Annotated in this window: 762 protein-coding genes, 6 tRNA genes, 1 pseudogene and 1 CRISPR repeat array (1 of these 770 cut by a window edge); of the genes and pseudogenes, 394 read left to right on the top strand and 375 right to left on the bottom strand. The window is 63.9% G+C overall.

Annotated features, from left to right (window positions below; genetic code table 11):
- On the top strand, window positions 1-754 hold the 3' portion of the coding sequence (locus tag OPIT5_23580; protein AHF92741.1) for an aldo/keto reductase. The gene continues 287 nt to the left of window position 1, outside the view; only the last 754 of its 1,041 coding nucleotides appear in the window; its start codon lies off the left edge, out of view; its stop codon occupies window positions 752-754.
- Between the two features lie 191 nt (window positions 755-945).
- Entirely contained in the window at window positions 946-2,013 is a 1,068-nt protein-coding gene (locus OPIT5_23575; protein ID AHF92740.1) for an NADH:flavin oxidoreductase, read from the top strand.
- A 125-nt stretch (window positions 2,014-2,138) separates the two neighbouring features.
- Here OPIT5_23575 and OPIT5_23570 read toward each other — a convergent pair whose 3' ends face one another.
- The gene (locus OPIT5_23570) at window positions 2,139-3,329 is read right to left on the bottom strand and encodes an aspartate aminotransferase (protein AHF92739.1); all 1,191 of its coding nucleotides are present in this window, start codon (window positions 3,327-3,329) and stop codon (window positions 2,139-2,141) included.
- Between the two features lie 292 nt (window positions 3,330-3,621).
- Here OPIT5_23570 and OPIT5_23565 point away from each other — a divergent pair, with 292 nt between their 5' ends.
- From OPIT5_23565 to OPIT5_23550, 4 genes are all read left to right on the top strand, one after another.
- Window positions 3,622-4,047: a heat shock protein Hsp20 gene (locus OPIT5_23565; protein ID AHF92738.1), complete on the top strand. Its 426-nt coding sequence runs from the start codon at window positions 3,622-3,624 to the stop codon at window positions 4,045-4,047.
- A gap of 227 nt (window positions 4,048-4,274) precedes the next feature.
- A complete protein-coding gene (locus OPIT5_23560) occupies window positions 4,275-4,679 on the top strand; it encodes a heat shock protein Hsp20 (protein ID AHF92737.1) in 405 nt (134 codons plus the stop codon).
- A 199-nt stretch (window positions 4,680-4,878) separates the two neighbouring features.
- Window positions 4,879-5,886: a D-lactate dehydrogenase gene (locus tag OPIT5_23555; protein ID AHF92736.1), complete on the top strand. Its 1,008-nt coding sequence runs from the start codon at window positions 4,879-4,881 to the stop codon at window positions 5,884-5,886.
- A 299-nt stretch (window positions 5,887-6,185) separates the two neighbouring features.
- The gene (locus OPIT5_23550; protein AHF92735.1) at window positions 6,186-7,235 is read left to right on the top strand and encodes a LacI family transcriptional regulator; all 1,050 of its coding nucleotides are present in this window, start codon (window positions 6,186-6,188) and stop codon (window positions 7,233-7,235) included.
- Between the two features lie 282 nt (window positions 7,236-7,517).
- On the opposite strand, the gene OPIT5_23545 is transcribed toward OPIT5_23550, so the two are convergent.
- The 7 genes from OPIT5_23545 to OPIT5_23515 all read right to left on the bottom strand — a co-directional run bounded on the left by OPIT5_23545 (window position 7,518) and on the right by OPIT5_23515 (window position 14,392).
- Window positions 7,518-7,904, bottom strand: coding sequence for a hypothetical protein (locus OPIT5_23545; GenBank protein ID AHF92734.1), 387 nt, complete (start codon window positions 7,902-7,904; stop codon window positions 7,518-7,520).
- Between the two features lie 56 nt (window positions 7,905-7,960).
- Window positions 7,961-8,143, bottom strand: coding sequence for a hypothetical protein (locus tag OPIT5_23540; protein AHF92733.1), 183 nt, complete (start codon window positions 8,141-8,143; stop codon window positions 7,961-7,963).
- 160 nt (window positions 8,144-8,303) lie between these two features.
- Entirely contained in the window at window positions 8,304-8,903 is a 600-nt protein-coding gene (locus OPIT5_23535; GenBank protein ID AHF92732.1) for a ParB domain protein nuclease, read from the bottom strand.
- On the bottom strand, window positions 8,900-10,093 hold the full coding sequence (locus OPIT5_23530) for a phosphoadenosine phosphosulfate reductase (protein AHF92731.1): 1,194 nt from the start codon (window positions 10,091-10,093) through the stop codon (window positions 8,900-8,902). The genes OPIT5_23535 and OPIT5_23530 overlap by 4 nt, the downstream gene beginning before the upstream one ends.
- Window positions 10,094-10,505: 412 nt before the next feature.
- The gene (locus OPIT5_23525) at window positions 10,506-11,873 is read right to left on the bottom strand and encodes a C4-dicarboxylate ABC transporter (GenBank protein AHF92730.1); all 1,368 of its coding nucleotides are present in this window, start codon (window positions 11,871-11,873) and stop codon (window positions 10,506-10,508) included.
- 9 nt (window positions 11,874-11,882) lie between these two features.
- Window positions 11,883-13,334, bottom strand: coding sequence for a signal protein PDZ (locus OPIT5_23520; GenBank protein ID AHF92729.1), 1,452 nt, complete (start codon window positions 13,332-13,334; stop codon window positions 11,883-11,885).
- A 149-nt stretch (window positions 13,335-13,483) separates the two neighbouring features.
- Window positions 13,484-14,392 carry an AraC family transcriptional regulator gene (locus tag OPIT5_23515; GenBank protein AHF92728.1) on the bottom strand — a complete coding sequence of 303 codons (909 nt, stop codon included), beginning with the start codon at window positions 14,390-14,392 and terminating at the stop codon, window positions 13,484-13,486.
- 168 nt (window positions 14,393-14,560) lie between these two features.
- On the opposite strand from OPIT5_23515, the gene OPIT5_23510 reads away from it, so the two are divergent.
- From OPIT5_23510 to OPIT5_23480, 7 genes are all read left to right on the top strand, one after another.
- Complete coding sequence (locus OPIT5_23510; protein ID AHF92727.1) at window positions 14,561-15,532, top strand: type II secretory pathway protein; 972 nt, start codon at window positions 14,561-14,563, stop codon at window positions 15,530-15,532.
- Between the two features lie 116 nt (window positions 15,533-15,648).
- Complete coding sequence (locus OPIT5_23505) at window positions 15,649-19,677, top strand: chromosome segregation protein SMC (GenBank protein AHF92726.1); 4,029 nt, start codon at window positions 15,649-15,651, stop codon at window positions 19,675-19,677.
- A 63-nt stretch (window positions 19,678-19,740) separates the two neighbouring features.
- The gene (locus OPIT5_23500) at window positions 19,741-21,732 is read left to right on the top strand and encodes a hypothetical protein (protein AHF92725.1); all 1,992 of its coding nucleotides are present in this window, start codon (window positions 19,741-19,743) and stop codon (window positions 21,730-21,732) included.
- A gap of 63 nt (window positions 21,733-21,795) precedes the next feature.
- The gene (locus OPIT5_23495) at window positions 21,796-22,917 is read left to right on the top strand and encodes an aminopeptidase (GenBank protein ID AHF92724.1); all 1,122 of its coding nucleotides are present in this window, start codon (window positions 21,796-21,798) and stop codon (window positions 22,915-22,917) included.
- Window positions 22,918-23,040: 123 nt separating this feature from the next.
- Window positions 23,041-23,117, top strand: a tRNA-Met gene (locus tag OPIT5_23490).
- A 459-nt stretch (window positions 23,118-23,576) separates the two neighbouring features.
- Window positions 23,577-23,915, top strand: coding sequence for an XRE family transcriptional regulator (locus OPIT5_23485; protein AHF92723.1), 339 nt, complete (start codon window positions 23,577-23,579; stop codon window positions 23,913-23,915).
- Window positions 23,912-25,198: a phosphatidylinositol kinase gene (locus tag OPIT5_23480; GenBank protein ID AHF92722.1), complete on the top strand. Its 1,287-nt coding sequence runs from the start codon at window positions 23,912-23,914 to the stop codon at window positions 25,196-25,198. Before OPIT5_23485 ends, OPIT5_23480 begins: the two co-directional genes overlap by 4 nt.
- A 32-nt stretch (window positions 25,199-25,230) precedes the next feature.
- Here OPIT5_23480 and OPIT5_23475 read toward each other — a convergent pair whose 3' ends face one another.
- From OPIT5_23475 to OPIT5_23405, 15 genes are all read right to left on the bottom strand, one after another.
- Window positions 25,231-25,845: a heme-binding protein gene (locus tag OPIT5_23475; protein AHF92721.1), complete on the bottom strand. Its 615-nt coding sequence runs from the start codon at window positions 25,843-25,845 to the stop codon at window positions 25,231-25,233.
- Between the two features lie 316 nt (window positions 25,846-26,161).
- On the bottom strand, window positions 26,162-26,524 hold the full coding sequence (locus OPIT5_23470) for a hypothetical protein (protein ID AHF92720.1): 363 nt from the start codon (window positions 26,522-26,524) through the stop codon (window positions 26,162-26,164).
- 198 nt (window positions 26,525-26,722) lie between these two features.
- Window positions 26,723-27,094: a hypothetical protein gene (locus tag OPIT5_23465; protein AHF94694.1), complete on the bottom strand. Its 372-nt coding sequence runs from the start codon at window positions 27,092-27,094 to the stop codon at window positions 26,723-26,725.
- A gap of 93 nt (window positions 27,095-27,187) precedes the next feature.
- Entirely contained in the window at window positions 27,188-27,457 is a 270-nt protein-coding gene (locus tag OPIT5_23460) for a hypothetical protein (GenBank protein ID AHF94693.1), read from the bottom strand.
- Complete coding sequence (locus OPIT5_23455) at window positions 27,454-27,927, bottom strand: hypothetical protein (GenBank protein ID AHF94692.1); 474 nt, start codon at window positions 27,925-27,927, stop codon at window positions 27,454-27,456. Before OPIT5_23455 ends, OPIT5_23460 begins: the two co-directional genes overlap by 4 nt.
- Window positions 27,928-27,946: 19 nt before the next feature.
- Complete coding sequence (locus OPIT5_23450) at window positions 27,947-29,017, bottom strand: hypothetical protein (GenBank protein AHF92719.1); 1,071 nt, start codon at window positions 29,015-29,017, stop codon at window positions 27,947-27,949.
- A gap of 5 nt (window positions 29,018-29,022) precedes the next feature.
- Window positions 29,023-29,805, bottom strand: a complete 783-nt coding sequence (locus OPIT5_23445; protein AHF94691.1) for a hypothetical protein — start codon at window positions 29,803-29,805, stop codon at window positions 29,023-29,025.
- Between the two features lie 110 nt (window positions 29,806-29,915).
- On the bottom strand, window positions 29,916-30,602 hold the full coding sequence (locus tag OPIT5_23440) for a hypothetical protein (GenBank protein AHF92718.1): 687 nt from the start codon (window positions 30,600-30,602) through the stop codon (window positions 29,916-29,918).
- 15 nt (window positions 30,603-30,617) lie between these two features.
- Complete coding sequence (locus OPIT5_23435) at window positions 30,618-31,565, bottom strand: hypothetical protein (protein AHF94690.1); 948 nt, start codon at window positions 31,563-31,565, stop codon at window positions 30,618-30,620.
- Between the two features lie 12 nt (window positions 31,566-31,577).
- Window positions 31,578-31,880, bottom strand: a complete 303-nt coding sequence (locus OPIT5_23430) for a hypothetical protein (protein AHF94689.1) — start codon at window positions 31,878-31,880, stop codon at window positions 31,578-31,580.
- Window positions 31,877-32,674 carry a hypothetical protein gene (locus OPIT5_23425; GenBank protein AHF94688.1) on the bottom strand — a complete coding sequence of 266 codons (798 nt, stop codon included), beginning with the start codon at window positions 32,672-32,674 and terminating at the stop codon, window positions 31,877-31,879. Before OPIT5_23425 ends, OPIT5_23430 begins: the two co-directional genes overlap by 4 nt.
- Window positions 32,671-33,111, bottom strand: coding sequence for a hypothetical protein (locus OPIT5_23420; protein ID AHF94687.1), 441 nt, complete (start codon window positions 33,109-33,111; stop codon window positions 32,671-32,673). The genes OPIT5_23425 and OPIT5_23420 overlap by 4 nt, the downstream gene beginning before the upstream one ends.
- On the bottom strand, window positions 33,086-35,713 hold the full coding sequence (locus OPIT5_23415) for a hypothetical protein (GenBank protein AHF92717.1): 2,628 nt from the start codon (window positions 35,711-35,713) through the stop codon (window positions 33,086-33,088). Before OPIT5_23415 ends, OPIT5_23420 begins: the two co-directional genes overlap by 26 nt.
- A complete protein-coding gene (locus OPIT5_23410; GenBank protein ID AHF94686.1) occupies window positions 35,694-36,056 on the bottom strand; it encodes a hypothetical protein in 363 nt (120 codons plus the stop codon). Before OPIT5_23410 ends, OPIT5_23415 begins: the two co-directional genes overlap by 20 nt.
- 42 nt (window positions 36,057-36,098) lie before the next feature.
- Complete coding sequence (locus OPIT5_23405; protein ID AHF92716.1) at window positions 36,099-36,437, bottom strand: hypothetical protein; 339 nt, start codon at window positions 36,435-36,437, stop codon at window positions 36,099-36,101.
- A 302-nt stretch (window positions 36,438-36,739) separates the two neighbouring features.
- On the opposite strand from OPIT5_23405, the gene OPIT5_23400 reads away from it, so the two are divergent.
- Window positions 36,740-37,357, top strand: coding sequence for a hypothetical protein (locus tag OPIT5_23400; GenBank protein ID AHF92715.1), 618 nt, complete (start codon window positions 36,740-36,742; stop codon window positions 37,355-37,357).
- Window positions 37,358-37,364: 7 nt separating this feature from the next.
- Complete coding sequence (locus OPIT5_23395; protein ID AHF92714.1) at window positions 37,365-38,390, top strand: hypothetical protein; 1,026 nt, start codon at window positions 37,365-37,367, stop codon at window positions 38,388-38,390.
- A 29-nt stretch (window positions 38,391-38,419) separates the two neighbouring features.
- On the opposite strand, the gene OPIT5_23390 is transcribed toward OPIT5_23395, so the two are convergent.
- From OPIT5_23390 to OPIT5_23365, 6 genes are all read right to left on the bottom strand, one after another.
- Window positions 38,420-39,151: a hypothetical protein gene (locus tag OPIT5_23390; GenBank protein AHF94685.1), complete on the bottom strand. Its 732-nt coding sequence runs from the start codon at window positions 39,149-39,151 to the stop codon at window positions 38,420-38,422.
- Window positions 39,152-39,452: 301 nt separating this feature from the next.
- Window positions 39,453-41,354, bottom strand: a complete 1,902-nt coding sequence (locus tag OPIT5_23385) for a hypothetical protein (protein AHF94684.1) — start codon at window positions 41,352-41,354, stop codon at window positions 39,453-39,455.
- 228 nt (window positions 41,355-41,582) lie between these two features.
- On the bottom strand, window positions 41,583-42,272 hold the full coding sequence (locus OPIT5_23380) for an N-terminal cleavage protein (GenBank protein AHF92713.1): 690 nt from the start codon (window positions 42,270-42,272) through the stop codon (window positions 41,583-41,585).
- Between the two features lie 13 nt (window positions 42,273-42,285).
- The gene (locus OPIT5_23375) at window positions 42,286-42,933 is read right to left on the bottom strand and encodes a hypothetical protein (protein AHF94683.1); all 648 of its coding nucleotides are present in this window, start codon (window positions 42,931-42,933) and stop codon (window positions 42,286-42,288) included.
- Window positions 42,934-42,937: 4 nt separating this feature from the next.
- Window positions 42,938-46,258, bottom strand: coding sequence for a hypothetical protein (locus OPIT5_23370; protein AHF92712.1), 3,321 nt, complete (start codon window positions 46,256-46,258; stop codon window positions 42,938-42,940).
- A 280-nt stretch (window positions 46,259-46,538) separates the two neighbouring features.
- On the bottom strand, window positions 46,539-47,384 hold the full coding sequence (locus OPIT5_23365) for a glycosyltransferase family 1 (GenBank protein AHF92711.1): 846 nt from the start codon (window positions 47,382-47,384) through the stop codon (window positions 46,539-46,541).
- Between the two features lie 297 nt (window positions 47,385-47,681).
- Between OPIT5_23365 and OPIT5_23360 the strand changes: the two genes are divergently transcribed.
- The 10 genes from OPIT5_23360 to OPIT5_23315 all read left to right on the top strand — a co-directional run bounded on the left by OPIT5_23360 (window position 47,682) and on the right by OPIT5_23315 (window position 58,119).
- Entirely contained in the window at window positions 47,682-48,518 is an 837-nt protein-coding gene (locus tag OPIT5_23360) for a DeoR family transcriptional regulator (GenBank protein ID AHF92710.1), read from the top strand.
- A gap of 81 nt (window positions 48,519-48,599) precedes the next feature.
- On the top strand, window positions 48,600-49,391 hold the full coding sequence (locus OPIT5_23355) for a DeoR family transcriptional regulator (protein ID AHF92709.1): 792 nt from the start codon (window positions 48,600-48,602) through the stop codon (window positions 49,389-49,391).
- A 177-nt stretch (window positions 49,392-49,568) separates the two neighbouring features.
- Complete coding sequence (locus OPIT5_23350) at window positions 49,569-50,528, top strand: carbohydrate kinase (protein AHF92708.1); 960 nt, start codon at window positions 49,569-49,571, stop codon at window positions 50,526-50,528.
- A 36-nt stretch (window positions 50,529-50,564) separates the two neighbouring features.
- Window positions 50,565-51,395 carry a myo-inositol catabolism protein LolB gene (locus OPIT5_23345; protein ID AHF92707.1) on the top strand — a complete coding sequence of 277 codons (831 nt, stop codon included), beginning with the start codon at window positions 50,565-50,567 and terminating at the stop codon, window positions 51,393-51,395.
- Window positions 51,396-51,450: 55 nt separating this feature from the next.
- Window positions 51,451-52,953 carry a carbohydrate kinase gene (locus OPIT5_23340; protein AHF92706.1) on the top strand — a complete coding sequence of 501 codons (1,503 nt, stop codon included), beginning with the start codon at window positions 51,451-51,453 and terminating at the stop codon, window positions 52,951-52,953.
- Between the two features lie 118 nt (window positions 52,954-53,071).
- Entirely contained in the window at window positions 53,072-54,511 is a 1,440-nt protein-coding gene (locus OPIT5_23335; GenBank protein AHF92705.1) for an alkylglycerone-phosphate synthase, read from the top strand.
- A 40-nt stretch (window positions 54,512-54,551) separates the two neighbouring features.
- Window positions 54,552-55,631: a hypothetical protein gene (locus OPIT5_23330; GenBank protein ID AHF94682.1), complete on the top strand. Its 1,080-nt coding sequence runs from the start codon at window positions 54,552-54,554 to the stop codon at window positions 55,629-55,631.
- Window positions 55,632-55,679: 48 nt separating this feature from the next.
- A complete protein-coding gene (locus OPIT5_23325; protein ID AHF92704.1) occupies window positions 55,680-56,504 on the top strand; it encodes a fructose-bisphosphate aldolase in 825 nt (274 codons plus the stop codon).
- 43 nt (window positions 56,505-56,547) lie between these two features.
- Complete coding sequence (locus tag OPIT5_23320) at window positions 56,548-57,636, top strand: hypothetical protein (protein ID AHF94681.1); 1,089 nt, start codon at window positions 56,548-56,550, stop codon at window positions 57,634-57,636.
- A gap of 84 nt (window positions 57,637-57,720) precedes the next feature.
- Window positions 57,721-58,119, top strand: coding sequence for a hypothetical protein (locus OPIT5_23315; GenBank protein AHF94680.1), 399 nt, complete (start codon window positions 57,721-57,723; stop codon window positions 58,117-58,119).
- 76 nt (window positions 58,120-58,195) lie between these two features.
- Here OPIT5_23315 and OPIT5_23310 read toward each other — a convergent pair whose 3' ends face one another.
- From OPIT5_23310 to OPIT5_23295, 4 genes are all read right to left on the bottom strand, one after another.
- Window positions 58,196-59,104, bottom strand: coding sequence for an ATPase (locus tag OPIT5_23310; GenBank protein ID AHF92703.1), 909 nt, complete (start codon window positions 59,102-59,104; stop codon window positions 58,196-58,198).
- A 37-nt stretch (window positions 59,105-59,141) separates the two neighbouring features.
- Window positions 59,142-60,614 carry a hypothetical protein gene (locus OPIT5_23305; protein AHF94679.1) on the bottom strand — a complete coding sequence of 491 codons (1,473 nt, stop codon included), beginning with the start codon at window positions 60,612-60,614 and terminating at the stop codon, window positions 59,142-59,144.
- Between the two features lie 116 nt (window positions 60,615-60,730).
- The gene (locus tag OPIT5_23300) at window positions 60,731-61,147 is read right to left on the bottom strand and encodes a hypothetical protein (protein ID AHF94678.1); all 417 of its coding nucleotides are present in this window, start codon (window positions 61,145-61,147) and stop codon (window positions 60,731-60,733) included.
- Window positions 61,144-63,972 carry a conjugal transfer protein gene (locus OPIT5_23295; protein AHF92702.1) on the bottom strand — a complete coding sequence of 943 codons (2,829 nt, stop codon included), beginning with the start codon at window positions 63,970-63,972 and terminating at the stop codon, window positions 61,144-61,146. Before OPIT5_23295 ends, OPIT5_23300 begins: the two co-directional genes overlap by 4 nt.
- Before the next feature lie 667 nt (window positions 63,973-64,639).
- Here OPIT5_23295 and OPIT5_23290 point away from each other — a divergent pair.
- From OPIT5_23290 to OPIT5_23225, 14 genes are all read left to right on the top strand, one after another.
- Window positions 64,640-64,999 (top strand): hypothetical protein, encoded by a 360-nt coding sequence (locus OPIT5_23290; GenBank protein AHF94677.1) that lies wholly within the window; start codon window positions 64,640-64,642, stop codon window positions 64,997-64,999.
- Between the two features lie 591 nt (window positions 65,000-65,590).
- The gene (locus tag OPIT5_23285; GenBank protein ID AHF94676.1) at window positions 65,591-66,265 is read left to right on the top strand and encodes a hypothetical protein; all 675 of its coding nucleotides are present in this window, start codon (window positions 65,591-65,593) and stop codon (window positions 66,263-66,265) included.
- Window positions 66,266-66,267: 2 nt separating this feature from the next.
- Window positions 66,268-66,807, top strand: coding sequence for a hypothetical protein (locus tag OPIT5_23280; protein AHF94675.1), 540 nt, complete (start codon window positions 66,268-66,270; stop codon window positions 66,805-66,807).
- Between the two features lie 8 nt (window positions 66,808-66,815).
- The gene (locus OPIT5_23275) at window positions 66,816-70,562 is read left to right on the top strand and encodes a hypothetical protein (protein ID AHF94674.1); all 3,747 of its coding nucleotides are present in this window, start codon (window positions 66,816-66,818) and stop codon (window positions 70,560-70,562) included.
- A gap of 122 nt (window positions 70,563-70,684) precedes the next feature.
- Complete coding sequence (locus OPIT5_23270) at window positions 70,685-71,338, top strand: hypothetical protein (protein ID AHF94673.1); 654 nt, start codon at window positions 70,685-70,687, stop codon at window positions 71,336-71,338.
- Window positions 71,320-73,464: a hypothetical protein gene (locus tag OPIT5_23265; GenBank protein AHF94672.1), complete on the top strand. Its 2,145-nt coding sequence runs from the start codon at window positions 71,320-71,322 to the stop codon at window positions 73,462-73,464. The genes OPIT5_23270 and OPIT5_23265 overlap by 19 nt, the downstream gene beginning before the upstream one ends.
- On the top strand, window positions 73,461-74,342 hold the full coding sequence (locus tag OPIT5_23260) for a hypothetical protein (GenBank protein AHF94671.1): 882 nt from the start codon (window positions 73,461-73,463) through the stop codon (window positions 74,340-74,342). The genes OPIT5_23265 and OPIT5_23260 overlap by 4 nt, the downstream gene beginning before the upstream one ends.
- An 834-nt stretch (window positions 74,343-75,176) precedes the next feature.
- Window positions 75,177-76,274, top strand: coding sequence for a hypothetical protein (locus OPIT5_23255; protein ID AHF94670.1), 1,098 nt, complete (start codon window positions 75,177-75,179; stop codon window positions 76,272-76,274).
- Window positions 76,275-76,282: 8 nt separating this feature from the next.
- A complete protein-coding gene (locus OPIT5_23250; GenBank protein AHF94669.1) occupies window positions 76,283-77,605 on the top strand; it encodes a hypothetical protein in 1,323 nt (440 codons plus the stop codon).
- Window positions 77,602-79,062, top strand: coding sequence for a hypothetical protein (locus OPIT5_23245; protein AHF92701.1), 1,461 nt, complete (start codon window positions 77,602-77,604; stop codon window positions 79,060-79,062). Before OPIT5_23250 ends, OPIT5_23245 begins: the two co-directional genes overlap by 4 nt.
- 52 nt (window positions 79,063-79,114) lie before the next feature.
- Window positions 79,115-80,254 carry a hypothetical protein gene (locus OPIT5_23240; protein ID AHF94668.1) on the top strand — a complete coding sequence of 380 codons (1,140 nt, stop codon included), beginning with the start codon at window positions 79,115-79,117 and terminating at the stop codon, window positions 80,252-80,254.
- A 1-nt stretch (window position 80,255) separates the two neighbouring features.
- Complete coding sequence (locus OPIT5_23235; GenBank protein ID AHF94667.1) at window positions 80,256-81,092, top strand: hypothetical protein; 837 nt, start codon at window positions 80,256-80,258, stop codon at window positions 81,090-81,092.
- Between the two features lie 46 nt (window positions 81,093-81,138).
- Window positions 81,139-83,700, top strand: a complete 2,562-nt coding sequence (locus OPIT5_23230; protein ID AHF94666.1) for a hypothetical protein — start codon at window positions 81,139-81,141, stop codon at window positions 83,698-83,700.
- Between the two features lie 18 nt (window positions 83,701-83,718).
- Entirely contained in the window at window positions 83,719-85,773 is a 2,055-nt protein-coding gene (locus OPIT5_23225; protein AHF92700.1) for an ATP-dependent Lon protease, read from the top strand.
- A 399-nt stretch (window positions 85,774-86,172) separates the two neighbouring features.
- Here the strand turns inward: OPIT5_23225 and OPIT5_23220 are convergent, their stop codons facing one another.
- From OPIT5_23220 to OPIT5_23210, 3 genes are all read right to left on the bottom strand, one after another.
- Window positions 86,173-86,913 carry a hypothetical protein gene (locus OPIT5_23220; GenBank protein ID AHF94665.1) on the bottom strand — a complete coding sequence of 247 codons (741 nt, stop codon included), beginning with the start codon at window positions 86,911-86,913 and terminating at the stop codon, window positions 86,173-86,175.
- A 93-nt stretch (window positions 86,914-87,006) separates the two neighbouring features.
- Window positions 87,007-88,428: an integrase gene (locus OPIT5_23215; protein AHF92699.1), complete on the bottom strand. Its 1,422-nt coding sequence runs from the start codon at window positions 88,426-88,428 to the stop codon at window positions 87,007-87,009.
- Between the two features lie 284 nt (window positions 88,429-88,712).
- The gene (locus tag OPIT5_23210; GenBank protein AHF92698.1) at window positions 88,713-90,449 is read right to left on the bottom strand and encodes a sulfite reductase; all 1,737 of its coding nucleotides are present in this window, start codon (window positions 90,447-90,449) and stop codon (window positions 88,713-88,715) included.
- A 291-nt stretch (window positions 90,450-90,740) separates the two neighbouring features.
- Between OPIT5_23210 and OPIT5_23205 the strand changes: the two genes are divergently transcribed.
- Complete coding sequence (locus OPIT5_23205) at window positions 90,741-91,484, top strand: glutathione S-transferase (GenBank protein ID AHF92697.1); 744 nt, start codon at window positions 90,741-90,743, stop codon at window positions 91,482-91,484.
- A gap of 18 nt (window positions 91,485-91,502) precedes the next feature.
- Window positions 91,503-91,757, top strand: coding sequence for a hypothetical protein (locus OPIT5_23200; protein ID AHF92696.1), 255 nt, complete (start codon window positions 91,503-91,505; stop codon window positions 91,755-91,757).
- 72 nt (window positions 91,758-91,829) lie between these two features.
- Here the strand turns inward: OPIT5_23200 and OPIT5_23195 are convergent, their stop codons facing one another.
- The 8 genes from OPIT5_23195 to OPIT5_23160 all read right to left on the bottom strand — a co-directional run bounded on the left by OPIT5_23195 (window position 91,830) and on the right by OPIT5_23160 (window position 100,166).
- Window positions 91,830-93,092, bottom strand: coding sequence for a hypothetical protein (locus OPIT5_23195; GenBank protein ID AHF94664.1), 1,263 nt, complete (start codon window positions 93,090-93,092; stop codon window positions 91,830-91,832).
- Window positions 93,093-93,167: 75 nt separating this feature from the next.
- Window positions 93,168-95,339, bottom strand: a complete 2,172-nt coding sequence (locus tag OPIT5_23190) for a hypothetical protein (protein ID AHF94663.1) — start codon at window positions 95,337-95,339, stop codon at window positions 93,168-93,170.
- A gap of 31 nt (window positions 95,340-95,370) precedes the next feature.
- Complete coding sequence (locus OPIT5_23185) at window positions 95,371-96,231, bottom strand: methyltransferase (protein ID AHF92695.1); 861 nt, start codon at window positions 96,229-96,231, stop codon at window positions 95,371-95,373.
- Window positions 96,232-96,312: 81 nt separating this feature from the next.
- Window positions 96,313-96,705: a metal-sulfur cluster biosynthesis protein gene (locus OPIT5_23180; protein ID AHF92694.1), complete on the bottom strand. Its 393-nt coding sequence runs from the start codon at window positions 96,703-96,705 to the stop codon at window positions 96,313-96,315.
- A 119-nt stretch (window positions 96,706-96,824) separates the two neighbouring features.
- Window positions 96,825-98,270 carry a hypothetical protein gene (locus tag OPIT5_23175; protein AHF92693.1) on the bottom strand — a complete coding sequence of 482 codons (1,446 nt, stop codon included), beginning with the start codon at window positions 98,268-98,270 and terminating at the stop codon, window positions 96,825-96,827.
- A 17-nt stretch (window positions 98,271-98,287) separates the two neighbouring features.
- Window positions 98,288-98,896 (bottom strand): hemerythrin, encoded by a 609-nt coding sequence (locus tag OPIT5_23170; GenBank protein AHF92692.1) that lies wholly within the window; start codon window positions 98,894-98,896, stop codon window positions 98,288-98,290.
- On the bottom strand, window positions 98,893-99,252 hold the full coding sequence (locus OPIT5_23165; GenBank protein ID AHF92691.1) for a cupin: 360 nt from the start codon (window positions 99,250-99,252) through the stop codon (window positions 98,893-98,895). The genes OPIT5_23170 and OPIT5_23165 overlap by 4 nt, the downstream gene beginning before the upstream one ends.
- 44 nt (window positions 99,253-99,296) lie before the next feature.
- Window positions 99,297-100,166, bottom strand: a complete 870-nt coding sequence (locus tag OPIT5_23160; protein AHF92690.1) for an electron transporter SenC — start codon at window positions 100,164-100,166, stop codon at window positions 99,297-99,299.
- Window positions 100,167-100,287: 121 nt separating this feature from the next.
- On the opposite strand from OPIT5_23160, the gene OPIT5_23155 reads away from it, so the two are divergent.
- The 11 genes from OPIT5_23155 (at window position 100,288) to OPIT5_23105 (ending at window position 111,802) form a co-directional block, all read left to right on the top strand.
- Window positions 100,288-100,821 carry a hypothetical protein gene (locus tag OPIT5_23155; GenBank protein ID AHF94662.1) on the top strand — a complete coding sequence of 178 codons (534 nt, stop codon included), beginning with the start codon at window positions 100,288-100,290 and terminating at the stop codon, window positions 100,819-100,821.
- A 76-nt stretch (window positions 100,822-100,897) separates the two neighbouring features.
- Window positions 100,898-101,428 (top strand): hypothetical protein, encoded by a 531-nt coding sequence (locus tag OPIT5_23150; GenBank protein ID AHF92689.1) that lies wholly within the window; start codon window positions 100,898-100,900, stop codon window positions 101,426-101,428.
- A gap of 55 nt (window positions 101,429-101,483) precedes the next feature.
- Window positions 101,484-103,397 (top strand): nitrous oxide reductase, encoded by a 1,914-nt coding sequence (locus OPIT5_23145; GenBank protein ID AHF92688.1) that lies wholly within the window; start codon window positions 101,484-101,486, stop codon window positions 103,395-103,397.
- A gap of 83 nt (window positions 103,398-103,480) precedes the next feature.
- Window positions 103,481-104,110 (top strand): hypothetical protein, encoded by a 630-nt coding sequence (locus OPIT5_23140; GenBank protein ID AHF92687.1) that lies wholly within the window; start codon window positions 103,481-103,483, stop codon window positions 104,108-104,110.
- Window positions 104,107-105,486 (top strand): carbohydrate-binding protein, encoded by a 1,380-nt coding sequence (locus tag OPIT5_23135; protein AHF92686.1) that lies wholly within the window; start codon window positions 104,107-104,109, stop codon window positions 105,484-105,486. The genes OPIT5_23140 and OPIT5_23135 overlap by 4 nt, the downstream gene beginning before the upstream one ends.
- The gene (locus OPIT5_23130; GenBank protein ID AHF92685.1) at window positions 105,483-106,262 is read left to right on the top strand and encodes an ABC transporter; all 780 of its coding nucleotides are present in this window, start codon (window positions 105,483-105,485) and stop codon (window positions 106,260-106,262) included. Before OPIT5_23135 ends, OPIT5_23130 begins: the two co-directional genes overlap by 4 nt.
- 13 nt (window positions 106,263-106,275) lie before the next feature.
- On the top strand, window positions 106,276-107,091 hold the full coding sequence (locus OPIT5_23125; GenBank protein ID AHF92684.1) for a hypothetical protein: 816 nt from the start codon (window positions 106,276-106,278) through the stop codon (window positions 107,089-107,091).
- 232 nt (window positions 107,092-107,323) lie between these two features.
- Window positions 107,324-107,947 (top strand): cysteine hydrolase, encoded by a 624-nt coding sequence (locus OPIT5_23120; GenBank protein AHF92683.1) that lies wholly within the window; start codon window positions 107,324-107,326, stop codon window positions 107,945-107,947.
- Window positions 107,944-109,455, top strand: coding sequence for a cytochrome C nitrite reductase subunit c552 (gene nrfA, locus OPIT5_23115; GenBank protein AHF92682.1), 1,512 nt, complete (start codon window positions 107,944-107,946; stop codon window positions 109,453-109,455). The genes OPIT5_23120 and nrfA overlap by 4 nt, the downstream gene beginning before the upstream one ends.
- A gap of 167 nt (window positions 109,456-109,622) precedes the next feature.
- Window positions 109,623-110,999: a hypothetical protein gene (locus tag OPIT5_23110; protein AHF92681.1), complete on the top strand. Its 1,377-nt coding sequence runs from the start codon at window positions 109,623-109,625 to the stop codon at window positions 110,997-110,999.
- Window positions 110,996-111,802, top strand: a complete 807-nt coding sequence (locus OPIT5_23105; protein AHF92680.1) for a cytochrome C assembly protein — start codon at window positions 110,996-110,998, stop codon at window positions 111,800-111,802. Before OPIT5_23110 ends, OPIT5_23105 begins: the two co-directional genes overlap by 4 nt.
- Before the next feature lie 138 nt (window positions 111,803-111,940).
- Here the strand turns inward: OPIT5_23105 and OPIT5_23100 are convergent, their stop codons facing one another.
- From OPIT5_23100 to OPIT5_23075, 6 genes are all read right to left on the bottom strand, one after another.
- Window positions 111,941-112,990 (bottom strand): glycosidase, encoded by a 1,050-nt coding sequence (locus OPIT5_23100; protein AHF92679.1) that lies wholly within the window; start codon window positions 112,988-112,990, stop codon window positions 111,941-111,943.
- A 20-nt stretch (window positions 112,991-113,010) separates the two neighbouring features.
- Window positions 113,011-114,138 (bottom strand): LacI family transcriptional regulator, encoded by a 1,128-nt coding sequence (locus OPIT5_23095; GenBank protein AHF92678.1) that lies wholly within the window; start codon window positions 114,136-114,138, stop codon window positions 113,011-113,013.
- A 95-nt stretch (window positions 114,139-114,233) separates the two neighbouring features.
- Entirely contained in the window at window positions 114,234-114,986 is a 753-nt protein-coding gene (locus OPIT5_23090) for a hypothetical protein (protein AHF94661.1), read from the bottom strand.
- A gap of 11 nt (window positions 114,987-114,997) precedes the next feature.
- Window positions 114,998-115,720 carry a hypothetical protein gene (locus OPIT5_23085; protein ID AHF94660.1) on the bottom strand — a complete coding sequence of 241 codons (723 nt, stop codon included), beginning with the start codon at window positions 115,718-115,720 and terminating at the stop codon, window positions 114,998-115,000.
- Between the two features lie 154 nt (window positions 115,721-115,874).
- Window positions 115,875-118,016: a hypothetical protein gene (locus tag OPIT5_23080; protein AHF94659.1), complete on the bottom strand. Its 2,142-nt coding sequence runs from the start codon at window positions 118,014-118,016 to the stop codon at window positions 115,875-115,877.
- Window positions 118,017-118,489: 473 nt separating this feature from the next.
- On the bottom strand, window positions 118,490-119,260 hold the full coding sequence (locus tag OPIT5_23075) for a hypothetical protein (GenBank protein AHF94658.1): 771 nt from the start codon (window positions 119,258-119,260) through the stop codon (window positions 118,490-118,492).
- Between the two features lie 223 nt (window positions 119,261-119,483).
- On the opposite strand from OPIT5_23075, the gene OPIT5_23070 reads away from it, so the two are divergent.
- The 5 genes from OPIT5_23070 (at window position 119,484) to OPIT5_23050 (ending at window position 123,393) form a co-directional block, all read left to right on the top strand.
- Window positions 119,484-121,148, top strand: a complete 1,665-nt coding sequence (locus tag OPIT5_23070; protein ID AHF92677.1) for a 2-keto-3-deoxygluconate permease — start codon at window positions 119,484-119,486, stop codon at window positions 121,146-121,148.
- 113 nt (window positions 121,149-121,261) lie between these two features.
- Entirely contained in the window at window positions 121,262-121,705 is a 444-nt protein-coding gene (locus OPIT5_23065) for a MarR family transcriptional regulator (GenBank protein ID AHF92676.1), read from the top strand.
- Between the two features lie 14 nt (window positions 121,706-121,719).
- Window positions 121,720-122,190, top strand: coding sequence for a hypothetical protein (locus OPIT5_23060; GenBank protein ID AHF92675.1), 471 nt, complete (start codon window positions 121,720-121,722; stop codon window positions 122,188-122,190).
- A gap of 9 nt (window positions 122,191-122,199) precedes the next feature.
- Entirely contained in the window at window positions 122,200-122,637 is a 438-nt protein-coding gene (locus OPIT5_23055) for a globin (protein AHF92674.1), read from the top strand.
- 6 nt (window positions 122,638-122,643) lie between these two features.
- The gene (locus tag OPIT5_23050; protein AHF92673.1) at window positions 122,644-123,393 is read left to right on the top strand and encodes a Crp/Fnr family transcription regulator; all 750 of its coding nucleotides are present in this window, start codon (window positions 122,644-122,646) and stop codon (window positions 123,391-123,393) included.
- Between the two features lie 13 nt (window positions 123,394-123,406).
- Here the strand turns inward: OPIT5_23050 and OPIT5_23045 are convergent, their stop codons facing one another.
- The 3 genes from OPIT5_23045 to OPIT5_23035 form a co-directional block, all read right to left on the bottom strand.
- Complete coding sequence (locus OPIT5_23045) at window positions 123,407-124,960, bottom strand: hypothetical protein (protein ID AHF94657.1); 1,554 nt, start codon at window positions 124,958-124,960, stop codon at window positions 123,407-123,409.
- Window positions 124,961-125,112: 152 nt separating this feature from the next.
- Window positions 125,113-125,223, bottom strand: coding sequence for a hypothetical protein (locus tag OPIT5_23040; GenBank protein AHF94656.1), 111 nt, complete (start codon window positions 125,221-125,223; stop codon window positions 125,113-125,115).
- A gap of 26 nt (window positions 125,224-125,249) precedes the next feature.
- Window positions 125,250-125,432, bottom strand: a complete 183-nt coding sequence (locus OPIT5_23035) for a hypothetical protein (GenBank protein ID AHF94655.1) — start codon at window positions 125,430-125,432, stop codon at window positions 125,250-125,252.
- A 442-nt stretch (window positions 125,433-125,874) separates the two neighbouring features.
- On the opposite strand from OPIT5_23035, the gene OPIT5_23030 reads away from it, so the two are divergent.
- Both OPIT5_23030 and OPIT5_23025 read left to right on the top strand, forming a co-directional pair.
- Entirely contained in the window at window positions 125,875-126,270 is a 396-nt protein-coding gene (locus tag OPIT5_23030; GenBank protein ID AHF92672.1) for a cupin, read from the top strand.
- A gap of 46 nt (window positions 126,271-126,316) precedes the next feature.
- Window positions 126,317-127,393: an alcohol dehydrogenase gene (locus OPIT5_23025; GenBank protein ID AHF92671.1), complete on the top strand. Its 1,077-nt coding sequence runs from the start codon at window positions 126,317-126,319 to the stop codon at window positions 127,391-127,393.
- Window positions 127,394-127,512: 119 nt separating this feature from the next.
- Here OPIT5_23025 and OPIT5_23020 read toward each other — a convergent pair whose 3' ends face one another.
- A complete protein-coding gene (locus OPIT5_23020) occupies window positions 127,513-128,988 on the bottom strand; it encodes an ADP-ribosylglycohydrolase (GenBank protein ID AHF92670.1) in 1,476 nt (491 codons plus the stop codon).
- 154 nt (window positions 128,989-129,142) lie between these two features.
- Between OPIT5_23020 and OPIT5_23015 the strand changes: the two genes are divergently transcribed.
- From OPIT5_23015 to OPIT5_23000, 4 genes are all read left to right on the top strand, one after another.
- Window positions 129,143-130,279 carry a transcriptional regulator gene (locus OPIT5_23015; GenBank protein ID AHF92669.1) on the top strand — a complete coding sequence of 379 codons (1,137 nt, stop codon included), beginning with the start codon at window positions 129,143-129,145 and terminating at the stop codon, window positions 130,277-130,279.
- 156 nt (window positions 130,280-130,435) lie between these two features.
- Window positions 130,436-131,341, top strand: a complete 906-nt coding sequence (locus OPIT5_23010) for an abortive infection protein (protein ID AHF92668.1) — start codon at window positions 130,436-130,438, stop codon at window positions 131,339-131,341.
- 41 nt (window positions 131,342-131,382) lie between these two features.
- The gene (locus OPIT5_23005) at window positions 131,383-132,402 is read left to right on the top strand and encodes a thiamine-monophosphate kinase (GenBank protein AHF92667.1); all 1,020 of its coding nucleotides are present in this window, start codon (window positions 131,383-131,385) and stop codon (window positions 132,400-132,402) included.
- Window positions 132,389-132,823 carry a hypothetical protein gene (locus OPIT5_23000; GenBank protein ID AHF92666.1) on the top strand — a complete coding sequence of 145 codons (435 nt, stop codon included), beginning with the start codon at window positions 132,389-132,391 and terminating at the stop codon, window positions 132,821-132,823. Before OPIT5_23005 ends, OPIT5_23000 begins: the two co-directional genes overlap by 14 nt.
- A gap of 17 nt (window positions 132,824-132,840) precedes the next feature.
- Here the strand turns inward: OPIT5_23000 and OPIT5_22995 are convergent, their stop codons facing one another.
- On the bottom strand, window positions 132,841-133,914 hold the full coding sequence (locus tag OPIT5_22995) for a LacI family transcriptional regulator (protein AHF92665.1): 1,074 nt from the start codon (window positions 133,912-133,914) through the stop codon (window positions 132,841-132,843).
- 55 nt (window positions 133,915-133,969) lie between these two features.
- Between OPIT5_22995 and OPIT5_22990 the strand changes: the two genes are divergently transcribed.
- From OPIT5_22990 to OPIT5_22980, 3 genes are all read left to right on the top strand, one after another.
- Window positions 133,970-134,779, top strand: a complete 810-nt coding sequence (locus OPIT5_22990) for an N-terminal cleavage protein (GenBank protein AHF92664.1) — start codon at window positions 133,970-133,972, stop codon at window positions 134,777-134,779.
- Window positions 134,780-134,862: 83 nt separating this feature from the next.
- Window positions 134,863-135,567 carry a hypothetical protein gene (locus tag OPIT5_22985; protein AHF94654.1) on the top strand — a complete coding sequence of 235 codons (705 nt, stop codon included), beginning with the start codon at window positions 134,863-134,865 and terminating at the stop codon, window positions 135,565-135,567.
- Between the two features lie 55 nt (window positions 135,568-135,622).
- The gene (locus tag OPIT5_22980) at window positions 135,623-137,971 is read left to right on the top strand and encodes a hypothetical protein (protein AHF94653.1); all 2,349 of its coding nucleotides are present in this window, start codon (window positions 135,623-135,625) and stop codon (window positions 137,969-137,971) included.
- Between the two features lie 95 nt (window positions 137,972-138,066).
- Here the strand turns inward: OPIT5_22980 and OPIT5_22975 are convergent, their stop codons facing one another.
- From OPIT5_22975 to OPIT5_22965, 3 genes are all read right to left on the bottom strand, one after another.
- Entirely contained in the window at window positions 138,067-138,897 is an 831-nt protein-coding gene (locus OPIT5_22975; GenBank protein AHF92663.1) for a phosphomethylpyrimidine kinase, read from the bottom strand.
- Between the two features lie 243 nt (window positions 138,898-139,140).
- The gene (locus tag OPIT5_22970; GenBank protein ID AHF92662.1) at window positions 139,141-139,827 is read right to left on the bottom strand and encodes a thiamine-phosphate pyrophosphorylase; all 687 of its coding nucleotides are present in this window, start codon (window positions 139,825-139,827) and stop codon (window positions 139,141-139,143) included.
- Window positions 139,817-140,656 (bottom strand): hydroxyethylthiazole kinase, encoded by an 840-nt coding sequence (locus OPIT5_22965; GenBank protein AHF92661.1) that lies wholly within the window; start codon window positions 140,654-140,656, stop codon window positions 139,817-139,819. Before OPIT5_22965 ends, OPIT5_22970 begins: the two co-directional genes overlap by 11 nt.
- A gap of 157 nt (window positions 140,657-140,813) precedes the next feature.
- Between OPIT5_22965 and OPIT5_22960 the strand changes: the two genes are divergently transcribed.
- The 4 genes from OPIT5_22960 to OPIT5_22945 all read left to right on the top strand — a co-directional run bounded on the left by OPIT5_22960 (window position 140,814) and on the right by OPIT5_22945 (window position 146,233).
- Window positions 140,814-142,934: a hypothetical protein gene (locus OPIT5_22960; GenBank protein AHF92660.1), complete on the top strand. Its 2,121-nt coding sequence runs from the start codon at window positions 140,814-140,816 to the stop codon at window positions 142,932-142,934.
- An 80-nt stretch (window positions 142,935-143,014) separates the two neighbouring features.
- The gene (locus OPIT5_22955) at window positions 143,015-143,629 is read left to right on the top strand and encodes a riboflavin synthase subunit alpha (GenBank protein ID AHF92659.1); all 615 of its coding nucleotides are present in this window, start codon (window positions 143,015-143,017) and stop codon (window positions 143,627-143,629) included.
- 3 nt (window positions 143,630-143,632) lie between these two features.
- On the top strand, window positions 143,633-144,679 hold the full coding sequence (locus OPIT5_22950; protein ID AHF92658.1) for a DNA polymerase: 1,047 nt from the start codon (window positions 143,633-143,635) through the stop codon (window positions 144,677-144,679).
- Window positions 144,680-144,751: 72 nt separating this feature from the next.
- The gene (locus OPIT5_22945) at window positions 144,752-146,233 is read left to right on the top strand and encodes a peptidase S14 (GenBank protein AHF92657.1); all 1,482 of its coding nucleotides are present in this window, start codon (window positions 144,752-144,754) and stop codon (window positions 146,231-146,233) included.
- Between the two features lie 310 nt (window positions 146,234-146,543).
- On the opposite strand, the gene OPIT5_22940 is transcribed toward OPIT5_22945, so the two are convergent.
- Window positions 146,544-147,125, bottom strand: coding sequence for a peptide methionine sulfoxide reductase (locus OPIT5_22940; GenBank protein AHF92656.1), 582 nt, complete (start codon window positions 147,123-147,125; stop codon window positions 146,544-146,546).
- A 115-nt stretch (window positions 147,126-147,240) separates the two neighbouring features.
- Here OPIT5_22940 and OPIT5_22935 point away from each other — a divergent pair, with 115 nt between their 5' ends.
- Together OPIT5_22935 and OPIT5_22930 are read left to right on the top strand one after the other, a co-directional pair.
- Window positions 147,241-147,486, top strand: coding sequence for a hypothetical protein (locus OPIT5_22935; protein AHF92655.1), 246 nt, complete (start codon window positions 147,241-147,243; stop codon window positions 147,484-147,486).
- 247 nt (window positions 147,487-147,733) lie between these two features.
- Window positions 147,734-148,630, top strand: coding sequence for a Biotin-protein ligase (locus OPIT5_22930; GenBank protein ID AHF92654.1), 897 nt, complete (start codon window positions 147,734-147,736; stop codon window positions 148,628-148,630).
- 56 nt (window positions 148,631-148,686) lie between these two features.
- Here OPIT5_22930 and OPIT5_22925 read toward each other — a convergent pair whose 3' ends face one another.
- On the bottom strand, window positions 148,687-149,046 hold the full coding sequence (locus tag OPIT5_22925) for a hypothetical protein (protein AHF92653.1): 360 nt from the start codon (window positions 149,044-149,046) through the stop codon (window positions 148,687-148,689).
- Window positions 149,047-149,143: 97 nt separating this feature from the next.
- Window positions 149,144-150,763, bottom strand: a complete 1,620-nt coding sequence (locus tag OPIT5_22920) for a hisitidine kinase (protein AHF92652.1) — start codon at window positions 150,761-150,763, stop codon at window positions 149,144-149,146.
- Between the two features lie 142 nt (window positions 150,764-150,905).
- On the opposite strand from OPIT5_22920, the gene OPIT5_22915 reads away from it, so the two are divergent.
- The 4 genes from OPIT5_22915 to OPIT5_22900 all read left to right on the top strand — a co-directional run bounded on the left by OPIT5_22915 (window position 150,906) and on the right by OPIT5_22900 (window position 155,385).
- Complete coding sequence (locus tag OPIT5_22915) at window positions 150,906-152,987, top strand: von Willebrand factor A (protein AHF92651.1); 2,082 nt, start codon at window positions 150,906-150,908, stop codon at window positions 152,985-152,987.
- 58 nt (window positions 152,988-153,045) lie between these two features.
- Entirely contained in the window at window positions 153,046-153,744 is a 699-nt protein-coding gene (locus OPIT5_22910) for a protease (GenBank protein AHF92650.1), read from the top strand.
- 95 nt (window positions 153,745-153,839) lie between these two features.
- On the top strand, window positions 153,840-155,249 hold the full coding sequence (locus OPIT5_22905) for a glutamate--tRNA synthetase (protein AHF92649.1): 1,410 nt from the start codon (window positions 153,840-153,842) through the stop codon (window positions 155,247-155,249).
- 60 nt (window positions 155,250-155,309) lie between these two features.
- Window positions 155,310-155,385 (top strand) — tRNA-Gly (locus OPIT5_22900).
- A 136-nt stretch (window positions 155,386-155,521) separates the two neighbouring features.
- Here the strand turns inward: OPIT5_22900 and OPIT5_22895 are convergent.
- Window positions 155,522-156,544 (bottom strand): LacI family transcriptional regulator, encoded by a 1,023-nt coding sequence (locus tag OPIT5_22895; GenBank protein ID AHF92648.1) that lies wholly within the window; start codon window positions 156,542-156,544, stop codon window positions 155,522-155,524.
- A 221-nt stretch (window positions 156,545-156,765) separates the two neighbouring features.
- Between OPIT5_22895 and OPIT5_22890 the strand changes: the two genes are divergently transcribed.
- The 5 genes from OPIT5_22890 to OPIT5_22870 all read left to right on the top strand — a co-directional run bounded on the left by OPIT5_22890 (window position 156,766) and on the right by OPIT5_22870 (window position 174,664).
- Window positions 156,766-160,512 (top strand): hypothetical protein, encoded by a 3,747-nt coding sequence (locus tag OPIT5_22890; GenBank protein AHF92647.1) that lies wholly within the window; start codon window positions 156,766-156,768, stop codon window positions 160,510-160,512.
- A gap of 166 nt (window positions 160,513-160,678) precedes the next feature.
- On the top strand, window positions 160,679-163,972 hold the full coding sequence (locus OPIT5_22885) for a fibronectin (GenBank protein AHF92646.1): 3,294 nt from the start codon (window positions 160,679-160,681) through the stop codon (window positions 163,970-163,972).
- Between the two features lie 111 nt (window positions 163,973-164,083).
- The gene (locus OPIT5_22880; GenBank protein ID AHF92645.1) at window positions 164,084-166,837 is read left to right on the top strand and encodes a fibronectin; all 2,754 of its coding nucleotides are present in this window, start codon (window positions 164,084-164,086) and stop codon (window positions 166,835-166,837) included.
- 847 nt (window positions 166,838-167,684) lie between these two features.
- Complete coding sequence (locus OPIT5_22875; GenBank protein ID AHF92644.1) at window positions 167,685-168,371, top strand: hypothetical protein; 687 nt, start codon at window positions 167,685-167,687, stop codon at window positions 168,369-168,371.
- A gap of 68 nt (window positions 168,372-168,439) precedes the next feature.
- Window positions 168,440-174,664, top strand: a complete 6,225-nt coding sequence (locus OPIT5_22870) for a type IV secretion protein Rhs (protein AHF92643.1) — start codon at window positions 168,440-168,442, stop codon at window positions 174,662-174,664.
- Here the strand turns inward: OPIT5_22870 and OPIT5_22865 are convergent.
- Window positions 174,654-174,839: a hypothetical protein gene (locus tag OPIT5_22865; GenBank protein ID AHF94652.1), complete on the bottom strand. Its 186-nt coding sequence runs from the start codon at window positions 174,837-174,839 to the stop codon at window positions 174,654-174,656. The genes OPIT5_22870 and OPIT5_22865 overlap by 11 nt on opposite strands.
- A 419-nt stretch (window positions 174,840-175,258) precedes the next feature.
- On the opposite strand from OPIT5_22865, the gene OPIT5_22860 reads away from it, so the two are divergent.
- Window positions 175,259-175,966 (top strand): hypothetical protein, encoded by a 708-nt coding sequence (locus OPIT5_22860; GenBank protein AHF92642.1) that lies wholly within the window; start codon window positions 175,259-175,261, stop codon window positions 175,964-175,966.
- Between the two features lie 83 nt (window positions 175,967-176,049).
- On the opposite strand, the gene OPIT5_22855 is transcribed toward OPIT5_22860, so the two are convergent.
- The 7 genes from OPIT5_22855 to OPIT5_22820 all read right to left on the bottom strand — a co-directional run bounded on the left by OPIT5_22855 (window position 176,050) and on the right by OPIT5_22820 (window position 184,709).
- The gene (locus tag OPIT5_22855) at window positions 176,050-176,253 is read right to left on the bottom strand and encodes a hypothetical protein (GenBank protein ID AHF94651.1); all 204 of its coding nucleotides are present in this window, start codon (window positions 176,251-176,253) and stop codon (window positions 176,050-176,052) included.
- Between the two features lie 304 nt (window positions 176,254-176,557).
- Window positions 176,558-177,892: a polysaccharide lyase gene (locus OPIT5_22850; protein ID AHF92641.1), complete on the bottom strand. Its 1,335-nt coding sequence runs from the start codon at window positions 177,890-177,892 to the stop codon at window positions 176,558-176,560.
- Between the two features lie 621 nt (window positions 177,893-178,513).
- The gene (locus OPIT5_22840) at window positions 178,514-180,553 is read right to left on the bottom strand and encodes a sodium:solute symporter (GenBank protein ID AHF92640.1); all 2,040 of its coding nucleotides are present in this window, start codon (window positions 180,551-180,553) and stop codon (window positions 178,514-178,516) included.
- A 171-nt stretch (window positions 180,554-180,724) separates the two neighbouring features.
- A complete protein-coding gene (locus tag OPIT5_22835) occupies window positions 180,725-181,432 on the bottom strand; it encodes an N-terminal cleavage protein (GenBank protein AHF92639.1) in 708 nt (235 codons plus the stop codon).
- A 39-nt stretch (window positions 181,433-181,471) separates the two neighbouring features.
- The gene (locus OPIT5_22830; GenBank protein ID AHF92638.1) at window positions 181,472-182,137 is read right to left on the bottom strand and encodes an anchor protein; all 666 of its coding nucleotides are present in this window, start codon (window positions 182,135-182,137) and stop codon (window positions 181,472-181,474) included.
- 186 nt (window positions 182,138-182,323) lie between these two features.
- The gene (locus tag OPIT5_22825) at window positions 182,324-183,472 is read right to left on the bottom strand and encodes an oxidoreductase (protein AHF92637.1); all 1,149 of its coding nucleotides are present in this window, start codon (window positions 183,470-183,472) and stop codon (window positions 182,324-182,326) included.
- A 265-nt stretch (window positions 183,473-183,737) separates the two neighbouring features.
- Window positions 183,738-184,709, bottom strand: coding sequence for an AraC family transcriptional regulator (locus tag OPIT5_22820; protein ID AHF92636.1), 972 nt, complete (start codon window positions 184,707-184,709; stop codon window positions 183,738-183,740).
- 43 nt (window positions 184,710-184,752) lie between these two features.
- Here OPIT5_22820 and OPIT5_22815 point away from each other — a divergent pair, with 43 nt between their 5' ends.
- From OPIT5_22815 to OPIT5_22805, 3 genes are all read left to right on the top strand, one after another.
- Window positions 184,753-186,276 (top strand): beta-glucosidase, encoded by a 1,524-nt coding sequence (locus OPIT5_22815; GenBank protein AHF92635.1) that lies wholly within the window; start codon window positions 184,753-184,755, stop codon window positions 186,274-186,276.
- 64 nt (window positions 186,277-186,340) lie between these two features.
- Window positions 186,341-187,501, top strand: coding sequence for a mandelate racemase (locus OPIT5_22810; GenBank protein ID AHF92634.1), 1,161 nt, complete (start codon window positions 186,341-186,343; stop codon window positions 187,499-187,501).
- 291 nt (window positions 187,502-187,792) lie between these two features.
- Window positions 187,793-188,638, top strand: a complete 846-nt coding sequence (locus tag OPIT5_22805) for a 3-oxoacyl-ACP reductase (GenBank protein AHF92633.1) — start codon at window positions 187,793-187,795, stop codon at window positions 188,636-188,638.
- A 126-nt stretch (window positions 188,639-188,764) separates the two neighbouring features.
- Here the strand turns inward: OPIT5_22805 and OPIT5_22800 are convergent, their stop codons facing one another.
- Complete coding sequence (locus OPIT5_22800; GenBank protein ID AHF92632.1) at window positions 188,765-189,763, bottom strand: ribokinase; 999 nt, start codon at window positions 189,761-189,763, stop codon at window positions 188,765-188,767.
- A 170-nt stretch (window positions 189,764-189,933) separates the two neighbouring features.
- A complete protein-coding gene (locus OPIT5_22795; GenBank protein AHF92631.1) occupies window positions 189,934-190,851 on the bottom strand; it encodes a nucleoside hydrolase in 918 nt (305 codons plus the stop codon).
- 323 nt (window positions 190,852-191,174) lie between these two features.
- Here OPIT5_22795 and OPIT5_22790 point away from each other — a divergent pair, with 323 nt between their 5' ends.
- Window positions 191,175-192,176 (top strand): LacI family transcription regulator, encoded by a 1,002-nt coding sequence (locus tag OPIT5_22790; protein AHF92630.1) that lies wholly within the window; start codon window positions 191,175-191,177, stop codon window positions 192,174-192,176.
- A 239-nt stretch (window positions 192,177-192,415) separates the two neighbouring features.
- Here OPIT5_22790 and OPIT5_22785 read toward each other — a convergent pair whose 3' ends face one another.
- The gene (locus tag OPIT5_22785) at window positions 192,416-192,565 is read right to left on the bottom strand and encodes a hypothetical protein (GenBank protein AHF94650.1); all 150 of its coding nucleotides are present in this window, start codon (window positions 192,563-192,565) and stop codon (window positions 192,416-192,418) included.
- 216 nt (window positions 192,566-192,781) lie between these two features.
- Here OPIT5_22785 and OPIT5_22780 point away from each other — a divergent pair, with 216 nt between their 5' ends.
- On the top strand, window positions 192,782-193,276 hold the full coding sequence (locus tag OPIT5_22780) for a membrane protein (GenBank protein AHF92629.1): 495 nt from the start codon (window positions 192,782-192,784) through the stop codon (window positions 193,274-193,276).
- Between the two features lie 60 nt (window positions 193,277-193,336).
- The gene (locus OPIT5_22775) at window positions 193,337-195,193 is read left to right on the top strand and encodes a chloride channel protein (GenBank protein AHF92628.1); all 1,857 of its coding nucleotides are present in this window, start codon (window positions 193,337-193,339) and stop codon (window positions 195,191-195,193) included.
- 17 nt (window positions 195,194-195,210) lie between these two features.
- Here OPIT5_22775 and OPIT5_22770 read toward each other — a convergent pair whose 3' ends face one another.
- The 8 genes from OPIT5_22770 to OPIT5_22730 form a co-directional block, all read right to left on the bottom strand.
- A complete protein-coding gene (locus tag OPIT5_22770) occupies window positions 195,211-196,998 on the bottom strand; it encodes a hypothetical protein (protein AHF92627.1) in 1,788 nt (595 codons plus the stop codon).
- Window positions 196,995-198,839, bottom strand: coding sequence for a precorrin-3B synthase (locus OPIT5_22765; GenBank protein AHF92626.1), 1,845 nt, complete (start codon window positions 198,837-198,839; stop codon window positions 196,995-196,997). Before OPIT5_22765 ends, OPIT5_22770 begins: the two co-directional genes overlap by 4 nt.
- Before the next feature lie 151 nt (window positions 198,840-198,990).
- Window positions 198,991-200,847, bottom strand: a complete 1,857-nt coding sequence (locus OPIT5_22760; GenBank protein AHF92625.1) for an oligoendopeptidase F — start codon at window positions 200,845-200,847, stop codon at window positions 198,991-198,993.
- Window positions 200,848-201,128: 281 nt separating this feature from the next.
- Window positions 201,129-201,710 (bottom strand): hypothetical protein, encoded by a 582-nt coding sequence (locus OPIT5_22750; GenBank protein AHF92624.1) that lies wholly within the window; start codon window positions 201,708-201,710, stop codon window positions 201,129-201,131.
- A 96-nt stretch (window positions 201,711-201,806) separates the two neighbouring features.
- Window positions 201,807-202,295 (bottom strand): glyoxalase, encoded by a 489-nt coding sequence (locus tag OPIT5_22745; GenBank protein AHF92623.1) that lies wholly within the window; start codon window positions 202,293-202,295, stop codon window positions 201,807-201,809.
- Window positions 202,296-202,426: 131 nt separating this feature from the next.
- Window positions 202,427-205,297, bottom strand: coding sequence for a glycoside hydrolase (locus OPIT5_22740; GenBank protein AHF92622.1), 2,871 nt, complete (start codon window positions 205,295-205,297; stop codon window positions 202,427-202,429).
- A 342-nt stretch (window positions 205,298-205,639) separates the two neighbouring features.
- Window positions 205,640-207,112: a beta-1,4-xylanase gene (locus tag OPIT5_22735; protein AHF92621.1), complete on the bottom strand. Its 1,473-nt coding sequence runs from the start codon at window positions 207,110-207,112 to the stop codon at window positions 205,640-205,642.
- Between the two features lie 296 nt (window positions 207,113-207,408).
- Window positions 207,409-208,422, bottom strand: a complete 1,014-nt coding sequence (locus tag OPIT5_22730) for a LacI family transcriptional regulator (protein ID AHF92620.1) — start codon at window positions 208,420-208,422, stop codon at window positions 207,409-207,411.
- Window positions 208,423-208,566: 144 nt separating this feature from the next.
- Between OPIT5_22730 and OPIT5_22725 the strand changes: the two genes are divergently transcribed.
- From OPIT5_22725 to OPIT5_22710, 4 genes are read left to right on the top strand one after another with little or no spacing between them, the layout of a single operon-like run.
- A complete protein-coding gene (locus OPIT5_22725; GenBank protein AHF92619.1) occupies window positions 208,567-209,262 on the top strand; it encodes a hypothetical protein in 696 nt (231 codons plus the stop codon).
- Complete coding sequence (locus tag OPIT5_22720) at window positions 209,171-211,435, top strand: heparinase (GenBank protein ID AHF92618.1); 2,265 nt, start codon at window positions 209,171-209,173, stop codon at window positions 211,433-211,435. Before OPIT5_22725 ends, OPIT5_22720 begins: the two co-directional genes overlap by 92 nt.
- 10 nt (window positions 211,436-211,445) lie before the next feature.
- Complete coding sequence (locus tag OPIT5_22715; GenBank protein ID AHF94649.1) at window positions 211,446-212,744, top strand: hypothetical protein; 1,299 nt, start codon at window positions 211,446-211,448, stop codon at window positions 212,742-212,744.
- A complete protein-coding gene (locus OPIT5_22710; GenBank protein AHF92617.1) occupies window positions 212,563-214,125 on the top strand; it encodes a hypothetical protein in 1,563 nt (520 codons plus the stop codon). The genes OPIT5_22715 and OPIT5_22710 overlap by 182 nt, the downstream gene beginning before the upstream one ends.
- A 70-nt stretch (window positions 214,126-214,195) precedes the next feature.
- Here OPIT5_22710 and OPIT5_22705 read toward each other — a convergent pair whose 3' ends face one another.
- From OPIT5_22705 to OPIT5_22680, 6 genes are all read right to left on the bottom strand, one after another.
- Window positions 214,196-215,380, bottom strand: coding sequence for a ribokinase (locus tag OPIT5_22705; GenBank protein ID AHF92616.1), 1,185 nt, complete (start codon window positions 215,378-215,380; stop codon window positions 214,196-214,198).
- 234 nt (window positions 215,381-215,614) lie between these two features.
- Window positions 215,615-216,205, bottom strand: a complete 591-nt coding sequence (locus OPIT5_22700) for a hypothetical protein (GenBank protein ID AHF92615.1) — start codon at window positions 216,203-216,205, stop codon at window positions 215,615-215,617.
- Between the two features lie 145 nt (window positions 216,206-216,350).
- Complete coding sequence (locus tag OPIT5_22695) at window positions 216,351-217,421, bottom strand: hypothetical protein (GenBank protein AHF92614.1); 1,071 nt, start codon at window positions 217,419-217,421, stop codon at window positions 216,351-216,353.
- Window positions 217,418-218,584 carry a hypothetical protein gene (locus OPIT5_22690; GenBank protein AHF92613.1) on the bottom strand — a complete coding sequence of 389 codons (1,167 nt, stop codon included), beginning with the start codon at window positions 218,582-218,584 and terminating at the stop codon, window positions 217,418-217,420. Before OPIT5_22690 ends, OPIT5_22695 begins: the two co-directional genes overlap by 4 nt.
- Before the next feature lie 63 nt (window positions 218,585-218,647).
- Window positions 218,648-219,418 (bottom strand): DeoR family transcripitonal regulator, encoded by a 771-nt coding sequence (locus tag OPIT5_22685; GenBank protein ID AHF92612.1) that lies wholly within the window; start codon window positions 219,416-219,418, stop codon window positions 218,648-218,650.
- Window positions 219,419-219,665: 247 nt separating this feature from the next.
- Window positions 219,666-220,118, bottom strand: a complete 453-nt coding sequence (locus OPIT5_22680; GenBank protein ID AHF92611.1) for a cupin — start codon at window positions 220,116-220,118, stop codon at window positions 219,666-219,668.
- A gap of 168 nt (window positions 220,119-220,286) precedes the next feature.
- On the opposite strand from OPIT5_22680, the gene OPIT5_22675 reads away from it, so the two are divergent.
- The 3 genes from OPIT5_22675 to OPIT5_22665 all read left to right on the top strand — a co-directional run bounded on the left by OPIT5_22675 (window position 220,287) and on the right by OPIT5_22665 (window position 224,421).
- A complete protein-coding gene (locus OPIT5_22675; GenBank protein ID AHF92610.1) occupies window positions 220,287-221,243 on the top strand; it encodes a protease in 957 nt (318 codons plus the stop codon).
- 90 nt (window positions 221,244-221,333) lie between these two features.
- A complete protein-coding gene (locus tag OPIT5_22670) occupies window positions 221,334-223,946 on the top strand; it encodes a carboxyl-terminal protease (protein AHF92609.1) in 2,613 nt (870 codons plus the stop codon).
- Window positions 223,947-223,965: 19 nt separating this feature from the next.
- Window positions 223,966-224,421: a GCN5 family acetyltransferase gene (locus OPIT5_22665; protein ID AHF92608.1), complete on the top strand. Its 456-nt coding sequence runs from the start codon at window positions 223,966-223,968 to the stop codon at window positions 224,419-224,421.
- Between the two features lie 79 nt (window positions 224,422-224,500).
- On the opposite strand, the gene OPIT5_22660 is transcribed toward OPIT5_22665, so the two are convergent.
- A complete protein-coding gene (locus tag OPIT5_22660; protein AHF94648.1) occupies window positions 224,501-226,801 on the bottom strand; it encodes a hypothetical protein in 2,301 nt (766 codons plus the stop codon).
- A 173-nt stretch (window positions 226,802-226,974) separates the two neighbouring features.
- On the bottom strand, window positions 226,975-227,958 hold the full coding sequence (locus OPIT5_22655) for a LuxR family transcriptional regulator (protein ID AHF92607.1): 984 nt from the start codon (window positions 227,956-227,958) through the stop codon (window positions 226,975-226,977).
- 499 nt (window positions 227,959-228,457) lie between these two features.
- Between OPIT5_22655 and OPIT5_22650 the strand changes: the two genes are divergently transcribed.
- Entirely contained in the window at window positions 228,458-231,217 is a 2,760-nt protein-coding gene (locus OPIT5_22650; GenBank protein ID AHF92606.1) for an anchor protein, read from the top strand.
- A 45-nt stretch (window positions 231,218-231,262) separates the two neighbouring features.
- On the opposite strand, the gene OPIT5_22645 is transcribed toward OPIT5_22650, so the two are convergent.
- The 3 genes from OPIT5_22645 to OPIT5_22635 form a co-directional block, all read right to left on the bottom strand.
- A complete protein-coding gene (locus OPIT5_22645) occupies window positions 231,263-231,937 on the bottom strand; it encodes a hypothetical protein (protein AHF94647.1) in 675 nt (224 codons plus the stop codon).
- A 225-nt stretch (window positions 231,938-232,162) separates the two neighbouring features.
- Window positions 232,163-233,641: a hypothetical protein gene (locus OPIT5_22640; protein AHF94646.1), complete on the bottom strand. Its 1,479-nt coding sequence runs from the start codon at window positions 233,639-233,641 to the stop codon at window positions 232,163-232,165.
- 117 nt (window positions 233,642-233,758) lie between these two features.
- Window positions 233,759-234,532, bottom strand: a complete 774-nt coding sequence (locus tag OPIT5_22635; protein AHF92605.1) for a hypothetical protein — start codon at window positions 234,530-234,532, stop codon at window positions 233,759-233,761.
- 267 nt (window positions 234,533-234,799) lie between these two features.
- On the opposite strand from OPIT5_22635, the gene OPIT5_22630 reads away from it, so the two are divergent.
- On the top strand, window positions 234,800-235,711 hold the full coding sequence (locus tag OPIT5_22630) for a hypothetical protein (protein AHF94645.1): 912 nt from the start codon (window positions 234,800-234,802) through the stop codon (window positions 235,709-235,711).
- A gap of 151 nt (window positions 235,712-235,862) precedes the next feature.
- On the opposite strand, the gene OPIT5_22625 is transcribed toward OPIT5_22630, so the two are convergent.
- The 14 genes from OPIT5_22625 to OPIT5_22560 all read right to left on the bottom strand — a co-directional run bounded on the left by OPIT5_22625 (window position 235,863) and on the right by OPIT5_22560 (window position 249,451).
- Window positions 235,863-236,546: a cytochrome C gene (locus OPIT5_22625; GenBank protein AHF92604.1), complete on the bottom strand. Its 684-nt coding sequence runs from the start codon at window positions 236,544-236,546 to the stop codon at window positions 235,863-235,865.
- A complete protein-coding gene (locus OPIT5_22620; protein AHF92603.1) occupies window positions 236,543-237,310 on the bottom strand; it encodes a cytochrome C oxidase in 768 nt (255 codons plus the stop codon). The genes OPIT5_22625 and OPIT5_22620 overlap by 4 nt, the downstream gene beginning before the upstream one ends.
- Window positions 237,307-238,827, bottom strand: a complete 1,521-nt coding sequence (locus OPIT5_22615; protein AHF92602.1) for a membrane protein — start codon at window positions 238,825-238,827, stop codon at window positions 237,307-237,309. Before OPIT5_22615 ends, OPIT5_22620 begins: the two co-directional genes overlap by 4 nt.
- 51 nt (window positions 238,828-238,878) lie before the next feature.
- Window positions 238,879-239,136, bottom strand: a complete 258-nt coding sequence (locus OPIT5_22610; protein ID AHF92601.1) for a hypothetical protein — start codon at window positions 239,134-239,136, stop codon at window positions 238,879-238,881.
- Window positions 239,133-239,468, bottom strand: a complete 336-nt coding sequence (locus OPIT5_22605; protein ID AHF92600.1) for a hypothetical protein — start codon at window positions 239,466-239,468, stop codon at window positions 239,133-239,135. The genes OPIT5_22610 and OPIT5_22605 overlap by 4 nt, the downstream gene beginning before the upstream one ends.
- Window positions 239,469-239,615: 147 nt before the next feature.
- Window positions 239,616-240,950, bottom strand: a complete 1,335-nt coding sequence (locus tag OPIT5_22600) for a hypothetical protein (GenBank protein AHF92599.1) — start codon at window positions 240,948-240,950, stop codon at window positions 239,616-239,618.
- The gene (locus tag OPIT5_22595) at window positions 240,951-241,601 is read right to left on the bottom strand and encodes a cytochrome C (protein ID AHF92598.1); all 651 of its coding nucleotides are present in this window, start codon (window positions 241,599-241,601) and stop codon (window positions 240,951-240,953) included.
- Between the two features lie 13 nt (window positions 241,602-241,614).
- Window positions 241,615-242,148, bottom strand: a complete 534-nt coding sequence (locus OPIT5_22590; GenBank protein ID AHF92597.1) for a hypothetical protein — start codon at window positions 242,146-242,148, stop codon at window positions 241,615-241,617.
- A 35-nt stretch (window positions 242,149-242,183) separates the two neighbouring features.
- A complete protein-coding gene (locus OPIT5_22585; protein AHF92596.1) occupies window positions 242,184-243,632 on the bottom strand; it encodes a Fe-S-cluster-containing hydrogenase in 1,449 nt (482 codons plus the stop codon).
- Complete coding sequence (locus OPIT5_22580) at window positions 243,632-247,108, bottom strand: hydrogenase (protein ID AHF92595.1); 3,477 nt, start codon at window positions 247,106-247,108, stop codon at window positions 243,632-243,634. Before OPIT5_22580 ends, OPIT5_22585 begins: the two co-directional genes overlap by 1 nt.
- 54 nt (window positions 247,109-247,162) lie before the next feature.
- On the bottom strand, window positions 247,163-247,819 hold the full coding sequence (locus tag OPIT5_22575) for a cytochrome C (GenBank protein ID AHF92594.1): 657 nt from the start codon (window positions 247,817-247,819) through the stop codon (window positions 247,163-247,165).
- A gap of 35 nt (window positions 247,820-247,854) precedes the next feature.
- Entirely contained in the window at window positions 247,855-248,058 is a 204-nt protein-coding gene (locus OPIT5_22570; protein AHF94644.1) for a hypothetical protein, read from the bottom strand.
- A gap of 316 nt (window positions 248,059-248,374) precedes the next feature.
- Window positions 248,375-248,785, bottom strand: a complete 411-nt coding sequence (locus OPIT5_22565) for a biopolymer transportern ExbD (GenBank protein ID AHF92593.1) — start codon at window positions 248,783-248,785, stop codon at window positions 248,375-248,377.
- Between the two features lie 39 nt (window positions 248,786-248,824).
- On the bottom strand, window positions 248,825-249,451 hold the full coding sequence (locus OPIT5_22560) for a flagellar motor protein MotA (GenBank protein ID AHF92592.1): 627 nt from the start codon (window positions 249,449-249,451) through the stop codon (window positions 248,825-248,827).
- A 241-nt stretch (window positions 249,452-249,692) separates the two neighbouring features.
- On the opposite strand from OPIT5_22560, the gene OPIT5_22555 reads away from it, so the two are divergent.
- Entirely contained in the window at window positions 249,693-250,151 is a 459-nt protein-coding gene (locus tag OPIT5_22555; GenBank protein ID AHF92591.1) for a hypothetical protein, read from the top strand.
- Window positions 250,152-250,227: 76 nt separating this feature from the next.
- Window positions 250,228-250,304: transfer RNA gene (locus tag OPIT5_22550), tRNA-Pro, on the top strand.
- 92 nt (window positions 250,305-250,396) lie between these two features.
- Here the strand turns inward: OPIT5_22550 and OPIT5_22545 are convergent.
- The 6 genes from OPIT5_22545 to OPIT5_22520 all read right to left on the bottom strand — a co-directional run bounded on the left by OPIT5_22545 (window position 250,397) and on the right by OPIT5_22520 (window position 256,261).
- On the bottom strand, window positions 250,397-250,570 hold the full coding sequence (locus tag OPIT5_22545; protein AHF94643.1) for a hypothetical protein: 174 nt from the start codon (window positions 250,568-250,570) through the stop codon (window positions 250,397-250,399).
- On the bottom strand, window positions 250,546-251,736 hold the full coding sequence (locus OPIT5_22540) for a histidine kinase (protein ID AHF92590.1): 1,191 nt from the start codon (window positions 251,734-251,736) through the stop codon (window positions 250,546-250,548). The genes OPIT5_22545 and OPIT5_22540 overlap by 25 nt, the downstream gene beginning before the upstream one ends.
- 11 nt (window positions 251,737-251,747) lie before the next feature.
- Window positions 251,748-252,101: a thiol-disulfide isomerase gene (locus OPIT5_22535; protein ID AHF92589.1), complete on the bottom strand. Its 354-nt coding sequence runs from the start codon at window positions 252,099-252,101 to the stop codon at window positions 251,748-251,750.
- A 15-nt stretch (window positions 252,102-252,116) separates the two neighbouring features.
- Entirely contained in the window at window positions 252,117-252,446 is a 330-nt protein-coding gene (locus OPIT5_22530; GenBank protein ID AHF92588.1) for a KaiB 1, read from the bottom strand.
- Window positions 252,443-254,203: a KaiC 1 gene (locus tag OPIT5_22525; GenBank protein ID AHF92587.1), complete on the bottom strand. Its 1,761-nt coding sequence runs from the start codon at window positions 254,201-254,203 to the stop codon at window positions 252,443-252,445. The genes OPIT5_22530 and OPIT5_22525 overlap by 4 nt, the downstream gene beginning before the upstream one ends.
- A gap of 654 nt (window positions 254,204-254,857) precedes the next feature.
- Window positions 254,858-256,261 (bottom strand): glycosyl transferase, encoded by a 1,404-nt coding sequence (locus tag OPIT5_22520; protein ID AHF92586.1) that lies wholly within the window; start codon window positions 256,259-256,261, stop codon window positions 254,858-254,860.
- 172 nt (window positions 256,262-256,433) lie between these two features.
- Between OPIT5_22520 and OPIT5_22515 the strand changes: the two genes are divergently transcribed.
- From OPIT5_22515 to OPIT5_22395, 25 genes are all read left to right on the top strand, one after another.
- The gene (locus tag OPIT5_22515) at window positions 256,434-257,105 is read left to right on the top strand and encodes a hypothetical protein (GenBank protein AHF94642.1); all 672 of its coding nucleotides are present in this window, start codon (window positions 256,434-256,436) and stop codon (window positions 257,103-257,105) included.
- 54 nt (window positions 257,106-257,159) lie between these two features.
- Window positions 257,160-258,485, top strand: coding sequence for a hypothetical protein (locus tag OPIT5_22510; GenBank protein ID AHF94641.1), 1,326 nt, complete (start codon window positions 257,160-257,162; stop codon window positions 258,483-258,485).
- A gap of 11 nt (window positions 258,486-258,496) precedes the next feature.
- Window positions 258,497-259,132, top strand: a complete 636-nt coding sequence (locus tag OPIT5_22505) for a sugar transporter (GenBank protein ID AHF92585.1) — start codon at window positions 258,497-258,499, stop codon at window positions 259,130-259,132.
- Window positions 259,133-259,158: 26 nt separating this feature from the next.
- Entirely contained in the window at window positions 259,159-261,327 is a 2,169-nt protein-coding gene (locus OPIT5_22500; protein AHF92584.1) for a sugar tyrosine-protein kinase, read from the top strand.
- Window positions 261,324-262,769: a hypothetical protein gene (locus OPIT5_22495; GenBank protein AHF94640.1), complete on the top strand. Its 1,446-nt coding sequence runs from the start codon at window positions 261,324-261,326 to the stop codon at window positions 262,767-262,769. The genes OPIT5_22500 and OPIT5_22495 overlap by 4 nt, the downstream gene beginning before the upstream one ends.
- A complete protein-coding gene (locus tag OPIT5_22490) occupies window positions 262,766-263,626 on the top strand; it encodes an ABC transporter permease (GenBank protein AHF92583.1) in 861 nt (286 codons plus the stop codon). The genes OPIT5_22495 and OPIT5_22490 overlap by 4 nt, the downstream gene beginning before the upstream one ends.
- On the top strand, window positions 263,626-264,873 hold the full coding sequence (locus OPIT5_22485; GenBank protein ID AHF92582.1) for an ABC transporter ATP-binding protein: 1,248 nt from the start codon (window positions 263,626-263,628) through the stop codon (window positions 264,871-264,873). Before OPIT5_22490 ends, OPIT5_22485 begins: the two co-directional genes overlap by 1 nt.
- Window positions 264,870-266,192: a hypothetical protein gene (locus OPIT5_22480; protein AHF94639.1), complete on the top strand. Its 1,323-nt coding sequence runs from the start codon at window positions 264,870-264,872 to the stop codon at window positions 266,190-266,192. Before OPIT5_22485 ends, OPIT5_22480 begins: the two co-directional genes overlap by 4 nt.
- Before the next feature lie 23 nt (window positions 266,193-266,215).
- Entirely contained in the window at window positions 266,216-267,142 is a 927-nt protein-coding gene (locus OPIT5_22475; GenBank protein AHF92581.1) for a hemolytic protein HlpA-like protein, read from the top strand.
- A 26-nt stretch (window positions 267,143-267,168) separates the two neighbouring features.
- The gene (locus OPIT5_22470; protein AHF92580.1) at window positions 267,169-269,259 is read left to right on the top strand and encodes a glycosyl transferase family 2; all 2,091 of its coding nucleotides are present in this window, start codon (window positions 267,169-267,171) and stop codon (window positions 269,257-269,259) included.
- A complete protein-coding gene (locus OPIT5_22465) occupies window positions 269,256-270,323 on the top strand; it encodes a hypothetical protein (protein AHF94638.1) in 1,068 nt (355 codons plus the stop codon). The genes OPIT5_22470 and OPIT5_22465 overlap by 4 nt, the downstream gene beginning before the upstream one ends.
- Window positions 270,320-271,411, top strand: coding sequence for a hypothetical protein (locus tag OPIT5_22460; protein ID AHF94637.1), 1,092 nt, complete (start codon window positions 270,320-270,322; stop codon window positions 271,409-271,411). Before OPIT5_22465 ends, OPIT5_22460 begins: the two co-directional genes overlap by 4 nt.
- A gap of 2 nt (window positions 271,412-271,413) precedes the next feature.
- Entirely contained in the window at window positions 271,414-273,336 is a 1,923-nt protein-coding gene (locus OPIT5_22455) for a glycosyl transferase (protein AHF92579.1), read from the top strand.
- Entirely contained in the window at window positions 273,333-274,268 is a 936-nt protein-coding gene (locus OPIT5_22450) for a glycosyl transferase (protein ID AHF92578.1), read from the top strand. Before OPIT5_22455 ends, OPIT5_22450 begins: the two co-directional genes overlap by 4 nt.
- Window positions 274,269-274,317: 49 nt before the next feature.
- Window positions 274,318-275,244 carry a hypothetical protein gene (locus OPIT5_22445; protein AHF92577.1) on the top strand — a complete coding sequence of 309 codons (927 nt, stop codon included), beginning with the start codon at window positions 274,318-274,320 and terminating at the stop codon, window positions 275,242-275,244.
- Between the two features lie 15 nt (window positions 275,245-275,259).
- Window positions 275,260-276,375, top strand: coding sequence for a hypothetical protein (locus tag OPIT5_22440; protein ID AHF94636.1), 1,116 nt, complete (start codon window positions 275,260-275,262; stop codon window positions 276,373-276,375).
- Window positions 276,372-277,454 carry a glycosyl transferase family 1 gene (locus tag OPIT5_22435; protein AHF92576.1) on the top strand — a complete coding sequence of 361 codons (1,083 nt, stop codon included), beginning with the start codon at window positions 276,372-276,374 and terminating at the stop codon, window positions 277,452-277,454. Before OPIT5_22440 ends, OPIT5_22435 begins: the two co-directional genes overlap by 4 nt.
- 17 nt (window positions 277,455-277,471) lie before the next feature.
- Entirely contained in the window at window positions 277,472-278,710 is a 1,239-nt protein-coding gene (locus tag OPIT5_22430) for a glycosyl transferase family 1 (protein ID AHF92575.1), read from the top strand.
- A 26-nt stretch (window positions 278,711-278,736) separates the two neighbouring features.
- Window positions 278,737-280,104: a hypothetical protein gene (locus tag OPIT5_22425; protein AHF92574.1), complete on the top strand. Its 1,368-nt coding sequence runs from the start codon at window positions 278,737-278,739 to the stop codon at window positions 280,102-280,104.
- Window positions 280,101-281,246 (top strand): glycosyl transferase family 1, encoded by a 1,146-nt coding sequence (locus OPIT5_22420; protein ID AHF92573.1) that lies wholly within the window; start codon window positions 280,101-280,103, stop codon window positions 281,244-281,246. The genes OPIT5_22425 and OPIT5_22420 overlap by 4 nt, the downstream gene beginning before the upstream one ends.
- A complete protein-coding gene (locus tag OPIT5_22415) occupies window positions 281,228-282,406 on the top strand; it encodes a glycosyl transferase family 1 (GenBank protein AHF92572.1) in 1,179 nt (392 codons plus the stop codon). Before OPIT5_22420 ends, OPIT5_22415 begins: the two co-directional genes overlap by 19 nt.
- A complete protein-coding gene (locus OPIT5_22410) occupies window positions 282,403-283,527 on the top strand; it encodes a hypothetical protein (protein AHF94635.1) in 1,125 nt (374 codons plus the stop codon). The genes OPIT5_22415 and OPIT5_22410 overlap by 4 nt, the downstream gene beginning before the upstream one ends.
- Entirely contained in the window at window positions 283,524-284,126 is a 603-nt protein-coding gene (locus OPIT5_22405) for an acetyltransferase (GenBank protein AHF92571.1), read from the top strand. Before OPIT5_22410 ends, OPIT5_22405 begins: the two co-directional genes overlap by 4 nt.
- A 105-nt stretch (window positions 284,127-284,231) precedes the next feature.
- On the top strand, window positions 284,232-284,942 hold the full coding sequence (locus OPIT5_22400) for a hypothetical protein (GenBank protein AHF94634.1): 711 nt from the start codon (window positions 284,232-284,234) through the stop codon (window positions 284,940-284,942).
- 133 nt (window positions 284,943-285,075) lie between these two features.
- Window positions 285,076-285,957: a glycosyltransferase gene (locus tag OPIT5_22395; GenBank protein ID AHF92570.1), complete on the top strand. Its 882-nt coding sequence runs from the start codon at window positions 285,076-285,078 to the stop codon at window positions 285,955-285,957.
- Here OPIT5_22395 and OPIT5_22390 read toward each other — a convergent pair.
- The 4 genes from OPIT5_22390 to OPIT5_22375 all read right to left on the bottom strand — a co-directional run bounded on the left by OPIT5_22390 (window position 285,938) and on the right by OPIT5_22375 (window position 292,390).
- The gene (locus OPIT5_22390) at window positions 285,938-288,571 is read right to left on the bottom strand and encodes a hypothetical protein (protein AHF94633.1); all 2,634 of its coding nucleotides are present in this window, start codon (window positions 288,569-288,571) and stop codon (window positions 285,938-285,940) included. The genes OPIT5_22395 and OPIT5_22390 overlap by 20 nt on opposite strands.
- A complete protein-coding gene (locus OPIT5_22385) occupies window positions 288,568-290,193 on the bottom strand; it encodes an exosortase (GenBank protein AHF92569.1) in 1,626 nt (541 codons plus the stop codon). The genes OPIT5_22390 and OPIT5_22385 overlap by 4 nt, the downstream gene beginning before the upstream one ends.
- Before the next feature lie 96 nt (window positions 290,194-290,289).
- Window positions 290,290-291,579 carry a glycosyl transferase family 1 gene (locus OPIT5_22380; protein ID AHF92568.1) on the bottom strand — a complete coding sequence of 430 codons (1,290 nt, stop codon included), beginning with the start codon at window positions 291,577-291,579 and terminating at the stop codon, window positions 290,290-290,292.
- 148 nt (window positions 291,580-291,727) lie between these two features.
- A complete protein-coding gene (locus OPIT5_22375) occupies window positions 291,728-292,390 on the bottom strand; it encodes a LuxR family transcriptional regulator (GenBank protein ID AHF92567.1) in 663 nt (220 codons plus the stop codon).
- Between the two features lie 254 nt (window positions 292,391-292,644).
- Between OPIT5_22375 and OPIT5_22370 the strand changes: the two genes are divergently transcribed.
- A complete protein-coding gene (locus tag OPIT5_22370; protein AHF94632.1) occupies window positions 292,645-293,196 on the top strand; it encodes a hypothetical protein in 552 nt (183 codons plus the stop codon).
- Entirely contained in the window at window positions 293,193-294,557 is a 1,365-nt protein-coding gene (locus OPIT5_22365) for a histidine kinase (protein ID AHF92566.1), read from the top strand. Before OPIT5_22370 ends, OPIT5_22365 begins: the two co-directional genes overlap by 4 nt.
- A 61-nt stretch (window positions 294,558-294,618) precedes the next feature.
- On the opposite strand, the gene OPIT5_22360 is transcribed toward OPIT5_22365, so the two are convergent.
- From OPIT5_22360 to OPIT5_22350, 3 genes are all read right to left on the bottom strand, one after another.
- The gene (locus tag OPIT5_22360) at window positions 294,619-295,476 is read right to left on the bottom strand and encodes a sortase-sorted surface protein (GenBank protein AHF92565.1); all 858 of its coding nucleotides are present in this window, start codon (window positions 295,474-295,476) and stop codon (window positions 294,619-294,621) included.
- 156 nt (window positions 295,477-295,632) lie between these two features.
- Entirely contained in the window at window positions 295,633-296,625 is a 993-nt protein-coding gene (locus OPIT5_22355; protein ID AHF92564.1) for a UDP-glucose 4-epimerase, read from the bottom strand.
- Window positions 296,626-296,682: 57 nt separating this feature from the next.
- A complete protein-coding gene (locus OPIT5_22350; GenBank protein ID AHF94631.1) occupies window positions 296,683-297,372 on the bottom strand; it encodes a hypothetical protein in 690 nt (229 codons plus the stop codon).
- Window positions 297,373-298,294: 922 nt separating this feature from the next.
- Here OPIT5_22350 and OPIT5_22345 point away from each other — a divergent pair.
- Together OPIT5_22345 and OPIT5_22340 are read left to right on the top strand one after the other, a co-directional pair.
- Complete coding sequence (locus OPIT5_22345; GenBank protein AHF94630.1) at window positions 298,295-299,617, top strand: hypothetical protein; 1,323 nt, start codon at window positions 298,295-298,297, stop codon at window positions 299,615-299,617.
- A 613-nt stretch (window positions 299,618-300,230) separates the two neighbouring features.
- Window positions 300,231-300,857 carry a hypothetical protein gene (locus tag OPIT5_22340; protein AHF92563.1) on the top strand — a complete coding sequence of 209 codons (627 nt, stop codon included), beginning with the start codon at window positions 300,231-300,233 and terminating at the stop codon, window positions 300,855-300,857.
- A 690-nt stretch (window positions 300,858-301,547) separates the two neighbouring features.
- On the opposite strand, the pseudogene OPIT5_22335 reads toward OPIT5_22340, so the two are convergent.
- A pseudogene (locus tag OPIT5_22335) lies at window positions 301,548-302,472 on the bottom strand (integrase).
- Window positions 302,473-302,874: 402 nt separating this feature from the next.
- On the opposite strand from OPIT5_22335, the gene OPIT5_22330 reads away from it, so the two are divergent.
- The 3 genes from OPIT5_22330 to OPIT5_22320 all read left to right on the top strand — a co-directional run bounded on the left by OPIT5_22330 (window position 302,875) and on the right by OPIT5_22320 (window position 306,452).
- A complete protein-coding gene (locus OPIT5_22330; GenBank protein AHF94629.1) occupies window positions 302,875-303,246 on the top strand; it encodes a hypothetical protein in 372 nt (123 codons plus the stop codon).
- Between the two features lie 15 nt (window positions 303,247-303,261).
- Window positions 303,262-304,641, top strand: a complete 1,380-nt coding sequence (locus OPIT5_22325; protein ID AHF92562.1) for an ATPase — start codon at window positions 303,262-303,264, stop codon at window positions 304,639-304,641.
- A 1,703-nt stretch (window positions 304,642-306,344) separates the two neighbouring features.
- Entirely contained in the window at window positions 306,345-306,452 is a 108-nt protein-coding gene (locus OPIT5_22320; GenBank protein ID AHF94628.1) for a hypothetical protein, read from the top strand.
- A 288-nt stretch (window positions 306,453-306,740) separates the two neighbouring features.
- Here OPIT5_22320 and OPIT5_22315 read toward each other — a convergent pair whose 3' ends face one another.
- The 6 genes from OPIT5_22315 to OPIT5_22290 all read right to left on the bottom strand — a co-directional run bounded on the left by OPIT5_22315 (window position 306,741) and on the right by OPIT5_22290 (window position 313,361).
- Window positions 306,741-307,643, bottom strand: a complete 903-nt coding sequence (locus tag OPIT5_22315; GenBank protein AHF94627.1) for a hypothetical protein — start codon at window positions 307,641-307,643, stop codon at window positions 306,741-306,743.
- 511 nt (window positions 307,644-308,154) lie between these two features.
- Entirely contained in the window at window positions 308,155-309,489 is a 1,335-nt protein-coding gene (locus OPIT5_22310; protein AHF92561.1) for a phosphatidylinositol kinase, read from the bottom strand.
- Window positions 309,486-309,782 (bottom strand): transcriptional regulator, encoded by a 297-nt coding sequence (locus tag OPIT5_22305; GenBank protein AHF92560.1) that lies wholly within the window; start codon window positions 309,780-309,782, stop codon window positions 309,486-309,488. Before OPIT5_22305 ends, OPIT5_22310 begins: the two co-directional genes overlap by 4 nt.
- Before the next feature lie 216 nt (window positions 309,783-309,998).
- Entirely contained in the window at window positions 309,999-310,364 is a 366-nt protein-coding gene (locus OPIT5_22300) for a hypothetical protein (GenBank protein AHF92559.1), read from the bottom strand.
- Between the two features lie 20 nt (window positions 310,365-310,384).
- Complete coding sequence (locus tag OPIT5_22295; protein AHF92558.1) at window positions 310,385-313,147, bottom strand: conjugal transfer protein; 2,763 nt, start codon at window positions 313,145-313,147, stop codon at window positions 310,385-310,387.
- A gap of 109 nt (window positions 313,148-313,256) precedes the next feature.
- Entirely contained in the window at window positions 313,257-313,361 is a 105-nt protein-coding gene (locus OPIT5_22290) for a hypothetical protein (protein AHF94626.1), read from the bottom strand.
- A gap of 318 nt (window positions 313,362-313,679) precedes the next feature.
- Between OPIT5_22290 and OPIT5_22285 the strand changes: the two genes are divergently transcribed.
- From OPIT5_22285 to OPIT5_22265, 5 genes are all read left to right on the top strand, one after another.
- Window positions 313,680-314,048: a hypothetical protein gene (locus OPIT5_22285; GenBank protein ID AHF92557.1), complete on the top strand. Its 369-nt coding sequence runs from the start codon at window positions 313,680-313,682 to the stop codon at window positions 314,046-314,048.
- Window positions 313,924-314,793 (top strand): hypothetical protein, encoded by an 870-nt coding sequence (locus tag OPIT5_22280; protein ID AHF92556.1) that lies wholly within the window; start codon window positions 313,924-313,926, stop codon window positions 314,791-314,793. The genes OPIT5_22285 and OPIT5_22280 overlap by 125 nt, the downstream gene beginning before the upstream one ends.
- Window positions 314,790-315,269: a hypothetical protein gene (locus tag OPIT5_22275; GenBank protein AHF92555.1), complete on the top strand. Its 480-nt coding sequence runs from the start codon at window positions 314,790-314,792 to the stop codon at window positions 315,267-315,269. The genes OPIT5_22280 and OPIT5_22275 overlap by 4 nt, the downstream gene beginning before the upstream one ends.
- Window positions 315,266-316,768 carry a hypothetical protein gene (locus OPIT5_22270; GenBank protein ID AHF92554.1) on the top strand — a complete coding sequence of 501 codons (1,503 nt, stop codon included), beginning with the start codon at window positions 315,266-315,268 and terminating at the stop codon, window positions 316,766-316,768. Before OPIT5_22275 ends, OPIT5_22270 begins: the two co-directional genes overlap by 4 nt.
- Before the next feature lie 356 nt (window positions 316,769-317,124).
- Window positions 317,125-317,631 carry a hypothetical protein gene (locus OPIT5_22265; protein AHF92553.1) on the top strand — a complete coding sequence of 169 codons (507 nt, stop codon included), beginning with the start codon at window positions 317,125-317,127 and terminating at the stop codon, window positions 317,629-317,631.
- A 111-nt stretch (window positions 317,632-317,742) separates the two neighbouring features.
- Here the strand turns inward: OPIT5_22265 and OPIT5_22260 are convergent, their stop codons facing one another.
- From OPIT5_22260 to OPIT5_22250, 3 genes are all read right to left on the bottom strand, one after another.
- Window positions 317,743-318,861 (bottom strand): anti-FecI sigma factor FecR, encoded by a 1,119-nt coding sequence (locus OPIT5_22260; GenBank protein AHF92552.1) that lies wholly within the window; start codon window positions 318,859-318,861, stop codon window positions 317,743-317,745.
- A 79-nt stretch (window positions 318,862-318,940) separates the two neighbouring features.
- Window positions 318,941-319,531, bottom strand: coding sequence for an RNA polymerase subunit sigma-24 (locus OPIT5_22255; protein ID AHF92551.1), 591 nt, complete (start codon window positions 319,529-319,531; stop codon window positions 318,941-318,943).
- The gene (locus OPIT5_22250) at window positions 319,522-320,025 is read right to left on the bottom strand and encodes a hypothetical protein (protein AHF92550.1); all 504 of its coding nucleotides are present in this window, start codon (window positions 320,023-320,025) and stop codon (window positions 319,522-319,524) included. The genes OPIT5_22255 and OPIT5_22250 overlap by 10 nt, the downstream gene beginning before the upstream one ends.
- Before the next feature lie 532 nt (window positions 320,026-320,557).
- Here OPIT5_22250 and OPIT5_22245 point away from each other — a divergent pair.
- The 15 genes from OPIT5_22245 to OPIT5_22175 all read left to right on the top strand — a co-directional run bounded on the left by OPIT5_22245 (window position 320,558) and on the right by OPIT5_22175 (window position 347,407).
- Complete coding sequence (locus OPIT5_22245; protein ID AHF92549.1) at window positions 320,558-322,156, top strand: hemin-binding protein; 1,599 nt, start codon at window positions 320,558-320,560, stop codon at window positions 322,154-322,156.
- Window positions 322,157-322,211: 55 nt separating this feature from the next.
- A complete protein-coding gene (locus OPIT5_22240; protein AHF92548.1) occupies window positions 322,212-324,098 on the top strand; it encodes a biopolymer transporter ExbB in 1,887 nt (628 codons plus the stop codon).
- Window positions 324,099-324,152: 54 nt separating this feature from the next.
- Window positions 324,153-324,557 carry a transporter gene (locus tag OPIT5_22235; GenBank protein AHF92547.1) on the top strand — a complete coding sequence of 135 codons (405 nt, stop codon included), beginning with the start codon at window positions 324,153-324,155 and terminating at the stop codon, window positions 324,555-324,557.
- 37 nt (window positions 324,558-324,594) lie between these two features.
- On the top strand, window positions 324,595-325,371 hold the full coding sequence (locus OPIT5_22230; GenBank protein AHF92546.1) for a hypothetical protein: 777 nt from the start codon (window positions 324,595-324,597) through the stop codon (window positions 325,369-325,371).
- Between the two features lie 64 nt (window positions 325,372-325,435).
- Entirely contained in the window at window positions 325,436-327,268 is a 1,833-nt protein-coding gene (locus tag OPIT5_22225; GenBank protein AHF92545.1) for a hypothetical protein, read from the top strand.
- A gap of 23 nt (window positions 327,269-327,291) precedes the next feature.
- Window positions 327,292-327,966 carry a hypothetical protein gene (locus OPIT5_22220; protein ID AHF92544.1) on the top strand — a complete coding sequence of 225 codons (675 nt, stop codon included), beginning with the start codon at window positions 327,292-327,294 and terminating at the stop codon, window positions 327,964-327,966.
- A gap of 171 nt (window positions 327,967-328,137) precedes the next feature.
- On the top strand, window positions 328,138-329,136 hold the full coding sequence (locus OPIT5_22215) for a peptidyl-prolyl cis-trans isomerase (GenBank protein ID AHF92543.1): 999 nt from the start codon (window positions 328,138-328,140) through the stop codon (window positions 329,134-329,136).
- A 48-nt stretch (window positions 329,137-329,184) separates the two neighbouring features.
- Window positions 329,185-329,733 (top strand): hypothetical protein, encoded by a 549-nt coding sequence (locus OPIT5_22210; protein ID AHF92542.1) that lies wholly within the window; start codon window positions 329,185-329,187, stop codon window positions 329,731-329,733.
- A gap of 61 nt (window positions 329,734-329,794) precedes the next feature.
- Window positions 329,795-342,154: a hemagglutinin gene (locus OPIT5_22205; GenBank protein ID AHF92541.1), complete on the top strand. Its 12,360-nt coding sequence runs from the start codon at window positions 329,795-329,797 to the stop codon at window positions 342,152-342,154.
- A gap of 206 nt (window positions 342,155-342,360) precedes the next feature.
- Window positions 342,361-343,032, top strand: coding sequence for a hypothetical protein (locus tag OPIT5_22200; protein AHF92540.1), 672 nt, complete (start codon window positions 342,361-342,363; stop codon window positions 343,030-343,032).
- An 8-nt stretch (window positions 343,033-343,040) separates the two neighbouring features.
- Window positions 343,041-343,538, top strand: a complete 498-nt coding sequence (locus tag OPIT5_22195) for a response regulator receiver (GenBank protein ID AHF92539.1) — start codon at window positions 343,041-343,043, stop codon at window positions 343,536-343,538.
- Entirely contained in the window at window positions 343,535-344,251 is a 717-nt protein-coding gene (locus OPIT5_22190; protein ID AHF92538.1) for an aspartate racemase, read from the top strand. The genes OPIT5_22195 and OPIT5_22190 overlap by 4 nt, the downstream gene beginning before the upstream one ends.
- Window positions 344,252-344,389: 138 nt before the next feature.
- Window positions 344,390-345,352: an AraC family transcriptional regulator gene (locus OPIT5_22185; GenBank protein AHF92537.1), complete on the top strand. Its 963-nt coding sequence runs from the start codon at window positions 344,390-344,392 to the stop codon at window positions 345,350-345,352.
- 114 nt (window positions 345,353-345,466) lie between these two features.
- Entirely contained in the window at window positions 345,467-345,763 is a 297-nt protein-coding gene (locus OPIT5_22180; GenBank protein AHF92536.1) for a hypothetical protein, read from the top strand.
- A 276-nt stretch (window positions 345,764-346,039) separates the two neighbouring features.
- Window positions 346,040-347,407 (top strand): transcriptional regulator, encoded by a 1,368-nt coding sequence (locus OPIT5_22175; protein AHF92535.1) that lies wholly within the window; start codon window positions 346,040-346,042, stop codon window positions 347,405-347,407.
- Between the two features lie 73 nt (window positions 347,408-347,480).
- On the opposite strand, the gene OPIT5_22170 is transcribed toward OPIT5_22175, so the two are convergent.
- Together OPIT5_22170 and OPIT5_22165 are read right to left on the bottom strand one after the other, a co-directional pair.
- Window positions 347,481-348,386 carry an ATPase gene (locus OPIT5_22170; protein AHF92534.1) on the bottom strand — a complete coding sequence of 302 codons (906 nt, stop codon included), beginning with the start codon at window positions 348,384-348,386 and terminating at the stop codon, window positions 347,481-347,483.
- Complete coding sequence (locus OPIT5_22165) at window positions 348,370-348,564, bottom strand: hypothetical protein (protein AHF94625.1); 195 nt, start codon at window positions 348,562-348,564, stop codon at window positions 348,370-348,372. Before OPIT5_22165 ends, OPIT5_22170 begins: the two co-directional genes overlap by 17 nt.
- 63 nt (window positions 348,565-348,627) lie before the next feature.
- Here OPIT5_22165 and OPIT5_22160 point away from each other — a divergent pair, with 63 nt between their 5' ends.
- The 22 genes from OPIT5_22160 (at window position 348,628) to OPIT5_22055 (ending at window position 367,631) form a co-directional block, all read left to right on the top strand.
- Window positions 348,628-348,939, top strand: a complete 312-nt coding sequence (locus OPIT5_22160; protein AHF92533.1) for a hypothetical protein — start codon at window positions 348,628-348,630, stop codon at window positions 348,937-348,939.
- 48 nt (window positions 348,940-348,987) lie between these two features.
- Complete coding sequence (locus tag OPIT5_22155; GenBank protein ID AHF94624.1) at window positions 348,988-349,329, top strand: hypothetical protein; 342 nt, start codon at window positions 348,988-348,990, stop codon at window positions 349,327-349,329.
- Window positions 349,326-351,947, top strand: coding sequence for a hypothetical protein (locus tag OPIT5_22150; protein AHF92532.1), 2,622 nt, complete (start codon window positions 349,326-349,328; stop codon window positions 351,945-351,947). Before OPIT5_22155 ends, OPIT5_22150 begins: the two co-directional genes overlap by 4 nt.
- Complete coding sequence (locus OPIT5_22145; GenBank protein ID AHF94623.1) at window positions 351,922-352,164, top strand: hypothetical protein; 243 nt, start codon at window positions 351,922-351,924, stop codon at window positions 352,162-352,164. The genes OPIT5_22150 and OPIT5_22145 overlap by 26 nt, the downstream gene beginning before the upstream one ends.
- Window positions 352,161-352,994: a hypothetical protein gene (locus OPIT5_22140; protein AHF94622.1), complete on the top strand. Its 834-nt coding sequence runs from the start codon at window positions 352,161-352,163 to the stop codon at window positions 352,992-352,994. Before OPIT5_22145 ends, OPIT5_22140 begins: the two co-directional genes overlap by 4 nt.
- A 108-nt stretch (window positions 352,995-353,102) precedes the next feature.
- Window positions 353,103-354,206, top strand: coding sequence for a hypothetical protein (locus OPIT5_22135; protein ID AHF94621.1), 1,104 nt, complete (start codon window positions 353,103-353,105; stop codon window positions 354,204-354,206).
- A gap of 10 nt (window positions 354,207-354,216) precedes the next feature.
- Window positions 354,217-354,882 (top strand): hypothetical protein, encoded by a 666-nt coding sequence (locus tag OPIT5_22130; GenBank protein AHF92531.1) that lies wholly within the window; start codon window positions 354,217-354,219, stop codon window positions 354,880-354,882.
- A gap of 2 nt (window positions 354,883-354,884) precedes the next feature.
- Window positions 354,885-355,697, top strand: a complete 813-nt coding sequence (locus OPIT5_22125; GenBank protein ID AHF94620.1) for a hypothetical protein — start codon at window positions 354,885-354,887, stop codon at window positions 355,695-355,697.
- On the top strand, window positions 355,694-356,719 hold the full coding sequence (locus OPIT5_22120) for a hypothetical protein (protein ID AHF94619.1): 1,026 nt from the start codon (window positions 355,694-355,696) through the stop codon (window positions 356,717-356,719). The genes OPIT5_22125 and OPIT5_22120 overlap by 4 nt, the downstream gene beginning before the upstream one ends.
- Window positions 356,716-357,405, top strand: coding sequence for a hypothetical protein (locus OPIT5_22115; GenBank protein ID AHF94618.1), 690 nt, complete (start codon window positions 356,716-356,718; stop codon window positions 357,403-357,405). The genes OPIT5_22120 and OPIT5_22115 overlap by 4 nt, the downstream gene beginning before the upstream one ends.
- 1 nt (window position 357,406) lies before the next feature.
- The gene (locus OPIT5_22110; protein AHF94617.1) at window positions 357,407-358,612 is read left to right on the top strand and encodes a hypothetical protein; all 1,206 of its coding nucleotides are present in this window, start codon (window positions 357,407-357,409) and stop codon (window positions 358,610-358,612) included.
- A 9-nt stretch (window positions 358,613-358,621) separates the two neighbouring features.
- Window positions 358,622-359,491 carry a hypothetical protein gene (locus tag OPIT5_22105; protein ID AHF94616.1) on the top strand — a complete coding sequence of 290 codons (870 nt, stop codon included), beginning with the start codon at window positions 358,622-358,624 and terminating at the stop codon, window positions 359,489-359,491.
- Between the two features lie 16 nt (window positions 359,492-359,507).
- Window positions 359,508-360,935, top strand: a complete 1,428-nt coding sequence (locus OPIT5_22100; protein ID AHF92530.1) for a type II secretory pathway, component PulD — start codon at window positions 359,508-359,510, stop codon at window positions 360,933-360,935.
- Window positions 360,936-360,956: 21 nt separating this feature from the next.
- Window positions 360,957-362,174, top strand: a complete 1,218-nt coding sequence (locus OPIT5_22095; GenBank protein ID AHF92529.1) for a type II secretion system protein E — start codon at window positions 360,957-360,959, stop codon at window positions 362,172-362,174.
- Window positions 362,175-362,273: 99 nt separating this feature from the next.
- On the top strand, window positions 362,274-363,044 hold the full coding sequence (locus OPIT5_22090) for a hypothetical protein (protein ID AHF92528.1): 771 nt from the start codon (window positions 362,274-362,276) through the stop codon (window positions 363,042-363,044).
- Window positions 363,045-363,155: 111 nt separating this feature from the next.
- Window positions 363,156-363,926, top strand: a complete 771-nt coding sequence (locus OPIT5_22085) for a hypothetical protein (protein AHF92527.1) — start codon at window positions 363,156-363,158, stop codon at window positions 363,924-363,926.
- Window positions 363,926-365,191 (top strand): hypothetical protein, encoded by a 1,266-nt coding sequence (locus OPIT5_22080; GenBank protein AHF94615.1) that lies wholly within the window; start codon window positions 363,926-363,928, stop codon window positions 365,189-365,191. Before OPIT5_22085 ends, OPIT5_22080 begins: the two co-directional genes overlap by 1 nt.
- Window positions 365,188-365,673, top strand: a complete 486-nt coding sequence (locus tag OPIT5_22075; protein ID AHF94614.1) for a hypothetical protein — start codon at window positions 365,188-365,190, stop codon at window positions 365,671-365,673. The genes OPIT5_22080 and OPIT5_22075 overlap by 4 nt, the downstream gene beginning before the upstream one ends.
- 195 nt (window positions 365,674-365,868) lie before the next feature.
- A complete protein-coding gene (locus OPIT5_22070; GenBank protein ID AHF94613.1) occupies window positions 365,869-366,096 on the top strand; it encodes a hypothetical protein in 228 nt (75 codons plus the stop codon).
- Between the two features lie 53 nt (window positions 366,097-366,149).
- The gene (locus OPIT5_22065) at window positions 366,150-366,593 is read left to right on the top strand and encodes a hypothetical protein (protein ID AHF94612.1); all 444 of its coding nucleotides are present in this window, start codon (window positions 366,150-366,152) and stop codon (window positions 366,591-366,593) included.
- Window positions 366,594-366,635: 42 nt separating this feature from the next.
- Window positions 366,636-367,049 carry a DNA N-6-adenine-methyltransferase gene (locus OPIT5_22060; GenBank protein ID AHF92526.1) on the top strand — a complete coding sequence of 138 codons (414 nt, stop codon included), beginning with the start codon at window positions 366,636-366,638 and terminating at the stop codon, window positions 367,047-367,049.
- 318 nt (window positions 367,050-367,367) lie between these two features.
- The gene (locus OPIT5_22055; protein ID AHF92525.1) at window positions 367,368-367,631 is read left to right on the top strand and encodes a hypothetical protein; all 264 of its coding nucleotides are present in this window, start codon (window positions 367,368-367,370) and stop codon (window positions 367,629-367,631) included.
- Between the two features lie 61 nt (window positions 367,632-367,692).
- On the opposite strand, the gene OPIT5_22050 is transcribed toward OPIT5_22055, so the two are convergent.
- From OPIT5_22050 to OPIT5_22030, 5 genes are all read right to left on the bottom strand, one after another.
- Window positions 367,693-369,789: a recombinase gene (locus OPIT5_22050; protein AHF92524.1), complete on the bottom strand. Its 2,097-nt coding sequence runs from the start codon at window positions 369,787-369,789 to the stop codon at window positions 367,693-367,695.
- A 283-nt stretch (window positions 369,790-370,072) separates the two neighbouring features.
- A tRNA-Ser gene (locus tag OPIT5_22045) sits at window positions 370,073-370,164 on the bottom strand.
- A gap of 124 nt (window positions 370,165-370,288) precedes the next feature.
- On the bottom strand, window positions 370,289-370,765 hold the full coding sequence (locus OPIT5_22040; protein AHF92523.1) for a single-stranded DNA-binding protein: 477 nt from the start codon (window positions 370,763-370,765) through the stop codon (window positions 370,289-370,291).
- Window positions 370,766-370,933: 168 nt separating this feature from the next.
- Entirely contained in the window at window positions 370,934-371,131 is a 198-nt protein-coding gene (locus tag OPIT5_22035; GenBank protein AHF92522.1) for a DNA-directed RNA polymerase subunit omega, read from the bottom strand.
- 172 nt (window positions 371,132-371,303) lie between these two features.
- Window positions 371,304-372,149, bottom strand: coding sequence for a beta-lactamase (locus OPIT5_22030; GenBank protein ID AHF92521.1), 846 nt, complete (start codon window positions 372,147-372,149; stop codon window positions 371,304-371,306).
- 261 nt (window positions 372,150-372,410) lie between these two features.
- Between OPIT5_22030 and OPIT5_22025 the strand changes: the two genes are divergently transcribed.
- Both OPIT5_22025 and OPIT5_22020 read left to right on the top strand, forming a co-directional pair.
- Complete coding sequence (locus OPIT5_22025) at window positions 372,411-373,424, top strand: hypothetical protein (protein AHF92520.1); 1,014 nt, start codon at window positions 372,411-372,413, stop codon at window positions 373,422-373,424.
- A gap of 185 nt (window positions 373,425-373,609) precedes the next feature.
- The gene (locus OPIT5_22020; GenBank protein AHF92519.1) at window positions 373,610-374,944 is read left to right on the top strand and encodes a hypothetical protein; all 1,335 of its coding nucleotides are present in this window, start codon (window positions 373,610-373,612) and stop codon (window positions 374,942-374,944) included.
- A gap of 36 nt (window positions 374,945-374,980) precedes the next feature.
- On the opposite strand, the gene OPIT5_22015 is transcribed toward OPIT5_22020, so the two are convergent.
- Window positions 374,981-376,246, bottom strand: coding sequence for a glycosyl transferase family 1 (locus OPIT5_22015; protein AHF92518.1), 1,266 nt, complete (start codon window positions 376,244-376,246; stop codon window positions 374,981-374,983).
- Between the two features lie 6 nt (window positions 376,247-376,252).
- Window positions 376,253-377,605 carry a glycosyl transferase family 1 gene (locus OPIT5_22010; protein AHF92517.1) on the bottom strand — a complete coding sequence of 451 codons (1,353 nt, stop codon included), beginning with the start codon at window positions 377,603-377,605 and terminating at the stop codon, window positions 376,253-376,255.
- Between OPIT5_22010 and OPIT5_22005 the strand changes: the two genes are divergently transcribed.
- Window positions 377,591-377,665: transfer RNA gene (locus OPIT5_22005), tRNA-Arg, on the top strand. The two genes, OPIT5_22010 and OPIT5_22005, sit on opposite strands and share 15 nt — an antisense overlap.
- A gap of 64 nt (window positions 377,666-377,729) precedes the next feature.
- Here the strand turns inward: OPIT5_22005 and OPIT5_22000 are convergent.
- Window positions 377,730-378,749 (bottom strand): delta-aminolevulinic acid dehydratase, encoded by a 1,020-nt coding sequence (locus OPIT5_22000; GenBank protein AHF92516.1) that lies wholly within the window; start codon window positions 378,747-378,749, stop codon window positions 377,730-377,732.
- Window positions 378,750-378,984: 235 nt separating this feature from the next.
- Between OPIT5_22000 and OPIT5_21995 the strand changes: the two genes are divergently transcribed.
- From OPIT5_21995 to OPIT5_21905, 19 genes are all read left to right on the top strand, one after another.
- Window positions 378,985-379,362, top strand: a complete 378-nt coding sequence (locus tag OPIT5_21995) for an NADH-quinone oxidoreductase subunit I (GenBank protein AHF92515.1) — start codon at window positions 378,985-378,987, stop codon at window positions 379,360-379,362.
- Window positions 379,363-379,463: 101 nt separating this feature from the next.
- Window positions 379,464-380,063 (top strand): NADH-quinone oxidoreductase, encoded by a 600-nt coding sequence (locus OPIT5_21990; protein AHF92514.1) that lies wholly within the window; start codon window positions 379,464-379,466, stop codon window positions 380,061-380,063.
- Window positions 380,064-380,093: 30 nt separating this feature from the next.
- Window positions 380,094-380,684, top strand: a complete 591-nt coding sequence (locus OPIT5_21985) for an NADH dehydrogenase (GenBank protein AHF92513.1) — start codon at window positions 380,094-380,096, stop codon at window positions 380,682-380,684.
- A gap of 107 nt (window positions 380,685-380,791) precedes the next feature.
- Entirely contained in the window at window positions 380,792-381,877 is a 1,086-nt protein-coding gene (locus OPIT5_21980) for an NADH dehydrogenase subunit D (protein AHF92512.1), read from the top strand.
- 134 nt (window positions 381,878-382,011) lie between these two features.
- Window positions 382,012-382,662 (top strand): 4Fe-4S ferredoxin, encoded by a 651-nt coding sequence (locus tag OPIT5_21975; protein AHF92511.1) that lies wholly within the window; start codon window positions 382,012-382,014, stop codon window positions 382,660-382,662.
- A gap of 15 nt (window positions 382,663-382,677) precedes the next feature.
- The gene (locus tag OPIT5_21970; GenBank protein AHF92510.1) at window positions 382,678-383,868 is read left to right on the top strand and encodes an NADH dehydrogenase; all 1,191 of its coding nucleotides are present in this window, start codon (window positions 382,678-382,680) and stop codon (window positions 383,866-383,868) included.
- A gap of 114 nt (window positions 383,869-383,982) precedes the next feature.
- Entirely contained in the window at window positions 383,983-384,528 is a 546-nt protein-coding gene (locus OPIT5_21965; protein ID AHF92509.1) for an NADH-ubiquinone oxidoreductase, read from the top strand.
- Window position 384,529: 1 nt separating this feature from the next.
- Entirely contained in the window at window positions 384,530-384,877 is a 348-nt protein-coding gene (locus tag OPIT5_21960; GenBank protein AHF92508.1) for an NADH-ubiquinone oxidoreductase subunit 4L, read from the top strand.
- A gap of 54 nt (window positions 384,878-384,931) precedes the next feature.
- Window positions 384,932-386,953 (top strand): NADH dehydrogenase, encoded by a 2,022-nt coding sequence (locus OPIT5_21955; GenBank protein AHF92507.1) that lies wholly within the window; start codon window positions 384,932-384,934, stop codon window positions 386,951-386,953.
- 120 nt (window positions 386,954-387,073) lie between these two features.
- Window positions 387,074-388,639 (top strand): NADH-quinone oxidoreductase subunit L, encoded by a 1,566-nt coding sequence (locus OPIT5_21950; protein ID AHF92506.1) that lies wholly within the window; start codon window positions 387,074-387,076, stop codon window positions 388,637-388,639.
- An 18-nt stretch (window positions 388,640-388,657) separates the two neighbouring features.
- A complete protein-coding gene (locus OPIT5_21945; protein AHF92505.1) occupies window positions 388,658-390,160 on the top strand; it encodes an NADH-quinone oxidoreductase subunit M in 1,503 nt (500 codons plus the stop codon).
- 22 nt (window positions 390,161-390,182) lie between these two features.
- Entirely contained in the window at window positions 390,183-391,673 is a 1,491-nt protein-coding gene (locus tag OPIT5_21940; protein AHF92504.1) for an NADPH-quinone oxidoreductase, read from the top strand.
- 84 nt (window positions 391,674-391,757) lie between these two features.
- Window positions 391,758-391,991 (top strand): AbrB family transcriptional regulator, encoded by a 234-nt coding sequence (locus OPIT5_21935; GenBank protein AHF92503.1) that lies wholly within the window; start codon window positions 391,758-391,760, stop codon window positions 391,989-391,991.
- A 106-nt stretch (window positions 391,992-392,097) separates the two neighbouring features.
- A complete protein-coding gene (locus tag OPIT5_21930) occupies window positions 392,098-392,535 on the top strand; it encodes a phosphodiesterase (protein AHF92502.1) in 438 nt (145 codons plus the stop codon).
- Between the two features lie 183 nt (window positions 392,536-392,718).
- A complete protein-coding gene (locus OPIT5_21925) occupies window positions 392,719-395,799 on the top strand; it encodes an alpha-mannosidase (GenBank protein ID AHF92501.1) in 3,081 nt (1,026 codons plus the stop codon).
- A 658-nt stretch (window positions 395,800-396,457) separates the two neighbouring features.
- Window positions 396,458-396,922 (top strand): urease accessory protein UreE, encoded by a 465-nt coding sequence (locus tag OPIT5_21920; GenBank protein ID AHF92500.1) that lies wholly within the window; start codon window positions 396,458-396,460, stop codon window positions 396,920-396,922.
- An 89-nt stretch (window positions 396,923-397,011) separates the two neighbouring features.
- On the top strand, window positions 397,012-397,689 hold the full coding sequence (locus OPIT5_21915; protein AHF92499.1) for an urease accessory protein UreF: 678 nt from the start codon (window positions 397,012-397,014) through the stop codon (window positions 397,687-397,689).
- A gap of 39 nt (window positions 397,690-397,728) precedes the next feature.
- Window positions 397,729-398,388, top strand: coding sequence for an urease accessory protein UreG (locus OPIT5_21910; GenBank protein AHF92498.1), 660 nt, complete (start codon window positions 397,729-397,731; stop codon window positions 398,386-398,388).
- On the top strand, window positions 398,385-399,278 hold the full coding sequence (locus OPIT5_21905) for an urease accessory protein UreD (GenBank protein AHF92497.1): 894 nt from the start codon (window positions 398,385-398,387) through the stop codon (window positions 399,276-399,278). The genes OPIT5_21910 and OPIT5_21905 overlap by 4 nt, the downstream gene beginning before the upstream one ends.
- Window positions 399,279-399,443: 165 nt before the next feature.
- On the opposite strand, the gene OPIT5_21900 is transcribed toward OPIT5_21905, so the two are convergent.
- The 4 genes from OPIT5_21900 to OPIT5_21885 are packed head-to-tail and all read right to left on the bottom strand — an operon-like array spanning window position 399,444 to window position 407,423.
- Window positions 399,444-402,293 carry a hypothetical protein gene (locus tag OPIT5_21900; protein AHF94611.1) on the bottom strand — a complete coding sequence of 950 codons (2,850 nt, stop codon included), beginning with the start codon at window positions 402,291-402,293 and terminating at the stop codon, window positions 399,444-399,446.
- Complete coding sequence (locus OPIT5_21895) at window positions 402,290-402,886, bottom strand: hypothetical protein (GenBank protein AHF92496.1); 597 nt, start codon at window positions 402,884-402,886, stop codon at window positions 402,290-402,292. The genes OPIT5_21900 and OPIT5_21895 overlap by 4 nt, the downstream gene beginning before the upstream one ends.
- Window positions 402,887-402,917: 31 nt before the next feature.
- The gene (locus OPIT5_21890) at window positions 402,918-404,792 is read right to left on the bottom strand and encodes a hypothetical protein (GenBank protein ID AHF94610.1); all 1,875 of its coding nucleotides are present in this window, start codon (window positions 404,790-404,792) and stop codon (window positions 402,918-402,920) included.
- Window positions 404,793-404,813: 21 nt separating this feature from the next.
- The gene (locus OPIT5_21885) at window positions 404,814-407,423 is read right to left on the bottom strand and encodes a hypothetical protein (GenBank protein ID AHF94609.1); all 2,610 of its coding nucleotides are present in this window, start codon (window positions 407,421-407,423) and stop codon (window positions 404,814-404,816) included.
- On the opposite strand from OPIT5_21885, the gene OPIT5_21880 reads away from it, so the two are divergent.
- A complete protein-coding gene (locus OPIT5_21880) occupies window positions 407,422-407,628 on the top strand; it encodes a hypothetical protein (GenBank protein ID AHF94608.1) in 207 nt (68 codons plus the stop codon). The two genes, OPIT5_21885 and OPIT5_21880, sit on opposite strands and share 2 nt — an antisense overlap.
- Before the next feature lie 72 nt (window positions 407,629-407,700).
- Here the strand turns inward: OPIT5_21880 and OPIT5_21875 are convergent, their stop codons facing one another.
- The 6 genes from OPIT5_21875 to OPIT5_21850 all read right to left on the bottom strand — a co-directional run bounded on the left by OPIT5_21875 (window position 407,701) and on the right by OPIT5_21850 (window position 411,149).
- On the bottom strand, window positions 407,701-408,270 hold the full coding sequence (locus OPIT5_21875) for a hypothetical protein (GenBank protein AHF94607.1): 570 nt from the start codon (window positions 408,268-408,270) through the stop codon (window positions 407,701-407,703).
- A gap of 115 nt (window positions 408,271-408,385) precedes the next feature.
- Window positions 408,386-408,535: a hypothetical protein gene (locus OPIT5_21870; GenBank protein ID AHF92495.1), complete on the bottom strand. Its 150-nt coding sequence runs from the start codon at window positions 408,533-408,535 to the stop codon at window positions 408,386-408,388.
- A gap of 11 nt (window positions 408,536-408,546) precedes the next feature.
- Complete coding sequence (locus tag OPIT5_21865; GenBank protein ID AHF92494.1) at window positions 408,547-409,128, bottom strand: hypothetical protein; 582 nt, start codon at window positions 409,126-409,128, stop codon at window positions 408,547-408,549.
- A gap of 81 nt (window positions 409,129-409,209) precedes the next feature.
- On the bottom strand, window positions 409,210-409,941 hold the full coding sequence (locus tag OPIT5_21860; protein AHF92493.1) for a hypothetical protein: 732 nt from the start codon (window positions 409,939-409,941) through the stop codon (window positions 409,210-409,212).
- Window positions 409,942-409,997: 56 nt separating this feature from the next.
- Window positions 409,998-410,285, bottom strand: coding sequence for a hypothetical protein (locus OPIT5_21855; GenBank protein AHF94606.1), 288 nt, complete (start codon window positions 410,283-410,285; stop codon window positions 409,998-410,000).
- A 9-nt stretch (window positions 410,286-410,294) separates the two neighbouring features.
- Window positions 410,295-411,149, bottom strand: coding sequence for a hypothetical protein (locus OPIT5_21850; GenBank protein ID AHF92492.1), 855 nt, complete (start codon window positions 411,147-411,149; stop codon window positions 410,295-410,297).
- Between the two features lie 3 nt (window positions 411,150-411,152).
- On the opposite strand from OPIT5_21850, the gene OPIT5_21845 reads away from it, so the two are divergent.
- Window positions 411,153-411,539 (top strand): hypothetical protein, encoded by a 387-nt coding sequence (locus tag OPIT5_21845; protein ID AHF94605.1) that lies wholly within the window; start codon window positions 411,153-411,155, stop codon window positions 411,537-411,539.
- Between the two features lie 224 nt (window positions 411,540-411,763).
- Here the strand turns inward: OPIT5_21845 and OPIT5_21840 are convergent, their stop codons facing one another.
- From OPIT5_21840 to OPIT5_21675, 34 genes are all read right to left on the bottom strand, one after another.
- Window positions 411,764-412,588 (bottom strand): hypothetical protein, encoded by an 825-nt coding sequence (locus OPIT5_21840; protein ID AHF92491.1) that lies wholly within the window; start codon window positions 412,586-412,588, stop codon window positions 411,764-411,766.
- A 52-nt stretch (window positions 412,589-412,640) separates the two neighbouring features.
- Window positions 412,641-413,021: a hypothetical protein gene (locus tag OPIT5_21835; GenBank protein AHF94604.1), complete on the bottom strand. Its 381-nt coding sequence runs from the start codon at window positions 413,019-413,021 to the stop codon at window positions 412,641-412,643.
- A 115-nt stretch (window positions 413,022-413,136) separates the two neighbouring features.
- Window positions 413,137-413,592: a hypothetical protein gene (locus OPIT5_21830; protein AHF94603.1), complete on the bottom strand. Its 456-nt coding sequence runs from the start codon at window positions 413,590-413,592 to the stop codon at window positions 413,137-413,139.
- A 56-nt stretch (window positions 413,593-413,648) separates the two neighbouring features.
- On the bottom strand, window positions 413,649-414,602 hold the full coding sequence (locus OPIT5_21825) for a hypothetical protein (protein ID AHF94602.1): 954 nt from the start codon (window positions 414,600-414,602) through the stop codon (window positions 413,649-413,651).
- 67 nt (window positions 414,603-414,669) lie between these two features.
- Window positions 414,670-415,083, bottom strand: coding sequence for a hypothetical protein (locus OPIT5_21820; protein AHF94601.1), 414 nt, complete (start codon window positions 415,081-415,083; stop codon window positions 414,670-414,672).
- Window positions 415,084-415,148: 65 nt separating this feature from the next.
- A complete protein-coding gene (locus OPIT5_21815) occupies window positions 415,149-416,234 on the bottom strand; it encodes a hypothetical protein (protein AHF94600.1) in 1,086 nt (361 codons plus the stop codon).
- Between the two features lie 11 nt (window positions 416,235-416,245).
- Window positions 416,246-416,887, bottom strand: coding sequence for a hypothetical protein (locus tag OPIT5_21810; GenBank protein ID AHF94599.1), 642 nt, complete (start codon window positions 416,885-416,887; stop codon window positions 416,246-416,248).
- Window positions 416,884-417,711, bottom strand: a complete 828-nt coding sequence (locus OPIT5_21805; GenBank protein ID AHF94598.1) for a hypothetical protein — start codon at window positions 417,709-417,711, stop codon at window positions 416,884-416,886. Before OPIT5_21805 ends, OPIT5_21810 begins: the two co-directional genes overlap by 4 nt.
- Window positions 417,712-417,837: 126 nt before the next feature.
- Entirely contained in the window at window positions 417,838-419,355 is a 1,518-nt protein-coding gene (locus tag OPIT5_21800; protein AHF94597.1) for a hypothetical protein, read from the bottom strand.
- The gene (locus OPIT5_21795) at window positions 419,352-420,908 is read right to left on the bottom strand and encodes a hypothetical protein (protein AHF92490.1); all 1,557 of its coding nucleotides are present in this window, start codon (window positions 420,906-420,908) and stop codon (window positions 419,352-419,354) included. The genes OPIT5_21800 and OPIT5_21795 overlap by 4 nt, the downstream gene beginning before the upstream one ends.
- A 7-nt stretch (window positions 420,909-420,915) precedes the next feature.
- The gene (locus OPIT5_21790; GenBank protein ID AHF92489.1) at window positions 420,916-421,578 is read right to left on the bottom strand and encodes a hypothetical protein; all 663 of its coding nucleotides are present in this window, start codon (window positions 421,576-421,578) and stop codon (window positions 420,916-420,918) included.
- Window positions 421,579-421,590: 12 nt separating this feature from the next.
- Complete coding sequence (locus tag OPIT5_21785) at window positions 421,591-421,845, bottom strand: hypothetical protein (GenBank protein AHF92488.1); 255 nt, start codon at window positions 421,843-421,845, stop codon at window positions 421,591-421,593.
- Between the two features lie 39 nt (window positions 421,846-421,884).
- Window positions 421,885-422,274: a hypothetical protein gene (locus OPIT5_21780; protein AHF92487.1), complete on the bottom strand. Its 390-nt coding sequence runs from the start codon at window positions 422,272-422,274 to the stop codon at window positions 421,885-421,887.
- 205 nt (window positions 422,275-422,479) lie between these two features.
- On the bottom strand, window positions 422,480-422,686 hold the full coding sequence (locus OPIT5_21775) for a hypothetical protein (GenBank protein AHF92486.1): 207 nt from the start codon (window positions 422,684-422,686) through the stop codon (window positions 422,480-422,482).
- Window positions 422,683-423,039: a hypothetical protein gene (locus OPIT5_21770; protein AHF92485.1), complete on the bottom strand. Its 357-nt coding sequence runs from the start codon at window positions 423,037-423,039 to the stop codon at window positions 422,683-422,685. The genes OPIT5_21775 and OPIT5_21770 overlap by 4 nt, the downstream gene beginning before the upstream one ends.
- Window positions 423,036-423,239 (bottom strand): hypothetical protein, encoded by a 204-nt coding sequence (locus OPIT5_21765; GenBank protein AHF92484.1) that lies wholly within the window; start codon window positions 423,237-423,239, stop codon window positions 423,036-423,038. Before OPIT5_21765 ends, OPIT5_21770 begins: the two co-directional genes overlap by 4 nt.
- Window positions 423,236-424,042 (bottom strand): hypothetical protein, encoded by an 807-nt coding sequence (locus OPIT5_21760; GenBank protein AHF92483.1) that lies wholly within the window; start codon window positions 424,040-424,042, stop codon window positions 423,236-423,238. Before OPIT5_21760 ends, OPIT5_21765 begins: the two co-directional genes overlap by 4 nt.
- A gap of 43 nt (window positions 424,043-424,085) precedes the next feature.
- Entirely contained in the window at window positions 424,086-424,790 is a 705-nt protein-coding gene (locus OPIT5_21755) for a hypothetical protein (protein AHF94596.1), read from the bottom strand.
- Window positions 424,791-424,930: 140 nt separating this feature from the next.
- On the bottom strand, window positions 424,931-425,155 hold the full coding sequence (locus tag OPIT5_21750; protein AHF94595.1) for a hypothetical protein: 225 nt from the start codon (window positions 425,153-425,155) through the stop codon (window positions 424,931-424,933).
- 49 nt (window positions 425,156-425,204) lie between these two features.
- Complete coding sequence (locus OPIT5_21745) at window positions 425,205-425,531, bottom strand: hypothetical protein (GenBank protein AHF94594.1); 327 nt, start codon at window positions 425,529-425,531, stop codon at window positions 425,205-425,207.
- Between the two features lie 48 nt (window positions 425,532-425,579).
- Window positions 425,580-426,128, bottom strand: coding sequence for a hypothetical protein (locus OPIT5_21740; protein ID AHF94593.1), 549 nt, complete (start codon window positions 426,126-426,128; stop codon window positions 425,580-425,582).
- Window positions 426,129-426,146: 18 nt separating this feature from the next.
- Complete coding sequence (locus OPIT5_21735; protein ID AHF92482.1) at window positions 426,147-426,446, bottom strand: hypothetical protein; 300 nt, start codon at window positions 426,444-426,446, stop codon at window positions 426,147-426,149.
- Window positions 426,447-426,448: 2 nt separating this feature from the next.
- A complete protein-coding gene (locus OPIT5_21730; protein ID AHF94592.1) occupies window positions 426,449-426,916 on the bottom strand; it encodes a hypothetical protein in 468 nt (155 codons plus the stop codon).
- Complete coding sequence (locus OPIT5_21725) at window positions 426,913-427,257, bottom strand: hypothetical protein (protein ID AHF94591.1); 345 nt, start codon at window positions 427,255-427,257, stop codon at window positions 426,913-426,915. The genes OPIT5_21730 and OPIT5_21725 overlap by 4 nt, the downstream gene beginning before the upstream one ends.
- Window positions 427,254-427,523, bottom strand: coding sequence for a hypothetical protein (locus OPIT5_21720; GenBank protein ID AHF94590.1), 270 nt, complete (start codon window positions 427,521-427,523; stop codon window positions 427,254-427,256). Before OPIT5_21720 ends, OPIT5_21725 begins: the two co-directional genes overlap by 4 nt.
- A gap of 1 nt (window position 427,524) precedes the next feature.
- On the bottom strand, window positions 427,525-427,878 hold the full coding sequence (locus tag OPIT5_21715) for a hypothetical protein (protein ID AHF92481.1): 354 nt from the start codon (window positions 427,876-427,878) through the stop codon (window positions 427,525-427,527).
- Between the two features lie 7 nt (window positions 427,879-427,885).
- Window positions 427,886-428,173: a hypothetical protein gene (locus tag OPIT5_21710; GenBank protein ID AHF94589.1), complete on the bottom strand. Its 288-nt coding sequence runs from the start codon at window positions 428,171-428,173 to the stop codon at window positions 427,886-427,888.
- Window positions 428,174-428,213: 40 nt separating this feature from the next.
- On the bottom strand, window positions 428,214-429,230 hold the full coding sequence (locus OPIT5_21705) for a hypothetical protein (GenBank protein AHF94588.1): 1,017 nt from the start codon (window positions 429,228-429,230) through the stop codon (window positions 428,214-428,216).
- 55 nt (window positions 429,231-429,285) lie between these two features.
- Complete coding sequence (locus tag OPIT5_21700) at window positions 429,286-431,163, bottom strand: hypothetical protein (GenBank protein ID AHF94587.1); 1,878 nt, start codon at window positions 431,161-431,163, stop codon at window positions 429,286-429,288.
- Between the two features lie 8 nt (window positions 431,164-431,171).
- Window positions 431,172-431,840 (bottom strand): hypothetical protein, encoded by a 669-nt coding sequence (locus OPIT5_21695; GenBank protein AHF92480.1) that lies wholly within the window; start codon window positions 431,838-431,840, stop codon window positions 431,172-431,174.
- The gene (locus OPIT5_21690) at window positions 431,837-432,679 is read right to left on the bottom strand and encodes a hypothetical protein (GenBank protein AHF92479.1); all 843 of its coding nucleotides are present in this window, start codon (window positions 432,677-432,679) and stop codon (window positions 431,837-431,839) included. Before OPIT5_21690 ends, OPIT5_21695 begins: the two co-directional genes overlap by 4 nt.
- A gap of 2 nt (window positions 432,680-432,681) precedes the next feature.
- On the bottom strand, window positions 432,682-432,777 hold the full coding sequence (locus OPIT5_21685) for a hypothetical protein (protein ID AHF92478.1): 96 nt from the start codon (window positions 432,775-432,777) through the stop codon (window positions 432,682-432,684).
- A gap of 9 nt (window positions 432,778-432,786) precedes the next feature.
- Entirely contained in the window at window positions 432,787-432,924 is a 138-nt protein-coding gene (locus OPIT5_21680) for a hypothetical protein (GenBank protein AHF92477.1), read from the bottom strand.
- Complete coding sequence (locus OPIT5_21675; GenBank protein ID AHF92476.1) at window positions 432,921-433,100, bottom strand: hypothetical protein; 180 nt, start codon at window positions 433,098-433,100, stop codon at window positions 432,921-432,923. Before OPIT5_21675 ends, OPIT5_21680 begins: the two co-directional genes overlap by 4 nt.
- 94 nt (window positions 433,101-433,194) lie before the next feature.
- Here OPIT5_21675 and OPIT5_21670 point away from each other — a divergent pair, with 94 nt between their 5' ends.
- From OPIT5_21670 to OPIT5_21640, 7 genes are all read left to right on the top strand, one after another.
- Entirely contained in the window at window positions 433,195-433,500 is a 306-nt protein-coding gene (locus tag OPIT5_21670) for a hypothetical protein (protein AHF94586.1), read from the top strand.
- Window positions 433,501-433,641: 141 nt separating this feature from the next.
- Complete coding sequence (locus OPIT5_21665; GenBank protein ID AHF92475.1) at window positions 433,642-433,899, top strand: hypothetical protein; 258 nt, start codon at window positions 433,642-433,644, stop codon at window positions 433,897-433,899.
- Between the two features lie 7 nt (window positions 433,900-433,906).
- A complete protein-coding gene (locus OPIT5_21660; protein AHF92474.1) occupies window positions 433,907-434,209 on the top strand; it encodes a hypothetical protein in 303 nt (100 codons plus the stop codon).
- A gap of 65 nt (window positions 434,210-434,274) precedes the next feature.
- Window positions 434,275-435,072 carry a DNA methyltransferase gene (locus tag OPIT5_21655; protein ID AHF92473.1) on the top strand — a complete coding sequence of 266 codons (798 nt, stop codon included), beginning with the start codon at window positions 434,275-434,277 and terminating at the stop codon, window positions 435,070-435,072.
- A 250-nt stretch (window positions 435,073-435,322) separates the two neighbouring features.
- The gene (locus OPIT5_21650) at window positions 435,323-438,391 is read left to right on the top strand and encodes a CRISPR-associated protein Cas3 (GenBank protein AHF92472.1); all 3,069 of its coding nucleotides are present in this window, start codon (window positions 435,323-435,325) and stop codon (window positions 438,389-438,391) included.
- Window positions 438,384-439,346, top strand: a complete 963-nt coding sequence (locus tag OPIT5_21645) for a hypothetical protein (GenBank protein AHF92471.1) — start codon at window positions 438,384-438,386, stop codon at window positions 439,344-439,346. Before OPIT5_21650 ends, OPIT5_21645 begins: the two co-directional genes overlap by 8 nt.
- 75 nt (window positions 439,347-439,421) lie before the next feature.
- A complete protein-coding gene (locus OPIT5_21640; GenBank protein AHF92470.1) occupies window positions 439,422-439,841 on the top strand; it encodes a hypothetical protein in 420 nt (139 codons plus the stop codon).
- 74 nt (window positions 439,842-439,915) lie between these two features.
- On the opposite strand, the gene OPIT5_21635 is transcribed toward OPIT5_21640, so the two are convergent.
- The 3 genes from OPIT5_21635 to OPIT5_21625 form a co-directional block, all read right to left on the bottom strand.
- A complete protein-coding gene (locus OPIT5_21635) occupies window positions 439,916-443,290 on the bottom strand; it encodes a hypothetical protein (protein ID AHF92469.1) in 3,375 nt (1,124 codons plus the stop codon).
- A gap of 38 nt (window positions 443,291-443,328) precedes the next feature.
- The gene (locus OPIT5_21630; GenBank protein AHF94585.1) at window positions 443,329-444,222 is read right to left on the bottom strand and encodes a hypothetical protein; all 894 of its coding nucleotides are present in this window, start codon (window positions 444,220-444,222) and stop codon (window positions 443,329-443,331) included.
- A gap of 105 nt (window positions 444,223-444,327) precedes the next feature.
- Window positions 444,328-445,041: an N-terminal cleavage protein gene (locus OPIT5_21625; GenBank protein AHF92468.1), complete on the bottom strand. Its 714-nt coding sequence runs from the start codon at window positions 445,039-445,041 to the stop codon at window positions 444,328-444,330.
- A gap of 1 nt (window position 445,042) precedes the next feature.
- Between OPIT5_21625 and OPIT5_21620 the strand changes: the two genes are divergently transcribed.
- The 4 genes from OPIT5_21620 (at window position 445,043) to OPIT5_21605 (ending at window position 449,947) form a co-directional block, all read left to right on the top strand.
- On the top strand, window positions 445,043-445,360 hold the full coding sequence (locus OPIT5_21620; GenBank protein ID AHF94584.1) for a hypothetical protein: 318 nt from the start codon (window positions 445,043-445,045) through the stop codon (window positions 445,358-445,360).
- A gap of 603 nt (window positions 445,361-445,963) precedes the next feature.
- Window positions 445,964-447,328: a hypothetical protein gene (locus tag OPIT5_21615; GenBank protein ID AHF92467.1), complete on the top strand. Its 1,365-nt coding sequence runs from the start codon at window positions 445,964-445,966 to the stop codon at window positions 447,326-447,328.
- Between the two features lie 107 nt (window positions 447,329-447,435).
- Window positions 447,436-449,484: a CRISPR-associated protein Cas1 gene (locus tag OPIT5_21610; GenBank protein AHF92466.1), complete on the top strand. Its 2,049-nt coding sequence runs from the start codon at window positions 447,436-447,438 to the stop codon at window positions 449,482-449,484.
- A 172-nt stretch (window positions 449,485-449,656) separates the two neighbouring features.
- On the top strand, window positions 449,657-449,947 hold the full coding sequence (locus tag OPIT5_21605; protein AHF92465.1) for a CRISPR-associated protein Cas2: 291 nt from the start codon (window positions 449,657-449,659) through the stop codon (window positions 449,945-449,947).
- Window positions 449,948-450,205: 258 nt separating this feature from the next.
- A CRISPR array of direct repeats spans window positions 450,206-458,408; the repeat unit is 36 nt; unit sequence CACTCCACGCCGTTCGCGGCGTGGCTTCGTTGAAGC.
- Between the two features lie 18 nt (window positions 458,409-458,426).
- Here OPIT5_21605 and OPIT5_21600 read toward each other — a convergent pair.
- Window positions 458,427-461,630, bottom strand: a complete 3,204-nt coding sequence (locus OPIT5_21600; protein AHF92464.1) for an alpha-L-rhamnosidase — start codon at window positions 461,628-461,630, stop codon at window positions 458,427-458,429.
- 293 nt (window positions 461,631-461,923) lie between these two features.
- Between OPIT5_21600 and OPIT5_21595 the strand changes: the two genes are divergently transcribed.
- The 3 genes from OPIT5_21595 (at window position 461,924) to OPIT5_21585 (ending at window position 464,991) form a co-directional block, all read left to right on the top strand.
- Complete coding sequence (locus OPIT5_21595) at window positions 461,924-462,823, top strand: RNA-binding protein S4 (GenBank protein AHF92463.1); 900 nt, start codon at window positions 461,924-461,926, stop codon at window positions 462,821-462,823.
- A 65-nt stretch (window positions 462,824-462,888) separates the two neighbouring features.
- On the top strand, window positions 462,889-464,004 hold the full coding sequence (locus OPIT5_21590) for a hypothetical protein (protein ID AHF92462.1): 1,116 nt from the start codon (window positions 462,889-462,891) through the stop codon (window positions 464,002-464,004).
- 117 nt (window positions 464,005-464,121) lie between these two features.
- Window positions 464,122-464,991, top strand: coding sequence for a bifunctional 5,10-methylene-tetrahydrofolate dehydrogenase/ 5,10-methylene-tetrahydrofolate cyclohydrolase (locus OPIT5_21585; GenBank protein ID AHF92461.1), 870 nt, complete (start codon window positions 464,122-464,124; stop codon window positions 464,989-464,991).
- A 49-nt stretch (window positions 464,992-465,040) separates the two neighbouring features.
- Here the strand turns inward: OPIT5_21585 and OPIT5_21580 are convergent, their stop codons facing one another.
- A complete protein-coding gene (locus OPIT5_21580; protein AHF94583.1) occupies window positions 465,041-465,133 on the bottom strand; it encodes a hypothetical protein in 93 nt (30 codons plus the stop codon).
- 81 nt (window positions 465,134-465,214) lie between these two features.
- Between OPIT5_21580 and OPIT5_21575 the strand changes: the two genes are divergently transcribed.
- On the top strand, window positions 465,215-466,027 hold the full coding sequence (locus OPIT5_21575; GenBank protein ID AHF92460.1) for a pyrroline-5-carboxylate reductase: 813 nt from the start codon (window positions 465,215-465,217) through the stop codon (window positions 466,025-466,027).
- A 398-nt stretch (window positions 466,028-466,425) separates the two neighbouring features.
- Window positions 466,426-467,106 (top strand): hypothetical protein, encoded by a 681-nt coding sequence (locus tag OPIT5_21570; GenBank protein AHF92459.1) that lies wholly within the window; start codon window positions 466,426-466,428, stop codon window positions 467,104-467,106.
- 44 nt (window positions 467,107-467,150) lie between these two features.
- Here OPIT5_21570 and OPIT5_21565 read toward each other — a convergent pair whose 3' ends face one another.
- The 11 genes from OPIT5_21565 to OPIT5_21515 all read right to left on the bottom strand — a co-directional run bounded on the left by OPIT5_21565 (window position 467,151) and on the right by OPIT5_21515 (window position 478,408).
- On the bottom strand, window positions 467,151-468,173 hold the full coding sequence (locus OPIT5_21565) for an adenosine deaminase (GenBank protein AHF92458.1): 1,023 nt from the start codon (window positions 468,171-468,173) through the stop codon (window positions 467,151-467,153).
- Window positions 468,170-468,871, bottom strand: coding sequence for a purine phosphorylase (locus OPIT5_21560; protein AHF92457.1), 702 nt, complete (start codon window positions 468,869-468,871; stop codon window positions 468,170-468,172). Before OPIT5_21560 ends, OPIT5_21565 begins: the two co-directional genes overlap by 4 nt.
- Before the next feature lie 191 nt (window positions 468,872-469,062).
- Window positions 469,063-470,100: a hypothetical protein gene (locus OPIT5_21555; GenBank protein ID AHF92456.1), complete on the bottom strand. Its 1,038-nt coding sequence runs from the start codon at window positions 470,098-470,100 to the stop codon at window positions 469,063-469,065.
- 119 nt (window positions 470,101-470,219) lie between these two features.
- On the bottom strand, window positions 470,220-470,861 hold the full coding sequence (locus OPIT5_21550; protein ID AHF92455.1) for a glycosyltransferase family 1: 642 nt from the start codon (window positions 470,859-470,861) through the stop codon (window positions 470,220-470,222).
- Window positions 470,862-470,883: 22 nt separating this feature from the next.
- Complete coding sequence (locus OPIT5_21545; GenBank protein AHF92454.1) at window positions 470,884-471,612, bottom strand: glycosyltransferase family 1; 729 nt, start codon at window positions 471,610-471,612, stop codon at window positions 470,884-470,886.
- A gap of 395 nt (window positions 471,613-472,007) precedes the next feature.
- The gene (locus OPIT5_21540; protein AHF92453.1) at window positions 472,008-472,535 is read right to left on the bottom strand and encodes a hypothetical protein; all 528 of its coding nucleotides are present in this window, start codon (window positions 472,533-472,535) and stop codon (window positions 472,008-472,010) included.
- Between the two features lie 61 nt (window positions 472,536-472,596).
- On the bottom strand, window positions 472,597-473,259 hold the full coding sequence (locus OPIT5_21535) for a PEP-CTERM motif protein (protein AHF92452.1): 663 nt from the start codon (window positions 473,257-473,259) through the stop codon (window positions 472,597-472,599).
- Window positions 473,260-473,319: 60 nt separating this feature from the next.
- Window positions 473,320-474,201 (bottom strand): glycosyltransferase family 1, encoded by an 882-nt coding sequence (locus tag OPIT5_21530; GenBank protein AHF92451.1) that lies wholly within the window; start codon window positions 474,199-474,201, stop codon window positions 473,320-473,322.
- A gap of 96 nt (window positions 474,202-474,297) precedes the next feature.
- Complete coding sequence (locus OPIT5_21525) at window positions 474,298-474,945, bottom strand: exosortase (protein AHF92450.1); 648 nt, start codon at window positions 474,943-474,945, stop codon at window positions 474,298-474,300.
- A 15-nt stretch (window positions 474,946-474,960) separates the two neighbouring features.
- Window positions 474,961-477,492, bottom strand: coding sequence for a fibronectin (locus OPIT5_21520; GenBank protein AHF92449.1), 2,532 nt, complete (start codon window positions 477,490-477,492; stop codon window positions 474,961-474,963).
- A 43-nt stretch (window positions 477,493-477,535) separates the two neighbouring features.
- Window positions 477,536-478,408, bottom strand: a complete 873-nt coding sequence (locus OPIT5_21515; GenBank protein ID AHF92448.1) for an N-terminal cleavage protein — start codon at window positions 478,406-478,408, stop codon at window positions 477,536-477,538.
- Between the two features lie 333 nt (window positions 478,409-478,741).
- Between OPIT5_21515 and OPIT5_21510 the strand changes: the two genes are divergently transcribed.
- The gene (locus OPIT5_21510) at window positions 478,742-479,611 is read left to right on the top strand and encodes a 16S rRNA methyltransferase (protein ID AHF92447.1); all 870 of its coding nucleotides are present in this window, start codon (window positions 478,742-478,744) and stop codon (window positions 479,609-479,611) included.
- Window positions 479,586-480,968: a superoxide dismutase gene (locus OPIT5_21505; GenBank protein ID AHF92446.1), complete on the top strand. Its 1,383-nt coding sequence runs from the start codon at window positions 479,586-479,588 to the stop codon at window positions 480,966-480,968. The genes OPIT5_21510 and OPIT5_21505 overlap by 26 nt, the downstream gene beginning before the upstream one ends.
- A 180-nt stretch (window positions 480,969-481,148) precedes the next feature.
- On the opposite strand, the gene OPIT5_21500 is transcribed toward OPIT5_21505, so the two are convergent.
- The 5 genes from OPIT5_21500 to OPIT5_21480 all read right to left on the bottom strand — a co-directional run bounded on the left by OPIT5_21500 (window position 481,149) and on the right by OPIT5_21480 (window position 485,039).
- Complete coding sequence (locus tag OPIT5_21500) at window positions 481,149-482,225, bottom strand: oxidoreductase (GenBank protein AHF92445.1); 1,077 nt, start codon at window positions 482,223-482,225, stop codon at window positions 481,149-481,151.
- Between the two features lie 98 nt (window positions 482,226-482,323).
- Window positions 482,324-483,256 carry a cell division protein FtsY gene (locus OPIT5_21495; protein AHF92444.1) on the bottom strand — a complete coding sequence of 311 codons (933 nt, stop codon included), beginning with the start codon at window positions 483,254-483,256 and terminating at the stop codon, window positions 482,324-482,326.
- A 33-nt stretch (window positions 483,257-483,289) separates the two neighbouring features.
- Window positions 483,290-483,739 carry a nitrogen utilization protein B gene (locus OPIT5_21490; GenBank protein ID AHF92443.1) on the bottom strand — a complete coding sequence of 150 codons (450 nt, stop codon included), beginning with the start codon at window positions 483,737-483,739 and terminating at the stop codon, window positions 483,290-483,292.
- On the bottom strand, window positions 483,736-484,257 hold the full coding sequence (locus OPIT5_21485; protein ID AHF92442.1) for a riboflavin synthase: 522 nt from the start codon (window positions 484,255-484,257) through the stop codon (window positions 483,736-483,738). The genes OPIT5_21490 and OPIT5_21485 overlap by 4 nt, the downstream gene beginning before the upstream one ends.
- Before the next feature lie 128 nt (window positions 484,258-484,385).
- Entirely contained in the window at window positions 484,386-485,039 is a 654-nt protein-coding gene (locus OPIT5_21480) for a nitroreductase (GenBank protein AHF92441.1), read from the bottom strand.
- A gap of 126 nt (window positions 485,040-485,165) precedes the next feature.
- On the opposite strand from OPIT5_21480, the gene OPIT5_21475 reads away from it, so the two are divergent.
- The 3 genes from OPIT5_21475 to OPIT5_21465 all read left to right on the top strand — a co-directional run bounded on the left by OPIT5_21475 (window position 485,166) and on the right by OPIT5_21465 (window position 487,480).
- Window positions 485,166-486,275: a 3-isopropylmalate dehydrogenase gene (locus tag OPIT5_21475; protein ID AHF92440.1), complete on the top strand. Its 1,110-nt coding sequence runs from the start codon at window positions 485,166-485,168 to the stop codon at window positions 486,273-486,275.
- A gap of 105 nt (window positions 486,276-486,380) precedes the next feature.
- Entirely contained in the window at window positions 486,381-486,524 is a 144-nt protein-coding gene (locus OPIT5_21470; GenBank protein ID AHF94582.1) for a hypothetical protein, read from the top strand.
- A gap of 86 nt (window positions 486,525-486,610) precedes the next feature.
- Window positions 486,611-487,480, top strand: a complete 870-nt coding sequence (locus OPIT5_21465; protein AHF94581.1) for a hypothetical protein — start codon at window positions 486,611-486,613, stop codon at window positions 487,478-487,480.
- Window positions 487,481-487,610: 130 nt separating this feature from the next.
- Here OPIT5_21465 and OPIT5_21460 read toward each other — a convergent pair whose 3' ends face one another.
- The 3 genes from OPIT5_21460 to OPIT5_21450 all read right to left on the bottom strand — a co-directional run bounded on the left by OPIT5_21460 (window position 487,611) and on the right by OPIT5_21450 (window position 491,336).
- Window positions 487,611-489,668 carry a heparinase gene (locus OPIT5_21460; GenBank protein AHF92439.1) on the bottom strand — a complete coding sequence of 686 codons (2,058 nt, stop codon included), beginning with the start codon at window positions 489,666-489,668 and terminating at the stop codon, window positions 487,611-487,613.
- Window positions 489,669-489,729: 61 nt separating this feature from the next.
- Window positions 489,730-490,509: a glycosyltransferase family 1 gene (locus OPIT5_21455; protein ID AHF92438.1), complete on the bottom strand. Its 780-nt coding sequence runs from the start codon at window positions 490,507-490,509 to the stop codon at window positions 489,730-489,732.
- Between the two features lie 101 nt (window positions 490,510-490,610).
- Window positions 490,611-491,336, bottom strand: coding sequence for an N-terminal cleavage protein (locus OPIT5_21450; protein ID AHF92437.1), 726 nt, complete (start codon window positions 491,334-491,336; stop codon window positions 490,611-490,613).
- A gap of 186 nt (window positions 491,337-491,522) precedes the next feature.
- On the opposite strand from OPIT5_21450, the gene OPIT5_21445 reads away from it, so the two are divergent.
- Window positions 491,523-491,762, top strand: a complete 240-nt coding sequence (locus OPIT5_21445) for a DNA-binding protein (protein AHF92436.1) — start codon at window positions 491,523-491,525, stop codon at window positions 491,760-491,762.
- A gap of 69 nt (window positions 491,763-491,831) precedes the next feature.
- Here OPIT5_21445 and OPIT5_21440 read toward each other — a convergent pair whose 3' ends face one another.
- A complete protein-coding gene (locus OPIT5_21440; protein AHF92435.1) occupies window positions 491,832-493,973 on the bottom strand; it encodes a beta-galactosidase in 2,142 nt (713 codons plus the stop codon).
- Window positions 493,974-494,092: 119 nt separating this feature from the next.
- Here OPIT5_21440 and OPIT5_21435 point away from each other — a divergent pair, with 119 nt between their 5' ends.
- The 10 genes from OPIT5_21435 to OPIT5_21390 all read left to right on the top strand — a co-directional run bounded on the left by OPIT5_21435 (window position 494,093) and on the right by OPIT5_21390 (window position 508,216).
- Window positions 494,093-494,965, top strand: a complete 873-nt coding sequence (locus tag OPIT5_21435; protein ID AHF92434.1) for an AraC family transcriptional regulator — start codon at window positions 494,093-494,095, stop codon at window positions 494,963-494,965.
- A 104-nt stretch (window positions 494,966-495,069) separates the two neighbouring features.
- On the top strand, window positions 495,070-497,922 hold the full coding sequence (locus tag OPIT5_21430) for an alanyl-tRNA synthetase (GenBank protein ID AHF92433.1): 2,853 nt from the start codon (window positions 495,070-495,072) through the stop codon (window positions 497,920-497,922).
- A 335-nt stretch (window positions 497,923-498,257) separates the two neighbouring features.
- The gene (locus OPIT5_21425; protein AHF92432.1) at window positions 498,258-499,394 is read left to right on the top strand and encodes a transcriptional regulator; all 1,137 of its coding nucleotides are present in this window, start codon (window positions 498,258-498,260) and stop codon (window positions 499,392-499,394) included.
- A gap of 57 nt (window positions 499,395-499,451) precedes the next feature.
- Window positions 499,452-500,192 carry an N-terminal cleavage protein gene (locus OPIT5_21420; protein ID AHF92431.1) on the top strand — a complete coding sequence of 247 codons (741 nt, stop codon included), beginning with the start codon at window positions 499,452-499,454 and terminating at the stop codon, window positions 500,190-500,192.
- Between the two features lie 49 nt (window positions 500,193-500,241).
- Window positions 500,242-500,943, top strand: a complete 702-nt coding sequence (locus tag OPIT5_21415) for a hypothetical protein (protein AHF92430.1) — start codon at window positions 500,242-500,244, stop codon at window positions 500,941-500,943.
- Between the two features lie 104 nt (window positions 500,944-501,047).
- Complete coding sequence (locus OPIT5_21410; protein AHF92429.1) at window positions 501,048-502,793, top strand: glycoside hydrolase family 5; 1,746 nt, start codon at window positions 501,048-501,050, stop codon at window positions 502,791-502,793.
- 42 nt (window positions 502,794-502,835) lie between these two features.
- Window positions 502,836-504,074, top strand: coding sequence for a hypothetical protein (locus tag OPIT5_21405; GenBank protein ID AHF92428.1), 1,239 nt, complete (start codon window positions 502,836-502,838; stop codon window positions 504,072-504,074).
- Between the two features lie 18 nt (window positions 504,075-504,092).
- Window positions 504,093-505,253, top strand: a complete 1,161-nt coding sequence (locus tag OPIT5_21400; protein AHF92427.1) for a hypothetical protein — start codon at window positions 504,093-504,095, stop codon at window positions 505,251-505,253.
- On the top strand, window positions 505,250-506,746 hold the full coding sequence (locus OPIT5_21395; protein AHF92426.1) for a glucose-inhibited division protein A: 1,497 nt from the start codon (window positions 505,250-505,252) through the stop codon (window positions 506,744-506,746). The genes OPIT5_21400 and OPIT5_21395 overlap by 4 nt, the downstream gene beginning before the upstream one ends.
- A gap of 36 nt (window positions 506,747-506,782) precedes the next feature.
- Window positions 506,783-508,216 (top strand): glycogen debranching enzyme, encoded by a 1,434-nt coding sequence (locus tag OPIT5_21390; GenBank protein ID AHF92425.1) that lies wholly within the window; start codon window positions 506,783-506,785, stop codon window positions 508,214-508,216.
- A gap of 191 nt (window positions 508,217-508,407) precedes the next feature.
- Here the strand turns inward: OPIT5_21390 and OPIT5_21385 are convergent, their stop codons facing one another.
- Window positions 508,408-509,700, bottom strand: a complete 1,293-nt coding sequence (locus OPIT5_21385; protein ID AHF92424.1) for a glutamate dehydrogenase — start codon at window positions 509,698-509,700, stop codon at window positions 508,408-508,410.
- A 79-nt stretch (window positions 509,701-509,779) separates the two neighbouring features.
- On the opposite strand from OPIT5_21385, the gene OPIT5_21380 reads away from it, so the two are divergent.
- Together OPIT5_21380 and OPIT5_21375 are read left to right on the top strand one after the other, a co-directional pair.
- Complete coding sequence (locus OPIT5_21380; GenBank protein AHF92423.1) at window positions 509,780-510,643, top strand: glycerophosphoryl diester phosphodiesterase; 864 nt, start codon at window positions 509,780-509,782, stop codon at window positions 510,641-510,643.
- Window positions 510,644-510,685: 42 nt separating this feature from the next.
- Window positions 510,686-512,305 (top strand): FAD-dependent oxidoreductase, encoded by a 1,620-nt coding sequence (locus OPIT5_21375; GenBank protein ID AHF92422.1) that lies wholly within the window; start codon window positions 510,686-510,688, stop codon window positions 512,303-512,305.
- 20 nt (window positions 512,306-512,325) lie between these two features.
- Here OPIT5_21375 and OPIT5_21370 read toward each other — a convergent pair whose 3' ends face one another.
- Together OPIT5_21370 and OPIT5_21365 are read right to left on the bottom strand one after the other, a co-directional pair.
- Complete coding sequence (locus OPIT5_21370; GenBank protein AHF92421.1) at window positions 512,326-513,669, bottom strand: sulfatase; 1,344 nt, start codon at window positions 513,667-513,669, stop codon at window positions 512,326-512,328.
- Window positions 513,670-513,841: 172 nt separating this feature from the next.
- On the bottom strand, window positions 513,842-514,981 hold the full coding sequence (locus tag OPIT5_21365) for a permease (protein AHF92420.1): 1,140 nt from the start codon (window positions 514,979-514,981) through the stop codon (window positions 513,842-513,844).
- 63 nt (window positions 514,982-515,044) lie between these two features.
- On the opposite strand from OPIT5_21365, the gene OPIT5_21360 reads away from it, so the two are divergent.
- A complete protein-coding gene (locus OPIT5_21360) occupies window positions 515,045-516,160 on the top strand; it encodes a 50S rRNA methyltransferase (GenBank protein ID AHF92419.1) in 1,116 nt (371 codons plus the stop codon).
- Between the two features lie 104 nt (window positions 516,161-516,264).
- Here OPIT5_21360 and OPIT5_21355 read toward each other — a convergent pair whose 3' ends face one another.
- Entirely contained in the window at window positions 516,265-516,999 is a 735-nt protein-coding gene (locus OPIT5_21355; GenBank protein ID AHF92418.1) for a hypothetical protein, read from the bottom strand.
- A 137-nt stretch (window positions 517,000-517,136) separates the two neighbouring features.
- On the opposite strand from OPIT5_21355, the gene OPIT5_21350 reads away from it, so the two are divergent.
- From OPIT5_21350 to OPIT5_21295, 12 genes are all read left to right on the top strand, one after another.
- The gene (locus OPIT5_21350; protein AHF92417.1) at window positions 517,137-518,315 is read left to right on the top strand and encodes a hypothetical protein; all 1,179 of its coding nucleotides are present in this window, start codon (window positions 517,137-517,139) and stop codon (window positions 518,313-518,315) included.
- Between the two features lie 123 nt (window positions 518,316-518,438).
- On the top strand, window positions 518,439-518,750 hold the full coding sequence (locus tag OPIT5_21345; protein ID AHF92416.1) for a hypothetical protein: 312 nt from the start codon (window positions 518,439-518,441) through the stop codon (window positions 518,748-518,750).
- Between the two features lie 549 nt (window positions 518,751-519,299).
- The gene (locus OPIT5_21340; GenBank protein AHF92415.1) at window positions 519,300-520,589 is read left to right on the top strand and encodes a nitrate ABC transporter substrate-binding protein; all 1,290 of its coding nucleotides are present in this window, start codon (window positions 519,300-519,302) and stop codon (window positions 520,587-520,589) included.
- Window positions 520,586-521,509, top strand: a complete 924-nt coding sequence (locus OPIT5_21335) for an ABC transporter permease (GenBank protein AHF92414.1) — start codon at window positions 520,586-520,588, stop codon at window positions 521,507-521,509. The genes OPIT5_21340 and OPIT5_21335 overlap by 4 nt, the downstream gene beginning before the upstream one ends.
- 47 nt (window positions 521,510-521,556) lie before the next feature.
- The gene (locus OPIT5_21330) at window positions 521,557-522,027 is read left to right on the top strand and encodes a pyridoxamine 5'-phosphate oxidase (protein AHF92413.1); all 471 of its coding nucleotides are present in this window, start codon (window positions 521,557-521,559) and stop codon (window positions 522,025-522,027) included.
- 23 nt (window positions 522,028-522,050) lie between these two features.
- On the top strand, window positions 522,051-522,839 hold the full coding sequence (locus OPIT5_21325) for a sulfonate ABC transporter ATP-binding protein (protein AHF92412.1): 789 nt from the start codon (window positions 522,051-522,053) through the stop codon (window positions 522,837-522,839).
- An 80-nt stretch (window positions 522,840-522,919) separates the two neighbouring features.
- Window positions 522,920-524,125, top strand: coding sequence for a hypothetical protein (locus OPIT5_21320; GenBank protein ID AHF92411.1), 1,206 nt, complete (start codon window positions 522,920-522,922; stop codon window positions 524,123-524,125).
- Between the two features lie 4 nt (window positions 524,126-524,129).
- Window positions 524,130-524,918 carry a peptide ABC transporter ATPase gene (locus OPIT5_21315; GenBank protein ID AHF92410.1) on the top strand — a complete coding sequence of 263 codons (789 nt, stop codon included), beginning with the start codon at window positions 524,130-524,132 and terminating at the stop codon, window positions 524,916-524,918.
- Window positions 524,915-525,892 (top strand): CoA activase, encoded by a 978-nt coding sequence (locus OPIT5_21310; protein AHF92409.1) that lies wholly within the window; start codon window positions 524,915-524,917, stop codon window positions 525,890-525,892. Before OPIT5_21315 ends, OPIT5_21310 begins: the two co-directional genes overlap by 4 nt.
- A 24-nt stretch (window positions 525,893-525,916) precedes the next feature.
- The gene (locus OPIT5_21305) at window positions 525,917-527,134 is read left to right on the top strand and encodes a 2-hydroxyglutaryl-CoA dehydratase (GenBank protein ID AHF92408.1); all 1,218 of its coding nucleotides are present in this window, start codon (window positions 525,917-525,919) and stop codon (window positions 527,132-527,134) included.
- Complete coding sequence (locus tag OPIT5_21300) at window positions 527,112-528,428, top strand: 2-hydroxyglutaryl-CoA dehydratase (protein AHF92407.1); 1,317 nt, start codon at window positions 527,112-527,114, stop codon at window positions 528,426-528,428. Before OPIT5_21305 ends, OPIT5_21300 begins: the two co-directional genes overlap by 23 nt.
- 88 nt (window positions 528,429-528,516) lie before the next feature.
- Entirely contained in the window at window positions 528,517-529,830 is a 1,314-nt protein-coding gene (locus OPIT5_21295; protein ID AHF92406.1) for a 2-hydroxyglutaryl-CoA dehydratase, read from the top strand.
- Between the two features lie 453 nt (window positions 529,831-530,283).
- Here the strand turns inward: OPIT5_21295 and OPIT5_21290 are convergent, their stop codons facing one another.
- Entirely contained in the window at window positions 530,284-530,373 is a 90-nt protein-coding gene (locus tag OPIT5_21290; protein ID AHF94580.1) for a hypothetical protein, read from the bottom strand.
- Between the two features lie 1,977 nt (window positions 530,374-532,350).
- Between OPIT5_21290 and OPIT5_21285 the strand changes: the two genes are divergently transcribed.
- The 3 genes from OPIT5_21285 to OPIT5_21275 all read left to right on the top strand — a co-directional run bounded on the left by OPIT5_21285 (window position 532,351) and on the right by OPIT5_21275 (window position 534,918).
- Window positions 532,351-533,346 carry an ABC transporter gene (locus tag OPIT5_21285; protein AHF92405.1) on the top strand — a complete coding sequence of 332 codons (996 nt, stop codon included), beginning with the start codon at window positions 532,351-532,353 and terminating at the stop codon, window positions 533,344-533,346.
- Window positions 533,347-533,374: 28 nt separating this feature from the next.
- The gene (locus OPIT5_21280) at window positions 533,375-534,121 is read left to right on the top strand and encodes a hypothetical protein (protein ID AHF94579.1); all 747 of its coding nucleotides are present in this window, start codon (window positions 533,375-533,377) and stop codon (window positions 534,119-534,121) included.
- A 95-nt stretch (window positions 534,122-534,216) separates the two neighbouring features.
- Window positions 534,217-534,918 (top strand): hypothetical protein, encoded by a 702-nt coding sequence (locus OPIT5_21275; GenBank protein AHF94578.1) that lies wholly within the window; start codon window positions 534,217-534,219, stop codon window positions 534,916-534,918.
- An 80-nt stretch (window positions 534,919-534,998) separates the two neighbouring features.
- Here the strand turns inward: OPIT5_21275 and OPIT5_21270 are convergent, their stop codons facing one another.
- Window positions 534,999-535,340, bottom strand: coding sequence for a hypothetical protein (locus tag OPIT5_21270; GenBank protein AHF94577.1), 342 nt, complete (start codon window positions 535,338-535,340; stop codon window positions 534,999-535,001).
- A 204-nt stretch (window positions 535,341-535,544) separates the two neighbouring features.
- Here OPIT5_21270 and OPIT5_21265 point away from each other — a divergent pair, with 204 nt between their 5' ends.
- From OPIT5_21265 to OPIT5_21195, 15 genes are all read left to right on the top strand, one after another.
- Complete coding sequence (locus OPIT5_21265; GenBank protein AHF92404.1) at window positions 535,545-537,032, top strand: cysteinyl-tRNA synthetase; 1,488 nt, start codon at window positions 535,545-535,547, stop codon at window positions 537,030-537,032.
- Entirely contained in the window at window positions 537,029-537,394 is a 366-nt protein-coding gene (locus tag OPIT5_21260; protein AHF92403.1) for a glyoxalase, read from the top strand. Before OPIT5_21265 ends, OPIT5_21260 begins: the two co-directional genes overlap by 4 nt.
- A gap of 334 nt (window positions 537,395-537,728) precedes the next feature.
- Window positions 537,729-538,223 (top strand): hypothetical protein, encoded by a 495-nt coding sequence (locus OPIT5_21255; protein AHF92402.1) that lies wholly within the window; start codon window positions 537,729-537,731, stop codon window positions 538,221-538,223.
- 258 nt (window positions 538,224-538,481) lie between these two features.
- Window positions 538,482-540,584, top strand: coding sequence for a TonB-denpendent receptor (locus OPIT5_21250; GenBank protein AHF92401.1), 2,103 nt, complete (start codon window positions 538,482-538,484; stop codon window positions 540,582-540,584).
- Between the two features lie 565 nt (window positions 540,585-541,149).
- Complete coding sequence (locus OPIT5_21245; GenBank protein ID AHF92400.1) at window positions 541,150-543,783, top strand: hypothetical protein; 2,634 nt, start codon at window positions 541,150-541,152, stop codon at window positions 543,781-543,783.
- Window positions 543,784-543,931: 148 nt separating this feature from the next.
- A complete protein-coding gene (locus tag OPIT5_21240; GenBank protein AHF92399.1) occupies window positions 543,932-544,660 on the top strand; it encodes a type 12 methyltransferase in 729 nt (242 codons plus the stop codon).
- Window positions 544,661-544,705: 45 nt separating this feature from the next.
- On the top strand, window positions 544,706-545,854 hold the full coding sequence (locus tag OPIT5_21235; protein ID AHF92398.1) for a sulfate-binding protein: 1,149 nt from the start codon (window positions 544,706-544,708) through the stop codon (window positions 545,852-545,854).
- Window positions 545,855-545,974: 120 nt separating this feature from the next.
- Complete coding sequence (locus OPIT5_21230) at window positions 545,975-546,736, top strand: type 12 methyltransferase (GenBank protein ID AHF92397.1); 762 nt, start codon at window positions 545,975-545,977, stop codon at window positions 546,734-546,736.
- Entirely contained in the window at window positions 546,733-547,755 is a 1,023-nt protein-coding gene (locus OPIT5_21225) for a beta-lactamase (GenBank protein ID AHF92396.1), read from the top strand. The genes OPIT5_21230 and OPIT5_21225 overlap by 4 nt, the downstream gene beginning before the upstream one ends.
- A 74-nt stretch (window positions 547,756-547,829) precedes the next feature.
- Window positions 547,830-548,522, top strand: coding sequence for a methyltransferase (locus tag OPIT5_21220; GenBank protein ID AHF92395.1), 693 nt, complete (start codon window positions 547,830-547,832; stop codon window positions 548,520-548,522).
- A 24-nt stretch (window positions 548,523-548,546) separates the two neighbouring features.
- Window positions 548,547-549,674 (top strand): cysteine synthase, encoded by a 1,128-nt coding sequence (locus OPIT5_21215; GenBank protein AHF92394.1) that lies wholly within the window; start codon window positions 548,547-548,549, stop codon window positions 549,672-549,674.
- Window positions 549,675-549,764: 90 nt separating this feature from the next.
- Complete coding sequence (locus OPIT5_21210) at window positions 549,765-550,823, top strand: alcohol dehydrogenase (GenBank protein AHF92393.1); 1,059 nt, start codon at window positions 549,765-549,767, stop codon at window positions 550,821-550,823.
- Window positions 550,820-551,374, top strand: a complete 555-nt coding sequence (locus OPIT5_21205) for a GCN5 family acetyltransferase (GenBank protein AHF92392.1) — start codon at window positions 550,820-550,822, stop codon at window positions 551,372-551,374. The genes OPIT5_21210 and OPIT5_21205 overlap by 4 nt, the downstream gene beginning before the upstream one ends.
- Window positions 551,375-551,778: 404 nt before the next feature.
- Window positions 551,779-552,762 carry a hypothetical protein gene (locus OPIT5_21200; protein AHF94576.1) on the top strand — a complete coding sequence of 328 codons (984 nt, stop codon included), beginning with the start codon at window positions 551,779-551,781 and terminating at the stop codon, window positions 552,760-552,762.
- An 86-nt stretch (window positions 552,763-552,848) separates the two neighbouring features.
- Window positions 552,849-552,995 carry a hypothetical protein gene (locus OPIT5_21195; protein ID AHF94575.1) on the top strand — a complete coding sequence of 49 codons (147 nt, stop codon included), beginning with the start codon at window positions 552,849-552,851 and terminating at the stop codon, window positions 552,993-552,995.
- Between the two features lie 17 nt (window positions 552,996-553,012).
- Here OPIT5_21195 and OPIT5_21190 read toward each other — a convergent pair whose 3' ends face one another.
- The 4 genes from OPIT5_21190 to OPIT5_21175 are packed head-to-tail and all read right to left on the bottom strand — an operon-like array spanning window position 553,013 to window position 559,892.
- On the bottom strand, window positions 553,013-553,228 hold the full coding sequence (locus OPIT5_21190) for a copper-binding protein (GenBank protein AHF92391.1): 216 nt from the start codon (window positions 553,226-553,228) through the stop codon (window positions 553,013-553,015).
- 11 nt (window positions 553,229-553,239) lie between these two features.
- Entirely contained in the window at window positions 553,240-555,627 is a 2,388-nt protein-coding gene (locus OPIT5_21185) for an ATPase P (protein ID AHF92390.1), read from the bottom strand.
- Window positions 555,624-557,360: an ABC transporter ATP-binding protein gene (locus tag OPIT5_21180; GenBank protein AHF92389.1), complete on the bottom strand. Its 1,737-nt coding sequence runs from the start codon at window positions 557,358-557,360 to the stop codon at window positions 555,624-555,626. The genes OPIT5_21185 and OPIT5_21180 overlap by 4 nt, the downstream gene beginning before the upstream one ends.
- Before the next feature lie 45 nt (window positions 557,361-557,405).
- On the bottom strand, window positions 557,406-559,892 hold the full coding sequence (locus OPIT5_21175; GenBank protein ID AHF92388.1) for a TonB-denpendent receptor: 2,487 nt from the start codon (window positions 559,890-559,892) through the stop codon (window positions 557,406-557,408).
- 291 nt (window positions 559,893-560,183) lie between these two features.
- Here OPIT5_21175 and OPIT5_21170 point away from each other — a divergent pair, with 291 nt between their 5' ends.
- Window positions 560,184-564,197 (top strand): hypothetical protein, encoded by a 4,014-nt coding sequence (locus tag OPIT5_21170; protein ID AHF94574.1) that lies wholly within the window; start codon window positions 560,184-560,186, stop codon window positions 564,195-564,197.
- Here the strand turns inward: OPIT5_21170 and OPIT5_21165 are convergent.
- The 3 genes from OPIT5_21165 to OPIT5_21155 are packed head-to-tail and all read right to left on the bottom strand — an operon-like array spanning window position 564,169 to window position 566,252.
- Complete coding sequence (locus OPIT5_21165; GenBank protein AHF92387.1) at window positions 564,169-564,813, bottom strand: histidine kinase; 645 nt, start codon at window positions 564,811-564,813, stop codon at window positions 564,169-564,171. The two genes, OPIT5_21170 and OPIT5_21165, sit on opposite strands and share 29 nt — an antisense overlap.
- The gene (locus OPIT5_21160; GenBank protein ID AHF92386.1) at window positions 564,813-565,571 is read right to left on the bottom strand and encodes a glutamine ABC transporter ATP-binding protein; all 759 of its coding nucleotides are present in this window, start codon (window positions 565,569-565,571) and stop codon (window positions 564,813-564,815) included. The genes OPIT5_21165 and OPIT5_21160 overlap by 1 nt, the downstream gene beginning before the upstream one ends.
- A 21-nt stretch (window positions 565,572-565,592) precedes the next feature.
- Window positions 565,593-566,252: a glutamine ABC transporter permease gene (locus tag OPIT5_21155; protein ID AHF92385.1), complete on the bottom strand. Its 660-nt coding sequence runs from the start codon at window positions 566,250-566,252 to the stop codon at window positions 565,593-565,595.
- A gap of 14 nt (window positions 566,253-566,266) precedes the next feature.
- Here OPIT5_21155 and OPIT5_21150 point away from each other — a divergent pair, with 14 nt between their 5' ends.
- The gene (locus OPIT5_21150; protein ID AHF94573.1) at window positions 566,267-566,431 is read left to right on the top strand and encodes a hypothetical protein; all 165 of its coding nucleotides are present in this window, start codon (window positions 566,267-566,269) and stop codon (window positions 566,429-566,431) included.
- 247 nt (window positions 566,432-566,678) lie between these two features.
- Here OPIT5_21150 and OPIT5_21145 read toward each other — a convergent pair whose 3' ends face one another.
- The 21 genes from OPIT5_21145 to OPIT5_21045 all read right to left on the bottom strand — a co-directional run bounded on the left by OPIT5_21145 (window position 566,679) and on the right by OPIT5_21045 (window position 583,217).
- Window positions 566,679-567,347, bottom strand: a complete 669-nt coding sequence (locus OPIT5_21145; GenBank protein AHF92384.1) for a polar amino acid ABC transporter permease — start codon at window positions 567,345-567,347, stop codon at window positions 566,679-566,681.
- Between the two features lie 27 nt (window positions 567,348-567,374).
- Complete coding sequence (locus OPIT5_21140; GenBank protein AHF92383.1) at window positions 567,375-567,923, bottom strand: flavin reductase; 549 nt, start codon at window positions 567,921-567,923, stop codon at window positions 567,375-567,377.
- Window positions 567,924-567,971: 48 nt separating this feature from the next.
- Window positions 567,972-568,544: a hypothetical protein gene (locus OPIT5_21135; GenBank protein AHF92382.1), complete on the bottom strand. Its 573-nt coding sequence runs from the start codon at window positions 568,542-568,544 to the stop codon at window positions 567,972-567,974.
- 74 nt (window positions 568,545-568,618) lie between these two features.
- On the bottom strand, window positions 568,619-569,065 hold the full coding sequence (locus OPIT5_21130; GenBank protein AHF92381.1) for a GCN5 family acetyltransferase: 447 nt from the start codon (window positions 569,063-569,065) through the stop codon (window positions 568,619-568,621).
- Window positions 569,062-569,526: a hypothetical protein gene (locus tag OPIT5_21125; protein ID AHF92380.1), complete on the bottom strand. Its 465-nt coding sequence runs from the start codon at window positions 569,524-569,526 to the stop codon at window positions 569,062-569,064. Before OPIT5_21125 ends, OPIT5_21130 begins: the two co-directional genes overlap by 4 nt.
- 12 nt (window positions 569,527-569,538) lie before the next feature.
- The gene (locus OPIT5_21120; protein ID AHF92379.1) at window positions 569,539-570,522 is read right to left on the bottom strand and encodes a cysteine synthase; all 984 of its coding nucleotides are present in this window, start codon (window positions 570,520-570,522) and stop codon (window positions 569,539-569,541) included.
- Between the two features lie 79 nt (window positions 570,523-570,601).
- Window positions 570,602-571,474: an ABC transporter ATP-binding protein gene (locus OPIT5_21115; GenBank protein AHF92378.1), complete on the bottom strand. Its 873-nt coding sequence runs from the start codon at window positions 571,472-571,474 to the stop codon at window positions 570,602-570,604.
- Between the two features lie 14 nt (window positions 571,475-571,488).
- Window positions 571,489-572,331 carry a sulfonate ABC transporter permease gene (locus tag OPIT5_21110; protein AHF92377.1) on the bottom strand — a complete coding sequence of 281 codons (843 nt, stop codon included), beginning with the start codon at window positions 572,329-572,331 and terminating at the stop codon, window positions 571,489-571,491.
- Entirely contained in the window at window positions 572,328-573,212 is an 885-nt protein-coding gene (locus OPIT5_21105; GenBank protein ID AHF92376.1) for a hypothetical protein, read from the bottom strand. Before OPIT5_21105 ends, OPIT5_21110 begins: the two co-directional genes overlap by 4 nt.
- A 10-nt stretch (window positions 573,213-573,222) precedes the next feature.
- The gene (locus OPIT5_21100; protein ID AHF92375.1) at window positions 573,223-574,170 is read right to left on the bottom strand and encodes a nitrate ABC transporter substrate-binding protein; all 948 of its coding nucleotides are present in this window, start codon (window positions 574,168-574,170) and stop codon (window positions 573,223-573,225) included.
- Between the two features lie 212 nt (window positions 574,171-574,382).
- Window positions 574,383-574,475, bottom strand: coding sequence for a hypothetical protein (locus tag OPIT5_21095; GenBank protein AHF94572.1), 93 nt, complete (start codon window positions 574,473-574,475; stop codon window positions 574,383-574,385).
- Between the two features lie 33 nt (window positions 574,476-574,508).
- A complete protein-coding gene (locus tag OPIT5_21090; GenBank protein ID AHF92374.1) occupies window positions 574,509-575,069 on the bottom strand; it encodes a redox protein, regulator of disulfide bond formation in 561 nt (186 codons plus the stop codon).
- Between the two features lie 778 nt (window positions 575,070-575,847).
- Window positions 575,848-576,726 carry an amino acid ABC transporter substrate-binding protein gene (locus tag OPIT5_21085; GenBank protein AHF92373.1) on the bottom strand — a complete coding sequence of 293 codons (879 nt, stop codon included), beginning with the start codon at window positions 576,724-576,726 and terminating at the stop codon, window positions 575,848-575,850.
- Between the two features lie 88 nt (window positions 576,727-576,814).
- Entirely contained in the window at window positions 576,815-577,369 is a 555-nt protein-coding gene (locus OPIT5_21080) for a hypothetical protein (GenBank protein ID AHF92372.1), read from the bottom strand.
- 98 nt (window positions 577,370-577,467) lie between these two features.
- Window positions 577,468-577,983, bottom strand: a complete 516-nt coding sequence (locus OPIT5_21075) for a hypothetical protein (protein ID AHF92371.1) — start codon at window positions 577,981-577,983, stop codon at window positions 577,468-577,470.
- Window positions 577,984-578,014: 31 nt separating this feature from the next.
- Entirely contained in the window at window positions 578,015-579,397 is a 1,383-nt protein-coding gene (locus OPIT5_21070) for a hypothetical protein (protein ID AHF92370.1), read from the bottom strand.
- Entirely contained in the window at window positions 579,394-580,089 is a 696-nt protein-coding gene (locus OPIT5_21065) for a biopolymer transporter TonB (protein ID AHF92369.1), read from the bottom strand. Before OPIT5_21065 ends, OPIT5_21070 begins: the two co-directional genes overlap by 4 nt.
- 78 nt (window positions 580,090-580,167) lie before the next feature.
- Complete coding sequence (locus OPIT5_21060) at window positions 580,168-580,599, bottom strand: biopolymer transportern ExbD (protein AHF92368.1); 432 nt, start codon at window positions 580,597-580,599, stop codon at window positions 580,168-580,170.
- A gap of 25 nt (window positions 580,600-580,624) precedes the next feature.
- Window positions 580,625-581,059, bottom strand: a complete 435-nt coding sequence (locus OPIT5_21055) for a biopolymer transportern ExbD (protein ID AHF92367.1) — start codon at window positions 581,057-581,059, stop codon at window positions 580,625-580,627.
- Window positions 581,060-581,122: 63 nt separating this feature from the next.
- Window positions 581,123-581,812, bottom strand: a complete 690-nt coding sequence (locus tag OPIT5_21050) for a flagellar motor protein MotA (protein ID AHF92366.1) — start codon at window positions 581,810-581,812, stop codon at window positions 581,123-581,125.
- Between the two features lie 379 nt (window positions 581,813-582,191).
- Entirely contained in the window at window positions 582,192-583,217 is a 1,026-nt protein-coding gene (locus tag OPIT5_21045) for a LacI family transcriptional regulator (GenBank protein ID AHF92365.1), read from the bottom strand.
- A 171-nt stretch (window positions 583,218-583,388) separates the two neighbouring features.
- Between OPIT5_21045 and OPIT5_21040 the strand changes: the two genes are divergently transcribed.
- The 4 genes from OPIT5_21040 to OPIT5_21025 all read left to right on the top strand — a co-directional run bounded on the left by OPIT5_21040 (window position 583,389) and on the right by OPIT5_21025 (window position 587,839).
- A complete protein-coding gene (locus tag OPIT5_21040) occupies window positions 583,389-584,150 on the top strand; it encodes an N-terminal cleavage protein (protein ID AHF92364.1) in 762 nt (253 codons plus the stop codon).
- A 34-nt stretch (window positions 584,151-584,184) separates the two neighbouring features.
- Window positions 584,185-585,792, top strand: a complete 1,608-nt coding sequence (locus OPIT5_21035; GenBank protein AHF92363.1) for a hypothetical protein — start codon at window positions 584,185-584,187, stop codon at window positions 585,790-585,792.
- 18 nt (window positions 585,793-585,810) lie between these two features.
- Window positions 585,811-586,659 carry a hypothetical protein gene (locus OPIT5_21030; GenBank protein ID AHF94571.1) on the top strand — a complete coding sequence of 283 codons (849 nt, stop codon included), beginning with the start codon at window positions 585,811-585,813 and terminating at the stop codon, window positions 586,657-586,659.
- An 85-nt stretch (window positions 586,660-586,744) separates the two neighbouring features.
- Window positions 586,745-587,839 carry a hypothetical protein gene (locus OPIT5_21025; GenBank protein ID AHF92362.1) on the top strand — a complete coding sequence of 365 codons (1,095 nt, stop codon included), beginning with the start codon at window positions 586,745-586,747 and terminating at the stop codon, window positions 587,837-587,839.
- Window positions 587,840-588,008: 169 nt separating this feature from the next.
- On the opposite strand, the gene OPIT5_21020 is transcribed toward OPIT5_21025, so the two are convergent.
- Together OPIT5_21020 and OPIT5_21015 are read right to left on the bottom strand one after the other, a co-directional pair.
- Window positions 588,009-588,914: a glutamyl-tRNA synthetase gene (locus OPIT5_21020; GenBank protein AHF92361.1), complete on the bottom strand. Its 906-nt coding sequence runs from the start codon at window positions 588,912-588,914 to the stop codon at window positions 588,009-588,011.
- Window positions 588,915-589,004: 90 nt separating this feature from the next.
- Entirely contained in the window at window positions 589,005-589,109 is a 105-nt protein-coding gene (locus OPIT5_21015) for a hypothetical protein (protein AHF94570.1), read from the bottom strand.
- Between OPIT5_21015 and OPIT5_21010 the strand changes: the two genes are divergently transcribed.
- Window positions 589,108-589,683 (top strand): hypothetical protein, encoded by a 576-nt coding sequence (locus tag OPIT5_21010; GenBank protein ID AHF92360.1) that lies wholly within the window; start codon window positions 589,108-589,110, stop codon window positions 589,681-589,683. The two genes, OPIT5_21015 and OPIT5_21010, sit on opposite strands and share 2 nt — an antisense overlap.
- Before the next feature lie 106 nt (window positions 589,684-589,789).
- Window positions 589,790-590,152, top strand: coding sequence for a thioesterase (locus OPIT5_21005; protein AHF92359.1), 363 nt, complete (start codon window positions 589,790-589,792; stop codon window positions 590,150-590,152).
- A 19-nt stretch (window positions 590,153-590,171) separates the two neighbouring features.
- On the opposite strand, the gene OPIT5_21000 is transcribed toward OPIT5_21005, so the two are convergent.
- From OPIT5_21000 to OPIT5_20990, 3 genes are all read right to left on the bottom strand, one after another.
- Window positions 590,172-590,969: a hypothetical protein gene (locus tag OPIT5_21000; protein ID AHF92358.1), complete on the bottom strand. Its 798-nt coding sequence runs from the start codon at window positions 590,967-590,969 to the stop codon at window positions 590,172-590,174.
- Between the two features lie 425 nt (window positions 590,970-591,394).
- Window positions 591,395-593,323, bottom strand: coding sequence for a DNA-binding protein (locus OPIT5_20995; GenBank protein AHF92357.1), 1,929 nt, complete (start codon window positions 593,321-593,323; stop codon window positions 591,395-591,397).
- A gap of 164 nt (window positions 593,324-593,487) precedes the next feature.
- Window positions 593,488-594,411, bottom strand: a complete 924-nt coding sequence (locus OPIT5_20990; GenBank protein AHF94569.1) for a hypothetical protein — start codon at window positions 594,409-594,411, stop codon at window positions 593,488-593,490.
- 963 nt (window positions 594,412-595,374) lie between these two features.
- On the opposite strand from OPIT5_20990, the gene OPIT5_20985 reads away from it, so the two are divergent.
- The 6 genes from OPIT5_20985 (at window position 595,375) to OPIT5_20960 (ending at window position 602,822) form a co-directional block, all read left to right on the top strand.
- Window positions 595,375-597,255: an iron permease gene (locus OPIT5_20985; GenBank protein ID AHF92356.1), complete on the top strand. Its 1,881-nt coding sequence runs from the start codon at window positions 595,375-595,377 to the stop codon at window positions 597,253-597,255.
- A 44-nt stretch (window positions 597,256-597,299) separates the two neighbouring features.
- Entirely contained in the window at window positions 597,300-597,854 is a 555-nt protein-coding gene (locus tag OPIT5_20980; protein AHF92355.1) for an iron transporter, read from the top strand.
- Window positions 597,855-598,063: 209 nt separating this feature from the next.
- Window positions 598,064-599,443: a membrane protein gene (locus tag OPIT5_20975; protein ID AHF92354.1), complete on the top strand. Its 1,380-nt coding sequence runs from the start codon at window positions 598,064-598,066 to the stop codon at window positions 599,441-599,443.
- Window positions 599,425-600,810: an ABC transporter permease gene (locus OPIT5_20970; protein AHF92353.1), complete on the top strand. Its 1,386-nt coding sequence runs from the start codon at window positions 599,425-599,427 to the stop codon at window positions 600,808-600,810. The genes OPIT5_20975 and OPIT5_20970 overlap by 19 nt, the downstream gene beginning before the upstream one ends.
- A 67-nt stretch (window positions 600,811-600,877) precedes the next feature.
- Complete coding sequence (locus OPIT5_20965) at window positions 600,878-602,002, top strand: ABC transporter permease (protein AHF92352.1); 1,125 nt, start codon at window positions 600,878-600,880, stop codon at window positions 602,000-602,002.
- A 31-nt stretch (window positions 602,003-602,033) separates the two neighbouring features.
- Window positions 602,034-602,822 carry an ABC transporter ATP-binding protein gene (locus tag OPIT5_20960; GenBank protein ID AHF92351.1) on the top strand — a complete coding sequence of 263 codons (789 nt, stop codon included), beginning with the start codon at window positions 602,034-602,036 and terminating at the stop codon, window positions 602,820-602,822.
- A 5-nt stretch (window positions 602,823-602,827) separates the two neighbouring features.
- Here the strand turns inward: OPIT5_20960 and OPIT5_20955 are convergent, their stop codons facing one another.
- On the bottom strand, window positions 602,828-603,895 hold the full coding sequence (locus OPIT5_20955) for a LacI family transcription regulator (GenBank protein AHF92350.1): 1,068 nt from the start codon (window positions 603,893-603,895) through the stop codon (window positions 602,828-602,830).
- 198 nt (window positions 603,896-604,093) lie between these two features.
- Between OPIT5_20955 and OPIT5_20950 the strand changes: the two genes are divergently transcribed.
- The 4 genes from OPIT5_20950 (at window position 604,094) to OPIT5_20935 (ending at window position 609,196) form a co-directional block, all read left to right on the top strand.
- Complete coding sequence (locus tag OPIT5_20950) at window positions 604,094-604,903, top strand: glycosyltransferase family 1 (GenBank protein ID AHF92349.1); 810 nt, start codon at window positions 604,094-604,096, stop codon at window positions 604,901-604,903.
- A 121-nt stretch (window positions 604,904-605,024) separates the two neighbouring features.
- Window positions 605,025-605,729: an N-terminal cleavage protein gene (locus OPIT5_20945; protein ID AHF92348.1), complete on the top strand. Its 705-nt coding sequence runs from the start codon at window positions 605,025-605,027 to the stop codon at window positions 605,727-605,729.
- A gap of 28 nt (window positions 605,730-605,757) precedes the next feature.
- On the top strand, window positions 605,758-606,396 hold the full coding sequence (locus tag OPIT5_20940) for a hypothetical protein (GenBank protein ID AHF92347.1): 639 nt from the start codon (window positions 605,758-605,760) through the stop codon (window positions 606,394-606,396).
- A 103-nt stretch (window positions 606,397-606,499) separates the two neighbouring features.
- Window positions 606,500-609,196 (top strand): hypothetical protein, encoded by a 2,697-nt coding sequence (locus tag OPIT5_20935; GenBank protein ID AHF92346.1) that lies wholly within the window; start codon window positions 606,500-606,502, stop codon window positions 609,194-609,196.
- Between the two features lie 20 nt (window positions 609,197-609,216).
- Here the strand turns inward: OPIT5_20935 and OPIT5_20930 are convergent, their stop codons facing one another.
- A complete protein-coding gene (locus OPIT5_20930) occupies window positions 609,217-609,354 on the bottom strand; it encodes a hypothetical protein (GenBank protein AHF94568.1) in 138 nt (45 codons plus the stop codon).
- On the opposite strand from OPIT5_20930, the gene OPIT5_20925 reads away from it, so the two are divergent.
- The gene (locus OPIT5_20925; GenBank protein AHF92345.1) at window positions 609,354-611,381 is read left to right on the top strand and encodes a beta-galactosidase; all 2,028 of its coding nucleotides are present in this window, start codon (window positions 609,354-609,356) and stop codon (window positions 611,379-611,381) included. The genes OPIT5_20930 and OPIT5_20925 overlap by 1 nt on opposite strands.
- Window positions 611,382-611,769: 388 nt before the next feature.
- Here OPIT5_20925 and gpmA read toward each other — a convergent pair whose 3' ends face one another.
- The 3 genes from gpmA to OPIT5_20910 all read right to left on the bottom strand — a co-directional run bounded on the left by gpmA (window position 611,770) and on the right by OPIT5_20910 (window position 615,870).
- Entirely contained in the window at window positions 611,770-612,537 is a 768-nt protein-coding gene (gpmA, locus tag OPIT5_20920; GenBank protein AHF92344.1) for a phosphoglyceromutase, read from the bottom strand.
- A 335-nt stretch (window positions 612,538-612,872) separates the two neighbouring features.
- Window positions 612,873-614,177 carry a twin-arginine translocation pathway signal protein gene (locus OPIT5_20915; GenBank protein ID AHF92343.1) on the bottom strand — a complete coding sequence of 435 codons (1,305 nt, stop codon included), beginning with the start codon at window positions 614,175-614,177 and terminating at the stop codon, window positions 612,873-612,875.
- 172 nt (window positions 614,178-614,349) lie between these two features.
- Window positions 614,350-615,870: a hypothetical protein gene (locus OPIT5_20910; protein ID AHF92342.1), complete on the bottom strand. Its 1,521-nt coding sequence runs from the start codon at window positions 615,868-615,870 to the stop codon at window positions 614,350-614,352.
- A 106-nt stretch (window positions 615,871-615,976) separates the two neighbouring features.
- Here OPIT5_20910 and OPIT5_20905 point away from each other — a divergent pair, with 106 nt between their 5' ends.
- Window positions 615,977-618,250, top strand: a complete 2,274-nt coding sequence (locus OPIT5_20905) for a histidine kinase (GenBank protein AHF92341.1) — start codon at window positions 615,977-615,979, stop codon at window positions 618,248-618,250.
- A 67-nt stretch (window positions 618,251-618,317) separates the two neighbouring features.
- Window positions 618,318-619,052 (top strand): LytTR family transcriptional regulator, encoded by a 735-nt coding sequence (locus tag OPIT5_20900; protein ID AHF92340.1) that lies wholly within the window; start codon window positions 618,318-618,320, stop codon window positions 619,050-619,052.
- An 18-nt stretch (window positions 619,053-619,070) separates the two neighbouring features.
- Here the strand turns inward: OPIT5_20900 and OPIT5_20895 are convergent, their stop codons facing one another.
- Window positions 619,071-619,307, bottom strand: a complete 237-nt coding sequence (locus OPIT5_20895) for a hypothetical protein (protein AHF92339.1) — start codon at window positions 619,305-619,307, stop codon at window positions 619,071-619,073.
- A gap of 82 nt (window positions 619,308-619,389) precedes the next feature.
- Here OPIT5_20895 and OPIT5_20890 point away from each other — a divergent pair, with 82 nt between their 5' ends.
- From OPIT5_20890 to OPIT5_20860, 7 genes are all read left to right on the top strand, one after another.
- Complete coding sequence (locus tag OPIT5_20890) at window positions 619,390-619,626, top strand: hypothetical protein (protein ID AHF94567.1); 237 nt, start codon at window positions 619,390-619,392, stop codon at window positions 619,624-619,626.
- Between the two features lie 450 nt (window positions 619,627-620,076).
- Window positions 620,077-622,485, top strand: a complete 2,409-nt coding sequence (locus OPIT5_20885) for a cellulose synthase (protein AHF92338.1) — start codon at window positions 620,077-620,079, stop codon at window positions 622,483-622,485.
- Window positions 622,482-624,656: a Bacterial cellulose synthase subunit gene (locus tag OPIT5_20880; protein AHF92337.1), complete on the top strand. Its 2,175-nt coding sequence runs from the start codon at window positions 622,482-622,484 to the stop codon at window positions 624,654-624,656. The genes OPIT5_20885 and OPIT5_20880 overlap by 4 nt, the downstream gene beginning before the upstream one ends.
- Window positions 624,653-625,837, top strand: a complete 1,185-nt coding sequence (locus OPIT5_20875; GenBank protein AHF92336.1) for a glycoside hydrolase family 8 — start codon at window positions 624,653-624,655, stop codon at window positions 625,835-625,837. The genes OPIT5_20880 and OPIT5_20875 overlap by 4 nt, the downstream gene beginning before the upstream one ends.
- Window positions 625,834-628,104 (top strand): cellulose synthase, encoded by a 2,271-nt coding sequence (locus OPIT5_20870; GenBank protein ID AHF92335.1) that lies wholly within the window; start codon window positions 625,834-625,836, stop codon window positions 628,102-628,104. Before OPIT5_20875 ends, OPIT5_20870 begins: the two co-directional genes overlap by 4 nt.
- Window positions 628,101-629,549, top strand: a complete 1,449-nt coding sequence (locus OPIT5_20865) for a diguanylate cyclase (protein ID AHF92334.1) — start codon at window positions 628,101-628,103, stop codon at window positions 629,547-629,549. Before OPIT5_20870 ends, OPIT5_20865 begins: the two co-directional genes overlap by 4 nt.
- A gap of 483 nt (window positions 629,550-630,032) precedes the next feature.
- A complete protein-coding gene (locus OPIT5_20860) occupies window positions 630,033-630,656 on the top strand; it encodes a hypothetical protein (protein AHF92333.1) in 624 nt (207 codons plus the stop codon).
- 187 nt (window positions 630,657-630,843) lie between these two features.
- Here the strand turns inward: OPIT5_20860 and OPIT5_20855 are convergent, their stop codons facing one another.
- Both OPIT5_20855 and OPIT5_20850 read right to left on the bottom strand, forming a co-directional pair.
- Window positions 630,844-631,446 (bottom strand): hypothetical protein, encoded by a 603-nt coding sequence (locus OPIT5_20855; protein AHF92332.1) that lies wholly within the window; start codon window positions 631,444-631,446, stop codon window positions 630,844-630,846.
- A gap of 86 nt (window positions 631,447-631,532) precedes the next feature.
- Complete coding sequence (locus OPIT5_20850) at window positions 631,533-632,897, bottom strand: transcriptional regulator (GenBank protein ID AHF92331.1); 1,365 nt, start codon at window positions 632,895-632,897, stop codon at window positions 631,533-631,535.
- Window positions 632,898-633,206: 309 nt separating this feature from the next.
- On the opposite strand from OPIT5_20850, the gene OPIT5_20845 reads away from it, so the two are divergent.
- From OPIT5_20845 to OPIT5_20830, 4 genes are all read left to right on the top strand, one after another.
- Window positions 633,207-633,950: an N-terminal cleavage protein gene (locus OPIT5_20845; GenBank protein ID AHF92330.1), complete on the top strand. Its 744-nt coding sequence runs from the start codon at window positions 633,207-633,209 to the stop codon at window positions 633,948-633,950.
- Window positions 633,951-634,006: 56 nt separating this feature from the next.
- Window positions 634,007-634,852 (top strand): glycosyltransferase family 1, encoded by an 846-nt coding sequence (locus OPIT5_20840; GenBank protein ID AHF92329.1) that lies wholly within the window; start codon window positions 634,007-634,009, stop codon window positions 634,850-634,852.
- A 145-nt stretch (window positions 634,853-634,997) separates the two neighbouring features.
- Window positions 634,998-636,686, top strand: coding sequence for an endoglucanase (locus tag OPIT5_20835; GenBank protein AHF92328.1), 1,689 nt, complete (start codon window positions 634,998-635,000; stop codon window positions 636,684-636,686).
- Window positions 636,687-637,109: 423 nt separating this feature from the next.
- A complete protein-coding gene (locus OPIT5_20830) occupies window positions 637,110-638,597 on the top strand; it encodes a beta-mannanase (GenBank protein AHF92327.1) in 1,488 nt (495 codons plus the stop codon).
- A gap of 33 nt (window positions 638,598-638,630) precedes the next feature.
- Here the strand turns inward: OPIT5_20830 and OPIT5_20825 are convergent, their stop codons facing one another.
- The 10 genes from OPIT5_20825 to OPIT5_20780 form a co-directional block, all read right to left on the bottom strand.
- Window positions 638,631-641,003 (bottom strand): TonB-denpendent receptor, encoded by a 2,373-nt coding sequence (locus OPIT5_20825; protein ID AHF92326.1) that lies wholly within the window; start codon window positions 641,001-641,003, stop codon window positions 638,631-638,633.
- 245 nt (window positions 641,004-641,248) lie between these two features.
- The gene (locus OPIT5_20820) at window positions 641,249-641,725 is read right to left on the bottom strand and encodes a methylamine utilization protein MauE (GenBank protein ID AHF92325.1); all 477 of its coding nucleotides are present in this window, start codon (window positions 641,723-641,725) and stop codon (window positions 641,249-641,251) included.
- Window positions 641,722-643,815: a hypothetical protein gene (locus OPIT5_20815; protein AHF94566.1), complete on the bottom strand. Its 2,094-nt coding sequence runs from the start codon at window positions 643,813-643,815 to the stop codon at window positions 641,722-641,724. The genes OPIT5_20820 and OPIT5_20815 overlap by 4 nt, the downstream gene beginning before the upstream one ends.
- A 36-nt stretch (window positions 643,816-643,851) precedes the next feature.
- Window positions 643,852-643,956: a hypothetical protein gene (locus OPIT5_20810; GenBank protein ID AHF94565.1), complete on the bottom strand. Its 105-nt coding sequence runs from the start codon at window positions 643,954-643,956 to the stop codon at window positions 643,852-643,854.
- A 48-nt stretch (window positions 643,957-644,004) separates the two neighbouring features.
- A complete protein-coding gene (locus OPIT5_20805) occupies window positions 644,005-644,130 on the bottom strand; it encodes a hypothetical protein (GenBank protein AHF92324.1) in 126 nt (41 codons plus the stop codon).
- 36 nt (window positions 644,131-644,166) lie between these two features.
- Window positions 644,167-644,814 (bottom strand): hypothetical protein, encoded by a 648-nt coding sequence (locus tag OPIT5_20800; GenBank protein AHF92323.1) that lies wholly within the window; start codon window positions 644,812-644,814, stop codon window positions 644,167-644,169.
- Between the two features lie 328 nt (window positions 644,815-645,142).
- The gene (locus OPIT5_20795; protein ID AHF94564.1) at window positions 645,143-653,560 is read right to left on the bottom strand and encodes a hypothetical protein; all 8,418 of its coding nucleotides are present in this window, start codon (window positions 653,558-653,560) and stop codon (window positions 645,143-645,145) included.
- Window positions 653,524-659,493, bottom strand: a complete 5,970-nt coding sequence (locus tag OPIT5_20790; GenBank protein AHF94563.1) for a hypothetical protein — start codon at window positions 659,491-659,493, stop codon at window positions 653,524-653,526. Before OPIT5_20790 ends, OPIT5_20795 begins: the two co-directional genes overlap by 37 nt.
- A gap of 184 nt (window positions 659,494-659,677) precedes the next feature.
- Complete coding sequence (locus tag OPIT5_20785) at window positions 659,678-662,293, bottom strand: hypothetical protein (protein AHF94562.1); 2,616 nt, start codon at window positions 662,291-662,293, stop codon at window positions 659,678-659,680.
- A gap of 35 nt (window positions 662,294-662,328) precedes the next feature.
- Window positions 662,329-662,850, bottom strand: a complete 522-nt coding sequence (locus OPIT5_20780) for a hypothetical protein (GenBank protein AHF92322.1) — start codon at window positions 662,848-662,850, stop codon at window positions 662,329-662,331.
- A 345-nt stretch (window positions 662,851-663,195) separates the two neighbouring features.
- Here OPIT5_20780 and OPIT5_20775 point away from each other — a divergent pair, with 345 nt between their 5' ends.
- Window positions 663,196-663,978, top strand: a complete 783-nt coding sequence (locus tag OPIT5_20775; protein AHF92321.1) for a histidine kinase — start codon at window positions 663,196-663,198, stop codon at window positions 663,976-663,978.
- 53 nt (window positions 663,979-664,031) lie between these two features.
- On the opposite strand, the gene OPIT5_20770 is transcribed toward OPIT5_20775, so the two are convergent.
- Entirely contained in the window at window positions 664,032-664,667 is a 636-nt protein-coding gene (locus OPIT5_20770; GenBank protein AHF92320.1) for a histidine kinase, read from the bottom strand.
- A gap of 287 nt (window positions 664,668-664,954) precedes the next feature.
- Between OPIT5_20770 and OPIT5_20765 the strand changes: the two genes are divergently transcribed.
- A complete protein-coding gene (locus tag OPIT5_20765) occupies window positions 664,955-666,454 on the top strand; it encodes a Mur ligase (GenBank protein AHF92319.1) in 1,500 nt (499 codons plus the stop codon).
- Window positions 666,455-666,472: 18 nt separating this feature from the next.
- Here OPIT5_20765 and OPIT5_20760 read toward each other — a convergent pair whose 3' ends face one another.
- From OPIT5_20760 to OPIT5_20720, 9 genes are all read right to left on the bottom strand, one after another.
- Complete coding sequence (locus tag OPIT5_20760; protein ID AHF92318.1) at window positions 666,473-667,798, bottom strand: hypothetical protein; 1,326 nt, start codon at window positions 667,796-667,798, stop codon at window positions 666,473-666,475.
- Between the two features lie 126 nt (window positions 667,799-667,924).
- Window positions 667,925-669,391: a lyase gene (locus OPIT5_20755; protein ID AHF92317.1), complete on the bottom strand. Its 1,467-nt coding sequence runs from the start codon at window positions 669,389-669,391 to the stop codon at window positions 667,925-667,927.
- A gap of 385 nt (window positions 669,392-669,776) precedes the next feature.
- Window positions 669,777-671,732: a rhamnogalacturonate lyase gene (locus OPIT5_20750; GenBank protein AHF92316.1), complete on the bottom strand. Its 1,956-nt coding sequence runs from the start codon at window positions 671,730-671,732 to the stop codon at window positions 669,777-669,779.
- Window positions 671,733-671,812: 80 nt separating this feature from the next.
- On the bottom strand, window positions 671,813-672,424 hold the full coding sequence (locus OPIT5_20745; protein AHF94561.1) for a hypothetical protein: 612 nt from the start codon (window positions 672,422-672,424) through the stop codon (window positions 671,813-671,815).
- A gap of 138 nt (window positions 672,425-672,562) precedes the next feature.
- Window positions 672,563-674,035: a hypothetical protein gene (locus tag OPIT5_20740; GenBank protein ID AHF94560.1), complete on the bottom strand. Its 1,473-nt coding sequence runs from the start codon at window positions 674,033-674,035 to the stop codon at window positions 672,563-672,565.
- A gap of 580 nt (window positions 674,036-674,615) precedes the next feature.
- Window positions 674,616-675,317: a tRNA ligase gene (locus OPIT5_20735; GenBank protein ID AHF92315.1), complete on the bottom strand. Its 702-nt coding sequence runs from the start codon at window positions 675,315-675,317 to the stop codon at window positions 674,616-674,618.
- 22 nt (window positions 675,318-675,339) lie between these two features.
- A complete protein-coding gene (locus tag OPIT5_20730) occupies window positions 675,340-676,968 on the bottom strand; it encodes a sugar ABC transporter substrate-binding protein (protein AHF92314.1) in 1,629 nt (542 codons plus the stop codon).
- On the bottom strand, window positions 676,965-677,840 hold the full coding sequence (locus OPIT5_20725; GenBank protein AHF92313.1) for a hypothetical protein: 876 nt from the start codon (window positions 677,838-677,840) through the stop codon (window positions 676,965-676,967). Before OPIT5_20725 ends, OPIT5_20730 begins: the two co-directional genes overlap by 4 nt.
- A 148-nt stretch (window positions 677,841-677,988) precedes the next feature.
- Complete coding sequence (locus tag OPIT5_20720) at window positions 677,989-680,802, bottom strand: hypothetical protein (GenBank protein AHF92312.1); 2,814 nt, start codon at window positions 680,800-680,802, stop codon at window positions 677,989-677,991.
- 197 nt (window positions 680,803-680,999) lie between these two features.
- Between OPIT5_20720 and OPIT5_20715 the strand changes: the two genes are divergently transcribed.
- The 3 genes from OPIT5_20715 (at window position 681,000) to OPIT5_20705 (ending at window position 683,769) form a co-directional block, all read left to right on the top strand.
- Window positions 681,000-682,046 (top strand): hypothetical protein, encoded by a 1,047-nt coding sequence (locus tag OPIT5_20715; GenBank protein AHF94559.1) that lies wholly within the window; start codon window positions 681,000-681,002, stop codon window positions 682,044-682,046.
- Window positions 682,047-682,081: 35 nt separating this feature from the next.
- Window positions 682,082-682,972 carry a hypothetical protein gene (locus OPIT5_20710; protein ID AHF94558.1) on the top strand — a complete coding sequence of 297 codons (891 nt, stop codon included), beginning with the start codon at window positions 682,082-682,084 and terminating at the stop codon, window positions 682,970-682,972.
- Between the two features lie 92 nt (window positions 682,973-683,064).
- The gene (locus OPIT5_20705) at window positions 683,065-683,769 is read left to right on the top strand and encodes a hypothetical protein (GenBank protein AHF92311.1); all 705 of its coding nucleotides are present in this window, start codon (window positions 683,065-683,067) and stop codon (window positions 683,767-683,769) included.
- 21 nt (window positions 683,770-683,790) lie between these two features.
- Here the strand turns inward: OPIT5_20705 and OPIT5_20700 are convergent, their stop codons facing one another.
- Window positions 683,791-684,462: a carbonate dehydratase gene (locus OPIT5_20700; protein AHF92310.1), complete on the bottom strand. Its 672-nt coding sequence runs from the start codon at window positions 684,460-684,462 to the stop codon at window positions 683,791-683,793.
- Between the two features lie 27 nt (window positions 684,463-684,489).
- Between OPIT5_20700 and OPIT5_20695 the strand changes: the two genes are divergently transcribed.
- The 4 genes from OPIT5_20695 to OPIT5_20680 all read left to right on the top strand — a co-directional run bounded on the left by OPIT5_20695 (window position 684,490) and on the right by OPIT5_20680 (window position 687,919).
- Window positions 684,490-685,101 carry an alkylhydroperoxidase gene (locus OPIT5_20695; protein ID AHF92309.1) on the top strand — a complete coding sequence of 204 codons (612 nt, stop codon included), beginning with the start codon at window positions 684,490-684,492 and terminating at the stop codon, window positions 685,099-685,101.
- 87 nt (window positions 685,102-685,188) lie between these two features.
- Window positions 685,189-686,127: an RNA polymerase sigma24 factor gene (locus OPIT5_20690; protein AHF92308.1), complete on the top strand. Its 939-nt coding sequence runs from the start codon at window positions 685,189-685,191 to the stop codon at window positions 686,125-686,127.
- Between the two features lie 50 nt (window positions 686,128-686,177).
- Window positions 686,178-687,119, top strand: coding sequence for a transcriptional regulator (locus OPIT5_20685; protein ID AHF92307.1), 942 nt, complete (start codon window positions 686,178-686,180; stop codon window positions 687,117-687,119).
- 197 nt (window positions 687,120-687,316) lie between these two features.
- Window positions 687,317-687,919: a septum formation inhibitor Maf gene (locus OPIT5_20680; GenBank protein AHF92306.1), complete on the top strand. Its 603-nt coding sequence runs from the start codon at window positions 687,317-687,319 to the stop codon at window positions 687,917-687,919.
- A 33-nt stretch (window positions 687,920-687,952) separates the two neighbouring features.
- Here OPIT5_20680 and OPIT5_20675 read toward each other — a convergent pair whose 3' ends face one another.
- The 6 genes from OPIT5_20675 to OPIT5_20650 all read right to left on the bottom strand — a co-directional run bounded on the left by OPIT5_20675 (window position 687,953) and on the right by OPIT5_20650 (window position 694,536).
- On the bottom strand, window positions 687,953-688,489 hold the full coding sequence (locus tag OPIT5_20675) for a hypothetical protein (protein ID AHF92305.1): 537 nt from the start codon (window positions 688,487-688,489) through the stop codon (window positions 687,953-687,955).
- Window positions 688,490-688,661: 172 nt separating this feature from the next.
- Window positions 688,662-689,468, bottom strand: coding sequence for a hypothetical protein (locus OPIT5_20670; GenBank protein AHF92304.1), 807 nt, complete (start codon window positions 689,466-689,468; stop codon window positions 688,662-688,664).
- Window positions 689,465-692,137, bottom strand: a complete 2,673-nt coding sequence (locus OPIT5_20665; GenBank protein ID AHF92303.1) for a hypothetical protein — start codon at window positions 692,135-692,137, stop codon at window positions 689,465-689,467. Before OPIT5_20665 ends, OPIT5_20670 begins: the two co-directional genes overlap by 4 nt.
- A 73-nt stretch (window positions 692,138-692,210) precedes the next feature.
- A complete protein-coding gene (locus OPIT5_20660; GenBank protein ID AHF92302.1) occupies window positions 692,211-692,906 on the bottom strand; it encodes a hypothetical protein in 696 nt (231 codons plus the stop codon).
- Window positions 692,907-693,971: 1,065 nt separating this feature from the next.
- Window positions 693,972-694,343, bottom strand: a complete 372-nt coding sequence (locus tag OPIT5_20655) for a twitching motility protein PilT (protein AHF92301.1) — start codon at window positions 694,341-694,343, stop codon at window positions 693,972-693,974.
- On the bottom strand, window positions 694,330-694,536 hold the full coding sequence (locus OPIT5_20650; protein ID AHF92300.1) for an antitoxin: 207 nt from the start codon (window positions 694,534-694,536) through the stop codon (window positions 694,330-694,332). The genes OPIT5_20655 and OPIT5_20650 overlap by 14 nt, the downstream gene beginning before the upstream one ends.
- 129 nt (window positions 694,537-694,665) lie before the next feature.
- Between OPIT5_20650 and OPIT5_20645 the strand changes: the two genes are divergently transcribed.
- On the top strand, window positions 694,666-694,854 hold the full coding sequence (locus tag OPIT5_20645) for a hypothetical protein (GenBank protein ID AHF92299.1): 189 nt from the start codon (window positions 694,666-694,668) through the stop codon (window positions 694,852-694,854).
- A 408-nt stretch (window positions 694,855-695,262) separates the two neighbouring features.
- Here OPIT5_20645 and OPIT5_20640 read toward each other — a convergent pair whose 3' ends face one another.
- From OPIT5_20640 to OPIT5_20630, 3 genes are read right to left on the bottom strand one after another with little or no spacing between them, the layout of a single operon-like run.
- Window positions 695,263-695,682, bottom strand: coding sequence for a pirin (locus OPIT5_20640; protein AHF92298.1), 420 nt, complete (start codon window positions 695,680-695,682; stop codon window positions 695,263-695,265).
- Window positions 695,683-695,685: 3 nt separating this feature from the next.
- The gene (locus tag OPIT5_20635) at window positions 695,686-695,889 is read right to left on the bottom strand and encodes a virulence factor (protein ID AHF92297.1); all 204 of its coding nucleotides are present in this window, start codon (window positions 695,887-695,889) and stop codon (window positions 695,686-695,688) included.
- Between the two features lie 47 nt (window positions 695,890-695,936).
- Window positions 695,937-697,052, bottom strand: coding sequence for an alanine racemase (locus OPIT5_20630; GenBank protein AHF92296.1), 1,116 nt, complete (start codon window positions 697,050-697,052; stop codon window positions 695,937-695,939).
- Here OPIT5_20630 and OPIT5_20625 point away from each other — a divergent pair.
- The 5 genes from OPIT5_20625 to OPIT5_20605 all read left to right on the top strand — a co-directional run bounded on the left by OPIT5_20625 (window position 697,039) and on the right by OPIT5_20605 (window position 702,510).
- Complete coding sequence (locus OPIT5_20625; GenBank protein AHF94557.1) at window positions 697,039-697,242, top strand: hypothetical protein; 204 nt, start codon at window positions 697,039-697,041, stop codon at window positions 697,240-697,242. The genes OPIT5_20630 and OPIT5_20625 overlap by 14 nt on opposite strands.
- A 135-nt stretch (window positions 697,243-697,377) precedes the next feature.
- Window positions 697,378-698,550 (top strand): hypothetical protein, encoded by a 1,173-nt coding sequence (locus OPIT5_20620; protein AHF92295.1) that lies wholly within the window; start codon window positions 697,378-697,380, stop codon window positions 698,548-698,550.
- 112 nt (window positions 698,551-698,662) lie between these two features.
- Window positions 698,663-699,442: a pseudouridine synthase gene (locus OPIT5_20615; GenBank protein ID AHF92294.1), complete on the top strand. Its 780-nt coding sequence runs from the start codon at window positions 698,663-698,665 to the stop codon at window positions 699,440-699,442.
- Between the two features lie 504 nt (window positions 699,443-699,946).
- On the top strand, window positions 699,947-701,716 hold the full coding sequence (locus tag OPIT5_20610; GenBank protein AHF92293.1) for an allophanate hydrolase: 1,770 nt from the start codon (window positions 699,947-699,949) through the stop codon (window positions 701,714-701,716).
- On the top strand, window positions 701,713-702,510 hold the full coding sequence (locus OPIT5_20605) for a GntR family transcriptional regulator (protein ID AHF92292.1): 798 nt from the start codon (window positions 701,713-701,715) through the stop codon (window positions 702,508-702,510). The genes OPIT5_20610 and OPIT5_20605 overlap by 4 nt, the downstream gene beginning before the upstream one ends.
- A gap of 10 nt (window positions 702,511-702,520) precedes the next feature.
- Here the strand turns inward: OPIT5_20605 and OPIT5_20600 are convergent, their stop codons facing one another.
- Window positions 702,521-702,733, bottom strand: a complete 213-nt coding sequence (locus tag OPIT5_20600; protein ID AHF94556.1) for a hypothetical protein — start codon at window positions 702,731-702,733, stop codon at window positions 702,521-702,523.
- 399 nt (window positions 702,734-703,132) lie between these two features.
- Between OPIT5_20600 and OPIT5_20595 the strand changes: the two genes are divergently transcribed.
- On the top strand, window positions 703,133-704,278 hold the full coding sequence (locus OPIT5_20595; protein AHF94555.1) for a hypothetical protein: 1,146 nt from the start codon (window positions 703,133-703,135) through the stop codon (window positions 704,276-704,278).
- A gap of 212 nt (window positions 704,279-704,490) precedes the next feature.
- On the opposite strand, the gene OPIT5_20590 is transcribed toward OPIT5_20595, so the two are convergent.
- The 3 genes from OPIT5_20590 to OPIT5_20580 all read right to left on the bottom strand — a co-directional run bounded on the left by OPIT5_20590 (window position 704,491) and on the right by OPIT5_20580 (window position 707,869).
- Complete coding sequence (locus OPIT5_20590; GenBank protein AHF92291.1) at window positions 704,491-705,648, bottom strand: ABC transporter permease; 1,158 nt, start codon at window positions 705,646-705,648, stop codon at window positions 704,491-704,493.
- A 328-nt stretch (window positions 705,649-705,976) separates the two neighbouring features.
- The gene (locus OPIT5_20585; GenBank protein ID AHF92290.1) at window positions 705,977-706,963 is read right to left on the bottom strand and encodes an ABC transporter; all 987 of its coding nucleotides are present in this window, start codon (window positions 706,961-706,963) and stop codon (window positions 705,977-705,979) included.
- 96 nt (window positions 706,964-707,059) lie between these two features.
- A complete protein-coding gene (locus OPIT5_20580; GenBank protein AHF92289.1) occupies window positions 707,060-707,869 on the bottom strand; it encodes an AraC family transcriptional regulator in 810 nt (269 codons plus the stop codon).
- A gap of 244 nt (window positions 707,870-708,113) precedes the next feature.
- Here OPIT5_20580 and OPIT5_20575 point away from each other — a divergent pair, with 244 nt between their 5' ends.
- A complete protein-coding gene (locus OPIT5_20575) occupies window positions 708,114-708,317 on the top strand; it encodes a hypothetical protein (protein AHF92288.1) in 204 nt (67 codons plus the stop codon).
- Complete coding sequence (locus tag OPIT5_20570; protein ID AHF92287.1) at window positions 708,314-709,720, top strand: hypothetical protein; 1,407 nt, start codon at window positions 708,314-708,316, stop codon at window positions 709,718-709,720. Before OPIT5_20575 ends, OPIT5_20570 begins: the two co-directional genes overlap by 4 nt.
- Before the next feature lie 216 nt (window positions 709,721-709,936).
- Here the strand turns inward: OPIT5_20570 and OPIT5_20565 are convergent, their stop codons facing one another.
- Window positions 709,937-711,247 (bottom strand): diaminopimelate decarboxylase, encoded by a 1,311-nt coding sequence (locus OPIT5_20565; GenBank protein ID AHF92286.1) that lies wholly within the window; start codon window positions 711,245-711,247, stop codon window positions 709,937-709,939.
- A 241-nt stretch (window positions 711,248-711,488) separates the two neighbouring features.
- Here OPIT5_20565 and OPIT5_20560 point away from each other — a divergent pair, with 241 nt between their 5' ends.
- A complete protein-coding gene (locus tag OPIT5_20560) occupies window positions 711,489-711,710 on the top strand; it encodes a hypothetical protein (protein AHF92285.1) in 222 nt (73 codons plus the stop codon).
- A gap of 35 nt (window positions 711,711-711,745) precedes the next feature.
- Here OPIT5_20560 and OPIT5_20555 read toward each other — a convergent pair whose 3' ends face one another.
- Window positions 711,746-712,435: a membrane protein gene (locus tag OPIT5_20555; GenBank protein ID AHF92284.1), complete on the bottom strand. Its 690-nt coding sequence runs from the start codon at window positions 712,433-712,435 to the stop codon at window positions 711,746-711,748.
- A complete protein-coding gene (locus OPIT5_20550; GenBank protein AHF92283.1) occupies window positions 712,428-712,856 on the bottom strand; it encodes an LrgA in 429 nt (142 codons plus the stop codon). Before OPIT5_20550 ends, OPIT5_20555 begins: the two co-directional genes overlap by 8 nt.
- A gap of 78 nt (window positions 712,857-712,934) precedes the next feature.
- Between OPIT5_20550 and OPIT5_20545 the strand changes: the two genes are divergently transcribed.
- Window positions 712,935-713,831: a LysR family transcriptional regulator gene (locus OPIT5_20545; GenBank protein AHF92282.1), complete on the top strand. Its 897-nt coding sequence runs from the start codon at window positions 712,935-712,937 to the stop codon at window positions 713,829-713,831.
- 36 nt (window positions 713,832-713,867) lie between these two features.
- On the opposite strand, the gene OPIT5_20540 is transcribed toward OPIT5_20545, so the two are convergent.
- Window positions 713,868-715,400 (bottom strand): cobalamin biosynthesis protein P47K, encoded by a 1,533-nt coding sequence (locus OPIT5_20540; GenBank protein ID AHF92281.1) that lies wholly within the window; start codon window positions 715,398-715,400, stop codon window positions 713,868-713,870.
- 275 nt (window positions 715,401-715,675) lie between these two features.
- On the opposite strand from OPIT5_20540, the gene OPIT5_20535 reads away from it, so the two are divergent.
- Both OPIT5_20535 and OPIT5_20530 read left to right on the top strand, forming a co-directional pair.
- A complete protein-coding gene (locus OPIT5_20535) occupies window positions 715,676-716,110 on the top strand; it encodes a rhodanese (protein AHF92280.1) in 435 nt (144 codons plus the stop codon).
- Entirely contained in the window at window positions 716,107-716,652 is a 546-nt protein-coding gene (locus OPIT5_20530; GenBank protein AHF92279.1) for a methylamine utilization protein MauE, read from the top strand. The genes OPIT5_20535 and OPIT5_20530 overlap by 4 nt, the downstream gene beginning before the upstream one ends.
- A gap of 60 nt (window positions 716,653-716,712) precedes the next feature.
- On the opposite strand, the gene OPIT5_20525 is transcribed toward OPIT5_20530, so the two are convergent.
- The 3 genes from OPIT5_20525 to OPIT5_20515 form a co-directional block, all read right to left on the bottom strand.
- Window positions 716,713-717,282, bottom strand: a complete 570-nt coding sequence (locus tag OPIT5_20525) for a hypothetical protein (GenBank protein AHF92278.1) — start codon at window positions 717,280-717,282, stop codon at window positions 716,713-716,715.
- A gap of 83 nt (window positions 717,283-717,365) precedes the next feature.
- Window positions 717,366-718,877 (bottom strand): anthranilate synthase subunit I, encoded by a 1,512-nt coding sequence (locus OPIT5_20520; protein ID AHF92277.1) that lies wholly within the window; start codon window positions 718,875-718,877, stop codon window positions 717,366-717,368.
- Between the two features lie 214 nt (window positions 718,878-719,091).
- The gene (locus OPIT5_20515) at window positions 719,092-720,984 is read right to left on the bottom strand and encodes a glutamine amidotransferase (GenBank protein AHF92276.1); all 1,893 of its coding nucleotides are present in this window, start codon (window positions 720,982-720,984) and stop codon (window positions 719,092-719,094) included.
- Window positions 720,985-721,066: 82 nt separating this feature from the next.
- Between OPIT5_20515 and glgC the strand changes: the two genes are divergently transcribed.
- The 3 genes from glgC to OPIT5_20500 all read left to right on the top strand — a co-directional run bounded on the left by glgC (window position 721,067) and on the right by OPIT5_20500 (window position 724,419).
- On the top strand, window positions 721,067-722,353 hold the full coding sequence (glgC, locus tag OPIT5_20510) for a glucose-1-phosphate adenylyltransferase (protein AHF92275.1): 1,287 nt from the start codon (window positions 721,067-721,069) through the stop codon (window positions 722,351-722,353).
- Window positions 722,354-722,371: 18 nt separating this feature from the next.
- Window positions 722,372-723,586 carry a DNA processing protein DprA gene (locus OPIT5_20505; protein AHF92274.1) on the top strand — a complete coding sequence of 405 codons (1,215 nt, stop codon included), beginning with the start codon at window positions 722,372-722,374 and terminating at the stop codon, window positions 723,584-723,586.
- A gap of 95 nt (window positions 723,587-723,681) precedes the next feature.
- The gene (locus tag OPIT5_20500) at window positions 723,682-724,419 is read left to right on the top strand and encodes a single-stranded DNA-binding protein (protein ID AHF92273.1); all 738 of its coding nucleotides are present in this window, start codon (window positions 723,682-723,684) and stop codon (window positions 724,417-724,419) included.
- Between the two features lie 168 nt (window positions 724,420-724,587).
- On the opposite strand, the gene OPIT5_20495 is transcribed toward OPIT5_20500, so the two are convergent.
- The 3 genes from OPIT5_20495 to OPIT5_20485 all read right to left on the bottom strand — a co-directional run bounded on the left by OPIT5_20495 (window position 724,588) and on the right by OPIT5_20485 (window position 726,652).
- Complete coding sequence (locus tag OPIT5_20495; GenBank protein AHF92272.1) at window positions 724,588-725,076, bottom strand: 2-amino-4-hydroxy-6-hydroxymethyldihydropteridine pyrophosphokinase; 489 nt, start codon at window positions 725,074-725,076, stop codon at window positions 724,588-724,590.
- Window positions 725,039-725,434, bottom strand: a complete 396-nt coding sequence (locus tag OPIT5_20490; protein ID AHF92271.1) for a dienelactone hydrolase — start codon at window positions 725,432-725,434, stop codon at window positions 725,039-725,041. Before OPIT5_20490 ends, OPIT5_20495 begins: the two co-directional genes overlap by 38 nt.
- A 204-nt stretch (window positions 725,435-725,638) precedes the next feature.
- Window positions 725,639-726,652 carry an epimerase gene (locus OPIT5_20485; protein AHF92270.1) on the bottom strand — a complete coding sequence of 338 codons (1,014 nt, stop codon included), beginning with the start codon at window positions 726,650-726,652 and terminating at the stop codon, window positions 725,639-725,641.
- 29 nt (window positions 726,653-726,681) lie between these two features.
- Here OPIT5_20485 and OPIT5_20480 point away from each other — a divergent pair, with 29 nt between their 5' ends.
- Window positions 726,682-727,227, top strand: coding sequence for a glutamine amidotransferase (locus OPIT5_20480; GenBank protein ID AHF92269.1), 546 nt, complete (start codon window positions 726,682-726,684; stop codon window positions 727,225-727,227).
- 163 nt (window positions 727,228-727,390) lie between these two features.
- Here the strand turns inward: OPIT5_20480 and OPIT5_20475 are convergent, their stop codons facing one another.
- Window positions 727,391-728,830, bottom strand: coding sequence for a phospholipase (locus OPIT5_20475; GenBank protein AHF92268.1), 1,440 nt, complete (start codon window positions 728,828-728,830; stop codon window positions 727,391-727,393).
- Window positions 728,831-729,043: 213 nt separating this feature from the next.
- Entirely contained in the window at window positions 729,044-730,111 is a 1,068-nt protein-coding gene (locus tag OPIT5_20470; GenBank protein AHF92267.1) for a LacI family transcriptional regulator, read from the bottom strand.
- Between the two features lie 113 nt (window positions 730,112-730,224).
- Here OPIT5_20470 and OPIT5_20465 point away from each other — a divergent pair, with 113 nt between their 5' ends.
- From OPIT5_20465 to OPIT5_20410, 12 genes are all read left to right on the top strand, one after another.
- Window positions 730,225-731,808 (top strand): glucose-inhibited division protein A, encoded by a 1,584-nt coding sequence (locus OPIT5_20465; GenBank protein ID AHF92266.1) that lies wholly within the window; start codon window positions 730,225-730,227, stop codon window positions 731,806-731,808.
- 184 nt (window positions 731,809-731,992) lie between these two features.
- On the top strand, window positions 731,993-733,552 hold the full coding sequence (locus OPIT5_20460; GenBank protein AHF92265.1) for a sodium transporter: 1,560 nt from the start codon (window positions 731,993-731,995) through the stop codon (window positions 733,550-733,552).
- Window positions 733,553-733,728: 176 nt separating this feature from the next.
- Window positions 733,729-734,532 carry a hypothetical protein gene (locus tag OPIT5_20455; protein ID AHF92264.1) on the top strand — a complete coding sequence of 268 codons (804 nt, stop codon included), beginning with the start codon at window positions 733,729-733,731 and terminating at the stop codon, window positions 734,530-734,532.
- 37 nt (window positions 734,533-734,569) lie between these two features.
- A complete protein-coding gene (locus OPIT5_20450) occupies window positions 734,570-735,895 on the top strand; it encodes a hypothetical protein (GenBank protein ID AHF92263.1) in 1,326 nt (441 codons plus the stop codon).
- Window positions 735,896-735,936: 41 nt separating this feature from the next.
- Window positions 735,937-736,593 (top strand): type II secretion protein, encoded by a 657-nt coding sequence (locus OPIT5_20445; GenBank protein ID AHF92262.1) that lies wholly within the window; start codon window positions 735,937-735,939, stop codon window positions 736,591-736,593.
- A 149-nt stretch (window positions 736,594-736,742) separates the two neighbouring features.
- A complete protein-coding gene (locus OPIT5_20440) occupies window positions 736,743-738,542 on the top strand; it encodes an alpha-1,2-mannosidase (protein AHF92261.1) in 1,800 nt (599 codons plus the stop codon).
- A 32-nt stretch (window positions 738,543-738,574) separates the two neighbouring features.
- Window positions 738,575-739,303 carry a lipolytic protein G-D-S-L family gene (locus tag OPIT5_20435; protein ID AHF92260.1) on the top strand — a complete coding sequence of 243 codons (729 nt, stop codon included), beginning with the start codon at window positions 738,575-738,577 and terminating at the stop codon, window positions 739,301-739,303.
- A complete protein-coding gene (locus tag OPIT5_20430; GenBank protein AHF92259.1) occupies window positions 739,300-741,714 on the top strand; it encodes an alpha-L-rhamnosidase in 2,415 nt (804 codons plus the stop codon). The genes OPIT5_20435 and OPIT5_20430 overlap by 4 nt, the downstream gene beginning before the upstream one ends.
- The gene (locus tag OPIT5_20425) at window positions 741,714-742,874 is read left to right on the top strand and encodes a beta-lactamase (protein AHF92258.1); all 1,161 of its coding nucleotides are present in this window, start codon (window positions 741,714-741,716) and stop codon (window positions 742,872-742,874) included. The genes OPIT5_20430 and OPIT5_20425 overlap by 1 nt, the downstream gene beginning before the upstream one ends.
- Before the next feature lie 178 nt (window positions 742,875-743,052).
- A complete protein-coding gene (locus tag OPIT5_20420) occupies window positions 743,053-746,556 on the top strand; it encodes a hypothetical protein (protein ID AHF92257.1) in 3,504 nt (1,167 codons plus the stop codon).
- A gap of 485 nt (window positions 746,557-747,041) precedes the next feature.
- A complete protein-coding gene (locus OPIT5_20415; GenBank protein AHF92256.1) occupies window positions 747,042-747,425 on the top strand; it encodes a phosphoenolpyruvate synthase in 384 nt (127 codons plus the stop codon).
- 54 nt (window positions 747,426-747,479) lie between these two features.
- A complete protein-coding gene (locus OPIT5_20410; GenBank protein AHF92255.1) occupies window positions 747,480-748,145 on the top strand; it encodes an imidazole glycerol phosphate synthase in 666 nt (221 codons plus the stop codon).
- Window positions 748,146-748,235: 90 nt separating this feature from the next.
- Here the strand turns inward: OPIT5_20410 and OPIT5_20405 are convergent, their stop codons facing one another.
- Window positions 748,236-749,432 (bottom strand): 8-amino-7-oxononanoate synthase, encoded by a 1,197-nt coding sequence (locus tag OPIT5_20405; protein ID AHF92254.1) that lies wholly within the window; start codon window positions 749,430-749,432, stop codon window positions 748,236-748,238.
- 144 nt (window positions 749,433-749,576) lie between these two features.
- Here OPIT5_20405 and OPIT5_20400 point away from each other — a divergent pair, with 144 nt between their 5' ends.
- The 6 genes from OPIT5_20400 (at window position 749,577) to OPIT5_20375 (ending at window position 755,911) form a co-directional block, all read left to right on the top strand.
- Window positions 749,577-750,896, top strand: coding sequence for a coenzyme F390 synthetase (locus OPIT5_20400; GenBank protein ID AHF92253.1), 1,320 nt, complete (start codon window positions 749,577-749,579; stop codon window positions 750,894-750,896).
- 255 nt (window positions 750,897-751,151) lie between these two features.
- Window positions 751,152-751,976 carry a succinate dehydrogenase gene (locus OPIT5_20395; protein ID AHF92252.1) on the top strand — a complete coding sequence of 275 codons (825 nt, stop codon included), beginning with the start codon at window positions 751,152-751,154 and terminating at the stop codon, window positions 751,974-751,976.
- A gap of 53 nt (window positions 751,977-752,029) precedes the next feature.
- Entirely contained in the window at window positions 752,030-753,955 is a 1,926-nt protein-coding gene (gene sdhA / locus OPIT5_20390; GenBank protein AHF92251.1) for a succinate dehydrogenase, read from the top strand.
- Between the two features lie 81 nt (window positions 753,956-754,036).
- On the top strand, window positions 754,037-754,819 hold the full coding sequence (locus tag OPIT5_20385) for a succinate dehydrogenase (GenBank protein ID AHF92250.1): 783 nt from the start codon (window positions 754,037-754,039) through the stop codon (window positions 754,817-754,819).
- Window positions 754,820-754,904: 85 nt separating this feature from the next.
- Window positions 754,905-754,980 (top strand) — tRNA-Ala (locus OPIT5_20380).
- Window positions 754,981-755,365: 385 nt separating this feature from the next.
- Window positions 755,366-755,911, top strand: coding sequence for an aminoglycoside 2'-N-acetyltransferase (locus tag OPIT5_20375; GenBank protein AHF92249.1), 546 nt, complete (start codon window positions 755,366-755,368; stop codon window positions 755,909-755,911).
- An 89-nt stretch (window positions 755,912-756,000) separates the two neighbouring features.
- Here OPIT5_20375 and OPIT5_20370 read toward each other — a convergent pair whose 3' ends face one another.
- The 4 genes from OPIT5_20370 to OPIT5_20355 all read right to left on the bottom strand — a co-directional run bounded on the left by OPIT5_20370 (window position 756,001) and on the right by OPIT5_20355 (window position 760,857).
- Window positions 756,001-757,206, bottom strand: coding sequence for a hypothetical protein (locus OPIT5_20370; protein AHF92248.1), 1,206 nt, complete (start codon window positions 757,204-757,206; stop codon window positions 756,001-756,003).
- Window positions 757,207-757,240: 34 nt separating this feature from the next.
- Window positions 757,241-759,001: a hypothetical protein gene (locus OPIT5_20365; GenBank protein AHF94554.1), complete on the bottom strand. Its 1,761-nt coding sequence runs from the start codon at window positions 758,999-759,001 to the stop codon at window positions 757,241-757,243.
- A 244-nt stretch (window positions 759,002-759,245) separates the two neighbouring features.
- The gene (locus OPIT5_20360) at window positions 759,246-760,007 is read right to left on the bottom strand and encodes a hypothetical protein (GenBank protein AHF92247.1); all 762 of its coding nucleotides are present in this window, start codon (window positions 760,005-760,007) and stop codon (window positions 759,246-759,248) included.
- Between the two features lie 25 nt (window positions 760,008-760,032).
- Complete coding sequence (locus OPIT5_20355; protein ID AHF94553.1) at window positions 760,033-760,857, bottom strand: hypothetical protein; 825 nt, start codon at window positions 760,855-760,857, stop codon at window positions 760,033-760,035.
- A 356-nt stretch (window positions 760,858-761,213) separates the two neighbouring features.
- Here OPIT5_20355 and OPIT5_20350 point away from each other — a divergent pair, with 356 nt between their 5' ends.
- The 4 genes from OPIT5_20350 (at window position 761,214) to OPIT5_20335 (ending at window position 767,075) form a co-directional block, all read left to right on the top strand.
- Complete coding sequence (locus OPIT5_20350) at window positions 761,214-763,157, top strand: glycoside hydrolase (GenBank protein ID AHF92246.1); 1,944 nt, start codon at window positions 761,214-761,216, stop codon at window positions 763,155-763,157.
- A gap of 82 nt (window positions 763,158-763,239) precedes the next feature.
- Window positions 763,240-764,712: a sodium:melibiose symporter gene (locus OPIT5_20345; GenBank protein AHF92245.1), complete on the top strand. Its 1,473-nt coding sequence runs from the start codon at window positions 763,240-763,242 to the stop codon at window positions 764,710-764,712.
- 118 nt (window positions 764,713-764,830) lie between these two features.
- Complete coding sequence (locus OPIT5_20340; protein ID AHF92244.1) at window positions 764,831-765,898, top strand: glycoside hydrolase family 18; 1,068 nt, start codon at window positions 764,831-764,833, stop codon at window positions 765,896-765,898.
- Window positions 765,899-765,959: 61 nt separating this feature from the next.
- The gene (locus tag OPIT5_20335) at window positions 765,960-767,075 is read left to right on the top strand and encodes an ROK family transcriptional regulator (GenBank protein AHF92243.1); all 1,116 of its coding nucleotides are present in this window, start codon (window positions 765,960-765,962) and stop codon (window positions 767,073-767,075) included.
- Window positions 767,076-767,190: 115 nt separating this feature from the next.
- Here the strand turns inward: OPIT5_20335 and OPIT5_20330 are convergent, their stop codons facing one another.
- Window positions 767,191-768,123 carry an AraC family transcriptional regulator gene (locus OPIT5_20330; GenBank protein AHF92242.1) on the bottom strand — a complete coding sequence of 311 codons (933 nt, stop codon included), beginning with the start codon at window positions 768,121-768,123 and terminating at the stop codon, window positions 767,191-767,193.
- A gap of 89 nt (window positions 768,124-768,212) precedes the next feature.
- Here OPIT5_20330 and OPIT5_20325 point away from each other — a divergent pair, with 89 nt between their 5' ends.
- Together OPIT5_20325 and OPIT5_20320 are read left to right on the top strand one after the other, a co-directional pair.
- Window positions 768,213-769,241 carry a threonine dehydrogenase gene (locus tag OPIT5_20325; GenBank protein ID AHF92241.1) on the top strand — a complete coding sequence of 343 codons (1,029 nt, stop codon included), beginning with the start codon at window positions 768,213-768,215 and terminating at the stop codon, window positions 769,239-769,241.
- A 177-nt stretch (window positions 769,242-769,418) separates the two neighbouring features.
- The gene (locus OPIT5_20320; GenBank protein AHF92240.1) at window positions 769,419-770,459 is read left to right on the top strand and encodes a sorbitol dehydrogenase; all 1,041 of its coding nucleotides are present in this window, start codon (window positions 769,419-769,421) and stop codon (window positions 770,457-770,459) included.
- 222 nt (window positions 770,460-770,681) lie between these two features.
- Here the strand turns inward: OPIT5_20320 and OPIT5_20315 are convergent, their stop codons facing one another.
- From OPIT5_20315 to OPIT5_20210, 22 genes are all read right to left on the bottom strand, one after another.
- Window positions 770,682-771,380, bottom strand: coding sequence for a hypothetical protein (locus OPIT5_20315; protein ID AHF92239.1), 699 nt, complete (start codon window positions 771,378-771,380; stop codon window positions 770,682-770,684).
- A 24-nt stretch (window positions 771,381-771,404) separates the two neighbouring features.
- On the bottom strand, window positions 771,405-782,015 hold the full coding sequence (locus tag OPIT5_20310) for a filamentous hemagglutinin (protein ID AHF92238.1): 10,611 nt from the start codon (window positions 782,013-782,015) through the stop codon (window positions 771,405-771,407).
- On the bottom strand, window positions 782,012-782,647 hold the full coding sequence (locus OPIT5_20305; GenBank protein ID AHF92237.1) for a hypothetical protein: 636 nt from the start codon (window positions 782,645-782,647) through the stop codon (window positions 782,012-782,014). Before OPIT5_20305 ends, OPIT5_20310 begins: the two co-directional genes overlap by 4 nt.
- 19 nt (window positions 782,648-782,666) lie before the next feature.
- Window positions 782,667-784,433 carry a hypothetical protein gene (locus tag OPIT5_20300; GenBank protein ID AHF92236.1) on the bottom strand — a complete coding sequence of 589 codons (1,767 nt, stop codon included), beginning with the start codon at window positions 784,431-784,433 and terminating at the stop codon, window positions 782,667-782,669.
- Window positions 784,434-784,464: 31 nt separating this feature from the next.
- Complete coding sequence (locus OPIT5_20295; GenBank protein AHF92235.1) at window positions 784,465-785,232, bottom strand: hypothetical protein; 768 nt, start codon at window positions 785,230-785,232, stop codon at window positions 784,465-784,467.
- Between the two features lie 19 nt (window positions 785,233-785,251).
- Window positions 785,252-785,653, bottom strand: coding sequence for a transporter (locus OPIT5_20290; GenBank protein AHF92234.1), 402 nt, complete (start codon window positions 785,651-785,653; stop codon window positions 785,252-785,254).
- Window positions 785,654-785,719: 66 nt separating this feature from the next.
- Window positions 785,720-787,603, bottom strand: a complete 1,884-nt coding sequence (locus tag OPIT5_20285) for a biopolymer transporter ExbB (protein ID AHF92233.1) — start codon at window positions 787,601-787,603, stop codon at window positions 785,720-785,722.
- 226 nt (window positions 787,604-787,829) lie between these two features.
- On the bottom strand, window positions 787,830-789,458 hold the full coding sequence (locus OPIT5_20280) for a hemin-binding protein (protein AHF92232.1): 1,629 nt from the start codon (window positions 789,456-789,458) through the stop codon (window positions 787,830-787,832).
- Window positions 789,459-789,692: 234 nt separating this feature from the next.
- Window positions 789,693-790,547, bottom strand: coding sequence for a hypothetical protein (locus tag OPIT5_20275; GenBank protein AHF94552.1), 855 nt, complete (start codon window positions 790,545-790,547; stop codon window positions 789,693-789,695).
- 34 nt (window positions 790,548-790,581) lie between these two features.
- On the bottom strand, window positions 790,582-791,763 hold the full coding sequence (locus tag OPIT5_20270) for a hypothetical protein (protein AHF92231.1): 1,182 nt from the start codon (window positions 791,761-791,763) through the stop codon (window positions 790,582-790,584).
- A gap of 793 nt (window positions 791,764-792,556) precedes the next feature.
- The gene (locus OPIT5_20265; GenBank protein AHF92230.1) at window positions 792,557-795,385 is read right to left on the bottom strand and encodes a metallophosphoesterase; all 2,829 of its coding nucleotides are present in this window, start codon (window positions 795,383-795,385) and stop codon (window positions 792,557-792,559) included.
- Between the two features lie 45 nt (window positions 795,386-795,430).
- The gene (locus OPIT5_20260) at window positions 795,431-796,069 is read right to left on the bottom strand and encodes a hypothetical protein (GenBank protein ID AHF94551.1); all 639 of its coding nucleotides are present in this window, start codon (window positions 796,067-796,069) and stop codon (window positions 795,431-795,433) included.
- A gap of 14 nt (window positions 796,070-796,083) precedes the next feature.
- On the bottom strand, window positions 796,084-797,046 hold the full coding sequence (locus OPIT5_20255; GenBank protein AHF94550.1) for a hypothetical protein: 963 nt from the start codon (window positions 797,044-797,046) through the stop codon (window positions 796,084-796,086).
- 227 nt (window positions 797,047-797,273) lie between these two features.
- Window positions 797,274-797,669, bottom strand: coding sequence for a hypothetical protein (locus tag OPIT5_20250; GenBank protein ID AHF92229.1), 396 nt, complete (start codon window positions 797,667-797,669; stop codon window positions 797,274-797,276).
- Entirely contained in the window at window positions 797,666-798,526 is an 861-nt protein-coding gene (locus OPIT5_20245) for a phosphoesterase (protein AHF92228.1), read from the bottom strand. Before OPIT5_20245 ends, OPIT5_20250 begins: the two co-directional genes overlap by 4 nt.
- A complete protein-coding gene (locus tag OPIT5_20240; GenBank protein ID AHF92227.1) occupies window positions 798,523-799,539 on the bottom strand; it encodes a diacylglycerol kinase in 1,017 nt (338 codons plus the stop codon). The genes OPIT5_20245 and OPIT5_20240 overlap by 4 nt, the downstream gene beginning before the upstream one ends.
- Window positions 799,540-799,719: 180 nt before the next feature.
- The gene (locus tag OPIT5_20235; protein ID AHF92226.1) at window positions 799,720-800,025 is read right to left on the bottom strand and encodes a hypothetical protein; all 306 of its coding nucleotides are present in this window, start codon (window positions 800,023-800,025) and stop codon (window positions 799,720-799,722) included.
- Entirely contained in the window at window positions 800,025-801,299 is a 1,275-nt protein-coding gene (locus tag OPIT5_20230) for a glycosyl transferase (GenBank protein ID AHF92225.1), read from the bottom strand. Before OPIT5_20230 ends, OPIT5_20235 begins: the two co-directional genes overlap by 1 nt.
- Before the next feature lie 53 nt (window positions 801,300-801,352).
- Window positions 801,353-802,162 (bottom strand): 1-acyl-sn-glycerol-3-phosphate acyltransferase, encoded by an 810-nt coding sequence (locus tag OPIT5_20225; protein ID AHF92224.1) that lies wholly within the window; start codon window positions 802,160-802,162, stop codon window positions 801,353-801,355.
- Between the two features lie 41 nt (window positions 802,163-802,203).
- The gene (locus OPIT5_20220) at window positions 802,204-802,962 is read right to left on the bottom strand and encodes a hemolysin (GenBank protein ID AHF92223.1); all 759 of its coding nucleotides are present in this window, start codon (window positions 802,960-802,962) and stop codon (window positions 802,204-802,206) included.
- A 246-nt stretch (window positions 802,963-803,208) separates the two neighbouring features.
- Complete coding sequence (locus OPIT5_20215; GenBank protein AHF92222.1) at window positions 803,209-803,988, bottom strand: hypothetical protein; 780 nt, start codon at window positions 803,986-803,988, stop codon at window positions 803,209-803,211.
- Between the two features lie 692 nt (window positions 803,989-804,680).
- On the bottom strand, window positions 804,681-804,944 hold the full coding sequence (locus OPIT5_20210; GenBank protein ID AHF92221.1) for a hypothetical protein: 264 nt from the start codon (window positions 804,942-804,944) through the stop codon (window positions 804,681-804,683).
- A gap of 100 nt (window positions 804,945-805,044) precedes the next feature.
- Here OPIT5_20210 and OPIT5_20205 point away from each other — a divergent pair, with 100 nt between their 5' ends.
- Both OPIT5_20205 and OPIT5_20200 read left to right on the top strand, forming a co-directional pair.
- The gene (locus OPIT5_20205) at window positions 805,045-805,203 is read left to right on the top strand and encodes a hypothetical protein (protein ID AHF94549.1); all 159 of its coding nucleotides are present in this window, start codon (window positions 805,045-805,047) and stop codon (window positions 805,201-805,203) included.
- Between the two features lie 192 nt (window positions 805,204-805,395).
- Window positions 805,396-805,599 (top strand): hypothetical protein, encoded by a 204-nt coding sequence (locus OPIT5_20200; protein AHF94548.1) that lies wholly within the window; start codon window positions 805,396-805,398, stop codon window positions 805,597-805,599.
- Between the two features lie 13 nt (window positions 805,600-805,612).
- On the opposite strand, the gene OPIT5_20195 is transcribed toward OPIT5_20200, so the two are convergent.
- Window positions 805,613-805,810, bottom strand: coding sequence for a hypothetical protein (locus OPIT5_20195; GenBank protein ID AHF92220.1), 198 nt, complete (start codon window positions 805,808-805,810; stop codon window positions 805,613-805,615).
- A 623-nt stretch (window positions 805,811-806,433) separates the two neighbouring features.
- Here OPIT5_20195 and OPIT5_20190 point away from each other — a divergent pair.
- Together OPIT5_20190 and OPIT5_20185 are read left to right on the top strand one after the other, a co-directional pair.
- A complete protein-coding gene (locus tag OPIT5_20190) occupies window positions 806,434-807,744 on the top strand; it encodes a hypothetical protein (protein ID AHF92219.1) in 1,311 nt (436 codons plus the stop codon).
- Between the two features lie 238 nt (window positions 807,745-807,982).
- A complete protein-coding gene (locus tag OPIT5_20185; GenBank protein ID AHF92218.1) occupies window positions 807,983-808,822 on the top strand; it encodes an N-terminal cleavage protein in 840 nt (279 codons plus the stop codon).
- Window positions 808,823-809,138: 316 nt separating this feature from the next.
- Here the strand turns inward: OPIT5_20185 and OPIT5_20180 are convergent, their stop codons facing one another.
- A complete protein-coding gene (locus OPIT5_20180; GenBank protein AHF94547.1) occupies window positions 809,139-809,396 on the bottom strand; it encodes a hypothetical protein in 258 nt (85 codons plus the stop codon).
- A 27-nt stretch (window positions 809,397-809,423) separates the two neighbouring features.
- Here OPIT5_20180 and OPIT5_20175 point away from each other — a divergent pair, with 27 nt between their 5' ends.
- Together OPIT5_20175 and OPIT5_20170 are read left to right on the top strand one after the other, a co-directional pair.
- On the top strand, window positions 809,424-811,241 hold the full coding sequence (locus tag OPIT5_20175; protein AHF94546.1) for a hypothetical protein: 1,818 nt from the start codon (window positions 809,424-809,426) through the stop codon (window positions 811,239-811,241).
- Between the two features lie 322 nt (window positions 811,242-811,563).
- A complete protein-coding gene (locus OPIT5_20170) occupies window positions 811,564-811,881 on the top strand; it encodes a hypothetical protein (GenBank protein ID AHF94545.1) in 318 nt (105 codons plus the stop codon).
- A gap of 484 nt (window positions 811,882-812,365) precedes the next feature.
- Here the strand turns inward: OPIT5_20170 and OPIT5_20165 are convergent, their stop codons facing one another.
- Both OPIT5_20165 and OPIT5_20155 read right to left on the bottom strand, forming a co-directional pair.
- A complete protein-coding gene (locus OPIT5_20165) occupies window positions 812,366-813,616 on the bottom strand; it encodes an ATPase AAA (protein ID AHF92217.1) in 1,251 nt (416 codons plus the stop codon).
- A 1,507-nt stretch (window positions 813,617-815,123) separates the two neighbouring features.
- Window positions 815,124-815,264, bottom strand: a complete 141-nt coding sequence (locus OPIT5_20155) for a hypothetical protein (GenBank protein AHF92216.1) — start codon at window positions 815,262-815,264, stop codon at window positions 815,124-815,126.
- A gap of 449 nt (window positions 815,265-815,713) precedes the next feature.
- On the opposite strand from OPIT5_20155, the gene OPIT5_20150 reads away from it, so the two are divergent.
- From OPIT5_20150 to OPIT5_20120, 7 genes are all read left to right on the top strand, one after another.
- A complete protein-coding gene (locus OPIT5_20150) occupies window positions 815,714-817,735 on the top strand; it encodes a hypothetical protein (GenBank protein AHF94544.1) in 2,022 nt (673 codons plus the stop codon).
- Between the two features lie 271 nt (window positions 817,736-818,006).
- A complete protein-coding gene (locus tag OPIT5_20145) occupies window positions 818,007-818,759 on the top strand; it encodes a hypothetical protein (GenBank protein AHF94543.1) in 753 nt (250 codons plus the stop codon).
- Window positions 818,760-819,359: 600 nt separating this feature from the next.
- The gene (locus tag OPIT5_20140; GenBank protein AHF94542.1) at window positions 819,360-820,826 is read left to right on the top strand and encodes a hypothetical protein; all 1,467 of its coding nucleotides are present in this window, start codon (window positions 819,360-819,362) and stop codon (window positions 820,824-820,826) included.
- A gap of 99 nt (window positions 820,827-820,925) precedes the next feature.
- Complete coding sequence (locus tag OPIT5_20135) at window positions 820,926-821,186, top strand: hypothetical protein (protein AHF94541.1); 261 nt, start codon at window positions 820,926-820,928, stop codon at window positions 821,184-821,186.
- Window positions 821,187-821,314: 128 nt separating this feature from the next.
- Window positions 821,315-822,106 carry an N-terminal cleavage protein gene (locus tag OPIT5_20130; protein ID AHF92215.1) on the top strand — a complete coding sequence of 264 codons (792 nt, stop codon included), beginning with the start codon at window positions 821,315-821,317 and terminating at the stop codon, window positions 822,104-822,106.
- Window positions 822,103-823,128 carry a hypothetical protein gene (locus tag OPIT5_20125; GenBank protein AHF92214.1) on the top strand — a complete coding sequence of 342 codons (1,026 nt, stop codon included), beginning with the start codon at window positions 822,103-822,105 and terminating at the stop codon, window positions 823,126-823,128. The genes OPIT5_20130 and OPIT5_20125 overlap by 4 nt, the downstream gene beginning before the upstream one ends.
- A gap of 124 nt (window positions 823,129-823,252) precedes the next feature.
- Window positions 823,253-824,116, top strand: coding sequence for a hypothetical protein (locus OPIT5_20120; GenBank protein ID AHF92213.1), 864 nt, complete (start codon window positions 823,253-823,255; stop codon window positions 824,114-824,116).
- 685 nt (window positions 824,117-824,801) lie between these two features.
- On the opposite strand, the gene OPIT5_20115 is transcribed toward OPIT5_20120, so the two are convergent.
- The gene (locus OPIT5_20115; protein AHF92212.1) at window positions 824,802-825,776 is read right to left on the bottom strand and encodes a transposase; all 975 of its coding nucleotides are present in this window, start codon (window positions 825,774-825,776) and stop codon (window positions 824,802-824,804) included.
- A gap of 368 nt (window positions 825,777-826,144) precedes the next feature.
- On the opposite strand from OPIT5_20115, the gene OPIT5_20110 reads away from it, so the two are divergent.
- The 5 genes from OPIT5_20110 (at window position 826,145) to OPIT5_20090 (ending at window position 831,399) form a co-directional block, all read left to right on the top strand.
- On the top strand, window positions 826,145-826,753 hold the full coding sequence (locus tag OPIT5_20110; protein AHF92211.1) for a chromosome partitioning protein ParB: 609 nt from the start codon (window positions 826,145-826,147) through the stop codon (window positions 826,751-826,753).
- A gap of 577 nt (window positions 826,754-827,330) precedes the next feature.
- Entirely contained in the window at window positions 827,331-828,533 is a 1,203-nt protein-coding gene (locus tag OPIT5_20105; GenBank protein AHF92210.1) for a spermidine/putrescine ABC transporter ATPase, read from the top strand.
- Entirely contained in the window at window positions 828,530-829,558 is a 1,029-nt protein-coding gene (locus tag OPIT5_20100) for an iron ABC transporter substrate-binding protein (protein AHF92209.1), read from the top strand. Before OPIT5_20105 ends, OPIT5_20100 begins: the two co-directional genes overlap by 4 nt.
- Complete coding sequence (locus OPIT5_20095; protein ID AHF94540.1) at window positions 829,558-829,668, top strand: hypothetical protein; 111 nt, start codon at window positions 829,558-829,560, stop codon at window positions 829,666-829,668. The genes OPIT5_20100 and OPIT5_20095 overlap by 1 nt, the downstream gene beginning before the upstream one ends.
- Before the next feature lie 27 nt (window positions 829,669-829,695).
- Complete coding sequence (locus OPIT5_20090) at window positions 829,696-831,399, top strand: ABC transporter permease (GenBank protein ID AHF92208.1); 1,704 nt, start codon at window positions 829,696-829,698, stop codon at window positions 831,397-831,399.
- On the opposite strand, the gene OPIT5_20085 is transcribed toward OPIT5_20090, so the two are convergent.
- The 9 genes from OPIT5_20085 to OPIT5_20045 all read right to left on the bottom strand — a co-directional run bounded on the left by OPIT5_20085 (window position 831,344) and on the right by OPIT5_20045 (window position 840,709).
- The gene (locus OPIT5_20085) at window positions 831,344-832,645 is read right to left on the bottom strand and encodes an rRNA cytosine-C5-methyltransferase (protein AHF94539.1); all 1,302 of its coding nucleotides are present in this window, start codon (window positions 832,643-832,645) and stop codon (window positions 831,344-831,346) included. The two genes, OPIT5_20090 and OPIT5_20085, sit on opposite strands and share 56 nt — an antisense overlap.
- Before the next feature lie 396 nt (window positions 832,646-833,041).
- Window positions 833,042-833,971: a metal ABC transporter substrate-binding protein gene (locus OPIT5_20080; GenBank protein ID AHF92207.1), complete on the bottom strand. Its 930-nt coding sequence runs from the start codon at window positions 833,969-833,971 to the stop codon at window positions 833,042-833,044.
- Between the two features lie 64 nt (window positions 833,972-834,035).
- Window positions 834,036-834,923: a zinc ABC transporter permease gene (locus OPIT5_20075; GenBank protein ID AHF92206.1), complete on the bottom strand. Its 888-nt coding sequence runs from the start codon at window positions 834,921-834,923 to the stop codon at window positions 834,036-834,038.
- Window positions 834,920-835,693, bottom strand: a complete 774-nt coding sequence (locus OPIT5_20070; GenBank protein AHF92205.1) for an ABC transporter — start codon at window positions 835,691-835,693, stop codon at window positions 834,920-834,922. Before OPIT5_20070 ends, OPIT5_20075 begins: the two co-directional genes overlap by 4 nt.
- Window positions 835,683-836,624 carry an ABC transporter substrate-binding protein gene (locus OPIT5_20065; protein AHF92204.1) on the bottom strand — a complete coding sequence of 314 codons (942 nt, stop codon included), beginning with the start codon at window positions 836,622-836,624 and terminating at the stop codon, window positions 835,683-835,685. The genes OPIT5_20070 and OPIT5_20065 overlap by 11 nt, the downstream gene beginning before the upstream one ends.
- Window positions 836,621-837,172 (bottom strand): hypothetical protein, encoded by a 552-nt coding sequence (locus tag OPIT5_20060; protein AHF92203.1) that lies wholly within the window; start codon window positions 837,170-837,172, stop codon window positions 836,621-836,623. The genes OPIT5_20065 and OPIT5_20060 overlap by 4 nt, the downstream gene beginning before the upstream one ends.
- Entirely contained in the window at window positions 837,169-837,729 is a 561-nt protein-coding gene (locus OPIT5_20055; protein ID AHF92202.1) for a hypothetical protein, read from the bottom strand. The genes OPIT5_20060 and OPIT5_20055 overlap by 4 nt, the downstream gene beginning before the upstream one ends.
- Complete coding sequence (locus tag OPIT5_20050) at window positions 837,687-838,538, bottom strand: NAD+ synthetase (protein AHF92201.1); 852 nt, start codon at window positions 838,536-838,538, stop codon at window positions 837,687-837,689. The genes OPIT5_20055 and OPIT5_20050 overlap by 43 nt, the downstream gene beginning before the upstream one ends.
- A 29-nt stretch (window positions 838,539-838,567) precedes the next feature.
- Entirely contained in the window at window positions 838,568-840,709 is a 2,142-nt protein-coding gene (locus OPIT5_20045; GenBank protein ID AHF92200.1) for a TonB-denpendent receptor, read from the bottom strand.
- A 213-nt stretch (window positions 840,710-840,922) separates the two neighbouring features.
- Here OPIT5_20045 and OPIT5_20040 point away from each other — a divergent pair, with 213 nt between their 5' ends.
- From OPIT5_20040 to OPIT5_20000, 9 genes are all read left to right on the top strand, one after another.
- Window positions 840,923-841,843 (top strand): hypothetical protein, encoded by a 921-nt coding sequence (locus OPIT5_20040; protein ID AHF92199.1) that lies wholly within the window; start codon window positions 840,923-840,925, stop codon window positions 841,841-841,843.
- A 48-nt stretch (window positions 841,844-841,891) separates the two neighbouring features.
- Window positions 841,892-847,777 (top strand): phosphohydrolase, encoded by a 5,886-nt coding sequence (locus OPIT5_20035; GenBank protein AHF92198.1) that lies wholly within the window; start codon window positions 841,892-841,894, stop codon window positions 847,775-847,777.
- A 43-nt stretch (window positions 847,778-847,820) separates the two neighbouring features.
- Window positions 847,821-848,435 carry a glycosyltransferase family 1 gene (locus OPIT5_20030; GenBank protein AHF92197.1) on the top strand — a complete coding sequence of 205 codons (615 nt, stop codon included), beginning with the start codon at window positions 847,821-847,823 and terminating at the stop codon, window positions 848,433-848,435.
- Between the two features lie 423 nt (window positions 848,436-848,858).
- On the top strand, window positions 848,859-850,499 hold the full coding sequence (locus OPIT5_20025) for a histidine kinase (GenBank protein AHF92196.1): 1,641 nt from the start codon (window positions 848,859-848,861) through the stop codon (window positions 850,497-850,499).
- 98 nt (window positions 850,500-850,597) lie between these two features.
- Window positions 850,598-853,990, top strand: a complete 3,393-nt coding sequence (locus OPIT5_20020) for an IMP dehydrogenase (protein AHF92195.1) — start codon at window positions 850,598-850,600, stop codon at window positions 853,988-853,990.
- Between the two features lie 125 nt (window positions 853,991-854,115).
- Window positions 854,116-856,644, top strand: a complete 2,529-nt coding sequence (locus OPIT5_20015) for a hypothetical protein (protein ID AHF92194.1) — start codon at window positions 854,116-854,118, stop codon at window positions 856,642-856,644.
- Between the two features lie 195 nt (window positions 856,645-856,839).
- Window positions 856,840-857,742, top strand: coding sequence for a transglutaminase (locus OPIT5_20010; GenBank protein AHF92193.1), 903 nt, complete (start codon window positions 856,840-856,842; stop codon window positions 857,740-857,742).
- Between the two features lie 54 nt (window positions 857,743-857,796).
- Complete coding sequence (locus tag OPIT5_20005) at window positions 857,797-858,264, top strand: transcriptional regulator (GenBank protein ID AHF92192.1); 468 nt, start codon at window positions 857,797-857,799, stop codon at window positions 858,262-858,264.
- On the top strand, window positions 858,261-858,734 hold the full coding sequence (locus tag OPIT5_20000) for a transposase TRm2011 (protein ID AHF92191.1): 474 nt from the start codon (window positions 858,261-858,263) through the stop codon (window positions 858,732-858,734). The genes OPIT5_20005 and OPIT5_20000 overlap by 4 nt, the downstream gene beginning before the upstream one ends.
- A 53-nt stretch (window positions 858,735-858,787) precedes the next feature.
- Here OPIT5_20000 and OPIT5_19995 read toward each other — a convergent pair whose 3' ends face one another.
- Entirely contained in the window at window positions 858,788-860,992 is a 2,205-nt protein-coding gene (locus OPIT5_19995; GenBank protein ID AHF92190.1) for a TonB-denpendent receptor, read from the bottom strand.
- A 301-nt stretch (window positions 860,993-861,293) separates the two neighbouring features.
- Here OPIT5_19995 and dnaK point away from each other — a divergent pair, with 301 nt between their 5' ends.
- The 11 genes from dnaK (at window position 861,294) to OPIT5_19940 (ending at window position 874,962) form a co-directional block, all read left to right on the top strand.
- A complete protein-coding gene (gene dnaK, locus OPIT5_19990; GenBank protein ID AHF92189.1) occupies window positions 861,294-863,264 on the top strand; it encodes a molecular chaperone DnaK in 1,971 nt (656 codons plus the stop codon).
- Between the two features lie 119 nt (window positions 863,265-863,383).
- Window positions 863,384-863,680 (top strand): molecular chaperone GroES, encoded by a 297-nt coding sequence (locus OPIT5_19985; protein ID AHF92188.1) that lies wholly within the window; start codon window positions 863,384-863,386, stop codon window positions 863,678-863,680.
- Window positions 863,681-863,746: 66 nt separating this feature from the next.
- Window positions 863,747-865,378, top strand: coding sequence for a molecular chaperone GroEL (groEL, locus tag OPIT5_19980; protein AHF92187.1), 1,632 nt, complete (start codon window positions 863,747-863,749; stop codon window positions 865,376-865,378).
- A 276-nt stretch (window positions 865,379-865,654) separates the two neighbouring features.
- Window positions 865,655-867,277 (top strand): Fis family transcriptional regulator, encoded by a 1,623-nt coding sequence (locus tag OPIT5_19975; protein ID AHF92186.1) that lies wholly within the window; start codon window positions 865,655-865,657, stop codon window positions 867,275-867,277.
- A gap of 240 nt (window positions 867,278-867,517) precedes the next feature.
- The gene (locus tag OPIT5_19970) at window positions 867,518-867,880 is read left to right on the top strand and encodes a hypothetical protein (GenBank protein ID AHF92185.1); all 363 of its coding nucleotides are present in this window, start codon (window positions 867,518-867,520) and stop codon (window positions 867,878-867,880) included.
- Between the two features lie 380 nt (window positions 867,881-868,260).
- Window positions 868,261-869,319: a transcriptional regulator gene (locus tag OPIT5_19965; protein AHF92184.1), complete on the top strand. Its 1,059-nt coding sequence runs from the start codon at window positions 868,261-868,263 to the stop codon at window positions 869,317-869,319.
- Window positions 869,320-869,559: 240 nt separating this feature from the next.
- Window positions 869,560-870,720, top strand: coding sequence for an autotransporter (locus OPIT5_19960; GenBank protein ID AHF92183.1), 1,161 nt, complete (start codon window positions 869,560-869,562; stop codon window positions 870,718-870,720).
- Between the two features lie 71 nt (window positions 870,721-870,791).
- The gene (locus tag OPIT5_19955) at window positions 870,792-872,495 is read left to right on the top strand and encodes a hypothetical protein (protein AHF92182.1); all 1,704 of its coding nucleotides are present in this window, start codon (window positions 870,792-870,794) and stop codon (window positions 872,493-872,495) included.
- Window positions 872,492-873,229 (top strand): hypothetical protein, encoded by a 738-nt coding sequence (locus OPIT5_19950; GenBank protein ID AHF92181.1) that lies wholly within the window; start codon window positions 872,492-872,494, stop codon window positions 873,227-873,229. The genes OPIT5_19955 and OPIT5_19950 overlap by 4 nt, the downstream gene beginning before the upstream one ends.
- A 111-nt stretch (window positions 873,230-873,340) precedes the next feature.
- Window positions 873,341-874,369, top strand: coding sequence for a hydroxyacid dehydrogenase (locus tag OPIT5_19945; GenBank protein ID AHF92180.1), 1,029 nt, complete (start codon window positions 873,341-873,343; stop codon window positions 874,367-874,369).
- 2 nt (window positions 874,370-874,371) lie between these two features.
- Window positions 874,372-874,962, top strand: a complete 591-nt coding sequence (locus OPIT5_19940) for a haloacid dehalogenase (GenBank protein ID AHF92179.1) — start codon at window positions 874,372-874,374, stop codon at window positions 874,960-874,962.
- Between the two features lie 105 nt (window positions 874,963-875,067).
- On the opposite strand, the gene OPIT5_19935 is transcribed toward OPIT5_19940, so the two are convergent.
- The 4 genes from OPIT5_19935 to OPIT5_19920 form a co-directional block, all read right to left on the bottom strand.
- The gene (locus tag OPIT5_19935) at window positions 875,068-876,381 is read right to left on the bottom strand and encodes a folylpolyglutamate synthase (GenBank protein ID AHF92178.1); all 1,314 of its coding nucleotides are present in this window, start codon (window positions 876,379-876,381) and stop codon (window positions 875,068-875,070) included.
- A gap of 88 nt (window positions 876,382-876,469) precedes the next feature.
- Window positions 876,470-877,333 carry an acetyl-CoA carboxylase subunit beta gene (locus tag OPIT5_19930; protein AHF92177.1) on the bottom strand — a complete coding sequence of 288 codons (864 nt, stop codon included), beginning with the start codon at window positions 877,331-877,333 and terminating at the stop codon, window positions 876,470-876,472.
- A 31-nt stretch (window positions 877,334-877,364) separates the two neighbouring features.
- Complete coding sequence (locus OPIT5_19925; GenBank protein AHF92176.1) at window positions 877,365-878,159, bottom strand: competence protein ComF; 795 nt, start codon at window positions 878,157-878,159, stop codon at window positions 877,365-877,367.
- Between the two features lie 2 nt (window positions 878,160-878,161).
- Window positions 878,162-879,022 carry a tRNA pseudouridine synthase A gene (locus OPIT5_19920; protein ID AHF92175.1) on the bottom strand — a complete coding sequence of 287 codons (861 nt, stop codon included), beginning with the start codon at window positions 879,020-879,022 and terminating at the stop codon, window positions 878,162-878,164.
- Between the two features lie 214 nt (window positions 879,023-879,236).
- On the opposite strand from OPIT5_19920, the gene OPIT5_19915 reads away from it, so the two are divergent.
- Window positions 879,237-879,842: a CDP-diacylglycerol--glycerol-3-phosphate 3-phosphatidyltransferase gene (locus OPIT5_19915; protein AHF92174.1), complete on the top strand. Its 606-nt coding sequence runs from the start codon at window positions 879,237-879,239 to the stop codon at window positions 879,840-879,842.
- Window positions 879,839-880,396, top strand: a complete 558-nt coding sequence (locus OPIT5_19910; GenBank protein ID AHF92173.1) for a phosphatidylglycerophosphatase — start codon at window positions 879,839-879,841, stop codon at window positions 880,394-880,396. The genes OPIT5_19915 and OPIT5_19910 overlap by 4 nt, the downstream gene beginning before the upstream one ends.
- A gap of 314 nt (window positions 880,397-880,710) precedes the next feature.
- Here the strand turns inward: OPIT5_19910 and OPIT5_19905 are convergent, their stop codons facing one another.
- The 6 genes from OPIT5_19905 to OPIT5_19880 all read right to left on the bottom strand — a co-directional run bounded on the left by OPIT5_19905 (window position 880,711) and on the right by OPIT5_19880 (window position 885,396).
- On the bottom strand, window positions 880,711-881,298 hold the full coding sequence (locus tag OPIT5_19905; protein AHF92172.1) for an antitermination factor NusG: 588 nt from the start codon (window positions 881,296-881,298) through the stop codon (window positions 880,711-880,713).
- Complete coding sequence (locus tag OPIT5_19900; GenBank protein AHF92171.1) at window positions 881,295-881,747, bottom strand: 3-dehydroquinate dehydratase; 453 nt, start codon at window positions 881,745-881,747, stop codon at window positions 881,295-881,297. The genes OPIT5_19905 and OPIT5_19900 overlap by 4 nt, the downstream gene beginning before the upstream one ends.
- A gap of 61 nt (window positions 881,748-881,808) precedes the next feature.
- Entirely contained in the window at window positions 881,809-882,585 is a 777-nt protein-coding gene (locus OPIT5_19895; GenBank protein AHF92170.1) for an NGG1p interacting factor 3 protein, NIF3, read from the bottom strand.
- A 59-nt stretch (window positions 882,586-882,644) separates the two neighbouring features.
- Entirely contained in the window at window positions 882,645-884,009 is a 1,365-nt protein-coding gene (locus OPIT5_19890) for a beta-glucosidase (GenBank protein AHF92169.1), read from the bottom strand.
- Between the two features lie 118 nt (window positions 884,010-884,127).
- Window positions 884,128-885,033: a glyoxalase gene (locus tag OPIT5_19885; protein ID AHF92168.1), complete on the bottom strand. Its 906-nt coding sequence runs from the start codon at window positions 885,031-885,033 to the stop codon at window positions 884,128-884,130.
- 132 nt (window positions 885,034-885,165) lie between these two features.
- Complete coding sequence (locus tag OPIT5_19880) at window positions 885,166-885,396, bottom strand: 50S ribosomal protein L28 (GenBank protein ID AHF92167.1); 231 nt, start codon at window positions 885,394-885,396, stop codon at window positions 885,166-885,168.
- A gap of 151 nt (window positions 885,397-885,547) precedes the next feature.
- On the opposite strand from OPIT5_19880, the gene OPIT5_19875 reads away from it, so the two are divergent.
- Window positions 885,548-886,957, top strand: a complete 1,410-nt coding sequence (locus OPIT5_19875; GenBank protein ID AHF92166.1) for a hypothetical protein — start codon at window positions 885,548-885,550, stop codon at window positions 886,955-886,957.
- A 4-nt stretch (window positions 886,958-886,961) separates the two neighbouring features.
- Here the strand turns inward: OPIT5_19875 and OPIT5_19870 are convergent, their stop codons facing one another.
- Window positions 886,962-888,764, bottom strand: coding sequence for a histidinol phosphatase (locus tag OPIT5_19870; protein ID AHF92165.1), 1,803 nt, complete (start codon window positions 888,762-888,764; stop codon window positions 886,962-886,964).
- A gap of 56 nt (window positions 888,765-888,820) precedes the next feature.
- On the opposite strand from OPIT5_19870, the gene OPIT5_19865 reads away from it, so the two are divergent.
- Window positions 888,821-889,246: a thioesterase gene (locus tag OPIT5_19865; GenBank protein ID AHF92164.1), complete on the top strand. Its 426-nt coding sequence runs from the start codon at window positions 888,821-888,823 to the stop codon at window positions 889,244-889,246.
- Window positions 889,247-889,317: 71 nt separating this feature from the next.
- Here OPIT5_19865 and OPIT5_19860 read toward each other — a convergent pair whose 3' ends face one another.
- Window positions 889,318-889,566, bottom strand: a complete 249-nt coding sequence (locus tag OPIT5_19860) for a hypothetical protein (GenBank protein AHF92163.1) — start codon at window positions 889,564-889,566, stop codon at window positions 889,318-889,320.
- Between the two features lie 182 nt (window positions 889,567-889,748).
- Between OPIT5_19860 and OPIT5_19855 the strand changes: the two genes are divergently transcribed.
- Window positions 889,749-891,188: a phytoene dehydrogenase gene (locus OPIT5_19855; protein ID AHF92162.1), complete on the top strand. Its 1,440-nt coding sequence runs from the start codon at window positions 889,749-889,751 to the stop codon at window positions 891,186-891,188.
- Window positions 891,189-891,392: 204 nt separating this feature from the next.
- On the opposite strand, the gene OPIT5_19850 is transcribed toward OPIT5_19855, so the two are convergent.
- On the bottom strand, window positions 891,393-892,304 hold the full coding sequence (locus OPIT5_19850; protein ID AHF92161.1) for a 1,4-dihydroxy-2-naphthoate prenyltransferase: 912 nt from the start codon (window positions 892,302-892,304) through the stop codon (window positions 891,393-891,395).
- Window positions 892,297-893,034: a hypothetical protein gene (locus tag OPIT5_19845; protein ID AHF92160.1), complete on the bottom strand. Its 738-nt coding sequence runs from the start codon at window positions 893,032-893,034 to the stop codon at window positions 892,297-892,299. The genes OPIT5_19850 and OPIT5_19845 overlap by 8 nt, the downstream gene beginning before the upstream one ends.
- 167 nt (window positions 893,035-893,201) lie before the next feature.
- Here OPIT5_19845 and OPIT5_19840 point away from each other — a divergent pair, with 167 nt between their 5' ends.
- Window positions 893,202-893,645, top strand: a complete 444-nt coding sequence (locus OPIT5_19840) for a hypothetical protein (GenBank protein AHF92159.1) — start codon at window positions 893,202-893,204, stop codon at window positions 893,643-893,645.
- An 85-nt stretch (window positions 893,646-893,730) separates the two neighbouring features.
- Window positions 893,731-895,041: an O-acetylhomoserine aminocarboxypropyltransferase gene (locus OPIT5_19835; protein AHF92158.1), complete on the top strand. Its 1,311-nt coding sequence runs from the start codon at window positions 893,731-893,733 to the stop codon at window positions 895,039-895,041.
- 124 nt (window positions 895,042-895,165) lie between these two features.
- Here the strand turns inward: OPIT5_19835 and OPIT5_19830 are convergent, their stop codons facing one another.
- The 8 genes from OPIT5_19830 to OPIT5_19795 form a co-directional block, all read right to left on the bottom strand.
- Window positions 895,166-895,786: an imidazoleglycerol-phosphate dehydratase gene (locus tag OPIT5_19830; GenBank protein AHF92157.1), complete on the bottom strand. Its 621-nt coding sequence runs from the start codon at window positions 895,784-895,786 to the stop codon at window positions 895,166-895,168.
- The gene (locus OPIT5_19825; GenBank protein ID AHF92156.1) at window positions 895,741-896,868 is read right to left on the bottom strand and encodes a histidinol-phosphate aminotransferase; all 1,128 of its coding nucleotides are present in this window, start codon (window positions 896,866-896,868) and stop codon (window positions 895,741-895,743) included. The genes OPIT5_19830 and OPIT5_19825 overlap by 46 nt, the downstream gene beginning before the upstream one ends.
- A gap of 105 nt (window positions 896,869-896,973) precedes the next feature.
- Complete coding sequence (locus OPIT5_19820) at window positions 896,974-898,269, bottom strand: histidinol dehydrogenase (protein AHF92155.1); 1,296 nt, start codon at window positions 898,267-898,269, stop codon at window positions 896,974-896,976.
- Between the two features lie 212 nt (window positions 898,270-898,481).
- Window positions 898,482-899,216 carry a pyruvate formate lyase-activating protein gene (locus tag OPIT5_19815; protein ID AHF92154.1) on the bottom strand — a complete coding sequence of 245 codons (735 nt, stop codon included), beginning with the start codon at window positions 899,214-899,216 and terminating at the stop codon, window positions 898,482-898,484.
- A 70-nt stretch (window positions 899,217-899,286) separates the two neighbouring features.
- Window positions 899,287-899,508: a hypothetical protein gene (locus tag OPIT5_19810; GenBank protein ID AHF92153.1), complete on the bottom strand. Its 222-nt coding sequence runs from the start codon at window positions 899,506-899,508 to the stop codon at window positions 899,287-899,289.
- A gap of 2,287 nt (window positions 899,509-901,795) precedes the next feature.
- Window positions 901,796-903,577, bottom strand: a complete 1,782-nt coding sequence (locus OPIT5_19805; protein AHF92152.1) for a histidine kinase — start codon at window positions 903,575-903,577, stop codon at window positions 901,796-901,798.
- 59 nt (window positions 903,578-903,636) lie between these two features.
- Window positions 903,637-904,752, bottom strand: coding sequence for a permease (locus OPIT5_19800; protein AHF92151.1), 1,116 nt, complete (start codon window positions 904,750-904,752; stop codon window positions 903,637-903,639).
- Window positions 904,753-904,827: 75 nt separating this feature from the next.
- Window positions 904,828-905,646 carry an endonuclease gene (locus OPIT5_19795; protein AHF92150.1) on the bottom strand — a complete coding sequence of 273 codons (819 nt, stop codon included), beginning with the start codon at window positions 905,644-905,646 and terminating at the stop codon, window positions 904,828-904,830.
- Between the two features lie 116 nt (window positions 905,647-905,762).
- Here OPIT5_19795 and OPIT5_19790 point away from each other — a divergent pair, with 116 nt between their 5' ends.
- Complete coding sequence (locus OPIT5_19790) at window positions 905,763-906,641, top strand: 5,10-methylenetetrahydrofolate reductase (protein ID AHF92149.1); 879 nt, start codon at window positions 905,763-905,765, stop codon at window positions 906,639-906,641.
- 36 nt (window positions 906,642-906,677) lie between these two features.
- Here the strand turns inward: OPIT5_19790 and OPIT5_19785 are convergent, their stop codons facing one another.
- Window positions 906,678-906,965, bottom strand: a complete 288-nt coding sequence (locus tag OPIT5_19785; GenBank protein AHF92148.1) for a hypothetical protein — start codon at window positions 906,963-906,965, stop codon at window positions 906,678-906,680.
- Window positions 906,966-907,056: 91 nt separating this feature from the next.
- On the opposite strand from OPIT5_19785, the gene OPIT5_19780 reads away from it, so the two are divergent.
- The 3 genes from OPIT5_19780 to OPIT5_19770 all read left to right on the top strand — a co-directional run bounded on the left by OPIT5_19780 (window position 907,057) and on the right by OPIT5_19770 (window position 910,751).
- Entirely contained in the window at window positions 907,057-909,186 is a 2,130-nt protein-coding gene (locus OPIT5_19780) for an ATPase P (GenBank protein AHF92147.1), read from the top strand.
- A gap of 68 nt (window positions 909,187-909,254) precedes the next feature.
- Window positions 909,255-909,767 carry a transcriptional regulator gene (locus OPIT5_19775; protein ID AHF92146.1) on the top strand — a complete coding sequence of 171 codons (513 nt, stop codon included), beginning with the start codon at window positions 909,255-909,257 and terminating at the stop codon, window positions 909,765-909,767.
- A 66-nt stretch (window positions 909,768-909,833) separates the two neighbouring features.
- Window positions 909,834-910,751, top strand: a complete 918-nt coding sequence (locus tag OPIT5_19770; protein AHF92145.1) for an epimerase — start codon at window positions 909,834-909,836, stop codon at window positions 910,749-910,751.
- 86 nt (window positions 910,752-910,837) lie between these two features.
- On the opposite strand, the gene OPIT5_19765 is transcribed toward OPIT5_19770, so the two are convergent.
- The 6 genes from OPIT5_19765 to OPIT5_19740 all read right to left on the bottom strand — a co-directional run bounded on the left by OPIT5_19765 (window position 910,838) and on the right by OPIT5_19740 (window position 917,449).
- Window positions 910,838-912,208 carry a threonine synthase gene (locus OPIT5_19765; protein AHF92144.1) on the bottom strand — a complete coding sequence of 457 codons (1,371 nt, stop codon included), beginning with the start codon at window positions 912,206-912,208 and terminating at the stop codon, window positions 910,838-910,840.
- Window positions 912,209-912,212: 4 nt separating this feature from the next.
- On the bottom strand, window positions 912,213-912,320 hold the full coding sequence (locus tag OPIT5_19760; protein AHF94538.1) for a hypothetical protein: 108 nt from the start codon (window positions 912,318-912,320) through the stop codon (window positions 912,213-912,215).
- A gap of 44 nt (window positions 912,321-912,364) precedes the next feature.
- Window positions 912,365-913,582, bottom strand: a complete 1,218-nt coding sequence (locus OPIT5_19755; protein ID AHF92143.1) for an aspartate kinase — start codon at window positions 913,580-913,582, stop codon at window positions 912,365-912,367.
- Between the two features lie 72 nt (window positions 913,583-913,654).
- Window positions 913,655-914,971: a homoserine dehydrogenase gene (locus tag OPIT5_19750; protein ID AHF92142.1), complete on the bottom strand. Its 1,317-nt coding sequence runs from the start codon at window positions 914,969-914,971 to the stop codon at window positions 913,655-913,657.
- A gap of 58 nt (window positions 914,972-915,029) precedes the next feature.
- Window positions 915,030-915,728: a glycerol-3-phosphate acyltransferase gene (locus OPIT5_19745; protein AHF92141.1), complete on the bottom strand. Its 699-nt coding sequence runs from the start codon at window positions 915,726-915,728 to the stop codon at window positions 915,030-915,032.
- Between the two features lie 131 nt (window positions 915,729-915,859).
- Window positions 915,860-917,449: a 3-phosphoglycerate dehydrogenase gene (locus OPIT5_19740; GenBank protein AHF92140.1), complete on the bottom strand. Its 1,590-nt coding sequence runs from the start codon at window positions 917,447-917,449 to the stop codon at window positions 915,860-915,862.
- Between the two features lie 203 nt (window positions 917,450-917,652).
- Here OPIT5_19740 and OPIT5_19735 point away from each other — a divergent pair, with 203 nt between their 5' ends.
- On the top strand, window positions 917,653-920,097 hold the full coding sequence (locus tag OPIT5_19735; GenBank protein AHF92139.1) for a polyphosphate kinase: 2,445 nt from the start codon (window positions 917,653-917,655) through the stop codon (window positions 920,095-920,097).
- 479 nt (window positions 920,098-920,576) lie between these two features.
- On the opposite strand, the gene OPIT5_19730 is transcribed toward OPIT5_19735, so the two are convergent.
- Together OPIT5_19730 and OPIT5_19725 are read right to left on the bottom strand one after the other, a co-directional pair.
- Window positions 920,577-921,533: a Sulphatase-modifying factor protein gene (locus OPIT5_19730; protein ID AHF92138.1), complete on the bottom strand. Its 957-nt coding sequence runs from the start codon at window positions 921,531-921,533 to the stop codon at window positions 920,577-920,579.
- 51 nt (window positions 921,534-921,584) lie between these two features.
- A complete protein-coding gene (locus OPIT5_19725; GenBank protein AHF92137.1) occupies window positions 921,585-922,250 on the bottom strand; it encodes a hypothetical protein in 666 nt (221 codons plus the stop codon).
- Window positions 922,251-922,746: the final 496 nt, after the last annotated feature.

Below are 922,746 nucleotides of genomic sequence, written 5' to 3'. Positions count from 1 at the left end.
CAACGACGTCGGCTCGTCGCGTCACTACCTGATCCGCGCCGTCGAGGGCAGCCTGCGCCGCCTCGGGACGGATTACATCGATCTTTACCAGTTGCATGCTTTCGACGCCGTCACGCCCGTCGAGGAAGTGCTGGGCACGCTCGATGACCTCGTCCGCGCCGGAAAAATCCGCTACATCGGCGCCTCCAACTTTTCCGGCTGGCACCTCATGAAAGCGCTGGCCGTATCCGAAAAATACGGACTCTCCCGCTACGTCGCTCACCAGGCTTACTATTCGCTCATCGGTCGCGATTACGAATGGGAACTCATGCCGCTCGGCCTCGACCAGGGAGTCGGCGCGGTCGTCTGGAGCCCGCTCGGCTGGGGACGCCTCACCGGGAAAGTCCGCCGCGGCCAGCCGCTCCCCGAAACCACCCGCCTGCATGACAAAGAGGTGACCGATCGCGGACCGCAAGTGGACGACGACTACCTGTACCGCGTCGTCGACGCCCTTGATGCCGTCGCTGCCGAGACGGGCAAAACCGTGCCGCAAGTCGCGCTCAACTGGCTGCTCCGGCGCCCCACCGTTTCCACCGTCATCATCGGCGCGCGCAACGAGGAGCAGCTCCGGCAAAACCTCGGCGCCGTCGGCTGGAGCCTCACGCCCGAACAGGTCGCCCGGCTCGATGCCGCCAGCGCGAAACCCCTCGCCTACCCGTACTGGCATCAGGTGCCGTTCGCCGAGCGCAATCCGTTCCCCGTCGCAGTCGCCTGAACCGGCGGAGTCACTGAGTTTGTAGTTTGTATTTAGTAATTTGTAGTTAGCAGTTAGCAGTTTGTCGTTTGTAACCAAAAACCGGTGACAAGATCCATCGGGTCTCGCCGCCGAAGACGAACTTTAAAATTCCAACTGCCAACGACCAATTACCAACTACCAATTCCCAACTTCCAATCACCCATCACACCATGCCCACCCTCCTCGATCCCGTCACCATCGGCGACCTGCAACTGCCCAATCGCATCATCATGGCGCCGCTCACCCGCTGCCGCGCCAGCGCCGGCCGCGTGCCCAACGCGCTCATGGCCGAGTACTATGTGCAACGCGCCTCCGCCGGCCTTATCCTCAGCGAGGCCACGTCGATCTCCCCGCAGGGCGTCGGCTACCCCGACACTCCCGGGCTCTGGTCGCCCGAGCAGGTCGAAGGCTGGAAGCTCGTCACCCGGGCGATCCATGACGCCGGAGGGCGCATTTTCGCCCAGCTCTGGCATGTGGGACGCATTTCGCATCCGGTGTACCTCAACGGCGCGCTGCCGGTCGCCCCGAGCGCGATCGCGCCCGAAGGCCACGTCAGCCTGGTGCGGCCGATCACCGCCTACGTCACACCGCGCGCGCTGGAGACGCGCGAGATTCCCGGCATCGTCGAGGATTACCGCAAGGCCGCCGCCAACGCGCAGGCCGCCGGCTTCGACGGCGTGGAGCTCCACGGCGCCAACGGCTACCTGCTCGACCAGTTTTTGCAGGACAGCACCAACCACCGCACCGACGGCTACGGCGGTTCGCTCGAGAATCGTGCCCGCCTCATGCTCGAGGCCACCGACGCCGCCATCTCGGTCTGGGGTCCCGATCGTGTCGGCATGCACCTCGCGCCGCGCGGCAATTCGCACTCGATGGGCGACTCCGATCCGCTGGCGACATTCAGCTACGTGGCCCGCGAACTCGGCAGGCGAAAGATCGCCTTCATCTGCGCCCGGGAGGCGCTGGAAGGACACCCACCCCGCATCGGCCCGCAACTGAAGCAGGCCTTCGGCGGCCCGTATATCGCCAACGAACAGTTCACCAGGGAAACCGCGGAGCAGGTGCTGGCCGCCGGCGAGGCCGACGCCGTGGCCTTTGGCGTCCCCTTCATCGCCAACCCCGACCTGCCGCAGCGTTTCGCCCAAAACGCTCCGCTCAACACACCGGTCAGGGAAACCTTCTATGCCGAAGGCACGGAGGGTTACACGGACTACCCCGCGCTGCCGGAAACGAGGTAACCCCGGCGTCTGCAAATAGGTCCGGACCGCAGGGGCGCACTTCACGTGCGCCCGTTGATGATTATCGGTGCTTCATTCTGCAAACAGGCGCACGTGAAGTGCGCCCCTGCGCAACGGTCACCGGGTCACCGGCAACCACAGGCTTTCGCCTCCGCCACCGCGACTGCCATCCGCCGCAGCCCTTCGGCCAGCGTCACGCGCGGGCAACCGATGTTGATCCGCACATATGCCCCCGGCCTCGCGCCGAAAAACCGCCCGTCGCTCAGACCCACGCCGTGCTCCTCGAAGTGCGCCACCGGATCGGCCAGCCCCAGTTCCGCGACATTGAGCCACAGCAGGTACGTCGCCTCGACCGGCGCCTCCACGCGCACGCCCGGCAGGTCGCGCGCGAGCGTCTCCAGCAGGAAATCGCGGTTGCCGCGCAGGTACGCCAGCAACGCCTGCCGCCACGGCTCGCCGTCGCGGTAGGCCGCCTCGCACGCCGTGTAGCCGAGGCACGTGACCTCGGCGACGATGCCCGCCGTCGCCCGCACGAACCGCGCGCGCAGCGCCGCATCCGGGATGATCGCGAACGACGTGCCGAGCCCCGGCACGTTGTACGTCTTGCTCGGCGCCATCAGCGTCACCGTGCGCGCCGCGTGCTCCGGCGCCACCAGCGCCGTCGGCAGGTGCGGCAGCGAGGGCTCCAGGATCAGGTCGCAGTGAATTTCGTCCGAACACAGCACGATGTCGTGCCGGGCGCAAAACTCCGCCAGCCACACCAGTTCCTCGCGGCGAAACACGCGGGCGATCGGGTTGTGCGGGTTGCACAGAAAAAAGACCCGCGTGCGCGGCGTCACCGCGCGCTCCAGCGCCTCGCGGTCGATCTCCCATCGCCCCGGCTCGCCCCCGTGACCGGGCACCAGCGCGAGCGGCACCTGCACCGAAACGCGCCCGCTGTTTTTCGGCGCTGTCATGAAAGGCGGATACACCGGAGTCAGGCACAGCACCTCCTCGCCCGGCTGCGCGAACGCCTGCGCCGTGACGTTGAGCCCGCACACGAGCCCCGGCAGCCACACCAGCCACGACGGATCGATGGTCCAGCCGTAGTTGCGCCGCATCGCCTCCACGATCACCCGCGTCGTCTCCGCGGTCGGCCGCGCGTAGCCGAAAATGCCCTGATCCACCCGCCGGTGCAGCGCTTCCAGGATCGGCGGCGCGGACCTGAAATCCATGTCCGCCACCCACATCGGCAGCACGTCGCGCCCTTCATATTTTTGCCATTTCTGGGAATCGGTGCCCAGGCGTTGCGGCACGGAATCGAAATCAAAACTCATGGATGCGGAAGCAGGTGTGGAAGACATGAAAATGAAGAACGGCCATCCAAACGCTCCCCGCCCCGGACCGCAACCCGGCGTTCGCACCACCCCCCGGCACCCGTTAGCGACGGATTTTCCCGCCCGTGCGCCACGCAGGCGGACATTTTTTCCCGCCCCGCCCCTGTACGGGAATTACTATCACCTGAAAACCAGTAGCTTATCATCCCTCCGCCACCGGCACATCGCCTGCATCAACAGGGACACTCACCACTGTCAGAGTATAACCAAAGAAAAAAACAAAGGACCAACCATGAGACTCATCCGATACAACAACTATCCTGCCAGCACCCGCAGCCCCTGGACCGGACTCGAGAGCGAGATCGATCGCCTCTTCGACACCGCGCTTTCCACGCTGACCGACCAGAGCAACGCCGGCCGTTTCCCGGTCGATGCGTACGAGGACAACGACAACGCCTACGTCCGCGCCGATCTCCCCGGCGTCGGTCGCGAGGACATCTCCGTCGAGGTCGTTGACGGCTTCCTCAACATCCACGCCACCCGCAAGCAAAAGACCGGCGACACCGAAGAGACGTTCACCTTCGACCGCTCTCTCTCGATCCCGGACAACACGCAGTCCGAGAAAGTCGCCGCCGCCTACGAGGACGGCGTGCTCACCGTGACGCTGCCGAAAAAGGAAGAAGCCAAGCCGCGCAAGGTCAGCGTCGCCGTCGCCTGAAACCGCGGCAGAGGGAACCGCTAAAGGACGCTGACGGACGCTAAAAAAAGACGTTGTGAGGCAGGAGCATCCGGGGATGCCTTCACCCGGCAGGTGAATGCCCCGGTCTCCTGATCACTTCATTAACCTTTTTTCCTTTAGCGACTTTTAGCGCAATTTAGCGGTCCCAATTTCTGAATCAGGATTCAAACAACAAAACGACAAAACCACGAAAGGAACCACTCATCATGTCACTCTTCAGCCTTGTCCCCTCGTTCGTCCGCTCGCACGTGCCCGCCACGGTTTCGGGCGATGCCGTCCAGAACGTCCCGACCCAACGTCCGCATTATCACGTTGAGGAAAACGACGATGCCTGGCAGCTCACCGTCATCCTGCCCGGCGTGAACAAGTCCGGCCTCGATCTCACCGTCGAAGACGGCCAGATCCGGGTGTTTGCCCGCCGCGCGTGGAAACAGCCCGAAAGCTGGACCGCCCGTTACCGCGAGACGCGCGACCTCGCTTACGAACTCGTGCTCACGCACGACAACGCGCTCAACCTCGATGCCGTGAAGGCCGAGCTTCGCGACGGCATCCTCGTCGTCACGCTCCCCAAGGCCGAGGCCCGCAAGCCGCGCAAGATCGCGGTCGGCTGACCGGCCTGATCGCGCGCCCGGTCCGGTGCGATGCCGGACCCGGCCCATGCCAGACAGCAGAAGCGGCGGTTCTCCCGCCGCTTCTTTTTTTGAGGTGCGCAGCGCGGATCTTCCCCGGGGAAAACATGCGGCGGAAACGCCGCCGGCACTTGTGTTTTGCGGACACGTCATTTGCCTGCATCCCAAAAACATGCAGCCCTTGAACGTTTCCTTCTTCGATACCAGGCCCTATGATCGCGACTATTTCGAACGCGTCGCCCCTGCCGGGACGGGCATCGCCTGGAGCTTCCACGACGGCCGCCTGAACAGCGGCTCGACCGCCCTCGTGCCGGCAGGCACCCCGGCCGTCTGCGTGTTTGTCAACGACACGCTCGACGCCGCCTGTCTGGCCGATCTGCATCGACGCGGCGTGCGGCTCGTGGCGCTGCGCTGCGCGGGCTTCAACAACGTCGATCTCGCCGCGGCCAAAAAACTCGGCATCGCCGTCGTTCGCGTGCCCGCCTATTCGCCGCACGCCGTCGCCGAACACGCCCTCGCCCTGCTGCTCACACTCAACCGCAAGATCCACCGCGCCCACAACCGCGTGCGCGAGCAGAATTTCTCACTGAACGGACTCGTCGGTTTCGACCTTTTCGGGAAAACCGCCGGCATCATCGGCACCGGCAAGATCGGCCGCATTGTCGCCGAAATGCTCCGCAAGGGATTCCGGATGCGCGTGCTCGCGTATGACCTTTTCCCCGACAAGGACTGGGCCGCCGCCGCGGATGTCGAATACGCCCCGCTCGACGACGTTTTTGCCCGGTCCGACGTGATCTCGCTGCACACGCCCCTGCTTCCGGAGACGCATCACCTCGTCAATGCGGACTCGCTCGCGCGCATGAAACCCGGCGTGTACCTCATCAACACCAGCCGCGGCAAGCTGATCGACACCCACGCCCTCATCGAGTCGCTCAAGGCCCGGCACCTCGGCGGCGTCATGCTCGACGTTTACGAGGAGGAAGAGGGTATTTTTTTCGAGGACCTTTCCGGCACCGTCCTGCAGGACGACGAACTCGCCCGCCTGCTCACCTTTCCCAACGTCCTCATCACCGCCCACCAGGCGTTTCTCACCGCGGACGCCCTTTCCGAAATCGCCCGCGTGACCGCCGACAACCTGAAAAACTTCGCCGCCGGCCGCCCCTTCTCGCCCGGCACGGTCGTGGAGTGAGCGCAGGTAACAATGCGAATGATCGCGAATAAAAGCGCCTGATTTCCCCCGGTGCGGATGCGTTCCGGATTCAAACCGGGATGGCCACAAAAAACACAAAAATCCCGTCTGCCCAACGGGATTCTCCATCGCGCTTATAAGCGCGATGGAGAATTTCATGCACAGTGTGTTTTTTCGTGTTTTTTGTGGCCATTCTTTCTTTGTCTTCATTCGCGTCTATTCGCGTTCATTCGCGGTTGACCGGCCTCCTCCGACCGCGCTTGCCTCGCCGCCGTCCCGCCGCTTGACACGTTGAGCACATGAGCGACTCCCCCACCCTTTCGATCCGCGATCTCGCCGCCCGGCTCGGCATCAGCCGCTCCGCCGTGTCGATGGCCCTGCGTAACCACCCGCGCGTATCCGCCACCACACGACAACGCGTGCAGGCCGAGGCCGCCCGGCTCGGCTACCGGCCCAACGCCATGGTCACCGCGCTCATGGCCCAGATCCGCACCCGCCGGGTGAAACGCAGCGGCGAAGTCATCGCCTTTTTCACCGCCTACGACAACGCGGACGAATGGCGCAAGCGCACCCCCTTCCTCGGCACCTTCGAAGGCGCGCGCGAACAGGCGGAGCGGCTCGGCTTCCGTCTCGAACCTTACTGGCTCGGCCCGCTCGGCAGCGACTCCCGCCGCGTCGCCCGCATTCTCCGCGCCCGCGCCGTGCGCGGCGCGATCATCGCCCCCATGCCGCTCGATCTCGAAGTGCTGGAGCTGGACTGGGACCGGCAGCTCACCGTCGCGATCGGCTACTCGTTTGCCCAGCAGACGCTGCACCGCGTCAACCACAACCAGTTCAACATCATGCTTTCGTGCTACGAAAACCTGCGCCGGCTCGGCCACCGCCGCATCGGCCTCGCCATCCCCAAGGAATCGGACGACCGCGTGCACCATTTCTGGATGGCCGGTTTTTACACCGCCCAGCAAATCCACGGCGGGGAACCGCTCCCGGTGCTCTGGCTCGACGACTGGCACGACCGCCCCGACCTGCGAAAACAGTACATGAAATGGTACCGGGCCCACAAACCCGATGCCGTTCTCGGCATCCTCCCCGACAATCCCCTGCGCTGGATGCGCGAGGAAGGCATGCGCGTGCCCGCCCGCACGAGCTACGCCAGCCTCGATCTCGACCGCACGCAGGTCGGCGAGGTGGCCGGAGTCCTGCAAAGCGTGGAAGCAGTCGGCGCCGCCGCGGTCGACCTCGTGGCCAGCGGTCTCAACCGCAACGAACACGGCATCCCCGAAAACCCCAAACTCCTGCTCATGGACGGTACCTGGCGCGACGGCGCCACCGCGCCACATTTTAGTTAACTGATGCTACGCGGGCCGACCGTAGCCACAGGCCTCCGTGCCTGTGGGACGACGCGAAGCGTCGCCGGTTTGTGTGGCGCGGGCGTCTCGCCCGCAGACGGCGAAGCCGCCGGATCGTGTGGCACGGGCTTCCAGCCCGTGAGCGTTGCCTCTCCGCGACGTCCGGAAACAAACCGGCGGCGCTCCGCGCCGCAAACGTCCCCCCCCGGCTAATCATGGGCAAGGATGCCCATGCCACATCAAGCCCACGGGCTGGAAACCCGTGCCACTCCGAACGCCGGGCTATTTGCGGTACCATTCGCCTTTTTCGTTCTGCAGCCAGACTCCGGGCTTGCTGGCGGTGGCGATCTGTTTCGCACGGGCCTGGCCGACCGCCGCCGCCGTCGAGCCGGTCTGTTTCGCAATCGCCGCATAGACGGCCTGGCGATCCGCATTTTCCTCGGCCACCACTTTGGCCGCGTCATCCTTCGCGGCGCGCACCTCGACGAGCCCTCGATTGTTTTCGCCCACCGCGCCGCTCGCCTTGAGCGCGTCGAGGGACGGAAGCCGTTGGGTCATCCGCTGCTTGAGCGCTCCCATATCCTGGGCCTGCACGGCAACCGGGCCGACGATGAACGCCAGAGCGGCGGCGATGATGAAAAAAACGCGGGAGAACGGGAGGAGTTTCATGGTGCGAGGAGTGGTTGAGTGTTCGGGACCGTGCCGGGATTTGCGCCGCGCCGCCTTCAGGAGGCGTCGAGCGTCTTCGACTTGGCGTCGAGGTCGTCGAAGAAATTGTTGAGAGCCTGGTCGACCTTCACGTTCACATCGACCGTCGCGTGAACTTCCACGGGATCCATGCTCACACGAACATGGAAACAACCGCCGGTGCCAACCGTCAGGGCCAACAGGATCAGGAATCGGAACATGAGGCCGCCACCTTTTACATCTGCGGCGCGGCTGGCAATCCGGTTTCTCGTCCGCCGCACCCGCGGGGCGTAGCTCAAAGTGAAGTCAGCGCCCCTCCGCCTCGGGCAGAACCTCCCTTTAATTTTAAACGCTCTCCGGCATCACCCTTTGCCCCCGCCGTCACTCCCAAGCGCGGGAGAATTCCTCGTCGGAAAACGCCTCGGCGAGGCCGGAAATCTGCCGCAGGCGCAGTACCTCGTCGGGGTCCATGCCGAGCTCCGTGCCGATGCGCTCGTTGGTCCAGTTGTGCTTCTTGAGGAGCGCCACGAGGCGCGCGGACAGCTCCACCTGGTGAGTGCCGCGCGCCAGGTTGTGCCGCACGGTCGAGGTGACGCGGTCCTCCAGGCTCTTGTCCAGCCGCGTGACGGGGAGGTAGCCTTGCAGGCTTTTCGAGATGTCGGCATGGGTCGTGCAGACCGCGGTGCGGTGAAAGCCGTCCACGACGACCCAGTGGTCGTCCTCCTTCTCGCCGGCCACGACCACGGGCATGGTCAGGCCGTCCTTGCGGATCGAGAGCGTGAGCAACTGCATTTCGGGGGGAGCCACCTTGTTGGGGTTGTAATCGTTGCCTTTCACCTGGCTGGCCGGCACGAGCGAGACGTTGAGCACGGGGTGGGCCAGCCCCACGAACTCGTAGAGTTCACGGGAAATCTCGTTGTAGATGCGCGCCTTTTCGTCGAAGGGCGCATCCGCGTGTTTTTCCAGGATTTTTCGTATCATCGGATTGAATACTTGAGGATGAGGGCCTGCTGCCGCTCCATTTCCCGCTTCGTCTGGCTGAAGGAGAGGCCGGTGCACCAGTAGTCGTTTTTGAGGAGAACCTTGCAGATGCGCCGCCAGGAGGGGGCCTTTTTCCGGGCCTCGTCCACCACGTTGGCCGCCTGCGGGATCGGCGAGACGCCGTGTTTGGCCCACCAGGCGAGGAACTTGCCGATCTTTTTCCGGTAGTGGGCGCTCAGGTGGGGCGGCATCGTTTCGAGAAGAAAAAGGGCGTAGGTCTCGTAAGTGTGTCCGGCGGGGAGGTTGACCCGGAAATTGCCGAGGGCGGTGCGGTTGTACTGCGTGTAGCGGTTGCCGAAATTGGCGCCTTCCACCCGGCGCACGATCTTCGCCCAGGTTTCGGGTTCGAGGATCTTGAAGAGGTACAGCCCCTTGCGCTGGTTGTCTCCGTAGGGCTGGCAGAGGCGCTGCTGGTGGAGGGAGACGCCGGCCAGGTGCATGAGGTCGTAGATGCGGTTGTAGTCGTAGTGCTGCCTGCCGTTGGCGATCCAGATGTCGCGGACCTGCCAGTCGTAGAGGGGGTAAAAATTGTAGAGGCGGTCGGCGATCGCGGTGCTCCACGGTTTGCCGCGAAAGGTGGCTTTGGTGGTGTGTTTGATGGTGCGAAAGCGGTTGAGGCTTTCGGCCGAACGGATGCCGACGAGGCAGGCCGTGTCCTCGCCACCGCCGAGCCATTCGCCAAAGGCCGGAACAAATTCCTCGAACTCCATCCCTTTGCGGAAAAACGGGAAAAACGCGGGGTCGGTGATCACGCCGGGGTGGTCGGGGTAGTCGCGCACCCACTCGTCGCGCCGGTCGGGGTCCCAGCAGAGCCAGTGCGGCTGGAACTGGCTGACGGCGTTGCGCAGGTGGATCGGCAGGCAGACCCACCACGCTTTCACTTCGGGGCGGCCGGCCATGCGCATGAGATAGTCGACGGTGTGCCGGTACTGGCCTTCGAGGTCGATGATGAGCGTCTGCACGGGCAGGCGGCCCCGTTCGCGGGCGATGTCGATGGCCATGTTGAGCAGCACGCCGCTGTCCTTGCCTCCGCTGAACGACACATAGATATTGGCAAAGTGGTCGTAGACGTAGCGCAGGCGGTCACGCGCAGCCTCGAACACATTTTGTGTCATGTAGGTTTTGGCCATGAGAGCGAAGGGTCGCCGGAGGGCGGCCAGAGGGACGATGCTGGCAACAGCCGCATTTGCCGTCGAGCCATTTTGGATATATCCAGGCGGTTCCATACACTCCTCCGTATATAAAGTCGGGTAAAACCCTGACACAGGCAATCCGTCCTGTAGTCATCCTGGCCATGGTTTCCCGGGTTGGCCGCGCCAGAACCAAAGCATTGAACAGAAGCGTGGAAACGAGGGCCCGCTGACAGACGGAAGATGATTGGGCGAAAGAGACGTTTTTTATTCTGAAGGGAAAGTGTTCCGGATGCCGAGACGGGTTGCGGGTGCTGGAGCGCCTTCGTTCCCTTGTTAACTTCTGCTCAAAATTCTGGATCACACGTTTCGTCCCCTCGTTCTCCGGCCACGCCGGGTCCCACGCTCCTGTTCAATCCTCCGGAGCCGGAGCTTCCGCGCCTGCCTTCATCGACACCCGGCTGTCCAGACCGAAGCCGAGCACCCTGGCCAGCGCCCCGGCCACATTGATCCGGAACGTGATCACCTTCACCGCCTGCCGGTTCGCCGGGTACGCCCGGATCGCCACCTCCGCCGTGCGCACCCCGTCGGGACCGTCCGGCATCAGCGTCACGTCCAGCGACTCGACCTGCAAGGCCAGGTCGCCCATCTCCACGCTGCGCAAGGTCGCCCAGGCCGGATTGTCCACCGAGAAGGATTTGCCGAGAAACCGCAGCAACTCGAACCGCGCCGGAAGGTTGCCCGTAAAAAATCCCGGCTGCGCCGCCATCCGCAGCATGGCGGGCGTCTCGCGTTCCACCCGCAGGCCGCCGGTCGTCACGCGCACGCCTTCGCTCCCGCTCCAGGTCAGGCTCACGTTTCCGCCCAGCCTCCCCTGCGCATCGCGCAACGCCTCCGGCACCAGCCTCGCCAGGTCGGCCAGCGACACTTGCCCGACTTCGGCGCTCAGCGAGACCCGGGGCTGGGCCGACGCCAGGTCCACCGCAAAGGGCGCCACGCGCACGCTCCCGCCGAGGGCCGCGACTTCGGCGCGCGTCACCCGGACGGTCCGGTCCGCCGTCATGCCGAATTCGATCACCGCGTCTTTGGCCTCCGCTCCCGCCGCGGTGATCCGGGTCGCCGCCAGCCGCTGGCCGGGCGCGAGCGCGAATGCCTGCAAGTCCTCGCATGTCACATCGAGCGTCACGCCGTCGATCTCGATCGCGTCGGCCAGATTGAAAAACCGGGCGTTTTCCACGCGCAACGTCACCCGCCCCTGCGGCCGCCCGTCCTGCCAGACACCCTCGCCCGCCAGCGTCGCGCTTCCCTGCGCCGACCAGTCCGCCAGCATCGCACCCAGGCCGGACTGCGCGCGGATCACCGGCCACCAGGCGCCGAGATCGACCCGCGCCGACGCCACCCGCCATGCCCCGCTCCGCAGCGATGCGTCGAGCGTTCCCGTGACGATCACCTCCAGCGTATCCTCTCCGTCACTACGGTCGTTGCGGAGGATCGCCGTCACCGCGTAGCCTCCGCTGCCGCCGCCCGCGGCGGGCGGCGGCAGCGGGGCGAGCGTCACCTGCCACGGCAGCGCGGTGTCGCCGGCGATCTTCAGCACGCCGCCGAGTTCGCCCGCCAGCGGGAGCGGCAGCGCGGCCAGCGCAAGCGGGGCGGCGGTCGCCAGCGACAGCAGGGCGAGGAGGACGAGATGGGAGAAAGGGGAGAGATAAGAGAAATGGGACGACAAGGCCGGGAAGACGGGGAAAGCGCCGCTCCGGGATTTGCGGTCCACGGGAATCATGGGGCACGCCTACTTCAGCTTGACGCGCAGCACGGCCGTCTCGCCGTTGCGGCTCGTCAGCAGCACGAATTCCGGCCGCGCCGTGTCCGCCTCAATCGCGCCGAGTTTTTCCACCGCCTCGGCGTATGTTTTCACCTCGGCGCCGTCGACTTCCTGTATCCAGTCGTCCGGACGCAGCCCGGCGGAGGCCACCGGGCCGTTGGGTTTCACGAAATGCGCGATCACGCCGCGCTGCTCGTTGCGCTTGACCCGGCGCACCACCCCGTCGCCGAAAATGAATTCGCGCACGGTCAGGCCCAGGCGGTCGAAGTATTTCCGCTCCGCCTCGCGTTGCAGCTTCGGTTCCTCGCCGACCGTGGCCGTGAGTTCCACGCGTTCGGTGCCGCGCAGCACCGTGAGTGCAAGCTTGTCGCCCGGCTGGCGGCGCGAGATCTCGCGGTCGAAATAGCCGACGATCACCGAATCCGGTTTGAAACGCGGCAGCGGCTTGCCGTCGATGGCCACGATGATGTCGCGGTCCTTCATCCCGGCGGCCTCGGCCGGCCCTCCGTCGAGCACTTCGCTGACCACGCAGCCGGACCGGTTTTCGAGTTTCAGGTAGGTCGCCACTTCCGGGTCCATCGGCTGCACGCCGTAAACGCCGAGCGTCGGGATGGGCCGTCCGCTGACGGAGGCCGGCACGCGCTTCATCCACGGCAGCACGTCGGGCGCGAGCTGGAACACGGCGGTTTCCTCGACGTTCATGAGCATGACGGGCGAGCCGCGTTCGGTGCGGGAAAATTGCAGGTACGTCGCACCAAAGCCGCCGAGGCCCACGCCGGCAAAATGCCCTTCGCGGTCGAACACCGGCAACCCCGGCGCCGTCACGTCGGAGAGGGAGATCGCCGTGCGTTCGGGCAACGACTGTACCAGTGAAACGCGCGAGGCCATGAAGTACGGCAGGAAATCCTCGTCCTTGCCGCGCAGGCCGATGCCCCAGAACTCCTCGGCCATGGCCGGTTCGGCGAGCGGCGCTTTCGCGAGAAAATCGGTCACGGGCACGAGTTCGCCGCGCAGTTTTTCCTCCACGCGCACGAAGTGCCAGCCGCTCAGCGAATCCTGCCCGAGGTATTCGCCTTTCGCGTAGGCGCCGGTCGGGCGTCCGGGCAGGTACACGCGAAAATCCTTCAGTTGCGAAGGCGCGGTGCGGACGTTGATGACCGGCGCGGGCAGGACGAGCGTGCCCTGGGTGTCCACCACGAGCGCGTTGGCGATGGTGGGGCGCCGGTCGAGTTCGGTTTCGGTAAAAAACTCCACCGCCACCACGCACCGGACGCGGTCCTTCCAGAGGGCCGGCAGGTCGGCGGCGCTGATCGCGCCCGCCGGAGCGGGGGGGACATCGGTGGCGGCGACCGCAGTGGCAACCATCAGGACCGGAGGGGAAATCGCCGCCAGAACGGCAAGAACAAGACGTCGCATCATAGGAAAAAGTACGCCCACAAAACCCCTCCCGGACGAAAAAGCGAGGCAGGAGCGGCGGCGGCAGCGCTGGCGGCGGTTCGGGGTTTGGAGTTTGGAGTTTCGGGTTTGGAGTTTCGGCAATGCCACAAATCCGGTAACAACCCTGAACCCTAAACCCTGAACTCCAAACCCTGAACCGCCGCCGAAGGCGGCCGCCGCGTCACCTCGCGCCGCCATGCGCGTGGTGTCACGCCCATGCGCTGGCGAAAGACGCGGGCGAAGTAGTTGCTGTCGTTAAACCCCGCTTCGAGCGCCGCATCCGTGATGCTCGTTTCCGAAGTGCGCAGCAGGTGACACGCCCGCCCGAGCCGCGCCTGCATCACGTAATCGATCGGCGAGGTGCCTGTCACCCCGCGAAAGGCCCGCTTGAACGTGCTCAGCGACATGCCCGCCATCCGCGCCAGGGTATCGAGCGAGAGTTCGTCGGTGCACCGGGTGTCGATGTGGTCGATCACCTTTTCCACCGCGAGCAGGCGGCGCCCGGCCTCGGCGGCATTGGGCACATAGCTGCGCGCCAGCATGACGAGCAGTTGCTGGAAAACGGCCGTCACCAGCGTGGTGCCGCCCGGCCGGTACTCGCGGCATTCGTTGTCCAGCGCGCGCACCAGCGCCATGGTTCGCGCCAGTTCCTCCGGCGGCAGCCGCAGGTGCCCCGCGGCGCCGTGCATGTCGCGGTATTTCGGCTCGAGCTCGAACAGCGCCCGCCAGCCGGGCATGGCGCGCAACTCGTCCCCGGGCTCCGGCAGGTGCGAGGGCAGGAAAAGCACGTTGGTCAGCCCGAGCCCCTGCGTGCGCGCGTAGCCGTGCGGCAGTTCCGGCGGGATAAAAAACACGTCGCCCGCCGCCACCGGATAACTTCCCTGCTCCGTCAGGTGCTCCCCGGCCCCGGCCGTGACGATCGCCAGTTCGGCAAACTCGTGCCGGTGCACCTCCATCGGTTCCTGCCTGGCCATGGCCAGAATCCGCACCGGCAATTGCCCGGGATGCCGGAAATGGTTTGAGACGCGCAGGCGAAGCATGAATGATCAAAAAGCTGAAAGACTGAAAACTGAAAAGCTGAAAGCTGACCTCCCGAAAGCTGACACCAGCCGAAACCACGCCCCGTCATCCCTCTCCGCGAACCACGCCCACGCGTTGCCTCCGCCCCCCCCCTCCCTACCGTTTCAGTTTTTCAGCCTTTTCCCGCAATGTCGCTCAGTCACAAAAAAATCTCGGCTTGGTACCTCCAGTTCGCGCAACAGCTCGAAGCCGGACTCCCGCTCATCGCCGCCATCCGCTCCAATGCCGGCGCTCCCGCGGCCGGCCGCGAGGCGCTCGCCAGCCGGCTCGAGCAAGGCGAACCGTTTTCCAACGCCATCGGCTCCACCGGCTCCTGGCTGCCGCGCGACGACCGGCCGTTTCTCGCCACCGCCTCGTCCTCCGGACGCCTGCCGCGCACCTTGCGCAACCTCTCCGCGCGCCACAGCCAGCTCGCCGCCGCGTCGTCGCGCGTGGTTCTCGCCTGCGTCTATCCCGTCGGCGTGCTCCATGTCGCCCTGCTGATGTTTCCCGTGCTGCGGATGCTCGACTGGGAGGGCGGCGGTTTCCGGTGGGACGGCGCCGCCTGGCTCGGCTCCGTCGCCTGCACGCTCCTTCCCCTCTGGGCGCTTGCCATCACCGCCCGGGTGCTCGCGAAGCGCGAGAGCCCGCTCTTCGACCGCGCGCTCCGCCTGTTGCCCGTCCTCCGGCGCTACCGGCGCGAGCAGTCTCTGGCCGATTTCAGTTTCGCGCTGGGCAACCTCCTCGAAGCCGGCGCTCCCATCGGCGAAGCCTGGGCCACCGCGGGACGCGCCTCCCGCTCGCCCGTGCTCGACGCCGCCGCCCGCTCGATCCGCGAAACCGTCCGGCAAGGCCGCCGGCCCGGCGACCGCCTGGAGGAGTTTTCCTGTTTCCCCAACGATTTTGTCACCCTTTACCGCACCGGCGAGGCGACCGGCCAACTCGATGCCGACCTTCTCCGCCTCTCCGATCTCCATCAGGAAAGCGCCAACGCCAGCCTGCGCATGGCCACCCTGTTTTATCCCGGCCTGATTTTCGCCGCGGTCGTCGTCGTCGTCGGCTACCACGTCATCCGCTTCGTCTCCGGCTACGTGAACGAGCTCAACAAGCTCATGGGCTGACCGGCCCGGCGGCCGCTCCGCCGCGTCGCCTGCGCAAACTTTGCGTTTGCCGCCTCCTCTCCTGCCGCCTCAATGGACCGTTTTCCTTCACTTCCTGCTTCACGCTCGAACCACGAATGCATCTCAAGGCGCTCAAGCTCCACGGTTTCAAGTCCTTCGCTGATCCGACCACTCTCCGCTTCGAACCCGGAGTCACGGCCATCGTGGGTCCCAACGGCTGCGGCAAGTCCAATGTCGCCGACTCCATCCGCTGGGTGCTCGGCGAACAGAGCGCCAAGGCCTTGCGCGGCGGCAAGATGCAGGATGTCATCTTCGAGGGCGCCGACACCCGCAAGCCCGCCCAGATGTGTGAAGTCTCGCTCGTCCTCACCGACTGCGAAAAGCAGCTCGGCAGCGAATTCCACGAAATCGAGATCATGCGCCGCGTCTATCGCGACGGCGGCGGCGAATATTTTTTCAACGGCCAGGCCTGCCGCCTGAAGGATATCCAGAAGCTCTTCATGGACACCGGCATCGGCCGGACCAGCTACTCGATCATGGCCCAGGGCCAGATCGACCAGATCCTCTCCTCCAAGCCCGAGGAACGCCGCGCCGTCTTCGAGGAGGCCGCCGGCATCACCAAGTACAAATCCCAGCGCAAGGAGGCCCTGCAAAAACTCGCCCTCACCGACCAGAATCTCGTCCGCGTGGCCGATGTCGTCGGCGAAGTCGGGCGCCAGATCGGTTCCCTCCGCCGCCAGGCCAGCAAGGCCCTCCGCTACAAAAAACTCTCCTGGCGCCTCCGCCACCTCGCCCTCGCCCACCACGGCTACCATCATGCGCAGGTCAGCGCCACCCTCGCCACGCTCGAGGAGCAGGTGATCAAGCTCCGCGCCTCCGCCGAAACCCGCCGCGTCCACCTCCAGCAGCAGCAATCCGCGCTCGAGGAGCAAAAAGCCCACCGCTCCCGCCTCAACCAGCGCGTGCAGGAAGCCCAGCAGGCCGTTTTCGACCTCCGCTCCGAAAAAGAGCAGGCCGAGAACGCCGCCAACCTCTCGCAGATCAAGCGCACCGGCCTCCTCGAACGCCTCGAATCCTCCCGCGTCAACCTCAACGAGCTCGAGATGCAGATCCGCGAGCTCGCCACCCAGGTCGACAGCGGCGCGCAGGACAAACAACAACAACTCACCCTCCTCGGCAGCTCCGACGCCGTCTTCCAGGACCGCAACCGCGAGCTTGGCGTAGTCGAAGCGGAACTACAGACGCTCGATCAGGAGCTCCAGCAGACCAAATTCCAGCTCCTCCAGTTCGAAAGCAACGTCGCCCGCCTCCGCACCGACGCCACCAGCTACGAGGTCGACCAGAAAACCTCCGCCCAGCGCCACGAAGCCCTCGCCGCCGATGTCGAGGCCATCCGCCAGCAGCAGGCCGCCGCCGCGCAAAACGTTTCCGACCGCGCGCAGCAAACCGAGGAAGCCCAGGTCGCCATCAGCCGCGCCCGGCAGGAATCGCAGGATGCCCAGGCCAGCCTCGCCGAGCTCACCCGCGAATTTCGCGACGCGCAAAAAAAGCTCCAGGAGATCGACCGCGTCCTCGCCCAGCGCACCGCCCGCCTCAAGCTCCTCCAGCAACTCCAGGAAAAATGGGAAGGCTTCGGCGAAGGCGCCAAGGCCATCCTCCAGGGCCGCCTCGCTCCTGCCCTCGGCGGCACCACCGCCACCCCGGTCAGCCGCGACCTCGAAGTCCGCCCCGAATACGCCAAGGCCATCGAGTCGCTCCTCGGCTCCGCCGTCGAAGCCATCCACGTCGCCGACCTCGCCACCGCGCAACGCATCCTCGCCGAACTCGAAACCGGACAAATCGGCGCCGCCGTCCTCCAGGTCGCCGTGCCGGGAATCGACCAGAGACCAGAGGCCGGACCGGGTGGCGCGGGCGTCCAGCCCGTGGACGGCGGCGAAGCCGCCGCCCACGCCACTCCTGTCGCCGCCCCTCTCCCCCCCGGCCTGCAGCCCGCCGCCGCCGCCCTCGCCGACCGCGATCCCGAGCTCCCGCCCCCCCCCGTCGTCGCGCTCCTCGGTTCCTGCTACATCGCCGACGACCTCCACGCCTTCCTCGACTACTGGCACGCCCACCCCGATTTCCAGTTCCTCGCCGTCGCCACCCGCAAGGGCGAAATCGTCGACCGCCGCGGTCTCGTCTTCGGTGGCTACTCGAAAAAACCCGGCAACAGCATCGTCCAGCGCGAAATCGACCTCCGCGAAACCGCCCGCCAGCTCGCCGAGGACCAGAAGCAGCACGACGAGCAGCGCGCCATCATCGACGCCATCAACGCCCGTCTCGCCGAAGCCGAGACCACCATCGAACAAAAACGCCAGGAAGTCCTCGACGCCACCGAAGCGCTCGCCTCCGCCCAGACCGAGGAGCGCAGCGCCGGCCGCGCCTACGAAGAGATCGTGACCCGCGCCACCCGCATGGAGAACGAACTCCAGGCCCTCGAAGCCGCCCGCCACGAGACGCAGGCCCGCTTCGAACGCGCCCGCGAACAACTCGCCGAAGGCGAACAGGCCGTCGAAGCCGGCCGCGTTCGTATCCACGAACTCGAGACGCGCACCGCCGAACTCCGTACTGCGCGCGACGTCAAGCGCGAGACCCTCGCCCAGGCCCGCCTCGAACTCGCCGAGCACCGCCAGCGCGTCGAAGTCCTCGATCGCGGCCTTGCCGACATGGAGCGCCGCCGCAGCCAGCTCAACGAAGTCCACATCCAGCGCCAGCAGGAGATCGAGACCTGGACCACGCAGATCGACCAGCTCGAGACCGAGGCCGAAGGCCAGCGCGCCCGCTCCGCGCAAATCGCCGAGACCCTCGTCGTCGCCCAGCAGCAAGTGGAGCAGATCCGCGCCGAGCTGGTCGAAGTCGAGCGGGCCATCGGCAGCGTCGAATCCTCGCAGGACGGCATCCGTACCGATGCCGAAAAATCCGCGGCCGATCTCAACCGCTGCGAGATCGACCTGGCCCAGAACCAGTCCCGAGCCCGGTTCATCGAGGAAGACGTGCAACGCGAATTCCAGATCCGCGTCGGCACCTGGGACTGGCGCGCCATGCTCTACCGCCACGACGACGATCCCCCCGACCTCCAGACCCTCGACCTCGACGAGGACGACGAAGACGCACCGGCCACCAGTAATAGTGAAAGTGGCAGTGACAGTGGCGCGGGCGTCTCGCCCGCAGACGGCGAAGCCGCCGGATCGGGTGGCACGGGCTTCCAGCCCGTGGACGGCGGCGAAGTCGCCGCCGCCCCCTCCCCGTCCGCCGCCACCGCCGAAACCGCAGCCGTCCCCGCTCCTCCCGTCCGCCGTCGCCGCAAGCGCGGGCCCAAATCCGACCCCACCGAAATCGACCTCGAGAAAATCGCCGACGCCCACACCGGCGACGCCGCTCCCGCCGCCTGGCAAGCCGTCAAGACGGAGATCGACGCCCTCCGCCAGCGCCTTGCCGGCATGGGCGCCGTCAACACCGGGGCCATCGAGGAATACGCCGAGCTCAAGCAACGCTACGACTTCCTCCGCACCCAGAGCGACGACCTCACCCATGCCAAGGCCGACCTGCTAAAAACCATCGACGAGATCAACCAGACCTCGATGGAGCAGTTCCAGATCACCTTCGACCAGATCAAGAAAAACTTCATCTACACCTTCCAGACCCTCTTCGGCGGCGGCGTCGCCAACCTTGAACTCGTCGTCACCGACGACATTCTCGAATCCGGCATCGAAATCACCGCCCAGCCGCCCGGCACCAAGCTCAAGTCCATCACCCTCCTCTCCGGCGGCCAGAAAACCCTCACCGCCGTCGCCCTCCTTTTCGCCCTCTACATGGTCAAGCCCTCCCCCTTCTGTCTCCTCGACGAACTCGACGCCCCCCTCGACGAGTCCAACATCGGCCGTTTCACCGATCTCCTCAAAAAGTTCATCGACTCCTCCCAGTTCATCATCATCACGCACAACAAACGCACGGTCGCCGCCGCTCACGCCATCTACGGCGTCACCATGGAAGAACGCGGCGTCTCGAAAACCGTTTCGATGAAATTCAGCCACCTCCGGGGCGACATCGAGCCCCAGCCCGAAAACATCGCCGAAGCCGTCCGCGGCACCCGCCTCGCCACCGCCTGATCCCCTCGCCCGCCCGTCTTTTCAACCTTCAGTCCTTCAGCTTCTTCTCCAGCCTTTTCCAACATGGCACTCCCACACATCAAACTCATCTGGGGCGGCAAAAAGAAACAGCCCGGCCGCTGGTACGCCGGGCTGTTCGGCTTCTACCAGCCCCGGTCCGGACGCGGAGAAGCCATCGCGGTCAGTGTCCGCGGCGTCCTCTGCTGGGGCATCCTCCTCGGCGCCATCGCCTGGGTCGCCGGAGCCACCACCATCTATTACCGCTGGCAGGCGCGACCCTACAATTTCGTCACTTGGACCGACTGCCTCCTGTATCCGGCCCGCAAGGACGCGATCAACGCCAAGCGCGGCCAGGCCACCCTCGCCGAAGCCTTCGACGACCTGAAAAACCGCCAGTACAACAGCGCCATCGCCAAGCTCCGCATCGGCCTCAACCGCTATCCGCAGGATTCGCGCGCCCGTCTCGAGCTCGCCAAGATGTTCCTCGCCTGGAGCATGCGCCCGCACGCCGTCAAGCTGCTCTCCGAAGGCATGGATTTCGGTTACCCCGGCCGCACCTACCTCGAACTCGCCTTCGCCCTCGCCGCCCAGGGTGAAGACTACGAGCTCTGGATCGACCTCTGCCAGCAGGCCATCGACCTTGCCAACAAAACTTCCGGTGTCAGCGAAGCCGACAAACGCTGGCTCTCGGAACAACTCGTCAAGGCCCTCTTCGCCGCCGACCGCCATGAGGAAGCCCTCGCCTACGCCGACCAGTCCCCCGATCTTCTTCCTGCGCTCCGCAACGAACTCAAGATCCTCGCCCTCCTCTCGAAAACCGACAAGACCCCCGCCGTCGCCGCCGCCGAAGCCTGGGTCGCCCGCGAGCCCCAGTCCTCGCAAGCCCTCCGCATCCTCGCCCGCTGTTATCGGGAACAGGGCGACAACGCCAAACTCGTTGCCACCCTCGCCCGCCTCCGCGCCAACGAACCCACCGACCCGCAAGGCTACGCCTTCAGCGTCATCCAGATGGGTCTCGCCGGAGACAAGGCCGCCGCGGCAAAGCTTCTCGACGACTACATCTTCCGCTTCGGCTCTGTCCCGGCCAACTACATCGTGCTCGGCACCGCCCTCGGCCAGACCGGCGAACTCGATCTCATCAACACCCTGGACCAGGAAGCGCGCCTCCGCGGCTTCAGGCTCGGCCAGCTCGAACTCGCCCGCCTCCAGGCTCTCATCAAACAAAAACAATGGACCCAGGCCCGGCAGGTGGCCGACACCCTGCGCCGCGGCCTCCCCGAAGATGCCGTCCAGCAAGTCGGCACCATCGAGCTCCTCAGCCGCCTGATCGCCGCCGCTGCCGATTCCGGCGAGTCGTCCCAGACCGCGCTCATCGAGCACCTCAGCGGCCGTCAGCTCCCGCTTGCCACCTACCGCCAGATTATCGAGACCCTGACCGAAAACGGCCGCGATGCCACGGCCCGCCGCATTGTCACGTTCGCCGACGGCGCCTATCCCTCCAGCCCCTGGCTCGCGCAAGAACGCGAGAAACTCGACACCGCCGCCCGCGCCCGGCAGGACGCCCTCGCCGCGCGGGATTCCTCGCGCCCCGGTACGGCCATCGCCGCCTCGGCCTCCGAATTTTACCGCCAGTTCGACCAGCTTGTCACCTCCGGCGACCTTTCCGCCGCCAACCGCCTCATCCGCGAGACCCGCCAGGCCCGTCCCGACTGGCTCTCCGCCGAAACCAACGAACTGGCTTTCCGCGAACTCAAGCTCGTCACCTCCGAAGACGACCTGCTCCGCATCCAGTTGCAGGCCCGCACCTATCTCAACGGCGATCGCAACCGCACCCAGAATGCCACCACGCTCGCGCAATCGCTCTACGGCACCGATCGCAAGCCCGGCGCGATCCTCCTCATCAAGGAGGTGCTCCGCCGCACCCCCGACTACGCCCCGGCCAGACGCCTGCTCGACGTGTGGGAACCCAAACCGAAGCCCAAACCCGCCGACCCCGCTCCCGCTCCGCCGGCCGCGTCTCCCGCGGCCGAAGCGGCCGCCCCGGCCACGCCATAAGCGCCTGCCACCTTCCCGTCAGTTCACGACCGTCAACACACCCGCCGCCGAACTTTTTCAACCATGCTCCTCGATCCGCGCTTCCACGACCTCGCCGCCGGCCTTACCGGATTTTCCTGCGACCTTCGCAAAGGCGAACGCGTCCTCATCGACGCCTTCGATGTTCCCGACGCGATGGTCATCGCCCTCGTGCGCGCGGCCCGCGCCCGCGGTGCGCATCCGTACGTCAACCTCCACCGCGCCCGGATCACCCGCGAACTCATGCTCGGCGCCGAGGAAACCCAGTTCCGGCCCCACGCCGAAGTCGAGCTCAAGCGCATGGAAATGATGGATGCCTACATCGCCCTGCGCGGTTCCGACAACATCTTCGAGTCGTCCGACGTTCCCCCCGAGCGTGTGCAACTCTTCGCCCGCCTCATGAAGCCCGTCCTCGACTACCGGGTAAACAAGACCAAGTGGGTGGTCCTCCGCTGGCCCACTCCGGCGATGGCGCAACAGGCCGGCCTGAGCACCGAGGCGTTCGAGGATTTTTATTTCCGCGTCTGCACCCTCGACTACCGCCGCATGACGCCCGGCATGAAGGCGCTCAAGACCCTCATGGACCGCACCGACCAGGTGCATATCAAGGGGCCTGGCACCGACCTGCGTTTCTCGATCAAGGGCATCGGTTCGCGCGAATGCGGCGGCCTGCGCAACATCCCCGACGGCGAAGTATTTTCGTGCCCGGTGAAAGACAGCGTCGAAGGTGTCGTCCAGTACAACACGCCCACCGTTTATCTCGGCGCGTCGTTCGACAACATCCGGCTCGTCTTCAAGCGCGGCAAGATCGTCGAGGCCACGTCCAGCAACACGAAACGCCTCAACGAGATTCTCGATAGCGACAGCGGCTCGCGCTACATCGGCGAATTCGCGCTCGGCTTCAACCCGCACATCAAGGAGCCCATGCGCGACATCCTGTTCGACGAGAAGATTGCGGGCTCCTTTCATTTCACGCCCGGCCAGGCTTACGAAGGCGTCGGCAACGGCAACAAATCGCAGGTTCACTGGGACATGGTCTGCATCCAGCGCCCCGAGTACGGCGGCGGCGAAATCTGGTTCGACGGCAAACTGATCCGCAAGGACGGTTTCTTTGTCCCGAAGCCCCTGCACAAGCTGAACCCCGAGTACCTGCTGGGAGAAAAATGATTCGTCGACAACCGGTTCGGGAGGCCGGACAGGGCATTCTGAAATTTTGAAGAAATCTTTTCAGAAAGCCCTTGACTGTCCTGTCCCGCTCCCCACTTTCACCGCCTCTCATCTGTTCCTTGTTGCAGGGTGGAGCAGCCTGGTAGCTCGTCAGGCTCATAACCTGAAGGTCGTTGGTTCAAATCCAACCCCTGCACCCAATTTGAAACCCTCCGAATCGCTTCGGAGGGTTTCCTGTTGAAGGACTTACGAGATTGCATCCACCTCTGCCATGACAAGCAAACCTCTGGCAACACCGGGCAACTTTTGGGCCAAAAACCAAAGAAGACACCAAAGAAAACACCAAAGATTTCTGCAGCGAGGTCCATGCCGATGCAATGGCCTTGATGCGCGTGTCCTCCGGGTGAAATCCATCGTGCGCACCTTCGCTGGGTATCAGGGCCTGAGTCAGCCTGCCGCCCGGGAACCGGGAGCACGCCGGCATCGGTGGCGATGTTCACGGAGGGATCGCCCGCTTCCTCCAGATAATGCATCGCGAGGGCCACTGTCTCCGGTCACACAGACCGACAGCAATAACCGGGAAAGAGCTTGCTTCACCCAGATAAGGATTCATATATGAATTCTTATCTGGTAATAAGACTTATCTATGACTCTTAAATATGCGCTCTGCTTTTCATGACTTGCTCCCGTCGCCGGTGAGGCGTTCCCTCGCGAAATTTGGCAAGGACCTCGCGACGGCACGGCGAAAGCGCCGCATTACCGTCGAGATGATGGGGGAACGCATCGGCGTGTCCAAGGCGACCTACACGCGCATCGAAAAGGGAGATCCTTCGGTGGCGATGGGGGCCTACGCGATGGCGCTCTTTGTTCTCGGTCTGGGTGAGCCCCTGGGGGATCTGGTGGACGCCCGTCGTGATGACGCGGGCCTTCTGATGGAGGAGGAGCATTTGCCCAAACGGGTGCGGGTGCGGATCAAAAATTCACCGACATCCTTATGAAACAGACCATCCAGGTTTATCTGGGCGACGAGCAGCATCGGGTCGGAACCTTGCACTACGACGTCAATGGTCCACGCGAACGGGCCGCTTTCGCTTACGATCCGGCATGGCTTGAGAGTTCCGACCGTTTTTCGCTTGAGCCGGGTCTTCCCCTGGTCTCCGGCGCGCAGTTTCACCGGAAGACGAAGGCAGGTTCTGTTTTCCATGCGGTTATCGCCGACACGGAACCGGACGGGTGGGCCCGCCGGGTGATTCTGCGTGACCACGCCAAGCGTCGCCAGGAAGCACGAAGGGCGGGACAGGCATCGAAGCCGGGCCACTTCAATGCGATGGATTTCCTGCTCGCCGTGGATGATTCAAGCCGGGTGGGCGCGCTGCGATTCAAGGATGAGGCCGGGGTCTTTTGCCGCGCCGCCGAAGCCGGGCGCAGGACCACCCCGCCGCTTGTGGAATTAAGCCGTTTGCTGACGGCGACCCGTGCGGTTGAGACGGAGAACGAAACGGCTGCCGATCTTGCCTACCTGCGCGGACGGGGCACTTCTCTCGGCGGGATGCGTCCCAAATGTACGGTGGTTGATGAAGACGGATGCCTCGCCATCGGAAAATTTCCCAGTGTGCATGACGAACGGCCTGTCACCAAGGGCGAGGTGCTGGCGATGCAACTCGCACAGGCGGCGGGAATCCATGCGGCGGATACACGGCTGGTCGCCAGCGATGGCCTGCCCGTGGCCTTGATCAAACGCTTTGATCGTCCTCAAGGCGGTGGCCGGCTCATGTATGTCTCGGCCGCCACCATGGTGGGAGCCGAGCCGGACGATTCGCAGGATCATTTTTATACGGAGATCGTGGATGCCCTGCGGATTCATGGCGCCGCCGCTCAGGATGACATCGATGAATTATGGCGGCGTATGGCCTATTCGATTCTGATCACCAATGTGGACGACCATCTGCGCAACCATGGGTTTCTCCATTTCAATCGTGGTCTGTGGCGGCTCGCTCCGGCCTTCGATCTGAATCCCTTCCCTGATCGTGTTCGGGAACTAAAAACCTGGATTTCCGAAGAGAGCGGTCCCGAGGCAACGATCGATGCCCTCCTGTCGGTCATCGCCTATTTTAGAATCCCGTTACGTAGGGCGAAAACGATTCTCGGCGAAGTGGAGCGCGCTGTTTCCGGTTGGCGCGAAAAAGGGAGCGCCCTTGGAATGACAGCGCGGGAACTCGACCAGTTTGCCGAGGCTTTCGAGCATCCTGAACGGGAAGCCGCAAGGCGAACCTTGGCGTAAAGCCGACGGTGTTTTGAAAAATTGAGGATAACTCACGCCTGTGTGCGGCGGATCACGCCGACGAGGACGCCCTGGCATTCGAGTCCGTTTTCCGGAACGATGTCCTCGTAACGTTTGTTTTCCGGATGCAGGATCGCTTGGCCACCCCGGTAAACGAGCCGCTTGAGCGTGGTGGTCGTGTCGTCCACGAGCGCGGCAACGATGTCGCCTTCACGAGGTTCCCGGCGTTCGAGGATGGCGAGGTCGCCGTCGAGAATATGGGCATCGGTCATCGAGTCGCCGCTGACCCGCAGTGCCCACAGTTGCCGCCGTTTCCCCGGCCGAGTGACGCCAAAAAGCGCGGGATCGATCCGGATGGTCTGATCCGACTCCTGTTCCTGCATGGTCGGCGTTCCGGCAGGGATGGTGCCATAGACTGGCACAGTAAAAAGCTGCCCCTGCACGGTCCGGGCGCGGAGCCCCCAAGTTCGTCCGTCGATCTGCTCGATCTGCCCCTTGCGGGCAAGGGCGCGGAGGTGGTTCATGACCGCATTCTGGCTCTCGTAGCCGAAGTGTTTTTGAATGTCGCGCGTGCTCGGCGGGATGCTGCGTTCGGCCTGCACTTCACGCATGTAGTCGAGAATGGATTCCTGTTTTTCGGTGAGCATGGCGTCGGTGAACTGAATGTGCGTAACTATCAATAAGTGTTCGAATGAACACATATCTGAATATTTTCCAATGCTCAAAATGTGCTTATTCAATTAATCGCTAATTGAATGATGGTTAGGCCGATTCCAAAACCGTCTGCGGGGTGTATCGGTGCGGAAAATCGGAAGGCAGGCCCGCCCTTCCCTCGTCCAAAAACGATTGGAGCATACGGGAAAGGCCAAGGCCGTTTTGGCAGCCTTGGCCTCTCGATCCATCTCCCTGTTCCGGTCTTCCGATTGCTACAGCTTCGTCTCAACATCTCTGCGCCTGCTCGCGCTACACGGCGATAGAGAAGGACTGGCTTCGTTTGGCGGGAGCGATAACGGCCCTCTGGCCTTCCTCGGCCAGCCGGGCGACTTCATTCCACTGGTAGCGCCAGGTGCCGGGCAGGACTTCGACCGGATGCAGGAGACGGTCGCGGGTCATGCGCCAGATGGTGACGCGGCTCAGGTTCAGGGTCTTGGCCACCTGCTGCTGCGTGACCAGCAGCGGCGGACCATCCGGCCCGGACGGACGCGCGGTGATGGCGGCTTCCGGCTGGCCGGCGAGTGTCCGTTCGAGGACGGTGCGCTCCGGCGGCGTGAGGAGCGGATCATTGGTTAGCAGTGTCTGGAGGAGTGCTCGTGTCGTTGTATTCATAATTTTGTTACGGTTGAATTTTTTGTTGACGCGCTATTTTACTCCCGAAGTGCGAATCGAAATAGGGACAACGAAACCTGCGTTTTCCCCGGATTACGCCCGGCATCGGTTTCGTGTCATCCGGCAACTTTACCGGGCCGCAAAAAGCGGCGAGAGCCGAAGCCCTCGCCGCTGCTGTCCGGAACGTCCGCGATGCGATTACGCGCGAATGCCCTGCCCCGCCTTGACCGTCTGGTTCATCGCTTCCGATTTCGCGGCGTTGATGAACGCTCGCTGACGGTTTTCGGCGGGCACGTTTTTGATGCGCTCCTCGACCCTGGCCTTGATCTCGGGATGTTCCTCGACCCAGGCGACGATCTCCTGGTTGCGCCCGTTGGTGTATTCGTTGCGCTGCATTTTCGCGAGCATCTGCTTGCGAACCAGCTCCTCTTTGCTGAGTCCGCTGTAATACTCGTGGAGCTTTGGATTTTCCTCGATAAACCGATCCAGCTTGGCGTCGATTTCCGGGTTTCTCCGAAGGCTCGGACGTTCCTGCGCCTTCCTGGCGGCGACTTGTTCTTTTAATGGCATAATGCCTCCTGTGTTTCCCCAGCCATTTTTGACACAAGACGGCTGGTCGCCATTGGCATTTGACCTTGTTTGAGCGGGAGTCGCCCAAAGTGACTAAAGCGTGATCGCGCGTTCATCGTAGTGTTCCTCCAGCGGCAACGGAAGCGGCACGTTTTTGATGCCCATCACGCCACGCTCGAACTCCGTCGTGACTTTCCATGAGGTGGCGCACGCCAGCCACATGCGGATCAGTTGCTCGACAGTCGGACTCGCGCCATAGGCAGCCGCGAGTTCGCGTTCCGCCCGGGAAAAAACGTCCAGCAGATGGGGCGGAATTTCCATCTGAAGGCCGGTATCGGCGGGAGCATTGGCAGCCATATTCATTTCTCCTCCGTAATGTTGCCTGCCTGCTTTTTTCGCAGTTCGGCGATGTCCTTGTTGAGCTTGGCCAGTTCGGCGACCAGCGCCTCGTTTTGTTCGATGAGCGCGGCCATCAACTGGTTCTGCTCGGCAATCTTCTGTTCCAGTTCCGCGGGCAGTGGATTCGGTTGTGAGGACGGATCGGATACCGCCAGCACGGGACCGAGCGGGACGACGGTCGGCGCATTGGGCGAGAGATTCCAGCTTGCACCGGCTTCCTTCCGGTAAACGACGTGCGACTCGTGCATCACGTTCGGATCGTTGGGATCGACGAAGCGCCCGACCGGATACGCCTTCAGCGTTTCACCAGTCCGGACTTTTTCCGTGTTGCCCTGATCCAGATCGGTTCCGGCAACAGGCGACGGCGGCGATGCCTCGATGGACGGCGGCGGTTTTTTTGATGACTCGCAGCCTGCTGCCAGCAGTGCGATCAACGCACAAGCAGGGAACAGGCTACCGGGATGGCGGGTTGGTTTCATGGGATGACTCCTTTCTCCAGATTTCTCCAATGCGGACGTTGCCTCGCGTGCCCTTCCCCTGATCGAGGGTTTCGGTCACGTAGAGGTAAAATTGTTTTCCGGCAGGAACGCGGACGTAAAAACCGTCGCGCTCGATGACTTCCTGGATGCGCTTCGCATACAGGTTCAACACATCGGCCGTGCCCTGAAGCGCGGCATTGCGGCCGGACGCTTTGGGAACTTCCCAAACACCTCCGTAGGCGGTGGTCTGATCCTGCATTTCCATAAACCCGCTCGCCATGCCGGAGAGAAAGGTGGCGGCGAAGAGTTTTATTTCCTGCCAGTTGTCCGACCTGATGAGTCGGCCGACCAGACCGGCGGAGCCATCGCGCAAGCCAAACTCACCGGTTACGTCGTTGCGTTCGCGATCCAGCGCGATGCCGCTGAGCACGAGCTCCGTGCCATTGAGCGCACTTCCGTCGCGCCAGACGACGACCCATTTGCCGGAAATCGCGATCCGCTCGCGCGAGCGATCCAGCGAGGCCCGCCCATGGACCTCGACACCGGCAGGAATGACCAGCCTGCCCTCGTGCCAGACATCTTCGGTGACCAGCCCAATGACCGGCGTGTCCAGGCTGGATGACTCGATGGTCACGACCGTTTCACAAGGGATCATCCGTCCATAGGGTGCGTAGATTTTCGACAACTCGTCGGCCTCGCTTCCCGTTCCCGACGAACCGGTGAACAGGCTGATCGGCAGCACCTGTGATTTCGCCGGCTGGTTGGCTGACCGCTGGCGGACGACATGGGGACGGGATTCGGCGGGAGTGTCGTCTTTCGGTTTTTCCGACCACAATGGAGCAGGCGGAATTTTGAGCGGCACGCCAGTCCGCTGGATGGACTCGCGTCCGACCGAGGGAGCGGGCGTTTCCACGCGCGTCATTTGTTCGGCCCGCGCCTTGTCACGTGCATGCGAGCGCCAGACCATCGCGGCGCCGACCAGAACGACGCCGACGAAGAGAACGACGTTGCCGGACGGAGATTTGATAAAAGTCCAGAGTTTCATGGCGGCTACTCCGGCAGGACGAGGCGGGCGTCACGCTCGACTCGCGGGACGATAACGCTGAACCGGTTTTTGATGCTGAGATTGGCCCGTCCGCCATTGGGCGTTCCGGTGATGGCAAAATAGCCCGTCGCTTCCGCTTTCGGCGGAATGATCCCGGAGGCGTCGGCGATGGACGCATGATAAACATGCTGACCGACACGCGCAGCCAGACGCTGCGATTGATAGATGACCTCCTTCTCCCCCGCGTTCTTCAACCGGAGTTTGAAGACCAGTGTGTCCTCGGGGTCGAATCGGAACACTTCCTCAACCGTCACCTGAAAATCCTTATACAAGGTCACATCGCCGGGCGCGGCGTGTTCGATCTGCTGCACGGCTTCCGGATATTGCTGCGCGACGAGCCGGAAACTTTTGGCGCGGTCGAGCAGGCCAAGAAGCGTCTCCGGCGTCACTCGCTTTTTAAAACTGGCGCTGCGACCGGCCAACGCATCCTCGTAAAACGTGACCGAGCCATACGGTTCCTCCGACGTGACGAAGCGCAGGACAAATGTCCGGTTCTTCCAGATGACGTTGACCGCGGCCTTCGCATTCGGCTCCAGAGCCCGAACGCTGAAAAAATACCGGCCCGGCGTGTAGGCGAGCAGCACCGGAGCGGGTGTTTCCGGATGGGTGGAAATGTTCGCAGCCTCGATAGCGGTCAGCGCCGAGGGGAACATCAGCGTTGTCGGCACATCGCGACCGATAGGGATTTCGTAAACGGTGCGTTCATCCAGCGGGAACTGTTTGATCACTTGCGGCCGTTTGGCCGGAGACGCCGGTTTGGACGGATCGGACGGAATCGGTCGTGCTCCGGTTTCGGAGCTTCCGGCCAGCGCCAGCGCGAGCAGGGCGACGCTCGCCGTTAAAGAAGGGTGTAGTCGTATTTCCATACGCCGAGCGGATAGCGTTTGTTCGCGAGCATGTTCGGATTGCGCGCGAACGAGAGGTTGAGGGTGAATTTTGGCGACTCCGTGAACGCCTGATTCCCGAACACCCCGGTTCTGATCAACTGGCCCTCCACCCGAACCAGCACGTAGTCATTTCGCGTTTGCAGGATTTCAATCCGGAACACCTCCGGTTTCTGGTGGATGTTTTTTCCAAGAAATTCGTCGTGCGTCTGCTCACGGTCGTCCTGTGCTTTGGCCGCCGCTTCCACGAGGAAAAGTTTTTGCAGCATGTCCGGGTAATCGAACCCGCGCGGGTTGCGCTGGAAAAACGCCAGCGTGGCCCAGAGCGCCATTGCTTCGTGAAGCTCCCTGGCTTCCTCGAAGCCGAGCAGCGGCGAAACGGAAAACGTTCCGCCTCCATCGAGGACCACGACGCGTTCGCGCATGCGGTAGGCACCGATAATCAGATACGGCTGCAGGATGGCGAAGGCGACCGCCCCACAGGCAACGAGGAACCACATGCGGGCGGCAAAGGCATTGTCAGCGAACAACCGCGTCGGCGAAAAACGCTCTCGTGTCTTGCCGGCGTCAGCCGGCAGTCGCCGGGTCTGATCGATTGGCGTCTCCCGCAAGCGTGCTTCTGATTTGTCCAATGACTCCATGACAAGTTCCTTTCGTCAGATTCCCGGCGTCGCGCCACGAACCGCGGGCGGCGGCGAAGGCGGTAATGCTACCACCGCAGTTGAAGAGGCGGAACGTCCGCGCGCCTTGCTTCCTCCACCACCAAACCGACCCTGCATGCTTGGCGTGAGATTGGCCGTGCCGCGCACGATGGTGACGGGATTGCCGGATCGACCAGTGAAGCCCGCGCCCTGCGCGAAGAGCATCTGCATGACGAACGGTGTCGAAACCATGCCGACGATGATCATGATCGTGGCGAGGATGCCGCCGACCATGTTGAGCAGCGGCGAATAAAGGATGTCGCTCACCGTTTCCGGATTGGCTCCGACTGTGTTCCGGAAATCCGTCCAGACGGACAGCGCCACCAGGTTCGTGAGCGCGAAGCCGATGGGCCAGGCGAAGATCGCCAGCATTTGCTGGAAAAACCGGACGCCGATGCTGGTCAGGCCCGGCACCATGAAGATGGCGAGAGCGAAGGGCGTGATGAGGTAGAGCAGCCACCGCAACACGTATTGCAGGATCAACATCGGCACGGTGATGAGGGTCCCGATGTAGATAAAAATGTTGGCGAGCGCATTGGAGACGGCCTGATAGATCGACTCGTTGAGCCGTCGCCACGACCACTCCTGCTCTTCCGGATTGGTCGTAGTGGATTCGCGGATCTCGTCGGCAGACGAGGTCGGATTCTCGTTGTAGCCGGGATCGATGTATTCGGCGACCGAGAGAAAAGTTTTTTCCACGCGGGGAAACCAGCTTTCCATCGTCGCCACCGCCGCGACGATGACGACTGCCTTTGCTAGCGTCTTGACCACGGCGGTTCCGGTGGGATGTCCGGTGCCCATGTAGCAGACGAGCCCGACCACCATGATGGCAAAAACGATGAACCGGAACGCCAGCACCAGCGCCGTGATTTTGCTCTCAATCGATGGTATCAGGATTTCCATGGCGTTGCATTTTCAGTGAATTTTGTCGGCCGATCCGACAGCTTCGGCATCCGCCTTTTTCTGGGCCTCCAGAAGCTCCTGCACCTGCCGCTGTTTTTCGGCCTCACGCTGCGCCTGCTCCTCCGGCGTCAGTTTCCGGAACATCTTTTTGTTCATTTCCGTAATCGCCTGGTTGGCCCGCTCGGCATCACGGCGGGACTGCTCCTCCAGTTCGAGGCGGGCGCGCTCCCGTGCATCCCGGTCGGACTGGCTTGGACCGCATCCAGCGGCGAAGAACGCGAGGGCGGAAAGAAAAACGACGGGGAGATTTTTCATTGGAGTTCGCTCCTGAGTTTGAGGGTTTTCATCCACGAGGTGATGCGGCGATTCGCCAGATGGTTGTCCTTCGCCTCCAGTTCGGCGGCGGCGAGCCGTTCCTGTTCAATGCGGGCATCATTTGCGATTTTTTGCAGGGCGACTTCATCGACCTGACGACGGCGCGTCGCCTCGACCTGTTCGAGTTGGCCGTTGAGGACCGCCAGCTTGGCCGAGAGCTTTTGCACTTCGGCATCCGTCGTCGCCGCCTTCAGTTCCACAAGGGTCAGAGCGATTTCCTCCTGAAGTTCGTCGGTGCGGATTTTGGTTTCATCCGTGACCTGCACGGCGTTCTCCTGTTTGGCGTCGAGAACCGAGTAGCGGCGGAAGGTCAGCGGATCGTGTGCCATGGATCCGCCCTCGATATCGACGTTGCGAAGGGCGCGGTAACTGCCGTCAGCGGTGTTTTGCAGCGAGTCGAGGCTTTGCGTGATGCGGACGATTTCGTCACGGGTTTTGCCGTAGGTTTTGGCCAAATCCTCTTCGCCCAAGACATCCAGCAGCACATTGGCTCCAGCCTCGACGGGATTGCCCGACCATTTGCGGAGGTCGTCCTGAATGTTGATCTGCTGGTTCAACTGGTCGATCTGCGTCCGCAGCCGCGCGATGCTGTCCGCCCACTGGGCGAGCGTGGCGACATGCTGGCGTGTGTTGTTGGCCAGATTGACGGCGTCGGTCACCGGCCACGCGGCGCGGCTCACGGAAGGGAACAGGCCGAGAGAAAGGAAAAGGAAAGGTAGGAGGAGCGTTTTCATGGTTCGACGCGGAGGTATTCGATGGACGGGTTCAGGATGACGCCGTTGACGGTGGCTTCGGGCAGTTCCACCGGCACGAGGCGGGTTGTGGCCTCGTCGCGGGTCGCGAACGAGCGCTGCTGGTTCTGGATGATCCAGTATTGCTGTTTTACTGCCTGGTTCATCGCGCGGTCGTAGCCGCGTTGCTCCGCCTCGTTCAGCGCTTTTCTGACCTGCGACTGCGTGATTTTCGAGGCGAGGTAGCCGGCGGTGGCTCCGGCGGCGGTGATGCCGATGTCGCCATCGGACAGTTCGTAGGCGAGCGCGCCGCCGGCGCCGGCAAGGCCGATATCCGACGCCATGCCGCCCGCCGTGCTGCAACCGGACAGGCCGGCGACGGCGAGACCGAGAGCGCAGGCAGTGGCGACGATCCTACGCGGATTGTTTTTCCTCTTCATGATTTTCCTCCGGATCGGGTTGGACGTAGCGCACCGTGCCGCACAGCGGCGGATCGGTGACGGGAGAGAAGTAGCAGAGGCTGGAGAATTTTTTGTCGACGGGCTGTTGCTCCGGCATGGGGTAGTTCTGGATCGCAGCGCAGACGGATTCGGGGAGTCCGATGTCGCGGGCGATGTCGTCCACGTCGTTGCGGTCGAACTGCCGCATCAGGAAAAACTGTTTGCTGTTGCCGATCACGGCGGGGCGGATTTTCGCGTCCTTGAACCGGCTGTATTGTTGCACGATGGAGAGCGTCCAGCAGTTGAACTTGCGGAGCTGTGCGTAGGATTCGGCGACGATCTTGTCGCCGCCCGGCACTTCGAGGAAACGGGACAATTCTTCGTAGATGATGCGTTTGCGCAGATGGCGCGGCAGCGAGATGATGTGCTGGCGGGAAAACCCGGTGACGAGCAGGCCGGCGGCGGTTTTGAGTTCGAGGGCTTGTTCGGGGATGTAGCCGAGTTCGAAATGGGTGACTTCGCCGGTGAGCGAAACGTTGGTCTGGCCATCGAAGAGTTTGCCGTATTGGCCAAACGCACACCACGACGAGAGGAGCGTGGCGAGGTGATCGACGGTTTCCTTCCTGTGTTCGGGAAACCGCGAAAACTGCATCAACTCGACTAGGCTCGCGTGCACAGGGTAGTCGGACGGTTCGTAATACGTGTGCGCCATCGCCATCACGGCGCGCTCGGTTTGCGGCTCTTTCAGGAAGCGGGTGATGTCTGTCTCCGTGATGCCGGCGACGAATTGCTGCGCCTCGTCGTCGTTGCGGGCCCGGCGGTCACGCAGGTCGGCCCACGCTTCCATCTCGGTGGAGCCGAGGCCCATCTTTTCGCGTTTCCAGCGGTGGACGGCGCAGGCGAGGTGCCCGATCTCCGGGAGGAGGTCGTGATGTTTTTTCGACCAATCCTCGAAACAATCCTGGTAAAGCTGGCCGATGTATTGGCCGAGCATGGCCTGACGGATTTGCTGCGCTTCCGCATCGGGAGCCTCGCCGATCATGCGGGAAACGAGCGCGACGGCCGAGGCGAGGTGCAGATGGTTGAGTGGAAGTTTTCCCGTGTCGAAATAGTTGATCGTGAGGTCGCCGTCCGGATGAATGATGATCGGCGTCGCGCCGAGAGCCTTGGTGAAATCGGCGTAGGAAAGCCCCTCTTCCGCGATCATCGTGTGGAAGAAGAGTCCGGCGGTTTGTTCGAGGATATTTCGGACCGTAACCGACTTGCCGGCCCCGGTCGCGCCCAGCACGACGCCGTGCATCGGTGTCGGCGGCGTGCCGAGAAAGGTGCGGACGCCGACGACGTTGCCCTGCGCTCCGTCGTAGATCGCCTCCGCCTCGGCAAGGTGGCCGGTGAAGGTGGCCGAGAACGGCAGCATGTCGGCGAGGTAGGCGTCCTCGGCGTAGAGCGCGCGGTGTTGGTAGGGAGAGCCGGTCCAGCCCGGCCACGAGGCGAAGAAGAGTTTTTTCGCGGTCGAGGGCAGCGCGCATTCGTAATACTGCGCGCCGCCGAGGTTGTTGATCGCGTTCTTGATCGCGGCGCATTTCGCGTTGAGGGCGATTTCGTTTTCATCCCAGACGCGAATGATCCACGTCACCGAAAACGGCCGGATGAAACCGGTGGAGAGCGATTCGATCTTTCGTTCCTTCTTGCCGATGGCGACAAGGAGCGAGTGGCGTTCGGTATCTTCGTATTCGCCGCGCAGGCGTTCGATAGCCTTCTCCTCCTGCTCGACTTCGCGGCGGGGCGGCAACGGCGTGATGTTGACCGTGATCCGGTAGTCGAGAAACGACAGGCCGGTCAGGCGGAAGAGGATGCCGGGATACGTGCGACTCGGCCAGCGCTTGAGCGTAAAGACGGTGTGATAGCGGCCGTCGAGGTAGAAGCCGATACGGTCGAGGCCGACGCCGTCGGAGTTCCAGCAGTTTTCCTGGATCGTCAGCGCCGGGTTGAACTGTGCCTCGTGATCGGCGTCGAAACGTTCGGCCAGCGACGGGTTCAGGAATTTGAGGTAGTAGCTAAAATGCTCGCGGTCATCCATCGGCGTGACCGTCGTGTCCGTGCCGAAGAGCGTGCGCAGTGTCGTGGTGATTTCGTCAAAACGCGTGCGCAGTTCGGCGAGGATCTTTTCGTAGTAGGCGGCGAGTCCGGATTTCATTTTCAGGTTGCCGGAATAGCCGGTGATGTCGGTCGAGAGGAACAGCACCAGTTTTTCCCGGCGCAGTTCCCGTTTCTGCATCTTTGTCCAAAACCGGTTCAGAACGGAGCGGCGGGTGTTCTGGATGTGCCGATTGGCAAGGGTCTCGGTTTCGCGGTGATAGCGAGTAAGCTCCGGCAGGTAATCGGAATCGACCAGCCACTGGAGTTGCGCCCGCATGCCATCGCCGAGCAAGGCGAGCAGGCTGCGAATTTTGTCCTGATAGGCATTCAGGTTGTCCACGCTCGCCCCGCGCAGGTCGGGCGGTTGCAAGACGTAGCCCTTGCTCGCGATGCCGCCCTTTTCGAGGGAGCCGAAGAGCAGCAGGCCGTCTGCGAAATAACCGTTAGGATCGCCGCTGCGCATGGGATTCCTTTCCAGAGGGACGGAGGATCGGCGCCGGTTGCAGGCGCGGCGCGAACGTCCATCCTTCGCGGTTTACAAGGTGATCGAAGAGGTCTTCGGCGTAGCCTTCCGGTTTGTTGTGCCGGAGCAGCAACACCCACGCCAGCGGCACGAGGAGCAGCGGAGCCGAGAAGAGCAGCGCGACCACCATGCCGACCCCGAGCAGCACATGCATGAGGAGGACGCAGCCGAGTGCGCCGACGATGCCGCCGATCACGTAGAGGAAATCGTTCCCTTCGAGACCGAAGGCGCGGCCCTTGCTGTCGTTGACGCTGTTGGTGTCCGTCACGCGCAGTTCGCTCATGGCGTTTGGCTCCTGTTGCGTGGTTGCGAGTTTGTAGTGGAATCAGAACGACGGCGTAAGCACGCCGTCCGACATGCCGAAGATGTAAAATAGCGCGCCCATGATGGCGGCGGCACCGGCAATGATGATGCCGGAGACGATGCCCATCTTGCCGTCGGCGTCGCCGCGCTTCATCTTGTCCGCACCGGTCCAGATGTTGATGACGCCCCAGATGAATCCGACCATGAAGAGCAGGCCGAGCCCGTATTGGAAACCGGTCTTCACGTTCGTCGGGATCTGGGCGAGCGGCAGCGGGAGGATGCTGGCCGCGTGAATTTCGGAACTGACAAGAGACGTCACGATGGAGACGCCGAGGAACCATTTGCCGGATTTTGTTTTCATGGGAATGGTAGAATTTTTCCGTCGGGGGCTGGAGATAATCCGGAGATCGGATCACTCTGTTTGCCCTGATTTATGGAGGAAAAATAACCCGGCTCCCCGATCCACGAATGGGCGAAATCACCAATTATCGGGACAATCTCACCCGCGGCGGTAAGGAGATGGATTCGATGGTTGCGAACGCAGCAAGCTGGTCTGTGATGCGTCACCAGAAACGGCAGCGTGTAAAATCATCCTGAAAAGCTGACATTTTTGTTACAAATAAGTGCTCGTATTTGTAACGTTTCTCCTCTTAACTGGCCACCATGACACTGGCAAAGAAAGTCGCCGACAGAATCCGCCGCTGGCCCAAGGAGCGCGTGTTTTCCCGGTTCGACTTCCTCGATCTGGGTAGCACCGCCGCTGTCGGCATGGCGCTCAAGCGTATGGAGGATGCCGGCAAGATTCGCCGTGTTCGTCGCGGCTACTACGACCGCCCACGGACGCACCCGCTGCTCGGCACACTCAAGGCTGATCACAAGGAAATCCTCGCCGCCATTGCCCGGCGCACCGGCATGCGTTTGCAGACCGCAGGCTCGAATGCAGCCAACGAACTTCGGTTAACCGAGCAGGTGCCTGCCCGGATCGTTTACGAAACAGACGCGCCATCCCGGAAGCTCGATCTTGGCGGCCGCAACCCGATCCAGCTAAAGCATCGTCCGCTTCGCGAAATCGCGCGGGCCAGCGAATCGAGCCGGTTTGTCTTCGCAGGACTGCGGGCCATCGGACGCACACACATCACTCCCGAACGAGTTGCCCATCTGGCGAAGGAACTGAAGCCGGAACATAGAAGGCTGCTTCTGCGCGACCTCCGCTATGCACCGGCCTGGATGCATCCTCACCTGCGTGCGATTGCCGCAGGAGAACCCAAATCCCGCACATAATCTTCCCATGAAAACATTCGCCTCCCTCCCCAATGATGAACGCCGCTCCGTGTTTCTTGCCGCCTCGGAGCAACTCGGATTGCCCGCCGTAATCGTGGAAAAAGATTTTTGGGTTTGCTGGTTGCTCGGACATATCTTTGCCACGCCCGAACTCGGCGACCACTGCGTATTCAAAGGAGGCACTTCACTCTCAAAAGTTTTCGAAGTCATTTTTAGATTTTCCGAAGATATTGACCTCGGTCTCAGCCCGGCGTCGCTGGGCTGGAACGAGGCGGAGCTTGATGAGGCACCGTCCAACACCGCCCGCGCCAAGCGGGTAAAAAAGATCGAAGCAGACTGCGCGCAAGCCGTGCGCGAACGCTGGCAGACGCAATTGGAGACGATTGCCCAATCCATCCTTGGCAGGCCGGCCACTGGCAATGCCTGGTTGGTTTATACGGACGATGATCCGTCCCACTCTCCGATTCTTCGTTTTTACTATCCGGGCGTTACCCCGGCCGGCACGGGATACATCGAGCGGGCAGTCAAAATAGAATTCGGATCGCTTACCGACCAGCGTCCCATAGGGAAACATCCGATCTCTCCATTGATCGCTTCGCTCGCTCCGGATGCGTTTGCCGATTTTCGGGCCGAAGTGGTGGCGCTGGAGATCGAGCGCACGTTTTGGGAAAAGGCCACGATCCTGCACGCCGAATACCACCGCCCCGCCGGGCAGCCGATGAAAGACCGCTACGCCCGGCACTACGCCGATCTCGCGGCGCTCTGGTTGCACCCTGCCGGACGAGCGGCAGCGAATCGTCTCGACCTGCTGGAACGCGTGCGCCTGCACAAAAGCCGTTTCTTCGCGTCGTCGTGGAGCAACTACGCGACCGCCGCTCCCGGCTCGTTCCGCCTCCTCCCGCCCGACTCCCGCCTCCCGGAATTGCGCCGCGACTACGTGGCGATGGAACCGATGTTCCTGAAAACGCCCCTCGGTTTTGACGAACTGATTGCCACGCTACGTGAGGCGGAAAATATTTTGAATGGAAGGTAAAAATATTCCTCTCTGCCTCCGCCAGCCATTCAGCGTTGCCGGGCAAAATGCCGCGGCGAGCATCCCATCCATTTCCTGAATATCCGGGAAAAGTAGCTTTGGTCCTGAATGCCGACGGCGTAGCCGACTTCGGATACACGATACTCTCCGCTGGTCAGGTAGCGCGAAGCCTTCAGGATTCGCTGGCGGATGTGATACTGGTGCGGCGACATCCCCGTGCTGGCCTTGAAACGACGCGCAAAGTTGTTGGCGCTCATTCGCGCCTCCGCCGCCATCTCGGATAGCGGGATTTCCGAATCCAGTCTGCGTTCGATGAGCTTTTCGATGCGCTCGAAGACGGCCGGAGGCAGCCCCGCAGTGCTCGCCGATGATTTGCCCTGCACTTCCTTCAAAACACGCAGGAAGTGAACGACGAGAATCGTGCCGAGGGCTTTTCGATATTCCTCGTCTGCTTTGGTCCTGGGTTTTCGTAGTTCTGAAAATGCCCGGAGCCATTGGGGGACCAGGATGTCGTGACGTTCCACCTTGTTCAGATCGAGAAGCATCGACTCCGAAATTGTCCGACCGGTGACCTCACGGGCGAACCGGGGATTCACATAAAAAACCGTTCGCTGGGCGGCGTGCTGCCAGCGAACCTCATGGAGCACCAGTGCTCCCAAAACCCAAACGTGAGGCCCGACGATTTCCTCCTGCCGTTCTTCGCCTTGTTCGATCCAGCGGATTTCGCAGTGCGCTCCTTTTCCCAAAATCAGAACCTGCACCGCATCGTGCCTGTGCCACTCCCAATGCGCAGGCGGCTGCCTGGGATCACAGGAAATACAGATATACTCTCCGATTTGTAATTCACTGTAATAGGGGGCGCTGCACGGTGGATGGACATTGGGGGCAACATTTGAGATGGGTATTTTGGGAGTAACCGTTGAGGGTGACGGTTCACTCATTGTGGCAGATTACATTTCAGATTCGGTTACCAGGGGTTGATGACAGGTCCATGACATGGAGGGGGCAACGAAATCGGGCCAATCAATCCATGGGAGTTTCGGCGGGATGGTGTGAAGCATGTTAAAGTAGGTGAGTGAACAAAAGCACCGTACCCGAGTTGCCGTTAATGTTCAGTAGCACGGAACCATCCTCCGTTTTTGCGCTGGCATCGTATGAGAAACAGTGTTTGAGATGCCATCCGGCCTGAATATCCAGTTTGGCGGTGAGTTTTCCCGGCATGTTATTTACGACTACACAGGCCAGACGAGATCCAGATAGGTAATGCTCCGTCACGGAAAGGTGCGGCTGCGCTACGGGTTTTTTCACGATACGTTCCGCGAGAATGTCGCGGGCGATGTGTGCATAGATTTTCCACGCGCCTCCGGATTCCTCATTCAGGAATGCGCCCGGCGTTTTTGCCATGATTGCTTCCAGCGGGAGGCCCAGCAGCCAGACCGTTCCTCGTCCGTAACGGGCCTTGAAAAACACAGGGGAACCGCCGTCGGTGAAACTGCCGATGACCGAGGTTCCTGCTCCCTTCGCCTTCATTCGGTAAGAAAACCCAAGGGGCAGGTCTAGCTTGAGCGCATCGTTGTCTAGTTGGAATTCGAGCGTGGCCCGGACTGATTCACCGCAACGAGTTTCCACTTCGGCGGAGAACAAATCCGACAATCCCGGCAGATAAACGTCATCGGAGGATAGATATAGCGAAGCCCCCTCGCGCACCGCTTTTTTCAAGGCGTCGAGCCTTTCCACCGGCAGCCCGCCCTTTCCCTTGGCGGAAGGAATCAGATAGAGTGCGGCCTGTTTCAACGGCTTGCTCGCTTGCTGAAACTCCAGATCGAATCCGGCCTGTTTTGCCAAAATATACGCGCCCGTCGCCACCATGCCTTGCGACTGGCGGTGGTCGCCAAGGATGCAAACTGCTTTTCGTTTCAGCGGGGACAGGGACTTGAAGGGAAGTTTGTCCAGAAACCGCCTGAACCTTCCCAGTTCACGCCCGCCGCCAAGGGCCTTGCGGTTTTGGTCCATGATGCCGTGTTCCGGGCCGGGCGTTTCCCAGTTATAGGGGGCGATGGTCAGGTGCGACTGGTCGAACCCGCACCACCACAACAGCCCGCGGCAATCATCCGCCCAGAGGTTCCAGAGATTGTTGCGCATGTAGGCGGCGAAGCGCTCGTCGTTCGCTATCATGGGCCGCCATGCCAATCCCATCTCTTCCATGAAAGCGGGTTTGCCGCTGATGTCCGTCGCAAGACGGACTTCCACGGTCGGGGCAAGCGTCTGTTTGATCGTATCGCAGGGATCGCTTCCGACAAATCCCCATTGCATGTAGGAATGGGAGGTCAGGATGTCGCAATGCTCCGCTTGGGATTGCACAGGCCATGTTTCTTTTGAGAAGACCGAATCATCCAGATGACGTGCCAGCATTCCGGATACGATGGGGTGCGAATCATCGCACAGGCGGATGGCATCGGAAATATAGGCCATCCAGCACCAGGCATCTTCACGGCTTGGCGTCTGCCACATGTCACATTCATTGCCGAAATCCCAGGCGACGATAGCGGAATGATGCTTCATCCTGCTCACAAAATATTGAACGAACCGCCGTTCCCACATCAAGGCGACGGGATGCGTAAGAGGGCTTAGTCCCGCCAGTCCCGGCGGCATGTAAAGCCGGTATGTCATCTGCCCGGTCAGCAGGGCGACGATGAGTTCGATCCGATGTCTGGCGGCGAGATCGGCCAATCGTTCGAAACGTTGCATCATGACCTCGCTGACGCCGGCCCTTCCCGCGTCTGTATCCGGCAAAGGATTTTCTCCGAACCGGAACTCACCGGTCGGGGTGCCGTCTCCGAGGTAAAGGCGAGTGATGGGCTGAAAATCCGGCCAGAGGGGGAAAATACGCAAAACGGTAGCGCCGCTTTGCGTGAGAGCCTTGAAGTCGAGGTCCACCTGTTTTTCGTCCCACTTGGACCACATCTCCGTGGCCGTCTGTGACTGCCAATAGTTGACCCCGGTGATAAATTTTCCTTCGGGAAGAAAATCCCAATGAAATTTTCTAGAATACTGACGAGACTGGGTAAGCGAATGTTTTTGAGACATGATGTGCACGGGAAAAGTGAGAGGTCTCCATTGGCTGGATAAGGAGAGCGTATTTTTTAATTATGGTTTGGTTTCTGAGGGAAAAAATTCAAAGGAATTGGTGGGTTATTTGTCATATTGGGGATCACCGTTGAGGAAATAAGTCATTTCGTCGCTGGGTGCATAGTGAGGTGTGTCGCGCCGGGCATCGGCGTAGAGGAGAGTGCTGACTTTTCTGAGTGTCACGGAACCGGAAATACTGAGGACGTTGACTTTCCCCGAGTGAGGTTTCGGAATTTTTTTGAGATAATTCTGCCAGCCTGCAATCGCGCTCGTATCAAGCCAGCCCGCGCCGGAGCATGTCGCGAGAATCTGGCGGGATGGGCTTGTAATGGAGGAGGCAGGGCGTCCGGAAATAAAAGCATTGAGGCCATACATCCAACCATCCTCCGAACAACTGAACATCGTGATCTTGTCCGAGTTGCTCATACCGGGCGGGGTATTGAAATAGGCGAAAAGATCGTAGTGGCCATACCAGCCGGTGCCATTGGCGTCCCATGCCGTCCGGGGAAATTTGCCGTTGTTCTCGTTGGCGTAGAGTTGGGTGGCGACGCTATATTGGCGAATGGTGGCGACGCATTTGGCGGTGCGGGCAGATTTTCGCACGCGGGCAGTCACCGGTATCAGGATGCCGGCAAGGATTCCAATAATGACGATGACAGTCAGAAGTTCAACAAGCGTGAATGCTGAGGCATGGGAGGGTTTGCTTGAGCGATGCAACAGTCTTGAGGATGGGGGAAGTGGGCGGGCATGCATGGCGAAAATTTGCCTACTGGATTTTCAGGTTGTCGTAGATGCCGTTCCAAGGGTTTCCGCCCCACTTAAACATGCCCCAAGTGAAGTGGGTGTCCGGGTCTTTGAGTCGGGTGGCGGTTGTGGTCGCACGCGTGACAATTTTATCGTCGATGGAGAGGACGATTTGATCGGCGGCTTTGGTCAGATCCCATTCGAGGGCAATTCGATTCCAGCTCCCAAATGTGAGTGGGTGATCGGCTGCAACAAGATTGATGTCCTTGGCGTCAGTGAGTTTTAGCGTGACCCGCAAAAGGGGTCTGTCTTGCGTAGCAAAGATGAGGATACTGCCAGCGTCAAAGGCAGCGTTGTAATGCTGCGAACCTTGGTATGGATGGAAATCGAATTCAATTTTCCCTGCTACCGGAGAAATGATGGGAACCGGCGTTGCCGCTTTATCGGATTTTGCTGTGTTATGAGTGTTTTGATACGTCAGTCGCCCGCCTCCTTCGAGAAGAGCGGCGCGCCCATCGCGTCCGCTTTCGGTTAGCTTGGCCTGCCAGGCATTGGAGGGAGACTGTCCGGTGTTGGCGGTGAATTTATTTTCAAAGGTCACGCTCCACTCCGCAGCATGGCTCAGTGTGGTGGCAGCAAGGATAAGTGTTGATATGCTTATTTTCTTCATGGGGCTAGGGGGTTTTAGCATTGAGGATGACATCGATTTTGCCTCCGTGAGGGAGCGCGATGCGGTGATAGTTTCCTGAAGACTGAACGCAGGAGGGCGTCTGTTCCTGGCCATTGAGCCGGATGATGGCCGGAGGCGCAGGGGAGTGGATTTCAAGTGGGAAGGGGGTCTCGTTTTCCAACTCAAGAGAAAGTTGGCGGGCAGCGTGATCATACAGGGCGTTGACAAATCGTGAGGGTTCCCAGCCGACAAGGTGAACTGAAGTGGCGTGTGCCGTATAGGCGCCAAACATGCCGGCAGTCTCAGAAGGAGGAGCGTCGCGTTTGATGTGTTTGAGCCACGTTTCGAGGTCGTTTTTCAACTCGTCCGCCGGCCAGTCGGGCAACCAGGCGCGGTTGGCGATGTGGGCGGCGCTGCGCACTTGGTTGAAGGGCATCTGACGCCAATCGCTGAAGTATTTGTCCATCAGATCACGCTGGAATCCGGTAAAGAAATCGGGGCTGAGAGTGTTGATGTAGAAATCATACATCTCGGGCATTTCACCGGTCCATGTCAGGCACATGGCGACATGATCGAGGCCGGTGCCGTTTTTGGTGGATGCGCGCTCAATGGCGGGGCCATCTTCGGCAAAACCGACTCCGTAGAGTCGAGGGTGCTTGTTCTCTGGATCAAGGTAACGGGGAAAATTGAAACGCAGGGCGGTCGCCGCGGCAATTTTGGCGCGAAGGTAGGCGATGCGGGCGGCGTCTTCCGTGCGTCCGATGACGCGAGCCATGCGTTCCATGGCCGCGACACCTGCGTAGGCGATGGTATCCATGTCGATGGAACCGTATTTGACGGCTTCGCGGGAGGTGGTCCCGGGGATGGCCCAGTCATTGAGGACTTCAAAAATGCGCAACGTGTCCATGATGCGCGGCCAGAATCGGCGAACCATGTCCCAGTCGCCGGAATAGAGGGCGTAGAGGTAAAGCGAATACGCGGCCTGGCCGACGTTGGAGTTGGGGTCGCCGAACATGACGGGGCGGGTGGACATGTCGATCCATCCACGCATGACGTAGGGTTCACCGGTGAACAGTTCTTTGCGAAAGAGCCAGGATGAGGGCGCATACATGCGTTCCAGGTTGGGACGCGCCATGGCGAGTGTGGCTTGGAGGGCTTCGGGTTTGTAGTAACTGCCACCGAGAAGGGATTGGGTCCATTTGTGATAGTAGGCGGAGACCCAAGGATGGTTGGTGGGGCGGGCGGCGGGAGATGCCATTTGGGTAAGGATTTCCTTCTCCATCGCTTGATAGGTGTCAGCAAATTCTCCGCGCCGTGGCCATGCGGCATGTCGGGCGGGAATGAGGGGGAGTGTATAATCGAGGGTGTTTCCTGAAACCCAGCGGAATGGGCCGATTGGGGTATTGATTTTGGTGGCAGTGGGTTCACCGAAGGGGATGCCGCGCCAGTTTACCGAATCACGAGCCCAACTGAATATGGGGGGAATCGGAGCATAGTCGGACGATTGCCAGGCGAGGATTCCCCAGCGTTCATAGCGGAATTCGTTGTGGATACGCACGGTATCATTTTCGACGATATAGTGCTCCTGGCACTCCACGGGATAAGCGCGCAACATGCGGGCCAGTTGCCTGGCCTGAGTGGATACATCGCTTGGGTTCCAGCCTTCATTGAAAAGACCATGAAAAGCGGTGCTGAGACCCCAACGAGCAGGCGGGAGGCGAAGACCTGTTTGTGTCCATCGAATCGGAGCTTGGGTGTCGGCGGTGAGGAGGAGTCCGACTGCCTTGTCTCCCCAGAATGTGGGTTTGCCATCGCTGATGCCCCAGATGGCGACGATCCAGGGTTCGCGGAGATTGTGGATTGTCTGGGGTTTGGTGAGGAGCCCCTGGCTGGTCAAAATGGCGGAAGGACCGATGGTGACTTTGCCGGACTTGGTGGCGTTAGGGACCATGAAGCGGGCTTCCTCTTCGTCGGGCGCGCCGCTGCGGACGGGGAGACTGCCGCCACCGCGGGAACTGAGAGTCAACGTCTTGGGGGTATCGATGAGAAAACCGGGGGCGAGCAGACCGGTGATGATGCGGGCGGAAACGCCTTCCTTGCCGCGGCGTTCGAGAGTCATGGTCACCCAGTTGGCGTCGACTTTTTCGCGCTCGGGATTCCATGCGCTGCGTTTGACGCGCCAGAGTTCTCCGGTGCTGTCGGTGGCGTCGCTCTCGAAGCCTTCGATGTCGAAGTCAAAATCCTGGCGACGATGCAGGCTGTCTCCATTGGCTGTGTAAGCGCGAAACCAGTTGCCACTGACAACTTCGTTGAGGAGACCGTTGTAGGTGGAGTTGCTGAACCGTCCGGCGGCGCGGAAACTGTGGCCTTCCGTCCAGGTCTTGCCGTCGATCTGGCGGGTGGGAAAGGCGAGCGGGGGGAGACCTTCCCATTGATCTTCACTGGTGGGAGGCTGGACCGGTTCGAGGGCTTCAAGACGAACCGGGATGTGGCCACTCCGGCCGCTGAGAACAAAGGTTTCGAGGTGGCGGGGACGAATGTCGTACCCATAGTTCTCGGCGGGCTTAAGAGTGTCGAGCGAGACGGTGTAGGTGTGCTTGCCTGCCTGGAGCGAGAGGGAGGGAAGGTCGAAACGCATTTGGGCGAGCGTAAGCCATGCGTTGGCGGTGGTGGCGACAGGAGTTTCAATGGTGAGCCGGAAGTCGCGCTGGTGGTCTTGAAGGGGGTTTTCAAGAAGGCTCCAGGTGCTGACTCCAAAGAGGGCTTCGCCGATGCCGGAAAAACCACCCCAGGGGTGGATGCGTTTGGCGTCGTTGTAGAGATCGAGGACTTGAACTTCGAGTTGGGTGAGAGTGCGGTTGAGTGAGATGGACTGGATCTTGCCCGGTGCGTTTTGGAGTGTGACTTCGAGGGTGTCCTTGTCGTCGATGCGAAGTTTGAGTTTTTGGGGAAGCGCCCAGTCGCCCCAGCCACCTTGCACAAAGGCCAGCTGGCGAATTTCGCGGGGATTTTTGAAGGTCAGCGTGGTGGTGCTGCCTTTGAGGTTTTTGAAGAGTGTGCAGGTGGCAGGTTTCCCGTCGAGCAGGCCGGTTGTTGTTTTTTCGGGATCGGTTTCTTTCTGTCCGGGTTCGGATGTCTTGATGGAGGCGATCTCCGAATCCTGCCACGCAACCCAGCGACGCGGCGGATCGTATTCCGCATTAAGGGGTGGCAGATCTGCCTCAATCTCGCCAGCGGTCGCAAGCAAGGAAAATACGGTGGCAAAAGTTGATGCTACCGGGAATAAAACCCGGCAGATGCATTGTGGGAAGAGGCTTGGAGGCATGATAAACGGGAGGCTAAACGAATCAGGCTAAAATATTACTCTGTTACTTTAGGGCACTTTGAATAATTAAGTCATAACTCATTATTTTTAAATGACTTAAGAGCTCATCAAATATCGAGCCGACTCCATCTTAATTCTTTTAAAATCAAATAATTACGATTTTATTTTCGGCTTCCACTCAACAAAGTAATACTAACCAGCAGTGAGCGGAACACTCAGTAGAAGTCGAAGGGAGAGAAAGTGGGAATCCGTTTGAAAAGAACGCTAAGGGACAGCGCCGTCACATACAACGGTAGCGGTGGCCCGCAAGCATTAGAACTGCCGCAGCCACCCCGATTAGCATGGCGGCCGTCGCGGGTTCAGGAATGGGAGTGCCACTGTAAATTTCGAAGTTCTGCAGATAGCCGATAAATGGGCGGTTTTTGGCCTGATTGTTACCCAAATACGTATATCCGCCGCTTACAAATGATCCCACGAGCCCCGTATAGGTACTTGAGACGGCCGTCTGGGAAACGCCGTTAATGAATAGGGATATATGGTCGTCCTTGCTCGTCTTCGAATTATCGATGGTCAGCGTGTAGTTATTCCATGATAACAGATCGTCCAGCAGAAAATGCGCCCCAATCCACCCAGTGGACGTGCGGTGAACAACACGGAGAAGGATATTCCCCGATTCTTTTCGAAGATAAACCGAAACTCCCCCCGTTACATCCTCTTGAAACCCCGTCTGAAGCAGCACACGCTGACCGCTGTCACCCTCAGTACTCAGATCAGCCGGATTGGCTTTCATATACCAGTCGAACGTAAGTGCGGTATAGCTTGAGAAGTTGATCTCTCTGGCAGCGCCGTTCTGCGTGCCGTTGAAATAGGCGCTGACAGTAGTGGGTGCCGCGCCGCTATATTCCGTGGTTGATTGGCTTACTGCAGATTGCTCGCTTAGGTGTCGGTTATTGCCACTCACATCTTTGAACAGCCGCGTAGGATCGTTGAAGTCATACAGGGCGATGGTTTCGAGTTTCTGGGCAAACGCCGGATTAACGCAGGCTACCATGACGGCGGTGGAGATGCACCAAAATGGCAACAATGAAGGAGGTGAAAAGGAGGTGAACCGGGAGTTGGATTTCATGGGTATTGAGGATAGTTTGAAGATTTCATTTACGTCGTGGTCATTTTTGAGAATCCGGAAAACACGTCAATGATAATTTTGAGAAATTATGAGAAAACAAGATGCCATTCTCTCACAAAGAGATAAGCAGTTTCATTGCCTGAGACCTGGATTGGATTTGGCATTCGCCCAGCAGCGTCCTGTATCTGGTGGCAAGTGTGTCCATGCCATGGAATCTTTTGGATAAGTCTTATTTAAATAGCTTATAGTAAATAGGATGGATAATCCAAGTGACCGCTGTTTTACAATTTATGATGGATGTTGCGACAAAGCCACCAACTCACCAGCCTCACGCCAAGTATGAGCATTTCGTCAGTCACCAAACCCAGCCAGTTACGCAGAAAGGAGATCCTCAAGTTGCTCGGAGAACGCGAGCACTGCACCATTGTCGAGTTAACGGAGCGGTTCGGGGTGTCTGTGCCGACCATCTATCGGGATGTCGATGCGCTGGTTAAAACCCAGCAGGCCAGCAAAACTCATGGTGGAATCAAATTTCGGCCCGGTTCTGCCGCCAAACAACAGCCAGCTACCGACAATTTCGAGATTCGTTTACACCGGCAACTCAAGGCAAAAAAGGAAATAGCACGCAAGGCACTGGCCTTGCTGGAGGAGGATGACGTGGTGTTTTTCGACTCCTCTACAACGGTTCTGCATCTGGCGCGCGAGGTGACTGGGCTGAGACAAAAGCGTTTGACCGTCATCACCAACTCCGGACCGGTCATCAACGAATTCCCCTCTTTTCCTCCATCCATCACGTTGATCCAGATTGGTGGTATCTACCATGCCCAATTGCACTCGTTCCTCGGAGGAATCGCCATGCAAACCGTCGAGGCATTGCGCATCAACAAGGTCTTCTTTTCGGCAGTGGGCTTTACTGCCAGTGGAGCGTTCACGTTCCACGAAGACCATGCCGCCTTTCTCAAGCGCCTGATGGAACGCTGCAAGGGGGTTTTTCTCGCCGACAGTTCCAAATTCGGTCGCGAGGCTTTGTTCAAAATTTGCGAGTGGAGGGACATCGACACCTTTGTCGGCGACAGCAGCCTGCCATCCCAGGCATTAGAGTTCATCAAAAAATCAGTCTCGACGGTTCTGTAGCTCCAGGCGATTTCTCATTTTTCAGGCCTGCCACTTACCAAGATTGCAAAAATATGAGAAGTTCTCAGCATGTGGGCAAACGTGAACATTTCAACAGGCAACAAACCCAGTCAGGTGCGCAGGCGAGAGATTCTCGAACTGCTCAGGAAGCGCGAGCACTGCACTATCGCCGAACTGAAGAAACAATTCGGTGTTTCCATCCCGACGATCCATCGGGACATTGACGAACTGGCGGAAGCACGCCTGGTCAGTAAAATCCATGGTGGAGTGGAATACCTCGCACCGCTGTCGCCCGAGTCGTCTGCTACTTACGGATTCGAGGATCGCATGAATCGCCAGTCGGAGGCGAAGCAGGAGATCGCCCGCAAGGCAGTGGTCCTGATCGAGGAAGACGATGTGGTGTTTCTTGACTCGTCCACAACGGCGCTCCACCTGGCCCGGGAGGTGGCCCGGAGCAAGTCGGGACGGCTGACGCTCATCACCAATTCCTGCTCCATCATCGGTGAATTCCCCTCATTCCCCCCGTCGATGACCCTGATCAGCATTGGCGGCACCTATCACGGGCAGTTACATTCGTTCTTGGGAGGGATCGCGGTGAAAACCGTCGAATCGCTAAGGATCAACAAGGTGTTTTTCTCGGCCGTGGGCGTCAGCGCCAACGGCGTTTTTACTTTTCATGAAGATCACGCAGCATTTCTTGCCCGGCAGATCAGCCGCTGTGCCCCTGTTCTTCTGGCGGACAGCTCTAAATTCGGACGCGAGGCTTTGTTCCGCGTCTGCGAATTACCCCAGCTAAATGCGATGGTAAGCGACCAGAAACCGCCGAAGGACATTTTGCAGGCATTGAGAAATACCACCGTAAAAATTCTTTAAATGTTAATATATAAATAATTACGATTTCATTGAAGATTTCGGCTTTATTCATGTCTCAAATTTTCTCAATTTTCTCATAATTTATCATTGACCGTGAGCAAAAGATGAAATGTCTGGAGGGCATCTTCCCTGTTTCGCGGGAAGCCTTGACCTGTTTCCGACCAACCACCTCCTTTCATGCCCACGACAATCACTGACATCCTTGGCATCGGCTATTGCGGCTGGGACATGCTTTGCGTGGTTCCTCGCATTCCAGTCGATGACAAGGTGGAGATCAGGGAATATACGGCTCAAGGCGGAGGGCCCGCCGCAACCGCTATCGTCGCGGCAGCACGTCTTGGGCTGCGCACGGCCTTTATGGGCGTAACCGGCGACGATGTAGAGGGGCAACGCATCAGAGATGAATTTGCGCACGAGAAAGTTGATACGCGTACGCTCGTTCGTCGGGGCGGGGTACGATCGGCGGTCGGCTTTTCCTGGATCGACGCCGGATCGGGCCGGCGCTCCATCGCATGGAGTCACGGCACGGCGGCTCCGCTTGAACCCAACGAAATCGACGAAGGACTGATCGGCTCCGCCCGCGCCCTGCATTGTGACGGTCATCAAACGCGCGCTACGATTCGCGCAGCCGAAATTGCTCGTGAACGTGGCATCCCCGTGCTGCTCGACGCAGGCACGCTGGTCAACGGGATCGAAAAGCTCATGCGCCTGTGCACGGTCATCATCGCCTCCGAAATCTTCGCCAAAAAATTCACCGGGCTGGACGATCCCAAAGAGGCGATCCGGAAGCTGCATGCGATCGCCCCGGTCTGGACCGGCATTACACTTGGTCCCGGTGGTTGCATCGGTTTTGATGGAACCCGCCTCCATCGCGTGCCCGCGTATCCGGTGGCTGTTGTTGATACGACTGGAGCAGGCGATGTCTTCCACGGGGCGTTCGCTGCCTGCTACGTTCGCCAACTCACCGCTCACCCGGATAAAACTCCCGACATGGAACAGTGCCTGCGCTTCGCTACCGTGGCGGCATCGCTAAAATGCCGGGCGCTCGGAGGGCGCACCGGAATCCCTTCATTGGAGGAGGCGCACCACGCTCTCGATGCGTGGCAGCCTGCCGACACCGAACAGTCCGCCGCCTGATTTCTAACCTGCCCAGAGTCCCAACCCGAATCACCTATGAACACCACTCCCTCCCCAATCTCCGCCGTCACCGCCCATCGCATCCGCTGCCTGCCGAAGGAAGGACTGAACCGCATCTTCAGCATCGGCGAACGTGGCATGGACCTGACTGGGTTTTCCCTTCTCAAGCTAGGCAAGGGGCAATCGTGGACGGGGGACTCCGGCGGCAAGGAGATGGTCTTCGTCCTGCTAGGCGGCAAGTGCACGTTTAAGGCTGGCGAGGCCGATTTCGGCGAAATCGGCGGACGCCCCGATGTGTTTTCCGGAAATCCGCACACGGTGTATTGTCCTCCTGGTTACTCGCTTGAAATTGCGGCGACCACCGATGTCGAAATCGCCGTCGGCGAATCGCCTGCGGCGGGTTTTTCAGGAGAGCCCGCGCTTGTCACACCGGACCAAGTCCGAGGAAGCAAAATGGCGCTTGGGAAGGAAAACTACGCCCGCGACGCCATCGTCATGATTGATGACAAATTCCCCTCGCGACACTTTTTCGTAGGCGAAGCCTGGGTGCCTTCGGGTAACTGGGGCAGCTACCCTCCGCATCGTCACGACTTCCACAATCCTCCCGTGGAACTCGACATGGAAGAGGTGTATTTTTTCCGCTTCAACCCGCCGACTGGATTCGGGTTGCAGCAGATTTACAGCGACGACTTTTCAATCGACGCCGCCTACACCGTCCGCGACAACGACACCATTGTCATCCCCGAAGGCTATCACCCGGCGGTCAACGCGCCCGGCTACACGATGTATTTCCTGTGGATCATGACGGGCGATTCACGCGGTTTCAAACGCGTCAACGACCCGGTCCACGAAGCTGCCCTGAAGTAGCCAGTTCCCTCCAACTCGTGCGTCCCTCCTGTATCCAGGCATCAAACAAATGACTCTGCTCGGCATAGATATCGGCACCAGCGGCTGCAAGATCACCGCCATGGATGTTGACGGCCATATCCTCGACGAAGGGTTTTCCGAATACGAAACCGCCCATCCCCGTCCCGGCCATGCGGAGCAAAATCCCGAGGACTGGTGCTCTGCCGTTCGCGACATTCTCGCGGGCATGCGCCAACGCGGCGTTGTTGACTTTCGCACGATCACCGGCATCGCGCTCGATGGCTCCACGCACAACGCCGTGCTGCTCAACAAACGCATGGAAATTGTGCGTCCAACCATCATGTGGACCGATCTCCGGTCCGCTATCGAGGCAGAGGAACTTAACCGCAATCATGGCGATCTCATCTTCCGAACCGCCCTCCAGGTGGCCGCGCCAACCTGGACATTTCCACAGATGCTATGGTTGCAACGCCATGAACCCGAAGTCCTCGGACGGACGGCGCACATGATGTTCGTCAAAGACTACGTGCGCTGGCGGCTCACCGGGCAGTGGTGCACCGATGTGATCGACGCCCAGGGGACGCTCTTTTTTGACATGAGCCGCCTGGACTGGTCGCCCGAGCTTTGCGCGCTGGCCGGCATCCCGGCAAAAATCCTTCCACCACTCGCCAGACCGACCGATGTTGTCGGCAAAATTACGCCAGCCGGAGCAACCGAGTTCGGATTGCCCGCCGGCGTGCCCGTCGTTTGCGGCACGTCGGATGTAGCTGTGGAAGATTACGCGGCGGGCGCACTCGAACCGGGAAGTTGCATCCTCAAGCTGGCCACCGCCGGCAACGTCAACGTAATGACTTCGCGGCCCGTGCCCGACTCCAGGACGCTGACCTACTCGCACGTCATCCCAGGCGTCTGGTTTACCGTGGCCGCCACCAACACGGCGGCACGTGCCCAACGCTGGTTTCGCGACTTGTTTTGCGGCGCCGAACAGGAAACCGCGCGTCGAGAAAACCGCAGCATTTACCAGATCATGGATGATATTGCCGCAGGTTCCAAGCCGGGGGCGGATGGTCTCTTTTTCCACCCCTACCTGCAAGGAGAACGCTCGCCCTACTGGGATCCGAAACTCCGCGCCAGCTTCGTCGGAGCCACCATGCGCCACACCAAGGCCGACTTCATGCGAGCGGTGCTGGAGGGCGTCGTCTATTCGCTTCGCGACTGTTTCCGAACCATCGAACGCCTGGAGCTTCCCGTAAACGACATCCGCCTTATCGGCGGTGGAGCGAAAAGTCCGCTCTGGCGGCAAATCATCGCTGATGTTTTTGGCCGCAAAATTTCCATTCCCAAGAACTGTGACGCCTCCTTCGGATCCGCCCTGCTCGCCGGTGTGGGCACGGGAACCTTCCGGGATGAACGCGAAGCCGTGCGCCAATGCCTGCGCGAAGCTGATCCCGTTGCGCCTGTTCCAGCCAATCAGGACCGCTATGCAAAACTTTTCCCTATGTATCAACGAATTCACGACGCACTCGAAGGCGTTTATCAGGAGATGAACTCTCTGTAGCCATATTTTTCTGTAACCACCGACGGCAATCACGCCGACGACCAACCTGTTTTTCCCGATTGCGCGGGCACACTCTGCACGCGCCGGGGCTTTGCCTTGCAAAAAACAACGCCAATCCATGATTCCACAAAAACAAGATTACCTGTTCGAAATGATTCGCAGCGAGCTGACCTGGGCCGTCGGCGAACAAAACGTGTCCACGGACGATTCCGACAAGCTCGGCCACTCCATCGACTATTACTGGGTTCCCGAGCTCTGGCATGATCGCGGGCGCCAGCCCCGCTGTCCGGATGTCATCGTCACGCCCGAAACGACCGAAGCCGTGGCCAAGGTCCTGAAAATCGCCAACACCTACAAAATCCCCGTCACCCCGTGGGGCGGCGGCTCGGGCTCGCAGGGAGGCGCGTTGCCCGTTTATGGCGGCATCAGCCTGGACACCAAGAAGCTCAATCGCATCATAGAAGTGGATACACAGTCCCTGACCATCACGGCTGAGGCAGGCTGCAATATGCAGCAGCTTGAGTGGACGACGGAAAAGGCCGGTTTCTCCACCATGCACCTGCCCGCCTCCATTGGCTGCGCCACCCTGGGCGGATTCCTGGCGCATCGCGGCACGGGCGTGCTTTCCACGAAATATGGAAAAATCGAGGACATGGTCATGTCGGTCGAAGTTGTCACCCCCGGGGGAGAAATCATCAACACGTTGCCCGTCCCACGCCACGCTTCCGGCCCCGACCTCACCCAGCTTTTTCTCGGCAGCGAAGGCACACTCGGCGTGATGACCCGCGCCACGCTCAAGATTCATCCCATCCCGGAGAGCCGGAAGTTCCATGCGTTTCTCTTCAAGGACATGCACGCGGCGATGATGGCCGGAGCCGAGATCATGACCAGCCGCCTGCGTCCCTGCGTCATCCGCCTCTACGACAATCCGGAAACGGCGAAGGTCATCAAGAAGGTGCTCGGCATCGACCGCGAGGGTTCCTATCTCGTCTTCGGATTCGACGGACCGGAGGACATGGTGGACCTGGAGATGGCTAAGGCTTGCGCCATCTGCCGTAAACAGAATCCCGAAGACCTCGGCACCGAGGCTGGCGAAAACTGGTGGGAAAACCGCTACAAGTTTTTCTATCCGCCCTACATGTTCCAGATGCCCCAAGCCTTCGGCACGCTCGATACCGTGGCGACCTTCGCCAACATCGAAAAGGTTTACTGGGCGATGAAAAACGTGGTGAAGGACCACTTCCCGCAGGCGACCTATATCGGACACTTTTCCCATTGGTATGAATGGGGTTGCATGCTCTACGGGCGCTTCATTCTCGAAAAGCCGCCGCAGGATCCAAACGAAGCAGTGGCCCTCTACAACAAAATATGGGACATGTGCATCCGTGCCGCCATCGCCAATGGCGGCGTCATCAACGAGCACCACGGCGTCGGCCTGAAACTTGGCCGCATGATGCCCGACCTCTACGGCCCGGCCTTCGATGTGCTCAAGCGCATCAAGACCGCCCTTGATCCGCTCGGCATCATGAACCCGGCCAAAATGGGATTCGGCATCTGAACCGGTCCGAATCCACCTCCGGATATCACCTGAAACAATCATGAACATCGACACTCATCTCGACGTAATCAAGGCCTGCCGCTTCTGCTTCATGTGCCGGCACCTGGCCACCACCGCCAACGTAACCTTTCGCGAGGCCGACATCCCGCGCGGCATCGCGCTGCTCCTCGACCGCGTCCGCATGAATCCGACCATGCTGGGTAATCCCGACTTTATCCGAACACTCTACGACAACACGCTCAGCGCCGCCTGCCGCAAGCATTGCGTCAGCCACTACGACGAAGCCGGACTGGTGCTCGCCGCCCGTCGCGACATCGTGGAACAAAACCTCGCGCCCGCTGAAATCCGCTCGCTCGCCGACGAGATTTCCGCCGCCTTTTCTCCGAAGCTGGCCGGCGGGGGCGGACGCCTGCTTTACCTTCGCGTTTCCTCGGAAAAAGACGAGGACGCTCCCGTTGCCGCGGCGTTCGCAACCATCGCCGCCAAGGCAGGCATCGACAAACCCGGCGTGTTGCGGACCAACGACACCGGCAAGGCGCTGTCTGTATTGGGATTTTCAAAACAGGCGGCGGCGCTCGCCACGCGCCTCGCAGCGCTCGTGACGGAATCCGGCTGCGACACCCTTGTCGTTTCCTGTCCGGCTGCATTTGACGCATTGAAAAACGACTACACGGCATGGAGCGTGCCATGGCCGAAAGCTCTTCGCATCCTTCATGCTTCCGTCTGGTTGGCGGAGCTTGCGGAGAAAAAGACGCTGACGCCACGCGCCGATGCCACCGCCGCGCCATCGTGCGCCTACATCGACAGCGATTATCTGCGCAATTACAACGGCATCGACCAAGCCCCGCGCGACCTGCTTCGCGCCTTCGGCTATGCGTCCAAGCCATTTGGCACCAATTCCGAAGAATCCTTCGCGCTGGGTGAAGGCGCGGTGGTCTTCGACCGCATCCGCTCAAATATCACGCGGCTTCTCCGGAAACGCCTAGAAGCGCACATGGACTCGCCGGGGGACGTTATCATCACCGCCAGTCCCTACACCCGCCGAGTCCTTGCCGATGCAACGGATGGCCGGGCCATTCCCGTGTTGTCGATTGAGGAAGCAATCGCCGCACGCATCTGACCATCGCCCCCCTCCCTCTCTTCGATTCCCGACAACCCAACCAATTCCATGCCACTCGTCACATTTGACAAAATCCTCCCGCAGGCGCGGGCCGAGGGCCGCTCGGTTTGCGCCTTCAACATCGTTAACTGCGAGACCGCCAAGGCCGCAATTTCCGCCGCCGAGCAGACCGGCCGCCCGGTCATCCTGCAAATGTATCGCCGCCTGTTCGAGAGCGACCGCGCCCGCTATGTCGCCGCCCTCGTGCGCGACATGGCCGCGCATACGGACGCACTCGTGGCCCTGCATCTCGATCATGGCGCGACGCTCGACCAGGTCAGGATGGCGGCCGACTACGGATTCTCCGCCGCCATGTTTGACGGTTCCACCCTGCCGCTGGAGGAAAACATCCGACAGACGCGCCTCGCCGCCGAGATCGCCCACCGGGCGGGCATTTCGCTGGAAGGCGAAATTGGCCATGTCCCTTACAACCAAGACGACGCCATCCCGTTTCCGACGCCAGAGGAAGTCGTCCGTTTCGCCCGGGAGACCGGCGTGGATGCTCTCGCCGTCGCGGTCGGCACCACGCACGGTTTTTACAAAAAAACGCCGCAAATTCGTCTCGATCTCGCGCGTGCCGTGAGCGAAGCGGTCAAAATCCCGCTCGTCCTGCACGGAGGTTCCGATACACCCGAAGACAAGGTGAAGGCCCTTGTCGCGTGCGGATTCGCCAAGATCAATATCGCGACGGAATTCTTCGCCGCCTTCCTCGCGGAAGTGCGCCGCCAGAGCGACGCGTTGGCGGGCGGCTTCAAGCCGCTCGACCTGTTCCTTGCGCCTGTCGTCGATGCCATGACCAATCTTGCGGTTACCAAGATTCGCATGGTGAGCTAAAGGCGCGGGCAACCGCACCGAAAAACTACGCAGTCAGAAACGCATGAGCATTTCTCCATTCAAGTTCGAAACCAACCGCGTGCGCCGTCTCTATCACGGCGGCAACGGCATCGACCGCATGCGCGGCAAACCCGATGCCGGCGACGGACGCTATCCGGAAGACTGGATAGCCTCCTGCATCGACGCGAACGCCCGCGAATACGTTGCCCCCAACCATGGCGTGAGCACCTGCATCGTCAACGGCAGGGAACGCCTGTTCCCGGAGATCCTCGCGGAGCATGCCGCAGCCTTGCTCGGTCCGGAACATATCCGCCGGCACGGCGTCAACCCCGGCGTGCTCTGCAAGCTGCTCGATTCCGCCGTCCTGCTGCCCATGCAGGTGCATCCGACCAACGAATCCGCCCGTTTGTATTTTAATTCAAATTACGGAAAGTGCGAGGCATGGATTGTTCTCTCCACTCGAATGATCAACGGGGAAAATCCATATCTTCTGCTGGGGTTTAGTGAGTCCCTCGACATGGCTGTGTTTCGAGAAGAATGCCAGGCGGGTGAATTCAAAACAGCGCTTGGCATGTTGCACCGATTCGAGGTCTACCCCGGAGACGTGTTTCTCGTTCACGGAGGCATGCCGCATGCCATTGGCCCCGGCATTACGATGGTCGAGGTCATGGAGCCAACTGACCTGATGATCATTCCCGAGAAAAACTGCTTTGGCGTAACCCTGCCCGACGAAAAGCGTTTTGGTGGACTCGATTTCGAGACCGCCATGCGAATTTTCGACAACACGATTCGTTCCAGGGAGACCACACTGGCACGCTCCTGTCCGAAGCCTGAACTGCTGGAAGAAAACGTATCCGGTTCTCTTTGGCAGATCATCGCACGTGAACGCGAAAAATTTTTTGGAGCACAGCGCCTGCATCTTCATGGTAACTGGTTCTTGAACCTTGATCCCGAAAAAACGGGCGCGCGCACCTTCCGGATCGGAGTCGTCGTCAAGGGCAAGGCAACGCTCCAAAGCGGCGAGACGCGATTTTACCTCACCGCCGGTGAAAGTTTTTTCCTGCCATGGGAAACGGATGAATGCACGCTTTCGGGCGATGCCGAAATCATCGTCATTCTCCCTCCACTGTAACAATATGAACCTTCCCCTGTTCAACCTTTCGCGCGGAAAATGTGCTTCGTTGCCACGGCTTTCCGGTAGGCGAAAGTTGCCTTGATGGCAGCCAACAGAAGTTCTCCGTCAAATTCAAAACAGCGAGCCAGAAACCATAGATCTAAAAAGTCCTTCACCCGCCAGCACACACTCGACCTTGCCCTGGAAAAGGCACGCAGTCGTTTCGCCCGCAAACACGATGTCTCCACCGCCTGCTCCGAAGTGGTTTTCAATGTGCAGACGCCACAAGCGGAACCCCTTCTCTGCGTGGCCGATTACATGAGTTGGGCGATGCAACGTGTTTTCGAACGCGGGGAATGCCGCTACTACGATTTCATCCGGGAGCGTATCGAACTGGTCGTGGACCTGTATGACTACGATAACCACGCCGGGAACATGAATTTCTACACGCCGACCCACCCGCTGAGAGCCAAAAATAAATTGAGCCCGCCAACGCCCTGAGAAGGATACCCTTCGACGGCATGGAGCCGACTTTCAAGCGTGGCAGGCTAGCCCAAACCAAAACGAATTTTCCCGTTCAGGAAAGGCCCATCCGCCTTTCGAAAGGATTTGCCTGAGGCAGTATGATGGCAGCCACAATCTTGTGTTGCAGGTAACGTTCCACGGTGGCGCGCATGGGGCGTGCGCCGAGGCTCTTGTGGTAGCCTTCGCGGAGGATGGTTTCGATGTCGGCTTCGTCGATGGCGATGTCGTGGCCGAGAGCACGGAGGCGAGCTTGTTCACGGGCGATCATGTTTTGGCAGATTTCGCGCTGCACGTCGTAAGAGAGGCGATTGAAGACGAGTTTTTCGGTGATGCGTCCGACGAGTTCTGGACGGAGCTGCTGGCCGACACGGGCGAGCACGGTGCGCCGGATCGATGCGAAGGGGGCGGACTGCATGCGCATGGTTTCGGACGCGCCGATGTTGCTCGTGAAGACGACATAGAATGCGGAGAGGCTTTTGCGTTCACCTGTGGCAAGGGTGATGGAAGCGTCGTCGAGGATTTGCAGGAACAGGTCGAGAACGAGCGGGTGGGCTTTTTCGATTTCATCGAAGAGCAACGTGCCGCGTTGAAGGCTGTGAAGGGCGCGACCGAGAAGGCCGGTTTCGTCGGGCGCGCCGCCGATGAGTTTATCGACGGAGCTTTGGAGTTGGTATTCCGACATGTCGAAGCGGATGGGCTTCGCGGCAGGTTCGCCGGGGTTGTCTGGAGAGGGAAACAGGTAGGTGGTGAATACGTTGGTCAGTTCGGTTTTTCCGACGCCGGTCGGACCGGCGAGCAGGAGCGACGCACGCGGACGGTACGGGTTGGCGAGACCGAGTTCGCCTCGACGTAGCACAGAGCAAATCGGATCGATAACATGATCCTGCCCGCGAATGTGTTCGCGTAGATGCTCAGGGAGGCGGCGGAGGCGGTCCAGAAGCCGGGGATCAGGTGTGGGCATGGGTATCGTGCGATTGGAGGTTTGGTCTCGTAGTGGTTTATCGATACCAGACCGGCTCGCGTCCATCGGTGCCAAGAGGCGGGATTTTGGCGCGGCGGAATCCGGATTCACAGTGTTGCACGATGGCTTCGAATTTTCGCAGTCGGCGCAATTCGTGCGGCTCGACAAAATACTTGTCCTCGTCGGTCCATGACGTGGTGCGTTTGCCGGCGGAGTAGCCTTCGGTGCGTTTTTTGGCTTTTCGTTTGCCGAGGGTGTCGGCGGCGATCTTGGCGGAATCTTCGTCGGCGGCGGAGAAGGTGATGCGGTTGGCCATGTTGGCGATGAAGACTTTCGCCTTCTGTTCGTCGCCCATCGGAGGAATCAGCGAGGTGTAGGATTGCGTGGCGGCTACAACGGTGGCGCGGGCTTCGCGGATGACATCCACGACGTTGTAGTCGCTCATGCCATCCTCGCTGGCGGTAACGATTTTTTGCGCTTCGTCGGCCCAGAAGATGAGGAGGTTGTCGCGGGTGCGCTGTGCGGCGGGACGGTCGAAACGGCGCAGAGCGTGCGAGTAGAACGTGAGCTTGAGGAGAGTGTTGATGGTGCGACGCTCGACATGGAAGCGTTGCGGAAGGGCCACGCAGACAACTTTGCCATGGTCGATGGTGTCGAAGTTGAAGCTGGATTTGGGCGGACAGAAAACGGCGGCGATATCGGGATCGGTAAAAACCTGGAGGTAGTTGGCGATGGTGGTTTTCACGCCGCCGAGTTGTTGGGGAGGCTGCGAGGCGAGCGCGCTCTGGTAGTGCTCGACCAGCGAGGCAGCCTCGTCGGATTCGGACGATTTGCGGGCGGCGATCATCGTCATGATTTCTTCGAGGAGCAGGTCGGAGGTCAGGAATTCGTAGGCGTTCTGGAGAGTGACCGGAAGCTGCACGGCGTTGAGAACGCGAAAGGCAAACTCCATCTGCACCTGCGCCTGCATCCTGAAAAAACTCTGTTCGTTGCGCTGACCGAGGGCGGAGGCGACATCGCAAACAATCTTGGCCTTGGCCGACCAGGGGAGATGCGGATTGTCGAGAAAATTGAAGGTGTGCGCCGGTCGCCAGTCGGGCGGCGCGTCGGACGGGCGAACTTGCAGGAGGATCAGGTCGTCCTCGCGTCCGAGGTGGCGGAACATCCCGCGCAGGGTTTCCCAATAGACGCCTTTGTCATCGACGTAGACGCCGCCCCACGTCGGGCAGTTTTTCGATACTTGCCAGAGCATGGTGTTGATGGCGGCGGCGGTCTTGCCGCTCCCGGTCTGACCGGTGATGAGCCAGCCCCGGCAAAAGTCATCCATTCGCCACGTGAGACCGGCAAGGCGGAGCACGACGGGAGCGGACGGGTGGCGCAGAGGGTGGCGGAATGCGAGCAACAGTTCCCATGCCGCTACTCCGCCGAACATCATCAGCAGCAGGGGCGAGCTTCGGGTGAGAAACGCGAAGCACGCAGAGCAGGCGGCGAGGAGAAGATGAAGCGACATGACGGAACCACCGCCCTACCCTACCGCGAGAGGTGACCCTCGACATGGGCAGAATCACCAAATACCGGGACAATCTCACCGGATGGGCATCGGGCGATGCGCACCTCGTTCCTGCATTACCCGCCAGCGGCTTTTGCTCCGGATTCGGTCCGGCCTTTGATCGCCATCTGGCGGATGGAGGGTTCGGAGGAGGGAGTATCCAGTGTGAAACGTTCCGGGAGTTCGCAAAGGTGTTCCAGCCGCATGGCCGCGATGTCGGCCATGAGCGGGAGAAGGTGGCGACCAGTCACCTCGACTTCGTGGTCGGCAAACAGAAACAGAATCCGTTCGCTGTCTTCACCGATGGAATGGTGGGCGCTCAAAAAGTGAAACCACGGCAGGACCCAGACGCCGGCATTCCATGTTTTGAAGGTGATCGTGGAGGTCTGGTTGGAGATCGAAAATGCCGGACGCGACGCAGGGGCGGCAACGGTGGTGGCGTTGCCGGCCTGCTCAATGCGACGCTGCGCAAGGGATGCTTGCAGGGTGCTCATGACCGATGGATCAGTTGATGACGTTGCGCGATGGCGGGAAGGCGCTTGGCAAGGTTGCGCCGGGTGTGGAAGAGGCGCACGCGCTCGATCCCGGCGAGCAGATGGCGGCGGTGCGTCAGGTGACGCGTTTCGGAGGTAGGCGCGATGTCGAGAGCGAGTTCACGGTCTCCGCAGCGCTGGATGTGTTCGCGAAGGGCGGCTTTGTCCGGCGTGAAGATGACGACCTTGCGACGCGCGCGGGAGATGGCGACATACCACTGGTTGCTGTTGGTCGCGGCCCGGCAGGCGGAATCGGAAAGGAGCACCGTATCGACGGTCTTGCCCTGCGACGCGTAGGACGTGACGGCGTAGGCGCGTGTGAAAACACGCTGGGCGGCGGTAAGCGTTTTGATCGTGCCGGAGGAATCTGTGGCCGAGAGCGAACCGTCGCGGTGGAGTTTCCGGACGGTGACAAGATCGCCGTTGTTGAAAACGTGTCCTTCGCGGGAGCGCCCGTTGAGTTTGACCTGGAGACGGTCGCCGGGGGCGACTTCGAGAGTCGAGGCGGCGGCGATGGCAATGCGGTCGGCGTAACGGAACGACATCGCGGAATGGCGTCCGTTTTTGAGGAGCGTGAGCCTGCGTTCGTTTACGTCGGTAATTTCACAAACGTCGCCACGCTGGAAGCGACCGTAGCGTTTGAGGAACACCGCATGGTGTCCGGCCTGATAAAAACGCGGATCCCGTTTTTGGGCTTCATCCCAGTTGAGCGGTTGAAAGGATGTGATCGACCGACCGGGGGACAGGTGACCAGTGGCGATGAGTTGGTTGCGGATGGCTTCATTCGCGCGGTGAACTTCCACCCAAGTTTGGGCAACGGCGAGAGGGCGTTCACCGCGTTCGAGTGCGGCGCAAAACTCCTCGGCCAGCGCGGCGTGACGATCATCGGCGGCGGACTCGTAAACGCAGCCCAAGCGGTTCAGACGGTCGAAGGAATCGGCTACATCGCCGGCCGCGGCGGCTTTGACGGCGGCGCGATAACCGCGGATGAATTTTCGCTCGTCGATGCTGCGGGCACGCCTGGGGTCCTGACGGCGGATGGATCGAATCTCGGCGGCACGGAGACCGGCATAGGTTTCGATGGAGCGGAGCGCGTCCGAGGCCGTCACCGCTCCTTGCTGGCGGGTGTCGCCGGAGAGAATCAGGCGACCACGCTGTGCCTGGACGAGTTTGACGAGCGCATGCAATTCGCGTCCGCCGACCTGCCCGGCCTCGTCCAGGAGCACGACGGCGTGTGGAGGGAGGGCTTTTGTCGCGAGGACTTGGGCGAGCGTTTGCGCAGCAAGCCCATCTTGCTGGAGATCGTGAACCTGCTGGCGTTGCGGTGCGAGAACGACGACCGGATGGCTGGCGGCGGACAGGCCGCGCTCGACTTCCTTCAGCGCGAAACTTTTGCCCGTGCCCGCCCCGCCGCGAAACAGAGTGATGAAGTCGCGGCTCGCGAAAATTCGATTCACGGCGTTGCGTTGCTCCGGGGAGAGCGACGGGGAGGGTTTCGGGGTGTTGACGAAAGGTTCGTGTGCGAGGCGTCCTTCTTTGGCAGCAAGAACGACATCGAGTTCGCAGCGGAGCAGGCCGCGCGTCGTGAGCTTGCGTGTGCCATCTTCGCGGACATAGTCGGCGGTCTCGACGGCGTGCGTGAGGGAGACGAGATCGAAGTTTTCGCCGCGTCCGCGAGCCAGAGCGGCAGACCAGAGTTCATAATCATGCACGACGGCGCGGCGCTCGAAAAGATGTTCGTCCGCCCACGCGACGATGTCGGGCAGATCGCAAGCGTGCGCTTCGTGTTTGTTGGATACGATGGAGGGAACAGGGGGCGCGATGGCGTGAGACTTTGATCCGGCGGTAGGAGCGGTTGCCCTGCGCAAGTCATCGAGAGCGGCGCATTCTTCGTCGGTAAGCTGTCGCGCCCACATCGGGCGCAGACGATCGGCGGTGGATGCCTTGATCTTTCTTTTGCGCGCATCCCGTGCGACCTGCTCGCGCAGCGTTTTTATGTTGGCAGGCCGACTTTCGGTTTCGAGACGGCACTGGGTCTCAATGTCGATTTGTTGATGCCGTTTGGAAAAACGAGCGATGAGGCTCGCGGGAACACCCCTGATTTCGAAATCGCGCGTATTGTTTTTGATTTCGTAACCGAGTGAGCGGAGTCCCTTGGCGAGTTCGTGATAGTAGTAATTCTCCACGAATTTCTGGGCGCGATACATGCCAGACGCATGGAGAGCCTTCCATCTGTTTTCGACCGGATCGAAGGTCGCGTTGAATGCAATGCAGTGGGTATGAAGATGCGGATCGAGTTCACGACTGGTATCATGCCGGAATGTGGCGACGACCAGATTGCCGGTGACGCGGTCGTCGTGTTTCCCGGATTTGCGAACGCGAGCCTCTGCGAATTTTTCTAGTTCCGTGACGGCCCGACGAACGGCCTCGTTGTGGAGTTCGACGATTCGGGGATCCTGATAAAGGGCGACCACCGAAACGCTTTTCGGCGGACTGATCGTGAAGTCGTAAAAGACGCGGCGGTTTGACGCGACGGACGCGCCGTCATGCCGAACGGTGTTCCGCCGCTGGGTCATGCGGCGACCGGTTACGGGATTCAAACCGTCGCACAATGCGAGGAACGCATCTTCGCTCACCGTGCCTTTCAGTCCGAGTTTTTCGGCACCGAGGCCGAGCCATTCACCTACGATAGTCTGCCCTTCCGCGTAGTAATCGCCCACGCTCAGATGCTCGCGAAAATACTCGCGCGCGTTCCGCAGACTCAACTGTGCCTTCGGACTCAGCATGGCAAAACGACCGACTTCGCGGTGTTGAAACGTGAAACGCAGCCCGCGTTTCTTGTCTGCCAGACGCCCTTCTCCTTACCTGAATCGGTAACGTTTGAACGGTCCTTTTTCATGCGAAAAAGAGGACGCAGCAGGAGCGCTTTTCTCAAGGCAATGTGCCTCTGGAAATCAGGGTGTTGTGCAACGCAAAATCCCCGGATTGGGGCACACAACACGTAGTCGAAAGGCCGACTACGTCAGAATGCTCATGCCCATCTTGCGAAGGTCCGCCGCGCTGCGCTGGATTCGGCGAACCCTCGCAGTGGGGTTTCCGATACGGCATGCGCGAAGACTTGGGCGCGCGCCACGTTGCGATGCTCCTGCGACGCTTCTCACGCGTCGCGTCCCAAGACTTCGCGTGGGAGCCGGGGAGAATGGCAACGGCAGTGTGGACGATGACGGAGGGCGGACGTGCCGTGATGAACTTCAGGGGCCGCCGATCAAGGTTTCCGCATTATACCACGCCGGCAAGGTCGTGCTCGTTCCTCGCCTCCACCACGGCAGGCCCTCCGCACCGGGCTCCGGGCCTGCCTTTGCCTTGGCGTGCTGCGCGGTGGCGAGATCGGCAGACCGATGAAGACCCGGCACGGTGCCGGAAAACGGATGCTGCACGACCTCGTTTACGACAATGCAGACGCATCAATCCAACACCGAACGCCCCAGCCGCAAAACCCGGAAAGAGACCGAACGAGACGAAGCCATCGCATGGCTGCGTGGAAGACTGCAAAAAGGCATGACGATCTACACCGTGCTCCGCCATGTGAGCCCGTCCGGCATGTCCCGCCAGGTCGACCTCTACTGCATCATGGACAACTGCCCGCTACGCATCACCTGGAGCGCCGCGAGAGCCTTGGGTTGGACCTACAACAAGAAATGGGAAAGCCTCCACGTAGACGGTTGCGGCATGGACGCCGGTCACGCGGCAGTCTACCACCTCAGCAGAGTCCTCCTCGGCGACGGCTACGCGCTCAAGCAGACTTGGATGTGAGGGTGAGCGACAAGGGGAAATGGTTTAATTGTTCTTTCTTTATTGAAAAATAACTATTTTTCAATAAAGAAATTACAAATTTATTATTATTTTTGATTAAAAATCAGATAAAATGATAACGGATTTTGGTAATTCAACAAAACCAAATGAACCTTTCTCCGGGACAAAGACAAGCCCTAGGGTAAGGAACGGGGCTTATCCCTGATGGCAGCCATCCTCGCAGCAAGTTGCGGGGAATTGAGTCGTCCAGATTAAACTGGCATAACTATCGTAATATAAGTATATAATGGAACTTATCTTTTGGATTTTCGTAATTGAAATTTGCTTGATCAGAAGTTTCAATGAGAATTCGTTTCTTTTTCTGAACATTCGCATTCTATATCTTGTATGATAACAAAATATGAATTTAGAGCAATCTCGCCCATTTATAAATATGAATAAATATACTAAGACTTTCCCTGCCCCAGGGTCACACTTTGCATTTTAATGCAAAAACCAATTGCGTCAGCGAATTCTATCCCTGCTCTCACCGAGAGCGGCCGACTCCTTGCGCGCTTATCCTCCCGATCCGCATTGGCCACGGATTTTCAAATGTTGATGCGATATTCATCGAATTTTCGGAGATCGGCCATCCGTTCAGCCGTCCTTAACGAGAACATTCTTGCCCGCTCTTCCTCCAGCGCACGAGTCAAGCTCTATCAAGAGCTCAAGGGGCGCTATATCCTTGACGAAGAGACACCGCTGTTCAGCGCATTTTTGGAAGAATGGCATTCTTTTCCAGACGAGCGCGATCGATTGTTTTTAAGCTATATTCTCTTTGCTCTCAACGACCTGACAGTCATGGTTACCTCCATCGGCTGGCTATTCCCTTTCCTCCGCCAAGCCCCCTCAGAGCTCAAGACCGGAGACCTAGTCGCGTACTTCGAACACTTGGCGCAGACTAGCTATCCCGAAATCAAAGCTTGGTCTCCATCCACCCTATGCCGTATGGCTCGCCATTATCTCGCCAGCGTGCGTGACTTCGGCTTGGCGAGTGGGGGCACGCGTAAGGTCACTGTCCGACCCGCGTTGCAACCGGCCGCGCTGCGTTTGCTCTTGAAAGCTCTCCTCATGGTCAAGGTTCCTTCGGACGAGATCATCCGTCACCAAGCGTTCAAAATTCTCGGTATCGCCCCGAGTGAAATCGTAGAAACACTAGCTGAACTTAATCGACAGAGAGTCTTGCGCTTCCGTATGCAAGCCGACGTGATTGAGCTTTTTCTCTAAGTATGGAAGACGCACTCCAAGCTATTCTCACCGCCGCCCGGCAGCCTTTTCAACAGGCCGCCGTGGTCACGGATAGCTCGTTTTTGCTGATCTACCCACCGGAACGGGAACTTGATGTCCGGAGCGCTATTCAGGATCGGTGCTACCCTGAGCTAAAGGCGACCGGCACTCCTTGCGAACAGTTCGATCTCTCCGGTTTTCTTTTCACCTGCTTCACTGCTGAAGAGTTGGCCGAACAAGCGGAGGATGAATTTCGCAACTACCGCCTAACCCGCCAAGGTTTGGCCGCCCGTGCCGAACGCCTGCTCATCGCACGTCTCACGGAATATTCCGAACGCCATCCCGGGGTGAATCTTTTTGTTATCTCGACGGTATCCCTCTTCCCGCTCGTTCGGTATGGCGAGGTCTTGCGCCAATTGCGTGATCTTCGACTCCGACTCTTCATTGCCTTCCCAAGCGAGGAGCGTGGCGGCAAGCTTCACTTCATGAACGAGCCCGACGGCGGAAATTACCTCGCCTCTAAAATCACCTTCAAACTCTGAACCAACGCATGCCCGCCATCATCCGTGACCTGATCCGCCGCGACATCACCGTTAAGGTTGAAGGTGTCGTCAAAGTGTTCGACCGCTCGGCCCTCGCCACGGAACTCCGCGAATACGTTCTCACCGACAAGATCGAGGAGGAGTTGAAGCGTATCCTCGACACCTATACCTCCGTGAGTGACTCGCTCCGTCGAGGCGGCCACTCGCGCGACGTCTGCGGTATCTGGCTCTCCGGCTTTTTCGGCTCCGGCAAATCTCACTTCGCCAAGATCCTTGGCTACCTTCTTCAAAACGACGCCGTCACCACCGGCTCGACTGAAACCTGCATTGATCTTTTCGCCAAGCACCTCACCGACACATCGCGCGGTCGCGATATCCGGCTACGTCTCGCCGAGGTCGCCAAAACAACCGTCGCCCGCACCGTCGCCTTCGAAATCAAGAGCCGCCAGAGCCTGACCAACGCCAACTCCATTGGAGAAATCCTCATCGGCGAGTTCTACCGCAGCCTCGGCTACTCTGAAAACTTCGTCATCGCCCGCTTGGAGCGCCGTCTCGACCGTGCCGGCCTCCTCGGCAAACTGGAAGCCGCCTTCCAAGACAAGCACGACGTCGCTTGGCGCACGCCCGAAGGCCGCGACGATCTCGCCACCGTTCGCCGTCGTCTTTCCAAAGTTTTGCCCGCCGTCGATCCTGCCAGCTTCCCCACCGAGGACGACGCTCTCAACGGCCTCGAAGACGCCTTCCAGTATTCCAAGCTCACCGCCGAAGGCATCGCTGATGAACTCGTCGCTTGGGTGGACGAGCAAAAACCAAGCGGCGGTCGTTCCCAGCACCTCATCTTCGTCATCGACGAGATGGGCACCTTCATCGGCGACTCCAACGAGAAGATCGGCGAACTCAACAGCCTTGCCGAGATGATCGGCAACAAGGGCAAGGGCAAAGTCTGGCTCATCTGCACCAGCCAGCAGGACCTCGAAAAGGTCGTTGATCGCACCAATTTCCAGCCCGCCTTGATCGGTCGCCTCAACGCCCGTTTCGAGCTAAAGCCCCACCTCATTTCCGACGGCATCAACCGCGTCATCGCCGAGCGCATTCTCAAAAAACACCCCTCGCGCGAGTCCGACCTCCAGGCACTCTATCAGCCCAGTCAGGGCCTTCTTGCCCAGCTCGCCGACCTGAAATCCACCCGGAATCTCGGCACGCTCTCCGAGCGTGCCTTCATCGACGCCTACCCATTCCTCCCGCACCAGATTCAGCTCGCCCAGGACATCGGCGAAGCGCTCTCCGGTTTCCGTATTTCGGGCGGCGTTCGTTCCATGATCTCGGTCATCATGGAAGCCCTGCAAAAACTCGCCCCGCTCCCCGTCGGGCGTCTCGCCACCTTCGACCAGGTTTTCGACGCTCTCGGCAACGACCTCCTTTCCCAGGAATACCTCGGCGCATCCGGCGTCAAATCCATCACCGATGCCGATAGCCGCATCACCGCGCCCACTTCGCTGCCGCCGTCCCGCGTCATCAAGGTTCTCTACCTCATCCAACGCGTCACCCACGTTCCCCGCACTGCGGAGAACATTGCAAAGCTCCTCACCGAAAGCATCACGTTCGACCTGCCCGCCCTCCGCACTCAGGTCGAGCAGACCCTCACCGCGCTGCAGCAGGCCGGCTATGTCGCCCGCGACGAATCCTCCGGCGAGTGGAAATTCCTCAACGAGAAAGAACGCACCGTAGAGCAGGCCATCCAGGATATGATCCGGCCCGGCTCCTCAAGGAGCATCACCACCACCGCGATTCGCCAGCAATCCATCGAACTCATCAAGGGTGGCGTCATCGCGAAGCGAAACCTCGACAATTACGCCGTCACCTACGGCATCACCAAGACCGCCTTTTTCTATGCCGTCGCGCTCGACGGCGAGGCCGTGGACACTGGCCCCGAGATCGAAGTCGCCTTCGTCAGCCCCCTCGCACCGGGTCGCAAGCAGGCCATCGAAGACCTCAAACGCGAAAATCAGGTCGCCGGCCCTAAGAGCCGCAAACTCTGGTGCGTCGCTGCACTCCCCGAAAACCTCGAAGCACGCCTCAAACGCTACCAGGCCCTCCTCAACGTTACCGGCGACAAACGCTTCACCGACGATCCATCCAAGGACACCGCCGACGCCCTCGCCGAAAAACGCAAAGAGCGCGACGACCTCCAAAAAACCCTCACTCGCGACCTCCACGCCACCTTCAGCTCCGGCACGCTCTACTATGGTGGCAAGGAAGTCGCCCTCGACGGCACCTCGTCCTTCTCCGCCGAGTTGCCCAAGGCCGTCGCCCAACAGCTCCCCAACCTCTTTCCCCGCTTCGCCATCGCCGACAAGCCGGTGGACTTCACCAAACAGCTCAAAGCCCTGCTCAACCCCTCCCAGGCCGCCCTCCATCAGGTTGCGCCCGACCTGCACCTCTTCGACACCCAGGGCAGCCTCAACAAGGAATCCGCCCTCGTCGCCACCGTCCTCGAAGTCATCAAGGACCTCGAAGCCGACGGCATCGACGCCGCCGGCGCTCGCCTCCTCGAAGACCGGGACGCCAAAGGATTCAAGGGCTTCACCCGCACGCCCTTTGGCTGGCCCTCGGAAACCCTCCGCCTCGTCCTCGCCGCCTGCTTCCGCGTCGGCACGCTCTTTATCGAACGCGCCACCGCCGCCGGCACCACGCCGCTCTACGATTACAAGGAGGCCTTCGACGACTTCACCAAGATCAGGACCTTCGAGCGCACGATCTTCCGCCTCGCCGAGGCCTCCCTCTCGGTCGAGCAACTCAAGTCCGCCAGCAAGGAACTCATCTCCCTCGGCGTCACCGGCACGCCCGAGTCCGGCAACGCCCTTGCCGCCGCCATCCGCGGCCTCGGCGAAAAACTCATTGAGGGCGTGCGCGATGCCGCTCTCCGCGCCGAGGCCGGCCTCCCCATCGGCGACGCCATCCTGGGCGGGGAAAAGACGCTGCAATCGCCCGCCACGCTCAAAGACCCCACCAAGGCCGTCCTCGCCTTCCTTAAAGTCTCCGCCGAGTGGCGCGCCCTTAAGCAGGGCCTCGACGAGCTCAAAGCCTTCCTCGATGCCAACCGGCACAAGGACTTCGAGACCACGCAAAAACTCGTCGCCGTCATCACCGACCACCCGCTGCCCGCCGACGCAGCCGACAAAGCCGCCCTCGATCAATCCCTCGCCGATCTCGCCGCCATCACCACGGCCAAGACCGTCGTCTCCCGCTGGGCCGACTACCGCGCCGCCCGCGACCAGGTCACCACCGTTTACGGGGCCGCCTACCACTCCGCCTACGGCGATCTCCGCAAGCGGGCCACCGAGGCGGCCGACACCGTCCGCTCCGGCTCCGCCTACGCCGCCGCGCCCGCCGATAAACGCGACGCCGTGGTCGCCGCCACCTTCGACTCCGGCGGCAGTTGCCACTTCCCCGAGATAGACGTGGCCACGCTTCCGGCCCTGCTCGCCGCCACCGCCAAGGCCAGCCTCTCCTCCCTCGCCAACGCCGCCAAGGCCCTCCCGGCTCACCGCGCCGAGGTCGAGGCCGCGCTCCGCGCCCTCAAGTCGCCGCCCCCGGCTCTCAAGCCCGACCAAAAAACCTACACCTGGCATCCCGCCACCGACCTTACCGGTCGCCGCTTCACTACCGAGGCCGACGTGGACTCCGTCCTCTCTGAAATCGGCGACTCTCTCAAGAAACGCATCCGCGAGGGTTATAGCATTGATATCGTATAATCATGCCTAGATCGGCCAAAATAGATTTCAGTGAGGATATAGCAAGAGCTCGGGCGATCCTTGAGCACTCTAAAACAGTCCCAGATCGACTACTAAAGGAAGATCTGCGGCGTTCAGCTTGGATGTTTTCAGTCGGGGCGCTGGACGCTTATTTTTGCGACGCCTTCGCTGATTTAATCGCTAAGGTGCTGAATTGTAAACGCGAGGAATCAGGAGTTGATATCCCTGATAACCTAGAGAATTTGAAGATCCCGGTAATCGCAGTAATTTCGAGTGACCCATCTGATGGCTGGCGTTGGCGGCTCGCGGCTCGCGAGTTAATAGAAGATGATAACGTGCTTTCTTTTAAAAAAATAAAAGAGCTATTTAACCGATTCTTCCCTGATGGCCGAAAGGTGCTTTGCAACGATCACGTAGCAGATTGGATTCTGCACAAAGACTCCCGGCGGAGACTCTTCGGAATCAGCAGGACGGAATTCAGGAAGCTTGTAGATAAGCCTCGCAATATCGCCTTGGAGAACTCGAAGAAGCAGTTAGGTGAGCGATTTGAGTCCATTTTCCAGCGGCGGCACGACTGTATTCACAATTGTGACCGGCCTAAAGTCGCAATTCAACGTGCAGGAATCGATACCGCCGAAAAAGTAGAGAAGGTTATAGATGACATTTCTTTTTTCGTTAATCGCATGGACGAAACAATTATAAAGGAATTCAAGGCATATCTTAAGGGCTTAGGGTTTAGTGCCAAATTGAGAAATAAATGGACCCAAAACCTGTAGCCCCTTCCTCCGCCGGCCCGTCGCTCTCCGACCAGCACAAGGACTCTGTCCGCCGCTGGATCGGTCAGCTCCGCGCTTCGCTCCAAGATGACTTCGACGCCGCCTTGCAGCGTTACGGGTTCCGCCGCGATGGTCGCCACACCGCCGAATCCGATCTCGCGCTCCCCATGTCGGAGCTGCCGGTGCGGCGCGCCCTCGCCGCGCTCATCGAGCACGACACCAAGGCCGAGGGCACGCCCCAGCGCGGCTTCGATGCCGTCGTCCGCGAGCTCACCTACACCCTCGTCAACCGCCTCGTCGGCCTGAAGGTCATGGAGGCGCGTAATCTCCTCCGCCTCCGTCCGCCTGACGCACCCGCCGACGCCGCGCCCGAGCCCACCGAGGTGCTTACTCCCCAGCCGGGACAGGAGCGCTCCCGCTTCCTCCGCGATTTTCGTGCCGCCGGCGGTAGCCGCTACAAATACGAGGACGACGCCGAGGAGGCCCTGCTCCGCGACGGACTCACCGCCGCCTTCACCCAGCTCCATGCCGACCTCGGCCCCCTTTTCGCGCCAGACCACGACTACGCCTGCCTCTGGCCCAGCTACGCCGCCCTCAGCAACGCCCTCCGCCTCATCAACGACGGCCTGCCCCCCACCGCCTACCAGGCCCCCGACTTCCTCGGCTGGGTTTATCAGTTTTTCAACGTTGGCGAAAAAGACCGCGTCCGCGCCGAGAACAAGGGCACGCCCCGCAGCCCCTACGAACTCTCTGTCATCAACCAGTTTTACACCCCATCCTGGGTTGTAAAGGTTCTGGTCGATAACACCCTCGGCCGCCTCTGGGTGCAGATGCACCCGGACACCGCGCTTCTCCCCAAAACACCGCCACCGCTCCCCAGTGAGCGTCCGGCAGGCATGCCGCCCGTCGCCGATTACCTCGTTCCTCGCACCGGCGAAAAGATCCGCTTCCGCCGCGTCGAAGCCGATGGCTCCGTCTCGCCCTTCAAGCGGGTTCGCGACATCCGCTTTCTCGATCCCGCCTGCGGCACGCTCCACTTCGGTCAATACGCCTTCGGCCTCTTTTACCGGATGTATGAGGAAGAGATCACCCATGTCGGCCAACCCGGCTGGCCCGCCGAACCCTCCGTCGCGGACAAGCGTGACATCCCCGCCGCCATCCTGGAGCACAACCTCTGCGGCATAGACATCGACCCGCGCGCCATCCAGATCGCCACGCTCTCCCTCCTTTTCACCGCCAAGGAGGCCGCCCAGCGCGCCCGTTTCGATCCATCCACGATGACCGCCCGCCCGCGCAACGTCGTCCTCGCTCAAGCCGTGCAGGTGGACGCCGAACAACTGCGCGCCTTGGTTGATCGCGTCGGTGTCTCCCTCGGTTCACCCGAGCTTCGTCAGAAACTCTTTGACGCCCTCTGGAAAAATCTCCGCTACATCGGCGAACTCGGTGGCCTTATCCGCATGGATGACGATGTGTCGTCCATTCTGGAACAATGGGTCAATGAAAAGGCCGAGCAACAGGGCCTCACCAAACTCCTCAAAACCACCGAGCGTAAAAAAGATCAGCTTCAGTTCGGCGAATTGGTTGCGGATGTCGTTCGACAAAAAGCGGAGCAACAGGAACTGAAGCGCGTCCTCCTCGAAGACGAGGCTGCCCGCATCCGTGCCGAGCTGCTTGGTGGTCTCGACCAAGTTGCCAGCCAAGTCTCCGACAACCCCCGCCAGCGCCTCTTCGCCGAAGGCACCGCCCGCGGCCTTCGTTTGCTGGAGCTACTATCGGCACCCTTCGACGTCATCGTCATGAACCCGCCCTACGGCTCGTTCACCAAGCTCGAAAACGCGGAAGACGATAGGGCATTCAAAGCCTACCGCGAATCGGCCTTCCCCAACGGCTATCAAGACATCTACGCCGCCTTCATTGAGCGCGCCACCCAGCTCATCGAGCCTGAGGGCTACATCGGTGCTCTCGTCAGCTCCACGTTCAAAACCAACAAGGGCCACGCCAAGTTCCGCACGGAAATCCTGCTGAAACGAAATCCCATCGTCTGCATGCTCGATCTCGGCTTTGGCATCCTTGATGGAGCCACCGTCGAAGCCGCCGCACTTGTCCTGAGAGGAAACCCGCTATGAGCGAATCAACCCGCATTATCTGGCGCTGGGCGGAGCGGGACTACGGCTTCCGCTTTAAGGACGGCACGGGCAAGCGCGCTGCAGAATACTATCAGGCGCCCAAGCCGGGCGAGTTCTACACCATCCCGCCGTCCCAGAGAAAATGGCATAAGGACAAGATGGACGCGCTCTGCGCACTCATCACCAAACCGACCGCGCCCTCCATCGTGGCCAACCCGTGGCACGACTACGGTAATTCGGATTTGCAGCGCATCACCGCCCACGGCGGCGACCCCTGTCTGAATGTCGCCGGCTGCCTTGACCCCGCCGAACTCATCGACCGCGAAACTCATGGCGTGAATCGCGCCAAGGCGCTCATCGCCGATCTCGCTCAGCGTGACGAACCCGTCGCCATCACCCTCGATCTTATCCGCCAGATTCACTGCGAGATGCTGGGCGATATTTATCCCTGGGCCGGCGAATGGCGCACCGTTTCGCTTCATAAGGGTGAGGGTGCCACCCGTTGGCCGTTTCCGCCTTTCGGCATGGAGCCCGTCTTGGAAGAGTTCGCCCGTGATGTCCTCAGCCAGACTCCCTTCATCTCCGCCGACGATGACAAGGTCATGGAATTTCTGGCCCGTTTCTTGGGCGACTACCTCGCGCTTCATCCCTTTCGCGAAGGCAACGGGCGAAGCGCCTTCATTATCGGAGACCTCATCCTGCTCCAAAACGGACTCGCTACTCTCGACATCTATAACCGCAAACGCGACGAGGCCCGTTATTTTGAAGCCTGCGATGCCGCCCGGCTCTGCAATTACGCGCCTTTGACCAAGCTGCTCAAAGAATGGCAGGCCGAGCGCCAAGCCATCCTGGCACAACAACTCGGAGAACAGGAATAAGCCATGGCCAAGTTTAAGCGCTACGACGTCAAAAAGCTCCTCGCGAATCCCGATCTGCGCCGACATCTGATCGTCGAGGGCACCATTGCGACACAGGCTCGTGAAGGCATTGACGTCAGCCGCGAGCAGGTGGAAAATTCCTATTACGTCGTTACCGAGGGCGAACGGGCGTCTTTCTTTGGTTTGGTTCCCTTTCGAGGTGAAACCGGTGACAACGATGGCCGACACTTGGAATTCATCCGCACCTTGGCTAACTATCGCTCGCCCGTTCGCTCCGATGTGGCGCTGCGAGACTTCGCGACGATTGATGATTCTCCGTTGGCATATGATCGCCTCGCCCTTCTCGGATCATACTTTCGCAACAATCCCAAATTAGATCCGGCATTCGCCAATGGAGTAGTAGGATTGCAAACTTCTGATGATTGGCGATTTGTGCGCTGTTGGTGGGAAGTGTGTTTAAACGGTAAGGACACCGCTTCGCGATGGGTTCCATTTGCAAAAGGCGGAGACTACAGCCGGTTTTACTCTGATGTTTATCTAGTAGTTTTTTGGGAGAATGACGGAGTGTTGTTACGAAGCCACGATGGTGCATATATTCGAAATCCAGATTTCTACTTCCGCGCCGGCCTCACTTGGCCACGCAGGACTCAACGCGGATTCAGCGTTCGTCGCCTCCCCCCCGGTTGTATCTTTGCTGATAAAGGTCCCGGTATATTCACAAAGAAAGAAGGGCAGGAATGGTATCTTCTAGGCGTCCTCAATTCTGCGCCCGCTAATGCGCTACTACGCACTCTAATCTCCTTTGGCTCTTGGGAGGTAGGCGCGGTTAAGAAGGTGCCCATACCCGATGCCGCCGTGGCCGACCGCAAGCACGTCGGGACGTCGGCCGAAACCCTGCATGACCTCAAAGCCGCTTGGGATTCCGGAAACGAAATCAGCACGCGTTTTGTTCGCCCTTGGGTAATCCAGACTTCTATCTCAAACGAAGCCCTTACTCTTTCTGCCGCCCTCGACGCCGTGCTCGAGCGCGAATGCCAGCTGGATTCCACGCTCACGCAAACCTACTCCGACCTCAACGCCGCCGTTTATCGGCTCTACGGCATTCCCGACGGCATTCGTAATGACATCGAAGCTGCGGCAGGCACACTTCCCCCTGAACTCGTCTGGCCACAGATGGAGGGCAAAGACCGCGATCAGAAACGCCGCGAGCACGTGGACCGACTGCTCACCTACTTGGTGAAACAGATCCTCGAAGAAGACGAGGACCACCTCGTCTGCCTGCAACGCGTCGCTCACGAGCCGCCGCTCATCGAACGCCTCCGTGCCAAGCTCGCCGCCTGTTTCCCCAAGCAAGACCCGTCGTCCCTCGAAACCGAGGTCGTCAACGAACTCAAAAAGAAGACCAAGGGTTACCACCGAGCCGAATCCCTCGCCGAGTGGCTCCATGACGTCTTCTTCGAGACCCACAACGCCCTCTACCAGCAGCGACCCATCCTCTGGCACCTCGCCAGCAGCCAGACCCGCGCCGAGCCCGGCTTCGCCTGCCTCGTCCACGCCCACCACTTCGACGCCGACGCTCTCGCCAAGCTCCGCAGCGTCTATGTGAAGGACCGCATCACCGTCCTCAAACGCGAAGCCGCCCAAGCCGGCAACGACGGCAAAGCCGACCTCCGCCTCGACCTTCTCGCCCTCGCCGAGGAGGTGGAAGCCTACGATGCCAAACTCGCTCACCTTCAGGAAGGCGCCCACACAGGCCCGGCTAATGGCGACCGCGACTATCGCATCCTCACCCCGTGGAAAAAGCCGGAAGACCGCCCCAAGGGCTGGAATCCCGACATAGACGACGGCATCAAAGTCAACCTCGCTTCCCTCGCTCGCACCAAGCTCCTCCGCATCAACCTAAAACTCGGCACCACAGAGAGTGACGAGTAATTTATAGAATGTCGAAGATCATCCAAGACAGCACTCTCGTCGGTCGCCAAGGCGTGGCGCTGGTTGAGATCATTGTCTCCAAGATGAAGCACGTCTGGAATCCAACGACCGTGGACTCGGGCATCGACGGGGTAATCGAATTTCGCGACCCTAAAACCGGGGCAATGAGCAACACGATTGTCCAAGTCCAAATAAAAACCGGAGATTCCTATTTTAGGGCAGAAACCGACGAAGAGTTCACCTTCTACGCCGACCCGGAGGATCTTGAACATTGGCAAGGATCGAATACACCCGTAATTCTGATCTTATGCCGGCCGGACCAAGACATCTACTGGGTAGATGTAAAGCGAGAAGATATAATAGATCGAAGCGGCAAAAAGGCCAAGATTCGATTCCTCAAATCCGCCTCACAATTCACTATCGAGTGCGAGCCTCAGCTCCGATCCTTGGCCATTACCAAGCCTTGGGGTTTCCACCTCCAGCCCAAAGCCAAGAAAGAGGTGCTGACGCTGAACTTCATGCCGGTCACTTTCCCGGTTAATCGACTCTACATCGCTGAAACCGATGCAAGAAAGCCGAGACAAGTGGTGGACGCGGTCCTTGATGCGGGAGGCAAGCGCTGGGACATAGACAACTTTGTTTTAGGTAGTGAAAAAATCTATGCCTTGGCGAACTTGCGTGATCCTATTTTCGCTGGAGCTTGCGACCAAGCGACGATAGAGTCCGTCAATCTTGCTGAGTGGCTGGATGAAGAGCCTGCGCTGGGCCGCAGCCTTTTGCACGGCATGCTGGAAAGCATCTGCTACAATCACTTTGTAATATGGCGAAAAAGGGAAGAGATTTTCTTCTTTGAACCGACAGAAAGTGGCGACCCAAAGACCTTTCGCGTAGAAGGAAAGCGTCCTAGCTATCAAACAGTTTATAAGCAATATCTATCCAAAAAGGTTCCGGACAAGGTAAGTTACCACCGGCATCAAGCATTTGGGTTCCAGTTTCAGCAATTCGATTCCAAATGGCATCTCGCCATCACGCCAACCTATGTTTTTACAAGCGATGGATGGAAAACGCATCCTTACCACGAGGAATATTTAAAGAAAATCAACGAAATCGAAGGCCCTCCCGCCATCTTCAGCCGCCTAAAACTGTGGGCGTCAGTGTTGCAGCCGATTCAGGATCTATGTGCAACGAATTATCCGCACATGGAGCTTGGCCCTCTTTTGAAATTCGAAGTGGAGCGCGGCATCGACGATAAAAGCTGGAAACCAACCGCGCCGGACGATGATGAGGATTCTGCGCCAAACGAAACCGCCGAACTGGGATTGGAGATATGAAAATTGATTTTATCGAAGAGCCTCTGCTGGAGTTTGGTTTCGACCGTCATGTGGATATTCGTTACGGAATACAGAACCTCAACCCGTTTGATTATAAGGACAACAAGCGTCCGGCTTCGATTCGAGTCGGCTTCGTAGGAACTCAGCAGTCCATGACGGGAGCGTCCGCATGGATGGAAAGCTGCCGCAGTCCCATCGCCGGCAAGGAAAGCCGGAAGACCAATCTTTTCCCTGCCTTTCCCGGCTTTAACCCGGACTCCAGCTTCCGCGCGACCTTTGTTACAGACCCGACCGTCTGGGCGGCAATCCACCCTGGAGAGTTTGAGAAGCTGAAATCAAATACTTCCTACAACGCACGGATTGCTGCAGCTGTAGAGTTGTTTGTGGAGCGAATTGGCGATTTGCGAGAAAAGCGGGTGGATGTGGTTGTTTGCGCCATGCCGCTTGAGCTAATAACGCTAATGGCGGAAACCGGCGGAAAAGACTCCACGGAAACCACCGTAAATCTGGATGATGAGGACGACGTGAAAGATACGTCCAAGCATGATTTTCACGATCTACTCAAAGCCAGGTCTATGCTGACGGGCGTTCCCATTCAGGTCATACGTCCGGGCACATGGGATGAAAAAAATAAACGAAAGGAGTTGGACGAGCAGAGCAAGGGAAGGAAACTTCAAGACCCGGCGACCAGGGCATGGAATTTCTTTACGGCACTTTATTACAAGGCGGGAGGCATCCCGTGGCGGCTCCCTCGGAGCGAGTCCGACATCAGCACATGCTACGTTGGAATCTCTTTCTATTTTTCTCTGGAAAAGGATAAGCTCCTTACGAGCATCGCGCAGGTTTTTAATGAGCGCGGGGCCGGAGTAATCGTGCGCGGAAAAAACGCTAGCCGATCCAAGACCGACTTGCAGATCCACTTGGATTACGACTCAGCAAAGGATCTATTGCTCAACGCCTTGAAACGCTATAAACGCGAGCACCATAATCTGCCGGGGCGCGTGGTTCTTCATAAGACCTCAGGCTTCGATGAAAATGAAGTGAGCGGCTTTATCGCTGCATTGAACGAGCTGGATATCGACGCCTATGACTTCATTTACATAAGCTCGTCTTTTAATCGACTCTATCGGCCCAATTACTATCCCCCTCTGCGCGGAGCCTACCTTGAATTGGATGGCACCACAGCACTTCTTTACACGCGCGGCTCGGTTCCTTTTTATGAGGAGTATCCCGGGATGTATGTGCCGAAGACGCTCATGATTAAGCACGAACGATCGTGGGCGGATTTGAAGGATGTTGCCGGAGAGATTACTGCACTCACCAAAATGAATTGGAACAACACCCAGTTCGACAATCTCAATCCCATCACGATCCGTGCGTCCCGCCAAGTCGGCTCCATCCTGAAATACACTAGGCCACAGGACCAGATTGAACACCTCTACAAATTTTTTATGTGAGTTTCGTAATATTATTGCAATTCAAGCTCAGAATAAAAATTTACCTAAAATCATGAATGAACTGCCGCTTAACTCTTTTTTTGTCGCACAATTCCGAGGCCTTCGAGATTTAAGGCTAGAAGGGCTTGGCCGCATCAACTTGCTCGTCGGTGCCAACAACGCAGGCAAGACATCGACGCTCGATGCTCTCTCCCTTTTCTGCCGCCCGCTCGACTTGGCCAACTGGAGGGAAACGGCTCGGCGTCGAGATGTTAAATCATCCCGCACCCCGGAAACGGAACCCTTTAAGTGGTTGTTTCCACAATTCGCGGCCAGCAATGATCCCGCACCACACCGCATCTGGATCGAAGGGAGCGGTGCCTATGCAGGCAGAAAGGTAATATCCACTTACGACGAGTTTGAAGAATTTGGCCAAGAGCGGCTTCCGCTGGCCGATCCAGACGACACCGAAGAAGACAGTGATCCGGATCGCGGCCTAAAGATAAGTATTCAGGCCGATTACGCCCAGCGGATCAACGGTAACCTTCTGCCGACTGCCGATGGCCAGAACACCGCAGAACTCAGAATCGTCGATAATCGTCGCAACACCTACTCCACGGCGGTAGAAGATCCTTCAATCGCATCCGCTTTTATCTCCCCACATTCCCACCGCACCACCCAAGACACCAGTTGGTATTATGGCCGTGCCATAGAGCAGGAGAAAATCAACGAGACCTTCACGGCCGACGTTCTGGAGGTGATGCAACGCATTGATAAAGATGTAAGCGAAATCAATGCCGCCCCAAAGGGCAAAACAGGGATTTCGATTTCGGTTAAACATCGGCTTACTGGGCGAACACCCATTCACGCGTTTGGTGACGGTTTCCAACGCGCTCTATTGATCGCGTCGAGTATTCCTGCGGTGCGCAACGGCGTGCTGTTGATTGATGAACTTGAGTCGACGCTGCACGTCTCGGTGTTAGATTCGGTTTTATCCGTGCTCAAGTGGGCCGCCGAAAAATACAACGTTCAGGTCTTTGCCACCACCCATAGTTTGGAGGCGGTGGACTCGGTATTAAAAGCATTCGATAACACGCCGAACGATTTATGCGCGTATCGAATAAATCGAGACAACGGAAAGGCACTCGTTACGCGTTACCCCGGTTTATTGCTGAACGACACTCGTCGGGAGATGGGTTTTGAAATTCGCTAACATGGCTCGCCGCATTTCATTTATCGCAGTCGAGGGGCAACACGACGCCGCCTTTGTCGGTGCTCTCTTGCGGGAGGCGGGATTCCGTATTGTCACGTGGAAAGAGTTGAATCCCAAGGAGCCAGATTCACAGTTTCTAGATCCTGCCGCGCGGACGTTAGTGCCTGGGGGATTCCCGCACGAAAATAATTTATTAGCACGCGTCCCCGTTCCATTCTTTTGGCAGAAAAGTGACCATGTGGTCGCACTGCGGCCTGCCGACGGTGAAACCAAGCTCATAAGTAGTATTTTGATCGCGGTTCGCTCGATCCCACCAAATCAGTTTAGCGCAATCGGTGTAATCTTGGATGCAGATAAAAAGAAGACGCCGGTGCAGCGTCTGATCGCACTCAGGAAAGCGCTCGTCGATTACATCAAGCAGGCGGGCGTTAAAAATGTTGGATTTTCACTCCCCAAGAAACTGGATGCCTATCGAATTTTCCGGGCATCCAAGTGCGGAGTGTTTGTCATGCCCGATAATCTGAATGCGGGCACCGTGGAAGACCTGTTACTCGATTGCGCTTTGATCAATTACTCCAATCTGCAATCGGAAGCCGATAAGTATCTCAAGGCGATTGACCGCTCAATCTTGAAAAGTCGCGACCTCGACGAAATCACCGCGCCCGCTGGCGAAAAGAAGGCCTTGGTCGGGATTATCGGGTCGGTGCTGAAACCGGGTAAGGCGATCCAAGTGTCTATCTCCGACAATCGCTGGGTGAACGCCACGACCAAAGCGCAGCCGCGAGTAGCCACACTTCGCACCTTCCTCCGCGACCTGCTCAACGAACCCACAGTCTAATCCGCGCCCATCCGCGTAATCCGCGGTTAAAAATTCCGTCCGCTCCATGCTCGCCTCCGCCTTTTTCGCCCAAATCCAACAACGATTCTCCCACGAGAAGCGGGCGCGGGTCTGTGTCTGGTTCGATCCGCAGGAGGAGTTCCGCCGTCTACTCCCTGTCTTCCATGCGCATCTAGCCAAGAGTGCGCCCCAGACCGTTCACCTGCTCGCTTATAATCCCAAGGCCAAACACGGCCAAATCTGGCTCAAGCATCAGGTTTGGCTCCTCAGCCAGACCGATCCCGCCGCCAAATTCGTGCTCTATCTGCCATTGCCCAAGGAGCGCTGGAACGGCCCCGACGAGCGTGGCAAACACCACCTCGAACTTTTAACCGAATACCGCATTACCGGCACCGATTGGAAAGTCGGCGGCAAGCGCCCCTCACTCTTTAGTTTTCTCAAAGCCGCCGGTGCCGCATTGCCGACCGACCAGACCGAACAGCGCAAACTCACCGATGGCGGCCCGGATTCCCCCTTGGCCAAATACGCAGCTAAGTTCGCCACCAAGGCGCCTTTATTCTGGGAAGAGAGCCTCACCGCCGAACTGGCCCAGAGTCGCCTCGTCGGCGATGTTGACCAGCAGCTCCTTGATCTCGCGGTCGAACCCGAGACCGAGTGGACGGCGTTACAAGAGAAGGGCGTCCTCGACGAATTCCTCGCCGCTCTCACCGAGCGCCTCGGCTCCGTCCCGCAGACCGACAACCCGGTTCTCTGGGTTAAATCCCTGGTAGAACGTCTGGCCCTGACCGAGGCCTTCGTTGGCTACGGTGAGCCTGGCGATTTCCCCTTCGCCGACCGTTTGCCCCCGTCTCGTGACCGCGAGGCACACGTGGCACTCCTTCGCCGTTGGCTTCGCGACACCAACTGCCGCCCTGCTTGGGATCGCTGGATTGCCGAGATCGAACAACACGTCAACCTCACCGCCTGGGCCAAGGGCAAGACCGGGGCAGCTTACGGCTTTTCCCACCTCGTCAGCCTGCGCTGGCAGGATGCGGTAAAATCCGTCGTCACTGCCGCGACCAAGGCCGAAGGCTTTGGCGACTACTTGGCCGAAGAAGCTCCCTCGCTCCGCAGCGAGGCCGATTTTTCCCGTGCCAGCACTACTTCCGAGTGTGACTGGGATCACCTGCTCGGCGTGACCGAATTCGTCGCCAGTTGCCGAAAACTCCAATCTCTCATCCCCGAGGTGGGTTCAGCCGCCGAATGCGTGCGCCTCTACACCGATTTCGCCGAACGCGTGGACGGCCAGCATCTGCGCCTCAAGGCCGAGGCCGCCGAACTCGGCTTGGCCGACATCGGCCAGCTCTTGGATCGCACTTACGGCCAGGCAGCCAATTCCCTGAATCAGCGTTTCTTTGGATTTTATACCGCCACCGATTCGAATGACATCCCCGGCCTGCCCTTCGTCGCCAGCCACCTCGATGCCCACCTCTGGTCCGGCCACGGACGCCGGGCCGTGGTGATCGTGGATGCCCTGCGCTTCGACGTCTCCTATCAGCTCAAGGCCCAGCTCACCGGCTTCAACGTCAGCATCGACCCTCTGCGCGCCATGCTCCCCACGCGCACGCCTGTCGGCATGAGCGCTCTGCTGCCAGCCAAGTTTACCCCGACCTCGCTAAAAACTACCGGGGGCGAACTCCACCCGATCTACGCCGCCAAGAACCTCTCCATCCGCGAAAACCGGCTCGCTTTGCTGAAAGAGTTCGGGGCCGATACCCGCGAAATCACCGAGGTCGAGAATGCCAGGAAGCCAGGAAAGTTGCCCACTTTGCTCGTTGTTTACGGCCACGAAGAGGTGGACTCGATGGGCCATGGTGACGGCGAGACTCTGATCCGCCACGTGCAAAAGGAGCTGGAGCGCCTCGCCCGTGTGGTGCGTAAACTCCACCAATGGGGCTATGCCGAAGTCCACGTCGTCACCGACCACGGATTCGTCCTGCTCGATGAAGAGCACCTCCCGCCGGAAGTTCCTTTCAACAAGGACTGGGGTTCCGTTATCAAGGAGCGCTTCGCCATTATCCCGGCGGGCGTGGACGTGCCGATCAAGAGCAAGCCCTTCGCTTGGGATTTATCCGTCCGCGTTGCCCTGCCGCCCGGCCTGGCCTATTTCAAAAACGAAAAATCCTTCAGCCACGGCGGCGCTGCACTTCAGGAGATAGTCATCCCGCATTTGATTTCTCGCCAGCAAACTAAGCAGCAGAAAATCGGGGTCGAAGCCCTCATCGGTGGGGCGGGGGTAAACCTCTCCACCGCGGCGGTGAAAATTGTTATCCGTCCCGTAAACGTCGGGGAGAGTGGTGAGATGTCGTCCTTGGTGGCGCTGCCCCGTAACCTAGAGATCAATGTGCTCCGTGCTGCCGCAACCACCACCGGCTCGGTGCTTCCGCGCGGCGAAGCCAAAAAAGCGACGCTCAAGCCTGACGCCGAAGTGCCCGTCACGTTGTTCTTCGATTCCAAATTCACCTTCAAGCAGGGCGACACCCTCCGCTTGGAAATCCGCGACGCCGACACCGGCGAGCAATTCCCCGGCCCCGAGGGTATTGTCTTCCACGTCGCCCGCGACCTCTAACCTTTATTCTCACCTTCCATGCCCGACGCCCCCATCGAACTCGACGCCCTTGACCTCCTGGCCAACGAAGCTTTTCCCGGCATGGTTGTGCGCAAGGACCTGCTTCGGCGCATGCGCACCTCGTTCGGCGTGCCGGCCTTCGTGATCGAGTTCCTGCTCGGTAAATACTGCGCCTCCACCGACGACCGCGAAATCAATGAGGGGTTGGAGTTCGTGCGTGAAACGCTCGCGTCCAAATACGTGAAGCCAGACCAAAGGGAGTCGGTGAAGTCGTCGATCAAGCAACACTCCACTTACGAATTTATCGACAAGGTGTCGGTGAAGCTAGTCGAGGTGCACGATAAGTATTGGGCGAGTCTCTCCAACCTGAACCTCGACTTCATCAACATCGACGAACGTCTGGTCAAAGAGCATGAGCGGCTACTGATGGGCGGCGTGTGGGCGGAGATTACCATCCGCTACGACGAGACCTATATCTTCAAGAACCAGAACCGCCCGTTCTTCATCGAGTCCATCCGCCCGATCCAGATTTCCAATCGCAACATGGAAGGTTTCCGCGCCAGCCGTAAGCGGTTCACCCGCGACCAATGGCTCGACTTGCTCATGCGTTCGATGGGCTACGAGCCCGACCATCCCTACTACACCAAGCGCCGGAAGCTCCACTGCATGCTGCGCTTGGTGCCGTTCGTGGAGCGGAATTTCAATTCGGTCGAACTAGGGCCTCGTGGCACCGGCAAGAGTTTTGTTTATCAGCAGATGAGTCCCTATTGTCACCTCGTCTCGGGCGGACAAACGACGACGGCACAGATGTTCGTGAACCTATCCAGTGGGCAACGTGGCTTGGTGTGTATGTGGGACGTGGTGGCGTTCGATGAAGCGGCGGGAATCAATTTCTCCGACAAGAGCGGCGTCAACATAATGAAGGGCTACATGGAGGACGGAGCCTTCAGCCGTGGCCGCGACATCATCACCGCCGAGGGCTCGATCGTTTTCGTGGGCAACATCGACGGTGAAATCGCCACTATCGTTCGCACCTCGCACCTGTTTTACCCGATGCCCAAGGAGATGGACACGGCCTTTTACGACCGCATTCACGCCTACATCCCAGGCTGGGAATTCCAGAAGACCCACGACGACGCTTACACCAACCATTTCGGCCTCGTCACCGACTTCCTCGCCGAGGTTTTCCGCGAGGTGCGTAAGTCCAGCTACACCGACTACGCCGAGCGCCATTTCAAGTTTGGCAGTCACCTCGGCGGTCGTGACCAGAAAGCCGTCCGTAAGATCGTGTCCGGTCTCATCAAGCTTCTTCATCCCGACGGCGAAGTCACTAAGGTCGAGTTGGCAGAATACGTTGAATACGCGCTGGAGATGCGTCGTCGGGTAAAAGAGCAGCTCAAAAAAATGGGTGGGCTCGAATACTGGAATACCAGTTTTAGTTACATCGACCGCGAGAGCGGCCAAGAGACCTTTGTCAACGTGCCCGAAATGGGCGGCGGCAGCTTGATCCCCGAGGGCCAGCAAGCTCCCGGAAGCGTTTACACCATCGGCACCGATGCCAGCGACAGCCGCCTCGCGCTGTTCCTGCTCCAAGCCCAAGTCAACCCGGGCTCAGGTCGCATCATTCCCCTCGGTAATCTCTCTAAAAGCATGAAGGAGGCGATCAAAACCGCCGACGCCTACCTACGCGGCAACCTGAAGAATCTCGGTATCACCCGAGACATCGACAGCTACGATTTCAGCCTCCAAGCGATCAATCTGAATCAGGCAAAAGACGGCAGCGAAACAGCCGTGGCTTTCTTCATCTCCCTCGTTTCCGCGATCCTCGAAAAGTCGGTCTTGGAGCGCACCGTCGTCCTTGGCGAAATGAGTGTCCAGGGACTGCTCCTCAAAGTGAATTCACTCCCCGAGCGCATGCAGCTTGCCGTTGAGGCCGGTGCAAAACGCATCCTTATCCCTAGCGAAAACAAGCGTGATCTCGCGGACGTACCAGATACTATTATTACAGCAATTCAGTGGCATTTCTACGATTCCCCGATCAAAGCTGCTACTATAGCAATGGGATTAGCTTGACCATGACATTGATTCAATATGCTTATTTAAAAACTCATACCCCCGCAGGTTACTGTGAGAATATGACTACCACTAACGGACATTGGAGCGAATTCCCCTTCAGTTCTATATAGAAATTTAAACCTAGCTAATCCATCAAAATAATCTTATTATTCTTCGGCCAATAATACTACAGCAATCGGAATCACATCTATACTCACAACGAATTTCTGTAGCCATTGATATCCTCATCATTGCCTTCTATTGTTACTTACGTTAGTATTATTATACACGTATTTTGGTGTCGCCGGTGCTCCGCGCATCGGATTCCGATGCTTTGCTGCGGCTTGTCCCGCGTGGAGTCGCTGGCGAGCCCGACTGGGCCGATAGCGTCCCAGCCCCTTCGCCGGGAATCGCGGATTACGATTTCGCTATGGCAGAGCGACGGCGACCAGCGCGGGAGTCTCGTTGGATGCCATGTGATTTGCAGAACACGCGGATTTCCTTCGGATCGATAACGACGCCTTGCGATTTGAGGTAGTCGTGAAGCTCTCCGGTGCGATAGCAGGCTTTGGGGTGGTTCAGCATGTAGTGGAGCACACAGAGTTTCCACCAATGGGAGTATCCAAAATCGGATTTCCCGATTTCACCGACTTTCTTGTCGGAGAGGAAAACCAATGCCTTGGACAACTCCTTGGCGAGGTCAACGCGCCCTTCGCTGATCATGGTGGCCAGATAGGAATTGGTCGCCCGGAGAAGCGCCAGAGGCGGCTGGGCAGCGCCCGATTGGAGGTAGCGCCGCCAAGCATAGACAAAGAGAAAACTTGCCGTGTCGATGTGGCCAGCCTGGTAACGCCGGATCAGTGTTTCGACTTCGCGACGGGTCAGTCCGCCGTAACGGGAAGCGTGGACCTTGGCCGGCAAGTCACGTCGGAGCGTGACGAGTTCGCGGTTCGCTCCTGTCATCGGCTCACCGGATAACGTGGAGAATAAGGCCAGCGGATCGGCGACTGGCTGACCGGAGTCCAACACGCGGGCCAGTTCGGTGCGGAGTGTTTCCGATTTGGCAAAACGCCTCCATAGCCAGCTACGCAGGGCAGGAGACGTGCGGCAGAGATCGAGGAAAAGAGCGGCGGCAGCCGTATCGTTGTCCTCGGCCAAATGCCTGAGCACATCATCGGAACCAGATTGGGCGTCCGGTAGTGATCGATCCATGACGGGTGTCATTGTATGGATCATCCGGAGAAAATCGAATCATGCCGTAACTTTCGCAGCAGCGGTGGCGGATTGAGTAGTTGAGCTCTGCCCTTTCCGTTTCTTTAACCCCCATGTGGCGAGGAGTTCCTCTCGAATCGCCTTCCATGTTTTCGGTGTCATCGCCCGGACCTTTTCCTTGATTTCATCGAGCGAGAGCGACTTGGGGCCGGATGGATTGGAGGAACCACCCAAGATCGCCGGTAGCTTTTCCGATAGTGTCTGCCGGAATGCGTCCCGGCCCGGCTGGAAATAGTGCTTCGTGACGATTCCCGCCGTGCGATGACCTGTAACTTTCTGGACAATTTCCAGCGGCACGCTGGCCGTCAGTGCGAGCGTGACCCATGTGACGCGGAACGAGTGGAAGTCACGCACCGACGCCTTGCGCAGGCCCTTCTCGCGCGATTGGTGAAGCGCACCGAGTGATTTTGTTTTGTCCTGTTCCGTTTCGCCATCGCCTTCCTCCGGATCGGAGAATCCGGCGCGTTTCAGGATGCGACGCACCCGATGGGTGATCCCATCGGGATTGTTTTGATACATTTTGGCCTGCTCCGGGAAAACGTAGCCTTTATCCTTTCCTTGCGTCCGCTTGGACAACACATTTTGCAGAAGCGGAAACAGAGGAATTTGCACGAGTTCGCCCGTCTTGGACGATTTTACCTGAATGAACCGGTTGGGCAGATCGACCGCCGACCATTGTAGCAGGCAGCAGTCGCCTCGACGCATGGCGGTGCAGATACCGGTCACAATGATCGGATAGATAAACTCATCGCCTTTCGCAGTCTCAACGATGGCAGCAAGCTCAGCTTCATCGAAGGGTTTCCGGAAAATTGTGTCCTCTTCTTTGGTCGGAATGCCTTCGAACGGATTTTCGGTCAGACCGCCTGCCTTGCGTAACGCTTGAAAACAGGAGCGCAGAAAAATGAGTTCATTGTTGTAGGTCTTGGGCGAGATTCCTCGCGCCTCTTCCTGACGCAAGAAGGCCCGCGCCATTTCCGATTGCACCTGGGCCATTGCCCGAACGGCAGGCTGCTTCTCGCTCAGGAACGCCACAAACCGCTCCATCCAGCGCCCGGCCTGATCCACGTAGCGTTCGCTGGGTTTTCGACGACGCGGCAATTCCTTCCAGGTTTTGAAGATGTCGCCGAGTGGCAGTGAATGGATGCGTGCCCCCGTCCGCAGTTCATGGAGGGTCTGCACCAGTTCTTCGGCGGTGCCCTGCTTTTTGGTTTCTTCCTGCCATTTTTCCAAGGCGACCATCGCCTTGATTCGTGATCGTTCGAACAGAATATCCCCCTGCTCTCGCAGGCTGTTCGGAACCGTTCCGTGAATCTGGACGCCGAGATTTTTGCACAAGACCTGTCCATCGACCTGCACACGCCCGTACCACCATTTGCTGTTCTTGCGGAGTTCCAATGCCATGATATTATCCTCCTGTATAGGGTCTTAACTTTCTGGAACCAAATGTATCCTGCCACCATCCCGATGCAACAGAAACCAAAGAAAAAACCAAAGATTTCCTAAAATTACAATTAACTAATTGATAATCAATATTCCCTATTGGGGCTCATAACCTGAAGGTCGTTGGTTCAAATCCAACCCCTGCACCCAATTTGAAACCCTCCGAATCGCTTCGGAGGGTTTTTTATTGAAGGAGTTACGAAAATTGGGGGCACGGGATTCGGAAGGCTTGATTTCGGGTCCGGTCACTCCTCACCAGCCACACGCCCGACTGCCTGAAGCCGCCGGGCACGCGCCACCAGCTCTTCGTGAAACTGCTCTGAACAGGGAGACTCCCCCTGTTTTTGGGTCCGGTGCCAATAATCGCCAAAAGGTTCGTCCTCTTTACGGTTAGCAAGAAAATCGGTCAGAAGCGCCCGGACTCGTGAAGGGATGTCCTCAATCGCGACGGATTTCTCCAGCAGCGACACGAGGCGGTCGCCCCGGTGGGAGCCGCCGACATACAGAGCGTATTTCCCGGGCGCACGGCCGACAAAGGCAATGTCCGCATTGTAAGGACGGGCACACCCGTTGGGGCACCCGGTCATGCGGATCAGCAAGGGCTCATCGGCCAAACCGAGATCATGCAGGATTTCGTCAACGCGATCCAGTACTCCCTGAAACACCCGCTCGCTTTCCGCCAGGGCGAGTCCGCAGGTCGGCAGGGCCACACAGGCATGTGACATAAGCCGCGCCCGGGTAAGCGCCGCAGGAGCCGGCACCCGGTGGCTTGCAAGGATAGAGTCAACCGCATCACGATCGGAGGGTGCGATGTCGCAAAGTTGCAGGTTGGCGTTTGGCGTGATCCGCAGCGGACAACCCAGCCGGACAAGCACTTCCCTCACGGCGGACCGCCAGGCCGGCATCACCGTATCCACATCCTGGATGCGCCCGTCCGAAATCCAGAGACCGCAAAACAGCCTGCCATCGCCCTGCTCGTACCAGCCCAGCAGATCTTCCACCGTTTCAAACCGGAAAGATTTGGCGGGCTCGACCGCCTCGCCGAAACGGCCGAGAACTTCATCGCGAAACCAGTCCACGCCACGCGTCAGGATGAGATACTTGAGCCGGGCCTGCTTGCGGTCGTCGCGCCGCCCGTGATCGCGTTGCGCCGCCACGATGGCCTTGAGCGCGTCGATTATTTTGCCCTTGGGCACGTAGAACAACGGCTGGGCCAATGCCGGGCGCGTCTTGACGACGCCGTGAGCCATGCCGAAGCCACCACCGACAAAAACGCTGTAACCCTCGATGTTTCCATCCACGACATGAGCGACCAGCCCGGCACCGTGCGAAAAGACATCGACATCGTTTCGCGGCGTCACGGCGATGCCGATCTTGAATTTTCGCGGCAACCAGGCCTGACCATACACCGGATCATCGGTTTCTTCGGGCATCAGCGGCAGCTTTTCCCCGTCCAGCCATATTTCGCTGTAGCCCCGGCTGCGGGCGTAGAACGTGCGGCTGATTTCCGCCGCGAGCGCCTGGACTTCCCGGTGCACCGCATCGCGCAGCGGCGTGGCGCAAGCCATGGTGTTGCGCACGATGTCACCACAGGCTCCCCAAGTGGTGAGGCCGCAGGCATTGATCTGGCGGATACATTCACGCAGCGAGCCAAACAGCACGCCGTGCATCTGGATACCCTGGCGGTTGGTCAGGCGGAGAGTGCCGTTGGCCAACGTGTCAGCCATGCGGTCATGCACCAGATACTGGGCTGCGGTAAGCGCCCCGCCGGGAATCTTGCTTCTCACCATGAATTGCCAGGCCTTGTCGAGACCGGCCCTGCGCCGTTCGATGCGCTGGTCACGGTCGTCCTGCTGATAACTGCCGTGAAATTTCAGGAGTTGGAAATCGTCCTCGCCGAAATGGCTGGCGGTGGAATTCAGGGCTTCGGCCAGACTGCAGCGCAAGCCGCGGCTGCCTCTTTTGATGTCTTCTACGCTCATGGTGGTGGTCAAAAACCGGATCAGCCGTCCCGATCCGTACTGCGCGAGTCAGGCTGGTGAGTGTTCCCGCGGAGACGCTCCACCGGTGCATCCGTCTGGTCGGTTACGGATCACCTGTCCTGTGTGGTCTGCCGGTGGCGCCGGACCGGAACGGCTGAAAAAACTTGAACATATCGTAGTACGATAGAAAATAGGAAATGCAATCCTGATCTGAAACATTCAGGCCGTCGGAATGGCCATGCGTGCGAACCAGCCATATCCTGCCAGCCTGGCGTGTTTCCCTTCCATCGTATGAAACCAACCGTTTACCAGTTCGCCTACAGCCCTTATTGCATTCCTGTCACCGCGGTTCTCCGGGCTTTCGGAGTGCCTTTCCGGACCGCGGAGGTCCCGGTTCACCGACGCGACGCGATCATTCGCCTCACCGCCGGCCGCTATTACCAGGTCCCCGTCATCGTCAACGGGCGGAGCGTTGTGTATGAAACCGGACCCGATACGCTCGATGTCGCTCGCTACATCGACCGGCAATTCGCTGATGGCCGGCTCTTCCCGGCGCCCCTGGAAGGCATTCAGCGAATCCTGATTCCGCACATCGAAAACGAAGTCGAGTCGGTCACCTTCAAACTGGCGGATCCGCATCGCATTCCCCGGATCAGGGACATCGTGGAGCGGACCGAAAGCATCCGGCACAAGGAACGCCGTTTCGGGAAAGGCTGCCTCGATCAATGGCGGCGCGATTCGAGGATTCTGTTCCGGCAGGCGGAGGCGTTGCTTGAACCGTTCGAGCTGATGTTGCACCAATCGAGCTTCCTTCTCGGCGATGAGCCGGTTTATGCCGATTTTGCCTTGGCCGGAACGATTGGCGCCCTGACCTTCGGCGGCCACGTCCCGTTTCCCTCTCGCCTGACCGCGCTGACAAGGTGGCGAGAGGAATTGCGCAAGTGGACCGCCAGAGGCACGCTCAAAGCAACAGGGCGAAAAACGCCGCCGGGTCCGACTTCCCGGAGAAAGACTTCCCGGAGAAAATCATCCTGATAACCTGCCTGCATCGCCATGTCTGCACCACACCAGTCACCTGTCGAACTCGATGTCCGCCCTCTGCTCGCCCGGAATCGTCCTCCCTTGCCGGCGATTCTGGCCGCCGTTGCCCGTCTCGAACCGGGGCAGACCCTGTGTCTGATCGCGCCATTCGAACCGGTTCCTCTCTACGAAGTGCTGGGTGCAAGCGGGTTTTCTCACGAGATCGTCAAGCACGAGTCCGACGTGTGGGTGGTCCACTTTTCCCGGGATGTTCCCGATACCGGATGAGGGGGCGCGAGGCCTTCGCGCCCCCTCGGGGGGGGAAATGGCCACGCCGGTACGTCCATCCGCTGATCGGCGTCACGGACGCAACAGGCAGATGCCGGTCACCATGACCAGTGATCCGAAAAACAGGATCGCGTAAAAACCCGGCACCACCGGCCACCCTGCCCACACCCCGGCCAGCGACTGCCAGACGAGAGCCGCCTCCGTCGCACCGATACCGGCGACAAGCACCCATGCTCCGGCACGTATCCGGCGAACCGGCCGGAGCCAGCCGCATCCGGCCGCCAGCGCCAGAATCGCGAGGCTGGCGACACCGAGAAACACCAGGTGCAGGAAAGCCACCGGCATGTTGCGCCCCCCGTAAGCCAGCTCGCCGAGTGCGGGCAACACCGCCGCCAGTTGCAGCACGCATTTCAGCACAAAGGCCACTCCCGCGACCGCGAGCAACCGGCGGGCATACACGCCGCCGCCAACGCCGGCATCCGCCCGCGCGGCCACCGGGACGCAGCGGCCGGGCACGAGCATACGCCATGCGCAGACGCACCCCGCGAGTTGCAGCACCCCGCCCGCCGCCGCCGTCCACCGGACCCATGCGGGCGGGTCCATCCAGAGCGCCGAAACCGCAAACGTCAGCACGCAGCCCCACGCGAAAAACCCGGCGGCGCGCCGCGCCCCGTTCTCCGCGCACGGGATGCCGCGCTCGTGCCGGTATTGCAACAGGGCCGCGCCGGGGAGAAAAAGGAGCCAGCCGTTGGCCTGGAAGTGCACGTAGAAATACACCGCCAGCGTGTACCAGGGAGACTCCTTCAGTCCGGTCGCCGCCAGCGGCCCGAGGGCGAACGGACCGAGGGCGGACACGAGCAGGAAAACCACTCCCGCCCTCAGGAAAGGCCGCGCCGCCGGGCACGCCCGGTTACCCCGCCACAGGCGCACGGCAAACCACGCGAAGCAGCCGAGGTGCAGCGTGGAAAACGCGATGCTCTCGCGAGCGTATCCCTGCACCGGGAAGGTCGCCAGCATGCCCGCGTTGCCGATCTGCGCGACGACAAACAGCCGGAGCGGCCAGCGCATGTCTCCCGCCGGCACGAAAAACCGGATCGCCAGCGCAAACAGCGCGCTGCCGCCCCAGCCGAGCAGCGCGATATGCGAATGCGCATGCAGCCAGTTGCCGTACACGACCCACGCCGGCGGCCGGATAAAACACCCGCGCAGGAAGGTCCCGGTCAAGGCCGCAACGAGCAGCCACACCCAGGCCACCTGAAACATCCGGAACGCCGCCGGCGACCGGAACGGCGCCGGGTCCGTGTCGGACAAAAGCGATTCGGAAGACGGAGACATGCGATGTGCGCGCAGGATTCAGGCAGGCTGTCCGGATAATCGGATCACCGAACGCCGCCGCCCCGGCAAGCCGGATCACCAGCGCCACTCGACGCCGGCATAAAAGGCGCGGCCCTCGCCCGGGAAAAACAGGTCGGAGTCGTTTCCGCCGAGATCGGTGGCGTTTTGCGTGGCGGCGGTCCAGGCCTTGTCGGCGAGATTGCGCGCCTCGAACCAGACCGAAAAACGCCGGCCGCTCCATCCCGCCCGGAGGCCAGCGAGCACGTAGTTGTCGGCGTAAAACGTGTTGGCGTTGTCCACCGGATATTTTTCGAGGCTGCCGGTCAGGTTGGCGCCGAAATAAAACCCGTCCGGATGCTCGTAGAGCAGTTCGGCAAAAAGCGTGTGGATCGGCACGCCGGCGAGCTTGTTGTCGCCGAAGACCGGATCGTCATCGAACCGGTAGCGATTCCACGAATACGCGAGGCTCAGGCTCACCCGCTGCGAAGCCGCATCCGGCCCGCCCCAGATACGGGTGGTGAGGCCGATTTCGAGGCCGTCGTGGATCGTGTTGTCCGCATTGCGTCCCACCTGGTTGCCCGTGGCGGCGCCGTCGTCGTAGCGGATGAACTCGCCGTCGAGCCAGCTCCGGTAGACGGACACCTCCCACCGGAAACGGCCGTGCTCGCCGCGCGTGCCGATTTCCAGCGTGGTGGCTTCCTGCGCATCGAGCGACTGCACGGTGATCCGCTGCGGCGGGGGCGGCACGAGGGGGATGGCGATCAGGTCGCCGAAAGCCGGCGGCTCGAAGCTGCGGCTTACGCTGGCAAAGGCTTGCGATTTGTCGGTGAATGCCCAGCGCAGGCCGAGCGAGGGAGAGACATTGGAGAAGTCGAGATCGCGCGACACATCGCCGCCCGAAGCGTTGAAATTGTCATCGTATTCCCGATACGCATACGTCGCCTCCGCGGCGATCAGGAGCGAAAGGCGGTCGGTCAGGGCATGGTCGTCCTCAATGAAAAGCGTGGCGTTCCATGCGAAGAGATCTCCGTCAGCAAACTTGTCTCCCCGGAGCGTGGCGTTGTTGGCGTAAAGCCGCTCGCGGCCGTTCATGGCCGTGAGTCGCACGCCGCCGGAGAGGACGTTGGCGCGGCCCAGCACTTCTCCCTCGCGTTCGATGCGCGCCTGCGCGCCGAAGTCGTCGGTCCGGGCCTTCAGCCAGCCCGGACCGAGACGGTAGCCGGAGGGCGGCGTCGAGGGACGGCGAAAATCCACGTCGCGGTACAGGTACCAGGCGGAGAGCTCCGCCCGTCCTTCCGGTCCGGCCAGGGTGAGCCGGTCGGCGAGGCGCACCGTGTCCACGTCGAAAAACGGACGCGTCGACGGATTGAGCGTGCCGGCCTGCGACGGGTCGTCCTCCAGTTGCGCGCGCGTGACCGGCAAGGCCACCTGCTGGTGAACGCGGGAGGCGTTGAGGTAGATGCGGTTCTCCGCGCCTTCGCGCCAGGTGTAGCCGATATTGGCGGCCACCTTCTGCGAATCGCCCGCCGAGTAGTCGCGAAACCCGTCCTGCGTCTGGTACTGGTAATGCACGGCGGCGTCCCATGCGCCGCGGACAACGGCGGCGGAGGCGGCGCTCCGGAAGAACCCGAAGCTGCCGCCGTCCACGCGCACGCTGCCGGCCGTGCCATCCGCCCCCGCGCCCCCGCCTGCGAGGACGACCTCGCGGCCGGTCGGCGTGATGAGATTGAGCGCGCCGCCCAGCGTGGTGCTGCCGAGCGCGGTGGCGGCGGCGCCCCGCCAGACCTCGACCGTGCGGACGGAAAGCGGGCTGATGAGGCCGTAGTCGAAATTGCCGTCGGCACTGTTGATCGGGAGACCATCGAGGAGCACGTCCACGCCGCGCGCCTTGGTGAAGACCACGCTTTGCAGACCGGAGCCGCGGATGGAGAGGCGGACATCGTCGCCGGCGCGCGCATGCGCCTGCACGCCGGGGGCGAGTCGCAGCATGTCCCCGAGCGTGCGCGGAGTGGCGCCGGCGTAGTCGGCAGCTCCGATCGATGTCGTGCCGGAAGCCATACGATCGATCGCCGGGCGGTTCGCATCCGTGCCGGCGTTCTCCGGCGCGGCCGGCGGAGCCTCGCCGGTAATATGGATGTCGTCGAGCTTCACGGGAGGCTCGGCGGCCCGGGACGGCACAGCCGCCGCCGGGACGGCGACGGGCAGCAGGACTGCGATCAGGAAAAGAAGCGGGAATTTCGGATACATGGTGAAGTGAGGAGTGAGGGACGGCTTCAGGTCAGCGGCCGGCTGCCGCGGAGTGGGGAGAACCGGCGTCTGCGGGCTTCTCCGCCACGAGCATCACGGCCGCCAGATGCGGCGCGAAGCGGCGGAAAACCCCTCGCATGGCCCGCACGCGGCGGCGCGCTTCCGGTGTGCGCAGCACGTTGAAGACAAACCGCAACGCCCGCCAGAAACCCTCGTCCCGGATCAGCCGTCGCGGCTCCAGCAGGTGCATCGGCGCGGTCTCCGCGACGCGCACGAGAAAGCCCTCGCGTTCGAGGACAATCCTCCATTCGGCGACGGTGAGCGGCCGGGCCGCCACGCGGATCGCGCCGGAGAGCGCGTGCAGGATGTCGCGTTTGACGGAGTCGGCGACGCTGTCGGGCGCGAGCGCCATTTCGTGGATGCCGTAGCGCCCGCCCGGCCGCAGCAGGCGAAACGCCTCGCGCACGATCTCCGCCTTCTGTTCCGCGCCGTGCATGGTGAGCATCGCCTCCCCGTAAACCACGCTGGCGCTCCCGCCCGGCAAACCGGTTTTCCCGGCCTCGCCGACGACGCACCGCTGCGCCGGGCCGGCCAGCAACCGGCCGACCTGCGCGGCCGCGGCCGGCTCGCGCTCCACCCCCGTCCAGGATGCCGGCCGGCGCCCGAGCGTCAGGCGCGCCGTCACCCCCAGGCCGGGCGCGAATTCCACCACGTCGTCGCCCGCCCCGATCTCCAGGGCCGCGAGCAGCCGGCGGGTCAGACCGAGGCCGCCGGGACGCAGCACACGCTTGCCCATGCGGGCAAGAACCCAGTGACCGGGAAGTTTGGCGAAATCGGCCCGGCCGTCTGAAGACAGGCCCGGAGCGGAAGAATCGGAGGCGGTGGTGCTCATGATCGTAAGAGAGACAGAGTCTCGGTCTCAACAATATCACCCGCGCCCGCCCCGTGCCTTGATCTGGATCAAGTCAACCGGTCATGGCCGGAGCGGCGGATCGTCCCATCCGAGCTGACGGCGCGCCTCCATGCTCAGGCGGTCGGGGGTCCAGGCCGGCGTCCAGACGAGCGAGACCTCGGCTCCGGTGATTCCGGGCACGGCCTCGGCCGCGGACTGCACGCCGGCCAGGATCACTTCGCCCGCCGGGCAATACATCGAGGTGAGCGTCATTTCGATCACGACCTGTCCGCCGGCATCGACACGGATGTCGTAGATCAGCCCGAGGTCTTCGACGCTCACGCCGAACTCGGGATCGTAGACGCGCCGGAAAGCGGCGCGCAACGCATCCGCGAGCGACGGCGCGGCCGGAAGGCTTCCGGAAGACGGCGCGGAGGACGGCTCGGGCAAGGGAGTGGCAGGTGACGTATTCATAAAAAAATCACGAAGGGGAACTTTGAGAAAACCGTTTTAGCCGCAAATGAACGCGAACAGACGCGAATTCAGAAAAACCTATGAAATGCATAATTATATCCATGTGAGTTTATTGTATTCTATTCGCGTCCATTCGCGGTTGGTTCGCCTGTCCGGAAAATGGAATTTTTCAGTATGCCCGAAGGGGAAACCGCCGGATGCGCGCTCGCCGTCAGGCCGGTCTGCGGACGCCACAGGTGGGCGACCACGCGCAGCATGTTGGCGAGAAACAGCCCGGCGCCCGCCGCCAGCGCCAGACTTCCAGCCGCCACCACGGTCGGCGAAGCGGCGAATACACCGGCCACGAGCAGGGCGACGCCCGCGAGGTGCGCGGCATACCAGCCTTTTTCGAGCCTGCGCGAGGAAAGCGACGTGGCCACGGGCACCGGTTGCCGGCCCACGCGCGGCCCGTAGGTGCGCATCCACACGAGGAAGGGCACGATCTTGCACAGCATGCCGAGGATCGTGAGGCTCAGGCCGCCCGCGATGACCAGAATCCCGTAGGCCGAAATCGTGCGCAGCCACGGTTCGGTGCCACCCGGCATGAAAACCAGCGCGATTCCCGCCACCGTGGCCGCGGCCAGCAATCCTGCTCCCGTCACGAAAGCGCGGATACCCGGTTCGGGCACACGCCGCCTTCGCGAAGCCAGCGTCGCCCGCAGGGCCAGACCGGAGCAAACCATGCCGCCCGCGAGCGCCAGCGCGCCGGCGTGTCCGAGGCATTCGATCCGCCAGGCCAACCCGGGCGCCAGCAGCAGCAGTCCGGCCTGCGTCCCCGACAGCCCCGCCCACACCAGACCCGGACGCCGCGCCTCGCCCATCGTGAACATCGGCACGAGCTGGAACGTGGTCCCCTGCAACAGCGTCAGAAAAAACCCGGCCAGCCCGAGATGCGCGTGCGCCCGCAACAGATCCGTCACCGGCGCCGGCAACGATGCCCATGACCAGCGTCGGGCCAGCGCGAGCGCCACACCGAGCAGCACCGTCGCTCCCAGCCAGCTCGCCGCGAGCGGGAAACTCCACGCCGCCGCGTCACGTCGTGAAGCGACGAGAAATGTCCGCCACACCGCGATCACCAGGACGACGACTCCCGCGGTCACCAGCCCTCCGCCGGCCGCCACCCACCCGAACTGCGCGCGTGCGAATCCCCCCGCGAGCATCGCCACGCCGGCGGCCTGCAAACCGAGGTGACCCCACAGCAACCGCGTATCCGCCCTCAACGGCGCGCCCAGCACCACGGGCATCAGTTGATACAACGCGCCGATACAGATGCTCAGCAGGAAACCCGGCAGCCACACATGCACGAAAGCGACCAGCCGGGGATGCAGGAAGGGCACCGACAACAACGACGGCTCCGCCGCCAGCCAGGCCGCCCCGACGCCAAACGCCGCCAGCCCGAGCGCGATGAAAGCCAGCGGCAACCGCGCGCCCGCCACGAGCGGCACGCCCGGAGCGGCGCGTGCCGCCGGTGACGCCGGACCCGAAGCCGGGCGCGCGGCCACGGACGCCGGTACGGTGGTGGTCATGGCCTGGCCCCCCGGGGTCACGACCGCCGGAGCGTCGTCCGCCAGCTTCCGTCCGGCTGCTGTTCGCTGGCGTGCGCCACGCCGCGCGTATCCAGTTCCGGGTACAGGTGAAGCGGCTGCCGGTCGGTGAACGCCACCAGCTCCGCGCCGGGGGCGAGCGATTCGACGCCCTCGAGGATCCGCATCATCGGCTCCGGCGGTTCCAGACCGCGGGCGTCCACGGTCGCCGTTTCCGCCTCCCCGGCGCGGTCGTGCCGGCAGACCGGCGCGCCCGGACGCGGCGGCGGCGCGACCGGCGGCACGGCCGGAGAGGCGGCCAGCCGGGTGATTTTCACATGGAACTCGTCCGCTTCCGTCGCGAGGTATTCCCACGAAAAGGCGCCGGGAAACTGCGCCGCGAACTGGTAGTAGAGCGGCACGGGATCATGGTCGTTCACGAGCACGAAGTGCCCGCCGACCGGCAGGTCGGCCCAGCGCTGGAAAATCTGCGCATGCTTCACACGGCAGGGAATCCTGCGCACATCGAAGCGTGTCGGGTTCGTCGAAGCGGCACCGGTGGGGGCGTTGTCGCCAGGGATCGGATGGTTCATCGGATGGGTGTGGTCGGATTTTTCGTTGTTCTTCATTCGGCCGATTCCGCGCCGAGCGTGAGCAGCATGGAAAACGGACCCTGGCCAGCGCGCACCGCATGCGGGTGGTTCGGAGGCAGGTGCAGGAGGGCGCCTGCCGGAAGCGTCTGCCACTCGCCGTTGAAGAGAAATTCGCAGGCGCCGCTCAGGACCTGGATGAGCGCGCGGCGGCGGTTGGTGTGCGCAGTCAGCTCCTGACCCTCGTCAAAGGCGAAGAGGACGACGCGCAGATCCGGTGTCTGCAGGACGGTGCGGCTGACAATGCCGGCAGCCGAAGTCTGGACTGATGCGGCAAGGTCGATGGACCCGGCCTCGGTGGCTTCGAGAAGCGTACGGGAAGGAGAGGAGCTCATGGGCTCATTCTGGCATACGACCGGACGACCCGCCTTGACATGCGTCAATGCCCCGCGACATCGGCGGATTTCTTCAGACTCGCGACGACCTCGTCCACCGTCCAGCTATTGCCTCGCCAGATTTCCGCCAGGCGGCCATCCGGCCCGACCAGCGCCGTGGTCAGTGTGTGGTCGAGTGTCACGCCATTGGTTTCCCGATACACCGCGAACGCCTTCACGAGCGCATCGATTTCCTCTTTTTTCCCGGTGGCGAAATTCCATGTCGCCGGGTCGGCGCCCATCGCCTCTCCATAGGCTTTCAGGATGTCGGGCCGGTCAAATTCCGGATCGAGCGTGATCGCCAGCAGTCGCGCCTTGCTGGCGGTATCCGCCGGCAATTCTGTCCGCACGGCCGACTGGAGTTGTCTGAACTTCAGCGAAATCGCCGGGCAAAATTCCGGCACCGGACAACGTGTAAAAATAAAAGTCACCACCGTGAAGCGTCCTTGCAGCGCCTCCGCCGTGAAAGACCTCCCTTGCTCGTTCAGCAGCGAGAACGCAGGCACGGCATCGCCCTCGCGCAGCCGTCCGGGGCGCGGGTTGCCTGCCGACGAGGCCGCCGGTTTTTCCGGAGCAGCGGCGCGCCCGGTCACGACAAACGCCTCTGCCAGCGACCGTCCGCCACCCGTCCGCAGACGAAACCGGACACGGTCGTTCACCTTCAGCCGGTTGGCCTCTTCCGGACTCGCCGGTGTGAACGCCATCGTCATCGCCGGCATGTATCCGGGAATCTCGTCGTGCTCGACAACCAGTTGCCCGCCATCGAGCCTGGCGCGGACGACTCCCGTAACCTGGAAAACGCGCTCGTCTTCTTTTCCGGATGCGGCAGACGCCACCCCCGATCCGGACAGAGCCGCCCATGCACACAGTAACATTCCGGCGAGAAGAGAACAAAGAAATCGGGAGGACATGATTTCGCAGTATGCCAGCAACCGGCGGGCCTTGCCTTGATATGGGTCAAGGCACGCGGTCGTGGATTCTGCCAGACTGGCTCGCATGGCCGAAGCCGATCCTCCCCGCCCGCCCGTCCTCACACGCGTTACTCTCGGACTGCTCGTCATTCCGGTAGCGCTGCTCGCGTGGGTTCCTGCCGTGGTGCTCCGGCGGCACCTTTTTTCCCCTCCTCTCGCCGGAACCGCCGGCGATCTGCCCGACTCTCTCGTCGTCTCCGAAAACGAAGAACCCCTCCCGGACGATCCTCTCCTCCGTGGTGAACGCATCTTTGCCCAAACCTGCGCCGCCTGCCACCAGCCCGATGGCCGCGGCCTGCCCGGGATTTTCCCGCCGCTCGCCGGCTCCGACTACCTGCTGGCCGATCCCCGACGCGACGCAAGGGCCGTTCTCCACGGCCTCTCCGGTCCTGTCACCGTCAATGGAACGGAATACAACAGCGTCATGCCGCCACTGCCGCTCTCCGATGCCGACATTGCCGCCGTGCTCACCTGGGTGCTCCAGGCCTGGGGCAATGACGGTCCCGCGGTCGCTATCGAAACCGTCGCCCGCCTCCGCGCCGAGGCCCCTTCCCCCTGAATCGGCGCATATGTGCGCTCCCGCTTGATACACATCAAGGCGCGCGCTCTCTCCCGGCGCTATCATCTCCACGCTTATGAAAACCATTATCCGCTTCTCCCGCCTTCCACTCGTCGCAATCGCCGGCCTGACCTTGCTGGTCCTCGCCGGCTGCGGACCGTCGTCCGGTCCCGCGGATTCCGGCAAGAGTGCCTCCGCCGCCCCCGCCTCCGCCCAGCCGGCCACGGGTCGCGCCGTCGAGATCACCGCAAACGACTCGATGAAGTTCAGCCTCGCCGAAATCCGCGCCAAACCCGGCGAAGCGCTCTCGGTCACGCTCAAAAACGTCGGCACCATGCCGAAGTTTTCCATGGGCCACAATCTCGTCGTCCTCGCCGCCGGGCTCGATCCTGTCACTTTCGTCAACGACGCCGCCCAGGCCGTGAAGACCGATTACGTGCCGGCCAAATACAAGACCCGCATCCTCGCCTCCACCAGACTCCTCGGCCCCGGCGAGAGCGACACCGTCACCTTCAAGGCGCCCGGCATGCCCGGACACTACGCATTCGTCTGCTCTTTCCCCGGCCACTTTCAGGTCGGCATGAAAGGCGAACTCGTCGTCGAATAGCAGCCCCCCTCCCCCGTCCATTCCCCCGCCCTCCCGTCCACATCGACCACCAGTCATGAAAACACGCTCCTCCCGTCCCGCCCGCCACCACGCCCCGGCTGTTTGCTTCATCGCCGCCACGCTCGCTACGGTGCTCCTTCTTTCCGGGTGCAATCCTCCCGGCTCCGCCTCGTCCGCCTCCGGAAAATCCGGCGCATCCGGCTCCGCCGCCGCCCGCACCTGGATCGCGCCCGGCGAGATGGACGAGTATTACCTCTTCTATTCCGGCGGACACTCCGGCCAGGTGTTCGTCGCCGGCCTGCCCTCCATGCGCCACATCGCCACCATCCCTGTTTTCTCTCCGTATCCAGGAAACGGATATGGGTACGACGAGGAAACGAAAAAAATGCTCGGCGACTTCACCTGGGGCGACGTCCATCATCCCGGCCTTTCCCAGACCGGCAGCCGCTACGACGGCCGCTGGCTTTTCGTGAACGACAACGCCAACAATCGCATCGCCCGCATCGATCTCCGCGACTTCAAGACGCACCAGATCCTGGGTCCCATCCCCAATTCCAGCGGCAACCACGGTTCGTCCTTCGTCACCGAAAACACCGAATACGTACTCGTCGCCACCCGTTTCTCCGTACCGCTCCCGAAGGGTCGCTACGCCGATCCCGCCGACTACGAAAAGGAATTCAACGGCATGGTCAGCGGCATCCGCGTCGACCCGCAAACCGGCGAGATGAGCGTCGGCTGGCAAATCCTCACGCCGCCCTTCAACTGGGACCTCGGCTCCACCGGCAAGGGACCCAGCAGCGGCTGGGCCTTCTGGACTTCCTACAACACCGAGATGGCGCATGAAACGCTCGAAGCCACCTCCACGCAGCGTGACCGCGACTACGCCGCCGTGGTCAACTGGCGCGCCGCCGAGGCGGCCGTCCGCAATGGCCGCGCCACGCTTCTCTCCGGCGTCCCCGTGATCGATCCGGCAAAAGTGCCCGGTGTCCTCTATTTCCTGCCCGTACCCAAGTCCCCCCACGGCATCGACACCGATCCCTCCGGACGCTGGATCGCGGCCGCCGGAAAACTCCAGCCGGTGACCTCCGTTTTCGATTTCGAAAAAATCCGGGCTGCCATCGGAAAAAAGGAGTTCGAAACCGAATTCCGCGGCGTGCCCGTCATCCGTTACGAATCCGTGCTCGAAGGGGAAGTGCCTGTCGGCCTCGGCCCGCTCCACACCCAATACGACGGCAAGGGCAACGCCTACACTTCGCTTTACATCGAGTCCGCCGTCGCCAGATGGAAACTTCCGCCGTGGACCGATGCCGAACGCGCCGACCTCAACCAGGTCGTCACCGACAAGATCGACGTCCACTACAACATCGGCCACCTCGTCGTCGGCGGCAGCGATACCCGTGAGCCTTACGGGAAATATCTCGTCGCGATGAACAAGCTCTCCAAGGGCCGCCACATCTCCGTCGGCCCCTCGCAGCCCGAGTCGAGCCAGCTCATCGACATCACCGGTGAGAAAATGGAGATGATCTACGAAGCTTTCACCGAACCCGAACCGCACTTCGCGCAAATTCTCAAGGCCGACACGATCAAGCCCGTCGAAGTCTATCCCAAAGCCGAAAGCACGCATCCGCACGCCATCTGGGACGCGAAGGACGCCTCCGTCACGCGCCACGGCAATACCGTTGAAGTGAAGATGGTCGCCATCCGCAGCCGCTTCATTCCCGACCGCATTGACGTCAACGAAGGCGACGAGCTCGTCATCCATGTCACCAACGTCGAACAAACCACCGACATGATCCACGGTCTCGCCCTGGCCGAACAGGACGTCAACATCATCATCGATCCCGGCGAGACAAAGACGCTCCGGCTCAAGGTAAAAAAGCCCGGCGTGTTTCCCTACTACTGCACCAACTTCTGCTCCGCCCTCCATCAGGAAATGCAGGGCTACCTCGCCGTAAAACCGAAGTCGTAATCCGGAGGGGCGACGTCCCCGTCGCCCGACGCGCGCCGGCGCGCCCCTCTCCCCGTCTTCCACTCCCGCCGCCACCGCCCGCCATGATCAAAAATCTTCTCGCCCGCGAATACCGTTTCCTGCGCCGCCCGCTCGGCCTGACCTCGCGGTTGCTCGTTCTTGCGGCGGCCGCGGTGCTGGTGGCGGCGGTGTTCCTTCCGCTCTGGAAAATCCATCTCGTGGCCCCGCAATACCGCGAGGGCCTCGCCCTGCACATCTATTCGCACAAGCTCGTCGGCGGCAACGGCGGCCAGGATCTCCACGAGATCAATACCCTCAACCACTACATCGGCATGAAGCCGCTCGCGCAGGCCGACTTCGCGGAAATGACCTGGCTGCCTTTCGCTTTCGGCGTCTTCGGGCTGCTCGCGCTCCGCGCCGCGTTCATCGGCCGGATGCAAAGCCTCGTCGATCTCGGCGTGCTCTTCATTTACTTCACCGCCTTCTCGCTCGGCAACTTTTACCTGCGCCTCTACAATTACGGCCATCAGCTCGACCCGCGCGCGCCCATGACCATCGAGCCGTTCACGCCGGTCATGTTCGGCAGCCAGAAGATCGCCAATTTCATCCAGACCAGTCTTCCGCAGTCCGGCGCGCTGTGCCTCGCGCTCGTGCCGCTCCTGATCTCCTTCGCCATGTGGTGCTCCCGCCGGGAAACCTTGCCTGAATCATGAGAGCCCCGCGCCTCCATCTGTTGTGCCTGATGTTCGGCCTCGTCGCAGGCGCAGGCCAGTCCGTCTGTGTCGCCCGGCCCTCGACTCCCGGCGACGAACTCCGCGCCCGCATCGAAGCCGCCGTTCCCGGCGACACCCTTGTCGTTGCGCCCGGCGATTACCAGGGGCCTTTTGTCATCGAAAAATCGTTACGCCTGCTGGCCGATCCTCCCGCATCTGCCGGTAACGCGCCCGTCATCCTTCGCGGCGACCGCCGCACGCACGTCGTCGCCATCCGCGCGCCGGATGTCGAGATAAGCGGCTTCACCCTTCGCAGCTCCGGGCGCGACCTCTCCGCCGATCACGCCGCCATCCACATCTCCGCCGCGCGCGCGTTCATCCACGACAATCGCATCCTCGACAGCCTCCACGGCATCTATGTGCGCAAGGCCGCCGACTGCCGGATCGAAAACAACGTCATCCTCGGCGACGGCACCCTCGCCGGTTCCATCGCCGGCGTCGCCGATCCGCTCGCTGCCGGCCTCAGGCCCGGCGAAGCCGAACTCTGCGAAATCGAATCCGTCCAGGACCGGCGCGGCAACGGCATCCATCTCTGGAATTCCGCCGGACACCGCATCACCGGCAATACCATCAGCGGCGCCCGCGACGGCATCTATTTTTCCTTCACCGACGCCACTGCCGTCCGCGGCAACACCATCACCGGCGTGCGGTACGGCCTCCACTACATGTACTCCGACGATAACGTTTTTGAACAAAACACCTTTTCCGCCAATGCGGCCGGAGCCGCCCTCATGTATTCGAAAAATATCCACCTGAGCGAAAACCGGTTCACCGCCAACCGCAGCCATCGCGCCTACGGCCTGCTCCTCCAGTCCGTGGATGACACCCGCATCGAACAAAACCTCATCGAGGGCAACACGCTTGGGCTCTTCATGGAAAACTCCAATCACAACACCGTCCGCGCCAACCGCATTCTCAACAACCATATCGGCCTCCGGGTCAGCGACAGCACCCGCGACACCGCGTTTTCCGGAAACACGTTTTCGGGCAACATCCACCCCGTCGAAACCAGCGGTCGCAACACCGGCAACACCTGGGCGGTGGACGGCCGCGGCAACCGCTGGGACGGCGCGCTCGCCCTCGACCTCAACCGCGACGGTGTCGCCGATCTCTCTCACCGCGAACCCGATCTCTTCGGACCCTGGCGGCGCGCATTCCCCGCCATCGGACTTCTCTCGGCCAGCCCGGGGGAACGCCTGCTCCGCTTCATCCACAGCCGCCTGGCACTGCCCGGCATCAGCGGCATCACCGATCCCGCCCCGCTCGCCGGCGCGCCATCGCCAACCGTCCCGGAACCCGTTCCCGCCACGCCATGATCCACACCCTCGGCCTTGCCAAATCCTTCGGCTCCCGCCGTGTGCTCCGCGGCCTCGATTTTGTCGCCGAACCGGGCGCCATCACCCTTCTCATCGGTGCCAATGGCGCGGGCAAGACCACCGCGCTCCGTCTGCTCGCCGGACTGAGCGCGCCCGACGCCGGCTCCATCCGCATCGCCGGCCACGATCTGCAACATTCGCGCCGCTGCGCGCTCGCCAGCCTTTCCTGGCTGCCGCAAGCCCCCCGTTTTCACCCGCGGCTCACCGTCGCCCAGGTCGCCGCGTTCCATGCCCGCCTTCGCGGACGCCCTCTCCGCGCGGTGCCCGACGCGCTCGATGCGTGGGGTCTCGCCGATTTTTCGGACATGCCTACCGGCAAACTCTCCGGTGGCCTGCGCCAGCGCCTCGCGCTCGCCGTCCTCGCCCTCGCCGACGCGCCCGTGCTCCTGCTCGACGAACCCGGCCTCAGCCTCGATCCCGAGTGGCGCGAAGTTTTGCAGGATTTTCTCACCGGCGAAGCCCGCCGCGGCCGCACCATCCTCATGGCCACGCACCTGCTCGGCGAATGGGAAAATCGCATCGACCGCTGCGTGCTCCTCGCCGACGGACGCTCCGGCGGCGAGATCCCGCCCGGCGAACTTCGCCGCCACTACCATGCCTTCCTTCGCCACACCCTTCCGGAGTCCGACATGCGGCACACGCCGGCAATGACGACATGCCCGCCTCCGCATTCGCCCTCGCCCCTGTCCCCGTCCGCCGCCGCGCCTCGCCTGTGAATCCGGTTTTCCCATGACACCCGTCTCGCCCGTCCTGCCCGCCTTCACGCAAATCGCCTGCGCCGCCGCCGGACGCGAATGGCTCAGCCACCGGCTCAACCGCTTCCTCCATGCGCACCTTGCCCTGGTGCTCGCCGCCGGCCTGCTCCCGCTCCTCACGCCGGATGACGCCCTCGCGCGAGGCGCCGCATGGTGGCTGCTGCATGCGGTGCTCTATGCGGTCTCGCTCTCCGCGCTCCTGCTCGGCCTCAGTTCCGCCCAGGCCGAAACCGACGAATTTCCCTGGCTTCTCGCGCAACCCGCCGGCATTGGTCCGTGGCTGGCCGGCAAGGCGGCCATGCTCGCCCTCCTCGCTGCCGCCTCCGCCGGCCTGCTTGCTCTTCCGACCGCCCTCGCCGGGGCGGGTTCGTCCGAACTGCTCCTCACCACCGCGGGCGCCGCCGGCGTGAGCGCGGTGTGCGCGCTGACCGGGCTTGCCACCGGATTCTGGATACGTGACAGCGTGCGCGGCCTGATCGTCGCGATGGCCGCATGGCTCGTGCTCCTTTTCGGCGCCGATCTCCTGCTACTGGCTCTGGCCGGCGCACCGTTCATGCAAAACCATCCCGATCTCTGGGTGCTCCCGCTCATGCTCAACCCGCTCGATGCCTTTCGCATCACGGTGCTCTTTGCGGCGGAGCGCGCCGCCTTCAGTGGCATCGAGGCCGGCCGTCTCACCGGCTGGTGGGTGGCGCATGCCGCCGGCTGGCTCGCCACGCTGACTGCCGCCTGGTCGACCCTCGCCCTCGCCGCCGCGTGGCTCGGCGCCAGGCGGCAACTGGATGGCTGACCCCTGTCGAACGGACGTGACACTATCCGGGCCGCCTCGGGGAGGCCGTATCTTTTGTCACGACAACCAGCAAAAATCCTTATCTCCCCGACAAGGACTTGATCTAAATCAAGCCGTTCGTCTTTTTCCCGAATCCGATCCTTGCCGATTCCTCCCCTTCCGGGCCAGCATCCTCCCCGACCAAGACCATTTCCCTCGCCGCCCGCTTCCCTGACGGACGGCTTTCCCGACCATGCTGCGTCCTCGCAGAACACTTTTCTACGCCCTCATGTTCGCCGGCGGTTGCCTCGCCGGCGTGGCGGGTTTTCTCGTCTACATCTCCAACGCTGCTTCCTACCTCTCCGACGAACCGAAAACCTGCGTCAACTGCCATGTCATGGGTCCGTATTACGCCAGTTACGCGCACAGTTCCCACGCGCTCGTCGCCACCTGCAACGACTGTCACGTCCCCCACGACAACGTCCTGAAAAAATACGCCTTCAAGGCACAGGACGGCCTCTACCACTCCACGATCTTCACCCTCCGCACCGAGCCGCAGGTCATCCGCATCAAGGAGGCCGGCTCCAACGTCGTGCAGGCCAACTGCGAACGCTGTCACAACCACCTCAACGAGAAAGTCGCCACCACCGGCACCACGCTCGCCAGCCGCGCCCACGGCGAGGGACGTTTTTGTTGGGACTGCCACCGCGAAGTCCCGCACGGCACGCGCAACAGCCTCTCCGCCACGCCCGACGCCCGCGTCCCCTACCCCGCCTCGCCCGTGCCCGACTGGCTCCGCGAGCTCCAGGCCCGCCCTGCGACGCCGCCTGCATCCTCAACCACCTCCGACACCCTCCCCCTGCCTTCCTCGCCATGAAAAACAAAACACTCCTCGGCTGGCTCCTCTTTGCCGGCTCCATGGTTGCCGTCTTCCTCCTCGGCCTGCTCGCCGCCTCGGTCGTCGAACGCCGCGCCGAGATCGTGGCCGTCACCACGCCCCGCGGCACCGCGACAACAAAACCCTTCGAGGCGCGCAACTCCGAATGGAGCAAGTCATGGCCTCGCGAATACGACACCCTGATGGAAACCGCCGACATGAGCTTCACCCCGCCCGTCGTCGGCGCGCACGGCCTCGACGCCCTCGACGAAAACCCCCGCCAGGTCATCCTCTGGGCCGGCTACGCCTTTTCCAAGGATTACAACCACCCGCGCGGCCACGTTTACGCCGTCGAGGACGTACGCAACACCCTCCGCACCGGCGCGCCCATGCAGGCCGGCGAGGGACCGCAACCCTCCAGTTGCTGGGTCTGCAAATCTCCCGACGTGCCCCGCATGATGAACCAGCTCGGGCACGACGAGTTTTTCCGCAAGAAATGGTCCGACCTCGGCCACGAGATAACCAACCCCATCGGCTGCGCCGACTGCCACGATCCGGTCACGATGAACCTCACCATCACCCGTCCCCACCTGCGCACCGCGTATCAGGAACTCACCGGCAAGGACATCGCGAAGGCCTCCCACCAGGAAATGCGCTCGCTCGTCTGCGCGCAGTGCCACGTCGAATACTACTTCGACAAAAACAAGGTCCCCGGCGGCCAGGTGGTCACTCTCCCCTGGAAAAACGGCGGCAGCGTCGAGAACATGGAAACGTATTACGACGCCATCGAATTCACCGACTTCGTCAACGCCGTCAGCCGCACGCCGGTCATCAAGGCCCAGCATCCGGACTTCGAACTCTGGAGGCTCGGCATCCACGGCCAGCGCGGCGTCTCTTGCGCCGACTGTCACATGCCCTACAAGACCGAAGGCGGCCAGAAATTCACCCATCACAAGATCCGGAGCCCCCTCGCCAACATCAGCGAATCCTGCCAGGTCTGCCATCGGCAGGACGCCGCCGTGCTCGTGCAAAACGTCACCGATCGCCAGCGCCAGATCGTGGACATGATGGCGCGCATCGAACAACAGCTCGTCCGCGCCCACTTCGAGGCGAAGGCCGCCTGGGACAAGGGCGCGACCGAGGCCGGGATGGCACCCGTCCTCAAACTCATCCGCCAAGCCCAATGGCGCTGGGATTTTGTCGCCGCTTCCCACGGCGCCGGATTCCACGCCCCGCTCGAATGCGCCCGCATCCTCGACGCCGGACTCGAACGCGTCGCCGAAGCCCGCCTGCAACTCTCCCGCGTGCTCGCCGCGCACGGCCACAACGGTCCCGTGGAGCTTCCCGACATCTCGACGAAGGAAAAAGCCCAGCTCGCCATCGGCCTCACGAAGATGGACGAAGAGCGCGCGAATAAAGCCGAATTCCGCCGCACCGTCGTCCCCCGCTGGCTGGAGGAAGCCCGCAGAAACGGCACCCTCGACGAATCCCCGCGCGCGCAACTCTGAGCGCAGCCTCGCCAACAACCGCTCGCCGCGCATCCCGCCATGATACCAGACCCCCAAGGCCTTCGGATTTTCACACCAAGGCCGCAAAGAGCGCAAAGGATTGCCGGTTACCTCCTTCGCGTCCTTTGCGAGCTTTGTGTAAAATCAAAAACATTCGGGACACCGGTATGACCCGCGCTTGGTGGCAACAGCCCTGGTCTTACCGCGAATCCTTCGTCACCGCCGCTGGCCTCGCGGTCGCGGGCGGTGCGCTCCAGCTTGTCCTGCGCGGCCGCGGCGTGCCCGAAATCGCGAGCCCCGCCAACCTTCTCCTCCTCGCCGCGCTCCTCCTCCTCATCGGCGGCCTGCACTTTCTTGCCGGCTCCACCGCCACCGTCCGCTGGCTGCGCTCCGTCCCCGTTGCCATCGGCGCCCTCACCCTCCTGCTCGCGCAGGCCATCGTGCTCGGCGTCGTCCCGCAACACGCGCCGCACCCGGGTCACGCCGCGCACGCGACGCACTCCCTTGCGGAACACCTCGGCTTCACGGACGTCGTCCACAGTTGGGCCTTCCTTTTCACGCTCGCCTGGCTGCTCCTCAACCTCGGCCTCACCACCCTCGCCCGCGCCCTTCCCTTCCGCCGGGCCAACCTCTGCTTTCTCCTCAACCACCTCGGCCTCTGGATCGCGCTCGCCGCCGGCATGCTCGGCGCCGGTGACCTTCGCCGCCTTACGATGGACCTGCGCCTCGGCGCCACCGAATGGAGGGCGCTCGAAACCGCGTCCGGAAATGTCGCGTCCGGCGCCGCCCACGCCGGCCACCTTCTGGAAATGCCCTTCGCGCTCGAACTCACGCGCTTCGACATGGAAACCTTCCCGCCGCGTCTCGCGCTCGCCGATCCCCGCACCGGCGACATCGTGCAACGCCACACCGGCGAAACGCCCCGCCAGATCACCGACCTGCTGCCGACGGACGACGCCACCTCCGCATCGGGTCCCGTTTCCTCCACCGCGCACACCTTCGGCGACTGGACCGTCGATATTCTCGAATACCACCCCTGGTCCCGCGATTTTGGCGGACGCTATCACGGCATCCCCGAATCTCTCGCGCACAATGAGCCGGGCGCCGCCCCCGCCGCTCTCATCCGCGCGACCCGCCGCGCCGACGGCCACACCGTCACCGGCTGGGTCAGTTGCGGGTCCTTCGCCGTCAACCCGGCGCTCCTCGCGCTCGACAACGACAACGCGCTCGCCCTCGGCATGCTCCCGCCCGAGCCGAGGAAATACAGCTCCGCGGTCAACACCTGGGTCCGCAACCGCGACGGCTCCGGCGCGAGTACCGGTCCCGCCATGATCGAGGTCAACAAACCGCTCACGCTCGCCGGCTGGAAAATTTACCAGCTCAGTTACGACGACCGCCTCGGCCGCTGGTCGCCTCTCAGCGTGGTCGAACTCGTCCGCGACCCGTGGCTGCCCGCCGTCTACACCGGCATCTTCATGATGATCGCCGGAGCCATCGGCCTCATGTTCAAAAGCAGGGCCGCGCCCCGCCCGACCGACACATGACTCCCAACTACTGGCAAACCTTTCCCGCCCACGCCGCCGCCGCCGGACTCGCCTGGCTGCTCTGCATCGCCGCGCAGTGCCATCCCGCCACCCGCTCCCGCCGCCTGCCCGTCACCGCGCTCGCGCTGCTCGGCGGCGGCATCCTCGCCGCCTTTGCCGCCGGACTCTGGCTCCACCTCGGCCGCCCGCCCATGCGCACGCTCGGCGAAACGCGCCTCTGGTACGCCGTGTTCACCCCGGCCATCGGCGCTTTCCTGTATCATCAATTTCGTTACCGATGGCTGCTCAACTACAGCCTCGGCATGGCGGTGCTGTTTGTCGTCATCTGCCTGCTGCGTCCCGACAGCTACAACAAGGCGCTCATGCCCGCGCTGCAAAGCGTGTGGTTCGTGCCGCACGTGCTCGTTTACCTGTTTTCCTACGCGATCTTCGCCGTCTCGTCCGGCATCGCGGTTTTCGGTCTGGTGCAGACGGCGCGCCGCCGTTTCGACCCGGCCTCGCTCGAACTTGCCAACCGCCTCGTTTACCTCGGCTTCGCCTTTCTCTCGCTCGGCCTCCTCTTCGGCGCGCTCTGGGCCAAGGAAGCGTGGGGACATTACTGGACCTGGGACCCCAAGGAAACCTGGGCCATGCTCACCTGGCTCGGCTATCTCCTCTACATCCACATCCGGCACCGCCACCCCGAGGCCACCCGCGCCTCGCTCCGGATTCTCGCGCTGGCCTTCGTGGTGCTTCTCCTCTGCTGGTTCGGCGTCAACTACATGCCCTCCGCCACACAAAGCGTGCACACCTACACGCAGTGAGAAAAGCATCGGGGCACCGCGGTTATCGGCCCCCTCCCTGCCGTGCGACCGGTTTCTTGCGGGCAGTTTGCTGTACAGTTCGTGCCCTCTGAAAAATTATGCGCCAGGTTCCCGAATTCTGTCATGGCGGAGATGGTTTCATTTTTCCGTCAGGCAGAACTCCACCAGTCGGACCAGCTCCACCTGCGCGAGGCAGACGCGGGTGTCGGCTCCGCCGTAATAGATGTTGAGCGTACCATCGGGCATGACAACGGCGCCGTTGGTGAAGACGACGTTGGGAACCTGTCCCATGCATTCGTAGGGGGTTTCGGGTTGCAGGATAAATTGTCGGGGAGCGGCCACGACGCGGTCAGGGCGTTCGAGGTCGAGGAGCATGACGCCGAGGTAATAGTTTTCCGTGGCGCAGTTTTTGGAGGTGGCGTGGTAGATGCAGAGCCAGCCGTGCTCCGTGCGGATGGGAATCGCGCCCGCGCCTGTCTTGCAGCGCGCCCAGGGAGCGTCGGGCAGCACGACGGGGCGGGCTTCTCCCCAGTGGATCAGATCTGGCGAATAGCTCACCCAGATGCGTCCGCCGCCATCGATATCCTGCGGGCGCTCCAGACGGGCGTAACGGCCGCGGATTTTTTGGGGAAACAGGGCGGCGTTGCGGTTGGAGGGGACGGAGAGTTCGCCGACGGCCTCGAAGTCACGGAAGTCGGTTGTTTTTGAAATTCCGATACAGCTTCCGTAGCCGCCGAGCCAGCTTGCGTGCGTCACGTAGTAAACGCCTTCGTCGGGCATGGGGGTGATTCGCATGTCGAAGCGGTTGTGCAGCCAGCGTTTTTCTGTGTCGCGCAGCGGGTAGTGAATCGGTTCACGCTCGATGTCGAAGCGGATGCCGTCTTCGGAGCTGGCGACGTAAAAGGCGTTGTCGCGTGCCATGTCTTCGGCGCGAAGCAGGAGGAGCGCGCGCCCGTCGTGCCAGACTGCGCCACAGTTGAAGACCGCAGAGCATGGCACCGGCATCGCGCCGGGCGTGATGATGGGGTTGGACGGATGCCGGCGCAGCACGCCCTGGAAATAGGCAGGTAGCTGCGGCTGAGGCTCCGGGTGCGAATCGCGGCGGGAAAGGCTGGCCTGCGCGTGTTTCCCGGATTGTGGATGGATCAACTCAAGTGTTTCGGTTTCCATAAAAATCAGGGGTATCATGCAGGCTCGGCGGGAGCTGGCTACAGCGTGTCGTCGGTGGTGCTGACCTGGCGCAAGGTTTCGCCTTCGGCCCATTCGGCATCGAACTGGATGCTGATGGGCAGGCCGTCGGGGTAGGCCTGGCAGCGTTGCACAACCTCGGGGACGAGTCCGCCGACCTTGTCCATGGGCATGACAAGGCCGGTGAGGAGGTGGCCGTCGTTGGTGTTGCCGTGCTCTTCGACGCCGTAGGACACGACGCTCAGGTCGTCGGGGATGCGCAGGCCGGCGCCCTCCAGTTGCGCGATCAGTTCACGGGCGATGGCGTTGGCGACGCACACGATGGCGGTGGGCCGGGGGCGCGTATCCAGAATTTCACGGCAACCGCGGCGCACCGCTTCGGAAAGGGGGCAGCTGCGCCAGTCGCGCTCGACGAGGCTTACCAGCCAGTTGGTCACGCCGCCGTGTTCGCGCGCGAGGTAGAGCCATGAGGCGTAGCGCGTGCCGTGGGGAGAGCGCGCCAACTGGTCGGCGCTGTCGTGCTCCTCGTCAAATTCTTCGTCCGGGACGAGATAGCTGGCGTGCTTGTCGAAAATCCCCAGCCAGCCGATGTGCCGGTGCCCCGCCGCGCGCAGGCGGTCCACGGCGAGCGCGGCGGCGCGGGCCTCGTTGAAGAACACCGAGTTGACGCCGCGCTGGAAATCGTGGCCCACGGTATAGATGACGGGAGCGACGGAGCGCAGCGCGTCGATCCAGCGGGTCGGGTAGGGCTCGCTCAGAATGACGCCGTGGATACGCGGTGAATTTTCCAGAAACTCCAGCATTTCGGGGAGCGACGAGAACGACTCGGCCAGCACTTCGCCTTCGGTGCTGGCGAGGGCGCGTTCCAGGCCGGAAACCATGTCGTTGCGATAGGGGACGGTGTCGCCACGGTCGAGTGCGCCGATGGTGGGGCAGAGCAGGCGCAGGCGATGTTCGCTGCCCCGCGCCATCTTGACGAAGGGAGGGAAGAGCCGTTCGCGTGAGGACAGATAGCCGAGCTCCTCCGCCTTGCTGCGCACGAGCCGCCGCGTCTCCTCGCTGATGCGCCCGATGCCGCGCAGGGACTTGGAGACGGTCATCGGCGTGACGCCGAGTTCGTCGGCGATGGTTTTGAGGGTGGGACGCATGATGCGATGTCGGGAACGTGAGGAGACTGTTGCCATGATCTGAGCAACATGCTCCGTGGCGGGTTATTGTAAACCAAATCCAGATGGGCGGAATCTTATGATTGGGGCGCTGTTTTTAGGATAATGTCGTCCACATCGAAGATTCGCGCGGTGCCGGCGTTTCCAATGATGATGACATCTGCCTGAGTAAACGTTCCTGTCCCAACGCGACCCACCGGAACATTTTGGATGAGCGTTTTGTCAGCCGCATTATTTGTATCTAATTCCTTGATGCTGACTTTTCCGACCGGGTCGCCTTCGTTTGTTCCGTTGGGCTGGATGTAGGAAATGACAACTTCATACCAGACACCTTTGCGCCAGCGCGAGTCGGGCACGTTTTTGAATTTTGTTTTTCCCCAGTTCGCGCCGCCGTCGGAAACCTGGATGAAGTTGTCCTCCCAGCCATCCTTGGTTCCTCCGTTGAAGCGCACGTAGAGTCCGCTGACTCCGCCCGACTGACCGAGCATGACTTGTGACATAACGTAGGCATCGCTGTCGGACATGACGCGAAGCTTCACACGAAATTCAAGGGCGTGATCCTGCTGTCCAGTTACAGGGACAGATTCGAGTATCCGACTAAAGTTGGCCTTGCTCGAAAAACGTACGCCGGCGCCCTCATAACCTGCCGCCGTGAGAACCAGGGGGGCGGAGCCTTCACCGTAATGCAGGCCCCAGCCGGACAACTTGTCCAGCGGTGTGTCGTCGGTCACGGAGGCAAATGACTCTTCGAACTTCCACGGTGCACCGGCGGCATACGTGGATGCCGTGCTGCATATGAGGACAAGGGCAAATAACGTGATGGGTTTCATGTCGGGAGATTTTAACGGGGTTTTTTCTGTAGGCGGCTCCGGAGTGCGACGAGTCCGAGAACGGAGAGCCCGGCGAGAAGGACGGTGATGGCGGGTTCGGGAACGGCTGCGGTGCCAATGCGAATGTCACTGACTTCAAAGGCACGGGCCGTCCCGTTGTTCTTCACCTGGACAACATTGACTTTGTCAAATGCACCACCAGTCGAGCCGATGCCACCGATTACAATATCCTGAACGAGGAACGAACTGGTGACCGTGTCATAAACAGAAAGAAGTCCTGAAACATCTTGCCCTATCCCTGTTGATTTAAGCTCAAAACGAAATGTCACTTCATACCAGCGCCCTGTCTCCCATGCCGAGTCGGGAACGATAACGGAAAGCCCGGCGCCGCCCCAACTGGTTCCCGTTCCCGACGAAACCTGTATGTAGTTGTCCGTTTTTCCGTTTTGGGTTCCTCCGTTAAACTGAATGGCGAGTCCATTGACGCCGCCATTCTCAGCGATCATGATGATGGATTGTTGGTAGGCATCGGTTGATGCGATACTTTTGAAGTTCAGCTTGAACTCCAAGGGACCATCGGCGGCAGTCATAACGTTGCCGCCTGAGAGAGTTAGTCCGTAACCTTCGTTGGCAGTGATGGTGGAGCTGTTGCCGCCTCCGTAACCGGTTCCCAGCGAGACTGTGGCGGTGTTCGCGCTGCCAGTTGCCAGGCTCCAGCCGGGAACCGTGCTCAAGAGGGTGCCGTCCGTTGTAACAGACGAAAAATTATCAACAGTAGTCAGGGCTGCGTGGGCAGTGATGGATCCGATGGAGACAAAAGCTGCCAGCGCGACAGCGAGTGCGTGCGTTTTCATAGTAGTGATATGTGTTGTTTGACCGAGGTTCAGGCTAACGGAGAATCCATTGATGAAAGGCGGCGGGTTGCTTGGCTTCGCCGATACCCGGGGTGAGGCCAATCCAGCATTTGCGCGTCGCGCCGTCGCGGTCGTTGGCGATGAAATTCAGACGGAATGCATCGCCTTCGGAGAGCGGGTGATCGCCAAGCCAGGACCAGGGGAAAAGCACGTCGTAACACGTGAGCGTACCGTCTCGACGGATACGCAGGTGGTTGGGCAAGAAAGGAATTTTGGCGCCACCGCTGTCCACCATCACCGGTCTTCCGGCATCGTCGAGAGCGAGTGAAAATTCACGGCAATGGTCGTCGTATCCGTGCCCGGCACGGTTGCCCAGGTCAAAGGCGACTTGCAGGGAATCGAAGCTCCAGAGGCTGGTGACGCCTGATGGCGGTCCGATGTGGATGTCGTCCTTCACATGGACGGCCAGCGCGATGCCTTCGGATGTCCAGCCGGCCCACGCGGTGAGTGAGAGATCGTCAGCGCCTTTCCAGTCCACGCCCGGATCGGCAGGCAGCACGTGATCGCGCTGCGTGAGGACGATCGGCGTGGCAATCCGGAGAAGCGATTGTTCGAGTGGGCTTGTCTGCGGATCAATTCGCGGAAGGGAGCGCAGATGGTAGCGAATCTCCGTGGTCACGGTGGTGGATGTCCGCTCATCGAGCACGGTGACGGATGTGTGTCGCGGATTTTCCAATACGATCCCGGTGGCGGGGATTTTCAGCGCGTTGATGCCTGGGGGTAGCAGACGCGAGCGGGCGGATTGCGCGTGCGTAGTCTGGAAAACTTTGGCCGACACGGGGCGCAGGTCGTTGTTGATGATGTCCAGCGAGATTTGATCCAACCGGGAAACATGCGCGTTTTGGACGACGATCCGCTCGCGTGCCTCCACGGTCGCGGTGCGAAGGCTTTGTTCGAGGCGGTCGGCATCGACCGCGGGCACGACGACGAATACAGGCAACGGTTCGAGATCGAGTGTGGGCGAGAGGGGTATTTCACGGCCCAAGGCGTCGATGATCTGACCGCTTTGCAGGGTAGATGCGGACGCAGGCAGGCGGAGCTTGGCGCCGCCGCCGACGGAAGTGGTGTCTTCCATCCATAAAGCCAGCACGGCTTTGTTTTCCGTTTCGTTGGCAAAACGCAGCACGTGGCAAAACGGACCGATTGTAAATTGACGAACGAAGACAACATCATCGAGCAACCGGGCGCAGGTCGCGTAGGCTGCCGCCGAGGGCGAGGGAAACCAGTTGCCGTCGGGGCGGTCGTAAGTGGTCCGTTCGTCAGCTTTGCGAAACATGCCATACGAACTCGACCGCTCCCGCCCCGGAAACGTGGCGGCAAACCAGAACAGTTTTTCCACCTCGGGCACGGAGCGGGACAGCAGAATCGCTTGCGCGGTGAAGGCGGCGAAGAGGCGCGCCGAGGGTGAGAATAGCGGTTCATCGAGATGCAGCGCCCAACCGAATTCGGTGCTCCAGATGCGCGGAGGCAAGCCATGCTGCCGCATGAGCGCCGCCATCGCCCGCATGCGTCCGGCGGCGTCCATTTTGGGTGGTGACTCCGGAAGCGCGTCACCCCCCACATAGCGGGAATGATTGTAGGGATGGCCTCCGAAAATATCCATGTAACCGGAAGCGCGTGACAGCACGTCCTTGCTGAATTGCAGCCGCGGGAAATCCACGCCGCTGACGTCCAGACCGATCACGGGCAGGTCGGGCGCAACGCTTTTGGATGCTTCGTAGCCTGCTTTCAAAATCCGCGCGTAAATTTCTGTGGTATGGAGCACGCCTGCCGCATGGCGGGAGACTTCGAGGTCGGGTTCATTCATGATCTCGACGGCAAGAATCCGGTCCTTGTAGCGTGACACCACTGCACGGACGAAAGCTGAAAAATCGGGCAAATGTTTGGGATCCGCCAGTTCTTCGATGGATTTCCATTTGGTCCACCTGGGACGTATTTCGGGGCGGATCGTCAGGATGGTGCCGATGCCTTGTTCGGCCCGGTTGCTGATTCCCTTGTCCATGCCTGTCCAATCCCATGTTTCGGATCCCTGACGTTGCAACCATTCCCAGACGGCTTGGCGGCGTTCCACACGGACGCCGATGCGAGCGGCTGCTTTGGCATCGCGCACGAACATCGTGCCGAAAAAGCTCTGTGACGCGGGCAACCTGTTTTTCTCCGGAGGGCGAACCACCAGCAATGCACTCATGCTCCGCCCAAGCTCCCGACCGTTCTGGCTTACGCTTGCGGTCAGCGCCCAGTATCCGGTTTTTTCTGTTGGAGCCTCCCATCTGAATTCACCGAGTTCTCCCGGGGCGAGAGTCAGGACCCATTCGCGACCTGAACTTTCGGATACGGACTCACCAGGAGCTTGCGCCGCAAGCCGCAACGTCACTGGTCCCGTGGTGGATGGTTTGTTTTTGACCGTGACCACGTATTGTCCCGGCTCGTTCACGTAGGCTACCCCGGAGGGAAAGGAGGAGGTGATGCCGATCTCCTGGACCGTCGAGAGAGCGGGGGGCGACGATGGCACGGACGCAGCCGACATCGTTGGCATCGCAAGACCCGACAATGAAACCAACAGAATGGCGAGAAGGCGAAGGAGAGGAATCATTTGGAGTAGTGGGAACCGGAATTGAGGTTGCCTTGACGCCAGCGGGTGTCGCCATAGCGCACCTTCTCCACGTGGATGTCCGCCATCAGCACGTTGGCTGTTCCGCCGTGCCGGGCGGCGAAGCGTTTGTCGGCGGCAGCTGTTTCAATCGGATCATCCAGATCGTAAACGATGGGGGCATCTGCATCCATGAAGAGCGGCCAGTCTCGGGGAAGTTGCAGACGGGATGAAAAAAAGCGTTCTTCATTGTCCACCCTGTGCGCAGGAGATGGATACCAGACCATGAAGTTGCTCATGCCATAGCCACCGGCATTGAGGTGCCCTGTTCCCTTGTAAGAACGGCAACGGGGAATGATTTGGGAATCGATGTATTTCGTTCCATTGGTTGACGCAGTGCCCAGCAGATAATGGTACCAGTACTTCGTGGTTGAGCTGGTGTAAGCTTTGAGCGCTTGGCCTTTGTTATCGTCGAGGTAGAGCTGGAAGGCGAAACCGGTCTGGCGCAGATTGGAGAGACACGCGGCAGCATTTGCACTCTCCCTGACCCGCGCGACGGTCGGAATCGTAATCGCAGCCAAAATGCCAATGATGGCGATGACCACCAGCAATTCGACCAGGGTGAACCCCGAAGTCGTCGAAGCCGGATGATCACCGGCATTGGCGGAGGCCGACTTTGTTTCTGAACGCGGAATGCAGGCGGCGCCTCGCGAAATAAAAGAGGGGCAAGGCAAGACGGCAGGAAAAGCGGAAGAGACGAGGTATTTCATCAGGAGAGCGGGGAAGAATTGGTTAGAGTTAAAATAACCCAAACGTGAGTTTCAAGCCATTTTTCAAAAAATCTGGCCTGTGGAAGGAATAGGCCTCCGGGAACCCGGGACCGGATCCTGTATCCGATTCTTCCCCCGCCCTGTTGGTGTTTGCAGGGACAGGGGGCTGAACGCTTGACCTGCATCAATGCGCCCTTCCCTGCCCTCTGGCATGCTGGGCGGCATGTTCTGTTTCCAATGTGAGCAAACCTCAAAAATGACCGGATGCACGACCTTCGGTGTGTGCGGCAAGGACCCCGAAACCGCCGCGCTTCAGGATCTGCTCCTGCATGCCTGCCGGGGCATCTCGGCACTCGCCCATCGCGCCCGTCTTCGCGGCGCCCGTCGCGCCGACATCGACCGCTTCGTGATGGACGCACTCTTCACCACCATCACCAACGTCAATTTTGATCCCGCCCGTTTGCAGGAGTGGCTCATCCGCGCCGGGGAAATCCAACGGCAGGCGCGCGAGCTTTATCTCACCGCCTGCATCGCCCGCCGCGAGTCGCCCGAGCCGCTCAACGGCGCCACCTGCTGGCGTCCCGCGGCCACGCTCGCTGAATCCGTCGCCGACGGCCAACGGCTCGGTCTCCCGGCGCGTCTCCGCACGCTCGCCAACGACATCGCCAGTCTTCAGGAACTGCTCACCTATGGCCTGAAGGGCATGGCCGCCTACGCGCATCACGCCGCCGTGCCCGGTCGCGAAAGCGAGGCGTTCTACGCCTTCATGCACGAGGCCCTCGCCGCGCTCGAAGACAACTCTGCCAGCGCCGACGCCCTGCTCGCGCTCAATCTCCGCTGCGGCGAGGTGAACCTCGGGGTCATGGCGCTGCTCGACGAGGCGCACCGCGAGCGTTTCGGCTCTCCCGAACCGACTTCCGTGCGCGTCGAACCTGTACCCGGAAAATGCATACTTGTATCCGGACACGACCTGCACGACCTCGAGGCGCTGCTTCGGCAAACCAAAGGCAAGGGCATCAACATCTACACCCACGGCGAGATGCTGCCCGCGCACGGCTATCCGAAACTGAAACGCTTCCCCCACCTCGTCGGCAACTACGGCGGAGCGTGGCAGGACCAGCGCAAGGAGTTCACCACGTTTCCCGGCGCGATCCTGATGACGACCAACTGCATCCAGAAACCGCGCGAAAGCTACGAGCGCCGCATTTTCACGAGCGGCGTTGTCGCCTGGCCCGGCGTGGAGCATGTCAGCGCGGCGGACTTCTCGCCCGTGATCGAGGCCGCGCTGGCCGCCGACGGTTTTACCGAAGCCGGCACGGCCGGGTTGCCCGACAAACGCATCCTCGTCGGTTTCGCCCACGAAGCGATCCTTGCCAACGCCGGCAAGGTCGTGGAGGCCGTGAAGTCGGGTGCGCTCCGGCATTTTTTCCTCATCGGCGGTTGCGACGGCGCAAAACCCGGCCGCAACTACTACACCGAGTTTGCCGAATCCGTGCCCGACGACTGCGCCGTGCTCACGCTCGGCTGCGGCAAGTACCGGTTCAACCGGCACGACTTCGGCGACATCGGCGGCCTGCCCCGCCTGCTCGACTGCGGCCAGTGCAACGACGCGTACTCCGCCATCAAGGTCGCCGGCGCGCTGGCCCAGGCTTTCGGCTGCGGCGTCAACGACCTGCCGCTCTCGCTGGTGATTTCGTGGTTCGAACAAAAGGCGGTCGCCGTGCTGCTCACGTTGCTGCACCTCGGCATCCGCAACATCCGGCTCGGCCCCCACCTGCCTGCCTTTGTCTCGCCCGGCGTGCTGAAAATCCTCGTCGACACGTTCGGCCTGAAAGGCATCACCACCGCCGGAGCCGATCTCGAGGCGTGCCTGGCAAAAGCGGCCTGAGCAGCGAAAAACCGGCCAACGCCATCGGGTGCCTCCTGCCGGTTGCGTGGAAAATCCGGGAGAGCGTGCAATCCGCCTTGTCAGTGACCCTGAATATCGCAAAACGATACTTCATGGCCCGATCACCGAATGCCGCCGGCCTATCCAAGGCCGACTACGAGCTGCTCTCCGAATTTCGTTACACGCTGCGCAAGTTTCTCGGTTTCAGCGAGGCGGCCGCCGTCAGCCACGGCCTCACCCCGCAGCAATACCAGGCGCTCCTCTCCATCCAGGGTTTTCCGGGCAAGGACTGGGTGACGATCGGCGAACTGGCCGAGCAGATGCAGATCGCCCACCACAGCGCCGTCGGCCTGACCGACCGGATGGAAGCGCTCCGGCTCGTGCGTCGCTCGCCCTCAAAGGAGGATCGCCGGCGAGTGCAGGTTTCGCTCACCGCCAAGGGTCTGGCCATTCTGGAAAAGCTCTACCGCATCCATCGCGCCGAGTTGCGCTCGACCGGCCCGCAACTGGCCGGGTTGCTGCGCCGCGCGGCGAGGAAGATTCCCGGAGACACCTGATTCCCGTGCCCGACATGAAACTGAACCTCCACACCTACCGCTACGGAGAAGCCGACCGGTTGCCCGGGCTTTCCATCGGAGTCGCCCGCTTTCTTCCCCGGAACATCCGCCGGGAAAACTATTTTTCAAAAGGATATTTCGAAATCTGGTTGCCTCTTCTCGCGCCGGGCCGCGAGCTTGTGGCTGCTTACCGCAAACACGACATCAGTCACGAGGCATTTGCCTCCCGTTACCGCAAGGAGATGAAAGAAAATGCACCGGCCCAGGTCATCCGCCTGCTCGCGGCCCAGGCGCGCCATGCCCGGATCAACCTCGGGTGTTTTTGCGAGGACGCTTCCCGTTGCCATCGTTCCGTGCTGGCCACCCTGATCGAGGAAGCCGCCGCCGCTTTCCCGGGTGGTCCGGAGCCTCGCGCCTCGCACCGCCCTGTCCCCGTCCACGGTTTTGCCAGCCCCGCCTGCTCCATGCCTGAAATCGAGGACTGAGCTGTCGCCATGAGCAATCGGTCTTCTCCGGCATCCCTTTTCCAGCGCCTCGGCGGGCGCGACCGTCTGCTGTTTTTGCTGCGGCGTTTTTATGCCGACGTACGCCAACATGCCGTCATCGGCCCGGTCTTTGCCGCGCACATCGACGACTGGCCGACGCACATTGAAAAGATTGCCGACTTCTGGTCCGGCGTGACAGGCGGTCCGGCGCGTTACAAGGGTCCGATGCCGGCAAAACACGTGCCCCTCGGTCTTGAAGAACGGCATTTCGAGGCCTGGCTCGGACTCTGGCATCGCCATTGCCACGCACACCTGCCTCCCGACGAAGCGCAGGAACTGATTGCGGCGGCTGAAATGATCGGCCAGCGTTTGCGGTTCATCACTGCCCGCAGCCAGGCGGCCGGGCCTGGCACTTCCGGAATCTCCTCACCTGCTCCTTCCCCGTGATTTAACATGGCCCGTTTGCCCGCTCCTCCCGAATCCGCCACCAGCCATCCTTACCGTCAGGCCGCGCTGATCGCCACGCTGAGGCGGAGCCGCATGTTTGCCGACCTGCCTCCGGCCGACCTCGCCGCGGTGGCCGAAGGCTGCTCTACCAAAACGCTGCAAAAGGGGGAAATCCTGTTTCGCGAAGGCGAGAAGGCCGAGGGTTTCTTCGTCGTCCAGACCGGCCAGATCAGCATCTTTCGCCTCACGCCCGACGGCCGCGAACAGATCATCTGCGTGTTCGCTCCGCCGGAAAGTTTTGCCGAGGTCGTCCTTGCCAGCGCCGAACGCTACCCGGCCAACGCCGTCGCGCTGGAATCATCCCAGGTGATCCGGATCGGCAAGGAACATTTCCGCGACCTGATCCGCCAAAACCCCGAACTGGCGCTGCACATGCTCGCCTCGATGAGCCTGCATCTGAAGCACCTCATGCAGTCGCTGCACGAGATCAAGGGACTCCAGATCGAAAGCCGGCTGGCCGCATGGCTGCTCGAACATTGCCCGGCCTTTCCGGCGGGCGACGCCGCGGACGGGCCGGTCCGGTTCGTGCTGCCGGTCAGCAAGAAAACCCTGGCCGGGCAACTCGGCGTCACCAGCGAGACGCTTTCCCGCACCTTCGCCCGTTTCCGGAAAGAGGGCTCCATCCGTGTCGAAGGCACCGTCCTGCATGTGCTCGACCGCCAGGCTCTGAAAACCCGCGCCATCGGTCCGTCCTGATCCGTCTCTCACCTTACTTTAACGTAAACGTTTCCTTCACCTGTTGCGACATGTACATGTAGGGAACCCATATGCATGTGGTTACTACGGCACCCCACACCTGCCCTATCTGCTTTGCCTTTTCCTCAACCGGAATCGTGATCCAGTACCGACTGGCCAGCACATCGACCACCGTGATGATAGTCATAGCACCGCGCCCGCGATCGGGCGGAATAACGTCCGAAAGGCCGTCTTCACCGGGGCGGATGACGAGTGCAGTCTGGTAATACGGCAACGCATGATGTTCCAGATCACCCGCCTGGAAGGTGAGCGTCGGGTCCACCCACCAGTAATCCGCCCGGCCGCGTGCGCCATCCGCAGCCGGCTTTGGAATTGCGACAATGACATGATTGAACGCGAGTGGTGATGGCGCCCAATCCGCCACATGGGAGCGCCAGGTGGTATGCAGCAACGCCGGATACGCAGTGATACCCGAGGCTCGAAGCAGCGCGCAAAGCAACACACTCTTGTCCTTGCAGTCGCCGAACCGCCGCGCCAGCACTTCGGCAGGTGGCGTCGGGCGATGCGTGCCCTCCCCCAATTCGAATCCCAGGTAACGGATGTCCTGTTGCACGAATTGCAGAAGAGCGACTATTCGCGAATCTTCGCTGGTGAGCCCCGTGGTGAGCAACTCCGCCTGCTCCCGAATAGTCGCCGGCACCGGATCGGGCTGCGCATAAAGCGGCGTTGCCCAGTCCACCACGTCGGCCCAGGTGTGAAACTCGCCAAGCTGTACAAACGGCCATTGTACGAACCAGCCAGGCGCATCGGTTTCATAGGAAATGGCCGGCAAGTCTCGTCCCTCCCATGTAAGAACGGTGGTCCCGGCAAGCGATCCGTGACCACGTGCCTTATCCAGTCGCAGTCCGGTGGTGCCGTGTTCCACGTACAGGAGCTCCCGCCCATCCGGTACGATGACGCGAGCGCGTCGGTGTCGTACAGGCGTGGGCCAGCCGACGCCCAGCGAGTCAAACCAACGGCCGCCGAAAACCGGGTTGGAACCATGGACCGTACTGGCGAAATCAAGAACATCCCCCACGCGCACATCGTCGAGGTGAATCAACGCGGTAAGCCGTCCGTTTAGCAAATGGCGGTCGAGATCGGTTTCTTGCCGGATGACCTGGATACGAGCCGGATCGAGCCGGTCTTGCACATGTCCGTTGCGAATGACACGCAGATGATGAATCGTAAGGTTCTCACAGGAGGGGTCAAAATTCCATGTCAACCGCGAGCCGGACTGAAGTGATCCGCCATTGACAATCCGATACACAGTGTGGTGATAGGAGGCCTCCTCTCCGAGATGCACCTGCTGGTCCCACAGCAGATAATCCACTCCGTAAACGGCATCGTCCGGTGGAGTTACCGGCAGCGTGACCGGAGCAGTCTCGATCCTATCGACCCACGCATCCGGCGCGGCAAAGCGAGGAACAGCGGCCACGCACGCGCACGCGCCGATGGCCAGCGCAGAGACGCAGGGAAACCAGCGGATAATATGGTGGAAGCGAAGGAGGACCGGAATCGGAAACATATCCGCCTCAAAGCGAGCCAGTGCAACCGTGCCGGGGCAAACGCAAAGGCAAGGTGGCGACGGGCGGGGGGTTTGGTCGGAAGCGGTGGGGTGGCACGGGCATCCAGCCCGCTTCGAACCGGATTGCCGGCGGGATGCCAGCGCCCCTTGCTTCAGGCGCCGGCTTCAGGCTTGCGCATCGTGGCGACGACATTCCAGCCGCGGTCGGCGAGCAGGCGGGCGGCCGCCCGGCCGAAGCCGGACGAACAGCCGGTGATAATCACGGTTTGGACATGAGGGTTTTCCCTGGTTACAGGGCCTGCAGGCCGGTGAGTTGCTCGCTGAGCGTCCACAGGCGAGCTGCCGCCTCGGGATCGACGGCATAGGGCTTCACGCCCGCCATGCCTCGGGTGGAGGCAGCGAGTGAGAAATCGGCTGCCGTGTCGGACATCAGCGGTGCGACTTCGACATCCTCGCAATAGACGCCGCCCATGCCGTCGAGCCGCAGGCTGGTCGCGCACCATACCTGGGTCGCCGCGCCCTGAGCGACGGTCTTCAGGCCTTTTGAGGGATCGATGACGGGATCGCCGTTCGCGTCGATGACGCCGGCTGCCTTCAGTCACGCCCTCAAACGTGTCACCGGCATCTCGCCCAAGCGGTATGGCACCAGGCCGGAGGCGAACGGGAAGACCGCATGACACTTTCGCGCAAGATCGCGACAGGTTGAGCAAGAACCGGTGCGACAGCGAAGCCGCGATGGAGTAAACTTGTCCCTGATCGTTGCGTCATCGATCAAGTCATCCGAAATTCACCACTCGCGCATCATGGCCCTTTCCCGCCGCACCTTTCTCAAAACCACGGGCACCGTGCTCGCCGTGCCGGCGCTTCTCCGGGCCCAGGCCGATGCCCTTTTAACTCAAAAACAGGAGTCCCATATGGAAATCAAACGAGCTGGCTCACAACCGTCCGTCAAAGGACCGTCCGACTGGTTCACTGGCACGGTGCGTATCGATCCGCTGTTTCAGGCAAATGCCCCGGCGCGTGCGAGCGGCGGCAGCGTCACGTTTGAACCGGGAGCCCGGACCGCATGGCACACGCACCCGCTGGGTCAGACCCTCCTCGTAACGGCGGGCTTTGGCCGCGTGCAACGTGAGGGAGGGCCTGTCGAGGAAATCAGGCCCGGCGACGTGGTCTGGTTTCCCCCGGGCGAGAAGCACTGGCACGGCGCCGCCCCCACCACCGCGATGACCCACATCGCCATCCAGGAGCAGCTTGACGGCAAGGTCGTCGACTGGATGGAGAAAGTCAGCGACGAACACTACCGCGGCTGAGTCCGCGCTCACCACTCACCGGATAAACCATTCAAAAACCAATCTCATGTCCAAAACCGAAACCTGTTCCGTCAAAGCCTATTCCGCCGCCAGCGCCACCGCGCCGCTGGCCCCCGACACCATCCGGCGCCGCGAGCCGACCGAGCGCGACGTCCAGATCGAGATTCTCTTCTGCGGCGTCTGCCACTCCGACCTCCACTTCACGCGCAACGAGTGGAGCGGGGTCATGCCCGCGGCCTATCCGGCCGTGCCGGGCCACGAGATCGTCGGCCGCGTGACCAAGGTCGGCCCCAAGGTCACCAAGGTAAAACCCGGCGACCTCGCCGGTGTGGGCTGCATGGTGGGCGCCGATCTCGCCAACTGCCCGTTTTGCAAGGCGGGCAACGAGCAGTTCTCGCCCACCCAGATCGGGACCTATGGCGGCACCGAGCCGGTGATCGGCGGTCCCACCCACGGCGGCTACTCCGAAAGCATCGTGGTCGATGAGCACTTCGCGCTGCATGTCCCGGCCAACCTTCCGCTCGCCGCCGTCGCGCCGCTGCTCTGCGCCGGCATCACCACCTGGTCGCCCCTGCGCCACTGGAAAGTCGGCCCGGGCAAAAAAGCCGGCATCGTCGGCATCGGCGGGCTCGGCCACATGGGCGTGAAGTTTGCCCGCGCGTTCGGCGCCCATGTCGTCGTTTTCACGACCTCGCCCGGCAAGAAGGACGATGCGCTCCGGCTCGGCGCACACGAGGTCGTCATCTCGCGCAACGCCGATGAGATGGCGAAGCATGCCGGCACCTTCGACTTCATCCTCGACGCCGTATCCGCCGAGCACGACATCGACGCCTACCTCCGGCTGCTCGCTCCCGATGGCAACCTCACCCTCGTCGGCGCGCCCGAAAAGCCGCTCGCGGTGTCCGCCTTCTCCCTGCTGATGGGACGCAAGAGTCTCTCCGGCTCGCCCATCGGCAGCATCGCCGAGACGCAGGAGATGCTCGATTTCTGCGGCGAGCACAACATCACCGCCGACGTCGAGATCATCCCGATCCAGAAGATCAACGAAGCCTGGGACCGCCTGCTCAAGGGCGATGTGAAGTATCGCTTCTCCATCGACATGGCCTCCCTGAAAGCCGGGTGATCCGATCGACGGGCCGGGTTGCCCGTCGATCGCTGGAAAACACCCGCCGCCGGCCAGTCGCTCCGGCACGTGACCTCGGAAAAACACCGGAGGACGGCACGGTGCGGCTTCGCGTCGGCTCACTTCTTCACCGGTGCGGGAAGGTTGGCGAGGTGCGGAATCTCCTCCGTCGTCCAAGGCGCGATGTGGCGGTTGGGATAAATGAGGATCACCGAGGCCTCCTGCTCCGGATCATGCGAGGCGAGTTCGACGCGGACGCGGTGAACGCGGCCGGCGACGGGCGTGAACGTCCCCTTCGACTTGTCCGGCGCGCGATGCGTGGCGGGCACATACGGCAGGCCGGCGGGGCAATCGACGACGAGGCGGTCGTCGATGTAAAGCCGGGCGCCGGCGCGGGCGAGGCAGACCAGGAGACGCGGCTCGCCGGTGGCGGGCGTCCAGTCCCAGGAAGCCCCGCCGGCGGCCTTGACGGCGGACGGGAGTTCGCCATTGGCCCAGGCGACGGAAGCGGCGCCGGCAGTCGTCGCGGCAGGCTGGATACGAAGGGTTCCGGGAAGCGCGGCGAGATCGGTGGCGGGCGGGCGGGTGAGCGCGGCCCAGTCGGGCACAGCGGCGTGCGGGGCGAGTTTGCCGATGAGCGCGGCGGTGCGGGCGGTGAGTTCGCCGAGCGTCTGCGGAGCCTTGATGCCCTGGATGCCGGGGCCGATGAAAACGCCGTCGCCGATGGGCGCCACCCAGCGGGCCGGGATGGCGTCCGCGCCGAGCGCGAGTCCGATGGTGGCGCCGACGGTGGCCGCGGTGCAGTCGGTATCGTAGCCGCCGTTGACCGCGAGGAGGATGCTTTTCTCGAAATCGCCGCCGCCGTGGAGCAGCGCCCAGAGGGTTAGCGCGACATTGAGCGGGGCATGCGTGAAGTTGTCGTTGCCGTGGGCGGCGAGGAGTTTTTCACGCGAGGCCCAGGTTTCGACGCCGGCGGCATGGTCGTCGATGACGAGCGCGGCGGCGCGGGCGGTTTCGCTGTCGGCGGGAATCAGCGGGCGGGCGGCGGCGATGGCGTCGACCGCGGAACGGCCTCCGGCGACGTGCGCCTGCATGGCCGCGAAGAGGACTTCGCCGGCGATGCCCTCGACACCGTGATCGAGCGTGGCGTCGAGCGCCGCGTAATGAGCGGCGCTGTGCGCATCACCGGGGAAAAGGCATGCCCAGAATTCGGAGCGGATGGGCGAACCCATGCCCGAAACGAAATGATTTTCGAATACACCGGCATCCCGGGCGGCCACGCCGCGACGGAGGTTCCAGCGGCAGCGTCCGTATTCGTCCCACATGTAGTGGAGATTCTCCAGCCAGGCGCGGGCGAAGTCTTCCTGCGTGAGCGCCACCTGGGCGGAACCGGGGAGTTTTTCCACGAGATCGAGCCACACGAGCTGGAGTTCGAGGTCGTCGTTGGGCGGGGCGATGGTCGGCACGGGATCGTAGAACGTGAAGTTCAGGCGGTCCATGCGGCCCTCGGCGGGAAGGCCGAGCGTGCCGCCCACGGATTTGCCGAGCCAGCAGCCGAGGATGCGGGTCTTGATGTCGGAGGAGGAGGATTTCATGGGTGGTATACGGTATGCAGAGCGTGGTCTGCTGTAAGCTGTCCCGCCGGGCGACGGGCCGGGTCGGGGCGGCGATCACCCTCACCCGGCGCGGGGAGAAGGCGAAGCCTGAAAAACCCTCGCATTTGTCCAGTCGTTGGTCAAAACAGCCGGCATGGCACTGGCGCAGCAAAAGGTGGAGTTTGTGTACGCGACGCTCGCGAGGCGGATTCGCACGGGGTTCTGGCGGACGGGCGAGGTCATCCCGGCGGAGATCGATCTGGCGGCGGAGTTTCATTGCAGCCGGGGCACGGTCAACCGGGCGATCTCGCAACTGGCGCGGGAGGGCTGGGTGGAGCGGCGGACGCGGGCGGGCACGCGGGTGCTGGCGCCGCAGCCGGTACGGACGGGCGGCGGGAGCAGGCGCGGAGGAGCCGCGGGGAAAGAAGGGCCGGCGTGGACGTTCATTTATCCCAACATGCATCACGAGGGCATCGCCCGGATCGCGCGCGGTTTCCAGGATGCGGTGAAGGCGGCGGGCGAACGCGCGGCGATGCTGACGACAGGCATGGATTTTCGCCGCGAAGCGGAGATGATCGGGCAGCTCGGCCCGGACGATGCGCGCGGGATGGTGGTGTATCCGGTGATCACGAGCGCGGAGGATCAGCTTTATTACATGCAAATGATCCTGGCGTGCCCGCTGCCGGTGGTGCTGGCCGAGATCAACCTGCCGGGGGTGGGCCGGCCGGTTGTCATGGCAGACGGGCTACACGCGGGGCGCGAGGCCACGCGCCACCTGCTGGCGCAGGGGGCGCGGCGGATCGGGTTTCTGGCCAACTATGCCTGGGTGCCGATGGTGCGCGACCGTTACCTCGGCTATCGCCAGGCGCTGGAGGAGGCCGGCATGCCGGAGAGGGAGCTGGCGGTGCGGCTCGACGGGCGGATGCGTCCGCGTTTCGACACGCCGCTGGCGGAGCCGGAGGTGCTGGCGCGGGAGTTTCTGGTCGCGCACCCGGATATCGACGCGATTGTGTGCGGCGACGATTTCCTGGCGCATGGCTGCCTGCGCGTGGCCCGCGAGCTGGGCTGGGCGGTGCCGGGGCGGCTGCGTGTGATCGGGATCGACGGCTTGCGCTCGCTGCCCGCGACGCGGCCGGCGCTGACGGTGTACCGGGTGCCGTTCGAGCGGATCGGGGCGGAGGCGTTTGCACTGCTGCGTCACGCGGTGGCGAACGTGGAGGGAGAGACCGGCACGCCGGTGCCGGCGGAGCGGTTCGTACGGGGAGAACTCGCGGTGCGAAGGAGCGGGTAGGCGGCGTGAGGAGGCGCGTCAGCGCCTGGGGGATGGGAGGCGGAGGGCAGATGGGAGAGATGGGAGGAATGGGACGGATGTGAGAGATGGAGGGAGGAGAGAGGGGAATCCGCTTGGCGGGAGCGGTCCGGGGCTTTCTGATCGGTGTTTTCCGTCATGCCGAGCCCGTTGCCTGCTTCATTTTCGCTTCTCCAGTCCGTGATTCTCGGGCTGGAGATTTTTCTGTACTGTGGCGGGATCGGCGCGTGCGCGTGGAGCGCCTGGCTGACCTGGCGCGGCTTGCTGCCCCGGCGCCTGTCACCGTGGCAGGCGGATGTCACGGATTTCGCGCTGGGGTTTCTCGCTGTGGCGACGGGAGCCGTCGGCGGGCAGTTTGCCCTCGCGAGGGTGGGCAGCCGGCTCACGGCGGACCCGGATCTGCAGCTTCTGATCGGCGGTTCGGGTTTCCAGGCCGGCATGCTCGCCGGGGCGGTGCTGGCGGCGGTGCTCATCCGCCGGCGGATCGCGGAAGAGGCCATCGCCGGAGAGGCGATTCCCGCCGAGGCCACGGAGATGGCCGCCGCCGGAAACCGTTGCGGCAGCATCGGCGGCATGCCGCGGGCGGCGGCGCAGGGGGTGGTGACAGTGGTGGCGGCGATCCCGCTGGTCGGACTGTCCTCGTTTGTCTGGGAGGTTGCCCTGAATGCGGCGTGGCATCCCGTCGAGGAGCAGGACCTGGTGAACATTTTCACCAAGGGAGGTTCGCCGCTGCTGCTCGCGGCGATGACGTTGTTCGCGGTCGCGGTGGCCCCGCTGACTGAAGAACTCGTGTTCCGCGCCGGGCTGTTTCGTTTCCTGCACCGGCGGATGGCTCCGTGGGCGGCGATGCTGGTCACGTCGGTGACGTTTGCCTCGCTGCACATGAACATCGCGGCGCTCGTGCCGCTTTGCGTGCTCGGCATGGTGCTGGCGTTTGCCTACGAGCGCACGGGCAACATCCTTGTGCCGGTGATCGCGCACGCGCTTTTCAATCTCAATACCATCATCCTGCTGCTCGCCGGCCTCGGGCCGCCGTCACCCTGACTTTTTCTCTCCGTTTTCACCCGCGCTTCCGTCATTTTGCCGTGCATCCGTTTACCGACACGTTTTCCGAATCCGTCACCGCGCAGGGGGAGCGCGGGTTGATCGAGGCCATCCGGGGCTGGCTGGGCGGCACGGCGCCGCGTCCGCCGCACGGCATGGGCGATGATTGCGCCGTATTGCCGGCGCGCCGGGAAGCGGGCCGGCATGGCGGGGCGCGCCGCCAGCTCGTTACCGTCGATCCGGTGATTTACGGGCAACATTTCGACGATGGCGTGAGTCCGCAGAACGCCGGCGCCAAGCTGCTGCGGCGCAACCTGAGCGACATCGCGGCGATGGGCGGCCGGCCGCATTCGGCGGTGGTGGCGCTGATGCTCGACGGGCGCGTGAAGACGGCCTGGGTGGAGGGTTTTTATCGCGGCATGGCTCGCGTCGCGCGCAGGCACGGCGTGGCCCTCGTCGGAGGGGACGTGGCGGCATTGCCGGGCGGCCTGGCGGCCACGCTGACACTGGTCGGCGATGCGCCGTCTGCTCGCGGGAGCCGTGTGCTGCGTCGCGACGGAGCCCGGCCGGGAGACCGGATTTATGTGACCGGCAGGCTCGGCGGCAGCCTCGCGAGCGGGCGGCATTTTTCCTTCACGCCGCGGCTGGCCGAAGGCGCTTGGCTGGCCGGGCGGCGCGAGGTCCGGGCGATGATGGATATCAGCGACGGGCTGGCGAAAGACCTGTTCGCACTGACGCCCGCCGGCTGCGCGCCTGCGCTGGAGGAGGCGGCGCTGCCTCGTCACCGAAATTGTGATACGCGATCGGCGCTCTGCGACGGCGAGGACTACGAACTGCTGCTGGCAGTCGCGGCGCGGGCGGACCGGACGGCGTTCGAGGCGGCGTGGCGCAAAAAATTCCCGGGGCTGCGGCTCACCTGCATCGGGCGGTTCGTGCCCGCCGGGCAACTGCCCCCGGGCGCGCTCGATCTGCGGGAGTTTCACGGATTCGAACATCTTTACTGTCGGAATGAGGATACCTGCGGAGTTTTTCATCCAGACCAAGACCATGACCATCGTTGAAAAATTGCGCGGCGGGGTGACGACGACATCGGCTGCGGAGTCGCAGGCGATGGCTGCGGAGCTGGCGGCGGTGTTGCCCCCCGATACCGTGCTGGCGCTCCATGGCAATCTCGGCGCAGGCAAGACAACGTTTGTGCAGGGGCTCGCGCGCGGCCTCGGTATCGACGGAGCCGTGACAAGCCCGACGTTCAACATCTTTACCCTGCACCGCGGCGGCGGGCGTGTGCTCGCGCATCTCGACGCCTATCGTCTGGAAAACGAAGGACAGATCGAGGATCTGATGCTGGAGGATTTTCTGGTGAGCCCGTGGTGGCTCGCGGTCGAATGGCCGGAGAAGATCGCCGGCTGGATTCCGCCCGGCGCCTGGCACCTCGACCTCGGCATCGCCGGCGACGGGCGGCACACGATCCGGTTGCGGTAGGTAGAGGGGAAGGTCGGTTACTGCGGTCTCGTGGTTTTCCCGTCGACCCATGAGCCCCGGATAAAGGTCGCCTGCGGGTGCCCGGGCAGGCCGAGATCGTTGCGCTGGATAAGGCCGGCGAGGATGTCCACCGCGGTGCGGCCGATGACTTCCGGTTCCTGATACACACCGGAAACCTCGTCGTCGGGCGCCATGCAGTCGAGTGTCGCGACCCCGATGTCGGCCGGTACCCGAAGCCCTTCGGCCTGCAACCACGGTCGTACCGAGGCCAGATGCGGCGGGATGGTCAGGATGACGTCGGGACGGTGCTGGCGCAGCCAGGCCACGAAACCCTCCCTCGGCAGCGGGCTTGCCGGCATCCAGGGAGGCACGCGTTGCCGTGCAGGTTGCCGGCTGTTATGTTCGAGCACGCCGCCGGACCAGATGGAACGCACGCGGTTGTTGCTGTTTTCATTGAGGGCAAGCCCGATACGGCGGTAGCCGAGCGCCTGCAGACGTCCGCAGGCCAACCGGATGGTCTCCCAGTGGTGATTGCACACGGTGTGCATCGAGGCGTCGAGCAACGAGAACGTCAGCGAGACACAGGCGAAATGACGCCAGTCGAGATCGAGCGGCGCGGGTGTCGGCAGGGGGACGACGACGATACCCGACACGTTGCGCGCACGCAGAATCTGGGTGGCGCGCCGCGGCGTCATGTGCTCGCGGTCGAACCAGAACTCCTCGACATGGTAACCCGTCTCGGCCGCGCGCTGGTCAATTCCCTGTCGGCTGCGCACGTAGCCCGGCGCCCGTTTCCACTGGTCGGCCGTCGCCGCGGCGGTGAGAAACGCGATTGAAAAACCGCGACGGGCTGCGACCACGCTGCCCGTCGCACCGGAGATGTCCTGCACGGGAGCGGTACGCCGGTGCGCACGCAGGGCTCCGAGCACGGGATCGGGACGGTAGCCGAGTTGGCGGGCGATCTCCCGGATGCGCTCGCGGGTGGCCTCCGGCAAAACGGGACGGTTGCGAAGCGCGAGCGACACCGTCGTCTGGTGCACACCCGCCATGGCCGCGATATCCTGCATCGTCACTCGCCGGAAAGTCGTCATTCTTATGTAAGCATAATGTCCGCTTTGACCTGTTTCAGGCAAGCGCGTTTGCTGTATGCACACTTCCCCCGCCATCCCCGTGAAAAACACCAAGCCCGAATCCACGAATTTACCAGGTCCCGCCCCGAAGCGGAGTCGGGCCTTCACCCTGATCGAGTTGCTGGCGGTGATCGCCATCATCGGCATTCTTGCCGCGATTCTCATCCCGACGGTCGGCAAGGTGCGGGAGTCTGCCCGCGCGGCCCAATGCCTGGGCAACCTTCGCCAGATCGGAGCGGCGATGATCCTTTACGCGAACGAAAACAAGGACGCCCTGCCCTACGGAACCGGTATCAGCGGTGACGAGAACGGCAGACGCTGGTCGGAAGTTATCGCCACTTACGCCGGCTTCAAAACGCCGACGGGCGACATTCCGGCCGGCAAAATCTTCTGGTGCCCCTCCGAAAAGAACCTGCCCGTCTCCGGCTGGTGCTGGAAGTTTTCGCACTACGGCTGCAACCCGCAAATCTCGCCCGGCGTCCAGAGTTCATGGTCGAGCATTCCGGCCAAAATCCGCCTGGGCGAGATTCCGCGCGCCTCGCAAACCTTCATCGCGATTGATTCCACGGTGAACACAAACACGGCTCCGGACTCCGAGGCCATCGCCTCCTACGGCGTGTATGGCCAGACTGGCGTTCAGAGTTCCGGGGCCGACTGGTTGGCCAACGCCAACAAGCCCATGCCGCGCGAGGATATTCCCTACAAGGACAACCGCCGCGTCAGTTTCCGCCACAAAGACCGCGCCAATCTTGTTTTTGCGGATGGTCATGCCGCCGCCTTCGCCGAAGGCCAGCTCCAGTACCGCCATGCCCAGATCAAATACTGATTGGGAAAACAGAAGCAGCCCTTCCTTCCCCTCTCTCCCTCCGTATCGAAACTGTAATGACGAATACATGAACAAAACCCGCCATGAAATACTCCAACAGAACCGCTAAATTTTTTACTGGCGCGCTGGCCGTCCTGACGCTCGCGTTCGCAGCCGCAAGCACGACCCGCGCCGAGCCCGTCACGCAGACTGTCATCGGAAACCTGAGTGCGACACAGACCGGCAACGGCTATATCAAAAAAGCCGATGGCGCCGATGGCGGACGCGCCGTCGGTTTCACAATGGGCGACACCGCGCTCGTGCTGGACTCCATCACGCTGCGGTTGAGGTTCAATGGCAACGAGTGCGAGGTAGACGTTTCACTCTGGAGCAAGAACGAAAATGCAAACAGACCCGGTTCGCTCGTCGCATCCATGACCCCCTACACGACAACCCTGAACAGCAGCGATCCTGTTGACGTAACGTTCAGCATGCCGAGTACGGTCACACTCGTAGCGAATACAACCTACTATATCGTCGTTCGCAGTGCCAAGGACGACTTCTACTGGTCGTATGCCGCGAGCGGCACCTATTCGATGGGAGCGGGGGCAAGCTTCGTGAATGGACTTTACTCGGATAGCGGCAACACAACCCCTGACACATGGACGAAAACCAGCTCTGTTTGCCCGTTCCTCGAAGTCAATGCGTCCCTCCCGGGCAACATCCCGGAAAACAGCATGACCTCGCTGGCCCTTGGCGCCGGAGCCGTTCTTCTGACTGGCGTGATTGCGTTGCGGCGCAAACGCTGAACGCATCTCCGTCCCCCACCTCCAATTTTTTGAGCAATCCCGCGCCGGGATTCGGATGGATTTCGTCGTGCGCGGGCTTGTCGCATTCCATCCTCCTTTTCGAATTATCATGCCAACAACCACCCTTGCGTGCCTGCGCTTGTCGAGTGCGCTTGCCACCGCCGCCGCCGCGACCGTCGCCAGCACACTTGTTGCCGCGGCCGACACGGTCGCGACGGAGGCCGACTCCGCAAACATCGAAGCCGCGCTGATACCCTTTGTCATGCCTTGGGACGACGCTTCCGAAGGCGTCACGAATCTCTCCGCGTGGAACCACAAACCCGCCGGCAAGCACGGTTTTGTTTTCGTCGAGGACGGTCACCTGTATATCACCCAGGCGAAGGATGGCAGCGGGAGCAACCGGGAGCGCATTCGTTTTTTCGGAGTGAACCTTTGTTATACGGCAAATTTTCCTGCGAAAGCGGACGCCCCGAAGATCGCCACACGCCTGGCTCGCTTCGGCATCAATTGCGTGCGTTTCCACCATATGGACGCCGGCGCCGCGCCCGGCGGGCTCCTCTCCGCCGATCTGTCCGGGCTGGACCCCGCGCAGCTCGAACGCCTCGACTATTTTGTCCACTGCCTCAGGGAGCAAGGCATCTACATCAATCTCAACCTCCACGTCAGCCGCAGGTATCCCGATTTTCCCTACGATAATGCGCTCAAGGCGAATACGCGCTACTTCAAGGGGCTCGACCAGTTCGTCCCGGAGATGATCGACTGGCAAAAACGCTACGCCCGCGAGCTGCTCCACCACCGCAACCCCCACACCGGCCTGCGTTATGCTGACGATCCGGCAGTCGCCTTTGTCGAGATCAACAACGAGAACGGTCTTTTCGCCAACTGGTACAACAGCCGCCTGGAGCCGGACAAACTCGCCCCCGTCTTCACCGAAGCCCTCTCAAAACTCTGGAACAACTGGCTCGCCCGAAAATACGGTTCTGCCGAAAACGCCCGCGCTGCGTGGCAAAAAAACGCAGCGAAAAGCAGCACAGCGGAAGCGATGAAGAGTGGCGGGAACTCCATGCCGGTTGAGATTCCGCGTCGGCGTTTCAGCCAAAACGGGAACCGTGCCATGCTCGCGGACTGGACGCGTTGTCTCTACGAGACCGAGCGTGACTATTACACAGACATGCGCGATTTCTTGCGTGGCGAACTCGGAGTCCGCTCGCTGGTCGTCGGTTCCCAGCCCGGCGGCAGTTACAGCATGGTCAACGTTCAGGCGGCGATGGACGTTGTGGACGCTCACGGTTACTGGGCGCATCCTGAAAACAGACCCGACCCGCTCCACCCCGAATGGCCGGCAAGCCAGGTCACCAACGAGTCTCTTGTGAACGCCCCCGCCGCCGGCCCGCTGGGCGTGCTCGCGCAATACCGCGTGGCGGGAAAGCCATTCAGCGTTTCGGAATACAACCACTCCTCGCCGAACACCTTTTCCGCCGAAGGATTTCCGCTTCTCGCCGCCTTCGCCGCGCTCCAGGACTGGGATGCGATTTACGCCTTCGCGTGGTCGCACGGAGGCGCATGGGACAGGCGCCGGATCGCCGGAAATTTTGACATCCACCAGCACCCCGTCCGTCTCGCTACCCTGCCGCTCGCCGCCGCCTTGTTTCGACGTGGCGACCTGCGCGCACCCGTCGAGCACGCGCAAAAGCCAACCGATTTCCCCCTCGAATCCGTTCTCGAAAGCATTCTGCGCGACAGTGTTCACCGCGCCAACGCCGGGCGTTTTGGCGCCGACCGCCGTGACACCCTGCGCGCGCCCGTTTCCTTGCGCCTCACCGCAACCGGCGCGCCCGCGACCAAGGCTGCCGAACCAATTTATACCGGCGCGATTCGCAGCGAGGGAGGCCAGTTGACGTGGGATGCCAATGCTCCGCACGGGGTAGTTTTGATCGACACCCCGCACAGCAAGGCCGTCGTCGGTTTTGCCAACGGGCGCACGTTTGCGCTTGGCGGCGAAACCGGTGCGTCGGGTTCTTCCGCCCGGGTCACCATTCATCCGGGCAAGACTTTGCAGGACTGGTCGGTGATCGGCCTGATGGCGAAGTCGGACCGCGATCCGGGCGCGCCGGGCGAAGCCCTGCTCGTTGCCTGCGGCTACACGCAGAACACGGGCATGCGCTGGCACGACGCCGGGAAATCGCGTCTGAAAACATGGGGAAATCCGCCCACGCTGATCGAGGGCGTGCCCGCGGAGATCACGCTGGAGTTGCGCGAAGGCGCGACCGGAACCGAGGTGTGGTCGCTCGACGAGCGCGGCCGGAGGGTCCGGTCCCTTCCGGTGAGTGTGGAGGAGGGCGTGGCCCGCTTCCACATCGGTCCGGAGTTTCGTACGCTGTGGTACGAAATCGTGACGCAGTGACGGGCGACACACGATCCGGTTGCGGTAGTCCGCGCATCGCATTTGTCGCCTGGTCATGCAAACGGGCGCACGTGAGTGAAGTGCGCCCCTTGTTGCTACGACGGGCTGCAGCCGCAGCCGCGGCGCAGCCAGAGGGCGTGGAAGTGGTGGACGGGGCCGTGACCGTGGCCGACGTCGAGCTGGCCGGAGGCGGCGATGGCCTTGCTGATGTAATCCTTGGCGGCGCGGATGGCGTCGATCGGGTCGGCGGCGTGCGGCAGCAGCGCGGCGATGGCAGCGGAGAGCGTGCAACCGGTGCCGTGTGTGTTTTTCGTGGATACACGCGGGGCGCGCAGTTCGTATTGGGCGCGACCGTCGTCCACGATGTCGATGCTCTCGGGTCCGTCGAGGTGGCCGCCCTTGAGCATGATGATCCGGGGGCCGAGGGCGCGCAAGGCGCGGGCGGCATCGCGCATTTCGTCGAGCGTGCGCGGCGCGGGCCGGTTTCCGAGGAGGACGGCGGCCTCGGGCAGGTTGGGGGTAAGCACTTCGGCGAGCGGCAGGATCTCGCGGCGCAGGGCATCCACGGCTTCGCGGGCCAGCAGGTGGTGGCCGCTTTTCGCCACCATCACGGGATCGACCACGAGCCGGCGCACATGGTGGCGGCGCAGGCCGTCGGCCACGGTCGTCACCGTGGCGGCGTCGCCGAGCATGCCGAGCTTGACGGCATCGATGCGCACGTCGGCAAAAAGCGTGTCGATTTGTTGTACGATGAACGCGACCGGCACGGGCTGCACGCCGGTGACGCCCTGCGTGTTTTGCGCGGTGAGCGCGGCAATGACGCCGGTGCCGTAAGCGCCGAGCGCGGAAAAGGTCTTGAGGTCGGCAAACACGCCGGCCCCGCCCGAGGGATCGACGCCGGCGATGGTGAGAAGGTTGGGAATCATCGGGAAAAGCTGAAAATGCTGAATGCTGAAAAGCTGAAATGAACTTCTAAAAAAACCGGAAAGTTAACCACCAATGCACACTAATGGTCACTAATTAAAAACATAACAATCCGATAAACAGTGGGTTACTTCGGACCGGATTAGTGTCGATCAGTGTCCATTAGTGGTTAAAAAATGAATTTTCAGAACCTCCCTGAAATGAAAACAGGCAGGTGCAACCTTCTCGCGACAGGTGGCGTTTTTTCAGTTTTTCAAAGAGCGGAGGGTGCGCGCGGCGGCAGCGGGATCATCGGCGGCAGAGAGCGCGGAAACGACGGCGAGGCCGGCGGCTCCGGCAGCGAAGAGGGCGGCGGCGTTTTTTCCCGAAATGCCGCCGATGGCGACCACGGGCAGCGTGCTGGCGCGGACGATCTGCGCAAAGGTTTCGAGCCCGAGCGCGGGCGCGGCGTCGTCTTTCGAACCGGTCGGGAACACGGGGCCGACGCCGAGGTAGTCCACGAGGCCGGCCGCCGGATCGAGGACGGACGCCGCCAGCTGGGACGGATGCGTGATCGAGAGACCAAGGAGTTTGCGCGGTCCGAGCAGGCGGCGGGCGACATCCGCCGGGAGGTCGTCCTGGCCGACGTGCGCGCCATCGGCATCGACGGCGAGCGCGAGATCGATGTGGTCATTCACAATCAGCGGCACTCCGCGGGGGCGGAGGAGGTCGCGGAGGGCGAGCGCGGTTTTGTAGCGTTCACCTTTGCCGCCGCGGGTGGCGCGGTATTGCACGATGCCGACGCCGCCGGCAACGGCCGCATCGACCGCGTGCAACAACGCCGCGCGGTCGCCGCCGGGTCGATAACGTGAAGGCGCATCGGTGACGAGGTAGAGTGTGTAGTCGGGCGCGGGGCGCGCCGGAGAGGCGGCGGAGGAAACGTCAGGCGGCATGAAGTTTTCCCCGGGTTCGCACGAGTTCGGGCGAGAGTTCGTCGAGCGCATCGAGCAGCGCGATCTGGAAGGAGCCCGGACGCGTGGCGCGTCCGGCGGCGAGGTCGCCGGCCAGACCCATGAGCACGGCGGTGGCCGCGCCCGCCCGGAGCGGCGAGTCGGCCACGGCGGCGCAGGCGGCGGCCACGGCGCTCATGGCGCAGCCGACGCCGGTGACACGCGTCATCAGCGGATGGCCGTTGGCGATGGCCACCGTGCGGGCGCCGTCGGTTGCGTAGTCGATCGCGCCGGTGACCACGACTGCGCCGGCGGTCTGCGCGGCGAGGCGGCGGGCGGCGTCGAGGGCGGCCTCGGCGGGGTCGCCGCTATCGACGCCGCGGCCGCGTCCGGCGCCGCTCTCGCCGGCGAGGGCGATGATCTCGGAGGCGTTGCCGCGGACGAGCGCGGGGGATTCGTTGACGATCTCGCGGGCGAAGCGGGTGCGGACTTCCAGCGGGCCGACGGCGACGGGATCGAGCACCCAGGGGCGCCCGGCCCCGCGGGCGGTGGCGATGGCGCGGCGCATGGCCACGATCTGTTGTTCGGTGAGTGTGCCGAGGTTGACGAGCAGCGCGTCGGCAAACGGGGCGAATTGCGCGGCTTCCTCCGGGTGCTCGACCATCGCGGGCGCGGCGCCGATGGCGAGGAGGACGTTGGCGGTAAACCCCTTGACGACATCGTTGGTCAGGCAATGCACCAGCGGATGGCGGGCGCGGAGGCGTTCGAGCACGAGGGCAACCTCCTCGAGTGTCGTGGCCGGAGTGGCAGAGATGGCGTTCCTGGTGGACATCGCGAGAGACTTCGCCCGGGCGGGCGGAGGGTGTCAACCGCCTGCGAACTTTCCCGGGCTGCCGGCCAGGCCGGGACGATCTCCCAAAAGTTCGCATCTTCCGAAAAAAGGTTCGTCGTCACGCGGATTGCCATGCGGAATCGGAGGTCTCCTGCCCATGCATTACCGCTGCAAACTGTTGTCCGTTGTTCTCGCCTGCGTCCTCCTCTGGTTTGGTGGTTGCACGGCCTTGCGGACGCCGACGCTCCTCACCCGGCAGCAGGGTTCCGCCCTGATCGAGGAAGGCCATGAACTGGCAGCGAAAGGAAACCATGCCGACGCCATCGCCGCTTACGACCGCGCGCTCAAGCTGTTGCCGGAAGAGGCGGATGTCTGGTATGCCCGCGGCGAATCGCATCTCGCGCTGGTCAAGCCGGACGCGGCTCTGGGCGATTTTTCACACGTCATCACCTTGCGGCCCGCGATGGCCGAGGCATGGGCCGCGCGCGGCCAGGCGTATCTGGCCATGGCGAAGCCGGACGAGGCATTCCGGGATTTCACCCAAGCGCTCGAACTCGATCCGAAGCAGGCCGGGATCAGGGAGCAACGGGGACGCATTTCGCTCGACCGGGGTGAGCTGGACGCGGCTCTCGCCGACTTTGACGGGGCGCTGGCGCTTTCGCCGGGACTCGCGCTCGCGCACCTCGGCCGCGCGCGGGTGTTTCACGCCCGGGGCGACACGCAGGGCGCCATCGCCGCGTACTCCGAAGCCATCGCGGCCGATCCGCTGCTGGCCGACGCCTTCCGCGGCCGCACCGCCATGCTGCTGGAGGAAAAACGCTTCGGCGAGGCCGCGCGGGATATCGACTCCGCGCTCGTGCTCGCTCCTCGCGACGCCAGCCTCTGGCTGGCGCGGGCCCGCGTCTGGCGGGCAACCGGTTTTCCCGAGAACGCGCTCGTGGATATCGCCAGATCCCTCGAGCTCTCGCCCCGCAATACCGCGGCCCTTGTCGAGCAGGCGCTCGCGCTCGAGGACACCGGCGATACGGCCGCGGCCCTCCGGAATCTGGATGCGGTGCGCAAGGCTGCCCCCGACGAAAATTTCGCGTGGCTGCAAACCGCCCGGATTTATGGCAAGCTCCGGCGCGTGGCGGAAATCCCCCCGCTGCTCACTCCCTTCATCGAAGCGCACCCGCAGGATGCCGAGGCGCTTTCCACGCGAGGCAGCGCCTGGCTCGACCTCGACCGGCTCGACTCCGCCGTCGCCGATTTCCGGGCCGCGCTCGCCATCAATCCCGACCAGCACTGGGCCCGTTACCTGCTCAGCCTCTCCCTCCTGAAATCGCGCAAGCTCGATGAATCCCGGACCGAGGCCGAGGAACTGATCACGCGCGCCCCCGACCTTGCCCTCGGCTACCAGGCCCGCGCTTTTGTCGAAAAAGAGCGCGAGGAGACCGATGCCGCGCTCGCCGATTTCGGCCGTGCGATCGAACGCAACCACGACGCGCCCTTTGCCCGGATCGAGCGCGCCCGCATCCTCCTCGCACGCGGGGCGGCCGCCGAGGCGCTGGCGGATCTCGATGTCGCTGCCCGTTCATCGTCCGAACCCGTCGTCCAGATCAACCGCGGCGAGGCCCTGCACCGGCTCGGCCGCCTGGAAGAGGCCGTGACGGCTTACCAGGAAGCCCTCAGGACGGACCCCGGCCTGGCCGATGCCCGCAAGGATCTCGGCCTGCTCCTCATGGAGCTCAACCGCCTCGACGAGGCCGACGAACAACTCTCGGATGCCGGCAAACTCGCTCCGGGCAGCGGTGACGCACCCAACCTCCGCGGCCTCGTCTGCCTGATCTCGGCCGATTACCCCGCCGCCATCGATCGCTTTCAGGAGGCCATCGACGACTACAAGACGAAACAGAGTTACGTGCACCTTTCGCTGTACCTCGCGCGCCGGCTCACCGGGTTGTCCGATCCGACATTTTCCCGCGAGATCACCGGCTGGGACAACCCCTGGTTGAAACAGCTCGGTGAACACCTGCTCGGCCGCGTCTCCGCCGACGACGTGTTGCAGGGGATTGCGAAAAACAATCTCCAGCCGCGCGAGCGTTACCTGAGCGAGGCGCGCTTCTATATCGGGATGTCGTTCCTGCTGAAGGGTGATTCCGGCCAAGCCCGCGAGATGCTGGAACTGGCGTCGAAATCCGGCGAATTCCGCCTCTACTCGCGGGTGACCGCCGCCGCCTGGCTCCGCCACGGCCTGCCGGCGGGAGAGCCCGGCACGAGCGAAAAAGCCAAACCGTAAAACCGCGTTTCACCTTCTTCCGTTTTTTTACGCCGGTTGAGCCTTGAGAAACCGGGAGCGAACGTCTCAATCGTGCCCTCATGTTTACCGGTATCATTGAGGAAACGGGCACCGTCGAATCCTTCACCAAGGGTGACGATGCATGGAAACTCCGCCTCGCCACGCGGCTCCCGCGCGAGGACATCGCCCCGGGCGACAGCATCGCGATCAACGGCTGCTGTCTCACCGTCACCGGGTTCGACGCCGATTTCATCCGGTTCGACCTCCTCGAGGAGACCTATCGCCTCACCAACATCGGCAAGCTCGCGCCCGGCTCGGCCGTCAACCTCGAGTGCAGCCTGCGCTTCGGCGGCAAGATGGGCGGCCACTTCGTCACTGGCCACATCGACGGCCAGGGCGTCATCGAGATTTTCGAGCAGCGCGGCAGCGATTATTACCTGCGCGTGAAGGCGCCGGCCGGCACCGGGCTCAACCTGATCGAAAAGGGCAGCATTGCCATCGACGGCATCTCGTTGACGGTGGCCGAAGTCGAGGGCGACACGTTCGCCGTCTGGCTCATCCCGACCACGATCACCGTCACCAACCTGCGCACCCGCCGGCCCGGTGACCACGTGAACCTCGAATTCGACATGCTCGGCAAGTATGTCCAGAAACTCGCCGCCGCGCACCTCGTCGGCCAGACGCAAGCCGCCTGAGCCATGCGCGCTTCCCTCCGCGCCCTCACCGACGAACTGAAACGCCTCAAGGCCGACGGCGTGACGGCGCTGTCGGTCTCGCCGGAAAGCATCGCCCTCCTCCGTGAAGCCGTGGGCAAACTCCAGGCCGCATCGCCCTCCTCCCCCCCTGCGGGCGCAACCGGAAGTGATGCCGGCATCCGACGGAGCGGCGGCGTCCCCGCCGCCGGACGCGCGCCAGCGCGCCCTTCCGATCCTGCGGGACTGGGGTCCCGTCCGGCGGCGGGGACGCCGCCGCTCCGGGAACAGGCTGACAGCACTTCCGGTTACGCCTCCTCCTCTGCTGCCGTCCCCGCACCGCGGCCCGCCGTCCGCATCCCGGCCGCAGCGCCTGCGCCGGAACTGCCGCCGCCGCCCGAGGTCACGCTGCCCGCGGGTGACAAGGCTGCCCGCTGGGCCTGGCTGAAAGACTTCGTCACCGGCCACCCCGTCTGTCGCGCCCACGTCCGCCCCGGCAAACAGGTGGTGCTCGGCGTCGGCTCGCTCGACGCGAAAATCATGTTCGTCGGCGAAGCGCCTGGCGCCGAAGAGGAAGTCCAGGGCGAACCCTTCGTCGGCCCCGCCGGCCAGCTCCTCACCCGCATGATCGCGGCGATGGGTCTGAAACGGGAGCAGGTTTACATCGGCAACATCATGAACTGGCGTCCGCAGATCCCGACGCCCGAAGGCCACGAACAGATCGGCAACCGCCCGCCTTCGCCCGAGGAAATGACGTTTTGCCTGCCGTTTTTCCGCGCCCAGGTGGAGATCGTCGATCCCGATGTGCTGGTGGCGCTCGGCTCGACGGCCGCGCAGGGCATGCTCGGCGTCGGCAGCTTCACGACACTCGGCTCCATCCGCGGCCGCTGGCGCGAGTTTGGCGGCAAGCCGCTCATGGTGACGTACCACCCCAGCTACATCCTGCGCAACCAGTCCAGCCGCTCCAAGCGCATGATCTGGGAAGACCTGCTCAAGGTCATGGAGCGCGTCGGCCTGCCGGTTTCGGAAAAACAGCGGGGATATTTTCTGTAGATTTCGCAAAATTCACCGAACCGCTGCATCCGTTTCCGAGTCTGCCACACTCACACGATTCCCTTCCCGCCTATGATGACCTGCCGCCTGTTATGCCTGTTCCTGTCGCTCACGTTTGCCGGCGCCTCCTTCCCGGCGCTTTATTCCCAACCCCAGCCGGTGGCGACGCCACCTCCCGACGAACCTGCGGCAATCGACACCGGAACCGTCGATGAAACCGGACCTGACGATGCCACGGACGCCGCCGGCAAAGACGCGAAGACGGAGAGCCGGCCGGAAAAGCCCGACCCGCTCGCCGGCCTGAAACAGGAAAAGGAGCGTCTCGCGCTCGAAAACAGCCTCGCCGAGGAAAAACTCAAACAGCAACTCGCCGATCTCAACGCCGAGAAAAGCCGTCTGTCCGCCGAAATCGCGCTCGCCCAGGAGCGCAGCCGCAAGGCCGCTCTCGAACAGCAGGAGGAAATCGCCCGCCTCAGGCAGGCCACCGAGCTCATCAACCAGCGCCTCGCCTCCGCCCAGGCCGAACGCACCGCCGCCTCCGCCGCCGAAATCGCCGAGCTGAACCAGAAGCGCGAAAAACTTCAGGCCGAAAACGCCCTCGTCGCCGCGCAGGACGAAGCCCGGCTGCGCTCCATCAAACTCGAAACCCAGGAAATCCAGCTGAAACTCCAGCAAACCCAGCTTGCCCTCCAGCAGATGCAGGCCGAGCGCGGCGTGCTGGATTTCGAAATCGCCAAGCTCAACAGCCAGCTCGATCTCCGCGACAAGCGCGACCGCCTCCGCAATCTCGTCAAACACGAGATCGTCTACACCAAAACCCCGTTCCAGGACGGCGTCCTCACGATCAGCGACCGCCGCATCCCGCTCAACGGCGTCATCAGCATGCGCACCGCCGACTACATCCAGGAGCGCATCGACTACTTCAACAACCAGAACTCCGATTACCCCATCTTCATCGTGATCGACAGTTCGCCCGGCGGTTCCGTCATGGCCGGCTACAAGATCCTCAAGGCGATGGAAGGCAGCGCCGCCCCGGTTTACACCGTCGTCAAGTCCTTCGCCGCGAGCATGGCCGCCGGCATCACGACCCTGGCGAAAGAATCGTACGCGTATCCCAACGCGCTCATCCTGCATCACCAGATACTTTCCTTCTCGTATGGCAACCTCACCGAACAACGCGAAGGCGTGCGCGACCTCGAGGAGTGGTGGCGCCGCCTCGCCGCGCCCATCGCGCAGAAGATGGGCATCAGCCTGGACGAGTTCATCAAGCAGATGTACTCCAACCGGAGCACCGGTGACTGGATTGTCTTCGGCGACAAGGCGCGCGAGATCAAGTGGGTGGACCACATCGTGACAACGATCCGCGAAGAGTCGCTGGACCGGAATCCCGACAGCGTGGCGCGAGCTCCCTCCGCTGATGATGGCCGCCGCTTCGGGGGCGAACTGGAAAAAGTGGATGACTCCGGCCGCGCCTACCAGCTCCTCCCGCGGCTCAATCCGCTCGATTGTTACTACCTGTACAACCCCGACGGATACTACCGGCTGACGCGATAAGCGACACCGAGGCGCGGCGCCGTGGCACGGGCATCCGTGCCCATGATTCCGACGTGGCACGGGCTTCCAGCCCGTGTTCCGTAGCTGCCGACGCAAGTCGGGTATCCGTTGAGCGACGGAGCGGCGGCATTCTTGCCGCTGCGACGAGGCGCGTCAGCGCCTCGCCCGGTGCCTCGCCGTCCGGACCGGCGACGCGTTGCGTCGTCTGCAGCGGGATTGGCAGAAAAATGCCGCCGCTCCGTCAGACTCCGTAGTCGCCAGACAATTACTAACCCGGCAGGCCGAATACATCTCGACCCGCCGTTCCCCGCTACTTCGCTTCCGCCTTCCTCGCCGGCACGAATTTCAGCGCCGCCGAGTTCAGGCAATAACGCAGCCCCGTCGGTTCCGGACCGTCGGGGAACACGTGCCCGAGATGCCCGCCGCACCGCGGACAGGTGATCTCCACCCGGTCCATGCCGTGGCTGGTGTCGCGCGAATTGACCACCGCCTCCTTGGTGACCGGCTTGTAAAAGCTCGGCCAGCCGCAGTGTGATTCGAATTTCGCCTCCGACGAAAACAGCTCCTGGCCGCAACCCGCGCATACATAGACGCCGGCGGCCTCGTTGTTGAGGTACTCACCGGTGCCGGGGCGCTCGGTGCCTTTTTCGCGGAGGATGTGGAATTGCAGCGGCGTGAGGCGGGCGCGCCACTCGGCATCGGTTTTGACGACTTTGTCGGGCATGGGAATGGAGGAGGTTGACGGAAGCGGTGGTGAGTCAGAGGAAACGGGAGAAGAAGGCGCCGGAGCCCCGGCCTTGTCCGGCAGCGACGTCCGGGCGCCGTCACACCCCGGGAGGAGCGTGGCCAGGAGCAGCATGCCCGGCATGCAGAAGGCGGCGAACAGGTTCATCGGAATCCGGTGGCAGACATTGGAAAAACGGGCGCAGACACCGCGTTGACTTGCGGAGGAAGACCTTGGCACCATCGCCATTGTGAGCGAAATCGCAACCTGCCTCCCTTTTCCGCTGGTCCGCTGGCTGTCCACCCGCACCGGGTTCCCTGCCACGCGCCTGCCTGCCCGGGCCGAGTTGCTGCTCTGCATCGCCGCGGCCGCGGCCATCGATGGCACGGAAGCCGGCAGCGCTCCCGTCAAAGGCGGCGCCCGCCATCTGATCGAACGACGCAATATTGCTGGCGACGCCTCGCAACGCGCCCTCGCCCTGCGCCGCTCGCGCGTGCACTTCAAGTGCGACAACAGCGCCAAAGTCTGACGGACACCGGCAGCACCCGCGGCACCGGCGGCGGCCCGACACCCGCCCTCATGGTGGCGGGGACAGACTATCAGTTTGCTTTTTAGTTCAGGCGGAAGACTCCGCCCCGGTTTGCCGACGACCCGTCGCTATGCATATTTTGCTCATGCCGGACTACCACCCGGCAGCCAGTGACAAGAAAAGCTGACATCAGGCCATAGCCTTACGTGTTACCGCCCGATTCCAGGAAACCGCTACCACACCACCCATGCGTTGCCACGCGCTTCGTTTCTGCGTGGCCCTGTTGCTCGCCAACGGGGTTCACGCCGGGCAAATGACTGCCACGCCCGCCCTTGCCGCGGGCCACGAGGATCCGGGCGCCTTCGCCTGCGCCGCCATCACCGGCCCCGGCCCTTCGCGCAGCCTGCGCGTGGGTGTCTTCCGGCGCGACGATCGCGATGCCGGTTCGACGCTCAACTATGAGGCATTTGCCAGCCGTGCGAACCGGCTGCCCGGTGTCACCCTCACGCCTCTCTCGCCGCGGGACTACGCCCGCGCCGACCTGTCCCGATTCGATGTGCTCGTGTTTCCCGGCGGCAACAGCGGAGCCCAAGGCCGCAGCATCGGCGAAAAAGGCCGCGCCGCGATCCGCCGCTATGTCGATAACGGCGGCGGCTACCTCGGCATCTGCGCCGGCGCCTATCTCGCCACGACCGGTTATCCGTGGAGTCTCGGCATCCTCAATGCCCGCACCGTCTCGCCTCACAACTGGGCGCGCGGCGAAGGCCGCGTGGATGTGCAGCTCTCCGAAAGCGGCCGGTCGTTGCTCGGCGATTATCCGCAGGCCATTTCCATCACCTACGCCAACGGCCCGATTCTCGAGCCGCTGAACCGCGCCGACCTTCCCGGCTACACGGTGGACGCGTGGTACCGCAGCGAGATCGCCGAAAACGGCACCCCGCACAACGTGATGATCAACTCGCCCGCATTCGTCCGCGCCACCTATGGCCGTGGCCGCATTGTCGCGATCAGCCCGCATCCCGAACTCACGCCCGGCCTGGAAAACGTTGTCCCGCGCGTCCTGCTCTGGCTCGCCACCGGTGATCAGCCCGTGACGCCGCCCTCCGCCTCGCTGGCGATGACCGACACGCCGGCTCGCCGCTGAACCGGCCTCCTGCTCTTTCTTCGTCCTCCTGCCCGCCCCCCCCCGGACCGCCTGCGTCATCCGTCCCCGATCCGGCGGTAGCGGACCAGCACCGCCAGCGAACCGCGCCGCGACACAAACGCCTGCGGCCGCTCGCCATTTTCTTCCGCGTGGTAGCAGAGCTGGAGCAGGTTGCCGCGCCGCCGCATGATGGCGCGCAACCGCTGGCCCGCACCGGCGCCCTGCTCGCAGACGATGTCGATCTCGTGCCAGCCTGCGCTGCCGTCGCCGGAAATCTCGATCCGGCCCTCGTCGCGCTCGCCGCTTTCCCGGGTGATCGTGTAGCGATCCGCCTCGATCAGCATGACGAGGCCGGGCGGAGGCACCGCCTGTCCGCCAAATTCCGCCCCTTGAGGTTCCCAGATGCCGTCGATCATCGGATAAAAAGAAGCGGCGCGACCGGCCGGATTCAAGCGCCGGATGCCGCATGCGCAGACACCGGGACGGGGATACCCGGCTGCGCTCCTTGCTCTTTCATTCTTCCGCTGCCAGCCGGGCCTTCACTGTGCGGCGGTCCTGATCGAGGCGGCGGGCGGTCTCCTCCACCGTGATCGCCTGCGCATGGACATGACGCGTGTAGCGGCGCAACACCTCCTCCGCCGTCAGTTTTCCCGGTCCGAGCAACGCGTTCCAGTCGGCCTCCCCGCCGCCGCCCGCTTCCCTCCCCTGCCCCGCTCCAGGCCACGGACTCCCTCCCGCCTGCAAGGCCGGGCGATACTCCCCGCGCACGAGCAGATTGCGCATGCACTGCTCCAGTTCGCGGAAATTGCCGGGCCACGCATAATGCCGGCCGAGGTTTTTTTCGATCCAGGCCACTGCCTCGCGGCCGAATTTTTCTCCCTCTTCCTCACCGAGCAAACGCTGCGCCACATGGCCGGTGAGCAACGGCAACTCCGCCTCCGAGGCGTCGAGCTGCTCGCGCAACGACGGCGTGCGCACCACATCCGAACACAGCCGGTAATAAAAATCCTCTCGAAACCGCCCCGCGCGAATCTTCGCCGACAGGTCGCGGTTGGTCGCCGCGATGATTTTTCCCGAAAACCGCCGCGTCTCCGTGTCGCCCAGCCGCTGGAACGTCCGCGACTGCAACACCCGCAGCAGCTTCACCTGTATCCCCGTTTCCACTTCGCCGATCTCGTCGAGAAACACCGATCCCGTCGCTGAACACACGTCCATCCAGCCCGCCCGGTCCGCCAGCGCGCCGGTAAACGCCCCCCGCCTGTGCCCGAACAGCTCCGACTCGATCAGCGTCGGCGAGAGCGCCGCGAGATTGAGCGGGAAAAACGCCGCCGAAAAATCATCCGTGAACCCGCCGCGCCGCACGTCGTACGGCAGGTAACGCGACAACGCGATGGCACGCGCCACCAGCTCCTTGCCCGTGCCCGACGGCCCCGTGACCAGCGTAGCGAAATCCCCGATACGCGCGTACAGCGTCCGCCGGTAGCGCGGCAGGTCGTGGGTGAAAATCGACTGCCAGATCGCCGCCCGCAACCGCGCCATCGGGGCCGATCCGCCCGCCAGCGAACGGAAGATATGATGAAACGCCCGCCGGATCTGGAACGCGCACGCAAACAGATGCTCCACCGGCTGCCCCTCCAGCAATCGCAACCCCGGCAACGCCAGCAGCCGCTCCACATCCGTCCGAAAGGCCGGAAAGAAGTCCGCGCGCACCGGTTTTGCCCCCGCCTCGCCTGCCGTCGCCGCCCCTCCCGGTTCCGCCGTCTTTCCGTGTGCTGCCTCGGCCGCGCGGATCACGCGGTCGAACCGCTGCATGTACGTGTGGTAAAGCCAGAGTCCGGCAAGCTCGCCGTAAGCCGTGGCTTCCTCCCGGGCCACCCGGCCGTCACGCGGCCAGGCGCCCCGCGTCCTTTCGATCACCGCGCCCATCCGCTCCGTCAGGCGCACGTGATTGGGGTGGCTCGTTTCCGATGGCGGCAACGTATTCCAGGTGGCCCCCTCCTCCACGAACCCTTCGCCCAGCGCGTCACGCTCCCGTGCGATGCGCTCCGGCAAAAACGGATTGGTCGCGTTGATCCGCCGCACCGCTTCGGCAAACGACCGGTCCTCCTCCGAAAACAATCGCGGCTGCTTCATACATAAAATGTCACTGATGCTTACATTTTTTGTCAAAATATGAATTCAAAATAATCTACAAAATATCACAACACATTGTGATAAAGCATCTAAAGGAACACACACACAACCTGGCATATATCCGGCAAGGTCATCAGGCGTCATGAAAAACCAAGACCACATCCAACGTCCTTCCGGAGCCCGCCGCTTCCTTGCCTTCCTCGGGTTCTCCCTTGTTGCCGCGCTTCCCTGGGCCCTCATGGCAACCGCCCGCGGTGCCGGCACCCTCACTCCTGTCGGCTCGCCGCAGGCCCCGATCCAGATCCGGTCACACCAGGTCGATGTCACCATCAATAACGGATTCGCCCGCACCGAGGTCACCCAGATTTTTTTCAACCCCAACTCTGTCGACCTCGAAGCCGTTTACGCATTCCCCGTCCCGAAAAGCGCCAGCCTTTCCGAAGTGACGATCCATGCCGGCGAAAAGATTCTCCGCGGCGAGGTTCTGCCCAAGGCCGAAGCGCAGGCCGTGTATGAAGACGAAAAAGCCAAAGGCAACGACGCCGGCCTCGCCTCGAAGAACACCTACCAGACTTACGAATTCCGCGTGTCCTCCGTCCGCGCCAACGCCGAAACGCAGCTCTCGTTCGTCTATTACCAGCCCCTCGAAATCGACACCGGCGTCGGCCGCTACCACTATCCGCTCGAGGACGGTGGCACCGACGACGCCGCGCAGGATTTCTGGCAACCGGCCAACAGCCGCATCGAAGGCGGCGGCCCCGGCCGGCTCGTTTTCAATGTCGAACTCAAATCCGCCTGGCCGGTCGACGACGTGCGCGTGCCCGGCTTCGAAAACGCCGCCAGCATCCGGAAACTGGATACCGGCCACTACCAGCTCACCCTCGACCGTCCCGACGCCGGCCTCGATCGCGACTTTGTTCTCTACTATCGCCTCGCCGACAACCTCCCCGGCCGCGTCGAAGTCATCCCCTACCGCGCCGCGAAGGACAAACCCGGCACCTTCATGATGGTCGTCACGCCCGGCATCGACCTGCAACCCATCACGCGCGGCGCCGACTATACCTATGTGCTCGACGTCTCCGGCTCCATGCAGGGCAAGATCGCCACGCTCGCCAACGGCGTTTCCCGCGCCCTCGGACAGATGCGCGAGACCGACCGTTTCCGCATCGTCACCTTCAACAACTCCGGCCGGGAAGTCCTCGGCTGGACGCCCGCCACCCGTGCCAACGTCGAGCGCGGCGTCGAACTCGTCAAAAGCCTCACCCCCAACGGCGGCACCGATATCCATGCCGGTCTCAAGCTCGCCCTGCGTGACCTCGACGCCGACCGCGCCAGCAGCATCGTCCTCGTCACCGACGGCGTCGCCAACCAGGGTGTCGTCGATCCGAAGGCGTTTCATGCGCTCCTCAAGAAATACGACATCCGTTTCTTCGGCTTCCTCATGGGCAACAGCGCCAACTGGCCGCTCATGCGGACGATGGCCGACGCCACCGGCGGTTTTTACGCGGGTGTTTCCAACGACGACGACATCGTCGGCCAGATCCTCCTCGCCAAGTCGAAGATCGCCTTCGAATCCCTGCACGACGCGTCCTTCAGATTCAAGGGCGCCCGCGTCACCGAAACCACCGGCGACTACCCGCAAAAGATCTACCGCGGACAGCAGCTTGTCATTTTCGGCCGCTACGACAGCGCCGGCGAGGCCACCGTCCAGCTCAAGGCCAAGCTCACCGGCGAGGACAAGACCTACACCACGACGTTCAACTTCCCCGAGACCGACACCGACAATCCCGAGATCGAACGCCTCTGGGCCCTCGCGCAGATCGAGCAACTCGAGTTGCTGGAATCCATCGGCCAGCTCCCGCCCGCCGAGAGCAAGGATGCGATCACGCACCTCGGTGTGGAGTATCAGCTCGTCACCGACCACACCGCGATGGTCGTCCTCGACGACGCCACCTTCGCCGGTCGCGGCATCGACCGCAAAAACCGCGACCGCATCGCCACCGAACGCACCGCGCAGAGCGCCCGCGCGCAGCAGCCCGTCAAAAACTACCAGGTCGACGCGCAACAGCCCACGTATTCGCAACCCGCTCCCCACGTGAGCCGCCCCTACAGCAGCGGCGGCGGAGGCGGAGCCCTCGACAGCAAGGACGTGGCGCTGATGCTCTTCTTCGCCTTCCTCGCCTGGGCCGCGCACCTCGGCAGACGCGCGGCGCGCCAGCGGTAAACCATAAGCCCCATGGGACTCATGAGACCCATGGGGCTTATAAAAACTCCCGCCAGCCATGACCCGATTTCGCATATTCCTCCCCAGCCTCCCGCTCGTCACTCTCGCCATCGCCGCCGCGGCCTTGCTTGTCGCGGCGTTGCCTCCGGGGGTTGCCACTCTCCTCCAGTTCGATCGGGCCGGCTTCCTGGCGCACGGCGCCATCTGGCCGCTCTTCACCTCGCATCTTGTCCACTTCGGACAAAACCATCTGGCCTGGGATGTCTTTGCCCTCCTCGTCCTCGGCACGATGGCCGAGCGCCGTTCGCGCTTCGCGACCGTCCTCACGCTCTCGCTCGCCGCACCGCTCATCGTCCTGACAGTCTGGATCGCCCAACCGCAATTCATCACCTACCGCGGCCTCTCGGGACTCGACGCCGCCCTCTTTGCGCTTGTTGCGACCGGTATCCTTCGCGACGGACTCGTTTGCCGTCCCCGCCACCCGTTTTCTGTCGCCCTCGGGGCACTCGCTCTCGCCGGTCTGATCGCCAAATGCAGCTACGAGATCTTTTCGGGTGCCACGCTGTTCGTTCACACGTCTTCGTTTGCCGGCACCGCCCATGCGTTTGTCCCTGTGCCGCTGGCGCATCTTGCCGGAGGTGTCATAGGCGCGATGGTCGGCTTTTTCCGGGATACTCACCGCTGCCCGGTTCCAGTACCCGCCGGCACCCGTTCCTCCGCCCCGCCCTCTCCCGCCCCGCCATCGCACGGGTTTTGACAGCGCGGGGCGAACCGGTCTTGCTGACAGTTTTTCCTGTTCGCACCGGCACACCTGCCGGTGCCATCACCGTCAGCACATCCATCACATCCACCATGTCCCAGGTTCGCGTCCGTTTCGCACCCAGCCCGACCGGTTTTTTCCATATCGGCAGCGCCCGCACCGCGCTCTTCAACTGGCTCTACGCCCGCCACACCGGCGGCGTCTTCGTGCTCCGCGTCGAGGACACCGATCACGCCCGCAACAGCGAGGAGTTCCTCAACGTCATTTACGACAGCCTCCGCTGGCTCGGCCTGAACTGGGACGAAGGCCCCGGCGTCGGCGGCGACTACGGTCCCTACCGCCAGAGCGAACGCGCCTCCATTTACAGCGAGTACCTGCAAAAACTCGCCGACGCCGGCCGCACCTACGAAAAGGACGGCGCCATCTGGTTCCGGCTCGAAGGCGAGCGCTACGAGGTTTTCGACGAGCATCGCAAGAAGACCGTGACCAAGGTGCGCAACAAACCCGTCATCATCGACGACTGCATCCGCGGCCGCGTCGAGCGGACCGAAGACGAGGACTTCGTGATCGTCCGCTCCGACGGCAATCCTGTGTTCCACCTCGTCAACGTCGTGGACGACATTGCCATGAAAATCACCCACGTGATCCGCGGCGAGGATCATCTCTCCAACACCAGCAAGCATGTCGAGCTCTACCAGGCCTTCGGCGCGCCGGTGCCCGCCTTCGCGCACATCCCGCTCATCCTGAAGCAGCACGGCCCCGGCAAGATGTCCAAACGCGACCAGGGCGCGCTCGTCGAGGAGTATCAACGGCGCGGATACCTGCCCGAAGCCGTGGTCAATTTCCTCTGCCTGCTCGGCTGGAGTCCGAAAGACGACCGCGAAAAGATGCCGATCGAAGACATCATCCGTCTCTTCGATTTCCCCGGCGTCAACCAGAGCAACGCCCGTTTCGACGAGAAAAAGATGGCGCATATGAACATGGTCTGGCTGCTCGAACTCCCCGCCGACCGCTTTGTCTCCTGCGCCCGCGACTATTTCGAAAAACAGGCGCCCGCCGCGCCCGCGCTGGCCGCCGCGCCCGGGTATTTCCGCGACGTGATGCTGCTCGCGCAGCCCAAGATCAAGTCCGTCGAGGAACTGCCCGCCTACACCGCGTATTTTTTCACCGAGGATTATCCGACCGACGAAAAGGCGCGCGGGAAGATTCTCGCCAAAGGCGAGCCGAAAGCGCGCCTCGCCGAGCTCGCCGCCGCGCTCGCCGCGCCGTCCGCGGATTTCTCCGACGACACCGCCATCGAGACCGTGATCAAGGACACCGCCACCGCGCACGCCCTCGGTTTTGGCGACTACCAGCCGGTCGCTCGCCTGGCCGTGACCGGCCTCAACGCCGGTCCGGGCTTGACGAGCATTTTCCGGCTTCTCGGCCGCGACCGGGTGCTGGCCCGGCTGACCCGCTTCGCCGCGACACTCCGGGAACGCAAGGAGCCGAAAGATTTGTGAAAAAAGAAACAAATTCCTGTTGACCCGCGCCAGGCGATCCTTTTTCTCCCCCTCTCTCTCGCGGGTGTAGCTCAGTTGGTAGAGCACCACCTTGCCAAGGTGGACGTCGAGAGTTCGAGTCTCTTCGCCCGCTCCAGTTTTGGCACTGGCCCCGGTAACCCAAAAAGTTACCGGGGCTTTTCTTTTCCGGTTCCGGAAGCGGGGCGATCCGGATTGCCCGGGATTGCTCCGGGTCCCTGTCCGCGCATTTTTCTTTCGCAGGGAAGCCCGGCTCAGGCGGTGACGGGGCCGAGCGACTCGCGCAGGATAAAACGGGTGTTGATCGTGTGGATCAACTGACGAGGCGTCTGCTGTCCATCGGTCGCGGTGGCGTCCTCGACGAGCTGGTCGAGCGTGGCCACCGCCGCGGATGCGATCTCCGTGCGCGGGATGCCGACGCTGGCCAGCGGCGGACGCGTGAAAGGCGTGAACGAAAGATTGTCGATACCCACGATCGAAAGATCCCCGGGCACGCGCACGCCGCGCTTGTCCGCGCCGCTGATCGCGCCCAGCGCGAGGATGTCGGTCGAGCAAAGCACCGCCGTCACCTTCGCCGGCAACAGTTCGCCGACGGCACGTTCGCCGTCCTCGAACGACAGCGGGCCGGACGCGGCCGGAGCCGACGCGGCATCGAGCCCCTGCATCCGGAGCGCGCGGAGAAAGGCGTCGTGCTTGGCGGCGTCGGCCAGCCCGTGGATAAAACCGATGCGTGTGTGCCCGGCGGCCTTCAGCGCTGAAACCGCCTCGTTGATGCCGGACTCCTGCTGGATGCGGACGAGACCGGCAGCCTCGGGCAAGTTCCAGGCGTCGTTGGCAATGATGACAACCGGCAGGGATTTGAAGCGTTGCAGGAATGCGAGCGCGCCGGCGCGCGAATCCGCCACGAGGATGATGCCGTCCAGTCCTCCGCCGGCGGCGGCGCGCTGGAGCCCGGGCGACGGCTCCCCGGTTTTCTGGCCCAGCTCGAGATTGGTCGTGTAACCGCGCGCCCCCGCCGCCTTGGCGATCTCCTGGGCCAGCTCCATGTTGTAGTAGTCGAAAATCGGCGCCGTGCTGAAACTGTAATAGACCGCGATGATCGAGGTGCGGCTGGCGTTGAGACGCTGGGCGTGGATGTTGGGCGTGTAACCGTGCTCGGCGGCCAGTTCGAAAATGCGGGCCCGGGTGGCTTCGCGGATCCGGCCCCGGCCGGAAAAGGCGCGCGAGACCGTGGCAGTGGAAACACCGGCAAGGCGGGAGAATTTTTTGATATCCATGGATGGCAGCCGGACCGGCCACAAGAGAAGCGGCGGACCGATGAAAAACGCGAAGAGGCTGGTTTCAGGTAAGTAGTAACGCTCGCGGGAACTTGTCCAGGATTTCCTCTCTTCCCAAGTAAAATGCCTTGGTCTCCCCGTACCTTTTGGTCGACAGAAACGCGAAGCAGCCTTGACGCCCCGAAGGCTTGCGTAATTAGTTACGCACTCTCCGCTACATCATGATCCGGCACATCGCTTCCCCTCGCCTTTTTTCTTTCGTCTTTTGCGCCTTGGCCGCGACCGGCGCGCTCCTGCCGGAGGCGGGTGCGGCCAGCCCCGGGCGTGTGACCGACGTGCGCGTGGAACGCGTCACCGGAGCACCCGATGCCGTGGCGGTCATCCTGAGTCATGAGGGGGAGCTCTCGCCGGAACGGCTGCGGATTTTTTTCGACACGGACGGACCGCAAAAAGGCGAACCGTCCACCGGCGGCGATCTCATGATGGAGGGTCCGTCGTTCTACGCCTACCCCGTCGGCGCGCAGGGCTGGGCATGGGCACGGACTGGCGCGCCGGTGTTTCAGGCCACACCCGGGAAGCTCGCCTGCATCGTCTCCGCGCCCGCGCTGGCGAAGCCGTTTTCGTTTTTCGTGGAAGTCACCGCGCCCGACTGGAGCACGGCGCAGCGCTGGCCGGCGACCGGCATGACAGCGGTCAACCCCGCCCGGCTCCCCGTGATGGCGCCGGCGGCGGCGGCGACCGCCGCAGACATCGGTCCGTTGCTGGCGGCGCGCGCGGCTTCGCTCTCGGCCCTCCTGAACGGCGGTCCCGACCTGCGGGCATGGACGCCGCTGCCGGGCGGTGCGGGTTTCGAGGCGATAGGCACGCGTCTGCAAGCGGCGGGCTGGCCGGCGACGGCGCGCGTGCAGGCCACCTTGCTCGACGCAGCCGGCAACAAGACGGCGACGCTGACGCCGGCGCGTGCGTGGCGGCGCGGCGACGATTTTGCATGGGCCGGCGAAACGCTCGGCGTCGCCTGGGTGCTCGTGGCCGATACGCCCCGCGCGGGCGAGGTGCGGCTCACCGGCTGGCTCCGCGACGACAAGGCGCGTTGCCTGCGCATCGAGGCGGGTCTCGCGTTGCCGCTGGCCGGCAAAACCTGGGCGGACGACATTACGGAGAGCCGCGTGATCGCCGCCCGCGAACCGGTTTACGGCCACTTTGCCGGTGGCCGCTACGGGCCGGATGCGCGCCAGTCGCTGTATCCGTTTGCCGTAGTCGAAGACGCAGGACGCGCCTTCGTGCTGGAAACCGACCCCGTCGAGCCGCGGGTGTTCACGCTCGCCGCCGATGCGAAATTTTTCCGGGCGGGTTACGACCTCGCGCTCTCGCCGGAGACGAAAAAATTTCCCGGACAAGCGACGTTCCGGTGCTCGTTTTACACGGTTGAACGCGGCGACGAAGGCGGCTTCCGCGCGGCGCTGGCGGAGTTTTACCGGCGCTATCCGGACTACGCGGAGCGGCGCGTGCCGCACTCGGGCCTGTGGATGCCGTTTTCCGACATCTCGAAGCTGCCGGGCGCCGAAGATTTCGGATTCTCGTTTTTCGAAAAAGTCGGCGAACGCGGAGCGGACGTCGATTACGCGAAGAAAAACGGTATCCTCACGCTCATGTACACGGAGCCGTGGCTTTACTGGCTGCCGTTCGACGAGGGCGAGGAACGCACCCCGGCGCGCGCCGCCGAAAAAATGCGCCGGCTCGCCGCGCTCGGCTCCGGCTGGACTCGCGACCTCGCGGCCTCGGGCCTGGCCGGCGCGACGCGCGATGCGAAGGGAGAGATCCTGATGAAGTTCATGGACCTGCCCTGGAACCGGGGCGCGCGCATGGAGGTGAACACCGATCCCGATCTCGCGCCCGCCTCGCCCGACGGGCTCAACCGCGCCGCGGCCGAGTGGCGGCAGATCTCCGCCTGGCTGGAGGACCCGCGCGTGGACGGCATCTACCTCGATTCGATGGACGCCATCGTGCAGCCCGACCACGCGCCGGCCGCGCTGCATGCCACCGATCATCCCGCCACCTGGACGCGCGCCGGCCTCGCGCCGGTCATCGCGCCCAACGTGCCGCAGTACGAATTCACCGCCGCGCTCGGCGCGCTCCTGCGTTCGCGGGGCAAGTACCTGATGGCGAATTTCCCGCTGGTGGACGCGCCCTTCATCAACCGCTGGATCGACATCCCCGGCGAGGAAACCGACTGGTGGAGCGGCGGCCAGTACAACCCGCCCGCCCGCGCCCGCCTCGACTACCGCCGCGCCCTCTCCGGCCGGAAACCGTTCGGCTTTCTCCAGTCCACCGACTTCCGCACCTTCGCGGGCGAGCCGCTGCGCCGCTACTTCGAGACCTGTCTGCTCTACGGGTTCCAGCCGAGTTTTTTCAGCCACAACGCGGCCGACGATCCTTACTGGCACGACGCGAAGCTCCTCGAGCGCGACCGCCCGCTCTTCCGCACCTTCATCCCGCTCGTGCGCCGCGTGGCCGACGCCGGCTGGCAACCGGTGCGCGAGGCGCGGCTGGCCAACCCCGGCGCCGCGACGCCCGTAAATCAGCCGCGGCTCGAGCAATTCGGCCGCTCGTCGGACGGACTCTGGCACCTGACCCTGCAAAATCCGGCCGACACCCGCCTGGCGATCGCGCTCCTCCTGCCCGCCGGCCTCGGGTGCACCGCCTGGCTCGATCCGCAGACCGGCCTCGGCGGCTGGATCGACGGCGGCGAGCGCCTGCCCGTGGCGCTGGAACCGCAGGCGACGCTGGTCCTCGACCTGATTTCCCCCGCGCGACTGGAGGACGAACGCGCCTTCCTGCGCGGCTGGCGCTCCGGAGGCGACGAAGCCGCCACGGCGCTCCGCGCGCTGGAATCGCTCGCCCGCGAACGCGCCGCGGGCATCCACGCCGACATCGCCCCGGCCGGCCCCGTCATCGCCGGCGAACCGTCGGCCTGGACGCTCGCCATCCGTAATGAAAGCTCCACTACGCTCGATCTGCGCCCCGCCGGCGCGGCGTCCGGCTCGCAGTCCGTGCCGCTCGCGCCGGGCGCGACGCGCGAGGTGCGCCTCACCCTGCCCGCTCCGGCCGGCGAAGCCGCGGCTGCCGCCCGCACGATCACCTGGAACATCGTCCGCGCAGACGGCGCGGAAGCCTCCTTCAGCCGCCCGGTGCTCGTACGGTCCGTGCCGCCGGTCGAGGCCACCGGTCCCGGACCCCGCCTGCTCGTCCGCGAGGCGAAGGCCGCGGTGCCGGTGCGCCTGCAAAACCATGCCGCCGACACCCGCGAGTGTCTCCTCGAATGGCGCATCGCCGGGTCCTCCGCCGGCCCCGGAGAACGCCGCCGCGTAAGCCTCGCGGCCGGCGCGAGCGAAACCGTGACCCTTGCCCTGCCCCGCCCGTCCGGCACGAACGCCAACGCCGGCGCCGTGACACTCGCGATGAAAGTCTCTTCCGGTGGACGCGTCTGGTGGGAGGACGAATGCCGCGTGGTCTTTCTCGACGCCCGCGCCAGCCTTTCCGGCGGCGACGGCGTGCAGGTGACGGCCGACAGCACCTTCGGCGGTTACACGACCCGGCCGCTCAACGACGGCGTCACCGACAGCGGAGCCCTCGCCTGGAACGAGGCCGCCTGGGCCTCCGGCGACTCGCCCGACGAGCACTGGGTGCGCTTCGCCTTCCCGCAACCTGTCGCCGTGCGCGAGGTGGTGATCCACTGGCACAGCGAAGGCGGCGTGACCTACACGGGGCGCAGCGGCACGGTCCTCGGTGAAGTCGCCACCGGCCAGGAACTCGTCATCGCCAACTGGCAGTCGAAACCCGGCGAACGCTCCACCCGCGTCACCTTCCCGCGCCAGATGTTCAAGACCATCCGCGTGGTGCAAAACCCCGGCCAAGGCGCCCCCGCCCGCCCCGGCATCATGTGGGTCTCCGAGATCGAGGTGAACTGAGCCATCCGGAGCGACCAGAACCGCAACCGGATTGGCCGCCCTGCCCCTGATCCGGCGTCGACGAAACATCAGAAGAAATATCAAAATGTAACTATTTACACATTGACATTGTAACTATTCTCGCAACCCCTTTGCTCTCCCCTGTCAAAAAACATCCCGTACCATCATGAAACAGTCGTCCTCCCCCGCCCTCCTCGCTCTCGGACTGTCTGTCGTCGCGCTCGTTTCGAGCGCCCCGGCGGCGGCTCCCGTCGAACGCTTCACCAGCAGCGACACCTACTACATCTACTACGGCGGCTGGGACGCCGGCCTCGTCGCCACCGTCAAGGCCAACGGCTACAAAATTGTCGTCGTCGAGCCGAAAAACATCACCCGGACACTGGTCGCCGATCTGCAGAACGGCGCCGACGGCCTTCCCGGCACCGCCGATGACATCCGCGTGCTCGGCTACATCTCCTTCGGCGAGGACAACCGCGCCTCCATCTACGAGCGCGACGTCAACGGTGACTTCGTCTACGTGGACGGCCATCGCGTCATCAAGCCCGTGCCCGGCGGCACCGGCCCGCGCGTCGATCCCCGCGTCAACCCCTCCACCGATCCCATCGCCAGCACCCTCAACCCGGACGGTTCCGCCTCTCTCGGCGATCCCTCCCCCGGCGGCACCGGATACGCGTCCTTCTACCTCGACAACCCTCCCTTCGACGGCAAGCCCGACTTCAACGGCGAGTTCGCCGGCGCCTACGTCAACGCCGGTGACCCTGCGTGGTTCGACGTCCTCAAAGCCATGACCGAGGCCTCCGACGGCAACTGCGGCCTCGACGAAATCCTCACCACCACGGTCGGCAAGGGCCTCGGCTGCGACGGCATCTTCATCGACACCATCGACACCTGTGCCCCCAACTCCTTCAGCCCGGTCACCCAGTTCGAGTGGACCGCTCCCGGCTACCGCCAGCTCCTGCAAACCGTCCGCGGCGCTTACCCCGACAAGTTTCTTCTCCAGAATCGCGGCACCTTCTTTTTCCGCACCGATGTCGAGGCGTACAATTTCACCACGCGCCCCTTCATCGACGGCGTCTTTTTCGAAAGCTATTTTTCCGACAGCAACGATTTCGACACCCGCAGCCCCTACTTCAACGACAACAAGTACAACGTCGGCCTGAAGCTCTCCGCCGAAGCCGACCGCGCCGACGGCTTTTCCGTGCTCTCTCTCGGCTACCTCGAACCCCGCGCCGTCCGCGCCACCCTCGCCATCGACGGCGACGTCTCCGACTGGCCCTCCGAATCGCGTCTCCAGGTCAATGGCGCCTCGCCCGACGCCGGCGCGATCAAGGCCGTTTACGCCGCCAATGACGCCGACTACCTCTACCTGCGCATCAGCACCGATCCCGGCACCGATCTCAACACCGCCGGCTTCAACCTCTACATCGATACCGACGACATCGAGGACTTCGACGACGTCTCCGCCGAAGGTTACCTTCCCACCGGCGCAGAAAACCGCATCCGCTCCGAACTCCTCTACCAGAACGGCTCCCTCTACAGCCAGGACACCGGCGTCTTCAACCTCGGCCTCGTCGGCTCCGCTTCCGTCGCCTCCGATCTCGCGCAAACCGAGTGGGAGATCCGCATCCCCCGCGCCCTCACTCACCCGGCCACCCATTCCCGTTATCCCAATCAACCCGTCTTCGGTCCCGACGGTTCCCATATCCTCCTGCTCCTCACCCTCGATACCGGTTCCTCCACCGAATACTTCCCGATCATCAACGCCGACGGCTTCGAGAAAAATCTCGGCTATCGCTTCGAGCAGGCCGCCGGCTCCGTCTTCGACGAGGATTTTGTCGAGTCACAGCAAATCCAGGGCTGGCTCCTTTACCAGACCGACAAGTTCCTCAGCTTCGCGCCCAACACCCGCACCGCCGCCTGGAACACCGCGCATCCCGACACCGCCGCGCCCGTCTGGAGCACCACCGCCAACGGTTTCACCCCGCGCGAGGCCACCACCTTCGAGCCCCCGCGCGTCGGCATCCAGGCCGCCCTCCCCGGCGACGGCTCCGTCACCGTGCAATGGGACACCGCCAACGACCAGACCCGCCCCGTGCGTTACAAGATCTACTACGCTCCCTCCGCCTCCTCCCCGAGTACCGCCGACCTCACCGTCGCCCCGTGGCAAAACACCGGCTACGTCACCGGCACGCCGCCGGCCGACTACAGTTATCCGCGCAACGCCGCCACGTCATACGCCAACGAATACACCGTCACCGGCCTCGACAACGGCGTCGCTTACACCTTCGTCGTCCGCGCCGCCGACAGCGCCACGCCGGTCCACGAGGAGGCCAACACCGTCACCCTCGAAGCCACCCCGCAGAGCAGCGGCGGCTCCGCCTGGGCCACCATCACCATCGACGGCAGTTTCGCCGACTGGCCCGCCGAGGCGCAGATCTGGGCCGATCCGGAAAACGACCACGGCACCGGCCCCTCCGACATCAAGGCCATCTGGGTCGCCAACGATTCGGAGTATATCTACTTCCGCATCGACACCTGGAACGCCCACGATTTCCCCAACGCCTTCAACAAGCTCTATCTCGACACCGACCTTTCCGCCGCCACCGGCTTCGATCCGTACGGCGCCGGGCTCATCGCCAGCGACCTGCTCATCGAGGGGGGCACGCTCTGGAGCGAGAAGGACGGCAACTTCAACGACGGCCTCATCGACACCGTGGGCTTCGCCCCGTTCGGCGTATCCGCCACGAGCTGGGAATGGCGCGTCCCCCGCAACCTCGAGCACCCCGCCGCCGTCGGAGGCGGCGCGGTCTTCTCCGCATCCGGTTTCCGGATACTCGCCACCAGCGGCTCCTCCGTTTCGGACGAACTCGCCGGCCCGGCCGCCTACACCTTCGCCGAGCCGTCGGTGTTCGCCACCATCACCGTGGACGGCGACACCTCCGACTGGCCCGCGGCCGCCCTCGTCTATTCCGACGCCGCGTCCGACCATGCCGGCGCTCCCTCCGACGTGAAGGCCGTGTGGCTGGCCAACGATGCCGACTACATCTACCTGCGCATCGACACCTGGAACGCCCACGACTACACGGCGGCGCTGAACAACATCTACTTCGACACCGACCTCTCGCCGGCTACCGGTTTCCACCCCCATTCGCTCGCTTTCGGCTCGGAACTGCTGCTCCAGAATGCCGGCGTCTACAGCCAGAAAGGCGGAGCCTTCAACGAGGGCGCGGCCACGTCGCCGGGTTCCAAAACCGTGCTTCTCTCTCCCGCGAGCGGCAGCGCCACCTCCTGGGAGTGGCGCATCCCCCGCGACCTCGAGCATCCCGGCGCAGGCGGCCCGGTGTTCGGCGCTCCCGGCCAGTCGTTTTTCATCCTCGTGACCAGCGACAATGCCGGACCCGCCGAACTCGCGCCCGACGACCCGTCCACGCAAGTGATCTGGTACATCCCGGCCCCGTAAGTCCCCGCCCGTCCCGCCGTCGCCTCCGCCGGCGGGATTTTTTTTGCTCCCGCCGCCCCGCGCCCGCCCCGTTCCCGCCATTTTTCCGTCTCCCGCTCCGCGCGACCTGTCATGCATTTTCCCGAAATCCGCACCGCCTTCCTCTCCGCCGTGCTGCCGGCCTTCGCCGTGACCGTCACTCCGCTGTCGGCCGACGCGCCGCTCGAACGCTTCACCTCCAACGACCCGTACTACATCTACTACGGTGCCTGGACGCCCTCGCTCCTCGCGACAGTCAAGGCCGACGGTTACCGGCTCGTCATCATCGAACCGAAGAACATCACCCGCCCCCAGGTCGCCGATCTGCAAAACGGCGCCGACGGCCTCCCCGGCACCGCCGACGACATCCGCGTGCTCGGCTACATCTCCTTCGGCGAGGACAACCGCGCCTCCATCTACGAGCGTGACGTCAACGGCAACTTCGTCTACGTGGACGGCCACCGCGTCATCCTCCCCGTGCCCGGCGGCACCGGCCCGCGCGTCGATCCCCGCGCCAATCCATCCACCGATCCCATCGCCAGCACCCTCAATCCCGACGGTTCCGCCTCCCTCGGCGATCCCTCCCCCGGCGGCACCGGATACGCGTCCTTCTACCTCGACAACCCTCCCTTCGACGGCAAGCCCGACTTCAACGGCGAGTTCGCCGGCGCCTACGTCAACGCCGGTGACCCCGCGTGGTTCGCCGTCCTCAAAACCATGACCGAGGCCTCCGACGGCAACTGCGGTCTCGACGAAATCCTCACCACCACGGTCGGCAAGGGTCTCGGTTGCGACGGCATCTTCATCGACACCGTCGACACCTGCGCCCCCAATTCCTTCAGTGCCGCCCTCCAGTTCGAGTGGACCGCTCCCGGCTACCGCCAGCTCCTGCAAACCGTCCGCGCCACGTGGCCGGGAAAACTGCTCGTGCAAAACCGCGGCACCTTTTTCTTCAATCCCGAATTCGAGGCGTACAACTTCACCACCCGCCCGTGGATCGACCTCGTCATGTTCGAAAGCTATTTTTCCGACAGCAACGACTTCGACACCCGCAGCCCCTACTTTCTCGACAGCAAATACCGCACCGGCCTGAAGCTCTCCGCCGAGGCCGACCGCGCCGACGGCTTTTCCGTGCTCTCTCTCGGCTACCTCGAACCCCGCGCCGTTCGCGCCACCCTCGCCATCGACGGCGATGTCTCCGACTGGCCTTCCGCCGCCCGCCTCCAGGTCAACGGCGACACCCCCGATGCCGGAGCGATCAACGCCGTTTACGCCGCCAACGATGCCGACTACCTCTACCTGCGCATCAGCACCGATCCCGGCACCGACCTCAACACCGCCGGCTTCAACCTCTATATCGATACCGACGACATCGAGGACCTCGACGACGTCTCCGCCGATGGTTACCTCCCCACCGGCGCAGAAAACCGCATCCGCTCCGAACTCCTCTACCAGAACGGCTCCCTCTACAGCCAGGATACCGGCGTCTTCAACCTCGGCCTCGTCGGCTCCGCTTCCGTCGCCTCCAATCTCGCGCAAACCGAATGGGAAATCCGCATCCCCCGCGCCCTCACCCACCCGGCCACCCATTCCCGTTATCCCAATCAACCCGTCTTCGGTCCCGACGGTTCCCATATCCTCCTGCTCCTCACCCTCGATACCGGCTCCTCCACCGAATTTTTCCCCATCATCAACGCCGACGGCTTCGAGAAAAATCTCGGCTACCGCTTCGAGCAGGCCGCCGGCTCCGTCTTCGACGAGGATTTTGTCGAGTCCCAACAAATCCAGGGCTGGTCGCTCTACCAGACCGACAAATTCCTCAGCCTCGCCCCCGAACCGCGGGCCCAGCTCTGGAACGCCGGCCACCCCGACACCGCCGCACCCGCCTGGAGCACCACCGCCAACAGCTTCGTGCCACGCGGCTCCACCACCACCGAACCCCCGCGCGTCGGCATCCAGGCCCTTATCCCCGGCGACGGTTCCGTCACCGTCCGCTGGGATACTGCCAGCGACCAGACCCGCCCCGTGCGTTACAAAATTTACCACGCACCCTCTGCTTCCTCTCCCGACACCGCCAACCTCGCGGCCGCGCCCTGGCAGACCACCGGCCCTGTCCACGGCACGCCGCCCGCCAACTATGCCTGGCCGGTAGATCTCGCCACCGCGGTCGCCAACGAATACACCGTCACCGGCCTCGACAACGGCGTCGCCTATACCTTCGTCGTCCGCGCGATCGACGGCGGCAGCCCCGCGCTCGAGGACGACAACACCGTCACGCTCGAAGCCACGCCCCTTGCCTGCAGCGGATCGACCCGGGCCACCCTCACCATCGACGGCGATTTCACCGACTGGCCCGCCGCCGCCCTGGTCTGGAGCGATCCGGAAAACGACCACGGCGCCGCGCCTTCCGACCTGAAAGCCGTGTGGATCGCCAACGACGACGACTACCTCTACCTGCGCATCGACACCTGGAACGCCCACGATTTTCACGCCCACGGCAACAACCTCTATTTCGACACCGACCTTGCTCCCTCCGGCGCCGGAGCAGGTTTCGATCCCTGGGGCGCCGGCCTGCTCCGCAGCGAACTGCTCATGCAGGGCGACGCGCTCCATTCCCAGAAATCCGGCGCGTTCAACGACGGCTTCATCGCCACCGTCGGCATCGCCCCCTACGCGGTGACCGCCACGAGCTGGGAGTGGCGTATCCCGCGCAACATTACTCATCCCGCCGCCGTCGGCGGAGGCCCCGTGTTCACGACCGGTGGTTTCCGCCTGCTCGTGACCAGCGGCGGCAGCCTCGCCGACGAAACGTCCTACATTTTAAACTACACCTTCGCCGATCCCTGACGAAACGTCTGGCAACACCACAAACCCGAAGGATTCAGATTTTTTACAGGAGATAACGGAGCGATTCCGGTTTCCCGAGAGAAAAGCCCCTTTCTCCGCTCCCTCCGGTTTCTTTCAATCAACTTCAACCCTGAATGCTACAGAAGTCATTTTGAACAGAAGACAAGAAGATCACAAAGGCGCTCCAGTACCCGTAATACCAAAGCCTTCAGATTTTTACACAAAGGCCGCAAAGAGCGCAAAGGGTTGCCAGTTACCTTCTTTGCGTCCTTTGCGGCCTTTGTGTAAAATCAAAAATATTCGGGACGCTGGTATAACCCGTCCCGAATCAGGAACACTTTTTTACTGAAACAGGAATCGCCTCTTTCGCCCAATCAGCTTCCGGCCGCCAGCGGACCTTCGTCCTCTTCTTATCTTCTGTTCAATTTTTCCGGGCTTCTGTGGCAGCCAAAAATTCAGGGACTCTGGTATAATTGCGCACACAAGCCCGCAGGGCTCCGGATCCCGACGGCCTGAAAACGGTGTGATGCCACGGATTTCCAAACCGGTTGGCCGCGAAGGAACGCAAAGAACAAGCTGCACAGGGAACCCTCCATCGCGCTTATAAGCGCGCGGGAGATTTACGCCGGGCAGACTGGAGATGGCATTGCCGCAGGCGATCGCCCGTAGGGCCGACCACCAGCGCTGATTGACCAGGATATGCCGAGTAAATGACAAATTTCACGGAGCGCCGGTTTTCCGGACGGACGTACAGTCCGCCTCGTCACTTCTACCGATACCGCTCCTCCGGGAACGCTACCACCACGCCTCGGTCACCGCTCAGCCAACCCGATTAATCTCCCCGGCCATGCACACCCGTTTCCACCTCAACCGGTTTGCCGTGCCCGTTTTTGTGCTCGGTCTCGCCTCTCTCCTCCCCGCCGCCGACTCCCGGGAAACCTGGTCCGGCTGGTCCGCAGACCTCACCGCCCCCGATCCGGATACCGTCCTCCTCCCCGCCGACCACGACACCGGCGGCCTCCTCCTGCGTAGTGGCGGCGACATTACCCTTTTCCCCGCCGCCCTTCTCCCCGACCTCGACACCCTCTCCCTCCGCGTCGCCTTCGCCGACGCCCTCCCGCCGCTCTTCCCGCCCCAAGCCACCCTCCTCAACCGGACCACTCCGCTCGCCCCCGCCCTCACCGCCAGCGACGACGCCCTGACCTACACCTGGGACCTCTCCGCCCTGCCCGCTCCGCCCGAAGACCTCGCCATCCTCTGGCAGCCTCCCGAAAACCTCCCGGTCGACCGCTTCACCCTCCTCCAGTCTGCGGTCGAAACAACCCTCACCCCGCTGCTGACCGATGCGGACGGCAACGGCATCGACGACAACTGGGAACTGACCCACTTCGGCCATATCGGCATCGATCCCGCCGCCGACCCCGATAACGACGGCCTGTCCAACCTTGCAGAATTTTTGGCCGGCACCGATCCGAACGTCGCTGCCACGCCGATCTCTCCCGCCACCCTCAACCTGATTGCTTACAGTCCATGAGCCGTTCCAGAAACGCCCTCAACGTTCTCCCGAGAATCACCGGTATCCGTGGAGAAGCTCGCCGAGCCATGACAGACATCGTCCGCCTGCCCATGTTTATTTTGACATTGTTGGTTCCAGCCCTTCAGGCATGGGGACAATGCGGCAGTGAGGAGGGGAAAGTAAAAGCTTACAAAAGCATGACCGGGGAGGGAGAGCTGATCGGCTGGTCCGGCTACCGGCCCACGGGCAACACGCAGGACAATTCCGACCCGGTGGCCCCGTGGAACGCCGGCCCGGTGTGGAAGTGGAAGACGCAGTCTGTTGACGGTTATCTGGATTTTACAGACACCAGGATAAACGACGCTGGAGAATATACCTATTACTATCAGGTCATTTCCGTATGGTCCGGCAGTGCGACCTGGGATTCGGCAGGAATGGAGACTGACACCCGGCACACCAATCAGAAGGTTTATCGATCACCCGGCGAAGGTCCGACTTGGGATAATGATTATGACTATATCCTGTATCCGTTCAACGAGGAGGAGTGTTCCACTGAACAGTATTGTTGTACTGGCAACCACTATATGAAGAGAACCCAGACCCTGACTGCCCAAACCATTCGGGGTTGCGGTTCCTATCCCTACCAGGGTCTTCCGGGAGGCTCTTACCATCACCCGGCTGATCAGGGTTTTACGGTCACCCTCTCCGACCCCGACACCTTAGAGGACGCCATCGCCCGAGAGGGAGGCGAGAAGGAGGCCGGTTTCCGTCGCACCTTCACGCAGGGCCTGGGAACCACTACTCCCGAGTCGACCTCTCCCCTTTCCTTCACCAACGCCCGGTCGGTGACGATCACCCTGAAGGATGCCTGCGGGGCAAGTTACAACATCATCGGCGATCTTCGTGTCGGCGAATTCGGCGGCTTCGACGCCAGCGGCGAAGCAGTGTTTCTGAACGGTGAGTACACGACCGAGCAGGGGATCACTCTGGCCACCGACAAGCGATGCAAGGACGGGGAAATCGACTTCGATGTTCCCGCCCGCGCCAACAAAGTCACCGAGGTGGTCGAAAGCTCGATCCGGCTGATTCCTCCCGGGGCACAGACCCTGGGCAGTCCGGAAACATGCACGAGCAGTGTGGAATTTCTCATGCACCTGGGCGCTCTCGCCGGCGGCCGGACAGCCGGTGTGCTTCGCATCAGGGAGGAGACCGTCACGGCCGACACCTTTACCCCAAAGACCTTGACCTTGGCCGCCTTTTCCGGGACCGAGGTGAAGGTCATCAGCGACACCTCGGACCACCTGCGGCAGGTGTTGGTGCCGGAAGGTCTGGCAGACATCGTGACCCTGTCGGTGACCTCATACGAAATCCGCGTGTATCCGGCTTCGCAGGTCGGCAGCCCGGATGAACAGACCGGCCTGTACGCAGTCACAGGCACGCCGCTGGTGAGCTACACCATTGCCGAGGCCTCCGGCTCCACGCCGCAAAACCCCCGTCTCGGTATCACCGAAACGCGCAACGGCAAATCGGTCGAAACCGTCTTCAGCCAGGACGGTGGCGACTGGGAAACGACCTCTGGCAACGGCCTGAAGACCGAACGGCTCACCTACACCACCGAGGGAGACCTCAAGGTGGAGACCCGCGAACTGGTCAACCCTGACAACAGCGTGGCGCAGGTCACCGTGAAAAAGACCCGCACGTACGCCTTCGGCGAAAAGACCATCGAGGAAATCACCGGCTCGGGCACCGCCGCCGTCACGACCATCTACACGTATTACGACAACGCCACGACCGACGGTCTCGCCTTGGGCGAACTGAAGACCCGGCAGACCTCAACCGGCAACTGGGAAAGCTGGACCTACGACAGTGAGGGCCGGAAGGCCAAACGTGTCAGCCAGTTTCTGGACAGTGCCTTCGAGTCGGCCGACAACCTCAACCGTGTGACCACCTGGACCTACGCCACCGTCACCGACCTGGACGGCGACGGAAAAGACGAGGCGCTGGAAACGCAAACCGACACCCTGCTCGGTCAGGAGACGGGCCGACGTCACCGGCTGACGCTGACGGCCACCGGCGGGCTCGGCCCCAACGGCGAGCGTGACGAAGCCTGGACCGAGGAACGCGAGATCGTCTGCACTGTGCCCGGCGCGGCTTGGGATGCCTCCACCAACCTCGTCACGATCACCCGTACCGGCGTCAATGGCCTGCTCCAGTACAAGACTGTCTGGACGCAACGACCCGACGGCACGGCCACCAGCCTGCTGCTCGATCCGCAGGAAGCCGGCGGGCGCATCTGGACCACATACGAGGGCGCACTCCAGCTTGACAGCTCGATCATCGGACGCCGCACCGAAGTCATCGAGGACGAACTGGGCCGGGAACTGGAACGCAACATCTACGAGAACGGCCTGCTCGTCGATTCCGCGGTGGTCATGGACCGCGACGAACTCGGCCGGCCCACCCTGATCGCCTTCCTCGACGGCACCACGGAAGAGCGGGAGTATTCGTCGTGCTGCGGGCTGGCTTCCTTCCGCAGCCGCGACGGCATCCTGACCACGTACGAGCATGACGACCTCGGCCGCGTCACCCGCGAGACCGTCGGCGGCGTCTCCACCGTTTATGAATACGACGCGGCCGGCCGGGTCATCTCGACCACCCGCGTCGGAAGCGACGATTCGCAGATTCCCGTCTCGACCCAGACATACGACACCGCCGGCCGGTTGCTGACTTCGACCGATGCCCTCGACCGCGTGACCACGTACACTGAAACGCTGCTTTCCGGCGGCCTGACCGAGCGCAAAACCGTCCACCCCGACACCAGCGAGGAAATCTCCATCTTCTACCCGGACGGCTCGCCCGCCTCGGTCCGTGGCGACGCCGCGCCGTGGCGCGATTACGCTTACGGCGCGGATACCGACGGCGAATACGAGCAGGAGTTTTTCCCCACCGGTGACGAACCGACCGGTACGCCGGCAGCGCAGTGGGTCAAACGCTACCGCGACCACGCCGGCCGCAACCACCTGGTCCGCTATCCGGACAACGCCGAAGAAACCTCCGGCTACAACGCGAAAGGCCAGCTGGTGAGCCTGACCGACGCCGACGGCGTGCAGACCCTGTTTGCGTACAACGACCGCGGCGAGCAGACAGTGACCGCCCTCGACCTGGAGCGCAACGGCACCATCGACTACGCTGGCGACGACCGCATCACCCGCACTGTCACCACGTACACGACCCGCGGCAGCGCCACCGTCCGACGCACGACCACCGAAGTCTGGGAAAGCGCCGGCGACAACCCGGTGACCGTCTCGGTTAACGAGACGGCGCTGGACAGCCTGCAATCCTGGACCACCTTCCGCGGCCTGACCACGCACACCGCGGTCACGCAGGACGGCACGGGCAACCGCACCGAAACGACGACCGCTCCCGACGGTTCCACCAGCATCCTCACCTATGCCCAGGGCCGCCTGACCGGTGAAACCCGCAAGGATGCCAACAACGTAACCCTTTCCCAAGTCGCTTACGCCTACGATCCGCACGGCCGGCTCGTCACGCAAACGGTGACCGGTATCGGCGCGACCACGTATTCGTATTTTGATGACGACCAAGTGTCCTCGGTGACCACGCCCGATCCCGGCGACGGTGCGCAGACCACGAGCTACACGTACAACAACCGCGGCTGGCAGTCGAAAGTCACCCATCCTGACGCCGCCGAAACCGAAACCACGTACTACCCGACCGGACAGGTAAAACGCACCTGGGGCGCACGCACGTATCCGCAAGAATACACGTACGACGCGCAAGGCCGGCTCAGGACGCTGACCACCTGGAAAGATTTTGCCGGCACCGCCGGCGAGGCCGTTACCACCTGGAACTACGACAGCCAGCGCGGCTGGCTGCTCAACAAGCGCTACGCCGACAACCAGGGACCGGCTTACACCTACACCCCCGCCGGGCGCTTGGCCACGCGCACCTGGGCGCGCGGCGTCGTCACCACGTATGACTACACCGATGCCGGCGACCTGGCCTCCGTCGCCTACAGCGACAGCACGCCGGCGGTCACCCACACCTATGACCGCTCTGGTCGTCTGCACACGACCACCGATGCCGCCGGCCTGCTCACCCGTACCTACACCAGCGGCCAGTTGACCGGTGAGGTCTATACCGGCACCGGCTTGCTGTCGGGCAAGTCGGTCACCCGCACTTTCGACAGCCTGCAACGGCCAGACTCTCTCTCGGCAAGCTCGATTCTGCCCGTGAGCTATGCTTACGATGCCTCCTCGCGTCTGGCAACTGTGACACAGGGTAATCTTTCGGCCGCCTACAGCTACCATCCGAACCTCGGCACGGTGACCGGCGTCACGATCAAGAACGGCTCCACCGAGCGCGCCCGGCAGGAGCGCACGTTCGACGTGCTCGGGCGCGTCACCCGCGTGGACACCCTCGGCAACGGTTCCTCCCTGCATGCCCGCCGCGACTACACGTACAACGCGGCCAACCAGCGTACGCAGGTCACCCATGAGGATTCCCGGCGCTGGGCCTACGGCTATGATGCGCTCGGACAGGTGACCTCGGCGCAAAAGCGCCTCTCCGACAACACGGCCTTGCCGGGGTACGATTTCGGGTACAGTTTTGACGACATCGGCAACCGCATGAGCACGACCACCAACGGCCGCACGGCGGCATACACCTCCGACGCGCTCAACCGCTACACGCAGCGGGACTATCCCGGCGCCATCGACGTGCGCGGCTCCGCTTCGACTGCCGTCACCGTGCTGGTCAACGACGGCCTGACCACCCGCACCGGCGAGGATTTTTATCGGGCCGCCCCCTTCGACAACGATCCCGACCCGGTCAACGCGGAAATAAAGATTCAGGCGGTCGATCCCGGACCGCCGGAACAGGTCGCCACCGAAACCCGCTCGTTTGCCACCACCGGCAGTACCGATCCCTACCTCATCCCCGGCGACCCGGAAACCTTCGTTTACGACGCTGATGGCAACCTGACGCAAGACGGTCGCTGGAACTACTCTTGGGACGGCGAAAACCGGCTGGCTTCTGTCGAAATGCGCCAGGATATGGCCACCGCAACAGGCCTGATCCGTTTCCGGCAGGAAAACGACTATGACACGCAGGGTCGCCGGATTGCCGTACGCCTCAAGACCCTGCCGACACCGGCCGGAGTTCTTATCGAGGAACACCTCTCCCTCTACGATGGCTGGAACCTTGTCGCCGAGTACGACCAGTTCGATGCCGGTCAACTCTTGCACAGCCATATCTGGGGTCTCGATCTGAGCGGAAGTCTGCAAGGTGCTGGAGGCGTCGGCGGCCTGTTGTGGAGCGGCGCGGGCACAACGGTGTATGCTCCCGGATACGATGCCAACGGCAATATCATCGCATGGATCGACACGGCCGACGGCTCCCTCGCTGGCCAGCGTGAATACGGTGCTTTTGGTGAATCCGTCATCACCACCGGCATCAGTGATGACTTACCTTTCGGGTTCTCCACCAAATACCAGGACCGGCTCACCGGCCTCTATTACTATGGCTATCGCTATTATAATCCTTCAACGGGACGGTGGCCAAGCAGGGATCCCATCGAGGAGGAAGGTGGACTGAATTTGTATGGGATGGTCGAGAATGATGTGATCGGACAAATAGATGCATTAGGTCTGATTAAGAGAAATGATATTGAAGGAGGCCGGACGGTCTATTCACGAGGAGCCGGATGGATTGATCTAGCACATGCCAGAGCAACTACTCAAGGAGCAAGGCAAATCATGGCCGCTATGCGTGATTATGAAAAATACCCTGGTATCACTGATTATATGATAAGAGAAGCGGCTCAGGCCAGAGGGCACAGCCGTTTCTCTTCTGTTATTTTATTTAATTACAAAGGTCGAGTGTCTGGCAAAGATCAGACAGAAATAATATTAGGCATCGAGCTGCAATTTCAAACTTATTGGGAAATGTATCAAGGCGGTTGGCTGGGCGGAGACATTGTCTCCAAGTCATCCTTTTCGGTTGAAGACCTGCCAAGTGATTATCTTGGGGTCTTGATTGCTACCGGTGTTTTTGCTGATATCGAAGAGATGAAACGAGAAATGCAGGCACTAACCAAAGCTCAATCGCTTTGTGTCTGGGACAATGGAGAAGGGCCTCATAGAAACAGCTCCTATATGCCTATTCTGTGGAAGTGGAAGCACAACGGGAATCAGATAGGAAATATACATTCAGTTTTCAGCCGCTACACTCCGCGAAGTGCTCCATCAGGATTTTTATTTATTAGTAACACTGGAACGTTTAGGCCATAAAGCAGTACATGAAACTTTCTGTCTTCCTTCTCTCACTATTCTTGTGCATCAGCCTCATCTTGCTGTTGGCAAGATGCCAAAAACAGAAAAAAACAAGGGCTATCCTTGTTTTAACTTTATCATTAATTGCGATATTCTCTTCTTTATGGATTACGGACTTTGTATCGAAAACCATAAACGGAGAAGCATACAGAACGATAGATGAAACATATGCACGCCTGCATGTACTGATGGCCAAAAACAACTTTGAAGAATCATTGGAATTGTTAGATCCAGAATACCGGGCATTGCTAATAAGCAAGCCCGGTCTCATGGAGGGATTTAAACTCAGATTTGAACAATTGGGAATGCCAGAAGCAGCACTTTATCCGAGCAGAAGGATAACTCTTTCTGGAAATACAGCCATATTAGAGATACGTAATATATCAGAGATCGGCTTTACATATGAAGTTCCGTTTATTAAACGAGGGGATAAATGGTATGTAGGAAAGGATCTGCAAGTTCTAACAAGCGGATGAACTGATTCAGAGAGCCAAACCTTATATTTGCGATTTTTATTCACCAAATCCGAAACACACCCTGATATTCCACTTGATGATCCAGAGATTCCTCCTCGCTCTATCCTGCTGCCTCCTGGCAACCGCGTCCCTGCATGCCGCCCTGGTTTTCGAGACGACCACGATCTCTCAACCCGCCCAAGCAGGGGACACGGAGATGGTCGCGGTCTTCCGGTTCAAAAACACGGGCGAGACCGCCGAGGAGATCACGAAGCTCGACAGCTCCTGCGGGTGCACGGTGCCGGAACTGGAAAAACGGGTTTACCAGCCCGGCGAAGCCGGCGAGATCAAGGCCGTGTTCACCTTCGGCGACCGGACCGGCAAGCAGGGCAAGGAAATCCGCGTGCGCACCGCCGCTGCGCCCGACAAGCCGGTGGTGCTGCGACTGGAGACCGTCATCCCCGAACTGCTCTCCGTCTCTCCCCGCGCCCTCCTGTTTCGCAGCGGTGCACAACAGGAAAGTTCAAAATCGGCCACAATCACCGTCTCCGCCGACTCGCCGCTGGAAGAACTCACCGCCGTACCCGAAAACGATGCATTGGAAGTCTCCGTGTCCACCCATCCCGTCTCCGGCCGGCGCATCCTCACCATTCAGCGTCCCGACGCATCCGCTCCGGCGCGCACCGCGATCAACGTGACGGCAAAATTCGCCAACGGCGTCAGCAAAACCGTGCAGGTCTGGGTCATTGCCCGGACCCAAGCGGACAGACCCGCTGACCGAGAGAAACAGGCACCCTCGATCTGATGCCAGTATTTTGAATATTTTGGGTTTTACACAAAGATCGCGAAGACCGCGAAGGAGATAACGGACAATACGTTGCATTTCCATCATGGGTATTCGCTCATATTCGCGAGGATTTTGGCTGAGGGACCATTACGTGCTTCCCGGATTACCTGCGACCCCTCCCCGCCCCGGATTTCTTTGCCGCGAAGGAGCGCAAAAATCCTCACGCGGATGAAACGTTGGGTGGCGCTTATAAGCGCCATGGAGAGCTCCCCTGCAAAAACCCCTTTGCGCCCCTTCGCGGCCAAAACTCTCCCCCCGGATTTCTTTCAGCCACAAAAAACACAAAATTACCCTCTGTCGGCGAGAATCTTCCGCGCGCTTATAAGCGCGATGGAGGATTTCATGCGCGGCGTGTTTTTTTGTGTTTCTTGTGGCCATTCTTCCCTTCGGTTGTGGCTGTGCCGCTCTGTGCTCTTTGCGCCCTTTGCGATCTTTGTGTAAAAATCCGAAAGCCGCGGGGCATTGATATATCATGTTCCCTCACCACCTGGCAGGTCGGCTTCCCGGGCTTCTGTTCAGTGAGGCAGTTCTGGCGGTGTTGATCCGGATTCAGCGCTTGCCGGATGGCGTCTCGCTGAAGACCGAATGCGCATCCTGCCCCGAGGCTTCGCGCCAAGCGCGCCAGCCGGCATGCTCCCGGTTCTTCCATCGCCACCGCGGCGTGCCGGGTGCGCGGACCACGTTGTGATCCACCGTATTGCCCGTGTTCTCCGCGTAAGGGTTGCCGATCACGAGTGCCTGCGGGCCGGTGACGATCACGTTGTGGAGGATCGCGGTGTCGCGCACATCGAATTGCAGGTGAATCTCCCCGTTGCCGTGGCCCAGGGTGTCGTTTTCGAAAAACGTGTTGCGCTCGATCCGGCATGCCTCGGTGCGACCGCGCTGCCGGTCGTAGCCGCCCATGAACAGGCCGCCGATGTGATTCCGGGAGACGACATTGTTTCGCACCGTCACGCGGCGGGTGGCGCGGCCCGCGTGTTCGCTGGCAAGCTCGATGCCGATGTTGCAGTCGAAAACCGTGTTGAGCTCGATCAGCAGGTCGCGACCGCCGTCCACGTAGATGCCGCCCGCGGAACGGTGCTTCCCGTAAGCGGGATTGCCGAAGGAATCGATCGCGAAGACCGTATTCATCCGGATGATACCCTCCCGTGCCGCATCCTGCTCCGGATCGGGGCAGGTGCCCTCGTGGCCGATGAGATCGATGCCGATGTTGTTGCAGGCATGCACGCGGTTGGCCTCGACGAGAAATCCCGTGACGTTGCCGTTGAGCACCAGCGCCTCGCTGGACCCGAGCCGGAGATCGTGCAGGCGGTTGCCGCGAATGAGGATGTTCCGGACCGGAGCGGTCGCATTGCCGTAAACGGCGATGCCGTGAGCGTCGCCGCCGCGGGCGCCGGTCCAGGTGGTGCCGAGGTCATGGATATGGTTGTCGAGCAGGCGCACGCCTTCGCCCGAACCGGTCACGAGGATGCCGACGGGCACGTGATTTTTCCGGTCCGTCTTCAGGCCGCGCAGCCCGAATCCCTCGATCGTCACGTGGCTGACATCGTGCAACCGCAGCAGCGGCGACCAGCCGGGACCCGCCGTGAGCGTGGCGCCGTCGATCACCGGCGTTTCCCCTGCCCTCGCCCGAAAAACGATCGGCGCATCCGCCGTGCCCGAACGGCCGAATTTTACCTGCTCCGCGTAGACGCCGCCGCGCACCTCGACGGTATCGCCGGCAGCCGCAATCAGCGCGGCATGACCCAGGGTGCGCCAGGGAGCTTCGGGCGAACCGGCGGCAGTGTCGTCCCCGTCGGGAGCCACCCCGTAAGTCGCCGCGCCAAGACGGGCCGAAAGCAGGAGAAGGGCGAGCAGCCAGCGATGAAGAGAAAGGACGTGCATGAGTGTTCACCGGCAACCAGGGCCGGAAAAGCAATAGCCACAAAAAACACAAAGAAACACACCGCGCATGAAACCCGCCATCGCGCCTATAGGCGCACGGGAGACAGAGGGCCGGGCGGCATGACTTTTTGTGTTTTTTGTGGCCATTCCGGTTCGAGAAAAATCATACGTAGAAAAACACGACTTTCCCAGCACGGTAATGCGGATGATCACAGATTCATATCCTGCTTCGCAGTTTCCTTCCTGTATCAATGCCTCGGAACTTTCGGATTTTCATACAAAGGCCGCAAAGAACGCAAAGGATTGCTGATTGTTCCCTTCGCGTCCCTTGCGATCTTTGTGTAAAGTCAAAATGTCCGGGATACGGACAGTATCCATGTCCACCCGGAAGGTTCTAAAAATTAACCGCGAAGGGCGCGAAGGATGCGAAGATAAGAAAAAACAAAATTCCAAAAATCAGATCTAATTAATCATGAATTAATTAAAAAGCATGATCGCAGTTATCTCTATCTTCGTGCTCTTCGCATCCTTCGCGGTAAAAATGAATTTTCAGGAGTTCCCATCCGTTTAATCCGTGGTCAAAAAATTTACGCGACCCAGTCCTCTGTGGTCAAGTTCCGGTCAAGCGGTATCGGGTTTCGTGCGACAGAGCGGCGGGACCTCGTCTTTCCCCTCCGGTGCAGGCGTTTCCCTTTCGGTCACGCCCGGCTCCGCCGGCGTGGCGCGCAGGTCGCGCAGCATGCGGCGGAAATCGCGGACGCCGCCCACGAGGAACCATCCGGTCGTCACCACACCCAGCGGCACGGAAAGGCCGATGTTCCAGTGCCAGAAGGTGGCCCAGGAAGATTCCGGCACCTCCGCCACGAGATTCCAGACCGTGCCGACGACAAACACGATCCACCAGCACAATGTCCACACCAGCGTGAGCCGGCACAGCCAGCGGTCGCCGCGGGTGAACTCGATGCCGTTGCCGATCACCTCGCCGAGGCGTTCGCGCCAGCCGAAACGCGGGGCCGCCGCGGCGTCGTGCGACACCCGGGCCTCGCGGCCGAGCATCGTTTCCAGATCGAAACGGGTACGCCCGCACAGCGACACGATCACGTACACCGCCAGCGCGGCGAGCATCGCTCCGAACATGATCTCGCGTCCGTTCCACGGCAGCCTCGCGGCATTCTCCACCAGCCAGGCATTGTCGGGGTTGTAGCTCAGGAACAGCGGTGCGAGGTGCCCCGCCCAGGCCTGCTGCACGGCGAGGCCGCCGGTGGAGAGCACGCCGCCGGTGATCATCGCGGCCCAGGCGCCGGCCGTGCTGCCGCGCCGCCAGTAAAGCCCGCCAATGATGGCCGCGCCCGCGCCGCCGAGAAAGATGGCGCCGGTGATGTCGAAAAACATGAAGACGTAGTCCTTCAGCGGAAACAGCAGGCTGAAAAAGAACGCGAACACCGCCACCCCGAGCGACGAGCCGCGCAGCCAGCGCACATGCTGCGCGGCCGGGAGCGGACGTTTGCGCAGCGGCAGCACCACGTCCTGGATGAAGATGCTGCCCCACGAGTGCAGATACGTGTTGTCGGTGCTGATGGCGGCGGCCACGAGCACGGTGGCGAAGAGCCCGAGAAACCCCGCCGGCAGGATCGTCGAGAGGCCCGCCGAGACGGTCAGTTGCGCGCGGGCGGCGGGATCAGCGATGGCCGCGGTGAGGGCGTTGATCTGTGCCGCCTGGTCGGCGAACTTCGGATTGTGCAGCACGGCGAAGACGCAGAGCGGGATGAGCAGGAGTGCGAGGTTTTGCGCCATTGCCCGCCAGCTCGCGAGGATGCCGGCCATGCGCGCCTCGTGCGGACTGCGGGCGCAGGCATTGTAACCGGACGTGCCCTGCCAGGCCCGCGTGGTGTAGACGATCATGAAGGCGCCGATGAGGTAATAGGCCGTATTGAAGTCCGCCGCGTCGCGCGCCCGGAACGGGTGCAGCATCGACTTGCCCTCCGGCGCCATCGCCAGCCCGGCCACGAGATCGGCCCAGGGCATCCACCAGAGAAAAAACACCAGCAGCGCCAGAAACACGATCATGCAAAACACCGCCTGCAGGTAGTCGGAAACGAGGATCGTGATCTGCCCGCCGAGCCACACGAGGGTGATCGCGAGGCCGAGTTCGAGCGCCATGAGCGCGGGGAAAAGCGGCAGGCTGAAGCTGCCGATCGCCAGCACATCGGGCAGGCCGCAAAACTGCATGAAACAGCGCACGGTGACGGCGGGAAAGATGCCGTAGTTGACCACGCCGGACACAAACGTGAGCGCGCCGAAAAACAGGCGGAAGCGCCGCGAGTAGCGCGTCTCGATAAACTGCGCCATGGTCATGGCGCGCGTCTGCCGGAAACGGTAGATGACAAAACCGCTCAGCGCGATGAAGAGCCCGAGCGGCGCGAGGAAGTAGCCCCACCAGAGCGGCACGAACCCGGCGCTGTAAAACACCTCGAACGTGCCGATGATGGTGATCGCTCCCAGACCCGCCGCGCCTTCCGAAAGCGTGAGCAGGTAGCGGCCGGCGCAACGGCTGGCCACCAGATAGCCGGAGACCCCCCGCATGAGACGACTGGTGGCGATGCAGGCGGCGAACAGCGCGCCGAGAGCGACAGCAAGGAGGGTCCAGTCGAGAGTGTGCATGCGGGAGTTGCGGGGTGTAGCGTGAAAAAACTACGAATGTGTTTTGGTGGCTGATACCGGTTTTCCTGAAAGTTTTATTTTACACAAAGATCGCAAAGGACGCGAAGAGCATGAATTATGAATCTTTGCGCTCTTTGCGATCTTTGTGTAAAAATCCGGAAGGCGGTAGTTTTAACTTTTGTCGGGAGGCAAAGCCTTCACCGCGTTGAACCAGGGGTCAGCCTGGAGAAACTCGGAGTAAGGACGTGTGCTGACGTGGCCATCGAGAAAGAGGGAGGGAATCCGGTCGCCGTAGCGGGTGGGACTGGGAGCCCATTGCGGACCATCCCTGGCTGAGGTGATCGAACCCCATGAATCCCGGTCCTTGCCATCCGAAGCCGCCAGGCTACGAGCCGGGCTTTCAAAGTCGGTCACGTTGAGACGGTGATCGCCCTCCTTTGAACTGTCGCCCTTGTGGCGCCCCAGCACTTCGTAGTTCCATCCGTAGGAAATCGTTTCGCGCAATTTCTCGCGAGTGGAGCTGTCGAACTCGACGTGGGCGGGACTATGAAAAATCTCGCGATCCTGCCCGAGGTAGGTTTCGAGCTGTTCCCACCAGTAGCTTCCCCCGTAAGCGGGCTCCCCCGGCATGTCCGGCGGAGAGGTGACCGTAAAGTCGTGCCACACCGGAAGGGCACCCTTGTTGTCCCCGGCGAACAACTGGACCGCTGCGCCGATCTGGCGAAGGTTGGCGAGAGAGCGGGTCATCTTGGCCGTGGTGCGGACCTTGCTGACGACCGGAATGATGATTGCCGCCAGGATGCCGATGATGGCGATCACGGTCAGCAACTCGATAAGTGTGAAGCCAGGAAGTCGCCGGCTTGACTGGATATGTCGCATAGGGGACGAGCTTGAAGATTGAAGTCGGGCCTTTTGGGGTTAGCGCCGACGGTGACGACGAATCAGGCAGATGGCGAGGGCACCGATGCCCCCGATAAAAGCCCACGTGGCGGGCTCGGGAACGGCGGCAAAAGTGTAGGAGGCGGGGCCGATGATCAGCTCGCCACCGTTGTCGATATACACCACCAAGTTGAACGATGTATTCGGGAAGACTGGCGTGGAGTTGGCCGTGTCGATTATGCCGGTGCGGGAGATGCTGAACTCTTGGGCCGTAGTCGCTGCGCCATACGGGCTGCTCAGCATGTTGGCACCCTCAGATACGGCACCGGTATTAAAATTAATACTGTCTTGCTGAAAGGGTGTCTCGGCAGCATAGCCGACTTCGGAACCCACCACGCCCTGGCTGTAGATATTGAAGCCGGTGGCCGCGTTACTGTCGTTGTCGATACCGAGGTAGAAGCCGCCGGGGACCGTCAGGAAATCGGTCTGCGTATGGAAGGTAACAAGAATGAAGAGGTGGGTATCGTTGTTGGCCAGGAAGATCTGGTTGACTGGCCCGCCACCGGTGTTGGTGAACGAGGCGGAGATACCGCTCCAGTCGTCGATGATGCCATCAAGCGTGATGTTGGCATAGGTTCCGGCGTGGGAGCAGACAGCGGCCGTGGTGACGGCGGCGAGGGCGAGCAGTTTGTGTAGCATTTTCATGGTCGTGGCAGGGACTTTGTATGTTTGGTTTCCGGTCGATCCGCGTCGGGTCACCCGACCCGGGCGGACAGAAAGACAGACTGCCCCTCCGCAGGGCATGACTAGCATCCGGCGCGCCAGGGAGGCGGACGCCGGTTTTGCGGAGGGTGGGGACGTTACGGAGGACCATGGAAAAGGGATTCATTGTCAGGCGGTGGCGAGAGCTGGCAGGGAGGCGGGAAGCGCGGCGGCCGGAGTTTCGAGATCGGTGAGCTGCCGCACCTCGACAAAGCGTCCGGTGGCGGCGCTTTCGCGGGCGGCGAGGCAGGCATAGACGCTGCGCAGCCCGGCGGAGATCGGCGAGGCCGACGGGGCGCGGCCGCGGATCACATCAATAAAATTGGCCGCCAGTGCGCCGTCGCCGCCAAAGTGATTCAACCCCTCCGGCGGGCGCTCCGTTTCGGTGTGCGCCTCGCTGTGGTGATGGAGATTGAGCTCGTTGCGATACCAGTCGAAGCGCAGCGTGCCGCGCAGTCCGCTGAGCGTGGCGCCGCGGGCGGCGCCTTCATGTTTGGTATAAAACACCTGGGTGTAGACTCCCTGCACGCCATTGGCGAATTCGAGGAGGGCGCTGGAGGCATCCTCGTTCATGCCCGTTTCGGGCGTGCCGATCCCGTCGAAATAGAGGCGGGTGTCGTCGCCGCCGGCCGGCTCCAGCGAGCGGTCGCGGAAGACGCGCCCGTGCTGCGCCATCGCCGCCACCCGGGTGACCGGCGCGCCGACGAGGAAAGCCATGTAGTCGAAATCGTGCGTGGCCTTTTGCAGGAACAGGCCCTGGGTGGTGCGGTAGTCGCGATACCAGGAGTCGAAATAGACGTTGCCGTAAGGCACGTAGTTGACCGCCAGCACGTGTTCGAGCCGGCCGACCGCGCCGCCGTCGAGCCGGGAACGCACCATGCCGCACAGCGCGGAGAGGCGCAGCGGAAAACTCACCACGACTTCGCCCGCCGAATCGGCAAAGGCTCTCTCGAGAGCGCGCGCGTCGGCCATCGAGGTGGCAACAGGTTTTTCCAGAAAGAGCGGCAGTCCGGTGGCCGCGATGGATGTCGCATAGGCGGCGTGAAGATTGCACCGCGTGCCAACCGCCAGCGCATCCGGCCGGCCTTCGCGCAGGAGATCGGCCAGCGTAGCGAAGAAACGGATGCCCCCGCGCTGTTCGGCGGGCAACCGCTCCAGGGCGGCGGCGGGATCGGGATCAACGACGCCGACCACCCTCAGCGAGGGTTCGCTGGCCTGAAAACAGGTCAGCATGTGGGCGAGCCGGGTTCCGAGACCGATTATTCCGAGACGAATCATGGTTGTGAGAGCGACGATGGAAACGAGTACCCGAAAAGTAACTGGTTACAATCAAAAAGTAACCAGTTACGCAAAAATTCCTGAAATAATTATATCTATATATAATATAATGTCTTATGTCATAACTCAAGATGCCGGGAACGGCTCAAGGACCAACGCCATGCTGGCATGAAATGGACGGGACCTGTCTTTGCCGGGACGAAGTGCTGATTCGATGTCGCCGTTTTCGCATTTTGGCACAGCGCCAGCGGTCATCCCTACTCTCTCAATCCCGTTCGTGCCGGCTCCTGAATGCGCGCGGTGACTCGTTCATGGCTTTTGCGAACCAGAACGAAAACTGGCTCAGGTGCGGGAATCCCGTTTCGAACGCGATTTCCTTGATCGAGTGCGCGTCGCCCTGAAGCAGCGCGCACGCTGCCTGCAAACGCCGCGCATGCCAGAATTGCGCCGGCGTCTGCCCCAGCTCCTCACGCCACAACCGATCCAGTTGCGACGCGCTCAATCCGCATCCCGCCGCCAGTCGCTCGCGCGAAAACCCCTCGCGCAGTCCCGCCGCCGCCAGCCGCTGCCGGCTCTCGCGCACCCGCCCGTCACGAATCGGCGGTGCCTCGTAACGCATCCCCAGCGGCTCCACTACCCCCATCAGTCGCCGGAAAAATGCCGCCACCACTTCCTGCAACTCCAGCGCCTCGGCGAACGTCTCCGGCACGCCCAGCGGACAAATCTTTCCGCTCGCTTCCAGCCGCCGCAACACCGCCGACCGCCGCATCCGCCGCACGCAACCATCCAGCCCCGCCCTCGTCGCCGTCTCCACGCCGAACGCCAGCACCGGGCCTCCTGACCATGCCGCCGCATTGCCCGGACTTTCCACCAACAGGTGAATCGAGATGATACGCGCAGAATCCGAAAAATCCTGAAACCGTTCCCCCGGATGGCACACCATCCAGTCACCTTTGCCCGCCGACACCGAAACACCGTCTTTGACCAGCGTCACCTCACCCTCCAGGAACTTGAAAACCGTCAGCACCACTCCTTGAAAAACTCCATATTTCCCGATCGGCGGCCCCTCGAAGAACCGGATCAGCGACACCCGCAAACCATCCCAGTAAGTCCGGGCATTCTCCCCTGCCCTGTCGGTTTCCGCTGCTTTCATTTTCTCCATGCGCACATCTGTAAACTTTTTTCCCACGGATGGAAAGCCTTCGGAAATGCCTCCGTCGCTCATATCCACATTCATAATTCGTCATTGTCATTTGTAATTCGCACCTCCCCCCGCCGCCATGTCTACCGCCACCGCTCCCGCTGCCGCTGACTCCGTCATCGAAAACCAGGACATCCCCGCCCTCTGCCGCCGGCAACTCCTCCCCCACCCGCTCCCCGGCCTCCCCGAGATCGGTCGGCTCGCCACCTTACGCTCCACGGCACAGATCCCCGGCTCTCGCATCGGTATCGGCTTCGAAACCCTCGACCGCTTCATGTTCGATCCCGAGCGCGTTTACCCCCACCTCGAAAAACTCGGCGCCAAGTGGGCGCGCGTGCAAACCGGCTGGAGCCGCTGCGAAACCGCCCCCGGCGTTTACGACTTCGCCTGGCTCGACGCCATCGTGGACCGCCTCCGCTCCATCGGCATGCAACCGTTTTTCTCCGTCAGTTTCGGCAACCGGCTCTACATGCCCGATGTGCCCCACGAGTCCGCCGTCGGCTACGTGCCGCTCTACTATGGCGACGCCGTCCGCGACGCCTGGCTCGCCTGGACCCGCGCCCTCGCCGCCCATTTCCGCGGTCGTGTCGCCCACTGGGAAATCTGGAACGAACCCAACATCCCCCAGTTCTGGCATCCTGCCAAACCCGACGCCCGCGCCTATGCCGAACTCGTCCGCATCACCGCCGCCGCCGTCCGCGAACAAATCCCCGACGCCACGATCATCGGCGGCGCCATGTCCAAGCTCGATCCCGCTTACCTCGAAACCGCGCTCAAGGCCGGGATGGCCGATCACATCGATGTGTTTTCCTTTCACCCCTACCAGACCGTCCCCGAGCAGAACCTGCAAAACATGCACGACCTCATCCGTCGCCTGCTCGACCGCTATTCGCCTGCCCGCCGCATCGCCATCTGGCAGGGCGAGAACGGTTGTCCCTCCCAGACCGCCGGCCACAACGACGACTGGCTCGGCCTCTACGACATGGACCAGATCGTGCAGGCCAAGTGGATCGCCCGCCGCCTCCTCATCGACCTGCGTACCGGCTTCGACCTGCTCCTCTATTTCCACGCCGTCGATCTCATGGACCGCCCCTACAGGCAGGCCGGCGGCAAGATCAACCGCCCCGTCATGATGGGCCTGATACACGGAAAACATTACACACCCAAATACGCCTTCGACGTCATGCGCCGCATCTGCTCGCTCTTCGACACCGACACGCATCGTCAGGAACTCTGCACCCGCTTCTCCGAACCCGATCCCGCGCACCCGCAGCGGAGCGGCCTGATGGCCAGCCCTGTCGCCGCCACCTTCAGCAGCCACGGCTCGCCCCTCGTCGCGTTCTGGAACACCGAAGACCCGCAACAGAAGACTCCCGCCAGCGAGATCGACCTCACCCTCTGGCACGACTCCGACCTTCGCCTCGAAAAACCCGTCCTCCTCGACCTTCTCACCGGCACCGTTCACGACGCCGCCGCCCGTGGCTCCGCCTTCGTCCTCGACGGCGCCGTCGTCGGCCGCCGCTTCCGTCTTCCGCTCCCCGATTATCCACTCGTGCTCACCGATGCCTCCCTCCTGCCGCTGGCAGGAAAAATGGACGGCTGAAGAAAACCGGCCCGAATCCCCAGCCAATTTCAGCTTCCAGCCCTTCAGCTATTCAGCTTTTCCCATGAAACTCACCGCCCTCAAGACCTTCATCTGCGACGCCTGGCGCACCAACTGGTGTTTTGTCAAAATCGAGACGGACTCCGGCCACCACGGCTGGGGCGAAGCCACGCTCGAATACCGCGAACCCACCGTCATCCAAGCCGTCCGCGAACTCGAACGCGGCTTGGTCAATCGCGACCTCCGCAACATCGAAGCCTGGTGGCAGGACGCTTACCGCGACGCCTACTGGCGCGGCGGCCCCGTCCTCATGAGCGCGCTCTCCGCCGTCGAAATGGCGCTCTGGGACATCAAGGGCAAAGCCCTCGGTGTCCCCGTTCATCAACTCCTCGGCGGTCGCGTCCGCGATGCCGTTCCCTGCTACGCCAATGCCTGGTTCGCCAACGCCAAAACGCCCGACGAATTTGCCGCCGCCGCGAAAATCGCCATCGGCATGGGTTACCGCGCCCTCAAGTGGGATCCCTTCGGCGCCACCTTCCGTCACCTCTCCGCCGCCCAACTCCGTGACGCCCTCGCCGTCGTCGAAGCTGTCAAAACCGCCACCGGCACTACCGCCGAACTTTTGATCGAAGGCCATGGCCGCTTCGAATTCCCCACCGCCCGCCGCATCGCCCGGGCTCTCGAAGACTACGACATCCAGTGGTTCGAGGAGCCGCTCATCCCCGGCAACCTCGAAAACTACGCGCGCCTCCGCGCCGACACCCGCACCCCCATCTCGATGGGCGAACGCCTCTACACCCGCTGGGAATTTCGCGAAGTCTTCGAACGCGGCTGCGCCGACTTTATCCAGCCCGATGTCTCCCATGCCGGCGGCATTCATGAGCTCCGCAAGATCGCCGCCATGGCCGAGGTCTGGCAGATTCCCTTCTGCCCGCACAATCCGTCCGGCCCGGTCGCCAACGCCGCCACGCTGCAACTCGCCGCCTGCACGCCCAATTTCCTCTACCTCGAAACCATGGCGACCGACGTCCCCTGGCGCGCCGACGTCGCCCGGGAAACCTGCCGGCTGGTCAATGGCGAGATGCAGATCAGCGATGCTCCCGGCCTCGGCGTCGAGATCAACGAAGACGCCCTCGCCGCGCACCCTTACCAGGTTCACGACCTGCGCCACTACACCGGCGCCCTCACCGCCATCCGCCCGCCGGATGCCAAAGCCACTTTCTGAAACAGCACCAAACCGACCACGGATTACACGGATAAAACGGATAAAAACCAAAACAGAGGGATAGCCACAAAGAGGCACAAAAAACCGCAAAAAATTCAGCCTATCCTGACTTTTCTTTTTTGTGACTTTTGCCTCTTCGCGGCCATTCCGGTTTTCTGATCCGTGTCATCCGTGAAATCCGTAGTTTTTAAAAAACCAACCGCAACTCCTGCATCGCCCTGATTTATCAATCACGCCTCCGTGATCTCCGTGTCCGAGCTCTGTGAACTCTGTAGCGAAAAAACGCCTACCATGAAACCCGCATTCACCGCCAACAACGCACCCACCGCTCCCCTCCCCGACTTCACCGGCAAGACCGTGCTCGTCACCGGTTCCACGCAAAACCTCGGCCATACCATTGCGCTGCTCTTCGCACAGGCCGGCGCCCGCACGATCCTCCACGGTCGCCGCCTTGCCGACGCCGAATCCGCCTGTGAACGTATCCGCACTTCGATGACGAACATCGCGCTTTCGCCCGACACTCTCCACGCCACCCACTTCGCCCTCGGCGACGAGGCGGCCATCGACGCCGCCTTCGCCGATCTCATCCGCCGCGACCTCCTCCCCGATATCCTCATCAACAACGCCGCTCACCTCGGCCTCGGCGACGACACCACGTTCCTCGGCCAGACGCCCGCCTTTTTCCGCGAAGTCATCGACGCCAATCTTCACGGCACCTTCCGCTGTTCCCAACTCGCCGCCCGGCACCTTCGCGATGCAGGCCGCCCCGGGGCGATCATCAACATCACCTCGCTCGCCGGCGAGCGCGCCATCTGGGGACGCACCGCATACTGCACCAGCAAGGCCGCTCTCGAAGGACTCACCCGTGCCATGTCGCTCGAACTCGCGCAGCACGACATCCGCGTCAACTGCATCTCCGCCGGCTATATCTGGACTCCGCGCTGGAATGACCTGTCCCCGGAACAAACCGCCCGCCGCCACCAGAACACCCCCGGCCGCGCCCCTACGCAGCAAGACGAGATCGCCCGCCTCGCTCTCTTCCTCGCTTCCGACCAGGCTCCGACCCTGATCGGCTCCCGCATCGTCATCGACGGCGGTCTCAACGTCCAGCAGGTACCAGCGGATGTCGTCGTGTGACTCCTCGTAGGCACTCCCGGTTTTTTCCGGACTCACGCTGCCGCGTTTGCCCGCAACCGCCGGGCTCGCCGCCTCTGCCCCTAAATGTCGCGAAGCATCGCATTTGAAAACCGCGCCAGACAAATCTCACAGGCGAGCCAGGATATCCCGCCGATGAGGGATGGCCGACTGGGCTCCGCGAACGGTGCAGGCGAGCGACCCGGCGATGCCGGCGAAGCGCACCGCCTCGGCCAACGAACGTCCTTCGGCCAAGGCAGTGGCGAGAGCCCCGGTGAACGTGTCGCCCGCCGCCGTCGTATCCACCACGGCCGGAATGCGGATGGCGGGAATATGCGTGAAGACGGGAGCATTTCCGCCCTGACCGCCTCCGGACGGCGCAGCGGTGATGATGGCCGCGCCGAGTCCGCCGAGCTTGAGGACAACGGTTTTGGGACCGAATTGCAGCAGACGTTCCCCCGCGGCCCGTGCCGAATCGAGGTCGTCAACGGCGATGCCGGTCAAAAGCCGGGCCTCGCTCTGGTTGGGCGAAAAAATGTCAACCTGCCAGAGCGCGTCGGGAAGTGTGGCGAGCGCCCCGGCCGATGCGGGTTGGGGAGCCGGAGCGGGATCGAGGATCGTGAGCACGCCCGCCTCGCGCGCGAGCGAGAGCGCGGCGGCCACGGTGTCGAACGGCACTTCGAGCTGCACCGTGAGAACGGCCGCAGTCGTGATCGCCTCGCGTACTCCCGCGATGTCGGCCGGCGTGAGGCGGGCATTGGCGCCCGGAGAAACAACGATGGCGTTGTCTCCCTCGGGATTGACCATGATGGCGGCTGTCCCGCTGGGAGCGCCCGGCGTGGTCAGTAGCGCAGCGGTGTCGACGGAATCGGCGTCGAGGGCGTTCCGTAACTGCCGTCCGAATACATCATCGCCCACGCGCCCGACGAAGCGGCAAAAGCCGGGCCGGCTGGCGGCGCGCTGGGCGGCGACCGCCTGGTTCGCTCCCTTGCCGCCCGGATTGGTCGTCATGTCACCCCCCAGAATGGTCTCACCGGTGCGAGGCAGACAGGTGACGGGAATCGAAAGATCCATGTTGGCGGAGCCGACGATGGCAACGGCATGGCGGGTGGTGTTGGCGACGGACATAAAAAGGCAGGAAGGAACCGCTAAAATACGCTGAAAAACGCTAAAAAAGCATTCGGAGCAGGCTGCATCAGCCGCTCCCTCCTCATTCAACCGGATCAGGGGGCCTCCCTGTCTTTTATTTTAGCGTTCTTTAGCGTATTTTAGCGGTCCCGCCGGATTGTTTTCCGGAATCAGGCGAAGTTCTTGAAATAACGGGTGAAGAATCGCTCCTCGTCTACCTCGCTGGCGACTTCATGCAAGGCTTCGGCGGGGGCGACGTCGGGATTGAAAAGCGTGTAGCCCTCCATGAGTCCATCGGTGACGATGTTCACGTTGCCTTGTTCCCAGGTGCAGAGGTCGGGCTCGAAAATGGTCACGGCGGCAAGCGGATCATGGAAGGTGATCTCGTCGCGTCCGCCATCGAACCAGACCCTGGCCATATCGAGCACGAGGTCGAGACCGGGACGGCGAAATTTTTCACGCACTTCGTCGGGTTTCATGTTCACGCGGGAAGTCACGTCGATGCCGACGGAGCGGTGCCGCGGAACCCGGGCGCGGTAGACGATTTCGGCGGCATGCGGATCGTTGACGATATTCCACTCACAGCGCCCGGCGCCATAGCTGCCGAGCCAGCGGGTGGGCGTGAAGTTGCCCCCCATGATGACGAGCGATTTCAGAAGCGAGGGAATTTCCGGGTCGATGGTGAAAAGGGCGCCAATGTTGGTCAGCGGGCCGATAGCGAGGAGCGTCACCTCGCCGGGGTGAGCGCGGATGGTTTGCTGGAGGAACCGGATCGCCTCGTGCTTCGGAAAATCGCCGGCGGGTGTGTGCGGCCATTTACCCTCCGCCAGGATAGTGGCCTGCGGCACGCGGGGTTGGCGGCTTTCCGGCAGAAGCAGCGGTTTGGCGAGGCCGGGATAGACAGGAATTCCGGCTTTCCCCGTACGCCGGCACAGGGCATCAGCGAGCGCGGCACGGGCTGCCGTGTCGCCGGTAACGGTGGTGATGCCGAGCAGTTCGCAGGCCGGTTCGAGGAGCAGCCAGGCGAGGCAGACGGCGTCGTCCACATCGGAGCCGATGTCGGTGTCGAGGAGAAGTTTTTCAGTCATGGGCAGGGATTCGGGTCGATGGAAGAAAGGTGAAATCCCACGGATTGAGCAAACGTTTTCTCAATTTAACCGTGAGTAAAGATTTCCAGGGCAAGCTCCGGGGCATTGGAGCGGCGGCGTCCCCGCCGCTCCGACAAGCAATAGCCACAAAAAACACAAAGGAACGCGCCGCGCATGAAACGCTTCATCGCGCTTATAAGCGCGCGGAAGATTCTCGCCGGACAAAATGACATTTTGTGGCCATTCGGGTTTTTCTCCACGCGTTTCGCGGCCAAAACAAGACTCGTCGGCAGAAAAAGGTTTGTCCTAATGTCCACGCCCGAATGCAGCCAAACGTGAATCTGACAGAGGTGGCCCGGCAGGCGGGCGTCTCGATTTCCAGCGTCTCGCGAACGATCAACGACACGGGCCGGATCAGCGAGGAGACGCGCGCGCGCATTCGCGACGTGATGCGCCGGATGGGCTACAAGCCCAACCGCGTGGCCCGCCGGCTGCGCAGCGGAGGGAACTGTCACCTCATCGGGCTGATCATTCCCAACATCCGGAATCCGTTTTTCGCCGACATCGCGCGCGGCGTGGAGGACACGGCCCGCCAGGCGAATTTTGCCGTATTGCTTTGCAACTACGACGAGGACGCGGAGAAGGAACGGTTTTACCTGGACGTGATGCGCGCCGAGTCGGTGGACGGCATCATTATCCCGCCCCTGAAAGCGAACGACCCGGCCGTGCTGGAATTTGCTGCAGAAGGCGTGCCGGTGGTTTGCGTCGACCGTTCGATCTCCGGCGCCAGGCTCGACAAGGTGGAGGTGGATAACAAACAAGGTGCGTTCGAGGCGACTGCGCATCTCGTCGCGCGCGGACACACGCGCATCGGGATGATCGCGGGCCCGGCCAATTCCTCGACGAGCCGCGCCCGCGTCGCCGGCTACCGCGCGGCGCTGAAACAGGCCGGACTGCCGTTCGAGACGGGGCTGGTGCGGCACGGAGACTACAAACAGGAAAGCGGGCGACGTCATGCGGATGCCCTCCTTTCGCTTGCCGAACCGCCGTCTGCCCTGTTTGCGGCCAACGGAATGATGGCGGTGGGAATGCTGGAGACGATCCGCGCGCGGGGCCTGCGTATTCCCAAACAGATCGCGGTAATCTGTTTCGATGATCTGCCGCTGGCCGCGGTTTTCACACCGCCGCTTACGGTGGTGCGTCAGCCCGCCTGTGAAGCAGGAAGCGAGGCCGCCCGGTTGCTGTTGCAGCGTATCGAGACGCCCGGCCGCGAGCCGGTCAGTGTGCTGCTGTCTCCGGAGCTGGTCGTCCGCGGTTCGACGTGAAGCGGGGTTGGGATTTACACAAAGGTCGCAAAGGACACGAAGGATATCATCCGTGATCCTTTACGATCTTTGTGGCCTTGGTGTAAAAATCCGAAGGCTTCGGGATATTGGTATGACGCCATTGCCAAAGTAATCAGGGTTGTTTTGCCTGCTCGAAAACCAACCAGCCAAAGCGGTCGAATTCGAGGGCGTGAGCGTTGCGGATCGCGCCAGACAGTGAGCGCGTTTTCGGGGCGATACTAGCGGGCGAAGTTGGTGCGGAGCCCGGAGGCCGTGATGTGAAAATCCTGCCGGGAGGGATCGGTGATTTTATCATAACCAGGGATTTTCGTAGCATCGACGATGGCGGCGAACAGCAGGGAGACTTCGACACTCCAGCCCGCGGGCATGGTTCGCGTGGATCAAGTAACTCCGGATCGGGCGGTCGTCTGGCCGCGTGATTGCGGGAACAGTGTCCGTCCGGCCCGGCGGACGCTTGCTCCTGGCTGCCAACAGCGGAAACCCTGCGCCGGGGTGGCGGACAATCACATGATCTTATTTATATCGTGAGACGATGGAATCGGCTGGTCCGGAAAGTTCCGCCCCTTTTGATCACCGCCTTTTTCATGCCGCCCGCCTTCCGCAAATCCCGGATCATTCTCGCCACCCTTGGCACCATCGTCGCGATCTCCTCGCTGGCCTATGTCTCCGTCAATACGGAGAAGCTCATGCTGCTCGGCTCGTTCGGCGCTTCCGCCCTGCTGCTCTTCGCCCTGCCGGAAGCTCCGCTCTCGCAGCCGCGGTCGGTCGTGCTCGGGCATCTCTCGGCGTCGGTCATCGCACTGGTCTGCCTCATCTGCTTCGGGCCGCAGTGGTGGGCGATGGGCGTGGCAACCGGCCTGGGCGTCGGCTTCATGATGCTGACGCGCACCGTGCACCCGCCGGCCGGCTCGAATGCCATCATCGTCTTTCTCGCCAAACCCGCCTGGGGTTTCCTTGTCTTTTCCACCCTGGCCGGGACACTGACGCTGGTCGTGCTCGCCATCCTCTATCACCGCACCACCCGCCACCACCGCTACCCGCGCTACTACTGGCGGGCCGCGCAGATCGCGACGGAATGAGCCTGCCTCCTCCGGACCTCACCTTGCGAAAAGCCGGCAGGCGCTTGGCATTTATATCGTTTGACGATATTAATCCGGAGGCCGGTCTCCCCGGCGACCATCCGCTCAATGAGTGACCATCCATCGTCCCGGCCCGTTTCCGTTCGTCCGCTCCGGTTTCTGCTCTTCGCAGGGCTTTCCGTTCTGATTGCCGGCTTCGCCACTCTGGCTGCGCATGCCTTGCATGTGCTGATCGCGGCGCTCACCCAACTGGCATTCTACGGACGTTTTTCCACAGAGTGGACTTCGGCGGCGGCCCATGTCCGCGGAGCGTGGGTCATCCTGATCCCGGCCGCCGGCGGCGGAATCATCGCGCTGATGGCGCGCTTCGGATCACGGGCGATTCTCGGCCACGGCATTCCCGAAGTGATGCAACAGGTGCTGGCCAACCGCAGCCGCATCGCCCCGCGCGTTGCCTTGCTGAAACCGCTGTCGTCGGTGGTTTCCATCGGCAGCGGGGGTCCCTATGGCGCAGAGGGGCCGGTTATCGCCACAGGCAGCGCGATCGGATCGTTACTCGGACAGCTTCTGACCATAACCGCGGGCGAGCGGAAAACATTGCTGGCGGCCGGTGCCGCCGCCGCGATGACGGCGATTTTCGGCAGTCCGGTGGCGGCCACCCTGCTGGCGGTGGAGTTGCTGTTGTTCGAATTTCGCGCGCGCTCGGTCATCCCGGTGGCTATCGCCGCGGCGGCGGCGCAGGCGCTGCGTTTTGCGTGGGGAGAACCGGCCGCGCTGTTTGCGATGGGCCGTCCGGATACAGGATCCGCGCCGGCAGCCGCGTTGCTGGTGTTTGCCGTCATCGGAATCGCAGCGGGAGCGCTGGCAGTGGTTGCCAACGCCGCTGTCCATCGAACGGAACACCTCTTTGCCCGGTTGCCGGTCAGCTGGATGTGGCGGCCGGTGACTGGCGGGCTGCTCGTCGGCGTCATCGGCTGGATCGAGCCCCGGGTGTTCGGCGCCAGTTATGATGTGATCGGCTCCCTGCTCGCCGGCCATCTGACACTCGCCGCCATCGCCCTGGTCTGCGGTCTGAAACTCGTGGCGTGGGTCGTTTCGCTCGGCAGCGGAACCTCGGGCGGCACGCTCGCCCCGATGCTGGTGGTCGGCGGCGGGCTGGGCGTGATCCTGGCAGCGGGTTGCTCCTGGCTGCCGGCCGGCCCCGTGTCGCCGCAACTGGCGGCTCTGGCAGGCATGGTGGCTTTTTTTGCCGGAGGCTCGCGGGCATTTTTCGCCTCGATCGTGCTGGGGGTGGAAATCACCCAGCAGGCCGGCGTGCTTTGGCCGGTGGCGACAGCCGCGACCGCCGCACTCGCGACGGCCAGCCTGCTTTCGGCCCGCTCCCTCATGACGAGCCCCGTCGAGCAAAACGGCGTGCGTGTGCCGACGGAATTCGATGCCGACGTGTTTGCGCACGTGACCGTCGGGCAGGTCATGGAAAAAGTTCCCCGCACAATTTTTGCCGGCATGAAAACCGGCGAGCTGGCCGACCGGATCGGAGCAAACGATCCCGAGGTCTGCCACCACCAGGCCCTGCTGGTCACGGAAGACGATGGCACGCTGGCGGGCATCATCACACGACGCGATGTGCTCGACGCCGTCGCACGGGGCGAAGCGCAGAAGGAGGTCCGTGCGGCGATGAGCCCCTCTCCCGTCTGCGCCTGGCCTGACGAATCCCTGCACGACGCGGTGGAGCGCCTGCATGCGCACGACATCGGCCGGCTGCCGGTCGTCAGCCGGCACAATCCCCGGGAACTGGTCGGTTACCTCGGGCGCGGCGCGGTGTTGTCTGCCCGGCGTATCCGCTCGCGGGAGAATCTCGAGGCGGAGCCCGGCTGGCTGGCGCGACGTTTCGGGAAACGACAGGGTACCCCCTGAAAGAGCCGGCGGGGGGTTCAATACACGTCGCGCTGATAGCGTTTCGCCGCCCTGAGCGCCTGTACATACGCCACGGCTTCGTCGGCGGATTTGCCGCCGGCACGGCAGATCACCTCGTGCAGCGCAACGTCCACATCCTTCGCCATCCGGTTCGCGTCGCCGCAAACGTAGAGATGCGCCCCTGCTTCCAGCCAGGCATGGAATTCGGCGGCGTGCTCCAGCATCCGGTGTTGCACGTAGATTTTTTCCGGCTGGTCACGCGAGAACGCGGTCTCCAGTCGCGTGAGCAGTCCCTCCTCGCGCCATGCATGCAGTTCGTCACGGTACAGAAAATCGGTCTCGATTTTCCGGTCGCCGAAGAAAAGCCAGTTTTTTCCGCTGGCGCCAGAGACGCGCCGCTCTTCCAGAAACGCGCGGAAAGGCGCAATGCCCGTGCCCGGCCCGATCATGATCACCGGCGTCGCCGGCGCGGCGGGCAGGCGGAAGGCCTTGTTCCTGTGCACGAACACGTCAACCGTCTCCGCGGCGAGCGCCCGCTCGGCAAGGAAGGTGGAGCACACCCCCTTGCGCGGCATACCGCCGGCTTCGTAACGGACGACGCCGACCGTGAGGTGCACCTGGCCGGGATGCGCCTTCGGCGACGACGAGATCGAGTAGAGCCGCGGCTGGAGCTTGCGCAGGGTGCCGGCAAACGCCGCCGCTCCTCCGGCCGGGAGAGCAGGCGCGGCGCGCAAGGCGTCGAGCACATCGTGCGGCGCCGGCGCCGCAGACACGCCGCACAAGCCCAGCCATTCGAGCAGCGCGGCAGGCGGTTTTCCCAGGTCATAGTGCCGGGCGAGTGCAGTGCGCAGCGGCAACTCGCCAGCCGGTGTCGGCACCGCCTCCTCGCCGTCGCAACCGAGCGCGGCCAGCACGCCGGAAACCAGATCGGGACAATTTTGTGGCATGACACCAAGCGCATCGCCCGGCTCATAGGCGAGGCCCGAGCCTTCAAGTGAAAATTCGATGTGGTTGACCTCCTTGGCAGAGCCCGCGCCGTTGAGGTTGCGCACCGTGAGAACGCGGGCCGGGAACGGGTTCTTTTTCCCGAAACTCTCCACGGCCGCCGAGGCGGCCTCCGCCGGCAAGGGGAGAGGAGCGGCCTCCGTCTTCAGGGCCGGGAGCGCGGCATCGAGCCAGGCGGCGAAAGCCGTTTCGTAATCCGTGTCGCACTCCACGCGCGGAGCGGCACGGGTGGCGCCGCGTTTTTCGAGGGCGGTATCGATATTCTTGGCACATTGGCAAAACAGCGTGTAGTTGCTGTCGCCGAGCCCGCACACGCTGAAGCGCAGCGTCGCCGGCAAGGTGCCGGGGATCGCGTCAGTCATCAGCGCGTCGTGAAGCGCGCGGGCGTTGTCGGGCGGTTCGCCATCGCCATAGGTGCTGGTGATGATGAGGAGGTTGGCATGCTGGGCGAGTTGCGCGGGCGTGACCGCCGCCATGTCGAAAACGGTGGCGGCAAACCCGCGCTGGCCGGCCGTTTTCGCGGCCTGCCGGGCAAGCGACTCGGCGGTGCCTGTCTGCGAGCCGTAAAGAATGCCGAGCGGGGTCAGCGCGGCGGTCGTAGCGGTGGCGGCATCCGCCGCCGGCGTCGCCGGCTGGCGGGAAAAGAGACCGGCAAGAAACCCGTTGAGCCAGGCGCGCTGCTCCGGGGAAAACGGCGCGGAGTCGGGGATATACGGTGGCGCGGGAATAGCGACCGGCAGGGACGGAGAGGGCGCGGCGACGGCAACCGCGGCAGTGTGCGTTTGTAGTTCGGTGGTCATGACAACATTTCCTGAAGTTCTCCAAGCGAGTGGCGACGGGTCCAGGCGACGAAGGATTCGCCGGACTGGCGGCGGGCATCCCACATGCGGAGAATTTTTTCGACCAGGGCGGGAACTTCCTCGTGATGCACGCCCCGGAAGATTTCCCGGGCGATGCCCTGCTCGGAACCCATGCCCCCGCCGATGACGATGTGGTAGCCTTCGGAGCCATCGGAGAGTTTTGCCCCCACGAAACCGATATCGCCGCAGTAATGCTGGGCGCAGGAGTGAGGGCAGCCGGTAAAGTGGAAATTGACGGCTTGTTCGGTGACGAGGCCACACTTGTCGAGATGGCGGCCGAGTGCGATCGCGTGGGCCTTGGTATCGGCCGCCGAGTATTTGCAGCCGCGGTTGCCGGTGCAGGCCACGATGCCGGCAGTGAGGCTCGACGCCGTCACCGGAAAACCGGCGCGCTCGAGACTGCGGCTGGCGGTCGCCACCATCGAATCGGGAATATCCGGAATGAGGATGTTTTGCCAGACGGTGAGGCGCATGTTCCCTGAACCGTAGTTGGCCGCGAGGTCGGCGAGCCGGTGCATCTGCCGGGCGGTGAGACGCCCGACCGGCACCACGAGGCCGATGGAGTGAAGCCCGGGCTGCGCCTGCGGCGTGGCGCCCACCCAGCCGTGCTTCACAAACGGCCGGCGCGGCTCGCACGCTTCGGACGGCAAGACGACGAGCGGGAAAGCGAGTTTCTTGCTCGTTGCCTCGACAAATTTTTCCACGCCCCAGCGTTCGAGCAGGTATTTCAGGCGAGCCTTTTTGCGATTGGTACGGTCGCCCTGCTCGTTGAAAACACGCAGCATGGCCACGGCCACGGCGACGACTTCGGAGGGTTTTAACAACAGGCCGGTGTCGCGCGCGAAATCCTGGTGGCCGGTGATCCCGCCGAGATGCACGCGGAAGTAGACGCCGGGAACGACGGCCGGCGACGCGGCGGAGTCGGTGGCAGCAGCGGCGGTCGCGGCCGCATGGCGCGCCAGCGAGGCGTCGGTGACACGCACGGCGAAAAAACCGATGTCGTTGGTATCGGCAGCGGCGCAGAGCGAACCGCCGTTGTCGAAGGCGATGTTGAACTTGCGTGGCAGCCCGTAGAGGTCGCGGTGATTGAGGATGTAGTGATGCAGGCCGCGGGCGAAGGGGCGCACGTCGATCAGCTCGTCAGGATCGAAACCGCTGTTGGGCGAGGCGGTGATGTTGCGGACGTTGTCGGCGCCGGCGCCACGGGAGGTCAGGCCGAGTTCCTGCAGACGCGTGAGCACCTTGACGATATCACGCGGACGAAACTCGCGGATCTGCAAATTCGCCCGCGTGGTGATGTGGCTGTAGCCGCCGCCCCACTCCGCCGCCATATCGGCGAGGCCGTGCAACTGCACCGAGGTGAGTTCCCCGGCGGGAAGCCGCAGTCGCAGCATAAAACTGTCCTGTGTCGGCGCGACGTGGAAAAGACCATGAAACTTGAACCGGAACACGTCGGCCTCGTCCGGGAAGGTGTCGGCCTCGGCGTGGGCCACGAGCTTGTCCCAGATATCGAGCGGATTTTGTTCGTATTTCCAGCGTTCGGGTTTGCAGAGCTCGCCAAGCGGCGTGCCGAAAACCGTGGGCCCGGTATCTTCGGGAGGCGGCGTCGCAAGGTTTCCGGTGGCCGAATGGACAGGGCTGGCGGTGATCTGCCCGCCCGCGGTGTGGCCCGCGAAAGGAAACTGGCCGGATGCGGCGACGCCGGCCATAAAACCCTGCAAGTACTCTTTCTGTCCGGCAGAGAAGCCGGCGGTGTCGGGTGTCGGGACAGTGGTGTTCATCTTGCCTGCAAATTCAGCAGTCGTGATGCCACCGACCCATCCGGATGAATCGTCAGCGTGAATCTGTTTTTTCAGAATGATGCGAAGACCTCATCATTCCGGGATACCCCCTTTTGAAGCCGGCGCGACCAGGGACGGCGCGGTGACCTTGCTACGGAATCAGCGCGGCTTCGGCCTCCAGTTGCGTCACCAGTGCGTCCATCTGATCAATAACGGCCTGTACAGTCTCGCGTTTCGTGAGATCCACGCCGGCTCGTTTCAACTGCTCCACGGGATGGTCGTTGCCGCCGCTGCGCAGAAGCGTCAGGTAACGCTCCGTCGCCGCCGCCCGCCCTGCCGGCGTGCCGGTCGTCATCGCCGCATAGAGATGCGCCGACGAGGCGAAACAGGTGGCGTACTGATAAACATAATACGGAGAGTTGTAAAAGTGCGGGATACGCGCCCAGGTGAACTTGTAGAGATCGTCCGGCGCGATCGCGTCGCCGTAATAATCCTGCAGCAGGCCGGCGTAGATTTCGCAGAGGACATCCGCCGTCACCGGTTCCCCCTTTTCGATCCGCTCGTGAGCGCGGCGCTCGAAATCGGCGAAGAGCACCTGCGTGTAAAATGTGCCGACAATCTGGTCGACCGCGTGCTGGAGCAGGAGGAAGCGCGCCTTCGGGTCGGCCGTTTCCGCCAGCAGGCTGTCCAGCAGGAGCCGTTCGTTGATCGTCGAGGCGACCTCGGCGACGAAGATCGTGTAGTCGTGCGTGACAAAGGGCTGCGACTCCTCGGAGAGCCGCGTGTGCATGGCGTGGCCCATCTCGTGCGCAAAGGTAAAAAGCGCGTCGAGCGTGTCGTTGTAATTCATCAGCACATACGGGCCCACGCCGTACACGCCCGCGCTGTACGCGCCGGAGCGTTTGCCTTCGTTTTCGTAAACGTCGATCCGGCGTCCGTCGAGCAACTCGCCCGTCTTTTGCCGGTACTCCGCGCCGAGGGGCGCAACCGAGGCGAGGACGCGGTCCCGCGCTTCGGCATAAGGCCATACGGTGTCGTCCTTCAGCAGCGCGATGCTGCCGTCGTAAAGGTGATATTCCTCCAGCCCGAGAATGCGCCGGCGGAGGCGCAGGTAGCGTTGCAGCGGCGCCGTGCCGGCGCGGACGGTTTCGACGAGCGTGGTGTAAACACCGGTCGGGATGGCGTTGCCGTCGAGCGCGGCGGCGAGCGTGTCGGGATAATCGCGGGCCTGGGCGTAGAACCAGCCCCGTTCGAGCGTGCCGCGGTAGATCGCCGCGTAGGTGTGCCGGTTGGCCGCATAGGTTTGCAGGTAGTTTTCGAAGGCGAGACGGCGGTCGGCCTGATTGCGGTTGGTGGCGAGCGTGGCCTGGTAAACGGCGGGCGAAAGCGTGGTCTCGACACCATTGCTGAAGGTGACTTTGGGGAACCGGATGTCGGCGGTGCTCAGCTCGGTGTAGACGGAGCGCGGCGTCTGGCCGAAGCGTGTGGAAAACGAAAGGAGTTTTTCGCCTTTTTCATCGAGGACATGCTTTTGCTGGCGATAGGTGTCGAGGATCGGGAACCGGTAGATGCCGAGTGCAGGCGTGTCGTCGATCCACTGGCGGATGGTTGTTTCGGGGACGGTCAGGAGTTCGGGCGTAAACCAGGAGGTGGCGGTGCCGAAACGCGCGAAGACCGCCTGCACCTGCTGGAGGCGGCCGGAGACGGCCTGATCACGCGTATCGACGTCGCGCTGGAGCTGCGGGTAACGGAAAAGCCGATACTGGAGGATGCCGATCTCGTCGAAGAGTTCGTACGCCTTGAGAACGGCGTCAGGGCCGGTGGCGAGCGTGCCCTTGAGCGCGACAAAGGCGTCCGACTTTGCCTCCATGTCTTTCACGCCGGCCTCCCAGTTCTTCCAGGACGGATAGAGAGGAGAAAAATCCCACTTGTACTCGTCGGCGATTTGAGCGCGGTCACGGGTTGCGGGTTTGGCGGAGGTGGACAGGAAGCGAGCGGAGTCTGGCATGATGAATAGAACAGAAACTTCACCAGAAAAAACCCGCCTTGAGCCAGATGTAATTTTCTTCGGGACGACTTTTGACGCTGATACCGGCGTCCCCGAATCTCCGGGTTTTTACACAAAGGTCACAAAGAGCGCAAGGATCCGGTTGCCCGAAACTTCGCGTTCTTCGCGATCTTTGTGTAAGATCAAAAACATCAGACGGTGCCGGACAAAGGCGTGAATACGGCCACGGAGATGCCCGATCTCCGGGCCAAGGGCGGAGTCGGTACAAAAAACAGGCAGGATCAACGGCGGTCGCCAGCCGGAGCGGCAGACGGGGGCGGTTCCGGCGGAGGGAGCGGCACCGGGACGGCGATCGAAACCGGCATGTCGGCGGGGTAGGCACGGACAGGGGGCGGGACGGGAGCCGGGGGGCGAGGCGGCGCGGGCCGGGGTGAAGGTGGAGATGCCGGAGACGCGAACGAGTCGTCCTTCGGTTTGAGTTCGAGAATCACCTCGTCCTCCACGCGCGGACGGCCGGCGGCGATGTACGTGCCGATGATGTTGCCCTGCCGCTGGCGCGACCCGGTCAGCTTCGCGGTGGGGCGGAGATCGTCGCCCCGGGAGACAAGCGGCAGGTTTTCGAAAAACAGCGGGAGGTCGGGCTGCGGCACGAGGCGCACTACGGCCAGGCCGCCTTGCAGGTCCACCGACACGACGCGACCGATCACCGCCTGCGCGGGAGGTCCGATGCGCGGACCGGCCGGTTCGACTGTTTTTTTTGAGGAACTGGCACAGCCGGCAAAGCCGCCCAGCGAGATCACCGCCAGGCCGGCAAGGAGAATCACGGGGGCCACGGAACGGAACAGGAGAATCGGAGAACGCATCACAGCCGGTATTTCAAACGGGAAGAGGCGAGTCTGGCACGGACGAAATCACGGACGGATTGAAATCGGTCCGCCGGCGTCAATCCCCCGAAATCCTCAGGCGCCCTCCCGGATCAGCGCCTGCAAATCCAGCGGCTCCGTGACCATCGCCAGTTCGCCTTCAGCGGTGCGCGGCCATTCCTCCGGCGGGCGGTCCCGGTAGAGTTCCACGCCATTTTCATCGGGATCACGCAGATAGAGCGCTTCGCTCACTCCGTGATCGCTCGCACCATCGAGCGGGACATTCGCCGCAACGAGGCGACGCAATGCATCCCCCAGCGCCGCCCGTGTGGGGTAAAGAATCGCGAGATGATAAAGCCCGGTCGTACCCCGTGCCGGAGGCGAACCGCCGCGGCTCTCCCAGGTATTGAGGCCGATGTGATGATGATAGCCGCCCGCCGAGATGAACGCCGCCTGCGATCCATAGCGTTGCACGATTTCGAAACCGAGCACTCCGCAGTAAAATCGTAATGCGCGATCGAGATCGGCAACCTTGAGATGGACGTGGCCGATACGAACCCCCGGATCGACAGGCTGGATATTCATACACCCATAGTCTCTGCGGGAAGGCGGCGAAGTGCAAATCTTGCGGCGGGGTGATGTGAGTCCGGCCAGGTCATTCACCCGCACGCTTCCGGTTCATGCCCGGTTGTCCGGCACCCTGCAGACCACCGCTGTCATTTTGCAATCCGCAGCGCCACGATTTCCTTCGGCCCGAGCGTGAATTCGAGCGTGGGTGAAGCAATGTCCAGGGAAACAACCGGCAATGCGGGCACGGCGAGCGGAGTGCTCTCGAAATCGACGCGTGTCACGGTGGCCCCGGCGAACTTCGCGGCAAACGCAAGGGAGGCTTTTGCCGGAGCCACATCCGGGTTGAAGAAGCGCACTTCGAAAGCTCCGGTGACCTCGCGGGCGCTGGTCACGACGGCGGTGCCCTTCACCGCGAACAGCGAACCCGTGACAGGCGCGGTGCGATCCGGCCCCTGATCCTTGCGGCGATAAAGCAATAAATCCGGAGCGCGCAGCTGCGCGGTACGGAAGCCGGCAGCGAGCTGCTGGCCGGCTTCGCAGAGCGCGCGGCGGTCAGGTGTCGCGGTGGCCTGCGGGATAATCCAGTAACGGAAGACGTGGCGCCCGGAGAGTTGGCCGGCGGGCTGTCCATCGGTGAACACCGTGCGCCGGGTGGCGCGCAGAAGCGTGAGCGCAATCGGGCGCCCCGGCTGGTCGCGAACCGCACTCTCCATCAAGCCGGTGCTGATGATCGCGAGGCCGCGCGGCGCGGATGCCGGAACATCGCCGCCGTTCGCAGGATCGGCGGCCGGGTTGACGACCGCTGTCCAGGTTTGTTGCGGCGTCGTCTCGACGGCGAGTTCGCGGGCGAGGTGGTTGTCCGCAGGTGGCGCGACCGGACGCTCGACCACATCGAATGCGCCATCGGACAGATAATGGGTGGCGGCGCCGGCACCGGTGGGGAAAAGCACACGGAGGCGGTGATCTTTTATCGTATTGTCGATCTCCGTACACACCTCGATGCGATCGCTGCCGGCGCGAAGCGCGACCCGTGTATCGAGGGTGAGCGGGATGAGGTCTTCGGAGCGCGTCCGGGAATCGAACCGGAATTCGGCCGGGAGGCGGAGCGTTGTCCGGACGCGGAATTGCGCGAGGAGCGGACCGTCGTGAATGAGCGCCACATCCGCCGCGGCGGCGCTGGAGGCAAACCGCTGGTCGTTCACCGGCTGGCCGTGATACCAGCCATCGCCGATATCGGCAACGTCCTCGAATGTCAGCAGGCGCGTATAGGTTTGCCCGGTGCGTTTGTCCGTCACGGCAAGCGTCCCGTTGGATTCGATGGCGACAGCGAGGTATTCGTTCGCCATCGAACATTCGCCGGTGACGAGGCCCGGCGAGGCAGGGTGGCGGACGGGATGGACACCGCGGGCAACCGGACTGCGCGGGGCGGGTTCATCGTAAATGCCTTCCCGCACGGTGAGCGTAGTGTAGCCGAGAGCGGGCAGGCGAAGACGGACGCAAACGGTGACATCGTTGGTTTTATAAGCTTCTGGATACTTGATCGGGCTGATGCGCAGCTTCGTCCGCACCATGTCCTGCGCGAGAAGCTGATACGGGAGTTCGTTACCGTCGGCATCATGGATGCGGAAGGCCGGTTTGGGCTCGAAGCCAAAAAACTCCTGGAAACATCCCCACCCGGCAGGGATGTGGAGGGTGATATCCACGGGCTCGTCGAGCGGACGTGGCAGCGGGTTGGCGACGAGAACACGGAGCTCCTGCGCCGTGAGTTCTCCCGGAACGGAGGCAGCGAGGAGGTGAAGCGATTCGTCGGTTTGCGCAGTGGCGATCTGGCGGCACTGCGCAAAGCGGTATTTCATGTCCTCGTGCACTTCGTCGATGCTGCATCCGCAGATGGAGTCGTGCGGGTGATTTTGCAGCAGCCAGCGCCAGGCGGTGTCGAGGTAAGCCGTCGGGGTGGGCGCTCCGGTGAGCGCAGCAGCGAGCGCGGCAAACGGCTCGGCCCATTGCGTGAGGAGCGTCTGACACTCGGCGTTTTGTTGCTTGATCCACACGCGGCTGGAGAGGATGCCGGGGATGAGCCATTGCTGGTCGGCCTGACCGGGAGAACGTGAAGGTTCGCGCAACTCGCCGGTCACGGTATCGGCGACCGCTTCGGGACAGGCGGCTGCACACGCGCGCCAGTCGTCAATCCAGGCATCGAGCGTGGAATGCGTGATGGCGTAGGGAAAATCCGGTGACGGATCCCGGGCAAAGAGGAGCGAGTAATGGTCGGAGTCGTATTCGAGATGGTCGCCACCGTCGAAGACGATCAGCGGAAGCGCCGGGTGGGTGCGGGCGGCCTCCTTGTCGAGAAACGCGCGCAGGTCGAGCGGCGCGGTCTCCGGATCGAACTTCGCGGCATGCTCTGTCGAGCGCCGCACATCCCAGCTATAGTCACAATAACCGGCGCGTCCGAAACGGTAGGCAGGAATCGGGGTTCCGTCCGAGCCGCGCCAGGAAAGATGAGCGGTCTGGCGCGGTTCGAGGCCGCGCCAGACGAGCGCGCCGCGAATGCCGAAATTCCCGAGAATCTGCGGCAACTGGCCGATGTGCCCGAAAAGGTCGCAGACGAAGCCGGCGTCCGAAGGCGTGCCGCCGAAGTCACGCGCCTGTTTACGACCGAGGCGGAGGTTGCGGATAATCGACTCGCCGGAGACCAGCCATTCGTCGGGCAACACATACCACGGGCCGATCTTGAGTCGTCCGTCGCGCGCGAAGCGTTCGATCTGCGCGCGGCGTTCGGGGCGGATTTCGAGGTAGTCGTCGAGGATGATCGACTGCCCGTCGGTGGTGAACGGCCCGCGCAGCGCACCGCTTTCGAGATCGTCGAGCACACGGTCGAGGAGGCGCACCAGCCTCCGACGGAAGTCCTGAAACGTCTGATACCACTCGCGGTCCCAGTGCGTGCTGAGCACGTAATGGACGCGGCGGATGGAGGCGCGGGAAACGGGTGTTTCGGGTGTGTTCCGGGTCGACATAAGGGAAAAAGATATCGCGAGCGAAATTGATCATTTTCAGATTTACAATCCGATTCGCGCACGCCGCATGTCTTGAGGTGCGACTCAAAGTGACGTCAGTTTTCCCCCCCCTGCATTCCGCCTTTCTGCGGCGAAGCCGCCTTGGAGTGCGGCAGTCCTCTGCCGCTTTGGAGCAAGGCTGGCTCCGCCAGCAGCTGACATCACATTGAGTCGCACCCCATGTCTTGAGGTGTAACGCCGTCTTCCCTCCCTCGCTTTTCACCGGAAACGTCGAAGAACCAAATTCCGGCAGGGCCGCAGGCGGGATACGCCTCCCGCTGGAAAAATCAGAAAATTTCCAAACTAAAGCTCGGCCACAGTCGAGCATTCGACCCCGGACGCATCCTTCCAGGTCAGGCGGTATTGGCCGCGAAAGCCCCGGAACCTGACCGTGCCATCCGCGCCGGACCGGACGCTCGTCCGCGTTTCCCACTCATTGTGAATCAGGTCGTTGAGAACATGATACGAGGGTTTTGGCTTCATATCGCGTGTGAACAGGCCGGATACGGAGGGTTCGCCGGGCGCGCCGCAGTCGTCCACCACGTTCCACCAGGTGATGCCCATCATCGGTTTCAGGCTGAACCACAGGCGGTAAAGATTGCGTGCGATGATGGCCTGGATGAGCAGGCCGCGTTGATCGTTGCCGGGTGAGGTGATGGTGATCTCGCTCAGGTGGATCGGCACGTTGGCTTTTGCCAGATGGTCCATGGTGGCGCGGATGCTCGCTGGAGATTGGGCGTCGCTCTTGCCATCGGCAATGTCCAGGCAGATCTGCGGGTTGAACAGGTGCATCTGGGCGCCCATGATGTCGATCTTGCAGCCGCGCGCCTGGAGATCCTGAACCTGGCGGAGATAATCGTCGCTCAGGTTGTAATCGTTGATGTTGAGTTTGACGTCTTTGGGGAAAACGCCGTCGGCGATTTTGAACGCACGGCAGGTGTAGTCGCCGGGCATGAGCCCGTACCAGCTTTTGCAGATGCCGTCGCCGGGGATCATGTAGCCTTTGCCAAAGTCGGTCGCACTCTCGTTGGCGACATCCCAACTGTGCAGGCGTCCCTTGTAGCGCAGGGCGATTTCAAGAATCCGCCTGGCCATCAGTGTGTTGGTCTCGTTGGTGAATCCGGGCAGGAGGGCCTCGATCCGGGCAGGAGTCAGCGCATCGAACATTTCAAGACGCGGAGCGGCGCTGTGATTGTCCGGTTGTTTGGCGTTTTGACGATATTGCTCCGGGATTTTTTCAAACACCCAGTCCGGCATGTGCCATCTGGCATTGCCCCAGGCGAGCGTGTGCCCGTGCAGGCGGATGCCCCTGGCTTCGCAAAACTCCACCAGGGGATCGGTTGCCGGACGCCGCCAGTGGGGCTGCTGTTTGGGCTCCCTGACCGAGTTCCAGAAATCGGCGCTGTCCCGGTATTCGGCGGCAAAGCGTGGCTTGCCTTCCTCCGGCTCGAAGGTCTTCCAGTAAAAAGGAATCGTCGCCGAGTTGAAGAGCGTGCCGTAGAGCTCCTTGTAGCGGGCGTTGCAGTCGTCGCTGCCCAACTGGTCGAAGTTGAAAATATGGGCGCCGAAAACGAACGCGTGCGAGATTTGCTCGACCCGCACCTCGGCGCCCGCCGGCACGCCGGGCAGCGACATGCAGGCATCGGCTTTGCGGTGCGCCTCGATGTCGCGGTCGATCCGTGCCTGCAATTCGTCGTTCCAGCGCTCCAGGTAAGCGGCGCTCATCACCTTGCCCGGCATCTCCCTGATTGTATCCAAAATATCATTACAATTCATGAGTATGTGTTTTTCGGATTTCTTTACGAAAAGTCGCAGCGTGCGGGAGCCTGACGAAAGCCTCAAATCAGTATGGATAGATAATTTATCATTAGAGAAACAACAGCCGGAATCGAAGGTCTGACCCGGCCCGGCTAGCACCGCATCGGTCCGGTGATTGTGGAGCATCATGACCTCCACACAGGCGGCCAATGGCCTGTATCGCCGTATCATGTGATGATGCGAAACGTCGCAACCATGGGGAGCCCGGCATATATACCCGTATATAAACTACATGACATGTGCGCGTCTCCCCTCTATCCGCACCCGTTTTTCGGCTTCAGGTGTCCCGGCTGCCAGAATCCCTCGATCAGCACCCGTTGGGGATGGGGCGGAATGCCGGATTCGTTGCGAGCCAGCATGCCCACCAAAACCTCCACCGCGGTGGCCCCGACAAGAAATCCGTTTTCGTTGATCCCCGCCCGCTCCGGCTCGCTGGAAAACACGGTGTGGTAGACCACCCGGGCGTTGCCCGGGATGGGGAACGCCTTTTCCGTGTTTCCGCAGATGATGATGACCTCGGGGTGGTATTTTTCTGTCCATGACGCGAGCCTGGCCGGATCGCGATTCTCCATGCCATCGTAAGCCAGCACCGGCACACGATCCCTCGCAGGGAGGTTGTGGTAATCCATCCAGAAGCCGGCCTGCCAGTGGTTGTCGCAACGCACGTCGAAAGTCGTGTCCACATAGAGACCGATCCGCCGGTATCCGAGCGCGCGAATCGACGCCAGCATCATGCGCATCTGGCGGTATTGGTTGGGCGCGACGGAGTGCAGCACCGGTTTTTGCAGGCTGTGCCCGATCATCACCGAGGTGAATTCCTCCCAGCGCATGTCGATCGACGCCCGCCCGCGGGGCAGCGGGGCAACCACGATGCCCCTGATCTGCCGTGTGTGCAGGATCGTGCGCAGACGCCCGGTGCTCATTCCCGGTGCGCGCAGCAGGAACTCCTTCAGGGCAAAGCCGAGTTCAGCCGCCCGCGTTTTCACTCCCTCCAGCACCTCGTGATAAAACAGGATGTGGGTCAACTCCTCGCGTGTGTCGTAATCGTCCAGCCATGCGATGACCGACCGGCTGCCCGGCGCCGAACGGTGCCGGCTCAACGCGCTCAGCAAAGCGTCCTGCCTGTATCCCATCTCCTTGGCCAGCGCCTGCAGCCGCGCCCGCGTTGCAACCGAGATGCGAGGATGGTTGCGCAAGGCCATCGATACCGACGATGGATCGACCCCCGCCCGCATGGCGATGTCCTTGAGAGTGATTCGACGGTTCATCGTTCTCATTCAATACCGGGAATCCTCGAAGGCAAATCCTTCTGCTCAACTGCTTGAGCAACGAGATTCTTGTCACCCCGAACCCTCCAAACAGTATGCACCGTCATGCACCTCTACTCCCCGAATGCACTCAGGCATTACTTGATGCCAGGCGAGGCGACATCCCCCCCTCGTCTGCAGATTATTCCGTCCTCACGCATCCCTTTTCGGGGTTTTACCCTCATCGAACTGCTCACCGTCATCGTTATCATCGGCATACTCGCTGCGATCAGCATTCCCGTCGTCAGCCGTGTCCGACGCCACGCCGAGGACATCCAATGCCGCACCGCTCTCCGCCAGTGGGGTGTCGCCATAAATCTCTACATGAACGATAACAAGGGTTACCTGCCCGGCCCGCTCAACACCAGCGTCAGCTCCATTAGCGACCCCGAAGCCAAGACCCACAATCACCTCGGCACCAAGCTCGCCCCATACCTCCTCCCCAATTCGACGACGCGATCCCGCATTCCCGACAGCCATGTATGCCGGGCCTGGAGCAAGGAAAAAACCTCCGATGATGCTCCGGTCTGGCAGCTCTCGCACACCGTCCCGCGGAGCGACGGCTCCGGTAACTTATATCCGTGGGGCTACCCTACGAACCCTGCCAATAACAAGCCCCGCGTCTGGTCGACTCTCGACCAGGACATCAACATCCGCACCGCCCGTGCGCTCCGGGATATCGACAAGGGCCTCTCGGCCGAGGCCACCGATGGTCGCCCCGGGCAGCCCGTCCACGGCGACCACCGCAACGTCCTCTACCTCGACTGGCACATCGGGCGGGAAGCACTCGACGCCAACTGAGCAGCGCAGGCCGCTCCCGCCTACCCTCCCCCAGACTGACAATCGCCAGCCTTTTCCGATGCGTTTCTGCATTTTCGCAGCCTTTCTTCTTGTCACCCGGATGCTCCTCGCGGCTGCGCCCGAGCCTCCGCCCGTGTCCGTCACCGACGCGCAACGCCGCGAGTTCTTCGCCGCACTCGACCTCGATCAACCCGGTCTCGATCCCGTACGCCAGGCTGTGCGCTCGGGAGATCTCCCCGCTGCGCAATCCGCTTTTGCCACCTGGCTCCGCGAGCGTCGCATCACCACCTGGAGATTCGACCCCCGCTCCGCCAGCGTTCCCGACGCCGCCCTCCGCTTCGACCGGCAGGCTGCAGCCGACGCTGTCCGCGGGCGCATTGTCGTGGTTGAAATCGCCCACGATTTTCCGGGGAACGACATCGACTGGCACCACAACCCCACCCGCAACGCCCCCGGCATTGCCTATAACCCCGAATGGCAATGGCAGCTTTGCCGCATGACGTTCTGGCATGATCTCGCCGCCGCCTGGCGCGCGACCGGCGACGAACGCTATGCCCGCGCCTGGGTGGCACAGTTGCGCTCCTTTGTCTCCCGCTGTCCCGTGCCCGGCGATGCGGCCAACAAGCACGGTTCAGCCTGGCGGACAATCGAGGCGGGCATCCGCATGAATCGCTGGCCCGAGGCGTTCCACAGCTTCCTGCTTTCCCCGGACGTCACGGATGAGGATCTCTTCCTCTACGCGTATTCGACTCTTCAGCACGGACGCTACTTGCGCGCGCATTCCACCTCGGCCAACTGGCTTACCATCGAAATGTCCGGCTTGTATGCCGCGGGGACGATCTTCCCCGAGTTCAAGGAGGCCGGGGAGTGGCGCCATTATGCGGCCGCCCGCCTGCATGAGGAGATCACCGTGCAGTTCCTGCCCGATGGCGCCCATTATGAATACACACCCGGCTATCACAATGGCGCCCTGACCAGCGTCCTGGCCATCCCCAACCTGGCCAAGGCCACGGGGCGCCTGGGAGAGATCCCCCCGGGCTATATCACCGCCCTTGAGCGCGCGTTCGATTACAACCTCCGGCTCATGACGCCCGACCGGAGTCTCCCGCGCTTCAACGATTCCTGGCCCGTGGACGTGCCGCGTGTTTTTCGCCGGCAGGCGCTGACGTATTTTTCCTCGCGGCCTGATTATCAATGGATCGCCTCCGACGGCGCGCGTGGCGTCCCTCCCACGGCGGCCGGGTCCAGCGCGTCACATGCTTTCCACTACGCCGGCTATTACGTCATGCGTTCGGGCTGGGAGCGCGATGCCAACTACGCCGTGCTCGACGCGGGCCAACTCGGCTATGGACACGTGCACCAGGACAAGCTCAATCTCGTTCTCTGGGCCTATGGCCGGGAGATTCTTTTCGACAGCGGCGGAGGTTCCTACGAGCGCAGCAAGTGGCGCGCTTACGCCACCGATACCTTCTCGCACAACACCGTGCTCATGGATGGGAAACCCCAGCGTCGTCAGACCTCCAACCGCGAAGCCAACGTCTCCCGCTCCCCTGTCGACGCCCGCTGGCAGAGTACGCCGGAGCACGATTACGTCACGGGCGTTTACGACGAAGGCTACGGCGATGAGAAACCCGGACGTGTCCGGGGTGTTCACACTCGCCGCGTCCGGTTTCAGAAGCCCGATATTTTCGTCGTCGTTGATACACTACAGCCGGAAGCCGGGGACACCGCCGGGCATACCTGGCAGGCTCGTTGGCATCTCCTCAGCACGGCCACCCGGACCGACGCCGCAACCCAAGCCACGTTTACGACCGACGCCGGGCAGCCCAATCTCGCCATCATTCCGCTGCGGACCACCGGGCTCGACGTGCAGTCGGCGGTCGCCCGGACCGAACCCGAAATCCTGGGCTGGCATGTGCGCAAGGACCAGACTCCGCAAACCCTGCCGGCAACGACCCTCCTGCATACACGCAGGGGCTCCGGAGAACAAACGTTCATCACCTTGCTCCTTCCTTTGCCCAAGGACGCCAATCCGGCCGTCAATCCAGTGACAGGAGTCGAGCATCTCTCACCTGTTGTTAGCCGTGTGACGTTCGCCGACGGACGGCTTCTCACCATCGACACCGGAGCTGCCTCCGATGCTCCGCTCACCGTTTCCGAATCACGCCCATGATTCGGCCTCAATGCATCAACCGGGTCTTCAAGAAAAAACAAACATCATGAAAAACAAACGACTGATATCCTCCACGCTGCTTGCCGCCCTCGCCGCCACGCTTCCCCTCCACGCTGCCACCGTCAGCTGGGATGGCCAGACCAACGAGACTTGGGGAACCGCCGCCAACTGGAACCCCGATGGAGTGCCCGGTGCCGACGACGATGTGATTATCAACATCGGCACCGGCCTGAACGCCAGCCGTCGTCTGAACTTTAACGTGGGCTCCGCCAGCATCCAGTCGCTGACCGTCGGATTGGACGGTCTCGTCTTCCGTGCAACCAGCGGCACCGACAGATCACTGACCATCGGCGCGAGCGATACCGGCAGCGTCTCGTTCATCACCATGAACGGGAACGCCCACAACACGGAACATTCGTTCACCTCGTCTGGTACAGCCAATCGCCTGATTGTCCAATTCGGCCACCAAATCACCCTCACCGGGAACGGCACCGGCGAATACCGCTTCGCCCGCTCGGTGTTGACCAACACCAGCAGTTCGACCGGCACGGATACCATCATTTTTGCGGGCTCTGGCAATTGGGGCTTTATAAACGATGGAGTTCAGGCCAGCGCCCTCGAAAAGACCAGCGCCAACGCCACGCTCGACGTGGAGCTGAAAAGCGGCGCCAACGCCTTCACCGGCACCCTCCGCTACGCCACCACCAACGCCATGAACGTGGACAACGTCCGCGTGAACAGCGGCACCCTTCGCCTCGAAAACGCCACGCTCACCACCACCGGCAATTCCACTGTCACCGGCCTCACCGTCGGCGCAGACGGCACCTTCGGCGGCACCGGCACGGTGAACGGCTCGGCCACCATCGCCGGCAAGCTGACCGTCGGCCTCGACGCGACCAACGGCACGCTGACCTTCAACAACGGCCTCACCCTGCAAGCCGGCTCCGAAACCCGCCTCGACATCGGCAGCCTCGCCAACTTCGACCGCGTCGCGCTCGACGGCGGCTCCCTCGTGCGCGGCGGCACGCTCTTCCTCACCCTTTCAGGCGCCTATGCCGATGGTGATTCATGGACGCTCTTCACCGGTCTCGACGGCGCCACCGGTTCCTTCACCTCCATCGTCCTGAATGGACAGGCTCTCAACCAGTCCGGCGATATCTGGAGCGGCACTTACAACGACCTCGCCCTCCAGTTCAACCAGGCCACCGGCATCCTCGCCCTCTCGTCCGCGATTCCCGAGCCCTCGACCATGGCCCTCCTCTTCGGCGCCTGCACTCTCGCACTCGTCATCGTCACCCGCCGCCGCTGAATCCCCGGAGGGCAGGCTTTCCCGGCCGGCCCACCCATTCCCTGCTTCCATGAACCGCATCCTCCTCACCCTCCTCCTTCCCGCCGTTTCCACGCCGATGTCCGCCGCTCCCGCCGCTGTCTGGAATCATCCGGTGCGCCCCCCCGAAGAAATCGCGCACCTCTCCGTCGAGGAACTGGCCGCACCCGCACTCGTGCCTCCTTCCGTCAACACGTCACCGCTTCCCGAATACGGATACGACCGCCTCGACTATGGCATGACCATCGGCATCGAGCGCACCCCCGGCGGCCGTCTCTGGGCCTGCTGGGTCGGCGGTGGCGACAGTGACAAGGCCTTCTTCGTCCTCGCCACCAGCGATGACGACGGCGAAACCTGGTCGCAGCCCCGCGCCGTCCTCGATCCCCATGACGAGAGCCTGCCCCTGCGTCGCCGCACCGTTGTCGGCAATCTTTGGACCGATCCCAAAGGCCGCCTCTGGCTCTTTTTCGACCAGTCCACGGCCATGTTCGACGGACGTGCCGGGAGCTGGTTCACCCTCTGCGAAAACCCCGACGCCGATCAACCTGTCTGGTCCAGACCGGTGCGCATCTGGCACGGCTCCACCCTCAACAAGCCCATCGTCCTCGCCAATGGCGACTGGCTCCTGCCCATCTCGCTCTGGCATCGTGGGCTCATCCACAAACCATTCGCCGAGCGCGATGCCTTCCGTGAACTCGACTCCCTTCGCGGCGCCAACGTCTTCGCGTCGGGCGACGAAGGCCGCACCTGGGAACGCCGTGGCCGCGTCGCCTTTCCCCGTCCCAATTTCGACGAGCACATGTTCATCGAGCGCCGCGACGGCACGATCTGGATGACCGCCCGCACTCGTCGCGGCCTTTACGAAAGCATTTCCGCTGACGGCGGCCGCACCTGGAGTGCCCCGGTCGAGTCCGCGATCAAGACCGCCTCCGCCCGCCACTTCATCCGCCGCCTCGCCTCCGGAAACATTCTTCTCGTCAAGTACGGCGAGAAGATCGACGAGGTTCCCACGCGCGACGGCAAGACCGTGCGCTCCCACCTCACGGCCTTCCTCTCCGACGACGACGGCCACACCTGGAAAGGCGGTCTGCTTCTCGACGATCGCACGCCCGTCACCTATCCCGACGGCTTCCAGGCGCCCGACGGCACGCTCTACGTCTCATGGGACAAGTCGCGCAACGCCGAGGGCGAGGTCCTGATGGCCCGCTTCACCGAGGCCGACATCCTTGCGGGCGAGTTTACCGGCCCCAGGTCGCGCACCCGGATGCTGATCAGCCGACCCGACCCTGAGGCGGTCCGGATTCGCCGTCAGCACGAAAACCTCGAAAAAGCTGCCGCACAGTCCGCACCCAAGGTCCCCTGACAATCCGGCGCGTCCCTGTCCTCCATGCCGGTTACCTCATGTCCCTGGAGGACGACCGGCTCGCGACCCACTACGCGAGAACCCTGAAACCATAAATTTCGGCGAGACCCAGCGTTTCCTGCAATGACGGGATGCTGTCGGAGCATGTCGGGCTGCCGAGGCAGGCGGCGGCGGTGCAGACGCCGAGCCTGAGCGAGTCGGCAATGGGCCAGTCTTCGTGCAGGCCGTACAGGACGCCAGCGGCGAAAGCGTCGCCGGCGCCCGCCGTGCCTTTGATCGCAGCCGACGGAACGCGGAGGCTGGGCTGCCAGTGGAGCGAGCCATCGGGTGATGCGGCGCAGGCGGCTTCGGGCGCATGGAAAACCACCTGGCGGCGAACGCCAAGATCCACAATGGCGCGGACCGCGCGCTCGACATCGGCTCGATTGAGTTTTCCTGTGGTGTGAAGATCGATACCGGTGAGCTTCCCCGCCTCGAAATCGTTGACGAAAAGGATATCCACCTCGGGAAGGACGGGGCGCACGATGGTCTGGAAACGGTCGCTGTTTTCGCTCACGCAGTCGAGCGAGGTGAGCAGGCCGGCGGCACGGGCGCGGCGGAGGACATCGCAAATGCGGGGAATCGCAGCGGGGGCGCTTCTCGCCAGTCTGGAGTTTAGGGTTTGGGGTTTGAAGTTGTCGGCGGGGAGGGAGGGGAAGGCGGGGATATCTGAACTCTGTACCGAGGCCGCAGGCCGATAGTCTGACACTCCAGACTCCAGACTTTGAACTGCCGCGTCAGCGGCTGGTTCGTCGAGTTTGTCGAGGAGCAGGATGTAACCGATGTGGAAAATTTTCGCGGCGGCGGCTTGCGGGGTCGTGAAATCGAAGTGCTCGGGCGCGAGCAGCGCGTTGGCGCCGCGTTGATGGAAAAACGTGCGGCGACCGGTTTGTGAATCGGTCATCACATCGCTGTAGGAAGTGGGCGCCGCCGGGGTGGTGCGGAGTTGCGTGGTGTCGATGCGGTGCGCGCGGCAGTCATCGAGGATGCGGGCGCCGTCGGCATCGGCGCCGACCAGACCGATGCCGGCGAGCGGGCAGGACGCCCCGAGTTTTGAAAGGTTTTTCAGGATATTGTAGGGCGATCCGCCATTGCCCCACGACTCGGCGGTGATGTTGGCGAGGGCATCCTGCGGCGGCCAGGCGTCGAGGGTCTTGACGTGATCAACGATCCAGTTGCCGCCAGCAAGGATTCCGGAGCGAGGAGAGCGAGACATGAGAGGTGTCGTATTCAGAATTTTGAACAGAAGTTAAGAAGGGTACGAAGATCGGCGGGCAAAGGGAGGCTTTGGCGAGCTTCTGAAAAATGCTTTTAACCGCGAATGGACGCGAATGGACGCGAATAAAATACAACCAAACCAGAACCCAATTCCATCAGCGTCCTTATGAATTCGCGTTCATTCGCGTCCATTCGCGGTTGGTTTGCCGGATCGGCAAACGGGATTTTTCTGTTACCTTTCCGACAGCAGGCGAACATCTGCCGGTTCGTCTTCCTCGATGCCGGGATAACGACCGATGGCGGGATCGAGGAAAAAGTTGTCGTTCACGTCGTCGTTCGCGGTGCTGACTTCGCCGATGATACACTCGTCGCTCGTCGGCCAGAAGGCGTGCCAGATCCCGGGCGTGAGCGTGACGCGATGGCCGGCCGGAAGGACGAGGAGCTGACCGGCAGGGATTGTGGCCGGAGTGCCGTTGACCGACAGCGTGAGGGCGGCGCCGGAACCGGGCGCGCGGGAAACGGTGCCGGCGGGAGGACGCCGGGAATGGAGCGAGAGGGTGAGTTCACCGGTCCGGCAAATGATGTCCTCCTTCTTCTTCGCGTGCGTGTGACAGGGCGTGGTCTGACCGTGGCGCGCGTACATGAGTTTTTCGCAGTACTCGGGCTCGGCGGCGAGGTTGACGAGTGTCAGGCCGTAGTGCTCGAAATCGCCGAGACCGAAGTCGGTGATGTCCCATTGCGGAGCAGGCGGAAGCGTCCAGTGGTGGCGCGTGAAACAGGCGAGAGCGTCGCGGCAAGCGCGGTTGATGGCGGAACGTTTCATGATGAAAAAGCTGAAACGCTGAAAACTGAAATACTGAAATCAGACTTCGGCGATCGGCAGGTTTGAGTGGATGCGATGGGGGGGGGAAGGTTTGGGTTTCAGCTTTTCAGTTTTCAGCGTTTCAGCTTTTCCCGGAGTTACCGCGTCAGCGGTAACTCTGGAGGGTGGTAGTCTGCCGGAGGTCGGCGGCGAGGTGGCGTTGCGGTCTGCTGCCGAGGCGGTCGAGGTCGGCGTGGTAAGCCTTGACGGCTTCGACGGGCGCGATGAGGCCGTCGGTAATGCGACGCAAATACAGGATGAACGTCAGCGGGTGTTCGGAGAGGTTGATCTTGCGGCCGAAGAGCGCGACACGGGCGCCGTATTTTTGCGCGTCGTGGATGAGCTGGAAGGCGTCGAGCGTGGTGCCGGCGCTGCCGCCGAGAATACCGACGATGAGGTTCGGGTCGTAGGCGACCAGTTCCTCGAGCGGGCCGGGGCCGTTGTAGGGAATTTTCAGGAACACGGGTCGGCCCGACGCCGTGACGCCGGCCAGCGTGCGCACGATGTGATCGTTCAGGAACGCGGCCACCGTGCGGTCGGGAATGGCCGGGTTGACGTTGGGGTTGAACACTTCGAGGAAGTAACGGAAGCGTTTTTGCTCGGCCTCGTGGCGAAAGGCGTGGAAGGCCTCGAGCGCGTAGTAGTCCCAGTCGATGTTGTTGGTGAAGGTGATCGAGTAGAGGCCGAGGTCGGCGCCGGCGGCAGGCGCGGCGTAGTCGCGGGCCTCGCCGGGTGCGGGGAGGCGTCCGTATTTGATGTGATCGATCGAGGCCGTGCGAAAGGCGCGGGAGGGATGGCTGGCGTATTTGCCGCCGCGGACAGCCCAGATATCGGTGGTGTCGTTGGCGCGGGCGGCGGGCGTGATGGCGGAGTTTTCGAAGAGTTTTTCCGCCATGCCGAGCTGTTCGAGGTTGGAGGCGGAAAGAAGCATGATGTCCACGATGTCCTGACGGATGACTTCGCGGATCTGCTCGCGGTAATCGGCGAGGGTTTTCCAGCAGGAAGCCGCCGATTCGGTGTAACAGTGGCGGTTGCCGCCGGAGGATGCGGAAGACGGCCCGGGAGCGGTGACGCCAAAAGCCATGTCGGCGTCCTTGGCGTCGGCGATGATGAAGTCGGCGGCGGTGGCGCGGTTTTGGCGGATGCGGGCGATTTTTTCGTCGAGGCGCTTGGTCATTGGAAGAGGAAACGGGTATTGACGGGGTGACGGACGGTGATGCCGGAGACGGAGCGGAGCCGGATATGACCGCCGTCGGGCGTGACGCCGAGGGTTTTGATCCGGTCGAAACCGCGCGGGAGGGCGACGACGCCCATGATGTAGTTGACCGCCAGCATGCGATCGCAGCGGAGGCGGAGCACGGTCGGAATGCCGGCGCGCGCGAGCGGATTGGACGCGGCGGACGGCGCGAGGCCGAGATGAAAGTAGCCGGTGACGTCCTCCACTCCCAGCACGCGGCGATGCCGGCCGGACCAGGGTGGATAATGGCGGCCGCCGTTGGAATGCCAGAGGATCGTCGAGGCGAGGACACGGGGATCCTTGAGCGAGAACCAGGCGTAGCCCGCTTCCGGATACGCAACCGCCGCCCAGGCGACGGGGGAATCCGCGCGGGCGGACACCATGACGAGGTCTTCGTAACCGGCGCGGGCGGGATATGTCGTCAGGTCGGCAAATCCGCCCGCGGCCAGCGGCACCCGGTCAAGGCGGCGGAAGGCCGCGCCGGTCCTGAGCGAAAAATAGCCGCCGGCCTCGGGCGCTTCGAACGGCACGGGGCAGACGCGCCCCTCGCGCCACGGACCGAGTGCGAGATGGCCGGGTCCGTTGTCCTCGGGGAAGGCGAGCATCGCATGATGCCCGAGGCAGAGCGGGCCGGTGTAGCCGCGCAGTTCGTGGCGGCAGTAAAGATTGGTCTCGTCGTGGCGGAGGGTGATGCGCTTGGTCACTTCGCCGGGACGGACGCGGGTGCGGAGCGTGGCGGAAAATTCGACGCCGCAGGGCAGGATGCGCTGGTCGGCGAAGGTCCACGCATTCACCGCCGTCTCGCCGTGCGCGGGATGCCGCTCGCCACGCCAGGGCGTCTCGTTGCCGCCGAACGGAGCGCAGAAAAAGTCGCCGCGCAGGGTGCGGAGGACGTTGTGTTCCCGAGGCGGTTCGGGATCGGCGGCCCAGGGAGCGATGGCGAAGGGTTCCACGATGCCGTGCGCGGTCCGGAAACGGACGGGGGCGAGGTGGCCGCCGTCGCGCGTGAGGCTGGCTTCCACACGATCGCTGCCGAAAGTCCATGACGGAGCGCCGGCGACAGTCCGGAGCGGCGGGGCGGAGCGGGATGATGACGGAGGCATGGGGAGAGGAAGGAGAGGACGGCGCGGGAGGAAAAGGGAAGGCGGTCAGCCGGCGCGATGTGGTTATTTTTTAACTACGTGCAGGCGCGTCCCGCTTTTGGCGAGCGCGCCGCGTTCGGTCCGGGTGAGGACATGATCCGTCACGATGTCGTGGATCTGCGCCCAGCCGGCATAACGGATGGCGGCAGGTTGCATCCACTTGGAAGCATCGGCGAGGAGAACCACACGTTTCGCGCGGGTGAGCATCCGGCCTTTGACGCCGGCTTCGGAAAGCTCCGTCGTGGACGGGCCTTCGGCGGCGGCGATGCCGGACGCGCCGAGGAAGGCGATATCGACCTGGAGCCGGTCCATCCAGTCGAGCGTGGCGCCGCCGGTGAGCGCCTGGCTGATCGCCCGCACCTCGCCGCCGAGCGCCACCACGCGGCTGCGGGTATCGGCGCGGGCGGCCTCGGCGAGAAGCGGGATGGAGTTGGTGAAAATCGTGAGGTTCCCGATCGCGAGGAGGCGCCGGCCCGTTTCGAGTGCGGTCGTGCCGGCGTCGACGAACACCGTCTCGCCGGGTTGCACGAGCGCGGCCGCCGCCCGGGCGAGCGCGGCCTTGGTGTTGAGCGCCGCCTTGCTCTTGCGATCGAACGGCACCTCGCCCCGGGCGTGGTCGGGATGAAGGACGCCGCCGTGCGTGCGCACGATTTTTCCCGTTTTTTCCAGAAACGTCAGATCCCGCCGGATCGTCGCCGGGGAGGCGTGCAGGAGTTTTTCCAGCTCGGGAACGGTGAGCGGGGAACGTTTTTGCAGCGTGTCGAAAAGGATCCGGTGGCGCTCGTGAGCGAACATGATCCACTTTTAAAATCGCTCACAAACGATCAGGTCAAGGGTAATGAAAGAGGCCGGAGCGATGAGGGAACAACTCAAGGTGGCGCCAACCCTGCGAAGGTCACCGAAAACCGGAAGAGATGGAGCCAGTAGATACCATGAGGCCGACAAGAGGGGGAAAACCCGCCAACTTGTCGGCCTCATGGTATCTACGACCGATCCGGCGACGCCTCGCGTCGTCAGCAGCGGCAGGAATGCCGCCGCTCCTTCACTCCGGTTTTTTGGTACACTGCGGCTGCGCGCCGGCCGGCAGGGGCGGGATGCCGCCCTCCCCCGCTTTGGGCAATGTACCATTCAGTTCCTGGCGCCAGTGGGCGACGTCGCCGCCGGGGCAATACACATAAATCATGTGCATCGGCTCGTCACCGGTGTTGGTCAGCTGGTGGAACTTGCCGGGCGGCATGTAGACCGCCTGGCCCGCCCTGATCTCGCTGCGTTCGTTGTCGACGCAGATTTCACCCTCGCCCTGGACGATGAAATAAACCTCTTCCTGCTCCTGGTTGTGCCACGGCACCTGGCCGCCGTGCGGTTCGAGGATGGAGTATCCCATCGAAAAACCCTTGGCGGGGATGGGCTGGCCGAGTTGGCCGACGAGGCCGCGGCCCCAGCGACGGGCGGGGAACGTGCCGCCGGCGATTTTGGCAAGATCAGCAATAATCATGGTGCCGGAACCCTGGTTTTGCACACGATGCGCCGCGAACCTTTTGGATAACGCGTGTCGGCATGCGAGCGGTTTTGTGCTACCGGGAGCAGGGAAAACAAACGATCCTCCCGGCTTTAGTGCCGCTGCACTTGCGTTTGGCCCCTGCTCTCCGCAACCTCTTCACTTATGCTCTACGACAGGCATTACATGCGCGACTCCGGACGCCGGTCACCACTCTCCGCAGTGGGCTGGGTGCTGGTGGTCATCGTCGGCGTGTTCCTCCTGCAAATCCTTTCCCAAAGGCTCTTTAACTACAACCCGCGCGGCTATTCGCAAGAGGATCCCCTCAGCGCCTTCGCCCGGCTCGACGGGTATGCCATCCGCCACTGGCATGTGTGGACGTACCTTACGTACGCCGTTCTGCACGGCGGCATCCTGCACCTGCTGCTCAACTCGGTGGGACTTTTTTTTATCGGGCGCACCGTCGAAACCGTGCTCGGCTCCCGGCGGTTTCTGATTGCTCTCGGCGTGTCCATTCTCGGCGGCAGCATCCTGTGGACACTCGTCAATTTCAACCAGTGGGGAGCGGTCGTCGGCATCTCCGGCGGCGTCATGGGGCTTTTCACGATCTTCGCCTGCCTTTATCCGGACCGGCCGATCACGCTTCTGGTCTTCTACGTCATTCCGCTCACCATAAAACCCCGCTGGGCGCTCATCATTTTCGGCGGCATCGACCTTGTGGGTCTGCTCGCCAGCGAGTTGCCCCGGCACGGGGCCGGCCTCTATTCCGATGGCATCGCCCACTCCGCCCACGTCGGCGGCATCATCGCGGGCTGGCTCTATTACCGGTTCTTCCTGCGCGAACGCGACGAGACCCTCACCCGGCAGCCCGCGATCGAAAAACCCGGCTGGTTCAAGCGCGCCGCCGCCACCGGCACCACCACGACCTACCGTGTCAATCTCTCCACCCGATCCGCTCCGCCGCCGGCCGCGGCCGCGCAGGCAACCGCCGCCACCGAACGCGACCTCCGGGCCGAGGTCGACCGCATTCTCGACAAGATCAACAGCGAGGGCTTCGGCGCTCTCACCACCGAAGAAAAACGCACTCTCGACGAAGCGCGCGACCTTATCTCCCGCCGTTGACCCATTCTCCCGGCCCGCGCCGCGCACCTGCGGCGCCCCGGTCAACTTCCCGCACACACCTTGTTTTTCCGCCCCCCTTTTCGCCCGATCATGCACAAGCCATCCGCCGCCGCCCTGCGCAAATGCCTGCGCCAGGCTTTTCCTCTCGCTCTCGTCTCGCTCACCGCGCTCATGCTGCTGGCGGCGACCTCCAGCCCCTCGAAACCCGAAGCGCCTCCACCCGCAGCGGATAAAGCCGGGGCGCCCGCCTCTCCCGCTCCGGCTCCGGAAGCCAGACCCGATCCCTCCGACGCCTCCACCTTCACCACCTCGCCCGAACTCGCGCTCGAAGCCCGCGCTCTCGTCCAGCTCCTCGGCGGTTACCACTACAACCGCGACGCCGTCAAACCGGACAACTACGGGGAAGTCATCACCGGCTACATGAAGGACCTCGACAGCCAGCGGCTGTTCTTCCTCCAGTCCGATGCCGACGATTTCACCGCGCGCAATCCCGCCAGCGGCCTCTACTACAGCCTCACCGCCCTCGGTCGCGTCCAGCCCGCCTACGAAATTTACGGCGTCTACCAGAAACGTGTCCGCAGCCGCGTCCAGTGGATCTTCGACCACCTCGACCAGCCCGTCGACATGGAGGCGACCGACACCTACGCGTTCGATCGCAAGGACTCCCCCTGGCCCGCCACCGACGCCGAGGCGGATGCCCTTTGGGAAAAGCGCCTCCGTTTCGAAATCCTGCTCGAAGTGCTGAGCAAGAAAAACGATCCGAAAAAAACGGCCCTGAAAAAAACATCACCGGAAAAGACCGATGCAGAAGCCGCGCCGCCGGATGCCGCCGGCGACACCGGCACCGCCGGAGAACAGCAGGAACCGGAAGCCAAAAAGCCCAAACCCTCTGCTGCCCCGAAATCGCCTGAAGAAATCCTCGCCGACGCCCGCACCACCGTGCGCAAACGCTACGAACGCGTCCTCCGCAATGTGGACGATGTCACCGCCAACGATCTCGCCGAGATGTTTCTCGCCCGGGTGGCCCAGCTCTACGATCCCCACTCCACCTATTTTTCGGCCGACACCTACGAAGATTTCAGCATCAACATGCGCCTCCAGCTCTTCGGCATCGGCGCCCTTCTCAGTGTCGACCCGAGCAGCGATGTCTGCGTCATCAAGGAGATCATCCCCGGCGGTCCTGCCGACCTCTCGAAACTCCTCAGGCCGAACGACAAGATTATTGCCGTGGCCCAGGACAACGAGGAGCCCGTCGAAGTCATCGGCATGAAGCTCCGCCGCATCGTTGAAAAAATCCGCGGCCCCAAAGGCACCAAAGTCCACCTCACGATCCAGCCCGGCGCCTCGACCGACGAAACCGAACGCCGCGTCATCACCCTCACCCGCGACGTCGTCAATCTCGACTCCGCCCGCGCTCACGCCGCCGTCTTCGAAATCCCCGCCGCTGACGCGGCAGTTCAGGGTTCAGGGAGCCCAGCCTCCTCCCCCCCCGCCGACAACTCCAGACTCCAGACCCTGAACCCTGAACCGGCGCGAAGCGCCGCCACCCGCCGCATCGGCGTCATCACTCTCCCCGCCTTCTATGGCCGCGACGCCTCCGGCGACGGCGAACAGAACAGCGCCAGCCGCGACATCGAGGAGCTCATCACCCGGCTCAAGGCTGCCAAAATCGAGGGCCTCATCCTCGACATGCGCGCCAACGGCGGCGGCCTCCTCTCCGAGGCGATCAAGATCACCGGCCTCTTCATCCGCACCGGCCCGGTCGTCCAGGTGCGTTCCTACTACGGCGAGGTGAAGATCGACCGCGACGAGGATTCCGAAATCGCCTGGGACGGCCCCCTCGCCGTGCTCGTTTCCCGCTTCAGCGCCTCGGCCTCCGAGATCGTCGCCGGCGCGCTCAAAAACTACGGCCGCGCCGTCATCGTCGGCGACAAGTCCACCCACGGCAAGGGCACCGTCCAGCAGATCATCGAGATGAAGAACGTGCTCCCGCAGCTCGCCAAAACCCGCAGCGGCGCCACCAAGCTCACCGTACAAAAATTCTACCTGCCCAACGGCGACTCCACCCAGCTCAAGGGTGTGGCCTCCGACATCGTCGTCCCCTCGATCAACGACTACCTTCCCATTGGCGAAAGCGACCTCCCGCACGCCCTGCCCTGGGACGACATCACGACCAGCTTCTACGGCGGCCAGCCCTACACTGCCGCCAACATCGAGCCCCTGCTCAAGGCAAGCGAACAGCGTCAGCACGACCTCGAGGAGTTCATCTACCTGCGCAAGCGCATCGAACGCTTCCGCGAGCGGCAGGAGGAGAAAACCGTCTCGCTCAACCTCAAGGCGCGCGAACAGCGCAAGGCCGACGACGCCGCCTTTGCCGACGAGATGGACGCCGAGCGCAAACGGCTCGAAAGCGGCGCCTACACGTTTACCGAAGTCATGCTCGCCCCCCCTCCCCCGCCGCGAATCAAGGCCGAGGATGAAAATACGGACGACGACGCGGCCGGTGACCTTCCCGACGAGAATGAACGCTATGCCAAGCTCGACATACCGTTGCGCGAAACCCTGCGTGTGGTGGACGACATGATCACGCGCGGCACGCCGCCGCTCCAGCCCGACACCACGCCCCCGCCGCGCACCATGACTGCGAGCACCGCCGCCGAGCCCGCCCGGAAAACACCTCCCGCCAAACCGCTGGCCGACTGAGCGGGACGCCTGAGCGGCGATGAGCATTACCCGCATCCCTCTTCACGCAGCCGCGCGTGATCTGCTCCTGCTCGCCGACCCGTCGCCGGAAAGCATCGCGGCGTACCCGCCCGACAGCCTCGTTTTCTGCCATGCCGAAAACGGTGAACAAACCGCTGTCGCGGTCTTGCGACCGGAATCCGGCGGCGGCGGCGACTTTGAGTTGCTCGCCATCGCCGTCCGTCCCGACCGGCAAACCCGCGGCGTCGGCAGCCGGCTGTTGCGACACGCGCTCGACCACTGCCGTGCTGCCGGCGCTTCGTGCGTCACGGTCGGCACCGGCAATTCCAGCCTCGGTCCCCTCGCCTTTTACCAGAAACATGGCTTCCGCATCACCGGAGTCATCCCGGATCATTTCGCCGGCTACCGGCCGCCGATTTTCGAAAACGGCATCCGCTGCCTCGACCTGATCCGGCTCACCTGCCGGTTTGAATAATCGCTCCTCCGTCACAAAAAACCCCGCGAACCGGGATGATTCGCGAGGCGCCACTTGTCGGAGAGATTGTCCGCAAGCGTCAGTCGGATGGTACAATAACGACACCGGCCGGCGGGTTCCCCATACCACCCGATCCCTGAGACTGCATCACCACCAGCGCCGCGCTGCTGGTCACCGGCCGGCCGGCGGGGTTGTCCACCGTGACGGTGTAGTTGCCGGCATCGGCGAGGGTGAATTTTTTCAGGCTCAGGGTGGACTTGGTCGCGCCGGCAATCGGCTGGCCGTCCCTGAACCACTGGTAGACCAGCTTCGACGTGCCGGTCGCCTTGACCGAAAGCTTGCCCGACTTGCCCTCGGCCAGGGCAAGGTACGCCACCGGCTGCACCACGATCGCCGGTGGCTCCACCACCTTGATCGTAATGGCCTTGCTCTTCGCCTTGCCGACAACCTTGCCCTCGCCGTTGGTAACCTGCACGGAGTATTTCCCGGTTTTGGCGATGCCGGAAACGACGAGAGTGGGCCCGTTGGGCGCGTCGGGAATCGGCTTGCCATTGAGCAGCCACGTCCAGGTCAGGGGCGCGGTGCCAGTGCCGTCCTGCAGTTCCGCGGTGAAGGTCACGGAGTCGCCGGCCACGATGCTCGTCGTGCTCGCCGTGATGCTCGTGATTTTCGGGGGCGTGATCAGCTTGACCGTGCCGATTTCGCCGGTGACGGAGCCGGCGCTGTTGCTCACGCGCACGCTGTACACGCCGTCGGCTTTGGCCGTCCAGGTGGCCTTGGTAGCTCCGGGAATCTCCACGCCGTCGAGCAGCCATTGGTAAGAGGGCTTCGCCTTGTTTTTGGCGAGCTTGACGGAGAGCTTGGCGCCTTTCGAAGCCAGCGCCACGATTTCGCCCGACGAAGGGGTGACGATCTCGGGCGGCAACACGGCGGTGAGTTCCGCCGCCTTGCTCGTGGCCGTATTGGGGCCGCTGGTCGCCACGACGGTGTACTTGCCGATATCGGCGGCGGTGACGCTGGCGATGGTGTAGCTTTCGCCGGTCGCGCCGGGGATGTTGACGCCGTTGAGCCGCCACTGGTACGCGGGCGCAGGGTTGGCCGTGGCCAGCGCCGTAAATGTCACCGACTGACCCAGTCCGGTCTCCTGCTTTTTCGGCTGCAACGTGAACTTCGGTTTGACCGGCACCTCCACCGTCAGCACGGCAGCGGCGCTGGTGATCTCGCCTCCGGCATTGCTGACTTTCACCGTGTAGTTGCCCGCGTTTTTCTTCGTCGTCTTCGCAATCGTCCAGGTGGAAGCCTTGGCATTCTTGATCGCCTTGCCATTCAGATACCACTGATACGCCAGCGGTCCTTCGCCGGATGCGGAGACCGAGAAAGTGACGCCTTCGCCCTGCCAGACGGTCCGCGAAACAGGCTGCGCCGTGATCACCGGAGCGTCCGGCTCGGGCTCCGGTTCGGTCACTGATCCGGGCGTGAGGATGCCCACGCCGAGATCGGCAAAGGTGATCGCTCCGCCGCTGTTCTCGATGCCGTAAAAGGCATAGGCGATCCGGCCGTCGGCAAGCTGCACGCCGGCCAGTTCGTCGCGCCAGCGATTGCCGTCGGTTTCCAGAAAATGGAGCGACTGGCCGTCGTCGGAGAGACGGGCGACATCGGATTCTCCGTCTCCCCCCCGGATCACATACTCTCCTGTCCGGGATCCGGCGCTGATCTGCGCAGCCACGCTGTTGACGCCCGGTCCGTCGCCTTCGTCGGTGGCGATATAGATTTCCGTACCGGAAAACGTGCCCGTCCATTTGGCCGGATCGGCAGCGGGCAGCGGATTCCGCGTGAGGACGCCGGCAAAGCCTTCCAGCCACAGGAGATTGCCCTCGCCCGAGCCGGAGCCGACGACCTCCGCGGCCACGTAGTGGATGAGAGCGGTGTTGGCGTCGATCCAGAGAATCGTCCCCCAGGTGGTCTCCCCGGTTGACGGGGAGGAGCCGTCGGAGGAATCGCTGAACGAATAAAGATTGCCGCTCCGGTGCAGCGGCACCGTCGCCGGTTCGTCAAAAAACAGCCAGCCCTCGCCGCCTGGCGTCAGGGTGTAGTCCCCGCCGCTCGCGGTGATGGTGAGGGTGCCTTCGGACGGTTCGCCGGCGGTCTGCGCGCCGCCTTCTGTCTCCGCCCAGGTCGAGAGCCCCGCAAAATGCCAGGTGCCGGTGATGTCCGGCGTCGCCGCCCGAAGCGGTGCCGCCAGAAAAAAGGCCAACGCGCCGGCCAGAGCCGGAACGAGCGAAACGACGCCGCGCGCGACGCGCAGGACGTGGGCGACACGCAAGGCGCGACGGACGATGCCGACGCCCTGCACCGCAAGTGAGACAGAAGTGGAGATCATTATTTTCCCGAGTCCGGTAGTGAGCCTGAAGCCGCTATAAGCGGTGGACCTGCGGCGTATCATGCCAAACCTGATCGCAACGTCACAATACGTAAAAAGACGTATTTTCGGGCATCCGCCTTCTGCGGTCCGGCTTCCTGAATCTGTCCTGGCGCAGGAACTTCAGCCGCTCATCACCCGTGCCGCCCGCCACAGGACGAGACCAGTTGCCGGACTGCCGAAATCCGGTTTGTCGCGCCGAGCTTGCGCAGGATGTGCTCGACGTGCTTCCCGACCGTTTTCGGCGCCACACCGAGGATCGTGCCGATTTCGGCATTCCGCTTGCCGAGGCCGAGCCAGTGCAGGATCTCCGCCTCGCGAGCCGAGAGGCCCGCGCGTCTCCCCAGCCTCATGAGGTCGACCGCGGCCGGTGACTCCTGCAGGCGGATGGCCGCGCCTCCACCCGCTCGCCGCGCCGGATAAAACCGCAGCCGCAAACGCCCTCGCGGAGCGTCGGCGAAGAGCGCCGGCAGGGGCGTGCTCCAGTTCCGGTCGGCCAGTTTGCGCGCGCAGCCCGTCAGCCAGTTTTCGACCGGAGGCGGAAGCATCGAAATCGACGAAGCGGGAGCACGTGACGGAAAATACGCCCGCAGCAGGGCGGCCTGTTCCGGCGCGACGCCGGCCGGCCGGCCGGCGGGTGTCAGTTCGATCCAGGGGTTGCCGGACCCCGGATGCAGCAACTGGCGGGCGTCGGCGGACACCCGGTGCAAGGCCGCCTGCACATGCTGGCGCAAAAAGGAAAGCGTCCGGATCTCGTCAGCGGTAAAGAGATGGCCCGCATTGAGGGTGTAGCAGGTCACGCCTCCGTTCCACGGAATGAGGATCGTCGCCTGATCCACCAGCGCCAGCGGGCGGAAGAGCTCGTTGTAAAAGGCCGTCTTTTCGAGCCTGGTCCGGGAAACGTGCCCGCGCAGGTGCGTGACCTCACTCGTGGTGAACCGGCCGGCGAGCGGACTGTCGGGAATGTAGATCTGATAGTCGCGCGGGATGGCAATTTCGCTGCGCAACGCCTCGGTCGAATACACGGAGAGATCGTTGCTGAAGGATTCATGCAGGGTAACGCCCGAACGGAAAGTCGAGTGGAGGACGCCGATCAGGCATTCATCGAGTTCCGCCATCGAGCGAGCCCCGTAGACGCTTCGCACGGTGGAGGAAAACCATCGAAATCCGGCGTATTCAGGAGACATGACGCAAGCGGCGGGGAAGAGTCTTCGCATCCGCGAACAGCGTGGGCGAAACAAGGGCACAGGACCTCAACGACATGATTTTTCCTGCCAGATTTGCGGAATCGGGCTGAACAGGAACAACGCAGGCGGAACGCACGGTTGCCCGGGATCTCCGGTTTTCGCGAACGGACTCGATGATCATGACTGCTGCTGGATGGACGGGAAGCCGCCAAAACCGATCCGGACCGGAGAGCCGGCTTCCCTCGCGAAACTGACCGGCTGCCGAAACAAACAGCAATCTCTTATAGCTTCGATCAGTTCTTTTTACCAATCGATAACAAGAACAGGAAATACGGCATTCTACGTATTCAGACCATAGTCAAAAGAGATTATGATAAGGCCCAAGCCATTTGATTATGGTCTAGCAAACTAACATCAACGAATAGAAAACATGAGATTGAAATCTGCCAGATTCGCATGGCTGGCTCTCGCCATCATGCCGTTCGCCCATGTCCGGGCGGATGACCCGACGCCACCGGAGCCAACGCCCACACCGCTCGGCTTCACCGGAGTTTTTTACGACCTCGACAACAACGCCCTCGTCCCGGGGGAAGGAGAGACGATCCCCACGCTTGACGTCGGCCGTCACATCGCCGGGCGCAATGTTCCCGTCCCGATCGGATCGCTGGTGCTCACCACCCAGGGGATCGCACCCGCCGAAGGCGAAGGCCCGCCACCGCTGATCCAGTATTCCACGGTAGGGGTGAGCAGCACGGGATTTGCCCAGTTTGGCAACGGATTGCGCCTCACTGCCGCCAGCAGCCAGTCCCTCGACGCCCCCGGCCAGAGCACCACACTGCAACTCGCCTACAATGGGCCCGTCGGCGCCTACAACACCACGCTTGCCCTGCCTTCCGCCACCGCCAACCGCTACACGGATGGCTCGGGCAATGTGCGCAACGAACTCGGCGGTTCCTGGACGAAACAGGCGAGCTACGGCAATGTCTTCGGCCAGCAGCAAATCCTGAACGCTTCCTCGTCGAAAGTCGCGTGGTACCGTCACCTCGGCAGCTCCTATCCGGTTTATGAGAGGGAACTGGTTGAAACAGCCCACTCGGAACTCCCTCCCATCATCTCCGGCTCGCCGGCAAACCAGGAGCTTGCCCGGGGTGATGCCGGAGCAGGCGTCGTCAATGAACGTGCGAACCCCCTGCTTGCCGCCGGGGGTGGTGAAAGCGGCGGTCTCGATCTGTCCGGCGTTACCCTCCATGTCACCGGCACGGCCGTCCTGGACCGGACAATCTCCGGCGGCACGGTTGACCTGGGGCGCCGGATGGTCGGGTCTGCTACCGTCACCGTCGATCGCACGGACAACGTCGGCCTCTATTCCTATGGCACAGACGACAACTACACGCGTCTGACGCTGGGAGCCTTCAACCTTTCCGGTGGCACCGGCGGCAGCAACTTCACGGCAGCACTTGGCAGTGACGCCGTCTTTAATTCATCGACAACGCCAGTCTCGCCGGTGGCGACGGTCGCGGTCAGCGGCCGGTTCACCCAAACGGCCACGGAGCTGGGCCGCAATTATGCCGGATTCGACGTTGCCGGGTACATCACCGGCGAAGGTCTGGCCGGTGAAACGGTGCAATCGCAACTGAACGTAGGCTATACGTGGGCAGTCGTGGACAACAACTCCCTCGTTTCGGGCAACCTGGTCGCTTTCACCTGGAATGACACCCCGGAATCGCGCAGCTACTACAATTATTCGGTGGGCCTGGAATTTTCGACCGAAACGCACACGTCCCTGTCGTGGAACAGCTCGGTCACGGTAAACGGCGCCTGGTCCGCCGGTATCCACGACCTGGGTACCACCACGCTCAGCGCCGCCAATGGCAGGGTGGTCGGCGAAGGACTGGAAGGCGAGGTTGTCTCCGCCACGACATCATTCCAGACCCGTCTGGTATCCATCGCTCATGCCGCGACCTCCATCGCGACCACGCCGCTTTCCACCACGGGAACCCTGGGTGATGGCTCCCGGATCACGATCGCAGACGGGGGCTCCGGCCTCTACCAGGCACAGACTCAAATCGAATCTGTTGGCATCAGCGGCGCGGATAACCTGAGCTTCGAATTAGGCTATTCCGGCAGTTCCCCGATTCTGGAGCACGGCGAAAGCCAGACGTTCGATGTCAACTTCGTGAAGGAGGTGGCTCCCTTGAGCGAAGGCGATCTCGGCCTGGTATTCCGGGCCGATCTGACCATCGGTCTTTCGGAATGGTTTTCCGAATACAGCATTCTGGATTCCCTGTCCGGTTTCAGCTACTCCGAGGACGCCCACGATTCCTATCTCACGTCTTCCTACAGGACCTACACATGGAAACTCGAGCACCGTATCGACGCTCCTGCCGCCACCACCGCCACCGCCACGGCAGCCGCCGGCACGGATCTCGGCAAGACAGGCTTCGTGCTGACCAACACCGTCGCCACGGAAGGCGGCGATGCCGGCAACACCAGCGCCCGCTTCGCCACCGCCACCAGCGTCGAACTGCGCGACGGCACCCTCACCGAAGAGCGCGAGATCGTCGTCAGCTTCAGCAAGCTCGACGACGAAGCCAACCAGGCGCGCGTCGCTGCGCTGGAGGACAAAAATACCAACGCATCCTCACGCGCCGCGCTCTTCGGCGGCAGCGGACTCACAGCGGACGAGATCGCGCCGGTCTTCACCAGCGACATCGTTTCCCTGACCGGTCTCGATGGCATCCAGCATGTCATCCAGATCACCTTCGATGCGGAAAGCGGCTCCGGCCTCCAGCAGGTCGTCTGGGAAAAAGTCACGGTCACGGGTGAAGGCGACGACGCCACCACCGAAATCGTCTGGGTCAACGCCGTCCTCGGCAACTCCAACATCAGCGACCTCGATCTTCTCGCCGGCACCCTGACCCTCGGCACGGAAACCGGCGTCCTTATCCAGAGCTACCTCGAAGCTCACTTCTTCGGCGGCAGCTACGATGACTATCTCGCCAGCCTCGGGGCAAGCCAGTCGGCAGAACTCGGTTTCTGGGGATATGACCGGGAAACCTCTGTCGCCTGGGCTGTGATCGACCACAATTCCAGCTTCGCGGTTGTATCCGCCATTCCCGAGCCCTCCGCCTGGGCTCTGGTTCTGGGAGCGGTGACAATCGGTTTCATCATCCTGCGTCGCCGGGCCTGACCGGCTTCGGATAAAAACGGAATCTCCATAGCCCCGGCCTGCGGGCTATGGAGATATCTCCCTTGCCGGCAAAATCTGTCGTACTCCCGAGGCAAGGGCCGGACGAGGGATCGGGGAACGCGAACCGGAGCTTGCCGCTCCCGCACGGAGGGTCGCAACGGCGGCGGCACGATGCTCCACCCCCAGCTTTTTCAGGATGTGCTCCACGTGTTTTTCCACGGTACGAGACGAAATGCCCAGAATCCTGCCGATAGCAGCGTCTGGCTCCCCCGCTGCAACATGCTCCAGCACTTCCCGTTCGCGGGGGGTGAGGCGCACCGGAAACGACATGGGCGGGAACCCGGACGGAGCAGGCCGCGCGCCGAGGTGCGCCGCCTGATCCGCAACATGGTGGACAAACAATGCGACCCGGAAGACCGCTCCATCGCGGGTGTGGCCACCGCTGCCGCCGTAGCCGCTCGCAACCGCATTTTCAGGATTTCGACCGGATTCACCGGTCGCCCGCCCGGCTGCCGCAGCCCGGAGCCGGAAGCGCCACTCCTCCCGTACGGACTCCGCGGCATCCGGCATCCACTCGTCGACGAGCCTTCCGGAAATTTCCAGCAACGACGCCGGGCTTCCGGCCGCGTGAATCTCCGCCAGTGTTTGCGAAAAGCGATGCAGCAACCCGGAAGACAAATGCTCTGCCGGAAGCTGAAGGCTGGAGGATCTTGTGGCCATTCGGAGGAAAAGAGCGGACCGGAATGGTCGGTTGCGCAGCCAGCCTCGCCAAAGGAACTTCGGGTTCAATGCCCGAGGACGCTCATGCCTGTATCCGGCAAATCTTATCAGATGTACTTAATGAACACTACAACCCGATAAGACCAAACGCCGCTGCCGGCACAAGCTGTCATCCGCTGATTCCCGGGAACGGTATCGGTTGCCTCGTCTCGACCCGATTCCGGCCTACTTGCCGGCTGCCGGAGCCTTGACGGGCATTACCGCATCGCCGGAAGTTTCGTCCAGATAGCGGACCATTTCTTCGGAGCGCGGCCAGGAAAGCTCCACATGCTGCCCGATCAGGCTCTCGCGAAGCAGGCCGGGGGATACGTCGGCAGGTGAGTCACACCGGTGCCGGATGGCCAGAGCCGCCGCAGTTCCCGCAGCCTGGCCGAGCTGCATCATCGTGCGCGAAAGCCGGCAACTGGACACCGCCACCGACGAGAAGCTCGCTCCGCGACATGCCACCATCAGATTGTCGAACTCCAGCGGCAACAGGCAGCGAAACGGCACGCCGTAGGGAGCGGCCAACTCGCGCGCGCCGGACCGGCCGGTCTCGTTGCCGTGCGTGTCCTTCGCGTGATCGGCGAGGGCGATGATGTCATCATGCCTCTGGCCGGCGAGCCCGGCGACCAGGTCGTGCTCGGTGAGCACGTAACGCCCGAGCAGGCGCGGTCCTTCCCGCACGCCGAGCGCCGGCGCCACCGATGCGAGGCGATAACGCTGAAATTCGGTAAACGTCGTCTGCAGGTGATGCCAGTGCGCGCGGATGCGGCGCCGGCATTCGGCGTAAGCGTCGGCGTAGCCGAGGCGCATCGCTTCGCATCCGTCCATGGTCGGCAGCGAATTGATGTTGTAATCACCACCCGGATACCGGGCGCACGACGCCACCGGAAAGCCCTCGTTCCACCAGCAATGACGGGGGATGTCCGGCGGCAGCGGTTCCACGCCCGCCTCTCCTGCGGGGCTGACACGATAACAAAGCGTGACGCCGTTGATGAAAGGACCCGGCGTCAGGGGAGCGCCCGGTTCGCCATAAAGCGACCGGGGCTCTTGCCCGAGCGAGGTCGCGCATCCGGCTCGCCGGCCCAGCACGATGTCGGCGGTGGCGTCCACGAAGCAGGAAGCCGTCACGGTTTTTCCATTGTCGAGGACCAGCGAGGTGATCTTGCGGCCTTCGCTCGCAAGATCGACCAACCGCGTGTTTTTCCAGAGAGTGCAGCAGCCGGTTTCCCGAAGCATCGCTTCCATCGCGGAAGCGTAAACGTCCGGCTCGAACTGCACGCCATGCCAGTGCTCGCGCCGGAAGCGTTCCTCGGCAAACGAGGGCGGCGCCCCGAAGCGGCGCAGGGTGTCGAGGTAGCGCCTGGCGGGATCGATCAACAATTCGGCCCCCGGAAACCTGCGACCCCCGTCGGCCGGTTGCCAAGCGATGTGCCGGCCGAAAGAATAAATGCCCACGGCTCCCGGATACCGTTGGAGGCGCCTGTAGAGGTCGAACGGAATGCCGGTCCCGCCCACACCGGGCTCCCATGTGTTGACTCCGCCGCGGACAGCGTTGCCGCCGAGCGAATCGCTTTTTTCCACCAGCAGCACTTCGCCACCGGAACGCGCGGCCGCCAGAGCAGCCGCGAATCCTCCGCTGCCTCCGCCCACGACCACCACGTCGAAGGCATGCCGTGTCGCTGATGTTTCAGGGGTGTCTGGCGATCCTGTTGCCATGGGAAGATTTTTCCGGTGCGGCGGCGGGGCGCGGGATGATGACCCGCCGGGCTGCGATGTTCACAGGGGAATGATTTCCTGCACCGTCGGCACTACGGTGAGGTCGAGGATTTCCAGGTGCGACGGTGCGCACACAATGTCGACAACGATTTTTCCCAACTCCGCCGGCCGGGTGCAGCGGGTGCGGATTTCCGGTGCCAGCGACGGATGTCCGGCAATGGCGGAAGCGTTGCCGAATTCCGTCGCACCCCAGGAAGGAGTCAGCGTGGTCACGCGGACACCGGCCTCGCGCAGCTCCGCATAAAGGCCTTTGCCCAGCCGTTCGACGCCGGCCTTGGCTGCAGAATACACCGACCAGCCTGGCCAGGAGTACCTCGCGCACACGCTGGAGATGTTGAGCATGACGCCACTTTTCTGGCGACGCATCACCGCCCCGACACGGCGACAACCGAAGAAGACCGACGTGAGGTTGAGCGTCAGCGTGCGGACGATCTCCTCGTCCGTCTGCCCGTCCACACAAGCGACCCGGCCGGCGGCGCCGGCGTTGTTGACCAGCACGTCGATCCGTCCGCCGGCGGCGAGCACGGTCGACACCACGCGATCCCGATCCTCCGGCCGTGTCACGTCGGCGACGATGGCCGTCGCCCCGATCCGGGCGGCGACCTGCCCGAGTTTCCCGGCGCTGCGGGCCGTGACAAAAACCGCAAAACCGGCCCGGCACAACGCCTCAGCGATGCCGGCTCCGTAACCGGCGGAGGCTCCAGTGACGATGGCCGTCGGCTTCGGACGCCCGGCAGGGAGCGGGTGCGCGGGATCATCGGGAGAGGAGTGCATGGATTGACAGAAAAACGATGTTCCGGGATTCCACGACCGGAGTTTTCCGTTAGGGTAACGGTCATGTCCGCCGCTGTCCCGCTTTCCGTCTCGTCCTCTCCTCCCGCACCGCCGTCTCTTCGCGACATCGCCCGGATAAGCGGGGTCTCCGAAATGACCGTCTCGCGAGCGTTGCGTTCACACCCCGAGGTTTCGGCGTCAACTCGCAAACGGGTAGTGGAAATCGCACGACGACTCGGTTATCAGGCTGATCCGCAGATCACCAGAATGATGGCTTACATGCGCGCGTCAAAAACCGGCCGGACCCGGGAAAATCTGGCGTTGCTCTGGCTCGACGCGCACCGGCGGGAAGTGGCGCGTAATCCTTTTCTGCAACGACTGCTTGCCGGGATCGGATCGCGCGCAGCCGCCCTGGGCTTCGGCCTCGAATCGTTTTATCCTGCCGAAGACGGGATCGGCATGGCGCGGCTGAGCGGGATCCTCGCCGCCCGAGGCATCCATGGCGTGATCATCTCTCCGCTGCTTCACCACACGGAATTCGGGATGACCCTGCGATGGGAACACTTTTCGACCGTGATCATCGGTCGCGGGCAGATCGGCCCCGCTCTCCATCGCGTCGCGCCGGACCACTGGCAAGGCATGACCTGCGCGATGAGAGAACTCCGGAGATCCGGTTACTCGCGCATCGGGCTGTGTGTCGGCGGCGGCAGTTTCCGCAGGCAGGATCATCTCTGGGAAGGCAGCTTCCTGATACACCATCCTCTCGGAATCCGTGAGGCGGCCCCGCTGATTCTGGCCGAACCGGATATCACTGTGGAACGGTTCGCCGCGTGGGCCAGAGAGCGACATCCCGAGGTGGTCCTGTTTCAGGGTGTGGAGCCTGAACGATTGCTGGCTGCCCTGCCCCTTCGGGTCTCCTCGAGGCCGGCCTGGGCCAGCCTCGACACACCTCCCGATGCCGCGGCGCGAGGAATCGCCGGGATCGACCAGCATTACGAAGTGACCGGCACCAATGCCGTCGATCTCGTCGCCGCCCATATCCTGCACAACGAGCGCGGACTTCCCGGCTCTCCCAAACTGGTCTTGTGCGAAGGCACGTGGCTACCCGGAAAGAGCGCGCCCCGACGTAAAAAACAGGCCGGACAGGCTTGCCCGGCAAACCGGCAAACGCCGCCGTAATACCTGTGTCCCGAAGGTTGTTGATTTTACACAAAGATCGCAAAGGTCGCGAAGGAGATAGCTGGCAATCCTTTGCGCTCTTTGCGGCCTTTGTGTAAAAATCCGGAAGCTTTGGGCCTTTGGTATAAGCAGTGGGGCGGGAAGCGGCCGGCTACTCGATCGCTTCCAGCTCGGACTGCGTCCAGGGTGTCTTGCGGTCGGCGGTGGCGGTGCGGACTTCCTTCACCTTTTCCGGCGTGACCGGGCCGGCGGTGTTGCCCCACTCCTGGCGGACGTAGGTCAGCACATAGGCGATGCGGTCGTCTTTCCAGTTGTAGCCACCGCCCGGACCGAAGGCCGGCATGTTCCCGTTGTAGGTCTCGCCATGCACCTTGAGTTCGCCGCTGAGGCCGTGCAGCAGGATGCGGATCACCCGCTCCTCGCTGCCCTGCGCCCACTCCGAACCGGCCAGCGGCGGATAGGTGCCCTTGATACCCTGCCCGGTCGCCTGGTGACAGGTCGCACAGGTCTGGAAAAGTTTTTTGCCCTGGGCGACCATCTGCTCGGGCGTCAGCTGCACGGGACCGGCCGAGGCTGCCGCCAGCTTCGGGTCGTAGCGTTCGTCGTAGACGAGCGGGTCGAAATCACCGCGATAGTGCACGAGGTAGATCGCGGAAATCAGGATCATCGCCGAGATAAACCCGAGCAGGAACAGGGGCATCGGGTGATAACCTTCGCTCGGTTCGCCATGCTCGCGGATCAGGATCGAGTGCACCTTCTGGATGCTCTCGTCGGTGACGGCGGCCTGTTCGAGCCGGGGATTGCTGGCCGGGGACGGATCGGAAGGCTGGCTCATTTCTGTTCCTCCTTCTGCTCCCCGGTTTGGGCGTCGGCCTTCACCTCGGCAGCCGGCGCGGCTTCGGCCGGCTTCGCTTCGCCTTCCTTCTTTTCCGGCGGCGGCGCGACATACACGCGGCGAGCCTCTTCGGGATAGGTGTACGGAGTGTCGTTCAGGCTCAGCAGGTAGTGCACGAGGTCCTCGGCGCGCTGGCTCGGGACGAGTTCGTAGCCGGGCTTGTCGATGCCATACTTGCGTTTTTCCTCGGGCGTGAAGAGGCGGTCGATCGCCTTGTCCGAGGGCTGGCCGACCACGGGGCGATAATCGAAAAGAAACGCGTACGGCTGCATGATCGAGCCGGGCGAGGTGAGCACGGGGTCGTACAGGTGCTTGTAGTGCCAGTCGATGCCGCCCTGGCCGGCATAGCGGGCGCCGACGTTGCGCAGGTCGGGGCCGGTGCGCATGGTGCCGAGGTAGACGCGTTGTTCCCGGATGTAGTCGCGGGCCACGCTCTGGCGCTCGCCCCAGTTGCGTTCGATGTCCACGCCGTAACCGGGACGGCGGACCTGCTGGGTGTGGCAGTAGACGCAGCCCATCTCCCGGTAAACATCCTTGCCGCGGGCGGCGGAGCCGGGGAGTTGTTGCGGCCAGGTCTTGCCTTCGTCCTCGCTGACGTAGGGCGTGAGTTTGCCGAAACTGATCTGGTTGGTCAGCACGATACCCGTCCAGGAAAAGGCGAGCGTGACGAAGATGCCGAGAAAGAGGATCGGTGCGCGATTCATCGGGCAGTCACCTCCATTTCAGAGCCGCTGGTAAAGAGGGTGGGCGCGGTGGAACCGGCCGGACGTTTGCGAAGGAGTATCCACACAAAGTTTACCGCGAAGGCGATGTGCCCGATCGTGATGAGGATGCCCGAGTAGGTGCGGAATTCCAGCCAGGGCAGCGTTACCTTCACGGTCTCGATAAAGGCCACCGGGTCTGTTCCCTCCTGCATGCCGAGGGACTCGGCGAGTTTCGGAGCGTTGGTCAGGATGCCTTGCAGGATGCCGCCCCAGGAGAGGCCGATGACGTAGGCGAGGATGCCGATGGCGGTCGCCCAGAAATGGATGCTGATCAGTTTCGCCGAGGGCCACTCCTTGAGGACGAGGCGGGGCATGATGTAGTAGATCGCCCCGAACATCACCATCGTGAAAAAGGCGTACATGCCCCAGTGCGCGTGGGCGATGGTGAACTGGGTGAAGTGCGTGATCTCGGCCCAGCTCCGCAGCGACATGGCCGAACCCTGGAGCGAGACGAGGGTGTAGTTGACCGCGCCGAAAACGATGAACCGCAGCGTGGGGCTGCTTTTCAGTTTCCCGAAGCTGCCGACCATCGTCATGTGGTGGTTGATACCGGTGACGATCACCGGGACGGTCATCATGAGCGAGGCGACGATGCCGCACGACTGCACCCACACCGGCACCGGGCCGCCGATCAGGTGGTGGACACCCGCCCAGTTGTAGAAGAGCGCGAGGGACCAGAAGCCGAGGATCGACAGGTAGTAACTGTGGATGGGCTTGCCGAGGACTTTCGGGAGAAAATAATACACGGACCCGAGGCCGATCGGCGTGAACCAGAGGCCGAGGACATTGTGGGCAAACCACCAGTTGACGAGACTCTGCACGGTGCCGCGCGCCGGCGAGAAAACGAGCATGATCTGCGCGATGGAGTAGAGCCACGGGAACCAGAAGAGCGCGGCGAGGATGTACCACTGCGAGACGTAGATGTGGCGCGACTTGCCGAAGCGGAAAGTGATGATGGCCCAGGCGCCGATCAGGGCGTAGGCGACAAAGAGGAGCGGCGTCGCGTAGGACGGCATTTCCAGCCACTCGATCGCGTTGGAATCGCCGCGCATGATGCCGATCACGCCGATGGTGACGCCGATGTTCCAGAATGCGCCCGCGATGAAGAGCAGGCCCGAGTGGCGGATCGTGGAACGCGAGAGCCGCGCCATCAGCCAGAAAGACACGGCGATGGCGGCATTGGTCGCCCAGCCGTAAATCACCGTGTTGAGGTGGACGGTGCGGGCGTGGCCGAACGAAAGCCACTCGATGTTGCCCAGAAAGTGCGGCTGGTGGAGCTTGATCGAGGCGATCAGCGCGTAGAGCGTGCCGACGAGGAGCCAGAGGACGGCCGAGCCGAGGAAAAAAATCGCGGGAGCGCGGGCGGAGGCGTCGATCTCGCTCAATTCGGCACGCACGGCGATGTCTTCGGCCGGCGTGGCGGGATTGAGGGAGGTGGTGAGGGCGGATGCGGACATTGCGGGCGGTTTTTGTGAACCACTAATGGACACTGATGAACACTAATAAAGTCAGGCGGCGGGTTGTTTTCTGTCGGCAGTGTTTTTGACGTTTTTGGTTTTCTTCTTTCCGGCCGGGAAAAAATCGGTCTGCACGCCGACGGGTTCCTTGTCGTCGAAAATCGACTCGGCGCCTTTTTCGAACTCGCGAAGCTGGCCGTTTTTCGAAGCCCAGTAAAGGGCGTACACGGCGGAAGCCAGGAGGAGCAGCGTGACCGGAAACGCGACTGCGTAAAAAAACCACTCCATCGTGCCGGTGCTCTCGCTCATTTCGCATTCTCCTTGCTGCCGCCGGCGACGAGGTCGCGGACGGTGAGGCGCATGGCTTCGTCGATCGGGATACGGACGATGCGTTTTTCCTGGTCGACCCAGCCGTAACTCGTGGCGGCGGCATGCTCCTTGGCGTGAAGCTCGGCAAGGGCGGCGGCGCGCTCCTCCGGCGTACGCGTGCCGTTGTCGATCGCGATGGGCGCGGGCTTTTGCGGCAGGTAGGCGATGAAGAGGATCAGCGCAAAGATCGCGAACCCGCCGATCACCGCGGCAAGCGTGATGAGGAAGGAGGAGGTTTTGGCAGGTTCGGCGGCAGGCGTGGCTGTGCTCATGGACGGATGGTTTTCAGATTAACCACAGAGACACAGAGAAAAGACCGCACAGAGAGGGTAGAGAAGCCCGCGGGTCGGGTTCTCTGTGGTTTGACCTCTGTGTCTTTGTGTCCCTGTGGTTCACCGGATCGGGTTTTGTTGAAGTAGTTAGTGATGCGTGAGGCATTCGCCGATGCGGGGGTCGCGGATCGGGATGAGCTTGGCGGTCGGGAAGCTGCGCAGGTAGGCCCACACGCAGACGCCGCCGATGCCGATCACCGAGGTGACGACCCAGATCAGGCCGTCGCCGATAAACGGATACGGATTGCCGCCCTCGATGCCCGCCGAGACGATCTTCTTCGAAGGAAGAATGTTGTAGATGACGTCGATCAGGAAGGCGAAGGCGATGAAGAAGCTCATGAACTTCATCCAGCCCTTGCAGATTTTGGCCGGGTAGCTGATGAGCGCGAAGAACGGGAAGAAGAAGTGGCCGAAGAGCAGGAACATGCCGACCCACTTCCACTGGTTGGGCGCGTTGTTCGAGGGATTCAGCTCGCGAATGTTGTACCAGAAAGTCTCCTCGGGCACGTTGGCGTTCCAGATCAGGAAATACTGCGAGAACGTCACGTAGGCCCAGAACACCGTGAAGGCGAACATGAGCTGGCCGATCGAGTGCAGGTGGTTGTCATTGAGAATGCCCTTGTAGTCGCCGCGCTGCCAGAGCCAGAGCATGATGATGACGCCGGCCGAAAGCGCCACGCGGACGCAGCCGGCGAAATACCAGACGCCGTACATCGTCGAGAACCAGTGGTAGTCGAGCGACTTCACCCAGAGGATGACGCAGAGGGTGAGTGTGATCGCGGCGAGCGGGAGGCCGAAGGCCGCCGTCTTGCGGTTGGTGAAGGTCCACTTGATGTCGCCATCGGCGTCCTGGGTGAAGGAGGCGCGGCGGAGGCGGGCGGAGAGCCACATCCAGATGAGGAACGAGGCGATGGTCGCGACCAGGAAAAACTGGGGACTGAGCAGACCCGATTTCTTGATCCAGAGAATATCGCTGCCGACCGTGCCGTGGCCGCCGACCTTGGAGAGGTCGTAGGCCGGGTCCATCCACTTCCAGATGAGTGACGGGTTGATGAATATCGTCACGACAAGCGGCACGAAAAGGAGCCCGAGCCACTTGAAGGCGGCAAGACCGTGTTCGTACTGGCGGCGGAGGACCGTCGACCAGCTCGCGTCGAAGATGTGATGGATCATCACGAGGAAGAGCATGCCGAGGGCGAGTCCGGTCCAGAAGGTGATGCCCACGAGGTAGGAAAACGCCACGGTCTTGGCGGTGGAAAATACGAGCCCGACGGCGGTAGCGATGAGCCCGGCGGCGCCGATGACGAGCGCCCGGGCGGCAGCGCCGGAGGCGGGCACGGGCATCGCGCCGGCGGGCGCCGCGGCATTGGCGGCGGGCGGCGGCGGGAGAGAGGAGGAGGCGGTGGCGACGTGAGTGCTCATTTACTTCAGTCCGAGTTCGGTGCGGTGGTTGGCGGGGACGTCGGCGGGCGTGGCGAACTGCGCGCGCTGGAGGGCGCGGACGTAGGCGATCACGGCCCAGCGGTCGTGGACGTCGAGCTTGTCGGCGTAGGAGAGCATGTTGCCCTTGCCGTGGATGATGGTGTTGTAGATTTCGCCCTCGGCCATGGTGCGGAGGCGGTCGTCGTGGTACGTGGGCGTGGCGCCCATGCCGTACTGCTTGGTGATGCCGTTGCCGTCGCCGAGCGCGCCGTGGCAGGGCGCGCAGTAGATGCCGTAGCGTTCCTGTCCGCGTTCGAGAAGCGCGGCGGTCACCGGCACTTCCGCCGGGAAGCCCTTCGCGAAGGAACCGTCGCTGCTCTTGCCCTCGTAATAGGCGGAATCGGCTCGCAGGAAATCGGCATTGGCCGGCTCGCCGGCGCTGCGTCCGTAGGCGACGGTGCCGGCGGGAGCCGGGCGATCGGCGCGGCGGTCGGCAAAAAATTGCGACTCGGCCTGCGGCTTGTATTTCGCCTGGTGATCCATGTCGGAAAAGATCTCGATGGGCGGATGCGTGAAAAGCGACCCGCGGAAACCGAGGACGGAAACCGCAAGGACGATCAGGAAAAAGGTGGCCAGGTAAACGTAGCGCATGGTGGCGGTTGAATCAGGCTTCCAGCTCGGCGATGTCGCGGCCGCCGGCCTGTTCGAGCAGGGCGCGGGTGCGGGCCGCATCGAATTTCGGGTCGCGTGATTCGATCACGATATGGAATTTGTCGTCCATGCCCGTGATGCTGCGGTCGCTCTTGAGGACGGGATGGTAGTGCATGGGCAGGCGGTTGAGGATGAACATGCCGGCGATGGTGGCGAAGGCCGTGAAGAGAATCGTCAGCTCGTAGCTCACGGGAAAGGCGAACATCGGTGAAAAAAGCGGCTTGCCGCCGACGATGAGCGGGTAGTCCCAGGCGTTCATCGCCCAGATCATGCTCATGCCGGTCGAAAAACCGATGATGCCGCCGGTGATCGAAAAACGCGGCACGCGGGAGCGTTTCAGGCCCATCGCGCCATCGAGTCCGTGGATCGGAAAGGGCGTGACGCAGTCCCAGTGTTGATAGCCGGCATCGCGCACTTTTTCCGCCGCGTGGTAAATATCCGGCGCGGTGTCGAAGGTGGCGATGAGACCGTAAGTTTGAGCTGACATGGTCGGGAGTCGTTAAGTCGTCGAGGGAGGATGGATCAGTGCTTGTGGTCGTGTCCGCCGTGGACGTCGGCCTGCGGCATGACGGCCTTGATTTCGGCCATCGGCATGATGGGCAGGAACCGGATGAAGAGCAGGAACAGCACGCTGAACACGCCGAACGTGCCGAAGAAGGTGAACACCTCCACGATCGACGGGCTGTAGTAGCCCCAGCTCGACGGCAGGAAATCGCGGGCGAGCGAGGTGACGATGATCACGAAACGCTCGAACCACATGCCGACGTTGACGAAGATCGAGAGCACCCAGACGAGCGCGGTGTTTTCCCGGATTTTCCTGAACCAGAAGAACTGGGGCGTGATGACGTTGCACGTGATCATGATCCAGTAGGCCCAGGCGTAGTGGCCGAACGCGCGGTTGATGAAGGCGAAGCCTTCGTACGGGTTGGCGCCGTACCACGCGATGAAGAACTCCATGCCGTAGGCGTAGCCGACGATGGTGCCGGTCGCCAGGGTGATCTTGCACATGCAGTCGATGTGATACTGCGTGATCAGGTCCTGGAGCTTGAAGATCGAGCGCAGCGGCAGCATGAGCGTGAGCACCATGCCGAAGCCCGAGAAGATGGCGCCGGCCACGAAGTACGGCGGGAAGATCGTGGTGTGCCAGCCGGGGATGAGCGACACCGCGAAGTCGAACGACACGATGGTGTGCACGGACAACACGAGCGGCGTGGAGACGCCGGCGAGGATCAGGTACGCCATTTCGTAGTTGCTCCAGTGGCGGTTGCTGCCGCGCCAGCCCATCGCGAACAGGCCGTAGAGCGTGGCCTTGAGGCGGTTGCCGGCGGCGAAAAAGCGGTCGCGCAGGACGGCGAGATCGGGGACCAGGCCGACGTACCAGAAGAGCACGGACACCGTCGCGTAGGTGGAAACGGCAAACACGTCCCACTCCAGCGGCGAGCGAAAGTTGGGCCAGATGCCGTTGGAGTTGGGCACCGGGAAGAGGAAACCCGGCCAGACGGCGTACCAGACGCGGCCGACGTGGAAGACCGGGAAGATGCCGGCGCAGACGACGGCGAAGATCGTCATGGCCTCGGCGGCGCGGTTGATCGACGTGCGCCATTTCTGGCGCAGCAGGCACAGAATCGCGGAGATGAGCGTACCGGCGTGGCCGATACCGATCCAGAACACGAAGTTGACGATGTCCCAGGCCCAGTTGACCGGATTGGCGTGACCCCAGACGCCGACGCCCGTCGAGACGAGGTAGGCGATGCCGGCGACCGTGAACGAGGCGACGCAGCACGCGAGGGCGAAGCAGACCCACCACCAGGTGGGCGTCTTCGACTCGATGATGCCGCAGATCTTCTCCGTCACCCAGTTGAAGCTGCGCTTGTTTTCGACGAGCGTGGCGCGCGGCAGGTGCGCGGGTTTGACCTCGTCAAGGATGGCCGGGCGAGGGATGGCGGCGGTGGATGTGTCAGCGTGAGCCATTAGCTAAGTCCTCCGAAAATCGTCTTCCGGGCGGTGTCGGGGAGCGAGGTGTGTCCGTCGTGGCTTTCGGCGGCGGGAGCGGCCTCGTGGCCGTGACCTTCGCCACCGGATTCGTGGTGCGGGTGATTCTTGGCGTCGTATTCCGTGCGGCTGAAGGGCAGCGCGGCGTAGTCGGGCATGTCCGGGTTCGGGTTGCGCAGCTTGCCGAGGTAGGTCGTGCGCGGGCGGATGTTGAGGTAGCCGAGGAGGGCGTAATCCTGTTCGCGTGCTTTCGCCCTGGATACGGCGCTCTCCGGGTCGCGGAGGTTGCCGAAGGTGACGCCGTCCACCGGACACACCTGCTGGCAGGCGGTCTTGATGGTGCCGTCGGGGATGAGCACGTCGCCCGAGGCGCCGGCCTTCCGCTTCTGCGCGATCCTGGCCTGCTGGATGCGCTGCACACAGTAGGTGCACTTTTCCATGACGCCGCGCATGCGCACGGTGACATCCGGGTTTTTCACCATCTTGACGAGCTCGGGCATCTGCTTCTGCTCGCCGAGCGGGCCCATGTAGAGCGAGTCGGTCGAGCGCTTGTTCCAGTCGAAGAAGTTGAAACGGCGCACCTTGTACGGGCAGTTGTTGGCGCAGTAACGGGTGCCGATACAGCGATTGTAAGCCATCGTGTTGAGGCCTTCCTCGTCGTGCACGGTGGCGTTGACGGGGCACACGGTCTCGCAGGGAGCGAGTTCGCAGTGCTGGCAGCTCACGGGCATGAGGCTGACCTGCGGATCTTCGGGGATCTCGCGGTTGCCCTCGCCCCCGAAGGCGGCGCCGTCGGCGCGTCCGTCGGAGTAATAGCGGTCGAGGCGAATCCAGTGCATCTCGCGGCCGCGCAGGACCTGATCCTTGCCGACGACGGGGATGTTGTTTTCCGCCTGGCAGGCCACCACGCAGGCGTTGCAGCCGATGCAGGTGTTGAGGTCGATCGACATGCCCCACTGATGGAGACCGTCAAACTCGGGCGTCTTGTAGAGCGAGTTGCCGCGCGGGATGGCGGTGACGGTTTCCTGGAGCGGTGTGTTCTTGTCGGGGCCGAGGTTGGCGGGAGCGTGCGACTCCATGCCCATTTCGTTGACCCAGCCGAGGTCGGTCTTGCCGTCTTCCTCGTAGTTGGTTTCGCGAACGATGTCGCGACCTTCCATCGACCAGTGCTCCTGGGTGTTGGCGAGCAGGTAGTGTTCGCCGGTGATCTCGATCTTCGCGCCGGTCGCGATGTGCGGGGCGGCGGCGGTGCGGAGCGGGTAAAAATTGTGTCCGGTCCCCTTCCCTACCCGGCCGGAAACGGTGCGGCCGTAACCGAGCGGGAGGACGATCGTGAAATTGGAGAGGCCGGGCTGGATGTGAACGGGGCCGGTGACCGTGCGGCCGCCGAGCGTGACTTTCGCGATGTGGGCCTTTTCCTTGCCGATGAAGAACTCGGCTTCCTCCTTGCGCACCACCTGGGGGAACGGATGCGAACCGCCGGGCTCGATGCCGAGTTTGCGGCCGAGGTACGGCGAGACGAGGATGGCGTTGTCCCAGGCGATCTTGGTGATCGGATCGGGGCATTCCTGGAGCCAGCCGTTGTTGGCGAAACGGCCGTCGTCCACCTTGTGGTCGGTGACGAAACGGACTTCGAGATTGTCTTCGGAGAGCGCGGGCGGGCGAAGCGCAAGCGAGGCGGCGCCGGTGAAGAGCGGGGCGAGACCGGAGGCGTCGAACCTGACGTCGGCTTTCGCGTACTCGCTGCCCTCGAGCAGGCCGTCGTGAAGGAATTTGCGGAAAATCTGCGCAGCCTCCCGGGCGTCGGAGTCGGTTTCCTTCGCGTCCTTCGCGGGGAGCTTGCCGCCGGCGAGCGGGATGACCGTTTCGTAAACGAGGGTGTAGGGATCGGTCTTCCCGAGGCCGGCGATGCGGGCGAGGATTTCGTTCTCCGTGATGCCGTCGAAGAGCGGCAGGATCATCGGCTGCACGGGCACGAGGGTGCCGTCGGCCGTGCGGGCGTCGCCCCACGATTCGAGGAAGTGGGTGGCGCCGATGTGGGCGCTGTTGGCCGGCGCGGCCTCGAACGCGGCGAGCGAGGTCTCGTCCACGTAATAACCGTGGCGGACGATCTGCGGCACTTTTTTGAGCAGCGCGGCAAAATCGAGCTCGGCGGGCGCATCGTAGGCGGGATTGCCGCCGAGGAGGACGAGCGTCCTGACGGAGCCGGCGTCGATGGCTTTCGCGAGCTGGCTGATCGTGGCGGGCTTCGCGTCGGCGGCGGGCTGCTGCACCGTGAGAAGCTCGACGGGCTTGCCGGCGCCGATGTTGCCGAGCGCGGCGTTGATCGCGAAGGCGATGGCGTGGACCTGCGCGGGCTGGTGCGCGCCGGCGATGACGATGCTCTCGCCGCGATGTTTCCTGAGGTCGTCGGCGCAGGCCTTGAGCCACTGGTCCTTGTTCCTGAAATCGAGGCCTTCGGCGAGGCGGGCAAAGGTGTCGTCGCCGGTGATCTCGACCGCGAGCGCCGCGATGAAGGCGAGCATGTGGCTGCTGGCGAGGCGCAGGCGGTGATCGGCCATCGAGCCGACGAGCGTGAACGTGCTTTCGACCGCGTAGAGGCGGTTCATCGGATCGTCGCGCTTGATGACCTTGCGGCCTTTGGAAAACTCGCGGGTGTAGTAGAGCGAGCCGGCCTCGGAATGGAAAAAGTCGGCGTCGATGGAGACGATGCGTTTGGCCTGCGCGAACCGGTAAACCGGTTTCACGTCGTCGCGTCCGAAGGCGCCCTTCGCGGCGGCGGCGGGCGGCTCGTCCTGGATGGCTTCGTACTCGGCCCAGGTGGCGGCGGGGAATTTTTCACGAAGCGCGGCGACGAGGCGGGCGCGGGTCGGCGAGGAGGATTCGCCGGCGAGGAAGGCGAGACCGGCGCCCTGGTCGGCGGCGGCGTCCTTGCCGATCTTCGTCAGCAGGTCCTGCACGGCGGCGGGCGTGACGGCGGCGCGGTTGATCACGTGCGTGGTGGCGCGGTCGGGATCGTAGAGATCGAGAATGGTGGCCTGGGCGAGGAGCGAGGTGCCGCCGCCGTAGGGCTTGTAGGTGGGGTTGCCTTCGAGCTTGGTCGGGCGGCCCTGGTGGGTCTCGGCGAGGAGCGGGATGGCGCCGCGGCGCAGCGGGAACGCGGTGGCGTAGTAGAGCGGCAGGCCGGGGATGATGTCCTCGACGGATTTGCCGTACGGGAGGATGTGTTTTTCCGGGCGGCGGCAGCCGGCGAGACCGAGTCCGCCGAGGGCAAAGCCGGCGGCCATGAGCTTGAAGAACTGGCGGCGGTCAACGCCGGCAAGCGTGGAGGCTCCTTCCGGAAACTCGCGTTCGAGCTGGTTTTTGAATCCGGGCGTGGCGGCGAGCTCGTCGAGGCTGCGCCAGTACTGGCGGCCGGAAGTGTTTTTCTCGGGATGTTGAAATTGGCGTTTCATTCGGCGGTTCGGCGGCGGGTGGCAGCGTGGTCGTTTGGCGTCGTTGCGCGGTGTTCAGCGGTGGCAGCCGGAGCAGCTTTGTGGCGGTTTCACATTCCAGTCGTGGACGAATTTCTGGCCTTCCTTGACACGGACTTCGTCACCGCCCGGGTGTTGCCAGCCGAGCCGGGTGACGAGTTTCGGATCGCGCAGGTGGTCGCCCGGGTTGCGATGGCAATCGAGGCACCAGCTCATCGAGAGCGGCTTTTCCTGGTGGACCACTTCCATCTGGTCGATGCGGCCGTGGCACTCCACGCAGGAGACGCCGCGGGCCACGTGCACGGAGTGGTTGAAATAAACGTAGTCGGGCAACGCGTGGATCTTGACCCAGGGCACGGGCTGGCCGGATTCGTAGCTGTCGCGCACGGGCTGGAGCAGCGGGCTGTCGGTGCGCACCTGGTTGTGGCAGTTCATGCACGTCTGCGACGTCGGGACGGTGGAGGTCGGGCCCTTGTCGACGCCGACGTGGCAGTACCGGCAATCGATCCCGAGCTGGCCGGCGTGCAGCGCGTGGCTGAACGGCACCGGCTGGGTGGGCGCGTATCCGACATTGGCGTACTTCGGCGTGGCGTAGTAGGTGATCGCCGCCGTGGCGATGCCGCCGAGGACGAACAGATAAATGATGATCTGGAGCGGCAGCCGGTTGGCTGACTTCGGAAAGAGATAGGACATGGCCGGGCGAGTTCCCTTGTTAACGACCACGTTGCTCATTCCGTGCCAGCCGTGCGCGCGACAGATCGCGGTTCGGGCCGGAGGGAGATCGGGAGAGCTTTGCCGCTGGCAGCCGGTGAGGCTGCCGCGGTGGCGGCGGACGAAACGGGTTTCGCAAGCAGGCGGGGCACCAGGCCGATGGCGGCCGAGATGCCCAGGAGCTTGGCGAAAAAGGTCTTTCGCGAGTGTGGATGGCTCACTGGTCTTTGGTCAGGTTAAAGTCGGGAGAGGAACGAATGCGGGGCCTGGTCCAAAGTAAACCAAATTTTCCAGGCGCTAGAAGCTACGCTACACTATAAGACAAATTATGCGTAGCCCGCTGCTTTTCTAATCGGTTTACGAGGGAGCGGCGTGGCGGACTGAGCAAAACCGGAAGCAAGAAATGCGCAACTCGCAGCTTCTTCTCCAGGCCTTCGCGAGCCCCGGAAGCGAAAGATATGATGCGGGCTGATAAGATCGCGACACAGGATGAGTCCGAAGCCGGGGCAAGGAATTGCGGCGGGACGGGCGGCGGGTTTACCGGCTCTGGAGGCTGAAGCGGTTGAGCCCGGCCTTGCGGCAGGCGTCCATGACGAAAGCCAGCGTCTTGAGCGGCGTGGTCTCGTCGGCGCGGATGAGCACCGGGATGTCCTTGCTCGCCTGTCGCGCCTGGTCGAGCTGCGCGGCGAGTTCCTCGCGGGAGACGGCCAGCCCGTTGAACGAGAGTTCCCCGTCGGGCGTGATGCCGATCGTGATGTTGCCCTGGAAGGCGTTTTTGCCCGCCGTCTCCACCCGCGGCAGGGTGATGTTGAGCGTGGCTGCGCTGCGAAACTGCATCGTCACAAACGCGAAGAACACCAGCATCACGAGCACGTCGATCAGCGGCACGAGATTGAGCTCGGGCCGGCGGCGGCGGGCGCGGGGGCGAAGGGAAAGTCCGGCGGACATCGGTGTTGCCTGGGTGTGGTTGCGTCGTCGTTGCCGCGGTTATCCGTTGACTCCGGCAACGGTCCGGCCGCCTGCTCCGGTCGCGGTCTTCGCTGTCTGTGCGGCGTTTGCCAGCACGCGTTCGAGCAGCACGTCGAGCTGCGCGGCAAACGTGTCCACCCGCCGCTGGAAGACTCCGCTCCCGATCAGGGCCGGCACCGCGATCACCAGGCCGAGCACCGTCGCCGAAAGCGCCAGCGAGACGCCGCTGGTGAACTTCACCGGGTCCGGCAGTCCGGTGTCGCCCGAGATGCTGGAAAACACGCGGATCAGCGACCACACCGTGCCGGTCAGCCCGAGCAGCGGCGCGCCGGCATAGATCACATCGAGATACGGCAACCCGCGCTCCATCCGGGAAACCTCCAGCCGCGCGAATGCCTTGACCGCGTCGGGGTCCTCCGGGTGTTCCTCGGCAAACGCGATGATCCGCGCCAGCACCGAATGCTCGCCTCCCGAGACCGGCCTGCCCGCCACGACCGACTCGACCAGATCGTCCGGCAGCACCGCCGCGCGCCGCAGGGCGAACCCCCGTTCGCAAAGGATGAACACCAGAACGAGGGAACACAGCCCGAGCGGGTAAACGAGCAGATCCGCTCCCCTGATGATATCGATGATTGCCAAAAACATGGTGGAAAAATGGATGCTGCGGCCTGCACGCCGTCGACCGGTCCGGTTGACGAAGTGCCGCGAGGCAGGTTTCACAGCAGGTTCCATTTGCCGCAGTCCGTCAAGATGCGCGCGGCTTTCCCGGAGATTCGCGCCCGGCGGATGCGCACGACTCCGCGAGCAGCGGCAATCTTTCCGGACATTGCCGGAAAAACGGGAATCCACGTTGAAGCCGCGCATCCGGTTGTTTGACTGGTCGACCATGAAATCGTGTTTCCGTCTCGTCGTTCCTGTTATCGTGGCTCTGGCCGTTTCCCTGCTTGCGGGTTGCGGCACGCCTCCGGCAGTCGCCGGGCTCGGAGCCGAGCTCGCCGGAGTCAAGCCCGCCAGCGGTACGAACGGCTTTGTCGCCACGATCCGTTACATCAACGGCGGCACCCGTCCTGTCGCGTTGCAATCCGCCCGGCATGACCTCGTCATCGGCGGCCGTTCCGCAGGCGAGGTTGTCCTCACGGCTCCGCTCGGGCTTCCGCCGCTCTCGTCGACCGACCGCGACATCGCGATTGCCGGGTCCGGCAATGCTATCACCCGCGCGCTGCTCGCCGAAGCCGCCCGCACACCGGGCGCCACCTGGGTGCTTTCCAGCACACTCATCGTGGATAACGGTGGCGATCGCATCACGCTGAAATCCCGCACCAGCGGAAAGCTGTCCGGCGAGTAGAGCGGGAAACCGCAAGCGACCGAGCGCGCTATTGACATGCGAGACCGAATGAGGGCTATTGCCGTCCTTGCAGCATCGGGGTGTAGCTTAGCCTGGTAGAGCGCCTGCTTTGGGAGCAGGAGGTCGAGAGTTCGAATCTCTCCGCCCCGACCATCCTTCCGGAGTGGAGTAACTCCGGAGGAGGAGTTATTAAAATCCTCCACAACCTGCCGGTATATAGGGAGTAATCAAACTTCCCGTTTTAACTATCCCGGCGAGAGTCCGGAGCGGACGACGGCGTTGGCCACGCCCGTCTCGTCCTCCAGCGAGACAAACACAATCCCTTTGGCCGTGCCGGGACGCTGGCGGCGTCCGGTGGGTTGGCCAAAAAAACCGCCAAAGCCGTCCGCCTTTCTCAGCCCTCCGCCTCCGGCTGCCACGGGATGCGCACCATGATTTCCGTGCCGCCGCGCGGGCCGGACCGGACCTTGAGAATACCGCCCACATAATTCGCCCGCTCTTTCATGCCGATCAATCCCAGGCAAACCTCGCAGTTTCGTCCGGTCGGTTGAACTTCCGGGTCGAAGCCGACCCCGTCATCCCGGATCGCCAGCTCGACGGAAGCGCCCCGCCGTCTCAGGCCCACCGAGACGTGGCGGGCCCGCGCGTGCCGTTCCACGTTTTTCAATGCTTCCTGGAGAATGCGGTAGAGCACCAGCTCGCTGGCGGCGGGCAGCCGTGCGGTCAATTCCACGCAGGCCAGCTTGACGGGCACGCCCGTCCGCTCCGCGAAGCCCCGGCTGGTGTCGCTCACGACAGCGGCCAATCCCAGGTGCTCCAGGACGCTGGGTCGCAGATCGCGCGAGATGCTCTCCACTTCCCCGGCGGCCTCGCCGAGCAGTTCGCGAAGTTTTACCGCCTCTTTCTTCGCGGGCCCGTCATGCGTCGAAAGTGTTTCCGCCAGCGTCTGGCTGCGAATGAGGACGGCGCAGAGCAACTGGGTGATGTTGTCATGCAATTCCAGCGCCACGCGCCCGCGCTCGGCCTCCTGCGCCTGGACCACACGGTGGGTCAGGGCCCGCAGCAGTTCCTCGGTCCGCCGGGCCTCCGTCATATCCGTCACCACCATCCCGATGGCCGCGTGGCCGGCATCATTCCCTTCCAGCGGACGAATCGAGATCTGCACCGGCGTTTTCGCGTCGTCGCCGGCCTTCAGGGACACCTGCGCCTTGCTGCCCGCTTCGCCGGGCCGCTTGAGGAGCGGCCGGAGCACCGCCCGGTCCCGGGCGGAGAGAAAGCGGTGGAAGGAACCGCCCGTCACCTGCTCCAGCGGGAGCCGGACCATTCGGGCAAAGCACTGGTTGGCGTAGAGGATCACCTCGCCCGTCGTCAGCGTCAGCGCCCCTTCGTTCATGGATTCGATGAGCACACGGTAGGCGTGCCCGGCGCCTTCGAGAGTGAACACCTGGTCGCCTTGTTTGCCCGAGACCACCAGCGCATCCACTTCACCGGTACGGATGGCGCGGAGTGTGTCCTCCGCCTCGGCCAGGCGGGCGCGAAGTTCAGCGAGTTCGCCGGGCGGTCCGGCGCGGGCGGAGGATTGCACCCGGGCGTTTTTCAACGGGACGTTTTCCTCCTGGTATCCAGCTCCAGCCCGACAAACAGGCCGGTGGTGTTCGCCAGGCTGCCGATGAGCCGGCGCACCGGCGGCGGGAATTCACGCACGAGCGTCGGGGTCGCGACGATCTGGCCGTCGCGCGCCAGGATGGGCTGCTGATAGACGTCGATCACTTCCAGTTCGAAGTTCCCCTTGAATTCGGCCTTGCACAGTTGACGGGCGCGCAGGACGGCCCGGCGGGACCGGTCGGTGGCTCCGGCCACATACAGGCGCAGCCGGTATTTGCCCGGGCGCGGAGTGGCCAGGACCTTTTCAAAGGCTTGGGTTGTCCGGCTGATCCTGGCTTTTTTCATGGGTGTTCGCCTCGATCAATCGCCGGGGAGCAGGTCCAGTCCGACGAGCACCCGCTCGGTGTCGGACAGGTCGCCGATGATTTTTCTCACGGGCTGCGGCAGTTTTCTCACCAGCGTGGGGATGGCCAGGATCTGGTCGCCTCTGGAGAGCCCGGGCTGCTTCAACAGATCGATCACCTCGATGCTGTAGCGCCCGTTGAGGTGACATTCGCAAATCTTCTTTAAATTCGCGAAGGCCGTCAGCGATTTGGGGGTCTGGCCGGCCACGTAGAGGCGTAGCTGCCAGTGCCCGTGCACCCGTACGGGGGGATCGGAGCCGCGTCGTTTCACCGTGGATGTCTTCATCGTTTTCCCTTCGCCGGTCCGGCTTTGCCCCGCGCGCCGGCCACCACCGGGGCATCGGCCTGGCGCAGGCGACCCGGCCCGGTCCGCCCGGTGGTGAGCAGAAGCGTCTGCATCGCGACCTGCTCGTCCACGCGCCGCAGTTCCTCCGCACCGGCTTCATGCTCGGAACGCAGCCCGGCGATCTGCTGTTCGAGCGCCGCGCGTTTGCGCTCCAGTTCGCGCTTGCGGCGCGCGGATTCCTGCAAGGCGGCGAGCGACTCGGCTTTCTCGCGGGCGGTTTGCGCCGCGCGGGCCGAGCCGGTCAGCACGCCGCCGGGCCCGATATAGGCGTCAACGAGATCGACGCCCCGGCTGGAAATGAGGAACTCGCGGACCTGGTTCGAGTGCGCCATGCCGCGCGCCTTGAGCACGTAGAGCACGCGGTTGCGTTCGCCATTGCCCTCCAGTTCCTGCAACAACAGCCAGGAGTCGATGAGCGAAGACATCGCGACCTCGCTTTGTTGCAGCGCGCGCCCGCCGTGGGTCAGGCTCGTGAAAAGCGAGGTGATCTGTCCCCCCTTCAGATAATCGATCAGTCGCGTCACCATCCCCTTCGTCTCGGAGTCGGTGCCCGCCGCCAGCAGGCTGGTGATGGGGTCCACGATGACGACGTCGGGCTTGAACGTCGCGATCTCCCTGAACATCGTGGCCAGGTGCATTTCCAGGCCGTAGAGCGTGGGCCGCGCCGCGTGAAACCGCAGCAGCCCGCTCCGCATCAGCGGCTCCAGCCGCAACCCGATCGAGGCCATGTTGCGGGAAATCTGGTTCGGTGATTCCTCGAAGGAGAAAAAGAGCACCCGCTCCCCGCGCCGGGCGGCGGCCTGGGCGAAGCAGGCGGCGACGCTGGTCTTGCCGGTGCCCGGCGTGCCCGTGAGCAGGATGCTGCTGCCGCGGAAAAAACCCCGCTTGCCCAGCATCGCGTCGAGACGCGGGATGCCCGTGGAAATCCGCCCGCTCGACACCCGGTGGTTCAGCCCCAGCGACGTGATGGGCAGCACGCTGAGCCCGTCCTCGCCGATGAGGAAGGGAAACTCGTTGGTGCCGTGCAGCGCGCCGCGATACTTCACCACCCGCAGATGCCGCGTGGCGATCTGGTCGTTGACCCGGTGATCGAGCAGGATGACGCAGTCGGACACATATTCCTCCAGCCCGTGGCGCGTCAGTTGTTCGCGACCGCGCTCGGCCGTGATGACGGCCGTCACGCCCTTGTCCTTGAGCCAGCGGAAAAGCCGGCGCAGCTCGGCGCGCAGGATGGCCTCGTTGGGCAGGCCGGCGAACAACGCCTCAAGCGTGTCCAGCACCACGCGCCTGGCCCCGATGGAATCGATCGCGAGGTTCAGGCGGATGAACAATCCCTCCAGGTCATACTCCCCTGTCTCATGGATTTCGCTGCGCTCGACATGGACGTGTTCGAGCAGGATTTTTTTCCGCCGCACCAGACCCGCGAGATCAAAGCCGAGCGACGCGACGTTGGCGCTCAACTCCGCCTCTGTCTCCTCGAAACACATGAACACGCCCGGCTCCCCGAACTCCATGGCGCCGCGCACGAGGAATTCCGTCGCGAACAGCGTCTTGCCGCAGCCCGCGCCGCCGCAAATCAACGTGGGCCGCCCGCGCGGCAATCCCCCTCCCGTGATTTCGTCGAGACCGTGGATGCCGGTCGGACATTTGGGCAGGCTCGCGTTCGGCGCGACGGACTTGGAGCCGTTTTTTTTCATGGTGAATGTCGAGTGTCCGGAGGGAAGCGACGTCCGGATGATTCGCACCGGCGGGGGCGCATCATCGGAACGCGCATCCGATGGACAACCATTGAACACTCACCTTCCCCGGAGTTCCATGGGGTATAACCCGCACTGCATCCCGGGCGCTGTCTTCAAAATGAAAGGGCGACGTTGTGGTCTCCTCTTCCGGTCCCGGTGCTTCCTCACTGCCCTCTGTGTGCAATTCCAGCCGGGCTCCGGTCGCGCTTTGGCACCGCGACGGGCTACACCGCCTGGCCCGCCATCGCGCCGGCGGGGGAGCCGGGAAATCCAGCAAGGGTGGAAACCCGATCTCGTCGGGAACTGGCGTCACGGCATCGCCAAAGCCGATATCGATCCGGATCGGGATGCGCACATCAGCGAGACGCGCCTGTAGTGTAGTTCTGATACACGGACAATTTGCCTCTTCCCGAACCGGAGTCGCGCTTGCGGTGTCCGCACGAAACCCGAGAAGATCGACATCGCGGGTCGACCCTGGAAGGGAGTCATTCCACACGACAAACAGCACGGCGCTCTCCCCAAAAGGCGCAGAAAGAAGAGTGTCATGATTTTGGCCATTATGAGGTTTGTGCCGGATCGTTCCCGCGCGAGCTCGGAATCCGGTACGCGGCGTCAGTAGGCCGTGTGCGGAGGCGACACCACCTGCCGCAGGGTCCGCCAAAGGATGCCCAGATCGAGGCCGAACGACCAGTGCGCCACGTAAAGCGCGTCGTAGCGCACGCGGTTCGTGAGGTCGCTCGACGCGACGATTTCCCCCCGGAAGCCCTTGCACTGCGCCAGACCGGTGATGCCGGGTTTCACGAAGTGCCGCCTGAAATAAGCATGCTCGATCCGGGCGAACTGCTCGTCGTGTTCCAGCAGGTGCGGCCGCGGCCCGCTCACGCTCATCGAACCCAGGATCACGTTCAAAAACTGCGGAATCTCGTCCAGACTGCTGCGTCGCAGGAACCGGCCGAACGGAAACACCCGCGCATCCCCGGCCATCGCCTGCCGCGCGCACGACGCCGCCCCGTGCACGTGCATCGTGCGGAACTTGTAGATGTGAAACCGCTCCCCGTTCAACCCGGAGCGGACCTGCCCATGAAACACCGGCCCCGGCGCCTGCGCGCGCTGCGCGAGCCAGACCACCAACGCCAGCGGCGGCAAAACGAACACCACCGCCGGCAGCGCCACCGCGATGTCGAGCGTGCGCTTGAGGAGGCGGTTGCAGGGATTGTCCAGCGGTTCGGACGTCGAGGCCGCGAACGCGTAGTGCCCGCTGTGCTCGATCTCCTCCGGGCTGCCACCGAAGACCGATTGCATGTTCATGAAAAAGCGCACGCGGCAGCGCATCTTTTCGACCGAGCGAACGAGGTCCGCGATCCCCTCCCGGGAAAAATCGGTTCGCGCGAAGACCACCTGATCGATCCCGTGCCCGGCGATGATCGCCGGCAGCACCGACAGGGAGCCGAGCCGCCTCGGGTCGTTTCCGTCTCCCGTCCCGTCCGGCGTCACATAGCCGACCGCGTCGATGCCGAGGTGGCCGCGCGACGCCAGCCAGGCCTGAAGCAGCCGCGCCTCCCCGGGCGAGGCCACGATCACCGTGCGCAGCCGCTGCCGCCGGAAAAAGAAAGCGGCGAGCACCCGCGCCAGAAAAAAGTTCGCAACGAACAGCACCGCTCCCGATACGCACAGGAACCCCGCCAGAAAGGCGCGGGAGATGCCCACATCCTTCATCACGAAAGCGAGCGCGAACAGGACAACCATGAGCCGGCCGGATTGCCGGGCCGTGAGCCGCAGCGCCCCGGGCCCGCTCAGCGCGCCCAGCCGGTCGCCGACGCCGTGCAGCCCATGATGTATCCACAGCATCGCGACGATCACGCCTGCGAGATAGAGGCTCCAGTTGACATCCTGGTGGAACCGGATCCACCCCCGGTTCTCCACCAGCGCGAGCGAGCCGAGGAAGGTCGAGGCGACCAGCACGAGCAGAAGGATTCCGTGAAGGACGACCAGTCCGTCCTGTCGATGTTTGAGCATGATGTGTGTTCTCCGTGAGAGGTGCAGCGAGATTACGCGAAAGCGGCCCGGCCCGTAATCGGGCGGTCGCTGCCCCGGACCGGCGAACTCCCTCCGCCGGCCGTCGGGGAAACCCTGATCGTGGGTGCCTGCGGGGGTTGTCGCTTGCCATCCTCCACGCCGGGGCGGATGCGTGCTCGTGCCAACCGCCATGCTCGCCGCGCAGTCCATTCCATTGTCCCTTGCCTGTCCGGCCCCGGCGTGCTCGCCGGCGGACGTGCTGCGCCCCCTGCTGGACGCGTGCGGCCTCGGCTGGTTTTGCCTGCGCGGCGAAGGCCGCCGCGAACACCTCGCCGCCCTCAACCTCGCGCGCCGCTCCGGGATCGAGGCGTTCGCCCCCCGCATCCGGGTCCGCCGCGAGTGCCGGACGGGCGGCGTGGCCATGACCACCGAGGCGCTTTTTCCCGGATACCTGTTCGCCCGTTTTCATTATCCCGAGCAGGTGCGCCGCGTGGTGAGCACCACCGGCGTCGTCGGCGTCGTCGCCTTCGGCGGTCCGCCGCCCCGGCTGGCCGAAGCCACCATCGACCACCTGCGCCGGCACGCGGAGCCGGACGCCTGCACACCGCTCGCGCCGGTCTTCGAGGAAGGCGACTGGGTCCGCGTGGCGGCCGGCTGTTTCCGCGGGACAGAGGGCCGCGTCCGCGAGCTGGACCCCGGACGCGACCGCGTCTGCGTGCTCCTCAGTCTCCTCGGTCACGAGGTCGAGATCAGTCTTCCCGCCGGGCAGTTGATAGGCCAGGCGGACCACGTGCCCGCCGCGCTTCGCCCACCGGACGCCTCCGCGGCTGTCACCACACTCTGAATACAGACGGCCTTTCCGCCGTCCCGCGCCTCAGTCTCCCCGGGGATGAGGCCAATGGCGGCAGCATGCCCGTCCGCCGCGCCGGCACTCACGCCGGCCGATCCGTTTATCATGAGAAACCTGATCATTGCCGCCGGCCTGGCGGCTGCCGCCGCCCCGTTGCAGGCGGCCATCCCGGTGGGTCGCGGTGAAATCTCCGCGCAAGCCACCGCCAAGACGACCTACGACTCCAACGTCTTCGGCACGCACGACGCCACCGACGACTTCTCCGGCACGCTGACTCCGCGCGTCACGTATCTGCGGCAGTCCGGCCTGATCCAGGCCGAGGTCGATGCCGGCATCTCCTTCATCCGCTTTCTCGACCACGACGAGCTCGATGCAGACAACCTGGACCTCAGCGCCACCCTCTGGATCAACGACGACGAAGTACGCAACTACTCCGGCTCGCTGGCGGCTTCCTACCGGGAGACGTCCGATGTGGACATCGACATCAACAACCGCGTCAACACGGATACCACGACTTTCAGCGGCCAGGCCGGTTTCGTCCTCGGGCCGCGGAGCGACCTCTCCCTGAACGCCAGCCATACCGACTCCGAGCGCTCCATCGGAAGCGACCAGCAGACCCTCGCCACCGGGATGGCCTTCGACTACAAGGACTTTTTCTACGGCAACTCGCTGCGTCTGGCCGCCAACTACGACGAGCTTCAAAGCTCCGGAGACAACGCGCGCGGCTCGAAACTCGACCAGAGCTCCTGGATGCTGACCGCCGGTCTCAACCGCACCTTCGCCCACGACCTGCTCCACGCCAGCCTCAGCTATGGCTACCGCGTCCTCACCCGCTCCCGGGACGAAACCGACAAAGGCATTCGCCGGCAGAGCGGATCGGTGATCACCGCCAGTCTCGACGGTCCGTTCCTTCCCAGAAAACACTTCCCCAAGGTCGAATCACATTTTTCCGTGTCCTATCAGGACGCGGCCTCCCCCGGCATCAACGACACCGGCAGCAAGACGGTCACCGGCAGCCTGGGCGTCATCTGGCAGGCCCGCGAGACGACCCGCGTTTCACTCTCCGCCAACCGCTCCCAGCGCCTGTCGGCGGACGATCTTTCCGTCGTCACCACGACCGTGCAGCTCGGCGTCCACCAGGACTTGCGGACCAACCTCACCGGCTCGCTCACCGCCGGCTACGACTGGTCCACCTACGATGACGATGACGGCCGGCGGGACAAGACGGCCTCGTTCGGCGCCCTGCTCAACTACCGCTTCGCCCGCGCCTGGGATGCCGAGCTTTCCGCCCGCTTCAATTCCACCTCGTCCACCGTCCTCCGGTCCGACTACGACCGACTCCTCGTCAGCCTGGGCGTGACCTACCACTTCTGATTTTTCCTCCCATGCCACGACGTTTTCTCTTCCTCCTCGCCGCCCTTCTGCCGGTTGCCGCCATGACGGCCGCGGCGGCGGAATCCTCCTCCGCGCCGGACTCCGCGCCGGCCGCCACCGACCCGGGCTATCGCCTCAGCGCGGGCGACATCGTGCAGATCGCCGTCTACAACGAACCCGATCTCGCCGCCACCCAGACCATCGCGCGCTCGGGCGAGATGCGCCTGCCGCTCATCGGCGAGATCATCCTTGCCGGCAAAAGCGTGCGCGAGGCCGAGCGGGCCATCGAAAACACCTACAAGGAGCGCAAGTTCCTCAAGGCGCCGGTCGTCAATATCACGATCACCGCGTATTTTCCCCGCGAAGTGTCGGTCCTCGGCTCGGTTCGCTCCCCCGGCACCGTGGTATTCCCCCGCGACTCCACCACCCTCGACATCGTCGAGGTGATCACGCGCGTGGGCGGCTTCCTCCCCGTATCCAAATCCAACGCCGTGACCATCACCCGTCGCGCGGACGACGGGAAGGAAACCATCACCACCGTCGATCTCGAAAAGGCCCTCTCGGGCCGCCGCCAGCCCGGCCGGGAAAGCGCCAATGTGCCGATCTATCCGGGGGACCGCATCTGGGTGCCCGAGCGCCTGTTCTAGTTCCTGCTCCCCCCTCCTACCACCACATGACCACCACCGACACCACCGCCGGCAACCGGCCCTCTCCCGGCCGGCCGCGCGCCGCCTCGATCCGCCGCACGCCGCGCGACTTCCTCGACATGTTCGCCGAACGCTGGTGGATCGGCGCCCTCGCCGGCGCGGCCGCCGCCGCCCTCATCGTCGTGTTCCGCCCGCACTTCGAGCCCATCTACCGCACCGAAGTCTCCCTGCTCTTCGAAGCCCGCAAGGACCGCGTCCTCAACATCCAGGAAGTCGTGGACACCACCCTGCAAACCGCCGCCGAGCTCAACACCCACATCGAGCAACTCCGCAGCAAGACCTTTGCCGACTACGTGCTCGCCTCGTTCAGCACCGCCGAGGCCGAGCTCATCCGCAAGGCCTACGCCGATCCCCTCGATCCCGACGCCGCCCCGCCCCCGCTCGACGCCATCATCCGTCCCAACGTCACCGTCTTCGCCCGCCGCGGCACACCCATCCTCGGCATCCAGGTCTCCAACCGCTCGCCCGAAGCCGCCGCCCTCATCGCCAATCGCCATGCCCGCAAGTATATCGACTACAACCTCGACAACGCCAGCACCCGCACCAACTCCGCCATCGTCTTTCTCCGCAACCAGGCCGACGAAACCCGCGCGCAGGTCGAGGCCGCCGAGAAGGCGCTGCAAAACTACCGCGAGAAAAACAACCTCGCCGCCATCGGCGAGACCCAGAACGTCGTCCTCCAGAAAATGTCCTCGCTCGGCACCGCCGTCGTCGCCGCCACGCTCGACCAGATCGACGCCAAATCCCTCATCGACAAAATCGAGGAGTATCAGGCCGGCAACCGCGACCTCCTCGAGATCACCCAGATCCGCACCTCCGGCCAGGTCGCCGACCTCAACAACAGCCTCATCTCGCTGCTCACCCAGCGCACCCTGCTCGCCGAACATTATCTGGGCGAACACCCCAAGATGAAGCAGAACGAGGCCGAGACCCGCGAGACCCGCCGGATGCTGGCGGAAAGCATCGCCAAGGCCGTCGCCGACCTGCGCGCCCGTTACGACGTATCCGCCCACTATCTACAACGACTCCAGGCCGAGACGACCGGCTCCGAGGCGCAGGCCCGCGAACTCGACAAGATTTCCATCGACTACAAATTCCTCGAACAGGACGCCAACGCCAAGCGCGCCACCTACGCCCGCATCATGGACCGGCTCACCGAGGCGGGCATCACCAGCCGCATGGCCAACACCAACATCGCCATCTTCGACCCCGCCTGGGTGCCCGACGCGCCCTCCGACACCGGCGCTCTCGAGATCGCGGTCAAGGCCGGCGCCGCCGGGCTCGGCCTGCTCTTCGTCCTCCCGCTCGGCATCGGTCTGCTCGACTCCCGCCTGCGCACCCCCGCCCAGGTCGAGGACTCCCTCCAGGAACCCCTCCTCGGCGTGGTCAAGCACATGGGCAAACTGGGCGAAACCGAGCGCGCCCGCATCTTCCTCTCGCACGCCAGCCACGACCTCTCCGAAGCCTACCGCGGCATTTTTAGCGAGATCGAGGTGCGCTCGCCCCTCGCCTTTCCCAAGGCCCTCCTCGTCACCAGCAGCGTGCCCGCCGAAGGCAAGAGCCTCCTCTGCTGCAACCTCGCCGCCGTATTCGCCTCGCACAAACGCCGCACCCTCCTCGTCGATTGCGACCTCCGCCGCCCCACCCTCCACCGCCTCTTCGGCGTGAAGCCCGACACCGGCTGGGTGGACTGGCTCGAGACCGACCCCGCGCAACGCCCCACGCTGCCCGTCGGCATCGTCCCCGTGGCCGACCACCTCGACCTCCTGCCCGCCGGCCGCAGCCTCGGCCGCCCCACCGAGCTCCTCGACCAGCTCAGCCGCCGCGAGACGCTCCAGCCCCTGCTCGACAACTACGACCTCATCCTCTTCGACACCCCGCCCGCCGCCGTTTTTCCCGACGCGCTCATGCTCGCCCGCTGCTGCCACGAGATGATCTACGTCTGCCGTTACCGCACCGTCCGCCCGGCCATTATCCGCAAGGTCATCGACCGCTTCCACGGCACGGGCATCTCCCTGCTCGGCGTCGTGCTCAACCGGCTCCCCCAAAGCAAGGCCCGCAGCTACGGCTATCACGGCTACGGCACCCAGTCGGCCGCCTACTACAAAGCCTACGAGGAGCAGACTCCGGCGTGACCGCTGCGGGAAACCTCGGCCGCGCCCTGCGCGTCGGCGCGGGCGCGGGCTTCGCCGGCCTCCTCGTCTTCGCCCCGCTCCATTTCGGCTCCACCCGCGCCGGCGGCCCCGGAATCGTCGCGCTCGGCTGCGCCGCCGCGACCCTGCTCTGGGTCGCGTCGCTCGCCCTCGCCCGCCGCCGCCCGCACGTGCCCGCCGCCGCCGTCCTCGCCGTCGCCCTCCTCGTCCTCGCCGCGCTCCCCTGGATCACCGGGCTCGCGCAACCCACTCCCGTGGCCCCCTTCACCCAGGCGCACTTCGAGCGCGTCGCCGCCCGCTGGCCCTCCAGCATCGTCTGGCGCACGCCCGGCAACACCCTCGCGCTCACGCTCGCCCTCGCCGCCTCGGTCCTGGCGCTCACCGACCTCGCCCGGGGCCGCGCCTGGGCGCTGACCTTCGCCCTCGCGCTCACCGCCACTGCCGCCGCCGTCGGCCTCCTCGCCCTGCTGCAAAACCACACCCACGCCACCGGCATCTACTGGCGCAACGACGGACGCATGCCCGGCAACTTCTGCGGCACCTTCTTCCACCACACCTCTGCCGGAGCCTACTTCAACACCGCCTGGCCTCCGGCCCTCGCGCTCGCCTGCCTCGCCTGGAACCGCCGCGCCCCCGTTCTCGCGATCCCCTCCACGCTCGCCGTGATCCTCCTCCTCGCCGCGCACGGCAGCCACGTGTCGCGCTTCCCGCAAGTCGCCGCGCTCGTCGTCGCGCCTTTCCTTCTCGTCGGCCTCAAGATCAAATTCCGCGGCCCCCGCACCGTCTGGATCGTCGCCGCCGGGGCCGCCGCCGTCGTGGCCCTTGTCGCCCTCGCCGGGCGGACGGACACCATCGGCGCGCGCTGGCAACTCCTCTTCGCCGCCCCGCGGTCCGCCGCCGCCGCGCCGGTCAACCCGCCCGAGTCCGCCTGGCCGGCGTTGGTCCGCGACGACCTGCTCATTCCCGGCGCCTCGCGGAGCGGCTGGTTCGGCGACCGCGGCGAAGGCTGGCGCACCGCCCTGCGCGCCATCGCCGCGCGCCCCCTCACCGGCCACGGCCCCGGCAACTGGATGGGCGCCGCGAGCCGCCACAGCGATGATCCCTTCGTGCGCACCTTCTATCAATTCCTCCAGTTCGCCCACCAGGACCCGCTGCAAACCGCGGTCGAGTGGGGCGTGCCCGCCGCGCTCGCCGCCTGGGCGCTGCCCGCCGTCGCCCTCCTCGCCGTCCTCCGCGCGCGCCGCTGGTGCAGCCCCCTGCACCGCGCCCTCGCCCTCTCCGCCGCCTGCGCGCTCGCCGCCCTCCTCCTGCAAGCCCAGCTCGACTTCCCGCTCCAGATGCCCGCCATCGCCCTCAACGCCGCCGCGCTCGCCGCGCTCTGCCTCGCCGGCGTCCGCGCCGCCGCGCCCCGATCCGCCGCATGACTCCTCCCGTATCCGAACATATAATACACATCCGGCCCGACCAGTCCTGGCTGCGCATCGACTGGGCCGGCCTGTGGCAGTATCGCGACTTGCTCGTGCTGCTGGTCCAGCGCGACTTCACCGCGAAATACCAGCAGACCGTCCTCGGGCCGCTCTGGTTCATCGTCAACCCGCTGATCAACGCCGCCGTTTTCACCATCCTCTTTTCCCGCATCATCGGCATCCCGACGGACGGCGTGCCGCCGATGCTCTTCTACCTCGGCGGCCAGCTCGCCTGGAACTATTTTGCCAACGTGCTCTCCACCACCGGCAACTCCCTCGCCGGCAACGCGGGCATCTTCAGCAAAGTCTATTTCCCCCGCCTCATCCCGCCGCTCGCGCTGTGCGGCTCCAGCCTCATCGCCTTCCTCGTCCAGTTCGCGGTCTTCCTCGTGTTCTGGACCTGGCACCTCGTCGCCACGCCCTTCGGCGCCGCGCTGCACGTCGGCGCCTCGCTCGCCCTGCTTCCCCTGCTCCTCCTCCAGACGGCGGCGCTCGGACTCGGAGTCGGTCTCGTCCTCTCCGCCCTCACCGCGAAGTATCGCGACCTCCAGCAACTCACCGGCTACCTCCTGCAAATCTGGATGTATGCCACGCCCGTCATCTACCCTCTCTCGCGCATCCCCGAGGAATGGCGCTGGGTCGCGAACCTCAACCCCATGGCCTCCATCGTCGAGTCCACCCGCCTCATCCTGCTCGGCACCGGCAGCGTCACCCCCGCCGGCCTCGCCGTCTCCGTGCTCCTCACGGTCGCCGTGCTCCTCGGCGGCATCGTGCTCTACCAACGCTCCGCCCGCACCTTCGTGGACACTGTCTGATGAACCGGCCCATCATCACCGCCCGCGGCGTCTCCAAGCGCTACCGGCTCGGCCAGATCGGCATGACCAGCTTCCGCGACGAACTCTCCCGCCTCGCCGCCCGCTGGCGGCGCAGCCGCGCCGACCCACCCCCGCCCGCCGGCGAATTCCGGGCGCTCAAGGACATGTCCTTCGACATCCTGCCCGGCGAGATCGTCGGCGTCGTCGGGCGCAACGGCGCCGGCAAGAGCACCCTGTTAAAAATCCTCTCCCGCACCACCGAGCCAACGACCGGCGAGATCGTCATGCACGGACGCGTCGGCAGCCTGCTCGAGGTCGGCACCGGCTTCCACCCCGACCTCACCGGCCGGCAGAACATCTACCTCAACGGCGCCATCCTCGGCATGACCCGCGCCGAAGTCACGGCCCGCTTCGACGAGATCGTCGCCTTCTCCGAACTCGCCCCCTTCATCGACACCCCCGTCAAACGTTACTCCAGCGGCATGTATGTGCGCCTCGCCTTCGCCGTCGCCGCCCACCTCGAACCCGAAATCCTTATCCTCGACGAAGTGCTCGCCGTCGGCGACGCCGACTTCCAGCGCAAGTGCCTCAACCGCATGTCGGAGATTTCCACCTCCCGCGGACGCACCATCCTCCTCGTCAGCCACAACATGCAGGCCCTCCGCCGCCTCTGCGGCAAATGTCTCTACCTCGAACGCGGCGAAAGCCTCGGCATCATGCCCGTCGAGGACGCCATCGCCCGCTACTCCCGCCACCTCCTCCCCTCCCCGCCCCGCGTCAGCCTCGCCGGCCTCCCCCGCGGCCACGGCGAAGGCACCCGCGTGCGCCTCCTCGCGCTCGGCACGCAGGACGGCGCGCCCCTCCGCTACGGCCACCCCGCCCGCTTCCAGCTCGACTTCCGCCTCACCGAACCCGTGCGCCGCTTCGCCCTCGGCCTCGGCTTCGCCACCCGCGACGGCCAGCGTGTGCTCACCCTCGACTCCGACACCATGACCGCCCCCCTCGACCTCGAACCCGGCGCCTACCGCGCCACCCTCGGCCTCGACTTCTGGCCTCTCCCCGAAAGCCAATACCACGTCAGTTGCGCCGCCATCGAAGGCTCCTCCTATCCCGACACCCTCGTTGACGTGGCTCTCTGGGACGTGCTCCCCGCCGCCGAGGACGAGACCACCCACCGCTCCTCGCCCAACGCCCGCCCTCCCGTCGCGGTGTCCGTCATGAAAATGGAACCACTGGTCCACGCATGACCCCCGCCCGGCAAAAACTCCTCATCGTCACCCGCCACACCCCGCTCCCCTGGGAAGACGGCGCGGGCGCCTACCTGCACGACCTCGCGCGCTACCTCGCCACCGACGGCTTCCGCGTCCACATCCTCTGGCTCGCCCCCCACGACCGCCTCCGCTGGAAAAAAATCTGGCGCCTCCCCGCCCCCTTCGCCCGCGCCGTGCGCCTCCACCTCCCCGGCGCGCTCCGCCTCGGACGCCGCTTCGTTTTCCTCGCCGTCGTCTGGCTCCCGTTCAAGGCCCGCGCGCTCGACCGCGTGCGCCGCGCGCTCAACACCGTCGGCCTCGCCCCCCCGCGCCGCCACCCCTCGCCCGCGCCGCCCGCCGCCGCCCCTCTCTGGGCCTCGCCGCCCACGCCCGCCGAACTCGCCCTCGTCGTCCGCTTTTTCGAAAAACACCGGCCCGATGTAGTGATCACCAACTACGCCTGGCTCTGCCCGATCCTCGATCTGCCTGCCCTGCGCCGCACGTGCACCGCCTGCCTCACCCACGACATCGGCTGGCAGCGCGCCGCGCTCTCCGCCCCCGGCATCGCGCCGGAGATCACCCGCGACGGCGAAGCCGCCTGGCTGCGCCGCGCCGCCCTCCTCGTCGCCATCTCCGAAACCGACGCCGCCGAACTCGCCGCGCTCGCTCCCGCCGCCCGCGTCGTCGTCGCGCCCAAGGCCTGCGAAACCCGCGCTCCCTTCGCCGAAACCACCTCCCGCAGCCTCCTCTTCGTCGGCAGCGACAACGCCTTCAACGCCCGCGGCCTCGACTGGTTCCTCCGCGAAGTCTGGCCCCGCCTCCTCCGCGAAGTGCCCGACGTTTCTCTCCACGTCTGCGGTTCCATCGACCGCCTCGTGACCCTGTGTCCCGACGGCGTTGCCTTCCACGGCCCCGTGCCCGACCTCGCCCCCTGCTACCGCCAGGCTGCCCTCGTCATCGTCCCCCTCCTCCAGTCCACCGGCCTCAACATCAAGCTCGTCGAAGCCGCCGCCTGCGGCCGCGCCATCGTCACCACCCCGGCCGCGCTGCCCGGCGCGCCCTTCCTGCGCGATGCCGTCGCCGTCGCCGCCACCCCCGGGGAATTCGCCGCCGCCATCCGCCACCTGCTCGATCAACCCGCCGTCCGCGCCGCCACCGCCGCCCGCGCCCTCGCCGCCGTCCGCGCCCGCCTCGCACCCGCCACCTGTTACGGCCCGCTCGCCGCCCTCCTGCGCGCGAACGCCGTCGCGCGTCATGACGTCGCCCGCGATCTGCGTGTTCTCCACGCGTCCGGCGCTCACCCGCCGCAACCCTGAGCGTTGCCGCCATTTCGCCCGGTATGCACACCCCGCTGATTTTTATCGTCTTCAATCGCCCGGAGGTCACGGCCCGCGTCTTTGCCCGCATCCGGGAAGCCCGGCCCGCCACGCTCTATGTCATCTGTGACGGCCCCCGGCCGCACCGCCCCGACGACATCCCCAACGTCGCCGCTGTCCGCGCCATCATCGAACAGGGTGTCGATTGGGACTGCGACGTGATCCGCGACTATGCCGACACCAATCTTGGCTGCCGCCACCGGGTCGCCAGCGGCCTCACCCGGGCTTTCGCCCGACTGGAACACGCCATCGTGCTTGAAGACGACTGCCTGCCCGACCCCGGCTTTTTCCCCTACTGCGGCGAACTCCTCGCCCGCTATCGCGACGACCCCCGGGTCATGCACATCGCCGGCACCAATTTTTCCGCCCCCGTCGGCGCCGCGCCGCACGGGCCCGGCTACCGCTTCAGCCACCACCCCTGGATCTGGGGCTGGGCCACGTGGCGGCGCGCATGGGAACAATACGATTTCGGGATGGCGACCTGGGATGCGCGTTTCTCCGCGCTCCGCGCCAGTTTCGCCAGTCCGTGGGAGGCCCAGTATTGGATTTCCACCTACGATGGCGCCCGCTCCGACCTCGACCGCGCCGATACCTGGGGTTTCCCCTGGATGTTTACCGTCCGCTCCCTCGGCGGCCTGTCCGTGCTGCCCACGGTCAATCTGGTGGAGAATATCGGGATCGGGGCGGACTCCACCCACACCAAGAGCGACGCCGCCCACCTCCGGATCCCCGCGTCCGCCGCGCCCCTGCCCCTGGTCTGCCCGGCCGGCCGTCGCGTCAGCCGTTTCGCCGACGAACACTTCACCCGTGTCTATTGCCGCCACACCGGGCTTCGCCACGCTTTCTCCTCTCTTGTCCGCGTCTGGCGCGCCTCCCTCCGCGCCGCCTGAGCCCGCCGCTCCCTTTCGACAATCGCATGAACGTTCCCCGCATCAGCGTGGTGATGCCTGTTTACAACGCCGCTCCCTGGCTGGAGGCCGCCGTGCACAGCATTCTCCGCCAGACTTGCCGTGATTTTGAATTCATCGCGGTGGATGACGGCTCGACGGACGGCTCCGGAGCCCTCCTCGGGCGCCTTGCCGCCCGCGATCCGCGTCTGCGCGTGGTCAGCCGCCCCAACACCGGCATTGTGGGCGCGCTCAATGACGGCCTCCGCCTCGCCCGCGGCGACTACATCGCCCGCATGGATGCCGACGACATCGCGCTCCCGGAACGATTCGATCGTCAATCGGACTACCTTGGCGGACATCCCGACTGTGTGGCCGTCGGCTCCGCCTTCATTTACATGGATGCCCGGGGCGCCTTGCTGAAATGGAATCCCCGCCCGCTCGCCCACGCCGAAATCGAGGCCCGGCTTCTGCTCGGCGATGGCGGCGCGATCATCCACCCCGCCGTCATGATGCGGCGGTCGGCGGTGGAAAGCGCGGGAGGCTACCGCGAGTCCGCGCAGTGGATCGAGGATCTCGATCTCTACCTCCGCCTCGCCCGCATCGGAACCCTGGCCAACCTGCCGGAGGTTCTTCTCCATTATCGCTATCATGAGCAAAGCGTGAATTTCACCCGGAATGCCGGGCGTTCCGAGCGCAAGCTCGCCGTTCTCGCCGAAGCGCACGCCGCGCGCGGCCTCGCGTTCGATGCCGCCGCCTGCCGGTCCGCTCCCCATCCCGAACGCATCGACGCCGATGCCGCCCGGGACTTTGCGCTGACCTCCCTGCGCTTCGCCGACCGGCGCACCCCCTGGCGCTACGCCCTGCGCGCGCTGCTTCGGGAGCCAGCCAGCCGCGCCACCTGGAAAACCGTTTCGTATCTCGCCAAAGTGAGCCTGGGCTTCATTGCGCGTCCGCAGGCCGGGCCGGCCTCCGTGCCCCGCCTGCTCTATATCGGCCAGGTTCCCGCCGAAGGCACCGGCAGCCCGGTCATCGTGCTCCGTCATCTGCAACGGCTCTCCGCCGCCGGCTGGAAAATCACCGTAGTGGCCGAAGAAGGACAGGAAACCGGAACCTGCCGGAGCGCCGGCTGGACGGTCGCACATCTGCCGCATCGCCGCGCGTGGTGGCCTCCGTTCCGCCGCGACATCGCCCTCTCCCGGCGGGTGCGCACGTCGCTGCTCGGTCGCGAATGCCGCCGGCTCACCGCCGGTTCGCCGCCGGATGCCGTCCTCGGATACCTCGCGGCCCATTCGGATTTTTCGGCGGAGATTGCCGCCCGGTTTGCCCGCCAGTCCGGCGTCCCCCTTTCGCTGCTGATTCACGACGACGCCGCCGCTTTCGCCCCCGACTCCGCCGGGAAAACCCGCCTTCGCCGCCGCCACGCCTGGATACTGAAACAGGCCCGCCGCTGCTGGTTCGTCTCGCCCGAGCTTGCGGCGGCTTACGACGTGCCCGACACCGCCCGCCGCATCCTCCCGCCCATCCCGGAGGGCCGGGCGGAGACCGCCGTCTGGCAGGCCCGCCGCGCGAAACCGCGGGTGGTTTACGCGGGCCACATCTGGGCTCCCCAGTTTCCCTTGCTCGGAAAAATCGCGCGGGTCCTCGACTCCGCCGGAGCGCGCCTCACGCTGCTTTCCCGGGCGACCGATGACCTCGCAACGTTTCTCGCCACCGGCGTTCCGGCCGATCACCTCGCCCCGTTCCCGTCCAACCGGGAGGCGCTCGATTACCTGGTCGAAAACGCCGACGGTATCCTCGTTTCGTATACGGAAACCGTCGCCGAGATGCCCTGGATCGGGACGAGTTTTCCCAGCAAGCTGGTCGAATACACGCACCTGGGCCTTCCCTGCGCGATTGTCGCCCCCGCCGAAAGTTCTGTCGGACGCTGGGCCGCCCGCACCGCCTGGTCCGAATTTTACCTGCCCGACGAGCTTGGACGCGTCGGCGAATGGGCGTGGGAGCTTCGGCAGGAGCCTGTCTGGCGCCAGCGCCGCGAAGCCAGCCTGGCCCTGGCCCGGGGCGAGTTTTCACCCGAAAAAATCCAGGCCTCGTTCGCCGCCGGTCTTCTCCGCACATGAGCAGCTCCCTTGTTCCGATTCCTGTCGTCCTCGTCGGCTGCGGCGCGGTCAGCCGGCTCTTCTACACCCCGGCGCTGGCCGCCGCGGAAACCGCCGGACAACTCCGGTTGCACGCCGTGGTCGATCCCTCCGAAACCGCGCGGGAGAGCCTGCGCGCCTCGTTTCCCCGCGCGCAGGCGCATGCCCGCCTCGACGACGCGGACCTGCCCGACGGCGCGCTCGCCATCGTTGCCTCGCCTCCCCGTTTTCACCGTGAACAAACGCTGGCCGCCCTCGCCCGCGGCTGGCACGTGCTCTGCGAAAAACCCATGGCCGCCGCCAGCCGCGACTGCGAAACCATGCACCGGGCCGCCCTCGCCGCCGGGCGCATCCTCGCCGTCGGGCACTACAAACGCTTCTTCCCATCCAGCGGTGTTCTCAAAACCCTTTGCGCCGGCCTGACTCCGCTCGGCGCGCTGCAACGCTTCCACCTGCACGAAGGAGGCCCCTTCGACTGGCCCGCCGCCAGCCCGTCCTTTTTCCGGCGCGAAGAAACCCCCGGCGGCGTCCTCCTCGACATCGGCGTGCACGTGTTCGACCTGCTCCTCTGGTGGCTCGGCGAGCCCGACGAGATCGCCCATCGGGACGACGCCATGGGCGGACTGGAAACCAACACCCTCACCGATTTCCGTTTCGGACCGGTCCGGGGCCGCGTGCAACTCAGCCGGGACTGGAAAACGCCGCAGCGTTACCGCTTCGAGTTCGCCCGGGGTTCGGTGTCCTGGACGGTCAACGACGCCAACGGCCTCACGCTCCGGATCGAGGGACTTCCCCTGGATTTGCGGGGCGCCCTGATCGACCGCGAGGGAACGCACGCCGCGACCAATCCGCAGAGTTTCATCGCGCAACTTCTCCACGTGGCCGGAGCCATCCGCACCGGTTCGCCGGTGCTCGTTGACGGCCGCGAAGGCGCGCGCGCGCTGCGTCTGATCGAAACCTGTTATGCGCGGAAACGCCCCCTGCCCCAGCCCTGGCTGACGCCGGACGAACAAGCAGCCGCCGGACGCCTGGCTCTTCCCGCATGAAAATCGCCGTCATCGGAGCCAACGGTTTTATCGGCTCGCGCGTGGTGGAATCCTTCCACCTCGGCGGCGCGCACGAGGTCGTTCCCGTCGTGCGAAAACCCTCCAGCCTCGCGCTGCCCGCCCGCTTCGCGCTCGACGCGCGCCTCGGCGACGCGCTCGACCCGGCCTCCCTCGCCGCCGCGCTCTCCGGCTGCGATGCCGCCGTGCACGCCGCCCTCGGCGACCCGCGCCAGATCGAGGCCATGCCCTCCGTCCTCTGCGCCGCCGCCGCCGCCGCCGGCGTGCGCCGCGTCGTCTATCTGAGCAGCGCCTCCGTGCACGGCCAGGCCCCGGAGCCCGGCACCACCGAGGACACGCCCCTCCACTGCCGCCACGCCATGGACTACAACAACGCCAAGGTGCGCGCCGAACGCGCCTTCTTCCGCGGCTGCGCCCGCCACGGCCTCGAAGGCATCGCGCTGCGCCCCGGAGTCGTCTACGGCCCCCGCTCCCGCTGGATCGCCGATCTCGCCGCCGACCTTCGCCAGCGCCGCGCCTGGCTCCTCGGCGACGGCGAAGGCATCTGCAACGGCCTCTACGTGGACAACCTCGTCGCCGCCATCGACTGCTCCCTCGCCGCCCCCGCCGACGCCGCCGGGGCCTACCTCGTCGGCGACCACGAACGGATCACCTGGGCCGGTTTCCACCGCGCCGTCGCCGCCGGCCTCGGCATCGACCCCGCCACCCTTCACCGCCTCGCCGCGCTTCCCGCCTTCCGCCGCACTCCGCAGGAACGCCTCGCCCGGCTCGTCGCCGCCCCTGCCGTCCAGGCCCTCCTCCCCGCCGCCCCGTCCTCCTGGAAACGCCTCGGCAAACGCCTCCTCGCCGCCGCCCTCGCTCCCGCCTCCTCCGGCGGTGCCTGGCGGCTCCCCGACGGACCGCCCCCGCCCCGCATCACCGAGGAACTCGCCCTCCTCCAGCAATGCCGCTGGCGCCTCCCTTCCGACCGCGCGTGTCAACATCTCGGATACCGTCCGCCCGTCGATTTCCCCACCGCGATCCGCCGCAGCCTCGCCTGGCTCGCCTTCGCCGAAGGCCGCTCCTCATGACCATCAGCGTCCTCATCGCCGCCTGGCAGGCCGCTCCCACCCTCGCCCGCGCCCTCGCCAGCGTGCGTGCCCAGACCCACCGCGACTGGGAACTCGTCGTCGTCGAGGACGGCTCCCGCGACGGCACCGAGGCCCTCGTGCGCGCCTTCGCCGCGGAAGTCTCCCAACCCGTCCGCTACGACAACCCCGGCGTCAACCAGGGCGTGGCCGCCGCGCGCAACCGCCTCCTGCGCCTCGCCGCCGGCGACGCCCTCGCCTTCCTCGACGCCGACGACGAATGGACGCCCGACCACCTGCGCCTCGCCGCCGCCCGCCTCGCCGCCGGCGCGGACCTCGTGGCCGCCGGCGTGAGCACCTTCGACCTCGCCACCGGCGCGCCGCTCGGCGACGTGCTTCCCCCCGCCGCTCTGGAAAGCGATCCCGTCGGCACCCTGTTTCGCGCCAGCGTCATCGTCACCAGTTCGTGCGTGGTCTTCACCCGCGACCTGCTCCGCCGCACCGGCGACTTCGACCTCCGCTTCCGCATCGGTGAAGATCGCGACTACTGGCTTCGCGCGGGCCACGCCGGCGCGCGTCTCGCCATCGAACCCGCCCTCACCTGCCGCTACGCCAAACACCCCGGCAGCGCCATGGCCCGCACGCTGGCCGTCGCGGAGCAGACCGTGCGGTTTTACGAAAAACACGCCCGCCTCACCGCCGTGCCCGTCGCCCTGCGCCGCCGCCTGCTCGCCCGCAGCCTCGCCACCGAAGCCCGCCTCCTCCGCGCGACCGACCCCCGCGCCAGCGCCCGCCTCCTCTGGCGCGCCTGGCGGCTCGCCCCCGCCGACCCCGCCCTGCCCGCCCACCTCGTGTTCTCCGCCCTGCGCGCGGTTGTCAGCCGCCCGTCACCGCGCGTCCTCCTCGTGGCCGACCTGCTCGGTGGCCAGTGCCGCCGCTCGGGCATCCACCAGCTCGCCCGCGTCCTTTCCGGCCACCCCGCCGTGCGCGTGATCGCCACCCCGGACACCCGCCCGCGCCGCGCGCTCGGCAAACTCTGGAGCATGCTCCACCACTGGCCGGCGCGCAACCAGTCGCAAACCTTCACCGAACTTGAAACGGACTGGGCTCTCGCCACCGCGCGCCTCGCCGCCGCGCACTTCCTCGTCGGCGAATACCACGCCCCCTATCTCTCCCGGCGCCCCGGAAAACAGGCGGTCATCGCCACCCTCCACATGCCCGCCTCCGCCCTCGACGCGCCGCCGCCCCGCACCGGACGGGTGCACACGCTGGTGCTGCTCTCGTCGCGCGAGCGGGATTTTTTCGCCGGCGCCTGGGGCGCGCGCCAGACCGTCGTCATTCCCCACGGCGTGGATACGGATTTTTTCCGCCCCGGGGCCGGCCCCGATCCGGCCCGCCCCTCGATTCTGGTCGTCGGGCGCACCCTGCGCGACTTCGCACTCACCGGCGCCGCGGTGCTGCGCCTGGCCGCCCGCCATCCGCGCTGGCGCTTCGACTTCGTGGTGCCCGCGTCCGTCTGGCACGGCGTCGAACTCGCCGCCGTGCGCACCCTGCGCGGCGTCTGCTGGCACGACCGGATCGACGACGAAACCCTGCGCCTCCTCTACCAGACCGCGACCTGCCACCTCACGCCCTTCCGGGACTGCACCGCCAACAACGCCCTCGTCGAATCGCTCGCCTGCGGCCTGCCCCCCGTCACAAACGACCGCGGCGGCGTGCGCGACTACGGCGCCGGCGTCGTGTATCCGCTCGCCCGTGACAACTCCGTCGCCGCCCTGATGGAACTCTGCGAACGCCACGCCGCGGAACCGGCGTGGCGCTCCGGCATCGCGGCGGCCTGCCGCGCGTTCGCGCTCGATACGCTGTCCTGGCCCGTCATCGCCCGCCGGCACCTCGAACTCTACGCGCAAGTCTCCCGCCTCTCGTGAACCCGCCTTTTGTCACCCTCTGCCTCCCCGCCTACAACGCGGCGCGCTATCTCCCGGAAACCCTCGCCTGCGTCCGCGCGCAGACGTTTGCCGACTGGGAGCTGATCGTCACCGAGGACGGCTCCGCCGAGAGCGTCGAGACGCTCGTGCTCGCCTTCGCGCAAACCGTGCCACAACCGGTCGTCTACCAACGCCACGAGCAAAACCGCGGCCTGCCCGCCACGCGCAACACCGGCATCGCCGCCGCCCGGGGCGAATGGATCGCGCTCCTCGACAGCGACGACCTCTGGACCCCCGACCACCTCGCCGGCCTCGTCGCCTGCGCCCTCCGGCGGCCCGACGCCGGCCTCGTGCACGCGGGCTCGGTCCTTTTCGACAGCGACACCGGCCGCGAACTCGAAATCCGGGCGCCGTCGGCGGAGGCCGTCCGCGACTTCCCGCGCTCCCTCTACCTGGGCGACTACGTCGTGCAGCCCTCCTCCGTGCTGCTGAAAAAGTCCCTCTGGGCGAGCGTGGGCGGCTTCGACCCTTCCTATCGTTATGTCGAGGACCGCGAGATGTGGCTGCGCTGCGCGCGCGCCGGCGCGCGCTTCGCCTTCACCGGCCGCAACACCTGCCGCTACCGCAAACACGCCGCCGCGCTGACCGCCCACGCCGGCCCGATGGCGGTGGCCGGCGCGCAAGTGCTCGAACGCCACCTCGACTGGGACGTGGTCGCCGCGCCCTGCCGCCGCCTCCTCACCGCCGAGGCCTGGACCTCCGCCGGACGCATCGCCTTGCGCTCCGACCCCCGCGCCGCCCGCGCCTGTTTCTCCCGCGCCTGGCGCATCCGGCGCTCGCCGCGCCTCGCGGGCTACTGGCTGGCCGCCTGCCTCTTCGCTCTCAAACAAGCGCCGGGCATCCTGCCCTTCGCCGCGCGGAGGCTCCGGTGAAACGCTCCATCGCCCTCTGCGCCCTCGGCCTGATCGCCAGCCTTGCCGCATGAAATCTCTCGTCGTCACCCTTTTCGAAGGCGATTACCACCTCGGCGCCGCCGCGCTGATCAACTCGCTCTGCGCCGCCGGGTTTGCCGGAACCGTGGTCTGCGGGCACCGCGGCCCCGTGCCGCCCTGGGCGCCGGCGGTGCGCCGGCTCGGCCCCGTCACGGTCGAGTTCGTCGCGCTCGAAACCGCGTCACACCTTACCAACTACAAGCCGAAGTTCCTCCTCCGCGTCTGGACCAACCTGCATCCGTCGGCGGAGCGGATTTTTTATTTCGATCCCGACATCCTGCTCAAGGCCCCCTGGCCCTTCTTCGAGGAATGGACCGGCTACGGCGTCGCCCTGGTCGAGGACGTCAACTCCCCGCTCCCCGAGTCGCATCCGCGCCGCGGCGCCTGGCGACGCTGCCTCGCCCGGCGGGGCCGGCCCGTGCTCCGCGAAACCCCGCTCTACGTCAACGGCGGCTTCATCGGACTGGAGCGCGGACAGCGGGATTTTCTCCTCGCCTGGCGCGACACCCTTGCGCTCGTCGGCGAGGAAATCGGCGGACTCGAACACTCCATGTTCTCCTCCGGCGCCGGCTGTTCCGACCTCTCCTCGCCCGCCCATCCCTTCGGCAAGACCGACCAGGACGCGCTCAACATCGCCGTGATGACCTCCGCCGCGCCCGTCTCGATCATGGGCGCGGAGGGCATGGATTTCCGTCCGGGCGGCTGGACCCTCTCGCACGCGCTCGGGCCGGAAAAACCCTGGCGCAAACACCTGCTCCGCGCCGCGCTCGCCGGCCGCGGCCCCACGCCGGCGGACCGCGCCTTCTGGGCCCACGCCGCCGCCCCGCTGCCGGTCTTCCCGCCCCGCGTCCTCGCCTGGCGGCGCGCCTGCCTCGCGCTCGCCGCCCTGGCCGGCCGCTTCTATCGCCGGGCCTGAGTCCCGAAAACCCCCATGAACCTCCTCTTCCTCTGCGGGTCGCTCGAACCCGGCCGCGACGGCGTCGGCGACTACACGCGCCGCCTCGCCGGCGCGTGCGCCGCGCGCGGCCACGACTGCGCCGTGCTCGCGTTGAACGATCCTCACATCGATCGCGCCACCGACGAGCCCATGGACAACATCCGCCTCCTCCGGCTGCCGTCCGCCCAACCGTGGCCCGACCGGCTCGCCGACGCCATCCGGTATCGGCAGATCCTCACGCCGGACTGGGTGAGCTGGCAATTCGTGGCGCAGGGCCTGCACCCGCGAGGTTTTCTCCCCGCCGCGCTGCTGCGGGCCGCGCCCGGCCTGCGCGGCCCCCGGTGCCATGTAATGCTGCACGAACTCTGGCTCGGGCTCGAGGCCGGCGCCGGCCTGAAAGCCCGCGCGCTCGGCTGGCTCCAGCGGCGCGGCATGGTGTGCCTCCTCGAACAACTCGACCCCGACTGCCTGCACACCTCCAACCCGTCCTGCCAACACGCCCTGCGGCGCGAAGGGTTCGAGGCCGGCATGCTCGGGATTTTCGGCAACGTGCCGTTCGCGGAGGGGTCCGCCGCCCCGGAGACAACCTCCCTGACCGCGGTGACCTTCGGCACCCTGCATCCGCAATGGCGGCCCGCCGAAACGGTGGCGTGGATGCTCGCGACCGCGCGCCGCCTCGACCGCCGGCCCGTCCTCGTTGCCATCGGTCGCACCGGGCGCCGGGCCGCCGCCATTCTCGATGTGTTCCGGCAACACGGAATCGGCGTCACCGAAACGGGGGAAGTGGAGCCCCGCGCCGTGTCCCGCCTGCTCGCCGCCGCCGACTTCGGCATCGCCCCGCATCCGTGGGCGCTGATCGGCAAAAGCGGCGCGGCCGCCGCCATGCTGGAGCACGGCCTGCCCGTGCTCGTGCCCCGCGACGACTGGCGGCTGCGGGACGCGCCGCCGCTCCCGTCCGGACCGGCCGACCCCTTGCTCGTCCGCCTGACCGGCATCCATTCTGCGGATACAGACCTCTGGCTCGCCGCCCGGCGCCGGCCGGAGTCTGCCCTGCCGCGCACCGCCACCGCCTTTCTGCAAGCCCTCGAACTCGCCTTCACCAGCCCATGAACCTTCTTTTCTACGTCCCCGCGATGGCGGCCTACGGCGGCATCGAGCGCCATATCTGCGGCCTCGCCGCCGCCGCCGCCGTGAGCGGCCACACCGTGCGCCTCCTCACCACCGGCAACTCGCTCGGCCCCGAACTGCGCCGCGAACTGGACCACCCGCGGATCGCCCTGCGCGAACTCGCGTTCCCGCGCGGTTCCGCCGGGCCGTTCGCAAAAATCGGGTGGCTGCTCAACGAAATCCGCCGCGCGCGCGCGATGCCATGGGATGTGATCTACACCAACGCCCAGAGCGGCCTCGCCCGCCTTGTCTGGGCCGCCGCCGGGCCGCCCACCCGCATCGTCCACCATCATCACACCGCCGCCGACGCGCCCGAGCAGGCCACCTGGTCGCGCGGTTACCGCCACGTGCTGAAACACGCCCCGCTCCTGGTCGGTTGCAGCCGGGCGACGTGCGCGGCGCTCGACGCCGCCACCGGCCGCGACGACGCGCAATTCCTGCCCTACCTGGCCGCCTGTCCGGTCGGGCAGGGCCAGGTCGTCGAACGCGACGGCGGGCAACCGCTCCGTTTCGGTTTCTGCGGCCGCCTCATCCCGGAAAAAGGCATCGACGCGATCCTCGCGCTTTCGCAACTGGGTGAACTCTCCGGCATCGAGTGGCACGTGCATGGCGCCGGGGAGGCATATCCGCCGGCGCGTTTCGAGGCGTTTCCCCGCGTCGTTTACCACGGCGCCTACCACTCCGCCGCGGAGCACGCCCGCGCCCTGCTCGCGCTCGACGCGATCACGCTCTTCTCCACGCACAACGAGGGCATGCCGCTCAGCCTGATCGAGGGCATGTCGGCGGGCCTCCCCTGGCTCGCCACCGACCGCGGCGGCACCCGCGAACTCGCCACCTCGCCGGCCGACAGCCTGGTCGCCCCGGCCACCGCCCGCCTGCCGGAGCTGGGCCGCCACGTGCGCGAACTGGCGGACCGTATCCTTGCCGGCATGACCTCCCGCCTCCGCCAGCGCCGCCACTACGACGCCGGCTTTGCGCCGCCGGTCGTGGCGTCCCGCTGGATCGATTTTTTCCAGACCTGACCGCGCTCCCGTTCTCCATGATCCTTTTCAGCCATCCCACCGGCAACGCCAACGCCCGCCATGCCGCGCTCGGCCTGTTCCGCGCCGGCCTGACCGCCGAGTTCTGGACGTGCCTGCACTACCGCGCGCCGGCCCTGCTCGAACGGCTGCTGCCCGCCCGCGTGGCCGGCCAGCTCCGCCGCCGCGCCTGGCCGCCCGAACTCTCGGACGCCATCCGCACCCGGCCCTTTCGCGAGCTCATGCGGCATGTCGCCCCCCGGCTCGGGCTTGCCGGCCTCACCGCGCACGAAACCGGCGTCTTCAGTGTCGATGCCGTTTACCGCGCGCTCGACCGGGCCGTGGCCCGGCGGCTGGGCCGGGGCGGGTTTCGCGCCGTCTATGCCTACGAGGACGGCGCGCGGTCCTCCTTCATGGAGGCGCGCCGCCGCGGCCTGCTCACGCTCTACGACCTGCCCATCGGCCACTGGCGCGCCGCCCGCGCGCTGCTCCTGGAGGAGGCCGCGCGCGAACCCGAGTGGGCCGCCACCCTGACCGGCAACCGCGACAGCGCCGCCAAGACCGAGCGCAAGGACGCCGAGCTGGCGCTGGCCGACGTGGTTTTCGTCGCCAGTTCCTACACGCGCCGCACGCTGGACGAGGCCGCCGACTTCAGGGGCGCCGTCCTTGTCGTGCCCTACGGCGCTCCCGCGCTCGCATCCGTTCCTTCGTCTCTTCCCCTCCCGCCCGCGAAGACGTTGCGCGTGCTCTTCGTCGGTTCCCTCGGCCAGCGCAAGGGTCTCAGTTACCTCTTCGCCGCCTGCCGCCGGGTCCGGTCCGCCGTCACGCTGACGGTGATCGGCCGCAAGCCCGCCGAGCCCTGCGCCGCGCTCGACCGCGAATTGCGCTCCGTGCGCTGGATACCCAGTTGCCCGCATCCGCAGGTCCTCGCCGAGATGGCGGCCCACGACGTGTTCGTGTTCCCCTCGCTGTTCGAAGGCTTCGGGCTCGTGCTGCTGGAGGCGCTGGCGGCGGGGCTGCCGGTCATCACCACGCCGCACACCGCCGGACCCGACCTGATCCGCGACGGCGTGGAGGGATTCATCGTGCCGATCCGAGACAGCTCCGCCATCGCGGAACGGCTGGAACTCCTCCACCGCGAGCCGGAACGCCGGGCCGGGATGTCGCGGAGCGCCCGGCTGCGCGCCCGCGAGTATTCGTGGGAAAACTACGAGCAGACGCTCGCCTCCTGCGTCGCCCGGGCCCTCGCCGCAACCTGACGGAGCGACGGCGTCCCCAGACATCAATGAAATCCTCCATCAAAGTGCTGGTCTGGCTCTACCTCGCGCTGCTCCTCGCCGAGGGCGCGCTGCGCAAGTGGGCCTTCCCCGGGCTGGCCGATCCGCTCCTCATCGTGCGCGACCCGGTCGTCCTCGCGATCTACGCCCTCGCCCTGGCCTCCGGGATTTTCCCGGCCAACCGTTTCATGGTCGCCCTCGCCGCGCTCGCCGGCCTGTCGGTCATCGTCTCGTTCCTCGGCGGCCACGACCGCCTCCTCGTCATCGCCTACGGCCTTCGCATCAACTACCTCCACCTGCCGCTGATCTGGATCATGGGCGCCGTGCTCGACCGGCGCGATGTCGGGCGCATCGGCGCCGGGCTGCTGGTCGCGGCCATCCCGATGACGCTGGTCATGGTGGCGCAATTCCGCGCGCCCATGGACGCGTTCATCAACCATGGCGTGGGCAACGACGAGGTCGGCCAGATCTTCGGCGCGGACGGGCGCATCCGCCCGCCGGGCCTCTTCGCGTTCATCACCGGTCCGCAGTTGTTCTACCCGCTTTGCGCGGCCTTTTTTTTCAATGAACTCGGCGGCACCAGGCGGCTGCCCTGGTATGTGCTGATCGTCTGCGGGCTCGCGATCGCCATCGCGCTGCCCGTCTCGATCAGCCGCACCGTGATGCTGGGCACGGCGGTCGTCGCCGCCACCTGGCTCGTCACGCTCCCGTTCGCGTCGTCCAGGTTTTCCTCGCTGGCGCGTCCGCTCCTGCTGCTCGCGGTTGTCGGCGCGGCCTTGTCCCAGCTCCCGATCTTCCGCGAAGGCGCGGAGGTTTTCATGATGCGGTGGGACACGGCGGAGAGCGACAGCGGCGGCGCGGCCTGGGGCGGCGTGATCGACCGCACCGTGAACGGCTTCACCAACCCCGCCTATTTCCTGCGCGTGGCCCCGTTTTTCGGCCACGGCATCGGCACGGGCTCCAACGTCGGCGCGCGCCTGACTTCGGGCGAGGTCGGCTTCGCGCTCGCCGAGGAGGAGTGGGGCAAGGTCATCCTCGAACTCGGGCCCGGGCTCGGCGCGGCGTTCATTCTCTTCCGCATCGTGCTGACCGGCTGGCTCGGCCTGCAAGCCTGGCGCGCGCTGCGGGCGGGCCGCGATGCGCTGCCGCTCCTCATTTTCGCCGCCACGGCCCTGACGATTCTCCAGGGCCAGTGGGCTCCGCCGACCGTGCTCGGCTTCGCCGTGGCCGGCGGCGGCCTGCTGCTCGGCGCGCTCAATCCCGCCCCGGTCCCGGCCGCAGTCGAAGAAAACCATGCGGACACGCCGGCGCCAGACCGACCGCCGGCGCACTCCGTCCGCCGCGTGCCCGGCGTGCCGCGTGTCCTGCAAAAATGAACATCCTGCTTATCGGAAACCTGCCGGAAGACCGGCAGGAAAGCATGCAGCGGTTCACCGCCGCGCTCCGGTCCGGCCTGTCGGCGCGCGGCCACACCGTCACCGTGCTCGCGCCGAGGCTGCGCCTCGCCCGGCTCGGGCCGCGCTACCGCTACAACGGCCTGCCCAAGTATCTCGGCTACATCGACAAGTTCGTGCTGTTCCCGCGCGAGCTGCGCCGGCGGGTGCGCGAGCTGCGCCCCGACGTGGTGCACCTCACCGACCACGCCGGCGCGGTTTTCCACTCCGCCCTGCGCGGCCTCCCGGTGCTCGCCACCTGCCACGACCTGCTGGAAATCCGCGCCGCCCGCGGGGAGTTGCCGCAGCAAGCCGTCGGCCGCGCCGGACGGTGTTATCAGGCGTGGAACCTCGCCAGCATCGCCCGCCTGCCGCACGTCGCCTGCGTCTCCCGGGCGACGCGCGCGGATGTCCTGCGCCTCACCGGGCTGCCGCCGTCGCGGGTCCCGGTTATCCCCAACGCGCTGAATTATCCGTATCATAAAATCCCCGACGCGGAGGCCCGCGCGCGCCTCGCCGGGCTCGCGCCGTTCGCCGCGGCGGACGGCGGATTTCTTCTCCACGTCGGCGGCGCGCAGTGGTATAAAAACCGCGCCGGCCTGCTCGCGATCTACGCGGCGCTGCGGCGCCTGCTCCTGCCCCCTCCCGCGCTGGTGATGGTCGGGCCGCCGCTGTCCGCCGAACACGCCGCCCTCGCGGCGACGCTGGGCGTGAGCCGGCGCCTCATCCCCCTCAGGGGCGTGAGCGGCGCGCAGCTCGAGGCGCTCTACACCCTCGCCGAGGGGCTGCTCTTCCCGTCGTGGCAGGAGGGTTTCGGCTGGCCGGTGGCCGAGGCGCAGACGTGCGGCTGCCCGGTGTTTGCCTCGAACCGCGCGCCCATGACCGAGGTCGGCGGGCGTTCCGCCCTTTATTTCGACCCGGCCGATCCGGATGGCGCGGCCCGGACCATCGCCGGAGCCTGGGCCGGACAGACGGCGCGACGCGCGCTCGCGCTCACCGAGGCCCGCCGGTGGCAGCCCGACCTCATGCTCGACGCCTACGAGGCGCTCTACCGCCGGATCCTTTTATGCGAACCCTCCACCTGATCAATTCGATGAATCCCGCGTTCGGCGGCCTGGCGGCCCACCTGCGCTCGCTGGTCCCGGAACTGTCCGCGCTCGGGCACCCCTCGGAAATCGCATCGCTCGACGCGCCCGATGCGATGTTCCTGCCCGCGATCCCCGCCCGGGTTCATGCCCTCGGCCCCGTCCGGCCCGGCTTCGGTTATGCGCCCCGGCTGCGCCCCTGGTTGCGGGAGACGGCGGACCGTTTCGACGCCGTGGTCGTGCACGGGCTCTGGCAATATCACGGGCTCGCCACCCGCCTCGCCTTCGCGCCGGGCGGTCCGCCCCGCCAGTTTATTTTTCCCCACGGGATGCTCGATCCATGGTTCAAGCGGACGTATCCGCTCAGGCATTTCCGGAAATGGGTTTACTGGTGGCTGGCCGAGCGGCGGATTCTGCGCGACGCGGCGGCGGTGCTGTTCACCTGCGAGGAGGAAAGGCGGCTGGCGCGGCAAACCTTCCCCGGCAGTTCCTACCGGGAGCGCGTGGTCGCCTACGGGGTCGCCGCACCGCCGGACGAGCCGGCCCGCCAGCGCGCGGCGTTTTTCGCATTGTATCCGGACTTGCGCGACCGCCCCTGCTGGCTGTTTCTCGGCCGCATCCATCCCAAGAAAGGCGTGGAGCTGCTCATCGACGCCTACGCCGCGCTGCGCGCCGGGGACGACACGCTGCCGCGCCTGGTCATCGCCGGACCGTGCGCCGACGCCGGCTACCTGGGCCGATTGCAGGCGCGCGCGGCGAAGGCCTGCCCGCCCGGCGCGGTTCACTGGCCCGGAATGCTCGCCGGCGACGTGAAATGGGGCGCGCTGCGCGCCGCCGAGGCGTTCGTGCTGCCCTCGCACCAGGAAAACTTCGGCATCGCCGTGGTCGAGGCCCTCGCCTGCGGCACGCCCGTGCTCATCTCGGACCAGGTCAACATCTGGCGCGAGATCATCGCCGACGCCGCCGGCCTGGTCGAGCCCGACACGGCCGCGGGCACCCTCCGCCTGCTCGGCCGCTGGCGCGCGCTCGAACCCGAGGCCGGACGCCATGTGCGCACGGCGGCCCGGCGCAGTTTTTTGAAACGCTACGAAATCGGCGCGGTTGCGCGCAGCCTCGTCGCCGCCCTGCAAGCACCCCGGGACGGCCAACCACTCTCATGAAAATCGCCATTGTCCAGGGAGCCTTCTACCCCGTGCCGACGCGTCGGGGCGGCGCAGTCGAGAAAATCTGGTTCGCCCTCGGACGGGAGTTCGCGCGGCGCGGCCACGACGTGACGCACTACTCCCGCCTCTGCGACGGCCTGCCGGAGACCGAACTCATCGGCGGAGTGCGGCACGTCCGCATCCAGGGAGCGGATACGCCCGGCTCGCGCCTGCTCCAGAAGTGGCGCGACCTGCGCTACACCCTGCGCGTGGCGCGCCGCCTGGAGCCCGCCGACGTGGTCGTCACCCACACGTTCTGGGCGCCGCTCGTGCTTTCGCCGCGCCGCCACGGGCCGCTCTGGGTCCACGTGCAACGGTATCCGCAGGGCCAGATGGTCCTCTACCGCCGGGCGGCCCGGCTCCAGACCGTCTCGCGCGTGATCGCCGAGGCCATCGCGCGCCAGACGCCGTCGGCCCGCGCCCGCGTGTGCGTGATCCCGAATCCCCTGCCGTCGCGCGCCGGGCCCGCGACCGCCGTGGCGCGCGATCCCCGGCTCGTGCTCTTCGTCGGCCGCCTCCATCCGGAGAAGGGCGTCGAACTGCTGCTGCAGGCCGCCGCGATCGCGCTCCGCAGCGCGCCCGGCCTGCGGTTCCGCATCGTGGGGCCGAGCGAGACGCGCTTCGGCGGAGGCGGTCCGGTCTTCCAAAGCCGGCTGGAGGCGCTCGCCGCCCCGCTCGGCGCCGCCGTGGAGTTCACCGGCCCGGTGTTCGACGAGGCTGAGCTGGCCGCGCACTTCGCCAGCGCCGCGGTATTCGCCTATCCGTCGCTCGCCGGGAAGGGCGAGGCATCTCCCGTCGCGCCGCTGGAGGCGCTTGCCCGCGGCTGCCCCGTGGTGACCTCGGACCTCGCGTGCTTCGACGACACCCCCGGCATCGGGCCGTTCACGCGCCGCTTCGACCACACCGCCGCCGACGCGGCCGGCCAGCTCGCGGCGGCGCTCGTGGACTTCACGGCCGATCGCACCGCCTGGGAGCTCGCCTCGGCCGCGGCGGAAGCGCGCGCCCGCGAGTTTTCGGTGGAGCGGATCGCCGGGGAATACCTGGCGGGGTTCGCCGGGCTGCCCGGCCGCCTGACATGAAAACGCCTCCGCACACCCATCCCCAGGCGGACGCCTGGGCTTCGCCCTGGACGACGCGCCGCCGGCTCGCGCTCCTTGCCTGGGATTGCGCGTGGGCGCTGACGTGCGCCTGGACGCCCAAGCCCCTCAATCCCTGGCGACTGCGCGTGCTGCGGCTCTTCGGCGCGGAGATTCACGGCACGCCCTTCGTGCATGCTCGCGCGCGCATCCAGCAGCCGTGGAACCTCGTGCTGCACCATCGCGCCTGCCTGGGCGACCGCGCCGCCGCCTACTCGCTCGGCCGGATCGTGATCGGGGAGGCCGCGACCATCGCGCAGGAAGCCTACCTCTGCACGGGCACGCACGACTTCTCGCAGCCGCACCTGCCGTTGCAGACCGCGCCCATCGAGATCGGGCCCGGCGCCTTCGTCGGGGCGCGGGCCTTCGTGCTGCCCGGCGTCACCCTCGGCGCCCGCTGCATCGTGGGGGCGATGTCCGTGGTCACCCGCGACGTGCCGCCCGGCGCGACCGTGGCCGGCAATCCCGCCCGCGTCCTCCGCGATCCCCGATGCGCCGGGGAAAAACCGGGGACAACCCCCGATACCCGCGTCAGTGGATAACGGGCTTCGCGGCGCTTGAGTGGGCGGCAGGCAGGAGCACACGTTTATGGACAGGGGAAAATCCGCATGATGCGAAAATCTCTGTAACCATTAATCAAATACACAATGAGAATCAGATTCCTATCCAGATCACTTGTTGCGGCCGCCATCGGGCTGGTCTTTTCCGCTCTCGCCGCGCATGCCCAACTGATCGTCAACCTCAGCCAGCGCGTCACATTCGGCCCGTTCGTCGGCGGTATCAACAATAACGTGACCAACAACGGCGGCATCGATACCGTCGAGATCATCACGACGGGCACGCCCGCCGCCAACCCGTTCTCGATCACCTACAATCCGCTCTCCGGACCGAGTTCGGTCACCTTCGAAACCGGGACGCTCAACACGTCGACCTTCGAGTTCGAATCGACCCTCGTGCCACAGAGTTATTTCACGACCGTCGGAGTCGCGATCGAAATGGATTTCGACAACGACGGCATCTATGACCTGACACAGAACTACACACTCGCGCTCACTCCGTTCACGGCTCCCAACGGCTTCACCGGAGTCAGCTACGAGATCATTCCCGTGGAGTTCTTCGGCTCGGTTACGATCAACGGCTATACCTACGGCTACGCTTCGGTGGTGTCCAACAGTGTAGGCACGTTGTTCAACGGGTCGTCCACAACCGCGGCCATCCAGTTCCAGTTCCTGGCCACGCCCGTGCCGGAGCCGTCCACCTACGCCCTCGCCGGCGTGGCGGCCCTCCTCGGCATCGTCGCCTACCGCCGCCGCCGTTCCTTCCGGTCCCCGGCTGCCCAGGTTTCCCAGGCCGGCTGATTTCCGTCATCGCCGGCCGGCCCCGCCGGCGTTCCGGAACGAAGCCAATCCGTCACCCATCAATCCGTATGTGAAACGCCGCGACATGAACCTCGCGGCGTTTTTTTTCGGGCCACGAGCCCGACCTCTTCTCATGAACGAGTCAAAAATTCCGGTCACCGTCCTCGTCCCGATCCGCAACGAGGCGGCCAACCTTCCTCGCTGCCTCGCGTCCGTCGCGTGGGCCGCCGAGATCTTCGTAGTGGATTCGCACAGCGCGGACAACTCCGCCGCCATCGCCACCGCCGTCGGCGCACAGGTTTTCCAGTTTCCCTTCAACGGCGTCTGGCCGAAGAAAAAGAACTGGGCGCTGGCCAACCTGCCTTTCTCTCACGAATGGGTCTTCATTCTCGACGCCGACGAGGTGATGCCTCCCGGCTCCGCCGAAGAAATCGGCGCGCTGATCGCGGAGGACGGCAGGGGCTGCGCAGGATTCTGGATCAACCGCCGCTTCATGTTCATGGGCGGCTGGCTGCGCCACGCCTATTATCCGAACTGGAATCTGCGCCTCTTCCGGCACCGCCTGGGCCGCTACGAGCAGCTCGTGCACGGCCCCACCCTGAGCGGCGACAACGAGGTCCACGAGCACATCCTCGTCGAGGGGAAAACCGGCCGGCTGGTCTGCGAGATGGACCACTACGCCTTCCCCTCGATCGACGTGTTCGTCGAGAAACACAACCGCTACTCCAACTGGGAGGCGCAGCTCGAGATCGAGGAGGGCCTCCAGCCCTCCGACCACCACGCGCTCCAGTCCCCGGCGGTGAACCTGCGCCGCCGGCTCAAACGCTGGTCGCGCCGCCTGCCCTTCCGCCCGACGCTGCGCTTCCTCTATGTTTACGTGTTCCAGCGCGGTTTTCTCGACGGGAAACGCGGATTGTATTTCGCGCGGCTTCACGCCGTCTATGAGTTCATGTCCGTGGCCAAGGCCGCGGAGATGCGCCTGCCACGCGTCCCCGTCACGTCCGTGGAGGCGTGATGGCGGCGGCGGTGACGGACTGCGCCGCGAGTTGGCGGGAAACCCGCTCCGCGAGCGCGGCCTCCTCGGGCAGGGCGGCCTCGAGGTCGGTCCGCGCAAGGCTCGCCCGGGCCGCTTCGGTATCGCCGGACTGCATCTCGATCACGGCGCGCAGCAGGGGGACCGGCACGAGTCCGGAAACGGCATCGGGACCGACCCCGGCGAGCAGCGCCCGGGCCTCCGCCGCGCGACGCTGCTTCGAAAGCGAAAACGCATGGACCAGCCGCCGCACGGTGTCCTCCGGCGCCGCCTCGAACGCGCGGCGCGCCGTCACCTGGGCGCGCGCCACGTTGGAGTCGAGCAGCAGGCTGTAGTAGGCATGGGCCACCGCCTCGTCGTCCACCGGCCCGGAGTGGCCGGCCAGATACAGGCCCAGCACCCGCAACAGCTCGGGCGTGCGCCGCACCTCGCGGTAATGCGCCAGCAACTCCGCGAGCAGCCGTTTGTCGGAGGCGTCGCGCTCGAAGATGCGATTGAGCGTTTCCAGCCGCTCGACGTCCCATTGCCACCGGGTCGCCAGCGCCCGGAGATTCGCCAACCGGGCCGTGCTCCGGTCCGCCAGGGCCAGCGCCTGCCGCCACGCGTCCCGGCTTTGCGACAGGTCGCCGTCCTGGCGGGACACCCACGCCAGCAAGGCCGAGCGCAGGTGATTTTCCTCCTTCCAGTCGGCCGCGCGCAGCAGGGCGCGCAGCCCGGTCCGGTCCGCCCCGGCGTAGAGCGAGTCGGCCAGTTGCATGTCGGTGCTCGCCGCATCGCGGGTCCCGGCATCGACCCAGGCCAGCCAGCCAGCCCCCCCCCCGGCGCCCGGCTCGCGGCCCTCCCGGATCGCAAGCAGCCGCGAGCGGTTGCCCTGGACGAGATCGCGCCGCGCGATCTCCGCCCGCACGTCGCCGGCGATGCGCCTCTCCTCGGGCAGCAAAGCCGGGAGAGCCACGCTATCCAGGAGATAGGACGCCGGCAACGTCCGCCCCAGGGAGGCGAGGCACCAGGCGCGGAGCACCGCGCGCACGGGTTCGGCACGCTCGCCGGAGGACATGGAATCGAGGAGGGCGAGCGCCTCGGCCGCGCGCCCCTGCTTGCAAAGTGCCAGCGCCTGTGTAGTTCCGAAGTAGGTGTTATCTGGATACGCCTTGACCAGCTCCGCCGCGATGAGCCCCGCGCGCGCCACATTGGTGTCGAGGAGCAGGCTGGTGTAGGCGAGGTTGTTGCGCGCCGCCTCGTCGCCGGGCGAAACCTCCACGATGCGGGTGAAAAGCCGGTGGAGACCGGCGGTGTTGCCCCGGTGGCGCTCCCAGAGGAGCAGCGCCTGCTGCACCGAGGCATTGTCCGGCACGAGCGCGAAGAGGCTCCAGATGACGTCGTGCCGTTCGTTGACCCACCGCCATTCTTCCGTGCGCGCCAGCAGCGCGACGGCCTTGCCGGTATCGGAACCCGCGTCGATCAGCGCCAGGTTCCACGCCTCCGCGAACTCCGCGGCGCGGCCCTGCGCCCGGCAGGCGTGGGCGAGCAGGGCGTTGCGCAGGTATTCGTGTTTCGGCCAGCGGACGGCGCGGAGCGCCGCCTCCAGCGCGGGCGCGTCGCCGAGCGCGAGCAGCGCCTCGGCCTGCGCGTGCCGTGCATCCTCGTCCGCGCGGGTTTCCTCCGGCAGCAAGTCGAACCACCGGCGGGCCTCCCCGGCCCGCCCCGAGCGAACGAGGAAGGCCAGCACGCGGGCCGCCTCGGCGGGCCGGTCGGCCACCTCCGCCTGGAGGCGGGCGAGCGCGGGTCCGGCGTCGGGCGAGCCGAGCAGGACCCGCGCCTCGATCATGAGCAGGCTCCCGGTCACGTCCGGCTCCGGCTCCGCCTGCAGACGGCGCACGAGTTCCCCGGTGCCGTCGGTCGCCTGCGCCGCCACGTTTTCGCGGAGCAGCAGTGTGAGGGCGCGCACGCGGAGTTCAGGCTGGTCGGCCAGCGCGAGCACGCGGGCGCGCAGCGCCCGGTCCGTGCGCTGCGGATCGGCCGCCAGCCCGATCCCGGCGAGGTCGAGCTGCGCGGCGCCGTCGGCCGGTTCCAGGCGCGTCAGTTCGAGGAGGTGCGATGCGGCCTCGGCCGGCCGGCCGAGACGCCGGTAAACCTCCGCGGCCAGCCGGTGGAACTCCGCGCCGGAGCGCGCCTCCCCGGCCACGGTCTCGAGCGCGGCGAGCGCATTGCCCGGCACGCCGAAACGCAGGGCGAGCCGGATGAGTTCGCGCTGGTTTTCCCAGGTCGGTTCCTCGCGGCAGAGGTTTTCCTGATACCACACCGCGTCGGGCCGATCCCGCGCCGCCGACGCCTCCGCGGCGATGCGCCATGCGTCGGGGTTGCGGGTCGAGGCTTGCAGGCTTTTGCGCGCCGCCATCAGGGCGTTGGGCAGGTCGCCGTCCGCGAGAAAGGCGCGGGCGTCGCGGTTCATGCGCTCGACGCGCCACGCCTTGACCGCCGGCCAGGCGTAGTGGCGGCCGCCGGCGTAACCGGCGCCCAGCAGGAGGAGGGCGAGCAGGCCGCCCGCGCACCGGCGTTTCCATCGGGTTCGGGTGATTTTCATGGTGTTTTTCAAAGGGAGGCGGTCGCCACGCCGGGACGGATCATCGTGTGCAGGACGCGCTCGACGACGGCGCGCGCATCGGCCGGGGAGGTGGCGGAGAGCAGCGCGATGCCGATGACGCGCTGTCCGAGGTTGCGTTCGCCGTGCCAGACGGAGCGGAGCCGTTCCGACGAATCCACCTGCCGGTAAGAGACGCTCTCCCCCGGCCGCAGCGGGCGATCCTCGATGATCGCGTGGAACACATACACGTCGCGCCCTCCCTGGCTGAAAAGATAGATCGTGAACGGAAGCCGGATGCCGTTGACCTCGCAGTCCCAGGCCCCGAGTTCGGCCACGAATTCCAGCCCCGTCGCCGGCAGGCACACGGTCGGGTAATGCGAGCTGGAAAGAAACTTCGAGACCCGGCCCGGCCGCCATTCGAGGGCATACATCTGCCAGGGATGCCCGCCCTCGGCCACCCATGAGGCCGTCGCGCCCTCGTTGAACTTGAGCAGCGCCAGCGTGCGCTCCGCGAACTCGCCTTTCCGGTAACGCGGGGCGTCCACCGGCCAGACCACCTGCCAGGGCACGGCGGGCGGCACCCGGCTCTCGTGCCAGCGATACCAGAAACCGGTGAGCGCCTCCGCCGAGATCAGCCAAGCGATCCCCGCCAGCGCAAACCACCACGGGAAGGGCGCGCGGCGCATGGCCTCCGCGGGCTCCGCCGCCGGGCCGGATGGCGGCGGCGCGACCGGCGTACGACGCCAGCGAAAGCCTTCGGAGACGGCCCACAGCGCCGCCAGGCAGACGACCATCGAGACCACCCCGATCGTGTCGTGCCAGCGTTCGGCCAGGCCCTCGGTGGCCGTCAGCCGGGTCAGCAGCAGGGTGCGCAGGATATTGATAAAAAACGCGACGGCGAAGGAGACCGCAACCAGCCCCGCCCGCCGGACGAGGGTGAGGCGGTGCAGTTCGCCGAGGAAAAGGGACATCATGAACGCGGTCTGGAGCGAGCGGATGCCGCTGCACGCCTCCTCGACGTTGACCCAGCGGTCGGCCACCTGGATGAGGTTGCCCTGGGCCATGGCCGGCGTGCCGGACAACGTCAGCACCTCGGCGCAGATCGCCGCGTTGACGCGCATCAGCTCCTGCACGAGGGAGGTCTCCATCCACACCGGCCAGGGCAGCGCGGTGAAGCAGAACAGCAGCGGGAAAGTGAAATGGAGCGCGTAACGCACGCCGCCGTGCACTGCGAGGGCGAGCCACGACAGGCCGACGCCGAGCGCGGCGAAGATCCAGTTGATTTTCACCCAGTCGGGATTGGCCTCCTGGATGACCCGCACCGGCAGACAGGCGGCCAGCAGCGCGCCCGCCAGAAGCAGCAGCGCCATGGTCGCGGGCGCGGGCAGTATCCGCCGCGCGGGCCGCGTCCGCCAGCGTTCCCAGAGGAGATACAGCGCCAGCGCCGGCACGGCCCAGCCGTAGGCATAGACCACATTGACGGTCCACTCCAGCCGTTGCTGGTTGAAAATGAGCAACCACAGCAACCCGAGCAGCGCGGCCGTCGGCACCCAGGCGATGCGCGGCTGGTTCCGCAGGTGGTCGGGCCAGCCCTTCACCCACGACGTCCCGCCCGCGTTGCAGCTTGTTGTCATGGCTGGATTTTCCGCCGGTCGCGCGGGATACGCGAGCGTCACCGGTATCGGGGAATCCCTTACGCGGGCATCGGCCGGTCCGGAGGGACGGGCGGCTCAGGCCGGCAGGATCGCCTCGGGTTCATCCGCCGGCTTCTCCCCGCTCACCCGGGCGGCCTCCAGCAGCACCTGCTGGAAGCGCGGCAGGATGGCCTCCCGGGAAAATTGCCGGACCCAGCCCGTGTGCGCGCCCCACGCATCGAGCTCCGCCCGGGATTCGCCCAGCCTGCGCAACACCGAGGCCAGGCCGGCGGCGTGACCCGGCCGCACCGTGCAGCCGAAGCCGCCGGCGCGGACCGCGCCGGCGAGTTCGCTGTCCTCGTCGGCCACCGCCACCACCGGCAGACCGGCCGCCAGCACCGAGATCAGCTTGCTCGGAAAGAAGAACTGCCCGGAGCCGCCCGTCTGGGTGATCAGGGCCACGTCCGCGGCTCCGAGCAAGGCACCATAATCGTCGTCGTCGAGCAGCGGCAGCAATTGCACATTTACCCCCGGATGGGCACGCAGGCATTGCTCGATGCCGGACCGCGCCGCGCCGTCCCCGGCAATGATCAACGCCACCCGGGCGGCGCCGGCGGGCGGCAGGGTTCGCAGCAGGGCCGCCGCCTCGATCACGATTTCCAGTCCCTGCTTCCGTCCGAGATTGCCGGCGTAGACCGCCAGCAGCGCGTCGTCAGCGACGCCGAAGAAGCGTCGGGCATCGGCGCGATTTTTCCGGCCGGAAGCCGGCGCGGGCGCGAGGCGCAGCCAGTTGGGCAGCAGACTGCGCTTCTCCGCCGGCACTCCTTTCCGGTAAAAGGCCGCCATCATGCCCTGGGAGATACCCGACACCATTGCCGCCTTCGCGTAGGCCAGCCGTTCGAGACCGTAGAGCGCGCGCACCAGCCAGCCGCGCCGGAGCATGCCGAGCCCCACGGCCGCGTCCGGCTGGAGATCCTGCACGTGAAAGACGAACCGGCTCCGCTTCAACGTCGTGGCAATCCAGGCAAAGAAGCCGAGGCCGAGCGGCGGGCTGACGACCACATAGACATCCGCCCGCGGCAGCGCCAGGATGCGCAGCAGGGAGACCAGCCCGAAGCTCAGTTCGTGCGCGATGCGCCGCAACGTCGTCGCCATGGCGGGCACGTAACACCAGCACCGATACACGTCCACCCCGCCGATCAGTTCGGCGCGATGCCACCGGCCGCGGTCGCCGGGCTCTTTCCGCCAGTGGGGATAGTAGGGAAACGAGGTGACGGCCGAGACCCGGTGGCCGCAGGCGGACAGGTGCTCGCACAGTTCCCGGTTGAAGGGCGCGATGCCGACGGACTCGGGCGCATAGTTGATGCCCCATAAAACGATGTTCACCCCGCCCCCCTTTTCTGGCCGATATATTCATCGGGCTACATCCTGGCGACAACGCGGCGCGCGCGCCATCGGGGCATCCGCCGGTCATGGGAGAAGTTATCCGCAGGCGGCGGCCAGGGGATTCCCCGATACCGGGCCTGGCCGCCGGTCAATTCGCCGGCATGCGCTTGCAGTCCTCCACCCAGCGCACGCAGAACTGCACGAGCTGGGAGGCGGTATCGAGGTGGATCTTGGTCTTGATGTGAGCCCGGTGCGTCTCGACGGTTTTCACGCTCATGTGGAGGCGGGCCGCGATCTCGCGCGTGGCCAGGCCCGAGCCGATGAGTGTGACCACCTCGAGTTCCCGGTCGCTGAGGCCGGCGACCGGCGAATCGCTCTCCGCAGCCGGTCCCTTGACCAGGTGGCTGAGCATCTGGCTGGAAACGCGTTCGCTTACGAACATCTGGCCCTTGCGAACCTTGCGGATCGCGTCGAGCACCCGGGTCGCGATGTCCTGCTTCATCACGTAGGCCCTGGCGCCCGCCTTGAGCACGCGCAAGGCATAGACGGACTCGTCATGCACCGACAGCACCACGATCTGGATGGCGGGATCGAGCGCCCGGATGTTCTTGATGAGTTCGAGCCCGCTGTTGCCGCGCAGGGAAATGTCCACGATCACGACATCGGGATGCAGCCTGCCCACCTCGCTGGTGGCGGTGGCGCAATCCTCGGCCTCGCCGCAGAGCTCCAGATCGGACTCCGTCGCGATCATAGCCGCCAGGCCGCGACGCACCAGGGCATGGTCATCGGTGATGTAGATTCGTGTTTTCATGCTGAATTTGTAATACTGTTTTAGATACGTAGTCAGCCTGTCTGTCGGTGTGGCCGCTACCGCACGACAGGTGCAATGACGCCGTGCCCCTCCATTATATAAGATTTCGGCCCCAGGTTTGACATGGGGTAAAACCCGACCCTCTCCCGCAGGCATGACCGATGGACTTGAGTTGAATGCCCTGAGGGGGGGGCTTGCCGGACGCAGGCTGGACACGTTCCCGCAGATGGAATTTGCTGAGGGCAGATCCAAAGATGGTGCCGCCCGGATACGGGAAGGCGCGATCACGTTTTGAAAAATCCAACTTCCCTCCAATCATAGAAACGCGGCCCGCCCGTACGACGCCGCGCGCCACACCCGCTCCCTCCATGCCAGTCAAACGACCGACGGATCGTTTCTTCCCCATCGTGGGCATCGGCGCCTCGGCCGGCGGCCTGGAGGCCCTCGTGCAGTTCTTCGAACAGGTGCCGCCGGACTGCGGCATGGCCTTCGCGGTCGTCCAGCATCTGGACCCCACGCAGAAGGGCATGATGCCGGAACTGCTCCAGCGCGCCACCCCCATGAAGGTGCTGCAGGTGACGGATCGCACCATGGACAACCGGATCGGCGGCGTGGTCATCCCCTTCACCGATATAACCGCATCCAGGAAAGTGGAGGCCGAACTGCGCGAGCAGCATGACCGCCTGGCCGGGGAACTGGCCGGGCGGCGCAGCGCCCCGGACCGGGCCTCCCCGCGTCTGCCATGCCATCCGAAGAAAAAAAAGCCCCGCAAACCCGCGCCCGCCGCGAGGAAACCCGGGCCATGAAAAAACATCCGACATCTACGGAGGCCGCCGGCGCGCTACGCCGCCGCGCCGAGGACCGGCTCGGCCGGCGGCCGGCCCGGAAATCGTCTACCGCGCTCCACGCCGACTCGCAGCGGCTCGTCCAGGAACTGCAGATCCACCAGATCGAACTGGAGCTGCAGAACGAGGAATTGAAGCAGGCCAAGGCCCGGGTGGAGGAAGGCCTGGAAAAATACACCGACCTCTACGACTTCGCCCCGGTCGGCTATTTTTCCCTCGATGAAAAAGGCCTGATCCTTGAGGTGAACCTGACCGGGGCCGCCTTGCTGGGGGTCGAACGATCCCAACTCACCCGGCGCCGCTTCCAGGTGTTCGTGGTGCCGCGGAGCCGGCCGGCCTTCAACGACTTTCTCGGGAAAATCTTCGCCGGGGAAGGAAGGCAGTCCTGCGAAATGTCGCTGATGGGAGCCGACCGGACCGTTTTTTGGGCGGACCTGCAAGCCACGTCCGCCACGCCCCGGGCTGGTACAGACACCTGTTGCCGGGTGGCGGTCACCAACATCGAGGCGCGCAAGCAGGCGGAGGAGGCGCAACGCCGCGTCGAACTCCTCGCCGCCTCGAACCGGCGGCTGGAGGAGGAGATCGTCCGGCGCCAGGCGACAGAGACAGCCCTCAGGAAGAGCGAGCTGCACACCCGCCGGCTGCTGGAACAATCGCGACAACTCCAGGAAAAACTGCGCCGCATCTCCCACCAGGCCCTGACGGTGCAGGAGGACCAGCGGAAGAAGATCAGCCGCGAGTTGCACGACGAGATCGGACAGATCCTCGTGGGCATCATCGTCCACCTGGCCAATTTCACCAAGGAGGCAGAGATCAACCCGAAGTGTATCCGTAAAACAATCACGCCCCTGCGCCGGCTGGTCGAGAAGTCGGTGCGGACCGTGCACCGCTTCGCCCGCGAGCTCCGGCCCGCGATGCTGGACGACCTCGGCCTCGTCCCGGCGCTGTGCGCCTACATCGACGGCTTCCCCCGGAAGAAGGGCCGCAGCATCCGGTTCACCGCTTCGCCCGCCGCCGATGTCCTGGACCACGACAGGCGCACGGTGCTCTACCGGGTCGCGCAGGAGGCGCTCGTCAACGTGGCCCGGCACGCGCACGCCCGCGTGGTGACGGTGCGCCTGCTCAAGGTGCGGGGAGGCGTGCGCCTGGAGATCAGCGACGATGGCAAGGCGTTCGACGTGAAGCGCCTCATGACCGCCGGGTGGAACCAGCGCCTCGGGCTGATCGGCATGCGCGAGCGCGTGGAGATGGTCGGCGGGCGTTTCAGCATCGAATCTGCGCCCGGCACGGGCACGACCGTCCGGGCCGAGGTGCCGGTTTAGTCTGTCCGGAGCACGGGGGCGGGCTGCACCGGAGCGGCGGCTTCCTCGCACCGCTCCGCCATCACATCCCGCTGCTTCGCCGACAGGCGACATGCCGCCGCTGCCAGACAATCAGCAGCAGCATGCCGGCTCCCGCCAGCCCGAAGGTGGACGCCTCGGGGATGGGCGTGACGATCACGCCGAAACCGCCGTCGAGATCGCTGGCGTCGATCCGGTTGTTGTCGAGGGTCACCGCGCCGTTTTGCGCGAGCGCCCGGCCATGGTCGATCGAGGCTCCGGCGTCCAGCGTGATGCTCGTGAGGGCGAGGATGTTTCCGGCAAACTGGCTGTCGGTGCCGAGGGTCGCGGAACTGCCGACCTGCCAGAAAAGCCCGCTGTCCGGCCCGCCGGCCTCGGTCGTATTGATGTTGATGATACTCACCTGCGAACTGGAGGCGGTGGTGAGCGTGCTGCCGATCTGGAATACGAAACGCGCGTTCGCATCCCCCTGGGCGTCGAGGGTCAGCAGGCCGGTCAACTGCGCCGCCGAGTCGAAATAATAGACCCCGGGCAGGAGAACCATGCCGCCGAGATCCTGGCCGCTCAGGTCGGTGGTGAAGCTCAGGTTGGCCAAGGTGACGTAGGCGGCGGCGGCATCCGCCTGGGCCTGCGCCGCCGTGGCGTTCCCCTGATCGAGCGTTCCCGTGAACAGGCCGGGGCCTCCATCGACCGCGGCAAAACCCGTGATGGCGGAACCGGGCGAAACGCCGAGGCCGCCGGTGATGACGGTGCCGCCGGTATTGGTCACCGTCGAGCCGCCCAGCGCACCGTAGTTCCCCGCGGAACCGAGAATCTGGGCACGGGCGGAGGTGGCGGTGAGCAGGACAGGAGTCAGCGCCGCAAGGGCGGATATCCGAAGAAGCTGGTGGATGTAGTTCATTTCAAGATTCCTGAGCCGGGGGCGGGAGCGCTTTCCTGGCAGGCGACACGGTAGCAGATACCGTCGCCCGGCGCCATGGGGGGCCGGCTTCCCTGCGTATCGGGGAATGCTCTACCCCCCGGGGGGGGGTCGCAAACCCGGGCGGAAGCGCCTGTCCTACCGCCGTGGATACCCCGCCGGATTCGCCGAGTGCCACCTCCAGGCGGTCTCCACGATGGGCTCGATGGAGGGGAATCTGATCTTCCAGCCGAGTTCGCCGATCGCCCGGGAGGAGTCGGCGTAAAGCGCAGGCGGGTCGCCGGCGCGACGGGGACCGGTCACGCGGGGGACTTTTTTGCCCGTCACGTTTTCGACGGCGCGGATCACTTCGAGGACGGAGGTCGGGGTGCCGGTGCCGAGATTGTAGAAAAGGGCGGCGCCGGGTTTTTCGAGTTGGCCGAACACGGCGATGTGGGCGCGACTCAGGTCGTCCACATGCACGTAGTCGCGCAGGCAGGTGCCATCGGGTGTCGGGTAGTCGGTGCCGAAGATTTGCACGTCGGGGCGTTTGCCCGTGGCGGCGTCGATGACGAGCGGGATGAGGTGTGTCTCCGGGTCGTGGTCCTCGCCGATCGTGCCATCCCCGGCCGCGCCCGCGGCGTTGAAATAGCGGAAGGCGGCGAACGAAAGCCCGTGCGCACGGGCGAGCGCCTTGAGTGCGTTCTCGATGTCGAGCTTGGTCTGCCCGTAGGGATTGATCGGGGCCTGGAGCAGCGTCTCGCTGATGGGCATTTTTTCAGGTATCCCATAAGTTGCGCAACTGGAAGAGAAAACGAATTTTTTAACACCCCTGGCCAGCATCACGCGCAACAGCCGGAGGGTGGCCACGACGTTGTTGAAGTAGTATTTGAGCGGATCGTTGACCGACTCGCCGACATAGGCGAAGGCGGCGAAGTGCATGACCACGTCGATTTTTTCCTTTTCGAGAATCGCGCCCACGGCGGTTTCGTCGCCGAGATCGGCGATGTGGAGCGGGATGCCGGCGGCGACCGCCTCCCGGTGTCCGAAGACCATGTTGTCAAGCACCACGGGGGAATGCCCGGCGGCTACGAGTTGGCGGACGCAATGGCTGCCGATATAGCCGGCTCCTCCGACGACGAGAACATTCATGATGGGTACTGCGTTGGGTTGAGGCTCCGGAAGAGAGGATCGCGCGAAGCCGGTGCTTCACCGGGCGAAAGCCCCGGGTGCGGCGTGCCCGGACCCGGCACGAGCACCGTAAGGAAGCCGCCGGTCAGGGTCAGAATAAGGTCGAATTGATGCATGGTTCCGGACAAGGCCGGACGGCGATCTCCGGTCGGGCGGTTCGCGCTGGATCGATTCGCCGGTTTGCCCCGGTGCAAATATAAGCACGAACATCGCCGGCCGACATGGGGTGTTCACCCACCCCGGCACCGGTCCCCGGCAGGGCCGGACTTTATAGTTTTTTAAATTATGGAGGTGGCGGGAAGTATACACGCAGTTTTCTACCGTAGTCGGCCGGTGTGCCCCTCTCCCCGGAGATGGAGTCGGTGCTACCGGAAATCGTGCGAAGCCTGCTCCGGGATTCATGATGCCGGCCTCGCGGCAGCGACGGCAGACATCCCACACGATCAGAAAATAACCGGCGAAGCCGGGCCGGTTGATCAGCGCCAGTTCGTAGTCGAGCTGCCGGATGACGGCATCGGTCATGGCCGGGAAACGGGTGCGCGCGCCGGCGAAGGTGCGTTCGCGCAAAACGCCTTCCATGGTCTCGCCTTCACCGACGGGAAAGCCGGGAAATTCGTAGCCGAGGCTGGAAAGTGTGAATTCCAGCCGCCCGGCAAGGGGCGCCGTGTTGGCGACCGCATCGGGAAGATCGGCCCAAAGCCGGCGCATCTCGTGTGCCGTTCGCAAATGGCGTCCGGCATTGGCGGAGAGGAGGCGTCCGGCGGCGGCGAGCGTGGTGGGATGGCGCAGGCAGCCAAAAACTGGCGGAGTGATTGGTTTTTGAGCAAGAACGTAAGCGAGGCTAATACTTGGAGTTGTGCGTCAAAGCGCACTCTGCCGGCACGACATTTCTTCGCAAGCATTGATATGGTCGTGAGGTGAAAACGAGAGAAAATCTGAGAAGAAAACGCTTGGGTAAATATCGAGTTCGCGAGAACATTCGAAAGAAGCTGCGCCGGTATTCGGCTACCCGCTCCCGAGCACATCTTTCTTTATCGCCTTTTGACCAGCAAGACCACCAGCCCGTCCAACTGCTTCATCAGCGACACCTGATTACTGCGCGGCAGGCTCCCCCATCCTCGCCATCTGCTGCTCAACCTATTGGGCAAAGATTGGGAGGGCATTTGCGTGGCGGATTGAGTATCTCAACTCTTCTCCGCTGATATTGATTGAATTCTTGCATTCAGCAAACGCATGTGATTCAAAATATTCTATGGGAAGTTCCGGCACAGGCAGTTTCACAGACTACCCCGGCAGTGCACCAGCCCCGACAAAGGGAGGTGGAACTGCGGGCGGAGGCAGCGGTGAAGATCGCTGTGATAAAGCCTTCGAGACGATTCTCGAAGACTTTGAACATTCAGATTTTTGGCACGAAAGAAAGGTGCTTCCAATGGTCGGTAGCACGTTTTCGATCCAACATCGCAAGCGGCTCGTGGCCGTCCTGCCCAACGGCGAATCGATCGGTAGTCTGCCGACTTCCTTCAACTATCTCGCGCAATGCATGAAAAGGGGGCACACTTACGAGGGGCGGATTACCGCATGTATCCCGGGTCCAATTGTGCGAATTCGGGTAGATGTTGCCCCTCAATAAATGAGTGCAGCAAAAATCCTCCTCATTGGAGAGGTCGTCGTCGACGTAACTCTGCAAAAGCCTGAGAAAAAGCTTCGTCTCGGCGGCGTCCTCCATGCGGCAAGGGGCCTTTGGGCTCTCGGTGTCCAATACGATCTCGCTTATTTCGCACCCGATTATATCGATGGTGCAGTTATCGACCAAGCCGGGCGTCTCGGCGCAACACGGATATCAAAGATTGGCTCCATTGATGGATCTCCGAACGTGATGCTTATTGGCGATCCGACGGAGGCTGGGGACCAAGGATATGAACATCTGCTCCGCGATGCGCACCGAGTCAAACTCGACGAAAATGTGCTTTTCGAAGCGATTACACGCGCAGATGATGTCATCATCTTGAGCGGCAATTTTTCCCTGCCAGAAGTGCTCAACGTTGCATCTCGACACTCGGCGGCTATTCACACAGACTTGGGTAGCGGCCCGTCCGCGTTCACCGAGCTTGCCGTTTTGGGGCGGCCACTCAGAACGCTCTTTTTATCAACGTCGTCTCACGCCTTTTCGGGAATTGTTGATAATATGCCAACCAGCGCAGTGGAAATGGTTGGTAAGCACGCGGACGTAGTGCTGCTGAAGGAAAATCGGGGTGGCGCCCGTCTATTTACAAGTTCAGGAACATTGACTGTTGGGGCACAGCGGCGATCGATCATGCACTCCGTGGGGGTCGGAGATGTATTTGATTCGGTGTATGTAGCGCTAAGGAACACTCACGGGAGCGAGGAAGCTTTACACCGCGCCTCTTGGATTGCGGCTGAGTATGCTGCAACTACTTTCCCGGATGATTTCAAGCACGCAACCGAGGGCTGTTTTGAGATAGCTGGCGCTGAACTGATGGCGCTGCCTAGCGTGCGGCTTGGTTGGGAGGCCCGTCGAGGCGCGAACATCTACATCGCCGCCCCGGACTTCTCATACCTTGACTGTTCGGAAGTAGATAAAGTCGCGCACTGCCTCCGTTACCATAATTTTACACCGCGATTGCCCGTCCGGGAGAATGGACAAGCCAAACAAGGAATGAGCAAAGCGGAGCGTTCACTGATGTTTGCCGCAGACATGGCTTTGCTTGAGCAGTGTCAAATCGTGCTTGCTGTGCTTTCTTACGATGATCCAGGAACATATATCGAAATCGGCATCGCTGCCGGACGAAACGTTCCCGTCATCGTTTACGACCCTCACCGTCGCGCCAACAATGTGATGCTGACCGAACTTCCAAACTTCATCTCAAGCTCGCTGGAAGAGATTATCACCGCCATCTTCGATATTGCAGCTCGGCAAATCCCGGAATCATGAAACAGGCACTTCTGCTTGCATCGGGGGGAATGGACTCAACGACCTTGGCCTATTGGCTTCGGGCTCGATCAATACCGTTTCGGCCACTTTTCGTAAACTATGGCCAGCACTGCGCCACGACGGAACTTGAGACTCTCCGTAGAGTGCTGCCCCGGTCATGCCTGCGGTCGCTCGTGACGGTGGACGTGTCCGACGTGTATCGGGGCGCACCATCGCGACTGATCAAAGAAGCAGACCTTTGGACTGAGCATGTCTCACACGAAGATCTCTACCTGCCATATCGCAATATCTTGTTGTTGAGCATTGCCGCTGCACGCGTTCAAGCGGGTGGAGGAGGGGACGTGTTTACGGCATTCATCAACAGTAATCATGCCTCCGAAATTGACTGCTCGGCAGATTTTTTTGCAAGGTTGTCGAAGCTCATGAAAACGTATGGCGGCGTAAGGGTAAAAATGCCCTTCAGAAACTATTCGAAGTTACAGGTTGCGCGAATTGGTATTCGCCTGAAAGCACCTATCGGAGAAACATTTTCTTGCCAGGTGAGCAGCACCATTCCTTGCGGCGCATGTCCTAATTGCGTCGATCGACTCCATGCGTTAGCTGCTCTGAAACCATGAGCGTTGAGATTCTGACCAAAGCCAGACAAGTTGCCGATTACGTTGCAGCTCGTCGGTGGTTTGCATCAATCGAGCCACGTCGCATCTCACCGGTGTCCACCAATATTGCAGCGGTGCTTTTCGACGCGGTGTTCCAAGCAGGTCTCAATTACAGAACTGTGGTGCTTCCCCGTGTCCGGAGTATTGAGCAGAGATTTCCCAACCTCACATGTCTCTCAGATTTGGCGCAGATTATCGACTCACCTGAATTTTCGACAGCTTTGAATTGGCGTCACGAGGAGAAGCCCAAACGCTTACGCTGCCTTGTCTGCTTCCTGCGAACCCAAGGACTCGAGACAGTTTCAGATCTCAGGGAATGGCTTGCGAATAAGGCGAACCGTACAGCATTGCTGAATTTGCGGGGCATTGGGAACAAGACCGTAGACTATCTGGCGCGGCTTACCGGTTTTGCCACAATCGCGGTGGATCGGCACGTGCGACGACTACTGCAACTCGTAGGAATCGTCAGCCAAAGTTATGCCGAAGCCAAGCGCGTCATTGAATTCGCAGCAGACCTATTGAACATAGATCGGTGGTCATTCGACAAGTTGATCTGGGAGCAGTTTAGCACAGCGGTCCGGTGAACAACGCCGGACCCCCTTAGAGCCACGTATGCTGGATGATCTGGGTGTGGAAACAGGATGAAAATCGACGGACAGAACTTCAGCCGCCCCGCCAGCAACGACACAACCAACGATTAACCCGACTTTCGCTATTTGGGTGTTTTTTAGGGTAGCTTGTGTTGATTTTCAGCGATTTACAATAAAATGTCGGGACTACACGCTCCTTTGAAAAATCAATCGCAATTTATCAGTCACTTGCATGCCAAAACACTCTCAAAAAAATCGTTGCCCGTCTGGAATCGCGGACGTCGGGCTAAAATAGAAAGGAGGAAATGATTGTGCAGGAGTTGAGAACGCTTCCTTCCGTTAACCTAGCCATTTTACGGATAGATCCATCCAGTTCTGGTTTCGCGTCAATCGGATCAGGTAACTTGCTTACTATCTAAGGCGTTGGAAACTGGCGGAGCGATTGGTTTTTAGTAAGAACGTAAGGCTGGCTAATACTTTCATTTTGTTGCCAGTGCAGAAGCCAAAGCCTCTGAAACTGGCCGTTGACGACGAGTCGTGTCTGCAGTGATCAGCCGCTCGGTTCTCTGGCCCCTTCGGCAGCAGCGACTCCACCTTTTCCCACAACCCCTCACTTACTTCCCAAGGCTTCGTTCGACTCATTAATCCTCCCTCTCCTATACCACTCAAATTATCAATGATTATTTAGGTGTTTAGTCCCGGAGAGAGACGGTAAGGGTTGGAAGAGAAACGATCTGGTTGTTTTTGGAAGGAGGAGCAAATGAATTGAAAAGGAGTGAGGCCGGAGAGTGTTTTGAGGCGTTTGGCGAAGTTGTAGGCATTGAGGAATGCGTCCAGGTGTTGTCGGAGCTGATCGTGATGGAGGTAGTGGTAGGTGTGGACGGTGGCCTCCTTGATGGTGCGGTTCATGCGTTCGACTTGGCCGTTGGTCCAGGGATGGCTGGGCTTGGTCAGGCGATGGTCGATGGCGTGGTCAGCGCAGGCCAGTTCGAAGGAGTGAGCGCGGAAGGCTTCGCCGCGTTGCCGGGCCAGGATGATGTCCTTGGCGGCGGAGCGGGAGTTGCCCGGGGAGGTGAAGTGGGTGCCGTTATCGGTGAGGACGGTGCGGATAAGCTCGCGCAGAAAATCGGCGGCGGCCCTCCGGTTGGCTCGCTGGGCCAGTCGGGCGAAGGCGAACCTGGAGGTGCGGTCGATGGCTACGAACAACTGGAGCTTGCCTTCCGTAGTGCGCACCTCGGTCAGGTCGATATGGAAATAGCCGATGGGATAGGCTTTGAACTTCTTGCGGACGGGCGCCCTCCCCTCGGGATCGGCCAGCCGATTGATCCCATGACGCACAAAACAACGGTGCAGGCTGGAGCGCGTCAGATGCGGAATGGTCGCTTGCAAGGCATACAGGCAGTCATCCAGCGGCAACAGCGTGTGTTTGCGAAACGCCACCACAATAGCCTCCTGCATCCTCAACGAATGAGCGTTTCCGCCACTTCTGAACCGTCTTGGGATTGATCCCGTAACGTTCCGCCAGTGTCTTCAGGCTCTCTTGACTATGCTGGATCGCCCGACGCACCGCCGCCGTCGTTCGGGCGCAACCGTGTAGTATCTGTCCCATAGTTCTTCAGGGTTTGGATTATTAGCAGCATCCTTACCACCTCTCTCCGGGACTAAACATCTAGCCCACGGAATACACAAACCCCACGGAAGCAAAATCACTCAGATTTTCCGTGTAATCTGTGTGTTCCGTAGGTAAAATCCCAAGTTGTTTCCGCTGTTCCAACCTTAGCGTCTATTAGCAGAAATGAGCCGTTTCAAAGTCCGCTTCTCCTTCAATCTCGTCGCTCCTCATCGCCGATAGGATTCTTGTGCATTTAATCTGGGCGAGCATACTACTTATTGATTGCCAAAACACAAACAATTACCCTTATTACATTCCCATGCACACCCTGTTCTCCAGCGAAGCTACTTACGAATTTAGGCGCTGCATCAGAACTCACCTGACGCACCCTACGACCGAATGAGCCTCACCGGCGAACTTTCCAAATTGGCCGCGCTCCGCCAGAGCGGAACCCGCACCGAAACCGAATTCCAACAGGCCAAGGCCAAGTTGCTGGAACCGTCTTACGACCCATCAACCTCCAAAATGCTGGATACGCTCCGGCGCGGGCAGAACCCGCGTGAAAATTTTCTCGGCGAAGCCGCCAACTGCTGCGTGTCGTTCCAGATAGTCATGGCCGTGGTCGGCCACCTGATCCTTTTTCTTCTTCGCGCCAATCATATGCCATTAAAGCCCCCACTTCGGCGGAAACACGATCCAGCTTCGATAAGCCCCCATTCGCCTTGGCAAACTAGTATCCATCGGCCTGATCCCGTCGAATTGTCCACCTAAACGCAGCATAATTTCATGATAAAAATAAATCATATATCCATAGATGGGCTTTTTGGATATCTCTCTCCAAAATTCAGCCCAAGCGCTGAAAACATAACAATTATACACGGTCCAAACGGATGCGGAAAAACATCCCTACTAAGGCTAATCAAGGCATCCCTTTCCATAGATTCAGCAGAACTCAAACGAATCGAATTCAAATACATTGAGATAAAATTCAGCAATAATACCGTTTTAAAGATATCAAAGCATAATACTATACCCGGAAAAGAAGCTGCCACGGAATCAAAACCCAAGCGAGCAGTCGGAAGAGCCTATGTAACATACGAGCTAACGGACGCCAATTCCAACACAGAATCTCACACACTTGATCCTTTAAAGTTTTCAGACTTAGGAATGAGTGGAGCAGTCGAATATATCGACCGAACCATATCAGGCATTATCCGCGTAGGCGCGGACGCTTGGCTTAATCGGGACACCGGAGAACAGTTTGATTCCGAAGAACTAATAGACAGATATTCAGAAATTATACCAAATTCTCGCCGCACCCCTATTCCGCCTTGGATGGAAACCCTAAGAAAAGAAGCAAGCCCTCATCTTGTTCAAACACAAAGGTTACTCAGGTTTCAGCAAATCACATCTTCTCACTACGAGTCGCGACACAGTCGAAGTATAAATGAAGTAGTGGAAATCTATTCCAGCGAGATAAAAGAAACCATATCGAAAAAATTAGCGGAATCAGTTTCCATTGCTCAATCAAGAGACCGCACATTTCCTACGAGACTATTAGAAGGCGAAGGCATGCCCGACGTAAGCGAAGAGATTTTACGGGAAAAATTTAATGCCCTAGAAGAGAAAAGAAAAAAATTAATTCTAGCAGGCTTAATGGGCGAGGAACAAGGTATGCCACTTCCCTCAAAGAAGTTGGACAATATGGAAAAAAAGGTGATCTGGCTTTATCTTGGCGATGTAGAACAAAAACTAGAAATATTCTCGGATCTACAAAACCGCATAGAAGCTTTCATGCAAATTCTAAATGAAAAACTTCAGCCAAAGGGAAAGTCATTTAGTATCACCAGAGATGATGGTTTTTGCTTCAATAGCGAGCATGGAAGCATGAGGAAATTGCCGGCCTCGGTGCTGTCCTCCGGCGAGCAGCATCAAATAGTTCTCTTTTATGAATTACTATTTAGAACGAAAAACCACTCTCTCATACTTATCGATGAGCCAGAAATATCCCTCCATGTTAATTGGCAACGAGTATTCCTACAGGACTTAGAGCGAGTAGTGGCGCTAACGAAAGCAAACGTAATAATCGCTACGCATTCCCCCCAAATTATTAACAACAGATGGGATTTGACCGCAGCCTTGGATGGAGGTATTCGTGAGTCTTAAGCCTACTCCTGCGGAATTGGCCAACGAGGTGCAGATGAGCGCTGTCGACAAACTTGGCATTTTTTTAATCGTAGAAGGCGATGCAGACTCTAGACTGTTAACACGTATATTTGACCTTAAGAATCACGTAGTGCTACCTGCATTTGGATGGGAAGCCGTAGTCGAAGTTCTTCGACTCCTAGAAAAAGTGAAACCAATCAACATAATTGGATTAATAGATCGCGATTACCATGATATACCTTCGGTAAAGAATTTTGCCCCAAATATTATAAAAACAGACCATAGAGATCTAGATGTAACCCTATTCATTTCTACTGCAGTTGACGTTTTTTTAAGAGAGTTTGGATCAGGTCAAAAAATCGTTAAAGCTGGCGGTATAGAGGCAATAAAATCCAAGATATTCTCCGAATGCAGAAAAATTGGCTATTGGCGGATCTTATCAAGTTACAAAACCAACAACAACCTGCCACCGCTGTCGTTCAAGGGATTATCTCATTCCCGCTTCATCGACAAGCGATCCTTAGAATTCGATCCCAATTCCTTCTTGGCCCATATACGCGGACTTTCCCGCCACAATATCTCCTATACGCTCAATGATATTGAAATATTCATAAATTCAAATCCTCATATCCGTGAGCTTCCGAACAATCGCATTTGCCGCGGACACGACTTATTTGAGCTTTGCGCCATCTCATTAATGTTTTTCGCAGGAAACCATTCGGCAAATGAATGGGATGGCGATGCAATAGAACGCGTCTGCAGAATCTCCATTGATAAAAACGAAATCCGAAAAATGTCATTTGCCCAAGCCCTAATTACCCACTTTTCCTGCAGCGGATATCAAATTTAGTCACATTCAATTCTGTTTTCATGATGCTAGATTCGCAGGGAAATTGCAATATTTGGTCGATGCTGAAAAGGTCTCTAATTTTCTATCAAAGAAGGAGTTAATATTTGAAAATTGGGTGATATTTCCCCAGAAAAGGCCATTTTATAAAAGAAATCTGGGAAAAAGATGAAGCCGAAGGAAACCCAGCACGGGTAGTGTCCAAAACTGCGGATGAAATGGAAGAATATAGGCTGGGGAAGGGGGCGTTTTTGATAGCGCAGCGGAATTGGACTGCGGCGAGGAATGAGGAAACCCGTTTGGAGTATCGAGTGGCGTTCGCCTGCACGGCCTGCCGTCGTATAAATCATATTGCCTACATCAGTTGTCTCGTAAGCGATTTTCTCAGTGACTCCCTATGTCTACAGCGATCATTGGTCGAGCAAAAAGGCACATTAATAGGTGTAATAATTTCCGCTCTTATTTGGTGCTATACTTGCGGATACTTGGACTGAAATTCGTGATAAGTTGAGTAATTAGGAATGCCTTTGCTTGAATTTATTCGTCCTAACTTCGTTCGGTCTATGCGGCGATGTAAGTAGGCGCATAAGTTCGGAAACTGGCCGACCGAAAGCATATCCCATTTTGCCCCAAACTCCTTCTTAATATTAGCGTAGATCGCAGGATAACGAAAAATGCGTCCTTCTTGAGATGCCGCAAATTCGTTATATCTATCAATAAGATGCTTGGCGTAATTTCGCATTGCCAAAACAGAGGCCACAGTTCCTTCAGGAGCACTGATAATAACCTTTTTCTTTACTTCTCTGATATTTACCGTTCTAGGCCTATCAATGTTCAGCGATTTTACTTCTTTAATTTGAATCGCTCGGTAAGCAGCCAAAAGAGCATCGGCCTGCTTTCCACCGCCATTCGGAAGATCAATGGAGCCATTTCGCTCGTGAATCTCCTTCATTTCCTTCAGTAGTTCAACTGAGTAGGTTTTTGCGTCCGAATCGATGATTTTACTGTGCCTACTACACAGCAAAATTAGGTTGTCGGCATGATGCCTTTGCTCTGCAGTCTGTTTTTTGTCGTAGCGAGGTCCTTTGGGGCTCCTAGCTTTGATGTGGCAGATTATGCCAGTTACGACACCATTAGCTTCTACCAGCGGGAGAGCGCATTGTGGATACGCGCAGCGATTACATGAAAGAGCGAACAGATGCTTAATCGTAGCCAAAGACGGTTCTTTCATAAATGAAAAACAGCTGAAGTTCTACTTGGTAGTTTGACTTTCCTTGACTCCCATCCGTGCCACATGTGCGACTAGGCTGGCGGTTAGGTTAATAAAAACTAACGACTCAAATTGATCATGGCCTAATCCCGCATTGTGATGAGGCTCATTTGAGCCACGACGGATAGCTGTAAATGCTTGATCTAACCACACGTGCGCTCCGGCCCCCATGTATGTTTTCCATTCGTCTTTTAAGCGCTTAGGTCTCTCATCCCAAAACTTATCCAACGCGATGCGGCATTCACCAATAGCCTTATCATAGAACCCCATCAGATGAAGGTGTTTGGCCTCTTTTAGGGCAGCAAAAGCATTTTTAAGTGTTTCGCGATACTCCAACGGAACACGGGGGAATTCAAAAACATGAATCGCACCAAAGTTTGTCGCCTCTAGGGAGGATATCCAGCGGTCACGAGGAATGTGAACATTTACTTCCGACGAGTGGCACGTGAAGCCCTTGAGATAAACAAATGCTTGGTTTTGTAGTTGGGGCTGGTTTTGAGGTTGCGGGATTATTCCGAGTTTTCGAACAGTAATTTTTAGGCACAAACTAAAACTCATCTGCCCGGTTCCAGCCCTCATCTCCTCCAACCAGTTTAATTTTTCGTGGTTAAGCTGAAACGTGAACTGTATATGCCGTGCCCCATATTGGGCCATCTGCTCAATGGGTTCAGGATTAGCTTCGGAAACATGCTGCGTCCCGCAGCGGAGTACACCATAGAGCGTGCCTAATTCATAGACAATGTTTGCCGGTTCCTTTCCTACTTGTTTTAGTTGGATTGGGAGGATCAATCTGGGCGATTTACAATCATAGGCAAAAGCCGCTGCACCGTCTATGATTACGTCGAGAACAAGCCCCTCGTTGTTGAGTTGAGTAGTGGAAGTCATCTGGGTGTGAATGGATCAAACGCGGCCATATTTGCTCTCTTTTCCCGCAGTGATGAAATTCGGTATCACTGCTTCATTTGGCTTATCGTTACCAGGATAAGGGTCGTGTTCATCAAAATACCATGCTCGACGCGTGACACGCCGTTGAACCGTACGGACTTCGTTGGATAGTTCAGCATACGCCACCACCCTGTATCCACATCCCCACTTCTTTGCCCAACCTTTCTTCGCAGAACAGCTAAGATGAAATTCCCTTACATAGGGGAATTGAAACTTATGCTCTAACCAAACGATGTTCGTTTCAAATTCGAGGTTGCGGCTCATTTACATGAGACTTACCAATCGCGTTTTCAGATGCAAACCAAGAGTATCTGAAGTATTTACGTCTACAGAATATCGTTTCGTCCACATCGGCCTGACGTTACAAGTCGTGAAATTCCTTGGAATATGCCTAATTTCTGCAGCGGATCACAGAGAACACCGCATTTGTATTTTAATTCAATTACGCAACTCATATTCCGATTGAAGGAGCATGGCCGTTATCGTTTTTACTCCGACCGGACCGGAGTCTGGCCGGACGAGGGGAAACCTGATTGACGGACGCTTTGGGGGCCGGGGGTTCCCCGAGAGCAACGACAAGCCGGTCTGCAATTGTTTCCTTGAGTCCGGCCTGATGGGCAAACTCTGGCCAGTGTCCGATGGCGCGATGGACTTGGTCCAGAACTTCAGCAGCATCCTTGATCTGGAATTCGGATGCAAACCGGAGCAGATCGTTTCGGGAAGGATTTCGCGTTCCCTGAACGCTCATTGCATGGACTCCCATTTTGTTGGGGCCCGGGCTGTGCGTCAGATCGAAGGCCGGAGAGAGCGCCCACTGGCCGGTTTCGCTCATGGTGAACGCGAAATTCTTTCCGTGATCGTCGCAATTGCGGGCGAGGACGTTGAAGCACAGGCGGCGGAATATCGCAGTGAGCGCGCCGTGATCCCGGGTGAGCCGAAAGGCGACCTTGGCCAGGTCCTCATAAGAGCACAGCAGGTAGGACTGGTGCAAAAGGCCCGACAGTGAATGCGTATGGATTTTATTGGGACCGTTCCGATCAAAACGCAGTATGCCAAAAAGCCCGCGTTTGCCCTTGGGGGTTTCGATCTCGAAAAGCCGGGTATCCGGCATCTCGATGCCCGAGGCTTTTGCCATCAGCGAATAGGCGTATTCGAGCCGGCCCTCCTGCCGGGAGTCCTTGTTCTCGAAAGGAACGGTCGAAAGCTTGATTAACCACCCCTGCGCTTTATCGGGAATGTCCGTGCCGATGCGCAGATTTCCATCGGGCAGCAATGCCGCGAGCACCTTGGGCTTGGCGCCGCCAGCGGAACAGCCCGAGTGAAAAAGGGCCAGCGTGGCGGCGGGAGGACCGACCACAGGTTTGTCCTCTTGGAGGAATGAGGCTTCCCGGTCCACCTGCGCAAGGGTAACCGCCTGGGAAAGAGAAGAGGGAGAATCGATGGCCGGATGGTATTCGAGCGCCCCCATGCCGCTTGTGCCGATGTAACCGAGCCGGACAAGCGGGGACGCGGTTTCCGGGTCGATCCCGGCTTCTTTCAGACGGAGATTCAAGAGGGATTGGCCCCAATGATCCGGCAGACTGTCGGCAAAAACGCCGGGCAGTCCGGAAAAGGTAGGGTCCGGGTGCGTGTAGAGCCCTTGTCTTGCGGAGGGAAGTTGCAGGGGCGAGATTTCGAGTCCTGACGCAGGCCAGTCCTTGTCATACTGGAAATAGATGCGCCCGGAGCCTGGATCGTCGGCCAGTTGTCCGACGGTCTTTTCATGCAAGGTGACTTTAAGATTCATGATTTGTTGGTTCTGCCACGTTTGCGGATTGGCTTGGATTCGAGTTCCTCAATTGAGCGGATCGGAAGAGGAGCAAAGAGGCCCTTGAAATCGTCCTCGCGCCCCAGGGCGACGGAAACAAGGAAGAGCCGTTCGAGGGAGATTTTGCCGGTTTGCTCGAAAAGCTGATAAGTGCCAAAGGAGATACCGGCCCTCCGCGCCAACTCCTGCTGGCTCCAGCCGATCTGGAGTCGGAGAGTCTGGACCTTTTTGGCAATGTCCCGAATGAACTCTTTGGGTGAAAACAGGATCATCCAAATAAGATATTAGTTTCTGAATGGATTTCAATAGAATAACAACTAAAATATTAGTTGATTTTCAGGATTTAGGTAGCCATTCGCATGGCCGGTAGGGCTTGAATTACTTCCGAGGCGTCCCTGCGCACCGTCACGGCCCTCCGACGCGTTCCGATTCGACGAGCGGTTTGTTCAATAGAGCAGACGTAGTTAGCATACCGATACCCGGATGCGTCATTGGACAACGCCGAAACGGATTTCCGAAACGGTGGTTTCGTTTTCCGCCGCGCTGTCGCCTGCCGTTGGTTTTGCCGTCACGGTCACTTCCAGCAGGCGTCCGGAATTGAGCGCGTCGCGGAGCGTGACGAGTTTGCGACCGAGGACTGTGACGGTTTCTTGTCCGGCCGTAATCACGAGCGCATCGGGGTTACCCGGAGAAAACTCCCAGCGTTCAATCGCATCGGCGGGATACGAAACGGCTCTCTCCCCGATACAGAAGCAAACGGCTCGTGTGGCTTCGCCGTCCTCGGCCAGGCGGCCCCATGCGGGCACGGCGGGACGCGCGACCGAGGGTTTGTCGGTCGAATGTTTGAGGCTCATGTGCGATGTGGCTCAGGAGTTCATGCTGCTTTGGTCCATGACTGCGCTGCCGGAGCGGACTTGATCGCCGAGGGGAAGCGGGGAGACCGTCCCAGCAGGACACGGGCGCTGGTCCGGATGCCACCATACATGCCCGACAACATGCCAGCGCGAGGGGAGGACGCCGACGGCGGAGCAACGCTTGCCGGTTCCGATTTCGATTTCGACGGCATGACTTCCGAAACCAGCAGGCGGTCGCCATACCGGCCCATCGCCTCGCGGGCGGCCTCGATATCGGAGGTGTAGATCATCTGGCTTTCGCGGAACCGCGAATTGCTCACGTAAGCCTGCTTGAGGTTGCCGAAGGCGATGCTGGTTTCGCCCATGATGAGGATGCCGCGATCCACCGTCTTGCCTTGAGAGGAGTGCGAGGTCGTCGCATACCCGCAGGTGTATTGACGAAACCGTGACGGTATCTGCCGTCCGTCCCTGAGCAGGATGGCGCCGTCGTCGCCGAAACCGGCGACCTCGACCACGTCGCCGTTTTTCAGTTTTGCCGATCTGTCGTTCGCCTCGATCAGGAGATGCTCGCCGACGGCGACCGGCAACTGTCGGGCGTGTTGCACGTCGAAGCCTCCGATCTTGCGCGGGTCGATCCATTCGCCGGTGCCATCCTCGCACTGCGCATAGAGCAGTTTGCCTCGTCGATGGATGATGCTCGCATAGCTTCCGGCGGCAAAGCCGCCGGATTCGCGATGGAACGCCAGCACGTCGTCCGGATCATAGCTTTCTGCCTGACGGCGCATTTCGCGCGTCAAACCGTAAGACGAGGTGACCGGCATCACCCGTTCTTCGACGGCGAGCATCCCCTCCGCCCGCAGCCGGGCACGGACCTCCTTCGTGAAGGCGTGAATCTCTTCCCACACCGGACAGACCACCAGGCAGCTTTTGCCGGAGCGGATCGACTGCACGTAATCCTCTGCCGCCTTCCGGAACAGCGTGATCGGATTGGGGATTTCCTGCACCGCCTGCAGTTTCTGGAAGCGGGCGACCGCGCCGGTGGCATCGCCCGCGGCCAGATCGGCCACCGCCTCGCGAAACTTCGGGTCGGTCTGACGGCGGATTTGCGTCAGCCGGGCCACCGGCACCTTCGTGAACTTCTGGATTGCCCGCAAGGCGTCGCCGGCCTCGACCGAACCATGCTGTTTGGTGTCGCCGACCAGCAGCAGCCGATAGTCATAGGTCTTCGCCAGCCGGCACAGGTCGCGCATCTGGCGCACCGACATCAGCCCGGCTTCGTCCACGATGATGACCTGACCGCGCAGTTGCGCCTGCAACAGCGGATTGACCAGCACTTGCTGCAACGTGGCCACTTCCGGCGTCAGTTCCTGACGCAACACATCCGTGGCCCCGGCGGACGGAGCGCAGCCGAACGCTTTTATCCCGGCGCCGGCCTGTTCGATGGCGGCCACGACCGTTTTGAGCGAGCGGGTCTTGCCCGTGCCGGCGTCGCCCTGAAAAACCGTCACTCGAGAACGCGACTGCAATATGGTTTCCACGGCTGCGGCCTGCTCTTCACCCAGATCATGGGTCGCGGGCATTTTTCCGAGAACCGGGCAGGTCTCGCGGTGCGCTTCCGCCCACGCGACAAACTCCTCTTCGGATTCCAGAGCTTCACGCGAGGCCAGATCCTCGCCCGTTTGCAACAGTTCGCCGGAAGACGCTCGTTTGCCGATGGCGGAACGAAGGCCCTCAAGCGAGACCTGCCCCCGTCCGACAATCAGGGCTTCACGCAGCAGCAGTCGTTCGTCCACTACGGACCGCCGTTCGAACACATGCGCCTCGGCCGACACCAGCGCGTCGGGGTCTGTCAGCGACAGTCCGTTGTCAGCGGCGGGGACCGGCGTGCCGTCCGCCTGCGCGATCACCGCGCGGATCGTCCCGATGGCCGGGCCGGCTTCCCGGACCCAGCCTTCGCGTAATTCGTCCGCAGATGCGCTGACCTTGTCGGGTCTCGTCCGGACGGTCACAGCCTGCAAACCGTCCTGCGAGGTGATGCCCGCTTCCGCGGCCGTATCCAGAATATGGTGGCGACGCTTGCTGAATGTTTCCCGCAGTTCCCCGGGAAACCCTTTTATTGTGAACCCGATTCCACGGACGCGCTCCAGTTCGTAGCCGGCCGCGCGAAGCCGCACGGCCAGACGGTTGTAGCAGACCTCGCGGAAGAATCCCTGATGGCGATAGAAGGCGGAGGGTTGCACACTCTTCCAGCGGTCTTCCTCATCGTCCCAGGTCACGTTCATGATGCAGACATGGGTGTGAAGCTGCGGGTCAAGCGCCCGGTTTGCTTCGTGCGTGACCACAGCGGCCACCATGTTTCCCGTTGTCCGGTCATCATTGAGTCCGCCCCGACGCACGCGCGTGGCGGTGACGGCCTCGATTTCTTGCAGGGTTTCCCGAACAGCTTCGGTCCACCAGACAGCAATGCGGCTGTCTCCTCCGACGAGGCACGCAATCGAAACGTCCTTCGGCGGTGATATTTGCCCGAAGAATCCGACCCGTCGTTTCTGTCCCTTGTCACTGGCCAGAAGGCTTTCGCCCGTCGCCGGATGCCGACCCGAGCAAAGCCTCTCGAAGTCGTCCTGCCGGCAAACGCCCGACAATCCCAGCCGTTGCGATCCCTTGCCGACCCAAAGCATCTCCGCGCGGCTGCCTTCGCTCAGGTAGTCGCCCAGTTTCATGTGCTCACGGAAGTATTCGAGAGCACCGCTGACGTTGATGCAGGGTTTGTCGAATCGGATCATGGAACTCATCAGAGATTGCTTGACTACGAAAAGTCAAGAAAAATGGAACTTCGTCCAAAAATGGGTTGATCGGAAAAGGAGAGAACGGTTCGGCGGGAAACAGATTTTTTCAGGAAAACAGAGCGGCATCGGGAGGGAGAAAAAAGCATTCCGAATTTTCAAAACGCAGCCACCCGAAAGCAGGAATTTGCCGAAATAAAAGACAGGAAATCATGCCTGTCCGGATACTCATTTAACAAAAAATCAGAAACAGTCACCCGATAAAATCACCTCGTAAATATACCCGGATTTCCATATCATTAAAAACTTCATGGATCACAAATGGCCAAGATTTATCTTATTGTAGCAAGGACACACCACCCCTGGCTTTGGCCAGGAGGACGACCACTTGCCGACCGACAGCCGGATGGCTTTCTGCCGACAGGCAACAGCCTGTTTTTACCGCAAAACTCCGGCCCTGTTTTTCCGGACAATCCGCCGCTTCTCGCATTTTATCTTGACTACGATTTTGAAATGTGCCACGCAAAAAAGCATGAACTCCGACCTGTCCCGACGGGTGCTGGACTTTGCCAGCCGGCTTGAAATCCAGTCGGTTCATCCCAGCCGCCTGCTTCCCCTTCGCGAGGCCATCCTGGCCTTCCGCGCGAAGAACTACAGTTACGAACGCATCGCCGGTTTTTTGAAGCCACAGGGCATCCTCATCTCCGGCTCCTCTGTCGGCGCCTTTTGCCGCAAACACTGTCCCGCTTCCGAAATCAACCGCCTGCGCAAGAATATTGCCGAGGGCGACAACCATTCGCCTGCCGTGCCGGAATCACCGCCGGCCGCTGCCAGGACTCCGTCGCGCTCGTCCTCATCGGGCAGTCAGCGCGGCCCAAAAATCGCCCGCGATGACTTCTAACCCGACACCGCCACCTGCCAATCCACCCGCCGGCCCGGAGTCGTGGCCGTCGAAACGCCTGATCCTGTGCCCGCAAGACAAAGGCGGCATCGGCAAGAGTTTTATTATGACGCTGCTTTACGACTACCTGATCGACCGTGACGCCAATGTGCGGGCCTTTGACCTGGACCATGCCAACTCGACCTTCACCCGCTACGTGCCCGAAGCGGAGTTTATCGACACCGACGTGGACGCCGACAAGCTCGGCGTCCTTGACCGACTGATTGACGCGCTCGGTCAGGCCGATGTGGTGCTGGCCGACAGTCGCGCGGCCGGGGGAATAAAAATCCGGCAGTATTTTGAAGAAAGCCGGATCGTGGAAATGCAACCCGAGTTGGATCTGCTGGTGGTCTTCGTGCTCGTGGCGGTGGACGACAAGGACGCGAACTCGCAGATCGCCGACCTGCTGGACACCTGGGGCAATCGCGTCCGATGGCTGGTGGCCCGCAATCTGCGCGATGGCGACAACCTGCACTTATATATGCGGAGCAACTCCCGCAAGACGCTGGCCGGCTATGGCGCGGTGGAAATCGATGTGCCCTGTCTGGCGGAAATCACCCGGAACCGATTGCAACTGGCCAACCTCACCGTGGGGCGCGGGCGCTCCTCCGATGATCTGTTCCTGCTCGACCGCTCCCGGTGCGTCCGGTTTCACGACCGGATGGCGGCCGAGTTCGGCAGGGCCGGCCGCCTGCTCCTGCCGTGAAGCCGCTGGACCTGCTTGATCCGGAGACCCTGCCCGACGACCTGCGCTGGGTCGTATCGGAGTTCAAGCTACATCCGCGCGACCCGGTGTTTCAGCTCATCGTGTGGCACTGGCAGCGGATCGAAAAAGGCGAGGACCGACTGCAAGCCGCCAGCATGGCCTTGCAGGCCACCATCGACGCGCGGCTGGAGCAGGCCGGCAAAGTGTCGGAGTCCGCCGACGTGCTGGCCGGGCATCTTGTCGCGCTGCGGGAGGCGCTGGACAAGCGGCCTGCGCTGGTCTCCGAACAGCTCGGCGAGGAACTGCGCGCGCCGCTGACCTCGTTTCGGGCGCAGGAGAAGGCTCTGGCCGCCGTCGTCGCGCGTGCCGAGGCCAGCCTTGGCCGGTCCCGGCATGGAGAACGATTGGCCGCCCTCGTCGTCGGCCTGGGGCTGGGTTTTGTGGCTGCGCTGGTTCTCGGCCTGTCCGGGCCATGAGCACACCGTGGCGTGTCTTTGGTGCGCTCATGGTCCTGCTTTGCGTGGGCGGGGCGGTGGCCGTTCGGCTGACCCAGCCGGCACCCGCCGGGTTCTGGCTTCCGGTGATCGGCTTGGGCCTCGCCGTCTGGATTGCCCGCGGCCTGCTGGCCGCGCCTCCGCGACACGACGATGTTGTCCTTCGTTTGTGGGGGCTGGAATGGAAGCGAGACGAAGCCTGCTGCCATTTTTTTGTCACCGGTAGCACCGGAACGGGCAAGACCGCGCGGGCGGTCGTGCCCATCGTCCACTGCCTGCGTTCCTCGCTGCCCTCCACCGGTATCCTTGCCGTGGATTCAAAGGGCGCGCTTTGGAAACCGCTTTCGGAAATCGCCCGTGCCCTCGGGCAGGAGGACGCCTTGCGCCTGATCCGGGTCCGGCCTCCGCACATTCCACCAGAAAAATGGAACGCTCCGCTGAAAATGAACGTGCTCGCCGACCGTTCGATCCCTTGGGGAACGTATGCCAAAATCATCGTCGATACGGCCTCGGCCGCCGGCCAGCGTGGCGGGCAGACATTTTTTAAGGAGTCGGCCCGCGATGTCGTCACGCACGCGATGCAGGCGCTCGACGCCGCCGGCCTACTGGTAACGCTCGATAACGTTCACAACGCCGTCTGCAACTCCGCCGACACCGCCGAGCTGATCGCCGCCCTCGACAAGGCGACCGGTGACGCCGCCGCGGTCGAGCGGCAGTTTTTTAAAGATTTCGCGGCCCAGCCGCCGGAGCAGCGGAGCGGCACGGTTTATACGGTCGCCAATTATCTGCGGCCCTACACACCGCCCGACATCGCCGAGGTGTTCTGTTCGCCGGAGGCCAATTTTTCGCTGGCCGAGATCGACGAGGGACGGCTCATCTGCCTGTCCGTTCCGCAGACGTATCAGGTGGAGCGCAAATACCTCAACCTGCTTTGCAAGCAGCTCATGTTCCTGCACGGCTTCCGGCGTTTCGACCTCGATGCGGCCGAACTGCGCAAGCGCAACCTGATCGTGCTGGTGCTGGACGAGGGGCAGAAGACGACGCTGGTCTCCGAGGACGGGTTTTCCGATCACGGCACGGTGGACGAACTCCGCGAGGCCGGCATGTGCATCATCTCCGCCACGCAAACGCCGCTTTCGTTGTATGCGGCGTTTGAGACCGAGAAAAAGGCCGATGTGTTTATGGCGAACCTGCGCACGCAGATCCATTTTCAGGCCGCGGACGAAAAGGGCGCGGCCATCCTGTCGTCCAAGATGGGCGGACGGGAAATCCGCAAATACAGCGGCGGCACCAGCGGCGGCAAAACCTCGCGCAACTGGCAACTGGCCGACGAGCCTTGGTTCAAACCGGCGCGACTTTTGTCGCTGCCCGCCGGATACGCGGTCATCAAACATCCGGGACGGACCGGCAGGCCGTTCCTCAAAAAGCTGCCGTTCACCTCCTTCACCCGCGCCAACGAGTATGTGAAGGGGAATCCGTAGCCGGCTTGTTCCGAAATCAGGGAACGGAGTGTTTTTTTTCCCGGTGACGGCGGGGATGTCCGACATGGCGTTGATCCGAATCCGACCGTGAGCCGGGGCGCCGGAGTGCGCTTTCGAGGTGAAACGCGAGGCTGGGCCGTCGAGGTATGGCGGTAAAGATCCGAAGGCGCCTGCCTGCGATGTTCACGACGTGGCTGGTTTGTCGGCGGGTGGTTGGCGGTTGATTGCCGTCCGCTTGTTCGCCGTGTGGCGGACGCCTGTTTGCCGGCAGGTGGCCAACGCCTAGTCTCCGGTTTGCCGATTATTTTTTGATTTTCCGCTTGCGTTAATATCGTATGCAAATCATCAGATAATACATGAAGCCTTCTTCAACCATGAATACTGCTCCGGTCAGGACCACGTTTTCCTTCTATACGGAAGACCTCGACGCGCTGCGCGAACTGCGCCGCAAACTGCGCGAACTCGGACTGCGCATCGACACCGCCAAGGCCGTGCGCGGCATCATCCACGTTACCTCGGAATCGGAACTGCTGGCGCGCTCCATCATCCGGTTCAAGGCCGACGAAGCCAAAAAAGGCCCGCGCGAAATCGAGATGGTCGAAACGCGGCTCAGCGTGGTCATTCCAGGCGAAGACCTCCGCAAGCTCGATGAGGTGGTGGACGAACTCGACCTGAAGCGCATCAAGACGAACCGCAGCTACGTCCTGCGCGCCCTCCTGCGCTCGCTTCCGCCCGTGGAGACAATCTTCAAGCCGCTGGCAAAGTTCACCGAGGGAAAACGCAAGGCCACACGCGAGCAGGCCATCAAGGCCCGCGCGACCACACTCGCCGCGCGGAAAGCGCGGGCGAAAAAACGCCGCTGATTTCGCAGCATTATCCCGGCTTTCGGCATTCCGAATTGTCCCTCCCTGATACGATTGCGCTAAACGCCGCCAGCAGAAAGCCAGGCAAGCGGCCCCACCGGCACAGCCAACTCACGGTGTCGTCTCGTTCTGCCGGTTGAGCGACAGCACGACCCGCTTGATCTTTCCGTCCTCGCTCCTGACGAACTCATATCGGATCGGCGCTGTCAGGTGAATCAGATCGAAAATTTCCTCAAGCGATTCCCTTCCGAACCGGGCGGTGATCGTCTGTTCCCGCAGCTTTTGGTCGGTGATCTCCACCACGATGCCGAAACGGCGTTCCAGTTCCTTCATGGCCGAAGGCAATGGTTCGTTTTCCCACACCAGCTTGTCCTGTATCCACCCGACCGCCTCTCCGGCCGGAACCGTCCGGACCTCTCCCTTGCCGGTCTCCGCGGCGACCGAGTAACGCATGCCGTCGGTCAGCGTGACCGGAGTCGTCGCGGTCGCGCCGCGAGACCCTGCTGGCGTTACCTGCACCTTGCCATGCACCAGCGTCACCTGTGCCTGGCTTCCGTCATCAAACGCCCTGACATTGAACTGCGTGCCGAGAACGGTGACCCGCAATGTCGAAGTCTCGACCACGAACGGACGCCTTTCATCCCGCGCCACATCAAAAAATCCTTCCCCCTTCAAACGCACGACCCTGTTGCGGGGGCCAAACGCATCCGGATAGGAAAGCGTGCTGCCGGCATTGAGAGTAATTTTTGTCCCGTCACCGAGCGTGAGCATCAGGCGCTCGCCTGCTCCGTTGACCTGCTCGATCCATCGGATTGGTGCGATGGCCATTTCCGCCGGCCGCTTTGGCCGGGAGACGACGAAGACCGCCAGAATCACGACGGCAAGCGATGCCGCCGCCAGCGCGATGCCTCCAGTCGTAACCGGGAAACGGATACGCCATGCGGCAGACTGCCACCATCCCGCCCGCTTTTTCTTTTCCGTGCGTTTCGTCGCCGCGGATTCCGTCGTGGCACTCCGGATTTTTTCCAGCGCTCCCTTTACATCGTAGCCTTTAAGCGCATTGGCGGGATTGCCCTCCCAGCCGCTCCGCATGGTCTCGAACATTTTTTTCCATTGAGGATCGTCGAGCAACCCGGCCAGCCGCCGTTGTTCGTCGCCTGTTGCCTCACCGGTGAGGCAGCGGGTGGCGAGAGAGTAAAAGGCGATCTGCGGATCATCTTCGGGATGCATGTGGCAAGGGTCTCTCTATAATAAGTCAGGAAAATCGGGGAAAATCTGCCATGTTGCGTGTATTTTTCATCGGAAAGAATTATGCCTGTCCGCTCCGGGGTCCCCGGGCCACGAGCCGGCGCAGCCGCGGCAGGGCTGCATCGATCTGGCGACTGGCACGCACCATCTGATGCTGCACCGCAGCCACCGAAATGCCGAGGAGCGAGGCAATTTCCTTGTAACGCCGGTTCTCCAGCCGGTTCATCCTGAAAACCGCCCGGCGCTGCTCGGGCATGTCCTCCAGCAGCGCGTCGATCTCGCTCCGCAATTCCCGGTAAAGCAGATCCCCGTCGGCGCGATGCTCGTCAACAAGCGCGTCCTCGGGCATTTCGTGAAGAGGCACTTCGCCCGTCCTGATCTGGCTGAGCCGGATGTTGATGGATTGCTTGCGGACGGCGCCGAACAGATAGCTGCGCACGCCGGCCGTGATCTCCAAGCTGTGTCGTCGTTGCCACAGGCGGATGAAGACGTTGGAGGCGGCTTCTTCCGCGAGTTCGTGCCGGCCCACGAGAGATTCGGAAAACTGGCAGAGGTGAACGTAATACCGACCTGCCAGCACGAGCAGGGCCTGCTGGTCGTCTGCCCGGATGCGGGTCGCCAGTTCCTCGTCGCTAGAGCCGGTCAGGTCCATAAAAAGGAATCTCCCGGACAACCCCGGCCGGGTCGGGCGACGGCCAGAGCGGCGTTTCCCGAAATCCCGGCCGGCGCGAGATTGATGTACCACCTTTCCCATGACAGCAGGTCGCGGGTTCTCCGGTTGCGGACGATGATTTTCCGGTCACGCCGCTGGAACACCACATCAGTCAGCAGGGTGAGCGAAGAAAACAGGTCGGAGAGGGAAAGCTTCGATCCGGCTTCGACCGCCACCCGGGTGTCGAGAGGGAGCTGGCTGGGCAGGTAGATGAACTCGAAGGACGTCTGCTTTTCGACCAGGGTAAAAATATCGCGCAACGTGACCGGTCCCGCGCTGATCGGCGCGATGTCCACCGTGGTTCGGACAAACACCGCGTCATCCGTGTAGGAAATCCGGGCCGGTTTCTGCCCCTCCGCTGCGGTCCCGCCCGCACACGTCGCCGCCAGCAGAAAAAATGGAAAAATTCCGGAGCGGAGTTTGGACAGGATCATCGGTGTGGAAGACGAGAAGGATGTTGGCCGGGCAGGAAAGGCCAGTTGCCGGCGATGGACAGGGATGAATACCCACGAACTCTTTTTTGTCCGGGATCAAGATTTCTAAAGTAACAACCTTGTGACAACGGCAGATGCTTTGCCTTACCGGATGCAGGGGGGGGAGGGATCAATTCGGCGTATCCTGTGCTCATGATACGTTCGGGACGCAGGCAGAGAAATCATGATCGGGACCGGAAAGAATCTCGCGGACCCGCGTGCAATGACGGTCCGCAGGTCCGGCATTTCTCCGGATATTTTCATCCGATCTGCCACCCCCTTCGCTTTTTTTTCGGGAAAATGTGTTTGTAACATAAACGTAACACCCGGGGCGGCAGATTTCGGTGATTTTCCCTGACTTATTATATGCAAGGGCAACACGTCCGCGCCCGGCATCACCGCTACGACTCACCATTTGCCAACTGCCACCGTCCGCTTCCGCAGACCCGACCCGAATCGCCACAACCGGCTCCCTTATTTCCGTCACTCATCTGTGAATCCCGTTTCCTTTCCCTGCTCACTCATCCTGCTCCTGTCCGCCTGTGTTTTTCCGCTTGCAGCAGCCGAACCACCAAACCCGTCGTCCGCCGCGCCGGCTGCGCCGCCGCAGTACATCGACATTTTCGAGTACCGGGTGGAGGGCGTCCACAAGCTGACGCCGCGGGAGGTGGAAAAGACGGTTTATCCATGGCTGGGCGAAGCGCGCACGCCCGACGATGTCGAGGGCGCCCGGGTCGCGCTCGAAAAACTGTATCAAAGTAAAGGATACCAGACGGTGGCTGTGCAGGTGCCGCAACAGCAGGTGCAGAACAATACGGTGGTCATCCGGGTGACCGAGGGAACGGTGGGGCGGCTGCGCATCCGCGGCTCCCGCTACTTCGATCATAACCAGATCAAGGAAAAGGCGCCATCGATCGCCGAGGGAAAAGTTCCGGACTTCAACGCGGTCACGCGCGACATCATCGCCCTCAATCAGCTTCCGGACCGGAAGGTCACGCCGTCACTTCGCGCGGGGGTCGCCCCTGGCACCGTCGATATCGACCTCAACGTCGAGGACACGCTTCCATTCCACGGCAGCCTCGAACTGAACAATCGCCACAGTGCGAACACCAAACCGCTGCGCCTGAACGGCTCGGCCAGCTACGGCAACCTCTGGCAACTGGAGCACACGCTCGGCCTCAGTTTCCAGATCGCGCCGGAGCGCATCGACGACGCGAAGGTGTTTTCGGCCTACTACCTCGCTCCGGTCCCGAATTCTCCCGTCAAGCTGCTCCTGCAGGGAGTGAAGCAGGACAGCGACGTGTCCACGCTGGGCACCTTCGATGTGGCGGGCCGCGGCGAGATCGTCGGCCTGCAGGCGATCGTGGCCCTGACCGGTTCGGAGACCTATACGCACAGCCTGACCGGCGGTTTCGACTACAAGCATTTTGACGAGTTGCTGACGCTGACCGGCATGCCCGACGCCACGCAGACGCCGATTACCTACTACCCGTTTTCCGTCACCTACACGGGCACATCGGTCGGGAAGAAAGCCATCACGCAGTTCAACGCCGGGCTCAATTTCCACTTCCGCGGCCTGGGCAGTTCATCGGAGGAATTTTCCAACAAACGCTACGGCTCCGACGGCAGCTACATCTACTTTCGCGGGGACATTGCGCAGACGCGCGACATTGCTGCCGACTGGCAGCTTTTCGCAAAACTCCAGGGCCAGCTTTCCAGCCAGCCGCTCATCTCGTCCGAACAGTTCGGAGCCGGCGGTCTCGGCACCGTGCGCGGTTATCTCGAATCCGAGACGATGGGGGACAACGGCATTGCCGGCACCATCGAACTGCGCACGCCGCCGCTCACCCTCGGCGGCTTCCTCGACGAGTGGCGCCTCTATGTCTTCACCGACTGGGCCGGCCTGACGCTTACCGATACGCTGCCCGAACAGGATTCCCGCTTCCTGCTCGGCAGTGTCGGCGCGGGCATGACCCTGAAATTCAGAAAACACTTCAACGGCTCCCTCGATCTCGGCCTGCCCCTGCGCAGCGAGGGCGGGACCGAACATTTTGACCCCCGGCTCACCTTCCGTGTCTGGGCCGACTTCTGAGAAACACCGCACTTTTTTCCGGCACCTTCCGCGACAACCAACACGAAAACTGCATATGAAACGACCGACTCGATTCTGGTTCAAAAACGCACTGCTCGGCCTGGTAGCCCTGCTCGGCGTTCCCGGCGTGGCCCACGCCTGGTGGAACGACGAATGGGCACTGCGCAAGAAACTGACCATCGACGCCACGCCCGTCGGGGCCGGCATCACCGATCCGGTGGGCGGGGCGCCCGTCCTCGTGCGCCTGCACATCGGCAACTTCCAGTTCGACCGCGCCCGCGGCGACGGCGGTGACATCCGCTTTGTCGCCGAAGACGACAAGACGGTTCTCCCGCATCACGTCGCCCAGTTCGACTCGCTCCTCGGCGAGGCGTTTGTGTGGGTGCGCGTCCCCGACGTGAAATCCGGTGCGCAGACCGCTGTCTGGCTCTACTACGGCAACCAGGCTGCGCCTTCCGTCGAAAACGCGAAGGGCACCTATGATGCCGACACCGTGCTTGCCTGGCATTTTGGGGAACGCGGCCAGCCGGCCCGCGATTTTTCGGGCAACGAGAACAACGCGGCCAACCCCGGCATTCCGGCCGAGGGCACGCTGATCGGCACCGGCCTGCGTTTCGACGGCAACTCCGCCATCACCGTCCCCGCCACGCCCTCGCTCGCCTGGACCGCCAACGCTCCGCTGACCTGGTCAGCCTGGGTGAAACCGGCCACGCTCGCCGGACGCGCCATCATTTACAGCCGCCGTTCTGCCGCTGGTCCGCAAACCGCCTTCCTCGTCGGCACCGAGCAGGGCGCTCCTTTTGTGGAAGTCACCGCAGCCGGCAACACCCTCCGTTCGCCTGCTGGCGCACTCTTGACGGTCAACACCTGGCACCACCTCGCCGCAGTGGCCGACGGCACCCGCATCACGCTCTATGTCGACGGCAATTCCTACGCCACGCTTGATTCCGGTATCCCTTCTCTCGATACGCAGGCCGCGCTCGGCGGCGACCGCTCGACCCCCGATGCCGCGGTCACGTCCGGCTTTGCCGGCGAACTGGTCGAGTTCCAGCTTGCCCGCGCCGCCCGGCCAGCCGGTTTCATAAAATTCCTCGCGGCCTCGCAGGGCGGTGAGTCCGGAGCCCGCGCGGTTCTGTTCGGTGAAGAAGAACTCTCGGGCGGCGGCGGAAACGGGGGACATTCGGGATATTTTACGGTCATCATCCAAAACCTCACCTTCGATGGCTGGATCGTCATCGTTATTCTGGCTGTGATGAGCGCGATCAGCCTCGCGGTCATGGTCGCCAAAAACGGCTACATCGACGCGGTCCGCAAGGGGAACGAGCGCTTCCTAAAAATCTTCAACGAACGCGTGGCCGGCGACCTGACCGTCCTCGATAACACCAACCACCAGGTCTCTTCGCTTGGCGGCCAGCTCACCGATGCCGAGCGGAAACTCATCTCGCGCGCGCCGCTCTACCGTCTTTACCACATCGGAGCCGAGGAAATCCGCAAACGACTTTCCGAAACAAAAAAAGGCGATGAAAGATCCCTTTCCGCGCATGCGATCAGAGCCATCACCGCGAGCATGGACGGCGGTCGTGTCCGCGAACAACAGCGCCTCAACAAACAGATGGTGCTCTTGACGATTGCCATCTCCGGCGGTCCGTTTCTCGGACTGCTCGGCACCGTGGTCGGCGTCATGATCACCTTCGCGGCCGTGGCCATGGCCGGCGACGTCAACGTCAACGCCATCGCGCCCGGCATCGCCGCCGCGCTGCTGGCCACCGTGGCCGGCCTGGCCGTGGCGATCCCCGCGCTGTTCGGCTACAACTACCTGCTCACGCGAGTGAAAGATGTGACCGCCGACATGCAGGTCTTCGTGGACGAGTTCGTCACGAAGATCGCCGAGTTTTACCCGAAGCGCGCTTCCGAAAAAGCGAAACTCGCCAGCACCGAATAACCCGGTGCGCCCTCTGTTTATTCCACATCCCACAACCCGAAATCCACAATTCCCATGACCGTCCAGGACGAAGGCAAACCATACGACGACATCAACATCACGCCCATGCTGGATCTGGCGTACGTGCTGCTCGTCATTTTTATCCTCATGTGCACGGCCTCGGTTGCCGGGACAAAGGTCAACCTGCCGAAGTCGAGCAACACACCGGCCAGCCTCGCCAAGCCGAAGACGAAGGCGATCACAGTGAACAACGAGGGTCGTGTCTTTTTGGATACGGTTCCCGTGACGCTCACCGAACTCGAACAGCGGCTCAACTCGCAGAAATCGCTGACGCCGGATTTCCCGGTGGTGGTGCGCGGCGACAGCCTCACGCACTATCAGGGCGTCATGGATGTCCTCGATGTGCTCGGCCGCGTCGGCATCTCGCAAGTTGGCCTCGCCACCAAGTCCGGCAAATAGCCGCCCCCCCTCCTCAACTAATCCAGCACCGCTCCCGATGTCTTTTCCCAACAAAAACGACGACTTGTTCGACGAGGATCTTGACGGTTATCTCATCGAACAGGAGCCCGGCTTTTTCCGCCGCTACGGTCCCGTGCTTGCGCTCTGCGTGGTCGCGGCCGGCGGCATCGCCTGGTGGCTCGTCTCGACTGCCTCCGGCCCGAAGCCCTCCGCTCCAAAACCGCAGGAATTTTCGATGGTCCGGATTGCGCTTCCGCCTCCTCCACCTCCTCCCCCTCCGCAACAAAGACCGGAAGAGACTCCCAAACCCGAGGAAACGCAGCAGCAGATGATCGAACAGGAGCCTGTTGCCGCCGACGAACCCAGGCCCGCCGAAACGCCACAACCTGCCGCCGAGGAATCCACCGCCCCGATGGGCACCAACATCCAAGGCGACGGTCCTCCCGATGGCTTCGGCCTCACCGGCCGCGGCAACGGCGGCATCATCGGCGGCACCGGCACGGGAACCGGCGCCGGGTCCGGTGGTCGCGGCTCTTCCCGCTGGGGTTGGTATGCCGCGCAGATCCAGACGACGGTCTCCTCCGCCCTCAGCAAAAATCCGAAGACCCGCGCCGCCGCCATGGACATTTCCGTGCGCATCTGGCCCGACGCCGCCGGCCGCATCGAGCGCGCCCAACTCGTCACCTCCACCGGCGACCGCGAGATCGACGACGCCATCCGGGACGAAGTCCTCACCGGCCTCATTCTCCGCGAACCTCCGCCCTCCGACATGCCCAGCCCGATCGTTCTCCGCCTGACCGGCAGCCGCCCATGACGGAGAAAACCGAACAACCTGAAACCTGCTCTCCATTCACTCTTCGACTCCTTCCGATTTCCACATGACAACTGCACTGCCACGCCTGCGCCGATCAAAAATCCGGCTTCTTGCCGCGCTCACCGCCGCCGGTCTTTCCGCATTCCTGTCCGTCGCCCATGCCGCCGACGCAGCCGCCGGCGCTTCCGCACCGGCCACCGCGGCGCCCTCGACCAATGCGATGACCAATCTGGTCAACCTGCTCGTGCAGCAGGGGGTCATCACACAGCCGCAGGGCACCGCGCTGATCGCCCAGGCCGAGGCCGATGCGGCCGCCGCCACGGAAGCCGCCGCGCAGGCCGCCCGCCAGGCCGCGCTCGCCCATGCTCCCGGAGGGTCGGTTGCGCCGTCCGCACCGGATACGCCCGCCGGCGCCTTCCCGGTGTCCTCGACCACGGCCGACGGCGCCATCCGGGTCACCTACGTGCCGGAGTCGGTCCGTGAACAGCTCCGCGAGGACATCCGGCAGGATGTCATGAAACAGGCCCGCGAGGAAAACTGGGCCGATCCCCGCGAAGTCCCCGCCTGGACCAAAAAGCTCCGGCTCACCGGCGATCTCCGCTTCCGCTACGAAGGCGCCTGGTTCCCGTCCGGCAACGACACCACCGGGTATCCGGATTTCAATGCCGTCAACCAGGGCTCACCCTATAACCAGTCGGTTACCAATACCGTCCTGCCTCCGATGACCAACGTGGACCAGGACCGCGACCGCCTTCGCCTCCGCGCCCGCCTCGCGCTCGACGCCGACCTCGGCGAAGGTTTTTCCGCCGGCGTGCGCCTGGCCACCGGCAGCGACGATTCCCCCGTCTCCACCAACCAGAGCATGGGCTCCGACGGACTCGGCTCCAAATACGCCCTCTGGCTCGACCGCGGATTTTTGAAATACGACGTCCCCGGTCTCACCGACAGCAAGCTCGCCTTTACTGTCGGACGTTTCGAAAACCCGTTTTTCGCGACCGACCTCATCTGGGATGACGATCTCGGCTTCGACGGCGTCATGGCCCAGGGCAGCCGCCGCATGGGCCGTTTAAAACCCTTCGCCACCCTCGGCCTGTTTCCCGTCTACAACACCAGCTTCAACTTTTCCAGCAACCAGCCGGAGAAGTTCAAAAGCGACGACCGGTGGCTCTACGGCGTCCAGCTCGGCACCGACATCGAACTCGCCAAGGACCTCAGCCTGAAGGTCGCCGTCGCGTATTACGACTACACCAGAATCGCCGGAAAACTCTCGACCCCGATCGACAGCCCGGACGTGGCCGGTGACACCGATTCCCGCCGTCCCGCCTTTGCCCAGAAGGGCAACACCTACATGGCGCTCCGCGACAACACCTATTACACGGATCCGACCTCTCCGTGGTACCAGCAAAACCTCCAGTATTACGGGCTCGCCACGCCGTTCAGCGAACTGACCCTCACCGCCCGGCTCGACTTCCGCCGCTTCGATCCAGTCCATCTTTCGCTCGACTTCGAGTTCGTCAAAAACCTCGCCTACGACGAAGGCCGCATCAATTCCGCCGGTGCGCAGAACAACCTCCGGCCCGGTCCCTCCGGCCTCGTCGATGGCGGCGACACCGGTTACCTCGCCCGGCTCACCGTCGGCGATCCCGTCCTCGAAAAACGCTGGGACTGGCAGGCGAGCATCGCCTACAAATACCTCGAGACCGACGCCGTGGTGGACGGCTTTACCGATTCCGACTTCGGTCTCGGCGGCACCAACCTCAAGGGCTTCATCCTCGGCGCCAGCGTGGGGCTTTCCCGAAACGTCAGCGGCCGCGTCCGCTGGCTGAGCGCCGACAACGTCTCCGGCGCCTCCTACTCCTCCGACGTCTTCCAGTTCGACATCAACGCAAAATTCTAGCCGGACCCGTCACCGCCACTGTCATGAAAACATCACTACTCAAAAACCTGTTCGCCCTCGTGCTGGCCGCGCTTGCGCCGGTCTGCGCCTTCGCCCAGGCCCAGCCCGACAACACGATGGAGCTCCGCCTTCGCGAAGCCCTCCGCAACACGACCCTCCAGCTTCGCGCCGCGCAGAGCGAGAGCGCCGCGCTCCAGGTCACGCAGGCCGAACTCGAAAAGGAGCGCGACGCCTTGAAAAAACAGGTCGCCGCGCTCATCCGGCAAGGTGAGAAAGACCGCGCCGCGGCCGAAAAGGAAATCGCCGACCTCAAGGCCATCGTGGTGACGCAGGAGGAAAAGGTCGGCCAGCTTTCCGCCGACCTTGCGAAGTGGAAGGAATCTTCCGAAAAGGCGTCTCTGCTGGCCCGGGAAAAGGAGCAGGCCCGCGCCGCCCTCGAAATCCGCGTGGCCCAGCTCGAGCGCACCGTGGCCGACCGCGAGGCCCGCAACGTCGCGCTGGTCAAGGTCGGCAACGAAATCCTCGACCGCCTCGAAAAGTTCGGGCTCGGGGATGCGATCAAGGCCCGCGAGCCGTTCATCGGCGCCAAACGCGTGGAAATCCAGAACCTGGTCCAGGACTACTCCGACAAGGTCATGGACCAGAAATACCAGTCCGCCGAACCCGACACCGGATCCGCCACCGCCGCCGCCCGCTGAGTTTCTCCTGAACCGGAGTTTTTAACCACTAATACACACTAATGGACACTGATAATCAGATCTACAGATGTATCTGTTAAAAACTACAGCACTCTTTCCATTAGTGATCATTAGTGTGCATTAGCGGTTAAAAAAACTCCCTCTCCCGTCCTCTTTTCCATCATCATTATCATGAAGTCATCACACAAACGGCTGGCTTGCTTTTTGCTCCTTCGGCTGCCCAAGGGGCGCCCGCTTCGGTCGGCCCTTCGGGCCGGCGCGTCCCGCGCCGCCATCTCCGCGCTTTGCGCTGCGTCAGCTTTCAGTTTTTCCCCGTCTGTCCTCGCCGCCGATGGCGGCTCCGGCATCATCGCCCGCGTCAGCGACACCGATGTCAGGATCGACGACATCCGGTCCTCGCTCGAAAGCCTCGATCCGCGCGAGCAGGCCGCGCTCGCCGCCAACCCCGCGCTGCTCAGCCAGGCGGTGCGTTCGCTGCTGGCCCGCCGGGTCGTCCTCGCCGAGGCCGTCGCCCAAAAATGGGACAAGAATCCCGCCTTCACCGCGCAGCTCGAAAAGCTGCGGGAAAACGCGCTGATCGAAAGCTACCTGCAATCCGTCTCGCAGCCCCCGGCGGATTTCCCGTCCGAGGCCGACCTGCACACCGTTTACGAGGCCAACCGCGCCGCGCTCGTCGCTCCCCGCCAGTTCCGGATTGCCCAGATCTTTGTCGCCGCTCCCGCTCCGGCTGCCGCCGACACCGCCGCCCTCGAAAAGGCCAGGGCCAGGCTCGATTCCGTGACGCAGCAGCTTGCCCGGTCCGGCGCCGACTTCGCCGCCATCGCCCGGAGCGAAAGCGACGAAAAACAGAGCGCGGCCAACGGCGGCGAACTCGGCTGGCTCACCGACGCCCAGCTTCGTCCGGAGATTCGTGATACCGTGACCGCGCTCGCGTCCGGCGCAGTCAGCCAGCCCGTCCGCCTCGCCGATGGCTGGCATATTCTGAAGGCGCTCGAGATCCGCGACGCCCGCCCGCTCACCCTCGACGAGGTCCGTGTGCAGCTCTCGCAGCGCCTCCGCGCCGAACGCCTCCAGGCCAACCGTCAGGCTTACCTGGCGAAGCTGCTCGAGGAAAATCCGATGACCATCAACGAACTCGCCCTCTCCCGGGTGCTCGCACCCAGCCACTAGCACCCTGATTTCAGCTTTCAGTTTTCAGCCTTTCAGCGTTTTACCACCATGCCCACGCCCATCTCATCCGCCGCGTTTCAATCCACGATGGAAGCCGCCGGTTACCGCATCCGGCGTCCAGGCGTGATTTCTTCCTTCATGGCCCCGTGTCCGGAAAAACGCGGTTTCTGTTTCGCCATCTGGCATGATGACGTCACGGAAGGGACGGATCGTCCCGGTTCCGCGCCCGGCAGCGTCACGGTTTTCAGGTCCATCTTCCAGATCGTGGGGGATATTTCATTGCTGGCCGTCACCCGGTGGTATCTGGAACACGACTACGACGGGCGTTTCCGTCTCGATCTCGAACTGAGCATCCATGGCGGTCTCACCCACGATTATCTTCGCCGGCGGATGACCGTTCTGGGCGATCTGATCGCATCCCGGATCGTTCCCGATCTGCACGGCGCCTGCCGTTCCTGGGCATTTGCCAGCCAGCCCGTTTCCGACCGCCTCGCCTCCCGCCTGAAGACAGCGACGGAGAACGGAGGCTCCGACCCGGCGGCCCGATGCGAAGCGCGCCCGTCCGGGTTCTCCGACCTTTCCGCCTGCGCCGCCTGATTCATCTCCCGCCTGCGAAGTCCCTTTCTTGTCCGACACCTTTTTCACCGATCTTCCTGTCATGAACCGTATCGTCCCGCCATCCCGAATTTCCGCGGCCCTCCCGAAAGCATGCCTCGCCGCCGGCAATTTCCTGCGCACGGCCTTCTGCCTGTTCGTATCCGGTTCAGGAATACTCGCCCTGTTCGTCGTCGCCCTGGTTCCCGCGCCCCTGGGCGCCGCCAGCCTGGTCGGCAACATCCGCGCCCGCACCGGAGCGCCTGCCGCGGAAAACCCCTCCGGCGGCACCGGCGGGCAGGCGGTGGACAGCGCCACGGCCACCGCGCTGGCGCAGGCGCAGCGCCAGTCGCTGGTGCGCACCACCCAGGCGATCCTCGCCGTGCGCCAGGCGCAGGCCGCCGCCCGCGCCGCCGCGCTGGCCGGCCTCAGCGAGGTGCCCAATGGGCTCACTCCCGGCGGCCTCGTCGTGGCCGACGGCGCCACGCCCGGCTCCGACCTCTGGCAGGGCGCCGACGGGCCGACCCAGACCCACGCCAACGGCGCCACGGTCGTGGACATCAAGCAGCAGGCGCAAAAGGCGATCCTCACCTGGGAGCAGTTCAACGTGGGGCGTGAAACCACGGTCAACTTCGACCAGCAGGGCAACCGCGACTGGGTCGCCCTCAACCGCGTCAACGATCCCTCGGCCCGCCCCTCGCAAATCCAGGGCCAGATCAAGGCCGACGGCTCCGTCTACATCCTCAACCGCAACGGCATCATCTTCGGCGGCGCCTCCCAGATCAACGTCGGCAACCTCGTCGCCGCTGCGGCCAGCATGACCGACACGCAGTTCCTCAACAACGGCCTTTACGGCGCGAATGCCACCACGCCCTCCTTCACCGATGCCGGCGGCCTCGTGAAAGTCGAGGCCGGCGCGCAGATCACCACGCACGCCCCGCAGTCAGTCACCTCCGGCGGCGGGTACGTGCTCCTGCTCGGCACCGGGGTGACCAACGAAGGCACGATCATCACGCCCAAGGGCCAGGCCGCCCTCGCCGCCGGCGATGACTTCAGCGTGCGGCGCGGCTACGGCACCGAGGAAAACCAATATTCCACCACGCGGGGCAACGAAGTCAGCAGCCTCATCGACAACGGTTCGGATGCCGGCACCGTCATCAATCGCGGTCTGATCGAGGCGAGCGAAGGCGACATCACCCTCGCCGGTCGCACCGTCATCCAGGACGGCGTGGCCCTTGCCAGCACCTCGGTCAACCAGCGCGGCACGATCCACCTGCTCAATGCCGCCTCCGATGCCTCCGGCTCCGTCACCCTCACCGGCAACAGCCTCACTGCCATCCTGCCCGAACTGGACAGCGATGCCACCGCCCTCGACAGCCAGCGCGACGCCCTCATCGCGGCCTCCGACGAGGCCAACCTGCTGCGCGGCGGCGGCATGGCCGACCGCCTCGACCAGTCCCGCATCGAAATCACCACCGGCGGCGACGTGCTCTTCGAGGGCGGCTCGCTCACGATGGCCCAGGGCGGGCAGGTGGCCGTGCAGGCCACCGCCGGCCGCATCACCGTGGAGGACGGGGCGACCATCGACGTCTCCGGCGTGCGCGGCGTCGCCCTCGACATGGCTTCCAACACCATCAGGGTCAATATTCAGGGCAATGAACTGCGCGACTCTCCGCTCAACCGCGAGGAGGACTGGCTCAAAAATCAGGACGTGTGGATCGACCTCCGCGACCTGATCTACGTGCCCGCCGGCACCGGCGGCTACGAAAGCGACCGCTGGTATACCGCCGGCGGCCTCCTCGAAGTCGGCGGCTACCTCGCCAACACCGCCCACACCATCGGCGAGTGGGCCTCCATCGGCGGCACCATCACGCTCGCCGCGAACGAAGTGGTGGCCCATCAGGGCGCGACCTTCGATCTCTCCGGCGGCTCCCTCGACTACGCGGCCGGCGCCACCACCGTAACCCGCGTGCTCGGCAGCGACGGCAAGCTCTACGATCTCGCCAGCGCCCCCGCCGACCTGACCTTTTTCGCCCTCGGCAACGCCCACATCGAAAAGTCCGCAAAGTGGGGCGTCGTCAAGGTCTGGACCAACCCGCTCACCAACCAGGCCCACGTCACGCGCCAGGAGGAGGGCTACACCGTCGGTCGCGACGCCGGCACGCTCATTCTGACGACGCCCACCGCCGTGTTCGATGGCACGATCCTGGCCGACGTCGTCACCGGTTCGCGCCAGATCCACGCCCGCCCCGGCGGCGTCACCGACGGCTACAAGCTCGGGCAGACGCAAGCGGCGCTCGCGGGCCGGCTCACGCTCAGCGGCTACCAGACGAGCCTCATTAACAACGTCATTACGACCATCGTGGTCCCGGTCGCCTCCGCCGTCACCTTCAGCAACGATCCCCGTCCGGACGATCCCACCGGGACAAGCTGGTTCAACGCCGATGCGCTCAACAGTTTCGGCCTTGGCGGCCTCCATGTGGCAACTTCGCGCACGATCGCGGTGGAGGACGATCTCGTCCTTGCGCGCGGCGCGGACGTATCGCTGGCGGCCGCCGAGAGCGTGACGGTCGATGCTTCCATTGTCGCACGCAGCGGCAATGTGACGCTCGGTGGAAGCGGACTGCCCGTCGTCGATGGTGGTATTGCGACCCAGACGATCACGCTGCGGCCAGGTGCCGGGATCGACACGCGCGGGCTTTGGACCAATGCTTTGCTCGATCCCTCCGATCTGTCTGGGCTGGCCTATGTCGATGGCGGCAACGTAATTTTGCGAGCGTCGGGCAATGTCGTCTTGGAAACCGGCTCGAAAATCGACGCATCGGCCGGCGGCGTGTTGCTGGTGACTGGCGATACCGTCGGCGGCGCGGGCGGCGACATATCCCTGTTGGCGAGTTACGCGCCGCTCGGAGGTGTCAGCGCCGATGCGGCGGGGATGCTGCAACTCGACGGCACACTGTCTTCCTACGGCGTCACCAGGGGCGGCAAGCTGACGCTGCGCAGCGGCGGCATAGTCGTGATTGGCGACGAAGGCTACGATCTCGGGACGACGATGGAGGCCGGCGAGACGCTGCCGGTCGATGTCATCCTGACCGAAGATGTCGTCTGGCCGGCAGGCACGCCATTGCCTGCCTCAGCAACGCTCCTCGTCGAAAAGATCGTTCCAGAGGGCGTTCTGACAGACGATGTGCAACTGGTCCTCCCCCCCGGCAATCCCCTGACTTTGACCACCGATCTCATTATCCAGCCGGACGGAGTGACCGGAACATTTGGTTCCTATTTTTATACGTCACCAACTGGACAATCCACTTCGCTAAACACCCGGACTGGCGGGATTATTCCAAAAGGCAGCAGGCTATCGGGCGTTGCAACCTTCTTCGCCGGATTGGTCACTGTGGGCTCCGAAGGGTTTAACCTTGGCATTGTAAGCACTGTGTTTTCCGCAGGCAGCACCGCTCCGCAGGATGTCACCTTCCAGGCAGGCCAAAGGCTCGTTCAGAATAGCGTGCTGCCGACCTCGATCTCGTTCAAGCCGCTCAGCTATGTCCACCTTGCAGCAGATGCCTTGACGGGCGGCTTTTCCGGCTACGATGTTCACGGAATCTCGGGCCTCGTGATTGCGGACAATGTGGCGCTGAAGCCGACTATGCCGGTCTATCGACTGGGCGCGGCGAGCTTCTCGGCGCCCACCGGCACCGACCCGTCATCCGCACTGGAGCTGTGGACGCCGCCCGCTTACCTTGAAAACCCCGAAACGGCGGCACTGACGCAAAGAGGCGGTGTCGATCTCAGTTTCTCTTCCGGCTACGAGGCAGGCGATGCAAGCGGAAATGCCTCCGTCCTTCGCGGCTGGGTCTATATCGGCGAAGGTGCGTCGATCGAAGTCGATCCGGGACATAACATCACGCTGACCAGTGGCGGGCAACTCACCGTCGAGGGCCGCATCGTCGCGCCCGGCGGCCAAATCAACCTTCTCGGCTCGACGTTGGTCGACACCAATAGCCAAGGCAGTTCCCAAGATTTCGCCGACTTTGGGACGACATCCATCTGGGTCGGCAGCAGAGCGGTGCTCGACGTTTCGGCCCGCGCCTACACGGCGTTCGATGCCCAGGGCCGCGTTTATGGCACCGTGCCAGACGGCGGTTCGATCACGCTCGGCAGCTATGAAGGACTCAACGCCCAGACGCAGGTCGCCGATGCGGCACGGGCGTTCATCATCGTTCGTCCGGGGGCCGTATTGTCGGCCGATGGGACCAGCGCCGCCATCAATCTTACTCCCGATCTGTTGGGCAATGGTCTTGGCGGACCGGGCTCTTCCTCAACGACAGTCGCCAGCAATGGCGGCGAGATTGCCATGCGTTCCTATACCGGCATCTATAACGACGGACTGCTGAGCGCCAGATCAGGCGGCGCCAGCGCGGCCGGCGGGACGCTTTCGCTCGTGCTTGAACTCCCCTCGCTTGCAGGCAAACCTGCGCCTCGCGTGCTGACGATCTCACAGGATCACGCTCAGGATGTTTTGCCGGACGCGCTCTTTGCCGGCATGGGCGACACCAATTTGAAGGCCGGCAGTGCAAGGATCAGCACCTCGCAGATCGAGAATGGCGGATTTGACAATGTGTCGCTTTGGGGGCGCAGCGCGATCCTGTTCGATGGCGATGTCTCGCTCAACGTCGGTCAGAGCCTCGCCTTGCTCAAGGGTGCAATCTACAATTCTAGCGAAACCGGGCGTGTCAACATCGAAGCCCCGTATATCCTGTTCGCCGGCCAGACGAGCATCAATCCGCCCGACACCATTGTCGGCACTCCGGGACAGGCCATTTATGCGGCGGCGAGCACTTCAGGCATGGCATTCAACGCCGCGGCCGATCTCATCGACGTGCGGGATGCCGTCGGCCTCGCCTTTGTCGACAGCACGCTCACCAGTCGCGGTGATATTCGCTTTCTGAAAAGCTCGGACAAGCCCCGTCAAGCGCAAGCCCAGCCAACGCTGCTGGGAGCAGCGAGCAACCTCAACCTGATCGCGCAGCAGCTCTATCCCGATTCTGGCGCCGAGGTTCGCGTCGTTGCAGGCGCGCTGCCTTCGAGCAACAACCTGGGCCGTCCTCCCTTTGCATCCGACAGCGTGCTGACGATCGGGTCGATCGACGGCGTCGATCCCGGCGTTCCCTATTCCCTCTTCGGCACGATCGAGTTGTCGGCCGCGACCGTTCGCCAGGGCGGCATCGTGCGTGCGCCGCTCGGCTCGATCATGCTCGGATCGAGCTATGGTGATCTCAGCGGTTCGGACACGGTGTTGACCGAACTGCTGCCCGGCAGCATCACTTCGGTCAGCGCCAAGGGCCTCATCATGCCTTATGGCGGAACCACCGATGGCGTCATCTACACGGTCGATGGCGATGATGCAGTCACGCCCAATCTTTTCACAGGCGAATTGGCAATCGGCACGGCGAGCGGGCAGACCGGGGTCTATTTGAATGGCGTCAACATCCGCAGCGATGCCGGCTCGCTGCTCGATCTTTCCGGTGGCGGTGAGCTGACCGGCGCGGGCTTCGTCTCCGGGCGCGGCGGCTCAATCGACGTGCTGCTACACCCGCTGATCGACGCCAATCCCGCGAACAGCTACAGCGCGTCGGGCAACCAGGTCTTTTCCATCGTCCCAGGCGCCCGCATCGCGCCCGCCGGCGCCAGCTACTATGATGCCTGGACGGGCGACTTACCTGAAGTGGGCCGTCAGATCACCATCCCCGAGGGCGTGCCTGGTCTTCCTGCCGGAACCTATACGCTGATGCCGGCCAGCTATGCGCTGCTGCCGGGCGCGTTCCGAATCGAAATCGGACGGCAGAGTCCGGCGGCGATCGACGGCGCAAAATCTCTGCCCAACGGTTCCTATCTGATGAGCGGCGTGCAGAGCATCGCGCATACGACCGTCAAGGACAATCTCTCGAGCCAGATCATCGTCACCCCTGGAACGCCGCTGCGGACCTACGGACAATATAACGAACAAGGCTATGTCGCCTTCCAACTCGCCCAGGCGGCGACCTTCGGCACCGTGCGCGCGCTGCTGCCCAACGACGGCAAGTTCCTGACGATCAATATCAACCCGCTTGCCCCCGGAAGCGAGCCTACGGACGAAGCTGCCCTGGACTTCAAGGGGCACACCGATATGACGGCGGCAGAGGGCGGCTTCGGCGGCTATCTGGTGCTGGCTGGCGGCGGAACGCTTGCGATTACCGGCCCCGATAGCGACACCCGGCGTAGCGAGAGTGTCACGACCATCAATGCTGATGCGATCAACAGCATCGGGGCGCCCAACATCTATATCGGCAAGACACCGCGCGGGAGTGTGGCGGACGCCCTCACCAGAAAATTCGCGGGCGTCGATTTCTTTCCAATCCAATACAACAACACCAAGAGCCCAACGGCGATCCGGCTTGAGTCTGGCGCTGTATTGAATGGGTCGCAGATCATCCTCGTCGCTGCCGGATCAATTGTCCTTGAGTCGGATTCGAGCATCAACACCTTGGGCAGCGGTGTTTCTGCACCGGGGCTGGAGTTCGGTTATCTGGTCGATCCGACCGATAACGCTGTGCTTGCTGTTACCAATGGCGAGATCGGTTTCCGCAGCACATTACCTGGTGGCGCCACCATCACCGTCGAGGATGGCGCCTCAATCTATTCCAAGGGCAGCGTCAACCTTGTGGCCAGCGGTGGCGCCACGTTCGGGCAGACCGACGTGCGGATCGGTGCCCGCAATCTCTCGCTGGAGCTTCCGTGGATCAATATCGGCGAGCTGGACGGCGTGAATGTTCCGGGCGGCCTCAACATCGACCAAGATCTTTTAGATCGCCTGTTGGACGGTGATCCGTCGGTCGGCTCGCCGGCGGTCGAACGGCTTGTCCTGGCGGCGTCGAATTCAATCAATTTCTATGGTTCGGCCGAGCTGGACGCGCGTGGCGGTCAAAGCGGCACCACATTGGTCCTGAGCAGCCCTGCGATCTACGGCTATGGGTCGAATACCGACACGGTGCATATCCTTGCCGACACGCTCATCTGGAGCGGCAAGACCTCGACCGAAACCGTGCTCGGCCAGCCTCGGGAGACGGCCGCCACACCGGGCGCCATCATCCCCGACGGCCCCGGCACGGGACAGGGGACGTTCACGATCGACGCGAACCGCATCGTCTTTGGCTATCCAGATCAGTCGCAGCCGACCGGCACCGTAACGGTGGACCGTCTGATGCTCGGCTTCTCGCAGGTGAATTTCAACGCCAGCGACCGCATCACTGCCAATCATCTCGGCACGCTGTCGGTCTATCAGGCCGGTGATGATCCTAGCGCCGGTTTCGATGCCGCAACCTACGCGGGCACCGGCGGCAATCTGAACTTCAGCACCCCCTTGCTCACGACTGAAGCAGGAGCGTCGATCGCCTATCGTGCCGGCGGCGCGGTGAGCATCGCCGCACCGGAAGGCGCGAACCCGAGCGTGGTCGCATCGAAGGATCTGGGTGGGGAAATCAGCATCGGCGGCGACTCGATCACCGTCGCGACAGCCATTGTCCTGCCTAGTGGCAAGCTGGCCCTGACCGCATCCAACGATATTCTCCTCACGGACAGTTCGCGGCTCGATCTTGCGGGTCACGCGATCCAGTTCTTCGACGTCACGCGATATAGCTGGGGCGGCGCCGTCGAGCTGGAAAGCACGCACGGCAACATCATCCAGCAGGCCGGCTCGGTCATCGACCTCTCGGCGACCAACGAGGACGCCGGCTCGCTGAAGCTGACCGCCACCGATGCGGACGCCGGGCGGGTTCTGCTGAGCGGCGCGCTGCTCGGTAAGGGGGACGAAGGGCATTTGGGTGGCGTTTTCGACGTTCGCGCGCAGCGGATCGGAGAGGACGCGGTCGACCTAACCGCTGACTTCTCCGCGCTCAACGGGCGGCTGAACGACGCCGGCTTCTTCGGCGGGCGGAGCTTCGTGCTGAAGCAGGGCGACCTGACGATCGGTGACGAGCTGCGCGGTCACGAGATCAACGTCTCGGTGGACAGCGGCAGCATGACGGTGAACGGTCGGATCGACGCTTCCAACACAGCGCCGGGCACTATCCGCCTTGCCGCGCGCGACGACCTGACATTGGCCGGCTCTGCCGTGCTTGATGCGAGCGGATCGGTATTGCAGGTCGACAGCTACGGCCAGCCGATCGAGGCGAAGAACCATGGCCAGATCGAGCTGACCAGTCGTAACGGCTGGCTCCGCATCAACCGAAACGCCACGCTCGATGTCTCGGCGCCGGACCATGCTTGGGGTCGGGTGGAGCTGAATGTCGGTCGCACCAGGGAGACGAGCGGCGACGCTCGTATCGACGCGGCGGACGCGATCACAATCCGCGGCGCGGACAGTATCGCGCTCAACGCCTTCTGGAGCTATTCACCGACCGATGCGGCCGGCACGATCGTCCAGGACAATGGCGCAAGCGCACCCGTGGACGCCGCTGGCCGCATCGGGCTGGATCAGATCGACATCCGCAACGCGCAGTTCGCCGACACGGCGCTGTTGCCGAACTCCGCGCTGCGTGGCCGCATCGCGGGACTGTCGGCCTATGAGGACGCCTTCCATCTGCGGCCCGGCGTCGAGATCAATAGCGCGGACACACCAAACGGCGATCTAACCGTTGACGGAGACCTCGATCTTTCCGGCTACCGCTATGACAGCCTCAACCCGGACTTCGCGAAGACCGCTGTCTATGGCTCGGGCGAGCCGTTGGCACTTGTCCTTCGGGCATCCGCTGATCTTATCATCAACGGAACCATTTCGGATGGGTTTGCTCGTGTCGAAAGTCGCCTGCCTGTCTTTTCGGACTTCGTGACGAATATCACCAGTGACGCATTCTTCAGGCACGGCACCAGCGCGACCGTCGGCGGCGACTACTCCTTTATCAACTCGAACTCATTGGCGACACCGCCGATATATCTGACTGCCGACTGGACGGTCCCGAATATCCCGATATATGACGCTGCCAATCGCTACCCAAGGAACGCGACTACGGGCCAGACTTACGCTCCGGGACAAACCATTCCGGCGGGCACGTCCTTTAACCTGTTGTATGTGCTCGACGCCGCATTCGGGACGCCCAACGCGCCCGCGCTCGCCAAGACGATCGTTGCGCCAGGGCAACAGGCTGTTGACGCAACGTCAATGACGGCTCCGCTGCTTGCAGCCGGCAGTCAATCCGCGAACATCAGACTAGTCAGCGGCGCCGATCTCGGTTCGGCAGACGCGCGGACGCTCCAGCCGCGCAGCGCGCAACTCTACAATCCCGGCGGCACAACTTTCGGTGCCGCGATAAATTTGGGTAACAACAGCGGTGTCACAGTTTTTTCCAATGTGGATTTCGGCTGGGGCTATCCTACCGATGCCTACCTCGGCAGTTCGGGCAGCTACTACTTCGCTGAGGATTGGGTCGTTCCGAACAGCCCATTCTATGCAGCGTTCCAGTCTCCGGGATATTTCACTGATAGCAGCGGCACGCAGTATGCGCCGGGAAGCGTGGTCAAGAAAGGAACGGCGATCAATTTTTCGGCGTCCACCTGGGTCTTCGATGCAAGCACTGCATTGCCAGATTTGACGGACACCGTGACCACGGTTCAGCCAGGGCATTCGGGTAGCATCCGGCTCGACAACGCGCACCAAGTCAATGGCCGGACTGTGCCCAGCCTGATCCGCACCGGCACCGGCAACCTCGAACTGCTGGCGGCCAGCGACCTTGTCCAAAATTCCTTGTTCGGCGTCTATACGGCAGGCGCCCAAGTCGTTGCGCCCCCCGGTTATGCCCCTTCGGCAAACTCTTACTTCGCCGATCATGGCGGCGATCTCTTGATCGCGACGCAAGGCGACCTGCGCGGAACCAATCAGGCCGCGGCCGTCTCCGACTGGCTTGTGTCCAGCCTGGCGCCGGATGGCACCGGGATCTGGTCGATCCGTTTCGGCGACACTGTGGCCGGGGCCTTCTCCGGCTTGGGTGCCTTGGGCGGAGGTAATGTCACAATTCTAGCGGGAGGCGATGCCGACCGGATCGTCGCTGCTGTCGCGTCGAGCGGCTTTGTGACAAACGACACTCTTTCCCAGACGGGCGGCGGCGACCTAACCGTGAGGATCGGGGGCCGTCTCAACCAGGCTGTCTTCCAGGACACGTCTGGAAGCGACCAAGGGAATGGCGTCTTCGTCAATGTGCGCGGCGATATGCGCATCGACGCTGGTGCGATCGGCACCGTGCCGCTGACTTACAGCGGCAGCGGTATCTACAACGACCCGCGGGGTTCCGACCCGTTTGCGCCCACGAACGTCCTGACGGCTTGGGGCGGACCGATCCTCGTGCCCGGCGATGGCAACTCCGTGCTGCGGACGCGCGGCGATCTTGCTCTTGGCGGCGTCGGCACGCCCGTGACCACATTCTCTCTGTGGCGGAATGACACCGCCATTCGCCTGTTCTCGGCGGGCGGCAATCTGGTTCCCTACAACGGCAACAATCCGACGAGCAACGAGGTGTGGATACAGAGTAGTGGCGAGAACAGCTATTATCTGCTCCCGCCCATCCTGAGCGCGGTCGCGGCAAGCGGCGGCATCTTTTCCTCGTCGGTCAATCCCTACAGTTTCGAGCTGGTATCTTCGCCCCAGGGCCAACTGGAATTTCTCGCGCAGGATTCGATCTACGGGATCGGCGACAGGTTGATGACCCACGGCCGCTGGAATGTATCGGGCCGGACGACCGATCCGGCTACCGTGTCGAGTCCGTTCAAGCCCGGTGCGCTTCTCGACCGGACTTCGGATTTTGTGACGACGCTTGAGCATGAGGGCGATCTCGATCCGATCCGACTCTATGCAGTCAACGGCGACATCACTAACTTCGCGCTGGGCGAGCAACGGGGCGACCTGCAAAACAATAGTAGGACGATCGCTGCCAAGGCCGTCCAGATTCGGGCTGGGCGTGACATCGTCAACTTCGGCAACTTCCGATCGCTGTCTGGAACGCAGGCGTTGATGCCAAGCGTCATCATGAATGTGAACGACACCGACGTCTCGGTCATCTCCGCCGGCCGGGATATGTTCTACACCAATGTGCTGATGGCCGGTCCGGGCACGCTCGAGGTTAGTGCCGGCCGCAACATCTATCAGGGCGACAACGGCAGCGTCACCAGCGTCGGCCCGGTTGCCGTCGGCGACACACGCGCTGGCGCTTCGATCGCAATGGAAGCTGGGATTGCGAACGATGTCGCATGGGATGCCGTGCGCGACCTCTATTTGGACCCGACCAATCTCGCCGATCCAGACTTCCCGCTGGCGCACCCCAACAACGAAGGCAAGGTGGCCCACACCTACGACGCGGAACTGGTTGATTGGCTGGACGGGCGCTACGGTTTCAGCGGTTCGACCGACGAGGCGTTGGCTTATTTCGACGCGCTCGCGCCGGAGCAGCAGCGCATCTTCCTGCGGCAAGTTTATTATGCGGAGCTGCGCGAGGGCGGCCGGGAATATAACAACCCGGACAGCGGCCGTTTCGGCTCTTACCTGCGCGGCCGACAGATGATCGCGACCCTGTTCCCGGAGGAGGATGCCGAGGGCAATCCCATCGAACGTTCCGGCAATATCACGATGTTCGGCGGCTCGGGCGTGCGCACGCAGTTCGGCGGCGGCATCCAGATGCTTGCCCCCGGAGGCCAGATCATCGTCGGCGTCGAAGGGCTGGTGCCTCCCTCGACTGCGGGTGTCGTCACCCAGGGCGCGGGCGACATCCAGATGTATTCGCAGGGCAGCATCCTGCTCGGCCTGTCGCGCATCATGACGACCTTCGGCGGCGACATTTTCGGCTGGTCGGCGGAAGGCGACATCAATGCCGGCCGCGGTGCCAAGACAACGATCGTCTACACCCCGGCCCGCCGCGTCTATGACAACTACGGCAACGTGACGCTATCGCCGACCGTGCCCTCATCGGGCGCGGGCATTGCCACGCTCAACCCGATCCCGGAAGTTCCCCCCGGCGACGTGGACCTGATCGCGCCGCTCGGCACGATCGACGTCGGCGAGGCCGGTATCCGGGTCTCGGGCAACATCAACCTGGCCGCGCTCCAGATCATCAACGCCGCCAACATCCAGGTGCAGGGCAACGCCACCGGCATTCCGGTGGCCGCCATGCCGAACCTCGGTGCGATCACGGCGGCCACCAATACCGCCAATGCCGCCACGGCGGGCGCGATGGAAGCCGCGGCCGAGGCCCGCCGCAGCCCGGTCGCCGCACCGGTCATCCCCTCGATCTTCCGGGTGCAGGTGATCGGCTACGGCGGTCTCGAAAACGAGGAGCCGGAGAAAAACACGACACAAACGGCCCCGGCTCCCGCCGGGGTCCCCCTGGCCCGGCTCGACCGCTGAACCGCTGCCGGGGGGCGTTCCCCGGGGCGATTTCCGGTAGCCACTTCAAGACTACAGACAGATCCTTTTCACACCGCTGCCGACACCGGATGGTCCGGCAGCGCCGGGCCTCCGTTTCCGCATCCCGCGCCCTCACTTCGTTGAATCCTTCCGATCCAGTCCCGACCCGTTCCCTGACGCCCGGCAGCCTCCGCCGTGCGCTCGACGTGGTGCTGCGCAAGCCGGTTTACCTCGCGCAATTCCGCCGGCTGGCCGGTGAACCGCAGCCGCTCCGGAAACCCGGAAGGCAGCGCACAACGCCTGGCCCGGCCACCGCCGGCCAGTTCCTTCGCGTGCTCCTGCGCGAAGGATTGGCCAAAAACAGGCATCCGGGAAAAACGACGTGCAACGCTCTGCACCGTCTGACGAGGCGCGGATTTGAACTGCTCTCGGTCCTCGATGATCTCGGTGAACTGGACCGGCTGGCGCGCACCGGTGCGAGATCGGCGGCGGCAACGGTGCGACGGATACTGCGCGAGCGTGGCATCCCTGCCTGCCTGGATTGCCTGCCGCTGGCGGACAGCTTTACCGCAGACGACATCCAGCATCTATTGCCGGAACGCCCCACCCGTTACGAGACCAGCCTGATGCTCCGTTTCCTCAAAACCCGCGGCATCCTTGTCCGCACCCGGTTGACCCAACACCAGCCCTGCGTGTATCGGATGACCGACTACGGTATCGGCATCCGGCGGTTTCTCGTCCGGCTGCGCGAACTCGATGCCGGCGCAACGTCGGCGGCGGGCGCGAGCACCGGCCTCATCCGCCTCGACGCGCCCGCCCCCGATGCCGTCGGGGATTTCGAGCCCGTCCCCCCCTCCCTCTGTCGCCACACCGCCTGAACCATTCGATGAAAAAACAGTCCGACTTGCCTGCCTCGATGGCTTGCCTGAAAGCCGATCCCCTGCGCCTGCTCTACGTGGAGTCGCACTGGCTCTCGCGCAAGACGGTCTGGTATCTGATGCAGGACGTGAATTGCGTGTGGACCTACGCCGACAACGCCAGACAGGCCGTCGCAATCGTAGCGAAGGAACGGATACGCATGGGCGCGCAGGCGGCACCGGATGCGGCGCCCGGCAAAAATTCGTTCGACGTGATCATCGTCGATCACCACCAGACGGCGGAAGGCTCCGGCCTGCGGGTGGTGCGCGCGCTGCGCGAGGCGGGATATGCCGGCACGATCCTCGCCATCGGCCTGGAGGAAATTTCCGAGATCGAAAAACAACGCTACGAAGCCTTCGACACACCCTTCCTCGTGCTCACTCCCGAAAACCACGGCGGCCTCAAAACCGCGGTCCATGCGGTCTGCGGACGGGACGCAGGCGCAGGCGGGGAAACGTCGGCATGAAGCTGCTCGGATTGCTTGGAGCCACGAGCCATCAGGCGATGCTCGTCTATGCCCGTCTGATTCATGACGAGGTCGGGCACCGGTTGCGCCAGTCCGGGCAGGCGGCGGTCCTCACCCTTGACCGCCAGCCGGGCGAACTGGTCACCCTGATCGAGCAGCGCGACTGGCCCGGCCTGCGGAAGCGGCTGACGGAAGATGCCAGACGGCTGAAAGCCGCCGGGGCCGAGGCCCTCGTCATCTGTTCGAGCCTGCTGCATATCGTAAGCGAGGACATTATGGCGGCGGCAGAGCTTCCCGTGGTCTCGGTGGTCGATGCGGTCCTCTCCGGACTGCGACGGATGAAGGTCGGGCGGGTGGGCCTGCTCGGCTCCTTCGACGAGCGGGAGGCCAAAATGTGGAAGAGTTCTCTGGAAACCAGCCTGGTGCGGGACGTGATGGTGCCGGTCTCCACTGACCAGCAGCACCTGGCCGGAATTATCCGGGAGGAACTGTCGTCCGGCATCGTGCGGGACCCGTCCCGGGTGCAACTGGTGCATATGGTGGCCGCGTTTCGCAAGGCGGGCTCGCGCGCCGTGGTCATGACGGCTCCGGAGTTGCGGCTGATTTTTGGTGAAGACGAGTCGTTGCTTCCGATCGTGGACGCGACCCGGCTGCATGTCGCGGCGGCGGTGGACTGGGCGCTGGGACTGGAAAACGTCCGGCTGCGCATGTGACGGGATAAGGGGCTGAAATCGGGGCAGCGGAGAATCTGCCACGATTTTCCGGGATTGATCCAAGCTTCGTTCGGAGCTTCCAGGGTAATAGTAGGGATTTTTTCCCTATGATCCCGCATTTTGCGCTGTTCACCTCCGATGCCGGCTAATCACACGCCGGAGTCGGCACCACACCACCACCCTCCACATAACATCCTGCTCCCTGCCGCCTTGCACACCTGGCGGAAGGAGGTCTTTTGCCAGGGCGGCGTCGCCGTCCTGCGCGAACACCTGCGAAGCAACCGTTTCGCCTGGCACCGGCATGACCAGCTCCAGTTTCTGCTGGTCCTGGGCGGCGCGGTCTGCGAGGCCGAATGGAAAACCCGTGAGGACGAGTCCATCGCGCGAAAACTGACCGGCGAGACGGTCTGGATGATGCCGCCGGGGCGCCCTCATGCGCTGCGCTGGCATCGCGAGGCGGAACTGCTCGTGCTGTATTGCGACCGGGCCTGGGCGGAGCGTTTCGGCAAAATTCCGACCGAAGTCTCTGTGGAGCCGCTGGCGCATTACGTGCAGCACGGACCGCTGGTCGCGGAACTGTGCCATGAACTGCGGAACACCTGCCATGACCGCAACCCGCGAGCCGACGATGTCGCGGCCCTCGGTCTCTCTCTGGCGACCCGGTTGCTTGGCACCCATTACGCACACTCTCCACGCGGCCCAAAAGGCTGGAATATCATGCCGGGCGCCATGCGCCGGTTATTGGATCATATCGAGCAAAACCTGTCCGAAGAACTTACGGTTTCGGTTCTGGCCCGCATGGCCGGCCTGAGTGACAGCTACTTCAGCGAGGTGTTTCGCGATCACACCGGGATGCCGCCGCAGCTCTACATCGTGCGCAAACGGATCACTCGCGCCAAGGAACTGTTGCGGACCGGAAACCATACCGTCGGGGAGGTGGCCCACATGACAGGGTTTGCCGACCAGACGCATATGGACCGGTATTTCCGGCAATTTTACGGAATCCCGCCAAGCACCTGGCTCCCCAAAAAACAGGATAGCGAAGAATCTGATGATGATTTTCGCAATGTGGACAAGGCCCACCCGGAAATTTGTGCTTAACGTCGCGGTTACGCCTCCCGAAGTGCCAGTGCCGGACGGATGGTACTCGAAAAACCAATACCAAACTCCCTGCGCGTGGAGACCAGCCGGGCAGGGACTAAACCACCCAAACACATGAAATCAAGCGAACCAGCCACGCTGACGCTGGTCGTTCCCGAGAGGGAGCGGCGCGTCTATGCCAAGGCCAGGGCGATCCTGGTCAAAAAAATGAAAGCTCAGGCGCCGGAACTCGGCGAACTGATCCTGCATGAACTGCGGATGCGCGAGCCCCGCGGCATCGCCGAGTCCTACCTCGACGATCTCCCGTGGTTATGTGGCCTGCGCCAGGCAGCTCCGTGCCGGAGCGACGAGGGAAAGAAAAACCGCCGGCCAACGGCGGCGCTTCCTTCCGGCCATCGCATGGCCGCCTGACCCGAGGGGGGATATCCCCTCTCGCCAGCACGGGCCGCCGCTCGGCTTCATCGCGGCGGCCCGTCAACCTCGCACTCAGGTCCACTCCCGACCTCCGCACAGGGCTCTGCTATTCGACGCCGGTAAAAATACAAAATCTCGCTGTATTTTTTCAATCGACCGGAATTTGTATGAATTCTTATCAGAAAAGCCTCACAGAAGCTATGAATCCAAGGGCAATCTGCTCGAACTAGGAAGGCTTGACGCCTCAGTTGCTTCCTAGTTTATTTCCTAGCAATGAATCTTCCTGACCTTCTTTGCCAAAACGAGGGCAAAACCTTGGAGTTTAAGCGAGACTTGTCCTCACCGGAGAACGTTCTTCGCACGCTCGTTGCCTTTGCCAATACCTCTGGCGGCAGGGTCGTTATCGGCGTGGAGGATGGTTCCAAACGCGTTTGCAGCCTGGCCGATCCCCTCGCCGAGGAAGAGCGCCTGGCCAACCTGATTGCCGATCTCATCGTGCCCCGGCTGGTGCCGACCATTGACATAGTTGCCTGGCGCGACGCGCAGGTTCTCATCGTGGAGGTTTTCCCCAGTTCCAACCGGCCGCATCACTTTCGCAAGCTCGGTCCTGAAGAGGGCACCTTTGTGCGTCTCGGTTCCACCAATCGCCGTGCCGACCCTGCCTTGCGGCAGGAGCTTGCCCGCATGGCGACAAACGAGACTTTCGATGAATCCCTCCTGCCGGAACTCGACTCGGAAGCGCTCGACTTCCGAGTGGCTTCCGAGTTGTTCCCCTCGCGCCCTCCGCTCAAATCCTCCGATCTGCAAACACTCCGGTTTCTTGCGCCCCATGGCCGACGCCTCGTGCCCACGGTAGGCGGTCTGCTTCTTGCCGGACGTGATGCCTCTGCCCGCTTCCCCGACGCATGGATTCAATGCGGGCGATTCCGAGGTGAAGACAAAACCCACCTCGACGATACCACCGAATGCAGGGGATCCCTTGTCCAGGCGCTTGAAGCCGCCTACCAGTTCATCGAACGCCATACCGCGAATCGCATCCTGATCCCCGGCTTGAAAAACCAGAAGATGCCCGGACTTCCTCTGCCGGCCGCTCGTGAACTCCTCGTCAACGCCGTTGTCCATGCCGACTACTCGCAGACCGGCGCGCCCATCCGCGTGGCGCTCTTTTCCAACCGGCTCGAAATCGAAAACCCCGGCATCCTCCTGGCAGGGCTCACCCTCGACGACATTCGCCAAGGCGTTTCCCGCCTGAGAAACCGCGTCATCGGACGCGTGTTCAAGGAGATTGGCTACATCGAGCAGTGGGGCAGTGGCATTCAGCGAGCCACCGCCGCCTGCGCCGCCGCCGGCCTTCCGCCGCCCATGCTCGAAGAGCACGGTTTCCGTTTTCGTGCCACCCTCCGGCTGATTGCGGACCGCGCGGCCATTCTCGATCCGGTGGATACGCAGATTCGCGATCTTCTGGCCGCCGCCTCGGATACCGGTCTCTCCACCGCCCAACTGGCCGCCGCCGTGGGCCTCACGCCCCGTGCCATGCGCACCCGCCTCGCCCGTCTCGGGGATCAGGGCCTCGTGTCCGCCGTCGGCATAAACACCCGCGACCCGCAGCGCAAATACTACTGGACCGGCTCGCAACCATAGAAACATCAAACGGAGATAACGAGAGGGATAAACAGTCGGTTTTCGCAGGAAATCCCTCTTCCTTCTCCATCGCTCACTCTCCGGCGATGCATAGCTTGCGTCCGTCCACGACAATTCGCCCGTGGGCGGTGCCGCGCCCGAAGAGCGCGCGCACGACGGCATCCTGAATGTGGCGCGAGACCGCGCGCTGCATGGGCCGGGCTCCGTAGTGGGGATCGTAGCCCTCGCGGAGCAAAAATTCCATGACGCCTTCGCCAATCTCCAACTGATACCCTCCGTTTTGCCGGAGCCGGGTGATTTCCCGGTCGATGAGGAGAGAGCAGATTTCCCGCTGCACGTCGGGACTCAGCCGGGAAAACACCGCGATCTCGTCGATGCGTCCGACCAGTTCCGGGCGCAGCCGCTGGCGCACGCGGCGCTGCACCGACTCCTCCACGGTGGCCGCGCTGGAACGCTCCATCCGCATCGCGTCTGCCGCGCCGATGTTGGACGTGAAGACCACGTAATAATCGTTCAGCAAAAAAGTCCGTCCGGTCGCCACCGTGATCCGTCCATGCCAGAGGATCTGCAAAAAAAGGTCCAGCACCTCCGGGTGCGCCTTTTCCATCTCATCGAAGAGGAGTGTGCCCCGGCCATGCGCGGACAGCGCCTTGCCCAGCAGCCCAACGTCAGAGCGGTCCGCACCGAGCATCTTTTCGACCGACTCCTTGTTCTGGTATTCCGACATGTCGAAAGGCATCAGGTGGTCCGGCCCGAAAAGGTATCCGGAAAACACCGACGCCAGCTCGGACTTGCCCGTGCCGGTCGGGCCGACAAAGAGGAACGAGGCCCGCGGGCGGGACGGATCGGACAGCCCGAGTTCCCCGCGCACAAGGGCGGGGGCGACCCGCGCAATCACGCGGTCCTGTCCCCGGATGTTCCGGAAAAGATGGGCATCCAGGTTTCGCATCCGCCCGAGCAGTTCAGGCGAGTGCGGCATGGCGCGACGGTTTCCCCATTGTTTTTCCGGACGCATCATTTCGTCCGCAGGGATGATTTTCGACATACTGCCGAAGCGGCAGCCCGGAGCGGGCGATGCGCAGGATGTCCAGATCGACGGGATGGAGCGGCCAGGAGGTGCGCCTGCCCACGGATGGAAGAGGAATTTTTATTTTCATCTTTGATGATTTGACTACGTTTTTGTTGACAAGTCGAGTTTTTTCGTATGTGAGTGTGCATCGATGAAAACACTGCCACCCATCGCCGCCGCTCCTGCGGCCACCCTGTTTTCGCTGCAAGCCCCGGTGTATCCGCTGGCGCAGCTCCAGACGGTCCGGGACGGTTTTGGCTACGCCCTCGCGCTGCTCTTCATGGTCGGCTTCTTCTGGGGCGTCCTGAAAATCTGGTCCGGCGCGAACGCCATTTCCAAGGGCGACCCGGACGGCAAGAGCGGCGTCGTCGCCGGCATCATCATCGCCGCTGCCGCCACGATCATGGGCGCCCTTTTCGCCATCTTCGGCATGCAGGACGCCGTCCTCACGCCGAGCTTCTGACCCCCGCCGACGATCCTCGCACCCGCACCTTAAACCCTCACTCCGACGATGAACGAACTGCGCTTCACCGACACCAACTCGGCCGACGATTCCGCCGGCCAGGTGTTCGGCCTCGACGGCAACCTCTACCTGCCGGTTGTCCTCGGTGCCATCGGTTCCCTCGGACTGGCCGCCGTGCTCGGCCTGCTCGCAGGAACCGGCTGGTTCATCGCCGGAGTCGCCGGGGCGCTCCCGCTCGCGGCGATCCTCGGTTGGGCGCTCCTGCTCAAGCACAACAAACCGGCCGGCTACGACCGCGACCGGATCGAGCAGTGGCTCGGCGGCGGGCATTTTACGCTCAACCCGGCCGAACAGCAAAACCTGACCGACACGGAGGTGGCAAACACATGAAACCGCACGCGCACGCTCCCAACGGCGTCTTCTGCGACGACCTGATCCTCTACGGCGCGCCCGAGCGCGGGGCTATCGCCGCCCGCGGTTTTTTCCTGGAGACGCCCGACCTGCGCGGCGCGGGTTTTGCCCGGCTCAACGATTTTCAATCAAAAGTGCGGTCGTTGCTCGCGCTGGCGACGCCGGGCCGGAGATTGCAATTCCAGTGGTCGTGCGATTCGGACTACCGCACCGAACTACTCCGCTACCACGAGCACACGCAGATCGTCACCGATCCGGTCATCCGCAGGATTCGCAACGAGCGGTTTTCGCGCTACTGGCAGCGGATGCAGGACCGCGAGCTGCGCCGCGAGCGCCTGGCCCTGTTCCTCTCCACGGAAATCACCCGTTACTCGGGCAATATCAAAACCCGTCGGGGTCTGCGCGCGCAATACCGCCACGTGCTCGACCAGATCAAAGGACAGTTCGACGAGTTCGCCAGCACCGTGCGCGGCCTGTGGGCCGGCGAAACCACAGTCACCCCGATGGACGACGCGGCGCACGCGGCCTTCGTGCGGCGCTTCCTCAACCCCGGTTTGGTTGCGGACCGCGGCGACGTGCCCGGCACGATGGACCCCGGCCTGACCGTGCAGGAAAACTGCTGGCATTGCGAAGGCGTGGGCTTGCCGGACGGCGGCTTCACCCTCGATGGCCAGTATCACGCCATCCTGACCCTGTCGCGCTGGCCGCAGCGGACTTGGCCGGGCATCGTCACGCACCTGACCGGACTCCCGTTTCTGGACTACGCGATCACGGTCAACGTAGTGCCGATCACGACCCGGCAGGAAATCCAGAAGGAAGAAAAAGCCGCCGACCGCCTGCGCGGCGAATACGCTTCAAAACCACGGCCCTCGCTGCTCGTCGCGCTACGCAAGAAGGAGCGCAAGGTCGAGGCCCTGAGCGGCGGCTTTACCAGACCCTTTCACGTCACCTACCTCATCCGCGCGTGGGCGCCTTCCCGCGATGCGCTGAGGGAAAAAATAGCAGCCATCCAGTCCGCCATCGCCGGCATGGACGGGGCGCAGCATTTTGAATGCGCCCTGCCCACCACTGCGAAGAAGCTTTTCTTCGGGTCGTGGCCGGGCTGGACCCACTCGTCGTATCGGCACCGCGAGCTTTACGCGGAAGACGCCTGGCTGGCCGATATGCTGCCGCTGTCGGCGACGTTCACCGGGGCGCTTGACCGGGCCGAGGCCATTTACGATGGGAGCCACGGCAACCTGGTCGGAGTAAACACCAACGTCGGCGGCTCGCCGCAGCACGCCGTGCTGCTCGGCATGACCGGCTCGGGCAAGTCGGAGGTGATGCGCGACCTGCTGCTGCAAACAGGCGCCCATTACCACTACACCGTCATCATAGAAGAAGGGTTTTCGTATAAAAAATTCACGGAGGAATTGGGCGAGGTGCCGGTTGTGGTTCACCCGGACTCACCGCTTACGCTCAACTATCTGGATACACAAAAACTCCCGCTGACGCAGTTGCACCTGTCGAGCGCGGTCGCGCTCCTGGCCCGGATGGTGGGGGAGGCCGCTTCCCCGGAAATCCTCGCGCTGCGCCAGGCCCAGCTCACGCAATACCTGCACCAACTCTACCGCGATGCGTATGTGTCATGGGAACGCCGTTATCCCGACCGCGCTGGCGAAGTCCTGCGGCTGGCCTGCGCCGTGCATCGCTGGCGCGAAAAAATGCCGGTGGGCAGCACGCCGCTCGATGCCTTTGCCGACCTGCGCGACCGGAAGGCGGCGGGCGACGACGAGGCGCTGTCTTTTATAGACGGGCTTTCCGACGAGACGCTCACGCGGTTCTCGCAGGACCCGGCCACGGAACGGTTCGTGGCGCACACGGCCTGCGCGTTCTACACGCCGGAGGAGTTTCCGACGCATGGCGCGCTGGTCGAACTGCTGACCTACGCCGCCCTGCCGGAGCACGACCGCAACGAAATCGGGCGGCTCGCCACGCTGTTGCGCGCCTGGAGCATTGATGGGGTTTACGGGCGGCTCTTCGACGGAGTAACGACGATTTCCTTGCAGCGGAAAGTCGCGCACTTCGAGTTGGGGTTTATTCCCGAGCAGGCCGTCGAACTGAAGGCCGCCATCGGCCTGCTGGTCAACGGGCTCGCCCGCCAGCACATCCTCGCCCTGCCTCGCGTGCAGCGGAAGCGGATCATCTTTGAAGAGCTGTCCCGCTTCCTCGACGTGCCCGGCGGCGAGCAGATTGTGGCCGAGAGCTACGCGCAGTTGCGCAAGTTCAACTGCTGGGCGGTCAGCATTGTCCAGCAATACGCCCGCTTCCGCTCCTCGCGCATCCGGCCCGCGGTGATCGGCAACGCGAAGCAATTTTTCCTCATGCGCCAGTCGGACCGCAGCGACATGGAGGATCTGGCCGGCGACCTCGTGCTGCCGGAAACCGCGCTCGACGCCATCCAGCGGTATCCGCTGCCCGAGCAGCTTCCGCCCGGAGGAAAGTTTTCTTCCGTGTGCTACTTCACGCCCACCTCGCAGCCACCGCAATGCGGCACGCTGCGCCACATCCAGGCTCCCTCCGATTCCTCCCATGAACAGACCAAGACTGCCGCATAGTCGCGCGCTCCTTCCGCTCCTGGTCGCCGTCGCCTCTCTCCTCGCTGTGACCGGCTGCGCCACCGCGTCGCGGGAAAAGAAGGCCGAGTCCCGCGGTTTTGAACGGGGATACCGGCAGGCCGTAAAATCCCAATACTGGATCATCCAGAACCAGCAGCGTCAGCCCTCCTCTGCCCAGACGCTGCCTCCCGACAATATCAACCCGCTCACACCATGATTTTCCGCCTCCTCAAATTAACCGCCGTCGCCGGCCTTGCGGCCGTGGTGGCGACTCCGCTGCCGGCCGCCTGGCCGGTGACCGACGTTTCCAACCTCGTGGTCAACCGTCTGATCCAGAGCAGCATGAACAGCAACCACGCGCAGGTCATCGCGCAGTGGGCGCAGCAACTGGAAAAACTGAATACACAGATCCGCCAGCTTGAGGATCAGCTTGCCCAGCAGCGCCGCATCCGCGAGGTCATGGGCGAGCCGACCGTGGCCGGCGCGCGGATCGTGCTCGACTCGCTCGGCGCGACCGAGCTTGCCCGGCACTACGGCGAGACCGCGCAGGCGATTCGCCGGCTCGCCGATGCCGTGGCCGCCCTGCAAAACACCGCCGACGGGCTGTTCGATTCGCTCGACGACCGGACCTCCCTGGGCACACCGTTCACCCGCGACCCGACGCTCTACCGGCGCTTCGCCGCCGTCGAGGCGCAGGCCGCGCAGGCCGAGTCCGTCAGCGCCGCCCTCGATGTCCGCTCCGGTGAGTTGCAGGCCGATCTGGCGGCCACCTTGCAGCAGCTTCGCACGGCCACAACCCAGGCCGAGGTGGACAAGCTCAACGTCAAGGTGACCGCGATCAACGGCCAGCTCGCCGAACTCTCCGCCCGCCGCCGCGACGAGGCCGACAAGCTCCGCGCCCAGCAGATTCTCAACGAAAACCGGCAGGCGATGGAGGCCCAGGATTTTTTAGAAAAGCAGGTCGCGGAGGAACGCCAGACCCTCGCCGCTGCGAACGCCTGGCAGCAGTCAATAAAACTCACGCCCACCTCCTACACCCGGAAGTAACCGGAAAATAGCCAGCCACCCCGACCGCCTCATCCCGTTTGCCGCGGACCTCACGCCTGCGGACGGCCTGCCGCGCGCCCGCAACCAACCCTCCCGCAACTCGAAAACATGGAAAACTTCGTTCCAGGACTGAAAGACACGATCCTCTCGCTCACCGTGGCGCTGCGGGTGATCCTGTTTTTCATCTGCACGGCGGGCCTGATGCTGCACGTCAACCGCGCCCGGGCGGACCAGGACAGCCTCACGCGGCCCCTCGTGCGCGGCATCGTCATCGTCGCCCTGATCTCGACCCTGCCTTACTGGTTCGAGTTCACTGAATCCGTTTTCCGGGGCATCGCCAACACCGTGCAGGACGGTTACACGGAGCACCCGATGCGCGCGTCGGAACTGCTGCGTAACAGCGTGGCGGATACGGACACAGAGTTCAGCCTGCGGCGGATCGGGGAGTCCGTCTACAAGGCCGTGCTCTGGGCCGCGGCGAAGTTCATCATCCTGACCGCGAGCCTGCTGCAACTGCCGCTCCTGCTGCTCCAGTATATTCTAAAACTGCTCTGCTTTCTGTTCCTGCCGGTGGCGCTGGCGCTCTACATGGTGCCCTCGCTTTCCTCGATGGCGACGCGCTACCTGCAACAGACGCTGGCGATTCTCGCCTGGCCCATCGGCTTCGCCATCACCGAACTGGTCGCGTTTCATCTGCTCACCAGCTACGTAAACAACCTCGCCATTGCTGGCGGCGTAGCTTCCGGGACGCTCTCGCCCGCGTCGTTCGCCAGCCTGCTCGGCGCGCAACTGGCCGCGCTCTGGCTGATCATCGGCACGCTGGGCACGCCGTTCCTCATGCAGATGCTCTTCTGCTCCGGCTTTCCGCTGTCCTCGACCAGCGGACGCGCCGCGCAGCAGGTCATCGGGCAATTCCAGCAGGTGCTTGCCCTGGTCAAAACGATCAAGACGGCCGGCGCCGCCGCTCCGGTGGCCGCCGCGGGCGCGGCAAAGTCCGCCAGCGCCGCGGGCCGATCCGGCGGGGGCGCGTCTCCTCCGCCTCCGTCCTCACCGCCATCCTCTCCGCCTGCCTCTTCGTCTTTGTCCTCTTCGCGCTCTCCGTTTGTCACACCGCAAGACGCCTTCCCGCGCTCCACCGATCCCTACGGCGACGGCCACGCCAGCAGCCTGATCGCCCGCACCCGCGTGCCCGCACCGCAAACCTCGATCTGACAATCCATCCATGCCTTCGTCCTCCTCCACGCCTCTCCGGGAAACACCCGTTCCGCACATCCGGCCGCCAAGGCCGCCGCGCCAGCCCTGGCATCCGCTGGAACTGTTTGCCGACCACGCCATCGCCGCCCGGCTCTGGTGCCTCGTCGCGCTGGTGGCTGTCGGTTATGTGGCGGTCCAGCCTTACCTGCTCATTCGGGCTTACCGCACAAAAGAGCGGGTCGTTGTGCTCGATCCCGCCGGCACATTTTACATCAGCCCTCTGCTCGGCTTCGAGGAGGCCGGAAAGCTGCACGAGCAACAGGCGCTCCTCGCCTGCCTCGCCCTGTTCCAGCGCAACCCGGCCGGCTTCGACTATCCCGAGCTTCTGGAAAAACTCTTTTTGCCCGAGGCGCTGAAAAAGGCCCGCGCTGAGCAGGCGGCCACGGCAGACGAGTTTTTGCTAAAATCGCTCCACCAGAAGCCGGAGGTGCTAAAACTCACCGTGCTGGAGACCCGCGAGAACCTCGTCCTCGTCCAGGCCGAGGGGCAGCTCGTGCGCACCGGTGTCGTCAACAGAGACCAGTTTTTCTCGGAGGCCCCCGCGTTCACGGTGCGCCTCACCCTGGTCCGCAATCCCAACCTGGCCGCCAATGGCCGCTATCCGCTCGCCGTATGGTCCTACGACATTTTTTAGCCATGAGCGCGCTGACGTTATTATCGGGTATCGGAATAACGGATACTTTTGGCGAAAACGTCATCCGCAGCCATCCGCTCGACGCGGGCACGGTCTATCGCATCCGCCTCAGCCGGAGCGCGCCGACCACCTGCGTCTTTCCCGGTCCACTGTCCGGTCTGGAGGGAGCGAATGTTTCCAAAAACGCGGCGGACCATCCGCCCGTGCTGCTTACGCACCAAGAGGGTGCGAATTTTTTCACGCTGATCGCCCTGCGCGACGACACCACGGCCGCCCTCAATGTTCTGTATCAGAACCGCGTTTACGTGCTCGATTTTGTCTCCGGCGCCCCCGGCGACCGGATCGTCACCTTCCTCGACCAGCCGTTGACCGGCCCCGCCGCCAAACCGCAACGCCTGTCACCGGCCGCGCTGCGCGGTCTGCTCGACCGCGCCCGGCAGCATTCACGGCTCACGACGAATACGCCGGGGGCGTCACCGGTTTACGACTACGCCGAGCCCGGCACCGTAACCCGCTATCGGGATTTTGAAGTCACGCTGCTGCGCGTCTTCCGCTTCGAGGCCGAGGACACGCTGGTCTTCCATGTCCGGTTTCGGAACACGGGCGACCGATCCATCCTCTACGATCCGCAGAACCTGGCCGTCCGCACCGGCAGCGAGGTTTTTTTGAGCAGCCTGTCCGACGCCACCGGGCTGATCCCGCCGCAATCGACAACGCAGGGATATTTTGCCGTCGGCAGTTCCCAACAAAACGGCCGCGCCAATCTCACCGTGCGCGACGTTTTTTCCGTCATCGTTCCCCGCGTCGAACCATGAAACTGGACGGCAAATTTTTGTCCTCTCCCGCCGGTCATCTCGTCCTGATTTGTGTCGTCCTGGTCATCGGTGTGCTGGTCGTCCGCTGGCAGCGGCAGAAAAGCCAGACACCTCCGCTGCCTGAGTCGTCGCCAGTGACGATGCCCGCCGTTCCGCTGCCCAAGACGCTCACCCGGGAAGGCGTGCGCGTCAAAGCTCCCGCATCGCCACCGTCCGCGCCAAAGGCCGCCCCGGAATCCACGCCCGACCGCGATGGTTTGCCCGAAACCTCCGCCGCCCCTCCCGCCACTCCCGCCGTCCTTCCGCTGACCCTGTTCGCGGCCAAACCGCAACCAGCGGCATCGTCGGCTCCCTTTGCTCCCTATGGCCGGATGATTCCCTGCCAGACGGTCGTCACGCTGGAGTCGAACCGGCTGGAAACGCCGGTCATCGGGCTGGTGACAGAAGATGTCTGGCACGACGGGAAGCGGATCATCCCGGCCGGGGCCGAGGTGCACGGACGCGCCTCGCTCGACCGCGCCCGCGAGCGCCTCGCCGCCGAAGGCGCCTGGCACATTGTCTGGCGCACTCCCGATGCGGAGAACGGCAACGAACTGGCCGTGCAGGGACTCGCCCTCGACCGGGACCACAACCCGGTGGCCGGTCAATGGGGCGCGCCGGATGGTTCCGCCGGCCTGCGCGGGCAGGTGCTCCGCTCCGACAATTTCCGCGAAATCAAATTCTTCGCAGCCTCCTTTCTGTCCGCGGCCACGACCGCGCTCCAGGACACGCGCAGTTCGACCGGAGCGTTGGGCGAAACCATCGTGCCCGCCGCCACCGCGCGCAACGCCACCCTCGCCGGAACCGCCGAGGTGCTGCGCGAGTATGCCCGCCTGATCCGCGAGTCCATCGAGCGCGACGGCTTCTACCTCCGCGTGCCCTCTGGAAAACCTTTTTACCTTTACGTCACCCAATCTCTCGACCGGAGCGCGGACCACAAAAACCCGCCGCCGGCCTCCACCGCAACATCCCACCAGCCATGAAAACATTGTTCCTTCCGGCCATCCTCCTGCTCGCCGGATGCCAGTCCTCCGATCCGGTCCTCACGCCGCTTCCGGATTTTCCGCCGGACGATACTCCGGCACCCGCCCGCGCCATTGCCGACACCTCAGCCGTCAGCGATTGGGAAGAGACGATCCGCCGCCAGAAGCTCATCTTAAAAGCGCTGGCCGAGCACAACGACACGCTCACCGCCCGGATCAAGGCCATCGAGCCGGAGCCATCCGCCGAACTCCTTCCCCCCATCTTTGTCGGGGCGTCGGAGGCACCGCGTCACGAGGAACCGGAGACGCCGCCCGTCCCGGCCGCCGCACCACCGCCGCCGCCTTCGCTCCCGGCGAATGCCGTCGTGCATGTTCCCAACGCGGACGGGCGTATCGACCTGACAATCACGGAGGCCAGAAAATCCGCCCTCCCGAACCCCTTTGCCGTGCGCACGCCGAAAGACGAGACCGCGAACTCCGCGCGCGAGACCGTCATTAACGTGCAGGGGATTTTCGGCGGCGCGACTCCGTCCGCGCTCGTCAACGACCGGGTCTGTCAGGTCGGCGACCGCGTCGAGTCCTTCCGGGTCGCCCACATCGCGGCCGACTCGCTCCTGCTCTCCACCGAAGAAAGTTTGGTTTTTCTCAAACTTCCGCTCGGGACGACTGCGATCCGACTCCCCTGACATGCCTGCCTTTACCGCCATCATCATCGACCCGACGGGCAAGCGGCGCACGCTGACCGACCATGCGCCTGATGCCGGACAGTTTTATCAAAACCTGCGGGCGCAGAACTTTTGGCCCCTGCGGATTGCGGCGGTCCGCGCGTCGCGGTCGTTCGCCAGACTGACGCTCTCCGTCCGCGATTTTGTCGAACTTTTGAACCAGCTCGAATTGCAACTGCGCGCCGGCATCACCGCCGATGTCGCCCTGACCCAGCTTGCCGCCGACTCGCCGCCGCACAGCCGCGCCCGCCGGATGCTCGAAAAGATCGCGCAGGACGTGCAGCAGGGGATTCCCATCCACACCGCCTGCCGGTTTTTCCAAAACCTGTTTCCGGGTCATGTGGCGGCCATGATCGAGGCCGGGGAGACATCCGCCCAACTGCCGGCCACCCTCCGGGCCTTGGCAAAACATCTTTCGGAAATGGAAACAATCCGGCGCACCGCCCGCCGCGCTCTAGTTTATCCCATCGCCGTCCTTGTCGCCATCACCGTGTTATCGTTGTTCCTGCTCGGTGGCGTCATCCCACAGTTTGCCGAGATTTTTTCCACGCTTCACATGCAACTGCCGGCCACCACCCGCGGCCTGATCGCCATCAGTGATTTTCTGCGCTCCCACTGGCCGATCCTGACCGCCGGAGGCGTCGCCGTATTCGTGACTCTTTGGGTGTTTTCCCGCTCGGCCTTTTTCCGCTCGGCCCGGGATGCCGCGCTTTTGTTCATTCCGCAGATCGGCGACATCACCCGGTTTCTCGCCACGGCCCGGTTCGCGGCCAACGTCGGACTGCTGCACGAGGCCGGCATCCCCTTGCTGGACGCGCTCGACACCGGCGCGGAACTGACCGGCCACGTCACGCTGACCCGGCAGTTGCGAAAGGCGCGCGAGGGCGTCGCCGCCGGTCTGCCGCTCTCGGCCGCGCTTCCGAAGGGGCACGCCTTTCCGCCCTTCGTCGTTCCGACGCTCCGCGCCGGCGAGACCAGCGGCCAGCTCCGCGACGCCCTCGGCCACATCGAAGCCTACGCCGCGCAGCGCGCCCGTGAAAAACTGCTCACCGCGCTCATGCTCCTCGAACCCGTGCTGGTCGTCGTCCTGACCGGCGTCGTGGGGTTCATCGCGCTCTCCTTCTTCCTCCCTCTTTTTGACCTCCTCGCCGGTTTCAAGTCCGCCTGAATCCATTCTATGAATACAACCCGTGGTTTTACTCTTCTGGAAATCGCCCTCGCGCTCCTGGTCCTCGCCGTGCTCACCGCGGCCCTGACGCCCTCGATCACCGGCTCCATCCGGCATCGCCAGGTCGAGGCCGAGCAGCGCGTCCTGTCCGAACTGGCCGACGCCATCACCCGGTCCTTCGAGTCCGACGACTTTGACGAGAACCTTGCCGCCATGCCCGGCACCATCGGTTGGAATGATCACTGGACGGAATTTTCCGTCACGACCGGACTCCCCTACTTCACCGGAAGCCCCGGCCATTGGCCTTCAAAACTGTCCCGGCTCAATGGCCGCCCGCCGTGGGATATCGCCACCAACGCCAGCCGGAACGGGCGCCATCTCTTCGCCGCGCCCAGTGAGCCCGAACGCCAGCGGTTTGTCCTGTTCAGCCTTGTGGCCGCTCCGGGCGAACTGGCACTGCCTGAATACACCGCGAATCCGGACTGGGTCGATCAGATCTGGCGCCACAATTGGGAAAAGGCCGACTCGCTGCCCCCGGCGGAAATTGCCCGGTGGATGCAGGGCCGCGCCGGCACCACCCAGGTTTACCGCTTCTGCGTCCGCCGCATCATTCTGCCCAAATACACCGTCACGGTGAACAACACGCACCCGACCGATTCGGTCTTCGTCTCATTCGACCATCAGGAAAACGCCTTCGTCGTGCCGCCCGGCGCCGGCTCCCAGACCTCGCGGGGAATTTTTGCGGGGCGGCTCATCACTGTCCGCCAGGGCGTCGAGTCGCCCGACACCGTCACGCTGCGTTTCCCGCTCACCCGCAACGCCACCGTCACCTTGCAGCCTCCCGTGCCGCAGTCCGACGGAACCGTCACACTTCAATAACCACCTTTTACGCATCATGAAAATACGTTCCGCTCTCCTTTGTCTGCTTCCGCTCCTATCCGCCGCCGGCGTGACCGCCGCCACGATCCTGGATCGTCCCGTCGAAAACCTCCGTCTCGAGAAAGCTCCGCTCTCCGCCGCGTTTCGCGCGCTGGGTCGCGCCAGCCAGACCACGATCATCATCGAACCGGACATTTCCGGCGAAGTCACCCTCGACCTCACCGGAGCCAGCCTGCGCACCGCGCTCGCCGCGTTGACCGAGCCCTTCGGCTATCACTACGAGGCGAGCGCCGGCTGGATCACCATAAAGCGCTTCAAAACCGTCCTGTATCAGATCGACTATCCGCAGCTCACCCGCAGCGGTTCCGGCAGCGCCTCCATCACGCTCGGCGGCAACAACAACAATTATTATGGCGACGGGTATTCGGATTCGCAATACTATTCCAACCGCTTCAACCGGACCGACAGTGAGGGCCGGAACGGCTCCGGTTCCGACGTCACCCAGGTCTCCATCTCTCAGGAGAACCAGAACACGTTCTGGGCCAATCTGGAGACGGAGGTGCGCAGCATGCTCCGGGAGGGCGAGACCCTGGTCTTGAACCGCTTCAGCGGCATTGCGCAGATCACCGCGCCGGCCCGCCGCCATGCCGTCATCAAAGAGTTTTTTGAACTGACCAACCGCCGCATCACCCAGCAAGTCGAGATTGACGCGCAACTGGTCGAGGTCTCGCTGCGCGACGAAAGAAAGCTCGGCGTGGACTGGGAGCTGGCCGGAGCCACGATCAAAAACGTGGCGCTGGGCGCAACCGCCCCGCTCGACCTCGCCGGCCTCGGAGGAAACATGCTCTCCGGCAACACACTTGTCGCCAACCTCGGGTTCGGCAGCAAGGCGTCGGCCGTCATCCAGGCACTGCAACAGCAGGGGGACGTGACCACCGTTTCCCAGCCTCGTCTGCGCGCGCTCAACAACCAGACCGCTTTCATTAAAGTTGGCCAGGATCAACCGTTCTTCCGTTTGCAGCAAAGCACCTCGCTGACCCAGGCCGGCATCACCAACCCGGTCAACCAGACGCAGAACACCTATTCGGTCAGCACGATCACCATCGGCACGATTTTGGCGATCACGCCGCAAATCGGGGCCGACGGCGTCATCACGCTCGATGTTTTGCCCGCCATCACGCGGCTGCAATCCGTCGTGACCAGCCCGGACGGGATGCAGACCGCGCCGGCCGTCGAGGTGAAGCAGGCGTCCACCATCGTCCGGCTCCGCGACGGCGAAACCGTTGTCATCGGCGGACTCATCGCCGACGAGCAGTCCGAAGGGGAGCGGGCCGTCCCGCTGCTTTCCTCCGTCCCGATTCTCGGCCGCGCCTTCCGCACCCAGGCCACCACCAAACACCGCAGCGAACTGGTCATTTTTCTTACGCCCCGGCTCATCAAATAACCGGACTCGCCGCATTTTTCCATGCACCCGCTTTTCGAAAAAGTCTCCGCGCACTTCCCGCGTTTTTCCGCTCCCGAACTTCCGCCCGGGGCGGACGCGCCGGACGTCACCCGAATCCTCCAATCCACCCTGACGGCAGCGGCGGAGGAGGAGGCCAGCGACGTGCATTTCGAGCCGAAGGAGGATTGCCTGCTGGTCCGCTTCCGCATCGACGGCGCCATGCTGGAACACGCACGGCTGCCTCTTGCCCAGCGGGAACCGCTGCTGGCGAGGATCAAGATTTTCGGCAGCATGGACATTACCGAAAAACGTCTGCCGCAGGACGGACGCGCCCGGTTGAACGAGGACGGAAAAAACATCCATCTGCGCATCAGCAGCCTGCCGACGGTTCACGGAGAAAGCCTCGTCGTGCGCCTGCTCGACCAAGCCATGCCGGTGAAGGAGTTTCCCGGCCTCGGCCTGACGGCGGAGCAATCTGTTGCGCTGCATGACGCATTGCACGGTCCCGCCGGCCTGATTTTTTTGACCGGTCCCACCGGCTCCGGTAAAACCACGACGCTCCATGCCGCCCTGCACGCGCTCGACTTCCGCGGGCGGGTCATCTGCACGCTGGAAGACCCGGTCGAATACGAACTGGCCGTGATTCGCCAGACCGAGATCCGCGAAAAAATCGGACTGACCTTCGCCTCCTCGCTCCGCTCGCTGCTGAGACAAAATCCCGACGTGATCCTTGTCGGCGAGACCCGCGACACCGAGACCGCGCAGCTCGCCGTCCGCGCCGCGCTCACCGGACATCTGGTGCTCTCGACCCTGCACACCAACAACGCGCTCGCCGCCATCCCGCGCCTGCTCGATCTCGGCGTCGAACCATTCCTCCTCGCCGCCTCGCTCCGGCTCGTCGCCGCCCAGCGGCTCGTCCGGCGACTCTGCCCGCAGTGCAAGCAGCCGCACCCGGAGAACGCCCGCCTTGCGGAAAAATACCATCTGCCCGACGCGCGCTTTGCCCGGGCCTCGGATACGGGCTGCCCGGCCTGCAAGCAGCGCGGTTATCGCGGACGGATCGGCCTGCACGAGGTCATTCCCGCCGCTCCGTATCTCCCGCTCGTCGCCGCCAGTGCGCCGATGGCGGAATTTGAAAAACTCCACGCCCAGTCCGGCGTCCTCACGCTCTGGCAGCATGGTCTGTCAGCGGCTGCCGCCGGGCACACTTCTGTAGAAGAAATCCTCCGCGTCCTCTGACCATATAACCCGACAACTTCCTCCCACACATCTCGGCTACCCCGCATCGCTCTCCCGGAAGACGGTCGTTTTCCGGTCACATCAACCTGCGTATTCATCATGCACTACCATACAAAACACCCGCGCGTTTCGCGCACCCACCAACAGAAGGGGTTCACCCTTCTCGAACTCGGCCTCGTGCTTGGCATCATTGCCGTCCTCGTCGCCATCCTCCTGCCCAAGGGATTTGACGCCCTGCGTCATGCCCGCATCCAGCAGGTCGCAAAAACCGTCGAGACGGCCAAAACCGCCATCGTCAACTACCTCTCGCTCCCCGGCGGCAACGGCAATCTGCCTCGCACCGAGGGCGCTAACATTCCCGTGACTGGCGCCGGCCTCATCGCCGCCAGCGATGAGGTCAAAAGCAAGGCTGCCCGGCTCGACGCCATCCTGCTGCTGACCGGCATGCTCGAAAAACCGATCAGCGTCCGCATGGGCTCGCAGGTCCGAAACTCCTCCGGCGAGGGTGAGGAACTCTCCTGGAATCAGGGATCGTTGACCTTCACGACCACCATCGGCGGCGCCACGAGCCGCGACTGGTCCAAGGTTACGCGCCTTGAAGCGCGTTCGTCGGAGCAGATTCTGCCGTCGCAAGCCCAGGGCGCCAACTTCCGTCTTGATGGTCTCACCGACCTGTCCCCCAACCTCGTCGTTGCCTATCTCGTCATTCCCAACTGTCCCGGCAAGGACGCTTATGAACTGGCCACCATCCTCAATGGCTCGCAACTCGCTCCGGCCAACAGTTCTTCCGCGTGCGACACCGGCGTCGTCAGCTACGCCTTCCCGACCAATGGCGTGACCGACGTTTATATCTACCTCACCGCCCTCTGAGCCCTCCGCAACAAAACGGCGGGACGCCGGTGTGATTCCGGTATCCCGCCTTATGCCGCCTTCTCTCAGCTGATTTTTTCAACGCATCCACTGACCCACTCTGCCATTCCCATGAAACACCATCCGAAATTTTCCGCATCGCGTATCCGATACATAAATACATCCGGGTTCACCCTTCTCGAACTCGGCCTCGTGCTCGGCATCATTGCCGTCCTCGTCGCCATCCTCCTGCCCAAGGGATTTGATGCTCTGCGTCATGCCCGCATCCAGCAGGTCGCAAAAACCGTCGAGACGGCCAAGACCGCCATCGTCAACTACCTCTCGCTCCCCGGTGGCAACGGCAATCTGCCTCGCACCGAGGGGCTCAATATCCCGGTCATCGGCGCTGCTCTTTCCGGTGCCACCAGCGAAACGCTTGGTCCGGCGGCCCGGCTCGACGCCGTTCTCCTCTCCACCGGCATGCTCGAAAAACCCATCAGCATCCGCATGGGTTCACAAGTCCGGGTCTCCTCCGGTGAAGGCGACGAACTCATCTGGGACCAGGATGAACATGCCTTCAAAATGGACCCCGATGGCACACCCCGGCGTGATTGGTCCAAGGTCACCCGTCTTGAGGCGCGCACTGTTCACGGCGTCGTTCCGCGCACGGCCCAAGGCGCCAATTTCCGTCTCAACGGAAAACAGGAGCTTCCGCTCAATGCCATCGTCGCCTACATGGTCATTCCCGACTGTCCAGCCAAGGACGCCTTCGAACTGGCCACTCTGCTCAACGGCACCCAACTCGCGCCGGTCGAAGGGTTGTTTTCCGACATGGGCGTTGTCGTTTACGACACCCCCGTCAACGGAGTCACCGACGTTTACATCTACCTGACCACACTCTGATGCAAACCGTGCTTTTGTGGGGCAACAAGTGGTGGCTCGAAAACACCGCCGCCCCCGTTTCCTTCACGTCCCTCGCGGACGCCGTCGGCGCGCTCGCCTCCGCCCTGCCTCCCGGCAGGGAAAAACGGCTGCGGCTGGTCTATCAGCCCGACGACCTGGTCTCGGCGCCCACCCACTGCCCGAACGGCACCCGCAACCTTCTGGCCATCACTCTCGGCCCCGAGCATCCCGCGCTCGTCCGGCCGGGTTACGCCTGGAGTCACGAACCGATCCGGCGCGACGGCGAGGGGTTTGAAACCATCCTCCACTACGAGACTACGCCGGCCTTGTTCGACCTCGTCGCCGATTTGGAGGGCCACGGGTTTGTCGTCGAATCTGCCTGGCCGCTCGGCACCTTCCTGCACGCGCTGCCGCTGGAATGGCCGGCCTCGGGCGCCGTCAGTGTCGCGGCTGTCGAGCGCGAGCGCGTCTGCGCCCTGCGCCAGGAGACCGACGGAAAACGCTCGTTGCATCATTGGCACGGCGACAACGCCGTGGACGAGTTTGGACGCTGGCTCGGCGGGATCGTCGAACAAAATCCCGGGGATTCCGTCCTGCTTGTCTCCGGCAAGCGCAACGCGGCGAACATCAGAAAGCTGCTCGATCGGAAAGAGGGGCGCGAGGATGCGGCCTTCGAGTGTATTCCGCTTCCGGATGCACTCGTCCGTGCCGTCGTCCTGCCCCGCAAGCATCCGGCGCAGTTGCTGCCGCCCGCCCGCCTGGCGAACCCGCAGGTCATGGCGATGGCCGCCAGCGTTGCCCTGCTGGCTGGCGCGGCCGGTTTCGCCGTGCCGTGGCTGGGCGCACAGGTGGCCGCTCATCCGTCCGGCCCGGCGCAGGCCGCGCGGATCGCAACCCTCGAAACCGAAGTCGCCCGCCTGAACACCGAGGCCGAACAGGTGATCCGGGCGCGTGAACGCGCGCCGGATTCCGGCCCGCCGGTCGGGTTTTTGTTGCACCAACTGTCCACCCTGCCTTCGCAGATTGCCTTGGGCTCGCTGCGGGTGTCGGCGGACGGGTTCACGCTCACCGGTCATGTCGCGCCGGATACATCGCCCCGCATCCTGGAGCAGTGGCAAAAACAGTCCGGTTCCACGGGCAACGCCTGGCGGTGGCCTGACGGGGCGGTCTCCGCAGAACAAATCGGCTCCGGCGGCGCGTTCACGCTGCACGGTGTTTTCCAGACGGGCCAGCCCGCCGGACGCTCCTCCGGCCCCGCGTCATGAAGACCCGCCGACGCAAGCTCTCCCGGTGGCGAATCGCCTTGCTCGCGGCCAGCGCGTTGCTCTGCGGCGTCTCGTATGGCCTGCCCCGCCTGTTTCCGGCGGGCGAGGCCATCCATGCGAGGGCCGCCAGACTGGAGACCGAGCGCGACCGTCTGAGCCTGATCGTCGGGCAGGCACAAGGTGTCGCCGTCGCCTTTGCGTGGACGGACTCCGCCATCGCCGCGCTCCCGGCCTCGCTCGGCCCCGGCTGGCATTGGGCGGAGGCTCCGCCTTCGGACACCACACCCGGCTTGCTGGCCTGCTCCCGGACCGGACTCGACGAATGGCCCGCCATCGTGGACGCCGTCGAAAAACTGCACGCCCATCCGGGCTTGCGGGTCGATGCGGCGGAAATCACCGCCAGCGGCATCCACCGCCAGAGGCGTTTCGAAAAAATCATCATCGGCGTCCGTCTCCGCACCGGCGGCGCGCCTTCCGAATGAAACGATGCGCGATTGGCAGCCCAATCGCGCCCCGTTTCCCCGGCTGTTCTTTCTCCCGGCAACGCGACGGAAGGGCGGGCGCCGGATGCTTCGGGCTCCGCCTTCGGCTCGCTCCTCGCATCCGGTCCCGCCCACCCGTCGCTGCGCCGGGGGCACTACATACATCAATAAAACACGTATCCAAATGTTATCGTCATGATCACGCTCAACCTCACGCTCCCGGCCCCCGTGGCCGCGGAGTTTTATCAAGCCGCCGAGGAACTCAACCGCCGCTTCGGCGAAACCAGTCCCAAAATCGAGGCCAAAACCCTGATGGCCTTCGCTCTCGCCGGCCACGACTCGCAGAGCCTCTGCGAACAGTTCGACCTCTCGCTCCGCATCGTCCGCGGCGAACCGCCGCTGCCCAATCCCGTCATCAAATAATCAATACAAAACACATCAAAACGCCCTCATCGGCGCAAAAGGAAACCATCGTTATGGCACTCAAACCAAAATCCACCGACAGCACCCAGGAAACCCAGACCACGGCCGCGCAAAAGCTGCCCATGACCTTCCGGGACAACCCCGAGGTCAAAAAACTCATCGAGGCTCACAAGGCCGCCAATCCCCGCGACGTCGAATACTACTCCCGCCTGGTCCACGATTACCCCCAGCGCGCCATCGACTCGCTCATCTACAAGGACGTGCAAAAACACCAGGCTACCATGCGCCTGATCGAAAAGCAGCTCCCCGCCGCAAGGAAGTTTTATCAGGAGCAGCCGGAAGAAATCCGCAAGCGCATCGACCAGCGCCTCGCCGACGTGAATCCTTATTACAAGGACAAGGCGTTCGTGAACGAGGTCGTCAACGAGATGAACTTCCAGAACCGCAGAAATCTCATCCCGTTGCGCCCTGCGCCTGCGCAGGGGATGGCCGCGTAGGACGGAGTTCCATTGTCCACTTCGGCCCACTCCCGCCGCGTGATGACCTCCAGCATGGACATGACCTGGGGCACGCCCCAGGTCTGGTTCGACTACCTCCACCTTGAGTTCGGTTTCACCCTCGATCCGTGCTGCCTGCACCAAACGGCCAAATGCAAAAAACACTACACGCCCGCCGAGGACGGTCTCGCCCAATCCTGGGCCGAGGAACGCGTTTTTATGAACCCGCCCTATGGGCGAGACCTGCCCAAATGGATGAAGAAGGCGTATGAGGAAGCACGCGACAACGGCACCCTCATCGTTTGCTTCGTGCCTGCTCGCGTCGATACCGAATGGTGGCACCGCTATGCCACCAAAGGGGAGGTTCGCTTTCCCAAGGGGCGGGTGAAATTCGCGGACGCTCTCGACTCCGCGCCTTTCCCCGTTGCGGTCGTAATTTTCAGGTCCCGCTTGTGATGCAATCCCACCCTCGATTCGAGGCGTCCCAAGTTCTCGTCGCTTTCCCGGAGGCTGGGAAAGGGGGCGGTTTGGGGCGGGCGGGAGTCGCAAGCCGGACTTCGCGGCCTTGCCTCGCGCCGGATTCCGGCGCTGGCCGCTCGCCGGGCGGGGCTCCGGCGCGTTGCGCCGGGTTCGTCGAGCCATGCCTTTACGCGATTGAGCCAGGGGCACAAACGCCAGTCTCGCCTCTGTGAACAGTTTTTGCCGCCGGAGGTTTTTTCACGAATCCGTCCTTCCGGCAGGATGGATGTCATTTTCAGCAACCCAATTTATTCAATGAGCTATCTGGATACCCATCGATTCGACCATCTTTCGGAAGCCGAGGTTATTTCCCGTATCGGAGACTTGCTCGCTCTCGCCATTATTCGTTCCGGCCGCCTGGAAACAAATCCCCAAGGCTTGCAGCCGGATTTCAAACTGCTCCAACAGACGAAAACCACGCCTGGCCCGGTGGAGCAGGGTGGCGATCTGCTGACAGCCCATCCCCATGGGGATCATCCTTCAGACGAAACCGGCGCGATGGAAATCAAGGCGGCGTAACGGGCAAGGCCCGGGTCGCACTCGTGGCCGACCCGCTGGCATGGGATCGGCCACCCCGGGATCATCCTTGTTGTATCAGGGCAAAGCGCCGCCGTTGTTCGTCCTGCGGAAACTCGGCCAGCGCCTGCATCCGGGTAAAACTGTAGCGGCGCATGTCGCCGGCCTGGGTGAGGCTGAGCAGGAAGGTTTGGATCTCGTCGGCCAGAAGCAGAAGCTTCATGCAGTGAGTCACCGCGCCGGGCGTGATGTTTTCCCGCGCGGCCAGCTTCACCCGCGTCAAGCCGGGATTATCCTCCAACTCGCGAGCCCACGCCCGGGCGCGATGGATGGCATGCTGCGCAGGCGGCTTGGCGGCCGGTTGGGACGCGGTGTGCGGCCCCGTGCCCAACTCGCACGGAAACGGAGCCAGCAGGCTGACCGGAGCGCGGCAACCGGTCGGTGCAAGAATCACGAGGACCGGTAGCGTCAGCATGCGGACATCCCCTCCCGAGGCCGGAGCGGGCAGGCGGTGTTCGATGACCAGACGTTCTTCCATGCCTTCAACCAGGCGCCCGATCCGCAGTTTCAGACGAAGATCAAGAAAACGCGCTCCGGCGGGTGCATCCCCGGGCACGCGGGAGGACGGGCAAGGACGCACCTCCACCCGTTCCACAAAAAGCAGCAGCAAATCTCGCTGGTGATCCTGCGACAGCGTCGGGAGTATTTCGCCAAAACGCGAAAGCGACTGCCGGATGCGTTCAACCTCCAGATCCCCCTGTTCGCAGGCCGCCAGTTCGCGGTTCAGGTGCTCCCTTTCCACAATCAACCGCTGTTTTTCATCCTGCAACTGCCCAATCTGGTCCCGCATCAGATCGTCGAGTGAGGCGAGCCCGCCCACGGCGAGCATTTGCGCACAGTTGCGCAACTGCGAGGCCAGGCCATCCAGGGTGTGCTCGATTTGCGTCAGCTTTTCGCGCAGCGGCACGCGGTCCGCCTGACGATGGCGACGAGCGCTTTCGATGGTGGCCGCAATCACCTCGGGATGCTGCCCGCATCGACCAAGAAAGCCGGTGACCGCCAGTTCCAGCCCGGTCGCCGAGACGTGCCGCACCGGACAGGCCGCTTCGGGGCCTTCCTTGTGGGTGTAGCCGCAGGTGTAGTAACGGTAGGGCTTGCCGTCCGGAGCCAGTTTGCCGCTCGCGTTGGGGATCATGGTCCGCCCACAGCAACCGCAATGGACTATCCCTTTCAGGATATGAAAATGCTTGTCGCGAGTCCGCAGCCGGCAGCGCGCGGGTTGGAGGGAGGTCGCGATGACCGCGTTGGCCTTTTCCCACAGTTCATCCGTCACCAGCGCCTCGTGCTGGCCGGGGTATTCCTTTCCGTTCATCCGCACCCGGCCCGCATAGAGCGGGCGTTTGATCAGCCTCCGCAGGATGTCCGAACGAAAGCGTTTCCCTCCGATGTCCTCGCGATTGCCGTCGCGGCGTTTGAATATGCGGGCGCGGGTGCGGATGCCTTCCGAGTTGATCATATTGGCGATCTCCGTGAGCGGCACCAGTTGCGACGCGAGTTTGAAAATACGCTGAAGGATCGGTGCCTCGTCGGGGTGAGGGGTGAGCCCCTGGGTGGTCTCGTCGTAGAGGTATCCGAAGGGGACCTGGCCTCCGGTCCAGAATCCGCGCTTGGCCTGCTCGTTGAGCTTGATCCGGATCTTCTCGGCCGTGTTCAGCCGTTCATACTCCGCCACGCTCATCATCAGGTTGTTTTTCAGGCGACCCGAAGGCGTATCGTCGCTCAGGTCCTCCGTCGGACTGACCAGCTTGCAGTCGTGCTTTTGCAGGAAAGTCCGAAACGGTCCCCACTCGTCCGTGCTGCGCAGCACGCGTTCGAGTTTGAAAATCAGGACAACTTTGACGCTCCCGGCTTCGATCTGGCGCTTGAGCGCCTGGATGCCGGGGCGGTTTAGCGAACTGCCCGAGTAGGCAGGGTCGGAAAAACAGGCGACTTCAAACCAGCCTTCGCCGGCCTGTTTCCGAATATAGTCGCGGCAAACAGCGGCCTGACTTTCGCAGGAATCAAAGCGTCCTCCAACCTGGTTGACAGTGGAAACGCGGGTGTAGATGGCAACGGGCACGGTGCAGGCACCTGCCGTCGGGACAGACGGGATCGCTCTCATGAAAAAACCTTCGTTTAGGTTGATTGGGACGATCCTATTGGCCTCAGCCCCGGGTTGATTTGGTTCGACTCTTACTCTGCCATTATACCAGAAATTTTCACGCCGAAAATTTTAGCGATCCCTCCCGCAGGACGTTCCCGGAGCCTCTTTCGCAACGTTCGGCCAATCCCTAAAGCAGAACTTATCGCATGAACCGTAAAAATGACACTTACGTAATTTAATGACTATCAGTAAGTTGAGCGATTTTTAGCGATCAAAAAAACGGTTCAGAGCCAAAGTAAACTGGCGGAGAGGGGGGGATTCGAACCCCCGGTAGGCTGTTACACCTACAACGCTTTAGCAAAGCGCCGCTATCGACCACTCAGCCACCTCTCCGGAAGTGGGAGCCACCGAGGCAACGGGCCGGACCAAAAAGTGCAAGGCCTTTCTTGCCCGATTTTATCCCTCACCCTGCCCCGAGCGCCCCCTCCCCTTCGCCACCCGCAGCCGTCGCACCTGCTTACATTCGATACTTGAAAGCCTTTTTTACCTCCATCACCTGCTCGCGCTTCCGCATGTCGTCGCGCTTGTCATAAAGTTTCTTGCCCATGCCGATCGCGAGTTCGACCTTCACCAGCGCTTCCTTGAAGTACATCCGCAACGGCACCAGCGCCCGGCCCCCCACCTGCAACGCCTGCGCGATCTTCCGGATCTGGTGCTTGTGCAGAAGCAGTTTCCGGATGCGCCGGGCATCGTGGTTGTAAATGCTGCCGAACGCGTACTCCTCGATATGCGCGTTGTAGAGCCAGAGTTCCCCTTTCTCGAAGCGGCCGAAGGCATCGTTGATCTGCGCCCGGCCGGCGCGGATCGACTTGACCTCGGTGCCCCTGAGCTGGATGCCCGCCTCGAAACGCTCCTCCACCGTGTAGTCGCGCAGCGCCTTGGCGTTGCGGACTTCCGTATAGCGTTTCGAATCTTTCTTCCTGGCGGCACACATGACTGAAGGAGGGATCTGCACCGTTTGCCGGTGCGTAACGAAAAACCGTCACCGAAAATGCCGCGATTGCCGCAGGCGTCCCGGATGACGGTCGAATAATTGAAAACAGGTGAAACTGACAAACAACGGCGACAGCTTTCCGTGCCATCGCCTCCGGGGAGGCAACCGTCAGGCGGCCACCTCGTAAGTGATCTTGCCCTCGATGATCTCGCGCAGGGCGATGTCCTCGGGAGCGAGTTTTTCAAGTGACTCCACCAGCGGGCGATGACCGCGCCGGAGCTGCTTGACGCGGCGGGACACCACGTTGATGAGCAGGTTGGGGTCGGTAATGACCTTTTGCGCTTCTTTCAGGTAATCGTCTCTCATAGTGCGTGGTTCTGGTAAAAATGGGCGAACCGGAAACAAAACGCCTGCGCCGATCCGCGGTCAAGGCGTTATTTTCCCCCGAGTCACCCCCTATCCCCATCCCTCTCCCCCGCCTGCGCCTCTCTTTTTCTTTCGCTTCCCTTCTCCGCGCCGGCATTCCCCTCCGGGGACTTCAAACCACAAACGGGTTGCAGGCCCGTTCATTGCCGATCGTCGTCAGCGGGCCGTGTCCGGGCGCCACCACCGCTTCGGGCGGCAGCGCGGCGAGCACACGCGCCAGATGGGCTTTCAGCCGCTTCGTACAAAAATAGGCCCCGCCCACCGAACCGGCGAACAGGAGGTCGCCCGACACCAGCAGCGGCACGCCCTTGCAGGCCCGGGGGGCGCGCACGATGTAACAGTGGTGCGCCTCGGCATGGCCGGGCGTCGCCAGCACCTCGACTTCCGCCGCGCCAAAAACCAGCCGCGAGCCCTCGCCGATTTCGGTCGCACCCGGGACGCCCGACTCCACCGGTGCGAAGACCGGCACCGCGCCGAACCGCCGCCGCACTTCCGGCAGGCCGCCGAGGTGTTCGCGTTCCGCATGGGTGATGAACACGGCATCCAGCCGCGTGATCGCCGCCGGCCACTGGCGTTGCAGCGCACCCGGATCGTTGCCCGTGTCGAACAGCACGCCGTGGTCCTGCCGGCAATCCGCCACGATGTAGGCGTTGGTGACACCGATCCCGTGCGTCATGCGCAACGGATACAGGCAAAACGGGAGGCCGGTGATCTGCGGCAACGGATACTTTCCGGCGGCCAGCGCCTGCACGCCCACCTCGTTGAGCGACAACGCCGCCGCCAGCGCGCGGCATTCCTCCGGCGACAGTTCGTTGCGCCAGGCGATGGCGTCGGCGATGCGTTCGCGGTCGATGCCCGTGCGCTCGGCCAAGGCCGCCTCCGTCAGCCCGGCGCAACGGAGGGCCTTTTCCAGCACGTCGCCCAGTTCGTCTTCCAGCGGTGCGTGTTCGGTGACCATGCGGAGCACAATAGGCGTTTGCCGTCTCCGCGCAATGACAACCCGGCCCTGCCGCCGGCGTCCGCACTATCCCTCCGCCTCGTTGCATTCTCCGGCGTTCCGGCATCCGGACTCTTCCGCCACCCCCCCGCCCCCTCCGCAGCCTCCGGTCTTGCCGAAGAACCAATGTTCCGCGCAAGATTGCCGGAGAGCCGGACGCGCCTCTTCCCTCCTGCCCGGCTCTCCCGGTTCGTTTATCCGCCCGTCTTTTTACGAAAACATATGAAATACCACATCGCCCGCAACGGACAGGAAATCGGCATCTGGACCCTCGCCGAAATCCGGACGTTTCTGGAAACCGGCCAGCTTCTCCCGGGAGATCTGGCCTGGCGCGAAGGCATGCCGGGCTGGATCCCCGTCGCCGATGTCCTCAACAGCCTGCAACCTCCGCAGCTTGCGTCGGACGCCAGCACGACCGCAGGCGCAGCCGATGACGTCGCGACTCCCCCTGCCAGGCCGTCCACGTACCTGCTGCCGTCCGTTCTCGTAACCCTGTTTTGTGCTCTCCTTCCCGGCATCCCGGCGATCATCCACGCCTCGCGCGTCAATTCCCGCTACGATGCAGGCGACTATGCCGGAGCTGCCAAGGCATCCCGCGCCGCCCGGTTCTGGTGCCGGATCGCGTTCGTCTTCGGCCTGCTCGTGGCGGGCGGCATCGTTGCCTCGATCGTTATTCCGACCATTGGCAAGGTTCGCACGACGGCTGCCCGCGCCGTCGACGGCAGCAATCTCCGCCAGATCGGCCAGGCCTCGCTGATCTACGCGACCGAGCACAGCAACAAGCTGCCGCAAGCCGCAACGATCCACGACTACGCCCGTCAGCTCGCCGCCGACGCCGGGCTCGACGACGCCAGCGTGTGGTTTGCCCACGGCCGGGCTCCCGCCGGCGTCACGACGGTGCTCGCGCCCGGTGACGGTCCTCGCGCCTCCCGCGCCATCGACTCCGCGTTCCGGCAAAGCACGCCCGACGTCGTGGTCCCGCTCGGCGGCATCACCGCCGCCATGCGGTCCACCACTCCGGTCGCCTGGACACGCGGCCTGCGCGCCGACGGCACCTGGGCACCCGACAGCCCCTACCAAGGCGAAGGCGGATGGATCGTGTTTCTCGGTGGCCAGGCCACCTGGTACAACGACCTGAAAAGCCCCTCCTCCCGTCTCGTGCGTTTCCAGGACGGCACCCTCACCAGCGATATCCGCGAGGCCCTGCCCCCCGGCGTCCGGCTGAGCGAGAAGTGAACTTTACCCCGTCCGGTACCCCTTTTCATAAAAATTATCACTCATCGACGAAATACCCCTCCTTTTATCCTGATTTCCAAAGAGTTGCGACCAAACAAACAACTCCCGTACCACTCGTTGTGAGAGTGTTTCGCATCTGAATACTGGACGACCGCGCTTTCACCCACACTGTCGCCAGCGTCGCAATGCAAACATTCCTGGGAATCACCCTTGAGGTGATCGTCGTTCTCATTCTGGTCGCCGCCAACGGGTTCTTCGTTGCGGCGGAATTCGCCCTCGTCAAGGTGCGCGCCAGCCAGCTCCAGCCCATGATCAAGTCAGGCGGATGGCGCGTGAAGCTCGCCATCACCGCCACGCAGAAACTCGATGCCTCGCTCTCCGCCACGCAGCTCGGCATCACGCTCGCCAGCCTTGGCCTCGGCTGGGTCGGCGAGCCGTTCATCGCCCACCGCATCGCACCGCTCCTCGGGCATTTCGGCATCACCTCTCCGGCCACGGTCAGCTCGGTGTCATTTGCCGTGGCCTTTGCGGTCATTACCTTCCTCCACATCATTTTCGGCGAACTCGCGCCCAAATCGCTCGCCATCCAGCGCCCCAAGGCCGTCTCGGTCTTCACTGCGGGGCCGCTGATGTTTTTTTACGTTATCCTGTTCCCCTTTATCTGGACGCTCAACGGCACCGCCAATCTCTTCCTGCGCTGGGCCGGGCTCGACCCCGCCGGCGAGGGCGAACACGCCTTCAGCCGCGAGGAACTCGAATACGTGCTCAGCCATGCCCGCCATTCGCATCCGGGCGATTCGCTCATCAACAAGCTCATGATCCGCTCGCTGCGCCTGCGCGAAATCCAGGCCCAGCAGATCATGCGCCCGCGCGACCAGATCCAGGCGCTCTGGCTCGACAAGCCCAACGAGGAAAACCTCCGCTTCGCCCAGGTCCAGGGCCACAGCCGGTTTCCCGTGTGCCGCGGTTCGCTCGATGATATCGACGGCATCCTCCTCGTCCGCGAATGGCTCTGGCAGATTCACGCCCTCGGCATCGATGCGCCCGTCGAGCCCCTCGTCCGCCCGGCGCTCACCTTCACCCTGCGCACGCCGATCCACACGATGCTCGAGCTCTTCCGCTCCTCGCGCAACCACCTCGCCATCGTGCTCGACGCCGAGGGCAAGACGGCCGGCATCGTGTCGTTCGAGGACGTGCTCGAGGAAATCGTCGGCGACATCCGCGACGAGTTCGACATCGAGAACGGACCCATCTTCGAACACGGGGAAAACTACATTGTCGTCAGCGGCGTGCTCACCATGCGCGAACTCCAGGCCGAGACCGGCTGGACCTTCGAATGGCTGCCCAAGGAGACCGTCTCGATGTGGGCGCAGCGCCACTTCGGCAAGTTCCCCCGCCGCGGCGAATCGGTCTCCGTCGGGGAATTTGTCATCATCGCCGCCGATGTTCACGCCGAGCGCCTGCGCCGCGTGCGGGTGGAGCGCCACTTCCCCGAACCCGAAAACGACGACGAGGACTGACCGCTCCCCCCTCCCCCGACGCCGCGGCGCGCCGCGCTATCCCCGCGGCGCCCGCCCCGCCGGCCTGTTCCGCAGCCGTGCGAACAGGTCCAGGTACGCCGCCGTCTGCCGCGCCGGATCGAAGGTCGCCCGCGCGAACGCCCGCGCCGCCTCCCCCGCGGCGCGGCGCGTATCCGGATTTTCGATATACACCCGCCACGCCGCCGCCATCGCCGCCGCGTCGCCCGCCGGCACCACCACTCCGCTGACGCCCTCGCGCAGGCACTCGCGCGCTCCCGTCACCTCCGCGGCCACCGCCGGCAACCCGTGCGCCTGCGCCTCGATCAGAAAATTGGACAACGACTCCGCCCGCGACGCCAGCACCGCCACATCCGCCGCCCGGTAAAGCGGCGCCGGATCGGCCAGAAACCCGAAAAACCTCACCCGCTCCGCCATCCCCAGTCGCCGCGCCAGCGCCTCGCACTCCGCGCGCGCCGGCCCCTCGCCCGCCAGCCACAGTTCCCACGCCGGATTTTTTGGCAACCGCGCCGCCGCCTCGATCAGCGCCCGCTGGTTTTTCTCCGGACGAAACATGCCGACGCACAGCAAGACGACCGCTCCCGGCGCCTTCGTCGCGGACAGTTTTTCCACTCCGCCCGCCTGCTCCGCCCCGCTACCGATAGCGTCTCCTGCGCCGCTGTCGCGCCCCCTCGAATCGCCTCCGGCATCCGCCGGGAACACCAGCCCGTTGTAAATCACCGAGACCCGCTCCGCCGGCACGCCCTGCACCCGCGTCAACGTCTCCGCCGAGTCGCCGCTGTTGGCCACCACGTGATCGACCGCGTGCAGCGATTCCCGGAACGCCCGCTGCAACGCCTTGCCCGTGCGAAGCGTTCCCACGACCACCGCGCCCGGCAGTGTCCGCTTCACGAGCGCGCCCCGGCCATTCGCCATCCGCCCCATGCACAGCACCACATCCGGCGCGATCCGCCGCAGCCGCCGCGCCAGCCCCGGGGCGAAGCCGTTGATCCGCGTGTCGAACGGCTGCAACACCTCGTGCCGCGGGCGCTGTGGCGCGGGCGTCCCGCCCGCAACGTGGCATGGGCATCCTGCCCCTGATTCCGACGTGGCATGGGCTTCCGGCCCGTGTTCCGCGGGCGTCCTCCCGCCCGTTTCCGCCAGCCCTGCCGCCAGCACGCCGCCGGGCCGGAACGTCAGCACCGTCACCGCATGCCCCTCCGCCGCGAATGCCCGGGCGAGCAGCACCGTCTGCCGCTCGGTGCCGCCATTGCGCAAAAAATCCTGGAGGATGCAGATCTTCATTCCCGTTCAGTCGAGGTCTTCCCCGTACAGCACCCGCGCCGAGTCCGCCCATGAATTTTTCCGGGCCCACGCGCGCCCCGCCGCGCCCAGCCGCCGCCGCAATGCCGCATCCCCGAGCAGCCGCGCAAACGCTTCCGTCAGCAACTCACCCGATCCCGGTCCCGGCCGGACGAGCAAACCCGTCTCCCCGTCGTGCACCGCCTCCGCCACCCCGCCGATAGCGTGCGCCACGACCGGCAAGCCGTGCGCCGACGCCTCGAGATAGACCAGCCCGAATCCTTCCACGCTGTGTCCGTGCTCCACCGACGTGAGCGCAAAAATATCCGCCTCCGCATACGCCGCGCCCAGTTCCCCGTCCGGCACGTCGCCCAGGAAGCGCACCGCCAGCCCTTCCGCCTCGGCCCGCCGCGCCGCTTCGCGCAATTCCGCCTCGTAGCCCGGCCGGTTGGTCGTCCCCGCCATCCGGTATTCCACCCGCCGCCGCCACGCCTCCGGCAGAGCCGCCAGCGCGGCCAGTGTCTGTGCCTGCCCCTTGCGCGGATGCAGCCGCCCCACCGTCAGGACCACCAGCCGCCGCCCGTCCGGACCGGCGGCACCGCTGCTCCGCTCCCCTTCGCCGTCTGGTTCACCGTCCTGCCCGGCAGCCTCCCATCCGCTCCGCAGCGCCCCCGGCGCGAGCACCACCTTGCCCGCCGCTTCCGGAAAACACTCGCACAACAACCGGCGCGCATACTGCGTCAGTGTGCTCACCCGCCATGCCCGCCGGATCAGCCGGCGCGCCAGCAGGCGGATCACCGGGTCCGCATGAAATTTCAGCACCTCCGAGCCGTGAAATGTCAGGATCATCCGTTGCGGGCAAAATGTCCGCCATGGCTGCAACAGCATCGCCGCCAGCATCGGACCCGGCTCGGCGAGGTGCACCAACGCCCGCCGCAACCGCCGCCGCTCGCCCACCAGAAACCGCGCCATCGCCAGCCGGCAGCCCAGGTCGTGCGTCCCGCGCAGCGGCAGCCGCCTCACTGCAAACGGCCAGCCGGCGCGCTCCGGCTCCCCCGGTCGCAACGCCGGCGCCCACACCTCCACGCCTCGTCCTCCCGCCGCCAGCGCCGCTGCCCGGGCCATTTCCTCGCAATACGTGGCGATCCCGCCGCGTCGCGGCCAGAATTCGTGGGTCAGCAAAAACAGCGGGCGCATGGACGGCAAAGGTTTCATGCGGAGAGGCTGCGTCCGCGCCTCCACCCTGCCCGCCGCCCGCCGCGGCCGGCCCGAATCGTCGCCTCGCGCCGCCCGGAGCTTGACGCCACCCGCAACCCCCCTTTGTCTCGCCGCTCGGTTTTTCTGCGCGCAGGCGTAGCACAATGGATAGTGTAGCGGTCTCCGAAGCCGTTGATCCGGGTTCGACTCCCGGCGCTTGCACCAGAAAAAACGTCGACGGTTTCCCTCATGACCACGACCTGACTGCCACGGATGGCTCCACCGTCGCTCATGCCAGCGCCTTCGCCGTCTCCTTGGCGAAATACGTCAGTATCATGTCCGCCCCGGCCCGCCGGATCGCCAGCAGCGACTCGTCGCGCGTCCGCGCCAGGTCCAGCCAGCCCAGCCGCGCCGCCGCCTGGATCTGCGCGTACTCGCCGGAAATCTGGTACGCCGCCACCGGCTTCTGCGTCCGTTCGCGCACGTCGCGGATAATGTCCAGGTAGATGCCGGCCGGTTTCACCATGATGATGTCCGCCCCCTCCGCCTCGTCGAGCGCCGCCTCCGCGATCGCCTCGCGGCGGTTGGCCGGGTCGAGCTGGTAGGTCGCCTTGCCGAGCAACCGCGTGCCCGCCGCCTGCGCGCTGCCGACCGCGTCGCGGAACGGACCGTAATAGGCCGAGTTGAATTTCGCCGAGTACGCCATCACGCCCGTCTGCTGAAAACCCGCCGCATCCAGCGCGCGCCGGATCGCGCCGACGCGGCCGTCCATCATGTCGCTCGGCGCCACCAGGTCCACGCCCGCCCGCGCCTGCATCACCGCCATGCGCGTCAGGATGCCGACCGTGCGGTCGTTCTCCACATCGTCGCCCGCGGCGTTGAGCACGCCGTCGTGGCCGTGGTTCGTGTACGGATCGAGCGCCACATCGGTCACGACCGTTATGCCCGGCACCGATTCCTTCACCGCACGCACCGCGCGCAACACGAGCGCATCCTCGTCCAGCGCCGCGCTGCCGGTCTCGTCTTTCAGCGCCGGGTCGAGCTTCGGAAACAGCGCCACGGCCGGCACGCCAAGATTGTGCAATATCCGGCATTCCTCGACGAGATCGGCGATCCCGTAGCGGAAAACGCCCGGCATCGAGCCGATCTCCTCCGGCGGCGCATCCCCCTCGACCACGAACAGCGGCGCGATGAGGTTGGCCGGCGTCAGCACCGTCTCGCGCACGAGGGCGCGGAGGCTGGCCGTGCGCCGCAGACGGCGCGGACGGTGGATCAGGTCGAGTGAGAAGGAGGTGTTGGAGGTGGCCATGTCCTGAAAAACGAATACGAAATCTGACGGGAAGGAAATCCGCATCATACAGGCTCTTCCGCGCCCGGCCACCCCATTTTCACGCCCTCCTGCCAGGCCCGTTATGCCGGCTGTGCATCCGGAAAAACATGCGCAGCTTTCCACAAGAAACACTCCGGCTTGTCCGTTGCGATGGTTCTGGCGGTGTGGTTTTCAGTACGGTGCACGGTTTTTTTTCGTGACCTTGACCGAAACCATGACCGCCTCCGACCATCCCTATGCCTTTCTCGCGCTCTTCGTCGCCATTGCCGCGGTCTTTCCGCTCGCCCTGATTCTGGTGGCGCAACTCTGGTTCCGGGTTTTCCAGCCGCCCAAACCCGGCGCCGAGAAAAACGCCATCTACGAATGCGGCCTCCCGTCCGGAGGCGATTCGTGGATCCAGTTTCGCGCCCATTATTACCTCTACGCGATCCTCTTCCTGATCTTCGACGTGGAGGTTCTTTTTTTGCTCCCCGCCGCCGTCGTTTTCACCGGCCTGCCCGCCGCCGCGCTTTTCGTGCTCCTCGCCTTCATCCTGCTCCTCGCCGAGGGCCTCGTCTGGGCCTGGCAACGCGGACACCTCGAATGGAAATAACCCCCGCCCCGCCTGCAACCCACACCATGAGCGATTCCCCCTCCACCCCCATCCCCGCCCCGCACGCGTCTCCCACCGTCACCGCCGAAGAGCGCGAATCCCTGCGGCAGCAGGGTGTCCTTCTCACCACCTTCAACGAAATCTACAATTGGGGCCGCACCCGTTCCATCTGGCCCCTCCAGTTCGGCCTCGCCTGCTGCGCCATCGAGATGATCGCCGTCGCCGCCGCGCGCTTCGACATCGCCCGCTTCGGCGCCGAGATTTTCCGAGCCTCCCCGCGCCAGGCCGACCTCATGATCGTCTCCGGCACCGTCACCAAAAAAATGGCGCCGCAAGTCGTGCGCATCTGGAACCAGATGGCCGAGCCCAAATACTGCATCGCCATGGGCGCGTGCTCCATCTCCGGCGGCCCCTTCAAGCAAGGCTACAATGTCCTCAAGGGCGTGGACCGCTTCATCCCTGTCGATGTCTACATCCCCGGCTGTCCGCCCCGCCCCGAAGCTCTCCTCAACGGACTGATCGAGCTCCAGAAGAAGATCCGCGCCGAAAAACTCACCGGCCCCGATCGCCCCCGCCACCTTCGCACCGACAACGATGGCGCGTATCCCGTACCCGAATACGGAGATCACGATATCGTCCCGCCGCACAACCCCGCCGTCTGGCGTCCCGCCGCTTCCCTCGTCCGTCCCGACAAACCCTGACCGCCGCGTCCTCCCTCCGCTGCCGCCACCATGGAAACCCTCGATCCACTCCACGCCCGCCTCGCCGACCGCTTCGGCGCCGACGTCATCGAACCCGTCGCCAACCCCGGCCCCTCCGCGCAACACAGCCTGCTCGTCACCGCCGCCGGCCACTCCCGCGCCCGCGACATCGCCGCCTTCCTCCGCGACGACCCCGCCACGCGCCTCGACTACTGCGCCAACGTCACCGGCCTCGACTGGCCCGGCAAGACCGCCGGTTCCTCCTCCGGCTACCTCGAAGCCGTTTACCATCTCTATTCGATAGCGCAGAAAACCAGCGCCCCCGTCATCCTCCGCCTGCGCACCGCCAACCGCACCGACGCCGTCACCCTGCCCTCGCTCACCCCTGTCTGGCGTTCCTGCGAGTTCCAGGAACGCGAGATTTTTGATCTCTACGGCATCGTTTTCGAAGGCCATCCCGATCTCCGCCGCCTCCTCATGTGGGACGAATTCAAGGACCACCCCATGCGCAAGGACTACGTTTCCCCCGACGACTACGAATGGGAACCCACCCCGCACGACGACGTCCTCACCCGCGCCAAGGCTCACTATCCCGCGACCGCCACGGAGGCCACCGCATGACCAGCACCGCCACGCACACCTCTTCCCGCCCTGAACCCGAAACCCTGAGTCCCGGGCCATCGCGCGTCCGCGCGACGCGCGACCATTACCACGGCGATCTCCTCGAAATCTCGATGGGCCCGCACCACCCCTCGACGCACGGCGTTTTCCGGATGGTGGCCACGCTCGACGGCGAGATTGTCGTCAAACTCAAACCCGTTTTCGGCTATCTCCACCGCAACCACGAAAAACTCGCCGAGAACACCACGTATCTCGCCAGCATCCCCTACACCGACCGTCTCGACTACCTCTCCTCGCTCACCAACAACTGGGCCTACGTGCACGCCGTCGAAAAACTCGCCGGCCTCACCGTCCCCGAGCGTGGCGAATACGTCCGCGTCATCGTCGGTGAACTCGCCCGCCTCATCAACCACGCCTGCCTCGTCGGTTTCCTCCTCAACGACCTCGGCACCTCCTTCACCCCGCTTCTCTACTCGCTGCGCGAACGCGAGCGCATGCTCGACCTCATCGAGGAGCTCACCGGCTCCCGGATGATGTGCAACTACATGCGCTTCGGCGGCGTCCGCGTGGACCTTTCCCCCGAGTGGCTGGCGAAACTCAAGACTTACCTGGAGGACGATTTCGCCCGCTACCTCGACGAACAGGACGCCCTCCTCACCACCAACGAAATCCTCCTCGCCCGCACGCAAGGCACGGGAATCCTCCCCGCCGACCTCGCCATCAACGCCGGCATCACCGGTCCCATGCTCCGCGCCAGCGGCGTTCCGTACGATATCCGCAAAGTGGATACCTACTCCATTTACGACCGCTTCGATTTCCGCGTCCCCCTCGGCGCCCACGGCGACACCTACGACCGCTACATGATGCGCATGCTCGAAATGCGCGAATCCGTAAAAATCCTGCAACAGGCCCTGCGCGACATCCCCGCCGGCCCCGTCACCGATCCGAAGGCCAAATCCCGCGGACTCCGCCCCAAGGCCGGCGAAGCCTACGCCCGCATCGAAGGCCCGAAAGGCGAACTCGGGTTTCACCTCGTCAGCGACGGTTCGCCGCAACCGTACCGTTACCGCATCCGTCCGCCCTCTCTCATCAACCTCACCGTCCTCGAGGACATGTGCATCGGCGGCACGCTCGCCGACGCCGTCATCACCCTCGGCAGCGTGGACATCGTCCTCGGCGAAGTAGACCGGTGAAATAAAATTAATAATTAATAATTAAGAATTAAAAAACGAACCATGCACACGAACTCCTCTCAATTTTCGCACTCCGAGGTGACGGCGAAGCCGCCCCATTCTTAACTCTTGATTCTTAATTATTAATTCCCCCCATGCTCGGCACCGGCATACTCAAAGGACTCGTCGTCACCGCCAAAAACCTCGTTGGCAGCTATCACGACCCGCGTCGTCTCACCACGGTCGAATACCCTGAACAGCGCATCGCGATTCCGGAAAATTTCCGCAGCTTTCCGTTTCTCGTTTTCGACGAGATTGAGGGAAAAAGCCCCGTGGACGGACTCCGCTGCGTCGCCTGCAAGATTTGCGAAAAGGAATGCCCCCCCCAGTGCATCTACATTGTCCCCCAGCGCGACGAGAAAGGAAAAGTCCTCAAAAAACCCGCGATCTTCGACATCGATTTTTCCGTCTGCATGGGCTGCGGCATCTGTGCCGAGGCGTGTCCCTTCGATTCCATAAAAATGGACCACCATTACGAGATCACCGCGAGCAACCGCTATGAGGGCCTTCTCGTCCACCGCGACCAGCTCGCCAAGTCCAACGCTTACTACAACCGGATCCGTCCCGTCGAAGCCGCGACCGTCGACGCCGCCCTCGCCGAAGCCAGACGCAAGGCCGAGGAACGCGCCGCCGCGGCCAAGGCCGCCGCCGAAGCGAAAGCGAAAGCCGCCGCGGCCGCCGCCCAACAAACGGGCGCGGATGTCTCGCCCGCCCCGGAAAAACCGGCAACCGCCCCTCAACCCTGACCCCCCCCGCCGCCCATGCCCGAACACCTTCCCATTCTCTTGCGCGACTGGTTCCTCGATGCCCTCCTCCCGGCCGACGTCCCCCTCCTCCGCTGGTTCGCCATCGCGCTCATCGCGATCATTTCCATCCTCACCGTCTTCGGCCTCCTTTTCGCCTTCACGACCGTCGCGGAACGCAAACTCCTCGGCCGTTTCCAGAACCGCCTCGGCCCCAACCGCACCGGCCCCTTCGGCCTCATGCAGCCCTTTGCCGACGCGATCAAGGCCCTGACCAAGGAAGACCTCATCCCCGCCACCGCCGACAAGCTGCTCCACTTCCTCGCCCCCTGCTGCGCCGTCTTTTTCGCGCTCCTCGGCCTCGCCGTCATCCCTTGCGGGCAGTACCTCACCGCGCTCGATCTCGACACCGGCCTCCTCTACTTTTTCGCCGCCGGTGCCGCCACCGAACTCGCCATCTTCATGGCCGGCTGGTCCAGCCACAACAAATACTCGCTCATCTCTGGCATGCGCGCTCTCGCGCAACTCATCAGCTTCGAACTCCCGCTTCTCCTCGTCGTCGTCCCCGTCGTCATGGCCGCCGGCACCCTCTCGCTTCCCTCGATCGTCGATGCGCAAGGCGGCTGGAGCCTCGGCGGCATCCTTCCGCACTGGAACATCCTCACGCCCTGGGGCATCGCCGGCGGCGGCATTTTTCTCGTCGCCGCCCTCGCCGAAACCAACCGTTGCCCCTTCGATCTTCCGGAAGGCGAGAGCGAGATCATCGCCGGGCATCTCACCGAGTATTCGGGTTTCAAGTACGCACTCTTTTTCATGGGCGAATATTTCGGCATGACCGCCCTCGCCGGCCTCGGTGTCACGCTCTTCCTCGGCGGCTGGCAAGCCCCCTGCGAGTTCCTGCAATTCATCCCCAGCTATGTCTGGTTCGGCGCAAAACTCGTCGCCGTCCTGTTCCTCTTCATCTGGGTGCGGGCCACGCTCCTGCGCCTGCGTATCGACCAGCTCATGAAATTCGCGTGGAAGTTCCTGATTCCGCTCGCGCTGATCAACCTCGCCGCCGCCGCCTTCTGGCTGCTCACGCCCGGCTGGACCGGCCCCCTCCTCGCCGCCCGCTGGCTCGTCGCCCTCGCCATCGTGCTCATCCCGTATGTCCTCATCGCCCGCCGTCTCAGCGCCGGCCTCGGCCCCCGCATCTATCGCTATGCGTGAATCCAGTTACGAATTACCAATGACGAGTCTCGAATTTCCCCGACCGCCCCGAATGCCGACGCTCCCCGCCTCTGCCTCGTCACTCGTCATTCGTCATTCGTAATTCCATTTCCCATGTTCCCTCTCCTCCTCATCGCCCTCGCCACGCTTGTCACCGCCGCCGTCGCTCTCTCGTTGCGCAACATCATCCGCGCCGCACTCCTGCTCGTCCCGGCGTGGATCGGCATCGCCGCGTTCTACCTCCTGGCCGGAGCCGAGTTCGTGGCCTTCGCGCAAGTCCTCGTCTACGTCGGCGCCATCTCGATGGTGGTTCTCTTCGCGGTCGTCCTCACCCGCCGCGCGCCCGACGACCCCGCCGAAGCACCCGCCACCCGCCGCCGTCTGAATTGGGCTGTCGCCACCGGCGGAGCCGTCGCCGCCATGCTTTTCGCCGCCATCCTCACCACCCGTCTCCCCTCCTCTTCCGAAACCTCCCCTCCCCCCGACGCCACCCTGCAAACGCTCGGCCACACACTCACCGGCGAACACGCCGCCGCCATTCTCATCATCGGCGCCCTCCTCACCGTTGCCTTGCTCGGCTCCATCCTGCTCGCCTCGACCGACAAACCCCGCGACACGTCCGCCTCCCGCGCCGGCCGCGCCGCGACCCTCTCCCGCTGACATGATCACCGGCCTTTCCGACCTCCTCTCCAGCCCGCTGCATCTCTGCCTGCTCTTTGCGGCGGCGCTCTTCACCATCGGCCTCACCGCGGCGCTCGCGCGCAGCAGCGCGATCCTCGTCCTCCTCGGCATCGAACTCATGCTCAACGCGGCCAACATCAACTTTATCGCCTTCTGGCGCTACGGCCCCCACGCCGCCGACGCCTCACCGGCGACCGGCGTGGTGTTCGCGATTTTCAGCATCGCCGTCGCCGCCGCCGAAGCAGCCGTCGGCCTCGCCCTCATCATCGCCATCTACCGCCACCGCCACGGCATCCGCCTGCAGGACGCCGCGCAACTGAAAGGCTGAACCGGAAAATCGAATCCTCCGTATCTCCGTAGTGACCCACTCTCTCCCGATTTCATGAACCCTCTCGTCCAGCATCTCTGGCTCATCCCCGCGCTCCCGCTCGCCGCCTTCGTTATCGGCGCGTTCGCCCCGGCGCGCAGCCGCCTCGCCTCCGCTGCCGCGCTCGCCGCGATGGCCGCTGCATTTGTCATTTCCTGCCTCGCCCTCCGGCAGGCGCTCGCCATCCCCAACCTCCCCTACACCGGCAACCTCTACTGGATCGACGCCGGCGCCTTCTCCCTCGAACTCAGCCTCCTCCTCGACCCGCTCACCGCCTTCATGCTCGTGATGGTCACCTTCGTCGGTTTCCTGATTTTTCTCTTCAGCACCGGCTACATGAAGGACGATCCCCACTACGGGAAATTTTTCTGTTACCTCAGCCTCTTCGCCGCCGCGATGCTCGGCCTCCTCATCTCCAACAGCCTCCTGCTCCTCTTCATCTGCTGGGAACTCGTCGGCCTCGCCTCGTATCTCCTCATCGGTTTCTGGTTCACCCGACCGTCCGCCGCCGCCGCCGCGAAAAAGGCCTTCATCGTCACCCGCATCGGCGACCTCGGTTTCCTCCTCGGCATCCTCTGGCTGCACGCCGCGACCGACACCCTTCTTTTTTACGACAACGGCGCCGGTTTCCTCGAACCCGCCGTGCTCGCCCGGCTCGCCGACCTCCCTCCCCTCGCCGCCGCCGCTCTCCCCGGCGGGCTCGCCGTCTCGACCGCCATCGGCCTGCTTATCTTCTGCGGCGCCGTCGGCAAATCCGGCCAGTTCCCGCTCCACGTCTGGCTCCCCGACGCGATGGAAGGCCCCACGCCCGTCTCCGCCCTCATCCACGCCGCCACCATGGTCGCCGCCGGCGTGTTCCTCATGGCCCGCGTGCAGCCCCTGCTCACGCCCGACGCCCTCGCCGTCATCGCCGCCATCGGCGCCATCACCGCCCTCTTCGGCGCGGTCCTCGCCACCGCGCAAAACGACATCAAACGCATCCTCGCCTACTCCACCGTATCACAACTCGGATACATGATGCTCGCCATCGGCGTCGGCGCGTGGCCCGCCGCCATCTTCCACCTCCTCACGCACGCCTTCTTCAAAGCCCTCCTCTTCCTCGGCGCCGGCTCCGTCATCCACGCCGCCCACCACGAGCAGGACATCCGCAACCTCGGCGGACTCGCCCCGCGCATGAAGCTCACCTTCGCCACCTTTGCCATCGGCATGATGGCGCTCTCCGGCGTCCCCTTCCTCTTCTCCGGCTTCTGGTCCAAGGAAGCCATCCTGCACGGCGCGCACGCCTGGCCCGTCTCGCAACTCCCCTTCCTCGCCGCGCTCGCCGCCGTCGTCCTCACCGCCTTCTACATGACGCGCCTCGTCGCCGAAGTGTTTTTCGGCAAGCCCCGCACCCACGCCGCCGCACACGCCCGGGAAAACCCGCCCGCGATGACGCTCCCGCTCGTTCTTCTCGCCATCTGCGCCATCGCTCTCGGCTTCCTCGGCACGCCCGCCTGGCCCTGGTTGCAGACGATGCTCGAAGGCCACACGGAGGTTCACGGCCACGGCATCTTCAGTGAAGGCGGCGCTCTGATGTGGACATCCATCGTTCTGGTCGCCATCGGCATCGGCGCCGGACTCGCTCTCTACGCGCGCCGCCCCCGCGCCACCGCCGCCGCCCGCGATCCGCTCGAACGCGCCGCCCCCGCCCTCTTCACCGCGCTCGGCCGCCGCCTCTACATCGACGAATTTTACGCCGCCACCGTCGGACGCCTCACCACCTTCGCCGCCGCGCTCTCCGACTTCGCCGACCGCTGGATCTGGGGCGGCGCCATCCGCGCGCTGGCCGGCCTCGCCCGCTTCACTGGCGGCGTCACGCGCGACACCGACGAAACCAACCTCAACGGCGGTTTCGACGCCGCCACCGACGCGCTCCGGACCACCGCGCGCGCGTATTCGAAAACGCAGACCGGCGACCCGCGGATCTCCCTCACCGGCCTCGCCCTCGGCTTCGTCGGTCTTCTCGTGGTCACGCTGATCGTGGGAGGTATTTTGTGAAACGCTGAAATGCTGAAAACTGAAAAGCTGAAATGAAACCCTCCCGAATCTCCAATCCCTGCCTCGTAACCGAAGTCTGATTCCAGTTTTCCGCATTTTAGCGTTTCAGCTTCTCCATCAATGACCTCCCTCCCTCTCCTTTCCCTCCTCATTTTCACGCCCTGGGCCGGTGCGCTCCTTCTCGCTGCGCTGCCACAACTCTCCCGCACACCCGCTGGACAACGCACGGCCCGCACCCTTGCGCTCGCCTTCAGCCTCTCGACTCTTGCGCTGACCCTCGCCGCCGTCCTCCCCGCGTTCGACGCCACCGGCGACACCCCCGGCCTGCAACTCGCCGAGCAGCACGCCTGGATCGCCTCCCTCAACGTCCATTACGCCCTCGGCCTCGACGGACTCTCGCTAGTTCTCGTCCTCCTCACCGGCCTCATCGCTCCCATGTCGCTTCTCGCCTCGCGGAGCATGGGAGGTTCTCCCCGCCTCCCGGGCATCCTCTTCCTCCTCATCCAGGGCGCGGCGCTCGGCGTCTTCCTCGCGCAGGACTTTTTTCTCTGGTTCCTCTTCTGGGAACTCAGCCTGTTCCCTGCCTTCTTCCTCATAAAACTTTACGGCAACAACACCGATGCCAGCGGTAACACCCGCCCCGGTTCCGCCTCCCGCGCCGCGTATCAATTTGTTATCTACACGATGGGCGGCAGCGCCTTCATGCTCCTCGCCTTCGCCGCGATTTACGCCGTCACCGGCACGCTCTCCTTCACCGAACTCGTCGCCTTCGGTGGCACGGTTGCGCTCGATGACAAACTCTCGGCCATCTCCCCGGTCCTGCCCATGCTGGTTTTTCTCGGCGTGTTTCTCGGCCTCGCGGTAAAAGTCCCGCTTTTCCCCTTTCACACCTGGCTCCCCTCGGCCTACGCCGCCGCGCCCACGGGCGCCTCGATGTTCCTCACCGGCATCATGTCCAAAATGGGACTCTACGGATTCCTCCGCATCCTCGCCCCGATCTTCCCCGAACAACTCGCCGCCGCTGCGCCCGTCCTTCTCTGGTTCGCGCTCGCCGGCGTCGTCTTCGGTGCTCTCGCCGCCCTCCGCCAGACCGACCTCAAACGCATGATCGCCTACTCCTCGGTCAACCATCTCGGCTACTGCCTGCTCGCAATCTTCGCCTGCGCCGCCGCCGACAACCTCCACGGCATCGCGCCGCAAACACTCGACGCCGCCTTCACCGGCACGCTCCTGCAAATGTTCAATCACGGCCTCTCCGCCGCCGCTCTCTTTTATTGCATCGGCATCCTCGAAAGCCGCACCGGCGGACTGCGTGGCCTCGGCGACTTCGGCGGCGTGCGCAAGGTCGCCCCGGTCTTTGCCGCCCTCTGCGGCATCTCGATGTTTTCCTCCCTCGGCCTCCCCGGTCTCAACGGCTTTGTCGGCGAATTCCTGATTTTCCGCGGTGTCTTCGGTGTCGCTCCGGTCGCCGCCGCCATCGCCTGCCTCGGCCTCCTCGCCACTGCGCTCTTCCTGCTCACCTTCTGGCAACGCGTCTTTCACGGACCCGTATCCGCCAACGCCACACGCGTCACCGACCTCACCGCCGTCGAAATCGTCACCCTGGCTCCCGCCATCATCCTGATGTTCGTGCTGGGGCTCGCGCCTCAACTCCTCATCAACCTCTTCCAGTCCCTCCTCGGCTGACGCGACCACCCTCTCCCGATGAATCTCCTTCCCTGGACCATCTACATTTCTTTTGCCGGCGCGCTCCTCGCGCTTGTTGCCGGACGACGGTCGCCCTCCGTGGCGCGTATCACCGCGCTCATTACGGCGCTCGCCGCCGCTGTCATCACCACGCTCGCGGCCCTCGACTTCACACCTGCCGCCGATCTCCAGACCCTCGTCAACCTCCCCTGGATCGCCGAACTCGGCGTCAGCTACCACCTCGCGGCCGACGGCATCAGCCTCACGCTCGTCGTCCTCACCAGCATCGCCGCGCTCGCCGGTATTCTCTTTTCGTGGAATATCAATGACCGCACCGGCGAGTTTTTCGCCCTCTACCTCGCGCTCATCGGCGGCGTTTACGGCGTGTTCCTCAGCGCGGATGCGTTCGTGTTTTTCGTCTTCTACGAGATCGCCATCGTCCCCAAATATTTTCTCGTGGCGAAGTGGGGCTCCACCAACCGCGAATACGGTGCGATGAAGCTCGTCCTTTACTCCTTTGCCGGCAGCGCCCTCGTCATGGCTGGGCTCCTCTGGGCACATGCCACCGCCGCCTCCCTTTCCGGCGGCTCCCCGAGCTTCTCCCTCACCACTCTCGCCCAGGCCGCCACGCATTTCACGCACGCGCAGCAACTCGGCATGTTCGCGCTCGTCTTCACCGGCTTCGCGATACTTGCCGGCATGTTTCCCTTCCACACCTGGGCGCCCACGGGACACGTCGCCGCGCCCACCGCCGCGTCCATGCTGCTCGCCGGTGTCGTCATGAAACTCGGCGCCTACGGCTGCCTCCGCGTGGCGATTCCGCTCTTCACCGAAGGTTACCACACCTTCGCTCCGCTCATCGGCTGGCTCGCCGTCATCGGCATCGTTTACGCCGGGTTCATCGCACTCATCCAGGACGACTTCAAATTTGTCATCGGCTACTCGTCGGTCAGCCACATGGGTTTTGTCCTGCTCGGCCTCGCCGCCGCCAACGAACGCGCCCTCAGCGGCGCGGTGTTGCAGATGTTCTCCCACGGCATCATCGCCGGACTCCTCTTCGCCGTCGTCGGCCGCATGGTTTACGAACGCACGCACACCCGCAACCTCGCCGACCTGCGCGCCCTGCCGCTGCACCGCCTGCTGCCGTTTGCCGCCGTCACGTTTGTCATCGCCGGACTCGCCTCGATGGGTCTGCCCGGCTTCAGCGGATTCCCGGCCGAACTCTCCATCCTTATCGGAGCCTGGCAAACCTCCCGCCTTTGGGCGCTGGTTGCCGCCCTCGGCATCCTCATCGCCGCCGCCTTCACGCTGCGCGCCATCCAGGTGTCCTTCTTCGGCAAAACCGGTAACGGCACCACACATGCCAACATCCACCCGCTCCCTCCGATCACGCTCCCCGAAAAACTCGGCGCGTTCCTGCTCATCGCCGCGACGCTCCTCGTCGGCCTGATGCCCGACCTGCTCCTCAACTGGATCAACCCCGCGCTCCAGTCGCCGCTGTTTCAGGCAGCCTTGAAATAACATCATTTCCCTCCGACCCGCGATGCCCTCGCCCAATCCCTACATCGAACTCCTCCACGCGCTCCGCCCCGAGATCATGCTGACCCTCGGCATGCTCGCCGTGCTCGCCTTCGACCTCAGCGCCGGACGCCGCCTCTCCGACAAAACCCGTCTCCTTGCCGCCACCGTTGTCGGACTCGGCGCGCTCGCCGCTGCCGTCTGGCAAGTGCTCACTCCCGTCGCCGCGTCCGTCTCCGGCGAGACCACCGCCAGCCTCTTCATCCTCGATCACTTTGCCGTCGTCATCCGCCTCGGTGTGCTTGGCCTCGCCGCACTCACGCTCCTGCTCCCCGCGCGCGAACGTCCCCGCCATCCCGCCGAATACATCGCCATCGTCCTCCTCGCCACGACGGGCTTCACGCTCATGGCGGTGGCCAACAACCTCCTCATCGCCTTCCTCGGCCTGGAGCTCGCCAGCCTCTCCCTCTACATCCTCGCCGCGTTCGACAAAACCAGCCCCGCGTCCGCCGAGGCCGGCCTGAAGTACTTCCTCTTCGGAGGCATGGCCGCGGCGTTCCTTCTCTTCGGATTCAGCCTCATCTACGGGCTCACCGGCTCGATCCGGTTCGATGCGATCGCCGCCGCGCTCGCCGGCGCCGATCACGCGCAACCCGTCTCTCCGCTTCTCCTCATCGCTCTCGTGATGGTGCTGGCCGGTTTCGGCTACAAGGCCGCCGCCGCTCCCTTCCACCTGTGGGCGCCCGATGTTTACGAAGGCGCCCCCTCGCCTGCGGCTGCACTCATCGCCTCCGCGTCAAAACTCGCCGGACTCGCCCTCTTTTTCCGCCTCCTCCACTCCGCGCTCGGACCCGCCGCCCTCCAGTTTGCGCCGCTTTCCGGCTGGGCGCCGGTGCTCATGCTGATCGCCGCCGCCTCGATGCTGCTCGGCAACATCGCCGCACTCGCGCAAACCAACGTCCGCCGCCTCATCGCGTATTCAGCCATCGCGCACGCCGGTGTCCTCCTCCTCGGCGTGCTCCTCGGCGACACCGGTTCCACGGTGTATTACGCCCTCACCTACGGACTCGCCACGGTCGGCATTTTCGGGGTCTTCGCCGTTCTCGATTACAACGGCGCCCGCTGCCAGTCTCTCACCGACCTCGCCGGACTCTGGAAACGCTCCCCTTTCCTCGCCGCCGTCCTTTTCGTCTGCGTGCTCTCGCTCGCGGGTGTGCCGCCGCTGGCGGGTTTCTTCGGCAAATTCTATCTCTTCGCCGCCGCCCTCCGCCCCGCCGGACTCGCCTCGCCCACCGGTTGGCTCGCCTTCCTCGCTATCGCGATGAGCGCCGTCGCCCTCTACTACTACTTGACCATCCTCAAACAGGCCCTCGTCGCCTCCTCCGACACCACCGCTCCCACATCCAGCCTGCTGCGGACGCCTCTTCCCGCCACTCTTGCTCTCACTCTCGCCACCGCCCTTCTGATCTTCCTTGGTCTGTTCCCGTCGTTCCTGCTGAGAGTGATTGTCCCATAGACATCACATTGCGGGAAATGCTGCGAATTTGTGAAACGGCCTCCCCTGATTGACAGGTAATACTTTTCCCGGAATTTTCTCACCATGCCACTGACGACAAAAAGGCAGGTCACCATCCCCCGGAAACTGCGGGAACAGTATGGCATGGGGCCGCGCACCGAGGTGGTATTCGAGGCGGAGGAAGGCAGGGTGCTGACCCGCCCCGCTGCGAGCGAACGCATCCGGCGTTTGCGCACCGCGCTCCGCCGCAGTCGGGGCAGCGCGACTGCCGGGCTGAACACGGCAGCCGTCATGCGACAAACCCGCGGAGACGACTGATCATCATGGTTCTTGTCCGGAAAAACTGCTGTGCAGCCAGTCAGGGCAGGCGGAAATAATCTCTTTTGATTGCCCGCCCCGCCCGGCGCACGCCAACGTTCTCCCCGTGCGCATCGCTGTCATCGCCGACACTCACGATCACTATCCGCCCAGACTCCCCGGCCTCCTCGCCGGGGCGGACGAGATCTGGCATCTCGGCGATGTCTGCGATCCGTCACTCCTGACCGAATTCGAGCAACTCGGCCCGCCGCTCCGCGTCATCCTCGGCAACAACGACGGCTGGCCCGCCTGGCCGCTCACCCTGGATCTCGAACGCGAGGGAGTGCGATTTCATCTCGTCCATATCCCGCCTCGCCGCGCACCCGCCGGCATCCATGCCCTCCTGCACGGCCATACCCATGTCCCGCGCGACGAAACCGACGCCGCCGGCATCCGCTGGCTCAACCCCGGCTGCATCAGCCGCCCTCGCGCCGGGATCAAGAGCTTCGCATGGCTCGAAGTGGCCAAAGGCCAAATCATCAACTGGCAACTCGTCCGGGTCTAACCCCGCCCGGCGCTCTTTTTCTCCCCGCTCCCCGTCTTCACGCAAACGCACAACAAACTTCCTTGCCTCCCGCTTAAAAATACCATTTCTGGTCCGCTAACCGTTTTCGGACCATTCATCCATAGATCGACACACCCACACACCTCACTTCGTAATCCGCCCTTCCGCTCCCGGTTTTTCATCATGCTCCCGCGCACATTCCTGACCCACCTCATTCCCGCACGCGTCGCCGAGGCCACTCGCCGGCTCCAGGCCCGGATCTGGCAGCCATTGCCGGACGAAGCCGCCGGCATCGCCGTCACCACCACGCCCGTCTTCCGCGATTTTCGTGAAGCCGCCAGCCTGAAAGCCTCCGAATTCAAGCCCGTCCCCGCCGGCACCTGGAACTGGGGACCGAAGTACGCCCAGCGCTGGTTCAAGGTCACTCTCCCCGCTGCCCCGAAAGGCGACAAGCGCACCCGCTACCTCGTCTGGAACGACCAGGCCGAGGCCACCGCCTACGTCGACGGCGTGCCGTACTCCGGCCTCGACATCGCCCATCCGTACACGCCGCTCCCCGTCGGCACCCGCGAATTTCTCGTCGAATCCGTCTGCATCCGCTCCGGCATCTGGCTCTCCGGCGAAGCCGCCCCGCTTGACCAGGAAGGCAGTCGCTACACCGCGCCCGGTCTCGCCGTCCGCGACGACGAAGTCTGGAACGCTTACCACGACCTCACCGTCCTTCTCGACCTCCTCGAATGCGAGCACCGTGATTTCCAGCCCGTCATCGGCCAGGCCAAACGCTTCACCGATCCCGTCCGTTTCACCACGCCCGCCTTCCGCGCCAGTCCGCTCTTCCGCCGCCTCTGCACGCGTCTCGACGAAGCGGTCGATATCCTCGACCGCGACGGCGTCGCCGCCTTCGGCAAGGCGCTGAAAAAAATCTACGCCGACTTCCCCGCCGAGCCCGGCGCGATGAAAGCCGTGCTCACCGGCCACGCGCACATCGACCTCGTGTGGCTCTGGCCCGAACGCGTCGGCGAACGCAAGGCCGTCCATTCCTGGTCCACCCAGACGCGCCTGCTGAAGGAGTATCCGGAATTCCGTTTCGGCTACTCGCAGCCCGCCAGCTACGACGCCGTCAAGCGCATCTCTCCCGCCCTCCACGCCAAGGTCAAATCCCTCATCAAGGCCGGCCGCTGGGACGCCACCGGCGCCAGCTACGTCGAGTGCGACACCCAGATGCCCTGCGGCGAGGCCCTCCTGCGCAGCCTCCGCCTTGGCCAGCAAGGTTTCACCGACCTGCGCGGCAACCCGGCAAAAGTTTTCTGGCTGCCCGACGTTTTCGGATACAGCGGCTGCATGCCGCAACTCCTCCGCGGCCTCGGTGTCGAGGGATTTTTCACCTCCAAGCTCTCCTGGAGCACCGTGAACCGTTTTCCGCACACCAGCTTCCGCTGGCGCGGTCCCGACGGTGCGGAAATCACCTCCCACATCGTCCTCCTCCACGACTACAACGAGGCCGTTAACCTGAAAAACATCCGCGAGGACGCCTACCACCACCAGCAGGCCGGCGTGCACAACGAATTCCTGCAACCCACCGGCTACGGCGACGGCGGCGGCGGCCCCACCGAGGCCATGCTCGAACGCGCCCGCCGCGTGAACAACCTCGCCGGCGTCCCGCAAACGCAGTGGGGCAACATCGAGCCCTTCTTCGAACGCCTCCACGCCATCCGCGAACAACTCCCCGCCGTCACCGGTGAACTCATTCTCGAACTCCATCGCGGTGTCTTCACCACGCACAGCAGCCTCAAGTCCGCCTTCCGCGGCATCGAACGCGCCCTGCAAATCCAGGAAGCCGCCCACGTCGTCACCGGCGCCGGTCCGATCGACGACCACGCCTGGCGCCGCGCCACGTTCTCGCATTTTCACGACTACATCCCCGGCAGTTCGATCTGGGAAGTGTATCACGAGGCGATTCCCGAACTCGAAAAACTCTCCGTCGAGGCCCTCGCCGCTGCCACCCGGACGCTCTCCGGCAACGGCAAGGCCAAAGCTGTCTCCGCAAAAAAATCCGCCGGAACCGCGAGCGCCGCCGCCGGCGTGTTCAATCCCCTGCCCGTCGCCCGCACTTACATCGACGGCGACCGCGCTTACGAACTCGCCCCGCTCTCCGGAGCGCCGCTGGCCGAACTCTCTCCCCGCGCGCTCCCCGCGCCGAAGGCCACCGCCACCTCGCTCGCCAGCGACCGCGTGGCGGCCTCGTTCGACAAGGCCGGCCGCGTCGTGAAACTCTCCGTGGACGGGCGCGATGTCGCCCTGGCCACCCTGCCCGGCATCGATTCGCAACTCGCCGCCTACCCGGATCACCCCGCCGCGTTCGACGCCTGGGATGTGGACCGCACCACGCTCGTCACCGGCCAGGAGGCCAAGCCCGTCGGCAAGCCCGAAGTCAGGGTCACCGGCCTCACCGCCGCGGTTTCCTTCAACTGCACCGTCGCCAGCAAGAGCGCCGTCCGTATCACGTATTCCGTGACGGCCGGCGAACCCGTCCTCCGCGTCGCCTACGACATCGACTGGCAGGATCCGCTCATGTGGCTCAAGGCCATCTTCGCCACCCGCTACCGCGGACGCGAGGCACGCTACGGCGCGCCCTTCGGCAGCGCCCTGCGCGGCCAGTGGCCCGGCTACCCGCGCGAGGAAGCCAACTGGGAACTCCCCGGCAGCCGCTGGATGGCGCTCATGGACGACGCGCAGAACGAGGGACTCGCGCTCGTCACCGAATCGAAATACGGCTTCACCGTTCACGACGGCATCGTCGGCGTCAGCCTCCTGCGCAGCGCGCTCGTCACCGAAGCCGACCACCACCCGAAGATCCGCGAAACGAAGCGCCCTCACCATTCCGATCTCGGCAAGCAGCACGTCGAACTCGCGCTCGGTCTTTTCTCGGCCAGCGCTCCCGCCGCCGACCAGCCGGCGGTCCTCGCCGACACGCTCTACACGCCCGCCGTCCCGTATGCGGGTGCGGCGGTCAGCGCCGGTCTTCTCGGCGTCGAGGGCGCGCCCTCGCTCGCCCCGTCCTGGGCCGAACCGGTCGAGGGCGGCTGGGTGCTGCGCCTGCACGAAACGCTCGGCCGCCACGGCACCGCCCGCGTGCGCCTCGCCGACGGCTGGAAAGCCGAACCGGTGGCGCTCGACGGCGCCAGCCTCGGCCAGCCGCAAACCGGCGGCATCGACCTCCCCTTCACCCAGTACAAGGTGCTCTCGGTCAAGATCAGCCGGTAAACCGATCCATTTTGTCGCAGAGGACACCGGGCTCCCTGTCCGGGCCCGGTGCCCCGGATCGTCTTGATGAGTGGCAACGCCGCGCCGACACCGCCGGCGCATTTTTACCATCGGTTCGAATTTCTGACGGCGGCTGCGCACGTGCACATTGATGAGATTGGCCTCCATGTCCCTGGGAGCCTTCTCACGCATGAATAACCGTGCAGGCCAGCAGATCGAGCCGGATCCGCAATGTTCGAGGAAAGGCGTCCTAATTGCCCGAGCTGGCGCGCCGCCGCATGCCGGCGCCACGCGCATCACCGCGAAGCGTGACGCAGCCGCCAGGCTTGTGGAGATTCGCCCGCCTGCCCGCTGAGCCAGCGGGTGAAATCGACCGGCTACGAAAAGCCGGGACGGTGACTCGGTTCTTTCACGGGCTGGTCGGTGACCGACAGCATCACGCAAGGTCACTCCGCAGAAAAAGCTTTTCGGCCAAAGAGGTAACTCATGGGCAAAACCAAGGATAAACTCTCCGATAAAAGGCGGACTCACATATGATATAAATCCATTCTGCTCCTTTGCTTCCTTGCGAAGGCCGGCCGGAGCTCCAGAAAGAGAGGAACGCGCATTCCGCGTATGGCACAGTTTTCGCTAAACGTTTCCCGCCACACCAAAACCCATGTTGCACCTGATTCGTGAACCTGTTCCCGAACCCGATCCGCTGCTGCCGGAAATCCCGGTGCGCATCGACCGGCTGAAACTCGCCAAACGCCTCTGGCGCGGCGTGGCCGACGACGGCGCCGAATTCGGCTGCGAACTTCCCTCCCCGCTCCGCGACGGCGACACGATTTTCCAGACCAGCTCCGGCCGCTACGTCATCCGGCAAGAACCCGAACCCGTTCTCGAAATCGCTCTCGACATCGCCCCCTCCGCCGCCGCCGGCATCGGCTGGGCGATCGGCAACCTGCACAGGGAGCTCTCCGCCGAAGCCAGCCGCCTGCTCACGCCCGACGACACCGGCACCCGCCAGTTGCTCGACCGCATCAGCGTCCCGTTCCGGGAAACCACCGCCATATTCCGCCCCGGCCGCTTCGTCCGCGGCCCCGGTCCTGCCCGGGAACTCGGCCCGAGTCACCAGCACTGATGCCGGCCCGCGCCCACACTCACCCCGCGCCGGACAGCCCGCCCGGAACGTCCGCCACGCAGCCGCCTCCGGCCGCCTGGCTCGCCGGCCTGCTCCAAGCCACCGACTCCTTCTACCCGACCGGCTCCTACGCCCATTCGTTCGGCCTCGAGGGGCTCGTCCAGGAACACGTGGTTCACAACCGCGAAACCCTCCGCGAGTTCCTCCTCCATTCCGTCCTGCCCACGCTCCGCCAGGCCGAACTCCCGCTCGCCGCGCATGCATGGCGCGCGCTCGACCCGGCCGCGCCCGACTGGTCGCGGATCGGCGAACTCTGCGAACTCTCGTCCGCGCTCAAAACCGCCCGCGAAGCCCGCACCGCCTCGGAAAACATCGGGCAACAACGCGCCGAACTCGCCGCCCTGCTGCACGGCGACACCCGCCCGCTCGCCCGCGAATACCTCGACCATGCCGCCCGCAACGGATGGCCACACACGCCCGCCGTCGCCGCCGCCCTCGAAGCCCGCATCCTCGGCGCGCCTCCCGATGCGGCGCTCTCCACCCTGTTTTATTCGACGATCGCCGGCCTGCTCGCCGCCGCGATGAAACTCCTGCGCATCGGCCAGAACGGCTGCCAGACGCTCCTCGCCGAAATGCTCGGGCACACCGCCGCCACCGTCGCCGTTGCGCTCGCCGTCCCTCTCGACGGCATCGGCTGGTTCAATCCCTGGCTCGACATCGCCGCCGCCCGGCACGAAACCGCCGACGCCCGGCTCTTCATCTCATGACCGCCTGACGTCATGCCTTCCTCATCCGCATCCGTATCCATGATTCCACGACACAACCTCCCTGCTCCACCTTCCTCCCGCCCTCCGCGCATCGGCATCGGCGGTCCCGTCGGCTCCGGCAAGACCATGCTCTGCCTCAAGCTCTGCCAGCGGCTGCGCGAGCGTTATTCGATGGCTGTCGTCACCAACGACATCTACACGCTCGAGGACGCGCAGTTTCTCCAGCGCCAGGCCGCGCTTCCCGCCGAACGTATCGCCGGAGTGGAGACAGGAGGCTGTCCGCACACCGCCATCCGCGACGACACCACGATGAACGAGCAGGCCATCCGCGCGCTGGAAGCGAAATTCCCCGACCTGCAACTCGTACTCGTCGAAAGCGGCGGCGACAATCTCTCGGCCACGTTTTCTCCCGAACTCGTGGACGCGTTCATCTACGTGATCGACGTCGCCGAGGGCGACAAGATCCCGCGCAAGGGCGGCCCGGCCATCCGCCACAGCGACCTGCTCATCATCAACAAGATCGACCTCGCCCCGCTCGTCGGCGCCGACCTCGACGTGATGGCACGCGACGCCGCCGCCCAGCGCGGCCCCCGCCCCGTCGTCTTCTGCGACCTGAAACGCGAGCACAACATCGAGGCCGTCATCACGTGGATCGAGCGCGAGGTGCTTTTTGCATCCCGCCCTGCGCACCGCCCATGATCAGCGGCCATCTCGATCTTCGCGCCGAACTTTCCCCCGTCACCGGTCGCACCGTGCTCGCGCGCCAGTCGTTTCGCGCGCCTTTTCACCTGGGCAAACCTTACCACGATACCGCCACCGGCACGCTCATTGCGCAGATCGTCAACCCCACCGCCGGCATTCTTGCGGGCGACGAACTCCGTTCGGACATCTCGGTCGGCCCCGGCGCGTCCCTCCTCGTCACCACGCCCGCCGCCACCCGCATTTTCACCACGCCCGCCCGCCCGGCCGACAACGACAGGGCCGGCGCCTCGCCGCCCCCTCGCGTTGCCGAGTGCCGGCAACGCTTCGCCGTCGAGTCCGGGGGCTGGCTCGAATTCATGCCGGAGCCGCTCGTCCCGCACCAGCACAGCCGTTATCGGCAGTTCACCGAAGTCGATATCTCCGCCCATGCCGCCGGTCTGCTTTTTGGAGATTTCCTCATGCCCGGCCGGATCGCCCGCGGCGAGGCGTGGGCATGGGATACCCTCCTGCTCGACCTGACCATCCGCGTCGGCAACCGCCTCGTGCTCCGCGAGCGGCTCGACCAGACAGGCGCCGAACTGCGCCACCTCGCCACGCTCGCCGGTGGCGGAGAGGGCGTTTGCCTCGGCAATCTCGTCCTCGCCGCCCCGATCCTTGCTTCCGGCGGGGCTTCCCCTGACACCGATGACGCCTGGACCACCGCCCTCCGCCAGCTCCACGGCCACGACGGCGTATGGGCGGGGCTCAGCCGCCTGCGCCTCCCCGGTTGCTGGAGCCTCAAGCTCGTGGCGCCCGACGGCCAGCGCCTCCGGTCCACGCTGCGCGAAATCCGCCGTATCCTCTCCGCCGTGCTCCCGCACACCGCCGCCGACCTGCGCAAGTTGTGAGCAGCAGGCCCGTGGCATGGGCATCCTGCCCATGATTCCGTAGTGGCACCAAGAGCCGGGGAAAGTACTGAAAAGGGTCGGACGGGGTGGAAAGAAAAGGGTCGGTAAGCGAGGCCGCGGGAGGCCTGCGGGAGGCTCGCAGCCGGCTGGCGACGAGGCCGCGGCTCATGTCGTCGGAATGTAGATATCCGGGATGACCTGCTGGACGTGGATGCAGGCGGCGAGGTACTGGTGGGTGTTGTCATTGCCCATGATGCCGCTCCGGAGGAGGATGGTGTGCTGCCCGGCCGTGAAACGGCGGAGGGAGGGGGAAAATTCGAGGAGCGCCGGCGCTCCGTCCCATTGGAGGTGCCTGTTTTCGCCCGTGCCGCCGTCGATATGGAGCCAGAGATCCATGTCCACGTTGCCGGAGCCGTCCGAACCGGCGACCCTGGCGCTGGCATAGAGATAACAGATGCCGTCAGCGGGAAGGGTGAAGACGAGCCGGGCGATCTCGGAGTTGTAGTTCTGACCGTTGTAGGGAGAGACAAGCAGCGTGTCGGTGAAACAGGAGACGGGGGCAAACGCCCCTGCGACGGCGATGGCGGCCGAGCGGGCGGCTGTCGTCTGGCCTGCGCTGGTCGAGACCGTGACGGCGATCTTGTGGCTGCCGGCCGTCAGGGCCGTCGCCGACAGCTCCCGGACGTAGTCCTGGGGAAAGGGAAGGCTGGCGGGAAACGTGTCCTGAATGACGGGGCTGGCAGGGCCGTCCGTGCCGTTGGGGTTGATCTGGATCAGGGAGACAGTGACCTGGGCGAGGTTGGCCGTCTGCGAGTGGACCGTCAGGGAAAACGTGAAGGGAGCGCCGGCCGTGGCGTTGGCTGGCACGCCGGCAAAGGCAATGGTCGGGAGCGGCGGGAGCGGGGGTAGCGCCGCGAAAGCGAAGGGGATGGGCGCGGCGTCCTCGGCCGGGAGCATGTCGGAGGGCGTCAGCGGCAGGAGCTTGAAGGCGCGGGTGGTGCCGGGGAGAAAGACGGCGTGGGTGAGCGCCTCAAGATCGGAGCCGGGGATGAGCCAGGCTTCGGCGCCGGAGGCGTGGGCGGCGGGCTTGGTGCCGAGCCGGCCGCGCAGGAGAGTGAGCGTGCGGCGCAGGGGATTTTGCGCGTCGATGGCGATGGCGCCGATGCTCATGATCTCGTCGTCAATGACGAGGAGGAGGGTGTTGTTGGCCTGCTCGGCGTCGGGTTGGCTCTGGAAATCGTCGTCGGCGAGGTCGAGGTTTTGCGCGTCGAAGAGGAGGGTGGCCTGAGTGGCGGCGGAGGTGAGGGCGCCGGAGGCCAGGGCGGAGGCGGCCCAGTTGTCGGAGTCGGCGAGCGTGCTCCATGCGTCGGAATTGACGGTGGGGGCGTGGAGGATGCGGGTGGCGATGACCTCGTCGCCGGTGAGCGCGGCATTGTCCGGGTTGCGGGCGAGGGGGCGGCGGATGAGGAAGGCGATCGTCGCGGGAGCGGTGGGGGAAAAATCGGTGCGGGGCAGCTCGATGATCCTCGCGGCGGTCACGGGGTCAGGGATTTTTTGCGCGAAGACGGGAGGCGGCGCGGGAGGCGGGATCGGCGGAAGTGCGCCGAAGAAGCCGTGCTCGGCTTCGAGGGTCAGCGAGGTCTTGCCGCCGGGGGTGTCGGTGCGGGAGGTGATGCGGCAGTATTTTTCGAAGAGGCCGAGCGGGGGATAGGTGAAGTCGGCGTTGTGTCCGGGGAGGGCCTGGGCGCCGGAGGTGAGGATGGCGCGGGCGGGCGGGAGTTCGATGGTCCAGGTGGCGCTGGCCGAGGTGGCCGTGGCGGCGGCGCGGGCGGCATATTGCTCGGCCATGACGAGGTCGGTGATGGCCGGCATGTCGAGGGTGGCGGCGATCTCGCCTCCGTCGCGGGCGGCGATCGCGGAGGTGTCGCGGGCGGTGACGGTGGACTCGACGAGCTTTGCGGCGCGGTCGCGGCAGGTGACAGTGACGGTGTTGACGGCTTGCGCGGCCGGAGTGAGGGAGAGGCGGGGCTTGTCGGTGAGGTCGTAGAGGGTGATGGAGGCGCGGGGCGCAACCTTCACGGCGTCGTGAGGGTAGCGGCCGGGGGTGATGGTCGACCCGCGGATGGTCAGGTATCCGTCATAATAGGACAGAAGTTTTTTCATCGTATCGGTGACGGGCTCGGCGCGCAGGAGCTGCGGGGAGTGGTGGCCGATGTCCGCCATGACGGCCGCCGAGAGCGCCTCCCACTGCGCCGGGGTAAAATGCTCCGGGGGGATGCCGGCGCCGTAGATTTTGTTGGTCAGCAGTTCGAGGATGGCGGCGGGGAGGGACTCGCCGCGGGGGTTCCACGTCGTCGGGAAATTGCCGACCTCGGGCTGCGGGGAGCGGCGGACGAGGATGCGGGTGTTGGGGACGTTGGTGCAGTTGCGGCCGAAGTACCAGTTTTCCATGCAGCAGAGCACCTGGCCGCGGTAGGCGGGGTGCTCGTAGCCGAGGGCGGCCCATTTTGCGAGGACGGTGTTGTCCGCGGGCTGGTCGGCGCGGCCCCAGTAGAGGCGGAACTGCGAATTTATCGCGTCCTGTCTGAGGGCGATGGTGGCGCGCCAGTACGGGGAATCGGGGTTGCCGGCCGTGTGGGCGGCGCCGTCGTCGCGGCGCAGGCCGTGCTCGTCGGGGACGCCGGAGGCCGGCCAGACGATGGCCTTGTTGATCTCGATGGCGTGGATCGAGTCGATGACGCCGAGCCCGGCGATGCCGGCGACATTGGCCCGGTATTTTTTACCGTACTTGATGCTCACGCCGTGCTTTTTCTTTTTGATGGTCGTGCCGGTCAGGCCCGGCTTGCCGGTGGCGTCGATCGTGTCGGGGACGATCCAGGTGAGCGGTCTCCAGTCGAGGCCGGTCCACCAGGGGACGGGGACGCCTTTCTGGTTGGAGGAGGAGTCGGTCGCGTCCTGGTTGTAGAGGGAGGGATCGTCTGCCGCGATGTCGGCGGCGCCGTTGGCCATGCTCATGCGGAAACCTCCGGTTTCAGTCTGGAGTCTGGAGTTTCGGGTTTGGAGTTTTCTGAACCCTGAACCGGAAACCCTGAACCCTGAACCGGAGGCGGCGGAGCCGCCTCCATGATACGGGCGGCGAAGAGGACGCGCCGGAGAAAGGTCTCGTGCTCGGCGTCGTGGACGATGACGCCGGCGCCGTCGGCGGCGTGGGCGCACTGGCCGTCGCCGGTGCAGAGGGCGAGGTGGTGGGCGGTGAGGCCGGTCTGGATCGCAAGGAGGTCGCCGGGGATGAGCCGGCCGAGCGGGGGGACCATCACGAGGGCGAGGCCGGGGGCGGTGGCCTCCATGAGCCAGCGGAGGAGGTCGGGCCGGGCGGAGTGGTGGCCGTGGGCGAGGCTGTAGCCGGCGGGCAGGGACTGATCGGCGGTGGCGCCGCACTCGGCGAGCACGGCATGGATGAAGTGGACGCAGTCGACGCCGCCTTGCGGGCCGGGGACGGCGGTGTGGGCGCGGAAGGGGGTGCCTGTCCAGCGTGCCACGGCGGCCCGGAGGGCGGGCCGGCGCTCGGGGGTGAAGTAAGGTCTCCAGGGGGGAAGGATGTCGCGCATGGCGGTGTGTGTTGTGCGGGTGGATACGCGGTCAGCCTTTTTTTCCGATCGCATCGCTGGTGTTGTAGCTGGGGAGGGAGAGGTTGTCGGGGCCGATGTGGGGATGGCCGCCGAAGTTGATGTAGTTGCCCCGCGCCTTGCAGGCGTCGGGGGTGCCGTCGCAGGCGGCCATGAGGGTGACGGGGCGGCCGGTGAGGGCGAGGGGGGCCGGGAGGGCGCGGAGGGGCGAGCGGAGGGTGATCTGGCGGGCGTTGACGCTGCCGGCGACGGCGACGATCTGCCGCACCTGCCAGTCGCCGACGGGCAGGCCGGCCTCCGGGGCGAGGGAGAGGATGAGATGGCCGCGGGCGAGCGCGCCGGTCAGCCAGACGGTGTTGGCGGGGGCGTCCGGGGTGACGGTGAGGACGGCGGCGCCGGCGCTGGCCACGGCGATGACGCCGGTGACGCGCCAGGCGGCGGCGAGGAGAGTGCAGCCGGTATCACAAAAGCGGTGATTGCACACGCCGGAGAAGACGAAGCGGGGGATCTTGTTCTCCAGGCGACCGGCGAGGGCGCGGCTGGTGGCGGTGAGGGTGCGGCCTTCGGCGGAGACTTCGGCGATGTCGCCGGTGTGGAGGGCTTCGCGGGCCTGGGTGGTGGCGACGGGAGCGGTGGCGCTGGCTCCGGGGTCGGGGCGGCAGGCATGGATTTCGATCTGGAGGGGGGCCTCCAGTTCGCCGGAGGCGAGCAGGGAGAGCGGGTTTTGCGGGAGGTTGGCCGAGAGGGTGAGCTTGAGGGCCGGGTCGGAGAGGTCCGCCGTGCGGGTGATGGTGTCGTGCTCGATGAGGGACCGGGTGTCGCCGAGCCAGGTGGCGCCCTCGAAGGTGATGTCGGTCTCCCAGTCGGTATAGCGCCAGACGGGGAGCTGGTTTTGCGCGAGGCCGGGGATGCGGAGAGTGAAGGTGTAGAGGTGGGCGCGGACGGGTTCCGCGGCGGCCAGGGCGGAGGCTTCGCCGGGGGCCTCGGTGAGGGCGATCTTCGCCTCCGCCATTTCCTGCGAGACAAACGTGATCTCCAGTGATGTAGTGGTGAACCGGTGACGACGCGGGGGCCGGTCGGGGAATTGCGGGGAGAGGGCGAGGAAGGATTGCGCGGTGGAGGCGCGGGCGTGGTGGAAGTCGAGCAGGGCGGAGATCTCCTCCCGCGAGCCGAGGGTGAGGGTATGGACAAGGGTCTGGCGCGGGGGGGCCTCGGTGAGATCGGTGGCGGGGAGGCGACCGCGCCCGATGGTCTTTTTTTCAATGGTGTCGATGGTGGCGGTCTCGACGGCGTACGCCCAGTTGGCTTCGAGGATGGCGGGCCAGTTGTCGGGGATGGCCTGGCGGGCGGGGAGCCGGATGGCGTAGCGGGCGGGCGACTCCTCCAGGAGGGTGAGCGAGACACTGGAGCCATCGGCGGTGATGCCCCGGAATTTGGGTCGCGCCTTGAGTTTGCCGACGAGGAGAGGCGCGAGCGTGGCCGTGGCCGGCACGAGCGCCGGGTTGGCGTCGAGCTGCGCGGTGGCCACGACAGAGGGCGGCGCGCCGTCGGCGGGGATCACGAGCGTCCAGGCGGCGTCGAACAGGCGGGCGGCGAGGTAGTCATCGCGCAGGAGCCGGTCGCAGGGCACGGGCAGGGCGACGAGGGCGTCGGCGAGGTTTTGGGCAAACACGTCTTCCCAGTTGTCGAGGTCGGCGGTCTCGATGTCCCAGGCGAGAGTCAGCGTGTGCCGGGCAAGGGTGTGCTCCGGGCGCCGGCTCTCGCCCGCATCGAGCCGGGTGAGGATGCCGGTCTGCACCTCGCGGGTGAGCTTCGGGCGTGTCGCCCAGTTGGGCTCGTCGAGGATGATGAGGAGGGCGGAGCCCTGGTGGTTGATCGGGTGAATCATGGGATCGGATCGGCAATAAAATCAGGTGCGGAGGCCGAGGGTGGTTCTGCCGCCCTTGACGACGCGGAGGATGTGGGCGTCGCCGTCGGCATTTTTCCGGACGACTTCCGCTTCCTCTTCGCTGCTCACGAGGATGATGGTGAGGCTGGTTTCGCGGGCGCCCTGCGGGGAAGCCGCGAAGGCGCTGCCGGCGGCCTGCGAGCCGCCCGCGGCGGGAGATTGCGCCAGCGGAGCCGGGATGGCGTTGACGCCGGCGGCGAGATCGAGCGCGCCGGTGTTGACCGCATCCATGAAACCGACGCCGTATTTCCCCACGGCGGCGGCGCGCATGACGTATTCCTGATCCGACACGCGGATGAGGTTGCTGTCGCTGGTGCCGGTGCCGGCGCCTCGGATCAGGCCGCCGGTGGCGAAGCTGCCGGCGATGGCGGCCGACATCGCCATGATGGCGACCATCGACGCGGCGAAGGCGGCGAGTCCCCACGGCCCCATCTGCGCGACACATTGCGCGCCGGCATTGGCGGTGTTGAGGGCGAGTTCACCCGTCTTCTCCGCCTTGCGCTTCTGGCCGAGGACGGTCTCCAGGGTGAAACGGGCGATCTCGCCGGCGATCCACTGCGCGAACATTTCGGCGATCGCGCTGATGACACCGTTGAGGATGGAACCGCCGATGTTGCGCAACGCCTGCCCCCAGGTCTGCGTGCCCGTAATGAGGCCCTGAATACCTTGCGAGATGCCGGAGATGGCCGAGCCGAAGGCGCTTTGCAGGCCGGCCGCCACGATGTCGCCCTCGGTGCCGATCTGCTGGATTTGCGAGAGCAGGCCGCCTTCCAGGCCCTCGCCGATGCTGCGGAAGTGCTGGCCGTCGGTGCCGGCGTCCATGCCGGCGACGGACCTGCGCAGGGTGGTGATCTTCGGCTGGGCGGGCTTCGTGGCGAGCGAAGGGTTGTCGATCTCGTGCTGCGCGGCGTCGATTTCCGCCTGGATGCGGGCGCGATCCAGCGGGTTGGCGGCGAGCGCGAGTTCCTCTTTTTTGAGCCGGACGACCTCGGCAAGCGTGGTCTGCTGACGGGTGAGCAGTTTGGCATATTCCTCCGCCTTTTGGGCCGGTGAAATATCCTCGCGGAGCGCGATCAGCTCGCGCTCGCGGGTGATCTGGTCGAGGATGTTTTGCTGGAGCTGCTGCCGGGCGGCGAGGTCTTTTGCGGTGGCGGCCTTGGCATCGGTATCGAGCTGTTTGGTGATCCGGGCGCGGTCGGCCTCGGCCTTGGCGATCTGGGTCTGGAGGTCGAGCTGCTGCGCGAGGTGGCGGTTGACGGCCTCCCGGCTGTCGGGGTCGGGCGCGGGGAGCGTGGCGAGTTTGCCCTTGAGCGCGTCGATCTGCATCCCGAGGGCGGCGTATTGGCCCTGCGGTGACAGCTTCTGGAAGTCGAGATCGGCGGCGAGGTCCCTGAGTTCGGAGAGCTTGGCGACGAGGGCGTCGATGCGGGCCTTCTCGGCGTCGGCGGCGGCCGCGGAGTCGTTGCGGGAAATGGTCTCCTGGATGCGCTCCGCATCGGTGAGCCTGTCGACGATGGCCTGGCGCAGCTGCACCTCCCTGCGGAGGGTGCCGTACGTGGATGCCTCCACTTCGGACATATACAGGCGGCCTTTCGTGGTGCCGCCCTCTACGAAGGTGGAGGAGAACTGAGCCCGGAACTCCTTCAGCTTTGCCTCCGCCTCGGCGAGTCCCTTTTGCGCGTCGGGGAGCAGGGTCCTGGCTCCGGCCTTGTCGCGGAGTTGGGCGACTTTGGCGTAGAAGGTGGCCGTAGCGATGGAGATCTTGTCGAGGGCGTCCTGGTGGCGCTGCGCAGCCGCCTCCACCGAATTGACGTAGAGATCGGCGGCGGTCTTGCCGATGGCGTAGACGCCGAAGAGGACGGCGAGCGGACCGGCAGCGGTGATGGCGGCGGTGGCGAAGCCGTTCAGGGACTGGGTGGCGCCTTTGGCGAGGGTAGCCATCGCGCCGAAAGAGCCGCGTGTCTGGAGCAGGCGAGTGTTGAGGGCGTGGATCTCGGAGAAGGAGCGGCCGGAGAGGGAGACGGCGAGGGTGCGGACGGGGTTGATGGCAGCCATCGCCGTCTCGCCGAGTTTGTTGATGATGGCGGGGACGGCGACGAGACCGACGGCGGCGACGCCGACGCCGCCGAGGTTTTGCGAGAGGGCGGCGGCCGCCTCCGCGCCCGTCTTGAGGGCCGGGGCGAGCAGGGAGGCGAACGGGGTGGCGGCGGTGCGGACGGACTCGCGGACGGCGTTGACGGAGCGGCCGAGCTCGATGAGGGAGTCGCCGGTCTGGCCCGCCGTCTGGCCGGAAGCGGCAAGCTGGGCGTCAAACTGGGTCGCCTGCTGGCCGAGCTGGCGCAGGGCGCCGAGGAGAGCGCCGCCGGTAAGGAGCGCGCCCCATTTGCGGATGGCCACGTCGCCGTTGCTGATGGAGGTTTTGAAGCGGTCTGCGGCGAGGGCGTTGCGCGAGAACAGGCCAGCGAGCGGGCCGAGGCGCTGCTGGAGGCCGGAGAGGGCGTTGGCGGTGCGGTCCGCGCCGGCAGTATCGGCGTTGACCTTGACGTTAATTTCGAGATTGTTCCCGCTCATGAAATCCTTTTTGGCAGGGCTGGTGCTGGTGTTGCTGGTCTCCGGATTTTTTGTCGCATTCGCGGTTTATCCGGAGTTCCGGAGCGTGGTGATCGGCGTGACTGTCGGGTTGTTCGCGCTGGCATGGGGTATCGGGGCGCATTTGCAGAACAGGTATCACAACGAGCGTTGCCGCCGGGAGGGACGCAGCCCCTGGGCCTTGTGATGGCTGATTACCGGCGGGCGCGGCGCATGTCGGCCGCACGCTTTTCGGAGACGGCGGCCGCTTGCCTGATAATCAGGTCGAGGTCGAAGAGGGTGCAGCGGTCGAGGTAGTCGGCGCCGTATCCCCATTCGACGAGGCGGGTGTAGGCGAGTCCCCAGGATTCTTCGGACTCTCGAAGGGCGGCCTCCAGTTCGGCGGCCTGATCGCGCCGGGCGTGGCAACGGTCACGGTGGAGCCGGGCGTGAAGGAAGCCGGAATCGCGAACAGGTCCTTGAGCATGCTGCCGATTCCGGCCAATGATTTTTTTAGCTCGTCCCCCGTGTTGAGCCGGAGGGCGATGTGGATGATCTCCAGTTGGTCGGCGAGATCGAGGTCGTCGATCTGTTCGGGGGTGAGGCCGGTGCTGGCGGTGATGAGTCTTTCGACGAGGTCGAAGGCGCTCATGAGGATCGCGGGCAACCCGGCGGGATTGGCCAGCAGGACCTCCAGCGAGGCGGGGTTGTTGATGCAGTGATACGCAAGTGCGAGCAGGAACTCGCGGGCGGGCTTGGCCTGCATGCGGCGGACGTCGACGGAGGTAATGTCTCCCAGCGGGAGAGAGAGAGGGTGGCGCCGGGTGCGCTGTTTGAGTGTTTCGGACACGGGAGGAAAAATTAAGGGTTAAGAATTAATAATTAAGAATTGGATACAGGCGGCGGAGAAAGGGGGAGGGCGATTCACAGGCGTGCCGATAGCGCGCCCTCCCCCGCATGAACGACTAGCGCTTCGGCAAAGGGGGAGCCCACTCCTCCAGGGAGGCGATCCGGGCGGTGAGCACCTCGACCTCGTTGCGCAGGGCGCGGGCGTAGGCTTCGAGATCCTCGCGGGTCATGGTCATTATGCGATCGGGCGGTGATTCGGCGCTCATGGGTTGGGTGATCAGGCGAGGGCGGCGGTGGAGAGAGACTGGTAGAAGGCGATCCAGTCGGCGTCCGTGGCGAGGGGATCGGCGAGGAGTTGCCGCCAGCGCACCCAGGCGGGGGAGCCGGAGGCGTAGTAGGGGATGGTGCGCAGGCCGGCGCGCTTGAGAATGGTGTAGAGGCGTTGCGCCTGCTCGATCACGGGGAGGCCGGGCGCGGCCTCGGGGATGAGCGGCACAAGGCTGTTGATGCCGGCGATGCTTTTGCCGACCAGCGCTTCGCGGGCGATCATGGCCCTGGCGATTGCCTCGGCCATGATCTGGTCGGGGATGGTCGCGGCAATGGCTTTCTCCAGCACCTTGGCCGGGATGGGCGGGGGCGGAGGCTTGACGATGGCGTCGATGTGGCGGAAGGGGTCGAGCTTCCTGTCGATGTCATCGAAGATGGAGGTCTCCTTTCCGGCCGGTGCAGGTGCGTCGGCGACGGCGACAAGGGACACGGGCGCGGGATGATCGTCCAGGAGGGCGTCGGTGGCGATGTAGCCTCCGATGCCGGCTGCGGCCAGGGCGGCGGTGGCGAGGGCGGTGGTGGTCTTGCTCATGGTGGGCGGGTGCGGGTCTGTGGTGGAGGGGGCGGCGGGTGAGCGCCGCCCCCCGGTGGCGGTGCAGGTGCAGGGCGGCGGTTATTCGCCCGAGAGTTTGCCGGCGGCGCGGAGTTTGACCAGGCGGGCCTCCTGCGCGGGAGTCGTCTTGAGCTTGTTGACCGCGAGGGCTTCGACGCGGGCGAGCCGGACTCCCTCCGCTTCCTTGCCGGCGGCGGCGAGGTCGATCAGCTTTTGGTCAAACCATGCGTTGTAGCCGGTAGTGATGAGACCTTTGGCGAGACAGCGCGTGTAGTAGTCCGTCACCAGTTCGGGCTGGCCGAGTTCGGCGGCGCGTCCGACGACGGCAGTGGCGAAGCTTACGCCGGATGAGCCGGGGAGAGCCGCGATTTCGGCGGCGGTGGCATAGCGACGGATGTAGTTGTGCGCGTGCGAGGAGACGGCCAGCAATTTGGCCGCGAGCGCCCTGTCTTCCGGGTTTTGCTGCCACGCGATTTTGGCGGCAGTGGCGTCCTTGTTTTTCTGGCCCAGATGATACCAGATGACGAAGCCGCCGAGGTTGGGGCGCTCGGCGATGAGGGCGTCGATTTGCGGGATGGCGGCTTCGACGGTGGCGGCATTGGCGGCGTCCCAGGCGTCGATCGCGGCCTGGCGGGCAAGCCGGTCGGCGCGGGTCTTGGTCGGCAGCCTGTTCACTTCGACACGTGAGGCCTGGAGGTCGGCAATGGATTGCGCGAAGTCCGAAAGCTCGGCGGCGATGGCGAGGCTCGCGCCAAAGACGAGAGCCGGGATGATGATCATGATTTTTTTCATGGTATTTATGTGGTGTTGGTTTGGATACCCGGATTGCCCGCCGGGAGACGGGAAAGTCAGGAGATGATGGCGTCGTCGCCGGGGGTGTTGTCGCGGGGCGTGCCCGTGTCAGCCGGCGGTGGCGTGGCAGAGAGGATTTCGTTGGCTGTCTCCACGACGATCAGGGCGCAGACTACGTCCACGGCATGATCGAGGCGGCCCTCCGGCGAGCCGCCCATCCAGTTATCGAGGGTGCGTCGCAGCACCCGGTTTTCGGCGCGGATGCGCTCGATCTCCGGGCATCGGGCGAGGGTCTTCAGGGCATCGCGCAGGCTGGCGCAGGTGAGCATGGTGTCGGGTGTCATCGCGGGCGATTACGGGGTGGGCATGACGGTGCGCCAGGACGGCTCGACCATGCGCCAGACGGAGCGTCCGCCGGCATCGCGCTCGTGATCGGTGGGCGTGAAGCGCAGGTACTCCACGACGAGCGCGGCGTTGTCCGGGCGGATGACGCTGTCGACCGGGACGGCGATCATGACGGAGGCGATGCGCGAGTTGCTGTTTGTCCGCATGGTCCAGATGGACTGCGTGGCGCTCTGCTTCCGGAGCCGGCGCGGGTCGGTGTATTGGCTATCCACGAACCAGACGGAGGGCACGGGGCCAACCTGTCCGGTGACGACGGTGCGGCCGGGGTCCGGGCTGTGATAGTAGAGATACAGGTCCGTAAACGGCGTGTGTTCGCCGAAATTCGAGATGGTGATCTTGAACTCGAAATCCGTGTAAGCATCGCCGGGCGCGGTGTTGAGCTGGATCGTGCAGACCATGAAGGCCGGCTGCGGGGTGCGGGCATCGACGTAGCCCTTGCTGGCCGCATGGATGGAATTGGTCGGCGCGGTGGCCGGCAACAGGATATGCCCCTCCGTGGACCGCTTGACGAGGTTGCCCGTCGTGGCGCTTGTCGAGATGATGAGCATCGCCTGGCTCCCGACAAGATTTACCGTGTAGGCGCGCTCACTGCCGGAGCCCGTCACCTTGTCGAGCTTGCCGGCGAGGGCGGGCGTGAGGTTGGCGCCGGCGAAGTTGGGCGGCCAGACGACGACGCCGGCGTCGTTGACCATGACGGCGGTCGTTTGCGCGGCGGGGACCGCCTGGGCCAGGGCAGAGGACGGAAGCCAGAAGACAGAGGCCAGAAGCCAGAAGGCAGAGTGTTTCAGTAGTGTTTTTCTCATGACGTGGCTGGCTTATGCTTCGGGTTGCGCTTCCGTGACGGGCGCAGCGGCGGCGATGGCGGGGGCGTCATCGGTGCCGGCTCCGACGACGGGGATGAGTTTGCCGTCGGCGCGGCGGACGTGGACGGCGCGGAGGCCGCCGGGGCCGGTGAGGGCGTAGGTGCCTCCGGCCGGGGCGACGATGTCGGTGATGAGCTGGTCGACCTGGTCTTTGGTGTAGTAGCCGGCTCCGGGGCCGGGGTTGCTGCCGCCGGAGCCTGGGTTAGAGGGGCCGGTGGCACTCCCGGAGTTTTGACTTGGAAGGGCGGGCCTCCGTTGACGCTGGCGTGGAGCGTGGGGCCGGCAGCGAGGATCGCGTCGGCCTGCTCCAGGGTGAGCGTGGCGGTGTAGGCGCCGGTGGCCGGGGTGGGCGTCCACGCATCGAGCGTGACGAGCGGCTCGGCCGCGCCGGGCTTGTAGAGCCGCAGCTCGACGGCCGCCACGCCGTAGATGACAATCGTGCCGGAGGCCGCGCCGAGCGCGGGCGCGGTGCCGGGCGGCACGGGCTGGAGAGTATCGGGTGAGATTTGCATGGTGTTTTTCCGGCCTCTGGTTTCCGGCCTCTGGTCCTCCGGTCAGTCCCTGTAATAAACGAGGCCCTGGTCGTGGGTGATGGTGACGAGGATCTTGAGCTCGCTGAGGGAGTCGCGGGAGATGGTGGGCGGGCCGGAGAGGGACAGTTCGCAGGAGAAATCCTGATGATCCATGACGAGGGGCTGTTGCTCGTTGCCGTCCCAGATCAGGAAGCGCGCATAGCCGCTGTAGGAGCCCCGCGTGAGCGGCTTGACCGCTTTCAGACCGAGGGGGTGATCGGCGCCGGTGATGGCGGGGGCGGTGACGGTGGGCGCGATCTCGGCGACCGGCAGGGCAGCGGCGTTGATGAAGCGCACGAGGCCGAGCTTGGGGTCCACGATGAAGTCGACGCCTTCGACCAGGTCGGGGAAGGTCAGCGCCTCGATCTCGCGGATTTGCCGGGTGACGCCGCCGGTGGTGCGGGTGACGGGATACCAGAGGTTGTGAATGGCCGGCGCCTGGACGCTGAAGACGAGCGGATCGACCTCGGTGGCAGGGAGCGCAAGCTGGGTGAAGGGATCGGTGTCCTCGCCGAGGAGGGCGAAGCGGATCTTGCGGGCGTCGGAAAACTCGTTCGTGGCGAGATCGTAGCCGTGCTTCATGATGCCGGGGATGTTGCGGGCGAGGAAGGACCGGCCCCGGTAGGATTTTATCACTTCGGTCTTGGCGACTTCGGCCTTGAACTCGGCGCCGTTGAAGCAGCCCATGTCGAGGTAGCCTCGGGCGAGCGCCTGGGCGCGGGTGGTGGCTCCGGCGGAAAACAGGAGCTGGACGGTGCCGACGAGGTCGGCAGTCGTGTGATGGAGCGTTTCAGGATTGAGCGGCATGGCAGTGTGTGTGTTGGCGGTTGGCGTGAATCCCGACGTATCGGGAAATTTGTTACGGAGCGGGATCGGGAGCCGCGGGGCTCCGGGAGAGCGTGATCTCGGTGGAGGTGTTGACGTGGTAGACGACGAGCATGTCGTCGGGGACCAGTTCGTAGGGCACTTTCGGGTCGAGGGTGATCTCGTGGAGGCCGGGGCGGCGGGGCTGGCCGGCGGGTTGAAATCCGTTGGGCGCCCGGTGCAGGACGGGGAGCAGTTCCGCCACGACATCGAGGGCGGCGAGGCCGGTTTTGTTCATGCCGCCGTTTTCCACGACTTCGACGACGATCCGGGGGCGGATGCGGATGGTGGTGTCGATGGAGGCGGTGAGGGGCTCGGCGTCCGGGGTGAGCACGATCACGGCGAGGCCGAGTTTCCCCACCGCCTGTTTGACCATCGAGACGATGTTGCCTCTGGATTCGCAGATCGCGGTGATGCCCTTGCCGGCGAGGAGCGGGATGGCGTCGATGAGGCCGGCGGCGTGGGTGGTGAGTTGCGAAGTTTTTGCATGGTCAGAGGAGCGAGGTCTTGTCGCGGGTGAAGTTGAGGGGGGTGTGGCTGACGAGGATCGCGCCGGCGCCGGCGGGCATTTTTTCCGGGCCGGCCACGGGCGGGGCCTCCACGGAGATGCGGCAGGCGGCCACGTCGCGCATGGCCGTCATGGCCTGGTTGTATTCGTTGACGCGGCCGTCGCTGAGGAGGCCGACCTCGGGGAAGCGGGTGAGGAGCCGGTGACGGGCGATGACCATCGCGTCGCCGACGAGTTGCTCGGGCAGCGTGCCGGCGGGGCCGAGGGTGTTGCGCGAACAGCCCGCGATGTAGCCGCGGACGGTCTGCACGACGTTGGCGAGGGTGCCGGGCACGGGATCGCCGGCGCCGTCTTCCAGGGCCACGGTGCGCACGCTGTCGATTTCCGTGCCGGTGAGCACGGTGCGCAGATCGTCTTCGGTGATTGTTCTCCAGGACATGTGGTTGACGGGGGATGGGCCTCATGGGGCGGAAGGCCCCATGAGGCCAATGAGGTTTAGCCCTGGGCGGGCGCGGGCTGCTCGATCTTGAGGAGCTGGGCGGCGAGGGTGTTGGTGATCTTCACGTCGTGCGACCAGTCGAGCTTGGCGACCTCGACGCGACCGTCGTCGCGGGCGTAGGTGCCGGGCTTCATCCACCGTCCGCGCAGACGGAAGGTTTTCATGAAGGACGGATCATGGCGCGTGGGGTGTGAACTGGCCGCGAAGACGATCAGCGATTCGTCCAGGAGGAAGTCCACGTCGGCGGGTTTGCCCTCGGGGGCTTCATCGGCCACCATCATCGAGAGCTTGATCTCGGGCTTGGCGATGAAGAGCGAGAGGAGGTCGTCGATGGTGGGGTTGACGGCTTCCTTCTTGCTGCCGGCGCCGAGGAAGCGGCCCTTGACGCTCTTGTGGTTCTTGAGGCGGCGGAAGAAGGTCGGACCGAAGAGCATGCGGACGCCGAGGAGCGAGCCGTAGCGGGCGGCCTTGATGACCTGGATGATGCGCTCGTCGATCTGGTCGATCACGTCGGCATCGGCCGCGAAATCGAGGTTGGCGAGGCCGGGCGTGAGGAGTTGCAGGGCGGTGTCGATGGTCTCCTTCTCATGGGAGAGGGAGCCGACGGCGGCGCCGAGATCGGCGGCCTCGCGGAGGCTGTTCTCCATCGTGTTCTCGTCGTCGGTCTCGATGATGTCGACCGGCACGTCGAGGGCGTGAGGCGAGCAGTTGTATTGGGCGTCGGTGGCTTCCCAGCCGATTTCGACGGCGCGACCGTTGATGGCGCGGCGGGTGTTGGGAACGCGGAAGCGGCGCTTGTCGTCATACACCTTGTAGTAGGCGATGGGTTTGGCGACCTCGACGGTCGGGGCGAGGAAGTCGGCGACAGGGGCGGCGGCGGATTGCGCGGCGCCCTGGGCGTATTCCTGGATCGTGCTCTTGGAGACGATGGTAGAGAGGCGTGAAGGCATTTTGATGAAGAGTTAAAAATCAGGTTGTGAATGGATAATTGGATACGGCAGGAGGACGGGCTCCGGATCAGGCGGCCACGGTCTGGAGGAGGCCGGTGAGGTGGGGGCGGAGGAGGATGATCTGGCCGTCGACGCCGGTTTCCTCGGCGATGCCGATGCGGACGTAGGTGCCGGCCGCGGCGGGCAGGACCTTGACGCCACCGGCGCCGTCGGAGACGAGGACGTCGCCGGGATTGGCGGCGCCGGTGAGCCAGAGGCGGTGGTTGCGCTGGGGATCGAGCGGGTTGACGTCCACGATGCCGCCTGCGTTGTCGACGGCTTCGTTGGTATAGAAGGCCGGGATGTCGGTGAGGGCGGCGAGGGGAGAAACGGCGGGATTGCCGGCGTTGTTGACGAGCTTGACGAGCCGGGTGCGGGCGATGGCCGCGGTGGCGACGAACGGCAGGGGGCCGTATTTGGTGTTGGATTGGTCAGGATTCATGACGGTCTGGAATTTGAAGTTTGTAGTTGGCAGTTTGTAGTTGGGAACCGGTTACGTTTTCCGGTTCAGGTGACGGATTTGGAGGCTTGCTCCCAGGCGGTGGACCAGTGGAGGGACGGGTTGGAGGCCTGAAGCTCGTGAGCCTTGGCGCGGATACGCTCGGCCTTGGCGGTGTCCTCGCGCTGGGCGGCGTTGAAGGCGGCCTGGCCGGGGAGCTGGCTCTGCGTCTTGATCGAGGGCTCCTTGGCCGCGAGTTCACCGTAGGCGGCTTGCAGGTCCGCGGCCACGGCGAGCTTTGTGTTCCAGGCGCCGCGCTCGGCGACGGTGATGAGGCCGTCGGCGATGGCGCGGGTGAGGATCGTGTTGATGTGGGCGGCGCGTTCGGCGGCCGTGGCGGCTTTGGCGGTCTCGACGGCGCTGTTGACGGCAGCGAGATCGGCAGCGGCCTTGGCCCTGTCGGCCTCGCCCGCGGTGTTGGCGTCGGAAAGCTCCTTCGCCTTGCCCGCGGCGGAGCCGAGGGCGGTGTTGAGTTGCTCGTCGGTGGCGTCCGCGGCCGTGGTGAGGCCGAGGGCGTTGAGAAGAGCGATCACGAGTTCTTTTTTCATGGTGTCGGTGTGGGCGGAATTGCCCGAAGAGGTTTTTTCTGCCGATCCGTCGGCGACGTTGACGGCGGGGGCATCGGCGATGTTGGGGTTGGGGACGAGACCGAGGGAGAGGAGTTTGACGGGGGTGATGGTGCCGTCGTCGTTTTGCCGATACGCCCAGCCGGGGGAGACGAAGAGTTTTTTCGCCTCCGTCTTCGGGTCGTAGCCGGCGTTCCAGGCGACTTTGCCGAACAGGGCCTCCTCGCGGGCGTCGAGTTCGAGGATGCGGCCGTAGCGGGTGGTGTCGTCGTGGCCGGGGGTCTGGGCAAGCGAGGGGCTGTCGGGGTGGCCTTTGTAGATCGGGATGGAGGCCGCTTCCTCGCCCCGGCGGGCGCGGGCGGTGTCGTGCGCGGCCTGCATGAGGACGGCGGCCTCGATGTCGAGGACTTGCAGGCCGGCCTTGTTGGGGTGGCGACCGTAACCGGCAAGGGGGATGAAGCCGTCGGCGGAATTGGTGGCGAGGGCGAGGCAGGCGGGAGAGGTGGAGAGGGCGTCGGTGGTTTTCATGAGCGGCGGGATCAGGCGGCGGCGATGCGGGCGAAATACGCCGTGACGGTGCGGCCGGCGGATTCCTGGAGTTTCGCGTTGGAGGGGAGGGCGTCGGGGTCCGCCCGGCGGGTGATGGTTTTGACGAGCTTGTAGTAGATCGTGAGGCGCCTGGCGTTTTCCGCGGCCGGCGTGGAGGTGGCCATGCGGCGGCCGGTGCGAGCAGCCGCGCCCTTGAAGGCGGTGTTTCCCCATTTGGCGAGATAGACGCCGCGTTTGGCGACGAGCACGAAGAGACCGGGGATCGCGCCGGAGCGGGGATTGATGCCGGCGGCTTCGGGACGCTGGGGGATGGCGTATTTTTTGGTCGGATGCGTGAACGTGCCGCCCTCGGCGATGGCGCGGATCGCCGGATGCGAGATGGTGACGGTGGCGCTGTCGTTGGTGACGGCGGCGAGGGCGGTGGCCGTGGCGATCTGCCGCCAGAGGTGCTGCCGGGGCCAGCCCTTTTTGTTGGGCGTGGTCCGCTCGCGCTCCAGAAAGTGGAGGCGGGTGTCCTTCTCCAGTTGCTTGCCGAGCTGGGCCATGAGGGGCCGGCGGTCGGAGAGCTTCCGCGCAACCTGGCGGAGGCGGGGGGAGGCGGTGTCGGCGACGTTGACGGTGGCGAGGATCATGACGTATGCGGGGTTGTGCCGGGCGGCGTGTACGTGACCTTGCCGCCCTCGAAAACGGCGGCGGGAAACATGTCTTTCAGCAGGTCGCGCTCGGTGTCGGAAATGTTGCGCAGGGACATTTCCACCTCGCGGGCGCGGGCGGCGGTTTGCGGTTTTACGGTGACGTCCGGAGCGATGACGCCTTCGGCGACGGCCTCGTCGCGGTCGATGTCGATCAGCTCCATGCCCGAGCCATAATCGAAGGGCGTCCAGGGATTCCCGAACCGGGAAATCCTGGTCCAGACGCGATCGTCCTTGCGGGCGATCATGCGGCCGGAGCGGGAGAGTTTGCCGCCGGCCGCGACAAACCGGGCTTTCCAGTCGCGGGGGTTTTCCGCGTCGCGACCACGGATGAGTTCCTGGCACGGGAACCGGTCGAGGATGGCGGGGTCCTGGCCGGCCGACCAGCGCGCCTGGGAGAAAGCGTCCTCGACCTGCATGTCGTGGATGAGACCGAGGCGGTTGAGGCTGGTGGTGTCGGTGAGCCGGCCGGAGTCGCCGGGATCGGCGCCAAGCTCGATGCGCATGTCGGCGATGAAGCCGGCGCGGCCGAGCCAGATTTTTTCCGGGTCCATTTCGAGGAGGTCGATCAGCTTCGATTTCATCGAGCCGAGGGTTTTCGCCTGGAAAACCTTGGCGGAAAAAAAGGAGCGGTCGCGGATCGCCAGCGGGAGACCGGCGATCTCGGCGCTGTCGAGATCGGTGGGCGCGATCGCCTTGCCTGAGAGGCGGGCGACGGCCGCGGCGTTGGGGCCGGCAACGGCGGAGGCGGAGGGATCAGGCATAATGCCTCCTCTCGGTCGGTCGCCGGGAAGCGCCTTGCGTGCGCCTTGCGGCCCCGATTTCCGGGGTCGGGCACGAAAGACGGGCGTCGAGGGGGGCCGGGGAAACCGGCCTTTTACGGGCGGTTTTCATCGGGCGCGGGTTTCGGGGGTTTTTCCGGCCGCTTTCAGGCCGGCGCGGGCGGCGGCCTCGGCGGCGTCGGCGAGGGTGTTGGCCGCGGCATCGCTGCGCAGGGTCTGCGAGGCGAGCGCGGGGAAGTCGCGGAGGAGGCCGGCGAGTTCGTCGGCGAGGGCCTCCGGGGTTTTTGCAGCATCGAGCGCGGCGATGCGGGCGGCGAGCGGGGCGAGATCCTGCGCGTTGGCGCGGGCCAGGGCGGCGAGGTCCGCACGCTCCGCGGAGTTCCAGGCGGCGGACGGAGCGGGAGCGGCCGCCGGCGCGCCAGGAGTCGCGGGTCTGAGGAGTTCCTCGCCGGAGGCCGGCGCCGGCAGGCCGAATTTTTCCCGGAAGTGCGCCACGGACACGCCCACGCCGTGGTTGACGCCCGTGGTGATGACGCTGAGTTCGCGGGTGGTGTCGGTGTCGGCCTCGGCGATCAGCCGGAAGTGCGCTTTGGGAGTGACGCCGGCGCCGTGGATGAGTTCCAGGGCTTTTTTCGAGAGTGCCTCGGCCTGCGCGGTGACAAACTTGATGTCGCCGCCGAGCAGGGCGTCGCCGCCGGCCTTTTGCGGATTGGAGCCGTTGGCGCCGCCCTCCTGCGACATGGTGGCGAGGTCGCCGCCGAGCCAGAGGGAGACGATGGCGCGATCCATGCGGTCCACCAGCGCGGGGTGCGGGCCTTCGCCGCCGGCCGCGGAGGCGTTTATCTCGACGCTGCTCTCGTTGTTGGTGACGATGGCGCAGTTGTTGCCGAGGCCGCCGACGGCGCGGGCAAAGGCGTGCCAGTCGGGGGAGTTGGGCTGCGCATTGGTTTTGCCGACGGTCCAGGGGATGCCGAATTTCTCGCACTTGAGCGCCCAGTCGGCGAGGGGGGTGACCTTGAAGGTGTAGGCGATGGCCGTGGCCTCGTGCAGGGGGCTCTCCTCGCTGGCGCACACATGCCAGCCGCGGGGATCGAGATCCTCGCCCTCCCTGGCGCCGGGCTCGCGGAGCAGGCGCAGGCGGCCGCTCTCCGTCTCGAAATACCACAAGGGCACGGCGACGAGTTCCGCCGTGTAGCGGCCGCCCGGAGACACCCGCCAGAGGATCTCGTGGGTGGCGTACTGGAACCCGATCGCCCCCATGACCTGGCGGATGTAGGTGTCCACGCCGCCGGTCATGTCACGGCAGCGCATGTCGGTGGCGCGCAGGTTGCCCCAGAAGTATTCGAGATCGGCGCGCTGGGTGGTGGCTTCGGGGCTGTCGTCGTCGGTGATGATCTCCCAGTTGAGGGCGGAGACGGCGCGCTTGCGCTTGGCGACGGCGGTGCGCACGCGGTCGTCGCGGCGCTCGATCTTGTCCCAGAGCAGGGCGGCCTCGCGGGGCTGGCCCCAAAAAAACTCGTCGAGGATGTGGGCCAGCGTGAGGGGGTTGAGCTGCCGGACCGGCTGGAGGCGGTAGCGGCGGTAGGACTCGAAGAGATCGGCGGAAATGGAATGGCTGGTATTCATAGCGGGTATCCTCCCTCGTATCCGACGCGCACGGACACGGCTTGCGCGACGGCGGGCGCGGCGATGGCGCCGGTGAGGCCGTGGCGGGCGAGGCGGTTGGAATCGAAGCTGTCGGCGTGGCAGCCATCGGAGGCGACGGATGCCTCGTAGCGGCCCTTCGTTTTCCTGACCAGGCGGTGATCGTCGAAGAGCCAGCGGCAGGCGGCGAGCGCGATGCGGCCGTCGTCCAGGTCGTTGACGTATCCGTCGCTCGTATACTGCTTCATCGTAAACGTCTGGCCCTGGTGGACGAGGGTTTCGCTGCCGATGACGAGTTCGACCTGGATGAGATGGCGCAGGGCGGCTTGAAGCATGAGCGCCCAATAGCGTTCACTCGTGGCGTCGATACAGAGGCAGCGGGGGGCGCGGCCGAGGCGGGCGCTGACGGCCTTGACGACTTGCTCGATGCGGGCGTTGGCGATGGCCGGGTCTTTGGTTTTCCAACGCCAGACGAGGCGGCAGGGGATCGCGCCGGCATCGTGCTGGGCGACGGTGAGGGAGCTTGGATTGCTCTTCTCGCCTTCGGTCGTGCCGAGGTCGAGGCCGAGCGCGGTGGGCAGACCAGGGCGGAGATTTTCCAGCCAGTCGGCGGGCGGCTCTTCGCCGTCGTCCACGGCGATGCAGGAGGGCGACAGTGCGTGCGACTGGGCGCGCTCCAACGCAAGACGTGAGCAAGCGGCCGTGCCGCTGGCCGAGAAGGTGAGGCCCATGTTGCGGTCCCAGGACTCGCGGTCGAGCGAGAGGCGGCGGTCCTCCTCGGCAGACAGGACGGCGCCGGTCTTGGGGTGGTAGAGCTTCGCGCCGGCCGCGATGCCGTCGTGAACGTCGACGCGGTGGATCGTAAGGCCGGCCGTCGACTCATACCAATGCCCGGCGGGGTTGACATCGAAGGTCATGCCCGGCGGGGGCAAGAGGAGTTCGTGAGAGAAATGGTTGTCGTCGATCGGCGGGGTCGTCGCCAGAAGGCACGTAAACGAGGGGTCGGACGACATGATGTAGATCATGGCATCCCAGACGCCGCGGAAGTCGGCGATGAGGCCGCACTCGTCGATCATGACCGAGCCGGTAAAACCGCGGGCGGTGGCGGGGTTGGGCGCGATGACCTGCGTGCGCGAATACACCGTGTTGTCGTGCCAGAGCTTGACGACCATGCGGCGCGACTCGAAGGCATCGACAAAGTCGTCGTCGGTGCCGTCGGCGAGCACGTCGCGGCCGTGGGCGTCCTCGGCAACGATGGGGTTTTTCTGCTGCGCCTGGACGTGCCGGAGAATCTCGCGGAAGAGGTGGGCTTCTTTCTCGATGACTTCGCGGCCGACCAGGAGAGACGCGCTGGCGAAGGTGATGAGGCGGCCGGCGTGGGCGGCCATTTCGCGCAGGGCGCGGAGGGCGAGCGTGGTGGTCTTGCCGCTCTGCCGGCGCCAGAGCATGAGAAACATGCGCAGGAGCGTCTCCCGGATGATCTCGCGTGAGTAGTCGCGCAGGCGGAAGAGTGGTTTTGCCGGGGGGACGATCATCGGGGGGTCACATGGAGTCGATCGTTGCGACGATGGACTCCATCATGCGCTGGCGGCTCTCGGCGTTGCCGGTTTTGGCGTTGAGGGCTTTTTGCAGGGCGGCGATTTGCTCCCGGATTTTGTTCTTCGCGGCGGTACGTTTCTCCTGGAGATCGGCGATCTGCTCGTCGCGGAGCTTGAGATCGGCGGCGAGTTTCTCCGCCTGCTGGGCGAGGGCCTTGCGTTCGTTCTCGCTGCGGGCGAGGCCGGCGAGGGTCTTGACGACCTGCAAAAACTGGCCGGGCTTCTCGATCAGCGCGGCCTTGAGCATGCCGACATCGAAGGTCTCCAGGACTTCGGTGAGCATGTCGGCCGCCTGCAACTGCGCGGCCTCGGTGATCGACGCGCCGCCGGCTGCGGCCTCGCGGGCGAGTTGCCGGGCCGCCGCGGCACGCTCGCGGATCGCGGCGGCCGTGGACCGCCGCGCCTGCCAGCGGACAAAGTAGCCCTGGCGAAAATCCGTGATGTTCTGGTCGGAGACCGGGAGCGAGCGGGCGTCGTGAGCGTACTCCTCGATCCAGTTCGCCAGAGCCCGGCCGGAGTCGCCGGCGTCCATCCGCTCGCAGAATTTTTCCAGGAGCTTCAGGTCGCCGCCGAGGGCGCGGTAGATTTTTGATTGGTGGATGGCCACGAGGGGAGGGTGTCAGGCAGACTCGAAGGTGGCCTTGCCGTCGCTGGTGACGCGGTAGCGTTCGGGCTTGTAGAGATCGCCGGGGATGCGCTGCGCCTGCCCGTGGTTGACGAGGGCGGTGAGCGCGACGATGGTCTCGGCCTTCGTGAGGCTTTCGTCGTTCGCCCGGAGGGCGTCATAGAGCTGCGTCTCGGTCAGGGTGCCGGGATGCTGGGCGCAGAGGAGGCGGAGGATTTCCCAGCGGAGTTCGCGTTGTGTGCCGTTCATGGTGTATTCGGATTGTGGTTACGGTGGAGGAAAAAGGGGTCAGGTGATCCGGCGGTTGATCTGATCGACCAGGGCGGCGGTGGCCTTGCTTTCGGCGCTGAGGGCGCGCAACAGGTCGAAGATTTGCCGCATGTCCTCCCGTTGCTCGGCGCGGTTCTTGTCGATGGCCGCCATGATTTCCGATCGCTGCACGAGCAGCTTCTGCTCGAACTCCCGGCGCATTTCGTCCTGTTTGGCGAAGAGCGCCCGGATGGCGTTCTTGCTCGCGGGCGTACTGGACAGGGAGACTTCCACCGGCTGCTCCAGCTCCGTCCTGGGCGGCTTGCGGAAATGGCTCCAGATCCACAGCCCGGCGAGAGCGAATACAATCGCAGCCCAGAACCAGTCTGAGAGGAAGTTGGCGGGAGGAGTCGGGAGGTTGGTGGGCATGTGTGATGACGAGCGGTGCGGAAATTTGCTCCCCGGCCGGAGGAGAGGACGGACCCGGCCGGGGAGGTTTGTCGTGGCGTTTATCGATGCAGAAGCCCGGCAACGGCCGGGAGGGATGATCCGCGCCCGCCCCTGTTTTCACCCCGATGAATACCCCTGGTCGCTGATCGGAGCGGGCGCGGAAAAGTGTGTGTGCGAAGTGCGGTCACGAGAGGAGGGCGTAGATGAGCCAGCCCAGCCAGGTGCCGGCGGCGGCAAGGGTGGCGGCGACAAGGACCACCCGGAAGGTGACTGATGCGGCGAGGCGCTCCTCCCCGGAGCTTCCGACCGGCCGGAGGAGCGCCCAGCCCACGACCATGACGGCGAGGAGTGTAACGATCCACGGATACAGGGGGGAGACAGCGGCGATCATGGTGAGGAGGCCGGACGGCCCATGCGCAGCCAGGAGAACATGACGATCGCCTTTTCCATCGCCTCGCGGGAGGCAAGGAAGGTGCCGTCGGTGCGGGCGATGACGCCGTGATCCGGAGCGAGGGTCGGCCGCCAGTCGGCGCCGTAGCGGGCGATGGCGAGGTTGTAGCGTTCGCGCCAACGGGGCGTGACGACGAAACCGGCGGGGTCGATGGCGAGCACTCCGCTGTTTTGGTTGTCGCCATCATAGGAGGCGCGGGCGGGAGTGACCGGCGTGGGCGTGATCGTGCTGGTGCAGGCTGGCTGGCCGAGCACAAGCACGATGGCAGCGAGGAGGGGGATGAGGCGTTTCATTCGCTGTTGGCTTTCTGGATTTTTTCGAGGTCGCCGCTGGCAACGATCTTGCCGGCGTTGTCCTTGATTTCCTGATCGGTGCGGGCCTCCGCGTTGGCCTGCATCTTCGCCGAGTTTTTCAGGCGGAGTTTTTCGAGCAGCCAGTCGAAGGCGCTTTTGACTGCCGCGGCGACGTTGCTGATGGCGGTGGTGGCGCTCATGGGCGGAGGGTGGCGTGGTGCAGGGCGATGCCGTCGGCGATGCCCGTGGTGAGAGCCTCCACGAGGGCGCGGACGTTTTCATCGAGCGGGATGAGGACGGGGTTGCCCGTCTTCGTCGTGTAAAGCTCCCAGGCGTCGAGGATGACGGAGACCAGGAGCGCGGCATCGCCGTCATCCAGATCGGGGGCGATGATGGCGAGCGTGCCGGCGAGGGATTCCTCGGTGGGCAGGCCGGAGAAGAGCGCCGACATGCTGTCGGTGACGGCCGTCACGTTCTCCGCGTAGTCGGGGGAGCGATCGAGCACGGTTTTTATTGCGTACTTGGCGGCAAGCCGGGTGGCGTGGTTGATCGTGTCCCAGTCGGCCTGCGTCTCCGAGGTCACGTTGCCGGCGCCGTCCGTTGCGATAACGGTGCGACATCCGGAGAGCAGGCCCGTCAGCAGAGCCGGCAGGACAAAAGCGAGGAGGATGAGATTGCTCCCTTGGCCGCCCAGAGGGCGCCCGCCGCGGTCGGCCCTGCGGGCCATCGCCTCCGGCGATGCCATCTCCGCGCTGTCGCGCTCCGTGGCGGGCGGCATCCCGATCGTGTGGTGTTCGGGATCGGCCTGGCTGGCGGCCTGCACGGCTGCCGCGGACTTGGCGCGCTGGCGGGCGACGATCGTCCAGGCGACGCCGAGGAGCGTGACGAGCGCGCCGGCCCCGGTGGCAATCTCCTCCGACGAGGCGACACCCGCGCTGGTGAGGGCGGTGCCGCCGTAGGTGAGGACTTGCCGGAGCAAGTTAAGGATGAGGTCTTTGTTCATGTGCGGGCGGTGTGGATACAGACAACGTGGATACGGACGATGATCAGGGCTTGGGGAGAAGCGCGGGGTGAATGGTGGGGGTGGGGATGAGACCTCCGGTGGCGAAGCCGCCGGGGATGGCTGCCGGTTTGCTGCGCAGGGTGCGCGTGTCGATGCCGTCGCGCTGGGCGCGGCGGTAGAAGCAATCGCGGGATATGCCGTGCCGGACGCACAGCACGTCGGGGCTCTCCTGCGAGCCGGCGGCGATCTCGGCGACGATCGCCTGGTAAGACTGCTCGATGGCGGCGCTCGCCCGCTCACGGAGGCTGGGCGCGCCGCCGGAGACCTGGTGAAAGAGCCGGTAATAGATGACGGGCGTGATACCGTGACGGCCGCAAAGCACGGAGACCGGCGCGGTGGAGCCATTCTCGATCTCTGCCGCGATGGCACGGACCTTGACCAGATCGGCCTCGCGGTTGCGGCGCGGCCAGGCAATCCGGGGCTTCGGCGCCGGGGCGGGTCCGGCGTCGGCCACGAGGGCGGCGAGCCGCGCCTCGGCCATCGCGGGATCGGCGGGGGCAGGCCAGGGGTTGCCGTTGCTGTCGCAGTCAGTGCGGGCGGTGGCCGTCCAGACGGAGAGCGGGACAATCAGGCGCACGAGGCCGGCGGGCGTCGCGGCCGACACGGCCACGCGATCGCCGCCGCGGCAGATCGTGAGGCCGCTGACCTCGTGGAGCGCAATCGTGTCCGTCACGCGCCGCGTGCTCATGGGGCGCGCCTCCCGTTGTTGTTCTTGGCTTCGGTGCCGGTCTCGTTCATGAGCCGAGATTAGCCAAAAAAAAGAGACACGCATTCGCGTGTCTCGCATCTCTCGCAACTTTCGCGTAATTATTTTTCAGTGACGCGGAATCAGTAGCTGTGGCGAATGCTGAACTCGACAAACCCGGCATCGACCAAGGTCTGGCAGAGGGCGAGCACTCGCTCACGTTTCACCGAGGGATCGTAGTCACCCTGCACGTCAAAGGTGATGATCCCATCCTGTTCATCCAGCATCCGCGCCCGCACTTTGGCCTTGTCGCCGCCGACGTTCATTTCTCCGCGGGTGTCCACTTCAGCGATGATGATGTAGCTCATGATTTTTCGTTAGCATGTTTTACCAATATACAAACAGCCATTCCCATAATCAGGTGTTGGGCCGATAGAATCCGTCCGGCGTGCGAGTGAAGAGGCCGGCACGGTCGGGCGAGACGTAGCTCCGCAGTCCGTCGCGCAGCGGATGTTTGAGATGTTCGAAAGTGATTCGAGCCGTCGCGGGGTCCTCCCAGAATCGAAAGTTGTAGGCGCTGCCCACGATGTTTTCCATGATGCGCTCGGCTGGCGACCAAGTTGGGCCGAGCGACCCGAGCAGCGACATTGCTGGAGCGATACGCTCCAGCTCGTGGCGATCCACGGTGAACCATTGGCCCGGTTCGATTCCTGCGATTTTGTTGGAGAGTTCGAGGTAGTTCATTTTTCGAGAGATTAAGAGGCCCAACCAAGTGCTAGAGACCAACGGCTTTCAGCCGTGGCTCACCGTGGTGTTGCGCCGGGCGATCTCGTCTTGCAGCCGCCTGATCTGGTCGGCGGCCAGGTTGTCGGAAATGTAAAACCCGCCCTCGACGGGCCGGAAACCCGATGCCTCGCGCATCCGGGCGATGCCGATGCCGGCGCCGCACACTTCGCAGGCCGGCGTGAGGCCGGCGAGGATATGGATGTCCATCATGCACGGCAGGCCGATTTTCAGTGTCGCCCGCTGGCAGAGCCGGAGGGGACATTTCGCCTCCTGTTTCGCCCGCTCCAGCGGCCGGCCGCACAGGTCGATGTGCTGGCGCTGCGTGCCGGGGCGCTCGATGAGGATGACGCGCACGCCGAGCCGGCGAGCGGTGGCGACGAGGCGCGCTTTATCCTGATCGAACAGGTGGGCGATCTCGCGGCGGCCTTTGAAGCAGCCGGGGGTGTCCGGCCGGAGGTATGCCCAGCGGCCGGACATGAGGTGCAGCGCCTGCCCGCCGGAGGTGGCGTGTTCGAGGGCGGCATGGATTTCGTGCTGTTGGAATATGCGGATCATGGTGTATCGGGTATCTGGTTACTTCTCGCTGGTGTCGCGGAGGCGGGCGGCCTCGCTGGCGAGAATGAAAATGCTCTTGGGGCCGCGGCGTTCCCACCTGTCGGCCGGGATGATGCCGGAGTCGATCCAGCCGTAAATGGTGCGCACGTTGAAACCAAGGGCGCGGGCGAGGCGCGCAGGGCGAATCCACTCCGTCGGCACACCCTCCGGGACGACGCGGAAGGTGGCGTTGCCCTGCGCATCGACGCCGGTGCGCTCCACCCGCGAGAACGCGAAGAGGGTCAACTGGGCGGGATCGTCTTTGCGAGAGCGGCGCATGGTCAGCGGGCGGGGTGGCCGGAGGGCAGGCCGGCGAGGGCGAGGGTGGCGCGCACGCGGAGCATTTCCACGGTGGCGGCGAGCCGCTTCTCCACCTCGATCAGGCCGGCGATCCGGTCGACGGAGTGGGTGCAGGAGCAGCGGCCGTGCGCGATGGCGCGGGCGATGAGGTCGTGGTTGTACCGGGTCAGGGTGACGGCGAGGTGATAGTAGACGTGCCGCGCCTCGGCGAGGGTGGCCGTGCGGCAACGGCTGCGCATCTGCTCCGGGGTGATGCCGTAATGCGCCATCACGACGCTGGCAATGGCGCCCAGGGCGGCGGGGACGAGGGCGTCGCCGGCCGCCCCCGACGGGCCGCCGACCCGCACCAGGCCGCTGACGATGTCGCCGACCAGCTTGCCGACGGCATCCTGCACGATGGCCGCGAGGGCGGCGCGCAGCGGCTCGGGGATTTCGGTGGCGGCGCTCATGTCGTTTCGGCGGGGGTGAGGGTTGAGACGGGGGCGATGTCCACGGTCACGGGACTGACGAAGATCGCCAGCCGCGGGGAGGCGCCGCGCAAGAACCAGTCGCCGGCCAGCGCGGTCTTGCCGCGCACGTAGCGGTTAAAGCGCCGGGTGCGCTCGGCGGCGCGGCGGGCGTCGCGCTTGCCATGCTTGCCCGCCCATGTGGTCGCATCCACGGGCGGGAGTTCGCACAGGACAAAGACATGGGGCCACCGCCCGATCGACGGGATGTGTAGCGTGGTTTCGCGGGCGGGCAGGCCGTTGATCGTGACCATCCAGCGCACGCGGGGACGGGTCTTTTTCACCAGGAGTCTCCTTCCGTGAAGTCGGGGTTGGGGCGCGCCGAGAGGGTAAGCGAGAGGCACACGGGACCGAGCGCGATTTCGAAGTGGCCCTTGTCGCTGCCCGATTCGCGCAGGCGGCGTGAGAGGGTGACGGCCAGCGAGGCGATGGCTGTCTCCACCTCGTTCGCGGGGGACACACCATGCAGCAGGTGCGCCAGTGACACGCTGCTCATGACGACGTGGATGTGCCGGCCGGGCGTGGCGGGGTCGTTGTCGGAGGGAGCCATGTCAGCGTCCTCCTTTCTTCGTGTCGGCGCCCACGGCCTCGCGGAGGCGGAAGAAGATGCCGAGGGTTTTTTGGATTTCGACGCGGAAGTCGAGTGCCTTGGCGTCGGGGTTGCGGACGCCGGCGCTGGCCTTGTAGAGGCGCACATCCTGCGCGATGGTGATGAGCCGGCCCTCGTTGGCGACGTGCTCGCTGGCGAGTTCGGCGCAACCCTGGCGGATGCGCGCCTGGAGGGCGGAGCGGAAGTCCGTGTCGGAGGTGCGGGGGAAGTCGATTGCGCAGGCGGCTTCGTAGAGTTGCACGAGCTGCGCCCGCATCTTGTATTCGAGATCTTCGGTGGTGGTGGGCTTTTTCATCGGGTGGTTATTTTTTGGCGGGAGCGGTGGAGATGGAGCCGTCGCGGATGGCGGCGAAGAGGGCGTCGCCGATGGGCGTGCCGTAGCCCCAGTTGCCGGGGGCGCCGAAGGCGCGGTAAACGGTCTGGCCCTCGACGAGGCGCGCCAGCACGCGCAGCAGTTCCGGGGTGTCGTGACCGAGCCCGTCGGCGATTGCCTTGCCGTCCGGGTCTCCGGTGGCGATCTCATATACTGACTGGAGGCGCTCGGCCTCCTGGCGGATAATCTGGGCGAGCTTGAGGTTGTTTTTGCTCATGTGTGTGTGCGGTGGTGTGGCGGGTGTAGTGGCTGGAGTGTTACGCCTTCACGCCGAGCACGTCGGCGGAGAGGTGGCTGAACGACTTGAGGAGGGCGTCGGGAGTGAGGCTGTCCTCGTCGCCGGCGTCGGCGCGGGCGGCATCGACGGCCTGGGTCAGGTGGCGGAGTCCCCAGCGGCTGAGGCGGGGGCACAGGTCGCGGGCGAGGGTGTCGCGTGTCTCGGCGTCAAACTCCGGGCAGGCGCCGGAGAGCCAGGCGGCGATGTCCTCGGGCCGGTTGCCCCGTTTCCACTGCTGGGCGATGGGGAGCAGGGAGCGGCCGGAAAGCTGGTTGACCTCGGTGAGGTTCATGAGGCTATCGGCCAGCTTCGAGTAGCCGAGCGGCCAGGTGGTGAGGATGAAGCGCGTGGGCGTCCACTCGATGAGCGTCTTGATCAGCTTGACGAGCTTGAGGCCGCCCTCGTGGACTTCATCGAGGAGGATCGTCATGGGGGTGAGGTTGAGGCGGGCGACGATGCGCTCGATGGTCTCGTCGAGATCGTCATCGGGCTCGATGCCGATGGCGCGGGCGAGGCCGCGCAGGATGGCCGGCTTGTTGTTGCGCCAGAGTTCGGGGATGAAGAGGTAGGCGGTGTTGTCGTTGGTCTTGACCAGGTGGCGCAGGGAGACGCTCTTGCCGGTGCCGGTGGGGGCGACGAGCCAGCCGATGCGGATGTCGCCGCCGGAGCCTTGCAGGCAGTCATACAGGCGGATCGACTCGGCCAGGATGGGGAGCGGATAGACCTTCTCGCCGCCGGCCGCGCCGTCGATCTCGGCGACGAGATCGCGCAGGGCGACGGTCCACTTGCCCCAGTTGCGGGCCGAGAGGCGGCCCGGCTCGCGGGTGTCGGAGCGGAGCGTGCGCACCCAGACATCGGCGGACCATTTGAGGCGCTTCGCGTAGCGGGCGACGAAGCGGGCGTTGTTCAGCTTCAGGCGAGCCTGGTGCCGCATGACGCGGGCGATCAGGGCTTCGAGTTCGGCAGGGATGCCGGCGGCGGTGTCGGTGGTATTCATCGGGTGTGTATTTTATTTCTGGATATGCCCGGTTTCCGTCGGGCGGCGGTCTGCATCAGGGTGATGCGAAAATGTCTTCGGGGGCGCCGTAGAGGCGGCGGGTGAGCGCCTCGGCGTCGTCAACGCGGCCGGCTGGCGAGGGGGCCGCGGGGGTGTCGCGGGCCACCTGCGTCACCCGCACGGGGGCGCCGGCCGGCGGGGCCGGCGTGACGCGCTCGGCGGCGGCGATGATCGCGGCGGCCTCGGCGGGGGCGGTGCCGCGCTTCGACGGCGCGGCGTGGGCGCCCTCGATGCGGGTGGAGTTGCCGGCGCCGTCGTGGCGTTCGTCCACCTTGCCGCCCGCCGCTCCGCGGAAGAGGGCGCGGGTGCAGCGCCGGTAAAGTTTGCGGTAGTCGTGGCCCTTGCGGTGCTCCGCCCACGCCGACATGACGAAGGACGGGGCGCGCTGGAACAACTCCGCATGGCCGAGAAACTCGCCCGGAGGGATGACCGCGCCGAGTTGCCCCGGCGTCCAGCCGAGGTCGGCGCAGGCGGGGACGTGGTCGAGCAGCCAGCCGCGGGTCTTCACCTTCCGCGCTGCCGTCTCCAGCGAATACACGGCGGCGCGATCGGGGTCCGCCACATCGAAGCGCAGGCGCACGCGGTAGCCGGGGCCGAGATGGGAGAAAAGCTCCGCGTTGCCATACCACCAGACGGCCTCGCCAAAGGTCTTGAAGCGGCATTTCGCCAGCCCGTCGCGCAGGGAAACTTCACTGCATTGCGGCATGAGCAGCCACTCCTCGCGGTCGGAGAGGCGGGCCAGCGGGGCGGCGCGGCCCATGTCGCGCTCCCAGGCTTCGTCGGGCGAGAGGCCGCGGAGGATCTCGCCGTTGGACGGCAGGGCGTTGTAGTCGGCAAAGGCGTCCGCGATGGCGGCGCTCACCTCGCTGATATGGGGCAGGCCCGCCGCACGCGGGTCCACCTTGCCGGCGCGGATGTCGAGCCAGCGTTTGTTGCTCTCCTGAAACTCTCCGCGCAGGCGGCCCAGGTCGATGCCCCTGTATCGGAAATGCCGCGACATGAGCGTTTGCAGCTTGTCGAACATCATCTCGATGCGCTTGCCCTTGGCGCTCTGGGCAAACTCCACATGCAGGCCGAGCGACCGCAGCGGCTTCACCACGCCGTCGCCCGCCCAGATGCCGTGCTCGTGCTTCATGCCCAGGCGGGGTTTGCCGGCATCGCGGAATACCTGCCGGTAGAGCCAGAGCACGCTGTAGGTGTTGTAGCTCTGCGCGGGGTTGGCCCAGATCGTATGCCCGATGAAACGCAGGGTGCCGTGGTCCGCCACGGCCAGCACCTGGGCACGCGAGGGGGCGACGCCCCAGCGGGCGGTGCAGGGATCGGACGGGTCATCGCCCTCCCGCCAGAAGGGGATGTTGCTCGTCATGTCGTCGGCCACGTAGAAGTCGCCGCCGCGGATGTCCTGGCGGGCGCCGTCGGCATCGATGTAGGTGTTGTCCCTCGGCGAGGCGACGGTGTTGAGCTTCGCAAACTTGTCGCCGCGCATCTCGGCGCGGGCGTCCCCGGTCAGCCCCTGGCAGACGCGGGTGAGGATGCTGCGCGGCAGGGGCTTCCGGCGCAGGGCGCGCTCGCGCAGCCCGGCCGGCAGGCGCTCCGGCTCGTGCAGGGCCATGAGCGCGAAGGGGAGCGCGGGCGAGGGGGAGCGCCCGGCGGTGGACATCGCCAGCGCCTCCGCCCGCACCTGCGCGATCACGTCAGGCGAAAGCTGGTCCGCCACCGGCGGGCGCCCGATCCGCGACAGGCCGGCGTCCGGCGCCGGGCCGGCGAGCACGCGGTCCACCGTGGCCGCGGAGCAGCCGAGGCGGAGGGCGGCCTCGCGGCGGGAGAGGCCGTCGGAAAGGAGGGTTTCGATCTGCGCGGCGGTGGGTGTCATGGCGAAAGTCAGGGGGCGGCGTCGGGGAGCGGTGCAGGCGCGGCTCCGGTTGTGATGGGCGTATGGATACGCACGCGCTGGCCGGCGCGCATCCCGGCCCAGAAGGCGGCGGGCATCCGGGGCGCGGGGCAATCCTCCGGCTCGTCGTCGTCGGCCGTCGTCAACGCCTCCGGCACTTCCGGGGCCGGCGCGTGGCGGGCGCGCTCGTAGGTGAGCGCCGACCAGAGGCCGGCGCCGAGGCCGTCGATGTAGGCGGAGCGGTCCTTGCAGCGGCCCCGGAAGTACTCCCAGAGCCAGGCGAAATGCGGGTGAACGAAGCCGAACACGTACTCGGCAAAATCCACGTCGGCCGGCGCGCCGATGAAGTGGCACGACCAGAGGGTGCGCTCCCGACGGGAGAACGGATCGCTGCGCGCATCCAGGCGCACGGAGACGCCGTAAAACTCGGTGACGATGGCGGCGGCCTGCCGGTGCTCGTCGCGCCATGCCGCGCCCTCCCATACCTTGCGCTCGATCAGCGAGCCGGCGGCGGCCTGCCCGCGGATCGCGTCGAGATCCTCGCCCTCCGCCCGGCACAGGCGCCATGCTTTTTCCAAGGCAACGGCGGCCTCGCCAGGCGTGCCGCGATCGGCCAGCGCCAGCAGTTTGTCGAGCTTCTCGCGGAGGGCGGGACTCATGAGCGGCCTCCCTTCCGGGCGGGTGCAAACGCCTCAAGATCGTCGAGGAACGCCTTCGGCATCGTGGAGCGCAACGCCACCCACAGTTGCACGAAATGCGCCCTGTCCTCGCGGGAGAATTTTTCCCAATGGGGGAACGAGGTCGCCAGCTTCCGGAGGCCGGCGTGGAAGTTGCCGAGGTGGTCCGTGTCGCCGCGGATGTCGCCCTTCTTGACGGAGCCGAAAACGCCGACGTAGGCGCGGGAGACCGACAGGGCCGGGTTCTCCTCCAGTTGCGCCAGCGCCATCTGCGCGCCCGGCGCCAGCTTCGCCATCGCCCGCTGTTCGTACTCGTCGCGGAGGGCCTTGTTGCCCTTGTTCTCGCGGCTGTGGAGGTTGATCTGCTCCCTCTTCGCCATCGTCTCCGCCAGCTTGCCGATCGACTGCTGCGTCGCCCGGTCCAGCGCCTCCCGGTCCATCTCCGCCAGGGCGCGGATTTGCTCGCGGTAACGGTCGCTCTTCGTCGGCTTCGCCGGGGCGGCGGCGGGGGCGCTCTCGCGGGAGGGGGCACGGCCGGCCGCGATCCGGCGGACTTCGCCCTCGTCGGCCTCGGGGTTTTCCTCGGCAAAGATCGCGGCGGCGATCTGGTAATTCGCCCAGCGCTTGCTCCGCTGCCAGCGTTCGTAGCAATACGCCTCGAAATTGTCATGAGTCTCCCGATACAGGCGGGCATCGCGAATCGTCTTGAGCGCCTGACCGACGGCGGTGAGGCCGCGCTCGATGTTGGCTTCGCAGCGGGTGAGTTGGTCGCGCTCCTCGCGGGTGAGCGCGGTGGACGGTTTGAGTGGTTTTTCGGGCATGGTCAGTTGAAACCGAGGTGGCAGAGGAAGAGGATGAGGAAGGCGTCGCCGTCGATGACGTCGGCCGCCCAGAGGATGAAGAGGACGATGGTAAACACGGGGCGGGGCTAGAGGGTGATGAGCAGGGTAACGATGATCGCGGTGAGGAAGCCGGCGCCGAAGGCGTTGAGGAGTATCAGGGCAAGCGTCCGCCGGGGTAGCGTCACCGTCGGCGGGTCGTCGGGGAGGGAAAGCCGGGGGGTCATGCCGCCTCCTTCCGCTGCTTCTGAGGGGTAACGCGGTCGAGTTTCTCGCGGACGGCCGCGCGGATGAACTTCGACATGTCGCTCTCACGGGCATCCGCCGTCTCCTTGATGCGCTGCGCAAGGGGAATCGGCATCCAAATGCCGACGTAGGTTTGGTTTATTCGCGGGCGTTTCATGTGTAGTAATGCATTACTACACATTTAAACACGCTTGCAAGTTTTTCTTTCATGGTCGTTTCATTTTTTGTTTAAACCATTTCTAACAAACCCAATGAGCAATCGGCGTCGCGAATCCCAGGTTTCCGCTACCATCTGGATGGAGCATGAACTCAAGAAGACATTACAGGAAGAGTTGAAAAAACGACGCCTGAACCTCTCTCAATTCATGCGGGATGCCATTGCCGAAAAAATGCAGCGCGATTTTGGTTTGGAGATACCGGAGGAGGCTGTGGTCCCCTCTCCTCCGTATTCTATCCAAGGGAAGGTAAAGATTAAGGCCCCTAATAATCAGGGGACGATCATCGGGAATATGAACCTAAAAACCCCCGCCTCGAAATCTGGGGCAAGGAAGTCGTGATCCGGTTTGAATGTCCGAGAATTCCCGATTGCGGGATGCTCCTGCGCAACGACCCCTAACGGGAAGCAATGCTTCCCGAATTTAGTTCATGCGAACTCCCTATCCGCAATCCTCCGCCCGTAACAGAATAAAACTACAAACGTGAACGACAACCCCTATCCTCCCCCCTCGGGCGCCCCCAAGCCCTCCTGGCACATTGGCGCATTGCGCCTGGCATCTGTGGTTATCCTCGTCGCCGGCATTGCCGGCACACTCGCCTGCATCATCCGGCTGCTCGCTCCGGAGCATCGCGATGATATAGCCACAGCAGGTTACGCCCTTGCCATCGCCTTTGGCTCGTGGGTGTGGTTTGTCATGTTGCGAGCCATCGCGCATGTGATCGAGCGACTGGACCGGTAGTCGCCCCATGCGCAAGCGTCACCACAAGCACAACCTCCACCAGTTGCATCTGTTCCCGCGGGCTCGCGTGGAGCACATCGGCGAGGATGCGAAGGGAAATCCCCTCGTCCGCGTCGTCCCGGACGGTGAGATCGTTGCATGGTTGCGTCCCAAGCAATTCGCCCACGCCCTCGGCGTGCATGTGCGCACCGTTTACAGATGGATGCGCAGCGGCGTCATACACCCCGACAAATGGGAGCGCCGCGGTCCCAAGGTTCTTTACATCCAGGCCACCGAAGCCGATCGCCTCCGGGACACCGGCGATAAGTAAAGAAATTCTTGATACAAAAGACGGACGCCAAGGCGTGCGTCTTTTTGCTCCTCTAGGGTGGCAGGGTGAAAACCACACCTGCACACGCACCAAACGACACCACCAAGCCGCGCCCGGTCATTGCCTGGCCGGGCGGCAAAACGAGGCTGCTCCGCCACCTCCTCCCCCGCATACCGGAGCATCGCACCTACTGCGAAGTCTTCGGCGGCGGCCTCGCCCTCTTCTGCGCCAAACCGCCCTCCCGCGTCGAAGTCATCAACGACATCTCCGGCCGTCTGATCGCCTTCTACCGGGTGATCAAGTTCCACCTCCCCGCCCTGCTCGCCGAGATCGAAAACGTCCCCAACTCCCGCCGGGATTTTTTCGACTACCTTGCCCAACCCGGCCTCACCGAAATCCAGCAGGTTGCCCGCTGGTACGTCTGCCAGCGGCTATCTTTTGGCGGGCAGGGCCGCACCTTCGCGCCCACGCGTACGCAGGGCCATCCTCTGATCGAAAACCGTCTGCCAGCCCTGCAAGCCCTCTCCCAACGTCTCGTCACCGTCACCATCGAAAACCTCGACTGGCAGCGCTTCCTGGAAATCTACGACTACCCGGAAGCCTTCCACTTCTTCGATCCGCCCTACTTTGACGACGGCGGCTCCGCCTACAAGGAATGGACGGAGGAGGAGTTTTCCCGGTTCGCCGGCCGCGTAAGGACGCTGCGCGGCGCATGGCTGCTCACCTACCAGGACTGCCCGCAAGCCCGCGACCAGTTCCGCGACTGCCGGATCATTCCGGTGTCACGTGCAAACACCATGAAGAACCGGGAGCCGGCGCGCCGTAACCTGCGCTATCGCGAGCTCGTGATCCTGCCCAAATAGGCCGGTCTCGCGGTCCCCACGCGGGCGCCTCGCGGCCAAACCGCAGGGAGCCCGCGACCCTTCCGCGGCCGGCGTGCGTGACCCTTTCCTGCGCGCCGTCGTTCCGCCCGCTACGATTCGCCTCGTTTCAGACGTAATCGCCCCGCTTCCACCCTTTTCAACCCTTTCCCCGACTCTCACCGGTCATCCTCGGAGCCGGCCGCTATCGTGGCTACGGCCTCTGCAAACCCCTCAGCCAATCTCGTTCGTGATGAATTTACCCGCCGCCCCGACGCTGGTCGCCGCCGATTTCAACGCATTCTTCCGCGAGATTTACGGCTACGATCCGTTCCCCTGGCAGATTGAACTCGCCCGGCGCGCCTGCTCGGGCGATTGGCCCCGCTTTCTTTCCGTGCCCACCGGCAGCGGAAAAACCGCCGCGCTGGATGCGGCCGTGTTCGCCCTCGCCGCGCAGGCCCATCTGCCAGCGGGTGAGCGCACCGTGGGCCGCCGCATCTTTTACGTGGTCAACCGCCGCGTCATCGTGGACGAAGCCCACGAACGAGCCCGTACCATCGCGGCGGCGTTGCGCGAACCCCGCGACGACCAGCCCACTGTCGCCCACGTCGCCTCGGCCCTGCGTTCCATCAATGCTGGCTCCAGCTCGCCACTGGAAAGCGTGCAGCTTCGCGGCGGCATCTACCGCGACCAAAGCTGGGCACGCTCGCTCACCCAACCGCTGATCGTCGCCTCGACCGTGGATCAAGTCGGTTCGCGGCTCCTGTTTCGCGGTTACGGCGTGAGCGCCTCGATGCGCCCGGTCCACGCCGCGCTCGTCGCGCACGACAGCCTGATCCTGCTCGATGAAGCCCACATCAGCCGCCCCTTCGCCCAAACCCTGAATGCAATCAAAGCCTTTCGGGATCATGGCAGCGCCCAGCCGGGCAAACCCGACGCCGCATCGCACCACACCGTGCGTACGCCCTTCGCGTTTCTCCAAATGACGGCGACTCCGCCGACCGACACCACAGAGACCGACATCCTCCGTCTTTCGGAAGCCGATAGCCGGAACCCCGTTCTGGCCACACGATTAAACGCCTCCAAACCCGCCAAACTGGTGATCGCTGACAAGGCCAGCGGAGCCAAGGCACTCGATGTCCTCGCCGCCAAGCTCGCCGAGGAAACCCTCAGTCTTTCCAAACAAGACCCGGCCCCGCGCTCGATCGCCATCCTGGTCAATCGCGTCGCCGTCGCCCGCAAGGTCGAGGATTTGCTCACCAAGCACTTCGCCCCAGGACAAATCACCCTGCTGATTGGCCGCATGCGGCCCTTTGACCGCGACGGCATCACCGGCGTCCTCCGCGCCAGACTCAAAACCCGCCATCCCGACGCCGCCGCACCCGCTACAGGGGAATCCCGTCTGCGTATCGTTGTCGCCACACAATGCCTCGAAGTCGGCGCGGACTTTGATTTCGACGCCTTGGTCACCGAATGCGCCAGCTTCGATGCGCTGCGTCAACGCTTCGGCCGCCTGAATCGTGGCGGACGCCCCATCGCCGCCCGGGCTACCATCGTCATACGCGCGGATCAGATTTTTCCGGAAAGCGCCGACCTCGACACCAACGCCAAGGCCCAAGACCCCATCTACGGAACCGCGCTGGGCCGAACGTGGAATTGGCTCTCCGCCCACGCGCACGACGGCGTCATCGACTTTGGCCTGAAGGCGATGGACGCCCATGTCTCCGCGCTTCGCCAAACAGGCCCGGCCGATGAGGCATTCGGTCGTCTGCTCTCCCCGGCCCCGGCTGCTCCAGTCCTTCTGCCCGCTTATCTGGATGCATGGACTCAAACCAGCCCGGAACCAACGCCCCAACCCGAGCCCGCCCTGTTCATCCATGGGCCGGGACGAAGCGCGGTCGATGTGCAAATTTGTTGGCGCTCCGACCTGCCGGACACTGCCCCCAATATCCGCCTCGCCGATTGGCTCGATACGATCTCCCTTTGCCCCCCCAGTTCCGTCGAATGCCTCTCCATCCCGCTGCATGAGTTCAGCAATTGGTTTTTCGGCGGAAGCAACCCAGATGGCGGCGATATCCTCGGCACCGCACAGCCGGAAGCCCCCGACATTGCCCATGCTCCCGAGAATAAAATCGCGATCATCTGGCGCGGCCTGCGCGATAGCCGCAAGCTGGAGCAGCCGACCGATCTTCGCCCCGGCGACACCGTGGTCCTCCGCCCCGCGGACGGCGGCTGGGGACGAAACGAACTCGGCCATCTGCCGGGAGCCACAGCCGAATCTGTCGATCAAGCCGAACGAGCCTTCCGCCAAATCAAACAACGCCAAGTCATTCGCCTGCGCTCCGAGTTTTTCCCCACGCCCGCCAAGGACTCCGCTCTTGCCCGACTCCTCGAATGGGCCGCGGACGCCAACCGCGACTGGAGCAAAGCGGAACTGCGCGCCACCCTCACCACCGCCTCCGCCGAACTCCCCGAAAACCACCCGGCTGTTCCCGCGTTCAAAGCACTCGCCGAACGAAAAAATGGCCTCGGGTGGACACCCTATCCCGACGAGAAAGGTGTTGTTCTCGTCACTCACCACCGCGTGCCGGAACTAAAAGCCGACAGTGCGCCGAACATCGCCGAGGACGACGGCGAAGACATGCTCTCCAAAACGACGATTGCCGCGCCGCTTCCCCTTGCCGCACATCTGAACGATGTGCTTGCCGCAACCCGACAAACGCTCGCGCAACTGTCCCTTTCTCCGTGGCAAGCCGCGCTCACCTCGGCCGCCATGATCCACGACTGGGGCAAAGCGGACGAACGCTTCCAGGCGATGCTGCTCAATGGCACGCGCTCGCTCGCCTGGGCACAGCCCATCCTGCTCGCCAAGTCGGAAAAGCTCCCCGAAACTGCAGCCGCCTACGAGACTGCGCTCCGTCGCGCGGAACTTCCCAAGGGGTTCCGACACGAACTGCTTTCCGTGCAGTTGGCGGAAACGCCCGCCGCCACGCCCCACTTGCCTGCGGATGCGCTGCAACGCGCACTCGCTCTCCATCTGATCGCCAGTCACCACGGCCATGCGCGCCCATTCGCGCCATGGGTGCCGGATGATTCTCCGCCATCGGTCGAAGTGACACATAACACGACTCGGATCCACCTGAGCGGCGAGGAGCGCCTAGCTTGTCCGCCTCATCGTCTTGATTCCGGTGTGGCCGAACGCTTCTGGCACCTGACCCGGCATCTCGGCTGGTGGGGCCTCGCCTACCTCGAAACCGCGCTGCGGCTTGCCGACCAGCAGGCCAGCGCCGCCGCAGCCACCATTGCGTCGAACCATGACTAACACCCGACAGATACCCCTCACCGGCATCAACGGCGCGAGCCCCTTGGGTTTTCTCGCGGCGCTCGGAGCATTTCGCGTGGCCCAACACGTCCACACCGCCCGTATAGGTTTAAGCTGGGCACCTGCCGGCGGGACTTGGCGGCCAATCCTGCACGCGCCGTACGATACCACGCCCGAATCCCTGGTGGAGGGGCTGGACAAATATCTCCGCGCGCAAGCCGACTCCCCGGCATTCACGGTTGCGAAAAACATCAAGATGCCGGAAAAGGCTTTTCATCACTACGCGACGCAAGCCATTGAACATTGGTTTTCCGGGAACAGACCGAATTGGGCCGCATTCGTCGCCGCCTTCGGTGCCTCGGTTCCGATTGACGAAAATAGATGGACGGAGGACTCCGCCTTCAGGTTCGTTCGCGTGTTCAAAAACGAGACCGACAAAAACGGACGGCCTGAGAAAAAGCCCGGATTTTTGGATATGGTCAGGAGTATCGCCCAAAATACTACACGCGAGAATCTACATGAAACATTGTTCGGACCTTGGGAATTTCGGGACGAAGAGTTTTCCCTACGGTGGGACCCGGAAGACGATCGCCGTTACGCCTTGAGGTGGGCCAATCCAGCTACAGACAAGACAACCGTTGTCCGTGGGGCCAACAGCCTCGCTATTGAAGCGCTGCCGCTGTTCCCAACTATGCCAACCTCCACGCAATTAGCGACAACCGGATTCGTGGGCAAAAAAAGCAACGATACCTTTTGGACATGGCCGATTTGGAATGCACCCATCGGCATCGACGTCTGCCAATCCCTGCTCGCATCCCCTGAACTGGCGAATCCAAGCCTTGAATTGGCCACTTTGTCGCCAACCGGGGTAGTCGCCGTGCTCCGTAGCCAGCGTATCAATCCAAATGACGGCAAATTCAGAAACTTCACTCCTGCGATTCCTGTTGGTGCATGACCCACTCCGCCCACTTCGACCTCGGTCTTTTCGCCCCCCTCCATCTAATCTGCCACTTGTTCAACACCGCCTCCCATGCAGGAATTCCACTTCAAAATCCAATACGACGACTTCACTGCCGAACTCGCGGTCGGCGGCGACCAATCGCTCTACGCCCTCGCCGAGTTCATCATCAAAGCAGTCGGCTTCGACTTTGATCACGCCTTCCAGTTTTGCGACAACCTCAAGCGCCCCTACCGCAGCAAGGAATGCTACACGCTCTTCGCCGACATCGGCGAGGACGACGACAACCCCGGCGTAAAGAAAACCCGCCTCTCCGAAGTCTTCCGCCCTCGCCGGAAAATGATCTTCCACTTCGATTACGGCGACGACTGGTTTTTCCTCGTCACCTGCACCGCGATCAAGGAGTCCTCTGCCAAAAGGCCTTTCAAAAAAGTCGTCGCGACCCAAGGCACCCCGCCCGAACAATACCCCGAGGCGAAAAACTTGCCCTGATCATCGATCGCGATTGCCTGCGTCTCCTGCAACTCACCGCCACCCTGTACTACGCGCCATCACATCCCTCTGTCTTACTCCGTCGTGATCTCGTAGGCAAAGTGGGTCCCTTTATCCGTCACCGTCCGTGCCGACAGCACCCATGCGTCACCCTGACGAACCAGCGTCGTCTCGCGCTGGCGTTTGCCGGTCGCATCTACCACCCAACCACGCCACGCCCTGGAGGCATCGAGCCGAAGTCCGATTTCCACGTCACCCGCCTCCACAAGATGCGGCGCCCGTCCCCGCGCTTCCAGTAACCGCCGGTCCTGATGGGCGAAACGCATACCCGTCGGCAACGCGTCCGTCAGGTGCATGACCAGCAACCGGCCGCTTTCCGCCAGCGGTTTCCCGTCAATCGAGACCACCGATACCGTTCCGAAGGTTTTTCCGTTTTTCACCGTCACTCGTGCGCCTTCGATCTCCTGACCGGCGGGAAGGGCGACCAGTTCGCTGCGCTCCGTCACGACTTTCATCGCCCCTTCCTTCGGGCGCAGTTCGATCTGGCCGGTGTCGCTCACAAACCGCGTCCCGGTCCCGTCGATTGATCCCGGCGGCAACACGCCCGCGGTCTCCAGTCGCCGGGCCAGCGCCTCGTCCGCCCGATAGATGCGCCCCCCGGCGGTTTCCGGAGACACTGTATCCGGAGCGGTCACGACCGCATCCAGTCCGTGGTTGGCCAGTTCATCGTCCGGCGTTCCGGTCCCCGAACCGATGCGGGCGACCAGCCCGAGCCGGGAAAATATCGCGGGGAAATCGCGTTCCCTCGCACCGAATGCACCGGGCGCCTGCACCGCATAGCCGATGGCATGCTTCGCCGGCGCGATATCACCGCGGCGAAAAAGGAGCGCCCCGACCCGATCCGCAAGCAGCCCCACCGGATCGTCGGCGATGGCAAACGTGCCCGTCACTCCGCCGGCTACCGCGGAGGCGCGGCTCGATGCGTATTCGAAATTATAAATCCCGTCCCAGTCCTGAAGGCTCGCATAGGCCGGCATAAGCACGCCGCCTTCGGCTCGGTAGCGGTTGGGCCGGACGTAGTTGAACTCCGATACGACATAGGGTTTCCCCCAGAGGCGGGCCGGCATCAGTCCGCGCGGAGTCTGTGCGGCGGCGCGCACCGCGCTGCCTTGCGAGAAACCGAACGGCAGCGCCCACCGTTTCTCCGGAAACTGCGGGTGATCCCAATACTGGTGATTGTCCACGTAGTCGTAATGCTCCCGGACAAAGGCGAGCGCCTGCGTGTTGTGAAAATTCGCGCCCGTGAGCAGCGCCGTCACCCCCAGCGACCGAAGAAAGGCGTGCATACGCGCGTCGGACGCGATCTGTCGCTCGTGCAGGAACAGGTTGAAGCCGGTCTCGCGGTCACCGCCGGTTTTTTCGCGGCTGGAGGCGTTCTTCCACCATGCGGAGAACGCTTCCTCGTAGCGTTGCCTGATCGTCGGCACACGATCGACCCAAGCCGCCAGCGTATCCTCGTTCACAGGGCATATGCCGATCAGCGCCGGGTCTTCCGCCCAGGTCAGGCCGGTGTGCGGATTCCTGTGCGAGAGCAAACGTTCGGCGAACCTTTTCCAGATCGTGAACGCCTCTTCCGATATTGGCACCAATGCCTTGAACTGATTCCGGATATCGTCTGCCGGATCGATACCCATCGCCGCCACCTCGTCCGCGCCGAAGCCGCGCAGTGTAAACAGGTCGATGTTCACATAAAGGCCGTGGCGCTTCATGGCGGCGAAGAGGACATCGAGTCTTTCGAGCTGCGCCGGTTCGAAATCATGCGAACGTTTCCCCTTCGCCACCAGATCGCGGTCGTAGTGGTGGAAACGCACCGTGTTGTAACCCGAGGCCGCGAGGCGCGCCGCCAGCCGTTCGGCTTCATCGGGTTCCAGGTAGTTGGCCGAGAAACACAGGTTTACGCCCCACAGGCGCACGCGCTCGCCCGGCCTGCCGGCAAATTCGAAATGACCGGGAGGCGTGGCGACGAGCGGACCGTGTTTGCCCGCGGGCGCGTCGGCGAGAAATGAAAAGTCGAATACACCGCCCGGCTCTATCTCCACCGAGTGTTCCCATGCCGCCCACTCCTCCCCCGGCGTGATCACCAGCGGCACCGCCGGTCGGAACGGCACGAGATCGTCGGGCGAACCGCTCATCCCCGCGATCATCCACAACGACGTGCCCGCGCCTTCCAGCGCCACCCCGGTCACCGGTTTTTCCTCCAGCGGGAAACGGGAAACATACAGGCCCACCACCGGACAACTGGCGTTTTCGCCTGTCCAGCCCACGGCCCCGTTGGCCAGGGTGACGGGCGACCACCAGTTGCCTGCATCGCGATTCGCCCGCACCTCGTGCGCGCTTTCGGAGCCGTCGGCATAGCGGATGCGCAGGGCGCCCACAGGCTGGCCATCCGCCGGCAGCCAGGCTCCGGCGTGCAACAGGTAAAGATTGCGCCAGACCGGTCTGCCCGACACGGGAATCGTCGCTGCCTGCGGCACGCCGTCCCGACCCGGCCGGCCCAGCACCAGCGCGGCGCGCCCGTCATTGGCAGCCGGGTCGATGATGTCGAACGTCACTCCGGCGGCGTTCAGTTTTCCCGGCGTCATTCCCGCCAGATCGTTGGCCGGTCCCTGATCTGTCCAGCCTCCTTGGCTGTCACCCGGAACCTCGTCGTGGAAACCGCGATTGGCCTGTGCCTGCAGCGAGACGGGCGTGCTGCGCCAGGGAGCGTGGCGCAGACTGACTTCCAGCCCGGCCTGCCGGAGCCGTTTTTCCGGCAGCGGAAACCGGATGCGCACGGTATAGGCTTCCTGCTTCCACTCACGCTGGTCCTGCACGAGCAGACCGAAGACGCCGCTGATCTCGATCGTGCCCGTCGCCGAGGGCAGGCTCAATGTGCGCGCCCTCGCCGCTGGTTCGAGAAGCACTGTCCGGCCTCCGAACTCCGGCGGCAGGACATGAGGCGTGCCGTCAAGCACCACGGTTTTCCCGGCCACCAGCTCCAGTGGAAGCGTCACCTGCAAGGCCAGCTCCTGCGTCGGCGCGCCTTCGGGATGTGTGGCGAGGTAATCGGCGCGGAAGGATTGGCTGTCGAGCGGCGTCACCCGCTGACGAAAGGAAAGCGGCGCGGCGCTTCCACGGATGGAGAGCGTGCCGCGCGTTTCCCATGTGGTTCCCTCCCGGCGCGGATAACCGGATTCCGCGCGAGCGCGTCCCTGTGCGGTCTGCGACCATTCCGGGGTAAAATGCACCAGCACGAAGTCGAGGTCGTCGAACCGGAAAGCGCCGGTCGCGCGTAGTGAGAGATTCGACACGTCGGGCGGCTGCCCGGTCGCCGCCGCCAGCGTGGCGGCAACGAGTGCAAGGAGATGGAGATGGCGAAACAGGCGGGAAACAGAACGGGTGAAGCGCATGAGGAGAGAGTAAACCGGGACGAGTCCGGGGGATATGTTCAGGAACGGCGACGACGAATGAGCAGGAAGGCAACCAGCCCGCCACCACCCAGGACGGCGCCCGTCGCGCCCGGTTCGGGGATCGAAGTCAATGTGATACTCAGGCTGTGGAGCGTCACGCTGTCGAGCGTCGTGCCGTTGGTCGAGCCGATGGCGAACGTGTCGAAAGCCGTGAACGGGGAGGATATGTCGTTGAATGCGTAGGTGTAGTTGTCCAGCCCCGCGCCGCTCATCACCACTGAGACGTTGAGCGTGTTTTCCGAAGTGCGGGTATAGACGACTTCGAAGGTGTAGTTGATGCCGGAAGCCAGCGAATTTTCCGCCGAGGCAGGCGCGCCTGAACCGCTGGAGGGTGCAATGGAATTGTAGGCTTCGGACAAAAGAAAGTTACTCCCGCCGGGCTTGTTTCGCTTCGCCAGCCCAAAGGTCGCCGAAGTGTCCGTCGGCAGCGTGGGACGGACGTTCACGTAATAACCCGTGTAGTTCTGAAACGTCGCCGAGGAGGATGTCCCCAGGTCGCCGGTGATGCGGTTGCCACCCGAATTCAGCAGCGCGATCCGCAGGGTGTTGTCGCCCGGCGTGGCCTTGGTCTGCACCTCGAAGTTCAGGGTAAGTTTCAGAGAATCGCCCACGCCAAGGGAGACCGGTTTGTCCGCCTCCGTGAAATACGTGAGCGCATTCCATGTATTGTTGATCGAGAGTTTCAGCGAACCGGAAATGTCGTCGTTCACTGCCGTGGTCGAGCTTCCGATACCCGTTGCATACCAGGTCGAGGTGGCGGGCCAGTCCTGCGCCAGACGCTGGTTGACGGGGAAGGTTTCTTCGAGGATGACGGCTGCGCGGGCCGTGTCCGTGAGACAAATGCCCGCGGTCAGGACCGGGAGTGCAAACATGCGAAGGATTCGCGATGCGGAGGTTGTGGTATTCATGGGTTGGGTTGGAGTGAAAGAGACAAGAACGGTCGTGCTCGGAAAAACGGATTCTCCGTAGTTTTTATATCAATACGAAATATGGAGATTCCGTTGGCGGATCGTGCCCTTGGCGAAGGCCCTGACATGACCGTCGGCAAAGGCGACGTTGACGCGCCCGCCGTGCCGGAAACGGAAGCAGGCCGTGCCATCATCGGTATCCGGCCCGTCATTGATCACGTTATCAGCCGATTCGACAGGCGCCGTTTTGGTCCCCGTGGTATCGACCTGCCAAAAGCGGGCGTGCGCGCCGCCATGCGCCTGCTGGCCTCCGTCCGCCACGAGAATGACTTCCGTAGGACGCTGGACGGCGGACACCAGGACACGGCGTGGCGTTTCGTTGGCGAGATCGACCATGATGATCGGGTTGAGCGAATAACTGGAGCGCCAGTATTCGGAGGCCGCCGGCGGATCGAACGAGCGCGACGGGCACACCAGCAGATGCGATTCCTTGTTCCCGAAATACGGCTGCAAGGTGGATGCCCAGGATGTGTTCGTTTCGTTCAGGGCAGGCGGAAACACATCCCGTTGCTCCTGGGCTGCGAGAAGGATCGCGACGGCTATCTGACGCTGGTTGGAACCGCATCGGGCCGCCCGCGCCGATTCGCGAACCTTGCCGACTGTCGGGATGAGAATGCCGGCCAGAATGCCGATGATCGCGATGACGGTCAGAAGCTCGACGAGGGTGAAAGCAGAGGAACAACGAGGGGATTGGTTCATCAGGGATCGACTTATGTCTTCCAATGTGCGACAATTCAAGACAAATCTTCTCCAAGTCGACATTTTGATCATGTCGCGCCACCTGGCGTGCCTATCGTCAGCGGGCACGATGTCTCTCCGTCCACAGATCAATGCACGCCTCCCCGAGCCCTTGCTGGCCGACGTGGAAGCGATTATGGAAGCACGTGGCATCAAGCATCTGAGCGATTATATCCGCCAGCTCATCACCGCGGACGTCCGGCGGTTTCACGAGGAGGAGTATGCCGTCGGACGAAAGGACCCAGAATTTCAGGAGTGGCTGCAACAAAAACGAGCCGCCCGCAAGAAGAAGACCGGCACCTGACGCACGGTTGGTCTTCATCGTTGCCGTCCGCCGGGAAATCGCCAAGGTCCTCCCTCGCAACAGACGAGCACGCAGTCCGAAATCCGGTTCAGAGATCCTTGTCCGGGGCGTCAGGATTTGCTTCGGCAGTAATCCCGCTTGCGGGAGCGCCCATCTCGTTGTGCCGTCCGTTGCACTTTTTCGCTCATGGCCGCCGCATCCGACCTTTCCCTCCGTCTCTCACTCCGCCAGGTCCGGCATCTGGCCGGAGATGTTTTTTATGAACGGGGCGAAGACTATTTTGCCAACGGTCTCGTCCAGTCCCTCGTCCAGCACGGGAACACCGTAACGGCCGTCGTCAGCGGAACGCACGATTATACCGTCAGGCTTTCGGCCGAGGACGGCCATCTCGTCCACCGTTGCTCCTGCCCGCTCGGGCTGGACGGAGCATTCTGCAAACACACGGTGGCGACGTGCCTCGCCTGGCTCGACGCAGGCAAAAACGACACCCGCCAGTCATCCGGAAAACGTGCCGTCCGGAGCACTGCAAGCGTCGAGCTGGTAACGATCGACGATCTCCGCCCCTGGCTGCTTCAGCAACCCGCCGGTGTTCTCGCCGATTTTTTGCTGGAAACCGCCGTCCGCGACACTCGCCTGCGTGAAAAGCTCGTCCGCCTCGCCGCCCGCGCCACGGCCAGAGGCATCGACCTCTCCGTCTACCGCAAGGCCATCGACCGCGCCACCCGCACCCGCGGGTTCATCGACTACCACGAAGCCTCCGGCTTCGCCGAAAACGTGCGTGAGGCGGTTGCCCCCTTACAGGAGATTCTTGACGAAGATCCCTCACAGGCCGCCGTCGTCATGGATCTCGCCGAACACACTCTCACCCGCGTCGAAAACGTCCTTGCCGAAGCCGATGACTCTGACGGTGAAATCGGCTCCGTTCTCGACGAGTTGCAGGACCTCCACCTCGCCGCCTGCAACATTGCGCGCCCCGATCCCGAAGCTCTCGCCGCCCGTCTGTTCGCGTGGGAAACGCACGACGGATGGGGGGTGTTTCACAACGCCGCCGAAATCTATGCCGACGTCCTCGGCGCCGCCGGCCACGCCGCATATCGCCGCCTGGCCGAAGCCGCCTGGGCAAAACTTCCCGCCCACAAACCCGGAGACCACGAAGGCTACAAGGGTAGTCGTTACCGCATTACAGGCATCATGGAATCCCTCGCCCGCGCCAGCGATGACATCGATGCCCTGGTCGCCATCAAGGCCAAAAATCTTTCGTACGCGTGGGACTATCTGCAAATCGCTGAAATTTACCGCGAGGCCAGCCGCACCGACGATGCCCTCGACTGGGCCGAACGCGGGCTCCGGGCCTTTCCCCGCGACACCGATTCCCGCCTGCTCGCTTTCCTTGCCGACGAGTATCACCGCCGTCGTCGCCATGACGACGCCCTCGCCCTCGTCTGGCGTCCCTTCGAATCGCACCCCACCCTCGAAAACTACCAACTCCTCAAACGGCACGCCAAACGCGCCGCCGCCTGGCCGGCCTGGCGCGGACGCGCCCTCGATTACCTGCGCACCAAAATCGCCCGCGAAGAACCCCCGCGCAAAAACGTTCACCCGCACGCCTTCTGGACCGCCGCCCTGTCCGCCTCCCTTGTCCGTATCCACCTTTGGGAAAAAGATGTCGAAACCGCCTGGCTCGCCGCGCAAGACCAGCGCCTCCCCTCCGACCTCTGGCTGGAACTCGCCGCCGCCCGCGCCAAAACCCATCCAGCCGCTGCCATCCCCCTCTACCTGCGAGAAGCCGAGTCGCACATCTCCCGGACGGGCAAGGAGGCCTACCGGACGGCCGTCACCTTGCTGAAAAAGATCCGGGATCTCCACCTCCGCCTCAGCCAATCCGCCGAATGGACTGCGCTGCTGAACCGCCTTCGCACGACACACAAGGCCAAACGCACCTTTATCGCGCTTGTCTCCGATCTGTAAATCCCGCGAATCGGCAAGACCGCAGGCTGACCGCTGCCCGGACTATTTTCTGTTCTTCGGTTTGTTTTTCATAGCTAACATGAAAAAAATCGTTTTACAGTCATTACATGCCCTCGCCCGCTTCCGATGCTTCCATCCGCCCGTCCGGAGGAGACACTCCGCAAGAGGAACCTCTCCAGGCGCGCATGCTCAACGAGTTCGTCTATTGCCCGCGTCTCTTTTATTACGAATACGTCGAAAGTGTCTTCGAGCACAACGCCGACACCCGCCGCGGCGCCGCCCTTCACAAACGTGTCGATGCCGGCAAAGGCGCTCTCCCGCCCGCCACCCCCGGACCCGAAACGGACGACGCCCCGTCAGCCGACTCGCCGAAGGAAGAAAAGGAGACGCCCGACGTCATCCACACCCGCTCCGTTTCCCTCGCGTCCGACCGCCTCGGCGTCATCGCCAAGATGGACCTCATCGAAGTCCGTCCGCCCGCCCCCGACGACGGCACGCCCGGCGACCTCCTCGCCCCGCTCCGCGTCACCCCCGTGGACTACAAGATCGGCTCCCCGCGCGAGGGAGAAACCGGTCCCGAAATCTGGGACGCCGACCGTATGCAACTCGGCCTCCAGTGCCTCATCCTGCGCGACCAGGGCTACGCCTGCGACGAAGGCATCATCTACTACCGTGCCACCAAACAGCGCGTGCCCCTTCTTGTCACCACCGAGCTGGAAAACTGGATACACGCGCAGATCGCCGCCGCCCGGCGCTGCATGACCGGCCCCATCCCGCCGCCGCTCGCCGATTCGCCCAAGTGCCCCCGCTGCTCGCTCGTCACCATCTGCCTCCCCGATGAAACGCGCCTCCTGCGCGAAGCCCCCGCCCACCCTGACGACGAAGACGCCCCCGCCATCCAGGACGCCTTCCCCTTCGATCGCGACTTTGCTCCGCCCCGACCCGCAAACAGCGGCGCCGGACCGTCGGCATTACCTGCCGCCGATCCCGCCACGGCCCGCCGTCTCGTCGCTGCGCGCGATGACGAACGCGAACTCTACATCACCACGCCCGGCACCAGCCTCGGCAAGAAAAGCGAACTCATCCAGATCCGGGAAAAGGGCGAACTGGTAAACGAATTCCGCATTAAAGACCTCAGTCATGTCGCCATTTTCGGTTCCGCGACGATCTCTACCGCGTTGCTCAACGAACTCGCCGAACGCGACATCGCCGTCAGTTATTTCACCGCCGCCGGCACCCTTCGCGCCTGGACGCGCGGTCCCAGCCTGAAAAATGTTTTCACGCGCATCGCCCAGTTCCGCGTCGCAGATACTCCCGGTGTCGCGCTGCGTATCGCGCGCCTCTTCGTGCAGGGGAAAATCCGCAACCAGCGCACCCTGCTCATGCGCAACCATGCCATGCCCCCGGCCTCCACTCTCGGTCGTCTCCAGCACGCCATCAGCGCCGCCGCATCAGCCGAAACCATTGAAGAACTGCTCGGCATCGAAGGCGCCGCCGCCCTCGCGTATTTCCAGGATTTTTCCGGCATGATCAAAACCACCGGAGATGACATACTCGACGCCATCGCTGACGGCAGCCTCTCCGGAACCGGGCCTGCCTCCACAGCCGGAGACCCGCTGCCTGCTGCGTCCGGAGGCGGACGCCGCCGTAATGGCCGGCGAGACACACCCGGCCAGGAGTTTTTCAGGTTTGATTTCACGCGCCGCAATCGCCGGCCGCCACGCGACGCAGTCAACGCGTTGCTGTCGCTCGCCTACAGCATCCTGGCCAAGGATTGCACCAGCGCCGCCCATGCGGTCGGTTTCGATCCATATGTCGGTTTTTATCACCAGCCGCGATTCGGACGCCCCGCGCTGGCGCTCGATCTCATGGAGGAGTTTCGTCCCATTGTCGCCGATTCGGTCGTGTTGACGTTGATCAACACCCGCATGATCGGCCCCTCCGATTTCGTGCGCGCCGGAGACGCAGTGAACCTGAGTCCGGCAGGCAGGAAGCAGTTTTTCAACGCGTATGAACAACGCATGCGTTCGACGATCACGCATCCGGTTTTTGATTACAAGGTGAGTTACCGGCGCGCGCTGGAGCTGCAGGCCCGGTTGCTGGCCAAGGCGCTGACCGGAGAGATTGCCGCCTACGTGCCGTTTACGACGAGATAGCGTCGGCCGAGGCGGTTCTCCGGCGCGCACCGATCGATAAAAGAAGGAACTCATCGCAACGGCGCTGCGCCATGGCGTGTAGAATCCCGGTAAGTAACGCCGTGACAAACGAGCCGGAGTTTGCCAGCTTTTGAGAGTTGTCCGTATTTGCGGGCACGAACCAGCAAACGCCATGCGCCACACCTACATTGTCAGTTACGACATTTCGGATGCGAAACGCCTGCGCCACGTATTCCGCATCTGTCAGGATTACGGCAATCACCTGCAGTATTCGGTTTTCGAGTGTGATCTGAATGCTACGGAGAAAGTGGAGCTGGAGGCGAAACTGAAAAACACGATCCATCACACGGAGGACCAGGTATTGTTTATCGGTCTGGGCCCGACGGAGAGCCGGGGTGACCGGGAAATTACATCGCTAGGACAAGCGTATCACCATTTTGATGCGCCCTGTTTTGTCGTGTAAACCCGACTCGGCCCGGACCGGAGATACGAAACCCGACAGGACATGGATTCAGGGATCGGAATAGTTCCCGGCAGTTTTTTGACAGCGAGCGCGCGAGCGGCAAGATGGTCACTCTTTCCGCCTGCTCCGCTCGCACCTTGATTAGAAACGGTTTATAAAAAACAGGATGACAATCGTCGTAGAAGCATACCCGCCTTTACCTACCCGCTCGCAAAGTGCAGTCTTGCACTTTGTGGAAGCGCTACTTGGGTAGGTGCTCACTCCACGCCGTTCGCGGCGTGGCTTCGTTGAAGCACAGCGACTTCACCGTCAGCGGCGTCCCTGCGGCCGCACTCCACGCCGTTCGCGGCGTGGCTTCGTTGAAGCTTTCCCGCCCGGCAGAGCTGGCGGCGGACATGGCCGCCACTCCACGCCGTTCGCGGCGTGGCTTCGTTGAAGCGCGGAGCCGCGATGGGTGCTGATGATCTCCATCGAGCACTCCACGCCGTTCGCGGCGTGGCTTCGTTGAAGCGTAGCAAAGTTGCCCAGTTCGCTGTAGGCGGCGAACACTCCACGCCGTTCGCGGCGTGGCTTCGTTGAAGCACGGCGGCCTTTGTCACGCTGATCGGCGCCAAGCTCACTCCACGCCGTTCGCGGCGTGGCTTCGTTGAAGCTCGTAAGAAAATTGCTCCAAACTCCGCTGCCAGTTGCACTCCACGCCGTTCGCGGCGTGGCTTCGTTGAAGCAACTCGCTGCGCATCTCGCCGTATCAGTTTACGCTCCACTCCACGCCGTTCGCGGCGTGGCTTCGTTGAAGCGGCGCACGCCTTCGTGCTCTCCAGTTCGACGTGCTGCACTCCACGCCGTTCGCGGCGTGGCTTCGTTGAAGCCCCATTTAGCGATCCGCATTTTCAGGTAGATCGCACGGCACTCCACGCCGTTCGCGGCGTGGCTTCGTTGAAGCCTTGACGATGGAGTTGTAACCGTCGTTCCCGAGCGTCACTCCACGCCGTTCGCGGCGTGGCTTCGTTGAAGCGATGGCCCTCTGGCGCAGATTCGTGAACACCTGCAACCACTCCACGCCGTTCGCGGCGTGGCTTCGTTGAAGCCTGACACGCTCCTGGGCGAGCCGGCGCATGAGTTTCCCCACTCCACGCCGTTCGCGGCGTGGCTTCGTTGAAGCCCGGCGCGAGGGATGGAGACATGAAACGGGTGGGGCACCACTCCACGCCGTTCGCGGCGTGGCTTCGTTGAAGCCAGTCGCGGATCGAGCGTCCCCGCTTCCATCAGCTGGCCACTCCACGCCGTTCGCGGCGTGGCTTCGTTGAAGCGTTACTGACGTTGCTTCTGTGCGTAGCGCTCGAAGAGCCACTCCACGCCGTTCGCGGCGTGGCTTCGTTGAAGCCGGTCGGAACACCATTCACTTGCCGTCTTGGCAAGCACTCCACGCCGTTCGCGGCGTGGCTTCGTTGAAGCCAGCCGTGTCCTGTATTGCGTCATAAGTACGCCACCACTCCACGCCGTTCGCGGCGTGGCTTCGTTGAAGCCAAGCTGCTCTTTGCTGACTGCTCCTTCGGTGCGCGGATCACTCCACGCCGTTCGCGGCGTGGCTTCGTTGAAGCGCGAATCTGTCATTGCGTTTGTTTACAACGGCTCCACTCCACGCCGTTCGCGGCGTGGCTTCGTTGAAGCCGATCGTGTGGACCGGCTTCACAAGCTGGTCCATGTTCACTCCACGCCGTTCGCGGCGTGGCTTCGTTGAAGCATGGCTGCAAGGGGACGGCGCACATGCAACAAACGGACACTCCACGCCGTTCGCGGCGTGGCTTCGTTGAAGCGTCAAGGGGATCGGTTGATTTTGAAAGTTCTTCGATCACTCCACGCCGTTCGCGGCGTGGCTTCGTTGAAGCTTCGGGAACGTCAGGCCGACCTGTTCACCGTCAGGAGCACTCCACGCCGTTCGCGGCGTGGCTTCGTTGAAGCTTGACGCCCCTGTCCTGGAAGTATTTCGACAGCTCCACTCCACGCCGTTCGCGGCGTGGCTTCGTTGAAGCAAGGAATACCGCGCCGCGTTCGACTTGGTGATGCCGCCACTCCACGCCGTTCGCGGCGTGGCTTCGTTGAAGCAGATTTCCTCCTCCAGTTGGCCAAGCCGGTAAGCCTGCACTCCACGCCGTTCGCGGCGTGGCTTCGTTGAAGCCAGATGTTGGCGAACATCGACCGGCAGATGACAGCCTACACTCCACGCCGTTCGCGGCGTGGCTTCGTTGAAGCTGGGAACTGGCTCCGGTCCGAGCGGAAGCGCCTGGGGCCACTCCACGCCGTTCGCGGCGTGGCTTCGTTGAAGCAGTCTTGTACGCCTGTCGCGTGGCCTCGATCTGCGCCCACTCCACGCCGTTCGCGGCGTGGCTTCGTTGAAGCAAATGTCACACTCGTGCGCGGCCTCGGGGTCGGCCCACTCCACGCCGTTCGCGGCGTGGCTTCGTTGAAGCAACAGCCCGTCCGGAACCACGGCTCAATACATCCGGCACTCCACGCCGTTCGCGGCGTGGCTTCGTTGAAGCGAGATCAGCCACCGTCGCGGCGAGACCAGTGTGACCCCACTCCACGCCGTTCGCGGCGTGGCTTCGTTGAAGCGACGACGCACAATAAACACGAAGTCCAACGCCAAGAGGTCACTCCACGCCGTTCGCGGCGTGGCTTCGTTGAAGCTATTTGTACCGCATAAATCATGATGGTACTCATCATCACTCCACGCCGTTCGCGGCGTGGCTTCGTTGAAGCAAGTCCGATGGGAGCCTGCAGGTGAGCCTGCTGCCGTCACTCCACGCCGTTCGCGGCGTGGCTTCGTTGAAGCGATTCATTTTCCCGCGTTTCAAAAAAACTTTGGCTATCACTCCACGCCGTTCGCGGCGTGGCTTCGTTGAAGCACGATTCCTTTGTTTACATCAACCGCCGCATAAACAGCACTCCACGCCGTTCGCGGCGTGGCTTCGTTGAAGCTTACCGGCGATAGCAATATAGTCTTCAGCCCTCTCCCACTCCACGCCGTTCGCGGCGTGGCTTCGTTGAAGCTGTTCGCTCCTGGAAATTACTTCGCATCCTCATTTGTCACTCCACGCCGTTCGCGGCGTGGCTTCGTTGAAGCAGCCTTGTACGCCTGTCGCGTGGCCTCGATCTGCGCCACTCCACGCCGTTCGCGGCGTGGCTTCGTTGAAGCTCGTCGGCGCGCAGGGCCAGCGCCAGCTTCCCGGTCACTCCACGCCGTTCGCGGCGTGGCTTCGTTGAAGCTACGATGATTCCGGCGCAATCCGGGGGGCTTGCTCGGCACTCCACGCCGTTCGCGGCGTGGCTTCGTTGAAGCGGACAAACTCTTCGGTTAGAAATGGCCGGTCTATTTTCCACTCCACGCCGTTCGCGGCGTGGCTTCGTTGAAGCCAGTCAGCCCCCTAATATCTTTGGATGAAATGGGATAGCACTCCACGCCGTTCGCGGCGTGGCTTCGTTGAAGCACGCATTCCGGAAATAAATTCCTGAAATTCCGTCAACACTCCACGCCGTTCGCGGCGTGGCTTCGTTGAAGCAAATACCCAGAATACCGTCAGCGGAGGCGGTCGCGGCCACTCCACGCCGTTCGCGGCGTGGCTTCGTTGAAGCAAACGTTCCGATGGCGTCGGTAAGAGCGCCGGGGACGCACTCCACGCCGTTCGCGGCGTGGCTTCGTTGAAGCACTGATACAGTGGGGTTTAGGATATGGGGCGTAGCACTCCACGCCGTTCGCGGCGTGGCTTCGTTGAAGCATCGTCGGATGTTTTTCTTCACCAAAATCATCCCACTCCACGCCGTTCGCGGCGTGGCTTCGTTGAAGCGCGCCGCCTGCACCCACGACGAGTACATTTCGGCGCACTCCACGCCGTTCGCGGCGTGGCTTCGTTGAAGCGTTGATGATGAGGCGTACTGAAATTCCGGATGCGACACTCCACGCCGTTCGCGGCGTGGCTTCGTTGAAGCTAGCTGTAGAGAGTGGCGGTCACGGTCCAGTTGGCCACTCCACGCCGTTCGCGGCGTGGCTTCGTTGAAGCGGGATCACGAAGGCCCTTTCCCACCGTCAGGAGGGCACTCCACGCCGTTCGCGGCGTGGCTTCGTTGAAGCCGCGAACAGCCCGCGATGTAGCCGCGGACGGTCTGCACCACTCCACGCCGTTCGCGGCGTGGCTTCGTTGAAGCAAGTGACGTGGTCGATGGCTGAGGCAAGGTCACGTTCACTCCACGCCGTTCGCGGCGTGGCTTCGTTGAAGCATCGATGCAGAAGCCCGGCAACGGCCGGGAGGGATCACTCCACGCCGTTCGCGGCGTGGCTTCGTTGAAGCAACGGCACCCTGATCGATATGCGCAAAATTAAGCGTCACTCCACGCCGTTCGCGGCGTGGCTTCGTTGAAGCATGCGGTGGGAAAAGGTTGGTGGGATTCCACGGCAGCACTCCACGCCGTTCGCGGCGTGGCTTCGTTGAAGCAGAGAATGGTAATGATTACGCGAATTTTTACGTCGACACTCCACGCCGTTCGCGGCGTGGCTTCGTTGAAGCATATTGGAGACTCCGCAACCAGTATAGTATGTTCACCACTCCACGCCGTTCGCGGCGTGGCTTCGTTGAAGCACTTCCGACCTTTGTTCTCATGTTACCCTCACTTTCCACTCCACGCCGTTCGCGGCGTGGCTTCGTTGAAGCGTGACGGGGGGCCGGAGCCCCCTTGGGGGGGCTACCACTCCACGCCGTTCGCGGCGTGGCTTCGTTGAAGCTTTATGAAATCGCAACAGTCAACGACACAGGCTGTCACTCCACGCCGTTCGCGGCGTGGCTTCGTTGAAGCAAACCTGTCTACCAATACTCTCCCGCCGCCTCGCGGCACTCCACGCCGTTCGCGGCGTGGCTTCGTTGAAGCTTGTGTCGGACGAAGTTAACCGTTTTACAAACGCAACACTCCACGCCGTTCGCGGCGTGGCTTCGTTGAAGCTATTGCCAGTTAGCCGCATACGCCGCCGGAATTTTCACTCCACGCCGTTCGCGGCGTGGCTTCGTTGAAGCACACACTACAAATCGCATTTGTATCCGTGGGGGTCACTCCACGCCGTTCGCGGCGTGGCTTCGTTGAAGCCAATACCGCGCGCGGGGCTGTATCCGGCGAGGGTCACTCCACGCCGTTCGCGGCGTGGCTTCGTTGAAGCCGGGATTATCGGCCTGAATAGCCTTTATGCGATCATCACTCCACGCCGTTCGCGGCGTGGCTTCGTTGAAGCGCAGACTGTGGCTGAGTAGCCTGCGCATTCTTTTCCCACTCCACGCCGTTCGCGGCGTGGCTTCGTTGAAGCCTATCAATCCCGCCATCCCCTTCCATCGCGTCCTTGCACTCCACGCCGTTCGCGGCGTGGCTTCGTTGAAGCTCCGACTTCCAGACCGAATCCGTCGTGGAGGAAATCACTCCACGCCGTTCGCGGCGTGGCTTCGTTGAAGCTCAGAATATTCACCGGCGGGTGACCCATCCGCGAGGCCACTCCACGCCGTTCGCGGCGTGGCTTCGTTGAAGCCGGTCAATTTTGATAAGGGCGTTACGGATTTTCCGCCACTCCACGCCGTTCGCGGCGTGGCTTCGTTGAAGCTGTCAGTGTTCCGCCGGCCCACGAAGCAGTGGCGGTTCACTCCACGCCGTTCGCGGCGTGGCTTCGTTGAAGCCGAGGAATCCTCTTTCATTTGCGGTCAGCCCACGCCAGCACTCCACGCCGTTCGCGGCGTGGCTTCGTTGAAGCTACAACATGGCAATCACTGACGGTGAAGTGAAGGCCACCACTCCACGCCGTTCGCGGCGTGGCTTCGTTGAAGCCGATCAGCACTGACCCCCTCCGGTTTGTCCGGAGCACTCCACGCCGTTCGCGGCGTGGCTTCGTTGAAGCGGGACGCGCTGAAGGGAAGCCAGCAACTGGCTATCTCCACTCCACGCCGTTCGCGGCGTGGCTTCGTTGAAGCCACAATTGCAACGCGACGTTGTTGTCATCCCTTCGCCACTCCACGCCGTTCGCGGCGTGGCTTCGTTGAAGCGGGACGCGCTGAAGGGAAGCCAGCAACTGGCTATCTCACTCCACGCCGTTCGCGGCGTGGCTTCGTTGAAGCCAGTTCAGATTGCGCTTCCATTGCAGCCTTTTCCCATCACTCCACGCCGTTCGCGGCGTGGCTTCGTTGAAGCGGGAAAGGGTCCAACGCCTCCCCGGCATCCGAACTCACTCCACGCCGTTCGCGGCGTGGCTTCGTTGAAGCCAGTTGAGCAGCCATGCGGGAGCGTTGGCCGGTGTGCACTCCACGCCGTTCGCGGCGTGGCTTCGTTGAAGCATTGTTCGCTACACAGATGGGACATATGTGGAAATCACTCCACGCCGTTCGCGGCGTGGCTTCGTTGAAGCTGTCAGTGTTCCGCCGGCCCACGAAGCAGTGGCGGTCACTCCACGCCGTTCGCGGCGTGGCTTCGTTGAAGCCCCTTACGTCAGGTACTCCGGTTAACGTCACCAGCCACTCCACGCCGTTCGCGGCGTGGCTTCGTTGAAGCGACAACTGGCCGGACCCGTGCGCATTTTTCGGGGACACTCCACGCCGTTCGCGGCGTGGCTTCGTTGAAGCCAAACACCCGCAATTGAGCGACCCGATCGGCAGTGCATCACTCCACGCCGTTCGCGGCGTGGCTTCGTTGAAGCCATCTACAGTCAATAATGGCTATCGCATCCCTAATCACTCCACGCCGTTCGCGGCGTGGCTTCGTTGAAGCTAATCTTCTCCGTTCCACACAGCATATATTCCGGGTCACTCCACGCCGTTCGCGGCGTGGCTTCGTTGAAGCTTGGTAGACATAGCAGTAATATGTTTATTGTTTTGTCACTCCACGCCGTTCGCGGCGTGGCTTCGTTGAAGCAAAACCGCGTGGCATGGCCGACAAGCGGCGCGAAGCCACTCCACGCCGTTCGCGGCGTGGCTTCGTTGAAGCCAGGCGATGGCGGCGCAGGCCATGTGGACGGCCTCCCACTCCACGCCGTTCGCGGCGTGGCTTCGTTGAAGCACGTCCGCGAACTCGCGAGCGCGGGCCGCACGGTTGACCACTCCACGCCGTTCGCGGCGTGGCTTCGTTGAAGCTTATATTACCGACGATTACGACTTTTACGAAACTGACACTCCACGCCGTTCGCGGCGTGGCTTCGTTGAAGCGATCGGGGCCAGCTTGAAGAAGCGCGTTTTATCGCATCACTCCACGCCGTTCGCGGCGTGGCTTCGTTGAAGCGTTTGCTCTTTTTTCTTGCTGTCTCCCGTTGACCGCCGTCACTCCACGCCGTTCGCGGCGTGGCTTCGTTGAAGCTGCGGTACAAATAGAACGTGCGCAACTCCTCATCACACTCCACGCCGTTCGCGGCGTGGCTTCGTTGAAGCAGCTTCCCCCGGTGGCCAATGCCTGATCGACATTTTGGCACTCCACGCCGTTCGCGGCGTGGCTTCGTTGAAGCAATGGGCGAATGGGACTTGCAGGCGCTCGGCAAGCTCCACTCCACGCCGTTCGCGGCGTGGCTTCGTTGAAGCTTTATTTTGTCCTTCAACCAGCCAAAGAAACCTTCACTCCACGCCGTTCGCGGCGTGGCTTCGTTGAAGCGATCCATTTGACGCACTGAACAAATTCCTTGCCAGCACTCCACGCCGTTCGCGGCGTGGCTTCGTTGAAGCCAGGGGGGAAGCCTTGTAGTTGTTGCGCCAGTACCCACTCCACGCCGTTCGCGGCGTGGCTTCGTTGAAGCAACAACCAGTTCCGGCGGCGGGTTTTTTATTGGCTCCACTCCACGCCGTTCGCGGCGTGGCTTCGTTGAAGCCAGTGGCTACGTGACCGGGTTGCCGGCTTCGCGGGTTCACTCCACGCCGTTCGCGGCGTGGCTTCGTTGAAGCATCGTATTCAAAACGGCCTTACGCGCTCTCGCAAAGCACTCCACGCCGTTCGCGGCGTGGCTTCGTTGAAGCTGTCCTGTCAGGGGTTCGCTGATACGCATTGCGGAATCACTCCACGCCGTTCGCGGCGTGGCTTCGTTGAAGCTATGCGCCAGTTGATCACATCCCAGGGATCGTAAACTCACTCCACGCCGTTCGCGGCGTGGCTTCGTTGAAGCAAGACGGGTCAATTGAGACGGTCGGCAGCTATTTCGGCCACTCCACGCCGTTCGCGGCGTGGCTTCGTTGAAGCTAAACGTCAACCCGATATTCCGCCGCGACAGCCTGAACCACTCCACGCCGTTCGCGGCGTGGCTTCGTTGAAGGTTCCGCCGCCAGGCGAGATGCCTCGTCAGGCAGTCGCCACTCCACGCCGTTCGCGGCGTGGCTTCGTTGAAGGAGGTTCGGTTCTTCCCGTGTTCAACAAGGCGGACTCTCACTCCACGCCGTTCGCGGCGTGGCTCCGTTGAGACAAGCGTCCTGCGGCTTCGTCATACCACCAGATGCACCCGCTCTCCGCTCGCGCGCAGCCGCCCTGGCGTGACCTGGCGGACTTTGCCTGCGAGCACCGTCACGCCACCCTTGCCCGGCTTCACTCCGGCGGGCAACTCGATCTCGGCCGGCACGCCCGCCGGGAGCGTGACCCGCAACTCGAACCGTTCCCGTTTGCCGGGCCGGATCTTCGCAGCGGCTCCCGCGCTTCCACCGGTACGATCCTCCGCGCCGGTGAACTGCCAGGAAACCTCCACCACGCCGCGTGGGGTCGGCACGCGGCCGCGCGCCCGGCCCAGTCCGCCCGGCTGCGGCGCGATGCGCACCACCTCGTAGCCGGGCTTCGCCGGCTGCACACCGAGCACGTACGCGCTCAGAAAATACGTCGGCGCAGCCGACCAGCCGTGGCAATGGCTCCGCGTCATGCGCGGACGGTCGGCGTGATACATTTCCCAAAAGGTCGTCGCCCCGGCATCGGTCTGCTTGCCCCAGTAATCGCGAATCAGCGACACGAGTTCGTCGCCGCGTCCTTCGCGGGCGAGCCCCTCGAGCACGAAGAACATGAAGAAGGGGCTGCCCGCCTTCACAAACCCTTCCGGCGCGCTCGCCATGATCTCGCGGGTGCGCTTCAGGCGCGATGGCGTCGGCACCTCCGCGATGTACGCGGCGGTATGGGTTTGCTGGCTGAAGACCGTCGAACGCGTGCCGTCCGGGCGGATGCAATCGATGTAGGCGCGGCGCTTCGCATCCCAGAGATGCCCGTTGACGGCGGCGGCGATCCGGTCGGCAAGCGCCGTCCAGCGCCGGACCTGCGCAACGGCCTCGCGGCCGAGTTCGCGGGCGAGCGCGGCGCCCTGACGCAGGCCGAGGACGGCGAGGCAGTTGAGGTGCGTGATTTCGCCGCCCGGCGGCGTGTCGAGCGCGGCCCAGTCAAACATGTTCCAGGCGCGGATCTTCAGGAGACCGCGCGGGCTGAGATAATGCTCGATGCCGTCCACGTTGCGGTCGAGCCAGCGGACCATGTCGCGGGCAAGGACACGGTCGCCCGTCAGGCGGAAATGTTCCTCGGCCCAGCGCATCCATAAAAAACTCCAGGCGGGCAGGATGTTTTCCCACGCGCTCGGCACCTGGCTTTCGACGAGGTCGGAGCGCTCGAGACTCTGCGCCGCCAGCAGCCACGAGTGCGCGCTGAGACGCGGGTCGCCGTTGGCCACGAGATCGACGAGCGCCTCGTTGCGCCCGTCGCCCACCCAGAAGGTCTGCTCGAAACTCGGGCAATCCGTGTACGTGTCCTCCGAACAACAGCGCACGGAATGCGCGCCGGCTTCCCAGATGCGTTCGAGCGTGGGGTCGGAACAGGCGAACGCTCCCTGGCGAGCCTGCGGATACGTGCCCATGAGCACGCGGATGTGGCGGATGTGCACCGGCCGCGAGAAGGCACGCAGCGTGAACCACGAATACTGAAACCCGCGCCGCACGAGGGTGCGGTAACGCTGCACGCCTTCGCGGCAGACGTAGCGGAAGGAATTGTTCATCGTCTCGGCGAGGTTGAAGCGGCCGTCGGGCTGGATGAACTCGAAGTTGTGGTTGTCGATGATCGTGCCGGCCGGCGCGTCGATCTCGAACTCGTGCCAGCCGACAACCTCGCGGCCGAAGTCGAGCAGCAGGCGCACGCCGGTGCCGGTGTCTCCGCCGTCGGCATGCGCGCGTGCGTCCGCATCCGCCGCCGGCCAGACCGTTGCCCGGTCGGCGGTGTCGTTGAGCAACGCCGACAGGTTTTCCGTGCGCGGCACGACGCCGGGCACCACGCGTTCGGAAGCGCAGAGCGCATACACATCGGTCCCGGCAACCATGTCCGACGTCAGCGGACGCACCCAGGGCTCGCGCGCCTCGTCGTCGCGCAGGGCGCCGCGCACACGGATTTCCTCGAACCGCGCCGCCGTGGCGCCGGGCAGGATCGCGGAGGCATCCGCGTCGACAAACTGTTGTTCGCTGCCGGTCACGGGCTCCGGCGCCAGCGTGTCGCGAAACGGCCCGATCGCCAGCCAAGGCGTGGAAGCAACCTTTTCCTTCGCCGTGGCGTCCGCCGCGGCGGATTTACGGCCCCGCGGCGGTGCGGACTGCCGGCCCGCATCCGCGGGCCACGCCGCCCACTGCACCGGCTGTGCCGTCCACACGCTGATCACCGTCCACCAGTAATGATCCCGCTCCGGCAGCGTGACCATGAGCGTGTTCCAGCCGGCGCGGAGCCGCGCATGGGCCACGCCGGTGTCGGTGAGCTGCAACGTGTGATCGTCGAACGCCAGCGGCTTGCCGTTGAGCGTCCACGGGCGAAACGGGCGCGGGTGCGGCTGGTGAAACTGCACCGCCTGCGCGCGTTCGCTGAAAAGGTGTGTGAGCAGAAGCATGCGGCCGCGCGGGACGTTGGCCGTCTTGTCGGCAGCGTTGAGAAAATCGCGCGGATTGAGGTTCCATACGTAGCGCGCGGTTCGCACCGCCTCCACGGACCGCACGCGCACGGCGTCCACCGGCTCGCGCGTGAGTTGCGGGATGTCACGCAGCACGAAGGCCGCGTGCGTCCCCTCGCCTGCGGCGCGCAAGGCGACCGCCTCCGGCCAGTCCGCCGCGGCGGCGTCGAACTCCGGGGACGCCCAGTCGTGCGGAAAGGCGCGCGCGTCCACCTGCTCTTCCCACGGCTGCATGCAACTGATCCGCGGCACCGGCCAGGCGAAGCCGTCGTGCGGTTGCGCACGCCATGTGTGCGCGCCTGCATTCCGGCCCTCGCCGCTCCCGCCCCCCTCCGTCACGATCCGGTGTTTCCCTGCGGCGTCGCGCCAGTCGATCTGTGCGAGCAAGCCCGGTTCCGCATGCAGATACTGGAACGTGCCGATCCCGAAATGCTGCACGAGCACCGCAAGGACGTTGCGGCCCGGCCGGAATGCGCCGCGCAGCTCGTACGGATCCACCGGCCACGGCGACGACCACGAACGCGCCGGCCCGCTGCCGAGCCAGACTCCGTTGAGGAACACCTCGTAGCGCGAATCCGCCGTGATCCATAACCGGCCCTCCGTGGTCGCTGCCACCGCGTTGTTTCCGGCAACATCGAACTCGCGGCGGAAACACACCACATTATGGGAAGCACGCGCGGCCCTGGCGGACCAGATCCAGCGGGCAGCCGAAGCGAAGGAAAAGTCGTTACTCATAGGATAGTCGGGAGCGATCGGGAAACGGGACCGGAAGGCCGGTCGGGTAAAACCGCAAATGTTACCAGATCGCCGACAACGGCCACCTTCATTTGCAGACCCGTTCCAGCACAATCAGACCAGCAATCGAAAAGGCCGAAAGCCTGATGGCTGAAGGCTGAAAACCCGGCTGATGTTCGTCCCGCCATGCCCCGCCTGTTTCAGTCCGCGGACTCCGTCAGCCCTTCAGCCTTTCCCCGAAGCTTGCGTCTCCGCCGAAATTGCCGCCAATTGCCCGTTTCCACACCTGCGCGATGCCCGACCACCCAACAATCCGCCTGCAAAAGTTCCTCGCCGACGCCGGCGTCTGTTCCCGACGCGCCGCCGAGACGCTCATCTCCGACGGCGATGTCTGGGTCAACGCGCAGCCCGCCACCCTCGGCCAGAAAATCAACCCCGAGACGGACAAGATCACCGTCCGCGGCAAGTCCGTGCGCCCCGTCGCCCAGCCCCGGCTCACCCTCGCCATGCACAAGCCCCGCGGCCTCGTCTGCTCGCACGACGACCCGCACAATCCCGACACCGTCTATGATCTGATCCCGCGCGAACTCGCCCGCTACCGCTTTTTCTGCGCCGGCCGCCTCGACAAGGACAGCGAGGGCCTGCTCATTCTCACCACCGACGGCGACCTCGCCCACCGGCTCATGCACCCGAGCACCGATGTCGTGAAGCGTTACCACGTCGTCCTCGGCGAGCCCTATTCTGCCAAAAAAATCGGCAAGCTCCTGCGCGGCGTTACCATCGAGGGCGAAAAGCTCAAGGTCGAGTACGCCGCTCTCGTCAATCCCAACGCCCAGGACCTCTCCACCAGCCTCGACGTCCACCTGCATCACGGCAAGAAGCGCGAGATCCGCCAGCTCTTCATGGCCCTCGGGCACGAAGTGAAGCGCCTCCGCCGCTACCAGATCGGCGCCTTCCCCTTGCGCGGCATCCCGATGCGCGCCATGAAGTTGCTCAACGACAAGGAAATCGCCACCCTCTTCGCCCGGCCCGGCCTGCAACCCGCCAACACCCGCCGCCGCTACACCCGCCCCAAAACCGCCGCGCCCGGCTCCTCCCGCCAATCCCCCGCCGGCGGCAAATCCTCCGGCAAACGCTCCACTCATCCGGCCAAAAAACGTGCCGGACAATCCCGTTCCCGTCACGCACGGTAAGTCTTCACACCGCCAGCCGTTTCCTGCATCGTCTCCGGAACACCAGTCCGTTTCCCGTCCGACCAATGAAAATCACTCCAACGCCCGCCGCCCGTCCGTCCCGCCTCTCCGCCCTCCTCGCCATCGCGAGCCTGCTCGTGGCCGCACCGCTGCCGGCCCTCCCGGCTACCGGCGACATCGAGGTCCACGCCCAGCCCTCCGACACCGCTCCCGTCATCGGCAGCTTCCCCGCCTCCCGCTCCCCCTCCCCCCTCACCCTGCCGACTCCGCCGCCCCAAGGCTGGTCTGCCGTCGAAATTCCTGGGCCGCACAGTGTGTACGTCGCCAACAAGGACGTCCTGAAAAACTACGACATCCGGCCCGGCGCCGAGTACCGCGTCAGCCCCTCCGAATCCGCCGCCGTCCTCGGATCAGCCGATGCCGCCGACAAGACCGGCCTCGTCGGCCTCAAGGGCCAATTCACCGAATACACCCTCGACCGCGCGCTCGTCGGCTATATCCGGAACCGACCGGCCACCGCCGCAACCGCCGACGCCGCCTCTCCGGTTGTCACCGTCGTTTCGTCCGATCCGACCGACATCGCCGCCGCCGCTCCGGTCGCGCCCTTCGATACCACGCTCACCCTGGGCAGCGGCGCGCAACTCACCCCGCTCCAGACACCGGTTCCCGGTGACGCCGCCGCCTCCGCATCCGCCCTGCCCCCCGCCGCCGCGCCGACAACGACTCCGCCTCCCCCGCCCTCTCCCGACGAGGTGGCCGCAAATGCGGTCGCCCCCCTCCCCCCCCTGCTCACCGGCAACGATTCCGCCTTCCCCGCTTCCGCCGCCGCTTCCACGCCGCCTCCCGTCGCCGCCCCGGTGGCAGCGGCGGCTGCCCCCGCCGAGCCCTTTGTCCCCGCTCCGGCCGGACGCGCCGCCGATACCAGCGCGACCGGTCTCCCCCGCATGATTCTCGGCACCTTTGCCTCCAGCAAACAGTTCTTCCGCCCGAGCCGCCCGTACCCGTTCCAGCTCAACGACGACACCGGCGCCCGTTACGCCTATGTGGACACCAGCCGGCTGCTCCTCACGGAAAAGCTCGAAAGTTTTCTCGGCCGCAAGGTGGTCGTTTACGGCACGATCCGTCCCGCTCCCGACAGCAAGGATATCGTCATCGCCGCCGAAACCCTCAAACTCCAGTAAACCCGGTCCGCGAAACACGCCAAAAGACACGGTAAAAAACCGGACCGGGAGAGCCGGATTTTTTGCCATTTCATGTGTTTTGCAAACCCGGCTGCCTTTCGCCTGTTTTTTCACCACATGGAACTCATCGACGGAAACCAGATCGCCACGGCCATCATTGCCGAACTCAAAACCGCAGTCGCCGCGCTCCCCGGCCGCAAGCCTTGCCTCGCGCTTGTCCGCGTCGGCGAGGATCCCGCCTCGGTTTCCTACGTGCGGAAAAAGGAAAAAACCGCCGCCGAAATCGGCATCGAAGGCCGCACCCTCCTTCCGCCTGAAACCATCACCCAGGCCGAACTCGAAAAGCTCATCGACGATCTCAACGCCGATCCCGCCGTCGACGGCATCCTCGTCCAGTCTCCGCTGCCCAAGCACCTCGACGAAGCCGCGATCTTCCGCCGCCTCGATCCCCGCAAGGACGTCGACGGCTTCCACACGATCAACATCGGCAAGATCGCCCAGGAAGACGACACCGGTTTTATAGCCTGCACCCCGGCCGGCATCATGGAGCTGCTCGCCCGTTCCGGCACCGACCTGCGCGGCAAGCACGTCGTCGTTCTCGGCCGCTCGCTCATTGTCGGCAAACCGGTCGGCCTGCTCGCCCTCCAGAAAAAAGCCGGCGCCAACGCCACCGTCACGTTCTGCCACTCGGCCACCGCCGATCTCCCCGCCATCACCCGCCAGGCCGACGTCCTCATCGCCGCCATCGGCCGCGCCGAATTCGTCACTGCCGACATGGTCAAGCCCGGCGCTGTCGTCATCGACGTCGGCATCAACCGCGTCCCCGACCCGTCGAAAAAAACCGGATACCGCCTCACCGGCGATGTCCACTTCCCGAGCGTCTCCCCGCTCGCCAGCAAGATCACGCCCGTCCCCGGCGGCGTCGGCCCCATGACCGTGTGCATGCTCATGAAAAACACGCTCAAGGCCCGACTCGGGAGGAAATGACGCCTCCCTGTGAGGCCGATCAATTACATAACAAGCGGATCCCTGAAATTTATTTTGAACAGAAGGAAACGAAGATAACGAAGAGCAGAAACACAAAGAACACCCTCTGCGAAACGCCTTCTTCTCCGGATCGGACCTTCATTCCCTTCGTTATCTTCTGTTCAAAAATTCTTTTTTCGTCCCGCACCCTTCGCCCGCCATCATCCGTCATTCGTCATTCCTCATGAACATCTCCTTCATCGGCGCCGGTAACATGGCCTCGGCCATCGTCACCGGCCTTCTTTCCAACAAAATCGCCGCTCCTTCCGCCATCGCCTGCATCGGCGGTCCGGCCGACGACACCGCGCAAAAACTCTCCGCCCGCACCGGTATCCGCGCGGCCACGACACCCGAAGATCTCCTTGCCGGGGCCGATGTCGTCGTCGCCGCGATCAAACCCCAGCAACTCGCCGATCTCCCGCCGGCGGTCGCGGAGCTCACCCGCGGCAAACTCGTCATTTCGATTCTCGCCGGCAAGCCGCTCTCCGCCCTCTCCGCCGTTTTCCCGCACGCGCGCAACCTCATCCGCGCCATGCCCAACACTCCCGGAGCCATCGGCGCCGGCATCACCGGCTGGTGTTCTCCGGCCACAAAACCGCTCGCCGATGCCGACCGCGCGCTCGCGCAAAATCTCCTCGGCGCGATGGGCCGCCAGATCGAGCTCGACGAGTCACAGCTCGACGCTGTCACCGCGCTCAGCGGCAGCGGCCCCGGTTATGTCTTCGAATTTGCCGCCGCCCTTCGCGAGGCCGGCGTCGCCGCCGGGCTTCCCCGCGACACCGCGCAACTGCTCGCCATCGAGACGATCCTCGGTTCCGGCAAACTTATGCAGCAGACCGGCACCGATCCGGAAACCCTCCGCAACCAGGTCACCTCGCCCAACGGCACCACGCTCGCCGGCCTGCAACGCCTCGCCGCCCACAACTTCCGCGCCATCGTCGAGGAGACCGTCCTCGCCGCCAAAACCCGATCCGAAGAGCTCAGCCGAGGCAACTGATTCTCCCTCCGGGCGGCTGCCGCCAAAACCAGACAGACCAACCGCTAAAAGACGCTGAAGAACGCTAAAAATGAACCGGTTAATTCCACTCTGGCAAAATAAAACGCCGGATTCGATGGCCACAAAAAGGCACAAGAAAACTCGCCGCGCATGGAGCCCTCCATCGCGCTTATAGGCGCGCGGGGGATTCTCGCCGGCCCGATGCGAATTTTGTGTTTTTGTGGCCATATCTCCAACTTACCGGAGTAGAAAGAACAAGTGTATCGAAAACCGGATACACTCACCCGCCAGATGGCGGGCATCGTGAGCTCCTCTTGTTCCGCGAGCTGTTTTTAGCGTTCTTCAGCGTCTTTTAGCGGTTCCAACCCGTTGAATCCAGGATACAACCTCTCCCCTCCATGGCCCGAAGTGTTGTCCGCCACGGCACCGTCCGTTGTCCGCGCTGCCAGATCGCCCCGCGCTGGTGCATCTGCGACGGGTTGCGCCCGCTCGCCCTGCCCTTCGCGGCCGATGTGCTCGTGCACACCGCCGAAACATGGCGCCCCACCAGCACCGGCAACCTGATCCGGCGCATCATCCCGGCTTCGGCGCACCATGTGTTTCAGCACACGCAACTGCCGTCGCGGGAAAACGTCTGCCGCCCCGGGCACACGCTCTGGATTCTCCACCCGCGTGGCGAGCCGCTGGAAGAGCTCGCATCCGCCCCGCCTCCGCCGGCCGCCATTCCGCTCCAGGTGCTCCTCATCGACGGCACCTGGGCGCAGGCCAACGACATGTTTCGCCACACGGAAGGCTGGGGCCGCAAGGTCAGCCTGCGCATGCCGGGCGAAAGCCGTTACTGGCTGCGCTCGCAGCATCGGGATGGACATTTTTCGACGATCGAGGCGCTGATCTTTCTGCTCGGCGCCCTCGGCCACGAGAGCGCACAGACGACGCTGCGGCTGCAATTCGAGTTGCACGTTTACGCCAACCTGCTCGCCCGCGGCCGCAAGAGCGAGGCCGCGGAGTTTTTGAAGGACTCGCCGTTGCCGCTCGCCGAAGCGATGCCGGAGTTGCTGGCGCGGCTGGCGCCGCAGTAAAGATCCCCGGAGCATTGGAGCGGCGGCGGGACGCCGCCGCTCCGTTACGAACCGCTGCGGGCGATCTCGCGCAGCGCCTGCTCGCGCATGGTCGCCGGCACGTCGGCCACTTCCCAGCCGTGGCGGGCCAGGCGGGCCAGTTCCGCGCGCGTGAACCCCGCCTCGGCCGCCAGCGCGGCGTATTCGTCGCAGACCGTGTTGGCGAACATCAGCGGATCGTCCGTGCTCACCGTGCAGCGCACGCCCGCCTCCAGCAACCGCCGCAACGGATGCGCGGCAAGTGACGGCACGACGCCGAGTTTAACGTTGCTGAGCGGACACACGTCGAACGTCACGCCGCGCTCCGCCGCCAGCGCCACCACCGCGGGATCCTCGATCGCGCGCACACCGTGCTGCACGCGGGTGACGCCGAGCACCTCGATCGCCTCGCGCACGCGGGCGGCGCCGTCGAACTCGCCGGCATGGCTCTTGGTGATCTTCCCGGCCTCGCGCAGCCGTCGCCAGACCGGTGCCGCCCATGACCCGGTCGGCATGCTTTCGTGCCCGTGCAAATCCACGCCGGCGAGGTCGTCGAGATTTTCGAGGTCGTCGATCACGGCGCGCAACTCGCCGTCATAACTGTCTCGCAGCATCCCGGCGAAGATGCGCACTTCGAGCCCGGCCGGCACGGCGGCGCGGATGGCGGCGACGAGTTCGCGCGCCGGCACTCCGATGAAGCCGACCATCGGCAGATGAAAACTGGCTTCCACATAGCGGACGTTCTGCACGAGGTGCGCGGCGAAGACGGCGCGGCAGGTTTTGTAGTAACGCTCCGCCGAGGTGAACCATGGCACGGCGTGGCCGAGCAGCAGGGCATCGAACGAGGAAAAATCGGGAAACCGGTAATGCGGTTCGCGGAAGGCCGGCGAGGCCGGGAACCGGCCGGCATCCCACGCATGGAGCATTTCGTACGGCACCGCGCCCTCGATGTGCAGGTGCGTTTCCGTTTTCGGCAAGGCATGGATGAAGGCGCGCAGGTCGCCCGTGCCGGCCCTGTCTTTTGTTTCAGGATACGTTTCCGGTTTCATGCGAAAATCTCCAGCAGCCGGGCGAAGAGCCGGTCGGTCTTTTCCTGGTTGGCACGCACCTGCTCGCCGAAGCGGTCGAAGTCGATGGCCGTGCCTTCGATGCCGTTGGCGTAGTTGTCCACGATGGCGAGCGAGGTGCAGCCGAGCCCCGCCTCGGTGCAGAGGTCGGCTTCGTGGGCCAGCGTCATGCCGACGACGTCGCCCCACTGGCGGATGACGCGGATCTCGGCCTTCGTTTCGAAACGCGGACCGCGCATCTGCACGTAGGTCTGCCCGGTTGTCACCGGGAACGCCTCGCCCAGTCCGTCGATGATTTTTTCCAGCATCCGGTTGGCGATGCCCGGAGCGCCGCCCTTGAGCTCGTCGTCGAAAAACGTGGCCGGCCCCTGCTGAAGCGCCACGTAATCGCTGCACGAAACGAGCGTGCCCGGCGGTAGCTCGGCGCGGAGCGAGCCGACCGACGAAACGGTCACCACCTCGCGAAAACCGAGCGAAGCGAGCGCGGCGATGTGGGCGCGATGGTTGATCCGGTGCGGCGGTAGCGGTGCGGCTCCGGCGCCGTGACGGTTGAGGACTACGTGATCCCCCCGCGTGCGCAGGCAGACGGAACCGTGCGGGGTGGTGACCGTCCGCTGCTCCCAGGCAGCGAACAGGGACGAACGGAGGATGCTCGTGCCGCTGACAAACGCAATTTTCATCAGGCAGCCAACATCGGGGGCGACTCAACGGGATGTCAACAGGGCGGGAGGGGGGCCGGGCTTCCGGCCCGCGATTGCGGAAGGCGGCGCTTCGCGCCGTCCACGGGCAAGATGCCCGTGCCACCTCCGGCGGACGCGCCGTGCGGACAACCCGAAAACCGGCATTGCCCGCAACGAAAGGCGTACCGGCGTTATTCCGGGCGGTCGTCCTTTTCCTGCCAGGGCAACACGTGCAGGTAATCGGCCGGCGGACGATCGAGCGCTCGCAGATCGCCGTGCGAAATTTTGACCGGTCTCGCCGCCGCCTTTTCCGCCTCGCCCAGCTTCAACTGACCGCTGCGGGTGACCAGCACCACACGGTCCACGATGCCGGGTGAACGGCGGCGCACGCGGTCGGGCGTACCGAGGCCGAAACGCACGTGACCGGAGCCGCAGACGACAAACGCCGTCCGCGCCCGACCTGCCGGCTGGCCGGCCTTGCCGGCACCGCTTGCTATCGGCAGCCGCCGGGCGGCGACGATGTTTTCCGCCATCGTCTCGTCGCGGGCGACCTGCGCCTCGAAGACCGGGCGAAGTTTTTCCGGATCCATCGCCATGTGGACCGAAAGCAGCAGGTTCATGAGGCGTTCATAGGGAGGATCGTCGAGCACGATGTCCGCCGGCAGCACGCCGCGGCCGGCGGAATCGAGGCGGGCGATGCCGCCGCCACGGCTGACGGCGCGAATGACTTCGGCCGGAGCGTTGAGCGCATACACAGGAATGCCGCGCGCCTGCGCGTACTCGCAGAGCGCGCGGTAGTCGGGATAATTCTTCCATGTCCTGCCCCAGTCGATTTCGCGGGCGAGCCCCTCGAAATCGAGTTCGCCGCGATTGAAGCGGTCCACGGCCGGTTGCCGGCGCGCCTCGATCTGTTCGAGGCAGAGCACGAGCGGCACGCCCCGTTCGTCGAGAGCGCGCAGGAGCAAGAGTTGCACGGCATGATGGCGGTCGATCGAGTGCGTTTCGCCTGCATAAACAACATCCGCCTGTGCCAGGTCGGCGAGGACGGTGGCTTGCGCAGCAGTCTCGCCATCGATCAGATCGAGCCAGAAAGCGCGGTCAGTACCGTCGCCGGCTGACTCCGCCGACGCAACCGGTCCGGCAAAAACCGGCCGGAAGAGCATGGCCGCGATCGCCGCCAGGAAGGCCAAGGCAGACAACCGCCAGAACAGAAAACGACAGGACAGCATGGTCACGGATAGCAGAACAAGAGGAATGGGAAAAATACCCCACCGTCCGGCAGATGCGAACGGCGGGGCGCGAAAGCCGACGCAGGCGCAAACCGGGGATATTTTTCCCCGGCCCGGCGCTATATACGACGGCGACGTTTGAGCGCGACAGCCGCCAGGATCGCCAGAGAAACCAGCGCCGCATACGTGGACGGCTCGGGAATCACGCTCGTGGACTGGACCAACTGGAGCGCGGTAAAGGCCGAGTGCTCCTCCATGTCCCAGGTGATCTCGAACGTCGAGATGTCCGCGATTCCGGAGACATCCCACGTCCACGTGAAGTTGTCATCCTCGAGCGTGGGCGTGACGACGAACGAATCGCCGGTGGTGTTCTGGTTGACGATCAGGGTGAGATTCTGCGGGCCATACTCCTCCGGGTTCATCGTTCCGAAAACCTGAAAGGTGATCGTGTTCACTCCGGCCAGCGCATCGGAGACGATCACCGAAAGCGTCGGCGTCGCGAAGAGGGTGTAGAAGTAGTTGTTTCCTCCTCCCCCGAAGTCTCCATACAAGTACAGACTGTCGGCTCCATTGATCAGGTGGAGGACGCCGCCGCCGGTGGACCCGGCGTCGGGATTCACCTGCTTGTCGGCGGTCCACTCGGGATGATTCGAGGGAGACCAGTCGGTCCAGAGGTCGGTGACCACAGTCTGCGCCGCCAGCCGGGCGGAGCCGGCCAGCAGGAGGGCGGAAATGAGAAATAAACGGTAGTTAAATTTCATGACAAAAATGAAAAATCCGGGTTCAGTGAACGGAAGGTTTGCGGTAGCGCCGGGCGATCACGCCGGCCAGAACGAGCGCGCCGCAAATGGCCGCATACGTGGACGGCTCCGGTACGGCCGACGGCGTCACGGTGATCGCCACGGTGTCGAACGAGAAGCCGAACCCGAGCTGGTCCTCCAGGCTGCTGAAGAGAATCGAAAAATCCTCCCCGGCTCCGATCGAGAGATTGTCCCAGCGATATTCGTACACATAAAAACTCACGCCCGTTCCTCCGGTGGAGGTATTCGTACCATCCGAAGACGCATAACGGTCGACCGACTCCACGCCGGTCGCGGACACGCCGTCGAGCGTCACATCGAAGGCGATCTGGCGTTCCCAGTCCAAATCGAGGAAGGGTGAATGCTTGATCTGAAGCACGATGCTCTCGATCGAGAACGTCGCGACTCCGCTGATACTGAAGTCGTAAGGCCCGGTGGTCAGTCGGCCGCTCAGACCATCCAGCGATGGACCGGAAAAACCGGGACCGGTGGCGGTCTGCGAAAGACTGACCGTGAACCCGTCGTCGTTGATGCCGATTTGCGAGGCGAGACCGGTGAATTGCGGTTCGGTCCCGAAGTATTCCCAGGCGGCGAAGCCGGACGAAGAATCCGTCGGCGTGGTGATTCCCGGCCCGAGGACGATCTGGGCCTGCGAGGCGGCGGTGATTGCCAGCCCGAAGAAGGCGGCAAGGAGTGGTAGCGTTTTATGCATGTTGTAGTCTGTTTCTTTCGGTTACCCCGGAGCCCGTTCGATACAGGAAGGCACGAGAGCCCTCCCTCGACGGGATCGGGAAATGGGTCGGGGTACTGCAAGCGGCGCCTGCGCAGATCTCGCTCCGCGCTCGCCACGCCGGGAGACGGCCGGGGCCTGTTTTCCCGGCCAAAAATGACAGGAAGACGCGAAGCGCCCGGAGCAGGCGCAGGACAGATGATCACTCCGTCCGGCCGCTCCGCGTCTCTCCTGAAAACTTCAGTCCCGCCGGCCAGGGACACCGCGCCGGCGCAGGCAGGCTCCGGCATGGCGATGCCCGGATGCTGCCAACAGAATTCCCGGATTGCATGCCTGCAGCTCTCTGAACCACAGGCATGCGTCTTCTGTCCAGAGGATTACGACGATTGGGTAATCACGATCGACGAGAAGGTTGAATGTTCGATAAGGCTCCATTCAAACCAGAACTCGCTAACATTTGCCGGCAGGGTCCATGTATAGGTAAGATCCCACAACGTGCCGCTAACCACCGGAGTGGGCACCGGAAGCGAATAAACGGTCGAAGAACCGGTCACCTTGTAATACAGGACCAGATTCTGCGGACCATAATCCTCATTCCAGGTTTCACCGAAGAAAAGCTCCACCGTGCTGACCCCGGAAAGCACCGCGCCGGGAGTGAGCTCCAGGTCCGGTGTATCGAACAGCGTGTAGTAGTAGTTGCCAGCGGTGTCGCCGTAGAGGCCGCCACCGCTGGCGTAGAGTTCGCCACCGGTGGAATCGTCTGCATAGACAAGCGGCGTCCACTCGTCGTGATGGCTGGCATACCAGTTGGTCCAGGTGTCGGTGAGGGTGGCGGCGGAAGCGGCGACACTGGCCGCGAGGAGGCTGGCGGCGAAGGCCACGAGCCGAATGCATGAGGTTTTCATGATTTTATCTGGATTTGCGATTTCGTTTTGAACCCCGGCGCGGAAGTGCGACGGGAAGCGGTCAGGAACGCCACTTCTTTTGCCAAAAGGCCAAGGCGATCGCCCCTGCGCCGAAGAGGGCGGTATAGGTGGCGGGCTCGGGAACGGCGGTGAGGCTTACGTTGTCGAGCCAGAGTGCTGCGGTCCCAACGCCATAATGAGCAATAGAAAAGATATAGGTGTTACTTTCCTCGGCTGTGAAGACATATTCAGATGTGTCCCATACATTCGCTGCCAATTGAAGTGGATAAATGACATCGATCACGGTTTCGGTGTCTGAATAGACGCTAAGCTTGTAAGATATTGCCGAGTTACTGTTAACGATCAGACGCAAAACATCAAAAGACAGTTTATAGGTGACACCCGCCTCCAAGGTCACCTCTTGCCAGAGCGGACCTGCATCGCGTTGTAATGCCACGACCTGATTGCCATCCGATGCGTTAGTCGACTGGCGATGGGTGATGACATTGAGTCCGCTCCCGGTATAGCCCTCTCCACCGAAGTTCCATCCGACAAGCCAATTGGTCGAATTTTCGGCATCGGCGGAATCGCCGGGCAGCAGGTTGTAAAAACTGGCGGTCAAGACGCCTTCCTCGAAGCTGCCGTTGACGATGAGGTTTTGAGCTCCTGCTGTGGAGGCAAGAACAATGGCGCCGACCATGATACTGTAGATTTGTTTTTTCATGCTGTTTATAGATGAGTGAGCTTCAGAGTGTGTTTCAGATGGTGGCTGATGTTTTCAGGCTTACTGCTTCCGGTTTCCCCGACGGCCAAGAAGAACCGCTCCGAGAGCCATTCCTCCGACAATCGCCGCCCAGGTGGAGGGTTCGGGAATCGCGGAACCTATCGTCAGGTCGGCACCGAGCATCGACTGGTGAACCGGCACCGGCAGATCGATGCTGATCGACGTAATGCCTTCGATACCCGACAGGTCCCATTCCCACAGAAAATTATAGTAAGTGCCGGCCATGCCGGAAACGATGTCGGAATAATAACCGTCCCCCAGAATCGACCCCGTCGGCGTACCCTGATAAACGTAGGTGACCCCACCGACAACATAACTCAGCACCGGCCCGCCGACATAGTTGAGGACCCCTTCCGAAATGGCGTTGAGGGTATGATTGTAATACTGGCCGGTTTCCGGGTCATTCGGATCGGGATTTTCGTGGCCGTAATCACCGTGATCCTGGTTGTTGTAATCGAAGAACAGGATGGCATCGGGGTTGCCCTGGACGGGGTAGGAGCTGTTGGGATCCTCATTCCAGAAATCCGGGTTGGCCATCTGGACGGCCTGCAACGAAACCTTGCCGATGGAAAAATCGGTCGCTGAGGTCGAGAAGTTGACGGCGTAGTCATTCGAAAAGCTGTAAAAGCCATAGGACGCCTTGTACCCCGAGGCAAAAGGAGTGACCGTGCCGGAGCCGGAAATCGGTGTCAGGTTGGTGTTTCTATTGCTGAAATCCACCCAGCGGGTGCTTGCCTGTTGTGGACTGATGACCAGATCCTGCAAGAGTGCCTCCGAGACAGGAATGAGAGGATTAGGTGTAGGCGCTGGTTGTGCGTAGAGCAAGGTGCCACAGAGCAGGCTTCCGGCAAGGATACCGATACGAGTATAGTTTGTGTTCATGGTTTTGTGCGTTGTCAGGTTGATGCGGACAATGGAGAACCTTTCACGCCCCTGTCGGGGAGTGACGGTAAAACGAGAGGGTTGGCAGAAATCGGATTATGAACCGGCTACCGAACGCCGCCGCCAGAGGGCGAAGCCGAGTGTGCAGACGCCAAAAATCGCGGCCCAGGTAGCGGGTTCGGGGACGGGTGAGCCGGAGACGTCGGCCAGTTGGGCGGTGCCGGCACCAAGATTGAAGTTTCCTAGAATGGCGCTAATGGGGTCCGTGTAATCACGAAGTGCCGTATCAGCATAAAACGGGAAATAGAAGCTACGCACCACACTGTCTTCGAGGTAGCTTGCCACTGCCGTCCAGTTGGTCGAAGTGAGAAGCAACCATCCGGCATCCCCCGCAGAGAGGTCCCGCTGATCATAGGCCCACAGATAAAGCTGGGAGCCGGATGTGATAATGGATTGATCGGACAAGATCAAAGAGGTCGACCACACGCCGCTTGTATCTACGTAGCCTGGCGCGCCCGATGTCAGCCAATGGTCGCGCCATTCTCCGGTATTGTCCGAAGTCGGGGTGAATCCGGCGGAAAAAGCGCCGAGTTGCAAACTCAACCCGGAGGAGATTACCAAGCCCGAGGCGTCGCTCAATGTAATGAGAGTTATCTCATTACTATTTGTAAACTCATATTGAGTGGCATGGCCCAGCGTTGGAGCCAACAGCAGGAGGAATGACGGTATTATCAGTTTTTTCATATCTGCGGGAGTTGGTTAATAGGGAAGAAGAATGAGGTAGTCGGAATTGGCCTTCTGACGTTTAATAATAAACGCCTGATCGCCTTGCAGGAGCGGGCTGTCAGCGTAGTTGTATGGGTCGCCCGACTTTATCCATGAGGAGCCGTTGCTGGAGAGCGTGTATTGGACGAATCCGGCTTGAGTGAATATCTGGATGGCATCCGCGAGGAAGGAAACCGCATGCCCGGTCCATCGGAGGGATGTTTCTTGGCTGGAATCGACAAACGCACCGATCTGGTTGGGACTCCGGTGCAAGGGCCAAGGCAAAGCCACAAATTGCGAACCAACCTTCAGGTTAAACCGGAATACGTTGGCACGGACGGAGCCCTCTTGGAAGAGGGTTTTGGCCTGGGTGAGCTTGACCAGAATCCCGACTCCAGGAGGGATGGGCAGATAACGCTGATCCCCACCGATACCGGCCGTCGTCCAAGTGGAACCATTGGCGTTCAGCGAGTATTGTCTGAATCCGGTGGCCTCAAACACTTGGATGGCATCCGCGAGGAAAGAAACGGCATGCCCGGTTAACCCGCCTTCAAACAGCCCTTGTATCTGCGTGAGCGTGATATGCCGACGGACAGCGACAGCGTTGCCAGCCAGTTCGGCGAAGCGGTCGGCGGGGAGGGTATTGCGCGTGTAGTCCGAGGAGAGAACCACGGTCTTGTTACCCGCCGCGATGGTGGCAACCACGTTGATGTCGAGGCGTTCGCCTTCGAGGGGACCGGAGATCACTTCGAGGTAGAAGGGATAGTCCGACTCGGGAGCGAGGAGCGCACCGATATTGGAGCCAGAGGCACCGCCGAGGGTGAGGGTGTGGTCGGAAACGGCATCCACGGTGGCTGCATACACGGCTTCGTTGAGGAGCGGGAGGCCGAGCGAGGAAGTGCCGGCAGGCAGGTTCATCGCCTGGAAGCCCCTCGGCGCGTCCTTCACCGTATCGGTGGTTGCGGTGACGGTGAGTCGCAGGAACCTGCGCGTATGGTCGGCGATCAGTTCGGCGTCCTCGGCGGTATAGGAACCGGCAACGTTTTCCTCACCGGTGCTGGTGAAGACGGTTTCCCATGTACCCGCAGACAGGTCACTCGTCGCTTCCACCGTGTAGGTGAGATCGGGGTCGGCGATACGGTTGAAGGTCAGGGTCAGGCGCTGGCCATCCGTGCTCTTGCCGATGGTGACGGCTTCGGTGCTGTCGCTGAGCAGTGGGTCGAGGCCGAGGGCGTATTCGAACAGGTTGGACAGACCGTCGCCTTCCGGGTCGGCGGTATCAGCGGCGTCGCCTTCGTTGACCGTCGTGCCGAAATGCGTTTGTCGCCAGTCTTCGAGCAGGGAGAGCGTAGCGGCAGGAACCACCGAAACGCTGGCCGAATCCGCCGTCTTGTCGCCGGTGGCCATGGCCGTGACGATGTAATGGTATTCCGTGCCGTTGACGAGGCCGGTGTCGGTAAACGTCGTGGTCGTGATGCCGGTGGCGATTTCCGTCCAGGGTCCTTCGGCGCTGGCGGCGCGTTTCACGCTGTAAGCCGAGGCGGGAGCATAGGCGGCGTGCGCCGGGGCTCCATCGGCCCAGGTCAATGTCGCGGTGGTGTTACCTGGAGTAGCCACAAGATCAGCCGGCGGCGCTGGCAAGGTATGGATGACTTGCTGCCAAGTGTCGCCGAGATCGAGTTGCACGCCGATGGTGGAGGCGGAATGGATGACCGGCTGGATGACCTCGATGCCCGTCACCGTGCCTTCGACTACGGAAAGATCCCACTGGTAGGCGAAACTGTAGTAGTTGCCCTGAAAGCCGCCGACCTGCAAATGCACCGGGCCGCCGATAATATCCCATGCCACCGGCGCGAGCACCGTGGTTGTGGAAGGATTTTCGGCGGTCGTGCAGAGGAGGAGCGGACCTCCGAAGTAACCATCGAGCAGATCGTCGAGGGCGGCGAGTGCGGGGACGTAGCCATATTCGTCCGTGGGGTTGTCTTCCTCGTCACCGCCATAGTCATCGTCTTCGTTCCACCAGTTCGTGTGCTTGTGGATGAGATGCTCCTCCATGGAATAGCTCGGATGACGCATTTCCACGACCTGGAGAACCACCGTTTTGATCGCCAGGTCCGTGGTGGAGACGACGGCCTGCACACCGAAGTCGGCGCTGTAGTTGTAAAAACCGGCTCCGGCCGACCAGGCTCCTCCGATGGCCTGGATACGGCTGGAATAACGGGCGGCGCCGGTCGTGTCCCAGTCCGGAGCCAGAGGGTCGGTGTCGTCCCGGGTCAATCCGTAGTAGTACTCATGCTCCAGCGGATTGTCCGGCTCCCAACCGATGTAATCGACGAAAGCGTCCCAACTGTACTGGTTGGCATTGCTGATATTGGTCCATTTGACCGTCTGCTGCTGACCGGCATCAAGCGTGATGGTCTGGAGCACCTGGTTGGAGGGAGCCGTCTGGCTCCGGAGGAGCGAAACGGGGATTGCGACGGTCAGGGCCGCAACGAACAGGGATGGATAAAACCGGAGTGGAAGCATGGAAGGAGAAGATGGTTTTCTGATGATAGGTCAGAGCACTCCATCAGAGGATTGCCTTGGGCCTCCATTTGGGGTTATCTGTGGCCCGGGCCTCCTCGGCCCACAGGCGCATGTCACGAAGCTCCGCACAGGTATAAAGCTTCACATGACCATCGAGGAAGGCGACGACCGCCTTGCCGGAATTTCGGAACGAGACATAGCCGTATTTTTCGTCCATGCTGATATCGGCCGGCTGTTCAGTGAGATTTTTAGAGGGCCATTTGGGAACGGGGGCCTCCAGGCGGAAATAGCCAGCGCGGATATCCTTGGGGTCGGCCGTATTCCGCCCGTTGGCCGATGTAAAAACGATGAGACCGGAGGGGAGTGTCGCCTCGTTAACCCTGCGGACGGCAACTTGCTCTTTCATCGACCCTCCTGCAAGACCGCCGACTCCATCCATGTTCATACCAAAGGTAGTAAAAAGTGAGAGATGGTAAGCAGCACCGGCGGTGCCGTGCCTGGACACGAGTTCCTGGTAGTAAAAGGCCTGTTCGTTGACGTAGAGCGTGTTGATGAAACGGTTCCCCAAGTAGGGACGGATCGCGTGAACCCAGGAGGCGCTGACCATGTCGCCACCTCCGTATTCTCCGCCAAACCCCTGCCCGGTCTCATCGTATTTGGCTTCCGAGTCATCCTTGCCGGCGAGAAGGCGGTCACGGTTGTCGATCGGATAGGTGAGATAGGCGACCATGAGTTGCTTGGCGGCAGAAATCTCGCGGGCGGTGTAGGCCATTCGTCGCGCCTTGCCCACAGCAGCGAGGACGAGCGCCGCCAGCACCCCGATGATCGTGATCACCGCGAGGAGCTCGATGAGCGTGAAGCCGGGGGCCGCGACTGCCGGATGAAATGTTCTGCGCTGGATGGAAGACCGTATCATTTATTTCTGAGAACCGGTCTCATATTAGCAGAAAGCCACCTCTCGCCGCGTTCCCGTGCTTGCTGATTTGTCACAAGTTTTTGTGCCAATCGGCTAGCTGCAGGGAGCGATACCCTCCCGACGATGTGCCTCCCGCCATGGTTGATTCAACCTAAGCCCTTAAACAAAGGTTGGTTAATTCTGAATCCAGTTCCGATCCATAAATGAGACAAAGTCTCATTATTTGAGAATTTAACCAGATCACCGACTCATACCGGATGCCGGCGTTTGTTGGCCCCGTCTCCGCATTGACGCCCGGGCCAGACGCGCCGACGCTGGCGGCTTCTTCCCACCATGCCGCTCTCGCCCTCCGATACCCGTGAACTGCTGGCCCGGCTCGGCCACACGCCGAAGCGTTTCCTCGGGCAAAACTTCCTCGTGGACGGCAACATCGTAAAAAAATCGCTCGAACTCGCCGGCGTCGCGCCCGGCGACACCGTGGTCGAGATCGGCCCCGGCCTCGGCACGCTCACCCGCGCCCTGCTCGAAGCCGGCGCCTGCGTATGGGCGGTGGAGCGCGACGCCACCCTGCACGCCCACCTCGCCGGCACGCTTGCGAAAGAATTTCCGGCAACCTTTCACCTCCTGGAAGGCGACGCCGTCGAACACCCGCTGGCCGCGTTGCCGGTCGGCAAGGAGGAGGCGGATTCTTCGACCTCCGCCCCTGCCTTCAAAATCGTGGCCAACCTCCCCTACGCGATCTCCACGCCGTGGATGGATGCCGTGCTCTCCGGTCCGCTACCCGCGCGGATGGTCCTCATGCTCCAGCTCGAGGCCGCCCAGCGCTACACCGCGCAGCCGGGCACCAAGCTTTTTGGAGCCATCTCGGTTTTCCTGCAAAACGCCTTCGACGCCGCGCCCGGCCACCGCGTCTCGGGCGCCTGTTTTCATCCGCGACCCGATGTCGATTCGTGCCTGCTCCACCTCGTCCGCAAACCGCAGCCGTTCGTCTTCCGTCCGGAGGTGAAGGCGGTGATCCGCGGCTGCTTCCAGCAACGCCGCAAACAGATCCGCCCGCTCCTGCGCAGCCGGCTTCCCGACGAGGGCCGGGCGTGGCTCGCACGCCTCGAAGCCACCGGCCGGCTCGGTCCGGCCTCGCGCCCGGAAGAAATCCCGGCCCCCCTCTGGCGCGAACTGGATGCGCTCGCATTCCCGACACCCTGATTTTCCTTTCCCGCGCGTTTTCCGTTTTCCCACCTGCCCCATTTCGCTCTCCGCCATCACATTCTCCGCAGCCGTAATAAATACCAGCGCCTCAAAACCTCTGAATTTTCACACAAAGATCGCAAAGAACGCGAAGTTTCTGAAAAACAAATCTTTGCGTCCTTTGCGATCTTTGTGTGAAATCAGAAACAATCCTTTTTCCCTCCATGCTCACGTTTCCCCAGATCATCGTCATCCTGCTCGTCGGCACCGGGTCGGGCTGGCTTGTCCACGTCCTTGGCAAGGGCCGGCGTCCGCTGCTCCCGTTGTATCTGGTGGCCGGCATCGCCGGCGCGCTGGTCGGCGGTCCGCTCCTGCGGCTGCTCGGCCTCGTGGCAGCCAACCTCCTGGGCACCGGTGTCGCCGCACTCATCGGCGCCCTGCTGCTGCTGTTGCCGCTGCGCTGGCTGAAACGCTGACCGCACACGCGCAGCGGCCGGCCGCCATCCCCGAATTACCCCGCCCGCTTGCGCGACCTGACGGCGCCGTTACTGTTGGCCGCATGGAAAAAAACTCCGCCTCGTCGCCTGCGTCTGTTTCCCGTCGCGCCGCTCTCAAGACCCTCGGAGCCGGGCTCTTTGCCGCCGGTTCTCTCGCCGGCGCCCTCTCACGCCTGGCGGCCGATCCGAAGGCCCCTTCCAGCCCTGCAGCCGTCGATCCGCACAAATGGAGCGCTCCGCCGACCGGGGCCGCCTCCGCGCTCGCCCAGCCGTTTTCCCTGCCCTCCCTCCCCTACGCGCCTGACGCCCTCGAGCCGGCCATCGACGCCCGCACGATGACGATCCACTACACCAAACATCATCAGACCTACATCACCAACGCCAACGCCGCGCTCAAGCCCCTGCCCGAGCTCCATTCACGAACCGCCGAACAACTGCTGGAAAACCTCGACGCCCTCCCCGAAGACATCCGCACCGCGGTGCGCAACAATGTGGGCGGTCATGCCAACCACTCCTTTTTCTGGCCGCTGCTCGCCGCACCGGCCGAATATACGCCCGGCCCGCTGCGCGCCGACATCGTCGCCACCTTTGGCAGTCTCGATGCCTTCATCGCCGAGTTCAACCAGGCCGCCGCCTCGCGGTTCGGCAGCGGCTGGGCGTGGCTGGTCCGGAAAGACGGCAAGCTCGCCGTCATCTCGACCGCCAACCAGGATTCGCCGCTCAGCCTCGGCGCCCGTCCCGTCATCGGCCTCGATGTCTGGGAACACGCCTATTATCTCAATTACCAGAATCGCCGCCCCGACTACGTGAAAGCGTTCTGGACGATCCTCAACTGGGACCAGGCGGAAGCCAACTACGCCACGGCGCAACAGGTGTAACTGCCAGAACCGGAATCAGCCGCGAAAGAGCGCAAAATATCATTCCGTCCGGTGTGAATCTCCCGCGCGCTTATAAGCGCGATGGTGGGCTTCATCCGCATCAGGATTTTTGCGCTCTTTCGCGGCTGATTCCGCTTATTCCCCTTCGATTGCGGCCCGGGCCCGCCCCGGATTTTGCGGTTATTCCGATCCGTGCAAGGCCCGCCAGACGTCGTCCGTGAATCGCATGTAGCGCATGCCGGTCCGGAAATCCGTCAGCCGCACCGGCGCGCCTTCGCGGATGCTCGCCACGAAATCGGCCTCCACCCGCCATTCGCCGCGATCCGCGGCGGCGATCTCCACACGCTCGGCCGCGCCCGCCGCCGCACCCTGTCCGGCCAAGCGCCGCGAGAGCCACAGTTCGCCGCGCGCCAGATCGTAAAACAACCCGCCCTCGCTGCCGGAAATGCGCACTTCGTTGCGCGGCGCAGTCGTATCGACGCCGCTCAGATGGATGCGCAACAACGCGCCCGTCTTCGGGAAACGACCGAGCACGGTCAGGCTTTCGGGGATACGCACGCGGTACGGCCGTCCGTCGCCACCCTGTCTTTCTTCTGTAAATACAGCGCCATGCGCCGCGCGCACGTCGGCGTCGTCGTCCAGCCAGCGCAGCAGCGCCTCATAGTGGATGCCCATCGTCATGATATTGTGTCCGCTCCATTCGAGGTTCTGCCGCCATGTCAGCGGAGCGGACGGGTCGGCCTGCGCGGCGTTCGTCTGCACCACGCTGACCTCGCGGATCTGCCCGAGCGCGCCCTCGGCGAGCAAGCGGCGGATGGTCGCATCGCAAGCCAATGTCAGCGGGGCAGGCACGATTTGCGCGACGATGCCGGGCTGCGCGGCCCGGGCCTGCAGCCAGGCCGCGAGCATGGCGCCGGCCTCGTCGCCGTTGCGCGCCATCCGCGCCTCGGTGAGGACGTGTTTGCCCGCGCGCAACGCCGCGATGGACACCGGCGCGTGCAGGTAAGGCCACGTGCCGATGCACACGGCGTCGATGTCCGGTGCGTCGACGATCCCGCGCCAGTCGGCCGCCACGCGCGCGATGCCGAATTCCCTTGCCACCCGCGCCGAAGATTCGGGCGTCCGGTTGGCCACCGCCACGAGTTCGACACCCGGCAACGCCCGGAATCCGGGCAGATGACGGAGCCGGGTATTTTCACCCGCGCCCACAAAACCGATACGAAGAGGAGAAACCCGAGGGATGCCGCTGCTTGCCATGGAGAAAACCGGACGCGTTTTTGGCGTGGAGGCAAACTTTCCGTGCAGGAGTGGCGCGGGCGGGACCGCCCGCGCCACATCGCAAGGCCGGTCAACGCTCACTCCAGGCCGAAGACCGCCTTCGCGTAGTTTTCCGCCTGGAAGGGTTGCAGGTCTTCGGGCTGTTCGCCGAGACCGAGGAAATAGATCGGCAGCTTCAGTTCGCGCCAGATGCCCACGATGGCGCCGCCGCGCGAGGTGCCGTCGAGCTTCGTCACGACCAGGCCGGTGAGGCCGAAACTTTTGTGAAACACCTTGGCCTGCTCGATCGAGTTGGTGCCGAGCGAGCCGTCCACCACGATCCAGGCATGGTGCGGCGCGGCGGGGTCGTTTTTCCGGAGCACCCGGCGGATTTTTGCCAGTTCCTCCATGAGGTTGCTCTTGGTGTGGAGGCGGCCGGCGGTGTCCACGATCAGGTAATCGCAACCCCGCGCCTTCGCCGCCTGCCAGGCGTCGAAGGCCACGGCGGCGGCATCCGCGCCGGTGTGGCTGGCCACGATCGGCAGGTCGAGCCGCGTGGCCCACGACTTGAGCTGCTCGACGGCGGCGGCCCGGAACGTGTCGCAGGCGGCGAGCATGACGGACTTGCCGTCCTGCTTGAGCAGCCAGCCGAGCTTGGCCGATGTCGTGGTTTTACCGCTACCGTTGACGCCGATCATCACGATCACGGTCGGCGAACCGGCCGCCTGCGCCTCGGGCGAGGGGGCGAGCGCCACCTCGCTGCCGGCAAGCGCCCGTGTGAGCACGGAGGCGCCGATGCGGGCGGCGTCCTGACCGCGGAGATCCTTGTCCTTGCGGTGGGCGGTCTTGATTTCGGCGAGGATTTCCTCGGTCGTCTCCACGCCGAAATCCGCCGTGTAGAGCGCTTCCTCCAGCGTTTCGAGCGAGGAGGCGTCGATGGAACGCCCGCCGAACAGGCCGCGCGTTTTTTCCGTGATGGCGGCGACGGTCTTCGCGAAGCCGTCCTTGAATTTTTTGAACAGACCGAACATGGGCGTCCGCTTGCGAGGGGCTGTGGTTGCCGGTTATTCGGTGCCGACCTTGCGCGCATCACGGCCGACCTGGTCCTTGAGGCGGTCGAGGATGCCGTTGATGAAACGCTTGGCGTCGGCGTTGGAATATTCCTTGGAAAGGTTGACCGCCTCGTTGATCGAGACGACCGGGGGCACGTCCTTGCGGAAAATCATTTCGTAGATCGCCAGCCGGAGGATCGCCAGGTCGATGCGGGCGATGCGGTCGAATTCCCAGTTCTGCGCCAGCGTGCGGATGCGGCCGTCGATGTCGGCGATGTTTTGCAGCACGCCGTGGATCACTTCTTCGGCGTAGGCGTAGTGCTCGCGCGGATTGGGCAGGGTTTCGAAAAACGTGCGCAGGTCCTCGGCGAGGTTGGACGGGGAATTGAGACTCCACGCAAACAGGTATTGCATGGCGGCGGCGCGGCTGTCGCGGCGCTGGGCGAAAAGGGCTTTGCTCATCGGGAGGCGGAGGTGGAGGAAGCGGATGCGGCGGTGGATGTTTCGGAAGAAAGCGACCGTTTCAGCGCCGCCATCTCGAGCGCGGCGCGGGCGAATTCGGCGCCGCGGTTGACCGGCCCGCGACAACGGTCCTCGGCCTGCTGCGCGTTTTCGGCGACCACCACGCCGACGATGACCGGCACGCCGGCGTCGAGCGACACGCGGTGCAGCCCTTGCTGCGAGGCTTCGGCGACGAGCTGATAATGAAGGGTGTCGCCGCGGATGATGACGCCGAGGCCGATCACGGCATCGAGTGCCGGCTGGCGGCGAAGCAGGAGCTGCGTCGCGACGGGAAGCTCGTTGGAGCCGGGCACGCGCAGGACGGTCACATCCCCGGACGCCGCGCCGGCGGCGAGAAGCTGGTCGCGCACCTGGGCGACGAGGGCGTCCACCAGTTCGGGGTTGTAGCGGGCGGCGACGATACCGAAGGAAAAACCGGCGGCGTTGATGGTGGCGGGTGCTGGCGCGTCGAGACTCATGGTTGGCGAAACCGCAACGTGTGCGCCGCACCCGCGGGCGGGGCAACTTCTTTTATCGGAGAGGCTGGCGGGGCAGCCGCGAATCCCGGAGCCGGAAGGCCGGCAATCCGCTGCTGCCCGGGCTCTTCTCAGCGATGCTCGATCACCTCGGCGAGCGGGAAACGCACCTTGGGCGTGGTCGCATACTTGTCGTTCACGGAACGATAGCCGGCGGCCACCGCGCCGAGCGTGGCGTAGCCGGTGCCGGCCAGGCCGAGGATCTCGTCGTATTTTGCCGGATCGAGCCCTTCGATCGGACAGGTGTCGATGCCGAGCACGGCCGCCGTCGTCATGAACTGGCCGAACGCAATGTAAACCTGGCGCGACGACCAGCCATCGAGTTTGCCGTTGGCCGTGTACGCATTGACGGTGCCCATAATGGCCTTCTTGAACGGCGCCAGCGCCTCCACCGTGGTGCCGCGGACCTCGGCGGTGCGGACCAGGTAGCGGTCGATCCAGGCCTCGTCGATGCCCTTGCGCACGAGCAGCACCACGTAGCGGGCGGCATCCGTGACCTGACCCTGACCCCAGGTGACGGCCTTCAGCTTTTCGCGGAGTTCGGGCGTGTCGATTACCAGAAATTTCCATGGCTGGATGCCGAACGACGACGGCGCGAGCACGAGGGATTTTTCCAGGACGGCCCAGTCGGCGTCGCTGATCTTGCGCTGCGCATCGAATTGCTTCGTCGCATAACGCGATTCGAGAGCGGTTAACACCTGTTGATGATCGAGAAGAGGCTTCATGCGGGCACAGGTATGCCGCCCGCGGCACGGGTGCAAGCGCGTCATGCCAGGTTTTTCGGGCAATTTACCTGGCGGGAAATTCCCGTCTTCCCCTCGCGCCTCCGGCCCGCTAATCCGTTTCCCTTTATGTCCACGTCCACGCTCAAATTCGCCGTTCTTCCTGGAGACTACATCGGACCCGAGGTCATGACCGAGGCCCTTCGCGTGCTCGAACACGTCGCGAAGCAGGAAAACCTCGCTCTCTCGTACCGGACCGCCGACGTCGGCGGCGCCGGCATCGACAACCACGGCAAGGCCCTGCCCGAGTCCACCCTCGCCCTCTGCCGCGAATCCGACGCCATCCTCTTCGGCTCCGTCGGCGGCCCGAAGTGGGAAAAACTCCCCCCGGCCGAGCAGCCCGAGCGCGCCGCGCTCCTGCCGCTGCGCAAGGCGTTCAGCCTCTTCGCCAACATCCGCCCCGGCCTCCTGTACAAGGACCTCGTCGACGCCTCCCCGCTCAAGCCCGAGCGCATCCCCAACGGCATCGACATCGTCTGCATCCGCGAGCTCACCGGCGGCATCTATTTCGGCCAGCCCAAGTCCACGACCACACTCGAAAACGGCGAACAGCAGGCGATCGACACCATGGTTTACAAGACCAGCGAGATCGAACGCATTGCCGAGGTGGCCGCCGTCACCGCCCGCGCCCGCGGCAAAAAAGTCTGCTCGGTGGACAAGGCCAACGTCCTCGAAACCTCCGTCCTCTGGCGCAAGGTGGTCACCGCGTACTTCGCGAAAAACCATCCCGACCTCGCCCTCTCGCACATGTACGTGGACAACGCCGCCATGCAGCTCGCGCGCGATCCCAACCAGTTCGACGTGCTGTTTACGGAAAACATGTTCGGCGACATCCTTTCCGACGAGATGGCCGTCATCTGCGGTTCGCTCGGCATGCTCAGCAGCGCCTCGCTCGGCACCGGCAAAAATTCCCTCGGCAAGCCCTTCGGCCTCTACGAACCGGCCGGCGGCACCGCGCCCGACATCGCGGGCAAGGGCCTGGCCAACCCCTGCGCGCAAATCCTCAGCGGCGCGCTGATGTTGCGTTACAGCTTCGGCCTCGACGCCCTCGCCACCCGCATCGAGGCGGCGGTGAGAAAGACCGTCGCCGTGGACGGCCACCGCACCGGCGACATCGCCTTTGGCCGCCCGAGCATCGGCACCAGGGCGATGGCCGACGCCATCATCGCGAATCTCTGAGTCGCACACCTGGTTCGCTTCAAACGGAACGAATATCAGCCGACACGGCTTCCCGACATCGGGAAGCCGTTTTTTTGTTCCGATCTCTGGCTGCGAGGAAGTGGTATGGGCATCCTGCCCATGAGCGTTGCCTCTCCGTATGAAACGAGCTTCCGTCCCGTGTTTCACATCGGACGCCGGCGGTGCTTCGCGCCGTCCACGCCCAAGATGGCCGCGCCACACGGCACGCGCCCGCAGACATTTCTTTGAATTACACCGTCCTTTTTCTCCAAAACCCCGAATTGCCAGCATTCTGTTATTTGTCTGATCCTGCTCTCTCCATTGATTCTGACCCCATGACCTTCATCCAAATCCCCCGCTCCCTTCTCAACCTTTTCGACAGGCATCAAAACAGCATCAAACCCGCTGCCAGATCGCTGCCCAAGCCACCATTCGCCAGAGGCCCCGGATTATACGGCATCCTGTTTTGGACACTTGTGTCGAGCGTGCTGGCCAATATCGATATCAATGAGGTTCTGAAAGATGAAGGTTCTCCTTCAACAGTAGTCACGATCGCGCCAAGGATCCTGGCAGACGAGAACGCATCCGCGATCATCGTGATTTCATTTGACTACCAGACGAGCCCCGGTCCGCCGGCCGTAACGGTCACGGGGATTGATGGTGCCAAAGTCTCCAATTCGATCATGACCAAAACCATATTCCCGACAAAAGAAGGCCCCGGACACCTTCTCCAAATTCATACGCTTCAACTGAAAAAAGACCGTGTTGTTGTCACAGAAAAGAATTTCTCCGGTTTGCCGGAAGGAACGTATTTCAGAATCACGCTGGCAAAGAGAGAGAAAGGAAGCGAGTATCAGGGAATCGACTACTCGAATTTTTTTCGATGGCCGCTTGCGAAGCAGATCACGTTCTCATCGGTAATCCTGGAAACGCGTTTCCGGAAGGAAGGCACGATTCTGAAAAGCATCATCTCGGATGCCATAAAAATCGGTGAAGGCGTGAGTTTCCAGTCCGGCGTTGGCGACAAACTTGAAGGTGAGACTTGGGACGAGGGAGACTTTGCGAATGATCCGATTGAAGGATACGTCTATTTCTATATCGGTGATCCGCCGCGAAACATCACAGGCGTCCCGATCCGCGCAGGGAAAATCCGCTCTTTCGGCGACATGCCTCTAGAGGTCTTCAAACGGATTGCGCAGCCGTGACGGGATTTGCCTCAGAGATACATGCCGCTGGCGCAGTCCCTTCCGGATACCGTTCAATTCTTTTTCGTAGCCGAGTCCACAACGTGGACCAGAGGTACAAGGTGTAAACAACAAGGAAAAATGCCCCGAATTACGGATGCGTCTCACCGGCAGTGGAGAATGCGGCTTCGCCGGTGCGAACGGCGGTCAGGCTGCGAATACGGGAATCCGCATCGATAACATCCGTCCATTCCCCTCCTCCCCTCTTCGCACAGTGAATCCGGATACGGAGACCGTCGGCCGTCTCATCGACCGAGATGTCCTTGACCGGATTTTTCTCCCCGGAGGCGGACGGAAGCAGGAGCGTGACGTAGCGGACGTTGCTTCCCGTCGTCTTGAGGGTGTGAGTGGTGATACGATCTTCCGGCAAGTCGTAGTGTTTGACCGTATGCTTGCGCGGCGCGAACGCGAGGCCGGACGGAAAGACGCTGCGAATTTCCAATGAACCCGTTTTCCCCTTAACCGAGAGGCGAGCCGGAGTCTTGCTGTCGAACCGGGTGCCGGCCGGGAGCGTTTGCGCAAGCCACTCGACCGTGACGGGACGCGGAGCGCGCACACTGTCCAGCACCAGGATGTAATCCCCGCGGCGATGTAGAAGGCCGCGTCTCACCTCGTTGGAATCCTGATACGCCTGCGTCAGATCGACGCCAGTCCAGCACCAGGCGGGGGTGGAAATGAACTGGTCAATCGTGCCGCGGGCATCCGCGTCGAAACGCTGGTTTTTCCCGTCGATGAGCAGCGTGCTCTTGGATTCGGTGGCGGTTGAAAAGTAGGTCCAGCGCCGCCCCTTGCGGTCCCAGAAGCCATTGGTGCCATCGGCTTTCCCGGTGCCGTATCCCGGAGCGGTGAGAAGCCAGTCGTCGCCAAACGCGAGGGCGAGGGCTCCGGCGTCGAGGTGGCTGTGATGGCGGACGTTGAGGCCGGATTTGATGGAGAGCAGGTAATCGTCTGGCGTCCAGCCGGTGCGGCTGGCGGCGAGGTCAACGACCGTGGCATGATAGTCGAGCGTCGCGGGCGGAGTGGCAGGAAGCGTCGGATCATACCAGAGGGTGGACCACATGTTTTTGGAGGGCGAACTGCTGGCAAGGAACTGACCTTCGGTGGAGCGATATTCGCGGGCCAGGGCAAAAAGGGAATAGGTCGAGGCCGTGGCTTTCGTCCAGACATCGCCCCACGGCAACAGGCGTCCAAGGCCAGGTGTGGTGCCGTGCAGCCGGTAGTTGATGGTATTTTGGAGGAAGGGTTTTTGGTAAAGCGCCTCGGAGCCGGTGACGTGGCGGGTGCCCTCGATGTAGCGGACGATCATTCCGAGGCTGTAAGACCAATAGGTGAAACCCTCCGGCGTGCTGCCGTCGGCGTTGGCAGCGGACATGGCGCGCTCGAAGTTGATGGTGGCGGCGGCGAGCCATTCGGCGGCCTCGGGGATATCGTCGAGAAACGCAAGCCCGCAGAGGCCGAGCGCGGCGACGCTGACGTGGTTGTGGTTGGTGAAATAGTCACCGGCCCAGAACACTTTTCCGTAGAGGCCGGCGGCGATGTCGCCGACGTGATTGCGGATGGTTTTGCGGATGATCTCTTTTTCCGCGTCGCTCCAGATGTCAGCGTGCCAGTCGTAAGCGATGGCGACGCCGATGGAGAGGTGCGCCGAGGCGAGGTGCATGCCGGTGGAGCGCAATCCCCAGTTTGGATACTCACAGGCGGTGAGCACCACGTCGCGGATGTTTTTGCGGATGGCAGGATCGTCCTTGAGCGCAAGAGCCATGGACGAAACGGTCAGGTTGTCGCCCACGTCGCGTTGCCAGAGTTCCGCCTTGGCCGAAGGGAGCGACAGGGAGGGCGACACAAATTCCTCCGGCGGGCGGTAGGCGATCGCGGGTTTGGTCGCGAGGGTTTGGGCCCGCTGGATGACGGAGTCGAAATACTCTTTCTGGCGGCCTTTCGCGGCGGCATAGGTCTGGCGCAGTTCGCGCCATGAATCCGCGGTAAAGGCAATATGCGGGACGCCGGGCGTGAGGTTTTTCCGCCATTGCGCGAGGTCGCTTGCCATGCGGGCTTGCGCTTCGGCGGGCGTGATAAAAACGCGTTTCGCGGGTTCTTCGGCGGCGGTGGTGGCGGCGGCGGCCGAGGCAAGCACGACTCCGCCAGCCATCAATCCGGAAAAGAACAAAATACCTAGGCATCCGTTTTTCATCTGTTTCCTTTGGGCGCGATCAGTTCTGCTTGCGGCCGTGGATGCAGCGCATTCCCCACACGGCGAGGAGCATCGCCGCGCCGGCCAGAAGCGCTGTGGTTCCCGGCTCCGGGATGGCAGAGGTAGTGTATCCTGAAATACGGATGTCGTCGAAGCGGACAATATGATTCCAGTCCAGATTATCGGACTGAACGTAAGCGTAGAGACGGAATGTCACCTTCTCCGTCAGCCCCGAAAACGCCACACCCAATGGTCCGGTGGTGAGAAGGCCGAATTGAGAGCTGGTGCCGGTTCCCTGGTTTTCCGGAGTTGTAATCGTGAACGAGGCGAGGGTGCTCGCATAGTTGTCCACGCTGGAACGCAAAAATGCGGTGACGGTCAGCGCCTGAAGACCTGCCCCCACATCGCTCTGCGTTTTCGCGGCCACTTCGGTCAATGTCAGTTGGTTTCCGGCTGTCGGTTCGATCTCGAACGTGAAGTATTTGCCGAGCGCCACAGCCGCTGCCTCGTCGGTGATGGCGTTGCCATTTCCAATGGCCAGATTGTTGGTGCCGTTGGAAGCCTTGGTCAGTCCGCGCGCAATCAGGGTGCCGCCGTTGCTTGCCCAGGCGAATACGTTCGAGACGACTTCGGGGGCGAATCCGATCGTGGAAGAAACCGAGTAGGTATCGTCCTTCGCGGTCTTCGTTCCATTGTCCGCATACCGGACCAATTCCGAAGAGGCGGCCCGGGCGAGAGGCGACAGGGCCGCAAGGCTGATGCCAAGCGCTAACGTGATGTGTTTCATTGTGGTTTTCATGGATAGATATTTTTTATTTTTGTTTTATATTTCTGGATACACATGGATAAAAATAACCGGACGGATGAGGGGGTGGTGTGTGTTGGAGGGTATGGATACATTCAGAACGTCGGAGCTTCGGTGTCGTGCTTGAGCCATTTTCCCGCCGTCGTATCGTCCCTGGCGGTCGGCAGCGGAGGCACGCCGAACGTGCCGACGTGACCGTCGAGAAAGAGGAGATTGGTCTTGTTGTTGTGACGGAGGGCGATTTTTCCCTCCGAGGCCGGATCGGGATCGTAGAAAAACTGGTAGTCGTGAAACCCGCAGCTCTTCTTGTGTTCGCGAATCTCCATGATGTAGGCCTTGCGGGCGGGGGTGTTGAAGTCGCTCAGGGAATAAGCAACGGCCTGATCTTCGGGAGCGACGTAACTATTGTTACTCGCCTCTTTGTTATAGGTAAAAAATGACATCGCGTAATGGCGGATGTTGTAGGACTGGTTGGTGACGTTCGCGTCGAAGTTGACGGAGGGGCAGACCCAGAGAGAGTTGTGTGTACGCACGTCATTGGTGGTGAGATACGGCTCAAAACGGTCCTCCCATCGTGGTTTGGTTCCGAGATTGTTTTGATAATTGAGCCGCCCCTTGTGGTCGGCCTGGTAGAGCGCCGAGGCGACGCCGAACTGGCGGAGGTTGCTGATGCATTTCGCCGCATTAGCGGACTGGCGGACTTTCCCGACGGTCGGAATGAGGATCGCGGCGAGGATGCCGATGATGGCAATCACGGTGAGCAGTTCGACCAGGGTGAAGGCGTACGAACGGGAGATGGGGAGGACATCGGAGGTTTTCATGGTTTCAGGGTGTGGAAGCGGAGCCTGGAGTTTCGAAATTTGAGGAGTTGAAAGCGGAAACGGGATGGAGACTGTTCAGAGGGTTCGGCAGGAGAGACAATCGCTCAACACCCCGAATTCACGGGGTGTAAAGGATAGCTGTCAACACCCTATTTTTACAGGGTGAAACTATTTCCCTTGTTCCGGATGAATCTGCGACGCGCCCGGCTGAATTCCGGACTGACCCAACAGGCGCTGGCGGAGAAGGCAGGCGTTGCCTACAAGTATTATCAGGATCTCGAGGCAGGACGGCTTGCCGGGCTGACGCTGGCAACGGTCGAGCGGTTGTCCGATGCCTTGGGCATCGATGCGTGGAAGCTGTTTCATCCCGGCGCCATCCCGGAGCCGACCCGCACCAAGGCGAGGTCGCCACAAACGCACCGGTGACGACATGCGGCAGGGTCCGGGGATCAGGCAAAGAATACATATGCGGGATAAAGTGTTTCGTGTATCCGTTTATTGGAGAATGCCGACGGCCCAGCCCCATTCGCGGAGCCGGAATCCGAGCGCATCGGCTGCCCGGTCCATGGATTCGTCGGCGGCGGATTTCCCCAGCAGGCTGACGGTTTCCTGGCCGGGGAATTTCAGTCCGAAGGATGCCGGCTCGTCGTCCATGTTGAGGACAAAAACCAGCCGCCGTCCGTCGGGGAGTTTTCGGAAATAAACGTGCAGGTTCTGGCGCACGCGGGGCGTGGCGTCGCGAAGCTGCCAGGCAGGGGCGATGCCGGCCTGTTCAAGTTGACGAAGCAGTTCGGCACGGAGTTTTTCACCCTCCCCGAACGTGATGACCGGATTCACCGACGAACCGGGAACCGGGACGAGCTGGTAGGGGAGAAAAACCGGCGAACCGTAAAGGACGGCGCGCCCCTTTCCGAACCCGTGGCTGACCACGGCGGGTTCACCATCGGAAAAACGCTGTTCGACGGTCGCCCCGCACACCTCGATCCGGGCCTTGAAATCGAAAGCGGGGAGTTCTCCGCAGCAGGGTTCGTAAAGTTTTTCGAGATCCCATACCCGGGCGCCGAAGAGATCGATCAGGTGGCCCGGAGTATTCACATAATGGATTCCGTTCGTGTTCTTGGTCGCAAACGGAGACTCGACGACAAGCGTGCCGCCATTTTTCACAAACTGCCGGAGCACTTCGGTCATCGCCGGATCGACGTAGGGACGAAAGGGGATGAACAGCACCCGGGCCTCCGCCAGTTCGCCTTCGAGCACTTGCCTGACGTTGCAGATACGGGCCTGGATGCCGATATGGCGAAGCGCGTTGTTGAGATTGTTGGTCGCCTCGACATAGCGCCACTGGTAGCCCTCCGCAATCGCATGCGGATGACAGTCACCGGAGCAAAGGATCGCGACCCCGGATTTTTGTTCGGCGTGGGAAAGGAACAGACCGGCGTGGCGATTCAGAAACGCGGCAAGTTCTCCGAATTCGCGGGCCCGGTCGGTGATCCGGCCATCCCAGCCGACCATATTGAATTCGCCGGCCTGCGCATCGGAAACACGGCTGCGGTAGAGCCAGCGGAGGAGGGCGCGGGCGCCATGCGCGACAAAGAGCATGTCGCGGGCGTTCATGACACGCGGCGAATAGGTGCGCGGCGCCATATCGTGCACCCAGCTGACGGGGCCTGCTTCGGTTTCGATGACCCAGAAGCCTTCGGGGTCCTTGCGGTGCGGACGCAACCCCATCGCGACCTGCGGGACATGCTGGCGGGTCGTAAAATCGTAGGGGGGAAAATCCTCGGTACGTTTGGCCTGGGCGTGGATGGTGTAGATGCTCGTGCCGAGGATGTCCTCGTCGCCAAAAATGTCGGAATCACAGGGACCGCACATGTGGGAGAGGACGGGAGTGGCGGGGTCGATCTCCCTGATCCAGTTGCGGATGAGGGTGAACTTGTTTTTCCGGTTGTCGGCGGTGAAACGCTGCCAGTCGAGCCAGGGGATATAGCCGCCGGTTTCGAAGCTCGCCTGGGGCTGGGGGAACACATCGTCCCAGGAGCGGAAATAGACGGGAAACTCGGTGCTCCATGCGGCAGCCAGATCGGCGAGGTTCCTGTATCTCTTTTCCAGCCACAGGCGGTATTCATGCAAGGTGTCCTTGCAGTAGCACTCGGAAAGCCGCGGCTCGTTCCAGCCCGACCAGGCGAGCAGCGACGGATGATCCTTGTACCGGGCGACAGAGGACTGGATGAATTCCCTGGCGAGAGCCTGATAACGGGGGCTGTCGTAACAGAGCTTGAAGCGGTTGAAGCGGAGTTCGTCCGGCGAATCGGGCGCGGGCTTCAGGAGGGTGCAATGTTCGTCGTAAACGAGCCAGCGCGGAGCATAGATGGCCTGAAGATTGGTGAAGGTGCCCCCGACGTTGACGATGACCCGAAGGTTGTGACGTGCGGCGAGTTCGAATACGCAGTCGACACGCGAGTAGTCGCGCTGGCCGCGGCTTTTCTCCACGCGGTCCCAGCAGATGAAGAGGCGCAGGGTGTTGAGTCCGAGGCTGGCGAAACGGCGGATGTCGTCGGGCCATTCAGAGATGTCCACTTCGGTGGCTTTTGGCAGGGGAGCGTAAGTGGCTCCGATCGGGAAAAACACGGACGGCATGTCGGTGGCTGGTCGGGATTGCGGGCGGGTTAACGGGAAATGATGTTGGGCCGGGGCCGCCGGAATGAGGAGAATGAAGGCTTTAAGTCCGTGGATAAAAAGTTAAGGAATGTGTGCATATGAAGGACCATGACGCGATGCCGGGGGTTTCGGGTGAATCGTATTGGGATTCGTTGCGGGTGTCGTTGACCCGGTTTTTCGAGGGACCGCCCATCGGGAGGCACGGCACCTTTCACGGAGTGGTCCTGACCGTGTTCAAGTTTCTCGCGGGCAATGCGACTCTGGTCAAAAACGGCGTATCCGTATCCGCCGGGAAAGGGGAGTGGATGGTGTGCCATCCCGGTATCCGGTTTCAGCATTTCTCGGATTCGGCCCGGATCTTTTCCATCCATTTGAAGGTGGAGTGCCCGGGGAACATGGCGACATGGACGGGCGGGCCGGTGTTATCGTTTGCCGACGATGCAGGCTTGAATCGCTGCGTGAGAAGGATTCGCCAGTCGGCGATTATCCGGAGGATGGAGTCGGTGGGGAAAATATGTCCGCAGGGTTTGCTGGAAACATTTGTGGAGGCGCTCGAGTTGCATGAGGCGGTATTTCTTTTTACGCGGAGCCTGATGGAAGTCCTGGAACCGCTGGGGATGCGTTATGTGGCGTTGCCCATCCGCGATGCGCGCGTGCGGGAGAGCCGCCATCAATTGGCGACGATGGGGCTGCGCGAGCCTTTCACGCGCCAGTGGCTGGCGTCGAAATACGGGCTGAGCGCCGCGCAGCTTGACCGTCTGTGGCGTAGTGAACTGGACATGACGCCGGCGCTTTTCTGGCATCAGCGGAGACTTCATGCGGCGAGCACGTTGTTGTTGAGCCGGGAGAATTCGATCAAGCAGGTGGCCTATGAGACGGGTTTCGATTACCCGAGCCAGTTTTCCAACTGGTTTGCGGAGAACATGGGAGAGTCTCCGCGAACGTTCCGGGACCGGCATGAGTGGGATTAGTAGCACGTCGGACCAGGCCGGGAGTAATCGCTTCAGCCTCAAAACTCCCGCTCGCCAACGCCCTGCCGTTCGCTCTAGCATTTCTCCTTTTTCCACTTTTCCCGATGACCTCCGCCGAGATTCGCCAGTCCTTCCTCGATTTCTTTGCCAAGCAAGGCCACACCATCGTGCCCTCCGCCTCGCTGCTGCCCGACTCGCCCGGCCTCCTCTTCACCAACGCCGGCATGAACCAGTTCGTGCCCATTTTCCTCGGCGACCGCGCGCCCGACGTCTCCCACTGGGCCGGCGCCCGTCCGGCCAAGGACACCCGCGCCGCCGACACCCAGAAGTGCATCCGCGCCGGCGGCAAACACAACGACCTCGAGGACGTCGGCTACGACACCTACCACCACACGCTGTTCGAGATGCTCGGCAACTGGTCCTTCGGCGACTATTTCAAGCGCGAGTCGCTCACCTGGGGCTGGGAACTGCTGACCAAAGTCTGGGGCATCCCCGCCAAGCGGCTTTTCGCCTCCGTCTATTCGCCCGACAAGTCGAAAGGCGATCCCGCCGATTTCGACCAGGAGGCGTATGATATCTGGGTGGGCATCTTCCGCGCCGAAGGGCTCGACCCCGCCCTCCACATCGTCCACGGCAACAAGAAGGACAACTTCTGGATGATGGGCGACACCGGCCCCTGCGGACCGTGCTCGGAGATCCATTTCAATCTCCTTCCCTCCGATGACGAAGCCGCCGGCCGCGCCCTCGTCAACTCGTCCAGCCCCCGCTGCATCGAAATCTGGAACCACGTCTTCATCCAGTTCAACGCCAACGCCGACGGCACCTTCTCGCCCCTCGCCGCCAAGCACGTCGATACCGGCATGGGCTTCGAGCGCGTCGCGGGCATCCACGCGACGACCCATGGTTTCAAGGATTTTTCCCGCGTACCTTCCAACTACAACGCCGACGTTTTTTCTCCCCTCTTCGCCAAAGTCGCCGAACTTTCGGGCAAGACCTACCGCGAGACCGTCCCGACCAGCGATCGTCGGCAAAACCTCGGCGAACAGGAGCAGATCGACATCGCCTTCCGCGTCCTCGCCGACCATGCCCGCACCGTCTCGTGCGCCATCGCCGACGGCATCCTCCCGGGCAACGAAGGCCGCAACTACGTCATCCGCCGCATCCTCCGCCGCGGCATCCTCTACGGAAACAAGCTCGGCCTCAAAACCGGCTTTTTCGAACAACTCGTCGCCCCCGTCGTCGAATCGCTCGGCCCCGTTTTCCCCGAACTCGTCGCGCAGCAGGACATCATCCGCCGCGTCATCCGCAGCGAGGAAGAGAGTTTCGGACGCACCCTCGAGCGCGGTCTCCGCGTGTTTGAAGGCGTTCTCGAGACGATGAAGCAGGCGCAGGCTCTTGCCGCCTCCGCGCCCAACCTCGAATCGCTTTCCTTCAACTCCGGCAAAACCACCATCGAAATCCCCATCGGCAGCAAGACCCTCTCCGGCCGCGCCGCCTTCCTCCTCTACGATACCTTCGGCTTCCCGCTCGACATGACGCAACTGCTCGCCGCCGAGCATGGCCTCACCGTCGACACCGCCGAGTTCGAGGAGCAAATGGAGGCCCAGCGCGCCCGCGGCCGCGAATCCACCGTCAAGGAAATCATCACCGCCGCCACCGAAGGCGACGCCGCCACCGATACCACCGCCACGCTCTTCACCGGCTACGACGCCACCGCGCTTGCCGGCGTCTCCGCCCGGCTCGTCGACGTCGTTCAGAACAAGGACGCCAAAGACCCGAACAAGGACGCCACGTATCTCGTCTTCGACCGCACCCCCTTCTATGCCGAGATGGGCGGGCAGCTCGGCGATGCCGGCACCGTCGTTCTCGGCGATGCCACGCTCACGGTCACCGACACCATCAAGGACAAATCCGGCCGCCATCTGCACCGTCTCTCCGACGCGTCCGCCAGGCTCCTGCCGGCAGGCAACTGCGACGCCGCGGCCACGCTCTCGGTCGATCTCGACCGCCGCCGCGCCATCCAGCGCCACCACACGGCCACGCACCTGCTTCACTGGGCGTTGCGTGAGGTCGTGGGCACGCACCTGCGTCAGGCCGGTTCGCTCAACGCCACCGACCGCCTCCGCTTCGACTTTTCCCACTTCGAGGCCGTCTCGCCCGACGACCTCCGCAAGATCGAGGCGCTCGTCAACGCCCGCATCATCGACAACGCCTCCGTCACCACCACCGAGACCGATTTCGACAAAAAACCCGAAGGCACCCTCGCCTTCTTCGGCGAGAAATACGGCAAGCGCGTCCGCATCGTCGATGTCGGCGGCTACAGCCGCGAACTCTGCGGCGGTACCCATGTTTCCACTACGGGTGAGATCGGCTATTTCAAAATCATCAGCGAAGGCGCCATCGCCGCCGGCACCCGCCGCATCGAGGCCGTCGCCGGCGCCGCCGCCTACGCACACGCCGCCGAACAGGAAGCCCGTATCGCCGCCGCTGCCGGATTGATCGGCGCCACGCCCGCGCAATTTGACCAGAAACTCGCGCATCTCGTCGCGCAGAAAGCGGAGATCGAAAAGAAACTCAAAACCCTCGAAGACCGCGCCGCTACCACGCTCGCCGCCGACCTCGCTGCGAAAGCCATTGAGAAACCCGACGGCACGAAGTGGGTCGATGCCGTCGTCGAGGTGGATGCCCCCGAAGCGCTCCGCCACATCGGCAGCCAGATCCTCGCCCGGCTCGGCGGCGCGACCGGCGCTGCGGTTGTCCGCATCGGCGCTGTTTTCCCCGACAAGGCCAGCCTCGCGGCCTTTGCCTCGCCGGCGGCGATCAAGCTGGGCCATCAGGCCGGCGCGCTCGTCCGCGACCTCTGCCAGCAGATCGACGGCAAGGGCGGCGGCAAACCCGACTTCGCCATGGGCGGCGGCAAGAACACCGAAAAGCTGAAAACGCTCCTCGGCGCGTAACACCGCCTTCGTATTCACCAGGAGAACACATTCCCCGCCCAATGCCGGGGAACACGGTTTTTCGTCGGCCTTGGCGGAAGAGCGGGGCCGGGCAATCTGTCGCCCTTCCCGACCCTCTCCGGAAACCATGATACCGGTAGCCCGGATGGTTTTGGTCTTGCACAAAGATCGCGAAGACCGCCAAGGTTCATAACTCAAAGCCTTTGCGCTCTTTGCGACCTTTGTGTAAAAATCCGGAGATTTCGGGATATCGGTGTCAGTCTCTTTTTTGAAAAAATAAAGTGATTGAATGATTTTTTATTGCATTCCCTCAAACAATCACTTTTTCTGGGCGCATGGTTTCCCGAACTCCCCCGAAAGTCACCGCGATCCACGCCGAACTTCGCCAGCGTGTACTCGATGGCACATGGAAGCTCGACGAAAAGCTCCCGACCGAAACCGAGCTCGCAGCCGAATTCTCATGCAGCCTCGGCACGGTGGCCAAGGCCATGGCGCTCCTCGCGCACGAGGGCCTCGTCGAACGCCGCCCCCGCGCCGGCACCCGCGTCGTCTCCAGCACCGCCGCCCCCGCCAACCCTGCCACCGAACTCGATGCCTACGCCTTCATCTATCCCAGCGAGCAGCACGAAGGCATCTGGCGCACCGTAAAAGGATTCCAGACCGCCGCCAACAAGACAGGCCGCCGTGTCGTCACGCTTTCAACCGGCACCGATTATTCGAAAGAAGCCGAATACCTCAGCCGCCTCTCCGAATTCGCCGTGCGTGGCGCCGTATTTTACCCACTGATACAGAATCCGCAGGAACAAGTCCATCTCTCCAACATCCTGGTCAATTCCCGCTTCCCCGTCGTCCTCGCCGACCTGAATCTCGCCGGCCTCGGCTGCCCTTCGGTGATGGTGGACGGATTCCACGCCGGGTACACGGCCACCCGCCATCTCCTTGCACAGGGTCTCAAGCGCATCGGTTTCCTCGCCAACCATGCCTGGGCTCCCTCCGTCACCGAGCGCCATCAGGGCTACCTCTGGGCGCTCGAAGAAGCCGGCATCGCGCCCGACCCGCGCCGCATCCTGCTCGACCCGACGATGCGGCCCGATTTTGACGATCCGCTCAAGGATCCCACCGAACTCGGCACGCGGTATTTCAGGCAAGCCTCCCCTCCCCCGCCCGTCTCCTCAAAAAACGACAAAGACGCCCTTCAGGCCGTCGTGTGTGTCAACGATCACATCGCCGCCGGCCTCATCCTCGCCGCCGGATCGCTCGGCCTGACGATTCCGAAACACCTCAAAATCGTCGGCATCGACGATTCCGGCCTGACGCTTCCCTGCGGCCAGCGCCTCACCAGTTACCATGTCCCTTTCGAGGAACTGGGCCAGCGTGCCTTCGAACTCCTCGCCGCCCGTATCCAGACTCCCGACACCGTTCCTCCGCTCACCCGTATTCGCGGCGAAATCATCGCCCGCGATACGACGTAAGCAGCGGTTCCGGAGTCGCCGGATATTGCCTCAATCCATTAACCCCCCCCCTGTCCTATGCCTCATCCATATCCCAAACCTTCATGTGCCTTTACATTGGTCGAATTGCTTACGGTCATCGCCATCATCGGCATTCTGGCCGCGATCATCATCCCGACAGTTGGCAAAGTTCGCAAGACCGCCGAACGCGCCACCTGTAGCGCCAACCTCCGCAATGTTTACAACTTCACCATGCTTTATGCGAGCGACAACAAAGACCTTATGCCGCTCGCTCGCACCTCCGGTCTTGCCTCCGAGGAGGAGCAGAATGCCCTTTTCTGGCGGCGCGCCATCCTTCCCTACATGGGCGTTTCGCCTGTAAGCGGCGAAAATGTTTTTCGATCAACGGGTGCCACCTGTCCGGTTGTTCAGAAACTGGTCGCTACGCTGAACCCCTCGTATCCAAACCGCGCCGGTCTCGTAAACTACGCGATGAACATTTATATCCGCCCCAACACCAGCCTCTCTCCGCCGACCCGCCTTCCCGTGAGCGCGTTTCGATCCCCGTCAAAAACCATGCTTTATACCGAGGCTCCCATTGACCCCTCGACATGGCCCAGTCCCACCATGACACAGCCTCTTGCCGCGATCATGAAGGGTGACGCCCCAAAACACGGCGATTATCACGACGGTTCGCAAAACGTCGTGTTTGCGGACGGACATATTGAAAATATAAAGACAATCTCCCGCATCGCCGCTCCGCCCTGGTTCCCTCCTTCCGGCGGCAATCCAAACGACTATCCGTTCTGGATGCCCTGACAATGTCATCTTCGCAAACGCTCCCCACCTGTCCTTGTCACTATAAATCATGAAAAAGCACCAAATCCTCATCCTCCGTCGCCGCCTTGCGGTTTCTCTGTCTGCCATCGGTCTGTCCCTCACCATGTCCGCAGCCCATCCTTCCCTCCTGGCGGCAGATGCGATACTCACGCCAACCGTGGATTTTTACACCAACAACTCCGGTAATGTCGTCAGCCTTACAAACAGGCTCATAAGCAACACCACGCAGCAGCTCTTCCTCCAATTTGATGTCTCCTCGATAGACCTGAGCACAGCCACTGCCGCCACCCTGCAACTTTATTTGGTCCAGGATGCCAACAATACGCAAGCCACCCGTAACATCGTTGCACAGACCTACACCTCCGCTGTCACTCCGGAGGAGGGCAGTGCATTTACCTATACGCTTGGCACGGGGAACGCAACAGCCTCGGTCGATGCCACTGCGGCCAGCCAATACTGGAGCTGGGATATCTCCAGCCTGCTTATTCCTGACAACATCGTCACCAATGGAGAAACGAGTACCATCAGCTTTGTCATGACCATGACCGGTGTTCCGGCGGTTTTCCGTTTCACGGATAGTGACCCTGCCAACGATTCTGCTCCGGCCAACACTGGTTTGCCCCCCCGACTCATCATCACATCCGTTCCCGAGCCCGCCGCAACTGCCATACTTGCCGCCTGTATCGCTCTTGCCGTGTTCCGGGTGGCACGCCTTCGCAGAAGCATCTGAGCCCAAACTGTATCTGTAAAAAAATACAATACCCTTCCCGCCGTTCACGTATCGAACGGAGGCAGTCTTGCATTGTCCTCCCCCGGGGCACAACCGCACATCGTATTCATATTGCCATGTCTCGTATCAAATTACGCATCACATCAGCCACTATTGGAGCGATCCTTTGTTTCGGAATGCCGTTTCGCCTCGCCGCCTCTACCGAATACGCCCCGATCTCTGATTTCTACACGGACAAAAATGCCATTGCCGCCGTGGACAACCGCCTCCTCGTTTCCGCGACACACCGCGCCTACCTGCTTTTTGAACCGGGCGTTGCCGCCGCCGACATCGAGCAGGCCACACTCAAAATCCACCTCGTCCATCACAAGGACAATTGTCAGGAACCCCGGGATATCACCGTCAGCGCCATTTCCGCCGCGGCCATGAAAGACATCCCCGAAACTGCCGCCTCCATCGGGCGCGGTTTCGCCCCTTCCCCTCTGTCCGGAGTCCCCCCCGCCACGCTCACGGTCGACGGCTCGCAGGACAGTCGCTATTGGGAAACCGACGTCACCGAACTCATCCGCGCGCAACTCTCGGGTGATGGAAACCCGCCCACAGGCGGCTTCGCTTTCATGCTCGCCCGCACAAACGATGCACGCCAAGGAGCCCCGCTTCGTTTTACTGACCGTGATCCCCGGAACGATTCCAGTAGCGCCCGCCTTGGAAAACCGCCCGTCCTCCTCATTCGCAAAAAAAACGACATCGGCCCGACTGCCGTTTCCGCCATCAACCCGGAGTCCGCGTTCCTCCTTCCCATTTCGATGCCCTTCGGTAATGGAGATGTCGCTACAACCTCGCGCCTGCGTGGTTTCACCGTGCGTTTCGACGCCGACGAAAAAACCTTCCGTGACGCTCGCGCCCTGGGAGCCAACAGTGTTCGCCTCATGCTCAGTCCCATCACGACTCACGCCGGCAATCCCGTTGCCGCCTGGCAAAGAATGCTCGAACGCCTCCCCTCCCAACTCGAAGCGGCGCGGGAGAATGGCATCTTCGTTGTCGTTTCCCTCTTCTCCCCGCCAATGGGCAATTACCGTGAACTCCGGGCGGCTGGTAAAAATGCATGGGCCCATTATTTGTGGCGCGAGCCGGGTGAACTCGAACTCATGAAAAAACAGGCCGTCGAAACGGCCCGCCTCATAAAACCTTTTGCCGGACACGTCTGGCTCGAATTGAAAAACGAACCGCTCGATTGGGACGATTTTCCGGGTTATCCGCGAAACTGGCCCGAGTGGGCGCAACGGCTCATAGACGCCGTCCGTGAAGTCAGCGATGTGCCCCTTGTCGTCCAGGTCGGTCCCGGCGGGCTCTGTTGGGGTTTTTCAACGTTTCCCGTCTTAAAAGGGGAAAACATCGTGTATAGCGTCCACAACTACCAACCCCACGCCTACACGCACCAGGGAGTCAAGAACCTTGAGGGAACCGACCTCAAGCAAGCCTATGAAAAAATCAAGCAGCCTTGGCCCGGCGTCTTCGGTGATAATGGAGGCGGCCTTTGGAACAAGGAGCGTCTCCGCAAGGAACTCACCCCTGCCATCGAATTTGCCAGAAAAAACAAGGTCCGGATTTATGTTGGTGAATTTGGCGTCGCCCGTTGGGCGCCGGATGCGGCCCAATATCTTCGCGACAATATCGAGCTTTTCGAAGAACTCGGCTGGGACTGGACCTATCATGCTTTCCGCGAAAGCCACATCTGGTCCTTTGAACATAACGAGGAATATTCGACTTATCACGACGCCCGCCGCGCCGGCTCCATGAATGAGCGGGAAAAAATTCTGCGCCAGTTTCTCAGTCTCAACGCGCAATAACTCGTTCATCCGGACGCCGCACGGTCGATTCATGCGCCCACTATGATGATCTCGCTGTTTCCATTAACCATCGCCGCCATGACGGTGGCCGCTCCCCTGCCGCGACCTGTAGAGCCAAGCCCGGTCCTCCACATTGAAAACGAGCCCGCAAGACTCGCAGCCAAGCCCGGCAACAAATGGGCTGGCGGCACTCCGCTCGCCCATGCCCGCAGCGGTGATATGCCCGGACGTGGCCTGCCTATGCCCCACGCGCTCAATACCCGCACGCTGACTGTCCGGTCCGCCGACGGGCGTATCCTGAATCCCGGCACGGATTACGTCATCAATGGCATCTACAGCACGCTCGGTCCCGGTTCGTCACCATCCGTCTCCGCCTCGGATACCGTCAATGTCTCCTATGATGTCGGGCAGCGCCGCCTCGATTCCGTCATCCGGCTTCCTGACGGGAAACTGATTCTTCGCCAAGGCAACCCGAGCCTCACCACCGCGGCCCTCCCCCCCCTCCTTTCCGGAGAAACCCGTGTCGGCAATTACTATCTCGATTTTTTCGCCACGCCCGCAGACGCCGACTGGTTCCCCATAACAGCGACTGCCGCCGATGCCCCCACGCGCACCGCCGCCCGCAGTCTGGATCGCACGCTCAAAAAACTCCGGGATGGCCAGTCCGTGCGCATCGTTTGCTGGGGCGACAGCATCACACATGGCGGTGATGCCAGTTCACCTGACAAACGCTATCCGTCTGTCTTCTCCGCGCGTCTGCGTGAACGCTTTCCCTCCGCGCAAATCGAAGTGACCACCGTCGCCGTCGGCGGTTCGCAATCTCGCCAATGGCTGCATCCCGAAAAATTCCCGCATTCCACCGCTCCTCAGGCGTGCCGGTTTGAACGTGTCATCGAAAACAGACCTGATCTCGTCACGGTCGAGTTTCTTAACGACGCATGGATGACGGCCAAACATGTTGACGAAATCTACGCGGAAATCCGCGACCGTCTCCATGCCGTCGGCTGTGAAGTTCTTTTTATTACCCCTAACTTCACCATGCCTGAAATGATGGGGTCACCCGACCTTCGCGCGCCTGATAACCGACCCTATGTCCGCGCCCTCAAAACCTTTGCCGAGACCAACGGACTCGCCCTCGCCGACGTCTCCGCCCGTTGGGAAAATCTCTGGCGCGAAGGCATTCCCTACATCGTTCTCCTCAAGAACGGCATCAATCATCCCGAAGACCGCGGCTATGCCATCTATGCGGACGAACTCCTCAAATGTTTTGCCGCGCGTTGAATCGCTGGATTTTTCATCATGATCTTCTCCCTTCCTCGTCCCTCCGCCGTCTGTTGGCAACCACACGGACTCGCGATTGTCCCCACTGAACCGTGGGAACAGGACGGGCTGCGCAACTTCACCTGTCCGGCCGAACCGCTCGGCGGCGGTGAATGGCGGCTCTGGTATTACGCTCGCACCGTCGATCGTCGCTCCTGCGAAATCGGCATCGCCGAAGGACTCCCCGGTTCGCCCTCTGCGCGTAAATATCGACTTCGCCGTGCTTCCGGAAACGCCCGCCGGGAGTATCCAGATGAACGTTACACGCTTTCCAATTTGCCTGATGGCTGGCTCCCCGTGCAGCCTGTGCACCTCGTCATTCCCGGCAAAGGTCACCGTCTCTATTTTTGGGCGCACGCACCCGGCATCGTCCGTTATCTCTGCGCCGAATCCTCCGATGGCTTCCACTATACCGTTGCCGATCCGTATCGGGCTGTACTCTACCACTACCACGACCGCGCCGTCGAAAAAAGCATGCTCGCAGCCGATGGACTTACCTTCTGGGGAAATACCGATCGTGCACGCCCTGCCTACGAACCCGCCGCCGAACCGACGCTCGTCACGAACGACGCGACCAATATTTACGTCATTCCCGACTCCAACCCGGACGCCGCCGCCAGATACGAACTCTACACGGCCTGCATCGTTCCTGTTCCCAAGGGTAGCCCGCGTTACATTGCCGAAGACAACGCCGCCGGTTTTGTCCGTGTCATCGACCGTTTCACCAGCCACGACGGGCTTCATTTTGAAGATCGTCGCCGTGTTCTCGAACCCGACCCCGACGAACCGCCCGGCCTTCAGTTTTACGGCCTCGCTGTCACCCGTCTTCCCGACGGACGCCGTTACGGGCAGATCGGACACTATCGTTGCGACACACAAATCCTCTCCATCGAACGCGCCATGTCCGATGACGAAGGTCTGACCTGGCAACGTCCCGACCGACAGCCCTGCATCGGCGCAGGCTTCAACGACGGACACGACATCTACGGCCTTCTGCCGGGTCACAACGTTGTTTATCACGACAACGCCTGGTGGTGTTTCTACACCGGACACCGGCACACGCATAACTTCAAAAAGAGCGCCGGTCTCCCGACCGCCACCGTTCTTCTCGCCAAAAGCGACCTGCTCGACATTGCATGAAACAATCCGCCACAAAACTTCCCGTCATCACCACCGATGTTCTTGTCGTCGGTGCAGGAGCAGCCGGCCTCACGGCCGCACTCGCAGCCGCCCGCAATGGGGCCAACACCCTCCTCGTCGAGTCCGCCGGATTTCCTGGCGGACTTTCCGCCACGCTTCCCTGGCTCGGTTTCCATGACCGCGATTATCGCCAGGTCGTCAAAGGCATGGCCGCCGAGTTTGTCCGCCGCCTCCAGCAAAGTGGAGCCGCCTCGCCTTACGAGTATGACATCAAGTGCGGCTCCGCGGTCAGCATTGACACACACTGGTGGAAATGTCTCGCCATGCAGCATTGCGCCGAGGCCGGCGTAAAACTCATGCTGCACACGCACGTCCTCGATACCCTGCGAGAGGGTGACAGGGTCACCGGCGTGGTTGTCCACCACAAGTCCGGTCAGCAATATATCCATGCTTTAACTACAATCGACTGCACCGGCGATGGTGATGTGGCTGCGCGCGGCGGCGTAGCCTGGGAGAAAGGCCGCACAGGTGATGGTCTCGTCCAGGCTCCCACCCTCGTTTTCCGTCTCGGTGGCGGAGATCGCTCCGCTTTTATCGCCGGATGCAAACGCGACGACCTCAACTATCGTGAATGGCTTGCGCCTTACCCGGATCTGCGTGCCAAAACCCTGGGGCGCCTTGATCGCATGCAAGTCATCATCTGCGGTGGCTTCGCTCCGCTTCTTGAACGTGCCCGTACCGCCGGGGATCTCACCGTTCCCCAAACCCGAATCGTCGGGGTGAAAACCCATCGCCCCGACGAGTTCACAGTCGTCATGACTCGCGTTCTCGGCCTCGATCCGATTGACGTCAACAGCGTGACCCTGGCCTACACCCGGGTTTACGACCAGATTCCTCAGCTCGTTTCCTTTTTTCAAAAATACGTTCCCGGATTCGCCTCCGCACGTCTTCTCGAAATCGCTCCCATGCTCGGCATTCGCGAGAGCCGTCGTATCATGGGCGATCACATCCTCACGGAAGACGATCTCGTCAATGGTCGCATTTTTCCCGATGCCGTTGCAATGGGTGCCTACCACATCGACATCCATCGCCCCTCCGGCACCTGGGTGGACTCGCGCAACGTCAAAGCCTACACGATTCCCTTGCGTAGCCTCATCGCGCGCGACGTGGACGGTCTTATGATGGCCGGCAAGTGCATCTCTGCCACACACGAAGCCGTGGCCTCGACACGTGTCATTCCCATCTGCATGGCGCAAGGTCAGGCTGCCGGCACCGCCGCCGCGCTCGCAGCCGGCCGCCGTGTCAGCATTCGCCAGACGCCGATCAGCGAGCTTCAGACAATGTTGCAACAACAGGGAGCAGAAATCGGTCGAACCCTTGAAGCGCCCAACCGTTCCCTCATCGAGGAAATCGGTCAGCTTCCGCTCAATGAACCTCCCACCACTGGCGACCATGATGCCGCCTCTTCCGCGCAAACCGCCTGGGTGCGATGAAAACCGGAGGCATGCTCAACGACCGATTCGCCTCGAATGAATTATTCCCCGATTATCAATCACTTCCATCGCGTCGGCCCTGGACTTTTCCGGGAGGCATCCGGTTGTCTGCGGCATCCGTTCATCGTGCCCGGCGCGCAATACGGGGCGGAGCTCTGGGACTGGGACGCGTACTGGACCACACTCGGATTGCTCGAACTCGCCCGCGCCACGGGTGACACCGCGCTCCGCGACGAAGCCATCCGGCACGGCGAAGGCAGTCTGCTCAATTTTTTCGAGCACCAAGCCCCCTCCGGCGCCATCCCGATCATGATGCGCGCCGACAACCCCGATGTCTTCGGCTGCACCAAAAAACAGGGACCCGAACGCAACCAGGCCAAACCGGTTTTCGGCCAGTTTGTGCTCGCCCTGGAAGACGCCAGGCACCGTGGCGCGGGCGTCCCGCCCGCATCCGGCGTGGCACGGGCATCCTTGCCCGTGAGCGTTGCCTCTCCGCGTACCGCGGGCGTCCCGCCCGCCGGATTGGGAAATGCGGGCGGGACACCCGCGGAACACGGGCTGGAAGCCCGTGCCACGCCGGAATCATGGGCAGGATGCCCATGCCACGTTGCGGGCGTTTGGCAGAAAAAGCCCGCGCCACTCCCGATCATCGCTATTCCCGCGCTCGACCGTTTTTACGCGTATTGGGAATCCCGTTACCGGCATGCCGGCACCGGTCTGCTCGTGTGGGGTAGCGACGTCGCCATCGGCGTGGACAACGACCCGACCACCTACGCCCGTCCGCATTTTTCATCCGCAAACCTGCTGCTCAACTGCCTGTATCACGCCGACCTCGAAGCCGCCGCCACGCTCGCCGAACGCATCGGAGAAAACACGCTCGCCACGCGCTGGCGCGCCCGTGCCGCCGAGATCGCCCACGCCATCCGCACGCACTGCTGGGACGAACGCGACGCGTTCTTCTACACGCTCGACGTCCAGTGCGCCGACCACCGCGCCACGCTCATTCCGTGGGCCAAGCCGGGCGCCCCGCTCGCATGGCCGGCGTTGCCGATACGTATCCAGATGTTCACCGGTTTCCTCCCGCTCTGGCGCGGCATCGCCACGCCCGCGCAGGCGGAGCTGCTGCGCCGCCATGCCAGCAACCCCGACACCTTTGCCGCCCCCGCCGGCATTCGCTCGCTCTCGCGCCGCGAACCCATGTTCAGCCTCGCCGTCAGCAGCAACCCCAGCAACTGGAACGGACCGGTCTGGATCCTGAGCAACTATCTCGTCTGGCAAGGGCTGCTCCGCTATGGCTTCACGACCGAAGCGGACGAACTCGCGTCCCGCACGCTCCGGCTGCTCGAAGCTGACATCGCCGCCCACAACGCCACCCACGAGTATTATGATCCGGATACAGGCCGCCCGATCATGAACAAGGGGTTTATTTCCTGGAACCTCCTCGCCTGCGCCATGCTGGCGAAAGAGTGATGGGAGGTTCTGAAAATTCATTTTTGAACAGAAGGTAACGAAGAGAACGAAGGAAAAACAAAAAAGACCATGGATTATAAATTATTCATTACAATTGTGTTAAACAGAAGTGAGCAGTCTGTATTCTTGGTTGTTCTTCGTTCTCTTTGTTAGCTTCTGTTCAATTTTTAGAAGTTCCCTGAGAACTGCACTCACGGGAAAAGCCCGCGCGAGGCTTTGGCTTCCGCCACCCGGCCGATGCCGAGGCTCAGCGCGGCGAGCCGTCGCGAACAGCCCAGCTTCCGCCGCTGCGCCTCCACCGCCTCGCGGGAGCGGTCGAGAATCTCGCACAATTTCCGCATCACCTCGTCACGCGTCCAGAACAGGCTCTGCAAGTCCTGCACCCATTCGAAATAGGAGACCACCACGCCGCCGCTGTTGCAGAGGATGTCCGGGATGATTTCGATGTCGCCCCGCTCGGCAAGGATGCGGTCGGCCTCGTTGGTCGTCGGCCCGTTGGCCGCCTCGGCCAGCACACGGCAGCGCAGCCGCCCCGCATTGGCCGGCGTGATCACCCGTTCCAGCGCGGCCGGGATCAGGACCGTGCAGGGCAATTCCAGCAACTGCTCGTTGGTCACGGCATCGCCGCCGCTCCAGCCCGTCAGATTCCGGTGCTCCTTGGCATGTTTCACAGCCGCCTGCACATCCAGGCCTCCCTCCGCATGGTACCCGCCGGTAACATCGCCGACCGCCACGATCTTCGCTCCGCGGGCCTGCAATGCGAGCGCCGCTTCCGTCCCCACGTTGCCGAATCCCTGAATCGCCACCGTGGCTCCGGCCACCGGAATGTTCATCGACTCGAGTTGCCGTATCACCAGATGGGCGACACCGAAACCGGTCGCCTCGCGCCTGCCTTCCGAACCGCCGATGGCCAGCGGCTTGCCCGTCACCACCGCCGGCACGGCGTTGCCGACATGGATCGAATAGGTGTCCATCATCCAGGCCATCACCTGCTCGCCGGTGCCCACATCGGGAGCCATGACGTCGATGGTCGGCCCCACAAACGGGATCATTTCCTGCATGTACCGGCGGGACACGTTTTCCAGTTCGCGCCGGGACAGGGCGCCGGGATCGACGGCCACGCCGCCCTTGGCTCCGCCGTAGGGCAGGCCGACGAGCGCGCATTTCCAGCTCATCCACATGGCCAGCGCGGCCACCTCGCCAATCGTCACATCCGGATGGAAACGCAAGCCGCCCTTGGTCGGACCGAGCGAGAGATGATGCTGCACCCGAAATCCCTCCAGCATGCGCACGCTGCCGTCGTCGCACCGCACCGGCATGGTCACCGACAGGCAGCGTTTGGGCAACTTGGTCCGCTCCCGCACCTCGTCCGGCACGCCGATGAGATCGGCGGCGAGGTCGTACTGGCGGCAGGCCATGCGAAAGACGTCGGAATCGTAGAGCGTGGAAAGCGGGCGGGCGGGTTGACCGGAGGTGTTCACCATGGGCGCCAGTATCGCACGATTTCCTGCCGCAGGCAACCGCTGCCCCCTGCGCGGAAACACGGCCCGCCGCCGGGAAAGCATGCGCATTGACAGGGTTGGACTCCTCGTCCTTCAAGGGCATATTTCCGGAATGAACACGAGAGCCCGGCCCGGGCATACATCAAAACCCGAGATTATCGCTCATCGTGGCGCATCCCGGGATGCGCCGGAAAACACGGTTGCCGCGATCAAGCTCGGCTGGGAGCAGCAGGCGGACGGTGCGGAATGCGATGTGCATGTGACCGCTGATGATGAAGTGGTGCTGTTGCACGACCCGTCGCTTCGCCGCACCGGGGGCATGGACGTGAATGTCGCCGAAGTCGATCTGGCCACGATCCGGAAGGTGGATGCGGGCGCATTCAAGGGTGAGCAGTGGAAGGGGGAAAAGGTGCCGGTCATCTCCGAAGTGCTGAAAGTGCTCCCCGCCGGCAAAAAACTGGTCGTGGAAATCAAGGGCGGCCCGGGAGTCGTCCCCGCCCTGAAGCGTGAAATCGACAAAGCCGTGAAGGCCGGAGTCGTGAAACGCGAACAGGTGGAATTCATCTGCTTCGACGAAACCGTGCTTCGCCAGGCAAAGACGATCATGCCGGAGTGCAAGGCGCTGTACCTTGCCGGAGATTACAGGGAGCGTTCGCCGGAGGCTCTGGCCACACTGATCGGACTTTGCCGGGAGGCCGGTTTCGATGGTCTGGATCTGGACAGGGGATGGCCGATCGGGCCGGCATTCGTGCAACGCGTTCACGACGCCGGCCTGCGGCTTTATGTCTGGACGGTCAACGACCCCGCCAAGGCCCGCGATCTGGCGGCGGCCGGTGTCGATGCGATCACGACAGACCGGCCCGGCCTGATTCGCGAAGCCCTCGAAAGGAAGGTGTCATCCACACGGATTCGGAATCCGGCCTGAAGGCCGGGGTGCAGACGACAATTACTCACCATGAACAGGACAATGGATCGTAACGAACACCTGAACCGCCTGCGGGCAGGAGAGATTTTTGATGTGATCGTCATCGGCGGCGGCGCCACCGGGCTGGGAGCGGCCGTCGATGCGGCGGCGCGCGGACATCGCGTGGCGCTGATCGAGCAGGACGACTTCGCCAAGGGCACGTCGAGCCGCTCGACCAAGCTCGTCCACGGCGGCGTGCGTTATCTGAAACAGGGCAACGTCAAACTCGTTCGCGAGGCGCTGCACGAGCGCGGACGCCTGGCGAAAAATGCGCCGCATCTGGTGCACAATATGGAATTCGTAATCCCCAACTACTCGCGCTTCGACCAGGTATTTTATGGGGTGGGCATGAAGGTTTATGACCGGCTGGCGGGGCGGCTCGGCCTCGGGCATTCGCTGGTCCTGAGCCGCGACGAGGCGATACGCCGGCTGCCGACCGTGGAAACACACGGGCTCAAGGGCGGCGTGCTGTATCACGACGGGCAATTCGACGACTCCCGCCTGGCGATCAACCTCGCGCGGACAGCGGCCGGGCTCGGCGCGGTGGTGGTCAATTACTGCAAGTGCACCGGTTTCGTAAAAGGCGGGGGCGGCCGGATCGAGGGCGTGCGCGTGCGCGATGAGGAGGCAGAGGCCGCCGGGGGCGGCGCGGAATTCGAAGTCCACGCCAAAGCCGTCATCAACGCCACCGGAGTATTTGTTGACGGACTACGCAAGCAGGCCGAACCGGCGGCGACCGATCTGGTGACGGTGAGCCAGGGCATCCACCTTGTCCTCCCCAAAAAATTCCTGCCCGGCAACTCGGCCTTGATGGTGCCGAAGACGGCGGACGGACGCGTGCTGTTCGCCGTGCCGTGGCATGATTGCGTGGTCGTCGGCACGACGGATACACCGCGCCCCGCCGCAAGCCTGGAGCCCCGGGCGCTGGACGAGGAGTACGAGTTTGTGATGACTCACGCCCAAAAGTACCTCGCTCTCGATCCGGCGGATTCGGATGTGCTGAGCGTGTTTGCCGGACTGCGCCCGTTGGTGAAGTCGGGCCATGGAGGAAGCACGGCGGCGTTGTCGCGCGATCATACCATCGTGATCGGAAAAACCGGCCTGGTCACCATCACCGGCGGCAAATGGACGACGTACCGGCGCATGGCCGAGGATGTGATCGATCATGTCGAAAAACTCGCCGGCCTCCCCGAACACGCATGCGCGACAAAAGAGCTGAAAATCCACGGCTGGCTGGAGGATGGCGGCGCCACCCTTCGCGAACGCAACCTGCGCGTTTACGGCGCCGACGCAGAAGGCGTGCGGGCATTGATCGCCCGACGTCCCGACCTGGCGGCTCCCCTCCATCCTGCCTTGCCGTACCAACAGGCGGAAGTCGTGTGGCACGCTCGCGAAGAGATGGCGCGCACGGTCGAGGACGTGCTGGCGCGACGCACCCGGGCGTTGTTGCTCGATGCCCGCGCGTCCATCGAGGCTGCCGGTCGCGTAGCCGGTTTGCTGGCCGGCGAACTGGGTCGCGACGAAGCCTGGCAGCGGAAGCAGTGCGAGACGTATGCAAGGCTGGCGGCGGGTTATACCAAGGCAGGCGTTTTACCGGGCGACGGCGTCCGGGTTGCCGCCTGATACGACGCGGGCGTTTTATTTCACGAGACCCGGAACGGCAGCGGGCTTGTCTCACCGGGATCCTTCGTCAGGTCGAAACTCAGCCAGGGCGAACCGTCGGCGTTGAAGATTTCCTTGCGCGCCGGTGAACGCCAGCCGCGCCACACGCGGTCGCATTGGTGGGACAGCGCCACCACGGAAGGCATGGAAATCTCCGCGCGGTCGCGCTCGCATCGCCAGGGTTTTACTGCCGATCCTGCCGATCCTGTCGATCCTTTCGCCAAAGCCAGCGTCATCGCCGGCAAGTCGAGCAGGGAAACCGGTTCGTCCGATGTCGCCGGGGGACGGCTGCCGGCGGAGCCGGACCCGGGCAGACGCACGAGCAGCGGCACACGCACGCTTTCCTCGTGCGGCCAGCCTTTGCGGAACAGGCCGTGCGCCCCGTGCATGTCGCCGTGCACCGAGGTGAACACGATGGCCGGCGCCGCTCTCCCCTGCCCGGCCGCGGCGGCATCGACAGCAGCCACAAGCCGGCCGATGGCGCGATCCGTGGCGGCGATGTGCGCGTAGTAACCGGCGAGTTCGCGGCGGGCCTGCGTTTCCGTGTCGCCGCCGCGCGGGACATTGGGCGGGAGGACGAGGTCGGCGGGAGCCGGAGAGGATGGGAGGTCCGCCGGCACCGGCGCGGCGTAGGGAGGATGCGGGGGCTCCAGGCTGACGACGCAGAACGTGGGGCGGGCGTCCCGCGCACCGGTTGCGGATACAGGCGGGATGCCCATGTCCGGGAGAACATTGGCGGCGCGGAGCGCCGTCCACGGGCGATTGGCGGAAAAAGCCCGTGCCACGTTTTTCCTGTCAATCCACCATGCGGCGGCGCGCTCGCACACGACGTCGCTCTGGTAACCGCGCATGCGCACCGGCTCCGGCAGGCGCGTGCCGTGCAGCCAGGGATCGTTGAGCAGGAAACCGCCCTCGAAGCCCTCCCAAAAGGCGAAACCTCCGCGGCGCTCCGGCGGCACGGGCTGGCGCGCGTGCGCCTCGCCGACCAGCGCGGCGTGCGGATCGCGCGGGGCAAGGTGCCACTTGCCGAACCAGGCCGTCCCGTAACCGAGCTCCGCCATCCGGTGTGCGAGGGTGCGGGCGTCGGCCGGCAACGGATCGAAGTAGTCTCGCACGCCGTTGGCCGGCGACGCCACCCCGGTCAGCAAGGCTGCGCGCGCAAACGGGCCGAAGGGATGCGGCGTCACCGCCTGCGTGTAGTTGATCGACGATGACGCCAGCGCGTCGAGGCTGGGCGTGCGGGCGTTCGGGTCTCCCGCATAACCGCAGGCCTGCGCCCGCCATTGCGTGGTCACGATCCAGAGGATGTCAGGGGCCGCGCTCATGTCATGCAGCGGAGCGGCGGCATTCCTGCCGCTGCTGCCAGGAACGCCGCAAGGTCACTTCGGGCCTCGCGATGTTCCCGTGTTTCGAAGACGCTCTCCGGCGAGGCAGCGGCAGGAATGCCGCCGCTCCGTTTTTACCCTGCGTCCCGTTACCCATATGAGCCTCCCTTCCTCATGCCATCCGGCCGATCCGGCAAAAAAGCCAGACGCCCACCGCGCCGAAAGCCAGCGGGGGCAGCCACACGAGAATATCCGGGCGCAGCGCGGGATAATTTTCCAGCCAGCCGGCGAAACCCGCGAGGAAGTAGTAGGCGAGAATCAGGAGCATCGCCACCATGAGGTTGGCCGACGTCTCGCGGCGCGACACCTTGATGCCGAGCGGCACACCGATCAGCGCGAAGGCCAGCACGGCCAGCGAACTCGCCGCCTTTTCGTTGAACGCCATTTCCAGCCGCATGCGCTGTTTTTTCCCCGCCGGCGTCTCCGCGTTTTCCGCCGCCGCCAGTTCCTGCCGCTTCGCCAGCAACTGGCCAAACGTCATCCATGAAAGTTTCTCCTTCCCTCCCGATTTCGAAAACAGGTGGTCGAGCGAAAACTCGAATTCCGCGCTGCCGAACGAGCCCACTTTTACGGCCTTGCTGAAATCCTCGGGATTGTCGTCGTCACGGATTTCCGTCGTGCCGTTCTGCACGGAGAGCACCAGCTTGTTGTCGGCTTCGTTGTAGCTCACCTCGCCGGAGAGCGCGTGGTGGGCGCGGACCACGCGGTTTTGTTTGTCGAGCTCCCAGACCCACAGGTCCCGGAGGCGGTCGCCGTCCTTTTCGTCCACGTAAATCACCGCGCCGGTAAAATCGCGGATGAACGTGCGCGGCGTGATGACCTTGAGCGGGTCCTGGCGCACCGCCTCGTTGCGGGTCGCAACGTAGATCGTCCGCGCGACAGGCATGTAATAATAATTGATGCCGAGTTCGATCACGACGCCGGCCACCGCCAGCAGGAGGATCGGACGGGCCACAAAACCGAGACCGAGGCCAGCGGCGCGCATCGCGGTGATCTCGCTGTTGCCCGACATCCGCCCGAGCACGAGGAGCACGCCGGTGAGGATGCCGAGCGGCAGGGCGTAGGCGGCCACGTAGGGCACGAGCAGGGCGGAGAGCTTCAGCAGCACCGGGATCGTGATCTGGCCCGCCAGCGCGTAGCCGAGCAGATCCTTGAGCATGTTGCCCACCAGCAGGATGAACGCAAAAAGGAACACCGCCATGCTGCAGGTAAACAGGACGCTGAAAAAGATGTGTCGTTGGAGAATTTTCACACGCTTGCGGTTTTCGGGATGTTCGGCGTGCTGTTGTGTGCGCACCCGACTTGTTCGCCAACCATGAAGTTTACACCAGCCAGACCGTTTTTGACCGGCGAGACGCTCGACTCGCTCACCGCCCGCCTGCGCGAGCGGGGAGAGCCCTGCTTCCGCGCGCGCCAGATTCTCGACTGGGTGTACAAAAAACGCGCCCGTTCCTGGGACGAGATGACCAATCTCCCCAAGCCGCTGCGCGCGTGGCTGGCCGGGACGTTCGAGCTGATGCCGGCCTCGCTCGTCTTCGGCAAACAGTCGCACGATGTGACCGACAAGCTGCTGCTCGAACTCGGTGACCGCTCGCTGATCGAGACGGTCATCATCCGCGCCCCGCAGGAAGGCGTCGGGCTGGACCACTCGCGCAAGACGATCTGCATCTCGACCCAGGTGGGCTGCGCGATGGCCTGCGCGTTTTGCGCCTCCGGCCTCGCCGGACTCAAGCGCGATCTGCACGCGGGCGAGATCGTGGCGCAACTCCTGCACGTGTGTTACCGCGAGGATGCGCTGACGCCGCGCGCGCGGTCGGAGCTGGCGTCGTTTGACAACATCGTGGTCATGGGCATGGGCGAGCCGCTCGCCAACTACGATGCGATCATCCGCGCGCTCACCATCGTCAACGCCGACTGGGGGCTCGGTTTCGGCGCGCGCCGCATCACGCTTTCAACGAGCGGACTCGTCCCGAAAATCTACAAACTCGCCGAGGAGCCCCTCGGCATCCGGCTGGCCATCTCGCTACACGGGGCGACGGACGAGGTCCGCGAGAAAATCATGCCGGTCAACAAGGCCTTCCCCCTCGCGAAACTGATTCCGGCGATCCAAGCGTTTTCCGAAAAGCACGGGCGGATGATCACGCTGGAGTTCATCCTGATCGAGGAGGTCAACGACAGCCTCGACCAGGCCGAAAAACTGCGCGACATCGCGCGCGACCTGCACGCGCACGTGAACCTGATTCCCTACAACACGGTGGAAGGTCTTCCCTGGAAGCGCCCGAGCGTCACCCGCCAGGAACGTTTCGCCAACATCCTCCGCGCCGCCCGCATATCGGTGACGCTGCGCCGCGAAAAAGGCCACGACATCGACGCCGCCTGCGGGCAGCTCCGGCTGAAGACGGAAAAGGAGCGCGAACTGGCGACGGCCTGAGATTTTCGATTCTCGATTGACCAAGCCACTGCCCCTGCCTCTCCGGCCGGAAAACGGCGCGGGAAGCCCGATCGAAAATCGGGAATCGAAAATTCCGCCCCTCGTCAGTGCCCGTGTGTGCGCTCCACGATCACGACGAGCACGCCGAGGATCATGAACAGCCCGGCGAGCAGGCCGGCCTCCATCCGCTCGAACCGGCGCAGGTTGACCCGCTCCAGCCCGACCATCGTCAGCCAGGTGAAGAGCAACATCCCGCCCAGCGCTCCGGCGGCCAGGATGATGCTCAGCACGACAAAGCCCCGGATGCCGAACTGCGCCCCCGTCATGTAGACCGGCAAAAACGTCTCGCACGGCGACAGCGTGAGCATGACGAACAGCCCGCACGCCGCCGCCCGGTCCGACGTTTTCTCCGGCTCGGCCAGCGGGCTCTCCTCCAGTTCGTGTTCCCAGTGACTCTCGTTTTCCTCGTGCCCGCACGCCTTGTCCGGCTTGTGATGCCCGCCCGGCGGATGGTGATGGCAAATCCCCCGGCCGCATGCCTGCCGCCAGGCATAATAGAGCCCCACGGCGAACAGAAACCCGCCCACCAGCCAGGGAAACAGCAGCCCGACCTGGCGGTTGAGCTGGTAACCGAACCACGAAATCGCCACGCCAATCAGCGTGGTCAGCAACACGTGCCCCGTCCCCGCAAACACGACCACCCCGAGCGTCCGCGCCATCGACCAGCTCCGCGCCCGCGACACCAGCACGAAGGGCAGCCAGTGCGTCGGGATCACCGCGTGAAAAAACGCCACGGTAAACCCGGTGATGGCGATGGTGGCGAGAGCAGTGTCGTTCATGCGTGGTGGCGAAGCGGAACCGACCTGCATCCTGCAAGCGGCCCGCGCTGTCGAGTGCCAATCATGACAAACCCGTCAAGTCCCTCCTCTCCCGGGCTTGCCGTCGCGCCCGGATCCCTTTTCCTCAGCCCCTGTCTATGTCCGAACCCACATCCAACGAGCCGCGCCTTCTCACCCCGGGCCAGCGGCGCATGGTCGGCTTCTCGCTCGGGCTCCTCGCCCTCATCGTTTCCATCGTGTTGCTCGGCGGGGTCTTCATTGCCCTGTCGTTTCTCGTCGGGCATTTTTCGTCGGTCCTCTGGCCGCTGGCCGTCGCCGGCATTCTCGCCCTGATCCTGCGGCCGGTCGTGGAGCTGCTCGAAGCCAGGCTGAAATTCCGCCGCACCCTCGCCGTCATCACCCTTTACGCCGTTTTTGTCCTTCTCGTGGCGGCATGCCTGCTCGTCATCATCCCGCCGGTGATCAAACAGCTCATCGAATTTCTCTCCGCCCTGCCCGCCCTGTGGGACAAGGCGGTCGAGTACATCCAGACGCACTCCCCGCAATGGCTGGGCGCGATGCAGGACAAGGTCGCCAACCCGAAATTCCAGGAGATCATCGACAACCTCGTGAAGCACGTGAAAACCGTGACGGCCGACGCGGTGCCTTCCGTCGATTCCATCGTCCCTTCGCTCAAGTCCGCCGGCGTGGGGGTCGTCGGTTTTTTCGGTTTCATCACCCACCTCGCCATCGTCCCGATCTACCTTTTCTTTTTCCTCCTCTCGCGCCGCGAGCCCACCCGCGGCCTCGATGCGCAGCTCCCCTTTCTCAAGCCCGGCGTGCGTGCCGACGTGGTGTTTCTCGTCGAGGAATTCATCGCCATTGTCATCTCGTTCTTCCGCGGCCAGCTTGTCATCGGGCTGATCATGGGGGCGCTGCTCGCGCTCGGGTTTTCGATCATCGGCCTCAAGTTCGGACTCTTCATCGGCCTGGCGCTCGGCATCCTCAACATCGTACCCTATCTCGGCACCATCCTCGGCCTGAGCGTCGCCCTTCCTCTCGCCCTGCTCCAGCCCGACGGCGGCGGCATGCAACTCGTGGTCTTTGTCCTCATCGTCTTCTGTATCGTGCAGATGATCGAGGGCTGGTTTCTCACGCCCAAGATCATGGGGGACCGCACCGGCCTGCACCCGGTGGTGATCATCGTGGCGATCTTTTTCTGGGGCACCGCGCTCGACGGCATTCTCGGCATGGTCCTCGCCATCCCGCTGACGGCGTTCTTCGTCACCGCCTGGCGCCTCGTCAAACGCAAGTACCTGCAACCCGCCGCCGACTGACGTGACTCTCTGAAAAAGCTGAAAACTGAAAAGCTGAAAGCTGAAATTCCAAACCACCCAGCCCGCAACGCAGCCGAAGTCCGGTTTCAGCTTTTCAGATTTCAGCCTTTCAGCTTTTTCCCGATGTCTTCTCGCCGCCATTCCCGACCTCCGCCCGATGAATGCGCCCAGTGCGGCGCGACGATCCCGCGCAACGCCCTCGCCTGCCCCGAGTGCGGAGCCGACGAACGCACCGGCTGGCGGGAAAGCTCGCTTTACGACGGCCTCGACCTGCCCGATGCCGCCTGGGAGGAAAACGACGACGAGGCCGACGGCAGCGCCGCGAGCCGGAATCGCCCCGCCGTTTACCGCATCGGAGGCATCGCCTGGTACTGGATCGCCGTCGGCCTCGTCCTCGCCATCCTGATGATCCTCGGCGTGCTCGGCGGCTTGTAGACGACTCCCCCGGCTTCACCCGCTTCCGGCCGGATGGTGCGTCAGCTTATTGACCCGATTAAATCCCGTTCTTCCTTTGCAGCGGTAAAAATAATTATTTGTATCCTGGTAAACACACTGAATTGATCTTCTTTGCAGAAGGGCACCAGCTCCTGCGCCCAGCGCACGACCAGGCATCTGGAGGAACGCATGAAACTCATCTCCTCCAATGTACGACCAACTTTCCGAGCCCGGGCTGACCTTCCGGTTCAGTCATCCGATACCATCATCAGGACCGGCGGTTTTTCGTTCCCGTGATCGTCCGCCCGTTGTCCGCGTGTCGGCACGCCGTTTCGCGTTATGGGACCACATGACATAACCCGGATGCAACCGGCTTGTCCTGTCCACCACCAACCGGTGTACCCGTCGACCAGCCATGCCTGTTTCATGTCATTCCGTATAGACGACTGACGGAATATCATAGCCGCATGCTTCCGCATGCCTTTCTCCGGCACGTTATCACATGCCGGACAGTGTGTTGTTTTGTTTCATATATTTGCTCACGCCTACATGAACCGTTCCCTTGTATACAAAGCGGGCCTGCCCTTGGCGGGCATCCTCGCCGCAGTCTTCCTCTTCCGCGCATTTTCATCGGATACTGCGAAACCCGCCGGTACGCATCCCGCGGCCGCAGCAGACGCTGCCCCGGCCACCGCCGGCGCCATCACCAGATCCACCGCGCTTCCCCCGGCCATTCCCTCGAAAAAGCGTGTCGTCAAAATCGGCCTCAACAGCTGGGTCACCATCGCCAACGAAAAAGGCTGGCTTCGCGAGGCCTTCGACCCGCTCAACGTCGAGGTCGAAATCGTCGACCGCCGTGTGGCCGGCAGCGCCGAGGCCGCCCTCTTCCAGCGCGGCGACCTCCACATCGCCGAACGCATGGCCTATCCCTCCCTCCAGCACAAGGCCAACGGCTTTGACTTCGTTGTCGTCTGGGCGAGCGGCGACTGCCACCCGCGCCGCGCCACCACGATCGTCCGCAAGGATTCTCCCGTGCGCACGCTCGCCGACCTCAAGGGGAAAGTGCTCGGGGCGCACCGGCTCGGCTGCCCCTACTTCGCCACCTACGAGGCGCTCCTCGCCGAGGGCATCCAGCTCGACACCGAGCTGAAAAAGGGCGAGGTGCACTACGTCAACATCACGGGCAATCCCAGCATCCTCGCACTTCTCACCGGGGAAATCGAAGCCCTTTCCGTTCACGCCGCCACCCCCGAAATCGGCCGGCTCTACGAGGAGGGCCGCGTACGCGAAATCGCCACCGCCAGACCTGACGGCCAGTACGTCACCGGCGGCGGCCGCGCCCTCATCATCACCCTGCGCCGCTTCGCCAACCGGAATCCCGACGTCGTCCAAGCCTACCTGCGCCTCTACGACCGCACGCGCCGCTGGATTGTCGATGGCAACCATTACGAGGAAACCGCCGAGGCCGCGGCCAGGGTTTACCGCACGCCCAAATCCGTTTCGCTCTACATGATCAAGGACGAGTCCTCCCTCGTGCTCGACCCGGGGCGTCCCGATGCGCAGGAGACCATCGACGCGCTTTCGCGCTTCCTCAAATGGGCAATCGCCAACGGCGACGATTTCTACGGCGCCAAGCCTCTCACCGAAGCGCAGATCTCCGAGTTCGTCGACCGCCGGTTCTTCAAAGGCGGTGAGTATTTTGTGGATACCAGCGGAAAGCCGCGGCAGCCGCCGTCCGCGTCGGCGGTGGCAGGCACTGACGGCGTCACACCGTCGGCTCCGGCAGCGAGCGCCGTCGTCTCCACTTCCGGCAACACCCGATCCGCCCCTGCGCTATGAGCACCGCCACCGAAGCCACCGCACCCTCGTCTCCCGTGGCAGTTTCCCCCGCGTTGCCCACGGCATCCCGCGACAGGACCACCACCTTTCCCGTACCCGACACCGTCTCGGCAGCCACCAGCCGCACGCCGTTCGTCGAACGTTTTCGCCGGAATCTTCCCCGCATCCGTCGCCTCGCCATCCAGAGCCTTTTGCCTCTCGCGCTCCTGATCGTCTGGGATCTCCTCACGCGATTCGGCCTTGTCGAGCGCATCTTCCTGCCCACGCCCGCCAGCGTCGGCGAAGCCTTCCTCAAGCTCCTGCTGAAGGACAATCTCCTCGGAGATTTCCGGATCAGCGCCATCACTGTCCTCAAGGGGTTTTCCGTCGGCGCCATTATCGGCCTCGCGACCGGCATGGCCACGGGACTCTCGCGCACCGTGGAAGACCTCCTCGGCCCGCTGCTCAACGGCATCCGCCAGGTGCCCACCCTTGCGTGGCTCCCGCTCATCATTCTGTGGATGGGCGCGGGTGACCTCGGGAAAAACGTCCTCATCGCCAAGGCCGTGTTTTTCCCCGTGTTCCTGAATACCCTGCAAGGCATCCGCGGCACCCCTCGCGAATACATCGAAGTCGGCCGCATCTTCGCTTACGGACGCCTGCGCCTCCTGCGCCGCATCGTGTTGCCGGCCGCCCTGCCGGCTATCTTTGTCGGACTGCGTTTCGGCGCGGGCATCTCGTGGGCCGTCCTCATCGTCGCCGAAATGCTCGGGGCGCGGCGCGGGCTGGGTTTCCTCATCATGCGCGCCCAGGAACTGCTGCACAGCGACCAGCTCTTCGTGCTGATCGTCCTTATCGGCGTCGTCGGTTTCACCATCGACGTCGTCCTGCGTCGCATCGAGGCCCGCCTCTTGCGCTGGAAACGCGGATTCGAGGGATAACTCCCCCCCCCGACGCGCCACACACACCCACCACTCTCTTCCCGACCATGAGCATCGAACAAAAACAGAACGTTCACGATTACATCGCCCTGACCCGCTGGGCCTTTCTCGCCATCGTGCGCGAGGACAACGCCCCGACGATCCGTCCGATCGGCAGCTTCGCGCCGGTCGCCCCCGGGCAGGTCGACGTCTATTTTTCCACGCCGCGCGATTCCGCCAAGGTCCGCAGCATCCGGAAAAACGCCCGCGTCAACTTTTACTTCCAGCATGAGGAACTGGACATCGCTTCCTACAAAGGCGTCTCCCTGATCGGCGACGCCGTCGAGGTCGTCCCGCAATCCCCCGAGTATCCGCAGGCCGTCACCGTCCTCTCCGCCCGCAGCCCGCACTTCAAGGCCCGCGCGGACAAGGGCGAGCTCGACGGCACCGCCCTCTTCCGCGTCCAGGCCGCCGAGGTCCGCTTTTCCGACTATTCGAGGGGACGCGGCCCGGCTGCCCTCCAGGAGATCGCGCTCTGAGCCCGACACGTATTCAAATGGTCATGACTGCAAACCGCACTGTCGACGTCGAGGCCCGCGACCTCACCAAGATCTTCGCCGCCCGCCACGGCACGGCGCGGGTCACGGCGCTCGACAACGTCAACCTCAGCATCCGGCCCGGGGAGTTCGTCTCCATCGTCGGCACCAGCGGCTGCGGCAAGACCACGTTCCTGCGCATCCTGGCCGGACTCGAGACCGAGTTCGGCGGGAATGTCACGCTCGACGGCCTGCGCATCGGCGGCCCCGGGCCGGACAAGGGCGTGGTCTTCCAGGACCACCGCCTGCTCCCCTGGCTTACGGTCGAGGAAAACATCGGCTTCGGCCTGCTAGACCTGCCGAAAGCCGAGCAACAGGAGCGTATCCGGAAATACCTGCGCCTCGTCGGCCTGCACGGTTTCGAGCGCGCCTGGCCGGCGCAGCTTTCCGGCGGCATGGCGCAGCGCGCCGCCATCGCGCGCGCCCTTGTCAACAAGCCCCGCATTCTCCTCCTCGACGAACCGCTCGGCGCGCTCGACGCCCTCACCCGCATCTACATGCAGCGTGAACTGGAGAAAATCTGGATCGAGGAAAAAATCACCATGGTCATGGTCACGCACGACGTGGAGGAGGCCCTGTACCTGAGCGACACCGTGGTGCTCATGTCGGCCCGGCCCGGTCGCATCAAGAAAATCGTCCCCGTCCATCTCGCGCGCCCGCGCGACCGGGAAAACCCGGTCTTCCAGAACCTCAAGAAAGAACTCCTCGCCGAGTTCGAGCTGCAGACGAAAACCCAGTTCAGCTACGAAATCTGACGCGCCGTTTGAATCCAAAAAACGACTACTCAGTCTATCCATTTCCTAATTTTTAATTCTTGATTCTTGATTAAAATCGCATGCTCCGCCTGATCCTCCACAGCATCCTCCGCCGCCGCTGGCAATCGCTCGCCGCCGTTCTGGGCGTGGCCCTGGGCGTTGCGCTGCTGCTCGGAGTGTTCCTGCTCTATCGTGGACTCGAACAAGGCATCGAACGCGGCCGCCGCCAGCTCGGGGCCGATCTGCTCATCGTGCCCGCCAACGCCACCGTCGATCCCGACAAGGCGCTCTTCGCCGGCTCGCCTCTCAACGTCTACATGGACCGCGCCCTCGTCGCCGACGTCCGCCGCGTGCCCGGGGTCGGACGCGTGGAGTCGCAGTTTTTCACGCAAACGCTCCGGCTCGAATGCTGCTCGGGTGTAAACGAAATACGTCTCGTCGGCGTCGAGGACGGCACCCTCCGCCGTCTCGCCCGGCTCTCCTCCGCCGGACGCTCCACGCTCGAAGCCGACGAAGTTGTCATTGGTTCCCAACTGCTCGCCGGTGTCGGCCGTCCCGGTTCGCTCATCGAGATTCTGGGGAAAATCTTCCGCATCGGCTGGCGGCTCGATTCCACCGGGGCCAGCCTCGACCACTCCATTCTCATGCCCATCGACGCGGCCCGCGCCCTCGCCACGCAGTCCGAGGCGCTCCGTCCCGTCTGGCTCGAAGCCGGTCCGCCCGCCCGGCTCGTCTCCGCGCTGCTCGTCGAGGTCGCCGACCCCGCCGCCGTGGAAACCGTCGCCCGCGCCATCGAGGACATCGGCCCGTTCAACGTCATCCGCGCCGGAGAAACCTTTCTGCGCACCAAGCGCCTGATGGATGCATTCGTTCTCGTGCTGGCCGGCGCCGGCGGCCTCACCGCGCTCGGCGGCATCGCGTATCTGTTTGGTCACTTCGCCGCCGCCGCCTGGGATCGCAAGGGCGAATGGGCGCTCTACCGCGCTCTCGGCGCCGCCCGCGCACGCATCGTGCAACTCGTCGTCGGCGAGGCCATGCTCCTCGCCGTGGCCGGCGTCCTGCCCGGCATCCCCGCCGGCCTCTGGCTGTACCGCTTCGCCTTCAGCCGTCTCACCGCCGACAACGTGTTCCCCTTCGTGCCCGTGGAGACGCCGCTGTTCGTCTTCGGCGCGCTCGGCGCCCTCCTGCTCTATGCCCTCGTCGGCGCGGCCGCCGCCATCGCGCCCGCGCTCCGCGTGGCCCAACTCGAACCCGCGCACGCCATGGCGCAAGGAGACATCGACTGACACCATGAGCACCCGCGTCAATCAGTCGCCCCCCGTCCTCCTCGAGGCCCGGCACATCTCCCGCTCCTGGGGCGCCGATACGATTCTCGAAGACGTGTCGCTCCAGGTGCGGGCTGGCGAATCCACCGCCATCGTCGGCCCCTCCGGCAGCGGAAAGACGACCCTGCTCGGCATCCTTGCGCTGCTCCTGCAACCGCTTTCCGGCCACGTCCTCGTCGGCGGACACGAGGCCACCACGCTCTCCGACGCCGAGCGCGCCTTCCTCCGCAACACCTTTTTCGGATTCGTCTTCCAGACCGCGCAACTGGTCGGCTCGCTGTCCGTGCTCGACAACGTGCTGATCCCGGCCCTCCTTGCCGGCCGCGCCGCCCGCGATTGCGGACGCGTGCGCGAGTTGCGCGAGTCCCGGGACCACGCCCGCGCCCTGCTCGCCCGCCTCGGGCTTGCCAGCCGCGCCGCGCACCTGCCCCACATGCTCAGCCATGGCCAGCGGCGCCGCGTCGCCATCGCCCGCGCCCTGCTGCTCCGCCCCGCCGTCGTCCTGGCCGACGAACCCACCAACGACCTCGACCCGCGCCGCGCGGAAGAGGTCGCCGATTTTCTCCTCGGGCTGCCCGCCGAGGGCCATGCGCTCGTGCTGGTCACGCATGACCCGGAGCTGGCCGCGCGCGCCGACAACCGCTGGCGCCTCGAGGCGGGCCAATTGCGGCCCGCCTCGTCCGTGGAGGCGACTTTTCCCAACCGTCCGGCGCAGCCGGAAACCATATCAGCATACACACTACAGAAATCATGAAACACAAAGCGAAGGATATCATCGCTTCCGGCGACTGGACCTACGGCCCCGAGTGGCCGGTCATCGGGCTCGACATCGGCTCGCGCGGCTCCAAGGGCGTCCTCCTCGTCGAGGACGAGGTTTACACCGCCCTCATCCCGACCGGCCTCTACATGCAGGAGACCGCCGACGACCTGCTCGGCCGCCTCCTCGCCGAATCCGGGCTGCAACGCTCCGACATCGCCTTCATCGTGGGCACCGGCTATGGGCGCATCTCGCTCAAGTATGACGACATCCCCTACAAGGTCGTCACCGAGATCAGTTGCCACGCCATGGGCGCGCACGCCGCGCTCCCGGAGACGCGCACCATCATCGACATCGGCGGTCAGGATTCCAAGGCCATCAAGATCGACCCCGCCACCGGCAAGGTCGTCGAGTTTGTCATGAACGACAAATGCGCCGCCGGCACCGGCCGTTTTCTGGAAAAGGCCGCCGCCCTGCTCGGCATCGAGCTCGATGAGCTTGGCCCCGTCGCCCTCGAGTCGAAGGACCCCGCGCCCGTCAGCAGCCAGTGCGTGGTCTTCGCCGAGTCCGAGATGATCTCGCTGCGCGCCCGCGGCGAGCGCAACAACGACCTCGAAGCCCGCGCCAACATCGCCGCCGGCGTGCACCTCTCCGCCGCCCGCCGCGTGCACAATCTGCTCGGCCGCGTCGGCATCGAACCCGGCCTCGCCTTCACCGGCGGCGTCTCCAACAACCCCGGCATGTGGCAGGTCCTGGAAACCCTGCTCAAGTCGAAGTTCCAGGTGCCGAAGCTCGACCTCATCTTTGCCGGCTCGCTGGGAGCTGCCGTCTATGCGGGCAAGCACGCGGCGGCCTCGCCGGAAGTCGCCGCCAAATACCAGGCTCGCCCCTTCGTGTGGTCGAAAGCCGACAGCCCCGCCGCCGTCAACGACGCCGTCGAAGTCGAATTCGACCGCAGCCTCGCCTGCTGAACACCAACCAGAACCTCCTTCACCATGAGCATCACATCCACCACCGGCCCCGCCACCGCTCCGCGCATCACCGACCCGGCACAATTCAGCGCCTTCGTCCAGACCGAGCAACAGTCCCTCATCGACGCCGTCGGCGTCAAAAAAGCCGGCTACCTGTGCAACTACACACCGCTCGAGTTGCTCAGCGCCGCCGGCGTCCGCCACGCCCGCCTCTTCAAGGGTGGCAATTCCGAACAGGCCGCCGCCGGCGAACTGTTCACGCAAAGCGTGTTTTGCGATTTCACCAAAAGCTGCATCGGCGGCTTCGAACAGGGCGACCCGTTCTACAAGGCGTTCGACAAGGTTTACAACTTCCACACCTGCGCCACCATGAAACGCGCGTCGGAAGTGATCGAGCTTTTCACACCCACGCGCCTGCTCAATCTCCCCAAACTGCGCAACTCCGAAGACTCGCGACGGTTCTTCCGTTCCGAGATCATCGAGTTTCGCGACGATCTTGCCGAGCTCACCGGCAAGCCGATCGCCGACGAGGACGTGCGCGCCGGGATTGTCGTTTACAACCAACTACGCCGGCTCCTGCGCAAGTTCTCCGAGCTGCGCAAACGCGCCAATCCCGCGCTCACCGGCCGCGCCTTTCTCGACATCGTGCGCGGCTACTACTACGTCGAGCCACGCAAGCTCCTCCCCGTTCTGGAGCAGCTCTACCGCTACTACGAGGCGCTCACCCCCGCCCAGCCGCCGTCCGGCCAGCGCCAGATCCGCCTCATGGTTGCGGGCAGCATCATGGCCGATGGCGACCGCCGCATCCTCGACATCGTGGAAAACGAGCTCGGCGCCCGCGTCGTCATCGAGGACCACTGCGCCGGCGCGCGGCCCTTCTACCACACCGTGCCCGAGACCGGCGACCCTTACCAGGCGCTCGCCGACGGTTACCTCGACCAGTCGCCCTGCGCCCGCCAGCGCCCGCTTTCCGACGCCATCGAGTTTTCCGCCAAACTTGCCCAGGAGTACAACGTGGACGGCGTCCTCTACGTCTTCCTCAAGTTCTGCGCCTGCTACGGCGTGAGCCAGAAGGACTTTATCGCCCGCTTCCATGAACTCGGCCTCCCCGTGCTCGCGCTCTCCAGCGATTATTCCGAAAGCGACCGCGGCCAGCTCCTCACCCGCATCGAAGCCTTCGTCGATGTCATCCGCGAAAAACAACTCACCACCGCCACCCATGAGCAAACCGTTGACGCTTGAACCCGGATCCGCCGGATATCCTGTCGCTGAATTCCCGCTACAATCCGCCGTTGATCCTGACGCCGCGCCCGCCGTCAAGCGCCACGGCAGCCGCGTGCAGCCGCACCTCGACGACATCAGCCTGGCGGATCACCGGTCGCAGGCCATCCGCGATCTCGACGAACTCACGAAGAAATGGAACCTCAAACACTTCGAGGAACTCGTGGACCAGGGTCGCCGCGCCGTCTGGGGCGGCGGTTCCTGGGATTCGCCGCTGCTCCGCGCGACCGACACCATTGGCGTGCCCTTCATGGAACTATGGCGGCACGACAGCAAACACGCCGAGCATGTCGCCGAAAATCATTTCCAGGTGCCCGCCGAATTCTGCTCCATGATCAAGGCGATGATCGGCCGTCTCCACCTCAAGAAATACGACAAGATCAGGCGCATCCTGTATTTCGGCTCCACCTGCGAACCGATCAACATGGTGCTCGAGCACAGCCGTCACGACGGCTACGAACTGCACTGCTACGAAGCCGCCACCGCCTTCAAGGTCGGCGAACGCCGCGAGGAGATGGTCAGGTTCTTCGTCAACGAACTGCGCAAAACCGCCGTCTGGCTCCAGGGCAAACCTGTGGACGAAGACCGTCTCGCCGGGGAGATCCGGCTCAAGAACCAGGTGCTCCGGAAGGTCAGACGGATCATGGACCTGCGCCTCAAGCGCCCCTACGACCTCGGCAGCATCCCCACGCTGCGGATCAACATGGGCGCGAACCACCTGTTCGGCAATCCGGTGAAATTCAACGAAATCCTCGACCGGCTCATCATCGAGCTGGAGGAGGCGGCGAAGACGCCCGAGACGCGCCCCTATCTGCCGCTCGTGCTCGCCGGCGGCGCGCCTGGCGGCGTGAGCTTTTTCGAACTGCTCGAAAAATCCAACGCCGTCATCGTCGGTCTCGTCATCCAGGGCACCTCGACCTACCGCGAGGACGTGCCGCCTCTGGAGTCGCTCGCGCATTACCTGTTCGACGCGCAACTGCGCGGCGAACTCGGCGAAGGCGCCGGCGCGTCGGCCACGCTGCGCCGCCGCCGGGTCGAGGAAATCGTCAAACACACCGGCGCGAGAGGCCTCATCTCCTCCGCCATCACCGCCTGCCCCTACGCCAGCGTGGTGCAGCAGCTCGAGCGGAATTATTTCCGCAAGCAGGGCTTCCCCATCGTCGGCCTCGAACACACCGTGCACACCGAACCCGCCACCGAGGAGCAGACGATGAAGGTGCGCGCCTTCCTCGAACAACTCGCCGAAGCCTGCTGAACAGGCTCCCGCAAGGGATCGGTCCGGGTCAGCCCGACCGGACCGATCCCCCTCCTCGATCACTCAACCATCCGACCGCCCGCCGACCATGAGCAACACCACCACGTTCGAAAGCCCCGACACCGCGTCCGTCCTCACCGGAAACCGCATCCGCGTGGACGCGCCCGACTACCTCCCCGGCACCGTCCGCCACGGCAGCCGCATCCAGCCCGGCCTCTACGATGCCAGGGCCAAGGATTCCAGCTCGCAGGCCGTCAAGGAGCTCGGCGTGCTTGCGAACACGTGGAGCCTCGAACACATCGAAACACTCGTCGACCAGGGCCGGCGCGCCGTCTGGGGCGGCATGTTCTGGGATTCGCCGCTCTTCCGCGCCACCGACACCATCGGCGTATCCATCATGGAACTATGGCGGCGCGACAGCAAACACGCCGAGCGGGTCGCCGAGAATCATTTCCAGATTCCCTCCGAGTTCTGTTCCATGATCAAGTCGATGGCCGGCCGCTGGCATCTCAGGAAAAACGACCGGATCCGGCGCATCCTTGCCTTCGGTTCCACCTGCGAGCCGGCCAGCATGGTCGAGGAGCACGCGCGCAGGGATGGCTATGAAATCCATACCGTGGAGGGGGCGACCGCTTTCAAGCTCGGGGAGCGCCGCGACGAACTCGTCAAATTTTTCGCCAACGAGCTCCGCAAGGCCACCGTCTGGCTCCAGGGCAAACCTGTGGATGAGGACCGTCTCGCCGAGGAAATCCGCCTCAAGAACGAAGCCATCAAAAAAGTGGCCCGCATCATGGACCTGCGCCTGAAGCGCCCTTTCGATATCGGCAGCCTGCCGATGATGTGGCTCATCATGGGGACGAGCAGCTACTTCGGGAACCGGGAAAAATTCAATGCCATCCTCGACCAGATCCTCCTCGATCTGGAGGAAGCGGCGAAGACGCCCGACACACGCCCCTGCCTGCCGCTCGTGCTCGCCGGCGGGCCTCCCGGCGGCCTGAGCTTTTTCGAGCTGCTCGAGAACGCCAACGCCGTCCTTGTCGGGCTGGTCATTCTCGGCACCTCGCTTTATCGCGAGGACGTGCCGCCACTCGAATCGCTCGCGCACTATCTGTTCGAGGCGCAGCTCCGCGGCGAACTCGGCGAGGCCACCGGCGCCTCTGCCCTGCTGCGCCGCCGCCGCATCGAGGAACTGATCGCGAAGACCGGCGCGAGGGGACTCATTTCCTCCGCCATCACCGCCTGCCCCTACGCCAGCCTGGTGCAGCAGCTCGAGCGCAATTATTTCCGCAAGCAGGGCTTCCCCATCGTCGGCCTCGAATGCACCGTCCACAACGAACCCGTCACCGAGGAGCAGACAATGAAAATCAAGGCCTTCCTCGAACAGCTCTCCGAATCGTTCTGAATAGATCGGAATGATTCTATCATTGCATATATATGCAATCAACCAACACGAAACATATAATAAGCATAAACTAAAAACATGAATACAATAATAATATCATCGAAAGGACTTGCATCAGTTGCATGCTATGACCCCTATTTCAAACGGGCATCCGAAACGATTATTCGTTCTCTTGCCGACGGCAAGCCAGTAATGATCCGATTACACAGCGCTGCGGCTTATCCATCATCAGATGAAGTGATGCGGAAAAATGATCTAGAAGGACAGGCCGTTCTGATAGTCGGTTATGATAACAAAACTAAAATGTTTGCATTACAAGATCCATGGAGGCGTGAATGGGGTGGAAACAGATCAGGAATCTGGTGGATAAAAGCTAGTCAACTTCTTATTGAAATAGTTGATTGCACTCTTGACTTTCTGATCATACCAAGTGCCTTGCATATCACAAGCAAACTACAGAAAACCTTTGATCAAAAGGTTTCCATAAATGTTCGAGTCGGATTTTACAAGCCCGATGGCATCGTGATGGATCAAGACAATCAAGTCATAACGTCAATTACAGCAAAGATTGAGGGAAACAATAAGTTCTCAATTCGCGGAAACAATGTGATCTCCGTGGAAGGCGAATGGCATGTCGGGCAGACGGCAAACATTGAGTTTCCTATTTCCAAATGGGACCATTCTCTCTCAGAGATAGAAGTTTCCCTTGAGGCGATTATAGGAAGCAAAAGACCATATGCTTTTGAAGATAAAAACACACTTAGGGTACGTTGCCCCTTAATAATTGATTTGCAACAAAAGAGGGAAATTACTATCTACAATGAGAACTATTCGGAGGCTACATAACACCAGTTTCGTCGATCATCTACAATGTGCCGATTTTAAGATCGGCACAGAAAAAAGACCGAATCTCAAGTGGTTGGTTCGTTTGGATGGACTCGTTAGAGTTCCTATATTCGACCCAAGTGATTCCTACTCAGGCTACGTTGTCGTCTATGTTGAAAAACGTAGATCATACGAGGTAGTCGCATTCCAAAAAGAGAATGGTAGAATTCTATGGAAAAGTAATCTCATAAACGGTGGCTATGGTGCACCTGCTTTAAGAGGGAATGAGCTTCTTTTATTGTCCGGGTTTACCGACTTGGAGGCATTGGATAAAAAAACGGGACAATCACTCTGGAAATTCAAAACAAATGGTCGCATAAGAAGCCCCATCAATATCATAGACAATTTGGCGATTGTTTCAAATGCAGGAAACATATATGCCATAGGGGAAAATGGGGGATTGGTTTTCCAGATAATGTCACCACGGACATTTTTCTTTGGTTTATGTGCGAAAAATGCGAACGGCGACTTTCTGACATTAGGCACTCAGCAGGGTGAGGGAAATAAGGAGGCTAGAATTTATCTGTATTCATTTAAGGAAAATATAAACTGGAAGGTGGATTTGGGACCGGGTAATCTGACAAGCTCTGATACTTCTGGCGTCCAAATTTCGAATGATATTGCATATATTGCCTCTTCGGAACGAGTATGGGCCATCGATTCTGCAGGAACGGTTTTGTGGTCAACACATTCTTGCGGGATAGGAATGCGATCGCTATGTATAGTCTCGTACGAAAGTATTTTTCTTACAACAGTTGAGGGGTTTGTTCAGTGCTTCGACAAAAAAACAGGGGCACAATTGTGGACTACTTTTCTAAGTGATGCTGGAGTCTGGATGCCAGTAAGCGTCTTTGCTGATGCCCTTTTTGTAAGCGCTGGTGGATTTCTCTGGATGTTGCATGCAAAGGATGGAGTAATAAAATCAAAAATGCCAATCGGACAATCTCCCTATAGTGCCTGTAGTATTTCGGAAGGCAATTTATTCGTAGGAGCAGGAGATCCTCCTTATTTTGGCTTTTTACTCTCGTTTGAGATGATATCGGTAGATTGTCCGATTGCTTCGGCGAAAATCATTGGTCACATTAAGCAGGAACCCAAAGCTGATGAGCCTGTAGAATTAATCGTTTTTGTCCAAAATGCTGAACCAACAAAAATAAAATCAATATCTCTGGATTTATCACAAATTGGAGATTCCGCATCAATGCCCCCATATCTAAGCGATTCAGACAAGAATGAATATCGTTTCCTGTCTGATCCCAGTCTTGGCAGGCGGTGTGGTGTGTATGCACTTCCCTTAACTATATGTTATAAGGATGATAAACGGCAAATTATCATGCTTGAATTGGAATTCACATCAAGACGAGAAATCATGGATGAAATCATCTTGAATAATATTGAGATGACGCCACAAGAAAACCTCAATTATAGTGGAGCATCTTGCATTCAAGCATTACGAAGAATATATGGAGAAGAATTGGAGCAGTCTGAGATTCGCGATATGGCGAATAATGTCCTCAAAAAAAGTGGCTACCAGGCATTTGACACATGGCGGAGTGTCGCCCGACGTTTACTTCTGAGTGAGGCCAAACGCACAAGAGATCTCCCTGAATTCAAAATATCAAAAGAAGGGGATGCATGAAAAATTGCATAGCAGTTGCCAACTTAACCAAGCGTTTTGACTTTCCCATCAGGAATGAAAATTCAGGGTGGCTCAAAAATTTTCTATTCCCTGACAGAAAACAAATAACGGCTGTTAATAATCTGACCTTTTCTATCTCCCAAGGAGAGCGAATCGCATTTATCGGACCAAACGGTGCCGGCAAATCAACTACTATAAAAATGCTCACCGGGATTTTGCATCCAACATCAGGTGAGATCAACGTCCTCGGATTGAGCCCCCTCAAAAATCGCGCAAGACTTGCCGCCAGAATAGGAACAATTTTCGGCCAGCGTTCGCAACTCCTGCCAAACCTGCCAGTGACCGATTCTTTGGAATTATTCGGCGTTATGTATGGTCTTTCTGCTCAGACCATCCGTAACCGGATCATTGAATTGACCGAACAGCTTGAACTTGAAAACTTCAGGACCCAATCTGTTCGCAAGCTATCACTCGGACAACGCATGCGTGCCGAACTGGCCGCATCTTTGATGCACAAACCAGAAATCATTTTTCTCGACGAACCCACCATCGGTTTGGACTTGATCGCAAAAAAAAATATCCGCGATTTGCTTCTGAAACTAAACCGGGAAAGCGGAATCACTATATTTCTGACATCTCACGATGTTGAGGACATTGAATCACTCTGTGAACGGATAATCATTATAGACAATGGCTGTCTACTCATCGACTCTCCCACTAACCGACTGGGAGCGTCTTTATCCCAGGAAAAGTTCATGGACATTTCCGCAAAAACCAGATTTACGACCTTCCCTGCCTTGCCAAGGGGCCTTGTTTACATGGCTAAAGGTGCAACCCAGATAACAGTCTCGGTTGATTCCAGTTTGCTTGATATCAAAGAGGCCATTATGATAATTGCTGGCCAGTTTGATATAAATGACATAAACATATACGGAATGAAGCTTGAGGTCGCCATTCGGAGGATTTATGGAAGATCTGCGACGGGAAATTAAAATTGCCGCATTTCTTTTTAAAAAAGATTTGCTTCAGGCTCGGCATTCGCTAGCCGAGGCATTTGTGCTCGTATTCAGGTGCGGCTTGCTGTTGTTTGTGTATGCGTACACTTATCAGGCCAAAGGAGGAAATATCGCGGGCCAGCAATATGAAGTCATCGCATGGAGCATGTTTATTTATTTTATGTTTAGTTCCATGAAATTAAGGCGTATTACGCCCGTTTTGATTCAGGATATACAGTCGGGTAATATTGAGATGCTTATCAACAGACCAATTCCCTACATCAGATATCGGATGCTGTATCAAATTGCAACAGGTTTCGTACCAGTAATATGTGTCGTACCTGCTGCCATCGTCCTGATGGGACTGAGCGTTGGACTACCTCCCATTATGTATTCCAGTATTTTCTGGTGGACGCTGCCTGTTGTCCTGATGGGATGCATAACATTGTCACTGCTTGTTTATTCGATATTGGGTTTGATCGCCTTTTGGATAGAGGAGCCGACACCACTTTTTTGGATTGCCGACAAATCAGTCATGATCCTGGGCGGTTCATTTTTGCCTGTCGCTTTTTTCCCGCCGCTCATGAAAATTTTGGCAATATACAGTCCCTTCGGTGCCTGTCTGTTGCTGACTCATATGACATCCGACACATGGACTGGCGAGGCACTGAAATTGATTGGTATCCAGTGGGCATGGATAACTCTATTATTCACGGTGCTCCTCTGGCTAAATCAAAAGGCACACAAAAAGTTGTCAGTGAACGGAGGCTGAAAATGAAAGAACTGCAATTCATGTTTTATGCGATAAGAAAAAACATCACCAATTCTGCTGAATTGCGAACCAGTTTTTTCCTCAATGCCTTCGGTATGATGTTGAACAATTGCTCATTGCTTATCCTTTGGGTGTTCTTCCTCAGAACGGTCAATGATATCGGTGGCTGGAAGCAGCTTGATGTAATTGCGCTTATTGGATTTGTCACACTTGCTTTTGGTTTTATTTTTTCCTTTTTTAATGGTTTGTCAAAAATCACCAGCTCGGTTGTTGGCGGTGGATTCGACCGTTTCTTATTGTCTCCAAAGACCCTATTATTGCGTGTCGCGACCTCATCTTTCGGTATCTCGGCTGTTGGAGATATAATCTATGGTTTTATTTCCCTGATTATTTACAGTGCCACAATGCATTTAAGTTTCGAAGCGATGGTGATGGTTTTTGCCGGAGTATTCATTGCCTGTGTTACTTTTTTCGCAGTCTTGTTGCTTACGCAAGCGGTGAGCTTTTGGATTATGGATTCCATTGCCTTATCGCAAAGCCTGTTCGAGGTGTTTTTAACCCCCTCCTTGTTTGTGGGCGGAGCATTTCACGGAATAAACCGGATGATTTTTACATTCATAATCCCATCTCTGATTGTGGGCACTCTGCCTGTCGAAGCGGTAAAACATCTGGATTGGTCGCAAATGGGTTTAATCTCAATAATAGCACTCCTATTTTTGGCATTATCAATAGTTCTGTTTCATAAAGGAGTCCAAAAATATGAAAGTTCCAATTTAAATACCTTTGGTAGCCACTGATTTGTTCCAAAAGTCATTATCATTTTTAACTCACCATGAACTCTGTTTATCATAAAATATTGATTACACGCGCAGGAGTCTCACTGCTGCTTGCGATTTGCGCCTGCCAGCATTCCCCGGATAAACAAGCGACCTCCTTCACGCCCGGCTATGTCGACGGCGTCCCCGTCAGCCAGCTGGACGACGAGGCCCTCGACCGCGAAGCCAGGCGGCTCGCCGTCCGCCAGGACCAGTTGAAGGAAATCCGGGACCTGCGACGTCAGAACGACAGCCAGATATCCCCTTACCTGGTGCCCAACAGCTTCGAGAGCACCGAACTGGAAAGCATTCGAAAAGCAATCCAAGCTGTTGATCAGGAGAAAAAAAGACGCGGAACCTGAAAACCCTTCAATGAATCCGAAATGTGAATACGAAATAGTCAAAAAATAAAATGGCGGTATTGAAAACTGTAATTCGCGCCACAGAGAGACGGGGAGTGGGCGCAGAGACCGGAATCATCGGGATAATGGAAAAAAATCTTTTAACCGCAAGGAGGTGTTCATATCGGTCCATTCTCTGCGCATGCTTCCGTCCCTGTAGTGCAATTAATAATTAACTACAACTGGAACTTCTCCCTCAACAGTCCCATGCCGCTGCACCTGTACAACACACTCACCGCCAGAAAAGAACCCGTCTTCCCCGCGGACGGGCACACCCTGAGATTTTACTGCTGCGGCCCCACCGTTTACGCGCCCTCGCATATCGGCAACTTCCGCAGTTTCGTCGTGCAGGACGTTTTTCGCCGGGTCGTTGAAGCCGGCGGATGCGCCACGCTCCACGTTCGCAACATCACCGATGTGGACGACAAGACCGTGCGCCGGTCCCTGGCCGAAGGCGTTTCCCTTTCCGCATTCACCGCCCGCCTGGCGGCCCGCTACCACGATGACTGCACCGCGCTCGGCCTTCTTCCTCCTCATCACGAACCCGGCGCAGTCGAACACATCCCCGACCAGATCGCCCTGATCGAGCGACTCGTCGCCCGCGGCCATGCCTGGCGCGCCGACGATGGCAGCGTGTACTTCGACGTGAACTCCTTCCCGGAATACGGTCGCCTTTCCCGCCTCGACCGGCGCGAGATCCGTTCCCCCGCCCCGAAACCCGGCCGCGCCATCCTGGCGGAAGCGGTCAAAACCCGAACCGGAGAATCCTCCCCGGAAGACGCCGACGAATACGCGGCCCGTGAACACGCCGCAGACTTCGCTCTCTGGAAAGCGCGCAAGCCCGCCGACGGCCCCAACTACTGGTCTTCGCCCTGGGGCGAAGGGCGTCCCGGCTGGCACATCGAGTGCAGCGCCATGTCCATGCGCTATCTCGGGGAAAGCTTCGATCTGCATTCCGGCGGGGCCGACCTGATCTTCCCTCATCACGAAAACGAGATCGCGCAAAGTGAAGCGGCGACAGGAAAACCTTTCGTGCGCCACTGGTTTCATATCGCTCACCTGCTGGTCGATGGTGGCAAGATGAGCAAATCACGCGGCACCGCCCATACCCTGGAAGATGTCATCGCCCGGGGGCACCGTCCGGCGGAGTTGCGTTACGCGCTCCTTGCCGGCCACTATCGGCAGCCGCTCAACTTTACCTGGAATTCGCTTCTCGCTGCCCGGAGCGCACTCGTCCGCCTGGCTCGCTTGCTCTCCCGTTTCCAGCCCGCGGCGAACGCGAGACAATCCGATATCGCGACAACACCCGAAGAGCGTTTTGGCATATTCCAGCCGGTCTTCGATGCACTCAATGACGACCTGAACACGCCGCGTGCACTCGGCCTTCTCTTTGCCTCCATTGAATCCTTCGAGTCCGGACAGGCGCCCTTCACCCGGACGACTGCCCGTCAACTGGGCGAGATCGTGGCCATTTTTGGCTTCGATCCTGACAGCTTCACAGACGCCCGGCCGGTTGCAGGCACAGAAATTCCGCTCCGCATCGCTGCGCTGGCCGATGCCCGGCAGGCCGCGCGTCGGGAGCACGACTGGATCGCGGCCGACGCCGCTCGAAACCGCCTGCGTGAAGCCGGTTGGGAAATCCGGGAACACTCCGATGGCTACCGGCTCTTTCCCCTCTCCCGTATTTCCTCATGAAACATCTGCTCGAGGACATTGCCTTCATCGTTTATCCTGTCTCCGACGTCGCCCGCGCCCGGGCCTTTTACTCGGGCGTGCTCGAACTCGCGGAAACCGCCAACCGGGACAACGCGTGGGTCGAGTATGACATCGGGCATGGCACGCTCGCCATCACCCATACCTTCGAGCATCTCCAGCCCGGCGCCAAGGGCGCGGTTGTGGCGGTAGAGATGGCTGACCTCGATGCCGTCGCATCGATCCTCGAAAGGAAAGGCATTCCGTGGGCCACCGGTCCCTTTGATTCCCCCGCCTGTCGCGGAGGCTCGATCCGGGACCCCGACGGCAACGAACTGATCCTGCATCAGCGGAAGAACAAATGACATCTTGTGCATTACGGAAACCGGGAGCGGGCTCTGCCCTTCAACTGGTCAAAAATTTTTCTGCCTCTCATTAACCTCCCTTCTGGCCTGTCATGATGTTCACTTTGCACTCGTATCTGAATCAGAATACAAGTGAATGGGTTTTACGGGGAAAACCTCCCTGCCTGCCGGCATCCACCGAGCCTGAACGGTCATCCACAGGGAGCGTCCCGGACGCGGGAGCCAGAAAGCGGATTCCAGACTTCATAATCCGGCACCGGTTGCCACGTTCCCTTTTCTCTTTTCATCCGCACCGACACTTTGCCACGCCGCCCGCTGTTTTGCGCTCCTCCGCATGACACTTCTTCGCCATCCGTCCAGCCCGCCCGCTTCCGTCGCCGCCTCCGTGCGACGCCGGTGCCCGGCGGTGTCCCCCTCCCGGCGGCTGGCGCTTGTTGCCGTGCTGGCGACCTGGATACTCGCCACCGGCGTCCACTGGGATTTTTTGCAAGTCATCGGCTGGGGACGGATGATCGCCACCTACGCGACGGAGCGGGACATGTCGCTGCTCGAGGCTGTCCGCTACACCTTCAGCGGCGAGGCTTCCTGCTCCATTTGCGAAACGGTGGCCGATGCGAAAAATGCCGGCAACACCGGCGATCCCGCGTCCTCCTCCACGCCCGGCTCCCCGGTCGCCGGCAAGGATGATATCGGAAAACTCCTGCTCACCCTTTCCCCGGCTCCGTTGAGCGCGCCGTGCGCGCCGCCGGATGCCGGCTGGATCGAGGCCGACGCGCCCGATCCGCTTTCCCCCGCCTATCCCGTCCCCGTGCCTCCGCCGCGAGCCTGAGTCCGGACGGTTCCATCCAGCCTGCATCCGGCTCCTTTTACGGAAGGAGACGAGTCCCCCGTCTGCGCCCGCCCGCCCGTCTGTGTGATGACATGACGCACAGGAAGGGTTGGTCAGGGTTCGGGAACCGGATGCCGCCCAAAAAGCATGCACGCGCATCGCGTGTCTCCGGCTCCGGCTTCCCTGTTCGCCCCTGTCCATGACGGGCTGCGCACAGGTGCCGTGGCATTCCATCACAACAGCCAGCCACTCATTTCCATGAATTTCCAGTCGTTTCCCGTTCACAAGCGCCTCGCGCTTCTCTTCAGTCTGCCGGCCGCGGCTTTCGCGGCCGCACCCGATGCCCCGCCGGCCCAGGCCTGCCCGCATTGCTCTCCGGCGTCCGCCGTCGTATCCAATCTTTATATACCCGACATTGCGGCCGATGACGAGGAGGGCACGATCGAAAAAACCTCCGATTCCTTCGAGTCTTCCGCCACCCGTCTCGATCCGCTCGTCATCACCGCCTCTCCTCCCGGCGACAGGCCGCTGCGGGTCAGCATCGACACGAAGGCCGCCGCGCAACCGATCCCCGCGCAGGACGGCGCCGACATCCTCAAGACCGTGCCCGGCATCTCCGTCAGCCGCAAGGGCGGCACCGGCGGCGAGGTCATCCTGCGCGGCGCGGCCAGCTCGCGTCTCGATATCCTCGTCGATCACGAAAGCATCCTCGGCGGCTGCCCTGGCCGCATGGATCCGCCCACAGCCTACATTTTCCCCGACGCTTACGACGAGGTTACCGTGCTCAAGGGGCCGCAAACCGTGCTCTATGGCTCCGGCAATTCCGCCGGTGTCGTGTTGTTCGAAAGCGAACCCGTCCGCCTCGAGTCTCCCTCCGCCAGCCTCGACGCCTCGCTCACTTTCGGCAGCTTCGACCGCAACGACCAGTCTGCCAGCGTCCTCGCGGGCACGCCCGACTTTTACGTCAAGGTCGCAGCCGTGCGCTCCGATTCCGACGATTACGAGGATGGCGACGGCAACAAGGTTCACTCGCGCTACGAACGCTCCTCCGCGCGCGCCGCCCTCGGCTGGACTCCCGACGAAAACACCGTGATCGAGCTCCACGGCGCTCTCGGCGAGGGCGAAGCCGCCTACGCGCACAGCATGATGGACGCCACCAGACTCGACCGCAAAAACATCGGCCTGCGTTTCGGGAAACGCGAACTCGCCCCGCTCGTCGAGGCCCTCGAAGCCAGCCTCTACTACAACCATATCGACCACGTGATGGACAACTACAGTCTCCGCGACCCGGGCGGGATGGCGATGTCCTCCAATCCCGAACACACGCTTTGGGGCGGGCGCGCCCTTGCCACACTCTTGCCACGGGAAAACACCAAACTCGAACTCGGCGGCGATTTCCGCCTCGGCACGCACAGCAGGGATTCCGTCGACGATGCGAAGATCGACACCTGGGGCCTCTTTGCCGAAGCCACGCAGACCCTCGCCACGCGTTACCGGGTGATCGCCGGCCTGCGCCTCGACGCATGGAGCGCCGAAGACAGGCGCTCCGTCTCCGGCTCCTCCACCGGCGGCGACGACCGCAGCGAGACCCTGCCCGCCGGCTTCCTCCGCTACGAACAGGATCTGGCCGCCGTGCCCGTCACCGTGTATTCAGGTATCGGCTACACCCGACGCGCCCCCGATTACTGGGAGCTGTTCAGCTACGAAAGCGCCGGCAGCGACAGCTCCTTCAACGTCGATCCCGAAAAGACGGTCCAGCTCGACGTCGGCGCGACGTGGAAACAGGGTCCGTTGACCGCATTCGTCTCCGCTTTCGCCAACGACGTGTCCGACTACATCCTCATCCAGAAAACCGGATCGGGCATGATGGCCACGACCATCGCCCGCAACATCGACGCCCGCTCCATCGGCGGAGAGGCCGGTTTCGGATACGCCTTCGGCGAAGGCTGGCGGATCGATGCGAGTGTCGCGTATGTGCGCGGTCGAAACCGGACCGACGGGCTCCCGCTCGCGCAGCAGCCTCCGCTCGAAGGCCGTATCGGAATCGGCTATACAACGCCCGTGTGGTCCCTCGGCGCGCTCGCCCGTCTCGTCGACCGGCAGGACCGCTACGCGGTCGATCAGGGCAGCGTGGCCGGGCAGGATCTCGGCGCCACGTCCGGTTTCGCCGTGTTTTCGATCAACGGAGGCTGGCGGATTTCCGGACAGGCCGAACTCACGGGAGGCATCGACAATCTCTTCGACAAGACTTACGCGGAGCACGTCAGCCGCGCAGGCGACGGCGACCCGGCCTACATCGCCAACCTCCGCGTCAACGAACCCGGCCGCACGCTCTGGGTAAAACTCCGGGTCACGTTCTGAACCGGGCTGCGCGGTTACCCGTTTTCAAGCGGCATCCGCACGTTTCCTTAACAAAATACTTATCTTCCCCATCACTTCCCGTTCTTCCTTCGCGGGCACGGATATTATTGTTTGTATCTTGATCAAAACACCAGGATATTGAATGCAACGAAAGGGGACATCCCTCTCCCGCGAACGCCAACGACCAGGCCTCTGGAGGAAACGCAACGTGTAATCCTGCCTTCCCCGGTGCGCCATCCGGTCTGTATCCGGACCGGTCTGCCAGACCAACGCCGCTCCGGTCCGAAAACGGGAAAGCAGACGAAGGAGTGTCTTTTCCCCGGCTCCGGGTTCCGCCGACCGTCACGAACGGATGCGACCCTCCGGTGAAGTCCGTCCCGTTTCGTTTCATGCCGGCTCCACGTAATCAGACGCGAGCCGGAGAAAAACCCGAATGCTGGCCGTCCACGGCAGCCCCGCGGGTTCCCTCCCGATTCAGCAGATACCGGCCAGGCACAGACCAGCACAGTCCGTCCGGCTTCCTTCCCTCGTATCCAACAACTACCAGTCAGTTGACCTAATCATTATGTCACAACATTCCTCGCTGCGCTTCGTGCCAGTCCTGGCGGCAGCGCTCGTGCTGCCTGTTGCCGTACCGCTCGCACCAGCAGCTTCCGCACCCTCCGATAACACCGCGCCGGCCTCCGGCGTGTCCGCATCGCCGGCCGCCGGTTCTTCCGGGTCCGGCGAATCCGTCGCCGTCCCGACTGAAGAGACCATCCTGCTCGACAAGGTGGAGATCGAGGACATTCCCGCCGACCAGTCCATCCTGCCCACACGCCCGTCCACCTCGCTCTACGGCTTCGAAGAGACGATCCGCGAAACGCCGCGCTCGGTCTTCCAGGTCACCAAGGCCCACCTCGACAACGACACCATCCAGAGTTTCTCGGATCTGGCCCGCTACTCGCCCAGCATCCAGCGAGGCTCGGTGTCGCCCTGGTCGGTCCCCCGCATCCGCGGCGGCTCCGCCGACACGCTGCGCAACAACATCGTGCTCTTCAACACCGCCGTCCGCCCGTTCAATGACAACGCGTGGGAATCCGCCGACATCGTCGCCGGCGTCCCCAGCGTCATCCAGGGCAATACGGTGCGGACCGCCGGCTATGTGAACTACGTCACGAAAAAGCCCTTCTTCGGGGAAGACCAGACCGAGCTCACCGTCACCTTCGGCCGCCTCGGGTTGCATTCCGACACGACCTATCCGCAGTACAGCGTACGGCTCGACCACAGCACCGAGCTGATCAAGGACAAGCTCGCCATCCGTTTCAGCCTCCTGCAGGCCGAGGCGAATCAGTACTGGGGAAATTCGGAGGCCGACAGCAAGGACATCTTCGCCGCCGCCACCTGGAAGCCCAACTCCCGGGTGACCGTGGAAACCAATTTTTCCCATACCCGATCCGAGGGCGCCATCGCCAAAGGCATCAACCGCGTGACCCAGGACCTGATTGACAACTGGCACTACGTCTCGGGCACCTATGTCCCGACCATCTCCCAGCCCAACGGAGGAACCAACAGCGCGGACAACCCCGGCACCATCACCGGCTGGAAGATCGACCCGGCGACCCAAAAAACCGTCAAGATCGGGGGCGATCAAACCTTCTATTCCGACGATGCCGAGACCGATGCCAAGGAATACATCGGCCAGGTCATCACCACGGTCAAACTCAATGACACCTTCTCTCTGCGCAACAACACCATCTTCCAGTACAGCGACACGCTGGAGCAGCAGTACGACCTCAGTTATTCGAAGCACTTCAACCGGCTGTTCGAGTCCCGCTTCGAGCTGCTCTCCGACAAGGAGTTCGAGCTCTTCGGCAAGGATATCCGCCACCAGAGCAACAGCGGCTTTTCCTACCGGCGGCTCCTGAACGTGTGCGATGGCACCGCCCCGGTCGGCCAGGAGTATCCGGCCAATGTGGTCGATGCCACAGTGGGCGGCTCCTACGGCGTGGGCAACGCCTTGGGCACTCCCTGGACCAATTTCGTGGGGCAGGGCCTGTCTCCCGCCACCGGCTACAGAAAATCGGTGGTCAACACGGCCTGGGGCTGGCTCGCCTGGACGCCAACCTGGCGGACCAAGGGCTATTATGGCACCCCTGCCGTGAACGGGAACAGCTATGGCTCCGTCGCCGATGGCAACCGGCCGACGACCGATCAGGCTCCTTACGGTTACGATCTCGGCGGGACGGAACGGCGCAGCAACGATATCACCACCTACAACGTCTTCAGCGAGCACAAGTTCGACATCGGCGAAAAATGGACCTGGCGCGCCGGAGCCCGCCTGTCCTACGTCGACAACGACATCGAGGCCAATGCCCTGACCCGGCACCTCGTCAGCCAGGGCTATCTCACCGACCGCCACGGCAATCCGCTCAACACCGACGACAACCACACCGCCTGGAACGGCGACATCAACACCAGCCTCACCTTCAAGCCTGCGCGCTGGGTCAATGTTTATTTCGCCTACGATTTCAACAAATCCCAGCAGGATTGCGGCTGCTGCCAGTCGCAGGGTTTCACGGGCGCCTACAACACCCTGTCGCCCGAGTGGTTCAAGGTGGAAAGCGAGCTCTTCGAAACGGGCGCCAAGTTCGAAATCATCCCGAACCAGCTCTTCGCCAGCGCCGCGTGGTTCCACCAGACCCGCGCCGTTCCCAGAAACAACATCGAAAACTTCACGCTGTCGTCGGACAAAGTCCTCTACCAGGGGCTTGAGCTCTCGGTCGCGTATCAACCCACGATCAACCTGGCCTTGGGCGCGAACTACAGCTACATCGACGCGAACTATGACGGAGGCTATCTGGATGGCACGCGCTACGAAGGCTCCCCGCTCAACAGCGCCAACGTATGGGTTGCCTACCGGTTCGACAACGGCTTCGGCCTCAAGGCCAGCGCCTGGATCACCTCGTCATGGAACACCAATACCGCCTTCAACACTTCGGGGCAGCGTGTCAACGACGTTCTCACCGTCCCCACCCAGCATGCCATCGACCTCGGCGTCTTCTACGTCGCCAGGAAATGGCGCCTCGACATCGACGTGCTCAACGTCACCAACGAGAAAAACTGGAGCGCCGCCGGTGGTTACGGCGGCAACGGCTACAACTGGCTCCTGCCCGCCGAGCGCCTCGGCATCCAGGGAAGACTTACCTACCGTTTCTAGACGGAGGTTCAACGGACACAGGGTGTGTCTCCTCCCGGGCGGGGTCGTTGTCGCCCGGGAGGGTTTCCCTCCCGCAACCCGGCCATCCGCCGACCGACCGCTCCCCGCATCGACACCTTCCGCCTGGTCATTCCGCCTTTTCCTCGCAATGTCCGCCGCCACCGCTCCCGCCGTTTCCTTCGACGAACGCGCCGCCACCTGGGACGCCGATCCCCGCCGCCACGCCCTCACGGAGGACATCGCCCGGGAAATCATCCGCACCGTCCCGCTCTCCCCGCACCACGACGTCCTCGATTACGGCTGCGGCACCGGTGCGCTCGCTTTCCACCTTCTTCCCCGCGTCCGCGAAATCGTCGCCGCCGATTCCTCCCCCGGCATGATCGCCGAGGTCCGGCGCAAACTTGCCCTCGCCGCCCGGCCCCGGCCCGGCACTCCCCCCCGCGCCCCGCTCCGTCTCCACCCGCTCGTTCTCGATCTCACCCGCACGCCCCCGCTTCCGCGCCGGTTCCATCTCGTCATCGCCTCGCTCGTCCTCCACCACGTCCCGAACCCCGCCGGCCTCCTCGCCAGCTTCGCCCGGATGCTCGCTCCCGACGGCTGGCTGGTGATCGTCGAATGGAGCGACGCCATCGATCCCGACGACCTTCTCGCCCGCCCCAACCTGCGCCCCTCCTCCCGCGGTTTCACGCCCGACGCGCTCGCCAGCCTCGCCGCCAGGGCCATCGAACCCGCCGCCGTCGCGTGGCGCACCCTTCATCACTTCCCGCGCGACGACGGCACGCTCTCCGCCGCTTTCCTCCTCCGCGCCCATCGCCTCCCTCCCACCGTCTGCCCCGCCATCGCCTGCGGCAGCGGTCCGTCCGGCACAGGGACCTGACCCGTCCGGTCCCTTCCGCTCCCGTCTCCACTGCATCGTATCCACATGAAACGTACACGCCGCCATCTCCGCCACGCCCTTGCCGCGCTCCTCTTCGCTTTTCCGTTCGCTTCCCTTCGCGCCCAGTTCACCAGTCCCGGCTGCTGCGGTGGCGGCGGCGATTTCGGCGTGAACGGCCAGTGGAAACAGATCGATGTTTCCAACGTCCCGAAAAAAGACCGTGTGGTCTCCATCCACAACGCCTCCTTCGGTTCCACCCGCGACCTGTTCGCCGAAATCAACAGGGAATTCGGCAAGGAATGGGTGAAGAAGACCAGCTACAGCCTTACCGTCAACGGCACCCACGGCTCCACCTTCGCCCAGACCCGCGCCCTGCTGGAAGGCGGCGACGGCGCCGAGGCCGATCTCGTCGCCCTCGATCATCCCGGCGCCATCGACATCCTGGCCGCGCCAGGCAATCTTCTCCCCGCCGACTGGCGCTCCCGGCTGCCCAACGACAGCGTGCCCTTCAGCACCACGGTCGTCTTCCTCGTGCGCAAGGGGAACCCCAGGGCCATCCGTGACTGGTCCGACCTGGTGAAACCCGGCGTCTCCGTCATCACGCCCGACCCCCGGCGCGACAGCGTGGGCCAGTGGATCTGGCTCGCCGCCTGGGCCTCCGCGCTCCGGCAGACCGGCAACGACGAGGCCGCCGCGCGCGCCCGGGTCCTGGACCTCTACCGCCAGGTGCCCGTGCTCAACTCCACCTCCGCCGGCTCCCTCGCCACCTTCGCGGAAAAGAGCACCGGCGACGTGCTCCTCGTCCTCGAAAGCGAGGCCCGCGCCCGCCTGCGCGCCTCCGGCGGTTCCCGCTTCGAAATCGTCACGCCGCCCGCCAGCCTCCGGGTCGATCTCCCCGTCGCCTGGCTCGACAGGAACGTGGACAAACACGGCACCACCCGCGTCACCGCCTCCTACCTGATCTGGCTGTTCGATCCGAAGGCGCAGGAGATCGCCGTCCGCCACCACTACCGGCCGAGCGATCGCGACATCGCGCGCAAGCACGCCGGCTCCTTCCCGAGTCTGGAAATCGTCTCCGTTGACGACGCCTTCGGCGGATGGTCCGCGGTCCGGGAGCGCTTCCTTTCCTCCGGCGGCATTCTCGAACGCGACTATCCCGCCCTCAACACCCGCGAAGTCGTCAGCCGCAACTGACGCCGACATCACCGGCACCTCATGACATGGAAATCGCCGCACACGGAGAGTGGCCCGTCCCGCGAAGAAATCGTCGCCTTTGCGGTGTTGTCCTGATTACGATCTTGCCCGACAACAGGGATGAAAGACGCAAGGCACAGACGAGTCACCACGCACCGGGAACTGGCCGACCTGCTCGACCGGATGCTCGAGGACCGGAGCGCCGCATGGTGGGACCGCTTTTATGAAAACCGGTACCATCCCTGCCCCTTTTTCCGCGAGTGGCCCGACGAGAACCTCGTCGCCTGGTTCGGCGAGGGTCTTGTCACGCCCGGCCGGGTTCTGGAGCTGGGCTGTGGCAACGGTCGCAACGCCGTCTTCATGGCGCAGCAGGGCTGCGATGTGCGCGCGGTCGATTTTTCCCGCGAGGCGCTGTCCCAGGCCCGCACCCGGGCGGACGAGGCTGGCGTGCGCGTCGATTTCGTGTGCACCTCCCTCTTCGATCTCCTGCTTCCGGAATCCGGCTACGATTTCGTGTACGACTGCGGATGTTTCCATCACATCCCGCCCCACCGCCGGCCCGAGTACCTGCAACTGGTCACCGCCGCCGTGCGTCCCGGCGGCCGGTTCGGCCTCGTCTGCTTCGCGCCGGAAGGCGGCTCCGGCCTCTCCGACAAGGCCGTCTACGTGCAACGCCGGATGGGTGGCGGACTCGGATTTTCGAAGGAGGAACTGCACGACATCTTCGGCGACCTCTTCCATATCTGCGAGCAGCGCCGGATGAGACGGAAAAAACCGGAAGACCGGCTGTTCGGCGAAAAAACATTCCAGACCGTTCTCATGCAGGCCGGCAGGCGAGGTCTGCCCATCCCCGGCCCGCCGTCCCGGCCTGTCCGCTCATGAACACATCCGCCACCACCCGTCACCGCCACCATCCCGTCCCTGTCATGCTCAAAATCGTCCTTGCCCTGTGCAGCCTCGCCATCGCCGCGCTCCCCGTTACCGCAACGGAGCCGGCAACCGATGCCCGCGTCCGTTCGCTCAAGATCACCATTCTCTCCACGATGCTGGCCGATGGCCGCGAACTCGGCGAATGGGGCTTCGCCGCCCTCGTCGAGGCCGACGGCCGCCGCATCCTTTTCGACACCGGCGCACATCCCGACCTCGTGCTCGAAAACGCGCGCACCCTGGGCATCGACCTGACCACGATCCCCGAAATCATCATCACCCACAATCACTGGGACCACATCGGCGGCCTCCTCACCCTGCGCAAGGCCGTGCTGGACAAAAACGCCCCCGGTGCCCTTTCCCGTGTCCATGTCGGCGAAGGCGTCTTTTATGCGCGCCCCTCCGATGATGGCGGCGAGGAGGAAAACCTGCTCATCGCCATCAAGCCGGCCTACGAAAAGACCGGCGGTGTCTTTGTCGTCCACGACAAACCCGTGCAGCTCCATCCTGGCATCTGGCTCACCGGGCCGGTGCCGCGAAAATACCCGGAGCGCAACTGGGGGACGACCGGCAAGGTCGTCACCCCGGCCGGGGTGGTCGAGGACAACATCCCCGAAGACCAGGCACTGGTTTTCGACACCGACCAGGGTCTGGTCGCGCTCTTCGGCTGCGGACACGCCGGCGTCGTCAACACACTCGACTATGCGCGCACCCTCATCCGCCCCGCGCGCATCCACGCGCTGATCGGCGGCATCCACGTCTTCGCCGCCTCCGACAAGACCTGGGAGTGGACCGCCGGAAAACTGGCCGGGTATGGCGTGGACCACTACATCGGCGCCCACTGCACCGGCATCGAGTCCGTTTACCGTTTTCGCGCCAACCTCGGCCTCGACCGGAAGCACGCTGTCGTCGGCGCGGTCGGCGCCGGGTTTACCCTCGGCCAAGGCATCGATCCCAGGCACATCGCCAGATAGGCCCCCTCTGTCCGGTCGGTCCGATCCGGCCGCGATCCCTCTCCCTTCCTCACCCGCAACCCGCTCTCCCTCGCATGAACCCTCCCGTCGAAATCTGGAACCGTCGCTACAACGCCGCCATCCTCTCACCCGGCAATGCGCGCGCCAAGGAAGCCGATCCGTGGCTGGCCCGCTGGCTCGAAGACGCCTCCGGGGCGTTCCCGGGCGCCGGGGCTCCGCCCCTGCGCGCGCTCGATCTCGGCTGCGGCGCCGGCCGCGACACCGCGTACCTGCTTGCCCGCGGCTACGCCGTCACCGCGCTCGATTTCTCCGCCGGCGCCATCGCCCTCTCCTCCCGACGCAACCCCGCCGCCCGCCACCTGCTCGCCGACCTGCGCGACCTCGACCGCCACCTCCCGGCCGGCGCGCCGGACAATGATGACTGGCACCTCGTCGTCGCCAGCCTGTCGCTCCACTATTTCACCCGGGAAGAAACCCTGGCGATCTTCGCCGCGATCCACGCCCGGCTGCGTCCCGGCGGCCTCTTCGCCTTTCGCGTCAACGCCTTCGACGAACGCGGCGCGCCCCCCGACCCGACCTCCTGGGCGCCCGTCACCAGCGTCGAGGACGGCGTGCCCCGGCAATATTTCACCGAGGACAAAATCCTCACCGCGCTCGCCGGCCGTTACAGCATCATCTCTCTCCGCAAGCTGGCCATCATTCGCCACGGCTCCGAAAAATCGCTCTACGAAGTGATCGTTCTCAAACCCGAGGAAACAACCTCCTGATCGTTGCGCCCGTTGCGCCCCGCCATGCCACGTATCTGCAATGACATTACCGAAACCGTCGGACACACTCCGCTGGTGCGCCTCAACCGGACTGCGGCCCGGCACCAGGCCCGGGCCGACATCCTGCTCAAGCTCGAATTTTTCAACCCGCTCTCGAGTGTGAAAGACCGCATCGGCGTGGCGCTGATCGAGGGCGCCCTCCGTTCGGGGCTCATCAACCGGAACACCGTCCTCATCGAACCCACCAGCGGCTGCGCCGGCCTTTCGCTCGCCTTTGCCGCCGCCGCCCGCGGGCTTCGTCTCATCCTCGTCATGCCGGAAAACGCCCCCTTCGAGCAGCGCAAGCTCCTGAAAATTCTCGGGGCGAAGACCGTGCTCACCCGCGCCTCGCGCGGCATGTCGGGCGCCATGGACAAGGCGGACGAACTGCATCGCCGCATTCCCGACAGTCTTATCCTCGACCAGTTCAACCACCCGGACAACCCCGGTATCCACCGCCGCACGACCGCCGCAGAGATATGGGACGACACCGACGGCGCCGTCGACATTCTGGTCGCGGGCGTCGGCACCGGCGGCACCCTCACCGGAGTCGGCGAGGCGTTGAAGGTGCGCAAGCCGGGCGTGCGGGTGGTCGCGGTGGAACCCGCCACATCGCCGGTCCTCTCGGGCGGGCGGCCGGGCGCGCACCGGTTGCAGGGCCTCGGACCCGGCTTCATCCCCGGCGTGTTCAACCCGAAGATCTGCGACGAAATCATTCTCGTCCGTGACACCGATGCGGCGCGTGTGGCGCAGCAGGTCGCCCGGCTCGACGGCATCCCGGTCGGCATCTCCTCGGGCGCTGCCATCCAGGCGGCGTTGCAGGTGGCCCGCCGTCCGGAAAACGCCGGCCGCCAGATCGTCGTTATCGTTCCTTCCGCGGCGGAGCGATATCTGTTCACCTGGCTGTTCGACGGCATCGACGCCGGATCCGACTCCATCGCCGACCTGCTCGACTCCATCGCCCGCCCGCCCGCGATCTCCACCCCGGCGCTGGAATCTGTCACCTTGACCACGGGTTCGCCCGTCCCCCCGGAAGATTTCAGGTTTTCGCCTCCGCGCATGTCGCCGGAATCCGTGGTCAACTCATCTTCCCGATCCTCCTCCGAAGCATAATCCCGCCCTGCGGAATGCGAAAATTCTGCCATCTCCGGACACGACCAGGAATGCATCCATTCCTCCGCCAGAAATATCTCTCTCCTCTCCATGCCCATCGCCCGCGCTTACTCCGCCTCCCGTCACGACGCCGCCCTCGCACCGTTTTCCTTCCTTCGCCGCGAACCGCTCCCGCACGACGTGGAGATTGCCATCCTCTACTGCGGCGTCTGCCACTCCGATCTCCACCAGGCCCGGAACGAATGGCGCGACACCGTCTATCCCTGCGTGCCCGGCCACGAGATTACCGGGCGCGTCACCCGTATCGGAGACAAGGTGACAAAGTTTACGCCCGGCGATCCCGTCGCCGTCGGCTGCATGGTCGATTCCTGCCGCGTCTGTCCGAGCTGCCGCGAAGGTCTGGAAAACTACTGCGAAGCCGGCTCCACCGGCACCTACAACGATCCCGACCCGCACGCCGGCGGCGTCACGTATGGCGGCTATTCGGAAAGCATCGTGGTGGACGAAGCCTTCGTGCTGCGCATGCCGTCCGGGCTCGACCTCGCCGCCGCCGCGCCGCTGCTCTGCGCCGGCGTCACCACCTGGTCGCCATTGCGCCACTGGAAAATCGGCTCCAGCCACCAGGTCGGTGTGGTCGGGCTGGGCGGGCTCGGCCACATGGCCGTCAAGCTCGCCCGAGCTCTCGGCGCGCGGGTCACGCTTTTCACCACCTCGCCGGGCAAGGCGGCGGACGCCCGCCGGCTGGGCGCGCACGATGTCGTTGTATCCAAAGATCCTGACGCGCTGGTCATTCACCGCGGTCGCCTCGACTTCGTCCTCGACACCGTTTCCGCGCCGCACGACGTGAACATCTGGCTCGATCTGCTCCGCCGCGACGGCACGCTCGCGCTCGTGGGCGCTCCGCCCGGGCCGCATCCGCTGGCTGCCTTCAGCCTGCTCACCCGCCGCCGCCAGGTCGCCGGCTCCCTGATCGGCAGTATCCGCGAGACGCAGGAACTGCTCGATTTCTGCGCTGCGCATGGCATCGCCGCCGACATCGAGCTGATTCCGATCTGGCGGATCAACGAAGCCTTCGACCGCCTGCTGGCGGGCGATGTGAAATACCGTTTCGTCATCGACATGAAATCGCTGGACTCTTCGCAACCATGACCACGCCCGCCATCGAAGCCGCCGCGCCGGACACGATTTACCGCACGTCTTACCTCGCCGCCCTGGCCGCCTCGTGCGCGGCGGGCTACGAAGGCTTCACACTCTGGCATTCCGGCCTCGCCGAAACCGATTTTCTGGCGTTCCTGCGCCGCCTGCAACGTGACGAGGAGGGCGTCGATCTGCCCGACGGTTTTGTGCCGGCCTCGCATCTCTGGCTGGTCACGCCCGAGCGCGACGTCGTCGGCATCGTCAACGTTCGCCACCGCCTGGGTCCGGGTAACGAACGGGTCGGCGGGCATATCGGCTATTTCGTGCCGCACGCCTTCCGGGGAAAGGGCTACGGGCATCTCTGCCTGACACACGGACTTGCCAGGGCGCGGACGCTCGGCATCAAGCGTGTGCTCATCACCTGCTCGCCGGAAAACACGGCCTCCCGGCGCATCATCACCCGCCACGGCGGCGTCTTCGAGAGTGAGGTCGCAGACCCGCAGGCCGGCCGCAAGCTGCGCTTCTGGATCACACTTCCACCACCGGTCCCATCCGCTCCATGATTCGCATCAACCCTCTCAAACTGCACCGCAGGGATTTCCAGCCTCCGCCCGCGACGCAGCCGTCTCTGCGCCTACTCCCCCCCTCTGTGGTGCAAAAAAATCACACCGCAGAGATTGGGAGCGGGCGCAGAGAAAGACCAAAAGACGCATCCATCCACCACCGGTCCCATCCGCTCCATGATTCGCATCAACCCTCTCAAACCGCACCGCAGGGATTTCCGGCCTCCGCCCGCGGCGCAGCCGTCTCTGCGCCCACTCCCCTCCTCTGTGGTGCAAAAAAATCACACCGCAGAGATTGGGAGCGGGCGCAGAGAAAGACCAAAAGACGCATCCCCGCATATTCAGAGGGCAAGTCGTCGTATGCCCTCATTCAAACGAGAGGCATTGAAATTCAGGATGAACCCATGAGGCGATCGACTCTGGCGAAGGCGGAAGCGCAGACGGCTCTCATGCAGCGGCGTCAATTCGGCAACGCTCAGGCAGTAAACAGGGATTCGCCCGTCCACGAGCAGCGGGATGCTGGCCCCATGCGCCAGCACACTGCCTTCGAATTCCAGCGGAACCCTGGCCTCCCGAACAAACCCGACTTTTCGAAGCGTCAGTTCGTGGCAAAAACACTCTTCGTAGGCACTGCGAAGCAGACCCGGCCCAAGGGTGTGATGAACATCCATTGCCGCGTTCAGCAACAGTGCGGACAAGGCATCGAATTCTCCCTGGTTCGTCGCGAGCGAGGAATTGCCAGGCGCTGGAGGTGTGATCGCCAGTCGCCGTATCCCCTGTTTCAACGCGCACACTTCAAAATTGATGAGCAGCCCCAGAGGGAAGCCTCCCAACCGCAGGTAAGTCAGGGTCTGGGCCACATGAATGGGCAGGATTTTGTCGACGCACTTCAGTTCGACGGGGAGCCGGCCATCGATCAGCAGATCAAGCCTGTATCCGCAGTCCAGCGACGCTCCCTTGTAAAGCAACGGCAGAGGTTTTTGGCATTGGTGAGGAATACCGAGAGCGGTCAGTTTCAGGCTCAGTGCCTGCTCGCAGGCTGCCTCATCAACGCCGGGTCCCAACTCCCGATGCACGGCGATGGCCGCCCCGATGACGACACCCGTCAATTGGTTGTCATGGTTGATATTCACGAGGGTATTCTTTCCCGCGAAATACAGATTATCAATCCGTCTCTATTTCTCTGCCGCCCCTCTCTGCGCCCACTCCCCTCCTCTGTGGTGTCAAAAAATCACACCGCAGAGATTGGGAGCGGGCGCAGAGACCAATCCATTGGCTCCCCTTCCGGCACCTTCACTACGATCGATCCCCCGGTGTTCCCCCCCTCTGCGCCCACTCCCCTCCTCTGTGGTGCAAATTGCATTTTCAAAACTGCCCGCAAGGCTTGAGAAAACGTTGAGAGTCTTCCTGTTCTCCGCACCTTGTAACAACGCCGACACGCAAGCGGGTGCACGGCTACTACGCGCGGCCGGTCTTGTCCGGCGGCGCGTTCGTCGGCCACGTCAACCCGAAGGCCGACCGCGCGGTCGGCCGGCTTGTCATTCCGTGCGGCTCCGTCCGCCGCAACCCTCTCACCGCCGGCGCGGTGCGGGATCGGGCCCGGTTCCTCGGCGTGCGGTGAGCGGGAGGCGGCCAGCTTCAGGATGTGGCCGCCACCTCGAAACCGAGATCGAGGATTGTGTCCCTGATCGCCGCCTCTCCGGTTCTGGCGGCGTCGAAATCGACGGCGACCGCTCCGGTTTCGAGCGTCACTTCGGCGGTGGTGACGCCCTCCAGCGCGGTGAGCGCGCGTTTCACGCGGCCCGAGCAGCCGCCGCATTTCATTCCTGTTACTTTCAGTGTGATGTGTGCCATGGGAGAAAAATTCAGGGTTTCCAGCGGCGCAGCAGGAGCGAGTTGCTCACCACCGACACCGAGCTCAGCGCCATCGCCGCGCCCGCGATCACCGGGTTGAGAAACCCGAGCGCCGCCAGCGGGATGCCGAGCACGTTGTAGAAAAACGCGAAGAAAAGATTTTGCCGGATCTTTGCCAGGGTGGCCCGCGAGAGGTCGATGGCCGAAGGCACCGCGGAAAGGTCGCTGCGCATGAGCACGATATCGGCGGCCTCGATGGCGATATCGGACCCGGCGCCGATGGCGAAGCTCACGTCAGCTGCCGCCAGCGCCGGGGCGTCGTTGATACCGTCGCCCACCATGCCGACAACCGCGCCGCCGGCCTTGAGCCGGGCGACCTGCTCCGCCTTGTCCTGCGGGAGACAGCCGGCGGTAAACTCGTCGATGCCGGCCTGCGCGGCGATGGCGCGGGCCGTACCTTCGTTGTCTCCGGTCAGCATGACAACGCGGATACCCATGCCGCGGAGGCGGGCAATCGCCGCCTTCGACGTGTCGCGCAACCGGTCGGCCGCGGCGAGCCAGCCGAGGAGGCGTCCGCCCGAGGCGAGCCCGACCACGGTCTTGCCCTGCTCCTGGAACCTGGAGAGGACCCGTGGATCGCACGCGATACCGTTGGCAGCGAGAAAAGCCGGAGAGCCGAGCAGCACGGGATGGCCGTCATGCACGGCCTGCACGCCCTGGCCGGGGACGGACAGAAAGCCCAACACCGTGGCATCGAGGGAGACACCGCTCTCCCGGGCGCGCCGGGCGATGGCCTGGGCGAGCGGGTGCTTCGAGCCTTGTTCCAGACTGGCCGCGAGGCGCAGCACGCGGACTTCGTCGGCTTCATCGACGGGCAGCACATCGGTGACCACCGGCCGGCCTTCGGTGAGCGTGCCGGTCTTGTCGAGCACGAGCACGCCGATCTGCCGCGAACGTTCCAGCACCTCGGCGTTGCGGATGAGGATGCCGGCGCGCGCCCCCAGACCCGTGCCGACCATGATGGCGGTCGGCGTGGCGAGCCCGAGCGAGCAGGGACACGCGATCACGAGCGTGGCCACGGCGTTGATCAGGGCGACCGTGAAGTGCCCGGTGACAAACCAGGTGACGGCAAACGTCAGTAGTGAAATAACCACGACAGCGGGCACGAAGACGCCGGCGATCCTGTCGGCCAGCCGCTGGATCGGCGCTCGCGAGCCCTGCGCCTCCTCCACGAGACGGATGACTTTCGCCAGCGCAGTGTCGGCCCCGACGCCGGTGGCGCGGGCCTTGAACGTGCCCTGCTGGTTGAGGGTCGCGGCATAGACGCGGCTGCCCACGGTCTTGGCCACCGGGAGACTTTCGCCGGTGAGCATGGATTCATCCACGCTCGACTCCCCGGTCAGCACGGCGCCGTCCACCGGGATGCTGTCGCCGGCATGCACGACGAAGACATCGCCCACCTTCAGGTCGCGGGCGGGGATCTCCACCAGGAGGCCGTCGCGTTCCACATGGGCGACGGCGGGCTGGAGCTGCACCAGCGAACGGATGGCCGACGAGGTTTTCCGCTTGGCGCGGACTTCGAGCAGCTTGCCCAGCAACACGAGTGTGATGAGGGTGGCGCTGGCCTCGAAGTACACATGCGCGACGCCCTGCAAGGTGGCGACGACGCTGTAGAAGTAGGCGGCGCTGGTGCCGAGCGAGACGAGCACGTCCATGTTGGCGGAACCGCCGCGAAGCGACTTCCACGCGGCGCGGTAAAATCGCGCTCCGGCGACAAACTGCACGGGCGTGGCGAGCAGCCACTGGAGCCAGCCGGGCAGCATGAAGTGGTCGGCGGGCGCGATGAACATGAAGATCATCTGCGCGGCAAGGGGCAGCGTGAAGACGATGGCGAAAGCAAACAGGGCCAGTTCGCGTTTCTGCTCGCGGGCCTGGCGGCGCGCCTCCCCGTCGTCGTCGAGGCCGGCGGCGGCCCGCGCGCCGAAGCCGGCTTTTTTCACGCGGGCCACCAGATCGTCTTCGGTGACGAGGCCGGGCACGTAATCGACGCGCGCCCTTGCGGCGGCGAAGTTGACCGTGGCCTGCACGCCGGGAGCGCGGCTGAGCGCCGTCTCGATCTGCTTCGCGCAGGCCACGCACGACATACCTTCGAGGGCGAGCGTGACGGTTTTACGGGCCACGCCGAAACCGGTTTTTTCGATCGCCTCCAGCAGCTTGCCGGGCGGGACGGTGGCGGGATCGTATTCGATGCGGGCGCGCTCGCTCGCGAAATCGACCCGCGCCTCCACTCCGGGCAGCCGTCGCAGGCTGCGTTCCAGTTGCAGGGCGCAGGCCGTGCAGGACATCCCGGTGACGGGAAGGTGAAGCGTCGAGAGTGTGGTGGTGGTCGGTTGGCTCATGGTGTCCGGGAGACGGGAAGCGCTGCGAGGGGCAGGCCGGAGGACTCCGGCTGCGCGGCGAGGTCGGCGGGAACGATTTTCAGGGTGTATTGGTGAAACGACGACATCGTTTCGCGGTGGGCCACGCTGACGACGGCGGTGGAGGACAACTCCCGCAGGAGGAGGGTCATCAGCCGGTGTTCCAGCTCCGGATCGAGCGCGGAGGTGGCCTCGTCCATGAAGAGGAAATCGGGGCGGTGCAGGAGCGCGCGGGCGAAGGCGAGCCGTTGTTTTTCGCCGGGCGAAAGGCGCCTGGCCCATTGCGTGTCCACGTCGAGATCGCCGGCGCGGACGCCGAGTTCGCACAGTTCCAGCACCCGGATGCAGGCGGTGTCGGAGAAGGCTTCGGCGAGTTTGGGATAGCAGAGGGCGGCCTTCAGGGTGCCGAGCGGCAGGTAGGATTCCTGGGGCAGAAACATGAGGCGTCCTTCCGGCAAATCCACGTTTCCCGAACCGTGCGGCCAGAGGCCGGCGATGGCACGCAGGAAGGTGCTCTTGCCCACACCCGAAACGCCCCGGATCAGCCAGCGGGAGCCGGGGGCGAACGTCACCGCGCCGATGCGGGTGAGGAGTTTGCCGTCGGGCAACGCGAGCGCGAGGTCGTGCGTGCTCAGGGCGGGCCGGCCGGAGCGCGTGACGGTGATTCCCACCGCCGTTTCCGGCGTGGACAGGATGGCGTCAAACTCGATCAGGCGACGGTAGACGGAACGGAGCGTGGCGAGCTGCTTGTATTGGAAAATAAACCACGAGAATCCGCCTCGCACGCGTGAAAAACCGATCGTCAGCTGCATCAGCGCGCCGAGAGTGATCTCCCTCGCGAAATACCGCGGAATGATGAGGAGGTAGGGGATGAACGCGCCCAGCTCGATGTAGAAACGCTCGATGGCCGTGACGCGGCGGGTAAACACCATCACGCGGCTCCAGTTCTCGCGGACGGCGCCGAAGAGGCCGGCGAGGCGGATTCGCTCCGCCGGGCCGCCTTCGCTCAGCGCGATCTGGGCGCTGTTCTCGCGCACGCGCACCATCAGAAAACGAAAATCGGCCTCGCATTGCTGGTGCTGGTATTCGACGGCGACCATGTGGCTGCCCAGTTTTTCCATGACGATGGAGACGACCAGCGCGTAGATGACCGCGGCCCACAGCATGTAGCCGGGGATGTTCACCGCGACGCCGAAAAGCGCGAAGGTAAGCGTGCCGGAGATGCCCCAGATGATGACGCAGAAGGAAACCAGGTTTACGCAGTTGCGGATGAACCCGAGAGTGAGCTCCAGCGTCTGGCGCACCATCTCCCGCAGGTCTTCGGCAATGCGCTGGTCGGGGTTGTCGGCCCGGTGTCCGGTTTCCACACGATGAAACATCGAGCCGGAGAGCCAGCGGTGCAGGAAGACATCCGTCATCCAGCCTCGCCAGCGGATTTCAAGCGACTGGTAAAACCAGATCCGCGACGTGTCGATGAGGACGCCGGCGCTGGCGATGATGCCCAACTCCAGCAGCAGATTCCGGACAACGGACATGTCGTAGTTCGTGAGCGCATCGTAAAAATTTTTCTGCCAGTAACTGATGCGCGCCGCCGTGTAGACCCGGCTGAGGTCGAGGCCGAGAACGAGCGTGAAAAGCCCGCGCGCGGCCCAGCGCTCATCCGACACCCACCAGGGGCGGATGAGCTTCCAGGTCATGTGAAGGCTGGCTTTCATGACCGGATAACGGGCCGGGGAGCGAAGCGAATACCGTCCGCAAGATCAGAAGACATAGCGAACGGTCAGCGTGAAATTCCTCGGTTCGCCGTAGGTGTTGTAGGTATTGAGTCCGCCCAGACGGGTGTAGTACGTGGTGTCGAAGAGATTGTTCGCATTGAGACTGGCCGAGAGGTGCCTGTTGAACCGGTAGCTGACGAGCGCGCTCGCCAAGGAGTAGCTGCTTTGCGAACGCACGGCCCAGTCGTCCGTACCTGCCGAACTGGCACTGACCCAGATGAAACCGAGACCAAGCGTGAGTCCGTCAAACGGGCCGTCGGTGAACCGGCGCGTACCCCAGAACTTGAAGGTATGCTCGGGTTCCCAAGTGTCCCAGTTGTCACCCTCGCCACTGCGGGCCTTGGTGATTTCCGTTTTCAGCCAGGTGTAGCCGGCTGTCAGCTCATAGCCCGGGAACGGGCTGCCGGAGACCTCGAACTCGAGGCCCTTGCTCTCGACCTCGCCGGCATTCACGTAGTAACCCGAGCCCGCCGGGGATTCGTAGGCGCGACCGGTGTCCTTCATGTTGAAGAGCGCGAAAGAAACGTTCAGTTTCTTGTCGAAAAACTCTCCTTTCACGCCGACCTCGTATTGCTCGCCGACGCGGGGATCGATGGTGCTGCCATCGGATTTTTCCTGGGTTTGCGGGACGAAAATATCCGAGTAGCTGCCGTAGAGCGAAATCTGCCTGGTCAGATCATAGACCGCACCGGCATAGGGTGTGAATTCGCCGCTCTCCCGTGCTCCCGGAGTCCAGTCCCGGACCAGAGAGGGGGTCCGGCTGCGGGATTTGGTCCGGTAGTCGCTGACCCGTCCGCCGAGGACGATTGTGAGCGGATCGACGACGCTGATCCGGGCCTGCCCGTAAAAACCGCTCTGGGTCGTTTTGGACGCGCCGTCGCGGTCGTAAGCCAGATCGAAATCGGAAACGAGATCGGGGCGACCGAAAGGAATGTCCGTGAGGGAGGGGGCGACGACGCCGACGTAGTCGTAGTCGAATTTGTCGTAATTGTAACCGAGGAGCAGGGTATGCTCGCGGCCGAACAGCTCGATCGGGCCGGAGAGATAGAGATCGATGGCGTCGCGCTTGTAATTGTAATCATACTCGCGCCGCGCATAGTTCAGGGCGCCGGTCGCAGGATCGACGCCCGAGGAGGGATAACCGTCCTTGAAAAAGAGACCCTGATCACGGTGGTTGAGCCGAACCTTGGCAACCCATTCGCTTTGGAAACGATGTTCGAGGTCGAAACCGTAATCGCGGGTAGTCCATTCCATCCGGTTCCAGTCCGGATACGGATTGGTCGAGCGGGAAACATCGAGCAGTCCCCCGCTGGTCCACGCGGGCAGGCCCATGAACGAGACATCGGCATCCTCCTCCTGGATCGAGAAGGACACACTGGCCGTCGTACGCGGAGCCAGATCCCATTCAACAATGCCGTAACCGCCCAGTTTTTCGCTGTGGGAACGGTCATAGAAAAAGTCCCGGTCCTGCGCGAAACCCACGATCCGGCCGCGTACCGTCTTCGTGGTGTTCAGCGGCACGTTCACGTCAAACTGGCCCAGGTAGTTGTCCCAACTCCCGACGGAAGCGGACGCGGACGCCTCGAACTTGTCCGTCGTGCGTTTCTTGACGAGGTTGACGACACCGCCGAGATTGCCCGTGCCCTGGAGCACGCCGGCCGGTCCGCGCAGCACCTCCACCCGCTCATAGAAAGCGAGGTCGAGCTGCTGGTAACCGGACAGGGAGTTGGTGGACGCCAGGCCGTCGTTCTGCACGTTCAGGGCGTATCCTCTCGAGTAATACTGACTTTGGGTGCTGTCGTTGGAAATGACGGTAATGCCCGTGGTCTGGTTCAGGGCATCGGCCACGGTAAGGAGGTGCTGATCCTCGATCCGCTGTTGCGTGATCACGGATACCGACTGGGGTATCTGCCTGACGGGTACCGCCAGCTTGCCCGCCACGGTGACAGGGCTCACATAAGAATCCCTCGACGCGGTCACGTTGTAGGGATCCAGCTCCACGACATCGTCGCGTCGCGCCCGCACCACGACATCCTCCAGCCTGACGATATTGTCGCCGTCCGGAAGCACGGGCAGGATTTCCTGGCCCAGGGTCAGGCGCTGGCCGGGGCGCACCACCACATCGGTGATACGCAGACGTCCGTAGCCCTCGCCGCTGGCGATCAGCGTGTAGGTGCCAGGAGGAAGATCGGGAAAGGCATATCGCCCCTGCGCGTCCACGCGGGCAGCCGCGCCGGTTTCGAGCACGGTCACCCGGACGCTGTCCGCCGGGTGCGCGGGGCCTCCGGCAATCAGCAGCGAGCCGTCAACCGAACCGGTTTCGGACGCCCGGGGATCGACCGCGGGCGAAGACTGGGCCTGCGCCACTGACGGCGCGAGAGCCGGAGTCAGCAGCAGGAAGAGGGCAAAAACGGCGCGCGACGGAAATCCCTGTCGACGCCGCGTGATAATGGACTGAGTCATGGATGTCATGCGGATGAGTTGAGTTGGAAAAGCTTCCGCGCGAGCACGCACCCGTAGCAGGAGACCCTCCCAGCCAACTCCGGATGCGGCGCTCCCGACAAGCGCGCCGAATGTTTAATTTTAACTATCCTGGGCAATTAACCAAAGCTGGAGTCCGGAATGCTGCCAGGTTTGAGTGTGGCCATGGTTTCACTGCTGCGACGGAGGCGTGCTGTTCCCTCTCCCCGGCCCTGCCGGCGGCTGCCGGCGATCGCTGCGCTGTCGCTGGTTCTGTCGGGGCCCGCTCCGGGATCAGCGGCGATGGCGGCGGCAGGACTTCCGGTGATCGCCTACACCGAGGCCGCGGAATTGCCGGCCGAGGGGCCGGTGTGGGCGCTGGCCCGCGCCGGCGACGGGAGATTTTTTGTCGGTGCGAGCCAGTTGCTCTTCGGCGAAAATGGCCGGTGGCAAAAGATCGACGTGCCCGGCGCCTACGGTTTTCGCGGACTGGCGCCGGGCGTTCTCGCAAGCGGAGCGGTACCGCCGGGCGGAGCGCCCGGCCGCATGTATGTCGGCGCGGTCGATGAACTCGGCTACGTCGAACCCGACGCCACGGGCGCGCTGCGTTTCACTTCGCTGAAGGCCGCGCTCCGGGCCGCCAGACCGGCGGGACCGGGAGAGATCTGGAAAGTGCAGGCCACGCCCTCCGGCATCGTCTTTGCCGGCGCGCAGGCGGTCTTCCGCTGGGACGGGCAACGGTTCGCCGTGTGGGAGTTGCCGGCGCGCCCCCGGCTGCTTTCCTTTGGCGTGGGCGACGATCTCTGGTTTTACCAGAGCGGCGTCGGTGTTTTCCGGCTGGGCCGGCATGGCCCCGAGCCGGTCTGGCGGGAAGACGCATTGCCGGGTACCCCGGTGCTGTGGTTGCTCGCCCCGGCGGCGGGAGAACCCGAAAGCGACGCGCCGGCGACGCCGTATCAGCGGGAAGCGGGCGCGGGGTTTCTTCTCGGCACGGGCAACGGCGTGTGGCGCCGCAAGGCCGGAGGCTCCTGGCAAAACCTGCCCGCCGTCTCCGCTGCGCTGCGCGACCGGCTGCCGGTGAGCGCCGTCGCCCTGGACAACGGTCTCGTCGCGGTAGGCGACTATGCGCACGGTATCGTCCTGTTTTCTCCCCGGACCGACGAGGTGCGGCCGGTCATCGACCGGGACGCCGGACTCGGCGACGAGAACGTGCATACGCTCCGGCTCGACGAAAACGGCTCGCTTCTTGCGGGGCTGGCCAACGGCTTCGCGCGCATCGCCCCGCCGGCGGCGATCTCGTTTTTCGACCGGCGCAACGGACTCGACGACACCCCGCTCTCCGCCCTCCTGCCGCAAGGCGACGGTATCCTCGCCGTGACGCCGCGGCGTGTGTTCCGGATCGCCAGTCCGGAAAATCCACAGCCCGCGGCTCTCGTCCCGCTGCCGGCCATCGCCAGCATGATCCGCGACACCGCGCGCCTGCCCGGGCAGACGTTTGCCGGGGGATTCGGCGGCATCTGGCGACTGGCCGACGGCGAAGCGACGTGGCACCGCGAACGTTTCGTGTCGACCGATGTGTTTTGCCTCGCGCCCTCGCGCCGCCGGGCCGGGTGGCTTTTTTTCGCCGAGGGCCTTGCGATCAGGGCGCTCGAACATTCGTCCCGCGGCTGGGCGACCCGCGATCTCGGGCACACCGTCGACGACACCCCGACCTCGATGGTCGAGGATGCGGAGGGCGACCTGTGGGTGGCGACCGTGGCGCGGGGCGTTTTCCGTTTCCGCCTGCAGGAAGCGCCCGCTCCGGCCTTGCGGCCGCCGGTCCTCCATCCCGTCGCCCGTTACCGGCCCGGAGCGGGCCTGCCCTCGGACGCGGGGAGGCCGCTCCTGACAGTGGCCCACGGCCGCGTTTTCGCCTTCACCGCCCGGGGCATCCTCGGCGTGCGCCAGCTTCCTGGCCGCTTCGAGCCGGTGCCGGAACTGGAAAACTGGCAGGGCATCGGCGTTCCCTCCGGCGCGGACGGAGAACCCGTTTACTGGCTCGCGGCCCGGCGCGACATCGCGAATGCGCCACCCGCGCTGCTGCGTATCGAGACCGGTACGACAAACGACGCGTTTCGCGTCACTCCCCTCGCGCTGGCGGAATTGTCCGCCGCAGGCCGTCCGACCACCGTCGGTTTTGCCGGCGGCGCGCTCTGGATCGGCGGCACGCAGGGACTGCTCCGGGTCGATCCCGCGACTCTGGACCGGCCCCCAGCCCCCTCCCCTCGCGTCTGGTTGCGCGGCGTGGATGTGTATTCATCCGATCACGACGGCTCCGGCGCGGCCATCCGGCAACTCCTCGCAACCGGCTCCGGAGCGGCGCGACCGGCGTTTCCCGCCCGCGTCGGCACGCTCGGTTTCGATTTCGCCGCGGACGCCGGTAACGCGGAGGTGTTTTTCCAGACGCGGCTGTCCGGAGCGGAAACCGGCTGGACGCCGCCCGTCCGCAACCCGCGCCGCGAACTGAGCGGCCTGGCCCCCGGAACCTGGACCCTGAGCGTGCGGGCGATGGACAGCCTGGGCCGCACCAGCGATCCGGTGGACTACACCTTTGTCCGGCTCGCGCCGTGGTATCTCGGGGCGTCCGCGCTGGCGACCTGGGCATGCGCCGCCGCCGGGCTCGTGTATGTCCTGGTGCGACTCCGGCTGCGCCGGCTCCGGCACGCCAATGAACAGCTCAACCGGATCGTGGAAGAACGCACCCGGGAACTGGCCATGGCCAACACCGCGAAAACGGAATTTCTCACCACCATCAGCCACGAGATTCGCAATCCGCTCAACGGCATCGTGGGCCTTGTCTCCCTGTTGCAGGAAACGGTGCCCTCGGGACGCGAGCACGAACTGGCACGCTCCCTCGGTTCCTGCGTGCGTTCACTCACGCGGGTGTTTGAGGAGGTATTGGGTTTTTCACGACTCGAGCACGGACAGGTCGGCGTGCAGGAAAACGATTTCACGCTCGCGGCCCTGCTGGACGAGGTGGTGCGGGTGTTTTCAGTCACAGCCGGACAGCGCGGCAACACGCTCAGGCCGATTCTGCCCGGCGAGGCTCACCTGCGCCTGCACGCCGACGACGGGAAAATCAAGACGATCGTAAACAACTTTGTCGCCAACGCGCTCAAGTATGCGCCCGGCACCGCCATCGAGATAGAGGCATCGCTCGGGCCACCGGAGGCCGGATTGCGCATGCTGCAGATCGAGGTCACGGATCACGGGGGAGGCGTGGCTCCCGAAGAACAGGAACTGATTTTCCGGAAATTCGTGCGGGGCAGTTCGGCCCGGGAACGCCATGAGGCCGGCGCGGGGCTCGGGCTGGCCACCTGCAAGGCGCTGGCCGGGCTGATGGGCGGAGGCGTGGGAATCGAAAGCGAGCAGGGAAAAGGCGCCACGTTTTATCTCCAGGTACCCGTGGCGGAAGCGGAAGGGATCGACGCCGCACCGGCACCGTTGGCGTCTCTGGCAAGCCCGGCAACACCGGGCCTGCGCGCCCCGTCATCGCAAAGCGGAGCCGGACGCGCGCTCATCGTCGAAGACCAGGAGTACAACCGGATCGTCATGCAACGCATCGCGGAGCGGATCGGTTTCACCTCCGCAACCGCAGCCGATGCTCCGGCGGCGCTCGCCCGCTTCGCCGAGGGCGGGTTCACGGTGATTTTTATCGACTGGGATCTGCCCGGCATGAAGGGCAGCGACCTCGCGCGCACCCTGAGGGCGCGTCCACGTGGCGACGAACCCGTCATCCTCGCCGTCACCGCGCACGACAGCGAGGACATCCGCCAGCGCTGCCTTGCAGCCGGCATGGACGGCTTTCTGCTGAAACCCTTCGACGAGGAACTGGTGAACGCGACACTCGCCGATGCGCGAAAGCGGCGGGCCGGCGCGGCTCTCGTGACGGACGGAAAAACGCCGGCAGAAACAGGAAGGAACAACGGACTCAACTTCGGCCTTTTCGGCTATGTCGGGCGCGACGATCCGCGCCTCACCTCCGAGGCCGTGGATGAATACCTGCGCCTGCTCGATCACGAACTGGCGGGCATCGCCCGTGCGCTGGCCGCGCGCGACAACAGTGCCGTGGCCCGGCATGCGCACCGGCTGCGTTCGCATGCCGGCCTGCTCCGCGCACGCGCGCTCAACGACGCTGCCGAGGCTCTGGAGCGCGCGGCATCGGCGCAGGCGGACTCCGGACAACTCGGAGCGCTCCACGGCATCCTGCTCGGCCGGGCGGCCACGCTGCGGGAGGAAATCCGCCGCTTCAGGACGTCCGCGGACGGATGCGGGTGAAACCGTTTTCGATGGCGTAGCGCACCAGCTCCGGCGTGCTGTGGATGCCGAGCTTGGTCATGATCGCGCGCCGGTGGTTGCGCACGGTGAGCGGATTGACGCCGAACCGTCCGGCCACGTCCTCGTTGCTCAGGCCGAGGCCAAACAGCCGCAACGCCTCGATCTCGCGATCCGTAAGCAGTTTGGTGAAAGCGTGCGGATCGGCCCGCAGCGCCGCCTGTGCCCGGCTGACTGCAGCGCTGAAAAAACGCCGCCCGGCCACGACCTCCCGCATCGCGTTGCACAACACCTCGGGAGATTGTTCGTTCTTGTCGATGAAGCCGTCCACACCGGCGCCGTGAATGCGGTGGACGGAATAATGGTCGATGTGAGCCGACAGCACCAGGATGCGAGCGCCGCCCGCCACGGATCGCAAATCGGCAACCAGATCGAGCCCGTCGCGGTCGGGCAGTTCCAGATCGAGCAACACCAGTTCGGGTTGCACGGACTTTGCCAGCGCCAGCCCCTCGGCGGCAGTGGTGGCCTGATGCACGACCGGCTTCGCGAAAGCATCCTCGCAGACGCGGGCGACAAAACCGCGCACCATGGCATGATCTTCGATGACGACGATATTCATCAGGAGTGATAAAGAAACCGGGACAAAAACCGGCGGGCACGGTCGGTCGCGGGTTGGGTAAAAAACACGGAGGGAGTATTTATTTCACAGATACGTCCTTCATCCATAAAGACGATCCGGTCGGCCACGGCACGGGCGAAACCCATCTCGTGCGTCACGATCATCATCGTCATGCCGCCTTTCGCCAGGCCGAGGATCACGTCGAGCACCTCGCGCACCATTTCCGGATCGAGTGCGGCGGTGACTTCGTCGAAAAGCATCACTTCGGGATTCATGCAGAGCGCGCGCACGATGGCAATGCGCTGTTTTTGTCCGCCGGAAAGCTGGCGGGGCAGTGAATCGATGCGGTCGGCAAGGCCGACGCGCGCGAGCAGTTCCTCCGCCTGCCGGAGCGCGTCGGCGCGCGGGCGTTTCTGCACGTGGACGGGGCCGAGCAGCAGGTTGTCGCGCACGGTGAGGTGCGGGAAAAGTTCGTAGCTCTGGAACACCATGCCGACTTTCTGGCGGACGGGGCGCCAGTCGGTGCCGGGCGCGGCGAGGTCGCTGCCGTGGAAGCGGATCGAGCCGGCCTGCACGGTTTCGAGTCCGTTGAGGCAGCGCAGGAGCGTGCTCTTGCCGCAACCGGAGGGACCGAGGATGACGACTACCTCCTGCGTGCGGACGGAAAGGGAAACGTCGTCGAGCGCCTTGCGGGTATCGTAAAACTTGGTGACGCCGGCGACGTCGATCAGCGCGGGAGCGGTGGCGGTGGTGGTCATGCGTGGCGAGCGCGGGTTTGGTCAGTCGCTCCAGCGGCGTTCGAGCCGGCGCGAAAGGCGCGACAGCGGATAACAGAGCGCGAAAAAGAGGAGGAGCAGGAAGGCATACAGGACAAACGGTTCCTTGGTGCGCTCGATGATCTGCTGGCTGCGCTTGACCACGTCCACGACGCCAACAACGACGACGAGCGAAGTGGTTTTTATGATACGCGTCACGAGGTTGATCGCCCCGGGCAGCATCCGGCGGACGGCCTGCGGGAGGATGACCCGCCAGTGAAGCTGCCAGGAGGAAAGGCCGATCGCGAGACCGGCGTCGTATTGCGGACGGGGGATGGTCTTCAGCGCGCCGCGCACGATGTCGCTCATCTCGGCGGCGCCCCAGAGCGAAAACACGACGATCGCGGCCAGCGTGCCGGAGAGGTTGAGGTTAAAGGCGGCCGGCACCGCGAAGAAGGCGAGGAAGAGCCAGACGAGGATCGGGATGACGCGGAAGAGTTCGAGATAGAGCCGGGCGGCCGTTTGCACAAAAGCGCCGGCGCGGGAGGCCCGGAGCAGGCCGAGCAGCACGCCGCCGATGATCGACAGGAGCGAGGACGCGACCGCGATGCCGAGCGTGGCGCGCAGGCCGTCGAGCAGCAGCGGGAAGTTGCGCCAAAGGATTTCAAGGGGTGAACCGGTCATGCGAATCGAGGCTTATGCTTCCGTTCTCTGCGCCCACTCCCCTTCTCTGCGGTGTTTTTTCTTTGCACCACAGAGAAGGGGAGTGGGCGCAGAGATTCCGAAGGTGGGGCGATGCCCTGTTGATGTATGATTTCTCTCATTTTCGGATTCAGAAGTTTGAACAGAAGTTAATAAAATAACGAAGGCCCGCAGGCAGACGGAAGGTGATTGGACGAAAGAGACGTTTTTGTTCTGGATGGGGAAGAAACGGGTTTCGGATGCCGGACGGGTTGCGGGTGCTGGAGCGCCTTCGTGACCTTCTTATCTTCTGTTCAAAATGATTAATCATAATTTTCTTCCCCTCATTCCCCGGCCATTCCGGATTCCCGCGCTTCTGTTCAATGGTTGGGTTCTGGCTGCGCCGCGCCGGGTTTTCGTAGTGTAAAATCAATGACATAAACCGGCATGGCGCACGGTCTTTTCCAGCCGCGTAAAGAGGAGCGAGACGGGGACGATCAGGATCACGTAGGCCACGACAAGGAGCAGGAGCGACTCCGTGGTTTTGTAGTAGAGGCCGATAAGATCCTGAGTGAGGTGCATGAGATCGGCCACGGCGATGATGCCGACAACGGAAGTTTCCTTGAGCAGGAAAATGCAGTTGGCGGCGAGTGCGGGCACCGCCGAGGCGAGCGCCTGGGGGAGGACGACGCGGCGGGCGATCTGCGCGCGCGAGAGGCCGAGACTGAGGCCGGATTCGATCTGCGTGCGGCCCACCGCCTCGATGCCGGCGCGCAGGGCTTCGATCATGTAGCCGCCGCCGAGAAAGGTGAGCCCGAGAAGCGCGCAGGTGAAGCCGCTCCACTTGATGCCGACGGCAGGCAGCCCGAAATAAAGAAAGAAGAGCTGCGCGAGAAGCGGGGTGTTGCGCGAGAACTCGACGTAGGCCGTGACGATGCGGCGGAGAACAGGCGTGTGGAAATGCAGGATGAGGCTGCCGGGCAGGCCGACCAGCAGTGAACCGGCGATCGCGCCGACGCCGAGCTGGAGCGTGAGCCACAGCGCCTGCCCGTAGAGCGGAAGATGGCGGACAATGAAATCGCGATCGAGGGAGGACATCGACAGGGAAAAGAGCCCCGGAACGGGTCACAGGGTGTCCTGCCATTTCACCATTTTTTTCCGGAGATCGAGGGTGCGGCCATCGACGGCGAAGGTGCCGTCGCCGTTGGCGTGAAACCGCCGGCGGTCCTTGCGTTGCGGATTGGTCCATGCCTTGACCGCCTCGAGGATGAAGAGGGCGTATTTGTTGACCAGGCGGGTATCCACCACGCGGCATTCGATGTTGGCGAGGCATTCAGCCACCAGCGGCGCGGTCACTTTTGCGGCGGGCATCGGCGTGAGGCCGAAGGCGGCGAACTTGTCCACGTCCTGCCCCGAGCAGTTGCCGATATCGACGACGCGCGGCACCAGATCGGCTCCGGGGATGGCAATCACGCATTCCCGGGTCTTGCGCACCGCCTCGAAGCTGTGGTTGCCGGGGCTGATGACGCAAGCGATCTGCGGCGGCGTGAACTCCATCGCCATGTGCCAGCTCATCGTCATGACATTGGCGCGTCCCTTGTGTGAGGTCGTCACCAGCACGACCGGCCCCGGCTCGATCAACTGAAACACCTTCGATAACGGGTAATCTTTCATGGTGGTAGTGTGTGCTCTGGCGATGTTTGACATGGAGACCGGCCGGACTCAACCGGACACTTTTTCGGTGTCCGCGGCCGGAGTTCGGGTTGGACCGGGCTTCACGAACCGGATCATGCCTGCTTCCGCGGACGTTTCGCCCGGCGGGCGAAGCATCCGCGTGCTCCAGCGCTCGATGCGGCACATCTCGGCATAGAAATCGCGTTTGAGCGAATCGTCGATATAGATGACCGACTTGATGGGGGACCAGGTCAATTGTCTCCGCAGTGCGGAGACAATTCGCTCGTCGGGGAATGCCTCCGCGAAACGCAGCATGTGGCGGAGGTTTTTTTCGCCGAAGCCGCGTCCGTAGTCCTGCTCAAGTTCCCTGGAGAGGGTGGTGATGACCTCCTCGCCGTAGCCGGCGCGTTTTTTCTTGAGAACGTCAACCTGGATGCGCGCGCCGATTTGCCAGTAGAGTGTGGTGAGGCTGGCATTGACGGCTGCGGCGACCTGGCCGCGTGCGGCGTCGATGAGCTGGCGGATGTCGGCGGCAAGGCTGGCCCGACGGGGCGGGGCCGGAGAACGGGAAGCGCGCGGGAAAACGGTGGCGGCGGGTGGGTTGGCGGCGGGTCTGGGCATGGCGCGCTGTTAAATGAAAAGGAGGTTATTAGGAGCAGACAGACGGCAAATCGAGCATGGAAAAGTTCGACGGATCATTCGGGATAGGCAATGAACCCCGTCTTGATGCCGCGCAGGAAGCCGGCCTTTTCATAGAATCGCAGGGTTTCCGCCTTTTTGCTGCCGGTCAGGAGCATCACCTTGTAACACCCTTCCCGCCATGCCTGCGCAAGCGCGGCATGGAGAACGCCCGTCGCAAGCCCCTGCTGGCGAAAATCCGGATCGGTCACGACGTTCTCGATGAGCCCGTAGGGACGCATCGCCCGGTTGAGGTTGGGGATCAGCGTGAGCGTGCAGGTGGACGCGACTTTCCCTTCCGCTTCCGCTACGAAATACAAAAGACGCGGGTCGCGCAGAATCGCCTCCCAGTGGCGGTGAACGGCGGCATCCCGAAAATCCGGGACCGGATCGTCCGATTGCAGGAAACCGTAAAGCCGGAGGAGGTCCGGAAGGTCTTCATAGGTGGCGCGGCGGATTTTCATTTTTGCGAGTCAGCAGCGGAGGCGGCCGCATCCCTTTTCAAGGCGTCGCGCAGCCGGGAATACAGATCGGCGTGCTGTTCCGGAGAAAACCGGGGAGCGTTTTTCCAGTCGTAAAACCAGACGGGCATGCGGCGCTTTTCTTCCGGCTCGTCCGCGTAGCGCGGGAAAATGTGCGCGTGCAGTTCGGGTTCCGAGTTGCCGAGGATCTCGTAGTTGATCCGCCAGGCGTTCGTCACCTCCAGCAAGGCGTCGCCGATCCGCGCCATGTCGGAAAGGAACTGAACCCGGCCCTCCTCCGTCAGGTCGTTGAGGCCGGGCACGACGGGGTCGGGCAGGAGCAGGCAATAGCCGGGGAGAAACTGCACGTCTCCGATGACGGCCCAGCCGGAACGCATCCGGCCGAGCACGTTCGGGTTTGCGCCCGCGCGGGCGGCGGCGACTCGTTCAGTGATCAGCGGCATGGCGGGAAGGCGTCATTCGCGCGACACGTCGGCGAGCTGGGTCGTGAGATAGCGTTCACCGGAATCGGGCAGGATGACGACAATGAGTTTGCCCGCGTTTTCCGGACGCCCGGCGAGTTGCAGCGCCGCCCACACGGCTGCGCCGCCGGAGATGCCGCACAGGATGCCTTCCTCCAGCCCCACGCGCTGCGCGGTGGCGAAGGCGTCCTCGTTGCGCACGGCGATGACTTCATCGACGATTTTGCGGTTGAGCACCGGGGGCACGAAGCCCGCGCCGATGCCCTGAATGCGGTGCGGCCCGGCCCGCCCACCGGAGAGCACGGGCGAGGCCTCGGGCTCGACGGCGATAGCGCGCACGGAGGGTTTGCGGGCCTTGAGCACCTCGGCGACGCCGGTGATCGTGCCGCCCGTGCCCACGCCCGCCACGAAGAGGTCCACGCGGCCGGCCGTGTCGGCCCAGATTTCCCCGGCGGTCGTCTCGCGGTGAGCCTGGGGGTTGGCCGGGTTTTCGAATTGCATGGGCAGAAAGCTGCCCTTGATGCGGCGGTGCAGTTCGCGCGCCTTGTCCACGGAGCCGGCCATGCCCTTGTCGGCGGGCGTGAGGACGAGTTCGGCGCCGAGCATCTGCACGAGTTTGCGTCGTTCGATCGACATGCTCTCGGGCATGGTGAGGATGAGCCGGTAGCCGCGCGCGGCGCAGGCAAAGGCCAAGCCGATGCCGGTGTTGCCCGAGGTGGGTTCGATCACGGTGCCGCCGGGTTGCAGTTGGCCGTCGCGCTCGGCGGCGGTGATCATGGCGGCGCCGATGCGGTCCTTCACGCTGCCGAGCGGATTGATCCCCTCGACCTTGGCGACGATCTCCGCGCCGCCGGCCGGGGGGAGGCGTCGCAGGCGCACGAGCGGCGTGCCCCCGATGGCTTCCGTAATGTCTTCATGGATGCGCCCGCGGGAAAAGACGGGAGGGATGACGAGAGAGTCGGTGGCTGGCACGGGCATGAGCGGGAGGTGGAATTTTCGGCAAATGATGCGTTCGGGCAGGTGACAGGTGACGGATATCCGGTTTTCCGCCTCCGGTTCAGATCGAGTAATCGGCGGCGTGGACGGTGTCGTAGTGGTACATGCGCACGATGCGTTCCTTGTAGACGCGCAGCGCGGGGTCGTCGCGGTGGCGCGGGCGCGGGAGGTCGACGGGCACGCGGTTGCGGATCGTGCCCGGCAGGGGCGAAAAGACGATGACTTCGTCGGCCAGATAAACGGCCTCGTCGAAATCGTGGGTGACGAGCACCATCGTGGTGCCGGTGGTGCGCCAGATTTCGAGCAGCATCTCCTGCAGGCGTTCGCGGGTGAGCGCATCGACGGCGGCGAAGGGCTCGTCCATGAGGATGATCTTCGGCTCGACGGAGAGGGCGCGGGCGATGGCGAGGCGCTGGCGCATGCCGCCGGAGAGTTGCGCGGGGTATTTGTGTCCGGAGCCGCGCAGGCCGACCTGATCGAGATATTTGCGGGCGAGTCCCTCGCGGTCGGCGCGAGGCGTGCCACGAAGTTTGAGCGTGAAGAGCACGTTTTCCCGGGCCGTCATCCAGGGAAACACCGCGTAGTCCTGGAAGATCATGGCGATGTCGTGCTTGGGCCTGTCGCGGAAGAGGCCGTTGGCCAGCGGCGAGACGAAGCGGTATTTTTTCCGGTAGGCGTCCATCTCGCGGCGGGTGGCGGGCAGCGGTTCGAGCACGAGGCGGCCGTCGATCAGAACCTCGCCCTCGGTCGGAGCCTGGAGGCCGGCGAGGATTTCGAGAAAGGTGGACTTGCCGCAGCCCGTCGGGCCGACGAGGGCCACGAAGGCGCCGTCGTTTATTTTTAATGACACGGAGAGCACGGCCGTGGCGCCCTCGGCGGTGCCATCGTCCTTCACGACGGAGAAAAATCGGGTGATGCGGCGGGCTTCGATCATGGGCGGAGGGGGGGTCAGCGGCCGGCGCGCCAGAGCGCGAGTTTCGCCTCGATGAATTTCATCACCTCGATGAGGAACCAGCCGATGGCCCCGAGGAGAACCATGGCCACGACCATGCGGTCGATCCGGAAATACTCCTTGGACTCGACCAGCAGGTAGCCGATGCCCGAGTTGCCGCCGTGCATCTCGGCGATGACGAGCATGACCAGGCCGAGGGAGATGCCGATCTTGATGCCCATGATGACGGAGCCGAGCGCATGCCAGATATAGACCTTGCGGATGAGGGTGAACTCGCTCGCGCCGAAGACCCGGGCCGAGGCGAGGTAGCGGGGATCGGTGTCCTTGACTCCCTGATACGTGTTGAACAGGATCGGGTAAAACGCGCCGAGAAAGATCAGGAACGTCTGCATCGGCAGGCCGACGCCGAGCGCGACGATGGTGAGCGGCACCCAGGCGGGCGGCGGCACGGGAGCGAGAATCTGGAACAGGGGCAGCGCGTGCTTGCGGACGAAGATGTTCCACCCCATGAGCACGCCGATGGGGAAGGCGGTGACGAGCGCCAGCCCCAGCCCGAGGCCGAAGCGCAGCAGGCTGATGCCGATGTGGCCGGCCAGATTCTTGTGCACAAACAGGTCGTGGAACGCCCCGGCCACCCGGCTGGGCGGCGGCACGAGGGTGGCGGGCAGCACGCCCGTGCGCGGCAACACTTCCCAGAGCACGAGGATGGGAATGAAGAGGGTCAGAAACTCGATGGTGACGAGGCTGCCGAAGGCGGTTTTCAGGAACGAGCCGGTGTCCTGCGCCGCGCGTCGCCAGCCGCGGGTGCCGGCATCGAGGGGAGAGGTGGAACGGCTCAAGGCGCGGTGTCCTCCCCGCCGGGCAGGCCAAGCTCCTTGCGCAGGTCGGCGGTCAGCGGGACGAAGGAGGCGAGCGGCAGCTCGTCCAGCGCCGCCCCGTCCCAGGCGAGGTGGCGGGCCGTCGCGCGGCGCAGGTCGGCAGGAGGCAGCCGGTCGGCCGCCGCAAGCGCGTTCACCAGCGCAGCGGTCCGTTTTTCGGCGTCGGCGCGCACGACGAGGATGTATTCCGCCTGCGAAACGATGGCCGGGCAGCAGGCATCGCCGGCCTGCACGTCCCAGTTCTGGTAAAGGATCGTGTGCCCCTGCCGGACGGCGAGCCCCGCATACGCGCCCTTGACGAGGATGGCGTCGACGGTGCGCGATTCGAGCGCCGGGAGCATGGCATCGAAGGGCATGAAACGGAGCCGGTGGTTCGAGAGATCGGCCCCGAGCCGGCCGGCGTCGGTCCGGAAGCGGTGGAGCAGCGCGCAATGCGGGCCGGCCGCCGCGATCCGGGCGTCGCCGAGCTCGTCGAGGCGTTTGTCGAGATTCTTGCGCAGGACGAGCGTGGCTCCGTAGGGAAAATTCATGACGCCGGCCGGCTGCAGGCGAGCGGCTTCGGGCAGGCGCAGCAGGGCGAGCGCCCTGTCCGGTTCAACGAAACCGGCGTCGATTTCGCCGGCGAGCAGGGCGTACCCGACATCGCCTCCCGTGCCGAAACGGCGCAGGGCGAGGGCGAGTCCGTTTTCCTCCGCCCGGTCGGCGGTGGCGTAGAGCGGGGCGAGCAGCGGATTCCCGGTGTGCCCGACCGCGAGCGCCGGGGTCGCGACGGCACCCGACAAGTCCGGAAGGACGGAAAGCGCCGGGACGAGGAGAAGACGGAAGATGTCGGGAATCCGCATGGTGTCGGGTTTACTTTCCCCAGGTGATGCCGCGGAACTCCTCGGCGTAGAGACGGCTGCCGGGATTTTCGCGGATGTCGCCGAGGGCGATCAGTTCGTCGGCAAGGGCGCTCAGGCCGGCTTCGTCCACCGTAGTCTGAAACTTGAGACGATGGTTGCCGTGCCTGATCGCGCTGGCCGGAGCCCCGGTGTATTTTTCGGCGATGGCGACGACCTGGCCGGAAGCCGGATCCTTGAGGATGAAGGTATTTGCTTCTTCGACGGCTTCGATGAACTGCTTCGAGGCTTCGGTGTTGTTTTTCAGGAAGGCGTTGCGGACATTGATGGTGCGGCAGGGAATGTTTTCGGAGATGGCCGGGAAGAGCACCTTGTAGCCTTTGAGCTCGGCGATGCTGACCTGCGGTTCTTCGAGGATGGCGGCATCCACGGCTTTGGCATCGAGGGCGGCGATGGCGGGACCGCCGGCGAGTTTTTCGAGCGTGAATTCCCCGCCGGCTTTTTTGGCCGCAACGGTGATCGAGATCACGGCTTCGCAGGTGGGGGAGATGCCGGCGATGCGTTTGCCTTTCAGGTCTTCCAGCCTGGTGATTGGAGAATCGGGCGAGGCGACGAGAACGGAGGTGCAGGGCTTCTTGACCTGGGAGACGATCTTGATCGGCGCGCCATTGGCGATGGCGGCAATGGCGGCGGTGGGGCAGGCCCAGAAGAAGTCTGCCTTTCCGGATACAAGCAGATCCCGCGCGGCCGTGAGATCCTTGGTGTCGATGATGCTCACATCGAGGCCTCGCTTTTCGAAATAGCCGAGTTCCTTGGCAATGTAGAGATTGAGATGATGAGTGGTCTTGGCGTCGGCGACGACGATTTTGGTCCGGGCAGTGGCGCAGAGCGCTGTCGCAAGGGAGAGACTGGCCAGAATGGCTGTGGCGAACAGGCGGGAGGGTGGCATGATTCTTTTCATCGGTGAATTTTCCTGGATGAAACGATCCTCCCGCAGTGGCGGCGGGTCAGACGGTTCGGGAGCGGTGGAGCTTCCAGTTGCCTGGTCAGAAAAACCTTTGGCGCTTGCTGGTACGCGGCCTTGGTTCGGCCGGATTCATGAGAATGTTGGTCTATAAAATCAAGATAGGGCCTCCGTGCCGGTCTCCTTTGAATCCCGCCTGATAGTCCGTGTTAGAAAATGGAATACATGCAGGCTGTATCGGTCCCCATCCGGTGGCCGATGCCGGTGTCGTCACTTTGACGATGGGGACATTTTTCGATCATGCCGGGGCGCGAGGCGGGAAAAAGGACGCGCCCTTATTCGTACGCGGCTTTTTCTTTTTCCTCGGTGTAGGGGCCGCGGACGATGCTGCCTTTCACCGGCTGGGAGTCTTTCAGCATATTGTAGATGGGGCAGATCGCCTCGACGTCGCGCTGAAGCTGCTCGATGACCTCCTTCGACTCGGGCGAGCCGATGTGTGCGCGGTAGGCGATGTCCTTGTAGGCGGGAGGATTTTCGGTATTGCCGAGGCGGGTGGTCAGCGTGCCTTCGACTTCCAGTTCCAGGGAGTCCAGGCGCACCTGCTTCTGCGCGGCCACGATTTCATAGATATGGGTGAGGCAGGTGATCATCGTCCCGAGGATATGCTCCTCGGGCACCGGGCCGAGGTTGTGCCCCGCCAGATAGCGCGGATAATCGTGGATGACCTGGAAATTGCTGATGTCCGTGCGAATGTGCCGGATGCCGGTGTCACCTTCGACCTTGACATGGGCACGCAGGGGCGGTCTCCAGTCCTCGGAGTCACGGGCCGGTCTCCGCCCTTCGAAGGGAACCGCGCCTTGCGTGGCGGCGTACTTGTCGGCCAGGAATTCACGCAGGCCGTCGAGTGTCCTGGCCTCGGGCTTGTCGGGCGTCGGGGTATGGATCAATTTGCCGTGGTCGATATTTTGGGACTCGCTGACCAGGCGGAGGACCGGGGAAACGCGCTCGACTGTCTGCCGCAAGTCCTCGAGTTCGGCGTCCGAGGCAGGCGAGACGATAAAGGCCGTGTAGGCCAGATTGCGGGGATAGGTCACCTGGGTGCCGGTGCTCTGCGAGGGCGCGGTGCCGGGACGGCTGGTAAAGACCACTTCCAGCGCATCGATGGGGATGCCCTTGATCGCGGCCTGGGTCAGGTAGTCCCCGGCCACCGCGCTGCCGAGCGCGCCGACCACGCTGGGCCAGGAGCCGGCTCCGAGGTTGAATTCGGCGACGTCCCTGCCGCCGTCGCTGAGGATCTGGAAATTGCGGATGCGCAGGCGGCGGATGCCCGTGCGACCGACCGCCGTGACCCGGGCGGAAAGCTTGAGGGGCTGCTCCAGTTCGGGGCTCCCCTTGAGCAGGAAAAGCGCCGAGCGCAGACTCGCCTGATAATCCCTCAGGGAGCGGCCGTCGTCGTAGGCAGCGGGCGATTGGGCCCAGTCCTGGGAGGTATGCGTCGCCTGCGCGTGGAGCGACGGGAGGATCAACGCCTGCAAGCCGGCCACGGACAAGCCGGCTGCAATAATGAGTCGTATGCTTTTGTTTTTCATAGGTTTCCAGTCAAGTATTCAACTAATAACGACAAAACAGGTTTTATTCCGGCAAGCGGGCGCGGGGGGGGAGGGCGTCCCCGGGTCACCGGGCGTCTCCTTCGATGATCACGTCGTTCGGGTTTTTGATCGTATCGCCAAAATAAGGACGCAGCTCATCGTCGAAAGCCCGGAGGAAGAAGTGTTCGCGGGCGAGCTGGTCGATCCCGGTGTTGACCCGGTCGAGGAGCGCCTGGTTTCCTTTCTTCACGGCGGGGGCGATCACGTCCTGGTTTCCGAGGTTGGATTCGATGATCCTGAAGCCCTTGTTCTCGTGCGCCCATGCGAAGAGCAGGGTATTGTCGTGTGCAAGCGCGTCGCCGCGGCCGTCCTTGAGCGCCTGAAAAGCCTCGGTGTTCTGGTCGAACTTGAGAAGTCTGATGCCGGGATGGTTTTTTGTAAAAAACGCCTCGGCCGTGGTGCCCTTGTTGACGATGAGCGTTTTGCCGGACGCGCTTTTGAGCGCGTCGAGCGAATCGACCGGGCTGGAGGCAGGAGCAACGATACCGAGCGCAACTTTCATGTAGGGATTCGCAAAATCGACCCTTTCGGCCCGCTCCGGCGTCCGCGTGAAGTTGGCGAGAATGAGGTCCACTTTGTTGGACAGGAGAAAGGCGACGCGGTTGGCGGCTTCGAGGGTGACGAACTCGATCTTGCCGGCGTCGCCGAGCAGGTCTTGCGCGAGACGACGGGCGAGGGCGACGTCGTAACCGGCGTTGCGCCCCTGCTGGTCGATGTAGCCGAAGGGCGGCTTGTCGCCGAAGACGCCGACGATGATCCGGTCGCGCTTTTTGATGGTGGCGAGGGAGTCGGCGGGGGCGCTGCGCGAGCAGCCGCCGGAGGTCGTGGCGAGAAGGCCGAGACCGGCGACGAGCAGGGCTCCGGACAGGAGAGCGAGGAGTTTTCCGAGTGGTGCTGGTTTCATGGAGAACCGGGTTGGGGCGCGGGCCGGGGAAATATCTTGCGAAGGGCGGCGTTCCGGTCTCCGGCTGGCGCGGGCATTGCGGGCGACATCATTTGCCGTCCGATGCTGACGCCACGCGGGAGGGTGAAGGCGGGCGACCGGCGATGACGGCGCGGCTTCCGGTGGCCCGACGGGCGATGATCCCGGTGACGCGCTGGACCTCCAGCTCGGTGTTGCGTTTCCTGATCGCCAGCAACTCGACCTCGCGGGCGGCGGCGAAGGCTTCGCGGTTGCGCTTTTCCTTTTCGGAGCGGAGCCCGGCGAGCTGTTTTTCGAGGGCTGCAACCTGGCGGGTGTAGTCCGCAGCCTGCGCGGCATGGCGGGCGGTTTCTTCGGCGATGCGGGCGGAGTCGGCCTCCCACCGGGCGCGGCGCTCTTCCTCTTTCCCGCGCTCTTCGGCCTCGCGGGCGGCGGCGCGTTGTTCGGCGTCTTCGCGGGCCTTGCGCTCCGCCTCGGCTTTCTGCACGCGTGCGGCTTCGTCGGCCCGGGCAACCTCGGCGGCTTTTTGCGCGGCCTCGATGGCGGCGGTCTTGTTGTGCTGCCAGAAGACGCCTCCGAAGAGGAGCAGCAGGACGAGCGGGGCGATCAGGTAGAAACGGTTCATGTGAAATGGAAGTTTTGAAATTGGAAGTTTGTAGTTTGTAGTTTGAAATTGGTGACAGAAGGCGGGACGGTTGGCGGCGCGGCAGGGGGGTGGCGCTTTCAGGCGCCGCCGGGAAGGGCGCCGATCGATTCGGCGGCGGCGATGGCGCTGAGCAGGGTTTCGAGGGTGCGGATGTTTTCTTCCGCCCTGGCGATGTACTCCTTGAGGAAGGCCTGTTCGTCGAGGGAGAGTTTGTGGGCGGCGGCGATTTCGGCGACGGCGGCCTGTTCGGCGGCGACGTCCTTCTTCAGGCGCTCGATCTGGCGGGCGAGCTGTTCCTGGTTGCGAAAGGCTTTTTCGCGGGCGTCGAGCGCGAGCTGGCGGGCTTCCTTTTCGGCGGCCTCGCGGGCTTCGCGCTCCTCGCGGGCCTTCCTGCGCTCGGCCTGGAGGCGCAGGGCGTCTTCGATGCTTTTGGCGCGAGCCTCGACCTCGGCTTTGAGTTTGATTTCTTTTTCCAGGCGGGCCTGTTGACGGGCGGCCTGCGCGCGCTCGGCGTAGCCGCGGTCGAAGTTCCAGTAGAGAGCCCCGAAGGCGAACAGGGCGGCGAGAGGGAAAATCAGGTAGACTTTTTTCATCGGGATGTGGAAGCGGGAGAGTGAATACGGATCAGGTTGCGGATTTTCCGGGAGCGGCGGCGGCTTCCTGAAGGGCTTCGCGGATGGCCTGGGTGAGACGGGTGATGTCGTCCTTCTGCACATCGGGTTGCGCGGCGGCGGTTTCGGCCCACCGGGCGGCGTCGTCGAAGCGGCGGAGTTCGTACGCGACGTAGGCAAGGAAGAACCAGGCCTGGCCGGGGCGTTCGAGCTTGCCGCGGGTTACGGCGTTGCGGAGGTGTTCGCAGGCTTCGGCGGGCTGATCGCGGGCGTAGTAAAGGCGGGCGAGCGCGACCTCGAGTTCGCTGTCCTCGGGCAGAGCCCGGATGGCGCGGCGCAGCACGTCGATGGCGCGGTCGTTGTCGTGCTGCTGCTGCCAGGAAAAGGAGAGGAGTTCCCAGTTGCGACGGGTGTTTTCGATGGTGCCGCCGGCGAGCCCCTTTTCGAGGAGAGCGGCGGCCTGGTCGTACTGCCGGAGCGAGGTGAGGAGGGAGATGACGTTGAAATGATCCTGCGCGCCGGAGAGGTGTCTGTGCTGCTGGGCGCGTTCGACGGTCAGGAGGGCGCGGAGGTGCCAGCGGTCGGCTTCCCTGGGGTTGGCGGATTCCGAGGCGAGGCTGGAACAGGAGGCGAAGAGTTGCTGCCAGTAAAGGGCGGAGTCGGGTTTGCGGTCCACGAGCAGTTCGAGGAAGTCGACCGATTCGCGAACTTTTCCGAGTTGCTGCAGGGCGGCGACGATGAGCACCCAGGCCTGTTCGTCGGGACGGGCGCGCAACTGGAGGCTGGCCTCGGCATCGGCGAGGGCGAGGCGGATCTTTTCGAGGTCGGCCCGGGCGGGGTCGCGCGTGGCGTCGCTGTAGAGGATGGAGGCGGCGTAGAGTTGCGCCTCGGCGGTGGGCCGGGGAGAGAGCGCGAGCCAGCGGCGGATGCGCTCGTGGGCGAGGCCGTAATAACGATGGCGGATGTCAGGGTCGGCGGTCTCGACTGCTTCCTGGAAATAGAGCTGGCTGAGGGTGAGGAGCGTGTTGAGCGTGCCGGCAGTATCGAAAAATGAATGACGTTCCCCGAGTTGCAGCGAAGTTTCCAGCGGGGCGATGGCGGAGGCGTAGCGATTGAGGTTGAGCAGGAGCTGGCCCTTGAGTTGGGAGAGAAAGGCCAGGTCGAAGCTCTCGGGCGCGGCGGTGGAAAGGAGTCCGTCGACCAGGACGAGGGCGCCGGAGTAGTCGCCCCCGTCGGCGAGGGTGCGCAACTCGCCGAGTTTGGCGGAGACGCGTTCAGCAAGCTCGGGCGCGGGCGGGGCGGGGGCAGCAGCGGCAGCCCGGAGCGGCGGAGACAGGACGAGACCGGACGCGAGGGCCAGCGCGGCGAGGGCGGCGGAGATCGTCGAGGTTTTCATGCGTTGTCGGTAAGAGTGAAGCTGTAGGGGAGGATCACGTTGCGGGTGCTGACGTTGACGCCGCCCTTGCGACCGGGGCGGAATTTGCACCGGGCGGCGGCGCGGAGGGCCTCGGATTCGAAGGCGGGGTTGGTGGAGCGGACGACAAAGGGATCGCGGACGTTGCCGTCGGCATCGACAATGAAGCCGACGAGGACTTCGCCGTTGACGCCGGAGCGGCGCATTTCGAAGGGATAGGCGGGCTTGGCGAGAAACCGGGGGACGGGTTTCTGGTCGAGAGCGGCGAGGTCGAACAGGCCCTGCAATCCGCTGCCGACGCCGCTGCCGCGACTGAAGTTGCCCTTGGGTATGCTGATGACGCCGGCGGGCTTTCCGAGGCCGGGAGGCGGGGGCGGCTGCAGTTTCTGGACGAAGGCGGTGGTGCTGACCGCGGCGGCGGGCGTGTCGGCCTGCATCGGCGGGGCGAGGTCGGAGATGTCGGGCGCGGGGGCGTTGTCGGAGAGAGAGGCGAACTCCTCCGGGGAGGGCGGCTCGGGTTCCAGTTGCGGGAGAGGGACGAGGGCGATGGTGGGCATGTCGTCCTCGGCCGGTGCGGCCGTCTCCGGTCCCGAGGGCAGGAGACGGTCGCTGAAGGCGAGACCGGTGATCGAAAGCGTGGCGACAAGGACGCCGGCGAGGAGGTCGCGTTTCATGGGAACGAGGTGACGGTCAGCGGGCGGTTCGTAGTTGTCATGATATTACCGGGTGATGCGGATTCCGGAGCGGGTTTTTCACCGGCCGGAGGCGCGCCAGGCGGTTTCGATGGAGACTTCGGTGATGCCGGCCTTGCGCACCTCGTCGAGGGCGCGGATGGCGGCGCCGTAGCTCGCCCTGTCGTCACCGCTGACGAGGACGCGCGGCGTGGCGCGGGAGGCCTTGTAGTCGAAAAGGCGCGGCGCGATTTCGCTGACTGAGATAAGTTCCTTGTTCCAGTAAGCGGTGTCGGCGTCGGAAAGTTGCAGGACAACGAGGTCGTCGTCGTTTTTCGTGGCCGGCGTGTTCGGCGCGGCCTGCGGGAGATCGACGGCGAGCGACTGGATCTTGTTCAGCGAAAGGGTGAACAGGACGAAGGTGGCGAGCAGGAAAAAGATCACGTCGATCAGCGGGATGATCTCGATGCGGGCTTTGCGCGGGCTGGCGGCGGGACTGGTGAAGGCGGACATAGGGCGGCGGAGGGCGGGCGGGAGGTCAGTTGCCGGCGGGGCGGATACGGGTTTCGATGTTGATCTTACCGATGCCGGCCTTGCGGACCTCGTCGACGACGTAGCGGACTTGCGAGAACAGGGCGTTTTCGTCGCCGTTGATGAGCACGCGCGGATCGGGCTCGACCTGTTTCCAGGCCTGGAGGCGGGCGATGAACTCGTCGAGGGTGACGGGGTCCTTGTCCCAGGCGAGCGTGCCCTCGGCGGTGATGGAGAGCGTGACGGCGCCGGAGGCGTCGCGCGGCTGGCTGGTCGCAGTCGCGGGCAGGAGCACGGCGAGTCCGCCCGACTGGTTGAGCGAGAGCGTGAAGAGGACGAAGGTGGCGAGCAGGAAAAAGATCACATCGATCAACGGGATGATCTCGATGCGGGCCCGTTTCCTGACGGGTTCGTCGGCAAGGGCGCGGGAGGAGACGGACATTTTTCGGAAAAAACTGAAAGGCTGAAAACTGAAAGCTGAAAACAAGCTCGCTTTGAGAGGAGGTCAGACGCCGGCGCCGGCTTCGGTGAGCGTGAGACTGGGAACGCCGGATTTCTGGCTGACCAGTTCGAGCGCGTTGGCGGCGTCGGCGATGTCGCGACGGGCCTGCTCGATGCGGGTGTTGAGGACGTTGAACGGAAACAGGACAACGATGGCGATGACGAGACCGGAGGCGGTGGCGATGAGGGCCTCGCCGACGCCGCCGGTGATCTGGCCGGCGCTGGCGGCGATATCGCCGCTGCCGAGCGCGCCGAAGGTGTTCATCATGCCGGTGACCGTGCCGAGCAGGCCGAGCAGCGGCGCGGCGGTGATGCAGGTATCGAGGATGGCGAGACCTTGCTGGTAACGACTCAGTTCGCGGCTGGAAGCCTGGGCGAAGGCGTCGTCGAGCGAATGCTCCTTGTGGGTAAGCGCGTAGACGAGAATGCGGGCGATGAAATCGCGGCTCTTTTGACCGATACGGACAGCGCCCTCGACATCGTGATTTTCCACGCGTTCGTAAATCTTACCGGCAATGCCGGGATCACGGGCGGCGTTCTCGCGGACAAGGAAGAGCGTGCGCTCGACCACTACGGTAATGGCAAGAAACGAGACGACGAGGATCGGCCACATGATCGGACCGCCGTGCTTGAAAAGCTCGAGCGGGGGCTGACCCATGAGGAAGGCGACCGGTATATTGATACTGGGATTCATAAATAAATAAAGACGGCTGACAGGTGCTGTGCTGATCTGGATGAAAGGGCGCCGATGCGCTTCCTGTCTTCTCCCGGTTTACCGTGTTCCGTGAGACACCGGGCAGAGGGAAAAAACAATAGATGCAGGCGTAGATTTATGGACTGACAACGTTCCTCCAGATGCCTGGTCGTGCGCGTTTGCGCAGGGGATAATCCCCTTCACACGGATTTATATCCCACTATTCTGATCAAGATACAAACCATAATCCCGGCTCCGCTGAATGAAGAATGGAATTTAATTGGTTTGATAAGCACACGGCGTAGCCGGCCTCCCTCTCCCTGCCCTCTTCTCATCTGCCCGCATCCCTCCCCGGAGGGGGGTGCCGGAAGCGTGGTTTCTACGCCGTCGTGCCTTCGCGCCAGTTGCCCTCGATCATGTGCATGCGCGGCAGTTCGGGCACGCCGCGCTGGTTGTTGTGAATCCGCGACACCAGCGCTTCCACGGCAAACGCCCCCAGTTCCTCCGTCCGCTCGTCGATCCCGGAAAACGCCTCGTACCCGTCCGGCAACGACAGCAACGCCACGCTCACGTCATCCGGATAGCTCAGCCCGAGTGCCTTCATCTGTTCCAGGCGCGCGCCACTGTGATCAAGGTGCAGGATGATGGCATCGGGTTTCCAGCGGGTAAACCATTCACGGAATGACGGCGCATCGGTTTCTTCCGATTGCAACACCGGGATGTGGCGGGCCTTCGGCACTGCGGCCTGATCGAGCAGGAATGCTGCCTTCCACAATCCATGCGAACGCATGTCCGAACGCGAAGGCAACCCGAGGCCAATCCTTCGCCGTCCGCGTTCGCGCAGCCTCGCGCACACAACGAGCATCGATTCGAAATGGTTGTGCGCCACGCGATCGATTCGCGGGATATGCACCGTATGTCCGACGGCCACAGCGGGAAAATTGTCCAGAGCGAGCGGAAGCTCCGTATGAGGCGAGGAGTGCGGCGCAAAAATGATTCCCTCCACCCGCCGGTAGGCGAGCATCCGCGAGAGCCGTTGCGGGGTAACCTCCGGCGTATCCGTGCGAAAAACCTCCAGCCGGTACCCCATTTCGTGCGCTCGCTTTCTCGAACTCGCGAAGATTTTTTCCGGATAGGTGCGACGCGTCGGCAAATCCGGCTGGTGCTGTGAATCCAGCCATGCGAGGCATTGCCCCTTGCCCGGCGGATGTTTTGTGCGCCGGTACGCCACCAGACTCGCCAGCCCCGGATCCGGCCGGTAGCCGCCCGCCTTCGCCGCTGCCCTCACTCGTTCGATGGTTTCCTTCGGCAACAGCAGACTCCCCTGCAACGCCCGCGAAACCGTCGCCTGGTTGAGCCCCAGCTCACGGGCAAGGTCAGTTTGGGTGAGGCGGGCGGAGGACATGACATGAAGCTGCCACCTCCATGCCGTCGTGCAACCATTCAATGCATAAGTATGCATAAAATCCGTTTTGAGTTTATCCATCCCCCAAGCTCACTGTGCGTCGAAACATCTACTCCGGTTAGACCCATACCCGCGCATCCCATGAAATCCACAAATCCTCGCCCTATTGATTTGGAAAAATCTGCCTCCTGTTTGTGCCCAGGCAGCGAAACGACGACACATGGCTTCACGCTGATCGAACTTCTCACGGTCATTGCGATTATCGGCATCCTTGCCGCGATCATCATTCCGGTCACCGGACGGGTGCGTGATTCTGCGCGAACCACCCGTTGCGCCTCGAATCTGCGCCAACTGGCGCAGGCAACCACGCTTTTCGCCAACGACAATCGAGGTATCTATCCTGTGACACGCTCAACGGCAACGGGCATCATGGACAAGGCATGGTGGCAGGAGATTTATCCCGCCTATTGCGGCAGTCACGAGATTTTTCTGTGTCCTGCCGATCAGACTACGATCAAGGCAGCCAACCCTCCGTTTCGTGCAACCTGGACTCATCCGTATACCGGCCAGCAACTCCCCAATAGCAAGGTTTCCTACGGAGCGATCGGGCATCAGAGTGGCTCCGGTATCGTTGGCGAGGGAGTTGACTACAAGCCACTCGGCAAACCGGTCAGCCTTTTTCAGACTCCGTCACGAACTGTCCTCTACGTTGACTATCAGGATTCCGATCCGGCGGGTTCCGCAACACGGCTTTCCGAAACCTGGAACAGCGGAAAACCCCGGTGGGTTAGCGAAATGACCTTTCCGCACAACGACCGGCAAAAGGCCAACATGGTTTTTCTTGACGGGCACATTGCTCTGACAACGGAGGCGGACCTGATCGCCGACCGTGATGCCGGACGCATCTTTGTCGGTACCAAAGCCCCAAACTGACCCGCTCCCCCCTCTCCTCTCCGTCTTGTTTTCAATGCAAACCTCACGCCCGTTTGTCCCTCATCCTGTTTCCCGGTTGTCTGTCGGCGCATCGGTTTTGCTGGTTGCCGCATTGATGATCGCCGACGTTCGCGCTGCCGCCGCATCATCGGATACAGGCACTTCTCATTCCTCCGTACCTGCGCCTGCGGCGACCGTGGACACGCGAAATGACAAGATCGGCGTCGCCACACATTTCTCCCACAAGACTTCGTGGATGCGTCCGTGGAATGCCGAACGTCACATGCCCATGATTGCTGCGCTCGGGGTCGGCTGGATACGCGACGAGATCACCTGGGCGGAGGTTGAGCCTGTTCGGGACGAGTATTGCATCCCGGAAAACACCCGCAAATGGGTGGCTCTCGCCAACGCCCACAACCTCAAGATCATTGTGACCTTTGCCGGAGGGAATCGCCTGTATGAAGATCAATATGATCCGGACGCGTATGCCCGCGCCGCCGCCTGGCTGGCGCGGGAACTGGACGGGAAAATCCACGTTATCGAAATTCTCAACGAACCCTTTTCCTGGTATGCCGCCTGTTATGGCGAAGGCAGCCTCAAGGGAGGCACCTGGTACGGGCGCAACAAGGACGGCACGATGCCTTCCTGGATCGCCCGCTATGTGAAATTGCTCAACACCGCCGCAGACGCGATCAAGGCCGCCAATCCGCGCATGCCCGTGATCGGGCTCGGCAACGTCACGCCTCAAAACTGGCTGCAAATCGAAATGGGCATCTCTCGTAGTGTGGATGGAATTACAGATCATCCCTACAGTTTCCGCTCTCCGCCGGAAGTTACCGGTCACCGCGACACCCCCCAATATCGCAAGAATGCCGGCTTTGCCGTGGCTGATGCCGAAGGCTCCTTCTCCTCGCTGGTTCGCATGTACCGTGAGCATTTGAAAAAACACAACGGCCCCGCCCAGCTCTGGTTCACGGAATTCGGCTACACGACTTACCGCGAGGGCGCGAAAAACAAAAAATTTCTCTATTCGGCCTACAACGAGGACGCCCAGGCGAGATATCTCCTGCGCCGTTTCATGGAAAGTCTCGGACTCGGAGTCGAAGTGAGCGTTCAATATGCCTTTCGCGACGATCAACGCGACGGCGGCAATCCGTTCGAGGCGGAAAACGGATTTGGGCTCATCCGTAGTGACGATTCCCTGAAACCATCGTATCACGCCGTCCGGAATCTTGCCCGGGCCACGGCAGGCCTTGTTCCCTCCGATAATCTCCGCGTTACGATCAAGCCGTTTTCGGACCGTACGGAAGATCGTCCGTCCACGTGGGAGGGTACTCCGTTGCCGGCTCTTCGTGACATCCGGCATTATCAGTTCACGGATTCCCAAGGACGAACGGTCATTGCCCTTTGGTCCGCCGAGCGTATCGGTGATCTGAATACCCGGTCTGCCGACATCGAAATTCACGTCGATCCCGCTGATTATACGTTGTCGGTCCAGGACCTTCTTACCGGCGAAACCGCGCCACTCGCTGGCACCGCTGCCTCCGGAAGACTCCTGCTCAGCCAGTTTGCAGTCCCTCCGCATCCCCTCCTCATCACGATCAATTCCCGGCACGTCCAGATACCCGAAACCAAACCGTAAACATCCATCAACCACATCATGAAAGCCTGCAAAAAAACTCGCCAAACCGCCATGACAGTCATGTCACTCCTGACGCGAACACTCGTTATTTCCGGTGCTCTTCTCACCACAGCGCTCCTCCCGGCTGCCACCCTTGCGACAGAGGATTTTTCCTATGCCAACGGTTCCCTCTACAATCTTTCCGGCGGCACCGGCTTCGCTTCTGCCTGGAGTGGTACAAGCACCGACTGGAAGGTCGTGGACGGATCGGCCTCCATTTCTTCCGCTGGCACTTCCGGGAGTTCCCGAAAACTGAGCACATCCCTGACCGCGACGACCACTCCAACCTTCTATTTTTCCTTTACGCTTTCTGTGGATGCCTACGGTGCGGGGACAGGTTACTTCAACGACTACCTTGCTTTTGTGAATGCCTCGGATAGCGCCGTCTTCAGCGTTGGCGGGTCCAAACCTGCAAGTTTCGATTATCGCCTGCAAACCGAGCTGAAGGGGGTTACAGGAGCCCAGCGCCTTATCAGCAACAACATCGCCAATCCGGAGGGCAGCACGTTTTCCATCGTGGGCAAGTTCACGTTCAATGATGGAACGGGAAATTCAGTGCTTTCCGTGTGGGTGAATCCGACCGGGACAGAGGACGCCACGGCAGCCGCGCTCGTGTATTCGTGGGCGGTGACCGAAACCGAAATCACCCACATAAAACTGGTGCGTTGGGCGGGTGGCACTGCGAACGCCACCGAGTCGTTTGACAACATCAGGATCGGTTCCGACTGGTCGTCAGTGACGGGCCCGATCCCGGAGCCATCGACTTATGCAGTTATCTTTGGCGCGTTTGTCATGACAACGGTTGTCCTGCGGAAATGCCGCCGTTGAACACCCGGAAGGCGATTACGTCCACGCCTCGCAGGGCGAAGAGGGTAGCGACTGCGAGAATATCCCCGACACAACTACACAAGCCATGATGCCCCGCTCCCGGTCATATTCTCCGGTCTCCGCGCTCCCCGTCCTCGCCGCGCTGGTGCTCTGCCTCTTTCTCCCGCCCAGAGCGTGCGCCATCACCGCAACCCTCTCCGAAACGTCTCCTCCCGCCTCCCGCATTCTCACCGTCGATCCCCGCGACCCCGCCGCGATCCCCACCCTCAAGCAAGCCGCGGCGCTCGTCCAGCCCGGGGATACTCTCGTGCTTGCGTCTGGTAGCGGTCCCTATCGCGAATCGCTTTACATCAATCGATCAGGCACCGCTGCCGCTCCCATTACCATTGAGGGGAACGGCAACGAAATCACCGGTTTTGATCTTCTCTCTTTCACTCAACTTCCCGACGGACGTCATCAGTCCGTCGTTCCAGTCCCTTACCCCTTTGTCTTGCGACATGCCGGGAAAAAACGCATTCGCGAGGACGCTGCCACCCGGCAGTTTTCAGGAGGTATCCAATACGACTCTGCAACGCGCATTCTCATCCTGCCCCCTGATGTCTCTTCCGATGACTGGGAGGTCTCCGCTCGCAACCATGTCGTGCGCATTCAGGACGTTTCTCATCACCGCTACCGCAACATTGTTGCCACAGGTTCTCGCAACGATGGTTTTAATCTTCATGGCACAGGGAAGGATCTGCACTTCGAAAATATCACCGGCAGCTATAATCTCGACGAAGGCTTTTCTGCGCACGACGACATTCACAGTTCCATTGCCGGCGGGTATTTTTTCGAGAACGACAACGGCATCTACAATATTGGTCGTTCCCATACCCGTATTCATAACGTGGATATAAGCCAAAATCTCGGCATCGGCTTCGGTCTAGCCGACGGCACCGTCGAAGCCAGCCGCCTGCGCGTCTGGGGCAGCGGCATGGTGCAACTCAAACTCGAAGGCTCCGCCCGCCTCTCCGGCCTGGGCATCACCGTTTACCGCAACCCCCGCACCACCCGCCAATGGCTCAGTTACAAGGAAAGCGCGCAACGCCTCCGCCCCCTCACCCTCGACACCACCAAATCCCGAAATCCCGGCATTCCCGGACTCATTACCCCCGACGCCGATTCTCCCGAAACGCCATGAACACCCTGTTTCTTAATTCTTCATTGCTTTTAATAGCAAAGACTTATTCGACTGGCGACACGATGACCGGATGAATTTTTTGATGGCCGGCAGGGGGTGTTATCATGCTGCAAAAGAGCAGCTCCGATCTCAACCAGCTTCCCGCCAACCTGCGTGGAGGAAACCCGCCCTACGACATCCCTTCCAGCCGCGTCCGCACCTCCTCCGCCGTCGCACCCGCGGCACGCAGCGTGCGCAAGGCCAGGGCGTCGTGCCGCTTCGCCAGGCGCTGGCCGTTTTCATCCGTCACCAGCGGGCAATGACAAAAGGCAAGCCCTCCCCTGCCGTCCGCTCCGCTCGTCGCCCGCTCCGGAGCCAGTGCCCGGATCAACAAAAGCTGCCGGAACGTCGAGCGCACCAGATCCGCCCCGCGCACCACTTCGGTGATCCCGAGCGCCAGATCGTCCACCACGCAGGCAAGCTGGTAGCTCGGCAGGCCGTCCTTTCGCCACACCAGAAAATCCCCGAAATCCTTTCCCGGCACCGCCGATTGCAGGCCGAGGACTCCGTCCCGGAATGTCACCGCCGCCTCGTCGTCCGGCACGCGAAAACGCCAGTTCGTCACCCACCCGCGTTCGTCGAGCGGAGGCAGCGGCATGCCCGCCGGCGGTCGCCATTCGCGCGGATAAACCGGCTCGTCCCCCTCCCCCGTCGCGCCTCCCACCGCTCCCTCGTGCGGTGCGCTCGCCGCCTCCGCCACGTCGCGGCGCGAACGATGACACGGGAAAACCAGCCCCGCCGCATGCAGCCGCACCAGCGCTTCGCGGTAGAGCGGCAGCCGCTCGCTCTGCGAAACCATCGGCTCCTCCCACGCGCCCTCGCCGAGCAACCAGCGCAAGTCCCCGATCATCGCTTCCACGAACTCCGCCCGGCACCGCGCGCGGTCCAGATCGTCGTTGCGCAGCAACAACCGCCCGCCCGCCTCCCGCGCCCGCTGCGCGGCGACCAGAAATGTCCGCGCATGCCCCAGATGCAGCAACCCGGTAGGCGAAGGCGCGAGCCGGCCGACATAGCTGGATGAAAGAAGAGAAGGCATAAGCGGGGAGGATCAGAAAATTAACCGCGAAGGATACGAAGATCGGAAAAAGAAAAACCCCGGGAAATCAATCAATCCATTAACCGTGAATTAATCGGGAATCAGGGTGAGAGTCTTTTCATCTTCGCGTTCTTCGCATCCTTCGCGGTTATTATCATGGCGCCACGCGCCGCCGCCGTGCAAAAAAAGAGCCATGTCCCGTCTGTTATGCGTCTATTGCGCGTCGAGCACCGTGCTCGCCTCCAAATATTACGAAGCCGGCGCCCGGCTCGGAGAAAACATGGTGCGACGCGGCTGGGGTCTGGTGTATGGCGGCGGCAAGGCCGGCGTCATGGGCGCGGTGGCCCTCGCGGTGAAAGCCGGCGGCGGCCGGGTTGTCGGCGTGATCCCCGACTTCATGGTCGAACGCGAACTGGCCTGGCGCGAAGCCGACGAACTGGTCGTCGTCGCCACCATGCGCGAACGCCGCCGCCTCATGGAGGAGCGCGCCTCCGCCTTCATCGCCCTGCCCGGCGGCATCGGCACACTCGAGGAACTCATCGAGATCATGGTCGCCCGCGCCCTCAACCGGATCGACAAGCCGCTCGTCCTCGTCAACCAGGACGGCTTTTACGACGACCTGCTGCGTTTTTTCGAAAAGATGACCCGCGAGCACTTCAAGTCCCCTTCCCTGCACGACCTGTTTTCTGTCGCCGCGCACGTGGACGACGTCTGGCAGCATCTCGACAATCCGCGCCCCCTTCACGTCGACGAGCTCTGGCGTCGCTGACCCGCGCTTTTTCGCATCCGCCATGCCCTCCCTTTCCCTCCCGCTCCCGCCACGCGGCGAACTCACGCCGCATCACGACTACCGCGTCGCCGTCAGCGAGGCCGACATCGACGTCAACCGCCACGCCAACAACATCGTTTACCTCCGCTGGGTGCAGGACGCGGCGATCTCCCACTGGCGGGCCGCCGTCGACCGTGCGACTGCCGATGCCATCGCGTGGGTGGTCGCCCGCCACGAAATCGACTACAAAAAACCGGCCTTCGCCGGCGACGTGCTTGTCGTGCGCACCTGGGTCGAGGCGATGAGCGCCGTCACCAGCGAACGCCATTGCGCGATCTTTCGCGAGAGCGACGGGCAACTCCTCGCGCAGGTTCGCACCGTCTGGTGTGCGGTCAATCCCGCGACCGGCCGCCCCCGCCGTCTGCCCGCCGGCCTCGACGGCACATTCGTCAAGGTGACATCCGGGTAGAGGGACGGCCCGGAAAGTCTCACTGCGCGTACTTCGTCTTCGCCGCTTCGTAGGTCGGCACGAGCGGGCCGGCGAGAGTTTGCAGGTTGGCGATACGTTCCGCCGTCGGGGGATGCGTCGAGAACAGTTTTGAAGGCTCGGCGCCCTGGCTCTGCGCCGCCATCTTTTGCCAGAATGTCACCGCCGCGCGGGGATCATAGCCGGCGTTGGCCGCATACCGGATGCCCACCGTGTCCGCTTCCGTCTCGTGCTTGCGCGAATACGGCAGCAGCACGCCAAGCTGCGAGCCCGTGTCATAGGCCTGCGCATACAAGGCCTGGTATTCGCTGCTCTGGGTCCCGAGACTCAACGCCACCGCGCCAAGCTGGACGAGCGCGTTTTGCGACATCCGCTCGCCGCCGTGGCGGCAGGTGACGTGCGCCACCTCGTGCCCCATGACGATCGCAATCTCGTCATCGCTCGAAGCCAGGTTGATCAACCCGGTGTAAACCCCGACCTTGCCCCCGGGCAGGGCGAACGCGTTGACCGTCGGCGAATCGAACACGACATACTCCCATTGCGCATCCGGCATTTCGCGGCCCACGGCGTCGGCGATGCGTTTCCCGATCCGCTGGATGCGGGCATTGACCGCCGGGTCGGTCGATATCTTTTCCTCCTTCTTGATCTGGTCGAACGACTGGATCCCCATCTGCGCCTCCTGTTCCGGTGACGTCAGGAGAAGCTGTTTGCGTCCGGTGTCATGCACTGTTGAACAACCGACAAGAACGGCCGCAAAAACAGCCGCTCCGACCAAAGATGTAAGCGTGTGGCGTTTCATAGACGACTGCACGCTGCGCAGCCTCCCGCCGGCGCGCAAGCCGCCAAAAATCCGGAAACAGAAGAGGGAACCGCTAAAAAACGCTGAAGAACGCTAAAACCAGACCCATGCAATCAAACCTGCGGCTGCGAACATATGTTCGCGTATTCGTTTAGCCACGAGGTGGAGAGGGGTAAATTTCCGGGATTCCCGGAATTCCTCACAAAGACTACAAGGAATTATCATTACGCTTCTTATGCTTACTGTTTCCTTCGCGTCCTTCGCGGTCCATGTGTAAAATCACCATCCGTCCCGGTTTCCTGACTGTTTGGTATTCAGCTACAAGCATTGTCTTTCCTCGACGCCAAACGATTACAATGTTCGCAGCCACGGGTTCGGTTTTAGCGTTCTTCAGCGTTCTTCAGCGGTTCCCTCATGGTTCGGGATCAGAGCACTTGCAGCGTCTTCCGGTAAAACGCCACGACCTCGTCGGGATCGTCGGTGAAGATCAGGTAGTCCGACATCCATGACGGAGCGCGGCCGGTGGCGATCATCGTCTTGACCTGCCGGCGCAGGTCGCGGAAATAGTTCGTATCGAAAAACACATACGGCACGCGCGGACGGATGCCGAGCTTCAGGTTGCACATCTCGATGCCGATCTCCTCCAGCGTGCCGACGCCGCCGACGTTGAAGATGCAAAAATCCGCCGCCTCGAACCATTTTTGCCGGAAGTGGCGCGACGTCTCCTGGAAGGTGTTGAAAAAATCCACGCCGATCTCGGGCGGCTGAGCCTCCAGTTCCAGAAAACAGGCGCCGGTGAGCGCGCCGTGCTCGCGGGCCTGCTCGGTCGCCAGGCGCATGACGCCGCCGCCGCCGCCGGTGAGCACACCGACATTGGTGCCGATGAAGGAAGAGATTTTCTCGAAGAGCGTGGAGATGCGTTTCGTCTGGCGCGGATCGAGCCCGTTGTTGCTGCCGTAGAAGGCGAAAATCGTGGCTTCCTGGAAACGGCGAACCAGCTCCTCGCGGATGAAGAACGGATGGCCTTTCTTGTAGACGAGCAGGTAGAGGTCGCCCAGTTGCGGGGTGAACCAGTACACCTGCAAGCCGAGCGAAATCCACGCATCGAGCCGGCTGTGGGCGTTGCTCGACAGGAAGAAGCCGTGCGTGCGCGAGGGCTGGCGGAAGATGATCCGGCGCAGCTTCAGCTTGTGGATGCGGGTGAGGAGCTCGATGTGCTCCGGGAGGTTGGGGAAATAGTCGACGACCAGGGTGTCGGCGTCGGCGGGGGCCGCGTCGAGCGCCTGCACGATGGTGGCGTGGCCGCAGCGTCCCGTCGGGGCGCGGGTGCCGCCACGGAGCTGGGCAAACTCGGCCTCGTTGAGCAGGATGCAGGCGTTGGGCATCGAGGCGTCCTCGCCCTTGACCGTGATGCGGGCGCTCGGCCGCGGCGGCCGGGTGGCGTCCGACGGGAGGACACCGGTCTGGTTGTCGAGGCACGCGTAGAGCGCGCTCGCGGTCTTGATGAGCCGGGTGCGCCGGCGCACGCGCGTCTCGAACCGCGGATCGGCGTCGGCCGGCGGGGCGCGGAAAATATCGACGGACACGACCGGATTCACGACGGGCTGGTCGCCGTTGTTGTAGATTTCCAGCATCACGTTGGTGCCGAAAGTTTTTATCGGATCGAGGAGGATGGCGCTCGTGTGGATGCCGAAGTCGCCCTCGCCCTGATTGAGCACCACGTAGTGCTCTTTCAGGTACATGGAACAGCTGGTGAGCAGGCCGGTGCGGGGAGCCACCTCGATGGGCGTGGCCGTGTGCCGGATCTGCACCTTGTCGAGATAGGAGCGGCCGGCCTCGCCGGTCACGAGCCGCTGGAAACTGTCGCGCGGGAGATCGGGCTTGAGCGTGTAGCGGACGGCGTGCGGCGTGAGGAAGACGCGGCCCTGGCGGTCGATGCTGATCGACTGGGGAAGTTTTATCCGGTTGGTGCGGACGGCCTCCCACACCTCGGAAGCGGTCAGCTTGGCCTCGCGCGGCGCGCGGAACATCCGGCCGACCGGAATGCCGGGCCGGAGGAGTTCGCGCCACCAGGGGGCGTTGGGGAAACTGGCATCGAAGAGGAACGCATCGGCCTCGAGGAGAACGTGACCGTCGGCGAAGCGGGGTTTGCCGCGGGGCATCATCTCGATGCCGATGCGGGCCAGCGTGCTGCGCTCGGTGAACTGGAGTTCCCCGATATATTTTTTCATGAACTCCCCCTCTGCGGGATGCCGGGGGAAAAAACGCAGGAGGAGCGAGACGCGGGTCTCGTCACCGGAGACGATGGAGAGAACTTGTCCGTCGAGGCTGGTCCAGAAATGGTCGGAAATCATGATGAGGGTTTCGGCAAAAACAGGGAGAAACCGCCACCATGCAACATCTGCCGCGGCGGGCTCAACCTTTTAGGCAAGCGCCCGTCAAAGGCGAACCGCCGCACGCCGAAGAAGGGGCGGCGGAGTCTCACCCCGGTCTCTGCCAAAGGAGCGGGCTCCTGCGCTCACCGGAGAGGTCTCAACTGGCGCCTGCGTTCCTGCTCGTCCAATTTGCGGCCGATGTTGCCGAGTTCGTTCCTGGTCCTGGCCAGCTCGTCCTCGAGGCTCCGGATATGCCATAGCATCTGTTGCCGGGTAAAATCATCCCTCTGCGAGTTGAGGCGTTGCCGGAAACCGTCCCCTTGTCCCCAAAACGTGGCGACGCCAACGATGCGCTCCGGGCGCTGGCGGGGCGGATCGGGAATGCCGGGGCCAAGACGACTCGGCGGCAAGGCCGGTGAATGGGTCCCCCAGGTCTGCACCGGCGGAGGTGAAGCGGGGGCGGCGGCCGCCACCTGACCGGCGGGTTGAGTCGATGCTTTTTCCCGCCGGGCTTTCTCGTCCTCGCTGTACTTGCGGGCGCGGGCGGCCTCGGCCGCTTCATAGGCATCAGCCGTGGCGCTGTCGTAAGCATACTGCTTCTGGATCGCAACGGGCATCAATTCCCACTCCACCGTAATCGCCTTTCCGTCGTAAATGACAGCCGCAGCCGCCGGCGTGGTCGCAACGATTCTGGCGGCTTTCAGAATACGCCCGTCGGAAAGGGTGATGTCGGCAGGGTCCGCGGGGAACGGCAGCACATACGGCGCCGTTGCCTCAAAGGCGGCGGCGGCGGCTTCGTCATAGGTGTAATACTGCCTGATTTCTTCCGGCATCCGCAACCACCCCACCGTGACCAGGCCGCCCTCGTGCAAAACGGCAGCCGCCGCCGGCGTGGTGGTGATGATTCTCGCGGATTTCAGCACGTGCCCGTCGGAAAGCAGGATATCCGCAGGGGCGACAGGGAACGCATCCCCTGCCCGGGCTGAAGCGGCCGACCCGGCCCCGACGGCCGAACAGGCGGTAACAATGCACACGATGCCAATGCCGAGGGTAGGATGCATGCTCATGGTGATTGATTGGTTGTGGATATCAGACGCGCAGAACCGCCGGACCGGTTACCACTTATTCCGCAAAATCGGTGTGACACACTGTTTTTCATGCCGTTGCCGGACAGCAAAAAGCCGGCTCTTTCGAGCCGGCCAAATGGTGGAGGTGGCGGGAATTGAACCCGCGTGCCCCTGACCTTTGCGCAAAGCATCTACCCTCATAGTGCCGTATTTATCTCGCCGGCATTACGCGACTGCACGCGCTTAAGTGTCGACTAATCCACGGATTGAAGAGAGGGCAAACCGGCCGCAGATAGCCCGGTCCACCATGCCTGCTGTCGACGTCCGCATCACCTAGCAGGTGTCAGTGCGCGAACGAGGCTGCTACTTAGGCAGCCAGGGGCATTTCTTCGTAAGTGCCGTTTATTTTTGTTTGAAGGTGATTTAACGAGAGACCCTCACTCTCGAAGGGCAGCCGTGCGCGCCAACCAGGGGTCGAATCCGGAACACCCCCGAAAACCGGGAAAATGAATCAGTCCGACGGCGCAAGAGCCGATGCGGTCAAAGAACGAACCGCATACCCTGCACCACCTGCGCCCTCCTGGCAAGCCTGCAAGCATCCGTCTTGCGAAGCTGCGAGACACCTCCCGCCCCGATAGCGGTAACAATTAATACCAGCCAGCATCCTCCGTAATACCTCTCCCGGAGCATCCCGGCGGACTCGCCGGGCGCATTTCACCATTGATCCAGGTTGCGATTGATTCTCAATCCCACCTCTCGTCTGCAATGGTCGCTACCATCCATTCCATCACTGCCGCCACTTCTTCCGAAGAAACCGCCACCGCCCAACCTGCCTGTTGTCGCCTCGATGCTCTCCGTGTCTGTCTCCTTGCCCTGATTGGCGGCCTTCTCGCCGGCCTGTTCTCCCCCGTTCCCCTCGCCGCCGCCACCGGCGACGAAGCCGACTCCGCCTACAAGCGGCACATCGACGACATCAAGGGCCGCCTCGACAAAACCGCCGCGTTTTACGCCGATGGCAAAATCCCCGAAGCCCGCGAGGCCGTCCAGATGGCCTACTTCGAGGTGTTCGAGAATCTCGAGGGCCCCATCCGCATCAACATCTCGGCGAAAAAAAGCGCCGAGCTCGAGGCGACCTTCGGCCAGATCCGCAAGATGATCGGCAACGGTCGCCCCGCCGCCGACGTCAACGCCCGCATCGACTGGTTGCGCAAGGAACTCGACGCCGCGCTCCCCGTCCTCGCCGGCGGCCACCGGCTCGTCGCCGAAGGCCAGCACGGCGGCCACGAAAACGACGCCATCGCGCCTTACTGGAAAATCCAGCTCCGGGTCATCGACGATCGCCTCGCCGAGGCCGTCTCCGCATACGAAAAAGGCAACTACGCCCTCGCCCGCGAAAAGACGCTCCGGGCGCAATTCGACGGCTTCAAGAATTCCGAACTCGAGATCGCCGTCCGCCGCCACCGCTCCACGAAACAGGCCTCCGCGATCAACCTGCAATTCTCCGCCCTCATGGGCCTCGCCGCCCGCCCTGCCCCCCCGCCCATCTTCGAATTCGGCTACGAAGTCACCACCCTCCTGCAGGATATCGCCGACCTGCTTCCCGAACTCCCCCTCGTCCGCGAGGAGCACAACCTCAATCCCGACGGCACGCCCGCAGCCTCCTCCGCCACCATGGCCGCCGACACCGCGCCCGATCGCGACTGGAAGGCCGTCAGCGTGCAGATCAACGACGCCGTCACCGCCGCCATCGCCCGCTATGCATCCGGCGATCCCGCCGACACCAAAGCCGCCATGATGGCCGTGCAGGACGCCTACTTCGATCTCTTCGAGGCCACCGGCATGGAAAACAAGGTCGGCGCGCGCGACGCTTCCTTCAAGACGATCATCGAAGGTCACTTCACCCGCATCGTCAGCCTCATGAAGGCCGGACAGCCCGTCGCCTCGCTCCACGAGCAGGCCGCGCTCCTCGCCGCCGACCTCGACCGCGCCGCCGCTGCGCTCGGCAAGGCAGGCTCCTCCTCGTGGGACACGTTCCTGTTCAGCCTTCTCATCATCGTCCGCGAGGGGCTCGAAGCCCTGCTCATCGTCGCCGCCATTGTCGCGTATCTGATCAAGAACAACCACCGCGACAAACTCGGCCTCATCCGCAATTCGGTTTTTGTCGCCCTCGGCGCCAGCGTCCTCACCGCGATTCTCTTCCAGTGGATTTTCGCCAACTCCGGCGCCAGCCGCGAACTCCTCGAAGGGTTTACGATGATCGTGGCCGTCGTCGTTCTCTTCTTCATGAGCTACTGGCTCCTGTCGAAAACCGAGGCGAAAAACTGGAAAATCTACCTCGAAGGCAAACTCTCCGCCTCGCTCGGCAAGGGCTCTCTCTTCGGCCTCTGGTTCGCCAGCTTCCTCGCCGTGTACCGCGAAGGCGCCGAGACGGTCCTCTTCTACTTCGCGCTCCACAGCGACGCCGGCGGCACCGCCTCCGGCAATCTCGCCATCCTCTCGGGCTTTGTCCTCGGCAGCCTCCTTCTCGTCGTCGCGTACATCGTCATGCGTTTCAGCGTGGTGAAACTGCCGCTCAAACCCTTCTTCCTCTTCACCGGCAGCTTCCTCTACCTCATGGCGTTCGTCTTCGCCGGCAAGGCCGTCCTCGAGCTCATCGAGGGCAAACTCTTCCTCCCGACGCTCGTCTCCGGCGTCCCCACGATCTCCTGGCTCGGCATCTATCCCTACCGCGAGACGCTCGCCCCCCAGGCTCTGCTCATCGTCGCCGCGCTGTTCGCCCTGTGGGTGATGCGCCGCCAACCCTCTGTCGACGCCCCCGCGGCTCCCGTCGCGGCCCGGCGCTGATCCGAACACACAAAACCAACATCAACCCTCGATCCCGAGTGTATATGAAAACCAGATACGCAGCCGGCCTCCTCGCCGGAATTCTCGCCGCCAGCAGCGCCTTCGCCTTCAAGGAATGGCCCGCCGGCGAAGCCCAGACGGTCAACAACATGGAAATCGCTGCAGTCTACCTGCAACCGATCGACATGGAGCCTCGCGGCATGGGCCTGCCCGCCGCCCAGGCCGACATCCACCTCGAAGCCGACATCAAGGCCACCGAGGGCAACCAGAACGGCTTCGGCGCCGGCGAATGGATTCCGTATCTGACGATCGAATACACGCTCGTGAACCTCGACACCAGGCAGAGCCAGACCGGCTCCTTCATGCCGATGGTCGCCAGCGACGGCCCCCACTACGGCAACAACATCAAGATGATGGGGGTCGGCAACTACAAGGTCACCTACAAGATCTATCCGCCTTCCAAAGCCGGCCTTCATCGCCACACCGACAAGGAGACCGGCGTCGGCGCCTGGTTCAAACCCTTCGAGGTAAGCTTCGAATTCAAATACGTCGGCCTCGACGATGCCGCCGGTGGCAGCGAAGCCCCCAAGGTCAACTGAAGCCCTGCGCGTCAGTCATCCCCCGCTCTCCCTCCAGCCGGAGCCGACAACGGCCCCGGCTGTTTTCATGGAAAGGAGCGGCGGCGGAGACGCCGCCGCTCCATCAAACCGGATCCTGCTGGCATCACTTTGAGTCATCCCGGCCACCCTTTCCCCGATAAAATATTGAGCCCTCCGCCAGCCGCGCCGACACTCTCCCCTTCCGACGGATGTTTTATTACCTGACAACCACCCTCGAGGTCTTCCTCGCCACCGCGCTCCTCGCCGGGCTCAACCACGCTCCGCGGCCCGTGCCCGCGTTTCGTTGGCTTGCTTGGACGATCCTCGCCGCGCTGGCCGTCGGCATCACCACCGGCCGCCTCGTCCATCCCGTCACCACCACCCAGCTCTGGACTGGCGCCCTCCTCTCGGCGCTCTTCCTTGCCGTCCTTTTCGCTCAGCTTCCCTTCGCCAAAAAATCCGCGGCCATCGGCCTTGTCGTCACCGGCCTGCTCGCGGCGGCCGCCGGCTTCCGTTTCGGCCAGGACCCCAATCTCGGCGTCCTCACCGCCACCGCCGTCGTCAACACCGACCTCCTCCTCAACCTCGCCGCGATGCTTTTCGGCTTCGCGCTCGCCGTCACCCTCGGCGCTCTTCTCGCCCGACTCGTCCGCCGCTCGCCTCCGCTGCGCTGGCCGCTGCTCATTGCCAACACCGCCCTGCTCCTCGTCCCCCTCTCCGGCCAGATCGTTCTCGCGCTCATCCGCCTGAAAAAAATCCCCCTCACCCGCGACTGGCTCAGCTATGTAGCGCGCACCACCAACTTCCCCTGGCTCTTCACCTACATCGCTCTCGGCGCCGTAGCCGTCGCCGCCCTGCCCACGCTCCTGCGTACGTTCCGCTCCCCCGCCCTCCCCCCCTCTTCCGCTTCCGCCGCCGATCCCGCCCGCCGCAAAACCCTCGCCGCCCTCCACTCCGCGCGCCGCCTCGCCTGGGGCGCGCTTCTCGTCGCCGCCACGGCCACCGCCTGCCAGCTTTACTGGGACCAGGTGGCCTCGCGCCCGCTCCAGCGCAGCGACGCTGCGCGCATCACCGAAGCCGCCGACGGCAACATCCATCTGGCTCTCGCCACGCTCGCCGACAACCAGTTGCACCGTTACGAATGGATCGCCGACGACGGCAAGATCGTCCGCTTCTTCACCCTCAACCGCCACCCCGGCGCCGTCAGCCCGGCCGTTGTCTTCGACGCCTGCTCGCTCTGCGGCGACCGCGGCTACGCCCTGCGCGGCGACCGCGTCATCTGCATCGCCTGCGGGGTCAACCTCGTCCTGCCCTCGGTCGGCAAGCCCGGCGGCTGCAACCCGATCATCATCGAAAACTGGACCCAGACTGACACCGAAATCCTCATTCCCCGCGCCTCGCTCGCCGCCGGCGCCCAGGTCTTCACCACCTCTGTCGGTGACGACGACCGCCCGTCACACCACCAGCCCGTCGCCGAATGCGGCCTGCCCGGCGCCCACGCCGCCGCTCCCGCCGCCACGGCGGTATCCGCAACTCCGGCCGCCGCTGCCGAAACCGGAAACAAACCCGCATGCTGTTCCGGCTCATAATCCAGTCGTGGCGGCACAACCTGCGCCGCAAGACGCTCGCCATCGCAACGGTCTTTCTCGCTGCCGCGCTCATCTCCGCGCTCCTCGCCGTTTCCATCAACAGCGGCGACAAGATGTCGCGCGAGATGAAGTCCTACGGGGCCAATATCCTTGTCGAACCCGCCACCCAGGCCGTCCTTCCCGAACTCCTCGGCGACGCCGCACACGCGCCCCGGAACACCAGCGACTACATCGACGAATCCGAACTGCTGAACATCAAGGAGATCTTCTGGCGCAACAACATCCTCGGCTTCGCCCCCCTCCTTCCCGGCGAAGCCCGTATCATCACCCCGCCCTCTCCGGATTCCGGACTCCCGCCTCCGGCCTCCGGAGACCACAGCGACAAGGTCGTTCCGGTTCTCGGCACCTTCTTCGACAAGGCCCTTCCCCTGCCCGACGAACCCGCCTTCCGCACCGGCCAGAGCGACATCGCCCTTTACTGGAACGTCCGCGGCGAATGGCCCGAGGACGATGCTCCGCAAGCCCTCGCCGGCAGCCGCCTCGCCGCCGCCCACGGCTGGACACCGGGAACCCGCGTCACCCTCGCCTCCGTTGCCGAAGCCACCAACGCCCCGCTTCAAACGGCCAACGCCTCACAAGCACCGGCACCTCCGGTGACGGTGATTGTGACGGGCATTCTCGAAAGCGGCGGCCCCGAGGAGGACCAGCTTCTGCTCCCGCTTGCCCGCGCCCAGCAACTTCTCGGCCTCTCCGGCAAAGTCCAGTCCGTGCGTGTATCCGCCATGACCGTACCGGAAAACCGTCTTTCCACCCGCGCCCGCGTCGATCCCGATTCGCTCGCCGCCGAGGACTACGACCGCTGGTACTGCACTGCCTACGTCTCCTCCATCGCCCATCAGCTCGAGGAAACCCTCTCCGGCGTTGTCGCCCGCCCCATCTGGCAAGTCGCCGCGTCCGAGGGACAGATCATCACCAAAATCCAGCTCCTTCTCATCATCGCCACCCTCGCCGCGCTCCTCGCCGCCGCCATGGGCATCGCCTCCCTCATGACCACCACCATCATGGAACGCTCCCGCGAGATCGGCCTGATGAAGGCCCTCGCCGCGCGGCCCTGGCAGATCATGACGCTTTTTTACGCCGAAGCCGCGCTCAGCGGCCTGCTCGGCGGCGCCGCCGGTTGCCTTGCCGGCTGGGGGCTCGCCCGCCTCATCGGCTGGACGCTTTTCGGAGCGCCTCTCGAGTTTGCCTGGATCGTGGTCCCCGTCGTCCTGCTCATCTCGCTCCTCATCAGCCTGATCGGCACCTGGTTCCCCGCGCACCAGATCACAAAACTCTACCCGGCGGAGGTGCTGTATGGACGGAAGTGATACTCCTCCACGAAACGGGGCAACGGTGCCCCATCCCGCACCTCGCACTCCGCCTTCCGCATTTCCCATGTTCCGCCGCATGGTCCTGCGCGCGCTGACGAACCGGTTCCGCCGCGTCTCGGTCGTGTTCGTCGCGCTCACCGTCGGCGCGGCCATCGTCTGTGCGATGTCCGCCGTCTATTTCGACATCAACGCCAAGATGAGCCGCGAACTCCGGACCTTCGGCGCCAATTTCTACATCGGCCCCGCACAAGCCGACACCCTCGCGCAAACCACGTACGACGACATCATCGCCACCGCCCCCGCCGGCCTCGTCGTCGATGCCTGCCCCTGGCTCTACGGCACCGCCCGCGCCGAGCTTTCCCGCATCGCCATCGCTGGCACCAGCTTCGAATCCCTCCGTCCGCTCTCTCCCTGGTGGCAGCTCAACAGCGGTTCCTGGATCGGCGTCGATTTCGACGACCGCAACGCCATGATCGGCCACAAACTCGCCGCGCGCCTCGAACTCCGCCCCGGCCAGTCCGTCACCCTCCTCCGCGACGGCGCCTCCGAAAAAAGGACCTTCAACATCAAGGGCGCCGTCGAGACCGGCGACGCCACCGACAACCTCCTCATCGTCAATCTCGACGCCGCCCAGGCCTGGCTCGGCCAGCCCGGCCGCATCACCCATGCCCTCCTCCGTCTCGACACCGACGATCCCGCGCGCATCGATGCCTGGGCCGCCGACCTCCGCCAACGCCATCCCGACCTCGACATCCGCCCCATCCGCAAGGTCTCCGCCTCCGAAGGCGGGGTGCTCGAAAAGATCAAGGGCCTGATGGGGCTGGTCTCGCTCGTCATTCTCGTGCTTTCGACGCTCTGCGTGAACACCACGCTCACGGCCATCATCAGCGAACGCGCCAAAGAATTTGCCCTGCAAAAAGCCCTCGGCGCGCGCAACCGGGCCATCGTCCTGCAAATCCTCGCCGAGACGGGCATCATCGTCACCGTCGCCATCGTCGCCGGCTGCGCCCTTGGTTACCTCCTCGCGCAGATCCTCGGCCAGGCGGTGTTCTCCTCCAGCATCGACTTCCGCGCCCCCGTCCTGCCGATCGCGGCGACGCTTTCCCTGCTCGTCGCCTTCGTCGCCGCCATTGTCCCCACCCGCCGCGCCATGCAGATCGAACCCGCCGCCATCCTCAAAGGGGAATAAACAGAGCCCATCCAGATTCCTTTCCGCATCCATGACCGCCATTTTGAAATCTGAAATCCCGGATCTGAAATCCCTCCCTCCGTCCCGAGCGGAGGCCGGCCCCGTTGTCATCGAAACCCGCGGTCTCACCAAACGATTCGGTCACGTCACCGCGCTCGACAACGTCAGCCTCACCATCCGCCAAGGCGAGTTCATCGCCTTCATGGGCGCCTCCGGCTCCGGCAAGACGACGCTGATGAACATCCTCACCTGCCTCGACACCGCCACCGAGGGGAAAATCCTCCTCGACGGCGTCGACGCCGCCGCGCTCGATGACGAGGGCCGCCGCGTGTTCCGCGCCGAGAAGATCGGGCTCATTTTCCAGCAATTCCACCTCATCCCCTACCTCAGCGCGCTGGAGAACCTGATGCTGGCGCAGCACTATCACAGCATGGTGGACGAAGCCGCCGCGCGCGCCGTGCTCGACAAGGTCGGGCTCGGCCACCGCGTCACGCACCTGCCGCACCAGCTTTCCGGTGGCGAGCAGCAACGCGTCTGCATCGCCCGCGCCCTCGTCAACGAACCGCATTTCATCTTCGCCGACGAGCCGACCGGAAACCTCGACGAGGAAAACGAGCGCATCGTCCTCGGCCTCCTCCGCGACCTGCACCAACAAGGCCGCACGATCATCATGGTGACGCACAATCCCGATCTCATCTGCCACGTCGACCGGGTCGTCCGCCTCCATCACGGCAAGGTCATCTCGGATTCCCCGACCTGCGCCGCCAACTGCCCCATCCTCCCGCACCCGTCCGGATCGCCAGCCACCCGCCCGGCCTGAAGCCCCTATCGGCCGCCGGCCTCCGCCGGCGCTTCCGTCGATTCGCGGACCTCCATCCGCACCGGCACCCGATCGACACGCAAGGGCCCCGCCGACGGTTTATCCTTCGCCGCTCCCTTCGCGCTCCTGGCCGCTCCCAACCGCTCCACCAGACGCGCCGCCGCCCGCCGGCCGATTTCCACGGGGTCCTGCGCCACCGTTGTCAGCCGCGGCCGCACGCTCGCCGACACTCGCAGGTCCGCAAATCCCACGACCGAGACATCCTCCGGCACGCGCAGACCCGCGTCATGCGCCGCCGCCATCGCGTCCAGCGCCTCCCAGTCCGTAAACCCCATGATCGCCGTCGGACGCTCCGCCCTGTCACCCGACAGCAATTCGCGCGCATACCGATACGCCTCGTCCGAGCCGTAACGAGCGACTTCCCGTATCCAGTTTTCATTTACAGACACGCGGTTGCCGGCCATGGCACTGCGAAATCCCTCCAGGCGCGCCCGTCCCGTACTCGTCTTGCGATGACAGATATTGGCGATCTTCCGGTGCCCGAGCGCCAGCAGATGCTCCGTGGCCAGCACCCCGCCCTCAAAATCCTGGCTTCCGACAAAATCGTAGTCCTCACATCCGGCAAACGTCTGATCCACGACCACAATGGGGCGTCCGAAATTTTTCAGTTCCTGCAAATACGCCTGCGACGGCTGGTCTGCCGGAGGAAACATCAGCAAGCCGTCCACCCGCCGCTCCGCAAACGTCCGCAGCACCTGCTCGCCTTCGTGGACGCACAGGTCCCAGTTGATGACGATGGCGTCATACTCCGCGCCATACAGCACCGCCAGCATCCCCTCGATGATCCGCCCGGAAAAATCGCTGTGAAAGTCGTTGCACGTCAGCCCCACCGTCATGCTGCGCCCGCTCTGGATCGCATGCACCAGGCGGTTCGGTCGGTAATTGCGCTGGGTCGCCACGCTCAGGATGCGTTGCCGCGTCGCCTCGGAAACACCCGGCTTGCCGCTCAGGGCCTTCGACGTGGCGCCGAGCGAGACACCACAGATACGGGAGATTTCAGCGAGAGAAGACATAGCGGGATTCCATCAAAGTGAAAAAGGGTATCAGGAAAAGCCTTTCTTTGCATATCCATAAAACAACAGGTTTATTTAAAGGATATTATGAAATAATAGCTCCGACAGAGAAAGTACTTGTCTAATCGAGAGAAAATACTTTCCTTGTTTCAGTTTCCTTACCCGTTCCACCCTATGAACACCCGAATCACATCCTGCATGAACTGCGCGCGCTTCTTCACCGGAGCCGCTTTCCTGACCCTCCTCCACTTCTCCGCCGCGCACGCTGCGCCTGTCTCCTCATGGACGAAGACCACCGGCGGCTCGGCCATCACCGGTCTGGACACCGCCAGTCCGGTCTTCGGCGACGGCACCGCCAGTTCCGGGAACGGCTATCAAATCTACGCGGCCCTGCCCGAAACCTGGACGCTCGCCGCGGTCGGCGACTCGCTCTCTTTTTCGGGCTCCGTCAGCTTCACGATCGATGGCAACGCGGGCTCCGATCAATTCCGCTTCGGGCTCTTCGACACCCACGGCAGCAACAACAACACCGGCTGGCTCGGCTACTTCGCCACCAACAGTGGCACCGGCGGCAATCCCAACGGTCGCCTCTGGGAACGCAAGGACGGCAACACCACCGCCTACTTCAACAACGCGGACGTTTCGGCTTCCGAACTCCAGGCTTTTGCAGGAAACCCGGCAACGACCTTCGGCACGGGCACCTACGCCTTTTCCCTCTCCCTCGAGCGAACCGACACCGGGCTCCGCGTAACATGGTCGATCACCGGCACCGGCTCGACCACCTACTCCATCGGTGGCACCTATAATGACGCCACGCCGCTCACCTGGTCCTTCGACCGCGTGGGCCTCATGAGTGGCGGCGGCCTCAACGCCGCCCAAGCGAGCTTCTCCGACATCAACGCCACCTTCGCCTCCGCCGTCCCCGAGCCCTCCACCTGGGCCATGCTGGCCGCGTTGTTTGTCCTTGTCTCCGCCTGCCTCCTCCGCCGGCATTCTTCCCGGATGTAACTCGCCCGGACGCCCCCGCCGGCTTTCCTCCCCGGCGGCGATATGACTCCAGGCCAGTCGCCGCCTTTCCGCTTCCTGCCGCTCCCCCCTTCCCCCGCCTCCCCCAACATCACCCGTCGCCATGCCTGCCTTCACACTCCCCCGGACCCATCGTCGCCCGCCCGCTGCCTTCACCCTCGTCGAACTTCTGACCGTCATCGCCATTATCGGTATTCTGGCTGCCATTACGCTGGCCGCCGTCAGCAAAGTCCGCGCGCAGGCCCATCAGGCCCGCTGCGGCTCCAACATCCGGCAACTCGCGACACTCGCCGCCGTCTGGGCGCAGGACAACGGCGACTGGGTGCCGCAAGCATTGTGGGCATGGAAAAAAATCCACAACACATGGCCGGGGGCGACCAACCTGCGCAGCGTCGGCTACAATGACAAGGTGGGCACCTGCGGGGCGGTCAACGACGGCATCACCTACCCCCCCCATTACGGCCTCAACAGCCATCTCGCCTCGGCCGCAAATAACACGGTCTATTACGAACATGGATATTATAAATTTTCCAGTGTCCTCTCGTCGCGCACCATCCTCTTCGCCGAAACCAAATGGGTGAGCGGATGGTCGCAAAACGCCTCCAACGTCACCGATGCCGCGCCGGAAGGCGGCGGCAGGACCGGCGCGTACCTTGCCGCCGTTGGCGCCACCACCACCTTCGATCCGCGTCACAGCGGCAAGGGCTACGTCGCCTACGCCGACGGCCATGTGGCGCTTGGAACGGTGAAAGACCTCACCGCCACCAATCCCAACAATGATCCATGGAAAACTGGCATCACCCAGTAAGTCCTGGCTATTCGGTATCTATTTTATCATGACACGCATCCTCCGCCCGTTCGCCTTCTCCCTTCTCCTCGCCTGCGCGAGCCATCAGGCATCCGCCCAGGCTGCGGCCACCGCCGCTGCCGCGCCCGAGCCCCAGCTTCTCGTCAAATACACTTTTGAAAACATCCCCGCCCACATTCCCGGCTGGGGAGCCGGGCACGGCAGCACCTACAAGCCGGCCACTGGCTGGAAGACGCCTTTTACCGTCAAACTCGACGCCACCGACCCGCACTCGGGCACCGATGCCCTGCGCATCCAGATTCTGGAGACAACGAACGGCGAGAAGATCGTTCACACGCCCTCTATCCCGCTTCCCGAGGCGGATGCCGCCGCCTCGCCGGGCAAGGTCATCGTCCATCTCTATGCGCGCGCCAAAGGCCTGCTCGAATCAGGCGCCGCTGTCCGCATTCTCGAGCGTGACGCCAGCAACAAGCCCATCGGCTTCCTTGCCCACAAACAGAAGCTCGCCACCATCAAGTCGAGCGACACCTGGCAGGAGATCACGGCCCAGGGCACGCTGAATCCCCGCACGCGCAATTTCAGCCTCATGATCGTGCTGGACCGGGAGCAGACGCCCGCCACTGTCTGGGTCGACGACATTTCCATCGAACTCCAGCCCGCCCAATAAAAAAAAGCTGAAAAGCTGAAAGCTGAAAAACCGGGAGCCGGGGGCGAAGCGTGTTTCGCCCGGCTCCCGTGTATCCACGGCAAACATCCTGTTTTCATCCCTCATGTCACACCACCGCACCGTTTCCGCTGCCATTCGCTCACTGGCTTTCCTCTGCGCCTTCGCGTCCTTGCATGCGACAAGTCCTGCCGCTCCCGTCTTCACTTCCGCAGCCAAGGGCAACATCATGACAGCGTCCTCCGGCGTGGTGACATTCACTCCTCCTGCTGACCCGGCCAATCCTGTCAAGGACGGCGCGATCACCCTTCGCGACGAGAATAACAAAATACTGGATACGATTTCCCTGCCGTCAGCAGGAGCAGACTCCGCCATCGAAATCCCTCTGGCTCCCGGGTATTATGCCATCGAGGCCAAATTCACACGCGCCGATGGCAAAACGGAGACGCACAAAACAACCGCTGCCGTCGTCGGTCCGCTGCTCGACGATGCCGTCCGCCACCAGTCGCGCCTTGGCCTCTGGACGGTGCAGGGCGATCCCGATCTCGTGCTTGCCGCCGGCGCCCGCTGGAACCGGCGCATGGTATCCATTTTCGACCTTAAATCCGACATTCTCGACCCGTCCCCCGTTACCCCGGTCCGGAAGCTCTTTCAGCAAACCCCCTTCGAGCAGGTGGGCGTCATCTCTTTCGGTCTTCCCGAGTGGATACTGGAAACTCCGCCCGAAAAAAAGAAGAAGTTCGGCTCCACGTTTGCCCGCCCCACCAGCTACGGAAAACTCACGGAGCTGGTGGCGGCCTGGGCCGGACAGCAAGGGCCCAACTTTCCCCGTTATTTCGAGATCTACAACGAACCCGAATGGCAGTGGAAGGGGTCCAGCGAGGATCTCGTCCATGCTCTCGCGTCCATTGCCGACGGCATCAAGGCGGCCAGCCCGGATACCAGGGTCATGGGTCCCGGTTTTTCCACCATTCGCATCAAGGACCCCGCCCGCCTCGACCTCGATACGGCCAACCGGCTCGGATTGCTTGATCATTTCGATGGCCTTGTCATCCACGCCTACGTGGACGGCACTGCGCCTGAAGGTGAGTTTATCCAGCGCGTAATCGACTTGCAGGATTGGTTGCGCGAAGTCGGCCGTCCCGACTTTCCCCTTCACCTGACCGAGTTCGGCTGGACCACCGGCAAGGGGACCTGGCAGAAACCGGTCGATGAACTTGCCCAGGCCCGCTACCTCACCCGCTCCCTGACCCTTCTGGCCGCGCGCGGGGTCGAGAACGCGACGTACTTCTGCCTCCAGTACAAGGCGGCTCCCAATGCAGGCGAGCGCGGGTTTTCCATCGTCAACGACGACGAAACCCCCAAGCCCTCCTTTGCCGCCTATGCCAATCTTGCCCGTTGGATCGCCGGTGTGCGCGGTTCCGGCAATTGGCTTCGCCTTACACCCTCCACGCATCTTGTCCTTTTCGAGCGCGACAACGCCAATTCCATCGCTATCGCCTGGGACACGGAAGGGGATCGCAGCGTCGATTTCCCTCTCCCGACCATTCGCCGCACCAGCATGACAGGCCGCGATTTTCCGGAAAATTCATCGCGTCTGACGCTTTCGCCCAGTCCGGTCTTCCTTGAGTTTGCCACCCGGCAAGCTCCCGCTCTCCATACCCTGCCAACACTCAACGTCATGCGCGGCGGGGATCCCGTTGCTCTTCCCAAAACCGCCCCATGGATTGCTCCCTCTCCGCTTTCCACGCAGGACAACCAACACGTGGTCGTCCCATCCTCCGCCTCCAACGGAGATTACCTCGTCCTGGCTCCGGATGGAGACGGCTGGCTGGCCCAGCCCGTGCGTGTGATTCCTCCCCTCGGCATTGACGCTCCCTCGTTGCAATGGCCCTCCGGAGAGGCGGCGCCCCGGCTCGTTGCGAATCTGATATCACATACGACCACGCCTCTCACCACCCGTGTGGCCGTGGCTCTCGATGGAGCCCGCGACCAGTTCATCGATCCGCCACCAATGCAGGCCGGGGAAACACGTGAGCTTTCGATTCCGTTGCGTGGCCTGATTTCCGGCCAGCGATATCGGGGGCGCCTTGCCATCGACAGCCGCCATGCGGACCGGCGCGACCAGATCGTCCGCCCGCTTGATATCACGCTGGTCACCAGCAGCCGGCTTCCCGCTGCCGGAGCCCGGCCTGATTGGGCAAACATCCCGGCTATTGATTTTTCCAGATGGGGACAATTTGGCGGCCCCATTGCGCCGGAAGATTGCTCTGCCTCCCTGCAATCCGCCTGGAGCCCTGACGCCCTCTACCTTCGTGTAGTGGTGCGCGATGACGAACACCTCAATACCCACGCCACCACCAACCCCGAGGCCCTCTGGTCGCAGGATTCCATCCAGATCGGGCTCGATCCCGATTATGCCAAAACCTGGGAGGCCAACGATCTCTTCGGCCTCAAGGGACATCGTGCTTTTGAATACGGAGTCGGCTGGAGCGGAAAGCCCGGCGAGACTCCGGCCAACTGGCGGTGGATTTCCTATGTGCCGGAATTGCCCGTTGGCACCTCGGATGACCGTATCAGCCAGTCAATCACGCGCAGCGGTGACGTGACGACTTATGAGATCCGTTTCCCCTGGGAAACCCTGGGGCTGGACAAGGCACCCGAGGCGGGAACGCCCATCGGCATCGCCCTTTCGGTCATGGATGCCGATTCAGGCAAGAAAGGCCGTCGCGCACTCCAGCTCTTTGGCGGCATCAACGAAGGCAAGGACCCGGAGAAATACGGGCCGGTCTGGTTAAGATGAGGGAAAAATCCACGGGACGTTTACACAAAGAACGCAAAGTGCGCAAAGTCCGGACCTGACCGGAAACGCCACACCGTCGAAACCTTCGCGTTCTTCGCGATCTTTGTGTAAAAAATCAGTGTTTCCCGGATCCCCTCCCATCCGGATTTTTGTAACAATGTTTCATTCACATCAACGTCAGGTTCACCTCGATTTTCACACCTCGCCGTACATTCCCGACGTCGCTTCCGAATTCGATCCCGCCGCCTTCGCCCGCACTTTTCGCGACGCGCATGTCAACAGTGTGACCCTCTTCGCCAAGTGCCACCACGGCATGTGCTACTATCCGACAAAAACCGGCGTGCAGCACCCCGCGCTCGACGGACGCGACCTCCTCGGCGAACAGATCGAGGCCCTCCATCGCGAAGGCATCCGCGCCCCGGTCTACACGCCCGTCGGCTGGGAGGAAGATGTCGCCCGCAAGCATCCCGAATGGCTCCAGCTCCGCGACGACGGCACCTTCGCCCGCGTCGCCAATGCCGATCCCTCGCTCCCGCCCCAGCCCGGCGGCTGGTGGTACAACAATTTTCTCCATCCCGATTACCAGGATTACATCGAAGCCCATCTCCGCGAACTCTTCGAGCGCTACGGCGACGCCATCGACGGCCTCTTTTTCGACATCGTCGTCATGGCTCCCCGGGCCTGCTGGAGCGATGCCTCTCTCCGCTTCCGCGAAAAACACCACCTGCTCGACCGCGACGCCGCCACCCACGTCCGCTTCGACACCGCCGCGCAAGTCGCCTTCGCCCGCCGCTTCACGCCGCTCATCAAAAACCGTCTGCCCGCCGCCACCGTTTTTTACAATTCCACCAACGTTCTCAACGCCGACTCCCGCTGCGGCGTGCGCGCGCGGCACGACCTGCAAACTCACTGGGAACTCGAATCCCTCCCTTCCGGCTTCTGGGGTTATCACCATTTCCCCCGCCTCGCCCGCGCCTTCGGCCACTGGGGCAAACCCTGGCTCGGCATGACCGGCCGCTTCCAGCGCATGTGGGGGGATTTCGGGGGGATCAAACCCCAACCCGCCCTCGAATACGAATGTTTCCGCACGCAGGCCCTCGGCGGAGCCAATTCCGTCGGCGACCAGCTCCCTCCGCGCGGCCGGCCTGATGCCGGGGCATACGATCTCATCGGCGCCGTTTTTGCCCAATGCGCCGCCGCCGAGCCGTTCTACGCCGGCAGCGCGCCCCTCCCGCAAATCGGGATCGTTGCTCCCGGCGATCCGACGCTCGACTCCGCCTGCACCGACCTGTCGCTTGAAGGCGCCATCCAGATGTGCGACGAATCACACTACGACACCGTCATACTCGATGATGCCTCCCCTGTTGATCCGGCCGCCCTCTCCCTCGTCATTCTTCCGGACAGTGTTGTCGTAACCGGAAAACTACAGAAAAATCTCGCTGCTTATGTCCGCGCCGGCGGCAAACTCATCGTCTCGCACCGCAGCGGTTTTGGCGCACCCGGCGCCCCTTCGCTCCTCCCCGGCGTGAACCTCACGCTCGCCGGTGACGTTACGAACTATCCCTCCTACTGGCGCGCCCGGCGCGAATTCTCCGCCAGCCTCTCGCGCAGCGACCGCGTCGTTTATGAGCCCGGTGTCAACGTCGAGGCCGGTCACAACACCCTCACGCTTGTGGACCGCATTCTTCCCTATTTCCGCCGCACGGACCTCACTTTTTCATCCCACTTCCAGACCCCGCCGCAAGCCGTCGCCGACCGGCACGCCGCCGTCCTCGCGGGCGACCATTACGTGTATTTCGCCGACCCGATTTTCCGCGAGTACCGCCATTCGGGAAACATCGCCGTCCGCGACGGCTGGCGACTCGCGATGCGGCGCCTCGTCGGCCCCGCTCCTTTCGGCGAAGGCCTCCCCACGACGATCCAGGTGATTCCCCGCCGCCGCGGTGACGATCTCCTCCTCACGCTTCTCCACTACATCCCCACGCGCAAGGCGCTCACCGTAGACATGATCGAGGAACGGGAAACGTTTGCAGGAGAATATCTCCGGTTCCCGCCGGGTTCACCGGTGACGCGGGTGCTCGATTTCGAGTCCGGTTCGGAACTGCCGCGCAACGCCGACGGCAGCTTTGCCCTTCCGACCCGCAAGGGCCGGTTGCTGCTGAAAATTCCGGGGTTTTTTGTGTAAATATCCGGAGGCAGGAGAACCGGTGTCCCTGATATTTTTACGTTATACCAAAGCCTGCAAATTTTTACACAAAGGCTGCAAAGATCACAAAAGATTACCAGTTACCTCCTTCGCGTCCTTTGCAAAGCAACCCCGAGAAATCGTGCACAAAAGCGCATGATTGCCCTCGGTGCGGATGCGTTCCGGATTCAAACCGGGATGGCCACAAAAAACACAAAATTCCTGTCTGCCCGACGGGAGTCTCCCGCGCGCTTATAAGCGCGATGGAGGATTCCATCCGCGGTGTGTCTTTTCGTGTTTTTCGTGGCCATTCTTTCTGTCCCTTCGGTTGCGGCACAACTGCCCCAGGCTCTTTTTGTAAAAATCCGGAGATTTCAGGACCGTGGCCTCAGGCCGGTTTCGTCTGGCCCTGGGCGGCGACTGCGGCGGCTTTGGCGGCGATCTCCGCAGGATCGCCGAGGTAGTGGTGGCCGACGGGTTTCAGGTCGGCATCCAGTGTGTAAACCAGCGGCACGCCGGTCGGGATGTTGAGTTCGACGATATCCTCCTCGCTCACGTGGTCGAGGTACTGGACGAGTGCGCGCAGGCTGTTGCCGTGCGCGGAAATGAGGAGGCGTTTCCCGGCCCGGATTTCCGGCGCGATCTCGCCGTGCCAGAGCGGAAGGAAACGCGCCACCGTATCCTTGAGACACTCGGTGAGGGGAAGCTCCGCCGCATCAATGCCGGCGTAGCGGGGATCGTGTCCGGGAAAGCGGGGATCGGATTTTTCCAGGACCGGCGGCGGCACGTCGTAACTCCGACGCCACACCTTGACCTGATCGTTGCCGAATTTTTGCGCAGTCCCGGCCTTGTTGAGGCCCTGCAGCGCGCCGTAGTGCCGCTCGTTCAGACGCCAGCTTTTCGAGAACGGAATCCAGAGCTGGTCCATTTCGTCGAGAGCGAGCCACATCGTCCAGAGCGCACGCCGCAGGAGGGAAACATACGCCGCGTCGAACACCAGTCCCGCCTCCTTCATCAGCCGTCCGGCCTGGCGCGCCTCTTCCCGGCCCTTGTCCGTCAGATCGACATCGGTCCAGCCGGTGAAACGGTTTTCACGATTCCATGTGCTCTCGCCGTGACGCAGCAGGACCAGCGTATGGGTATCCGGTTTCATCATGCGCCCGTGATAACCGTTCGGGCCGGGATGTCGAAAGATCCGTGCGATTTCACGTTGGGGAACCTCTAAAAATTGAACAGAAGGCAACAAAGAGAACGAAGAAAAACCAAGAGCATTTATCATTCTTTCCTGCACAAGGTGCTTATAAAAAATAAATTCTAATTCAAAACCTTCTTTGTTTCGTCTTTGTTCTCTTCGTTTCCTCCTGTTCAAAAAACGTATTTTCAGAACCGCCTTTTGGGTTACACCCGGACAGACATCCGGATGGTCCCGCGCCGCGCTCCGCATGCCCTGAGCGCGAGTCAGGCAGGCGCGAGGTGGGCCGCGTCGCGACCTCACACAAACTCCAGCGGTTTGTAGTCGCCGCCGAGGATGTCCTTGGCCGGGCAGCCAAGCCAGCGGTCGAGCACCGTCGTGTACACCTGCCGGAAATCGGTGGTGAACGTCAGGTCGTCGCGCTTGTCGATATCGAGCGACGCCTCGGTGCCGTGCATCGTGCCTTTCAGCTTCGACCCCATCACGAACAGCGGCGCCGCCGTGCCGTGGTCCGTGCCGCGCCCCTCGTTCTCCGCCGGACGCCGCCCGAACTCCGAAAAGGTCATCGTCAGCACCTGGTCGGCCAGGCCTTTCGATTCGAGGTCTTTCTGGAAGGCCGCGAGGCCTTCCGAGAGATTGCGCAGGAGGTTGGCATGCTGCGGCGCCTGGTTGTTGTGCGTGTCGAACCCGCCCAGCGACACGAAATAAACCCGCGTCGAAAGGCCCGCCGCGATCAGCGCCGCCACGTTGCGCAGCGAACCGGCAAAACCGTTGCCGGGATAACTCGCCCCCGGCTGGTAGGCGCCGAGCACCTTCTGCACCTTCTTCTCCGTCACGAGCGCATCCATCATCGTGGATTGGAGGAACGAACCGTTGGAGTGGTCGTGGTCGCCGTCGCCATGGCCGCCGCAGGTGATGAGTTTTTCGAGCAACTGCACGGCGTCCTTGTCGCGCTTGCCGCCGCGGGCGCCGAGCGTAAGGCCGAAGGTCGAATGCGCCTGCTCCGCGCCAAACGACTGCGGCACTTCGGCGCTGATGTGCACCGCTTCGGGATCGTTGCGCGCGCCGGCGCCGGCAGCGACGGCGGCGTTCGCCGCGGCGACGTCGGTCGGCATCCCCGCGCAGGCGTTGTCGAGGAAGCGCCCGATCCAGCCGGTGGCGAGCACGTCGTCGCTGCCGGACGCCGTCTCCCAGATTTCCATCGAACGGAAATGGCTGCGGTTGGGATTCGGGTAACCGACGTTTTGCACGACGCCGAGTTTGCCGTCCTTGAACAGCTCGTGCATCGCCGTGCAGGAAGGGTGCAGACCGACCCGGCCGTCGAGGTCGAGCACCTCCTCCTTCTTCAGGCCGAGCGTGGGACGGAGCTTGTAGTAGTTGTCGTTCTGGTACGGAGCCACCGTGTTGAGCCCGTCGTTGCCGCCGGCGAGCTGGACGAGCACGAGGATGGTGCGGTCTTTTTCCGGCGCGGGCGTCGAGGCGAGCGTGGACTGCACGAGAAACGACGGCGCAAACCGCGCAAAGGCCAGCAGGCCGATGCCCTGCGCACTGTAGCGTAAAAATTCGCGGCGGGTGGTGGGGAGAAAATGGTGCGGATTCTTCATAAGGCAGAGTGCTGATTTTTTAACCACTGATGATCACTGATGGACACTGAGCAAGGCAGACCGGGTCGATGCTCGCAGGTGGATACATGGCAGATGCCGGTCTGTAACAGATTATCAGTTACATATTCTTTATCAGTGTGCATCAGTGTCCATCAGTGGTTGAAAACGCATTTCAGCAGAGCTGGTATTCGGGCGTTTGCAGGACGACGATGGCGGCTTCGCGGACGCGGCCGACATCCGGATTTCCGCCGCCGGTTTCCTTGCGGTTTTTCCGGTCGTCCGCGGCAGTGGCGAGGAAGTCGCGAAGGGTGGCGCGGAAGTCGGTGTTGACCGGCACGGGCAGGAAATAATCCACAAAACGGGAGGTGATTTTTTCGGAGCCGAGTTGTGAAAATTCGCGCAGGCGGTCGTTATCGACCGCGAATTTTTTCGCGCCGTCGCTGCGCGCCACCGCGAGGGCGCGCTGGTCGTCGGCATTGAGCCTTTCCTCGCGAAAGGGCGTGAAGAGTGTCGCCACGAGCTGGCGGCGCGCGGCCAGCGTGGAGGCGTTGATCCAGACGCGTCCGCCGACCCAGCCGCGGACGTTGGGCGGACGAAACACGGTCTGCCCCATCTGCCGCAGCGGCACCAGCGTGGTCCGCACGAAGGGCACGACATCGAGCTGCAAATCCTGGAGCAGGCCGACGTAATACTGGACGGGACTCTTGATGTAGTTGGCCTGAAACGATTCGTGGTAAAACGCCCGCGAGCCGAAGAAGCGGAAGCAGAGCTGGCGCAGGTTGTAGTTTTTTCCCCGCCACCAGGCGCCGAGCGGGGCAAACCACTCTGCATCGGGAGGGTCACCGGCAAGGTAAAATTTCGCCATCTCGCGCGGCAGGAAGGTGGCGGCGGCGGGTTTTTTGTAAATGAGGTCGATGACGTCGTCGCCATCGTAGTTGCCGGTCTGGCCGAAGAGGGTTTTCGGGGTGGCGTCGTGCTGGCGTTTCGCAAAGCGGAACTCGCCTTCGCGGTGCCGGTAGCCGGTGAAGGCGCGGGCGGCTTCCTTGATGTCGTCCTCGGTGTAGTTGCCCTCGCCGAGGGTGAAGAGCTCCATCAGCTCGCGTGCGAAGTTTTCGTTGGGCGCTTTCAGGTGACTGCCCTGGAGATCGAGGTAGACGATCATCGCGGGCGAACGGGAAACGGCCTTGCTCAGGGCGGGCGCAGAGCCGGCGGCGCCGTTGCGGAGGATCTCCCAGTGGCGGTAGATGAAATCGGGGTTGCTCACCTTGTCCGAGGCCGTGACGTACACGTTGGAGAGGAACAGCAGCCACTTCTCGAAGGCCGAGGCGGCGGGTTTGGCAGCCTGCTGGAGCCAGCGGATGGCGAGCTCGTCCATGTACTGCCGGTGCAGTTCGCGGGCATCGCGCTCGAGCATCCGCTTGCGGTCCACCTCGACGGTCTCGCGGGCACGCTGGCGAAGCTCCTGGGCGCGCCGGATGCCGTCGGCCATGAGCGGGGGCGGCGTGAATGCGGGCGGCGAAGCGGGGAAAATCCGCGCCAGTGTGGCCTGCAGGCCGTCTTTCATCGCCCGGTCCACGTCCGCAGGAATAGCCGTCCAGCCTGCCCGGCGGAGGAGGTGACGGGCGTGTTGCGGCGTCCATTGATCGTCCGGCAATGGCAACCAGGCCTGGTCAGGGGAGAGCAAAGGCGTCATGACAAATGGCAAAAGTGGTCGGGTCTGTCCTGCGAAAAGAGCTGCGACAGGGGGGACGTTCTTATGTGTCAGAGAGTTTCTCCGGATTTCGGAAAAAATCAAAGGAATGGCGGCATTCGCGGCCCTGCTCCGCCGCATTGCAGCCAGCCCGATGAACTGTCACGGTTCTTCTTTTTCAGCCTCCCCGATGCCGCTACCACCATCGTCACCCGCGTCCCGTCTCATCCGGCAATCCTGCCGCCGCCGTTTCATGCTGTCGGCAGGTGTCCTGGCTCTGGCCCTCGCCGGCACCGGCCGGGCGACGGGATCACAACCCGCGCACGCCGACGCGGGCGCCGTTGACCGGGCAGTGGTCCCGACTGCCACCGGAGAGACCAGCCTCACGCCGTTTTTGTCCGTCCTGCGCGATCCGGGAGGGAAGGAGACGTTTGCCTCCGTCAGTGACGTCTCCCGCGCCGCCGGCTGGCAGGCGGTGCCGGCGGCGGGCCGGATTCCCGGCTTCGGCTACACGGACGATGTGCTGTGGTTGCGCGCGCGCATTTCCGCTCCGCCCTCTGCGGACCGGGCATCGTCTGCCCCCGCCTCTCTCCCGTCCTCTCCGCCGTCCGCCGCCTCGCGGCGCTGGATGCTCGAACTGGCCAGCACCCGGTTCGACATGATCGACTGGTTTGTCGTCGAAAACGGCCGCCTCGTCTTCACGGCGGCGGGAGGCAATCTCCGCCCGCCTTCCGGCAACATCCCGGGCGCGGGAAATCCCCGCTACCCGGCGATCCCGCTCGACCTGACGCCGGAGCGGAGCGTGGACGTTTACCTGCGGCTGCACACCGAAGGTTCCGCGTTCGTGCCGCTGACCCTGTTGCCTTACGATGCCTGGGTGCAGGCCGTCGAACGCCAGGCGTGGCGCGGCGGCCTGTTTTTCGGGTACATCGTCGCCATGGCGGTCCTCGGTTTCATTCTGGCCAGCCTCACGCGCAACCGGGGTTTCCTGCTCTGCTACGCACTCGTGCTCGCGTGTGCGGGCGGATTGCTCTTTTGCGTCGGCGGCTACTACTCCTGGCTCGGCTGGCCGGGGGCGTCGTTCTGGGTGCGGCATGGCGTGCTCCTCTGGCACGGGCTGACGATTCTCGGATTTTTGATGTTTCTGCGGCAGATTTTCGAGCTGTCCCGGTCGTCGCCGCGGCTGGACCGCTGCGCCCGCGTGCTGATGATCGTGATCGCGGCGTGGTTGCCGGTGATGCCGTTCGGCCCGTACCGGGCGCAGATCATCGCGATCCAGGGCGTCGAGGCGATCAGTTGCCTCATCACCCTTGTCGTTGCGGGCCTCCGCATGCGGGACGGCGTGAAATCGGCACGCTGGATTTTCGCGGGGTGCCTGGGGCTGTGCGTCTGGAATCCGCTCCTCTTTCTCGAATTTCTCGACTTCGTCCCCATGCATATGTCGAGCGAGCAGGTGATGCAGATATCGACCGCGCTGGCCTGCATCTTTTTTCTCGGAGCCATGGCCGATCGCATCCGGGAAATCCGGCATGAAAGCGCACTGGCCGCGCAACGTGAACGCGAGGCGCACGAGGAGATGACCCGCCGGCTGGAGCAGGAAGTGCGCGACCGCACGGCGGACCTGCGCAAGGCCAAGGAAAAGGCGGAGGAAGCCAGCCGCTTCAAGACGCTGTTCCTCGCCAACATCAGCCACGAGATCCGCGCCCCGCTGAGCACGCTGGTCGGGCTCTCCCAGGCGATGTGGATGCAGAGCGAGCGTTACCGGCTGCCGGAGGATTTCGCCCGCTTTCTCAACCAGATCCGCACCGGCGGCCAGTACCTGAACCTGATGCTGACCAACCTGCTCGACATCTCCGCCTCCGAGGAAGGCCGCATCCCGCTGCACCTCCAGTCGCTGGATCTGGACGCATGGACATCGTCCGTCCGCAACCTGCTGGAACCGCTCGCCACCAACCACAACGTCCGGCTCGTCTGGCTGTCCGAAGGCGACCCCGGAGCCGGCGGCGCCGGTTCCCCGCCGGCCTCGCGAACGATCGAAACCGATCCGCTCCGTCTTACGCAAATCCTGCTCAACATCGCGCATAATGCCATCAAGTTCACGCCCCCCGGCGGCAAGGTGACGATCGGTCTGGAGCGGACCGCCGGCCTGCTCCGGCTCACCGTTTGCGACGAGGGGCCCGGCATCCCGCCCGGGGAACGCGAGTCTGTTTTCATCGCGTTCCGGCAGACCGACATCCGCGCCATCGTCAGCGACGGCGGCGTGGGACTCGGCCTGTATGTCGTGAAGACCAACGTCGATCTTCTCGGCGGTTCCGTCGAGATCCGCGGACTCTCCCCGTGCGGCACCGCCTTCACCGTCGACCTGCCCGCGCCGGCAGGATGAGGGGTTGCCATCCGCGCCGGCGGGAGCAGACTGGCGTACCGACTCCACTGCAATCAGTTTAGCCCCCATGCGCCTCGCCATTATTGATGACAATCCGATTGACCGGATGAATCTGCGCACCCTTCTCCTCGCCCACCCGACAGCAGAAATCGTGGGCGAGGCGGCTGATCTCGCCTCGGCCCGCCTGCTGATCCGCCAACACCGGCCGGACGCGATTTTTCTCGATGTCCAGCTGGGCCGGGAAAACGGTTTCAGCCTCCTGGAGCCCGACAATCCCGAAAAACCGCCGCTCGTCGTCTTCTGCACGCTGCACAAACACTATGCGGCGGACGCCTTCGACGCGGACGCGGTCGATTACCTGCTCAAGCCCATCATGCCCGAACGCCTCGCCCGCGCGCTCCAGCGCCTCGATGCCGCGAGCCCGGCAGGAGCCGGCCAGGCCGGTGCCGCCCCGTCCCCGCTCGATCTCGACGACCTGCTCGCCTTCCGCTACGGCGACGAGCGGCGCATCATGGAAGTAAGCCGCATCGCCACGATCTCCGGCGACCGCGATTATTCGAAGGTCGTCACCTCCGACGGACGCGAGTACCTCGACAACCGCCGCCTCCGCGACTGGCAGCGACTGCTGCCGCCCAAGCGTTTCCAGATGCTGGACCGCTCCACGATCATCAATCTGGCCGAGGTCGTTTCCTGGCGGGAGACGGACGAAGGCGGGGAACTCACCCTGCGCAATGCCCGCCGCCCCTTCCCCATCGGCCACGCCGCGTTGCGCCGCCTCGAGGAATTTCTCGGATCGCGTTGAGGAGGTTACGGGAGCGGCCTAGCCGCCCTGCCCGTCGCCTTCCTCCGGCGTCCCCGGGCCGTACCCGTTGACCGCCTCGTCCGCCTTTCCCACCGGCGGACACCCGGCATCGTACCACGCCTGCAATACCGCCCCGGCATACCGCGACTTGGTCCAGCCCAGCGCGCCGGCCCGCGTGATGATTGCGCGGGCGACCGGCTCGGGAACGGTGGTTCCGAGCAACGCCTTGCCTGACCCGATGGAGTGAGTCGCCATTTTGCCTCAATAGAAACAGAAAATGATTGACGACAAGTCACTAAAGGTTGCGATCCTGAACCAAGTCTTTAAAGAGTGTAAAATGCATCACCTGACCGCAGAAACCTCTCGCAAGGTCATCCGTGCCCTCACCAAGGCTGCCCGGAAGCGGGGATGCACTCCGGAGGAGCTGGCCAGCGAAATCCTCGTCGCCGCTTTTGCGGATGCCAGGAACGGCGGCATTTTCCTGCCATCGGGAAAACCTCCGCCGCGAAAATCGCTCCGTCGCCCGTCCCCCCGCTCCTTGCGCGCCGCCTCCTCCCTCTCGCCGCCCCGCTAGCCCCGTGCAATCGTCCCTCAGGAAACCAGAAGATGTCCTACCACGCCGATCAGTTATTGTGTAATTGCAGAGACACCAGGCAGTCATGCCGCCCGCCCCATGGGGCCGCCCCCCCTCCCGGGCCGTGTTCCCTCCGTTTTTTCCCTCGCATCCCGTCCCTTTCGCAGACCGATTCGGGCCGTTCGCAGAAAAAATTCCGCCTTTGGCAGAATGCCGGTCGACACTGCGCTCCCTCCCTTTCATGCCGACCACCACTACCACATCATGTCACAGTCTTCCCTCCACCGTTCGATGTCAGGGCGCGGCCTTCCCTCCGGCGCCGCCCGCCGATTCCGTCAGGAACAGTCTCTCCAGAGATTTCCCGCGCCGTCCCCGGCATAGACAAGGGTGAAGCCGGCCGGATACGTATCCTGAAATCGGGTCCAACAGGCGGCCGGCAATCCTGATGGCATGCGGATAACCGGGCACCAGGCCGCGCGCTTCGCGCCGGTGCATGGCCCGCCACGACGAAAATCCCGTGCTCACCAACGACACCGTTCCATGAACAGCCAGCGTTTCCGCGACAGCGCCCTGCTTGCCCCGTTCGTCCTTGTCCTGTCCGTCGGCCTGCTCTTTTTCCTCTCCTGGCTGCTGATCGACGACGAGCAGCTGCAGATGATGCTCGCGGCCGGCATCCTCGTGCTCCTGCTGCTCCTGCGCACCCTGCGGATGCAGCGGTGCCGGGTGCTGTTCATCTTTCTCGTCACCTACCTGTCGTTTTCCTACTTCGTGTGGCGCTGCACCCAGACGCTCAATTACCACGATCCGGTCAGCTTCGTTTTCGCTCTCCTGCTCTTCGTCGCCGAGCTGCATGGCTTCGTGCTCCTCGGGCTCTCCAATTTCACCAACATCAAGCCCCTTTTCCGCAAGAGCGCCCCGCTGCCCGCCGACGAAGCCGCGTGGCCGACCGTGGATGTATTCATCCCCACTTACAACGAGGACATCGCCATCGTCGAGACCACCGCGCTGGCCGCGCTCCAGATCGACTGGCCGAAGGACCGGCTGCGCATCTACGTGCTCGACGACGGCGGCACGGAGGCCCGCCTCCACCACGCCGATCCGGAAATCGCCGCCGTCGCCCGGCAACGCCGCGAGACGCTCGGCGCGCTCTGCCGTCACCACGGCATCACCTACCTCGCCCGCGAGAAAAACGTCCATGCCAAGGCGGGCAATCTCAACGCCGGCCTCCAGTGCAGCTCCGGCGCGCTCGTCCTCATCCTCGACGCCGACCACGTCCCCGCGAGCGACATCCTCAAACGCACCGTGGGCGCCTTCCTCACGGATCACCGCCTCTTTCTCGTCCAGACGCCGCACTTCTTCGGCAATCCCGATCCCGTCGAGAAAAACCTGCGGACGTTTTCCGTCATGCCCGGCGAAAACGAGATGTTCTACCACGGCGTGCAGCCCGGCCTCGACAACTGGAACGCCGCCTTTTTCTGCGGCTCCGCCGCCGTCCTCCGCCGCCGCGCGCTCGAGGAATGCGGCGGCTTCTCCGGCCAGTCCATCACCGAGGACGCCGAGACCGCGCTCACCCTGCACGCCGCCGGCTACCACTCCGCCTACATCGACCGGCCCATGGTCTGCGGGCTCGCCTGCGAATCCATCCCCGCCTTTCTCCAGCAGCGCTGCCGCTGGGGCATGGGCATGGTCCAGATTTTCCTGCTCAAGAATCCGCTCATCCAGCGCGGGCTCACGTTCCCGCAGCGCATGTGCTACCTGAGCAGCTGTTTTTACTGGCTGTTCCCCTTCAGCCGCGTGTTTTTCCTGCTCTCGCCGCTGCTGTTCCTCCTTTTCGGTCTCAAGATTTACGATACCACCGCCACGCAGTTTTTTATCTTCGCGCTGCCGCACCTGATCGGCGTGCAGTTGCTCCACAGCTACCTGTTCGGGCGTCTGCGGTGGAGTTTCATCGGCGATGTTTACGAGATCATCCAGTCGATCCCGCTGCTGCCCGCGCTCCTCGGCACCGTGCTCCGGCCGCGCGCGCCGATCTTCAAGGTCACCCGCAAGGGCGAACGCCTCGAGGCCGACCGCCTCTCGCCCTTCGCACGCCCCTACGTATTCCTCCTTCTCGTCAATCTCTCCGCCCTCGTCGCCGGCTGGTTCCGCGCGTCGGCGTCCGGCGCCTTCGCCTCGGCCGCGATCACGATGGGCTGGGCCGGGCTCAACAGCCTGTTCCTTCTCGCCTGCGTCGGCGTGATGCTCGAACGCCGCCAGCTCCGCGCCTTCCCGCGCCTGCCGGCGTTCGACCCCGTCACCTTCACGCACGGCGGCATCACCTGGAGCGGCCGGCTCTTCAATCTCTCCAACACCGGCGCCGGCTTCCGCATCCAGGCTGACTCCCCGCGCGGTCTCCCGCACTTCGATGGCGAGAGCATCCTCTCCGTCCGCGACCGCTCCGGCCAGCTTCTCCACCTGCACGGACGCGTCCGCAACGGGCGCCCCACCCGCGACGGTTTCGAGATCGGCTTCCATTTCGAACCGCACAACGACGCCGAAAAACTCGCCCGCATCCGCCTGGTCTATGGCGACAGCGAGCGCTGGACGTCCTTCCAGCATTCCCGCCATCGCGACAAGGGCATCCTCGCCGCGCTCTTCTTCGTGCTGCGCGTCGGCAGCCTTTCCGCGCTCGAGTACTTCGGGCACTGGATCCTCCGCCTGCTCGGCGGCTCCCGCCCCGGCCGCCCGCCCGTGCTCGACATCCGCTCCGCCACGCCCGGCACCACCCCGCCCCTGCCGTCCCCGCAGGGAGGCGCCGGCATTCTCCAGGCCGCCCAGCGCGTCTACCGCGTCGATCCCGCCACGCACCCTGACTCATGAAAATCGCCGCCCACGCCTTTGTCCTTCTTGCTGCGTTCCCGCTCGCGGCTCCGGCAGAAATCCTCCTGCCCCTGCTCGAGGACGTCCCGGCTCGCTCCGCCGCCACCCCCCTGCCCGTGGACGCTGCCGCCGCAAATGCACCGGTTCCCGCTCGCACGCTCGACGAAGTCCCCGCCTCCGGCTGGCAGCCCTGGCAACCCGTTGCCGCGCCCGCTCCGGTGGCGCCCGCTCCGGCTGTTCCCGTTGCGGACGCGCCCGTCATCACCGGGCTCCGGCCCGCGGCGCCTGCTCCCGTCACGCCACCCGCCACCGCGGCCGACTCCAGACCCCGGACCCTGAACACCTGGCAGGTCGCCCTCTCCGATCTCCTTCCCTCTGCCGCCTCCTCCCCTGCCGACCTCGTCCGCATCGATCTCACTCCGCTCAAGCCGGTCAGGAAACTCACGTTCCAGCTTTCCCCGCGCGACCTCCCGCAGACCGCCACGCTGACGCTCGCCTGGAACCACTCCCGCCTCCTCCAGCAGTCCGGCGCGCGCCTGGAAATCCGCCTCAACGGCATCCTCGTCGGCCAGCCTGCCTTCGCCGCCGCCGGGGAAGACGCGCCCGCGGCAATCACGTCCCGCCTGACGCTGCCCGGACGGCTGTTCCGCCCCGGCGCCAACACCCTGTTGTTCACCTTTGCCGGCCTTCCGGCCAAACTGCCGGCGACGTCCTCCGCCCAAGTATCCGCTCCCGGAATACAGATCGAGGCCGGCCGTTCCATTCTCGCCGTCACCGCCGCCGCTCCCGAGGCGCCCCGGATGCTCGACGAGTTGTCCGCCTGGCTTGCGCCGCGTCCGGGCGAGCCCTTCCCGCTCCACATCGCCATCCCGCAGTCGTCGCCGCTCGACGACGCGCTCCTCACCGCCGGCGCCATCGCCACCCAGGGCGTTGTCCTGCGCCTGCCGGGAAACGCCCGCTACCACCTCACCTTCAGCCCCCGCCTCCGCCGCGCCCAGGACAACCTCCTCATCGGCACCTTCGCCCAGATCCTGCCGTTTCTTCCTGAAGATGCCGCGCCCCTCCCGTACCAGGGCCCCGTGATCGCGCTCCACCACCTGCCGGGTGATCCCTCGGCCGCGCTCGTCGTCATCACCGGCCCCTCGGAGCAGGATGTCATTACCGCCGCCGCCGCCTTTGCCGCCGCCGGTTTTCCGCTTCCCTCCGCGCCGGCCACGCTCGCCACGCTGCCCGAAAACTATCCGGACCGTTCTCGCCCCGCCGCCGCGCCGATTCCCGACCTGACCGCCACCACCGCGCCCGCCGACACCGGCGGCGGGCGGGGCAGCCGTTTCCTGCGTTTTTTCCGTGACGTCGATTCACCTCCGGCCGGCCCGGTCGTCATGCCCCCGGTTTTTGTCCGTTTGCTCGACGGCGATCCGCGCACCGTCGTCTCGATGTGGGACATCATCAGCCAGGCCGCCCGACGCGAGCACCACGCGCTCATCCACCTCCAGGCCTCCTTCAATCCGCCCCCGGCCGATATCGCCGGTTCCGTTCTCCATATCGAGGTCGGGCTCCTCTCGCAATGGACACCCGCGCAGCGCGAACGCCATCCGCTGCGCCTCGCCGCCGATGGCGCCGTCGAATACACCGACCGCCTCCCTGCCGCCGCCACCACCGCGCCCGGACGCAAGCCTCCCCTCCTCTCCTGGCTCATCAAGCGCCAGCCTGAAGCCCCGCGCGCCCGCCCCACCCTCACCTGGCGCGTGCCGGCCGTCGATTTCACCGACGCCGCCCTCATGCTCGCGGATCCGGATCCGTCCCTGCCGCCCGCGATCATCCTCGCCGCCATCGATCCCGGCCGCCTCCAGATCGCTGTCGAGCACCTCCAGACCGCTCCTCTCGACTGGTTCGACTCGCCCGCGCGCCGCCTGCTCGTCTGGTCGCCCGCCACTCCCCTGCCCTGCCTCGCCTCCGCCTCGCCGGACGAATCCGCGACCGATGCCGCTGTCGCGCCGGCCGCTTCCTCTCCTCGCGGACCGGCCACCGACGCTGCCGCCAGCCCGATCCGCCCCACCGTCGTCATCGCCCTCGCCGTGCTCGTTTTTATCGGCGCCCTCGCCCTGATCACCAACCGCGTTCTTCGCCGCGCCCAGAAGAAGACCCGCGTCCGCACCCTCGCCACATGACACCCTCCGGCCTGCGTTCCCTCCTTCTGGTCATCGTCCTCGCCGCCGCGCCCTTCCCCCTCCGCTCCGCCACGACGACGCCGTTGCCGCCCGCCAGCCTTTCCACCGCCGCCCGCTACGAGGATTTCAAGGCGCGCTTCATCACCCCCCGCGGCCGTGTCGTCGATACCGGCAACGATTACATCAGCCACTCCGAGGGCCAGGGCTACGGCATGCTCTTCGCCACCGCCTTCAACGACCGCGCCACCTTCGAGCTGCTCTGGAAGTGGACGCGTGAACAACTCCAGATCCGCGACACCGACAAACTCCTCGCCTGGCGCTGGGTGCCCACGCCGTACGGCGGTTTCGTCGACGACAAGAACAACGCCACCGACGGCGACCTGCTCGTCGCCTGGGCGCTCCACTGCGCCGACCGTCGCTGGCAGGTGCCCGCCTTTCGGGCCGCCTCGCGCGCCCTCCTCGACGACATGGAACGCTACCTCGTCGCCTCGCAACCGCTCCCGCTGCCGGCCCGCTCCTCGCGCCTCGCCCTCCTGCCCGGCCGCGCCGGTTTCGTGTCCGCCGAAGGCATCACCCTCAACCTCTCCTATTACGTCTGGCCCGCGCTGGCCGACTTCGCCGCCGCCGACACCCGCCCCGCCGGCCAGAGCCCCTGGCGGCAACTGATCGAGGATGGCCTCACGCTCCTCTCGCTCAGCCGCTTCGGGCCCCGCTCCCTTCCCGCCAACTGGATACTCCTCGACACCGGCCCCGCGCCGCGGCCCGCCCCCGGCCACCCGGCTGCCTTCGGCTACGACGCCGTCCGCATCCCGCTCTACCTCGCCTGGTATCAGCCCCGCCATCCCGCGCTCGCTCCGGTTGTCGGCTACTGGTCCACGCCCGACTGGCGCCGCCATCCCGTCAACGAAATCGCCCTCGACCACGCCTCTCCCCCGCCTGGCGCCACGACCGGCGCGGCGCCCTCCGCACCCGACGCCCACCCGGCCAGCCCCGGGCTGATCGCCCTCGTCAACGCCACCGGCCGCCTGCGCCTCGGCCGCACCTGGGACCCCGTGACCCTGCCGGCAACGGCAGTGGAAGACGATTATTACTCCGCCTGCCTCGATCTCCTCTCCCGGCTCGCCCTCGCCGCCAACACCGCCCGCCGGCTCACCCCCGCCGAGCTTTACGACACGCCATGAGCAGCACCCGGCCCACACTCTCCGGCCTCCTTCTTCTCACCGGCGCGGCGCTTCCCGCCATGCTGCCGGCCGCCGCTCCCGCACCGGTTGCCCACACCGCCGCCTTCGACGACTCCGCCGCAGTCTTCACCGGCGACGTCCGCCAGGGAGCGACCGTCCTCGCCGCCGTCCGGCAGGCACGCCCGGCCGCCCGCCAGGCGGTCGCCGTCTTCGACGACCCCGAGCCGCCACCCGCGCCACCGTCTCCCGCCCCCGCTGTCCCTCCCTCTTCCGCGCCTGCCGTCCCCTCCGATGCCGCCGCTTCTCCGCAACCCTCCGTCGCCGAAATTCTCGACAACGGCACGAACGCCGACCTTGCCGCGCTCGGCAACGAAGCCCACGCCCGCCGCGACGCCGCCCTCGCCGAGGCGCTCGCCTGGGCCTGGTATCGACGCGCCGACTACGCCCCGGCGGGCCTCTGGTTCTCGCAGGCCGCCGCCTGGGGCGCCGGCGGTGACGATATCCCGTACGGCCGCGCCATCACCGCCCTCAGTGAAGACCGGCCCGATCTCGCCCGCCAGCACCTCGCCCCGCTCGTGCGCCGCGGCCTCGAAAAGGCCCTCGTCCTCAACGCCGACCTCAACGCCCGCCTCGCCTCCGAGGCTTACGAAGCCGGCCGCTACCCCGACACCATCGCGCTCCTCAACCAGGTTTACCGGCAGCGCTACCTCAACCGCCGCGAACAACTCCTGCTCGCCTGGTCGCACCTGCGCACCGGCGACGCCACGAAAAGCTCCTCCATTTTCGAGGGCCTCTATCGCGCCTACAAGGACGAAGCCAGCGCCGACGGTCTCGTCACCGCCACGCTCGCCCTTCCCGCCGCGCCCGGCGCCGAGCCTCCTCTCGCCCGCCTCCACCGCCTTGGCGCCGCCGTCGGCGGTCCGCTCAACGACAACCCCGCCGTAGCCGCCGCCGCGCCCGTGGCTTCGGGAGGACTCGCCGCCGCCACCCGCGCCGCCTGGCAGGGCCGGCACGTCACCGCACTCGCCGCTGTCGCCGAAGCCAGAGAGGCCGGCGATCCCGTCGCCCCGCAAACCGCCACACTCGCCAGCCAGCTCACCGGGCTCGCCGCCCCCGCCGTCACCCTCGCCGGCTCCTACACCACCAAATCCGGCACCGAAGGCCTCGGCCAGCTCAACACCAGCACCTTTCCCGTCGTCAACGCCCGCGCCGTCATCGGCGGCCGCCACGAAGTCGCGCTTCAGGCCAGCCTCGTCCGGCTCAAGTCCGGCACGCCCGTCGGCAGCGAATACGACCCCGTCGGCACCCCGCCCGTCATCCCTCCGCGCGACTACTCCGACCCGGTCATCCCCGAGTATCCGGATTTCAACCATTCCCCGACCACCCACGTCTACGACTCCGACGTCACCGTCTCCTGGCGCTACCACGGTGACGAGTACTCCCCGTGGATCGCCGCCGGCGCCGCCCCCGAAGGCATCCGCAACCGCAACTTCAACGGGCAGGCCGGCCTCACCCGTGTCACGGACGAAGGTACCACGCTCGAAGCCGCCGGTTTTTACCTCCCCGTCCGGGAATCCCTCCTCTCGTACACCGGCATCCGCGACCCCTGGACGGGCGCCTCGTGGGGCCAGGTCATGAACACCGGCGTCCGCCTCCTCGCCGCCCGTCCGCTCGAAAACGACTGGTCCCTGCGCGCCGAAGGCCAGGCCTCCCGCCTCACCGGCGACCACGTGCAGACCAACTACGGCCTCGGCCTCAACCTCGGCCTGCGCAAGGACATCCCCTCCGGCCTGCTGCCCTTTGGCGATCTCGCTTATCTCGCCATCGGTCCGGATGTCAGTTTTCTCCACTACGAGAAAAACCTCAGCAAGTTCACCTGGGGCCACGGCGGCTACTTCAGCCCCGAATACCTCCTCCAGGCCGACATCGGCGCCAATCTCCTCACCAGGGAAGGCGGCTCCTGGCTGGCCAAGCTCGACGCCGTCCTCGGCTACCAGACCAACGAGCAGGCCGATGCCCCGTACTATCCGCTCGGCTCCTCCGGCTCCGGAAACCCGCGCTATCCGGGCACCAGCACCTCCGGCCTCGTCTTTTCCTTCCGCGCCCAGGCCGCCCTCCTGCTCTCGCCGCGCTGGACGATCGGCGGCTTCATCGACGCCAACAAGACGGCCGACTACAATGCCTACGGCATCGGCATGCAGCTCACGTATTTCTTCGCCAACCGCCTCGGTCTCTACCGGGAAGACCTTCAGTTCCCCGCCTGGTGAAAACCTCCCGCAAAAAAGAAGAGGACACTCCGCTCCTCACCCTGCTCGCCGGCATGGTGCGCAAGGCCCTGCATGACCGGCTCACCGATCTGCCCAACCGGTTTTTCTTCGACCAGGAAATCAGCCAGAACCTCAAGGACGCCCGCAAGGCCGGCACCCGGATCGCCATCGTCCTGATCGATCTCGACAACTTCAAGGAACTCAACGACGCCTACGGCCACAAGACCGGCGACCTCCTGCTTCGCCAGCTTGTCGACCGGCTGCGCCCCCTCATCCCCGCGCCCGAGTACCTCGTCCGCTGGGGAGGCGACGAATTCCTCTGGGTCATTCCCGGCCTGAAATCCGAAAAGGCACTCGTCGCCCGGTTCGCCGACATCCTGCAAGCCGTCCATGCCGTCGGCCGGGAAAATCCGCGGGCCATGGAGCTCACCGCGAGCATCGGCCACGCCATCTATCCGGATCACAGCCGCTCGCTCGACCGCCTGCTGCAGCTCGCCGACTACGCGATGTACCAGGTGAAGAATTCCGGAAAAAACAACTACTTCACCGGGCCGCACCATGCCCCCGGCGCCTCGCCCGCCGGCACACGGCGCATCCTGCAAAACCGCGCCATCCCCTCCGTCCTCTTCAACCGCCTCAACGCCTCGCTCAAGACCGAGAACATCACGATCGTGTATCAACCCGTCCGTGACATGGTGGCCGGCTCCGTCCACTCGCTCGAATGCCTCCTGCGCTGGCACGACGAAAAGCTCGGCGAAGTCCTCCCCTCGGAATTCATCCCCTATGCCGAACGCAACGGGCTCATCATTCCCATCGGCTACACGCTCATGGAACAGGCGATCGCCCGGCTGCGCGAATGGAAACGCCACCAGCCCGACCTCCGCCTCTCCATCAACCTCTCGCTCCCCCAGCTCCTCGATCACCAGCTCTACCCGACGCTCTCCCGCCTGTGCGCCGCCCACGGCATCGCGCACGACGACATCATCTTCGAGATCACCGAACGCCAGTCCTTCCTCGAACGCCCCGTCTGCCAGGAGAAACTGAAATTTCTCCGGCGTCGCAACTTTCACCTCGCGCTCGACGACTTCGGCGTCGGCTGGTCCAACTTCGAGTCGCTCTACAAGCTCCCCTTCCAGTCCATCAAGATCGACAAGGCCATCGTCCAGAACGCGCACGTCCCGAAAGGCAACCGCGTCATGAAAGCCATCGTGCAACTCTGCCACGGCCTCGGCATGGAAGCCGTGGCCGAAGGCATCGAGACGGAAATAACCGCCCAGGCCGTCCGCGATCTTGACGTCACCCTCTGTCAGGGATTTCTTTACAGCCCGCCGGTCAACGACACCGCAATCCCCTCGCTCCTCCGGAGCCGGCCTCCGCCCTCGCCGGCGGCACGGCCCCGGAAAACGTCCCGACTCGCCTCCGGCATCGATTGGCAACGTTGGTGATCCCTCTCTCCCTTTCCCGGTCGTCTGATCAAATGGTAGAACAAAACCGTAACTGCGGGTCTCTGGCCCGAGCCGGTGTCAGACGGCCGGGATCCATTTTCCGAAAACCTGTTGTTCATTTTCCCGATCCTTTCCCGGTCGCCTGACACGTGGTAGACCGTCCGCGGGTTTCATAGCTGACCCGGGACGGCGTCAGGTGACCGGGATCCATCTGGCGAGGCTATCGCCACCATCCGGCATTTTCATCCGATTCACAGTTTTCACGCCGGCTAATTCCCTCCATCAATCATGCTGCAGACTAACGACATCGACGCAGCCGCCGGTTGACGTCGTTCCCGCGCGGTGCTGCTCTGCCGTCCTTCTCCGGCCTGCCGGGTTGCCCTCTGCCACACCTCGTCCCTTCACCGGGCCGGACGTATCCGGACAACACGCACGCTCCTGCCGGAGGCGCCTCTTCAACTCAACGACCCTGGAAACCCTCCCATGGAAATCCTCACCTACCTCACCGGTGTACTGCTGCTGGTCACACCCACTTCGTTTCTGCTGCGCGGCCACTACAAGGTGGTGCCGTTCCGCCGTGTGATCGAGCGTCCCTCGTTGCGCGCGCGAGCCTGCGATCCGGTCCTCGCGCTCAATCTGGCCAGAAGCTGGCTGGGCACGGAACTGCTCGGCATGTCATGGGACATGATCCGGCTGCCGTTTGCGATTCCGGCGCTCGTCCTCGGCCTGGGTCTCGTCCTCCAGCAGTGTTTTTACCGGGACGCCGGGATCGCTCTTCCCGCGCCGGTGGCCTGGGTGGCGGGAGTCGCGCTGGGGATCCTGCCGCTGTGCAGTGCGGCCGGTGCGCTTGTCATCGGCTTCGCGGCGGCGATCGCCTTCCGCAGCATCGCCGTCTTCCACATCGCCGGCGGCATCTGCCTCCTCGCCGGAGGGCTCTTGATGAATGCGCCGCTCCGGCCCGTGTGCCTGGCGACGATCGTGTTTGTGGCTCCTGTCCTGCTCTCGGCACTACGCCAGCGGACGCTCGGCCTGCGGGTCGTGGTTCGGCCGATGCCGCATGCCCGGGTCACGTCGCACATGCGCGACGTGCCCTTCCGCCACGGCTGAAACCGGTCGACCGGTGGTGACGGAGCGGCGGCATTCCTGCCGCTGCGACGAGGCGCGTCAGCGCCTCGCCCCGTGCCTCACCGTCCGAATCGACGACGCGTTGCGTCGTCAGCAGCGGCACGTACCGAGGCCGAAGGCCGACAGCTTGCCATGCCGCCGCTCCGCCAAAACAGTTACGCGTGCTACATCAGGGCGCCGCGGGCTCGGCAGGCTCGACGACGCGGAGCGCGACCTCGGCGATATCGAGCCGGCCGGACGTCACGCTGAACAGCGCAGGCATGATCTGGATCGCCTTTGCGCCCTCGGGAACATTGAACCGGACCTTGCGCTCGGCCCAGCCGTCCGTGTCCTTGCTGGCGAGAACGAGGGGTTTCGCCCCCTTGATTTTCGAGCCGCCGGGACCGGTCAGAAAATCGCACATGATGCGGGCGTCGAACCACGATTTCGTGCCCTTCACCAGGCCGGTCGCCCGGACGCGGCAACTCAGTTCGACGGCCTTTACGTCGGGCTTCAGGAACGCGAGGTGGTAGATGAGGATCATCTTGTCGGGCTCCGTGGCTTCGAGGCGCACGAAACGTTTGCCGTCCTCGGACGTTTCCCACGACGAGGCGCCGGCCTTGGGTTTGCCCCATTTGTCGGGCCAGCCCGCGTCCTTGCTGTCAGTCGAGAAATCGCCGTTGACGATCAGGTTCGTGCCGACGGCGGATTGCGCCTGCAGGGCGGTGCCTCCGGCGATGAACAGGCTCGCGATGAGGACGAAGAGCGATGCGGTTGCGGATGTTTTTTTCATGAGGTTTTGATGTCGGGTGGTGGGTGCTGTCGCAGCGGAACGGTAAAACCCGTCCGGAAGAAGGACCGGCGATCCTGCAAGGCAGGTCAGGCCGTCGGGGAAGAGGGCGGAACGATTCCCGAAGGGAGCGCCGGGGCCTCGGCGGCGGTAGCCGGCATGATGATATTCAGCATCGGGAGCCGGCTGCGGAAATCGTCGTCGATCTTTCCGCGGCCGCCGCACGTGCTCCGGACGATCAGGCGCGGGATCTGGCCACCGGGCGACTGCGCCACCTCTCCCCGGGCGAGCGCCAGGGCGTTGCGCAGCAGCCAGGTGCTGATGTCGTCAAAATTCTGCGGAATCGTGCTCAGCGGCGGGTCGCTGAACACGCTGGCTTCGGTGTCGTTGAAGCCGATGATGCGATAGTCGCGCGGGGCGCCCAGGCCGAGCTTGTGCATCGCCGTCATGAAGCGCAGGGCGTGCTCGTCGTCATAGCTGATGATGGCGAGGTTGCCGTCGCGGCAATGCTCCCGCCATCTGGCGGCGATCTGGTCCATCGGGCGCGTGCCGGGTTGCACAAGTCCGCAGAGCCCGGGAAGACCTTCACGCGAGGCGCGGCAGGCGTAGGCCGTGAGCGATTTTTGCAGGATCACGTCCGCGGGCGCATCGGGACCGAGAAAGGCGATGTGCCGGGCGCCGAGTTCCAGAAAATAGGAAGAAAGCGCCTCGACGGCGCGTTGCGAACCGCCGCCAAAGCGCAGCGGGTTGACGAAGCTGTTGCGCTCCAGGCCGGGAATGACCATCGGCAGGCTCACCTGCAGCGGACTGCGGGAAACAAAGTCCCGCACCTCGTCCACCTTCTCGAAGGGAAACCAGGGCAGGGCGAGCGCCGCGCAGCCTTCCTGGCGGAGCTGTTCGGCCTGGCCGAGCGCGTCGTCGGAAAAATCCCGCACCCAGCGCGAGGAGATCTCGATGCCTTCTTCCAGGCCGGCGTGGGCGATTTCCTGCAACAGCCTGCTGGCATACGTATTGCCCGAAGGCACGACCAGAAGCCCCACACGGCGGGCCGGTGGCGTCGCCGGAGCGGTGTGCCCTGCCGCCGTGGTGACGCCGCCGGCCGGCGTGCCGTTGGCGCCGCCGACGTTGCGATTGCCACGATGGTCTGCGGGTTCCGGTGTGGACGGATCCCCGACAAACGTTCCGCTGCCTACGCGGCGAACGATGCGGCCTTCCTCCACCAGTTGCTTGAGGGCCTTGCGGACCGTCAGAAAATTGCAGTCGTAGAGCTTGGCCATGCTGCGTTCCGACGGGAGCCGGGCTCCGACAGGCAGGGTTTTGGCCAACTGCCGGATTTCACGCTCCACCTGCCGGTACTTCAGCGGAGCGACCACCAGATCGGAAGGCTCGGGAATGTGGGCAGGAGCATTGGGTGAGACAGACATGGAGACAGGGTTTTCGAGGGATTTCGTCAATTCGTATAGCAATGCATAGCAATTCCGTCGTAAAAATCGAACCTTTTTTATGCAAATCGCATCGATTTTATTTTAATAAATTTTAAATCAATAGCTTATAATATAAAATGTTTTTCGACACCCATAACAGCAATAATTTCGCGATACCAAAATCAGCGGATTATTGAAAATTCCTTAACTATATTTATGATAACATATTGATTTAATTTTTCCCGTAAAAAACAATATCGGACTGCTTCAGCCCCCAGACAAAGCGCTTGACTATTACTAGACCCACTCTCAGGCTATTCGTAAACCCATCGCTTCTCCATGTTCGCCACGCTCCTATCCCGTTCTTCGTTCACCCTTTCCGGCGCATCGGGCCGCTCGCGCGCCTTTACCCTGGTCGAGTTGCTGACCGTCATTGCCATCATCGGCATCCTCGCGGCGATCATCATACCGGTTGTCGGGAAAGTGCGGCAAACGGCGCAGGCTGCGGTTTGCGCCTCCAACTTCCGGCAAATCGGCATCGGCATGGTGCTCTACGCACAGGACAACAAGGACAACCTGCCCGTGCACAGCGATGCCGGCACGCTCACCATCGGACAAAGCCCCTCCTATGGCACGGAAGGTAACAGCAAAAAGCGGCTCCCCCTGCTGCTCGCCCCCTACCTGAACACGCCGACCGCTACCCGGAATTCGGACAGCGACGCGACCAAGATGCACTGGTCGCCCCTGTTCGCCTGCCCCGCCTGGATGACCGCCCGCAACCCATCCACGACTGCGGTTATCCCCAGCGTGAGTCTCACCAAGAGGGCTACCCTCACATCAGGCGAATCCGTGACGGAAGGCGGTTTGTATAAGTACGGTGTCAAATTTTCGGACATTCTCCAGCCCGCGCAAACGTGGTTTTTCATCGACGCGGACGCGGTCACGTTTGGCAGCGGCAATGATGTCCCCCGCAGCCCCGTTCACGGCAACAATCGCAACGTCCTCTATTTCGACGGTCACGTCGGCAAAATCAGCACCAAATACACCCGCACCCAACTCGATAACCTGAATAAAAAACTATAGCCCGTCCCGTCCTCCCGTAACCGCATCCACCGCCACCCGATACTCCTGTCATATTTATGAAACGTAAAATCCTCCTCCCCGCCTGCGTCTCCGTTCTCCTTGTTCTGACGCCCGCTATTGCCAGCGCTCAGGCCGTCCTGCAGCTCGATTTCGGCCCGACCGTGGCCACCGGCGACGCCGCCCTGACCAACAGCCCTTGGCACACGGTCAGCAATTCAACGTCCGACAAGACCTGGAATACGGTCGGATGGACCGACATCGCGGCGGGCGGCCTCAAGTGGTCCGATGGAACAACCGCCGCCCGCATCTCCCTCTCCTTGGGAGGGAATACCGCCAGTACGAAAAATATCTATCTGTCGGGGAACAGCAACTACCCGGGCGAGGCTTCACGCTTGAGCGGCGCACTCGGAACCGCAACCGCCTCTGGAGTCTATAGCGGAACCTCCGTCGCCACCGACGGCATTTACGTTGGCTCAAGTTCCGGCACGAGGTCCGTGGGTTTCCAACTGGCCGGCCTCGCCGCCGGCACCTACGACATCTACATCACAGCCCGCAATACCAACCTGAGCGGCTCGCAGACGCAGAACCTTTACGTGGGCACCTCCTCCGTCGCCTCCGATAATTTCAATTTCACCAACTACGCGACCGAATCCCTGACTTTCTCCAGTAACACCGTTTCCACTACCGCCTGGGTCGAGGCAGGAAAGGGCGAAGCAGCAAACTACGTCAAATTCACTGTCACCCTTTCTTCCGGTGACATCCTCAACATCGCCAGCCAATCTTCCGTCCGCGGCTTCCTCAACTCCGTGCAGATCGTCGCCGTCCCCGAACCCGCGACCGTCGCCCTCCTCGCCGGTCTCGGCGTCCTGACCACGGTCATCGTCTTCCGCCGCCGCTCCTGACGCACCGCGCGGGCAACCGCATTTCGGTCGCCTTGCTTCCGATCTTCCTCGTTCCCGCCACGGGACTCTCCCGTGGCGCAGTGTCCCGCGGCTCCGCCTTCCGCCCTTCCCGGGCTCGCCCCTTTTCCGCACGTAATATTTTCCAATGACAACATCCCCTCGCCATTCGCTCTCCATCCCCGCGCCGGTTCCGGTTTTTGTCGCGGCCGCCGTCGCGCTGCTGCTTGCCCTTGCCATCCCGCCCACCGCCCACGCGGCCGATCCCGTCATCACCAACGGTGATTTCTCAAAACCGGACGCCGCCGGCGACTGGCCCGCGGGCTGGGGCAAACCCAAATCCGGCGCGTCCTCCTGGGAAACGGACCCCGACACCGGCAAGCGCTTCGTCCGCATGGCCTCCACCACGCCCGGCGAGATGGTCATGATGTACAGCCGCCACAAAATCCCGCCCGGCACCAAGGCCCTCGAACTCAGCTTCGACTGGCGCGTCACCGGCCTCAAGAAAGGCGACGCCCCCTGGTTCGACGCCCGCCTCATCTACGAATTTCTCGACGCCGGCTTCAACAAGGTCCAGGGCAAGCCCGGCCCCTCCTACCGCGGCAGCGACACCCAGGGCTGGGAAACGCGCACCACCCGGTTTCTCGTTCCCGAAAACGCCGCCGTCCTCGTCATCATGCCCGCCCTCTTCAATGTGAAGTCCGGCACCATGGACATCACCGGCATCGAGGCTCGCCCCACCGGCACCGCCGAACTCGATGCCGCCGCCGCCCAACGCGCCGCCGAAGCCAAAGCCCGCTACGTCCCGCCCGAAGAACCCAAACCCGCCAACTGGCCCAAGGAACTCCGCGTCGAAGGCACAAAAATCGTCGACGCCGACGGCCGGGAAATCTGGCTCCAGGGCCTCAGCACCAGCGGACTCGAAACCATTCCCCAGGACATGCAGCCCCTCAAATCCGTCGTTGTCGGCATCGAGGAGTGGAAAGCCAACGTCATCCGGATGCCCGTCAACGAATCGCACTGGTTTGGCCGCAACGCCTTCCAGAAAGGGGACAGCAAGGAGTTTCGCGAAAAGATCGACCAGCTCGTCACCCTCGCCGCCAACCGCGGCGCATACCTCATCATCGACCTGCACCGTTTCCGCGCCCCTCGCGCCGAGCACGTCGAGTTCTGGACCGATGTCGCCACCCGCTACAAAAACCACCCCGCCGTCATCTTCGAACTTTTCAACGAACCGCACGGCATCTCCTGGGAAATCTGGCGCAACGGCGGCTTCATCGGCGAAAAACAAAAGCCCGGCGATGAGGACGCCTTCCTCGACAAGGACGAACTCAAGAAGACCAACCAGGGTTTCGAGTCCGTCGGCATGCAGGCCCTCGTGAAAGCCGTGCGCGACACCGGGGCCAGAAATCTCATCCTCGCCGGCGGCCTCGCCTGGTCCTACGACCTCACCGGCATCACCGACGGCTACGCCCTCGACGACCTCGGCGGCAATGGCATCGTCTACGGCTGGCACGTCTACAACTGGCACAAGGGCTGGGAGAAAAACATGATGGCCGCCGCAAAAAAGTACCCGATCCTGGTCGGGGAATTCGGGGCCGATATCAAGAAGATGAACTTCATCCCGCTCGAGGCGCAGGAAGATCCTTACACCTGGGTGCCCGACATGTTCGGCTTCCTTCAAAAGCACCGGCTCCACTACACCGCCTGGTGTTTCCATCCCCGCGCCACACCGGTCCTCATCTCCGACTGGCTCTACACGCCCACCCCTTTCTACGGGGTCTTCGCCAAACGCGCCCTCGCCGGAGAAAAATTCGAACTGAAAAAGACTCGCTGACCTGATTGCGCCCGGGCCCGGTCCGGGCGCCAGCATTGCGGCCACTCCCTGATGGTTCCTGTTTCCGTTTTACGAATACGTGATACCCGTTCCTCAAGACTTTCCGATTTTTACACAAAGGTCACAGAGCGGCGCAGCCGCAACCGAAGGCGGGCGAGGGGGGGGAGGGAACTGCGGGCAAGGAAACAAGGTACGGGGAGGGCGTAACCTCTCTCTCTTTCTCTCTGCGCCCACTCCCAATCTCTGCGGTGTAAAAATTTGCACCACAGAGATTGGGAGTGGGCGCAGAGGGCAAGCCAGCGTCCCCGGAATGCTCAACTTCTCCCGGATTCAGAATCCTCGCCCACTGCAACGAATCCCCGGGATCGCAGTGCAAAGTTCACAATGAATTGTCTGTTAATTTTTTCGCGCCCTTCGCGATCTTTGTGTAAAATCCGGAACATCCAGGGCACCGGTGTGAGAACTGCCGCATCGCCTTCCCCGCCAGGCCTGCTGCTGTTACTGCTCGCCATCGGGCTGCTCGCTGCGTCGCCCGGCATCTGCACGCCGGTCGCATGGACCTGGACGGCCGAAGAAGCCAGCCTCATCGGCCAGACGCGCCTCGCCCGCGAATTCCCCGATGGCACCGGGCGCAGCGTAGTGACCGGCTTCGTACAGCCGGGAGACGCGCTCGACTTCTCCGTGCGCGTCCCCGCCGCCGGCCATTACCTGCTCGAACTCACGTATGCCTGCGATGCCGACAAGCGCATCCCCGTTTTCGTCGACGGCAACCTGCAAGGCAGCCGCCTCTTCCCGCAGACCGACGGCTTCGGGACGCATCCCTTCGGCCGCGTGATCCTTCCGGCCGGCGCCAGCACACTCCGCATCGGGACCGACTGGGGGTATGCCGACATCGCCTCCATCCGGCTCTCTCCCGCCACACCTCCCGCTGCGTTTCAACTCGCCGGCATGCCAGTCAACCCGCGCGCCTCGCCCGAGGCCCGCGCGCTCCACGCACTGCTCGTCCGGGAATTCGGCCGGCGCACCTTTGCCGGCCAGCATGATTCCGGCCCGCAAGACATGGCCCGGATCGGACACATCGCCCGCCTCACCCGAAACGCCGCGCCGGCGATTCTCGGCCTCGACCTGCTCTACTACTCCGGCGCATGGAACCACCCGGAAGGAGACGGCGCCGTTGAAAAAGCCCTCCAGTGGAGCCGGGACCGGGGAGGCATCGTCACCCTTTCCTGGCACTGGCTTTCCCCGTTCGGCGCCGCCGAACCGGTATGGAGCAGTTTCTCCACCGGCAAGACCACCTTCGATGTCGGCCGCCTGGCCGACGAAACATCCGCCGAGTATTTCGCCGCGATCCGGGATATCGACCGGATCGCGGAAAAGCTCAAGGTCCTGCGCGACGCCCGCGTGCCCGTCCTCTGGCGTCCCCTCCACGAAGCCGAGGGCGGCTGGTTCTGGTGGGGAGCCCGCGGCCCCGAAGCGGCGAAACGGCTCTACCGCCTCATGTATGACCGCTTCACCCGGCTGCACGACCTCGACAACCTGCTCTGGGTCTGGACCTCGACGGACGATCCCGGCGCCCCCGACTGGTATCCGGGAGACGATGTCGTCGATATCATCGCCACCGATCTTTATGCGCCGGCCGGCACACGGGGAGATTTTTTCACGGTGTTCGACCGGCTCCGGGAACTTTATGGAGGCCGCAAGCCTCTCGCCCTCGGAGAATGCGGCCCGCTGCCGATCGTCGGCACGCAGGCCCCGTGGCTGTGGTTTCTCGTCTGGGACGACTACATCACCCGCACCGATGCCAACCCCGCCGCCACCGTCGCCCGGACCTGGGCGCTGCCCCGGGTCATCACCCTCGAACGCCTCGGGGCGTTGCCCGATCGCCCGTCAATCGCCGGTGAAAAACACTGAACCGGGCCAGACAGGTGGTTGCCGGCTTTCCTTTCAGAACCGCAGCGTCACCTGCATGCCGTACATCCGGGGAGGAGCGGCGACGAAGGTCGGGAGGCCGTAGATGGCGCCGAGGTTGCCCGCGTCCACGAGGTAGTTTTTGTCGAACAGATTGTCCACGTAGAGCAACACCTCCCAGCGCCGCTGCGGCGAACGCCAGCCGGCGCGCACGTTCACCAGGCCAAAGCCTCCCTGGTGCAGGCTGTAGTCGAAAAGCGAGTTGTCGTCGTTGAAGTAGTACCCTGCCCGATACTGCCAGACCGGCGACACAAAAAACAGGCCGTAACCATCGACCGGCAGCACGCCGGTCGCACCGAGGGAAAAGGCGTACTTCGGCGTGAGCCGGGTCGAGAAGCCGGCATACGCCTGCGGCTCGCCGCCTTCGCCGGTCTTGTCGAAGGTCGTGTCGTTGAAGCTGGCCACGGCAAACAGGCTGATCCGGTCGGTGAGCGAGCCTTGCACCGAAAATTCGGCTCCCTTCCCGGTGGCGCTGCCCGCATCCTGCACCGTCAGGCGCAAGCCGCTCGCGCTGTCGATCGCCACGCTCTGGAAATGGCTGTAGTTGTAATAAAAGACCGAGGCGCTCCACTGTACGCGCTCGCGCCACAGGCTGCCGCGCAGGCCGATTTCGTAGCTCCACACCTCTTCCTCGGCAAACGGCGTGGTCGCGTCGGCATCGATCATGAAACCCGGCGGACGGCGGCCGCGGGAGACGCTCGCCCACGTGTGCACCGGCCGGGCGATCTCGTAGTCGACCGCCACGCGGCCCGCCCACGACCAGACACGGTCGCCCGCCTCGATCCGTCCGTCGGTCGGCGCGAAGATCGTGTTGGGCGACGTGCCGAGCGGGATGCCGATCAGGGACGGCGCCGGCGCGTCGACGACCTCGTAACCGGAAGCGATGTCCTCCCATGTGCCGCGCACGCCGGCGGTGAACGAGAGGCGATCCGTGGCGCGCCACGTGCCGTCGAGCACGAGATCGAGCGCGTGGGTGCGGCCGGTGACAATGTACGATTCGGGGTTGTCCGGGTTGAGCGGCGCGTTGGCGAGCAGCGCGAGCGCCTGCAACGAGGGCGGCAGCGCGGGGTTGTTGAAAAGCGCCAGCGAGGCCGGCAGCCGGTCCACGGGCACGGTCGGGTCCATCGTCGGGATGGCGGCGTTGACCAGCGCGGCGGGCACGCCCGCGGCGACGAGCGTATCCCGGAACCGGCCCGAGAGGAACGGCCAGGCGGCGCGCTCGTCGGTGTGGAGCGTCATGCGCTGCTTGTTGTTTTCGTAAAAATAACCGACGCCGGCAAAGCCGGCGAACTTGCCGCCCGCGTCGTAGTTGACACGGAATTCCTGGCTGAACTGGCGCCCGTCGGCGCGATCGGTCAGTTCGATGAGGTTGATCCGCGAACCGTCGGCGTCGTAGTCATCCCTGGAATCGTACTCGCGCCAGCCGGTCGTGGAGGTGAGCGTCCAGTCGGGGTTGATCCGGTGCGTCACGATGCCGGTGACGCCCTGCACGGTGCGGTCCACGGTGAGGTCGCGCCCGCGATTGAGCTCGGCAAAGGTGAACGGGCTGGTGTCGCCGCCGGTCGGCGGGATGAGGTTGCTCTTGAAGCCGGTGGCCGACGGGGTGTCGTGCTGCCAGTTGCCGATCAGGTCGATAGTGGTGCGCCCGTCCGCGCCGCCGGGCTGCCAGCGGAGCGAGCCGCGCAGGGCGAGCGTCTGTTGCCCGTTGAGATCGGAGCCGTCGGCCACGTTGTCGGTGTAGCCGTCGCGCTCCGTGTAGCTGAAAGCGAAGCGGGCAAAGAGCTCGCCGGGCACCAGAGGCGTGTTGAAGACGCCGCGCGTGGTCAGCGCGTTGTAATTGCCGAAGCCGGCGGTGAGGCTGCCTTCGGTGGCGTCGACGGGCTTGTTCTGCGTATAGGAAAGCACGCCCGCCTCGGCGCCGCGGGCAAACAGGGTGGGTTGCGGACCGGGCAGCAGTTCCACGCTCTCCATGTCGAAGAGGGCGATGTTGCTGGTGCGCTGGCGGCCGATGTAGACGCCGTCCTGGAAAACGCCCACGCGGCTGTCGCCGCGACCGTCGCCGCTGTCGCTCGTGATGCCGCGGATGTTGATCACGGTGTTGGACGGCGATTTTTGCGCCGTGAACAGCCCCGGCATGTACGGGGCCAGTCCGGCGACGTCGTCGATGCCCTGGTCTTCGAGAAAGGAACCCGACCACGCCGTGACCGCCACCGGCGCATTTTCGCCCGCATGCGTCGCCGCGATCTCGAGCGGGGGCAATGTCAGGGCCTCGGTGTCGTCTCCTCTGGCCGGCAAGGGCGCAAGGGCGAGCACCAGACCGAGACCGACAAGAGGTGTGGTAGGTGTCATGAAGCCGGCAATGTGAAGGTCTTGTTAAGGAGAATGCAAGTCGACCTGTACAAGGTGCATCCGGCTTGCAGAAAAACCCGGGAGAGGGGTACGCGAAAAGGGAAAGCCGGCAGACTGGCAGAATGGCCACAAAAAACACGAAAAAACACACCGCGGACGAAATCCTCCCGCGCGCTTATAAGCGCGCGGGAGACTCTCGCCGGACAGAATGATTTTTCGTGTTTTTTGTGGCCATTCTCCCCGGATCAGGAGCGGTCCTGCCTCCCCGGCCGTGTTCTGTGCGCCTCCCGGATATCCGCGAGCAGCAGCGCGCCGGCGGCCAGAATCACCACAAAGTTGCGAAACACCACATCCTGCAACGACAACGGGAAAACCCGGCCGAAGCAACCGGCGGGGATAGCGAGCCCCTGCCACCACGCCGAGGCGACGACCGCCGTGAACACCTCCAGCATCGCCAGGGCGACCACGCCCGCCGGCAGCCGCAGCCGCGGCACCCACCAGGCGATCGCCAGCGTGACCTCCAGCCACGGCAGCAGGGCGGCCAGCGCGAGCGGGGCGCCCGCCGGCAGCAGGCGGTAGTTCTCGATGTCGGCGGCAAACGCACCGACGTCCGCCAGCTTGAGCACGCCCGCCGCGGCCAGCAGCAGTGTCAGGAAAAGGCGCAGGCAGAAAACCGGTCCCGGTCCGGCGAGCCTCCGCAATTTTTTCCCGTTCGTATTCATTTTTCAGTTACGGATGGCAGGCGGACGGCAACGGTGGTGCCGACGCCCGGCGTGCTCTCGATGCGGATGTCTCCGCCGGCGACGCGGGCCAGGTCGCTGCAAAGCGTGAGCCCGATGCCCGCGCCCCGTTCCGCGTTCGTGCCGGGCATGCTCTTGACCGCCGCCTTGAGCAGCAGCGCGAGGCGCTCCGGCGCGATGCCCACGCCGGTGTCGCGCACGCGGATCTCGATCATCCCGTCTCCGCGCAGGCTGTGGCCGGCGGTCACGATGACCGTGCCGCCCGGCGGCGTGAACTTGATCGCGTTGACCAGCAGGTTGCGGAGGATGGCCTGCAGATGCTGCGGATGCGCCTGCACGACGAGCCCGGCGGGCACGCCGTTGACGATCGACAGCCCCTTCGCCCCGCCCGCCCATTCGAGCAGCCGCGACACGTCCGCCATCGCCTCGCGCACATCGACGCGCTGCCCGCCCGCGGCGTCGCCCTCCATGCGCGAGGTGCTCCAGAGGAGCAGGTTGTTGAGCAGCTCGGTCTGCAACAGGCAGGCGCGCGCGATCTCGTTGGCCATGCCCGCGAGTTCCTCGCGTGAGAAACTCTCCGCATTGTCGGCAAGGATGCGCGTGAGCGATTGCAGCGAACTGGCCGGCCCGCGCAGATCGTGGCCGATCACCGCCAGGATCCGGTTGCGTTCGCCCACCATGTTCGCGAGGTTTCCGCTCAGTTGCTGCAACTCGCGCGTGCGCTCCTCGACCTCCTTTTCCAGGCTCGCCGTGTAGCTGGATTGCATCCGCAGATTCTCGTCGAGCAGAGCCCGCTGCCGGAAAGCCGTCGCCAGCGTAAGCAGCACCAGGTGGAGCGCGGTGCCCAGCAGCAGGAGCATCCGGGTCTCGTCGTATCCGGTGGCGTCGCCGGTGGCCAGAAACATCCAGACCACCGACACCATTCCGTAAGGGGCGAACGCCAGCAGAAGATACCGGGCCTGCAGACAGCCTGCCCGCCAGCGAAGCACGCCCGTCCACAAAACCGTGCCGAGGAAAAACACGACCAGCACCGTATATACCTGCAGGTAGGCCAGTGAGACCGACGGCCAGAAACTGGCTACGACCGTGAGCAGCCACCACAAGGCCACCGCCTGCAAACGCCGGAGCCGGCGATCGAGCCGGCGATCTTTTCCCGGCGTCTCCAGAAAATAGCGGGCGAAGAGACACAGGCGGTGCATGATCAGGCAGCCCATGATCGACATCACCGTCTCGGGAGGCACCGACGGCACCGGCCACTCGTAAAGCAATGATCCGAGCGTGCTGCTCAACCACGTCAGCAGACCGGTCAACCCGACAAAGATCGCATAATGAAACTGGTTGTCCTGGCGCAGCATGGCGTAGAAAAAAACCGCCACGGCCAGCATCCCGCCCCAGAGCGAGAACCAGGCGATATACTGGCCATAAGTGAGCAGCTCCCGGTCGATGAAATCTTCCCGGTTCGGCCAGTAGAGAAACCGCGAGGGCAACCGGTTGTAATCCCTCACATGCAGATAAGCCGTCAGCGACTGGCCGGCAGGCAGCTCCACATCGAAGGCCATCCAGCGTTCGGTCTGCCGGGGATCGCGCGGCGAGGTGGAGGCACCACAGATGCGTTCCTGCCAGCCGCCGTCCGGGGCCGGTGTGTAGAACACGGACCGGTCGTAGCTTCGCAAGATGAGATCCAACACCCCGTCGCTGCGCGCACCCGCGCGATTGTCGATGGTGATCCGGTACCAGCGTTCCTCGTTGATCCGGCGGTTCTGCTCCCGCGGTGACCCGGGGCCTCCCAGAGGCACAAAGGCGCCGAGCCGGTCCAGCTCCGCGACCCGGCCGATGGTCAGCGCCGGGTACCCTTCCGGTGCCGCGTTTTCCGGCAGCCAGAACGCTTCGATGCCGGGCGCACCGGGGACAAGCAGCGCCTTCTTTTCCGGGACCAGTCCGTGCGTGCCCCGGTAAAATGCAGCCGATCCTCCGAGGATTGCGGCGACGGCAAGGACAACAAGCCACCACGCCGGCGAGGGATACCCGGGCGACCGGAAAGACGCGGGAGGATGCGGGACGGGCAGGAACAACAGGTCGGGAGGTCGAGGGGCCGCCGGGATTGCGGCTCAGCTCACGAGAAATACAACCGGCACAAAGATAAAAGAGGCCACCGGGATGACGGGCGCAACGGTCGGCAACGCGGTGGCCTTCACGTCCGGATCAAAAGACATGGTACAGGACGTCAAAAAGATGCAGCCGGAAAAGACAGGCGGAGCACATCAGCTGGTAAGGACAAGGATCACGCAGATCGCGAGCAGGAGCACGGCAATGGCGATAGCGAGGGAGGAGGGAGGATTTCCATTTTCGTCGGAATACATGGCCTGGATTTTTGTCAATCTGTTCATGGTTTGAGCGGAAAGGCGGCGGGAAGACGGGGCGGTTCAGGGCGTGCGGCGCAGAAAGAGGCTGTCCGTGTAATCGATGCCCGATGCACCCTTGCTGTGGACGATGACGGTGGCGCGGCTTTCGGAGACAGCGCCCTCGGCCGGCGTGACGACGAGGGTGTAGTCGGAACCGGGTTTGTCCTCGGTGAGCTTGAGGCGGAAGGCGGGGCCGGGTTCGGAAAGGGTGACATGCGTGACGGGACCGTCGGCACGGAAAGCGAGTTTTACGGGGCGGGGCGTGTTGTCCGGACCTCTGATGATAACGAGTCGCGGAGTGATTTCCAGTCGCTGATAGAGATTTGCAACAAACTGCAACACGGTATCGCCGGCATCGGTACGGACGGTGATCAGTTTGGTTTGCAGGCCCTGGCGGGAGCCGATGGTAAACGTGGCTTTCAGTTCCCCCTTCTCGCCCGGGGCGTAGCTTTTCCGTTCGAGTTCCGGGACGGTGCAGCCGCAGGAGGAATGGATATCGAGGATGCGGACGGTCTTTTCCGACTTGTTTTCGAAAGGATACGCCGCGGTGAGCACGGTGTCGCCGGACGCGGGCGTGAGTTCGACGCGGGTGGAGGTCCAGGTGAGCTGCGCCCGCAGGGGCAGGCCGGGAATCAGCAGCAGCCAGACGGCAAGGGCCGGCCCCCGCAAAAAACACCGGAAACGGCCAGCAGCGCTGCCGGGCCGCCGTCCGTGGATTTTTTTACCACGGATTACACGGATGAAAAACCGGATAAAGGCAGGGATTTCATTCCAGGAAGTAACTTTCCATCCGTGTAATCTGCAAAAATCCGTGCAATCCGTGGTTAAAATGAAAGCAGGATATCGCGCGCGGGAGTCTTTGCGGCCACAGGCCGGTTCTGTCGGTGCTTTCATATCTGCTGGTTCCTTGTTCCCTTGATCGGCCACTTTTCGCTGGTTCTGTATTCCGAAATTACTTTAAAGACTTGCATTACGTTAGCAATATTTAGCCCCAGGGTTAATCCTCGACCCTGACTTTGAAAGTGACCGCGCCCTCGGCACCGGGAGCGAGCGAGCCGGTGAAGACCCAGCGAATGGCTCCGGTGGCGTCGGCGGCCGGGGCGTCGATGCGGTCGAGCGTGAGGCCGGCCGGCAGCGGGGTGATGGCCGCCGCGCTCACGAAAACCGTGTAAGCCGGCGTGGAGTCGGCGATGAAGAGATCTGTCAGCGGACCCGCGCCGGTGTTGGTCCAGGCGATCGTGTAGACGAGTTCCTGGCCGGGCAGCGCGGTGCTCCGGTCCACGGTCTTGACGAGTTGCAGGCCGGCGCTGGCAGTGGCCCCGACAGTGGTGACATCCTGCCGGGTGAGGGCCGCGTCGGGGAGACCGGAGGAACCGGCAAAGGCGAAGGTCGCGGTGAGCGTGACCGGGTTGACCGCGCCCCAGGGCGCGCCGTCGGGAGCATTGTGCCGCACGACGAGATGATATTCCTGGCCCGCCGTCACGGGGATGGCCGCACCCTCGATGACGGCGCCGGGTGTGCCGTTGCCGGAGGGATCGGCGAGGACCACCTGGGTCCACGGAATCGCGGGCGAGGCGGCGGAGGAGAGCGTGAACGTCACCGTGCCCCCCGTGCCGGCGATGAAGGTGTGCCGGTAAAACGCCGTGCCGCCGGGCAGGATCGTCTGCGCGCCATCGGTGAGGAGCACGTTCTCCGGGACGTTGCCGAATTCCAGCCCGCCGATGGCCGCGCCGTTCGTGGTGACGGTGATCGTGCGGTCGGCGCGGTCGTAAGCGGCGGAGGGATGCCCGCCGGTGGCGATGTGCGCGGAGACGGCGGACTGCACGACGCGGAGCGTGGCGCCGGTGGCGACGTGGTCGGGGATGTAGAGGGAAAACGCGCCGGAGCCGTCGGTCGCGGTGCTGCCGAGTTCGGCGCCGCCGGCGTCGAGGAGGCGAACCGTCACGCCGCCGAGGCCGGATTCGGCGCCGTCGCGGCGGCCGTTGTTGGCGATGCCGGCACCGTCGCCGGTGTCGCGGAAAACGATGCCGCTGACCGCGCGGCCCTGGTAGAGCCCGAAATCCTCGCCAAGGAGATCGGCGGCCGTCACCGCGACGGGCCGGACGCCGTCGGGCGGCGTGCGGAACATCCAGGCGGCGGGCGCCTGCGCGCCTGTGGCGGCAGCCGTAGTGGTCAGAACGATACGGTATGTGCCGGGCGGGACGAGCGGGAGCAGGTACTCGCCGTTCCCGGAGTTGACCGTCGCCGTGCGGTAAACCGCGCCGGCGGGAGCGGGGCCGGAAAGGGGGACGAGATTGACGCAGACGGTCGGGCCGCCGGTCCAGTCTTCCTGCGCGTCCTTGTGGCCGTTGGGTTCGGTGTCGTTGTAGACGGAGCCGCGGATTTCGAGGCCGACGACGACATCCTGCGTGGAGGGGCCGACAGCCGGATAGATGCGGCGGGCGTGGGTGTCGGCGGACGGTTTCGAATAAAACGCCCCGACCGTGGCGGAGTTGGTCAGCGTCTTGCCCTTGAGCGTGTTGTCGGTGTCGACGGTGACGGTGTACTCGACGACGAGCGCCTTGCCGGCGGGGAGCGGCGCGGTGTCGTCGAGCGCGAGGGTCCAGTCGCCGGACCCCGCATCCCAGGCGAGAGCGGGATTGGGCGGGGCGAGCGCGACGCCGTCGATCGTCGCCGCGTCGAGGACGGGAGCGGCGGCGCGCATGCCGGCCGGGATCACATCGCGCAGGGCGATATTCCAGGCGGGAGCGTTGCCGGTGTTGGCGACGGTCAGCCGGAATTTTACGGTGTCGCCGGGGCGGACGAGGTTTTCGCCCGCCGGGAGCAGCCGGGTCTTGGCCAGCGCGAGCACGGGCTCGGCGAGGGTGACGCCGACCTTGTTGAAGTTGGTGACGTCGCCGGGCAGGCCGGTGAAATTGTAGGTGGCATTGTTGATGCGCGCGGGGCTGGCGGCGGCGGTGTTGGCCGGCACGTCGAGCACATCGACCGTGTAGTCGATGGTGATGGTGCGATCCGCGCCGCCGGCGACGCGCTGGCCGAAGGACCAGGTGAGCGTCTGCGGCGACGGATCGCCCGTGCCTGCGATGGAGACGGCCGGGATGTTCCCGGCGTCGGAAATGTCGCCTCCGATGGCAACGACCGGCGGGCTGCCCGGAGCCAGCGCGAAACCGGCGGGCAGCGTGTCGACCACGGTGAGATCGGGCACGGTGCCGAGCGGCAGTGTGAGGCTGACCTGGTAAGTAATCCGTTCGCCGATGAAGACCGGGTCGAAGGGCGCGGTGTGATACGTGGCGGCGGTGATCTGCTTCTGCTGGTCGATGGCGTGTATCCGGATGTCGGCGACGCCGTCGGCGGCGAGCCTGAGGGCGCCGGTCGCGGTGTCGGCGACGCCGGCCGGCGCAGTCTGGTGCAGGGCGGCGAGCGTGCCCGCATCGACGGGCACGGAATAACCGGTGACGGAGGCGTTGTTGGTCAGCGTCTGGCTGGGGTTGACGGTCGCTTCGAGCGTGCCGCGGTAGAGGATCGTCACACTCCGGCCGGGGTCGAGGCGGGCGAGGTTGCGGCCGGCGTCGGGGACCGGCGTGTTGGTCTCGTCGAGCGCGAGCGTCCCGCCGGGGCCGCCGGTCACTCCGCCGGTGCTGGCGACGTCGACCGTGCCGCCGCCGGTGGTGTCGGCCCCGACCGTGCCGGCATCGAGACTGAACGGCGCGGGCACGGTGTCGGTGACGACGAGGTTGTAGAGCGGAGCGCCGGCAGCGGCGGGATTGGTGACGACGAGCCGGTACTCGATCACGTCGCCGGCCTGGCCGCCGGCCGTGGCCGCGAACGCGCCGGAGAGCGTGACGTTGCGAACCGTTTTTTCGACGGCGAGCTGCGGGCGGCGGACGGTCAGGTCGGATTGCCGGTGAAGGTTGGCCGACGAGGCCGGCGAACCGCTGGCGCTGAAACCGTCGTCGCTGTCGTTGCTGCGGAAACGCTGGCCGAGATAGGTGAACTCCAGGCCGAGGTTGTTGCGCAGGGTCTTGCCGTCGGTGTTGGCCGCAAGGTTGAGGACGCGGACGGTGAGGTCGTTCTCGATGACGGCATCGCCGGCGAGGACGTCGGCCTGGCTGATGCTGGCGGCGGTATGGTTGACGCGGCTGGCCGCGACGCTGGCCGGAGCGGCCACCGGCACCGGAGCCGCGAGGGTGGTCGCGACCTTGTTGTCCGTTGTCGCCGCGCTGCGAACGAAGGCGAGCCCGGTATGCGCGAGACCGCCACCCGAACTGTCGGCGGGCGTGTCGCGGAGCGTCACACCGGTGATGTCGGCCTCGGCGCCGAAAAAGCGGGCGCGCAGGCGGAAGGTCGCCTCCTCGCCGACGAACACCGTGGCGCCGGCGGAATCGGGCTCGGTCGTGGAGTCGAGGAGCGTTTTGGCGAGCTCGACGCCGACGATGCGCTGGCCGCGCTGGTCGTACGAATAGTTGCCCGGGGCGGACACGCCGGGGTCCTGCCCGCGCGCCTCGCCGCGCACGCGCAGGACGAGCGAGAGCGGACCGGGCGTGCCGCTGTAGGCGAGCGTGGCGCTGACGGTGATGCTCTGCCCCGCCGCCAGGGTGCCGAGTTGTCCGGGTGTCAGTGTCCATACGCCGCCGGCCTGACTCGCGCTGTTGCCGCCGGAGCCGGCGGTGCCGGTCGTCGAAAAGGTGATCGACTGCACCGTCCAGCCGGAGCCGAGAACCGGGAAGTCGATGGTGATGAAATCGGCCACCGAGTCGGCATCGCCGACGTTGGTGATCGTGAACGTGTAAGTCTGCGGGTCGGTGCCGGTGATGACGGTGTTGCCGCCATTCGGGCCGACGCCGGTCACACTGAGGTTGGGCGAACGCAGGTCGATGGTGGCGCCGACGGAAGAAAAACCGGATCCGGCGCAACTGTTCCGGTAATCGACGCGCACGGTGTTGGTGCCCGGGGCGGGCGGCGCGGGATCACGGCCGTTGGGCGTGTCCTCGGTGGCCAGTTCGGGGAAGGCGTCGGCGAAATCCGTGTCGAAGACGGTGGAGCGCACGTAATACGTCAGCGTGACCTTGTCGCCGTAACGGAGCATCGGTTTGGCGCTGCCGCCGTTCCGGAAAGTGAACTTCGGGGCGACCGTGTCGGTGGTGCTGTCGTACGTGACGCCGGTGATGACGGAATCGCGGGTCGGGTAGTAAGTCGTCACGTGGTTGCCGAACGTCGGCGCGACCGTCTCGTCGAGCACCATCTGGCTGTTGGGAAACGTATTGGTGACGACGAGGTCGAAGGCGTTGCCGCCGCGGTTGAGGATTTCCACGTCGATGCGGGCGCGGCCGCCGGGCAGATACGTGATGGTCTGCGCGATTTCGGCGGCACCGGCGATGCTCGGCTGCATGACGATGCGCGCGGAGTCGGTCGGCGCGCCGGGCGCGGTGACGGCGTTGTGCTGGCCGGCGGCGGGGGCGGAGCAGCCCCAGGAGACGGACGTCGCGGGATCGGCGGTGACGCAGTTGGCGCCGAGGATTTCGGTGATCAGGTATTCCGCGCTCGCCCCGGGCGCGAGATCGGGGATCGCGATGACCTGCCCGGGCGCGAGATCGGTGCCGCCGGTGTGGCCCGGCCCGGTGATCAGGGCCGTGCCGCCGCTGCCGGAAAGCGCGTCGGAAAGGCGGATGAAGTGCGCGGCCTCGTCGCGGGTGTTTGTGTTTTTTATTTCGATACGCCACTCGATCTCGTCACCCTGGCCGCCGTAAACGGTCTCGACAAAGCCCGTCTCCCCGGCGGTGACGTTGCGGCCGGTTTTGGCAACGACGATGCGGGGCTGGTCGACGGGGATGGTAAACGGCTGCGCGGGCGAATCGACGAGATCGCCGCAGGCGACGGTGGCCGTGGCCGAGGCGTTGAGCACGGGCGAGGTGCCGGCCAGCGCGGTGGTGGCCCGGAGCGCGAACCGGATGCGGACCGTGTGGGTCGTGACGCCATCGATCTCCGCCCCGACGGGGACGAGTTTCGCCAGCGCGGGAATCTGCGCCGCCGTCCAGGTGTGGGTGTCACCGCTCACGGACGGGTCGGCGGCGGAGGTCCATCCGCCGCCGTTGACGCTGTACTGCACGGAGCCGGGTTCGAGCGAGAGTCCCTGCGCGGACGGGAGGATTTCCCGGACGATCGCATCCCGGATGGCGGTCGCTCCGGTGTTGCGGACGATGATGATCACCTCGCCGAGATCGCAGAGGCGCGCGAGCGAGCCGGAGCTGTCGTGCACGACCTGCATCTGGCCTCGCGGGAAAACGAAAACCGGCTGGGCGCGGGCGGTCTCCGTAAAAGCGGAGCCGTCGCAGCCCCAGCTCGCCCGGATGCCGGTGGGGTTGGGCGCGATCTCGCATTGTCCGGTAGCGGCGACGGTGGCCACGACCGTGATGACGCGCGTCTCGCCCGGCAGGATGTCGCCGAGAGCCCAGGCGAGCTGCTGTCCGCCGACGGCGACGGGGAAGCCGGCATTGGCGTTGTTGGTCGCGAGCGTGGCCGCGGCATCCATCTCGAGGCCGGCGGGCAGGTCGATGTCGAGCTTCGCTCCCCAGGCGGTGCCGGCGTTGGTGTTGGTGACGTAGTTGACAAACGTTACGGTCGAGCCGGTGACGGGCAGCGTGCCCGGCGTGCTGGTGAGGGCGAGCGTGGCGGTGCGGACGAGCTGGGGCGCCCAGGCCGTCGCCGTGCTGTAAACGCGGGCGGCGGCGGCTTCGGTCTGCCAGCTGTCGTAACGGACTTCGGCGTTGAGGCCGGTGGTGGCCGTGGTGCCGGTGACCTTGCGGACGACGCGCACCGTGATCGTGCCGGCGCCGGTGAGCGGACCGGTGCCGCCGGCGTGGCCAGTGCGGGTGATCGTGAAGGACGGATCGACGCCGCCGTTGGCGTTGTGTGCGATCGCGTAGCCGCTGGCGAAGACGTCGCCGTAAACGGGAGTCTGCGCCGGATCGTAGGTGAAGGCCGTTCCGGTGAAGAGCGTGACGAGGAGGTTTTCGGTCTGGTGGGCATCGACGTTGTCCAGCGTGATCGTGAGCGCCTCTTCCTTGCAGACGTCGATCTGCGGAGCCATCGACAGCGTGATGGCGGCGACGGCGCGACCGATCGTATAAAAGGCGCCCTGCGTAAACTTCGTCTGCGTGGTGACGCCGCAGCCGTCGGGCGTGCCGGTGTCGCCGAGTTCGAGGTCGAGCGTGGTGAGTTGCGTGACGGCGCGCGTGGCGGCGCCGGCGAGCGCGGCATCGGGCGCGGTGACCTGGTAATCGAGCGTGATGCGGTGCCCGGCCACCGGATCGGAGCCGAACCAGCCGGCCTGCGCGAGGAAACCGAGATCTATGCGGAAGCCGGGCGAGAGCGTGGTGACCGCAGAGGCCGGGACGGGGACCGGCGCACCGCCGTCACGCCGGATCGTAAGCGAGCCGGGGACGAGCGTCATGCCGGCGACGCCGCCGAAACCGTCCTCGTAGGTGGTGCCGGTCCAGATGCCGGGATAGGCGGCGCCGAATTCGTAATTGGCCTCGAACGGGATGAACTCGCCCTCACCGGCGTCGCGGGTGCTGTCGGCGGTCGGAGCGCCGGTCTCGTAAATGCCGCCGGCGGGCGTTCCGGTGACGTTGAAATACTGGTTGGCGTAGCGTCCGGGATTGTTGGTGATGAGGAAACCGGCGGAGGCGCTGGCGGCGAGCGCGCAACCCCGTGTGGTCACGGCCGTGACGCCGGCCGTGTTGCCGACGATCTGGCCGGCGTCGCAGGGGTCGTCGCTGACGGCGAAGTCGATCTCCACGCTCTGCGGGGCGGAAAGCGTGTTGCGGGCCACCGTCCAGGCGAGCGTGCGTGTGGTCCCGTTCCAGGTGACGCCCGCGGGCAGCGAGCCGGGGTTGAGGATCGTGACCAGCGGAGAAACCGTGTCGGTGACCGTGATGGATTCGGTCGCGATATTGGTGAAATGGGTGGCGGAAAGCGTCAGCGTCCACGAACCCGGTTCACCGGTGGCGATGCGGGAAGCGCTGACGGTTTTCGACAACGTCAGCGAAGGCGCGTCCGCGGCGGCCGCGATGGAGCCGATGGCTTGCGGGATGGTGTAGGGATCGTCGCAGCCGTTGGTGTAGCGCGCTTCGTAAAAAACGGAGCCGGCGCCGGAGTCGTTGCAGATGTCGGTCGCCTCGAGGTCGAAGGCCAGCGTGGCGGTGGCGCCGTTGGCGACGGTGCCGCCGTTGTCATTGAGGGTGAATACGCCGGTCGTCGCGCTGTACGTCCAGCCGGCGGCGACGCTGGAAACCGTGACGCCGAGACCGGGCAGCGTCGTGTGGAGCGTGAAGTTGCGGGCGTCGCCCAGGCCGGTGTTGGCGACCGGGATCGTCACGGTCACCGGCACGTTGTAATCGAGCGTGACGGAAGGCGCGGAGTAGCCGACGAGCGGCTGGCGAAGATCGAGCTGCACGGAGGCCTTGCCGCTGGCGGCGGTCCGGTGCGCGCGGTCGTCGGTGGCCGCGGTGTTGACGATGTCGCCGCAGGCCAGGACCTCGGCGGTGACGGTGGCGGAAAACGACTCGCCGGGCGCGAGGTAGCCGAGCGTGAGGATGGAGCCGCCCGTCCCCGAGACGGCGGCGGGGCGACCCGCCGGGGAAGTCTGCGCGATCGTGAGAAGGCGCAGCGTGTCGCTCGCGGGAGCGATGGCGGACTGGTCGAGGACGACGTCGAAAAGGCCGCCGAGACCGGTGTTGGTGATCGTGACGGTGAAGGTCGCGGTCTGCCCGACGGCGCGGGTCTGCTGGCTCGGCGTGATGCTCAGCGTGCTGGCGCCGGCCTGCACGACGATGTTCTGCTGCGGGCCGGCGGCGGGCGCAGGCGTGAGGAGCGCGCCGCCGTCGGTGAGGGCGTAGGTGTGCCGGTGGACAAGCTGGCGCGTGCCGTCCGGCACCGAGGCATCGGCATAAACCCCGTAACGGATGATCGCCGACGCGCCGGCGGCGAGGTCGAAACCGCCGAGGTTGAAAACGAGCGTGCTGCCGGTCTGCGTCGCGGTGACGGCGGCGCCGTTGAGCGTGGCGGTGCCGGCCACGTAGTGAAACCCGTCGGGCAGCGTCACGGACGGGGCGAAATCGAACGCGGTGGCGTCGCCGGAGTTGGTCCAGGTGACGACAAAGGTGTCGCCCGTGGTCGCCGTCACCTCCTGCGAACCGTTCCAGACGCCGTCGATGGTCATGAAGGACCGGCCCGCCTCGGCGGCCTCGAAGCCGGTGGCGTTGGTCGCGGAAACCGCGGGCGCGGCCTGAGCGGCGGGGAGGAACCAAAGCGCGAGAAGAGCGGCGACAACGGAAACGCCGGGAAAACGCGATGCGGAAAAACTGCCGGAGGAAACGTTCATCGCGCGTCCTCCGTTTTCTTGAAGCTGGCCCATTTGAAGAGGTTTTCGTCGAACTTGATGCGCAGGCTCAGGAACAAGCCCTGCGCGGTGCTGGCGGTATCGAAATCCCGGTCGGTGAAGCCGACGAGGTTGTAGCCGAGACCGATGCGGACGTTTTTGGTGAACACGCGGCCGATCTCGGGGCCGACGGCGTACTGCGCGTTGCGGAAGCTGTCCGAGAACATCACGGCGAGGTTGAGGCCGGCGTCCCACTTTTCGGTGATCTCAAAAATGGCGCGACCGGCGAGGAGGTGCGCGAAGTAATCGGTGGAGCCGCCGTAACCGCCGCGCTCGATGACAAACTTGCCGGCGTAGTGGCCGGAAAAGATCCAGCGGCGGTCGGGCTGGTAATTGACGCTCGTGGCGAGGGTGTGGACCTGGCGGCGCATGGCCTCGTCGCCGAGCGCGGAAGAGCCGCGCTCGTATTTGTATTCGTAGCGGAAGAGCGCGTTCCATTCGTCCTTCTCCGTCTGCCGCCAGGCGAGGCCAGCGAGGAGACGCCCCTGCCAGAGATCGGACGAGGCGGCGTCGTCGTAGAGTTGCGTGTTGAGAATCGAGCGGCCGAGGAACGTCCACTGCTCGTCGAGCTTGCGGGCATAGCCGAAGGTGTTGAGGTAGTTGTCGGACGAGTCGCCCCAGCGTCCTTCGAGCCGGCCGGTGGCTTTCCAGTCCGCCGGGCGCGTGTAGTCGAAGGCCGCGGTGGCGGCGGTGGACCGGTTGGTGCCGTCGCCGTCGAAGGGGGTGACGCGCTCGAAGGTGGTGTTGAGGCGGAGTCCGTCGGCCACGTTCCAGAGATTGCGCAGGCCGGTGGAGGCCTCGGCCTGACCGCCGTCGATCGCATCCAGCACGCGGTATTCGTTGTAAAAATACGCATCCTGCAGGTACTCGGTTTCGAGGCCGACGAGCGTGCGGTTGTTCTGCTGGCTGGTGTTGAGCTCGAAATCGCTGCCGAGCGACGAGATGAATTCGTGCCGCGCGTAGAGGCGGGTCTTCGTGCTGACCTGGTACGCGCCGCCGGCGGCGACGAGGCGCTGTTCGCTCTCGACCACGTCCTGCTCGTACTCGGCAAAAACGTTGGCCTGCGGCAGGCGCGGCACCGGCGTATCCACCCGGGCGCGCACGCTGCGAACCGTGAGCGGCGTGTCGGCGGCGTCGGCGCCGGGGTTGGCCGGCGTCTGCGTCTCCTCGCTGTAACGCCCGCCGACGGCGACGCGCACCTGGTTTTCGAACGTGTAGGCCACGTCGGCGCGCACACCCTTGAGGTTGCCGGAGCCGGCGATGTCTTCGGTGTAGATGCCTTCGCCGATGAGCTGGGTGCGGGGCGCGAGCTGGTGCGTGACCTTGGCGGAGCCCTCGACGCGGCCGGCATTGAGCGTGGAGGCCGGGTTGTTGAAGGATTCCTCCGTCTTGCCGAAATACACGCGGGCCTCGGTATTCGCGGACCGGTGACGCAGGTCGATGCGGCCGGCGTAGCCGACGGAGCGGGAGGCGTCGGCCGGATCGAGAAGCGAATCGCTGCGCGCGCCCTCGACCATGAGGTACGTGCCGGACGCGATGCGGAAGGTGGCGTTGGCGCTTTGCAGGTCGTAGGGATCGACGGGGTTTTCGTCGCGGGCGAAGGACGCCCCGACCTCGAAACGTTCGTGGAGCTTCACCTGCGCATCGCCGCCGTAGACCCAGAACTTCGGGCCGCCGGTGTCGACCTCGTAGCTGATGCGGATCGACTGCGGGTTGAAATTTTCGTCGACGGACGCCACGGGGCGGCGCAGGAGGAGGCGGCCGGAGAAGGGCTCGAAATCGTAGTCCGCGTTGCGCGCCAGCGTGGTCGTCCTGAGGATGACGGAGCGCTGGTTGCGGTCGCGCACGAGGATCTCGACCGTCTCGCTGCCGAGGACGCCGTCGCCGGTGGAGAAGTTGAAGGGACCGGAGGTGCCGTTGGCGGGGATTTCGCGGATCACCTGGTCGGTGCTGTCGTCGCTGGCCCAGAGGCCGCCCCTGAAGCGGGCCGTCTCGTGCTGCACGCGCACGCCGTTGAAGCTGCGGTTGTAGTCGCCGAGCTGGCGGACCTCGTTGTCGGCGCGGGTGTTGAAATCGCCGAGAAGCAGGAACGAGCGGTTGTGGTCGATGCGCACGTAGAGTTTTCCGGTGGATTGCGCGTCGTAGCCCTTGACCGAGGAGTCGCCGTAAACGGGGTAATACGCGTCGGGATCGATGTCGCGGAAGAGGCGCACGTCGTCCTTCCGCTTGTCGGAATCGTACGCGACGGTGAGCAGCGTCTGGCCGCTGATCTTGCCCTTGAGGTAAAACGCGGCGCGACCCGAAGCGGTGCCGTCGCTGCCGATGCCGGCGGACTCGCGCAGCTCGGATTCGAAGGCGTCGCCGGGATCGAGCGGCAGGATGTTCGAGGAACTCAGCTTGTTGAACGCAAAACGGCCCTCGATGATGCCCGCGGCGATCATCGGGCGAAGCTCGGGCAGGAAGGCGAGGCGGCGCTCGGCCTTCATCGCACCGCTGGAGACGACGATGCGTGCCTCGCCGGGCTCGACGGGCGGGATGAGCCGGTACGTCGCGGCGCCGTCTTTCAGGAAAACCTGGGTGCCGGGCTCGCGGGCGTTGACGTCCTCCACCTCCCAGCGGCCGAGCGTGGTTTCGAGCGTGAGCGGGAGCGAGGCGGTGACCGGGATGCCGCCGGCGTCGACGGCGGTGACACGCACCTCGACGGGCGTGCGTCCGTCGGCGGCGGGTTCGAGGGTGGAGAACGTCACGTCGAGCCGGGCCATGCGGTCGGGCGCGGTGACGTCGATGAGCGAGCGGCCGCGGACGTTGCCGAAGAGATCGCTCTGCACGAGTTCGAGGTGATTGAGGCCGGGTTTCATCTGCACGGCGACGTATTCGACGGCCTGGAGCGCGGGCTGCTGCCGGTGGACGATCTTGCCGATGCGGGATTCGGGGACGGGCTCGCCGTTGAGAAGCAGTTCCAGCTTCGCCCCGGTGGCGCCTTTCACGCGGAGGGTGACGCGGTCGTAGGGAAGCGTGTCGCCGTGACGCAGGTCGACAAAACCGGGCCCGGCGTCGGCCAGTCCGGCGACGACGGTTTCGAGATCGACGAGCGGCACGGCAGCGACGGGCGACGGCGGCAACGACGAATTGGCCGGCGTGAGCGTGCCGGCGGGGAGAACGTTTTCGAACGGGCCGGGCAACGCGCGGCCGGAGCCGATGACGCCCGCGGCCTCGCGTCCCTGCGGATCGCTGACGAGCGTGGGCGTGCCGTCGGCGTTGAACGTGGTGGCGAGTGCGGTGGCGATCTCGGGCTGCCAGGCATCGATCTGCTTGCGGCGGGCCTCGATGGCGGCGTAGAGCGACTCCGTGGGCTCGACCAGCATGAAATTGGCCTTGTGAAGCTCGTGATTTTTCAGGTCCACGAAACGTGAACCGGGGTCGCCGGCGAAGCGCGGACTTTTTCCTCCGAGCTTCGCGCCGGGCGGGAGCGTGTGCGGATCGAGCTTGAGCACATGGGCGACGGGACGCTGGCCGTAGATGCTGTACTGGCCTTCGCCGTCGGTGATGGCGTAGGTGCCGTCCTCGAGGATGAGGCGCACGCCGGGCACGCCGGGTTCGCCGGGGTCCTGGATGTCGTTGCCGTTGGCGTCGACGAAGACCGTGCCGATGATGACCGCCGAGGGATCGAAGATCCCGGCCTCGGGCCGGACGCGTGCCTGGGCCTGGTTGGAAACGAGCACGGGCGGGCCGAGCGAGGTGGCCTGCGCGATGTTGATGCCGTTGCCCTTTTCCGCGCCGGGCGTGAGGCGCACGCGGTAGGTGAAGGTGGCGCTGTCCCCGTCGGCGAGCGTGCCGACCGGGAAGCGCAGTTGCGGGCCGACGCCGCCTTCGGGATCGGCAACGGGCGCGCCGTCGCGGCGGGTGGTGCCGCGTTCGTAGCGGAAACCGGCGGGCAGGCGGTCGTCGATGTACGCGCCGCGGAACGGGGCGCCGGAGCTGTTGGAGAGTTTCAGCGTGTAGATGACGGAATCGCCGATGCTGGCGGTGTCGCGCGAGGCGGTTTTTTCGAGGACAAAACCGTCGGCCACCGTCGTGTCGACCGGCACGTCGAGAAACACGGCGCCGGTGGAGAGATCGACGGGAAACGAACCGCCGTAGGATCCGGAGGCGTGGATGCGGCGGCCGGCGGGCTGCGAACCGGGCGGGATGACGCTCGGAAAACTGTAGTTTTCCGGCGGCGTGATTTCGAGGCGGTAGGTGCTGGCCGCGACAATCGGATAACGGAAGAGGCCGTCGGCGCCGGTGACCTGGGTGGCGGATACGGAGGTGACGCCGTCCTCGTCGTACACGCGGGCGAGGCCGCCGGCGGAACCGCCGGATCCGAGCCCGGCGCCAGTGACGTCGATCAGCGTGACGGTGGCCCCGGCCACGGGCCGGTTGGTGCGGCTGTCGTAGACGATGCCGGTCGGATCGATGAGGATCGTGGCGCGCACGGTGACGCCGCCGCAGTCGGTGAGCTCGGCGGTGAGCTCGTCGCGTTGAAGGGTTTGCAGGATGCCGTCGCCAGCTACCACAGGATTGGCGGCGGCATCCTGCGAGGGGACGGAGGGAAGGATGCGGAAGATGCCCGTATTCGGACCGGTCTCGGTGGCGGTGAACGTCTCGCGGTCGCCGGTCAGCGAGGAGGTGATGACGACGGTGACGGTTTCCACCGTATCCGAACGTTCGTTACACGCTCCGGCCTCGACCTGGACGTAGAGCGGATTGCCGAGGCGGGAGGCGGGCACGGTGCGCGCGAAGGGCGGATCGTAATACCGGATGGTCGGCGCCACGGAGGGAACGGAAACCGTGGCGGGATTGGAGACGGTGACGAGCGGGGTGCCTCCGGGTCTGGTCGAATAAACCGACGCGAGATTGACGATGGAGCCCGTGGCCTGCCCGCCGATGCGGGCGCGGAAGGAAACGCTGAAGGAAACGCCGGGGGCGATGGTGTCGAAGGCGAAAGCCACGGCGTCGACCCCGGAGAGATCGGCGGGCGCGGTCGTCACGTAGGCGTGAAAGGCGGTGCCGGCGAAGTGGTAGAGCGGCGTGGCGCCGTTGGCGGCGAGGATCGAGACCAGCCCGATGTTGCCGGGAAGCGGATCGCGGACAACGACCCGGGAGACCGTGGCTCCGTCGATGGCGATGACCGTCGGTTCGAGGGCGGCGGGGAAGTTGTGGGTGCCGGAAAGCGTGTACGTGATTTCCTCGCCGCAGGCGGCGGTGGAGGGCGAGACGGACTTGAAGAACTGGAGTTCGCCGCCGCCGGTGGCGACGGTGTCGGTATTGATGGCGGTGGCGCCGGTTTCGGCGAGGGAAGCCTCGATGCGAAGCTGGAGGGACGCCGCCGCCGGGGCGGAAGGCGGCACGAGGCCGGTGACGATGAACTGCAGCGTCTGGCCCGGCGCGAGCGTGACGGCGTGCGGGGCGAAGGGGAGCGACGTCTCGCCGGGGTCGACGACGGAGTTGGCGTTGGCGTCGATGACGAGCGCGAGGTTTTGCGGCGTGAAGCCGCCGCCCGCGACGAGGGCCGGTGTGAGCGTGTACGCGCCGCCGGTGTTGCCGGTGTTGGTCAGCGTGTGGACGAAGGCGAAATACGTGCCGGGCGCAAAGGTGCCGGCGTTGTCCTGTTGCAGATCGAGGCCGGGCGCGCCGCCGACGAGGACGCGGACAATATTGGACGGGGTCTCGCGACCGATGAAGAGGACCGGATCGATGTAGTTGAGGTACGCTTGCGCACGGATGAGCGTGCCGGGCGCGGGCGGCGCGGCGTCGACGCGGGCGGGCGCAAGGGCGCACACGCAGGCCAGAAGGCATGCGAAGGCGCAGGCGAGCGGCGCGAAGAGGCGGGCGGGAAGAGCGGGAAGCCGTGCGAGGCGGGTCGTCACTGAAAGGCGTGGTAGAGGAAGCTGGCCGGGAGCGGCGGCATTCGTGCCGCTGCCGGCGCTGCGAAGCGTCGCCGGTGCGGGAAAGCCTGGCGGGGCGAGACGCGTCGCGCCTCGTCGGCAGCGGCACGAATGGCGCCGCCCGTCCCTGAAAACGACAGGCGGCGCCAGCGCTGACGTGTTATGGTTACTCGTCGATCTTCACCGCGAAGGTGACGACGGCTGTCTGCGTGGGCGTGAGGCTGCCCACAGTGACGACGATGTTGGTGCCGGTGAGCGCCCATGCGCCCGGCGTGGAGGCACCCGCGAGGGTGACGGTCGGCGTGTATCCGGAATCATACGTCGTGTTGGCCGGGATCGTGTCGTTGACGACGATGTCCTCGGCGGTGGCCGAACCGACGTTGGTCACGGTGATCCGGTAGAGGATCTGCGCACCGGGCAGGGCCGAGAGCTGGTTCTGGCTCCAGGTGGCGCCGTTATCGATGCTCTGCTCCTTCACGATGGTGAGGTTGCCGCGGATGACGCTCGTCGTGTCGGTATTGGAGACGGCGGCGGGAGCGGCCGTGCCTCCGATGGTCTCGCTCGCAGGCGTGATCGTGAGCGTGGTGACGTTGATCGCGCCGTCGTTGGCGCCGATCGGAGCCTGCACCTTGACGAGGAAGCGGATGCTTCCGCCCTTGATCAGGCCGGTGGTTTTCACGGTGGAGAGATACGCGGCCGCAGAGGTGTCGACAATCGGATCGCCCGCGTCGATGACGCCGTTGTTGTTGGCATCGTAATAGACGACCGAGGTGAAGCCGGCGCCGGCGAGGCTGTCGGCGAGGGCGATCGCCAGGGTGTTGGTGTCACCCGACGCGCCTTCGGTGATGTTGCCGGTGTTGGTGAGAACATGCTCGTAGACGACCGAGCCGCCGGGGAAGGTCTGGCCCACGTTGTTGGTCTGGAGCGTAATCCCGCGGACGGTGTTCACGCTGACCTGATCGTGCAGGTAGTCGGCCGCGCCGGTCGTTGGCGATTTCGACTGGAACCAGACGGAAACATCGCCCGGCGGGGTGCCGGCGGGAATCGTCACTTCGGCGGTGTAGGTCCGGGTGCCGCCGGCGGCGATGACGCCGGTGTTGGAGACGACGACGCCGTTGGCATCCTTGAAGACCACGGTCCAGCCCGAGGGCAGATCGTTGACGGTGCCGAAGCTGCCGTCCTTGTCCGCAAGGAGGTTGAAGGTGTCGGGATTGGGCCCGGTGTTTTCCACGTTGAGCGTGAAGATCACGGTCGAGCCGGGATTGCCGGTCACGGTGTCGATGACCGTGGCGGTGCCGGGGCCGCTGCCGCCGGCGACGCCAGTGAGATCGACGCCCGCGCCGGTGATGCCCTCGATCTCGTCGGTGGCGGTGGAGGATCTGGTCGGGTCCACGGTGGAGGTGGCCGTCTTGGTCACGGCGAGGGTGGTCCCGGTCGCCGCGGCGTCCCCGGGGATGTTCGCACGGAGAACGACGGTGTAGGTGGCGCCGGCCGCCACCGGACCGGTGTCGGGGACGCCATCGCCGTTGGTATCGGTCAGCGGAGTGGCCCCGTCGCTCTTGAAGAGCTGGAAGGTGGTGCCGCCCGGGAAGGTGCCGGGGCCGTTGACGACGACATTGAACGTGTCGGTGCCGGTGCCGGTGTTGGTAAGGACGTTGTTGAACGAAACCGAACCGCCGGCGGCGACGGGAGGCAGCGGGTCGGGCGGACCCTCGAACGTGAGGCTGACGTCAGGCAGGACCTCGAAGGGCACGGTGTTGGTGGGGGTCGGCGAGGACGGGTCCGGATCCGTTCCCGTAATGAAGGAATAATACGCGGTGTTGTTGAGGATGCCAGGGGCCACGCCGGCGTTGACGGAGACCTCGACCGTGACGTAGCCGCTGACGCCGGCCGCCACTTCGCCGATGACAAAGGTGACGTTCTGGCCGGCGGCGTTGTAGGCGATGGAGCCGGCGGCGACGGAGGACGGCAAGGTGGCGCTGTCCAGCACGGTGGAGCCGCTGACCGACCAGCGGGCGGAGCCGACCGCGAGGCCCGCCGGAATCGCGTCGGTGATCGTGAACTGCGAGGCGGGGGTGTTGCCGATATTGCGATAGGTGATCGTATAGGTGAAGGTGGCGGTGCCAGGGTGCCCGGAGCCGAGGCTGGCGGCCTTGGTGACCTGCATGACGGCGTCGTTGGTGAGCGTGGCGGTATCGGTGTTGGTCTCGACGATCGGCGTGCCGCCTCCGTTGGGCGAGGTGGCGGTGACGGTGACGAGGCCGTTGTTGCCGAGCGTGGCTCCGGGGGGCACGGTGGCGGCCACGATGAAGCGGAAGGAGGCGCCGGCCGCGAGCGGGCCGGTCGTGGTGATCGGCGTGAAGTTGTCCGGGTTGCCGTCACCGTCGGCGTCGATGTAGATGACGATGTTGCCGAGCGTGGTGGCGCCGCCGCCGTTGATCGCGGCGAGGGCGAACGTGTCGATGCCGTTGCCGAGATTGGTCACGGTGTGCGGGAAAAACACCTGGCCGCCCGGATTGGCGGTGCGGGTGTTGTCCTGCCGGAGATCGAGCGCGTACACCTGCTGGACGAGCGTGGTGACGGTGTTCGACAACACGGTGCGTTCGGTGCCCGAATCGTCGGTGTAGGTGGCGGAGGCCTGGTTGCCGATGGCGGTGCCAACGAGCGGCGCGGCCGCGTGCGCGAGGAGCGCGAGGCCCGCGAGGGTGAGCCCGGCGACAGCCCCTCGCAGGAAATTCCTGCGCCGGGCCGTGACGGGCGAGCTGGATGTGGTGATATTCATTGTTGATTTCCTGGATTTCCGGATACGGAAAGATTTCAGCGGACAGAGGTCGCGGTGAGAACCGCAGGGCGGTTGACCATGGCGCGAACGGCGAGGGTGACGGTTTCCCCGGCGCCGATTTCGGGGATGCTCCAGCGCAGGGCGCGGATGCGGGCGGGGTCGACCGGCCGGCCGGTGTCGTCGAGCAGCGGCAGCGGCGCGAAGGTTTTCCCGTCGAGGCTGGCGGCGACCGGAGCCGGCTTCGTGGCCGCGCCGGCGGCAGCAGGGGCAGAGCCCGCAGCATCGTCACCGGCGAGCCAGGTGAGCCCGGCCGGGACAGGGATTTCGGGGGCCACGGATTTCAGCGCGCGGTCCGTGGTGTTGGTGTAGGTCGCACGGTATTCGATCACGTCGCCGGGTGAGGCCGCATCGGCGGCGACAAACGTTTCGGGCGCGGAGGCGGTGGCGGGCGTGACCCTGAACGCCTCGAGCGAGGCAGCAAGGCCCTGGGCAAGACCGGTGGTCGCCGCGAGGATCGGGGCGAGCGGGAACAACAAGACAAGGAGCGTCTTCTTCATGTGTGTGTGGCAGACTGGTACGTGGTGGCGGTTTCCGGGCAGCCGGCGGCGCCGGCCTGGAATCCGTTGTCGCCCGGTGGCCAACGGCCGGAACGAAATCAGGCGCAGCGCCGCCGACGGCAGCGGGTGAAATGCAATTCACCGGAGAAAGACCTGCGGCATTTTGTCGCCTCCGAACAGAGCGCCGACTGGGTAAATTTCCCCATGCTCCGGAGCGCTCTCCCGCGCCGCTGCGAAGGCCGGAAGCGTTCGGCACCAGCCTGAGTGACTCTCCTTATATGGGCGTTTTTACCCAGAGAATGGTCCTGACACCGGCCGCGGTCCGGCTGTCAGTGAATCTTGCCCATGACATCCCTTTTGCCGGAGCGCTCCGCGCTGATCATCGATGATCTCAAATTCAATCGCACCATGCTGCGCAGCACGCTTGCCCGGCTCGGCTATGCAGTGGCCGAAGCCGCCAGCGCACCGGAGGCGTTCGCATGCCTGGACCGACAGCGCTTCGATGTGGTGTTTCTCGACTGGGAACTGCCCGATATCAAGGGCGACGTCGTGGCCCGCCACATCCGGGCCACCTGCGGCGATCTTCCGATCGTCACGATCACCGCCGACACCAGCGATGCCATGCGCGCGCGCAGCGCGGCCGCCGGTTCCGACGGGTTTCTCGGCAAGGCTTTCGATCTCGCCAGCGTGCGCGCCATGCTCGCGACGCTGAACACTCTCCGCCGCCGGCACAGTGAATCGTCTCCTCCTGCTTCTCCTGCGCCGGTCGCGCCGCCGGCCGGCATCCGCACCGTGCTCGCCACTCACGCCAGCCAGTTCCCCGGAGGGCTCGCAGAGGCGCTTCGGCACTGTCGTGAGCAGCTCGACGCCGAATGGAGCCGCCTGCTCTCGGCGATCGGAGACCGGCAGCGCGACATCGCTATCCGGGCCGCCCACAACCTCGGTTCGCTGGCGGGCATCGTCGGAGCGACGCGCGTGCACGACACCGCCCATGCCTGCGAACGCGTGCTTCGCGTCGAACCCGATTTCGGCCAGCCGCTCACCGACGCCCTCGCGGCGCTCGTCACCGCTCTCCATGACGTGCAGACGGAACTCGAAGACAACGACGACGCCGGCGGACGGCCCTGAACCGCGGAAACGGCGCCCCCCAGCCCTCACCTCCCGGGCAGGCCACACACCCCCTACTCACCCACGCGGGTAAATCCCTTTTCGAGCGCGTAGCGGATGAGCTGCGGTGTCGAGCCGAGACCCAGCTTCGTCATGATGTTCTGCCGGTGATTGCGGGCCGTGCGCGGACTCAGCCCGGCCCGGGCGGCCACTTCCTCGTTGGACCAACCGCGGCCGAAAAAGCCGAGCAGCTCCATTTCCCGGTCGGACAAAACCTTTGAAAACGCCATCGGATCCGCGCGCACGCGGGCACGCACTTCCTTGACCACCGAACACGCGTAGGTCTGCCCCGCCATCACGGCCGTGATCGCCTCCTGAAGGATATCGAGCGTCTGGCCGTTCTTGTCCACAAAACCGTTCACTCCCGCCGACTGCGCGCGGTACAGCGTGTATTCATCGGTGTGTGACGAAAGCGTGATGACCCTGACGTGCGGGACGGCCGCGCGGACGTCCGGCACGAGCCGCAGTCCGTCGCCATCGGGCAGCACCACATCCAGCAGCACCACCGCCGGCTGCCGCTCCCGGCAAAGAGCGAGCCCGTCGGTCGCATTGGCTGCGGCCGACACGTCTGCGGTCGGGATGGCCCGGATACACGCCATCACAAGAAGTTCCCGTAACATGGTCTGGTCTTCGACGATAACGAGTTTCACAGTCAGACTGTGCTAGCGACCAATTCCATTTATATGCAACAATAACCCGACTGAAGCCACCGGTTTACAAAAACACTCCTCTCCGGCCAGCCCGGGCCCTGTAGCTGCGAACGCAAGTTCGCAGGCTCCGGAGGAGGGGCGATTGCCTGCGAACTTGCGTTCGCAGCTACGCCCAACGGCTACGAGGCCCGCGTCGCCACGCTCCGCCCGTTTCTCCAGGCCGCACGCCGGCCCTTCACGTTTTTGCTCCACCTGCCGGCATTTCCCTCCAGATTCCGAAACCGAAAATGAAACTCTACTTCATGGGCATCTGCGGAACAGCCATGGGCAACGCCGCCCTCCTCGCGCGCGCCGTCGGGCACGAGGTCTGCGGCGCCGACACCGGCGTTTATCCCCCCATGAGCACGGTCCTCGCCGCCGCCGGCGTGACCGTTCATGAAGGCTACGACCCCGAACGCCTCGCCCGCCTCGCGCCCGATCTCGTTGTCATCGGCAACGCCATGAGTCGCGGCAACCCCGAAGTCGAGTGGCTGCTCGACACACGCGCCCTGCCCTTCACGTCGCTCCCCGCCCTGCTCCACGACACCGTGCTCGCCCGCCGCAAGAGCATCGTCATCGCCGGCACGCACGGGAAAACCACCACCACCTCGCTCGCCGCCTTCCTGCTGCGCGAAAACGGACGCGATCCCGGCTTCCTCATCGGCGGCGTGCCGCTCGACCCGCCCGTCGGCAACCACGCCGGCGCGCCCGCCGATCCCTTCGTCATCGAGGGCGACGAATACGACAGCGCTTTCTTCGACAAACGCAGCAAGTTCATCCACTACGCGCCGCACATCGCCGTGCTCAACAACCTCGAGTTCGATCACGCCGACATTTTTCGCGATCTCGCCGACGTCCAGCGCACGTTTTCGCACTTCACCCGCATCGTGCCGCGCAACGGCTGGATCGTCATGAACGGCGACGACGAAAACCTCCGCGCCCTCGGCCCGCTGCCCTGGACGCGCGTCGTCCGCGTCGGCGCCGGCGAGCACAACGACGTGCGCATCCTCGATTTCGCCGAGACGCCCGCCGGCGCCAGCTTCCGCCTTTCCTGGCGAGGCCGCCCGTGGCCCGCCGCCTGTGAAAACGGCGCCGTCGACGATGTTCCCCCGGCCATCCGCTGGTCGCTCCCCGGCCTCTACAACGCCCGCAATGCCGCCATGGCCGCCACCGCCGCCGCCCTCGCGTTGTATCCGGAAAACCCGACAACGCTCCGCATCGCCGCTCCCCTCGCCCGCTTCCGCGGCGTAAAGCGCCGCCAGGAAATCCTCGTCGCCACGTCCGCGCTCACGGTGATCGAGGATTTCGGCCACCACCCGACCGCGCTGGCCGAGACGCTGCGCTCGTTCCGCAACCGTTTCCCCGATGCCACGCTCACGGCCGTGTTCGAGCCGCGCAGCAACACCGCGCGCACCCGCGCGCTCCAGGACGACTTCATGCGCGCCCTCGCGCTCGCCGACGAAGTCTACCTCGGCGCCGTCAACCGCGCGGACAAACTGAAACCCGAAGACCGCTTCGATGCCGACGCCGTCATCCGCCACCTCGCAGCGGAAGGCGTCGCCGCCACCACCGCCCCGACCAACGCCGCCCTGCTCGAAAAGCTCGCCGCCGCCACGCTGCCTTCGCCCGCCGGCGCGACCGCGACTGCCGCCCCCATGCCCGGCAAACCGCGCGTGGTGGTCTTTTTTTCCAACGGCAGCTTCGACGGCATCATCGCCGGCTACGCTGCCGCCGCCACGCGCAAGTAAGGCCAGCCTGCATTCGCCTCACCGCACCACCCGGACTGCCGGGGGCGCATCCTCGTTCTCTTTCGGAATCGGCAGATGCTGCCAGGAATGCTCCCCTGTCTTCACGCGGATGTAATCGTTGCGGGTGCCCAGCCACTCCGATTGCGATTTCAGGTAAGCCTGACCGGCTTCTTCGCCCAGCTGGCTGATGATCTGCGCTCGCGTCTCCTCGATCAGTTGCACGACCGCTTCGCGCCTGACGGCGGCGGACAGCGACTTGTCCTCGACGATCTTCTTTGCCTCCTGTCCCACCGTATCGCGCAGGTCATGGATCCGGGAGGCGGCGGCAGGCTCCAGGCCCAGCCTCTCCGTCAGGCGGAGCAGATTGCGATACTCCCAATCCTGCGAGCGCTCGTAGTCCTTGTAACGTTCTTCGCCCAGCACGGCCTTGATCTGCTCGCGCAACCCCTTTTGCGCCTCGTTGCGCGCCCGCCAGTATTCCTGGTCGGCGTTGTTGCGGCCCGGATACTTTTCGTCGAACGCGCTCTGCAACTCGTGCAATGCGCGGAACTCCTCCTCGGCCGGAGAGAAGGCCGCGAGGTTCCACTTGAGCTGCTGCGCCGTCTGCGAGGAGCGCAGGTCATACTCGCGCAATTCGGCCGGCGTGAGGATCCCGGCCAGTTCACGACGCTTCTCCGCTTCCAGATACCGGATTTTCTCCTCGTCGGCCGGCAGCGTGTAGCCGCGCGACTCGCGGCGGATCTGTTCGATCATCGCGCCGTAGTCCTCGCTGATGTCGCGCGCCAGAGCGCGTTTCTCCGGCGGCACCGGGTTGTCGTCCGGCTTCGCGGACGGGTTTTCACCGAGCAATTCCTTGCGCAGCGCCGCCTTCTCCCGACGCAGGTCAAGCCGGGCCAGGCGCTGTTCGAGCGTGAGCCCGTCATCGCGATAATAATCTTCGCGACTTTCCCAATACTGCCGCTCCTCGCGCTTCGGCCTGAGCGCCTCTTCCCGCGTGCGATACCGCTCGTTGATCTCGGCATTGATGATCGCGCGGACGAACCGGTCGGGCACGCCGGCCTTGCGGAGATTTTCCGTGTAAGTCGGCAGATCGGCGCTGACGGCGGCGGCGAGCGCATCCGCCGCCGGCAACTGCGCGCGGGCCTTCGCGCGAGGCGACGAGGACGATACCGGGGCGGAAACACCGCCGGGTGAAGCCGCCCCGTAAGGCGCTGCCGGACGGAGCGTCACATAACCGACCAGAGCGGCATTGGCCGCGAGTGACAGGGAAAGGAACAGGGCGAGGCGTGAGGGTGACATGGCAGGAGCGGGAGAGATTGCGGGAAGGCGCGAACGCCGCGGCAATCGCCACAACAAGCAGATTCATATCACTCCCGACCGCCTCTGCAAGGGCGGAGAGACAGCGGCGGAAAGAGGCGCGGGCTTCCCGGCAGGCCGTCCGGAGCGGGCAGGACGCCCGCGCCACACCCTTCACTCTCCGGGAAGCTCCAGGCGCAGGTAGTCGTACATGACATTCCGGAACGGAGCGCCGCCCGCCTGCTGCTCGAGCTCCAGCACATTGCGCCCGGTGTGCAGCCGTGTGGCCGCAAACTTCACATCCCGTGCCGAATACTGGCCGTGAATCCCGGCCCGCGCCACCGCGTTGTCTCTGCCAAACCAGTTGCTCTCGCCGACCTCGTTGCCATTGACGCGCACTCGCAAGGATGCGTTGTGCGCCCCGGCAAAAGCCAGCCGCAGCACCGCTTCGCCTTTCGCCGGCGACGAATCGAGGTCGAAGTTCACCCGCCAGGTCGTGCCCGCCCACGCACCGTCCGGGCGCTGGCGGGTGACCTGCGCAAAATTCCAGTCACGCCGCGGATCGCTCTCGCCGATCGTGTAGGTCACATCGTCCGGAAAGTCCTTCGGGTAAGCGAGCCACAGACCCCACTGCCGGTGGTCGTCGCCGTGGCGAAACTCGCGCGCCGTGCGGTCCGGCCGGCCGATCTCCCAAGCCTGCCGCCCGTAGCGCACCGGCGTCCAGACCTGTTCGCCCAGGCGGGTTGTGCCCGTCGCACCTGCGGTCACCTCCACACCATCGAGCCGGAATTCGCCGAGCACACCGTCGACGAATGCATAAAGCGTATATCGCCCGGGGCGCACCGCCGGGATCGCGAACCGGCCCTCCGCGTCGGCCCGCGTCCAGTACTGGTAACCCGTCGACTGCTGCTGCCAGTCCGGCGACGGCGCGGCCAGGCCCACCCACGCGCCGGCAGCCGTCTGCTCCGGCGCCTGCGAGTCGCGCACCACGAGGCGGCCTTCAGCCCGGCCGCGCGCGGCGGCCGGCGGAAACGCCGGGTGCTCCACCCACGCCGGAGGCCAGGCCGCCCGCTCCGCCTCTGCCTGCCGCACGGCGGCGGCCCGCAGCGTTTGCGGATTGCCGCCTTCATTGAACCAGATCGCCCAAGGACCGTAGAATTTTTCCCACACCTCGCCCTGCGGCACGCTCACGCCCGCCGCCCCGTAGTGCCCGCAGGTGAGAATTTTCAGAAGAATGCGCTCCCAGTGGGCGGTGTTGTGCTGTTTGGTCGGCCCGCCGTTCTGGTCCTCCGTGCTGCCGTAAAGAATCCAGCAGCCGAGCTTCGTGCCGGAACCGGCCCAGCCGTGCACAAAATGCTCACCGGCGTCGGTGAAATAGTGATACTTGTCCGTCACCCTGCCCTTCCACGGGCCGTCCGTGAACCGCAGCGATTCTTTCGGTCCGAGCGCCTCGACCGGCGTGGCGGCAGGCGGCAGGGTATGCGTGCGCTCTTCGTCTACCGAAATCGTATCAAAAAGATCGTCGCGCAGCCGCATCACAAAACGAGACTGCGCAAACGCCGCCTCCGGATACACAGCCGGATGCGAAAAGACGGCAAATATCCGCAGCGCCGGTTCGCCCGGCAGCAATGCGTAGTGCAGCGTCACATCGAATGCCGGCCCCCCGCCTTGCCCGGATTTCCAAAGCTGGACCAGCGCGATTTCGGCGCGGCCGTCGCGGCCGGAGCGCGGATCGGCATGCACCTCCAGCCTCACATCGGAAAGGCGGCGACTCTGTCCGTCGTGCCAGTCAAGATACGCCGGCTGCGACAGCACGGACTGTCCCCGGTATCGAAGCTCCAGCAATTCGCCTGTGCGGCGTGCGATGGTCGCCGAGATGATGCCGTTGGCCAACACCACCCGGTCCGCCTGCTCGTCAAGTATGACGGGAGCAGGAGCCGGAACAGAAACGGGGGTGCCTGCCATCGCGCACGCCGCCGTCTGGACGAGCAGAGATACCATCGCCCATGTAACCAAATTACGAATACTATTTTTCATTTTTCCGTGTATTTTCCACGAAAGGCTCCTGCGGATTTTCCATGCCATGACCGACGAAGAAGGAAGGATGCGGCGGCTGGTTGTAGCCGACATTCTGCCCGGCGAGCGCGGCCCGATACTGGCGATCCTGGAGAAACGTGCGCAGGCGGCCGGCGGCGGGCAGGGTCGTCGTGAAGAGCAGGAGCGCGGTGCTGCCGGTGTTGCGCCAGACGACCTCCTCGCGCCAGTCGCCGAGGATGTCGCCGGCAAAGGCCGGCGTGGCCTTGGTGCCGTTGTTGGCCGCCGCGCCCCAAACCGAGGTGTCGAGCAGGACAGAAAGGCGCGAGGCGACCGGATCCCATTTGCTGATTGTCGTGCCATCGAGGAGTTCGCGCAGCGGGTCGGCATCCCACCAGACGCCGAAGTTGACCGGCATTTTTTTCGGTTTTTGAGCGATCACCTCGCCGGCCGCCGAATAGATGTTACCGTTGTTGGTCGCCCACGCCTCGGCGCCGGGATGGCGGGGATCGATATCCATGATGACGCCGCGTCCGACGTCGCGGGTGGCTGGAGTGGACCAGAGAACCTCACCCGTGGCGGCGTCTCGAAAGGTGGTGCCGGTGCCGCCATTGCCGGCAATGTTTTCGTGGACCGCGTAAACCTGGAGGCCGGGACGGGTTCGATCGAACTTGCCGACGTGGAGAGCGTCTCCATGACCGAGGCCGGTGGCGTAGCGTCCGGTGCCGTCGGCGTTGATCGCCATGGACCCGTAGACGATTTCCTGACGGCCGTCGCTATCGACATCGGCCACGGAAAGCTGGTGGTTGCCTTGGCCGGCGTAGCGGGAGAATTCGGGATGGCCGAGCGTGTCGAAAAGCCAGCGGCGGGAGAGGCGCCCGCCGCGCCAGTCCCACGCGGCCACGGCGGTGCGCGTGTAGTAGCCACGCGCCATGATGAACGAGGGTCGCTCGCCGTCGAGCCATGCGAGCCCGGCGAGGAAACGATCCACACGATTGCCGTAACCGTCGCCCCACACCGCCTTGAGCTGATCGGGCGAGGGATTGCGGGTCGCCGGATGCCGCGGCACCACCCACGGAACGGTGGCGAGCGCGCCGCCGGTGAGGCCGTCGAAAACGGTCAGGTATTCCGGACCGGAAAGGATATAGCCGGCCTCGTTACGATAATCGGCATCGGCGCGGTCTCCGGGCAGCAGGACCGGCCGGCCACGGCCGTCGAGAGTGCCGGGAGCAGTCTTGACGGCGAGTTCGGCACGGCCATCGCCGTCGAAATCGTAAACGATGAACTGCGTGTAATGCGCGCCCGCCCGGATATTGCGCCCGAGGTCGATGCGCCAGAGACGGCGGCCGGCAAGGGTGACGCCGTCAAGGTACACGTTGCCGGTGATGCCGGCCTGCGAATTGTCCTTCGCATTGGAAGGGTCCCACTTGACGACGAACTCGTAGCTGCCATCGCCGTCGAGGTCGCCGATGGAGACGTCGTTGGCCGCATAGGTGTAGCTCTCGCCCGCCGGAATTTTCCCCGCGGGAGGAATCTCCAGCGGAATGCGGAGAAAAGGCTCCACCGGCGCATGAGCGGGAAGGACGAAGGGGGCGCTTGCGGGCTGTTCGACGCCGCCGCTCACCGGGCGAACGAACCAGGAAATGCCTGTCGAAAATGCCTTCTCCGGCAGTGTGCCGTGCCAGTCGGTGGTGGCGACGAGCGGAGTGTCGTTGAGCCTGACGAGAGCCCCTCCACTGACAGAGTGGTATAGGTTAAATCCGGCGTCGTCCGGGTCGGTGTCGAGGAACCGCCAGCCGACGTAAACCTCCGTGTCTCCCGTCCGGACGGCCACGAGGCCACGACCAAGGTTTTCCCCGGTGCCAGGACCGGCGGCAAGGAGAGAAACCTCGCCGGTGGCCAGCAGGAGGCCGACAGCAAGCGACGGGAGACGTCGCCAGAAAGACATCACATCCATCGGGGAAAAAGCTGGCGCGGGAACAGTCTGCGGTTCCCGGCGCCAGAGGATCTGATCATGATCGGGAGGATTCAATCCAGCGAGGTCCAGCGGTCAGCGTTTTTCTCGATGTCATCCCATTTGATCCGGGAGACATGCCCATCGCCGAACGCAGCGTTGATCCCCGAGCCGTGACGATCTTTCGGGCTGGAGAAAAGCGGCTTCACATTTTCCGCAAGATCATCGAGGGAGCTGAAAACTTTGGTGCCCGCCGAAGAATCGCGGTCGAGCATCAACAGGAACTGCGAGGGCGCCGGATGCATGTAGAACGGGATCGCTTGCTCGTTCGCCTTGCCCGAGCCGATCCGGGGCCGGGCCAGCGCATAGGAGACAGGCTTGTCGATGGCATTTTTCTCCGCCGGGCATGTACGAAAGTTTTGCTGCACCTGGGTGCCTGACAGGTAGCGGACGTAGGGGTGATTGTCTATTTCGTTGCTGGCGGCATCCCACGACACGGTTTTATCCGCTCCTTTGTATTTGGTCACATAATACCCCTTGTTATCGTTTGCAAAAAGCGTGATTGCCTGCGCCCATTGCCGCAGGTTCGAGGCGCACTGCGTGACACGCGCCGTTTGCCTGACCTTGCTCGCCACCGGAATGAGAATCCCGGCGAGGACGCCGATGATCGCCACGACCGTCAGCAATTCGATGAGAGTGAAAGCCTTCGTCCGGGGGCCGTGAAACCGCGACGGGCGAAAGCGATGCAGCGAGGATGTAGTTGAAATAATATTACGCATTTATGTTCTCTGCCTGTAATTCTGTTATACTCCGAAAAAACCGTTTCAGCCGCGGGCTCCCGCTACGCGACGCCTGGCCAGCAGGGCGCAGAGCAAGCCGGCGCACCCGATCAGCCCGGCCACCGTCGCGGGTTCGGGGACCGCGCCGCCGACCACCAATTCACCCGTGCTTTCGGTAAGGAGCACTGACAGCCCCTGGAACACACCCGACCAAACACCGTTGCCTGCGCTCGTGAGAAACACGGTGGTCAGCGACTCGCCTCCAAGCGAAACCGAGGTGAACGAACCGAGAATCACCGCCGCCTCTATCGTCTCGAAGAGCGTGTAAGTGCCGGCCTCGATGCTATCCGTGAAAAGGATGTCCAGATCCCCGCCATACGTCAGCGTGCCGGCCACGCTCACGCGGTCGTAGCCGGTCGAGCGGACGGAAAGGAGCGTGGTGCCGGCGAGCGTCAGGTTGGATGCGAAGGAGAGCGTCCTGCCTCCGCCCAGGAGGATGCCGCCCGCCTCGATGGTCGTTGCACCCCCGATCGTGCCGGCGCCCGTCAGGATGCCGCCGGAGGAAACCGTCACATCACCCGCGCCAATCGAGCCGTCGACGCGAAGCGCGCCCGCCTCGACCACGGTGGCCCCGGTGTAGGTGTTGGTCCCGGAAAGGGTGAGCGTGCCGGTGCCGACCTTGGTGAGTTTTGTCGAAGTGCCGCCATCCTCGATCACGCCGGAAAAGGTGCTGTCGGTGTTCCGGTTGCCGATCTTGATATTGATGGTTCCTGTACCACCACTGCCGCCGGTCGTGCCGCCGCGCAATGTACCCGCGCCCTCGAGGGCACCCAGTTCGATCGTCACGCCGTCGGCGTCGTTGGTGTTGCCGTTGTAGAAAAGCACGGCGCCACCCTCAATGTTCCAGACGGCGTTCTTGCCGGTGGAGAGATAACTGCTGCTCTCCGTGAAGCGGTAATTGAAACCGCCCCGGGCCGAGGTCAGCGTGACCGTCCCGGAGTAGCCGGAAAGGTCTCCGTTGAACGTCAGCGCCGCGCCCACCGCATTGCCGTTCGACAGGATGAGTTCTGCGTCGGAATCGCCGGTAATTGTGCTGGCGAGTACATTGGACCGGCGATAGAAATTGATGGTGTTGGCGCCCGAAACCGAAATGGCATTCGTGACGGTCTGTGCCGTATCGTAAGTGGAATTCAGTATGCCGCCCTCCAGGTACAGCGTACCCGAGCCCAGCGCCGTGCTCCAGGCAGAGGTGATCGTCAGGATGCCACCCTGGATCGTGGTGCCTCCTGTGTAAGTGTTGGCCCCCGAGGTCAGCCTCAATTCGCCCTCGCCCGTCTTGGTGATGCCGCCGCTGCCGCTGATGACACCGCTTTGGGTGGCAGTGCCCTCGTCGATCCGGAGCGTCGTCGGATCGTTGGGCGCGGTCGTGTCGATGCCGTCGGATCGGGTCTGTTCGTCCTCGTAGGTGAGGGTCGTCTGCGCGGAGAGACCGGAAGCGACGAAAGAGAGTGTAGCCAACGCGAGAGAAAAGGCCCGGAACGACAGAGGGTGGCGCCCAGACCGTGTACGATTTTCTGATTTCATAATGACAACGTTATGTTTTGTTTCATGGAGTCCCCGCTTTCCGCAGAGCGCGGCCGGGGGAGCCTCGTGTTGTCACGCAGGCGATTAAAAAGAGGATCCGGACCAAGGTGCCCGGGAGGTAGCGGAATGGACAGGATGTGGCGGTATCTCCCTGCTCGGGAAACCCGTCTTCAGGCACCGTTCACCGCTTGTTTCCGGAAGAAAGATTCCTGTCATCTGCCCTGCGCCCATACCTCATTTATCTACTATCCATACCAAAACACTAATCTATGCGCCGGTAAAGGACACGCACCGCTCTCCGAATTGACATTTCCGCTCACCATAAAAACCGGATTCCTTGATTCGGATCAGGCTTCATCAACCTGATAATAAGATGGTAATCATACTACTCAAGTGCGGGAGTATTCCCTCAAAACCAGAATATTAATGATCGACTGGCACCGGTATATTCCAAAAATCGGTATTTGTGGCTAGCGACCATAAATACCCGGTACTCCGGGCCGGAGCGACGTGATCAAGCCGTTCCGCTGCCGGACTCCCGCCAGACGGTTACGGTTGTCCCGCCGCAGTGAGCAAAAGTCAGTTCCAGCAGCCTCGCCAGCGCCGCCTCCAGCACTTCGCCGGAGGTGTCGGCGTGGCCTTGCAGGATGTAAAACGCCTCCGTCGTCGTTTCCGTCACCCGGGTTTTCTCGACCTGCTTGTAGTCGAGCCGGCACAGGATCTCGTTGCTGCCGTCCACGTAACCGTATTCGCCCGCCGGCACCACCTCCGGCGCGCTCGCCCCGAGCGGGACGAATCGCTCCGACCCGTCCGTGAGCCGCAACGCAATGTCGCCCTCCACTCGCGTCACATCGTGGGCGCCCAGTGCGAGGCGCGTCTCCAGCGACACGCAGTTGTAGATGTCCACCAGCAGGTTGATCGAGGGGATGATGCCCTTGCGGCGGAGCAGCCGCACCAGCGCCTCGGAAGCCGCCGGGAAGTGCTTGTTCGAGCGACCCACCTTTTTGTGCAGCGTCCGGAAACCGGCCAGCACGGGATCGTTTTCGACAAAATCGTCGTCGTACACCTCGCGCAGACGCCTGGCGAGGTCGGCCTTGTACGCCTCGAAGGCCGGATCGCTCCGGCGATTGGTCAACCCCGCGAGGTGGACGAACACACCGCGGACGCCGAGCGCCCGCACCTCGTCGGAAACGTGAAATCCGGTCGTGACAGCCATGGGACGATGCCACCCTGGCGGTTCACGGCGCCTCGCGCAACTGATACCAGCCCGCCTCCTGGTCGAGCATCGCCTCGCGCAGTTCGGCGATCCGCTCCGCGCGTTCGCCGGTGGCGGTCCTTTCGTCCGTGGCGGCAAAGGCCACCCGCACGTCCGCCGCGCGCAGCGTCGGCAGACGCGCCTGCGTCGCCCGGGCGAGATCGCGCCGCAACGCAGGCTCCCAGCCCGGTCGCACCGCCGCCACGAACGTCTCCACCGCCGCCGCGCCGTCGCCGGGTTCGCCGCCGCGATTCACCAGCCGGTAAAACTGCTGCTTCATCAAGAGGGCGGTGTTGCCGCCCGGCAGGCCGTTCATGACCACCGAAAAACCCGCCGCCGCACCATCCGTGCGCGGCAGGAACGGCTCCATCTCCTCCGGCACCGGCACCCCGACGATCGCCGGCAACCGGCGACTGCGGATCGTGAGCCGGCGGCTCGCCTCGTAACTCGTCAGGTAGCGCAGGAAATCGATCGCCAGTTCCGGATGCGCCGAGGTCCGCGCCACCGCCAGCTCCGCGCCGAAGCCGGCATTGGCTTCCGAATACGGTCCCGACGAAAACTCGCCCCAGTAGCCCTCGCCGCGTCCGGGGAAGGGAAACCGCGCCACGCCGACCGGGAAACCCGCTTCCTGGAGCACCCCGGCGTTGTCCCAGCTTCCCGCGACGAGAAACAGCGAACGCCCCGTCACGAAGGTAAACTGCGCGTCCTCGCGCTCCTGCGTCAGGTAGCCCGGCGGGCACAGCGCGGCCACCTCGGCCCACGCCTCCAGCAACCGGCGCACCGGCGGATCGTCCAGCGACCAGCGCCCCTCCAGCGCCGCGCGCGCCACGTCGGTCATTTCCGGCCGCAGCGTCCGCGACGGCGTGAACGGGCGCGCCAGTTCGCCGGTGAAACTCTGCGAGAGGAAATCGAACAAAAACCCCGCGTATGGTCCGCTCGCGGCCAGCGGCACGATGGCCCGCCGCCCGTCCGGGCCGGCGCCCTCCCCTGCCCGGTCCGCCGACCACGCCTGCGCCGCCCGCCCGACCTCCAGCAACGCCGCGAACGTCGCCGGCGGTTTGTCGCGGCCGGTCACGGCGCGGAGGAGACTGCGGTTGTAAAAAAGGCGCAGCGTGTTCACCTGCGACGGGATGCCGTACGAGTCGCCCAGCGCCGCCGAGTAGCCCGTGCCTCCGCTCAGCCCGTCCACGAACGTATCCCGCCAAGGGATACCTTCCAGCGGCGTGCCACGGTTGTAGGGGTTGGGTGATTCCACCCAGGGAGAGAGTGCGAGGTAATAGCGGCCCAGCTCCAGGTCGCCTGTGTCCTTGCCGATCTGCATGATATCCGGCGTGGTGCCGCCCGCCCACTGCGCGCGCTGCCAGGCCGACCACGCCCGGAGCGGCACGGCGTCCTGTTTCACACGCACGCCCGGGTTGAGGTTTTCGTAGGCGGCGATGACCTCGTCGAGCCCCTCGCGCATGCCCGCGTGGATCATAAAATGACCGAGGTGAATCTCCCTCACGCCGGGATCGGTCCGCTCCCGCGTGCGCCGCATCTGCTGCCAGCTCGCGAGCACAAAAACCGCCGCCAGCAGCGCCAGGCCGACAAAGGGTACGAGCCTGCTTTTCACCGATGCGCCTCCTTTCCGCCCGCCAGCGGGCCGACGGGTGTTGAAACTCCGGATGAATCGCCATCCGCCTCACCTCCCGGCTTGCCTTCCAGCGCGGCCAGCCGCTCGCCGATCGCATGCACGCGCGTATCGCGCCGGGCCAGTTGCAGGAATTTCCGGTAACTCTCCCGGGCCAGCGCCAGGTCGCCCCGCTCCTCGGCCAGTTGCCCCAGCGTCACGTAAAGCGACGCCTGCCGCTGCTGCTGGTGAAACCCGATCTGCGCCGCCTGCTCCAGATGTGCCGATGCCTCCCCGATCCCCAGCCCCCAACGCAGCCGGGCATGGCCGATCACGTAACGCAGGTCGCGCTCCGCCTCGGGCGATGTGACCCGGGCGAGCAGCGCCTCCGCCGCCGCCAGCCGCTCCGGCCGCTCCGCCTGCGCGTTGTCATACAAAAGCCCCAGCGCCAGCGTCGCCGCGCCCTGCTGCGCGAGCGGATGGGCGCGGTGGTGTTCCAGCAGATCGGCATGGATCGTCCGCGCGCCCGCGCCGTCGCGCGGTTCGAGGTGGAGGCCGAGAATCCGCGCCTCAAGGTAGCGGGCGGCCACGAAGGTGTCTTCGGAGATGCCCGGGCGCGCGGAAAGCGCGCGCACACCGGCCAGCGCCTGGCGGACGTTGTCCTCCGTGCGCGGCTGCACGCCGAGCAGCACGGCAGCCTGGAGCAATTCGCGCGTTTCGGCGGCGTCGGCACTTTCGACGCCGGTCCCGGCCGCCTGGCGGAGCGCCTGCCGGGCGGCGTTGAAATCGAAACGCGCGGCCAGTTCCCACGGCGAATCCTGCGCGCCGCAGGACAACGCGAGAAGGAAGGCGAACAAAAGGAAAAGCCGTTTCAAGGGAGCGACCGGTGCCGGTTAAGGAAATCAGGACGAAGTGATGGCATGACAGGGAGCATTCCCCGCGTCGACCTGTTCCGGCCGCCTTCGGACGAGGGAAGCCGGAACAGGCGGAGCGAGCGCACGGGGGATACGAAAAGCGGATTTGTCATCCAGGCGCGTCTGTCGGGGCCGGCTCCACGCCTGCCGGCATCCGGTCGCCGACGAGGGCGAGACACTGGATGGCCGCGAGACCCCACTGGGCGGTGGCGTTGGTGCCGAGGCCGAAACTCTCCTCCACCGGATTGAGCACCGCCGGGCCGACAATCGCGCGCGGATGCAAGTCGTCGTGTACGCCGAGACCGGAGCGGCCACTGTAAAACTCCTGCCATGCCCGCGCCGCCAAATCCGGGTCGGCCGTACTCCGCGCCGCCCAGGCCGTGAGACGCGCATGTGATTCGCGCAGGTTCAGTCTGCCGAGGTCGCGGCCGAGAGCCGCTCGCTGCTCGTCGGCGCTTGCATTGTAAAGCCGGCAATACCGCAACCACGCCTCGCGGAAGGCCGGCACGTCCACGAGCGAAACCAGCTCGGAACAAATCTCCGCAAGGCCGAAAACCGCATTGAGGTGCGACACGGAAATCCGCGCCTCCGTCTCCACCGCAAACTCGCCCGTATCCAGATTGAAACTTCCGCCGCCCGCCAAAAACCCGGTCGGCTGTGCGGCGATGGTGCGCATGCCCGCCAGCAGCTTGTCGCGCGCCCGCGTGTCGCCCGTGCGCTCCCACTCCGTCAGCCAGGCCGCGGCCAGCGAGCCCCAGTCGGTGCCGAAACCCACGCTCACGGCGGAGCGCGCCGGCGGCGGGATCGGCTCCTTCCGGATTTTGCGGAGAGGATCGAGCGTCAGGAACGCCTCGTCGGCATCGACCAGTTCGTGCAGCAGGTCGCCGGTGCGCTCGTCGGCGGTCAGGTAGTAGTAAAAACGCCGATACACCGCCGTGCTGATCCGCAGCTGCTTGGCCGAGCAACCCCAGTGTTGCACGTTGTGCCGCGTGCCCAGCCCCCGGAACCGGCCGAGGTGATACACGTCCACTTCGCCGGTGTGGCGGGTCATCGCCTCGGCGAGGCGGAAAACGTCCGCCCGGCCCGAGCGCAGGAAGGTGTACCAGAGCCAGAGATCGGGCGAGAGCTCGGAGTTGTCCCACGCGTAGCCGCCCACGTCGTAACGCCATTCGTGGCGGTCGCGGTCGTAGGTGTGCATCACGTCGCCGTGGTCCCAGAAGCCGTACCAGCGGCGCTGCTCGACCTGCCTGGCATAGAGAGCGAAGAGGTGGTCGAGCTGGTCCTCGAGACGCGCCTTTTCCGGCGCGGAGCGGTCGGGCAGACTCCAGTCGCCAAAAACGCCCGCGGCGCGCAGGTGCGCCGGTGCGGCGGCGATCACGCCCGGCTGCACGAGCGCGGCGGCCAGTTCCGGGAAACGCCCGCGCGGCGGCGTCGCCTCCAGCGCGTGGAAAAAAAGTTCGCTGGTGCGGGCGATGCCGTGCGGCGTGCCGAAGCCTTTTTCGTAATCCTCGTAGGTGATCTCCAGCCCCTCGCGTTCCTTTTCGTGCGTATCCATGCCGAGGCCGTCGTGGTAAAAACGCAGGTCCATCGCGGGCGCTTCGGGCGACCAGAGCCAGTTCGTGACCTCCGCCGCCTCGCCCGCCTCCTGCGCCGCGCCGCGGATGTCGATCTGCACCGGGTAACGTTGCCAGAAATACCGCTGCCCGAAAGCGAAGCCGCCGGAGGGTCCGCCGAGGTACGCGAGGCCGGACGCGCGCCGGCCCGAGGCGGCCTGAATCCAGGCGTGGCCCGGTTTCGTGCGCTTGCGAATCCCGAAACCGTCGGCGGAAAGCTGGCTCAGCGTGTAATCGCCCCACGCCGGGATCAGGTCGAGGCGCGACGACACGCGCTTGTCCCAGGCGGAGAGCGGCGGCGTGGCCAGGCCGGCCACCTGGGCGGCGCGCACTTCCTTGCCGGGATCGCGCCGCAGGCCGGTGACGCCCCGCACGGCCTCCGCCCAGAGCCCCGCGCCCTCGCCGGTGAAGCGCACATGGCGATCGTGCGGCGCATCGCGCAGCGGCACATCGAACCGGATGCCCAGCCCGCGGATGAAATCCCGGTGCTCGTCCCCGTCGTAGATAAACGTGTGCACCATCCGCACCGTCTCGCCGCTCGCATGGAAATACAGCCGCACCACAAACGGCAGCCACGCGCGCCCGGCCTCGTTGCGATGACTGCCCTCCAGCCTCACCACGGCGCGCACCGGGCCGTCCTGCTCGATCGCGAGCGAAGTCACCTCGCCGGCAAATGCTTCCACTGCGACGGCCGCAGCCGCGTCCGCATCGGGCGCGTCCGCCTGCCGCAACGCCACCAGCCGGCCGGCCCGGGCGATTTCCCGGCCGTCGCGGAGGATCGTCGCCACCAGCACGCCGCCCCGGCGCGGTATCCGGCAGGTGATGACGCCGGTGGAAACCTCCACCGCGTCGGCCGATTCCGTCACGGCCACCGGCTGCGCGGGTGCGGCCGGCGCGGCGCCCGCCAGCAGCGTCAGCGTTTGCGCCTCACCGTCCCGGCCTGTCGCCGCGCCGGCCGGGATCGCGTGGCCGGTCCACTTCAGCGATCCGTCCGGCCAGGTCGCCAGCGGCCAGGTCTGCACCGGCACGGCCGCGCCGGCTGCCGTGCGCAAGGCAAAGGGCTCCCCCGCCTTCACCTCGCCGCGCGGCCAGGGCACGCCCCAGGCTGCGCCCGGCTGCACGGCCGGCGGCGCACCGTCGAGCCAGCGCAGCGAAGCCCCGCCCGGCGCAACCGGCGCGGAAACGGGCACCGCCGGCGGCAAAGCGGAGGACGCGGCCGGCTGCGCCCGCAACAACGAAGAGGCCAGCGGCAGGGAGGCCGCGGCGAAGGCGGAATTTTTGATAAAAGCCCGGCGAGTGAGAGCGGACATGGCTGAGTCTGAAAAACGGTGAATCCGGTGAACCGCCGTCGCGGAATCGCGGCAACAGTGCCGGCGCAGCGAATCATCCCGCAGCGGGCCGTCGTCGGCAAACGTCAGGCGGCGATAATCCTGTCCGGCATCTTTCATTTCGCGGCCCTTGCGCCGGCGGCGCCATCCTGGCTGAATCTGACTGTCAGACTGTCACCATGCCCGACTCGCCACTCTCGCTTCGCGCCTTTTCCCGTTTGCTGGGTTTGTCCCGCACCACCGTGTCGGAAGCCCTGCGCGGCAGCCCCCGCGTCAAATCCGCCACTGCGCGCCGCATCCTCGAGGCCGCGCGTGAAGCCGGCTACCGGCACAATCCGCTGGCCGGCGCGCTCATGTCCGAGATGCGCCGTTCGCGTTCCGGCACGTTTCGCGGTGTCATCGCCTTGCTCGATCCCGACGGCCCCGCCGGCCGTCCGCCCGGCTCCGCCCGTTTCCACGGCGAACTCGCCCGCGGGGCCTCGTTGCGCGCCGGCGAGCTCGGTTTCAAGACCGAGCTGTTCTCGCCCGGGCTGGGCCGCAACCGGCTCTCGCTCCGGCGCCTCGGCGAGGTGTTTCTCGCGCGCGGCATCCGGGGCCTCTTCATCCTGCCCGTCCGCGAGGAGCCCGATCTTTCCGCACTGGACTGGAGCCGCTTCTCCGGCCTCTATGCCGATCACGTGATCGCGCGTCCCGCCCTGCATACGCTCTGCTCCGATCACCACCGCGCCCTGTTCCTCGCGCTCGACCGGCTTCACGCCCTCGGCTACCGCCGGCCCGGCCTCGTGCTGCACCGCTCCCACGACGCCCGGCTCCTCCATCGCTGGGAAGCCGCCGGCCGGATCTGGCCGGCGTATTACGGCGGCACGCGGCGCAAACCTTCGCCGCTGATTCTGGACCGCCCCGAGCAGGCCGCCTTCACCCGCTGGTTTCGCGCCACCCGGCCTGACGTCGTACTCGGCCACGACCCCGTCCTCCTCCGGTGGATGACCGCCGCCGGCGCGCACGTGCCGCAGACGCACGGTTTCTGCTGCCTCAACCTCACCAACAGCGAGCAGCCTTGCGCCGGCCTCGACCTGCAACCCGCCACGCTCGGCGCGCGCGGCATCGAGCTGCTCGCGGGACAACTCCTGCGCAACGATTGCGGCATCCCGGCGACCGCCTCGGCCACCCTGCTTCCCGCCCGCTGGGTGGACGGACCGACCGTGCGGGCACCGCAGAGCGATTGACTTTCCACCCGCCGGCGAACACCTGTTCGCACGCAATGCTGCGCTATCTGGCCGCCGGGTACAAAGACTTCTCCGTCGAGGCGATCGACGTGAGCTCCCGCTTCAACTGGGAGTTTTACGCCAACCTCCGGGGCCAGCTTCGCCCCTCCTTCTACGACCTGCCCGATCCTCCCCTTTCCGGCCCCACACTCTGGGTTTTCCCGCCCGAAACCCTGCACGGCTGGGTCTCCGAAGCTCCTTTCGAACGGGTGGTGTTCCACTTCCCCTCGGTCCCGGATGCCATCCGCGAGGCCTGCCGCGAACCGCGCCACCTCTCCTCCCCGCTGCGCAAGCCCGACATCACGTTTCTCCGCAACCTCGCGGCCTCGCTCCAGAACCATTACCGCAATCCGACGCCGGTCTCGCTGCTGCTCTTCGAGCGCGCCCTGATCGACCTCAGCCTGATCCTGCTCCGCGAACACAAACAGGATACCGGACTCCCGCTCGAAACCCTCGCCGTCGAACGCGTGGAGCGCGCCGTCGACTGGTATCTCGCCCATCTGCACGAACGTCCCACGCTCGATGCGCTGGCCGCCGCGGTCCACATCTCCCCCGCGCATCTGCGACGCCAGTTCCGGCTCGTGCACGGGCGCAGTCCGCATGAGGTGTTCATGCAGCTCCGCCTCGACAAGGCCGCCGGGCTACTCGCCGGCACCGACGAGACGCTGGACGTCATCGCCCCGCAATGCGGGTTCAACAGCACCAGCGATTTTTGCCGCGCCTTCCGCCGGCACTACAAGGTCTATCCCAACACCTGGCGCACCTGGCTTTCCGGCCTGGAGCAGGACGCCCGCGGCAAACAGCTCGAACGCCTCATCGCCCGCAGCGGCGTCGCCGCGCCCTCCGGCGTGCCTCCGCCGGCTGGCGGCGATGTCGCGAAAAACTGACAGTCCGATTCCGTTTCACCAGCCGGACGGTAAAATCCGGTTGGGCGCGGCGGCGTTTCCGGTTTCACCTGTAACCGCATCTTCCGTCCGTCATGTCATCCGCCGATCCGTTTCTCCCGCCCGTCCCGTCCATCCCCGACGCCGCGTCCTCGCCGGTCCTCGCCGCCGCGCCCGGCGAATTGCTCCACCGGGACACGTTCCGGGACGGACTCGACCGGTGGCGGGTCGAGCAACAACCCGGCGGCTCGGTCCGGGCGGAGGACGGTCGCCTCGTCATCGCCGACAAGTCCGGCTGCACCGTGTGGTTTCGCCCGCGGCTGCGCGCGCCCGTCTTCATCCGCTACGAAGCCGTCGTCACGAGCCGCAGCCGTGTGTCCGACCTGAACTGTTTCTGGATGGCCTCCGACCCGGAGCGACCCGACGATCTTTTCGCCGCCGGACATTCGCGCGACGGCACATTTGCCAGCTACGACACGCTGCAAACCTATTATGTCGGTTACGGAGGTAACGGAAATACCACTACACGCTTCCGGCGCTACGACGGCAGCGGCGCCCGACCCCTGCTCCCCGAACACGACCTGAAGGGTCCCGGCGTGCTGCTGGAGCCGGATCGCGTGTACCGGATCGAACTCGTCGCGCTGGAAAACGGCCGTGTCCAATACGCGCGCGACGGCGAGGTGCTTTTCGACGTGAGCGACAAGGCGCCGCTCCTCTCCGGCTGGTTCGGCCTGCGCACCGTGTGGAGCGAGATCAAGGTGACAAATTTCGGGATCCATCGTGCCGTACCCGCCGGCTGACCACGCCGGCGCTCAGGCAGCTCAGCCCTCCGCCGGCCGGATCGCCTGCTCGTAGCTGCGCCCGATGTCGCCGCGGTGGCGGATCGACAGGTTCAGGTCGCGTGCGAGGCCGTCGCGCAGGCCGTACACCCACGCATGCACGGTCAGGTCCTGGCCGCGATCCCAGGCGTCCTGCACGATGGTCGTCTGGGCCACGTTCACAACTTGCTCGATGGCGTTGAGTTCGCAAAGCCGGTCCACACGCTCCGGCCCGGGACGGATGGCGTTGAGCTGCGCGGCATGTTTGTCGCGCACGTCCTTGACGTGCCGCAACCAGTTGTCCGCCAGGCCCACGCGGTCGTCGCGCAGCGCCGCACCCACGCCGCTGCACCCGTAGTGACCGACGACCAGGATGTGTTTCACCTTCAGCAGATCGACCGCGAACTGCAGCACGCTCAGGCAATTCAGATCGGAGGGCACCACGACATTGGCGATGTTGCGATGGACAAACAGTTCGCCGGGCAGCAGGCCGACAATCTCGTTGGCCGGCACACGGCTGTCGGAACAGCCGATCCAGAGGTATTCGGGGTTTTGCTGGAGCGAGAGTTTGCGGAAAAAATCGGGATCGGTCTCGCGGATCTGCCGGGACCAGGCGCGATTGAGTGAAAAGAGATGATCGAGTTTTCCTGTCGGTGAATCGGGCGTCTTTGGCATGTGGCAAGTCGTAGGCGAAAGGCCGTTGTGGAGCAGCTTCCGGATCAAATCGAGAGCGTTTTTCAGACCGGTTTTCCCGGCCTGTCACAAACACGCCGGCTGTTTCGTCTGTTCCGGTGTATGACAACCACCATCACTGACCCGTCCGCCGCCCGCTCCCGTGGCGCTTCCACACTCGCGCCGGCCGCGCGCGCCGTGCCGCGCCTCAACTACGCAAAAGCCGCTCCCGACGTGATCCGCGGCATGCTCGCCCTGCAACAGACCGTGGACGACAGCGGCCTCGAACACTCGCTCGTCGAGCTCGTCAAACTCCGCGCCTCGCAAATCAACGGCTGCGCCTTCTGCATCGACATGCATTCACGCGAAGCCCGCGAGGCCGGTGAGACCGAACCGCGCCTCCACCTGCTCAACGCCTGGCACGAAGTGGATCTTTACACGCCGCGCGAGCGTGCCGCCCTGCGCTGGACGGAGGTGCTCACACGCCTCGCCGGCGGCCACGTTTCCGACGCGGATTTCGAAGCCGTGCGCGGCGAATTTTCCGATCGCGAACTCGCCGCGCTTACCCTCGCCATTGCCACCATCAACGCCTGGAACCGCTTCGGTGTCGGCTTCCGCATGCCGCCGGGTTTCGATCACTAAAACCTCCCGCCAACCTGCAAGCCGCGGCGGGCGCCGGAACGATTGCCGATTTCCGGCGCCCGCTCGCCAATCTGTCCGCTCCCGGCCATTGTCAGCCTCACCGTGCCCGACCTTTTTACCGAACACCGTTCCCTGCTCTTCGGCCTCGCCTACCGGATGCTCGGCCGTGTCGCCGATGCGGAGGACATCGTCCAGGAGACGTTCCTCCGCTGGCAACAGCAGGATGCCGCACTCGTCCGCTCGCCCCGAGCCTGGCTCGTCGCCACAGCCACCCGCCTCTGCATCGACCAGATGCGCTCCGCCCGCCGCCAGCGCGAGGAATACGTCGGCGCGTGGTTGCCCGAACCCCTCGTCCACGCCGCCGGCATGACCACCGCCACCACACCCGACCAGGCCGCCGCCCTCGCCGACTCGCTCGGCATGGCCTTCATGCTGATGCTCGAGGAACTCTCACCGGTGGAACGCGCCGTGTTCCTGCTGCGCGAGGTATTCGATCACGACTACGCGGACATCGCCCGCATCGTGGACAAGAGCGAGGCCGCCTGCCGCCAGATCGTGAGCCGGACCAAAACCCGGCTCGCCCGGCGCGAGGTAACCCCCTCCCCCGCCCCCTCTTCGTCCGAAACCGAGCCGCTCGTCCGCCAGTTCCTCGAAGCCTGCGCCACCGGCAACCTCGAAAAACTGCTCACTCTCCTCGCACCCGACGCCGTGCTCTACACCGACGGCGGCGGACGCGTGAAATCCGCGCTCCGCCCCATCCGCAGCGCACTCTACATCGGGCGTTTCCTCGTCGGTATCCGCGAGCACGCCTCTGTCGGCGCGCACCATCGCCCCGTGCTCATCAACGGCGACCCCGGCACGCTCACCCGCCGCCGCGACGGCATCCTCACGGCCAGCGCCTTTTCCATCGAAGGCGGCCGCATCCGGGCCATCTATATGGTCAGCAACCCCGAAAAACTGCACGGCGTGCCGGCGATGCTCTTCCCGCCGCCTCCTGCCTCCTCCGAAAACCCGCTCCCGGCCTGACCTGCACGGAGATTTGCCAAGCGCCCTTCCCTCTCCCACGCTTCGCCGCCTTGAACGCCTCCTGGGACACTCTCAAACTTTTATCCGACCCGACCCGCCTGCGCCTGCTGGCCCTCCTGCTGCGCGAGGAACTCTCCGTTGCCGAGCTTCAGGAAATCCTTGGCATGGCGCAGTCGCGCATCTCCTCGCAACTCGCCCTGCTCCGCCAGGCCGACGTCGTCACCGACCGCCGCGAAGGCAAACGCGCCTGGTACTCGCTCCACCCCGATCTCGCCCCGGCCACGCGCCACCTGCTCGTCACCGCCAGCGAGACCGTTGAAAACCTTCCCGAGATGCGCGAGGACCTGCAAAACCTCGAACGCACGCTCCAGAAACGCCGCGACCAGCAAGAGCAGTATTTCAATCTCATCGCCGGCAAGCTCGGTAAAAATTACTGCCCCGGCCGCTCCTGGGAGGCCATCGGCCACCTCGCCCTGCGCCTCGTGCCTGCCATCACCATCGCCGACCTCGGCGCCGGCGAAGGCCTCATCTCGCAACTCCTCGCCCGCCGCGCCCGCCAGGTCTGGTGTATCGACAATTCCCCGCGCATGGTCGAGGTCGGCACCGAACTCGCCGCCAGGAACGGATTCGCCAACCTCACCTACAAACTCGGCGACATCGAACAGGTGCCGTTGCCCGACGCCTCCGTCGACCTCGCCATCCTCAGCCAGGCGCTCCACCACGCGCGACACCCGCAGCGCGCCGTCTCCGAAGCCGCGCGCATTCTCAAACCCGGCGGACAACTCCTCCTTCTCGACCTGAAGGAACACACCTTCGAAAAAGCCCGCGAACTCTATGCCGACGTCTGGCTCGGCTTCCGCGAGACCACCCTGCACGGTTTTCTGGAAAAAGCCGGCTTCCGGCAAATCGACATCACCACCGTCGCCCGCGAGCCGCAGGAGCCCTTTTTCCAGACCCTCCTCGCCAGCGGCAGCAAACCCGCGAAAGGTTAACCACTAATGCACACTGATAAAACCGCAAAAATCATTTATAATAAACAGGTTGATTTATCAGTGTGCATCAGTGTGCATTAGTGGTTTTTTACATTGATCGAACAGTATTGCGGTAAAACGAAAGAAATTTTGTGCCCTTTCGCGGCCATCCATGGCTTGAAAAACACCGTTCCTCTCGCGGCATCGCATCGCCACTCATGACCACGCCCGCACCGCTCATTCTCGCTTCCGCCTCGCCGCGCCGCCGCGAACTCCTCGCCACGCTCGGCATTCCGTTCGAGGTCATCGTCGCCAACGTCACCGAACACGAGGATCCGACGCTCGATCCGCGCGAGATGGTCACGCGCAACTCCGCGCTCAAGGCCGACCATGTGGCGCAACAACACCCCGACCGCTGGGTGCTCGGCGCCGACACCACGGTGTTCATCGACGGCCACGCGCTCAACAAACCCGCCGACGCCGCCGAAGCCCGCGCCATGCTCCGCCGCCTCTCCGGCCGCACGCACACGGTCTTTACCGGCCTCGCCCTCCGCCACCGGACGCGCGGCGTGAGCGAGGACGCCGGCGAGACGACCGAAGTCACTTTCAAACCGCTCGATGACGCCACGATCGAAACCTACCTCGCCCGCGTCCATACCCTCGACAAGGCCGGCGGCTACGCCATCCAGGAACACGGCGACCTCCTCGTCGACTCCCGCCGCGGCTCCCTCTCCAACGTCATCGGTTTCCCGCTCGACACCGTCGGCAAACTGCTCGCCCGCCACGGCCTGCTCCCCCGGCCTCAAGTGGCTCGACAATGACCCGCCCGAGGCGGTCGCAATTTGCGACCTTGATCAGCGGTTGCCGGGATGGAATCCGATTTTCCGGCGATGGCGCGGCCCCTCGGGAGCAGCCAGTTGCCGGATGGTTTTCACGATTTCTCCGATCTGTTCGTCATGCATTCCGATCCGGGCGTCCAGTTCGGCCAGTTTTGCCGATAATGCCTTGTGGTTGATCATCATATGGCGCAAGGCGACGAAGGCCCGCACCACCTGCACACTCATGTCGCATGCCGCATCGCTGTTGAGAACATTGGCCGCCTGAACGGCGCCGTGCTCGGTAAAGGCATAGGGGGCGTATTTGATATTACCCCCGCGCTTCAAGGTCGCAATTTGCGACCTTGAACGTACCACGTGGGCAACTTCCTCCTCGTTGAGTTGAAACATGAAGTCCTCGGGAAACTTCCTCCCGTTGCGCTTGACCTGTTCGTTGAGACGCTTGGTGGTCACTCCGTAGAGGTCTGCCAGATCGCGGTCCAGGATGACACGCTGACCGCGCAGGACAACAATGAGCGAATGGATGCGTTCGAGAGGGACAATCGCTTCGGACATGGCGAGGAAGAACGATCCTCATACACGTTTCATCCGCCCGCGCCAATTCTGCTGTCGTTATCGTCATAACAATCTCGTACGTTGTGCCCCAGCCCTTCTGCCCCCGCCAAGGCATGTTTGAGGCGCGCCGAGCCCGCAACCCGCTTTACCGCGCCCTCCTCGCAGGTAGTCGTCATTTTTCCAGAATCAGCCACCCGTAACGTTCGGGTCGATGGGGATGTGCGAACGGGAACAGGGGATCAGACCAGATGGAGAAACGCTCTCCACCCGCATCGCGTTGCCCCCTGTCCCAACGCGCAAAATTGGCTCGTATCCTGACAGGCATGTTCCCCATCGACAGCGAAGATGCTTCTTCGCCCGGAAAAAAATTGAGCACAGGAAGGAACGCGGAAAACTCAATCCCGACCTCTACCCGATAACCGGTCATCTCCTTGCCGTCATCACCGTCAAACCGGGTTCGCGAAACCGCAATCCGCGCCTTGCTCTCGAAACGGTAGTTTATCCAGTCTGCATGACGGTAATAATAGTCGGCCACCGTGCCGAGCGCGTTGATTTCCAGACATGCCGCGTCAGCCAACCGCTCGATCGGGGCGCCGAGAAAAATCTCCACGCAGTCATCCCGGAAGGTCTGTCCATCGTGATCGGCGCACGTAGCACGGATGTCCGCATCCTCACAATCAAAAGCGAGATAGAGTGTTTTCCCGTCGTGCAGGAGAGATACGCGCGTTGCCTGCGCGGGAACGGCATCCGGCTTCATCCAAAAGTCCCGAAGCTCCACTCGCGCCGCCCCACGCCAAGCCGGATCGCCTCCCTTGCCATCCAGCTTCGGCGGGACGGACACTTTCGGAACGCGCACCTCGGGCAAGGCGTGAGCGTCGACCGCTTGCCGCGTACCCGCGCCGGTCGCAAATGTCGGGACGGCTCCTGCCATCAGTAGTAAAAATACCATGACAGCCGATGACGAAAAAGTCCGGATCATTTTTCAGGGTCGATTCTGATGTAATCCACATCCAGTGAGCCGGGGGCCGGGACCCCCCCCTTGATTTCGGGATCGTTCACCGCGAGGCGCAAAACCACATGCCGGGTATTCTCCGCGGAGAACGCAAAGGGGAACGCCGCTTCCTTCCACTTGCCATCTGTATCGGGAAGGGCAAATGCCTGACGACCGTCGACCTCACGCACGGTGCCGTTGACCTCTCCGAAACGCATCAGGGCGACGCTGGCGATGGCGCCTGCGGAGGCCGGATCGGTGCGATTGACGCGATAACGCAGCGCCACCCGACCGCCAAGGACGCGTCCCACCGGCTTGTCAATGCGCGCCGGCCTTGTGTCCGGAGATTCAATACGCACAAATGCGTCCTGATCCTCAATCACGTGCCCGGCCTTGACATCCTTGCCTGCGACCCAGCGCACTGCTTCGGTAAACGCGTCTTCAAACGAGCCGGCCACGCGAGGACGCAGCCGGCGTTCGGGAGGCAGTTCGTACACTTTTTTGCCATCCTCAAAAATCGTGGCTGCCACGAGGTTCCTGTAACCGGTGGCCCTGGGATTGATGAAGAGAACCTTCCGGTTGTCGTCTTTCGTGTAGTCGATCCTCGCGGACGCGTCACCGGACGCGCCGGGGATGCCGGAGAAGCCTTCAACAGCACCATCGGCAGAATAGACGACATACGAACGTCGCGGGAGCACGATGTCGCCGAACACAGGCAGCGTCCACGCAAGGTTTTCTTCCTTGCGATTCACGACGACGATGAGGCCGTTTTTGTAAACGATCTTCATCCGGGCAAAAAACGGCTGAGGGTTTTTTCCCGACAACAACAATGCCTCCAGAGTGGCCCACTCTCCGGGCGTCTCGCTTTCATAGTAAATTTCCCGGACAGGTTCGCCGACATAGTATTTCTGGAGCAGTCCTACCGTCATGGCCTCGGTGAGAGCTTTGTCAGAGTGCATCCCCTCGGCACTCAGATAGTCGAGGTAGGCGGCATTCCCGTAGGCGATGGTCATCGCGCGATAATCATCGGAACCGGGTCCCCATGGAGATGCATACATGGCGTTGCCCTGATTCTGACGGTTGTTGCCCTGGTTACCGTAAGGAGGCGCGAAGAAGTAACGATATCCGAGTCCCATCCCGTAAAATGTGGTGAGGTGATGCAGCCGACGAAGCTTGAACTCGGGGGTGATCAGGCGACTGTAACCTTCAAAAATTCCGTAGTCTCCGGAATCCACATATTCACCAATGAGGAACTGGGTGTTGAGGGATTCGGAGAGGAGAGGGCCTCCGACGATTTCCTTGATCAGCCTGGACTGCGTGCGGAGTGCAGTGCGCGCTCCCCGTATCGTTCCGGCGTCAGGGTTCTCCTTGCTGTATTCGACATACGGCCACGCCGCTCCTCCCGAAGTTAACTGGTCAGAGAAGGTGGCCGTGGTGCCGAGGAGAGACTGGATATAGGTTTCCTGCTGTTTGACGAGGGGCAGGACATCCTGGGGCTGTGTGTGCCATTTCGGCGTCCCGTCGATTTTTTGGGCGCGCTTTACAGTCTGGAGGGGAGTGTCTCTCCAGAGCTGATAATTGGTGCGCAGTCCGGCCAGCCCCCAGCTTTTCATCTGCTCCATCCATGTTTTCAACTGATCCGGCGTTCCGGCCTTGCGGGGGTTTGGAGGCAGTTCGTCGGAAATCGCCAGCGGCAGATGTGAATCGAAACCACCGCCCTGCCAGTCCTGGAGAATGGTCAGTCCGCCAACCCATTTCCCCACGGTGGATTGCATCCATTTTGTAAATACGGATCGATCGCTGTAGAGCCCCCCCCAGAGGTCAACGTAGAGCAGGTTCTTCATCTGGTCGCGGTAAGGACTTGGTTTCTGGCCCACAGCCGGCACCGCATCCCAGAGCCGTTCCCCCGTGGTCAGGCGAAACTGTTCTTTCAGCGGAAAGCGTTCCCCGTCACGAATGGGCACATAAACCAGACCGTTTTCCAGATAATATTCTGACAATGCCGAGGCGTCCTTGCCGCTGCTGTCCGTCGTCAATCCGGGGAAATAGACGGCATCAATGCCACCCACGGCCTTAACGTCTTTCAGATAAAAATTATCAGCGCCGCTCGCGTTTCCGAAATCAAGATTCCATTTCCCCTGGACCCAAACACCGAGTTTCCGGTTATAGAAGATGTCAGGGAAACGGCCGTGCTGGGGATAGTCCTCACGGTCACGCTCGGGAACCGTAAAGCCGACGATCTCTGGTCTCGCACGCAGGCGTCCGGGATAAACTCCCTGAAATTTCCCGGACAGTCCTTCGATGGTCAGGGTGATGCCTTGGGCGTCTTGTGCCGCGACGATGGCGAACTCCGTTTTTTCCGAAACACTCGTCACGTGGTAAACCAGCCGCAAATCACCCGTATTTGTTTTGACCGATGAACGAAGTTTTACCCGATAAGCTTCGGGACGAAGGGGCGTGTTTCCATTGATTACGACAGGTCCGAATCCGGACATGGGAGTCCAGATGTCCTGGCCATTGGTTAGCACGACAAGTGCATCAGGATACTTGTCCGGCTGTAATTCGAGCCTCGTTGTGGCTCCGTTCACTGAAGCCGTGACGGCGCAGGTAATGACAATGAGCGCGACATGCGCCCACGAGAAGGTGCGTTTGATCATGATTTGGGTGTTAGAAAGTGAACGGCCTCCCGCCAGTCGGGAGCAGACCGGACAAAAGTCCAAGATGAAGAGATCAGGGACTGTTTCGCAAATAGAGGTTAATGAATTGCTTTAGCCCATATGCGCCTGTTTTCTGTAATTCAGGCGTATTCTTGATACGTTGGGCGCGGCCATCGGCGAATGCCACATTCATGCCCCCGTTGTGGAGGGACAACAGCTCTGCCCGCGTTGCATAGGCACCACTGTTATAGACATTGAGGCTGCTGTGAAATTCCACCAAAAGAGCGACACGACTCGGATTAGGAATTCCAGATATACGCATCCCTTGATTGGGTGCGGGCAAATTGACACCATACATGGATTCATTACCATAGCCTCCACCTGGATTGCACATGACCGGATTATAGCCATACGAACGAGGCTTGTCGATATTCTCCCCGGTGCGCACTTCATTGTCACTCGGGCATTTCAGGATTTTATTGTAGGGAATCGTTCCGTTACTTTCCTGTGTAAACATGGACAGCGCCGCATAGTCCCATTTGGGATTGTTTTCGCCGGGCAATTGTCCTCGATTTTGCTCCGCATACATGAGCAGGGAGAGGCCCAATTGCCTGATGTTGCTCAAACACGTGGCTGCTTTTGCTGTTTCACGAACTTTCCCGACGGTAGGGATAATGATGGCCGCAAGGATTCCGATAATTGCGATGACCGTAAGTAATTCAACGAGCGTGAAACCGGAGCGAATTCTGGAGTTCAGGAGATGTTTCATAAGAAAAGCAGGGACAAAGGGCTAACAGGTGTGCAGGGAAGGAATGGTAAAGCTGTTGCCACAACCGGAGAAGCTTCGGCACTTGCCGCCGACGGTGGCAAGCTAGGCTAGCGTCTGCGACGGAAAGCGCAAATGACGCCCAGGCTGCACAATCCGGTCAGCAGGGTACAGGTTGAGGGCTCAGGGATGTTCGAAAGCGGCACCGTCTCGATCGTTACGCCTCTGATCTGATCATACCAGCCCTGCCCCAGGGCCGAGGCGGCGACCAATTCCAGTCCCCGGATTTGCAAGCTGGTAATGGACGTTCCATCCGGAACGGTAAAGATAATGGAAGTGGAGCTACCGCGATTATCAACGGTACCTGCCGGAGAAATGCGTCCCAACTCCGTCGTAAAGGCTCCGGTTCCGCTGGCCCCCCAGACCGACAGGTTCAAGCCGGGGGTCAAAACTGAGCCATAGGAAAGAGTTATACTCGAGATTTGTTCTTCAGCCGGGGCAGTCCATGTTGCTCCGGCGTGGGCACCGACGAGATTGGCATTGGCTCCGACTGCATTCGGCACATTCACATAAAGCAGTGAGGTATGAGCCTCTACACGAAATGGCGATGTAGTCCCATCAGGAGTAAAGGTATATTTGGTAAAGGCCGGACGATCATCGGTCGCCGAATACCAGTTATTGACAGATGCATCATAGACATAAGTCGAGGATGCGGATGCGGGATCCGCCATTGCGCAAAAGCACGCTTCAAATACGCCGGCAGCAAACAGAACGGACGACAGACGAATCGAGGTTTTCATAGATGGACAAGGATGATGACCAGGTGACCTGGAATTTCGGGGATGTTATTGGCATGAAACCGAAGCCCCGGGAGGAGGGGCCTCGTTGCAAGAAACTGCACCGAGATTTACTGGACCGTTCCAGTTGTCAAGCGGTTTCTGGAACGGTCCAGTGAAAATTCGCTGTTTTGTTTTTCCTGACGGCCAGATTCCGTCGCTTCCGGCTTCGCCTCGCCATTCCCGGCAACAGCCACAAAAAGCTCCGGCATTTTGAGCCGGAGCACCGTGATCAGAATGTCTTGTAACGCAATCGCGGGACGCGCGCGAACGCCTTTTCCCTTCCGATCAGGTCGGCGTCATAAGTCAACGCGGTGGCGGCAATCCATGCATCATTTTCCCCGAGCCGTTGCGAAAGCGACGCCTGCATCGCCGCTGCCTTGTAGGCAATGCTCCGCGATAGGGAAATAACCCGGAATCGCGACAAAAATGCCTCAACGTCATTTTTGTCCTCAAAGCCTTCGGCAAATTCGCCAAGGGATATGATGCTCACCGCAACACTTTCCAACGGCTTCGCCGCCAGAAAACGTTTGGCCGCCCCCAAGACGCGTGCAGACACCTCGGATTCGAGTTCGATCAGAAAACTGGTATCAAGCAGCAGCATGGCGGCGACGCTTTTTCCCGGCTCCCTTGCCTTCGAACGGTTGCAGCGCCTCAATGAGCTCTTCCGCCGTCAAGGCGGGGCGGTCGGTCACCAGACGGCGCACCACCTGTGAAAACGACTCGCCGGGCGCGCGCTTTTCCTTTTTCAACATGTCGTACGCCTCAATTTCGAGGGATATCGTTTTCGTTGCCATGCACAGACCATGCACAGGCCAAGCCAGGCAGTCAAGAAGCCGCCCTCCACTCGCGGCGAAGCCGCCTCTGCGCCCGCTCCCTTCCTCTGTGGTGCAAGTTGCTTTTCCGGAATCCGCCAAACTATCTCCATGAATCCGGCCCACCAAACACACGAAATGATCTGGAGCGGCTGTGCCGTAACCGAAGGAAGAAGAATGGCCACGAAAAACACGAAAAAACACGCCGCGGATGAAATCCTCCATCGCGCTTATAAGCGCGCGGGAGCTTCCCGCCGGGCAGAAGGAAATTTTGTGCTTTTTGTGGCTATCCCGGTTTGAATCCGGAACGCATCCGTGTATCGGGAGAAACCATACGCTTCCGTACGCGATTTTTCAGGGCAGTTTCACGAAAAACAAACCATCGGTTTTCTGCCTTTCTTTTCGTGTCCTTTCGTGTGTTTCGTGGGCTACCTCCCGGTTGCGGCGCAGCCGCTCCACGTTCATTCCCGGCCAGAGCGGTTCAAATAAATCTGTATCCGTTTTTTAACCACGGATTTCACGGATCATCACGGATTCAAACCATGCCTTGCCGCTTCCTTCTTATCCGTGTGCATCCGTGCAATCCGTGGTTCTGTTTTCAGGATCCTGTACGGCTGCAATTTTTAAAAAAATGCGTCAGTTTGCCGGATCGGGAAAAAGAATTTTCAGAGCCTCCCTCAAGCCGCCGGATGTCCGGTGAAAAGGCGCTCAGTCTTCCGTTTGCCAGTCTTCCACCACAAGGCCGGGAACGCGGACGAATTCGCGGACATTGTGCGTCACCAGGATCGCGCCGATGCTCAGGGCATGTCCGGCCAGCAGCAGGTCGTAATGCCCGACCGGCTGCGCGTTCGGTTTCAGCGTTTCGAGGTAGACACGCAGGCGCGCCGCGTGCCATGCGGCTTCCTCGTCAAACGGTTCGGTTTCCGGAATCGCCTCTCTCAGCAGATTAAGCCGCTCCTGAAAAACCGGCAGGTCCGGGCGCTTCTCCGCTCCATAGGTCAGCTCGAACCAGACAACCGCCGAGAGGCAGATCCGGGGAGCCGCCTCAATGAAACGTTCCGAAAGCGCCGCATCCTGTTTCCGCATCGCGCGTGAAAACACATTCGTGTCGGGCAAATAGATGCGCATGACTCAGGGGCGGGGCCATTCTTCCTCGATCGGAGGAAGCGTCATCAACTTGCGCATCGCGCGATGGCGGCGAGCCATGTCCTTGGGGTCCATGATAACGAGCCGTCCGCCTTCACGGGTGATTTCAACCTCTTTGGCGGCCAGCCGAAAGGCCGCCGGGATACGAACAGCTTGCGAATTTCCGCTTTTGATGACTTTTGCTCTCACGTAATCACATTGTAATCACGTCTCCCGAAGTCAAGCGTTCGATCCATTCACCCTCGCACCGGCCCCGTGCTTTCGCGGACGAGGAATCCGGCCGTCAATTCGACCCGCTCCGGTGTCCAGCGAAGAGCCTTGCCGGCGGTACCCGCCATGCCCGCGGCTGAGGATGCCGCCGCCGCGGATTTGCGGGCGGCAGGCGATGGCGGTGTTTTTTTCTCGATGCCCGAAAGGGCCAGCCGGGTAAGCTCCGTGGCGTATTGTTCGATCGGCTGGTCGATCGTCGTCAGCGACGGGCAAAACGACATCGCCAGTTGCACGTTGTCCGCACCCACCACGGAAATATCGCCCGGCACGTCCAGGCGAAGGTCGCGCGCGGCGCGGATCGTGGCGAGCGCGAGCAGGTCGTTGAGCGCGAAGACCGCGGTCGGCCGTTTCTTCATCTGCAACAAGGCCGCCGCCGCCGCGTAACCGTCCTCGAGCCGGAAGCCGCAACGCTTCACCCACTCTTCCCGCACGCTCAGGCCCGCCGCCTCCAGTTCCTGGCGAAACACCTCGAAGCGCGCGCCGATCGCCTGGAAAGCCGGCGCGCCCCAGATAAAACCGATGTGCCGGTGCCCGAGCGCGAAAAGATGCTCCATCACCGCGCGCATCGCCGGGCGATCGTTGATCGTGGCCGCGTCGAAAGGGATTCCCGGATACGCCGGACCGGCCACCACGCAATGCGTCCCCTGCGCCTGCATCGACGAGAGCAACGGCTCGGCACGCGCGTAATCCATCGTCGAGACGATCATCCCGTCCACCTGCATCGCGAAAAGCCGCTCGATCGCCAGCGTTTCGGTTTCCAGGTCGGTGTTGCTGCTGCTCACCACCAGATCGTAGCCGTGCCGGCGCAAAAGCTGCTCCGCGTGCTGCACGATCTCGGCGTAAAACGGGTTGAGATGATCCTGTATCACCATGCCGACGACATGCGACCGGCGCGTGCGCAGGCTGCGGGCGAAGCGGTTGTGCCGGTAGCCGAGCTTCGCCATCACCTTGCGGACCGCCGTCTTGGTCTTGTCCGGGATCTCCGGGCTGTCCTGCAACACGAGCGATACGGTGCTTTTGGAAAATCCGCTCTTCTTCGCAACGTCGAGGATGGTGGGTTGTCTGGCCATGTCGGGCTTCATCGGAGAACAGAAGAACGCCAATGATACAACCTTTCGTATCGCTCCCGGGGAATGCGCCAACCCCATAACCCGCGGGTCTCCGGATCATCAGAAGCAGATTTTACACAAAGGCCGCAAAGACCGCCAAGGTGGGTACGGGCAACAAAACGATTCCTTCCGGATCTTCGCGTTCTTTGCGCGCTTTGTGTAAAATCCGGCCCGGAGCAGTTTCCCGTGCGAACCGGTCCCTTTCGTCAAATCGTACTCCTCGTAAACCGCGTCCCACGTTGACGCCTCGCCTCCCTTCGCGCTGATTAGGTCCTTTCCGCACCGTCACGTACACCACATGCCTGTCCACCGTCCGCAGCCTCCCGCCCGTCGCCCGGCCCGCGCTTCCCGCCGGGGTTCCGACCTGCTCTGGCGGGCGACCGGCAAGGACAACCGCCGGGCCATCGGCATCGGTATCGCCGGCACGATCCTGTTTCACCTGCTGCTCATCCTCCTCGTCCCGCGCCTGCCGTGGGCGCGCTGGTCGCCGGAACCCTCCTCCTTCGATTCGTCCCGCATGTTCGACATCGAGGTCGAGCCCGATGCCGTCATCGAGCCGCCACCCGAAGAACAAACCCCGCCGCGCTTTGTCGAGGTCAATCCCGACGCTCCCGACAACCCGCCCGACAAGGCGCCCAACACCGGCTCGCAAAACCAGCAGGTCGCGCAACCCGAGCCCTCTCCCGAAACCCGGCCCGACGCCGACACCCCCGCCGTCGACGGCGAAAAGGAAGACTCCACCGCCATCGTCAGCGGCAGCCTGACCCAACCCGCTCCGCCTGCTCCTCCCCCGCCGCCGCCCGCGCCGGAGACACCCGAGCCCGAAACCGTCCCCGACAAACCCTCCGCGCCCGACGCCGCCCAGGTCGCGCTCGATCCCCTCCCCGGCTACGAAAATCTGCAAGGCCCCGCCGACAACAGCCCCGGCACCACCAGCACGCCCGTCCCCACCCGCCCCGGCGACGCCGACCGCCAGGCCGAAGGCACACCCGACGGCGCCCCGACCGGCACCGCCGCGCAAGGCAACGGCGTCCCCCGCATCGACCGCAGCCGTCCCATGCCCCGCCCGCGCCTGCCTGCCGCCACGGTCGTCCGCGCCCGCCCCAGCCCGATCCTCAGGAATGTCATCGGCACCGAGAACATCGGCGCCGTCGCCTACGACGCCAAGTGGAGCAGTTATGGCGAGTACCTCCAGCGCCTCGTCGACACCGTGCAGGTGCAATGGGAACGCCTCATCATCAACAGCACCGTCTATCCCGCCGCCGGCACGACCGTGACCGTGAAATTCGAACTCAACGACAAGGGCGAAATCGCGCGCATCCTCGACGTGAAGAGCAACGGTTCGCGCCCCGCCGAGTACAGTTGTGTCAACGCCATCCAGGCCCGCTCCCCTTACGGCGACTGGACCGATGACATGAAGCAGGTCCTCGGCACGACGCAGGAGATCACCTTCACCTTCCATTACCAGTGACCCCGCGCACGACGCCGTGAACGTCCAACGTCCCACATCGAACATCCAACGCCCGGCGCATCGACCCGCCGGGGACCGGCATTCCCCTTCGATCCCGAATGCCCGACCTTCGATGCCGGACATTCAAGACCTCCCCCTCGGTCCCGGCGTCCGCCTCATCGCACACGATGCCAACGGCCTTGCCGCGCTCGACAAACCCGCCGGCGTCCTCTCGCACCCCAACGATCGGGCCGACGAACCCCGCTCGCTGCTCCATACCCGCTACGTCCGCGACGGCGAATACTACGAATGGACATCACAGGGCCGGAGCCCGGAAACCGGAAACGGGACCCCCGACGCGCCCCCGCGCCGCCTGTGGCTTCTCAACCGCCTCGATTCCGCCACCTCCGGCGCAATCCTCGTCTGCGCCGACGGCGACCTCGCCCGCGAAATCCGCGCATTGTTTCTCCGCAAACAGATCCTCAAGGTTTACCACGCGCTCGTATTCGGAATTCCCTCACAAGCACGCCAGATCTGGCGCGACCGGCTCGTCGTGCAGAAAAAAGGCGGCGTGATCCGCACCGGCACCGGCGGCAACATTCCCTCCGAAGCGCACATGACCGTTCTCCGCCAGCAACGCAGCGGCCCCTTCCCGCTGGCGCTCCTCGAGCTGGAACCGCGCACCGGCCGCAGTCACCAGCTCCGCGTGCAATGCGCCTCGCGCCATCTTCCCATCGTCGGCGACGCCACCTACGGCGATTTCGCCGCCAACCGGGCGATTGCCAAAAAACACGGGCTGAAGCGCCTCTGCCTCCACTCGCACGAAACCGCCTTCGACTACGAGTGGCGCGGCCGCACCCACACCTTCCGCGCCACCGCGCCGACGCCGTCCGAATTGCTCCGGCTCCTGTAAACGCGGAATGCCCCCTCCCCGGAGCGGCGGCATTCCTGCCGCTGCGACGAGGCGCGATGCGCCTCGCCCTGTAGCGATGACAGGGATTACGGGCGGGGCGGCTCCTCGTCGCGTGATGTTCTCCGCAATCCGGATATCCGTCCGGCAAATGCAGCGGCAGGAATGCCGCCGCTCCTTGTCTGAAATCCCCTCATTTTCCCGTCCTCCTCGCCGCCGGGCACGGGTTCTGCTGTCGGCAATCTTGTGCACAAGATTGCCGACAGCACCTCCGCCACGTCCCCCCTCTCGCCTCCCGGCGCCGCTCCCCGCGGCCTCGCGATCGCCCGCTGGCGGGAGGCTGCCGCCGCCTCGCTCGCTGACGCCGCCCGGACCGTAAAACAACTCGTGGCCTCGCTGCCGCCCGACGATCCGGCATGGATTCTCCGCCTCTCTCCTGACCAGATCGACGCGCAGTTTCAGGCTCTCGAAAAGCGCATCGCCTCCGGTGAGGTGCGGCTAGAAGCCCTGCCCCTGCTCGGCGTGCCGTTCGCGATCAAGGACAACATCGATGTCGCCGGGCTCCCCACCACCGTGGCCTGTCCGGAATTTTCCTGGACGCCCGAAACCACCGCCCCGGCCGTGCAACGCCTGCTCGACGCCGGCGCGATCCTCGTCGGCAAAACCAACCTCGACCAGTTCGCCACCGGCCTGGTCGGCACGCGCTCGCCCTACGGCATCGTCCCCAACGTCTTCGATCCACGCTACATCTCGGGCGGCTCCAGCTCCGGCTCGGCCTCCGTGGTCGCGCGCGGCCTCGTGCCGTTCGCGCTCGGCACCGACACCGCCGGCTCGGGCCGCGTGCCCGCCGGGTTCAACAACATCGTCGGCCTCAAACCCACGCGCGGCTGGATCAGCACGCGCGGCGTTTTCCCCGCCTGCCGCACGCTCGACTGCGTATCCGTTTTCGCCCTCACCGTCGCCGACGCCGCCCTCGCGACCTCCGTCGCCGCCGGTCCGGATGCCATCGACGGTTATTCGCGCACCCCGCCGCCGGGTGCGCTGACCAGACGCCTGCCCGCCGCACCGGACACTTGCACCGGAGCGGCGGCGTCCCCGCCGCCGGACGCGCGACTGCGCGCTATCCGGTCCGGCGGGACTGGCGTCCCGTCCGGCGACGGGGACGTCGCCGCTCCGAAACTGCCGGATACCCGTCCCCGCCTCGGCATCCCGGCCACCCCGGAATGGTTTGGCGACCGGCAGGCTGCCGCCGCCTGGGAACGCGCCCTCGATCAGGCGCGGGCCACCGGCGCCGTGCTCGTGCCGCTGGATTTTTCTCTGCTGTTCGAAGTCGCCGCGCTGCTCTACCAGGGACCGTGGGTGGCGGAGCGCTACGCAGCCATCGAATCCCTGATCACCACGCAGCCGGAAGCGATCCATCCGGTCGTGCGCGGTATCATCGAACAGGCGCGCCGCCACGACGCCGTATCCGTTTTCAGGGCACAGTATCGCCTCGCGGATCTCAAACGCACCTGCGATGCGCTGACGGCTTCCGTCGATGCGCTGCTCGTGCCGACCGCGCCCACCCTGCCGACCATCGCCGATGTGCTCGCCAATCCGGTGGAGATCAACAGCCGCCTCGGCACCTGGACCAATTTCGTCAACCTCCTCGACGGATGTGCCCTCGCGCTGCCCGCCCCCTTCCGCGACGACGGCCTGCCGGCGGGCGTCACACTGATCGCCCCCGCCTGGAGCGATGCCGCCCTCGCCGCCTTCGGCCAGACCTGGGAACACCTTACGCCGCAACCGCCCGGCATCGCCGGTCTGCCGCCGTTTCCCGACCCCGCCGCGACGCCGCTCCCTTTTCCTTCCGCGCCGACCGTCCGGCTCGCTGTCGTCGGCGCGCACCTCCGCGGCCTGCCGCTCAATCACCAGCTCACCGAACGCGGCGCCGTGTTGGTGGAGCAAACCACCACCAGCCCCGATTACCGGCTGTTCGCGCTGCCCGGCACGGTGCCGCCCAAACCCGGCCTCGTGAAAACGCCCACCGGAGACGGCGCGCCGATCGTCGTCGAACTGTGGGACATGCCGGTCGAAGCGTTCGGGTCGTTCGTGGCGCTGGTCCCCCCGCCGCTCGGGATCGGTACGCTCACTCTCGCCGACGGACGCACGGTGAAGGGTTTTATCTGCGAAACGTGGGCTACTGCCGACGCCCGCGACATCACGGACTACGGCGGCTGGCGCGCATTTCTGGCCGCGACAAACCCGTCAACGCCTGCGGTTCCCGCCAACGCATGATACGGTTGCAGACAGCCACCCGGCCCCCGCAGCGCGCGGAAAACCGCGCCGGATCGATCTACACGCAGATCAAAGAGGACATCGCCGCCCTGCGGCTCCTGCCCGGCGACCGGTTCACCGAAACCGATGTGGCCGCGCGCATGCGGACCAGCCGCACGCCGGTGCGCGAGGCGCTCTTCCGCCTGCAACGCGAAGGCCATGTCGAGGTGCTTTTTCGCAACGGCTGGCAGGTGCGTCCGTTCGACTTTCGTGTATTCGAGGAACTTTACGACGTGCGCATCCTTCTCGAAACCGCCGCCGTCGCCCGCCTGTGCGCTCAGGCGGATACCGGCGGCCCGTTTATCGATCCGGCGGCTTTCGCCGACCTGAAACGCGTCTGGCTCGTGCCGGAGAGCGAACGGCTGCAGGACGCCGGCATGGTCGCCGGGCTTGACGAACGTTTTCACGAAAAACTGGTCGAGGCCACGGGCAACCGCGAGATGGCGCTGATCCATCACGACATCACCGAGCGCATCCGGATCGTGCGCCGGCTCGATTTCACGAAACCGGAACGCATCGCCGCCACCTATGCCGAGCATGGCCGGATTATCGAGGCGATCCTCCGGAAAAACACCGAAAGCGCGCAGGAACTGCTCCGCACGCACATCGACCGCAGCAAGGCCGAAGTCCGGCGGATCACACTCCACATGCTCCAAACCGCCCGGCAGATAAAGACAAGAACGAGGTGTTCCCCGAAGTTTGCACAGAAGCCCGATTATCCGCCGGCCCGGGGGATATCGGGAATCAACTTGTGATGTAGCCGATTTATTGGGCAACTTCCGGCAGGAAAAGGTCGAGGCCGAGCAGACTGCCCCGGATGAGCATGTTTCCGCATTCTCCGACGGGCATCTGGTTGTCCTCGGTGATTTCTCCGCCGCCATAAACCGGGCCGTTGGCCAGCGGACAGGTTCCCCGGTCATGAGGGCGAAAGGGAATTTCCAGCGAGGGAGGGAGGCGTAGGTAATACCAAAGCCCCAAAGCCTTCAGATTTTCACACAAAGCTCGCAAAGAGCGCAAAGGATTGCCAGTTACCTTCTTCGCGTCCTTTGCGGCCTTTGTGTAAAATCAAAAACATTCGGGACGCTGGTATAAGGACGGGGTCGAACCGCGCGCGGAGAAGCGCGGGGTTGAACGCGAAGAAAAAGGGAATTCTGGATACGTTATATCCATAGTTGTGATACACACGCTGGAAAAGTTTTCCTTGGATAAATAAACGGTTACTGTATGAATGTAATGAGACTGCCCCTCTGCGGATGCATCTCGATGGGAAATCCTGTCATTTCATCAAGGACGGGCCCTCCGAGAATGATCTGATCAAAATAAATCCCGATGAAGTTTGTTAACCTGTTTTCTGTTATAATCTTCTGCCTTCCGATCTTGCTTCCCGCCGAGATTGTCCTGAAAACTCCCGCCTACGACGAAACCATCACAACCATGGCTCCGGAACTGCGTTCCTTCTTGAGCATGTCACAAGCTGACCGCCGCGATTTCTTCAACGACAAGGAAAAACGCAAAATCATTAACAAGGTTCGGGATGCTCAACCCTATACCTTCACATGGGACTGCACCCAAGGTGAAACGGGAACCTTCACGGTCGTCCTTTCCGGGAAGGAAGACTATTCCGAGCCGTCGCCAACTCTGGTGATTTCCTCCAAGGACAAGGCGAACCCGAACGAGGCTCGCCTCGTCAATTTTCTGATCGGGAAAACCTATTATTGGAAAGTCGAATGCGCGTCTGAAGACGGTAAAACGATCACTTCGAGGACGGGACGATTCAAGACCGATGCGCTCCCTCCGCGCCTGTTGACCATCCCCAATGTGGGAAACGTCCGTGACCTGGGAGGGCGCAGAGGGCTCGATGGACGGATGATTCGCCAAGGCATGATCTTCCGTTCCGCCGGGCTGAATAACAACAGTCCCGATTTCAATTGGGACCGGAAGAAATGGAAAAAGGAAAAAATCGAGGATTTCCGCATCGGCACCAGCAGGCTCACTCCGTCGAGTGTCGATTACATCAACAATGTCCTGCATTGGACTACGGAGCTCGATCTTCGCGGTCCCGGGGAGGTCGCTTCGATGACGGAATCGCCGGCCGGCCCCGGGGTGAGATGGATCAACCATTCTTCCGAAGCCTATGGTCGCATTTTCGGGAAAAATGGCTCCTGTTCCGGAAGCGGACCGGAGGCCATGGCAAAAAATTTCCGTCTGTTTTGCGACATGGCGAATTACCCGATCAATTTTCATTGCATCGCGGGCGCGGACCGCACCGGGGCGCTGGCGTATGTTCTTGAGGGAGTGCTCGGCGTGGACAGCGATGAACTGACCAAGGACTGGGAGATCACGGCCAACGGTTATTTCAAATACGAGAAGATGTTCGACGACCTGGTTGATGGATTTAGTCAGTTTGGCGCACCGGGAGATCCCCTCCATAAAAAGATCGAAGCTTATCTGTATAAAATTGGCATTACAGAACAAGAGGTTGCCGCTTTTCGATCCATCATGCTGGAAGACCAGCGACTCTGATCGAGATTTCAGTCGCCTCGTTTCCGCATCTCGGCCTCATCATGGCACAGCCCGTGCCCTTGTCTTTCCTCCCAAGAGCGAAAAAGGGACAGCATGCAGGTACCAAGCGACTCTGGTGTTCTGTTTTGGAAAAAATGCCGGATACAGGATGGGCTACGGGAACCGGAATCTCTTCGTTCCCTCCGTTATCTTCTGTTCAGATTTTTCAGATTTCAGTCCTTTGACGCCCGCACGTCCAGTGCGTCGCGCAGGCCGTCGCCGAGGAAATTGAGCGAGAGCAGCGTCAGGGAAAAGATCGTACCGGGAAACAATAACAGCCACGGGAACTCTTCCATTTTCTCCGCGCCGTCCTTGATCAGCGTGCCCCACGAACACATCGGCGCGTCCACGCCGAGCCCGAGAAAACTCAGGAACGATTCCAGCAAAATCACCGCCGGGATCGTCAGCGTGGTGAACACGATGACCGGCCCGAGCACGTTGGGCACGATGTGCCGCCAGATGATCCGTCCCGAGCCGTAGCCGAGCGAACGCGCCGCCTCGATGTACTCCATTTTTTTGACGGAGAGCACCTGTCCGCGCACGATGCGCGCCATCGTCAGCCACTCCACCGCGCCGATCGCCGCGAAGAGCACGAAGATTTTTCCAATCCCCTGGAGCCGCGCAAACGGATGCGCGCCGAACACCGAAAAACCGCGCAGCCACGCGTCCAGATCGTTCATCGGCTCTTTCAGGAACACGAGCAGCAGAATCACGAAGATCGTGAACGGCAGCGCGTACATGATGTCCACGATGCGCATCATCACCAAGTCGGTCTTGCCGCCCGCGTAGCCCGCCACCGCCCCCCACGTCACGCCGATCAGGAGCGCCACCAGCGAGGCGACCAGCCCGATCATCAGGGAAATCCGTCCGCCGAGCAGCACACGCGCCAGCAGGTCGCGGCCGTTCATGTCGGTGCCGAAAACAAACACCTTGTCCGACCCCGTGAACACCCGGCCGTCGATCTCCACGCGTTCGCCCGCGCGCATGCGGACCCGTTCGGCTTCGCCCGCGCCGAAATCCTCCTCCACGCGCTTCATCGTGATGAGTTCGGGATACGCCGACGGCCGGTCGGGCCGCGTCATCACCGCCAGCTCCGTGAACGGCGCACTGCTGCCCACCTGCAGGTTCTGTTCTTCGTAGGAAAGCCCGAGCGCTGACGGCAGCACGATGCAGCACAGGGCGAGCACGGCCAGAAACACCCCGCCGGCCACCGCCATCCGGTTCTTGCGCAGCCGCGCCCACGCGTCGGCCCACAGCGACCGTCCCTCTTCGAGAGCCGCGGAAGCGCTGTCGGCGACAGTCTGTAACTTTTTTTCAGATACGCGAAGCATGATTGGTCAGGCCGGAGTGTTCACCCTGATTCGCCCGTCCCCTTCCGGAGCAGACAGAATTGGCCGCGAAAGGGCGCAAAAATCCCCATGCAAATGAAGCGTGGCGTGGCGCCTATAGGCGCCATGGAGGGTTTCCCTGCAAACAGACCCTTTGCGCTCTTTTGCGGCCAAAACGGTTTGGGAAAAATGATTTTCCCTGTGCCTTCTTCCCTCCTCCGAGGTGAAAAACCCGCCCCTTGTCTTCTTCGGTTGCGGCACAGCCGCCTCATACGCGGCGAGGATTTTTGCGCCCTTTTGCGGCCAATCACGGATCGGAAAAGCAGGGTGTTCATTCGAATTTCAGCCGCGGGTTGAGCCACACGAGGACGACGTCCACAACCAGGTTGAGGAAAATGATCAGGGTCGCGTACAGCACCACCGTGCCGAGCACGAGGGTGTAGTCGCGGTTGAAGGCCGAGGTCACGAACTCGCGCCCCAGCCCCGGAATCTGGAAAATCGTCTCGATCACGAACGACCCCGAAATCACCCCCGCGATCGCCGGCCCGAGGTACGACACCAGCGGCATCAGCCCGCTGCGCAGCGCGTGGCGAAACACCACCCGCACCTCCCCCGCGCCCTTCGCCCGCGCCGTGCGGATGAAATCCTGGTTCAGCACCTCCAGCATGCCGCCGCGCGTCAGCCGCGCCACATACGCCGCGTACACCAGCCCGAGCGTCAGCGCCGGCAGCACCCGGTCCGCCGCGCCATACCAGCCCGAAGGCGGCAGCCAGCGCAGCCAGATGGCGAACACCAGCACGAACACCGGCCCGAGCACAAACGTCGGCACACAGATGCCCACCATCGCCAGCGACGACGCCGCGTGGTCCAGCGCGGAGTTTTTTCTCACCGCCGCCACCACCCCGAGCGACACCCCGATGACCAGCGCGACCAGCAACGCCCACCCGCCCAGTTCCAGCGACACCGGCAGCTTGTCGGCGATGATCTCGTTGACGGTGCGATTGGGGTATTTGAACGACGGCCCGAGGTCGATGCCCAGCGTCGCTTTCAAGTCGAGACCGCGTCCGTGTCCGTCAAACAAGCCGCGCGGGTCGAATTTTTTCGGACACAGGTCCCACAGGTAGGCGAAGTATTGCCGGTGCAGCGGCTGATCGAGCCCGTAGTGGGCCTCGAGGTTGCGCTGGATTTCCCTCGATACCGCCTTCTCCGACGTGAACGGCCCGCCCGGCACGTACCGGAGCATGAAGAAAGTGACCGTGACGATGATGAACAAAACCGGAATCGTCTCGAGGAGACGGCGGGCGATGAAGCGAAACATGAGCGAGCGCGATGAACGAGGATGAGCGGCGGCAAGAACAGGAACCCGTAAACCGGGAAACGGAAAGCGTGAAGTTTCGGGGACGCCGCGCCTTCCTCACCGCCGTTCCCGCCGGCGCTGGCCGGGGCTGCCTCCGTGCTCGCGCCGCCACGCCCGGCAAAATGTCCCCGCGTTGGCGAATCCGCACGCCAGCGCCACGTCCTGCACCGGCATTTCGGTCGTCGCCAGCAATGTCGCCGCCCGCTCCATGCGCAGCCGCCGCAACATCGCGCCCGGCGCCTCCGCATAACGCGCGCGAAACGCCCGGATGAAGTGCTCGCGGCTCACCCCGCATTTTTCCGCCACCAGCTTCAGATTCACGGGAGAACGGAAATGGCTCTGCAAATAATGATAGCCAAACTCCACCGGGTCCGCCGTTCGCGTCGCCGCCACCTGCTCGCGGTAAAGCGCGATGAGCAGCCGGCAAACGAGATCGGCCTCGTGATAGCGGTCGTAAAATTCGCGTCGCACGTAGCGGTCGAGCACCTCGTCGAACAGCGCCCCGGCCTCCGACTCCGGCGGCATGCGCACCACCGCACCGAAATCGTCCCGCAACTGGCCCACCATCGCCCGCACGCTCCCGGCCAGCGAACAACTGATCCAGCGCAACCGGTACGGCTCCGTCGCTTCCGGCGGATAGCCGTAGCGGGAATTTTCGCCGTAGGTGAACAGCATCACATAACCCGCCGGCACCAGCCGCCGCCCGCGTTCGTCCTCGAAAAACCCCGCGCCCTCCTCGGTCCGCTGCAACACGAAGACCGGCGCGCGCTGCCGCTCGCTGTTGTCCCACGCATACGACGCGCTGCGGCGCACTTCCTCGGCGCCGCTGTGCACCTGGGCAAAGGTATCGTCCCGGTTAACGCTCATGGGAAAGCCGGTCAGCAAACCCGTCTTCTCCGTCCGCCGCAACCAAAAGCGCGCCGGCAACGCGGCCGCAGCGGCAGGCTTTCCCCGCCAATCTGCCTGCCGGGCCGGGCGCAGGGGAAGTGGCGCGGGCGGCCCGCCCGCAACGTGGCATGGGCATCCTGCCCATGACTAGAGTTTGGCACCGACTAGTTTTCCAGGAGGAAAGGCTTGATCAATAGTCTAGTTTTAATACTAGTTTTTTTTCATGGGCTATCCAACCAAAGTTCAATGCATCCAGCGCAAGGAAACCTCGCAGTATTACATCAACTTCCCCGCCCCCATCGCCCAGGCGATGGACTTCGCCAAGGGTGAGACCGTCGAGTGGACGATCCACGACAAGGGCCATCTGATCGTTTCGCGACGGGAGGTTCCGCCCGGTCCTGTCCCGGTAAAAAAAACGGCACGTTGAGCGAAGCCTTCGATTATTTGCTCGACGGCCTTGCCCCGGTCTTTGCCTCGCCGGAGGATTTTAGCCGCGCACGCACCCAATGGCTGGCCGGCTTGCTTAATCTGGGCCGGCACACGGTGACCGGGGCATTGAGCACCGCCGGCTCCCAGCACCGGGACTGGTCGGCGGAGTATCGCCTGCTGCAGCGCCTGCCGGTCGATCCGATCTTCGCGCATGTGCGACGCGAAGCGCTGGCGGCCACCGATGCCGACAGGCCCTGGGTGGTCGCGCTGGACGACTCGATCACGCGCAAAACCGGCCGCTGCATCCCCGGCTGCGGCTGGCGCAAGGACCCGCTCGGCCCGCCCTTCAACATCAACTTCGTCCGGGGCCAGCGCGTGCTTCAGTTCTCCGCCGCCATTCCCGCCGCCGACGGCTCGGCCCGACTGGTGCCGGTGGACTGGCAGGAGGCCCCTTTGCCCAAAAAGCCCTCGCGCCACGCCGATGCCCAAACGCAGAAGGCCTATGTTGAGGCCCGCAAACAGGCCAGCATCAACGAAGTCGCCGCCGGACGCATGGAGCACCTGCGCACCGTGACCGAACGACCGATCCACTGGGTGAGCGACGGACGCTTCACCAACCGCACCCTGCTGCGCCGGCTGCCGGAGAACACCGTCCTGATCGGCCGGGTGCGCAAGGATACCAGGCTCTACGCGCCCTGCGACGGGCGGCCCGGCAAAAACGGACGCCCCCGCAGGTATGGCGACACCCTGCCCACGCCGGAACAGTTGCGCACCGACGACACCGTGGACTGGCTCCGGGTGCCGGCCTTCGCGGCGCAAAAGCGCCACGATTTTAAGATCAAGACGCAAGGCCCGGTGCTCGCGCGTATAACCGGAGTGGATACGCTGGTTCGCGTGGTGGTGATCGCCCCCCTGGGCCACCGGCTGAGGAAAGACAGCAAGCTGCTCTACCGCCAGCCCGCCTACCTCATCTGCACCGACGCGGACGTGGCGCTCGAAGACATCCTGCAGGAATACCTGTGGCGCTGGGATATCGAGGTGAACTTCCGCGACGAAAAGTGCCTGCTCGGCGTAAGCGAGGCCCAGGTGCGCGAACCCGAGGCGGTGCGCCGCCAGCCAGCCTGCGCGGTGGCCGCGTATGCCCTGCTGCTGCTCGCCGCCCATCGCACCTATGGCCCGCACGGACTGCCGCCCTCGGTGCCTCTGGCCAAATGGCGACGTGGGGAACCCCCGCGCCGCGCCACCACCGGCCTGCTCATCAACCAACTGCGCGTCGAACTGTGGTCGCCCCACCTCCGCCGCGAGAGTTTATCCCACTTCTGCTCTCGCCCCTCCCCGGATCAGAAGTCCCATAAACCCTCTTCCGACCTCGCATCCGCCTTGTTCTACTCCCATAACTGAATCTCGCATGCGCCAAACTCCAGTCATGGGCATCCTGCCCATGATTCCGGCGTGGCACGGCCATCCTGGCCGTGGACGGCGCGCAGCGCCGCCGGTTTGTTTCCGGACGTCGCGGAGAGGCAACGCTCACGGGCAAGATGCCCGTGCCACGCCGACCCGGCGGCTTCGCCGTCTGCGGGCGGGACGCCCGCGCCACGACGCTCCGCGTCACATCTGTTATTGCAGGAAAGCCGGGACTTTTTCGTTGGCGATCTGCTGTTCGAAAGTCTCGCGGGTGTTGACGAGTTCGAACGCGCCCTGGTTGACCAGCACCTCGGCGGCGAGCGGGCGGGTGTTGTAACGGCTGGCCATCGTGAAGCCGTAGGCGCCGGCGCTGAGGAGCGCGATGTACTCGCCTTCACCGAGCTCCTGGAGCTGGCGGTCTTTGGCGAAGCAGTCGCCGGTCTCGCAGATGGGGCCGACGATGTCGGCGACGAGCGCGCGGCGGGCGGTGTCGCGCTGGAGCGGGACGATCTCGTGGTAACTGTCGTACATGGCCGGCCGCACGAGGTCGTTGAGGGCGGCGTCCACGACGAGGAAGTTTTTGTGCAAACCGCGCTTCAGGTACTCGACGCGCGAGAGGAGAGCGCCGGCATTGCCGACGAGGAAGCGGCCGGGTTCGAGGAGGATCTTGAGGCCGAGCGGCTGAAGCAGGGGGACGAGCGCGGCGCCGTAAGCCTCGGGCGTGATCGGACGCTGGTCGGCCGGCTGCGCGTCCCACCAGGATTGCTGGCCGCTGGCGAGGGCGTCCTTGTAGACGATGCCGATGCCGCCGCCGATGGAGAAGTAGCGGATGCCGTAGCGCGCCTTCAGGTCGGCGGCGAAGGGCGCGACCTTGGTGACGGCCTCGACGAAGGGCTTCACGCTGGTGAGCTGCGAGCCGATGTGCATCTGCACGCCCTTGATCTCGATGTGCGGGTAGCGGGCGGCGGCCTCGTAGGCGGCGGCAGCGGCGGCGAGAGGGATGCCGAACTTGTTGTCCGCCTTGCCGGTGGTGATCTTGGCGTGGGTGTGGGCGTCGACGTCGGGATTGATGCGGATGGCGATGGGGGCTTTCTTGCCCGACCCGAGCTGGCCGGCCACGTGGTTGATGCGGGCGATCTCGGGCTCGCTCTCGACGTGGAAGGCGAAAATGCCGTTTTCGAGGGCCTGCCGGATTTCGGCCTCGGTCTTGCCGACGCCGGCGAAGACGCTGCGCGTCACGTCGGCCCCGGCGGCGATGACACGGCGGATTTCGCCGCCGCTGACGAGGTCGAACGCGGCGCCGAGATTCGCGAAGTGGCGCAGGATCGCGAGCGACGAGTTGGCCTTCATCGCGTAACAGATCTGCACGTCGAGCCCGTCGAGGCTCCGCGCGAGGCGCGTGTAGTTGTCGGCCATCGTGGCGGCGCTGTAGACGTAGGTGGGCGTGCCGTAGAGGCGGGCGACGTCGGCGAGATTGACCGATTCGCAATGCAGGCGGGAACCGTTGTAGTGGAAGTGATGCATGTGGAAGCTGGACTGATCCGGCGCGGGTGGCCGGAGGAATTGGCAGTTGGTAGTTGGAAATTGGAGAAAGGCAAAGGCCGGTAGCGCGGTGCGGTTGGCGACCGGGCGCCACAAAAGGCCGGAAAAGGTGTCGTTTTCGCGGATTGTCCCTTGAAAAACCACTCAAAATTAACGGAGTGGTGCCGAGAGATTACATATGTTGCGCGCCCTTCTCAGTCTGTTCCGCCGACCGCCCGTTCGCATGGGCCGGGTGGACAACGCGCGCATCCATCGCACCCAGATCCGTAACGCGCAGTTCATCAGCTTCTTCTCGGAGCAGAAGTGCATCACGGTGCGCAATTCCGATCGTCATGACCAGCGGCTGCGCCGGTTCCGGATCGTGAAGACGGGCCTCGTGCTCGCGCTCGCCGCCGGGCTCGCCTGGGTGGTGATGGAAAGCGCGAAGGCGATCTCGATGTTCTGAGGGAATGCGGTGACGGCCCCCTCCCCCTCCCCGCTTCACCGCAGGAACGCCATCACGACCGTCGCTCCGAGGACATTGACCAAGCCCGCGAGGACCATCACGAGACCGGCAATCGCCCCTTCCTCCTGACCGAGTTCGCGCGCCCTGGCCACGCCGGCGCCGTGCGCGCCCATGCCGAAGAGGGCGCCGCGGGCGAAAACCGTCCGCAACGGCAGGCAGGCGATCACCGCCTCGCCCACCGCAGCGCCAAAGATGCCGGTGACCGCCGTGAACGACGCCGTCAGCCCGGGAATGCCGCCGATGCTTTCCGATGCGGTCATCGCCAGCGGCGTGGTCACCGACCGCGGCAGCAGGCTCATGCGCAGGTCCGGCGAGAGGTGCAGCCACTCGGCCAGCAGCCAGGCGCTGCCGACGGCGATCAGGCTGCCGGCGGTGACGCCGAGCGCCAGCGTTCCCGCGTGGCGCCGGATCAGCGCGCGCTGCTCGTAAATCGGAAGAGCGAAGGCCACGGTCGCCGGACCGAGCAACGTCACCAGCCAGTGCGTGCCGCGCAGATAATCGTGATACGTGGCATGAAAGACCAGGATCAGGGCTCCGCACACCACCCAGGTCACGAGCAGCGGCGAAGTCCACCAGCAGCGATGCCGGCGGTCGAGGTAACGCGCCAACGCATACACGCCGAGCGTGACGGCGCTCCAGAAAACCGGGATCAGCACCTCACGCATGGTCGCGCTTCAGCCTCCGGCGCAGACTCAGTTCCACCACCGTCGCCGTGCCGGTCATGACGAGCAAGGTGCCGACCATGACCACGCCGAGCAGCTTGAGCCCGGTGAGGCTGAACAGTTCCCGGTGATCGAGCAGGGCCAGCATGGCCGGGACAAAAAACAGCATCAGGTGATCGAGCAGCCCCGTCGCGCCGCGCCGCACCCACGTCTGCGGGAAACGCCCGCTCGCGAGCAGCGCCAGCAGCAAGGCCAGCCCGATGATCGCGCCGGGCACCGGCACGCCGAGCGCGCGGACAGCCTGCTCGCAGAGCCACCAGAGCACGAAGAGCCCCGCCGCCTGCACCCATCGGTTGCGCCGGACAAAAATCCGGCAACGCCTGAACCCTCTCGTTGCTGTTGCTGCCCGGCTGCGTGCGATCATGGAGGAAGTGTAACACCGCTGACCCTATAGCGTAAATGAATTGATGGAATCCTCATTATTCCATAACGGAATGTTCCCATGGAACTGCGAAATCTGCATGCCTTTGTCGAAGTGGTCCGCCAGGGAGGTTTTTCCGCCGCCGCCGCGGTGCTGCACGCCACGCAGCCCACGGTGAGCAAGGCCGTCCGGCAACTGGAGCATGAGTGCCGGGCGACGTTGCTGGACCGGCGCGCGACGCCGCCGCGGCTGACCGATGCGGGCGAGGTCGTGCACCGGCGCGCCGTGGCGATGCTGGCCGAACGCGAGAGCCTGCTCGTGGAGCTGGACGAACTGCGCGGCGTGAAGCGCGGGCGGTTGCGGCTCGGGTTGCCGACGCTCGGGATCAGCGAACTGTTCGCGCCGCGGGTGGCGGCCTACCGGCGCGCGTATCCGGGTGTGGAAATCGAACTGCTGGAAGGCGGCAGCCGCCGGCTGGAGGCGGCGGTGCGCGCGGGCGAGATCGAGCTCGGCGCGTCGTTGCGGCCGGTGCCCGACGAGTTTGCCTGGCAGCCGGTGTGTGACGAGCCGCTGATGGTGTTGCTGCCCGAGGCGCATGCGCTGGCGGGGCGCAAACGCGTGAAGCTCGCGGAGCTCGCGTCGAGCCCGTTCGTGCTGTTCGAGGGCCGCTTCGTGCTCAACTCGCTGATCGCGGAAGCGTGCGCCCGGCGCGGGTTCACGCCGACGGCGACGGCGCGCGGCAGCCAGCCGGATTTCGTGATCGCGCTGGTGGCGGCCGGCCTCGGCCTCGCTCTGTTGCCGAAACTGGTGGTCGAGTCGCGCACCCTGCCCTCGGTGAAGGTGGCCCTGCTCGACGAAACCGATCTGCGCTGGCAACTCGGCATGATCTGGCGCCGCGAGGCCGTGCTCTCCACGGCGGCGCGGAGCTGGCTGGAATTGCTCGGGAAGCGGAAACAGGCGCCGGAGGCGACGGGGTGATTTCCTGCCCGATGCGGCCGGCCTCTGGTGCGGCTTTCAGAGGAGGCAGGAGCGGAAGCCCTTGGTGAGCGCGTCGCGATCCAGATCCTTGCCGATGAACACGAGCGTGTTGGTCCGCGCATCCTTGCCCCAGGGGCGGTCGAACTTCGCGTCGAAGAGCATGTGGACGCCCTGGAAAACGAGCCGGTTATCCGAACCCTTGACGCTGAGCACGCCCTTGCTGCGGTAGATGTCGGCGCCTTTTTTCTGCAACAACTCGCCGATCCAGTTGTTGAGTTTTTGCGCGTCCACCGTGCCCGCCTCGGTGATGCCGACGGAGCTGACGGCGTCCTCGTGGCTGTGCGTGTGCTCGTAATCCTGCTGCCAGGCGGGGCGGACGTTTTCGCCCATCACGGGAATGTGCAGCGGGTGTTCGCCGCAGCCTTCGAAAACGAGGTGGAAACCGGGTTGCGCAATGGTGAGCGGATAGTGGCCGTGACCGTCGTCGAGCACGAGGCGATGGAGCGTGCGGCCGGGCGTGACCGGGTCGCCGGGGGCAACCTTGTTTTCCCAGTCGGCGAAGATGCGGACGGCGTCATCGCGCGCAGCGGCGAGGTCGGCCTCGTCGAGGGATTTTACCGGGAGGATGACGATATCGAGTTCGTTCTCGTTGCCGTGATGATGGTGGTGGTGGTGATGGCCGTGACCGTCAGCGTGTCCGTGGTCATCTTCGCCATGCGCGTGGTCATGGTGGTCGTGGTCGTCGTGCCCGTGCCCGTGTCCGTGCGCGTGATCGTGACCGCAATCGCACCCGTGATCGTGATGAGGGTGGCCGATGACGAGTTCGTGTTTGCCGGCGGGCAGGGCGTAGGCGCCGGCCCATTCGAACGGGTACGTCGGTTCGAGGAAACGCGGGTCGAGCTCGCTGGCGCGGGAGAGGTTGAAGCCGCCGACGTCGAGGACGGCGGCGAGCGGGACGTCGGCGTTGCGGGCGCGGAGGATACGCGTGGCGGCGTTCATCTTGCGGATGCGCGCCTCGAGGCGGTCGAGTTCGTCGGGGGAGACGAGGTCGATCTTGTTGAGGATCAGGACATCGGCGAAGGCGATCTGCTTCTGCACTTCGGGGGAGTCGCCGAGGTGCAGGAGGATGTGCTTCGCGTCCACGACGGTGACGATGCTGTCGAGACGGAAGGCGGCGCGCATTTCGTCGTCGGTAAAAAACGTCTGCGCCACGGGGCCGGGGTCGGCGAGGCCGGTGGTTTCGATCAGGATGCCGTCGAGCCGGTCCTTGCGCTTCATGAGCCGGCCGAGCACGCGGATGAGATCGCCGCGCACGGAGCAGCAGATGCAGCCGTTGTTCATTTCGAAGAGTTCCTCGTCGCTCTGGATGACGAGCTGGTTGTCCACGCCGACTTCACCGAATTCGTTTTCGATGACGGCGAGTTTTTTCCCGTGCTGTTCGGTGAGGATGCGATTGAGGAGCGTGGTCTTGCCCGCGCCGAGGAAGCCGGTGAGGACGGTGACGGGAACGGGCGCGGCCTTGTCGGAGGCGGTGGCGGGAACAGGAGCGGAATCGATGGCGGAGGACATGGATGAAATGCGGAAGGCGGAATTCTGAAAATGCGGCGCCGGAAGGCGAGGGAACAGCATAACACATTTGCCAAGCGGATGGCGGCGCAAGGGCCGTTTTTGCGTGGCGGGCCGGAAGGATACGCCTCACGGAGAACACAGGAAACCTCTTTTCCCTCTCGCCACCGGCGGTCGAAACTGGCGGGCTGACCGGACTGCGGATGATGACCGGACGAAATGACACGACAGGCAAAGGCGGAACGTGGTTGGCCGGACAGGTGATCGTGCGTGCCGCCCTGTTGCTGGCATGCGCAGGGATCCCGGCGGCGCTGTCGGCGTGGCTGCATCCGCGGGTGCCGGTGTGGCCGTCGGCTGAGCGGCTGGCGGTGGCCGAGGCGGAGGCGCGGGAAGGCGAGATCGGGCTGGCGGAACTGAAGGCGGCGGCATTTTACGGCCAATCCCAATCGCACGTGCTCTGGGTCGACGCGCGCAAGGCGGAGGCGTTTGCAGCGGGCCATATTCCGGGTGCGATCAACCTCAACGAAGACACCTGGGAAAGCCTGCTGGAAGGGTTTGTCGAGGCATGGGACGGAGCCGCGCCGGTCGTGGTGTATTGCGACAGCACGGAGTGCGACTCCAGCCGCGCCGTGGCCGCGCGCATCCGGCGCGAGTTTGGCGCCACCCGGGTTTTTACGCTGAAAGGAGGGTGGCAGACATGGCAGCAGCAATGATGGAAAGCGGCACAGGAGTGCCGCACTCCAGGGCGGCTGCGCCGCATGGACGCACGTGGTTTGTGCGGGCGGCGCGCCTGGTTGTCGGCGGGCTGTTGCTGGTGGCGGGGATTCTGAAGGCGGCCGATCCGGCGCGGTTTGTGACGGAGATCGGGCATTACCGGATGACCGGACCGCAACTGTCATGGCTGGCAGGCGTGTATGTGCCGTGGCTCGAGATCGTGTGCGGCGCCGTGCTGCTTTTTGCATGCGGGCGGTACGGCGGCGCGGCCTGGCGCTGGCGGGCCGGCGCGTGGGTGGTGGCAACGGGATTGTATGCGGCGTTCGCGGTTTTTATCGGCGCGGCCTGGGCGCGCGGGCTGGATATTTCCTGCGGCTGTTTCGGAGCGGGATCGTCTTCGGTGGGGCCATGGACGTTCGCGCGCAGCGCCGTGCTGCTGGCGCTCGCGGCGGCCGGAGCGTGGTGCGAGTTGCTGTGTTGCCGCCGCAGGCGGCCTTGGAGTGCGGCAGTCCTCTGCCGCTTTCGAGGTTACCGGCATTGACGAAAGCGGCACGGGAGTGCCGCACTCCAGGGCGGCTGCGCCGCATGGATGCTCCGTGCTTTACCACTCCGCCGCCGGCGCAAAATCGTCCATCACTTGCAAACGGTCAGTCTTGAAACGATAGATGCTTTTCACAGTCGCCGGTAATGCCTCGCGTTCAAACCAGGCCGCCGAACACCACGGATATTGATTTGCCACGGACACGAGACCGTGACGCACCGGATTCTGGTGCGTGTAATTCAGACGGGCAAAATAACTGCGCTGGTGCGTCAGCCTCGTTTCCCAAAAATTGAACCAGGCTTGGCGTCCTTGCCCGGCATCAAGACGGTTCACCCAACCGGCGGTCCTGGCGTGCAATACACTGAGCATATCGGAAAGGTTCGAGGCATCCGGCGCGTTGTCGGGAGAATGTCCGACAAAATGATAGTGATTCGAGAAAACTGCCCACGATTCGAGCCGCCAGCCGAAATCATGGGCAACAGTCAACAAGCCGCGATGCAAGACGACAAGCCGTTCGCGTCCGCGAAAGTGATGCGCTTTTTGACAGGTGCTCGCTGTGACGAAATAGGTGCCTCTCGCGGAAAGTTGGTGCGTCGGGGCGTGCGGCCATGAGGGTTCGGGATTTTTCATTGGCCGGGTTTTATTTTAAAGCGGCACGGGAGTGCCGCACTCCAGGGCGGCTGCGCCGCAACTGCCGTATTTCCGTACTTCGTTCACAGCCGCTCGGCGATCGCCACGGCCTTGAAGAGCGCGGAGGCCTTGTTGATCGTCTCCTGGTATTCGCTCGCGGGGTCGCTGTCGGCGACGACGCCGGCGCCGGCCTGGATGTGAATCTTGCCGTCCCTGATCAGCGAGGTGCGCAGCATGATGCAGGTGTCGAGGTTGCCATCGTAACCGATGTAGCCGAGCGCGCCGGCATAAAAACCGCGCTGGTCCGGCTCGCTGTCGGCGATGATCTGCATGGCGCGGATTTTCGGAGCGCCGCTGACCGTGCCCGCCGGGAAAGTCGCCCGCATCAGGTCGTACGCTGTCTTGCCGGGAGCGATACGGCCCTCCACTTGCGACACGATGTGCATGACGTGCGAGTAGCGTTCGATCACCATCATCTCGGGCACCGTCACGCTGCCGTATTCGCAGACGCGGCCGATGTCGTTGCGCGCGAGGTCCACGAGCATGAGGTGTTCGGCGCGCTCCTTCTGGTCGGCGAGGAGGTCTTTTTCGAGCGCGAGGTCGTCGGCATGCGTGGCGCCGCGCTTGCGCGTGCCGGCAATGGGACGGATTTCCACGAGGCCGTCGGTGAGGCGCACGTGCACCTCGGGCGAGGCGCCGACGATGGCAAAATCCCCCGCGTCGAGGATGAACATGTAGGGCGACGGATTGACCGTGCGGAGCGCGCGGTAGAGATCGAGCGGCGTGCGCGCGAAGGGCTTGGTAAACCGCTGCGAAGGCACGAACTGGATGATGTCGCCGGCCCGGATGAACTCTTTCCCGGCCTCGACGGCACGCTCGAAATTTTCCCGCGAGAAATTGCCGGGCGGCACGGTCACGGGTCCGGGGTCGATGAGCGGGGCGGGCGCGAGCGTGCTCGGGAGGCTGAGGAGCGCGTGGAGTTCGCCGAGTTCGGCCACGGCGTGGTCGTAAGCGGCATCGGCGTCACCGTCGCGGATGTGGGCGTTGACGCAGAGGCGGAGCGTTTGCTTGGCGCGGTCGAAAATCAGCAGCGAATCCGCCAGCATGAAGTAGAGGATCGGCGTGCCGAGGTCGTTGACCGGCGCGGCGGCGGGGACGGTGGGCTCGATGCGGGTGACGTATTCGTAGCCGATGAATCCGACGGCGCCGCCGGTGAAGCGCGGCAGACCGGGAATCGTGACCGGGGTAAAGCCGCTCATTTCCTGCTCGATGAGCGTGAGCGGGTCGGCGGGCGTGGGGACGGTTTGCACCGCCGGGGGTTGCCCGGGCCGGCCGGATGCGCCGGGCGTGCGGATCTCGGTGGTGTCAGGCCCGCAGGCGAAAATCTTGCGCGGACGGCAGCCGATAAAGCTGTAACGCGAGAGGTGTTCGCCGCCTTCGATGGATTCGAGGAGGAAGGACGGGCCGGCGGCCTTGAGCTTGGCGTAGGCCGAGACGGGCGTCTCGAAGTCGGCCATGAGGTCGGCGTAAACCGGGATGATGTTACCCTGGGCAGCAAGCTCGCGAAAGGCGGCGCGGTCGGGAAAGATGGTCATGGGAAAATGGGAAACGGGTTTTGAAAAACCACTAATGGACACTGATGGACACTAATGGACCGAACAGAAGGAGGAACCGCTAAAGAACGCTGAAGAACGCTAAAATGGAGCAAGCTGCAATGGTTTGGTTTCAGCGTTCTTTAGCGGTCCCCTCATGGTTTGGGATTAGTGTGAATCAGTGTCCATTAGTGGTTAAATCTCCGGTTTGGCCGGCTCATTCGACGGTCACGGATTTGGCGAGGTTGCGGGGTTTGTCCACATCGCAGCCGCGTTCGCGGGCGATGTAGTAGCTGAGGAGTTGCACCGGGATCGTGGCGACGATAGGCAGCACCGCCTCGTGGCAGGCCGGGATGCGGATCACGGCATCGGCGAGGTTTTCCGGCAACTCGGCGTCCTCGGTGGTGATGACGATAAGCGGTCCGTTGCGCGCCTTGATCTCCTGCATCGAGGAGACGAGCTTGTTGAACAGCTCGCCGGCCGGTGCGAAAAACACAGTCGGGCACTCGGGGCTGATCAGCGCGATCGGGCCGTGCTTCATCTCGGCAGCCGGATAACCCTCGGCGTGGATGTAGGAAATCTCCTTCAGCTTGAGCGAGCCTTCGAGCGCGATGGGGAAAAGCGCCAGGCGGCCGAGGAACAGCATGTCGGTGGCGGTGGCGTAACGTCTGGCGATGGCCTCGATCTGCGGCGCGGTGTCGAGGACGCGGCGCACGAGGTCGGGCGCGGACTTGAGCGCGTTGACGTAGGTGACGCCGTCGCTGAAACTCATGTCGCGCATGCGGGCGACGTAGAGCGCGAGCATGGCGCCGATGAGGATTTGCGAGGTGAACGCCTTCGTGGACGCCACGCCGATCTCGGGGCCGGCATGCTGGTAGATGCCGCCGTCGGCCTCGCGGGCGATGGTGGAGCCGACGACGTTGCTGATCGCGAGCACCTTGTACCCCTTGCGCTTGGCCTCTCGCAGGGCGGCGAGCGTGTCGATGGTCTCGCCCGACTGGCTGACGACGAAAAACAGCGTGTCGGCCGTGAGCGGGGTGTTGCGGTAGCGGAATTCCGAAGCGTAGTCGCACTCGACCGGGATGCGCGCGAAACGCTCGATGAGGTGCTCCGTCACCATGCAGGCGTGGAGCGCCGTGCCGCAGGCGCAGAACATGAAGCGGTCGATGGCGCGGAAATCGGCGGCGGTGAGGTTGAGTCCGCCGAAATTGGCCGTGCTGCCGTCCTCGGAAAAACGTCCGCGCATGGCGTTCTCGAGCGCCTGGGGCTGCTCGAAAATCTCCTTTTCCATGAAGTGCGCGTGCGCGCCCATCTCGGCCTCGTCCACCGACCACGTGACGGTGTCGATCACCGGCGACACGTCGGCGAGCTCCAGCGTGGTGATCGTGAAGCCGGCCGGGTACGCGCCGGGGCGCACGTGGACGAGTTCGCCGTCCTTCAGGTAAACGACGTTCTGCGTGCGGCTCACCAGCGCCGACACATCGCTGGCGATGATAAACTCGTCCGTGCCGGGCGCCCCCACGCCGAGGATGAGCGGCGAGCCCTTGCGGGCGGCGACCATCTCGCCCGGCGCGTCCACGCACAGGACGGCGATGCCGTAGGTGCCCTCGACATGGAGCAGCGTCCTGCGGACGCTTTCGAGCAGGCGGCTGCCGTCCGGCGCGCCTTCGGGGGTGGGCGCCGGTTCGGGCTCCTTCGCATAGTGGTAGGCGATGAGGTTGCCCAGCACCTCGGTGTCGGTCTCGGAGGCAAACGTGTAACCCTTCGTCAGGAGAAATTTTTTGATGGCGGCGTAGTTTTCGATGACGCCGTTGTGGACGAGCACGATCTTGCCATCGCTGCTCACGTGGGGGTGGGCGTTGGCGTCGGTGACGCCGCCGTGGGTGGCCCAGCGCGTGTGGCTGATGCCGGTGGTGCCGGCGAGCTTTTGTTGCCCGATCGCCCGGACGAGGTTGGCGACGCGGCCGGTTTTCTTGATCAGGGTGAGCCCGCCGGCCTGGAGCACGGCGAGCCCGGCCGAGTCATAACCCCGGTATTCGAGCCGTTTGAGTCCTTCGAGAAGGATGGATGCCGCGCGTTGTTTGCCGACGTAACCGACGATGCCACACATGAGAAAATTAATGGATTTTGGCTGGCAAAATACGCAGCGCTGCAAAGCCTTCGCAAGGCTTTAGGCCCATCCCTACATCATCATGAGTACCCAGAAAAATGTCCTCGCAGTCGTAATGGGAGGCGGACGCGGCACCCGTCTCTACCCCCTGACCATGGAGCGTTGCAAACCCGCCGTCCCCCTCGCCGGCAAATACCGCCTGGTGGACATCCCGATCAGCAACTGCCTCAATTCCGACATCAACCGGATCTTCCTGCTCACGCAGTTCCACACCGCATCGCTGCACCGGCACGTGCAAAACACGTATCACTTCGACCCGTTTGGCGGCGGTTTTGTCGATATCCTCTCGGCCGAGCAGACCGAAAAGACCAACGACTGGTACCAGGGCACCGCCGATGCCGTGCGGCGCAACCTGCAACACTTCCGCGCCTTCCCGCATGAATTCGTGCTCATCCTCTCCGGCGACCAGCTCTACCGGATGGATTTCCGCAAGATCATCCAGCAGCACATCGCCACCGCCGCCGAAGTGACCATCGCCGCCATCCCCTTCCCCGTCTCGAAAGTCGAGGGGCTCGGCCTCATGGGCGTGGGCGACGACCTCTCCATCCAGCAGTTTGCCGAAAAACCCAAGGACCCCGCCGTCATCAACAGCCTCACCGTCAGCGAGGCGGTCGAGGCCCGCCTCCGCGCCCCCTCCGGCGAAAAACACTGCCTGGCCTCGATGGGTATCTACGTGTTCAACCGCCGCGTCCTCGCCGAAGCGCTCGCCAACACCATGACCGATTTCGGCAAGGAGATCATCCCCGGCCTCCTCGGCAAAAAACGGCTTTTCGCCCACGTTTTCGAAGGTTACTGGGAAGACATCGGCACCGTGAAGGCGTTTTTCGACGCCAACCTCGCGCTCGCCCAGCCGCTGCCGCCCTTCAACTTCTTCGACCCCGGCGCGCCCATCTACACGCAGGACCGCTACCTGCCGCCGAGCAAGGTCAACCGCTGCACGTTCGACTACGTCGTCTTCGGCGACGGCTCCATCGTGGAGGACGCCACGCTGCGCCGCTGCGTCATCGGCATCCGCTCGTTCGTGCGCGGCGGCACCGTGCTGGAAAACGTGGTCATGATGGGCGCCGACTTCTACGAGGGCGAGGACGACATCCGCGTCAACCAGGCCAAAAACCTGCCCAATCTCGGCGTCGGCTACGGCTGCAAGATCCGCCATGCGATCATCGACAAGAACGCCCGCATCGGCGACAACGTCGTCCTCGATCCCGCCGGCAAGAGCGACGGCACCTACGCCCATGGCGTGATCATCCGCGACGGCGTGCTCGTCGTGCCCAAAGGCATGACCGTGCCGGGCGGCACCGTGATCTAGGACGCCCCCCTCCCTCCCGTGCCGGATTCCCTCACCGCAACGCAGGCGTACCTCATCCTCAACGCGCTGCCCGATATCGGCCCGATCACGACCAACCGCCTGCTCGAGGCCTTCGGCGGCGATCCGCGGGCCCTTTTCGAGGCCGGCCCGCGGGCGCTCGAACAGGTCAAGGGCGTCGGCGCCAGAATCAGCGGCAACATCGCCGGCTGGCGCGCGCTCTTCGACCTCGCCCGCGAGGAGGCCTGGATGGCCCGGTCCGGCGTGCGCTTCATCCCGCACGATGATCCGGGCTACCCCGCCCTGCTTCGCGAGATCCCGAGCCCGCCGATCGGCCTGTATCAGAAAGGCCGTTACGCCTTCGACCGCCCCGCCGTCGCCATCGTCGGCAGCCGGCGCACCACGCTCTACGGCCAGGCGGTCGCCAGAAAACTCGGCGGCGAACTCGCCCGGCTCGGCTTCTGCGTCGTCAGCGGCCTCGCGCGCGGCATCGATTCGGCGGCGCACGAAGGCGCGCTCCTCGCCGGCGGCGCGACGGTCGGCGTCCTCGGCACCGGCATCGACATCATCTATCCGCCCGAAAACCTCGACCTGTACCGCCGCATCGAAAACGAAGGCGGCGCCATCTGCTCGGAGTTCCCCTTCACGCGGCGCGCCGACCGGCAGTCGTTTGCCATGCGCAACCGCATCGTCGCCGGCATGTGCTCGGCCATTGTCGTGGTGGAAAGCGATGTCAGCGGCGGCTCGATGATCACGGCCCGGTTTGCCGGCGAACAGGGCCGCCTCGTCTTCGCCGTGCCCGGCCGCATCGACCAGGCCAGCAGCGCCGGCTGCCACCAGCTCATCCGCGACGGCGCCACCTTGCTGACCTCGGTGGACGACATCCTCGCGGAAATCAACTACCTCGACGGCCTCCGCCCGCAACCGATCCCCGAAAAACCGGCCGCCGCCCCCGATCCTCGCGGCGGCAACGGAGACGGAAACGAAGCCGGCCGCTCCGCGCCCGCTCCCGCCTCCGCGCCCGCGGCCTCGCCCTCCCCGTCCCTTTTCTCCGGCAACCTCACCGGCGACGAACAACGCATCCTCGCCTGTTTCGCCGGCGGCGCCATGCCGGGTGTGGATGCGCTGGTCGCGCAAACCGGTCTCGCCGCCCACCTGGTCTCCGCCGCGCTCATGATGCTGGAGCTGAAGCGGGTCATCGCAAGACGCGCCGACGGCACCTTCGAGGCGCGTTGACCCCCCCTCCCCCCCCCGGACCGATCCACCTTGTCGCCTTGCCCGTTTTTCCCGGGTTTGACGCCGCCACCGTCTTCTCTCCAGAAACAACCGCCATGCCTGCCACTTCTTCTCCTCTCGTCGAGGCCGCCGACCGGCTCCGCCGCCAGCTGCGCGGCGCCACGTTCTCCGCGCCGGTCTCCCACACGTATCTGCCGCTCGACTACGCCTGGGCTCCGCACACCGATTACCTCCGCCGCTACGGAGCCGGCCGCAAGCGCGTGCTCTTTCTCGGCATGAACCCCGGCCCCTTCGGCATGGCGCAGACCGGCGTGCCCTTTGGCGAAGTCGCCGCCGTGCGCGACTGGATGGGCGTCACCGGCGCCGTCGGCCACCCCGTGCCCGAACACCCGAAGCGCCCCGTCGAAGGCTTCGCCTGCCCGAAGTCCGAAGTGAGCGGACGCCGCCTCTGGGGCCTGTTTGCCGAAAAATCCGGCACGGCAAAGGCGTTCTTCCGCGACCATTTCGTGGCCAACTACTGCCCGCTCGTCTGGATGAGCGCGACCGGCGCCAACCTCACGCCCGACAAGCTTCCCGCCGCCGAAATCGCGCCGGTCGACGCCGCCTGCCTGGATCATCTCGTGCGCGTCATCGAAGCGCTGGAGCCCGAGTGGCTGATCGGCGTCGGCGGTTATGCCGAGGAAAAACTCGTCGCTGCCGCCGCTCGTCTGCCCGGGAAAACGTTCCGGACCGGCCGCGTCCTGCACCCCTCGCCGGCCTCGCCCGCGGCCAACCGCGGATGGTCGGCCGCCGCCACCAAACAACTCGTCGCCCTCGGCGTGTGGAAGGCATAGGCCGGACAGGAGCGGCGGCCTTCCTGCCGCTGCGACGAGGCGCCACGCGTCTCGCTCCCGTATGCAATACAGGGATCATGGTCCTGGCGGCACCGCATAGCGCGATGTTCTCTACAATCCGGATACCCGTCCGGCAAAGCAGCGGCAGGAATGCCGCCGCTCCCTCGCTCACCCTTCCCACACCCGCACGCCTTCGCTGCCAAGACGCGCGGCGTGTTCGCGCACGGTGCGACCTTCGATCACCCGGTCCGGCGCCAGCTCCGCCAGCAGCACCATGACAAAAGCCCGCTCCAGCATGCGCGGATGCGGCAACGTGAGCACCGGATCGTCGCTGCGCGGACAAGCCTCGTGCCAGAGCAGGTCGATATCGAGGGTGCGCGCGCTCCAGCGCTCCTGGCGCACACGTCCGCACGCATCCTCGATCTCCTGACAGCGGGCGAGCAACGCATGCGGCGCCAGGGACGTTTCCACGGCGGCCACGGCGTTCAGGTAGTCGCCCTGGCCGGTGGTGCCGACCGGCGTCGTCTCGTAGATGCGCGAGACGCGCCCGAGCCGGATACCCGACGACAGGGAGAGCAGCCGCAGCGCCTCCTCGAGCCAGCCGCGGCGGTCCCCGAGGTTACTGCCGAGGCTCAGATAGGCGGTCGAGGTCGGCACGGCTCAGGCGGGTTTCCAGGGCAATGGTATCGAAAATGGCGGCGACCGGCGCCGACGGTTTGCGCAGCACGATCCCGGCTTCGGTCAGCAACGGGAAATCCGCAAGGATCCTGACGAGGATGCGGCGGGCCAGCGCTTCGAGAAGCTTGTGCCGCTCGCCCTGCACGATGTCGCGGCAGCGGGCGACGACCTCGGCGTAGTTGACCGTCTGCGTGAGGTCATCGCCGGCCGCCGCGGCGGCGATGTCGAGGACAAGTTCGAGATCGAGCTCGAACCGCTGCCCGAGGGTGTGCTCTTCGGGTAGCACGCCGTGGTGCCCGTGGAAAACGAGATTCTTGATGTGGATGCGTCCGGTCATCGCTGGAGGAGAAACGTGCCCACGAAACACACGAAAGGGCACGAAAAAAAGACCGCTATGGAACCGCGGAGGATCGGAATCTTATACAAAGGTCGCAAAGAGCGCGAAGGAAAGAAATTCACAAGAATTTGATAAACAGGTTCTTTGCGTTCCTTGCGACCTTTGTGTAAAAATTCCGGAATATTGGCCCGGCACTTCTCCCGGCTAAGTGTCTTTCCGGTATTCTTTTCGTGTCCTTTCGTGTGTTTCACGGGCCTCTTCCGCAAAAATCGCCTCGTAGCCCTCGCGGAAGGTCGGGTGCGCCGGCTCCCAGCCAAGCGAGCGGCGCGCGAGGGCGTTCACGATGATACGATCGGGCGTGCGGCGACGGCGGCCCGGGGCGGGTTGCCCGCTGAAACGCGGTTCCGGCAACCCGAGCCGTTGCGCCAGCCAGGCGCAAAGCTCCGCGCGCGTCGGCGCGGCGTTGTCGGCGATATTAAAAACCGCGCCGCCCGCCTCCGCTCCGGCCGACGCCGCCAGCGTCTTCGCCGACGCCAGCGCCGCCGCCCGGATCGCGTCGCAAACGTCGTCGCGATAAATCAGGTTGAGGTGATCTTCCGCTCCTCCGGAAAGCTCCGCGCCGCTCGCCGCCGCCTCGCGCAACTGGCCCAGCAGGTGATGACGTTGCGGTCCGTAAATCCCCGCCAGCCGCAATACGCAGGCGCCGGCCGCTCCCGGCCAGCGCAATGCCTCGCGCTCGGTCTCCAGGAGCACCGCGCTCGCCACATCCGTCCCGGCGCCGGCCCCGGCAGCGGCGTCGTCGCCGGTGGCCGTCGGCATCGTCTCGTCCACGCGTGCGCCATCGCCCTGCGGGTAGACCGAGGTGCTGCCCGTGTAGACGAGCCGTCCCGCCTGCCCGGTCGCCCGCGCCCAGGCGAGAATCGAGCACATGCCGTCCAGATAGCTCCGCCGGTAGCCGGCAAGGCTGCCGCCGCCGCTCACGCAGTCCACCACCAGGTCGGCGTTGCCGCGCAGGCCGGCGGCCGTGTGCCAGGCGGTATCGGCGAGGTCGGCCACCACCACGGTCGCGCCGAGCGAACGCAGGCGCGCGGCGCGTTCCGGGTTGCGCGTCAGCGCCGTCACCCGGGCGCCCTCCGCGATGGCCTGCTCCGCCAGGTGTCCGCCGATGTAGCCGGCGCCGAAAATGACCAGGGTCGTGTTTGCAAACTTTGCTCGCATTGAAGCCATTCGGGTGTTTGTTTTCCAATATGTCCACGCCCACTGTCCTTGCAATTCTGCCGGAGGGTTTTGAGGAGCTGGAAGCAGTTGCCCCGATTGATGTTCTCCGCCGGGCCGGAGTCCAGGTCACCCTCGCGTCGCTCGAAGACAAACTCGATGTCACCGGTCGCAACAACCTCACGTTGCGCGCCGATTTTCCGCTCTCCCTCGTGGGGGATACGCTCTACAACCTGTTGCTCCTCCCGGGCGGCCCCGGCGTGAAACACCTGCGCGCCAGCACCCGGGTGAACGAGTGCGTCGCCCGCCATCACGAGCATAAAAAATGGATCGCCGCCATCTGCGCCGCCCCGACCGTGCTCGGCGATCCCGGCATCCTCAGCGGCCGGCGCTACACCGCGCATCCGAGCGTCGCCGGCGAGTTGCCCGCGATGATCCCGGGCGAGCGCGTGGTGGTCGACGGCCATATCATCACCTCCCGCGGCGCCGGCACGGCGCTCGATTTCGGGCTCAAGCTCGTCGAGCTGCTGCTCAACCCGCGCGCCTCTCTCGAAGTCGCCTGCGCCATCTGCGCGTAGTGCGGTCCGGAGCGGCGGCATTCCTGCCGCTGCGACGAGGCGCCACGCGCCTCGCCCCCGCATGCAATACAGGGATCATGGTCGGGGTGACATCGCATGGCGCGATGTTCTCCACAATCCGGATACCCGTCCGGCAAATGCAGCGGCAGGAATGCCGCCGCTCCTACAACAACGGGGCCAGCAGCCGGCTCAGATCCTCGACGAGGCCGCCGATGAAACGCCGGCCGCGAATTTCCGCGGGCGACATCTCCACGCACTCCCGCACCAGTTCACCCGCCCAGGTACGCAGCGCCTGGGCGTCGGCCTGGCTGTAGAGCATCACGCCGATCTCGAAATTCACGAACAGGCTGCGCATGTCGAGATTGGCCGATCCCACCAGCGCGAACCGGTCGTCCACGATGATCGCCTTGCTGTGCAGCATGCCCGGCTGATACGCGAGCACGCGCACCCCGGCCGCCATGAGCTGACGCAGGTACGGACGCCGCGCGAAATCGGTGATCCGGTGATTGGAGCGCGCAGGCAGGATGACCGTCACGTCGCGCCCCGCGCGTGCCTTCACTTCCAGCGAACGCAACAGCACTTCGTCCGGGATGAAATACGGCGTGATGATCCAGATGCTCCGCTTCGCCTCCTGCACCATCGAGACGATGCCGTCGTAAAGCGGATCGCCCGGCACGTCGGGGCCGCTCGCCACGACCTGGAGTTCGCTGTCGCCCTCGCGACGCACCGCCTTGTCGATGTCGAGTTCGTCGTGCAGGGGGCCGATCGGGCGGTTGCCCGCAAAGGCCCAGTCGGCAAAAAACACTTCGTTGAGCAGCACCGCGCCCGGGCCGGAAATCACCGCCCCCAGGTCCGCGAACCGCTTTGCCCATCGCTGCGGCCCCATGTAGTCGTTCGCCAGGTTGTGCCCGCCGACCAGGGCGGTGTGATAGTCAAAGATCCCGATCTTGCGGTGATTGCGGAGATTGGCCGAACCACGCGGCGAAAGCGGCACCATGGGCATGAACGTCACCACCTCGCCACCCGCCTTGCGGATCGGCTCCACAAACCGGCCGCTGGTGAACAGGCACCCGAGCGCGTCCAGCAACAAGCGCACCTTCACGCCCTCGGACGCGCGCCGGGCCAGCAGTTCGACGATCCGGCGGCCGGTGTCGTCGCGACCGAGGATAAACGTCATGATGTGGATCGAGTGCCGCGCCTCGCGGATCAGCCGTTCCAGCTCCGCGAAGGTTTCCACGCCGTCAACCAGCAGCGTGACGCGATTGCCCCCCACGGGGGCCACGGCGCCGTTGGCGCACATCGTGTGCGACGTCGGGTGATACATGACCTGTTCCGACGCCGGCACCGCCACCGGCAGGCGCGGCGAGATCGATACCTTGCTCGCCGCGAGTCGCGCCAGCTTGCGCCCGCCAAAGATCAGATAGAGCGGCACGACCACGTACGGGATGAGCACCATGCCGAGCAGCCATGCGAGCGTGTTGGCCGGCTGTTTCTTTTCGCGCAACAGCCGCGCGATGGCGAAAAGCGCCAGCAACACACCCGCCACCGTGAGAAAGTGGGATACGAGGCTCTTGCCGACGACTTCCGTAACCGGTTCCTGCATGGTGGCGAGGAGAAGGAAGCCGCTCGCCGACTGCAACCCGGGAGATGCAGGTTCTTCGACGTTCTCAACGGAGCGGCGGCATTCCTGCCGCTGCAGACGACGCGGAGCGTCGCCGGTCAGGACGGCGAGACATCGGGCGAGGCGCTGACGCACCTCGTCGCAGCGGCAGGTACCGAGGCCAAAGGCCGACAGCCCGCCATGCCGCCGCTCCGGTCAGGCGGCCGCGCGGCGAGTCCTGACCTTGCGGGCCGTTTTGCCTGCGACCCAGATGCCCTCGAGCAACAGGCTGAGCGGGCGGGGCGGCACCCCCTGTTCGTTGCGATGGATCATGCCGACAACCGTCTCGACCGCATGCGCGCCGATGGCGGGCACATCCTCGTCGATCCCGGAAATCGTCGCGTCCTGCCATGGCACGGCGGCCACGGCCAGCCCGATATCGCGCGGGACACGCAACCCGAGTTCGCCCAGCCAGTCGCGCACCCGGTAAACGGTGGACGCAGCCACAATGATCGCATCGGGCCGGACCTCCCGGAACCACTCCAGAAATATCGCCTGTTCAAATTTCGGGGCGAGCAGCGTGGGCAGCGGGTGATCTGCCGCGTCTCCCGTGCCCGGGAGAGCCTGCCGGGCGATCCAGAAACCGCCGAGGTAGTTGTGATCCACACGCTCGTCGTTGGCCGATGGCATGGCAAAACCGATACGCCGGTAACCGAGCCCGTGCAACCGCTCCACGACCTGCTTCATGTTGCGAAACTGGTGGTTCATGACGACATGGAGCTTGGGGTCGGCCAGCGAGTAGCCGAGAGCCACTGCGGAAAAATGGTTCCATTCGAGATCGATGCGCCCGTGCGCCTCCGGCAGCGGCGCGATGACGAGACCGCGCACGCCGCGCGCGAGCAGGATCTGCGTGGCGCGCTTCGCCGAGAGGCCAGGTTCGCTGGCCCAGAATTCCTCGATGCGGTAGCCGAGCTGGTCGGCACGCGCGCAGGCTCCCTGATAATAGCCCTTGGTCTGGATCATCTCGCGCCAGGCATCGCGGCTCGCGAAGCCCGTCACCCACGCCAGCGTCCCCTGGAAGCGGGCGGGCGCTTGCCGGATGCGCCAGGCATTGAGTGCGGCCAGCGCAGGATCAGGGCGGTAGTGATGCTCCCCGGCGAGTTTTTCAATGCGCGTCCGCGTCTCCGCCGGGATCGAGGGATGGCCCCGCAGGGCGAGTGAAACCGTCATCGGGGAAACGCCGGCGAGCCGAGCGAGGTCACGTTGGGAAACTTGCCCTTTCATGAAGCCCGAGTCAGCGCGGACTCGCCCGCGATGGCAATGCCGGGCCGGCGCAACTTTACAGATAAAGCAAGAACGCCGTTTCTCCGGCCGGCAGGCCGGCGCAGGCTCGGGATATGGTCAAACCCGCCGTCCCGTCCTCCCCCCCTTCCCTGCCCCGCGCCGGCGCGCGATCCGCGGCGGGTTCGACAGGTCCGGCAGGATCGGCAGAAAAAAACCGGCGCTTCGACGTGATCGTCTGCGGCGGCGGCCCGTCCGGTGTGGCCGCGGCGCTGGCGGCGGCCCGGCGCGGCTGCCGCACGTTGCTGGTGGAGCGTTACGGATTTTGCGGCGGCATGGCGACGGCAGCGCTGGTCAATCCGTTTTCCGGCCACGCATTTCACGACCAGCTCGCTCCGGTCGGGAAACGCGCGTCGTTGATCGGCGGTATTTTCAAGGAGGTCGCACTGGCCCTGCATGCGGGCGGCGGTTTCGGCTCGGTGCTGATGGACGCCGCGTTCGACGAGGAGCTCCTGAAACGCATCTACGACGCCGCGCTCGTCGAGGCCGGCGTCACGGTGCGGTATCACACGTATCTGACCGGCGTCCGGACGAAGACGACTGCGGGCAAACGTATCACTGGAATAGATACGATATCGAAGGGCGGCCCGGAGGCTTTCTCGGCGGAGGTGTTTGTCGATTGCTCCGGCGATGGCGACCTCGCGGCCATGGCCGGATGCCCGTTCAGCGTGGGACGCCCCGCCGACGGGCTCACCCAGGCCATGACGGTCAGTTTTCGCATGGCCAATGTGGACAAGCGGGCGATGGCCGCCGCCGGCGGCATGCGGCCGGCGCGGGCGCTGGTGGAGCCGTACTTCCAGCAGGCGCTGGCGGCGGGCGAACTGCATTACCCGCACCGGAATTTTGTCCACTTTTACGATTACCCGCGTCCGGGTGTGCTGCATTTCAACATGACGCGGATCAACCGCGTTTCGGGCCTCTCGGCGGAGGATCTCACGCATGCGGAAATCGAGGGGCGGCGTCAGGCCTTTGTGTTGGGCGAATGGCTGATGCGCAACGTGCCGTGGTTTCGCGACGCCTTTGTGGACAAGGTGGCGTGTCAGGTCGGCGTGCGCGAAACGCGCCACATCGACGGCCTCTACACGATGACGATGGACGACATCGTGGAGGCGCGAAAATTCCCCGACGGCATCACGCGGTCCCGGTATTTCATTGATATCCACAACCCGACCGGCGCGCTCGACCCGCACCAGCGGCCCAACGGCAAAGGAGAGGTGCGCTCGGGATTCGGCCCGCCGCCGGGCGATTTTTACGAAGTGCCCTACCGGTGTCTGGTCAATGCGCATTGCCCCAATCTGCTCGTGGCCTGCCGCGCGCTCTCGGCCTCGCACGAGGCGTCGGCCGCCGTGCGCGTGATGGCCACCATGCACGGCGTGGGCGAGGCGGCAGGCATTGCCGCGACGGAGGCCGTGCGCCGTGCCTGCGGCGTCACGGAAATCCCCGGCGAATGGGTGCGCTCGCAGATCGCCTACATGAGCGAACCGCCCGATTATGGCACCCCGTGGAATGTGGAGAAAAATTTTGAACAGAAGGAAACGAAGGCAACGGAAATGAAAAACGAAGAAACCCCCATGCCCCATCCGGCTTTCTGTATGACTGACATGGAAAATCGTCTTCGGATGCAACCGGTCTCCCGATGAGCCCACGAAAGACGTTCTTTTACACAAAGCTCGCAAAGAGCGCGAAGGACCCGATAACCGGAAAACCTCTTCCCGCTGCTTCTTCGCGCCCTTTGCGTGCTTTGTGTAAAACCCGTCCGTGTGATCTGTAAAAATCCGTGGTTCCTGTTCAGTGGTTTGTCTTTTGTTCGGAAATCTGATTCCCGTGAAACTCCACCCCGTCGACATCGTTGTCATCATCGTCTACTTCGCACTGACCGTGGCGCTCGCCTTGCGGATTTCGCGGCGCAACAAAAATGCCGACCGCTACTTTCTCGGCGGGCGCGACTTTCCCGGCTGGGCCATCGGCATCAGTTTTGTCGGAGCGATGATCAGTTCGGTAACATTTATCGCACTACCCGCCGACAGCTTCAAGACCGCTTGGGTGCGCTATGTGCCCTATCTGGGATTTCCGCTGCTGATCCTGATATCGGTGTATGTGTTCATCCCGTTTTTCCGGCGCGGCACCATCACCTCGGCCTATCAGTATCTTTCGCTGCGCTTCGGTCCTTCGATTTCGGCCTACGGAGCGTGCGTGTTCCTCGTCGCGCAGATCATCCGCACCGCGAGCGTCGTTTACCTGATGGCCGTGCTCATGGCGGCACTGACCGGACTGAGCGTGGAAGGGAGCATCCTGATCGCCGGCGGCATCACCGCGCTCTACACCGTCAAGGGCGGCTTCGAGGCGGTGATCTGGACGGATGTCATCCAGACCTTCGTACTTGTCCTTGGCGCGGTCGTCATCATCGCAGTCATCATCTGGAATGTCCCCGGAGGGTTTTGGGAAATCCTGCGCGAGGCGATGGCCGCGGACAAATTTTCCATCAAGGACCTGAACCCGGCCACCGGAGCGCTCGAACCGATCGCCACCGGTTTTTCGTTCACCGAAAAGACGGTCACGATGCTGATTCTTGTCGGGCTGACCCAATACATCGCGGGCAAGCTGAATCAGGAAAGCGTGCAACGCTGGTGCTCGTCGCGCTCTTCCCGCGAGGCCACGAAGTCGATGGTGGTGCTCGGCGCCTGCTCGCTGCCGGTGTGGGCGGCTTTCATGTTCATGGGCACGGCGCTCTGGGTGTATTACCAGCACTTTCCCGACGAGACCTCGCTGGGCATCCTCGGAAGCACGCTCAAGGCCGAGGGCATCCTGCCGCACTTCATCATCACGGTGCTGCCCCCGGGGCTTTCGGGTGTGGTGATCTCCGCCGCGCTCGCCGCCGCCATGTCCACGCTCAGCAGCGCCATCAACTCCGGCAGCATGGTGCTGGTGCATGATCTCTACAAAAAATACCTGGTGAAAACGCGCGACGACCGGCACTACCTGCGCGCCGGGCGGCTGGCCTCGCTGCTGGTCTCCGCGCTGATGGTCGGCGGGGCGTTTGTGTTTCATCTTTCGAATACAAAAACGCTCAATGATTTCACGATCATCATCACCGCGATTCTCGGCGGCGGCATCGCGGGCATGTTTTTGTTCGGGATGCTGTGCCGCCGCGGTGACGCCCGCGCCGTGCTCGCAGGCATCGCGGCCACGGTGGCGTTCACGATCTACGCGCTGCTCATGCAGTATGGCGCGCTGCCCCGTGTATTCGATCCCTACTACACCTCGATCATCGGCAACGTCATCATGGTGGTCGTCTGCTACGCCGCCTCCCTGGTCTTCAGGACCCGCCCGCGTGACCTGACGAATCTCACCATCTGGGACCGGACGCCGGGATCGGTCCGGTAATCCCTCCTTCTTCCTTCATCACCTCTTACCACGATCAACTCACTTTACAGATATAGTAACAGAAGAGTTCTGACCCTCCCGCCCATTCCCCGATACTTTGGCCCGGAACCCGTAAAATCGCCCGCCACCCTGTCCCTGCCCCCCTTGCCAACTCTGAACCCACAACCCGTCAATCAATGAACAAGTATATGAAATCAAAACTCCTGCTCGTCTCCGCCCTCACCCTTTTCGGGGGCACCTCCGTGGCCAGCGCCCAGACAACCATTGCCAAATGGGATTTTTCCAACGCCACCGCCAGTGATACCTCGAACATCGCTGCCTCCTCCTCCACGCTCCCCGGCCTCACCGTCAGCCCCCTGACCGAAAACGGCGGCACCAACACCATCGGTGTCGTCACCCAACCCGTCAGCCATACGCAACCCTACGCGGGGAGCGACACCTACACCGGACGGCTTTATGAAATCGGCATGAACACCACCGGCTCTGGTGCCGTTTCGGAAAACAGCTACTCGCTAAACTTCAGCGTGAGCATGGCCGCCGGTTACCAACTGTCGCTCTCCTCCTTCGTCTTCGATCTCGGTTACGACACCAGCAATTCGGGGACGGTGCACCTCCAGTATTTTCCCCAAGCCCGCCTTTACGTCTCCACCGACAACGCAACCTGGCAGGCCGTGGGTGACTCCCAAAGTCTCGCCGCAGGCCTGTCCTCCGATTTCAGCGGACGCGGCTATTACCTGAAAACCGGCCTCACCGTCACGCTGTCCTCCCAATCGTTCGCCTCGCTGGAAGCCGGCGACACGCTCTACTTCCGGCTCGCCCTTGCTGAAGGCCAGAACTCCAGCTCCGATACACGACGGATCATGCTCGATAACATCACCCTGAATGGCACGCTGACCTCCATCCCGGAGCCATCCGCTGTTGCTGTCATCCTCGGTTGCGGTGCCCTCCTCGGGACAACGCTGCTCCGGCGTCGCAAGTGATTTTTCCGACCACATAATCCGTTAATCCCTCAGCACCATGAAATCCCCGCGCGCCCTTTTTGCCATGTCACTGCTCGCCATCACAAGCCTCGCAAACAAATGCGAGGCCGCTGCGGATGCACCGGCTCCCACGGCCGCAACCGCTCCGGTGTCCGCGCAGCCGGCAAACCTGGCGGGCGCCGCGCGGTTTTATGGCCTCTCGCCCCTTTCGCCGCCTTTTTTGCAACGCGATCCCGGCCCTCAGTACTGGTCGCAGGCGCGCAAGTGGCAGGGGGTCCCGGGAATCGAACGCAGTCCCGACGGACGCCTCTGGGCGACCTGGTATGCCGGACCGCTCATGGAAGGGGCGGACGGCAACTATTCCGTACTCGTGACCAGTGACGACGACGGGAAAACATGGACCGAGCCTGTCGCCGTTTTTCATCCGATCGGTTTTTTTGAGAGCAAGTCGCTGGACCCCCTCCTGTGGACCGATCCGGATGGCAATCTCTGGTGGATACACAACCGCTGGATGCAAGTCGAAGGCTACAACGAGTTGCGCACCGTGTGGGCATTCAAGGCGGCCGATCCCGAAAACGCCTTCACCCGCTGGGAACGCCCGCAGTTCATCACCTATGGAGTTTGTATCAACAAACCCACCGTGCTCTCCGACGGCACCTGGTTCCGTCCCGTGGTTCTCGGTCCCGAACAGTCGAGCCGGCTTCATTCCTGGATTTCTCGCGACAGGGGAAAAACCTGGGAATTCCTTTCCAAATATGAACCCTCCGCGCCTCCCGAAGTCGCCAGGACCTGGTGTGAACCCATGGTGATCGAACGTCGCGACGGCAGCCTCTGGATGCTCTTCCGCTCGAAGGATGGTATCATGCAAATCGAATCCCGCGACAAGGGCCGCACCTGGGAAAACGAGAGCTATTTCACCAAAGAACGCGGCATCAACACCCGCTTCTTCATCACCCGTCTGCAATCCGGCCGCCTGCTGTTCGTCGTCAACGACCACCCCAAGGCTCGCGCCAATCTCACCGCCATGTTGTCGGAAGATGACGGCAAGACATGGCCGCACAAACTCGTGCTCGATGAGCGCAACCCCGTCAGCTACCCGGACGGCATGCAAGCGCCGGATGGCAGTATTTACGTGATCTACGATCGCGGACGTTATCACAAAGGGCAGCAAGAAATCCTCTTCGCAAAATTTACCGAGAACGACGTGCTCGCCGGCCGTGTGGAAAACCCCGGCAGCAAACTCAAACAGGTCATCAACCGTCTCGCCGACACCGGAGGCGGCGTGAAAAAAAGCAGCGAAGCCAGCCAGCTCGTCAAGGAGAACCAGGAACGCAAGGCAGCCGCCAAGGCCGCGTCGAGATAGCGCCATTGTCAGGCTTTCACCCCCCAAATAAAGGAACCGTCATGCATCACAAAATCAGTAACCGCATCGCCGGATTCACCCTTGTCGAGCTGTTGACCGTGATCGCCATCATCGGCATTCTCGCCGCCATCATCATCCCTGTCGCCGGAAAAGTGCGTGATTCCGCCCGAAACGCCCAATGCCTCAGCAACCTCCGGCAGACCGGAGTGGCCGCCCGACTTTACATTGAAGACAACAAAGGCATGTCGCCACCGACGAGCAGCGTCTATTCCGACAAGCTTTGGCCCTACGCTTATTCCATCCCCCTCAGGAGTCGCACCTCACCCCAGGATGAGCTGCCCGATAATCTGGCCGGCACGATCTTCGAATGCCCCAAGGCCGGGAGTGACACCGTCACTCCCAGACGCAGTTACGGGATGAACGGCAAGCTGGGCCAGCCGCTTGTCAAAATCGACGAGGTGGATGGAAAGCCGATAAACGCCATTCGGATGGCAAATGTCACGATTCCCTCACAAGCTCCATTTTTCGGTGACTCGAAAGGTAGCAGCGCCTTTTACGGCAAGTTCGCCAATCCGCGCCATAACGGCAAAGCCAATATCTGCTTTGCCGATGGCCATGCCGCCTCCGTCATCTTGACGGAAGAAATGCTCACCAATGACAACCACAGTTTCTGGAAAGGGGAGATTCCCAAACCCTGAGCAACTTCGAAACAGCTTTCAGTATTTACAGGATCATCCCCTTATCCGTATCCGCTGTGCCATACGAATGTCATTATTTTACAACTACTTTCCGGCGGAGAGTGTCGGTGTTCATCTTTTCAGGTGTGCTTCACCTGGTTCTTCTCACCATGGGGACTAACGTAATGGCTGCCGAAGCCGCCGGACAGGTGTTCGATGTGGCAGATTTCGGAGCAGTTGCGGACGGACGGACGGATTGCGGACCAGCCTTTCGGCGCGCCATTGCCGCGGCTGTGGCCGCGGGTCCCGGTTCGGTTGTCAAGGTCAGTGCCGGCACCTGGCGCCTGCTGCCGGACGGGGAGGAAATGTCCTGCGTTCCTGTTTCCCGTGCGCGGCAACTGACAATTCGCGGCGAACCAGGCAAAACGGAGTTGGTGATCGGTGCTCCGCACACCGGTGTCTTCACCCTGGACCAGTGTGACGAAACCACGATCAGCGGGTTCATCATCGATTACGACCCGCTTCCCTTCACCCAGGGTCAAATCGTTGCAGTCGACTACAAAGCAGGTACTTTCGATCTGAAAATCGACCACGGTTTTCCGCAGCTTGCCGAACCGATGTTCACCCGGCTCACCCGGAGCTGGGGCATGATCATGGACAGCCAGACACGCCGACTCAAATCCGGAGCGCCCGACTTCGTTTATGTGGACCTCGCCTTCACCACCGAAACCGGGAACAAAGGCGTCTGGCGTCTCAGGCCCGAAACCAAAGACATGCCCAAACTCCGCTTCATGGCGACCGGCGACCGATTCGTGCAACTGGCACGTGGAGGCCGCGCCGCCTTTTTTCTGACCGCCAACCGCAATTGCCGGGTGGAAGACATCATCGTTTACAGCAGCCCCGCCAGTTCCGTGACCTCCGTCGGCAACGACGCCCTCACCGTCCGCGGCCTCCAGGTGCGCATCCGCCCCGGTACTGACCGCCTCATTTCAACCGACGCCGACGGCGTGCATTGCCAGCAAAATATCAAAGGCCCGCTCATCGAAAACGGCGAGTTCGAAGGCATGGCCGACGACGCGATCAACATCTACGCCCCCGCCGTTGTCGTTCGCGAGGTCAGCTCGCCGACCCGGATTCGGGTCAGTGGATACGCAGGCTCCATCAAAGCCGGCGACAAGCTCCAGATCATCGAACCCGGAAGCGGCACCGTGAAAGGCGAGGCGCTGGTGTCGCAAATCCAGCCCGCGCCGGGCGCGAAGGGGACACTCTGGACACTCGATTTCGCCACGCCCGTGCCGGAGCTCCGGGCCGGGGAAAATTCCAGGACCGCCGACACCCTCTATAACCTGAGCCGGTGCGGAGCCGGGTATGTCATTCGCAACAACCGGTTTCTTCATTTTCGCGGACGAGCCGTGCTGTTGCGGGCGGGTGACGGTATTGTGGAAAACAATACATTTGTCGCGCCCTCGGCCAACAGCATCGTCATGGCCAACGAACCCGACTGGCCGGAGGGCCCCATGCCGTGGCAGATAACGATCCGCCGCAATACCTTTCAGGGAGGGGGGGATATCCCCGTTAACATCATAAGCTACCGCCTCGGCCACCAACCGGCTGAAGGGCGTTCATTGCGCGGCGTCACCATCGAGAACAACCGCTTTTTCAATCCTGCGGGCACAGCGATCCGCCTCCAGTCAACCGGCGACATTGCTATTCGCGACAACCGGATCGAGCTGCAACCAGGCTCCCCCCGTCCCCGTCGCACCGATCCTCTCGTATCGGTGAACAACAGCGAAAACGTGGTCATTGAGAATCTGACGGTCGATGATCCGGATCGAAAGAGCGACGCCGCCGTCCACATCGACGCGCTGACGGCAAAAGGTGAAGCCGGCGTGCGAATCGACAACCTGCGCGCATCACCCGCAAGCGCCGGACATCCGCCGGTCTCCGATATGCGCAAGGATTCCCGCTGATTCATCCCTCTCGCCCCGCCTCCACATCTATTATGAAAACCAAATCGCTGTTATTCTCCTTCGCGGTTTTGCTCCCGATGTTCGCAAGCGGGCTGTTTGGCGCGCCGCCGGTGAAATCGCCCATGCTCGTGCAACTCGAATCGCAAGTCGTGGAGGTTCCCGGCCTCCCCCGCGTCCTGATTTTGGGCGACTCGATTTCGATCGGCTACACGCAGCGCGCGCGGAAACGTCTGGACGGCATCGCCGTTGTGCGTCGCCCGCCGGTCAACTGCGGCTCCACCATGACGGGTCTGGAGAACATTGACCAGTGGCTGGACGGGAAACGCTGGGACGTCATCCACTTCAACTGGGGCCTGCATGACCTCCGCTACCGGAATCCCCGCAAGCAAAGCACCATCGACGGCCTCCGCCAAAATGTGCCACCTGCCGAATACGAAAAAAACCTTCGCGAGCTGGTCGTGAAAATCAAGGCGGCTTCGGACGTGCAAATTTTTGCCACGACCACGCCCATCCCGGAAAAACAGAAACAAACCGAGATACGGATTCAGACGGATGTGGACAGCTACAACGAAATCGCCCTGCGCGTGATGCGGGAGGCGGGCGTTCTGGTCAACGACCTGAACGCGGTGGCCAAGGGACGCGAGGCGGAGTTGATGCCGCCCAATGACATTCACTTTTCGCCGGCAGGCTATGAGGTGCTGGCGGATGCCGTGGCGTCCACGATCAAAAAAGTGATTCAAGCCAAGGTCGCGCCCAAATGAACCCTCTCTACGAACGCAAGCGTCCGTCGTGTCTCGATACGAAATGGGAGCTTGGCGCAGGGCTGATCTGGATGAGCGGCGAGACACTCTTTTTTGAGAACCCGAAGAATCGCACCATGCGGTTTCGGAAAACGTTTCACCTCGGATTCGCTCCCGTTTCCTCGGAACTGCGCGTTTTTGCCGATACGCATTACCAGCTTTCGATCAATGGCCGGCGCTTCGGGCGTGGGCCGGGACGCAGCGACCCGACCTGGACTTATTATGATCGCTACGACGCCGTCCCGCTTCTCCAGGAGGGAGACAACACCATTGCCGTGCTCGTCCTCTTCCAGGGATTCGGGACGGGAGCGCGCATCAGCATCATGCAAGGCTTGCTGTTCCAGCTCGTGATTCGCGGCGCCAATGGCGAAACCTGCGTCGTTGTCAGCGATCCGGCCTGGAAGGCGTTGCCCGCCGCCGGGTTCGTCCGCCTCACGCCGCGTCTGCATGGTCCGCTCGGTTGTATCGAAGTTCAGGATACTCGCCTGTCGCTCCCTGAATGGGTTTTGCCCGATTTCGACGATTCCGGCTGGTCGGCGACTGGCTACATCAAATCCGATCTCGCCGTGACCCCGTGGTATCATTTTGTCGAGAATCCGCTTCCACGGCGCGAGGAGCGGGATGTCGATGCCTGCCCGCGCGTGCGTCACGCGTTTGCCGATTTTTCAACCCCGGCCATTGAAGCACTCGGCGAACCGCGCCCATTCCCTCTCGCCGACACCGCGAACCCGGAGGCCTCGTTCCCCATAAAAATCCCCCCGGCGATCACGCCGGCCACGGCACGCATCGTCACGATCGGCTTCGATCGTATCGAGGCCGGATTTTTCCGGCTCGAAATCGAGGGAACGGCGGGAGCCGTGATCGATGCGTTGTTTTCCGATTCCATCGCCCCCGGCGACATCATTCCCAAGCCCGAACAAGCGCGCATCCTCACGAGTCGCTGGATACTGCGCGGCGGACGGCAAACCCTGGAAGTGGCATTCAACTGGCTCGCCTTCCGGCACGTGCAACTCTGGATCTGGTCCGCTGCGCCTGTCACGCTGCACCGTGCCTGGGTGCGCACGCTTTACTATCCGCTACCGCAAGTCGAGGGTTTCACGTGCGACGATCCGTTGCTCACCCGTCTCGATGCGATTTGTGCCCACAGCATCCGGCTCTGCTGCCAGGACGGCATTATCGACAGCCCATCCCGCGAACAACAGCAATGGATCGGCGATGCGCGCAAGACCGCCGTCTTCAATCATCACCGCTGGGGCGATGCGAAACTGCACCGCAATCTCATCGAACAGATCGGCCAGGGGATGGACTGGGCGGGATCAATGGTGCCGCGCTACCCCTCGGGTAACCGCAACGTCAGCCCCATCCCCTCTTTCTCGCTCGACTGGATTTGTGCCTTCGAAGATCTGTATCAGTTTTCCGGTGACGACAGTTTATTGACCGATTGGTGGCCCAACATCCTGCGGGCGATACGCTGGTTTTCCGCTTTCGAGCGCGCCGCGGATGGCCTGCTCGACCAGGTGCCGCACTGGCTCTATATCGACCTGGGCGAGGGGCTCGGTGGCCGCGGCCTTGGCACGGGAAAAATCCTCACCACGCTCAACCTGCAATATCTCGCCGCCCTGCGCGCGGTCGCCGGATACGCGAAACGTCTCGGTGATGCCGGAGCCCTCGCGTGGTTCGATGGCAAGGCCGCGCAACTGGCGCAGTCCATCCGCGAGCATCTTTGGGCGGCCCGCGGCTACGCGGACGCGCGCTCGGACGAACGGTTCACGTCCGGATTCTCCGAGGTGACGGCGGCGCATGCCTTGTTGCACCTCGAGGCGCCGGGAAGCGAACGTGCCGGGACAATCCTCGCGGAGGTTTTCGGTGATAACTCGACGGCGGTTCCTTCCAGCCCATTCTCCATGCATGTAGTATTACAATCGTTACGCCTGCATTCACAGGAGCAGCGCGCGCTCGACATCATCCGCCGGCGCTATGCTCCGATGCTTGAAGCCGGTGCGACCGCGACATGGGAACATTGGACGGTAGCGTGGAAAAACCCGGAGACCGGCTATCCGCAATGCGCCTCCTCATGCCACGCCTGGGGGGCGGCCCCGCTGGCGTTTTTTACCAGCGCCATCCTCGGCATCCGTCCGCTCGCCCCCGGCTGGCAACACGTGGAGGTGCGTCCGTTCTGTGGAGACCTTGCTCATGCATCCGGTGCCTGCCTGCTCCCGCAAGGCTTGTTGCAAGTGCGTTGGAAAAACGAAGCAGGACAATTCACGCTTCATGTCGTCACGCCCGAATCTGCGCACCCCCTACAAGGCGATATCGTGATGCCGGATGGCCAACGCCACCCTCTGCAGACAGGAACATTTTCCTGCCTATAATGAACACAAGCGTCAGCCATCCGTCTCCGCCGGCGGCATCCGATATTCCTGCAATATCTGCTGATGATGTCACCACCACATCGGCTACCAGCCGGGCAATTACTCATACCCTGAGCGACTGGGTACACAAAGGCACGGTAGCGGGCATCGTCTGGCTCGTAGCCGACGCCGACAGCGTGCTCGACTGCGAAGGCATCGGTTGCGCGAATATCGCCAGCGGCCGTCCGATGAAGCCGGATACATTTTTCTGGATCGCCTCCATCACCAAGCCGATGACGACCATGGCGTTCATGATGCTTGTCGAGGAAGGCAAAATCGGTCTCGATGATCCGGTATGGAAATACCTGCCGGAGTTTGCCCGCCTGAAGCTAAAAACGGCATCTGGCGTAATCAAACCGCCCACACATCCGATCACGATTCGCGAGATACTGAGCCACACGTCCGGGCTTCCGTATGCCACACCCGCCGAAACTCCCGCTCTCGACCGATATCCATTGGCCCAAGCCGTGCGCAGCTACGCGCATGAACAACTGCTTTTTGAACCCGGCTCCGACTTTCTCTATTCCAACGAAGGCATCAACATCGCCGGGCGCCTCATCGAGCTGCTGAGCGGCCGGAGCTACGAGGACTTCATGCAACAACGGCTTTTCTCGCCGCTCGGCATGAACGACACAACATTCTGGCCCGATGCGAGCCAACTCGCCCGCCTCGCCTCGATCTATGGGATCGGTCCGGACAAAACTGCCCTTGAGGAGCAAACCATTGCCCAACTCAGCCACCCGCTCAACGACCGCGCCCGTCGTTATCCGGTGCCCGCCGGAGGTCTGTTTTCCAGCGCCACCGATATAGCGAAGTTTGGACGCATGTTACTTCGCGGAGGCGAACTCGACGGACACCGCTACCTGCGCAGCGAAACCGTAACGCTCATGGCGAGCCGCCAAATTCCCGCCCATGTTGACAATGGCTATGGACTTGGAACGAAGCTCTTTTCCGATAGCAACGTTTTCGGGCACAATGGAGCCACCGGCGCGAATCTCTCCATAGATGCGAAAAATGGCATTGTGACTGTTCACCTGATGCACCGGAATGGATGGGAAACTGCCGACAGTGACCAGGTGCGCCTGGCGTTCCAGGCTTCCGCTACCGGATACAGAGGGTGACAAACAGAAATGGGCGGGAGTTTACCGAACCTGAATCTGATTCCCTCTGAAGACCAAAACCCTGTTTTTTCTCCCCCTCGCTCCCCACCCCCCTGCGCATTTCCTGGCAACTTCCATCCGCCCCCCTCCCGCAGCCTTGCGCTCGCCGCCTCGCTCCCGGTAGCGTTCTGCCCCGAGTATGAGCGAAACCAACACCACCCACACGGCCTCCACCGAACTCCTCCCGCAGCTTCCCGACGCCCGCGACCCTCGCATCCTCGCCTACCTCAACCTCAAGTTGCGCGAGATCGGCCAGCCCACCATCGCCCTGCCCGATTCCGACGCCGACCACCTCGCCGGCCTCGTCGACCACCTGCTCACGCTCAGCCGCGAAAAAGACCGCCTCCTCACCCGCCACTTCTGCCCCGTCGACCAGCGCATCCAGAACTACCTCTACGCCACCTTCGAGGAACACGGCGGCGCGCCCCGCCTCCCCGCGCAGACGCTGGTCCTCGACCGCCCCGGCCTCGCCCGCGCCCTCTCTCTCCCGCCCTCCGCCGACGAACACAAAAGCCCCATCCTCTCCTCGTACCGCCTCCACAACGGCGTCCTCCACAACCCCAAGTCCGACCGCCGCACCACCAAGGGCATTTTCCACGTCACCGAAGGCGGCCTCCCCATCCCCGACGACAAGAAAGCCGTCCCGGCCGCCGTCTTCGCGCGCCTCCTGCGCCACGCCTTCAACCCGCCTTCCGAGCTCCTGCAACTCCCCTTCACCGCCGGCCAGGCCACCGCCGCCGAGTGCTTCGTCTCGCTCTATCAGCGCCCCGTCGTCGTCCCCGAAGTCGCCGGCTTCACCCCGCGCCGCTCCATGGAAACGCGCTTCTTCGTCCCCGGCTCGCTCGTCGCCAACCTCGACTTTGTCGAAAGCGTCTTCGGCAACGCCGGCGACCCCCACCTCCCCGCCAACGACGCCGCCCTCGATCCCGAACACTGGACCGGCCACACCGGCTGCATCATCCTCGCCCCGCATCTCAGCGCCAGCCTCACCAAAAAGGAACTCGGCCTCCCCGCATGGGACGACGCCACCGATCGCCAGCGCCGCGACGGCATGGCGTGGAAAAAGCCCGACGAACTCTACAACGACGGCGTCGCCTTCAAGATCACCTCCCGCGACGCCTCCGGCGTCATCGTCACCATCCTCTCCGACAACTACTTCGGTTACTGCAAGAAAGAGATCAAGACCCAGATCTCCTACGCGGCCAACCTGCTCGGCTCCGCCGAGGAGGAGCACTCCGGCGGCGCCATCGCCTTCGCCAGCTATGACCTCGGCGAAAACTTCCGGCTCACCAACCTGTATCCCGACAATGATTACACCCTCGCCGGCGCCCTCACTCTCCTCGGCGCCAACGCCACCCCGCAGCCCGGCGGCTGGGCGCGCGACAACGTGTACCCCGACATCTACTACATACCGGAATCCGCCCGCTTCGACCTGCGCACCCAGAGCGTCATCTGGAGCGACAGCGCATCCGAGGCCCGGCCCGACCTGAAACTCCTCCCCGGCATCACCTACATCTACCCCAACGGCTACCGCGTCGAGATGGTCAACCCCGACCGCCGCCGCTGGCGCCTGCGCGGCTCCAGCCCCAGCGGGCTCCTCTGCCACAAACCCTGCACCGTCTCCGGCGGCGGCAAGTCCGAGATCTCGAAATCCATCGCCGACGCCACCTTCTCCGGCCCGATCTTCATCTCCGACCCCGTGCGCGACATCGAGCTCGTCCGCGAACTTCTCCACAAAAACTACTACGGCCGCTACAAGGACGCCTCCCGCAATACCACGCCCAGCCGCCCCATCCTCAGTCCGGCGCGTTCCCTCGGCTCCGTCGTCAAGCTCCTCAGCCGCAGCCCCGACTACACCGACGAGTACAACGCCTGGCTCACCACCATCCCGCGCTACGTCCGCGACATCGTCCTCCTCGTCAAACGCCTCTACAAACCCGAGTGGGGCGAGGAGTGGGCCAGTAATTTCTCCGTGGATACGATCAACGGCCGTCCCGGCAACGAGATCAAGTACCACGGCATCCGCGCCACCACGCAGTTTCTCCGCATCGGCTACACGGCCACCGGCGGCTGGCGCACCTTCTCGCTCCGCAGCGATTTCCTCCCCGCCATCAAGATCCAGGTCGAGGACGACATCACCGCGTCCACCGTCGCCCCGCTCGCCGACGTCAAGGGCCTCCCCCGCTTCCCCGAACGCGGCGGCGCCTCGGTCAAGCTCGTCCATAACTGCGAAACCCGCCTCTTCCAGCGGCCCGACGACGCCATCATCCGCGGCTACGACCGCCACACCGAGGAAGACTTCGCCAAGCCCGACACCTATTTCTCCAACTACGAGCCGCTCGACCGCGCCGCCGCCGCGGAGATCATCAGCGACACGCTCGGCTTCGACGCCTTCACGCAGCCCGTGCGCGATCTCTTCAAGGAGTTCGCCTCGCACCCGCGCGCCGCCTTCCTCGCCTCGCCCGCGCATCCGCGCATCGTGGACGGCAAACCGACCAAAAACCCGCGCTACCTCCAGGTCCGCCCCGATCTTCTCGATCCGCGCGCCACCCGCGTAGCCCACGCCGCCGCCCGCCTGCGCCGCCGCCTCGCCGCCGACGATCCCGTCACCTTCCCCGTCGGCGCCGTCCTCATGGGCCGCCGTCTCAACCCGCCCGAGGCCGGCGTCCGCCCCCTCTGCGTGTTCAACCCCATCCACTACCAGGAGTTGCCCGAGGCGTTCATGGATCTCATCGCCAGCCTCACCGGCAAGTCGCCCTCCACCACCGGAGCCGGCTCCGAAGGCGCGCTGACCAAGGGCCCGTTCAACGCCCTGCCGCCGATCTACGACCTCAATTCGGCGCTCGTCTCGTTCCTCCTCACCGATCTGCCCGCCTTCTCCACCGCCGCCGGCTGGGTCGGCCCCAAGCTCCGTGTCGATCACGACATCAGCCTCCTCGTCCCGGAAATCTGGTGCCGCATGACGCGCCCCGAGCGCGACCCGAAGAACCTCATTTCCAAGGGCTACTTCGAGCGCTGCCAGGATTTTGTCCACAACGGCAAACCCGTCCTCGCCTCGCGCCTCGGCTATCGCATCACCGCGCGCGGCGTGCAGACGTTCTTCGGCCGCGTCCTCAGCAACCCGAGCACCGTTTTCGACGAGGAATTCCTGAAGCCCGAGCTGCAGGACATGGACGTCTTCGCCGAAGGCATGGCCAACATCGTCGAGGCGATGAAGACCGCCGCCGAAAGCTACTTTGCCGACGGCTCCATCCAGGACGCCTGCCCGCCGCTCAAGGCCCTCCTGCACATCATGCGTGACGGCGCCTGGGAAGGCCACGGACCCGACGCTCCGGAATTCCGCGCGCTCTTCGACCGCGAGCAGATGCTGAAGAGCGACTGGTACCATGCCCGCCTCGAAGCCCGCCGCCAGATCGACGCCGCCACCTGGGACGAGCATGCCCGGTACCTGGAAAAGTTCCTGCACAAGCACAACTACGCCGACGTGGCGCTCCAGCTCGACATCAAGAGCCGTCTCACCCGCGTGACCGATCATGCCCGCGCCGCCGCCCGGCCCGATTATCTCAAAAAAATCCGCGGCACGCTCGGCAGCGAACCCGCCGTCGCCGCCGGCATCGTCGCCGCCCGCGAAAGCACCCGGTAAGTGCCGGTGGCATGGGCATCCCTTGCCGGATTGACAGAACGTGTGGCGCGGGCGGGACGCCCGCTCCCACTCCGGAATCGTTCTCGTACTCTTACTCGTTCTCTTTCTCCGGTCCGGATTCGTTCTCCTTCTCTTTCTCCTGATCGTTCTCCGGATCGATCGTTCTCCTGCTCCGGCGCTCGCACGACGCACGCACGCACGGCGCGCCGCAGCACAAGAAAGAGTAAGAGAAAGAGAAGGAGTACGAGAATGAGTACGATCCGGAGTAAGAGTAAGAGAACGAGAATGAGAACGAGTGGCGCGGGCGTCCCGCCCGCAGACGGCGAAGCCGCCGGATCGGCGTGGCACGGGCATCTTGCCCGTGTGCGTTGCCTCTCCGCGATGTCCGGAAACACACCGGCGACGCTTCGCGTCGTCGCAGCGGCAGGAATGCCGCCGCTCCGGGCTCCGCCTGCGTAACACCAGTTACACCCTGACTTCTGACCATGAGAACCGTGGCAACCTTCTCGACACCGGCCGAAGCCCATATGGCCGCCACCCGGCTGGAAAGCGTCGGCATCCCCGTCTTCATACGCGATGAGAATACGGTGACGTTCGACTGGCTGCTGTCCAATGCGGTCGGCGGCGTGAAGATCGAGGTGGAGGAAGACGACTGGGCGGACGCCCGCCGCATCCTCACTCTCCCGCAGTCGGAAAAAGGAATCCTCGCGTGCCCCTTCTGCGGCTCCGGCGATACCCGGGTCCGGGTGCTGAATGCCTGGGGTGCCGTCTGCATGATGCTCAAGCTGCCCTTTCCCCAGCGTCGCGCGACGGTCGATTGCATGAATTGCCGGCGGACCCATCGTGTGCGTATCGACGGCAAAGGCTGAACGCAGGCTTGCGGCGCGGGGCGAGTGGCTGAATTTTTCCCGTTCACTCGTCACATGCCGACCATCGCTGTCATCGATAATGGAATCTGCAACCTGCGCAGCGTCACCAAGGCGCTCGAAGCCGTGGGCGCCTCCGTGCGCGTCGTCCGCTCCGCCGCCGAAATCTCTGCGGCGCATGCCGACGGGCTGGTGCTCCCCGGCGTCGGCGCGCTGGGCGATTGTGTGGCCTCGCTGCGGGCCTCGGGTATCGACGATACCGTGCGCGGCTGGATTCGCGATGACCGCCCCTTCCTCGGCGTGTGCCTCGGCATGCAGGCGCTGTTCGAACACTCGGAAGAAGGCGGCAATGGCGACGGCACGCGCGGCCTCGGTGTGTTTCCCGGCAAGGTGATCCACTTCCGGCTCGCGCCCGAACTTGGCCTGAAGATCCCGCACATGGGCTGGAATACCCTCCGTTTCACGCAGCCCGCCTCGCCGCTGGCCGCCGGTCTGCTGACGACCGGCGAAGCATTTTATTTCGTGCACAGTTACCATTGTGTGCCGGCGGACGCGCGCCTGGTGCTGGCCGAGTGCGATTACGGAGGCGCCTTCACGGCGGCCATCGCCCGCGGCAACTGCTTCGCCACCCAGTTCCACCCGGAAAAAAGCCAGGCGAAAGGGCTGCAGATCTACAAAAATTTCGCCGCCATCGCTGGCGACGCGGGAAAGAGCCATCACTGACATTGCGCAGCCGGCAGCGCAGGCCGGAGACCAACCGCCAATTTCCAACTACAAACTTCGCAGGGGCGTCGCTTGCGACGCCCCTGTCACTCAGCTCCGCTTTTTCGCGTACGCCATGGCGTCGGCGATCCGCTCGAGCTGTTCATCGGTATGGCGGGCGGAGATCGCCGTGCGGATCAGGTCCTTGCCCGGCGGGACCGCGGGGGCGAGCGACATGACGCTGAACACCCCGCGCTCGCGCAGCGCCTGCCAGAAGGCGTAGGCGCGTTCCTTTTTGCCGAGCACGATCGGGATCGCCGGCGTCTCGCTGTCCCAGGTGTCGAGCCCGAGATCATCGAGGATTTTTTTGTAACGGCGGGTGTTCGCCCTGAGACGTTCGAGGTGTTCGGGCTCGGCCTGCAAGACATCGAGCGCGGCGGAGGCGGCCGCGGCCTGCGCGGGGCTGAGCGCGGCGCTGAACAGGGTGTGCTTGCCGTGCGTGCGCAGGTACTCGATCAGGTCGCGCGAACCCGCGACGAAACCGCCCGTGCTGGCCAGCGCCTTCGAGAGGCTGCCGCAAAGGATGTCGATGCGGTCGTTGACGCCGAAATGATCGACCGTGCCGCGTCCCTCGCGCCCGAGAACACCAAAGCCGTGCGCGTCGTCGAGCACCGTGAAGGCGTCGACCGGAGCCACGGCGTCGAGGAGTTCCGGCACGCGGGCAATGTGGCCCTCCATCGAATAGACGCCCTCGATGACGAGCATCGCCGGGGTGTCGGCCGGAAGGGAGGCCGCGACGCTGCGGAGGTCGTCGGGGTTGTTGTGCGCGAAGCGCTCGATGGCGGCCGTGGAGAGCCGGATGCCGTCCCAGAGGCAGGAATGGATGTTTTTGTCCGCGAGGATGGTGTCGCCCTTTTGTGCGAAGGCGGCGACGGAAGACATGCACGAGAGGTAGCCGGCGGCGTGGACGTGGCAGGCTTCGCGTCCGAGGAAGGCCGCGAGTTTTTCCTCGAGCGCGAGGTGATAGCTGCGGGAACCGTTGGCGACACGGGCGCCCGTCGTGCTCGTGCCCCAGGCCAGGAGCGCGGCGCGGGCGGCCTCGATGACCTTGGGATGAAAGGAAAGGCCGAGGTAATCGTTGCTCGCGAGCATGATCATGTCGCGCCCGTCGAGCCGGATGCGGGTGCCGTCCTGCCACTCGGGCGCGTGATAATACGGCGCGTAGCGGAGCCGGAGTCTGGTCACCGGATCGTTGCCGCAGCGTTCGCGGATGGTTCTGGCGCGTGACGTGAAGAACGGGAAAGCCATGTTGTTGCGGGGTCAGCGCATGGTCGCGACACAAAATGCCAAGCCGATTCTGTCAACAACCGCGGCCGGAGAGGGGGCGGGGGGTTGTCGCAGGCAGCCATTTGACAGCACCGGGCTCCCCCCTAAGTTATGGCGTTTCAAGCAATGCCGTCCGCGCCCACCTTTGCCAACGATCCCGCCATCCTGACCCCCGCCGAAGGCAGCCGCCTGCCCGGCCCGCTCGAATCGGAAATCCGCCGCATCTACCGGCGCAGCCCGCTGTACGGGCAACGTTTCCCCCTTCACGAGGACCCGTTGCACTGGAACTGCTACCGGGAAATCCCCGCCCTCTCGAAAAACGAGATCGTCGAACGCGGGCACCAGGCGTTTTTCGAGGACTACACGGTGATCGAGCGCGGGCTCCAGGAGCACCGTTACGAATACGAATCCACCGGCGGCACCACCCAGTCGCCCATGACCGTGATCATGGAGGACGGCTGGTGGGACGCGCAGTCCACGCGCGCCTGGCGGGCCCATCCGTTGCTCGCCCCCTTCGCCGGCCGCCCGCACCGCCGCTGCATCCTCGCCCCGGTCGGTTGCTCCAGCAACCTGTGCCCGTACGAGGACCACCCGTTTCCGCACCGGTATTTCGACGGCGTCGTGTACCTCAACCTCACGAGCGACCCCTTCGTGTTCCCCGAAAGCGAGTGGGACCGCATCGTCACGGAACTCCAGGCCGTGCAACCCGATGTGATCGAGGGCGAACCCGTTTACCTGTCGCTGCTGGCCCGCGCCGTGCAAAAACGCCGCGTCACCGTGCCGAGCGTGAAAGTCGTCATCCTTACCTACGGCAAGGCCAGCAGGCAGCACGCCGCGCGCATCGCGGAGGTCTTCCCGGCGCCGCAGGTCGATCTCTATGGCTCGACCGAGGCCGGCTACATCTTCATCGGCGAGGCGTTCCGCGACGACATGCGTGTGATCGACGAAAATGTCTTCGTCGAGCTCGTGCCGTATCAGGGCTTCCGCGACGTTTTCCAGATCCACGTCACCACCCGCGACCGCGAGGCCATGCCGCTCCTGCGCTACCATACGGGCGACATCGTTCGCCGGATGCCCGGCGGCGGCTTTCGCCTGCTCGGTCGTGAGGGCGGGCTCCACGTGGCGACCGTCGCAGGCGCCGGAAACGCCGCAAACGACCCGGCCGGCCGCCGCCTGATCTCGCCCTCCGAGGTGGACGAGGCGCTGGAGCAAGCCGCCCCGGCAGACGGCGCGAACGGGTTCCGCTGCTGGCACTACAGCCTCGTGCAGACGAGCGACACCCGCTGGGATTTTCACTACGTGGCCGACCACGCGGCGCCTGCCGGTGTCGAATCCGCCCTCGCCGCCATGCTGGGCGAAGGCGTGCGCGTGGTGGCCTTCCGCAAAAAATTCATCGTTCCCGCCGCGAGCGGGAAATTTGCCCTGCTCAAGCCGCTCGTCCGGTGAAAGCCCGCGGGTCGACCACCGTTGCCGGCCCGCCTCGTGCAGGAGACAGCTACCCCGCCCCGCACCCCTGCCGCCGGCATGCGCGTCTTCTGGTAAAGTTCAGGCTGCCTAATACCGGCGACAGAATAAGGTTCTCTTCAAGCGCTCCCTTTACAACCGGTGCGCCATGTCCCTACGGTTGCCCTCGCTGCCGTCATCCGCTTCAACGGAAGGCGGCTTCGTTGACCAACAGACCACCACCCTTCCATCCACGCGATGAGCCTCATCCGTAATCTCTTCACGTCCTCCATCGGACGAAAATTCCTCATGGCCCTGACCGGCCTCGTTCTGGTCGGATTCGCGGCCGGCCATCTGGTGGGCAACCTCCAGATCTTCAGCCATCCCGACAAGATCAACGGCTATGCGCACTTTTTGCAGTCGCTCGGCCCCGCCCTCTGGGTCGTGCGCATCGTGCTGCTGGCCTGCGTCGGCATCCACATCTGGGCCGCCATCTGCCTCTGGGCGGAAAGCAAGGCCGCCCGCGGCCCCGAGAAATACGGCGTCCATAAATGGCTCAAGGCCTCTGTCGCCTCCCGCTACATGCGCATGAGCGGCCTCGTGGTCCTCGCGTTCATCATCTACCATGTCCTGCACTTCACCGTCGGCGTGGCCGGCCACGAATATTTCAAGAGCAACCTCGACCACTGGGTCATGCAGGACGGTTTCCACATCTTCGGCTTCCCGATCCACGGCGCCGCCGCCGGCGACGAGGTGCATGACGTCTACAGCATGGTCTTTATCGGGTTCACCCATCCGGTCGTCTCCCTCTTCTACATCCTGGCGACCTCGCTCCTCGCGGTGCACCTCCTGCACGGCATCGACTCGCTGTTCCAGACCATCGGCTGGCGCAACCATCGCTGGTCCCCGGCCCTGCGCGGCCTCGTCTCGCTCTTCTGCATTTTCTACTTCCTCGGCAACCTCGCCATCCCCGGCGCGATCCTCAGCGGCCTCGTCAAGCCCGCCGAAGGCACTTATGCCGCCGAATACGTCGCCGGCCAGGCCACCGCCAAAACCGCCGCCGTCACCCCTGCCGCCCGCTAATCCGACCCACGCCTTAACCGACCAAAGCCAACCGCCCACCCGCGCAACCGATCATGGCAACACTCAATTCCAACATCCCTCCCGGCCCCCTCGCTGAAAAGTGGAGCAAGTTCAAGTCCGAGTCCCTGAAACTCGTCAACCCGGCCAACAAGCGCAAATACGAGGTTGTCGTCGTCGGCGCCGGCCTCGCCGGAGCCTCCGCCGCCGCCACGCTCGCCGAGCTCGGCTACAAGGTGACGAACATCGTCTTCCACGACAGCCCCCGCCGCGCCCACTCCATCGCCGCCCAGGGCGGCATCAACGCCGCCAAGAACTACCAGAACGACGGCGACAGCGTGTACCGCCTCTTCTACGATACCGTCAAGGGCGGCGACTACCGCGCCCGCGAGGCCAACGTCCACCGCCTCGCCGAAGTCTCCGTCAACATCATCGACCAGTGCGTCGCCCAGGGCGTGCCCTTCGCCCGTGAATACGGCGGCCTCCTCGCCAACCGCTCCTTCGGCGGCGCGCAGGTTTCCCGCACCTTCTACGCCCGCGGCCAGACCGGCCAGCAACTCCTCCTCGGCGCCTACTCCGCCCTCTCGAAAATGGTCGGCCAGGGCGGCGTGAAACTCGTTACCGAACACGAAATGGTCGACCTCGTCCTCGTCGACGGCCAGGCCAAGGGTGTCATCACCCGCGATCTCAAGACCGGAAAATTCCACCGCTTCGCCGGCGACGCCGTCATCCTCGCCACCGGCGGCTACGGCAACGTCTTCAACCTCTCGACCTACGCCCGCAACTCCAACGCCACCGCCATCTGGCGCGCCTACAAGCGCGGCGCCTGTTTCGCCAACCCCTGTTACACGCAGATCCACCCGACCTGCATCCCGGTCAGCGGCGACTACCAGTCCAAGCTCACCCTCATGTCCGAGTCGCTCCGCAACGACGGCCGCATCTGGGTCCCGAAGAAAAAGGAAGACTGCGACAAGAACCCGAACGACATCGCCGAGGAAGACCGCGACTACTACCTCGAACGCATCTATCCGAGCTTCGGCAACCTCGCCCCCCGCGACGTCTCGTCCCGCGCCGCCATGCGCATGTGCGACGAAGGCCGCGGCGTCGGCCCCGGCAAGCGCGGTGTTTATCTCGATTTCAGCGACGCCATCAACCGCCTCGGCGAAAACGCCGTCCGCGAACGCTACGGCAACCTCTTCGACATCTACCACGAGATCACCAACGAGAACGCCTACAAGCAGCCCATGCGCATCTATCCCGCGGTGCACTACACCATGGGCGGCCTCTGGGTGGACTATAACCTCCAGTCCAACATCCCCGGCCTCTTCGTCCTCGGCGAAGCCAACTTCTCCGACCACGGCGCCAACCGCCTCGGCGCCTCCGCCCTCATGCAGGGCCTGGCCGACGGTTATTTCGTCATCCCGTACACGATCGGCAACTACCTCGCCACGCAGAAGCCCGGCAGCCGCCCGAAGACCGACCACGCCGCCTTCGCCGCCGCCGAAGCCGATGCCTCCGGCGTCATCAACCGCCTCATGTCCATCAAGGGCAAGGAGCCGGTCAACCACTTCCACAAGCGCCTCGGCAACATCATGTGGGAAAACTGCGGCATGGCCCGCACCAAGGAGACCCTCGAAAAGGCGCTCAAACTCATCCCCGAACTCCGCGAGGAGTACTGGAAGAGCGTCAACGTCCCCGGCTCCGCCGACAACATGAACCAGGCCCTCGAGCGCGCCAACCGCGTGGCCGACTACATGGAGCTCGCCGAGCTGATGTGCCGCGACGCCCTCACCCGTGAGGAAAGCTGCGGCGGCCACTTCCGCGAGGAGTACCAGTATCCCGATGGCGAGTGCAAACGCGACGACGTCAACTTCGCGCACGTCGCCGCCTGGGAATACCAGGGCGAAGGCAAGACGCCCCTCCGCAACGTCGAACCGCTCAACTACGAAACCGTCAAGATGAGCGTGCGCTCCTACAAGTAAGCCCGCCACCCGGACCCACCCGTCACACCAAGCCGCCAACCCGACACACACATCATGGTCGCTGAAAACACCAACAAACCGATTTCCGTCACGCTCCGCGTCTGGCGCCAGGCCGGCCCCGACAAGCCGGGCAAGTTCGTCGAATACAAGGCCGCGAACTGCGATCCCAACATGTCCTTCCTCGAAATGCTCGACGTCGTGAACAACGACCTCGAACGCCAGGGCGAGGACCCGATTGCCTTTGCGCACGACTGCCGTGAAGGCATCTGCGGCACCTGCTCGCTCGTCATCGACGGCAAGCCGCATGGCCCGCACAAGGGCATCGCCTCCTGCCAGACCTACATGCGCAGCTTTGCCGATGGCGCGGTCGTCACTGTGGAGCCCTTCCGCGCACACCCGTTCCCGGTCGTGAAGGACCTGATCACCGATCGTTCCGCGTTCGACAAGATCCAGCAGGCCGGCGGCTTCATCAGCGTGCGCACCGGTTCCGGTTGCGACGCCAACGCCCTCCCGATCCCGAAGGAAAACGCCGACCTCGCCATGGACGCCGCCGCGTGCATCGGTTGCGGCGCCTGCGTGGCGGCCTGCAAGAACGCTTCCGCGATGCTCTTCGTGTCGGCCAAGGTCTCGCAATTCGCCCTCCTCCCGCAAGGCCAGCCCGAGCGCGACGCCCGCGTGCTCAACATGGTGGCGAAGATGGACGAACTCGGTTTCGGCAACTGCACCAACCAGTACGAGTGCTCGGCTGCCTGCCCGAAGCTGATCAGCCACGATTTCATCGCCCGGATGAACCGCGACTACATTGCAGCCAGCTTCCGCAGCGCCTTCCGACCCCGGAGCGATGCCCTCGCCTCGGCGGGCTGAAAACCGGACTGGACGGAAAGCGAAAAAGGCGAAAAAACTCCTTGCCAACCTGGTTCAAAGAGGCCTTTTTCGCCCTTCCCTTTACGGGCTCTTAGCTCAGTTGGTAGAGCGCCTCAATGGCATTGAGGAGGTCAGCAGTTCGAACCTGCTAGGGTCCACCACTTTCACCGCGAAACCCGCCCTTCATAGGGGCGGGTTTCATGCTTGATAGGGCTACGACACGCCCCAAGGCAACCGTGATACTGTCGGATGGAGATCGACGCAGCCGCCAGCCCGGCGTTTGCTCACCTCCCCGGCGAAGAGAGTGCCGGTTTTTGAGCTGCGGCAAGTTGCCCGAATGTTGTCCGGATCCTTGTTTTCAGCTTCACATCCCTGCACTTTTCTGCATCCTGGTTCACGTTTTAGCTCATTAACAATCAACCAAATCCGGTAAATCTGACAAGGAAGTTCAGGAAGCCTGGTGGCAAGAGCAAACCCGGCCGACCCGACCCGCCGCCGAAGCCCGCGTTGTAGCATTTCCTCGGATTTTCGCCGTTTCCCAACAGGATGCTCCCCCCTCCCCCGATCGATTACATCGCGGACTCCGCGGTCGATGCAGCGCTCGACCTCGCGTTGCGCGAGCTTCTCTCCGCCTGCTTCACCAAGCCGCAGGATCACGTTTTCAAAACGCGGCGCTATTTCAACGAGCCGCCGGCGCATCGCTGGCTGATCCGCGACGCGACGGGCACGCCTGTCGCGCATCTCGCGGCGCATGAAAAGCAGCTTTTCACCGACGACGGCCGCACGCTTCGGATCGGCGGCATCGCCGAGGTTTGCGTGCGCCCCGATCATCAGGGTCGCGGCTATGTCAAACCGCTGATCGCCGCCGCGCACCGCCGGATGGGCGCCGGGGGCTTCGCGTTTTCCGTGCTTTCCGGCAACGAGCGCTACTACGCCTCGAGCGGCTACCGGCCGGTGAACAATTTGCTGCGGGACGGAGTCGGCCCCGCGGGCGAAGCGGTTCGCATCCGGGCGGAAGGCTTCCTGGCCGCACCGCTCTCCGACACCGTCTGGCCGCACGGGGACGTTTATATTCCAGGCCCCTCGTTTTGATCCCGATGACTCCGGGAAAAGTCGGGGCATGTAGGCTTCGGCTACCGGTCCGGTTACTCTAGAATCTGAAGGGCCGGGCGCCTTGGCATTTACACCTTGAGACGGATGCCGCCGCGCGCCAGCAGTCCCGTGCACCCCACGCAAACCAGCGCGAACACCGCCGATTTCGCGATGCCCACCCAGCCGGTCGAGAGATACTCGGGCCAGCGAAAGCCGGCGGCGCGTTGCAGCCCATACAGCAGATAGGGCATCAGGTAGCACAACAAGGTGTGCGTTCCCGCCGGCCCGATCGGGCGAAACCACGCCGTTTTTTTCCGCAGGTCCGCCAGCCAGTAGATCGCGAGGAACAGCACGACGGTGAGCGCGCTGCAAAAGAACAGCCACGCGGGCGTGGCGCCGATCTTGGCCAGCCCCCAATACGGGCGCGTGACGAAGTACAGCCCGGTCCACGCCGCCGCCATCCCGCCGAGCAGCAGAAAGATCGCGCGGTTGTCGTCCTTTTCCCGATACCGCCTGAAAATCATCGCGGACAACGCGCCGCCCATCGTGAACGCCGTCAAGGTGCCCGCGATGATCGGCCGCGGGATGAACAGGAGGGCCTTCGGCACCAGCCCCATCCTGAACAGAATGCTGAGGCTGGCAAAAAGCAGCCAGCCGCCCAGCATGACGAGGATGCGGTCGCGCGCGAAAATCGCGACCAGGCCGGCGACCAGATAGGCCCAGCCGATCTGCCCGAGTATGCCCCACCACTCCGGCACCGGCGCGAAGCGGTGAATCCTGTCCCCCGATCCGCCGCGATAGATCCAGGCCAGGGCGAGCAGACCCGCCACGCCCGCGACACGGAGGGCGATCTTCCCTGCCCGGGAGGGGATCTTGTCATAGGTGCACCAGACGAGAATGAAGCCGAGGCAGCACAGGGGGTTCCACCAATACCGGTGCATGCCGGCGGCCTGGGCATTCCAGGTCTCCCCGTTCACCAGGAACACGCCCATCACGATCAGGGCGAACGAGCGGACGGCAACGTGCCAGACCAGCCGCAAGCCCGTATCCCCTTTGTTGCGACGCGCCTCCAGCGCATGGGGCAGCGACAGGCCGACGAGGAACAGGAAGGCGGGAAAGACCACGTCGGCCACCCCGATGCCATCGACGCCGCTCGCCGAGTGGCCCAGCCACGCCGGCGTGTTTTTCAGGGTGAACAGGTCGTTGACGATGATCATCAGGACCATCGTCAGCGCCCGCAGGATGTCGATCGAGGCCACCCGCCCCGCGTTGCCGGTCGCGGCGCCGTTACTCATGCTGTTTTGTCCGATGGCAAGGGAGGACGCGAATTCACCAGACCTCCCGCGCGGAATCCAGCAGGAGATTGGTCGTGCCGTCGTAGTCCTGGCCGATCTCCCAGATCAGGTAGCCTTGGAGGCCCTTGCCCCGGAACCAGCGGACCTTGGGCGGGATCGACTGCGTGTCCTCGTAGCTGATCATCTCGCCGCTCTTCACCATGTGGGGCAACTCGTGGCTCTCATACAGATCCACGTCCGTCATGCCGGTGGTGGTGTCGCGGTAGAGCGTCCACTGCCCGGAGGAGATTTTCGACAGCATTTCGATGTAGGTGTAGGTCGTGTCGCCCGTGACCGAAGAACCGAAAGCGGTGAAGCCGGTAACGCCGCGCCCGTAGAAGGGCAGGCCCATGATGACCCTGGAGGCGGAGAAGCCCTTGGTGACGGTCCACCAGTCCCAGGTCTTGTCGAACGAGAAATCGTCGCCCACGCCGGACACCGCGAAGAGCGGCGCGTTGTAGCCGGCGTAGTTCCAGCTGCCGTGGTAGTCGTAGCTCATCACCATCAGGTAATCGATGAGCTCGTCGAGCGTGGTATTCGGGTTGTCCGAGGGTATTTGCGTAGCGACTACGCCGGCCGAGGCGTAGGCGCTGGTGCCGACGTTCAGGCCGATTTCGGAACCCGGGGGCAGCGCGGTGCGCAGGCCGTAGACGAAGTTCACGAGCTTTTGCGCGTCGCCGGCGCCGGGGAACTCCCAGTCGAGGACGATGCCGTCGTAGCCATAAGTCGAGACCCAGTTCGCCACCGCCGCGACGAAGGCGTTGCGCTTGGTCAGGTCCTGCGCCATCGCGGTGAAGTTCGCGGAGTTCGCGCCGCCGCCGAGGGCCAGCAGGACCTTCACGCCGTTGGAGTGAGCCGTGCTCACGAGAGTCGAGCTGGGCAGGTAACCCGTCACGCCGGTGAGAACGCCGTCGGCATCGGCCGTGGCGAAGGAGTGCACGATGTGCGAGGTCTTCGACCACGGGATCGAGCCGATGGGCAGATTGGAGGACTGCCGGTAGGTCGGATAATAACTGAAGACCAGGGGCTTCGTGTTGCCCTCGGCGTCGAAGGACGAGAAGGCCAGCAGCAGTGCACCGGTGCCGGCGTTGGTCGCGGTCAGGAACAGGCCCACGCCGTCGATGTTCGTGAAATCGGGCGAGCCGACCGCCGGGCCGATGGTGTTGATGTCCGCGGGATCGTAGGAATACCAGTTCACGCTCGAAAGATTGGAGAGCACCTTGGGCGTGGAGGTGTAACTGGTGTTCAGCCCCATGTTGTCGCTGATGATGTAGCTGTCGCCGGATTTCAGGACGAACCGGGCCCTGGCGGATGACACGGTGCCGTTGACGCGGCCCCGGAACGTGAGCTTCTCCACGGTCAGGGGATTCGAGACGGGCGTCGCGAGGGTGCGAAAATCGGACCGTTTCCAGATGAACACGCCCGTCACCTGATCTCCGCTCTGGGCGCCGGTCGCGGTGCGGCCAAAGACGAAGGTGTCGTTGCCGCCGCCGTTGTAGGGGTCGTCGTTGACGATTTTGGCGCCGTAGTTGAGGCCGCCGGTGCCGATGGCCTTGATGCCGGCGTAAAACAGGGTGTCGTCATAGCCGTCGGCGGGCGTGATGGGAGTGGCGAGGCTGAAGGGGATTTCCCCGCTGCTGGAACTGCGCTGGGTATTTTGATTCGACGTCACGAAGTCCGGCGATTCGCCCCAGGCGACCAGGGAGACGTTCTCGGCCCTGGCGGCGGCCGAAAGCAAAAGCAGGCCAATGGCCAATGATGTGAGTTTTCTAGACATAGGGAGGACAGGTTGGATGGCTGGGGCCAACGGGGGAGGTTGGTCCGGGGAGTCCGACGAGAACGTGGCGTGTTCTCTTCGGCGGAAAAACGGACACCGGAAAAGATCACATGCCCCGCCGACGAGGCCGGCGGCGAAGGCTTGTATCCAATTATGCATCCGGCTCCGGAGTCTGGTTGAAAAAACCGTGACAGCACCTCGCATGGGCTTTTGCGCAAGCGCCTCAGTGGTTGTCGAAGAGGCAGAGGGGATCGCCGTCCGGATGGTTCTTCAGGTCGGCGATGAGGTCGAGGGCGCGCACCGAACCGTCGTAAAACACGCAGTTCGCCTTGCGCTTGCCGCCGTGGCGCGGCCAGACGCTCCAATCGTAATTGAAGTTGCCGCCCCATGGGAAGCGGGCGTAGCCGTAACTCGGCGTCGACACACTCCGGCTCCCCTCGCTCCAGTCGGCGAGATTTGCAGGCGCGGAGCCGGAACCGCCCGTTCCGATATCGGACATCATGATCATCCGGCTGGGCTGCTGGATGACGCTCATGCTCCTGGACACCTTGGCATCGGGCTGGTATTCGTAGAGCGGACTCTGGCCGAGGACCTGGGAGCCCAGATTGATCCCGTAGGAGGCGGGCCATCGTCCGACACTGGAGGAGTCAGGGTATTCGGTGATCGAGTCGGAAGGGCAAATCAGCACCCCTCGCACGGCGCGGCGCGAACCGATGTAAGGCTCGAGCTTGATGCGCCAGATGGGCCCGTCAGCGCTTTCCTCTCGCACAGGGATGAAACGGTCCTTGTTTTCGGTCGCGTAGAGCAGGCAGGCCGCAGCGAGCTGGCGGAGATTGGAGGCGCAGGTGCTGGTCCTCGCCGTGTCGCGAACCTTGCCGACGGTGGGGATGAGGATGGCGGCGAGAATGCCGATGATGGTGATGACCGTAAGCAGCTCGATCAGGGTGAAGCCTGACCGGGAATCGACTGGCGTGGAACGACGCATGGCGGGAAATGGCGAAGGGTTAGAGCTACCTGCGCCGGCGCATGACCACGATTGCCAGGCCGCCCAGTCCGGCCAGCAGCGCCACGGTGGACGGCTCGGGAATGGCCGAGACAACACCCGACGCGCTGAACGCGGCGAGGACGAGGTTGAGCGCGTCGGTGTCGGTCGCCGTGGTGGTGAGATAGATCCCGAGGGCGGTCACCCCGTCGAACGACGGCGAGCTGACCTGGGGGCCGATGGCGGTGATGCTCACGCCGGGATCGTAGGAATGCCAGTTCACGCTCGAAAGATCCGTCAGCGAGTGGGTCGCCAGGAACCCGTTGTTCAGGACGACGTTGTCGCTGATGAGATAGGACGAGCCCTGCTGAAGCACGAAGCGTGCCTCGCTGGCCGTCGCCGTGCCGGAGAGGCTCAGGCCGGCATAGGACAACGAGGTGACCGTCACGCTGTCCGTCGCCCCGTCCGGGCCGACCAGAAAATCCTCCTGTTTCCACAGGAAAACGCCGCTCACCTTATAACCCGGCTCCACTCCGGTGGCGCGGCCGAACACCAGCGCGTCGTTCCCCTCGTTGTAGTCCCTGTTGTTGAACACCGCAAAGCCGGTGTTCAGGCTGGGAGCACCGTCCACCCCGCCGTAAAAGGTGCCGCCGGTGTAATTGTCGTCGGAAAGGGGGCTGATCGGCGTATCCAGATCGAAGGGGATTACCCCTCCGCCGGCTGCACGCTGGCCGGACTGGTTGGCGGTCACGTAGCCGGCCGACGGTCCCCAGGAGACCAGGGTCTGGGCGGACAGGACAGGAGCGGACAACAGGACCGCGCCGAATGCGAGCGAACTGAATCGAAGCTTCATGATGAACAGTGGATTTGAAGTTATGGTAGTCTGCCGGAATCAACGGGCCCCAATGTCGCCCGGCGGGCGATGACCGCACTCGGATCCGGCGTGGCGAAAAGAGCGACATCCACTTATTTCGGTCAAGAAAAAAAGTAGGGGCAAAATGGAAGCACAGCTCTTTCGGAGTGCCTTTCGGACACATGGACTTCTCATTATTTTAATATTCTACTTATTTATTACCAATTGATAATGACAACAATCATTCGCATGAAATCCCCGGGATTCATGAGGTTTTTACAATCGGAAGAAAAATTTTACCGACGCTTCGATGTTGACATGGAGTCCACTTATTTCATCCATAGAAACAAGTTTTCATGCAATCCTCCTTACTCACCTCCCTGTCTCCCGAGTCGCCTGCGGCCCGCCTGCTCTCCAGCGCCTTTCTGGCGGATCCCGCACTTCAGGGCGGCCTTGATGAAATAGCGCAAGACCACGCGCACCGCTTTTCCGCGGACGGCGACGGAGTGACCGTTCGCTTCGTCCTCAATCCTCATCGGGGGAGCCATATCTCGATCAGGCAGGAAGACCCCGACCAGGATATTCACGTCAGCTGCGGTTATCCCGTGGAGGCGTTTCGTGCCCTCGGGATCATCATCGGCCGGCTTGAAGCCGGCGAAACGGTGTCCCGCGAAGAGACCTGCGCCTTCGATATGCTGGGCGTGATGCTCGATGTATCCCGGAACGGCGTCCTCCGTCCGGAGTCGGTGCGGAAATTCATCCGGCATCTGGCGCTCATGGGTATCCGGCAGCTCATGCTTTACACCGAGGACACCTATGAAATCCCCGGCGAGCCGCTCTTCGGGTATTTCCGCGGCCGCTACACCCGGGACGAACTGCGCGCCATCGACGACTACGCCTTCCTGTTCGGGATCGAGGTCATCCCCTGCATCCAGGCGCTGGGCCATCTGGAGCAGGTCCTCCAGTGGCCGGTCTACCGCGCGATGCAGGACACGGCCGGAGTCCTGCTGGTGGGCGACGCGACCACCGACGCCTTTGTCGAGAAAATGATCGCCGCCGCCGCCGCGCCCTTCCGCTCCCGCCGCATCCATCTCGGCATGGACGAGGCCCACGGCATCGGCTCCGGAAACTACCGCGTCCGCAATGGCCTGCGCTCCCCCTTCGAGATTCTGACCGACCACCTGCGCCGCACCGGCGAAACCTGCCGCCGCCTCGGCCTGCGCCCGATGATCTGGAGCGACATGTTTTTCCGCCTCGGGTCCAGGACCAACGACTACTACGATCGCGACTCCGTCATCGCGCCGGAGACGATTGCCCGGGTGCCGGCGGACGTGGATCTCGTTTACTGGGATTATTATCACACCGACCCCGCGTTTTACGGCGAGTGGATCGCCCGTCACCGCGCCATGGGCAAGGAGCCCGTCTTCGCCGGCGGCATCTGGACCTGGAACCGCCCCTGGCCCCAGCTTCCGCACTCCCTGGCGACCCTCCGGGCCGGCATGGAGGCGGCGCGCGGCAACGGTCTCCGCGAGGCCTTCGTCACCATGTGGGGCGACGACGGCATGGAGGGCGACGCTTTCTCCGCCCTGCCCGCCATCCAGTACTTCGCCGAGCTCGGCTACGGCAATCCCGCCGAGGCCGATCAAAATCTCCCGGTTCATTTCAACGGCAGCAGCGACGCCGACGCCGACGTCTGGATCGCCGCCGGCGAGCTCGATCTCGTGCCCGGCGAAAATCCCGCCGCCTTCTATCACGCGAACCCCGCCAAATGGCTCCTCTGGCACGATCCGCTCCTCGGGTTTCTCGATCGCCATGTCCGCCCGTCTTTCCCGGAACACTTCGAGCGCATCGCCGCCCGTTGCGCGGAGTGGAGCGATGCCGGGTCCGGCAACGCCCTCCTGGATTATCCCGGCCAGGTCGCTGCCGTGCTCGCGCTCAAATGCCGCCTCCACCTCGCCCTGCGTCCGGCTTACCGGGCCGGCGACCACCCCCTGCTTCGCCGGCTGCTTCAGAACGACCTTCCCGCCCTGCGCCGCGAGGTCGTCGCCCTGCGCCAGCTCCACGAGGCCCGCTGGCATGCCATTTACCGCCCCTTCGGCTGGGAGGTCCTCGAGCGCCGCTACGCCGGCCTGCTTTCCCGACTGGAGACGCTCGGGCGCCGGCTCCGCTCCCACCTCGCCGACCCGGCCTGCCGCATCGAGGAGCTGGAGTGCGAAAGCGTGCCCGTCTGGCCGGCCGGCGCGCTCTTCAGGACCACCCTCACCCACCATCAGGCGGCCACGCCCAGTCGCATTTTCTGATTATTTCCGCATCTCCATGCAAATCGCCAACCCGGCGCTCGCGCCCTTTGTCCGCCATTAACCCGCCCGGGCTCACCTCATCATGTCCACCGTCACCACCCTCAGCAAGCCCGCGGACCCTCTCCCGATCATCGCCGGGCCTGCCGCCACCGACGTCGCGCCCGAGGATCGCGTGCCGCCCGGCCCCAAGCTCGCCTATGCCTCGGGCCAGTTCGCCTCCGGCCTGATGATGAACACGAACAACAACTTCGTGCTGCCCGTGTTCGTCGTTTCTCTCGGCGTCTCCCCCGCCCTGATCAGCTTTCTGGACATGGTTTACCGGCTCTGGGACGCCATCACCGACATGCTCGTCGGCTGGCTGTCCGACAACACCCGCACGCGCTGGGGCCGTCGGCGTCCCTACATTTTCGCAGGCGCGCTTCTCAGCGGCTTGTGGATGCCTGTTCTCTGGCTCTTCGACGCCTCGTGGAGCATGCAGACCATCATCCTCTGGATGATCGGCGCGCAGCTCCTGATGTACCTCGTCACCACCTTCTGGAACATCCCCTACCAGTGCCTGCTGCTGGAGATCACCCCCAGCAGCGTCGAGCGGACCAACGTCGCCGCCGCGCGCACCTATTTCAGCAAGTGCGTCTGGCTCCTGCTGAGCTGGATCTGGTTCTTCGCCCAGCTCCCCGTTTTTCGCGGCCCGGACGGAAAAATCGACCAGTTGCGGGGCGCGCTCGGCCTCAGCCTCGTCGCCGGCGTGCTCGTGGCCGCCCTCGGCGTCCTGCCCGCGCTCTTCTGCCGCGAACGCTACTACCATCAGGTCAGCACCCGGGAAAAGGTGCCGCTGCTCAAAAATATCCGGCTCACTTTCCGCAACCGCCCCTTTCTCCAGCTCTCCCTGCTCACCCTGCTTTTCATGCTCGGCACCCTGTCGGTGGAGAGCATCGCCTTCTTCACCCGCCTCTACTACGTCTGCGGCGGCGACACCGTGCTCGCGGCCAGGCTCACCGGCCTCACCGGCACCTGCTCCTTCGTCACCGGACTCGTCGCCGTGCCCGTCTTCCAGTGGATCGCACGCCGGCACGGCAAACGCACCGCGCTCCTCCTCATCATGGGGATTTTTTTCGCCTCCAGCCTCGCCACGCTCGTCACCTACCGGCCCGACCTGCCCTACCTCTCCCTCGTCAACGGCATGCTCGGCGCCATGGCCATGACCGCCATCTGGATGCTCCTCCCCTCCATGGCCGGCGACGTCGTGGACCACGACGAACTCCAGACCGGCGAACGCCGCGAGGGCGCCTTCGCCGCCATCTTCTCCTGGATCTCCAAGCTCGCCTACTCCCTCGCGCTCGCGGTGGCCGGCGTGCTCGTCGCTGCCATCGGCTTCGACGCCAAAAGCGCGACGGGGCAAAGCCCCGAGGTCATGCATTCACTCCGCCTGCTTCTCGCCTTCGTGCCCACCCTCTTCATCGGCGGCGCCCTCTGGGTGGCCTCCTGCTACCGGCTCGACACCGGGCGCATCAACGAAATCCGCGCCGAACTCGAGGCCCGCCGCGGCAAGCTCTGACGCCCCGACCGTGCCACGCCTCCCTCCCCGTGCCGTCCGTCTCCCGCCGCCGCGCCGCCTGAATCCACCGCCAATAGTATTCGAATAATAACTACACACCCGCCCGTCCACGCCGACCATGAAAATCATCCCCCGCCTGGCCTCGCTGTCCTGCCTCCTCCCTGTCGCCCTTCTCGCGGCGGTTTACGCCCTCCGTGCCGACGAGGCCCCCACCACCACGCCGCCCGCGTCCGGAACCTCCGTCTCCCCGCCGCGGCGCATGGAAATCTCCTGCTACTTCCCGAGCTGGGCCAGCACCGCCGGGCGCGTTCCCTACGACCGGCTCGACCAGATCTACTACGCCTTCCTGCGTCCCACGCCCGCCGGCGGTTTCGAGCCCCTCCGCAACCCTGCCTTGCTGAAGGATCTCGTCCGCCGCGCCCATGCCGCCGGCGTCAAGGTCTCCATCGCCGTGGGCGGCGCGCTCGACCACGTCGCGCCCGCCTTCGCGACCATCGCCGCCGACCCCGGCCTTCGGGCCACCTTCATCCGAAACCTCCTCGCCTTCGCGGAGGACTACGACCTCGACGGCATCGACATCGACTGGGAATACCCCGTCGCCGGCGTCTCCGACCGGCACTGCGGCCTCCTCATGCAGGAGCTTTCCGCCGTCCTCCGCCCGCGCGGCAAGCTCCTCAGCATGGCCGTCCCCGGCGACAGCAGGAAGCCCGACTACCCCGCCACCGTCTTCCCCGTGATCGACTGCCTCAACGTCATGGTTTACGATCGCGGTCGTCCGCACCACGCCACCTTCGACTACGCGCGCGCCAGCATCCAGTATTGGACGGGGCGCGGCTGCCCCGCCGGCAAGATCATGCTCGGCGTCCCCTTCTACAGCCGCTCCGCCACCGCCGGGCCGCTCGCCTACCGCGAACTGCGCAGACTCGGGGCCGACGCCGACGCCGATGTTTTCACCACCAGCGACAAGCACGTCCACGGCTACAACGGCCGCGCCACCCTCCGCGCCAAGGTCGCCCTCGCCCGCGAACACGCCGTGCGCGGCATCATGATCTGGGAAATCCAGCAGGACACCCTCGGCGAGGACTCCCTCCTGCGCGCCCTCCGCGAGGCCATCGACACACCCTCCGCGCCGGAACCCGCCACCGCCGGGCCGGGGACCGATGCCGCCGCGAAACCGGCCTCCTGAACTGCCCGCCGCCGTTGACATTCCCCCGCCCCGGTGGATAGCTCGGCCGATTCATTCAGCAATGGAATTTTTCGAAGACGCCTGGCCGTTCACCAACCTGGAAAACACCATGTTCAGCCAAAAGATAGCCGCCGGGAAAAACCGGCTGCGCATCCTTGGCCTGATCGCGCGCCGCCGGGGCATTTCGCAACGTCAGCTCGTGCTCACGACCGGGCACCAACCCTCCACCATTTCCAATATCGTCCGGACCCTGAAAGAGCAGGGCGTGGTGCGGGAGGGCGCGACCATCGAGACCGAGCGCATGGGCCCCAAGGAAACCGAGCTCGAGGTGCCGCCCGATTGTCTCTGGTGCGCCGGCGTCGGCCTGGACGGGCTCGGCCATCGCATCATCCTGGTCAACGCCAGCGGCCACACGATCGCCCAGGAACAGCTTCCGCCCGGCCTTCCGTCCGACACGCTTCCGGACTTCCTGGCCGGGCGCATCCACGCCTGTGCCGCGTCCGCCGGGCTCGCCCCCGACCGCTTCGGAGGCGTGGGCGTCAGCGTGCCCGGCGTGGTGGACACCCAGAGCGGCATGGTGCTTATCTCGCGCTCGCTGGACCTCCACGACTTCCCCCTCGGCCCCCTGCTCCGGAAAGCCCTGGACCGCCCGGTCTGGATCGAGCGCAACGTCGCCTGCGGAGCCTACGCGGAGTATGACATCGGCGTCGCCCGGCAGCGCGATTCGTTCATCTACTTTTTCCTCCGCTTCGCCGCCGGCCAGCGCGCCCAGGTCGGCCTCTCTCTCGTCATCGGGGAAAAGGTGTTCCAGGGCAGCAATTCCGCCGCCGGCGAGGTGGACAGCAACCTGGCCTCCGTCCCCTACACCACGTCCCTCGCCGCCTTGCACGCCACCTCGGCGGACACCGACGCGTTTTACGACACCCTGGCGAAAAACCTGATCGGCATCGTCAACCTCCTCGACATCAGTTGCGTCGTTTTCAGCTGCAACGACGAGCATCTCACGCTGGAACGCTTCCAGCGCCTTGGCGACACCATCGCCTCCGGCCTGATTCCGCTGGCCCGGCGCCGCTTCGAATTTCTCCGTTCCAGCATGGGCGCCGAGGGCATCCTCCTGGGCGCCGCGCGCCTCGCCCTTCACCGCAGTCTCGCCGCGCGCCTCGCCTCGATCGCCTGACAAGACCGTGCGCCGGACCAACCGCGCTCCCGGCTTGGCCCCGTTTCATTTTGAAGGCGGGTTTTATGTTTGCTGCCCGTTCGGCAATCACGTGATCCACAATCCGCAGGTCCCCTCAGCAATACCCGGACGGCGCTACGCCATTCTGTTGCCGGAACTTCCGGGCAAAATAGCCCGGATCCTGAAACCCCGCGGCTCTCGCCACCTCGGCCACCGGAAACTTCCGCGTCCGCAATAACACCTTGGCATACTCCAGCCTCCGTGCCGTCCGGTATTCCACCGGCGTCACACCAAACGTCCGCCGGAACACCCGGCACAGGTACGGATAACTGAAGCCCAGCGACCTCAGCCTTTCCTGGACACTCCCCTCGTTTTTTGTGACCACGCGACGCCCTTCCCGACGCTGCTCCACCACCTCGCCAAAAGGCGGCATCTCGTCGCAATCCAGCAAATCCCTGACCGACCAGGCCCGCTGCCGGACGCGATCTTCCTCCCTGCGCCTGCGACCTTGCGCCCGTTCCTTTCCGCCCCCGCTCTGCTGCGGCCAGGTCAGGCGGGTGAGCAATTCCAGAAAAATCCCGCGGCACGCCGCCTGCTCCAGCGCCTCCCCCGTCTGCCAGCGGTGAAACAGCGTCTCCAGCAAACCCGGCACCGCCCCTCCGGCCTCCCGGGTTCCCTGAAATGCCGACGCCGGCACGAAATCCGGCGCCCTCACAATCCGTGACGCCGCCGGCTTGCGCGGATAAAAACAGTACCACGGATGCAACGTCCTGCGCACCGTCGGCATCCAGTCAAAATGCACACACCACCGGTACACGCCGCGCGCGCCCGTCATCGTCACATGCAGCACTCCGGGCGGCACGATGAGGAAGTGGCCGGCCTCCAGCGTGTGCTCCCGCTCCCCCACCCGCACCACACACGAACCCTCCGTCACCAGCACCAGTTCGTGATCGTAAAGCACACGCGCGGGCTCGATGTCCCCCGCCCGCCAGCGCCCGCGCCAAAGCATGTTCAATTGCGGGGAAATCCGTGTGATCCAGGGAAGCATGCACCCCAGATTGAGGTTATTTTTGTCCCCTTCAAAGCAGTTTTCTCACTCTGGATCTCAAGAGTGCAGCCTCAAATCCTGCCTCCCGCATGAACTCCGAAGCGATTATTTTTGTTCGACCCGAAACCGTGGGGCTCGGCCAGGTTCCCCTGCCCGATCCCGCCCCGTCCGATCTCCTTGTGGAAACGCTCGCCAGCGGTGTTTCCGTAGGCACCGAACGCTGGGCCCTGCTCGGCAAGCGCAACGAAATCCGTTTCCCCAACGTGCCCGGCTACATGGCGGCGGGCCGCGTTCTCGAAACCGGTTCCGCCGCCGCCGCGCGCGGCTACAGGAACGGAGACCTCGTCTACTATTTCGCCAGCAAGCTGGCGGGCGAATTCGACGGCGCGAGCTGGATGTCCAGCCACCTCTCGCACGCCGTCGTCGATGTGTGCAACGGCGTGGACTTCGACCGCGAATCCCTCGATGTCCACCGCTGCGAACACATCCCCGCCGGGGCCGATCCGCGCTCCGTCGTTCTTGCCGGCCTCGGAGCGGTTGCCCTGCGCGGCATCGAGATGGCGGGCATCCCCGCCGGCGCCAAGGTCCTCGTCGCCGGCCTCGGCATCATCGGCCAGTTCGCCGCGCAAATCTGCCGCCTCAAGGGCGCCGAGGTGGCCGTGACCGACCGCGTGGCCTCGCGCCTCGAGGTCGCCGCCGACAACGGGGCGGATCAGGTCATCGACACCGCGGCCGGGCCGGAAAACCTCGCCGTCCGCTCGCGCCAGATCGCCCCTTCCGGCTACGATATCATCATCGACACCACGAGCTCCGTTGCCGTCGTCAACGCGCTGTTCCCGCTGCTGCGCCTGCGCGGCAAGTTTGTGTTTCAGGGCTGGTATCCGCCTCCCAGCCCGCTCGACCTCAACGCGCTCCATCAGCGTCTCCCCACGTGCTACTCGCCCTGCGCGCACTCGGGCCCGGCGGTAAAGTCCGTCATGCAATGGATCGCCGACGGGCATATCAGGACGGACAACCTCATCACCCACGCCGCCCGTCCCGACCAGGCTCCCGAAATCTACAAAATGATCGCCGCCGGATCGGAAAACTTCCTCGGCGTGCGCTTCGACTGGAGCTGATCTTTCCCCTCCCGCACACAGATTTTCTTAACCACTAATGCACACTAATGGACACTAATAACCAAATCCATGAAACTGTATCATAAAATATGTTACGTCTTCATGACTCCTCCGTCCATCGTGTCTTTCATTAGTGTCAATTAGTGTGCATTAGTGGTTAAAATTCAGATACAAACCATGAAAGCACTCATCGTTTCCACTCCCGGGAAACTCGAACTGCGCGACATTCCCGCGCCCCGCCCCGGCCCTCACGAGGCCCTCGTGCGCATTCTCGCCTGCGGCGTGTGCGCCACCACCGATCGCGAACTCATCAAAGGCCGCCAACCCTACCATCGCGATTACCCCGCCGTGCTCGGCCACGAAGCCATCGGCCAGATCGTCGAAATCGGAGCCCGGGTCCGCAACTTCAAACCCGGTGATCTCGTCACCCGCCCCGCGGCCATCTGGCCCGGCACCTCGCGCGACGGACTTTTCAGCGCTTGGGGCGGGCTTGCCGAATACGGCATCGTGCGCGACCGCCTCGCCATGAGCGCCGACGGCGATCCCTCATTGCTCAACGACTACACCGCGCTGCGCCAGCAGGTCGTGCCCGCCGGCACCGCGCTCCCGCACGCCGTGCTCGCCATCTCGCTGGCCGAAACCGCGAGCTGGTTCCGGCACATTCCCTCCGTCGCCGGGAAAACCGTGTGTGTTGCCGGCACCGGCATCGCCGGCCTCGGCATCGTGCTCTGGAGCCTCCTCGCCGGCGCCGCTCGCATCATCGCCCTGGGCCGCCGCGATGAACGCCTGCAACTCGCCCGCGACATCGGCGCGGCCACCGGTATCAACATCAGAACGACACCCGACGTCTCCGCCCGCCTGCGCGAACTCAACGACGGACGCGGGGCCGATTTCTATTTCGATGCCGTCGGCGAACCCGGCCAGGTGCAAACCGGGCTGACCCTGCTGGCCGAGGGCGGCACGCTCGCGATCTATGGCGCGACGGAAGGCCAGCGTTACGCGGCGCTGGACTTCTCGGCCGGTCCCGGCCATGTCGCTATCCTGCGTCCTCCCGCGGAGGAGCACCTGGCCTGGCATGGGGTGTGCGCGTTGCTGAAACGCGGTCTGATTCCTGCCGAAAAGCTGCTGACGCACGCCTGGCCGCTCGAGGATTACGCCGAGGCCTACGGCGACGGTTCCGGCGTCGTGAAAGGCTGGATCAAAATCACGCAGGACTGATCCCGGCGAGGTTGTAACGGAATAGCGATGGAGCGGCGGCATTCCTGCCGCTGCAGACGACGCAACGCGTCGCCGGTCCGGACGGCGAGGCACCGGGCGAGGCGCTGACGCGCCTCGTCGCAGCGGCAGGAATGCCGCCGCTCCGTCACACGCCATCGTCGCTCAACCGTTACTTCCTCGCCGGTCCGCGACCTGACCCGAATCTGTTTTTCCGAAACGGCTTCAGCGAACGATCGACAGCGTGTCGGAGGACTCCTCCGGATGTTGCCGTTTCGGATCGTAGTCGCCTTCCGTGAATCCGCTTTTTTCCATGATTACGGCCAGTTGCCCGAGGCCGATCAGGAATGTCCGGAGCCTCTCGCCTTCCGCAGTCAGGCAATATTCGCACACGGTCATCCGGCTCATCCGCTCCCGGCTCACCAGGCCGTGGCGTTCGAAAAACAGCAAATTGGCCGTCACCTGGGCCGGAGTCAGACCGGATACGGCTCCGCTGACCGCGCCGGGCGCGAACGGCCCGGGCTCCAGCTTTTCCAGCAGGGCAAAGGCGCCCCGTCGCCGGATCAGGCCGCGCAACAGGCGACCGCCGGTCACGAAGGCCTCATGGTCATCCCGGCGCGCGCCGGTGCCGTCCTCGCCCCATGTTTTTTCCAGAAGATCGACAAAACGCACCCCCGGCAGCGTCAGCGTGCAGACGAGCGCCCGTCGCGTCTGTCCTTGCCAGCCGCAGGTCACCAGGCCGGCCGCCTCCAGCAAGCCCGTCACCCGTTCGACCATGCGGGGCGTGAGACCGGTCCGTGACGGGAGCCTGCTCATCACACGGGAGCCCGCGCTCAGGCTGCGCACCAGGATGACGCAGCCCCGGCGCCAGAGCAGCCCGTTGAGCGCGGCGAGAAGCTGGCGGCGTGCGGGCGATGAGTTCATGGAGAAAGGGTTCATGTATCCGGTTCACATGACGGATCTGACGCCATGCTCCGCTCCGGGCGGGCGGGACGCCCGCGCCACATCGAGTTCGCGACTGCCGCTGCTCGCGCGATCGTCTTTTTCCGGCTCGCCGCCCTCGCCGTAGCCAAGGACTTCGACCGTGATGAGCGAAGGGATATCCTCGCCGGCGCCCGGTGCCGGGCGCTGGCTCCGGGAGGTCTCGTCGGCCGCGCTGGCGAGGGAGCCGGCCGCAGCATTGACCGCGGCCAGGGCCGCCATGTTGGGCGAAACGGCCGTCGGCACGCCGGTGGCCACGCCGCCTGCGCTGATGTTGTCCGCGCCGATGACGTGGAGCGCGGCGATATTGATATCGCCCGCCGCGCGAATGCCGGCATCGCCCGCATCCACGGTGCCTTCGGGCGCGATCAGATCGAGGCGGCTCCGCGCCCCGGCTGCGTCACCGGCGTCGAGCACCCCGATGCCGGAGCCGGTTTGCAGGGCGGTGGCGTTGAGGAGGGAATTGCCGTCGTTGTCGACGACGTAGCGGAGCGCGGGCGGCGTGGCCCGGGTTTTCGAACCGGCGCCGGCCGTGATGTCCCCGTGCGAAGTCCACATGAGCAGGTCGCCGCCTTGCAGCGTGAACACGCGCGAGTTGCCGAGGGCGATATCACCGTCGGTCATCATGCGCACCTGCCCGCCTTTTTGCGTGATGACGCCCACGCTGCCGCCCGCAACGTGCGACACCTCGTCGATCCGGACGTCGCCGTAAGGGACGAGAATGTCGATGTCGCCGCCCGCCTGCGTGAGGACGGGATTGCCGTAGAAGTTGATGTTGCCGCGCGGGCTTTCCTCCGGGTCGGCGAAGAGCGTGGAGACCGCGAGGTAGCCTCGCTGATAGCTGCCGAAACGCGGGCTGTCGGGATTGGTGGCGTCGATGCCCGTCTCCTTCAGTTCGGTAAAATAGATGTCGAGCAGCAGAGGCTGGCGCGTCTCCTGCGGCAGGCCGGAAAACGCGGAGACGAGAGCGGCGTCGTCGAGAGCGGAGCCGTCCGGGCCGGCGGCAAGGCCGAGCGTCTCCATCCAGGCGCGCAACTCGGGGAGGTACGTGCGGACAACGCCGGCGGCGTTGGCCGGGTCGAGGTAGGTGGCGATAAATTTCTCGTAGTCCGCACCGGCGGCCGCTCCGGCGAGGATCGTGATGTCGGCGCCCTCGTTGCGGAGGGCGAGGTTGGCGATGTCGGCGCGGGTGGCGCCGCTGGTCATGACGGCGTTGGTCGTGGCGAGGCTGCCGAGGTTTCCGGTCGTCCAGAGTCCGGTGCTGTAGATCGACTTCATGTCGATGTCGCGACCGGCCTCCACAACGAGCTCGCCCTGACCGAGAACCCTGATGTCGGGCACGACAATGTCGCGGCCGGCGCGGACGAGCGTGATGTCGGTTGCCTGGTTGTGCTGGGTGGAGAGCGTGAGGTTGGCGATGTCCTCGCCGGCGGCGATGCGTGCGGCTTTCGGCAGGTAGATCTTGAGCTTTTCGGTATCGAGCTCGCTCGCGCCTGCGATCGAGCCGGCCAGCGCGTAAATGTGCGCGGGCGTAGTGTCGCCGAGATGGAGCGGCGTATCGCCCCGGCCGTAGTTGGTGGCGACGCCGAGCGTATCCGCCGTGGGAAGACGGAGGTTGGTGCGGGTGTTGTTGCGGAAGGGGGCCAGCGCGGTGCGCAGGTATTCGGTCGCCACATCCATCATGATGATCGGGGTGTCGGAGGTGATCTCCCCTCCCGCGAGCAGATCGAGCGTGCCGGTGGCCGACGGGGCGAGGCGGAAGGCGTGGTTGGTCTGCGGGTTGTTGAAATACTGGAGCAGCGAGATGTCGCCCTGCAGCGCAGCCAGGCGCATCGTGCCCGGCACGTAGAGGAGATCGCGCGGGATAATGACCTCGCCCGGGTTCGAGGCGGAGGGCACGGACATCTGCTGGTCGATGGCGCGGGCCGTGTTGCCGCGCGCGAGGTCCGCGGCGGCCCACGGATTGTTGTAATACTCCACGTCGCCTCCGGTGGAAACGATGTCGGCGGACGTGCGGTCGGTGTAGCTGTTGAAAAAGGTGTTGAGCCGGTTGAGCGTGGTGGTGCCGTTGCCGGTGATGTTGGCCGCGATCGAGGGCACGAGCATCGGATCGAGGATCGCCTCGATTTCCACATCGCCGCGGGCGCGGACGGTGAGGCTCGCATCCATGAGGGCGAAGAGCGCATGAAGGTCGCGCAGTACGTAGTTGGAAATGGCGGTGCTCGAAACGGTGATGTCCCTGCGCTGGTAGCTTTGCGTGCCGGAGGTGATTGCGCCGTCGGCCACGACCTCGGCCTCGCCGCGGCCGAGCATGTAGACGCCGCCGTAGATGTCGCCGCCGGCATGCAGACGGAGGTCTCCGCCGCCCCGGACCACGATGTCGGCGGAACCGGCGGACTGGCCCACGGCAGTCGTCATCTGTCCGGTGGTCGGCAGCGCCACGGCCAGATCGCGGATGTGACGGCCGGCATTAATCGTGATGTCGCCGCCTCCGAGCGCGCCGATGCCCTGCTCGTAGTTGGCGAAAACGACGGACCAGCTCGTTTGCGACGCCACCGACATGTCGGCGAGCGATACGCCGCCGGTCGTGCTCGCATAGCCGTACCGGTAGAGCCAGCCCGAGATGAAGTCCTGCGTGAGCGGCGCCACGATATCGCGGCCCGCCGTGATGCGGATATCGCCGCCGTTGACCGGATATTCGCCGACGCGGCTGCCGCGATTGAAGCCATCGGCATCGGCGATCTTTTGCCCCGCGGTGTAGATGACCGATCTGGTATCCTTGAGAATGAGGTCGCGGCCGGCATCGAGGGTGATATCGCCGGTACCGGTGCGCACGAGTTTTCCGGCGGCGAGCGTGATGTCGCCGCCGCTCTCGAAAGCGTAGCTCCAGGAGCGGCCGTCGAGGAGCGTGCCGGTCGAGGCGGAGGCGGTGGAAAAGCCGTCGCTGATGCTGCCGTTGAGCGAGAGATTGCCGCCGGCGGAAAGGGCAAGCGCGCCGGGAGTGGCGGCATCGGCGCCGTAGCGGCGGGTATGCAGGTCGAGGTCGCCGTTGACGGCGAGATCGCCGTCGCTGGCGGCGCGAATGGCCGCCTGAAGCTCGAAAGGCGTGGCGCTGCCGAGGCGGGTGTGGATGGCGTCGGCGGAGCCGGTCATCCACACGGAAGCATCGTCGAGCATGGTCACGAAATCGCCCGCGTTGATGACGCCCGTGGCGGTGTAGTCGTAGGTGCGCTCGCCGCGCACGACGAACTCGCCGGCCTCGACGGCTCCCTCGAGCCGCGCGATGGCGATGTCGTCGCCATCGCGCCGCGCCGTGAGGATGACGGAGCCGCCGTCGGTGGCGCGGACAAGCGATCCGGCGTCGAGCGCCAGTTCACCGCCGGTGGCGGTGAGCTCCACGGAGGAGCCCGCGAGCGTGCCGCTTACGGTCACGCCGTCGCCGCCGGTGAGGTGAATGCTGCCGGTCGCCTCGATCGCACCCTCCACGGTGACGCTGCCGGTGTCGGACCGGAGGCGGACATCGCCGGCCGCGAGGGTCTCGCCGGCGCCGAGCGCGAGCGACTGGTCGCGCAGCCGGATGTCGCGCTCGCCGGTGAAGCCCGAGCGGTTGAGGGCAGCATTGAGGGAGGAAAAATCGGCGAGCGTCGCCGCATCGAGCGCAAAACTCCCGCCGGTCGCGTCGGCGAGCGCGCCGCGCAGGTCGGCGCGGCCGTTCGTAGCACTGATTTCGATACGCCCGGAATCGGCGTTGCCCGCGTTTCCGGACACGTCGAGAAGCGAACCGGCAACGGCGGTTATGTCGCCCGCGTCGGCGGTGAGCCGCAGCGTGCCGCCCGGAGTCGTCGCGGCCGTATCGTAAAAGTGGGTCGTCACACCGCGGGCGAGGAGCCGGGCGTTTTCACCGAGAACGAGATCGCCGGCCGTGGCCCGGGCCTCGAAAATACCGGCGGGGAGACTGACCGTGGTGTCGAGCGCCACACTCGCCCCACTGACCTCGAGACGGCCGCCGGATGCCGCCGGAGTCTGTTCGGAGCCGCGACCCTGCGTGACGGCGACCGCGCCGGTGGCAGCGATCCGGTAGTCCGACGCCTTCCCGGCAGTGAGCAGATCGGTGGCGATGTCCAGCGCCCCGTCGACCGCGAGCGAACCCGTGCCGCTGGCCGTCACCTGATCGGCGGAAACGCTGACGCCGGCAAAACCCTGCACGGCGCTCGCTCCGGGTCCGAGCGTCCACTGCTCCGCGTCAATCCGGAGGGTGCCCTCGCCGGGGGCGGGCACGGTCGAGGCAACATTGAAGGTATTGCGAAGCTCGAACTCACCGGCGGTGACCGATACCGTGTCGCCGGCGGCTCCCTGGCCGTTGAGGCCGGCGGCGTCGAAAATGAGCGTCCGGAGCGCCGCTTCCCCGTCGGCATCGCGGCTGCCGATGGTCACGTCGCCGAAAAAGTCGATTGTGCCATGGCTGCGCACGAGCAGGCTGCGCGCGCGGCCCAGCGCCTCGACACTCGCTCCGCTGAGCACAAGGCCGCCGGTGCCGTCCGGCGCGTCGCCGATGCTGACTTGCGAACTGGAGAGGTCGAGCTGCGGCGTATCCAGAAGCGTGGTCGGCGTCGTGGTGACGGAACGCGTGCCGTCGAGCGACAGCGAACCGGTGGCGGCCAGCGTCACATCCGCGCCGATCGCGAGTTGGCCGGCGACGGTGCTCGTGCCGGTGCGGTTGATCCCGATACGGTCGCCGGTGGAAGCGCGGAGCAGGGCTCCGTTGCCCGCGAGGAGGAGCGGTGCGGTGGCGCCGGAGGTGGCGCCTTCGGCGCGGATGACGCTGCCGTCGGCGATCGTGATCGTGTCCCTCGAAGCCAGGATCAGTTCGGGGAGGACCAGCGCGGAAGCGGCATCGTTGGAGATGTAGATGCTGGTGGCGCTGACGTTGATCTGCGTGCCGTCGGCCGCTTGGGAGCGGGTGCCGCCGAGAAGCAGGCTGCCGACGCCGAAATTCGAAAACTCCGTCGCGCTGAGCGCGAGGTACGAGTCGTCGGGCGCGGACTGGCCGTCGCCGAGCATGGCGATGCGGAGAGCGGCGATGTCCACGTTGCCGAGCAGACCCCCTTCCGGCGCGCCGAAGCGGCCCTCGCCATCGAGCCGCAGGCTGCTGGTGGCGGCAAGCGTGAGCGTGCCCGCGTCGAGCGGCAGGCGCGGGGCAACGATACCCGCCCTGGCGGCGAGACCGGTCGTGTAGTCGTTGAAACTGATGTCGGTGTAGCTGCTGTAGTCGCGCAGCACCTCCTGCGACATGACGCGGAACTGCGTGAGCGAGGCGTCATGGACGGGCGTGCCCGCCACGGCGCGGTAGCCACGGACGATCTGCGAACCGTCGGCCAGGGTCACGCCCGCCGCCGGCAGGCTGGCGAAACCGCCCGAGAGCGCCTGGATCGCCATGCCGCCGGGCAGCAGCGCGTAGTGCGCGGGCAGGAGCGTATAAAACCCGTCGGGCAGCCCGGCGACGCCGGAAAGCCACACGCTGTCGCCCGCCCGGAGCGAACCGGCGGCGAGGCTGCCGGTCGCCGTCGTGTTGGCATAAACGGGCGCGGCCGGGGAGTTGTAGCCGGGGATGATGGCGAACATGCCCGCGGTCGAGAGGAGGTCGCGCGAACCGCCGTTGCCCGCGATGAACTCCCAGCCGTAAAGATCGCCGCCACCGGAAACATCCACGACCGCGCCGGACTGCACATCGACCTCGGGACCGCCGAGCGTGATCGCCTTTTCCGGGACGACGCCCGCCTCGATCCACGGCTCGATCTCGCCGCCGATGGCCGCCCCGACGGGAATGATCGCCCCTTCCAGCGAGACGGATGTGAGGCTGCCGGGGGCGAGCACGAGCGAATCGGTCGCCTGGAGGTTGATCCGCCCTTGCGGCGCGCGGACGACGCCGCCCTGGATGATTTCGGGCGCCCTGACGGTCAGCGTCTCCCCGTACGAATACGGGACGGGCGCGGCGTTGCCGTTTCCGGCAAACGTCACGGACCGGCCGGACTGGATGAGAAATCCGTTGTCCGTGGCGGCGCGCACGCGGCTCGCGGTGGTCACATAGGTCTGCGCGCTTTCGAATGTCAGCGCGCCGGGGGACTGGAGACGCCCGACAAAATAGACCGGACCGCTGCCGACCGTGAGCCGTATGTCTCCGGCCGATACGAAGCGGGCGTCGGCGAAACCGCCCAGGCCGTTGCCTCCGAGATCGAGGGTCTGCACGATGTCGATGAGCGACGCGGTGACGATGAGCCCGCCGGCCAGCGAAGGCGGCGCGGAGGGAACCCCCGGAGGCGGATTGCCCGTATCGCCCACGCCGGGAAACGCGCCAAAGCTCACGTACGGCGCGGTCAGCTCGATGACGGCATCCTCCGCCGCACCGCTGGCAATGCCGAGGAGCGGGGTGGCGAACGCCAGCGAACGGCGGGCGGTGAACGAAAAATCCCCGTCGAACGCCACCGACCGGGGCGAGCGGAAAGCGAAGCTGTCCGCCCCGCTTTCCCGCAACGCGGGCGCATAAACGGTGACCGTGCCGGCCCAGGCGGAAGGATTGGCCGGATCGAAACTCAGCACCGTCTCGTCGTCGGTGAGCAGCAGGCCGGTGAGCGGAGTGGTGCGCAACTGGCCGGCGCTGACGAGAATGCTGCCGCCGGCTGCCGCGGGGCCGCCGGGCGCGGCCTCGATCTGCCCGGCGACAACGCCGCCGCGCGCGCCCTCGAGGGTGACGCTGCCGGCGTTGCCGCCGACCTCGCGCGCCTCGTAAACGGCGCGTTTCCCGACGATGGTGGTGGACGTGCGGATCAGGTCGGCGGTGCCCATGATGCCCGACACGTCGATGAGCGATCCGGGATCGGTAAACAGGTAGCTCTGCTGCGCGCCGGACACGGACAGGGAAACGTTGCCCGCCGCTTCGACGCTGCGCACGGAAACCGCCCCGACGGCCGGCGTGGTTTTCACGAAGCCGGGCGCGAGCAGGCGGGCGTTTTCACCGAGCGTAATGCCCGCTCCGCTACTTTGGGCAAGGGTGGAGACATCGATCGATCCGCCGGGCGTGGAGAGGGTGCCGTCGACAAAAACCTGGCCGGTGGAGTGAAGCGCGATGGCGGACTGCGGGTCCATGAGGAGTTGCGCGCCGGTGGCGAAGGTGAGGTTGCCGCGAATCGCATCCGACGAGCCCGGGTTCACGGTGTCGGCCGCGAAATCGCCGGAGGCGGTGCGCAGGCCGTTGGAGAGCGCCAGGCTCATCGGCTGGCGGAGATCGGAGTGCAGGAAACCGGCCGCGAGCACGGAGCCGGCATCGCCGCCGGTCGGGAGCGACCAGAGCGCGCCGCTGGCGATCCGGGACAGCGCCTGTGGCTCGATGACCGTGCCGGCGGTGACCGTGAGATCGCCCCCGGCGCCGACAGCATAGCTCGCAAACCCGCCCTGGCGGAAAAAGTCGGGCGTCAGATAAAGGGTGTCGGCCGCGCCGGTTCCGGTTTCGGGAGGCGGCTCGCCGGTGATCGTAACGGAACGCGACGCGCCCAGGCTGAGGCTGCCGCCCTTGCCGTCATTGCCACCGGTGCCCCCGAGCGCGAAGCCGCGCAGATCGGCCCCGAGCACATCGAAACGCCCGAACTGCCCGGAGGCAACATTGCTGAAACCCTTGTTCGCATCGGGACGAATGTCGTTTTCGAGCAGGATGGAGCCGGCGTCGCCCGCCGCGAGCTTGCCGGCGGCCGTGAGTCGTCCGCCGCCGCTCACGTCGATGACGCTGCCGGAGTCGAGGACCAGATCGGAAACGGTACGCAGGCTCACGCTGCCGCCGTCGAGAGCCAGCGGCGTGGAGGAGGCCGCGAAGCCATCGAGACGCTCGTTGATCCAGAGGCCGCTCACGTCGATCACGGCGCCGGAGCCGAGCCTGATCCAGGGGCGCTCGTCATCGCCCAGCGTAGTCCAGTTTACCGGAGTGGTGCTGGTTTCGTAGTAGCCCTTGGCAACATCGGTGAGGATGGAGACAGAGCCGCCCGGAGCGAGGATCGAACCATCGATCTGCGCGTGGCTGCCGGTGAAACGGAACGAACCGAACGCGCCGAGATCGACCGTCACGCCTTCCGCAATGACGAGGTCTCCGCCGCCGATGCCGCTGGTGATGTCGACCGTGCCGAAAGTCTGCCCGTCGAAGAGGCCGGCGGAGAGCACGATGGCGTGCGCCCCGGCCGGATCGAACGCCGTGGAGAGCGTCTCGTGGGTGAGGTCCGCGGGAAGCTCGGCGGGCGTGCCGATGGTGATGTTCGGGCCGACGGAACGGCCGGCGGTGTTGGTGTAGCCGATGAGGAGCGTGGCTGCCTCGGGGAGCTGTTTCCAGGCCTCCTGCGGACTGGCTCCCGCCGTGTGCTTTTCGCGTTGATACGCGCCGACGGTGACGCCGGCGTCGATCGCGCCCTCGAGCGCCACGAAATAGGGACGCACGGACTGGCCGAAATTGCCGGCGACATCCACCGTGTTGCCATAACCGGGCTGCGGACCGAGGATGAGCGTGCCGGCGCTTTTTCCCTCGGTGTAACCCTTTTCGAAGCGGCGGCTGGTCTCGTAAATGCCGGTGTAGACGATGTCGGGCGAAGCGGTGGAGATGTCGTAAATGTGGCCGTCGGCGCCGCGGAGCCGGGTGGTTTCCACGTAGCCGTCGAGATAACGCAGGCTGCCGCCGGAAAGATCGATGCGCGAACCGGCGCGGGTGACGACCGTGCCGCTGTCGAGCTTGAGCGTGCCGCCGGTCGTCATGAGCTCGGGGGCGGTGTTTTCGATGAGGCCGTAGTAGCCCGAAAAATCGGCCAGCGTGGTGCCGCGCCGGAGATCGACGGAAACCGTCTTGCCGCGCAACGCGCCTTCGCGCTGGAGCGGGGCGTCTTTCAGCTCGTCGAGCCGGAGCTCGCCGGTGATCGAGTTGCGCTCCATCGCCACCTCGACGCCGGAGAGACCGGCGAGGTCGATCTCGGCGCCGTCGTCGATGTAGATGAAAGACGGGTCGTTGGCGGCGCTGGCGGTGGCCGAGTTGGTCCGGGCGACGAAATTGACCGTGGCGGAAGGGGCATGGATGCGCGCATCGGCTTCCATGAGAATCGTCTGGCCGAGGATCTCGATCCGCGACGGGCGGTACTGGGCGGCCATGCCGGTGGTGGTGTCGTCATCGGGCGTGATGGCGATGAGGCTGCCGGGGGCGAGCGTGATGTCGCCGAAGCTGGTCGGCCACATCCAGTAGAGGGAGCTGCTGGCAGCGGCGTCGCCGGCGAGGAGGGTGACGGAGCCGTTGGCGGTGACGGAAGTCGTGGCGGCGAGCACGCCGGCCTGGTGTATCGATTTTCCGGTGACGGTGATGTTGCCTCGATCGGTGGTGACGAGGCCGGTGTTGGTGGCGGTGCCCCCGGCGGACACCGTGGCGCGGACGCCGCGCAGGTCGGGATCGGTGTAGTCGGCATTGTGACCGCTCCCGAGCCAGTTCTTGCTGATCCAGACGCGGTCGCCGGCCGCCATCACGACCTGGCCGCCGGGGGCGGAGAGTTCACCGGCGTTGGTCACATCCTGGCCGACCAGGTAAATGGAGCCGGACTCGTCGGTGACGATGCGCGCGCCGCCCTGGATGACGACGCCGGTGCGGGGCGCGCCCGGTGCGCCGGCGGAATCGACCGCAAACGTGTTGAGGCGCTGGTCGTCGAAGGCGATACCCTGGCGAAAGGTCTCGTTGCGCTCGGCGGTGGTCGCGCCGCGAAAATCGAGGCTGGATGCGACGAGGGTGTGGACGTTGACCTGCGAGGAGCCGCCGAAAATGACGCCGTTTTTGTTGATCACGTAGACCTGCCCCTCCGCCTTGATCTGGCCGAGGATTTGCGTGGGGCTGCTCGTCGGATCCTCCACCCGGTTGAGCGCGATCCATTGCGGCGCGTCGGAACCGCCGGCGGTCTGGTCGAAGTAGAGCGTGGTGTTCTTGCCGACGTTGAAATTTTCCCAGGTGAGGATGGCTTTGGACTCGGTCTGCTCGACGGTGACGAGCGTGTTGCCGGTGGCGGCAGAGGAAGATTCGACCGGAGCGAGCGCGCCGCTCCACAGGGCGGAGCCGGGCGTGGCGCCGGGGGCGACCACGAGGCCGCCGGGTTTGAGCCCGTCGGGGAGGGTCGAGGCCGCATTTTGCGCCGCGGCACGCGCGGCGGCCTGCGCGGCGCGGACCGCCTGGATGGCATCCGAATTGCGCGAGAGGATGTTTCTGGAATTGGCGGCGCGGGCGGCGAGCAGAGCGGCCTGGGCTTCGGCGACGGTGGCGGCGGAGGGTGCGGTGGCGCCGGCCGCAGGGGGAGCGGACGAGGACCCGCCGCGGCTGAGGATGTTGCGGGCGCCGGCGGGGAAAGGCATCAGCACCGCAAGAAGGAATGCGAGCGCCTGGTGCAGGACGGAAGGGCGGCGGCGGAGCGTCGGGAGGTGCCGGTGCGGAGCGCCGTGGCACGGGCAGGATGCCCGTGCCACCAGGCGGGCGAGAAGCCCGCGCCACCGGAGAATGGTGTGCCTGAAGCCGGAGTTCATTTTGCGGAGACCGTTTTCTGGTCGAGGAGCTTGTCCTGGTAGTCCTGCACCAGGTTCTGGAGTTGCACCCGCTTCACGCCGACGAAGGGTTCGCGATTTTTGATCGCGTCGCCGAGGCCGAAGCTCTCGAGGCGGCCGAGGATTTCGCTGCCGAGTTTGAAGAGTTCGATGTTGGCGGTTTCGCGCGCGGCCACGATCCGCTCGAGTTCGGCCACGCGGATTTCGAGGGTGGCGCGGGCATTCTCCTTGAGGCGGGCGAGGTCGGCCGACCTGGCGGCGGATTCGCGCGACTCGGCGAGGGTCGCGGCAAGCTCCGCGCTTTTTTTCTCTTCGGCCGCAAGACGCGCGGAGAGGTCGGCGGCCTTGCCGGCGGCGGCGTCACGATCGGCGGCGGCTTGTCGGGCGAGGGCGGTGTTCTGTTTCTTGAGCGTGTCGCGCTCCCTGGCGAGTTCGTCGCGCTCGACTTGCAGGGCGGCGCGTTCGCTCTCGGCGGCGCGGAGCTGGAGCGTGGTGCTGCGCAGGGCTTCGCGGAGACGGAGCTCGATGGAGTTGTCCGGTTGCTGCTGGGCGCGAACGGCGGCGGCGAAGACGAGAAGCGCGGCGAAGGCGGCAAGAACGGTGGCGGGTTTCATGACGGGTGGTTTTTCCGGGTTAGAATCGGGCGTTGATATCGAACTGGAAGACATCGACGGAGTAAGCGGCGCCGCCGATGGAGTCGGCGCTCAGCCAGCGGATGCGTCCGTTGACGCGTTTGGAAAGGCCCATGCTGAGGCCGAGGATGTAGCCCTTGAGGTTGGTGCCACCGAGGCCGAAGTCGGAATCGGTGAAGGCATCCACGACCGCATCGCTTTCCACATATTTGTACGCGATGCTGGCCTGCCAGTCGCCGAAGCGCTCGAGGACGGGATTGCCGACATTGAGCCGGGCGAACCAGCCGAAGTCGCCGCCGTCGAAAGACCCGGCCGGGTCGCCGGGAGCGGAAGGGACGCGGTTGTTGACGGCCTTGGCGTCGATGGCGGCCTCGTCGTAGGCGAGATTCTTGACGGCCTCGATCTCGAGCGAGACGTGGACGGGATCGAAGTGCGTGAAATCGAGACGGCCGGTGAACGCGAGTTCGCGGAAGGGCGTGGCGAGGCCGTAATACTGCCACTGGTTGATCGTGCCATTGTTGTTTTCGAGGGAGGGGATGATGTTGCGGAGCTCCATGTACGTGTTGCCCTTCTGGGCAAAGGCCGGGCGGGTGGAGTCGGTGTCGCCGGCATCGGAGGAACTCAGCGGAATGTAGGGACTGGAGAGGCGGCCTTCGATGCTGGCGAAGTCATAATAAGCGACCGCGAGCTTGAGTTTGATCGCGTCGGTAATTTTCCAGTCGGCGCCGAGCTGCGCGCCGTAGAGCCATTTGTCGTCGCTCTTGAATTTTTCCGGCTGGTTGGTGGAGAAGTTGAAATCGGTGTTGTAGACGGGAAACAGGCCGGCGACGGCAAACGGCGTGATGCGGCCGATGCGGCGGCTGACCTGGCCCATGATGCCGTCGAAACCGAGATCGTCGTCCCAGATCAGATCGGTGGAGAAAAAGGGATTGGCAAAACGGCCGACCGTGAACGCGAGTTGCGTATCGGGCGGGCGGGTGGCATCGGGCGAATGAAACGGAGCTTCCCAGGTGAGAAAGGCGCGGTCGAGCCAGAGGGCGTATTTGGAGCCGAGGCCGTCGGCGCCCATGCTCTGGTTGGTGGAGACGGGCGAGGAGTCGTTGCCGGTGGCGAGGCGGAGGCCGGCGGTGAAACTTTCACCGAGATCGGCGTCGAGCGCGAGGCGGGCGCGGAGGCGAAGGCGCTCGCGGTCCTGGTCCGCATTGAGCTGGGGCGGATAATCCGGGTTGCTGTCGGAGACGTCGTAGGGAGAGCCTCTGTTGATGGCGTTGAAATCGGGAAAGGAGCCATCGGCGGCGTTGCCGGAGGGGAAAAAATCGCCCTCGTAGCGGAACCGGAGATCGCCGGAAAGGCGGAAGCGCTGCGTCCACTCGGGGATGGCGCGGGGAGCGGCCCAGTTCTCGTCACGGGCCTGCTTCATGACCTCCTGCTTGATGTCCTCGCGGAGTTGCTGCTTGACGACTTCGGGGACGTAGATGACGCGCTTCGTGTCGTCGGCATCGCCGGTCGGCGCGGTGGCGGTGGCGGTGGCGGCGGCGGCAGCCGGAGCAGCGGCGCGGCGGGCTTCGGCGGTCTCCGCTTCGGCCTGGGCGATGAGGCCGTCGGCCTGCGCCCGGGTGATGACGCCCTGCTGCACGAGGAGATGGACGAGATTGATCGTCAGGCTTTCGGAAGGAGATCGCGCCTCGGCGGCGAAAGCCGGCGAGGCGGGAAAGCTGGAAACTGACAAGCTGAAAGCTGAAAGAAGAGTCAGCGCGCGGATGTTCATGGAAGGTGTGATTTTTTCGGATACGGAATTTTCAGTTGGGCCGCCTTGCGGTGAGACGCAGGACAATGGGACTGGGCATGCCGGCGGGCGGCGGCTCGCGGAGAGTGAGGCCGGTGAGGACTTCGGTCCGGATGGCATCGTCGATGACGGGATCGCCGGTCGAGCCGACGAGCTGGGCGCGTTCGACACGGCCGGCATCGTCGGGCCAGATGCGTACCACGAGGCGCAGATCGGAGTGGCGGGTTTTCGGGTGGTTGCGAAGGGCCTCGGCGATCGTCGTCTGCACTTGCGCGGCGTACCAGCCCCAGCGGCTGCCGCCGCCGCCGGACACATTGCGATTGCCGGTGCCGCTGCCGCCGATGACCCCGCCATTGCCGCGGCCGACGAGACCGAAACCGTCGGGCGGTCCGTCGCCCTGAACGTTGGTTCCCATCGGTGCGGCTTCCTCCGCGGGCTGCGGGGATTCGGCCGGCGGAGGTTCGTCGGCCGCAACCGGTTCCTGCTCGATCATCTGCTGCTTCTCTTCCTCGGGCCGGGGTGTTTCCTCCGGGCGCGGTTGAGGAGGAGGTGGCGGCGGCGGGGGTGGCGGCGGAAGCGCCACCCGTATCATCGAAAATTCCTGCGGCCGGGGCGTGGAAGGCTTCGGCCCGGAAACGGTCGAGACGAGCCACCAGGCGATGCCGCCGGCGACCAATGCGCACACGGCAAGGACAATGCCATAACGGCGCAGGAAACCGGGTTCCTGTTCGTCGAACGGGTCGTCCTCGCGGCGATCGGCATTGTGGTCGGGTGTGGTCATCGGGTGCGGAGGAGCGGGGTTATTTGGCCTTCGTCGCCAGGCCGACCTGCGAGATGCCGACGCGGCCGAGCACGTCGAGCACGTCCATGACGCCCTGGTACTGCGTGAGGCTGTCGCCGCGCACCACCACCGGGAAGTCCGGTGTCAGCGCCTTCTGCGAGTTGAGCCGCTGCTCGAGTTCGGTGAGCGTCACCGGCACCGTATCCAGAAAGACACGTCCCTCGTTGTTCACCGTGATCGCCTTCGTCTTCGGCTTGGCCAGGCTGGCCGGCGTGTTGCTCGACTTCGGCAAATTGACCTTCGTGCCCGCGACGGAGGCCGTGCACATGAGGATAAAGATGACGAGCAGCACATACGCCAGGTCCAGCATGGGCGTGATGTTGATGTCGTCGTACGGTTTGCCTTCGTCCTGGACGGTCATGGTGCGCTTCGCTCCGGTTTGGTTTGGTGTTCAGGGTTTCGAGTTCAGAGTTGGTCGCGGGCGGCTTCAGTTTTCGGTGCCGGCGAGGCGGGATTTTTCGGAGGCGCGCTTCGGGTAAAACTCGGCCACCTTGGTGACGAACTCGTCCACGAAGACCTGCATGTCGGCGGTCACGTCCTTCACCCGGGTGAGCAGGTAATTGTAGCCGAACAGCGCGGGAATCGCCACGGCCAGGCCGGCCACGGTCGCCAGCAACGCGGCGGCGATGCCGGGCGCGATCGCGTTGACGTTGACGTCGCCCGCCATCGCTACGGCGGCGAAGGTGATCATGACGCCGACCACCGTGCCGAGCAGTCCGAGAAACGGACCGCCCGAGATGGCGATGGTGAGCAGCACCATCTGCTTGTTGAGGCGTTGTTGCTCGCGGACGCGGCCGCCATCGAGACTGGCGGTGATCGCCTTGATCGCGTGCGACGAAAGCGATTTTTCCTCGCCCGCCTTCACCTCGGAAAGGCGTTTGCGAATTTCCTCGGCGCCGATGTGGTAGAGCCGGTAGAGCGGCGCGCGCGCGATCAGCCTGCGCTCGGCATCGGTGAGCTGGCCGCCGAGCGAGGAAATCTGGTGCGTTCCCGCGTTGTCGAGGACGGTCAGATCGGTGGCGACACGCTCGTTGAAGAGCTTCAGGAAACGCTCGTTTCCTTTGCGCACGGCGTCGATGTATCCATTTTTTGCCACCATCACCGCGATGCTGATCGCGCTCATCACCGCAAGGATGACGATCACCACCCAGCCGTCGAAGGTGAGATTCCGGATGATGACCGTGAAATAGCCGGAATGATCCCCGCCACCGCCGCCGGAATGCTCCTCTTCGCTGAAGAGAACGGCGCGCGCGCCGGACTCTCCGCCCTGGGAAGCAGCGAGGAATCGGATGAAGCCGGACGGGCGGGCGGTGCGGGAAAGCTGGAATTCGACGAGTTCGCCGGTGAAGCCGAAGGTGACCGCGGCGTCGGACGTGGCGCGGTCGCCGCCCAGGGTGGCGGGCGTGTCGAGCGCGGGAAGGGCGGCGTCGAGCGTGGCATAGCTTTGCCCGTCGACGTAGAGGGTGACGCGAGCGCCGTCGGCAACGACGGCGAGATGCTGCCAGGCGTTGACGGCCAGCGGCGCGGCCGCCGGCGTGCGGCGAGGCTCGCCACCGCTGGCAATTTCAACGAACGGAATCCCTTGCTCCGTGCCGATAATAAAAGCGTTCTGCGGACCGTTGCGCCGGCCGAAAAGGACGGCGCGACCGGAAAGCGTGGCGGGCTTCACCCAGGCCGACCACGTCAGCGGGGAACCGGCCGGCCAGGCGAGCGAAGGCGTCGCCGGCACGGTGAGGGCGCTGTTGCCGTCAAAACGCAGACCGGTGCCGATGAGCGTGCCGTCGGCCGGAATACCGGGATTGGCGGCATGGTTTTCGTTGCCGGAAAAATCGCGAGCGGGTTGACCGCGTTCGCCGAAGTGCCACGCCAGAATCGTATCCGTATCATAAGTACCTTTTGCGTTTTCGGAGGAAGGCGCGGTCCGGTTGCCGTAATACAGCCAGACAGCGGTCTGCGCGCCGGGTTTTATGTCGGAGACACGCACCCACACAAATGCCTCGCCGAGAAGCGAGTCGAACGAGGCGATGTGATACGGCAGGACGGTCTTGTCGTCCTCGCCGACGAAGCGGACGTCGGCTCCGTCCGGCCGTGCCTGGTCAAACTGGAAGTTGCCGATATGCAGGCGGACGAGGACAGGCGCGCCGCCCACCGGATCGGCGATGCCGGCGCCGGCCGGCGTCGTGTCGATGATGAGTTGCTTGCGCAGCGTCCACTCGTCGTTCCACCAGGCGTGGACCACGCCGGGAAGACCGACGAGGGCCACAAGGCCGAACAACGCGTTTTTTAACCGGAACCGGATCGGTCGTTTCATAAATAACAGGTGTTGGTGCGAAGGGAGGTGACCGCGAAGGATGCGAAAGCCGCGAGGGACAGGATTTTTAGCCGCGAAAGAGCGCAAAGGGTCTTTTGGCGGGGAAACCCTCCACGGCGCCTATAGGCGCCACGCAATATCTCATCTGCATGGGGATTTTTGCGCTCTTTTGCGGCTGAAACGGTTTGAGGAAAATGGATATTGCTGTGATTCATTGCGGCGTTCCTCAGAATTCGGCCCAGAGGCGGAAGGTGAGCCGCGGGTCGTAGTGTTCGGTGCGGCCTTCGCTGAAGAGCGGCACCCCGAGATCGAGCGAACCGTTGAAATGTTTGCGGAATTTCAGGTGCATGCCCGCGCCGACGCTGGCGGGCATGAAACGGGAATCCTCGTCCACCAGCGGATCGTTGAGCGTGAGGCCGGCCCAGTCGGCAAAAAGATAGAACCGCCATTCGTCGAGAAAGCCCCCGAGCGTGACGGACGGGGCGCGGAGTTCGATCGAGGCGGCGATGGCGTTGTCGCCCAGTGTCTCGGATTCGAGGTACCCGCGCACGGTGCCGATGCCGCCGGCGGAAAACTGCTCGCCGGAAACGAGCGGCTGGCTGGCGAGCTGGCCCTGGAGTTGGCCGAAAACCTGCCAGCCGCCGCCCAGTTCGCGCGTTTGCGAGACGTCGCCGCGAATGTAGATAAAACTGCCGTCGGCCCCCGCGCGACGATCGTTGAATTCCTCGGGAGAACTGCCGGGACCGCGCAGATTGAAATTGAGCGAGACATTGAACTGCGTGATCGCCTGCGGCCGGAACAGGGTCAGCGAGTAGCTGGCCGACAGCGGATAATACGTGACCGGACTCTGGATGGAATCAGGGTCGTCGCCGACGGCGAGCGACTGGTCGAAATGTTTGTAATCGATGCCGAAGGTAAGGTTGTGCGTGAACCGCTCCGACCCGCCGAGCGCGACGATCGCCTGGAGGCCGACGATTTCGCCGCGACCGGCGACATCGAAGCTGCCGAGCGTGGAGACATCGCTGTCCTGCTTCACGCCCTGGAGAAGCAGTTTCACCGGAGAGTTCGGCACGGGAGCGAGGTAGTAGGCGGAAAAAACCTTCGCGTCGTCGAGGCGTTCGGGCGCGACCTGGAAGCTGAGGCCGACGGTGTGCTCGAGCTGCCAGAGATTGCCATAGCTGGCAGAGCCGGAGAGGCGGAGCGGTTTGGTGTCGGCGCTGTGGCGGTTGTTGAGCTCGAGCGAACCGTGAAGCGGAAAGGTGTCCTCGACGTTGAGGTCGATGTCCACCGTGCCGGGAACGACACCGGCGCGCAGGACGGGGGTGACACGGCGGTCGGACGACTGGTTGAGAGCAACGATGTCGTGCGTGACGGCGTTGAAATCGGGCACGGTGCCTTCCGCTACGGAGGGGGCGCGTTCCCGGATCCGGTCGAGATCGAAATAGCGGGAGCCGTGAACACGCAGGCGTCCGACCCGTCCCTCGACCACCTGGAGCCGGACGACGCCGTCGCGCACCTGCTGCTGCGGGAGGAGGACGGCCACCGTCTGGTATCCCTTGTCCTGATACATCTTTTCGAGCGCGGCGCGGGCCGCCTCCACGTCCTCCGGAGTCCGTGCGGGGCCGAGAAAGGGATAGGTCGCCGTCTCCACTTCGAGTTGGGAGAGGTGCCGGGCACCCTCGATCCGGTATTCAAAGACGTCGAGTCGCTGCATGGTGGCGGAAGCAGACGCATCCTGCCGCGTGGCGGGCGCGGCGTGCACAGGTACGAGCGGGAGCATCAGGACGAAAAGAAGCGGGATGGCGGCCGCCTGGCAGGATCGCGAGGGGATCCGTGTGCAAAGGCGGCGCAACATTCGTGTTACCGTTGTGTGAATTTGCAAAATTGCGCGGGACCAAAGAGAGCCCCCTTCGCGCCCGGGCGAAGGAGGCATTTCCGGCCAGGCTCTCCGCAAAACGGAGACGCGGCCGGAGGTTCGTTTGCAGTCGGTGTGGAGAAAGGCGTGGACAGGCCGTTTTCAGGCGGCCCGTCCGGCCATTTTCCGGGAGTGTGGTAGCAGGATTATGTTTCCGAAGGAGTTTCGATGATCTCAGGCGATGCCCGCCAGAGGGTGGCGGCGGAAACGACGATAACCGACGAGACCGAGCGCAGCGGCACCGACGATGATCGCCCAGGTGGCAGGCTCGGGCACCGCGGCGAAGTTCGCGTAGTTGTTGCTGAAGTAGATGTCGCCGTCGGCGGTGAGGCCGAAGGTGCCGACGTAGGTGGGCAAATCAGTGCCACCATAGAACTGCCAAAGATCTATAACCTGATACAGGCTGCCAGTAACGGTATCAAACTGGGCAGACTGCTCAAAGTCAGCAAGAGGAAGCGCGTTCGCGGCAACGCTAAACGCAGTGCCAATACTCATGGTGATGGCCCTGGTATTCCAGCTATTGGAGTTGGACGTCGGGATGAGTGCAACCGAAGCGTCATCTGCTGCATATGCGTTGAACCCATTATAGAGTGCGGCGATTTCGGTGCGCAGAGCACCCGACTGGCTAGAGGGGATCGGTTGGCTCCAGACAACCGGCGTCGCTCCCGCATCATTCACCTTGCCCACCCAGTTAGTACGGTTACGACCAGTGACAGGACCTGTAACATCGGTGCTAGTACCGGCCACACCAAATGTGACGTCGGCACGCTGGCTCCAGTCAGCGCCGTAAACGCTCGTCAGGTTAGCGTTGATATTGCCAACGAGCGTCAGCGAGGTGTTACCGGAAGCATAATTCGCGGCGACGTTACCGAGATTCACGGTCAGGTTTGTATCAGCGCCTGCTCCGGAAGAGGCCCTGAACCCGAGGATGAGGTCGTTGTAGGTGGAGGTCGCCCAAACTGACGGAGCAACGGCAAAACCAACCAAGGCGATAGCCTTTGTTAAATTAATTAACTTGTTTGCTTTCATTGTATTATAATACTTAAATCAATTCTGTTTCACACTAGTCAGCAAAGATAGGCTGGCCGGCACCTGCACGTACGACGCGGAAGCTGGCATCAATCTTGATACCGGAAAGCTGCGCATAGTCGTTGGTGATCAGATCACCGAGCTGAGTGACCGCATTCTGCTGATTGCTGTTGAGGGCTCCGTGCAGCAGATATTCATAGTTCCAGAACGAATATCGTCCCTGGCGAATCGCATCATAGCTGAAGGGCTCTCCGTTGAAGGTGAGTATGGCGTCGCCGGTGAGCGTTCCGGTATCGGTATCGAGCACCGCACCGAGCCGCGTTGCATCATTGATGCCAACATAGCCAAGGAGCACGACAGGCTGATCCGCATTCACAGGCAGGGCCAAGTTGGTCGCCAGAGTGCCCCCGCTGGTGTATCCACCATCGGTAGGCCACAGGCCGAAATCCACAATTTCAGTGCCGCTCACGATAGCCTCGTACTGCTCCACGTAACTGTCGACGGAGAAACCGGCCTCGAGCAGAGCAGCAAGGCGGGTGCCTGACTCCTTGTCACGACCGACCGGGAGCGTGTAATAGTCGGCATCGGCGGCGTCTCCGGTGAAGAACGACAGCGGAACGCCACCGTTCAGGAGAACACGAGCCTGCAGGGCGTTGATGTTCTTTACCTTGGCCAGAGCGTCCTGGACGGTGGGGTCGGCGTGATTACCCTTGACCCAGACGAACGGCACGACACCGACGCGACGGGCCGTCAGCGTGGTGAAACCGGCGCCGATGTTGCCGGATTCGCCTTGGGAGTTATCCGCCAGCGCCACATTGGCGACTGCGGAGATGAAGGCCGGGCCGGTGATCTGGTGTTCGCCCGGGATGCCGGTGAGGTTGCTTTCGGCGGGCCAGGTGGTGAGCGGAACGGGAGGCACGGCAGCCACCGAGGCGATGCCGCCGAGCGATCCCGAGTAGGAAGTCTGGACGACGATCGTCTGCGAAGTGCCGACCATGACACCGCTGTAGATGGCCTGGGTGGCTCCGGCGGCACCGGAGGTGCCCACATAGCCGATCTCGCGAGTGGCGGGCTCGATGAGCGCGTTGATCGCGGCATGGGTGGCCGCGCGGAACGCGGTCGAACCGGTGATGCGCAGCTCGATGTCGGCTGCAAACGCCATGGTGGCGGTAGAAATGGCGAGCATGCTCGCCATGAGTATTTTTCCGGGTTTCATAGGATACCTTTGTGTAGGTTAGCTTCCTTGTTGCTGTTGATATCCCCGGCATCCGGAACAGCGGACGACGGGTGAGTAGCGGCGGGGGCGATGGCGGGGAACACCGGACGAAAGAGGCTGTCCGTCAAACGACAGCGGCTGCGTGAGGCGTGTGCTCCGGCCGGATACATTTTCTCTGACGTTGTGCAGAATCATGGTGCTCTTCGATGGTGTGTTGTCCTGAATCGCAGACCGGTTCTGAACCGCTCCGAAGCACCGCCGCAACACCTCTATTGTAACTTTCAGGTCACGCCTTTCGTTGCAGATCCGTGACATTAAAATCACAGGTAAATATAGTATCTTATATATGGATACATATACAAAAATACTGTAACCAATAATAAACTACATATCATGTTCTCACGGTGAAAAAAACGTGCGCCTCTCATATCCGGATCTTCGGGTGTCGAAGAAATCCGCCGGCCGCGTGTGCCTGTTTTACAAAACCGTAACATTCTCGCCGGCGGTCGCCGTGAATCGCTCCGACTGCCGGATGCGCGGTCGCCCGGCCAGCCGGGCACCCCGGGGGTGGGTGGGGCAGATGGTGGCATGGCATATCAAGTTGAATCGTGGCCGTGACGTAGCAGCAGGCGTCCCTGCCCCGCCGGGACGAGGCGCAAGACGCCTCGCCACCCCAGGGCACAGAGGCCTGTGGCTACGCCCCTCTCCCCGCCGGGCGGACGATCCGGCAAAACAAAAAGGGCGGAGCGGCATCTTTTCATGCCGGTCCGCCCTTGTTTATCCGGGGGATGTCTTATCGCGACAGTTCGATCCGGTAAAACACCTTGTCGTCGGGAAGATCGGTTTCCCACTCCACGGGCGCGGCATCGGCATCACGCCAGGTTTTCAGGTCGTCGCTGATCCTGACCTTCACTTGCAGGGTGGCCTTGCCGTCCGCGGCGCGAAGAAGCCGCGATTCGGGGTACAGGTGTGCAAGCATCGACTCCGTGTAGAGATCGAACCGGGCCGGATTTTCCTTCACGTAACCGGTGATCGACTCGTAGGTATCTCCGGCATGAATACGATCGTAATTGGCTGCCCCGTCCGCCCAGGGGTCGGTGCCATGGAGGACGTATTCATCATAGTTGCTGATGCCGTTGCCGTTACTGTCGAGCTCGGGCGCATAGTAGTCGAAGATGCCGTCGCCGTTGCTGTCCGTGGCGCCGAGCGGAAGATCGAAACTGAAGTCCTGCGTATCCGCCAGGAGGAAGCCGTCGTAGACCGGCGAATAGCTCTGGACCTTGACGGTGCGGCCGTCGGGCTGGAACTGGATCAGGCGGAGGTAGCCTTCGCCACCGAGGGTGCGCATCTGGTAATTGGAGAGCATCTGGTGGACGGGCTGGCCGGCATCGTTGTTATCTACCCGGTAGCCCACGCCGCTGCCGAGGACGTGGCCGTTGACGGTCATCACGAAGTTGTGCTTGCGAACCAGCTTCTGCCAGAGCTCCTCGCCATCGTTCATGGTGCCGGGCGTGGTGTAGTGGTGCGGGTTGTAGTCCTGGGCATGAGCGGTGTCGTTGATGTCGTAGCGCCAGTTCGTGTTGTTCATGAAGGCGTGGGTGACGAGGATGCCTTTGCGATCCGGATAGCGCTCCATGATCGTGTTGGCCCAGTCCACCACCTCGTTGCGGGGCGCCCATTCGAGGCAGAGGACGATCCATTGAACGCCACCGGCATTGAAGAGATGATACGTGTTCTGCATGTCGCCCTCGACCATGGCGCCGCCGAAGGTGGGCCAGGACGCGTAGGTCTCGTATTTGAAGTAGCTGTTGAGATGAGTGTCGCGCGTGGCGGCGTTGCCGCCGGGACCATGATCGTGGTTGCCGGTGACAAAGGCGTAGGGGACGACGTTGTCGAGCTGCGCCATGGCGCCGCGGGCGTTTTTCCATTCAGCCACGGAATTCGTATTGGTGATATCGCCGAGATGAAGGACGTAGCGGATGTTGTACCGGCGCAGGTTGTCGCGAATCCAGCTCGTCTGCGCGGAGAAGAGGCCGGGATAGTTTTGCGAATAGATCTGCGTGTCGGGCAGAAGGACGAGCGTCCAGGCGCCGTCGCTCACCTCGCGTTCGCCCGGTTGCGGCGTGAGCGTGATCGGAGGCGTGGCGCGGTCGCGGACGAGCGCGGTGTAGTCATAGAGGTTTTTGAAAAACTGCGCGTTGAAGGCGGCCATGCTTTCGGGCGCCACCTCCTCCCCGGTCGAGGCATTGAAGACCTTGTCCAGCCCCATGGCGGCGAGCAGGAAACGGCCCTGGCCATAGGCACCTTCCATCAAACCGGGAAAGCGGGCCCGCTCGTCACCCGCGACAATGACCTCGAAGCCGGCAAAGCTGCCGAAGGCTTCCCAGATCGTGTTCGTGCCGTGCTGGCCGCCATCCGTGCGCAGGAGATAGCTGAAGGTGGGCTTCGCGCCCGCGCCCTCTCCCTCCGTCAGGGGGATGTTGGCCATGAGGGGATGGTCCGGCGAGAGAACGATCGCTTTCTGGAAATCGTTGTCGACGCGCGTGGCATCCTGGGTGTCGGGAAGGAAGGGCGGACGGTATTCGGTGCTGTCGTTTTGCGTCATCTGCACGAGGAAGCCGGCGCGGTCGATGTAGTCGTCGAGATAGTCGGCATATTCCGCCATGTAGGCGGCATACTCCGGACTGTCGGAGACGAAGGAACCGATGAAGATCAGATCGACGTCGTCCTCAGGGTCGCCCGACGGGTCGTAGGGAGGGCGGTCGAGCGGCAGCGGTTCAACGTGAAAACCGGCCCGGCGAAGCAGTTCAGCGGCGCCGGCGCGGTTGAGATACGGATCAGCCGTCTCCCATACGTAAGCGCGCAATCCCTCGGGATTGGCGTCGCTGGCTTCTGCGGGAGGATTGGGCGTGCCGCCGAGATCCAGCACGCTGCGCACCGGTTCGTCGGGGCTCGGTTCGCTGCCGGCGGCGCGGGCGACGAGTTCCAGAACGCCGATGCCGCCGAAGCCGACCGTGCCGGAGTCCGAATCCGCTCCCACACGCACCTCGATGGCGAGCGTGCCGTCGGCCCGGGGCGCCAGTCCGTCGATACGCGCGATGTTACGGTCGTTGCGGACGGCCTCGAGTTCGACGACCCGGGCGTCCCCCTGGTTGAGAACGGTGAATTCGGTGATGTATTTCTGCGGAAGCTGGCGGTTGGACGAGGTGAAGAATTTCACGTCGTAAACCGTGGCTCCCGTCGTATCGAGGCCTCCCAGGGCGATGCTCGCCACCGGGGAAGTGGCGCCGGTATTGCGCTGCACATAAAAAAAGTCGCTTGCGGCCGTGTAGGTATAAACCACCTCGGAGCCGAGGCCGTTGAGGGATGATGCTCCGAATTGTTGCGGGATCGCCAGCGTCACACCGCCAGCCGTGCTGCCGCTGATATCCTTGATGGCGGCGGCGGCCAGAGGGCCGAGGGAGGTGACATTGTTCCACTGCCGTCCGAGATGATCGGCAGCGGTGGTGGTGCGCCCGGCAGGACCAAAGTCCACGAGGAATGTCGCAGAGTCGGTAGCGGCGAAGGCTACCCGGGTGGCGGCCACCAGGGTCAGCAGGATTGTCTTGAGCCGGATATTCATGATGCGTTCTCTTGGGAAAAATTTCAGGATGTAGTTATATTTCGGTTACAAAAATCGACGACCGGTGCGATAGCGACGAAGCAACCAGCTCCCGGCAAGCGTCACGGCGCCGGCCATGGCGACCCAGGTGGAAGGTTCAGGGATGGGGCTCACCGCGGCGGTGGCGGCTTGCCCGGCACCGTAATCGAAAAATCCGACGATGGCTTGTGTTTCCTCCGTGAAAAAGTACTCGTGGAAAACGACGGTGGAATCGACGTTGATATCAATCTGCCACGAGGCGTCGGTGAACAATGCCCATTCGGCACCGGTGGAAATGTCCAACGAATCGAAGAACCACAGATAAAGTGTTTCGCCTGGGGTATAAAGGGAGTTGTCCAGCAGTCCCAAGCTGGCATTCCATTCGGGACCAGAGGGATCGTAGTACCCGTTGGCAGTTGCTTCGGAGGCGACGGTAATCCAGTTGTCCTGCCAGAGATGGACATTAGAGGCGTCGGCAGTGAAACCGTCGGTAAATTTTCCATACAAGGCGAGCTGGAAGGCACCCGACCAGGCGGTATCTCCGGATGATGATGACAAGGTGATCGTGTCATCGTAGAAAAGATACTCGGTCGCCAGCGCCGGGGAAGCGCAGACGGAAGCAAGGGTAATCGCGGCGGCAAGGGTGCTTATGTGTGCAGTTTTCATGTGTATGAGAAAAATCAGAAATCGAAAGGACGGGGGATAATGTAGCCGGCGTCGGCATTGCCGCGCCGCAGGAGAATCAGGCCGGAAGCGGGGAGAAAGGAGACATGGGCCTGGTCGGAACCGTCGCCACTTTCCTGTCGCCACGATTCGCCGTCACCGGCGAGGTGCCAGGAAAAATACTCCGTGTCGGGTGCTCCAAACACGAGAATTTCGTCCGCAGCATCCGTGTTTTCATGACCAATCCAGCGAGAGGAAGGATCGGCAGAGGGATCAGTGGCAAAGGCGCCAATCTCGACGGGTGAGAGCGTGAGGGGAAAACCGGTCGCGAAGGATTGTAACCCGGCGACGAGATTTTTGCGGAACGCATTGGTGCGGACAGCACCCGCCTCGGTCCATATTTTGGGACCAGAGCGCAACTCTACAACAATGGCGCTATCGGGCGGAATAACGAGATCACGCATGTCAAGCGGGGAACTGCCGCAGCGCCAGGTCTGGCCGTCACTGCGCAGGTAATGAAAAATAAAGCCGTCCTCGCCGAGCACATGGATACCGTCCGCGAGCCGGCTGTTGTTGTTGCCGACCAGGCCGGGGCTGAACATCGCCGCCAGGCGGGAGAGCGTCACATGCTGGCGGAGGGCGCAGCGCGCGCCGGCCAGTGTCTCCGCGACCAGCGTGTGCGACGTGCTCAGAGAGCCCGCCGACAGATCGAGCGCGACGGTCGCCCCGCCGGCGGCGGCCGTGGCGACCGTATCGACATCCCAGCGCTCGCCCTCGAGCGTCCCGTCGAGCACCTCGACGTAATAACGCGCTCCGGGCTCCAGGCGGGAGCTGACGGCAGCTCCCGTATCCGAAAAGGTAAGCGTGGCGCCGGTGTTGTTCGCGACGGAGCCGGCCAGAACCTCGTTTTCGATGATCGGGAAAGAAAGTCCCGATGCCCCGACGGGCAGCTCGCGGGCGACTGCGCCGACCGGAGGCAACTCCGCAATCACGTCCGCCTTGAGGCAACCGGCGCAGATCAGGCCCGTTGCGATGAGAAAAACGGCTGTCCGGAGGGAATGATTCGATCCCCTGCGCGACGCCCCTGAATGACAATATGGCGATGGCATCCCATCACCATCGGGGCGCGAATCCGACCGTCAACGGGCCTACGGAAACATTGCGGTGAACATCCGGTCACAACCAGGTGACACGCCGCGTTCAGCCGCTACCGGCCGACCGCTCCTTCGGCATCCGGAGCGGACAGCGTATCACGGATCATATGACGCAGGCGTCGGGTCGAGACGCGCGCGTTGAGCACGCGTCTTGCAAACCCGGTGTTGGCCGGATGGTACGCGAATGCCTTCGCCTCGGCGTCGAAGTCCTCCACGCCGCGCAACCGGCCCGCTTCGCGGACGAGATCGATGTCCGCATCGCAAAACCCCGGCTGGAAAAAGCACAGCAGGGGCACCAGCCACCGCGCATGCGGATGGAGCGCACGCGACAACACCGCGCGCTCGAAGCGTGCGGAAGAGATCCCGTTCTGTTCGCAAAATGCCTGGGCGAATGTCTTCTCCCCCGGCGTCTTCACCCGAACCCTGAACGTGGTCCGACCCGACTTCATGTGCCCGTCTCCACCCCGGCCATCGGAGCGTCCATCTTTTGTTCGGCCGGGAACTGGCGAATAAAATCGGAAAATTCCACCAGCTTGTAGTTTCCGTCCCGGTGCTCGACGATCGCGGTCAGCGATTCCACCCAGTCTCCGGAGTTCAGATAGTGGATGTCGCCGATCATCTTGTCGGCCGGCGTGTGGATGTGGCCGCACATGACGCCCGCGCAACCGCGTTCGCGGGCGAGGTCGGCGATGTGTTCCTCGAATTTCGACACGTGGTTCACCGCCTTTTTCACACGCGCCTTGATCGCCTTGCTCAGCGACCAGTATTCCTTGCCGCGCCAGGCGCGCCAGCGGTTGTAGACGCGGTTGAGGCGCAACAGCGCCGCGTAACCCCAGTCGCCGAGATGCGCCAGCCACACGAAATTTTTCGTCACCGTATCGAAGACGTCGCCGTGCAGCACGAGGTAGCGCCCTCCCCTGCCCTGATGCACGTAGTCCTCGACAATGCTCAGGTTCTCGAAATCGAGCGGCAAAAAGGAAGTCAGGATGTCATCGTGGTTGCCGCGCAGATACACGATCTGCGTATCACGCTTTTCCAGCATCTTGAGGACGATGCGCACGAAATGGGTGTGCGCCTTCGTCCAGTGTCCGCGCCGCCGGAGCTGCCAGCCGTCGATGATGTCTCCGTTGAGGATCAGCTTCTCGCAGCGCACGTGGCGCAGGAAATGGTTAACCTCCTCGATCTTGCAGTCGGGCGTGCCGAGATGCACGTCGGAGAGGATCACGGTGCGTACCCGCAAACGGCGCTTTTCCGGCAAAGTTTCCGGATCGGCGTCGGCGACGAAGTCGATGATTTCATTTTTCATGGCTGGCTGGATGAAAAACCGGGAGCCGGCGCGATGGCCGGCATGCCTGCGCCGGCGGTCTCCGCCGCCGGGCTGCGGACGCGCGAGGCCGGCGGCACGAGCACGCGCAGGCTGCGGGGCCGCACGCTGATTTCGAGCGTGGCATCGGTGGCGCGGGTTTCGCCGTCGGTATGGATGATGTCGGCCGCGGTCCTCCGGATGAGGAAGCGCTCGCCGGCCATCCGGCGGACGTTGCGGGCGCGGTCGATGCTGCCGAGAAACAGCCGCAGCGCCAGCGAGGTCGCTCCGGCCAGTCCGCATGGCTCCACGGCGATCAGGTCGAGCCGGCCGTCGTCCACGCGGGCGTGCGGGGCGATGAAGGCGTTGTTGCCGTACTGGTCCGAATTGGCGACGACGAGCAGCACCACCTCGAGGTCGGTCTGCCGGCCGGTGCCGGCCTCGAGGATCGAGATGCGTTCGCGCCGCATCCGGCGCACGACCGTGAAGGCGGTGCGCACGTAGGCCGGCAGTCCCCGCCGCGTCATGGCGTTGAAATGACGGCTCACCTCGGCGTCGAGCCCGAATCCCATCGCGTTGAAAAACGGCAGGCCGTTGGCCTCGCCCACGTCGAGACTCACCCGCCGCGGTTCGCCGCGCCCGCCGACCCGGCGCACGTCGGCGCCGCCTTCGGCGATCAGTTCCAGGGCGGCCGGCAGCGAACCCGGCACCCCGAGGTGCCGCGCCAGCCCGTTGCCCGACCCGCAGGGCACGATCCCGAGCGTGGCCGGCGTGCCGACGAGCGCCTGGGCGACTTCGTTCAGCGTGCCGTCGCCTCCGACCGAGACCACCAGCTCGCATCCGGCCTCCACCGCCTCGCGGGCGAGGAGCGTGGCGTGGCCCGGCCCTTCGGTGACGGACACCGCGGCATCGAGCGTCGCGCCCTGGCCCGCGGCGAAATCGCGCAGCGTCGACGCCAGCCACGGGCGGCGGCGATTGCGGCCGGAACAAGGATTCAGGATCAGGCATGTTCTCATTGCGGAAATCCTGTGGCCGGAGTCGTTTTCATGAATGATCGAAGGTTCGTTCTTTTCAGGCAGGTTCGCACCCTCGCGCGGCGCCCGCGTTACGAAGCGGTTACATTCACGTAACAAAACGGGGAGCCGGCGGGGAGAGTATGCCGGAGCACCCTTTGCGCATGACGCCCCCGGCCGCTCTCAGGCCGTGCTGCCCATGCTGGCGAGCGTGATGACGCCGTCGTCGCGGATGTGCCATTCCACATGGTTGGCCTTCACATTCCGGACGACGCCGGCCTGGTCGTAGGTCACGGTGACCGAACCGTCATTGACCAGGTTCACGAGCACCGCATGGCCGTCCGCCAGCGGCTTTCGTTCGAAATACGTGATGTGCGCGAGGTCCAGGACGGTGACCCGGGCGATGTCGGCCATTTCCTTCCTGAAGGACTCGACGGTTTTTGTCTTCCGGCTTCGGCGTGTAGTACGATTGCGGTTACGGGTGTTCATCAAAACAGGTTGCGCGGCCCGGGCCGGAGGCGGGAGGCCGGTTGCGGCACGCGCTGCGCGCCGGCCATGCCGGCGACCCGGACGGGGGGAAACAGCACGGGGGAGCCGTGGCGCCGCCCGGCATCCCGCAGCGGCATGCCGGCGGCGGCGTGCAGATCGGATTCGAAGCGCCCGATGACGGTATCCCAGGAATGCTCCTCCATCGTCGCCCGCGCGGCGCGGCCGAGCTGCCGGCGCAGGCGCGCATCGGTTGCCAGCCACACGCCCGCATCGGCCAGGGCCGCGCCGGCGCCATACGGGACGATGATCCCGTTCTTGCCCGTCGAAACGTATTTCCGCGCCGCCGCGTAATCGAAGCCCGCCACGGCCAGCCCGCTCGCCATCGCCTCGATCACCACGTTGCCGAACGTCTCCCCGAGCGTCGCGTGAAGATAGATGTCGGCCGAGGCAAAATGGCGCGCCAGTTCCTCGCGGGACAGGTAGCCGGTGAAGACAAATCCCGGATACCCGCGCTCGAACGCCGCCCGCATCGGTCCGTCGCCGACGATCACGAAGCGGCAGCGCGGGTTGGCCTGCTGCATGGCGAGCCAGGCAGCCGCGAGCCCCTCCTGGTTCCGGCCGGCGACCAGGCGCCCCGCGCAGATCGCCACCGGATCATCCGGACCGGCGCCCCAGGATTTCCGCAACGTTTCACAACGCCGCCCGGGGTCAAACAGCCGCGTGTCCACTCCCCGCGAAAGAATCCCCAGATTGCGAAATCCGAGCCGGGCCAGCTCGGCGCGCACCTCCTCCGTCGAAACAAACGTGCGCACCGTCCGGTTGTGCGTCCTCCGGAGCCACGCCAGCACCAGGCGGCGGGACAACTTCGCCAGCACGCCGAACCGGCGGTGCAGCGCGCAGTGGTGGAAACGGGCATGGAAACTCGACGTGACCGGAATCCCCAGCGCCCGCGCCGCGCCGATCGCCGACGCCCCCAGCGGACCCGGCGTGGCGACGTGGACGACATCCGGGCCCCCGCCATGCCACCAGCGGCGGAACATGGCTCCGGCCGGCCAGCCTATCCGCAGATCGGCGCGCCCCGGCAGCGGCATCCCGGGCATGATCGCCTCCGCGTAGTCCGGGTGGGCCGACGCCGCCGGCAGATCGTCGCGCGCGGGCCGGTAAACCACCACCGAATGGCCGCGCCGGCCGAGTTCGGTGGCGATCCGGTCAAAGGTCACGGCAATGCCGTTGATTTCCGGCGGGAAAGTTTCGGTGACGATGGCGATTCTCATGTTTTTTTCCCGCAATGTCGCGCGCTCCTCCCGTTTGTTCCCGGCCGGAATTGTTACGTTCCTGAAAAAAAGAGTGGGGATCCGCTCCCGGCGAGGAGGCCGTTGGCCCCGTCCGCGAGATCCGGTTCCCGCAGTGCGGCCACGCGCCCGTAGAGCAGGCTGGCCAGCATTTTCCGATCCATGTTCCCCGTCGCCAGGGCCGCCTCTCCGAAGGCCAGCCGGGCCTGTATCCGGGGGATGGTGGCAAGATTCAGCAGATGGGGCGCGAGGTCCATGTCGCCCCACCAGCACACCTCGGCCGCCGCCGAGCGGCCCGCCGGCACCGCGTAGTCGAGCGCCGCCGGGATCACCGGCCCGTGCTGGCGCACCGCCGGTTCCAGCAGCGCCGGCCTGAACGGCAGCACCCGGCTTCCGTCGCCCGATGTGCCCTCCGGGAAGACCACCACGCACACCCCGGTCGCCAGCGTCGCGGTCATTTCGGCGGCCACGCGCGCCACGTCGCCACGCCGCGAGCGGTCCACAAACAGCGTGCCCGCCATCCGCGCGAACAGGCCGAACACCGGCCAACCGCGCACCTCCCGTTTGGCCACAAACACCGCGGGAACGGCCGCCCCCAGCACGAGAATGTCGAGATAGCCGAGGTGGTTGCAGACAATCATGCCGCCCGGGCTGACCCGGCTCCGCTCCGCGGCCATGCCCGCGGCCCCGGACGTCACCGACACGCCCAGCACGCGCAGCAGCCGCCGGCAGGTCGCCTGCATCCAGAAAGCGCGACCGACAGCCGTCCGCCGGTTGGCGAGGCACACGCACCAGGCTGCCGCCGCCCGGCCCAGCACCAGGCCGACGAGGAGCAGCCTCGCCATCCCCCGCAGCCGATCTTTCGGGCTTCGTGTCATCGTCATGATCAGCCCATGAACTTGCGCCACACCCGTTCCGGCATGGCGCGCAGGTCCAGCCACGTGAGGAAATCCACCGTGCCGAACTCCCGGTCGATCGCCGGCTCTCCGCAAATCGTCGCGCCCACCGCGAGGTAGGCCGCCATCAAGCGGGGAATCTTCGCCTCCACCACGGCCGCGCCGGCCGTCGCCCGGCACTCCATGCCCGGTTGCGGCGTCGTCCGCCATGCGGGATCCGCGAGGTGGCGCGAGGCGAGCTGCGCATAGACCGCCAGCCCCTCGTCCGGATCCCGCGAGGTCAGCGAGCTGCATCCGACCAGGTAGCGCCCGCCCTGCATCTGCGCGTAGTGCGCGATGCCGCGCCACAGCAACCCGAGCACGCTCTGGTTGCGATGCTCGCGCGCCACGCAGGCGCGGCCGAGCTCGACGATCTCCTCGCGCACCGATTCGAAGGGCGTGAAGTCGAATTCCTGCTCGCCGTAGTAGCCGAGCTGCAGGCCCGCCTGCACGCCCGTCTGGAGCCGGTACGTGCCCACCACCCGGTCGGTGGCCTTTTCGCGGACGAGCAGGTGATCGCACACCGCATCGAACGCATCGACATCCATGCCCGAGGCGAACGAGGTCACCAGCCCTTCGCCCAGCTCGACGTTAAAAACTTCGTAGCGCAGCCGCTGGGCGGCGCGCACGTCGGAGACGTCCGATGCGAGCCGCACGGCATACCGTTCCGTTTCGGCCAGAGAAGGGTGAGTGACAAGCAAGGTGCTCATAATGCCATCACCGCTGGCCGGAGTCCACCCTGTCGGCAAGCCGTCTTCGCATTCGCTCCACAAACGTTACAAAAGGCCCGTTTTCGTCACCCGATTTTCACACAACGCCTCCGCGCGGGCCACTTCCCGTCACGGTTTTCCGGCCTGCAAGGCGCAGCTCGACCCGGGTTCAACGTTGATAGTCGGGACCGGAGTCCCGGAAACAAGGGGCGTCGCGGAGCGGCGAGACCGGACTACGCCGCACCGTTACTCCAGCGCGAGCACGGCGCGGGCGATTCCGGCCATCGCCCGCCCGAACGGCTCCACCCGGTAACCGACTCCCCGCAAGGTCGCTCCCCGCGAGCGCGTCAGCATGCCGCAGCGGATAAACAGGCCGGTGCCGAGGCGCACCACCGCCTGCGGCAAATCCCCCTCCCCGACCGGCACGCCGCCTCCCGCCCGGCCGTCGCGATGACCGGCCTCCTCCGCGTTTTCCAGGCTCGCGGCCAGCCTCAGCGCCCCGTGCTGGCGCAGCAGATACCGCAGGCAGGCCGCGGCGGAGACCGTCCGGCCCCGCCGCTCCGGCCGGACGGTTCCCCGGGCCGCCGCCGCGTCGATCTCCGCCAGATCGCGCAGCAGCCGCATCACGCTCTCGCCGCGCTCCGTCAACCCGTAGGCAATCCGCCCGGCGCTCCGTCGTCCGGAGGATTCCTCTCCGGCCGCGGGCGTTTCCGGTTTCCGGATACAGGCAAGCCCCGCCTGGCGCAGCGATTCCAGCAGCCGCGCGGCCAGCGTGAGCCCCAGCCGGGGATCGGCCTGCGCCACATCCTCGGCGCAGACGACGGCAGCGCCGCCGGCAAACAGCCTGACCAGCGCCTCGTGACGCCGAAACCGGAGGAGCTGGTCGAGCACCCGCCGCGCGCTGTGCCGCCGCACCGGCTCGCCCGGGAACCGTCGCCCTGCCCGGACCGGCTTTTTCCCGACAGGACGATCCTCCGGCGGGTGCGCGCCGGAAGGAATTTTCGTGTAACCGGTTTTGTCATACATGATCCCAGCAAATGCCGCCGACGGCGGGAAGACAGCGTCAAAAGTGTTACGAAAGTGTGACAACCTGGCCGCCGCCCCCCCCTCCGCCGTCCGGCGCTGTGCCTTTGCGGGGCAATGATCACCCCGGATCACTTGGAGGGAGGATCTGAAAATTCATTTTTGAACAGAAGGAAACGAAGGTAAAAACAAAGAAGACGCTGAACAATAAGTTATTTATCTTAAAAAAGTTAAACAGGAGTGAACGGTAAGCGTCCTTGGTTGTTCTTCGTTCTCTTCGTTACCTTCTGTTCAATTTTCAGAAGCTCCCTGTAGCAGAACCATCGGATTCTTACACAAAGGCCGCCAAGAACGCAAAGAATGGCTGATTCTCTCCTTCGCGCCCTTCGCGATCTTTGTGTAAAATTATATCTTTTGTTTTTTTAACCAGAGCATTTCAAATTAATCTATGGCCACAAAAAACACAAAATTGCCATCTGCCCGACGAGAATCGCCCGTGCGCCTATAGGCGCGATGGAGAGTTTTATGCGCAAAGAGATTTTTTGTGCCTTTTTGTGGCAATCAAATCCGGCTACAATTTTTTTTGAAATGCTCCAAAAATTACACGGAGGGCACAGAAAACGAGTATACCTGACCTCACCGCGAGTCCTCGCCCGGGAATGGGTGAGCACGGGAATGATCGCAAGGGACCCCGATCAGGATTCCTCTTCTATCTCGACAATGACAATTCGTTTCGCCGGTGCATCTGTCCAGTAACTGATGATGTAACCCTCGGTTGATACATGCGAAATGTTCCGGCCATCAGCATCCGGAAGGATATAGTCGGAATTGGAAAACGGATTATCGGCAATCGCATAGGCGATATCGAGCAGCTTCCGGCCTTTCCTTTTGGGGAGAGCGAAGATAAATTCGCCGGCCTCCTCTTCGAAAACCACCCGAAATCGTATCAGCTTAACCACGACGGGACAGCCGCTTCTCGATGGCTTCGGAAGTAATGAACCGGCCGGCCTGAACTGCCCGGATTTTCTTCGCCGTAGCTTTTTTCCATTCCGGAGTACTGTGGCGAAGCCGGATCAGATGCAGATGCAATTCCTTAAGATCACGGGCCTTGAGGCCTGCCATCTGGTTTTTGATTTCAAGGACGGTCATGCCGACATCTTGCGGCGAGTGACTTTTTGCGTCAAGGAAAGGGTTTTCCGCCTGGAGGGCCAGGGGTAATCGGAAGTGATGTCAGGACGTGAAACGTAGTTCGGAGCTTCAGCCCGAACCGTGAATCGTCCGGTACTCGTGAGCCTCCCGGTTCGGGCTGCTCCGGACTACGGGAACCCCGGGTTCTCTCGCCGAAATGCCCCGATCCTGGCGAGCCTACGACGCATCTTCGATATCCACGATCCGCAATTCCCTCGCTCCGTGGTCCAGCCAGTAAGAAAAGACAAAATCCTCAATCAGGAGATGCTCGATGGGACGCCCGGAATCATCCGGCAAAACATAGTCGCTCCGCACGAAAGGCTGGCTGGCCAGTTGCCGTATCAGCTTGAGGATGACGCGTTGCCGCCGTTTGGGCTCCAGCAGGAGAAAATCGGTTGCCCCCCCTCCGCGAATACGGGCACATAGGGCGCCATCCGGCTCATCGCGCGGCGGTCATGCGGCGTTCCACTTCAGCCAGCGTCACCTTGCGTCCGGCGTCCATCTCGCGCATACGGGCAGAAGCCATGCGCTTCCATTCCGGCTTTTCGTGACGCAACCGGATCATGTAGGCGTTCAGTTCCCGCATTTCGCGGGAAGAAAGCCGGCTGACCTCCTGCTTGAGTTCCAAAAGTGTCATGTGGCGGAGTATTGCCCGGCTCCGGATCAGGTCAACCATACGGTTTTTCACGACGGTTTCGACTGGCCTTCAAACCGTTGGACAGAAGCCGGGGAACCCGGTGGGGCCGGGGAATGTCGGGACCCACCGCGAATGAACCCGGAGCGGCTGCGCCGCAATCGAGAGGTAGCCCACGAAACACACGAAAGGACACGAAAAGAAAGACAGAAATCCGATGGTTTGTTTTTCGTGTCCTTTCGTGTGTTTCGTGGGCAAAATTCATGGATTGGAGAGAGGGATTTCAATCAACGAATCATAAAATTTACCCGGTTTGGTATTCGCGCTCATTAGCGTCCATTCGCGGTTAAAAACTGAATTTTCAGGAGTTCCCTTATGTATCTTCTTCGTATCCTTGGCGCCCTTCGCGGTTAAAAAAAACCGTTTGGCCAAAGAGCGTTGGCTTCAGCCCGAACCGGGAGGCCCACGAATACCGGATGATTCCCGGTCCGGGCTGAAGCTCCGGACTACGGGAACCCCGGGTTCCAATCCCGCCGGCAAAAAAAGTCACGAGATCGTGACAATTTTGCCGCCGTCCCGTTTCCGTCGGCCGGCACCTTGCGTCAGGCATGATAACCACCGGCCGCCTGCGCCTTCCTTTCCGTTCGCTTGCTCTCGCAGCACTCCTCCTCGCCACGCTGTCCGCCCTGCGGGCCGACAGCGTGTTTGTCGCCTTCCGCTCGGGAGACGACGGCGGACTCGCCCGCGTCGCGCTCGGCGCCGACGGCGCGCCCGCCGCCGATGCCGCCACCGTCCTCTTCCGCGCCCCGTCCTTCCGCGACGCCGCCAAGCTCCGTATCTCCGGCGACGGTCGCCGCGCCGTCCTCAACGCGGAGACGGAAAGCAGCGGCGAACCCAATCTCGCCCTCCTCGACCTGCAAGCCCCCGCCGGCACGCCGCCCCGCCTGCTCACGCTCGATTTCCTCCCCGAAGAACACCGCATCTGGCACGACCGCGCCTTCGTCGGCGGCAAGGACGGGCACCTCGTGGCCCTCGACCTCGGCTCCGGCCGCATCACCCACCGGTGGAATTCCCGCAAACAGCTCACCCCGCCCGGCCACAAGCCCGAGGACATCCAGATTCTGGATACGGAAGGGCTCCTGCTCGTCAGCCACCAGAAAGACGGCAAGAAAGGCCGCCAGGGCAGCCGCATCGTCATCCTCAAGGCGGCCGACCTCTCGCTCGTTGCCGACCTCCCCCTCCCCCGCAACCACCCCGAGCTGCACCTCTCCGACAAGGAGGCCGGCCCCTCGCCCGAAGTCATCCGCGTGGACCGCGCCTCGAACACCCTGCTGGTCACGCTCGACCTCTACGGCGCGCTCGCCTTCGCCGATCTCGACGCCGCGCTCGCCGGCAAATGGCAAAACTCCGTTTACCTGCCCACCGGCCCCGACGCCGGCGAGTGGGGCACGGCGTTCCCCGACCGCGTGATCCTCGCGCCGCACGAAGGCCGCACCCTCGCCTTCGTCAGCAACGCCTCGCAGGATGGCGGCATCGCAGTCTTCGACATCGCGGCCCGCCGCCGCGTGGCGTTTTTCCCGGTCGAGGCCGGCTGCGATTATCCGGTGCTCGTCGATGGTGGCCGCACCGTGGCCACCGTCGTCTCCGGCAAACGCAAGCGCCGCCTTGCCGACGGCCTGGAAAACATCACCACGCCCGGCACCGACCTGATCCTCATCGACGTGGCCCGCGCCGCTGCCGGCGACACCGCCGCCCTCGCCCGCGTGCCCCTGCCCGGCAAGGTTGCCCGCATCGCCAGCCTGCCCGGCCACCCGACGCTCGTTGCCGTCGGCCTCACCGAACCCGACACCGTGGCGATCTACGATACCGCCGCCCGCCAGGCGCTCGGCACGGTCCCGCTCCCCGGAAAACCCGTGAACCTCGACACCACCCGCTAATCGCCTGAAAGCCAATGACTCATCGCGGCAAGCCGACCGTCCCCGACACCTTGTCAAGCCTTTTGAGGCCCGAATTTCCCGGTTTCTCAAAAACAACTCAACTCACCAATCTCGAACTACTAATAACAGAAAAAGACCTTCCGCGAAACAGATTTAACCTTCCTGTAACAATCTTCCCGTTCCGGAATTTCGTCCCCCGGCTTCGCTGGTTTCACAGGCGCCCTCTGCCTGCTCAGACATGACAAAACACGACATCACCACTTCCACTCACACGAAACCGGCCCGTCGCCGCACTGCCGCCTTCACGCTCATCGAGCTGCTCACCGTCATCGCCATCATCGGCATCCTTGCCGCCATTCTGCTGGCTACCCTCGGGAGGGTCCGCTCGCTAGCCTACCAAGCCGTCTGCACCAGCAATCTCCGCCAGTGGGGCCTCGCACTACAGATGTATGCCAATGAAAACCGCAACAAGATCCCCTATGAAGGCTCCGACGACAGCGTCCTGTGGGCGGAGGTCAACAAGCCTAATGATGCCAACTCCTGGTTCAATGTCTTGCCTCCCTACGTGGCCACACCCGCGCTCGCGGAGCTGCCCCTGGGCTTGGGCGGCCTCAGCAATATGGCAAAGGCAAACTACTTCCGTGACAAGAAGATGATCTATCACGATCCGGCAGACAAGCGCAAGGCCCTGACGATGACTCCCGGCACCTATATAAACCCTTCCTATATGATGAATTCCCAGCTTTACGAGAGTCATGCACCCGGCCAGGCGAAAAATTATCCGGCGTCCGGCCAGCGTCAGCTCGTCTTCGAGGATCTGCGCGACCGTGCCCCCCTTTCCCGCATTCCCTTCATGACTGAAGCCGGCTGGAGGGATGGTGACGGCGGCCGTTCGCGCGTTCGTGGCCATGGTGATGGCAGCACCACCAATGTCGATGCTGGCCGCCACAACGGGGGTGCCAACGTGGTGTTTCTCGATAGCAGCGTACGCAAGTTCAAGGTCGATCAGATCAATGATACCAAGAAACACGAATTTCTCATCTGGAACCCCTGGACTGATGTGCAGGGAGTTAAATAATGACATCAGACAACCCGCATTCCTCGCCCGCCCCTGATCCAATCCGCTTTTTTCAAGGAGGTGCGATACCGCACAACACCCGTAAATCGTCTTCCCTATCCTTATGAAATCCATCACTCATACTTCAGTTCACTGGGGGAGTTGCCTGGTTGCGGGCACACTCCTCATCCAGTCCCTTGCGGCCTACGATCTCCCTCCGGATCATCCCAATTATGCGCCGGGGGTGCCTTGGAATTTTGTGGCGGCGCCCCTTCGTGAAAACACATTTTTTTACAATGACTATAATCGCTACTCTTATAAATATACCAATGGACAACTATTCACCACAGTCTATCATGGCGGGTTGAATCCGGCGCCAGCCGAGCGGGACAATTTCAGCGGAGAACCCCTTATCGGCAAGGAGCGCTTTCCCGGGCTCCTCTCCTACCCGGTCGATAACCCCAGATTTCCTGTTACGAACGTCTTGAAGTATACCAGAGCAAGCGTAATCCCGCCGGAAAATGAGTACGATCCCCCTGTCGAAATCACTGTACCGGGAGAGGGTTTTCCGGATGGTCTCAACGACATTCCGCATAGATTGTCGACACTTCAGGGCAATAGCGTGCTCTGGTTCGCCGCGCAGCTTAATAAAGACGGGTGGATTGCATTTCCTGTTTCGACGGCAGGTTACAGCGACATCCTGCTGACGTTTGATTTCCGCGTGGTCAACATGACCTCGTCCGCCAATTATGTATTCGAATTCAGCCCCGATAACGGGGAAACATGGACGTATCAGATTTTCTCCTACGGAGACCTCAACGTCATTGCCTGGGATCAACTGGCGTTCGATCTGAAAGACCATCCGGAATTTAACGACAAGCCGGATTTCATTTTTCGCGTACGCTCCATTCCCAATTTGAATGGCGACTATGAGCGCTTTGATCTCTCTCCCTCAACAGTCGGGACAACTCTCCAGTTCGACCGCGTCGCCCTGAGCGGCACGCCCCTGCCGCCCGCGGAATCCACCCCGCAGGAAAGCTGGCGCGAGACCCATTTCGGCACCACCGCCAACGAAGGCGACGCCGCCGACACCGCCGACCCGGAAGGTGATGGCCTGCCCAACCTGCTCGAATACGCCCTCGGCCTCGATCCGCTGCAAAGCGACAGCGCCGGCGCCGTCTCCATCGGCAAAACCGGAGACGGCCAGCGTCTCGCCCTGACCTTCACCCGCATCGCCGACCCCGCCCTCACCTACACGGTAGAAGCGACCGACGACCTGGTCTCCGGCGAATGGACGCCCGTCTTCACCAGCACGGATACGGAAAACACCGCCGGTTCCTACACCGCCGAGGATGCCGACCTCATTTCCGCCCACGCGCGCAGGTTCCTGCGACTGGTGGTGAGCACGGAAGAGGGCGATGTTCGATCAACACCTCGCGGGTATGTTAAATACGATCTCTTGTCTGAATCCGACACTTTCGTGGCGTTGCCGGTGGAGCGGTCTCTTGTCTTTCAGGGAAAAATCTCCTCGGTTCTCGGGAATACCATTATCCTGGACGGAGACCCGGATTTTATTCCTGCTTCGCTGCGATATTCCGAAGGCGTACAGGAAAACACATATTATCTCCAAATTCTTTCCGGAACAGCCGCAGGCTATTATTCAACCGTGATAGATAACGGTGCCGATGATATCACAGCAGAATTCAGCCCCGATATCATTTCCAGAATCCAGCCCGGAGATGCCATCGCCATCAGACCATACTGGACATTGGGAACACTCCTTCCTTCTGCGGATGCCGGTCAGAGTTTTATCGCCTCGACCAACAACCTGTCTAGTGGACGAAGGACGGAAATCCTATTCCCCGACCTGCTGTCGCAAGGCATAAACAAGAGCGTGGAATCCACCTATTTTTTCAACTCCTACTGGCGCAAGGTAGGTGATATTTCTCCTGATCGTGGCGATGCGGCAATTCCTCCTGACGGCTACATTATTATCAGCGGAACCAACTACGCCCAGGATACCTCCCTTCTTGTACTCGGTGAAGTTCCCACCGGTCCTCGGGTAATCCCTCTGGTAACGGTGTCCGGCCAACAGAACGATAATCTGGCTGGCCTGAACGTACCGGTTGATCTCACCTTGGATCAATTGAACCTCGTTGGCTCTGATCGTCCCTTTACAGTCAGTACCAACAACCTCCAGTCCGGACGCGGTGATGAACTGACTGTATTTGATAACAGCCAGCGGGCGAAAAACAAATCTGGAAGCGATACTTATTTCTATAATGGTTACTGGCGCAAGGTCGGCTCGGTGACGGAAGACCAGGGAAGCCTCAAGCTTCCGGCCGGCAGCGCCATAGTCATTCGTAAAAAGGCCGGGGTCGCAACAGCCATAGATGACTGGCTCCTCGATACCACTCCTCTGTGGCAACAGCACGAATAACATAGCAAATGCATAACAATCAAAGAATATGAAACTGGGAAAAACAATCCGCCATTTGGGCATCTTTATCCTTGCAGGCGCCATTGCGCAGGCAACCGTGACAATCAATTTTGAGGGAGGACTGCTATTCGGTCGGGATACCGACTCTCCGCTAGCAGATGGCTCTCTAGTCTATGCGGTGGCCCTTCCATCGGGAACAACATTTGGTGGTCCAACCGACACCAGTTTTGTCGGCGAAGGAGAAATATTCCTTGGCAAGGGAACGACCGACTCTGCCGTAGCAGGCGATGGTTCGTTCTCTATAGCATTGCCCGGGATTCCGTTGATCGGAGGACTCGAGGAGGGCATGGATGTATGGCTTGTCTGGTTCCCCGATCTGCGACAGGACAGCATTTCCCCTTCCGCAGGGTTGGTCTATGGCGCTTATCACGGGAACGATTGGATTATTCCGGCCGATGGAGCCCGCGTGAATTTGAGCGTCGAGACTGGCAGCATCGGCGGCCCTGTTCCAGATGATGCGCTTGTCGCCAATCGCCAAATATCCGCTGTCCCCGAACCCGCCACCTATGCAGCGATCTTCGGCGGCCTGACCCTCGCCGGTGTGCTTGTCGCCCGTCGTCGCCGGGCGACGGTCGTTTGATTTGGCTAGGTCATTGATCAGAATAACCAGACAAAACCCCGCTCCGGTTGATTCCGGGGCGGGTTTTTTTGCGTCGCCAGGTTCCCTGAATGTTTGGATTTTACACAAAGATCGCGAAGGGCGCGAAAAACTTAAAGGGAACTCCTGAAATTAACCACCGAGACACAAAGACACAGAGAAAACCGGGAGAGGAGATTTTGAGTATATTTTTATCTATTAATTTAAAAACGAGTTATTTTTTTCTGTTCTGTGAAACTTTGTGTCTTTGTGCCTCGGTGGTGAAAATCTGTTCTTTCAGGAGTCCCTTAAAGGGCCGCGAAAGGGCGCAGATATCCCCATGCAAAGGATACGTGGCGTGGCGCTTATAAGCGCCATGGAGGGTTTCCCTGCAAACAGATCTTTTGCGGCCAAAACGGTTTGAGAAAATGGATTCCCGGGTCCTTCGCGTGCTTTGCGCGCTTTGGGTAAAAATCAGAAAGTTTTGTTAGTTGCTTTTGGGAAGGGTGGTATTCCAAAGGGCCGATACCGGCAGCGCCCACAGGTTTTGGCCGTATTGCAGCACCTCATGACCCGTATAGAGCAGGAAGCCGCGATGAAAACGGTTTCCCGCAGCATCGGCAAGGGTGCGAAGCCCGTTAAAATCCGACGGATGGATGTCCATCGACGCCTTGACGTCCACACCGGTTACGCGCTTGTCCGCCGCTTCCAGCACAACATCGACTTCATCGCCACCATGCGTGCGGAAATGGAGCAGGCCGCATTTCATCGCCGCCCATCCGCATTGTTTTGTTAATTCCATCACGACGAAATTCTCAAGAACACTGCCCAGCAAACTGCGTTCGCGCTCAAGGGCCTGCCGGTTCAGTCCGCGCGAATAGCATAAAAGCCCTGTGTCGTTGATGAACACCTTGGGGCTTTTGGTAAAACGCTTTTCGGCGTTTCGCGCCCATGCGGGTACCTCGACAATGAGGAATACCATTTCAAGAAGCGTCATGTAACGCTTGAGCGTCACGGCATTCAGCCTTGTGACGCGGGCGATATCGGCAACGTTGATAAGGTTGCCTGCACGCGAGGCGATAATCTCAAGCAAGTTTGGCAGTTCAGTCAGTCCCTCGATGCGCGAAATATCCTGGATATCCCGCTGGAGAATGGTTGCAAGATAGGCGTTGAACCATTCAGGGCCACGCCCCGCCCTCATTTGGGGCAGCGCTTCCGGATAGCCGCCCTGAACGATTGCTTCCAGATATTCACCCTGGGAAAACGGCGGCGGTGATTGAGGCGGCACATCCGAAAAGGCGAAATCAATGAATTGTTCCTTGGTCCCTCGTATTTCCCCTTGGGACAGAGGCCAAAGCGTATGGATTTCCATGCGACCCGCCAGAGACTCAGACAGCTTTGGCAAGGTCAGAATATTGGCGGAACCCGTCAGCAGAAAGCGCCGGGTTTGCCGCGCTTCATCGATCAGCTTTTTGATCGGCAACAGGAGTTCAGGTGTCCGCTGTATCTCGTCAATGGCGGCGCGTTCCTGAAGCTGCGTCAGAAACGTGACAGGATCGCTTTTGGCAAGGCGCAGAAGGTTCAGATCATCCAGGTTGGCGTAACCGAACCCTTCCTTTTCAACAAACGCCGTTTTGATAAACGTGCTTTTTCCCGTTTGCCGCGCCCCGTTGACAAGGGTTGCGGCACTAAACCGGATGCTTTCGGCAACTTTATCGATGAGGTTCCTTTGAAACATGACGGAATTTATAACATATGGTGTTAGAATTTCCAACGTTAAAATTTAAGTTATTGATTCATAATCCGATAATATTTAATTCATTGCCTGAATTTGGCCCAAAACAAGGACTAAATGAAGCCATGCGTCCATGCACCTGCGTTCCTTTGGTTTTGGGGTTTGTCGTGCGGAAGCAATTTATCAGAAACCAGGCCAGACAAGGGATGACGGTATCCTGCTGAAGGCGGGCGAAGCGGAGGGAGGGCCGGGATGGAAGGGATGAGGGTATGGTTTGAGCCCCCCTGCCTTCTATCCGGCATATTTCATACCAGCGTCCCGAATATTTTTGATTTTACACCAAGGCCTCAAAAGACGCGAAGAAGGTAACTGGCAATCCCTTGCGTTCTTTGCGGCCTTGGTGTAAAAATCTGAAGGCTTTGGGGCTTTGGTATCATACGGGGACTTCTGAAAATTGAACAGAAGGTAACAAAGGCAACGAAGGTAAAACAAGGAAGACCCTGAACAAGAAGTTATTTATATTTCAATAAAGGGAGGTTCTAAAAATTGATTTAGGACACAGAAAGCACAGAGCGCGGACACCGTGGACACTTTCCCCGCTGCGGGAAAAGGAGAGGCCTGTCCGGCTGAATGTGGCGTTTCTCAGTAAATTCCGGATTTTTAATTAATTGAAAAAACAGTAAGGGATGGTTGAGTGTTGCGGAGTCGTCTTGACCTCCGTAGCCTCTGTGTCGGCGCTCCGTGTCCTCTGTGACCTGTTTTCGCCCGGTTCTCGGGGATTTTCAGACGTTCCCTGAAGTTAAAAAAGAAGGTACGGCAAGCGTCCCTGGTTGTTCTTTGTTCTCTTCGTTACCTTCTGTTCAAAAATTATTTCTGTAAAATTCAGGGTTTACGGAATTTATAACACATGATGTTAGAATTTCCAATACTAAAACTTAAGTCATTGATCTGGAAGCTAATAATATTTAATTTAAAACGAGTTATTTTGTTTTTTCTGTTCTGTGAAACTTTGTGTCTTTGTGCCTCGGTGGTGAAAATCTGTTTTTTTCAGGAGTCCCCTAAAGGGCCGCGAAAGGGCGCAAATATCCCCATGCAAAGGATGCGTGGCGTGGCGCTTATAAGCGCCGTGGAGGGTTTCCCTGCCGACAGACCCTTTGCGTCTTTTTGCGGCCAAAAAACGGTTTGAGAAAATGGATGTCTCCGGGGTTCATTCCGGAGCGGAGGACGGCAAGACGTGATCGTGCACGGTTCTTGGACATTAAGCTCCCCCCTCCTCTCTCCGATTACGGATATTTACACAAAGCACGCAAAGGGCGCGAAGATGCAGCGGGAAGAGGTTTTCCGGTTACAGGGTACTTCGCAAAGCTATCCTGAGAAATCGTGTACAAAACGCATGATTTCCCTCGGTGCGGATGCATTCCGGATTCAAACCGGGATGGCCATAAAAAACACAAAATTGACGTCTGTCCGGCGAGAATCTCCCGCGCGCTTATAAGCGCGATGAAGGATTTCATGCGCGGAGTGTCTTTTCGTGTTTTTCGTGGCCATACTTTCTGTCCCTTCGGTTGCGGCACAGCCGCCCCAGGTTCTTTGCGCGCTTTGTGTAAAAATCAGAAGCTTCCGGGATGCCGGCATAATAAAAGCCGGGCATTAACGCCATCCTATAGCGGCCTGTGTGAAAACCAGGTTACGGAAACAAATTCATTACCGTATCCACATTTTATTACAAATAAAAATTTCCGGCGAATTTTATTCGCGATCGAACGCCTTTAAAATATCGACTCTTATCATTCTCCCGCAATCTGTTGCCTGATTCGTATCACAATATACATGACAGACAAATCCGCACCGGCGGCGTATTGTCAAGTCCCCCGGGGCCCGAAAAGCGCCGATTTTAAAAAACGCTATAATCACCCCGAAGAGATAAACTTGGGCAGTTATTCACCGGGGCCGGCGATAAAGTTCACCTGACTGTAACCATTCTCCCGTTTCGCCCGGAAAGCCTTTCTCACAAGGTGGGCGTGTCGGAGCGAGGCAGGCGCCTACCCCGTTCCGGCACTGTCACAGGAAAAAAACAACCATAAAAGCAGTAGAATTATCATGAATACCATCATGTCCCGGAGCCTTGCGCTCCTCGCCGCTTCGGCGGCTCTCTGCGGAAGTGTGGCCCAAGCCGCACGTCCTTTGCCCGTACACGAAAAGTTCACCGGATTCACCGCTGCCGATGCAAACAGCCTTCCGTCGGGCTTCTTGGCCGAAGCGGCAGAAGGCGTGCCCCTCGTCTGGAACGGCCAAGACAATGGCAGTTCCGCTGTCGCCGGTTTCTATTCCTACGGTGCAACCTCGAGCTCCGAGCGCGCCTTCGGTTTTCTGGAGGACGGCAGCTTCGGCGACACCCGCCTGCATGTCGAGATCCAGAACACCGGCGAAACCACCATCACCCAGTTGCGGGTGCGGTACAACGTCGAGCTCTGGCGCGACGGTGCCCGCCTCAACCGGATCCGGCTCAAGTACAATCCGGATGTGGAAGATGATCCCGGTATCATTCCCGGCGGCTATTCCGACCTGCCGGACCTCGCGGACACGCCGGTGCCGGTCAATGCGGGAGGGAATGTTCCGGTCGATGGCAACACCGTCCGCACTCCGGTCGATGTCACCATCGTTCTCACCCAGCCTCTTGCCCCCGGTGAGCGCGCCTGGATTCGCTGGCAGTACTCCAGCAGTGGTGACAGCGGCACCCGGGACGGCGTTGGCATTGATGATATCTGCATCGAGGATGCCACGCCTCAAGGCACCAATGTGACCTGGGTGGGTGGCCCGGGTAACTGGACGGCCACCGGTGGCACTTCATGGAGCGGCGGTCCCTGGGATAACAACGGCGACCTCAACGCCGTGTTCAATACAGGCAGTGGTGCCGTCACCCTCCTGAATCCCATTACCGCGGTGAATCTCGAGTTCGCCACCGCTGGCTATGTTATCAATGGCGCGCAACCGCTGACGCTCAGGGGTCTCATCGAGCTGGATGGTGGCAATGCTACCATCGCCGCTCCGATCACCGGCACCGTCGGTCTCGTCAAGACAGGACCGGATGCCCTGTTCCTGCAAACGGCCACCAGCACCTTTTCGGGCACGCTTGCCGTGGTCGAAGGTTCCCTGATCCTCGATGGCGCCACCGTGCCGAGCACCAACCTCCTTTACCTCGGGGAAGACGCGTTCTTCTCTTCCAGCGGTGACGATCTCACCGTGGCCGGAGTGCAAGGCGCAGCCTCGGCCGAGGTGGATATCGATGGTGCTGTACTCACGCTCGATCTGACGAGCGTGGCCAGCTACAAGGGAGAGATCTCGGGTGCGGGCGACGTGATCAAGACCGGCTCCGGCCGCCAGCGCTTCCGCAACCAGTTCAAAACCTATACAGGTGCCACCACGGTCAACGGGGGCAGGCTGGAAGTCACCGAGAACGGCGTCCTCACCGGAACCAGCGCGATCACCATCTCCAACGCTTCGGGGACAGATAGCGAACTGCTGCTGCAGACGGATGTACCATCCTTCATCTTCACGTTCGGCCCCTCCTCCCCGGTGACCACGATCACCCTCCAGAACGACGGGCGTCTGGCCGGCGATAACGATGCGATCCTCACCTTGGCCAATCCGGTCGTGATCGACAGCACCGGCGGGCGTATCTATTCGCGTTCGAGCGGCACGCTGACCCTGCTCGGCGCCCTGACCGGCACCGGCGAACTGCGCAAGCAGGGCGCGGGCACGCTTGTCCTCAGCGGCAATGCCTCCGGCTATACCGGCCAGTTCCGCTCTGTCAACGGCCTGACAGTGATCCCGACGGGTCAAACTATCGGCGCGAGCCTGGTGCGTGTCGATGAAGACGGTGGTGTCGGCGGCGACGGCACCATCGCCGGAAACCTCGAATTCAGGGACGGCTCGTTCGCCATCTTCGGGACCGGCGAAACGCTGACCGTCAACGGAACCGTCACCCTCCGCGCCAACAGCACGGTGGTGTTTTCCGGTCCGGCAGGCACGGTGATCCAGTCGGCCAACCCGATCCAGGTTCAGAGTGGCGTCACGCTCATCGGAGCCACTGTGAGCGGCAACACCATCGTGATTCCCTGATCGTCAGTCCGCCCTGTCGGCCTGAATAACCCGTCCCGCCGCCCTCCTTGCGGGCGGCGGGATTTGAGAACTCTCCACGGCCGGCCGGATACTCCGCCGGCCGTGTTTTTCTCCTTTTTCCCGTCCCAAGCGGCCCGCTTTTTCACCTGATCGTAACATTCTTTTTCCCGCGATCCGTCTCCGATTCCGGCTCTTTTCCTCATGCGACGCTCGCGTCGCACTTTTCAGAACCAAATCAGAAACATACATCATATATATCACCTGAATCATTATGAAGACTTTCAAAAAAGTACTCATCCGCAGTCTCCTGTTCGGAGCCTGCCTGGCGGCGACCACGCTCGTCCACGCCCAGATCGATTACACCGGCTCCATCGATCCCCATCTTCTGGTGACGGACTGGAGTCGGGCCTCCGTCGGCACAGAGATCAGCGGCACATTCGGAGAAGATTATACAACCAGGAACTGGCAAATCCAAGATGTGACCACGCTTGCAGATGCCCTGACCAACGATCGTTATTTCGGCTTTACGCTGCAAACCGAGGCCGGTTACTCACTCGACCTCTCCACTGCCACGGTCAATTTTGAGATTGCCTCATTTGGCAGGTCAACAGGAAACGTGATAGTACAGGGACATGCTCCCGCAAATTTTGCCATTTTTGCATATGTGGGCGACAACACGATCAATCTGACCCCGGATATCGACGGCTCGCCCAGGTTTGCCTTTACCTGGAATGGTATCACCAATGGTCTGGAAACCATTGTCGGCTCGATACTCCTGAGCGATGTGCTGGGCGACGCCCAACTGGCAACGCTTTCCTCGATCACGGATCCGGTCGAATTCCGCATTTATGCTTGGAATACCGGAGGTCAGAATAGCAGCGGACCATTCACCTTGAGTGACTTCAGCCTGGCTGGCGGCACGGTCAGCGCCGTGCCCGAGCCAGCCACCTATGCCGCGCTGCTCGCCCTCGCGGTCCTCGCCGGCACCGCCCTTCATCGCGGCCGTCGCACCGCGCAGAAATAACCGACACCGCGATATTGTTTTCGGGGCATTGCCCCGGATCGACACCATAACAACAAGCCCTGATCCGCATGGCTCCGTCCTCCGGCCCGACGTCTCTGGAGGACGGAGCTTTTTTGTTTCCCCCTCCCCTCAAAAAAAAGTTCAGAAAGTTGATATCAGGAAAAAGCCGGGCATTAACGCCACCCTGTAGCGGTCCGTGTAAAAACCAGGTTACGGAAATACATTCCGTCCTGTATTCATATTTTATTACGCCTGAAATTTTCCGGCGACTTCCAAATGCCGACCCTTGTCGCTTACATTCAACCCATTGCCGGCTTCATATTCACTTATATATGACAAAAAAACCGCTCCGATGGCGTATTATAAAGCCCTCCAAGGCCTGAAAAGGCCGGTTTCCGAAAACACTATAATCACCTTGGAGAGATAAACCTGGGCAGTTATTCACCGGGGCCGACGATAAAGTTTACCTGACTGTAACCATTCTCCCGTTTCGCCCGGAAAGCCCTTCTTTCAAGGTAGGCGTGTCGGAGCGAGGCGGATGCCTGTCCCGTTCCGGCATGTCCCGGATCAAACAACAACCATAAAAGCAGCAGAATTATCATGAATACCATCATGAACCGGAGCCTCGCGCTCCTCGCCGCCTCGGCGGCTCTCTGCGGGAGTGTGGCCCCAGCCGCACGTCCCTTGCCGGTAACCGAAAACTTCACAATCGATGTGACCTGGGTGGGTAACGATGGCGACTGGACAGCCACCGGTGGCACTTCATGGAGCGGCGGTCCCTGGGATAACAACGGCGACCTCAGCGCCGTATTCGTTAATTCCCCGGCCGGAATCGTCACCCTCCAGGACGACATCACGGCGGTTGACCTCACGTTCAAACTCGATGGTTACGTCATCGATGCCGCCGGTGCGAATGAGCTGACCCTCAAGGGGGTTGTGAACGTGGATGACGGAACCGGTGCAAACATCATTGGCATCATCTCCGCTCCGATCACCGGTTCCGCCGGTCTCGTCAAGACAGGGCCGGATACCCTGGTCCTGCAAGATGCCACCAGCACCTTCACAGGCACTCTCTCCGTGGCCGAAGGTGCTCTGGTCCTCGTTGACGCCACCGTGCCGAGCACCAACGCCCTCTTTGTCGGGGAAGACGCGTTCTTTTCTTCCAGCAGTGATGATCTCACCATTGCCGGAGTGCAAGGCGCGGCCACGGCCGAGGTGAATATCGAGGGTGCTGTACTCACACTCAATCTCACGAACGTGACCAGCTACCAAGGGGATATCTCGGGCAATGGCAGCGTGGTCAAGACCGGCTCCGGCCGCCAGCGCTTCCTCAACCAGGAGAAAAGCTATACAGGTACCACCACGGTCAACGGGGGCAGGCTGGAAATCACCGAAAACAGCATCCTCACCGGAACCAGCGCGATCACCATCTCCAATGCTTCGGGAACAGATAGCGAACTGCTGCTGATCACGGATGTACCCTCCTTCAGCTTCATGTTCGGCCCCTCCTCCCCGGTGACCACGATCACCCTCAGCGATGACGGCCGTCTGGCCGCCGATAACGATGCGATCCTCAGCCTGACGAATCCGGTTGTGATCGCCAGCACCGGCGGGCGTATCTATTCTCGCGCTACAGGCATCCTGACGCTGGCGGGAACCCTGACCGGCTCCGGCAACCTGCGCAAGCAGGGAGCGGGCACGCTCGTCCTCGCGGGCGATGCCTCCGGCTATACCGGCCTGTTCCGTGCCGTTATCGGCCTGACGGTAATCCCGAACGGCACCACCCTCGGCAATGGCAGCAGCGGGGTCAGAGTTGAAGAAGAAGGCTCCCTCGGTGGTGACGGCGTCATCGCCGGAAACCTCGAATTCAGGGACGGCTCGTCCGCCATCTTCGGGGCTGGCGAAACGCTGACCGTCAACGGAACCGTCACCCTCCGCGCCAACAGCACGGTGGTGTTTTCCGGTCCGGTCGGCACGGTGATCCAGTCGGCCAACCCGATCCAGGTTCAGAGTGGCGTCACGCTCATCGGAGCCACTGTGAGCGGCAACACCATCGTGATTCCCTGATCGTCAGTCCGCCCTGTCGGCCTGAATAACCCGTCCCGCCGCTCCTTGCGAGCGGTGGGATTCGAGCATCCTCCACGGCCGCCAGATACTCCGCCGGCCGTGTTTTTTCTCTCCCGTTTTCCCGTGGCGCTCGCCTGCGCGGCCTTGCTGCGGGCCGGCGACGAAAAAAATACGTCCCCTTCCGTCCCGACCTTCCCGCAAGGTTCCCGCCACATCCCCGCCAGCCCCGCCGACGCCCACGCGCCGACGGGGGTTTTTTCTGCCTTGGTCCCGCCTGCCAGCCCTGTTTCGACCCGCCTTGTCAAGCCCCCTGGCCTCCGGATTTTCCCTGTCTTCAGGCAGAATCACAACTCCCTGTAAACCATCATCTAACGATAAAAAAGCGGTCTGACCGGAGCAGATTTAACCTGACTGTAACACTCTTTCCGTCCCGGAATTTCACCTTCCGGTTTCGTTGGCCGCACGGGTGCCCCGCTGCCCGCGCCAACATGACGAAACACGACACCTTCACACACACGACAAAACCGGCCCGCCGCCCGCCCGGCGCGGGCTTCACGCTCATCGAGCTGCTTACCGTCATTGCCATCATCGGCATTCTTGCCGCCATCATCATCCCGACTCTCGCCAAGGTCCGCGAGTCCGCCCGCAAGGCCCAGTCCACCTCCAACCTCCGCCAGTGGGGCACCGCCCTGCACCTCTACCTGGCCGATAGTCGTAACCTCCTCCCCCTGCGCGGCCCCGAGGACCGGCCGACCTGGGCCCAGGTCGCCGGCACGGGCGTGGAGGCGGTCAACGCCTGGTACAACGTCCTGCCGCCCTACGTCAGCGAAAAGCCGTTGGCCGAGCTCGACACCAACCAGCGCAGCCGCCTCTACAGCGAGTCCTCCATCCACCGCGATCCGATGGCCGCCTTCACCGACGCCCGAAAGACGGGCAACCCCTGCTTCTCCTACTCGCTCAATTCCCAGCTCAACAAATCGCGCACCACCTCGCTGGATCTCAACGCCGACCAGCTCACGTTCAACCGCTACACCGAGCCGACGCGGACCATATTCATGTTCGAAACCCGTTCCAACCCCAAGGACGGCACGCCGTCAGATACCGCTGACAGCCAGAGCGGCCGCGCCTACGGGCGCGCCAAACACATCAGCTATCGCTACGGCGGCAAATGCAGCTTCGTCTTTCTCGACGGCAGCGTGCGCACCTGGAAAAGCCGCGAGATCGATCTGGGCAGCGACGCGAAGGAAAACGACACCCTCTACTTCGCCGGGCTCGAATGAAGCGTCCCGCCTCCTTTTTCACCCGCGCCGTGCGTCGGCTCCCGTCATCGCCCGCTCGTCTCCTCGCCGGCGCCGCCGCGCTCCTGCTCGCCGCGCCCCTCGCGAGCCCGGCCGGTCCGGCCGGCCCGGGCGACGACATCCCGCACTATCGCGTCGCTCCGGCCAACATCCCCGCGGTGTCGCTGCCTCACGCCCGGATCGCCAGCCCGGCGGTGACGGAATCCTCCGCCCTGCTGCCCAGCCGCAAGCGCCCCGGCGTGTTCTGGACGCTCAACGACTCGGGCAACCCGCTCCACCTCCACGCCCTCCACGCCGACGGCTCCACCGTCGGGCCGGAGAAAGGTTTCCTCGTCCCCGGCGCCAGCAACACCGATTGGGAGGCTCTCGCCTGCACGCCCGACGGGCTCCTCGTCATCGGCGACATCGGCAACAACAAAAACCGCCGCCGCGACCTCTGCCTCTGGCTCTGGCCCGAACCCGATCCGGAAGCTCCCGCGCAGCCGCTGCCGGCCGCCCGCCGGCTCGCGTTTCGCTATGCCGACCAGACAGACTTCCCGCCGCCCGCCCGCCACTACGATGCCGAGGCGCTCTTTTTTGCCGACGGCGCCCTCCACCTGCTCACCAAGCACCGCAAACCGGGCGTCGACACCTGGACCACGCTCTACCGCTTCGATCACCTCGACCCGGACCAGCCTGCCCAGGTCCTGCGTCCGCTGGCCCGTTTTTATTCCGGCGACCGGGTGACCGACGCCGCCATCACCGCCGACGAGCTCCGGCTCGCCGTTCTCACCCGCTCCGGCGTCTGGCTCTTCACCCGCGGCCAGCGTGGCGACGATTTTTTCTCCACCGCCGCGATCGCCTGGGCTCCGCTCCTCGCCGGCCAGTGCGAGGGCATCGCCTTCCTCGACGCCGCCACGCTGCTCGTCTCCAACGAGGGCAGCCAGCTCTTCCGCGTGCCGCTGGCGAGCCTCCACCCGGCGGGCCGCGCCACCCTCGAAACCTCCGGAAACTCCGTCCCGTGAAACCCGGCACCCTTGTCACAGATCCGCCACAAAAACGTCTCCGCAACGTCACCCTCGCGCCTTGCCCGCTCCGGCAGGCCGCCCATTTTCCCGTCAGTATCCATAATAAAACTACCACAAACGCATGAAAGCATCCGTACTCATCCGCGCACTCGCCTGCGCTCCGCTCGGCGCCGTGGCCGTCCACGCGCAGACCTTCAACTACACCGGTGGCGCCTACACGCAGAACTTCGATTCCCTGCCGGCAAACGATACGTATTCCAACCAGATTTCCGGAAGAGGGCCGCACTCCCTCGACACCGGCTTTGGCACCACCGGCCTGACCGGCTGGTATGGCGTCAATACCGAGGCGGGCAGCGCCAATAATACCCAGTTCAGAGCCCACGATGGCAGCCTTTCCGGCGGCGACGGCCGGGGTATCGTCAGCTTCGGCTCAACCGGCAGCACGGATCGTGCGCTCGGCGCACTTTCCACCAGCAATCAGGTCAACGCCTTCGGCCTCTACCTGACCAACGGCACCGGCTCGACGCTCACCGAATTCAGCCTTTCCTACACCGGCGAGCAATGGCGCGTGGGAGATATCGGGCTCACCGACACGCTGACGTTCAGCTATGCCATCGTCCCGGCCGGTTCTTCGACCGGCCTCCTCGACGATGCCGCGTTCACCGAGGTCAGCGCCCTGTCGTTCTCCACGCCTTTCACCGGCAGCAGCGAGATCAACAACACCGCAGTCGACGGCAACAGCAGCGCCTACCAGGTGCCGCTTTCGTCCATCGTTTCGGGCATCGTCTGGAACGCCGGCGATACCCTGATCCTGCGCTGGACGGCCCAGGATCTCAGCGGCCAGGATCACGGCCTGGCTATCGACGACCTGAGTTTCACCGCCGGCTCTGCCGTCCCCGAGCCGGCCACCTATGCCGCGCTGCTCGCCCTCGCGGTCCTCGCCGGCGTCGCGCTTCATCGCGGCCGTCGCACCGTGCAGCAATAACCGGCACCGCGATATTGTTTTCGGGGCATTCCGCCCCGGATCGACACCATAACAACAAGCCCTGATCTGCATGGCTCCGTCCTCCGGCCCAACGTCTCCGGGGGACGGAGCTTTTTGGGGAACTTCCAGGAATTGAACAGAAGGCAACGAAGAGAACGAAGAACAGCCAAGGATACTTACCGTTCATTCTTCTCTAAGTTTATTAAAATAAATAACTTCCTATTCAGGGCCTTCTTCGTTTTTATCTTCGTTTCCTTTGTTTCCTTCTGTTCAAAAAATGAATTTTTAAAACTTCTCTTTTGTTTTACGAAAACCGAACCACGAGAGCGCAGGACGGCTGTGCCTGAACCGGATTGGCCGCGAAGGGACGCAAAAGTCACCCTGCCCGGCGTAAATCTCCCGCGCGCTTGCAAGCGCGATGGACGGCTGCATGCGCGAAGCAATTGGGTTCTTCGACTTTTCCCGTGGTGACCGCTCCGCCTCGCGCGCTCGTGCCCCCTGACAAGACAGAAAAGATTACGCGGCGGGGTAGATCGACGGAGTTTCCAAACCTGTTTTACACGAAGCACGCAAAGCGTGCGAAGGATCAAAAAAACCGGAAAACCTCTTCCCGCTGCTTCTTCGCGCCCTTTGCGTGCTTCGTGTGAAGATCCGCAATCGAGAGAGGGGATGAATGCTCTGCCGTTTACAGCGCCCGGTGCTCGGAACGCAGGCGATTGAGCAGGGCCTGTAATTGGGCGGGTGACTTGCGAATGAGGTCTTTTCGGGGAGTGATTTTTTTGCCGAGAAGCTCCTGCAACATGTGGATGCGCCCGACCAGTTCGCCTTTTTCGATGCCTTCTTCCCGGCCCTTTTCGATGCCTTCCAGCTTCCCTTTTTCGATGTAACGTTGAGCGATGGTCATGGCGGTTTGTTTGACGGTTTCGGACTCGAAACCCGACACCTTGGCCTCCACATCGACAATGTCAAACTCGGGACGGCCGACGATATAGCTGAAGATCTGCTCCAGGGCCATGGTCCCGATCCGCGCCAGCAGGGACTCGTCCCACACCCACTCGCTCGCGGGAAACGCTCCTCCTTCGCGCTGCGCCTTGAAGACGCGCAGCGTCATGATCCCCAGCGGCGTGCCCGCGATCTTGTCGAAGGGCAATTGCGCCAGTTGCAGCAGTTCGAAATCGAAGGCCGGCAGGTAGGCGGAGAGGTCCGTTTTCCCCTCGGCGGGAAGGTCGAACAGCCGCCAGTCGAAACGCGGGCGCACGTCCCAGGCCGTCTTGTTGTGCGCGATCACCACCGGGATGATGACCGGCAGGCCCGGCGCGCCGGGGTGCTCTTTCAGGAACGTCTCCCAGATGTCCTGCCGGTAACGCGACAGCCGCAGGGCGATCCAGCGGTCCTCCTCGTACTGATGCTCGAAGAGCAGATAAACAAAAGCTTCCGCCTCGCTTCCTTTCAGTCCGGCCCGGAAGAGAAGATCCGATTCGGACGCCTTCAGCCTGCCGGTGACATACGAACCGGGGACCAGCGCCATCCGGGAAAAATCCAGCCGCCTGACCACGCGCCGGGGCAGATAGTGCCGGAAAAAGGCGATGGCCGTGGGCAGGTCACGAAAGTTGGTCCTGAAGAGCTTGTCGTGCGGCTGGTGGAGGGGCTTGTCCGGCATGGCTTTGCATCCTTCGTCCACCGCCCGCATTTGAAAAGCGGAAAACTGACCGGATCGACACCCTGACAACAAGCCCTGATCCGCATGGCTCCGTCCTCCGGCCCGACGTCTCCGGAGGACGGAGCTTTTCTGTTTTTACGAAAACCGGATCGATTCCGTGAGCCCGTCGCAGATTTCACCCGAACGTAACATTCCGGACATTTCGGCAAACGGTTCTGTCTGTTACGTAACCGGTATCCATGAAAGTCCGAATGCTTCGTCCGTCCCTTTTTCTCGTGGCGCTCGCCTGCGCGACCTTGCTGCGGGCCGGCGACGAGAAAAGCTACGTCCCCTTCCGCCCCGACCTTCCCGCCGGCGCCGCCGTCACCATCGACGCCCGGCGGCTTCACCCCACGCAATTTGCCGTCGGTTTCCGCGAGGTCGCCTTCAAGCAATCCGCGATCGATGCCTTCTCCGCCGGGGACCTCGTCGCGTATCTGAAAAAAAAGGACGTTCCGGTCGTCATCGGCCCCGGCGGCGTGCCGTACATGACCGACGGGCACCACACCCTGCGCGCCCTCATCGATTCCCGCCAGCCCGACAAGACGGCCTGCGGCCACATCCTCGCCAACTGGTCGGACCTGCGCCCGGTCGAGTTCTGGCGGCGGATGATCGCGCAGCGCTACACGTACCTCGGCTCGCCCGATGGGGGCGCGCTGCTGCCGCCCGCGCAGCTTCCCGCCACGCTCCTCGACCTGCGGAGCAATCCCTGGCGGGGGCTCATGTGGGCGGTGATGGAGGCCGGCGGTTTCGAGGAGCGCAAGGACGTGTATTTCCAGGAATTCCTCTGGGCCGACTTTTTCCGCGGGAAACTCCGGTGGGATGACACCGACGACGCCGCATTCGCCCGCGCCGTGCGCGAGGCCGTGATCCTCGCCCGCTCGCCCGAAGCCGCCCACCTGCCCGGCTGGAAAGGCGAGACGAAGATTGATTCCTGACCCAACCGGCGCTCGCCCTGAAGCCTCCGGGCCACGCCCGATACGGTTTAATCAAGACCCACCGCGAATGAACGCGAACAGGCGCGAATAAAAACAGGCCACCCCATGAATTGAGCCCACGAAACACACGAAATGACACGAAAGAAGAGAGGAATGCATGGCCTGGTTTTCGTGTCATTTCGTGTGTTTCGTGGGCTATCCTTTGGTTTTGGCGCAGCCAACCTGTGTCCCTTCGTGGTCAAAAAACTTGAGTAACCGGCATCGGGGCGGCGCCCCGCCCGCCGCAGATTTAACCTCGTTGTAACATTTCCGCCGTTATCCCTCCCCGGCGCGGGATGCTTTCTCGGCGGTTTATGTCCGGCCCTCTCTCCATCCACCCTCCCGTCCCCTCTTCCCCAAGTCAGGGCCCCTGCAATGCCAGTAACATCCCGGCCCCGTCCGCATCATCGCGGGCGGGGCATGGTTTTTCTCCCTCCGTTCCCGTGCCCGCCCGCTCCTGCGAATCGTCACCCGAATCACACCCGATCGTAACACACCCGTAACCTGCCTCGCCCATACTCGCACATATTCCGTCCGCATGCCCGACTCCGCCACACCTCCGCCTCCTGCCGATCCCGCCGCCGCCTTTCTCGAATGCACCGGCGTGAGCAAGACTTTCGGCGGCGCCACGGTGCTGCACCGCATGAGCTTCACGCTCGCCCGCGGCGAATGCCTCGCCCTCCTCGGCGCTTCCGGCTGCGGCAAGACCACGCTTCTCAACATCCTCGCCGGCTTTCTCCGGGCCGACACCGGCCGCGTGCGCTGCGCCGGCGAGACGCTCGACGACGCCGCCGCCGGCGCCTTCACCGGCGTGGACCGCCGCCGCTTCGCGATGGTGTTCCAGGATTTCAGCCTCTGGCCCCACCTCACGGTCGGCGAGAACGTCGGCTACGGGCTGAAAATCCGCGGCGTCTCCCGGGCCGATCGCGAGGCCCGCGTCCGCGAGGCGCTCCGGCGCGTGTCGCTCGAAGCCGCCGCCGGCCGGATGCCCGCCACGCTCTCCGGCGGACAGCAACAACGCGTGGCGATTGCCCGCGCCCTCGTCGTCGAGCCGCGCGTGCTGCTCCTCGACGAACCGCTCAGCGCGCTCGACGTCCACCTGCGCGAGGAGTTGCGCGACGAGATCGGCCACCTCATCCGCACCCTCGGCATGACGGCCGTCTACGTAACCCACGACCAGAGCGAGGCCCTCGCCGTCGCCCACCGCGTGGCCGTGATGCGCGCCGGCGTGATCGAACAACTCGACACGCCCGAAACCATCTACCGCGAACCGGCCACCCGCTATGTCGCCGGTTTCCTCGGAGGCGCGAACCTGCTGCCCTTCATCCGGCGCGAGGGCAAGACATGGCTCGGCCGCTGGGTGGAGCTCCACGCCCACGAACATGCCGCCCCTCCCCCCCCCTCCCCCCCCGGTCCCGCGGCTCCGCCGGCGCCGGCCGGTTTCCATTCCGGCCTGGCGGTCAACCCGCTCGTCGGCGCGTCGGTCGCGCACGGCGTGTTCGCTCTCCGCAAGGAAACCGTGACGGTCCGCCCGCTCGGCGCCGCCGGCAAACCCTCCGCCGCGCTCAAGCGGCTGCCCGGGCGCTGCGCCCGCTCGCGTTTCGCCGGCGAACGTTACGAAGTCACCGTCGAGGTCGAGGGCATCGGCCTGGTCCGCGGTTTCGCCTCCGCCGGCATCGCGCCCGGCACGCCGGTCGTCGCCGACTTCGAGGCCCGCCACCTGCGGGAGGTGCGCGAATGAAATGGGCGACCCTTGCCATCCTTCTCGCGGTCGTCCTCGCCTTCCTCGCCGGTTGCGCGCGCCCGTCGGCCAAACTCGTGGTCTACTCCGCCGGCCCCCGGCCGCTCGCCGAGCGCATCTGCCGCGGCTACACGGAAGCCACCGGCATGCCGGTGGAGCTTTTCACCGCAACCACCGGCCAGCTCCTTTCCAAGCTCGAAGCCGAGCGGTTTCACCCGCGCGCCGATGTCGTCATCCTCGCCAGCCGCGTGGCCGCCGAGGCGCTGAAACAGGGCCACCGCCTGCTTCCGGTCACACTGCCGCCGGCGGAGCAGCCCGGGCATCCCGACTGGCACGATCCCGAGGGTTATTATTACGGCATGGCCGCCGCCGTCATCGGCGTGGCCCTGCGCGCCGACCATCCGCCGCCCCCCGCCGGCGGCTGGGACTGGGAGGATTTCCTGCAAGGCCGCTACCCCTCCGCCGCCGAAGGGAAAAACACCCGGATCAGCCTGCCGTCGCCGACCCGCAGCGGCGCCTCCGGCGACTTCGTGATGGCCTGGCTGCTCGCGCGCGGCGAGGCCGGCTGGAGCGATTTCCGGCAGGCGCGCCGGCACGGGCTGGAAATCGCGGGGGCCAATGCCCAGGCCCTCACCGGCCTGATGACCGGCGCCAACCAGGCCGTGATCGGCGCGGTGGATTACGTGGTCCTGCGCGAAGTCGAACGCGGCGAGCCCGTCCGCATCTACTATCCGAAATCCGGCGGCGTGTATGTCACCCGTCCCGTCGCCGTGCTGGCCGGCACCCGCCAGCCCGACGCCGCCGCGGCGTTTGTCCGTTATTGCCTGGGCGAAGCCGCCCAGCGCGAGGCCGCGCGCGTCCACCTCCTGCCCGCGCGGACCGGCATCCCGCCCGGCCCGGTCCGGCAGGCGGCGGGCGAGGCCCGCGCCTTTCCTTTCGATTCCTCCGCCGCGCTCGCCACGCAATCCGCCGCCATGCGCCGTTTCCAGTACGAGATCGAGCGCGCGGTCTTCATCGACGAATGATGTCCCACCCGATCCATGCCACCGACACCGCCGTAGCGCGGAGCTTCAACCCGCGCGGCGACGCACCGCGTCGCCCTGCCGCCACACGCAAGCCGCACGGTTCGGGCTGAAGCTCCGGACTACGCCCGACGCCCGCCATGCCCACCCGCTCACCCGCCTCACCGTCGTCCTCCCGCCTCCGCGATCTGTTCGCGCTCTGGCCGCTCTGGCTCGCCGCCGGTTTTGTCCTCGTCACCGTCGGGTACCCGCTCGCCATCCTCGCCGTGCAGTCGGTGTTTCCCGAGGCGCTGGCCGGAAAATTCGACGGGGCGTTCAGCGCCTTCGCCGCGATGGCCCATACGCCCGGCCTCGGCGAGATGCTCGGCAACTCGCTCCTCTGGGGGCTCGCCACCACGGCCGGCGCGTGGCTGCTCGGCCTGCCGGCGGGCGTCATGCTCGCACGGATACGGTTTCCCGGAAAACGCCTCGCCCGCATCGTGCTCCTGCTGCCGGTGATGACGCCGCCCTACCTGCTCGCGCTCGCCTGGATCCTGCTGATGCAGCCGGGTGGTTTCTGGGACAACGCCGGCGGCGTGCCGCCCTGGCTGCAGCGCGCCTTTTTCGGCTTTTGGGGCGTGACCTTCGTCATGGTCATGGGCTGCTTCGGCGGCGTGGCGCTCGCCGTCGAGGCGGCGCTGCTCAATCTCGGCGCCCGTCTGGAAGACGCCGCCGCCAGCCTCGGCGCCCGGCCGGCGCGCATCCAGGCCGGCATTATTTTTCCACTCCTGCTCCCGGCGATCCTCAACTCCGGCGTGCTGGTCTTTGTCGAGGCGATGTCCAACTTCGGCGTCCCCGCCATCCTCGGCCCCCGCGCCAACCTCCCGCTGCTGCCCGCCGAGATCTACGCGCTCGTCACCAACTGGCCGGTCAACATCCCGCTGGCCACGGCGCTCTCGCTTCTCCTCTGCCTGGCGGCCGTCGCGCTCCTGCAAGCCACCCGGCGGCTCCTCGCCCGGCACGGCGGCATCCGCACCCGGCCCGGCTCCCCGGCGCAACGCACGCCCGGGCCGGCCGGCGTCGCCGGGGTCTGGGGCTACTTTGCCTTTCTTTTTGTCATCAGCGGCCTGCTCCCGCTCGGCGTCATCGTCCTGGCCAGCCTCGTCGAACGCTGGAACGCCGGCGCCCCGGTGTGGACCCTGCAGCATTACCGCGATCTCCTGTCGTTTTCCGCCGAGGGCAACGGGCTCGGCGCGCTCGGCACCAGCGCGCTGCTCGGCGGCATCACGGCCACGGTCTGCGTGATCGTCGGCGGGCTCGCGGCCTGGGCGATGTCGCGACACCCGGGCTTTTTCGCCCGCCTCGCCGACCAGCTCAGCCTGCTGCCGCGCATCGTGCCCCGCATTGTCATCGCGGTCGGCATGATCCTCGCGTGGAACGCGCCCTGGGTGGTGCTGCCGGTGTACAACACGATCTGGATTCTGCTGGTCGCGTATTTCGCGCTCTACCAGAGCGACGCCGTCCGCTTCGCCGACACCGGCATGCGCGGCATCGGCCAGAATCTCGAACACGCCGCCGCCATCCTCGGCGCGCCGCGCTGGCGCATCCTCGCCGGCATCGTGCTGCCGCTCCTGCGGCCCGCGCTGCTGGCGGCCTGGATCACGACCTTCGTCGTGTGCATGCGCGACCTGGTCGCCTCGATCCTCCTGCTCCCGCCCGGCGTGCAGACGGTGGGCAGCTTCATCTTCACGCAATTCGAGCAGGGCAACATGGCCCGGGCGATGGCCATGGCCACCTGCGCCACGCTGCTCAGCAGCGCGGTGCTTTTCGTCTTGCAACGCCGGCCGGCTTCGCGCGACGCCTGAACACCGCCATGTAACGCGCGTCGCCGTCGAGGTCGGCCGGATGAATCCGCCAGCCGAGGCCGGACGGTCGCGCCAGCCGGTCGGCCAGCGCCGGTTTGATGACCTCGAACTCCGGATGCGTCTCCGCGAACAGCGCCACCACGTTGTTGGTTTCGGCGAGGCAGACCGACGTCACCGCATACACCAGCCGGCCGCCCGGGCGGACCTGTTTCGCGCTCTCGCGCAGCAGGTCGTGCTGCGCCCCCACAAAATCCCTCAGCGTCGAGGGCGACATCTGGTGCAACAGCCACGGGCGGTGCCGCAACAGCCCGGAGCACGACGACAGGGCGAAGGCGAAGACGCCGTCGTAAACCGCGCCGCCGCCCTTCGTATCCACGATCCGGATATTCTTTCGCGCGTGCGGATCGTTGCCCGGGATCAGGGAATGGAGCTCGTTCTGGCGCGTGTCGGCGGCGTCCACGCGCCCCGTTTCCCCGACGAGATCGGCGAGTGCCCGGGCATGCCGGCCGAGACCGGCAAACGTGTTGAGCCACACCTCGCCCGGCTGCGGCTCCGACATGGCGATGATGGCCTGCGCCCCGATGTCCTGCACCTCGCAAAGCCCGCCCATAAACGCCCGCAGGTTGCTCACCAGCGTGTCCGGCGGCAGGCCGAGGGCGTCCGGGAGCAGCGGATGAACCTGCGTGGGCTGCCCCTCCTTTTCCATCATGTTGCGCGCGATGTCGCGCCAGCCGGGCCGGCACCGCAGCCACATCGGCGTCGGGGTGAACCACCGCTCCAGGGTGTCGTCGGCAAACGTCCAGAGCGCCTGGTCGGTGAACCAGGACGGCATCAGCTTCGCGAGATTGAACGGAGCGAAATCCGGGGCGACGGTCGCCAGCGCATCCGGCGAAGGCAGGCGGCCGGCCTCGCTTTCGGGAAGGGCGAGGTCGGAGGCGAGAGCGTTCCGCACCTGGCCGGGCGGCAGCGCCAGGCAGATCAGGGCGAGCCCCGTGTCGGGATCGAGCTCCAGCGCCGGGCGGCACCAGTTGCGAATCCGCAGCCACATCATCAGCGCCGCGTAGTAAAGATGTCTTTCATGGGAGCTGAGCTCCTTTCTCGAAAAGAGCCCGCGTACCCAGTCATCGAATACAAACCCGGGACGCAACGCGCCGTCGATGTTGTCGATCAGTTCGAGCAGCGTGAATCGCCGCCGGGCGGCGCCCGTCACATCGAAAGGGAACTCCTTGTCTGTGGTGGTCGGCATGCGTCGTGACATAGCACCGCCACAACCGACCGTTCTCCGTCCCGATGTAAAGGGCTGCCATGTTACGTTTTGGAAACAATCGGCCCTTTTCGGAAACGGAGCGGCCCGGCCGCCCCTCGCTTTTGCCATGCGCCTGCATTGCCAATGCCCGGGAATCGTCTTTTTTGCGGATGGTTTTTTTGCAGGAAGCCTTGTTTCAGAAAATTGAACAGAAGGTAACGAAGAGAACGAAGATTCGCCAGTAGCTGGCGGGAGGTTACGCGAAAGAAACATTTTCTGTTTCGGAAAAAAAGGTTCCGGACAGGGAACGGGTTACGGGAACGGGAACCTCCTCGTTCCCTTCTTATCTTCTGTTCAAGGGTTTGGTTCTGGCTCTGCCAGCCTGCGTCTGCGGCGTCAACGCCAGCGACCGCCGAGTCCGCTGACCAGCGCGGCGAGATTGGATTCCATCGCCCGGAACCAGCTTTCCGCATCCGCCGGCGCCCGGTTCAGCGGATCGAGCCCGATCACGGCGACGCCCGCCTTGCGCCAGGCTTCCTGCGCCGCCGCATCGGCCGCTCCGGACGCCACCAGCACTGCGGCCACGCCGTTGCCTCCGGCCCCCGCCTCCGCCGGGCGCACGAACAGGCCGAGATCTTCCGCCAGCGCCAGAAACACCGGCGACGCCACCGCGACGTCGAGACTGGCGCAGGTCGCCAGCCCCGCCTCGGCCTCCGCCCGCAAACGAAAGATGCGCGCCTTGACGGCCTTCAGGTTGGCTTCGATCCGGGCCGCGTCCGGAGGACTCAGCCGGGCGCAATCCCGCGCGATTTTTTCCGCCATCCGGGTGGCGTTGGCCAGGCTCAGCGGCGCCGCCGGGGCCAGTTCGCTGGCGGCCTTTTCCGGGATGCGCAGTGCCAGCGTGGACGAGTCGTCGGCCGCCGACGCGTCGATTTCCACCATCGCGATCTTCGTCCCGCGGGCCGCCGCGTAGAGCGCGTCTTCCGGCGCGGCTTCCCTCAATGTCACCACGGCGATCGCCTGCGCCGCGCGCGCGGAGACCGGCAGTTCGGCCTGGTCGGCCCAGACCGCCCCTTCCGGCCAGGCCCAGGCCACATCGATCGCCGTGCCGGCAGCCAGCGCGGAGGTCAGCGAAAACGTCGACGCGTGACCCGCCAGGACGAGCAGCCGTTCCTGCTCCGGCTCCGGCCGGTCGTTGGCGGCGACCGCCGATGCCGTCACCGCCCCGGGGGCCGTCACCGGTTTGGAGCGAATGAGCCCGGCAATCACGATCGCCACGATCGCGGCCAGGAGCAGGGTCAATGCGAAAAATCCGGCAAATCTCATCGTGAATCGGAACCGGCGGGAAGCCGGGGGAAAGGAGCGTGGCAGGTTGCGGTTTCTGCGTCGTTCATAGGCGAACTTTCGAAAACAGCAACGCTCCGGTAAAAATCGTCGCCGCCACGAGAATGATCGCCCCGCCCGACGGCACCGGGATGTCCAGCTCCACCGGCACGAGCACGCCGAGCACGCAGCTCGCCGTGCACAGCCCGATGCTCCAGAGGAAGAACGATCGCAGCGACCGGCCGAGCAGGCGCCCCGCCGAGGCCGGGATCACCAGCAACGCCTCCACGAGGATCGCCCCGATGATTTTCACCGAGGCCACCGTCACCAGCGTGACCAGCAGGATGAACACGTATTCCAGCCACACCACCCGCACGCCGCGCACCCGGGCCAGCCCGGGCTGGAAGCTCGCCAGCACAAACCCGTTGCCCCACCGCCACGTCACCGCCAGCGCCACCGCGCCCGTCGCCAGCAGGACCGCGATGTCCCCGTCGTTCACCGTGAGGATCGAGCCGAACAGCACGGCGTCGAGCAGATGGATGTCGGCCTTGCCGGCGAGAAACACCAGCAGGCACGACCCCGCCGCCAGCGCCACCGAAAGGAACACAGCGATCACCGTATCCGACGGCAGGCGCGAGCGCTGGCGCACGTAGTTGAGCGTGAGCGCGAACAGCCCGCAGAATGCGAACAGCGACGCATAGGCGGCGTCCGGCGCTTCCCCGACGAGAATGCCGATCGCCACCCCCGTCAGCGCCGCCTGCCCGATCGCCTGCGAGAAAAAGGCCAGCCGCTTCGTCACCACCAGCGCGCCGAGCCCGCCGAGCAGCGGCCCGATCAGCAACGCGCAGGCCAGCGCGTTGATCACAAAGGCATAACCCAGCGAATCCGGCAGCCAGCCGTTCGCGCCGGCCGCCTCGCGGACCATCTCGCGCAGCGAAGCCCACGGGGCGGTCATCCGGCCTCCTCCGCTGCGTCCGGCGTTTCCGGCGCCGGCGACCCGGTGCCGGAGGCAAACAGCGCCAGCACCCGCCCTGTCGTCAGCATCGCCGGGGACTCGCCCGAAAAAACGACGCGTCCGCCGGCCAGACCCGTCACGCTGTCCGCCAGTGCCCGCACATGCCCGAGATCGTGGAACGACGCGAGGAGCGTCACGCCTGCATCCCGCAATCCCCGCAACACGTCGCCCACCCGCGCCACTCCCGGCGCGTCGAGGTGGTTCATCGGCTCGTCCAGGATCAGCAGATCGGGCGCGGGCAGCAACGCCTGCGCGATCAGCAACCGCCGGAGTTCCCCGCCCGAAAGCGCGCCGAGTCGCGTCCGCCGCTTCGCCGCGAGGCCGAGCCGCGCCGTGACCGCAGCCACTTGCCCGCGGGCGCCGCGCCGCAGGCCGGACCACACCGGCGGGCGCTGCACCATCAGCCCGAGAAAATCCTCCACCGTCACCGGCAGATGGGCGTCGAAATCGATCGCCTGCGGCACCCAGGCCACCCGGCCCGGATGCTCTCCCGGCCAGCGCAGGGCGATGCGTCCCTCGTGCGGCGACTGGCCGAGCAGGCAACGGATGAGCGACGTCTTGCCCGCCCCGTTCGGCCCGATCAACGCATGCAGCCCGCCCGCCGCCAGACGCAGGGTGATGCCGTCCAGCAGGCGTTGCCCCTGCGCCGCCAGACGCACGTCCTCGAACACGATTTCCGGGCCGGTCCCCGTCCGGGCGCTACCGTCCATTGCCGCCTCCGTTTCCGTCTTCCGCCGCGGCATCGAGCACGGCCTCCACGATCTGCTCCAGGTTGTAGCGCATGCCTTGCTCGAAATAATCCGCCGAGTAGTCGCCGCGCGTCAGATGCCGGAGCAGGCGCGTGCGCACGCCGGTCGCCTCGCGAATCGTCTCCACATACGAGGCCGGAAACTCTTCCTCGGCCAGCAACACCTGGATGTGCCTCTCGCGCAGCGCGTCGATGGTGCGGCGCAGCCGCGCCGCGTCCGGCTGCATTTCCGGCCCCGGCTCCACCACCCACGCCACCTCCAGCCCGAACTCCGCCAGCAGATAATCACAGGACCCGTGCACCGCGGCGCAGCGGAGGTCGGGAGCGGGCAACGCCGCGATCCGCATCATCGCCGCCGCCTTGAGCCGGCGCAGCCGCGCGGCGTAGGCGCGCGCGTTCCGGCGAAAGGTGTCCTCATTTTCGGGATACAGCTTTCCCAGTTCGTCGGCGATCGTCTGCACCTGGCGGATCGATGCCGAGATGGAGACGAACGTATGCGGGTTCACAATCCGTTCGCCTCCCTCGAGCCCCGCGACCGGCAGCAGCGACACATCCCGGTTGGCCCGGATCAGCGGCAGCGAACCGGCCCGGCCCGCCGCCTCCACGATCCGGAAGGCGAACGCGTCGTGCCCCGCGCCGTTGACCACGAGCGCATCGAGCGTCATAGCCCGCTTCAGGTCGCCCGGCTGCGGGTTGTAGTTGTGCGCGTTGAATCCCGCGTCCACCAGCGGGACGACTTCGGCGAGGTCGCCGACGATGTTGCTGACAAAACTGTAGTAGGGATGCAGCGTCACGCCGATCCGCGGACGCGCCTTCCCCTCGCCCGCCCGCGCCGCCGGCATCGCCGCGCTCAGCATCATCAGGAAAAACAGGATACGCATCGCTCGTTTCATTCCGGGGACGGGACCATTTCCAGCCAGCCTTCCGCCGCCAGTCCGGAGGCGGCCCGGACCGCCGCGCCGCCGCCCTGCCGACGCCAGATTCCCGGCTTGCCGTCGTCGATCACCAGCGCCCACTCCGCCGCGCCCGAATCCGCCGGCCGGCCGTAATAGACAACCCGCGGGCGCCCGCCTTCCGTCGCGTCGATCCGCGTCCACACATGCGCGCCCCGCCGGCGCCAGGCGACGTCTTGCGCGAACGGCGCCAGCGCCGCCTCCTCCGCCAGTTCCGCGGGCTCGGGCCACGCGCCGGCCTCCCCGCCCAGCGCCACGATTTCGTCCGCCGCCACCCGCAAGTCGGCGAACAGCCCCTGTTCCACCGGCGACAGTTCGGCAAACGCCGTCCGCTGGTACCCGGCCAGCGCCGGCGGCTCCGCCGTCCGGTGCCGCGCCAGCACGACGCCCGCCCACAATACGACAATCGCGAGCGCGGCCAGCGCCACCCCGCGCGATTCCGCCCGGTGTCCTGCGGACGGGATTTCCTGAACACAGCCGGTTTTCATCGGGCGGCATCCTTTCCGGTCCGCGCCGCGGCGTATCCGAACACAAACGACATCACCGCCACCAGAAAGACCAGCGCCACGCTCAGGAGCACCGGCGCCCCCGGCATGCCTCCGGATGTCTCCTTCACCGCAGGCGGACTCTCTCCCGCCGCCGGTTTTTCCGCGGCGGCGGCCGGGCGCGCGGGACCGATCTTGCTGACCTTGTGCCCCGCCCCGCCGTCGAAAAGGACCCGATACGCGACCGGCGGGATCGGTACCACAAGCTTTCCGTCGGCCGGCAGGGTGTATCCGGAAATCACGGCACCCGTCTCCCGGTCGAGCACGGTCACCGCCAGCCCGGTCATGTCCCCGCCATCGGAAAAGCCCGCCTCCACGGTCAGGCTCCCGTCCTCGGACGGCGACAGTTGCAGCCATGGCTCGTGCGCCTGCGCCGGCACGCCGGCCGCGAGAGCCACGAAAGCGGCGCACAGGCTGAGGATGCCCCGCCAGCAACCGGCCGTCAGTCGTCGCGTTTTCACGGTTTTCCCGGCGCCGGCACGGCGAACGTCAGCGAGCAACGATAACGGACCCTGTCCGCCTTCGCCGCCAGTTCCGGTGGCGCCAGCTCGACAATCGCCGCGACCAGCAGCCAGACCCCCGCCTGCGCGAGCGGGATATCGACGCGGCCCTGCGCGTCGGTCTCGATGCTGCGCGGCGGTTCCCCGAGCGCGGTTGCCACGCTGTTTTCCGTCGTCACTTCCACCGGGTCGCCCTGATACGCGGCTCCCTTGAACCGGACCTGCAACGGGAGCGATTCCCCCGGGGCCAGCAGGGCCGGATTTTTCAGCGGCACGAGTTCGATGGTGTGGCCGACCGGCTGCGTCAGCGTTTCCTCGCGAGCGCCCTCGCCGGCCACCTGGAGCAGCGTCTTGGCGTGGTCGGAGATCAGCGTGCCTTCCTGGACGGCGACATCCGCCGGCGCCTCATCCTTCGGTCCGGGCAGATAAACCTGGCGGCCGTCCGCCGTTTTCACGCGGGTGGAAAACGCCGGCCTGTAAGTCGCGGCGATCCAATATAAACCCGGTTTCTCCAGATCGAGCCGCGCCACCCGGTATCCGCCTTCGCCGGACGCAACCGGAGCCGGCGCGGAACCCGGCGCGAACAGCAGGTAGCCGGCAAAGCGCAGCGGATCGGGCGGCTCGTCCACCGGCAGCCGGTGCCCCCAGCTCGCGTGGACATAGACCGTCTGCGGACCCGGTTTCTCTCCCGGTCCGGAAAGCTGGTAACGATTGGCGCCGATCCAGAGCTGGTGCGCCTGCGCGGCGACACCGGTCGCCAGCAGGAGAGCCGCTCCGGTCCAGACGCGGAGGATGGATGTGTTTTTCATGATGTTGCGGTGAGTGAGAATAGCGGGAGTCAGAAGGAAAGTTGTGCGCCGACGGAAAGCGTGCGGGGCGGTCCGGGCGCGATGAGTTCGTATCCATTGCTCAATGATACCGACGAGGCGCAGGCCTTGTCCGCGACATTTTCGACGCCGGCATAGAGGCGGTAACGCAGGCCATGCCAGTCGAGTCGCCCGGAGTAGCTCACCATCAGGTCAACCGTCGTATAACTGTCGGAGTACAGGCTGTTGGCCGCATCCACGGCGCAGGAGCCGACATGGCGGACGGTCACGCGGGCGCCCCACCCGTTTTCCGGCGCCCATTCCGCGCTCATGGTCGCCGTCCGGTCCGGCACCCCGCTCACCTCGTTGCCGACGAGGGAGGGATCGACGTTCCTCTTCACCTCGGAATCGGCGCTGCCGTACGTGACGGAGAAGACCAGCGGCTCCGGGTCGAGGGGAGTCCAGGTCAGCTTGCCCTCGAAACCGGTGCGGCGGGTGGAGCCATAGTTCTCGTAGACGCCCGGAGAGACCGTCGCGATCTCGTCCGAGCTGTCGATCCGGTAGCCGGCGATGTCGAGCCACAGCGTGCGGCCGATCCGGAACGAGCCGCCGATTTCCGTCTGCCGAAAGATATTGGGATCGAGGTCCGCCGCGCCGGTGGCGTATTTGGCGAAATTCGAAGGCAGCGCAAACCCCTCGGACCAGCTCGCGCGAAGCTGCGCGCCGGGCAGCACGTCCGACCGCACGCCGACTTTCGGGCTGAGGTGATCCACCGGCTCCATCTTTCCGAGCGGGCTGGTTCCCGTCTCCGGACCCTCCGCCACGGTCTTGCCCGTGAACCGGTCGTAACGCAGGCCGACCCACGGCTTGAAGAAACGATGCAGCGGCGCCTCGACTTCGGTGAACACCGAGGAGCTGTCCAGATCCGCCGTCCGGTCGTAGATGGCCGGCGCCGTCCGCCGGCGACGATCCTCGTTGTCGTAGTAGTCGTAGGCCGTGGATTCGCGAAACGCCTCCGCGCCGGCCACCCAGTTCAACGGAATGCCTCCGGGGGCAGTCCGCCCGTTCAGGCTGGCGCCGAGGCCGAAGACCTCGCGGTCGTAACTTTCCTCGCGCTGCGCCCACTCCGTGGCGCTGACCGGGCGGGTGTACCAGCGGGTGAAATCCTGCAACGTGCCGTAGGCGAACGCGAGCAGGCTGACGTCTTCCGTCAGCTTCACGTTGATGTCGCCGCGCAGGGTGCCGAAGTTTTTTTCGGAGCCGTCATTCTGCACGCGGGGATCGATGCCGTACGGGTCGACGTCGAACTGCTCCCGCGTCAGGTAACTGGCCGAATCGCCGTCCGCGCCATACAACCGGCCCGAAAGCGCAACCTGAAGCCGCGGCGTGAGGTCCATCGCCCAGCGGCCGGACAGCGTCCCCCGAGTGAAGTCCGACTGCGGGCGGTATCCGTCGGTATGGTACGCCTGACCGGCCAGATTGAGCTGCTGGCGCTCGCCCGGACGGACGCCGAGCGCGAACTGGCCGTCGAGCGTCGTGTCGGAGCCGATGCTGAAATCGAGATCGGTGTAGGCGCCGGTTTTCCGTGTTTCCAGGGCGATGAGGCCGGCCCGGTTGTAGTTGCCGTAGAGGGCGGAGACGGGGCCCTTGAAAATCGTCATCCCGGAGATTTCCAGCGGCACGATCACGTTGAGGTCGATGTATCCGTCGGCATGCGACATGGCCTCGTTGAGCGGGATGCCGTCGATCACGAGACCGATATCCCCGCCGTGTCCGCCGCCGCCGAACCCGCGGAGCACGATGCTGTCGGCCACGCCGGCGAGGCCGTAGTTTCTGACCGTCATGCCGGCCACGTGGCGAAACGCCTCCTGCAACTGATGGAGTTGCAGATCGCGCACCTGCTCCGTCGAAAACGATTCGACCGAAAAGGGAGCGTCGGCATCGCGGAGCGTCTCGCCCTTGACCGTCAGCGTTTCGAGGGTGAGCGGAGCGGCTCTCTCCCCTTCGGCAGCGACAACCGGCGTTTCGTCCGTTGCCCGCACCGCCGCCGCACACAGAACGGAGAGCGCCACCGGCGCCCCCCTTCCGGCAACCCGAAAAAGAAACGGGAAAAAACCGCACCGAAAAACCATTCCGGATTTCGGGCGGCTGAAAACCGTGATGTCAAAGAGCATGAAGGGCCGACACCAGATTGTTACAATCGGGGCGAGGGCCGCCGACGGATTCCGCGCCGACCGGGAAGCGCCTTTTCCCATGAATCCTCTTCCCGCCAGGCCCGCAATTGTAACGGTTGGTTGACAGACAGGTGATACGTTGGTGACGGCGCGACATTGCGATTGCGACCCCGCACACGACGCGGAAAACGTGCCGGCCTTGCTGATTTTCCGATGTCCTCCGGCTTCTCATTCTGTAATATACTTAACACTACAACCGGTTTCCGCGGCGCCCGGTCCCCGGGAGCCGGGTGGCGTCCCGGCATCATCGCGGCGTTGCTTGTTCTCGCCGGGCTTCCCGTGGGGGCCCATCCCGACGCGAGCCACAAGCTGGAGGAGATCGACCGTCATCTCGCCGACCAGCCCGGCGATCCCGCGCTGTTGCTCACCCGGGCCGAAATTCTCCTCGAGCGCAGCGACGTTTCCGGCGCCCGCGCCTCGGCCGCTGCCGCGGCCGTCGCGGATCCCCGCATTCGCGACCTCGGTTATGTCCGCGCCCGCATTCTCGACGCCGCCGGCGACCGCGCCGGCGCCCTCGCGCTGTTGCGCAAGGCCCTCCAGGACGATCCGCGCCACCTGCGGGGCCAGCGCCTGCTCTCCGCATGGGAGCTGCAAGCCGGCAACCTGGACGACGCCATCGCCGCCGCCGGCCTCGCGCTCGAAAGCGACGGCGTCCTCGCCCCCGACGATTTCACGACCTGCGCCCGCCTGCTCGTCAATCGCGGCCAGCCCGGCGACGACCGCCGCGCCCTCGCCGTTCTCGACCGGGCGATCACCCGTTTCGGCTCCCTCACCGGCCTGCAATACATGGCCTGCGACATCGAGGTGAGCCGGCAACACCACGACGCCGCGCTCGCCCGCATCGACGCCCTCGTCGCCCGCTACCGGCCGCGCGTCGAATTCGAGCTGCGGCGCAGCGACATCCTTTCCCGCGCCGGCCGCCGCCACGAGGCGTCCCGCGCCTGCGACCGGGCGCTCGCCCTTCTCGATGCGCTGCCTCCCGAACGCCGCGCCACGCCCGCCTTCCGCGACACCCGCGCCCGCATCGCCGCCCTCCGCGACGACTTCGCTGCTCCCTCCTCCACATCCTCCTGATTCGTAATCCATATACGGATACGCATCGGCTTTCCCTTTTTTCCTGCCATGAAACGACATCTCCTCAGATTCCTGCTGGCGCTGCTCCCCGGAGCATGCACCCTGACCGCGGCTCCTGCGACCGCGATATTCGGCAACGTAACCGTGACCCAGAACGACGCCGCCAACACGGCGAGTTCGATCACCATGACTGTCGAGGCCGGCAGTTCGCCCGGTTTCGCCACCGTCACCGCGGGAAGCTCCCGCGGCGACTATTACGTCGATTTTGGCCATGCCAACGACGTCGCCACCGGCGTGCTCATTCCGACCGTCACGGAAAACACGCGGAACAATTCCGCCTTCGGCGATGCGTTCGGCGAGTTTGTCGCCACCAGCGCCGCGGCTCCCCGCGCAAGCGACACCAAATACTACGTCGCCGTTTTCCGCGCCGCCCAGGGCGACGAGGTCAACGTCAATTTTTCCGCCGGCTTCTTCCCCTACAACGAATGGCTCGGCGGCACGTTTTACAACAGCGCCAACGGCGGACCGATCACCAGCGTCCATGCCTCGCCCGGGATCGAACTCGGCACGCAGGTCATCGACAACCGCAACGGCCAGTTCGACGTCGATCTCGTTGACCTCGGCGGCTCGTCCAGCCTCGGCGTCCTGCTCGTCGCCGGCGCCAAAAACGAGGACAACTACGCCCTGTCCAAGGCCAATCCCGACGGCACCTTCCGCGTCTACGTCCACGACAACGGCGTCGACAGCAGCGGCTACGAACAGGATCCGTTCTGCTTTGTCTACGTCCCCGTGACGGCCGTGGGCAACAGCCCGGTCGTCGCACTCGGCCGCGTCAACGGCGACGCCTCCACCGACCTCGCCGCCGGCAATTTTTCCGTGGTCAAGGGACCCACCGGCCAGTGGTTCCTTTCCATCCCCGGGCACACCGGCGCCACCGGCGTCCTCCTCGTCAGCCCCGAGGGCGGAGTCGGCACCAATGTCGACAACACGCTCACCGCCCAATGGGACGGCGCCGCCGGTCACTGGATCATCGAGAGCCGCGACATCAGCGGCGAAGTCAACATCCCCGGTCGCCAGAACCTGGACGCCGCGAACGACGCCTTCAGCTTCGCTTTTCTCTCCACCACGCCCGCGCCGCTTCCGCCTGAAGTCACCCTCACCTCGCCCGCCGATGGCGCGACGTTTGCTCCCGGCGCCACCATCACCCTGCAAGCCGACGCCTCCAGCGCCGATCCCGTCAATGCCCCGATCGCGCGCGTCGAGTTTCGCGAAGGCAACACGCTGATCGGCACGGCCACCTCCGCTCCCTGGACATTTGCATGGTCCGACGCGGCGCTCGGCGTTCACCGCGTCACCGCCCGCGTGATCGACAGCACCGGCTCCGTGTCCACCTCCGATACCGTGACCCTCGAGGTGCGCCTCGCGCCCGGCGAGGAAAACGGCCTCTTCTTCGACGGCACCGACGACTACGTCACCTTCGGCAACAACCCCGAGCTCGGCCTCCGGACCTTCACCCTCGAGTGCTGGTTCCTGCCGCTCGGCGCGGGCCAGACCGCGGGCACCGGCAGCGGCGGCGTCACCGCCGTCCCCCTCATCACCAAGGGCCGCGGCCAGGACGACGATACCGTCAATAACTGCAACTACTTCCTCGGCATCGACGGCAGCACCCGCGCCCTCGCCGCCGACTTCGAGGACTACGCGACCGGACTCAACCACCCCGTCACCGGCCGCACCGCCGTGCAGCAAGGCGTCTGGCAGCACGCCGCCGTCACCTTCGATGGCAGCGACTGGCGCCTCTACCTCAATGGCGAACTCGAGGCCGTCGCCTCCGCCAACGGCCAGATCCCCCGCTACGACAGCATCCAGCATTCCGGCATCGGCTCCGCCATGGATACCTCCGGCGTCCCCGCCGGTTTCTTCGCCGGCGTCATGGACGAGGTGCGCATCTGGAACCACGCCCGCACCCAGGACGAGATCCGCGGCACCATGAACTACGCCGTCGTCGACGCCTCCGGCCTCGTCGGCCGCTGGAGCATGGACAAGGAAGAAGGCGGCACGCTCACCAGCACCTCCGCCGGCGCCATCACCGGCACGCTGGTCAACGGCCCGAGCTGGACCACCGGCGTCACCGATCTCGGCCACAACGACCTCCCGGCCGTCTCGCTGACCAGCCCGTCATCCGGCGCCGTTCTCGTCTCCGGCTCGACCGTCGAACTCGTCGCCGAGGCCACCGATGCCGACGGCACCGTCACCAAGGTCGAGTTTTATGACAACAGCACGAAAATCGGCGAGACCACGTCCGCGCCCTGGACGCTCGCCTGGACCGCCGAGGGCTACGGTGCACACACACTCAGCGCCCGCGCCACGGACGACATCGGCGCCACCTCCGTCGCCACCGTCGACGTCAGCCTCGTGCCCGCCGCCGGTTCCGGCGCGCTCTATTTCGACGGCATCGACGACTACGTCACCTTCGGCGACGCTCCCGCGCTCAAGCTCGCCACCTTCACGGTCGAGACGTGGTTCCGCCGCGTCGGCGCCGGCAGCGGCGCGAGTTCGGGCAGCGGCGGCGTCACCGTCGTCCCCCTCATTTCCAAAGGCCGCGGCGAAAACGACAACGACACGCTCAACTGCAACTACCTGATCGGCCTGCGCACCTCCGACGGCGTCATCGCCGCCGACTTCGAGGAAGGCCCCGGCGGCTCCTCGCCCGGCCTCAACCACCCCGTCATCGGCGGCACGCCCGTCACCGACGACGCCTGGCACCACGTCGCCGTCAGCTACGACGGCACCACCTGGAGAATCTATCTCGACGGCCACCTCGATGCCGAACTCTTCGTCGGCCAGCCTGTCGCCTCCAACAGCATCCAGCACGCCGCCCTCGGCTCCGCGCTCAACTCCACCGGCGTGCCGCAAGGCTTCTTCCACGGCTTCCTCGACGAGACGCGCATCTGGAACCACGCCCGCACCCTCGACGAAATCCGCAGCACCATGAACAACGAGGTGCCCTCGGCCGACGGTCTCGTCGCCCGCTGGGCCATGACGGACGAGGCCTCCGCCGGCACCCTCGCCAACTCCGCCGGCTCCGGCGCCACCGGCACGCTCACCGGCGGCGCGAGCTTCGCCGCCAGCGCCCCGCTCAGCAACGACGTGCCGCCCACCGTCACGCTCGTCTCGCCCGACGATGCCGCCGCCGGCCTCGCCAATCGCGCCGACCTCCGGGTCAGCGTCGGCGACGCGGACTCCTCCTCGCTCACCGTGAAAGTCTACGGCCGCCCCGCCGGTCCCGCCCGGCCGGGCCCCGACTTCACCGTCATCGCCCTGCCCGACACCCAGTACTACTCGGGCGGCAAGAACGGCGGCACGCCCGCGATGTTCTCCGAACAGACCGACTGGATCGTCAGCGAGCTCGACGCGCTCAACATCCGGTTTGTCCTCCATCTCGGCGACATCACCGACGACGGCGACAGCGTCCCCCAGCAATGGGTGGCCGCCTCCAACGCGCTCTACCGCCTCGAGGACCCCGCCACCACGCTCCTCGAAGAGGGCCTGTCCTACAGCGTCGCGGTCGGCAACCACGACCAGTATCCGAACGGCTCCGCCGACGGCACCACGTACTACTTCAACCAATACTTCGGCGTGCATCCGGAGACCGGTGTCAACCACTTCGAAGGAAAATCCTACTACGGTGGCACGCGCATCCCCGAAAACGCCGATGACAACTACACGCTCTTCAGCGCCAGCGGCCTCGACTTCATCGTCGTGAGCCTCGAATACGACACCACTCCCGACCAGGAAGATCTCGACTGGGCCGACAGCCTGCTGAAGGCCTATCCCGACCGCCGCGCCATCATCGTCACCCACCACATGGTCAACACCGGCAACCCGGCCAGCTTCAGCACGCTCGGCCAGGCCATCTACAACGCGCTCAAGAACAATCCCAACCTCATGCTCATGCACGGAGGCCACATCCACGGCGAAGGGCGCCGCGCCGACACCTGGGGCGGCCGCACGGTCCACTCCATCCTCGCCGACTACCAGAGCGACACCAACGGCGGCAACGGCTGGCTGCGCATCCTGCACTTCTCGCCCGCGAACAACACGCTCAGCGTGGAGACGTATTCGCCCGTGCTCGGCCAGTACCGCACCGGCGACAGCAGCCGGTTCACGCTCGACATCGACCTCTCGTCAGGTCTCGGCAACTACGAGGAAATCGCCACCCGGACCGGCATCGCCCCCGGCGACACCGTGACCATCCCGTGGGAAGACCTCCGGCCCGGCACCCGCTACGAGTGGTACGTGGAAGTCTCCGACGGCTCCACCACCATCGCCAGCCCGGTCCGCGGCTTCTCGACACAGGCGCTGCCCGAGCCTCCCGTCATCCGCATCATCAACCCGGCCAACAACGCGTCCTTCGTCTCCCCGGCGGAGATCACGCTGGAAGCCGACGCCACCGATGCCGACGGCACCGTCGCCAAGGTCGAATTCTTCGACGGCACCACGCTCCTCCACACCGCCACCTCCGCGCCCTGGACCTATGCCTGGACCAACGCGGAACCCGGCAGCCATGTCATCGTCGCCGTCGCCACCGACAACGACGACCAGACCGCCACCACCGCCATCAACCTCAACGTGGTGGACCCGGTGACCGCCTGGCTCGACGAGCACCTGCCCGAAGACTCGACGCTGCGCGGCTTCGCCGACGACGCCGACGGCGACGGCACGGTCAACTTCCTCGAATACGCGTTCGACTCCGATCCGGCCACGCCCGACCGCGCCAGCCGCCCGGTGACGAATGCCGACTCGGGACGCCTCGCCGTCACGTTTGCCCGCCAGCGCGCCGACCTCACCTACACGGTGCAGGCCAGCAACGATCTGCTCACCTGGACGGATCTCGCCACCAACCCCGGCAGCGCCGGCTCGGCCGTCACGGTGACCGACGACGACACCACGTCGCCCAACCGTTACCTGCGCCTCCGCGTCAGCGGCTCCGGCGGCGAGTTCTTCACCACGCCCTCCGGCCGGCTGACCCAGGCGCTCGCCCGCGGCCAGGAAACCGCCGCCGGGTTCCCCCTGCGCGGCGCGCCCGACGGCATCGACGGCCGCTTCGCCGGCTTCATCACCGCGGTGACCGCCACGACGCTGGAAAGCACGGACGCCGGCTGGACTCCCGGCCAGCTCTCGCAGCCCGCCGTGCCCTGGTTCGTGACGATCACCAGCGGCGCCGCCGCCGGACGTATCTTCCCTGTGGATACGACAGTCGCCGGACAGAACACCGCCTCGCAGCTCACCCTCGTGACCGGCGGCGTCGATCTGACCGCGCTCGGCATCGCGCCCGGCGTGGACACCTGGCAACTGTTCCCGGCCGACACCCTCGGCACGCTCTTCCCGGCCGGCACGCTGCTCTCGGGCACCGCGACCACTGCCGACCGCCTGCGCCTCTGGAACGGCGACACCGCGGAAACCTTCTGGCACGACGGCAGCCACTGGCGCGCCGAAGACGGTTCCGGGGCGGACAACACCCTCGTGCGTCCGGATCAGGCCTGGCACATCCTCCGCCGCCAGGCCGCGCTCAACCTCGTGACCTTCGGCGAGGTTTCCTCCACCGACGCCGCCGTCGAGGTGGCCCGCAACGGCACGTCCTACGTTTCGCTGCTGCCCGTGCCGCGCACGTTCGCCGAACTGCCGCTGCAAACGCTGCTGCCCGCCTGGGCGAGCAATCCCGCCAGCCCGACGGCCGGCGACCACGTCCGTCTCTGGAACGCCGGCGCGTGGATCACCTACTACCACGACGGAGCCAACTGGCGCCGTCAGGGCGCGAGCGCCGTCCAGGACAACACCCGGCTGCTCACGCCCGGCCGACCCGTTTACATCGTCCGTCCCGCCGCCACCGGCGAGACCGGCAGCGATGTGCTCACACAAACCAGAACCTGGTGAACAACCGGAAACCTTCAGAAAAACAAGACACACACCACATATCATGAAACGCCTCCTTCTCCTCCTCACGCTCGGCGCCACCTGCGCCAGCGCCGAAACGCTCCTCGTGAGTGATTTCTCCGGCTTCACGGCCGGCTATTACACCGAGGCCTTCGACGGGCCCTGGTCCGAAGCCACCGCCCTCTCCGGGGCGACGGATTTCACCATCGGCGACTTCGGCAGCGGCACGCCGAGCGGCGCCGCCGGCAACGGCTTCATCCAGGAACTCGCCTCCGGCCCGCAGGACTGGTCCGGCTACGTCACGCTCTCGCTGACCGGTTTCGCCTCCCTCACCAACGGGACGGACCAGCTTTTCTTCCGCGCCGAGGACATCAACGGCGACGCCTCGCTCGTCGCGGCGTTCGACCTGTCTCTCTTCGCCGACGGAGCGACGACCGTGAGCGTCTCGCTCGATTTCACCGGCCTCGATGCGACGCAGATCGCTTACTGGGGTTTTGTCGTGAACGACTTCGACGCCGCGCCCGAATTCGGCTTCACGTTCGATCACCTCGAACTCTCGACCGCTCCGATCCCGGAACCGGCGACCACCGTCGCCCTTGCCGGCGCCGGCGTGCTGATGGCCGCGTTCGCCGCCCGCCGGTTCCGCCGCCGGGCCTGATACCCGTTATCATCCGGTTTTGAACAAGGGGCGCATGTGAAGTGCGCCCTACAGGTTGTTTTTTGGGGGAACTGCCAGTTTTTAGTCCCGCATCCCCAAGCTGCGATCCGATGAAAAGGCCGGGAGAAGCACCGCTTCCCCGGCCTTTGCCATTCCCGGTCCGGGATGACGCCGGGAAACCTGCAGAGGCAGGCGGTACACACTCTTCCTTACTCCCGCCCGCGCGGTCCGCGCGGACGCTGCGGGTGTCGCCCCGCACATGCTTCAACAACATAAGCTGTTTATTTATAGAAGAAAATAAACACCGGAAAAGTATTCGCCTGGCGCCGCCACGGATTTCGCATGAACGGCGTGTCGGGGAAGTATCAGGTAGTTACCTGACTATCACGGAAGAGCCGGCCCGTGAGAGGATAGGTCCGCACGATGAACAGGACCTTCTGCCACCACGTTTTCCGGCTCCCGAGCCTCCCCGCCCCCCTCTTTTCCGGGCAATGGAGGCAACTGCCGGCGCCCGGCTGGAAGCGCCAGTTTGTCGTCGCTCTCCTGACCGCCCTGGCCGTCGGTTGCTCCCTGGTGTTTGCGCACATGCTGGCCCGGGTGGAGCACTCCCCGCCGGGCCTGCTCTTCTGGCCGGCTTCGGGCGTGTTGCTGGTCATGCTGCTGGCCTGGGGCATCCGCAACGCCGCGGGCATTTTTGTCGGCAGTCTCGTTGTATTTTTTATCTGGCGACCGTCATGGCACGCCCCGATCCACGCGCTCGACGAGACGGTGCAGGCCGCGCTGGCGTGCCTGCTGGTGCGGTGGTTCTGGCCGGCATCGAAACCCTGGACTCCCGGCGCGCGGTTTTTCGCCATCCTGCTGTCGGCAGGCGCGCTGGTGCCGACGCTCCTCGTCTCGCTGCCGGTCTGCTATTTCCTCTCCTGCGCGCAGGCCGGGGGAGCGAGCTTCTGGAGCGGTTACGTCCGGTGGTGCCTGGGAGAGTTCAACGGCTTCCTGATCGTCGCCCCCTTCCTGCTGCTCGTCGCGTACCCTTCGTTCCGGGAAACCATCCGCCGTCCCCTGGAGCTGGCGCTGCTCATCCCCGCCGGCCTGGCGGTGATGAGCCTGCACTCGGCGCAGCCGACGCTGACCGGGCTGACGCAGGTCGAAAGCTGGGCGCTGGTCGCCATGATCGGCTTCCTCATGGTGGTGCGCTGCGGAGTCGGGGGAGTTATCATCGCCAACGTGGCCATGACGCTCACCGCCATCGTCGTGCAACTTCACTTTTCCGGCGGAGGGTCCGCTGTGTCCGGCGAGCGGTGGCTGCTCGAGTTCAACACGCTCATCGTCAACCTCACCGGCGTCACGCTCATCCTCGCGGGCGGCTTCCACGATCACTGGCGGGCCGAACAGGCGCTCCACGACGTATCGGCCCGGATGCTGAACGCCCAGGAAGCCGAGCGCCGCCGGCTCGCCTCGGACCTGCACGACGGCGTCAGCCAGACGATGGCCGGTTCGCTCATGCGCCTGCAACTGGCCATGGCGAGGCAGCCGGCCCTGTCCGCCAGACCCGAACTGCAAGCGTTGGCCGGCGACATCGCCGACGGGCTGCGCGACCTGCGCCGCACGGTCGCCGGACTGAGGCCCGAGATGCTCGAGCACAGCGCCTTCGCCAACGTGCTCGACGATCATTGCCGGCAGGTGGAAACCCGCACCGGCAACGACGTGCTCTTTTCCGACGAGACCGGCGGCGAGGCCGACCGGTTGCCCCTCGCCGTGCGCGAACACCTTTTCCGGCTGGTGCAGGAGGCCATCGGCAACGCCGTGCAGCACGGACGCGCTCCCCTGATCACCGTCACCGTCTCGCGCGCCGCGAAGCCGGGCCGGCTGCGGTTTTGCGTGGAGGACAACGGCAAGGGCTTCAACCCGGCCGCGGGGGAAAGGCGCGATCGCCCGCACCTCGGGCTGCGGGTGATGCAGGAACGCGCCCTGCTGATCGGCGCCACCCTGAAAGTCGAGTCGGCCGCGGGCGCCGGCACCCGGATCATCCTCGACCTGCCGGACCGGCCACCGGCCGTCGCCTGACCGCCAGAACGGCAAAAACCCGGCTTCCGGCTCCCTTTTTGCCCCGCGCCCCTGACTCGGCCCGCCTTCTGCTATAGGATCCCCGAGTCAGCCATCCTATGCCCATCCACGTTGCTCTCCACCACCGGACAGCCTACGCCTACGACCGCCCGATCAAACTCGGCCCCCAGGTCATACGCCTCCGGCCCGCCCCGCATTGCCGGACTCCCGTCCTCTCGTACTCGCTGAAAATCGAGCCCGAAGGCCACTTCATCAACTGGCAGCAGGACCCGTTCACCAATTACCTGGCGCGCGTCGTCTTTCCCGAAAAGACCACCAAATTCGTCGTCACCGTCGATCTCGTGGCCGAGATGTCGGTTTACAACCCGTTCGACTTCTTTCTCGAACCTTACGCCGAAAAGTTTCCCTTCGCCTATGAACCGGCGCTCGCCGCCGAACTCGCGCCCTACCTGCGCACCGACCCGCTGACGCCCCGGCTCGAGGCGCTGGTCCGCTCGCTCGACCTCACCCCGCAAGTCTCGATCAACTTCCTCGTCGCGCTCAACCAAAAGCTCTCGCACGACATCCGCTACATCATCCGCATGGAGCCGGGCGTGCAAACGCCCGAGGAAACCCTCACGAAGGCCAGCGGCTCGTGCCGCGACTCCGCCTGGCTGCTGGTGCAGACGCTGCGCCACGCCGGCCTCGCCGCGCGTTTCGTGTCCGGTTATCTGATACAGCTCAAGGCCGACGTGAAATCCCTCGACGGCCCCTCTGGCGCCGAACAGGACTTCACCGACCTGCACGCGTGGTGCGAGGTTTTTCTGCCCGGCGCCGGCTGGATCGGGCTCGATCCCACGTCCGGCCTGCTCGCCGGCGAGGGCCACCTCCCCCTCGCCTGCTCGCCCGAACCGTCCTGGGCCGCGCCCATCACCGGAGTGCTCGAAAAATGTGAAGTCGGGTTCGGCCACGAAATGTCGGTGCGCCGCATCTACGAATCGCCCCGCGTCACGCAGCCTTACACCGAGGAGCAATGGGCCGCCATCGACCGGCTCGGCCACCGGATCGACGCCGATCTCGAAACCGGCGACATCCGCCTCACCATGGGCGGCGAGCCCACGTTCGTGTCGATCGACGATCCCGACGGCCCCGAGTGGAATTTCACCGCCGTCTCGCACGAGAAACGCGTGCTCTCCGGCGAACTCGTCAAGCGCCTCCGCCACCAGTTCGCCCCCGGCGCCCTGCTGCACTACGGCCAGGGCAAATGGTACCCCGGCGAGCCGCTGCCGCGCTGGGCGCTCTCCGCCTTCTGGCGCAAGGACGGCGTGCCGGTCTGGAAAAACGATGCGCTGATCGCCGACGAGTCACACGATTACGGATACGGCCCGCGCGAGGCCCGGGAACTCGCCCTGCGCATCGCCCGGATCGCCGGCCTCGACCCCAAACACCTGCTGCCCGCCTACGAGGATGTTTTTTATTACACGTGGAAGGAACGGCGGCTGCCGACCAACGTCTCCGCCGCCGATTCCCGCCTGAAAAACAAACAGGAGCGCGAACGCATCGCCCGCATTTTCCAGAAAGAACTCGGCGAGGTGACCGGTTACGCGCTGCCGGTCCGGCGCGTCACGCAAGGCGACCGCGCCGTCTGGATTTCCGGCTCCTGGTTTCTCCGCGACGACGAGACGCTCTGGCTCATCCCGGGCGATTCTCCCATGGGTCTGCGCCTGCCGCTCGATTCGATCCCCTGGGTGGCCGACGAGGATTATCCGCACGAGCCGCCGCGCGATCTTTCGCAGCCCCTGCCCGCGCTGCCGAGGACATTTCCCTACGGAGCTCCGCCCCCGCCCGAACGCGCCGGTGCCGGCCTCCCCGGCCAGCCCTTTGTTCGCGGCCGGGACACCCCGCCCGCCGCGCAGGGGCCCGGGCTGCGCCCCCAGCTCCCGGACGATCCCGACCGCCGCCCGCGCGAGGGCGAAAGCGCCGCGAACGTCATCCGCACCGCCCTCTGCGTGCAGCCGCGCGACGGCCGCCTGCATGTCTTCATGCCGCCGGTGGCGCGCGCCGAGGATTACCTCGATCTCGTCGCCGCCATCGAGGCCGCCGTCACCGAAACGGGCATGCCCGTCATCATCGAGGGCGATCCGCCGCCCCGCGACCCGCGTCTCGAAAAACTCTCCGTCACACCCGACCCCGGCGTCATCGAGGTCAACCTCCACCCGAGCCGCACCTGGACCCAGCTCGTCGAGCGCACCACGACGCTCTACGAAGAAGCCCGGCAGACGCGCCTCGGCACGGAGAAGTTCATGATCGACGGCCGCCACACCGGCACCGGCGGCGGCAACCACATCATCCTCGGCGGCGACACGCCCCTCGACTCTCCCGTCCTGCGCCGGCCCGACCTGCTGCGCTCGCTCCTCACCTACTGGCAAAACCACCCGTCGCTCAGCTACCTGTTTTCCGGCCTCTTCATCGGGCCCACCTCGCAGGCTCCGCGCGTGGACGAGGCCCGCAACGACAGCCTCTACGAACTGCAGATCGCCTTTGCCGAGATGGACCGGCAACGGGCCGCGGGCAACACCGCGCCCTGGCTCGTGGACCGGCTCTTCCGCAACCTGCTGACCGACGCCACGGGCAACACCCACCGCGCCGAGTTCAGCATCGACAAACTCTACTCGCCCGACGGCCCCGCCGGCCGGCTCGGCCTCGTCGAGATGCGCGCCTTCGAGATGCCGCCGCACGCCCGCATGAGCCTCACCCAGCACCTGCTCCTGCGCGGCCTCGTCAGCAAGTTCTGGCGCGAACCGTACCGCAACCGGCTCGTGGCCTGGGGCACCGACATCCACGACCGCTGGATGCTCCCGCACTTCTGCGAGACGGATTTCAACGACGTGCTGCGCGACCTGCGCGAGGCCGGTTATCCGTTCGAGCCGTCGTGGTTCGCCCCGCACTTCGAATTCCGTTTCCCGCGCATCGGCGAGTTCGCGCAGCGCGACGTGCAGGTCGAGCTGCGCACCGCGCTCGAACCCTGGCACGTGCTCGGCGAGGAAGCCGGCGCGGGCGGCACCGTACGCTACGTGGACAGTTCGCTGGAGCGCCTCCAGGTCAAGGTCCGCGGCCTCGCCGGCGACCGCTTCGCCCTCGCGGTCAACGGACGCCGCCTCCCGCTGCATCCCACCGGCGTCAACGGCGAAGGCGTGGCCGGCGTGCGTTACCGCGCCTGGCAGCCGCCCAACTGCCTCCAGCCGACGATCGGCGTGCATGCGCCGCTCGTCTTCGACCTCGTGGACACCTGGAACCGCCGCTCGCTCGGCGGCTGCACCTGCCACGTCGCGCATCCCGGCGGGCGCAATTACGACACCCTGCCGGTCAATTCCTTCGAAGCGGAAAGCCGCCGCCTCGCCCGCTTTTTCACCTCCGGCCACACCCCCGGCACCGAGCCGATCAGCCTCCTCCGCGATCCGGCGCCCGGCATGCCGTTCACGCTCGACCTGCGCCAGCCGGAGCCGGTCTGAAATTGCGAATGACAAATGACGAATGACGGGGGGCCGATCCGCCTTTCATTCGTCGTTCGTCATTTGTCATTCGCAATTTGCCCTTCACCATTGTGCCTCCTTGCGGCCATCAAACCTCCCGCCGGATGAACACACCTGCCGATACACCTGCCACCGATTTCCTCGCCGACTACCGGGAACGCCCCGGCCATTTCGACGAATGCCGCGCGCCCGACGGCGCGCTGCGTCCGGCGTGGGCCGAGTTTTTCCGGCACCTCGGCCCCGACCCGCAGGATGCCATCCGCGCCGCCGCCGAAAGCTGCCGGCGCGCCGTGCTCGAACAGGACGTGACCATGAACGTGTACGCCGGCGACGAATCCACCGCCCACGTCTGGCCCCTCGATCCCGTGCCCCTGCTGCTCGGCGCCGGCGACTGGAGCCTGATCACTGACGGACTCCGGCAGCGCGCCCGCCTCTACAACGCCCTGCTCAACGATCTTTACGGTGCGCAGGACCTGCTGCGCAGCGGCCTCCTCCCGGCCTCGCTCGCCATGGCCAACCCGCATTACCTGCGCGCCTGCGCCGGGCTCGGCCGGAGCGGGGGCGAACCGTTTCTCCACACCCTCGCCGCCGACATCGCCCGCTCGCCCGACGGCCGCTGGTGGGTGATCGAGGACCGGCTCGACGCGCCCTCCGGCCTCGGCTACTCGCTGCAAAACCGGATGATCAACCGCCAGGTGCTGCCCGGCGTTTTCCAGCGCGCGCCCGTCACGCGGCTCCACCGCTTTTTCCACGACTTCCGCCGGTCTCTGGAACAACTCGACCCCCGCGGCCGCGACGGGAGTGATCCGCACGTCGTGTTTCTCACGCCCGGCCCGGCCAACGAAACGTATTTCGAACACGCCTACCTCGCCCGCTATCTCGGCTACCCGCTGGTCGAGGGCGCCGACCTCACCACCCGCGACCGGCGGGTTTACCTGCGCACGGTCGGCGGCCTGCGCCGGGTCGATGTGATCGTGCGGCGCGTCGATTCCGATTTCTGCGATCCTCTGGAGCTCAACAACCAGTCGCTGCTCGGCGTGCCGGGCCTGGTCGAGGCCGCGCACTCCCGCCGCGTCGCCATCGCCAATCTCCCCGGCGGCCGCGCGCTCGAAACCAACGCCCTGCTCGCCTTTCTCGCCCCGCTCTGCCGCCACGTCCTGGGAGAAAAACTACGCCTGCCCAGCGTCGCCACCTGGTGGTGCGGCCACGACGACGCGCGCCGCTATGTGCTGGAAAACCTGCACAACCTCGTCATCAAGCCCGCGTTTCCCTCTCCCGGCGTTCCTCCCCTCCGCTACGGTCCGCACCTCAGCGAAGCCGGCCGCGACACGCTGGCCCGCGAAATCCGGCAGCATCCCCAGGCCTGGTGCGGACAGGAACGCGTGCTGCTCGGCACCACGCCCGGCCTCGCGCCCGCCACCGGCCGGCTGATGGCAATGCCGTTCATCGCGCGCATCTACCTCGCCTGGCACGACGGCGATTACCAGGTCATGCCCGGCGGCCTCGCCCGGTGCAACCCGGTCGGCGAGGACGCCATCGTCTCGCTGCAAACCGGCTCCGTCGCCAAGGATATCTGGGTGTTGCGCGAGCTCGGCGTCCCCTCCGCCTCCACCGTCGTCGTGACCGCGCCCGGGAGCGCGCCTCCCGTCGTGCAACGCGAGGCGCACGCCACGCCCAGCCGGCTGGCCGACGACCTTTTCTGGCTCGGCCGCTACCTCGAACGCACCGGGCAGCTCGCCCGCCTGCTCGGCAAGCTCGAGCCGCTCCTGCGCGACGAGATCGCCACGCTCGACACCGCCGTGATCGACGATGCCGTGCGGCTCCTTTGCCATCTCCTGCTCGTGCCTCCTCCGGACGAAACCACCGTCGAAAAAAACGCCGCCTTTGTCCGGCGCATCGCCGCCGATCCGAAGCAGCCCGGCAGCCTCGGCGCCAACCTCGAGCGGCTCGGCCGCAATCTGGAATCCGTCAAGCCGCGCCTGCCGCCCGAAGCCTGGCAGATGACCCGCCGCCTGCGCGAATCGCGCCATGCCGCCCCGCCCGCCCTCGCCGGCCTGCGCGGGCAACTGGCGGCGCTCGACGGCATCCTCGCCGAGAACCTGCCGCGCAACACCGCCTGGCATTTCCTCGACCTGGGCCGCCGCGTCGAGCGCAGCCTGCAAATCCTCTCCGTGCTGCAATTCCTGCTCGGCGAGACCGCCGGCTCCGCGCCCTCGGAATTCCGCCTGCAGACGGCGCTGTACCTTGCCGACTGCCTGTTCGCCTACCGCTCGATGCACCACGGCGCGTTTCATCCGGAGACGGTCCTGCAATGGCTCGTCTCCGAACGCGAGAACACCCGCGGCCTGCACTACCAGGCCGACCTGGCGGTGCAAAGCCTCGCCGCCCTGCCCGACCATCCCGCGCCCCGCGCCGTCGAGCAACTGCGCAACCGGGCGCTCTATTACCTGAGCATCGTGCGCCTCGCCGACACCGCGCGCTTCGCCGCGGATTTCGCCACCGCCGCGCCCTTCTGGGACGACCTCGCCGCGATCAACCGGGAGCTGGGCAACCGCGTGACCCGGATCTACTTCTCCCACGCCACCCCGCGCGACGAGGCGGAGATGGCTGAATCAAAACCGGATTCTCTTTAACCACTAATGGACACTGATGGACACTAATAAAGACCTCCAGAGCATTGGAGCGGCGGCGTCCCCGCCGCCGGACGGGACGACCGTCCCGCAGGATCGGAAGGCGCGCTGGCGCGCGTCCGGCGGCGGGGACTCCGCCGCTCCGACATGCCATCCATTAGTGTGCATCAGTGTCCATTAGTGGTTAAAACCCTGACCATGCCGCGCTACCGTATCACTCACACCACTACCTGGACGCATCCCGCCGCCGTGGCCACGGCGTGGCAGTTGCTGCGCCTGCAACCGCGCGACAGCGCCGCCCAGAAGTGCCTCGACTACCGCCTCACCGTCACTCCGCAGCCGGCCGACATCGCCACGCGCGAGGATTTTTTCGGCAACCGGATGCAGCTCTTCAGTCTCAGCGAGCCGCACACGGAACTCGTCATCCACGCCGTCAGCCACGTCGAGCGCAACGAGCCGCCCGCCCTCGCCTTCGATCTCACGCCGCCTCCGGCGCTCGCCGCCCGGCAAACGACCGGGGCCATCCGCCACGGGGAGTTTCTGCTCGAACAGTACCGGCACCCCACCGCGCTGGTGCCCTTCCTGCCCGAGGCCGCCGCGCTCGCCGCCGGCCTCGATGATGCGGAGACGCCCGTCCTCACCTGGCTGGCCGCGCTCGGCGAAAACTTCGGCCGCGACTACACCTTCGACTCCAAGGTAACGACCGTCTCGACCCCGCTCGCCCGCGTGCTGCACAACCGGCGCGGCGTATGCCAGGATTTCGCGCACCTGTTCCTCAGCTGCCTGCGTCAGCACGGGCTCGCCGCCGCCTACGTGAGCGGCTACCTCCTGACGAAGCCGCCGCCCGGTTCGCCGCGCCTGCTCGGCGTCGATGCGATGCACGCCTGGGTATCGGTCCACGTGCCCGGCATGGGCTGGGTGGATTACGATCCGACCAACCGGATGTTTGCCGGCAACGGCCACATCACCGTCGCCCGCGGCCGCGACTACGCCGACATTACGCCCACGCGCGGCGTCTTCAGCGGCGCCGGCACCCACGCCCTCAAGGTCGAGGTCACCGTGGAGCCCGAAGACGCGCCCCTCCCGACCCCGGGACGCTAGAGCATTTTAAATAAAACTGTATCTATTTTGGAATAGATGGTTCAATTTTTCGGGATGAAAAGCATTTCTTTGGATTTGAGGCGCCGGATAGTGGAGACCTACGATGAGGGAGAGTGGACGCAGGAGGAGGTAGCGAAGCGTTTCCGGGTGTCGTTGGGGATGGTCAAGAAGCTGTTGATGCAAAGGCGCAGGACAGGGCAGATCGAAGCCAGGCACCGGTTTTCCGGAAGGAAGGCGCGGTTGTTGCCTGAACGCGGCCAGGAGCTGAAGGCGTTGGTGGCGAGGCATCCGGACCTGACCTTGGCCGAGATCAAGGAGCGCCTCGATCTGGTCTGCACGATTCCGGCGATCCATCAGGTGCTCGCGAAGCTGGGACTGACATATAAAAAAAGACGCTCCATGCGGCCGAGCAAAACCGCCCGGATATTGCCAAGGCGCGTCGCGGATGGAAACGCGGCCAGGGCGCGTTCGATCCGGCCCGGCTTGTCTTTATCGACGAGTCGGCGGCCAAGACGAACATGACGCGTTTGCGGGGCCGCTCGCCCAAAGGAAAACGGCTGGTCTGCCACGCCCCACACGGCCACTGGAACACCACCACGATGATTTCCTCGGTGCGGCTGGACGGCACCACCGCGTGCATGACCATCAAGGGAGCAACCAACACCGAGGTCTTCCAGGCCTACGTGCGCGAGGTGCTGGTCCCCTCGCTGCGTCCAGGCGACATCGTCGTCATGGACAACCTCGGCTCCCATAAAAACGAACACACCCTCGCCCTGATCGAACAGGTCGGCGCCCAGGTCCGCTTCCTTCCCGCCTACTCCCCCGACCTCAACCCCATCGAGATGATGTGGAGCAAGGTGAAGGCCCTCCTTCGCAAGGCTCAGGCGCGTAATCACCCCGACCTCCTCAAGGCTGTCGCCTCCGCGTTACGCTCCGTCACTCCCCAAGACGCACTTGGCTGGTTCGCCGCATGCGGTTACAGTTTTATTTAATATGCTCTAAACGGTTACGAAGCCCGGCGGCCCGACGGACCGGAACGACAGAATCACCAGTTCCAGCGCACCCCGGCGCGGGCCTGCCGGGGCGGGCCGACGCTGACCACGCCGGCGGCGGTGCGGCCGGTCTGGACCTCGGTGTCGAAAAGATTTTCCACCGCCACAAAAACCTCCAGGTCGCGGCCGAAACGGCGCGAGAGGCCGAGGTCGAAGACGGTGGCGGCGGCCAGGCGGAGGGTGTTCTCGTCGTCCTCGTACTGGTCGCTGAACCAGCGCAGGCGGGCATTGACCTCGAGAGCGCCCGGAGCCGTCCAGCGCAGCGAGGCGGACAGCGTATGCCGGGGCACCTGGGCGAGCCGCTTGCCGTCGAGCTCGGCGGCTCCCGCGCCGGGGTCGGTCACGCGGGCGTCGCTGAAGAGGTATCCGGCTCGCAGATACAGCGAGGGATGCGGGCGGGCGTGAACCGAGGCTTCCAGGCCTTGCACGCGGACGCGGTCGAGGTTGCGCCGCTGGCGGGTGTCGGGCGCGACGGTGACGTTGGTGACGGCGTCCTCGAGTTCGTTGACAAAAAGCGTGAGCGCGGCGCCGGCCCGCTCGTCGCCGAGATCGAGGCCGAGTTCGCCGCCGGTGAGCGTTTCCGGTGAAAGCTCCGGGTTGGCCTCCGTGGTGACGGGGCCGACGCGAAAGGGGCGGTAATATTCGTTGAGCGTGGGCACGCGAAACGCCTGGTAAACGGAGCCGCGGACGCGGAGGTGTTGCGCGGCCTGCCAGACGAGCCCGGCGTCGGGGCTGAACTCGACGCCGTCCGCGGCGGAGTAACGGTCGTCGCGGAGCGGCGCGGACGCGGGCGCGGTGGTGTCCCACTCGCGGCGATGGCCGTCGCGGTTGGTCCAGTAGTCGACGCGGGCGCCGAGCGAACCGCGCCAGCGCGGGGCAAACCGGTATTCATAGCGCACGAAGCCGCCGGCAAAAACCTGTTCGCCTCCGGCGAAACGCCGCCGCGTGAAATCGCCGAGCGGAGCGGAGTAGAGGTAATCCTCGCGCGTCTCCCCTTCCACGTAGCGGAGGTCCGCGCCCGCCGTGAAACGGGTGTCGTCCTCCGGCCCGCCCCACGTGGCGGTGAACGCGGCGCCGGCGGCGGTGGCGGGCACGTCGTACTGGTCGCTGGCAGGCGTCTCGGTCGTGCGGGCGGCGCTGACCGAGGAAAAGAAGCTCTCGAAGGACTGCTTCTGGAAATAGAGGGAAAGGCTGTAATCGGGTTGCCCGCCGGTGGCAACGGCTCCGGCCGCGGGCCGGTTGGTGAGCGTGGCCGCGAGGAAGGTTTCGTGCGAGGCGTTGCGCTGGAGCGGGGTGCCGTTGCCGCGATCCTCGGCGTAGGCCCGCGCTGTGACGACGAGATCCGCGGACCCGGCCAGCGTCGTGCGGACCGAGGCCTGGGCGCGCTGATAGTCGAGGTCGGCGGGACGGTCGATGCTCCCGGGATGGCGCACCAGATAGACGCCGCCGGTCGTGAAGGCGGCGGCATCGAGGGAAACGGAACGGAGCGAAAGGAAGCGGTTGTCGGCGGCGCCGGCGACGGAGGCGCCCGCCGTGCCGGTGAAGAGGAGCTCCCCGCCAAAGGTCGAGAAATCTCCCCCCGCGGCCTCGATCACGGCGCGGGCGGCCGGCGGGCCGGGAGGGCCGGCGGAGGCGGCCGTCGCCCCGGGCGCATCCGTGAGAAGCTGCACGGTGCCGCCGAGGGCGGCGTTCCCCCAGGCGCCGGAGCCGCCACCGCGCACGATCTCGATGGCGGAGAGCGAAAGGCGGGGGACTTTGGTCCAGGCGACCCAGCCGCCGAAGGGATCGTTGAGCGGCACGCCGTCGAGCAAAACGAGCGAACGGCTGGCGCCGCTGGGGCCGAGTCCACGGAGCGAGACCCCTTGCGCGGTGGGGTTGGCCGTGAGGCTGCCCGACCGGCGAAAGAGACTGAAGGCGGGGATGCTCCGCAGGGCATCGTCGATCGCGAGCGAAGGGGAAGCGCGCAAGTCGTCGGCAGACAGGACATCCGCCGCCACGGCGAGCGTGCCGGCCGGTTGCGGAGCGCGGGAGGCGGTGACGACGAGCGGAGCGAGCAGGAGCGGCAAGGACCCGGCCCGAGCGCCGGATGCGGCGTCCGGCGCGGAGGTGGAGGTAGCGGCAGCCAGGGGCGCGGTGAGGACAGAGAAGGCAAGGCCCGCGGGGGCCGCCATCTCCTGGAATCTGCGTCGGTAGTTCATGCCCTGGCGGTGGATTTGCGGTCCAAGGAGGGCGGGCAAGGCACGGGAGTCAAACGGCCGGGGCAGGTCAGGGCCGGTACGGCGTGCCCGCGGAAGCCGCCGCGGCCTGTGCCAGCCCCGTCCCCATGCCTGCTTCCCGCTGGCACAACCTGCGCCAAAATGTGCCAGATTTGCGTCTCCCGCCTCCCGCAGAATTTCGTCTTCACCCCTGTTCTTAATTTTCTAACGGCTGAAAATGAGCGAGTAGCAATACCCGGCATCGCGTCTGGCCCGGGCATTGCTCTTGTCCTGTCATCATCTTATGAGCAAAATCCTCGGCATCGATCTTGGCACCACCAACTCCTGCATGGCAGTCATGGAAGGCGGCGAGCCCGTGGTTATCCCCAATGCGGAAGGCGCCCGCACCACTCCTTCCGTCGTCGCCTTCACCAAGAGCGGTGAACGCCTCGTCGGCCAGGCCGCCAAGCGCCAGGCGGTCACCAACCCCAAGAACACCATCTTCTCGGCCAAGCGCCTCATCGGACGCAAATTCGCCGAAGTGCGCGACGAGGCCAAAAACCTCCCCTTCAAGGTCGTCGAAGGCAAGAACGGCGACGCCTGGATCGAAGCCCAGGTCGGCGACAAGGTGGAGCAATTCGCCCCGCAACAGATTTCCGCGTTCGTCCTTGGCAAGCTGAAGGCCGATGCCGAGGCGTATCTCGGTGAGAAAATCACCCAGGCCGTCATCACCGTGCCGGCCTACTTCAACGACGCCCAGCGGCAGGCCACCAAGGACGCCGGACAGATTGCCGGCCTCGAGGTCAAGCGCATCATCAACGAACCCACCGCCGCCTCCCTCGCCTACGGCCTCGACAAGAAGAAGGACGAAAAAATCGCCGTCTTCGACCTCGGCGGCGGCACCTTCGACGTCTCCGTCCTCGAAATCGGCGACGGCGTGTTCGAGGTCAAGGCCACCAACGGCGACACCCGGCTCGGCGGCGACAACTGGGACGAGTACCTCATCAACTGGCTCGTCGAGACCTTTAAAAAAGAAAACGGCATCGACCTGCGCAACGACCCGATGGCCCTCCAGCGCCTCAAGGAAGAAGCCGAGAAGGCCAAGATCGCCCTCTCCTCCGCGCAGAGCTACGACATCAACCTCCCCTTCATCACCGCCGACGCCTCCGGCCCCAAGCATCTCAACATCAGCCTCAGCCGCGCGAAGATGGAGCAGATCTGCGACAGCCTCTTCGAACGCTGCTTCACGCCCTTCAAGAACTGCGTCCGCGACGCCGGCCTCACCGCCGAAAAGATCGACGAACTCGTGCTCGTCGGCGGCATGACCCGCATGCCCAAGGTCGTCGACATCGCCCGCCAGCTCGCCGGCAAGACCCCCCACCAGGGCGTCAACCCCGACGAAGTCGTCGCCATCGGCGCGGCCGTCCAGGGCGGCGTGCTCAAGGGCGACGTGCGCGACGTGCTCCTCCTCGACGTCACCCCGCTCACCCTCGCCATCGAGACCATGGGCGGCGTGGCCACGCCGATGATCGCGCGCAACACCACCATCCCGCACAAGAAAACCGAGCGCTTCTCCACCGCCGCCGACAACCAGCCCTCGGTCGAGATCGTCGTCACCCAGGGCGAGCGCCCCATGTCCCGCGACAACAAGGTGCTCGGCACCTTCAAGCTCGACGGCATCCCGCCCGCTCCCCGCGGCACACCGCAGATCGAGGTCACTTTCGACATCGATGCCAACGGCATCCTCCACGTCACCGCCAAGGACAACGGCACCGGCAAGGAACAGAAGATCACCATCCAGGGCTCCTCCGGCCTCTCCAAGGAAGAAGTCGAGCGCATGACGAAAGACGCCGAGGCGCACGCCGCCGAAGACAAGAACCGCGCCGAAGCCGTCAAGACGCGCAACGAACTCGACGGCGCCGTCTTCTCCCTCGACAAGGCACTCAAGGACGGCGGCGACAAGCTCCCCGCCGACGTCAAGACCAAGGTCGAAGGCGCCCTCGCCGAAGCCCGCAAGGCGCTCGAGTCCAATGACGACGCGCAGATCAAGGCCGCCCTGGAAAACCTCCAGAAAACCGGCGCCGAGTTCTACGCCCAGGCCAGCCAGGCCGCCGGCGCGGCCGGTGGCGGTTCGCCCTTCCCGGGCGGCTTCCCCGGAGCCGACGCCGCCGGCGGCGCTCCCGGTGCCGACGCCTCGGGCAAGACCGAAAAAAAGGCCGACGTCGTCGACGCCGATTTCGAAGTCGTGGACGAGAAGAAGGACGACAAGAGCTGACCCTTTCTCCCCCTTTCGCCAGCCGCACCGCCGGATATCCTCCGACACGCGGCTGGCGTCGTTGAAAAACCGATACAAGAAACAAACTCCGTCAGACCAAACCCGAACAACAACCATATATGGCCAAAGTCAAAATCAAGCCCATCGGTGATCGCGTCCTCGTGAAGCACATCGAAGAGAAAGAACAAGTCCGCGGTGGCATCATCATCCCGGACTCCGCCAAGGAAAAGCCCCAGGAGGCCGAGGTCATCGCCATCGGCACCGGCAAGAAAGACGAGAACGGCAAAGCCGTCGCCTTCGAAGTGAAGGTCGGCGACAAGGTTCTCATCAGCAAATACGGCGGCACCGAAGTGAAGATCGAGAACGAGAAATTCACCATCGTCCGCGAAGACGACATCCTCGGCGTCATCGCCTGAGCACGCCGTCCGTCAGTCCGATAACCAACTACCAAATTCTAACTTCCAAATTCCAAATACATACATATGGCCGCCAAACAACTCCTCTTCGATGAGGCCGCCCGTCAGAAAATCCTCCGTGGTGTCGAAGTCCTCGCCCGCGCCGTCAAGGTCACCCTTGGTCCCAAGGGTCGCAATGTCGTCATCGACAAGAAATTCGGCTCGCCCGCCGTCACCAAGGACGGCGTGACCGTCGCCAAGGAAGTCGAGCTGCCCGATCCCTACGAAAACATCGGCGCCCAGCTCGTGAAGGAAGTCGCTTCCAAGACCAACGACTCCGCCGGCGACGGCACCACCACCGCCACCGTGCTCGCCGAGGCCGTCTACAAGGAAGGCCTCAAGCACGTCACCGCCGGCGCCAACCCGATCTACCTCAAGCGCGGTATCGACAAGGCCGTCGAGGCCGCCGTCGCCGATCTCGCCAAGGCCTCCAAAAAGGTCAACGCCCGCGAGGAGATCCGCCAGGTCGCCACCGTCTCCGCCAACTGGGACACCACCATCGGCGAGATCATCGCCGACGCCATGGACAAGGTCGGCAAGGACGGCACCATCACCGTCGAGGAAGCCAAGTCCATCGAGACCACCCTCGACGTCGTCGAAGGCATGCAGTTCGACAAGGGCTACCTCTCGCCCTACTTCGCCACCAACCAGGAGAGCCTCGAAGCCGTCCTCGAAGACGCCTACGTGCTCATCCACGAGAAGAAGATCAGCTCCCTCAACGAGCTCCTTCCTCTCCTGCAGGCGGTTTCCAAAACAGGAAAACCTCTCCTCATCATCGCTGAAGACGTCGAAGGCGAAGCCCTCGCCGCCCTCGTGGTGAACAAGATCCGCGGCGTGCTCAACGTGGCCGCCGTCAAGGCTCCCGGCTTCGGCGACCGCCGCAAGGCCATCCTCGAAGACATCGCCGTCCTCACCGGCGGCAAGCTCCTCACCGAGGACCTCGGCATCAAGCTCGAGAACGTCACCGTGGCCGACCTCGGCAAGGTCAAGCGCGTCGTCATCGACAAGGAAAACACCACCATCGTCGAAGGCGCCGGCAAGTCGTCCGACATCCAGGGCCGCGTCAAGCAGCTCCGCCGCCAGATCGACGAGACCACCAGCGACTACGACCGCGAGAAGCTCCAGGAGCGCCTCGCCAAGCTCGCCGGCGGCGTGGCCGTGATCAACGTCGGTGCCGCCACCGAATCCGAAATGAAAGAGAAGAAGCAGCGCGTCGAGGACGCCCTCCACGCGACCCGCGCGGCCGTCGAGGAAGGCATCGTCTCCGGCGGCGGCGTCGCCCTCCTGCGCACCGCCAAGGCCATCGACGCCGTCGTCGCGACGCTCGAAGGCGACGAGAAGCTCGGCGCCGGCATCATCCGCCGCGCGGTCGAGTCTCCTCTCAAGCAGCTCGTGGCGAACGCCGGCCTCGAAGGCGCGGTCGTCGTCCAGCAGGTGCTCTCCAGCAAGGGTTCCAACGGCTACAACGTGGCCACCGGCGCCTACGAAGACCTCGTGAAAGCCGGCGTGGTCGACCCGACGAAGGTCACCCGCATCGCGCTCCAGAACGCGGCATCCATCGCCGGTCTCCTCCTCACCACCGAAGCCATCATCACCGACGCTCCGGAAGACAAGAAGGCCCCGGCCGCCCCCGCCCCCGGCGGTGGCATGGACTACTGAGTTCCCGCCCGAGACGGGAAGCCGGCCACCCGCGGCCTCTTCCCGGTCAACGCTCACCAGAGCCGGCGCCCACCAGGGCGCCGGCTCTTTTTGTGCTTCCCCTTTTGGCAAACCTTTCCATCCCCTGCGTCCGCCCTCCTCATCCCCGGACAATCAACCCGCATCCCTTGCCATGTTGCGCCCTCCCGTTCCCGTCGCTCCGCTCGTGGCACATCCCATGCTGGCCTCGCGGCAGTGACCAACTGCCAGATTTGCGCGGAGAACGCCGCCTCCGCAATGCCGCCCGACACGACCGGCGGACGGGCTCTCCAGCCGCCGTCATGCCGCCTCGTCGGCGAACTCGACCTCCTTCATGAAATCGTCGAGGCCCTCGGCGAGGGCGGCGAACTGCACGAGGCCACCCGGCGCATGTTCGCCAAGCTCGCCGATACCAAACACCTCCGGCGCGGCCTCCTTACCATCCTCAATCGCGAAACCGGCAACCTCCTCATCGAAGCCCTCGATCCCGAAGCCGGACCCGGCGCCGCCAAACAGGCGCCCCGCTCGCCCGCCCCGGCTCCCTGTCGCGTCGGCGAAGGCATCATCGGACGCGCGCTCGCCGACGGAGGTGCCCGCTGCATCCCCGACCTCCACACCCTGCCACCCGGCGATTTCAGCCCGTGGGAAAAAACCTGGTTCGGCGACCTCTCCGGCCCGGCCGCCCTGCTGATCGTGCCCATCCGGCACGGCGAGGAAGTCCTTGGCGCGCTCAGCTTCATCCGCCCGCCCGCGCCTCCTGCCATTATCGAAACCGACCTGCGCTTTCTCGCTCTCGTCGCCGGCCAGGTCGGCCTCGCCGTGCGCTTCCGGCAAATCACCCAGGAACGCCTCGACACCCTGCGCCAGGAAAACGAACGCCTCCAGGAGCAGATCAAGCGCAGCTTCATCCCCGAGGGCATGATCGGCAAATCCTCCGCCATGCGCATGGTCTATTTCCACGTGGACCAGGTCGCCGACAGCAAGACCACCGTCCTCATCCGCGGCGAGACCGGCGTCGGCAAGGAGCGCGTGGCCCAGGCCATCTGGCAAGGCGGCTCGCGCAAGAACCGCCCCTTCGTCCGCGTCAACTGCGCCGCGCTCCCCGAAAGCATCATCGAGAGCGAACTGTTCGGGCACGAGAAAGGCGCCTTCACCGGCGCGCTCGCCCTGCGCAAGGGCCGCTTCGAACTCGCCCACACCGGCACGCTTTTTCTCGACGAGATCGGCGAGATCTCCATGGCCACGCAGGCCAAGCTCCTGCGCGTGCTCCAGGAAGGCGTCTTCGAACGCGTCGGCGGCGCCCAGCCCATCAAGGTCGACGTGCGCGTCATCACCGCCACCAACCGCAACCTCGAGGAGATGATCGAACAGGGAAAATTCCGCCTCGATCTCTATTATCGCATCAACGTCTTCCCCATCTACGTGCCGCCGCTGCGCGAGCGCCGCAGCGACCTGCTCGAGCTCTCTGACCATTTTCTGGAAAAATATTCGCGCCAGAACGGCAAGCGCGTGGTCCGCATTTCCACGCCCGCCATCGACATGCTCATGGCCTACCACTGGCCCGGCAACGTGCGTGAACTGGAAAACATCATCGAGCGCGCCGTGCTCCTCGCGCAGGACGGCGTCATTCACGGCTATCACCTGCCGCCCACGCTCCAGACGGCCGAGTCCTCCGGCACCGCCTCGCCGCAGACCCTCCAGGAAACGCTCGATGCCGTGGAGCGCGAGATGATCGTCGAGGCGCTCAAGTCGAGCCGCGGCGTCATGGCCAGGGCCGCCCGCCAGCTCGGCATCACCGAGCGCACCATGGGCCTGCGCGTGAAGACCCTCGCCATCGAACCCCGCCGCTTCCGCGAGGACCCCGACCTTTCCGCCTCCTGATCGGGAAAACGGGGCGAACCGGATTCCTTTAACCACGGAGCACCTGGGTAAAATCAGGAAAAGAGAGCCCGCGAAACACACGAAAAGACACGAAAAAAATACCGGAACCGGATGGATTCGTCTTTCGTGTCTTTTCGTGTGTTTCGTGGGCCACTCTCTGTTTCTGTTGAAAGCGCCCCGCCTGATCCGCGGTCAAAAAAGGAGTTCCCATCCGCCCCGGTTTGCCTGTTACGTGGGCGCATGACCGAAGCCGAGCTCACCACGCTGATCGAGGATGCCACGTTCGACTACACGATGGGCGACCTCGACGCCGCTGTCGGAAAACTGCGCCGCGCCACCGAAGCCGCGCCCGCCTCCTTCGAGGCATGGCACGCGCTGGCCGAGGTGAATTTTCACGCGCGCCGGTTCGACGACGCCCTCGCCGCCGCCGGGCATGCCCATGCGCTGCGCCCCGACGATCTCCTCATCAACACCACGCTTTCACGCATCTGGATGGAAAAAGGCGACAAGACCACCGCCGAACAATTCGGTGCCCGGGCCCGCATCCTCGGCTGGAAAGACCAGCTCAAAAATCCCGGCGCCAGCGACGACGCGGTGAACTGAAAAATTCCATTTTCCGATCGCTGCCCTGAATGTCGGGCACGCCGTTCTTGACTGGCGTTATCCATTGCTTCCCATCTTCTTGCGTAAACAATCAAAAGGGCAATCCCTCCGCATCCTCTCCGGTGTCACTACACCCCGGTTTCCTGTCTACATTCGAATTGGAAATGACGGTTTCATAAGGAACGGAGCCGGCGAAAACGATCCGGTGTCATCCCGAGTTTTTGGCGAAAAGCAGTGCATAGATGCCGCTCGTTCGAAAAACCGCACGCCAACGCCACCGCTTTCAACGGTGCCGGGGACTCCAGGAGGCGACCATCGCTCGGTTCTGCGAACCGCCCTGTCCCTTGACGCCGTGCAACGCTGTGCTCAACAAGTGCAGCATGAAAAAGCGGATCACCATCCGGGAAATCGCAGCCCGCGTCGGCCTGCACTATTCCTCCGTTTCGCTCGCTCTGCGCAACGATCCCTGCCTCCCGGAAAAAACGCGCGCGAAAATCAAGAAACTCGCCACCAAAATGGGCTACGTCCCCGACGCCGCCCTCGGCGCGCTCGCCGCCTACCGCAACTCCCGCCGCCCCCATCCCGTCCACAGCGAACTCGCCTACCTCACCGACCGCGCTCCCGACGAACCCTTTTCCGCTGCCATCCGCCACTACGCACAAAAACAAGCCGCCCACCTTGGTTACAACCTCGTTGAATACAACCTCGCCAGCGGCGACACCCGCGACCTCCACCGCCTGCAGGCCATCTGGTGGAATCGCGGCGTGCGTGGCATCATGATCGGTCCCGTGGACACCCCTGCCCCCCTGGCCGGAGTGACCTGGGAAAAATGGCCCGTTGTCGCCTATGGCTACACTGTGCCCGAACCCCATTTCAACCGGGCGGTGCTGGATCATTTCCAGAACATGCTGCTCCATCTGAAACTGCTCCGCGAAAAAGGCTACTCGCGCATCGGCTTCATTCTTCTCCCCAACATCGAACACAACACCGCCGGCCGCATTCATGCCGCATGGCTCTACGATCATCAAATTTTGCATCCCAAGTCAGTCCCGATCCCCATTCTCGACCACGATCCACAGAATCCGAATGTAATAGAAAAATGGATACAGTCAAACAGCATCGACGTCATCATCGCTTATCTGGAGCAATACGACCTCCTTGCTGCGCGCGGCTGGCGGTTTCCCGAAGATATCGGTTTTTCCCTGCTCACTCGAAAAAACTATCACAAGCAGGGTGTAAAAATTTCCGGATTCGACACCAAGACGGAAAGCCTCGCCGCCAACACCATTCACTTCCTGGTTTCCCTCATTCACGAACAAGCCTGCGGCGTCCTCGACATCCCGCGCCACTACATGATCTCCGGCAAATTCCACGAAGGCGAAACCCTCCGTCCTACTCCACGCCAGACGCCTGCCAAAAAACGCAACATCATCGCCTGATATCACGAATGTTCACGTTCTTTGACGTTTTGAGTGGTCCCCTGCCTTGAACGGGGGGCGGACCCCCTGTCCGCAGGCGGGACGTATGCGTGTGCGTTTCCGCAGAGGCGACGCTGCGCGTCGTCGGCGGACAGAGGTGTCCGCTCTCCACTGATGATTCTCGCCTTCCGTTCTTACTCAACAATTTGAGTTGCGCAAGCATTGCCCGGCGGAAATTCCCACGGCATAAGGTTGGCCACCATGAAGTCACCCAGTTCATCATTCCCCGTACCCACCACGCCCGCCTCGGGTGTTTCGCTTGCCACCCAATTCACAACCGCAGCCCTGCTCGGTGCCATATGCCTGACTTTGCAGCCGTCAACTCAAGCAGCGACGGCACTATGGAGTCCATCGGGAGCATCAACCAACCTTGGCGGAGCAACCAACTGGAGCCCCAGCGTAATCCCCGGCACCACGGACGAAGTGCTCTTTTCGTCCGTTACTACCAACCTGACAACGGCGGACGCCTTGACGTGGGGAAATCTGATCTGGAATGCCGACACCTCCACGACCATTTCGATTTCGAACACCCCCAGCAGTAACAAGCTTCTGACGCTCAGCGGAGGCGGTGGCAGCACGGCCGCGATTGCCTCCGGAGGGCAGACCGGCGATTTGCTTCTGCTCGGCAACAACATGACAAACGGCACCCTGACGATTTCCGGCACCCCCAATCAGAATGGCGCCCGGTTGATCATAGCCCTCGGAAACGATGGTGCATTCAATGTCAAAAACACCGCGGCCACCCTGATAATCACCAGCGAAATCCGTGGTAACAACGTCAACCTCGCCAAGACCGGTGCCGGCACGCTCACCCTGAGTGGGGCCAACACATTCGGCACCGACGCTGGCAAAACCTTCACCATCTTCGATGGCACCGTGAATGCCAACAGCGCCACCTCCCTCGGACGGGGTGATGTGATCCTTGCAGGCGGCAGACTCACCATCAACGAAGCCGCCACCGGCTCAATCAACATCAGGTCCGGCAAGACATTTTCCATGAGTGGCGGCACACTGAGCTTCTCCTTCGAAAATACCTCCAGCCACGATCAGATTGTCAGTCTCGGCGGAAACGTCACCTTTGGCATCACCGGCGGCACCATCGACCTCACCAACAGCATCTCCGACTACAGCGTGACCTACACCCTGTTCAAAGACTTCGGCTCCGGTTCCATCGCTGATCTCCAGATCATCAATTACGACACCGCCAACTACACCGCCAGCCTTGGCAGCAACGGCGTCCTCTCCTTCATGGCCAACACCGTTCCCGAACCCTCCACCTGGGCGGCAATCACCGGCGGCCTTGCACTGGCGCTCGCCACCTTGCGCCGTCGCGTCAATGCCCGGAAAACCTCTGAAACCTGAAATTCCAGCAAGGTCACGTGACTGCCCTCCCACGGCAGTCACGCCCATCCCCCTCCTCATCCTCCCCGATCATGAACCTCCCCCTGTCCATCCTGTTATCCCTTCTTTCCACGGCACTCGCCCTCGCGTCCTCACCCACGGACACCACACTCTGGACCGAATACACCCACACCCCCGACACCCATCCCAACATCCCCAATTGTTCATATTCAGGATACAACTACGGAGAAAAAACACTTCCATCCGCCGCTGATCTCGCCGCGCTCCCGCTCCATGACGTCACCCGTTACGGAGCCAAAGGAGACGGAGCCACCGACGACAGCCTTGCCATCCGCGCCGCCCTCCAGTCCGTCGATCCGGACAAAGGCGGCGTCGTATATTTTCCCAACGGTAAATACAATGTCAGCCAAGCCCTCTTCGTTCACACCAGCCGCACCGTTCTCCGGGGCGAAAGCCAGAGCGGCACCGAAATAATTTTCACCCAGCCGCTCGACCGTGCATATGGAACATTCAACTACACTGCGTCCGCCACCGGGATACCTGCCTCCCGCTGGCTGTCCGACGGCGGCCTTATCTGGTTTTCTCCAAAAGAACGCGGTAACACATGGCGACCCGAAGGCGTCCCGCTCGATTCTCCCATCGATCGTAAAAGCTACCGATTCCGCTGGCTCACCACGGGAGAAACATTCAACGTAACCAAACCATCACGACGAGGCGACCGCACCCTCATCCTCGCCCCCGGCGGTGCCGCCGCCCCGCGCCCCGGCGACATGGTGCTCCTCCAGTTGATCCATCCCGCTGATTACTCTCTCGCCAAACACCTCGCGGGCGACGGCCCGTGGGCAGACTCCTTTCCCTGGGTCGCCCCTCCCGGACAACACAGGGGCATGCCCTGGCCCGACATAAAATCACTCACCTGGCCTGTCGAAGTCACCGCTTATGATTCCGCGACTGGCGTGCTGACGCTTCGCCAGCCACTTCGCTTCGATGTGCGCCCCGAATGGAAACCCACACTCCAACGCATGGGCACCCTCCTCCGCGAAAGCGGCATCGAAAACATCACCCTACGCTTCAACCGCGCCTACACATGGACATTCGCCATGCACCATCAGGAAGAAGGCTGGAACGCCCCCTACTTCAACAACGCCATCCACTGCTGGCTGCGCGACGTCACCATGATCGACATGGACAGCGGTCCCAACCTTACGCAGGCCAAAAATATCACCCTCACCCGCTTCACCCTCACCGCCAGCCGCCCCGAAACCCAGGCGCATCACCACGGCACCATCACCCGTTCCAGCAGCCATGACAACCTCATCAGCGACTTCCGCATAGACAGCCAGCCCTGGCACGGCCTCAGCTGCGATTCCCATTGCAGCGGCAATGTCTGGACACGTGGCGACCTCAAACACGGAACCTTCGATTTGCACCGCAGGGAACCCTTCGAAAACATCTTCACCGACATCACCCTCGTCACCAACGACGGTTTCCACGGCGGCCTTGGCGGGCCGATCATGGGAGCCCGCTTCGTTAACTGGAACCTTCGCTCGCCCTCCGGAAGCAACTACATCGTCGGCTGGGCCGATCTCATGCCTCAAGGAGCCATCGTTGGACTGCAAGGATCGCAGCCCGACTGGCATCGCACCCGGGGCGACCAAGTCCCTGCCGGCGCCCAATCCGGATGCCGCATCGAAAGCACCGGCCAGATTCCCAATCCCGCCAATCTCTACGAAGCTCAGCTCCGGCTCCGTACCCAAAAAACCACCACACAATGAAAACCATCCGCCTCCATGATACCTCCGCCGGTTTCACGCTCATTGAACTTCTCACCGTGGTCGCCATCATCGGCATCCTGACCGCGATCATTATTCCGACCGTTGGCAAAGTCCGCGAATCCGCCCGCGCTGCGCAATGCGCCAGCAACCTCCGCCAAATCCAACTCGCCAACATCCTTTACTCGCAGGACAACGGAGGCAAATACGCTCCCGTTGAAGTCTCCGGGCCGGGTCTGGACGACCATCCGGAGCGAAAGTGGGTTGTTAACAAAAACCTGTATGGCTATCTCTCCCCCGTGCAAACGACCGCGGCCAAATGGCCGGTCAAGTTTCTCTGCCCCACCAGCGTGGCCGCGGGCAACTCCCCGGAGGAAAATCCCGGCAACTACGCCGCCCGTTCCTACGGCTACAACAGCACCGGGAAAAACAGTTCCAGCTACACCTTCCGGCAATTCGCTCAAAACGAAATTGCCCGTCCCTCCACCTCCCTCGCTTGGGCCGATGCCATGGACTGGAAAATCGACCAGACCGGTGCCGACAAATACGTCGAATCCATCCCTGTGATGAAGTCCGTTATGACCGGTCCCGTGGACTACACCAAAGCCGTCGCTTACCGGCACGGCAGCAAAACCAACATCGCCTTTTGGGATGCGCACGTAAAACGCCTCCGACGCCAGGACGTCATCGTGAACAGCTCCGGCGCCAACCAGCAACTCTGGCAAATCCTCCAGTAAAACCAGCACCGAAACAGCCGGAATAACCGGCCCACCCTCTCCCTCCTCCCCATTCCGTCCAATTCCCTGCGGGCAACAGGAAAACCACACGCTGCCTGCACTCCATTTTTAATGAAAACCGTCCGCCCGCTCATACTCTTCGATCCGCATCCGCGTCCACTGAACCTGATTTTCGACGCGGCGACCAAGGCTCGCCTCGAATCACTTGGCGAGGTCATCTGGCACGATGGCCCGCCCGCCCCGCCGGAGCACATCGACCGTTATCTGCCCGAAGCCGTGGCGCTCATCGGCCAGTCCCCGCTACCGAAAGAACGCCTCGATCGCGCGCCAAAGCTGAAAGCCGTCTTCAATGTCGAGAGCAATTTTTTGCCCAACATCGACTACATCGAATGTCATCGTCGCGGCATCCCCGTGCTCTCCACCGGCCCCGTTTTTGCGAAGCCGGTTGCCGAAATGGCGCTCGGCCTGGCATTGGCCTCGGCACGGCGTATCCATGAGGCGGATGCGGCCATTCGCTCCGGCACGGAAACCCTCTACGGGGAAGGCGACAACCATGACTCGTTCCTTCTTTCCGGGAAAACGCTCGCCCTGGTGGGCTTTGGCAACCTCGGCCGGGCACTCCTTCCCCTGCTCAAGCCGTTTGGCGGGGAAATACTCGTCTGTGATCCGTGGATACACCCGACCGTTCTTCGTGAATCGGGTGTCACTCCGGCATCGCTGGAGGAATGTTTCCAGCGCGCCTCCGTCGTTTTCCTGCTGGCGGCCACAACGACGGAGAATTCCGGGGGGATCGACGCCCGCTATTTCAACCGCATGAGCAAGGGAAGCATCGTCGTTCTCGCCAGCCGGGCCGGTATTGTGAACTTCGACGCACTGCTGGATGCCGCCGCATCCGGCCACATCCGCGCGGCGATCGATGTCTGGCCCGAGGAACCCGTCCCCCCGGGCCATCGCGCCCGCTCCACGCCCAACACGGTTTTGCAGGCGCACCGCGCTGGTAATATCAATGAAATCTGGCCCTGGATGGGCCAGATGGTGGTCGATGACCTGGAGCAGATCCTGAAAGGGCTGCCTCCACAACGCTGCCAGCGCGCCCAACTCGAAACCGTTGCGAGAATCCGCAGCAAACCGGTGTCATGAGCCTGCATCTCCAGCTTCCTGACCGTGATTTCGGCGGCTACATTTTTGATTGCGACGGTACCCTCGCCGACACGATGCCGCTGCACTACCGCGCCTGGGCGCAAGTCGTGGCCGAAGCAGGCAGAAACTTTCCTCGCGAGCTGTTTTATCGCTGGGGCGGACGCCCCGGCGCCGAGATCGTTACCTCGCTCAACGCCGAATACCACCTGCAACTCGACGTCACCGAAACCGCGGAACACAAAGAGAGGTATTTTCTTGAACTCATCCACGAAGTGAAACCCGTCGAGGAAGTCGTCTCCATTGCCCGCCGGGTTCACGAAAGAGGTCACCTCCTTGCCGTGTGCTCCGGAGGTTATCGTGAATTTGTCGAAATCACGCTCGATGCCATCGGCATCAAAAATCTCTTCGACGTCATCGTCTGCGCCGAAGATTACACGAAGGGGAAACCCGCTCCCGACTGCTTTTTCACCACCGCTGAACGGCTTGGTGTTCCGCCGACCGATTGTCTGGTGTTTGAGGACAGTCCCGCAGGCATCGCCGCCGCCCGCGCCGCCGGCATGGCATGTGTCGTTGTTCCGGAGCATTTCAAATGAAGGGAACTCCTGAAAAATTGAGAAACAAACCAACTGCGAATGAATGCGTACCGAATTTTTCACTGATGTTACGTGCCACGTCACCGTCCGCGTAACATCCGTTTTTCAGAAATCCTGCAACCGCCCCTCCCCGACCCCGTCGGGCGTCGTGAGGCGGGTGAGCACTTCGCCCAGCAGGTAAATCGATCCCGTCACCACAATCACGTCGTCCGGCCCCCCCGCCGCGCAGACGTCCGCCGACGGGAAAAGCGCCTCGACCGTGCCGCGACGCACCGGCCCGGAAAACGAGGCCGGCACCAGCGCCTCCAGTTGCGCAAACCCGCACGCCCGCGCCTGCTGCGGCACCACGAGGTGAATCTCGCTCGCATGGCGCGCAATCGTCTCCAGGAGCGGACGCGCCCGCAAGGTGCCGAGCACACCGGTGATCACGACGGGCTTGCGGCCCGTTTCCGCGTGCAGCCGCGCAAGGTTGGCGTCGAGCACCTGCGCGCCTTCCGGATTGTGCGAGGCGTCGAGCACGAGCAACCGGCCGCCGATCCGGCGGCGTTCCCAGCGCCCGGCCCAGCGGACGTTGCCGAGGCCGCGCGCGACGGCGTCCTCGGTCAGCCGCTCCCCCGCCCAGGCTCCGCAGGCCAGCATGGCGGTGGCGGCGTTGATCCGCTGGTAATCGCCTTCGAGGCGGGTGGCCGGATAGCGCGCGAGGTCGTCTCCCCACAACTCGCGCACGCTCATCACCGGGCTTTCCTGCGCGGCGGCGATCTCCCGGATCACCCGCTCCGCCGCGGCCGGCAGGTGGCCGAGCACCACGGGAATGCCCGGCTTGATGATGCCGGCTTTCTCGGCGGCGATTTTCTCCAGCGTGTCTCCGAGCATCTCGCAGTGGTCGAGGCCGATCGAGGTGATCACGCACAAGTCCGGCTGCACGATGTTGGTGGCGTCGAGCCGGCCGCCGAGGCCGACTTCGATAATGGCCACGTCGCAGCGGCGGCGCGCAAATTGCAGGAACGCCATCGCCGTCATGAATTCGAAAAAGCTCGGCATCGCTTCGTCCGACTGCGCGCCGAGCCGCTCCGCCAGCGGTTTCAGTTCGGCGGCATACGCCATGATTTCCTGCTCCGTGAGCGGCACGCGGTCCACCTGCACACGCTCGCCGAGGCGCACCAGATGCGGCGACGTGTAGAGGCCGGTGCGGTAGCCGGCGGCCCGCAGGATCGACTCGATCAGGGCGGCGACGGAGCCCTTGCCATTGGTCCCCGCGATATGGATGACCGGCACCGCCCGCTCCGGATGGCCGAGCGCGGCGGCGAAGTGGCGCATCCGGTCGATACCGAACGACACACCCTTGGCCTTGAGGCTGAAAAGATAATCCTGGACGGCGGCGTAAGAGCGCCAGGGACTCCGGCCTGGGTCGGGTGACATGAGACTCACAGGTTGGCAAAGCCTGAACCGGATTCTTTTTTAACCATGGATTGCACGGAGAAACGCATAAACCCGGAGGCAAGACAGCTCAGCGACGCGTTCCGGTTTTCTTTTTCTGGTAAAGCGCCGCGAGCACATCGTGCAGCCGGTCGCGCATCTCGAGGCGGCTGACGATCAGGTCGATCAGCCCCTTGCCCTGCAAAAACTCGGCGGTCTGGAAACCGGGCGGCAGCGTCTGCTTCACGGTGTCCTTGATGACGCGGGCGCCGGCAAAGCCGATCAGCGCGCCGGGTTCCGCGATGTTGACGTCACCCAGCGTGGCAAAGCTGGCCGTCACGCCGCCCATCGTCGGGTGCGTGAGCACGGAGATGTAGGGCAGGCCGGCCTGGGCGAGGCGACCGAGCGCGGCGCTGGTCTTGGCCATCTGCATGAGTGAAAAAATGCCTTCCTGCATGCGCGCGCCGCCGGAGGCGCTGAAAATGATGCACGGGATTTTCTTGCGAAGGGCGATCTCGATGGCGCGGGTGATCTTTTCACCCGCCGCCGAGCCCATCGCGCCGCCGCAGAAACGGAAGTCCATGACCGCGACGGAAACTTCGATCTCCCCGATCTGCCCCAGGCCGCAGATGACGGCCTCGGGCAGGCCGCTCTCGCGCTCGTAGCGCTTGATGCGCTCCGGGTACGGTTGCGAATCCACGAACCGGAGCGGATCGGCCGAGCGCACGTCGGCGTTTTGCTCGACGAACGTCCCCGGATCGAAAAGCGAGGCGATGCGTTCGCGCGCGCCGAGCGGGAAGTGGTAGCCGGATTTCGGCACCACCATGAGGTTGGCCTCCAGCTCCTTGTTGAAAACAACCTCGCCGGAGACCGGACATTTCGTCCAGAGGCCTTTGGGGATGTCCTTTTTCTTAACAACAACCGTGGAATACTTCGGTTTACTAAAGAGCGACATGGGCAAAAGGTCGGGAAAGGAACGGAAAAGATCAGCCGTGACCGAATGTGACAACGTCAAGATTCACGACGCCGGCGCGTCGCAGGACACGGGCGCAGGCGTTAAGAGTCGAACCGGTTGTGAAAACGTCATCAATAAGGATGTAATGCTGGTCCGGGTTTATGGACGGGCCTCCGGCCAGTGCAAATGCGTTTTTGAGGTTGGCCCGGCGAGCAGCGCGGGAGAGAGTGGTTTGCGTTTGCGTGTCGAGCACGCGCCGGAGCAGGGGCGCCACCCGCGTGCCGGTCGCCTCGCCTCCGGTCGCCCGGGCGAAACAACCGGCGAGCAGCGCGCTCTGGTTGAACCCGCGCTCGCGCTCCTTGCGCGGATGCAGCGGCACCGGCACGAGCGCGGCCCCGCGCAGGAAATCGCACACGTAGCCGTGCCCGCGAATGATCGCCTCGATGTCGGGCAACACGTGCTGGCCGCGGTGGTACTTGAGCTCGTGGACCAGCGCCCGGGCCGGCCCGGCCAGCAGCACGGTGGTGCGCGCGCTCGTCCAGGCCGGATCAAGCCCCTCGCAATGTTCGCAGAGCGGCGGGTTCTCCGGGTCGGCTTCGCCGGAATACGGGAACCCGCACGCCGGACAATGCGGCGGCTCCGCGCGGCGGATGCGCCCTTCGCACGTCGCGCACACATGGCGCAGCGGCAGCGCCGGGCCGGCGGCGGCTCCGGCGGTGGCGGACGCCGCGGCCGGCTGCTCGACCAGCCCGTGACAGGCCACGCAACGCGGCGGGAAGACCACGTCGGCGAAGCCGCGTACGAGATGGCCGATCACATGGCGCATGGTCAGCCCCCGGCCGGCGCGGCTTCTCCGGCTTGGCCGGATTGTCCGGATTGTCCGTAAAACACCTTGTCGAGAAAGAGCCCCCGGGGCGGCGCGGTCTCGATCTGGCGGGTGCGCCGGCCTCCGGCGAGGAGCGCGGCGATGTCGTCGGGCGAGAGCTTGCCCTGGCCGGCGTGAACCAGCGCGCCGGCGAGGCTGCGCACCATCTTGTACAAAAAACCGTCGGCCTGCGCCGTGATCCGCAGCCGCCGGTGTCCCCGCTCCTTCACCTCGAGCACGCGCAATTCGCGCACGGTGCTCTCGCGTTCCTCGCCGCCGGAGGCGCTGAACGCCCGGAAATCGTGCCGCCCGACCAGCCTCTCCGCCGCGTCCTGCATCGCCGCCCGGTCCAGCTCGCGCGGCACGGACCAGCAATACGCCTGCGTGAACGGATCGGCGAAACCTCCGTTGAAAATTTCGTAGGTGTAACGTTTTCCCGTGGCGGAAAACCGGGCATGAAACGTCGGCGGCGCCACCTGCGTATCGGTCACCTGGATACCCTCCGGCAGCCGGTCCGCCCCGCTGCCGGCGCGAAAGGCCGCCACGAGTTTTTCCGGGCCGTGCCACCAGATCGCGTCGAAATGGAACACCTGCGCGCGCGCGTGCACGCCCGCATCCGTCCGCCCGCTGCCGTGGATGCGCACCGGCGCGCCGAGGATCAGGGCCAGCCGCCGTTCGAGATGATCCTGGATGGCGTTGCCGTCGGGCTGGCTCTGCCAGCCGGAAAACCCGGTGCCGTCGTAGGACACCGTGCACTTCCAGCGACGGAGCGGCGCATAGGCGGGAGAGGATGCGGATACGGCGGCGGCGGAGTCGTCGGTCATGGCGGTGGCGATTCCGGCGCAAAACCCGCCGCAACGAAAGCGGGAAAACAGCCCCCGCCGTGCCGGACGGGGGGGGGGCGGGGGGGCCAAACCGATGTCAGTGGCATTTCGGAGAGATGGAGCTGACACCACATTGGGTCCCCCCTGTCCGGCAAAAGCGTATCCATCCTTGCCAAGGCCCCGGCCGGCTACTCTGTTCCGGGGTACCTACGCCGTGCTCAACCTGCCTAACCTGCTCACCCTTTCACGCGTTCCGCTGACCTTTCTGGTCGTCGCGCTCATGTACCAGTCATGGCCCGGCGCCGCCACCCTCGCCTTCATCCTGTTTGTCGGCGCGGGGGTCAGCGACTGGCTCGACGGCTACATCGCACGCAAGCGGAAAATCGTTTCCAACTTCGGCAAGTTCATGGACGCGCTCACCGACAAGATTTTTGTCATCGGCCTGATGGTCGCATTCGTGGCGATCTACCACAACCCGATCTGGATCGTGCTCGCACTGATTACCTTGTGCCGGGAATTCATGGTCTCGGGCATGCGCATGCTGGCGTCGTCGAAAGGCGTGGTGGTGGCGGCGGACCGCGGCGGCAAGGTGAAAACCCTCACGCAGCTCATCGCGATCGGGTTCCTGCTGGCATCCACCGTCATCCGGGACGATATCGGCCGGCTGGTCGCCATCGACCTGGTGCCCTTTTCTTCCTGGGTCCACAAGATCGGCATGGCCGGTTTCATCGCCGGCACCGTGCTCACCGTCTGGTCCGGCTACCGTTATTTCCGCAATAACTGGAGCCTGATGGTCGACGAACCCACGGCCTCGCCATGAGCAACATCGACCCCGGACACCCCGTATGGCCGCGCTTTCTCCCGACGCGGGCCGTCCTGGCCCTCGCGCTGGTCGGGCCGGTGGGCCGCGCCAAAAAGGCTCCCGGCACCTGGGGATCGCTGGCCGGCGCGGTTTACAGCGTGCTCGTGTTTTACGATCTGCACCCGCTCTCGTTCGCATTGCTGGCGCTGGCCGGTCTCTGGCTGGCCGTGGGCATTTGCGGCGAAGCCGAATTGCGGCTCGGGCGGCGCGACCCCGGCTGCGTGGTGCTCGACGAATTCATGGCGATGCCGCTCTGCTACATCGGCTGGCATTACCTGCCGGCCGAGTGGGTTGTCCGTGCGCCGTGGGCGATCTTTCTGGCGGGTTTTTTGCTGTTCCGGGTGTTCGATATCGCCAAGCCCTTCGGCATTTCGCGCCTGCAAAAGCTGCCGGCCGGCTGGGGTGTGGTCGTCGATGACGTGGCCGCAGCGCTGGCCGCGTGCGCCGTGATGCACGCCGCCGGCGCGCTTTTCCGGCACTGGGACGCGATCGCCTGGCTGTTCGGCGCGTGAGCGGGAGCGGGAGCGGGGAACCGCTAATCGTCGCTAATCTTCGCTAATCCCGATCCTCCCGCCTCCCGGCACGCCCTGAAGACCGCCTCTTCCTCCGGTTACTGTTGCTGTATCCGGATTCAGCAGCTTTGGAACCGCTAAAGAACGCTGAAGAACGCTAGAATCGAACCGGGAGAGACGGAGAGAGAAAAAGAAGAGGGGGGTCTGGCTTGGGAGTGGTCTGGTTTTAGCGGATTTTAGCGTTCTTTAGCGGTTAAAAAAATGAACCCGCCGGTTGTAATCCGTGCTCAAATGGACAGCAGGCCGGCCGGGTTTTACGGATCGATCTCCAGATCCTCGACCGGCACTTTTACCAGCACGCCCTGCTGGAGCACGTCCACCACGAGGACAATGCCGCCCGGGTTTTTCGGATCATCGATCACGCCCTGCACGCCGCGCAGCGGACCGCTGCGGATGCGCGCCATCGCGCCCCGCTTGAGCTGCGGGTAGAGCATGACTTCCAGCCCCGAGGCGACCAGCTTGCGGACGTCGTCCAGTTGCCGTTCGAAACGTTTCTGCTGGTCCACGTCGATGAGTCGCACGAGCAGTTCCTGCTGGAAGCAGCGCGGCTTCTGCACGGGCATGATCCGGATAAACACATAGCCGGGAAAAATCGGTTTCAGGTACTTTTTCTTTTTCCGCCCGTAGCGGCGGACGCTTTCGATCAGCGGCAGCTCGTGCTCGAAACGCTCGGCCTGCATCAGCGCCGAGAATTTTTTTTCGCAGCGCGGCTTGGTATGCGCGACGTACCAGCAGGCGGTCGCCGCCGGAGCCGGCCCGTCCGGAGCGGACGCAGCGGGCACGGGAGACTCCGCAGCTTGCTCCGGAGAGAGGGCCTGGCTGGTGGAAACGGCGTCGGTCACAGTTTTATGGATAACAGGTAACGAACGGCCGCAAAATAACCCTCGAGCCCGAGACCGGTGATGGCCGCATGGCAGACGGGAGCGGTCAGCGAACGGTGGCGGAATTCCTCGCGCTTGTGGATATTCGAAATGTGCACCTCCACCGCCGGCAGACCGGCGCCGGCGAGCGCGTCGCGCAGGGCCACGCTCGTGTGGGTGAAACCGCCCGGATTGATGACGATGCCGAAGCTGCCCTTGCCCGCGGAGGCGGCGTCGGCCAGCGCAGCGATCCGGTCGATAAGGGCGCCCTCGTGGTTGCTCTGGAAAAATTCCAGTTTCGCCTGTCCGCCAAATTCCGCGCGGAGTTGCGCCTCGAGGTCGGCCAGCGTCGTGGAACCGTAGATTTCGGGCTCGCGTTTGCCGAGCCGGTCGAGATTCGGCCCATTGAGGATGACGATGGTTTTGTTCATTATTGGCAGGAAAGCGCGGAGGGAGAGACGGTGTGGCAGTCGCGCGGCGTGAAGAGTATGGCTAGAGAGGATTGTTGGTGGCGATGAATTGCCACGGCAATCCGAACTTTTCGGAGAGTTCACGGGCCAGCGCCTGCACGCCATGCACTTCCGTGGCGTAATGGCCGCAGAGCCAGACGTTGAGCCGGTGCTCCTGGATGTAGCTGAACCATTCCTCGCGCAGTTCGCCGGTGACGAGCGTGTCCACCCCCTCGGCCGCGAGGGCCGGGATGGCGCTGTTGCCGCTGCCGCTGCAAAACGCCACCGCCCGGGGCCGCTCGCTGCCGCACTCGATCGCGATCACGCGCGCGTAGTGCGATTCCAGGCGGGCGCGCAGGTCCGCGCGGGTGCCGTCGAAGGCGGCGATCCGGCCGACGGATTCGCCGCCGGGCGATTGCGTCATGAACGGGCGCGACGGCTCCAGCCCGAGCTGGCGGGCGAGCAGGGCGTTGTTGCCGAGTTCCTCGTGCCCGTCGAGCGGCAGGTGGCTGGAGTAGAGCGCGCAGTTGCTGCGGAAAAGCGTGGCCACGCGTTCGTAAACGGGACCGGTCAGCGGCTGCGGCATCGTCCAGTACATGCCGTGGTGGACGATGAGAAAATCGACGCCGGCCGCCGTGGCCGCGCGGAACGGCTCGACGCCGGCATCGACGGCCGCGCCGATGCGGGTGACGCGCCCGTCGTTGGCGAGTTGCAGGCCGTTGAACGCGCCGGGAGCGTCGCGAAATGCGGTGCGGCGCGTGCGTTCGTCGCACCAGGAAACGAGATCCTGAAGGGTGGGCGTGAGTGCGGTGGCTGACATGGCCGCAAAGGTTGGGGCCTGCGGCCGCCGCGGCCAGTGCGAAAAACGGGAGTGGCTGGTCAAGCCACCCGGTTGCCACGCATCACGTCCGCATACCAGCGGGCGCTCAGCTTCGGCGTGCGCCGCTGCGTCGCGTAGTCCACATGCACAATGCCGAAGCGGATGCTGTAGCCGACGCCCCACTCGAAGTTGTCCATGAACGACCACAGAAAATACCCGCGCACCGGGATGCCGTCGGCGATCGCGCGGTGCAGCTCCTGCAGGTAGCTGCGCAGCAGCGTCTGCCGGTGCAGGTCGCAGACTTCGCCCGCGACGACCGGCTCGTCGGCGTAGCCGCCGCCGTTCTCCGCAATGGTGAGCGGCTGTTCGCCGTAAACATCGGTCACCAGCCGCGGGCACCAGTAGATCGCCTGCGGCGTGATCCGGTGCCAGTCGCTGTCGGTCCCGGGAAAGGCGGTGGGGAACGGCAGGCGCTCCGGCGCTCCGTCGCGTCCGGCGCGCACGAAAAAACCGGCGTAAACATTGAGCCCGAGGAAATCCGTCGGCTGCGTGACGAGCGCGAAATCTCCCGGCTCCACGCGCGGGCAGTTTTCCTCGCCGACGACACGCCGGTAAGCGTCCGTGTACGCGCCGCGGTGCAACGGCTCGAGCACGCGGATGTTGTCCTCGACAAACACCGCGCGGGCGGCCGCGAGGTCGGCTTCGCTTTCCGGCCGCAACGGGATCGGGATGCGCGGATTGTCCACGAGCCCGACGCTGCTGCCCGGCGCGCCGTACTCGCGGACGGCGCGCACGCCGTGGCCGTGGCAGACGAGCGCGTGATGGTAGGCCTGGTTGACCACCGCCTCGGGCTCGCGCAAGCCGGGCGCGTTGCGGCCGATCCCGTAGGCGTTGCGCGTGAAGGCGATGATTTCGTTGAGCGTAAACCAGTGCCGCACGCGGTCGCCGAAGGCGCGGACAAGGGTGTCGGCATAGCGGGCAAACGCATCGACGACGCGCCGCGACCGCCATCCGCCGAAACGGTCTTCCAGCGATTGCGGCAGGTCCCAGTGAAACATCGTCACCCACGGCGTGATGCCGTTGTCCGCCATCGCATCGAAAATCCGGTGGTAGAAATCGATCCCCGCCGGGTTGACCGCGCCGTCGCCGTCCGGGATGATGCGCGGCCAGGCCAGCGAAAGCCGGTAGTGCTTCACACCCAGTTCGCGCATCAGCGCAAAATCCTCGCGGAAGCGATGGCAATGGTCGCAAGCGACGGCGGGCGTATCGCCATTCAGGATACGACCCGGCGCGGCGCTGAAACGGTCCCACACCGACTCGCCCTTGCCCCCCTCCCCCGCCCCGCCCTCGATCTGCGTCGCGGCGGCGGCGACGCCCCAGATGAAGTGATCGGGAAAACGAAACGATGACGGGCGCGGCGGCATGGCGGGGAAATCTCCAGCATGCGGCTGCCCGCAGGGGTAGCGGAAGCCGCGGGACCAGGGAGAATCCCGCATTTCGAAAGGAAAAAGTGCCGCCGGCGCGTTTCCCGCGCGGGGCTTCTCACAGATTCTGCCCCGCCCGCTGGAACAGCATCAGTCCGGCGCCTTGCGGATCGGCCACGCGGACCACCTTGCCGAAGCCCTCGATCGCCTCCTCCGGCACCACTTCCGTGCCGCCGCCCGCCGCGAAACGCGCCAGCGTCGCGCGCAGATCCTCGACCTGCACAAACGGCAGGAATGCCGGCTCCGTCGTTCCCCCCGGCGACACGTGGACGCTCGCCACCCGCATGCCCTCCGTGGTCAGCACCGGCAACGACTTGCGCAACGAATAGTCCACGACCGCCTCGCCCCATCCGAGCACGTCCCGGTAAAAGGGCGCCACCTTCTCCGCATCCGCTTCGCCGACCATCAGCCCGTGCCACGTGACCGGAGCCTGAAAAACAAACGGCTGCCGGAAATGCGGCCGCACCAGCGCAAACCGCGCCTGCGCCGGATCGCCGACAAACGCCACCCGGCCCACCAGATGGTTGACGGGCGCCTTTTCCAGCAACCCGCCGGCCTTCATCACCGCCACCAGGCTCTCGTCCACATTGGCCACCGCCACCCACGACAGCCAGCGCGCCGGACCCGTCAGCCCGTAAGCCGACAGCGGGGCGACGCCGACAAACACATTGTCGTCCTTTTTCAGCATCGCGTACGGCCGGTCTCCCTTGACGGTCGGCGCATCCACGCGGGTCCAGTTGAAAACCGAGACGTAAAACTTCAGCGCCTTTTCCACGTCGGTGGTCTGGATTTCGTGCCAGATCAGCCGTCCTTCCGGCAGGAACGCCGTGCCGGGCTTTTGCGACGGCACCGCCGAAGGCGGCACGGCCCGCGCCGCCGGCGCGACCGACGACAACGCCAGCACCGCGACGGAGGCCACCGCCGCCAGTTTCCGTACGCAACCCGGTATGCCAAACAGACTCATGGTGACGGCAGCAAAGGGGTTTGCCGTAAAAAGAAAAGCCCCGCCTCGTGCCCGCCCCGCCACCCGCAAAAAAACCGCCACCCCGGAGGATGGCGGTTCCCATGAAAACAAAACAGCGAAAGCAAAGCCTGTTCAGGCTTTCACGACAAGCCCGGCCTTGATGGCCTTGACGGAAACGAGCACGCGCTTGGTGCCGCCGTTTTCGGTCTTGATGCGGATGCGCTGGAGATTCGGCCGAAACTTGCGCTTCGTGATGCTGGTCACGTGCGTGCCGATGCCCCCGCTCTTCTTGGACTGACCCTTGCGATTGATACGCGAACCCTTGACGGGGCGTTTTCCGGTGATTGCACAGATTCTGGCCATGGTGAGATTGGAATTGAGTAAAGGGTCAGAGGTAAAGAGCCGGCGCCGGGCGAAGCAAGGGCAATTTTTCCGGCGAGATTTTCCCCGCTTCCGGTGGACCGGCAGCTTGCGATTTCCGCCCGGCCAGGTCTCGCTGTCCATTCCAACAAAAATGCCTGATCTCGATCATGCCGCCATCCGCTCCGCACTCGCGGCCCAACCGCTCTTTGAAGCGAAGACCTGGCAGCTCTCTCCGCAAGCGTGGCCGCTCACGCCCGCCGAACTCGCCCAGATCGAAGCCATCGGCTCCGCCTGCCTCGATTTTCACCGCGCCCTCGAAACCCTCTACCTGCGCAGCGCTTCCGGCAAAAACCTGCTCCGCAACAAGCCGCTCCTGACGCCCTGGGTCTGCGATTACCTCGACCGCGGCAAGCCCGCCTCGCTCGTCGCCCATGCCCGCCACCCGCAAAATCGGGGCGCGTTCCCCTCCGTCCTTCGGCCCGACCTGCTGCTCACCGACGACGGTTTTGTCATGACGGAACTCGATTCCGTGCCCGGCGGCATCGGCCTCACCGCCTTTCTCAACCGCCTCTACCAGCAAGGCGGCGCGCAGCCCGACGACGCCATCCTCGGCGCCGGCGATGCCATGATCCGCCATTTTTACGATACCCTCGCCGCCCTCCGCGCCGATCTGCGCAATCCGCTCATCGTCATCGTGGTCAGCGAGGAGGCCGCCACGTACCGGCCCGAGATGGAATGGCTGGCGCAGCAATTGCAACACCAAGGCAAACGCGTGTTCTGCCTCGAACCCGGCGACATCTTCCCGCTCGGCAGCACCCTCTGCTTCGACGTCGAGGGCGACCCGGAGAAAATCGACGTGATCTACCGTTTCTTCGAGCTGTTCGACCTCCCCAACATCGCCACCGCCGCGCAGATCATGGAAGCCGTCGAGGCGGGCGAGGTCGCCATCACGCCGCCGCTGCGTCCTTTCCAGGAAGAAAAACTCGGCCTCGCGCTTTTCCATCACCACCTGTTGCAGGATTACTGGGCCGAAGCCCTCGGCCGGAAAACCCGCGATCTCCTCGCGAAACTCATCCCGCCTTCGTGGGTGATCGACCCGACGCCGCTCCCGCCCGGCGCCGTGCTCGAAGGGCCCCGCATCGGCGGACGCGCCATGACGGACTGGCGCCAGCTCGCCGCCGCATCGCAAAAGGAGCGCGACCTCATCATCAAGATTTCCGGCTTCCACGAAACCGCCTGGGGCGCGCGCAGCGTGGTCCTCGGCAGCGACTGCTCGCGCGAGGAATGGCAGGGCGGCGTGGACATCGCGATCGAAGACGCGCCGACCAACCTGCACATCCTGCAAGCCTACAAAAAACCGCGCCGCCTCGCGCACCGGCTCTACTCGCACGAAGGCCAGGTCATCGAGGCCTCCGGACGCCTCCGCCTCTGTCCGTATTTCTTCGTCAGGGACGACCGGGTGACGCTCTGCGGGGCGCTCGCCACGTTTTGCCCGCCCGACAAAAAAATCATCCACGGCATGCAGGACGCCGCCCTCCTCCCCTCCCGCCGGGAAAGCTGAGCGGTCAGCGGCGTTCGCGGAACCAGCGGCGCACGCCGTCGAGCGGACGGGTGTTGAGCACCTGCTCGCGCGTCAGGGCGCCCTTGCGCGCCGCGTTGATGCCGGCGCGCACGAAAGAGAGCCCGGCGGTGTCGTGGGCGTCGGGATTGATCGCGCAGAGCAGCCCGCGGCCGGCGACGCGCCGCCAGTGGCGCCAGTCGAGATCGAGCCGCATCGGGCTGGCATTGAGTTCGATGATCACCCGGTGCTTGATGGCCGCGTCGATGACCTTGCCGAGATCCACGCGGTAACCTTCGCGTTGCAGGAGCAGGCGGCCGGTGGCGTGGCCGAGCATCGTCACGCGCGGATGCGCGATGGCGCGAAGGATGCGCGCCGTCATCACCTCTTCGGTCTGCGAAAAGGCGTTGTGGACGGACGCCACCACGTAATCGAGTCCCTGCGCGGCGAGTTCATCCAGCGCGGCGTCATCGTAGTCGAGGCGCCCGTCGGCGAGGATATCGCATTCCACGCCGGCGAAAACATGCGTGCGGAAGCGTCCCGATTCGTTGAGCGCGCGGATCTCCGCGAGTTGCGCGGTCAGCCGTTTTTCGTCGAGTCCGCGCGCCTGGAAACTCGCCTTCGAATGGTCGGCGATGCCGAGATAATCCCAGCCGAGCGCCTCGGCGGCGGCGACCATCTCGGCCAGCGTGTTGCCGCCGTCGGAGGCCGTCGTGTGGTTGTGGAATGCCCCGCGCAGGTCGCCCGCCTCGACGAGACGCGGGAGTTCGCCTTTCTCCGCGTCCTCGATCTCGCCGAGACCCTCGCGCAGTTCGGGAGGAATGGAGTGCAGGCCGAGCCGCGCAAACAGCTCCGCTTCCGTCTGCACCGCCTTCGCGCCCTGCGCGCCGGCGGCGGTCGACGCAGCGCCGCTCTCCTCGCCTTCTGCGGTCGGCGTCAGGCCCCACTCGGACAAACTCAGACCGCGCGCGAGCGCCCGCTGGCGCATCTGCACGTTGTGGTCTTTCGATCCGGTAAAGTGATGCAGCGCGAAGGCGAACTGCGCCTCCGGCACGAGCCGCAGGTCGGCTTGCAGGCCGCTGCCAAAACGCACGCTCGCCTTGGTCTCGCCGCGCGCCGTCACCTCGCGCACATCCGGTTGTCCGCAAAACCAGTCCACCACCGGCCCCGGTCCGCTGTCGTCCCCCTCGCGCAATGCGACGACAAAGTCGAGATCGCCCACCGTCTCCAGCCCGCGCCGCAGCGAGCCGGCCGCCTCCGCACGCGATACCGCCGGCAGGCGGCGCAACCCGGCCAGCACCGGCTGCGCGACCGCGTCGGCGTCCCACCACAGGTGGCGGCGTCCGTAGGCTTCGCGGTTGCGGATGCCCTCGACGATTTTCTGCTGCGATTTTTCACCGAAACCCGGCAACGCCGCGACTTTTCCCTCCGCGCAGGCGGCAGCGAGTTTCTCCAGCGAATCGATGCCCAGCTGATCGTGCAGCGCCTTGATTTTTTTCGGGCCGAGGCCCGGCACCTCGAGCATCGCCACGAGGCCGGGCGCGATGGAGGCCTGCAACTTTTCGTAAAACGGCAGCGCTCCGGTCGTGCGCAGGGTGGCGATTTTTTCGGCGAGCGCGTCGCCGATGCCCTTGACCGCCTTCAGCCCGGCGGCCTCGTCCGCGACCAGCGCGTCGAGTTCGCTCTCCTCGATCGCTTCCAGCGCCCGGGCACCCGCCTGGTAGGCGCGGACCTTGAAGGGGTTTTCTCCCGTCAGTTCGAGCAGGGTGGCGATCCGGACGAGGATGTCGGCAATTTCGTTCTTGGTCATGGGTGGCATGGGCGGCAAAACAGGCCACACCGATAACCGGAACCGGAAATCCTGCCATGCCATTCTCGTACCAGCGCACCATTCATTTTCCCGACACCGATGCGGCGGGCGTGGTTTTTTTCGCCCGTTACCTCTCCATCTGTCACGAAGCCTACGAGGAAGCGCTCGGCGCGGCCGGTGTCGGGTTGCAGACCTTTTTTGCCGATCATGGCGTGGTCGTCCCGGTTTCGAAAAGCGAGGCCACCTACCTGCGGCCCCTCGTCTGCGGTGAAAAAATCCGCGTCGAGGTCACGCCGCGGGCGCTTTCGGAAAACAGTTTTGCGGTGGACTACGTGATGGTGAAACCGGCCGGACCCGGTGCCTCCGGTTCCGCCGGAAAACGCGCGGCGCTCGTCCGCACCGAACACGTCTGCATCGCCTCCGCCACCCGCGAACGTCACCCGCTCCCCCCGGCGCTCGCCGCCTGGGTGCAGGCCGGCTGAACCCACGATACACGATCCGACAAACGCAAACTCCCTGCGTCGGGACTTGCGGCCCCCCTTCCTGCCCTCCTCTAGTCGCCGGATGCGCGGCTTCCGTTGGCGCCGAACGCCATGGCGGAACGGGCTTCCTCGATCGAGTCCAGCGCCCGCCGGACGGCAGCCCCCGCATCGGCGGAAAGCTTGTAAAAATCGTCGTGCAACACGAGGAGTGTCGCGCGAATTATTTGCAGGTCCTCGTCAAGAACCTCTCGGGTAGGAAGCGGAGGGGTGGGCATGGCTGAAAGCACTGAGACGGGACCGATCCAATAGAGTTCCCTCAATAATGGCGAACTTTTCTTTTCGTCTTCATTAAAAAAAACAATCCCGGTGGTGTCAGCGGCGTCGGCAGCAGCCGCAGGGCTGCGGTACCACAACTTTGAGTCATGCCGAATTCCCCCGCCCGCTCACGAGCGGGCTTGCGCTCGCCCCGGCGGGCTTTTCACTCGACCGTTTTTCCCAACCCATGGCTTACGACTGGTTAAAAGGTGTCGCCGATGAATACGACGTGATCGTCATCGGCAGCGGACTCGGCGGACTCACCGGCGCCAACGTCCTCGCGAAAGCGGGGCATCGCGTGCTGCTCATCGAGCACCATTACCAGTTCGGCGGACTCGCCACCTGGTTCACGCGCAAGGGCGGACACATTTTCGACATCTCCCTGCACGGTTTCCCGAGCGGCATGATCAAGAGCTGCCGCCGCTACTGGACGAAGGAAATCGCCGACGCCATCGTGCAACTGAAAGACATCCGCTTCATCAACCCGCAGATGGATGTGTGGACGACCTTCACCCGCGAGGACTACACCCGCGTCCTCGTCGAGCAGTTCCGCGTGGACCGCGCGCAGGTCGAGGCGTTTTACGACCACCTGCGGGCGATGAACTACTACGACAACAACCCCGAGACCACCGGGCAGATGTTCGAGCGGTTTTTCCCCGGCCGCAGCGACGTCCACCGCCTGCTCATGGAACCCATCGCCTACGCCAACGGCTCCACGATGGACGATCCCGCGATTACCTTCGGCATCGTGTTCAGCAACTTCATGGGCGCGGGCGTCTATACCTTCCGCGGCGGCTCCGACCTGCTCATCGCAAAAATGTGCGACGAACTCCGCAGGAACGGCGTCGAGCTGCGCAAGAAAGTCATGGTCGAACGCATCCTCGTCGAGGAGCGCGACGGCCGCAAGGTCGCCTGCGGCATCGTCGCGGCCGGCACGGGCCGCGTCATCCGGGCCAAGGCCATCCTCTCCAACGCCAACATCAGGAACACCATCTTCCGCCTCGCCGGAGAGGAAAATTTTCCCGCCGATTTCATCGAGCAGGCCCGCGCCGTGCGCACCAACACCAGCTCCTGCCAAGTCTATCTCGGCATTCGCAAGGGCGAATCGATCCCGCACATCGGCGACCTCGTCTTCACGTCACAGGCGCCCGAATACAGTCCGCAGGAGATCACCTCCCTGCACACGACGAGCCGCACGTTTTCCGTCTATTACCCCGAGACCCGCCCCGGCAGCGACCGCTACACGGTGGTCGCCTCGCTCAACGGCCGTTACCCCGACTGGCAGGCGCTCTCCGACGACGACTACGAAACGCACAAGAAGCGCCTCATCGAGGAAGCCATCGCCTCGCTGGAAAAATTCATCCCCGACGTGCGCGGCAAGATCGACTGGACCGAGGCCGCCACGCCGCGCACCATCGAACGCTACACCACCCACCTCAACGGCGCCTCCTTCGGCACCAAGTTCGAGGGCCTGCCCGTTTCGATGAATCTCAGCGAAAAGCTCCCCGGTCTCTACCATGCCGGCAGCGTGGGCATCATCATGTCGGGCTGGCTCGGCACGATCAACTACGGCGTCATCACCGCCAACAAGATCGACAGCTGGCTGCACAAGCTGAAAACGGCGTAGGGGCTTCGCAAGCGAAGCCCCTACGCCGCGCAATCGATTCCGTTTCCCTGATCCAAATCGTATGAAATAATACCAGCGTCCCGAATGTTTTTGATTTTACACAAAGGCCGCAAAGGACGCGAAGAAGTTAACTGGCAATCCTTTGCGCTCTTTGCGAGCTTTGTGTGAAAATCTGAAGGCTTTGGGGCTTTGGTATAATTCAGGCTACGACCACAACGCCGCCACTGCCACGCCGATCCCGTAAAGCGCCAGGTAACGCCCGGTGATTCCGAGCAACCGGATGCACGCGGCCGGCGTCGTCGCCCCTCGCAACAGCCGCGACTGCCACACCCCGGCGACCAGCGCCAGCGCCGCCACGGTCAACGCCGGCCCCGGCGCGAGCAGCCCGCGCCATGTCAGCGCCAGCACCACCGCGACCGCCAGCATGTGCGCAAAACCGAACTGCACCCGCGCGAACCGCCGCCCGAGCCGCACCACCAGCGTGCGCTTGCCTGCCTTCCGGTCCGTCTCCACGTCGCGATAATTGTTCGCCACGAGGATGTTCACCGCCAAGGCCCCGACTCCCGCGCCGGCGGCCAGCACGTCGGCGTTCAGGCGCCCGGCCTGCACAAAAAACGTCGCCCCCACCGCCACCAGTCCGAAAAAGACGAATACAAAAATATCCCCGAGCCCGTTGTACCCGAGCGGATACGGCCCGCCCGTGTAGGCGAAACCGCAGACGATGCTCGCCACCCCGATCACCAGCAGCGGCCAGCCGCCGTAGCCGAGCAGCGTCAGCCCGACGACAAACGCCGCCGCGAACACCCCGATCGTCGCTCCCAGCATCGTGCGCGGCGTCACCAGGCCCGCGGCCACGGCGCGCCGCGGTCCCACCCGTTCGGGCGTGTCGGCGCCTTTCAGGAAATCGAAATACTCGTTGGCAAAATTCGTGCCGATCTGGATCAGCAGCGCGAACCCCAGGCACGCCGCCGCGGCCCATGGCCGCTGCGCCCCCGCGCGGCAAGCCAGCGCCGTGCCCACGAGCACCGGAGCCACCGCCGCCGGCAAGGTGCGCGGCCGCGTCGCCGCCAGCCAGATGCGCCAGCGCGGTTCGGAGGGCGATGCGGGATCAGGCATCTTCGAGCTTCCCCGATCCGTCACGCCTCCCCGCCGTATCCGTGGCCCGCGACGAACGCCGCCGCCGCGAGGACGACGCCTCCTTGCGAGTCAGGCTCCCGGCCAGCCGCCGCTTCAGCAGGATGCTCACCAGCACCGGGCCGATCGATATGCCGGCCGCCGTCAGCACGTACGCCACGGGTACGCCCACCAGCGTGCCGAAAATCGCCGCGATGCAGCCGAGCACCGTCAGGAACGGAGCCGGCGACGGCAGCAACGGATTGATCGCCCACGTCCCGATCATGACCAGCAGGCCCACCCGCCAGTCCACCAGGCCGAACATCAACCCCTGGATAAAAAACACCGGCGCGAAAAACGTGAACCGTTTCTCGAACCGCAGCATCTGGATGAGCACCGCCACGACCACGATTCCGATCTGGCCGGCGATATACGGACGCGCCACCTCCAGCGGCGTGTCCATCAGCCCCTGCATCCCCACCGCCAGCAGGCCGAAACCGCCCGTCAGCGCCCGGGCCAGATCCAGCCAGTTGCGCAGGTTTCCGAATTCCCGGCCCATGTTCAGCCGGTAATCCACGCCGAACGACATGCTCTCGCCCGCCACGTTTTCCCTCGCACGCCTCCCGGCCGAGCGCCGCCTCGACGCCAGGCCCAGGCGCCCGAACCTCATCCACGGACGAGGGATCCACAACAAGACAACAGACAGAGCGATGATGGTATAGTCGAGAGTCACGACAGAAGTCGTCCAGCAGATTAAAAAGACTTGCACATGTAAAGGCCGGAGGTTTGCTGCTTTGGAGCTACCCCCCGGAACGTTCGCACATTTTAATAACTGGCAGCCCGGCCCGATACGGGGTAACCCGATTTCACGCCCTCACCACAGAAATTTCCGCCATTGCAATGACTACACCCGGCCTTCCGTCACGGACCTTTGCTGAGCTTTATTGCGAGCAGCGCGGCATCTCCGCGGAGAAATTCGAGCCCGTTATCTTTCGCCGGGCGCTCTATCCGCATGCCCGGTGCCTGCACCGCCTGATCACCTTTCTGGCGCCCGACTATTTTGCCGCGGATCACGACATCGTGCGCGCCACCGGCCGGTTGCGCCGGGTCCGCGACTTCACGGTTGAAGCCGCCGAGTTTGCCTGTCACCCGGCCAATACCGGCAGCCTGCGCCGGACCTTCCGGGTGCGCCTCTCGACCGGCCGGCTCCGCGCCCTGCTCCGGCAAACCCTGCACCCCGCGCATCCCGAGGCGGACGACACGCGCACCACGCCGCCGTTCGCGGCCTCCGAAGCCACGGGCGACAGGAAGCGCAAGAAAAACGGCAACCACGGCATCGCCTGATCGCAGAAAGCCGCCCCCGGCCCCCCCGCCCCCTCCGCTCCTTTGCCTTGCCATTGCGCCGCCGCCCCTTACGGACAGGCGCTCCATGACTACCCAGGGCTTCGCCACCAAGGCACTCCATGCCGGCCAGACGCCGGACCCCGCGACCGGCTCGCGCGCCGCGCCGCTCTACCAGACCAGCAGCTACGTGTTTCGCGACACCGAACACGCCGCCAACCTCTTCGGCCTGAAAGAGGCGGGCAACATCTACACGCGTATCATGAATCCGACGACGGATGTCTTCGAGCAGCGCGTGGCCGCCCTCGAAGGCGGCACGGCGGCCCTCGCCCACGCCTCCGGCCAGGCCGCCATCACCAACGCCCTCCTCAACGTCGCCGGCGCCGGCGACCACATCGTCTCCGTCGCCCAGCTCTACGGCGGCACCTGGAATCTCTTCCGCCACACCTTCCCGCGCCTCGGCATCGAGGTGTCGTTCGTCGATGCCGGCGATCCGGACGCCTTCCACCGCGCCCTCCGGCCCAACACCAAGGCGTTTTATGGCGAAGGTCTCGGCAACCCGGCGCTCAACATTTTCCCGTTCGAGGAAGTCGGCCGCATCGCCCGCGAGGCCGGCGTGCCGCTGATCATCGACAACACCTGCCTCACCCCCTGGCTGAACCGCCCGTTCGAATGGGGCGCCAACATCGTCGTCCACTCGACCACCAAATACATCGGCGGCCACGGCACGTCCATCGGCGGCATCGTCGTGGACGGCGGCAATTTCGACTGGGGCAACGGCAAGTTCCCCGGCTTCACCCAGCCTGACGCCAGCTATCACGGCCTCGTCTACCAGGAGGCGTTTCGCGCCGCCGGCGCGGACGCGGACGGCAAGGGCGGCGTCAACATCGCCTGCGCCATGAAAATCCGCCTGCAACTGCTGCGCGACATGGGCGCGTGCATCTCGCCGTTCAATTCGTGGCTGATGGTGCAGGGCCTCGAAACCCTCCACCTGCGCATGGAGCGCACCTGCGCCAATGCGCTGCGCGTGGCCGAATTTCTCGAATCCCACCCGAAGATCGCCTGGACCAACTATCCCGGCCTCAAGTCGAGCCCGAACCACGCCGCCGCCAGAAAATACCTGCGCGGCGGTTTCGGCGGGCTCGTCGGTTTCGGGGTCAAGGGCGGTTTCGAGGCGGGCCGCAAGCTGATCGAGTCGCTGAAGCTCTTCTCGCACCTGGCCAACATCGGCGACGCCAAGTCGCTGGCGATCCACCCGGCGAGCACCACGCATTCGCAGCTTACCGACGAAGAGCGGCTCGCCACCGGCACACCGCCCGATTTTATCCGGCTTTCGGTCGGCATCGAGGACTTCGAAGACCTGCAACGCGACCTCGAACAGGCGCTGGCGCAGGTGTGATACGACCTCCCGAAACTTCCGGATTTTTACACAAAGATCGCAAAGGGCGCAAAGAATTGCTTTTCAGGAACTTCGCGGTCTTTGCGATCTTTGTGTAAAATCAGAAATATCAGGAAGTCCGGTCTCAGATTTTCCCCTTGGTCGAGGGGAGCTGGCCGGCGGTGCGCGGGTCGATCTGCGTGGCCACGTCGAGCGCGCGGGCCAGGCACTTGAAAATCGCCTCGGCGATGTGGTGCGGCTCCTCGCCGTATTCGATTTCCACATGCAGGTTGCAGCCGAGCGCGTTGCTGAAGGCGCGGCAAAATTCCTTCACGAGGATGATATTGAAATCGCGCACGAACATCGTCGGCGCCTCCACGTGATAAACGAGGTGCGGACGCCCCCCGATGTCCACGGCCACGCGCGCCAGCGTCTCGTCCATCGGCAGGATGAAAAATCCGTAGCGCCGGATGCCGAGCTTTTCGCCGAGCGCCTGTTTGATGGCGTCGCCGAGCACGAGGCCGACGTCCTCGACGGTGTGGTGATAATCGACGTCCACGTCGCCCTTGCAGGTCACGTCGAGGTCGAAGAGGCCGTGCTTCGTGAAAAGCGTGAGCATGTGGTCGAAGAACGGCACGCCGGTGTCGATGCGCGAGGCGCCCGCGCCGTCGAGGGCGAGCGTGAGGCGGATGTCGGTCTCGGCCGTCTTGCGGACGAGGGTTACCTTGCGTCCGTTTTGTCCGTTTTGTTCGTTTTGGTCAGCCATGCGTCGATTGCTTCGTTGACGACGAGCATCTCGTCGTCGGTGCCGACGCTGATGCGCAGGAAAGCGGCGGTCAAGGCGTGACCGGGGAAGTACCGGACGAGAATCTTTTGCGCAACGAAGTGGTCGTACAACGATTTCGCCACGGCGGGGCCGGTCTCGCCACGGGCGTTTTTCGGTTCGGTGAAGATAAAGTTGGCCTGCGTCTCGTAGGTGAACCAGCCGCGTTTGCGGCGCCAGTCGCTCGCCCAGTAATCGCGGGTTTCGATGATCTTGCCGATGATGGCGTCGTAATAGCCGGTGTCCTCCAGCGCGGCGAAGGCGGCGGCCTGGGAGAGACGGTTGACGTTGTAGCTGTCGCGCACGCGGTCGAGGATGTCGATCACGTCGGGATGCGCCAGCGCGTAGCCGACGCGGATGCCGGCGAGCGCGTGGGCCTTGGAGAGCGTGCGGGTGATGACGAGCCGCGGGTGGCGGGCGAGAAGCGTCACGGCGTTTTCGCGGGCGAAGGGCGCGTAGGCTTCATCGACGACGAGCAGGCCGGGGAAACGCGCGAGCACCGTTTCGAGCTCCGCATTGGAAAACGCCACGCCGGTCGGCGCGTTGGGCGAGGTGAGGATGAACATCCGCGCGGACGAGGCGGCGATTTTCCCGACGGGCAGCGTCATCGAGCGGTCGAATTCGATCGCCTCGCACGCGCCGTCCTGGATGGCGACGAGCACCGGATAGAGCGAGTAACTCGGCACGGTGAAGCCGGTGGCGGCCGCCTCGTTTGCCGGGCCTCCCCAGGCGCGAACAAGGAGGTTGAGGATGTCGTCGGAACCGTTGCCGATCAGGACGTTTTTTTCCGTGAGGCCGTGGCCGTGGAGACGGGCGACGAGCTGGCGGAGCGGCGCGCTGGCCGGGTTCGGATAGAGCCGGAGGCGTTCGCCTTCGCCGGCCAGTTCGGCCTGGACCGCGGCGGCGGCGCGCGGGCTCGGCGGATACGGGCACTCGTTGGTGTTGAGTTTCACCCAGCCGGGTCCGGTCGGCTGGAGACCGGGCGTGTAGGCGTGGAGCCGGGCGATGTGCGGAAGCGGTTGCATGTGGAAAACGCTGAAATGCTGAAAAGCTGAAATCTGAAATGGAAGCCGACTCTTTCAGCTTTTCAGCATTTCAGCGTTTCAGTTTTTGAGATGATGCTGCGGGCGCTACAGCGCTCGCAACTTCACGGAGCGTCCGTGCGCATCGAGTCGCTCCATCGCGGCGAAGGCCGAGACGATCGGCTCGGCTTTTTTCACTCCGGCTTTCGTGTAGTTGACGATGCTGGTGCGACGCATGAAGTCGGCCACGCGCAGGCCGCTGAAAAAACGTCCGGCGCGGCCGGTCGGGAGCACGTGACTCGGGCCGGCCACGAAGTCGCCGAGCGCGGTGGCGGTGAGGTTGCCGAGCAGGATGGCGCCGGCCGTGGTGATCGTCCTGAGCAGGGTTTTTTGCGCGGAGTCCTTCACCTGGAGGTTGAGGTGCTCGGGGGCGATGTAGTTGGCGATCTCGGCAAGCTGGGCGAGGGTGCCCGCCTCGATCGTGAGGAAACCGGCGGCGAGGACTTTTTCGATTTTCTCCGCGCGGGAGAGGTACTTGAGCTGCGCGCGTATCTCGGCGTGGACGGCTTCGACGATTTTGGCGGAAGTCGCGGCGAAGAAGATTTTTTCGCGCCCGGAGCCGTGTTCGGCCTGGGCGAGCAGGTCGGCGGCGGCGAAGGCGGGATTGGCGCTTTCGTCGCAAATCACCATGACCTCGCTCGGGCCGGGCAGCGAATCGACGCCGACCGTCCCGAAAACCTGACGCTTGGCCTCGCACACGTAGGCGTTGCCGGGGCCGAAAATCTTGTCCACGGCGGGAATGGTCAGCGTGCCATAGGCGGCAGCGGCGATGGCCTGGACGCCGCCGATGCGGTAAACCTCGGTGATGCCGACGAGGTGGAGCGCGGCGAGGAGGCCGTCGGCGATGCGGCCCTGCGGGTTCGAGGGCGTGAAGACGGCGATCTGCGGACAGCCGGCGATGCGGGCGAGCGTGGCCGTCATGAGGACGGTCGAGACGAGCGGCACCTCGCCGCCGGGAACGTAGAGGCCGACGCGGCGGACGGGATAAAAGCGTTCGCCGACGGTGGCGCCGTGTTTGTTTTTCGCGGTCCAGTCCTTCGGCAGGGATTTTTTGTTGAAGGCGACGATGTTCTCGTGCGCGGCGGCGAGCGCCTTCTTGTCGGCGGCGGGCAGGCGTTTGACGGCAGCCTCGATCTCGGACGGCCTGACGAGAAAATCGCGGGCGCGGAGCTTGGCGCCGTCGAACTTGGCCGCGTAGTAGACGACCGCTTCGTCACCGCGTTCGCGGACGTCGGCAAGGATGCCGGAAACGGCGTTTTCGATTTCTTTCGGCACGAGCGCGCCCCGGCAGAATTCGGCCAGCTCGGCAGGAAAGGTTTTGGATGCAAACTGCAGGATGCGCACAGGCGGAAACGGGTTTGGCTGGTTGAGATGAAAAGAACGAGTGTGACGAAATCGGCCGGCGGGGGGCGAGCCTGAAAGCGGGGGGCTTGGCATGTGGCACGGCCATCCTGGCCGTGGACGGCGCGAACCCCGCCATCGGCCCGGAAACACGGGCCGGGAAGCCCGTGGCACTTCTCATGGGCAGGATGCCCATGCCTACTTGCCGGCCCCCCTCACTTCACGATGACGTTGGCGAGGTGGCGGCTGAAGATGTCGTGCGCGAGTTGGCGCGTTTCCGCCGTGGGGGGCTGCACGTCGCCAAGCCGGCAGGGCATGCCGAGATGCTCCCATTTGTGCGCGCCGAGCCGGTGATAGGGCAGGATTTCCACGCGCTGCACGCTTTTGTAGCCGGCAAAGTGGCACGCCCAGCGTTCGAGGTGGCCGGGGTCGTCGGTCCAGCCGGGGACGAGGACGTAGCGGAGCCACAGGGGCTTGCCCGTGCTTTCGCGGTACGCGGCGACGGCGAGCGGGGTGGCGTTGGAAACGCCGGTGAGGCGGCGATGGCAGGCGTCGTCGATGTGCTTGATGTCGAGGAGCACCGTGTCGGTCTCGTCGTACAGGGCGCGCAGGTCGTCGTCGAGAAAGAGGCCGTTGGTATCGAGGCAGGTGTTGATGCCGCGGGCGTGGAGCTGGCGGAAAAGATCGAGGAGCGTTTTTCGATGGAGGGTGGGTTCGCCGCCGGAAACGGTGACGCCGCCGCGTGCGCCGAAATAGGGTTTCTGGCGGATGGCGCGCTCGACGAGCTCGGCCAGGGTGACGATCCGGCCGCCGGCCGGGTCGAGGGTGTCGGGGTTGTGGCAATACACGCAGCGCATGTGGCAGCCCTGCGTGAACACGATCATCCGCAGCCCGGGACCGTCGTGGGTGCCGAGCGTTTCGATGGAGTGGATGCGGAGGGTGGCGGACAAGGGGGGGGCGCTCCCGTTTTGAGGCGACTTAAGTCGATTCAAATCGACTTAAGTCGCGCCCGGCGGGATTTCACATCGTCTCGTGGAAGGTCCGCGTGATGACTTCCATCTGGTGCGCCCGCGAGAGGCGCGTGAAGTTCACGGCGTAGCCGGACACGCGGATCGTGAGTTGCGGATACTCCTCCGGGTTTTCGTACGCCTTTTTCAGCGTCTCGCGGTTGAGCACGTTGACGTTGAGGTGGTGGGCGTTGCGCATGAAGTAGCCGTCCATCATGCCGACGAGGTTTTCCACCTGGTCCTCGCGCGTGGCGCCGAGCGCCTTCGGCACGATGGAGAAGGTGTTCGAGATGCCGTCCTCGGCGTCGTTGTAGGCGAGCTTGGCCACGGTGTTGAGCGAGGCGATGGCGCCATGGCTGTCGCGGCCGTGCATGGGATTGGCGCCGGGCGCGAAGGGCTCGCCGGCCTGGCGGCCGTCGGGCGTGGCACCGGTGTTTTTGCCGTACATGACGTTGGAGGTGATCGTGAGGAGCGAGAGCGTGGGCTTGGCGTCCTTGTAGGCCTTGTGCCGGCGCAGTTCGGTGACGAAGATTTTCGTGACTTCCTGCGCGAGGGTGTCCACGCGGTCATCGTCGTTGCCGTACTTCGGATAGTCGCCCTCGACGGTGAAACCGGTGGCGATGCCGTTTTCGTCACGCACGGGCGTGACTTTGGCGTACTTGATGGCGGAGAGGGAGTCGGCGATGATGGAGATGCCGGCGGCTCCGTAGGCGATGTCGATGCGCGGGTCGGTATCGATGAAGGCCATCTGCGCCTTCTCGTAGTAATACTTGTCGTGCATGTAGTGGATGATGAACATCGCCTTGGCGTACACGCGGGCGAGTTGCGCGAGGGCGACCCGGAAGTTGCCCATCACCTGTTCGTAGTCGAGGGGACCGTCCGGGAGCGCCGGGATGTCCTTCATGACGGGCGCGCCGTCGATTTCCTCGCGGCCGGCGTTGAGGGCGAGGAGGAGGGTTTTGGGGAGGTTGGCGCGGGCGCCGAAGTGCTGGATGGATTTGCCGATGGCCTGGTGGGAGACGCAGCAGGAGATGCCGTAGTCATCGGTGCCGCGGACGCGGCGCATGAGGTCGTCGTTCTCGTACTGGAGCGAGGAGGTGTCGATGGAGACCTGCGCGCAGAAGGTCTTGAAGCCGGCGGGGAGTTTTTGCGACCAGAGGACGGTGAGGTTGGGCTCGGGCGAGGCGCCGAGGTTGTAGAGCGTCTGGAGAAAGCGGAAGGAGGTTTTCGTGACCTTGGTGCGCCCGTCGCGGAGCTGGCCGCCGATGGACTCGGTGACCCAGGTGGGGTCGCCGCCGAAAATCTCGTCGTAGGCGCCGGGACGGAGATGGCGCACGAGGCGGAGTTTCATGACGAACTGGTCGATGATTTCCTGTGCCTGTTCCTCGGTGAGGGCGCCGCTGCGGAGATCGCGTTCAAAATAAATGTCGAGGAAGGAGGAGACGTTGCCGAGCGACATGGCCGCGCCGTCCTGCTCCTTCACGGCGGCGAGGTAGGCGAAATAAACCCACTGGGTGGCCTCGCGGGCGTTTTGCGCGGGGCGGGAGACATCGCAGCCGTAGCCGGCGGCCATCGTCACGATGTCCTTGAGGGCAGCGATCTGCATGGCGACTTCCTCGCGGAGACGGATGAGGCGGCCGCTCATGTTGTCGCGGTCGAGCCCGGCGAAATCGGCCTTTTTGGCGGCGATGAGGCGGTCGGCGCCGTAGAGGGCGAGGCGGCGGTAGTCGCCGATGATGCGGCCGCGGGCGTAGTTGTCGGGCAAGCCGGTGACGATGTGCTTCGAGCGGTAGGCGCGGACTTCGCCGTCGTAGGCGGAAAAGACGGCGTCGTTGTGGTTTTTGGCGTACCTGAAGGTTTCGACGACGGCCGGGGAAAGCTCGATGCCGCGTTCCTTGAGGGCGTTCTTGACGACGTTGATGCCGCCGAAGGGTTTTATGGCGCGTTTGAGGGGCTCGTCGGTCTGGAGACCGACGATGAGCTCGTGGTCCTGATCGATGTAACCGGGTTTGTGGCTGGTGATGGTGGAAATGGTCCCGGCATCCACCGCACGGCAGCCGTTCCGGGATCGCTCCTCCGCGAGCGCGTTGCGGCAAACCTCCCAGAGGTAACTTGTGCTTTTGGTTGGCCCGGAAAGGAATCCGGCATCGCCCGTGTACGGGGTGATGTTGCGGACGACGAAATCGTAGACGTCGATCGCATCGTTCCAGGGGCCTTTCACGAAAGGCGTCCCGGTGGCCGGAGCAGTCAGGGTGGCTGAGTTGGAATCTGTCTTCACAAATGCGATTCGGTCTCACACCGGTGCGAGTGGCAACGCCAGCGTGATTCCCGGGGGTAACAATGCCGTTTGCTTATCGGAAGTATCAGAAGGGGCCGGAGCAACCGTGAAGGGGAGGAATGGCCACAAAAAACACCAAAGAACCCGCCGCGGATGAAACCTTTCATCGCGCCTATAGGCGCACGGGAGATTCTCGCCGGGCAGACAGAAACTTTGTGTTTTTTGTGGCCATCCTGCCCGGTCTCTATGGCGCGAGCGGGAGGCGGATGCGGATCGTGGTGCCGTCGGGGCCGGTGCCGTGCAGGCTGATGTCGCCGTGGTGGCTGAGCAGGATGCGCTTGGCGATCGCCAGCCCCAGGCCGGTGCCGTCGGGCCGCGTGGAAAGGAAGGATTCGAAAATCTTCTCGCTGATGTGCCCCGGGATGCCGCGGCCGGTGTCGCTGACATCCACCACCGCGCAGGCCGCGCCGTCCTTCCGGTCGGAGGCGACGCGCACGGTGATCGTGCCGCCTTCGGGCATGGCTTGCGTGGAATTGAGCAGGATGTTGAGCAACACCTGCTGGATCTGGCCCTTGTTGACATCGACCGAGAGCGGACGCGGAGGCAGTTCCATGCGAAGGGCGATCTTGCCCTGGGCGAGCTTGAGGCGGATGAGGACAATCGTGTCCTCGATGATCTCGGCGAGATTCCAGCGCGAATGCAGGCTGGTCGGGGCCTTGGCGAGCGTGAGCACGCGCGAGACGATCTCCTCGAGCTGGTCGAGTTTTTCGCCGATGACGCGGACGTCGGTGCGGCGCGGGTCGCCCTCCGGGAAATCGAGCCCGAGGTAACCGAAGAGGAGCTTGATGACGGTGAGCGGATTGCGGATCTCGTGCGCGATCTCGGCGGCGAGGAGGCCGAGCGTGGTGAGCTGTTCGTTCTTGCGGAGGGATTCCTCGCTCTGGAACACGCGCGAGTAGAGGCGCGAGTTTTGCAACGACACCGCCGCGAGGCTGCCGAAAGCGGCGAGGAGGCGTTTCTCGTCGTTGTTGAACCGGTGGACGTGATCGGTGAACACGGCGAGCACGCCGACGATCTCCTGCTCGTAAAACATCGGCACCGCCAGCATCGATCGCAGGACGCGGTCGCGCGGCAGGTCCACGACATCGAGAAACTCGGGCGACTGGATGTTGGCGAACTCGACATGCTTGCGCGTGTGCAGGACCGCGGTGACGAGGCACGCCTCGGCCGGCAGTTCCTCGGTGGGCAGCGGCGCAGGACCGGGAGCGGCGGGGCCGGTTGCGGACGCGGACAACTCCGGCGCCGCATCGCTCGTGAAGGACGCCAGGGCGATCACCCCGCGCGCCGGGTAGTGCAGATAAAGCGCGCTGGCGCGGGTGCCGAGGATCTTGCGGGCGTCGCGCGTGATCGTATCGTGCAGTTCCTGGGGTTCCAGCTTGGTGACGAGCGCCTGGCCGGCGGCGACGAGCGCCTCGAGTTGCCGGGCCTTGCCTTGCAGGTGGGAGAGCTGCCATACGCGCAGGAGCACGCAGGTGGCCTCGTCGGCGAGGCGGACGAGTTCGTCGAGGTGCGCCTGGGCGAAGGCTCCGGGCAGGTCGCTGTCGAGGTTGATGACACCGAGCACCTGGCCGCTTTCCTGGACGAAGGGCGCGGTCATCTCGCTGCGCACTTCGGGCCGCACCGGGATGTAGCGGGGGTCGGCGCGCACGTCCGGGACGAGTTGCGGACGCCCGTGAAACGCCACCCAGCCGGTGATCCCCTGCCCCAGTCGCAGGACGACCTCGTCGATATCCGCCGGCATGCCCTGGTGGACGTCGATCTCGAGTTTGCCGGTGTCGGGATTGAGCAGGGAAATCGTGCCGGCCGAGGCGCCGAAGTACTCGATGACAATGCCGAGAATGGCGCGCATCGTCTCCCCCGGATCGGAGGCCCGGGCCCCGAGCGCGCTGATCCGCTGCAACGCGGCGGTGAATCCGGCGGAAGAGCCAGTCGGGGGATGAGGAGAAGAGGAGGCGGTGTCTGTCATTTGAAATTTCAGATTCGGGATTTCAAATTTGGAATTGCCGGAGCCGTCGGGCAGAGGCGCTAGCGCGCCCGCGCGAGCGCGCCGAGGCCGACGGCGAGCAGAGCGAGATTGGGCAGGACCGCCGCCCAGAGCGGAGGCACCGCGTCGCGCGCGCCGAGCGCGGTGGCGATTTTCAGTATCAGGAAATACAGCACAAACAGGCCGATGGATTTCGACACGCCGACGGCCGGATTCACCCGCACGCCGCCGACCGCGAACGGCACCGCGATGGCGATGATGATCAGCGGGCTCAGCGCCTCCGCCTGCAAGCCGTAGTAGCGCATCGCATACAGATTGACCTTCGGGTGGTTTTCCTCGCGGTAAAATTCCAGCACGCGCCGCAACTGGAAGACCGAGAGGTCGTCGGGCTTGAGACCGAACACCGTCATCAGCTCCGGATCATCCGTCCAGCCGGCGCGCCGGAGCCGTTCGAAAGGGGCGTTCGTCAACGTCTCGCCGCCGCGCTCCGGATCGAGCGTGATCTCGCGTCCGTTGCGAAACTGCCAGGCATCGGCCGCGTCGTCGAACCAGGCCTCGCCCGCGAGCAGGCGCGTTTTCTCGCGGCCTTTCGCGTCGAGCTCCACGACGGACACGCCGTAACCGTGCCGGGTGAATTCGCTGTACCGGTTGAAAAACCACATCCGGCGTTCCTTCTGGTTATGAAACGAGACGTTGAACCGCAGTCCCACGCGCTCGGCCTTTTCCTGCGAAGCCTGCTGGCGGAAACGCATGCTGTCGTACGCCACGCGGCTGGCCTCCACCGACCACGGGACCACCGTGGCGTTGAGCACCCAGACCAGCCCGCAAAACAGCAGGCCCGAAACCCAGATCCCCCGCGTGATGCGAAACAGCCCGAGCCCGGCCGCGCGCATGGCGGTGATTTCGTTGGTGTAGTGCAGCCGCCCGAGCGAATAGAGCAGCGACACCAGCAACACGATCGGGAACACCGTCGCGAAAAACCCGGGGATTTTGACCGTAAAGTAGTACGCGAGGTCGTCGAGCCTCGCGCCCGCCGCGAGCAGGTCCTCGAGGTCGCTGTACAGCGAATGCATGAGCAGCAGCCCGACCGTCGCCGCCAGGGCGATGCCGAGGATCGAAAACCATTCACGAAGCACATGCCGGTCGAGGAGAGTCACGCTCGCAAGCAAGTGGAGCCTGGCGCGGCGATGCAAGGCAGGAGCGACAGCTTGCCATGCCGCCGCTCCGGGGCGTCACCGTTTCTTCGCGATTTCCATTTCCACGAGCACGGGACGGTGATCCGAAAGAAAACTGCGCACGACCTCGCTGCGCGTCACCCGCTGCTGCTCCGGCACGAGCACAAAATCGAGCAACCGGCTCGGCAACGGCGACGGGAACGTCCGTTTGCCGTCCGCCGGATGCAGCGCATAGCCCCCGAAATGATCCATCTGCGAAAGCAGGCTGGAGGTCGCATCCTGCGGCGAATCGGCGGCGTTGAAATCGCCGCACACCACGGGCGGCATCGCCCAGCCCGGGCCGGTCGTCTGCTCGCGCGCCTCCAGGTAATCGAAAACCTTGTCCACCTGGTCCAGCCGGTGACGGCGCGACCGGTAATGCAGGTGCAGGTTGACCACCGGCACACGCTGTCCGTTCACGTCCACCTCGGCGAAAAGAAACCCTTTTTCGCCGACCTTGCGCTGGCCGAAGGGCATCGTCTCCCACTCCACGATCGGATGCCGCGAAAGGATGGCATTGCCGTAATTGAGATTAAAAAGCCCCTCGCGCCGGTTGTGCACGCCGAAGATCGCATGGGGAAACCGTCCGGCGCGGCGCAACAGTTCGAGATGGTCGAAGTTTCCTGCCCAGCGGGAATTTTCGTCGATCTCCTGCAAGGCCACGATGTCAGGCTTCAGGGTGGCGAGCAGGCAGGAAATTTTGAGGAGGTTCCGCCGCACCTGACGCCGTGACGCCAGCCCCTGGATCGGCGCAAGCCCGCGTCCATGAGCGATATTGTAGGTGACGATCCGGAGCGGTTGCATGGTGTCGGTATAAAGCGCGAAACCGGACACCATGCCTCAAATCCGCATCGCAGTAAAACGGAAAGGAAGAGGCTCGCGGGAACGCTGTCCCTCCATTGTGCCCTTGTCGCTCCGCCTTCCGTCCGCATTGTCCTGTGGCTTTCAGAAAAATGTCATCCGACCGTCCCATCTCCACGCTTTTTCCCGATCACCGGCCGCTGCGTTCGCTCGAGTTTTTCCCTCCGCGTGATGACGCCGGCGTCGAATCGCTCCGCGCCGCCGCCACCGCGCTGCGCAAGGTGCCGTGGGATTTCGTGTCCGTGACCTATGGCGCCGGCGGCTCCACCCGCCAGCGCACCACCCAGGTCAGTCGCATCCTCAAGGACGAACTCGGCTTCACCGTGATGCCGCACCTCACTTGCGTCGGCCACTCCCGCGCCGAGCTCGACACCCTCGCCGACCGGATCCACGCCGACGGTTTCCGCAACATCATGGCCCTTCGCGGCGACCCGCCCAAAGGCGACACCACCTTCACCCCCGCGCCCGATGGCCTGCGTCATGCCAGCGAACTCGTCGAGTTGCTCAAGCGCCGCCATCCCGACTTCTGCCTCGGCGTGGCCGGCTACCCGGAAAAACATCCCGAAGCCGCCACCTTCGAGGCCGATCTCGACGCGCTCAAACGCAAGGTCGACGCCGGCGCGGCGTTCGTCACCACGCAGCTTTTTTTCGACAACGCCATCTACGCGCGCTTCGTCGAAAAATGCCGGGCCCACGGCATCCACGTGCCCGTCATCCCCGGCATCATGCCGGTGCTCTCGATCAAACAGATCCAGCGCATCACCTCGCTCTCCGGCACGCGACTGCCCGCCGCGCTCTCCCGCCGGCTCGAAGTCGCCGCCGAGGATCCCGACGTGGTTGAAGTCATCGGCATCGACTGGGCGCTCGACCAGATCCGCGGCCTGCTCGCGCTCGGCGCGCCCGGCTACCACCTCTACATCCTTAACCGCGCCAAAAGCGCCCTCGCCCTCGCCGCCGGCCTGGCGGCGTGAGGGAACAGGAGCGGCGGCGTGTCCGGCGGGCGCGCCTCACTCCACGTACCGCTGCAACACCGTCAGCAGGTCGCGCAGCTTTTTCTTCGCCGCCGCCGGATCTCCGGCCCCCTCGATGCAATGCTCCATGTGCGACTGGATCAGTTTTTCCGAAAGCGCCTTGAGCGCGCGCCGGGCGGACACGAGCTGCGTGAGCACATCGGCGCAATCGTAGTCCTCCTCCAGCATCCGCTCCACCGCCCTGAGCTGGCCGGTGACCTTGCGCAAACGGATCGATAGCGCCTTGATATCCTGAGGTGGATGCGTCTCGCGGGAGCCTGACATGCCGCCAACCCTGGCACAGGCGCCGCCCTCGCGCGAGTCGATAAATTCATCGTTGCCATATGGGGGTAGGGGGCATATCCCATATAACATGATGGCAGACAATCCCGACGGGGAAACCCACCTTCATCCGCAGGGCCGATGCCAATGCGCAGGCCACCCCCACAAGGCGAAACATGCCGGCGACTCGTCCGCTTCGCCTCCGTCCGGCCACGATCATCCGCATGATCACGCGCACGGCGAATGCTGCGATCATCACCACGAACACGGGCACGGGCCTGACCACAAGGGCTGCAACCATGGCCATACCCATGATGGAGGCTGCGATCACGAAGCCGGCGGCTCCTGGCGCGCGCCCGGTCTTGTCGTCTCCGGCATCTGCGTGGCGGTGGCGCTCGTACTCGAATGGGGACACATCGGCCCGGCGGGAGCCGTAACGGCGGCCGGAGCGGCGGGCATCGTCACCGGAGGCTGGTTCCTGCTTCCCGGGGCGTGGCAGGCGCTGCGGCGACTGCGGCCCACCATTCCGTTGCTCGTCGTCCTCGCCACCATCGGCGCGGCCGTCATCGGCCAGTGGTCGGAAGCCGCCACCGTCGTGTTTCTTTTCGGCGTCGCCGAATGGCTCGAAGGCTGGGCCGACCGGCGCTCGCAGCGCGCCGTCAGGGCGCTGCTCGAAATCGTGCCGGACACCGCCCGCATCCGCACCCGCGGCGGCGGGATCGAGGAGCGCGCCGTCGCCGACGTGCCCGTCGATTCCACCGTGCTCGTGCGCAGCGGCGAACGCATCCCGCTCGACGGTGTCGTGACCACCGGCCGCTCTTCGGTCAACCAGGCGCCCGTCACCGGCGAATCCGTCCCCGTCGACAAGCAGCCCGGCGACACGGTGTTTGCCGGCACCATCAACAGCGAAGGCTCGCTGGAGCTGCGGGTAACCAAAGCCGCCGGCGACACCACCCTCGCCAAAATCATCCGGCTCGTATCGGAGGCGCAGGCGCAGCGCGCCCCCACGCAGCGCTTCGTCGATGTATTCGCCCGTTATTACACGCCGTGGGTGACGGTCCTCGCGCTGCTGGTCTTTCTCGTGCCGCCGCTGGCTGTCGGAGGAGCCTGGAGCGTCTGGCTCTATCGCGCCTGCGTGCTGTTGCTGATTGCCTGCCCGTGCGCGCTGGTCATCTCGACGCCGGTCGGCATCGTCGCCGGCCTCACCTCCCTCGCCCGCCGCGGCGTGCTCGTCAAGGGCGGCGCGCACCTCGAAACCATCGGCCGCCTGCGGGCGCTCGCGCTCGACAAGACCGGCACGCTCACCGAAGGCAAACCGCGCGTGCTCGACATGGTTGCCCTGCCCGGCGCGGAGCCCGCCGATGTGTTGCGCCTCGCCGCCGCCATCGACGAGCACTCCACCCATCCGCTGGCCCAGGCCGTCGTGGCACGCGCCCGCGCCGACGGCGTCACCTGGCCGCCGGCGGAAGCCTACCGGGCACGTACAGGACGCGGAGCCGAAGCCACCGTGGCGGGCCGCGCCGCCTTTGTCGGCAATCACCGCTTCGCCCACGAACTCGGCGTCTGCACGCCGGAACTGGAGGCGCGTCTCGAAGAGATCGAAAAACGCGGCCAGTCCGTGGTCGTCGTCGGCGAACGTCCCGACAATGGCAGCGCCGGCCGCGTGCTCGGCGTGCTCGCGCTCGGCGACGCGCTGCGGCCGGAAGCGAAGCCGGCTGTCGCCGCGCTGCACGCCGCCGGAGTGAGCCATCTCGTGATGCTGAGCGGTGACAACCAGACGACCGTCGATGCCATTGCCTGCGAGGCGGGCATCGACGAAGCCCGCGGCGGCCTGCTGCCCGGGGACAAAGTGGCGGGCATCACGGAACTGCGGGAGCGGCACGGCATCGTCGGCATGGTCGGCGACGGCATCAACGACGCCCCTGCGATGGCGGCGGCCAGCGTAAGCATCGCGATGGGCGCGGCCGGCACCGACGCCGCCATCGAGACGGCCGACATCGCCCTGATGCAGGACGACCTCGGCAAGATTGCCGACGCCGTGCGGACCGGCCGGCGGACGCTCGACGTGATCCGCTTCAACATCGCCTTCGCCCTCGGCCTGAAGGCGCTGTTCCTGGGGATGACGCTTTTCGGCATCGCCAGCCTGTGGCTCGCCATCCTCGCCGACACCGGCGCCACGCTGCTGGTCGTGGCCAATTCGCTGCGACTGCTGAAAGGCAGGTAATCGGACAACACACGGCCAGCCTGATCCGGATACTTGCTTTTTCTTATTTTTCAGTATTTCCTGAAAATATGAGTAATCAACTGGCCGCCGCACGGGAGGAATTTGTCGCACAATGGGGTACGATGGGCAGTGTGTGGGGAATCAACCGGACGATGGCACAGGTCCACGCGCTCCTGATGATCTCCGACCGTCCGCTTCACACTGACGAAATCATGAAGGAGCTCTCCATCAGTCGGGGAAGCGCCAACACCAGCCTTCGCGAACTCGTCAACTGGGGCGTCGCCCGCTCCGTCATCATGAAAGGAGAACGCAAGGAGCACTTCGAATCCGAACGCGACGTCTGGAGAATGTTTTGCGCCATTGCGCGCGAGCGTAAGCGGCGGGAGATCGAACCCGTCATCAAGGCTCTGGAATCCTGCCGCGAACAGACCGACTCGCTCAAAAGTGCAGATGCAGTCGCATTCAACAAGACCGTGAGCGAACTCCTCGACTTTGTCTCCATCATCAGCAGCGCTCTCGACCGCATCGGACGAAGCGAACAAAGCACGATCCTCCCCATGCTCCTGAAATTCCTCAAATAATTCCGCCCTTCAACCCGGCTTTCTTCGGGATACTCAAGCTTAATTTTCAATTTTTCCTGAAATAAAATGAAACAAGTCCACATGATTACCGGGGCATTCGGCCTCACCGGTCGGCATATTGCGGCCCGGCTGCTCGCTATGGATATTCCGGTCCGCACACTGACCAATACCCGTGCGGCTGAAGATCCTTTCGAAGGACGCGTGGCAGCGTATCCACTCTGTTTTGACCGGCCGGATACGCTCGCGCGCCATCTCGAAGGCGTCGAGGTGCTCTACAATACCTATTGGGTGCGTTTCGATCATGCTCGTTTCACGCATGAAGGGGCTGTGCAGAATACCCGCATTCTTTTCGAGGCAGCCCGGCGAGCCGGCGTAAAACGAATCGTGCATGTGAGCATCACCAATCCGGACATTTCTTCCCCCCTCCCCTATTTCCGTGGCAAGGCGCAACTGGAGGAAGCGCTGGTCGAAAGCGGGATTCCGCACGCCATTCTGCGTCCCACCGTGTTGTTCGGCGGCACGGCCATTCTGCTCAACAACATCGCATGGATGCTGAGGCGGTTTCCCGTGTTCGGCATTTTTGGAGACGGCAACTATAAACTCCAGCCGATCCACGTGGATGATCTCGCGGTTCTGGCCGTCGGGCAGGCCATGGGTCGCGAGGGCAGCGGGAATACCTGTATCAATGCCACCGGACCGGAGACATTCACATTTCGCGAACTGGTTCGCACCATAGGCAAGGCGATCGGGCGAGACCGTCCGCTGATATCGCTTCACCCGGAAATCGGTCTGACGGTTGGCAGGCTCTGCAGCCTGTTTCTCAACGACGTGCTGATTACACGCGAGGAGATCAGCGGACTCATGGCAGGACTGCTGGCCACCGATACACCTGCCACGGGCACAACCCGCCTGACCGACTGGCTGGCGACTCACGGGGCCACGCTCGGACAAAAATATGCCTGTGAACTGGCCCGGCGGCGCTGAAATGAGCCAGCCCCCGGCAGCAAGCATCAGACAAGGCGGAAACGCAACGTCCCCTCCCTCCCCTGCCGCCGAACGGTCTCTCCCGTTTACCGCGAATCCACCGCATGCCCGTCCACGTACGCACGGATGGCGGCGGCGCTGGCGGGGAGTTTGTGCTTCACCAGCGGCTTCGCTTTCAATGCCTCGAGGCTCGGGTCGGTCGGTTCCACACCGATGGCGGCGACGATCGTCTCGGGGAATTTGGCCGGGCTCGCCGTCGCCAGGATCACGCTCGGGCGATCGGTGGCGAGATCCTTGAAGGTGCAGGCCGTGTGCGGATCGACGATGTAACGGTAGCGTTGATACACATCCCTGATAATCCCGGGGATTTCGGCGTCGGTGCAGCGCGAGGCGGTGAAGGTGTCGCGGTTGAAATTTTCAAACGTCCAAGCACCCGTCTTCCTGAAGGTATCCATGATTTCGCGCACTTTGGCGGCGTCGCAGCCGACGCTGTAGTAGAGGAAACGCTCGAAATTGCTGGAAACCTGGATGTCCATCGACGGCGCCAGCGACGGGTGGACTTCGGTGACGCGGTAGTCGCCGGTCGTGAAAAGGCGGTAAAGGATGTCGTTCTGGTTGGTGGCGACGCGGAAGCCGCGCAGGGGCACACCCGTCTTTTGCAGCATCCAGCCGGCGAGGACGTTGCCGAAATTGCCGGTCGGCACGACAAAATCGGCGGCGCTGCGGACGTTTTCCGGAAGGCGCAGCCACGCGTACAGATAATAGACGCACTGGGCGAGGACGCGGGCGAGGTTGATGGAGTTGACCGCGGAGAGGCGGTGCCGGGTGCGGAAATCCTGGTCGGCGAAGAGTTCCTTCAGCGCGGCCTGCGCGTCGTCAAAGGTGCCGCTGATCGCGAGCGCGTGGACGTTGTCCGCGCCGGTGCAGGCCATCTGGCGTTCCTGGAGCGGCGAGGTGCGCCCGTCGGGGTAGAGGATGAAGATGGCAGTGCCGGGTTTGCCGAGCAGGCCGTGGATGGCGGCGGAGCCCGTGTCGCCGGAGGTGGCGCCGAGGACGTTGATCGTCTGTCCGCGGGTGGCACACTGGTATTCGTAGAGGTTGCCGAGGAGCTGGAGCGCGAAGTCCTTGAACGCGAGCGTGGGGCCGTGGAAGAGCTCCAGGACGAAGGTGTTGTCGTCGAGCCGGACGAGCGGCGCGATGTCGGGGTGGTTGAAGCGGGTGTAGGATTTCGCGATGAGGGCGCGAAGCGTGTCGGCCGGGATGTCGGTCGCGAAGTGTTTCAGGAATTCGTAGCAGAGTTCCGGATACGACAGCGGGGCGAAGCGCGCGAGGTCGGCGGCGGTGAAGGTCGGCAGCGACTCGGGCAGGAACAGCCCGCCGTCGGGTGCCAGGCCGGTGGCGACGGCGTCGGAGAAAGTGTGAGGAGGCGTCTGGCCGCGGGTGCTGATGAATTTCATCGCTTCAGGATTTTTGCACGGAAGGAAACGAAGAGAACAGGGATTCTTCCGTTTTTTCAACGACGCCCCCCGATTCAGCCCGAATCCGGAAAGACATTTCGGAGACCTGCATGTCCTGGTTACCTTCGTTTCCTTTCGTGCAATGAGTGTGCGCCCTCAGGCGTTTTCCAGGCCGAAGGCCTTGTGGGCGACGCGGGCGGCCTCGTCGGCCTGGTCCTTGCTGATCGCGACCGTGATCTTGATCTCGGAGGTGCTGATCATCTCGATGTTGATGTTCGCATCGGCGAGGCTCTGGAAGAGCGTGGCGGCCACGCCGCTGTGCGTCTTCATGCCGACGCCGACCACCGAAAGCTTGGCGATGTTTTCGTGCACGGCCACATGGCCGCCGCCGATCTCGTCGAGCACGGGGACGAGCGCCTTTTGCGCGCGCTGCGTCTCGGTGCCCGCCACCGTGAAGGTGAGGTTGGCGATGCCGTTGCGGCCGACGTTTTGCACGATCATGTCGACATTGACATTCGCGTCGGAGAGCGCGCGGAACACCTTCGCCGCCGAACCCGGCTTGTCGAGGATGTTGCTGACGATGATCTTGGCCTGGTCCTTGTCCACGGCGACTCCGCGGACGACGACTTTTTCCATGTAGGCGACTTCTTGTTTCACGATGGTTCCCGGGTTGTTGTTAAAAGAGGAGCGGACTTCGAATACGACGTTGTACTTGGCGGCAAATTCCACAGAGCGCGACTGCATGACTTTCGAACCAGCCGAGGCGAGTTCGAGCATTTCGTCGTAGGAGATCTCGTTGAGCTTGCGGGCGTCCTTCACGATGCGGGGGTCGGCCGTATAAACGCCGTCCACATCGGTGTAGATTTCGCATTTGTCGGCGTGCAGCGCGCCGGCGAGCGAGATGGCGCTGAGGTCGGACCCGCCGCGGCCGAGCGTGGTGGTACGGCCCTCCTCGTTGATGCCCTGGAAGCCGGCCACGATGACGACCTTGCCGGCGTCGAGGTCGGCGGAGATGGCGTCGGCCTTGATGTTTTTGATTTTGGCCTTGGTGTGAACCTTGTCCGTGAGGATGCCGGCCTGGGCGCCGGTGTAGGACACGGCGGGCACGCCGATCGCATGGAGGGCCATCGCGGTGAGGGCGATGGTTTCCTGTTCGCCGACGGCGAGGAGCTGGTCCATCTCCCGGTCGTCGGGCTCGGTGGTGATGGATTTGGCCCGGGCGATGAGTTCATTCGTCACGCCGGAGCGGGCGGAGACGACCACGACCACCTGGTGGCCTTCGTCGCGGTAGGTCTTGATCCGGGCCGCGACGTTTTTGATGCGTTCGACGTCACCGACCGAGGTGCCGCCGTATTTTTGGACTATTCGGGACATGGGAGGAAATGCGGGAAGGTGCCCACGAAACACACGAAAAGACAAAAAATCCGTGTGCGGAGCGATTGCCGGTTATTCGTGGATGCGCAACAGGAGTGGCCGGGAGAGGACGCAGTCCAGCCTGGCGAGGCGGGCGAGGGTCTCGCGGATGGCTTTTTCGTTGCTCTCGTGGGTGGTGAGGATGAGCGAGGCAGCGTCGGGCCGCTCGCCGGGATGTTGCGAGACGCTCGCAATGCTGACGCGCGAACGCGCCGTGACGGTCGCCACCCTGGCGAGAACGCCGGGCTCGTCCTTCACGTCGAGACGCAGGTAATAGCTGCCGCGGAGCGACTCGGGCGAGGCGAGCGGAACGGAGGGGGCGCGGGCCGCGGACTGTTTTTTGGACTTCGGAGCGGGAAGGCCGGACGCGAGGCGCGTCGCGGCGTCGACGATGTCGGCAATGACGGCGCTGGCCGTCGGATCCTGGCCGGCGCCGCGGCCGATGTAGACGGTCTCGCCCACGACATCGCCGGTGACGGAGACGCCGTTGTAGACGTCGTTGACGTTGGCGATGACCCGGGTGCGCGGGAGGAGCGCGGGAGCCACCCGCACGGAGAGGCCGCCGCGGGCATGCGTGATGTCGCGGGCGATGACGGCGAGGAGTTTTATGGCGTAGCCGTTCTCGCGGGCGAATTGCAGGTCGGCCTGCGTGATCTGCGTGATGCCCTCGACCGTCATTTTTGCGGTAGGCACCCAGACGCCGTGGGCGAGGTACGCGAGGACGGAGGCCTTGTGGGCGGTGTCCCAGCCTTCGACGTCGAGCGATTCCTCGGCCTCGGCGTAACCGAGGCGCTTGGCGTCGGCAAGGATGGCCGGGTAACTGAGCCCTTCGCGCTCCATGCGCGTGAGGATGTAGTTGCAGGTGCCGTTGAGGATGCCGTAGATGAGCGGAAAGCGGTTGGCGGCGAGCCCTTCGCGGATGGCCTTGACGATGGGAATGCCGCCGGCGACGGAGGCCTCGAAGAGGAAGTGACCGCCGTGTTTCTGCGCGGCGGCGAGAAGCTCGGGGCCGTGGTCGCAGAGGAGGGCCTTGTTGGCAGAGACGACGGTCTTGCCGAGGCGGAGGGCGGCGAGGGTGATTTCGCGCGCGAGGGTGGTGCCGCCGATGAGTTCGCACACGATGTGGATATGAGGATCGGTGGCGATGGAGAGCGGGTCGGTGGTGAGCTTCGCGGCGGGGACGCGGACGGCGCGTTTTTTCTTCAGGTCGCGGACGGAGGCGCGGCGGAGCACGAGTTGCACGCCGGTTCGGGTCTCGAGCGAGGAGCGGGCGTTTTCGATGTGTTTCCACACGCCCTGCCCGACCGTGCCGAGTCCGCAGATGCCGATGTTGATGGTGGTGGTGCTCATGCCTGGAAAGAAGAGTTGAATGGGCGCAAAAAAGGCGCGAAAGGCGCGAAAAATCGGATCAGGTTTTTCTGGCGAACCGGTTTTCGGTGCCGCTGAGGAGGCGTTTGATGTTGGTGCGGTGGCGCAGGATCACAAAGGCGCCGATGAGGGTGGCGAGGAGGGCGAACGGCAGCGGCGTGTGCGGCCAGGGCCAGAGCCAGGCGGCGACCGGCAGCACGACGGCGGCCACGATCGAGGCCAGCGAAACGTAGCGCGAGAACCGGAACACCAGCCCCCACGTGGCGAGGGCGATCAGCGCCGGCCAGGGGAGCAGCATGAAGAGGCCGCCGGCGGAGGTCGCCACGCCCTTGCCGCCGCGGAAACGGGTGAAGCAGGAAAAGCTGTGACCGATGAGCGCGGCCACGAGGCCGGTGATGGCGGCAGCGTTGACCGTGCCAGCATCGAAGGTGTGGATGTTAATCCAGTTGTCTTCGGTGCCGAGCGGCAACACGCGCGTGTGAAACAAGGGCAGAATCAGCAGGGGCCAGCCGGCGGCGAGCGCGCCCTTGACCGCATCGAGCAGGAACACGCGGGTGCCGGCGCGTTTGCCGCGCGGGCCGAATTTCTCGCCGAGCACGCGCTTCACGTTGGTCGCGCCGGGGTTTTTGCTGCCGTGCTCGAAGATGTTGATGCCGAAACTCCGCGCCACGAGGTACCCGAACGGCAGGGCGCCGAGGAAGTAGCCGATCACGGCGGCGAGAGTGGCGGGGAGCAGCATGGGAATTACGGATGACGGATTACGAATGACAGATTACGAGTTACAAATCGCGAACCGGAAGGAGGGTCGGGACGATGTTCATGCCCCCCGCTTCGCCATTCGTCCTTCGTAATCCGTCATTCGTAATGGATTCACAGTTGCACGAACTTGGCCGATTTGATCAGCGGGTTTTTCTTGAGCGCCTCGCGCGCGGTGGCGCTGGGCTCGTGGTCGACGCGCACCACCATGTAGGCGGTGCCGCCGAGGATGAGGCGGGTGAGCGACATGTCGGCGATGTTGACGCCGTCGTTGCCGAGCAGCGTGCCGACCGTGCCCACCATGCCGGGCTTGTCGATGTTTTCCAGCACGAGGAGCTGGCCCTCGGCGGCGACTTCGACCTCGCGGCCGTTGATGCCGACGATGCGGGGCTCGTTGTTCTTGCCGATGAGCGTGCCGCGCGCGCTGAACACCTCGCCCGCCGGGGTGATGGCCTCGACGGCCATGAGCTCGGTGTAGTCCGCCACGTCGCTGGTCTTGATCACCTCGAAATCGATGCCGAGGCGCTGGAAGAAGACCGGGGCGTTGACGGCGTTGACCTCGTCGCCGCTGATCCGGCGGAGGAAACCGTGCTGGATGGCGCGGGTGACGGCGTTGGCATCGAGCTCGACCATCTTGCCGTGATAGAGCACGCGGACCTTGGCGATCTGCTGCGGCGCGATCTGCTGGACGAGCGTGCCGAGGCGCGTGCCGAGTTCGATGTAGGGGCGCAGGGTCTGGGCCGTGGCGGCGTCGACCGAAGGCATGTTGACGGCATTGCGGATGGCGCCGGTCCGGAGGACGTCGGTGATCTGCTCGGCGATCTCGATGCCGACCGATTCCTGCGCCTCGGCCGTGGAAGCGCCGAGGTGCGGGGTGAGGACGACATTGGGGAGCGTGCGCAGTTCGCTGTCCTTCGCGAGGGGTTCATCCTCGTAGACATCGAGACCGGCGGCGGCCACGTGGCCGCTCTTGAGGGCGGCGATGAGCGCCGACTCCTTGATGATGCCGCCGCGGGCGCAGTTGAAGAGGCGCACGCCCTTCCGGCACTTCGCCAGCGCAGCCTCGTCGATCATGTACTTCGTATCGTCCGTGAGCGGCATGTGGACGGTGATGTAGTCGGCCTGGGCGAGGATGTCGTCGAGCGTGGCGACCTCCACTTGCATGGCCTTGGCGCGGCTGGGAGCGAGGTACGGATCGTAGGCGAGCACCTTCATCCCGAAGGCGACGGCGCGCTTGGCGACCTCGCCACCGATACGGCCCATGCCGATGATGCCGAGCGTCTTTTTGAAAAGCTCCACGCCGCTGAACGCCTTGCGGTCCCACTTGCCCTCGCGCATCGAGGCGGCGGCCTGGGCGACCGGGCGCGAGCCGCAGAGGATGTGTGTGAACGTCAGCTCGGCCGTGGCGATGGTGTTGCCCGCCGGCGTGTTCATGACGACGACACCGCGCTCGGTGGCGGCCTCGACATCGACGTTGTCAACGCCCACGCCGGCGCGGCCCACAACCTTCAGCAAGGGCGCGGCCGCGATGACCTCGCGGGTGATTTTCGTTTCCGAACGGACGGCGATGGCATGCACGTCCCTGACCAGTTCGAGGACTTTCTCGGGGGAAGAGCCGTAAGCCTCCACCACTTCGAAGCCCGTTTGCTGACGCAAAAAGGCGACTCCCTTGGGTGAGATCTTGTCGGCGACCAGGATTTTCATGGACAAATATAGAGCCGGCCAGCGAACAAGCCCCTGCGACGGCAAGCAAGGAAAAGTCACATGCCACCGGATGAAGTGATCCGGTGCGACCGTCCGCGCCTGCCCGTTGCTGTCCGGCCCCCCCCGCCCGCAACCCTCTCCCTGCATGTAACATTTGTGTAACATGCCACTTCGTTCTGGTTTCGCCGCCCCGGCTGGCTACCGTGAACGTCCCCTTTTTCGAAATGCCTGCCAGGAAACACTCTATTTTACCGTCACGCGCCAAAGCCACCACCGGGAAACGCGCCCGCAAGCCCGCCCGCCCCGCATCCGCCGCAGCCGCCACGCCCGCGGCGCCTGTCGACAACCGCGTCCTTACCCCGGCCTCCAACGCCACGCCGATCGTCCCCGTGCGCACCCCGGTCAAGACCGCCTATTTCAACCGCGAACTCTCCTGGCTCGCCTTTAACCGCCGCGTCCTCGAACAGGCTCGCAACGAAAAACATCCGCTCCTCGAACGCATCAAATTCCTCGCCATCGTCTCCGGCAATCTCGACGAGTTTTTCGAAATCCGCGTCGCCGGCCTCATCCAGCAGGTCGAGAGCGGCGTCACCGAACCGTCCTTCGACGGCCTCGGCCCCAAGGAGCAGCTTCGCCGCATCCACTCGGTCGTCGCCTCGCTCGTCGAGGACCAGTACCGCTGCTGGCACCGCGAACTGATCCCGGCGCTGGCGAAGAAAGGCATCGTCTTCAAGACCGCCCGCGAACTCACCGCCACCGAACTCGCCTGGGTGCGCACTTACTTCGAGGAACAGATCTACCCCGTGCTCACGCCGCTCGGCCTCGACCAGTCGCACCCGTTCCCGCAACTCGGCAACAAGACCCTCAACGTCATCGTCTGCCTCAACGACCCCGACTCGCCCGAAGGCGCGGGCGGCGCCGGCGAGGGCAAGCGCATCGTCATCCTGCCCGTTCCCCGCATCCTCCCCCGCCACGTCCGCATCGCCAATGCCGACGGCCCCGGCGTCCACATCTTCCTCTCCGAAATCATCAAGCTGTGCTGCGGCGCGCTCTTCCCCGGCTACACGATCGACAGCGCCCACTCCTTCCGCGTCACCCGCAACAGCGACCTCTACATCGACGAGGAGGAAGCCGACAATCTCCTCAAGACGATCGAGGAGGAGTTGCGCAACCTCCGCCGCGGCGCGGCCGTGCGCCTCGAAATCGAGGACGGTGTGGGCGACGACATCTTCCGGACCCTCTGCGACCACCTGTCCTTGTCGCACGAATACGTCTTCCGCCTCGCCGGTCCCCTCAACCTTCTCCGCCTCATGAGCCTGGCCGACCTCGACCGGCCCGACCTCAAGTACCCGCCCTTCACGCCCGCCGCCGTCTCCCCCCTGCGCGACCCGGCCCGCATCTTCGACACCATCGCCGCGCAGGACGTGCTCCTCCACCACCCCTACGATTCCTTCCAGCCCGTCGTGGATTTTGTGACCCAGGCCGCGCGCGATCCCGGCGTCTATGCCATCAAGCAGACGCTCTACCGCACGAGCGGCGATTCCCCCATCGTGCGCGCCCTCAGCGAAGCCTCGCACAACGGCAAGCAGGTCACCGCCCTCGTCGAGCTCAAGGCCCGCGGCGACGAGGCCAACAACATCCAGTGGGCGCGGCAGCTCGAGGAAGCCGGCGTGCATGTCGTCTACGGCCTCATCGGCCACAAGACCCACTGCAAATGCTCGCTCGTCGTCCGCCGCGAGCCCGGCGGCCGCCTCCGCCGTTACGTCCACCTCGGCACCGGCAACTACAACCCGAAGACCGCCCGCCTCTACACCGACCTCAGCTACTTCACCGCCCGCGAGGACATCACCTCCGACGCCGCCGATCTCTTCAATTCGCTCACCGGATTCAGCCGCGCGCCCGAGTTCGCCCGGCTGCTCGTCGCGCCCTACGACCTGCATCGCCGCATCATCGAACTCATCGCCGCCGAGCGCGCCAACGCCGAGGCCGGCCGGCCCGCGCGCATATTTGCGAAGATGAACTCGCTCGTGGACAAGGCCACCATCGACGCCCTCTACGCCGCCTCCCGCGCCGGCGTGCAGATCGACCTCGTGATCCGCGGCATCTGCTGCCTCGTCCCCGGCGTGCGCGGCCTCAGCGACAACATCCGGGTGCGGTCCATCGTCGGCCGCTTCCTCGAACACGCCCGCGTGTTTTATTTCGAAAACGCCAGCGCCGCCGCTGCCGCCGCCGCGACGGCGGCGGACGTTCAGGGTTCAGGGTTCAGGGTTCCGGGTTCAGGGTTCCGGGTTCAGGGTTCAGGCGAGGCCACGCCTGCCGACAACTCCGGACCGGAAACCCTGAACTCCGGACTGGCGGCGCCTGCCGCCGGCCCGCTCATCTACGCCGGCAGCGCCGACTGGATGCCGCGCAACTTTTTCCGCCGCATCGAGGTCCTCTTCCCGGTGCAGGAGCCCGCGCTGCGCCGCTGGATCACGGACGAACTCATCGCGATGGAGCTGGCCGACAACGAATTCGCCCGCGAGCTCCATGCCAGCGGCGGCTACCTCCCGGTGACGCGCGCCGCCGACGCCCCGCCCTTCTCTGCGCAAACGTATTTCGTAGCCAGCGCCCTCCAGCGCGCCAGCGCTCTGGCCGTGGACGAATGATCCGCTGAACAGAGGACAGAGACCAGAGGCCAGAGGACAGAGGACAGAAGACAGGTTTCGCCTGCCGGTTGTCTGGCTTCTGGTCTCTGGCCTCTGGCTTCTGGTCTCTGGTCAGCGGGCGTCCCGCCCGCAACGTGGCACGGGCATCTTGCCCGTGTGCGTTGCCTCTCCGCGTGGCACGGGCTTCCAGCCCGTGGACGGCGCGGAGCGCCGCCCCCCCTCCCCCCCGCCGCTCCGGCTGACGTTGACACGGCTTTGGATAACGCCCTCCGGAACGGAAAAGAGGGCGGCAGCCTGCTTGCCGCAGGCCGCCGCCCTCGTATCCCGGTCATGATATATTAACTACACAAACCCCCCGGCAGGGAGAGCGGGTGGCGACGGCGGGGGAGGGAAAACAAAATACCAAAACCTCCCCGCCGCTTCTCGTGCCACCCGCCTGCCTCCCCGCCCGGGGGGAAGGGGGGGAGCGGGAGAATCCGTCACCGGCTGCCACGGCGGCGCAGCGCCGCCCAGCCGAGCATCGCCAGCCCGGCCAGCGCCGCATACGTCGCGGGCTCAGGCACGGCCGTCAGGTACAAGGCCGCAACACGAAAACCGACGTAGTCGATCCTGTCCGCTGCGGTGCCGTAGTTGCGCACCGAGGAGGCGAGTTCGCTGTCGTTGTCGTCGAACGCGCCGCCCCGCACACCACGGTCAAAAGTATTTATAATAGCATCGTTCCACTCCCACACGTTGCCTGCCATGTCGAATATTCCGTTCGGGTTCGCTGCGTAACTTCCTGCATTCGTCGACGCACCAATACCGCTGGCGAGGTAGTTCGCATCGCTGGTAATGATCGTATCCTTTCCGGTCGGATACAACGAATAGCTGTCCGTAGCCGGATTGTAATACGCCGCCTTGTACCACTCGTCCTCCGTCGGCAACGCCCAGCCTCCCGTCGCCCACGCGGCCGCATTCCGGCTTACCGTGTTATTCGTCGGGTTCGTCACCCCGCCAAAGTCGTACACCCCCACCTCCGTCTCCCCCGACGTCAGCCAGTTGCAGAACCTCGCCGCATCCCAAAAACTCACATACACCACCGGCTTGTTCGGGTCTGTCGCCGTGTACGTCCAGTTTCCCGCCGATCCCGAGCGCGTCAGCCCGGTGCTCGCCATGTCCGTATTATACAGCGCATACGTGTCGCTCTGCGCCGCCACCGCGTTCAGGAACTGCGCGTACTGCGCGTTCGTCACTTCCTTCGTACCGATATAGTAGTCGTAGGAGACCGCTCCGTAGCGCGAGCCCGTGGCGGAGTCCGCAGCGTTGGGGCTGGCGGCCCCGTTTATCTGCACCGTCTCGATCGGGATCGTCTGGCCCGTGGCCGTACCGGCTCCCAACGTTATCAGCGCAGCCGCCAGCAGCGCGGCGGTGCGCGTCTTTGTCGTGTGTGTGTTCATGGTTGTTTCACTGTTCATGGTTTTACTGCCAAACTGTTCAGGGTTCACTGTTCAGGGGATGACGACGGAGTAGATGGGGCTCCAGGGGCCTTTGGAGCCGTTGGGGGCTTCCCAGCGGAAGGCGATGTAGAGGGTTTTCCCGCGCTCGCTCTCCTTGAACGTGAGCTTGAGCGGGCTGCGCGTGTCGAACGCCGAGCGGATGAGTTGCTCCACATCCGTCGGCGGACTGTCGAGGAAGGACCAGGCGGCCTCCGCACCGTGCATGAGGTCGGCCTTGGCCCGGTGCTCGCTGCCCCGGGGGCGGAAGTGCGCGTGCACCTCGCGCAGGATGCTCGTGTCGAACCAGGCTTCGGGGTAATCGTCGGGCGGCAGGATGGGCGTGCGGCCTTCCTTGCGCGGGGGCAGCCCGAGCAGTTGCCGGTCGCCGTTCGTCAGGTCGTCGTTGCCGGTGATGTAGCGGCGCACGAGTTTGCGGATCGCGGCTTCATAGGCTTCGCGGGCGGCGTCCTTGTTGGTGATGGCCACGCTGGTGCGCGTGGCGGGGTTGCACACGAGGCCCCACGCGTCGCGCCACACGGCCTGCGCCGCCACCAGCGGCTCAAGCTGCGCGGTGGTGATGCCGAGTTTCGTAAAAAACCCGGGCAGCACCTCGATCAGGTTTTCCTGAAACAGGTGGAAGGCTTCGTCCGGGCGGGGGATGTAATCGCTGTAGTGCATGGTGGTCTGGTTGTGGGAAATCTAGAACCGGGGTAGCCCGGCGGCGGCAGGGGGTAGGCCAGCGGGGTTTCCGGGTAGGCCAACGGAACTTCCGGGTAGGACAACGAAGGTTCCGGGTAGCCCCCCGGAGCTTGCGGGTAGCCCCCCGAAAGTTCCGGGTAGCTCCCCGGAGGTGGCGGGTAGGCCAACGGAACTTCCGGGTAGGCCCCCGAAGGTTGCGGGTAGGCCCCCGGAGGTTCCGGGTAGGACAACGGAACTTCCGGGTAGGCTAACGAAAGTTCCGGGTAGGCCAACGAAGCTTGCGGGGGAGACAACGGAAGCTGCGGGGGAGACAACGGAAGCTGCGGGGAGGACGCCGGAGGCTGCGGGGGAGACGCCGGAGGCGGGGTTGTCGACAACGGAAATCCGGTTGCCTGTAACGAAAACGGGATGACTGACGCCGTGGATGCCTGCCGCTACGCCGCTATGCGGGCTGCGGGCTGCGGGCTGCGGGCTG

The sequence above is a fragment of the Opitutaceae bacterium TAV5 genome, assembly GCA_000242935.3.
In the GTDB taxonomy this organism is placed as follows: Bacteria; Verrucomicrobiota; Verrucomicrobiia; order Opitutales; family Opitutaceae; genus Geminisphaera.
Note: the sequence above shows the minus strand (reverse complement) of the source record. Positions and strands in the feature narration are given on the sequence as shown.

What these genes read in the sequence shown, in the direction of transcription:
- OPIT5_23575 (AHF92740.1), top strand. Translation starts at nt 946, where the DNA reads ATGCCCACCCTCCTCGATCCCGTCACCATCGGCGACCTGCAACTGCCC.
- OPIT5_23570 (AHF92739.1), bottom strand. Translation starts at nt 3,329, where the DNA reads ATGAGTTTTGATTTCGATTCCGTGCCGCAACGCCTGGGCACCGATTCC.
- OPIT5_23565 (AHF92738.1), top strand. Translation starts at nt 3,622, where the DNA reads ATGAGACTCATCCGATACAACAACTATCCTGCCAGCACCCGCAGCCCC.
- OPIT5_23560 (AHF92737.1), top strand. Translation starts at nt 4,275, where the DNA reads ATGTCACTCTTCAGCCTTGTCCCCTCGTTCGTCCGCTCGCACGTGCCC.
- OPIT5_23550 (AHF92735.1), top strand. Translation starts at nt 6,186, where the DNA reads ATGAGCGACTCCCCCACCCTTTCGATCCGCGATCTCGCCGCCCGGCTC.
- OPIT5_23545 (AHF92734.1), bottom strand. Translation starts at nt 7,904, where the DNA reads ATGAAACTCCTCCCGTTCTCCCGCGTTTTTTTCATCATCGCCGCCGCT.
- OPIT5_23540 (AHF92733.1), bottom strand. Translation starts at nt 8,143, where the DNA reads ATGTTCCGATTCCTGATCCTGTTGGCCCTGACGGTTGGCACCGGCGGT.
- OPIT5_23535 (AHF92732.1), bottom strand. Translation starts at nt 8,903, where the DNA reads ATGATACGAAAAATCCTGGAAAAACACGCGGATGCGCCCTTCGACGAA.
- OPIT5_23530 (AHF92731.1), bottom strand. Translation starts at nt 10,093, where the DNA reads ATGGCCAAAACCTACATGACACAAAATGTGTTCGAGGCTGCGCGTGAC.
- OPIT5_23525 (AHF92730.1), bottom strand. Translation starts at nt 11,873, where the DNA reads ATGATTCCCGTGGACCGCAAATCCCGGAGCGGCGCTTTCCCCGTCTTC.
- OPIT5_23520 (AHF92729.1), bottom strand. Translation starts at nt 13,334, where the DNA reads ATGATGCGACGTCTTGTTCTTGCCGTTCTGGCGGCGATTTCCCCTCCG.
- OPIT5_23515 (AHF92728.1), bottom strand. Translation starts at nt 14,392, where the DNA reads ATGCTTCGCCTGCGCGTCTCAAACCATTTCCGGCATCCCGGGCAATTG.
- OPIT5_23510 (AHF92727.1), top strand. Translation starts at nt 14,561, where the DNA reads ATGTCGCTCAGTCACAAAAAAATCTCGGCTTGGTACCTCCAGTTCGCG.
- OPIT5_23505 (AHF92726.1), top strand. Translation starts at nt 15,649, where the DNA reads ATGCATCTCAAGGCGCTCAAGCTCCACGGTTTCAAGTCCTTCGCTGAT.
- OPIT5_23500 (AHF92725.1), top strand. Translation starts at nt 19,741, where the DNA reads ATGGCACTCCCACACATCAAACTCATCTGGGGCGGCAAAAAGAAACAG.
- OPIT5_23495 (AHF92724.1), top strand. Translation starts at nt 21,796, where the DNA reads ATGCTCCTCGATCCGCGCTTCCACGACCTCGCCGCCGGCCTTACCGGA.
- OPIT5_23485 (AHF92723.1), top strand. Translation starts at nt 23,577, where the DNA reads ATGCGCTCTGCTTTTCATGACTTGCTCCCGTCGCCGGTGAGGCGTTCC.
- OPIT5_23480 (AHF92722.1), top strand. Translation starts at nt 23,912, where the DNA reads ATGAAACAGACCATCCAGGTTTATCTGGGCGACGAGCAGCATCGGGTC.
- OPIT5_23475 (AHF92721.1), bottom strand. Translation starts at nt 25,845, where the DNA reads ATGCTCACCGAAAAACAGGAATCCATTCTCGACTACATGCGTGAAGTG.
- OPIT5_23470 (AHF92720.1), bottom strand. Translation starts at nt 26,524, where the DNA reads ATGAATACAACGACACGAGCACTCCTCCAGACACTGCTAACCAATGAT.
- OPIT5_23465 (AHF94694.1), bottom strand. Translation starts at nt 27,094, where the DNA reads ATGCCATTAAAAGAACAAGTCGCCGCCAGGAAGGCGCAGGAACGTCCG.
- OPIT5_23460 (AHF94693.1), bottom strand. Translation starts at nt 27,457, where the DNA reads ATGAATATGGCTGCCAATGCTCCCGCCGATACCGGCCTTCAGATGGAA.
- OPIT5_23450 (AHF92719.1), bottom strand. Translation starts at nt 29,017, where the DNA reads ATGAAACTCTGGACTTTTATCAAATCTCCGTCCGGCAACGTCGTTCTC.
- OPIT5_23440 (AHF92718.1), bottom strand. Translation starts at nt 30,602, where the DNA reads ATGGAGTCATTGGACAAATCAGAAGCACGCTTGCGGGAGACGCCAATC.
- OPIT5_23435 (AHF94690.1), bottom strand. Translation starts at nt 31,565, where the DNA reads ATGGAAATCCTGATACCATCGATTGAGAGCAAAATCACGGCGCTGGTG.
- OPIT5_23430 (AHF94689.1), bottom strand. Translation starts at nt 31,880, where the DNA reads ATGAAAAATCTCCCCGTCGTTTTTCTTTCCGCCCTCGCGTTCTTCGCC.
- OPIT5_23425 (AHF94688.1), bottom strand. Translation starts at nt 32,674, where the DNA reads ATGAAAACGCTCCTCCTACCTTTCCTTTTCCTTTCTCTCGGCCTGTTC.
- OPIT5_23420 (AHF94687.1), bottom strand. Translation starts at nt 33,111, where the DNA reads ATGAAGAGGAAAAACAATCCGCGTAGGATCGTCGCCACTGCCTGCGCT.
- OPIT5_23415 (AHF92717.1), bottom strand. Translation starts at nt 35,713, where the DNA reads ATGCGCAGCGGCGATCCTAACGGTTATTTCGCAGACGGCCTGCTGCTC.
- OPIT5_23410 (AHF94686.1), bottom strand. Translation starts at nt 36,056, where the DNA reads ATGAGCGAACTGCGCGTGACGGACACCAACAGCGTCAACGACAGCAAG.
- OPIT5_23405 (AHF92716.1), bottom strand. Translation starts at nt 36,437, where the DNA reads ATGAAAACAAAATCCGGCAAATGGTTCCTCGGCGTCTCCATCGTGACG.
- OPIT5_23400 (AHF92715.1), top strand. Translation starts at nt 36,740, where the DNA reads ATGACACTGGCAAAGAAAGTCGCCGACAGAATCCGCCGCTGGCCCAAG.
- OPIT5_23395 (AHF92714.1), top strand. Translation starts at nt 37,365, where the DNA reads ATGAAAACATTCGCCTCCCTCCCCAATGATGAACGCCGCTCCGTGTTT.
- OPIT5_23385 (AHF94684.1), bottom strand. Translation starts at nt 41,354, where the DNA reads ATGTGGTCCAAGTGGGACGAAAAACAGGTGGACCTCGACTTCAAGGCT.
- OPIT5_23380 (AHF92713.1), bottom strand. Translation starts at nt 42,272, where the DNA reads ATGCATGCCCGCCCACTTCCCCCATCCTCAAGACTGTTGCATCGCTCA.
- OPIT5_23375 (AHF94683.1), bottom strand. Translation starts at nt 42,933, where the DNA reads ATGAAGAAAATAAGCATATCAACACTTATCCTTGCTGCCACCACACTG.
- OPIT5_23370 (AHF92712.1), bottom strand. Translation starts at nt 46,258, where the DNA reads ATGCCTCCAAGCCTCTTCCCACAATGCATCTGCCGGGTTTTATTCCCG.
- OPIT5_23365 (AHF92711.1), bottom strand. Translation starts at nt 47,384, where the DNA reads ATGAAATCCAACTCCCGGTTCACCTCCTTTTCACCTCCTTCATTGTTG.
- OPIT5_23360 (AHF92710.1), top strand. Translation starts at nt 47,682, where the DNA reads ATGTTGCGACAAAGCCACCAACTCACCAGCCTCACGCCAAGTATGAGC.
- OPIT5_23350 (AHF92708.1), top strand. Translation starts at nt 49,569, where the DNA reads ATGCCCACGACAATCACTGACATCCTTGGCATCGGCTATTGCGGCTGG.
- OPIT5_23345 (AHF92707.1), top strand. Translation starts at nt 50,565, where the DNA reads ATGAACACCACTCCCTCCCCAATCTCCGCCGTCACCGCCCATCGCATC.
- OPIT5_23335 (AHF92705.1), top strand. Translation starts at nt 53,072, where the DNA reads ATGATTCCACAAAAACAAGATTACCTGTTCGAAATGATTCGCAGCGAG.
- OPIT5_23330 (AHF94682.1), top strand. Translation starts at nt 54,552, where the DNA reads ATGAACATCGACACTCATCTCGACGTAATCAAGGCCTGCCGCTTCTGC.
- OPIT5_23325 (AHF92704.1), top strand. Translation starts at nt 55,680, where the DNA reads ATGCCACTCGTCACATTTGACAAAATCCTCCCGCAGGCGCGGGCCGAG.
- OPIT5_23320 (AHF94681.1), top strand. Translation starts at nt 56,548, where the DNA reads ATGAGCATTTCTCCATTCAAGTTCGAAACCAACCGCGTGCGCCGTCTC.
- OPIT5_23315 (AHF94680.1), top strand. Translation starts at nt 57,721, where the DNA reads ATGGCAGCCAACAGAAGTTCTCCGTCAAATTCAAAACAGCGAGCCAGA.
- OPIT5_23310 (AHF92703.1), bottom strand. Translation starts at nt 59,104, where the DNA reads ATGCCCACACCTGATCCCCGGCTTCTGGACCGCCTCCGCCGCCTCCCT.
- OPIT5_23305 (AHF94679.1), bottom strand. Translation starts at nt 60,614, where the DNA reads ATGTCGCTTCATCTTCTCCTCGCCGCCTGCTCTGCGTGCTTCGCGTTT.
- OPIT5_23300 (AHF94678.1), bottom strand. Translation starts at nt 61,147, where the DNA reads ATGAGCACCCTGCAAGCATCCCTTGCGCAGCGTCGCATTGAGCAGGCC.
- OPIT5_23295 (AHF92702.1), bottom strand. Translation starts at nt 63,972, where the DNA reads ATGCTGAGTCCGAAGGCACAGTTGAGTCTGCGGAACGCGCGCGAGTAT.
- OPIT5_23290 (AHF94677.1), top strand. Translation starts at nt 64,640, where the DNA reads ATGCAGACGCATCAATCCAACACCGAACGCCCCAGCCGCAAAACCCGG.
- OPIT5_23285 (AHF94676.1), top strand. Translation starts at nt 65,591, where the DNA reads ATGTTGATGCGATATTCATCGAATTTTCGGAGATCGGCCATCCGTTCA.
- OPIT5_23280 (AHF94675.1), top strand. Translation starts at nt 66,268, where the DNA reads ATGGAAGACGCACTCCAAGCTATTCTCACCGCCGCCCGGCAGCCTTTT.
- OPIT5_23275 (AHF94674.1), top strand. Translation starts at nt 66,816, where the DNA reads ATGCCCGCCATCATCCGTGACCTGATCCGCCGCGACATCACCGTTAAG.
- OPIT5_23270 (AHF94673.1), top strand. Translation starts at nt 70,685, where the DNA reads ATGTTTTCAGTCGGGGCGCTGGACGCTTATTTTTGCGACGCCTTCGCT.
- OPIT5_23265 (AHF94672.1), top strand. Translation starts at nt 71,320, where the DNA reads ATGGACCCAAAACCTGTAGCCCCTTCCTCCGCCGGCCCGTCGCTCTCC.
- OPIT5_23260 (AHF94671.1), top strand. Translation starts at nt 73,461, where the DNA reads ATGAGCGAATCAACCCGCATTATCTGGCGCTGGGCGGAGCGGGACTAC.
- OPIT5_23250 (AHF94669.1), top strand. Translation starts at nt 76,283, where the DNA reads ATGTCGAAGATCATCCAAGACAGCACTCTCGTCGGTCGCCAAGGCGTG.
- OPIT5_23245 (AHF92701.1), top strand. Translation starts at nt 77,602, where the DNA reads ATGAAAATTGATTTTATCGAAGAGCCTCTGCTGGAGTTTGGTTTCGAC.
- OPIT5_23240 (AHF94668.1), top strand. Translation starts at nt 79,115, where the DNA reads ATGAATGAACTGCCGCTTAACTCTTTTTTTGTCGCACAATTCCGAGGC.
- OPIT5_23235 (AHF94667.1), top strand. Translation starts at nt 80,256, where the DNA reads ATGGCTCGCCGCATTTCATTTATCGCAGTCGAGGGGCAACACGACGCC.
- OPIT5_23230 (AHF94666.1), top strand. Translation starts at nt 81,139, where the DNA reads ATGCTCGCCTCCGCCTTTTTCGCCCAAATCCAACAACGATTCTCCCAC.
- OPIT5_23225 (AHF92700.1), top strand. Translation starts at nt 83,719, where the DNA reads ATGCCCGACGCCCCCATCGAACTCGACGCCCTTGACCTCCTGGCCAAC.
- OPIT5_23215 (AHF92699.1), bottom strand. Translation starts at nt 88,428, where the DNA reads ATGGCATTGGAACTCCGCAAGAACAGCAAATGGTGGTACGGGCGTGTG.
- OPIT5_23210 (AHF92698.1), bottom strand. Translation starts at nt 90,449, where the DNA reads ATGAGCGTAGAAGACATCAAAAGAGGCAGCCGCGGCTTGCGCTGCAGT.
- OPIT5_23205 (AHF92697.1), top strand. Translation starts at nt 90,741, where the DNA reads ATGAAACCAACCGTTTACCAGTTCGCCTACAGCCCTTATTGCATTCCT.
- OPIT5_23200 (AHF92696.1), top strand. Translation starts at nt 91,503, where the DNA reads ATGTCTGCACCACACCAGTCACCTGTCGAACTCGATGTCCGCCCTCTG.
- OPIT5_23195 (AHF94664.1), bottom strand. Translation starts at nt 93,092, where the DNA reads ATGTCTCCGTCTTCCGAATCGCTTTTGTCCGACACGGACCCGGCGCCG.
- OPIT5_23190 (AHF94663.1), bottom strand. Translation starts at nt 95,339, where the DNA reads ATGTATCCGAAATTCCCGCTTCTTTTCCTGATCGCAGTCCTGCTGCCC.
- OPIT5_23185 (AHF92695.1), bottom strand. Translation starts at nt 96,231, where the DNA reads ATGAGCACCACCGCCTCCGATTCTTCCGCTCCGGGCCTGTCTTCAGAC.
- OPIT5_23180 (AHF92694.1), bottom strand. Translation starts at nt 96,705, where the DNA reads ATGAATACGTCACCTGCCACTCCCTTGCCCGAGCCGTCCTCCGCGCCG.
- OPIT5_23175 (AHF92693.1), bottom strand. Translation starts at nt 98,270, where the DNA reads ATGACCACCACCGTACCGGCGTCCGTGGCCGCGCGCCCGGCTTCGGGT.
- OPIT5_23170 (AHF92692.1), bottom strand. Translation starts at nt 98,896, where the DNA reads ATGAAGAACAACGAAAAATCCGACCACACCCATCCGATGAACCATCCG.
- OPIT5_23165 (AHF92691.1), bottom strand. Translation starts at nt 99,252, where the DNA reads ATGAGCTCCTCTCCTTCCCGTACGCTTCTCGAAGCCACCGAGGCCGGG.
- OPIT5_23160 (AHF92690.1), bottom strand. Translation starts at nt 100,166, where the DNA reads ATGTTACTGTGTGCATGGGCGGCTCTGTCCGGATCGGGGGTGGCGTCT.
- OPIT5_23155 (AHF94662.1), top strand. Translation starts at nt 100,288, where the DNA reads ATGGCCGAAGCCGATCCTCCCCGCCCGCCCGTCCTCACACGCGTTACT.
- OPIT5_23150 (AHF92689.1), top strand. Translation starts at nt 100,898, where the DNA reads ATGAAAACCATTATCCGCTTCTCCCGCCTTCCACTCGTCGCAATCGCC.
- OPIT5_23145 (AHF92688.1), top strand. Translation starts at nt 101,484, where the DNA reads ATGAAAACACGCTCCTCCCGTCCCGCCCGCCACCACGCCCCGGCTGTT.
- OPIT5_23140 (AHF92687.1), top strand. Translation starts at nt 103,481, where the DNA reads ATGATCAAAAATCTTCTCGCCCGCGAATACCGTTTCCTGCGCCGCCCG.
- OPIT5_23135 (AHF92686.1), top strand. Translation starts at nt 104,107, where the DNA reads ATGAGAGCCCCGCGCCTCCATCTGTTGTGCCTGATGTTCGGCCTCGTC.
- OPIT5_23130 (AHF92685.1), top strand. Translation starts at nt 105,483, where the DNA reads ATGATCCACACCCTCGGCCTTGCCAAATCCTTCGGCTCCCGCCGTGTG.
- OPIT5_23125 (AHF92684.1), top strand. Translation starts at nt 106,276, where the DNA reads ATGACACCCGTCTCGCCCGTCCTGCCCGCCTTCACGCAAATCGCCTGC.
- OPIT5_23120 (AHF92683.1), top strand. Translation starts at nt 107,324, where the DNA reads ATGCTGCGTCCTCGCAGAACACTTTTCTACGCCCTCATGTTCGCCGGC.
- nrfA (AHF92682.1), top strand. Translation starts at nt 107,944, where the DNA reads ATGAAAAACAAAACACTCCTCGGCTGGCTCCTCTTTGCCGGCTCCATG.
- OPIT5_23110 (AHF92681.1), top strand. Translation starts at nt 109,623, where the DNA reads ATGACCCGCGCTTGGTGGCAACAGCCCTGGTCTTACCGCGAATCCTTC.
- OPIT5_23105 (AHF92680.1), top strand. Translation starts at nt 110,996, where the DNA reads ATGACTCCCAACTACTGGCAAACCTTTCCCGCCCACGCCGCCGCCGCC.
- OPIT5_23100 (AHF92679.1), bottom strand. Translation starts at nt 112,990, where the DNA reads ATGATACCCCTGATTTTTATGGAAACCGAAACACTTGAGTTGATCCAT.
- OPIT5_23095 (AHF92678.1), bottom strand. Translation starts at nt 114,138, where the DNA reads ATGCGTCCCACCCTCAAAACCATCGCCGACGAACTCGGCGTCACGCCG.
- OPIT5_23090 (AHF94661.1), bottom strand. Translation starts at nt 114,986, where the DNA reads ATGAAACCCATCACGTTATTTGCCCTTGTCCTCATATGCAGCACGGCA.
- OPIT5_23080 (AHF94659.1), bottom strand. Translation starts at nt 118,016, where the DNA reads ATGTTCGTGCGCGATGCCAAAGCAGCCGCTCGCATCGGCGTCCGTGTG.
- OPIT5_23075 (AHF94658.1), bottom strand. Translation starts at nt 119,260, where the DNA reads ATGAAATACCTCGTCTCTTCCGCTTTTCCTGCCGTCTTGCCTTGCCCC.
- OPIT5_23070 (AHF92677.1), top strand. Translation starts at nt 119,484, where the DNA reads ATGTTCTGTTTCCAATGTGAGCAAACCTCAAAAATGACCGGATGCACG.
- OPIT5_23065 (AHF92676.1), top strand. Translation starts at nt 121,262, where the DNA reads ATGGCCCGATCACCGAATGCCGCCGGCCTATCCAAGGCCGACTACGAG.
- OPIT5_23060 (AHF92675.1), top strand. Translation starts at nt 121,720, where the DNA reads ATGAAACTGAACCTCCACACCTACCGCTACGGAGAAGCCGACCGGTTG.
- OPIT5_23055 (AHF92674.1), top strand. Translation starts at nt 122,200, where the DNA reads ATGAGCAATCGGTCTTCTCCGGCATCCCTTTTCCAGCGCCTCGGCGGG.
- OPIT5_23050 (AHF92673.1), top strand. Translation starts at nt 122,644, where the DNA reads ATGGCCCGTTTGCCCGCTCCTCCCGAATCCGCCACCAGCCATCCTTAC.
- OPIT5_23045 (AHF94657.1), bottom strand. Translation starts at nt 124,960, where the DNA reads ATGTTTCCGATTCCGGTCCTCCTTCGCTTCCACCATATTATCCGCTGG.
- OPIT5_23035 (AHF94655.1), bottom strand. Translation starts at nt 125,432, where the DNA reads ATGGGCGGCGTCTATTGCGAGGATGTCGAAGTCGCACCGCTGATGTCC.
- OPIT5_23030 (AHF92672.1), top strand. Translation starts at nt 125,875, where the DNA reads ATGGAAATCAAACGAGCTGGCTCACAACCGTCCGTCAAAGGACCGTCC.
- OPIT5_23025 (AHF92671.1), top strand. Translation starts at nt 126,317, where the DNA reads ATGTCCAAAACCGAAACCTGTTCCGTCAAAGCCTATTCCGCCGCCAGC.
- OPIT5_23020 (AHF92670.1), bottom strand. Translation starts at nt 128,988, where the DNA reads ATGAAATCCTCCTCCTCCGACATCAAGACCCGCATCCTCGGCTGCTGG.
- OPIT5_23015 (AHF92669.1), top strand. Translation starts at nt 129,143, where the DNA reads ATGGCACTGGCGCAGCAAAAGGTGGAGTTTGTGTACGCGACGCTCGCG.
- OPIT5_23010 (AHF92668.1), top strand. Translation starts at nt 130,436, where the DNA reads ATGCCGAGCCCGTTGCCTGCTTCATTTTCGCTTCTCCAGTCCGTGATT.
- OPIT5_23000 (AHF92666.1), top strand. Translation starts at nt 132,389, where the DNA reads ATGACCATCGTTGAAAAATTGCGCGGCGGGGTGACGACGACATCGGCT.
- OPIT5_22995 (AHF92665.1), bottom strand. Translation starts at nt 133,914, where the DNA reads ATGACGACTTTCCGGCGAGTGACGATGCAGGATATCGCGGCCATGGCG.
- OPIT5_22990 (AHF92664.1), top strand. Translation starts at nt 133,970, where the DNA reads ATGCACACTTCCCCCGCCATCCCCGTGAAAAACACCAAGCCCGAATCC.
- OPIT5_22985 (AHF94654.1), top strand. Translation starts at nt 134,863, where the DNA reads ATGAAATACTCCAACAGAACCGCTAAATTTTTTACTGGCGCGCTGGCC.
- OPIT5_22980 (AHF94653.1), top strand. Translation starts at nt 135,623, where the DNA reads ATGGATTTCGTCGTGCGCGGGCTTGTCGCATTCCATCCTCCTTTTCGA.
- OPIT5_22975 (AHF92663.1), bottom strand. Translation starts at nt 138,897, where the DNA reads ATGATTCCCAACCTTCTCACCATCGCCGGCGTCGATCCCTCGGGCGGG.
- OPIT5_22970 (AHF92662.1), bottom strand. Translation starts at nt 139,827, where the DNA reads ATGCCGCCTGACGTTTCCTCCGCCGCCTCTCCGGCGCGCCCCGCGCCC.
- OPIT5_22965 (AHF92661.1), bottom strand. Translation starts at nt 140,656, where the DNA reads ATGTCCACCAGGAACGCCATCTCTGCCACTCCGGCCACGACACTCGAG.
- OPIT5_22960 (AHF92660.1), top strand. Translation starts at nt 140,814, where the DNA reads ATGCATTACCGCTGCAAACTGTTGTCCGTTGTTCTCGCCTGCGTCCTC.
- OPIT5_22955 (AHF92659.1), top strand. Translation starts at nt 143,015, where the DNA reads ATGTTTACCGGTATCATTGAGGAAACGGGCACCGTCGAATCCTTCACC.
- OPIT5_22950 (AHF92658.1), top strand. Translation starts at nt 143,633, where the DNA reads ATGCGCGCTTCCCTCCGCGCCCTCACCGACGAACTGAAACGCCTCAAG.
- OPIT5_22945 (AHF92657.1), top strand. Translation starts at nt 144,752, where the DNA reads ATGATGACCTGCCGCCTGTTATGCCTGTTCCTGTCGCTCACGTTTGCC.
- OPIT5_22940 (AHF92656.1), bottom strand. Translation starts at nt 147,125, where the DNA reads ATGAACCTGTTCGCCGCCTTCTGCATGCCGGGCATGCTGCTCCTGGCC.
- OPIT5_22930 (AHF92654.1), top strand. Translation starts at nt 147,734, where the DNA reads ATGCGTTGCCACGCGCTTCGTTTCTGCGTGGCCCTGTTGCTCGCCAAC.
- OPIT5_22925 (AHF92653.1), bottom strand. Translation starts at nt 149,046, where the DNA reads ATGATCGACGGCATCTGGGAACCTCAAGGGGCGGAATTTGGCGGACAG.
- OPIT5_22920 (AHF92652.1), bottom strand. Translation starts at nt 150,763, where the DNA reads ATGAAGCAGCCGCGATTGTTTTCGGAGGAGGACCGGTCGTTTGCCGAA.
- OPIT5_22915 (AHF92651.1), top strand. Translation starts at nt 150,906, where the DNA reads ATGAAAAACCAAGACCACATCCAACGTCCTTCCGGAGCCCGCCGCTTC.
- OPIT5_22910 (AHF92650.1), top strand. Translation starts at nt 153,046, where the DNA reads ATGACCCGATTTCGCATATTCCTCCCCAGCCTCCCGCTCGTCACTCTC.
- OPIT5_22905 (AHF92649.1), top strand. Translation starts at nt 153,840, where the DNA reads ATGTCCCAGGTTCGCGTCCGTTTCGCACCCAGCCCGACCGGTTTTTTC.
- OPIT5_22895 (AHF92648.1), bottom strand. Translation starts at nt 156,544, where the DNA reads ATGGATATCAAAAAATTCTCCCGCCTTGCCGGTGTTTCCACTGCCACG.
- OPIT5_22890 (AHF92647.1), top strand. Translation starts at nt 156,766, where the DNA reads ATGATCCGGCACATCGCTTCCCCTCGCCTTTTTTCTTTCGTCTTTTGC.
- OPIT5_22885 (AHF92646.1), top strand. Translation starts at nt 160,679, where the DNA reads ATGAAACAGTCGTCCTCCCCCGCCCTCCTCGCTCTCGGACTGTCTGTC.
- OPIT5_22880 (AHF92645.1), top strand. Translation starts at nt 164,084, where the DNA reads ATGCATTTTCCCGAAATCCGCACCGCCTTCCTCTCCGCCGTGCTGCCG.
- OPIT5_22875 (AHF92644.1), top strand. Translation starts at nt 167,685, where the DNA reads ATGCACACCCGTTTCCACCTCAACCGGTTTGCCGTGCCCGTTTTTGTG.
- OPIT5_22870 (AHF92643.1), top strand. Translation starts at nt 168,440, where the DNA reads ATGACAGACATCGTCCGCCTGCCCATGTTTATTTTGACATTGTTGGTT.
- OPIT5_22865 (AHF94652.1), bottom strand. Translation starts at nt 174,839, where the DNA reads ATGGTTTTCGATACAAAGTCCGTAATCCATAAAGAAGAGAATATCGCA.
- OPIT5_22860 (AHF92642.1), top strand. Translation starts at nt 175,259, where the DNA reads ATGATCCAGAGATTCCTCCTCGCTCTATCCTGCTGCCTCCTGGCAACC.
- OPIT5_22850 (AHF92641.1), bottom strand. Translation starts at nt 177,892, where the DNA reads ATGCACGTCCTTTCTCTTCATCGCTGGCTGCTCGCCCTTCTCCTGCTT.
- OPIT5_22840 (AHF92640.1), bottom strand. Translation starts at nt 180,553, where the DNA reads ATGCACACTCTCGACTGGACCCTCCTTGCTGTCGCTCTCGGCGCGCTG.
- OPIT5_22835 (AHF92639.1), bottom strand. Translation starts at nt 181,432, where the DNA reads ATGCGACATATCCAGTCAAGCCGGCGACTTCCTGGCTTCACACTTATC.
- OPIT5_22830 (AHF92638.1), bottom strand. Translation starts at nt 182,137, where the DNA reads ATGAAAATGCTACACAAACTGCTCGCCCTCGCCGCCGTCACCACGGCC.
- OPIT5_22825 (AHF92637.1), bottom strand. Translation starts at nt 183,472, where the DNA reads ATGATTCGTCTCGGAATAATCGGTCTCGGAACCCGGCTCGCCCACATG.
- OPIT5_22820 (AHF92636.1), bottom strand. Translation starts at nt 184,709, where the DNA reads ATGAATGTGGATATGAGCGACGGAGGCATTTCCGAAGGCTTTCCATCC.
- OPIT5_22815 (AHF92635.1), top strand. Translation starts at nt 184,753, where the DNA reads ATGTCTACCGCCACCGCTCCCGCTGCCGCTGACTCCGTCATCGAAAAC.
- OPIT5_22810 (AHF92634.1), top strand. Translation starts at nt 186,341, where the DNA reads ATGAAACTCACCGCCCTCAAGACCTTCATCTGCGACGCCTGGCGCACC.
- OPIT5_22805 (AHF92633.1), top strand. Translation starts at nt 187,793, where the DNA reads ATGAAACCCGCATTCACCGCCAACAACGCACCCACCGCTCCCCTCCCC.
- OPIT5_22800 (AHF92632.1), bottom strand. Translation starts at nt 189,763, where the DNA reads ATGTCCGTCGCCAACACCACCCGCCATGCCGTTGCCATCGTCGGCTCC.
- OPIT5_22795 (AHF92631.1), bottom strand. Translation starts at nt 190,851, where the DNA reads ATGACTGAAAAACTTCTCCTCGACACCGACATCGGCTCCGATGTGGAC.
- OPIT5_22790 (AHF92630.1), top strand. Translation starts at nt 191,175, where the DNA reads ATGCAGCCAAACGTGAATCTGACAGAGGTGGCCCGGCAGGCGGGCGTC.
- OPIT5_22785 (AHF94650.1), bottom strand. Translation starts at nt 192,565, where the DNA reads ATGCCCGCGGGCTGGAGTGTCGAAGTCTCCCTGCTGTTCGCCGCCATC.
- OPIT5_22780 (AHF92629.1), top strand. Translation starts at nt 192,782, where the DNA reads ATGCCGCCCGCCTTCCGCAAATCCCGGATCATTCTCGCCACCCTTGGC.
- OPIT5_22770 (AHF92627.1), bottom strand. Translation starts at nt 196,998, where the DNA reads ATGACCACCGAACTACAAACGCACACTGCCGCGGTTGCCGTCGCCGCG.
- OPIT5_22765 (AHF92626.1), bottom strand. Translation starts at nt 198,839, where the DNA reads ATGAACACCACTGTCCCGACACCCGACACCGCCGGCTTCTCTGCCGGA.
- OPIT5_22760 (AHF92625.1), bottom strand. Translation starts at nt 200,847, where the DNA reads ATGCCAGACTCCGCTCGCTTCCTGTCCACCTCCGCCAAACCCGCAACC.
- OPIT5_22750 (AHF92624.1), bottom strand. Translation starts at nt 201,710, where the DNA reads ATGCGTTCTCCGATTCTCCTGTTCCGTTCCGTGGCCCCCGTGATTCTC.
- OPIT5_22745 (AHF92623.1), bottom strand. Translation starts at nt 202,295, where the DNA reads ATGAATATCCAGCCTGTCGATCCGGGGGTTCGTATCGGCCACGTCCAT.
- OPIT5_22740 (AHF92622.1), bottom strand. Translation starts at nt 205,297, where the DNA reads ATGTCGACCCGGAACACACCCGAAACACCCGTTTCCCGCGCCTCCATC.
- OPIT5_22735 (AHF92621.1), bottom strand. Translation starts at nt 207,112, where the DNA reads ATGAATTGTAATGATATTTTGGATACAATCAGGGAGATGCCGGGCAAG.
- OPIT5_22730 (AHF92620.1), bottom strand. Translation starts at nt 208,422, where the DNA reads ATGAACCGTCGAATCACTCTCAAGGACATCGCCATGCGGGCGGGGGTC.
- OPIT5_22725 (AHF92619.1), top strand. Translation starts at nt 208,567, where the DNA reads ATGCCAGGCGAGGCGACATCCCCCCCTCGTCTGCAGATTATTCCGTCC.
- OPIT5_22720 (AHF92618.1), top strand. Translation starts at nt 209,171, where the DNA reads ATGGTCGCCCCGGGCAGCCCGTCCACGGCGACCACCGCAACGTCCTCT.
- OPIT5_22715 (AHF94649.1), top strand. Translation starts at nt 211,446, where the DNA reads ATGCATCAACCGGGTCTTCAAGAAAAAACAAACATCATGAAAAACAAA.
- OPIT5_22710 (AHF92617.1), top strand. Translation starts at nt 212,563, where the DNA reads ATGGACAGGCTCTCAACCAGTCCGGCGATATCTGGAGCGGCACTTACA.
- OPIT5_22705 (AHF92616.1), bottom strand. Translation starts at nt 215,380, where the DNA reads ATGTCTCGCTCTCCTCGCTCCGGAATCCTTGCTGGCGGCAACTGGATC.
- OPIT5_22700 (AHF92615.1), bottom strand. Translation starts at nt 216,205, where the DNA reads ATGAAACGTTCCGCCATCAACCGCGCTTGCCGCGACGCTCTCGCCTGT.
- OPIT5_22695 (AHF92614.1), bottom strand. Translation starts at nt 217,421, where the DNA reads ATGACCAAGCGCCTCGACGAAAAAATCGCCCGCATCCGCCAAAACCGC.
- OPIT5_22690 (AHF92613.1), bottom strand. Translation starts at nt 218,584, where the DNA reads ATGCCTCCGTCATCATCCCGCTCCGCCCCGCCGCTCCGGACTGTCGCC.
- OPIT5_22685 (AHF92612.1), bottom strand. Translation starts at nt 219,418, where the DNA reads ATGTTCGCTCACGAGCGCCACCGGATCCTTTTCGACACGCTGCAAAAA.
- OPIT5_22680 (AHF92611.1), bottom strand. Translation starts at nt 220,118, where the DNA reads ATGATTATTGCTGATCTTGCCAAAATCGCCGGCGGCACGTTCCCCGCC.
- OPIT5_22675 (AHF92610.1), top strand. Translation starts at nt 220,287, where the DNA reads ATGCTCTACGACAGGCATTACATGCGCGACTCCGGACGCCGGTCACCA.
- OPIT5_22670 (AHF92609.1), top strand. Translation starts at nt 221,334, where the DNA reads ATGCACAAGCCATCCGCCGCCGCCCTGCGCAAATGCCTGCGCCAGGCT.
- OPIT5_22665 (AHF92608.1), top strand. Translation starts at nt 223,966, where the DNA reads ATGAGCATTACCCGCATCCCTCTTCACGCAGCCGCGCGTGATCTGCTC.
- OPIT5_22660 (AHF94648.1), bottom strand. Translation starts at nt 226,801, where the DNA reads ATGATCTCCACTTCTGTCTCACTTGCGGTGCAGGGCGTCGGCATCGTC.
- OPIT5_22655 (AHF92607.1), bottom strand. Translation starts at nt 227,958, where the DNA reads ATGGCGGAACTCGATGAATGCCTGATCGGCGTCCTCCACTCGACTTTC.
- OPIT5_22650 (AHF92606.1), top strand. Translation starts at nt 228,458, where the DNA reads ATGAGATTGAAATCTGCCAGATTCGCATGGCTGGCTCTCGCCATCATG.
- OPIT5_22645 (AHF94647.1), bottom strand. Translation starts at nt 231,937, where the DNA reads ATGGCCACAAGATCCTCCAGCCTTCAGCTTCCGGCAGAGCATTTGTCT.
- OPIT5_22635 (AHF92605.1), bottom strand. Translation starts at nt 234,532, where the DNA reads ATGCACTCCTCTCCCGATGATCCCGCGCACCCGCTCCCTGCCGGGCGT.
- OPIT5_22630 (AHF94645.1), top strand. Translation starts at nt 234,800, where the DNA reads ATGATGGCTTACATGCGCGCGTCAAAAACCGGCCGGACCCGGGAAAAT.
- OPIT5_22625 (AHF92604.1), bottom strand. Translation starts at nt 236,546, where the DNA reads ATGAGCCAGCCTTCCGATCCGTCCCCGGCCAGCAATCCCCGGCTCGAA.
- OPIT5_22620 (AHF92603.1), bottom strand. Translation starts at nt 237,310, where the DNA reads ATGAATCGCGCACCGATCCTCTTTCTCGGCATCTTCGTCACGCTCGCC.
- OPIT5_22615 (AHF92602.1), bottom strand. Translation starts at nt 238,827, where the DNA reads ATGTCCGCATCCGCCCTCACCACCTCCCTCAATCCCGCCACGCCGGCC.
- OPIT5_22610 (AHF92601.1), bottom strand. Translation starts at nt 239,136, where the DNA reads ATGAGCGAGAGCACCGGCACGATGGAGTGGTTTTTTTACGCAGTCGCG.
- OPIT5_22605 (AHF92600.1), bottom strand. Translation starts at nt 239,468, where the DNA reads ATGAGCACAGCCACGCCTGCCGCCGAACCTGCCAAAACCTCCTCCTTC.
- OPIT5_22600 (AHF92599.1), bottom strand. Translation starts at nt 240,950, where the DNA reads ATGAGCACTCACGTCGCCACCGCCTCCTCCTCTCTCCCGCCGCCGCCC.
- OPIT5_22595 (AHF92598.1), bottom strand. Translation starts at nt 241,601, where the DNA reads ATGCGCTACGTTTACCTGGCCACCTTTTTCCTGATCGTCCTTGCGGTT.
- OPIT5_22590 (AHF92597.1), bottom strand. Translation starts at nt 242,148, where the DNA reads ATGTCAGCTCAAACTTACGGTCTCATCGCCACCTTCGACACCGCGCCG.
- OPIT5_22585 (AHF92596.1), bottom strand. Translation starts at nt 243,632, where the DNA reads ATGGCTCACGCTGACACATCCACCGCCGCCATCCCTCGCCCGGCCATC.
- OPIT5_22580 (AHF92595.1), bottom strand. Translation starts at nt 247,108, where the DNA reads ATGAAACGCCAATTTCAACATCCCGAGAAAAACACTTCCGGCCGCCAG.
- OPIT5_22575 (AHF92594.1), bottom strand. Translation starts at nt 247,819, where the DNA reads ATGTCCTATCTCTTTCCGAAGTCAGCCAACCGGCTGCCGCTCCAGATC.
- OPIT5_22565 (AHF92593.1), bottom strand. Translation starts at nt 248,785, where the DNA reads ATGTCCGCCGGACTTTCCCTTCGCCCCCGCGCCCGCCGCCGCCGGCCC.
- OPIT5_22560 (AHF92592.1), bottom strand. Translation starts at nt 249,451, where the DNA reads ATGTTTTTGGCAATCATCGATATCATCAGGGGAGCGGATCTGCTCGTT.
- OPIT5_22555 (AHF92591.1), top strand. Translation starts at nt 249,693, where the DNA reads ATGAAATCGTGTTTCCGTCTCGTCGTTCCTGTTATCGTGGCTCTGGCC.
- OPIT5_22535 (AHF92589.1), bottom strand. Translation starts at nt 252,101, where the DNA reads ATGAAAAAAGCCAGGATCAGCCGGACAACCCAAGCCTTTGAAAAGGTC.
- OPIT5_22530 (AHF92588.1), bottom strand. Translation starts at nt 252,446, where the DNA reads ATGAAGACATCCACGGTGAAACGACGCGGCTCCGATCCCCCCGTACGG.
- OPIT5_22525 (AHF92587.1), bottom strand. Translation starts at nt 254,203, where the DNA reads ATGAAAAAAAACGGCTCCAAGTCCGTCGCGCCGAACGCGAGCCTGCCC.
- OPIT5_22520 (AHF92586.1), bottom strand. Translation starts at nt 256,261, where the DNA reads ATGCTCAAACATCGACAGGACGGACTGGTCGTCCTTCACGGAATCCTT.
- OPIT5_22510 (AHF94641.1), top strand. Translation starts at nt 257,160, where the DNA reads ATGGCGGCAGCATGCCCGTCCGCCGCGCCGGCACTCACGCCGGCCGAT.
- OPIT5_22505 (AHF92585.1), top strand. Translation starts at nt 258,497, where the DNA reads ATGCCACGACGTTTTCTCTTCCTCCTCGCCGCCCTTCTGCCGGTTGCC.
- OPIT5_22500 (AHF92584.1), top strand. Translation starts at nt 259,159, where the DNA reads ATGACCACCACCGACACCACCGCCGGCAACCGGCCCTCTCCCGGCCGG.
- OPIT5_22490 (AHF92583.1), top strand. Translation starts at nt 262,766, where the DNA reads ATGACTCCTCCCGTATCCGAACATATAATACACATCCGGCCCGACCAG.
- OPIT5_22485 (AHF92582.1), top strand. Translation starts at nt 263,626, where the DNA reads ATGAACCGGCCCATCATCACCGCCCGCGGCGTCTCCAAGCGCTACCGG.
- OPIT5_22480 (AHF94639.1), top strand. Translation starts at nt 264,870, where the DNA reads ATGACCCCCGCCCGGCAAAAACTCCTCATCGTCACCCGCCACACCCCG.
- OPIT5_22475 (AHF92581.1), top strand. Translation starts at nt 266,216, where the DNA reads ATGCACACCCCGCTGATTTTTATCGTCTTCAATCGCCCGGAGGTCACG.
- OPIT5_22470 (AHF92580.1), top strand. Translation starts at nt 267,169, where the DNA reads ATGAACGTTCCCCGCATCAGCGTGGTGATGCCTGTTTACAACGCCGCT.
- OPIT5_22465 (AHF94638.1), top strand. Translation starts at nt 269,256, where the DNA reads ATGAGCAGCTCCCTTGTTCCGATTCCTGTCGTCCTCGTCGGCTGCGGC.
- OPIT5_22460 (AHF94637.1), top strand. Translation starts at nt 270,320, where the DNA reads ATGAAAATCGCCGTCATCGGAGCCAACGGTTTTATCGGCTCGCGCGTG.
- OPIT5_22445 (AHF92577.1), top strand. Translation starts at nt 274,318, where the DNA reads ATGAAATCTCTCGTCGTCACCCTTTTCGAAGGCGATTACCACCTCGGC.
- OPIT5_22440 (AHF94636.1), top strand. Translation starts at nt 275,260, where the DNA reads ATGAACCTCCTCTTCCTCTGCGGGTCGCTCGAACCCGGCCGCGACGGC.
- OPIT5_22435 (AHF92576.1), top strand. Translation starts at nt 276,372, where the DNA reads ATGAACCTTCTTTTCTACGTCCCCGCGATGGCGGCCTACGGCGGCATC.
- OPIT5_22430 (AHF92575.1), top strand. Translation starts at nt 277,472, where the DNA reads ATGATCCTTTTCAGCCATCCCACCGGCAACGCCAACGCCCGCCATGCC.
- OPIT5_22425 (AHF92574.1), top strand. Translation starts at nt 278,737, where the DNA reads ATGAAATCCTCCATCAAAGTGCTGGTCTGGCTCTACCTCGCGCTGCTC.
- OPIT5_22420 (AHF92573.1), top strand. Translation starts at nt 280,101, where the DNA reads ATGAACATCCTGCTTATCGGAAACCTGCCGGAAGACCGGCAGGAAAGC.
- OPIT5_22415 (AHF92572.1), top strand. Translation starts at nt 281,228, where the DNA reads ATGCGAACCCTCCACCTGATCAATTCGATGAATCCCGCGTTCGGCGGC.
- OPIT5_22410 (AHF94635.1), top strand. Translation starts at nt 282,403, where the DNA reads ATGAAAATCGCCATTGTCCAGGGAGCCTTCTACCCCGTGCCGACGCGT.
- OPIT5_22405 (AHF92571.1), top strand. Translation starts at nt 283,524, where the DNA reads ATGAAAACGCCTCCGCACACCCATCCCCAGGCGGACGCCTGGGCTTCG.
- OPIT5_22400 (AHF94634.1), top strand. Translation starts at nt 284,232, where the DNA reads ATGAGAATCAGATTCCTATCCAGATCACTTGTTGCGGCCGCCATCGGG.
- OPIT5_22395 (AHF92570.1), top strand. Translation starts at nt 285,076, where the DNA reads ATGAACGAGTCAAAAATTCCGGTCACCGTCCTCGTCCCGATCCGCAAC.
- OPIT5_22385 (AHF92569.1), bottom strand. Translation starts at nt 290,193, where the DNA reads ATGACAACAAGCTGCAACGCGGGCGGGACGTCGTGGGTGAAGGGCTGG.
- OPIT5_22375 (AHF92567.1), bottom strand. Translation starts at nt 292,390, where the DNA reads ATGAAAACACGAATCTACATCACCGATGACCATGCCCTGGTGCGTCGC.
- OPIT5_22370 (AHF94632.1), top strand. Translation starts at nt 292,645, where the DNA reads ATGGTGCCGCCCGGATACGGGAAGGCGCGATCACGTTTTGAAAAATCC.
- OPIT5_22365 (AHF92566.1), top strand. Translation starts at nt 293,193, where the DNA reads ATGAAAAAACATCCGACATCTACGGAGGCCGCCGGCGCGCTACGCCGC.
- OPIT5_22360 (AHF92565.1), bottom strand. Translation starts at nt 295,476, where the DNA reads ATGAACTACATCCACCAGCTTCTTCGGATATCCGCCCTTGCGGCGCTG.
- OPIT5_22355 (AHF92564.1), bottom strand. Translation starts at nt 296,625, where the DNA reads ATGAATGTTCTCGTCGTCGGAGGAGCCGGCTATATCGGCAGCCATTGC.
- OPIT5_22350 (AHF94631.1), bottom strand. Translation starts at nt 297,372, where the DNA reads ATGCGCCGGCTTTGGGCCGATCTTCCCGATGCGGTCGCCAACACGGCG.
- OPIT5_22345 (AHF94630.1), top strand. Translation starts at nt 298,295, where the DNA reads ATGAGTGCAGCAAAAATCCTCCTCATTGGAGAGGTCGTCGTCGACGTA.
- OPIT5_22340 (AHF92563.1), top strand. Translation starts at nt 300,231, where the DNA reads ATGAGCGTTGAGATTCTGACCAAAGCCAGACAAGTTGCCGATTACGTT.
- OPIT5_22330 (AHF94629.1), top strand. Translation starts at nt 302,875, where the DNA reads ATGAGCCTCACCGGCGAACTTTCCAAATTGGCCGCGCTCCGCCAGAGC.
- OPIT5_22325 (AHF92562.1), top strand. Translation starts at nt 303,262, where the DNA reads ATGATAAAAATAAATCATATATCCATAGATGGGCTTTTTGGATATCTC.
- OPIT5_22315 (AHF94627.1), bottom strand. Translation starts at nt 307,643, where the DNA reads ATGACTTCCACTACTCAACTCAACAACGAGGGGCTTGTTCTCGACGTA.
- OPIT5_22310 (AHF92561.1), bottom strand. Translation starts at nt 309,489, where the DNA reads ATGAATCTTAAAGTCACCTTGCATGAAAAGACCGTCGGACAACTGGCC.
- OPIT5_22305 (AHF92560.1), bottom strand. Translation starts at nt 309,782, where the DNA reads ATGATCCTGTTTTCACCCAAAGAGTTCATTCGGGACATTGCCAAAAAG.
- OPIT5_22300 (AHF92559.1), bottom strand. Translation starts at nt 310,364, where the DNA reads ATGAGCCTCAAACATTCGACCGACAAACCCTCGGTCGCGCGTCCCGCC.
- OPIT5_22295 (AHF92558.1), bottom strand. Translation starts at nt 313,147, where the DNA reads ATGATCCGATTCGACAAACCCTGCATCAACGTCAGCGGTGCTCTCGAA.
- OPIT5_22290 (AHF94626.1), bottom strand. Translation starts at nt 313,361, where the DNA reads ATGATTTCCTGTCTTTTATTTCGGCAAATTCCTGCTTTCGGGTGGCTG.
- OPIT5_22285 (AHF92557.1), top strand. Translation starts at nt 313,680, where the DNA reads ATGAACTCCGACCTGTCCCGACGGGTGCTGGACTTTGCCAGCCGGCTT.
- OPIT5_22270 (AHF92554.1), top strand. Translation starts at nt 315,266, where the DNA reads ATGAGCACACCGTGGCGTGTCTTTGGTGCGCTCATGGTCCTGCTTTGC.
- OPIT5_22265 (AHF92553.1), top strand. Translation starts at nt 317,125, where the DNA reads ATGAAGCCTTCTTCAACCATGAATACTGCTCCGGTCAGGACCACGTTT.
- OPIT5_22260 (AHF92552.1), bottom strand. Translation starts at nt 318,861, where the DNA reads ATGCATCCCGAAGATGATCCGCAGATCGCCTTTTACTCTCTCGCCACC.
- OPIT5_22255 (AHF92551.1), bottom strand. Translation starts at nt 319,531, where the DNA reads ATGGACCTGACCGGCTCTAGCGACGAGGAACTGGCGACCCGCATCCGG.
- OPIT5_22250 (AHF92550.1), bottom strand. Translation starts at nt 320,025, where the DNA reads ATGATCCTGTCCAAACTCCGCTCCGGAATTTTTCCATTTTTTCTGCTG.
- OPIT5_22240 (AHF92548.1), top strand. Translation starts at nt 322,212, where the DNA reads ATGAAACGACCGACTCGATTCTGGTTCAAAAACGCACTGCTCGGCCTG.
- OPIT5_22235 (AHF92547.1), top strand. Translation starts at nt 324,153, where the DNA reads ATGACCGTCCAGGACGAAGGCAAACCATACGACGACATCAACATCACG.
- OPIT5_22230 (AHF92546.1), top strand. Translation starts at nt 324,595, where the DNA reads ATGTCTTTTCCCAACAAAAACGACGACTTGTTCGACGAGGATCTTGAC.
- OPIT5_22225 (AHF92545.1), top strand. Translation starts at nt 325,436, where the DNA reads ATGACAACTGCACTGCCACGCCTGCGCCGATCAAAAATCCGGCTTCTT.
- OPIT5_22220 (AHF92544.1), top strand. Translation starts at nt 327,292, where the DNA reads ATGAAAACATCACTACTCAAAAACCTGTTCGCCCTCGTGCTGGCCGCG.
- OPIT5_22215 (AHF92543.1), top strand. Translation starts at nt 328,138, where the DNA reads ATGAAGTCATCACACAAACGGCTGGCTTGCTTTTTGCTCCTTCGGCTG.
- OPIT5_22210 (AHF92542.1), top strand. Translation starts at nt 329,185, where the DNA reads ATGCCCACGCCCATCTCATCCGCCGCGTTTCAATCCACGATGGAAGCC.
- OPIT5_22205 (AHF92541.1), top strand. Translation starts at nt 329,795, where the DNA reads ATGAACCGTATCGTCCCGCCATCCCGAATTTCCGCGGCCCTCCCGAAA.
- OPIT5_22195 (AHF92539.1), top strand. Translation starts at nt 343,041, where the DNA reads ATGAAAAAACAGTCCGACTTGCCTGCCTCGATGGCTTGCCTGAAAGCC.
- OPIT5_22190 (AHF92538.1), top strand. Translation starts at nt 343,535, where the DNA reads ATGAAGCTGCTCGGATTGCTTGGAGCCACGAGCCATCAGGCGATGCTC.
- OPIT5_22185 (AHF92537.1), top strand. Translation starts at nt 344,390, where the DNA reads ATGCCGGCTAATCACACGCCGGAGTCGGCACCACACCACCACCCTCCA.
- OPIT5_22180 (AHF92536.1), top strand. Translation starts at nt 345,467, where the DNA reads ATGAAATCAAGCGAACCAGCCACGCTGACGCTGGTCGTTCCCGAGAGG.
- OPIT5_22175 (AHF92535.1), top strand. Translation starts at nt 346,040, where the DNA reads ATGAATCTTCCTGACCTTCTTTGCCAAAACGAGGGCAAAACCTTGGAG.
- OPIT5_22170 (AHF92534.1), bottom strand. Translation starts at nt 348,386, where the DNA reads ATGCCGCACTCGCCTGAACTGCTCGGGCGGATGCGAAACCTGGATGCC.
- OPIT5_22165 (AHF94625.1), bottom strand. Translation starts at nt 348,564, where the DNA reads ATGAAAATAAAAATTCCTCTTCCATCCGTGGGCAGGCGCACCTCCTGG.
- OPIT5_22160 (AHF92533.1), top strand. Translation starts at nt 348,628, where the DNA reads ATGAAAACACTGCCACCCATCGCCGCCGCTCCTGCGGCCACCCTGTTT.
- OPIT5_22155 (AHF94624.1), top strand. Translation starts at nt 348,988, where the DNA reads ATGAACGAACTGCGCTTCACCGACACCAACTCGGCCGACGATTCCGCC.
- OPIT5_22150 (AHF92532.1), top strand. Translation starts at nt 349,326, where the DNA reads ATGAAACCGCACGCGCACGCTCCCAACGGCGTCTTCTGCGACGACCTG.
- OPIT5_22145 (AHF94623.1), top strand. Translation starts at nt 351,922, where the DNA reads ATGAACAGACCAAGACTGCCGCATAGTCGCGCGCTCCTTCCGCTCCTG.
- OPIT5_22140 (AHF94622.1), top strand. Translation starts at nt 352,161, where the DNA reads ATGATTTTCCGCCTCCTCAAATTAACCGCCGTCGCCGGCCTTGCGGCC.
- OPIT5_22135 (AHF94621.1), top strand. Translation starts at nt 353,103, where the DNA reads ATGGAAAACTTCGTTCCAGGACTGAAAGACACGATCCTCTCGCTCACC.
- OPIT5_22130 (AHF92531.1), top strand. Translation starts at nt 354,217, where the DNA reads ATGCCTTCGTCCTCCTCCACGCCTCTCCGGGAAACACCCGTTCCGCAC.
- OPIT5_22125 (AHF94620.1), top strand. Translation starts at nt 354,885, where the DNA reads ATGAGCGCGCTGACGTTATTATCGGGTATCGGAATAACGGATACTTTT.
- OPIT5_22120 (AHF94619.1), top strand. Translation starts at nt 355,694, where the DNA reads ATGAAACTGGACGGCAAATTTTTGTCCTCTCCCGCCGGTCATCTCGTC.
- OPIT5_22115 (AHF94618.1), top strand. Translation starts at nt 356,716, where the DNA reads ATGAAAACATTGTTCCTTCCGGCCATCCTCCTGCTCGCCGGATGCCAG.
- OPIT5_22110 (AHF94617.1), top strand. Translation starts at nt 357,407, where the DNA reads ATGCCTGCCTTTACCGCCATCATCATCGACCCGACGGGCAAGCGGCGC.
- OPIT5_22105 (AHF94616.1), top strand. Translation starts at nt 358,622, where the DNA reads ATGAATACAACCCGTGGTTTTACTCTTCTGGAAATCGCCCTCGCGCTC.
- OPIT5_22100 (AHF92530.1), top strand. Translation starts at nt 359,508, where the DNA reads ATGAAAATACGTTCCGCTCTCCTTTGTCTGCTTCCGCTCCTATCCGCC.
- OPIT5_22095 (AHF92529.1), top strand. Translation starts at nt 360,957, where the DNA reads ATGCACCCGCTTTTCGAAAAAGTCTCCGCGCACTTCCCGCGTTTTTCC.
- OPIT5_22090 (AHF92528.1), top strand. Translation starts at nt 362,274, where the DNA reads ATGCACTACCATACAAAACACCCGCGCGTTTCGCGCACCCACCAACAG.
- OPIT5_22085 (AHF92527.1), top strand. Translation starts at nt 363,156, where the DNA reads ATGAAACACCATCCGAAATTTTCCGCATCGCGTATCCGATACATAAAT.
- OPIT5_22080 (AHF94615.1), top strand. Translation starts at nt 363,926, where the DNA reads ATGCAAACCGTGCTTTTGTGGGGCAACAAGTGGTGGCTCGAAAACACC.
- OPIT5_22075 (AHF94614.1), top strand. Translation starts at nt 365,188, where the DNA reads ATGAAGACCCGCCGACGCAAGCTCTCCCGGTGGCGAATCGCCTTGCTC.
- OPIT5_22070 (AHF94613.1), top strand. Translation starts at nt 365,869, where the DNA reads ATGATCACGCTCAACCTCACGCTCCCGGCCCCCGTGGCCGCGGAGTTT.
- OPIT5_22065 (AHF94612.1), top strand. Translation starts at nt 366,150, where the DNA reads ATGGCACTCAAACCAAAATCCACCGACAGCACCCAGGAAACCCAGACC.
- OPIT5_22060 (AHF92526.1), top strand. Translation starts at nt 366,636, where the DNA reads ATGACCTCCAGCATGGACATGACCTGGGGCACGCCCCAGGTCTGGTTC.
- OPIT5_22055 (AHF92525.1), top strand. Translation starts at nt 367,368, where the DNA reads ATGAGCTATCTGGATACCCATCGATTCGACCATCTTTCGGAAGCCGAG.
- OPIT5_22050 (AHF92524.1), bottom strand. Translation starts at nt 369,789, where the DNA reads ATGAGAGCGATCCCGTCTGTCCCGACGGCAGGTGCCTGCACCGTGCCC.
- OPIT5_22040 (AHF92523.1), bottom strand. Translation starts at nt 370,765, where the DNA reads ATGTGTGCCGCCAGGAAGAAAGATTCGAAACGCTATACGGAAGTCCGC.
- OPIT5_22035 (AHF92522.1), bottom strand. Translation starts at nt 371,131, where the DNA reads ATGAGAGACGATTACCTGAAAGAAGCGCAAAAGGTCATTACCGACCCC.
- OPIT5_22030 (AHF92521.1), bottom strand. Translation starts at nt 372,149, where the DNA reads ATGGTCACCGAACACGCACCGCTGGAAGACGAACTGGGCGACGTGCTG.
- OPIT5_22025 (AHF92520.1), top strand. Translation starts at nt 372,411, where the DNA reads ATGAAATACCACATCGCCCGCAACGGACAGGAAATCGGCATCTGGACC.
- OPIT5_22020 (AHF92519.1), top strand. Translation starts at nt 373,610, where the DNA reads ATGCAAACATTCCTGGGAATCACCCTTGAGGTGATCGTCGTTCTCATT.
- OPIT5_22015 (AHF92518.1), bottom strand. Translation starts at nt 376,246, where the DNA reads ATGAAGATCTGCATCCTCCAGGATTTTTTGCGCAATGGCGGCACCGAG.
- OPIT5_22000 (AHF92516.1), bottom strand. Translation starts at nt 378,749, where the DNA reads ATGGCCACCTCCAACACCTCCTTCTCACTCGACCTGATCCACCGTCCG.
- OPIT5_21995 (AHF92515.1), top strand. Translation starts at nt 378,985, where the DNA reads ATGACCGCCTCCGACCATCCCTATGCCTTTCTCGCGCTCTTCGTCGCC.
- OPIT5_21985 (AHF92513.1), top strand. Translation starts at nt 380,094, where the DNA reads ATGGAAACCCTCGATCCACTCCACGCCCGCCTCGCCGACCGCTTCGGC.
- OPIT5_21975 (AHF92511.1), top strand. Translation starts at nt 382,012, where the DNA reads ATGCTCGGCACCGGCATACTCAAAGGACTCGTCGTCACCGCCAAAAAC.
- OPIT5_21970 (AHF92510.1), top strand. Translation starts at nt 382,678, where the DNA reads ATGCCCGAACACCTTCCCATTCTCTTGCGCGACTGGTTCCTCGATGCC.
- OPIT5_21965 (AHF92509.1), top strand. Translation starts at nt 383,983, where the DNA reads ATGTTCCCTCTCCTCCTCATCGCCCTCGCCACGCTTGTCACCGCCGCC.
- OPIT5_21960 (AHF92508.1), top strand. Translation starts at nt 384,530, where the DNA reads ATGATCACCGGCCTTTCCGACCTCCTCTCCAGCCCGCTGCATCTCTGC.
- OPIT5_21955 (AHF92507.1), top strand. Translation starts at nt 384,932, where the DNA reads ATGAACCCTCTCGTCCAGCATCTCTGGCTCATCCCCGCGCTCCCGCTC.
- OPIT5_21950 (AHF92506.1), top strand. Translation starts at nt 387,074, where the DNA reads ATGACCTCCCTCCCTCTCCTTTCCCTCCTCATTTTCACGCCCTGGGCC.
- OPIT5_21945 (AHF92505.1), top strand. Translation starts at nt 388,658, where the DNA reads ATGAATCTCCTTCCCTGGACCATCTACATTTCTTTTGCCGGCGCGCTC.
- OPIT5_21940 (AHF92504.1), top strand. Translation starts at nt 390,183, where the DNA reads ATGCCCTCGCCCAATCCCTACATCGAACTCCTCCACGCGCTCCGCCCC.
- OPIT5_21935 (AHF92503.1), top strand. Translation starts at nt 391,758, where the DNA reads ATGCCACTGACGACAAAAAGGCAGGTCACCATCCCCCGGAAACTGCGG.
- OPIT5_21925 (AHF92501.1), top strand. Translation starts at nt 392,719, where the DNA reads ATGCTCCCGCGCACATTCCTGACCCACCTCATTCCCGCACGCGTCGCC.
- OPIT5_21920 (AHF92500.1), top strand. Translation starts at nt 396,458, where the DNA reads ATGTTGCACCTGATTCGTGAACCTGTTCCCGAACCCGATCCGCTGCTG.
- OPIT5_21910 (AHF92498.1), top strand. Translation starts at nt 397,729, where the DNA reads ATGATTCCACGACACAACCTCCCTGCTCCACCTTCCTCCCGCCCTCCG.
- OPIT5_21905 (AHF92497.1), top strand. Translation starts at nt 398,385, where the DNA reads ATGATCAGCGGCCATCTCGATCTTCGCGCCGAACTTTCCCCCGTCACC.
- OPIT5_21900 (AHF94611.1), bottom strand. Translation starts at nt 402,293, where the DNA reads ATGAGCATGGCCAACGGCGCCGCCGACATCGCGGCAGACGATCCCTCC.
- OPIT5_21895 (AHF92496.1), bottom strand. Translation starts at nt 402,886, where the DNA reads ATGCGCGACATCCTTCCCCCCTGGAGACCTTACTTCACCCCCGAGCGC.
- OPIT5_21890 (AHF94610.1), bottom strand. Translation starts at nt 404,792, where the DNA reads ATGATTCACCCGATCAACCACCAGGGCTCCGCCCTCCTCATCATCCTC.
- OPIT5_21880 (AHF94608.1), top strand. Translation starts at nt 407,422, where the DNA reads ATGAAATCCTTTTTGGCAGGGCTGGTGCTGGTGTTGCTGGTCTCCGGA.
- OPIT5_21885 (AHF94609.1), bottom strand. Translation starts at nt 407,423, where the DNA reads ATGAGCGGGAACAATCTCGAAATTAACGTCAAGGTCAACGCCGATACT.
- OPIT5_21870 (AHF92495.1), bottom strand. Translation starts at nt 408,535, where the DNA reads ATGAGCGCCGAATCACCGCCCGATCGCATAATGACCATGACCCGCGAG.
- OPIT5_21865 (AHF92494.1), bottom strand. Translation starts at nt 409,128, where the DNA reads ATGAGCAAGACCACCACCGCCCTCGCCACCGCCGCCCTGGCCGCAGCC.
- OPIT5_21860 (AHF92493.1), bottom strand. Translation starts at nt 409,941, where the DNA reads ATGAAAAAAATCATGATCATCATCCCGGCTCTCGTCTTTGGCGCGAGC.
- OPIT5_21855 (AHF94606.1), bottom strand. Translation starts at nt 410,285, where the DNA reads ATGACACCCGACACCATGCTCACCTGCGCCAGCCTGCGCGATGCCCTG.
- OPIT5_21850 (AHF92492.1), bottom strand. Translation starts at nt 411,149, where the DNA reads ATGAGAAAAACACTACTGAAACACTCTGCCTTCTGGCTTCTGGCCTCT.
- OPIT5_21840 (AHF92491.1), bottom strand. Translation starts at nt 412,588, where the DNA reads ATGCCGCTCAATCCTGAAACGCTCCATCACACGACTGCCGACCTCGTC.
- OPIT5_21835 (AHF94604.1), bottom strand. Translation starts at nt 413,021, where the DNA reads ATGGTCAAACAGGCGGTGGGGAAACTCGGCCTCGCCGTGATCGTGCTC.
- OPIT5_21830 (AHF94603.1), bottom strand. Translation starts at nt 413,592, where the DNA reads ATGTCCTGGAGAACAATCACCGAAGACGATCTGCGCACCGTGCTCACC.
- OPIT5_21825 (AHF94602.1), bottom strand. Translation starts at nt 414,602, where the DNA reads ATGCCTTCACGCCTCTCTACCATCGTCTCCAAGAGCACGATCCAGGAA.
- OPIT5_21820 (AHF94601.1), bottom strand. Translation starts at nt 415,083, where the DNA reads ATGAATCCTGACCAATCCAACACCAAATACGGCCCCCTGCCGTTCGTC.
- OPIT5_21815 (AHF94600.1), bottom strand. Translation starts at nt 416,234, where the DNA reads ATGAAAACCACCGACGCCCTCTCCACCTCTCCCGCCTGCCTCGCCCTC.
- OPIT5_21810 (AHF94599.1), bottom strand. Translation starts at nt 416,887, where the DNA reads ATGATCCTCGCCACCGTCAACGTCGCCGACACCGCCTCCCCCCGCCTC.
- OPIT5_21805 (AHF94598.1), bottom strand. Translation starts at nt 417,711, where the DNA reads ATGCCTGATCCCTCCGCCTCCGCCGTTGCCGGCCCCAACGCCGCGGCC.
- OPIT5_21800 (AHF94597.1), bottom strand. Translation starts at nt 419,355, where the DNA reads ATGAATACCAGCCATTCCATTTCCGCCGATCTCTTCGAGTCCTACCGC.
- OPIT5_21795 (AHF92490.1), bottom strand. Translation starts at nt 420,908, where the DNA reads ATGATCGTCCCCCCGGCAAAACCACTCTTCCGCCTGCGCGACTACTCA.
- OPIT5_21785 (AHF92488.1), bottom strand. Translation starts at nt 421,845, where the DNA reads ATGAACGGCACACAACGCGAACTCCGCTGGGAAATCCTCCGCCTCCTC.
- OPIT5_21780 (AHF92487.1), bottom strand. Translation starts at nt 422,274, where the DNA reads ATGCCCACCAACCTCCCGACTCCTCCCGCCAACTTCCTCTCAGACTGG.
- OPIT5_21775 (AHF92486.1), bottom strand. Translation starts at nt 422,686, where the DNA reads ATGATCGCCGCTGTCTCCCCCCTGTATCCGTGGATCGTTACACTCCTC.
- OPIT5_21770 (AHF92485.1), bottom strand. Translation starts at nt 423,039, where the DNA reads ATGAAACGCCTCATCCCCCTCCTCGCTGCCATCGTGCTTGTGCTCGGC.
- OPIT5_21765 (AHF92484.1), bottom strand. Translation starts at nt 423,239, where the DNA reads ATGAGCGCCACCACCGCCATCAGCAACGTCGCCGCGGCAGTCAAAAGC.
- OPIT5_21760 (AHF92483.1), bottom strand. Translation starts at nt 424,042, where the DNA reads ATGAACAAAGACCTCATCCTTAACTTGCTCCGGCAAGTCCTCACCTAC.
- OPIT5_21755 (AHF94596.1), bottom strand. Translation starts at nt 424,790, where the DNA reads ATGAGCACGCGGCGCGTGACGGACACGATTGCGCTCCACGAGGTCAGC.
- OPIT5_21750 (AHF94595.1), bottom strand. Translation starts at nt 425,155, where the DNA reads ATGAGCTACATCATCATCGCTGAAGTGGACACCCGCGGAGAAATGAAC.
- OPIT5_21745 (AHF94594.1), bottom strand. Translation starts at nt 425,531, where the DNA reads ATGAACTACCTCGAACTCTCCAACAAAATCGCAGGAATCGAACCGGGC.
- OPIT5_21740 (AHF94593.1), bottom strand. Translation starts at nt 426,128, where the DNA reads ATGATCCGCATATTCCAACAGCACGAAATCCATGCCGCCCTCGAACAC.
- OPIT5_21735 (AHF92482.1), bottom strand. Translation starts at nt 426,446, where the DNA reads ATGCGCCGCTCTCGCAAAGACGATCCCGCCCAGTTGACCCTCTTCGCG.
- OPIT5_21730 (AHF94592.1), bottom strand. Translation starts at nt 426,916, where the DNA reads ATGAGCGCCGCCACCGAAATCCCCGAGCCGCTGCGCGCCGCCCTCGCG.
- OPIT5_21720 (AHF94590.1), bottom strand. Translation starts at nt 427,523, where the DNA reads ATGGCTCCCTCCGACAACGACCCCGCCACGCCCGGCCGGCACATCCAC.
- OPIT5_21715 (AHF92481.1), bottom strand. Translation starts at nt 427,878, where the DNA reads ATGAAAAAGCCCACCACCACCGAAGATCTCGAATACAAGATGCGGGCG.
- OPIT5_21710 (AHF94589.1), bottom strand. Translation starts at nt 428,173, where the DNA reads ATGAGCAAAAACAACCTCAAGCTCGCCCAGATTATCCGCCAGGAGGCC.
- OPIT5_21705 (AHF94588.1), bottom strand. Translation starts at nt 429,230, where the DNA reads ATGAATACCACCGACACCGCCGCCGGCATCCCTGCCGAACTCGAAGCC.
- OPIT5_21700 (AHF94587.1), bottom strand. Translation starts at nt 431,163, where the DNA reads ATGACACCCACCGCCGCGCAGATCGAAACCCTCCTTTCCGACGGCCTC.
- OPIT5_21695 (AHF92480.1), bottom strand. Translation starts at nt 431,840, where the DNA reads ATGAGTCCCGCCCTCCGCGAGAAGCTCGACAAACTGCTGGCGCTGGCC.
- OPIT5_21690 (AHF92479.1), bottom strand. Translation starts at nt 432,679, where the DNA reads ATGCCCGAAAAACCACTCAAACCGTCCACCGCGCTCACCCGCGAGGAG.
- OPIT5_21680 (AHF92477.1), bottom strand. Translation starts at nt 432,924, where the DNA reads ATGACCCCCCGGCTTTCCCTCCCCGACGACCCGCCGACGGTGACGCTA.
- OPIT5_21675 (AHF92476.1), bottom strand. Translation starts at nt 433,100, where the DNA reads ATGAAACGCCCGCGAATAAACCAAACCTACGTCGGCATTTGGATGCCG.
- OPIT5_21670 (AHF94586.1), top strand. Translation starts at nt 433,195, where the DNA reads ATGAGCAATCGGCGTCGCGAATCCCAGGTTTCCGCTACCATCTGGATG.
- OPIT5_21660 (AHF92474.1), top strand. Translation starts at nt 433,907, where the DNA reads ATGCGCAAGCGTCACCACAAGCACAACCTCCACCAGTTGCATCTGTTC.
- OPIT5_21650 (AHF92472.1), top strand. Translation starts at nt 435,323, where the DNA reads ATGAATTTACCCGCCGCCCCGACGCTGGTCGCCGCCGATTTCAACGCA.
- OPIT5_21645 (AHF92471.1), top strand. Translation starts at nt 438,384, where the DNA reads ATGACTAACACCCGACAGATACCCCTCACCGGCATCAACGGCGCGAGC.
- OPIT5_21640 (AHF92470.1), top strand. Translation starts at nt 439,422, where the DNA reads ATGCAGGAATTCCACTTCAAAATCCAATACGACGACTTCACTGCCGAA.
- OPIT5_21635 (AHF92469.1), bottom strand. Translation starts at nt 443,290, where the DNA reads ATGCGCTTCACCCGTTCTGTTTCCCGCCTGTTTCGCCATCTCCATCTC.
- OPIT5_21630 (AHF94585.1), bottom strand. Translation starts at nt 444,222, where the DNA reads ATGTTTGCACTCCCGGTCCTGACCGCGGGCATTTGTCTCACGGACACG.
- OPIT5_21610 (AHF92466.1), top strand. Translation starts at nt 447,436, where the DNA reads ATGCCCTCGCCCGCTTCCGATGCTTCCATCCGCCCGTCCGGAGGAGAC.
- OPIT5_21605 (AHF92465.1), top strand. Translation starts at nt 449,657, where the DNA reads ATGCGCCACACCTACATTGTCAGTTACGACATTTCGGATGCGAAACGC.
- OPIT5_21600 (AHF92464.1), bottom strand. Translation starts at nt 461,630, where the DNA reads ATGAGTAACGACTTTTCCTTCGCTTCGGCTGCCCGCTGGATCTGGTCC.
- OPIT5_21595 (AHF92463.1), top strand. Translation starts at nt 461,924, where the DNA reads ATGCCCGACCACCCAACAATCCGCCTGCAAAAGTTCCTCGCCGACGCC.
- OPIT5_21590 (AHF92462.1), top strand. Translation starts at nt 462,889, where the DNA reads ATGAAAATCACTCCAACGCCCGCCGCCCGTCCGTCCCGCCTCTCCGCC.
- OPIT5_21585 (AHF92461.1), top strand. Translation starts at nt 464,122, where the DNA reads ATGGAACTCATCGACGGAAACCAGATCGCCACGGCCATCATTGCCGAA.
- OPIT5_21580 (AHF94583.1), bottom strand. Translation starts at nt 465,133, where the DNA reads ATGAAGGTCCGATCCGGAGAAGAAGGCGTTTCGCAGAGGGTGTTCTTT.
- OPIT5_21575 (AHF92460.1), top strand. Translation starts at nt 465,215, where the DNA reads ATGAACATCTCCTTCATCGGCGCCGGTAACATGGCCTCGGCCATCGTC.
- OPIT5_21570 (AHF92459.1), top strand. Translation starts at nt 466,426, where the DNA reads ATGGCCCGAAGTGTTGTCCGCCACGGCACCGTCCGTTGTCCGCGCTGC.
- OPIT5_21565 (AHF92458.1), bottom strand. Translation starts at nt 468,173, where the DNA reads ATGAAACCGGAAACGTATCCTGAAACAAAAGACAGGGCCGGCACGGGC.
- OPIT5_21560 (AHF92457.1), bottom strand. Translation starts at nt 468,871, where the DNA reads ATGAAAATTGCGTTTGTCAGCGGCACGAGCATCCTCCGTTCGTCCCTG.
- OPIT5_21555 (AHF92456.1), bottom strand. Translation starts at nt 470,100, where the DNA reads ATGCTGTCCTGTCGTTTTCTGTTCTGGCGGTTGTCTGCCTTGGCCTTC.
- OPIT5_21550 (AHF92455.1), bottom strand. Translation starts at nt 470,861, where the DNA reads ATGAAATTTAACTACCGTTTATTTCTCATTTCCGCCCTCCTGCTGGCC.
- OPIT5_21545 (AHF92454.1), bottom strand. Translation starts at nt 471,612, where the DNA reads ATGCATAAAACGCTACCACTCCTTGCCGCCTTCTTCGGGCTGGCAATC.
- OPIT5_21540 (AHF92453.1), bottom strand. Translation starts at nt 472,535, where the DNA reads ATGAAAACCTCATGCATTCGGCTCGTGGCCTTCGCCGCCAGCCTCCTC.
- OPIT5_21535 (AHF92452.1), bottom strand. Translation starts at nt 473,259, where the DNA reads ATGAAAAAACAAATCTACAGTATCATGGTCGGCGCCATTGTTCTTGCC.
- OPIT5_21530 (AHF92451.1), bottom strand. Translation starts at nt 474,201, where the DNA reads ATGAACACAAACTATACTCGTATCGGTATCCTTGCCGGAAGCCTGCTC.
- OPIT5_21525 (AHF92450.1), bottom strand. Translation starts at nt 474,945, where the DNA reads ATGAAAAAACTGATAATACCGTCATTCCTCCTGCTGTTGGCTCCAACG.
- OPIT5_21520 (AHF92449.1), bottom strand. Translation starts at nt 477,492, where the DNA reads ATGCTTCCACTCCGGTTTTATCCATCCCTGTTCGTTGCGGCCCTGACC.
- OPIT5_21515 (AHF92448.1), bottom strand. Translation starts at nt 478,408, where the DNA reads ATGATACGGTCTTCCATCCAGCGCAGAACATTTCATCCGGCAGTCGCG.
- OPIT5_21510 (AHF92447.1), top strand. Translation starts at nt 478,742, where the DNA reads ATGCCGCTCTCGCCCTCCGATACCCGTGAACTGCTGGCCCGGCTCGGC.
- OPIT5_21505 (AHF92446.1), top strand. Translation starts at nt 479,586, where the DNA reads ATGCGCTCGCATTCCCGACACCCTGATTTTCCTTTCCCGCGCGTTTTC.
- OPIT5_21500 (AHF92445.1), bottom strand. Translation starts at nt 482,225, where the DNA reads ATGGCAAGCAGCGGCATCCCTCGGGTTTCTCCTCTTCGTATCGGTTTT.
- OPIT5_21495 (AHF92444.1), bottom strand. Translation starts at nt 483,256, where the DNA reads ATGTTCGGTCTGTTCAAAAAATTCAAGGACGGCTTCGCGAAGACCGTC.
- OPIT5_21490 (AHF92443.1), bottom strand. Translation starts at nt 483,739, where the DNA reads ATGAGCAAAGCCCTTTTCGCCCAGCGCCGCGACAGCCGCGCCGCCGCC.
- OPIT5_21485 (AHF92442.1), bottom strand. Translation starts at nt 484,257, where the DNA reads ATGAGTCTCGACGCGCCAGCACCCGCCACCATCAACGCCGCCGGTTTT.
- OPIT5_21480 (AHF92441.1), bottom strand. Translation starts at nt 485,039, where the DNA reads ATGAAGCCTCTTCTCGATCATCAACAGGTGTTAACCGCTCTCGAATCG.
- OPIT5_21475 (AHF92440.1), top strand. Translation starts at nt 485,166, where the DNA reads ATGTCCACGTCCACGCTCAAATTCGCCGTTCTTCCTGGAGACTACATC.
- OPIT5_21470 (AHF94582.1), top strand. Translation starts at nt 486,381, where the DNA reads ATGGGCATCCTGCCCATGAGCGTTGCCTCTCCGTATGAAACGAGCTTC.
- OPIT5_21465 (AHF94581.1), top strand. Translation starts at nt 486,611, where the DNA reads ATGACCTTCATCCAAATCCCCCGCTCCCTTCTCAACCTTTTCGACAGG.
- OPIT5_21460 (AHF92439.1), bottom strand. Translation starts at nt 489,668, where the DNA reads ATGGCTGGCGGAGTCGTGCTTGCCTCGGCCGCCGCCGCCACCACCGCC.
- OPIT5_21455 (AHF92438.1), bottom strand. Translation starts at nt 490,509, where the DNA reads ATGAAAACCACAATGAAACACATCACGTTAGCGCTTGGCATCAGCCTT.
- OPIT5_21450 (AHF92437.1), bottom strand. Translation starts at nt 491,336, where the DNA reads ATGAAAACCTCCGATGTCCTCCCCATCTCCCGTTCGTACGCCTTCACC.
- OPIT5_21445 (AHF92436.1), top strand. Translation starts at nt 491,523, where the DNA reads ATGAATCTGCGACGCGCCCGGCTGAATTCCGGACTGACCCAACAGGCG.
- OPIT5_21440 (AHF92435.1), bottom strand. Translation starts at nt 493,973, where the DNA reads ATGCCGTCCGTGTTTTTCCCGATCGGAGCCACTTACGCTCCCCTGCCA.
- OPIT5_21435 (AHF92434.1), top strand. Translation starts at nt 494,093, where the DNA reads ATGAAGGACCATGACGCGATGCCGGGGGTTTCGGGTGAATCGTATTGG.
- OPIT5_21430 (AHF92433.1), top strand. Translation starts at nt 495,070, where the DNA reads ATGACCTCCGCCGAGATTCGCCAGTCCTTCCTCGATTTCTTTGCCAAG.
- OPIT5_21425 (AHF92432.1), top strand. Translation starts at nt 498,258, where the DNA reads ATGGTTTCCCGAACTCCCCCGAAAGTCACCGCGATCCACGCCGAACTT.
- OPIT5_21420 (AHF92431.1), top strand. Translation starts at nt 499,452, where the DNA reads ATGCCTCATCCATATCCCAAACCTTCATGTGCCTTTACATTGGTCGAA.
- OPIT5_21415 (AHF92430.1), top strand. Translation starts at nt 500,242, where the DNA reads ATGAAAAAGCACCAAATCCTCATCCTCCGTCGCCGCCTTGCGGTTTCT.
- OPIT5_21405 (AHF92428.1), top strand. Translation starts at nt 502,836, where the DNA reads ATGATGATCTCGCTGTTTCCATTAACCATCGCCGCCATGACGGTGGCC.
- OPIT5_21400 (AHF92427.1), top strand. Translation starts at nt 504,093, where the DNA reads ATGATCTTCTCCCTTCCTCGTCCCTCCGCCGTCTGTTGGCAACCACAC.
- OPIT5_21395 (AHF92426.1), top strand. Translation starts at nt 505,250, where the DNA reads ATGAAACAATCCGCCACAAAACTTCCCGTCATCACCACCGATGTTCTT.
- OPIT5_21390 (AHF92425.1), top strand. Translation starts at nt 506,783, where the DNA reads ATGAATTATTCCCCGATTATCAATCACTTCCATCGCGTCGGCCCTGGA.
- OPIT5_21385 (AHF92424.1), bottom strand. Translation starts at nt 509,700, where the DNA reads ATGGTGAACACCTCCGGTCAACCCGCCCGCCCGCTTTCCACGCTCTAC.
- OPIT5_21380 (AHF92423.1), top strand. Translation starts at nt 509,780, where the DNA reads ATGCGCATTGACAGGGTTGGACTCCTCGTCCTTCAAGGGCATATTTCC.
- OPIT5_21375 (AHF92422.1), top strand. Translation starts at nt 510,686, where the DNA reads ATGGATCGTAACGAACACCTGAACCGCCTGCGGGCAGGAGAGATTTTT.
- OPIT5_21370 (AHF92421.1), bottom strand. Translation starts at nt 513,669, where the DNA reads ATGAGCGCGGCCCCTGACATCCTCTGGATCGTGACCACGCAATGGCGG.
- OPIT5_21360 (AHF92419.1), top strand. Translation starts at nt 515,045, where the DNA reads ATGAAGTTTACACCAGCCAGACCGTTTTTGACCGGCGAGACGCTCGAC.
- OPIT5_21355 (AHF92418.1), bottom strand. Translation starts at nt 516,999, where the DNA reads ATGAACGACACTGCTCTCGCCACCATCGCCATCACCGGGTTTACCGTG.
- OPIT5_21350 (AHF92417.1), top strand. Translation starts at nt 517,137, where the DNA reads ATGTCCGAACCCACATCCAACGAGCCGCGCCTTCTCACCCCGGGCCAG.
- OPIT5_21345 (AHF92416.1), top strand. Translation starts at nt 518,439, where the DNA reads ATGTCTTCTCGCCGCCATTCCCGACCTCCGCCCGATGAATGCGCCCAG.
- OPIT5_21340 (AHF92415.1), top strand. Translation starts at nt 519,300, where the DNA reads ATGAACCGTTCCCTTGTATACAAAGCGGGCCTGCCCTTGGCGGGCATC.
- OPIT5_21335 (AHF92414.1), top strand. Translation starts at nt 520,586, where the DNA reads ATGAGCACCGCCACCGAAGCCACCGCACCCTCGTCTCCCGTGGCAGTT.
- OPIT5_21330 (AHF92413.1), top strand. Translation starts at nt 521,557, where the DNA reads ATGAGCATCGAACAAAAACAGAACGTTCACGATTACATCGCCCTGACC.
- OPIT5_21325 (AHF92412.1), top strand. Translation starts at nt 522,051, where the DNA reads ATGACTGCAAACCGCACTGTCGACGTCGAGGCCCGCGACCTCACCAAG.
- OPIT5_21320 (AHF92411.1), top strand. Translation starts at nt 522,920, where the DNA reads ATGCTCCGCCTGATCCTCCACAGCATCCTCCGCCGCCGCTGGCAATCG.
- OPIT5_21315 (AHF92410.1), top strand. Translation starts at nt 524,130, where the DNA reads ATGAGCACCCGCGTCAATCAGTCGCCCCCCGTCCTCCTCGAGGCCCGG.
- OPIT5_21310 (AHF92409.1), top strand. Translation starts at nt 524,915, where the DNA reads ATGAAACACAAAGCGAAGGATATCATCGCTTCCGGCGACTGGACCTAC.
- OPIT5_21305 (AHF92408.1), top strand. Translation starts at nt 525,917, where the DNA reads ATGAGCATCACATCCACCACCGGCCCCGCCACCGCTCCGCGCATCACC.
- OPIT5_21300 (AHF92407.1), top strand. Translation starts at nt 527,112, where the DNA reads ATGAGCAAACCGTTGACGCTTGAACCCGGATCCGCCGGATATCCTGTC.
- OPIT5_21295 (AHF92406.1), top strand. Translation starts at nt 528,517, where the DNA reads ATGAGCAACACCACCACGTTCGAAAGCCCCGACACCGCGTCCGTCCTC.
- OPIT5_21285 (AHF92405.1), top strand. Translation starts at nt 532,351, where the DNA reads ATGAAAAATTGCATAGCAGTTGCCAACTTAACCAAGCGTTTTGACTTT.
- OPIT5_21275 (AHF94578.1), top strand. Translation starts at nt 534,217, where the DNA reads ATGATGTTGAACAATTGCTCATTGCTTATCCTTTGGGTGTTCTTCCTC.
- OPIT5_21265 (AHF92404.1), top strand. Translation starts at nt 535,545, where the DNA reads ATGCCGCTGCACCTGTACAACACACTCACCGCCAGAAAAGAACCCGTC.
- OPIT5_21260 (AHF92403.1), top strand. Translation starts at nt 537,029, where the DNA reads ATGAAACATCTGCTCGAGGACATTGCCTTCATCGTTTATCCTGTCTCC.
- OPIT5_21255 (AHF92402.1), top strand. Translation starts at nt 537,729, where the DNA reads ATGACACTTCTTCGCCATCCGTCCAGCCCGCCCGCTTCCGTCGCCGCC.
- OPIT5_21250 (AHF92401.1), top strand. Translation starts at nt 538,482, where the DNA reads ATGAATTTCCAGTCGTTTCCCGTTCACAAGCGCCTCGCGCTTCTCTTC.
- OPIT5_21245 (AHF92400.1), top strand. Translation starts at nt 541,150, where the DNA reads ATGTCACAACATTCCTCGCTGCGCTTCGTGCCAGTCCTGGCGGCAGCG.
- OPIT5_21240 (AHF92399.1), top strand. Translation starts at nt 543,932, where the DNA reads ATGTCCGCCGCCACCGCTCCCGCCGTTTCCTTCGACGAACGCGCCGCC.
- OPIT5_21235 (AHF92398.1), top strand. Translation starts at nt 544,706, where the DNA reads ATGAAACGTACACGCCGCCATCTCCGCCACGCCCTTGCCGCGCTCCTC.
- OPIT5_21230 (AHF92397.1), top strand. Translation starts at nt 545,975, where the DNA reads ATGAAAGACGCAAGGCACAGACGAGTCACCACGCACCGGGAACTGGCC.
- OPIT5_21225 (AHF92396.1), top strand. Translation starts at nt 546,733, where the DNA reads ATGAACACATCCGCCACCACCCGTCACCGCCACCATCCCGTCCCTGTC.
- OPIT5_21220 (AHF92395.1), top strand. Translation starts at nt 547,830, where the DNA reads ATGAACCCTCCCGTCGAAATCTGGAACCGTCGCTACAACGCCGCCATC.
- OPIT5_21215 (AHF92394.1), top strand. Translation starts at nt 548,547, where the DNA reads ATGCCACGTATCTGCAATGACATTACCGAAACCGTCGGACACACTCCG.
- OPIT5_21210 (AHF92393.1), top strand. Translation starts at nt 549,765, where the DNA reads ATGCCCATCGCCCGCGCTTACTCCGCCTCCCGTCACGACGCCGCCCTC.
- OPIT5_21205 (AHF92392.1), top strand. Translation starts at nt 550,820, where the DNA reads ATGACCACGCCCGCCATCGAAGCCGCCGCGCCGGACACGATTTACCGC.
- OPIT5_21200 (AHF94576.1), top strand. Translation starts at nt 551,779, where the DNA reads ATGAGGCGATCGACTCTGGCGAAGGCGGAAGCGCAGACGGCTCTCATG.
- OPIT5_21190 (AHF92391.1), bottom strand. Translation starts at nt 553,228, where the DNA reads ATGGCACACATCACACTGAAAGTAACAGGAATGAAATGCGGCGGCTGC.
- OPIT5_21185 (AHF92390.1), bottom strand. Translation starts at nt 555,627, where the DNA reads ATGAGCCAACCGACCACCACCACACTCTCGACGCTTCACCTTCCCGTC.
- OPIT5_21180 (AHF92389.1), bottom strand. Translation starts at nt 557,360, where the DNA reads ATGAAAGCCAGCCTTCACATGACCTGGAAGCTCATCCGCCCCTGGTGG.
- OPIT5_21175 (AHF92388.1), bottom strand. Translation starts at nt 559,892, where the DNA reads ATGACATCCATGACTCAGTCCATTATCACGCGGCGTCGACAGGGATTT.
- OPIT5_21170 (AHF94574.1), top strand. Translation starts at nt 560,184, where the DNA reads ATGGCGGCGGCAGGACTTCCGGTGATCGCCTACACCGAGGCCGCGGAA.
- OPIT5_21165 (AHF92387.1), bottom strand. Translation starts at nt 564,813, where the DNA reads ATGAATATCGTCGTCATCGAAGATCATGCCATGGTGCGCGGTTTTGTC.
- OPIT5_21160 (AHF92386.1), bottom strand. Translation starts at nt 565,571, where the DNA reads ATGACCACCACCGCCACCGCTCCCGCGCTGATCGACGTCGCCGGCGTC.
- OPIT5_21155 (AHF92385.1), bottom strand. Translation starts at nt 566,252, where the DNA reads ATGACCGGTTCACCCCTTGAAATCCTTTGGCGCAACTTCCCGCTGCTG.
- OPIT5_21150 (AHF94573.1), top strand. Translation starts at nt 566,267, where the DNA reads ATGCTTCCGTTCTCTGCGCCCACTCCCCTTCTCTGCGGTGTTTTTTCT.
- OPIT5_21145 (AHF92384.1), bottom strand. Translation starts at nt 567,347, where the DNA reads ATGTCCTCCCTCGATCGCGATTTCATTGTCCGCCATCTTCCGCTCTAC.
- OPIT5_21140 (AHF92383.1), bottom strand. Translation starts at nt 567,923, where the DNA reads ATGAAAGATTACCCGTTATCGAAGGTGTTTCAGTTGATCGAGCCGGGG.
- OPIT5_21135 (AHF92382.1), bottom strand. Translation starts at nt 568,544, where the DNA reads ATGCCCAGACCCGCCGCCAACCCACCCGCCGCCACCGTTTTCCCGCGC.
- OPIT5_21130 (AHF92381.1), bottom strand. Translation starts at nt 569,065, where the DNA reads ATGAAAATCCGCCGCGCCACCTATGAAGACCTTCCGGACCTCCTCCGG.
- OPIT5_21125 (AHF92380.1), bottom strand. Translation starts at nt 569,526, where the DNA reads ATGCCGCTGATCACTGAACGAGTCGCCGCCGCCCGCGCGGGCGCAAAC.
- OPIT5_21120 (AHF92379.1), bottom strand. Translation starts at nt 570,522, where the DNA reads ATGCCCGTGCCAGCCACCGACTCTCTCGTCATCCCTCCCGTCTTTTCC.
- OPIT5_21115 (AHF92378.1), bottom strand. Translation starts at nt 571,474, where the DNA reads ATGATCGAAGCCCGCCGCATCACCCGATTTTTCTCCGTCGTGAAGGAC.
- OPIT5_21105 (AHF92376.1), bottom strand. Translation starts at nt 573,212, where the DNA reads ATGCGGATTCCCGACATCTTCCGTCTTCTCCTCGTCCCGGCGCTTTCC.
- OPIT5_21100 (AHF92375.1), bottom strand. Translation starts at nt 574,170, where the DNA reads ATGAAAAGAATCATGCCACCCTCCCGCCTGTTCGCCACAGCCATTCTG.
- OPIT5_21095 (AHF94572.1), bottom strand. Translation starts at nt 574,475, where the DNA reads ATGATCGAAAAATGTCCCCATCGTCAAAGTGACGACACCGGCATCGGC.
- OPIT5_21085 (AHF92373.1), bottom strand. Translation starts at nt 576,726, where the DNA reads ATGAAACCAGCACCACTCGGAAAACTCCTCGCTCTCCTGTCCGGAGCC.
- OPIT5_21080 (AHF92372.1), bottom strand. Translation starts at nt 577,369, where the DNA reads ATGAACCGTTTCTACCTGATCGCCCCGCTCGTCCTGCTGCTCCTCTTC.
- OPIT5_21075 (AHF92371.1), bottom strand. Translation starts at nt 577,983, where the DNA reads ATGAAAAAAGTCTACCTGATTTTCCCTCTCGCCGCCCTGTTCGCCTTC.
- OPIT5_21070 (AHF92370.1), bottom strand. Translation starts at nt 579,397, where the DNA reads ATGAAAACCTCGACGATCTCCGCCGCCCTCGCCGCGCTGGCCCTCGCG.
- OPIT5_21065 (AHF92369.1), bottom strand. Translation starts at nt 580,089, where the DNA reads ATGAAACGCGACCTCCTCGCCGGCGTCCTTGTCGCCACGCTTTCGATC.
- OPIT5_21060 (AHF92368.1), bottom strand. Translation starts at nt 580,599, where the DNA reads ATGTCCGCCTTCACCAGTCCCGCCGCCAGCCCGCGCAAAGCCCGCATC.
- OPIT5_21055 (AHF92367.1), bottom strand. Translation starts at nt 581,059, where the DNA reads ATGTCCGTCTCCTCCCGCGCCCTTGCCGACGAACCCGTCAGGAAACGG.
- OPIT5_21050 (AHF92366.1), bottom strand. Translation starts at nt 581,812, where the DNA reads ATGAATCCCAGTATCAATATACCGGTCGCCTTCCTCATGGGTCAGCCC.
- OPIT5_21045 (AHF92365.1), bottom strand. Translation starts at nt 583,217, where the DNA reads ATGTCCTCCGCCCGCCTCACCCAAACTGACCTTGCCCGTGAGCTGGGG.
- OPIT5_21035 (AHF92363.1), top strand. Translation starts at nt 584,185, where the DNA reads ATGCAAACCTCACGCCCGTTTGTCCCTCATCCTGTTTCCCGGTTGTCT.
- OPIT5_21030 (AHF94571.1), top strand. Translation starts at nt 585,811, where the DNA reads ATGAAAGCCTGCAAAAAAACTCGCCAAACCGCCATGACAGTCATGTCA.
- OPIT5_21025 (AHF92362.1), top strand. Translation starts at nt 586,745, where the DNA reads ATGATGCCCCGCTCCCGGTCATATTCTCCGGTCTCCGCGCTCCCCGTC.
- OPIT5_21020 (AHF92361.1), bottom strand. Translation starts at nt 588,914, where the DNA reads ATGCCTTCTCTTCTTTCATCCAGCTATGTCGGCCGGCTCGCGCCTTCG.
- OPIT5_21010 (AHF92360.1), top strand. Translation starts at nt 589,108, where the DNA reads ATGTCCCGTCTGTTATGCGTCTATTGCGCGTCGAGCACCGTGCTCGCC.
- OPIT5_21015 (AHF94570.1), bottom strand. Translation starts at nt 589,109, where the DNA reads ATGGCTCTTTTTTTGCACGGCGGCGGCGCGTGGCGCCATGATAATAAC.
- OPIT5_21000 (AHF92358.1), bottom strand. Translation starts at nt 590,969, where the DNA reads ATGAAACGCCACACGCTTACATCTTTGGTCGGAGCGGCTGTTTTTGCG.
- OPIT5_20995 (AHF92357.1), bottom strand. Translation starts at nt 593,323, where the DNA reads ATGATTTCCGACCATTTCTGGACCAGCCTCGACGGACAAGTTCTCTCC.
- OPIT5_20990 (AHF94569.1), bottom strand. Translation starts at nt 594,411, where the DNA reads ATGAGCATGCATCCTACCCTCGGCATTGGCATCGTGTGCATTGTTACC.
- OPIT5_20980 (AHF92355.1), top strand. Translation starts at nt 597,300, where the DNA reads ATGAAAACCAGATACGCAGCCGGCCTCCTCGCCGGAATTCTCGCCGCC.
- OPIT5_20975 (AHF92354.1), top strand. Translation starts at nt 598,064, where the DNA reads ATGTTTTATTACCTGACAACCACCCTCGAGGTCTTCCTCGCCACCGCG.
- OPIT5_20970 (AHF92353.1), top strand. Translation starts at nt 599,425, where the DNA reads ATGCTGTTCCGGCTCATAATCCAGTCGTGGCGGCACAACCTGCGCCGC.
- OPIT5_20965 (AHF92352.1), top strand. Translation starts at nt 600,878, where the DNA reads ATGTTCCGCCGCATGGTCCTGCGCGCGCTGACGAACCGGTTCCGCCGC.
- OPIT5_20960 (AHF92351.1), top strand. Translation starts at nt 602,034, where the DNA reads ATGACCGCCATTTTGAAATCTGAAATCCCGGATCTGAAATCCCTCCCT.
- OPIT5_20955 (AHF92350.1), bottom strand. Translation starts at nt 603,895, where the DNA reads ATGTCTTCTCTCGCTGAAATCTCCCGTATCTGTGGTGTCTCGCTCGGC.
- OPIT5_20950 (AHF92349.1), top strand. Translation starts at nt 604,094, where the DNA reads ATGAACTGCGCGCGCTTCTTCACCGGAGCCGCTTTCCTGACCCTCCTC.
- OPIT5_20945 (AHF92348.1), top strand. Translation starts at nt 605,025, where the DNA reads ATGCCTGCCTTCACACTCCCCCGGACCCATCGTCGCCCGCCCGCTGCC.
- OPIT5_20940 (AHF92347.1), top strand. Translation starts at nt 605,758, where the DNA reads ATGACACGCATCCTCCGCCCGTTCGCCTTCTCCCTTCTCCTCGCCTGC.
- OPIT5_20935 (AHF92346.1), top strand. Translation starts at nt 606,500, where the DNA reads ATGTCACACCACCGCACCGTTTCCGCTGCCATTCGCTCACTGGCTTTC.
- OPIT5_20925 (AHF92345.1), top strand. Translation starts at nt 609,354, where the DNA reads ATGTTTCATTCACATCAACGTCAGGTTCACCTCGATTTTCACACCTCG.
- gpmA (AHF92344.1), bottom strand. Translation starts at nt 612,537, where the DNA reads ATGATGAAACCGGATACCCATACGCTGGTCCTGCTGCGTCACGGCGAG.
- OPIT5_20915 (AHF92343.1), bottom strand. Translation starts at nt 614,177, where the DNA reads ATGAAGAATCCGCACCATTTTCTCCCCACCACCCGCCGCGAATTTTTA.
- OPIT5_20910 (AHF92342.1), bottom strand. Translation starts at nt 615,870, where the DNA reads ATGACGCCTTTGCTCTCCCCTGACCAGGCCTGGTTGCCATTGCCGGAC.
- OPIT5_20905 (AHF92341.1), top strand. Translation starts at nt 615,977, where the DNA reads ATGGCGGCATTCGCGGCCCTGCTCCGCCGCATTGCAGCCAGCCCGATG.
- OPIT5_20900 (AHF92340.1), top strand. Translation starts at nt 618,318, where the DNA reads ATGCGCCTCGCCATTATTGATGACAATCCGATTGACCGGATGAATCTG.
- OPIT5_20895 (AHF92339.1), bottom strand. Translation starts at nt 619,307, where the DNA reads ATGGCGACTCACTCCATCGGGTCAGGCAAGGCGTTGCTCGGAACCACC.
- OPIT5_20890 (AHF94567.1), top strand. Translation starts at nt 619,390, where the DNA reads ATGCATCACCTGACCGCAGAAACCTCTCGCAAGGTCATCCGTGCCCTC.
- OPIT5_20885 (AHF92338.1), top strand. Translation starts at nt 620,077, where the DNA reads ATGCGGATAACCGGGCACCAGGCCGCGCGCTTCGCGCCGGTGCATGGC.
- OPIT5_20880 (AHF92337.1), top strand. Translation starts at nt 622,482, where the DNA reads ATGAAAATCGCCGCCCACGCCTTTGTCCTTCTTGCTGCGTTCCCGCTC.
- OPIT5_20875 (AHF92336.1), top strand. Translation starts at nt 624,653, where the DNA reads ATGACACCCTCCGGCCTGCGTTCCCTCCTTCTGGTCATCGTCCTCGCC.
- OPIT5_20870 (AHF92335.1), top strand. Translation starts at nt 625,834, where the DNA reads ATGAGCAGCACCCGGCCCACACTCTCCGGCCTCCTTCTTCTCACCGGC.
- OPIT5_20860 (AHF92333.1), top strand. Translation starts at nt 630,033, where the DNA reads ATGGAAATCCTCACCTACCTCACCGGTGTACTGCTGCTGGTCACACCC.
- OPIT5_20855 (AHF92332.1), bottom strand. Translation starts at nt 631,446, where the DNA reads ATGAAAAAAACATCCGCAACCGCATCGCTCTTCGTCCTCATCGCGAGC.
- OPIT5_20845 (AHF92330.1), top strand. Translation starts at nt 633,207, where the DNA reads ATGTTCGCCACGCTCCTATCCCGTTCTTCGTTCACCCTTTCCGGCGCA.
- OPIT5_20840 (AHF92329.1), top strand. Translation starts at nt 634,007, where the DNA reads ATGAAACGTAAAATCCTCCTCCCCGCCTGCGTCTCCGTTCTCCTTGTT.
- OPIT5_20835 (AHF92328.1), top strand. Translation starts at nt 634,998, where the DNA reads ATGACAACATCCCCTCGCCATTCGCTCTCCATCCCCGCGCCGGTTCCG.
- OPIT5_20825 (AHF92326.1), bottom strand. Translation starts at nt 641,003, where the DNA reads ATGACACCTACCACACCTCTTGTCGGTCTCGGTCTGGTGCTCGCCCTT.
- OPIT5_20820 (AHF92325.1), bottom strand. Translation starts at nt 641,725, where the DNA reads ATGAATACGAACGGGAAAAAATTGCGGAGGCTCGCCGGACCGGGACCG.
- OPIT5_20810 (AHF94565.1), bottom strand. Translation starts at nt 643,956, where the DNA reads ATGTCTTTTGATCCGGACGTGAAGGCCACCGCGTTGCCGACCGTTGCG.
- OPIT5_20805 (AHF92324.1), bottom strand. Translation starts at nt 644,130, where the DNA reads ATGAACAGATTGACAAAAATCCAGGCCATGTATTCCGACGAAAATGGA.
- OPIT5_20795 (AHF94564.1), bottom strand. Translation starts at nt 653,560, where the DNA reads ATGGGCCAGCTTCAAGAAAACGGAGGACGCGCGATGAACGTTTCCTCC.
- OPIT5_20785 (AHF94562.1), bottom strand. Translation starts at nt 662,293, where the DNA reads ATGAATATCACCACATCCAGCTCGCCCGTCACGGCCCGGCGCAGGAAT.
- OPIT5_20780 (AHF92322.1), bottom strand. Translation starts at nt 662,850, where the DNA reads ATGAAGAAGACGCTCCTTGTCTTGTTGTTCCCGCTCGCCCCGATCCTC.
- OPIT5_20775 (AHF92321.1), top strand. Translation starts at nt 663,196, where the DNA reads ATGACATCCCTTTTGCCGGAGCGCTCCGCGCTGATCATCGATGATCTC.
- OPIT5_20765 (AHF92319.1), top strand. Translation starts at nt 664,955, where the DNA reads ATGAAACTCTACTTCATGGGCATCTGCGGAACAGCCATGGGCAACGCC.
- OPIT5_20750 (AHF92316.1), bottom strand. Translation starts at nt 671,732, where the DNA reads ATGTCTTTCTGGCGACGTCTCCCGTCGCTTGCTGTCGGCCTCCTGCTG.
- OPIT5_20735 (AHF92315.1), bottom strand. Translation starts at nt 675,317, where the DNA reads ATGGCTGTCACGACCGGATTTCACGTTTCCGACGAGGTGCGGGCGCTC.
- OPIT5_20720 (AHF92312.1), bottom strand. Translation starts at nt 680,802, where the DNA reads ATGTCCGCTCTCACTCGCCGGGCTTTTATCAAAAATTCCGCCTTCGCC.
- OPIT5_20715 (AHF94559.1), top strand. Translation starts at nt 681,000, where the DNA reads ATGCCCGACTCGCCACTCTCGCTTCGCGCCTTTTCCCGTTTGCTGGGT.
- OPIT5_20710 (AHF94558.1), top strand. Translation starts at nt 682,082, where the DNA reads ATGCTGCGCTATCTGGCCGCCGGGTACAAAGACTTCTCCGTCGAGGCG.
- OPIT5_20705 (AHF92311.1), top strand. Translation starts at nt 683,065, where the DNA reads ATGTCATCCGCCGATCCGTTTCTCCCGCCCGTCCCGTCCATCCCCGAC.
- OPIT5_20700 (AHF92310.1), bottom strand. Translation starts at nt 684,462, where the DNA reads ATGCCAAAGACGCCCGATTCACCGACAGGAAAACTCGATCATCTCTTT.
- OPIT5_20680 (AHF92306.1), top strand. Translation starts at nt 687,317, where the DNA reads ATGACCACGCCCGCACCGCTCATTCTCGCTTCCGCCTCGCCGCGCCGC.
- OPIT5_20675 (AHF92305.1), bottom strand. Translation starts at nt 688,489, where the DNA reads ATGTCCGAAGCGATTGTCCCTCTCGAACGCATCCATTCGCTCATTGTT.
- OPIT5_20670 (AHF92304.1), bottom strand. Translation starts at nt 689,468, where the DNA reads ATGATCCGGACTTTTTCGTCATCGGCTGTCATGGTATTTTTACTACTG.
- OPIT5_20665 (AHF92303.1), bottom strand. Translation starts at nt 692,137, where the DNA reads ATGATCAAACGCACCTTCTCGTGGGCGCATGTCGCGCTCATTGTCATT.
- OPIT5_20660 (AHF92302.1), bottom strand. Translation starts at nt 692,906, where the DNA reads ATGAAACATCTCCTGAACTCCAGAATTCGCTCCGGTTTCACGCTCGTT.
- OPIT5_20655 (AHF92301.1), bottom strand. Translation starts at nt 694,343, where the DNA reads ATGCTGCTGCTTGATACCAGTTTTCTGATCGAACTCGAATCCGAGGTG.
- OPIT5_20650 (AHF92300.1), bottom strand. Translation starts at nt 694,536, where the DNA reads ATGGCAACGAAAACGATATCCCTCGAAATTGAGGCGTACGACATGTTG.
- OPIT5_20645 (AHF92299.1), top strand. Translation starts at nt 694,666, where the DNA reads ATGAATCCGGCCCACCAAACACACGAAATGATCTGGAGCGGCTGTGCC.
- OPIT5_20640 (AHF92298.1), bottom strand. Translation starts at nt 695,682, where the DNA reads ATGCGCATCTATTTGCCCGACACGAATGTGTTTTCACGCGCGATGCGG.
- OPIT5_20625 (AHF94557.1), top strand. Translation starts at nt 697,039, where the DNA reads ATGTCGGGCTTCATCGGAGAACAGAAGAACGCCAATGATACAACCTTT.
- OPIT5_20630 (AHF92296.1), bottom strand. Translation starts at nt 697,052, where the DNA reads ATGAAGCCCGACATGGCCAGACAACCCACCATCCTCGACGTTGCGAAG.
- OPIT5_20620 (AHF92295.1), top strand. Translation starts at nt 697,378, where the DNA reads ATGCCTGTCCACCGTCCGCAGCCTCCCGCCCGTCGCCCGGCCCGCGCT.
- OPIT5_20615 (AHF92294.1), top strand. Translation starts at nt 698,663, where the DNA reads ATGCCGGACATTCAAGACCTCCCCCTCGGTCCCGGCGTCCGCCTCATC.
- OPIT5_20605 (AHF92292.1), top strand. Translation starts at nt 701,713, where the DNA reads ATGATACGGTTGCAGACAGCCACCCGGCCCCCGCAGCGCGCGGAAAAC.
- OPIT5_20590 (AHF92291.1), bottom strand. Translation starts at nt 705,648, where the DNA reads ATGCTTCGCGTATCTGAAAAAAAGTTACAGACTGTCGCCGACAGCGCT.
- OPIT5_20585 (AHF92290.1), bottom strand. Translation starts at nt 706,963, where the DNA reads ATGTTTCGCTTCATCGCCCGCCGTCTCCTCGAGACGATTCCGGTTTTG.
- OPIT5_20580 (AHF92289.1), bottom strand. Translation starts at nt 707,869, where the DNA reads ATGAGCGTTAACCGGGACGATACCTTTGCCCAGGTGCACAGCGGCGCC.
- OPIT5_20575 (AHF92288.1), top strand. Translation starts at nt 708,114, where the DNA reads ATGGGCTATCCAACCAAAGTTCAATGCATCCAGCGCAAGGAAACCTCG.
- OPIT5_20565 (AHF92286.1), bottom strand. Translation starts at nt 711,247, where the DNA reads ATGCATCACTTCCACTACAACGGTTCCCGCCTGCATTGCGAATCGGTC.
- OPIT5_20560 (AHF92285.1), top strand. Translation starts at nt 711,489, where the DNA reads ATGGGCCGGGTGGACAACGCGCGCATCCATCGCACCCAGATCCGTAAC.
- OPIT5_20555 (AHF92284.1), bottom strand. Translation starts at nt 712,435, where the DNA reads ATGCGTGAGGTGCTGATCCCGGTTTTCTGGAGCGCCGTCACGCTCGGC.
- OPIT5_20550 (AHF92283.1), bottom strand. Translation starts at nt 712,856, where the DNA reads ATGATCGCACGCAGCCGGGCAGCAACAGCAACGAGAGGGTTCAGGCGT.
- OPIT5_20545 (AHF92282.1), top strand. Translation starts at nt 712,935, where the DNA reads ATGGAACTGCGAAATCTGCATGCCTTTGTCGAAGTGGTCCGCCAGGGA.
- OPIT5_20540 (AHF92281.1), bottom strand. Translation starts at nt 715,400, where the DNA reads ATGTCCTCCGCCATCGATTCCGCTCCTGTTCCCGCCACCGCCTCCGAC.
- OPIT5_20530 (AHF92279.1), top strand. Translation starts at nt 716,107, where the DNA reads ATGATGGAAAGCGGCACAGGAGTGCCGCACTCCAGGGCGGCTGCGCCG.
- OPIT5_20525 (AHF92278.1), bottom strand. Translation starts at nt 717,282, where the DNA reads ATGAAAAATCCCGAACCCTCATGGCCGCACGCCCCGACGCACCAACTT.
- OPIT5_20520 (AHF92277.1), bottom strand. Translation starts at nt 718,877, where the DNA reads ATGACCATCTTTCCCGACCGCGCCGCCTTTCGCGAGCTTGCTGCCCAG.
- OPIT5_20515 (AHF92276.1), bottom strand. Translation starts at nt 720,984, where the DNA reads ATGTGTGGCATCGTCGGTTACGTCGGCAAACAACGCGCGGCATCCATC.
- glgC (AHF92275.1), top strand. Translation starts at nt 721,067, where the DNA reads ATGAGTACCCAGAAAAATGTCCTCGCAGTCGTAATGGGAGGCGGACGC.
- OPIT5_20500 (AHF92273.1), top strand. Translation starts at nt 723,682, where the DNA reads ATGCCTGCCACTTCTTCTCCTCTCGTCGAGGCCGCCGACCGGCTCCGC.
- OPIT5_20490 (AHF92271.1), bottom strand. Translation starts at nt 725,434, where the DNA reads ATGACCGGACGCATCCACATCAAGAATCTCGTTTTCCACGGGCACCAC.
- OPIT5_20485 (AHF92270.1), bottom strand. Translation starts at nt 726,652, where the DNA reads ATGCGAGCAAAGTTTGCAAACACGACCCTGGTCATTTTCGGCGCCGGC.
- OPIT5_20480 (AHF92269.1), top strand. Translation starts at nt 726,682, where the DNA reads ATGTCCACGCCCACTGTCCTTGCAATTCTGCCGGAGGGTTTTGAGGAG.
- OPIT5_20475 (AHF92268.1), bottom strand. Translation starts at nt 728,830, where the DNA reads ATGCAGGAACCGGTTACGGAAGTCGTCGGCAAGAGCCTCGTATCCCAC.
- OPIT5_20470 (AHF92267.1), bottom strand. Translation starts at nt 730,111, where the DNA reads ATGAAAGGGCAAGTTTCCCAACGTGACCTCGCTCGGCTCGCCGGCGTT.
- OPIT5_20465 (AHF92266.1), top strand. Translation starts at nt 730,225, where the DNA reads ATGGTCAAACCCGCCGTCCCGTCCTCCCCCCCTTCCCTGCCCCGCGCC.
- OPIT5_20455 (AHF92264.1), top strand. Translation starts at nt 733,729, where the DNA reads ATGAACAAGTATATGAAATCAAAACTCCTGCTCGTCTCCGCCCTCACC.
- OPIT5_20450 (AHF92263.1), top strand. Translation starts at nt 734,570, where the DNA reads ATGAAATCCCCGCGCGCCCTTTTTGCCATGTCACTGCTCGCCATCACA.
- OPIT5_20445 (AHF92262.1), top strand. Translation starts at nt 735,937, where the DNA reads ATGCATCACAAAATCAGTAACCGCATCGCCGGATTCACCCTTGTCGAG.
- OPIT5_20440 (AHF92261.1), top strand. Translation starts at nt 736,743, where the DNA reads ATGGGGACTAACGTAATGGCTGCCGAAGCCGCCGGACAGGTGTTCGAT.
- OPIT5_20435 (AHF92260.1), top strand. Translation starts at nt 738,575, where the DNA reads ATGAAAACCAAATCGCTGTTATTCTCCTTCGCGGTTTTGCTCCCGATG.
- OPIT5_20430 (AHF92259.1), top strand. Translation starts at nt 739,300, where the DNA reads ATGAACCCTCTCTACGAACGCAAGCGTCCGTCGTGTCTCGATACGAAA.
- OPIT5_20425 (AHF92258.1), top strand. Translation starts at nt 741,714, where the DNA reads ATGAACACAAGCGTCAGCCATCCGTCTCCGCCGGCGGCATCCGATATT.
- OPIT5_20420 (AHF92257.1), top strand. Translation starts at nt 743,053, where the DNA reads ATGAGCGAAACCAACACCACCCACACGGCCTCCACCGAACTCCTCCCG.
- OPIT5_20415 (AHF92256.1), top strand. Translation starts at nt 747,042, where the DNA reads ATGAGAACCGTGGCAACCTTCTCGACACCGGCCGAAGCCCATATGGCC.
- OPIT5_20410 (AHF92255.1), top strand. Translation starts at nt 747,480, where the DNA reads ATGCCGACCATCGCTGTCATCGATAATGGAATCTGCAACCTGCGCAGC.
- OPIT5_20405 (AHF92254.1), bottom strand. Translation starts at nt 749,432, where the DNA reads ATGGCTTTCCCGTTCTTCACGTCACGCGCCAGAACCATCCGCGAACGC.
- OPIT5_20400 (AHF92253.1), top strand. Translation starts at nt 749,577, where the DNA reads ATGCCGTCCGCGCCCACCTTTGCCAACGATCCCGCCATCCTGACCCCC.
- OPIT5_20395 (AHF92252.1), top strand. Translation starts at nt 751,152, where the DNA reads ATGAGCCTCATCCGTAATCTCTTCACGTCCTCCATCGGACGAAAATTC.
- sdhA (AHF92251.1), top strand. Translation starts at nt 752,030, where the DNA reads ATGGCAACACTCAATTCCAACATCCCTCCCGGCCCCCTCGCTGAAAAG.
- OPIT5_20375 (AHF92249.1), top strand. Translation starts at nt 755,366, where the DNA reads ATGCTCCCCCCTCCCCCGATCGATTACATCGCGGACTCCGCGGTCGAT.
- OPIT5_20370 (AHF92248.1), bottom strand. Translation starts at nt 757,206, where the DNA reads ATGAGTAACGGCGCCGCGACCGGCAACGCGGGGCGGGTGGCCTCGATC.
- OPIT5_20360 (AHF92247.1), bottom strand. Translation starts at nt 760,007, where the DNA reads ATGCGTCGTTCCACGCCAGTCGATTCCCGGTCAGGCTTCACCCTGATC.
- OPIT5_20355 (AHF94553.1), bottom strand. Translation starts at nt 760,857, where the DNA reads ATGAAGCTTCGATTCAGTTCGCTCGCATTCGGCGCGGTCCTGTTGTCC.
- OPIT5_20350 (AHF92246.1), top strand. Translation starts at nt 761,214, where the DNA reads ATGCAATCCTCCTTACTCACCTCCCTGTCTCCCGAGTCGCCTGCGGCC.
- OPIT5_20345 (AHF92245.1), top strand. Translation starts at nt 763,240, where the DNA reads ATGTCCACCGTCACCACCCTCAGCAAGCCCGCGGACCCTCTCCCGATC.
- OPIT5_20340 (AHF92244.1), top strand. Translation starts at nt 764,831, where the DNA reads ATGAAAATCATCCCCCGCCTGGCCTCGCTGTCCTGCCTCCTCCCTGTC.
- OPIT5_20335 (AHF92243.1), top strand. Translation starts at nt 765,960, where the DNA reads ATGGAATTTTTCGAAGACGCCTGGCCGTTCACCAACCTGGAAAACACC.
- OPIT5_20330 (AHF92242.1), bottom strand. Translation starts at nt 768,123, where the DNA reads ATGCTTCCCTGGATCACACGGATTTCCCCGCAATTGAACATGCTTTGG.
- OPIT5_20325 (AHF92241.1), top strand. Translation starts at nt 768,213, where the DNA reads ATGAACTCCGAAGCGATTATTTTTGTTCGACCCGAAACCGTGGGGCTC.
- OPIT5_20320 (AHF92240.1), top strand. Translation starts at nt 769,419, where the DNA reads ATGAAAGCACTCATCGTTTCCACTCCCGGGAAACTCGAACTGCGCGAC.
- OPIT5_20315 (AHF92239.1), bottom strand. Translation starts at nt 771,380, where the DNA reads ATGAACTCATCGCCCGCACGCCGCCAGCTTCTCGCCGCGCTCAACGGG.
- OPIT5_20310 (AHF92238.1), bottom strand. Translation starts at nt 782,015, where the DNA reads ATGAACTCCGGCTTCAGGCACACCATTCTCCGGTGGCGCGGGCTTCTC.
- OPIT5_20305 (AHF92237.1), bottom strand. Translation starts at nt 782,647, where the DNA reads ATGAAACCCGCCACCGTTCTTGCCGCCTTCGCCGCGCTTCTCGTCTTC.
- OPIT5_20300 (AHF92236.1), bottom strand. Translation starts at nt 784,433, where the DNA reads ATGAACATCCGCGCGCTGACTCTTCTTTCAGCTTTCAGCTTGTCAGTT.
- OPIT5_20295 (AHF92235.1), bottom strand. Translation starts at nt 785,232, where the DNA reads ATGACCACACCCGACCACAATGCCGATCGCCGCGAGGACGACCCGTTC.
- OPIT5_20290 (AHF92234.1), bottom strand. Translation starts at nt 785,653, where the DNA reads ATGACCGTCCAGGACGAAGGCAAACCGTACGACGACATCAACATCACG.
- OPIT5_20285 (AHF92233.1), bottom strand. Translation starts at nt 787,603, where the DNA reads ATGAAACGACCGATCCGGTTCCGGTTAAAAAACGCGTTGTTCGGCCTT.
- OPIT5_20280 (AHF92232.1), bottom strand. Translation starts at nt 789,458, where the DNA reads ATGTTGCGCCGCCTTTGCACACGGATCCCCTCGCGATCCTGCCAGGCG.
- OPIT5_20275 (AHF94552.1), bottom strand. Translation starts at nt 790,547, where the DNA reads ATGAAAGCAAACAAGTTAATTAATTTAACAAAGGCTATCGCCTTGGTT.
- OPIT5_20270 (AHF92231.1), bottom strand. Translation starts at nt 791,763, where the DNA reads ATGAAACCCGGAAAAATACTCATGGCGAGCATGCTCGCCATTTCTACC.
- OPIT5_20265 (AHF92230.1), bottom strand. Translation starts at nt 795,385, where the DNA reads ATGAATATCCGGCTCAAGACAATCCTGCTGACCCTGGTGGCCGCCACC.
- OPIT5_20260 (AHF94551.1), bottom strand. Translation starts at nt 796,069, where the DNA reads ATGAAAACTGCACACATAAGCACCCTTGCCGCCGCGATTACCCTTGCT.
- OPIT5_20250 (AHF92229.1), bottom strand. Translation starts at nt 797,669, where the DNA reads ATGAAGTCGGGTCGGACCACGTTCAGGGTTCGGGTGAAGACGCCGGGG.
- OPIT5_20245 (AHF92228.1), bottom strand. Translation starts at nt 798,526, where the DNA reads ATGAAAAATGAAATCATCGACTTCGTCGCCGACGCCGATCCGGAAACT.
- OPIT5_20240 (AHF92227.1), bottom strand. Translation starts at nt 799,539, where the DNA reads ATGAGAACATGCCTGATCCTGAATCCTTGTTCCGGCCGCAATCGCCGC.
- OPIT5_20235 (AHF92226.1), bottom strand. Translation starts at nt 800,025, where the DNA reads ATGAACACCCGTAACCGCAATCGTACTACACGCCGAAGCCGGAAGACA.
- OPIT5_20230 (AHF92225.1), bottom strand. Translation starts at nt 801,299, where the DNA reads ATGAGAATCGCCATCGTCACCGAAACTTTCCCGCCGGAAATCAACGGC.
- OPIT5_20225 (AHF92224.1), bottom strand. Translation starts at nt 802,162, where the DNA reads ATGGCGAGGCTGCTCCTCGTCGGCCTGGTGCTGGGCCGGGCGGCGGCA.
- OPIT5_20220 (AHF92223.1), bottom strand. Translation starts at nt 802,962, where the DNA reads ATGAGCACCTTGCTTGTCACTCACCCTTCTCTGGCCGAAACGGAACGG.
- OPIT5_20215 (AHF92222.1), bottom strand. Translation starts at nt 803,988, where the DNA reads ATGTATGACAAAACCGGTTACACGAAAATTCCTTCCGGCGCGCACCCG.
- OPIT5_20195 (AHF92220.1), bottom strand. Translation starts at nt 805,810, where the DNA reads ATGACACTTTTGGAACTCAAGCAGGAGGTCAGCCGGCTTTCTTCCCGC.
- OPIT5_20185 (AHF92218.1), top strand. Translation starts at nt 807,983, where the DNA reads ATGACAAAACACGACATCACCACTTCCACTCACACGAAACCGGCCCGT.
- OPIT5_20180 (AHF94547.1), bottom strand. Translation starts at nt 809,396, where the DNA reads ATGCGGAATGTCGTTGAGACCATCCGGAAAACCCTCTCCCGGTACAGT.
- OPIT5_20165 (AHF92217.1), bottom strand. Translation starts at nt 813,616, where the DNA reads ATGTTTCAAAGGAACCTCATCGATAAAGTTGCCGAAAGCATCCGGTTT.
- OPIT5_20155 (AHF92216.1), bottom strand. Translation starts at nt 815,264, where the DNA reads ATGCCCGGCTTTTATTATGCCGGCATCCCGGAAGCTTCTGATTTTTAC.
- OPIT5_20150 (AHF94544.1), top strand. Translation starts at nt 815,714, where the DNA reads ATGAATACCATCATGTCCCGGAGCCTTGCGCTCCTCGCCGCTTCGGCG.
- OPIT5_20145 (AHF94543.1), top strand. Translation starts at nt 818,007, where the DNA reads ATGAAGACTTTCAAAAAAGTACTCATCCGCAGTCTCCTGTTCGGAGCC.
- OPIT5_20140 (AHF94542.1), top strand. Translation starts at nt 819,360, where the DNA reads ATGAATACCATCATGAACCGGAGCCTCGCGCTCCTCGCCGCCTCGGCG.
- OPIT5_20130 (AHF92215.1), top strand. Translation starts at nt 821,315, where the DNA reads ATGACGAAACACGACACCTTCACACACACGACAAAACCGGCCCGCCGC.
- OPIT5_20125 (AHF92214.1), top strand. Translation starts at nt 822,103, where the DNA reads ATGAAGCGTCCCGCCTCCTTTTTCACCCGCGCCGTGCGTCGGCTCCCG.
- OPIT5_20120 (AHF92213.1), top strand. Translation starts at nt 823,253, where the DNA reads ATGAAAGCATCCGTACTCATCCGCGCACTCGCCTGCGCTCCGCTCGGC.
- OPIT5_20115 (AHF92212.1), bottom strand. Translation starts at nt 825,776, where the DNA reads ATGCCGGACAAGCCCCTCCACCAGCCGCACGACAAGCTCTTCAGGACC.
- OPIT5_20105 (AHF92210.1), top strand. Translation starts at nt 827,331, where the DNA reads ATGCCCGACTCCGCCACACCTCCGCCTCCTGCCGATCCCGCCGCCGCC.
- OPIT5_20100 (AHF92209.1), top strand. Translation starts at nt 828,530, where the DNA reads ATGAAATGGGCGACCCTTGCCATCCTTCTCGCGGTCGTCCTCGCCTTC.
- OPIT5_20095 (AHF94540.1), top strand. Translation starts at nt 829,558, where the DNA reads ATGTCCCACCCGATCCATGCCACCGACACCGCCGTAGCGCGGAGCTTC.
- OPIT5_20090 (AHF92208.1), top strand. Translation starts at nt 829,696, where the DNA reads ATGCCCACCCGCTCACCCGCCTCACCGTCGTCCTCCCGCCTCCGCGAT.
- OPIT5_20085 (AHF94539.1), bottom strand. Translation starts at nt 832,645, where the DNA reads ATGCCGACCACCACAGACAAGGAGTTCCCTTTCGATGTGACGGGCGCC.
- OPIT5_20080 (AHF92207.1), bottom strand. Translation starts at nt 833,971, where the DNA reads ATGAGATTTGCCGGATTTTTCGCATTGACCCTGCTCCTGGCCGCGATC.
- OPIT5_20075 (AHF92206.1), bottom strand. Translation starts at nt 834,923, where the DNA reads ATGACCGCCCCGTGGGCTTCGCTGCGCGAGATGGTCCGCGAGGCGGCC.
- OPIT5_20070 (AHF92205.1), bottom strand. Translation starts at nt 835,693, where the DNA reads ATGGACGGTAGCGCCCGGACGGGGACCGGCCCGGAAATCGTGTTCGAG.
- OPIT5_20065 (AHF92204.1), bottom strand. Translation starts at nt 836,624, where the DNA reads ATGAAACGAGCGATGCGTATCCTGTTTTTCCTGATGATGCTGAGCGCG.
- OPIT5_20060 (AHF92203.1), bottom strand. Translation starts at nt 837,172, where the DNA reads ATGAAAACCGGCTGTGTTCAGGAAATCCCGTCCGCAGGACACCGGGCG.
- OPIT5_20050 (AHF92201.1), bottom strand. Translation starts at nt 838,538, where the DNA reads ATGAAAAACACATCCATCCTCCGCGTCTGGACCGGAGCGGCTCTCCTG.
- OPIT5_20045 (AHF92200.1), bottom strand. Translation starts at nt 840,709, where the DNA reads ATGCTCTTTGACATCACGGTTTTCAGCCGCCCGAAATCCGGAATGGTT.
- OPIT5_20040 (AHF92199.1), top strand. Translation starts at nt 840,923, where the DNA reads ATGTCCTCCGGCTTCTCATTCTGTAATATACTTAACACTACAACCGGT.
- OPIT5_20035 (AHF92198.1), top strand. Translation starts at nt 841,892, where the DNA reads ATGAAACGACATCTCCTCAGATTCCTGCTGGCGCTGCTCCCCGGAGCA.
- OPIT5_20030 (AHF92197.1), top strand. Translation starts at nt 847,821, where the DNA reads ATGAAACGCCTCCTTCTCCTCCTCACGCTCGGCGCCACCTGCGCCAGC.
- OPIT5_20025 (AHF92196.1), top strand. Translation starts at nt 848,859, where the DNA reads ATGAACAGGACCTTCTGCCACCACGTTTTCCGGCTCCCGAGCCTCCCC.
- OPIT5_20020 (AHF92195.1), top strand. Translation starts at nt 850,598, where the DNA reads ATGCCCATCCACGTTGCTCTCCACCACCGGACAGCCTACGCCTACGAC.
- OPIT5_20015 (AHF92194.1), top strand. Translation starts at nt 854,116, where the DNA reads ATGAACACACCTGCCGATACACCTGCCACCGATTTCCTCGCCGACTAC.
- OPIT5_20010 (AHF92193.1), top strand. Translation starts at nt 856,840, where the DNA reads ATGCCGCGCTACCGTATCACTCACACCACTACCTGGACGCATCCCGCC.
- OPIT5_20005 (AHF92192.1), top strand. Translation starts at nt 857,797, where the DNA reads ATGAAAAGCATTTCTTTGGATTTGAGGCGCCGGATAGTGGAGACCTAC.
- OPIT5_20000 (AHF92191.1), top strand. Translation starts at nt 858,261, where the DNA reads ATGACGCGTTTGCGGGGCCGCTCGCCCAAAGGAAAACGGCTGGTCTGC.
- OPIT5_19995 (AHF92190.1), bottom strand. Translation starts at nt 860,992, where the DNA reads ATGAACTACCGACGCAGATTCCAGGAGATGGCGGCCCCCGCGGGCCTT.
- dnaK (AHF92189.1), top strand. Translation starts at nt 861,294, where the DNA reads ATGAGCAAAATCCTCGGCATCGATCTTGGCACCACCAACTCCTGCATG.
- OPIT5_19985 (AHF92188.1), top strand. Translation starts at nt 863,384, where the DNA reads ATGGCCAAAGTCAAAATCAAGCCCATCGGTGATCGCGTCCTCGTGAAG.
- groEL (AHF92187.1), top strand. Translation starts at nt 863,747, where the DNA reads ATGGCCGCCAAACAACTCCTCTTCGATGAGGCCGCCCGTCAGAAAATC.
- OPIT5_19975 (AHF92186.1), top strand. Translation starts at nt 865,655, where the DNA reads ATGCCGCCCGACACGACCGGCGGACGGGCTCTCCAGCCGCCGTCATGC.
- OPIT5_19970 (AHF92185.1), top strand. Translation starts at nt 867,518, where the DNA reads ATGACCGAAGCCGAGCTCACCACGCTGATCGAGGATGCCACGTTCGAC.
- OPIT5_19965 (AHF92184.1), top strand. Translation starts at nt 868,261, where the DNA reads ATGAAAAAGCGGATCACCATCCGGGAAATCGCAGCCCGCGTCGGCCTG.
- OPIT5_19960 (AHF92183.1), top strand. Translation starts at nt 869,560, where the DNA reads ATGAAGTCACCCAGTTCATCATTCCCCGTACCCACCACGCCCGCCTCG.
- OPIT5_19955 (AHF92182.1), top strand. Translation starts at nt 870,792, where the DNA reads ATGAACCTCCCCCTGTCCATCCTGTTATCCCTTCTTTCCACGGCACTC.
- OPIT5_19950 (AHF92181.1), top strand. Translation starts at nt 872,492, where the DNA reads ATGAAAACCATCCGCCTCCATGATACCTCCGCCGGTTTCACGCTCATT.
- OPIT5_19945 (AHF92180.1), top strand. Translation starts at nt 873,341, where the DNA reads ATGAAAACCGTCCGCCCGCTCATACTCTTCGATCCGCATCCGCGTCCA.
- OPIT5_19935 (AHF92178.1), bottom strand. Translation starts at nt 876,381, where the DNA reads ATGTCACCCGACCCAGGCCGGAGTCCCTGGCGCTCTTACGCCGCCGTC.
- OPIT5_19930 (AHF92177.1), bottom strand. Translation starts at nt 877,333, where the DNA reads ATGTCGCTCTTTAGTAAACCGAAGTATTCCACGGTTGTTGTTAAGAAA.
- OPIT5_19925 (AHF92176.1), bottom strand. Translation starts at nt 878,159, where the DNA reads ATGCGCCATGTGATCGGCCATCTCGTACGCGGCTTCGCCGACGTGGTC.
- OPIT5_19920 (AHF92175.1), bottom strand. Translation starts at nt 879,022, where the DNA reads ATGACCGACGACTCCGCCGCCGCCGTATCCGCATCCTCTCCCGCCTAT.
- OPIT5_19910 (AHF92173.1), top strand. Translation starts at nt 879,839, where the DNA reads ATGAGCAACATCGACCCCGGACACCCCGTATGGCCGCGCTTTCTCCCG.
- OPIT5_19900 (AHF92171.1), bottom strand. Translation starts at nt 881,747, where the DNA reads ATGAACAAAACCATCGTCATCCTCAATGGGCCGAATCTCGACCGGCTC.
- OPIT5_19895 (AHF92170.1), bottom strand. Translation starts at nt 882,585, where the DNA reads ATGTCAGCCACCGCACTCACGCCCACCCTTCAGGATCTCGTTTCCTGG.
- OPIT5_19890 (AHF92169.1), bottom strand. Translation starts at nt 884,009, where the DNA reads ATGCCGCCGCGCCCGTCATCGTTTCGTTTTCCCGATCACTTCATCTGG.
- OPIT5_19885 (AHF92168.1), bottom strand. Translation starts at nt 885,033, where the DNA reads ATGAGTCTGTTTGGCATACCGGGTTGCGTACGGAAACTGGCGGCGGTG.
- OPIT5_19880 (AHF92167.1), bottom strand. Translation starts at nt 885,396, where the DNA reads ATGGCCAGAATCTGTGCAATCACCGGAAAACGCCCCGTCAAGGGTTCG.
- OPIT5_19875 (AHF92166.1), top strand. Translation starts at nt 885,548, where the DNA reads ATGCCTGATCTCGATCATGCCGCCATCCGCTCCGCACTCGCGGCCCAA.
- OPIT5_19870 (AHF92165.1), bottom strand. Translation starts at nt 888,764, where the DNA reads ATGACCAAGAACGAAATTGCCGACATCCTCGTCCGGATCGCCACCCTG.
- OPIT5_19865 (AHF92164.1), top strand. Translation starts at nt 888,821, where the DNA reads ATGCCATTCTCGTACCAGCGCACCATTCATTTTCCCGACACCGATGCG.
- OPIT5_19855 (AHF92162.1), top strand. Translation starts at nt 889,749, where the DNA reads ATGGCTTACGACTGGTTAAAAGGTGTCGCCGATGAATACGACGTGATC.
- OPIT5_19850 (AHF92161.1), bottom strand. Translation starts at nt 892,304, where the DNA reads ATGCCTGATCCCGCATCGCCCTCCGAACCGCGCTGGCGCATCTGGCTG.
- OPIT5_19840 (AHF92159.1), top strand. Translation starts at nt 893,202, where the DNA reads ATGACTACACCCGGCCTTCCGTCACGGACCTTTGCTGAGCTTTATTGC.
- OPIT5_19835 (AHF92158.1), top strand. Translation starts at nt 893,731, where the DNA reads ATGACTACCCAGGGCTTCGCCACCAAGGCACTCCATGCCGGCCAGACG.
- OPIT5_19830 (AHF92157.1), bottom strand. Translation starts at nt 895,786, where the DNA reads ATGGCTGACCAAAACGAACAAAACGGACAAAACGGACGCAAGGTAACC.
- OPIT5_19825 (AHF92156.1), bottom strand. Translation starts at nt 896,868, where the DNA reads ATGCAACCGCTTCCGCACATCGCCCGGCTCCACGCCTACACGCCCGGT.
- OPIT5_19805 (AHF92152.1), bottom strand. Translation starts at nt 903,577, where the DNA reads ATGACAGACACCGCCTCCTCTTCTCCTCATCCCCCGACTGGCTCTTCC.
- OPIT5_19795 (AHF92150.1), bottom strand. Translation starts at nt 905,646, where the DNA reads ATGGTGTCCGGTTTCGCGCTTTATACCGACACCATGCAACCGCTCCGG.
- OPIT5_19790 (AHF92149.1), top strand. Translation starts at nt 905,763, where the DNA reads ATGTCATCCGACCGTCCCATCTCCACGCTTTTTCCCGATCACCGGCCG.
- OPIT5_19785 (AHF92148.1), bottom strand. Translation starts at nt 906,965, where the DNA reads ATGTCAGGCTCCCGCGAGACGCATCCACCTCAGGATATCAAGGCGCTA.
- OPIT5_19780 (AHF92147.1), top strand. Translation starts at nt 907,057, where the DNA reads ATGGCAGACAATCCCGACGGGGAAACCCACCTTCATCCGCAGGGCCGA.
- OPIT5_19775 (AHF92146.1), top strand. Translation starts at nt 909,255, where the DNA reads ATGAGTAATCAACTGGCCGCCGCACGGGAGGAATTTGTCGCACAATGG.
- OPIT5_19770 (AHF92145.1), top strand. Translation starts at nt 909,834, where the DNA reads ATGAAACAAGTCCACATGATTACCGGGGCATTCGGCCTCACCGGTCGG.
- OPIT5_19765 (AHF92144.1), bottom strand. Translation starts at nt 912,208, where the DNA reads ATGAAATTCATCAGCACCCGCGGCCAGACGCCTCCTCACACTTTCTCC.
- OPIT5_19760 (AHF94538.1), bottom strand. Translation starts at nt 912,320, where the DNA reads ATGCAGGTCTCCGAAATGTCTTTCCGGATTCGGGCTGAATCGGGGGGC.
- OPIT5_19755 (AHF92143.1), bottom strand. Translation starts at nt 913,582, where the DNA reads ATGTCCCGAATAGTCCAAAAATACGGCGGCACCTCGGTCGGTGACGTC.
- OPIT5_19750 (AHF92142.1), bottom strand. Translation starts at nt 914,971, where the DNA reads ATGAGCACCACCACCATCAACATCGGCATCTGCGGACTCGGCACGGTC.
- OPIT5_19745 (AHF92141.1), bottom strand. Translation starts at nt 915,728, where the DNA reads ATGCTGCTCCCCGCCACTCTCGCCGCCGTGATCGGCTACTTCCTCGGC.
- OPIT5_19740 (AHF92140.1), bottom strand. Translation starts at nt 917,449, where the DNA reads ATGAAAATCCTGGTCGCCGACAAGATCTCACCCAAGGGAGTCGCCTTT.
- OPIT5_19730 (AHF92138.1), bottom strand. Translation starts at nt 921,533, where the DNA reads ATGAACACACACACGACAAAGACGCGCACCGCCGCGCTGCTGGCGGCT.
- OPIT5_19725 (AHF92137.1), bottom strand. Translation starts at nt 922,250, where the DNA reads ATGCACTACAGCGATTACATCCCCCGCCCGGACGAAGCCTTCCACCTG.